Origin of the sequence: Vibrio sp. SCSIO 43097, assembly GCF_023650755.1 — a bacterium.
Classification (GTDB): Bacteria; Pseudomonadota; Gammaproteobacteria; order Enterobacterales; family Vibrionaceae; genus Vibrio; species Vibrio alginolyticus.
The window spans coordinates 1,153,428-2,076,173 of the sequence record NZ_CP071840.1 but is presented as its reverse complement, the minus strand read 5'-3'; the positions used below and the strand labels follow the sequence as shown (position 1 = coordinate 2,076,173).

The following is a 922,746-nucleotide window of genomic DNA, read 5'->3' as shown; positions in this document are numbered from 1 at the left end:
ACGTCGTCTTCGGTCTTGATAACACTTTGCCCTTTACCTGAAGAGCTCATCACAGGCTTCACCACGCACGGAATACCCACATGCTCAACCGCGGCTTTGAAGTCTTCAAAATTATCTGCAAAACGATAAGGTGAAGTCGTCAATTCCAGTTCTTCTGCTGCCAAACGTCGGATACCTTCACGATTCATTGTTAGCCTGGTTGCCTTAGCGGTTGGAACAACATTCAGTCCTTTTTCTTCAAGCTCTACCAGTTTGCCGGTTGCGATGGCTTCAATTTCTGGTACGACGTAAGTAGGTTGTTCCTTCGTAATAACTTCTTCTAAGGCGTTCCCATCTAACATGTCGATAACATAACTACGGTGAGCAACTTGCATCGCTGGAGCATTGGCATAGCGATCACAAGCAATCACTTCTAAACCAAGTCTCTGGCATTCAAGGGCGACTTCTTTACCGAGTTCGCCAGAGCCTAAAAGTAATACACGGGTAGCATTTGCGCTAGTTGCAGTGCCAAACATAGTGTTCCCTTACAAAATAGAGTGATGAGACAGAAATTGCAGGAGATCATACTGAAGTTTTATGACAAAGCAAACGTTTGCTTTTGGTTTTTAGGTAATAAAAAAGCTCTACATGTTGTAGAGCTTTTTGTTGAATTTGTCGTTTATACGTTGACAAAACTAAGCGGAATATCTGGATTCAACGCTTCCAACGTTGATTGCGTATCGGCTAAGTGACTGATCTTACCTTCTGAGTTTTCTACCAATGCAGCGGCTTTGATGCTGTCAAAGGTTTCACCCGCAAGTAAAACTTGGATTAGCGCAACTTGTAGCGGTGGCAAGCTAGGATTAAACGCTGCATTTTCTGCATAAGCACCTTGGAATACACGGCCGCTAGTCATCTCTAATGCTAAACCACTCAAGTTGTTGGTGTATGGAGAGTGGCTCATGTTCATCGCTTCAACTGCACTTTGGATGAGTGCGTCTTCATCATCACATGAGAATTGGTGTTTAACTTCTGCCATTAAGCCGGACTCGATACCGAGATCGTTTGGTCCAAAGGCTTCAGGCAGGTATTCATGAAGTGACTTTTCTTCACGTTCCGGGAGCTGGATTTTAAGCTCGTTTGCGGTAGATAACTCATTCATGAACTGGCGGCAGTGACCACATGGGCTGAAGTTGATAGTGATATCCTTAACACCACGTTCGCCTTTCATCCAAGCATGGCTAATCGCAGACTGCTCTGCGTGAACCGTTTGACCCAACTGTACACCAAAGAATTCCATGTTGGCACCGAAGTAAAGGCGACCTGAAAGACCACGAACGATAGCGCCGACATAAAAGTCAGAAAGGGGAGCATAGGAGTACGCTGCGGCAAAAGGAAGTAGCGCAACACGAAGCTCTTTGTCTGATAGACCGGTAGCTGAAAGCAACTGCTCAAATTGTTGAACTGAAAGCGTAGCATCAAAATCATCAGCTTGGATGATAGGAGCAAGTTGTTTGGAAAGTGCTTCTGGAGCGCCTGCTAGCGCCTGTTCAATGCGACTTTTCATGTTGAATCCTTGTTATTGCATGGACAGTTATTCTATGTGAAAGATAGAAATGTTCCGTGCGTTAGATCACGATAAATAATGCAATTGATAATTCTGTTACATAATTAGAGTGAGCTCACACATGTATTCGATTGCACAGGTGTGAAGCGTTATCTCCGTCTCACAATTAACCATATTAGTATATATTCATATGACCAAGGAGCAGGAGTATGTTACTAACGCGACTTTTACCGCTATGCTATTTTATACCTACGTAATCTAGAGCGAGTGGTAGCACCTAGAATGCTAACGCTATGAATGTATATCTCAGTCAAGTCCCTTCACGATATTACTGGGTGAGGTTGATAGATAAGATAGGGTTTTGAAAAGGGTAAGGAAGAAGCGGAAAGGCTACGGCCTGCCGGAAGGAGGGCAGACCGAGAGCGCTTAACTATTGATATAGCCAGACAGCCAAAGCAAAAAAGCTTGGAGCCAAAATAGAAGTTATGATCCCACATAAAACCAATGCGAGTGATGAGAACGCGGCATCTATGGGCTGTTTCTCTGCACAAGTAGCGGTGCCTAAGGCATGAGAGACTGTACCCATTGTCAGACCACGTGCAATCGGGTGTTTAATTCCAATCAAATTGTAAATTGGGTATGCCAAAATTGCGCCCAATAAACCGACAATCAGAACCAAGATCGCTGCAACGGCGGCTTCACCACCGAGGTGACTCGATATTTCCATCGCTATTGGTGTAGTGACGGACTTACCCACTAGACTCGCGATTAAACTGATATCCGCTTTGAAAGCGACTGCGATCAAGGTGGTTGTCATCATCGACATCACACTGCCTACTGTGCAAGCAAAAGTGATGATTCGCCAGTTTGCTTTAATTTGTGGTAGTTGTTCATATAGTGGATAAGCCAGAGCAACTACGGCTGGTTGAAGTAAAAAACTGATCCCTTCGTTATCCGCATAATACGTTTCAAACGGTACATTTAAGTAAGTAAGCAAAGGAATGAGCACTGCAATACTGATCAGCAAAGGATTTGCTAGAGGATTATTCACTTTGATTGCAATTTGGCGCGCGACAAGAAAAACCGCAATGGTAACAACTAACCACATATCAGTGCTTCTCCTTTAACAAGTAGTCCAGCAGCCAAGCGAGGCTGACTAGTACAATGAGTGAGCCTCCAACTGCGCTAGCAATGATAGGGAGGGCATTAGCGAGTAGCATATCGAAATGTTGCATTAATCCCACGCTAATAGGAACGAACAATAAGATCATATAGCGGATAAATAGCGTGGCGCCCGGTTTGACCCAGTCGACTTTTACAAGCCCAAGAGTCATGGAGAAAAACAGTACGAGCATACCGATGACACTTCCTGGAACGGAAACGCCAGTGAACTTTTGAATGGTAATTCCGATGCCAAGTGCTCCCATGATGAGGAAGATTGAAATGAGCAGTTGGATCAGTTGTAAGAATCGTTCTTTAATCATTTTGACAGTATATAAACAACAAGCACACCATAAGGTGCGCTTGTATTAGGAGGAGTTAGGAAGCTAAGCTCTCTACATAACGGTACACGGATTTTAATATCGCAATCTTCTTTTCGTCACTTTCATGTTCGTGAACTAAGTTTTCTAAATTCAGCATGTACTCTTCAATTTGGCTTTCAAACACTTCTCGACAGTGTAGTGCCCAGCGTCTTTGTTCTTGCTCGTCTAATGTGCCTGGGAAGTTACGCGCACGATAGCGGAACAATAGAGGTTTAATACGCTTGTCATCAAATTCAATGTCTAATGCAGCAAGATTATTCGGGTCGGTTTCTCGAATGATATCCATAGCTGCGCGATCAGCCGGAGAAAAGAACCCGTCGTAAAGCTGTGTATCGACGTCATCACTTTTATCGAATTTACGCTCGACTGAAAAGAGGCTAATCAGCTTTTCTCTAATTTCAGGATGTTGGCGCAACAAAGCGAGATTAGCGAGACATTGCTGGCGATCAATGCCAATAGACTCCGCATTTTCAGCCGTTAACGTTTTTGCAGGGGCGAGAATAGGGCATTTGTTCAAATGAACTAGTTTAACTGGCACTGGTAGCAATTCACCAAGATCTTCGCGCTTAGTGTAGAGTCTTTCGTGCAGCTCTTCTGCGGATAGCTCAAGAATAGGTTGAGGGTCTTTCGCTAAATCGATGGTGATAACGGCGTTATTATTGGTTGGATGCCAAGCAACAGGCACAATCCAGCTAGTGTACTGGCATTCGCGCCCTAGCATGCCTGAAACGTGCATCAACGGTGTCATGTTGACGATGTCGACTAAATCATTGAGCTTGCGCTTTTGGCGCATAGAAAAAAAGTAATCAAACAATTTTGGTTGCGCTGCTTTTACTTTCTTTGCCATTTCGATAGTCGCAACCACATCTGCCATGGCATCGTGCGCGTTACTATGCTCTATGCCGTTAGCCACAGACAAGTGTTCTAATTTAAAGCTAGTGAAGCCATCTTCGTTTTCTGGCCATTCTACGCCTTCTGGGCGAAGGGCATGGCACGCGCGTAGTACATCGAGTAAATCCCAACGTGAGTTACCGTTTTGCCAACTCCATGCGTATGGATCGATAAAGTTGCGATAACAAGTATAACGGGTCACTTCGTCATCAAAGCGAATGCTGTTGTAGCCTAAACTGGTAGTATTTGGTTTCGCGAGTTCAGCGTGAATCTTAGCGATAAACTCTGGCTCAGAAAGGCCTTCTTGAACCGTTTTTTGCGGAGTAATACCAGTAATAAGTGCAGCTTCAGGAGACGGAAGATAATCAGCAGGTGGCTGGCAGTACATGACTAAAGGCTCGCCGATGATATTAAAGTTTTCATCTGTACGAACACCAGCAAACTGGCTTGGGCGATCTTTCGCGGGGTTGGTTCCCCATGTCTCATAATCAAAGAAGAAAAAAGTGGGCTGATTATCTTGGTGCATTCTGCTTACCGTTTACAAAACCGATGACAGTATTAGACCATTCAACGCCTTGACTAGCAACGAAAGATGCAAGTTGAATTTTTGAAAATGAAAAAAGCCGATGGCGAACCATCGGCTTGATATTTTACGTTTTATCGCTTTGGAAGGAATTTGAGTTCTATGCTCGTGTTTCTTCCAATGTTGCTTCACTTTCTGGTGACTTCAGCACTCGGCTAGCAATTGTACCCGCAGTCATTGAGCCTGAAACGTTTAGTGCGGTACGTGCCATGTCAATCAATGGTTCAATAGAGATAAGCAGCGCTGCGATGGTCACAGGTAAGCCCATTGCAGGAAGAACAATCAAGGCTGCAAACGTCGCACCGCCGCCGACACCTGCAATACCAAATGAGCTGATGGTGATAATCGCAATCAATGACAGGATAAAGTGTAGATCAAGTGGGTTGATGCCCATTGTCGGAGCTACCATCACTGCAAGCATTGCAGGATAGATACCCGCACAGCCGTTTTGGCCGATAGTGGCACCAAACGATGCTGATAGGTTTGCAATCGCTGGTGGTACGTTAAGCTTCGTGATTTGCGCTTCTACGTTTAGTGGAATTGTTGCTGCTGAGCTACGAGATGTAAACGCGAAGGTCAGTACAGGCCAGATTTTCTTAAAGTATTCCGCAGGGCTAACGCCGACAAAAGAGACTAATACGCCATGAACAACAAACATCAGTGCGATAGCAACATAAGACGCCACAATAAAGCCAAGTAGGTTTAGGATGTCGCCTGCGCTTGATGTCGCTACCACTTTTGCCATCAGTGCTGCGATGCCGTATGGCGTTAGGGCCATGATCATCTTCACTAGTCGCATAACGATAGATTGAGCAGCTTCTACGAAAGTACGAATCGGTGATTCCAACTCTGCTTTTTCCATCATCACTTTACGAGCGGCGATACCAGTTAACACGCCGAAAATCACAACAGCGATAATTGATGTCGAGCGAGCACCTGTTAGATCAGCAAATGGGTTGGTTGGAATGAAGCTAACTAGCATTTGAGGAATAGTTAAGTCACTTACTGTACCGGCACGGCTTTCTAAAACGGCGATACGAGCGGTTTCACGCGCACCTTCAGTTAAACCTTCTGCTGACAGGCCAAATGTCGTTGTCACCAAAATACCGATAAGTGCAGCAATTGCAGTCGTTAATAGAAGAACAGAGATGGTCAGGCCAGAAATTTTACCTAAAGATCCACCTTTCTCCAACTTAACAACTGCAGAGATCATCGATACCAATACTAGTGGCATGATGACCATTTTCAGTAGACCAACGTAGCCACTGCCTACAATGCCTACCCATTCAAGTGTTTGAGCAATTGCGCTGTTGCCTTCACCGTGAATGAGTTGCAAAGCAAGACCAAAAAGAGAACCGGTAACAAGACCGATCAAAACGAGACGTGAAAGAGTGTGTTTCTTTTGTTGCTGATTAAATAGAAAGAACAATATTCCAACAAAGACGGCTAGAGAGGCTATCACTGCAAAATTCATAATTTGACCTTATCAACCAGCCGAAGTGGCGGTTGTTTTTTATACGGGGTTTTATACGGATTTATTTATGGAGCGTAAGATAACGCTCGTGATATAACTTTAAAAATGACAAACGGGTATTAGCTAGATCTAAAATGAATATAAAAACGAGATCTAAGTCGCGTGAGAGTGTGAATTAGCACGTTAATTGTACAAAATGGTTATTTGTAGTGATGCAGTAAGTCACGCATTTCTTTCCTTTGTAAGTAAACCACCGAGTCTTCTTGATAACTGAAAAGTTGATAAATCATCGCTTTGGCGACATCTTCTGCTCGAATAGGTAAAAAGTTGGATAGTTTGCCAAGCATAAGTGGGCGAATTACCTTAAACAGAGTTTGTACTAACTTCTCGTCCATTCTTGGGTTTTGACGTTGACCAACAAGCGGGCCTGGGCGAACAAATACGATTTCCTCAAAATCCATAGCTTCGATTCGTTGTTCCATTTGTCCTTTACAAGCTAAGTAATGGGATGGCGATTTACTATTTGCACCGAGGCTAGAAACAACCGCAAGGCGTTTGACTCCGATTGTTTTCATTTGTTGGGCGACTTTGCACACCAGATCAACATCTACTCTACGCAAATTATCCTTACTGCCTGCTTGCTTAAGGGTCGTGCCTAAACAGATAAAGCCGATGGTTGGTGTTGGTTGGTTCTCATCCCATTGGTGGATAGAAAGGTCTGCATCAATGAGAGGAATAAGCTTGTTGTCCACATCTAGACGCCATCGAGTGGGCGGCGAGAAAGATAATATAATGTTCCAACACCTGATTGATTTATGAGGTTTGCAATGACTTTTGAGCCTACTAAGCCAGTTGCACCGGCGATGATTGCGCAGGTGTTGTTATCCATATCTTTTCTCCTATATGGGAACATAGTCTAAGCTATTGTAGCGGATTTCAACGAGTTACTTATAATCTCGTGCAAGAAAGGTGAGACGCTCTGCGAACTCGGCAGACTATCCTGAGATAAACTTGATTAGCGCTGCCCCAATTGGATGCAAGTGTATACAATAGTGGGCGCGCAAAAACTGTCGCTGAACAAGACCTCTTGAACAACAGAACACCTCTCACCCAGACAACATCAAAGGAACGTAAAAAATGGATGACTCTTTTGCTGCGGAGATACAAGCACGCATAGATAACAAAACCAAACCCGTCGGTTCTTTAGGCTTATTGGAAAAGGTGGCACTGCAGTTAGCTCTTATTCAAAGTCAGAATAAACCTCAGCCAGTTGATTCCATCGCTATCTGCAAACCAAGCATGCTGGTATTTGCTGGAGATCACGGCGTTGCAGAGGAGGGCGTGAGCATTGCGCCAAGCGAAGTCACTCAGCAAATGGTGGCTAACTTTCTCGCTGGCGGCGCAGCCATCAACTGTTTTTGCGACATTAATGGCATTCAACTCAAAGTAATAGATTGCGGCATGTTGGCTCCTATTGATGTGCTGGTTCCAGAATTTAAATCCCATCCCAACTTGGTTGAACAACGGTTGGGTAACGGTACGGCTAATTTTTCTAAACAATCAGCGATGTCCCCAGAACAAGTGGCGTTAGGTTTAGAATATGGTGCGAAGATTGCTGAGCATACCATTTTGCATGGTTCAAACCTCTTAATGTTCGGCGAGATGGGCATCGGTAATACCAGTTCGGCCTCAGCACTGTTATCGGCGCTGAGCTCATTAGATATTGATTATTGTGTTGGCGTTGGCACCGGAATCAATCAACAGCAGTTGAGCCGCAAATATAAACTGGTAGCACAGGGGGTAAACCGATGTCGAGGTCTTGAAACCAAAACGATTCTCGCACAGGTTGGGGGCTTTGAAATCGTACAAATGGTGGGCGCTTTTTTAGAAGCCAAGCGGCTTAAAACTCCAGTTTTAGTGGATGGGTTTATCGTATCGGTAGCGGCTTATATTGCGACGTTGTTAGACGAAGAAACGCGTGAATACATGTTGTTTGCCCATCGCTCTGAAGAAAATGGACATAAATTTGTATTGGAACATCTTAAAGCAGAACCTCTGCTCGACCTTGGTTTACGGCTAGGGGAGGGAACAGGAGCCGCTCTTGCCTTACCCTTGTTAAAAGCTGCCGCCCAGTTTTACAACAAAATGGCGAGCTTCGAGAGTGCAGGAGTTACAGTATAGTGTCAGTCCCTGATAATTCTGAGAAAGTCACGCCGTCATCGTTAAGATACCAGTGGGAGTTATTTCTATTAGCTACCAGTTTTTTTAGCCGCTTACCCGTGCCCCAAGCGTTGCCTTACAGTGAAGAACGCATGAATCAGGCAGGCCGTTACTTTGCGTTAGTTGGTCTCGTGCTTGGAGCACTTTGCGCTTTGGTATTCTCGCTCACCTCAATTTTTTTCCCAGAGTCGGTTGCCATAGTATTAACGATGGTGTTTAGCTTATTGTTAACTGGGGCTTTTCACGAAGACGGCTTGACCGATATGGCGGATGGCATTGGCGGTGGCATGACCGTAGAGCGACGCCTCTCTATTATGAAAGACAGTCGTATTGGCACTTATGGTGCCGCCACTCTCATTATGGCGTTATTGGCTAAGTATGTTTTTTGGAGTGAACTGGCTAACTTGCCGCACTTTTGGTTGGTCATTGTCGTCGCTTACACCGCAAGCCGAGCACTAGCAGCGACGCTTATTTATGACATGCCTTATGTCAGTGACAGTGATACGTCGAAAAGTAAACCGCTAGCAAGTCGCCAGTCTTCTCTAGAAGTCTCCATTTTGTTGTTTACTGGTGGCGTAACATTGCTTGTGCTTGGTTTCGCGGATGCGATCTTGATATCGCTTGTTCTCGTGGTATTTCGTTTGATGTTCAAACGTTGGTTAACCAAGAGAATTGGCGGCTTTACGGGGGATTGCCTTGGCGCAGCGCAACAGTTGTCGGAACTGCTTATTTATCTCACTATGATTGGGTTGTATCACTCCTCATGAAGCAATTGATACTCGGTGGCGCGCGCTCTGGGAAGTCGCATTTGGCAGAAAAAACAGCTAAGCAATTATCGGTCGCTTCTCATCGATCATTACACTATGTTGCAACCGCGCTGCCATTTGACCAAGAAATGCGAGAGCGAATAGCGCATCATCAAAAGCAACGCGGGGGCGAGTGGCAAGAGCATGAATGCCCCCTTCATTTATCTGAGTTACTGACAAATTTCGCTACCACCGATGTTGTATTGGTCGACTGTTTAACCTTGTGGCTCAACAATTGGATATTTGAGTTAGGTGATGAATGTTCCCATGAGAAGCTAGAAGCAGAAATTGAAAAGCTTATAAAGATGGTACGTGGCTCAGATGCGACGTTAATATTCGTCTCTAATGAGGTTGGAATGGGCATTGTGCCTTTGGGGGCGGTTAGTCGTTATTTTGTGGATAATGCAGGACGGATGAATCAAAAACTAGCCAGTGTTTGCCATCGCGTTACCTTTGTTGCTGCTGGTTTGCCGTTGGTTCTTAAAGAGTAGGATGGAACAAAATGAAAACACTCAATATCTATCTTGTGCGTCATGGAAAAGTAGACGCTCCACCAGGACTCCATGGCCAAACAGATGTAAAAGTTACGCCTGCTGATCAAGAGAGTATTGCTCGGGCTTGGGCTGAGAGTGGACGAGGTGTGGGTGGAATAATTTCTTCTCCACTTTCACGCTGTCAAGAACTGGCAAACATCATTGCTGAACAGCAATTATTACCAGTAATGACGGATGAATCTTTACAAGAGATGGCATTTGGTGATTTTGATGGTATGCCTTTTGATCTGCTCACTGAGCAGTGGAAAAAGCTAGATGCTTTTTGGCAATCGCCAGCACAACATACGTTGCCGAATGCTGAGAGCTTAAGCACATTTTCTGAGCGCATATGTCGCGTTTGGTCTCAAATCATCAACGATATCAATGACAATCTACTTATCGTCACGCATGGTGGCGTCATTCGTATGATTCTTGCTCATGTATTGGAGTTAGATTGGCGTAACCCAAAGTGGTATTCGACGTTGTCGATAGGAAACGCTTCTGTCACGCATGTAACAATTACCATAGATGAGCAAATTTACGCCTCGGTGCGTTCGATTGGCGTACCTCTTTTAACTCGTTAATTTATAAATATTAAAATGCCCAGAACGATACTGCTTACGGGCATAGTCACGGAAGATGTCAGTGGAAGCCCATCTGCTAGGTGCAGGAAGCGAAAATTGACTCAGTTACATAAAAAGGAAATATAGAAATGACAACGCCGAGTTGGGATTTGTCCATCGTTTATAACGACCTTTCTGACCCACGAATTCAAGACGATATTGCTCTTGTGGAACAATGTATTGATCTTTTGAATAAACAATCAGTAGATTGTGGCAACGTAGAGATCATGCAAAATGCGATTTTGACCAATGAAGCTGCGAGTCGTTTAGCGGGTACAGTTGCAAATTTTGCGAGTTGTTATGCTTCTGTTGATGCAACAAACGCCGAAGCGAAATCGTTACTTGGTAAAATGACCCGCATCTTTTCGGAGCTTTCCCAAGCGTTCAGTCCCTTTGATTTGACATTAACTCATGCCGACGAAGAGTTTATCTTGCGCGTGTTAGACCATGAAAATCCTGATATCAGTGGGCAAGCTTTTTCTATCTTGAATTCTAGAAAGTTGGCGGATACTCGTCTTAGCAACGCAGAAGAACAGTTACTGGCTGCGATGAGTGTGGATGGCAAATCGGCTTGGGGTAACCTATACGATAACCTGACTGGCTCATTGAAAGTGAAGCTTGAGTACACAGATGGTAATAGTGAAGAGCTTGGGTTTTCTCAAGCGGCAAGCATTCTTTATGGTTCTGAATTCGAGCGTCAAGAAGCCGCGTGGCGTGGCGTACAAGATGCAATGCAAACGCACCAAGAATCATTCGCTGCGATTTTGAATGCGTTAGCAGGATGGCGCTTAACTGAAAACAAAAAGCGTTCTACGAAGCGTGAAGTTCACTTCCTAGAGCCGAGTTTGCATGGTAGCCGAATCCAAGCTGAAACTTTAAATGCGATGATGACAGTAGCCAAAGACAGTCGAACTATTGGTCAGAAAGCAGGTTTATTGATGGCGCAAGTACATGGTCTGGATGAGATGAAACCTTGGAATCATCTGGCGGCTATGCCTGCTTTGAGCGGTGAAGCGAAGGTTTACGACTTTGATGAAGCGATTGATGTTATTTGTGAAGCATTTGAAACAGTAAACCCTGAGATGTCGGAGTTTGTCCGTTTGATGGTACAAAATGGTTGGATTGATGCCGCGCCAAATGCTAACAAGCGTCTTGGCGCATACTGCACCAAACTGCCAGCAACGCGAACACCACTTGTGTTTATGACTTGGAGTGGCAGCCGTTCAGACCTTATGACTCTGGCACATGAACTTGGCCATGCGTTCCATAACTGGGTTATTCGTGATTTGCCACTTTGCCAAACTTACTACCCAATGACGTTAGCAGAAACCGCCTCTATCTTTGCAGAAAACATCGTTCGTGATCATTTGATTTCGAAAGCGGAGAGCGTTGATGAAAAGCTCGAAATGTTGTGGGAAGAGTTGTCATCTGCGCTAGCTTTAATGATCAACATTCCGGTTCGCTACGAGTTTGAAAAATCGTTCTATGAACGCCGCCAGGATGGAGAGTTAACCGCAGATGAATTCTGTGAGTTGATGTCAGAAATTTGGAAAGAATGGTATGGCGACGTAATGAGCGAACCGGATCCGTACTTCTGGGCAAGCAAGCTGCACTTTTCTATTGATAGCGTGAGCTTTTATAACTACCCATACCTATTTGGTTTCTTGTTTAGCAAGGGTATCTATGCACAGCGAGAAACCAAAGGCGAAGCGTTTTACACCGATTACATCAATTTGCTGCGCGATACAGGCTGCATGATGGCGGAAGATGTCGTCGAAAAGCACCTGTCGATGGATTTAACCCAGCCAACGTTTTGGCAGCAGAGTGTTGAGCTAGTGCGTGAAAAAGTCGATGAGTTTGAGCGTTTGCTCGCACAGCGCGGCTAAGTTTTTCGCAGTGTTGATGCATAATCTGCTTTATAGCTACAAAAATTTGATCAAATCATAATGATCTTAATCAGGGCTGTGGTAAAGTTCACAGCCCTAACACTTTGTAATTGTTTGAAAATTAAACGCCTCAATGCTTGATTTGAGTGCCTGGCGCGAAAAGGCATCGGATTTTCGAGGGAAATAGTGATTTCTACTCATAAGTGAGATCGCAGCAACAAAAATCCTTTGTACAATTTATTAACATATCCGCCGTGCTATTAAGGAGTAACGCATGACGAAGTCTCTCTTTCGCCAATCGTTTTTAACTGACACGTTAGATGTTCATATTGATGTTGCACCAGCGGAGCAGGTGCTTTCTAACGGTGTAAAACTTAAACTCTATCAGCGTGGTGTATTAGAAGTAATCCCTGCGAATTATACTCAGGATACGAAGAACATCATCATCTCTTGTGGGGTTCACGGAGATGAAACCGCACCGATGGAGCTGGTGGATTCCATTATTCAAGACATAGAATCTGGGTTCCAGACGGTCGATACCCGTTGTCTGTTCATTATCGCTCACCCAGAATCCACTCTGGCGCACACGCGATTCCTCGAAGAAAATCTCAACCGTCTGTTTGACGAAAAAGAACACAAACAGACAAAAGAGCTTGTTATCGCCGATACGCTTAAGCTGCTTGTTCGAGATTTTTATCAGGATACCGACCCGACAACACGCTGGCACCTTGATTTACACTGCGCGATTAGAGGCTCGAAGCACTATACGTTTGCAGTAAGTCCTAAGACTCGTCATCCTGTGCGCAGCAAGGCATTGATCGATTTCTTGGACAGTGCACACATTGAAGCTGTGCTCCTGTCAAACTCACCATCGAGCACGTTTAGCTGGTACAGTGCCGAGAACTTTGGTGCGCAGGCTCTCACGATGGAGCTTGGACGCGTGGCTCGTATTGGTGAAAATGACCTCGATAAACTGACCGCGTTTGATTTGTCTTTACGTAATTTGATTGCGGAAACGAAGCCAGAACACCTACCAAAACCATGCATTAAGTATCGCGTAAGTCGCACAATCGTTCGTTTGAACGAAGACTTTGACTTTATGTTCGACGACAATGTTGAAAACTTCACCTCATTTGTTCACGGCGAAGTGTTTGGTCATGATGGCGACAAACCATTAATGGCGAAGAATGAAAACGAAGCGATTGTCTTCCCGAACCGCCACGTCGCAATAGGTCAACGTGCAGCTCTGATGGTTTGTGAAGTGAAAACCCGTTTTGAAGAGGGTGAGTTGGTTTACGATTAATCCAACATTGCTTTGAGAAGTTAATTGCAATTTACCGAGGCTTAACTGTAAGGTTAAGCCTCGTTTGTTTTTATCGGCCGCTATGGATTTTCAACAACTTATCCTGAACAAGGAACGACGCTGGCAACGTAACCTGATGGTTATGTCGATCGTGCTCGCTGTACTCTCTGCCATTCACTTGATGGTCGGAGAAATTTTCTTTTCTCCTTTTCAATCCTTATCTGCATTTGAACAGAAGTTATTGCTGGACTTGCGTTTACCGAGGTTAGTGTCTGCGGCAATTATTGGTGCTGCGTTAGCGGTATCTGGCGCGACGTTACAAGTGTTGCTTGGGAACGTGTTGGCTGAACCTGGCGTGCTTGGTATATCTGGTGGTGCAAGCTTAGCAATGGTCTTCATCATGTTCGCGTCACCTGTTCTTCCTACCCCGATTGTTTTTATGTTGGCAGCGATTGCCGGCTCGATGGTATTCACGTTTGTTTTGGTGGCGATAGCAAGGGCAATGCACCTGACGACCGCTCGATTGCTTTTGGTTGGGGTTGCATTGGGTATTTTATCGAGCGCGATTGTGACGTGGGCATTTTACTTTAGTGATGATCTAAGTTTACGCCAACTGATGTATTGGTTAATGGGCAGTATTGGCGGTGCAAGTTGGTATCAACATACCGTTACTTTAGTGATGTTACCGGTGCTTATCTGGTTATGTTGTAAAGGCAAGTCGCTTGATAAATTGATGCTAGGTGAGATTCATGCGACCCAATTGGGTGTCGATGTGCATCAAATGCGTTGGAAATTGATCCTCGCCATTTCTGTTTTGGTGGGTAGCTCAGTCGCTTTGGGTGGCATCATCAGTTTTGTTGGTTTGGTGGTGCCGCACTTGTTGCGTTTGGCTTTTGGTACGGAAAACCGTTATTTATTGCCACTTTCTGCAATATCTGGTGCTGCGTTGCTTGTATTTGCTGACATCGGCGCAAGACTGTTATTGGACTCCGCAGAGTTACCTCTAGGTGTCATGACAACATCGATTGGCGCACCTATTTTCATCTGGATGCTGGTGAAGAGTCATGATGCACGTTAAACATATGTCGGTTGGTAGTCGATTATTGCCTCTTTCTTTTGAATGCAAAGCTGGCGAAATCGTACATATCGTTGGGCCTAATGGTTCCGGTAAGAGTACTTTATTGGCTGCGATATCTGGTACGTTAAGTCACCGAGACGGTATGAGTGGTGAAGTGTACGTTGGCAACAAAAACTTGCTTACTTTACCGTTGTCAGAGCAAGCTCATGTTCGAGGTTATTTGTGTCAGCAATCGCGCCCAGCGTTTAATGTTGATGTGTTTCAGTATCTCGCTTTATCTCTGCCAAGTGGTGCTGAGATTGCGGATATCAAAGTGCGTGATGCCGTCAATATGGTGGTGGAGCTGGTACAACTGCAAGATAAGCTTCATCGCAGTATTCAAACATTATCCGGTGGTGAGTGGCAGCGTGTCCGATTAGCAGGTGTATGTTTGCAGGTGTGGCGTACCATTAATCCTTTTTCGCAGTTTTTAATTTTGGATGAGCCAGCAGCACCGTTAGATATTGCGCAAGAGGGTCTGCTCTATCAATTGATTAACGCTATGGCGGCGCAGGGAATTGGAGTATTAGTTGCTAATCACGATCTCAATCGCACATTAAAGCACGCAGATAAAGTATTGCTGCTTAACAACGGTGTGCTGCACTCATCAGGAAATGCCGATACTGTGCTAACGGAAGAAGCTCTCGGGGAAGTGTTCAATACTCAAGTCAAAAAGGTCATCGTAGATGAGCAACCTTATTTAATCTTTGATTAGTATTTAGGGACAATAAAAAAACGACCTACTTGAGGTCGTTTTTTTTAATCGAGATAGCCAAACTCAACGCTTATTGAGTTAACGGTTTTAGATCTGCTGGGCGGTAGTAAACAGATTTGAGTACTTTGCCTTTACGAATGGTTTTACCTTCCGATACGAAATCTTCGGCGCATTTCGCGATGATGTATTCACCTTTCTGCACCGCCATCAACTTGATGCCTTGTTCCGCGTAGAATGCTTCTGTTTCTGAGTACTCTTGCTCGTTACGGCATACTTTGCTCATGTTGCTTGAATGCACTTCATCCCAGCAAGGAATAAATTCAATACCACGGTTTACTGCAACGTTTAATAGAAGATCGATTAAGTAGCTGATCGCCAGGTTGTCTTCTACTTTGCTGTGGCCAAGATGAACGAGACGGCCCATTAATACATACACGCTGTCTACGATGGCATCTGCTTGCTCAGTTTTACAATCTGCTTCTGCTAGCTCTGTTAGCTCTTCGATCGCCAAAGAGGTGTGTAGTGTGTCTGCTTGCGTATCAAGGCTTGCAGCGTCTGCGACTGGTAAGTCGAACGTACTACGGAACTCGGTGATATCACGGTATAAGTGATCAAAAATCTCTTGGGTTAGCTTTGACAGTTGCATTCTAATTTCCATTGAATCGATTGAAGCGGCAATGATACCAAACCGCACTTTGAACCCCAAGGGCATTGCATCTAACTGGTGATAAATCTGCCTTTGGGAATGGTGGTGCTTAACGAAATAGGTAAGGGAACAGCTTTTTACGTTCTTCCTCTGAAAGGGAGGAAACACGAGCGATGTTTGTATCGGGAATGGATTCAGGATCAGGATAGTGTTTTAGTACCTTTTCCATACTCTCTTCGCGAATCAAATGGAAGATCGGGTAAGGAGAACGATTGGTCAGGTTTTCGTCGTCTTCAGGCCTTGCGCCGCCAAAACAGTAATCAGGATGGAAAGTCGCTACTTGGAAAATACCTTCCCAGTTTTGCTGCTTAATTAATCCTTCAACCCAATCTATGCAAAAGTTGTAGTCCCAGAAATCTTGTAGCATGTTGGGAACCACAACCAACGTGGTCTCAAGTTGTTCGGGCTCTGTGTTACTCAGCTCAATCAGTTGCAATAAAATATCTTCAAGAAGCGTTTCTTCTTGAGTCGCTTCACTAACAAAGATTTTGATTTGTTTATTACGTTGCGGCTTGGCAGCAAACGGACAAAGGTTGAGACCGATTACTACATCGTTGAGCCATTGATCGACCTGTTGAGTGATCGCTTCGATATCTGTGTTTTGTGTTGAACGCGTTGACATACGACTTTCTGGTTTTTATTAAAGTAGCGCAAGCATAGCAGAGTTGGTTATCCAAGTAACCAGAGAGGTATTACGCAAATGAGCGTACCTTAGCTACTCTTTAAACTCGCAGCGTCAGGTGTTTGGTCAGTATGCTTTCTTTCGGCAATGTGTTTCAAATACGCAATTGCAGCAAACATCGCTAGGTAGACTGCGCTTCCTCCCATAAGAACACTCGACCAACCTCCATGCTGCCAACAATAAAGAAGTAAGAATCCTCCCAAACTACCGCCTACATAGTAGTGTACTAAGTAGAGCGCAGTCGCGGTGGCTTTGGCGCGAGTGGCATTCTGACCGACCCAACCGTAGGCGAGGGTATGAGTAAAGAAGGCACCAAAACTTATCAGCAACAACCCAAATAGCATTGCAGTCAAGCTTTCAACCGCCGCAATCCACATCCCCGTCATGCTCACTATCGCGCCCAAGAACATGCCGAGGATTGATGAATAACGTTTACTCCAGTGGCCTGCGCAACGAGAGGAGAAAGTTCCTCCCAAGTAACAAATAAAGATCAGTGAGGCCAACCCGACGGGCACATTGTGAGGTTCACTCACCAGACGGAACCCCATTACGGAGTAAAGGTTGACGAACAAAGCAAAGTTGAGTCCTCCTATCAGCATCGCGAACCACACGCGTTGGTTTTTAAAATGACCAATAAGCGCACGATTTTGATGGCGCAAGCTGCTTGATGACGGGGTGAAGTTGCGCTGTGTTGGCAATAAATAGTGAACGCCAATGACACCAAGAAGAGTGAACACCATCATAACTTCAATGGCGACATCAACACTGAAATTGTCCGCCAATAAGCCGCCGCTAATACGCCCTGCAATGCCGCCTAATGAGTTAGCCGCAATGTACGTTCCAATTGCCATCGAGAAGGCGTGCTTGTCGAGTTCTTCTGCCATGTAAGCCACGGCGACCGCAGCAAAAGCTGCGAGCGCGACCCCGATCAGTGCTCGACATACCACCAAAAACAGAAATGAGTCACCAAACAGCATCAAAGCGGAAAGGGTAGGAATCGAAAACAGACCAGCCATCATGACTGGCTTTCGTCCCACTGATTCTGACAACACAGCCATAGGAACGAGGCTAAAAGAGAGAGCGAGTGTTGAGGCCGCAAATAACCAGTTCACTTGCGTTTCTGAGATCGTGAAAATTTGGGCAAAAGTGGGCAGCATTGGCTGTAGTAGGTATAAATTTGAAAAAACCAAGAAGGAACCAAGCGCTAGCGAGAGCGTAATGCGTTTGTATTCCGGTGTGCCAAAACTGACCATGAATCCTGCCTAATGTGAGCAAATGGAGAGACTGTGATCAATCTATCAGTTCGTTGTAAATTAAAAAAATATATTAAAAATATGGACACCATATATTTTTGATCTAATGGAATCGAAACAACTTAAACATTTTCTGGCGGTCGCTGAACATGGAAACATTACCCATGCGGCGAAAGCCCTGCATATTGCCCAGCCCGCATTAAGCATTTCTATCAAAAAGTTTGAGCAGTCTTTGGGCGTTACCCTATTTCGCCGTGATGATAAAAAAATCAGCTTAACGAAAGAGGGCGAAACGTTACTTGTGCATGCTAAGCGGGTGATTCAACAGTTGCACGACGCGCAGCTCGCGATTGATGAGTTGAAAGGTTTAGCGAAAGGCGAAGTAAGACTAGGAACGCCATCAATGATGGGCAGTTATTTCTTTCCACGAATTGTGATGGCGTTTAAAAGCCAGTTCCCTGAGTTAAAATTGACCTTGGTCGAAGCTGGGACTCAATCGATTCGTCGTATGCTGCTCAATGGTCAACTCGATATCGGTGTGATCAGTTGTGATAATGTGCCTGATGATCTAGAAACTGACCATTTGTTTACTAGCCAAATGGTCGCAGTTGTTTCACCTGAGCATGATTTAGCCCAGCGAGACGCTCTTACTTTTGATGAGTTCTTTGAACACGATTTGGTTATGTTTCAGCATGGCTATTTTCACCGTGAATTTTTGGATCAGGTGAGTGAGGAGCATGGGTTTACCATGAAGTCATCATTCGAGACCAACTTACTGCCTTTGATTTTGAGTATTGTGAAACAAGAGTTTGCGATTACCGCGTTACTGGAATTGGTGACTCAACATGAGTCGGGCGTTGTTGGCGTGCCGTTTGAACCACCCGTTACGCTGGATCTGGCACTTGCTTGGCGCAAGCAGGGGTACTTATCAATAGCAGATCGAACGTTTATCGACTTTATCAAGCGCTACGTTTAAACGCAGCGCAGATTCATCGTCCGAGCACTAGTCGCCTTTGTACATCTTCTCGAAGTTCTTTGGGTTCCAGCCAATCATTACCCGATCACCAATTTTTAAAACTGGCACTGAACGAGCACCAAGCGCATCAAGTTCTTTGCGACCGCGTTGCATCTTAGCATTGCACAAACGATAGTTAATATTTTTCGAATCCAGATAACGTTGAGCATCTTTGCAGTGAGGGCATTTGTCTTTGACATAAAGAACGACACGTTTCATTGAATTTCTCTCCATTATCATTGGGAGGCGAAGTTTAACGGCCTTTCGTCATAAATGAAAGGCGAAAGCTAAGGTGAAACTGTCCTTTATCTCAGGTATATTGAGCGCCTTTATTTTGTCATAACAGACGTTAACTCTATGCATCCGTCACTTCGATACATTCAAGGCTACCCACAAAACATCGTAGAGCAGGTGAGCTCATTGATAGCGAGTGGCAAGTTTGTTCCTTGGTTCGAAAAGCGTTATCCCGACAGGCACCAAATCAAAAGCGAAAGGGCGCTCTATGAGTACGCCATGGCAATCAAAAACCGCTACATGAAGAAAGCCGCGCCAATCAGTAAAGTCGTCTACGATAAGAAAATTCACGCGGTAAACAACGCGCTTGGTTTGCACAGTGTAATCAGTAGAAACCATGGCGGTAAGCTGAAGTCGAAAAACGAGATTCGCATTGCCAATGTATTTAAGGATGCGCCCGAGCCACTATTAAGAATGCTGGTGGTACATGAGTTGGCGCATACTCGTGAGAAAAACCACGACAAGGCGTTCTATCAGCTATGTTGCTATATGGAGCCTGAGTATCACCAACTCGAATTTGATGCTCGTTTGTTTATGATTTACCTCGATTTAAAAGCGAATTTGAATGAAGAACAATAATCACAACGCGAAGCAAGCAAAGCCAAAGACTTCAAAGGCGGCTCAGAATAAAGACGCGAATAAAGCCAAGCCGAAGCGTGTTAAAGACAAAGTTGCGCGCAAATCCTCGCAGCCTGCAGGAAAGAGCGAAGTCGAGTTCATAAAAATAGCGAAGAATGGTTTGCATGAGCGTAATGTTCATCGAGGTCGTTACGATTTTAAAAAACTCGTGGAAAGTGAACCACAGTTAAAGCCATTCGTTATCAAAAATCCGAAAGGGGAAGACTCCATAAACTTCTCTGATCCTAACGCTGTTAAAATTCTCAATAAAGCATTGCTTGCTGCGTATTATGGTATCGAGTTCTGGGGCATTCCCGACACCTACCTTTGCCCACCGATTCCGGGCCGCGCTGATTACATTCACCGAGTGGCAGAACTTCTTGATGGTGAAGTAAAAGGTCAGTACGCGCACCAAAAAGTGAAAGCGTTGGACATTGGCGTGGGAGCAAACTGTATTTATCCGATTGTTGGTGTAACAAAATACGGTTGGCACTATACGGGCAGCGATGTCGATCCAAAATCCATCCAATCGGCTCAAACGATCGTAGAGCACAATCGTGTTTTGAAGGGAAAAATTGCACTGGTACAGCAATACAATGATGCCAATATTTATCGAGGTATCATTCAACCGAATGATCGTTATGATGTGACGACATGTAATCCGCCATTCCACCGTTCGGCGGAAGATGCCGCTATGGGCAGCCAGCGTAAAATCGATAATCTAAAAGCAAACCAGCGCAAGAAAGGGCTAAAACCTCAAACCGCACCAGTAAAGACAAGTAAGCCTGCGTTGAATTTTGGCGGTCAAAACGCTGAATTGTGGTGTGAAGGCGGAGAAGCGGCGTTTATCCGAAAAATGGCGAATGAAAGCCAAGCTTTTGCCGCACAGGTCTTGTGGTTTACAACACTTATATCCAAAAAAGACAACGTTCGCCCGATGCGCAAGCAGCTTGAAAAATTGGGTGTGAAAGCCATTCGTGTGGTTGAAATGAGTCAAGGGCAGAAAGTGAGCCGCTTTGTAGCTTGGTCATACATGGATAAGCAACAGCGCAAAGCATGGATTGAACTAAAGTAACGTTGACCGTTTCACACTGAACAATAAAGTAGGAAGCCCGCTGATATCAGCGGGCTTCTATTTTGGGAGATCTAAAACTTAATGATGGGCTCACAATCTAGTGAACTGAGAGAGACAAAAGTATCTGTTTTGGCATAGTACAAGCCACAGGTTTCACCTCTTATCTGCAACGTATATTGGTCTGGAAGATCCGTATAGCTGCCATCCAACAGTTGATTGTTGTTCCCTTTTACTCGTCCTTTTGCAATCAACACATGCGGTGAGGATTCAAATACGTTATTTGCGACTCTAGGTGCTGGTGTCCCTTGGATTTCTGCGATCGCGTTTTGAATCTCTATGACTGTTTCCGGAGAGTTCTTTTTACTCAATGCTTCAACGGGTTCTTGTGACATAGCTTGGCATCCTATCAAAGAAATCGAAGTGCCTAAGAAAAGCGCAATCCGAATCAGCATTCGTAAAAAGTTAGTTGATCTCAACATGAATTGCCTCTGTTCGTAGCGGAGAGCGAAGATCGCTTAACTCCGGAGATGAAATGTTACGCGGCATGGCGTTGAAACTTGAAGGGGATACTGGCGGACAGGTTCCAGTTTCCATGTAGTTTAGTGCCGCAGAAAGCATACCTTCAGACGGATCGCCCAATGGTTTTGTTAGGTCGTCATTGACCCAGCAACCTTCCACTCTATTGTTTAAGCCTAGCTCGGTATTGATTTGGCTCTTTGGAGTAGGAATAAAACCATCAGCGAAGTCGCCAAATTTTTTCTCGTTCGCCGACTTGAACTGAATAGTGTAGTACATAGTGCCGCAGTTTTGTTCTGGTGAGAACCCATACGGTTTACCTGTGGTTGTTGAACCTATTTGGATAACCTCCACATCAATGCCGCGCAAAGCGTTGATTAACAGTTCACTTGAGGAAGCCGTGCCTCCTGAAGTCAGCACATATACGCGCTTTTTGTTCAGTGTCGGAAGCACTTGATCCGAATATTTCTGTGCTGCCCAGTCTATTGCTAGATTCGTAAAGCGATAGATGTTATCCCCATCTTTAATGGTACGCATCACTTTGTCATTATGAATCAACTCACTGAAGACTCGGTTCTGACCAGCACCGCTTAGCATGTAGCCTACTTGCGAGGACTGAAGGACTAAGCCACCGCCGTTGTAACGTAAATCAACGACGATCTCGTCAACATTCTCTGCTGAGAGCATACTGAACGCCTCAATAAGCGGGGCTTGAGCGCTTGGTTCAAAGGAGTTGTATTGCAGATAGCCGATCCGCATACCATTGTGTGTAATCACTTTGGCATTTTTAACTGGAGAGGTCATGACATCAGAGGCGGTAAGCGTCACGGTTTTCTCTAGACCGTCAACACTCTCAAATGTGAAGGTGTAATCTTGATTGATGTCAGGGTTAAAGAGCGTTTTGTTAATAAAATCAATGTCGGACTGACTACCGGTGTTAACCACATCAATATTATTGATTTTCAGAAGCTTATCACCACGAGCAATGCCGCTTCTATCAGCTGGCGAGGCTTCTTCAGTGTAGGAAATACGAACGTCTCGAGGTTGTACGCCACGTAGGAATGCCCAGTTAAAACCAAATCCAGCAACTAAACCGGATTGCGATGATTTCATATCATCTTCATAAGGGACGGTAAAATGGAAGCGATCTTTTGGTTTACCCGTCGCGGTAGTAGCAGAGGTGACCAGCGTATTGAAGTAATCAGTAACAGTTTTGTAGTTTGCTGGATTATTATCAGGAACCTCGTCATACCATAGATACGTTTCGTTAGTAAAAGCTCTTAAAAAGAGTTTTTCGTGTAATGCAGAGCCCAATTTATCTGGATAGGCGGCATAGTTGTCATATGGGTCCAGTCCGACGCGGGGCGTTTCACATTGGTTGATAAACGTTTTCGACGGTTGGCTAAAATCACCGGCTTTCCATGTTGGACCGTTTGCACTGCTAGTGGACGGAGTAGGTGATGAACCATCACCGCCGCCACCGCCACAGCCTTGTAATAATGCGAGAGTGACTGCCGTTGCTAAAGAATACTTAAATTTCACTTTTCTATGTCCTTATAAATAATATAATTATAATTATGTGTTTTGCTTTTGTTTTTATTAGCTAGGTGAATGTATTAATTTAATTTGTTCGTCTGCAAATTTATAGTTAAATAGTGTGAGGTAAATAACGTAAAAAAGTTGTCTTTTATACTTAAGCTAAATTAGTTATTACTTAAGTTTTCTGTCTATTTCAAAAGAGCTAACAAGACAATTAATAAGTGTGAAATTAAGACAAGTTCTTAGTTGACTAAGCGATGCTTGCTAAATAAAAATCAGAATTAGATTTAGGAAACGCTTTGAATCAATAGTTTGGTAGGGGTATATGATGTTATCTGGGGTTTGTTTGATTTATTTGTCTGATGCTTTAACTTAATTTAGTGAGTTGAGCGACGTGCTTTAATAGGCTTCCGTCAATGTTAGGTAAATCATCAGCGAAAAATATCTGAGCACCGGGAGTGCAGCGCATTAATATATTTGTTAGTTCACCTTCATTGTTGGAAGTGTTAACTGCGTTAAGTTTCGCTAATTTATTACAAAGCTCGTCCTCTATTTGCACTTTCTGCTCTTCGGTGAGCCTAATGCGACCTATACATACGCCTGGGTTGATATCATGAGAAAGCGAATCTTGTTGAAATCGCTCTTTGAATAAGGTGTCTAATGCCGTACCTTCTTCCATAATAAATCGACGACCAGAACGGTAAAACAAGCCGTCTCCGAAGTTTTCGACATATCCTAGAATTTCCGCGATACGCAAATAGAATCGTAAGCTTGTATCAGAAAGTCCGTAAGTTTGGGCTATCTCTTGCGGTTTAATATCACGAGAAGTCAGCATATAAATAAAATCAAGTAAATAAGGATGCTCAACGAAAAGGGCGCTCTCTTCATCTGTTAGCATTTGCTCGTTTTGGTGCTGAAGCTCGTTGGCTAAGGTTGCGAGTTCGATGAGATCGGTATTCAGGTAGTTCAGATAAATAAGTACTTTATCCAAACCTAAAGCTGGATTATGTAGGTGGCGTTTAATACTAGATAAAGGGATGCCACTTTTCTCTGACAAGGAATTGTAGCAAAGCCCTTCTTCTTTAATCTTTTGTCGTAGCGCTGCAAGTAAAAACTTTGGTCCAACATTCATCCTTGAATATCACCTTATTCGTTATTCCGTTTACTGGCTGATATTTTGCCTTTCAAGCAGCAGGTTTCGAATCGCTGTGCCCGCTTCTAGAATGTGCTTTTTCAGTAGATACTTGGCGCCTTCGATATCGCGATTTTGGCACATTTCAAACAAGCTTAAGTGCTCTTCTTCTGCCTTTTTAATGCCTGTAGTAAACAATAGCTGCATGCGTATGTATCGGTCACACTTTGTGTTCAGGTTGTAAATGACGTCCATAGTTTCAGGCATGTTGGCTGGCGCATATAGGGCTTTGTGGAACTCGTAGTTGTAGTTGCTCCATTCTTCTACTTCGTCGCCACTGTTCACTACTGACTCGAAACGTTCGCGAACTTCGCGCGCGCGTTCAAGGTCAGCGTCTGTCATATTTTGAATCGCGCGCTCTAAAATGTGGCATTCCACGACAGCCCGCAGTTCAAATAGCTCATTGATTTTCTCTGGAGATAGCTCAGTGACCGTCGCACCTTTGTGAGGTTCAAAGCTAACGAGTCCTTGTGCTTCCAATTGAACTAACGCTTCACGCACAGGAATTCGGCTAACATTAAACTCTTTTGCTAACGCATCTTGACGTAAAGGTTGACCAGTTTTTAACTCGCCCTTCAAGATCTGAGTTCGAATTGCTTCCTCAACGAGCTGAGTGCGCGTTTTAAAAACAGGTTTCTGTGACATTGAAGTCTCCCGTGAAATTAATATTGTATCCAATCCATTTTACTTTAGTAGTTTATTGTTTTTCTGGCACAAACCAACTAGGAAAGAAGGTTTTGAGAAGTAGAGTGAAATAAAAGGCATCAGTTGATGCCTTTTTGAGCCATTTGTTGATCTTATTGGGACACACTGCCATCTATGGCGCGTTGGATACCCAGTGGGTTCGACGCTTTTAATGAATCCGGCAATAAAGATTCTGGCAAAGCTTGATAGGAGACCGGACGCAACCAACGATGAATAGCCTCCGCACCGACAGATGTTGAGGCAGAATTGGTTGAAGCCGGATATGGTCCACCATGAACCATAGCGTAACCAACCTCGACGCCAGTTGGCCAACCGTTGAATACAAGGCGTCCGGCGATTTCTTCCAAACTTGGAAGCAGTTGCTTGGCTTGTTCTTCGTCTTCAGCGGTAGCGTGAAGGGTTGCGGTGAGCGATCCAGTCAGTGAATCACTCAGTTTCAACATGTCATCGAAATCTTCACAGATTACGATTAACGATTGAGGACCAAATATTTCTTCCTCCCATTGCGGGTTTTCACGCCAGTTTTTACTGTCCGTCACGAACAGTGCTGGTGAGACATTGGTCGCTTCTGCTTGTTCAGAACGAGTGACGTTAATGCCTGTTTCGGAAGCTCGCTTATCCACTTCGGATTCATACGTTTCTCGGATTCCTTGCGTTAGCAAAGTGGCCGTTGATTGTTGTCGAATTAACCCTTGAGCGATTTCGATAAAGGCTTGCGTTTCTGGGCTATTCAAGACAAATACAACGCCTGGTTTTGTACAAAATTGTCCACAGCCCAAAGTCATAGAAGCCACAAATTCTTCAGCCAATGATGCGTTTGCCCGTATGGCTGAAGGGAGAATAAATGTTGGATTAATCGCCCCTAGTTCGCCATAGAAGGGGATTGGCTCTGGTCTTTGCTGGGCTAGATTGAACAGCGCACGGCCACCACCGACTGAACCTGTAAACCCAACCCCTTTAATTTTTGGATGGGTAACGAGTGCTTGGCCAAGTGCACGTTTGTTACCTTGCAATAGCGTGAAGATGGCTTGCGGTAAGCACTCTTTCTCAAGTGCAGCCTCAATACACTCAGCAACAAGTTGACTGGTGCCAGGGTGGGCGGTATGGCCTTTTACAATCACAGGGCAGCCAGCAGCCAGTGCCGAAGCCGTATCGCCACCTGCCGTAGAAAATGCGAGCGGAAAATTAGACGCACCAAACACGGCGACAGGGCCAATTGCGATTTGTTGACGGCGAATATCTGGTTTTGGCAGTGGTTGACGGTTTGGGTTTGGCGTATCGAAAATTGCTTGATGGTGATTACCCGATCTCACAACCTCGGCAAATAGTCTTAATTGGTTCGCGGTACGTCCTATTTCGCCGCTTAAACGTGCTTCGGGAAGGGCAGTTTCTAAATGAGCACGAGCAACGATTTCTTCACTCTTCACTTCCAATTCAGAGGCGATAGAGCAAAGTAAGCTCGATCGCTTTGCATTACTTAGTTGGCGAAACTCACGCGCAACGTTTTGGGCGGCTGAGGCGGCTTGATTAACTTCTTGCTCTCCATGTACCGGAAACGCAATAGGTAGAGGCTCACCAGTAAAGGCGTTGACTGCGTAAAAAGTGGTTGGTTCTTGTGGGTTCATCATTCTTCCTTACTATCCTTATTACTTCACTTCAAATCCGTACGCATATGGGTCTTCATCGTCTACCCATATTGTGTTGTGACCGTATACTTGTGCCCATCCTTCAATACTTGGCAAAATAGCGGCTTTGCCATTCACTTCGGTAATGCCTTCTATACGTCCTTGAAATAGGCTGCCGATGATACTTTCGTGAATAAAGTCTTCTCCTTGATTGAGTTTGCCTCTTGCATGCCATTGCGCCATGCGCGCACTTGTTCCCGTACCACATGGCGAGCGATCCAACGCTTTGTCGCCGTAAAACACAGCATTTCGAGCGGTAGCGTTTTCTTGAGTGGGCTCTCCGGTCCATAGCACGTGAGAAACACCGCACACTGTTGGATCTTCTGGATGTACGCACTCAACCGCTCTAGATACCGCTTCGCGAACTTTTGGTGAAAGCATCAAAATTTCATCTGGAGAGTAGTGTTCAAGTCCGGCGTAGTTTTCTTGAGGATCGACGATTACGTAATAGTTTCCGCCATAAGCAACATCGACAGTGAGCTCACCTAAGCCCTCTATGTCCACGGTTACGTCTTGGTGGGCAAGGTAAGCTGGTACGTTAAATATCTTCACCGACGTGACCTTGTCACCTTTTGTTTGGTAGTGCACTTCGATTTGTCCTGCTGGGACATCAAGTATCAAACGGCCTTCTTTTTTGGGAGTGATAAGGCGATTCTCGATAGCGGTAGTGACGGTTCCAATGGTGCCGTGGCCACACATTGGTAAGCAGCCACTGGTTTCAATAAACAGAATTGAAGCGTCTGCGTTATCGCTGCAAGGAGGCAAGACAACTGACCCCGACATCATTGAGTGTCCGCGAGGCTCAAACATGAGTGCCTGACGAATCCAATCATAATGCTCAAGAAAGTATTGGCGCTTTTCGCTCATGGTATTGCCTTCGAGTGGAGGCACACCGCCTGCGACCAGCCTAACTGGGTTGCCGCAGGTGTGGGCATCAATACAGAAAAAAGTTCCTTGTCTCATTTTTCGCTCCTTGCTGAAAAAATGGTTGAATTAAACAATAGTAATGTTAACGTAATGTAAAATATATTGTATACAATCTACGTTTTCAAGTGTGACTCGGAGCATATTTATGTTGGTCAAGGATGAAACCAAAAAGGAAAGGATCGCCGTGATAGGTGCGGGGATTATTGGCTTATCAATTGGATTGAAGTTGCAGCAGCAAGGTTATCAAGTCACGATTTTTGATCCCAATGGCGTGGGGAATGGATGCTCTAAGGGAAATGCAGGTCATATCGCGACTGAGCAAATCTTCCCTCTTGCAACGCCAGCGCTGCTTCCACAATTACCTAAAATGCTGCTAGATTCCAAAAGTCCGGTTTCGATCCGTTGGCAAGATATTCCAAACACAATCGGGTGGATGATTCGTTTCCTATTACAAACAAAGCCATCAGCCGCGGAGCAGGCAAAAAACGCGATTAAGAGTCTTAACGAGCGGTCAGTGGCAAGTTGGCGTGGCGTGCTTGATTCAATCGGAAAAGCGCATCTAATAAAAATGAATGGTTCATTGCTCACTTTTGAAAACGAGAAACTGTTTAAAGACTACCAAAGTACGCTTAACTCACTGGCTAAAAACGGTGTGGCGTATCAAGTTTGGACACAAGAGGCGATTCGAGAGCGGATACCTGATCTCAGCCATAAGGTTCGTGTCGGCGTCTTTTTTCCCGATACAGGTCATACGCTAGACCCTTATCAGCTCTGTGTTGAGCTAAGTGAAGCTTTTGAAGTTCTTGGCGGTAAGGTTTTACAAAAAGGTGTATCTGCGTTGGCGAAAAATGGCGAGGTGTTGGTTGAGTCTCAAACACATTCATTTGACCGAATCATTGTTGCCGCTGGTGTACATTCTAAGCCTTTGATACGGCAACTAACCGGAGTCAAAGTGCCTATTCAAGCCGAGCGTGGTTATCACCTAATGGTGGATGACAAGCGTGATGTATTGCCATTTCCTATTAGCTCTGCCGATAGAAAATTCATCATGACTCCGATGTCTGGTGGGCTACGCTTGGCAGGCACTGTTGAGTATGCCGATGTAGAGTCACCACCCAATATGAAACGTTCAGAAATGCTTTTTCAGTTAGGTGATGAGATGTTTGAATCGGGGTTACATCCACTCAGGCAAGGAGAAAAGTGGATGGGGAATCGGCCTTCAACAGTCGACTCGTTACCGGTTATTGATAGCATTTGGGATGGAAATGTATTACTGGCATTTGGCCATCAACACCTTGGATTAACTCAAGCGGCGATTACGGCAGATCTCCTTTTAGAGCTTATCGAAGGAAAGCCGACATCGATTGATCTTTCACCTTTTTCATTACAACGATTTGCCTGAAAAATTTAATATTAAATATTGTATAAAATATATTAAATGCTAATGTTAACTTAATTTTAACAAAAACCGGTATCCAACAGCCGTACTCGGATGCCTCCAGAAAAACAACCAAAAGGAGTAAAACATGTCACGAATGACCAAAGCACCATTGGCGCTGTTGATTTCAGGAATGCTGTTGGGGACCTCTGCTTATGCTGAAGACAAATTGACGGTCGTATCTTGGGGTGGTGCATTCACCAAGAGCCAAGTGGAGGCATATCACAAGCCTTTCATTAAAAAAACAGGTGTCGAGATCGTATCCGAGGATTTCAGCGGCGGATTAGCCGAAATTAAAGCGCAGGTGGAAGCGAACAACGTGCGCTGGGATTTGGTTTCTCTCGACAAGCCGGACATTGTTCGTGGTTGCGCCGAAGGGTTACTAGAACCAGTGAGCCCAAGTATTTTGCCTTCGGGCGCAGATGGAACACCAGCACAAGAGGATTTCATTGATGGTGCGATTCACGAATGCGCAATCAATACCATCGTTGTGTCCACAGTATTAGCGGTGAACGAAGACGCGTTTAAAGGTAAGGCTTTGCCTAGCAAGTTGACCGATCTCTTTGACCTAAAAACTTTTCCAGGTCGACGTGCATTGCAAAAACAACCTCAGGGTAATCTTGAGTGGGCACTATTGGCTGATGGTGTAAAACCAGAAGAGGTCTACAGCCTGCTCGAAACCGAAGCCGGGCGTGAGCGTGCGTTTGCTAAGTTGGATACGATCAAATCAGAAGTGCTGTGGTGGACAACAGGAGCCCAGCCACCTCAAATGCTTGCAGACAAAGAAGTGGTGATCGCCTCGGCGTTTAACGGCCGAATTCACAATGCCCGTAAAGATGAAGGTCAACCATTTCGGATTATATGGGACCGTCAAATGGGTTACATGAATGGATGGGCGATACCTAAAGGGAGTGAGAACACAAAGCTTGCATTGGACTTCATTGCTTTTTCTTCAGGAACAAAACCATTAGCTGATCAAGCTAAGTACGTTGCCTATGGGCCTACGCGTAAGTCGTCTTCGGCGGAGGTGAACCCGGACATTTTAGCGAACCTTCCTACCGCACCTCAAAACTTCCAAACCGCCTTCCTGATTAACGATGAATGGTGGTCAGACTACGCGGATGAACTCAATGAAGAGTTCAATACCTGGCTGCTTAACTAGGCGTTAATTTTTGTATGGGGCCGAGTTTTCATCCATAAGCGAGGTTCCGTACTTTTCCTCAACTGTATTTATGTTTTCGGAGAAATAATGAAAGTCATCGAAGCACAGCAAGTCGCGCAATGTTTAACAATGGAGTCTCTTATTGAAACGATGCGTGAAATGTACTCGCGGCCAGCAACAATACCTCAACGCCGAGTCATGCCCTTAGAAGAGGGAGAATACGAGGCGTTTGCGCTACTTCCAGCTTGGAACCAGGAGTTGATTGCGGTGAAAGCCTTTACGTATTTCCCGCATAACCCTGAGCAAGGCAAAGATACGCTTGCATCTAAGCTGCTTGTTTTCAGACGAAACGATGGTGAGCCGCTCGCACTCGTGGACGGTAAAGTTTTAACGTTTTGGCGCACCGCCGCAGCTTCTGCGTTGGCAGCGGACTATTTAGCGCGTCCCGATGCTGATCGTCTGTTGATCTTCGGAACGGGCAATCTTGCGCCTTATTTTGCGTGGGCATACGCTGCGGTTCGCCCACTTAAGCAGGTTTATATTTGGGGGCGTAACTCAGACAAAGCCGAGGCGACGGTAGATGCCATTGTGTCATCTTCAGAGTATCAGTCGCTTCCTGATGAGCGTCGGTTCCGTGTTTCAGTCGTAGAAAATGTGGACCACGTTATCAAACACGTTGACATCATCAGCTGTATTACCGCATCAGCAGAGCCTTTGTTTAATGGCGCAGACGTGCAGCCGGGCACCCATATTGATTTGGTCGGTAATCATGACTTGGATAAGCGTGAATGCGACTCTAAAGCAGTGCAACGAGCACAGGTGTATGTTGATAGCCGTATTAATGTATTAGCCGAAGCGGGCGATCTTCTCATTCCAATTCAAGAGGGCGTGTTCACGTCAGACGATATTAAAGGGGAATTACCGCAGCTTTGCGCCCAACAAATCTCAGGACGTCAAAACGATGAGGTCATTACTTTATACAAATCAGTTGGCAGTGCTTTGGCTGATTTGGCCGCTGTAAAGGCGGTGTTGTTAGAAAATGGCATAGATAGCCATGTCTGAGCATTTTCGCTCGTTCATTTAAATTGCATACAATATACATATAAGGAAAGTAGTTCATGAAAATTGATTGGAAAGGTGTTTATCCGGCGGTCAGTACGCAATTTCGTCAAGATCAGTCAATTGACTTAGACGCAACGCAAACCGTTATAGACAACCAGATTAAAGATGGTGTGAATGGCATTATCTGCTTGGGTACTGTCGGTGAGAACTGTGCGTTGTACCCGGAGGAGAAACGCCAGGTCTTGCAAGCGGCAAAAGAAGTCGTAAATGGCCGTGTGCCTTTGATTGCTGGTACAGCAGAGTCTATTACCACAGCAGCTGTTGATTACATGCAGGATGCGTACAAAATTGGTATCGATGGTTGTATGGTGATGCCTGCCATGGTTTACCGCACGTCTGAGAGCGAAACGTTCGAATATTACCGCACGCTAGCGGAAGCAACGCCAGAAATGCCAATCATGATTTACAACAACCCGGTTGCTTATGGTGTCGATGTAAACCTCGACATCATGGCGAAACTGGCTGAGTTTGAAAGTATTGTAGCTATCAAAGAGTCGACCACTGATACTCGTCGTATCACCGAGCTTTACAATAAATTTGATGACCGCTTTACCGTGTTCAGTGGTGTTGATGACATCGCTCTTGAATCATTGATGTTAGGTGCGACCGGCTGGATTTCTGGTTTAACCAACGCATTCCCAGAAGAGTCCGTTGCGATTTATAAACTGGCAAGCCAAGGTCGTTATGCTGAAGCGTTAGAGATCTACCGTTGGTTCTTACCCCTATTGCGTTTAGACACCATTCCTACGCTGGTTCAGTGCATAAAATTGGCCGAGCAAGTCTGCGGACGTGGCTCTGAACAAGTTCGTGCGCCACGCCAACTCTTACAAGGTGAAGAGCGTCAACAAGTCATTCAAATGGTTGAACATGCGTTAGAAACCCGCTTAGACCTATCCAAATACAATCTGTAATTGTGCTGTTTAGTAGAGCGTTAACTGACGCTCTACTCATTCGTAATATTCAAAAAATGAGAAGAGGGAAGTCATGAGCACGGAAAACAAGGACTATGTCAGCTTTCAACACGTTAAGAAAACCTACGATGGCACTAATTTGGTGGTGAAAGACTTCAACTTAGATATTGCTCCTGGAGAGTTCGTTACTATGTTGGGGCCGTCAGGATCGGGCAAGACCACTTGCTTGATGATGCTAGCAGGCTTTGAAACTGCGACCGGTGGAGACATTTATATCGATGGCGTTCCTGTCAATCATCTCGCGCCGCACAAGCGCGATATTGGTATGGTGTTTCAAAACTATGCGTTGTTTCCACATATGACCATTGCTGAGAATCTTGCGTTTCCTTTAAAGGTGCGAAAACTCGACAGTGACACGATTCAAAGCAAAGTTCAGAGTGTATTAGAAATGGTCGAGCTTGAGCATGTTGCGACTCGATACCCGAAGCAGTTATCAGGTGGTCAACAACAGCGTGTTGCGTTAGCGCGAGCATTAGTGTTTGAGCCTAAACTCGTTTTGATGGATGAACCACTAGGCGCGTTAGATAAGCAGCTGCGTGAGCAAATGCAGATGGAAATTAAACATTTGCATGAAAAGCTTGGTATCACCATTTTGTATGTGACGCACGATCAAGACGAAGCTCTCACTATGTCCGACCGTATTGCGGTTTTTAATCACGGCGAAGTGCAACAACTCGCGACACCAACCGAGCTTTATGAATCTCCGAGTAATACGTTTGTTGCGCAGTTTATCGGAGAAAACAACCAACTCTCAGGTTTAGTCAAAGAGTGGAACGGAAAGTATTGCCAAGTGCTCGTTGGGAAAGAGTTATTTACTGCGAAACCTGTCAGAGTCTCTGAGCAAGGGCAGAGAACAACACTTTCCATTCGACCAGAAAAGATTGTTATTCAACCAGAGAAAGCGTCTTGTGAGAACCAAGTCTCGGGCGTCCTACGAGAATTGATTTATCACGGTGATCATTATCGTCTGGTCGTCGAAGTAGAGAGCGTTGGTCACTTCATCGTTAAAGTACCTAACGATAATCGTAAACACTTGCAGTTAACGCCTGGCTCAATTTGTCGTATTGGTTGGCAAAGTGACGATTGCCATGCTCTTGATGGGACACAAACTCAAAGTAGCGAGGTAGCAGCATGAGTCGAGAGCTAACCGCATTAGATTCTGTATTGGAAATCGAACGCCAAGTTCATGAGCAAGAAACCAATTTGAAAGCGCAGTTGCAAAAGGCCGAGCGCCGAAAAAAGCTTCGCTCCATTATGCTCACAACGCCATTGGTGTGTTTTATTCTGCTTACGTTTGCTTTTCCTATCCTCGACATGCTTTATCGAAGCGTGGATAACCGAGAAATATCCCTGTCACTACCACAAACTATTCAAGCCTTAGAAAGTTGGGATTATCAAGGTCAGCCTCATCAAGAAGTCATTGAGGCATTCTCTGTTGAAGTACTTGCGCTTTATCAAAGCAAAGAGCTGCCGAAAATAGCCAACCGGATGAATATTGAAGAGTCTGGTATGCGCAGTTTACTCATGAAAACCGGCAGAAAGTTGTCTCGTTTGACGTCGCTGCCGAGCTCGGTGACACAGTTGGCTAAGCTGGATAAGCGATGGACTAATCCTAAATATTGGGCGGCGTTTAAGAATCTTAGTGGCGCATTAACATTCAGTCACTATCTTGCAGCGCTAGACTTGCAAGTGAATGAGTTTGGAGACATTGAGCCCCAACCAGAAAAACGCCAAATATACGTCGACCTTTTCTTTAAAACTTTTTGGATGTCTATTTCAATCACCTTAATTTGTTTGGTGATGGCGTACCCCGTTGCTTACCTGCTTGCCAATTTACCTGATAAGCGCGCGAACTTACTTTTAATTATTGTGCTGCTGCCATTTTGGACATCATTGTTAGTCAGAACCACGTCTTGGATTGTTCTGCTGCAAAACCAAGGGGTCATTAATGATCTCCTTATTTGGTCGGGTTTTACTTCTGAGCGAATTCAGATGATTCACAATACCTTCGGAACGGTGGTGTCTATGGTGCACATTCTGTTGCCTTTTATGATCCTGCCTCTGTATAGCGTAATGAAAGGAATTAGCCCAACTTATTTCCGTGCCGCTCGTTCTCTAGGCGCGACGCCTTTCATTGCGTTCATCAAAGTTTATATGCCGCTTACGTTACCGGGGATAGGTGCGGGGGCCTTGCTTACTTTCATTCTTTCTATTGGCTTCTACATTACGCCCGCTTTGGTTGGTGGAAGAAGCGGACAGATGATCTCCAATATGATTGCCTATCATATGCAGACATCACTGAACTGGGGGATGGCTGGCGCATTGGGTGGACTGCTTTTGTTCGTTGTACTGGTTCTGTTTTATATATTCAACCGTGTGGTTGGTATTAATAACCTTAAGGTAGGAGGATAACCATGGCATTACCAAACTATGCATCAAAAGTAGAGCGAGTTGCTTACGCAGGTTACTTAGCTTTTTGTGGGTTGGTGCTGTTCTTTTTAATCGCTCCAATTCTGACCATCATCCCGTTATCGTTTAATGCAACGCCTTACTTTACTTTTACCGAGGGGATGTTAAACCTTGATTCGGAAGCGTATTCTACTCGCTGGTATCAAGAAATGTTTACTAGTGATCAGTGGCTGTTGGCGCTGAAAAATAGCACGTTCATTGCTTTTATGGCGACACTCGTTGCAACAGGGCTGGGAACTCTGGCGGCGTTGGGTTTAGCAAGTAGTAACTTGCCTTTTCGCAATACGATTATGGCGCTGTTGATCTCGCCCATGATCGTACCAGTCATTATCTCTGCTGCTGCGATGTACTTTTTCTACACACGCCTTGGCTTATCACAAACTTATTTAGGCGTCATTTTGGCACACGCTGCGTTAGGTACGCCTTTTGTCGTCATTACCGTTACTGCGACGTTAAGCGGCTTTGACCATAGCTTGGTAAAAGCGGCGGCTAGCTTAGGAGCAAACCCTGTTTATACTTTCAGACACATTACCTTTCCTCTGATTCGTCCGGGGATGATTTCTGGCGGCTTGTTTGCTTTTGGCACTTCGTTCGACGAGGTTGTGGTGGCGTTATTCCTGACTGGGGCAGAACAAAAAACCGTTCCTAGGCAGATGTGGTCAGGAATTCGAGAGCAAATCAGTCCGACTATATTGGCGGTCGCTACGTTGCTGATTTTTATGTCGGTGTGTTTGCTCGTGACTTTAGAAGTTCTACGTAGGCGTAATGTACGCATTCGAGGCATTCAAGAATAACCAAACTTTTTCTTTGTTGCTCGCTACGCACTTTTGTTTAGGTGCTCCTCAATTTTTGACCAAATGCGCCTCATTGTAGGCGCTTGTCTTTTGTGTTTATCATCAGCGATGACTGACATGTCACTCCTGTAGATTAATGCCAGCCTGCTCGAAACGTGCCAAAGGCGACTTGTTTGATCGCTGATACCAACTAGCTGGCATGTTTGGTTTAAGTCGGGCTTTCTCTTCCTTGCTAATCACAACATAGTGCAAAAACGCATTAAGTGTGGTTACCATCACGTTAAACGTCATTTCCCCATCTTTGCTGATGGATTTCAATAACCCAACGACGGTTTCCTCAGAGACTAACGGTTCAACCACCGCCTTTTTTCGCTCTTTTATTGATGTTGAAGCGGGCAGGTTTGCACGTGCCGTCTCCCAACAAACTTTGTTGGTTTTACTGACAAGGTTGTGCTTGTAGCAGTAGTAACTGAATAAAAAGCGTGGCAGGTTTTGCCAGCGTTCGGCTTGGACTTCTAACCAAAGATGTTGTAGCTCAATATCAGCGTCGGTCATAGGAGTTGTTTAGCAAAAAGAAAAGAAACCATTTTATCGCTTTTGTGAGGAGCAATAAAAGATATTTGAATGGAAAGATAAACAACTAGTTGATCAATATTACTAAAGCAAATCGATTTCTGGCAAGCTCGTGCAACGGCAACTCGAGTACCAAAAACTGACACCGCTACGTTTAGTTGTTAACAAAATGTTTCATCTTGTCTTGCGAGTAGATTATATGGAGATGCTCTTGCAGTAATAAGGGCAGTGGCGATGCAAAAGACGTAATGCATTTAAGGAAAACTCAATATAGAAGAAATTAGATGGAACTGAAGATTTTGAGTGTCGCGATTGCGACAACATTAACCAGCACTGGCGTATTTGCGTTAAGCGAGCCAGTTTCTCAAGTTACAGAGCAACATGCACATTCGGCTCATACACACGGTGTTGAATCCAATCGAGTTGAATACCAACCAACCGCAACTCTCCCTATTCAGCCCTCCAAGGCAACTCGAGTACAGTCACTTGAAAGCCTTGATGAGTCGAGCAATGCTTGTGATTTGGAAGCATTGGTTACCGAAAGCAGTAACCAATTGATCAGCGAAATTTTAAGTCAGGGCGCGACGTGCGTGAACCAGTTATTCTCTGCTGAAAGTCGGGTTCAGGAGTCGGTATTTAGCTCCGATCATATGTACAACATCGCTAAGCACACTACGACCTTGGCGAAGGGTTATATGGGTGGCGGGAGCGATGAACTAGAAACGTTGTTCTTATACTTACGCGCGGGTTATTACGCCGAGTTTTACAATGACAACATCTCATTTATTGAATGGGTCACCCCAGCGGTGAAAGAATCCGTGGATGCGTTTGTTAATAACGCAAACTTCTATGAGAACAGCGACCGTCACGGCAAAGTGCTTAGTGAAGTCATCATCACTATGGATAGTGCGGGCTTGCAGCACGCGTACTTACCGCAAGTGACCCAGTGGCTTACACGTTGGAATGATCAATACGCCCAGCACTGGTATATGCGCAATGCGGTTAATGGTGTTTTCACTATTTTGTTTGGTGGGCAGTGGAACGAGCAATTTGTGCAAGTAATTGGTAACCAAACAGACCTTGCCAAAGCTTTAGGCGATTTTGCTCTGAGGGCGTCATCAATCGGTGCTGAAGATGAGTTTATGGCCGCGAATGCGGGGCGAGAGCTCGGGCGTCTGACCAAGTATACGGGTAACGCGAGTTCTGTTGTGAAGAGTCAGCTGAGTCGAATCTTTGAACAGTATGAAATGTATGGTCGGGGTGACGCGGTTTGGCTTGCGGCGGCGGACACCGCCTCATATTACGCAGATTGTAGTGAGTTCGGAATTTGTAATTTCGAAACTGAGCTAAAAGGCTTGGTGCTATCGCAAACTTATACCTGTAGTCCGACAATTCGAATATTGTCCCAGAATATGACGCAAGAGCAACACGCGGCCGCATGTTCTAAAATGGGTTACGAAGAGGGTTACTTTCATCAGTCTTTAGAAACGGGTGAACAGCCAGTAAAAGATGACCACAACACTCAGCTCCAAGTCAATATCTTCGATTCAAGCACTGATTATGGTAAGTACGCAGGGCCAATTTTCGATATTAGTACTGACAATGGCGGTATGTACTTGGAGGGCGACCCTTCCCAGCCGGGGAATATTCCCAACTTTATTGCTTATGAAGCCTCTTATGCGAACGCGGATCACTTTGTCTGGAACCTAGAGCACGAATACGTGCATTACTTAGATGGTCGATTTGATCTCTATGGAGGGTTTAGTCATCCAACTGAAAAAATAGTGTGGTGGAGTGAAGGCATTGCAGAGTATGTCGCTCAAGAAAATGACAACCAAGCAGCACTTGAGACGATTTTAGACGGCTCGACATATACCTTAAGTGAGATTTTCGAGACTACTTATGATGGGTTTGATGTCGATCGAATTTATCGTTGGGGGTACTTAGCTGTACGTTTTATGTTTGAAAATCATAAAGATGACGTAAACCAAATGCTGGTGGAAACACGCCAAGGGAATTGGAGCAATTACAAAGCAACGATCACCCAATGGGCGAATTTGTATCAAAGTGAGTTTGAGCAGTGGCAGCAAGCCCTTGTCTCAAATGGTGCACCTAATGCAGTCATAACCGCAAACAACAAGGGGAAAGTCGGTGAAAGCATTACATTTAGCAGTGAAAACAGTACAGACCCAAACGGGAAGATCGTCAGCGTCTTATGGGACTTCGGTGATGGCTCGACAAGTACACAAACCAAGCCGACGCACCAATATGGGAGTGAAGGGGAGTATTCGGTCAGTCTAAGTGTGACAGACAGTGAAGGCTTGACGGCAACCGCCACTCATAGTGTTGTTATCTCAACGTTGGGCGGTAATGACACATTGCCACAAGACTGCGCGGTGCAAAGTAAAGTAAGCGGTGGGCGCCTAACAGCAGGAGAGCCCGTTTGCTTGGCAAATCAACAAACCATTTGGCTGAGTGTGCCAGCGGTGAATGAGAGCTCAAATCTGGCGATAACGACGGGGAACGGTACGGGCAACCTAAAGCTTGAATACAGTAACTCCGGTTGGCCGGATGATACTAATCGTCACGGGTGGTCAGATAATATTGGTAATGGAGAGTGTATTACGTTGTCAAATCAGAGTAACTACTGGGGCTACGTTAAAGTCTCTGGTGACTTTGAGAATGCCGCCATCGTCGTTGATTTTGATGCTCAGAAGTGTCGTCAGTAGGGCATTTTAACTGCATCATTTTAATTTAATTGATCGCCTCGCTAACATTGCGGGGCGTTTTTGTTTTTTACGCCGTTATCTCTATAAAAAAACCAGCCCGAAGGCTGGCAAACAAGGAGTTTGAGATGAAAATGAAAACGTTATAAAACTTGCTGATATCCTATTTCTCAATAAGTTGGGTTGTGCGTTGAAGCCAGTTTTTATCTTGCGCATCAAGAAAAGGGCTAAGCGCTTGATAGACTCGTGAATGGTAATGATTGAGCCAGTCTAGCTCTGCTTGATCTAGCATTGATAAGTCAAGGGCGTTGGTCGCAATTGGAGCAAGAGTGATGGTCTCAAAACCGTAAAACGTGCCGAACTCATTTTGTTCTACCTCTACAACTTTAAGAATGTTCTCTATTCTTACCCCGTACTCACCTTCGCGATAAACGCCTGGCTCATTAGTAATGACCATACCCGGTTTTAGTTCAACCTCGTGGTGGCTTTGCGAGAAATTTTGTGGGCCTTCGTGAACATTCAAGCAAATGCCCACGCCGTGTCCAGTGCCGCACTTGTAATCAATACCATGTTGCCATAAGACGCCACGCGCCATGATATCAAGATTGGCACCCGTAGAGCCTTTCATGAATCGAGTCTGAGTCAGTCGGATGACCGCTTTGAGCACCAAGGTATAATCTTTGCGCTGCTTAATGGTCGGTGACCCGAAGTGGAAAGTACGGGTGATGTCTGTTGTCCCGCCAAGGTATTGGCCACCAGAATCGACAAGAAAGAAGTTGCTTTCATTGACCGCCGCATTACTCTCTTCATCGGCGGCATAATGCATTTTTGCCCCGTGAGCTGCGAAGCCTGCGATAGTGCGGAAACTGTCACTCACATAATGTCGGGTTTGACGGCGATAGTGGTTCAGTTGTGCCTCAGCAGACAATTCTGTAACGAATCCGCTTGGAACTTGCTCTTCTAGCCAGTTCATAAACCTTACGATTGCCACACCATCATCTGTTAATGCCTGCTCTAGGCTGGTTAGTTCGGTCTCATTTTTTATGGCCTTCATTGCCGTTACAGGGCAAGCCATTGGTTTTAGATTCACATTCCGTTCAATCGAACTCACCAATAAGCTGTCTGTGTGGGTAGGGCTAAAAGCGAGCGATAATCCCTCACATTGCTGATTCAAATACTGACTTACGTAGCTGTAATGGCGAATGTGTACACTCTGCTCGGTCAGTGCTCTTTCAACTTCTTGAGGCAGTTTGGCTTTATCAATAAACAGTGTCGCAAGTGATTGCTCTACGATTAGATAGGCTTCAGAAACTGGGCAGTAATTAGTATCACCACCTCGAATATTCATTGTCCACATGACATCATCTAGCGTTGACACTAATAAGCTATCTACTTGGTTCTCGGATAACCAAGAACGGATTCTTGCTAACTTATTTTCTGTGTCAACGCCAGCAAAAGCGGTGGGATGCTCGAATACGGGTGTACTTGGGCGAAGTGGTCTTTCAAGCCAAATCGGTGCGAGTAAATCCAGGTCGAGAATGATCTTAATACTTTTCGCTTCAAAGGCATGTTTGAGGCCTTGATAAAAAGCGTAACTGATGGCGCGCCCGTCAACCGCGACAATACTGTTTTCTGGGAGCGTGGTAGCTAGCCATTTGGCAATTGTCGGCGTTTCTGGTTGTTTGGCTTTAAACAGTTCCAACCCTGTGCCGTGTAACTGTTCTTCAGCTTGAATATAGTAACGACCATCAGTCCACAGGCCACCACCTTGTTGGGTAATGACGACATCGCCTGCAGAACCGGTAAAACCTGAAATCCAGCTTCGCGCTAACCAATGATCCGCTGAGTATTCACTGTTATGTGGGTCATTGTTGGTCACGATATATGCAGACACGTTGTGAAAGGACATTGCCTCACGCAATAACGTAAGGCGTTGGTTTACTGAGTTAGTATTGTTCATTAAATGGTTCCTAAAGTCATATTTGAGCAATAGATATGATGCTGCTCCGAGCCTGTTTTTATTGGGTTCTGTTGCCCGCATACTTCTGTGGCTTCTGGGCATCGAGTACGAAAAACACAACCGCTAGGTGGGTTAAGTGGAGAAGGAAGATCGCCGGGCAATAGTTGTATTTCACGGTCACGTGCTAATTGCGGATTAGCTATCGGGACAGCAGATAACAGTGCTTTGGTGTAGGGGTGCTGTGCATCATCAAATACTTTATCGTAACGTCCTACTTCCATAGGTTTACCAAGATACATCACCATAACGCGGTCGCTGATATGGCGCACCACGCTTAAGTCATGCGCAATCATCACCAGTGTTAACCCCATTTCTTGTTTAAGATCATCTAGAAGATTGATGACCTGAGCTTGTATGGAGACATCTAGCGCACTAACGGGTTCATCACACACGACCAAATCTGGATTGAGAATTAATGCTCTGGCAATGCCCACACGCTGGCATTGACCTCCGGAAAATTCATGTGGATAGCGGTTTCGCTGGCTCGCCAAGAGACCCACTTTATCCATCATAGCGATGACACGCTTTTCTACCTCTGCCTGTTTAAGCTTTGGCTCGTGGGTGAGCAGTGGTTCGGCGATGCATTCTGAGATGGTTAATCTCGGATTCAAACAAGCGGATGGGTCTTGAAACACCATCTGAAATTCTCTGCGTCGAGAGGAAAGCTCTTTTTTACTAAACCCGAGCATGTCTTGACCTTTCCAAGTCAACTCGCCATGTGTAGGTTCAATTAAGCGAAGTAAGGCGCGTGCAAGTGTTGATTTTCCGCAGCCTGATTCCCCCACAATGCCAAGTGTCTCACCTCGGTAAACATCTAAGTCGATACCATTGACCGCTTTCACGATTTTACGTCGACTTGGAATAAGATGACGTGAAACAGGAAAGTGGACGTTTAAATCACGAGCAGACATGAGGACTTCTTTTTTATTCATAACGCCTCCTTAAGCTTTTATTTGAATAGGAGTGATAACACTGGGTGCGTTAACGTGACAGGCAATGGACTGGCTCGTGTTTAATGGAGAAAACCGTGGGGTTTCGTATTGGCAACGCGTCTCTCGATGCTCGCACCGCTCTCTAAACGGACACCCTTGATGGTTAATCAACGCACTTGGTGGGTTACCTGGGATGGTTGGTAAACGTGGCATATCTTCAGTGATAGAAGGAATTGCCTTTAGCAAGCCTTGAGTGTAGGGGTGCGCAGGTTGAGCGAACAATGTCTCCGTATCGGATTGCTCCATTTTTTGACCACCATACATGACCAATACGCGATCACACATCTCGGCGACGACGCCCATATCGTGAGTGATCAGTAAAATGGCCGTATTGAACTCTTGTTGTAAGTCTCGTAATAGCGTCAAAATTTGAGCCTGAACGGTTACATCTAATGCGGTGGTTGGTTCGTCTGCAATTAACAACTCGGGCTTACACAACAACGCCATCGCTATCATGATTCGCTGACGCATTCCGCCAGATAATTCGTGAGGGTATTGATTCATCCGAGTTTCGGGAGAGGGAATACGCACCGCATCCAACATGTGAATCGACTCCATTTTTGCTTGTTTTCGGCTCATTCCTTTATGAATCATGAGAACTTCACAAAGCTGCTTGCCAATTTTCATGAATGGATTAAGTGACGTCATCGGATCTTGAAAGATCATTCCGATTCTCTCTGCACGGATGCGGTTGAGCTGCTTTTTCGACATCGCGAGTAAATCATCACCGTGGAACATTGCGCTTCCAGACACGGCGCCGTTATCCGCGGTTAACCCCATTAATGCGAAAACAGACTGGCTTTTTCCCGAACCTGATTCCCCAACAATCCCAAGAGTTTCGCCCGCTTTAATCGAGTAGGAGAGATTACTGACCGCTTGCACTTGCCCATCTGGCGTATCGAAGCGAACGTTCATGTTTTCAATAGATAGCATGGGTTTGTCCTTATCGGTCTTTCGGGTCAAGAGCATCACGCAAGCCATCGCCGATGAAGTTAAAACAAAAGAGGGTGGCAACCAAAAACAGAGAGGGAAAAAGCAGCATCCACAATGCAACGTCAATCGTTTTTGCGCCTTCGGAAATTAGGATTCCCCAGCTCGTGTCGGGTGGTTGAACACCAAGCCCTAAGAAGCTCAAAAACGATTCGAACATAATGAATCCTGGTACCATTAAGGAGGAATAAACCATCACGATCCCAAGCACATTAGGCAGAACATGGCGTCGGACAATTGTCAATTTAGAAACCCCAATAGAGTGTGCGGCTTCGATGAACTCTCGCTTTTTTAGACCGAAGGTGACACCACGTACAACACGGGCAATGCCCAGCCAAGATACCATTCCGATCACGATAAAAATCAGGTAGATGTTGTTGCCAAAAAGGGTAACAAACAGGATAACCATAAACATAAATGGCACCGAATCGAGCACCTCAATAATGCGCATCATTACGCTATCGACAACGCCGCCAAGATAGCCGGAAATACTTCCCCAAATCGTACCAATAACAACGGCGACTAAGGCGCCAACAAAACCTACCAAAATAGAGAGCCTGCCACCTTGCATCGTGCGAGCGAAAACATCTTGCCCGAGATCATCGGTACCAAAGTAATGGCCACTGCTCAGTGAAGGTTTCCCTAGCTCGTATGGATCGATGAGCACTTCCCAGTCAATTTCATCATGGCCAAAAGCGGCAAGAGAGGGGCCGAAAGTGATGCATAAGGTAATGAAAGCCAAAACATACACTGATGTCATCGCGGCTCTGTTTTTATGAAATCGAGTCCATGCATCCTGCCAAAGACTGCGACCTTCGACGGCTTCAATATTGTCGACGACTTGATCTTGAAGAGCTTGTGTATCCAGTTTTTTGATCGTTAACATACCGGACTCCTAAACGCGTATACGAGGGTCGATAATCGTATATAGCAAGTCGACCACAAGGTTAAAGAAGATAGTGAGTGAAGCGACAATCAGAGTAATGCCCATTACTAGGCCGTAGTCGCGGTTGAGAGCCCCAGACACAAAGTGTTGTCCCATGCCACCTGTACCAAAGAAAATGTCGATAATTACCGAGCCTGTCACGACAGACACAAACGCAGGGCCGAGCATCGCAACGACGGGAATCAGGGATGGTCGCAAAGCGTGATGGAATAAAATGTAGGTTGTGGACAAACCTTTGGCCTTTGCCGTTCGAATGTATGGTTGGTTGAGTGTTTCAATCATTGCGCCACGCATGACGCGTGCAATACTCGCAATGGAGCCAATCGCTAGGCTGAGCACGGGAAGAACAAGAAAAGCCAGCTTTCCTCCTTCCCAACCACCAGCAGGGAACCAGCCGAGCTGAATAGCGAAGATCATGACTAAAACTGGAGCAAGCACGAAAGCCGGAACTACAACTCCAGTCATCGAAAGTGTCATCAGGCCGTAATCTAGGCGGCTATTTCGGTTCAATGCCGCAATAGTGCCAAGCAACATGCCAAGTGGAACGGAAATACAAAAGGAGAGTACGCCTAATACTGCTGAAACTGGCCATGATTGTGCGACGAGCTGTGTAACACTGAAGTCTTGATAAACGAAGCTCGGACCGAGATCTCCTTGTATGAAATTACCAATGTAAATCCAAAACTGAGTAACGAAGGGCTGGTCCAAATGGAATTTTGCTTCGATATTCGCACGTACCACCTCTGGCATAGGCCGTTCCATATCAAATGGCCCCCCTGGTGCAATGTGCATCAGCCAAAATGATATGAGTGCGATGAATAGAAGCGTGGGGATAGCGATAGCTAATCGCTTAACAATGTACCAAATCATGATCCATCATCCTTTGGTCATCCGAAATCACTTCGAACGGTTATGAATAAAAAATGGTCTGAGCTCAGGTTGCCTTCTCCACCGAGAGATATGAGGAACGGCAAGTAAACATTGAACTTGCCGACTCAGACCGAAAACATGCTTTTAGTGGGCTTTTACATAGACATTCTTGCGGTAGTACGACGACTCAGGGTTTGTCAGTTCGTAGCCGCCCACGTAAGGCTTGATGAGGTATTGATCGTTACCCGGACGATAAATAGGAATAATGGCCATGTCTTCAATCAGCATGCTTTCTGCTTGTAGATACAGTTCTGATGGGTTGCTCATGGTCTTTGAGCGAGCCATTAACTCGTCGTATTGCGGGTTGTTATAACGAGAATCGTTGTACTCGCCACTAGAAACGAAGATATCCAACCATGTAGAGGCTTCATTGTAGTCGGCCGTCCAGCCGCCGCGAGTAATGTCGGTCGGCTCTTTAAGTGCGTAGAACACTTTCGGTTCTAGCTGTTTTATTGTGACTTGCGCACCCAAACGGCTTTTCCACATACCTGCCATGGTCGTTGCCATTTTTACGTCCATCGAGAAAGTTGGTACGGTAAACGTCAACTTAAGCGGATTGCTTTTATCGTATCCAGCTTCTGACAGTAATTGCTGCGCTTTTTCGATACGTTTATGACGGTTCCAAGTTGCGAACTCAGGAGTGTGAGATTTAAAACCATCTGTTTGAGGTGGCACAAGGGTATACATTGGAACCCCACCGTTTCTCAAGATAGCACTCGTTAACAGTTGACGGTCAATGGCATATGAGAGGGCTTTACGGACCCGCACGTCTTTTGTTGGTCCTTGTTGAGTGTTGAGGTAATAGAATGTGGAGCCAAGAGACGCACTGGTGCTTGCCACTTCTTGTGGGCGTTGTTGAATTAACTTTTTCTTCTGAGCGGCAGGAATGGAAACCGCTTGGTCTATCTCACCGGCTAGGTAGCGGTTTAGCACTACGTTTGCATCACCAATTGGTAGCCAGGTGACTTTTTCCAGCACTACATTGCTTGCGTCCCAGTAATGTGGGTTTTTAACCATCACCAGTTTTTCGTTAACTTTCCATTCAGAGACAGTAAACGCACCATTTGTAACGATATGCTCAGGCTGGGTCCAACGGTTGCCATGTTTTTCAACGGTCGCTTTGTGAACGGGGGCAAGCACTGGATGACTTAATAGTTTCGTAAAGAAGGGAATAGGCTCTTCGAGTGTTACCTGGAATGTTTTTTCATCCAGCGCCTTCACGCCCAAGGACTCGGGTTCGGCTTCGCCCTTCATAATCGCTTGCGAGTTTTCGATATTTGGAATGGCCGCAAACCAAGCGTAGGGTGAAGCAGTGCTTGGATTCAGTAAGCGTTGCCAGCTGTAGACAAAATCTTGTGCAGTGACCGTTTCGCCATTTGACCATTTTGCATCACGTAAGTGGAAGGTATAAACCGTATTGTTGTCATTGACTGACCAAGACTCAGCAACACCAGGAATGGTTTTACCTTGCTTATCTTGAATGACCAGACCTTCAAACAGGTCTCGACCGAGATTAAAAGCGGGCTCTGCAGCTTGCTTGGCTGGGTCAATAGAAGTAACTTCAGCCCCATTGTTTAGCGTAATTTCTTGTGTCTCATCGAGGGTCACACCCGAGGGATACGGCACGGCATAGCTTGATGTTGCCAGTATTGGACTCATCATCGACGCTAATAAAAGCAACTTAGTTAATTTCATCCTTGTCTCACTCTTTTCATCCTGAAAGATGCCAAAAATGTATATTGTATAAATTGTCTACACAATCGAGTTTTAACATTACTGTAACAGGGTGTCAGGTGTTGAGCTGTCTAGTCTCAAAAAGTGAGCTAGGGGAATTTCTTTGAAGATCTGATATCAAGTTGGCATGACGGGAAGTAATTTTGCTTCGATACAAATTAAAATCCCCTTCAAGCACAGGCTAGAAGGGGAAGATAGTCAGTCTGCTCTTCAAAAGGCATGACGTTAACTGACTAGGAAATGTTTCACGAACTCAGTGATTTTGACCATATCACTTACCGCGATAAACTCTTCTGTCGTGTGTACTTTTGCCATGCCAGTTGAAAGGTTGACCGTTGTGAGACCTTTCTTGTTAAAGTTGTTGGCATCGCTACCGCCGCCAGTGCCTTTTGTGAAGGCGTCAATTCCTAACTCTGAAAACGCTGCTTTTATAGCGTTTACGTGTGGGTGGTTTTCTTCAATAACAAAAGCGTCGTAGGCTCGGCTAGATTCAATTTCGACTTCTGCACCGTGTTTTTCACAGACAGACTCTAATGTTGAGATCATATGATTGACCTGAGCATCTAGTTTATCGCCATTCAGGGAGCGTGCTTCTGCCACGATTTTTAATTCAGGCATAACAATGTTTGTGGCCTGACCGCCGTTAACCATACCGATGTTGGCTGTCGTTTCTTCGTCGATGCGAAGCAGCTTCATTTGGTTGATGGCATCTGCCGCCACCATGATCGCACTGATGCCTTCTTCTGGCGCAAGCCCTGCGTGTGCTGGTCGACCTTTGATTTTTGCCATGATCTTTTGCTGGCCTGGGGCTGCGGTCACAATGGTGCCAATAGGGCCACCCGTATCTAACACGATTGCTTCCGTTGAAGTGACGTGTGACATATCGAAGTATTGTGAACCGAATAAACCGCCTTCTTCATACACGGTGAAAGCAAGTTCTAACGTTTTGTGCTCACGGTTTTCCGCTTGAATACAACGAACGGCTTCCATGATGGCAGCAATACCAGATTTATCATCGCCACCGAGAATCGTATGGCCTTTTGAACGGATAATGCCGTCTTCGATGAGTGGCTCAATGCCAATACCTGGAGTGACCGTATCCATATGACAGCTCATTAGGATAGAGCCGTCTTTTTTGCCGTCTAAACGGGCGTACACGTTAAAACCGTTAGAAATGTGCTCAGGCACTGGAAGCTTGTGCACGGTAAAGCCTAGCTCGCCTAGCTGTTCTGCCAGTGTTTCTGCAATTTGTTTTTCGTTTTTTGATTCGCTGTCGATACGTACTAGTTGGCAAAAGTGTTCAACTAAGCGTTCTTGATTGATGTGTGTCATTAGATGTCTCTTTTTCTGATCGAGCGTGAAGCCTTGTGGCTCGGCTCGATAGGGAACAGAGCACCACTTATGGCACAGTTACTTTTGAATAAAACTGAGGTGAATCAATAAAGGGGTATCCATGACACGATTCTGACCGATGAGCCTTTCGAACTGTATGAAGAGTCACGAAACATTACTTTTGATGTTTTGTAGGACCAAATGAATGAAGCAGATAGAAATAGGGGGCAATAGGCTTTCTATCCCTCTTTTACTTTTTGAGCTACGTTGCCAAGATAAAATGCCAAAGTAACAACTTGTTTACATTTTTCATGTTGGCGTAAAGCCGAAAATATCAATCTAATGTATTGAAAATAAGCAATTTGTTTGATTTTTGCGAAAGTGGATTCGATGCGCCTTCTGTGTGTAACATATATTTTACAATTATGCGTAAAAGTCGCCAAGATAAAGATTTCTCCCCACGTATTCCAATTTCTCAAGACCTGCGCCAAGTTAGACAAATAAGTCCAAACAAAAGCTACTGAGACAAGGAGAAAGTCATGGTTGATGCATATAACCCACTAGGAACAGACGGATTTGAGTTTGTTGAATATACCGCAGCAGACAACAAAGGCACTCAACAGCTTAAAGATCTGTTTATATCGTTAGGTTTTGCGGAGATTGCAAAGCATCGCTCAAAAGAAGCGTGGTTATATCGACAAGGTGACATTAGCTTTATTGTGAATGCGCAGCCGCATAGCCAAGCTGAGGGATTCGCCAAAGTTCACGGTCCGTCGGTTTGTGGCATGGCATTTCGTGTGAAAGACGCCACCGTTGCTCTGGCGCATGCGTTAGAGAATGGCGGTAAAGAATATAAAACGGAAATTGGGCCGATGGAGCTAAGCATTCCTGCTATTTATGGCATCGGTGAAAGCTTGCTTTATTTTGTCGACCGTTATGGAAAGCAGAGTATTTATGATGTCGATTTTCGTTTTTATGATGATGCTGATGAGCGTTTATCAAAAGCGAATGTTGGTCTTTACGAAATCGACCACTTAACGCACAACGTTAAGCAAGGCAACATGGATGTCTGGTCTGGTTTCTATGAGCGCATTGGTAACTTCCGCGAAATTCGTTATTTCGATATCGAAGGTAAGCTGACTGGTCTTGTCAGCCGTGCGATGACCGCACCTTGCGGCAAAATCCGAATTCCTATCAATGAGTCGTCAGATGATAAATCACAGATTGAAGAGTTTATCCGTGAATACAATGGCGAAGGTATTCAACACATCGCATTGACCACAGACGACATCTACGAAACGGTCAAAACCTTGCGTGAGCGAGGCATGGACTTTATGCCAACGCCAGATACTTATTACGAGAAAGTCGATCAGCGTGTTGAAGGCCACGGTGAAGATGTAAGCAAGCTTCGTGATTTGCAGATTCTTATTGATGGTGCGCCAACGAAAGATGGCATCTTGCTACAAATCTTTACTCAAACCGTTATCGGCCCTGTGTTCTTCGAAATCATCCAACGTAAAGGCAATGAAGGCTTTGGCGAGGGTAACTTCAAAGCGTTGTTTGAATCGATAGAAGAAGACCAAATTCGCCGAGGAGTATTGAGCGATGCATAAATGGATCACATTCCCTCATCGGGAGGGAGTCTGCTCTAAACAAGCACATGCTGACTTCCCGGAAGAGGCAATTTATGAACGTGAGGCAGGTCGAAGTGGCTTCTTCGGCCCCGCAACACATTTTCATCATCAACATGCCCCAACGGGGTGGTCTGAGTGGGAGGGCGAGCTACGTCCACGAGCGTTCGATTTTAATCTAGTGGAGAAAGTCAGCCATATTACCCCGTGGGCAGTCCCGCATCTATTACACAACGCGAATTGTAAAGTTCGTGTTTGGCGTATGGATGAAAAAATGGATTTCTTGGTGAGAAACGCTGATGGCGACGAACTGCTATTCATCCACCAAGGTACGGCAGATCTCTACTGTGATTATGGTCATTTGAAAGTGAGCGAAGGGGATTATGTCATGATCCCTCGCTCAACGAGCTGGCGTTTAGAGCCAAGCGAGCCGATGTTCATTCTGATGATCGAAAACACCGATGCGGCTTATACATTGCCCGAAAAAGGCATGGTTGGAAACCACGCGGTGTTTGATCCGGCGGTTTTAGAAACGCCGTCGATCAACGATCAGTTCCGTGCTCAATATTCTGAGAATCAAACACAGGTTCAGGTGAAACGCCACGATAAAGTCAGTGTTATCACTTACCCATTCAACCCGCTGGATGCGATTGGCTGGCATGGTGATTTGGCGGTAGTAAAAGTGAACTGGCGTGATATTCGTCCACTTATGTCACATCGTTACCATTTACCGCCTTCTGCACATACTACATTTGTAGGAGCAGGATTTGTGGTGTGTACCTTCGTCCCTCGTCCAATTGAAAGTGATCCTGGAGCGCTCAAGGTACCGTTCTATCACAACAATGACGATTATGACGAAGTCTTGTTCTACCATGCAGGTGATTTCTTCAGCCGTGACAACATTGAAGCAGGCATGGTGACATTCCATCCTGCAGGATTTACACATGGCCCTCACCCGAAAGCATTCAAAGCAGGGCGAGAGCATAAGAAGACTTTCACCGACGAAGTTGCGGTCATGATTGATACGCGTCACGCACTTCAGTTTTCGGATGAGCTGGAAAAAGTAGAAAACAAAGAATACGTCTATAGCTGGCAAGAGAAGTAAGAGGCAAGGATGAAATTAGCAACCAAGAAAAATGGCACTCGTGACGGTTTGTTGATGGTCGTGAGCAAAGACTTAACGCGCTGCGTACCTGCGACAGAAATATTCCACCCAATGAATTTGGCACCGACGATGCAGGTGGCACTTGATAACTGGGATGCGCTAGCACCGCAACTGGAAGAGCTATACGTTGCACTGAACAATGGCACGGTTGCAGGGTATGAAGAGTTTGAAGCGCACTACTGCGAGTCGCCGCTTCCTCGCGCTTATCAGTGGGCTGATGGCAGTGCTTACGTAAACCACGTTGAGTTGGTTCGAAAAGCTCGCGGCGCTGAAATGCCAGAGAGTTTTTGGACGGACCCGTTGATGTACCAAGGAGGCTCTGATGCCTTTATTGGACCTTGTGACAACATCGAGTTTGCGAGTGATGAATGGGGTATTGATTTCGAAGGTGAAGTTGCTGTCGTAACTGGTGACGTCCCTATGGGCGCAAGTGTTGCAGAGGCTCAGGAGTCGATTCGTTTGATCATGCTGGTGAATGATGTCTCACTACGTGGGCTAATTCCCGCAGAATTAGCTAAAGGGTTTGGTTTTTTCCAATCTAAACCTTCTTCTGCGTTTTCTCCTGTGGCAGTAACACCAGACGAACTAGGCGATGCGTGGTACGAAAACAAAGTGCATTTACCATTGGTCTCGACCTACAACCACAAGCCGTTTGGTCGCCCGAATGCAGGTATCGATATGACGTTTGATTTCGCAGACTTAATTGTTCACGCGACTAAAACGCGCCCGCTATCTGCTGGTGCGATTATAGGCTCAGGTACGGTATCCAACAAGCAGGGAACGGAACATGGCACTTCGATTGAAGAAGGTGGCGTTGGCTATTCATGTATCGCGGAAGTTCGTATGATTGAAACCATTCGTGATGGTAAGCCGTCGACTAACTTCATGTCGTTTGGAGATTCAATCAGATTGGAAATGTTCGATGCGGATGGCAACAACATATTCGGTTCGATTGACCAACAAGTTAGCCAATATCTCAAGCACTAATAGTGCTGGTTGGGAGACGATATGAGCGATAGCATGATTTTATACGGATACTGGCGATCATCGGCGGCGTATCGTGTGCGTATTTGCTTGAATCTTAAAGAGTTATCGTATGATTCAAAATCGGTACACTTGGTGCGCAATGGTGGCGAACAACACAGTGACGAGTACCATGAGTTAAACGCTTCTGAACTGGTTCCTTTGCTGGTGGATGGGGAGGTTCAGTTAACCCAGTCACTGGCGATCATTCAATACTTAGAAGAACACTACCCGGATGTCACTGTTATCCCCGAGCAAACGCCGTTTCGATACCAAGCGCTAGCTTTGGCTCAGGATATTGCAATGGAGATTCATCCCCTGAATAACTTAAGAGTTCTACAGTATTTAGAGGGGGAGCTAGCTTGCGAACCAGAGCGCAAAGTCGCTTGGATTCATCACTGGATCCACAAAGGTTTTACAGCATTAGAAGAGAAACTTCAGAAGCATCGTAAACTAAATGGTGATTGCAAGTTTAGCCTGACAAGCTCGCCATCTATTGTCGATATTTGTCTGGTACCACAATTTTATAACGCACAACGCTTTGGTGTAGATACTTCTCTTTATCCAACCATTAACGCTGTTGTGCAGTCATGCAATCAACTGCCAGCTTTTATTGATGCGATGCCAGAGAATCAGCCAGACGCTAATAGTTGATTCTTAGCATACATAATGTATTAACAAAATTTAAACGAGCCAATCCAAGTGTGTGATTGGCTCGTTTTTATTGGTGAGCAAAATTTTCTGTTTCTCGCTATCGTCGTGGCGCCTCAAAATTGCGAGGTTTTGTTGCTCTGCATAACATTTCCATTTACGCTTTGAGCAACGAGTTGTTTTGGATGCACTTTATTTATGACCAACATTTTTATCATTGTTGTTCTTCTGGTTTTATTCTTCTTTGTTATTCAAAAGTACGTGATTAAGCACGATGACACGCGTGATTATCCTTATCGCTCGAAAGGCCCTCTGCTCAGAGGTCAAGAGGGTGCGTTCTATAATGCGTTAAGAGCGGCGGTCGGGGAGCATGCCGTAGTATTCGCGAAAGTAAACATGTCCAGTTTGGTTACGCCAAAAGAAATCAAAAATAAGAAGCAGTTTTTTGTCGCGAACAATCGTATATCTCGAAGCTATTTTGATTACGTTATTTGTGACCCAAGGACACTAGAGCCGCGCGTTATCGTTGAATTGGATAATGGGCAGGAGCTAAACAAGGGTAAGATAGAAAGACAAAAGTTATTGATTCATGTTTGTAAGACGGCCAACCTGCCTTTAATTGGCGCCTCGATAAAGCACAGTTATCAAGTTGGGCGATTACGTCGTTTGCTTGCGGCACATATTGATTTGATTGAGCCCGATAAAGAAGTGCGCTTTTGCAAAAAATGCGGCAGTCCGATGATCATTAAAACCGCAAGCCAAGGTGAGTTCAAAGGGAGACGTTTCTTTACTTGTAGCCGTCAGCCGAATTGTACATACACCGAAAATTATAACGTTGTGTTTGAGGCGGACGACTAAACACGACAATTAACCTGCAGAAATAAGGGGCTTTGATTAGAGATGATCAAAGCCTTTTTTGTATCTGTCCTCAAGGCAAGACCTATACTTTGAAAAAGAGTGCAGAATAGGGCAGCCATATGCGATACGGATGGATTTTGTCAGCATTGTTCATCGCATCTAATGTTAGTGCGATACCTAATTTGAAACCACTGGAGTGTGAATTGACAGAGACACCCCAAGATCATTTCTTGTTTTACCGAGAGCAAATGGTTTACCACAGTGAGCAGTTTGTCATATTTCAAAACTTCAAAGGCAGGGTGAGCACTCAAGTGGACGTCAAAACAGGAGAGTTGATTCGTACAACCTATATCGGCGAACCATTTAAACCTAAATATCAGATTTTGTTCGGCACTTGCCCTAAGGTATCGCAAACCTTACAGATTTGGATGCTCAGTGAAGTGCCTTACGACAATTAAGTGAGATAATAAAAGTTATATAGATCACACTTTTAAACCCTGCAGGCTCAGTCCTTGTCGATAAAATCATCTGAAAACGCGTGTTGAGTTTACATTTTCGCCAAACGGTTCAAAGTTGGTAAATTTGTGCTTGCACCGTCGTTCGCTTATAGCTAATATCCTCGTCGTTCCAGAGAAATGCGTCCGTAGCTCAGCTGGTTAGAGTATCGCCTTGACATGGCGGGGGTCGGTGGTTCGAGTCCACTCGGACGCACCATTCTGAATTGAATGGTTAGGAACATAAAAATTTGGGTCCGTAGCTCAGTTGGTTAGAGTACTACCTTGACATGGTAGGGGTCGGCGATTCGAGTTCGCCCGGACCCACCAAATTTTAGAAAAAGCCCACCTTTTGGTGGGCTTTTTTGTGTCTATAACTTATTGATATTCAAGTGGAATTCCTTCTTTTTTCCTTTTTATCCCCTTGTTATTACTCTGCGTTAGTACTGAGTAAAGTTCGAGGGGGTGGTAAAAAGGTGGTAAAATACAGTAGTTTGTACAGCGCTTGAAATGGGCTATATTGCGACGCTTATGGCTGGTACTTCATGCCATTCTACGTCGTGACTATCAGTGTAAATCTGAGTGGTTCTATCACTGGCATGTGCCATGCGTTGGCGAGGGTTTACACCCATTTCATCGATGAGTTTTGCCGATAGCCTTCGGATTTCATGGAAAGTAGGGCGCTTAGCTTTTTCTACGTTAGAGTACAAACCGAGTTCGTCGCGTACTTTGGAAAATGTTTCGCTGATCATGCGACTGGTCACTTGGTAACGGTGGTCACACTGCTTAGCGATATTATTGTTTCTTGCAGGTCTACGATGCACTACGTAAGGGCAATGTAGCTTATCTGTTTTAGATAGCTCTACAACTTCTTTGATAGCGCTTGTCACCGGAATAGCAACATAAGACGTTTTAGCATTCTTAACCTTTGCTCGATGTATGTACAAGGTACCAAATACAATTTCTCCGTTCTCTGGTTTTGGAGTATCAAACCAGACAATTCCACATGTATCCGGTTTTGGTATACGGTATTTTATTCTATGTAGTTCAGCTACTGCGTGAGTCGATTGAATCGATAACCCCATCGCTACTTTTAAAAATAGAGGGGCCTCTTTTTCAATTGCTTTGAATGCTTCTATATCTAAACCCAAGCGTTCTTTCTTATTATCAGAAACATTTAGCCATTTTGGTTTTTTGTTAAACATAAAGTTTTCACTAATTGCGGATTCATCTGCTAGATAGCTAAAGCTCTTCTTTAATCGAGAAAGTTTCTTGTTATAAACCTCTTTGGATTTATCGCCATAATATGTATTTAGAAAGTCGTTCATGGTTTCCTAAGTTAATTGACTTGGAAAGCTTGTCTCCTACAAACTCATTAAGTCGAGCATTATAAGTGCGTCAATAATTTTGAAATCGTGCTTGGTATACCGCTTGTTACGCCGTGATCGGCTTAACCTGTTTCTAGCTCTTTGTTGCGCTCTAGCTGGCTGATAGGAAGGGTTGGGGCGATAGGCATTATATCGAGAGTTACGTTTAAAGTCTCGGTAGATAGTGCTCTTGTGACGCCCTAGCTCTTTAGCGATGTTGACGACACTAATGCCTTGCTTTCTAAGTGCGGACATCATATACCTTTCATTCTCAGTGAGGTGTGTGTAATTCATGGTTTTTCACTTCTTGGCGGGAGTAAAACTTATGAATAGCACATCTCACAGTTTTAAATTTCAGGGGTGTCGCACTTCGTACTTGAATCCAAGCGGTATAACAAGTTACTTCAGAGTGATTCGCAACGCACTAAGTCGACATGATATTTATAAACATTATTAAGAGGAAAAGATGAAATTTGATATGTCTGTTAATGATAACTCTGCTTCATTCTTTTATGAGGGGAGTGAAATGTGTATTTTCGTTGATAGTTTTGATAATAAAAGCTTTGATGTGAGACTAGGAAATATAAGTGAATCAGAGTTAATTGGCTCAATTTCTGCGAAAAGTGACTCTGAATTGAACTCGAAGCTTGAAGAGCTTTATCGTAGCTTTATGGAGGGGTAAACATGATTTCACGATCTCAAATAGCTGCTCTCGAACGTTCAGTGAATAAGATTTTACGTTGCCATAAATGTCATTTAAGTCATCTAAGCACTTTGTTAAAGATAGAATGAATGGCATACGTAATAATCTATTGATAATTATTACTGAGCTTAACTCTATATTTAACAGGTTAACAGTATTACATGTAGAGGTGCTTAAGAAGTTGAGTTACAATGATACTTTTAATATTAGGTGTACGGTTTCGCATATAAATATGCCTTGCGCTGTTAATAAGATTCACGTTGATGGTGATGAGCATCAACGTGAATATAGTTATTACAGTAATGAGGAAAAAAGGACTGGAAGTCAACGGACCCCAAAGAATTTCTTGTTTAACTTAATAGCGCGCTAACAAAGCGTTTAAGAGGGATTTTGCACACGTGGCATTTTTACTATGCGTCGATTTAAGTTATTAAGGTGGTATGCGTCAGCTTCGGCATTGCGTTGCTCACACCTTAACAGGGTGTTAGCTGTAATGCCAGATATTGCCTAATGTAAATTGGAGGAATAACATGAATGGAATCTTACCTGACTTGATTCAAAGCTTTGAAGAGTGCTTAAAAATGGTTGGCGGCCAAAACGATCATTACGATGTTGACGCAGCATTGGCGATGACTCTTATTTTGATGCAAAGAAAAGTTTTCAACGAACAAGAGCGCAGTATCTTGTCCATGAAATTATCCAAAAAGTGTCTAAAACGGGAAAATATATTTAATGATGTGAATGAGCAAGCTGAATTTTTAGAAATGGCCAGTTTTTATCCTGAGACAGTAAAATATTTGGTTAATAACGGAGTGTTTAATCTTTCAACTCTTCGTCTTGCGCTAGATAATTTGAATCATGAAGTACGTAAGAGTAGTGGCTATAGCTCTATGGCACAATGCGCGATGCAAACTCAAAGTAAAGCTGATAGTGCAATCATCATTCAAAACTGTATCAATTTGATAGATAGCTAACAAACTGTTTAAGAGTGATTTCCAACGCTTGGCATTTTTACTATGCGTTAATTTGAGTGATTAAGGTGCTTTGCGGTGCATCGGTTTTGCGTTACTCACCCCCTTAATTGGGCGTTAGCAGACAAAAGTAAATCAAGGAAGAGGGTACGTTATGTCTGATAAAGTAATTAAGTCTTCAACAGCTACAACTCAATTCGGTGCGACTAAAGCAGATGGGAAATTAGAACTAACGAAGCCGGATTTAATTTTTATTCCGTACAACGAAAAGTTGGGTTTTGGTCCATATCAATTAAAGCGCCAAGGCATTGCTGCCGTAGCTAAGTACTTGGGCAAAGGTGGTGGTGTAACTCCAACCAACACGAATGCATTTCGCATAAAGCTAGCCAACAACACGTGTTACGAGTTTATTGTAGCGAAGCCAGAGCAATGGATAGATGCACTCGGTGAAACTTTCAGCTAACAAACTGTTCAAGATGGATTCTCGATTTCATTACAAGGCATTGTTTTATATGTAATATTGTCTTGGTGTTACCCTCTAGGGAAACATTGAGAGGAACTGCGAAAATAACTCCTAATTGTGATTTAAATCACTGTTTGTGCTTGTTTTTGTTTCGGATCTTCACCGAATAGCCTCTAAGATCAAAATGTGCTCAAGAGGAGTAATTTAAGTTTGTGGAATTAATCTCAGGATTTAAGATAGCGCCCAAGTTTTTTAAAGTGGAGTTCAAATTCGTTAATTTGCCTCATTTCCTGCTGGCAATAAGTAAGAAACCCTTACCTGTTGCTTTCCAACTCAAAGCAACTCTTTAGTTGTTGCGTCCGTATATTCGGTTTCTTGATGAAGGAGCTACCCTCTAGCCTTTTATGCTTCATCATCTTGTAAAGTTATTGAATTTATTAATGATTAAGCACTGAGCAATATGGGTTTGTATTCGGTGTGCTCTGTTCCAATGATACTGGGCGCTCAAATAAGCGAGTTGCCATACATCAGTTAATTCATGCTCTACTAAATTAGAAAAACGCAACTCTGAACTGTGCAAAGGCGTGTCAGATGTCGACCACGGCAGACTCACCTTTGCCTCAAAATAAGTTTCACCAAGTTACAATCAACGATGCAACTTTACAAGTTTGCATCAGCTTTTGTAACCTAAAAGTGGATACCCCTACCAGATCTCACTTTTAATATAGTTCTATATATCAATACATTAGAAGTAAATGACATTTTACAAACGAAACGCCTACTTAATATTATGTAATGATTTGTGTATTGAAATTACCTAAGGACTTTTAGGCATGGACTCTTTAAGCGTCACATCTTCCAGATACACCCATCGGCAACACAATCAAGATCCGTTAAAGTTTTTCATTGTTCTCATGGGTCTAGAACCATATAAAAATGATTTACATCGTGAAAATCAATCGTTAAGCCTTTTATCTGGTATTGTGTTGTACAGACATTTATCGAAGCCCGACCAAAGAAAAGTAACGAGTAGTGTGTTGAATTTAAAAAACAATCGCTTGAAGTCTAAACTCTATGGAATGATAGGCCAAATCGGCGCAAATCCATACTGGTTCTGCTGGTCACTAAGTGATTCTGAGTTAAAAAGTTATTATAATTCAAACAAGAAAATCTCTGACTTACTCAGTAGCCCTGGCTTTGATGTTCCAACGATTTCAGTCGGAGTGTTACCCGCTGGCGTATATTCTGTTTTTAATGAAGGAATGAAAACAACAGTGACCAAAGGTCTAACGAGTATCGTTAGTTCGAATAAGGTGTTAGAGACAGCGAAAAAATTGGGATTAAGAAAGCAACTTGTAGGTGAGTCAGGGCGAATGCTTGGCGCTTTTGTGATAATGATTATTGGTTTTAATGCAATGCAAACCAAAGGCATGAAAGATGCCAGAAAAGAGCTGATCCTCAGAGGTCTAATCAATCCTTCGGAGTTATAATGATTATAGCAATATTGGGTCTTTTCGGTGGGTGCACTTTACTCTTCTTTTACTTGCAAGGACTAAAGACAGAGCTAAGAGAGGGCTCATCCGGTATAGTTAAATTCAACGCTTTTCCATTCAACGTAGCGATGTTGATTGGTGTTATTGTCGGCTGCTTATTCTACATCGTGATGGCTGTAGACAGTTTGGCTGTGGTATCAGCGACGATAGCGATAACATGGTTTATCTTACGTATATTTCGCGATCGAATAATTCGTGCACTCTTAAAGGGCCTATGAACTACTATCTACCCTTTGATGTTTGCTTCGAGTTCTTAGTATCAAGTTTGAAGTGCGACACTTAGAGTAACTGCTATTTTTGAGTGTGTTAGAGTGCTTTTTGTTTCAGTGAGGTACGTACAGTGTCAGTAATTCAATTTGTCAAGTTGTGGAAAAACCATCCATACCCAAAATCTCCTTGTGATAGGGCTCATTTTCCTAATCAGTGTGCTATTCGTACGGGTTGCTCTGGAGGAAACAGGTATCGACACTTCAAGTTTTGACCAAAAATATCCTAATAGGCGCTGCTACCCTGGCTTTAAACATAGTCCTAGACACATTTTAGCAGCCCAAGAGTTAGCAAATTGGATCTCTGTTAACCCTAATATATTTGGAAATAAAGAGCTTATTAAAGAGCAAAGAGAAAATCATTAATGGGTCGGAGAGGGATTATCTTTATCAGGAATGGGTGGGGTAGTACCGATCACATTGACGTTTGGGATGGCGAGCATATGAAGGGAGGCGCCCCTGATTGGATTAATCTTGGTGATGAAGTTTGGTTTTGGGAGATAAAACAGTGAAACAAACAACTACGCTACTTTTATCGTTTGTTAATTTTTCTTCCTTAGCATTTAATCTGTCAGTTAACAATGGATCATCTTGTACTTTGTTTGAAGAGTCTACCATTTTTGAAACAAAACTAACTTCTCAATGTAATTGGGCAGTTAATGCTCAAGGTGATTTACAGACACTCAGTGTAAAAGGTAACAAAGTAGCCATTCTTCTAGGCCAACCTATATCTTCTAATCAAGCTGAAAAATGGGGGGTGAGTGTCGAACAGAACTGTTCTCTTGAATCTGTTGGTGTAATGATTGATGAGGTTTCAAAAGTAATCGCGGTCAGTAAGCCGCTTGAAGGGGCATTGTTGTGCCCGGTTCTTCCTATAGATGATGTGTTTTTCAAAAGCTACAATTGGTCTCTCTAGCCGCTATACATAACAAAGCATTTAAGAGTGATTCCCAACGCGTGGCATTTTCACTGTGTGTTGGTTTCGGTGTTTAAGGTGGCATCAGTATTGCGTTGCTCACCCCTTAACAGGGCGTTAGTCGCCAGAAAAAGCTAGCAATCAAAATCATGTTTCTAAGCTTAAATGTGTGATTCATAGAGATGGTTTCACTTTTCTTAGCTGAAGATCGAGCTTGTAATTCTGCTCTTGATACCTCTCTTTCTTGATCTCGTAGTTCTGAGATACCTCTTCAGACAAAAGGGTTTGATCAGAATCTTAGTAATCCTGTCTATCCGAGGTTAGCCCATTTAACGAGCTGTGGGGCCGTTCCTAGGTGTAGTAGTGTTGCCATTCAGCTAGCAGCAGGTCCAGTTCTTCCAACCCCACATAGACATCTATGGTCGGATAGAACTCACTTTTATCTGTTTTCTGCGAGAGTTCCATTTTACCATTCAAGTGAGGTGAACCAGGGTTATTTGGGCGAAACTTGATCCCATAAATCATGAGTTGTTTCTGGACTTTCTCAGCAAAGAATTCACGCTCTCTGTCCGTCTGAATACGCTGGATAGGAAATGGTATCTCTTCCACGACACAATCGATAAAGTCAACTGTATTTGCTGCTGTGCGCCGAGAGCAGCACCTTAGAACCCGATAGCGAGAGCAGTCATCAATAGCTGTATAATGGTAAATTCCAGGCGCTATTTTACAGGTGTTCATGTGGACTCTATCACCAGGAATTGGGCGCTCATATCTTTGGAAATCTTTTTTTCGTCGGTAAGTTACGATGAGTTTGACTGGTGCTTCGTATAAAACTTTATGGAGTGTCGCTGTGCTTAGATGTATTTGGTGAAGTCGGATTACTTTCGTTTGTATACGCCGCGCCCCTAAATTGCCTTTCTCACGCATCGTAACGATCAATGCTCTTAGCTCATCATAGAGCTTGGCAACTGGAGATGAATGAGGGCGTCTGCTCTGGCTTTCCAGACCAGCGATTCCATACTGCTTCTATCGCCTAGCCCACTTATGTAATGTTGGTCTGGAAATACTACAGCGTCGACATACCAGGCCTGCATAACCACATTCCTCATACATTTTTACCCACCGTAGTCTTTGTTGGATTTCTCTGTCCATAGACACCCAGCATAGTTGAAAGAATGTCTATGAATCACACAGTTTAGGATAAAGACTCTAAAATCTGAAGGGGCTGGTTTGTGTACGGATAGCGTCTTGGTTGTAGAGGTTTAAATTAGAGACATCCTTTAAAACATGATAGGGCCAAGCTTTGAAAGTTAACTCTAGTCACTTCGTAATATCTTGTATTTGAGGTTGAAAATCCTCCCCTATGGCTGACCGATAAATTAAATTCTTAGCTAACTCACGCATCACTTTAGTACGCATTGACATAAAATGATTTATTTTGTCTCGGTCGACACTATAAGTAATTAAATGAATCAACCCCATTCTCATGTGTTAACTTCAGTTTCTTGCGGAGTTTCTTAATATACTGTTTATCGTCATCTTTTTTGCCCTTGCAACCTCCTGGCTCAAACACATAATTAATTCGTATATCTTCCAATTGTTGATATTTTAGAGGGTGCTCGTCATTTTTCGGCGACGTGAATTACGCTGAAGCCAGTCCGTAACCACTACTAGTTCTTCATCGGATTGAGTAGTAATCAGAAAGCTAGTTGTAGATAGAATAATCAACATCTTTGGTATATTCTTGGGTTTTTCGTCGTCATTTGTGTTTGGGGTACATAGATAATTTGACTCCCTTCTGGATCATACCCTGCACAATTTCGAGAACCACAGTATAAAAATATCATACTAGTCTCATACTCTTTAGTCCGGAATGTGACTTTGTCATTTCCATTGCTTTTTATAACTGCTATCACATCATTTTCTCTAGTGACGCCTTGTTTTTCATGATTGGATATATGACAATAAAAATGAATTTTGCTAAAAGCAATCCTCAAGATACCTTTAAATATGATAGATATTTATCTTCTATTTTCGTTGGATTTTTAGTATTTAACCTAAAGTGCTTTTGACCTGCTACTTTTCTGGCTAAAAATTTTACGTATATTTGTACTGATTGATATTCTAAAAAATGAATATACAAACACGCATCCAAACGAAAGAAGCTAAAAATCTACAATATTATTTAAGATTTATATAAAACCTCATAAATAATTTCTTGGAAGCTTCGCTCTAATAAATCGCCATCAAGACCTAAGGTTCTAAAATATCCATGTTTAAATTCTGTGCTAGCACAGTATAAACATTCAGTAATTAAAGCAGTAGCTCCCGCGCTGTCAACTAACTTCATATAATTCCCTTTTAAGACTATAATGGAATATTACTTTGTGATAATTTTAATAATTAACTTTAACCACGAAGGTCGCTATTTAATTGAAAATGCCAAGCGTTTGAGTCATTCTTAAGGGATTTTATAAAAGCCGACGTATGTTTACCACAAAGGAAAATACTTTGCTATTGATGTACTCAAAGAAACAGCTATGAGAAATAGCAAACCAAACATAAACATAGGATACATGGTGAAGTTTGTTATAAAATTAAAGTATTTTTGCTCTAGGCCTAGTAGTATTAACTTTGTCTTCTCGTCTGATTTTGCTTTAACTCTTAACTGCCAAGTTTTATGAGGTAAATACTGGGAGCCATTAATCCTTACAAAGAAAATAACGAGTAAAGAAAGAACCCGATTTACCGACGGTGAAGATGTTCCCATATACGTTATTGCCAGAGTAAAAGTTAACACCCCGAACCTGTATTGAGGAAGTTAGCCCACAGTTTAAATTGTTCGCTAACTAGTGCAATGTACTCGTTTGTTCATTCTATTTTATCCAATCACGGTTTCCTCATTGTTACTCTTGAATAATTTAATACATTTCATAGCTGCTACTTGAAATTTAAGTTGGCTAAAACACTCTTAGCAGCTCTTCTTCAAACCGAAGCCCACGCAAGTCATAGTGGTCACATAAGTGTTTAAAAGATTCAGTGGCATACAGTCTTTGACAACCTTCAAGTCGTGATTTAAATAGATATCGCTTCTCGATATCCGATTCTTCGAAATAAAGTATTTCGTAACCATCTTCGATGCCATCAAGATATTTCTTCACGCAAACAGATTCGTCTTCTTGGCCAAAGGAGAGGCAGTTAAAGACATAAACTTGTTCCTCTCCGACAGTTACCAATAGAAACTCACCTTCATTTTCTAAGGTGGGTTTTAATATTTCGTAAGCACGATGGGACAGTACTAGGTATGTCATAGACCACAGCGACACATCAGGGATGTCAGCGTTAGTTCCTAAAACGTCATCGAATGAGGCGGATACATTTTTCCAAATATCTAGTAATGACGTGTTCTGAGAGCGCTGGCGGTGTATGGTCATTAGATGTTGTTTGCCTATGGCACCGAAGAGTTCCGTTGGACCTAATTGCAAAGCCTTGTAATCATGCGGCGCCTCTTTCAATTGGTAGACGTTCATTATTCATCATTCCAGTTCGGGTTTTTGCTAGAAATCATACCTTCGGGGTAAGTAGAAGTTTTTAATTTAATTTTGATATTACGAAGACGGTTAATGAACACATCTTTTTTAAGAGAGTTATTGCTTAAATTTGTAACTACCCATGCTTCATAGTCATAGCGATGAACTTTCTTATATGCTTCAGCATCTGGAGAACTCCAATATCCTTTGTTTTTCACATTTCTAGGTAACCAAACACCATTGGATGGGTCATTGATTCCAAGACCAAGCGTATGAAGGTTGCGTGTTACAAAGATCATTTCCATTTTTCGGAAATGCCCAGTTCCCATAATAATATGGTGGCTTCATGTCGTTTAGTTTGCTTGGTGTCACCGATACTGGGTAGGTATCTTGCCAAAACACGGGTAAGGTGATGAGGTTCATCCATTAAATCGTCTGGCGAAGTCACTGCGCTTCGCTCTTGATATTCTGTAAGTTATTTTGTAATGATACCGTGCATTTAAGCTACGTCTCAAGGTTTTGAGGTGTTTCAAATCTTCTTGAGAAGCTTTGAAAGATTTAGGGTTGTCTCATCCAAGTTTGATTATAAAGTTTAATAGTTGAAACCTCATATCGGTGTACAGCTAGTTCAAGTGCCATTGGATTTTGGGACGTAGTGGTACAGAAAGTGATTTGCCTCTAGGTTGCACAACATAATCTCCATTTCCGATTGTGCGTCTATCATATGCACAACTACAGATAGCTTCAACGCTAATTAGTTGATATTGTAATTAGCTCTCAAAAATGTCCTTGGTTGTTTATAACTCTATAGATGGCAGCTACTTGTGAGTGCATTAAGTTCTTTGAGAACACACCTACAGAAGCTAGTGTGTATTACTTATTCAACATAATTGAAAATTTTGAAAAATTGATTATATTTTGTATGATCTGACATGCATATATCTTTAATGTTTGATTTGTCAATAATATTGTGGGGCGTCTATGTCTGGAAAATTTGAACTTTATAAAGATACAGCGGGAGAATATCGCTTTCGTTTAAAAGCAGGAAATGGACAAAATATCTTAGCTAGTGAGAGCTACACAACAAAACCAAGTTGTGAGAATGGCATTGACTCAGTGAAAAAGAAGGCGCCTGACGATTCAAAATATGAAAGGAAAGAAACAGCGGCTGGCAAATACATGTTCAACCTAAAAGCTGGTAACTATCCAAGGAATCTAAAGCTAGAGGTAAACTTGGCAGAGGTGGTTTAGCTATGTTTGTCATTTTGGGAGCTGTTGCGTTTAATAAGTCTGAATTAAAAAAAGTAAGTACAGAGTTAGAAAATCGAAGTGTGCGATTAGTTTCGGGGCTTCATCAATGATTTCAAATATTATTTCTTATGTGCTTGTCACTGTCTTCGCTATATGGTTGTGGAATGATGCTCCAGCTCAACATAGAGATAACCTGTTCTATGTGGCCGTAGTATGCTCTCAAATCGGTTTCTATATTTATTCTCGAAAGTTAGAGAAACTTAAAAACAGGTTAGACGACTTGGAAAATAAGCACACTCTAGAAACAAAAAACTAACAAGGTATTTAAGAGTGATTTCCAACGCGTGGCATTTTTATGTCATCGTTGGGTTTTGTATTTAAGGCGTATAAGTTAGTGTGGTGGTGACGTTGCTCACACCTTAATGCGGCATTAGTGCGGGTTTGGCGTCGAAGGTCATAAGTTTTGGTATTTATCTGTGTTGGCGCTCGTTTTTACACCTTTCAGTTTGTGTCTTTCATGTTCTTTCCGGTGGCACTATATATGGATTGTTCGCTTCGATTTCATCGTTTACGGTTTCTAACTATTAGCCTACTTCTTTGGAGCTTCTTCGTTTTCGCTGTACTTCCTAAGTTAATCTTGTCGTTTTTCGGGTGTTGCCATAAAAGTGCGATGAATGAATCCTTTTCTAATTTGAAGCCAGTGAAAGTAGGGCAGTTCAGTGCATTTTTCTTCTAGTCAACTCTCGTCCATTAATCGAGTTGAAGTTTTGTAGCTGCCCGTCTCACTTCAGTGTTCAAATTCTTTCATATTATGCCACTTTTCAATATTTTTGAGCGTATAAATAGAAGTGGCGCATGTACGAACAAATTGCTTAAGAGTGATTCGTAACGTGTGGCATTTTTACTTTACGGTGGCTTATGGTGATTAAGGCGCTGTGCGGTAGCTTATTATTGCGTTACTCACACTTTAGCAAGGCGTTAGCATTCATGGAGAAAAAGAATGTCTCACAAAACAGAAGTTCGTTACTGTTCAGATTGCGGTACGGATACTCATCACGTAGTTGTCTTGGTCAGAAAGCCGAGTGCTTTTAAAGGTGCCAAAAATCAGAAATTTAAGGAATTTATAGCAGGCGCGATTAAAGGCTGGGCTCTTGGAGCATTTGTTGCCTCTATGGATGAGTTTGAACGCCACCTAGTTTGTGAAAAGTGCGGTAAAAAGACAGTAGAAGGTTAGCTACCTATATAACGTAGAAAATTTATAGTATAACTTGGTGCTGAATGCTAACAAACGCTTTAAGACGGATTCGCAACGCGCTGCATTTTCACTATGCGTTGGTTTTAGTGTTTAAGGTGGTATGCGGCGGCTTCGGTATTGCGTTGCTCACCCCTTAGCAAGGCATTATTGCCCAGAGGAAAAAATGAAGCATAAACAAAGAGAGCTGTTAGCATATATTGAGTTGGAAAGTGGTACTGTTTTGATTGATATCGTCAAACTGACTCGAAACGGTCGCTCTTATTATTTTCAAGGTAAAAGATGGTTACGCAATCAATATGGATTAGGTTGCGATGATTGCACATCAGAATCTGGGGATAAGCTAAATATTTCCATTTTGAATCGAAGACATGCTCCTAAGTGGATTGAGGGCACAGTGTTGCGTGTATCTGAAAGGGCAAAAGAACGGTATGAATTTTGGCTATCAAATGGGCGCTGACAGCGTAGCCGTTAGCTCAGTGCAATAACAAACTATTCAAGAGGGATTCGCAACGCGTGGCATTTTCATTATGCGTTGGTTTTAGGGATTAGAGTGGTGTGCGGCGGCTTTCGTATTGCGTTGCTCACACCTTCACAGGGCGTTAGCTTTCTTTGGGAGAATGAAATGAACCAATATTTGATCGAACCAGAAGTTCCTGGAAGCTTGGGTGAAAATACGCTGGCAAATTTCGATTTGCATCCACCGACAATAGAAAAGCTACATTTTCAGTTTGATGGTTGGTTAGGTGATGATTTATTGACTTCATTTCCATGCTTTTTAGTCTCTGAGCGTTTAGCCATGGCCTTACGCTCATCGCAGTTGTCAGGATACAATCTGGAAGTGGCTGAAATATCTATTTCTGACATATTTGAAGAACTGTATCCAGAGTGTACATTACCTCGTTTTTCGTGGTTCCAAGTCTCTGGAACCATAGATAAAGACGATTTTAGCGTGACAGATACTGGGCTACTCTTAGTTTCTGAAAGGGCACTGGTTTTGTTACAAAAATATCAACTAAAAAATGCTGACGTCGTAGAGTACGAAAGCTAACAAAGCATTTAAGAGGGATTCCCAACGCTCGGCAGTTTCAGTTCAAAGTTTTAGTGCGGTGTTTATGGCACTATATTTCGGGTTAGGCGGTGAGTTGCTCACCACTTAATGCGGCGTTATACGCAGGGTGAATTTTGCTTCTAATTCCTTGCGTCAAAGGCTCCTTCTCTGTAGCTTATCGCTTTGTTTTATATGCATTAGTTCCTCTTAGTTTTGCTAAATCATTAGGTAATGGACTCCAAGCCTTCATGCCAAAATTCTAAATTTGCGAGTGTTTTGCGTATTTCGGTGATTGCGATCGCTTGTTTCGTTTTATTCCGATCACCTGATCCTGCCGTTTTTCTCTCTTCCTATTTTTACTCTAAGTGATCGGATTGCGCCAGTTTTCTCATCGACTCACCTCCTAGTTCTGTTCGATGACTATTATGTACCAGCCGATCCATGAGAGCGTCTGCGACGGTTGCGTTGCCGATCATGTTGTACCACTCTTTTACAGGTAACTGAATAATGACGATTGTGCTGCTGTTTTGGTAATGATCTTCGAATACTTCCAGAAGATGGCCTGCATGCTCTTGAGTCAGTTTTTCCATCCCCCAGTCGTCAAGGATCAGTAAGGCTTTCTTAGCCTTCGATTGGAGTTGTTTTTGATAGCTGCCATCTAGACGTTCTGCGGTCAGAGCATCAAGCAAGCGAATTAATCGGTAGTACCTGACGGTTTGTTGTTGGTCGAAGGCACTGGTTGCCAGTGCGCAGCCAAGATAGGTTTTGCCTGCGCCTGTTGGGCCTGTGATCAAGATGTTCTGATGCTTGTAAAGATAACTACCCGTCATAAGTTCGCTTATCTGTTGACGATTGAGATTTCGTCCTTCTTTGTAGATGAGTTGGCTTGGCTTCGCATCTACTCTCAGCTTGGCTTGTCGCTTTAGACGTTGGATTTTGGTCTGAGTACGATTCAAGATTTCACTTTCCAGAAGCAGGCTTATTCTTTCCTCGAAGTCCAACTCTGCGTAGGTGCTTAGTTGTTCCTGTTACTGCTCTAACGATTTTACAACATGGCTCAGGCGGAGAGTTTTGGTTTGGTCGTTCAGTGAGTTCATGTCTTTTCTCCTAGTGATAACAGTTCGGGCCACGGACATTGCTATGAACTAGGTTCGGCGTGCTCGCCTTGTCTTTGCTTAGTTGCCCTTCTCGATTATTTTTCAGTAGATTGCTGATGAAGGTGTAGTTCGGTTTTGTCAGCATCAGCGCATCGTTACAGGCTTGCTTTAAGCGCGATTCGCCATGCGCTTTGTTCAGATTGAGCAGCTCAAGGCAGGAGCGATACGACTGCTCTGGATGAGGCTTGGAGTTGAGCATCTTATTAACGGCTTCTCGCATAGCTGGGCCGATATTGGCTCCCTTAGTTGAGCAGGCGTCCAAGCGACCACTTCTGATGTTGATGATTACTCGGCATGTGCTCTGGTTGGGTGCTGTTTCCGCGCTCTCTTTGGCTGAGTGGATGCTGGGCGACCAAGTTACCTTGATGGTAGATCTGCACGAGACGGTTGTAGGCTTCCAGTTCGACATGGTGACCTACAAGTTGATGTGGCACGAGTAGTGGTGGCGGCGATATTCGATGTGATAATCAGGCCCGACTTTGGCTCGTTTGGTTTAGGTATACAGGTAACGCTGTATTTTTTTTTGGGGGGGGGGGAACGGAGGCTTATCGAGTTTGTCGAACAACGCTTTACGACTTGCACCATACTGTTTCATCTCACGTTGGTTTAAGTCGTTCATAAGCTGACGGATGGCGAGATTCAGTTCCTTGAAGGTATGGAAGGTTTGTGTCGTAGCCGCACCATGATCCAGCGCTCTACTAAGAGTTCGGCATTCTCGGCCTTCGCTTTGCCTTTTGGTTTGCAGGGACGAGCTGGCATTACGGCTGTTTGATAGTGATTCGCCAGTTTCTGATAACTCTCGTTAAGCCTTGGCTCATATTGGTTAGCTTTGGTGACCGCGCTACGCAGATTATCGGGAACCAAGTGTTGTGGTACGCCGCCGAGGTGCTCTAACGCATTGGCGCGCCTCTAACCTGTATGACTTACCTTGGCTTGAGAAGGCTTCAACATAGGTGTAATTGGACGCGCCCAAGGTCGCCACGAACACTTCTGCTTCTCGTACTTCGCCTGTGTCAGGATTGACTACCTGAAGCCGAAGCCCACAGTAATCGATAAACAGCTTGTCACCTGCCACATGGAGCTGACGCATGCTGCGCTTTTGGGTTTTGAACCAACGAGTGAAGTGCTCGCAGAACTGAGTGTAAGCGTAAGCTTGCTCTTGATATTGCTCATGATGTTCCTGCCACAACAACATCTTCGTCATACCTTTACGTCTGAGTTCGACTGCGTATTGAATGGAGTCTGGCATGACTTTATCGCGACTGGCTTTGTTGCCGTGATACAGAGCTTGAGTGAGATCAGCATCGCTACAACTTTCAGGTAGAGGCCAACCAAGTTGGCTTTGTTTAAAGCGAGTAAGGAGTTCCGATATGGTGGAAGGGCCGAGTTTAAGGCAAGAAGCGATGCTGCGATTTGAAAGACTGCAGTCGTACTTAAGGCGTAATACCTCTCTTATTTTGTTCATTGGATTCCTCTTTTTGCCATTGTCGCTTCCTTACTTACTTGTTTAAGAAGTAAAGAATAGCGAGCTATTGTTCTAAAAGAGGAAAGGTAGGAATTCGGGCTTTCCGATCGCGGTTTTCGCTATTCCGATCACCAATTTCGGAGTTAGGTTAAAAGTGATCGGATAATCCCGAAATGACTGATCGGAATGTTCCGAAATATGCAACTTGTGAGCTATTTTCGGATAAAGCGACTGTAAACACGCCCCGTTCTGGGAAATGAGTAATGAACTCTTTTTCTTCTTCAGGTGTGAAAGGCGTATCTAATACAGTGTATAAACCTTCAATAATGATGGGATTGAGGACGTTTGTAATGCCTTCAGCATCACCTAAAGTTACCTGACGTACAATTAAATTCATGCCACTTAGCTCCTATTAAAATTATGGCTGTTTTGTACATGAGTTGGAGACTTGCGGCAACAAGTAACGTCATTAAGTCGTAAAGAATATACCTATTACACTTAAACGGCGGTTAATAGTGCTGATTGTTACTTTAGTATTTCTGATATATCACTTTTTAAGTGACGGCTTCACTTCTACAGAATATTTCCACATCACGATCCCGTTTTCTACACGATCATAACTCGCGCTTTGACCCTCGGAGTTGAGTACAAATACCGGCATTTCCATCCTTGACGTAGCGCCATCTCGGTTGCATGACATGGTAGCTTCAAGCTGTATGCTATTTTTACTCGGTTCTGAAAGGGTTCCTAAGTACGTGCAGCCGTCGACAAAACTGGTTTTGCTTTTTCCTTTAGAGGATATTTTAAAAGTCGGAAAAATGAATGTTGATTGAGGCTCTGTTACTACCACATTTACTTGATAGTTCGTCGCTGAAAAAGCATTGAAATGAGCTCCAAGCATAAGTAAGAACAAGATTTTTGATTTCATAAACTCTTCTTTATTTCGATATTACTAGTTTGGTTACGGCGCTATTAACGTGACCACTTAATCTAAAACTTTACTGCGGAAGCATTAAAAAGGATACAAAGGTAGAGTAGTTGAATATGGTTAATCGGCCGTAAATAGTTTTATTAAGCGATCTTACATACCTAAAAGAGGTAAGTTCTTTCGCTTTTGATAGGTTAATGCTAATTCTAAACAGCTCTTGATTGAAGCTTCTGGCAAAGGAGCTGATAAAGATAGAATTATTGCTCGATTACCCTGAAACTCAAGTGAGTCACTATACAGTTCGCGGAATGTGTCGACGAGCTTAGTTTGGCAATTAAAGAACAGATAATAACGACTAGGCGTTTTCTGTTTCCAATCCATCCTTACCGGGCTACCTGTTTTCACACTGTAGCTTGGCTCTCCCCATTTTAGAGATTCTTCAACTTCCCCCAGTTTTAATTCAGAAGCGATAGTTAAGACGATATTTCGTAGCTCTTCTATCCGAATACGCACATGTTTTGGATACTCATCAAATCTTGCCTTCACTGCATGGTTCATTGGTATCTCCTATAAATAGCGCTGTTTTGGGGGGAAGCCCAAGCATACTTTGGCTATGTAGCAATTACGTCATAATGTTATTAATCAATAAATCTAGCACATAGCCAAAATACTAAGCGTAAGGGTTTCCCTCGGTTACGTTTAGGATGCTCTGGGTGAAAACATGATGATTGACATGCCAAGCATAGCGACAGAAACCCCCACTATGTCTCAGAGCGTTGGTCGAACGCCGTCGATACACCACAGCCATAGAATTGCGACAAAAATATAGACACCTCCGTAAGCAGCATAAACTCTGCCAGTTGCGGTAGGATGTAAAGATAGAAGCCAAGCAAACATAGCAAGGCATAGCGCTGCTGGTACCAAAAGCCAAACTGACTTATCTTCCTTTAACCAGAGATAAGGTAAGTAGCAGCCTAATATTTCTGCAATGGCGGTTATAAAGAAAAGCCCAATGGTTTTGACTTCAGTCACTTAAACATTCCTATCTTTCTCTACAAATATATGATGCTTGTTAAATGGGCAATTGTTCGGCTCATTACATTTCGCCCAGCTTAATCTTGGATTGAGCCTCACTCACGGTTTGTTTACCGAATAACAAATCCATCATCGAAATGATTCGTTTGTTGTCTTTACCCCATTTATCTGGATTCGCGCTGTTTGGTGCTTTAAATTCAACTTGTCCTACTTTTTCGTTATTTTTGTAGGCTTTGATCTGAGCATCAGCGATAAATGTTCTAAAATCCCAGCTCCAGCGTGATACGTAAGTAAGTGTTAGCTCAGAGCTAACAGGAGGCGTGCCGTCGCTTACGACTGTGCATTTATGGGCGGTATCCAAACACCAGTCTTGCATCGAATCTAAGAAAACATCTCGCGTGGCGTTGTCTTTTACGATGGTGATTTCCTTGCTCTGATTTTCTTTCGAGATTGTTTCTACCGTATACTTTGGTGCCGCACATGCAGCTAATAGAATAGGCAAGCTTAGAATGATGAGTTTTTTGTGCATCTTATGTCTCTTTTTTTTAAATTTATATATTCAAACAACTTCAAGATACTGAGTTCAACGAGAATAACTAACAAGCATGGCAACTGTTATTAACAAAACCTTTAGAGTAGAAGGGTTTGTTTCGGGAGTATGCCAATGTCTCGATGCAAAATAATTAGTAAGAGATTGCTATTGCGTTATGTTAACTCTTGAACTTATGTCCGTATCAATGTCCAGAATTCTTCGCATTGAAGTTTTTGAAGTGCAATTCTAACGGAATTTTAAATTGCTGCATAATGCTCAATTAAGAGGAATAGGGGAGCTTATCGTTAAACATAACGTGTAGTTCTGTAAATTGCCCCCTAAGACTAAGCTAAAAGGGCCTAATGTTTTAAAATAGCTTCTTGTCTATTCTGTTGTGTGAGTTTTCAATGTTGTCTCATACTAGCCACTTAAAAGAGCGCTGTAAGAACTTGTCTGCATTATCAAGGACGATTTCACCGTGAGCCATAACCAATATATTAGGTTTCCAAGACAGCAGTTTATTTAAGTGTTTTCGAGCCTCTTGTTTGCTAAACATAAAACTTAGGCGCCAATCCAAAGGCATTTTTCCATTCGGAGCAAGAATACCGGCCCCTTTAGCCACAAACCGCTGCCAGTAGTTAAAGTCCTGGCCAGAAAAATTCTCGACGAGGTCAGTAACAATTAAGGTCTTTGAAAGTCGATGATAAAACACACACTCTTCCATTAATGGAGAGCCAGAAAATAGTTCTTGTTCAATCTCAGAGTTCCAAGCATTACCGCCTTGGTTAAGTGAAGCGTGAAAGTGTATATCACGGCACTTCTTGATGACTTCATCTGTGCCATAAACTTCTGCGCTAGGATAGGCAAATACCCATTCAGATAAGAACAAGTGGTGTAAATGATTAGGAGCGATTAAGTATTTCACTTGGCCTAGATTGTTGATTTGCTCTCTAATCGAATTTGATAACTTAATTGGACTATGAACCCAAAGGCCACCATCAGAAAGCCTAACAATAGTCATACGAGTGGTGTATGGGAGTCCTAAGAATTGGACGGGATCTCCGTCAAATATCCATATCTCATGGGCTAACTTTTTCATGTCTCTCCAACCGTTAACACTGTATTAAGGCGGCATTTTAGTTACTCAAAAGCTGCCTTGCTGCACAATAAACGCTTCGCTAAGCGTAAACCAAAAATATTAGGTTTACCAAACCCTTATTGAGTGCAGTTGTATATCTTTGAGTATTTTTACACTGAACGGGCGTAAAGTAGTTTTAAGAGGATCATTTGACTTGATAGAACAAAACCCCGCTATTTTTGAGCAGGGTTTTGCAATTAGATAAAGGGGCTAACCGATGATGAAGAAGAAAATCGCGGTTGCAACAATACCAATCAACGCATAAGGAAACTGTGTGGTTGCGTGTTGCATTGCTGTACAGCCTGAACCTTGTGCAGATAACACGGTTGAGTCACTAAAGAAACAAGAGTGGCTCCCTGCCGCTGATGCTGAAAGCAGCGCTGCAACGGTTAAGTGTAGAGGCACACCAAGCTGTTCGCCCAAAGGTAGAACAATTGGCATCGCTACTGCAAACGTTCCCCAAGACGATGCCGTTGCAAATACCAACGCGCCCGTAATCATAAAGATAATCGCAGGGAAGTAAGACGCTGACAGGTAAGGGCTGACGGTCTCAATGACATACTGCGTGACGCCCAATGAGTCGTTGACCGATTTCAACATGAAACCACCAATAACGGTCGCAAGCGGCAGTAGCATAACTTTAATGCCATCATAAACAGCTTCGAACATGTCGTTCATCGAGATCAGTTTTTGTGCGCCGTAAAAGCTAATAGTAAAGATTAACGCGACGAAAACACCAGCAAGTAGATCGATACCAAAATACCAACTTGCGGCAACAAGTACGATCATTGGTAACAAGAAGTTGACAAGGCCCATGGTTGGGTTGGTATGTGCAGATACATCGGGACCAAAGTCGACATCTGTTGCACCGTCTGGACGAACTTGACCATTCTTCGCACGCTTTTCTGCCTTTTTCATCGCACCTAGATCTGGGATCTTTTCCATTGCAACCAGCAAAACAATCACCAGCGTTACCCAGCCGTAAGCCATGTATGGAATAGCTTCAATGTATGCTTTGATACCATCTCCCGCTTCTGCTACTCCGTTTGCTTCTAGCAACGAACTGAAGAAAATTGCCCAAGTGGAAATCGGTACGAGGATACAGATAGGCGCGGCGGTTGAATCCACAAGATATGAGAGCTTTTCACGCGAGATTTGGTAGCCGTCCGTAACTTTTTTCATTGAGGAAGAAATTGCAATCGCATTCAAATAATCGTCGATAAAGATCAGAATACCTAAAGCAAAGGTCATCAGCATCGATTGCTTACGGCTTTTTACTTTCGTGACCAGCATGTCGGAGAAGCTTAAGATACTGCCGCCTTTCTCCAAAATAGCAATTAGGCCGCCCATCAAACCACAAACGAGGATGATCCAAGCAATAGTTTCATCCATCATTACGCTCATGGAAATATCAACAATCTGTTCCACCGCTTCAGTTGGGTTAAGCAGAAGAACACCGGCAATAGCGCCGCTAAAGAGGGCTTCCACAGTTCGGTGTGTTGTCAGCGCAAAGACCAATACCAACGCCGTTGGTAAAAGACTCATCCATCCGTAGGCTTCGCCTTCCTCATGGTTCAAACCGATTGTGGTAAAAAAGACAAACGTCGCAACCGAGATTAAAGAAACAATAATGTGTTGAGAGTTGATTTTAAGAGGCGCATCCAGCGCCTTGGTCTGCGTAGTCATAAAGTTCATTTCCTTTGTTTATGCCGAGTGCAACATCCAGTCGATTTCCAATGGAGTAATCGCTCGCTCAAATTCTGCGAGTTCACTCTGTTTGCAAGCTAGATACAAATCGATAAAATCTCTTGAGATGTATTGAGCTAGCTCACTGTGCTCCAGTCGCTCTAGAGCTTCTGACATACGCAGAGGTAACTCAATTGCATCATCACTGAGAGTCGGTGGACATTGATCTTTGGTGTAGCTTTCACTCGCTAATACTGCGGAAAGTACTACTGCAGCGAGAATGTATGGGTTAACGTCAGCGCCTGCTATACGATGCTCTATACGGCGATTTTTGCTATCGCTGATAGGCACACGCAACGCAACACCGCGGTGGTTTTCTCCCCAATCGGCTTTGGTCGGGACGTAAGCGCCAGGAACAAAGCGACGGTAAGAGTTAACGTTAGGACAGATTAGAGCCATGGCATCGGATGTTTGTGACAGCATCGCTGCCATGGTTTGATAGAAGAAGGCGCTCGCTTGACCGTCTGGCTGGCTAAAGTGGTTGTTACCATCTGTATCAACCAAGCTGAGGTGAATGTGCATGCCATTACCCGCTTGCTCACTAAAAGGTTTCGCCATAAATGTGGCGTCAAATCCGTGCTGATGAGCGACCTGGCGAATCAAGCGTTTTGCGATGATGATTTCATCACATGCTCGAAGTACATCTTTAGAATGGTTGAAGTTGATTTCGAACTGCCCTGGTGCCGATTCAGATAGGGCTCCGGAAGTGTTTAAACCTTGTTCTAATGCAATTCGATTAAGGTCGGCCAAGAAATCAGCGTAGTCATCTAGTCCATCAAGGTCGTAAACCTCGGTATCTTTTTCTCGAGTTTTTTTCGTGGGGTTAATTGCCGTTAATGGTTCGCCATTTTCGCCGCGGGTTTTGTCTATTAAATAGAACTCCAGCTCGAGCGCGACACAAGGATATTGGTCTTTAGCATGCAGTGTTTGCAATATAGAAGCGAGAATGTTTCGGATGAACAGTGGGTTAGGGTGCTGCCCGGTTTCATCCATCATACTAAGCAGTAGCTGACCAACTTGTTCTTTTGCCGTCGGCATTAAGGTGCCGCTGATTGGATAGCAGAGGTTATCTGGTTCTCCGAGATCTTCTCCCAACCCGGCTGTTTCAACGACGTTACCTTTGGTATCTAGGGTGATGGTCGAAAGGGGGAGGGCAACACCTTTATTCAGTTTTTCTAGAGCATCTATCGGGATGCGTTTTCCTCTTGGGGTGGCATTTATATCGGTAAAGATGAGATCGATAAATTCAATATCGGGCCATTTTTGTTTAAAATTTTGTACTTCCTGTAGATACGATTCCATTTTCTTCTCCAAATAGCCTGACGAGTAGAAATTAGAAATAACCAAATTAACAAATAAATTACAGTACTCTGAGCGAGTTGTTTGTTTTTTAGGTTATTTTTAATTTAAACATGCACTTACACTGTGTTTTTGATGTTTAACGGCTGGTTCTTATGTCTTTCTGTTAACTATTTTGTAACAGTTGGTTTTGTTTTGTTCAATATAATGAGCATAAATATTCAGTTTTGAAGCCTAAAAAGTGCGTCAGATCACGTTGTGACGATAATAATGGTCATCTGTGTTGATAATTTTGTACATGGTTTGTAGGGTTTGTGTTAAATAAATTGAACATGGACATATCATGGCAGATACACACAAACCCATCATTGGTGTGGTTAGCTGCGCTAAAGAGTTGGGTGGCTATCAGATACAAGCGGTCAACGACTTTTACCTTCGCGCCATAAAGGATTTTGGAGGGCTACCGATTATGTTGGCTCCCGACATGTCGGGCAATGACGTAACCACCATCCTAGACATATGTGATGGTTTTCTTTTTCCTGGCAGCCACTCTAACGTTGCGCCACATCGATACAATGCAACGCACGAAGAGAGCTACAAAGATGAAGCTCGTGATGAGCTCTCATTCACGTTAATTCGTCATGCGGTTGACCAAAACATTCCGTGCCTTGGTATTTGCCGCGGCTTTCAAGAGATGAATGTAGCACTCGGTGGCTCGTTAAACCCAGCCGTTCATGACTCCGGCTTCAATGACCATCGTGAAGCGCCTGTTGAAGATTTCGAACAAAAATACGCGCCAGCACACGCTGTGCTAGTTCAAAAGCAGAGCTTATTTGAACAATGGCTGGTGCAAAATCATTGGGAAAATACCACCTTCTTTGAAGTGAACACACTACACAACCAAGGCGTCGATCAGCTTGCTCCTCTATTACAAGTAGAAGCTAAAGCCCCGGATGGCTTGGTAGAAGCATTTAGTCTTCCTAATCAAAAATTTTTCGTTGGCGTGCAGTGGCACCCAGAATGGGAAGCAAAAACCAATCATTTCTCTCAAATTTTGTTCAATGAATTTATGATGGCTACCTCTCGTTAAACGTTTGGAGCTGTATGAATGGACAATCAAGAGATTGGTAAAAATATTGTTCAGTTACGAAAAAAACATGGATTGTCACAAAGGGAACTCGCCGAGCGCGCTGGTATTACCCACAGTGCGATCTCATCCATTGAAAATGGCAAAGTGAGCCCGTCGGTCAGCTCACTACAAAAAATCGTTAATGTATTTTCTTTATCGTTATCAGAGTTTTTCACTTTTGAACAACCTTCGTACGATGAAGTGAAAGTAGTCATCAAGCCGTCAGATCTTGTGGAAATCGGAAGCGAGACGGTGTCCATGAAACTGGTAACGAATGGCGACAAAGATCAAGTCATCGGATTCTTGATCGAGGAATACGCACCTTATGGAACCACTGGTGCGGCAGAAATCAAACACGAAGGCGAAGAGATTGGCACCGTATTAGAGGGTGAAATCACTCTGGAATATAAAGGGCAATCTCATGTCATAACAGCGGGCGAGTCGTACATTATTGATACGACGAAGCCCCATCGATTTACAAATCACACAGACAAGGCTTGTCGAATGATAAGTGCGCATACGCCAACCACATTTTAGTGGGGGCTTGCCTTGTGTGATCACAAGGAGAGCGTATGAAAACCCAAGAGCAATGGATTGAACTAAAAAACAATCTAAACATCGAAAACAGGGCGTACATTAACGGTGAATACAGTGCCGCTTTAACAGGGCAAACCATCCCGGTAGTTAACCCAGCAACAGATGAGATATTCACCGAAATCGCCCGTTGCCAAAATGAAGATGTTGATCTCGCGGTTTCATACGCTCGCCAAGCATTTCAATCCGGTCAGTGGAGCGAGAGCAGCCCAGCTCATCGCAAAGCAGTGCTTAAACAGTTTGCTGACTTGATTGATCAAAACCAAGAAGAATTGGCTCTGCTAGAAACGCTTGATACCGGTAAGCCTATCTCTCACAGCTTCTCTACCGATATCCCTGGTGCGGCGAGTGCATTACGCTGGTACGCAGAAGCAATCGACAAAGTATACGGCGAAGTTGCCCCAACCGAAAAAGATGTACACGCTTTTATTTCTCATCAACCAATTGGTGTGGTTGCTGCGGTTGTACCGTGGAACTTCCCCCTTTGGCTTGCGTGCTGGAAGCTTGGTCCTGCTTTAGCCGCTGGTAACAGCGTGATTCTAAAACCGTCAGAAAAATCTTCTCTCACCGCGATATTTCTAGGTCAACTTGCTTCTCAAGCGGGCTTACCAACAGGCGTTTTCCAAGTCGTTACGGGTTTTGGTCATGAAGCTGGCGACGCGCTGGCGAAACACCAAGACGTAGACTGCATCGCCTTCACAGGCTCGACGCGCATTGCAGGCCAACTGATGGTCAGATCGGGTGAGAGCAACCTAAAGCGCGTGTTTGCAGAAGCGGGCGGCAAGAACGCGAACATCGTGTTTGAAGATTGTGATGATTTAGACCGCGCAGCAGCAGAAACCGCCGCAGGGTGTTTCTACAACCAAGGTGAGGTGTGCGTCGCGGCAACCCGCCTGCTTGTTCACGAAAGCATCAAAGATCAGTTCTTAGAAAAAGTTATTCAAGCGTCGAAAGCGTTCACGCCAAAAGACCCAATGGACCCAAGTTCATCCATGGGTGCACTCATCGACCAAGATCATAAATCAAAAGTATTGGAATACATCTCGTTAGGTGAATCAGAAGGTGCAAACGTACGTTGTGGCGGCGATGTCGATGGGCAGGGCGCATTTGTTTCCCCAACCATTTTAGACAACGTCGACAACAAGATGCGTGTCGCCCAAGAGGAAATTTTTGGTCCGGTGCTGTGTGTCATTCCATTCAAAGACGAAGCGCAAGCAATTGAGATTGCCAACGACTCGAAGTACGGCTTAGGCGCGGCACTCTGGAGTAGCAATATCAACCGCGTTCATCGCGTAGCAAAACGACTGCAAGCCGGCTCGGTTTGGGTCAACAACTACAACGAAGGTGATATGACGGTTCCATTTGGTGGATTCAAAATGAGCGGAAACGGTCGAGACAAGTCTCTCCACGCGATTGAAAAATTCACCGAAACCAAAACCACTTGGATTCGCCTCCATCCTTAAGCCTGCTGACGATTACGATAAATAAAGGAATAGTTCTATGAACAAGCATACGGATTCGTTCTACGCGCACTCTGTGCCAAACATGCCGGAATACACACAATTACAAGACAACATCGAGTGCGATGTGTGTGTAGTCGGTGCGGGATTCTCTGGTCTTTCTTCTGCACTGCACCTAGCGGAAAAAGGTTTTAAAGTTGTTGTGCTAGAAAGCGCAAAAGTGGGCTTTGGGGCAACTGGTCGTAACGGCGGCCAAATCGTTAATAGCTACAGCCGAGATGTTGACGTGATTGAAAGCCGTTACGACCAAAACCAAGCTAAAGCTCTGTGCGATATGATTTTTGAAGGCGGCGATATCATCCGTGGTCTGATCGACAAATACGACATCAACTGTGATTACAAGCAAGGCGGCTTGTTCACGGCACTGAATAGTAAACAACTCAAAGGGCTAGAAGAGCATAAGAAGAACTGGGAGCGTTACGGCAACGACCAACTGACTCTGCTTGACGCAGGAGAAGTAGAACAAGCGGTAGGGACCAAAGTGTACACTGGTGGCTTGTTGGATATGCGCGGTGGTCACATTCACCCGCTTAAACTCGCGTTAGGTGAAGCCGCTGCGTTTATTTCTCTGGGTGGCCAAATCTTCGAACAGTCGGCGGTCGTGTCGATTGACAAAGGGATTAACCCAGTAGTCAAAACGGCGCAAGGTAGCGTGAAGAGCAAGTACGTGGTTTTGGCAGGTAACGCGTATCTTGGTGGGTTGGCACCAAACATCAGCAACAAAGCGATTCCGTGTGGCACACAAGTGGTGGCGACTCAGCCTTTGAGTGATGAGCAGCTAAAACAAGTGCTGACCAGTGACTACTGCGTTGAAGACTGTAACTACTTGCTTGACTACTTCCGCTTAACCGCCGACAAGCGTTTGTTATTCGGAGGTGGCGTGGTTTACGGCGCACGTGACCCAGAAAACATTGAAGCATTGATTCGTCCGAAGATGGAGAAAGTCTTCCCACAATTGAAAGGCATCAAGATTGATTATACCTGGACGGGTAACTTCTTGCTGACTTACTCACGCATGCCGCAATTTGGCTCGTTTGCAGACAACATTTACTACCTACAAGGCTACAGCGGTCACGGTGTAACGTGTACTCACCTCGCAGGCAAGTTGCTGGCAGAAGCATTGACCGGACACGCTGAACGTTTCGATGCGTTTGCTGCACTGAAACATTACTCCTTCCCAGGTGGCCGCCACTTCCAAATTCCGTTTACGGCAATGGGCGCGGCTTACTACAACCTACGTGACAAACTGGCGATTTAAGAGATAAGGAATATCCAATGAGCAAAGTGGTGAAATTTGCAGCCCTTCAACTGACGAAAAGCTGGGATCTGGAAGATAACTTAGCCAAAGCAAAAAAGGCGATTCGTGAAGCAGCACAAAACGGTGCGAACGTGATTCTTCCGCAAGAGCTGTTCGCTGCGCCTTACTTCTGCAAAAAACAGGAAGCAAAGTATTTCGAGCTTGCAGAAGAAACGGAGAATTGTCGTCTTATTAAAGAGATGAGTGCGTTGGCTAAAGAGCTCGGCGTCGTTATTCCAGTCAGTTACTTTGAAAAAGCGGGCAACACGTTTTTTAACTCGCTAGTGATGATTGATGCCGATGGTACGGTACTAGATAACTACCGCAAGTCACACATTCCTGATGGCCCGGGCTACAGCGAAAAGTACTATTTTAGCCCTGGCGATACCGGTTTCAAAGTGTGGCAAACCAAGTTCGGTAAGTTCGGTGCTGGCATTTGTTGGGACCAATGGTTCCCAGAGCTTGCGCGCAGCTTGGCTCTGCACGGCGCGGAAGCGATTTTTTACCCAACTGCAATCGGTTCTGAGCCTCAAGATCCGACACTGGATTCACGTGATCACTGGCAACGTACAATGCAAGGTCACTCGGCAGCAAACCTCGTTCCAGTCATCGCGTCAAACCGAGTTGGTACTGAGGTCGATGATGGTATCGAGACCACGTTCTACGGCTCTTCTTTTATCACTGACCACACTGGTGCAAAAATTGCCGAAGCACCACGTGAAGGTGAAACCATCATTTACGCAGAAATCGATCTCGCTGCGATAGCGAAAGCGCGTCATGCGTGGGGCTTGTTCCGCGACCGTCGTCCAGACCTCTACACCAGCGTTGGCAAGCTAGCTGTTTAAAGAGGCGTTAGCATGAAGTTATCGACAACACCAGCGCAAGATGGCTTCTATTTTCCGGCTGAGTTTCAGCCGGTTAGTGAAGTTTGGCTAGCGTGGCCAGAAAGGAAAGACAATTGGCGTGATGACGCATTACCCGCGCAAGAAACCTTTGCCAGAATCGCGAACTTAATCGCGGAAGTGACCAAAGTGTGTGTGGCGGTGTGCTCGCACAACTTTGACCGAGCGCGTCAAATGCTTCACTCAGATGTACGTTTGGTGGAAATCCCATTTAACGATGCGTGGATGCGCGATATTGGACCGACCGTGCTCGTGAATCAGGCGGGCGAGCGCCGTGGGATTAGTTGGCAATTCAACGCGTGGGGCGGCGAATACAACGGGCTTTACGATAACTGGCAGCAGGACGATCTTGTCGCTGGCTCGGTATGCGACATCATCGGTATTGATCATTACCGTGCTCCGTTTGTACTTGAAGGTGGGGCGATTCACACCGATGGTGAAGGCACGCTTTACACCACAGAAGAGTGCTTACTCAGCCCAGGACGTAATCCGCAGTTGAGCAAAGCGCAAATCGAAGAGCAGTTAAAGGCGTACCTCGGTATCGAAAAAGTCATTTGGTTGCCAAATGGTTTATTCAATGACGAAACAGACGGCCATATCGACAACCTGATGCACGTTATCGCACCGGGTAAAGTGGTACTAAGTTGGACCGACGACCCAAGCGATCCGCAATACGCGTTGTCTCGTCAAGCGGAACAAGTACTGAAATCTCAGCACGATGCGAGAGGGCGCGAGATTGAAATTGTCCGTTTGCCATTACCGGGTCCGTTGCATTACAGCGAGCGCGAAGCCAATGGCATTGACGCCAGTTCAGGAATGAGTCGACAAGCTGGCGAACGCCTAAGTGCCTCTTATGCGAACTTTCTTATCGTCAACGAGCATGTGTTCTTGCCGATGCTGGACGAAGAGACCGACGCTATGGCGATCGATATTTTGCAAAACGCGATGCCGGAGTACCAAATCATCGCGATACCGTCGAGAGAGGTTCTACTCGGCGGAGGGAACATTCACTGTATTACGCAGCAGATCCCTGCTTAAACATAAACTCGCCGCTGGCTTAGCGGCGATGATGAGTTGTCAAAAGGAATGACCATGCAACAGATACAAAACCAAAGCCTTGTTTCGTTTATGGTAGCGAATCCACAACAGGGCATTGCAGTGACTAATCCGGCGACCGGAGAACTCCTCGGGTACGCACCAGTCTCAACCGAAAACGACATTTTAAATGGCATTGAACGTGCCAGTGTGGCGCAGAAAGAGTGGGCGGCACTGCCAGCAAAAATGCGTGCTGGCATGCTCAATCGTTGGTTCCAACTCCTGTTAGAAAACAAAGCCGACCTTGGCCGTTTGATGACGTTAGAGCAAGGTAAGCCGCTAGCGGAAGCTCAAGGTGAAGTGCTTTACGGTGCGAGCTTTATCGAATGGTTTGCTGAAGAAGCGAAACGTACCTACGGTGAGACGATTCCTGCCCCAAGTGCAGACAAGCGTTTGGTGACCATCAAACAGCCAATTGGTGTCGCCTGTGCGATTACACCGTGGAACTTCCCAATTGCGATGATCACGCGCAAAGCAGGTCCAGCTTTAGCGGCAGGCTGTAGCTTTGTCGTAAAACCATCTGAATCTACGCCGCTGTCTGCGTTTGCGGTCGCAGAGCTTGCCTATCAAGCGGGTATCCCTCGCGATGTGCTGCAAGTGGTATTGGGGGAAAACTCCCGTCAGGTCGGTGCTATCTTCACTTCGCATCCGTTGATTCGCAAGTTGTCTTTCACTGGCTCTACCCAAGTTGGTAGTGTGCTGATGCAGCAAAGCGCGGCGGACATTAAACGTACCTCAATGGAGCTCGGTGGCAACGCGCCGTTTATCGTATTCGATGATGCCGACATTGATGCAGCCGTGGCGGGTGCGATGGCGTCGAAGTTCCGTAACGCAGGCCAAACGTGTGTTTGTGCGAACCGTTTCTACGTACACAGCAAAGTGTATGACGAGTTCGTTGCTAAGTTTGACGCTGCGGTTCAGCAGCTCAAAGTTGGTAACGGATTGGAAGAGGGGGTCAACATTGGTCCAGTGATCAGCGAGTCAGCGAAGCAAGGCATTCAAGCGTTGATCGATGGCGCTATCGAGCAAGGCGCGAAGCCGGTTTCAGAACTTAAAAAGCTCGATGGTCTATTTATGCAGCCAGTGGTTCTCAAAGACGTTACTCACGACATGAAGATTGTCTCTGAGGAAATCTTTGGTCCTGTCGCACCAGTGATTCGTTTTGACAGTGACGCACAGCTGATCGAAATGGCGAACGACACCATTTACGGCCTCGCGTCGTATTTCTACAGCCAAAACATTCACCGTGTTTGGAAAATCGCAGAAGCGCTCGAATACGGCATGGTCGGCATTAACGAAGGTATGATCTCTACTGAAGTGGCTCCTTTCGGTGGTGTTAAGCAGTCCGGTATCGGACGTGAAGGAGCAAAACAAGGTATCGATGAATACATGGACGTGAAATATCTCTGCTTTGGCGGCAACTAATTAAGGACAAAACAATGACAAACCAACAACTACACGAAAGAAGAAGCCAAGTTATCGCTCAAGGTATGGGCGCATTGTACCCACTTTACGTCGAGAAAGCAGAAAACGCTTACGTATGGGATATCGAAGGCAACAAATACATCGACTTTGCAGCGGGTATCGCGGTAACTAACACCGGGCATTCTCACAAGCGCATTAGCGAAGCGGTCAAAGCTCAGTTGGATAACTTTTCGCACACCTGTGCGATGGTTACGCCGTATGCGTCATTCGTTGAGCTGGCAGAAAAGCTGACAGAACTTGCACCAGGTGAGACTAAGAAGAAAGCGATCTTTCTAACCACTGGCGCCGAGGCGGTCGAAAATGCCGTAAAAGTGGCACGCGCTCATACAGGCCGTAGCGGCGTGATAGCGTTTAAAGGCGGCTTTCACGGTCGCACAAATATGACGATGGGGTTAACTGGTAAAGTTGCGCCATATAAAGCAGGCTTTGGTCCTTTCCCGAACGAAATCTACCACGCGCCTTACCCAAATGCGTTTCACGGCATCAGCGTTGAGCAAAGCTTACAAGCGATCGACGATCTATTTGCTTGTGATATTGAACCATCACGTGTTGCGGCGATCATCTTCGAGCCAGTACAAGGTGAGGGCGGCTTCTACAAAGCACCTGAAGCGTTTGCACAAGGCTTGCGTCAGCTGTGTGACAAGCACGGTATCATGCTGATTGCGGATGAGATCCAAACGGGTTTTGCCCGTACCGGTAAAATGTTTGCGACGGAGCACCTAGGCATTGAACCCGATCTAATGACAATGGCGAAAGGCATTGCTGGTGGTTTCCCAATCTCAGCTGTTGTTGGTAAAGCGGATGTAATGGACTCCGCACTGCCTGGTGGTTTAGGTGGTACTTATGCAGGCTCGCCACTCGGTTGTGTTGCTGGTCTTGAAGTGCTGAAAATCATCGAAGAAGAAGACTTGTGTGCCAAAGCGATTGGCATCGGTGAAGTGGTCAATGCACGTATGACCAAACTGCAACAATCTGTGCCTGCTATTGGTGAAATCCGTACTACGGGTGCGATGATGGCGATTGAATTTACTGACCCAGAATCAGGTAAGCCGCTACAAGAGATGACCAAATCGGTGATTTCTAAAGCGCAAGAAAACGGCCTTATCCTGCTTTCTTGTGGAGTAAAAGCGAACGTGATTCGTCTGTTGCCGCCGCTAACCATTGAGCCTGAAGTGCTTAGTGAAGGTTTAGATAAGTTGGAAAAAGTGATTCTTGAAGTGGCGTAATTCACGCGCTTTTAAATAGCAATAACAAATCAAGGAAGCGGTTGGCATCAATCGTTTCCTTTTTGTTTTTTAGCGTATCTGCTGCCTATCTAAAAAGTATTGCTCAAGCTCCAAGTCGTCACTTTTATTACGGATGACTTAATAATTGTGCTCGTTCTTACTTTCCACTTAGTCGCTACTTTGTTCTCCTCGAATGTGGTTTGGTGCTCACATTCTAAATCCCGACATCTGAAAGCCACTTGAGTCTATAATTTTATTGAGCGTCATTCCTCACTTTTTGGACTATAAAAATGAGATAGTATTCATATCCCACTTAGGTTGCTTGACAGATTAGCAGGACGAACTTTGATAACAAAGAATACAAGATATGCCATTTTACTCGGCTTAGTTCCCATCGCCATATTTGTAGTGGCCTTTCATTCGATAACCAACTTTTACGTCAACTCGGTAAAAGCGTCGAAAATAGATGCTTACGTAGATTATTTAAATCAAAGGTCTGCCTATTTGGACGGAGCAATAGTGAAGCAGATTGCTCAGTTAGATTTTACTTGTAGTGATAGTGATGTAAGAACTTTACGCGACCCACGTTTTTATAACCGTTACATTCGTTTTATTGCGATGACCACAGAAGGCGGAAAAACGTGTTCCACGGTTGGTAGTGAAGTGTCTCGCCCATCTAGTAGTGAACGATTTCAGATGGATGAGAACTTTTTCGCATCACTTATTTTGCCGCAACAGAATGACCAAATAGAGTGGATGGTCATTTATGATAATGAACACGTTGAAGTCTTCTGGGTGCTTGATAACAGTTGGGTTAACGAGGTAATAAAAACGCCTTGCAAAGACTGCCTATTTGTAGAGTTTAAGTATGATGAACCAATATTTGGTGATTTAACGATAAGCCGTGGCAAAGCGAATATTGCAGGAGAAGAAAACGCACTCTCAAAAGAGTTTTTCTTTTCAGGAGAGTCTCAAGCCAACATGCTCATCAAGATATACAGCGGTGAAAAACTTAAAAATTATGCTCAGGAAAGAGTACTTTTGTGGGGCGGTCTTGTAAGTGTGCTTGCTGGTCTTGCGACTGCCTTTGCATACATATCTGGTAAAAGCTTGAGAAAATCCATTACTGGTCTAATTGAAAATGGGATTAGTAATGCAGAATTTATTCCTTACTACCAGGCGATTGTCGATAGTCGCGATGGTAAGACAGTAGGATACGAAGCTCTGATTCGATGGTCGCGGCGTGATGGAATGGTGCCACCAAATATGTTTATTGGTGCTGCAGAAGAAAGTGGCCTGATTATCCCGATGACCAATCAGCTTATTCGTAAAATCATACAAGACTTAAGTGACTTGCCCGAGCATACGTGGGTCAGCATCAATATTGTTTCCTCCCATTTAGAGTCAGGCGTATTAACGAAGTTGCTGTCGGAGTTAAATTGGCCAATCTCGAATAGAATTCATTTTGAGTTGACCGAGAGAATACCAGTAAAAGACACTGAGGCCGCGAAAAAAGAGATTTTGTATTTAACGAATAAAGGCTACAAGTTCAAAATTGACGATTTTGGTACCGGATATGGTGGCTTTTCTTACCTACAAGATTTGGGCATCCGATGTTTAAAAGTGGATAAGATGTTTATTGATCCAATAGGATCTGACGACCAAAAATTGAAAGTGCTGGACTCAATTGTGTCTGCAGCGAACAAAGCGGAATGTGAGATGATTGCAGAAGGTGTAGAGAGCCAGGCTCAAGTCGAATATCTGGCTCAGCATGCGATTTACCTTATTCAAGGTTATGTTTACGCTAAACCAGAGCCCCTGACTAACCTTGCAAGCGCTTAATAGCCATAACGTCATAACATCCCGCTTTAAAGGTGCCAGTTTCCTAGGTTAGCGCTGATTTCTGCTGGTAGGCTCACACTTGAGGATTCCTAACACTCTCATTACTCCTAGAGTGTTAGGAATTAACGTTACTTAGGAGGAGAGTGCGGCTCTTTTCGTTTTGATTGACGTAATGAGCTGAGGTAGTAATGACATTACGATCATTCCCAGCATTAAGCTGTATTGCAGAGGAGTGAACGTTTCCCCCAATAGCAGTAGGCCCGAAACAATGCCTGCGACTGGGTTTGCAATACCACCAAAGGTAAAATCTACGACCGACATCCGCTGTAATAACCATACATACATGCCATACCCTAATGCGGTGTTCAGAATAATTACCCACAGTAACCCTAGAATATTCGTCATGGATACGTCCTGAACGACTGTAACATATGGCTCTGGATTGTTTATCGCCAGCACACTTGTTGCGATAGACATAATCACGCCACCCAAAATGAGCTGCCATGTTAGCACTGTCCACCAGTGCATTTTTGTACCTAGTGACTTTGTTACGCTACTTCCTATCACGATGCACATAATGGCGGAGATCATCGCAAGTAAGCCCACGGGTTCGAGAGAAATAGAGCTAGGATCAAATAAGAACCAAGCTAAAGCAATCAAAGTTGCGCCGCTTATCGCTTGAATGCCACTAGGCTGACGTTTGTAGACCGCCCAACCAAACAGCATCGCAAAAACGGGGACCGAAACCATACCAACACCAGAGATGGCAGAAGGAAGCGTCAACGCCATGACAAAAATGAGGCCAAAGAAGCAAGCGATGTTGATGGTTCCTAAAACAAGCAGCACCTTCCACTCACTTCTTTTTGGAAACGAGGGCTTTATTGCCAGCAACAAAAGACCCGCAGGCAGTGCCCTTAGAGCGCCAAGTACAACGGGAGGCCAGTCCGGTAGAGTAAACTGAGTAACAGCGTAAGTCGTCCCCCAAAAAAAGGCAGGAATCATCGCAAGTAAAATGTTCATGTTAAATATCTTTATGTAGAGATAATTAAATGTAACGATATCGGCAAGGTGGCTTTTTGTAAAGTATCTTTATGTTAAAATAAAAAATATATGATGTTTGGAGAGAAATAATGGATGCAATTGATAGAGTGGTAGAGCAGTGGGCTAGGGAGAAGCCAGACCTCGACACTGAACCGATGGCAATAATGGGTCGACTAATGCGAATTGCAAAACACATGGAATCTAGGGTCGCCGAGCTACATAAGAAGTACGATCTGAAAATGGGTGAATTTGATGTGTTAGCGACACTGCGTCGAGCTGGTTCACCATATTGTCTTACTCCCTCAGCGTTAATAGAGTCGATGATGCTCACTTCGGGTGCGATGACTAATCGCTTAGATAAACTAGAGAAGAAAGGGTTTATTACCAGAACCCATAGTAAAGAAGACCGACGTAGCGTCACCGTTGAACTAACAGAGCAAGGCTTAACCTTAATTGACAAGCTAATTTTGGAGCATGTAGACGTTCAGCAATCGTTATTGCATGGTTTAGAAGGCAATGAAAAAGAGCAGGTTAACCAGGCGTTAAAATTGCTATTGCCACAATTTGAATGAGAACGCAGAAGGAGGCAGGGGATATGAAAAGCAAAGAACTAGAACAATACTTAAGTACCTTCATGTGTGCAGAAAGCGATTTCCCATTTGGGCCTGAAGCGCTTGTTTACAAAATCAAAGGCAAGATGTTTGCCATCATTGCAGAGAGAAACGGTCGGGAGTATGTCAGCGTAAAAGTAAAACCAGAAGATGGAGAAGTCTTAACGTCGCAGTTTACGGACATTATCCCGGGTTATTACTTAAATAAGCGTCATTGGATAACGGTTTATTTTAACGGTGATGTCGAGGATGGGTTGATTCAAGATTTGTGTGAACGCTCTTATGCTCTTGTCGTTGCCAAGCTGCCGAAAGCACAACGAGCGTTGCTTGGTGAGTAATCGGCAACGCACTGGCCTCTGTTGTTTTGTCGCTCGTTGCTCGTAGCCTTTACGGAAAAATTCGCACCTTTTTCATCCTCGGGCTATATAAGAATAAGAAGGTGGAAAAGGGGAATGATATGCGAGCATTATCTGAATGGCTAAAAGAATACGGGGAGAGTCACCAAAACCCTATCAACCAAAAGATTCACACAATCGCAGTTCCAGGTATTTACCTTTCTGTGGTTGGACTTATTTGGTCGATTCCCCAGATTTCATTATTAGGCTTCGAACTTAATTGGGTTTGGGTAGCGGTGATCCCCACTTGGGTTTTCTATTTTCGTTTGTCTCTGAGTGTATTCATGATGATGATCGGCTACACATTAGCGTGCATTGGCCTTATTTGGTCGCTAGAGGTATTGATGTTGCCCGTTCTGCATATTTCTATGCTCTTGTTTGGTGTATTGTGGATATTGCAATTTATCGGTCACAAGATTGAAGGTAAAAAACCGTCGTTTTTTGAGGATTTACAGTTTCTACTCATCGGCCCGATTTGGGTGTTCAGAAAACACTAGCGATAAGCAAAATCAGGCATCATCCGAATGACACAAGACATATAACGTTCAGAGATTATGTAGCTCTTACTACAGAATACCTCTCCTTCTTATTGCCACGACAAGCATTCACTTTAGATACGCACTATGATTAAAGAGGTGCCAACGCACTTTACGCTATCGAGATACTTAAACTTACGGCAAGTTTACTTTAGGGGGATGAATGTACGATCGACAATATAAGTATGCCTATTGGAGAGAAGAGCGTAAAAAAGGCAAATGGCACTATATATTAAAGTCCTTCTTTATGATTTGTTGTGCATTACTACTTGGTAAAGTCATCGGTTTGTTCATTTTTGGAGAGCTGCATTCTTTAAGCGACATTTGGGAACAACTCCCTGCGGATGTTTTTATTATGATGCTCGTGGGCTTTCCAATTAGTGTCCTTGGTTGGTACCACGAAGAGTCAAAGTTTTTCCGGGCACTGCGACGCAAAGAAAAGCGGTTAAAAGACAATCAAAACAAACCGAAATAGAGTAACCTTTGTCTGTGTTTGGATTGCCACTTACCTATCTGAACTGTTCGATTTTACCCCTTCCAGTTGTTTAGCGTTTAGTTACGTGTTGCAAAAAGCCTTCCTAATGCAACAGCCCCTAGCGTTGTGGAAATTGGTACTGTAAGAAACATTAAAAAACGAAGTTGAGCATTAGCGTATAAAGGCTCGCACTGTCATCCTTTGGGGCTGATGAAAACGCGCCAGAGCTATTATTGTAGGCGTTGAACCTTTGCCATTCTGCGTTTAGGGAAACGTTGTAATCTAGGTCGTATCTCAATCCGAGTAAGAAACTGTCTCCACTTTTTTTATCCCGACTATTAAACTGCTGACCGTAAACAATATAAGGAGTTAGCTTGTTTACATTATAACTTGTTGTCGCGTACCAAGATGAGGAAAGATTGCTGGTCTGTCCTTCTGCCATAATCACAATGTTATCGAGCTCGTATCTTAACCCTAGAGAAAACAGATCGATCGTGTTGTTTTTTTCTGTTTCAACTAGACGGTCAATGATTGTGGTTCCGCCACCGGGAGTGGATTGCTCAATGTTAGAGAGCGTCGTTGTTTGATCATAATCGCCGTGGAGGTAGGAAAAATTCCAACGATAACTCTCTCCGCTTAGCGTTAAGTTCATCCCTGCAGTGTTGTTTGACTCAATTTCCAATTCAGTACGTTCATTGATGGTTACGTCACTATTGTCTTTAAACCCGACAAACGGCATGGCGGTAAGTACGGTTTGCTCATTAAGGTCATGAATCCAGCGTGCAGATAGGCCGTTATAAGCCGTGATACCTAGAATGCTGTCATATACCTCATTCGGTGGGCGGGCTTGGGTAAAAGCGTGGCCGACATAGTTGTACTCAGACATCAAAAACAGTGGCAGTCTTAAGCGTCCTCCTCGTATTTCTATGTTTTTATAGGTATAAGCCAAATACGCCCACTCGAGCTGAGGCGAGCTCCAATGGTCTTGCGGGCGCTTTACGACTTGTGCGGATGCCCGAAATGCCTTGTGAAAATAATCGAGCTGCATGCCGAAAGTGGTATCGCAATCGAAACAAGATTCATCGCCAATAAAGCGGTTAACTAGTACCGTAGTTGGATTATCGGATTTTGCCCACGACGTAGAGCCAAAACCACTTAAAGAAAGTTGTTCTGTTAGTTCAATCGTGGCTGAGCTCGGAAAGGTCGCGATACTCAGCGATAACATGGTTAAATATTTTTTCATATCAATTCTCCGAGCTAACCACACATAAAACATGAGCATTACTAGGGACGCTCGATGTTGGGGCATAACCAATTCTATTCGGCTTCTCTTGCATCCATGCTATGAGGTCATCAATGCTGGAGCGTGCAATCACTTTTGGCGGTCTAGCTTTACCTGAAAAAGACAAGCTTGCCCAATGCGCGTTCATTTGCGCTAAATTTTTGTTGAGAAGATAACGATAGAACTCAGCTCTTTCTGTTGATGTCGCAGGCCAGTCAGAGAGTTCAATTCGCTGGCCTTGTAAAAGTTGCGTCTTCCCTCTGTACAACTTTCGCGCTTTATTGACAGTGAGCGGAGAGAATTCGTCATTAAATGAGAAAACGGCGTAGCTCTCCGCAGCGAGAGCTTGGCAATTTAATGAAAGAAGGGCAATCAGAATAAACAGATAGCGTTTTATGTAACGCAAAGGAAAAGCAACGCGAGAATGATTTCTACTCATAGAATCCACCTACATTGCTTGTTCAATTTGATACAACAGTTTTTCTTTGCGCACAGGCTTTGGTACGTAGGCATCCATTCCTGAATCAAAGCAGCGTTGAATATCATCATCAACGACGCTTGCTGTTAATGCGATAATGGGCGTCTTAGCTAATCCTTTACTCGCTTCATAAGCTCTAATTTGCCTAGAAGCTTCAAACCCATCCATTATGGGCATCATGCAATCCATCAAAATAACATCAAACTTTCCATCTTTTTGGAACATTTCGACTGCAATTTGTCCGTTTTCTGCGACTTCGAATTGATAGCCTGCTTTAGATAGCAATAGAGAAGCCACTTTCTGGTTCACTCTATTATCTTCGACAAGCAAGATGCGTTCGGAGCGAATAGGCGTTACCGTTGCTTCTGGTTGCTCAGAACTTGCAGGTAGTTCATGAGTTTTATCGGGGGTGGTGTTCTCTTGGTGTGGTTCAGCAGGCGTCGTGTTGGAAACACGTAACCCAATTGCCTTATCTAACTTCTCTTTAAGCAACCCTGCTTTAAACGGTTTGGGCACATAGTCATCCATTCCAACGTCAAAGCATTTTTGTATATCGTCATCGACCACACTTGCCGTTAGAGCAATAATCGGAATTCTGAAAGCGCGTTTTTCTTTTACTTCTATTTGACGAATTATTTGGGTGGCTTCAAATCCATCCATTACGGGCATCATGCAGTCCATTAAAATTAGGCTGTATTGATTCTGTTGAAATTTCTCAACCGCTTCTTGTCCGTTTACAGCGACATCAAAGTCGAAGCCAGCTTTTGTGACGTGTAGCCCCGCGATTTTTTGATTGACCGTATTGTCATCAACGACCAAAATTTTCGGCAGAGATTTAACATGTTGCGCTGAAGTGCTCTCTTGTTGTGCGTGCGAGAAATTTGCCGCACAACTTTCAAGTGCTTTAATTAAGCGCTGCCCTAGTAGTGGCTGAGTGACCAAGGCGCTGATACTGTTTCTAAAGTCGAATTGTGGGCTATGAAGGTGCTTGATGAGGCAGACACGAATGTTTCGTTTACAAAGGCTTTCTATCTCATCGATATGCATCGCCGCTGCATTTGGTGATGCTTCTACATGAATAACGATAACGCGCTCGTTATCAATCCACGTTGGCAACGCACTTAAGGTATCTACTGACTGCGTTATATTGATGTTGAAAAAACTTAACTCGTTACGCAGTTTTTGTTCTAGTTGAGTACTGCTGCATACAATCCATATATCGTTGTGATTCAGAGCGTGATAAGCGTTAAACTCTTGCGTCACAACAGGAGCAGTTAGTTCAAAGAAGAAGCGACTGCCTTTACCTTTCTCGGATTCAAGTTGAATTTCTCCACCCATTAGCTCAACTAATTGCGTGCTAATGGCAAGCCCAAGTCCAGTTCCCCCAAATTGTCGGGTAGTAGAGTTATCCTCTTGGGCAAATGGAGCAAATATTTTCTTTTGCTGCTGGGCATCAATACCAATCCCAGAATCTTTAACGGAAAACTCGATGACCGCTTCACCATTTTTAATTTCGCGGGTGATGACCGATAGCTCTACACTGCCTTGTTCGGTAAATTTTACCGCGTTAGACATGAAGTTCATGACAACTTGGCGTATACGATGGTCATCCAACATTACGTGGTAAGGCGTGTTACGGCTAATGTTGACTTGCACATCGATGCCTTTTTCCTTTGCTTTCGGTGAAATGATAGAAGCAATGTCATAGATAGACTCTCGAACACAAGTTGAATGTGGGCTAATGAGCAACATCCCAGATTCAATTTTTGAGAAGTCTAGAACGTCATTAATTAAACTCAAAAGCAGTTGGGAGGAGGTTTCAATCGTGTCGACGTAATCGCGTTGTGTGGCAGTCAGGGAAGTATCGGATAACACTTCAGATATGCCAATAACGCCATTTAGCGGCGTGCGGATCTCGTGGGACATGTTGGCCAAAAAGCTACTTTTGGCTTTACTCGCCTTAATTGCATCATCTTTTGCTTGTTCTGCATCTTCTTTAGCTTGTGTGAGCTTTAGTCTGGACAACATCCGCTCATCACTAAGCTTTTTTACCTCTCGAGCAAACTTACTCAGCTCGTCTTTACCCTTTATTAGTTGAGCAAGAGGTGAATTTTCAGTGTTACTTTGTTCATTGCTTTCGTTACTGAGAAATTTGAGGACTAGATTCAAGTTTCCAGTAACTTTTCGCACCAATCTTAGCGTTAAACTTACGACCAACAGCGTTAAAAGGCTCATCATTGCGATAAAGGTAAAGCGGTGCTGTGTCGTCGTGTTGATTGTCTTTGATATATCATCACTCAGCTGTTGTTCCATTTTGTCGTCAACACTTTGTAATAACGATAAGCGTTTGTTGAGTGCAGATAACCCCGCATCAATCTCATCCGGGGTTAATGATTTGAGTTGAGCTGGTTGCAATAAATAAGCACGAAACTCTTGGCTTTTGATAAAGACTTCACCCGTAAACGTCTCAATGAGCAGATCTACTTGTTGTTGATTGGCATTTAGCGTCACAAAACGCTCTAGAAATAGTTGTTGGTTCTGGATTAAAGATTGGATAGAAGCCTGTGTTGTGAGGTCATACTCGTTATTTTCCTCTGAAGATCGAATCAAATATTCGCTTAATCTATGCTCTTCAGTGGACCAAAACATCAACCATTCAAGTTGCATCAAAGAAGAAAGGTGAGTGTTTGTTTCATAACTCACATTTCTAAAATAGACTTTGTCTAAGCTCATGAGGATTTCTTTGAACGTATCAGCGCGCCACTCTGCCGCATCTAACTTTTCTTCTTGATTTTGCGAAGAGAGCATCGAGAGGGTTGCTTCCTCAAAGCTTGTCAACTGGTTTAGTATCTCAGCGTTTTCACCGAATACTGGTGCAGCGGTGTCGCGTAACAATTGAGATATCTGCTGAGTTTTTAGTTGCTTATCTATTACATCAGGGTTATTCGGTAGGTGATAAAGCGAAGATACGCGGTCGATGTAGACAGAGAATAACTGTGCTTTTTGTAGTTCCTGAGCCTGGATAGAAAGGCTTTGTACATGTTTACCCGCGAGGACAAGCAACAATAAAATTGGCAGCAAAACCAACCCAAATAGCTTTTGTTTTACCGACAGGTTGTTCCAAGAAAAGATTCCTACCACGCGCATTTCCATATCCAAGAAGTTGATATGAAAAGTGTAGTTTATTTATCTCAGATGTTAGATTTTAAGAGAAAATTCATATTAATGAGGTGGGGGAAGTGTGACCGATATTGCATTACGAGTACTAACGCGCTAAGCGGCAATAGTTAACAAAACGGCGTTCTAAGCAAAGTGATTGACGCTTTGAGCGCCACTCCCTCGTTGGTATTCAAATGCAATCAATTCCTCAGCAGGTACAGGCCTACCTAAGAAAAAGCCTTGTACGACGTCACAGTGGAGAGACTCCATTCGTGTGAGTTGAGTTTGAGTTTCTACGCCTTCGGCTACTACTTTCATTCTTAGGTTGTGAGCCATGGATACAATCGCGCGAACTAATGAATCGTCTTGATCGCTTTTTCGGATTTGAGCGATAAATGAACGATCAATCTTGAGCCCGTCAAAAGCCATATGTTGTAGGTAGGCAAGGGCTGAATACCCCGTACCAAAGTCATCTAGCCAAACTTCCACTCCGATACTTTGTAGTTTTTTAAGCACATATTGAGCTTTCTCTGTATCATCAATAAAAAGTGACTCTGTCACTTCAACATGAATGGTTTGAGGGGCGACATTATGTCGTCGTAAATACTTAGAAAATAATTGACTTAAATCTTGGCGATAGATTTGTCTTGGGGACAAGTTTAATGCGATGTGAAAATCAGTACCGAAATGTTCTGCCCACATTGCCCGCTGAGCAACTGCCGTCTCAATGATATGTTCTCCAAGCTCCAATATTAAATCACTTTGTTCTGCGATCGGGATAAACGATTCTGGACTGATATAACCTTTCTCGGGATGATTCCACCTAACCAATGCTTCGACCCCAATTAGGCGATAAGTTTTTAGATCAAATTGTGGTTGATACCACAGCTCGAATTGAGACAAATCACGTACTGAACGACGCAGTTCTCGTTCTATGTATAAACGTTGTTTAATCGTTTCATCAAACGTGGAATCGTATATCGTCATAATGTCTTTACCGCGTCTTTTAGATTCCTGCGCCGCAAGAGAGGAAAGCTGTAAAAGAGACTCAGCGTTTGAACCAAATTCTGGATACACAGCAATTCCGAGGCTTGCCGTAATTTGAATATCGTTCTCTTCCAAACTAAAGGGAGAGAGTAGTTGGCGATGAATAGCGTGCGCTTTTTCTCTAGCTTCATGATTGTCCGAGCACGGAAAGGCCAGTACAAATTCGTCCGCACCAACTCGACTTACGATGGTAGAAAGGCGGTAAAGCGGCTTAAAATAACTCGGCAAACGGCCTTGAAGCTCTGAAGCAAGATGGCCTAGCAATTTATCCCCAATGTTATGTCCGTAGTTATCGTTAATGTGCTTAAAGTCATCCAAGTCAATAAACACAACCGCAAGTGAGGGGGATTTGTGGTCAGTTATTTGCGTTTGAATATCAATGAGTAACTTTTCTCGGTTTGGCAGGGAAGTCAGAATATCGTGGTACGCCATGAACTCAACTCGGCTGGTGTATCGGTTCACTTTGTTTGACATTTTGTTGTACGCCGAAATAAGTTCTCCCACTTCATCTTTGCTTTGTATGTCGGTGACTGGCAGCGCTTGGGTATTTGACTCTGAAAATTGATCTTTTAGTTGCTTGAGTGGCTTAGTTAACGACCGCCCCAAAGCATAAGCGATGATGCTACCGAATAGAACGGATATCCCACTGATCGTTAGCAGCAAGTTAAACATCTTCTGTTTATCGTTTGAGGTAATCGCTTGGACTTGTTCAATGTTCTGTTCTTTCTCTTCCAGTAGATGTATCAAGTTAAGCTCAAGATATACCGCCCCAAGAGTAATGTTTGATTGCTGAATCGGCGCTGCGATCTCCAACTGATGCTTGGAAAAGGAAACGAGAGTTCTGGATTCTTCTATTGCTTTCAAAATAAAAGGAGAGCGGTCATGAGGTTGGGCAAACATCCTTAGCTGAGTAGTGCCGTCGTGAAAGATTAGCCCTTCATTGTCAACAACATGTATTTTCGAGACATCTGGCTGGCTCAATGTTGCCTTAATTTGCTCATACGCTTGACTGATATTGTCTGTATAGAGTGGATCAAAAAGCTGTTTTGATAATAGCTCTGCATAAACCAACCCTTTTTGCTTAACGTAAGATTCTGTTTTTTCTTGAGAGTTGTTCGTGATTTGTTGAGTTAAGCTATTTGAATACGCATCGTAACCGTGCATGTATAACGCAAGATTTATCACCACAACAAACAAGACAACGAACATTGTCGAGCAAATGTATTTGGTTTCGAGTGAGAGCTTTTGAAACATCAATCCACCTTCGGTAACAAGTGAACTGACTTGCGCACTGTACTTAAGGAGGCTCGCATTTCTGGAGTAAGCGCGCTGAATTTTTTGGTGTTCTGAAACTTTTTAAGTGCGAGAGAGCCTTCGTGAGTTGTATCCATATCAAGCAGTATTGACGTGATTTTACGCTGTTGCTCTAGGCTCATGCTTGGAGAAGCGAGAATTAAATCCCTGGGTATTTCAACAGAACGAGAAAAAATCGCTAGTTTGTCTTTCATGTTCTCTGGCAAATCTTTGGGATTGTTCCAGTTGAAGTTACTGAATGCTCCTGCTGCAACTCTCTGTTTATATACCCATACAGATAGGTTGATTTCATTTGACTGAGCGAGTTGCTCATCAAGGAATAAATAACCAATGCTGTCTTTGGCCGGTTTGTCATCAGGAGAGGGAAGGTATTGCAGTTTTTCTCCGTGATTCAGCAATGTAATCGCAGGTAGGTAATAGCTGCTGGTAGACGTGCGCTTTTCGAAAACAAGCGTTTTTCCGCGCAGGTCAGAAAATGACTCAATGCCACTCTCTTTATTAGTAAAGAACACCGTATGATATTTTTGCAGGCCTTTTTTCCATCGTATAGCAAGGATTTGGCTATTAGACTCCTTTTCTAAGGTCATCGCATTAAAGGGGGTCGCCGTTGCAATTTGAACGGTGCCATTTTCAAGCGCAACCGCGAGCTGACGATAATTTTTAAATACCTTTACCGCCCCTTTTGCGTAACCATATTCAGCCATATTTTCAGTTACATACTGGGTAAGGGGCGTCGCTTTTTTGATTTTGCTTTGGGCTTTATTCGACACAATGCCAAACGTGAATGTTTTCTCAATATTATCTTGTGCACTGACGACAAAAGGTGAACTCAGCAAAGTGAGTAATAACAGAGTGCAGGCAGGTTTCATCCGGCTTCAACTTCCTTCTGGTGCATGTCAGTAATATTTAGTATTTATCAATGTGCCGAAATCAATCTTAAAAACAGTATGATGTACAAATTTCGTTGTGTGCGCACTTTTTATAATGTGGCTTGGTCACTTATTCCGTTCAAATAGTACCGAATTTGACGTTTATGTACAGGATGAATGTATCACCGTGAGTCTGAATTCACCGGATTCTTGGTCAAGCGCAGTATTGGCTGTGAGCTAATGCGCCTTATGTATCGCTATTTTGTACTAAGAAAATTTTTCCAACTGTTTTTGATACTTTTTCTCGAGAGCTTCATTGCCTGCTGCACGTTCAACTTGAATCATGAGTTGCAAAGAGGGCTTCTTCACGCCATACATTTGATTGAATCTCATTAATCGAATTCTAGCTTCAGTATAATCACCGCTATCAATTTCTATTTTAGCGAGTTGCAAAATCGATTTTGGTCTATGGGGGTCATGATCGATAGCTCTAGTAAAGTAGTATCTCGCTTTGTCTTTATCTTGTGATTTTAGCGCACAAAAAGCTGCATTCTCATAGCTCGCTGGAATAAGGTAGTAATAAGGCTGCTCAATGGCTCGATTAAACATCTGATCGGCTTTTTCGAAGTCACCTCGCTTGCAAAGAAAAGTACCGTAGTTATTGAGCACATTTCCGTTTTTAGTGTGTTGGCGTAGAGAGCGTTTATACATCTGTTCGGCTTTAATATCTTCACCAACCGTTTCGTAGTAGTGAGCCATAGATAATTGCGCGCGATAGTATTGAGGTGCGTGGTTTAAGGCTTGTTGTAAGTTATCATGCGCGCGAATCATGTTACCGCCGTCTAAATAACCTAAGCCAAGTGCGATACGTGATTCTGCCATTGCCACAGGATCGGCTTTAACGACAGGGCTTCCATCTTCTTTCACCGTCACGCAACCCACGAGTGCAAACTGAGACAATAATATTAGTGCACCGAGCTTTGCTGTTTTCATTCTTTATCCCTACATCCCTGAATCTTTCTGCATGATATGAATTACTTAGCAAAAACCTATTGAGGAAAAAACACTATGCGATCAGGTTTGCAAACTGTTATGAAAAAGCCGCCATATGGCGGCTTGGTTCACATATTACATTTCGGTAATGATGAGTGCTTTGTTTGCTTATTTTGAAGCTAATCGTCTTTAGTGAAAGCATCTTCACTGAAGTGATCGAGGTCGTACGGTGTTTGCTGATAAACACAGTAGTTCAGCCAGTTTAAAAAGAGGAGGTGTCCATGGCTTCTCCAGCTTGCAATTGGTGGGTTATCTGGGTTGTTGTTTGGGTAATAGTTGACAGGAATAGCGGGCTCCATACCTTCGCTTAAATCTCGGATATATTCATTATGTAAGGTGTGAGAATCATACTCAGGGTGTCCTGTGACAAAGACATTGCGTTTGTCTTTTGTGGTGGCTAAGTACACACCTGCGACATCCGATGTCGCTAAAATGTCTAAGTCAGTATGCTCTTCTAGAAAGTGAGGCGAAAAATCTGCGTAACGCGAGTGAGGAGCCAAAAACGTGTCATCAAATCCACGTAAGATAGGGTGAAATTGATGATGGATTTGGTGATGATACACGCCTGAAAGTTTTTCTTTACGCGTTTTTTTAGGTAGATCGTAGAGTAGCTTTAGTCCCGCTTGCGCAGCCCAGCAAACATAAAGAGTGGATGTCACATGATCTTTTGCCCACTCCATGATGGTTTTGAGATGATCCCAATAAATGACATCTTCAAATTGTACCAAACCTAATGGAGCCCCAGTAATGATCATGCCATCGAAGTTTTTATCTCGCACCATTTCAAATTGGCGATAAAACGTGTCTAAATGTTCAGTTGGCGTATTTTTACTCGGGCGGTTATCAATGCGCAGTAATTCGACGTTAACCTGTAGTGGGCTGTTTGAGAGTAGACGCAGAAACTGAGTTTCAGTCTCTATTTTTTTTGGCATCAGATTAAGGATCAGCACTCTTAAAGGACGTATTTCCTGACTCGCTGCACGCGTTTCACTCATCACGAAGATGTTTTCTGTCCTTAATACATCGGTAGCTGGTAATTGATCTGGAATTCTAATTGGCACGACTTTCTCTCCCTAAGTATAGTCAATCTAGACGTCTATACTTCTAAAGCTAACTTAATTAAGTTTAGATGTCGATACGAAATCCGACTTTTCAATCTACTCTTTACATTATGGTAAACCGTACTCGGGGTTGTCACACAATTGTGACTAAAGCAGAGTTTCTGATGAGATAGGTTTGAAACGCAGTGTGTACTATTTGCTGGTAATTATGCGATCACGTTAATATGTGAAGGTGACTTCGTAGTAAGGAAGTCTCAAATTAATGAGCCATACTAAAAACAATCAGCTCACCATTTTGCATTAATGTGCATATTTGGAAACATCGTCAGTGGAGGACATTATGTTCGGTATTTTCAAGAGAAAGACAAAGATTCAGAGCATAGCTCAAGAAGTTCCTTGCGTGCTACTGCATTCGTTTGGTGATAAAGACATTTATACGCCGGAAGAGATTGATCAAGCTCTTCAAAAGCTGGGTTATGATAAGAGCAAGGATATCAGTCATTATCAGTATGCGTATGGAATGTTTGCCGATGAAGCCTCTTACGAGCTCCTAGAACTAACGGATGAGCTAGGTAATTATGGTCATTTCCAACGTGAAGTAGGTAAGATGCTACTCAATACACCTGAGCCGATTGATATGCATATCTACTTTGAAATTTCTCGTCAGCACCAAAACGTCAGCCTTTCACCTGGTCATCAAAAAGTAAGCGAAAGTGATGGTGTGTAAACATCGTTAGTGGTATTCCATCGTGAGATGAGTTGGGTATAATGCGCGGCCTAATTATCCGGACATGTTGTCGGTTACATTTCTGTTGAGCGTTAATGCCTTATGTTCAAAATGCTTGTCTCTATGCCACCAACGTTGGCGCTGTCGATAGCGATTGTATGTGAAGTGATTGCCACTTCTTATATTCCCAAAACAGAGCAATTTACGAAAGTAATGCCGAGCACAGTCGTTTTGATTGGTTACGGCATCGCTTTCTTCTTGCTTTCCGTCACAGTGCAAACAATGCCTGTCGGGGTTGTTTATGCCATATGGAGTGGTGCTGGGATCGTTTTGGTTGCGACGGTTGGTTACTTTGTTTACGGACAGCGTCTAGACTTACCAGCCCTAGTTGGTATTGGGTTTATCATCGCTGGTGTGTTGATCGTAAATTTATTATCCAAAACAGTAGGGCACGAATAACGCCACTCTACTTGTTAAGTGAATAAGAAGCCGCAGCGAGAAATTGCTGCGGCTTTTTAGTGCAAATTCAATCGCTAATGGCGAGTATTGATATGACGTCTTATTGTTGTATTCATAACGGTCGCATTATGTGATTGAAAAATAGACATTATTTAGCGCATTGAAAATACAAAGTTATGTTTCTTCAAACTTTAGGAAAGGGCAGTAGATAAATCACTCCGATAGATGTTAACGTGGCGACTCATCTTTACTGCTTTTTCATTCCCTACATATTTCTGCAAAGTTCTTATTGTGTAGTGTGTCGAAGAACCATAGAATCCGCGCGCTTTAATTTATGTTATTAGCGTTATCAATGATAAAAGTGCAGTCCATTATCATTGTTTTTATCACTTATAGATGGGCACATCTGACAATACTTACATGAACAAATACAAAAAGCCTGCATTCAAGGCCGAATTTCTTTTGCCTCGTTACTGGGGAACGTTAATTATCATTAGCGTGATGTACTTACTTAGCCTCCTTCCTTTTAAAGTTCAACTAGCTTTGGGACGCAACATTGGTCGTTTAGCTATGCGAATCATGAGAAAACGTCAAGTTACGATCAGACGCAATCTTGAGCTTTGCTTCCCTCATATGGGAAAATGCCAACGCGAAGCAATTCTAAAAGACAACATCGACAATACTGGCATCGCACTTTTTGAGACCGCAATGGCATGGTTTTGGTCAGATAAACGGGTAAACAAACACGTCACGATAAAAGGCATGGAGCATCTAGAGGCTTTAGAGAAGTCAGGCAAAGGTGCATTAATGTTGGCCGTACACTCAATGAATCTAGAGTTAGGTGCTCGAGCTTTTGGCATTAAAAAGTCTGGAACCGGTGTTTATCGCCCAAACAATAATCCGTGTTTTGATTATTTTCAGTATAAAGGACGCTCTCGCTCTAATCGTACACTGATTGATCGTAAAAACGTCAAAGCCATGCTTGAAGCACTTAAAACGGGTGAGCGAGTTTGGTATGCACCGGACCACGATTATGGTAACCGACGCTCGACATTTGCACCGTTATTTGCCGTTAAAAATGCTTGTACTACGACAGGTACAAGTTTGTTGGTTGATTCTACAGATTGCGCCATTGTGCCTTTTACGATGGTAAGAGGAAAAGACGGACACTATACCCTAACCATTAGTGCGCCCGTCGAAGGTTTCCCGAAAGAGGATCATCAACGCGCCGCCGCATTCGTGAATCAAATAGTTGAAACATCAATCATGGCAAGTCCGAGCCAGTATATGTGGCTTCATCGTCGGTTTAAAACTAGACCAGAGGGTGAGGACTGTTTGTACAAGCCTAGGCTCATCCCTAGCTTGGCATAACACATAGAGAGCCTACAAAAAGCCCAAGGAACATACGAACCTTGGGCTTTTACTTTCTATTCTTTTCGCTTTATAAGTAGCGATCTTTTAGGTGAGCTTGAAAGTGTTTAGCATTCAGTGTTTCACCCGTGGCTTGTTTTACCAACTCATCAGTGGTGAATAAGCTACCTTTACTCCAGATGTTTTCCGAGAGCCAATTGAATATCGGAGCTAAGTCGCCAGAACGAATAACCGCATCTACATCGACGGTTTGTTTCATTGCTGCCATAAATTGTGCAGCGTACATCGCACCGAGCGTGTAGGACGGGAAATAGCCAAAACTTCCGTCTGTCTGGCGAACGCTGATACTTGATTTTAGAGGGTTTTATCATATATTGATAAGGAATTCTATATGCAGTAGGTGTAAGGAGAATAGTGGTTCGGCAATAGTATGAATTTTTCGTGTTACCCTATAGTTAGGTTTCACTTGATAGCATATTCAAGCGAATCGGTTAAGGCAGTAATTCATGGAAGAACTCAGTGCAATAGAGCATAAAATCTCAGAGCTTAAATTAGAGTTAGCACAACTTGAAAGCAAGAAGCTGAAGTTGTTAGCTACAAAAGGAACAGTGTCTTCTGCATGTAACAATGTAATGCCGCCTGAGCAAAAGGTCGAACTATTTCAGCGTTATTTCCGAGGAAACACAAACTGCTATGCTGTTCGCTGGCAAAATAAGCAAGGAAGATCTGGGTACTCGATCGCCTGTCACAACGAGTGGCAACAGGGCTTATGCAATAAACCCAAAATTAAATGTTTGGAGTGTCCTAACCAATCATTCAAGCTTCTCGACAAGAATGCTGTCTATGATCACCTATCAGGAAAGTCTGTGGTTGGTATTTATCCAATGGATTCTGAAGATCAGTGTTGGTTCCTGGCTGTAGATTTTGACAAGAAGGATTGGCAGGCGGCATCACTGGCTTATGCTGAAGCCTGTAAACGTAATGGCATAGATTTTTTACTTGAGCGTTCTCGTTCAGGAAATGGGGCGCATGTTTGGATCTTTTTTGAGCAGAAAATTGATGCTGCCATTGCCAGAAAACTAGGTTTTCTGTTGCTTGACCAAGCAATGCAAATTCACGGGACATTGTCTTTTGAATCTTATGACCGTTTGTTTCCCAATCAGGACTATTTACCTGCAGTCGGTATCGGGAACTTGATTGCGTTACCTTTGCAGAAATCCTCAAGATCGCAAGGGAACACAGAATTTGTTGATACGACATTTACTGCGTATAAAGATCAATGGCAGGTACTTGCCTCAACTAAAAAATTGGCTGCTACTTACAATTTCAAGGAAGCACCTAATAGAGAAACACCTTCTTTGGCACCATGGGAAAGGAATCTACCAGAAATCGCATCTATTTCAGGATGCCCACAATGTATTGAGGTAGTTTTAGCGAATAGGATTTATATTCCGATTGAGTCAATGCCAAACGCTTTGGTCGCTAGATTAAAGAAATTAGCCTCATTTTCAAATCCCAAATTCTTCAAAGCGCAGGGACTACGTCTGTCAACAAACGGAATACCCAGATACATATCATTGGCTGAAATTGATAGCGGATACCTCGTGTTACCAAGAGGGTGTATTGATGATGTGTGTGAGTTACTAGAACAGTCGAATATTAAATTGCTTCTTGTCGATAAGAGAAGGACAGGAGTGTCTCTTAAAGATATAAGTTTTAACGGTGAATTGCGGATAGAGCAGAAGAAAGCAGTGGATGCGGTTTTTAAATTTGATATCGGTGTTTTACATGCGCCCACGGCATTTGGAAAGACGGTTACAGCAATAGGCCTGTTATGTAAACGAAAGGTCAATACCTTAATTCTTGTTCACAATAAGCAACTCGTAGACCAATGGCAGGAAAGGCTGAAGGCATTTACGACGAATGTTGAGATAGGAGTGATCACAGGATCCAAGAAAAAGCCAACGAAGTCTGTTGACGTCGCAACCTATCAAACCTTGCTTAACCGAAGCGATAATACGGTCAATCCTGTTGTCCATGAATACGGGCAGATAATCATCGACGAATGCCATCACCTGTCAGCGCCACAGTATGAAAAATTATTAGGAGAGGTTCACGCAAAATACGTACTTGGTATTAGTGCGACTCTGGAACGTAGAGACGGTCACCAGCCAATTATTTTCATGCAGGCGGGGAGGGTAAGGCATACGATTTCTTCGTCCAGTTCAGTGAAGTTTATTCAGTCCCTTCAAAAGAAGGAGGTTCTTTTCGAACCACCGCTTCAACTGGCAGCTCAAGATCCTCGGCCACATATCGCTGATGTGTATAGGTGGTTGATCGAGCATGAAAAGAGAAATCAGCTAATCATCAGTGACATTGAAGCCGAAGTGAAACAAGAGCGTGTTCCTATCGTTCTTACGGAACGCCGAGAGCATACGAAATTGCTGAGTGAAATGCTAACCCAGAGAGCTATTCAGAACGAGGTGCTTGTTGGTGCAATGAAAAAGAAAGATCGAGACGAGGTTAATGAAAAGCTGGCAACGACCCAAGTGTTGGTAGCGACTGGACGTTTTATTGGTGAAGGATTTGACCTACCTCGACTTGATACCTTAGTCCTGGCTTTGCCTGTATCCTGGAAAGGAGCGCTTGTTCAGTATGTCGGAAGGATACAGCGAGAGTATGACGGTAAGACGGAAATTCGTGTTATTGATTATGTGGATATGAAAATCCCAATGTTGGCAAGAATGTATACCAAGCGCAATCGTGGATACAAGGCGTTGGGTTTCGATGAAGGTGTGTTTGATTTACAAGAGAAACTGTTTACTGAGTAAAGCACAGTTATTTTTAGGTTTATTACGGTTAGGTGGGAGTATTTGATCTGGGAAGTTTGAGTTTAAAAACCATCAGGGAAGTAAAAAATAATTCAAAGCCTATAGAAATATAAATCAGTTAGGAGAGCAGGGACATTTTCTATTGCTTCAACTCTGGGGAAACTCCGATTAAGAAAGCCGATCATCGTGATCGGTTTTTCTATTTTCAACTTTAGAGAAATAAACAAACTCTTTTTCAAGAATTCAGTATATGGCGTAGCATTGTTGTAGGCTAATCACTGTACAAAATAACACCTATAAATATACATCGACTCAATGTACATTGTATTGGTGTATATTTGATCAGTTGGGTTTCAAAATGGAAAGCGGGCTTCAGAAGATCTACCTTCATCACAGTTACTTTAAAGGAAAATTTACAGAAGTAGAGTGTGTTGGGCATACCAATAACATGGGAACGAATGGTGCTGGTAAATCGACCATGCTTAGCCTTATTCCTTTCTTCTATGGTAAAGAACCGAGTTCACTGGTAAACCGAGCTGGTGAGAAAAAAGCATTTGCTGATTTCTTATTACCATCAGTACGTTCCATGCTGATTTTTGAGTATCAGCGTTTGGGTGAACTCAAGTGTGTTGTCATGTACAAGTCGAAGAAATCGGTAGCTTATCGGTTTGTTGACTGCGGTGCTGAAGGAGGCTTGTTTCAACAACATCTTATGGATCAGTTAGCTAGCACTAACGATGTGCATGACTGGTTGAGACACGTCGTGTCTAAACATTTCTATGTAAGCAATCAGATTGGAAGCTCAATTGATTATCGAGCAGTTCTATTAAATGATAAAAAGCGCCTGCAAAAGAAACGTAAATCCCACCAATCTTTATCCTCAACGGCTTACCAGTTTTCACTTTGTTCAAATGATACTCAGATGCAGCATATCGATTCTTTGACAGCAGTAATGTTGAGACACGATAAACTACTCGCTCAATTTAAAACTATGGTGGTAGACAGCTTTTTATCTGACCAGATAGATATCGGAGATGCGCCTTTCCACAAAGACGATGCGGAGTATATCAACAGCCTTAATGTATTGGTTGAGATTGAAAAGCATAGTACTACGTTTAATGGTGCTTTGGATAAAGATGTAGAGCTAAAAGAACAATGGTCTTTACTTCTCGCCTATAAAAAACAGCTAGACCAGGCAGCTTCTGAAGTGGAATCAAACTTGATGACTACAGAATCTTTAATAACAGACTTGAAGATTCAAACAGGTGATCTGGAAGATGACTATAAAAGTAAAACAGCCGCATTAAGAGAACGTTATAACAACGAATCCAACGCCCTAGTGAGCAAGAGTAGCCTAATTCAGACGATATATGATGAAAGAGAGCGATGGGATGGAAAGGAGAACATTACAACCAAGATATCCCAGTACGAACAGTTGTCTGACTATGAAGAAAAAATGAACTGCGACAACGAACACTATAAGAGCTTATTAGAAGCAGTATCACAGCAGGCGGATGTTCACCAAAAAAAAGTTGATCAACTGGAAACTGATACAACGAACAAGTTAAGTAAGGCAAAGGACGAGTTATCTACATTAGAAAAATCAATGTATGAGCATTTGAGGCTTTCTCAGCAAAAACAAAATGATCGATCTGACGAAATGCATGTTCAAATTCGAGAATTTTTGAAAAACCGAGCTTCAGAAAAACAACGCATTAATGATGACATTCAAGCGCTCTATGATGATAAAACAAAAGCTTCCTCGTATTCTGAAGACGAGAGCAAAGACATTCATTCATATGAAAACCAAATTACTGAAATTGAAGAACAATTAGCAAAGAAAGTTACAGAGATATCGGAGAAACGAGAAGAACTTGATAGTGATATAAAGCTTCGAGACGGCAAATTAGATGAATTGCAATTCAAAAAGGATGCATTGGCTAAGGCCGAAGTAGAAAGAGAGAAAATCACTAGGCAGTTAAATCCTGAACCTGATAGTTTGCATGAATTTTTGAATGATACGAAAGACTCTTGGAGAAACACTATAGGGAAAGTGATTCGACCTGAGCTTCTTAGCCAGAAAAACTTAAATCCTCAATTACTTGATGGTAACGGTTCGCAAGCTTTGTATGGACTCGAAATAAACCTCAATCTTGTTGAACCGAACGAGTTTACTAAGTCTGAGAATCAGTTAAAGCAACAAAGAGACGTCCTCAAAAAAGATATTTTTAACTATGAAGAAGATGTCACGCGTATAAAAACAGAACTCGGAAAACTCAACAATCAGGTTTCTCAGTCTAAAACGGAGCTATCTCAACTACGAAGAGAAGAGGAAAGTTTAAAGGTTGAAAGGAAAGAGATAGGTCTATCAATAAACTCGAGAAAAATTGAAATACAGAAGACCATCAATTACAGAGTTGGGGAAATTGATAAACGTATTCAGCAGAGTAAATTAGAGCTAAAAGCTTACGACCATGAAACGGATGGTGGTGCCGAAAAGTTAGAAGAAGCTACTAGACAAGAGATACTTACTTTAAAAGCCAACGCTTCAGTGGAAGAAGCAGCAATTCAAGAGCAAATTGATCTGAAGGGTCAACTGATTAAAGAGATAATAGATACTGCGGATAATCAACGCAAAGAGTTTGAGAAAACCTTTGAGGCGATATTGAAAAACAGAGGTATCGATCCTTTGACTGAGCAAATTGCTAAAGAAAGATCGGCCAAGTCTAAGAGTGAGTATGAACTGATAAAAAGCTACGCACAGTTAATCAACGACTATCGTAGCTGGGAAAAATCGCTGTGGGTGCATATAGATAAGTATGAAAAAGAGGCAACTGAGCTTTCAGCATCAGTTGATCATCTATCTAGTCAGCTTGAAGAAAAAAAGAAAAAGCACCAAGAGCGGTTGAAAGAACTAGAGGTCAAGACTAGAGAACAGAAGGCAAAGCTAGAGCGGTTAGATAAGGAGCAGAAAAGCGTAAATCACGCTTATGAAGATGTTAATGATGCGCTTGAGAAAGTTCCTACTACACATGAATCAACCGAAATAAGAGACAATTTATCTTTAGAGCTGCTACTTGAACGACTAACAAAGAATATTAATAGGATTAAAGTATTACGCCGAAGCATCGCTGATGCAGTAAAGAAAGTGGGGGAAGTTTTAACAAGTATAGGTTCAAAGAATAAAATTTATGTTCTGTGGGAAAACATGGAACAAGACAGGAGTCAGCGTTCTATCCATGCTAGTTATACGGAAGATTTCTTTATTGAAGGTATCGATGATGTAAGACGTTTATTAGAGGTAGCCATCCCCGACATCAGGGAAGTTACCCTAGAGTCACTCAAAACGGTAGGTGAACGGTATGTGCGTTTCTACCATTCATTGGACACATTAAATAGAAAAGTGAGATCAATTTCTTCAACACTTGGTGAAGAGATAAATACAACAAATCACTTTGAAGCACTAAGTGACATTAACGTCGAGTTGGTATCAAAAGTCGATGAGTTTGATATATGGAAAGATTTAAAGGCGTTTAGCGAAGTCTGGTCTAAGTGGGTGGAGAGCGGTCGGAATGTACTTCCTAGCAAAGAATTTGTCACGATATTCCAAAGTACGACAGACTCTTTGCGTAGTTGTCAGATAAGTAGTGATATTGAGTCTTTAGTCGATATTGATATATCGATGAGAGAAAATGGTCGATCTGTAAACATAAGAACCGATGCAGACCTTAAAGGGCTTAGTAGTGAAGGTATCTCTACTCTGGCAGTGATTGTTGTATTCTGCGGCATGACTCGTTATTTATGTAAAGACAGTAATGTAAGGATACATTGGCCATTAGATGAACTTGGTAAAATTTCAGATGAAAATGTGATGATTCTATTCGAGCTGATGGATGAACATAACATCTCGCTGTTTTGTGCTCAGCCTAACCCATCTCCTGTATTACTCCGCTACTTTAACACCAAGAATTATGTGGACAAAAACCTAGGTATTAAACGTTATGTTTCAGTAAAAGGTGATAAGAAAAATCCTTTATTACCTGAAGAAGAGGATAAGTAATCATGAGCACCAGATTTGAAATTACGGTTGAATATCTACTTGATGAAAAAGTGATATGTGAAGTTTCTTATCCCGAAGCTTTTCGATTTCTCCAAGACTCTATAAATTGTTCCGACGTTAATGCATTTCTGCATCGAATTTCCAGACAAGTTGGAAAGACTAATGACAGTAAAGGCTACTATTGCTCATATGAGACATTAGAAGATCCAAAGAGGCGAAAAAGAGCGACTAAACAGTTCTCCCATATGCTAGTCGATCTAGAACCATTGCTTGATTGGCTTAGATTAGTGAGAAATGTAGACGCGGAATCTCGTCCAATAGAAGCGGGTGCAAGAATTTCAGAGTCAGAGTTACTATCGGCAATAGAAGAGTCTTCCTCTATGTCTGAATTGTTGAGTCAGATCGCTTCTAAATTTAGAAAAGTTTCAAGATCTCTTGAAACAAAAACTAAGCTGAGGTCTGTTCTGACTTACTTATCTGACAATGGATATCTACTGTCGGTTGGTAGTTCTGGTGCTGTGTATATAGCGACAGCCAAATGGTCTTTATTATTTGATCAATTAGAATTCATTCACTCATTTGAAGGCTACGAGTTACCAGATGATGAACCAGAATCTCAGCAGGAGCTGTTCTGATGGGACGTAAAGAAGATTCAAAATCAGCGATTCGTGCTCTAAGCAAGCATATCGAGGTAGTTGATGAAAGTTGCTATGTCACTGCTGGTCAAATTGATGACACACCTGAAAATGAATCTGCAATAACAGCCTTAGAAAAAAATCGATTAGCTTATTATGTCGACGACAACCTTGGTGTACAGGTTCACAGCAAAGTTAGGAGTCTGTTGGATCATGTTACTAGCAGATATAGATTCAGAGAAAAAGTAGGAGCATATTCAAGCCTTATTGAGGATTTAGAATTTAGTATAGAGAGCTATAAGAAATCGAAGATCAGGACACATACTTCTCACGAGCAATACTTTGATGAAATCAGAGAGATAGTCATGGAAATAATGGACATGCTTACAGATGCCTTAAGTATGTATCACCATATTGTTTCTGATGAATTTAGCGTCGTATCTGATATTGATGAACGTATAAGACAGACAACCCGCTGTAAAGATGAATGCTTTAAGCTCAGAACGACAATCAGCCACTTAAGTGTAGTAAAGATAAGAGAATGGGTTGGAACTGATTTACTGCTTGAACGACTACTAATGAAAGTCTTTAAAGCTCATCTTGATCGTAGTTTGAAAGACCTGGCAGCTACCAATCGCAAACTAAATAGTATGGTGGAGAAACTACAAAGAGACAAAGCAGTTCGTCGGTTAAACATGCTGATTGACATCTTCTCGAACAAGTTCAAAGAGCAACCTGGTTATCGACCCGATATATCAGGGATCATGGAGCTGCCTACTTGCGCCTCTCTTGCCGAAAGGCAACGTTTAGGGGGATATGTTGATACCAGTAGTGCAAGAGATGAAGAACTCCTCATGGATATTGCGCTGGATACTTTGGAAAAAGTTCAGCTAGAGCCAAATACTGAGCAACCAGAAGAAAATAATGAGGAAATCGCCGATGCAAGAGGAGAGACTCTGGAAAATGTTCTCGATCCTTTAACAGAAAATGTAGAGCTACTATTTCAGGCTATTACCGATGCATCCTACAAAGAAGATATTTCAGCAATGAATGCTTATGGAGTCCTCGGTGTTGAAGCTTTGCCCGAAGATTGGATGATTATGGTGATGAGCTATTATGAAGCACAGAAAAAATCTATTTCCAGATACGTAGTAGTCGAAGAGGTCAGAGATATTGTCCAGCCTTTTGACGGTACTTTGTATATCAAGGATATAATTTTCAGGAAAGGTAATCGTGAATAAAAAGGTTCTTAAACTTGCACTCCAAATAGTTAAGTCATCGAAAAGACAGCTTCCAGACAAACCTACTTATAGACATATTTGTGATGAAGTAGGTATAGGTGATTATCGGAGTGGCAAAATTCATTTAAGTTCGCATGAGTTGAGAAAACTGGAAACCTTTCTTGATGAAATGTTTGGTAAATCAGTAATGGATTTATCTCTTGAATTTCATAACCGCATGGATGCATCAAAAACAGTACCTAATGAAAAGTGGGCAAGAGGAGACGTATTTAAATCAATGATAAATATGTCGAGTCTTACTTCATCGATTCCGTTGATAGGTAATGAGGAAGTATCAACACCAGTTGGTACGGTAGTATCGGTAAGAAAAGGTCATTTGGATGTCGAACGTATAAAGCAGTTGATAATCTTAGAAAACGGAGAAGCCTTGGTTTACTGGGAGGAAGTCATTGACCGTATACCTTCTGAATATGAGGAGGCGGTAATGATCTATAAAGGGCATGGTGATAACCAGTCAGTTGTAATGGAAGTGATAGGTAGCATAAGCAGCTCAGCAAAAGTTGCTGTTTTCTTTGACTACGATGCAGCAGGTTTCGATATGGCTTTAAAAGTAGCAGAGGTAAGACCTGTCGATCTAATAGTACCGACAAGCTTATCTCCAGAAATACTAAAATTGAGTAAGCTTGATGAATTCTACAAGCAGCAGCCTCAGCTATTAAGGCGACTAAAGGATCCGCGCACGCCAGAGGTAGTTAGAGAGCACTTGATAAAAATTGAATCGGAATATTTGGCAATTACACAAGAGCACCTAGTTGTTCATAAAGCGCAATTGAAAGTGATCGAGAATCTGGAGATTAAGCAATGATTGGTGGTGGTCTCAGTACAAAAGAAGCTCGTTTTAGAGTTATCGAATTACTGGCTTATTGGGAAGGTGTGGTCAATGCATCTAAGCTAGCTGTGTTGTTTCAGGTAACAGTAAACAACATTACTAAGAGCTTAGCTGAATATCGAAAAGAATACCCAGACTCACTTTTTTACAATAAGAGTGCGAAAAGATTCGAACCAACTAGTGAGTTTCATCTTCACTACACTGACGGCTCATGGGAGGAGTATACAGCGTTCCTGAGGTTAAATAACGTGAGCTATTCTTCAACGCTATGGGGTGAAAATACCATTGATTTTGGACCTGCTATTTCGAGTTATGTTGCCCCGAAAGTGAGTCGTATTCTGACACAAGCAATAGCAAAAAAGCTTTCTATTCAAGTGACTTACCACTCCCTTAATCATCCAGAAGGAATGAAAAGAACATTACACCCAATAGGTCTGGCAAACAGTGGACTCAGATGGCATTGCCGAGCTTACGATGATTACAGAAAAGAATTTAGAGATTTCAATGTAAGCCGTATGAAGGATGTAGTTATTGTTGGCAATTCGCCTTGGACTGCTAAAGATGATGATTGCTGGATGCAGACAGTTACATTGAGAATTTCACCTCAACCAGCGCTTACAGATGAGCAGAAACGTGTAATCATGATGGATAAAGGGGAAGGAGACTTCTATGAGGTAACTATACGAGCTGCTATGGCGGAGTACTACTTACAATTTCACCTTATTGATAAACATGAACGACCAGATGAACCTACAGTTCGGCCGTTATACCTTGAGAACTTAAATGAAGTTAGTAAGTGGTTGTTCTAACCTAATTGAACAAATAGCAGCACTTGTGCTGCTCTAAATCTAGTTTGACGCTACGCTTGTTTACTTTAAAGGCAATGACTTTTAAAGTGTCCTGCATATTTCGGAGCATTCCGAACAGTCGTTTCCGCTGTGTTTCAAGCAAGTTTTCGACTGGTAGATGGCCTTCATGTCCGTCGCGACCGCCTTGTAGTCTTTCTACTGCACATATTTCATCGAGTTTGCACTATATGGATGTGAAGTAGAGCTGACTTTAAGTGTTAGGGAAAGCGTGTTTATGGCGTTAGTAAATACTTTTGACCCATCGACACGGGCGATGAGAATGTCTTTTCTACTTACATTTTGCATTAAATTACGGGCAGTAACGATGTATTGGTAGTCTTTCGAGCAAAACAATCTACCTCTTATTTTTGATTAGGACCCACGTGTTAAAGTTCTGAGGAAATCGCTTCGAAGTAGCTGGTATATTATAGCTACGCTGTGTATGAAGCCCATGAGATGGCATAACTGAACTTCAGCGCCAGTCTTGCAGATCAGGAGTTACCCTTGATGGTGTTATTGGCCAATGATGAAAACGTGGCTGATCAATCGTTGTGGATTTGTTTAATAAAAGTATTGACAGTCCTATTTATATAAGATAATTTCTAATGGCTTCCCGAGATGCCTCTCAGAAAGCTCTGAATAATATAATAAAAGTCATAATAATAAAAAAAGATAATAACGATAAAAACTACAGGCAAAACAAGCCAAACCGTTATTACATTACGACTCAATATATTTTTTGGAGGACCCATGAGAGAGTCAAACGTCATATTTTTAGTTCTAGAAGTTATAGTAAGTTTGCGAATCGATCGAGCTTGTTTAAATGCTCAATTATTTGAATTATCACTTCGAACCAGCATTAATTTAACTTTAAGCACCCCTGTCTACTTGTTTCAGCATCCCTTCGTTCTAACCAAGACGAATATGGAGGCTGTATAATGTTTAGACCTAGTCCAAATCCAGAAGTCTACTCTTACAGACGCTTTTCAAACATTGAGCAAGAAAAGGGTACCTCGTTGGCGCGTCAGGATAAATATGCCTACGAAATTGCTGAAAAATACGGCTTAACAGTTAATGAGGATCTTATTCTAACTGATAAAGGGTTGTCTGCATTTCATGCTGAGCACAAAACAAAAGGTGCATTCGGAGTATTTTTAAGTCTAGTCAAGTCTAATCACATCAAACCAGGTTCATTTTTAATTATCGAATCTTTAGACAGGATGAGCCGAGAGCAGGTTATACAAGCTCAGTCAACTCTTAATGAACTGGTGATGGCTGGCATCACCGTGATAACAGCAAGAGGGGATAAAGTCTTTAATCGTAAAACATTCAGTGCTGATCCAGTTGGAACAATGTTGTATGCCATTATTGAAATGCAACGCTCTCATGAAGAGTCATTGCGTAAACAAGGCTTTAGCATAGACTTCATTCACGAACAGGTAGCAAACTTCCGTAAGGGTGAGATAGCTGATGTGTCAGGAAGTCTACCATTTTGGTTATCCCGTAAGCCAAAGTCACACCCAAAGGAAAAAGCGGGCTTTGAACTTAATGAGCACCAATCGACAGCACTATTGATTGTGGAACTCTACTTAAAAGAGAACATGGGCTTAAACTCTATTAGTCGAGAGCTAGGAACTCGAGGCATCAAATCTCCAACGGGAAGGGATGTTTGGGGTGTTTCGACTATTACTAGTATTTTAGCGAACCCTTCACTATGTGGTAGAAAAGTATTTGAGATTAAGTATTTGAAAGAAGGGGAAACAGTTAAAGAGAAGTTCGAGCTTGATAACTATTATCCCCAACTTATTTCAGAAGAAGAATTTGAAACAATTCAGGCAGTTAAAAAGCGAAAGCATCAAGCTATGAGTGGTGATAAATCCGTTTCTCAAAAAAATGCGATTGTGTATTTATTGACCGATTATGGTAAGAAGTCTATTTGTGCTAAGTGTGGTAAGAGTATTGGTTCGCAACCTCAAAGGCAAAAGTATCGCATCAGAAGGCGATTACATTGTAGTACTCAAAAAGAAACTAAAACCTGTTGCAAAAGTATCATCCAAGATTACCTAGAAGATGCCTTCTTGATGTCAGTCTCCCGTCATATTGACTACGACTTGATAAATCAAGATGTGGATAGCAACACCAAACTAAGCATTGATGAGAAAATCAAAGAGATTGACCAGAAAATGGATAACATCTTAGATACTTTAACTATTATTTCAGATGGTGAGAAAAGGGCTTCAGAGAAGGCGAAATACCAAGTCTTGCAAAATAAAAAAGAAGAACTGAAAAAGCAATCAAGTGAGTATGAAACATACACAATCAGTGCTGACTCGATCAAAGAGTTTATTAGTAAAGTACAAGCTGCTCGTAATTACCGTAATCGAGAAGCTCGCCTGCTAGTAAAAGATGTATTGGTCAAAGCAATTAAGAAGTTATCAGTACATATGGAACCAAAACCACTTTCCTATTACGGCTACGGAAACATTCATGGCAATGCTTTAGTAAACGTGATCGATGTTGAATTTTACTCGAGTCGTAATCTCTCGATATTTGTTACTAGTGAGAAAGACGCAGGCGAATTGCTGTTTACTCGGATTGATGATGATTTTGCTAATGATGCGCGAGGCAGTTACACAGAAGAACAACTTGCATACTGGAACCAGCATGGTTTCGAGGCGTTGCTTGAAAAGTTAGCTATGGATGATTCCAAAAGTGACAGCAGTGCTCCTGATAATGTGTGGTTAGGCTATGACATAGCGAGTGCTTTATCTCAAATAGTAGTTGATGAGCTTGTTGAAGAGCAAATAATATAAGGTAAGTAGTATATGGTGACGTCTTTCCCACCATTTTTTAAGCAATGTTTGAATGTATGCGCAACAGAAGTCATCATTGTAATCGGGGAGCATATCCCCGATTTTTTACAAAGTAGTGCTAGGCGAGTTGTCCTATCTGAGCTGAAGGACCTTGTTGCTTCTGTTCGTTATCATCAAGAGGGATACCGACAAGGCTATGAAAGATGGTTAAGTTCAATTTGTATTACGTGCCAATTATCTAGCCTAGTTATTGAGAAAATATCGCACTACTTTAAATGTGATCTTCTAGATGGTAATGGTAACATCATTATTTCTAAAAGTGCTTCTCGAACACTACATCTTCTAAAGGGTTACAATGTCACCTTTGACATCAACCTTTTTAGTCTCGCAAAAGCACAATATTTAGGCAGTGATATTAAACAAGATCAGGTAGATATTGACGATAAAATTAGACTGTTTCACGAAGAAGTAAATAGTATTAGTCATTTGAGCAAGAGAAAATTTTCCTCTTTGATGAAGAAGTCTAACAAGGCGTACCTAGACAGTGTGATTGATGCATCATTAGACTTCGAACCATCGAAACATGGAATTAGAACCTATTATGACAAGCGATTTTCAGGCTTTTACTTGGGGAGTTTTATTACTCATCCGCTAAAGTTTGAATACCATCTGTATGATGGAAAAAGCAACACCCGCAAGCCGTTTCCTATGCCTGATATAACTCTATTGAAGGCAGGGACAGGGACGGGAAAAACAGAACTTGCTATCCAAATTCTACATTCGTTTCATCGTCAAAAAAAACGTACAGTCTTGATTTCTAACCTAAAATCTGTCATTGGTTCATTTAAACATCGAGTAGAAGATAGTGTTGCTAATCATTTGTTAGAGCAAGATACTACTGGCCCTGATGAACGAATAAAACAACTTAGTTTAGTTACCTCAGACGCACCATTAATTGCTTTGGAAACGTCGAATCACGTTGTGTCCACTTTAAAATCGATAACGAAACAAGTTATACAACATCGTATAAAATATGCAGACTTAGTTATTATTGATGAGGCAGAAAAAGTACTTGAAGCAGTGTATGCAACTGGGGAGAAGTACCTGACAAAAGCAGAAAAAGATACGATAAAAAACCTGCTCAGCGTGATTTTCTCTGGTCAGCAAAAGGTTATTTTGATGGATGCTGATTTGACCGACCATTTGACGACAACTGTTGTGAAAAAAGACTGTGGAGATAGACGGGTAGTCGCGGGTATCTTACCTCCAACAGCCGTGTGTGATAACGTTAGTAAAACAAATATTCAGGCAAAAATAGGGGAGTGGGGTCGGTATCAAGAGCATTTGCTTTCGAATGGCTTAAAGCCGAATACCAAAAACTTCATTGTGTGTGATAGCAAAAAGAGTATTGAGTCGTGGCTTATTAGTAGTGGTTATTTCATTTTTAATGGACAGAGAAAGGTCGCTGACTTTAAAGCAGCAATTGAAAATAAGATCTTAGCAATAGTGAAAGGAGATGATGATAAAAACTACCTTTTAGAGGAGCAAGATGCGTTTTTGAATGATCCGTCTAATGAAATTCAAAAATACGATACTGTTATTGTCAGTCCAATTCTGAAAGAAGGTTTTGATATAAATACTAAACATGCTGAAATAGTGACGGTGTTCGCTTCAGGGGTATTAACGCCCAAAGAGTTGATTCAGTTTGCTTCCCGACTCAGAACCGCAAAAAGAATGATATTCGGGTTACTTCAACCACCACCATTTCATTCAATTAGTTTTTATCGTCACGCTTATACCGAAGATGAACGTTTTGAGGCACGTTTAGCGAAACATCGACAGATACTTCTGGATAATTTGCATTATGCTCTCTATGAAACATTGCGGCGAAGTGGTTTTAAGATTGATGATAGTGATGAAGTATTACCCAAAGGCGATGTTGAATACACCTATAACCTTTCCCTAAAGCATGACTTTGATGCGACAGTCAAATCGATGCTCAGAGGTGAAGCTGATATTAGTATGCATAGCCAAGATGCTCGTAAACAAGCAGAGGCAGTAGAGGTACTAAGAAGAATATTACATCTAGCTAGTTTCTCTTTTGAGCCTACTAAAATACCAATTAAGTCAACAGGAAAACTGGAAGTAAGCATTGAATCAATTTTTTATGAACTGCTTGATAATTCATCTGTTGTTAATTATATCTTGCCTAAATCGCTAAAAATCACGACAGCATGGAAGAAATTTGGGATGCGTGGTATGGCAGCAAAGGTAAATAAACTGTTTCGTTTATTGGGGTTTGACGTACAAAGAACAAATAAAGGCAAAATGGTGAATGTTATTAAACGTGAAGAGGGAAGTGGAACCTAGACCTTTGGACACTTGAGTTGAGTGGTGTTGTTGACCAATTTAGCCTTGGATATGCGTGAAGCCATTAACCTGCGGTATATTAGCTCAGTCTCTGACGAACAGGCATACCAAGCACAGTGAGTTTGTTCAACCCCTTAAAGTTAACCAAAATTTCACCTAGTTGGCCATTGTCTTTTCTCAGCGTCACTTTCCCACTGAGCAGTTGCTTGTAACGATACATCGCAGTCCCAACTAGTGAGCGTTGGTGGTAACGGCTGTCCATTTTCCATTGTTCTAGTTGGTCTGACTGCTGGGCAATAACATATTCGTTTCTTGGGTGTTCGTCATCCCAGAGGGCAACAATCTTTCGAGGAGGGAGCACCGCATTCGCTCCCTTTTTGCCTATCACTTCATAGCAACCTCGTGTGTCATAGGCTCCATCTGTCTATACTTGTTCTATTTTATTGTGTAAAGGATTCAAGAGACCAGGCTGTACCTAGCTATTATGGACGCTATCTAGAGAAACTACGGAAGAGATGATGTCGTGGCTATCTGCGTCAAAGTGGACTTTGCGCCATCCGCGTCGGCCTTCACTGCCATACTTACGAACCATCCATTCTCCTTCACCAAAAATTTTAACACCAGTTGCGTCAATGAGCAGGTGTGCCACTGGACCTTTAGGAGTTTGGCAATATTCACATCGACTGTTCGTGTTCGCTTGCGTACGTTGGTGTAATTTGGCGAATGTAAGTCTACATGCAGCAGACCAAACAGCGAATCAATGCTTCCGCGGAATAACTGAACTCATTAAAGCCCAGTAAAGCGCGGAGTGGCAGGTTGAAAAGCCCTGCCAGCATCGGGGCAGTATCTATTCCTCTGTGTCCAGACGGAGAATCACAGTACCAATTGGCGATAGCATCGTCGTCCATCCAAAACGTCAGCGAACTTCAGTTTATGAGCGCTTGGTTGGATTCTTTCCAGTTGGTGATTTTTTCTCTTCGATTTCCCCATCTGTTTTTTCCTATACTCTGGTATCAAGGGATCAGAACGCTGGTTTACGGAAAGGTTCCATCGGTTTAGATCAAGCTCTTTAAGGTATGCCCGAAAATTGGATGTCAGTTCTTTCTCTGATAATCTTCATGTGTCCTACTTGATTGATAGTGCGTATCAAATGTGTGCATTAACCTTGTTTTACATATATATAGTGATTAATGCACACAGCTTTATTACTGGCTTAATAGAATAGCAGTATGCGTTAGCATACTGCTTTTACTACTTAACGGCTTTGATATGATGGACACTGCTTCCTTCTGGTGTCGTTGTAACAAACTTATGGTGGAGCCAGTGATAACAGAAGTAACAATTATTTCTATAGAAGTTACCGTGGTTCGATATTGCTAAAAACCTGTTCCAAGTATCTATGTTAGGAACTAACTGCCAAATCCTGTCTAAGCGCCAAGTTAAGAGACAAACTTTCTGATAATGTCTTTTAACTACAAGAGATAACTGTTTTTGCTATGGAGTCGTACAGGAGCTACTTGCGGAGTATTTTCTAGACTGGGAAAGAGGACATTCTCGAATTTTAGCGTTAGGTCGCCACAAGTTGTGCGGCTCCAAATAATTGAAGATGCTGTATGGTTATCATAAGCGTTCGATATTAGAGACGATACAGTAGTTAGGTGGGAAAGTAAGCCTAAGAAATTACAACCAATAGGTGAATGAGACTTACACTATGATAAGGATAGAAAAGCTTTTGGTGTTAGATGTGCCTGAAACTCAGTATATTAATTAAGGATTAGTCACGATGTGTGGGAGCATTTCTTCTTTATGAATGAAGTAAAGCCGACTAAATAATCTGAAGGTAAGATTGATATTTTTGTTGGCAATATTTTTATTTTATAAAAATAATATAATAATACTCCCATGTAAACTGTAAATGAGTGAAAATTAAAATCGGATTTATACGCTGATACTACAAACTAGAACGGTTAAAGTACTTATAGCGCACTCGATACAAAGCACGAAGAGATAAATAAAACAAAGGGATTAATATTGCATATATTTATAAAATAAAACATTGACTCTTTACTAAGAAGTGATTAATGTATTTCATAAGTTGGCTGATAATTGGTCCCCTACCGCTAACTAGACACTAAATGTATCGTTCTGATATCGGTGTTCTCAATAGATAATAACAGTATTAAGAAAAATAAAATTGCTTACAGCAAAGTTTAAACTTACTTAATTCTAACTCTCTATGGAGGACATTATGTACAATAGTGATACTACTGACTTCGATCTATCCAATCACCCTTTAACCTCATCAAATCTTGATTTACACATATTTAATGTTATTAGTAATGTTGGTGTTATTAATAATATTAATCGTAAAGAATATATATGTGATATTCCATTGGTAAAAGCAGTGCAATTGGCTCTATCACGTAAAAACCCAGACATGGGCTTAGATTGGGAGATTAGTGACAGCCTCTCAAAATATACCTCAAACATAACCGAATATAATGAACTAGAAAGCTATATTAGGCAAATCTATCTTGATACGAATTACTTGTGTTTCCTAGGAAATGATCTTAGCGGAGAACTTTCTGCTGTAAATGAGATTAAGCATATCTTGCTATATCATGGTAACAAACTCATTGTTGATGATGATTGTTTTTCTGCGTTTAAGTTTGGGTTAATCACCAAGAGTGGTTCTCATTCTTCTTGCTTATTCATAAATAGAACCTCTGATTTACAAAGCCATCATGTTAGAGGTGTCGACTATATATTCTGTCAAGTTGATGATTTCCTTATCCCTTTGCCAGAAGAAATAACCAATTGGGAATATAAGCCACATCTAAAAGTTGTCACAACTGCCGCATTAGTTTCTTGGCACGAGAAGAAGCTGTGTTGCTAGGGAGGGGAGCCGCTATGTATGGATATTCAGAAGTGTACTACTTTTGTGCGCTTAGATTTGTTTATCAACTTACACCAACGGAGAGGGTGTTACTGAGACAAAACCCGAGAGGTTCGCAGTTTAATAAAGAGTTGATTAAATGTTGTTTAATGATAGTTGATGGAAGAAAGAAGGTGTCGGATATGAGAATAAGTGATGGAAATTTGGAGAAACTTCTTGAGCGATTTAGTAAGAAGTCTTTGAGTACAGAAATTGGTAACTACATAATCGAGCGCGATAATGGGCGAGACATTACGATTGATTACGATGTTTACCAACTATATTTTCAAGATATAAAAAGTGATTTTGATTATCAAAACAGAAACATGAGCCATGGTACTACTTTATTAAACGTGAATATACCTTCGTACGGTGTTATGTCAAAGTTGAAAGTGAATGATAGATTAGAGATGATCCCGCACTCCTCTGCGTCATTAGCAGTCACGTTTTTGAAATCAAAACCCTCTTGGATTTTGAAAAGCTTCGATGCAATAAGATTTTCAAATTCAGAAAAAAGTAGCGCTCTTATAGGAAAATTCCTGACTTCTGATGGTTGTGAGACCAGATTTATTTTTAGCATTTATGCATCTCACGTTAAGAGTAATCGAGAAAACTTGGATGTAATATGCTTAATCGATGACCGTGAATACGAGGTTTGTATTCACGGACAAAAGCAAATGAATGCAATCTCAATAATTGATTTGTTAGTTTAAAGGCGACTTGCTGCTTAAGGTAGACAGGGCAGTATGATTCATCATACTGCTTTTTCTAGAGTAGCTTTGCTCCCGAAGTAACTGGTGTCGTTCTCTGACTGATCTAGGGCGAAGGTTTTTCCACTAATATGCACAATGTTTATACTTTAATTATACATAAACGCAGTGAAAATGAAGTTCTGGAATTTTTTTTTGCTTTATTAAATGGTTTTTTCTGTTGACTTTGTGTTGGATGTGGTGGTAGCTTTTATTACGTTCCAGTGAGGAAACTCTATGGACTCAATAATAATATAACAACTTAGATAATAAAATAATAAGTTCGATGTGTGTTTCTAAAAAGTTCTTGAAACAGCATTGAAAGATACGTGCCAAAGTGGCTAAAAATTATCCGCTAAGTTTGGCGTTTGAACTAAGTTATCAAGTTCAAAAATGAGCTTGTATTATTAATTGGAGTCCATCATGGATATTTTTAACACAGAAAAACAGTTCACTTCTTTCCACCTAAATCTTGATTGGGATAGATTAGGCTCTCTATTAGAGTCTTCCGACGCCCATCTCATAGTCACATCTTACGACGGTATTCCACTCGATGATGATGTATCAGGTCAGTACCAGATAAGACTCTTTATGGATTTAGAGCTAGTTGCTATTTGTAATGTTGATGAATATAACGGCATTAGCGACGTAGAGCTGCATCCGTCATTTGTTAGTCATAGACAACTTATTACTCAACTTTTTTCTGGGTACTTGAATGCTCCAGAGTTTTTGTTCGAAATCAGTGAATTTAATGTTATCTCATTGATAGTACGACAAGCATTGCGAGATGGTCAATACGCAGTCCACACTCTTAATGGTGATGAAGTTCTTCTTCTACACGATTATGGATACATCGCTGCATTGAGTTTTTCCGCCGAAGGCCAAAAGGTATCATTTACATCTGAATTAGTCATTGGCAGCCCAATTTATAGTGACAAACTAACATCTGAAATCCTCGATTCGTTTGGTACAAAGGTTCACGGACTGACCAAGCAAGTTAAAGCAGGCCTTATAGAAAAGGTTAAGACTCTGAATGAAGATCTTCGTTTCGATCGTGTTCCTCGTGCCATGTTGATGACTAAAGAACCATTATTTGTATCGTCAATTTTCAAAGACGGTGAGGTATAAGATGGTGATCAACGAGCAAAAACTTACTCTGGTGAGAGGTATTCCAGGCTCTGGGAAGTCAACGCACGCTAAAACTTTAGATGCAAAGTTGGTTGAGGCTGATCAGTTTTTCATCGATAAAGATGGCCTATATCAATACGATAATGCTCAGATTAAGGATGCACATAACTGGTGCAAGTTTGAAACTAAGCGTCTCTTGAAAGCTGGTTTCAATGTTGTTGTTGCCAACACGTTCGTGAAAAATTGGGAAATGAAATTCTATCAAAACCTAGCGAATGACATGGGGCTGGCCTTTGAGGTCGTTGAAATGAAGGGGAATTATCAGAATGTACATGGTGTTCCTGATTCCGTTGTTGCACGCATGGCTTCTCAGTTTGAAACGCTTGACTCAAGCTTTGTAATTACAAAAAGAGGTTACGCAGCATGAGTAAGATTGAAGTAAGACTCAGTATATATTGAAAAAATGAATACGAAAGCCACGAGGCATTGGTATGGGGTGAGTGTTGAGAGTAGTGCTATCAAGTGGCAAGGTGAGCTTACGGTTCAGTTAGTGGATGGTGAGTTTGATTGTTACTGTCAAATTCATTCTTCCGATATCAGTCATGATGACTGCCTTTGGGATAATTACAAAGATACTGATGAATTAGGTATCTTTGACGAAGAACAAATGACCAGATTCTTTGAAGAAGTCGTCGCTGAAGCCGAGCAAGGCTTTTCGGATGAATGCACTCTTGATGAACTGTTCGAGGAAAGTTGTGAGTTGAAACTAAATGAATCGTCTACAAGTGCTGCTGGCTGTGGAATCGTGGGCGGCTTCCATTTAGAAAAATACACCGAAGCCGATGGAGATAAGGTTTTGCTCGTAGCAATCGACTCTGAAGCAAACGGTGATCACATGAACAATCGTACTAAAGTGTTTGATAATGAAGAAGAGTACGATTCTTTATGACCATACTATATCTCCGATCAGTTTTGCTTTGTATATGATAGCTTGCATACTTTGATACAAGTGTGGGTTAGCAAAGAAAGATATGAGCTATACCTTGATGGACTACTATAATAGGCTTCGGACACACCAAGCAAGTTATGGGCTGTTGCTAGTTCATGCTGAAAATTTGTTTAAATTAGTGCCTGGAATCTGTAGGCCACATCAAATGAGGGATATAGATAAAATCGGATTGGTTACCGATAACGATAAGGTACTTTAAGGTCAATGATTTTAGACCTATTTTGTAGTATCTGAGTTTATACGACACAAAATGTCGCAAATGACTTTATACTGAGATCAAGTTATTCAAGAACAGCATGTTAGATTGCATTTGTTGCAATTGATGCATATGACTGTCTTATGTAGCATGACGTATGGGAGTTATTGATTGAATGGTAGCGAATACCCCTCCTTATTTCTATCTGTGTCTGCGCTGTAAGTATGAATTTACACGCAAACAGAAATTTGTGTTTTTATGCCCTAGGTGTAGATCTTTTAAAATTATTCCGAACCCAAGAATCGTTAAATAGATATGGCTAGACAAGCGAGAACCCAAGATGCACTTGCTTTCGCATTTGAGCGATTCAAATGCATACCTAAGGCACTTCAGGTGACCGTGTGTAAATTTCTTGAGCAACAATATTAAAAGAGATATCGGAAGTATCCAACGCAACTTAGAAGTGTTGAGCGAGCATTTTGATTCTCTCAGAGACAATCGAACCAGATTTTACGTTTACTCTTGGAGGAAACAGAGAAACGGAACCTGAATTTCCATTTAAATCCGCCAAGAATCGAAGTGCAACCTTCATCTCCAAGTTCAATATCACTATTGTTTACTGAACCTCGAATTTTACAAGGCTAGACGAAAGTAGCGAACAGCAATGGAAATGCCCCTTGGCCTAGCTCACCAGAGGGTAACGATCGACCTGACATGTCGCTTTGATGGGAATGACAATGAACGTATCCTAGCGCTATATCGCATAGTAAAAGCTTTAGTATAAACTTTTGACTTTTAAATAAACTTAGTCAACATTATGCGTATGGGCGCTTCAGTTTTGGGGAGGGAGTTAAGTGTTGGCTGGAGTTTAAGGTTTCAAAAAGTGCAGGATTTCATTTACAGGAAACTCTTCTCTCGGAAGAACAACAGTTGGTAGAGAATGACCAGTAGTATGAAGTTAAAACATTGGTTATTGATTCCAAACAGTGCCGTTCATGGTTCAAAAGTTTTGGAAATGACCTATCTAATGTGAACATAAGTGTGGCTAGTAATATAAATAATTAAAGGTTCAAAATGTCTGAGGTTAACTTAATTGTTATTGGGAAAACGGGAGTAGGGAAAAGTAGCTTCTGTAATTATATATTTGGTGAAGAGTTATTTGAAAGGGGAGATGGTGCTCCTGTTACTGGTTGGAGTGACCATTTTAAGTATTATGATGTAGGCTATGAAAGCTTTAACTTAAGAGTTTTTGATACAGTTGGTATTGAAACAAATAATTTGTCTAAATGGAAAATAGAGCTTGATAACTTTATTGAATCTAGGTCAGAAAAAAGTTCAACTCCTAATGATTGGATTCATGGAGCTTTTTACATCATCAATGCTGCTTCTGCTAGAATAGAAAACCCTGAACTCGATGTCATTGCAGGATTTATTGAAAAAGATATACCTATACAAGTCGTTTTATCAAAATCAGATATAGCGACAGCGGAACAAAAAGAATCGCTGATAAAGCAATTAAATTTACATTTTGGTCATAAAGTTAGCATATCAGAAGTTTGTTCCGTACAAATGCGAACAAGAAGAGGAAAAAAAGAAAAATACGGAAAAGAAAAAACGCTTGACTTTATGTTGGAAAATATTGATTCGAAACTACGCATCAAAGTTGGACGTTATTTCCTTGATAAGTACATCGATAGTATTAGATATTTGAAAACAAAAATATCTACAACAATCAATGAGTCAGATATTGGTTTCATTTCATTAATTAAAGGTTTAATACAAGACGGAAGTGATTTGGACATGGGGGAAGTTTTTAACGTTGATCTGGATAGTTTTGATGAACTACCAAGTGAGTACGAAGACTTTTTAGGTAACCTGGACGAGTTTCTTTTTGGAATGGGGTTTGAAAGTGCAGAACCGCTTAGAACGTATTTAGATGATATCCATTGGAAGGTTGAACAATCACTAGATGACTCTTCCGAAAAAATAACTGATAAGCTTGAAAGTATAACCAGTGACTTTGAGAGGGATGGTTTTTTCAACAAAGTTTCTGCGACTTGGAATGTGGTGGCGGTATTGTCTGATTTAAAAGGATTTATCCAGAACATGATGACAGAAGTATTGACACCAATAGAAAATTATTTATTAGAAGAAAAAAGTAAGTTAATGGCGAGAAAATAATGAAAAATAGTGATTTTGAACGTGAGTTTGACAAACAAGTTAAAGAGATTAAAAAACCTAACATTATGATCGTTGGTGGTACAGGTGTTGGTAAAAGTAGTTTAATTAATCAGGTGTTTGGTGAAGAGTTTGCAAAGGTAGGCTCTGGAGAGCCAGTGACCCGAGGGTGCCATAAGTATGAAAAAAATGGCGTGCCTGTTACCGTCTTTGACACTGAAGGTTATGAAATAATTGATGGTAAAGAAGACAATGGGAACTTCGAAGAAAAAGTATTGGCTGAGATTATAAAAAGAAAAAGTCAGTCTTTGAATGAGCATATTCACCTATTTTGGTACTGCATATCAATTTCTAATCACAGAATTACTGACTATGACTTGAAAAATATAAGGCTTTTAAGTGATACCAAGATAGGCGCAAATCTAGCCATTGTATTTACCCAATGTGATAATGATGAACTTGATAGCAACAATAATGGAATCACTAGCGCTAAGTTTAGGTCTATTCTTTCTAAAGAGGGAATACAAGCGCCCTGTTTTGAAACAATGGTAGGTCATGACAATGATACTTTACAACTCGATGAACTTTTAATTTGGAGTGAAGAAAGCTTGCCTGAAGAGTCCCTTAAAGAATCTTTTGTTGGAGCGCAGAAATCTAATCTACCGTTAAAACATAATCGAGTGATGAAAATAATACTTGCAGCTTCTGGCGCTGCTACAGCAGCCGCTGGTGCGAACCCTATCCCTGCTTCCGACTCTGTTATATTGATGCCAATTCAGATGACTATGGCTGTATCAATTGCAAATACTTATGGTTTTTCAAACCTGAAGAGCGCTACGATGGCTTTGATGAAAAGCCAAATTATCAGCTTGCTGGGCAAACAATTGGCGAGCAGCTTCCTAAAATTGATTCCTGGATTTGGTCAAATCATTAATGCTGGTGTCGCTGGCAGCCTTACTTTAGCTTTAGGGTATGGGCTAAAAGAGCTGTATACCAAGGCCTATCAGCATGTTTTAGAAACAGGTGAAAACCCAGATTGGTTAGAGCTGTTTTCTAGTCTTGATTTAACAAGTTTTATTAAAAAATAGCCCCGATTTCAGATAAGTAAGTGCGACATTCATGGAAAGGCGTAGAAGAGGAAGCCAACTGCTGAAAGTGGTACGCTCTTCTTGCCAAAGAAACAAGCAGTACTACCATGAATTATCAGCAGTTGACCGAGGGCAGAAGATACCAGATTTCTGCTCTTTTGGAACGGGGAATATCGGTTTCTGAAATAGCTAAAACAGTTCAGTGCCACCGCTGGACAGTATATCGGGAGCTTAAGCGAGGTCGTAAAGGCAACATTTATTGCCCAAATGAAGCCCAGCTGTTGTCGATTAAAAAGCGCAGAACAGCGCGTAAATACCGCATACCAAAGAAGCGTGTGGATTTTATCCGCCTTCTTTTAGAAACAGATTGGAGTCCTGAGCAGATTTCCAATGTATTAACGAAAGTTGGTGCCGCTGTCAGCCACGAGTGGGTCTATCGCTTTGTCGCACAAGATAAACGCATGGACGGTAAGTTATATCGCCACTTGAGGCAAGGACACAAGCGGTATCGTCGCGGTAAAAAAGAGAAAGCGCCAGAGATAAAGAATGCCGTTTCGATTGATGATAGGCCAAGCATCGTTGACGGTAAAGAGCGTTTGGTGACTGGGAAATCGACACTGTGCTAGGTAAGCATGGTACAGGTGCGATGGTGACTATTTTAGAGCGTAAAACTCGATTTTACGTAGTAAAGAAAGTGCCATCTAAGTCAGCGGATGATGTCACCAAAGCCACAATAGAGTTACTGATGCCTTATAAGAAATATGTCCATACCATTACGGCAGATAACGGACGAGAGTTTGCAAGTCATGAAACCATCGCAAAAGAATTAGAGGCTGATGTGTACTTTGCTCATCCTTATAGCTCTTGGGAGCGTGGTGCTAATGAGAATGCGAACGCTCTTTTAAGGCAGTATGTGAAGAAAGGAACTGACCTAACGACGGTGACGGACATCGATATAGAGTTCGCTTTATCTCGGATAAATTATCGTCCAAGAAAGTGTTTAGGCTTCAAGCAGCCAGCCATTGTATTTGAAGAAATGGCTTTGGTTGCTTGATATTGGAGAGTGTCGCACTTCGCAGTTGAATTCGGGGCTAATCACTAACAGTGTTAGTTACTCTTTATACGGTTTCTCTAAAAATTGCTAAGGTCTTTGTATAAGTTGATATTGCAAGTCTCTTGGGATAGCCCCATTTTAAAATGTTCTACAACTTCGGAACACCTAAAGTAACCGACAAACATCAACTTAAAGTCAATGAAATCAAGCCTTTTTTTGTACGTAGTTGAGATTATCCATGGGATTCATACTATCTTTTATTTGGGTATGGTATGAAACATTTTGGGTTAGACATCGGTTTAAGATATGATTCATCTGCTTTTGGGCGGGCATAACTCACTAGCGTTAATCTATGCACTTTCCTCAGTATTATTATATAAAGTGAAAAGCGCACAGATAATGAAACTATCGCTGAGTAGATAGCAGAAGCAGTATGGTTCTGCCATACTGCATTCCTAATGTTCAATATTCGCTTAATTGACCTTGTGATTTACAATTTAAAAAATCATATTATAGAATATGAAGCGATTTGATTTCATGATTTGTGAACTGTTATAGATTACATTTTCAATAAATGAAGCTTTCATCTCTTACGTTATATAAGGAATACTAGGCGCCAATATGAATGTATTAGAAAAAATATTATTTAACATCCGCAGTCTGAGGGTGTTTTCTCGAGATCTCACGTTAGATCAGCTCGAAGAGGCTCACAGTAAGTTAACAACAATTGTCGAAGAACGACGTGAGGAAGAGGAAGCTTTAAGAGCCGAGCAAGCAGAGAAAGAAGCAAAGCTCGCTACAATAGCAAAACAGATTAAAGAGCAGGGCATTGATGTTAATGAACTTGTCTCGGCACTTTCATCGAAAAAGGTCAAGAGTAAGGGAAAACGTCAGGCTCGATCTGCTAAGTATAAATACGTTGATGACAATGGTGTAGAAAAAACATGGACTGGTCAAGGTCGTACGCCATCTGTTATCCAAAAAGCACTTGATGGTGGTAAAACATTGGATTACTTTGCTCTTTAAATATACACATCGCTTTACAGCCATGGTTTCAGTATTGATGTCGCTGACATCTTCGTCTCAAATTATTGAGTTAGGTCTCTTAGAACTATCAATATTGTTATATCTGGAATATGACAATATTTAGCCTTAAACACTCATTCCCAACACTGGAAATGAGTGTTTATAGTTATGCATAAGGCTTCGCTATTTTTGTTTGAAAAAGCCTGACTTAGCATTCTCTATCGTGTAGACGCCATATGAATACCTAATAACCTACCAACTTCAGATGTTTTGTACTTCATGTGGCCAGATACAATATTAGACATATCTACATTGTGTAAACGGCTTTGATAGCCCTGACTGATTGGGCTTAATCCAATAGGGCTGTCTTTTTTCAGTGTTCCTACTGGATATAGTGTTTTCAGAACAAGATCGTTGGTAGAGTAGCAGTTGAATATATTAATTTTACTATGTTTTTGAAGTATATGACCCCATGAGTTTTCCTTTCCTACTGCGCCACCAAATAGCATAGCTCCCATGACTTTGTTTCTTGTTTGCTGACTTTGTAGACAATGAAAAATTACCCTAGAACCTAAAGAGTGACCCAATAAAATAAAACGTCCTTCCTGCTTGTCTATATGTTTGGCTAATCTTTCACCTGCGAGCTTCGCATTTTTCATGGCTTTACGCCATTCATAGAAACCTACAGCCGCCGTTGTACCCACAATATCTGCGGTAAGATAGGGAGAAACAGTTTTCGTTATTCTCATGGCTGTTGTACTTATCGAAGAACGCAGTCCTAGATTTCCAGTTCCAACAGTTTTTAATATTTTTTTGCTATTGCACGCATCCCAATCGTAGTGGTGGACTGTTGTTGATTGAAAGTCCCAATCTAGTACATTAAGCCAGTCGGTTATATCCGTATTTTTCTCTGATAAAAAACCGTTGATAACAATTACGTTGAGTGAATTACCACTTCGCACCTTGCGTAGTCTAATTGTCATAGATCTATCTCATCTTGCCATTCGATCAAATATTAACTTCAAAATTGGTTACAAAATACCCTGCTTAAGCTGGCGAGGTGAAAGAATTAATTCGATTACAATCTTGTATAGCGATGTTGACTATAATAGAGAGAATCGGCTTTAGAAACAGTCTAATCGGAAGGATAGGACACCTGAGAAGACTAGTTTGTTTAATAGTGATAATTCTGCATAATTAAGCTCTTAAAGTGCATTTAAAATCACCCAAAATGCACCTTCGAGGTTATAAAAGCTTAATGTCCAATTTCTGGATACCCCAAAGAACTAAATATCCATTCAATATCAACAATTTTAATCACTTCTAACACCAAGTAAATAAGCTTACATCGAACCATCATGGCCGACACTTGAGTCCAATAATGTTAACACGAACTTAGTACTCATAGAGTACGAATTTTTAGTATATTATTGAGTAATATAAGGTTATAACTAACCTCTATCCCATGTGGTACTGTGATTTCGATGTTGCAGAATGCTAGTGAGTGGTTTTACCGTACAATGAAACTTTGTGTCCAAATTTAGAAACTCGCGAGTCCAGTAATTCGTAAGAACGCGACGTTATCTGCTTAGGCATTTGAAAATTTAGAGAGTGGTATGTTTAACACAATTAGAGAGAAACATGGACACCATGTGGAGAATCTTGAGTTAGCTCTGGCCGAATCTGTATTATTGGGCTTGTCACCGTCAATACCTGATTATCGAGCACTTACTAGCCAAGATATGGAAGTACTGTTTCAAATCATTGATAGCGTACAACCTAAGTTAAATTATGATCTTATGTCGGGTGCCTGTTTATATGTGCATTCACATTTAAAAGAAGCATTTGCTCGGCATGGCTATAAATCTGAGTTAGTTTTCGGAGATGTACTTGTTAATGGTGAACCGCATATGGGATGCGATTTAGATATGCTTAAAAAACAATTAAGTAATGGTATTGCAACTGCATCCCAGAAAGTTCATTGTTGGTTATTACTTGAAAGTGGGCAATTTTTTGATGCATCACTATTTAGGGATATAACTAATGGCATATACGCAGCAGAGCTTTATGGTTTTGGGAACTCTAGGCTAGACGAATTTCGCTTTGAGTATGAACCAATGCTGCTAGGTGCAGATTTCATTGCAAAAACTAACCCAAACCCGCAAGTGCATGTATAAATGCTCAAAAGGGATTCACAACTCGTGGTATTTTTACTATGTGATATAGTCAACACTCTCCTAGGCAAATATCTCCCACTAAGTTGAGTATCCCTTGTAATGAAGTGTATAGGGGCTGCCCGTAAATTTACTCACAGCACGCGCTTCACATACTGCTTTGTCAAATGTGCTAGAAGCAACATGGACGTCGCGAATATTATAGCCAACTGATTTAATTCTCACGTATTTCCCTCATAAACACGTAACGTCGCATAATTTAGACAAGCAACGCTACCATCAAGCCTAAACTACTGCATGAACTGAAAGGCTAGGAGTTGGAACTCACTCTTCAACGTTTGTATGAATCTGTTATAGACAATATGAGAGTTTAACCCTGATACATTGATTTAAGATTCGCACAATGTGCTCATTTAGCACTCTGTTGTTAGATTTTGTTTTTATTGAACGATTTCATTTTATGATAGAGTACATACTCATTTCATGTTGTGATTTTTAATTAGAATCCATGAAACCTTATTAAGAAGCGTTCCAAAGGAGATTGAATGAGTAACAATGTAGGAATTTTTGATAAGATTGTGATTTCAATGGCAATATTGAGCTTCATCGTGGCGTTCTTTAAAGCAGGTATCATGGCTGCTATTGGTAAGTTTTTTTTTGTAATCGCCTTTTTCTACGTAGCAAAGGTTTTGTGGTTTTGGATCATGGACAATAGGTAACATAGCAGAAACGAAGTTCAGGTCATTCCATGCTCTATGGCAGGACTAACAGTAAGAATAAATTAACAAAAAAGTAGTGAAGAAAATCGATATTACATTTGGTCCAGGGCCATATCGCAATTTTAAAGTTGGCTTCCTTTCGGCAAATTTAAAGCCTCATCGTAGAGATTGACAGCTCTTTTTGCGCTAGTGGTTTGCTCGTCTGTCGTTGGTTGAACCGATTAAGTGCGTATTTCGGTGATTGCGTTCACTCGGTTCCGCTGTTTTTCAAGGAAGTTTCTCCACTTTTTACAATCACGGCACCAAGCTTGGTTAAAACCTCCTCTTTGCTGGCTCCCTCGCGTGGGAATAGGGCAGTTGACCAATGGTCTTGGTTACCATTAACTGTATTTTTAAATATTTATTTTGAACGGAGTTAAAGATGAGGACACATAAATGTGTTCCGATGCTCAATGATTCTGATTGTGAAGAAAAATAGGAGAAGGCTGTTATGAGCATGTTACGATATAACCACACTAAAATTACTGACTCGCTTGCTAAGTATTCAGACGTATTTTTGCTAAAGATCTTAGCAGGAAAACAAGGCAGTAATGACTCTATGACTCCCCCCAACTCTTTAAAAAACATTTATTATATGACGGCGGCATGGAAATATCATCCGTGATGGTATGTGTACAGAGGAGAGTATTATCGAGGCACTTTCGCAATACCCTAGTGATCATATGATAATTTATAGCGTCAGTGGTGATCCATTTAAACTTCCTTTACACCATGCTGTCAGCTACGTGATCCATACAATGCGCCAACCAATATTGACTCCGACAGAAGAGAAAGAGTTCAAGGAGGTGCTGAAACTCGCAGGGAAGGCGAAGCCATTACCTAACAGTAACGCTACAAGCTAAATTTTGTTCCGTCTTGCTGTGAATGGTCAAACCATTTTAGAGTTATTCAAAACGCTTGGTAATTTAGGCTCAAATTGGCTTCTGTGTTTGAAGTATAATGTTTAAGGAAAAACGAATGAAATTTAAAATTACGGAAACGGTTTTTTCATATCCACAATCGTTGCTGGACGATTGGAAAAGTGGATGTAAAGATTGGATTCCTGAGTCCTTGTTTGTGCCTCAAGATGTACACAATCAACCAAACTACCACTTCGGAGAATACTATGCTCTAAAACAGTATTTAGAGCTAGGCTGGCATGGTACCGCATTTTATGCGTTGGGAGATTGGGAACCAAATAACCATAAATATAATCAAGGTCGAGCTATCGTAGCTAAGTACACTGACCCTATACGTTTGGCAATGTTCAAAGCTCTAAGGAAGGGATTAACGTCGGGAGAGCCAGACTTAATGCTTTACAAAGAGGATGGATCGGTTTTGTTTGTAGAAGTGAAAAAACAGTCGGATCGTATATCTAAATCACAGCTAATATGTATGGCTCAAATTAAGTCAATTTTAGGGTGTGATGTTGCAGTTGCATATTTGGCGGAAGATAACCAAGTTTATAAACCCAAGAGCTATGTCCTAGATATAATTGAGTTTCCGCATTCGTGGATAAAACGCAACTAACTGTTTGGTAGTTTCAGTTAAAGTCAGCTTTAGCTTTATGGTTCAATGGAATGGGGTTAGGTGGCCAGCGCTGTTCACCATGCTGATAAGTTATTTAAAAGCAGTGCAGACTAAACTTGGGTTTGTTCTTGGAAGATACGGAGCAAAAAGCCAGAGTATCGGTGTCACCTCTAGAAAAAGAGTACAAAATATGGTTGCGTAACGTCTCATTAAACCTGTTACTGGTTACGAATCAAGTGATTAATGTATTTGTTACATACTCAGTTTTGAACCATATTATGTATATTACTTAGTTAGTTTCTATACAATACGGTTAACGAAATATAAGGTTTTAACTGCAACATGAACTCGAATCTTAAAGATATTTTTGATAAAAGCCGTCAAGAACTCCTTGATATGGGTCTTAGAGGAAATACATTACTTAATGTCGGTAAGGGAGCCAAAATTCTAGACATTGTTGACGAAAAGTCTGAACAAGTGTTTAAGCATTTGGTTGAGGACTCAAAGACAATGTCATTTCTCCCAGCTCCCGATTCTCTAGAGAAAGAGAATAGCAATTCGATATCTTTAACTGATTTGACAGCTCATCTTGAAGAAACAAATGGTGATAAAAGGCACGCTGATAACGCTCTGCAAACTCAGTTATTTAGAAAATCACTTGATACTCGCCTACTAAAGCTGAGCACGGAAGCTATGACCTTTGTCCAAGAACAGGGTGTTGATCTACTTTATCTTGCTCTTGGTTTCGTTAAGTGGTTTGAAGATGATAATTCTGACAAACCGAGACATGCTCCCTTAGTACTTATCCCTGTTGAAATTTTCCGAGCTGATGCGGGTGATGCATACAAAATTCGCTACACAGAATCAGAACTAGGAACAAACCTTACCCTTGCCGCTAAGCTTAAAATGGAGTTCGGTATTGTCTTACCTGATTTTGAAGAAGGAGAAGAGGGTTATGATTTCCAAGGATACTTAAATTCAGTTGCGATTGCCATTTCAGGTGAACAGCGTTGGTCGGTAGAAAGCAATAAAATAGTATTAAGTTTCTTCTCTTTTGGTAAGTTTCAGATGTATCAGGACTTATCAGATGAAGTGTGGCCTGAAGGTAAAAAACCATCGGAAAATAGCTTAATTAAAAAGCTGTTTACGGAAGGTTTTGAACATGATGCAACTTTGCTCGATTCAACACCAATGGACGTTAACCGTGTGGAAGAAGTTCAACTGGTTTTAGATTCGGACTCGAGCCAAACAGAAGCCGTATTAGCTGCAAAGTCAGGGGCTAATCTTGTTATTCAAGGTCCTCCTGGTACAGGTAAATCACAAACTATCACAAACATCATCTCTCAGGCTTTAGCTGATAATAAAAAAGTGCTGTTTGTTGCTGAAAAAATGGCAGCGCTTGATGTTGTTAAACGCCGACTAGATAACTGCCATATTGGTGATTCAGTATTAGAGTTACACTCCCACAAAGCTAACAAGAAATCAGTACTTTCTTCATTAGAAAGTACACTGATGCAGCATGCTCCTGTCACTCCAGAGAGAAGTGACGATATAGACCGCTTGGTGTCTCTTCGTAATAAGTTGGATGATTACTGTCTGTCGGTGAATGAAAGTATTGCCAATACCGAAGTGAGTTATCATGATGCTCTAGGTTATAGCTCACAGCTTGAGCGAATCGTTACTGACGCTTTAATCGACTTAGATGAACTACCAAGTACCAACTTTGATTTAAATGTCTGGGATAAGAGTTATTACTTATCTGCTCTGGCGAAGATAACTGAGACTGTTGACTATTTAAGTGAGCACGATGCGCCAAGCCTCAATCTGTTTTCATCAACTACTCTTAAAGATTATTCGCCGTCTGATGATAAGGTGGCTCAAAAACTCGTCTCTGAATTAGAAGAAACACAGCAAGAAATTATTAACCAGGTTAAAGGCCTTCATACCTGCGCTGGTTATGTTTCACCTATCTATAATTACACAGACTGTATCTCGGTTTTAGAGGGTCTTTCTCTTATTGCAGATAGACCCGAGCTTGAAAGCGTTGATGTGAATTCTTCCGCTTGGGAGTCTAAAGGTGATGCGATACTCGAGTTCGCTCTTCAAGGTGCAACTCTACAAGATCAAAAGGCAGAGTTATCAGAATACTTTGTCGATAATGCTTTAGATTACGATTGGATGCCTGTCCGTGGCTCATTGCTAACGACTGGTCAGAAATGGTGGCGATTCTTATCAGGTGATTATCGAAGAGCGAAAAGTACTTATGCTGGCATGTGTAAGAATGGACTTGCTGGTGGTGCAAGTGAATGGATTGAAAAAATTGATACCGTATTGGAATATCGCTCGACTCAAAAGCGCTTCATCGATTCTGCACAACTAGCAATAGATACTATCGGTAGTCATTTTAAAAATGAGAGTACTGACTGGATCGCGATCTTAAAACCGCTTCAATGGGTTCACCAGTGCCATTCAGGAATTAAGTCTGGCTCACTCGATGCGAGTGCTGCACAGTACTTAGACCCTTCAAAGGAAATTGGATTTACCACAACAGAGCTTAACCATGTAAAAGAGTTAATCAGTAAGCGTGAAGGTGTGCTGAACGAATTAGCTTCATTACTTCAGCTAGATCTGACGAACTTTACTGACTGTTGTGACTCTTTATCTATTGATGATGTTGAGTTGTTGGGTAAAGATATTCAAAAATTCTACCCTCTAACTCGCTTTAACCGCTTAGGAGCTGAGTTAGACCGAATCGGACTTTCAAAATGGAAACAGGAGGCATTTACTTGGGCTAATGCGACAACACTTTTCCGTGACTGCTTCAAATATACGTTTTATCGCTCACTTGTTGAACATCAGTATGATTCAAGAGATGAAATCCGTTATTTCGATCGAGTTGAGCATGAAAAACAGATTGAGCAGTTCAGCTTCATAGACGGGCGGCTGTTCCACTTTGCTCAAGAGTCATTGGTTAAGCGGCTCTACGATAATTTGCCAAACCCATCAGCAAGAGGTGAAGTTGAAACTTTAAGACGTGAGTTCAATAAGAAGCGCCGTCAAATGCCAATCAGACGACTGCTTAATAAATCAGGTCGTGTGATCCAGCAGATCAAGCCCGTATTTATGATGAGTCCAATGTCGATAGCGACTTATTTAGAGCCAGGTGTGGTTGATTTCGATTTGGTAATCTTCGATGAAGCCTCACAGGTTAAAGTTGCTGATGCACTTGGGGCTATTATGCGTGGTAAGCAGGTTATCGTGGTTGGTGATACCAAGCAGATGCCGCCAACAAGTTTCTTCGGCAAACAATTAGTCTTAGATGATGAAGACGCAGAAGAAAGCCTCACTGCGGATATGGAAAGTATTCTGGGCATGTTCTTAGCGTCAGGTACAACAGAAAAGATGCTTAAATGGCATTACCGTAGCCGTCATGAGTCATTGATTGCAGTGTCTAACCAAGAGTTTTATGACAATAAGCTGATGATTTTCCCCTCATCGGGCATTAACCCTCATGCGAAAGGTTTGAGTTTTAACTACTTGCCGAATACTACATACGATCGTGGTGGCTCACGAAGTAATGTGGGAGAGGCGGCAGAGGTTGCAGAAGCTGTAATTAAACATGCTAAGACAACGCCAAATCAAACACTAGGTGTTGTTGCATTCAGCACAGCTCAGCGGGATGCAATCCTTTTGGAAGTTGAACGACTAAGAAAAGCGAACCGAGATCTTGAGGACTTCTTTGGAGAGCATGAGGAAGGGGAAGATTTCTTTGTTAAGAACCTTGAAAACGTCCAGGGTGACGAGCGTGACACCATCTATATCAGTATCGGCTATGGTAAGACGAACGAAGGTCGCTTGCCAATGAGTTTCGGTCCACTAAACAGTGATGGCGGAGAACGGAGACTCAACGTTCTTATCTCACGTGCTCGTATGTGCATGGAGGTATTCAGTAACTTCAAAGGTGATGAGATGCCAACGACTGATGCATCTCCGTTTGGTGTTCGTGCGCTGAAGAACTTCTTACATTATGCTGAAACAGGTGATCTCGTTAAGCGAGAAGAGACAGGCAAAGCACCTGATTCACCTTTTGAAGAGGACGTTATTTCTTCAATTCACTCTCTAGGTTATCAAGTTCAACCGCAAGTAGGTTGTGCAGGTTTCTATATTGATATTGCAGTGAGAGATCCAAATAAACCTGGTCGCTATATGCTTGCGGTAGAGTGTGATGGCGCGACATACCATAGTTCAAAGAGCGCACGTGATAGAGATCGTATTCGTCAGAGTGTCCTTGAAGGACTTGGTTGGCGTTTTCACCGTATTTGGAGTACTGATTGGTTCCGCAGCCATCATAAAGAAACGGAAAGGCTAAATGATGCTATCAAGTCAGCTATTGCTTATTATGAAGCCTATGATTCAGAGTCTATTGTTGAAAAGACTGTAAAATCAAAGCCAAAAGCGGCGATTGAAAGGGTGGAAGTTGAACATCAGGCATCTGCTGCCGTTTACCAAGTTTTCCCTACAGAGCAGTTATACCTTGGATATGGCGATACGATCCCAGAAGCAAGCACGACTGCCCTAGCAGAGGATATTCTCAAAGTTGTAGAGCTTGAATCTCCAATTCACGTCAAACATCTAACTATTCGTCTTTTGTCTGCGGTGGGTAGCTCTCGAAGTGGTGCTCGGATAAATCGCTCGGTTCTAGATGGTATCGGTTTACTCAATCGGCAAGGTAAAGTTGAATTAGACGGAGAATTCATTATTGCTAAAAGCCAAGGTGAAATTACGATTCGTAATCGAGTTGAACTCCCATCAAACGAGCGCAAGTATGATTTGATCTATGATGGTGAAATCGCAAAAGCCGCAATAGAGACTGTTAAGGATACTTTCTCTATATCTAGCGATGACCTAGTTAAGTCGATTACGGAAGTACTCGGTTTTTCTAGCACAAGTAAAGCGATGAAAGATAGAACAGAAACAATACTGTCTGAGCAAGTTCAATTAGGTCATTTGGAAATAAAAGGCGACACCTACCAAGTTGCTTAGTACGAACTTAGCCATATTCCACTGAGTCATTGCTCAGTGGAACCCTTTGACCGTGTTTCTTATGCATAACAGCATCTTATGTTCAGCAATAGACTATCGGATTCATATAGTATTTACGGTATACTGATGAAACGAAGACAAACTGAGCGAGCGCACGGAATGGTCACCAGTATCAACAAAGCCAAGTTATATGAAACCGATATTATAACTAGGTTCATTCTGCCTGCGTTTAAAGAGTTAGTGACACTAGGCGACCAACATAAAGCTCGCTTAAAAGAGTTTCAAGCTACTCAACTGTATCTAACTGAAGTTATTATTGAGCAGGTGGCGTAATTATGGCAATTGTCTTCAATCAACCTCAAACCATTGCGCAGTTGTTAGAGCATAAACTCACGATTCCTTAGTACCAACGCCCATACAAATGGCAGCCTAAGCACGTCAATCAACTGATTGATGACATTTTTAACCATCGTGCTAAGCCATGTTATCGGCTTGGTACGGTGGTACTGCATCAAGACAAAGGTTCAGAAAGTGAAAAAAAAGATGATGCTCTCAACATCGTTGATGGTCAGCAGCGCCTGCTTACTTTAACGCTACTTTGTACCATTCTTGATGGGGCAGATAAAAGCATTTCATCGACTCTTCTTGAGCATAAGTTTGAATCCTCAGTCAGTATCGAAAACCTCAAGAATAATGCACAGATTATCTCTGAACGAGTAGCAGGTCTGCCTGCTACCGAAAAGCAGGAACTACTCAACTTTGTTCTTACTAAGTGTGAGCTTATCCAAGTTACGCTAGATGATCTGAGCGAAGCGTTCCAGTTCTTCGATTCGCAAAACGCTCGTGGTAAAACGCTTGCCCCTCATGACTTGCTAAAGGCTTACCACTTACGTGAAATGATGGACTCAACAGAGCAAACCGAACGTCTGCACCATGTAAGTTTGTGGGAACAGGGCGTTAACCCTGATGATGAGTCAGCAAACTTGCACACCATCTTGGGGGAATTCCTGTTCAGAATGCGTCGGTGGATTGACGGAGACTACGGCATTCAATTTAGTCGCCATAACATTGATGTGTTCAAAGGTATCAACCTAGACAGCACTCAATACGCTTATGTCGATGCAATGCTTGCGCTTGATTATGCGATTGAAACCTTTAATGCCGATCCTGCGCGTAAATGGGATAAGCAAACCAAGGGCTATCCATTCCAAGTTGATCAAGTGATGATCAACGGAAAACGGTTCTTTGAGTACATTCAGCACTATATGACCATCCACTCAAGTTTGTTTGTGGGCAAGGATGCAACGCTCGCTTCATTTGTAGAGGAACACACTAAGTACAGTGGCAGCAACCGTAAAGGAGACAGCTATGTGCGAAATCTATTCCTGTGTGCGGTGATGTACTACTACGATAAGTTCGGTGATGTGGAATTAGATAAAGCAGCACAGATCTGCTATCGCTGGGCGTATTTCTTACGTCTTGATTTGCAACGCATTGGCATGGAGTCGGTAGACAATTACGCCAAAACTCGTAGCGGGCTGTTCAGAGCAATTAGAAAAGCCGTTCACCCTCAACAGGTGTTGAACTTTCAGCCTCCTAATATCAAAGAGCCTAAGTTCAATAACGCTAAGGACGTGCAGGTATCAATTGAATCAATGAAATCGGGAAGTGCAAATGAGTGATTCGAACCAAGTAGAGCAGTTATCAGTTAAAGATCTTTTCGATAGCAAAACTCAATACGTGATTCCTATCTATCAGCGTAACTACGCTTGGGGTGCGCCTGAGATTGAGTAGCTTATCCAAGATATTAGTGACGCCGCTGGGCTTATTACTCAATCAGATGAAGCTGCTACCGCCCAACAAGCTAAGTATTATCTGGGTAGCCTCGTTGTTTATCAGCGTACAACTCATTCACACCAACCTAATGTGGTATACGAAACCATTGATGGACAGCAAAGGCATACAACGCTTTCTATCTTATTGGCATATCTAAAACATCGAGAAGTACTGGATACCGACGAACTCGAAGGGCTAGATATTAATTTAACCTTTGATAGTCGCCCAAAATCATCCAGAGCCTTAAATGATATCTATACAGGTAAAACCAATGGCGAGTCAGAAGAACCTAACATCCATGCTGCCTTTAACATTATTCAGCGTTACTTCAAAACCAAAGGGTTAGACGCAGACGATAAAACTAAGCAGTTTTTCGATTACCTGTTAGAAAGCGTTACCATACTAAGAGTTGTTGTTCCACCGCAAACCGATCTTAACCACTACTTTGAGATCATGAACAACCGTGGTGAGCAGTTGGAAAAGCATGAAGTATTGAAAGCGAAGTTCATGGGTACACTTTCTACTGATGAGGAAAGAAGCTGCTTTTCTACAATTTGGGATGCTTGCTCGAATATGAAGCGCTATACGCAGATGGGCTTTCAATCTGACTTGCGAAAAGAAGTATTCGGTGACGACTGGCAAACCATGCCACATAGCTTTGAAGCTATACAAAATAAGCACACGAGCAAGCTGCAAAAGCAAGATGCAATGACGCTACGAGAAATTATCGCCAACAAGACATCCAGCTCAAACAGTGATGATGAAGATCGAGAGAAAGAAGAGCGTTTTGGCACTGTTATCGACTTCTCAAACTTCTTGCTTCATGTTTTAAAACTTATGAAGACAGAAGAAAACGTTTCGTTAGATGACAAGAAGCTGATCGATTCATTTATTTCTAAAGACGATGGTTTGAGGGTTGGTGCCAAAGACTTTGTGTATCAACTGCTTAAGTACCGAATTCTATTTGATAGCTACATAATTAAGCCTGATCAACACGATGAAAAACGTAAGTGGAGTTTGTTAAGGCTCAATGCTTATAAAAACGGTAATAGTTTAAGTCCTGAGTATCCAAATGCCTTTAGTGACCATAACGAAAAGATTCGCATGATATTGGCAATGTTCCATGTATCGAATCCAGCATTAGTCTATAAGCGTTGGTTAAATGATGCGTTAAGGATATTAAATATCCTAGCTACTGACAATGAAAGGTTGGAAGTCGATGGTAGTACGTACTTGATAGATCTTGAAGCTCTGAGTGATAGCTACTTTGATGAAATTTGTGGTGGTTCGAAACTTGAGTTTAGGGAGGATAATGTTGGCGTCTTGCATCAAGGGACGGGCGTCCAAAACTTCGTGTTTAATCGACTAGACTACCTATTGTGGAAGCGTCTATCTGACGATGAGTCGTTTGATGGTATAGGTAAAAAAGAACTTGGGAAGCACTTTGATGATTTCCAGTTTTCATTCCGAACCTCTGTTGAACATTACTTCCCGCAAACCGATCCATCTGGCGCACGTAAGATGGACGATGTGGATCGATTTGGCAATCTCTGTCTTATTTCGCCAAGCAGTAACTCAAGGCTTAGTAATTACTCTCCGCAAGATAAGAAGACGTTCTATCAAGAGAACAATCGTGCAGAGAGCTTAAAGCAAGCAATTATGATGAGCTACCATAAGTGGGGGCCTGATGGAGTAGGGCGAAAAAATATCCTTAACCATGAAACTCATATGATCAAGACTCTTTGTAATCAGTAGTGTAATTTGTAAGAGCTAATCTTGAATTGAATACAGTTAAGCGGACTTCGTAACTGTGACTCGGTTCCGCTTCCATATAAGTTAATTCATGTTTTACTAAATTAAAAAAGATAACTCGAATTGCCCTTATTCCGTGCTGGCAACTAGGAAGGAATCCTTCGTAGTTGCTTAAATCACCTTTGCCTCAAAATGCGCTAGCTCCAGATCTATGACTAATCTCTCGCGCCAGTTCTTGACCTACTTTTCCTAATAGCAGATTATAAAACAAGTTGATCAAATGAAATTATACAGACAAAGTCATGGAACGAATTGAACCATTCAATGCACAAACTTTAGAGGCAGCTTGCCGAGTGCTTGCTGACACTGAAAGAGGCTTAACAGGAGCAGAGTTAGGATATTTAATTCAGGATTGCAAAATCCTTGATATCAGCCCAACGATGACCAAATGGAAGAGGTTGTTTAACGCTTTAGTCAGTGCTCAAAATACGTATCAAGTTGGTAACCATCTAATTATGTTTATTAATCGTGCATTGAATCCTGTTAACTATGCTCGTGATAAAGAAAAATTTGAATGGCGTCGGTCTGAGCTGAATGTGGTTCTGTCTTTCTCTGGTTTTCATGTCCGAGAGGATGGAAAAACTATCCGAACAGACAAAGAGACGACCCTTAAAGGAGCAAGAGAGAGAGCTGGAGCGCTAAGAGTAAAGCTTGAAGATAGAGGTGCTCACACTGAAGTGTTTAAGTATTGCCGTGCTGAATTACTCGATGAAAACTACTTTCATGCAGTTCTAGAAGCCATAAAAGGTATAGCGCAAAGAATTCGGGATATGTCCCTATTAACAACTGATGGTGCTGAACTCGTAAATACAGCATTTTCTGTTAAAAATCCTGTACTAAAAATCAACTCTTTAACTACAGAAACAGAAATAAGCGAACAGAAAGGCTTTAGCAATATGCTTGTTGGACTTTTTGGGGCAGTGCGCAACCCAGTTGCTCATGCACCCAAAATGTACTGGGTAATGAGCGAACAAGATGCTTTAGATGTTTTGTCTACCACATCATTCATTCATACATAGGAAATTGGATATTGCTGTGAAAGCATAAATTCACTTTGGACTCATAGAACAAAAATCCCCCGCCCACTATTGATACATTATTCTCTAGCGCCTAAATTCCCTTTGTATAGGTTCTTGAGTGGAGAAAAAGCTCTAAGATCATGATATAGTGAATAAAAATATATTCGAGTGTATTATGACTGTACAAGCAATCAAAATTACTAATTTACTATCATTCGATGAACTGGTCGTCAATAACTTGAATGATATGAACTGTATTGTTGGTAGGAACAATGTAGGTAAATCTAATTTACTTAAAGTCTTAAAGTTTTTTTACAACAAATTAGAAGGAAAAGAAGAGTTGCCGCCCAAGCTCAACTCAAACTATTCATATAAAGGTTCGATATCAATAACCTTTGATATGACTAGAATCTTTAGAATCGCTAGGAAGCAACCAACCAACACGTATTTCGCATTCATCATTAGAAAACTCGTTCCATTGCATAAACGAAGTATGTTTACATTGATGCGATACGATAACGACCATACTACTTATACGTTAACGTTGAATATATATAACGATGGAAAGGTAAAGTGGTCAACAAATGATAAGCAGACGCTAAATCTGATTTTATACCTTTTCCCTTTTTTCCATATTGAACCTAGGCATATGGATCTACATGAATGGGATAGCTTATGGGATCTTATATCACGATTGAAGTCATTCAATCTGTCAAAAATAGATGATCAAACTATAATTGACTTTTTTGACAAGTCCATTAACGCTGATGGTGAAAGTTCATATAAAAACTATATATCCGAACTAAATAGCACGATTTCTACCAAACCGAGCACACAAAAAGAAAAATTATTAAGCTATATTAAGGCGGGCTTAAAAGGATATCGATTTGAGATAGATGAAAATGATCTTAAATATCACTCAGATGGTACAAATTCATTTCATTTCATTAAGACGTTTTTAAAAATATTAATTACAATTTCGCGAAGGGAGTATATAACACCGTTTGTATTTATTGACGAACCTGAGCTTGGGCTTCATCCAAAAATGAATGAGGTGTTAATTCACGATATCTATAACAGCTATAAGTACAATAACGGTCGTGATCATAAAGTAACAAGACCAAGAGTGTTTTTGACTACGCATTCACCAAATATTGTAAAAGAGATAATCAAGAAATTTCGTGATTATCAACGAGTATTTTGTTTTCAAAAGAGAAGTGACTCAACAACATCGATTCATACTCTAAATTCAACGTATGATAGTGAAAGCTTTATTAACACATTTAGCGATAATGAAGCTAGATTATTTTTTAGTGATTATATTCTATTTGTTGAGGGGGAAAGCGAATTAGAAGTATTTGGCAATATGATGCTATCAGAGCACTTTCCACATCTAAGAAATATCGATATATATAAGAGTAGTAGTAATGTCATTGGGGAGAGAGTTAACCCTTCTTACTCTAACTCCGCGATCCCCTACATGTTTCTCTTTGATGCTGATAAGGCTATATCAGTTAAAGGTCAACCGAATAGTTTTGAATTGAAACTACAAAAAAACGGTAATTATTTTAACTTCTGGAAGAAGACTTTAGAGGCTGAGTTTAATAAATACAAACTCGGATTTAGTAAAAAACAAAAAGACAAAATGAAGAATGTTAAATATTTATTGTCGTGTGATAAAAAGAATCTTAAGGTTGATCCTACAAAACAAGATTTCTTAAAGGAAAGTGATTTTGATAAAATTTTTTCCGCCGTAAAAAAACGCTTATTGGAAAAAAATATCTACATTAATAGAACAACTTTGGAAGGATGTCTAATTCAGAAAAGCAGTGCTGAGATTCTATATGGTTGGTTAGACAAAAAGTATGGCACTAATACTCAATCAATTATAACTAGGATTAATAATAGTAAGTTCATAACCGAAGATATGTTAATTGATTATATACGAGTTATTTTCAATGGAAAGTCTAAAGCTCTTACTGACTATAGTCACTTTAATGTTGAAGCGTACAAACAAACCATGCAAAAAGGTAATAAAGTAAACGGAAACCTAAGATACACATCTAGACACGCTAAATTGCTAATGGGTTTACTAGAGCAAGCCACTGTTAAAAATAAAGATCTCGAGAAAACAGACGGATGGACAACTAACTTTATTAACTATGCCGTTGAATATATAGAAACTCAATCTTTGCATAAGAATCAGACATTTGGAAGTACCTTCAAGGTTTACTTCCCTGAGCTTTATGATATTATTCGTATGCTTCAACCCGATAGTAGAGGGGAGATATGAGTTTTCACGAGTATCTGAGGGCTTGCCCCTCCCTCTCTTTGTTTCTGGGAGTTCGTCTTCCAGTAACTTTGAGTACAGTCCCAATAGTTACTAATCTGGTCGCGCTGATTAATGTGTCTGATAGTACACACCTACGGTGTAATAGTGTTCTTTTGTATCGGGTTGAAGCAATATAATGAATAAAAAAGTTAGTGATGAATTCTTTAATAACGCCATTCTAAAAGGTAATGTAGCACTATTAGATGATTTTTCTACCAGTGTCATTGAACGAAAGTCTGGGGCTGATATATTTTTCGAGATATTAAAAGATTCTGATCACAAAATCGTAAATGATAGAATTACAAGGTTTGTTCTATCCAAGATTCCTGTAAACTCTTCTGCTTGCGGTTTTGTCCCTGGTAAGTCTTATTATGACTTTCTAAGACCACACATCAGTGGTTATTACTTTTTAAGACTCGATATAAAGAAGTTTTTCCACTCCATATCTGTGTTGGAAGTTAAAAACCTCCTGAGTCAGTACTTCAGTGATGACAAAAAAGGTGCAAAATACTCGGCATTAGACATTGCTTATATGTCTATTACTCACAAAGTTAATAATAATTTCGACGATGATGACATAAAAAAAAAAGAAATACTTCCTATTGGCTTTTCATCTTCCCCTGTCGTTTCTAATATAATTTTTAGAAGAATCGATATTTTGATCCAGAAACTGTGTGAAGATAAAGGGATTGTATACAGTAGATATGCAGATGATATGCAGATGATATGCTTTTTTCATCGAGCAAGAGTCGATACCTCCATTCTGAGCAGTTTGAAAGAGACATCTCTATATTTGTCTCCACTCTTTCTCTTAAGTTAAAAAAAAGAAAAAGAAAGGCAGTAGAGAATACTATATCGCTTAATGGGTATGTAATTCAGAATACCAAGTTAAAGAAAAACCTGTTCTTTAATGTTTACAAACAAGATCCCATTGGTTCAATTAGACTCTCTGATAAAAAACTAAAACACTTAAAAAAACTATCTGCACTTTTAAGAAAAAATAGAGATTCTGTCTATATCATGGAGAGTATTTTTCAGTTGAACTATAACAAATTTAAAAGAACATACGGCGAAAACATAAACTTCTACATCCAGTACTCTGATGACCAGTTACAAAATAAGATAAAAGGTTATCGGTCATATTTGGTTTCCTTGATTAAATACAATGAAAAATACGGATGTGTAGCCAATAACTGTATTGTCAAAGTAAAAGAGTTAGTTCGTGTTTTCGAGTCCAATATAAAATAGTTAAAGATAAAGGCGCTAGCTTAATAGCTAACGCCTGTTGCAGTCCTTGTAGTGGTTCCGTAACATTGAACATGAGTATAGATGTTATCCATATATTTTTTCATCCGAGTCGAATGCATATTGATCCTATTCGTAACACGAAAATGTCCAGTTGTGAACTACAATACCAGCAGAGTGATTTGTACGATCTAGCCATAACTTTTCAGAGTTAATATGACGATCAGATGTCTAATTGTATTCCCATGCATGGGAATGAGGTAGCTTGCTTAAAATCAGCGGCACTTTATTTCGTTGAACATGCCGATTTGGTTGATTCTCATTAGTTGGAATGGCTTTATTCACCATTTCTCTTCGCTCCCACTGTCGGCTTTCAGTTCGATACTTTCTCCTTTCGGCACTATATGCATTTCCAGATTTAGCGATGATAAGATGCGAAATAGAGTCTGAATCCTGGTGGTCTCTGGATTAATCTCAAACTTGGAAATAGTGTCTTGTTTTAGACCCACGGGGTCGGCAGCCTTAGCTTGAGACAGGTTCTTGTGTTTTCTTTCGTCACGCAGATGTATTGCTAACTGCCTAGATGATGTTATCAACATAATAATTCCTCGTATTTACCCGCGATAGAGGGTAGTTTGTGCTTTACCCGCAGTCAAGGGTAAAAAGGAAAAACAGCCCCATCGGGGCTGTTGGTTCTATTCTACTTTTTGTTTGAGTTCTTCGATTTTTCTTCTTAATGCTACTGCTTTTATATCAGTTTTTGATGAGTCACGGTCACGAAGCTTTAGAGGGGTTAGCTTAGAAAAGACTTTAACGAATCTCATAAGGCTAGCTTTGTCTTCAAGGTTAAACTTACGCTTACTGCGCATATGCTCAACAGATTCTTTATCATCTTCTTTAAAGAGAAACTCGTTATAGTAAGTATCAGGCATTCTTGCTGCTCTGAGTCTGTTTTTCACTCTGTACAAAGCCTGATGGATTTCTTGTGCTTCAAGAACATCAATCTCATCTTCACCCTCTAGCTCGTCAAAAGCATCTGATGCTTGATGTATCAATGCAGCAATCTTGCAGACTTGCTCTTCTTTTGAATTAATAACAACGCTTTGCTTTTCATGCAGTTCTTCTTTTCTGTACTTTTTATATAACTCGTTAGCTGGTCTAAAGTGAGACATGATCTCGTCAAAGTTGTGCTCAGTAATTTCGTACTTTCCAGATTTCGCTTCTTCAGTGCCATATTTGGCAATGAGGTGTTTTATAGAACGCGGAGAGGAGGGGGCAGTGATCGGTAGCTTTATTAATGTTATATGTGTTGCGTTGCCGCTACTATTTATTAACTCAGGATCTCGGACAATAATGTAAAGTATCTTGCCACTTTTGTTTTTTTGAAATCGCGGTAGGGGAGATTTCTTTTGTTTTGGTGTTACTGTAACGTTATCAGTTAATTCATTATTTATTTTTTTAAAAATACTCATATTATTATCTTTTTATTATTATTTGTTGTTATATTTTAATTATAGCATTTAAATTTATAATATAAACTGTAATGTTATTGTTTGTATTAAATTCATCAGTTAATTTTTTATTTTTAAATGATGGTGAGTTTTTCTATTTATATTACAAAAATAAAAAAGAGAGCTTCAGCCCTCTTTTTTGCATTAATATGTATTTTCAGCGATATCTTTTGGTTTCTTCTTGATGTTGCGTCTTCTGTTCTGCTTTTTGTTGTCAGAAAAGATACCTTCGTTTTTATATGTTTTTTCTATTTGTTCAATGGCTTGGTTAATTGCTAGGTCTTGATCTTCATGTGCCGCGACAGGGGTTATTTTCAATTCCCAGTGGTTCTTCTTGCTTAGTTCGAAAAAGATTAGAAGCAGATGATAGAAGAATTTACTTAGCGATTTAGATGCCGAGTATATGCCTTGTTCCTGCTCATAAATTGCGTGAACGAAAGCTTTGTCGCGTTTTTTGATGCGCTTACCGTGATAGAGCCAGAAATCTATCGCATCTTCCATAGCTTTTTGATGTTGCTTTTTACACGAGGTAATGAAGAAGTTAAACATGTGTTTATCCCATTCCTCCATTTGTTTTTTTACTTTATCAGCATGTGCCTCAGCATCTCTTCTTACTGTTTCAAATCTTTGCTCTGCAAAATCTTTTTGCGATTCAAACAATTCTCTAACTTCGTAATTTTCAATTTGTGACTCGTCATAGTTACTTATAATGTTTGCATCACTTGCTAGAACACCAGATTTTATCAAGCCGCCGAGGGTGAACTTGTTACCGCTCCTGAGCTTAGAAGCGGGTATGATGAAGTCATTGTATTTGTAAACAAGACCAACGAATTTTTCGTTGCTTCTGTCTTCTTTAAGTATTGTTTCGACGCCATTTCTTAACAGTGCTATTTGATAAAGAGCTAAGCTCGCTTTAGTAGTGTGCTCATCGCTTACACCTAGTTTCTCTAGATTTTTGGCTCTAGCTCGTACTAGCGCTGGCAGCTCTTTAATGCTTGACTCAACTAAGCGTCTCATCATCAACTTCACTGAGTGAGAGTACTTGTCAGAAACGACTGCTTCGCCCCTTGCTAGTATCTCTGATGAGTTTTCTAGCTGTATTAATCCAAACTCTTTTTCTTGTTCGCGCATGATTTCTTGTGCAGCTTCAACAGACATCCAGTTGCTGATGACTTTGTTTGTTTCCAAGTCTTGTGTTGATACAGTTATGTGTACGTGCTGAGAATCAGTATCTTCGTGTCTAAACGCGATGTAGCGTGCGTTTTCGTAACCTAGGTGATTCATAGTCTTTTTTACTGTTTTACGCCACTGCTTGTCTGTAAGTCGCTCTCCTTCGTCTATAGATATGACGAAGTGGCGGAAAGGGTGTTTGACTGTAGGGTTGTGCTTATAGCTGCTTTGCAGTTCAGTGATAGCATCGTGCCAGTCAGCGCCAGTAGCCAGTTCGCTCATCTCAACTGGAATGGATTCGATTTCATTAGCGCAGATGAAGAAGGAGTGTCCTTGGGATACTGGAGCATGTTTTGTTTTACCAGCTCCGTACTTCACTAGGTTGTCGGCGTCTTTTTGTTTAGCGCCATATTCCACGAGGTTCTGAGCGTCCTTAGCGGTTTGCTGACTTCTTGTGCATTCTAGTTCTGTAAATATCATTTTATTGTCTCTTTATTATTATCGTTAGTGAGAAAGTAATAAGAAATGGTAGATAAATCCGCCTTAAAAATAAGGCGGGAGTTTAGGCTTTATAATTCAGCTTCTTCTAGTATCTTTTGTTTGCATATCTCATCTAACTGACGCGAAGATAAGTACTTTAAAGCTAGTATTTTAGCTGTTGCTGATGAGTGAGAATCTATTGCTAGCTTGCGTATAATATTAACGATCTTCTCAAGTTCTTTAATGCCTCTACTCAGTTCAGCTATCTCAGCGCTGTCAGCATCCTCAAGATCTTCTGCAAGCACTTGCAGGGCTTTTGATAGCTCCTTGGTTTCTTTAAAGTAGTTTGAATACGCTTCGTCATTGTTTGGTCGTGGTTCGACTTGATTTAAAGCTACGTCTCTAAGAAAAGCAGCGTTAGAGCGGTAGTTGTAACTTTTCTTGTTAGCGATGAAGCGCTCGTGCTGTTCTGCTGTTATATGTGTTTTTAATGCAATATTGTATAAGTCTTTAGTTTCTTTGCGCTCTTCTTTGAATCCGTTTTTCACTGCATCGAGGATGCGAAATGATTCAGTAACAACATCATCGTTAAAGCTATCTGCATTATTTTTAGCGTAAATACTTTTTAAAATGCAATTACAAAAATGCGCATGAGAACTTAGCGTAAGTTTAGATGTGTTTGAAAAAGGTGGAAGTAGGGAAGGTACAACAACTTGTAATTCTTCTAAGCTGTAATCTGTTTTCTCAATAAGCGATCTTAGCTTATCTTTATTTTCTCTTTTAGTGTTGGATACTATTTCTCTTATTGCGTCATCTAGTTCTTCTTTTAATGATAAGTTCATTTTATTATTTCTCTTTTTATTATTATTTTATTTTTATTATCTATAGAGCAACAGCGTGCGACTTAGCGATAACTGCGAAGCATGTTAGCGCAACCGACTAGCGGGAGGCTAAAGCTACAAACGACCTATTTGGAACAAATAGGGAAGAGCAGTATCCGCTTGTTAATTTCTTTTTTCTTATATTATAACCATAAATACTATGAAATTATAGTTTATTTTTATTCTTTACTTTATATAATCAGGTTTAATTTGTTGGTTGTTTTAAAAGCTATCGCACTAATAAATATAAATATTTAGATTATTTAAAATGATAAAAGGTGATTTATTTTAAATTTTCAAATAACAAAGTAAATGCTATTTATATTTTTCATGCACTATTTATTATGCTATTTATTTTTTTGTAAATTAAATTGTTTTTCTTATGGGTGTCTATATTTTATGGTTTAACTTTTGGTTGAATGTAGGTATAAAAACCATAATTTTTAATGTTATCTTGATAAGATAATAATAAGTTTATTAACCGAGGGCTAATATGTTATTGGTTTGTTTATATGTTAAATCGTCCGTGTTGTTGGAGTTCTTTTCCTTATTGTAAACTTTTCTCGTTTAGACACATACATAGAAGAATCAGCCAGTTCAATCATATCCTGACTGGTTTTAGTTGGGTTATCAGAGTGCTTGTCGTATAAATAATATCCTGTTGAAACTGTAACTTTGATTTTTTGTGCATTGAAGCTCAGTGGGTTGGTTTGTTTAAGTAATTCATCTAGTGCCAAGCACCATTCATGTACTTGACTTTCTGTGTAATTTGGTAAGATCGCAATAAATTCGTCTCCTCCTAGACGGGATATGCAGTGTGCAGGCTTTTCCAATAATTTTAAAGTTGAACCAAAGAGTTTCAACGCCTCATCACCTAAGATATGACCACCATAATCATTGATTAATTTTAAATTATCCATATCCATAAATACTACAGCTATAGTATGAATCTCATTGTTTTTCAAAGACGAATCTATAGCGTTCAGGGCAGCTTCACGGCTCTTAAGCTTTGTTAGATAATCATGATTAAGTCGTGATTCAAGTTGCGTGATTTTTTGCATAAGTTCTTTGTTTTTTTGCTCTAAATGAAAAATCGTTTCTTGCAGCGTTTTCTCGTAGCGAGAGTTAACTCTGTCTTCGTGTCTCTCAATAGAATCAAATACCATCATTCACCCAACATCAGTTTTAACACAGGCGTTGAGAATACATAGTACTACGTCGTAATGTGTCGTATTTGTTTTGCTTATTATCCAACAGAAGTATCAATAACAGATTTTAATTTGCATAGAGAGCTGATCTAAACCTGAGCTATGTGGAGGTGATTCTTATTGTAATCCATATCGAGATATTGATTGATTTGCGTTCATGTGACTTTTTCTGTCTTCGTTTGTTGACCATTACGCCTAATGATAGTTCAAGAGGTAAATTCGCTTGTGGTTTAATAACGTATTGATACGTGTTGAATACTGAAGAATAGACAGTTTATCTGCTTAGAAAGGGCGATATCTTTTAGGGGAACTTTATCAACCTTGAGCTTGTCATCTGCGGCCAGTACTTTGGGTGGAGAGCAATCTTCGGGGCTTCAGCATCTAGCAGTTTCTCAACCAGCAACTTTTTGAGTCTGGCATTTCTTCTTTTAGTGTTTTTAGACGAGCTTCAGAGGGCATCCAGTGCAGCGTATGTAAACCATCCTAGATTCAAAGCTTGCCGCAAAGCGCTCGGGCTGAAATACCTTCTTTCGCTCCCTCTAAAATGGCAATGGTTTGCTTTTCATTGAGCGTTTTTTTTGGATATATGCACATTGCTCGATATTAACTGAATTAGATTAAGGGGACCTAGCCAGGTTATATACGACACATTATGTCAGAAGTTGATGTACTCTTCATTTTGTTGAATTGCCAGGCGAAGTGACGAACTCATAGTTGCATAAAAAGAACAAAAAGCGTATTAATATTTAGAATTATAAATAAAAAAATCAATGTGTTGTATGAAATTTATCCGTTTCACGCGTAGTGTTCACGAACCTCACAATGAGTCGGATATCTTTTGAATCATCATATTCTATACAAGTTGGATCAGATGGCTAAGCGAGCAAGCACCCAAGAATCTTTAGTAATTGCGTTTGAAATTTTGAAACGTATTCCTAAATTTCATCAAACTACAGCAAAAGAACTACATGAACAACTGTGTCAAATAGGTTTAGTACGTGATTTGCGAAGTGTCCAACGGACGTTGGAGATGCTTTGCGAACATTTTGATATTGTGCGCGATGATCGTAGTAAGCCATATGGTTATCGGTGGGATAGAAACAGTCAAAGTCTGGCGTTACAAAACCTAACACCTCAAGAAGCGCTACTGTTGGCATTGTCCCAAGAGTATTTGACGCATCTTCTACCTGCTAACTTACTTTCGTCACTTGATGGGTTCTTCCAAGAAGCTAAATACCAGCTTAATCCTAGCTTAATCAATAGTAAGGAGCGTCAGTGGTTAAAAAAAGTTGCTGTTGTTAGTGAAACTCAACCTTTACTTCCACCTAAAATTGACTCCTGTGTTTTTCAAGAAATTAGCAACGCGCTTTATCATAATCGTCTATTAAACATCGAGTACTATAATGCTCGACAAGAACATAAGTCAGGAATAGTGATGCCCTTGGGGTTAGCGCAACAAGGGCATAGACTTTACCTTGTTTGTCGTTTTGATGGATATGATAATGAGCGTAGTTTAGCCATTCATAGAATTACAAAAGCAGCTAGTTCGACGTTCACATTTGAGCGCCCCAAAACATTCAAGCTAAGTCAGTATGATGCTGATGGCAGATTTCGTTTTGGTGAAGGGGAGAAGTGCTCTCTGTCGTTCTCTATCACAAAGGAAGCTGGTTTCCATCTTACCGAAACACCATTGTCAACAGATCAAACTATTACTGAGTCAGACAAACATTATAACGTGTTTGCGACAGTAGTTCGTTCTAAGCAACTCCAGCATTGGTTAGATGGCTTCAAAGAAAATATTTGGGATGTGAATTTGGCAAGCATCGAAAATTAACATGTTATCCCAGAGCCTAAGCCTTATAAAAAACTGCGCAATAGCAGATGATTAGGTTTCGTTTTTAAAAACAACAATGTAAGAGTCGAAGCTTATCAATAGGCGGAATTGTTAAGTATTAGAAAAGAGAACAATATGTATACTAAACTAATATCTAAATGGAAAATTCCATCTGAATTGTCAGAAAAAGTCGGATTATTCGTGGAACCCAACAAAACATTTGACACTATTCTAGCGAGAGATGTGGAGCTGTTTAAAAAAGAAGCTAGTTCGTTTAGTCCTATACTTGAGCTACTAAATAGTTGCTATAGCACAGTTCAGAACGTCTTGTCAGCAGAACGTTGGGTCAGTTTAGATAATGAAATATATTTTGATAAGCGGGTAGTTGGCTTTTGGTTGATTAAGTCGCAGCCGAATTGCTTTAAAGATTATCACTCAGGAACAGAGTTAAGTTATGTCGAAGATGATATAAATAATATAATCCTTGATCCAGTTAATGAATGGTCAATTCCAAATTTAGCTGAACTAGACTCTTTGACTGAGTTAAGTAATGCTCCATTTAATACGTATAGTAAGCGACCTGTAAACTACCAGCATGCACTTTTTGATTACAATGACCTAGTGACTGGTTTTCATTTTGATAAAGAAAAAAGACATGATTGTTCCACTGGGAAAGCTTTACCATTTTTATCTTCAGATTTGAAAGAGATGTCAGATAGAGATCTGTTTATAGAAATTCTCCAGCGCGGTTTTAGGCTAGTAGAGCTAAAAAATAACGAAGATTATGAAACGCTATTAAAAATTTTCCATCTTGGGGATAAGAGCCTTTTCAACAAATATACAAATATTGCTGATGAAGTAATAGACAGGGCAGTAACACAGAAGGTAGTTAATTCGCTTCTTATTGAAGATACAATACGGGCCGATATTAGCCCTTACCATAAGAAAATCCTTGATGATACCGAGTTGGGTCATTGGTCATTGTGGCAAGATGAGCTAGATACTGATGCTTCTATTACCATCGATCTACCAACCAAACTCGTTGCACGAGATCCAAAGACAAGCATCAATGATGGTGTGGTATCAATTGACTTCGGTACAAAAAGCACAGTTGTTGTATATCAGAAAGATAACGTCAACATTCACCCGATGCGTATTGGTACTGGTGACCTTAGTAAAGAGATTGCTTCTCATCACTATGAAAACCCAACCATCATGGAGTTTATCAATCTAGAGTCATTTACGAGTGCCTATAATGCTAAAGCAAACAAACCTTATACTCGTTGGAAAGATCTAACAATATCTCACACTGCACAAAACTCAATGCAAGGTAGTGAGTCAAGCAAATTCAACACTTTCTTAGATGAAATTAAGCAGTGGGCGGGTGATAAAAACAGAAAGCTTAAGATCGTAGATCAGCATGGAAAGGTTATCGATTTACCTCCATTTCTTGAGTTGAAAGATGATGATTTCAATCCAATTGAAATCTATGCCTATTACTTAGGTTTGTATATTAATAACCTCAATAACGGTATCTTTATGGATTACATTCTCTCTTTCCCTGTTACGTATGAAATGCCAATTCGTGACAAGATTATCGAGAGTTTTGAAAAAGGTCTTAAGAAGTCGCTTCCTGCTGAACTTGGCGAAAAAACGATTAACCAGATCACGGTGACCAAAGGTGCAAGCGAACCTGCTGCTTATGCATTGACTGCTTTACAGCAGTACGGTTTTGATCCAGAAGGTGATGAGCGTGTGTTTTATGGCGTATTTGATTTCGGTGGTGGTACTACAGACTTTGATTTTGGCATCTACAGTGAACCAACAGATCCCAAAGATAAAAGACGCTTTGACTACGTGATTGAACACTTTGGTGCGGGTGGTGACAAGTTCTTAGGTGGTGAAAATCTATTGGAGCTTCTTGCTTTTGAAGTATTTAAAAAGAATAAGAGTGCTTTGCTTGAAAAAAGCATTCAGTTTGAAAAACATCCAGAGAGAGATGCGTTTGCAGGGAGTGAGCAGCTCCTAAGTAACTCCCAAGAAGCAAGAGTGAACACCAAGCAACTTTGTATTGCTTTACGTCCATTCTGGGAAGAGCATGAGGACTTTTCATTCGATGCGTCTGGTGAGCTTTCAGTGACTTTGACAGATATTAATGGTGTTCGACACTCTGCTTTTGCTCTAGATATTGATTTAGAAGAGCTGAATCAAATCTTGTCAGATCGTATTGAACGAGGAGTTGAGAATTTCTTTGATGCGTTACGTTTGGCATTTAGTAATAGTCGGTTAACATTAACAGATATCGATAATGTGAAAATTTTCCTTGCTGGTAATTCTAGTCAATCAAGCTTTGTAAATACTCTATTTAACAAACATATAGCTATACAGCACCAAGACATGGGTGTGTCTGAAGGTGAAAGCCGTTTTGAGCTGTTTGCTCCTTTAGGGACTGATAAGAGTGATGTTGAGAAGCCTACGGGTAAAACTGGCGTTGCATTTGGCCTTATCGAGTCTCGTGATGGTGGCAGCGTAAAAGTTGTCGATCATAATATTGCAGATGAAGATGTTCGCTTCAAATACTACCTAGGTGAAAGTCGTAAGAAAAAATTCAAGCCTCTAATCGATAGAGAGATGAAGTTAAATCAGTGGTATGACTTCATAGATGCTTATTATGACACGTTTGAAATCTTCTTTACGGAACAGCCAAGTTCAAGCACTGGTCAGATGTCGATAGGTGACAGTAGCATTAAAAAGAAAGTAGTTAAGCTTGATGTAACGAATGAAGAAGCTCTTGTTTATATTAAGTTAGTATCACCAACCGCAATCGAGTATGTCGTGGCAAATGAAGCAGATATTGTTAACGAGCAATACATAAACGAAATTCAACGTATTGAACTATAAGGTAAAAGAATGATTGTTCCTCCGACCCTGATCCCAAGTATTATTACAACAATTACCAAGATCGCATCTAGCATTGGTCCCATGATTGCCAAGTATGCCCCGATGGTCATTGAGGTTGTTGGTAAAAACTTGCCGAAAGTTGTCAATACAGTAGAGGCCATCAGCCTGGTAGCTGATGTATTAAAACCTAACGAACGTGCTGACGAGCTTGGCGCGAAGGCAATGGCAGCGGAAAAGACACCAGAAGATTTCGAACAGATCAATGATTACATCGATTATTTGCGAAATGATGTAATCATTGATGAAGAAAACCTTAGCACTGATGCTGTTGATGTAATAACACGTCAAGCTGTTGGTGTTGCAATTGCCGTAAAAGGTATGGGGCAAGCTTTGGAAGCAGATGTTTCGATTCCATTCTTAAACGCTATCAGTGAGCTTGATATCGATCCGAAAGTCGTTATTGCCCTTGTGAAATCTTATGAATCAAGTGGTTTAAATTCAGATGATGTTCAAAAGTATTTGGGTGATTCTTTGAGTATTGAGGATACTCACCGACATAGTAATGTATTCGTTAATGCTTATCAGACTGCCAATCCAACGATGAGTGTGGAAGAAGCAGAAGATGCTGTAATGGATTTACGCTAAGGATTTATGATGTCAGACAAAGCGTTAGCAGAACTAATTCGAACAGCAGAGCATAAAGTTGAATCCAGAGAATACTTAGAGAAACCAACCTGGCTTAATGACCATGACTTTACTTTATATCACATAAAAGAAGTCACTTTTGATGAAGACTCGCCGAGAAAAGAAGCGTTTGAGAATGTATTGAGTTCACTCAGCATTGAAGGGGTTGTATTCATCTATGTGCTATTAAGTGATGGTAAAAAGGTCAATTTCTTATTTGGTATAGCTAAGGATAAAAAATACAAAGGTGAATTAGTTCTTGATGTTGACGATATAGGCGAATCAATTCTAAAGCCCTCACTCGAAGGTAACTTTAGAGGTAGTGTTGTAAGGCGCCTAGATAAAGTAGAGCGTGTCGTAGTAAAAAGCACCATAGAGTCATATGCTCATATAGCAAAGTTAGACGGAGTACCGAGTGTTCATGAAGATAATGAACAATTTCAAGGGGTTGACCGCCTAGTTGATATTATGAATGGTGATAATTTCTGCTTGATGGTAATGGCAGATCCTCTATCTCTACGAGAAATCAATCAGATAGAGAGCCAGTTATATAGTATTTACAACAAGCTTTTGCCTCTATCGAAAAAAAGTGTTCAGGATGGCGATAATTTTTCAACGACTCAAGGCACGTCGGAAGGATCAACTGACACTACCTCAACAGGGGAAAATGACGGAATTAGTATTACTAAGAATACAGGGAAATCAGTAACAATAACTACTGGAACAAACAAAACTGGTAGCAGCGAGCAAACCTCACGAAGCGCTGCTGAAATTGACCATCATAAACATCAAAATGGTTCTGAAGCGAAAACTAAAGGGACAACGACTTCAAAATCAATTGCTAAAAATGTGGGTAGCAATACATCAAATCAAAAAGGCAGGTCATCAAGCGAGTCACGAGAGTATGGTGATAAATCAATACAAGAATGGCTTACCTATATTGATGAGGTATTATTGAAACGCGTACAGGTTGGAAAAAATAAAGGTCTTTATTTATCTAATGTTTACCTTTTTTCTGACTCGATAGCAAGTGTACTAAAACTTGGGAATACAGCTCGATCTATATTTTCTGGTGAGGACATAAATAAATCACCTTTAACGTTTAAGAACGTAGCCAATCCAAATGAGCTAAATGCGGTAAAGAATTTCCAATTCCCCATGCTTAAAAAAAATTATAAGGATTCGCTTGATGGAAGTATTAGCAATGAACAGCAACTAGATTTACTTTTTTCTAGAAAGCCATTTAATCGTTATTTGTGTAATTGGTTGTCGACTAATGAGTTGAGTGTAGTTGCAGGTTTGCCTCAAAAAGAGATAGTCGGCTTAACACTGAAAGAAGAAGTCGAGTTTGGTTTGAATGTGAGTTCAGATATCGAAAATGAAAACCAACTCTATCTAGGTAATCTAGTGAAAAGTGGTTTACATCAAAATATCGATGTCAATATAGACAAGAGAGATCTTGATAAGCACACCTTTATCGCTGGAGTTACGGGTAGTGGTAAGACAACGACTTGTCATCGTTTACTTGAGTCAGCAAAAATGCCATTCTTGGTAATAGAACCTGCAAAAACAGAGTATCGGGTATTAACCAAGAAGAACAAAAACATTCTTATTTTTACTCTTGGTAACGATAATATTGCCCCCTTCAGGTTGAATCCTTTTGAGTTCTTTCCGCACGAAAACATTACTTCTCGTGTTGATATGATCAAAGCAAGTATCGAATCTGCTTTTGATATGGAAGCGGCAATACCTCAGTTAATAGAAGCTTCAATCTATAGAAGCTACGAGAATAAAGGTTGGAATATTGCGACGTCTAAGAACAAGCGATTTGAAGATCCGTTCGCTCCAGGTGTTTATGCGTTCCCTACCTTGAGTGACCTGATTGCTATGACTGAACAAGTCGTTATGGAACAGGGATTTGATGACAGGCTGAAACAAGATTATATAGGCTCCATTAAGGCTAGATTGCAAGGTTTACTTATTGGTTCAAAAGGGCTAATGCTAGATACCCCTCGCTCTATTAACTTTAAAGACTTAGCGACTAAAAATGTGATTTTAGAGCTTGAAGAAATTCGCAATCCAAGTGAAAAGTCGCTTGTTATGGGCTTTGTGCTAGCTAACTTAAATGAAGCGATTAGAGCTAATTATTATGAGTATCAGAGTGAAGGAAAGAAGTTCCGTCACATTACTTTGATCGAAGAAGCGCACCGATTGCTATCGAAATTTGAACCAGGAGATAGCCAGAATAAGAAACAAGGTGTTGAAGCGTTTGCCGATATGTTGGCAGAGGTTCGTAAGTATGGCGAGTCACTCATTATCGTAGACCAAATTCCAAATAAACTCACACCAGAAGTGTTAAAAAATACCAACACAAAGATCATTCATAAGCTTTTCGCAAAAGATGACAAAGAAGCTGTGGGTAATACGATGGCTCTTTCTGATGAACAGAAAGACTTTCTATCCAACCTTGAACCTGGCCGAGTGATATTATCCAGTTCAGGTATGAGCAAACCGCTTCAAGTTCAGATCAAAGAACTTGTTAGTACGACCAATGAAAAAGATGTGTCTCCTAGCGACATTAGTCAACTTGCTCTTGCTTACTATGCAAAGAATTATAAGTCAGGTTTAATTCAGGGCTTAGAGCTATTAGAAGAGGAGCCTTCTATCGATGACGTGGAAAAGTTTCTTCATGGTGAAATTGCAGAAGCCTGGTATGACACGTTAGGCAAAGAAAAAGATAGACGCAGACTTATTCAATGTTTGGAGAAGTTTGGTTGGGAGTTTATGTATCAATATATTTCTTTATGTTGCTACAACCCAAGTAGTGCAAAAGATAAAGAGACCCGAGAAGGTACATTGTATGACTTCCTCTCATGCTTAAATGAAGATAGCGAAACTCGCATTTCAATATATCAGCGAGATGAATTCAGAAAAGATATCAAAGTGAGAGGCTAGGAATTATGGGTTTTTGGAGTAGCGTGAGCAGTTTTGTAAGTAGTGCCTGTAGTGCAATTGGTGGTGCTGTATCGAAAATAGGCTCAGGGATTGCCAATGTTGCGGCATCTATTGCTAGCTTAGGGATCAACCTAGCTGAAAAAGTAGGAGAGGCGGTAAAAAATGTGGGTATTTCTCTAGGTATTATCCGTCCTGAAGAGAACATGGAAGAACTTGGTGCGAAAGCAATGCTGAGTGAGAAGACTCCCGATGATTTTGCCTCAATAAGTGAATATATCGACCACTTAAGAAATGATGTGGTGATTGACAAAGAAAAATTCGACAACCTTAGTGATGCCGAGAAATTGGCGAGATCATCTATTGGTGCTTCTATCACCTTAAAAGGTATTAATGAGAAACTTGATACTGTTGTAAGTCCATCATTTATGGCAACAGTTGCCGCACTGGATTTAGAAACGAAAGAAATTATTGGTACGATTAAGGCGTATAAAGAGAAAAACCTCAATACTGATGACTACAGCTTGTATTTAAAAGATGAGTTGAGCATTGATGAGAGCCATAAGCATGCCAGCGCCCTAGTTGAAGCATATCAAAAACTTGAGCCTGAGCTTACGACTGAACAAATCGAAGACAAGGTTATGGAGTTAAAATTTTAAATGTCTGACTTTATCATTCAGGCAAAGAAGAATCGAGTTCAAGCAAACCGAGTAATTGGCGGTGAGCTTGAACCTATCTTATTTGCTGGTGAAATGACTGTTTCTCAAGAAAACTTCTGGGATATTTTCAAGCATAAGATTGAGTACGTTGATAATGAAACCTTAGCTTTAGTGATTATTTCGGACGATAAGAGCTTCCAGGTTGACTCTGATATAAGTATTTCAGATAGCTTTGTTAACTCTGTAAAAGAAATTGGTTGGCTTACAGAAGAGTTAATCTTTCCTGGGGCTTCTATAGCAAGTTATCCCCAAATTGAAACACCAATTCCATATACTGATCCTTCTTTTTCGTCTGTCGCATCTAGCATAAAAGCTATTGACACATCGGAGATGGAGGAACTCTCAGATGGAACGAGCCTCCAAGCTTTCTATCGAAAAAAAACCAGAGATTATGGACGTAGGTAAGTGCTATGGATATTAATATTCAAACCTTATTAAATGCTCTGGATGATGAAAAAGTACGAGCAAAGGTGCGAGAGATAGTTGTTGAAAAAAATGATTGCGTAGAGCCACCGTTAGAAACTGAGCAAGTATCCAGTTTTGATAATTCTGAATTAGAGTGTGTGAAAGATAGCCTACAAAAGGTTGAGAGTGAGAACGAAGACTTGAAACAATTTATTGATAAGTTAAAGTCTTTGCTTTGTATGGAGAAAGAAAAAGCTGGGGTTAGGGTTGAGCAACTTTCTGAACAAAATGGGGATAAGGATCTGTTGGTTGCGAAACTACAGGCTGATCTTAAACTACTAGCAGAGATGAAGGATCAGTTACAGAATGATGTGACCGAGTTAAACCAGAATCTTGAGTATTACAGAAATAATTTCCGTGATGATCTACAAGTTCTCGAGTTATATAGCCGATTGTCAGAGCAAACACTTCAGTCTTTATCTGGAATCTTTAAAGATACAACAGTTCAAGGTTTGATTTCTTGTGGGATTCAAGAGAAAAATATTTCTAATCTATGGGATTATGCGAAGAGTGAAACAGTCAACGGAAATAATGGTGATATAGCTAATGTGATTTCGCTATTCAATCTGTTATTTAAGCGTTTTACCTTAGCTTATCCTATGTTCGCACTTCAAGAGGTTAGCTCTGGGGACTCGTTTGACACTCAGTGTCACATAAAACATAGCTCTAGCCACAACACAAGTGGCTCTATCACCCAGATCATGCTTCATGGTTACGTTAATACCAAAACAGGTAAAGTTATTAAACCATCTGTCGTGAAGTTGTAGCTGGATGTTCAGAAATAGAAAAGCGACATTCATAGAATGTCGCTTCGATCTATATTATTGCTCAGTAATAAACGGATAAACAGGGTCACCCCATAGCTCACTACTACCATCCATCATAATCTTGATGATAACTGGTAGAACCTTTTCCAAGAGCACGGTGCAATCTCTTAATTGCTGTCTATTTGCAGAACTGCTATAAGTCGCACCACCGTGAATTATTTGATTACGCAGCGTGTAAAGGCGTGAGAATACGATAGAAAGCACTGACGCTGTGTTGTTATGCCCAAGTGCTGTATTAGCTGCGACCTTAGCTTTACTGCGAGCTTCTTTCCATTCTTGTTCACTAATGCGTCCCGCATGGTAGCTCCAATAGCTTTCAAGAATAAACTCGTTATCGAGCAGTGCTCGTATTACACCTGAGTAGTTTTGCCAGACAATTTCAGCTAACAAGTTATCAGAATCTAGTTCAACAAGGCGAGATAAAAACTCTTGGTACAAGCCACGCTCACCGTAGTTTGCTCTTTGTTCAAAATCTTGAGCGTAAGCTGAGTTGAAAGCTATCCAAAGGAAAGTAAATGTAGAATCATCATCTTCACATGCTTCCGCTTTCTTTAGCCAACTTAGAGAGCGATGCACACGAGTAGAAAGTGATTGCGAATAGCTATTTCGCTCACGACGGTGACGTTCTTTTAACGTATTAAAAGTAAGCATTTTGCCCTCTTTCTATTATTGTTTGTTGTTATTTTGTGAGTGTATTACTTTTACAAGTAGCGGCTTCTTAGGTGATCCTTATAGTGCTGTATATTAAGTGTTTCCCCTGTAGCTTGCTTGACTAGTTCATCTGTACTTAACAAGCTACCTTTACTCCAGATATTATCAGATAGCCAGATAAAAATTGGCGTAAGATCTCCTCTAAGGATTGCTCCATCTACATCTACTGATTGTTTCATAGCTGCCATAAATTGAGCAGCGTACATGGCTCCCAGCGTGTAGCTTGGAAAGTACCCAAAACTTCCATCTGTCCAATGGATATCTTGCATACAGCCATTTTTGAAGTTTCCTTCGGTTGATAGCCCCAAGTACGCTTTCATCTTTTCGTTCCAGAGTTCTGGTACATCTGTATGTTTGATGACGCCGTTCATGAGATCTCGCTCAATTTCATATCGAAGAATAACGTGAGCAGGATATGTTAGTTCGTCAGCATCTACGCGAATAAAGCCTTTTTCTACGCGAGTGTAAATTTTGGCTAAATTGTCTTTTTCGAATTCACTACCAGAAAAATGGTTAGAAGCCAGTCGAGCGAGGTGATCGATAAACGCGCTGCTTCGTCCTATTTGCATTTCAAAGAAGAGTGATTGTGATTCATGAATACCCATAGAGCGAGCTTCTCCCGCGGGTGTTCCTGATAAATCTTTTGGTAGCCCTTGTTCGTATCGAGCATGGCCAGTTTCGTGGACAATCCCCATCAATGATTGGACAAACTCGTTTTCATTGTAACGTGTCGTAATACGCACATCTGACGGTACACCGCCACAAAATGGGTGGGTACTCTCATCAAGTCGACCGTGTTCAAAATCGAATTGAAGCAGTTTCATGACTTCCAAACCGAGCGCTTTTTGCTTTTCCGCAGGGTAGTGTGCAGTTGGCAATAAGATGTTGTCTGATTGTTGTTTTTCAAGCGCTTCATCGATCAAAGTAGGAAGCCAGGTTTTCACGTCAGCAAAAAGAATGTCTAACGACGCAGACGTTGTGCCAGGTTCATAAACATCGAGCATGGCATCATAAGGAGTCGTGCCATTTGCTTCGGCTCTAATTTGCGCTTCTTCCTGCGATAGCTTTACTACTTCAGCCCAGTTCTTTTCAAAACCAGCCCAGTCATTTTCTCCACGTTGTGTACGCCATGCATGTTCACATTTGGAGCCAGCAAGAGATTGAGCTTGAACTAATGATTCTGGTAGTAAGTTAGCTTGCTGCCACCCACGCTTCATTTCTCTTAGGATAGATTTTTCTTTTGTAGACAGCGTGTCTTCTTCTGCCTGAGCGAAAAGCTCTCCCAAGTGCGGTTGAGTCATTAAAGAATGGATATGTACATCAAGCTCTGCCGTGGCATTTGAGCGTGCTTCAGCGCCACCAGGTGGCATGACCGCTGCTTGATCCCAATCTATGATGGCAGATAGATGCTCAAAATTTGCCACTTTTTTGGAATGTTCAACGAGTTTTGTAAATGCGTTCATGTGACTACTCTTATTCTTTTGTTCTTTCCCTAAACACCCGATAACGGGTCCTTCATATGGTGTTGCACTAAGCAACCTGCGTTAATTTACTAATAATTAACAATTAACTCCAACCCATTGTCCATAAACTCACCCAGTTGTATAGCTCTCTTAAAAAAGAAGCTTGCGAATCTTGTGGATTGGCGGTATTGATGAAGGATTGACAATTAATTATCACGATAATATGGATATTTTGAATTTCGAGGCATTTATTATTGCCATTACGATTTTAACGTTAACGCCAGGTTTAGATACTGCACTTGTTATCCGTAACACTAGCCGCTCGGGCCTAAAAGATGGATGTACAACCAGTCTAGGGATTTGCTTTGGCTTATTCGTACATGCTTTTTTTTCTGCGGTTGGTATCTCGGCGATTCTTGCGCAATCAGCAGAGTTGTTCCAAATCGTAAAAATGATTGGCGCAGCTTATCTTATCTGGCTTGGTTTGAGCAGTTTAAAAGCGCTAATGTCGTCGAAAGATGGATTGACCGTGACCGAGCAGATTCACGAAGTGTTTAATGGTAAGCGCTCTTTTAGAGAGGGCTTTCTTTCTAACGTCTTGAACCCGAAAACGGCGGTCTTCTATTTGGCTTTCTTGCCACAGTTTGTGAATCCAGAAGGTTCACCCTTGCTTCAATCAATGATGATGGCATCTGTACACTTTGCTATTGCGATGGTTTGGCAGTGTGGTTTAGCTGGCGCGCTTAACTCGGCTAAAAATCTACTAAAGAATGCAAGCTTTATGAAGTGGATGGAAGGCGCGACGGGCGCAGTATTAGTCGCACTTGGTGTGAAGTTATTAATTGAAAAACCCGTTTAATGCGTAATATTTATCGATTGTTGATACTACTCGCTGTATTTATTGTGGGGGTAGGTGCCGCTGTTGCTTGGCATACGTGGCCACAAGTACAGTTTGCGCAACGCGGCATGATCTGGTCTTGGCACTGGGGCTACTTCGAGCCTTTTGCTAATGGAATACAACAAACGCGAACTCAAGACACTAAACAGTTATTGCTCAGGCGTGTGTATTTGCATGACGCTATTGTCGTTTTTGTTTCGACAACTATGGACAATAAATTTGAGGTCGACGTTGTAAAAGAGCAAACCTGTGAACCTAAAACGACGACTTGGGCTTCGGTCTCTGTCAATCATCAACGTGTCAGGCATGTACCTATGGTGTGCGATGCGTTTGGGCAAGGCTACTTTTATCGCTACATCGGGAAACATCTAGAATCGATTGAGGTTGGTGTCGGCGACTCGTTTGTAACAGAAGCATTTTTAGACTGGCCGCTATCAGAGTTGAAAGCGGATCAATTCAAGCAAAAAAATGCGAAGTTTTTTGAAGAACGTGGAGAAAACGTTGAGCATCAATGGTTGAGAGATTAACCATTTAACCGAAGATAAATAAAGCCCGCTAAATAATAGCGGGCTTTATGTTTTTACCATTTCTAATGTGCTTTGCTCTCCGTTACTGGTAGTTTGTGACCGAACAGCTGTCATTTCACTAAGCTTTCACTGCTTCAACTTCACCTGATTGCGATGTTGAGCTAAAGAACAGTTTGGTTTCTGCCAGTACGACGTGACGCAGTGCGATCAAACCAATCAGGTTAGGAATTGCCATCAGACCGTTTACGATATCAGCCAGTAGCCAAATCATATCGAGGTGAAGGAATGCACCAGATGCCACCAAGCCAACGAAAATCAGTTTGTATGGAAGCACAGCTTTAGTTCCGAACAGGAACACAACGCAACGCTCACCGTAGTAGTTCCAACCAAGAATGGTGGTAAAAGCGAAGAACATCAAACCGATTGAGACGAGCATAGGGCCAAATGTATCTGCATTTAAACCCACCGCAAAAGCATGAGTCGTCATCGCGGCGCCTGCTAGGTCACTTTGCCATGCACCGGTCAGGATTAGAGCAAGGCCTGTCATGGTACAAATAATGATGGTATCGAAAAAGGTACCCGTCATTGAAATTAGGCCTTGTTTAACACAAGAGTCTGTCTTCGCTGCTGCTGCTGCCATAGGCGCGCTACCCAAACCTGATTCATTTGAGAACACACCGCGAGCGATACCTGATTGGATTGCCAACATGATGCTTGCACCTAGAAAACCACCAGTCGCTGCTGTTGATGTAAAGGCTGAAACCAGCACTAATTCAACGGCATTGAACAATTGGTCTGCATTCATGATGATCACGCTTAAACACGCCAACACATAAAATACAGCCATGGTAGGAACCACTTTTCCTGCAACGTTAGCAATGGATTTGATGCCACCCAAAGTTACGAAAGCAACCAAAAGAGTTAGTACAAAGGCAGATAGCTCACGGTTAACACCAAGAGATATCTCACTTGCATCCAGAATCGCGTTTACTTGTGGAAACGTACCGATACCAAAACAAGCAACACCTAAAGCAAACACTGCAAACATGATCGCGAGAGCTTTTGAGCCAACACCGTATTGCAAGTAATACATTGGGCCACCAATCATTTGGCCTTTATCATCGACTCTTCGGTACTTAACCGCCAACAAACATTCGGCGTATTTAGTCGCCATTCCGAAAAGGGCAGCGAGCCACATCCAGAATAGAGCGCCTGGTCCACCGAGTTTGATTGCTGTGGCAACACCAACAATGTTACCAGTACCAATTGTTGCTGAGAGTGCAGTACAAAGAGCTGCAAAGCTAGAAACGTCACCTTGAGTATTAGATGACTTATCTTTACTGAATACCATCGCTAGCGCTGTTGGGAGGTGTTTAAACTGGATCAAGCCAAGGCTAAAAGTGAAGTAAACACCTGTACCCACTAGCAAAATAAGCAGCGGTGGACCCCAGACAAAATTATCGATGGTTTGTAGTAAAGATTGTAGGTTGTTCATGATTTCCCCTTAATAAAACAACTAATAAGGAGAAGAGGGAAAGGACGAGATCAACGATCTCTAAAAGAACTAAGCTATTGGCTGTAGGCGGGAAGGCCAAGCAAAATAGTTAGGTTGTAACTTTCCACTCCTCTGTCCTTTTGCCTGAGAGTTTCACCTTGCGTGAGTGCAAGACTTGCTCCTTCGGCGACCGATTTAACGGTTCTCTCCAGAGGTTCCTCCAACTACAGTCCCCGCTACCTAGGTAGCACCTGAAATAGTTAATTCTTCGGCGAGTTATGCTAATCAAATGTTAAAATTTGATTAATAACCACTCTCCTGCAGTCTTCATCGGAACAATTACTCAATTAAATGAGTAAAGGTTAGTTAATGATGCTGGTCATCATTAACGTGTGAACTCTATCATGTTTTTGGTCCATTTCAACACCCTATGTCAATTTATTTTCAATGAAATAACCTTATCTATTTTCATGAAGGTATGTTTGCCAATCTTTTTGTGCGAGTCACGGCATAAATAAAATTTATTGGGTTAGGGAATGGAACCCAAAAACACTTCAGAACGATAAATGTGTTTCGATCGTTACGACATAAGTTATTCAATTAAGGACACAAAATTGATTAAAATCGGAGCACTTATTTTAAAATCTACGCTAAGTTGACCTTATGGTACGTATAAATGGGTTACAATGAATCTTTGTGAAACAGTCTACGGACCTAGGCAGTTTTTCATGAGTGGACAAGGAGGCGGTATGACCAGATTATTAGCCATTGCGGTGTTGATTGCAGTAGCATTTGTGCTGTTTCGTTATCGAACCAATGAAAAAGTCCAAAAAGCGACCGTTATAACATTAATTGGCGCATTTCTGATTTATACAGCATCAATTATGTTTGCGGAATTGATCCGCTAGCAAAGTAAAAGAGTCCTTGGAGTAGTATACGGTGAGTTCTCAGAACAAAATGGAAGAGCAAGACGACGTAGTTGTCATTGAAGAGCGTGACAAACGTACGCATATCTATATCGCAATCGCTGCGGTGTTAGGCTTGGCATTTGGTGGCCTTGTTGGATCGGTTGTCACTGCGAACAAGTGGGAATCGACTTACCACGTATTAGAAGAAAAGTATCAAGCACTAACGCAAGATAAAACCCAGTTGGCATCTCAAGTAAAAGTGCGTGAAGAGGCGCTTGACCAAGAAATACAAAACCAAGTTAGTGAGTTACTCGCCGCGAAAGATGAAGCTCATCAGAAAGCACTTAAGAAGTTGCAAAAGCAGTTGACTGAGGTCGAGAAGGTCAACTTGTCACTAGAGTCTCAATTGAAGCAGCAGGCAGATAAGATCAACACGACGAAGTCAGAAAATGAGAAGTTGAGTCGTCAAGCGGATATGCAAGCGACTATGTTTGAGCGGTCCCGCGAAGTATTCCAGAAAGAGCTAAAAATTTCGCAAGAATTAGAGTCTCTCGAGAAAGAACGGTCGAAATTATTACCTAAGATTGAGAAACTCAAGAAAGAGTGTGACGTATTTTTAGAAGGCAAATCTTGGGACGTGAAGTCGGACGCGTGTGATAAACATGATGAAGCTAATTCACGACTAAGTCAGGTCGATCAAATGATTGAAGTCTATAAAATGGACCTCAAACAAATCAAAGCAATAACGGAAGATATCGGCCTTTAAGTCTTTTGTATCCGGTTTTGAAAAGCAAAAGGAGCTCTTTAAGAGCTCCTTTTTCGTTGTTAGCTATGACTTTTAGCCTGTCGCGTATATTAGATTCGTGAGGCGTCATAGCCTGAGGCGAGCAGGAGCTCTCGTTCGTGTTTAATCAGCTGAGCTCGATCTTCAATTAGTTCATTGAGTGCTTGAGATGGCTTACCTGCTAATGCTTTGAACGAAGCAAAAGATTCCGCGGTGTCGATTTTATCAATCATCTGACTGATGACATTACGAGCCTCACACGGGTTACTCGTCGTTGTAAAGTATTCTACTTGCTTTGCTGCCGATTTCATCTCAGTTAATAGCTCAAGCGGGCTACTTTCTTTGGCTACTGCCATGTAGTTATCCAGCACGCGCTTTGCATAAAGCAGTTCTTTGAGGGGGATATCTCTTCCGCTCTCGATTAGGGATTCGCTAAGGATCATACTTGAGCTCATGGGCATTCCTTCTTATTACTACGCCGCTTTTGATGTTTCCTTGAGTCTAATTTATTGAAGTCACATTGGGAATGGGTAAAAAGCATTTTTAACGCATTTTTATTCATTTATGAAAACGCGAATGCGATGCTTATCTGGATCGATAGCCATAAAATTTAACCCATACACTGATGTCGCTGGTGGTTGAACAAACTCAACACCTAGGTCTTTCCAGCGCTTGTAAATGCGCTCTAGCATATGACTATTGGGCACCGATAAAGACAACTCGGTGCCACCACCTCTAATTCCGCTGTAGGGTGAAAGATTATCTCTTTGCTTGAGTGTCAACGTTAAGCCTTCGGTCAGTGGAATAGCGGCGAAGGTTGGAGACAACTGCGTGACTTTGCGTTCGAACAGTTTCGAATAAAAAACTTGGCTTATGTGGATGTCCTCAACGTAGAGAACGAATGAATTGATAGTCAGCATGGTTTGTTCCTTAATCAATTAGAAATAGTAGGGGCAATCTAACGGAAAGGAACGACAGGAGTTGTCAGTAGAACATTCTCGAAGGTAAGTGACAGAATAAGAAAAAGGAGCCGTTTAGCTCCTTTTTATCAGCGGAATCATTGGTATTAATGAGTGTGTTTGGAAGAATACCAGTTGTTTTGATACGCTTTAGATGCAAATAATGCGTTTGCTTTTGCACGCTCGATAATAGACTCGTCCACCTCTAGCGGCTTCATGGTTTGGTCTTTAAAGTCGTACGCCAGGGTCGATATCTTTTCACCAGGGGAAAGCACAACGAGATTGTCGCGCGTTAAATAACCAAAGTTTTTGTCGTATTGCATCATTGCGCGTTCATCTTCGCGAGCCAGTGGCTTCGTTAAATCACGACCAATCATCGGTGTTTTAGCATCTACCCCAATCAGAGATAACAGTGTAGGCGGCATGTCTATGTTGTTTGCTATGCGGTCATCTTTACGTGGTTGAATGCCTTTACCAAGGATCAATGCTGGAATGTGAAAGTGCTTAACTGGAACAAGGTTAGCGCCAGAAACACGTGCATCATGATCTGCAATTACAATGAAAATGGTATCATCCCAATAAGATGACTTTTTCGCCTTTTCAAAGAAAGTGCCCAAAGCGTAATCGGAATATTTAACGGCGTTGTTACGCGTCATATATTCTGAATCGTATGGCTCAATTTTGCCTTTTGGATACTCATAAGGGCTATGATTACTTGACGTAAAAACTAAGCTAAAAAAAGGTTTGTCGCTTTTTGAAAGGCGTTCAAACTCTTCGTTTGCTTTGTTATATAGATCTTCATCACTAACACCCCAAGAGCCAACAAAGCTTGGGTTGTTATAATCGTCTTCTTCTACTATTTGATCAAAACCGTTACCAAAGAAGAAAGTTTTCATGTTGTCAAAGTTGGCTTCACCGCCGTAAATAAATTGCGTGTGATAGCCTTGAGCTTTCAGTAAGTCCGCGATGGTAAAGAAACCCGTTTGGCTTTTACTCAGCTTCACTACCGCGCGAGACGGAGATGGAGGAAAGCCCGTGGTTACGGCTTCAATTCCACGAACAGAACGAGTACCAGTGGCGTACATTTGTGTGAACTGCCAACCTTCCTTCATGAGTTCGTCAAGGTTTGGTGTTAGAGGCAAACCGCCCAAAGCACCGACAAATTGGGCGCCTAAGCTTTCTTGTAGCAAAATCACTAAGTTTTTATGTTTACCCTGGTAAGTCGCGGGGTTACTGTTCATGGTTGGGAGTAATGAAGGGGTGAAGTCGGACTTTGTTGATGAAGTGCGAACTAATTCCAACATCTTTTGAGTGTCCATTTTTCCGTAGAACTGCTCAGCACTCTTTTCTGACTTCATGCTATTAACCGCAAACAACAATGAGTAAGATGAGTTCAGTGCTAAGTCGTTAAGCAGTGGATCGTTAGAAAAGGCGACCATAGCAGGATTTAGCGGGCGGTGACCTAAAGATGAGCGAGCACCTGCAACCCCAAAAAGAACAACGAAAAGTGCCAATAGTGGTCGCCATTTCCAGTTGACCTGCTGCGCCTTATCGGTCAGTTTCTTACTCCACTTCCAACCTAAAGTGATGGTTAAAACTGTACCTAACGCACCAATAAACAGTTCTAATTTGTAGCCAGTCCAGAGCATACTCAAGACTTCTTTTGGGTAGATTAAGTATTCCACAAACAGGCGGTTTGGACGTAGGTCGTATTCCTGAATGAATGGCGCTGTTGCGAGCTCCATGTATACAAGCACCCAAAGCCCTAAAACCATCCATATGCGTAATATTCGCTTCCAACACTCTCCCATCTTACCGGTTAATGGCATGAAGGTTGAAAACAGTGCTGGAAGAATAAATAACCAGCAAAGCGTTGCAATATCTACGCGCAAACCTTGACCTAGGATGTAAATTAAGTCGTTTAGAGAGTCAATACGGTCAATCTGCCAAAAAGCTAGCAAAACTCTTGAGATAGACAGAAATAGAAGCGAAAACAAAGAAAAGGCAGCAATTGGCTGCAAAGGCCCCCACACAGAGCTCTTTGATAAGTTTTTCATATTTATTCGAATAGTTTAATTGTTATGTTGTGTTGTTTTTAGCAAAGCAAGCGTGAAATAAACGTGAATTATAATGTGGGTTTATGGTCGGGTAGTGTAAGTTTTGGTATGTCTATGTAAGGGGGAGGGGCGTTTGTGTAAAAAAGAGCCAGTTGATAACACCAACTGGCTCTAGAGGTTGATAAAGGCATGATTACATTGCGGCTTTCTTCGCTTCTTCGACCCATGCGTCGAACTTTTTCTGGTTCGCTTTGATCCAACCATTTACATGAGACTCGATGTCCGCTGAGCTGTTCTTACCTTGGCTCATCATCATATTCTGCGCACTAACATCATTGATATTTAGTTTGATGATTTCAAATAGCTTCGCAGCAGCAGGGTTTTTTTCCGTAAACTCTTTATTGGCAACGATGCGCATAGAGTTCATCTCGAAGCCGTAGTTCTTACCGTTCTCTAGTGTCGTATCAATGTCCTTACGCTCACCAGGAAGTGAAGAGAATGGCACTTCTAACCACACAACATCTTTCCCTGGAACTAAAACGCCACTTACCCAGTAGGGTGTCCAAGTGTAGTAAAGAATCGGATCGCCTTTTTTGTAACGTGAGATCGTATCAGCGATAATCGCCGCGTAGTTACCTTGGTTGTGTGTTACTGTGTCACGAAGTTTGAAAGAATCCAACTGATGCTCAACAACCATTTCACACCCCCAACCTGGGTTACAACCAGTTAAGTCCGCTTTGCCATCGCCGTTTGCATCGAATAGCTTCGCCAATTTTGGATCTTTTAACTGACCAATGTTAGTGATGTTATATTTTTCCGCGGTTTTCTTATCGATCAAATAACCTTGCGCAGCACCACTTACATATTGGCCTTTACGGAAGAACTTATCATCACCGCCCGACATCGTGTACTTATCGGCGTGAAGAGGGAACCAACCAACCGCTAAGAAAGTAGCATCACCTTTAGCAATAGAGGTGTAGCCTACGTTGTAGTCCACTTCTTTGGTCGGTTTAACATCGTAACCAAGCTCTTCAAGTGCGCGGTTTACGATCAACGTTTGAAATGTTTCTTCTGCAACGGTTGATTGAACAGGCTGAACAGTGACACCTTCACCCGGTAGTTCACTTGCCACACCATAAGTTGAAAATGCGATAGTACTTAGAGCTCCAACAGAGAGCGCTTTCTTCCATGAATTATTCATTGATGTTTCTCCTAAGTTTTAGATCGTCTTGGTTCGTCTTTGTTTTCAGTTTTAATAGGTATGAAACAGGACCTGTGTGATACCAGCGAAGTTTAGTGTTGCCCGCATTAACCCCTAACACCTGGGTGATACGGTCTAACAAAATCGCAAGAATAACGATGCCTAAGCCACCAACGGCAGCAAGACCCATATCAAGTCGGCCAATACCACGAAGTACCATTTGGCCTAAGCCGCCAACAGCAATCATTGAAGCAATCACTACCATAGAAAGTGACAGCATTAAGGTTTGGTTTACACCTGCCATGATGGTTGGTAACGCCAACGGTAACTGGATGCGATAAAGCATCTGTTTTTTGTTTGCCCCGAAAGAGTGGCCAGCTTCGATAAGCTCTTCAGGTACTTGCTGAATACCCAAAATAGTCAGGCGCACAACGGGAGGCAGGGCGAAAATGATCGTTACTACTACGCCAGGAACGTTACCAATACCAAACAACATAACAATTGGCACAAGGTAAACGAACGCGGGAGTCGTTTGCATTGCATCTAATATTGGCCTAACAAATTTGGCAGCGGTTTGGCTCCTTGCCAACCATATCCCCATTGGTAGCCCTATAAGCAAACAGAAGAAAACGGCGGTTAACACCAGTGCTAGCGTTGTCATCGCTTGTGACCACGCACCAATTAGGCCGATGAAAACAAGGGATACAAGAGTAGAAAAACCAAGTTTTACATTGGAAAACTGCCACGCTAGCAAAAATAAAATGAGTACCATTATAGGCGCAGGTGTAGACACCAAAGCAGTTTCAAACGACGTTAGAATAAAGTCGATTGGAACTCGTATTGCTTGGAAAACAGGTCGACCATGTTCCACCAGCCAGTTCAAACCGGACTCTACCCAGCTATCGAGGGGTAAAACCGCATCTTGGAATGGGTTCATAATATCGAATGGTGCTTGCTCTACAGTTTCTGAGTTGAGCCAATCATTACTTGGCGCGGCCTCTGTACCTTGCGACCAAGGATCATCTTGCGCAGGAGCAGTATTTGACCAGGGATCATTGTTAGTTTGCTCTGAAGACATCGTGTTAATCCTTATCTAGTGTTTGTAGAAGACGTGATTTAGTCACGACACCAAAGTAAGTTCCTTGCTCATCTACGACAGGCACGGCATAAGGAACACCAGCAACCAGACCCAAAATGTCATTAATTGACTGATCAGGCTGAAGAGTAACTTCATCCGGTAATTGAGCACTGGCTAACGAACGGTTTTCTTTATGAGCCAAACGTAGTGAATCAAGAGATACGATGCCGGAATATCGGCTAGATTTATCGACGACAATACCGTAATCACGGTCGTGATCCATCAGAATCTGCATCGCAGAGCCTGGACCGTCATTTTCCGATTTCTTAAAAACAGCCGCTGGCTTCTTGCGCGCGATATCTTTTGCTGTCAAGACACTTGCGATGTTTACGCCGCGGAAAAAGGCTTCGACATAATCATTTGCTGGACTGTGTAATATTTCATCAGGTGTACCAACCTGAACAACCTCACCGTTTTGCATGATGGCGATACGGTCGCCAATGCGCATTGCTTCATCCAAATCATGAGAAATGAAGACAATTGTGCGTTTGTCATCGTTCTGTAGACGAATAAGCTCATCTTGCATCTCAGAACGGATCAATGGGTCTAAAGCGGAAAACGCCTCGTCCATTAATAGGATGTCAGGGTCACAGGCTAACGCTCTCGCTAAACCAACGCGCTGTTTCATACCACCGGATAATTCGTCAGGGAAAGATTCTGCATAAGGGTCTAAACCCACTCTTTCTAAGGCGGAAAGGGCACTTTTCTGACGCTCATTAACGTCGATGCCGGCAAGTTCTAAACCAAAGGCGGCATTTTCAATCACCGTCATGTGTGGCATGAGTGCGAAACTTTGAAACACCATTGAGATATTGTTACGACGAACTTCTCGAAGTTCATTTTCGGAGATGTGGGCGATATCTCTTCCTTTGAGATAAACACTACCTTTAGTCGGCTCAATGAGCCGGTTAAGAAGTCGAACAAGGGTGGATTTCCCGGAGCCAGAAAGGCCCATGATTACGAAAATTTCCCCTTCATTTATGGTGAGAGATACATCGTTTACGCCGACTGTTAAACCTGTCTGTTCAAAAATACCGTCTTTATCGACGCCTTTGTCGATAAGCGAGAAGGCTCTCTCTGGGTCTTCTCCAAACACTTTATACAGTCCCTTAACTTCCAGTATGGGATCCATGTTATCTGTCCTTTTTCGTGTGTTTATAACTGTTTAACGATTTGTACTCTAATTAATTTTAGTTCAACTTTCAACGAAAGGGGGTTGGTTAACTAGTTCTGCCGTGCATAGAGAATTCGTTGAGCAAGGTATGTTCAATTCTTATTTTTTATATTTAAAACAATTGCTTGTGATGTGTTTTTATCCGCCATAACGTTGCCCTGACGTAGGGTTGAATTTATTTTGAATTTTTTTGTACATTTCAACTCAACTCGCTTGCATAGATATAAGCTGTGATAGCTTAGAACTCTACATATAAAAAGGTTAGGGCTCTAATTTTTGGTTAAGGCTTGGTCCTGTGAAATCGGTTAGGTACTGTTATCCTTAGATTTATTTATTGCTTGATTTCACTCAGGGTGATATTTATCGCTGTAGTTTAGGCAACGTATGGAATAAAAAATGGAAGCCGAACAGTTAGAAGTGCTCAATTTCATTAGCCAGTACCCACCTTTTGATGACCTACCTGAAGAGCAGCTTAGAAAAATTGCTCTCAATGCCGAGGTTGCATACTTTCGGCAAGGAACAAAAATTCTTAACTTCGGAGATACGATCCGCGACTTGTATATGGTGAGAAGTGGGGCGGTAGAGATTTATCGACGTAAAGGTGAACTTTACAACAGGATTGATGCTGGTGGACTGTTTGGTCAGATGGGGTTGTTGATGAACAACCGCGTACGTATGCCAGCCAAAGCGATAGAAGACACTCTCGTTTACTGTATTCCGGAAAACATCTTCAATGAACTTTGTGATGAGTTTGAAAACTTTGCGGACTACATGGAACTGGAAGATAGCGCGCGTTTGCGAAGCGCAATATCTAGCCGCTCCGAAAGCAATGACTTTACCACCGCTAAGGCACGTAAAATCTTAGCAAGAGATCCAGTAACTCTGGAGGCAACGGCTTCAATTCAGGAAGCTGCGATACTAATGGCAGAGGAAAATGTCACCTCTCTGCTCATTATTCGCCCGACAGAGGAGCTCACAGAAGAAGATGATGAACAGCTGCTTGGAATATTGACTGATCGCGATCTTTGCATTCGCGTACTAGCTCAAGGTATTGATACCAATATTCCAGTGAGTGAGGTCATGAGTTATGACGTGGTTTCATTGGATTATAACGCCTATGTGTTTGAGGCCATGTTAACCATGTTGCGTTACAACGTGCATCATTTACCAATTTTAAAAGATAAAAAGCCGATAGGAATTATTGGCATGACGGACATCGTTCGTTACGAATCTCAGAACAGCCTATTGCTAGTGAGCTCTATTTTTCAGCAAACCAGTGTCGAGGATCTCAAGCAGGTTTCTGAACAAGTAAAAGACTGTTTCGTAAGAATGGTCAATGAAGATGCCAACGCGCACATGATTGGTCGAGCCATGTCGGTTATAGGCAGTAGTTTCAAACAACGCCTCGCTGAATTAGCTGAGCAAGAGTTCGGCCCAGCGCCCATTCCTTATTGTTTAGTCGCAATGGGTTCAATGGCGAGGGATGAGCAGCTAATTGTAACGGATCAAGATAACGCCCTTATTCTCGATAACAGTTATGACGTTGAGATTCACGGAGAGTACTTTGAAAAGTTTGCTAAATTTGTTTGTGATGGTTTAGCGGCATGCGGCTATGCTTATTGTACTGGAGACATTATGGCTACCAACCCAGAATGGCGAAAAACTCGTGCAGAATGGGAAGAATGCTTTGGAAACTGGATAGACAATCCAACCCCTGAGAGATTGTTAAATAGTAATATCTTTTTTGATCTCCTCGGTGTGCATGGGCGAGTGAAATGGGCGGAGCAATTAAGCAGCTTTATTGTGAGACGAGCGAAAAGAAATAACCGCTTTCTTGCTTGTATGGCGTATAACGCAATACGTAGGACGCCTCCACTGGGCTTTTTCAAAGACTTTGTGATGGAGAAAGATGGTCGTCATCGCAACTCGATTAACTTGAAGCGAAGGGGGACGGCTCCGTTGGCCGATTTAATACGGGTGCATTCTCTGGCAATCGGTTCGCGATCGCAAAACTCTTTCGACCGTTTAGATGACATTAATGATGCTGGCATTTTACCGAAAGGTCGAGGTTTGGATTTAAGGGATGCGATGGAGCTAATCTACATGGTTCGAATTCGTCACCAAGCCCTTGATATAGAAAATGGAGAAGAGCCAGACAACAATATTGAGCCGGAGAACATGTCTGAATTTGAACGTCGAAACTTAAAAGCAGCATTTCAAATTCTAAGTAACGCTCAGAACTTCATTAAGTTTCGATACCAGAGAAGTAGCAAATAATGTGGTTCTCAAAAAAAGTAGAAAAAGAACAGCCGTTGTTGGATACATCCCAGACGCCAGAGTGGTCAATGTTGTTCAAACAACTCGCTAAAGAAGCGAAAGACGAGAGGCTCAAACGCTACTATTCGACACCGATGGTTAATGGGGAAACACCAATTGAACAAGTGCCATTTGTCTCGGTAGACTTTGAGACAACAGGATTGAACTCGGAAGAGGATGTCATTCTCACGATCGGACTTGTGCCGTTCACTATTGATCGTGTTCAATGTAATGGTTCTGCTCATTGGGTCGTTAACCCAAACAGAGAGTTAAACCACGAGTCTGTCATTATTCACGGTATCACTGACTCTGAGGTTAAAAACGCGCCGCAGCTGTCTCAGATCTTGGGTGAAATATTGGATGCGTTGTCAGGCAAAGTGGTACTTGTTCACTACAAGAACATTGAAAGGCAGTTCTTTAATAACGCCTTGCTAAATAGCATCGGAGAGGGGATACAGTTTCCTGTTGTTGATACGTTAGATATTGAGTATGCGATACAACGCCGTGAATGCAGAGGTTTTATCAATAAGTTGAAAGGCAAGAAACCCGGTTCTGTACGATTAGGGCACGCTCGTGAAAGATATGGCCTCCCTGCTTATCAACCTCACCATGCCCTGACGGATGCGTTAGCAACTGCGGAGCTGTTTCAAGCACAACTGCAGTATCACTTTAATCGAAACATGCCAATATCTTCGGTTTGGCAATAGGCGTTATTTATGGTGAAAACAATAAAATGCAATGAGAGATAGGGGGCTTTAAGATTATGATGGCGGATTGAGTAACCGCTTATAAGAACAATGTTTTATGAACATGTGCTTGGTAGTGATGAAGACGTTTCATTACTCGAACTCCGACGAAAGTAATTTAAACTTGGTCACGTATTTTTAAGGAGATTATCCGTGAGCACCGATAATAACGGTGGCATTCAACGCCCCGATGGAAAAGTAAACGCAATAGATACTGACTATCAAATTGGTCAGGATAACGTTGCGCTAAAGGTAGGCCCATTTGGCCTTGATATTCACAACCGTGTTTTTGCAATTTCTGGCTTAGCAATCGTCATGTTTGTTGTGATAACACTATTATTCCGAGAACAGGTAGAGCCGTTTTTTGCAGACCTACGAGCGGGTTTGTTACACAATTTAGACTGGTTTTTTCTCGCTTCAGGTAATATTTTTGTCATTGTCTGTGTCGGATTGATCTTCACACCATTGGGCCGTGTGCGAATCGGTGGTACTGAAGCAACACCGGATTACTCCTATGCCGGATGGTTGGCAATGCTATTTGCTGCAGGTATGGGCATTGGTCTCGTATTCTTCGGTGTATCAGAACCGATGTCCCATTTTAGTTCTGCGATTGGTGGCGTGAGCGTTGAGAATGGTGTACGTACTGACTGGGCACCGCTAGGTGGTGCAGAGGGCGATGCAACTGCAGCTTCGGCATTAGGGATGGCTGCGACGATTTACCACTGGGCACTTCATCCGTGGTCAATATACGCGCTCTTGGCTCTTGGACTGGCTATCTTTTCATTTAACAAAGGTTTGCCACTCACCATGCGCTCAATTTTTTACCCTTTGTTTGGTGAGCGTGTATGGGGTTGGACTGGTCATATTATCGATATTCTTGCAGTGGTAGCGACGGTTTTTGGTTTAGCAACATCGCTAGGCTACGGTGCGTCTCAAGCCGCAACGGGTTTGAACTTCCTGTTTGATGTCCCAATGACCAATACCACGCAGGTTATATTGATTATTGGTATTACTGCGCTCGCTTTAATCTCTGTTGTGGCTGGACTCGATAAGGGCGTGAAAATCTTATCTGAAATCAACATGGGTCTTGCAGCGCTGCTATTGCTATTTGTTATTGTTGTTGGCCCGACGATTGCGATTTTAACTGGTTTCTTCGAGAACATCGTTTCCTATGTGGCTAATATCCCTGCCTTATCTATGCCATTTGGACGAGAGGATGTGAATTACTCTCAAGGCTGGACGGCGTTTTACTGGGCGTGGTGGATTTCTTGGTCACCATTTGTGGGTATGTTCATCGCACGTGTGTCTCGCGGTCGTTCAGTTCGTGAGTTTATTATTTGCGTTATTCTTATCCCATCTTCAGTTTGTGTGTTATGGATGACGGCTTTTGGCGGTAACGCAATTAGCCAATACGTTAATGATGGCTACGAGGCGGTGTTTAACGCAGAACTACCTTTAAAACTTTTTGCCATGTTAGATGTTATGCCATTGGCTGAGATAACATCTTTTGTCGGCATTATCTTAGTCGTGGTGTTCTTCATTACCTCTTCTGACTCAGGATCACTGGTTATTGATACTATTGCTGCGGGCGGTAAGGTCGATGCACCAACGCCACAACGCGTGTTCTGGTGTACGTTTGAAGGTTTGGTTGCGATTGCATTGATGTTGGGTGGTGGTCTAGCTGCTGCTCAAGCAATGGCGGTGACGACTGGTTTACCGTTTACTATTGTTTTACTTGTTGCAACGGTATCTTTGATAAAAGGTTTGATGGATGAACCTCGTCCAAAGGCGGTTTCTAAGAAATCAAAATAACTAGTATCAGCAGTTAAATTATTGATAAAAGCGGTATGCGAAAGCATGCCGCTTTTTTTTGGATTTCTATTTTTCTCTGAGAAATGAACAGCATGGAAAACGGTCTTATTCTGGTTGTTTTTTGTACTGTGCATTTAGGTGACTATTTAATAAATTAGACCTCGAACTATTTTAACTTTTGGTTAATAGGTTTATTTTTGTGATTTGAATCACAAAAATACCGATAAAAAGGCGGATTATTTGATTTTTAGTCGCGAGGGATGCCCATAATAAAAAGGAAATTTAATTAGACCTCAAAGGATATGTATTTTCACATGATCACATCAGCACCTTGGGTCCTTTATCCAGAGATTGGAGAAGACTCAAGTAAAAAATGGATTTTTCGTGAGCCTAAAATCTCTGATGGTGACGACATTTACAGCTTGATTGCAGACTGTCCTCCATTGGACATGAACTCATCTTATTGCAATTTCCTACAGTCTACGCATTTCAGCAAAACCAGTATTTTGGTTGAGCAAAAAGGCGAAATCGCAGGTTTCATTTCCGGTTATCAGAAACCAGACGAGCAAGACGTTTTATTTGTCTGGCAAGTTGCAGTCTCACCTCGCTTTAGAGGTCATGGTTTAGCATTCCGCATGTTGAAAGAACTTCTCACCCGAGAGGAATTAGGCGGTGTTAAATCGGTAGAAACTACCATCACGGAAGATAATAAAGCCTCTTGGGCACTGTTCAAAAAGTTAGATGCGATGAACGGCAATTCTGGCCAAGTAAGCACATTTTTGGATGAAGAAGCCCACTTTAAAGGCAAACACGATACAGAATATTTGTATCGCATTCCTCTCAAATAATCCTCAAACAATAGGAATTAAAAACGGTCTCATCATGGATATTTTCAAAAAGCAGGAATCCAACGTACGCTCATATTCAAACAATTTCCCGGTCGTTTTTCGTAAAGCGAAAGGCTGCTGGCTAGAAACAGAACAAGGTGAACGATACTTAGACTTCCTTGCTGGAGCGGGATCTCTAAATTACGGCCATAACAATCCAGTACTAAAACAAGCGTTGCTTGAGTACATTGAAATGGACGGTATTACTCACGGTTTGGATATGCACTCAGAAGCGAAAGCATCGTTTCTGGAAGCGTTGGATACTTACATCCTTAAACCAAGAAACTTGGATTACAAGGTTCAGTTTACGGGCCCAACAGGCACTAACGCTGTTGAGGCGGCATTGAAGCTGGCTAAAAAAGTAAAAGGCCGCGACAGCGTCGTTGCGTTTACTAACGGTTTCCATGGTTGTACTGCTGGCGCACTGGCTGCAACGGGTAACCAGCATCACAGACAAGGTAACGGTTCTAGTCTAAGTAACGTCACTCGTATTCCATTTGAAGGTTACGCTGGCGTAGATGGTCTCGCGCTGTTCGAAACCATGCTAAATGATAACTCTGCAGGTATGGATAAACCAGCCGCTGTACTTCTTGAAACTGTGCAGGGTGAAGGTGGTTTAAATGCTGCTTCAAACGAGTGGTTACAACGTTTGAGCAAAATCTGTAAAGCCAATGACATTCTTGTGATTGTCGATGACATTCAAGCAGGTTGTGGACGTACCGGTACTTTCTTTAGTTTCGAGCCGTCTGGTATCCAACCGGATATCGTGACGCTATCGAAGTCGATCGGTGGTTACGGTTTGCCGATGGCTGTCGTATTACTTAAGCCTGAGCTTGACCAGTGGAAGCCAGGCGAGCATAACGGTACGTTCCGTGGCAATAATCACGCCTTTATTACTGCTGCAAAAGCACTAGAAATTTACTGGGCAAACGATGATTTTGAAACACACATCAAGCAGTGTTCAGACAAGGTAAGTGCTGTTATTGACCGTTGTGTTCGTCGCTTTCCACAAATGTTTGTGCAGAAAAAAGGCCGCGGCATGATGGTTGGTATTGAATGTATCAATGGTGACATGGCATCTGAAATTGCGAAAAACTGTTTCGAGAATGGAATGGTGATAGAGACAGCGGGTCCAGACGATGAAGTTGTGAAGTTCTTCTGTCCACTAACCATCAGCGAATCAGAGCTAGATCAAGGACTAAGCATCTTTGAAAATGCAGTAGAGACTATCGCTGCGAAACATTTCAAACAAGCATCTTAATAAGGATTTTAATTATGATCGTCAGAACTCTAGATGAATGCCGCAACAGCGAACGACGTGTTGTTTCAGATAACTGGGAAAGTGTCCGCATGTTGTTGAAAGACGACAACATGGGTTTCTCTTTCCACATCACAACGATTTATGAAGATACAGAAACTCATATTCACTATCAAAACCACCTTGAATCGGTGTTTTGTATGAGTGGTGAAGGTGAGATTGAAGTTGTAGGTGGAGAAACGTACCCAATCAAACCAGGTACATTATACATCCTTGATAAACACGATGAGCACTACTTGAGAGCTTATAAGAATAAAGAAATGGTAATGGCGTGTGTGTTTAACCCACCGATTACTGGCGCTGAAGTGCACGATGAAAACGGTGTTTATCCTCTCGTTGACTAAAAGATGATGGTGGGGTGCTTTGCCACCCCACACTTTACTATCTCTTCTTTTTTCTTTTTAAAGTTACCAATCAAAAAAGGCTTATCATGACATTTACCGTAGAAAAAATCGGCGGTACATCAATGACAGCATTTGATGCTGTTCTCGACAATATTATTCTTCGTCCCAAAACACCATACAATCGTATTTTTGTCGTATCTGCATACGGTGGTATGACCGATGCGCTGCTTGAGTGTAAAAAAACCAGTAAACCAGGCGTTTATCAGCTTATCGCGAAACGCGACGACAAATGGGAAGAAGCGTTAGCGTACGTTGAAAGCCGTATGTTGCTGACCAATGAAAATATTTTTGCGGACCCAATGAATCGTATCCGTGCGGATAAATTCATTCGCTCCCGCATTGCTGAAGCGAAAAACTGTATCGCGAATATTTTAGAAACCTGTCAGTACGGTCAATTTTCGTTGCGCCAGTACTTGCCTCAAATTCGAGAGTTTCTCTCGTCTATCGGTGAGGCACATAGTGCTTACAACACAGCACTAAAACTAAAAAATATGGGTATTAACGCTAAGTTCGTTGACCTGTCTGGTTGGGATAATCAAGCGCCAAGAAGCCTTGATGAGTCGATCAGTGACGCGTTTGCTGATATCGATGTATCAAAAGAACTGCCAATCGTGACAGGTTATGCTTACTGTAAAGAGGGCCTAATGCACACTTATGACCGGGGTTATAGTGAGATGACATTTAGCCGAATTGCAGCAATAACAAAAGCGGATTTAGCAGTAATTCACAAAGAGTACCACTTGAGCTCAGCGGACCCACGCGTTGTTGGCCCTGAAAAAGTATTACCAATTGGTAGTACAAACTATGACGTAGCAGACCAACTTGCCAACCTTGGCATGGAAGCGATTCACCCAAATGCCGCTGCGGGTTTGCGTGAAAGTGGTATTGAGCTACAGATTAAAAATACATTCGAACCTGAACACGAAGGTACTTTGATCTCTTCAAGCTACCGCCCAGAAGAAGACAAAGTCGAGATCATCGCAGGTAAAGAGAAAGTATTTGCACTGCATTTGTTTGACCAAGCAATGGTAGGAAAAGCCGATAACGTTAGTTACGAATTGATGGAAATCATCTCCGATGCTCGTGTAAGTTTGGTTGGTAAAGAGATGAACGCTAACTCTATTACTTACTATCTAGGTGGCAGTACAGATAGCTTAAACAAAGTATTGTATAAAGCCGAGAAACGTTATCCGAATGCCTCGATTAAAGGTCGTATGGTCGCGCTTATCTCAGCCATCGGTTCTCAAATTGATACCAACAAGACGTTGGCGAAAGGTGTGCTTGCATTGATGAATAATGGCGTTACGCCAGTTGCACTGCACTCATCATTGAGAAATGTAAATGTTCAATTTGTTGTCGGTGATAAGGAATACCAGCACGCGATTTGCGCATTGCATGATGAGTTTTTCCAAAGTAGCAGTTTAGCTAAATCGGTTAATGTGGCTTAGTTTATCCACGGTTAAAATACAAAGGAGAGCAGGTTAGCTCTCCTTTTTTGTTTTTCAGTTTGTACTTTTGCATAGTCTAAACAGACGATTTAAGTAAGTTCCTATGTGGCGATACACATAAGCCAGTAGAATGGTCTGCTGGCTTAATGTTACTGATTAACTAACGTTAACTTAGTTTACTTAAACTTGCTGATTTCTTGTTCAACTTTGTCTAGTTGCTGCAGCTTCTCTTGCATTTTTAGAGAGTCGTAGTTTAGTGAAGCAGGGTTCATCGCTGTGCCACGTTGCATTGGGTATTCTGGAAGTGTTTTAAAGAACTCTCCCACAACGTCTTGAACAGGTACAAATAGCCACATGTTGTCAGCCATCCAACGCAAGTACATTTGTGATTCGCTTGGGCCTTTTTCGAATGGGTCAGCGCGTAGGTGGATGATTTTAGGCCAGTTCGGAGCAAAACGAACTGCGTTACTTAGGTTCCCTTCAAGCGTTGCAAAGTGAAGTTTCCAGTCATTCCAGCGGACAGCGTTTAATTCACCATTAGACGTAAAGTAAAGCAGCGACTCACGAGGGCCTTTTTCTTCCTTACCTTCAAAGTATGGCATGAAGTTATAACCATCTAAATGTACACGCCACTCTTTGCCATTTGCTTTGTAGCCTTCTGCCAGTTTTTCTTTTACATCAGGTACGCCAGCAGCTGCCAATAATGTAGGCAACCAGTCTTGGTGTGCCATCATTTCATTGATCTTGGTTCCTGGCTTAATGACGCCTGGCCAACGAACCAGTTGAGGAACACGCATACCGCCTTCCCAAGTTGTACCTTTTTCACCATGGAATGGTGTTGCGCCACCATCTGGCCAAGTCATGGTTTCTGCGCCGTTGTCCGTTGAGTAGATAACGATAGTGTTGTCTGCAACACCTAGCTCATCCAGCTTGTCGAGTAAAACACCTACATGATCATCATGTTCCAGCATACCATCGGCATAAATGCTTACACCTGATTTACCTTGGTATTTTTCCTGCAAGCGAGTCCAAACGTGCATACGAGTGGCGTTATGCCAAATAAAGAAGGGTTTATCCGCCTTAACTGCTTTTTCCATAAATGCCAAAGAGCTCTCTAGGAACTCTTCATCTGCGTGCTCCATACGTTTTCGTGTCATCGGGCCAGTGTCTTCAATCTTACCGTCGGCATAAGACTTAATGACACCACGAGGGCCATAGTTTTTACGAAACTCTGGGTCTTTAGGGTAGTAATAAGTTTCAGGCTCTTCTTCTGCGTTTAGGTGATATAAGTTACCGAAGAATTCGTCAAAGCCGTGTTTGGTCGGTAAGTGCTTATCTTGGTCACCTAAGTGGTTTTTACCAAATTGACCCGTCATGTAACCTTGTTCTTTTAACAGATCTGCAATGGTTGGCGCCCAATCAGGTATACCGTGGTCAGAGCCTGGCATACCAATTGTTAACAAACCCGTACGAAATGGCTCTTCACCTGTAATAAAGGCCGCGCGACCAGCAGTACAAGACTGTTGTCCGTAGTGATCTGTGAACAACGCGCCTTCATTCGCTATACGGTCGATGTTTGGCGTTTTGTAACTCATCATACCTTGGTTGTATGCGCTGATATTCCAGTAGCCGATATCGTCACCAAAAATTGCCAGAATATTCGGTTTGTCGGCTGCCATAGCGGCACTGGACGCCGCTAACATTCCTGCGCCTACAGCGATTTTGCTCAATTGATTTGCCATAAAAACTCCAGATTGTTGAGAGTAAAGATAAGCACAAGTGAGCCTTATGCTTAGTTGCTGCATAAGTTAATGATGTATATAGAAAAATCCTCTTATACTCGATATAACCATAAGTTATTTCTAGGTTGTAACCATTTGTTAATTAAAAAGAAATAGGATTGTTCTGTTAGTTTGTAGAGATTCGTAAAGTAGATTTAGATCACTTAAGAGCCTTATTTTTATTGCGTAGTAGAAGAGGGGATGGAAATGAAAAACAATAGGATGCTCGCTTGTTTTACGGTCCTAAAGCAATACTAAAGTCGTTATGTATTGCTTGTAATTATTTGTATAACCAGTGATTTAGTGTCTATATTGATTTAGGTTGTACATTATAAATATAAGGATATCTATGAGTCAGTGGGCAGGCCGGTTTCGCATTTTATTGCTGGTCAACGTTGTTGTCAGTTTTATGGCTTTTTCTCAAGAGTTATTAACAGAGAAACCAAATATTCCTTCAGGCTTAAATCCAGAATATGCTGGCACACAAGCTTGTATAGATTGCCACCAAAACGAGGTGGAGGCTTGGAAAGGGTCACATCACGATATGGCCATGAAGCATGCAAGTACAACCTCTGTACGTGGTGATTTTGATAACCATGTTGTAACGCACAAAGGAATGCCTAATCGTTTTTTTAAAAAAGGCGGCGAATATTGGGTCAACATTCAAGGCTCTGACGGGCAATGGCATGACTATAAGATCAGCTATACATTTGGCTGGGAGCCACTACAGCAGTACATGGTCGAGTTTGAAGATGGCCGCGTGCAGCTTATTCCTTTTGCTTGGGACACAAGAGCTAAAGTTGAAGGGGGACAGCGTTGGTTTCATCTTTATCCAGAAACGACAACAACGGATGAATTCTATTGGACCAATACCGGGCAAAATTGGAACTTCATGTGTGCTGATTGCCATTCAACGAACCTAAAGAAGAATTACGACGCTGACAAAAACACTTACAACAGCTCATGGTCAGAGATTAATGTGGGATGCGAAGCATGCCATGGTCCCGCTAGTCAGCACATAGAACTGGCCAAGAAATACAAAAATGCTGGCACTTCTTTTGAGCATGACAGCCATTATGGCTTTGATCGAAAATTGTCTAAAGCAGTGTCGGATTGGGTGTTTGAGGAAGGCCATAGTACGTTACAGCCGAAATCAATTGAAGCAACCAATCAAGTGCAAACATGCGCTCAATGCCATAGTCGCCGAACCCAGTTAAATGAAACAGGTGATCATGTTAAAGGTTCCTTTTTTGATAAATATCGCTTAAGTCTTATAACACCTGAACTCTACTATCATGATGGACAGATTTACGACGAAGATTATGTTTATGGTTCGTTTCTTCAATCTGAAATGGCGGAGAAGGGGGTCACGTGCACTAATTGCCATGATCCACACACGGCAGAGTTAACGATCCCAGAAGAGGCAGTATGTTCGCAATGCCATATTGCATCGGAATATACACCTGAAAAGCATACCTTTCATAAGGCTGGATCTGAAGCATCGCAATGTACGACTTGTCACATGCCAGAAACGACTTACATGCAAGTCGATCCTCGTAGAGACCACAGTTGGCATATTCCACGACCGGATTTGAGCAAACACATTGGAACGCCCAATGTTTGCATGTCATGCCATGAAGATAAAAGCAATCAATGGGCCGATGAACAGATAGCAGAATGGTACCCGAATTCGAAGTATCGTAATCAACAACATTTTGCTGTCGCATTTTATGCGGATTCAATTGGTCATCAAGGAGCAGCAAATGCGTTGGCATACTCTGCTCAGGATTCGTCGTTAAAAGACATTATTCGTGCTTCAGCCCTGGAGAGAATGGGGGGCAACACTGACCAAAATACAACAGTATCTTTGGCTAGGGCCGTTAAGAATGAGAATGAAATGGTTCGATTAGGGGCAATTTCAGGCTCGTCTGGTTATGAATTTCATGACCGGTGGCGGATTCTAGAGCCATTACTTGGTGACCCGGTGCTTTCAGTGAGAGCGGAAGCTGCCTCGGCGCTGGTAGCGAACTACGCACAAATGACCCCTTTACAAAAAGATATCATTAAATCGCCTTTAGAAGAGTACATGGAAATTCAAGAGTTTAATGCCGATCGTGGTTTCGGAAGAACCAATTTGGCGAATGTGTACCGCAGCTTAGGTGAAATCGACAAAGCGGCCGAGCTGTATAAACAAGCGATCAGCATCGAACCCTACTTCGAAAATAGCTACGTTAACCTAGCAGATTTGTATCGCCACCTAGGTAAAGAAGAAGCTGCGATCACGGTGCTACAACAAGGGATGAAAGCTCAACCTAAATCCAGCACATTACCATACAGCGCAGGTCTTTCTTTGTTACGTCAAGGCAAAGCCGATGATGCGAAAAAGCTACTTAGACGCGCCGCAGAAATTGGTGAAACTAATGCGCATTATTGGTACGTGTACGGTCTAGCTTTAGAAAAAAGCGATGTTCTAGAAGCCAGTAAAGCGTTGCATACAGCATTTGAAGTCGGTGGCAATCCACAACACTTGTTTGCTCAATGCGAGGTTCTAGCGAGAAATCATAAAAAAGGTGCTGTCGCTTTTGCTTTCGATAGGTGCATACAAGAGCTTAGTCACTATGCACCTAAACAAGCTATTGATCAGCTTAAAGCCTCTATTGTTGGGGTCAATAGGAGCTAATTACCAAAAGTGGAGCTTTTATCGCTCCACTTTTTCTTACTTGGTTTAATCAGCGTCTTTCGCTAATCTCAGCCCCATGTCGGACATGATGACTGACTGGCTAGCAAAATCGCGACGATAGTTTTCGGATTCGTCAGCATCATAGGCAAAGCTACCACCTCGTACAGACTTGTGTGCCAGGCTTTCTTTTTCATCTTTTGCGTTTACCGGATTATCACTTGGTGCTGATTTGTAATAGCCTTCATCAAACGCATCAATAACAAACTCACCAACATTACCCGTCATATCGTATAAGCCAAGCTCATTCGGTTTTTTCTGACCTACCTTGTGTGCCTTATTGTTTGAGTTACTGGCATACCAGGCAACGTCGTTAATATCATCAGACCCCGCGTAAGTGAATCCTTGACTTAGATTCCCCCCTTTCGCTGCAAACTCCCATTCTGCTTCGGTGGGTAAACGATAGTGCTCTCCCGTTTTTTCATTCAATTTCTTTATAAAATAATTGGCTTGTTGCCAGCTAATGTTATTCACGGGCGTATTTGGGTTTCTAAAATAACTCAGAGAAGAGCCTGTAACCGATTCGAATAACTCTTGGGTTACCTCAAATTTTGCCAAATAGAAATCTTCCACGCGAACGGTGCGGGCCGGGCGCTCGGATTTATTTGCTGATGGATTATCCGAGCCCATCGTAAATTGTCCGCCTTCAATAAGAACCATATCTTGATCGATTTTTTGAGCAAGAGGGCTAGGTTGTGTTGTTGCACATCCAGTCATAATTAGCGAAATCGAAATAGTGGCACCAAGGTAAAGAGTATTACTTTTGGAATGCTTCATAGGGGAGCTCCATCAACATTTATGATCAAAAAATTTTATCAGGCAAGTCTATGAAAAACAGTTATACACACTATAACAAGCGCCACGAATAATTGAACATTATCATCACACTAGGCGATTAACTTAATGATTAGTCTTAACGCCGTTGGGCGCAGGCTAGCAACTAAGAAGGTGATGAATGCACATAACTCAAGGTCCGCAGTTCAATGGAAAAGCATCCAAGCGATTACATGTCATGGCGAAACCTATCGGTGCAGTGTGCAATATCGATTGCACCTATTGTTACTACCTAAGCAAACAAGATTTACTTGAGTACAAGCCAGGCTGCTCAACAGTCATGGATGAGGAAACGCTCGAGACCTATATCCGTCAATATATAGCGGGACAAAATACACCTGAAATTATTTTCTCTTGGCAGGGTGGTGAGCCGACAATGCTAGGTTTGGATTATTTCAAGACAATTGTTGAGCTACAGAATAAATACCGTCCCGATGGCATTACGATCTCCAATGATCTCCAGACTAATGGCACACTGCTTAACGATGAATGGTGTGAGTTTTTAAAGGCGAACAACTTTCTCGTCGGTTTAAGCATTGATGGTCCAGAAATGATGCATAACGCTTATCGAACAAACCGAGCTGGTAGAGGCACATTCCGGCAAGCCATGAATGCGGTTGAACTATTACATAAGCACGAAGTAAAGTTTGCTACGCTCACTTGTGTTAACAACTTGACCAGCCGTAACCCACTTGAAGTGTACCGATTCTTGCGAGATGAAGTACGCTCCCCTCAAATGCAGTTTATTCCAATAGTTGAGCAGAAAACATTCAGAACAACCGCCCCTCAAACCTGGGAGCCAAACGAGCAACTAAAACAAGGAGATAAACGGTTGATCCCAGGTCATAAAGATGCCGTTGTTGAGCCTTTTTGCGTTGCGGATGAAGCATGGGGAAATTTTCTGATCGCGATTTTCAATGAATGGGTTTTACACGATATCGGCAACGTGTTTGTTCAGTACTTTGAAGCCAGTATCGAAACCTGGATGGGCAGAAAAAACCCACTGTGTACGTTAGGTGAAATCTGCGGGAAAGGCTTAGCAATGGAGCCTAATGGTGATGTGTTTGCGTGTGATCATTACGTGTACCCAGAATATAAGGTTGGAAACATTCATCACGAAAAGCTCGATACGCTCGCTTATAGCTCTGAGCAGCAGAAATTTGGGTTTGCTAAAAGTCGTACGCTGCCCCAACAGTGCCTTCAATGTGATTATCAATTTGCATGTTTTGGAGAATGTCCCAAAAACCGTTTTATCCGTACTAGGCAAGGTGAGCCTGGTCTTAATTATCTCTGCGCGGGTTGGAAGAAGTTTTTTACCCATGTTGATCAGTCGATGGCGTACATCTTACGAGCGACAGGTAACCCAGTGGTTCACGGTAAATACAGTGACCAGATTCTACGCCAGCAAGCTACTCAAACACAGACTGTGTTTGAAATGAAGTTTTAAGATAGTCACTACGCCTGCTACAGGCCCGGAAATGAAAGAATATAGGTTATTGAATGCAAAAAATTAAGCTGCTCTCTAAATCATTACTCGTGATCTCGATCGGCATTGCTACGAGTCAATCCGTGGTGGCACAAGAAACAACATTGCTAGACCCAGATCAAGTATCGCCGACAACGGTTGTCACTCCACAAGAAGCTCAAATGACACCGGCGCAACGAGTCGAAAAGCTGTCTTATGATGCGCAAAATAAAAAGTTGTCTTCAGAAAAACGTATTGATGCTTTACGTGAGTTAGCCAACTATCCAAGCCAAAATGCATTGGTTGCAGTTGCGCGTGGGTTGCAGGATGAAGATGCAGGTATTCGCGAAGCTGCGATCGTGGGAGCACAGCCATATATGATTGAGCACCGTTGGCGTTTGATTTCACCATTATTGAGTGATGACGCCGCCATGGTGCGAATTACAGCAGCGATTAACCTCGTTCGAGATTACGCCAATTTGAGTTCGGAGCAACAGCAGTCACTTGAGGGGCCTGTTTCAGAGCTGACAGCACACTTGTCCAGTAAGAACGATAATGTTTCCAAGTTATTACTTGCAGACGTTTACCGTTGGCATCGTGATTGGGATAAAGCGGCGCTGATATACCCAGAGTTAACTAAGCTTGAGCCAAACAACCCTCAAGTTTGGTTAAGCTACGCAGACAACTTCCGAGCGCAACAGCTAGACCAAAAAGCTATCAACGTGCTTGACGAGGGTATCAAGCTAAATTCAGAAGATGCCTCGCTGCATTATTCTAAATCTCTCGCTTTGGTTAGATTAGACAAAAAGAAAGAAGCGGCGTTTGAAATAGACAAAGCTGCGACGATGGCAAAGACGAACAGTTACTTTTGGTACTTAAATGGTGTTCTGCAAGAAGAGTTAGACTTGAAGAAGTCTGTCAACGCTTTTGAGCAAGCGTATTTGATATCCGGTGCTCCAGAACAATTGTATGCCGTGTGTGACATCTATGTTAGATACGGCAACCCTAAAACGGATGACTGCTTAACAGAGCTAACGAAGGTCGCTCCCGACTATGTTATTGAAGAGCTCAATCAGAAAAAGGGACGTAAAAGTGCCTCTACATCAGTTGAAGCCAATGAATTTAAACTCTAATCGTTAAATTCCATGTTTCTATTTTAATAAAATAGTGGACTAGATTGGTGACATTGTCACTTTCTGGTGGCCGTTGGATATGTCAGTTCAATATGCGCCTGTTTCAATTGAACTATACTTTTGATTGGATTCGCACCTAGCACCTCAATATAAGGAATTAAGATGGCTATAAAGTTAAAGGCGATTGTCTTAGCAACAGGTTTTGCTCTGTCTAGTTACGCTGTTGCTGCTGATATGCAAGATCCACTTCCGTCATGGAACAACACTGACGCTAAGCAAGCTATTATGGCGTTTGTTACGAAAACAACGACCCAAGGTTCGGATTCCTATGTGCCGGAAAGCCAACGAATCGCGACGTTTGATAATGATGGAACACTTTGGGCAGAAAAGCCTGTTTATCTACAGTTGTTTTTTGCGATCGATAGAGTAAAAGAAATGGCCTCTGAGCATCCTGATTGGAAGACAACCGAACCCTTTGCTTCCGCATTAAAAGGTGACATGGAGGGGATTGGTAAGCAAGGACTCGAAGGTGTAATGAAGCTTGTTATGGCAACCCATTCTGGAATGTCTACTGAACAGTTTCATCAAGAAGTTAAGGAATGGTTGAAAACGGCTGTCCATCCAACAACGGGTAGACCATACACTGAAATGGTCTATCAACCTATGCTCGAACTGCTCGACTATTTAAGAGCGAACGACTATCAGACCTACATCGTTTCTGGAGGCGGAATTGAATTTATGCGCGTTTGGGCGCCGGAAGTATACGGCATTCCAACGCAAAACATCGTGGGGACGACGTTAAAGGCGGAATATCAAAGTGTTGATGGAAAACCTACCATCCAACGCATGCCGGAAATAGACTTCGTCAATGACAAAGCAGTAAAGCCTGTGACGATCCAAAACTTCATTGGCAAACGTCCGGTCATGGCGTTTGGTAATTCTGATGGTGATTTACAGATGTTAGAGTGGACGAAAGCAGGTTCAGGTCCAAGATTTTCTGCGATTATCCATCACACGGATGACAAGCGCGAATGGGCGTATGATAAAGATTCTCATGTTGGTAAGTTAGATAAATCGTTTAAAGTAGGTGAAGAGCAAGGTTGGCTATTTGTCGATATGAAACAAGATTGGAATCAAGTGTTTAAAGAGAGCACTAAATGATAATCTTTGTTTGACCATAAATTGCTGCAACCAAACAATTGCAACGAAATAAAAGGCCTCACAATTGAGGCCTTAGTTAATTCCACAGTAGCTTCGATACCTAGGGTCTAGTTTCTAGGTTGCTGTGTCATTGTTTCTACCACTTTTTCAATACTTAACGAGCTACCTTTCGTTGCAGGGAACTCCTTAAATGTCTCTAGGAACTTACGCACGATAGCTTGAGCAGGAACGAACATCCACATTTGATCAGCGTAAAAATGTCTGACGTAAAGTGCTGCATCTGGACCGACCTCAAATGGATCCATACGAAGGTTTACAATCAAAGGCCAACTAGGTGTTTTGCGGTATGCCTCATTAATGGCACCCTCCATAACACTGAAGTGGATCTTCCAGTCTTTATAACGAACGGCGTTTAAATTACCACCAGCATCGAAGTAAAAGATTTCTTTGCGTGCGCCTTCATCAGCTTTACCAGTCAGCAGATCAAGTTGGTTGTAGCCATCTAAATGTGCTTTAAAGGTTTTGCCCGCTGCTTTATGACCCTTCAATAGTTTTTCTTTCACATCAGGTTCGCCCACAGCTGCTAGTAGAGTTGGCATCCAGTCTTCTTGTGAAAAGATATCGTTGATAACCGTTCCTGGTTTAATGTTTCCAGGCCAGCGTACCATCATCGGAACGCGGAATCCGCCTTCCCAAGTCGTACCTTTTTCGCCCTTGAACGGTGTAGTACCACCATCTGGCCAGGTAAATTTCTCAGCGCCATTATCGGTACTAAAAACAACAATGGTGTTATCTGCTACGCCTAGCTCTTCAAGTTTATCAAGCATGACACCTACTTGATCATCTAGGTCCATCATGCCATCGGCGTATAAGCCGTAACCTGACTTCCCTTGATATTCTTCACTCAAATGTGTCCAGACGTGCATACGGGTTGAGTTATGCCAAATAAAGAATGGTTTGTCTTCTTTTACTGCTTTTTCCATAAAGGCCAAGCTAGCATCCATGAACTCTCGGTCTACGTTTTCCATACGCTTACGAGTAAGGGGACCTGTGTCCTCGATTTTGCCATCCGCAGTCGCCTTCAACACGCCTCGAGGTCCGAATTTTTTACGAAACTCTGGATCTTTTGGATAAAACTCAGACTCAGGCTCTTCTTCCGCGTTTAAATGGTATAGGTTACCAAAGAACTCATCAAACCCATGGTTAGTTGGTAGGTGCTCATCTTGATCACCAAGGTGGTTTTTACCAAACTGACCAGACACATAGCCGTGATTTTTAAGTAACTCTGCGATAGTAGGATCTTTCGATTGAATACCCTCTTTTGCGCCGGGCATACCAATAGTCAATAGACCGGTACGAAACGGATGTTGACCCAGAATAAATGAGGCTCGTCCGGCAGTACAACTCTGTTGTGCGTAAGCGTCTGTGAAAATGGCACCTTCATTGGCGATTTTATCAATGTTAGGAGTCTTCCCTCCCATCATACCATTGTGATACGCACTAATGTTGTATACACCTACATCGTCACCCCAGAACACAAGGATGTTGGGCTTATCGGCAGCAAAGGCTGTGGACGCAGCTAATGTACCGACCAATGCCATTACCTTTTTAATCGAGTTTCGCATGAAAATCCTCCGCGATAAATGAATCCATTATCGTTATATAACGTTACTAATTGTGTTCATCATGGCGAAGTCGAGTTAGATGACACCAAATGAGACAATGTAGTCAGTTGAATATAGTAGAGGTTTTTTGTTGCTTCCAAGTAATCCCTGTTTTTCAAAAATGTTAACTAACATGGACTAGACTTTAGTGTGTTTTAAGTGTGATAAGACGCACTTACAGGATTGAATTTCAATGAAAGGCGACACTATGAAAAATAAACTAGCAACTATCCTGTTTCTATGTATCCCGTTAGAAGTGGTTGCGGAAGAGACACCAAATGTCGTGGTAATGTTGGTTGATAACCTTGGGTGGGGGGAACTAAGTTCCTATGGGAGTACCAGAGGTGTTGAAACTAAAAACTTAGATCAACTTGCTAGAGAAGGTGTACGCCTTACTAATTTTAATGTGGAACCGCAATGCACGCCAACTCGCTCCTCATTCATGACGGGGAGGCGAGCGCTTAGATCTGGGACAGATAAGGTTGTTTGGGGAGTGCCTTACGGTATGGTGAACTGGGAGATAACCATTGCAGAGAAGTTTAAGGAACAAGGATATAACACGAGCCTTTACGGGAAATGGCATTTGGGAGACCAAAAAGGGCGCTTTCCAACGGATCAAGGCTTTGATGAATGGTATGGCATTGCAAATACGACGGATGAGTCAGAATATAGCTCTCAACCCGGTTATAAAGCTATATTACCTAAACCTCAAATCCTTTCAGCTAGAGCAGGGCAGGATCCTAAAGGGGTCAAAGAATATAATTTGGACTCACGTAGAACGATTGACAGTGAGCTAGTTGAACATGCCACAGATTTTATAAATCGAAATGTGAAAGAGAATAAGCCATTTTTCTCTGTAATTACTTTTACTCAACCACATTTACCGACGCTACCTCATCCTGATTTTATTGGTAAAACAGGCAAAGGAAATTACTCAGATGTGTTAGCTGAGATAGATTTTCGAGCTGGGCAAGTTATTGGTGCAATAGAAAAAGCAGGAATTAAAGACAATACACTAGTGATTTGGTTTTCTGACAACGGTCCAGAGTGGCATATGCCATACCAAGGCTCTAGCGGACCATGGCGTGGTGCGTACTTTACGGCTCTTGAAGGCTCTCTCCGAACACCATTTATTGCCTCTTGGCCTAACCACATCAAACCGGGCAGAGTGAGTGATGAAATTATCCATGTTGTGGATCTATTTGCCTCACTTTCTCATGTCGGTGGATACAAATTACCAAGCGATAGAACAATAGATAGTATTGATCAGTGGGCCTTTTTAAAGGGAGATAGTGAAAAGTCTAATCGAGATGGTTTTATCGTTAACAATGGCTCTGAAACCTACGCTTATAAGTGGGAAAATTACAAGATGCACTTTATTGATCAAGATATCATGCCGGAGAAAGGGCGCCCATTACAGATCCCTGAAATATACAATTTGATTGATGACCCTAAAGAGGAGTTTGATTTAAGAAATAATGCCACATGGTTATTTCCTATCATGATAGGAAAGAGAGTAAAGTTTGAATCTTCCGTTGCAACAAGCTGCGATACGATTCCTTTCCCTGCTCCATTTGGATATAAGCCCGATTGTAGCAAGGGGAATTTCAATCAATTTCCAGTGGATGGGTTACGCCAGAAGTAGTTTATCCCAATGGCTCTTTCTCGCATACATGAGGTATGTTTTTGGTTCAATATCTCATTAGAGCCATTTAGGGCCATGTTTTTTCTAGTTTCATTTGAACAGTCATATTCGTCGACCATACTTAAAGTTCGTTGTTTCATATGGGGCGAATTATGCAGCCAATACTCTACATTCAAATCGGTAATGTTCTTTGGGCGGTTTTAAGTGACGGTTCTTGGATCCAAATGTTGCCCAACGAACAATTAGTTCCAGAAGTAGAGGTGGTTGTTCTTAATACTGACATTCTCGATATTGCATTTAATGAAGATACAACAAGTGAGGATGAATCGAGTTCGAATGATCTTTTAATTGCATCTCAAAACGGTATTGAATCCACTTTTAATCAGAGCGTTCGAGATTTTAGTGAGTCTTCTGGTGGGTTAAGTTTTGTTGCCTATATTCGCGCTGTTTTACCTGAGCAACTCGTTTCTAATGGCTATGTTACTAGGCCAGCAGTGCAAGAAAGAGAGAACCCAACTTCTGAGACTCAGGCTCCTGAGCGGTTGAATCCCGATGCTATATTAACGGTGGATATTCTTGATGGCGGCGATGGATACGAAAACCAGTTTGAAGTTCCTAGTGTCACGATTCAAGGTGACGCACTCAAGATAAGCGATGAGTGGCTTGTTACTATCACCATTACCGATAGCCTCAATAATTCTATTACTGTTACAACGACCGTAGAGAACGAGTCTTATACCCTATCAGGCGTTGATCTGTCTTCTCTTGCCGAAGGGCCGCTTACGGTGACTTCTGTGGTTTCTGACGTTTATGGCAATAACCTGAACGCCGTCGATACGACCATTAAAGATACGCTTGCAACGGTGAACGTCAATTTTGATGGTGGAGGGGATGAGTATTTAAATCAGTACGAAATCGCGACTACTCGCCTCGAAGGGACGATTGAAAACATTGAAGATGGCCAGCGTATCCAAGTTACGGTAACCGACTCGTTAGGAGCGGTCATAAACTTAGAAACGGTGGTGACTGGTGGAAGTTGGTCTCTGGACGACGTTGACCTTTCTGGATTGTCTGAAGGTACGCTGACAGTTGTTGCTGAGAGTATTGATATAGCGGGCAACCCTACAACCAGTGAAAACACCATCATCAAAGATACGCTCGCAAGTGTGACGGTGGACGTTGACGATGGCGGAGACGGCTATTTAAACACTGAAGAGCGCCAATCTGTCACTTTGTCAGGGCAAGTCAGTGATGTTGAAAATGGTCAGACGGTTTCTGTCACGGTTCAAGACAGCTTGGGGGTGATGCTCTCGTTCAATACCGTTGTCGTTGATGGTATGTGGCAAGTCGAAGGGGCGAACTTATCCACGTTAGCCGATGGGGCGTTAACCGTATCTGCCTCCGTGAATGATGTGGCGGGCAACCAAGCGAAAGCGATGGATGAGGCTACGACCATAGATGCCACTGCTCCCACCATTGATATCGATACGGATTTTTATATTAGCGGTGGTCTTGCCATTGATGATTTCCGTGAGGGTATAGTCACGGAAATGAGAGGGACAACCAGTGGTGTAGAGCAAGGTTTGGCAGTGACGATTCGGGTAAGTGACGGAGACAGCACGCTGAATTTTACTGGCCTCGTTGATGCATCAGGTTCGTGGACAGTAACCGGAATTGACGTAAACACTCTCAATCTAAACAACACGTGGACCATTGAAGCAGAAGTGTTGGATGCCGCCGGCAACCACGTGGTCGATACCATGCCGACAATAGTGCTACCCGGTTCAACGGTATTTTCTGAAAACATCGTTGGATTTTTTGGTGAGCAAAGCAGCTCGGCAGCCATCAACATAGAAAATGGTGTGCCAGCACTGCATGCAGAGCAACCAAGTTTGAGCGCGCTTACATCGGTCGGTCAATCTATAAATGTTGTTGTTGCAGAAGATGGGTTGAGCTTACAAGGAACATCGACTGACGACCGATTAGTTTTCTCAGCAGAAGTCAATGATGATGGTACGGTTCAAATTACTTTTTATGAAGCGATTGATCATGGTGTAGGTCAAGATGAGCTGGTGACTAACGTATTGGTTGAAAGCATTCAAAGTGATGCTGACGGCACACAAGAGGCTGTTGTGGCTCCCCTAGAAATCGCCATCCTTGATGCCGATCCAGTGATCGAAAATGAGTCATATAGTGTAACCGAAGGCCAAGTCATTTCTGGCAATGTACTGGAGAATGACATTGATATTGATGGTGACTTGTACATTCGATATGTCAGAGCCGGAGGAGAGATCCAGTCTGTCCCTGATGGTGGCTCAGTAAGTTTTAGTCTAGAGAAGGGTGAATTAACCGTATTTTCAGATGGCTCTTGGCAGTTGAATGCCAGTCGCAACTTAGATCACACGGTTGAGCAAAGTCTCGTTTTTGATTATCTCGCAGCCGATGATTCAAAAGATTACGGTGTAGCAACCGCAACTATCGACATTATAGATGGCCAAGCGGGTTATGTAGGCAGCGCTACTATAAACGCAGCAGAAGTACCTCTGGGAGAGGCATTATTAACCACCGAAGGCAGTGTTAATGTGATTGCTGGCTCTGATAACCCTGATCCGACTAGTTTGTATTTTGGTGGGGCATCCATTACTAAGTTAGAGGCATTAGGGCTTACAAGCTCAGTCTCTGATAATGAGCTTAGCTACACGTTAAGTTCCAGTGGAAAGCAAATCACAGCATTTGCCAATGGTGTCACTGTATTTACGTTAACATTGAGTGGCATTGAGTCGGGTAACGATGTACTAGCTTCAATCTCGCTTACTCTTGATCATCCTATCGATCAATTCAATAGTAGTGATACGGTCACTTTCCCGCTGATCATTGGAGGGACAGATCTAGACTCCACACCGCTTGTAGAGAATGAAATTGATTTCGTGTTGAAAGATGGTGTTGATCCTACGTTGAGCAACTTGACTGTCGTTGCAATGGAAGAGATTAATCTAGAAAGTGGGGCAATCTTTAAGACTGGGAGCCTTCAACTCGATATCGGGAGTGATTATGTTGACTCTCTTCGATTTAGCGAATTAAACCAGCCCACATTAGTGAGTAGTGAAAGTGAGTTGCTTTACCGTCTGTCTGATGACGGTACGACAATTACTGGCTATATCTTAGAAGGTGGGGTGGAAGTAAATATTTTTCAATCGAAACTATTGTCCACATTACCTTTAGAGTCTAGTAGTGAAATAGAGTATTCCTTTGAATTATATCGCTCTTTCGATCTGTCAAAAGATCAAATCCTGGATATACCATTGTTAGTTAATGCAACAGATTCAGACGGTGACACCACCTCCGTAACACTGGATATTACCTTAGAGGCAATAGAAGGTTTGAACGATGATGCCTCTTTAACAGTAGATATTCTTGATGGTGGTGATGGATACGAAAACCAGTTTGAAGTTCCTAGTGTCACGATTCAAGGTGACGCACTCAAGATAAGCGATGAGTGGCTTGTTACTATCACCATTACCGACAGCCTCAATAATTCCATTACTGTTACAACGACCGTAGAGAACGAGGCTTATACCCTATCAGGCGTTGATCTGTCTTCTCTTGCCGAAGGGCCGCTTACGGTGACTTCTGTGGTTTCTGACATTTATGGCAATAACCTGAACGCTGTCGATACGACCATTAAAGATACGCTTGCAACGGTGAACGTCAATTTTGATGGTGGAGGGGATGAGTATTTAAATCAGTACGAAATCGCGACTACTCGCCTCGAAGGGACGATTGAAAACATTGAAGATGGCCAGCGTATCCAAGTTACGGTAACCGACTCGTTAGGAGCGGTCATAAACTTAGAAACGGTGGTGACTGGTGGAAGTTGGTCTCTGGACGACGTTGACCTTTCTGGGTTGTCTGAAGGTACGTTGACTGTTGTTGCTGAGAGTATAGATATAGCGGGCAACCCTGCAACCAGTGAAAACACCATCATCAAAGATACGCTCGCAAGTGTGACGGTGGACGTTGACGATGGCGGAGACGGCTATTTAAACATTGAAGAGCGCCAATCTGTCACTTTGTCAGGGCAAGTCAGTGATGTTGAAAATGGTCAGACGGTTTCTGTCACGGTTCAAGACAGCTTGGGAGCGATGCTCTCGTTCAATGCCGTTGTCGTTGATGGTATGTGGCAAGTCGAAGGGGCGAACTTATCCACGTTAGCCGATGGGGCGTTAACCGTATCTGCCTCCGTGAGTGATGTGGCGGGCAACCAAGCGAAAGCAATGGATGAGGCTACGACCATAGATGCCACTGCTCCCACCATTGATATCGATACGGATTTTTATATTAGCGGTGGCCTTGCCATTGATGATTTCCGTGAGGGTATAGTCACGGAAATGAGAGGGACAACCAGTGGTGTAGAGCAAGGTCTGGCAGTGACGATTCGGGTAAGTGACGGAGACAGCACGCTGAATTTTACTGGCCTCGTTGATGCCTCAGGTTCGTGGACAGTAACCGGAATTGACGTAAACACTCTCAATCTAAACAACACGTGGACCATTGAAGCAGAAGTGTTGGATACCGCCGGCAACCACGCGGTAGATACCATGCCGACAATAGTGCTACCCGGTTCAACGGTATTTTCTGAAAACATCGTTGGATTTTTTGGTGAGCAAAGCAGCTCGGCAGCCATCAACATAGAAAATGGTGTGCCAGCACTGCATGCAGAGCAGCCAAGTTTGAGCGCGCTTACATCGGTCGGTCAATCTATAAATGTTGTTGTTGCAGAAGATGGGTTGAGCTTACAAGGAACATCGACTGACGACCGATTAGTTTTCTCAGCAGAGGTCAATGATGATGGTACGGTTCAAATTACTTTTTATGAAGCGATTGATCATGGTGTAGGTCAAGATGAGCTGGTGACTAACGTATTGGTTGAAAGCACTCAAAGTGATGCTGACGGCACACAAGAGACGGTTGTGGCACCGTTAACGATTACTATTTATGACTCTGATCCGGTGATTAGAGATGACACATACTCAGTCGTAGAAGATCAAACAATTACGGGCAATCTACTTGAAAATGATATTGATCTTGATGGAACACTTTATGTGAAATTTGTAGAGGCTGGCGGGGAGCAGAAGTCAATTCTAGAGGGGGGATCCGTAAGTTTTAGTTTAGAAAAAGGCGAATTAACCGTATTTTCTGATGGCTCTTGGCAGTTTGATGCAGGTCGAAACCTAGATCATTCGGTCGAGCAAAGTGTTTCTTTCAGCTATTTAGCTGCAGATGACTCCCAAGACTATGGCTTGGCTAACGCGACCATTGATATTAGTGATGGACAAGCAGGTTACGTAGGCAATGCGACTATAGACGTAACAGAAGTCCCTTTGGATGGCCCGATATTGAACTTTGAAGGAACTGTCAATATTGTCGCGGGATCTGACAACCCTGATCCGAGTAGTTTGTATTTCGGTGGGTCATCTATTACTAAGTTAGAAGCATTAGGGCTTACAAGCTCAGTCTCTGATAATGAGCTTAGCTACACGTTAAGTTCCAGTGGAAAGCAAATTACAGCATTTGCGAATGGTGTCACTGTATTTACGTTAACATTGAGTGGCGTTGAGTCGGGTAACGATGTATTAGCATCAATTTCGCTTACTCTTGAGCACCCTATCGATCAATTCAATAGCAGTGATATGGTCACTTTCCCGTTGACCATTGGTGGCGTAGATTTAGATGCCACACCGCTTGTAGAGAATGAAATTGACTATGTTCTAAAGGATGGCGCAGACCCAACTTTAAATAATTTGAATGGGGTAGAAGTAAAAGAATCTGATCTCGCAAATGGAAGTGTGTTGAGCTCAGGGAATTTTCAAGTTGAGGTTGGCAGTGATTACCTCGAATCTTTGTCGTTCATCGTCTCTGAACAACCCTTGTTGACGAGTGGTGAACAAGTTGTGCTTTATCAAGTCTCTGCGGATGGCAAAACACTTGATGGTTATATTCTTGACGAAGATGGGCAAACTCAGATTCCCATCTTTCAAGCTACCCTCAATGCTTCATTACCTATTGATGCAAATAGCGACATTACCTACTCCTTTGAGCTTTTTCAGGCTCTCGACCAACAAGAAAATACTGATCCAAACGTGCCTCTCGTTGTTACTGCAATGGACTCAGACCAAGATAACACGTCGGTCGTTTTAGACATTAATGTGATAGATAACGACAATGAACAAGCGCTAATCAATAGTGGCAATGTCGAGTTAACCGAAACACCTGTCGATACAAACATTGCTCCTGATGGTGTTTCAGCCATAGCGAATACGGATGTGATAGTTACGTCATCATTCGATCCGATTGTGTATCTGGGTGTTGACATAAATGATGGAGATACTGTCAAAACTACGCTTGGTGATGCTGTTACTTATAACGGAGAGGCTGCCACTTGGTACGATAACAATGATGGAAGCTTTGACGCAATTTCAGACACTGGAGACGTTGTATTTAGGGTCACGTTACCTAGTGACTTCTCTTTGCCATCAAATGATACGTCTACCGTTAATGTAACTGTAGAGCTTTATCACTCGCTTGACCATGTTTTAGGTGATGGGACGCAATTGTCGATCTCTATGCCCATCGTGGCGAGAGATTCTGATGGAAGCGAGATCTCTACGGAGTCCAACATACTGGTCTATGATGGCTTGTTTCCGGAACTAGTAATTACAGAGGGAATCACAGTCAATGAAAGCGGGTTGAATGATGATTCGCTTGATTCTGGCATCGAGGGCTCGTCACCATCCATTACGCTATTACAAGGTTCAGACTCTATCGCCAGTGTGAGCGTGAATATCGATATGTTCAATGCGCTCGGCTATAAAACAAGTAGTGGTAGCCTGGTTTCGCTTGATTCACCGGACTCGAATGGTTGGTTATATGCAAGAGATGAAAGCGAGCAAGACGTCTTTAGAATTAGATTTAATACCGATGGGACTGCCGAGTTTGATCTATACCGTGCACTTGAACACGATGAACCTGACGGTGTTCCAGCGGACGAGAACACATTAGAACTCAGTTTTTCAATTTATGCCGTTGATAAGGATGGCGACCAGTCTGAAGCTGAGACATATACCGTTAGTGTAGTAGATGATATCCCTGAAGACACAAGCTCACCAATAGAAATTGAACTTACCGAGGGGGATGAGTTTTCGGGAAACTGGTTTAGCAATAATGCCGACTTAATCAGTTCAGATGGCACGTTGATTTCAAGTTTGACCTATGCAGGTGAAACATACGATACGGCGAGTTCGGTATTTAGCAATGATGCTTGGACCATCGATTTAATCAATAGTAGTGATGGTAACTTAAAATATGGAACGCTGACTATTGCTCAAGATGGGACATTTACGCTAACTACCGAGCTTATTGTTAATACGCCTGTAGGTGGTTTGCTTGATGATCTAACGATAACTGTGACGGATGCAGACGGTGACCAAGCAAGCAGTGAAGCTCAATTAATTCTTGATGATGCTAGGGGCTTTATTCGAACTGTTAATGTAGATACGTTAGAAGATAATGGCGCGAATAACAGTGGAGACCCCACGCCAGTCGCGTTACCGATTAGAGTTTCTCCTGGGGATACGGAGAATAATGAGCGTGTTGAAGCGATAAGGATCTCTGTTGAATCTCTACAAGGAGGGGCTCTGTTTTTAGACGGAGTGCGCCTTGAAGATGATGATAATGACGGATTTATTAGTCTTTCTGGTACAGAGCTGATGGGGGTGGGTATATTCACCGTTCCAAATGGTGATCTCACTTATCAACCAGCGCTAAACCTGTCGGGCAACACTATCAAAGTTTCGTTAGCAGTGTCTGCATTAATCGTATCTGATGTCGAACCAGATGGTTTTGTACTACAAGGCAATAACACGTTAAATGTTAACGTTTTACCGGTTGCAGATTTGCCAGAGTGGTCTAGTGATTCGGACTTTTCTTATCAAAGTGTTGAAGATTCCGCTGAATCACTTTCACTCAATATTGTTGCTGAAAAGTTTGACCAAGACGGTTCTGAAACGCTCCACTACCAAATTTCGAATATTCCAGATGGACTTATGTTAACACTTAATGGAAGTGCTATTGAGGAAGGTAAAGCGTATAGCCAATCCGAGTTAGATCAAATTGAAATCACATCTAACGAAAACTTAGCCGGAAGATTTACTTTTGATGTAACGGCAGTAACGACTGAGTCGGGTAGTGTGTTTGCCGATGAGCAAGATAAAACAGCGGAGATCACTGAGCAAGTTGTTATCGATATATCTCCAGATGCCGATGTGCCTACGCTGACCGTTAAAAACATTCAGGGGCTTGAAGACCAAACGATTGACTTAAAAGATTACATCTTAGGGCGGCTCACTGACACAGATGGCTCGGAGTCTCTGTCTTATCGCATAGAAGTTCAAGATGGTTGGACATTGCCTGTCGGAGCTGGGATTACGCTTATCGGTATTAATACCTACCTAGTGACCTCCAATGCTCTAGCCAATTCAGAGGCGTTACTTCAACCAAAATCGGATATCAGCTCATTTACTGAATCTCTATCACTTCAAGTAACCGCCATTTCAACAGAGTCGACTATTGATGGCTTAGCACCTCTTAATGAAACCGCCGAGAGCCAATCTGCAACCATTGACATTAAGCTAAAAGGCGTGGTCGATGAACCAATTGTCCTAGATGGTGGACAGGGGAATTGGCAATATGATCAAGCGACTAAAGTAATTAGTAATCTCTCTACGTTAGACGAAGATAACCTGATACAACTGGATTTTATCATCCAGACATCAGACGACGATCTATCAGAAGAAATTAATATCTTGCTTCAGAACATCCCTTTGGGAACACAACTGACAGATGTAAATGGTGACCCTATTGTTCTTCCAATTGCTTACGTGGACCCAATAACGGGGCCAGTTTATCAGGTCTCAAACGCTGTTCTTGAAAACACTTACCTCAAAACAGAGCAAGATTTTAGTGGAACACTGAGCATGGATGTTATCGTCGTTTCAACAGAGCCGGATGGTGATTCTGCTGAAACCCCTCTTAAAGTGGAAATGGAAATCTCACCTATTGTTGATCAAACTGACGGTCAAGAATTACAAAGCAATGGTATTGAGGACAATTTCATCACACTAAATCTTGAGCCTGTCGTTAATCAAGATATAGATTCTAGTGAGTCCTTGACAGGATACACCATTGTATCCATTCCAGATGGCTTAACGCTTTACTTTGATGGTAATGCAGTAGAGGAAAGTAACTTACCGTTAGAACTCAATGAACTACTTGATGGTAGCTCGGCAACATTATCTGAGTTGTTAAACAGTGGACGAATCACTGTAAAAGCTAATGAAGACCTAAGTGGGACATTTAGCCTGGAAGTTCAGTACGAAGTGACAGACACGCCTCCTACGCTGGAGGCTGATGTAAAGGCAATCAATGGCTCTTTGAGCGTCGTGGTTTCTGGAAAAGTGGATATTGGTAATGAAGATATTGACAAAACACGTTTAGAAGGCGCGACTGAAGTATTCACAAGTACGGATGGGTCTGCTGTTGACGTGAGTGGAGGCATTACATTTACAGAAGCGGATATTGATGGTTCAGAGTATCTCGATTACATCGTTTTACAGATACCGCAGGGTCAAGACCTCATTGTTACTCATCCGAATGGTGCTTCTCAAGATGCCGATGGGAACTGGCTGATTCCAATGGAAGGAATCACAAGTGATAGCGTGTTGGAAACCGCTCAAGATTTGCTTGCTGGCGCATCGATTTATAGCCCATCTAACACAGAGATACTTGATGTGAATGTGTTAGCGTATGTTCGAGATGGAACGGATGCCCAATACATCACAGGCCAGTTCCAAATTCAAATTACTGGCCATGAAGGAGATGGAGACCAGTGTGCTGATCCTGGTGAACCAGGAAGCGTTCAAAGTGGGGATATTGTAGGTAAAGAAGGTGAAGATGTCTCAATTGGGGCGTTTTTAAACCCTGATGTGGCGAGTAGTGATGGTAACTTAGTTTCCTTCTTTGTCGCCGCAGATTCTTTACCTGAAGGAGTCGAGCTTACTGGCGAAGGTGTGATACCTGCTTATGATAATGCAGGCAATCTGTTGGGCTATTCAATTTCTAGCGCTGGATTGTCTTCCTTGACGCTTACTGGCGTGGATGAGGACTTTGCTGGTTGCATTACTTTCAATTTAGAAGTGACAGAAACGGCCCCATGCGATGGTGACTCGAAAACAACCTCTCAGACCATTACGGTACAAATCTCTCCTGTTGTCGATGATATCGCGATAGCACCAAGCGAAGTTACGGTTCAAGAAGATACTATAACCAACCTGAATCTTGCTCTTGTATTGGGCGATAGTGAAGGGCCAATGCAGTCCATTACTGGAGAAGGTGACGCAGCGACTGGCCTTGAAAGTGTCAATTGGGTTTCTTTATCTGTGTCTGACGAGAATGCGCGGTTTACTGCCGTGGACCCGAGCCTACTCATTGACAACGGTGATGGAACATGGGTAGTGACAGATGTTACGCGTCTAAACGAAATTCAGTTAATCCCACCTGAAAACTACAGTGGAGAGCTTGTTATTTCCGTTGACGCAAACATTACTGATGAAGTCACGGGAAGTTGTTTAAGTACTGACAGTGCGAAAGATACTCAAACTAAATCAACAGAAGTTACCGTTACCATTGCCCCAGTGGTTGATAAAGCGGTTCTGGAAACAGAAGACGTAGTTGGTGATGAAGATAATTATATTTATTTAGGAAACTTATCTGCATCATTAATCGATCAAGATGGTTCTGAGTCGATGTCTTTGGTCATGACAGGAGTGCCAGACGGAGCTGTGTTGGTTTGGGACAATAATGGGACGTTCGAATTACTCCCTGATAACGGTTCAACGGATGGTGAGAGCAAGGAGTGGCAGCTAACTCAAGCACAACTTGATAAGGTTTACTTTCTACCGCCACTAGATTTTAGTGGGGATATTTCACTAACACTGCAAGCTATTACCCAAGAGTCTGGATCAAACGACTATAACTATACCACTTCTCAGTTCAACGTCGGCGTAAAACCGATTGGCGACGATGTATCGTTGAATACAACCTCTAACACGTTCACTGGAGATGAAGGTGATTCCGTTTCGATTGACTTTTTAGCGAGCGGTTTTGAAACAAATAGCAACGAATATATAGAAGTGTCGATGTTGATCAAAGCAAGCTCTGAACCCTCTGCATTGGAAGGCTTAGGTAGGATTCGTATTGGAACTCAATTCTCATCCTTTACCTTCGATGACGCGGGCAATGCCGTGGCGACGGTATTAGTGCGAGCAAATGAAGTGTCAGGTTTGGAGTTCGTTCCGAAGGATGCATTTGGAACGATGGATGTTGCTCTCAATGTTAGAACGTTTGATCAAGCGATAGTGTCAGGGAAACTCGAAACCGATTTTGGAGATGTGCAAAGCACCGATCTAACCATTGTTGTTACCCCTGAAGCTGATGAGCCAACACTAACGGCCGATTATCAGTCTATTGTGTCTGAAGCGTCTGGGAGTATTCCTTTAGGGTTGAGCATGAATTTAGTCAACCCTGCACCAGAAGAGTTTGGAAGTGTGGAGATTCGCGGATTACCAACAGATCTAGAGTTGAGTCATGGTGAAAGATTGAACGGCATTTACACTGTTGATCAAGAGGATGTCGCTGATCTTTCCATCGTTGGTGGGTTTAGCGGTGCAAGTGATTTTACGTTGTCGATAAAACCGATTGCAACACTGGGTGCTACTGTCGCAGAAGGTGCTGCTCAGACAGTCAATGTTGCCTTAGTGGAAGAGGGTGACCAAACATTACTTGCGACAGATGCTAATGATTTGCTTATTGGAGGAAGTGGCAGCGATGTATTCCAGTTTGACAGTTCAGGGCTCGGTAACGAGTTAAAGCCCTCGTACGATGTGATCAACGATTTCCAAATATCCGTTATTGGTGATGATAATGACACAATTAACATCGCCTCGATAATCACCGCTACCTCGATAACAGAAGTCGATAATAAGCTCGATTTAACAGAGAATGATGATGGCGTAACGCTTCACATAAAACCAGAAGAGACGGGGACAAAACAACAGATTCTTATGCAGGGCGTCACTCTCGATCAGCTTTACAAAGGTGACTCGACTGGCGTAGCCGAAGAAAATGTCTTACAGAAGATGATTGATGACAACAACTTGCTAGTAGGTGGTATGTCATGAAGCATCACTCATTCTCATCAAGTGAGCTGACTAACGATCCTTGGGGGCAATCGTTAACTTGGTTGATGCGTTATTTTGAGGTTAGACACCATACAAAAAAGGTGCTTTCTGGATTACCTCTTGTTGAGGGTAGATTGGATAGTGACTTATTCATCAGAGCCGCTGAGCGAGCCGATCTTGAACTCACATTAATCGATTTAAAATCCACCGCAATGTTGAGCTTTCCATTGGTGGTAATCAATAGGAAGACGTTACAACCCGCTATTATATCTGAGCGACATAACAGCGATTATCAAGTCACGTTATTTAGTGAAGATCAAGGTGAAACGCAATACGTCACGAGCGAGGAACTGCAGAATCAATTCCAGCCTCAAGCATGGCAAGTTTCTATGCGTCCAGAGCTGGACAAACGGATAAGTTCTATTCAAGCGGATTATAATGAACATTGGCTTTTCGCAGTAGTGAAAGAAATGTCTCCGTGGTATCGAGATCTTTTGATTGCCTCTTTCCTTATCAATACGCTAGCGCTAGTTATTCCGCTTTTCACTATGAACGTTTACGATCGTGTAGTGCCTAATCAAGCTTTCAGTACATTATGGGTTTTGGTCGCTGGTGTCTCCGTCATCATTATTTTTGATTGGCTATTGCGTAAAGCAAGGGGAGTTGTCACTGATACCGCGGGTAAGTACATCGATAACAAGCTTTCTTCGATACTTTTTTCTAAAGTTATGGGGATGAAACTTGAACACCGTCCTGCATCAGTCGGTGCATTCGCTCGACAACTACAAGATTTTGATAGTGTTCGCGATTTTTTTACTTCTGCATCTCTTGTGACCTTAGTTGATCTCCCATTTACGTTGTTATTTTTAGTCTTAATTGGTTGGCTAGGTGGGGCAATGATGTTCATACCTATTGCCGTCATGTTTACCCTGCTGATCCTTGGCTTTGCGGTAAAAGCAAAAATAGAACAATCACATACGGAAAGTGCTGCACTATCCATGAAGCGACAAGCTCACTTGTTTGATTCATTGTCCTCTTTAAAAGAGATTAAGCAAAATAACGCTACGGGAGAAGCACAAAAGCGTTGGGAGCAAACGGTATCCATGCTTTCTGATTGGCAAAATCAATCGCGAAACTATTCGAATATCGTTGCTTACTCCATTCAATCTAGCCAGCAGATAATTACCGTAATGTTACTTGTAACAGGCGTGTACAGAATTTCTGAGGGATTGCTCAGCATGGGGGGGCTCATTGCTATTGTCATGCTTAGCGGTCGTGCTGCAGGGGCGATTAACCAGTTAGCTATGCTGTTACTTCGCTATCAACAGACAAAAACAGCGGTTGAAGGCTTAAATTCTATCATGTCTTTACCTCAGGAGGTGCAACGCAGTCAGGTCATTACGTCTGCCGAATTTACAGGGAATATACGTTTAGAAAACGTGAGCTTCCAATACCCAGATGTTGATATGCCATGTTTGAGAGATATTAATCTTACTATCAAGCAAGGCGAACGCGTTGGCGTTATTGGTAGTGCAGGAGCAGGAAAGTCTACACTCCTTTCTATTATTACCAATCAACTCAGTGCCTTACAGGGTAGCGTTTATTTTGATGACATTGACAGTCAGCTTTGGCCCGCCGAATTGATAAGAGAGAAAACGGGTTGGGTTGGCCAAGATTCGCATCTTATATACGGCAGCATTATGGAAAACATAGTATTAGGACATCATGTTATTGATCAAGAACGTTTACGCCGTGCGATAGAATTATCGGGTTTGAACCAGTACATGAGCCGCCTTCCTCATGGTCTAGAAACGCAAGTCGGAGAAGGAGGGCGTTATTTGTCGGGGGGGCAAAGGCAAGCTGTAGCGATTTCAAGAGCGTTTTATCGAAACCCTGCAGCATTAATTTTAGACGAGCCAACCAGTTCCTTAGACCAGCCAGCTGAGAATGCGTTGTTTAATGCTCTTAAATCGTTGCCGCACTCGACGACGATGATTATTAGCTCTCATAAACATTCCTTATTATCGCTTTGTGATCGAATTGTTGTGCTTGATAAAGGCACAATTTTGAGGGAAGGAGCGCCCCAAGAAATTTTTGCTAAACAACAGTCTAACGCGAAAACGAACAGAGTACGCGCAGTATCAATTGTACGCGAAGGAGGTCAATGATGAGCACAGTTCGTTGGAGTAATGCTCATTTAGCAAACCGTTCGAGAACGTTGATTTGGTTGTCTGCCGCGTTAGTGCTAAGTGTGATTATTTGGGCCTCGTGGGCGAGGTTAGACGAAGTGGTTGTCGGCGAAGGAAAGGTTGTTCCTACTTTGTCTGTTCAGACGATTCAGAGCTTAGAGGGAGGCATTCTAAAGGAGTTACTTGTCATGCCTGGTGAAAGCGTCACTAAGGGGCAAACCATCGCTATTCTGGATGATACAAGGTTTAAGTCGACCTATTCGGAGACCTCTGAACAAGTTGAATCTTTGCTCGCCAGAAAGCAGAGGCTTCAAATTGAATTAGAAACGGTAAAAGTGAATAGCCTCCAACTGGATTGGAAACAACAAGTGAGTATCGAGCCTCAGCCATTTGATATTTCGATGACCGGCCACTCTGCCTATCTGAATGCCAAAGCAAACTATCTTGAGCGGTTGAGCCAACTGGAGTCTGAGCTGGAGGAGGCTAAATTGCGAATTGAGCAACAATCGCAAGCTTATCTAGATACCTTGAATACCATTCAAACACTAAAAAGCAGTCTGGTTATTGTCTCGAAAGAGCGAGATATGTTGAGAGAGGTGGTTTCTAGTGGCGCGGTGGCTGAAGTGGAATTATTAAAACTGAATAGAGACGTTATAAAGCTCAAAGGAGACATCGCGAGTTCACAAGCTGCTGCCCAAAAGCAAAGGGCTGTGTATTCTGAATCCATCGCAGATTATCGTGGTACTGCGCTTGCTTTTAGGGCAGAGGCACAAGGGCAGCTCAATGAAGTTGTGACGCAACTAGCGCAGCTCAATGAAAGTCGTCAGGCGATTGCGGATCAGTTGAATCGAACGCAGTTACTTTCTCCGGTCGATGGAACCATCAAAGATGTTTTTGTCAGAACCATCGGAGGTGTGGTTAAGCCGGGTGAGCCTATTTTAGAAATAGTCCCTCGTAATAGCACGTTAATCGTTGAAGCGAGAATTTCTCCTCAGAATATCGCCTTCATAAGGCCTGGCCTGCCGGCAACGGTAAAGTTGTCTGCCTATGACTTTGTCATTTACGGAGGCCTAGAAGGAGAAGTGACCTACGTAAGCGCCGATGCACTTCAAAATGAAGAGGGCAATGCCTACTACCGTGCCAACGTTACTTTCAAGGTTGATGATAAGTTTACGATCATCCCTGGAATGCAGGTTGTGGTAGACATTCTTACAGGAGAAAAAACAGTACTGAATTATTGGTTAAAACCTATATTACGTGCGAAAGAGAATTCGCTCAGAGAAAGATAGACATAAGGATATAAGATGCGGCTTAAATCAACGTTATTGGTCTTGTTTGCAGTATCATCGTCGCCAAACGCTTTGACTTTAGAAGAGTCAGTTACGTTATCTCTCGATAGCTCCCCCAGTTTGCTTGCTCGCTATTCTCGCTATGAGTCGATGGTACGAGACCGAAATGCCATAAATGGTTCATTTCTTCCTCAGGTTAATTTGTATGCAGCAGCAGGGTACGAAGGTACTCGATATAACAACGGAAACTACATCGACAGTGAAGATAGAACATTAGAAAGAACGGAGATGGGCGTAAGAATCTCCCAACTGTTATTTGATGGATTTAAAACAAGTGCTGATGTTGATCGCCTATCTTACGAGGCTGAAGCTGAACGCTTGGACTTATTGGCATCTGCGGAAAATGTTGCATTAGATACTGTCAGAGCGTATGTGGATGTTTTACATGCCCGAGAGTTGATGAAACTGACAGAAAGAAACCTAAATGAACACCAAGAGATCTACCGTTTCATTCTAGATAAAAAAGAAAAAGGTTTAACCAGCAACTCCGACTTAGCGCAGGTTTCTTCGCGTGTCGCGACAACACAGTCCTCATTGATTGCCGCCCAAAACAATCTTTCCGATGCTAGAACAAGATTTGTACGTTTGGTTGGTCGAGCGCCGCAAAACTTAGTTGAACCTGTTTACCCGCAGGAGTTGCTTCCGAATAAGCTTGACGAAGCACTCAAACAAGCGGTTAGGTTGCACCCATCCATACAGTCAGCGATGAAAGATTTAGAGGCGGCTCGACATGAAGTAAAAAGAGAAAAGGGGGATTACTACCCAGAGCTCAAGCTTGAGCTGTCAGCCAACAAAACAGACAACGTGGATAATATTGAAGGCATTAACGAAGATGCAAAGGTTATGCTGACGGTCAACTACGATCTTTTTAACGGCTTTTCTACAGACTCCCGAGTGGAGTCATCTGCCTGGCGAGTAGAGGAGGCGAGGGCTATTCGAGCAAATGCAGAACTAGATGCGAATGAAGGTGTAAGGCTGGCATGGGACGCACATACATTGCTTCAACAGCAAATGGAGTTTTTAAAAGTCAACGTTGATGCGGCGAAAGTAACTGAATTAGGGTACATCCAGCAGTTCAATGTAGGGCGACGCAGTTTGTTAGATGTATTAGATGCCAAAGTTGAAACGTTTGTTGCGAGACGGAACTATACCCGAACAAAGTACGATCATTTGGTTGCCACTTACCGTTTATTCAACTCGATGGGGATTCTGACTTATGCGTTGCGAGTTGAGTATCCAGAGAACTGGAAGGAGAACAATAATGGATAAATTCGCAGTGACGAGTCTTCTAGTTTTTATGTTAGCAGGCTGTGCTGAATCACCGAATACGACGTTGACCACTTACCAGTACAACGACCTTAAAGACAATGATAGTGATGGCGTGATAAACCAACGAGATAACTGCGCAGATACGCCAAAAGGTGTCGTTGTTGACAGTGAAGGCTGTGCGAATTGGGTCAACGACTCGCAGACACACCTGATCAGTTTTTTCTTTGCGATGGATGAGCATCAGGTAACGTCATCTCATGATATGCCGCTAAGCGAGTTGAAAGCATTGCTTCAGAGTAACCCAAATGCGCAAGTCATACTGATAGGAGACACAAGCCCTGAAGCGTCACTCGAATACAACAAAGCGTTGGCAAAGAAAAGAACGGCAGCTATACGAGAATTGCTAGTGAGAAACGGCATTCAAGACAATCGAATTGAAGAGCAAGAGTTTTATCAGAATACGGCATTGACGGTACAACTAAAAAAACGGGAAAGGCGCACAATTGCTGTTGTAAACACGAAAGCTGAAAGTACTGAACAAGCGTGGACTATATTTAGTTCGGACAGCGAGTTGACACCTAATTCGAAGTTGGAGTTGAATTATGAAAATTAAAGTCTTGCCTTTCCTTGCTCTAACTTCATGTTTGATTTCACCGCTGGCATTTTCTGACTCTGAGGCTCGAACATCGATTTTTGTCGAACCAGAGATACTAGAAACGATAGAAACATTGATAGATGAGCCAAATGTAAATGTAGCGCTTGCATCTCAGTCTGGTGGTTTTAACGACATGCTAAATGACGGAACCTCTATTGCGATCACATCTAAGAAATGGTCAGATGAAAACATCTCCCGATTTCAACGAGAAAGAGGTCACAGGCCTACACGTTTGTTTTTAATGGCAAACGCTATTGTCGTAATCAATAGTCAAAAGAGTACGGTAGATAGTTTTTCCGTTAGTGAATTGAAACGCTGTGATGCAAATACGTATGCTTTCGGGGAGATGCGTTTAAGTAACCCAGATGTGAGCTCTAATGGTTGTCAATCATCGATTCAAATGCTTGATGAAGACCGATTGAAACGGGCTTTAAGTGACGACTTTTCAGCCAAAGCTTATATGCGATACTCCGATTTTAAATACTCAGAACAGTGGTCGAGCTACAAGGCTCTCTCTGTTCATCATAACGATGACTCATGCTCTTTGAGCACAGATTGCATCTATTCTCTTCGCTATCCACTTTCCGTGGTCTATTACGTTTATATAAATAAACAATTCGACACTAATCAGAAGATCAAAAAATCAAAGCTATTTGAACTCCTTACAACCGACAACAATACACAACAGGTACGAAATGCTGGGTTTATTCCACTACCAAAAGCGCTTATTAAAATAAATAGGGTGAAGTTAGGGCTAGATGAGCCAGTTGTTTTAAACGGGTATAAATAAACTTCATACGCCTAACTATGTGGGCTTGAGTGAACGTACCGTCCTAGGAAGTTTTGCCTTGCTGCTCATTTATCTTTGGTTAACCTTTGGTCAATTGAGTTGGTTGTAAGTGGTTTTGTTGGTAATTTTTCTATTATTGTGGCAAGTTTACTTAAAACCACTTAAGTGAATTTAAGTTATGACACAAGAAGAAAGACTCGTAGCACTCAGAGCGAAGCTGGAGCAGCAAAACAAAGTAACGTTGTCTGAAGTTTGTGAGTACTTTGGTATCTCGCGAGATTCAGCTCGTCGAGACTTAGTTAAGTTGAGTCAGCAACCTGGGTTACAAAGAATACGAGGTGGTGTCATGCTTGCGCCGATCTCTTCCCATACCGAGGCATACGCGAGTCGACCCGTGAGTGACGTTAAACATCGACTGGCTCAATCTGCCGCAGCGTTGTTGGATGAGCGCGACCATCTTGTTATTGATACCAGCACCATTTTATCTCTGCTCCCACTCTATGCAGGAAAAGCGCGTTGTGGAGAAAACAAGCTCAACGTCGTTACTAACAGCATTGATGTGCTGACCGCTGCTGAGACAAACGACACAATGGACGTTTATTTCTTAGGCGGACACTTTGACCCTTATGCCAGAGCAGTTTTAGGGGCGCAAGCAGAGCAGCAAATGCAGCATTATCACGTGAACAAAGCGTTCATTGGCGTGTGTGCATTGTCATCCCGAGGGCTGACAACAAATAGTTTGTTAGAAGCAACAATGAAACAAGCGATGATTGCTCAAGCTCAGCAGGTCATCGTCGTTTGTGAATCCCGAAAAATTGGTAGCGACAATTTCCACCACGTATGTGATTTGTCAAAGATCGACATCATTATTACAGACCATCCCCCTCAATCAGATTTTCAACAACTCCTCGATCACAATGATATTGAATGTATTGTTGTATCACCGAAATAAGGAATCTTACAATGGCTTACGATCCCGTAAAAACCGCTGTGATTGGTTACGGATATTCAGCAAAAACGTTTCATTTACCCTTCATTAAAGCGCTACCAAATTTAACGCTGAGCGCGATAAGCTCTCGTCAACAGGAGGCGGTTCAAAATGATTGGCCAGATGCTAAGTGGTTTTCTGATGCGAATACTTTACTCGATGATAGTGATGCAGAGCTTGTAATCATTACTGCGCCAAATGACGTACATTACGAACTTGCAAAGCGTGCGTTGAACAATGGGAAACACGTCATCGTCGAGAAACCGTTTGTTACTCGTATAGAAGACGGTAATGAACTTATCGCCTTGGCGGAAGAGAAAGGTCTGGTGCTGAGCGTTTTTCACAATAGACGTTGGGATGGAGATTTTCTCACGGTTAAATCTCTTATCGAACAAGGTAAGTTAGGTGATATAAAGCTATTCGAGTCACACTTTGACCGTTACCGCCCTGAAGTTCGTCAACGCTGGCGAGAGCTAGCCCAAGATGGTGGTGGTATTCTATTCGACCTTGCTCCTCATCTTCTCGATCAAGCATTGGTGTTGTTTGGCTTGCCAGATGCGATAGACGCACAATGTCGAATGATGCGCCCGGGTGCGACAACGATTGATTATTACAACTTGATACTTCATTACCCTGAGCATATTGTGCACTTGCATTCAAACTTGTATAGCCCAGAGCCGAATCTCCGCTACAAAGTATTGGGTACGGAAGCTAAATATGAAAAGTTCGGATTAGATCCTCAAGAGGGCTACTTAAAAGAAGGCCGTTTGCCGGAAAACGATGCTTGGTCGGAAGAAGATGAGGCGTTATACGGCGTCCGTTACGACGAAGACGGTGCGCAAACTATCAAAACGGAGAGAGGCGCGTACCAAGCTTACTTTGTTGGTGTGGCAGACGCCATTCGTTTGGGCACTGATAACCCGGTTCCTGCCGCTCAAGCAGTACAGAATATCGCTCTGATTGAGATGGCATTGGAAAGCAGTAAAACGGGTAAAACGATTCAGGTGAAACCATGAGTTTGACGCTTGAACTCGTGGCCCTGCAAGAGCATGAACTTCAGTTGGCGGAATTTAATCACCATATTGCGTGGTCTATCGGCCTCGCTCTAAAAGAAGAGGCTGAAGCTCGCGGCGCGGCTGTTGCTATTGAGGTTTACGGCTTTGGACAAACGCTATTTCAATACGCGATGGCAGGAACCTGCGCTGATCATGTAGATTGGGTCCGTAGGAAGCGAAACTCAGTATTAAGGTATGGCCACAGCTCTTACTATCTTTCTCTGTACAACAAGCAAAAGCAACGTGATTTCGAAAATCAGCCTCATCTCGATGCTCGTGAGTACTGTGCTCATGGTGGCGCGTTCCCAATTCGGCTTTCTGGGTCTGGTTTGGTTGGGGTTGTGACGGTATCGGGTTTACCGCAGTTAGATGATCATCAGCTAGTTGTGGATATATTAAAAACGATGACAGAGACAAAACCCTCTTAAACGCCAAATATGAAAGTAGCACGGTTTCTTTATCGTGCTACTGAATTCTCTTTTTAGCTCATAAAGTGTTCTTTAATGTGAGCAAATATTAACATTGATCCCAACTTACTACCTGAAAATCAAATCAATTTCATATAACCTATACGCTCATTCATATAGAAAGCCTTCAAAGTTGGCCATTGGCAATGTCTTTTAGAAGAAAAGAAAAACTCAATCTTAGAAATCTTATTGTCACCCTATGTGTGTTCAGTGTGCTTGTCACTTTGATCAACGCATTCTACTCGATTTATCGTGTTCAAAGGGATCTCATCATCAATAACACGTTAGAATCAAACCGTGTTTACGCCCAAAAAATGTCTGAAATGACAGACTCTTTCATAGAAAGCTCAATGTCGCAGCTAAAATACAGTGCGAACGTGCTAAAAGACAAGATGCATGACGCTCAGCTTCTTGATAAAGAGGCTGAGAGATTAAGAACGCAAACCAAATCATTTAACTCTGTGGTTGTCGTTAATGCAAAAGGGGTTATTATTTCTGTATCCCCTGAAACACTTCAGGTGAAAGGTGTAAGGTTAGTGGGTGAAAGAAAACGCCAGTCTTTAAACGCTCAAGCACCGGTTGTTACTGAACCATTTATATCGCCAGCTGGAAATTACTTGTTAACCATCTCATACCCTATATTTTCTCACTCTAATGAATATTTAGGTTATATCGGCGGCACTATTTATCTAGAAAAAGAAAATATTCTTGCAGAGTTACTCAGCCAGCACGCATACAAAGATGGTTCTTTCCTTTACGTTGTCGATGAGAGTAACACTCTGATTTATCACCCAGATCAATCGAGAGTTGGTGAAGTAATCGACGATAATGAGGCAATCAAAGCGGTGACGATGGGGCAGAGCGGTAACAAAGAAATTGTTAACTCTCGCGGCGTCGAAATGCTTGCTGGTTATGCACCAGTAAAGTCATCAGGATGGGGAATTGTTGCTCAGCGCCCGAAATCGATGACGTTATCTGTGCTAGATGAACAGATGTGGAATGTTTTCCTTAAGTCGATTCCAATTGGTTTATTAACTTTGTTGCTAATTTGGTTCTTGTCCCTTCTTATTTCTAGACCACTTTGGCAGTTAGCGGGTGCTGTGCGAGGTGTCGAAGAACATTCATCCTCTATCGATGATCTCAAACTGGTTAAGTCTTGGTATTTTGAGGTCTCACATTTGAAGCTTAGCTTTCTTAAAGCATTTGGTATCGTGTCAAAAACCATTGATAAGCTGCAACTGGATACATTAACAGATTCGATGACTGGATTATTGAATCGACGTGGATTAGATAAAGTTCTTGGTTTGTTTAAGCAGGAAAATACCGCGTTCTCTGTTTTGGCGCTAGATATTGACCACTTTAAGAGCGTAAACGATAACTATGGCCATGACGTGGGTGACAACTTACTTAGAGAGTTTGCGCAGTTAATGAAAGACCAAGCTCGCTCTAATGATCACCTGTGTCGTTCTGGCGGTGAAGAGTTTATGATGTTTTTGGAAAAAACAGACGTAAACCACGCTATGGATGTTGCAGAGCGTATTAGACACAACGTGGAACAACATGACTTTCAGGTGGTTGGTAAGGTCACGGTTTCGTTGGGCGTTTCTCACTGGAAAGGCAATGACACACCAATTGAAGCGGTAATGAAAGACGCCGATAATGCACTGTATAAAGCGAAACATAATGGAAGAAATAGAACGGAGTTGGGTGACGACGCACAATAGATATTGCGCTTTATGCTGAACATAAAACGAGCCAGTGACTAATCTTTGCTGTTAATCGCTGGCGTAACCGCTACCAATTGCGCGAAACGGCAAGTTCAGCTCTAATTCTGGAATTTGTTTACCCACCCAAGCCGGAAATGTATTGCTATTTGGCCCTGGAAACAGCGTATATTCTTCAGCCCAAGGGTATTGGTTAATAACACTTTGTATTTTAGGGATAAGCTGGCGGGCCTTTTCACCTTGTATGGAGAGGATCTTTTCTGGTTTTGCACCATACCAATATCGATCTGGCGTCCCAGTTTGGTACTGATATAGAGCGGGTTGTCCGCGATTCACTCTCCAGCCGACTACTTCATACACTGTATATTCGTTCGCATTTTCAGGCTTTATTGCAAACCATGTATGAACGGCAAACCAGCCTCGCCAACCAAACGCGTCTGCGGCGTAAAACTCAATCACAGCATGCTTAACATTGGAAGGATCGGGTGCGATACCCGCAGGTTCTCTGCTAGCGGTACGCCAATCTCCTTGAGTGCATCCACCCAGCATAACCGCGATTGACATGAGCCAAATTTTTACATGGTGAGTAAAGTTGAGAGGGTCTTTCATTTATTGCTCCTAGACCAACCGATGCTGGTAACGCTCTATTGATTTTAGCTATAAAAACGTGGCAAGTCTGATTGTTGAAATCCTCTCCTTATTAAAAGAGAGAGGGAAGTTAGTGCCATAATTCCAGTTCATACGTAATAATAAGGTAAGCCGATTTGTAACATGTGGCATAGACGATGCCGTATTTCTCGATTCATTCGTCTAGTTGCGTATGAAAAAGTAAGAGGTTGTATGTATTCCTTACACGGGCACATTAATTAAAAGCATTAAAAAACATAGGTTTACAGTGGATTTTGACTGATTGAGTGAGTTTGTGACCCTCACATTTGCTTGTTTTGGACGGAATTTTCATCGCTCATCTTTTTGCGCGTTTAGAGTCAGCGTTCAGCTATGGCACAATAGGCGCTCACAGAACAAGTGCTGTTTGGTCATGCAAATAGCAGAAAAATAACTAGAAATAGAATAATTAATGTTTAAATCAAAAAGTATACTCGCATTAAGCATGTTCGCATTTGGCTGTTTTGCCCATCAAGATAGCGAACCAACGTCCGTTGTGCTGAACTATGGTGACTCCTCCATCAGTACTGATATTCAAGCCAATCGAAAATTTCATGTTGTCCGAGACAATGAAAGTGAGCACGTAGAATTTTCCGGCGGAATCATAAAGGAGTATTCCGATTATATTGTGAATGTTCATATCATAAGAAAAAGCAAAATACGCAGATCAAGCCGAGAGTTGAATACAACCGTACTGATGAACAGTGATCAGATTGGGAAGCCTTTAGTGATTGGCATTGAAAATGATGAGTTCACTAGTATCACTTTGCGTTAATGCTTAGTATTTATTGAATAAGAATGAGGAAATTGATGCTCTCAATACGCTGCTATCGCACCGAGGATGCCCCAACACTGTGGGCACTCTTTTACCATACTGTGCGAATCATTAATCGTCGTGATTATACGGAATCACAAGTTTCCGCTTGGGCACCATCAGATTTTGACCTCGATGTGTGGCAACGCAAAATGGACGATATTCAACCCTGCGTCGCGGAGATAGAAGGGCAGGTCGTTGGCTATTGTGATTTGCAAGGTGACGGCTTGATTGATCATTTCTTTTGCCATCATGAATACCAAGGACAAGGTGTTGGTCGTGATTTGATGTCTTTTCTTTTTTCACAGGCGAAAGTACAGGGGATAAAACGACTGTATTCTGAAGTGAGTATTACCGCCCGACCTTTTTACGAGAAAATGGGTTTCACAGTTAAGTCTCGACAACGTGTTGAGGTTAGGGGAGAAACCTTAACTAACTTTATGATGGAAAAGTATATTTAACTTAAATAGTGAGCATTTAGTGAGCTTGAACACAGATATAAAATGTTTTCCAATGTGAAAGCGAGTTCATTGATCTCGCACCAACGTTTTGTTTGAAAACAGTGTACATAATCTTCTCTGGAACGCCATTACCGCATTTCGTCTCTGAAGGCTTAAAAAACAGTCTGAAAGTTTTGGTTTTGCGGCGGGTAATAGCGTTCCAAACGCCAAATGTGTCTGGCTAACCATCTCAGGAAGAGAAGTAGTACTATGCGCCCTTATCTCAAATACGTTGTTCCAACATTGATACCATTGCTTGTTTGGTTAATGCCTCTCTCTGCGTTCCCATTTGATGGCATTACTATCGTCCAGCAAAGAGTGATTGCAATCTTCTTGCTTGCCGCACTTTGCTGGGTATTCGAGCCAATTCCAATCTACGCCACTTCGGTTGTGATCATTGTCCTAGAGCTATTGCTTGTATCAAATAAAGGTATTGTGCTCTTTCGTTTGCAAGAGGGGCAGCCACATTTTGGTGAACTATTACAATACAACGAGATAATGGCGACCTTCGCTAGTCCGATTATTATGCTCTTCCTCGGCGGTTTCTTTTTGGCTATGGCGGCGACAAAGTACAGGTTAGATGTCAACTTAGCCCGAGTGTTACTCAAACCATTTGGACAAAAACCAAAGTTCGTTATGCTGGGGTTGATGCTGATCACCGCTGTTTTTTCCATGTTTATGTCAAACACCGCAACAACAGCGATGATGTTGTCCATTTTAACCCCTGTGATAGCGGTTTTCGGGCCTAAAGACCCAGGTCGAATTGCATTCGCTTTGTGTATTCCTGTTGCGGCCAACATTGGTGGCATTGGTACTCCAATCGGCACACCACCGAATGCCATCGCCCTAAAATATTTGGTTGGTGACAACTTAATTACGTTTGGTGAATGGATGGTATTTGGTGTGCCATTCGTTATTGTGATGATGGCGTTAGCCTGGTTTCTGATTGGCTTTTTGTATAAAGCCGAACAAACCACCATCGATCTGAACATTAAAAGCAAGTTTTTGAAAACACCCAAAGCAATAATGGTTTACGTCACCTTTGCCGGCACGATTATTCTTTGGTTGATGGGTTCTGCACATGGAATGAATTCTTACACAGTAGCATTAATTCCGGTCGCAGTGTTCTCATTGACGGGCATCATCAACAAAGAAGACTTGAAGAAAATCTCTTGGGATGTGCTTTGGTTGGTGTCAGGCGGTATTGCTCTGGGTCTTGCTCTAGATAAAACCGGGCTTGCGAAGCTGGTGGTACACAGCATTCCGTTTGATCAGTTCTCGCCATATGTTGTCTTGTTTGGTGCGGCTTTCTTGTGCTTGTTAATGGCAAACTTTATGTCGCATACAGCCACCGCAAACTTGCTGATGCCGATTATGGCTGCGCTGGGTACTTCTATGGCTTCGCTAACGCCTCTCGGCGGTGAAGTTACTCTGATCTTGGTCGTGACATTTGCCGCTTCACTCGGTATGTCGTTACCAATCAGTACGCCACCAAACGCGTTAGCTCATGCAACAGGGCATGTCGAGAGCGGCCAAATGGCTCGTATCGGTGCCGTGCTAGGCGTGATTGGCGTATTACTCAGCTTTGTGATGGTGTGGATTTTACATACTGTTGGGCATATTGGATAACCCACCATGTACGAAACGAAGTTAGACGCGTTAGTACAACGCTATTTTAATCACCTTGAACGCCGATTAACGGTTTTATCCGGGTCGGTGCTTATTGAGCAAGCTGGCTACAACGATCGCTTGTACTATGTGCTGTCGGGAGAACTGGCGGGGTATTACGCGGAAGATGACAAGAAACCGATTCAGGTATTTTCTGCGTCTCAAGGTGCGTTTATTGGCGTACACAGTTTCTTTTCTGGTACGTGGACTGCCTCTTCGACAGTGATTGCTCAAACCGATGTTGAATTGGCTTGGATACAGCGTGATACGCCCGCCGTGGAAGAGGCGACATACGGACCATTGACGACACAATTTATGCCTGTGATGGTTAACGAATTATCTCGTCGTCAACGGCGTGCAATGCAAGAGGCATTAGCTAAAGAAAAAGCGCTACAAAAGCTTCATACCGCAGAGCAAATGACAACGTTGGGGCAGCTTGCAGCGGGTATTGCTCATGAGTTGAACAATGCGATAGGCGTTGTAAGCAGTAAATCAGAACGGCTAGAGACAGTTATCATGGAACTGCTTGAAGAAGTTCATCCGGAAGCGAGTCAATTTTTTGATTTTGGTTTAATGCAAGGGCAGAAAGTCTCTTCTAGCGAAGCGAGAAAGCGGGGGCGCCACTTCGAAAAATACTACGGTTTAACCAAGGAGGTTGCTCGTGATCTTGCGCGAGCCGTTCCAAATAACTTCCTTTCAGAACATTGGCTAAAAAGACCAGAAGAAGCGATACGTTTCTGGCAAATGGGGCGAGATCTCCATGACTTACGCATCGCTTCTAAACATACCGTTGGCATTGTGCGATCCGTAAAACAATTGGGGCGCACGGATATCGACTTGGATGAAGCGATTAACATCAATGATTCAATCAATCGCGCCTTGGCTCTATTGCAAAGTGACTTAAGACGAGTGAGTGTTCGTTTTAGCCCTGCGGATTTACCTGCTTTTATTGGTTCTCAAACCGAACTCGTCCAAGTTTGGGTAAATATATTAAAGAATGCGTGCGATGCACTTGGTGAAACGGAGAAACCCGGTATCGAAATACATACTCGGGAGAGTAAGGGTAAAATTTTGGTCACGATTGCTAACAATGGACCAGAAATTGATGAAGCGACACGTAGAAAAATTTTCCGGCCAAACTTCACCACTAAAAAGGGGGGATTGTCGTTTGGTTTAGGGTTAGGTCTGTCGATTGTGAAGCGCATTATCGCCGGATATAACGGCTCTATTGTGGTAAAGAGCGACAGTGAAAAAACGATTTTTAGAATCAAGTTACCAGTAGAGGGTGAACATGGAGAAGCTTAATGTAATTTGCGTTGATGACCAACGAGAGGTACTAAGCGCGGTTCTACAAGATTTAGAGCCGTTAAATCAATGGTTGAATGTCGAAGACTGCGAATCAGCAGGTGAGGCTCTAGAACTGATGGATGAATTTGATGCAGAAGGCGAGATGATCGCATTGATTATTTCCGATCATGTGATGCCAGGTAAAACGGGAGTAGAGCTGCTGACCGATGTATCAAAAGACGGTCGTTTTGGCTTTACGAGGAAAGTGCTTCTTACCGGGCAAGCGACGCACACCGATACGATTAATGCGATCAACTCCGCAGGCATTGACCGCTACTTTGAAAAACCATGGCAAGCAAGCCAATTAATAGAGTGCGTTAGAAACTTGGTGACCCAATATATCTTTGATGTGGGCTTAGATTACACTCAGTATCACGAACATTTAGATCAGAGTGTGGTGTTTGAACGTCTACATTAATCGGGGGACATTAAGCTTGTTTTCGTCACGGCCAGTTAGTGTCTGAAATCTATAGTGAATAGTTCAGCATGTTTAACGTGGCCGTGCGGAATATTGCTCTAGTATGCTTAACTCAACGAATAGCGGCTTGCACTGGCAACAGAAAGTGGCTTAGAGAACCAATAACCTTGCAGATAATCGACGCCCATTTCGGTAAAAAATTCACACATTTTGGCGTCTTCAATTCCTTCAATCACTACTTCAATATTATTTTCCTGGCACATAGTGATAAGAAACTTCAGATATTCTTGTGAAGAGCGGTTGGTTAGTGTTTTCCACGCCATCGACCTATCAATTTTGATTTGTGTCATCGGGAGGTCGAAGAAGCTATTTAATGAACTGTAACCAGATCCAAAGTCATCCAGAGAGAGTGCAAATCCTAGTTCCCTGAGGGTATTCAGAGGGGCAATGGCTGTCTGATTATTATCCAAAATAAACGTTTCTGTTAGTTCCAAAACAATAGACTCAGGATCGACACCAACCTCATCCGCCATGGCTTTAATTCGCGCAGGGAATTCACTGTTCATTAACTGAAGTACAGAAACATTCACGTTGACACGAACTTGGTTTTGGTAACGCTCACGGTAGTTTTTGATAAATTCGCACGCTTTGGCAAAGACTTGATATCCGAGTTCGACAATCAAACCTTTGTTCTCTGCAACGGGGATGAATTCGTCTGGATAAATTTCGCCAAACTCTTTGCTACGCCAGCGAACCAGAGATTCGAAGCTCACTACTTTTGAGCTTTTGGCGTCAATAATTGGCTGAAACTTAACGCTTAATGTCTGTTTTTCTAGTGCACTTTTTAGACCTTGTTCAATAAAGAAATAACGGTCTACGGCATGCTGAGTTTTCTCACTGTAAACCGCAACACGGTCTTTATTCTGCTCGCTTGCGTACTGACAAGTTCGTGCTGCTTTACGTAATATTTCCTCTGCTGAGTGACTTGGATCTATGCAAGGATACAAACCAATACTAATGTTACTTCCTAAGTATTGGCCCTCTTCAATCACTGCCTCGTGGTAGGTTTCCTTTAAACTTTCGGCATAACTTTGCAGCGTTTCTACCGAGCATTCATCGTGAATCAAAATCGCAAAGTCATCATCATGTACGCGATATACAGAACTATTTGGAGAAGGTAGGTGACTGAGAGTTTGTAGCAATTTTTCCACTAACCCATCGACCAACTCGCTGCCATATTGATTTAAGTAAGATTTAATCTCTTCTATCTGAATGTAACAGATAGATGCACAAGAATCGGTGGCTCGCACACTATCTTCAATATCCAGCAAGAGATGGGCGCGATTAGCCATACCTGACGCATTGTCATGAAATGCGACTTGATGAATGTAGCTTTCCATCAGCTTGCGTTCAGAAATATCACGGTGGCTACCAACCATATAATGACCATGTTCTGTTTCTTTGGTCATGGCTACGCCTTCAATCCAGACGTACTGTCCATTGGGTTTACGCACGCGGTAGGTCGTTGTGACTCTCGTGTTGTTGGTAATGATGTGAGCATCGACCCGAGTGGAGAGTCTTTCTCGATCGAGAGGGTGAACAAGGTCTAACCATTGCTCTAAGCTGATTCGACCAGCGTTGATACCAAGCTGCTCATAAAAGCCCTTGTTATAAAATACCATGGTGCCAAACTCATCCATGTAAAAGAGGCCTTCGTTAAATACATCGAAGATATGAATGAATCGTTCTTCGACGATTTTTAGGAACTCTCGGTCACTATCTGAGACTTGTTGGTCAAATATGGTGGTCAAGATATTTCCTCCTCGAGCCTTTTAGCATCAGAGATGAGTGTTGGGGTTGATAACATAGAGTTGATCTGCTGGCGTACATTACAATCACAAAAGTGTCAGTTCAAATTGTTTGGCTATCATTTTATGCGCTACTAGGTTAATAACATACTAAGATTAGGCGGCTAATCATCGACATTTATAAAAAATAGTCAACAGTAAAAATCATTTATAAAATACAGTTATTGATGCCGTCCGCAATCTATAAATATTTATGAATAATTATCCTAAAGTTATTTTCAGTTGTGTCGGTATCAATGTGCTGTTTTCTAACGTCATTTTTATATATGCTATCTTGGATAAAACCATAATAACAAAAAGGACTTAATGAGCGCGACCGATTATTAATTGACAGGATGCTCATTAATTGTAATCAATTCAAATTTATTATCACGCCAAGTAATCAAATCTCTTATAATGCGGACGTTAATATCGAGTAAGCCTTCTTTATATGCAGTACGATCCGAAAAATTCAATCAAAATTGCGCTCGCTGATATCGGCGTTGGTATGTTTGTCACCGCGATAGAGCACAACAAGCGCGTCAATTTAGCCAATGCGGGGCGAATATCTAGCCCTGAAGGCATTAAGAAGCTTGCTACAAGTGGCGTAAAGTATGTTTGGGTAGATCAAACATTATCTTCGCAGCAGTGTGTCTTCAAGCCTGTAGATGAATCAACTGATGCCACTAAAGAGACGAGAGAGCAGAAACACTCAGATTTTAAGAGGGGTCAACGAACTTATCGTTCGAGAGACATCCAACACAAGCGAGCCAAAAAGCTGATCGCCGAAGCAAAAGATTTGGCGCAAAAACTATTGAATCAAACTTTTGAAGGAAAAATCATTGAAGTTGATGAAGTAGAAGCTTGGGCTGACGATGTCATTGAAAGTGTTTTGATTGACTCAGATGCGTTGCAGTGTGTCTCTGCACTCCGAAAAAAAGACTCTTACTTATTGGAACACTCCGTCAATGTCGCTTGTCTTTTAGTGTCATTCGGTAAGTACTTGGGCTTGGATAAGCCAACGCTAAAACAGCTTGCTGTAGGTGGCATTATTCATGATGTAGGTAAAATTAAAGTCGATGATAAGATCTTGCACAAGCCAGCGAAGCTAACGCCTGAAGAATTTGAACATATGAAGCTACATCAAGTGTTCGCAGGTGAGATTATCCTTCACGTAAAAGGGCTTAGTGACGTAAGCCGTGATGTTTGTTTGATGCACCACGAGAAGTTAGATGGCAATGGTTATCCTAGAGGCTTGAAGGGGGATGATATTCCAATTCACGGCCGTATGAGCTGTATTGTAGATATCTACGATGCGCTAACGGCTGATCGCTGTTACAAAAAAGGCATGAGTTCTGCCGAAGCGTTTAAAATCTTGTTGAGTCTAACGCCATTTCATTTAGACGCCGACTTAGTTTACAAATTCATTAATTGCATTGGGATGTATCCCGTAGGCTCCATTGTCGAGTTGAACGATGGGCGTGTTGGTATTGTTTGGTCTTCAAATGAATCTCAAGCATTAAAGCCAGAAGTGAAATGTTTCTACTCCCGCAAGTATAAACGATACATTGATGTCACGATGGTGGACTTAAAAACGAGTGCGTACAAAATTGAAAGAGCGATCGCGCCTTCATCGTTAGAGATCGATCCTAAGCCTTTTTATGATTAAGAGAAATAGATAAGCTTATACAACAGGCTTTACATCCTTGCATGTAGATCGTATTTTATTTGCATAACTATCTATTAATTTTTTCTAAGTTATTTAGATGCAAGATGGTGATTAAGACCTCGGCTTCATGGATAGAAACCGGGCGATAAAATAGTTCTATACACAATGGGCTATAAACCTCATTTTGCTGGAAGGGATGCCAATGCAAATAGATACATGGATTTTTTACACTCTTGCCATTCTCGTGCTCACAGCTTCACCAGGACCAAGCTCACTGTTGTGTTTAAGTAAAGGAGTGAGTAGTGGGTTTCGTATTGCTTTCATGACTGCACTTGGCAGTTTGTCTGCGATTACGATCATCCTTACGCTCTCATTTACCGGGCTGGGAGTTGTCATTGCTTCATCTGAGTTAGTTTTTAATATTATCAAATGGTGTGGTGCCGCTTATTTAATCTGGTTAGGTATTCAAGCGTTGCGCTCATCTCAGACAGATTTTAATAAAACGGCAACGACTCAAAGTTCCGCGACAGCGTTCAGCGCGTTTACTAGTGGTTTCATTGTTGGCGCTAGTAACCCCAAAGCGATAGTCTTTTTCACCGCTTTGTTTCCTCAATTCATTGAACCTTCCGCACCGCTACTGGCTCAATACGCGATTTTCGCGTCTACATTTGTGGTTTTTGAGCTTAGCTGGCTAACATTTTATGCATTGTTAGGGGTAAAAGCCTCCGATTGGTTGTTTGTCGCTGGAAGAGCGAAGTTGTTTAATCGTTTGACTGGTGGAGTATTTATTGGTGCAGGCGTGATGTTGTCGACGGCAAACCGATAAATAAGACAGACTTCGGTACGCAGTTAGGTTTCCCATATAGTAAGTTGGAATGCGCTAATTTAGCTTTGTCTTATTTCCAGAATGGAAATAGGCGTTTTGTTTATTTTCATTAGTGGCAACAGCCAAGCAGGAGTAAAATCACGTTACTCTTTAGGGGTAGAGCTCGTATTTTGTCTTGTGGGCTTGTGGTTACTTTGTAGGAATATCTTAGATGACAAGCCTTTCTAAACTACAACAACGTTTTCTAGATATCGCGACCGACGTCTGTCTTTCTCCAAAACAGAAGTCGAGTTTTTTAGCTTTAGAGGCGGAAGCGTGCATTCCTTACATGACCGTATCTCCATCACTGAGACAAGCAATGGATGAAGGCATCATCTGCGATATGTTTGAAGGTCATGCACCGTTTAAACCTCGCTACGTGTTGCCTGATTACGCTAAATTTCTATCGCAAGGCTCAGACTATCTAGAGTTGTCTCCGGCTGATGATTTCGATGATGCGTTGAACATGCTGACCATCATTTACCATCATGTTCCTTCGGTAACGAACATTCCGGTTTACTTAGGTCAGTTAGATGATGTCTTGTTGCCTTATATAGGCGACCTAACAGAGAGCCAGATTTACAAAAAGTTAAAACATTTTTGGATCATGCTGGATCGCACATTGCCAGATGCGTTTATGCATGTGAATGTCGGACCGACAGACAACATTATTTGTCGCACTGTTTTAAAAGTAGATGCGGAGCTCAAGCAGATTGCACCGAATCTCACCTTTATGTACGACGAGACAGTTACGCCTGATGATTTACTTCGTCAAGCGACACAGAACATTTGTGAATGCAGTAAACCGCATATCGCCAATTACCCAATGCACGCGAAAGCCTACAACGGCTCACGCTTTGGTATTGTAAGTTGCTACAACTCGCTTCCATTAGCAGGTGGCTCGAACACATTGGTGCGAATGAATTTAAAAGAAGTTGCAAAACGAGCATCAGACTGTAACGACTTCTTAAACAGTGCGTTGCCTTCTTACCATCGATTAATGGTCGAGCTCATAAACGCAAGAAGCACGCACTTGCATGAAAAATCGAACTTCTTTCAAGGCTTTTTGACGCAAGAAGGGTTGATAAAAGAGTCCTATTTCGCGCCAATGTATGGCGTTTACGGCATGGCCGAAGCGGTAAACCTTCTATTTGAAAAAGAAGGGCAAATAGGGCGATACGGAAAAAATGATCGAGCAAATACTTTTGCTCATGATGTTTCAGCAACACTGGCTAAACTGGTGGACTCAACCCCGGTGAAATATGGTTTAGATGGCAAAGCGCTCTTACATGCACAAGGCGGCATTAGCTTAGATCATGATGTTACGCCAGGTGTACGTCTGCCTTATGGTGCTGAGCCAGACCCTGTCACTTATGTACAAGCAACGACGAAGCATCATCAGTATTATCGTGCGGGTATCAGCGATATTTTGACGATTGATGAAACGGTGAAATCTAACCCAGAAGCGATGTTCAATTTATGTAAAGGGGCACTAAATGCTGGTTATCGTGAGTTTACCGCGAATGTCACTTCAAATGACTTAATTCGCGTGACAGGCTACATGATCAAACTTTCAGATGTTGCGAAATATGATAAAGAAGGTTCGAGAACCAACACGACGTTTCTAGGTGCAGAAGCAGCAAAAAATACCAAAATTTTAGAACGCTCGCCACGTGTGGTGAGTCATGAAGTAACACCGACTTACACGCAGGCATAAGTTCGGTTTAGGAAAGAACAAGATGTCTAGACGAAGTGGAAGCCTTTTGGCAAAAGTCACTCGTATCCTTCCTTTCTCTTGTGTTGATGGGCCAGGAAATCGTCTAGTCATCTTTCTACAGGGTTGTAACTATCAGTGTTTGAACTGCCACAATCCTCACACGATAAACCATTGTAATCATTGTGGTGAGTGTGTGAGTGAATGTTCAGCAGGCGCATTGAAGTTCGACGAAAACAACAACGTTGTTTGGCTTAAAGAGGAGTGCACCCACTGCGATCATTGTATAGAGATATGTCAGAACCAATCTAATCCAAAAATTACTGACTACTCTGTAGTAACAATGCTCGATTTGATACGCAAACATCGCTTTTTCATCAGTGGTGTTACTGTATCCGGTGGGGAATCTACCTTACAACTTCCTTTCATTATTGAGCTGTTTAAAGGGATAAAACAAGATCCTGAATTACGGCACCTCTCTTGTTTCATCGACAGTAACGGTTCTTTAGCGGTTGCTGGTTGGCAGCGTATTCTACCTTTTCTGGATGGCGCAATGATCGATTTGAAAGCGTGGCAGACGGAGACGCATCAGTGGCTAACTGGGCGTGATAATCATCGTGTATTTAAAACCCTTCAGTACCTAGTTGAACACGAAAAATTGTACGAGGTCCGCTTACTGCATATTCCCCAAAAAAGTGATTTAGATATAGAAATCGTAGCAATTGGACGTTACTTGAGTACTCTTCCTGAATCGGTGCTTATCCGTTTAAATGCCTTTCAGCATCATGGAGTAGTGGGGGAGGCGTTAACTTGGGATATGTGCTCTCATCATGATATCAAACGCTTAAAATCAGAGCTTCGATGCTACGTGAGTAACCCTATCACAGTGCCGACAGTACTCACGTAGTACCGTTGTTTATCTATGCTTACGCATCACAGGCATCTAACATGGCGCAAGCGTCGAGTAATTGTTGCTGTAACCATTTTAAAGCGGGATCGTTTAAGCTCGCTTTGTTCCAAACGAGGCTGTAGGCTACTTGCCCGTAATCGAATGGAAGAGCTTGCTCAACCAAACCTTTTGCTTGCATTGCCGCTCTTGCCCAAAGCTTGGAGCATGTGAACAAGTAATCCGAGTGCTGACACATCACCGCAGCTGAACCAAAGTCGGCTACACGCATGGCCAAGTTTCGTTTTGAATGCCTTTGGGTGAGATTTTGCTCAAAATAAGGTTGTGACAGATCTTTATCATGAATACCGATGTGTCTTGCACAAAGGTAACTTTCAACAGATAAGGGTTGCTCAGCGAGTGGGTTCGATGCTCTCATTAAGCAAACCATTTCGTCTTTCAAAATGGTTTTCCAGACCAAGTCTTTATTTTGTGTGGGTGGTTGGCTGAGATCGTGAGGAAGCAACAAAAAATCTACTTGACCTCTTGCTAATGCATCGAAGCTCATTTCCTCTTTCGCATGGACATTCAAGTGCGCGTGATTGCTCAGTTGTTGGGACAAGTGCTGTAGAACTGGCGCAAAGAGCTCAAACGAACTTTCACGCATTGCTAATGAAAAACTACCTTGATAGTAAGCCGGATTAAAAGAGCCTTGATGTAATAACCCATTCATACTGGAGAGTATGCCATGGATTGACGGGCCTATATGCAGCGCAAATGCTGTCGGCACTAAGCGAGTGCCATCACGGTAAAAAAGGTCATCCTTTAGCGTTTCGCGCAACTGTCCGAGCGTTTTACTGACGCTCGATGGTGTTACACACAAGCGTTCTGCCGCAAGTGTGACGCTGTGAGTGGTTAACAACATATGTAAAACAGTTAGATGTTTAAGGCTTATACGCGAAAGAGCAATGTAGTCCATAAATAGCATGGTTTCTTATGATTTTTGGCAGTATATCAGCATGAAACAAATTTTTACTATTGTTTATCTCGGAAATACGCCTGTTTCTCTTTGAGCTCAATGCATTTAATGGGTTGCATAAGGATTGATGGTGCTTATAAGTCTAGAAATTTATCTTATTTTTATTGGACTTTAATGCTTTCATTTATTCAATTCTAAAGCTTCTATGTAATTTTAATCAATTTGGAGGAGTTGATTGATTTGTACACGAATTAAACTTGTTCCTTGTTAATTAAAATAGATATTGTTTTGTTGATTGTTTGGTGATTTACTCATGCTCCCTCAGTAACAAAGGTATAAATAATTAATGGACGACCCCTTTAGTCGACAAAACCCTTCACCATATGTCTTCTTATTATTGGAGACATGCTCATGCTAGAACTTTTTATGCAACCAGAAGCTTGGGCTATTTTCGCCACTTTGTTTGCGCTTGAAGTTGTCTTAGGCGTTGATAACGTCGTTTTTATCTCTGTCTTATGTGAAAGACTGCCGCTGCACCAACGTAAACTGGCAAGAAACCTTGGTATTGGTCTTGCTGTTATTGCTCGTATTGGTTTAGTGTTTTCAATCTCTTGGATCATGCAATTGACTCAACCGCTATTTTCTTTGGCGAACCAAGCGTTTACCGGAAGAGACGTCATCATGATTGCGGGTGGTGCATTCCTCTTGGCTAAAAGCCTGAAAGAGTTGTGGAGTTGGTTAAATCACAACGAGTCGGCTCACTCAACTCACGCCCGTACTGGTTTAGCGGTAGTTCTGTTGCAGATTGTTGCCGTGGATGCTGTATTCTCGATGGACTCGGTGATAACCGCCGTTGGTTTGACAAGTGATGTCCCACTTATGGTCGCAGCGATTGTTTCTTCTGCTATCGTGATGGTCATGACAGCAGAAAAAATCAATAACCTGGTGTCGTGTTACCCTGGTTTTAAGACACTTGCTTTGTTATTCCTCGTTTTGTTAGGTGGTTTATTGATGGCAGAAGGCTTCGAAATTCATATCAACAAAGGTTATGTGTATTTTGCGATGGCATTCGGCTTAATTCTGGAACTTTGTCATATCCAGTTAAAAAACAAACAACGCCCGACTATTAAACGTCTTAGTCCGTTGCGAGTTCATCCAACCAGATTAGAAGCTCGTCAATAATAAAAGATATTGCCGCTCATATGAGCGGCATTTTTATATTCGTCATCACCTATTTTTACTCTCTTTTTATTTTGTTGTCGTTTCGACAAAAAATCGCATTTGTTGTGAGGTTGAAGATTTTTTATATAGACCGCCCAACTAATATGAGTGAACGACAATAATGGATAAAATGATCGATGCGTTAGCAACCCATGGCTACTACATCTGGGATGATTTTCTTTCTGAACAAGAAGTGGCTCAATTACGAGACTGCATTCCAAGTAACTGGAAAAAAGCGCGTATTGGTCGTAATGACGATGTGACTCGTATTGAGTCAATTCGAAGTGACAAAATTCAATGGTTATCGCCCAATATGGGGCACGCGGTTACTTCTTACTTAGATAAGATGGAAGAAATACGCCAAGAAGTGAACCGTCACTTGTTTCTGGGGCTTTTTGAGTATGAAGCTCACTTTGCCAAGTACGAGGAAGGGGATTTCTACCAAAAGCATCTAGATTGTTTTAAGGGCAATGAAAACCGTCGATTGACAACCGTTTTTTACATGAACGAATCTTGGACGGAAAAGGATGCAGGTGAATTGGTGGTTTACGATCTAAATGATAATAAGATAGCAACCATCCCTCCTCAATCGGGACGCTTACTTTTATTCTTATCTGAGCAATTCCCGCATGAGGTTTTACCGACCAATGCTGAGCGTTTCAGTATTGCAGGTTGGTTCAGAATCAATGGTGTGCGAGACAATGTACTTGATATTGCAAAATGATTGGTTTGCAACCAGCATAAAATCAGCAAAGGGCGTAGCTACGCCCTTTATCGATTAAACATTAGTTGATAGCTCGTAACACTCGGTCATGTTTCGCTCTAGCACTGCATAGACGTCAGAACAAAGTTCTTGTTTAGCGACTTGCTCACCCATAATCGCGGCGATTTGTGCTTGAGCCATTCGTCCTCGGTAGGGCCGGTCCTGAGACAGAGCTTGAAAAACATCGGCAACCGCGACAATACGCGATGGTACATCGAGTTCGTCTCCTGTTTTATGATAAGGATAGCCAGAACCGTCCAAACGCTCGTGATGATTAGAGGCCCACTCCGCTATTTTAGCGTTGGGAAACACTTTGTGTAATGCGAGCTGAGTATCAATTGTATGGCGTTTAATACGCGTATACTCTTGTTTATTAAGAGAGCCTTCTTTATGAAGAATCTCATCTGGTGTTTTTAACTTTCCGATATCATGCACCAACCCAGCAATAAATAACATCTCTTGGTCGTGCTCACAAAACCCAAGCTTGATGGCTAGATACCGAGATAACTCCGCCACTTTTTGCGAATGTTGATAAGTAAATGGGCTTTTTGCGTCAACAATTCGAGCGATAAACATGCCCAAACTATTCATATCTTGGATGGTGAGCTGTTTTTGAAGCCAATCAATGCTTTTAAAGTTTAATCCGATGGTTTCTATATTTTCAGACTCCATCGCGAACCAAAATGCGTCGGTCATAACGAGCTTAACCATTGCCTTAGCCATGTCTGGATTAAACAAAGTTCCAGCGTTTGCCATGATGCATTCTGCAATTAGTTCTTCATGAAGTGTGACAATGTCACAGTGGCAGTTCATGACGTATTTGGAACGCATAAAATCGAGACGATCGGCTAAATAGAGTAGGGCAGCGACCTCTTTTTCAAAAGGCGGTAAATCAAGATATTTTAATTCACTCCAATGTGTATGGTGGTAAAGAACAGGTGTAGCAAACTGACGCAACAAACGACACTGCTTGAGGCTTCGGTATCCTCTTAAGCAATGTGTTTTTACATCTTGTGGCACCAACTCCTCAAGTAACATTTTATGTTCTTGTGTTTCGGAGACCCCACAATCGTGGATCATCCCTGCGAAGTAGCAAAACTCCGCTTTTTCTGGTTCCCAGTTCATGACCCGAGCACATTGGTAAGCGATGTAAGCGACACGATGGCTATGGTGCGTATCATCAACACCGACACAGTCGAGTGCTCGAGCAACCCAGATAAGTGCTTGTTTCAGATCGACTTCAAAGCCCATGTCCGTATGGGAATGGCAAGAATGATTCATGGTTTATACCGACATTGCTAATTAGCCCACGCTAAACCCAAATCAGAAGGTGATAGGAAAAATTGGGTACGACAGCGAATAGACCCCAAAAAGGTGGGCGTTTAGACATAGTTTTGATTATGGGCGGGATAATAATCCTAGTTGCATAATAATATCACCTGAAGCTCATGGTTAAGAGTCAGATATTTGAACTAAGTGTAAGTTTTGAAAGATTATTGTTGCTCTTGTTGACTTATTTGAAAACGACAATAAATCATGATGTAACGCATTCTTATTTTTATTTTTGTAGATCGTGTTCGGGCTCAACCAGAGACACACGGTATTGATGTCTGATTAACAGAATTCATATTGTTGCTTTTGAAGGCAAAAAATAAGAAGACTTCTTCGAGGCTTGCTCTGTAACTAACAGAGTAATAGGGAAAGCAGCTTGTTAACTACATGACAATAGAGCGTCGTTGAAAACATTTTCTCTGTAGCTCATGTCGTTGAGGGAAGATAATAAAATGGTACGGTTTCCCAGCGATGCTAGCCCTTTTAGTGAGATAAGTTTATTGAAAATGTGTGATTGCAAAGTAAGCATAGGTAGTAAAAGTAGCTAGAATGATAGCTCTAAATGAAAAGGACTTCGTATGTTGAAGCATCGTTTATATCGGACTTACACCGCAGGGTTAAAAATAGCAGCCCTTATCCTTCCTATGCCGAGACCAACCTTGTTTTCCGGCCCTGGTTCGATGAATGAGCTATTAGAATCGATGACCGAGCTGGGATTTAAACGCGTTTTGTTAGTTACCGACGAAGGGTTAGTCCAAGTCGGTATTGTAGATAAGGTGCTTGAGGCTGCAGCACAACTCGATTTACAGTTAGATGTTTTCTCGCAAGTTAAGCCCGATCCTACCTATGATCAGGTAGAGAGTGGTCTAGAGGCTTATCATCGTTTTCATTGTGAGGGCATATTAGCTTTGGGTGGCGGCTCTGCAATGGATTGTGCAAAAGTTATCGCTGCGAAAGTTACCAATAAACGGCCAATAAAAAAATTAGCTGGACTATTGAAAGTATGGCGAATGCCAGCGCCGCTTTTTGCTATTCCAACAACGGCTGGAACCGGAAGTGAAGTTACTATCGCTGCGGTCGTGTCAGATCCCTCCTCACACATTAAAACCCCTTTAATGGATCCAAAGTTGGTGCCACTAATGGCAGCTTTAGATGCGAATTTAATGATTGGTTTACCTCCTAAGATCACGGCTGATACTGGCGTTGATGCATTAACCCACGCTATTGAGGCCTATGTATCGAAAAACGCTACTCAAGAAACGATGGCTTATTCGGTTGCCGCTATTAAACTCATTTTTAAATATCTTCCTAGGGCTGTGATGCAAGGGGATGATGTCGAAGCTCGTCATAAAATGGCTATGGCATCCTATTACGCGGGTTTAGCATTTACCAAAGCGAGTTTGGGTTATGTTCATGCCTTTGCTCACACATTCGGTGCGAGATATGGAATACCTCATGGTATGGCAAACGGATTAGCCTTGTTGCCTGTGCTGCGCTTTTCATTATCAGAGATTGAGCCTCAACTAAGAAAGCTCGATGAGTTGACGGCCGAGGGGCAGTTAGGTAACGCAAGTGCTCAGCATTTTTTGGCGAATCTGGAGTCCTTGTTTTCAACTATTGATATTGAGCAAACCAGTGCGCTCATTCAACGTGAAGATGCTGATGCGCTTGTTGATTTAATTCTGAAAGAGGCGCACTGGAATTACCCTGTTCCCAAGTTCATGAACAGGGAAGAATGCACACAGTTATTGTTAAATATCAGCAAGGCGTAAATTATAGTTTACATGTGTGGTTTTTTATCCTTACACTTTGCTTGATCTTCTGCTAAAGATCCTACAATATCGACGGCAATACAAATATGGTGTTGGTTTCGGTCCGCCGTTGCCCGATCTAATACTGATAATTTCTAATAAAGTGTAAAGATTAATATACAATGAGTCGTTCTAAAGTATTCGGTAGTACGCTAATTATTGCGGGCACTACAATAGGCGCTGGTATGCTAGCGCTTCCACTTGCCTCTGCCGGCATTGGTTTTTCAACTTCAATTATCATCATGCTAGGTTTATGGGCTCTGATGGCTTTCACTGCCTTGCTTATGCTTGAGCTTCATCAACATGCGGAGAGTAGTGCTACACTTCATACTTTGGCGAAACAGATCCTAGGTCTAAAAGGCAAGTGGGTGGCAAGTTTTGCGATGTTGTTTCTTTTCTACTCATTATGTGCAGCGTATATCGCTGGCGGTGGTGCTCAGTTCGGAGACCGCCTTGCACAATGGTTTGACCTCGATATTTCAGGGCCTACATCAACGATAATCTTTACCTTGATTGTGACTTTAGTTGTGACAGTGGGTACCGGTACGGTCGATAAAGTAAACCGAGTTCTGTTCGCGATGAAGCTCATTGCGATGGTTGCGGTGCTTTCTTTTCTTGCTCCAAACGTTACGGAATCTTACTTGTTAAGTATGCCAATCGAACAAGGCCTTGTTGTAGCAGCGATTCCGGTGATCTTTACTTCGTTTGGTTTCCACGGAAGTATACCTGCAATTGTGAATTACTTAGACGGTGACACTTCTTCTTTACGCAAAGCCGTTATTATTGGTTCGACGATTCCACTCGTTATTTATATCTTTTGGCAAATCGTGACGTTGGGTGTGGTTAGCCAAAGTACGCTTGTTGAGAACGGAGGGTTGAGCGCACTGATTGGTCAACTATCTCAGACAGTACACCAATCAAATTTGGGTAGCATTGTTGGTGTGTTTGCTGACTTGGCATTGTTGACATCGTTCCTTGGCGTGAGTTTGGGTCTATTCGAATTTTTGGGTGATACCATCAAAGGAAGTAACGATAAGCCTAATCGTTTGATTGCGGCACTAGTGACGTTTACTCCACCGCTAGGCTTCGCACTTTTCTATCCTCAAGGCTTTATTATGGCTTTGGGCTATGCAGCGATTGCCTTAGCGATTTTAGCCATCTTTTTGCCTTTGGTTATGGTGATCAAGGTTCGTAAATCGGATGATTTTACTGGGGAGTACCGCGTCGCTGGTGGTCAAGGTGCGCTAGTGATAACGGGCATTGCTGGCACTGGTATCGTATTAGCTCAGGTGTTAATTACGCTAGGTGTGCTTCCTGCTCTAGGCTAGTTGTTTAGAACGTTCTTTGAATAACCTCTAGTTACTGAATCCATCGTAATCAATCAGTATTGTTAGGCCAACGAGTTTTGCTCGTTGGCTTTTTTAATCTGGATCAAATTACCGTAAGATATCCGGTGAAAAAATTGGTAGAAATGTGCTTTTATTTCGTACACTTAAGTTGTGGTATATCGATAATTTAAGTGGAGAAAACCGCTCAAAATACCATTGAATTTGCAACACAATGAGCTTTTCTTGTTTCTCTGCTTTGGTGTGGAGGTGAAGCATGGCGCACCGGAGTTTTTACCCGTTTGCAAAACCGCTTAACGAGCAACTGCAAACGCTAAAAGGCAGGATGCAGGCGCACTTGCCATGTATTGATAGGGTGTCATTTGCAAAATATCACCCAGACCAAGATGTGCTCAAATCATTTGCAGAAAGTGAGTTCGACACTTGGTGTTTAGCCCATCACGAATCAGCATTCCGTAAACTCCACCACCTCAATATTGCCTCTAAAAACGCGGTTCCTCGTATCGTCGAAGACCTTCATGATATTAATCACTGTCCTCGGGTTCAAATTTTACTCAAACACGGATATCAGTCGTCGGCTGCTATTCCTTGTTATGACAATAAAGCTTTTACTGGTTTTGTATTTTTGAACTCCACTCAACGTGATGCGTTTAGTTTAGAAGCGCTGAATGGTCTTAAACCTTATTTCGAAATGATTCGATTTGCGGTTGAATCAGAAACTCAAGTAGTCAATGCGATAGAAACGCTAGCGAACCGAATGCAATGTATGATGCCAGGCTATTCACCTGAGTATTACGCGCATACCAAACGCATGAAGTACTACAGTCAAATTATCGCAACGCAGTTAGCGGATCGTTATCACCTGAATGACGAAATGGTCGAAGATATTGGTATTTTTGCTCAGTTCCATGCGCTCGGTGATAGTCAGCTGCCAGTTGAAATTGCTAGCCGCCGAACAAATTACTCTCAAGAACAAGAGGCGATATTGATTCAACATATTGAGCGTTGTATCGATTCAGCGGATGACATAGTTGCCCGTATCGGAAATCCGGTTCACCCGAGTGTGACTTTGTTTTTGCAGATGATTATTTATCAGTACGAAAATTTAAATGGCACTGGTTATCCTTATGGTTTAACCAATGATGATATACCAATAGTCGCCCAAATTACGGCTGCCGCGAATGCCTTTGATTTTATGACAACGCACCATCCGTATAGACAAGCGTGGTCCATCCCATACGCATTGTTAGAACTTGAAAAATGGGTATATCAGGGGTGGTTATCTCGAGAATGTGTTGATGCTCTGCGAGAGCATCAAGGTTATATAAAGCAAATCATCCACAAATATCCCGAGCACTATACAGGCTTGGGGTTAATGTGAAGAGCAGTAACAAAGTTGAAATGTTGACGAGGAGGAATATTTAAACAATACTGTTTTTATATACAGTAATAAGTTTGGAGGTGAAGTATGTTGTGGGAAACCCTTGAAAGAGTAAACCGCTTACGCCAACAAGCACTTGCAAATCCTGAGTTTGTTGAGTCAGCAAAAGAGCACGAACAAGCACTTCAGGAGCAAGAATACCATTATCAAACTAAGAAAAAGCGTTCAGCCAAAGACAAACAAGGTAAAAAGTCGCTGGCCGATATCTATAAAGAAGTAGAGTTTGGCGCTGACGCTCGTCATTAATGTATTCACTGCGGCATTTTTCATTTCTTCATACGCTGCAGTATTCGTTCAAATTTATGCGAGAGCAGTGGGAGACCGCTGCTCTCGTTGACCTGCCTATAATTTACTAATGAAGTTCAGCAGAGCAAATTATCACTAACACTTAGCAATTCTCTCAATGATCTTGTTTATGTAATGATAATGACAACGGTTTGCATTTGTATCTTTGTTGTTATATAAAACCTCCCTTATTAATCGTTCTGTTGAATAAGAACGGCAAACGTGATCAACGAATGAGAGCTTTGAATAACTGTTATTCGTAAATGGCTATTAGGTGAAGTAGGGATGTTGGAAGCTAAAGCACTCCAGTTTGAGATTGAAGGCAAGTCATTGCTAAAAGCGTTTGATGTGACATTTGAACCCGGAAAAACATACGCCCTTGTTGGACACAATGGTTCAGGAAAATCCACATTGTTAAAGTTGCTGGCACAGCAACAGCAATACACAGCTGGTGACGTGGTTCTGCATGGAACGAGCATTAACGATCTCTCAGCGAAAAAATTCGCCCAACATATTGCCTACTTGCCTCAGCATCTTCCGGTGACCGACAGTATTTTAGGTCGAGATTTAGTCGGTTTTGGTCGTTATCCATGGCATGGTTTACTTGGACGTTTGAGTAAGAAAGATCACGACATTGTTGAAGAAGCAATGGCGATGACAGGCACACTAAAATACGCAGATCGCTTAGTGGACACGTTATCTGGAGGAGAGCGTCAACGTGTGTGGCTAGCTATGCTGTTAGCCCAAAAAACCGAGTATTTGCTTCTTGATGAGCCTTTGTCTGCGCTAGATATCAGCCATCAAGTAGATATGTTGAAGCTTATCTCTAAACTCAGTCAAGAACTGGGTTTGGGCGTTATTATCGTATTACACGATATCAACTTGGCTGCACGATTTTGCGACTACATCGTTGCATTACATCAAGGTGATTTGATTGCACAAGGCAATGTTGAACAGGTGTTTACTGAACCTAAGTTGAGGGACATATATGGGATAGAGATGATGATCTCTGACCACCCTGCGGGTTATCCGGTGGCGATGCCAAGCTAAAGGTTGGAATAATGAGCAGTACAAACACTCGACTTAAACATTTCTCTTTCGCTCTCTCACTTAGTGCGCTTTTGGTCAGTTCCTTTCAAGCAGTAGCTGAGGCGTCACCTCGGGTGATGTCGGTTGATTGGACACAAATTGAAACGATGTTGGCGTTAGGGGTTGTGCCCGTAGGCGTCGCTCAAGGGCAAGATTACGATGCTTGGGTAAAATCGCCACCGTTACCACCTCAAACTAAGGATGTAGGGTTAAGAACTCAACCCAATATAGAGCGTATTTACGAGCTCAGACCTGACCGTATTTTTATTGCCCCGTACTTCTCCTCAATGAAGCATCGCTTAGTCGATATTGCCCCCGTTACCACGATTGACTTATATGAAAGCGGGATCACAGATTGGTCGGTACTTACCAGTTTCACTCGGAGGTTTGGTGAAGAGCTAGGAAGAGAAGCGGAAGCTGAGGCACTTATCCAACAATATGAAGAACGTTTCTCTTTATTAAAACAGCGCATAAACAAAGACCAGCCGCCGCTTTTAATGATTCAGTTTATGGATACAAAGCACGTTCGTGTTTTTGGTCAAAATAGTCTTTACTCTCAGGCTATCGAAAAGATTGGGTTGAGTAATGCATGGAATGAAAAGACGAATAGCTGGGGCTTCAGCCTAGTTGGCATCGACAAGTTAGCTGGCATAAAAGCTCAAATTGTTATCGTAGAGCCATTACCTTATGGTGGAGCAGAGCAGCTCTCTCAAGACCCATTTTGGCAATATGTTGTTCAACAATCTGGTGAAAAGGTCATGCAAGTCGCGCCCGTTTGGAGTTTTGGTTCTATGCCTTCAGCTCTCCGTTTCGCAGAGTTAGTTACGGCGAGTAAGGTCGAGGAGTTAACACAATGAAAACGATGCCTTTAAGCTTTGTGGTGTTACTTTCGGCATTTACCTTTTCTATTGGTGCTTTCCAATTGTACCAAGTAAGCTCATTTTCGTTGGCTCTAAGCAGTTTATGGGAGCCTAACTTTCAATCTATCGATTCTGTTTTACTTCACTTTAGCTGGTGGCCTCGAGTCTTCACCACGATTATATCTGGTGCTGGATTAGCGGTTGCTGGGGTATTAATGCAGCAAGTGCTGCGTAACCCTCTCGCTTCACCCACGACACTTGGTGTGGCGAGCGGTTCAAGTTTTGCTTTGATGTTAGCTACGCTATTTGCACCTTGGATGTTGGATATCGCGCCTAATTTGGTTGCTCTCATCGGCGGTGTGATATCGATGGGGTTGGTGATGCTGTTGTCATGGCGACGAGCGTTATCTCCAACGGTTGTCGTCGTTTCTGGGTTAGTGATAAACCTGTACTTTGCATCATTAAGTACGGTTATTCTGATGATGAATACCGAAAAGCTGAATGGGTTAATGATATGGGGAGCCGGTTCGCTTGTTCAGAGTGGATGGGGAGATTTCTCGTATCTTGCCCCTCGAATCGCACTTGCTACGGTCGTTGCATTTGTGATTGCAAAGCCGTTAAGTCTGTTGGAACTCTCCGAGCAAGGTGCCAAGAGTTTAGGTGTCTCGCTAGCTAAGTTGCGTTTTGTCTGTCTTGGGCTTGCGGTGTTAATCACTTCTTGGGTGGTTTCTGCCGTAGGAATCATCGGTTTCATCGGGTTAGCGGCGCCAGCGATTACTCGATTGATAGGTATCAATAAAATCCAGCATAAGCTTTGGGTATCAATGCTGATTGGTGCGATGTTATTGACTTTAACCGATTTGGTTATTCAGCAATTGCCGGGGCTAATGGCGAGTTTTATACCAACGGGAGCAGCAACCGCTGCACTGGGCGCTCCGCTACTGTTATGGCTGTTACCTCGCTTATCACAAAAGACGCAGGGCCATACTCAAACAGTGTTAACTCGACATCGTGAACATGTTTACAAGTTAAACCCTAAAGCGATCTCATTGGCGTTGATCGGCACGTTAATTTCTGTTGTTCTTTTTGCCACGGTTGCTGTGCAAAATGAAGGGTGGGCAAACTTATTTGCTAGCCAAAATTGGATTTTTTTGGAGTGGCGCGCACCTAGATTATTTGCAGCAGCAATTGCGGGGGCAATGTTAGCGATTGCTGGAACCATGATTCAACGCCTAAGTGGAAACCCAATGGCAAGTCCTGAAGTGATCGGTATCAGTTCAGGGACAGCGATGGGATTGATCATCGCGATGTTTACTGAGTTTGGTTCGTCAATTTTCACTCTTTCTCTAGGCGGGCTCGTAGGTGCATTAGCGACGGTATTAGTCATTGTGCTGCTAAACCGTAAGTCAGGCTTTCAGCCGGAGCGTATTTTATTGACTGGTATTGCGATAACCGCACTGATGAATGCAATACAGAGCTTTATTCTAGCCACTGGTGACCCAAGAAGTTATCAAGCATTGGCTTGGTTGTCTGGGTCTACCTACTATGTCTCGGTTGAAACGTTACTCCCATTGTCTTTATCTGCGCTTGTCTTTATAGGGTTGAGTTTTCTCTGCGTAAGATGGCTAGATATTCTTCCTGTCGGTGCCGCTTCCTCTAAAGCACTTGGAATTCGAGTTGATCGTTCACGCGCAATACTGCTTCTTTTAGTTGCTTGTCTCACGGTCAGTGCGACATTGGTTGTTGGCCCGATTAGCTTTGTTGGGTTGTTGGCTCCGCATTTAGCTCGCTTATTTGGTTTTAACAAAGCGTCACAACACATGTTATGCGCCGCGATACTGGGGGCAGGGGTGATGTTGTTGGCTGATTGGTTGGGACGACAGGTCCTTTACCCGCAAGAAATACCAACAGGGCTTATGGCGTCTCTCATTGGCGGTTTGTATTTAATGTGGGGTTTACGCCGCTTATAGAAATGAGCTAAGCCTCAACCAAGAAAGTACTTATACAAATAAGCACTCGTAGTGGCATTCGTAACCTATGCGAGTGCTTTATGCAAAACCTCTGGTTTGTCTTTTACGGAAACAACTGGCGATGCCGTAACTCGCTTTTCTTTCAGCGGTCGCTGAAGTCATGAAGGGTTGGTTTGGCTGCCGACAAAAAGGAGAAGAATATGACTCGGCAGTTTATGCTGACACCAACGTCGATGGCGGTTGTATTAGCTTTATCAACGCCAAATGTCTTGGCTCAGGAAGATGAAAATATAGTTGTGATTGGACAGCAGCAAGACAGTGCAGTTGGTCCAGATTTTAGTTATCTCGGAGCGAAGAGTCGGGCAGCGACGAAAACTGATATTGCTATCAATGAGACTCCAAGAGCGGTGTCTGTTGTTACGCGAGAGCAAATGGATGATCGTGCCTCTATTAGCATTTCTGACGCACTACAGTACACACCAAGCATTCAAACTAATTATTTCGGCGAAGATAACAAGCAAGATTGGTTTATTATTCGTGGTTTTAAACAAGCGAACAGCGGGTTGTATCAAGATGGTACCCGTTTATATTCTTCTGGCTTCTATAGTTGGCAAATAGATCCGTTTGCGTTAGAGAGGGTTGAAGTTTTACGTGGTGCAGCGTCTGTTCTTTATGGGCAAAACCCTCCAGGTGGGGTTATCAATGTTGTCAGTAAGCGACCTCAATTTGATGGGGGGTCAGGACTTGTATCTTTGGAGTACGGTTCTGAAGACCGTAAACAACTTTCTCTTGACGTAAACTCTGAGGTGAGTGAGCAGCTAGCTTTCCGCTTTCAAGGGTTAGCGAGAAAAAATGGGACGAGAATTAGTGGGGTAGAAGCAGAGCGCATTCTTCTCTCTCCATCGATGACGTACAAATTTAATGAGACGTCTGAAATTACCTTTCTAACGAGCTATCAAAAAGACGACTCAGATCCTTATCTGCAATTTTTGCCAGTTGAAGGAACGTTAACGCCAAACAAAAATGGAAAGATCAGTGATAGTTTAGCGATAGGCAATCCTAACTGGGAGACGTTTGAGCGTGAGCAGGTGTCTTTAGGCTATGAGTTTTCTCATGCATTTAATGATACCACTTCATTTGTTCAAGCAGCTCGTTACAGCGAAATGGATGTTAAGCTAAGACAAATGTATTCGTACGTTTACTCGGCTGACGTGCCTGCGTTGGGGCCGGCTTTGGACCCATCAAATGAACGCAAAACCATACTTCGGGGTGCTTCAACAGAAGATGGGTCATCTGATGCTTTTAATATCGATAATCGTTTGATGCACCAAGTAAATGGGGGAAGTGTTGAGCATAACTTGATGTTGGGCATAGATTTTCAAATGATCAGTATCGATGGTAAAGATTTTGCCAATGACCCTATAGTTGCTGATGGTAATGCATTATTAAACACACCAATGGGAGCTTTGCCCGATCCTAGGTTTAATGTATTTAATCCTACTTATTCGGATAACATAATGTTACTCGATCCGAATACGCTACAACCATTGAGCGAAACCGATAAACAAAGAACGAAAATCGATAATCAGCAGCTCGGCGTCTACTTTCAAGATCATATGCTGATCAACGATAAATGGGCGATGTTATTGGGCGCACGTTACGACGATACAAGTAATGAAGTACATAATGTTACCACGGGTGCTCGCACGAAAGTCGATAATGGAGAGTGGACGTTTAGCGTGGGAACGGCTTATATTTCTGATTCTGGCTTCACGCCATACTTTAGTTACTCTCAGTACATTGATCCAATTATTCAAGAAGACAGCAATGGTAAGCCAGCGAAGCCTGAAAGCGGTGATCAATTTGAAATCGGTATGAAATACCAACCGGATTCATTTGATGGTTATTTCAATATTGCAACGTATCGGGCAACAAAAGAAAACTTGGCTCGTATCTACTTGAGTGAATTAACGCAAATAGGAAAAATAGAAAATAACGGCGTTGAGTTTGAAGCTGTAGCTAATGTGACACCATCCTTAACATTGATCGGGAACATTGCGTACGTTGATGCAGAGATAAAAGAAGACATCAATAAGGCATGGGTTGGCAAAACACCTTCCCAAGTGGCGAATACCGTGTCATCAGCTTGGGCACATTATCGTTTCTTTGATGGACCTCTTGATGGCTTTGCTGTTGGCTTAGGCGCGCGCTATACAGGTGAGTCATACGGAGACAATGAAGAGAGACTAAAAGTACCAAGTTATTTCTTAATGGATGCGACGGTCAGTTATCGAATCGGCGATTACAAGCTACAAGTCGCAGCTAAAAACATCGCGGATAAAAAGTACATAGCGACATGTGATGGTTTTTGTTGGTATGGCGACCGACAAAATGTTATTGCAAGTTTAACTTACGACTGGTGAGTTAACGTATAAATAAACACCCCTAACTTTAGGGGTGTTTATTTAGAAATCGGCTTTACGGACAAAGTGCGGGTTTTTGTACTTTTTCTGCGGGCCAAACGATGATACGACAAGTTTGTTCCATAACGTTTTGTCAAACTCACCCTTTGGAATCGAAGGGTAGAGGGTTTCCTCTTCTTCTCTTGCAAAGTTCATATATTGTTTCTTTTTAATTTGATTGTACTTTTTGGCGATCTGGTTATGTTTTCTTACCCACTCCAGCTTGTAATTGTGGAGCACTTTTTCACCTTCTTCGAGAGTCATTCGAGATAGGAACAGTCGCTTGTATGAGACCTTTCTGTCCAGCATTGTGCGCATAACGGTTTGGATATATTTACCGTGATGCGTAATGGTAATGTCGTTTTCATCAATAGGAGTGACACACCAGCCTTTAGGTAAAAAGTCTGGCTTCTTAAATTGCTTATTACGCTCCATTAGCGCCTGATGTAAAACTAAATCAGAGGTGCCGCGGAACGTCTTTTGCCATTTACCGATACGAATTTGAATCGAACCAGGCAAGCGATAGATGTTAGTAAACTTATCTTTGTCCATGGACTTGTGTCATGAGATTAATGTGCATAATTAGAAAGCGGAATTCCGTCCAATGCCACAGGCAGTAGACTTAAGTACCGTACGATTTTACAACGACCTTGCGCGATATAGCGAGGGGTTATGTCAATAATAGGTAAGAAATAGAAAATTAGTTCACATTATGAAGAAATTGGAAGCTAACAAGGCTAAATTTTGAAGTTACACCAATTATGCCCATGCCAACTAAATAAAAAGAAGGCACGGGCATAAAATCACACCGCTTCTTCGAGTTGCTTGGTGTCTTCTTCAATCTGTTGTAGATGTCGGTTTGCTTGCTGTAACTGATACATTTGAGCATAACGACCATTTTGCGTTAAGAGTGCTTTGTGTGTGCCTTTCTCGACTAACTCCCCATGATGAAGAACAATGATTTGGTCTGCATCTAGGATAGTTGAAAGCCGATGAGCAATAACAACGAGCGTCATGTCTTGTCTGAGTACCGCCAAGCTCTTTTGGATTAAAGCCTCTGTTCCTGAGTCAATATTTGCGGTTGCTTCATCTAATATCAATATCTTAGGTTTTACCACAAGCACACGTGCTAACGCCAAAAGCTGTTTCTGACCTGCAGATAAATTAGTTTCGCCTTGACCTAACTGCGTGTCTAGCCCGTTAGGGTAACGATGAATTTGTTCTGCCAAACCTACCTTGTCTAACGCATCCCATATTTGATTGTCATCAACCGCCCGACTGAGAGAGATGTTTTCTCTGACTGAAGCAGGGAGAATATGTGGATCTTGTTGAACCATTGCCACATCTTTGCGAAGTACGTCTTTCCCTAATGTTTTAAGTGGACGACCATCTATGAGCAGTTCACCACATTGCGTTGGATAAAAGCCCATTAACAGTGACGCTAATGTGCTTTTACCGCTTCCCGTATGCCCGACAAGCGCGATAAAGTCTTGGTGGTTGGCCTTCAACGAAATGTCTTTTAGGACGTCCTGTTTACCATCGTAGCTAAATGTGAGGTCTTTAAGTTCGATAGCACCTGACCTTAATGGTTGATGATCGCCCCCGTAAGTTTGTTCTTTCGCATCAATCAATTCAAAAACACGTTCGCTTGATACTAACGCCTGCTGAAGTAGAGCAAGTTGCTGAGTCATCTCAATTAGTGGTTCAGTAACTCGAGCAAGATAACTGATAAATGCATACAGTACCCCCACACCAATCAACTCAATACCATTAAAACCAAAGATCGCAACCAAGCAAAGCAACGCAAGACCAGCGAGTAAGTCCATTAATGGTCTTAGCAGATAGCCGTTTAGCCGAATCACTCGTTTAGATGCCACCAGATGCTCTGCGGTTAGCTCGTTGAACTGTTTATTAAAACGCTCTTCTTGTTGCATTAATTGGATGACACTCATCCCTTGAATGGATTCACTCAGATTCGCATTTATATCGGTCAATAGGTCACGCATCTTTCGGTAGCTTTCTGTACTTAGCTGTTTAAACAAGTACATAAAGCCGATGACGATCGGCAGCAATACAAGCACAACGAGTGTGAGCTTCCAACTCATGAAAAACATAACGCCAAGCATTACGACAATCATGACCACGTTTTTTACCACGGTCGCGATCAAAAGCTCATAAAATTGCTGTAAAGATTCCGTATCGTTGGTAATTCGCGACACCAATTTTCCAGCAGGCGTGTAATCAAACGCAGATAACGGCTGCTTAATCACGCCAGAAAATACTTGCTTACGAATCGCTTTGATCGTGTTAGCCGCGACAATGCTAAATTGCAATGACTGAAAATACTGGAATGTTGCCGATACGATCTGAAGAGCGATATAACCTACTGCTAGCGAAATCAGAACACTTTGTGAATAGTCACCTTTAGCGATGTGCTCATCAATGAAATATTGAATCAACCAAGGGCCGCCGGCGCTAGCTAACGCTGCAATAAACAACAAGGCGAGTCCTTTAATCATTGGCTTTGGTTGAGATAATGGGTAAGACATTAACCGTTTAAACGTGCTGGTCTGGTTCATTCATTATTCCTCCATCGCCTGCTCTAGTTTCTGATACTCGAACATCTCGGCGTACCAGCCTTTATGCGCTAATAACGCGCTATGTTGCCCACGTTCAGTAATGTGTCCGTGATTCAATACAATGATCTCGTCTGCTGCTTCCAATGCGGTGAGGCGGTGCGCAATAACGATTAGGGCTTGATTACGGTAGTATGTTTCCAAATTCTTAAGGATTTGATGTTCGGTCCGTCCATCAACAGCGGAAAGTGCATCGTCCAAAACCAACACTTGAGCATTCAGCAGCATAGCGCGTGCTATCGCAATACGTTGTTTTTGCCCGCCGGAGAGTGTAATGCCTTTTTCACCAACTTCTGTTTGATAGCCTTCAGGAAACTTTTCAATATCGTCATGTATACAGGCTAACTTTGCTGCTCTATAGACTTCTTCTTTCTCTGCATTAGGGTTGCCTAGGGCAATATTGTCGAAGATAGATTTGGAGAATAGAAACGGACTTTGGTTAACGACAGCAAAACGGTTGCGCCACTGTGGAAGTAGGGCATCCTTGATCTCGACATCACCGAATTTAATTGAGCCGTTTTCTAAATCATGTTGACGCAAAAGTAGCGTTAACAGGGTCGATTTTCCGCTTCCTACCCGCCCTGCAACTCCCAACATTTTTCCGGGTTCCAGTTCGATGTTTACTTCCGTCAAAGCGGGCGGTAAATCACTAGACCAATGGAAATCGTCGATATCAATTTTCAACGGAAGTGGTTTATTTTCTATTGGCTTATTGCCACTGATAATTTCTGGCTTTTCATCAAAGATCTCTTGTAGTCGGTTCCATGCGGCAGAGCCTCTTTCTAAAATGTTAAATAGGAATGCGAATGCCAGCATCGGCCATATCATCAACCCTAAATACATCGTAAATGCGGTCAGATCACCAAGCGTGATCTCACCTTTATCAACAAGGTAAGCACCAGCAGCGACACTAAGAAGGAAAGAAAGACCGATGGTTAACTGAATTGCCGGGTCAAATCTAGCATCGACTCTTGCGACAGCGATGTTCTTTTCGCCAGTATCATCCACAACCTCTTCAAAACGTTGCTGCTCTTGGTTTTCTAATCCGAAAGCACGCAGCATTCGCACGCCATTAAGTGACTCTTGTGTCATGTCTGACATGGTAGAAAAGGCTTCCTGAGCGACACGAAAGCGTTGATGTAGGATACGCACAATAAAGAAGATGATGATGGCAAGAAATGGCATTGGAAGAAGCGCCATTACGGTGAGCTTCCAGCTTACTTGCGTTACCATAATGATTAAAACCGCAATACCAGTGATCAAAGAGTCTGCGGCGGTTAAAACCCCTTCGCCGGCTGTCATAACGATATTACGCACATCATTAGTGCCACGAGCCATCAGATCCCCCGTCTTGTAACGTTCAAAAAAACGAGGTGGCTGTGTCGATAAGTGCCTATATAGACGGTTACGTAGAATGGTCCCGAGTTCCCAGCTTGCGCCGAAAAGCCAAATTCGCCATAAGATGCGACACCCATAAATAGTAAAGATCAGTACAGTTAACCCTGAGAGCCATAGAATCAGCGTATTTGTATCTAAAGTGTTGTCTACGACACCATCAACGATGATGCCAACTGCTTTGGGCGGAACAAGCTGTAGTGCTGATATCACAGCGAAAAGCAGAATGGATCCGACATAGTGCCTCCACTTTTGTTGGAAATACCAACGTAGCTGCCAGAATATTCTCATTGCGCCTCCCGCTTTAAATTATTGAATTTGTTATAGAACTATTATTGAGCGAAATGATGAGTTTACAAGCACAAGTTATAGGCGGGTTTAAAAACGATAGATTGTTTCAATTATAACCATGTGTCGGCGCAAATTACTGGTTTTATCTCTATGAGCTAACTGTGCGACGACATTATGTGAAATAGTTGTTAATGGTGGTTTTGGAGCCATGACCTTGCAATAACGATGAAGACACCAAAAGTAAAAGTGTTACTGCCACTCTCTATGGGAATTAGCAATCGTCAGTTTGTATTTTGTATTTCACTTGGCCACCAGGAGTTTCTGGGTAGTAAACTTCGACATAACACATATGTTCTGGACCAACAGGCTTGTTTGCAAAACCAATAAGGAAGTAGGGTTCGTCTGGGCTGTCTACCCCATACCAAGTGTTGATAGTGAGTTGCGGATCAAAGCCCGCTAGCTCTTTTGCTGGAATAACATTTTTGATAAATCCAAAGTAACCAATTAGGTCGTTATGGCCGTCATTATCTAGATCAATGTTATATTGTATGCCGCCATCTACTGTCTCTTGAGATTGAATCACTGCTTTGGTGTAGACAAAGTTGTTGGCGGTCATGAGTGCTTCTCTGGCTCCATATAGAACCGCAACTCTGGCATCTTTTTGTAAGCCAAGAAATTTAGGAAATGCAACGACGCTTACAATACCAAGAATGATGATGCACACAATGAGTTCAATAAGAGTAAATCCTTGAGAGCGACGCACAGCCTTTCTCCATGTTTTAGAAACGAATAGGCGGCTATTCTGATATAGAAACTTTCAGGTCAAGTATTAAAAAAGAATGATAGTAAGAGATCGGGATTGCAAATCTCAAATATAAAACAAGTTGCTTATTTTCGAGATGAGGAGTGATTTTGATAAAAACCAAGGAATGAACTCGAGAGGATAAAATCCTCCCGAGTAAAGCGACTAAGATTCGTGTGTCAGAGCACTGCTGTTACGTTTAAAAATGAATCGCCAAATAAATAAGACAATTGCGATGTAACCTAATCCTACACCAAGCGCTTGCCAGTGCATGCCGTTATACATCGCGATTGGCATCAAAGAGATGATGAAGATGTCAGTGATTGAGCCTGGGACATAAGCGATGGCGTAATCATCAAGTACCTTGCTACGCATCTTTGGATCAACAATACGAAGTAGAGCAATACCCATAGCTACCGTACCGGTCAACCAACCCCAAGAGAAGATGCCTTTCTCAAACCAATCTTCACCCATGATTCGTGGTGCTACCCAAAAGATTAACCAAAGTGTGAAACTTACACCGCCAATTGCTAGTACTACCATAGGCATTAAGTACTGGGCTAAGACGGTAATCTTGATGGCTGAGATACCAAAGATAATCAAATAATCGGTACTGATGCCCGCAGCGTGTTTGAATGCACCGTCACAAAGATAGCGTGAAGCTTTCGTTTGTTTCGCGATGATTCGCACAAGCATGCCGCCAAGGAAGCCGGTTACGAACGTAGGAATTTGTACCTTATCGTGGAAAGAAGATAAGTAGTTAGCCGCTACATACGAGAAAGCCGTTACCACTACAACCAACGCCGCGTGAATCGCGAAAGAATCGACTGACAGGGAAGACATGGTGTCTTTCATTACCGGTTCTTGATCAACAGGCTTAACAAGGCCCTTGCGTTCGTGTTCGTCCATGCTGTCGAAGGTCGTAAAGCTACGAATCCAACCCATCTTCAATGCGAATTGCAGCATGAGCATGCCGACAGAAATTGAAATGAAAATACCCACGGTTGCGAACGTTAAGCCAAGTGTGAAGCCATCTTCCCAGCCAAGCCCCGTGAAGATTTCACCAACAACAGAGGCTGAACCGTGTCCGCCCATAAAGCCCGCAGACATTGTCACACCAAAGCCGGGATTAATCTCTGGCCAGAAGAAGGTTGTGAGAACTAGACCAAACATTGCCGCAAACAACCACTGAGAAACAGAAGCGATTTGGTTAAACGCCCACAATGAGCCAGCACGCTGTGCGACGGTTTTAGGTGATGGAACATCCGTTGCCAGACCTAACGCAGAAAAAAGTGCAGCAGTTAATAGGCTTGCGTTAGCGGTAAACGTATCGGTCCAAGGCAGTACGTCTAACAGGGCTGGTCCAAAAATTAGACCGAATAATCCTGCGAGAACCGCCGATGGAATGTACATACGCTGTAGTAATGGCGCGTGAACGCGAATGACTTTTGCCAAAATCAATAGTAAGCCAGCGATGGCTAAGTCAGTCAGCATTAGACCTTTAGGCATCTTATCCTCCAGTAAATGCAGTCAAGGGGTAGCGTCCTTGTGACCTACCTTGAATAAAAATCTCCCTCAAGCCAAAAAGCCACATATGTGACTAGAAGCGTTGAGAAATCAATGTCGTTTTCATAAGCAAAGGAATGTGCTTATGCAATTTGAAATGAGTGTAAATGTTGTGATTGCACACGAACAGGAAGAGAAATTAGATTAAATTTCTCGATATTTTTTTGATAGTTCACTCAGGAAAGGCGGCAATCCTAGTCACTTTGTCAGAGCAATGCAATTGGTGTGAATCAATAAATTATGCCTAGTTAATGGGTGTCTCTGACTAACAACATGAAAAATAAAGACAATTAACAAGCAATAATATTTGTCATATCGATAATAAAAGTTAATTAAATGGTTAAACTGTCGCCGCTTTATGGGGTGACGTTATGGATTCACATGAGAAAGAATAAAATCGACCAAGGTACGGTTTTTAAGGGAAAGCTGTTTTGAACGGTAAAGCAGGTGGATCGGTTTTGGCTTGGGAGCATGTTGCTGGAGAATTTCTACCAAGGCACCAGATTGGATTTCCTGCTCAACTAAGATCTTTGGTTGCATAAGAACACCAGAGCCTTTTAACGCGGCAAACTTAAGTACATCGCCATTATTAGACGTTAATCGGGTGTTGCTGTTTCCAAAGGTATTAGATGGCATGTTCACCACTTGTTGGCTTTCTCCTTGGTGATACTGAAACCCCAAACAATGATGATGTTCAAGGTCATCAAGCGATTGGATAGGGGCATGTTGCTCAAGGTAAGAGGGTGAGGCGCAGTAAGTCATGTGGTATTCACCCAATTTTCTCGCGACTAACGACGAATCGACCAATTCACCGATTCGAATAATCACGTCAGCTTCGCTTCGATATGGGTCAATCAAATTGTTGTCCAACATCAGCTCAACGTTCAAATCGGGAAATTCAGCTAAGAAGTCAGCCACGATAGGAGCAATGACCTTTTTGCCATACGTGACAGGGCAGTTAACTTTCACTGTTCCGGTTGGACGGTTAATCAGCGTCTGGATTAGGTTCTCTGCGTTGGTGATGTCTTCAATAATGCGGTGGCATTCTTGATAGTAGAGTCTGCCAGCTTCGGTTAAGGACTGTTTACGCGTGGTGCGATGAATCAGCTGTGTATCTAAGCTTTGCTCAAGAAAGCTCACGTGCTTGCCAACCATAGTCGGTGAAATATCAAAGTGGTGTGCAGCATTACGAAAGCTGCCATGTTCGACCACGTAAGCGAAAACTTTCATGCTTGTTAATTTATCCATTGCACACCCAGAGTTGATAAAGAAATAACTAAGGCAGAGTTTATCAATCAAATGAGGTTAATTACAGTGGGCGTATGATTAAGAATGGAGAAAGAGAGCCATCATGAGCGAGACGATTTTTGTTACCGCCGAACTGAAAATGAATGCCGATAAGCCAAGACAACAAGTGGTTGAAGCCATTGAACAATTTTGCCTTGATATGCAAAGCGAAGCGGGGTGCTTACAAGCGAATGCGACCTACGATTCTAAAGATCCACAACGTGTGATTCTTTGGGAGCGATATGAAAACCGCACCGCGATTGAAGCGCATTTTGCTATGTCGCATACACAAGCGTTCATTGCAGCTGAAATGGCAGAGTTAGTCCAAGCATTCGAAACCCAAGCTCAATAGGAGAGGCGAACATGAAATGGGGTATTTTAGGCACAAGCTTTATCTCAGGTGTTATGGCTGAGGCAATCCAAGGCGATGACAAGAGTGAACTGTACGCGGTTGCTGGGCGTTCGGAACAGAACTTGAACGCATTTGCTGAGCAATATGGCATCGAGAACACGTTCACCGATTACGATGCGTTGATTGCTGATGAGCAAGTCGACATTATTTACATCGCACTACCAAATCACCTTCATCATGACTTTATCGTCAAAGCGGCAGAGCAGGGGAAGGCGATTCTGTGTGAAAAGTCATTGTCGGTAGATATGGGAAAAACCGAGTTGGCACTAAAAGCAGTCGAAACGCACAAGGTATTCTTTGCTGAAGGCTTAATGTACTTGCATCACCCGTTGATCAACGAGTTGGTTTCGGTGCTTAAATCGGGAGAGATTGGTGAACTTCGCTCCTTCCATACGTCTTATATTGCGTCGATTGCGCAGTTTGTGAATCCAGACAGTAAAGGTGCTTTGTATAACTTAGGTTGTTACCCAATGTCATTGGTGCATTTGGTGGTGAAAACCATGTTGGGTGAACAAACCTTTGAGAACCGTTCAATGACGGCGATCGGTCGACGAGGTAACGATGGGAATATCTGTGAATCGAGTTTGATGATGCAATTCGGTGAGCAACAAACGGCGAGCGTACACACTGCCGAAGATCACGGATTGAAACACCAATTCACCATTCTGGGTAGCAAAGGCTGTATTACGTTAGATTCAAACCCATGGCTACCAACGCAAGAAAACCAGTTTAGTGTGGAAATTTACGAGACGTCGAAACGTGAAGTGTTTGTACCGGCAACTGGGGACGCTTTCTTCTATCAAGTGCGCACTATTCGCCAAGCGGTTGAGGAGGGGCGTACCTCGTTAGAAAATCCTTGTGCAACATGGGAAGACTCTCACCGTATTATGCAGCTACTGACTGAGTGGGAATCACTGGCTTCAAAGTAAGTCTGTACTTGAGCCAATGAACATAAAAGCGGCGCACTAAATACAATATTTGGTGCGCCGTTTTTATTTTGTGTTCAGTCTGGGTTAAATGCGATTATCGCCGGTACTGAACGCAATGATTTGGCTGATTTCAGACAGGCTTCTACCACTTTCTTGTTGCCATTGAACAAACGCTTTGTTGGTGGCATCGAGCGATTTCTTCGTATCTTTGCCACCTTCAATGATTTTGCAATTGCGCAGGTAAGCCTCGACGTCACTAGACAAGATAAAGGTATCAACGCCCATTTGGCGAAGTGTGTAAGGACCGGTATTGCCACCTAGGCGATTACCGCGTTTCTTCAAATATGCCCATAGGTCGGTGATTTTCTCTTGCGGCCAATCGGCAACCATTTTGCCAAACGAACCGTATTCGATTTTTGCTTCGTGGATCATACGAGCATTAGCAGGAATCGACATGACTTTAGTGAGGTGGCGAATGATGCGTTTGTCGGTTGCTTTGGTTTCCCATTGCTCGTCTGACAGCATCAACAGCGGCTCAATCTTAAATCCGAAGAACACTTCTTCGAAGTTCGGCCACTTGTTGCGAACCACGCTCCACGAAATCCCACTTTGGAATACCTTCATTGAAAAAGCGGCCAGCCAACGGTCGTCGGGAATCGCTGCCAGCTCTTCTTTGCTTAGTGGATGAGATAAAAGCGCTTCAAGTTGATCTTCACCACCTTTACGCTCGGCAGCGCGCTGATAAATCGCGTCAAATTTTTCGATACTCATAAAAGAAGTTAGTCCTAGTTTATGTCGATATTTGCGAAACATACTACGCTTAAGTGGCTGAATCGTAAATTGATGGAGTGTCACAAATGAAGAAGGTCACATTAACGTTTGTCGGGGAAGGTTCGGATCGTATTGCGGAAAAATTCTATGCGTGGATGACGGACGGTGGGTTGGAAGACAGCATGATTGAGAATTTATCTGACCGTGAAATCTCAGTTGTCGGCATCAGTGATATGGATAATGAAACGCGTGATGTGGTAATCAATACGGAAATGAACTAACGAGTCGTCTTTCGTCAGCTATTAGAATCAGATAAAACAAAGCCCTTCACGAGAAGGGCTTTGTTGGGTTTATGAGCATGGGAGCTTAGTTATTTACCAGCGTCAGACCGCTTGGGAGTGCATCACCGAAGATACGCTTCGACTCGCTCTCAGATAGCTCTTTGACTTCTTCAACCAGTGATACCCAAGATTCAGGCACCTTGCTTTGCTTCAACTTAGCCAGTACCTGCTCACGGTAGTCGTCTGAGATATCGAATAGGCGGTCGCCCGTCTTACGACAAATCATTACGGCTGCGAAAGCGATCATTGGCTCTTTCTGCCAGTTCTGCTCTAGCAGCTTAGGCAACCACTGTTCCGCTTGTTCACGAGGAACGACGTTATGCTGACTGCCATATAAAGGCGTACGTGATGCCAAGCGACCCATTGCCCACCAGTGTGCTTGTTCGAACTGGTTATGGTTGATGGCTTTGCTCAAGAACCACGTTGCCAATAGAACTTTGTCTTCGACTTCTAGGTGCTCAAGCGACGCCGCTAATCGAACCATGGATTCATAACCCATGTCTTGCGCCGCTTTGGCTGATTGTGGGTTTTTCATCGCACCAGGATGTAGGTATTTCGCGATGTCCGCCAAGATGGTCTCTTGTTGCTCTTGGCTCAAACCACCTGCGATACGACGCCAGAACACCCACCAGTCGGTCCAACCTTGATGGTTCTTGAATTGAATGTTTTGTTGGTAGAGACCCCAAACTTGCTCAATGCGCCATGAATCGGTTGGATCGCCAAAGCCCGGACGCAACGCAAAGCCCGCCAAACGAAGCCAGTTTTTCTCGTGCTGTTCAGAGCGGCGGCGACGCTTACGACCTTGAGCAAAGGTATCAAACAGTTGACGTAGGGTCGTGAAATCCCACTCGTCACGTTTGCCAAGTTTCTTCTCAAGATCTTTGGCTAAGGTTTTGATCTCTTTGCTTTCTGCGCTTTTCTTGTTACCGCTGTAAAGGCGAGCGATCAGCTCCTTACATTCATTCAGTTTAGGGTGAAGCTTAACTTGCTCGCTGTCGTCGGTTTGCTTGTTACGAACTTCGAACTCCAGCTCCCAACGTTTGCTGTCATCTTCTGCACTGACACATTCCATCTTAAGCGTGCCGACTTCGGTCAACTGACACGCAAGTTGTACTTCTACGCGCTCTTTCTGATTGGCTTGCAGTTCGGCGCCTTCACCTTCAAGGGTGGTGATATAAGGTGGCAGAGGACCAAACAAGTCAGGATCAACGTCAACCATCACACCGTTTTGAATGGCAGTGTTATTGGTTAAGGTGTCGTGGGTAGACGTCAGCAGGTTAAAGCGAACAGGTTCACCTAAGGTAAGCGAGAAACGACGACCACTTAAGCGGATCTCGTGACCTTCTTCTGTACCTTTTGCAAGCAAACAGAGTGCTTTGCCCATCTTGTTCTTTTCTTGAAGATGCAAGAAGTAAGAACGCGCTGCACCACCACCAATTTTAAGCTGTGCACCACGACGTGCTTTACCAAAGGCAACGGCACCCAGCGCAACCGACCAATCTGGATGCGGGTTATCTAATACCGTAACCGGTGCGCCGCGCCAATCGGAAAGGAGGGTAGTGACACGCTCAGTCACAAGCTCACTGTTGAACACACCACCGTTGAGTAGCAAACCGACTGGAATGGCATTTTGTTTGTCGTCTTCGATACCAAGAGCGGCACGAGACACTTGTTGATGCTGAGTTAAGAACTCGGCAACGTGTTTGCTCACTGCTGGGTCAGCGACGTATGGAAGACCAAACTCAACAACGGCGCTGCGGCGTTTGTCTGGCACTTCACTGAAATCAGAAAGCGGGAAGAAGCCATCTAAAGCGATTTGGTGCACTTCTTGTTTGCTCAGCCCAATACTCTTTGTTCCACCAAGAAGTTTCGAGCCGCTGCCTAGCATGGTGATTTTTACTTCTTCAGGTGCACTTGCTGAAAGTAGGTTCTCTTTCGCTTTGCGTGTCTGCTGAATCAGCTTAGTCAGGCTTGCTGCAGTAAGCTTCTTACTTTGATTGAAGCGACTCTCTGCAAGGTGCGCTAATGCTAAGTCGAGGTTGTCACCACCAAGCATCAAGTGTTCGCCAACGCCAATACGATCAAGGGCTAGCTCATTTTGTGAAGAGAAACTTGCTTCAATCAAGCTTAAGTCGGTGGTACCACCACCCACATCGCACACTAGGATCAGTGGCAACTCTTTGAGCTCATCAGCTGCGGTTTGCTGGTGACGCGCGTACCAGTCGTAACATACGGCTTGTGGCTCTTCGAGCAGGACGATTTTCTTTAAACCAGCCAGTTCAGCCGCTTCAAGCGTGAGCTTACGAGCGGTTTCATCGAACGAAGCTGGAACGGTCACAACCACATCTTGGTCTTCTAACTTATTGCTAGGATGACGGTAGTTCCACGCTTGGCGAATGTGGTTGAGGTAGCTTGCGCTGGCAATGACGGGAGAAACTTTATCTACGTCTTGCGCACCAGCCCAAGGAAGAATGTCTGAGCTACGATCCACTGCTTGGTGTGATAGCCAGCTTTTAGCACTGGATACCTGACGTCCTTCCACCTTAGCGCCTAATTCACGAGCCCATTCACCCACGATCACATTACTAATGTCGCCAGATACAGGTTCGTTTTCCCAAGGAAGTGTTAGGTCAGAAGGGGAGATTTGACCAACTGCAGGGTGATAGCGGAAAGAGGGCAGCAATGGTTTACGAACCACTTCACCCGGACCAATCAATTGGTCGATGTCGAATAGGGATACTTCGGATTGTTCAAGGTTGTCGGTGATTTCACAATACGCCACCACAGTGTTTGTGGTGCCAAGGTCAATACCAACAAGAAAACGAGGAGATGCCATACAAACCTTCGTGTATTTAAAAACGGCACCCGATTGGATGCCGTTTGATTTCTATTTATTCTTCTTCGTTTGAGTTGCTTTTCGCGTCTTCGCGCACATCGAACTCAACATGCCATTTTTGACCGTTATCAGCGGCAATGGCTTCTAAGTAAAGCGTACCAAGTTCTGTGACGCGAGAGGCTAGGGTTACCGGAACCACTTCACCTTCACGGCGACCTTCAGATACAGGCAGCGTTACTTGGATTTCTGGAAGCTCTTCAAGCTCTTCTGGTGCCCAGTAGTCTAGGTGAGTACCTGCTAGGTCATCACGACGAACCGTTGAGCCGAAGAATTGGAAGTTAACCGGCTGACCGATGATCAAACCAAACTCTTGGCTTGGTACGTCAACGCTGGAACCTTCTTCCATACCAAATGGCGCAACACAAAGTGCTTCCATTGGAGGTGCCATGCCTGGAATCGCTGGCATCGCACTTTCGATACCCACGTAGTAAGCCGAAGCAATACCACCACGGATACGAACGCCTTGTCCACGACGCACAGAGCCGTAGTAAGCTGCACCGCTAGCAACCGCAAGGTCTAGATCCACACCTGTTAGGCGTTTTGCCATTTCCGCATCTGCTTCAATTAGCCATTCGTTGATCGTGTCTTCTAGACGAGTTGCTAGAAGTTTCGATTTCAGAACACCACCGTTGAATAGGATTGCGGTTGGCTTGATGAAGTCAGCTGACTGCGCTGCATCCGCACCTGGCATACCAGGCATGTTAGCGAATGGGTTGAAATCTTGAGCTGCTGCTTCTGCGCCATTTCCTGAAGCAGAAAGAGCATTGGCTTGCTTAGACAAGAACGCTGCAATGTGACGAGTAATACCCGCATCTTGTGCGTAAGGCAGACCCATTTGCGTTAGTGCACCACGGTTACGTTGAACAGGGTGGTCAGTAATTGCAACTTGAGGGAAGAAGCCGTCAACCAGTGTTTGTTGTACTTCTTCTTGAGTCAGTTCTGTTTTCAACGTTGCGCCAAGTAGTTTAGAACCACGGCTTGGTACTACGATTGGCACTGACTGAAGTTCGCTGTCGTTCAATAGCGCTTCTTTCGCGTCGCGACATGCGTGTGTCATTGCCTGAACTTGCCATGGCTGTAGCTCTTTACCTTCTTGCGCTAGCTTCATCTTCAAGCGGTACGCAAGTGCAAGGTCCATGTTGTCACCGCCAAGTAGGATGTGTTCACCTACCGCGATGCGGTTCAGAGTTAGGTTGCCATCGTCTTCAGTTACTTCAACCAAAGAAAGGTCAGTCGTACCACCACCGATATCGACTACAAGCACGATGTCGCCAACTTCAACTTCGTCGCGCCATTTGTCATTGCTGTTGTCGATCCAGTTGTAAAGTGCAGCTTGTGGCTCTTCTAGAAGCGTTAGGTGCACAAAACCAACATTGCGTGCTGCTTCTGCAGTTAGATCGCGAGCAGCAGGATCAAAAGAAGCAGGAACTGTAATAGTTACGTCTTGATCGGCAAGGTTGTGATTTGGATTGGTGTGATTCCAAGCGTCTTTTAGGTGCTCTAGGTAAAGTTCTGTCGCACGAAGAGGAGATACTTTTTCTACTTCTTCTGGGCTACCTGCTGGTAGGAAGGCATCACGACGGTTTACACCAGCGTGGCAAAGCCAAGATTTCGCACTTGCAACAAGGCGAATCGGTGTTTTTGAACCTAGGTTACGTGCAATTGCACCAACTAGAGCTTTTGGCTCGCTCGACCACGGAAGAACGCGTGATTGCGGGTTCATTTCGTGTTCGTGCGGCTGGTAAAGGAAAGAGCCTAATTGGCTGCGAGTCTCTACCGTACCCGGCGCAGTCAACTGCGGGATAGGCATCACTTCAACGCGAGCGTCTTCGTCGTGAGTATCAACAAAAGACATCACACAGTGTGTTGTACCTAAGTCGATACCAACACTGAATTTAGGCGTCTGTTGAGTTTCAACAGACGCTTCTTGAGAATGGTTTTCTTGGTTCATGTGTTCCATTACAGCTCAACCTCAGCTGGAGCGATCACAGATGCGTCGTAGTTCTCAGCCAGTTTAGGCAACGTCATTGATGTTGCCTTCCAACCTTTGTGAACTAGCGTGCCGTTAAATGGCGCGCTGCCTGTTACGTTGCCAGTTAGGCGGATTTCTTGTGGGTTGAAGCCTTCTTCAACCGTAATGCGAGTTTCTTCGTCTTCGTTACGAACGTGCGCTAGCGTCACGTAGTCGTTCAGTACTTTCTGACCGCCAGTGTGGATTACGCGAGCAGCTGCGCCTACTTCTTCATCAGAGAATGACGTTAGGTCTTCTTTTAGGAAGTCAATCAGACGAGCTTCTTGTTGCATGATAGAAAGCAGCTGCATTGCAGAGTCCGTTGATGCGGTTGCAAGTTTTGATTCAACTTCTACAACACGCTCTACGACTTTCTCTACTTCCACTACTTTTTCTACTTCAACGATCTTCTCAACTGGTTTCTCAACCTCGACGATTTTCTCGACTGGTTTTTCTACCACTTTCTCGACCACTTTTGATTTGCGCGACACTGCAACTAGAAGAAGCAAAACGCTCGATGCGGTTAGGCCAGCGTGAAGCATATCGAACGTTTGAGGAATTAGGTTCAAATCAATGTTCATGACGTTTTTTCTCTTTCTATTGATTTATTGGTGCTCAGTATTGGCTCATATTTGTTCACTAAAACGATCGTCTTTGCGATCTTGCACCAAGTTTAGACATTAAAATGATGACGGATGGTAGCATATTCAAGGCTTAAGGCTGTAATAATTCGTGACTATACCGTACGAACAGCGTGAAAAATCGACGATCAGACTCCCCAATATAGGTTGTTGCTTGATGTTTGTGCATTGCTAACGCAGTATTTCAATAGATCCCGAAGTTTAACTTACGGAAGTATCAAAAATTACGATATGACACAAAGCACCGCTCATAAGAGCTTTATAAAACGACATTCAGACTCTATCTTAGCTTTTTTGGCGACTTTATGTGTCACTGCTGGTGTAGTTGGTGCTGCTTATACAATGCAGCAACGGTATACACAGACGACGTTTGATACTTTAGCCGACCGACAAGCAGAATCACTTAAAGCAAACGTCGAGAATGATCTAAAGTTCATTGGTGCGGGCGCAAACTTTTTCCATTCGATTGAGCGAAGCTATTGGCCATCGTTTCCCATGTATGCGGAACAAGTGATTAATAGCTCACGAAGTCTCATTGGACTTCAATGGATGCAAAAGGTCGAATTCGAAGATCTTGATGAACATATTTTAAAGACCCGTCAAAAATTTCCAAACTTCCAACCGTTTACCGTTCCTAAAGATGGTCCCAAAACCTACGGGTACATTTTTGAACACAATGAGCCAATTTTTATCGCGTCGGATATCTACCCAAGAACACCGGAAAACCTTTCTCTATTGGGTTTCTATTTTTCGCGCAAACGCTTCGATTTAATCTTGGATGATATTTCCGAAAATGGGCGAGCGAATGTCTCGGATAAAGTTCGCTTACTGCAAGATGGTTATGACAAGTCCATACCTAAGACTGGGTTGCTGGTGTTCCATCCAGTGTTCGACTTCGAGAACAAATATTTATTAGGAGTAGTGACCGGCGTTATCCGAAGTACGGTTTACTTTGAGGATTTGATTACGAAAACCGCGACGGAGCTCGATATGTCGGTGCGCGTAGAAGACTTGGGATTCGACGCAGCAGATGACCCTGTTCTCTTTCAAAGTGCTAGCTGGGATAACATTCGAGGAACCGTTATAAGCCGAACCATTCAACTGCCTAACCGTGAATGGCGTATTGACTTTAAGCTTTCTGACGCAGTCTCAGCTTGGGAGCGTTCTATTTTAGCGGGCACGACGCTAGCCGGATTGGTAATCGCCTTTTTGATCAGTTGGATTGTGAATTTACAGTCTCGAGAAAAAGAGCGCTTAGCGGTCATGTTGGAGCTCAAAACCGTTGAATTAAAAAGAATGGCAGAGCGAGACCCTCTAACTCAACTACTGAATCGCCGAGCATTCAACGATCATTTGCTTAATCAGATAAACAAAGGTGTTAACTTCGCCTTGGTTGGTTTTGATATCGACCACTTCAAAGTGATTAATGACAAACACGGCCATTTAGGTGGAGATGAAGCGTTACAACATGTCACTAAGCTGGTCAGTGCTAATTTAAAACCGGGAGATAAGTTTTACCGAGCTGGTGGTGACGAGTTTTGTATTATTTCTAAAGTCATTGATAGAGCAGTGCTAGAAGCTTACCTAGAAAAATTACGGAGTGTTGTGGCAAGTACGGCTTTTGATTATGGTGATGCGTCAATCATCTGTACGTTGAGTATCGGTGCGGTTATCCATAAAGAAGAAGATCCTGAGAGCTTGTATCACAAAATGGATAGTCAACTCTATTTGAGTAAAAAAAACGGCCGTAATAATGTGTCGATCGGCGATTAAATGGGCGCACAAATTCGAGTTTTACGCCGTGTTACGATAGAATCGCACGCTTTAAATTTTTATGTTAGGAACCAAGGCAAACTATGAACCATAACCGTATTGTATGCTTCGATTTAGAAATGTGTTGCTGGAACGAAAATGGCGTCGGCAGCACGGGTGAAATTATCGAAGTGGGGTTAGCTGAAATAGATTTGTCTAAAGGTGAGATAGTCAAGCGTGCTCAATACTACGTGAAACCAGAACACGATGAAGTGTCTCTGTTTTGCGCTGAGTTAACGGGCATCACACCACGTAAGATTGAAAAACAAGGACGCCCACTAGAAGAAGTGCTTAAATCCATGGTTAAGAACTTCGGTGGTCGCAACAAAATCTTTGCATCTTGGGGGCGAGATGACCTCATTCTTCTAGAAGAGTGTAAGCACAAAGGTATTGAAGCACCGTTCACAGAGTTCATCAACTTAGCGACACTCTACCGTATTCAAAATCGTCTTAAAGATAAACGTATAGGCCATCGAGCCGCTCAAGAAGCAAAAGGAATAGACTGGGAAGGGCGTCAACACTCTGGCTATGTAGATGCATACAACTTAGCTAAGCTTGCTTTGACCATGTTTTAGTTATTCGAACCTAGCTAGCTAGCTTGTAATTAAATAATCATCCAACCATTGTTGTTTTGTCATGCAGTCTGTTTAGTGTGGAAAGAGCTAAACACATACCTTGACCAGTATTTTAATAACAATGTCGTTGGCTTATTGAAAAACGCGCAGAGTGCGCGTTTTTTTATGGCTACAGAAGCGATATCTGTTGTCATTCTAGGGGTAGCTTAGAGTTAGCCAGCGACTTATATACTCATCTCGTCACTTTACTGAGACTGTAACTTCGCTCGAATGAACTCGCTGTGATCAACATAGAGTAGCTCTGCTGTTTTACGGATCACCGCGTCTTCTAGCGGGTCAATTTCGCCGTCTGCGTAAGCGACTTCCCACATGCTTTTGATTAAGTTGTAACGAGTTTCTTGAGTCAGTTCTCTTAGTTGAGAGGTAAAGTCGTACAGCGAAGCGGAATCTTTTATTTTCTGTTGCGCTTGCTCTAACAAAGTATTTGATTCTTCTTCATTTAACGAAAGCAGTTTCATCAATAAAGAGCGCTTTGTTTCTTGTTCTCTATCATCGACACTATGGTCTGCACCAGAAACTTCACAAAGCAAACACGCGATAGCCATGTTAGGGGAAAGTGTGTTGGTTTGGCTTAAATCAGAGCCATCAATGAGTTGTTTAAATAATGATGTGAGAGAATTAAACATAATGAACACCGAGCTATTGTTTATTTGGTTAACATGGTAATAAATACGGAAGATCTCAAGGTGCGATACCAAATTTAGCACGTCGTTGACATTTAAGCACGGCCACTTTCTCCCCAAAAAACCTAAACTCCTGAGTTAGTTCAAGGTGACTTGCCTCTTACAAAGGGCAAGTCATTTTGGGATTGATACTCAGCTTTCAGCACGTGTCGGTGGAAAATGAACTTCGTCACCATCACTCGTCAGAATACTAATTTGACTTGGTTTGCCTTCATCATCAAGACGTAGCTCACCAATGGCACTATGGTTAACCAAGCGATAAAAGTTGTGCGTACTTGGTGCGCGTTTGTAAATCTTGAGTCGTTTACGTTTTGTGAACCAGTTTAAAGGTGAGCGAGGGCTGTATAGCAGTCTATCTAGGCCATCACAAATATTGAGCAGTTGTGTAGGGAACTGATTTTTAATTCCACTACAGGTGATTTGATAGATATTCGGACTGTTTTTTCGATAGCGGAGCTTAATATCGTATGCAAAAGAGTAGTGTACGTCGCCAGAGAGAATAACAAAGTTAGTTGGTGTCTTTGTGTGTGTGAAAATACTAATAAGAGTATTCGCACTTCCGGGGTGAGCCATCCAGTTTTCAGCATCAACCATCAATGGTTTACCAAGCATGGTCACCACACGTTGTAGTGCTTCGATAAATTTCACACCAAACATTGGCGCGGCAGAAACAATAACAACTTTGTCTTGGTGCACGAGTTCTTGGTGGAACTCAATCATCGCTTCCCAGTCCATTAAGCCAGAAGGTTTGTTCATTTTAGACTCAGAACGCCAGCGTCTGGTTCGTGTATCTAGCACGACAACTTTTGGTGTCGTAGGAATGGTGTAGTGCCAATTCTCAAAGCGATATAAATATTGAATAAATGCATCTTGGGTTTGCGAGGTTCGCTCATCGATAAAGCGTTGAGCGAGGCTCATAAATTCATCATTGAATTTTTCTGGCGCATTTCCCCAACCTTGGCAAAGCCAGTAAGCAATCAAGCTATTACCGATAATGCGTTTTGCAAACGTGTTGCTGTATGCGGCTTGTTCCCAGCCTATGGTGAGATTCCAATCGTCGGTGACATCGTGATCATCAAAGATCATATAGGTTGGAATGTGAGCGAGTAAGCGTTGAACCTTGTCCAGACCTGCGACGAATTTATCAATTTGTTTTTTTTCTTCGCGCCATTGCTGCTGCCATTTCGGTTCAAGAACTTCTCCGCCGACAGTAAATTCGTTTTCTAATAAACGATCCGTTCGAACAAGCTTCCACAAGGTCGGAGACCAAACCAATAAGTACATTGCAAAGCACTCAGCAAAGCTTATTAGGTGATTCTCACACTCTTTGGCGCTGAATATTGGTGTCCCTCGGTGTGGAAAAAACTTACTTAGTAAACTGTCATCACTCACATAATGAGGCAACAATTTATCTCGACCATAATAGCAAGCAGGGTGTTGGTAGAGGTCATTGGTATTTTTTATCGGAGCTTGATCGAATTCTTCGCCTGGCAAACCCAATAAAGCTATGACTTGCTCAATGGCATCGAGAGTGGGGCCTGCAACATGGTCTGCATAGATTTGATCACCACTCATGATGAGCATATCTGGTCTTTCTTCAATGGATTGAGACGCGATTTTATGATCCGCAGCGACCAATGTATCATCACTGAAGTGATGGGGATTACGGCAAGAGCCATGTAAGAGATAATCCGCTTTTTCACTAACGAGGAACTCAATACCCAAGTTTGGCGTATTATCTCGCTCATAAGTTAGGTGAGGGAGCAGTTCCGTCACTAAGCCATATTGCGTTTTTATTTGATAGCGTAACGCTTGATGGGTTGGAAACTCGCCTTCTAATTTAAGTAAGCAACACCACGCATTGAGGCCGACTTGAAGCTGTTCTTTTTGTTCACTTAAAGGGGCTTGATAAAGGATGGAGGCATTTTCATCCGTAATTTGCACCATACCCTCCAAGCGTTGGGTGGTGACTAGCCAAATATTGATTTCAGTTGCGGTCACTTTACGTAGGATCGGACCTGCAACGACAAGAGGAAGTGAAGAAATTTCAGTCGTGTTCATCAATGCTGGCAAAACGGCTCCTTATGTGTCAGCTTCTTCTTCTAATATTTCGATAACTTGCGAGCTACTAAGTTCATGTCCCATAAGGAACAAACCAAGCATCGCATCGGCTTTTGACGCGTTATCACTGTCTTCATCCAAAATTTGCTGAAGCCGAGTTCTAATTAGGTCGATTTCGTGTTCGACGAAGCCACGCCCTTCTTCGTCACCTTGACCATCTTCTGGTGCATTATCAAAGTGCAAAAACAACATGTCACCATCGAGTTGAGTCCCTATCAACCTCTCTGGCAGCCATGCTTCTCCCATCACAATGTCTGGGTCTGTGTCTGCGGGTAAATGATTCAAGGTAGAGATGAGTTCTGATGCTTTCACTTTTTACTTCATTATGTTTGATTTAGAACTAAGCTAGAGTTTACGCGCTTGTTGTGATGGTAAAATATTCGCAAACAAGCTCACCTAGTCGTGCAATATTAATATGATCTTGGGACTCAAACTGTCACGAGGATGACAACATTTGCCATTGTAACGGCTATCATCAGCAGAACATAAGCTTTTAATGGCAAATCATTGATGTTTGCCTGCTTCTCAACCAACATTTTTCGAACTCATGAAGAGATTAATTCTAACAACACTCGCTTTACCTTTAGCTGCGGTAGTTTCTTCTGTGCATGGTGCAGAAGAACAAACGTGGGGGATTGCTGCGATGTATCGCACAGCATCGATTCCGTTTTATACCGCCGATAATGACTCTACGGTGAGTACATTTGTACCAATGATGTTCTTTGAAAACGAACATGTGTATATCAATGGCATTGAAGGTGGCGCTTTTTTGTATAATGAGAGTGATTCCGACTGGCGTGCGAGCGCACTCATGCGATTGAGATTTGTCGATATTCCCATGTCGCTACAAAATGCTAATGAAGGGGACAGAGTCGATTTCGGTGGGCAAGTGCGTTATAGCATTAACGACAATTGGCGCGCAGAAGTAGAGTTGATGACGGACGACGAACTCCAGTTTCACTCTAATTACCGCCTTGCTGCCAATTATGTATTTGGGGATTGGGAATTAGAGCCATCGATTACGATTCGATACAAAGACGCTGATTTCAATAGTGAATATTATTCCTTTAAGGATATTACTGGCGAGAGAATTGGAGCTGGACTTGACACCAATCTTGGTATTAAAGCGCGTTACCATGTAACTTCAAATTTGTATTTACTGGGTGAGACGAGTGTTACTCGCTTAGATGATAACGCCTACAACAGTCAGCTTGTAGAAGATCGATATCAGGGAGAAGTGTTTGTCGGTTTTGGCTTTTTCAACGATAAAAGCAAAGTTCCGAAACCGACACTGAGCAATAAAGCATATCTACGTATTGCGCATGGTTGGGCGACGCCTTCGAACATCGGTGAAATATTTAGCTTTGAGAGAGAAAAAGACCCATACGACAATCAACTTACTTCATTGTTTTATGGGCATCCATTAACGGATGAGCTGTTTGGTTTTCCTCTTGATATTTATTTAACGCCAGGGTTGGTTCATCACTGGTCGTCCAGTGTTCAGTCTGCGAGCACAGAATACGTCATGGCGATTAAGGCTTATTATACGGTTAATTGGCCTACGACTTGGCGATTTGGTGTAGCGGAAGGTGTGTCATACATTGATAGCATTACCTATATTGAAGGCACAGAAATGGAAGACAAGGGTTATACACCAAGCAAGTTGCTCAACTACCTAGATTTCTCGTTTGATGTCAATGTAGGCGATCTCTTCAACCAAAAGAGCTGGAACAATATGTGGGTGGGCTATTCATTGCATCACCGCTCGGCGATTTTTGAAAGCGCTTCCCAGTTTGGGCGAATTAAAGGTGGGAGCAACTACAATACTATTTATTTCCAGTTCGAGTTTTAGCGCATCGCGAGATGCATATAGGTCGGATTTGCAACTGACTTATTTATCGCCCATTATGAGTAATGATGAATAATACTATGCTGCTTTCAACGAGAAATTTCGTATATCGTGCCAGAGTTAAGGCTGTTTGTGATGCATCTGATGAATCGGATGGCATAAGCACCATGAGTATCGACTCCTCATTCAATCTTCAAATTGAAGCGATAAATTGTACCAACGCTGAATTTGCCAAACGCTTTTTTGCCATTCACGGAGAAGGGCACTTGGAGGGCGATGAATGGTTGGTGTTGTACGTCAACTCTCTTGACGTTAAGGCGGGAGACAATATAGAAATCCGTAGCGATGTCGCGTTTAATGCGATGATCGAGAATATGATAAGCGAAGCTGAGCGGTCTTTAGAAAAAGTCTACCTCGATGCAATACGCAACTTGGAGAAAGTGAATCGTTTTTGACGATGTTAGAGACCCTATAAATACGATCAAGGCATCAGGATCCAAAAAGGGATTGGCGCGAACCAATCCCTTTTGTATTCTGGTTTATTCTAACTTACGCCATTGTTGCAAGTTGGCTTTGCGCTTCTGAAATGCCTTTTGCAGCCGCATCTTCACCCATGTTTAGCGCTTCTGCGTAAACAAATTCCACATCAGTGATTCCTACAAAACCCAGCACAGTGCGTAGGTATGGCGTAACGTTGTCAGTTGGTGAATCTTTATGAATACCACCACGAGTCGTTATTACAATCGCCTTTTTACCTTCAATCAAACCTTGAACGCCGTTTTCTGTGTATTTGAATGTCACGCCTGCACGAGCAATCAAATCAATCCAGTTTTTAAGCTGAGTCGGGATGGTAAAGTTGTACATTGGAGCGGCAATAACCAAAGTGTCTGCGGCCTTTACTTCTTCAATAAGGGTGTCAGACAAGTCGACCACCGCTTGCTGTTCTTGTGAAAGATCTTCCGTAGCGCGCAGTGCAGTCGCAACGGCGAAGTCCAAAACAGGTAGCGGGTTTGCAGCCAAATCACGAACAGTAAGCTTGTCTTGGTCTACATTTTTGATGAAGTCTTCAACCAATTTGTTTGATTGAGAGTAATCGCCAAGGATGCTTGATTTTAGAGCTAGTACACGAGACATAATGGTTATTCCTTAAATAAGTGCTTTCGACTATGGGAGCCATTATAAGCAACGTAAGTGAGTTCAAAAGCCTAGCGATTCGCTGAACATGTTCGAAAAAATTGAATGAGCTTTCGGTTATCTTGTTACAGATCTTGTGTGATACAATCCGCGCAGTTTTTGTAATGAAAAGAATAGGAAACGCTTTGACTTCGTCACAGCCCCCAAAAAAGAATCTAGCTGAAGAGCAAGCGACACCGTCAAATGGTGCGCAAAAAGCGACAGCGAAACAAGCTCAAACACCTCAGGCTCAAGTGAATAGCGCGGCATCTCTGCGTAAAGCGCTGAATCAGTGCATGATGCGCGACCGTTTCCGCTTGAGTAAACGTATTTCTGGTGCAAGCAAAATTAAGAAGGACGCAGCGCGTAATGCTGTGTTCGACGAAATCGCATTAGACATCGCAAAATCCATGATGGTTGCAGAGCAGCGCAGCAACTACAAACCAACGATTGAATACCCAGAAATCCTGCCTGTAAGCCAAAAACGCGACGATATTGCGAAAGCGATCGAAGAAAACCAAGTGGTTATCGTCGCGGGTGAAACCGGTTCTGGTAAAACCACTCAGCTACCAAAAATCTGTGCTGAGCTTGGTCGCGGTAAATTTGGTCTGATTGGTCATACTCAGCCTCGTCGTCTTGCAGCGCGTTCGGTTGCTAACCGTATTGCCGAAGAGATGGAAACCAAGCTTGGTGAGTTTGTTGGTTACAAGGTTCGATTCAACGATCAGATCTCTGAAAATACCCAAATCAAATTGATGACGGATGGTATCTTGTTGGCTGAAATTCAGCATGACCGTTTCTTGAATCAATACGACACCATCATTATCGATGAAGCGCACGAGCGCAGCCTTAACATCGATTTCATCTTGGGTTACTTGAAAGAGTTGCTGCCACGTCGTCCTGATTTGAAAGTGATCATCACGTCGGCAACCATCGACCCAGAACGCTTCTCAAAACACTTCAACAATGCACCAATCATTGAAGTATCGGGTCGTACTTACCCAGTAGAAACACGTTACCGCCCACTAAGCGGTGATGACGACAATGATCGTGACCAGCTTGAAGGCATCTTCGAAGCGGTAGATGAACTGTGCGATGAAGGTTTAGGTGACATCCTGATTTTCATGAACGGTGAACGTGAAATCCGTGATACCGCAGATGCATTGTCCAAACGTAATCTGAAGAGCACGGAAATTGTGCCGCTTTACGCGCGTTTGTCGGCAGGTGAGCAGAATAAGATTTTCCAACCTCATACTGGTCGCCGAATTGTACTGGCAACCAACGTGGCAGAAACCTCGCTAACTGTTCCGGGCATTAAGTACGTTATCGACCCAGGTACGGCGCGTATCAGTCGATACAGTTACCGTACTAAGGTTCAGCGTCTTCCAATCGAGCCAGTTTCTCAGGCGAGTGCGAACCAGCGTAAAGGTCGTTGTGGTCGTGTGGAAGAGGGTATCTGTATTCGTCTGTACTCAGAGGAAGATTTTGAGTCACGCCCAGAGTTTACTGATCCTGAAATCCTACGTACCAATCTAGCGTCGGTTATCTTGCAAATGACGGCACTTGGTTTGGGTGATATTCAAGCGTTTCCGTTTGTGGAAGCACCGGATAAACGTAACATCCAAGACGGCGTGCGTTTGCTGGAAGAGCTTGGTGCGATTAACTCTGAGGTAAAAGATCCGAAAAAACGCCTGACTTCCATTGGTCGCCAATTAGCGCGTTTGCCAATCGATCCGCGCTTGGCGCGTATGGTATTGGAAGCGCCAAAATATGGTGCGCTTAAAGAAGTGATGATCATCGCAGCTGCCTTGTCGATTCAAGATCCACGCGAACGTCCTTCAGACAAACAACAATCGTCAGACGATAAACATCGTCGCTTCTTCCATGAAGAGTCGGACTTCCTGACATTTGTGAATTTGTGGGAATACATCCAAAAGCAGCAAAAAGCCTTGTCTAGCAATCAGTTCCGCAAACAGTGTAAGCAAGACTATTTGAACTACTTGCGCGTTCGCGAGTGGCAAGATGTGTACTTCCAAATTCATCAGTCGATGCGTGAGATGGAGTTCAAGCTTAACGATGAGCCCGCTTCTTACCATGGCGTACACAGTGCCATTTTGGTTGGTTTGCTGTCGCACATCGGCATGAAAGACCAAGAAAAGAATGAATATCAAGGCGCGCGTAATGCTCGTTTCCATATCTTCCCTGCATCAGGTCTATTCAAGAAACAGCCTAAGTGGATCATGTCTGCTGAGTTGGTGGAAACCTCAAAACTTTGGGGTCGTATCATCGCAAAGATTCAGCCAGAGTGGATTGAGCCGTTAGCTAAACACCTTATTAAACGCAGTTACAGCGAACCACATTGGTCGAAGAAACGCGCTGCGGTGATGGCGCACGAAAAAGTGATGCTTTACGGCGTACCAATCGTACCGAAACGCTTGGTCAACTACGGCAGTATCGATTCGACCGTAAGTCGCGAAATCTTCATTCGTAGTGCATTGGTTGAGGGTGAATGGGAAACCAAACACGCGTTCTTTAAGCAAAACCGTAAGCTTCTGCAAGAAGTGGAAGAGCTTGAGCATAAATCTCGTCGTCGAGACATCTTAGTGGATGATGATGAGCTGTTTGATTTCTATGACCAACGCGTTGGCACCGAAGTGGTGTCTGGTAAGCATTTCGATACGTGGTGGAAAAAGGCATCTAAAGAAAATCCGGAACTGCTGAACTTTGAAAAAGAGATGCTGTTCAAGGGTGATGCTAGCCATGTGACCGATTTGGATTACCCGAACTTCTGGCATCAAAATGGTTTGAAGCTCAAATTGAGTTACCAATTTGAACCAGGCGATGATAGTGACGGTGTCACAGTGCATTTGCCGTTGCCGATTTTAAACCAAGTTGAACCAGCGGGCTTTGATTGGCAGATCCCAGGTTTACGCCATGAGCTTGTGGTTAGCTTGATTAAATCGTTGCCAAAGACAATTCGTAAGAACTTTGTACCTGCGCCGAACTATGCCGATGCATTCTTAGCACGCGTCACGCCAATGGAAGCGCCGCTGTTAGATTCATTGGAGAAAGAGTTGCGACGCATGACGGGCGTAGAAGTGCTGCGTGAAGACTGGAACTTGGAACAAGTACCTGAGCACTTGAAAGTCACGTTTCGTGCGGTTGATCACCGAAATCGTAAACTGAAGGAAAACAAAGACCTTCATGAACTGAAAGAAAGTTTGAAAGACAAAGTTCAAGAAACGCTTTCCAAAGTTGCGGATGACGATATCGAACAGCAAGGTCTGCATACGTGGAGTTTTGGAGAATTGCCGAAAGTGTATCAACAAAAACGTGGCGGCTACGATGTAAAAGCGTATCCGGCGCTTGTTGATACCAAAGACAGCGTTGAAATCAAACTCTACGAAACGGAGTACGAGCAGATAACGGCAATGCGTGCTGGTCAGCGTCGCCTAATTTTATTGAACGTACCGTCGCCAATTAAATATTTGCACGCCAACTTACCGAACAAATCGAAGCTGGGTCTGTACTTTAATCCATACGGCAAAGTGCTTGATCTGATAGATGACTGCATTGCCTGTGGTGTCGATAAGCTTATTGAAGAGCAGGGTGGTTTAGTTTGGGAGCCAGAGAAGTTCGAAGCGTTGAAAGAACACGTTCGTGCTGAATTGGGTGACACCGTTGTAGAGATTGCTCAACAGGTTGAGACTATTCTGACCACGGCGTTTAGCATCAATAAGAAGCTAAAAGGCAAGATCGACTTCACAATGGCGTTTGCTCTGTCCGATATCAAAGCACAAATTGAAGGCTTGATCTTCAAAGGCTTTGCAACGGAATGTGGCTGGAAACGCTTGCCGGATATTCTTCGCTACATGCGCGCGATAGAGCGTCGTATGGAGAAGTTGCCAATCGATCCAAACAAAGATCGTTTACATATGCTGAAGATTGAATCTGTGACTCAAGACTATAAAGAGTTGCTGAACAAGATCCCGAAAGGTGTGGCCATTCCTGAAAATGTAAAAGAAGTGCGTTGGATGATTGAAGAGCTTCGCGTGAGTTATTTTGCTCAACAATTAGGCACTCCTTATCCTGTTTCTGATAAACGAGTCAAAAACGCGATTGATGCTTGCTAATCAACCAGTAAAATAGTGTCAGGTTTGTAATTATCGCTTAAGAAGTTGCTGGTACACTAATTGCTAGTAACTCAATAAGCATTATTTTTTAGTTCTGGGAGGCAATAGTTCGCCTCCCTTTATTTGTAGTACCAACGACTGAGTTATGCAGACGTGGGAATAATAAAGAGTAAAGGTAGATGATGAAAAAAACTCTATTAGCAGTGGCGCTACTTGGCGCATCTTCTGCGGCAATGGCGGATTCTTGGATTTACGGTGGTGCAACAGTAGGTCAGTCTGACTACAAAGGTGAGACAGACACATCATACTCTGTTCACGTTGGTACAGGCATTCTACCTATCATTGGTGTTGAAGCTGGTGTAACACAACACGGTGAATTTAACGTAAATGGTCAAGACACTAAGCTAACTTCTTACTACGCAGCACTTAAGCCAAGCATCGACTTCGGTCCGCTACACGTGTACGCAAAAGGTGGTTTCCATCAGTGGGACAAAAAAGTTAAAGGCGGCAAAGACGATGACGATTTGGACCTAATGTACGGTGTGGGTGCTGAGTACTTCATTTTTGGCCCAATGTCTGTTGGTGCTAGCTACATGAACTACACTGCTGGTAAAGACGATATCAGCACGTTCTCTGTTAACGCAACACTACATTTCCTATAAGCGTCAAGCTTTCTAACACCATATGAAACACACCGGCTTTATGTCGGTGTTTTTTTGTCTGGAAGTCACAAAACAAAAGTTGAACATAAATTATTCACTTTTAGAGTCTTAAAATGCCTATGCTTTCCAATATATAGTGGCGATTAAATGCGCATATTTGCGTAATGTTTCGCTTAGGAATCGATCAGGAAGGGATAGTATGAAAAAAACACTCTCGTTATTCGCTCTAACGTTGTGCTCAACGTCAGCAATGGCTGACTCTTGGATTTACGCTGGTGGCCAAATTGGTCAGTCCGATATCGACAGCGAAAATGATACAACTTATGGTATTCATGTCGGTACTGGTATTTTGCCATTCATTGGCATTGAGGCAGGCTACTTTAACCACGGCAAAGTGGATTTATCTTTGAGTGGCAGCAGGGGTAGCGCTGATTTTGATTCATTCTATTTAGCGGCGAAACCTAGTATCGACTTCGGCCCGTTACACGTTTACGCAAAAGGCGGCATCAATGCATTCAACGTTGATTATGACGGTGGACTGAGAAACTTAGACAAAGATGATGGCGTCTCTTATATGTATGGTGTTGGTGCCGAATACTTCTTGCTTGACAATGTGTCTGTGGGCGCGAGTTATCAAGCGTTTGGCGTGGATATTGAAGGCGATAGCGATACCGTTAGCAGCGTAACAGGGAACATCACCTTCCATTTCTTATAACGCTCGCTGGATGAAAGGTTTGCTGATTTGGTTTCGTCGTTAATTGTGAAACCAAATCAGCGCAGGTCTTCTCTATTTGCGCAGTGACTGGCTATGAACTTAAGTATTTCTTGTGTCTTTTCTAGTCTACAACCTACGACAAAATCAATCGTTAGACCTCATAATTTTTGTGTTGATATTATTTCCCCTTCATCTGTCTCGAATTGAGCTTAAAATGCAATAAATCACGACTTTTTGCAAAAATATGTGATTGCTGCTAAAATTCTTCCCGCTTTAAAACTTTAGAGTTCAAATTAATGGAGGGCGGTATTGGAGTTCTTCTCACCTGAGGGGCGTTTCAAATTCACGTTAAATTTGTATTTATGGATAATGCATTTAAAAAATATAGTATTGATACAACCGATTATCAGGTTGGACAGGATAACGTTCAAAAGTGGGGATTCGATATACATAACCCGGTTTTTGGCATTAGTGCGGGGCTCGTTGTTTTCTGTCTGATTTCACTTCTTCTTGTTGAGCCAACCACTGCTCGAGACGTATTAAACGGTCTAAAAAACGGAATTATCGAACAGTTTGATGCGTTTTTTATGTGGTCGACAAACTTCTTCTTATTGTTCGCCGTTGCTCTTCTTTTTTCTCCGCTAGGTAAAATCCGCTTAGGTGGCAAAGAAGCAACGCCGGATCACTCAACCGTTTCTTGGTTGTCGATGCTTTTCGCCGCGGGTATGGGTATTGGTCTTCTGTTCTGGAGTGTGGCTGAGCCGACCGCGTATTTCACTGATTGGTGGGGAATGCCACTGAACGCAGTACCATACACCGAAGAAGCAAAATCCCTCGCGATGGGTGCCACTATGTTCCACTGGGGTGTGCATGGTTGGAGTATTTACGCACTCGTTGCACTAGCATTAGCGTTTTTTGCATTTAACAAAGGTTTACCACTTTCATTGCGCGCGGCGTTCTATCCAATTTTTGGTGACCGTGCATGGGGCTGGTTAGGTCACGTTATTGATATCCTTGCCGTTTTGTCGACGCTATTTGGTCTTGCAACGTCGCTAGGTCTGGGTGCTCAGCAGGCGACCAGTGGTATTAACCATGTCTTTGGTCTAGAAGGCGGCATTGGTACACAAATGATTGTGATCACCTTCGTTACCTTTATCGCGGTGCTATCAGTGATTCGTGGTATTGATGGTGGTGTTAAGCTACTGAGTAACGTCAATATGGTGGTTGCGTTTGCGCTGCTTATTTTCATTACCTTCATCACGTTTGATACGGCGTGGAGCTCGCTACGCGACACAACAATGGCTTACATTGAAAATATTATTCCATTGAGTAACCCTCACGGTCGTGAAGATGAAACTTGGATGCACGGCTGGACGGTATTCTACTGGGCTTGGTGGGTATCTTGGTCACCGTTTGTTGGTATGTTTATCGCGCGTGTGTCTAAAGGTCGTACGGTTCGAGAATTCTTATTCGCAGTCATCGTTATTCCTACAGTTGTTACTTTGATTTGGATGTCTGTGTTTGGTGGTATCGCGCTTGACCAAGTGGTGAATAAAGTTGGTGAGCTAGGTGCAAATGGCCTAACTGATATTTCATTGACTCTGTTCCATGTTTACGATGCGCTTCCGTATAGCTCAGTGATTTCAATGCTTTCTATCGTGCTGATTCTGGTATTCTTTATTACATCGTCAGACTCTGGCTCACTGGTTATCGATAGTATTACCGCCGGTGGTAAGATTGATGCACCAGTACCGCAACGCATTTTCTGGGCGTGTATTGAAGGTGCAATTGCAGCCGTAATGCTTTGGGTTGGTGGTAAAGAAGCCCTGCAAGCATTGCAATCAGGTGTTGTTGCAACAGGATTACCGTTTACTTTTGTTCTGCTGTTGATGTGCGTAAGTTTGGTGAAAGGGTTAAGAACAGAACTGCCAGCTTACAAATAAATACAACACGATCCATGATTGAGTTTAAATGCCGAGCCTAATGTGCTCGGCATTTTTTATTTCTACTTTTCTTTTCCAATAATTTCGTTACAGTTTAGGCTTATTCCCACCTCATTAAACTGCATTATGTCACTGGCTAAACTCATTCTTATTCGTGGACTTCCGGGTTCAGGTAAAACAACCTTAGCAAAACAACTAGCGATAGAGCTTGGTGCTAAGCATTTTGAAGCTGACATGTATTTTGAAAATGATGAAGGTGATTATCACTTTGAACCAGTTCAATTACCTCAAGCGCATGAGTGGTGTTTTCAGCAAACTAGAAAGTGGTTGAACAAAGGGAGAGTCGTGATTGTGAGCAATACGTTTGTTCGACATTGGGAGATGAAGCGTTACATGGACTACTGCATGAAGAAGCGCATCGAGGTGGAAATTAAAGTGTGCCACGGAGCGTATCAAAGCATTCATGATGTACCACCAGCGACGATAGAAAAGATGCGACGCCAGTGGCAAGAATGACCGTTACCAGAACCGGAAGTTATTGACCTCGTCCGTCAATCATCACAACGAATGTTTTGCTCATGATTGAAAGGTCCATTGAAATCCAAGAGTAAAACGAACCTAAGCTTAGTGCGTAACTGTGGTCAAACCCAACTTTGCGTCTTACATCTTCAATGCATGCATCATAGCCTTGGTTAACCTGAGCTAAGCCTGTGATACCTGGTAACACGCCATATGTGCGCTCTACAAAATAGGGGATTTCATCTTCCAATTTCTGGTAGAAAGCTGGGCGTTCTGGGCGCGGCCCAATCATCGACATTTCACCTCTCAACACATTAAACAGTTGAGGTAGTTCATCTAAACGCGTTTTGCGTAAAAAGCGTCCTACTGGCGTGATGCGGGGATCATTTTCAGTTGCCCATACTGCGCCAGAGCGTTGCTCTGCATCAATATACATGGTGCGAAACTTCATGATTTGAAAAAGATCCATTTTTTCTGGTGTGCAGCGTCCTACTCGCAATTGGCGATAAATCACAGGGCCTTTCGATGTGGTTTTGATCGCTAGCGCGATAAATGGGAAAAGTGGTGCAGTGACGACCAAAATAAGCATTGCAACCAGTACATCAAACGTTCTTTTCGCGTGGCATACATTTGAATCGTAGCGTGAGTTTTTCATGATGCTTTCCTTATTGGTTGACGCGTTTCCAACGTCCATTTTCCATTCCGAGTAAATACTTCATACCGCCGATAAAGTTGGCGAGATGACCAATGACGATGTAACTAATCAGCTTAAAAGGTTTAATTGTGTTAAGTGCTGGCATCAAGTAAGTGATAAGCGCGATGCTATAAATACCAACTTGTGCGGACAGCATTACTTGAAACAGCGGATTGTGTGCCAGTAGTAGTGAGCAAATAAAGCAAACAATCATCAAATAGGGTGTTGCTAAGCGCAGAACCTTTCCCGATAGAAATGCAAAGGCAGTGCCACGATAACGAGGTAGCAGTAATTTCTTTAATTGCATGAGCTGCTGCATGTTACCTGCTGAAATTCTTAGGCGTCGTTTGAAATCTGCGTCATCTGAGCTTTGTTCGAGCTCAAGCGCCAGCATGTTTGGCTCGTAAATAGCGCTATAGCCTTGCAAAACGATTCTCATAGGGAGAATAAAGTCGTCATTAATGGTGCTAACTTCCAGTGGTTCAAATAAGTGAGTTCTGAAAGTGTAAAACGCACCGTGGGAACCAATCGTTGAACCTAACAAGGATTCTTGGTGCTTTACTCGAGACTGGTATTGCCAATACGCTGCTTCACCTTGGTTATCAGTGCTCATTATTTGATATGTTGCGTTAACCACTCCAACGTTCTCATTTTGATAATGCTGACTAGCTAGCAATAGAGAATCGCAAGAAATCAATGCCGACGTGTCACTCAGTGCGGTAATGTCCGAGCTAACATGACGCATTTCTTCGTTGAGTAGGGCAACTTTACCGCGATTGACTTGGTGATCATTAATAATGAACAGAGTATCAGAGCAGATTGCTTCTTGAATTGTCGCTTGAGCAATCTCGGCTGTGTTATCTGTGCAGCCATCACATGCGATCACTACTCTTAATTTATCCCTCGGGTAGTCTAGGCTCGCAAGGTTACGGATCTTCTCTGCTATCCATTGTTCTTCATTGTAGGCGGGCACGATGACAGTAATAGAGGGTAGCTGGCTGTCTGTTTTGGAGGCTTTGTAAGCTCGCTCTACAAATGGTGCTTTGGTTTCGTCTTGCTGTTTTAAAGGAAGCCACTTAAGGAGCAGTGGGTACCCAACGTGATGATAGACAATCAAAAACGCGGATAAACCAAACCCTATAATCCAAAGTAAATCATTCATAGCTAGCCTCCTTGGCCAAACGTGAGTAGCGACTCACCATGTCTCTGATATCAAAGTGTTTGAGAATAAAAGTTCGAGGAGAATGGTGTGATGATTCCAGTTGCTGTGATAACGCTTCGGCCAACGAAAACACGCGATTTGCTTCAACCAGTGTGCTGTTGTTCGGACAGAGCGTCTCTTTCACGCCGCCAACATCCGTCGCGACGCAAGGAATGTCACATGCTTGAGCCTCGAGGGTTGAGAGAGGAAATCCCTCTTGAAGTGATGGTAAGCAAAACAAGTCTAGGCTTTGGTAAAAGCTGGGCATATCGTCGACCAAGCCTAAAAAGGTTACTCGATCTTCAAGTTTTAACGTTCTAACTTGTGCTTCCAATTGAGCTCGCTGAGAACCATCTCCAGCAATGGCTAGGTGTGTGTTTGGCGTAAGATGAGAGAATGCTTCGATAAGCACTTTATGGCCTTTAACTGCTTCTAGACGCCCGGCAACGCCAATCACGATTTTGTCGGTTGGAAGTTCAAACAAGTGTCTTGTTGCCGTTTGGTCACCGCTTTTAAACTTCTGACAGTCAATCCCGTTATGGATAGTACAAACTTTGCGATACTTTAACTTAGTCTGTATTTGATGGGCGACAAAGTTAGCATCGGCAACTACTTGCGGGCGAATCATCGTTAGCAAAAGGGACTGCATTCGAGCTGATTTTTTGTTATTAAGGTGCCATGCGTCGTGTTCGGTATGAATAACTACAGGTACGTGCGCTAAACGTGCCGCAATCCCACCATATAAGAGTGGTCCGATATGGTGAGTGTGGACCACATCAGGCTTAAGTCCTTTGAGCATGGAAGTCAGCGTACTGATGGTTTTTCCGCTGAATCCAGGTTTCTTATTAAGAAAGTGCAGTTGGCCTTGGTAGGACAATAGTTTTTGCCAGCCTTGTAGTGCATGTTCTTTGCTTCCTTCTAAGCTCACGACAAAAACGGAATGGTTGGGCTGCGCAAAACGAAGCATTTCTAGTACGAGCGTTTCTAAACCACCAGGAGCTAAGTGTTGCACGACGTGTAATATCACTTTTTTGCTGTGCTTAGTGTTATTGTGTTTTTGTCTGAATTCCATTTTCAAACCCTCGTTGAGTTCTTTGTTTATTTAGGAATTGCAGACTGCGTGCCAAAAAATTAATCATTTAAAAACAATAAGTTAATATTGATGTTTGTGAGGCTTTATGTTTATTCTCAATTTGAGATTCATATTAGTGGACATGCTATGAGGCTGTATAAGGCAGTAGTAAAAGAAAAGCACTCGCCGACCGAGTGCTTGTAAATGAGTTCTTATGGCGGTTAGTTTCCGTACACTACGTTAGGTAAAGTGGTGATGACAGGAACACCAAGGTGTTTTTCTAATGCTCTTTTAGAGCGGATAGAGTTATCGGCTAACTCTAGTATCGTCGCTAATCCAATGCCTAAACCAGCGCCACCAATAAATCCTAAAATGACAAATACAAAACTAGGTAAGTTAGTTGGAATCGTTGGCGTGAACGGTTCATCAATGATTTTTACGCGCTTATTCTCTTCAAACTCTCCCAAAGAACCCGTTAGTTGGGCCATCTCATAGCGTTCGACGAGTTCATCATACATTTCTCTCTTCACTGCGACGTCACGAGCTAAGCGGTTGATTTCTGTTGCTGTGCTCCCAAATTGGTGCGCATTTCGCTCTAATTCTTGGATCATGTCTCGCAAGCTGTTGGTTTCTTCCGTAAGTGCTTCAAAACGTCCGCGCATCATTTGTAATTGATGTAGTTGGGAGACAAGTAGAGGCTGTGCTTCGCCAAGACTGTTTACTGTGGTATTGCTCGCGATATCCCATAGTTGAGCACTGTTTAGTTCTGGTTGTTTAGAGTTCAAGAGTACCGAGCGTTCCTGCTCCAACCGGTTTAATTCTCGCAACTTACCTTGCACCAAACTATGCGCCTCTGTGTATTTAGCGCGAAGCAGGGTAAGTTCACTACGAATGTCGATGATTTGCTCTTCCAGTTTACCGATAACCGGGTTCGTTTTGGATAGTTGTTGATCCAAACTGCCTAGACTTCGTGAAACACCAGCAAGCTCCGCCTCCTTTTCGGCTAGCGTTTGTTTGAGGCTAGCAAGGCGAGTAAGGCTTTGAGCTTGCATTTCGGGTGTCGCGTCTGAGTAAGTATTTTTATACTCTGCAAAAGCTTGTTCAGCCTTGTCTAGTTCTTCCCTGCGTTTGTTGATATGGATAGTCAAAAAATGACTCGAATCTTTAATCGAAGAACGCTCAGGAGCCAAAAGCTGTTCGACAAAATGCTCTCTGACAGAGAGCAGCATCGACTCCATTCCTTCTGATTTACCACTTTGCAATTGAATTTGAATGAAGTCTTTACCGAGTGGCTGAACAGACAGGCGCGACGCAAGATCTTTTATGATGAACTCTTGCTCTTTTGCACTCATCTCGTCATTGATCAGCGATTGTTCTTTTGCGACAGAATACAAAACGTGTCGGCTTTTTAGCAGAGTACTGAGTGCGCTCAATCGGTCTTTAAGCATTGTTGAGACGGCAAGGTCTTGAAGGAACGGGTTCATTTTCGCTGTCTCTTGAATAAGCATGCTGGTATGAGCAACATAAGTCGTCGGAACCAGTTTACTTACGATGAAACCCAGCACAGGCAAGACAAGCATAGGGATAACGATCATGTAACGACGTCGCCAAGCGCCATGTAGTAATACACTAAGGTTCTCTCTCAAATCGTTCATAGCGTCCTCACTAATTTCTCAACTTGGTTGGCTCTTGCTTCCCAGCTTTGCTGTTGAACATATTGCTTTGAGTTTGCCGGGGGTGGGATCAGGTGATCGAGACTGGCGCATACATCTTCGACATTTTGAACTATGTGGAGCATATGCTTGTACGGCATTAATGCAGGAAACGACGTGCTAATAACGGGGGTTCCCGTTGCCAAATACTCAAGAAGCTTGAGGGGGTTACACGCTTTGATTTGAGCGTTATTAACAAAGGGCAACCAGCTTGCGTCCCAGTGTTGAGAGTAGCTTGGCAAAGTGTGATGAGCTCTTGGGCCGAGATAGTAAACGTTACTTCTTTGAGGTAGCGGATTGTCACTGAGTTCGTTGGGGCCGATGAAAACCAGATCCCAGTCAGGTGCTTGGTCTGCGACTTGGGCAATTAAGTCGTAATCTAACCATTCAGACAAACTACCATAAAAGCCCAGCACTTTGCGGCCGTTGTCAGGCAAGTCTTTGGCCTTCGGTGCTGGCTCAGAAAACAGACTAACGTTGACACCATGAGGCAAAGTGACGGTTTTATGTGATGGAAACTTGGTGGAGAGCGTATCGCTTGCCGTAAAGATAACGTTGGCCGCATTAACAAGAGTACGTTCGTGCTTTGTTACCGTGTCGTGGTCAACACCAGCTAAAGCGCTAAAGTCATCGCCACAATAGTAAATCAGTCCACGTGGGTTCATTTCTGCACAAACATCGGCAGCAGTCGGGAGCGACGTCCAAAATACAGGCTTATCAAAACCAAGAGCTTGTAATTGTTTGTTGAGTTGGTGTTTCATCATCTTAGCGGCCACTTTTCTTGCTAATGCAGAATTAGGGGCAGGAATGGTGAGCAAGTTGATGATGTGAATGTTTGGGTTTGTTTCAGAGTCCAATGTTGGCTTGTGTGAGCCTACGTTATGAAATACACGAGTGAATTTGTTTAACGCACGCTTTATGTCTTTAGAATCCAGCTTAGGTTGACGAAGGCCAATGGAGTTCACCCAAAGGATGCGATGGTTCGCTGCTAGTCGCTTGACAATATGCTGAGTGGAAGAGGGTAACCCACCAAAATCTTCTCCAAATACTACGATGTCCGTCATGTGGCTCTCCTTGAGTCTTGGTTATTTGATTACTAATTAAGTGAGTAATCACAATGCGTGCCAAGGAATTAGCCATTTTAAAACAGTGATTTATGGGTTTTGTTTATGTTTGAAACTAGTATTTCTCATTTTGACAGTCACTTTGAACAATTCGGCTAACGACAACTGTTAATGCCGCTAGAATGTAAATTGGCCAAGTGAAACCTTGAGTCAGAAACGTGCCTGATACGATGGTACCGATAAGCCCACTTAACACGGCGTTTGCTCCTACAGAGAGGGTGTAATCTGATTTTGGTGTCAGCAATGAGATGGAATGCAAAGAGGTGCGGATCAATGACACAATTAAAGTAATGAACACCGCGAGCCCGACAAAACCCGTTTCTGCTAACACGCCAAACCAAGTACTATGGACGGCGTGGTTGATACCATCCCAGTGTGGGCTATAGAAATAGTAATTAAAGTAGAAGTTATCTAGACCTACGCCAGTCAACGGGTGATGCAGCGCCATTTTAAATGCCGCTTCCCACGCATAAAGTCGCCCCATCGCAGAGGCATCTATACCATCCTCAGCGGCTCCCCCCGATTCTCGTCCTGAAATACCAGCGAATGCGTAGAGTACGATCGCTGCGATGGCGCCTAGTACCAAGACTAATGTTTTGCTTTTGATGTGTTTAAAAGCAAAGTAGGCAAATACAGACAGTGAACCTAGTAACCCACCGCGGCTCTGCGTCTCAATGATCGCAAAGAACAAAACCAAACAGGTGATAAGGGCAAAGAGCCTGAGATGCTTGGGGGAATGCTTCTCCATCAATTGACTAACGGTAAAGGCAAGGGGAAACATCAGCACTAGTGCCAAATCGTTAGGATCGCCAAGTACTGAACCTATGGATCGTCCTATTGACACGCGTGTTCCTTCGACTAAATCAATGCCATTCGCAGCGTTTTGTAATGCCACTAAGCCAATCAATAATCCGGCGAAAATAATTGCTTTTGACATCTGAGCGAGCTGTGAAGGTTTAGTAATAAGCCAGGTGATGGCCAACGTCATAATGATGATTTTCCAATAGGTATTTTTGAACACCGTTATTGCGATATCACGACTGGAAGCGAATATGATTCCGATGATCACCAGACCCCAAAATATACACAGCCACTTTAATGAAGGGTGCCAAAAAGCTGTAATCTGGCGGCTTATAAGAAGGTGAAAAGCGAGTGCGGCGAGTGCCCCCAGTGATAAGAGTAATGGGATCTTGAAGTTATAGATAACAGGAAAGGCTTCGTGAATACGAAAGAATGAAAAAATAACGAACAGTGTGACAAGCCAAAACGTTTGATTGAGAACAAACAGTAACGCGAGTGGTGCGAAACACAACGCAACAATCAAAATGGGATGAGGTATAACAATCCAAAGCAGGCCGATACAGACAGTGATCGTCAGTGCTGCGATGGACTGTTTTGTTCTCACCTTGGTTTCATTCATAACGAGTATCTCTTCACCTGTCCACGCCTTTTCACTATGTATCGAGTGAGAGCATTTAGCGTCTCTTTACTCACGTAGCGAGTGGCTATCCATGCCAGCAAACTGCATGTCAAAATGCAAATTGCGATGGCGATGCCTATTGATTGTGAAGAGTGAAGCAGGAACAGTGCCACACCGGATATAATCTGTAATAAAACCATCAGACTGAGGTGAAAAGGCAACGTCATACATTGTTGGCTTACTACATAAGTCAGGCCCAACTTACACAGTTGTGCGTAATAAAGCGCAATGAATACCCCATAAATGCCCAGAGAAGATAAGCCAAACAGCAAAGCAATCGCAACGCACGCAGAGACGACATTTATACCCAGTAGCCAGCGAGTACGACGCTTGTACAAAATGGAGATGTTAATCAATTCACTCCATTCTTTTAACATGGCGATAGGCAGCAAGAATAAGCTAAATAGTACCGCCTCATGATAGGTTTCTGGCAGTAAGTAGGTGATCATCACCATTGCTAATGTGCCGACCACTACACTCAAACCTGTGATGTAAATCATACCTAGGTGTGTGATGCGCACTGCTTCAGTGTTCTTGCGCCCTTCTAAGTAGTTAAATCGACGTGGCATCCACCACATGCCAAATGGCTGCACTAAAATACACATGCCCACTGCAAATTTTACCGCTATCGCGTAAATCCCTAACGTCGCAAGAGAAGTGTTGGCACCAATGAACCAGCGCTCAGCGCCATTGAGGCAGAACGCAACCAATCCAGCCATCATCATTGGTAGGCAGTAGTTTAGGTATTGTTTTGCCAATGTCAGCTTAGGAAGGGTGACATTGTAACGGTTAACGATGTGCAGCCAAACAAATTGAGTAATAGCAGCCAACAAGCCCCCCCACAAAACAGAAATAACATGGGGATGAACAGACAGCGCCGCGACGATAAAAATGACCTGAAAAATGGTGGTAGTGACCATGACGTTAAGCAGTGTTCTTGCTTTGTCGTCTTGTGTTCTTAACCAGGCAGTGCCGATTGCAATACTGCCTTCTAGAACGATGGCAAACATAACAATAGCAAATTCGACTCGCGTAAAAGGCGCGGGAATGGGGGCGATTAAAATGATAGTGAGCAAGCTAAGAGCGACGACGCCAGCGATGAGTAAAGCAAGTGAGTACAGCTGGTTTAGTAGGCTTGTGCGCGTATTTTTATCCTTTTCAACGCCGACGAATCGATAAAGCGCTTCATGCAAAGCGAAACTGACGAATAAGGTCGTAACAACACCAAAGGTTGTTAGAAGCTCAAGCTTGCCCATTTGTTCTGGTGAGAGAAAGTGGGGCAATACAGGCAGCATGATTAGGCTGATGCTTTTATTGATCACTAAGGCGATAGCAAATAGCGTCATGTTGGTCATTGCTTTAGACATGATCATATCCTTTGATGTCTCGCGGTGTCTTGAGTGTGCAATCATTGTTGGTAGCAATTTCGGCAGCAAGGTGCTGGGCGATTGGCAAATAACAACGTTCGGCTGTGTATAGTTGAGAAACATTGAGTGCTTCGATACCCATCGTTACTTTCATCCACGGCGATTCATTCAAAAGGCGAATTGCGTTGTGTAACGAAGCCACATTGTTAGGCGTGTATTTAATACAATTTCGGCCGTGAGTTAACACGCGGTCCCAATAACTATCATCATGTGGAATGACGACACACATACCTGCAGCGAGCGCTTCCAAAATAGATAACCCAAAAGGTTCGTTGAGACTGGTGGAAACAAACACACCACACTGTGAACGCAATTCATCTAAGTTGTTTGGGCACTCATGCCATTCAACACCTTGTGTGTTGAAGTCCGGTGTTGAATATTCCACACCTGCCACGTTAGGTTTGATGTAACACACGGTGGATTTGATCTTTTTCGACTCATCAAGTGTTAAAGCATCAAGCAAAAGATCGATGTTCTTCCATTTTAGTAAGCTAGCTGCCCAGAAAACGCGGCTTGAAATCGGATTCGCTTGTTTTGGCCAGCGATCTTTCGATAATCCATTAACAAACGTAGATGTATTCAAACCACACCAATAGCGTTCGGTGGCTGGCTTCTCTGTTTTGAGGTAGGCCTGTAATGCTTCTACCATTGATTCGCGGGTGTTTGCCAAGTAGTAAATTGCCGATGCTTTTACTAAGCAGTAGCCAGCAGATCTCGATCGTCCAATAGGGCCATGAACCATCTGTACCACAGGCTTTTTGCTAATTAATCGTAGTAAGTACAAAGGCATATCATTACTTGGGCAAGATAGGCCCAAAAAGCTATCTATTTTTGGCAGCTTCATGCACGCGTAGAGAAGTTGGAGAAAGTAGTAAGCGTTCATCAACCAGTAGGTCAGTCCATGAGTCGAGTTAAATGGTGATGGTTTTATTTTTATAACTTGCACACGCGGTGTATCACTAAGCAGTGACGCCCAATGCTCTGGATTTGTAGTGAGTAGATAACCAATCACGTTCAGCTTATCGCACTGCTTAAGGAGCTCTGCATTCGCGATTTTGGATCCACCTTGCATTGGGATGGCGTCGAACATCAATACACGTTTCATGACCGGGCTCCTCAATTGATGCTCAACCAGCGTGAAAGAGGCTTCATGCAGTGAGTCATTGGCATTGGTGTAATGGCGTTGTTATTAAGTTCACCTTCGTAAATACGTTCAATAGCGTTGATAGATGCAGTCGTCGTTAAGTTCTGGCTAGCATGTAGGTAAGCGTTTTCCGCCAGCTTGTTTCTTAATGCCGCGTCTTGCATGACTTGTTGAATCGCGTTTAACAGGCTCGCCATTCCACTGTTCTGGTACAGCAATGCAGAGTGATTATGCTCGAACAACTCAGGAATGCCTCCCGTTTTAGGAGCCACGATAGGCAGTTGAGCTAAAGCCGCTTCCCCGAGCACGAGACCAAAGGCCTCTTCATAGGCGCCGCTAATAAAAGCGTCTGCATTACCACACATCCACTCTCCGGCATTGTGTTGCTCCCCGACAAAGTGCACTCGCTCTTGGATACCAAGATCCGCGGCAAGCTGTTGCAATGCTTCTCTTTCTTCGCCGTCACCAACAATAACAAGGTGAGGGTTGTTGTGGTGGTAGTTGTGCATGCGCATTGCGCGAATAAGGCGGTCGAACCCTTTGCGCTTAATCAGCGAACCCACCGACAGAAAGGTAAAGGCCTGTGATGGGATTCCGAGGCGATCTTTAATGTCGATGGGTGTATCCACGCCTTGAAGTGACACGCCGTTGTGTACGACATGAAGTTGGTTTTGTGGGTAGCCGTCCTGAAGAATTTCGCGTCCAACATCTTTGCTAACGCAAATCAATTTTGGAGAGAGGTGAAGTCCGAGAGAGAAGCGATCGCGCAATGTATAATGGCAATGAAGTTGCGTGACAAGTGGTATATGATTCATGCGAGCAGCCAAACACATCCATTGACAAGGGCCGCCGCTATTGACGTGTACCAAGTCGATGTTGTGCTTTTCGATCAATGCTGAGCCTTGTTTGATAAGGCTATTCCACCCGCTAATATCCCAGCGTGGAGCGCTCCAACCACCAACCAAATTGAAGGATGAATGTTCCGCTTCAATTCCGAGCGAATGGCACTTATCGATTAATGGTTGGCAGTTTGACCATACGAATGGCTCAAACTTATTGCGGTCGATTCCTGAAATGAGATCCAGAAGCACCACTTCACTGCCGCGAATCCAATTATCACCATAATGAACATATAGAATGCGTTTTGGCGTAGTCATAAGTCACCTCTGTCTCATCATTAATCTGCGTTAACTGCTGAGCTGCAATAGAGATGCCAAAATATGCCATTAGTTTATATGATTGAATCTTATATGATATTTATGTTTGGAACTCATCATTCTCATATTGAGAACCAATATGGATTAGTGATCCGTTTCAATTTGATATTTTTGTAGCAATACGGGAATCACACTTTGCGCTGAGAAATCATCAATGATGGTTTGTCGAGCATTCTGGCGAATGAGTGATTGTTGCGCTTCACCAATCGACATCCAGTCATGAAGACATTTAGCAAGAGAGGGAATGTCTTCGACGATAAAACCATTTTTACCCGTTTGGATAATATCTGGAAGACGACCTACACGTAAGCTCATCACGGCAATGCCTCTCGACATGGCTTCAAGCGCCGCCATTGGAAGACCCTCATAACGAGAAGAGATAATAAGTACGCTGATATTTTCCCAAACACCTTCCATATCGGTTTGATGGCCGAAGAAAGTCACATTTGAAGGGGCAGTTTGATTAAGCGACTCTTTTTCTGGGCCATCACCGTACACACTAAACTGTAATGTTGGACAGACCCTCGCTACCTCAATAAATTGATCGGCGCCTTTTTCCTGACTCAATCGGCCGACAAAAGCGATTTCCTGATAGTTGAGTTGACTGTTGGGAATCGAAACAAAGTTATTCAGCAGTTCTGAAGAACAAAAAACTTTGCGCTGAATACTTGGACTGACAGCAAAGCAATGGTCAGATAGGCTGCCTGAGCTTCTATCAAGCCAATCGTATAGCCATAGCTCCCCTGAGGACGATTCACCAGCATGATAAGTTGAAATCAAACGAGGAAACGTTCGGGTGAGCAGTTTGGCGCAGCGCGACAAAATCGACGCTTTATAACCATGGGAGTGAACCACTGAGGGTTGGTGATTGGCGACGGCGCTTGTTAGGTGCTTAATTTTTAAAGCTTTATTGGGCTCGCCAGACAAATAGTTTAAGTAACTCACAGGGATCGCGGCTTCTTTTGCCTTCTGTACAATCTGAGCGGCTGGCGAATACTCAGTGGTTAGCACAACTCGAGCTTTGTTTCCAAAGGCGATTAATCCCCGAGCTAGCTCGATAACGTGACTTTCAATGCCGCCGAATAGACGGCTATCAAGCAAGATCCAAATTTCACCAATGGCAGGTTTATCAAGATTGTTCGAGATTAATTTCATCCGCTTCCCACGCTTGTTTTTTTCGGTAAACCGTAGATGGGCTTAACTCCAGCATGACAGCGGCGTTGAGGACGTTGCCATCACAGTACGCGATTGCGTTTTGAATTGCTTCACGCTCTACTTGCCACATAGGACGAATGGTTCCATCAGCGTTAAAGTACGGTGAGGTAGCAGCAGAGGACGGTGTACCAGGCAGCTCCGCTGCGGTAATCGACGGTTCGACCGCAGAAGGTGAAAGTTCCTCAGTATAAACAGGTGGTGGTGTGATTGGTGCAATGTTTGTTGACTCTTGAGCAACATGCGCAGGCGTCGTTGTTTTCGTCACTTTAGACTTTTTAGTAAGTTGAGCGGGTAGGTGGCTCACCGTGACTTTTTCGTCGTTATTAAGCACCACAATGTTACGTATGATGTTTTGTAGTTGCCTTACATTACCCGGCCATTCGTAATGCTTGATGATATGTTGAGCTTCACTGTCGATTGTTGAGAATTTCTTTTTGTCCTGTTTGGCGTAAGTGGTCAAGAAGTGCTTGGCAAGCGTGACGATGTCACTTCCTCGTTCACGTAATGGGGGCATATCGATAGGTATAACGTGCACACGGTAGTATAAGTCTTCACGAAAACGACCTTCTTCTACTTCTGTTAATGGATCTCGGTTAGTGGCACAAATGATTCTCACATCTACTTTCATTTCTCGAGTGCCACCAAGAGGGGTGTAAGTGCCCGTTTGTAGAAAACGGAGCAACTTCTTTTGCATCTCAAGTTCCATTTCACACAGCTCATCAAGAAAAAGCGTACCACCATGTGCCAGCGTCGCCGCACCTTTTCGATCTGTTGTTGCTCCAGTAAAGGCCCCTTTAACGTGACCAAAAATCTCACTTTCCATCAAATCTCGTGGAATAGCCCCACAGTTAATTGCAATAAAAGGCTTGTCTTTACGGTCGCTCTGGCGGTGGACGGCTTCAGCACAAACTTCTTTACCTGTGCCGCTTTCTCCCACAATAAACACACTGGCAGAAGTTGGCGCAACAGCATCAATGGTCTTGTATACCGCCTGCATCGGGAGGCTTGAACCGATGAATCCGTGATAGTTGTGGCGATCAAACTTGGACTGAATATTTTCCACCAAATCTTCCAATTTGGCGCGTTTGAGGTGCAATGCGACTGATGTTTTTAGGCGATCAGCGTTTATGGGCTTTTCTAAGAAATCTTCCGCACCTTTTTGAATTAGATTAACGGCTAAGTCGACGCTGCCGTGTGCCGTAGCAATAATAACGGACGTAGGAATGTCATTCTGGTTGATCCAATCCAACACGTCTTCGCCAGACATGTCGGGCAGTTTCAAATCGAGAATGATGAGCTGAGGTTTGCTTCTTTCAATAAATTGAATCGCTTCGCGACCTGTCTCGACATGAAAAATGTCATAAGGTTCGTCTTTCACATACTGCTTATAAAGTATGGCTAGTGAAGTAGAGTCCTCTACCAGTAACACCCTTGGTCTCATAGTCCCATCCCAACGTAGTTTGTTTCATTTTTTATGATTTTTGTCAGCACTACTATTTGGCATTATGAGTGGTTTATAGCTCTCTAGTGCTGAAAATTCTCAATTTGAGAAAAGCGTTATTTAAGTATTAGCACAAGGTAGGAAATTTGCGAAAAATCCATACTTTTTAATTGATTAAGTATACCCAAATAATTTAAAGGTGTGTGGCTTGGCGAGGGTGATTGAATTTGGAGCCTAAATTTCTGAGATGATGTCGGCATCGCGCTTTATCAAACGCGATGCTTCGCTAGGGAGTAAGACACTGATACTACTCAAACCCTTGAGCTTTTCGCTTTTCTAACGCATCAAACGATTCATTGGCGAGTTGCGGAAGTGTTTCACAAAGCTCCAATGCTTTTGGTATTTTTCCTTCGACACAGTACTTCTCAATCATTCTTGCTTGTCTTGAAAGCGTTCGATTGCCTAAAGCGAGAGCAGAACTGCCCAGTGTGTGAACCTCGAACTCTAATGTTTGAAGGTCTTTTGTGCTTAATGCTTGCTCTATTTTCTCCATGCGATCGCGTGACTCTTCGACATAGTGATCAATCAAGGTAGGGATGATTTCGGCGCACGTATCTTTGATCATTTGCTGAAGAATATGCTCATCCACTAATTCTTGCTCGATAGTCAATGTATTATTTATCGTCATAATAGCGCTCCCTATAACATAAACAGTTCGCTTTTTTTAATTTGCTGAGACAGTTTTTCTTTCCACTTTTTTGGTAAGAAACGCAGCTTGGAAACTTGGCGGATTAACTCATCTTTCAGGCTTGGAGTGTGCTTCATGTTCAGTACAGAACCAATCAAGTTCGCATCGCTAGCATCGAGTATCTTTTTGGCTTGCTCGAGCTGGGTTGCAGTCGTAGAACCATAATGCGCTACTAACAAAGTAGCATCACATACGCCAGCAATCACTTGAGGCGCAATATTGCTTCGGTTGACACTGAGAAGTGGTGATGTATCTATCACGACGCGCTCGTACTGCGTTAACCATTGTGCAATGTTTCGTTTCAGCATTGTTGGGTCTCGGTACGCTAACTGAGTGCTGGCGAGAGATGGAGCTGGGAGGCCGACTAAAGTTTGATGTGTATTCTCTCGTGTGATCAAATGGCCAACCTTCTCGTCATCATCAAATTCGTGAACAGTGTGATAAGCGGGTTTGAATAAGTTAAGGTCTACATACAAAGTATTGTGGCCTGCTAAAACCAAGCGCTCTGCAAGAGATGACGCCACGGAAGTGACACCATCTTCAGATTTACAACCCACAACACAAATCGTTTTGTGGCCTTTCTGTTCACTCTGAAGATAAATTTGCTCAATCTCAGCGTGAGTTGCAGGAATAGTCATTACAACGCTCCTATTAACACGATGGTTGTGGTGATTTGTAAAATATCTCTTAATCCGGCCCTCGCTTTTTCAACAAAGCTTTCGTCTTTATGGGGAATGTAAATCGTGTCGCCTGCGCGAATGACTGGCAGCTCATAAATGTTGGCTGTTTTACTAAAGTTCACCAAATCAAATGTTCGGGCTTGGCCCTGGCAGCAAGACATATTGACCACACTGATCTTTTCAAGGTAGGCATTGTCAGTTGGTCCTCCTGCTTCCGCTAACAGATCAAGCACAGTCATGTTGTCATTGAATACGTATCGCCCTGGGTCTCTTACTTCACCTAATACGCGTACCGTGGACTCTTTTGAACGGTCTAACCAGTTTTTGTTTTTTTCTGGAATGTAAATGGTATCACCAGGACGAACGTGGGGCAGAATTGACTCATCGCCTGTTTCAAAGTACATCGATAAATTCAATTTACTCACTTTGGCATAACCTAGGCCTCGGTGTGTGACACGGATGTTGTGAATATCTGCATCCATTGTCGGTCCGTCGGCGGCAGACAAAATATCCAGAAAATGCATATCTTCGGTGAAACGATAGCGCCCAGGTGCATTGATTTGCCCGAAAACGTATATTGATGCGTCAGAGCTTTGGCTTACCCATTGCGATTTATTATCGGATGGGTCGTCAGGCAATGCATGTACCCTTACGACTGTACCAGCGGAAACTCGAGGTAGGCTTGATGTTGGCGAGCCATCCAGAATGTATTGGTCTAAGTCAAATTGTGTCATTTGACCGTTATTGGCGACTTCAATTTTGGTGGTATCAGCTCGTCGAGTTGGGCCACCAACGTGTGCAAGCAGATCAATCAAATCCATTTCGTCTGACCACTCGATGCGTCCAGGGCGAACAACTTCTCCCATCACTGCGACCGCTCGACTAGGTGCTACTTTTAACCAAGACTTCTCATTGAAATCGGTTTTCTCCGGCACGAAAATCGCGTCTCCTGGTCCAACATTTGGTGGTCTGGCTGAAGATAGTCCTTCTGTATGCGCGGTAAGATCGAATTTGATGACTTTGCCATCGGCTTTTATAACGCGAATTTGGCGAGATTCTGCGTAGCGAGTGGGCCCGCCAGCGTTGGCGAGGATATCCATGAAGCTAGCGCCTTGCTTGCCTTCGTATGCCCCAGGATGGGCGACTTCACCCATCACGTAAACCACATTTGCACCTGCTTTGATTTCTTCTTCCTGTTTTGGGACAAAGATGGTGGCACCTGGCAGGATCTCCGGCAGTAGGCTTTGGTCTCCAGTATCAAGGTACTTTTTCAGGTTAAACATTGTTGGGTTATTGTTTGTTATCACGCGAATTTGCTCAACACTGGCATATCGTGTCACGCCGCCAGCTCGCATTACGACATCAACTAGCGTGGTGTTTGGCTTGTATGAGAACGAGCCAGGTGCGTTGACTTCACCAAAGACTTTGATTGCACGAGCGGAATCTGCGCTGTCACCTGAATTCGCGAGTTTTGCTGCATCAAACTCTTGCTCAATATTCCCTACGAGTGGGGAAGCGGGGACAAATAAGACATCCAGTGATTCTAGTTTTGGCAGTTGGCTATTGTCCCCCGTATCAAGGAAGCGTTTGTAGTCAAATTCAATGTTTTTATTTCCACGTTTCACGATCATTTTATCAAGCTGAGCCCCTGCGCGCAGGCCGCCAGCTTCGTACACAAACATTTGAATGTTGGACCCAGAAGGTAAGGTATATTCACCGGGTTTGACCACGTAGCCTTGAACGGACACTAACAACTGTTGCTGTTTAATAAAAACTCGAGCGTTGTTAACGTCACGATAAACGGTCTTTAGCCTGTCGATAATCACGTCTTGGAGTTGTTGTTCATTGTAGCCGGCCACTAATACAGGGCCGACTTCTGGTAAATTAATTCGTCCACGACGATCGACCTGAAACCCTTGGTTTAACGACGCCTCTCCGGGTAAGTTAATCTGTATTAAATCACCGACCTTAACAGTATTGCTCTCATCCGCTATGGAAGAAGGTACCCACGCAACCAGACACAACAACATTAAGAGGATAAATGGTTTCATCGTGTTCATAGCGCGCCTCCTGCCGTTGAGTTGCGGTTTATTGAGGTATCGCTATCTGAATTAGGGCTAATAACCTCGATGCTTACTCGACGATTAGTTAAACGCACGGCGGATGTTTCACCTTCATAGAGTGGCAGGTTATCTCCGACAGATTTGGTAGTGACTCTCTCTGAAGTGATACCAAATACGGTTAGGTAACGCTTTACTTGTTCCGCACGCGCTTGAGCAAGTTTCTGGTTGTAATCGGGTGTTCCAGTTGCATCCGCATGCCCCGTTACTACAAGAGATAGGTTGGGGTGGTCACGTAAAATGTAGGCTGCTTCTGCCAAATGTCCCATGTACTTCGGGTTGATTTCTGCTGAATCGACAGCAAACTGGTTGTCGATATTAAGTAGTGCATAGATATCCGAGACTATGTTTAGGTCGCTACGTAGTGCTTCAATATCATCGGGCGGTGTGCAAGTGGTTTGGCTCAGTACGTAGTCGAGTTGTTGTTCGAGCTGGTTTAAGCGTCGACGCTGAATCACAAGGTCGTTGGCAGCGTCGAGTAAAAGCCCACCTTCTAACTCGCGCGCAATTCTATTTTGTTTTTCAAGGGCCTGAACAACTGCCGCAGGAAAACACCAGCGCGCGCCCTCTTGGATTAGTGCGTCTAGATGTAACTTGGTCAATTGCCAATCAAACCTTAACCCATGTTCTGGACCTAAAGGCTCGTCAGGCATTACTGGGGAAAACTGATAATTCTCGATCGAGATATCTTGATAGCTTTCCGCCAAGCCACCTTTCCCGTGTTCTGGGTAGTCAAACGACGAACAACCAAACATGCCGACAACAAGACCGCTTACTGCATATCGTCGTAAAAGATTTACCATGCCAACCTCCGTTTAAACCGGTATTTTTAGTGTCCTTTTGAGTTAACGGGAATGGCATGGTTGATACGAAGCAAGCTCATGATTTCTAAAGGTTGGCCTGATACGTTTTCAATACTCATGCTTCTTTCACGTTCAACTAGACGCTTATATAAGTAAACAATGGCACCAATCCCTGAAGAATCAAGAAATTGGACGTGCTGTAGGTTAATTTCGACTTCTTTGTGATGATTGTTGTGAATTACTTCATCAATGTGATGTTGTGCTTGTCGACAGCCACTTGCATCTAAGTCACCAAAAAACTCAATGGCTAACTTGTCTTGATTGATTTCTAGTTTGCGTAATTCCATGACTCTGTCTCCGTTTGTTTTTCTAATTGGATATAGAGCAGGTAACGTGCCAATTTGAAATTAATGAAAAATCAAACAGTTAAATATTGTTAATTATATTGTTCAATTTGAGAAAGGACTGATTCTCAAATTGAGAATCAAAAACGCACAGAGAAATGGTTTGCTTATAAGAGGTTTTGAGCCGAAAGAAGTCGTTAGACCGGGGGAGGCACGTCATGATTAGATTCCAACTCGATTGACGAACCATCCGCCATACGAGAATAATGTGTAACGACTAAATGCAAAACCTGTCTAAAGTTTATGATTATCTTTGCAAATTATTACTAATGTTGATTGTTATGAGTCGAAGAATAACTAGTAATAAATAGGTCATCGAGAGGACTTACGTTTCAATAAAGGCGATTTTTTGTACAAGGTCTTCTTATGCCATTAAAAATGACATTAATTGCGCTGGCTGTTATGGCAGCGTCTTCACAGCCTCAAGCGGATACGTCTTTCGCACCACCAGTTTCTCTTGCACAAAGCTATCAGGATGGCATTGATGTGTCTGAATATTGGTATAGCGAAAAACTTGATGGTGTTCGCGCTTATTGGACTGGGCAACATCTCGTGACGAGAAATGGTAATCGAATCTACGCCCCAGATTGGTTTACAGGACCTTTGCCTGATTATCCGTTGGACGGTGAACTTTGGGCTGGGAGAGGTAACTTCCATCTTGTTCAGCAAACGGTATTAGATAAAACTCCTGTAGAGTCTGCTTGGCGACACATCGACTTTATGATCTTTGATATGCCATATTCCGCTGGTGATTATCGGAAGCGTTATTACAACATCAAAGATTTAGTGCTTGAAGTCGACCAGCCTCATATCAAATATGTCGAGCACCGAGCCATTCAAAATGAAGCTCATCTGTTTACACAGTTGGATAAAATTTCAATATCCGACGGTGAAGGGGTGATGTTGCGGAAGGTATCAAGCCGCTATCAGGCTGGACGCGGTAGTGATTTGCTTAAACTTAAACGATACGCAGATGATGAAGCGTTAGTTGTGGGTTATAAGCCAGGAACAGGGCGCTTATTAGGTATGATGGGAGCAATGTTAGTTCGCTTACCAAATGGCATTGAGTTTTACATCGGTAGCGGATTTACCGATGAAGTGCGTCGCCAGCCTCCGAAAATTGGTTCAACCATTACATTTAGATATAACGGTTTTACACATACTGGTAAACCACGTTTTGCTCGATTCTTGCGTGAAAGGTTGAAGGAATAGAACGCTCTGCACTTACTAGTTGCCAACGGTTACGCCACATCGTTTGAAGAGACCCTGCCAAAACTGAACGTGGTTTAGGGTTTCTTGCCTAAATGTCCTATGTGCCTCAATGATGCCATACTGGTGACCATGGAGTTGCATACGGTTCTCCACCAAAGTGGCACCATCATTAAGTTGTTGATAGGTGCTGTCTAAATAAGCCAAATAAGGTTGCACTTCTTCAACGTAAATGGATTGAAAGACATTTCTTAAGTAGCGGAACTGGGTGGTGTCTCTGTTCGGCCCGCACAATACATTGCTCTGGTTCTGCTCAAGTAGCTGAGTTGTCGCTTTTAACCAAAGGGATGTATTTACCATTGAATAGTAAAGTCGTCCGAGTAAACGAGATTTCTCTAACTCTTCTTGATATTGAGTAACTTCCACATCGGGTAGACGTGAGACCGCGCGGTGGGGTAAATCATACATTTCGCTGAAAATACGATAGACATCGTTAATGCGTGCAATATCATTCGTCGTATTTTGAGATAGCCAATCAGAGGCTGTTAGTTGCTTTTGCATGGCATCACTTACGAGTAGTAAGTTGTCGAGATGAATGTCTAGATGTTGCCACTTGGTTGAGTAAAGCTCTGTCAATGTCGCGCGTTCTTCATCGCTAAGTGGAAATTCGGATAAACATCGATTTATGACTCTTAAAAGGGCAGTTTGATAATCAAAATCATGAAAGGCATCCTGCACCTTTCCAAGTTGTGAGTTTTTCTCGGCAAGTAAATTAAAGAGTCCGCATTGTCGTAATTGATAGCTCTCTAGCAGGCCAATAGATAGCCTTGGCAATGGCTCGAACAAAACGCGTTTCGCAGGAATCGTTACCGTAGACTGTAATTCTATTGGAATAGCAGGAACGTCCAATACATTGGCTACACGTTGATGATACTTATCAAACATGGCGTTCTCTGGATTGAACCAGTTATCACAACCATTAAGAATCAAGATTAAGAACAATAAAATAGACCGCACAAATATCCTTTTTTATAACTTCGTATCCGTTGTCTAGAGAGCAAAATCAACCACTTCGCAATCTTGTTATAAGTATACTCAACCGTGTGATTATTCGATCAAAAAAGCCAGCGGATGCTGGCTTTTTTTACTTTTTATTGAACTGAAAAGTTCAATTGCACTTCTGGCTCTTGGCGATGCATCCAACGCATTCTGACGCCTAACATAAAGGCCGCAGAAGATAGGCCGATGATAAAACCAAGCCAGAAGCCTTGTGCTCCCATTGGCTCGACAATCCAATCTGTACGGCCAAGGACGTAACCAATTGGCAGCCCAAGAATCCAATAAGCAATAAAAGTACGGTTGAAGATGGCTCGCATGTCTTTATAGCCGCGTAATGCACCAGCTGCGATCACTTGAACCGCATCCGTACATTGATAAACAGCGGCAAACACGAGCAGGTGCATCGCTAGAGTGATTACCTCTGGGTTGCTAGTATAAAGCTCGGCGATCCACTCACGAGACAAGACGGTTAAAATCGCTGTGAGAACGGACAATGCTAGACCAACCATAATGCCGACTCGTGACGCTACGCGCGCGCCATCTACGTTTTCTTCACCAAGTCGATGGCCGACACGAATGCTTACTGCTGCACCAATACTCATTGGTAGCATAAATACCAACGAGGAGAAGTTAATCGCGACTTGATGCGCTGCCACAATGATAGGACCCAGTGGTGAAACGAGCAGTGCAACAACAGCAAACAATGTCACTTCAAAAAACAGCGCTGCTGCAACAGGAAAGCCGAGCTTGAATAGACGAACTTGCGCTTTCCATTGTGGGCGATGCCATTCTCCAAATAGGTTGATGCTTTTCAATCGCTCTGATGTCATCACATACAGCAATAGCATGGCAAACATGACCCAGTAAACAATCGTGGTTGCTACACCACAGCCAACACCGCCTAATTCAGGTGCACCAAACTTGCCGTACACGAAAATCCAGTTTAGAGGAATGTTGAGCAGCAAACCGATAAAGCCAATAACCATTGCCGGTTTCGTCAATGACATACCATCCGTAAAGCTTCTAAGCGTTTGGAAAAGTAAAAAAGCGGGTACTGCTAATATAACGGCATGAATGTATCCCACCGTTTTTTCAGCCATCAGTGCTTCAACATCCATCAGCCCGAGAATAAACTGGGTTTGAAGCAGGACTGCAATTATCGGCACACTGATCAGCAATGCCAAAACGACGCCTTGCTGAATTTCAAACGGTATTTTCACTCGACGACCAGAGCCATTTAACTGTGCGACAACAGGGACCAATGCCATTAATAAACCCACCCCAAACAAAATGGATGGTAGCCAAATACTTGAAGCGACAGAAACCGCAGCCATGTCGGTGGCGCTAACGCCGCCAGCCATTACGGTATCAACAAACCCCATACCAGTTTGAGCGACAGATGCGATCAATACCGGGGTCGCCAATTTGATAAGACTTGATGCTTCTTCTTTATAGCGATGCACGAAAAATACTCCAGAGCGGAACAATAAGTTGAAAGAATGAGAGTACTCGAGGGCAAAAGATGTGGTGAACGGATCTGATGGTTGATTTTAGTCACGATAAGGTGAAAAAATGCCTCGGAGAAACTCCGCGCAAATGATAAACAATTGTATGTTTATATTCCATAGCTAGGTAGCTAATAGTCGATAACACTGACTGGACGCTCTCCACGCTAAGGATACGCTTTTACTGAGAACAGCAGCGAATCATGGTAATGTTGAAGCATGCATGAGAACAAACCAGTGTTCATTAAGCCATGGCTTTATCGTCTGCGGTCTTTATTTCCGACCTGTAGCGCAGTGTTTAGGGCTTAGTCTTCGACTACAGTTGGTATTAAATCAATAGGTAAAAAGAAATGTTTACAGGAATAGTTCAGGGTACGGCGAAGGTCGTTAAAATTGATAAAAAAGAACGCTTTCAAACGCACGTTGTCGAGTTAAGCGATGAACTTTGTAAAGGGTTAGAAATTGGTGCATCCGTTGCACACAACGGATGTTGTCTAACTGTGACTAAGATCGAAGGCAACCTTATCAGTTTTGATTTAATGCAAGCGACATTGGCTCTTACTAATTTAGGTCGGCTGGTGGAAGGGGATAGCGTAAACATTGAGCGCGCGGCTAAGCTTGGTGACGAAATAGGCGGGCATAGCATGTCTGGTCATATTAGTTTAACGGCAGATATTGTCGATATCATCGATACGCCCAATAACCGCACGATTTGGTTCCAACTGCCGCAAGAATCAATGAAATATGTATTAGCGAAAGGTTACATTGGTTTAGATGGCTGCTCGCTAACTATTGGTGAAGTTGAAGCGTGTCGTTTTTCGGTACACCTAATTCCAGAAACCTTGCAGCGAACGCTTTTCGGAGTGAGACAAGTAGGGGAGCGTGTTAATATTGAGTTTGATCCTCAGACTCAAGCAATTGTTGATACTGTTGAGCGCGTTCTTGCAGCAAAACAGCTTTAGAATGAGAAAAAGGAGCCGAGTGCTCCTTTTTCATTTAAGCGTTTTTACATTTCTGATGTTCACATGCTCGAGCTGCTATTCGTAATTGTCATCGATAAATAGTTCGACCTTATCTTGTAACTCATCCACTCGCATATTTAGGTGGATAGCGTGGCAACAAGCTGGGCAATCATCATAAAATTCTTGGTCACCATTGCTTGCATCCAATGTAATGCCGATAGAATGTCCGCAATGCGGGCACTTTACATACCTTTCGGTATAATTTTTCATACAACAACTCCTAATCTCGCAGGGCTTTTAAACACACTATTCATCAAGGAAGTACAGCCCTTTACTTACTTTGCCTACAAGGAAAATAGGCACAATCCAAAGTTAAGTCTCCTTTGATATTAGGCAGAGTTGTTGCTAATTGAGTCGAAATAAGTACAAAACTTGACCCCAAACTCAACCTTGAGCTTAGGGTGATTTTCTGTAGTGATGTGCCTCGAGATTTTACATCTTGAAATATGCAGTGGCTTCCAAATTAATAAGAAATGATTTTATTAATAACCAGTTGAGCCTGTTCCAAGTAATGGCCGCCAAACAAATTACAATGGTTGAGAACATGGTAAAGGTTATAGATATCTTTACGTTCCTCATAGCTTGAAGAAAGTGGCATAACCGATTCGTAGCCTTGATAAAATTCTGGTTGAAATCCACCAAAAAGCTCTGTCATCGCAATATCACACTCCCTGTCCCCCCAATAGCACGCAGGATCGTAACAGATAGGACCGAATGCAGTGAGTGCCGCATTTCCATTCCATAAATCGCCATGCAACAAAGAAGGTTCCGGAGCATGGTTTGCTAGCCGCTGTTTTACGACATCGATAAAGTCATCGATATCAACCAAGGTGACGCCTTTTTCTTTAAGGAGCTGTAATTGCCAACCTATGCGTTGCTCAGCAAAGAATACACACCATTTCTTGTGCCATTTGTTGGGCTGTAGAGTCGAACCGAGATAGTTGTCGGTATCAAAACCAAACTCTTTTTGCTCGCCCCACTGGTGTAGGTGAGCTAATTGCTGCCCAAATTTAAAGCTGTTGGGACCATCTTCTAATGGTTTCGTTGGAAGGTAGTTAAGAATTAGGAATGAGGCATTTTTGGTTTTACCAACCAATACTACCTCAGGTACAAATAGTGTGGATGTTTCACGCAAAAGATGCAGGCTTTCAGCTTCTACCTCAAATTTAGACAAAAACTCGCGATCGTTAATTTTCACAAAATAACGTTGCTCGCCATCATTGATCATGTAGCTTTCACTGATATCCCCACCAGACAGCCTTACTTTTTCCGTGATCTGGTAATCGAACAATAAAGTATCAGAAAGCTGTTGCGATATTGCTTGCCACATACAAAACCTCGCGAATCTATTTGACCACCAATAGTTTAGGATAAATAGCAGGGAGTTGGCGCTATGTTGAGCATACTTAGTAAAGAAACCTTCCTCTTAGTGTAGTCAATTTGTATAAATGTGAATCAAATCGCTTATAAGCCTCTGATTTGTTGGCTTAGCATATGGAGATGAACGTTTACAACAGGTATTATGATTTTTTTGACGTTAGTTCCATTGGTGGCATGAAAATACTGATATGTGATGACTCAGCTGTTGCAAGAAAGCTTATTGCGCGTTCTATCGTACAAGATACATCATTGCATCTTATTGAAGCGCAAGATGGTTATGAGGCGCTTAATATTCTTGCTGAGCAAAATATCGATATTTTGTTTCTCGATTTAACGATGCCCATAATGGATGGTTTTGAGGTCCTCGAATCATTACCTGTTAGCCAGTACCCGACCAAAATCGTCATTATTTCTGGAGATGTTCAACAAGAGGCAAAACAGCGCTGTCTCGATCTTGGTGCTCAAGCTTTTATCGCTAAGCCTCTGACAGAAGAGCAGGTGCTCCCACTATACGAACAATTAGGGCTGCATTATGCGTTCAAACCTAGTCATTCGGTTGATTCTAAAAACCAGGGTTGCGAAGAGCTTTCCTTACTAGCAAAATTCCGTGAAATTGCGAACATTGCCCTTGGTAAAGGGGCTGCGATTATGGCCGACCATTTACATGAGTTCATCCAACTTCCTGTTCCTCATGTTGGACCTTTGTCCTACGGCGAGCTTCATATGACACTGGTTGATGTGGTTGGGCGTGACAGTTCCGTTGCGGTAGCGCAGAGGTTTGTCGGTGGTGGTATTCACGGAGAGGCACTGGTGTGTTTACGTGGTAGGGATATCAATCAGATTGGGGAAAAATTAGGTTACCTCCTTGAGTTTACGCCTCATAATGAAATCATCTTGAATATCTCTAACCTACTGGTTTCGTCATTTCTCACATCGTTGGGCGATCAACTCGACAAGCAGTTCTCACTTCGTCAGCCAGGCATTGTGGATACCTTAACACCTTATTGTGAAGAGCAAGGCGAGTTGGGTGAGCTCTTTACTATCGAATACACCTACATGGCAGAAGCGCTCGATTTCGAGTGCGAGGTACTGTTTTTAATTGATAAGCCATCCGTAGAAATAATCTATGAAATCATGGAGCTAATCTAATGTCCGATATCACGCTGGACATAGCAGACTTTCATTGGGTCACACAAATTCTCGATACGATGGATTCAGGGCTTATTGTTTTGGATCAAGAGTATAAAGTGTGTGTGTGGAACAGTTTTATGCAGTCATACAGTGGCGTTCTATCACAAGAAATTCTTGGTGAATGTTTATTTGAGCATTTTGAAGAGCTGCCAAGAACTTGGCTAGAAACCAAGATAAAAGCTGCCGCCGATCTGGAAACTCGTTCTTTTTCTAGCTGGGAAAACCGACCGTACCTTTTTAAGTTCAACAATTTTTCTCCGGTTTCAAACAGCAGTGATTTTATGTATCAAGATATCGTGATCACGCCGTTAATTGGGCTTTCAGGAGAGGTCAGCCACATAGCGATTCAAGTCAATGATGTTTCTGAAACTGCGAGAAATCGCATTCATTTGAAAGAAACAAATCAACATTTGTCGGAAATCAGTCGCAAAGATGGTTTAACAGGTTTATTTAATCGCGCTTATTGGGAGCAATCATTGAAAGATGAGTTTGCTCACTTAAAAGTTATCGACGGACCATGCTCATTAGTAATATTCGATATCGACCACTTTAAGAAGGTGAATGATACTTATGGTCACCCGACAGGGGACGAAGTCATTCGTCGAACCTCTGCCTTGTTGAGAAAAACAGCAAGGAGCAGTGACATCTGCGGTCGTTTTGGTGGTGAAGAGTTTACCGTACTACTTCCTCACACAAACCAGGAGCAAGCTTGCTATTTCGCAGAGCGTTTGCGCAAAAGAATTGAGCAAGAGATCGTGAAAGTGGAAGATTTTTTGATTAATTACACGATAAGTATTGGTGTTTGCGAGTATAAGCCTTATTTTGAAACTCACACTCAATGGTTAAAGAGTGCCGATGCTGCGCTGTATCGTGCAAAAGAAAATGGTCGTAACCAAACCTGTTTGCATGAAAATGACTGAAATATAAAAAGGTTTGAAGAAACCCTGTATCCGAATTCAGTGAAGCAAAGCTCAATTGTTTGAAAATCATCCAGTTGGTTCGTGAATGTTTGTTAATATGAAATAAGTTAATGAAATTTTCTCGGCATGTCTTACTATTGAAACTATTCTGCTTTCAGCTTCGAAGGCTTGCAATAAACGGAGAAAAACAGTGGTTTTAGAAACCGATGGATATCTCGCTCTTATCGAGCACTTGTCTCTAAATCTAGATATTTTTACGACCGAAATTGGCGACACTGGATCCGAAAGCATCGAAGATGTTGTCACCGATATGGTGGCTTCAAACATCATGGCGATTTTTGAGCAAAATCCAGAACTTCACTCGAGCGTACGCTTCAAATTATTGAAAGAGGCTGATGCAGTTGTTGAAGATCTTGGTGAGATATTGGCTGGGGTATGGCATAAAAAAGCGACCAATGAACAGATCACGTTCCTTGATGAATACATCGCTCTGGTCAAAAATCTGTTCGATAATGCTGTTGCGACTTACGACTGATATTGTTTTAACTTACAGCAATGTCCGGTTAAAGAGTGAGAGGAGTTACATTGTAACTCTTCTTATTTGCCAAAACTTAGATGCCCAGTATGGGTTGTCGATTCTTGAAATAATCACACCTCTAGACGTCGATGCATGCATGAACTGCTTGTTACCCAAGTAAATTCCGACATGATAAGTTGTACGTCTTGTTTTAAAAAACACTAGATCCCCTTGCTTGGCATCCGTCCAACTTAACTCCACACCTTGCTTTGATTGCTGCCTCGTTGTCCTTGGTAACGAGAGCTGATAAGCCTCAACAAACGCTTTTTGTACAAATGCTGAGCAATCAATTCCAGATTTCTGTGTCCCGCCTAAGCGATAAGGCGTGCCGTGCCACTCTGTGTAAAAGTCGAACAAGTCAGGGTTGTCCGACAATAGCTGATTTGTAGGTGTTGTCACCTGTGCTTGCTCACTAGGCTCAGGCCCAGAAGAGCAGGCGCTTAGTAGCACACTGATTATCAAAGGAAAATATACTCGACGCAAATCACCACCTGTCATCTCTATGACTCACAACTGAAATATTAGTGTCATAACCAATCCATAGTATGGGCTGCAAATCACGGTTTTGTCTCACAAATGTGACGGAATCACTGCAGAACCGATTCAACCTTAAGAAAGAATAAAAATTGATTATGGCAAAGCGAAAACGCTCACGCACATCACTTTCACTGATTCAGGCTGTCAGTGCAACATTTTTAACTATCATTGCTCTTGTTATAGCCCTTTCTGTCTCAAGTTTCAAAGGAATGGAACAGGTAGGGGAACAATTTGAAGACTTGTCGCAAAAAGCATTACCCATCGCGATGGCAAACGCAAAGTTAACCAGGAATGTATTGGAGATGGTTAAGCTACTCAACCATGGTATGCAGATTACTGAGCCGAAAGAGTTGCCTCTCATAAAAGAGCAAATCGACTCTCTTGCAACTCAAAGCACAACTTTGGTTGTGGAAGCGTCTGGTGTAGCTCAGCAACTTTCGGAGGAGTTAGACACCAAACTAGCGCGTTTACATAACATCACGCAGTCCATTTTGTTGAAGCAATCTTCGGTGATACAAATTCAAATGGATATTGATGCCGCTGTTGGTGGTTTTCGCTATGGGCTTAGCTCTATCGGTCCGGAAATGAATCGAATCAGTTCGTTCCTTAGTGCTGATAATCCTGAGTCGAGCGATGCCGCTAACCGTTTCATTGCTTCTGCAAGCTCAATGGAAAGTACGTTCTTAGTCATGATGATGCACTCAGAATTAAACAAAGCCGAAAAAGAATACCGAGAAATGCGAAATCGCATAGCAGGTATTAAACTCGCCTATGAAGACTTCCAATCTTTTCATCCTGAAGTAAGTGAATATGCAAGCTTAACCGCACCATATGAGATGGTGAAACAAGGCTTTAGTGAAAAGGGCGTGCTGCGTTTGATCCTCGCCAAACTAGAACAAGGGGAATTGCAACGTTCAGAGTTTAAACAGGCTTCGATGCTTGCGGATGAAACCATGCGGTTACTTGATCAAATCTCCCAAACCGCTGGTCAGTTGATCGATGAAAAAGAGCGGGTGGTCAACGAGACCATTGAATCGGTGAGCGTTGTGCTCGTGTTTGCGGCGTGTGTGATTTCTTTTATTATTCTGGTTACTTGGTTTAGTCTCAAGTCATGGACAAACCGAGGGTTAAGGAATGTACTAACGCGTCTTTCAGCACTTACCGAACATGATTTTCGTGACAAGGCAGAAGAAGTCGGCCCCTATGAGCTGAAAGAAGTAGCACGAAAGTTGAATCAAGTAATCGATTCCACACATGACTCCATTCAAACGGTGACGCGCAATTGTGAAACGCTTTATCAGACGGCAGAAGTAAGTCACAGTGCAGCCGAACAAACAAGTGATGGGTTGGCAACACAAAATGAAGCGTTGTCGAGTATGATCACGACCATAACGGAGCTTGAAGCCTCTATTCGTGAAATAGCAATGGTGACAAATGCATCTTCACAGGACTCGCTCCTTGCAACCCAACACACTGAAAAAGGGGTTCAAGTCGTGGAACAAAACCGCGAACGTTTGGAGTCATTAGAAAGCTCTTTGGATGTAAATGAACAGTCAATGTTAGAGCTAGACCAGCGTGTTAAACAGATTCGTGAAATGGTGGATATGATCAGTGGGATCGCGGACAACACCAACTTACTTGCTCTCAACGCAGCAATAGAAGCAGCCCGTGCTGGTGAGCAAGGGCGTGGATTTGCGGTTGTCGCTGATGAAGTTCGCAAACTTGCAAGTGATACCTCTCAACAAACTACGAACATCCGAGAAATGATGAGCGAGCTTATTACTGCCGCAGAGCGTTCGCGCCAAGCAGTCAATGATTCAAGAGGAGAAATGACCCACGCGCTAAAGTCCAGCAATGAAGTGAAATCGACATTCTCTGATATCAACCTCGCGGTTAAGTACATTCAAGAACGTGTTGAGCAAATCTCAGTTGCTACAGAAGAACAAGAACGAGCGACGGCAGATGTATCTCAATCCATCACGCATATTTCTGATCTTGGCGAACGCACAAAGCTGCAGCTTGAGTCTATGGTTGAGAGTTCTGAGCAAGTGGCGGAAATTGCCGGGCACCAGCAAGCAATGCTGCACAAGTATGAGCTTCATCAGACCAAGTAAATGAGATGTTTCCACCGACTAAAAGCAGAACCTCGGTTCTGCTTTTTTGTTACGGCTACCCATTCAATGGCTCCTATTTGCATTGCAAGAGTGAGTTACATCTCATCTCGTTCATTTCTAAAGGGTTTAGTTATCACAACGTGATGTTAATGCTTTGTTCGAGGGACTCGTTGACTAGAATGTCGCCAGAATTCAAAGGAACGAATCATGCAGTTATCACAAAGAGCCAGCCTCATACTAGTTAATCATCACCAAGAGCTTTTGCTTATCCACCGCGTTCGAAACGACAGACAGTATTGGGTTTTCCCTGGCGGCAGTGTTGAAGCAGGTGAGAAACCTGTTGAAGCTGCTAAAAGAGAAGCGCTGGAAGAAACCTCAATAGAACTTGGCTCGGTTAAGAAAGTTTTGGAACTCGAAAATCAAGGTCGCTTAGAAACCTATTTTCTTTCTTATGTAGGGAACTTAAAAGTGAAACTAGGGAGTGGGCCAGAGCAAATCAGAAAATCAGATGTTAATCAGTACCATTTGAAGTGGGTGCGTGTAGAGCAACTTCACTCGATTTCTTTATATCCAGAGAAAGCTAAAGCCTTTTGCTTGAAGCATAAGGAGTGGTTTTGTGATCGATAAAGTTTGCCCCGTTGTTCTACGTAATCAAAATCAAGAGATCCTACTTTTTAAACATCCGTTGGCGGGTGTTCAGCTCGTCAAGGGCACTGTTGAAGTGTTTGATGAAAGTTACATCATAGCAGCCAAGCGGGAGCTCGCTGAGGAGTCTGGTATCACACATGTTCGTTCCGCACGATATTTATGCTCATGGGACAGTGGCTTTCAAAATCAAGTATGGCATTTTGTTTTGTGTGAGTGTGCTGACCTCGCTAATTCATGGCTGTTTCATACGCAAGACGATGGTGGACATGATTTCGCGTTCTTCTGGCACGATGTCGAGAGCGGCCTTCCCGCGAATGCACATACTGTGTTTCAGCGCGGGCTGGAAAAGGTACGAGAGTTGATAAACCAAGGCGTGATTTAAAGGAGGATTCTGTCGTTGCATTGGCGGATTTGGGACAATGACAAAGCAAACACTATGCTAAATAAAGAAGGTAGAGCAGCCGTTACTGTTCTCATCGTGTTGATAATGGCACTGTCGATCTCAAAAATGGCGATGGGATTACAAATGTTTAAGTGACTTCTATATGCTTTGCTCATTCATTCAGATAAGGAAACGGTAATGGAAAAATTCGTCGTGTTTCTCTTATGCCTTTTTATGACAGTTGGCGGAGTGGTTCATCTTTATGACAACATTGTTGGTGGCTTTTTACCTTACGATTTTGCGCCACGCTGGTTGAATATGTATTGGAGCTCGTTGGGGCTGTTAGACTTATTAGCAGCGTATCTATTGGTCAAGCATCGCCGCTCTGGCCTAGTGGTTATGTTATTGATTCTTATAACCAATGTTATCTTTAGTTCCCACGCTCACTATACATTAGAAATATTAGATAACAACGTCGCCCTACAAATGAAGACACTGTTTTTAGGGTTCTCATTTGGGGTATCTATCTGGTTATGGAATGCGCGAAAACATAGTCAATCGCGCCAAATATTTCGTTAATTATTATTTTCACAACACTCGATTAAGGATTGTAAACAGGGACTCGTTATGAACGATTTTAAAGACTTGGCCAGTTTTGCTGGTTTCAGCGTACTGACAGGTTTGAGCTTTGCCACCACTTTCTTCAGCCTTGCTTTTCTATACAGCTCAATAGAGGCACAGCAAGTAATGAACACCAATGCTTTGGTATGTGCAGTGCTTGGTGTTGTTGGTTTATTTGTTGGTATTACTCAGTTAAACAAAAAGCGTCAGCTAGCAGAAAACTAATCTGTTCTTACACATCATGAGGATGAAGTAGTGTTTAACAGGGGTTTAGGCTTGGTCTATTCGTTTCGTTGACATACTTCATCCAACAATATTTTTTCAACCATTACTTCTTCTCTTTATTGTAGCGAAAGGGCTGCGTTAACAGCTTATCTAATCTTTGCTCTTCTTCGTCTCTAATTTCCGGCACACCAATAACAACATCTTCATGACCCAACTTAGGCTGAGCTCGGTATGTCCCAAAAAAGCGGTCCCAAACTGAAAGGAAAAAACCAAAGTTTGAGTGGGTCTCTTTTACTATCACTGAATGGTGCACGCGATGCATGTCTGGTGTAACGATGACGTTTCGCAGTTTTTGGTCCATAGATAAAGCCAGTTTTGCATTACTGTGATTAAACATCGCGCTCGCATTAAGCACAATTTCAAATACCACAATTCCGATAGGTGAAACACCTAAGATAAACACGGCTGCAATTTTTACTCCCATTGAAATGATTATTTCGAAGGGATGAAAGCGTGCGCCTGTGGTGACGTCTATGTCGAGATCGGCGTGATGCATTCGGTGAATCTTCCACAGCGGTTTTACATGATGAAAGACAACATGCTGAGCGTAAATGACGAAATCAAGCAAAATGACGGTTAGAAAAATATTTAACCAAGCGGGGAGGGACAGAATATTCAGCAGCCCCCATTGTTGCTCCTGAGCTATGACCGCAGCTTGAAAGGCGGCGATAGGCATGATTAAAGCAATAACTAGGCTGTTAAAAGCAACCAATGACAAGTTATTGACCCAGCGAAACCTGCGCGAAGCGGTCAGTGTTTTTCTAGGCAATTTGTTCTCCCAAATGGCACAAAGCAATAATACGCCAAGGAAAAAGCCTAATCTGAGCCATGAGGGTTCTTGAAATGTCGTTTCTGTCACTGTCATTCCCTTATTTATTTCTTTATCTATGACCGAGATAAGAGTGAAATTATTTCAACACACTGCTGATGGGCTTATCTTGAGGCGAAACCATAATATCAGTAGAATCGCGCTCTACTTTTTACTTGGCATTACTTACCATGAGAATTCACGCTTTCCACCGTTTATATCAGTACCGACAATCTATCTCAACCAAGCCTTTCAACGCGCGTGGATGTAAAGTGGTTCGTTGCCAATATTGCCAGGTTTCTGAGCAACACTGTTTGTGCGACCTTCAGCCAAACATCAAGGCCAATATTGCATGTATGTTGATTGTTTCTGAAAACGAAGTGTTTAAGCCAAGTAATACCGGTCGTCTAATCGCTGATACTATTCAAGAGACTTACGTGTATCAATGGAACCGAACAGAACCGTCTGAAGAGATGCTAGCGCTACTACAGGATGACAGTTACCAACCGGTGATTGTATTTCCTGCAGACTATGTGGATGATCCCTCTCGTTTAATTGAAGATCTAGAGCCAGGGCGATTGGTAAAAGAAGATGTCGAGAACAAAAAATGGTTGCTGATCTTTATTGATGGTAGCTGGCGTGAGGCACGAAAGATATTCCGTCGTTCTGATTTTCTTAAATCTTTGCCTGTGCTTTCCATTGAGCCGGAATCTCTGTCTGAATACATCATGCGCCGCTCCGAGAATGAGCAGCATCTTTCAACCGCCGAAGTCGCGACATTAGTTTTAAAACAAGCTGGTGAGCCGAAAGCTGCGGAATGCCTTCAACTGTGGTTTGAAGCCTTCAGAGAAACTTACATGCTGAGCAAGACTCGAGTCAAAAACGACCCTAACCAGCCACACTTGAAACGTTTCAAAGAGTGGATGAAAACCGAGAGCTGACTCTAAGGAATGAGCTTTTGTTGATGGTATGTTGTTCAACTGGCTTCGGTGAGGGGATAAATCTGCATTCGGTCACGGTTTGCAGGCGTACAGATATGGATAATGCCATCAGTTTATACTTTTGACTCTAGCCATTTTGAGAGTCGTTTGAAGCATTTTTTAGGAGAGAAATACATGTATTACGGCTTTGATGTCGGTGGCACTAAAATTGAATTTGGTGCATTTAACGAGAAGCTTGAGCGTGTAGCGACGGAACGTGTACCTACACCAACAGACAACTACGAGCTGCTGGTTGATACCATTGCGGAATTGGTGAATAAATACGATACAGAGTTTGGCTGCGAAGGTACGATTGGTCTTGGCCTACCAGGTATGGAAGACGCCGATGATGCAACGGTACTAACAGTTAACGTTCCTGCGGCAAAAGGCAAACCACTTCGTGCTGATCTAGAAGCTAAAATCGGTCGCAGCGTAAAAATTGAAAACGATGCAAACTGTTTCGCGCTTTCTGAAGCCTGGGACGAAGATCTTCAAGATGAACCATCTGTACTAGGTTTGATCCTTGGTACTGGTTTTGGTGGCGGCTTTATCTACGAAGGCAAAGTATTCTCTGGCCGCAACCACGTAGCGGGTGAGGTGGGTCACACACGTCTTCCTATCGACGCATGGTTCCACCTAGGCGAAAACGCACCATTACTGGGTTGTGGCTGTGGCAACAAAGGCTGTTTAGATAGTTACCTATCTGGTCGTGGTTTCGAGCTTCTTTACGCGCATTACTTCGGCGAAGAGAAGAAAGCGATCGACATTATTAAAGCGCACGCAGAGGGTGAAGAGAAAGCAGTAGAGCACGTCGAGCGCTTTATGGAGCTGCTAGCGATCTGCTTTGCAAACCTGTTTACTGCAACAGACCCACACACCGTTGTACTTGGTGGCGGCTTATCTAACTTCGAATTGATTTACGAAGAGATGCCAAAACGCATCCCTAAACACTTATTGTCTGTGGCTAAGTGTCCTAAGATCATCAAAGCAAAACACGGTGATTCAGGTGGTGTACGCGGCGCTGCGTTCTTAAACATCAAGTAATGACTTAAACCTTACTCGATATAAAGTAAGAAGAAATTTAAAGCCCCGTTTAGACTTTCAAGGTTAAACGGGGCTTTTACTTATATACCGAAGTAACTTATATACCGAAGTAACTTGTATACCCAAGTAACTCATATACCTAAGTAATTTCGGTATGCTCGGGTATGGATCATGAACAAAAGTAGCATGCATAAAAAACTCACGACGAATCGTGAGTTTTCTGTTTGCAGCTAAGCTTATTTGTTCTTTTTGCCTACGCCCAGGTTTTCTTTTTGAGCTAGGGTGATTTTGCTAAAGCCTAATTTTCTGAAGTAGTTGTCGCGGTAGTTTCGCACCGCTTTAGTGTCAGACACTGCTTCGATTTGTTGCTCCATCTTTAGGAACTCAGTGATATCGATACCTTCGGCTTCTGCAACTGCTTCTTGAATGTTGCGGTGTTGCTGGTATGAGAACGTCAGTTCTTTGTCTTGGTCTTTGTAAGTGTAAAGAATGGTGCGAGCCATAGCTGTCTCTCTGAAAAGGTTTCTGTATATTAAACAAAAAGGCCAGACTCGCTGACCTTTGAATTTCTAGTTTGAGCTAGATTCTGCCTTGAAGTGGGATAATTGTCACGCTTTCTCCCGCTTTTACTGTATCAATAGCTGGGGAGATTTCGATCAAACAGTTTGCCTCACTCATTGAGCGTAAAATACCAGAGCCTTGCTTGCCTGTTGTACGAACGGTTAAACGGCCAGTTGCATCCAGTTCATAGACGCCACGGCTAAACTCGGTACGACCTTGGCGAGAGCGAAGGTTTTCAGTCGCGATGGCATTCACTTTCAGAGGCTTCCAGCCTTGTTCGCCTTGCATCTTACGCAGTGCAGGCTCAACAAAGTTGATGAATGAAACCATCACGGCAACAGGGTTGCCCGGCAGACCAAAGAACGGCTTGTTGTTGATTTGACCAAACGCTAATGGACGTCCCGGACGCATGTTGATTCGCCAAAAATCGATTTGACCAAGTTTATCCAAGGCAAGTTTGATGTAATCCGCATCACCAACGGATACGCCACCAGAAGTCATAACCACGTCCGCTTGCGCCGATGCGTTTTCCAATGCTTCAATCATTAACTGTTCGTTGTCTTCCAGAATACCGAAGTCTAAGATCTCGCAGCCGAGCTTTTCAAGCATGCCCATGATGGTAAAACGGTTGGAATCGTAGATAGAATTCGCTTTTTGCTCTGTTCCCGGCGCTTGTACTTCGTCACCGGTGGAGAACACGGCAACTTTCAATTTTCGGAATACATTCGCTTCACCAAAGCCAAGCGAAGCGATCATGCCCATTTCTGGAGAGGCGAGGCGAGTGCCTGCGGTAAAGACGTCACTGCCGATAGCGAGATCTTCACCTGCTTGACGAACGTTTTGGCCTGCTTTGATATTCGCACCGTTAAAAGTGACCTTGTCACCTTCTTGAATGGCTTGCTCACGCATGACCACTGTATCGCCGTTACGTGGTGTTGGTGCGCCAGTCATGATCTTAACTGCTTGACCAACTTCCAGAGGCTGATCGTAAGCATGGCCCGCCATCACTTCAGCAACCACTTGGTAGCTATCACGGTCAACATCATCACTGCGGATGGCATAACCGTCCATCGCGGAGTTGGTGTATTGCGGCACATTTACTGGTGAAACGATATGTTCCGCAAGAACGCGGCCATAGGCGTTTTCAATCTTGCATGCTTCTATTTCCGAAACCGTGTTCACCAAAGAAAGGATTTTCTCTTGGCCTTGAACCACAGAAAGGAAAGCAGGAGAAAGTGTGTCGCAACATGCGGCTTCTTTCTCTTTGTTTTTTGGCGCTTTCGCTTCTTGAACGTATTGAAGAACAAATTGAGCGATGGCATCCAAATCATTGATGTTCATTTGAGGGAGCTCAGAATCTAACTCCGCACTGTCGGAAGCGATAGCAATGATGTTTTCATCGTTTGGATAAAGCCAAGGTTTACCCACTTCTTCACGATGCAATTCAATTTTAGGAAACGCGATGTTTTTGCAGCCTTCGACCAAAACCACATCAAGCATGTCTTCATCAAAACGTGTTAATAGGTATTCAAACTCCGCTTCGGCTTCTGGCGTTTCTGTCATTAACGCAAAACGGTTGCGAGAAGCAATCAGCATTTGAGATGCGCCAGCTTTGCGTAAACGGTAGCTGTCTTTACCCGGCTTATCGACATCGAAGTTGTGGTGCGCATGTTTTAGCATGCCAATGCGTAAACCTGCTTCGGTCAGCTTTGGCAATAGGGCTTCAAGTAGCGTGGTTTTGCCTGTGCCTGAATAAGCTGCAAAACCAAGAATAGGAATGTTTAGCGTGTGTTTCATGATTCTAATTGTCCAAATTGCGCCAGTTCTTCCGGAGTGTTCAAGTTGACGAAACAGTTTGGTGAGTCGCTAAAGTCAACGTAACTGGTGTTGCACTCTTTGTAGAGCAGAATGATTTTGCGGTCGCCACGTTCTAAAAACGCGGTGAGTTTTGGCAGTACGCGCTTGTGGTAGAGCGTAAAAACAGGTTGCTGATGGTCACCATCATGCGCGACCAAAATATCGCTGTCTTCTTTGACGGCCTGGCAGAAACGCTCGACAAGGTCGGTGTTAATTTGTGGACTATCGCAAGGTACAAATCCGACCCAGTCGGTTTCAGAATGCATCAAACCCGCGTGAATACCGCCCATAGGCCCAGGGAAATCTTTGAATTGATCACTAAATACGAAACCAAATTTGCTGTACGCATCTTGGTTTCGGTTGGCATTAATTAAAATGCGTGGAGTTTGTGGAGATAAACGTTCAATAACGTGCTCGATGAGTGGCTTCTGATTTAACTCAATCAGACCTTTATCTTTTCCACCCATACGGCTGGCTTGGCCACCAGCCAAAATGACCCAACTAGTTTGTGTTGGTTGAAGCATATGCATTCTCTTGGGATGTTTCTTTTGGTATGACATACAACAGAGGAGACTCTATCAAAGTCTTGTCTTTAATCCACCACTGTTTTTTACATAAGTCGGTCAGTGCGTTGGCCTGATGGCTTGTCACCACGATACTGGAACCACGATCCAAAAGATCTTTCGCCATCACCACCAATCGTTCAATGGATTCTTGGTCTAAAGACGCACTTGGCTCATCCATCAACAAAATCGACGGTTTTAAGATCCAAGCTCTTGCCATGGCAACGCGCTGTTTTTCACCGCCGGACAACACGGAAATATGTTCGTCCGCTAAGGTTTCTAAACCTACCATGCGCAGCGCGTGAATAACTTGAGCTCGCTTATCTTTTTGCGTGTCTTGTTGATATTTCACTCCATAGACTACGTTTTCATATACAGTGCCGTCAAAAAGGTAAGGGGATTGGTGGAGATAAATCACATCGACACGACCATTGCGACGCGTCAGTCTTTTTAGCCACGTATCTTTTGGCGCAACAACATCACCAGTAGAGGGTTTGAGCAAGCCAGCAAGGATTTTGAGTAGGGTAGTTTTGCCCACACCATTGTCACCCTTGAGATAAATGGCATCATTTGGGCCGATGGCTAACTCAGGGATGTGGAAAAGCACACGCTCTTTAAAGCGCATGGATAACTGTTCGGCGGTGATTTTTATAGTCATAATTCGCCTCGACATGGGGTTAATGGTGAGTCGTTTGTTTGCTTCATGTTCTATGTTCTGAGGTAGCCTTTGCCTCTCATGCTTGATAAGAAGAAGTTTAGAGCCAACGCTAAAGATAGTAATACAATTCCTAATGCAACTCCTTGTGCAAAAGCACCTTTACTGCTTTCCATTGCGATAGCCGTGGGAATATTTCGCGTCACGCCCATAATGTTCCCACCAACCATCATTGAGCAGCCCACCTCGGTCACGATACGTGAAAACCCTGCAATGATAGCCGCAAGTAGAGGAAAGCGGGTTTCCCAAATCATCGTAGCTGCCAAGCGCGGAATGGAGACGCCCAGCGTGATGGCAGTTTCCACTGCACGACGGTCGCTAGATTGTAATGCACCATGCATCATCGATACCAAAACAGGGAAGCAGATCACCATTTGGCCGAAGATCATTGCCTTCTGAGTGAACAGCATTTGCCAGTCTCCCCAAGGGCCAGCACGCGACAGCAACATGTACAGCAACAGGCCAATCACCACGGTAGGGACCGCTTGCAGCGTATTTACGATCGACAACAAAAACCATTTACCGCGAAAGTCGGTATACGCCAGTACAAAGGACATCAAAATAGCCGGCAATACCACTAGGGATATTGCCGTGATAGAAACACTAAAGGAGACCGCAACGATCTCCCATAGGTCTGCATCAAAATTCACCAGTAAGCGAAGCGCTTCCAGTGTTGTATCAGCAAGATTCATATTGCGTTATTTGCTCTCAGCATTCGCAACAAATAGTTGTTTACCGTTTAGTCGGAAACCATTGATAAGTTCCTGTCCGCGAGGGTTTACCAACCAGTCACTGAATGCCTTCGCACCTTGGTAGTTAATCGTTGGGTAACGCTCAGGGTTAACAAGAATAACTTGGTACGGGTTAAACAGTTTTTCATCGCCTTGGAACAGAATTTCTAGATCCAATTTGTTTTGGTAAGCCAGCCATGTGCCGCGATCCGTCATGGTGTAGCCTTGCATTTCAGACGCCATGTTTAGAGTTGGGCCCATACCTTGACCTACGCTACGGTAGCCACCAAAGTTCGGTTCGATTTTAGTTTGAGCCCAGAAGCCCATTTCTTTTTTGTGCGTACCAGAATCATCGCCGCGAGAGATGAACGTTGCGTTTTTGTTTGCGATCTCTTTGAATACATCTAACACGCCTTCGTCATTTTTGATTGTTGCTGGGTCAGCTTTCGGGCCTACAATCACAAAGTCGTTGTACATTAGCTTGCGAGGTAAAACGCCGTAGCCTTTCTCAACAAATGCGCCTTCAGCTTTTGGTGCATGTGTCATCACCAAATCTACGTCACCGTTTTCGCCCATTTTTAAGGCTTTACCCGTACCTGCAGCAATAACATCGACTTTGTAGCCCGTGTCTTTTTCAAATTGTGGAAGCAGGTAATCAAGTAAACCTGAATGGTAAGTACTGGTTGTGGTTGCAAGGCGAACGTGTTCTCCGTCTTGAGCAGAAAACGCAGAGTAACTTACAAGCGTGATTGACGTTGCAGCCAGAGTTAGCGCAATTTTTTTCATTTTTATGTGTTCCTTTCCAATGATTCTTTGGAATCTCTCCAGGTTTTAGGGAGAAGCCTTTTTGGACGAGAGCGATTAGCGTAATACGCAAGTTGTCTTAGGGTGTTGGAATAAGCAAACATCAACATCCTGAGATCACTTAAATGCGCTCCGTATCCACCTTATAGCAAACAAGATGCCAACCTTTTACAAGCTTAAAGTGCTTGGTTTATGCACTAAATCATGGGGTTATTTGCATAAAAGTTTGCGTTGGTACAAAATGTCGCACTTTTTGTAGGGTATCTCTGTTTAAACTTGGTACACTCTGTCCCATCGAAATCCATCTGGGGTAAATATGTCTACTCAATCCCATCTTAGTACAAACCAACAATATAGCGCCTTTTCCGTACTGGTCGTCGATGATGAATTAGGCATGCAAGCCATCTTGAAAAAGGCATTGGGTAAGCTTTTTTCACATGTCGATACAGCTGGTAGCATCGAAGAAGCAGAACAACTGCGTAATTCTCGACATTATGATCTGATCTTACTGGATATTAATCTGCCAGGGCGTTCTGGAATTGAGTGGGAAGAAGCGTTTGAAGATGATGACAAACGTGCCGATGTGATTTTTATGACGGGTTATGCGGATTTAGAAATTGCCATTCGAGCGCTACAGCTCGGTGCTTCCGACTTTATCCTCAAACCATTCAACCTTGAGCAGATGTTAAAAGCGGTCAGTCGCTGTATGGATCGCCGTTTGAACGAACGCATGCAGTACGCCATGACACGCGATTACCAACGTCACAATACCTCAGAGATCATCGGCGGCTCAGAAAAAACGCGTCTGCTTAAGCAACTTATTAACCAATTTGCACCATCACGTGCTTCTGTTTTGGTGGAAGGTGAGTCGGGTACGGGTAAAGAGCTAGTTGCACGAGGTATCCACCAGGCGAGTGGGCGAACGGGCCCGTTTGTGCCAATCAACTGCGGTGCGATTGCACCAGAGCTTTTAGAAAGTGAGTTATTTGGTCATACATCGGGCGCGTTTACCGGTGCAAAAAAATCGCGTGAAGGTTTGTTCCGTGTTGCGAACGGTGGCACCTTATTTCTTGACGAAATCGGGGAGATGCCACTTGCAATGCAGGCATCATTATTACGTGTGTTAGAGCAGCGTACGATTCGCCCTGTCGGTTCAGAAAGAGAGATCAGTATTGATGTCCGTATCGTAGCGGCAACCAACCGAAACCTGCAAGAAGAGGTCAATCAAGGTAATTTCCGCAGTGACCTCTATTACCGTTTAAACGTTCTGAAAATTGAAGTGTGTCCGCTGCGAGAGCGCAAAACCGACTTATTTGAGTTGGTGCCATTTTTCAGCAACATGCTGACGCGCGAGCTCGGTATGCCTGCGCCCAAATGGGCGCACGAGGACATGGAAGCCATGAGTGAGTACGATTGGCCGGGAAACATTCGTGAGCTGAAAAACTTGATTGAGCGTTGTATCTTGCTTGGCAAACCACCTGCACACTATTGGCGAGAGCTGAATGGCGGGCATTCACTGCCTAATGTATCGATTACTGTTTCTCACTCAGCTGAGTTACCAACCTTTAAAGAAGGCAAAGAATTTACTGGCGAGGGCTATCCAAACAGCTGGACGTTAAAAGAAGTCGAGAAAGCACATATTAAACAAGTCGTTAACTTGCACGAAGGCAACAAATCAGCCGCTGCTCGCGACTTGGGCGTAGCTCGCAAGACCTTAGAACGTAAATACAAAGAATGGGATTCTGAGGATGAGGAATATGCCGACTAACGGCCCACAGCACAAAGGATTGTCAAAATGGACGCACCGTTTTAAAACCATGGTGCGTTATCGTTTGTTATTCTTAACCTCTGCGCCGATTTTCCTCACGTTGTTAGCTCTGATCGGCATTACCATTTATTGGTCTATTCATTACACGTGGCAAAATGCGCTGCTTGATGTCTCGGAACGTCTTGGTGTTGCAAATAACAGTGTAACGTTGTTACAGCAAAAGCAAGCCAATTACGTGCGGGCGTTTGCCGATTCGTACGATTTCCGTATTCGCATTAATAAAGGAACGCCACAAGGTGACCTGCAAAAGTGGGTCACAGAGCAGAAGAAAAGATATGCTTTAGATTTTCTCTCTTTCCAACGCGTTAATTCCATGGAAAACAAATTCCGCTTTATGGATCTCACCAAGCGCGAATCGTTTTTTGATGTACTCAATAAAGAAGAACTCGAACGCCTCGATCCTGAACTCGCCAAACGAGCAGAAGTGCCTATTCTTGCTGATGGTGACAGGGAGGCGCGTGGGTTAGTCAGTCGAACCGTGATTCCGGTATACAGCCAAGCGAACGATTTGATCGGCTTTCTGGATGGTGGTTTGCTCCTTAACAATAGTACAGTGCTGGTGGATCAAATCCGCGATCTCATATACTTAAGTGATAATGACCGCCTTCGCCCTGTGGGTACGTTGACGGTATTTCTCGATGATTTGCGTGTGAGCACCAACGTTCCTTTAGACAGCGATCATAAGCTAGGGCGCGCCATAGGAACTCGCGTGAGTGCAGAAGTGTATAACCAAGTACTTTCGAAGGGTGAACAGTGGGTTGATCGCGCTTATGTGTATGACGCTTGGTATATTACGGCGTATCAACCAATCAAAGACCAATACGACAATGTTATTGGTATGCTTTATACGGGTTACCTCATGTGGCCATTCGTTAAAGCCTACATGACGAACATTGCCGAAATCAGCTTGATTACGGTTATGTTATTGCTGGTTTCCGGCGTGATGGTATATCGCGGTTCTTATGATCTGTTTCGACCGATCGAACGCATTCATAAAGTGGTGAAGCAGGTCCAACAAGGTAAAGAAAAACGGATTGGTCCGTTAGGATTAGATGCCGATCATGAACTTGCGCAGTTAGCCAGACAGTTTGATGATATGTTAGACGCGCTAGAAGAGCGCAAAATTGAATTGAAAAACTCCGCAGCTCAACTTGAATGCAAAGTTCAAGAGCGTACGGCAAGCCTGAGAGAAAAAACCCAAGATCTTGAGCTGCATATTCAATTGCTTAACCAAACTCGCGACAAACTCGTTGTTCATGAAAAACTGGCAGCATTGGGAGAACTCACCGCGGGGATTGCTCACGAAATTAATAACCCAACCGCCGTGATTCTTGGCAACGTAGAATTGATCCATTTTGAATTGGGTGACGATGCAAGTCGAGTACAAGAGGAGATTGATGCGATTCACGCGCAAATTGATCGTATCCGCAATATCACGCGCAGTTTATTGCAATACAGTCGCCAAGGTGGTGTTCAAGATGAAATCACTTGGCAACATGTCAATCCTATCATTGATGAAAGCATCACCTTGGTTAAAACGGGCACCAAGAAACGCGACGTCGAGTTTGTGACTGATCTACAAGCACATACGTCAGTTGAGATAAACCGCCATCATTTGCTACAAATCTTAGTTAACCTGCAAATGAACGCCATTCACGCAATGAGCGGTAAAGGAACATTAACAGTAGTCAGTGAAGACTGGATTGAAGAGGGCGAAGTGAAAGGAGCCGCGATTCATGTTATCGATGAGGGCTGCGGTATTAAACCAGAAAACTTGAGTCGAATCTTCTCGCCATTTTACACAACGAAACGAGAAGGCACAGGGTTAGGGCTATCGGTCTCCCAAAGTATTCTCAGCCAAACGGGTGGTGAGTTAAAAGCAGAGTCTGAATGGGGAAAAGGCAGTAAATTCAGTATTTATTTACCTAAAAAAGCCGAACTGATCCTAGAGGTGACGAACATCGCTTAGTCACTTTTTTGAAGTATTAATGGAAAAAGAGCCACTGACGATAGTGGCTCTTTTTTGTATTTAATGACGCATTTATGTTTACGCTTTTGCTTCTTAGAAACCTTACAATGATTTCACTTGGAGTGAATTAATAAAAACAACACTTGCAGTATGTAGCATGAACAAGTACCGTTGCCCGGTTTTTCTAAATACACCCCAATTGCTAAGGTAAAGGTTTTGATCTCCACAGCGAATATTACTCAACAATTCGGCGCTAAGCCGCTATTCGAAAACATTTCAGTTAAGTTCGGCGAAGGCAATCGCTATGGCTTAATTGGAGCTAACGGTTGTGGTAAATCAACCTTTATGAAGATCCTCAGCGGCGAGCTTGAGCAAACCAGTGGTAACGTAAGCTACGATCCAAACGAGCGCGTTGCAAAACTGAACCAGGACCAGTTCGCTTACGAAGAATTTACTGTAATCGATACCGTTATCATGGGTCATAAAGAGCTATGGGAAGTGAAGAAAGAGCGTGACCGCATCTACTCACTTGCTGAAATGAGCGAAGAAGACGGCATGAAAGTGGCTGACTTAGAAGTTCAGTTTGCTGAAATGGACGGCTACATGGCAGAAGCCAAAGCGGGCGAGCTTCTTCTTGCTGTAGGTATCCCAATGGAGCAACACTTCGGTCTAATGAGTGAAGTAGCACCAGGCTGGAAACTTCGTGTGCTTCTAGCGCAGGTTCTATTCGCAGACCCAGATGTGATGCTTCTTGACGAACCTACCAACAACTTGGACATGGACACAATCCGTTGGTTGGAAGATACGCTAAACGCGCGTAACTGCACAATGATCATCATTTCGCACGACCGTCACTTCCTAAACTCAGTATGTACACACATGGCTGACTTGGACTACGGTGAGCTACGCGTTTACCCTGGTAACTACGACGAGTACATGACGGCGGCTTCTCAAGCTCGCGAACGTCTACTAAACGACAACGCGAAGAAGAAAGCACAAATCGCTGAGCTACAAACGTTCGTTGCACGTTTCTCTGCAAACGCATCGAAAGCAAAACAAGCGACATCTCGTGCGAAGCAAATCGACAAGATCAAACTGGACGAAGTGAAAGCGTCTAGCCGTCAAAACCCATTCATTCGTTTTGAACAGTCTAAAGAGCTGTTCCGTAACGCTCTGATTGTAGAAAACCTGAGCCAAGGTTTTGAAGAGGACTTGTTCTCAGACTTCAATGCAATTTTTGAAGTGGGAGAGCGCGTTGCGATCATCGGTGAAAATGGTGTGGGTAAAACAACACTTCTAAACACGCTTGCTGGTGTACTTGAACCGCGTGCTGGTGAGTTCAAATGGTCTGAAAATGCAAACATCGGTTACTACGCGCAAGACCACGCGCATGACTTTGCAGAAGACATGAACCTAACGGATTGGATGGGTCAATGGCGTCAAGAAGGTGATGACGAGCAAGTCGTTCGTGGTTTCCTTGGTCGTATGCTATTTGGTCAAGATGACATTAAGAAGTCAGTAAAAGTACTGTCTGGTGGTGAGCAAGGTCGTATGCTGCTTGGTAAGCTAATGATGCACAAGCCAAACATGCTGCTAATGGACGAACCAACCAACCACATGGACATGGAATCGATCGAATCTTTGAACACGGCGCTTGAGCAATACAAAGGCACGTTGTTCTTCGTCTCTCACGACCGTGTATTCGTAGACTCACTAGCAACGCGTATTATCGAAATCCGCGATGGTAAAATCACAGACTTTAAAGGCACTTACTCTGAGTTCCTAAAATCTCGTGGCGTTGACGCGTAATTACTCGCAAAGCGTTTAAAAAGCAAAAGCCTCGCTATTTAGCGAGGCTTTTTTTATATTTGGCCTTAATCCTTAAACTGACCTGTTATATACGCATAGATTCCGACTACGCCAAAGGTAATAATCATAGAAAGCATGATACCGCTGGGCGTAAGCAGAAAATTCCACAATTGGTCATTATTCATAGTCCACATCCTCTGTGAATCCGCATTATTGGTTTTAGTTTACACTGAAAAGGTGTTATTGGTTGCCTTTTACATCAAATTCAACCTTGTCGGCTCCTGTAAACACTTGGAAGCGCAAACCTTTCGCACGCGCAATGGTCGTAATACCAAATTGCTTCGCTAGATCTAACCCCATTTGAGTAACGCCAGAGCGAGAAAGCAGAACAGGAATGCCCATTTGAGCCACTTTAATCACCATCTCTGATGTAAGGCGACCAGTTGTGTAGAAAATTTTATCTTCACCTGTTTCTTCTTTGAGCCACATCTCACCTGCAAGTGTATCCACTGCGTTGTGACGGCCGACATCTTCCACAAATGACAACACTTCATTACCTTTGCAAACCGCACAGCCGTGTACTGCGCCCGCTTTTTTGTAGGTGTCGTTGTAATGAGTTAACGCTTCCAGCGCAGAATAAATTTCTGACTGCTTAAGAGAAACTTGAGGCACTTGATAATTTTCAAGCTGCTTCATCACGTTGCCATACATAGTGCCTTGGCCACAACCTGAGGTGACGGTTTTCTTTTTCAGGGCGCCTTCTAAGTGCTCAGTGTTTTCTTTAGTAATCACCGCTGCGGAATGCGTTTCCCAGTCAATAATAACGGATTCGATCGCGGCTGGATCGGACAGGAAGCTTTGGTTTTTTAAATAACCGAGTACTAGTGTTTCTGGACGCGAACCTAGCGTCATGAGCGTGACCACTTCTTTCCAGTTCAGCATGACCGTAAGAGGACGCTCGCAAGCGATTTGCTTCGTGAGCTTTTCGCCGTACTCGTCGTACACATCGACTTCAATGGTTTGCAGGGGATTTTCACTGGTTTTAATAATATTTGGTTTCAGCACAGTCGTGTCCTAGTGATTAAGAGCGTTAGGTTGCTACGCATTTAGCTTGCTAAGTGGTTAGCAAAGCAAATCTCATTCCAAAATAGCGGTTCCCACAGAAATTGCGAGGTTTTATGTCAACAATGCATTAAAACTGCGAGTTCGCAGTAATGACACATCAATACATTTGAGTTTCGTCTAGTTTGGTACTTATAGCCTGAGGGAGTATATAGACTAAGTTATATCAGCTTGGCGCGTTTATTGCTTCGAAGACAATAAAAATGGTCGAAAACGGGGGCAAAATGTCCTGTGTGTTTTCAGACCAAAAATAGAAAGACTGGGTGAGTTATGTCGGATAAGAAAGATTTCGAAAAAAATTACGAAAAGACTGAGGATACATGGCCAATCGGCGTAGAGCTTGTTGAGCATGAGATCAGTACAGGGATTTGGGTGACAACCCAATGGCAGTTGACAGGATTTGCGCTGAATCCGACGGAAGAGACTCCAGATGTTTGTCTGTTGCAATTACATAAAGACGAGCGTACAGACTATCGCTTTAACTTAAGCTCTCAGCAACCTAAACTCTTTTTAGTGATGGATAACGTCGAGTCTGGTGAAAAACCAGCGATACAGTTACTGACGGCTTCACAATCTGTTGCGGCGCAATATATGGATGGTGATAACCTTGTACTATCTAACGATATGCCGTTAGCCGTTCAGGCTTGGATGGAAGCCTTTATCGGTCGCCACGGTGAGTTGTTAGAAGTAAGACGTAAGAAACGCAAAGGAGCGGGCAGAGCAAATGGCAACTAGTTTTTTAAGCCGTTGGTCGAAACGTAAGTTAGAAGAATCTTCCCAACATGATGAAGAGATCACGCCGATAGCAGAGACGGCGCAATCCGAAGATAGTGTCACAGCGCTTTCAAACGCTGACGAAAGCTCAGATGCTTTGAACGTCAATGAGGATAGTCAGGCTCCAGACATTACCGCGAGTGTAGAGACTGAAAAAACCGAAGAAATGTCTGTGGCGCAACTGCTGGTTTCTGAAGCCTCAGAAAGCGTCAAGAAAGCTGCGCTGCGCAAAATGTTCTTGTCCGAAGAATTTAACGTGCGTGACGGCCTAGACGATTACGATGATGATTACAGTAACTTAAAGTCACTTTCTCAAGACGTCGCTGAGACGCTGCGTGATTGGGTTAAAGACAAAGTGGAAGACGAACCAGACGCTGAAACTGCGCAAGGGTCTGAGCTTAACGCTAACGATATCGCATCTGAGGTAGTTGAAGACGCAGAGTCAAACACCGACAAAAGTGGCCAAATTACTCAAGATGAAAATGAACTGTATATAAATACAGTTCCTGGCGAAAGTGATACTTTTGCTGAAGAATCACAGCCTAACGAGGTGAGACAAAATATACCACACAAAGAATAGGTACATTTTGACTAAACACTCAATGAGCCGGCTGAGACAAAATGTCTCAACCGGTTTTTTTATCCCTACTATTTGTCAGTAAAGTTGATAACCTATTGATTTTTAGTTGATATTTTATTGGCATGACACTTGCTATCTGTTGCTCAATACCAATCTGGTTGAAGTTAGTACGGACGCACTGCGTAGTATTCATCGCCTGTAGACGGCGGAATAAGAATGCTCATTGATAAGTTAATCAGCAGAATCTCCGGCGCTAACTACACTAAGAGATGGAAAAGACTATCCATGTTCATAAATGGAATTGAGCAATGCTGAAACAATTATTAGAACAAGCAACTTCCAATAACGGTAAAGCGAGGCTGTACGCTTTCGAAAATACCGTAGAGTTGACCAATCTTATTCCACCAACCGTAAGCTATGAAAGCGGCGGTAACACTTTGATTGTGGGCCCAACGGCAATCATCGAAAGTGCGGCAGTACAATTGTCGCAAATGAACAGCCTAACGCTGCTTTCTACCGATGGCGAAAAGGGCACAAATCCCGAGCTTTATTACGCCAATTCGGTTCAGGTTTCAGGGTTCTTAGGTACGTTTGAAGTTCTGATTGAAAATCATGGTTCGACCAACAATCTTGCCAAGGTCGCGATCAATAGCGATTGTTTCGATATCGTACTCGATCTTTGCCTTAACAGCTGCATGTCGGAAGAAGTCCCAGTACCGGGCTACTACCCAGTAGGTCGTGGCTATCCGAAACTGGCTGAAGCGTTGGAAGAGATTCCAACCTTAATGGGGACGTTCGATAAACCGAAATTCTTCCGTTTAGATACCGATTTATGTGCACACAGCTCTCGTGGCGTAAAAGGTTGCGAACGGTGTGTGGATGCTTGTCCGGCAGGGGCACTATCGAGTGAAGGCAGCGACAAAACGGGCCATCGCATCGAGATCAACCCATACCTATGTCAAGGCGTGGGTACTTGTGCTACAGCGTGTCCGACAGAAGCGATTCATTACGCACTGCCAAACCCTGAAGATACGCAAAAGTTTATTGAACGTACGCTCGCCAACTATGAGCAAGCGGGTGGTTTAGATCCTATCGTATTGATTTGCAGTTCTCGCCACGAGAGCTACAACGTGATGGCACTAAAAGCACTGCCAGATAATGTGATTCCAATTGTGGTGGAAGAACTGCCTTCGGTTGGTATTGATACTTGGTTCGCCGCGCTTGTGAATGGTGCTACTCAGGTGCTGTTTGCGGCTTCACGTTTTATGCCTCAAACCATTATTCGTGTGCTTAATAGCGAAGTAGGTATTGCTCAAGAGCTGCTCGGTCAGCTTGGTATCGCCAAAGAAACCATCGACATTCTGTATCTAGAGTCACTACGTGAAGGTGCTCCGACACTTTGTACCGAGTCTTTTGATTTGGCATTAGGAGACTTGCAAGGCAACAAACGTCAGCGTCTATTTACGGCGTTGGATGCGTTGTCCGCATCACGTATTCCAGTTGAGAACATTGTTGAACTTCCAGCGAACGCACCTTACGGCACAGTCTCTTGTGAAAGTAAAGGTTGTACGTTGTGTATGAGCTGTGTGGCGGTGTGTCCAACACGTGCATTGCATACGGACGGTCGATCTCCGTCGCTTAAATTCGTCGAGCAAGACTGCATTCAATGTGGGCTGTGCGAGAAAGCGTGTCCAGAGAAAGTGCTGACGCTTACTCCTCGTATGAACTGGGTGAAAGAAGAACGCCAGAAAGCGGTTGTGATTCATGAAGAAAAGGCAGCCGAGTGCATTCGTTGTCACAAGCCTTTTGCTCCGCAATCGATGATCGACATGCTACAAAACAAGTTACGCGGTCACTCTCATTTCTCTGATGAAGCGGCGATCAATCGTATCGCGATGTGTGAAGACTGCCGTGTGATCGACATGTTTGAGTCGATGGCAGAAGACCCAATGAAACAACTGAAATACTAGGAGCTCGCAGTGGACACACAACAAGAACAAACACTGAGAACAGACATTTATCTCGTACTATCTGCACTTTTTCGTAGTGCGCCTAGTGATGAAATGCTGGCGTTCCTGAAGTCGCTAGAAATTGAACCGTCTGAGAGCGCGATGCAAAAAGCTTGGCTCGCACTGCAACAAGCCGCGAACGAAACGCAGCGAGAAGCGTTAGAAGAAGAATATCAAGATCTGTTTATTGGCATTGGACGTGGTGAAGTTGTGCCATTCGGATCTTGGCATCGCACTGGCTCGATGATGGAAAAACCGTTAGCGGAAATTCGTCGCGATTTGGATCTTTTAGGCATCGAACGAGAAGAGAACGTGAAAGAGCCTGAAGACCATATTTCTGCACTGTGCGAAGTGATGGCAATGCTGACAGGTGAAGAGGAAGAACTTCAACAAGCGGTGTTTAACAAACACATCGCCCCTTGGTTCCAATCTTTTACGCGCCAACTAGAGAGCGCAGAAAGCGTGAACTTCTACAAGCCAGCTGCACAGCTTTGCGATGCGTTTTTAACGTTAGAGCAAGTGCGCTTTAGCGTGAACACCAAAAGCAGTAAGAACAAATTAAAAATTGATGTGAAAAACGTCACTGATTACGAGTAATCGAGCAGTACTTGGTCATATCGATAGAGAGGCATGAGTCTCCAAAGATCTACCGTAAGGTAAGGAAGCAATGATGAAAGATAATAAAGAAATAAACACAAGCCGTAGGGATCTCCTAAAAGGCTTCACAACCGCTGCCGTTGCCGGCGCTGTTGTTGCGGGAACCACGAAAGTGGCCGTTGCTTCAGAAACGGTTGAGCCTTCTGAAAAAGACGTGAAGAAGAAAGGGTATCGTGAAACACAACACATTCGCGATTACTACGACACACTTTAGGAGATAACGGATGAAACTTGTCAAACGCTCCGACAGTGTGAGCAAAGAAACGAACCAGCTTGGCGTATCTCGTCGTGCATTCATGAAAAACACTTCGCTTGCCGCTGGTGGTGCAGTGGTTGGTGCTAGTCTATTCGCACCGGGAATGATGAAAAAAGCGCAAGCAAAATCAGTCGATCCAGAAGCGAAAACAGAAGTAAAACGTACTATCTGTTCTCACTGTTCAGTGGGTTGTGGTATTTACGCAGAAGTTCAAAATGGTGTTTGGACGGGTCAAGAGCCTGCATTCGACCACCCATTTAACGCCGGTGGTCACTGTGCAAAAGGCGCAGCACTACGTGAACATGGCCACGGTGAGCGCCGTCTTAAATACCCAATGAAGCTTGAAAACGGTAAGTGGAAAAAGCTTTCTTGGGATCAAGCGATCGAAGAAATCGGTAACAAGGTGATGGACATCCGCAAAGAGTCTGGGCCTGATTCGGTTTACTTCTTGGGAAGCGCAAAGCACAGCAACGAACAAGCGTACTTGTTCCGCAAAATGGCATCACTTTGGGGTACGAACAACGTTGACCACCAAGCGCGTATTTGTCACTCAACAACCGTGGCGGGTGTAGCGAACACTTGGGGGTACGGTGCGATGACCAACTCTTTCAATGACATGCACAACTGTAAGTCGATGCTATTCATTGGTTCAAATCCAGCTGAAGCACACCCAGTAGCGATGCAGCACATTCTGATCGCGAAAGAGAAGAACAACTGTAAGATCGTCGTAGCGGATCCTCGTCGTACACGTACGGCAGCAAAATCGGATCACTATGTATCACTTCGTCCTGGTTCTGACGTAGCATTCATTTGGGGTGTGTTGTGGCACATCTTCGAAAACCAATGGGAAGATAAAGAGTTCATCCGTCAACGTGTATTCGGTATGGATGAGATCCGTGCTGAAGTGGCGAAATGGACGCCAGCAGAAGTTGAGCGCGTAACAGGCGTAAGCGAAGAAGACGTTTACCAAACAGCAAAACTGCTTTCTGAAAATCGCCCAGGCTGCATTGTTTGGTGTATGGGTGGTACTCAGCATACTACTGGTAACAACAACACACGTGCTTACTGTGTGCTTGAGCTAGCGCTTGGTAACATTGGTAAATCAGGCGGCGGTGCAAACATCTTCCGTGGTCACGATAACGTACAAGGCGCAACCGACCTTGGCGTACTTTCTGACACGCTACCTGGCTACTACGGCCTTTCTGAAGGCGCTTGGCGTCATTGGTCAAAAGTGTGGGAAATCGATTACGAATGGATCAAAGGTCGTTTCGATGACAACGCTTACAGCGGTCAGAAACCAATGCACAGTGCAGGTATTCCTGTATCTCGTTGGGTTGATGGTGTACTGGAAAACAAAGACAACATTCGTCAACGCGAAAACATCCGTGCAATGTTCTACTGGGGACACGCAGTGAACTCTCAAACACGTGGTGTTGAGATGAAAAAAGCGATGCAGAAGTTGGACATGATGGTGATTGTGGACCCATACCCAACGGTTGCTGCGGTAATGAACGACCGTACCGACGGCGTTTACCTGCTTCCTGCAACAACACAGTTTGAAACACACGGCAGCGTTACCGCATCTAACCGTTCTCTACAATGGCGTGATCAGGTGATTGAACCTTTGTTTGAATCAAAACCAGACCACGAAATCATGTACCTGCTTTCGAAGAAACTGGGCTATTCCGATCTTCTGTTCAAAAACATCCGTGTTGAAAACAACCAGCCGGTGATTGAAGACCTAACGCGTGAATTCAACAAAGGCATGTGGACGATTGGTTACACAGGCCAAAGCCCAGAGCGTTTGAAAGCGCACCAACAAAACTGGCATACGTTCCACAAAACCACATTGGAAGCGGAAGGTGGCCCTGTCAACGGTGAAACCTACGGTCTACCTTGGCCATGTTGGGGTACACCAGAAATGAAACACCCAGGCACGCACATTCTGTACGATACGTCTAAGACGGTTGCAGAAGGTGGCGGTAACTTCCGTACGCGCTTTGGTGTGGAATTTGAAGGCAAGAGCCTACTTGCTGAAGACAGTTACTCGAAAGGCTGTGAGATCAAAGACGGTTACCCAGAGTTCACTGACAAGTTATTGAAACAACTTGGTTGGTGGGACGATCTAACTGCTGAAGAGAAAGTGGCAGCAGAGGGTAAAAACTGGAAGACTGACCTTTCTGGCGGTATTCAGCGTGTCGCGATAAAGCACGGTTGTATTCCATTTGGTAACGCGAAAGCGCGTGCGATTGTTTGGACGTTCCCAGACCGTGTGCCACTGCATCGTGAACCACTTTACACACCACGTCGTGACCTTGTAACGGATTACCCGACTTGGGAAGACAAAGATGCCATCTTCCGTGTACCTACGTTGTATAAATCCATTCAAGAACAAGACAAATCGGGCGAGTACCCAATCGTTCTGACTTCTGGCCGTCTGGTTGAATACGAAGGTGGTGGTGAAGAGACGCGTTCAAACCCTTGGCTTGCCGAGCTTCAACAAGAAATGTTTGTTGAAGTGAACCCGAAAGACGCGAACGATCTTGGCTTCAGAGATGGTGATGATGTTTGGGTTGAAGGTGCAGAGAAGGGACGAATCAAGGTGAAAGCGATGGTAACACGTCGTGTGAAACCTGGTTTGGCGTTCATTCCGTTCCACTTTGGCGGTAAGTTCGAAGGTGAAGACCTACGTCCTAAATACCCAGAAGGTACACAGCCTTACGTTGTTGGCGAATCGGCTAACACGGCAACCACTTACGGTTACGACCCGGTTACCTTGATGCAGGAAACCAAAGTAACTCTATGTAACATTCGTAAAGCGTAAGGAGTCTGACAATGGCACGAATGAAATTTCTATGTGACACCAAGCGCTGTATCGAGTGTAACGGCTGTGTTACTGCATGTAAGAACGAAAACGACGATGCGCTTGAATGGGGCATTCAACGTCGTCGCGTGGTAACACTAAACGACGGTGAAGCTGGTGAAAACTCTATCTCTGTTGCTTGTATGCACTGTACCGATGCACCTTGTATGGCAGTTTGTCCAGCAGACTGTTTCGAACATACCGAAGACGGCATCGTTCTTCACAATAAAGATCTGTGTATCGGTTGTGGTTACTGTTTGTTTGCTTGTCCGTTTGGCGCACCTCAATTTCCTAAACAAGAAGCGTTTGGTGAACGTGGCAAAATGGATAAATGTACTTTCTGCGCGGGCGGCCCAGAAACAGAGCCTGGCTCTGAGGAAGAACGTCAAAAATACGGTGCGAACCGTATCGCAGAAGGCAAGTTACCGATGTGTGCATCGCTTTGTTCAACCAAAGCGCTGCTTGCGGGTGACGCAGAGAAAGTCTCTGACATTTTCCGTCAACGTGTGGTAGAACGCGGCGCGAAAAACGCAGGTTGGACAGACGGAAACGATCTTTCTTACGATGCGACGAAAAGCTAAGTAAGGAGAGGCACATGTTAAACACGCTTAAACGTGCATCTCTAGCAATGCTGTCAATGATGACGGCATTGCTGCTGACTTTCGCAATGCCTGCTTCAGGAGAGGAACAATCTTCTAAAGTTATTCAACAGGAGATCACGCAACTCGCCGGGGCAGACTATTGGCGCGAAGTCAGAGAGGGGCAAGAAGGCTACACCACGTCCCAATCGCCAGAACATGGCGTATTGATCAGTAAACCTGGTGAGACTTGGTACATTCTAAAAGAGAAATGGATGTCTCCTGCTGGTGCTGTCGCGATTTTCGGCAGTATCGCGATGGTTATCATGGCTTACGTATTCGTTGGTCCTTTGATGCTTAGCAAGCCGCGTACTGGTAAAAAGATGAAGCGTTGGTCTCGTTTAGACCGCGCGCTTCACTGGAGTATGGCGTTTACATTCTTAACGCTGGCATTCAGTGGTTTGATGCTGGTTTACGGTAAGCACTTCTTAAAACCGTACGTTCCTACTGAGTTCTGGGGCTTTATCGTCATGTTGGCGAAGCAGTACCACAATTACATGGGACCATTGTTCTTCATTTTACTGATGCTCGTGCTCTTTAAATGGTGGCGCAAGTCGATTCCAAACATGACAGATGTTCGTTGGTTTATGAAAATGGGCGGCATGGTTGGTAAACACAAAGGCACACATCCGTCAGCTGGTTTCTCAAACGGTGGTGAGAAGGCAATCTATTGGTTGTTAATCTTCTTTGGTGCTATCGCGGCAGTGAGTGGCTTAGTTCTGGACTTTCCTATCTTTGGCCAAACTCGCCGCGACATGGAGCTTTCTAACTTAATTCATGCGATTTCGGCGCTGATTCTAATCTGTGGCTTTATCTTCCACATCTATATTGGTCTATTCGGTATGGAAGGTGCGCTAGAAGGCATGGTGACAGGTGAAGTTGATGAAACATGGGCGAAAGAGCATCACGATCTTTGGTATGAGGAAGTGAAGTCCAAAGAAGCGATGGGTGAAACAGATACGGCACAAACGGAAGTAAAAGGAGCGAAAGCGAATGAACAAACCTCATAACGGGATTTGGGTTGCGTACATCCTGAGCTGTCTGACCCCGTTTACGTTTCTGATCTCAGGCGTTATCGCAATTATCTATGCGGGTTACCGATTAGATAAGGGAGAAGACAGCGACGTAGTGATTTCTCATTACTACGGTTTAATTCGCACCTTCTTTCTCTACCTGACGTTTTTTGTTGTGTTGATCGTCACCGTCGCGACTTCTAACGGTGTACTCGTTGGCGTGAGTGATTATTGGTTGCATAGTACTTTGCTTGAAACCATCGCTTACTTTATTCCTTGGGTAGGGATGGTGTTTGCTGCATTAGCCATCTTGGTGTGGTTTATGCGAATGTTTCAAGGGATGCAGCAACTGCTCAATAACCAACCACACAGACCATCGACAGGTCCAAACCTTTAATCAGTATTCTTTAAGCAAAACCGCCGTAATAGGCGGTTTTTTTGTTGCTGTTTTGTCTCAAATATGAAGCGTTGAGTCGCAGTGGTGATACTTGATGCAACTTATTGAGTGAATTTACGTAACTGGGCAGAAAATCATAGTTAAGTAAGAAACATGTAAAAAAATCGCGTCACGATGAGACATTAGTCTCACTCACGCTATTGTTCATTTACTCAGGATTCATCGTCCCGTTAAAGTACGCTGCGCTCAGAAATTCAAAGAGTTGCATACGTGAAAATTGCCATCAATACATTCAGTCTACGCATACAGAGGAATCTCTATCGGAGGATGTTTGATTAAGGCATCTTGCTCTCACAAATAAAAAGAGCGAAACGAGCATTAAATGATGCGGCAAGGTAAGAAAAGGACAAACACGTTACGGCTATGATCCCTCAATTCGTCATTCCTATCACGAATCGCTTTGGCGAAAGTTATCACTTCTCTGGTCAGTTACTTACTAGCGGCGAACCTAAAACATTCGTGACCAAACAAGAGGCAATAGAGTTTCTTGAGAGCTTTGGTGAGCTTGACCTTCGCTATGTCGAGGATTTGTTCTATGCGATTGGTCAATTCAAGCCAAACATACCTGACGGTGAGCTTACTTCCCAACACTATAATTCAACGTTTGCCAATGCTTTGGTGAACGGTGACTTGCATGTCGCTCGAATTGTACCTACCGGCGAAAACTACGCACTCTCGTCGGCGGTTACGCCTCCACCGACTCAAAATACCGTCAATGCAAAACCATCGAAGGGAAAGGGGAAGTCGAATAAAAAGAGTGGCAGAAGTGCCGCATCCGCCAAGCCTCAGCAACAAAGCAGCGAAAAACATGAGAAAGCCGGTGATCCTGTATCACTTGTGACGGGTGAAGAAATTCTCGAACTCTATGATATCGAGCTACAACAAGGTACTACTTGGCAGCGTACTTACCGCTCTTCGCAGTCGGATGTAAATCATGGAATGGGCTTTGGTTGGCGACATGCATTTCAGTTTGAATTACGCGAAAAGACGAACGAGAAAGACAATGTTATCGCTTGGGAGTTTGTTGACGATAAGGCCGATATCACAGAATTTGAGCCAGTAGATATTGGAGCAACAAGTTATCAAATATACGCTGGTGCGAGCTGTTATTTCCTGAGCTCAACAACTCGGATTGTAACGCTCGCTAATGGGCATCAATATCGGTTTGAGCAAAAAGATGATCGCTGGCTTGTTAAACAAGTTAGAAATGGCACGTTTTCAACGTTTCAATTGCAGTATTCTCGAAACCATCGATTGATCGAGATCGCATATAACAAGCGTCCGGTTCTTGAATGTCAATATGATAAGCAAGGACGCCTTGTAGAACTGCTTAATGCAAAGTCCCAAAAAGTTCTGACAACTTATACCTATGATGAGCACGATGATTTGGTCAGTGCAACTAATCATTTAGGCTTAAAGGAACAGTATCAATACCGCGGCCATTTAATTGTTAAGCGTGTACGACCAACTGGCTTTACTCATTATTTTGAATGGGATGGCGAAGGTGCTAACGCGAAATGCATCAGGAACGTTGGGGACGCAGGAATTTATGACTATCGCTTCCATTATCAGGGAAATCACTCTTCTTATTCTGACTCGTTAGATCATCAATGGTCTTTCTTGCATGACGAGCAGGGTAACTTACTCGAGAAAATAAGCCCCACAGGTAAAACTTGGCGATGGCAATATGATGAATTAGGAAGAAAAGCACAAGCTATCTATCCTGATCAGTCAACGGTCAATTATCAATATAATCAGCATGGTCAATTGGTTTCTAAGTTTCATTCCTCTGGCAAAGAAATTCAATATGGCTATGACGGCTTAGGTAAGTTAGTTAAAACGGTTTCGCCAGATGGGGATATCGAGAAGGCTTACTACAATAGCCTCGGTCAAAGAGTTTGGGATACCGACCAGTTTGGCTGTGTCACGGAATATGATTACGATAAACACGGGCAAGTCGTCAAAAAAGAGTCTGAAGATGGTAAGAAAAGTCAATGGTGGTGGGATGAACAACAAAGACTTATCGCGAATGAAATAGACGGTACATTACTTCGTTACAGCTACAATGAAGAAGATTTAGTGAATGGCGTTGCTTATCCCGATGGGTGTATTGCTCAACTCGCTTATGATCAATTTGGCAGGCGTACATCAGTTCGTTATTTTAACGACGAAGACAAAGTCGGTTATAGCGAAGAATATTCTTACGATGAGCACAGTCGTGTTGCTCAGATTCGGACGCCAGCAGGCATTACCTCGTATCAATGGGGAGCACTCGCGCAACAAGAAGCAGTCATCTTTCCCGATGGCAGCCATATTTCTTACGAATACGATCAACAACGTAACCTGACTAAATTAGTTCGGAGTGACGGCTTAGAGTTCGAATTCCTGTATGACGATGAAGGCCAGCTATCAGGAACTATTGGGTTTGATAATCTACAAAGCCAATTTGATTATGATCATATGGGGCGGCTCCATCGTAAGCAAGTCGCCGATAGAACGGTGCTGTATCGCTATGACGCTGCGGGTTATCTCATGCACGTCAAAGCAGGAAATGGTAGCAGTATTGTAGAGAACCACTTCAATTATACGCTTGGTGGGCGACTTACTTTAGCATCCAATCGCCATCAAACATTGCAATACCAATACTCTTCATTTGGGCATTTAACAAAGCGCATTCAAGGCCAGTTTGAGATAGCGCAGGAGTTTAACAGAGTTGGCCAACGCGTATCTCAGGTACTGCCAGATAATACGGAACTGAACTTCTCTTACGATCGATATGGGCGTTTTTCAGCGATTCGGTTTGGAAACCTAGATTTACCTCAAATCAAATTTCATTACGATGAAATGGGACGAGTTTCCCAAATTGAAACGGCATATTTTAATGAGCGCATCATTTATGATGGTGTTGGTCGTTTGGTTGAACAGCATTGGCCAGATAGAGAGAAAAAGTACGTTTACAACGCACAAAACCGTATTTCATCAATCATTGATAATACGGCAGGAGCAACGCACTATCAGTACGATACCTTAGGGCAACTTAAACGAGTCAATGCTTCCGGAGATGTGACTAAATTTGAATACGATAGTTTTGGCAATCCTACTTTGCCAACTTCAGATGTATTCGCTGATCGTATTGAAGTACACGATGATGTACGGTTCAAATATGACGCGCAAGGAAACCAGACAAAACGTGAGGGGCAAGGACACGTTCAGACTCGCGTATTTGATGCGTTAAATCAGCTCATTGAAGTTCACACCGACGATGGTATCAGTCAATATGAATATGATGCATTAGGGCGCAGAACGAAAAAAATTACACAAAAAGGCGTTAAGGAGTTCCTGTGGGAAGGTGAACGTTTAATTGGTGAACGCTCTTCAGGTGCTTTCCGTTGGTACCTATATCAACCCGAAACTTACACGCCAGTGGCACTGCTAGAAAATGACGTTATTTATTGGTACCAGTGCGATCAAGTTGGTAAACCAGAGCGACTAATCGATTGCGAAGGGAATGTTGTATGGAGTGCCAGCTACGATGCTAACGGCTTTGCTCATGTACATATTGAAAAAGTAGTAAATCCATTGCGTTTTCAAGGACAGTATTTCGATCAAGAAACCAACTTACACTACAACCTCGCTCGGTATTACGACCCTAAGCTAGGACGTTTTATCCAACAAGACCCGATATCTATTGCTGGTGGCATTAACCATTACCAATATGCAGTCAATCCTATCCAGTGGATTGACCCAACAGGTTTCCTTTGTGAAGAAGGGCTAAAACGCTTACAGCAAATGCTGACTGAGTATCAGGCGCAAAGCGATGTTCCCCAAGAGGTTTGCGATCAGATTTTAGAAGCAGCAAAAGAGTCATCTGTCGGAGAAGGTGGCGTTCGCTCGCAAGTCAAAATCCGAAAACCCAATGGTAAAAACAATATTCGATATGAATACGATTTAGACCATATTGATTGCGAGAAGAACGAGATTACTTTTTATCGCCACATTAATCATTCTGACGGAAGCAAACATGAAGTGCAGTACGTAGTCGGGATAGAAGAGTTTGTTAATGCTCACGTGTTTGATTCAGAGAAGGTCGGTGGCGATAAGACCTGCACCATCTTCACCGAGGACCTAGTGCTGAATAAAGCGGATTACAAGGATAACTCAGAATTCGAATTCAATAATAAGGATGAGGATGAGAAATACAAACTTTCTGAAGAATGCAAACAAAAGGTTGATAAGTGTTTAGCAGAACGTCAAAAGGCAATGGATGCGCGTAGCGGCGAAGAAGGGCATAACGCCCAAATTGCTAAAATTAACCAGCAGTCAGCAAAAATTGGTGAGTTGGTCGCGGATGACTTTGTTCGGAATATACGCCCTAATGCTAAGTTGATCCATCCCAAAGACCTTGCAACTTCGGGATCGAAACCAGGTGATTTCGATATGGTGTACCTCTCAGATGATCCTGAAGAAATCATCATCGTCGAGGCTAAGGGTGGCAGCAGCCCGCTCGGCAGTCGTAAAATTGGAAATATGGCATATCAGCAAGGGACAACTGAATATACAGCAGCAATTATTGGTGAGATGTCTAAGCAAGAACAAGGTACAACGGAAAAGATTGCTGCAAATCACATCAAATCCGCTATCAAAGATGATATTCCGATTCGTTATATTCATACACAAGCAGAAATATCTTCAGATGGTAAAGTCTCGAAAATTAAAGCGAAAGAATTTGATATAGACATGGGAGAATTTGGAAATGTTTGATGCCAAGGAATTAAAAAAGATTGAGCGATTGGCTCATATTAGTCTAACTCAAGCGGCAATAGATGCTTACAGAGAAGAAGTAAAAGAGAACTTAGATAAACGAAAAAGGCGCATTGCGATAAAAAGAGAAAACTTGGTTTATTTGAGTGATGATGTGTCTGAGCAAATTCGCCTGTATACATGGCTACCTCCATTAAATGATGATGAGAGAACCGGCACACTATGTCTATATGAAGCATCATTAATGCGTGCATTTTATCATCAGCTCGCCATGAGACCTGACGAGCCTCAAAGTATTCAATTACCTGGATACCCGGAAGTAACCTGGAAAGGTGAAGGTATTTTAAAAACGGGGTGTTTACACCCTAACCGATGGCTTGATGCTTATTTCACTTCGGTGATCGTGCGTGACAGGCCAAGTATGGACGTATTGGCGAGCTTTCCGATTTCTCTGATGAAACAAAGTTCTACGAAGGCTGGTGAGCTTTCTTACATGCTGGTGGATGTGATTCAGTCATTCCACAACCGCACATCGGATTACCCCGATAAGCTAGTCGCAGCAATGGACGCTGCAGTTGCTCAGGGTGATGACTGGGCATTAGAAATCGCCATGGGCATTTTAGAAACCTTTGCCGCCCTGACAACCGATATTGATTATGACTTTGAAGAGGTACTCATTAAGAACCTGCAGTTCCAGGAGCAATATCAAATGCGCTTGGATGCTCCTAAAAAATTGATTTCAATCGAAACCTTCATCTCTTTCCCTCTGCTTGGCATGGCTTGTATGTGGTACGACAAAGGTAACTGTTTATCTGTTGAAACCGGTTGGCTTCCTCCTTATCTCGTTGAAGGGCGTTGGCTAGAAGATGTAAAAGTAGGGAAGATCACACGATAAATTATCATTTATATAGAAATTCAGTATATAAGCCACCTTTCACGAGGTGGCTTATATGTTTACCGATATTCAATCAACCCCATCCAGTGGATTGACCCAACAGGTTTTCTTTGTGAAGAAGGGCTAAAACGCTTGCAGAAAATGCTGGCTGAGTATCTGGCGCAAATAACGTTCCCCAAAAGCTAAAAATCATATCCGATATGAATACGATTTAGACCATATCGATTGCGAGAGAAACGAGATTACTTTTTATCGTCATATTAATCATTCAGATGGCACCAGACACGAAGTGCAGTATGTTGTTGGGATTGAGGAGTTTGTCAATGCGCATGTTTTTGACTCTGAGAAAGTTGGTGGGGAGAAAGGTTGCACGATCTTCACTGAAGATCTTGTGCTGAATAAAGCAGAGTATAAAGAAAACTTAGAACTCAATATGAGTGATTATGAGCTAACAGAAAAAAACAAAGCAAAAATTGATGAATGCTTGAAAGAGCGTCAAGAGGCAATGGACGCTCGAACTGGCGAAGAGGGATATAACGCTCAAATTGGCAATATTAACCAACAGTCTGCAAAAATTGGTGAGTTAGCCGCGGATGACTTTGTCCGGAGTAAACGTCCTAATGCTAAGCTGCTTCATCCCAAAGATATTGGAACCTCAATTTCGAAGCCGGGCGACTTTGATATGGTTTACGAGATGGAAGAGCCACCACCAGGTGAAATTATCATTGTTGAGGCCAAAGGGGGGAGCAGTCCTTTGGGTAGTAGAAAAATTGGAAATATGGCATATCAGCAAGGGACAACGGAATACACTGCAGAAATCACCAACCTAATGTCTGAAAAAAAGGAAGGGACGACTGAAAAAATAACAGCAAGAAAAATTCAACATGCAGCTTCGTTCGGTATACCTATTCGATATATACATACTCAAGCAAACATCCCTGAAGGTGGGAATGTCTCAGATGTAAAAGTAGAAGTGTCAGAATTTAAAATTGATTCCAAAGGACTAAGTTAAAATGCAAAGTAAAGTTGTAGAACGCAAAGCAAACCCTGAGTTGAGTGAAAGTGGAGTTTCTTCTGAGAAAGAATTTATCAATAAGATACTAGATCAGCGAAAAGAGGGTCTTAAAATCAGGCGGGAAAACCTGGTCAGTCTTGGTGATTTCGCCATTGACCAGGTTCGCTGGTATACCTGGTTTCAAACCTCGCATGAAGACGAACAAATTTGTACATTACGTCTTTACGAAACTTCTCTAATGGGCGCTTGTTATCATCGACTTGCTAGGAATCCCAATGGTGAATTAACTATAAAGATTCTCGACTATCCTGAAGTAAAGTGGGACGGGGAAGGTATTTTAAAAACGGGGTGCATAAATCCTAATAGATGGATTGATATGTATTTCATATCGACAGTTGTGCGTGACAGGCTAAGTTTAGACGTATTGGCGAACTTTCCGATTTCTTTGATGAGACAGAGCTCTACCAAAGCGGGTGAGCTGTCTTATATGCTAGTAGACGTCATTCAGTCGTTCCACAATCGCACATCGGATTATCCTGATAAGCTGGTTGCAGCAATGGACGCAGCGGTAGCTCAAGGGGATAACTGGGCGTTGGAAATTGCGATGGGGGTCCTAGAAACCTTCGCAGCGCTCACTACTAATATTGGTTATGATTTTGAGGAAGTGCTCGTTAAAAACCTACATTTCCAAGAGAAATACCAAATGAGGCTCGATAAGCCAGAGGACTTGATTTCTATAGAAACTTTCATATCTTTCCCTCTTCTTGGCATGGCCTGTATGTGGTACGACAAAGGCAACCGTTTGTCAGTTGAAACTGGTTGGCTTCCAGCTTATCTCGTCGAAGGACGTTGGCTAGAAGATGTAAAAGCAGGGAAGATCATTCGATAAACTCCTTTAGCAAATCAATATACAAGCCATCTCTCATGGGGTGGCTTTTACGTTTGAGGTGGGGAGCTTGTTGTTTGTTGAACGCTCCATCATTGGTGGCATTACCAATATGCAGTCCACCATATCCAGTGGATTGACCCAACAGGTTTGGGGCAGCCAATACTGGCATAGTATAAAAAAGTCTGAACTCAATACGAGTGATTATGAGCTAACAGAAAGAAACAAAGCAAAAATTGATGAATGCTTGAAAGAGCGTCAAGAGGCAATGGACGCTCGAGCTAGCAAAGAGGGATATCACGCTCAAATTGGTAATATTAACCAGCAGTCTGCAAAAATTGGTGAGTTGGTCGCGGATGACTTTATTCGGAATATACGCCCTAATGCTAAGTTGAGCCATCCCAAAGACCTTGCAACTTAGGGATCGAAACCAGGTGATTTCAATATGGTGTACCTCTCAGATGATACTGAAGAAATCATCATCGTCGAGGCTAAGGGTGGCAGCAGGCCGCTCGGCAGTCGTAAAATTGGCAATGAAGCATATTAGCAAGGGACAAGCAAATATGCGGCGGAAATCGTTAAATTAATGTCTGAACAAAAAGCTGGTACAACAGAAATTGATGCTTCAGATGGCGTATCTAAAGTGAATGTAAAAGAGTTTGATATTAGCCTCGAAGAATTAGGTTAAGGGAAGTAAAGTTAGTATGAAAAAGATAAATAGAAAAGCAGCCTACGAGTTGAATACTGAGGAACTTAATTACTATACAAAACAAATAGAAAAAAACTTAGAGAAAAGAAAACATCGTATCACAATAAAGCGCGAAAACTTGATATATCTAACAGACGGGGTTTGGGAGCAAGTTAGGTTATATACTTTGTTTCCAGTGTCTGAACTAAATGACCGAATAGGAACGCTGCGTCTATTTGAAGCCTCGATAATGCAAGCTAGCTATCATCGACTAGCTCAAAAACCTGAAAGCCCTTTGACGGTTAAGGTACCTGATCATCCTGAAATAACTTGGAAAGGCGAAGGTATTTTAAAAACAGGTTTCATTTGTCCTTCAATGTGGCTAGATGCGTATTTTACCTCTGTCATCGTTCGTGATAAACCCAGCATGGATGTATTGGCGAACTTTCCGATTTCTTTGATGAGACAGAGCTCAACCAAAGCGGGTGAGCTGTCTTATATGCTAGTAGACGTCATTCAGTCGTTCCACAATCGCACATCGGATTATCCTGATAAGCTGGTTGCAGCAATGGACGCAGCGGTAGCTCAAGGGGATAACTGGGCGTCGGAAATTGCGATGGGGATCCTAGAGACCTTCGCAGCGCTCACTACTAACATTGGTTATGACTTTGAGGAAGTGCTAGTCAAAAACCTACAATTCCAAGAAAAATATCATCTTCGAGAATTAGGACCAGATAGGACAGGCATCCGCACTTTTATTAACTTCCCTCTGCTTGGCATGGCTTGTATGTGGTACGACAAAGGCAACCGTTTATCTGTCGAAACTGGTTGGCTTCCTCCACATCTCGTCGAAGGGTGTTGGTTAGAAGAAGTAAAAGCAGGGAAGATCACACGATAAAACCCTTTAGTTAGCAATTCAGTATAATAACGTTCAAATCGCCAAGATTAATCAGCAATCTGCAAAAATTGGTGAGTTAGCCGCGGATGACTTTGTTCGGAGTAAACGTCCTAATGCTGAGCTGCTTCATCCCAAAGATATTGGAACCTCAATTTCGAAGCCGGGCGATTTTGATATGGTTTACGAGGTGGAAGAGCCGCCACCAGGTGAAATTATAATTGTTGAGGCCAAAGGGGGGTAGCTGCCCTATGGGCAGCCGTAAGATTGGAAACGAAGCGTATCAGCAAGGGTCTAGCAAATATGCTGAAGAAATCACTAAGCTAATGTCTGAAAACGAAGATGAAACGACAGAAAAAATAGCTGCGAAAAAAATCAGAGATGCATCAGATATAAAACTAGGAATAGCTGAGTTTAAAATTGATTAAGAAGGGTTAGTTCAACAATGCAAGGTAAAAAGCCAGCCAAAATTATAGAGCGTACAGCAAGGCCCAGGTTAGATGATAATAGCATTGCTTCTGAGAAAGATTATATCAATCGAATCTTAGATAAAAGAAAAGAAGGGCTCAAAATTAGGCGAGAGAACTTGATTAGCTTTGGAGATTATGCATTCGAGCAAGTGCGCTGGTTTACGTGGTATCAAGCTTCATGTGAAGACGAAAAAATTTGTACATTACGCCTTTATGAAACTTCGTTGATGAGTGCTTGTTATCATAGCCTTGCAATGCATCCCAATGATAAATTAACCATAAAGATCCTCGACTATCCTGAAGTAACATGGAAAGGCGAAGGTATTTTAAAAACAGGTTTCATTTGTCCTTCAATGTGGCTAGATGCGTATTTTACCTCTGTCATCGTTCGTGATAAACCCAGCATGGATGTATTGGCGAACTTTCCGATTTCTTTGATGAGACAGAGCTCAACCAAAGCGGGTGAGCTGTCTTATATGCTAATAGACGTCATTCAGTCGTTCCACAATCGCACATCGGATTATCCTGATAAGCTGGTTGCAGCAATGGACGCAGCGGTAGCTCAAGGGGATAACTGGGCGTCGGAAATTGCGATGGGGATCCTAGAGACCTTCGCAGCGCTCACTACTAACATTGGTTATGACTTTGAGGAAGTGCTAGTCAAAAACCTACAATTCCAAGAAAAATATCATCTTCGAGAATTAGGACCAGATAGGACAGGCATCCGCACTTTTATTAACTTCCCTCTGCTTGGCATGGCTTGTATGTGGTACGACAAAGGCAACCGTTTATCTGTCGAAACTGGTTGGCTTCCTCCATATCTCGTCGAAGGGTGTTGGTTAGAGGATGTAAAAGCCGGAAATATAATTCGCTAAGATTCAAAGGGAGCTAGGTCATCATTTCTGACGTTTTGTTGCGTTACACTTGGCATTATGTGTCCTTTTTAAAGATACCTAAGCCCTTTTACTCGAATAGCTTGAAGCCCTCAGACGTAGTAGTAGAAGTAGTAGAGTTTAAAATTGATTCAAAAGGATTAAGTCAAAATGCAAAGTAAAGAATCGATCAAGATTGTAGAGCGCAAAGCAAATCCTGAACTTGACACACAAGCCATTGTGAGTAAAAAAAATTTTATAAACCGGGTTTTAGATAACAGAAAAGAAGGTCTTAAGGTCAGGCGAGAAAACTTGGTTAGTCTTGGTGATTTTGCCATCGACCAGGCTCGCTGGTATACCTGGTTTCAAACTACGCATGAAGACGAACAAATTTGTACATTACGTCTTTACGAAACTTCTTTAATGGGAGCCTGTTATCATCAACTTGCTATGAATCCCAATGAAGAATTAAGTATCCAGATACTCGGCTATCCAGAAGTGACATGGGATGGTGAAGGTATTTTTAAAACAGGCTTGATTTGTCCTTCAATGTGGCTTGATGCTTATTTTACTTCGGTGATTGTGCGTGATAAACCTAGCATGGATGTATTGGCGAACTTTCCGGTTTCTTTGATGAGACAGAGCTCTACCAAAGCGGGTGAGCTGTCTTATATGCTAGTAGATGTCATTCAGTCGTTCCATAACCGCACGTCGGACTACCCTGATAAACTGGTGGCCGCGATGGACGCGGCAGTTTCTCAGGGTGATGATTGGGCATTAGAAATCGCCATGGGTATTTTGGAAACTTTTGCGGCCCTGACAACTGACATCGGTTATGACTTTGAAGAAGTACTCATTAAGAACCTACAGTTCCAAGAGCAATACCAAATGAGGCTCGATAAGCCAGAGGGCTTAATTTCTATAGAAACCTTCATATCTTTCCCTCTGCTTGGTATGGCATGTATGTGGTATGACAAAGGCAACCGTCTATCTATTGAAACCAGTTGGCTTCCTCCTTATCTCGTCGAAGGACATTGGTTAGAAGATGTAAAAGCAGGGAAGATCACTCGATAAATCCTTTAGTTAGCAATTCAGTAAATAATCCACCTTTCACGAGGTGGATTATATGTTTACCGATATTCAATCAACTCCATCTAGTGGATTGACTCAACAGGTTTCCTCTGTGAAAAACGCTTACAGCAAATGTTGGCAGAGTATCAGGCACAAAATAACTTTCCCCCAAGAGGTTTGCGATCAGATTTTAGAGGCAGCAAAAGAGTCATCCGTCGGAGAAGATGGCGTTCTCTCGCAAGTCAAAATCCGAAAGCCAAAAGGTAAAAAACATATCAGAAGCTCTAGTCAAAATTCCAGTCAATGAATTAATAAAACTAACGGTATCTCGCCCTTTTTGGGGGCATTAAGCGTTGGATGGGAGCCTACGAGCGATTTTTACCCAGCAGTCGGTGAAGGTGGAGTTAATCAATTTCTAGGAGAAACTAAAAGTTGGGACGATAGCTAGGTTATCCCATTACAAAGTTGAGGATAAAATGAATTTTGAAGATGATCTTGTGACTATACTCATAAATTTCAGAGATAACATTATTAATGATATGGCTCTTAAAAAGTGGGTTACTAATAATGAGTGCGATTTAAAAGCCTTGCTAGGAAAGTCAGGGCTTACTTTGAAAATAAATAATGGTGATAGAAAGGCAGTTACGTCTGTAATTGCTCAATATAGTGGCTCGGAAAAAACTTATTTTATATAAGGAGGGCCCCTTCAAAGGCTTGACCGACGTTGAGTGCTGTGAAACAGCAATTGCTATGGCAGTTTCTAATGGAATTCTAAAAAAGTGCCTCAACCTCATTGGTTTCAGCCGTCCACTAAAGAGATCGGGGCCGCCGAGTTTTACGAATCTATAGGCAGTAAATCTGTTTGGAATCTGGTAATCCCAGAGCGAGCATCTAGAGGGTACTGGAAAAAATAGGTTAGATCTCTATTTTTGGCGTTCATGTTTCGTGACACATGGCATTTTATGGCTAAGACTCAACGGTATGTCACTTAACTAGGAGTTGTCCCCTAAAAAATAATGGCGTGTTTTCTTACAACCAGGAGACTACGGTATGGCCTACCTTGTAGAAGAACCCAAAACCCAGGGAAATTATTCTCGTAGACGTTAAGAGGTATTAGCCCACTAGACAGCCGTAAGGTTGGAAATATGGCATATCAGCAAGGGACAACTGAATATGCAACTGCAATTACTGATCTAATGGCTCAAAAGGACAAAGATACAACCGAATAGAAAGCGGCCAGAAGTATAAAAAGCATTGAGAAAAAAAACTCCTGTTAGATATATTCACACCGCAGCGGCTATTTCTGATGCTGGAGAGGTTTCTTCAGTTAATGTAAAAGAATTTAACGTAGAATTAGGACTGGATTAAATGTCTGATAATAAAAAGAAAGTTAGCATGAGGAGAAAGGCGGAACCTCAATTGACACCAAATGATGTCGCTGACTACCAAATGTATATCAATGAAGATTTAGATGAGCGCAAAGAGCTAATAGCAATCCGCAGGGAGAACTTAGTCGCTCTTAGCGACGACGTTTCAGAACAAGTGAGGTGGTATAGTTGCTTTCCATCTTCAATAGAAACTGAACAAATCGGAACGCTTTGCCTTTATGAGGCATCATTGATGCGTGCTTTTTACCATCAACTTGCCATTAAACCAAATGAACCTCAAAGCGTTAAATTACCTGATTATCCAGAAGTGACATGGAAAGGCGAAGGTATTTTGAAAACTGGATGTTTACACCCTAATCGATGGTTAGATGCTTATTTTACTTCGGTGATTGTGCGTGACAAAGCTAGCATGGACGTATTGGCAAACTTTCCTATTTCTTTGATGAGACAGAGTTCTACCAAAGCGGGCGAGTTATCTTATATGCTAGTAGACGTCATTCAGTCGTTCCACAACCGCACATCGGACTACCCAGATAAGCTGGTTGCAGCAATGGACGCGGCGGTAGCTCAAGGGGATAACTGGGCGTTGGAAATTGCGATGGGGATCCTAGAAACCTTCGCAGCGCTCACTACTAATATTGGTTATGATTTTGAGGAAGTGCTCGTTAAAAACCTACAGTTCCAAGAGAAATATCATCTTCGAGAATTGGGACCAGATAGGATAGGCATCAGAACTTTTATCAACTTCCCTCTGCTTGGCATGGCATGTATGTGGTACGACAAAGGCAACCGTCTATCTATTGAAACCGGTTGGCTTCCACCCTATCTTGTTGAAGGACGTTGGCTAGAAGATGTAAAAGCAGGGAAGATCACTAGATAAATTCTCTTTACTTATAAGCCATCTTTTACGAGGTGGCTTATAAGTTTATGGTGAGGGGTTCGTTGTTACGCGATTACAAAAGAGGCAGCGAAGCGTTTTACTTCAAAGCAGTTGTTCAAAATGATTAAATCAGGAAGACTTCTCGACGGATTTAATCATTCACCATAAGACCTCTTTTATTTCGGAAAGGGGATAACTCGTTCAATAACTTCAGGGTAATGAATTCCAAGCCTCATCAGAAGTACAATAAGCGATTGCACTGGTACGATGAAGGCAAAATATATATCAAAAATAGAGTTTTAAATATGAGAAGCTTAGACGTAATGCTCGATCAATTCACCGAAAAAGAAGGGTTTGAGTGCTTTGGAGAGTTGAATGACGTATCAATTCATGAAATGGAAAATCAGCTAGGATTATCCTTTCCGGAGCCATATAAAGTTTTTCTAAGAAAATATGGTTACGTTGAGTGGTTTGGTCATACGATTTATGGATACTCTGAAGATGAGGACTATCTTACAGTTGAGCGCACTCTTGAACTTCGCGAGGATGAGATACCGAGTGATTTTGAGAAAATACCACAAAACGGTTGCGTATTAGAGCGCTATGCCGGAGGTGGCTACTACTTTTTATTTTCAAATGAATCAGAAAGATCGGGGCAAGTAGCCCTTTTCATAGATGAATTGTTTGGTAAAGAAGCCCAATCATGGACAACATTTGAGGCATTTTTGGAATATATGCTCAGCCTTTGAACTGTTGTTACATAGAGCCTCAATTTCGAAGCCAGGCGACTTTGATATGATTTACGAGGCACCAACTGAAATTACATACACAAGCAGAAATACCCTCTAGCGGTAAGGTTTCCAAGTTCAAAGCAAAAGAGTTTGATATAGATATAGGAGAGTTCAGAAGTGGTTGATAGCTCAGAGGTAAAAAAGGTTGAACGAGTAGCTCATGTTGAACTAAGTGATTTTGAAAGAGAAGCTTATCGAGAAGAAATAAAAGAGAGTTTAGACAAAAGGAAAAGGCGCATATCTATAAAAAGAGAAAACTTGGTTTACTTGAGCGATGGTATTTCTTATCAGCTCCGTCTGTATACATGGTTACCTCCATTAGACGATGATGAGAGAATCGGCACGCTATGTCTATATGAATCATCATTGATGCGTGCTTTTTACCATCAACTTGCCATCAAGCCAAGCGAGCCTCAAAGCATTAAATTACCTGATTATCCAGAAGTAACATGGAAAGGCGAAGGTATTTTAAAAACAGGCTTCATTTGCCCCTCAATGTGGCTAGATGCGTATTTTACCTCTGTCATCGTTCGTGACAAAGCTAGCATGGATGTGTTAGCGAACTTTTCGATTTCTTTGATGAGACAGAGCTCTACCAAAGCGGGTGAGCTGTCTTATATGCTAGTAGACGTCATTCAGTCGTTCCACAACCGCACATCGGATTATCCTAATAAGCTGGTTGCAGCAATGGACGCAGCGGTAGCTCAAGGGGATAATTGGGCGTTGGAAATTGCGATGGGGATCCTAGAAACCTTCGCAGCGCTCACTACTAATATTGGTTATGATTTTGAGGAAGTGCTCGTTAAAAACCTACAGTTCCAAGAGAAATATCATCTTAGAGAATTAGGGCCAGATAGAATAGGGCTCCGCACGTTCATTAATTTCCCTCTGCTTGGCATGGCTTGCATGTGGTACGACAGAGGCAACCGTCTATCTGTTGAAACCGGTTGGCTTCCACCCTATCTTGTTGAAGGACGTTGGCTAGAAGATGTAAAAGCAGGGAAGATCACTCAATAACACCCTTTAGTTAGCAATTCAGTCTATAAGCCATCTTTCTCTTGAAATGGCTTTATATTTATGGTGGGGAGTTTGTTGTTTGCCGAACGACCAATCATTCGTGGCATTATCAGAAAACCCAAAGTTAAAAATCATATTCGATATGAATACGATTTAGACCATATTGATTGCGAGAAGAACGAAGTTACTTTTCATCGTTATATCAATCATTCAGATGGTAGTAAACGCAAAGTTCAATATGTTGTAGGTATAGAGGAAATTGTCCAAATCATCCCCTTAAATAAAACTCAAAGGAGGGGAGTGTTGCGAATTATTATGGCGGTTCTTTAAGAAGAGGTTGTGGGCTCAAGTTAAATAACGAAATAGTTGGCGGGTTACCTGAAAACCATGCTGGAAATCACCAAATTAGTATCAATATTGCTCAGGAATATCCGGTCATGCATAGAGCTACCGAACTTGATTACAACATTAACAGAGGTGCAAATGGGATTGCACTTCCAACTAATATTAAAACATCTGTCGAAATAGGCCTTCCCTGACACGTGGGTAGACATCTAAGTGCAAGGCACCAAGGTTCTCAGGTGCTTTAGTTCGACGAGAAATGAGAGCGTTGTAAACTAAGTATGGTCGTGGTTTGATCGATGATATGATTTTTGTAGATGAAATTGGAAAAACAGAAAGTAACATTAGGAATGCTCTGGAAAAGAATGAAGCTCGATCGCAATTGGATGATCCGCAATGGAAAAGTAGGAAGTAGTAATGACACTTAAAATTTGGACCAACAAGGTAGATAGAGACTCCGATTTTACTCAAGGCAAAGTAACGCAGTCTAGTGTATTAATAGGATTGAATCTGACGGGAGGCGTTGCCCTAGGAGACAAATGGCCAAAAGTTACTATTGATGTCATATCAGATGACAAGCCTGCGGATAGTTTTCTTAGTGGTCCTTTATTAATCGTGAGTCGACGGTTATCTGATTTAATTTCTAAGCACACACAAACGAGTGAAGTTGAATTCCTACCGATTGAGGTTAATTACCAAGGTAAAAGTTTTGGTGAATACTATTTTTTAAATGTTCTTGCGATTTGCGATTTACTGGATAGAAATCATTCAATATTTAGTGAGTTTGATGGAGAGGTTGATTCAATTGATCGAGTTGTCCTTAAGAAAGATATTGAAATGCAGAAAACTATATTTCAACTGGATGCTATCGAGTGGTTATTATGTGTCGATGAAAAACTGGCTGAATTAATCGAGAACAAAGATTTTTCAGGAGTGGTATTTAAGTCAGAAAGTGAATGGCGTCCTTTTTAGAGCTCCTCGGGTATTTTTTTAGCCATCTCTTACGAGGTGGCTTTTATATTTATGATTGGGAGCTTGTTAGTTGAACTGTCAATAGTGGCATTACCAATATGCAGTCAATCCTATCCAGTGGATTGACCCAACAGGCTTCTTGTGTGAAGAAGGGCTAAAACGCTTGGGTCAAATGTAGGCAGAGTATCAGGCGCAAAGCGATGTCCCCCAAGAGGTTTGCGATCAGATTTTAGAGGCAGCAAAAGAATCATCCGTCGGAGAAGATGGCGTTCGCTCGCAAGTCAAAATCCGAAAACCCAAAGGTAAAAATCATATTCGATATGAATACGATTTAGACCATATTGATTGCGAAAGAAACGAGATTACTTTTTATCGTCATATCAATCATTCAGATGGCAGCCGACACGAAGTGCAGTATGTTGTTGGGATTGAGGAGTTTGTCAATGCGCATGTTTTTGACTCAGAGAAAGTTGGCGGGGAAGAAGGTTGCACGATCTTTACTGAAGATCTTGTGCTAAATAAAGCAGAGTATAAAGAAAACTCTGAACTCAATACGAGTGATTATGAGCTAACAGAAAGAAACAAAGCAAAAATTGATGAATGCTTGAAAGAGCGTCAAGAGGCAATGGACGCTCGATCTGGCGAAGAGGGATATAACGCTCAAATTGGTAATATTAACCAACAGTCTGCAAAAATAGGTGAGTTGGCCGCGGATGACTTTGTCCGGAGTAAACGTCCTAATGCTAAGCTGCTTCATCCCAAAGATATTGGAACCTCAATTTCGAAGCCGGGCGATTTTGATATGGTTTACGAGGTGGAAGAGCCGCCACCAGGTGAAATTATAATTGTTGAGGCCAAAGGGGGGAGCAGCCCGCTGGGCAGCCGCAAGATTGGAAATATGGCATATCAGCAAGGGACAACGGAATACACTGCAGAAATCACCAGGCTAATGTCGAAAAATAAAGAAGGAACGACTGAAAAAATAGCAGCAAGAAAAATTCAACATGCAGCTTCGTTCGGCATACCTATTCGATATATACATACTCAAACAAGCATCCCTGAAAGTGGAAATGCCTCAGACGTAATAGTAGATGCGGCAGAGTTTAAAATTGATTCCAAAGGACTAATTTAAAATGCAAAGTAAAGTTGTAGAACGCAAAGCAAATCCTGAGTTGAGTGAAAGTGGAGTTTCTTCTGAGAAAGAATTCATCAATAAGATATTAGATCAGCGCAAAGAAGGTCTTAAAATCAGGCGAGAAAACTTGGTTAGTTTTGGTGATTTTGCCATTGACCAGGTTCGCTGGTATACATGGTTTCAAACTTCACATGAAGACGAACAAATTTGTACATTACGTCTTTACGAAACTTCATTGATGGGTGCTTGTTATCATAGACTTGCTATGAATCCCAATGATGAACTAACTATAAAGATTCTCGACTATCCTGAAGTAAAGTGGGACGGGGAGGGTATTTTAAAAACGGGGTGCATAAATCCTAATAGATGGATTGATATGTATTTCATATCGACAATTGTGCGTGACAGGCCAAGTTTAGACGCATTGGCGAACTTTCCAACTTCTTTGATGAGACAGAGCTCTACCAAAGCGGGTGAGCTGTCTTATATGTTAGTAGACGTAATTCAGTCGTTCCATCAACGTACAGCAGACTACCCTGATAAACTGGTGGCCGCGATGGACGCGGCAGTTGCTCAGGGTGATGATTGGGCGTTAGAAATCGCCATGGGTATTTTGGAAACTTTTGCTGCCCTGACAACTGACATCGGTTATGACTTTGAAGAGGTACTCATTAAGAACCTACAGTTCCAAGAGCAATACCAAATGAGGCTCGATAAGCCAGAGGACTTGATTTCTATAGAAACTTTCATATCTTTCCCTCTTCTTGGCATGGCCTGTATGTGGTACGACAAAGGCAACCGTTTATCAGTTGAAACTGGTTGGCTTCCTCCTTATCTCGTCGAGGGGCGTTGGCTAGAAGAAGTAAAAGCAGGGAAGATCACTCGATAAACTCCTTTAGTTAGCCATTCAGTATAAAAGCCACCTCTCATGAGGTGGCTTTTATGTTTATGGTGGGGAGTTTGCTGCTTGTTGAGCTGTATGGTGCGCATTATGTTGGTGCACTAAAACCACATTGGTGCATTTATTAGCGTGTTAAGCACCATTTCAAGAATGCATAATTTTATTAAAGTTCATACAAAACAATAAATTAAAGTGTAAGTGTTAGAAATGTAAATTATGGAATGAGAATTGCTCTGTTAGACGCTCTATAAACTAAGTTCACCAAATTGGTGATGAGCCTAACTTTGATGCACAGGATAAGTGCGCTACAGATCAACGGAGACAATCATAATGAGTGTAACTGCCAATCAGGTACACGGCGCTGTACAAACTCTCACGCAAAGTTCCGACACACTTTTCTTACTACTTGGCGCAATCATGGTCTTTTTGATGCATGCTGGTTTTGCTTTTCTTGAAGTAGGAACCGTGCGCCAAAAGAACCAAGTTAATGCTTTAGTTAAAATCTTGGCCGATTTCGGTATTTCCGCCATTGCGTATTTTTTCATTGGATACTGGGTCGCTTATGGCGGCACCTTCTTTGCTGATGCAGAGACATTATCTCAAGGCAATGGTTACGAGTTGGTGAAGTTCTTTTTCTTGCTGACCTTCGCTGCAGCGATTCCTGCTATTGTTTCTGGTGGTATCGCAGAGCGAGCTCGTTTTTATCCGATTCTTATCGCAACATTTTTCACTGTCGGCATCGTATACCCGTTATTTGAGGGAATGATCTGGAACGGAAACTTTGGTGTTCAAGCTTGGTTTGAAAATACCTTTGGTTATGACTTCCACGATTTTGCAGGTTCAGTCGTTGTACATGGTGTTGGCGGCTGGATAGCGCTGGTTGCCGTTGTGTTTTTGGGCATGAGAAAAGGCAGAGTTCGAGCAGGAAAGCATACCAACTTTGCACCTTCGAATATTCCGTTTTTGGCTTTGGGAGCTTGGATCTTATGTGTGGGGTGGTTTGGCTTCAACGTCATGTCAGCTCAAACTGTGTCAGGCATAAGTGGCTTGGTGGCTATGAACTCATTGATGGCAATGGTCGGGGGCATTGTCGCGTCACTGTTGGCTGGTAAGAATGACCCTGGCTTTATTCATAACGGCCCACTAGCTGGCTTGGTTGCTGTATGTGCGGGCTCAGACTTAATGCATCCTATCGGTGCTTTAGTAACAGGTGCGATTGCTGGCGTGCTATTTGTTTATCTTTTTACCCACCTACAAAACAAAACCAAGATTGATGATGTGCTAGGTGTCTGGCCTTTACACGGTGTATGTGGCGCTTGGGGTGGTATTGCCGCTGGGATTTTTGGTCAAAGCGCATTGGGTGGGCTAGGTGGCGTGAGCATTATCGTTCAGCTTCTAGGAACGCTTTTGGGCCTTTCCATCGCTGTGCTTGGGGCACTTGCAGTCTACGGCGCGATTAATACCAGTATGGGACTAAGGCTTTCAGAAGAAGACGAATTCAATGGCGCTGACCTAGCCATTCATAAAATATCTTCGACCAACGAGGATTGAGGCCAATATGGGAGCGGCATAAAGCCGCTCTTTTAGCAATTGCCTTTCTTGGCTTGGCCAGGAGGACAGAAATTACCATTACCTCGATGGTCATCATCATTGGTGCTGACTCTTACCTTTACATCATCGACTTCGCCTTCAACATTGGTAAGTTGACAGCCTGCCAAAGTCATAAGCAATATAAACGCTAGAGATACTTGTCTCATTGCTGTTCCTCTTAAATTGTAATTCTAATAGTGACCATTACGACTATGGTCTAATCCATATTACTACTGTTGCTATTCTTTCAGTGTTAAGCTAATGAAAAAACAGCAAGGATGAGTTATGAATTTCCCTTATAGAAATATTGTAGTACTTACTGGTGCAGGTATCTCGGCCGAATCTGGTATTCAAACATTTCGTGCGCAAGATGGCCTATGGGAGAATCACCGTATCGAAGATGTAGCAACGCCTGAAGGGTTTGCTCGCGATCCGGACCTTGTTCAAGATTTTTACAACCAACGCCGCAAGAAACTTCAAGATAATGCGATAAAGCCTAATGCAGCGCATGAAGCATTGGGTCGTTTAGAGGCTGAGTTAGAAGGTAAAGTGACGGTCATCACTCAAAATATAGACAACCTTCACGAAAGAGGCGGCAGTCAGAATGTGATTCACATGCATGGTGAGTTGCTCAAAGCCCGCTGTAGTGAATCTAACCAAGTAGTAGAGCACAATGAGGACATTAAGACCGGCGAGCTTTGTCACTGTTGTCAGATCCCTTCACAAATGCGACCACATATTGTTTGGTTTGGTGAAATGCCACTGCGAATGGGTGATATCTACGCGTCATTAGAAGAAGCAGATTTGTTTATTTCTATTGGGACTTCTGGCGTTGTGTATCCCGCAGCAGGTTTTGTTCATGATGCAAAAATGCACGGCGCACATACCATTGAAATTAACCTAGAACCTAGTGCGGTAGAAAGTGAATTTGAGGAAAAACGCTACGGAAAAGCAAGCGTTGAGGTTCCAAAATTAGTTGACGAGATACTGGCTCTAGAAGGAAAAGAAAGAGCGTAATAACTTCAACAGGAAGAGTTTTTTTCTTGTCATTAAGAACAAAAAAGCGGCTCATGAGCCGCTTTTTCATATCTTTAAAACTAACGAATTAGTTGTTCACTTTTAGCTTTTGGAAGTACTCATCGTACATTACGCTCGCTTCGCCAACTTCATCTTGCCAAGTACCGCTGTCCATCACTTCTTGTGGTGGGAAGATGCTTGGATCATTAGCAAATTCTTTCGGTAGCAGATCGTGTGCCGTTTTAACTGGCGTAGGATAACCAATCTCAAGTGCAATCTTAGCTGCGTTCTCAGGACGTAGTAGGAAATCGATCATCTTATGAGCTGCGTCAACGTTCTTCGCACCAGCTGGAATTGCTAGGCTGTCCATCCAGAAGATAGTGCCTTTTTCTGGCCAGATGATGTCGATGTTCGCGCCTTCTTGACGAGCCATGTATGCAGAACCGTTCCAAAGCATGCCTAGTGAAACTTCACCCGCAAGGTAAGGGTTTGCAGGAAAGTCTGAGTTAAATACTAATACGTTTGGCATTAGCTTTTTCAGTTCTTCGTAAGCGGCTTTGATTTCTTCTGGGTTAGTCGTGTTTGGTGAGTAACCAAGCTTAGTCAATGCAATGTGGAATACTTCGCGAGAATCATCCATCAGCATTAGTTGACCTTCCCACTTGCTATCCCAGAAATCATCCCATTTAGAAACCGATGACTTGTCTAGCATGTCAGCATTGATACCAATACCGGTCGCACCCCAAATGTATGGGATAGAGTAGTTGTTGTTCGGATCGAACGGTTTGTTTAGGAAGTTAGTATCAAGATCGGCAAAATGAGATAATTTCTCTTTGTCGATCTGTTGTAGCATGCCTTCTTTACGCATTTTAGAGACGAAATAGGTAGACGGTACTACCAAGTCGTAACCAGAACCTTGAGTTTTTAGTTTTGCGTACATACTCTCGTTAGATTCGTATGTAGAGTAAATAACTTTGATTCCGGTTTCTTTTGTAAAGTCTTCAAGAACTTCGTTTGGAATGTATTCCGACCAGTTGTAGAAATACAGTTCTTGATCAGCAGCCATTGCAGGGGTAGCGATGAGCGTCGCTGCACATAGAGCGCTTGCGTAGAATTTACTTTTCATTTGTTTTCCGTTTTGTTTCGCGATTGGACAAGTCAATACTAGCTGGAGTTATCAAGTTGAGCCAAATCGCAGTAAGCACAAATATGTTCATTTAGCTTGAATATCGTTGTCTCCTTGTTATGAGACGATAAATCTATGATACCAAGACAAATAAACCTAGCAACGCGCGATTATATCAGCCTAAGACAAAAATAGGCAGCGTATTGCTGCCTATTTTCCTATGGTTGATGACTTGTTACACAAGCTAGATTATTGTCCCGCTTTCAGCTTGAGGAAGTAATCTTCGTATTTAACGGTTAGATCACCAACCGCATCTTGCCATTCAACGCGGTCAAGGTCTTCTTGAGAAGGGAATAGTGGGGCAACGTCTTTAAACTTAGCATTCGATTCCTCAACCGCCGTTAGGTAGCCAGTATCACGAGAGATTTGCTCTGCGATTTCTGGGCGCAGTAAGAAGTCGATCATCTTGTGAGCGGCTTCTACGTTCTTCGCACCGGAAGAGATAGCGAAGTTATCAACCCAGCCGATACCGCCTTCTTTAGGAAAAACGAGTTTAAGGTTCAGGCCTTCACTTTGTGCGGCTGCAGCGCTACCGTTCCAAAGCATACCGACGCCCACTTCACCAGACATGTAAGGTGCGCCAGGGTTGTCAGAGTTGAAAACTAAAACGTTAGGCATCAACTTTTGTAGCTCAGCGTACGCTTCATCGATTTGCTTAGGGTCTTTTGAGTTACCTGAGTAGCCAAGTTTACGCAGAGCGATATGGAACACTTCACGAGTGTCGTCCATCAACATTACTTGACCTTCAAGCTCAGGCTTCCATAGGTCAGCCCAGCTTTGGAAGTCGTTTGGATCGTACATGTCTGCGTTAACCGCTAGGCCTGTAATCGCAACAACGTGTGGGATAGAGTAGTCGTTACTTGGATCGTAAGGCTTGTCTAGGTAGTTTTTATCTAGGTTGCCGAAGTTTTTCAGCTTAGTCTTATCGATCTTTTGTAGCATGCCTTCGTCACGCATCTTCGCTACGAAGTACGTTGAAGGTACTACTAGGTCATAACCTTGGTTATGGGTTTTTAGCTTTGCATACAAAGTTTCGTTCGACTCGTAAGTCGAGTAGATCACTTTGATGCCAGTTTCTTTAGTAAATTGCTCTAGGATATTACTGTTGATGTAAGGACCCCAGTTCATAAATACTAGTTCTTTATCATCCGCTGTCGCTGTACCAGAGAACAGAGAAAGCGCACATGCACTACCAGCTAATAGAGTAGCCCATTTTTTCATTGACGTTAGCTCCAAACCAAACGTTGTCCAATTTTGGACGATAGATAGAAAAACAGAATGGCATGTAACCATTCTGTTTCGTGATGTTAACAGGTGCGGATTCTACTTCACTTTTTCTCTTGCTAGCAACTGAGAAATTACTACCAAGACCAAAGAAACAATCAACATCACCGTTGCTAGGGCGTTCACTTCTGGTGAAATGCCCACCTTAACCATGGAGTAAATCTTCAATGGCAAGATTTCGTATGTTGGACCCGTTACAAACGAGCTGATGATCACATCGTCCAAAGATAGGGTAAAGCTCAATAACCAACCTGCGGCAACCGCTGGTTTAGCGAGAGGAAGGATGATCTGTTTCAAGATAACCCATTCGCTTGCACCAAGGTCTTTTGCAGCTTCCAACATTTTCACATCAAAGCCATTTAAACGGCTGTACACTGTTACCACAACGAAAGGTAGACAGAAGGTGATGTGAGCAATCAATAGAGTAAAGAAGCCTAGCTGTGCGCCCAATACAAGGAACAGAGCAAGTAATGAAATCGCCATTACGATATCTGGAGACATCATTACGACAAACAGCATGCCGTTTACCGCGCCTTTACCTTTGAACGAGTAACGGAATAGGGCAACAGCCGTCAAGCTACCAATGATGGTTGCTGCTGTCGCTGAAAATACCGCTACGTTCAATGAATGCCATGCAGCCTGCATTAGGCTGTCGTTATTTACTAAGGTTTCGTACCATTTCGTGGTGAAACCGCCCCATTTCATACCAAATTTGTTGGCATTAAATGAGTTAACAATTAGGACGATGATCGGCAGATACAAAAATGCATATACCAGCGCCATAAAGCTAAATCTAACTGTGCGTCCCATTAGTCTAGCTCCACTTTCTTATTCAATAGTTTGCCTGCTCTGTAGTAAGCGTAAAGCATCACAGCCATTGCGAAGGTGAGGGCGATACTGGTCGCAGCACCAAATGGCCAGTCACGAGCGTTCAATACTTGGCTCTTAATGACGTTACCGATCAGTAGGTTCTTCGCACCACCAAGAAGGTCAGAGATGTAGAACATACCTAGTGCTGGTAGCAGAACCAACAAACAACCACCGATAATGCCAGGCATTGTAAGAGGTAGAATCACTTTCGTAATGGTTTGGAACTTGTTCGCACCAAGATCTTTCGCCGCCTCGATATAAGTGTTGTCCAACTTCTCGATTGCCGAGTAAAGCGGCAGAATCATAAATGGAAGCAGGATGTACACAAGACCAATCATTACTGCTGTTTCGGTGTACATAATACGTAATGGCTTATCGATGATTTCCATCGCCATTAATGATTTGTTCAAAATACCTTGTGTACCCAGAACAATCTTCAGGCCGTAAGTACGGATAAGAGAGTTTGTCCAAAAAGGTACGATAACTAAGAACAACATGAATGGGCGCCATTTCTCTGGCATTTTCGCTATGATGTAAGCAAATGGGTAACCAATTACTAAACACAACAACGTCGCCACAATCGCCATGTAGAACGAGTGCATCAGCACTTTCGCATACAAGGGGTCGAGTAGACGTAAGTAGTTGTCGAAAGTAAATGTCATTTCGATTAAGTTTGCTTCATCACGCGTTAAGAAACTCGTACCGATAATCATCACATTTGGTACCAACACGAAAAGTGTTAACCAACCGACGATTAAGGTAATGATCGCGTTTTGAAGATTAATCTTCTTGCTTATCATTGAGGACTACCTCCCAACTCTCAACCCAAGTGATAGCGACTTTCTGGCCAAGTGAGTGGTCCACATCAGGATCATCTTCGTTAAAGAATTCGCTAACCATTACACGCATGCCTGAATCCAATTGGATAACGGAATCAAGCGTCATACCTTTATAGGTACGCTCTGTTACGTGACCTACGATGCCTTTTTCTTCAGACTCTTTGATCTCTTCGATACGTAAGTCTTCTGGGCGAAGTAGTACTTGCAGTTTGTCACCTGCTTGCGCTTCCTGATCGTAGTAAACAACAGACTCGACACCTTCGATTTCTGCACGGATACGTTTCTCGTCGATACGCTCTAGCATGGTTGCGTTGAATACGTTGATCTCACCGATAAAGCGAGCAACAAATAGGTTCTTCGGCTCTTCGTAAATCTCACGTGGAGAACCATCCTGCTCGATAACACCGTCGCGCATAACAATAATGCGGTCAGACATCGATAGGGCCTCTTCCTGATCGTGCGTAACGAAGATAAAGGTAATACCAAGTTGACGCTGAAGCTGTTTAAGCTCGATTTGCATTTGCTTACGCAGTTTGTAATCAAGTGCAGATAGAGATTCATCTAGCAGCAGTACTTTTGGTTTGTTAACAACCGCACGCGCAATGGCGATACGTTGTTGCTGACCGCCAGAAAGCTGATGAGGCTTACGCTGAGCCATTTTTTCTAGGCGCACCATGCGTAGCGCTTCCATTACTCGTGGTTCAATGTCCGCAGTAGGCGTTTTCTGCATACGAAGACCAAAAGCGACATTCTCATATACGGTCATGTGTGGAAACAATGCGTAACTTTGAAATACCGTGTTGACGTGCCTTTGCTCTGCAGGAACCTGTGTTACATCCTGGTCATCCAAAATAATTTGACCGTTATCTGCCGTTTCAAAACCTGCAATCATGCGTAAAACTGTTGTCTTACCACAACCAGAAGGCCCGAGAATCGTCAGAAATTCACCATGATTAACATCCAGATTTAAATTACCGATGATTTCCTTACCATCGAAACTTTTACTAATACCAGATAAACGAATAACTGGCTTTCCTGCTTGCGGTTTTGCGTTCAACGTCTGTATTTCCCCCACGTTCAAGCCGGGATTATCCCAGCTGATGTGACACTAACCATTCACTTTTGAGGCGCGCATCATAATCACCAAAAGTGTGAAATTAAAGCATTTTCTTATCTTGAAACAGAAATAATTTTGCAGGAAAAAGCCATCATTCCTTACCATACTGTTTTTATGAGATTAATTGGCATCTAGACACAGTTTGATAGCACTAAACTTTGTTCAACAATTGTTTCAATTTCATGACCTTGAAAGTGGTTAATTATCAACCATACAGTTGAGATTGCAAGGATTGTAGGTGAGTTGTGATGTTAGATGTGGAAAGATTTCTTTATAATGACGATTACATTAATTGACTGGAATTCCAGTCAAAATTTTACAAGTTAGTCTTGGATAAACTATGAACGACGATTTTGAGAAAGATTTCAATCTTGGGGGGAGTGTAGAGCGAGCTTTGTCTGGCAACTACGAGCTTAAAGCTGGCGCGGTTTTTAACGAAGCTTGGCGAGCAACCATCCAGCACTTTTTATCATTTTCTCCTGCCATTATTGTATTGCTTTTTGTCCAATTAGGTATTTTCTATATTGCATTAAAACTGCAGTTGGGCGATTTGACCGTTATTCTTGATGCATTTGAGAACCCAGAGTCGTTCACAAACGATATTGTGTCTTCTATTTATGTCGCGAATTTCAGTTATGAGGTGATTAGCGCACCAATTTATGCGGGGATCAGCTTGATGGCTATGAGCCATGTCGCTGGCCTGAAGACTAAGTTGCGCCATGTTGGAAAGGGGTTGCAGTTCACCATTCCTGTTATTCTAGCAACGCTCATGAGCTTAATGCTACAAGGTGTGGTTGGTATGATTTTTCCTTTACTGTCGCTGTATCTTTCCTTGGCATTTAGTCACTCTATTTTGTTGATTTGTGAGAAAAGGGTGCCACCAATGCAAGCGTTGCTGTTATCACTTCGCGCAATCAACAAGAAGATTTTTGTGGTCGCGGGGCTTTACTTAGGCGTGATGTTAATGTTTATTATTGCAGCAATGTTCTACGGTATTGGCTTGATTTTTGTGCTGCCATTCTTCTTCCATTTGAAAGGCATACTCTACCGCGAAATGTTTGGAATTAAGCTTAAGATCGTTACAACACAGAAAAACGATAATGATCACGATGGTAACTCACAGGTGTTTGATGCCTAATTCTTTGAAATCAATAAGTTTACGAGTGGCGGCAACCTGTATAGCCGCCACTTTCATTTCTATAGGCCCATATTTACACTACGAGAAACAGTTTAAATATGTGGAAAATCCTGACGTACTCTCTGGCAAGATTAAGCATGTCGATTTATCACACTTGCCATACATCGGTGATATCCCAGACTTCAATTCAATAAAAGATACGAAAGAGAAAAAAGCTGCTTTTTTTGATTTTTTAAGGCCTAAAATTGCTCTTGAGAATCAACGAATTCGTCATGAGCGGGCCTTTCTTACCTCTTTAAAGGTGGGACAAGTGACGCAAGAACAACAAGAGTATGCTCAGCGGTTATCATCTCTGTATTCGTTGCCCTTGAGTAACGATAAGATTGATCAAGCATGGCTAGACGAGATGCTTGTGCGAGTGAACGTCTTACCTGAAGCCTTGGTTCTAACTCAAGCGGCAAATGAATCTGCGTGGGGCACTTCTCGTTTTGCTACTCAAGCAAACAACTTGTTCGGCCAATGGTGTTATAAAAAGGGCTGTGGAATTGTTCCAGCGCAACGTGGCGCTAACAAAGTTCATGAAGTTGAAAAATTCGATTCTGTACAACAGTCTGTTCATGGCTACTTTATGAATGTTAATCGAAACCCAGCGTATGCAGACCTGCGTGAAATCAGAACATCTCTGGCTGAAAAGAACAAGGGCTTGTTAACGGTTGCAACCGCGTCAGAGTTAACGCATGGGTTGCTAGCCTATTCTGAACGTGGCATCGCCTATGTACACGATCTTCGCGCTATGATTCGTCATAACAACGCCTACTGGACGCAATAAAATAACGGATAAAATGAAAAAGTTAAGCCTAAGTCTATTGGGAAGTGCGGCGCTAATTCTTGTATCGCCGATAACCCAAGCTCAAGAGTACATGTTCACGTACTCAAAGTTATACACTCAACTAAAAAACAACAATAAAGAAGGGCATGACGATGTGAAAGTTGGTGTCTTTTTTGTGGACGCAAAAACTAAACAAATTTGTACGATAGAAAAAGCTTGGATGGAAAAAGAAGAGCACTATGAAGAGTTTGTTATCCCTGCTTCACAAGAGTTGCCTTTACCTGTTGATAAAAACTTAAAGTCAGCGAATCCGTTGGTTTTTATCGATACCCCAAAAGATACACGTTGCGATTACTCACTTGTCGTGATGACCAAAGAACCATTACAGGGTAACGTTTCTTACGAGCAACTTAAGCCTCTTCTACCTCAAATGCAGACGATGCTGGAAGATTTAGGCGGTATGTTTGCGGGTTGGTTTACACCGGAAGTTCAAGGTGTGACGATGGAGTTTGCAAATCAACTGAATGATAAAGTGATTTTCTCAAACGGAACCGAAAAGCCAATTGTCAATGGCAAGATACAAGTCGCACTAAGTGAAATAGGGCAAGGTGGCACAATGACACTACCAGAACCGACGATGCGAGTGTTACCTTATCTACCTAACGCAAAGAAATGAACACTGAACGTTTAGAAAGGGCTGCAATCGCAGCTCTTTTTTCATTTGTGACCGTAACTAAAGTATCTTTCACACTCTTTTCTTAAAGACTCAATAAGACAAGCATTTAATCCTGTGTAAAAAGCTCGTATAATCCACGCCCCAAAGAAACCCATGTTAGGAAGTCCTAGTCGATTTATCGGCGATGTGAGAGCCCGCAATGAACCAAATAGATACAAGAAAAGAAACCCTAGAATTCAACAAGCTTCAGAAACGCCTGAGAAGACATGTTGGAAATGCCATTACTGATTACAACATGATCGAAGAAGGCGATGTTGTGATGGCATGTATTAGCGGTGGTAAAGATTCATTCGCGATGCTTGATATCCTGTTGAATCTTCAAAAAGCTGCGCCAATCAAATTTGAAGTGGTTGCAGTAAACCTAGACCAAAAACAACCGGGCTTCCCGGAGCACATTCTGCCAGAGTATTTCGAAACACTGAATATCCCTTACTATATTGTCGATAAGGACACGTATTCCGTCGTAAAAGAGAAGGTACCAGAAGGCAAAACCACTTGTGGTCTGTGTTCACGCCTGCGACGTGGTACGCTGTATTCATTTGCAGAGAAGATTGGTGCAACTAAGCTTGCGCTAGGCCATCACATGGATGACATCGTCGAAACAATGTTCTTGAATATGTTCCACGGCTCTCGCCTTAAAGCGATGCCACCAAAGCTACGCTCTGATGATGGCCGTAACGTGGTCATTCGTCCATTGACTTACTGTCGTGAAAAAGATCTGATCAAATACGCTGAGCACAAGGATTTCCCAATTATTCCGTGTAACCTTTGTGGCTCTCAAGAGAACCTTCAACGTCAATCTATAAAAGCAATGTTGATTGAGTGGGATAAGAAGACGCCAGGGCGTGTAGAAGCGATTTTTAAATCAATTCAAAACGTAAGCCCAAGCCAACTAGCAGACCGCGAATTGTTCGACTTTGTTAACTTACCGCTAGATCGTGAAGGTAACCGCGAAGAGTATGAATTTAATGAGGCTGTCGTTTCTTCGACGAATATTGATGAATCAATGTTCATCGATGTTACGAACATCTAACTCGTAAAAAAGGAGGTCAATTAGACCTCCTTTTTTGTACCCAACGCTTTAACTGTTCCCAAACAAAAATCCCCCTGTATTCGGGGGGATTTATTAGCGCTTATTTGAAAGCGCTCAATACATAACAATACTAAAGAGAGATTAGGTTGCTGTATTTGGATCGAGAGGACTAATGTAGCCTTTTGGTTTTAGAGCCAACACGTCGCAATTTATTTTATCAATTACGTGCTCCGCTGTATTACCAATAAAGACAGCAGAAAGCCCTGTTCGCCCTGTGGTACCTAAAATAACCATTGCTGCGTTCAAGCGCTCTGCAGCTGCCGGAATGACATCTTCAGGTAAACCTTGCTCAACTATCGTTTGTTCTTCATCAAGACCATGTTTTTGGCGTAGTGCTTTCATAGCCGTTAAATGATGACCTCGCACTGCATCGGTATAAGTCGTTGGGTCAAATTCAGGAAGTTCAATCGTAATGTTCGCCGGTGTAACGGGGTAGGCGTTAACAAGATATGGCTTGGCCTCAAGCCGAGTGGTGATTTCTTTTAATCGCTCGACCATCGTATCGTTGAGATCAATATGAGTCGGGTTTTCTGAGCCCACATGTACTGAGGCAAGGATACTTGCTTGTTCCGGCCAAGCAGCATTCTTGATAAGAAGCACTGGAATAGGGCATTTTCGCAACAAGTGCCAATCTGTCGGTGTGAAAATGACAGACTCTAAAACATCATGCTTACGTGTGCCTTTGATGACTAGGTCATGATTGCCTGCATAGACTTCAGCAATAATCGCCTCATAAGGGCGGTTGTGCCAGACAACACAAACATCAAAGTCGAAGCCATCGTTTAGGTATGGTTGAGCAATTTTACGCATCCACTGCTCACGCTGATGAATGACACCTCGACGCATAGCATCTCTTTCATCCACTGATAGCATTGACGTCATGTCATACGAGAAATCGTAAATGGATAAAAAGAAAGTGATTCGGCTTCTAGATACACTTTTCTGAGCTAATTGAACAGCTCTTGCAAGTGCGGGCTGCTCATCATTATTGATGTCAGCTACAACAAGGATCTTACTGTATATACTCATAACTAAGCCCACTTCTATTGCAAAACCAGATACTGAATGTAAATTAAATCAGTATTTTGGAGTACTCACCGTACATTTTTACTGTAGCTTAGTTTGGAGAACTTTTTGAGGACTTTCGAAAGGAATTTATGAGAAATATGATGTAGCTCATTTTCGAGCTACATCAATAATTAGGGTGTATTATTCTTTAGTTACACCAGCAAGTTCCATCAATGCATCGTGGTCTAAGATAGTGATATATTTGCCTTTTACGCTTAGGATCTCAGATTTCTGGAAACGACCTAACAAACGACTGATCGTTTCGACTGTAAGACCAAGGTAGTTGCCAATATCACCACGAGTCATAGTTAAACGAAACTCTCTAGGGCTGAAGCCACGCTGAGAAAAACGTGTTGATAGGTTGTAAAGGAAAGCAGCTAGTCGCTCTTCTGCATTCTTTTTAGAAAGAAGCAAAATCATTTCCTGATCACCTTTAATTTCGTTACTCATCAAACGCATGATTTGCTGGCGAAGTTTAGGCATCTTACCCGATAGATCGTCTAAAATTTCGTATGGGATTTCACATACCATCGACGTTTCGAGTGCTTGAGCAAAGCTAGGGTGGGAGTCACCAGTGATAGCATCGAAACCGACTAAGTCTCCAGCTAAGTGAAACGCTGTGATTTGCTCATCACCTTGCTCTGTGATCGTATAGCTCTTGATGGTACCAGAGCGGATAGCGTATAGCGATTTTAGCTCATCACCGGCCTTAAAAAGCTCTTGTCCTTTTTGAATAGGCTTCTTACGTTCGATGATTTGGTCAAGCTGATCAAGTTCTGCCTCATTTAGAGTGAACGGGATACACAGTTGACTAATGCTACAATCTTGGCAATGAATGGCGCAACCGCCTGATTGGATACGCTTTGTTGCAGGTTTTTCAGAAATCATAACAACCTTTCACTATTTGATATACATCAATATTTTAGCATCGCTTAATCCTAAAGGGTAGCAAAAATGTCACCTCAATAGAGTTTAACGTTATATGAAACCGAGTAACGCTAAGGCTCCTACAGCGGTATACGTACCATAGCCAATAAGGATTAATGCTGAAATATTTCTAAATATTAATGATTTTTGTAATTTCTGAAAATGATTGGCACCGTATCCAATAATAAGCATTGCAGGTAGCGTTCCGAGCCCAAACGCAAGCATAATTAGGCCGCCGTTCATCGCACTACCAGAAACCGCCGACCAAGTAAGCGCTGAATAAACTAAGCCACATGGTAACCAACCCCAAATAAAGCCAAATGGCAACGCGTGAAGAGGATGCTTTAGTGGCAACAGATTCTTCCCTGCCGGCGAGATAAAGCGCCAGATATACTGCCCTAGCTTTTCTATTAAAAGTAAGCCTTGCCACCATTTAGCAATATACAGCGCGACCAGGATCATGAATAACGCAGCAATCAGCCTTAACCAAGCAAGAGAGTGCGTTAACCCACTAAGCTCAGATAAACCTGATATAGCACCACCCACTAATGCACCTATTAAGGTATAACTGATCAATCGTCCGAGGTTGTAGAAGAGGGGGATAAGAGGGGTAGTTTTATTTTTAGCAGAAGAGCCCATGGTAAGTAGAGACGCGATACCACCACACATACCCATACAATGACCGGCTCCTACTAAGCCGATCATCAACGCACCGATAAAATCAGGAGTCATAAAGGTCGCTACTTTTTATCACTATTAGATTGGTCTTCTTCGTCGAGAAGAATGTTGTGCCCTTGCCGTTCAAGATCTTCAAACTGATCGCTTCTTACCGCCCAAAGAAAAACGGCGACAGCAACACAAACGAGAACGATAGCGATGGGAATCAATATATAAAGACTTTCCATGTTTGCTTTCTCTACTTATTTCTCTTTGAGCAGGCGCAAAGAGTTAGATACAACGATAATTGAGCTTGCAGACATGCCAACTACTGCAATGTAGGGAGCCACTAAACCTGCGACCGCCAAAGGCAAAATTAACAGGTTGTAACCCAAAGACCAAGCCAAGTTTTCTCGAATAATCTTTCTTGTACGCAGTGCAAGCAAACGTGCTTCTAGTAGCTTTTCTAGATTATCCCCAAGTAACGTCATATCTGCAGAAGCTTTAGCGACATCTGTACCACCGCCCATTGCGACAGAAAGGTGAGCTCCGGCGAGAGTCGGCGCGTCATTGATTCCATCACCAACCATCATAGTGATACTGTTTTCGTCCAAGCTCTTAAGGTATGCAAGCTTATCTTCTGGCTTTGCTGACGCGACGATGTGATCGATACCAATTTCATTCGCCACTGGTTGGGCGTTTGAGAGAGAATCACCAGTTAGCAGGGTTGTCTTAATTCCAGCGTCAGCAAAACGTTGAATAAAGGCTTTGCTTTCTTTTCGGATAGGGTCGCGGTAGTAAAAGCTAGCGACATGCTTGCCACCAACCGACAGATAGACCGCCTGGCTTTCACCACTTTCTTTGCCTTGAACAAAAGCAGCACTACCTATCTTAACGATTTTGCCATTCCACATACCCTCAATCCCTGAACCAATCACGTTTTGCACGTCAGACACGATAAAGTCATCATTGGTGTAAGTTGCAAAAGAACGAGCGATAGGGTGGTTTGCATGAGCCTCTAAAGCTGCAGCTAGTGATAGACAATCTTTCTGTGGGAGATCACTAAGTACCTTTGTTTCACAGATCTCAATATCACCTTTCGTTAGAGTGCCTGTTTTATCTACAACTAAGTGGTTGATCTTACATAGTGTCTCAAACACATGGCCTTTACGAAGCAAAATGCCAAAATTACCCATTCTAGAGGTAGCACAAGTGAGAGCGGTCGGAGTAGCCAGAGATAGCGCACATGGGCATGTAGCGACTAACACAGACAGCATGATCCAAAACGCATCATCTGGTTTTGTTTGATGCCAGTAAAACCAAGTACCAGCAGAGATAATAAGAATCACACCAACAAAGTAACGGGCGACAATGTCTGCAATTTCCGCAATTTTAGGTTTGGAGTGTTGAGCTTCATCTTGTAAACGCACGATGTTAGAAATCATTGAATCGGCCTTTGAGCTTACTACCTCAAGTTCAAATGATTCGTCTCCGTTTAGCGTTCCCGCATAGACGACATCGCCTTCTCGTTTCACAACGTGCACTGACTCACCCGTTAACATGGATTCATCAATATGAATACGGCCTGAAATAACTTTACCGTCAGCGGGGATATGTTCACCAGGTAGAACGCGAATACGATCGCCAACTTTTAGCGTCTTCACGGGTATCTGATCACCGTCCAGCGTTGTAGCAATTGCAGGAATCAACTTAAGAAGGTTACCACTCGCAGCAGCAGCTTTGCGACGAGCGCGCATCTCTAAGAATCGACCTACTAACAAAAAGAAGGTAAACATCGAGATAGATTCAAAGAAGACTTCGCCTTGTTCAGTTACTGTTGCAACTAAACTTGCAACATAGGCAAAGATCAACGCGATAGAAACCGGGACATCCATACCAAGGGTTCGGCCTTTGATACTGCGCCATGCGTTTAAGTAAAATGGAAGAGCGGAATAAAGCAAAACAGGAGTAGCAAAAATCAAACTTACCCAACGAAAGTAACTTTTAAACTCTGGCTCTAAATCACCAAAGACTTCGAGATACAGTGCAACGGCGAGCATCATGACCTGCATGGTTGCTAAACCTGCAATACCTAGCCGATATAGATATTGCTTCATCATTCGATGGTAAGAGGCTTCTTGCTTATCTGCTTCAAAAGGTGCAGCTTTGTAACCAAGTTTATGAATAACGGAAAGGAGCTCGCTTAACCGTACCTGAGTTTTATCCCAGGCTAGTAACGCTCGATTGGTGGTTGTATTAACACGGATAGATACCAACCCGGCCGTATTAGAAACTTGCTTTTCGATTAACCACGCACAAGCGGCACATGAAACGCCTTCCAAAGAAAGGGTTACTTCAGAAACATTTTCGCGATTTCGTACGAATTCAGATTGTACATCCGCATTGTCATAATGAATTAAAGCTTGGAGTTGCTCTGGTACTAGATCTGCCTTTTCTGCAGGCGCAGTGCGGTATTGGTAATATGATACAAGACCACTATCGACAATAGTCTGCGCCACAGTTTCGCAGCCCGGACAACACATGTCGCGAATTTCACCCAATATTTCTACTTTGAAATCCGTGTTGGCTGGTACATCTTCACCGCAGTGATAACAGGATTTACACATATGCTTACTTCATTAACGGTGTTGAAGAGGCAGGAAACTCAACTTTACCTTGGATCATCCATTGCTTGTCGTGTGGTTGTAGTTCAACAAACCATGGTCCTTGAATAGATTCCTCAGCTTTTAGTCGGTAATTACCAGATGCATCCGCTGTTACAAGCTTTGTGAAGTCACGATCAGGAAGAGTACGATGAGTGAAAGTGGCCGTTAGAGCAGGGTAATGAGGTAGCTTCCCTTTAGCGAAAACAATCACAACATTGTTATTTTCAGAGGAAATCTCAGCGTTAAGACCTAGGTCACGAGCGACATTCATTTTACTAATGTCGATATTAATGCCTTTGCCTTTTTTATAGTAATCCTCGGCGACTAAAGAAACAGAGTTGTTCGAGAAAACGACCACAGTAATCACAGTCCAAACTACGACAGTAAGAGGAAGGATGATTAGGAACCACGGCCAAAATTGTTTATACCAAGGCTTTACCATAAAAAAGTTCTCAACAGCTAAATGAAAAAATGTAAGGCGTTAAATTTAAAGGAAAGACAGCCCCTATGAAAGGGGCTGTTATTGCTATGTTACGTAATATCTCAGTTACTTACTCTCTGAGTTACTTAAACTCCAGACATATGAGGCAACGAGCTGAACTTTATCTTCACCCAAAATGTCTTTCCACGCAGGCATTACGCCTGAGCGTCCGTTCATTACGGTTTCTGTTACAGCTGCACGAGAGTCACCAAATAACCAGTCTTGGTCTGTAAGGTCAGGCGCACCGACTGCAGGGTTACCCTTACCATCGGTACCATGACAAGCAGCACACACTACGAAGCGTGCTTTACCTGCCGCGGCTTCACGAGCATTTACTTTACGACCAGATAAACTAAGTGTGTAACTTACAACTTCTTGAACACCTTGCTCACCAAGGGCATCTTTCCATGCTGGCATTTGACCAATACGGCCGTGCATGATGGTTGTAACGATCGCTGCTGGCTCGCCACCATATAGCCATGCATCATCAGTCAGGTTAGGGAAGCCTTTCTGACCACGTGCATCAGAGCCATGGCATTGAGAACAGTTTTGCAAAAACAAACGCTGACCAACTTTTAATGCTTCAGGATCTTGCGCAATTTCAGGAATTGGGCGTAGACCACTGTCATTGTGCGCAAGTTTACGGAATGCTTCGCCGAAGTAAGCGTCGGCATCATCCAGTTCTTTTGCATATTGGTTTAGTTGCTTGTTCTCTTGTGCTGCAGCGATGGCTTCTTTTGACTCTTCTAGTGAGCGAACGGTTTGAGCCGAACTCTGCCAGTTTAAAAAGCCCTTGAAGCTACCTAGACCTGGGAATAGGGCAAGGTAAACTGCTGCGAACACAAATGTGCTTACAAACAGGTAAGTCCACCACTTTGGTAGAGGGTTGTTTAGCTCGCGAATACCATCGTACTCGTGGCCCATGTCTTCCCCTTCCTCGACGCCCATTTTATCTTTAGCGCACCAAGTCAGGAGAATCGCACAGCCTACTAGCGTACCGACAGTAATCACGATAATCCAGAGACTCCAGAATGTAGTCATTACTTCTTCACTCCTTGGTTATTAGGGGTCTTTTGTTCTTCGTCAGCAAACACCAAGTTGGCATCTTCTTCAAAGCGTGCTTTACGCTTTTTACTAAATGCCCACCATACGATGCCAATAAAACTAGCGAAGAGTACAACGGTATAAATACTATGAATTGTACCGAAATCCATATGATCCCCTTACTTCATTGCATGACCAAGAGACTGAAGGTAAGCGATGATTGCATCCATCTCTGTTTTACCTTCTACTTCTTTAGCCGAATTCGCGATCTCTTCATCAGTGTATGGAACGCCGAACTGATCACGAAATAGCTCAAGTTTCTTCTGAGTTAGCTTACCGTCTAAAACGTTTTCAGCTAGCCACGGGAAACCTGGCATGTTTGACTCAGGTACAAGCTCACGAGGATCTAACAGGTGAACACGGTGCCATTCGTCAGAATAACGACCACCAACACGAGCTAAATCCGGGCCTGTACGCTTAGAGCCCCAAAGGAATGGGTGTTCCCAAACACTCTCACCAGCAACAGAGTAGTGACCGTAACGTTCAGTCTCTGAGCGGAAAGGACGAACCATCTGGCTGTGACAGACGTTACAACCTTCACGGATGTAGATATCACGGCCTTCCATCTCCAAAGGAGTGTAAGCGCGCAGATTTTCTACAGGTTCAGTCGTTTGCTTTTGGAAAATCAGAGGAGTGATCTCTACAAGAGCACCCCAACTGATAGCAAACACGATAAAAATAGCCAACAAACCGACATTACGTTCTAAGATTTCATGGCGATTATTAGAATTATTACTCATTCTTAAATCTCCTTATGCCGGATGTGGGATAGCTTTTAGGCTTTCTTTAGGTGCACTTACCGTTTTGTACGTGTTGTATGCCATTAGGAACATACCAGATAGGAAGATAAATCCGCCAAGGAAACGTACAAAGTAGAACGGATAAGACGCTTCTACAGATTCAACAAAACTGTAAGTTAGCGTACCGTCAGAGTTAACCGCGCGCCACATAAGACCTTGCATTACACCAGAGATCCACATCGCAACGATGTAAAGAACGGTACCGATTGTTGCTAGCCAGAAATGCACATTAACTAGACCAACAGAGTACATACGCTCTTGGCCAAATAGGCGAGGTACCAAGTGATATACAGAGCCGATAGAAACCATCGCAACCCAACCTAACGCACCAGAGTGAACGTGACCAATGGTCCAGTCTGTGTAGTGAGAAAGTGCGTTAACCGTCTTAATCGACATCATCGGGCCTTCAAAGGTAGACATACCGTAGAACGACAGTGAAACGATTAGGAAACGTAGGATAGGGTCATAACGAAGCTTATGCCATGCACCAGATAACGTCATAATACCGTTGATCATACCACCCCAAGAAGGAGCAAATAGAACCAGCGACATAACCATACCTAGAGACTGAGTCCAGTCTGGTAGCGCTGTATAATGAAGGTGGTGAGGGCCTGCCCAAATATATAGAGAAATAAGTGCCCAGAAGTGAACGATAGATAGACGGTAAGAATAAACAGGACGTTCAGCTTGTTTAGGAACGAAGTAGTACATCATACCTAGGAAACCAGCGGTCAGTAGGAAACCTACCGCATTGTGTCCATACCACCACTGAACCATCGCATCTACTGCGCCCGAGTAAATCGAGTAAGATTTACCAAGTGACACAGGAATAGCCATGCTGTTCACGATGTGAAGTACTGCTACTGTGATAATAAAGGCACCGAAGAACCAGTTTGCCACATAAATATGTGACGTGTTTCGCTTCACTAGTGTGCCGAAGAACACCACCGCATATGATACCCATACTAGCGCAATTGCGATATCAATAGGCCATTCTAGCTCAGCATACTCTTTACCCGATGTTAAACCGAGAGGCAAAGTAATGGCTGCTGCCAGGATGATTGCTTGCCAACCCCAAAAGGTGAAGGCAACGAGTGGGCCACCAAAAAGACGTGTTTGACATGTGCGCTGTACAACATAATAAGACGTTGCGAACAGAGCACTGGTACCAAACGCAAAAATTACCGCATTAGTATGCAGTGGACGTAAGCGACTGTACGTCAACCACGGCGTATCAAAGTTTAGCTGTGGCCAAACTAATTGAGCGGCAATCAAAACACCAACAGCCATACCAACTATGCCCCATAAAATGGTCACAAGGGTAAATTGGCGAACGACTGTATAGTTGTAGTTTTGTTCAAGCTGCTTTACTTGGCTCATTTGCATGCTTCCAATTTCTAATTAACTACACTTTTACTTCCAACACGACTTGCGTCGTAACACCACCCAAGTAAACTCTAGAATTCAAGTGTTATCATCACCTTATTTCCATTGCTGACTTTAATAAAAAGTGGCATTTTCAGCGTGACACTATACTTGAATTAACAATTCAATGACAGGGTAGTAACCTTACTGGACCTCTGGAAATCATTTTTTATTTAAAAAGTTTGAAGTTTGTAACAAGGATATTAGTAATTATGCCTGCACAAAAGTTAACAAAGGCGCGACTTGCACAAATCTTAATCATGCTCAGTGTTTTAATAGGCGCATTTTTCTGGCGTACCTTTACACACGAGAGTGTTAATAGCGTTGACTGTTCACAAAAAGAACGATGCGATGTAACAATTGAAGGAGAAATAATCACGATTAATCGTGACTCAATGGGAATTTCGCTCGAAACGACAGAAAGTAGCACTCTAAAAATTGATCTAAATCAATCTGGTAATTTTATCAATCTCAACGAGAAGCATAAGTCAGTAGAATGGGACATCATGCCTGAATCGAAAAAAATCACCTTTAAAAAAGGTGAAAACATTGTTGTAGTTCAATTATAAATACGATCTATCACGAGATAATCGTAACTTATTAATGAAATTAACACCTTCTTACCTAGAGAAAATTGGTTGGAATGGTATAACAGCAGAGTGATATCCAATTATAAAATCGTATGCATTGCCAATCAGTTTTTACTCATATTAAAGATGAAGACTCAGCGATAAAAACGCTCAGGTCCGAATTGACACAACAGAGCTTGTCTTACGTGATGTGTTACTACACGGAAGAATACAATTTTGAGTTGATTCGAGAAGCGTTTCTTGCGCATTTTCCTGGTGTGCCTTTTCATGGCGCCAGTTCATGTCAAGCCGTAATGACAGATCAGGGCTTTCATACAGGCCCAGTAATTGCGGCACTTGCTGTTTATGATACAGGTCCTCATGCTTATGGTACTGGTATTTCTAATCACAACTCAGGTGACAGCGTCACCAAGGCTTTGGATATGGCCCTTGAGAACGCAAACCGTGTAGGAGAGGTACCAAACTTAATTCTACTTCATGCTACACCAGGGCAAGAGGAATCAATCATTGCGTCTATAGATGAAAGATTTGGAACTCTAATTCCAATTATTGGTGGTTCGGCCGCTGATAATAACATCGCTGGGAAATGGTCTGTGATAACCGCCCAAGGCTCTCAAACTTCAGGTTTAAGCTTAACTCTCTTTTACTCCTCTCAACCTGTTGATATCGCTTTTAGCGCTGGGCATACACCAACTAATATCAAAGGTGTTGCAACCAAGACCAACGATAGATGCTTACTTGAAATTGATAATGAACCTGCGCTCAATGTTTATAGAAGGTGGACAAATCACCAGGATAACCAAGTAGGTAAAGATAATATGCTGTTTACAAACTCGAGTGCTTATCCATTAGGGCGGATCGCAGGTCATCTCTATGATCGCCCATATTACAAGTTATCCCATCCGATCCGTGAGACGCCAGATGGTGGAATCGAGTTGTTTACACGAATAGAAGAGGGTGACGAGCTCACATTAATGAAAGGAAGTCGTGAGCATCTCGTTGCGCGCGCTGCAAAAGTCGTCAATGCCGCTTTTAACCAAAAATTAGAAGAGTCTCGAAAAATTGGAGTGATAAATATCTTTTGCGCAGGTCCCATGTTGCACTTAATGCAAGACATGAATAGCGTTTGTGAACAAATTAACCAAGAACTAGAACATTTGCCTTTTATTTGCCCTTTTACTTTCGGCGAGCAAGGTAGATTTATTGGTGGTGAGAATGGACATGGAAACCTGATGATTTCATCGGCTATATTCCATAAACCTTATGAAAGATAAATACTTAGACATATATCAACAGGAAGCGCTTCAAGAAGCGTTAGTTGAGCTAAAGCAGGCTAGACAAAGAGAACGACTACTCGCTGATGAAAACAAGGCCATTCTTTCCGCGATATCTGCGATGAGTGAGGCAAAGAATCGGCATGAGATATTTACGGGATTAAACAATGTCCTCAAAAAGTACATCAACTTCGATGATTTTATTGTACTGACTCGCGATGGTGAGCGATATCCCTTCAGGACATTGATATCAACTAATAGCGTATTTGACAATGTATCCTGGTTACACGGTAACACCTATCAAAGAGCTCTCAATGGTGAATGCATTCTACTGTTCGAGCCAGATAAACTCGCTGAGTTTGTTAACTTAAACAGCTTTATAAAAAGCCATGTAAACTCGGTCGTTTTAACTGGTATACGTTCAGAAGTAACGCAAACCGTAATCCTACTTATTGGAGCTCAGAAAGGGCACTTTAGCATAGAGAATAAGGAAACCTTGAGGCGGTTTCGTCCCTTAATTGAAAGGGCGGTCATTGATATCGAGACCAAAGAGAAGTTACAACGTATCGTTGAGGTAAGAACAACTCAGCTCGCTAAAGCAAGAGAAGAAGCAGAGCTTGCGAACCGCTCTAAGTCGGAGTTCTTAGCGATGATGAGCCATGAAATAAGAACCCCTTTAAATTCCGTTCTTGGAATGCTAGATATACTGAAGCAATCAACCTTGTCAGAAGAACAAATTGATGCGTTGAGCCAAATGGAGTGCTCTGCAGAGTTACTTCTCGCGATAATCAGTGACATTCTTGATCTCTCTAAAATCGAGTCTGGTCGCTTTCAGCTCAATGAACAATGGATTAATTTAAGAGACACTGTCACTTTTGTTATTTCTCAGCAAAAACAAATAGCTAAGAAGAAAAATCTCCAATTTAAACTCAACTGTACTGTCACTAATGACAAACAATTTTGGATTGACTCCACGCGGTTATCTCAAATCCTGTTTAATCTAATAGGGAATGCAATAAAGTTTACAGACGAAGGTGAAGTAAAAGTTTCTGTATCTGAGCAAGATGCTGAACTTGTGATCTCAATATCTGACACTGGAATTGGTATATCTAAAGCAAAGCAAGAGCACTTGTTTACGGCATTTCATCAAGGAGACCGTTCCATCACGAGACGCTTTGGTGGTACAGGACTGGGACTCGCAATAACCAAGCATTTAGTTGAAATGATGCGTGGCAAGATTGCCGTTAAAAGTGATGAGCATGTTGGTTCAACCTTTACGATTTCGATTCCAGTTTTGACTCGTTGTAATCAAAATCGTCCAGTTAGAATCGAAACCAATCAACCGACAAAAGCAATGGAACTTCTCGTCGTAGAAGATACCGAGTCGAATCAGTTCGTAATAAAGCTTATCTTAAATAAGCTTGGCCATAATGTTCATATCGCAAGCCATGGAGCAGAGGCATTAACATTTTTAGAAGAGAATGAGGATTTAATCGATTTGATTCTCATGGATGTCTCGATGCCAGTGATGGATGGAATTACCGCAACAAGACTTATTCGAGATAAAGGTCTCAGGACCCCAATTATAGCGTTAACTGCACATGCGCTAGAAAGCGATAGAGATAAATGCCTGGATGCCGGTATGGACGGATTCATTTCCAAGCCAGTTAGAAGACAAGATATCTTTGAAGCTATACAGTCATTTCAATAAGCAAAAAGGCGTTAATATAGATCTTAACAATCGATAGATTATTAAGATCTATATTAAGTATTTTATGGTAAATAACCATTATGTTTAATACTTACAGTAAGGCCCTTAAATTTAAAATCTGCAGGGGAATAGGAGCATACTCAGACAGCATTTAGCGTACAGCAATATTTAATTTAACATAATATACATAATGCGCACTAATAGTGTAAGCCCAAAGCGATAATGTCCTAGTATTTCCAAGTGAATCTGTCCTATGTTTGCTTGGAGGTATCTAGGAAGTTAGTTACGATGAACTACCATGAATTGCAACGTTTCTCCAGTATCCAAGGTGTGTTAAACAATAAGTTAAAGTGCCGAGAAGCCACATCCATTCTTGGAATAAGCTACCGGCACTTGTCTCGCATACTTTATGCCGTAGCAGAACCTCATCCTAGCCCAAATCACGCAGCACATCAGATTGTGATGAGAAACGGTAAGGTAACTGCGATGATTGATGCAAAATTACAAATGTTAGAATTTGGTATAGGGATTAATGATGCAATTAATGGTGTTTGGTTACCTAGATCCAGTGCTTATAAAGATCACTACACTACTCCAAAAGCTCCACCTCATTCACGAATACATGGTACAAATTATCAGAACTGGATTGGCACGCTTGGAAGAATTAGGCATAGTGAGAATGTATTTAAGTCCACACTGCTGAACTGCTGAACTGCTGAACTGCTGAAAAAGCAAATACAAGATAGTTCTCATCCTGAGAAAATTCTGGAGAAGAAAGATGCTAACTGGAAACCTACTGTATGACTGTATACAAATTAAAAAGTAAACCTCGAGAATTTAAGGTCTTAGAGCATGACCCTTATAAGCGAGCTCTCGATTCAGATGACTTTAAGTTGTTAAGACGACTTCGAAGAGCCCCTGTTGATTCAACCAGCTTGAGAGATGTTTGGGTAAATGAATATGCAACATTTACTCAACACTTTAAATCTGCTGAAGCAATCCCAGACATATCTAAATGGAGAACATTTCTTGTCTTGAGAGAAAATGCATATCAGGTAGTACGAGATGTAATTGATTCTGACGGTGAGTTCTTACCGATTACAATCGATGATGAAAGTTTTACCGTGTTCAACGTGATGTCCTTTGGAGAAGAAGACAAGCAGAAAATCAAATTTGAAGACATTGACGGAGAACAAGGATTATTAGAGAAACTGGCATTTATAGAAAGCGATCTTTCAAATAAATATGTCTTTAAATCAAAAGGTGAAGGTTGTACGTCAATTTATTGTGATGACAAACTCATATCGTTATGTGAAGAGCACAATTTAAAGGGACTTTCGTTCGATACAAATCTACTCGATGTATTTGAAGATTAATTCATCAGAATTTTTGTATTAGTTCAGACTAGATCTGAGACTCCAATTTGAAAAGAAGAGAGTTACCCACTTTGATTAAAGGTGCTTAATCACTAATCAAAGACAATAATTTGTGGTTATGCTTACGAAGCAAATCAAATCTCTTATTGAAAATTGATGCGCGCTTAGTCCTCGACTTACTGGCGTGTTCTTCCGTAAGTACCTGAATCAATCTATGTATGGTGATGATGGCCAACTCACTGAATTTGCCATTCAATGGCATCACGATTACTAACTTAAGCACTACCAAACAAAAAAGCCTTTCATACTCGCCTCGTACAACAGCAAAAATCAGCTAAACGCTCTAATCGCTCCGCAACGAAATCTGCCAAAAATCACGAGCTCAGTTCATTCGTTCTTAATCAAGGTGTTCTGAAACATTTATAAGTCTGTAGTTATATGGAGACGAATGTACTTTTCGGGGAATTTGTAACGATAGCGTTTTCCTTTCTTCAAGTTGGACTTAACGTACCTACACACTTTTTGGTCACCACTATTGGTTACTCTTTTTATTACTGCGTTTTTACTTTTGTGCTCCATTTCTATCATGACGTCACAATAACCTTGATAGCCATCAAACTTATTGTCTACTTTCTTTTGAAGCTTAGTCTTAATTTTTTTAGCCAACAGGTTCGTTTCTGAATCGTCAGCAAAAACTGAAGTACTTGCAAAGATCAATATCATTAAAGTTACAACGTATCTCATCGTTTTGGTCCGTTTATGTTGTTGATTGTTCGATGATAAGTAATTTTTCTGTAGATACGAAAATGGGACGCCACATTGCGTCCCATTTAACATGATGAAGTAACTGATATGTAATTAAGCGCGCTTCTTGCCTTTGTTTGCTTTGAAGCCCTGGTGCGGAAAAACGTTACGAATCCTCTGTTGAACTTTTTTGGGAATGTTTTTGGAAAAGCTTAAGCGCATTCCTGTTCGTTGGCTATACACCTTCATTTCACCAGTAAACGGGTTATGCTCACTAATATCCTGTAAGTTGTGTTTGAAAGAAGGAGGTAGATGCCCTTTTACGTTACTAATATTGCCATTATCGAACTTTACTTTTAACACCGGCCTATCGACTGCGATCAACCAAAAGATCACGATGGCTGCAATTAAGATTACATATAACATTTGGCACTCCCTATCCTAGCTAGATAGCAATTTACTCAAATCCTCTTTAATTGAGGTAACTTTTTGACTCGCTTTTTCACTTCTCGACGCTTCGGAAAGCAAATATTCAATTGCGTCAGATAACGTACAACCAAGTTCATTCGCTCTACTAGAAAGCTTTTCCCAAACTCGGTAATCTAAATCAATGGATTTCTTCTTTGTATGGACTTGCTCTGCATTGAAGTGACGTTTCCGTTTCGCTCGGATAGCCTGCTTGAGTTTATTATCTAACTCTTCTGACATGTGGTTTTCTATCCAAGCCAAGACAAGTGTAGGCTCGTGTTCAAGGCGTTTTAGTTCTGCGACCGCTGCATCTGCTTCGCTTGTATCAATATGTCGGGTAATCGCTTCACCATCTTTCCATTTTTTGATGAGATACTTCCATTTCCACCCACATTCTAGATTCTCAAGCTGCTGATATTTCATTTGTTCCGACCCATAAACATAACCTAGTGACAGCGTAACCCAGATGGTTTACTTGGGCAAATAAAACTCTTAGAAGTATCGATGTTGATCACTCATTTGTCTAAGTATTGTTCATTGAGAGTTGAATGCCGTGAGCAAACCAAATTGGTGCTAGGGTGTTATAGTCCGTTTCGTTATAATGTCGGCAAGATTGAATTACGATGAATTTTAATGAACCAACTTAATTGGCAAGACGTAACACCTTCACTTGAGCAGTACGAAGCACTTTTAAAGTCTGCACCTTCGTTACCAAAGAAGTCTTTTACTGATCTCCAACCGAGAATGTCGGCAACGATATCTCGTTTTTCAAAAATTTCCGGATTGACGCGAGTACTACTCATTAACTGCGTAGATAATTCTGTATATAGAGAGTTCATCAGTAAAGCTCTTCAGAGCCAGTCTAACGCTGCGATTGTTTTGTCGGAATCACTTGATGCCAAACGCTTATTTGACCGTTACAGTGTCGATTTAAGTGGTGATATTGCCTTCCAACCTGGTTTAATTTCACAGGCAGATAGCGGTTACTTAATTGTACCGGCTAATCTAATTTTGGCTAACCCAGGACTTTGGCCAAATATAAAGTCTGCAATTCAACAAAACCTTATCGAGCCACTGAACCTAAGCCCTACTCGTTTACCTACTTCAGTACCGCAAGCTAAAGCTTATGATGTAAAACTGATTGTAACAGGAGAAAGAAGTCAGTTAGCAGAGCTAGAATACATCGATGAAGACTTCTGTTCTGGCTTTGCCATGTATACGGAAGTTGAAGAAGATATTCATCTGTCAGAGCAGAATTTGACAGATTACTTTGGTTTAGTGAACTGGATATGTTCTCAATATCAGCTGCCTCACTTAACTGAATGTGGTTTTAGAAGATTGTTGCTAGCCGGTATGAGATTTACTGAAGATCAACATTATCTGCCTTTAGGAGTAATGTGGCACTCTCAACTTCTAACGCTTGCCAGCCAGTTCAGTGATGGCCACGCATTAGATTACAAGGCGTTAGATAAAGCGATTGACGACAAGTATTACCGAGAATCTTACCTTCCTCAGCGTGCCGTGTACGATATTTTAGATGGACAAGTCATCATTGAGACAACTGGGGAACAAGTTGGTCAAATCAATGGCCTAACCGTTATTGATATGGCTGGGCACCCTGTCAGCTATGGTGAGCCTGCACGAATATCTTGTGTAATTCATTTTGGTGATGGCGATGTTTCCGATGTTGAGCGCAAAGCTGAGCTTGGAGGCAATCTACATGCAAAAGGCATGATGATTATGCAAGCTTTCTTGAGCTCTGCTCTGAAACTGGATGAACCACTGCCTTACTCAGCCTCCATCGTATTTGAACAGTCTTATAGTGAAGTTGATGGTGACAGCGCATCTCTTGCAGAACTTTGTTGCTTGGTAAGTGCTTTATCTGAATCTCCAATTAATCAACAAGTTGCGGTTACAGGGGCTGTTGATCAGTTTGGTCGAGTGCAAGCCGTTGGTGGCTTGAACGAAAAAATTGAAGGTTTTTATCAGGTTTGTAAACATCAAGGTTTTACAGGAAATCAAGGTGTTGTGATGCCAAAATCAAACCTTAAACACCTTGCATTACATAAAGATGTAATAGAAAGCATTAAAAATGGTGAGTTCCATATTTGGTCCGTTTCTACCGTAGATGAAGCTATTCCGATTGTAATGAATAAACCTTTTAGAGGTGAAGACGATAGTATTATTGGCAAAATAGCGGAACGTATTGAAAACTTTGAAAGACATGAGCATCCAGAAGGAATTGTGCAGCGCATCAAAAACTGGTTTGTCTAGTACTGATCGGAGTTGTTTAGCGTACACGTGTTCACTAAGATGCAGCTATCAAAAATTGGAGTAATTGATAATGCAAAACAAACGTGATTCTTATAACCGTGACGATCTACTTGCTTCTAGCCAAGGCGAACTGTTTGGGCCTGGTTACCCTCAGCTTCCTGCGCCAAACATGCTAATGATGGATCGTGTTACTAAAATGTCTGAGACTGAAGGCGATTTTGGTAAAGGTTTGATCTTGGCGGAATTGGATATTACTCCAGATTTGTGGTTCTTTGACTGCCACTTCCCTGGCGACCCAGTAATGCCGGGTTGTCTTGGCCTTGATGCGATGTGGCAACTTGTTGGTTTCTTCCTTGGCTGGGTTGGTGGCAAAGGAAAAGGTCGTGCTCTGGGTGTTGGCGAAGTGAAGTTTACAGGTCAGATCCTGCCAACAGCGAAAAAAGTGACGTACGAAATCCACATGAAACGCGTTGTAAACCGTAAACTTGTGATGGGTTTGGCCGACGGTCGTGTATGTGTGGACGGCAAAGAAATCTACGTAGCAAAAGATTTGAAAGTTGGCTTGTTCCAAGACACTTCAAGCTTCTAATCACGATTTTAATCGATTTATTAAGGCTCCTATTTAGGAGCCTTTTTGTTGTCGAGTGTTAACCTACTTCCCTATGTCCCTATAATGTAGAAAAGGCTCCGTAGAGCCCTTTCGAATCCTTCTTTTTGTATGTGAAGAGTTTATTTGTAGAGACCAGATTGTCTTTCATCTCTGGCATCACGCCAACCACCTAACCAATACGACCGAGCATCAACTTGTTGATATGGGCAAGCCTCTTGAGACCTTCCATTCAACCCAGCTTTGTAGCCTTGAGATTGAGCTCGTTCTAGGCGATCACGCTTTTGTCTCTTCATAGTTAATTCCTCATACAGGTCCATTTACTAACGTACAGCTGTTATTGTGAAACTTTGATGGAGTTTTTATGACTCCACTTATAAGAATCGATCAAAGTAGGCAATTTCTCAAGGCATAAAAAAAGCAGAGACTCAAATGTGTGAGCCTCTGCTTGATTTAAAAATTACTGACGATTTTTAACTATTTTCTACGGAACCCAAACAATCCAAGCATGGTCAAAGCTAACCAACCAAGGCCTGCACCTTGACGCTCTGTCGTCGTTGAGTCAATGCTTCGAGATACGATGTCGTCCTTAGTTGCGTCAGCAATAGGTACTAGTTTGACTGCTACAATTTGCTCTTCAGAGCTACATGTCGCATTGTTTGCTGTTGTGCTATAACCACCTGCACATTTCATAGCAGTACCAGAGATCACACCTGCATCATTGATATCAGTTGCGTCGATAATACGGAACTGATTGTTTTGTTCAGAGTAATCACCGCCATTAGTCAAACTGTCTAGGAACCAAGCTTTTCCATTGAATAATGTTGCAGCACGTTCACTAGTCTCGCCACCTACGCTATATGGATAGATAAAACCGCGCTTACGACGTGGCTTGCCATCGTCTTCACGAGTCGTTTCCGCATCAAGTTGCCCGACGATTTCATTGTAAGAGTTGATACCGCCCATCTTACCGCCCGCACCGCTAAAGAAAATGCCAGTAGTTGGGTAAAAAGCGCTAATAGAATCCTTACGAACATCATCTACGATAAAGAGACGATTCGGAGCAGAGCCCGTTGGCATTAAGTATCCGCCCGAACGTTTTGCTTCACCAATAGCAACAAAATTAGAGTTAACGTCGGTTAATCGTGAGTTTGTATGAACCGTATCATCACCTTCGCGCTGTCTAGCTCCTACAACAACTTTGTTTTTCCAAGTTGCGTTTTCAACGCTACCTTCGGCTTCTAGAGTTCCGACAAAAACAGTCGCATTCAGGTAGTTATCATCACTGTAAGTGTTGTAACCTACGCCATAGACCGTAGTTCCATCAGTGACAAGGTCACGCATGCTCCCTTGAGCTAACCTTTCTCCATCTTTAGATGTGCCACTTGGCCAAGCCAATTCACTGACGGTTCCGCTTTGATCCCAAATCGCTGCTTTTGATGTGTGGTGAGATCCATTGGTATTGCTTGCTGTTCGAGAAACACTGCCAACAGTAAAAATGCCGTCTGTGCTCCAAGCATGGCTTTGCACAACACTTGCGTCACTATCGCCAGTAAGAATATTTGGCTCTACTGGTGCAACTACGGTATTTCGTGTTTCTAATGTAGAAGTATTTTCTGTGCTAACTTTACTCTGATTACCGACAGCTGCACCACCCTCGGTAAGCTGGTTGATAACGTTGTTATATTCATTTTTATAAGCAGCAGAATCTTCTTCTATGAACGCTAACGCATTAGAAGTAAAGTCTTTACTACGTTCTTTATTCCACGGCGTCCAGTTTACTGAAGCCCAAGAGTCACAGGTGGAATAGCGAAGCTGGTTGTAACAGTAACGCTCAAAGTCTTTGAGTTCTTGGATGTAATAAAAGCCAGCGTCTAATCCGAATGGGATTTCTTCACGATAACTGTTCCCATCCACGGCTTGTGTCGCTGAAATCGGTGTAGTGCGAGTTTCCATTGCAAGTTTAAACTGCTCTGGCGTGCAGTTTGCTGCTGCATCAAAGCAGCCTAAAGCGAAAGGTGAACCTGTTGAAGGATCTGTACCTGCATCGCCCTGTTGAATTGCAACCCCGTAAGCCGTTTGGTAGTCACCGTTTGAACCATGATCCTGAGGTGAAACCTCAACAACTTGATACAATGCCGCCTGTGCGTTCATTGTGGTACCAACCATCATTGCAATGGCGGTCAATTTGAATTTATTACTACAATTCATTGAATTCTTAACTATCCTGTTGCATTGCTTCGAGTTCTTCCCATCTCTCGAATGCGATTTCCAACTCCTGCTCTAGTGCAGCAAGCTGTTCCAATACCGGCTGAGTTTGCTCTACAGGTTTAGCAAAGAACTCTGGATCGTTCACTTGCTCCTGAAGGCTCTCGATATCCGACTCTAATTGTTCAAGTTTAGCTGGTAGAGCCTCTAATTCTCTTTGCAGCTTATACGATAACTTCTTCGAATTGTTCTTAGGTTGCGTAGTTTTGGGAGTTTCCTCAACCACTTTCTCTTTCTTCGTTGGTTTTTCAACCTGACTGCGCGAAGCAAGAACTTGGTCACGCTGCTGTTTAGCATCATGATAACCACCAACGAACTCTTCGATTATACCGTTACCCTCAAAAATCCAGCTGGTTGTTACTGTGTTGTCTACGAACTCACGGTCGTGACTCACTAACAATAATGTACCCTGATAATTGGCAAGCATTTCTTCTAAAAGTTCCAACGTTTCGATATCCAAATCGTTAGTTGGTTCATCAAGAATAAGTAAGTTGTTTGGTTTCAACAAGATACGGGCTAGCAATAATCGGTTTTTCTCACCACCAGAAAGTGCCTTAACCGGGGTTCTGGCGCGCTTAGGTGCAAATAAGAAGTCTTGAAGGTAACTCAGCGCATGACGCTGACGTCCCCCAACCATTACTTCTTGTTTCCCATCCGCTAAGTTATCGATCACTGTCTTTTCTGGATCCAAAATCTCTCGGTACTGATCAAAGTACGCGACTTCTAATTTTGTTCCGCAGTGTAAACGACCAGACTGCGCTTCCAATTGCCCTAGTAGCAATTTAAGTACCGTACTCTTACCGCAGCCATTTGGTCCGATAAGTGCAATACGGTCACCACGCATGATGTTAAAGCTAAAGTCGTCGACAATTGTCTTGCCTTCGTAAGCAAAAGATACATTTTCTGCTTCAAATACAATCTTACCTGAACGAGAAGCATCATCGATGTTTAGGTTAACTTTACCTTGAACTTCACGACGGTCACGACGCTCTTCACGAAGTTTTTTAAGGGCTCGAACACGGCCTTCATTACGAGTACGACGTGCTTTAATACCTTGACGAATCCACACTTCTTCCTGAGCTAGTTTCTTATCGAACTCAGCATTTTGCATTTCTTCGACGCGAAGCATTTCTTCTTTGTCATTCAAATACTGTTCGTAATTACCAGGGAAAGAAGCTAATTGACCGCGATCTAAGTCAACGATGCGTGTCGCCATCAACTTGATGAATGCACGGTCGTGAGAAATAAAGATGATCGAGCCTTTGAAGTCTTTTAAGAAGTTCTCTAACCATTCGATCGTTGTCACATCGAGATGGTTTGTTGGTTCATCAAGAAGCAATACATCAGGATCACAAACCAGAGCACGAGCTAAAGCAGCTTTACGTTGCCAGCCACCGGATAGATCGGTCAGTTTGGTTTCTGGGCTTAGTTTTAAAGCGCCAAGTACGTTCTTAACACGGTCATCAAAGCGCCAAGCGTTAGAATGATCAAGTTGCTCTTGAACTTTCGCCAAACGGTTAATGTTCTTCTCACTTGGGTCTTGAGCAACAAGATCGAGAAGATCGTGATAGATCTTCAATTGTTCGCCGATTTCAGCCAAACCGCCAGATACGTATTCGTAAACCGTACCCTCTTGATTGCGCGGTGGATCTTGTTCAAGCCGAGAAACTACTACGTCTTGAGTTATTTGAATCTTGCCATCATCCAACAAAATGTCGCCGGCAAGCACTTTCATTAACGTGGACTTACCTGCTCCGTTACGACCAACTAAACAAACGCGTTCGTTTTCTTGAAGAGCGAACTCCGCTTTGTCTAGCAATGGGTGGTCACCAAATGCAAGTTGTGCGTTATGAATGGTAAGTAATGCCATTATTATCCAACCAATGTGTGAGTTGTTCTAAGTCAAACGGCCAGTTCAACTCAGAATCTTGATATTTTAATACGGGTATTGTGACGCCGTAACGAGAAAATAGTACATCATCGAACGCAATATCAATGATATCTGTTTGCTCGGCCAAACCGACTTGGTCTACTAGAGCAAATGCCATCTCACAAAGATGGCATCCCTCCGTGCTATACAATATCAACACGTATTAATCCTTTTGTTTATACTACGCGTGCGTTACTAGCCAACAGTTATGAATCTGTTTATTACGCGCAAAATCTAATGGTAACGTTTGAGAAGAAATATTCTGAGCCTTCAAACCCAATTCAGCGAGTGATTCTTCATCCATCTTGAAGTGACGTTTGTTATTTGAAAATACGATTGTGCCTTCACTTCTCAGTAAACGTTTGAGGTTCTTCATTAGCTTAATGTGGTCACGTTGTACATCGAATGATGTTTCCATACGCTTAGAGTTAGAGAACGTAGGTGGGTCAATAAAGATCAAGTCGTACTCACCTTTTGCGTTTTCTAGCCATTGCAAACAGTCCGCTTGTTCATATTTATGTTGGCGCCCTACACAGCCATTAAGCTGCATATTGTCTTTCGCCCAGTTCAAGTAGGTGTTTGACATATCGACAGTTGTAGTGGAACGCGCACCACCAACTGCAGCGTGCACTGTTGCACTACCAGTGTAAGCAAACAAGTTAAGGAAATCTTTACCCTGTGCCATTTCGCCAAGACGACGACGAGTGATCTTATGATCCAAGAACAGGCCTGTGTCTAGGTAGTCATGAAGGTTCACGATCAGCTTCACACCGTACTCGTTTACTTCGAGCGTCTCTGATACCTGACCTAATTTTTGGTACTGGCTTCGACCTTTCTGCTTCTCACGAACTTTCAGTACAACTTTGTTCGCTTCGACACCTGTCACCTGAATCGTCGCACGGATAATGTCCGTTAGACGACGCTTGGCTTTTTCTTCAGGGATGTTCTTAGGTGCTGCGTACTCTTGAATCACAATTTGATCGCCGTACACGTCGATCGCTACGTTATATTCTGGAAGGTCTGCATCGTAGATACGATAGCAGTCTAGTTTCTCTTTACGCGCCCACTTGCCAATCTTGCCAATGTTTTTCTTCAAACGGTTTGAGAAGTCTGGTGCGATTTGAACGTTAGTATCTGCACCTTTCACTTCATCAGCGCTGCGCTCGGCAATGCTGTAGTTCTTTTGGTGACACGGTAACGCACCATTGTTCAATTTAAACTGTTTATCAGCGCGCATACGAAGGCAACTCAAGAGCTCGTCTGAGCTAGAGAAGATAGATGCTTTACATCCGCCAAACTCAGATTTTAGCTGTCCACCGAATGCGGTATAGAGCGCAATCAGCCCCGGCTCAGTTCCTAGACGCTCACCGTAAGGTGGGTTTGAAACGATAACACCGTGTTCAAATCCTGCGGGACGAGTAATAGTTGCAGCATCACCTTGCGCAAACTCAATCAACTCTTCAACACCTGCTCTGCGGGCGTTTTCTTGAGCGACTTTTAATACTTTGGGGTCGTTATCGAATCCAAAAAACTTAGCGTCAACTTTCTTGACACCTCGTCTAGCTTGAACATTAGCCTCTGATTTAATCTCAGCCCAGGTCTCCGGTTCAAAATCTTCCAAAACTTCGAAGCCCCATTGTTTGCGCTTAACGCCAGGTGCCATGTTGGCTGCCATCATCGCCGCTTCAATAAGCAAAGTACCAGAACCACACATTGGATCGAGTAATGGTTGATGCCCATCCCAGCCACAACGCATGATAATCGCAGAAGCAAGCGTTTCACGTAATGGCGCACGACCCGATTCTGGTCGATAACCACGCTGATGAAGACCACTACCTACCATGTCTACCCCAAGCAACGCTTTATCTTTATGCAAACGAACGTGAATACGAATATCTGGGCGTTCTTTGCTGATATTAGGACGTGGCAAGCCTTTATTCTCAAAGCAATCTACGATGCCATCTTTGACCTTCATAGCTCCGTATTGGCTATTTCTAATCTCACGGTTTGTGCCGTTAAAGTCCACAACAAAGCGTTTAGAGCTATGAAATTGGTTAACCCAGTTAATAGTGGAAGTGGATAGATACAAGTCCATGTCGTTGTTACACGTGAACTCAGATAAAACACGTACAAATCGAGACGCTAAACGGCTCCACAAACAACAGCGATAAACCTGTTCGTTTGTCGCTTTAAATTTTACGCCTGCCTGTACTGGTTTCGCATTTTCAATGCCTAGTTTAGTCAGTTCTTCAACAAGCAAATTTTCCATGCCATTTGAAGTTACCGCGAGATATTGATTCATAGTGTTCTTTCGCTGATAAAAAATGGCTTCAATTATACCTGACTTTACGATCAATGCCTCGTTTTTAAAGGTATTTTCCCACCCGTTAGTTCAAATCATCACCACTCAAATGATCTAAAACTTTCAACATCTTTAGTTTGAATGTTTTTCATTCATGAACGTATTTTGTTTCCTTTAGAAGAAGTGAATACTTATTTACATGCATTTTGGTATATACCAGTCGTGATTGGTTGATGTAAATTACTTACAAATGCCCTTTATAGGGGAATAAATAGGGTTGTTTTAGGCGCTAGGTTGCCTAATTAAAGGAGTAATCAAATTGAAATAAGTAAAATAAAAGTGACCAGCTTCATGTTTGCATGCATAGAAAACAAACAGTTTCATGGTCTTTCGGATTGGAGTGTCAGAGGAAAGGACAAAAAAAATCGACCCAATAAGGTCGATTAAGGCAAACAAAGGAACGAAATAAAGAAAAATTAAACAGCTTTAACCCACCATTGCCATAGGGGTCATTGCAAAGAGGTGATTTGCACAAGCCATGCGATCATGCATTACTTTAATCGGCTGCCCAAATTGAAGCGCCTTATTGCCATCAAGAACAAAGGCTTCTTGGTTAACATAAGCACATAAGCTCGATGTTTCGCCTGGTTCTAGAACGATGAACATACCATCAGAATATTGATTTGTGAGAAAGACCATGTCCCCTTCTTGAGGTTCATAATCAGAGGACTGTGCATCGAAGAACCAGCTCTTAGGCTGTACAGGTTTATGAAAACGCTTTGCAGCAACACAATACAGTGTTAATTCAGCTTGGCGATATTCACTGATATCGAGACAGCGAATGCGCTCATTAAACGTTTGAAATGCGCTGGCGTCATCAACGGTAAATTCACTGTTTGAGAAGGCACAGTTAACCAACAATTTTCGGGATAGATTGGTTTGGAAAATCATTTCCTCCCCCAGATCCAGCATTAAGCAAGCTTTTTGCTCGTCAAAATACCAATTCCATTTGTCGCTGGGTTTAAGCATTATTCCGTTCTCTCTTGACTAGTTAAATCAGTGGTAAAGAGGTAAGACGCTTAATTACCTACTCGTGATTTTTAAATTCTACAAACGAACGGATAAAAAAAAAGAGGAAACAAAGTCCTCTTTTTTATGTAACAGGTACTGATTTTTCAGTAGTTTTTGATGTATATGTTAAAGATTCTTAACAATATCACGTACGAGACCTGGGCCGTGGTAAATAAAGCCAGTGTAGACTTGAACAAGCTTAGCGCCTGCCATGATCTTTTCTTTGGCTGCAACATAGGAATCTACACCACCAACACCGATAATTGGAAGTTTGTCTCCAAGCTCTTCATGAAGCTTACGTACGACCTCCGTAGAGCGTGATTGCACAGGGCGACCACTCAAGCCACCTGCCTCATTGGCGTGTTTCATCCCTTCTACGATCGTGCGATCCAAAGTTGTGTTAGTCGCGATCACACCATCTATATTGTTTTTCAATAAAGAATCGCAAATTTGGCAGATTTCATCGTCACTTAAATCTGGCGCAATCTTTAATGCTAACGGGACGTACTTGTTGTACTTCTCTGATAACTCCGCTTGTTTCGCCTTTAATTCGGAAAGCAGTTCATCAAGGGCTTCACCATATTGAAGTGAACGAAGGCCTGGAGTGTTTGGCGATGAGATGTTTACTGCAATATAGCCAGCATACTCATACACTTTTTCCATACAAATCAGGTAGTCCTCTGCCCCTTTCTCAATTGGCGTATCTTTATTTTTACCGATATTAATTCCGAGAACACAATTGAATTTTGCTCGTTTAACATTCTCGATCAAATTATCAACGCCTAGGTTATTAAAGCCCATGCGGTTGATGATCCCTTCTGCTTCCACTAAACGGAATAGGCGTGGTTTATCATTACCTGGTTGTGGTCGTGGCGTTACAGTGCCGACTTCGACAAAGCCAAAGCCCATGGCATCAAATGCTTCAATACATTCGCCGTTTTTATCTAAACCAGCCGCAAGACCAACAGGGTTACGGAATGTTAGACCCATACACTCAACTGGACGAGTTGGTAACTGTTGGCGGTAAAAGAGATCAAGTGGTGTGCCGTTAAAGCGTTGGAAGTTCTTGATTGCAAGATCATGTGCCTTCTCGGCATCGAGTTGGAAAAAGCCAGTTCTGGCTAGACGGTAAAGCATTGTGCCTCCGAAAGAAAAAAGCCCCGTATAAACGGGACAATATTATTTACCGTTTTTCATCGTAATTCAATGAAAATGAACGTAATAAGTAAAAACCTATATCTTTATAAGATTTTCAAATATAAAACAAACAATTACAATCAAGTTTCTGCGATAAAAATCGTAACTAACCGCTTAAAAGCAATCGATTTCACTCTGTTTTAATTTCAACTCAATGTGACAATGTAACTATTTTCGTTCCAAATGTGAATAATAGATAATAAAAAGCCCCGTTAAATAACGAGGCTTTTACTTATGACTTGATTATTCCACTACTCTTTCGATGAGCAGTTGAGGTTTAAAAGTACTAGCTCTCGAAGTGCTACAGAGAACTTAGCAAATTCGTGTACTGAGCCAACTTTGAACTCGTTTAAGATACTCTCCCAGCGGTGCAACGATTGCTCGTTAGTTTCAATCCAATCTTCTAACGCAGCCATCACGTCAAGCTCTTCGGTTGAGCAGCCACAAGTCAGTACCTGAGCGGTAAGTTGACGTTGTTGCCAGTCCAAATCTTCACGGAATGCCGCTCTTGCAAGTGCTTGCCAGTTGTTATCAACGGCTTGGCTATTAATTTGCTTCAAGAACCAATGCAACGATAAACGGTCACCCAAGTTAAAGTAGAGTTTCGATGCTTGCTCAACCGTTTTACCTGTTTCACTTGCTACTGATGAAATATCCAGTGCAGATTGTAAGCTTGATAAGCGGGCAACTTGGTGAGCGAGTTTCTCTTCAACCCCTTTCTCTATCCAACCTTGAGCCAACTCATTGTGTTCTTCAACTTCAGACTCAACTAACATAGTGTCTAGGGTTTCAGTGATAACATTGACATCTTGCTTGTAGATAGTAATCAACTCACCGACCGTGCATTTGCCGCTACGGTTACGAAGCAACCAGCGTGCAATTCGACGCAGTGCTCGGCGCACGTAAAACATAATTTCGTATTGAGCTTGCGCTGTCGCAACGTTATCAAGTTTGCGAGTTTGCTTGAGGATTGCTTCTAAATCAAAGATTTCTCTAGCCGCACTGTAAGCATTGGCAATATCGACAACACTTGCACCAGTTTCTTCTTGCAAACGAGTAACGAAGTTACAGCCCATTTCATTAACCATCTGGTTAGCCAATGCTGTAGCGATAATTTCAGCTCGCAGTGGGTGATTAACCATTTGATCTTTATAGTTACGTCGTAACGCACTTGGGAAATATTCAACAAGTTGTTTTGCATGGAATTCATCATTTGCGATTTCATCCGTAACAAGTTGCTGTTTAAGTACCATTTTACCGTAGGCAACTAACACTGATAGCTCAGGGCGAGTCAGACCTAGTCCCTGTTTTTCACGCTCGATTAGCGTTTCATCATCAGGAATGTATTCGAGAGCACGGTCCAAGTACCCTGCTTTCTCCATAGTGTGGATGAATCGAATTTGCTCCTTAACAATGCCAACACCTTGCTGTTCAGTAACAGAGATCGACTCCGACTGACGGTAAGCATCATCCAAGACAATTTCACCCACTTCGTCTTCCATAGACTCTAGAATTTGGTTACGTTGCTTAACCGTAAGATCGCCATTTGAAACCAGTCCATTGAGGAAGATCTTGATGTTGACTTCATTATCCGAACAGTCAACGCCACCTACGTTATCAACGAAGTCCGTGTTCACTCGACCGCCAGTTAGTGCGTATTCGATACGACCAAGCTGAGTCATACCCAAGTTACCACCTTCGCCAACCACTTTGGCTCTTAAGTCACGGCCGTCAATGCGCAGCATGTCGTTAGCACGGTCACCAACATCTGTATGAGTTTCTGTCGATGATTTAACGTAAGTGCCGATACCACCGTTCCAAAGAAGATCGACTTTCATTTTCAAGATCATCTTTATCAGATCGTTAGGCGCTAAAGATGCTTTCTTCGTACCTAACATTTTCTGAATTTCTGGCGTCAACTGGATCGATTTTGATCGACGAGAGAAGATGCCACCACCTTGAGAGATCAAGTCTTTGTTGTAATCTTCCCAGCTTGATCTTGGCAAATTAAACAAGCGGTTACGCTCTTCCCAGCTGCTGGCTGAATCTGGATTTGGATCAATAAAGATGTGCATGTGGTTAAACGCAGCTTGCAATCGAATATGCTTCGATAACAGCATACCGTTACCGAACACGTCACCTGCCATATCACCTACACCGATTGCAGTAAAATCAGTGGTCTGACAGTTGATGCCCATTTCACGGAAGTGACGTTTAACAGATTCCCAACCACCTTTTGCGGTGATTCCCATTGCTTTGTGATCGTAACCGTTTGAACCACCTGAAGCGAATGCGTCACCTAGCCAGAAGTTGTATTCTGCAGAAACAGAGTTTGCCAAATCTGAGAAGGTTGCTGTGCCTTTATCGGCAGCCACTACTAAATATGGGTCATCTTCATCGTGACGAACAACGTTTTGTGGTGGTACCACCTCTCCTTCAATGATGTTATCTGACACATCTAGCAGTGCACGGATAAAGCGTTTGTAACAACGCTGACCTTCCGCAAAAATTTCATCACGAGTGGTGAGAGATGGCTGGCGTTTACAAACGAAGCCGCCTTTTGCACCCACTGGTACAATTACAGTGTTCTTAACCTGTTGCGCTTTTACTAAGCCAAGAATCTCCGTACGGAAGTCTTCTTGACGATCTGACCAACGCAAACCACCACGAGCCACTTTTCCACCACGAAGGTGAACACCTTCAATATCTGGTGCGTAAACAAAGATCTCGAATGCAGGTACAGGCTGCGGAATCTCAGGAATATCGCTTGGCTTCATTTTCAAAGATAACCAAGGCTTAGGCTGCTTATTCTCGTCTACTTGGTAGTAGTTGGTACGAAGCGTCGCCATGATCATTTCAATATAACGACGAATAATACGATCATCATCCAAGCTCTCTACACGATCCAACTGCTCTGTTAGCTTTTTAATTAGATCGTTTTGGCCTTTCTCGCTGCCTTTGTGTTTCGGATCAAATCGCTTGGTGAACAGCTTGACTAGACCTGTCGCTAAGTCTGGGTAGTGGCTTAGCGTGTCTTCGATGTACTGCTGACTGAATGGGAAGCCTACTTGGCGCATGTATCGTGCGTAAGCACGAAGAATGGAAATCTCACGGCCAGATAACGACGCACCTAATAACAATCGGTTGAAACCATCACTTTCAAGATTACCCGCCCAAATGGCAGCAAATGCTTGTTGGAAACGATCACGAGCTTCACGAAGGTCAACGGTTTTCTCGCTCTTATGCAGCATAGAGAAGTCAAGGATCCAGAAAGTCTGCCCGTTGTTTTTCTCGATCTCATATGGCGATTCGCCAATCACACGCAAACCAAGGTTTTCCAACATCGGCATTACGTCAGAAAGGTGAATTGGTTCATCGCGATGATATAACTTTAAGCGGACAGCTTTGGAATCTGCTCCCTCTTCTTGAGGTCGGTAGAACAACATACCAAGTTTATTATCATCACTTAACGCTTCTAAGCGCTCGATATCTGCAACCGCAGAACCTGGCATCATGTCCTCTTTGTATGAGCGAGGGAACGCACTCATATATTCTTTTGAAAGAGGAAGGCCTTTACTTTCACCAAAGTTAGCAATGATGGATTCTTTTAGTCTGTCATCCCAAGAGGTAGAAACTTCCATTAGATTTTGCTCGATCTTTTTCACGTCTACGTCAATGTTGTTATTGTCTACACGAACAATGTAATGTGTTCTCGCTAGTGGGCTTTCTGAGAAGTACGTTGTAAATTCAACCTCTTGCTCGCAACCAAAGTACTGCTTAAGAATGCGTTGAGTTTGACGACGCAATTCTGTGTTGTAACGATCTTTAGTGACATAAACCATGCAACTGAAGAAACGACCAAATGGGTCTTTACGAACAAACAAACGCAGCAAGTCACGATCTTGCATTTGTACAACACCCATTCCCACCTCAAGCAGCTCTTCTTCATTAGCTTGAAGCAACTCGTCGCGTGGGTAGTTTTCTAAGATATTGTGCAATGCTTTGTATGAGTATGATCCGTGACGGTATCCACTTGCTTCAAGGATACGGTCAACTTTTTCACGGATCAAAGGAATACTTTGTACCGCTTGGTTGTAAACGGCGGAGGTATATAAACCAGTAAAGCGATGCTCACCTATTACTTTACCGTTTTCATCAAACTTCTTAATACCGATGTAATCAGTATAAGCTGGACGGTGGATACGAGATGCTTTGTTACCTTTGGTGATGATCAGAGCGTATGGTTTTTTCGCTTCTAATCGCGCTGAATCTGATAATTCAGAGAGCTTGACGCTACGCACGCGCTTGTCATCAGCAAACAGACCTAGTCCTTTTTCTTTAGCAGGAACAAGTTCGGTATCACCATTGACCTCTTTTAAGTCATAATCTTTATAACCCATAAAGGTAAAGTTATGATCTTCTAGCCAACGAAGAAATGCGATCGTTTCATCCATACGATCAGTTTGGATAGAAACACGATCTTTATTTTTCTCAAGTTCATCAGTAACAAACTTAAGCTTATCAACCATCTGCTTCCAGTCATCAACGACTAAGCGAGTATCAGATAGAATTCTTAACAGCTCTTCTTTAAGCGCTTGCATCTCGTCTTTACTAGTGAGGCGGTCTACCTCTATGTGGAAAAGTGATTGAAGAACACCACCCTCACCGTTTACGTCTGTAACTTGGCCTTTTTTATCACGCTGAATCTGTGTTGGGTTATTCAACATTAGGTGACAAACAAGATCCAAACGTGCTAAAGCCATTTTGACTGAGTCCACTAAGAATGGACTATCTGGAACAACAATTTCTACGATTGTGTGTGTGGATTGCCAGCCTTGACGACTTACGGTCGGGTTAAATACTCGAACCGAAATCTCTTCTGGTTTTTTTTCATTGATATGGTGCCAAAGGCTAACGACAGCACCATAAAGGTCGGATTCGTTTCGCTGAATTAGATCATCATCAGCAATGTTACTGAATAAGTGTTGAGCAAGTTTAGTTACAAGCGTTTGGTGAGAAAGCTCGAGTTTGTCTTGAATCAGTTGGTAAACCTTTTCAAGCAGAACCGGCACTACATTTTCACGCGCGGTCATATTCACACTCCACATTAGAATTGTTGTTTTGTAGGGGGACTTAGTAGCTAGGTTGTTACCTTAGAAACTAAGCATAGGTAATGCATGTGCCCATTGTAAAAGCATAATTACAAATGTTTAACAACTAATCGTAGTGGTAAGAGGTGAAATGTCCGATTCTGTGACTAAGATTCCTATTTAACTCTCTGCAAATACAATACATCACAGAGTTTCTAACTTAAGAAACTTATTATTTTGGTCAGTTGTTAGTCTAAACTGGCCTCTAACGCCCAATTGACTGAGAAATGGTCTAAATCTCGCGGCGGGTAACTGCAAACGCAAACCGTTGTGTGTGACAACTTGAACAACACTTGCCGCACCAGAATAATGAGATAAAAACGTTTGATATGAAATGTTGAGATTGAAGTAGTAATAGTTCATGAAGTGAAAACTAAGTGACATAAACAAATAAGGTGGTCTAAATGACCACCCTATTGTTTTGTTTACTATTCGTCTAGTGCTTTAGTCACTTTTTCGAATAGATCTTTAGCAAGATTATCCATTGCTTTGAGCTTTTCAAGTTCTGCACGAATCATTGCTTGGCGAGCTTCATCGTATTTACGGAACTTAAGCAAAGGATCAATCATTCGAGAAGCTACTTGTGGGTTCGAATCATTTAGTTGGCGAAGAATTTCACCGGCAAACTGGTAACCTACACCGGATTTATCATGGAAACGTACAGGGTTCGCACTTAAGAACGAGCCAATTAAGCTGCGCGTACGGTTCGGATTTTTCAAACTAAATGCTTCGTGGTTCATGGTTGCTTTTACTTTTTCAAGAGCATCCTCTGCAGGATTGCTACCTTGAAGTGCAAACCACTTATCCATAACCAAACCATCGTGCTTCCATTTATCGCTATAATCAGCCATAAGTGCTTCACGACACTCGAGCTGAGCGTTATTTGCGGCACTCATCGCAGCAATCGTATCTGTCATGTTATTTGCAGATGCGTACTGCGCGTTGACTAAATCATTACCTTTTTCCGTATATGCTAGGTACTGAAGGCAACGGTTACGTAAAGCACGCTTGCCAATAGCAGCATGGTCGATCGTATACTCTGTTTGCTTAAGCGTGTGATAAGTTGCACTTAGCTCATCTTCTAATTCCTTAGAAAGTGACACTGTAATGCTGTTTAGCACTTTGTCTACGGCATCGATATCAATTTGCTGGTACCAACCAGTAATCTCATTGATTGAAGGCATAGAGAAAACTTGAGCAATGAAAGCTGGCTCAAGCGTTTCATCCAACAGCACACCGCGGAAAGCATCTATCACACCTTCAGAAAGCGATACTTCTTGTCCCGCTTGAACATTTTTCACATTCTGACGAATGTATTTAGCCAATAGCATTTGGCTAGCGTCCCATCGAGAAAAATCGTTCGTTGCGTGCTTCATCAAGAAGACTAACTCGTCATCGCTGTAATCGTATTCTAATTTGACTGGTGCCGAGAATTCACGCAACAAAGATGGCACTGGCTGTTCTTCGACATTTTCAAATACGAACGTTTGCTTATCTTGTTTAATATCCAGCACGTTATGAACAGATTCACCGTTAATCACCAGTGGGATAACTCGACCTTTCGAATCATACAACTCGATATCGAACGGAATATGCAGCGCTTGTTTTTCTGCTTGGTCTTGCGTCGGCTCCGTAAATTGCTCTACCGTTAGTGCGTAAGTTTTTGCATCAGCGTTGTATTCGCTATTTACGCGTATCGTTGGTGTACCCGATTGGCTGTACCACAAACGGAACTGTTTTAAATCAACACCGGTGGCATCTTCCATTGCAGAAACAAAGTCTTCACACGTCGCGGCGGTACCATCGTGACGTTCAAAATAAAGTTTCATTCCTTTTTGGAAGCCCTCTTCGCCAAGGAGTGTATGGTACATGCGAATAACTTCGCTGCCCTTTTCATACACCGTTAGCGTGTAGAAGTTATTCATCTCAATGACTTTGTCAGGACGAATCGGGTGAGACATTGGGCTTGCATCTTCCGCAAATTGAGGACCACGAATAATACGTACGTTATCAATACGGTTATCAGCACGAGAACCTAAGTCAGAAGAGAATTCTTGGTCACGGAATACGGTTAAGCCTTCTTTTAGACTTAGTTGGAACCAGTCACGACAAGTGACACGGTTGCCAGTCCAGTTGTGGAAGTACTCATGACCGATCACAGCTTCGATACCTAAATAGTCACGATCTGTCGCAGTTTGATCGTTCGCCAGAACATATTTTGAGTTAAAAATGTTCAAGCCTTTGTTTTCCATTGCACCCATGTTGAAGAAATCAACAGCAACGATCATGTAAATATCCAGATCGTATTCCAGGCCAAAGCGTTCCTCATCCCACTTCATCGAGTTGATCAGCGATGTCATCGCATGACCTGCACGATCTAAGTTACCTTTATCAACAAAGATTTCTAAATCAACACTGCGACCTGACATCGTTGTATATTTGTCACGCAATACATCAAAGTCGCCTGCAACAAGGGCGAACAAGTAAGCTGGTTTTGGATGCGGATCCTGCCATTGAACCCAGTGACGACCGTTCTCTGCATCGCCTTCTGCAATTCGGTTACCATTGCTCAGCAAATATGGATAAACCGCTTTATCTGCGATCACTTTTGTTGTGTATTTTGCTAGAACATCCGGACGGTCTAGATAGTACGTGATACGGCGGAAGCCCTCAGCCTCACACTGAGTACAAAATGCGCCGCCTGATTTGTACAAACCTTCGAGTGCTGTATTCGCTTCAGGATCAATTTTGGTGACGATTTCAAGTTCAAACTCGGATGGAAGATCGGTCAGTACCAGCGACGACTCCTTCACCTCGTGATGAGCCCAATCCTCACCATTTACTTTTACAGCGCGTAGCTCAAGCCCTTCGCCATCGAGTTCTAGCGTTGTTGTATCGCCTTTTTGAGCAACTTTTGATACCGCCGTAACGATTGTGTCATTGTCATATAGATCAAAAGTAAGATCGATATCAGTAATCGCATGAGATGGCTCTTTATAATCTTTACGATATTTGGCCTGGGGAGCTTGAGACATGAGCATAAATCCTTGTATGTCGAACAACAAAAATACCAGACTGCATGATCAAAAATGCAGTTCTGGTATCACTATATAAGCTATTTGTAGGGGTTGTGGTATCAGAATACAAGTCTTTCCATCAAAAAACGGAGCTTTTAGTGCTCTAGCTCCGTTTTTTGATTAACATTTAAACAACATTAATGACTTACCGTACGCACGCGTAATTTGGCGCATGTTAAAGGCATCATGGCGTAACTCTATTGAGTACGGCGTACATATCACCATTGGAATCTTCGATCGTTAGCTCATTCTTGTTGAGCTTATACGTGGTTCCATGCTCGCCATTTTCATACAGCAGAACCAAAAACTCATCTTCTGTGTAAAACACACCTTGTTTGATGGACTCATCCCCTTCTTCGTTCGAAACCCTAAACATGAACACGAAATCAGGTTGAAGTATCAAATCCATCTGATTAATGTTGTTGGCCACAAGACCGTCGCCAGATACGTGAGAGCTAGACCAAATACCTGCAAGTGAATTAGATAATCCTTTAGTGAACGTTACACCATTAAGATCAAGCGTATTATGGTTGTTGCGATAGGCATAAATTTGAGGCTCGTCGGTGTTTAAACCAAGAACGATGGTGTCTTCATTTGCGTTATACAGCCCTTCCCAATGGTCAACGGAATAGTCTTTCTTTTGAATATCAATAGAAAAGCTGTAGTCAGAACCTAATGAGAGTTTGATCGCACGAAAGTTTTCAGCCGACTCTTCGGGGTTTGGGTTCATCAAATACCAGTCTCCGATGAGAAACGGCGTGTCAAAGTGACTTAATTCATCTTCTCTGGTGTTTTCTCCACCAAACACACTAAAGCAGCAAAAGCTAAGTAAAATAAAGAACCACTTCATATCGGCATCCTTATCGTTTTCTTTTAGCTTAGCCAGTAGTCCTCACTTTCGCGAAATTTTAGATGTAGATCACGTAAATTATTGGGGGAAAATAAGCGAATATCTTGCTCGATATCGAGACAGCGGAAGACAAAAAGGCATAAAAAAAGAGTGAATCTGAAAGACTCACTCTTTTTATTCTAAATTGCCAGTTATTATGACTGATTTTCCTGCTTAAGTAGATCGACCATAATCGCGACAGACTCATCTAAATAAACATCAGGAGCCTCGTAGTCTTTTGGTATGTCATCCAATGTTTTGAATGCTTTTTTACCCAAAGCAACTTGACGTTCATTTATGCGTTGTAATCGAAGGGCTTCCGCTTTATCCGATTCAGCTTTACGAACTTTTTCGTTCAAAGACAAAGTATTATCGTCTTTTTCTTTACGATATTTCTCGATGTCTTCATTGATAAAGCGGAACTCCATTTCATCAGAAATACGCTTGTTATGAAGAGCAGTAAGTTTTTCAACTAAGGCGTCGTTACTTGGAAACGTTTGATATTGTGCTTTATCAATCTGATCCCAAGGTAAAGCATTGTCTTCAACACTTTCACCTGTTTCAGAAGCCTCTATTGGCGTTGGGTACGAAATATCTGGTGCAACACCACGATTTTGCGTACTTCCACCGTCAATACGATAAAATTTCTGAATCGTGTACTGAACATAACCTAGCTCTTTATCGAACAGATCATAAATATGATTCAGTGAACGATGTTGCTGAACTGTACCTTTACCGAAAGAGTTTTCACCTAAGATGATTGCACGATTATAATCTTGCATTGCCGCTGCAAAAATTTCAGATGCTGAAGCACTGTAGCGGTTAATCAATACCGTCAATGGGCCATCATAACTCACTTTTCCATCGGTATCGGCATTCACCTTGATGCGGCCATAGCTGTCACGAACTTGAACTACAGGACCTTCTTTAATGAATAAACCTGTCAATGCCGTTGCTTCTGTTAGCGCACCACCGCCATTGTTGCGTAGATCAACGATTACGCCGTCAACGTTTTTGGTTTTCAACTCAGCTAGTAATTTATCGGTGTCTTTCGATAAGCCGACGTAGAAACTTGGTACTTCTAAAATACCAATCTTCTTACCGTCTTTTTCGATGATTTCTGACTTAACTGCACGATCTTCTAAGCGAACTTTGTCACGAACAATTGTGACAATGTAACTCTTCGCATCGTTACCTTCTGGCAAGATCTGTAGATTAACCTTTGTGCCTTTAGGGCCTTTGATTAACTGAACAACATCATCCAGACGCCAACCGATCACGTCGACAATTTCTTCACCGTCTTGTCCAACACCAGTGATTCGGTCCCCTTCACCAAGTTGCTTACTCTTTGAGGCCGGACCGCCAACAACAAGTGAACGAATTACTGTGTAATCGTCTGTCATTTGCAAAACGGCGCCGATACCTTCTAGAGAAAGGTTCATTTCCGATTGGAATTGCTCGGCATTACGTGGAGAAAGGTAGCTTGTATGAGGGTCAACCTGTCGCGCGAAGGCATTCATATACAACTGAAATGCGTCTTCATTGTTGGTCTGTGTGATGCGCTTCATCGCGTTGTTATAACGCTTCTCTAAAACTTCTTTAATCTCTGGCCACTCTTTGCCAGTCAGTTTCAGATTTAACGCGTCATATTTCACACGCTTGCGCCACAACTCGTTGAGCTCTGCTTCGTCTTTTGGCCATGCGGCCTCAGAGCGGTCTAACTCTATCTCGTCATCGGTATCAAACTTGATCTCTTCATCGAGTAGAGTTAACGCATAAGCAAAACGATCGAAACGCTTCTGCATTGAGAGGTTGTAAACATCAAAAGCAATTTGGTTGTTGCCCGATTTAAGCTGATCATCAAGCTCGACTGACCAATTTTTAAATGAATCGATGTCTGCTTGAGTGAAAATATTTCTATTGTAATCAAGCAACTCTACATAGCGTTCAAAGATCGCTTTAGAGAAATCATCATTGAGGCTGAAGTGCTTATAATGAGAGCGGGTAAATCGCGAGGTGACTCGTTTGCTAGCTGTTTCATGCTGAACTTCAGGAGAAAGAACCGGCAGGTCATCTTTATGTAGTTTGGCTTCAAGAGCCTGAGCTGATGCTGCTAGCCATAAGCTAGCAGCAATCAGGGTCACTTTTGAACGGCAATTCATGCGTAGGAGTATCTCCTTTATGCGCGCAAGTGCTCCGCTTTCACAACCATTTGTAGGCCGTTAGCAAGTTGAACACGTACATCATCCTTATTGATTTCAACAATGGTCGCTGCCATGTTTCCTTTGCCCATGTTCACGTTAACTGCGTTACCTACTGTGATTTCATCAGCATTTAGAGCGCGCGTTTCTACAGGCTTAGTTGGTTTTTGTACTTTTGGTTTATTAGTACGACGAGGCTGTTGAGGCTTTTTAGCCGCAGGTTTCGCTTTCGCCTTACCCTCTTCACGAGCTTTTTGTGCTTGTTCTTTACGACGAGCCTGAACTTTCGCCTTGCTTTCTGCAAGTGTCGCTTTCGCGTGTTCAACGTGCTCTTCTTCTAGCTCACCACAAGGGTTGCCATCTAGGTCTACACGTACTGCACCTGGTTTTACACCGTGTAGGTAACGCCATGATGAAGTGTACTGTCTTAACGCTGCACGAAGCTGTGTTTTGCTTACTTTTTCGTCTTCATTTAGACGTTCCGCAAGATCTTGAAAAATACCAATTTTCAGAGGTTTTGCTTCACCTTCTAAAGTAAAGCACTTAGGGAAACATTCAGCAATATATGCAATAACTTCTTTGCTGTTTTTTAACTTTTCAGTCATGAGGGGTCCTGATTTGAGCGGATTTCCGCGAGCATTAAGAAAAAATATTCTCGTATTATAGTGACATGCCAAGGAAAAACCACACTCGAAGGCTAATTTATGCGTCGTTCGCGTGTGAATTAAGCAGCTTTTCTACTTCAACCATGAAATGAGTGAGACCTTCTTCGTCTGTTTCATTAAATCGGCCAATACTTGGACTATCAATATCAAGTACACCAACCACCTTTCCATTAATAGAAAATGGAATCACAATTTCTGAATTGCTCGCTGCATCGCACGCAATATGCCCCTCAAATTCGTGAACGTCGTATACTCTTTGTATAGTATTAGTTTGTGCAGCAGTACCGCAGACGCCTCGACCCATTGGGATACGAACACAAGCTGGTTTTCCTTGGAACGGACCAAGAACAAGCTCTTCACCTTTTGTTAGGTAAAAGCCTGCCCAGTTAAGATCGTCAAGTTCCATGAAAAGCAATGAGCTCAAGTTTGCTAGGTTCGCAATAAAGTCTGGTTCAGACTCAATTAGAGCAACAGCTTGTTTGGTTAGTCTTTGGTATTGTTCTAAGTTCATATTAACTTCCTACTTACTATAAAAGCTTCCATTCTCAATGTATGGCGCTAAAATGCAGCCCTACTTTATAATAGGACTTATTCTCAATTACAATGCTTCTGAAAAATGACACTATTAGCCGTTCTTGGTTGATAACACAAGTAAAAAAGCACAAGTCCAAGCTGATCATAGCGAACTTGATAGCGGTGCTTGCAACCTTGATTAGTGTTCCAATTCCCCTCCTCATGCCTTTGATGGTTGATGAGGTCTTATTGGACCAACCTGCAAAAGGTTTAGATGCCATGAATGCCATTCTCCCTGAAGCGTGGCACACTCCGACAGGCTATATTTTCTTCACCCTGTTCTTGGTTGTTCTTATGCGAGCTGCGAGCCAAGGATTAAATATCCTTCAAAGCCGACAATTTACGCTTGTTTCAAAAACCATCACGTTTGAGATGCGCAGTAAAATGATCGACAAACTCGGCCGTATCAGCATCCGACAATACGAAACCAAAGGTAGCGGAGGAATCAACGCACACCTTATCACTGACATTGAGACCATTGATAAATTTATTGGTTCTACGTTAGCAAAATTCGTTATCAGTTTTCTGACTGTTATTGGTACTGCTATCGTTCTACTTTGGCTCGATTGGCGACTTGGTCTGTTTATCCTGTTAGTTAACCCTATTGTCATTTACTTCTCACGTAAACTAGGCAGTATGGTTAAACATCTGAAACGGAAGGAAAATCATTCTTTTGAAATTTTCCAAAACCGTTTAGTTGAAACATTAGATGGAATCTACCAACTACGCGCGGCCAATAAAGAGCGAGAATTTCTCCAGCAACTCAAAGACAGTGCGAACCAAGTTCGCGTTGATGCAGACAAGTATGCTTGGCAATCTGAAGCTGCTGGTCGCGTATCTTTCCTTCTCTTTTTGATCGGCTTTGAATTATTCAGAGCTGTAGCAATGTTAATGGTCATGTTCAGTGACCTTACTATTGGCCAAATATTTGCCGTTTTTGGTTACCTATGGTTCATGCTGTCTCCTGTTCAAGAGTTGCTTGGGATTCAGTTTTCTTGGTATAGCGCTAAAGCGGCATTAAAACGCATCAACGACTTATTAGAGTTAGAAGAAGAGCAGAGACCGGTTTCTAAGGTAAATCCTTTCAAAGAAGGTAGAGAAGTTGATGTTAAAGTAGAAAACATTAATTTCTCTTACAATAATGAAAACAAAGTCCTAGATAATCTTTCTTTACATATGCCGGCAGGAAAGAAAGTGGCGTTAGTTGGTGCAAGCGGCGGTGGTAAGTCAACCTTGATACAATTACTTATTGGGGTTTACCGTCAAAACTCCGGTAGCATTCGCTTTAATGATGAATTAACAGAAGATATTGGTTTTGAAGTAATTCGCGACAAAATTGCCGTGGTATTACAGCAACCTATACTATTTAACGACACCTTGAGGCATAATCTAACGCTTGGTGGGGATTTTGACGAAATGTCACTTTGGCGTGCGCTTGAAGTGGCTCAGCTGCAAGATGTTATTTCTCAACTGAACCACGGCTTGGATACTCAAGTTGGTCGTAATGGCATTCGTTTGTCAGGAGGTCAACGACAACGGCTTGCCATTGCTAGAATGGTGCTGAGTAATCCTCAATTTGTTATTTTAGACGAAGCCACGTCTGCGTTAGATACCGCTACTGAAGCGGCTTTACACAAAGCACTGACCGAGTTCTTACGTGGTAGAACAACATTAATCGTTGCGCACCGACTATCCGCTGTGAAACAAGCCGATTTGATCTACGTGCTTGAAGATGGGAAAGTGACGCAAACAGGTACTCATGGTGAGTTAGTTGAGCAAGAAGGCTTATATCAAACCTTATATGGGGGCATACAGTCCCACGCTTAAATCGTTCAAGCTAGAGAGGTCGTTATGACCTCTCTGTCTAAGCACGCCATGCAACCCAATAACGTACGTCTGTGCCAAGGTTGTGAATTGCCTGTCGACATCGTCGACTTACCCCATGGCAAAAATGCACACTGCCCTCGTTGTGGTACACAATTATATCGCGGAGGTAGCCCTAGCCTCTCTGGTAATCTAGCCGTCGCGATAACCTGCATCCTACTATTTATTCCATCGCACTTTTTTAACTTTATTAGCATCCGACTCTTTGGTGTGATGATTCCGGCAACCCTGCCTTCAGGGATGATCACATTGATGGAAGAAGGATTTGTTCTTCTTTCATTGCTCATTCTATTTTGTAGCTCTCTAGCGCCACTGACGGTTTGTGTTTCAGTGGTAACGGCGCATATTTCTTTACATCAACGATGGTTCCGTGGGCTTCGTATCTCACTGTGGCTAATTCAACATTTGAAGCATTGGGTTATGTTGGATGTGTTCTTAGTTAGCATCGCCATTTCCTGTTTTAAACTCCAAGATTATTCCGACATTTTCGTCGGCCCAGGGTTAATTGGTCTGGTTCTTTTGCAGATATTTACCGTTTTGTTAGTTTCAAGAATCAGCGTGCGTCGTTATTGGGAAGCTTGGAAACCAGAAAGTTTATATGCTTTTGAGCATAAAGATGTGCATTGCCATGAATGCCACTTGTCCCAGCCTGAAGGTGACCATTGCCAGCGTTGTCATCACGAGTTATATCATCGCAAGCCAAACTCCATTCAGAAAACATGGGCTTACCTCATCGCAGCAACGGTCGCCATCTTCCCCGCTAACCTGATCCCTATTTCCATCTTGCTTACCAATGGTAAGCGTTTGGAGGACACTATTTTTTCAGGCGTGGCTGGTTTGGTAAAAAGCGGCATGTATGGAATCGCTGCGATCATTTTTGTTGCCAGTATTGTTGTCCCGGTGATTAAAATACTTGGGCTCGCCTACATCATGCTTTGCATCCAATTCAAACGTTCGGTGTTTAAGAGACAACGAATGATGGTTTACTTTGTTGTTAAATGGATCGGTAAATGGTCTGTGATGGATTTGTTTGTTATTTCTATCATGATGACGTTAGTCGATCGTGGTCAGATACTGGATTTCACACCAGGATATGGCGCGGTAGCATTTGGTGTTGTCGTAGTGTTGACCATGCTTGCAGCAGAAAGTATTGATCCAATGCTAATCTGGGACCAAACAAGCCCAAAACAATCAGAAAAAGAGTCAATGAATGAGTGATCAGAACAGTTCTCAAACGTCATACGTACCAGATGTAAAGCGGAGTAAAGGCATATCTCCTCTTTGGCTGTTGCCAATTTTGACCATGGTCTTAGCTGGCTGGCTTGTAGTGAAGTCGATACACGATGCAGGACAACGAGTGCAAATCTATTTTTCTGATGCCGCTGGTCTTGTCGCCGGCCGAACCACTATCCGTTACCAAGGATTAGAAGTCGGCATGGTAAGAGACATTAACCTCACCGAAGATCTCGGCAGTATTTATGTCGATGCTGATATCTATCCTGAAGCTGCAAAGTTACTGAACGATAAAACACGCTTTTGGTTAGTAAAACCAACAGCTAGCCTAACGGGAGTTTCCGGACTGGATGCGCTCGTCTCAGGTAACTACATCTCGATTCAACCCGGAGATGGTCAAGAGTTTGAGACAACATTCCATGCGTTAGACTCTGCCCCAACAGATTTACGTGTTTCTCAAGGTTTGAATATTAAGCTCAAAAGCCGTGATTTAGGTGGTGTATCGGTTGGCTCTCAAATTGTTTATAAGAAAATCCCAATCGGTGAAGTGTACAGTTACCAGCTAGATGAAGATGCAAAATCTATCACTATTCAAGCCAACATTCAGGATCAATACCGACATATCATTAACAACCGCAGTCGATTCTGGAACGTCAGTGGAATTGGTGCCAGCATCGGTTTTGAAGGTGTCGATGTAAGACTAGAAAGCATGAGTGCCCTCCTAGGTGGCGCCATCGCCGTCGACTCTCCGGATGATGGTGAGCCTGTAGAAGAGAACACCGAGTTCCGTTTGTATAAAGATTTGAAAACTGCTGGTCGAGGCATCGCGGTTAAAATCGTCCTACCTGATGACAGCAAGATAAGCGGAGAAGGCGCTCCAATTATGTATCGCGGAATCGAAATTGGCCAAGTTACGGACTTGAGCCTTTCCGAAGGCCGAGAAGTGATATTGGCGTCAGCGGCAATTCAACCCGCTTTTAGTGACATGCTGACGACAGGTACTCGATTTGTCTTAGAAGAAGCAAAAGTGTCCCTTTCTGGTGTTGAAAACATTGCTAATTTAGTACGAGGAAACTTCTTAACGATCGTGCCGGGCGCGGGTGAACGCTCTCGCCGCTTTACTGCCATTCGTAAAAACGTGTTTAACCAACAGCAAGAAAAGTCCATCGCGATTCGGTTGGTATCCGACAATTCGTTTGGCCTAGATAGCGGTGCCAATGTACTTTATAAAGGCATCGTTGTTGGTTCAATCATCAAAGTGGGCCTAGTCAAGGAAGATAAAAAATCACAACACGAAGTATTTATGGATGTATTGATTGACCATGAATACAAGCATCTGATCAAATCAAACAATCGTTTTTATGTAACCGGCAGTGCGTCAGCAGAGTTAACTGAATCGGGGCTCAGCGTTACCGTTCCTCCAGCAAAGCAGTTGTTAACCGGGTCAATTAGTTTTGTGAGCGAAGGCAAGCAGGATATTCAAAAAGAGTATCAACTGTTCCAAAATGAATCATTGGCTGAATTGGCGCAGTACAATCAAAGTGGCTCTAGGGCGCTAACACTATTTGCTTCTGAATTGCCGCCGATTTCCAAAGGCAGCCCTCTACTCTATCGTAATCTTCCAGTTGGTAACGTCTCCGATTTCCAACTAGTTGATGGCGGAGTACTAATTAAGGCTACTATCGAAAACCGCTTCGCTTATCTTGTAACGCCACAAACCGTTTTTTGGAATCGTTCAGGGATTGAGATAGATGCATCATTAGCTGGCGTCAGTGTGAAAGCACACCCTTTGAAATCGTTAATAGAAGGTGGCATCGCTTTTGACTCCGTGCCAGGCGTTGAAAACAAAATCGGAGAAAACTGGAAGCTGTATTCTGATCAAAAAACCGCTCGCAAGTTTGGGCGCGTCATTGCTTTAGAAACCGACGGTTCGCAAGAGATTGCTAAAGGAATGCCGATTGAATATCAAGGTGTTAAAGTTGGTGAAATCACTCTGGTTGTACCGAATTTTCGTCGTAACATGGTTGAAGTCACTGCAAGGATCCTACCTGAATACGTAGAAAACATTGCGGTTGAAGGCTCACATTTTTGGCTAACTGAACCAGAAATTGGTTTAGGTGGCGTTAAAAACCTCGGGGCGTTGGTTTCGAAATCCATCAGTGTTGAACCAGGTAAAGGTAAAGCTAAATTTGATTTTCAATTAGAAAATAGTTCAGAACGCGTGCATGGAATCATGTTTACGTTACAAAGTGAACAAAGAGGCTCAGTACAAGTCGGTACCCCTATTCTTTACCGCCAGATGGAAGTTGGCCAAGTGACCGACGTAAGCCTAGGAGAATTTGCTGATCGCATCGTCACGACTATCAAAATACAGCCTGAATATGCTTACCTCGTTCGTCAAAACAGTGTGTTCTGGAATGTTTCAGGAGTAGATGTTTCCATCGGGCTTACTGGCGCTAACATCAAAGCGGGAACCTTTGATAGTTTAGTTCGCGGAGGAATTGCGTTTTCAACGCCAGAGCAATCGACTATTCCACCAGCGGCAAAGAGTGGGCAATCTTTCTTTTTGTATCCACAAGCTGAAGAAGGTTGGACTCAATGGCGTACAGCGATTCCTAAGCCGTAGAATAAAGCTCAATTCACGTACAATTGAAGTTTGATCACTTTAAAAGAGCAGCAATCGCTGCTCTTTTTTAATGCTCGGCCCTTGTCACTATTCGTTTCTGCTTCGCTTTCGTATATTATTTGCCACAAATTCTGCAAACGAGATCCCACATTGCATCCTAATGTTTACATCCCAGACGCGTTTCTGGAAAAAATCCAAACGATCCTTCCTGCTCACCTCAACATGGAAGACTTTATCGCGTCTTGCCAAAAGCCACTGCGCAAAAGTATTCGAGTTAATACGTTGAAGATCAGCGTTGAAGCGTTTTTAGAACGAGCAGAAACAAAAGGCTGGAAGCTTTCTCCTGTGCCTTGGTGTGACTCGGGGTTTTGGATTGAAGCGGATGAGTCAGTTGTACCATTAGGCAACACAGCAGAACACATGTCTGGCTTATTCTACATTCAAGAAGCCAGTTCCATGATGCCGGTATCTGCTCTGTTTATGAATGATGAATCTTACGATGCCGTGTTAGATACCGCAGCCGCTCCAGGCTCAAAAACCACTCAAATTGCAGCTTTAATGAACAACGAAGGTGTACTTGTGGCCAATGAATACGCCGCAAGTCGTGTAAAAGTACTGCACGCTAATGTGGAACGTTGTGGGGTACGTAACGCCGCACTAAGTAACTTCGATGGACGCGTTTTTGGCGGTTGGCTACCAGAACAATTTGATGCGGTTTTGCTCGACGCGCCTTGCTCTGGAGAAGGCACCGTTCGCAAAGACGAAGATGCGATGAAAAACTGGACGCAAGCTTCCGTACTCGACATCGCTGACACGCAGAAAGATCTTATTGAAAGCGCCTTCCATGCATTAAAGCCCGGTGGTGTGATGGTTTACTCAACATGTACGCTCAGTACAGAAGAAAACCAACAAGTTTGTCATCACTTGAAAGAAACCTTTGGGGATGCTGTAGAGTTTGAAAGCCTTGAGAACTTGTTTGAAAACGCAGAGGCAGCTCTAACTGAAGAAGGCTTTTTGCATATTTTCCCGCAGGTCTACGACTGTGAAGGGTTCTTTGTTGCAAGAATTCGCAAACTGGCTGCTGTTGAGGCGCCAGAAGTCAAAAAGCGCATGGGGAAATTCCCCTTTGCTAAAACTTCAAAAAAAGAATCGACAGAAATTGCTCAACAACTCCAAAGCGCGTTAGGTATTAAACTTCCAAATGACAGTTCTGTATGGCTTCGCGATAAAGATGTCTGGCTGTTCCCTAATGCTTTAGAAGCGATGATCGGCGAATTACGCTTCTCCCGTATGGGTATAAAGATCGCGGAAGCCCATAAAAATGGCTACCGTTGGCAACACCAAGTCGCGACTGCCCTGGCGACAGGTTCTGAAAGCAACGCCATTGAACTCAGTATTGAAGAAGCGCGCGAATGGTACATGGGGCGTGATGTTCGCCCACAAACCATTCCTGAGGGAATGAAAACAGGTAAAGGCGAAGTGCTTGTCACCTATCAAGGCGCAGTTATTGGCCTTGGCAAGTGGGTAAGCAACCGAATAAAGAATGGTCTCCCTCGCGAATTAGTACGAGATAAGAACTTATTTTAAAAGACGTAACGAACCATAAATAAATGAAAAGCCATCGTATTTGCGATGGCTTTTTAATTCGTAAGTATGAAAGCAAGTGGGCTCGCTAGCGATCCGGACACGCTGTACTAAACTAGTTGTATCAAAGTAATGCTTTGATGTGGCATTTCTCTCTATGTTCACCAACAAAATTATTGTTGGACAAGTTTAGCGCAGGCTCTGCGGAGCCGTTTCCCCTAGGCCCAAAAAAAGGAAAAGTTTGGGCCGTTTTTTTGGCTGCAGATCCGCTATACGTGAGTTTGGACTACGCTAGACGAATACCGTCTTTCTCAATGACAATTTTACCCTGCTTGTATAAGCCACCGATGGTCTTTTTATAAGTCCCTTTACTTGTGCGGAAAGCATCAAAAATCGCTTCAGGAGACGACTTGTCATTCAAAGGCAAAAATCCGCCTTTCTTCTCTAGCAGGTCAAGGATCTTACTAGAAAGATCGTCCATTTTCGCCACACCGACTTTTTGTAGAGCAAGGTCGATTTTGCCATCTTCACGAATGTGCTTAATAAAGCCTTTCAGCTTTTTACCGATGTAAAGCTTACCAAAAACATCCGATGGGAAAATCATGCCCCAATGCTTACCGTTAACGATAGCTTTATAACCAAGTTGACTACGCTCTGCGATGATCAAATCAACTTGCTCGTTAACTTCATAATTCGCTGGAGTTTTATCTAACCATTTATTGAACTTAGTCGTACCAACAATGCGACCTGACGCTTTGTCGGTATAAACATACACTAAAATGGTTTGTCCGGCAGAGAAGCGAGTGCGTTGCTCACTAAAAGGAATCAGTAAGTCCTTTTCTTTGATGCCCCAATTTACAAAAGCACCTGTCGCATTCACACCCTCAATCTTCATTAAACCCCACTCACCCACTTGGGCAATTGGTCTTTCAATGGTCGCAGCAAGTTGGCTTTCTGAATCGAAGTACAGAAATACGTCTACATACTCACCAATTTCAGTACCCTCTGGTACATACTTACTAGGTAGTAGAACAGAACCGTAATCATCGCCATCCAGAAATACGCCAAAATCAGCCTTTTTAATGACTTCTAAGCTGTTAATTTGACCAATTTTAATCATTGATTTTGTCTCTTTTTAAATTTACGTGGAATTATACCTAAACTAACAAGAAAATCAGAGAGAAAAGCATAGTGCTCTGTTATGCTGTTGTCGTTCAGCTATATGCCCCAGTCACTCTTTTAGCACTCTTATACTTACCTGCTCAACGGAACGCATAAGTTAAGAATGCTTTAGCAAAGTCAGGAGCTTTCTTTGGTCACCGTCGATAAACAAGACTCAATAACATTAAAAATCAGTCATGCACTCGCAAAGAGCAAAAGTGTCGACCTAGATATTTACTTTTTTATACCTGGTGAGCTTGGTTTAAACGCCGATATCATCAGTGAATCCGAATTTTATTACACCTCAATCACACAGCAACGATCTTATTACAGTACTGAAATCCTTCTTCCGCTAGTACACAGTCGACTTGCCAAACGTGGACGCCTGTCGAATCAGCAATACCGAGTAAGTTTGAGTTTGTTCGCTTACCAATACGTTATCGCGCTAGACAAAGCGGTAGCAAGTTTAAACAAGCATGAGAACAACTCCGTAACGGAAGATGAAGTGGACGAAGTTATCGAGCTCACGCTTGAGATCTTAAAGCGCTTGCGGCGTTCTATTCCTTATGAAGAGAACTTAAAACGCTACTACGTTAACATCGATAACTATCTGTCTTGGTATACCGAGCAAAAGTTCCTGTCACTGGTGGCCCATCTACCACGTGAAGGCGACTATGGCACGATCAAAAAGCGTCTGATCACGCTATGTGAGAAAGAGCAAGCCCATCGTAAACTCAACAAATACAACTCATCAAGAGTCGTTGAAGACGTTACTCGCCTATCTAACAAAATGCGCTTGCTAAGGCGATTGATTGAACACCCTATCGTGCTTCGTGAAGAAACCATATCGATGGGTAACAACATTAAGCGCGCTATCAAAGGTATTGCAACCGGTTTAGTGATGGTTGTCGTGACCTCGACCGTGATTCTCGCTCGCGATTATCTGGGGGAAATTTCTGCCTCATTCATTATCGCGATGTCTTTTATTTACGCTTTACGAGAAATCTTTAAAGATGATTTACGCGATGCCATGTGGCGATGGATCCGTAAAGGCAAACCAAAATGGCGTAAGAAGTACGTTGATCCAACGACGAAAAAAGTGGTTGGCAAAAAATTGGAGTGGCTCGATTATCGTACCTTAAGTAGCTTGCCGGATAAGATTCAAAGAATACGTAAAAAACGCGTCGTTCAACGTGAAGAGCAGATTCTTCATTATCACGAGAAAACCGAAATGGCGACCTCTCTTTTCTTGAGTGGTTACGAACAAACGAGAGAAACATTGAACATCAGTTTGCGCCCTATCATCCGCTTGATGGATAAAAGCTCAAACCGAGTTTACCGTTTAAATGAAGGTCAAGTAACCAAAGAGTCAGTAGAGAAACGTCATTTGCTCAATGTGATTGTCAAAGAGGACAACCACACCGATGAGCCTGTTTATTACCGCTGGAAAGTGGTCTTAAATCGCTCCAAAATCGTCTCTATCGAGAAGATTGAACTCAATTAAGCCAACGCCTTTAAACAAACGAGCCACAAACCACTAGGCAGCCTCTTTTCTTTGTTGGGCTGCTTTTTTTATCGAAAGAGTAAGCGAAAATTCAGCCATTGGCTCGTCACCATGTAAGTTAGGACACAGCGCGACAATTTTTACGTCACGATTTACTCGTTCACCCGTTGCCAAGGTGTGCTCGAGCATCTCATCAATGACATGACCATCGTTACAAACAAAGTGCACATCGGCTTCCGGGCGCTTTAAAAACTCGGCTTTCACACCTTTAAATGCTAGCGAGATCGCTTCTCCCTTTTCTTGCGCTTTACTCATAGCAAGAAAACCACCAGCAACATCAGCGCCAACGGCTAAAGCGCCGAAATACATGCTATTCAGGTGGTTCTTCGTTCTTCTGCGCAATGGGATACGAACCTCAACATGCTTGCTATCTATCGCAATGATTTTAGGGTGGCAAAGCCAAATCAGCGGCACTTTCGAAAAGCCAAACAGATTTAGATACAAATTCGCACGACGTAGAGCTGATAACATTTTGGTCTCCTTACCAATCTAGTCAGACCAGTTAATCAACGAAAGAAATAGATGTCAAAGAAATGTTAACAAAAGCTCGATCTCACGAGTTATTTAACCCTCATGAAGTGACGGCGTCACCCGTGAGGTATGAAGTTTATCGCAGTTACTTAGATTACCTTACAGCGAGATAGATAAAATGGTTATAAATTCAAATGTATATATATTGATTTAATGATCAAGTTTTGTCATTTATACATAAGTCATTTAAATGAATACCTACACCTTTGTATACAATTCGGTATTTCCTGGCGAAGATTCCCGTGAAACGGTTTATTCCTGCCTGTAATTCCGTTATCTTTACCCCTTCGCAATAGAGAATAAAGCTATAACATGCCTATAAAAACAGATGAATTGAGAACCCAGCCTTTGGGTCCAATGCCTACCCCAGCAGAGCTAGGTAGTGTACATCCTATTACGGATGACGTTGCAGACCGTATCGCTCAATCTCGTCGTCAGATTGAAAACATTTTATCGGGTGAAGACGATCGCCTTCTTGCGATTGTAGGTCCGTGTTCTGTTCACGACACTGAAGCTGCCATTGATTACGCCACTCGCCTGAGTGAAATCCAAGACAAGTACAAAGACGAACTGTTTATCGTGATGCGTACTTACTTTGAAAAGCCTCGTACAGTAGTTGGTTGGAAAGGTTTGATTACGGACCCTAACCTAGATGGTTCTTACGCACTTGAAGCTGGTCTTCATAAAGCTCGTAAACTACTACTGGATATCAACAAGCTTGGTCTTGCGACTGCTACTGAGTTTCTTGATATGATCACTGGCCAATACATCGCGGATTTGATCACTTGGGGCGCGATTGGTGCTCGCACAACGGAATCACAAATTCACCGTGAAATGGCGTCGGCACTATCTTGCCCAGTTGGTTTCAAAAATGGCACAAATGGCAACGTAAAAATTGCAATTGATGCAATTCGCGCATCGAAAGCATCGCATTACTTCTACTCGCCAGATAAGAACGGTCGAATGACGGTTTACCGCACAAGTGGCAACCCTTACGGTCATATTATTCTGCGCGGTGGAGAAAAAGGCCCTAACTTTGATGAAGCATCAGTCAAACAAGCATGTGATGCTTTAGCTGAGTTTGGATTGCCACAACGTTTGGTTGTGGATTTCAGCCATGCAAACTGTCAGAAGCAACACAGAAAACAAATCGACGTAGCTCAAGACATTTGTAACCAAATTAAGTCAGGCAGCACTCGTATTGCGGGTATCATGGCTGAAAGCTTTATTCTTGAAGGCAATCAGCCAATGACTGACATCAATAACCTAACGTATGGTCAGTCTATTACAGATCCATGCCTAGGTTGGGAAGACACTGCTACAATGCTAGATATGCTGGCAAGCGCTGTTAAGTCCCGAAAGTCCCTATAACAAAATAATCAAGGAATCTTCATGCCATCGTTTGATATTGTTTCTGAAATCGATACGGTTGAACTACGTAACGCCGTTGATAACGCTAACCGTGAATTGTCTACTCGTTTCGATTTCCGCAACGTAAATGCGAGCTTTGAGCTAGTAGAAGAAAACGTAAAAATGTCTGCGGAAGGTGACTTCCAACTTAAGCAAATGCGCGACATTTTACGCGGCCACTTAGCGAAGCGTAACATTGACGCGAACGCAATGGATGCACAAGACCCAGACGTTACTGGTAAAAACTGGCACCAAACTCTGCTTTTCCGTCAAGGTATTGATACTCCAACGGCGAAAAAAGTAGTGAAACTTATCAAAGACGCAAAGTTAAAAGTACAAGCTTCTATTCAAGGCGACAAAGTACGTGTTACTGGTAAGAAACGCGACGACCTGCAAGCGACAATGGCAGCGATTCGTGAAGCAGAGATGGGTATCCCATTCCAGTTTAACAACTTCCGTGATTAATCAATCTGAGAAGTAAGTAAAAACGCCAGCGCATAATCCGCTGGCGTTTTTTATTGGCTTTAGTGTAACGAACTACGTATCCACTTTAGCATTTGGCATTGCTAGATAACTAAGTCCTGTCCTTGCAGCAATACGAATTCGCTCGTTCCTTGTGGTATGAACACGCAAATTCGAAGCTTTTCAGCTTTAGCCTTGGCCAGCATATCCGAAAGCTCAGCAGCGCTCGAGAAAGCTTCTCTTTCTGCATCTCTTCGTATTAGTTCTAACACATTCGCTTCACATCGAGTTGAGTACAGAGCCAGCTCCGCTTGTTGCATATAGCGTACGGCTTTTATTGGCAACATCTCAACATCTTTCCCAACATGAACCCAAGTACAACTTCCCTTTTCATCTAAAGGTGTTGCCATGGTCGCTTGGTAAATTGCTTCTAACTCACGATTATCTCGCGCGTTTTCCACCTCGGGGTTCGAGAAGAATTGCTCCCAAAACTTGCGGCGTAAATCGACACTAGGCAGCGCCTCTTTAATTGAGTTTCGCTTTGAGTTAGCAAAGTCCGCCATCAACCCCATGTTTTGTGGCAGTATCGATTCAAGTTTTTCACGGATGTTTCGAATTAAAACTGGCGAAGCTCCACCACTAGAGATTGCGATTTGGATGCGGCCACGATTAATCATAGACGGCGTGATGAAATCACAATAAGGCTTATCATCCACAACGTTAACCAAGATGCCTAGCTCTTTGGCATCTTTGTACACTTGGTGATTTAGCTCAGGATTGTCTGTCGTCGCCCACACTTGAACAAAGTTTTTAGTGACAATGTCACTCGAATAGAAACGTTGTACCCAGCGCAGTTGATGCTCAGAAGCAAGCTTAGACAGAAAATCAACCAACGTCGGAGAAACGATAGTCACATCCGCCCCAGCCTTTAGCAACGCTTCCACCTTTCGGCTTGCCACCTCACCGCCACCCACGACGAGAACGGGTTTATTAATTAAATCTAAGAACAGAGGAAAATATCGCATTTCAATCCATGATTACTCTAATTAGCTGTTGTAGACCATGCTACCAAAAATGGGGCAAGCTCATCACCCTGTTTCGGTATCACAAATAATTTTTGTTTGAATTTTTACTGAACTTCACCTTGCTCAGCTAATGACAGTTTTAATAACAACTTTTTATTCTTTTGTATTGTTCACTCTTCTATTGATTGTTCTGATGCACCAAATTGTCCATGAATTGCACTATTTACAAACAATTAACATTTCGTCATTCTAAATCTCAAGGCACTTTGTAAGTTCTCTCAAAACTTCATTTAAATTATATATTTGAGAATTAACAGATCCTTTCCTACGCTTATAACTGGTTGATCTATCGAATGCCGTTTCTTCGAAAATCAATCACGTAGGACGATAACTCTAACGAATTGGACACGTTATTTCAGGTCACTCCTGATTAAACATGGATCATACAGGAAGGATACAAATGGCAAATAAACTCACAGTTCTTGCTTCCGTCGTAGCGGCTTCTACTGCGATGATGGCAACATCAGCTCAAGCAGCAGACACTACTCTGGACAAAGTCACAAAACAAGGCTTTCTTACTTGTGGCGTAAGTACCGGTCTACCTGGTTTCTCTAACCCTAACTCAAAAGGCGAATGGGAAGGTATCGACGTAGAATATTGCCAAGCACTGGCTGCAGCCGTTCTTGGGGATAAAACGAAAGTTAAATATGTACCCCTAACCGCAAAAGAACGTTTCACTGCGCTTCAATCTGGTGAGATTGATGTGCTTTCCCGTAACACGACCTGGACTCTCCACCGTGACACTGCACTGGGCCTAAACTTCGTAGGTGTGAACTACTACGACGGTCAAGGTTTTATGGTGAAGAAGGAACTTGGTATATCAAGTGCTAAAGAGCTTGATGGTGCGTCGGTATGTGTTCAATCAGGTACAACAACCGAGCTAAACCTTGCAGATTATTTCCGCAACCAAGGCATGGCGTACAAACCTGTGGTATTCGACACAGCGGCGCAAACTTCGAAAGGTTTTGATGCGGGACGCTGTGACGTATTAACAACTGACCAATCTGGCCTTTATGCACTGCGTTTGAATTTGAAAGATCCGTCCTCTGCGGCCGTTCTTCCAGAAATCATCTCTAAAGAGCCACTAGGTCCAGTCGTTCGTCAAGGCGATGATCAATGGTTTAACATCGCTAAGTGGACATTGTCTGCGATGATTAACGCTGAAGAATACGGTATTAGTTCGAAGAATGCGGATGAAATGCTGAAGTCAACAGATCCAAACATCAAACGTATCCTTGGTGTTGATGGCCCTAAAGGCAAAGGGTTGGGTATCCGCGACGATTGGGGCTACCAGGTTATCAAACAAGTTGGTAACTATGGTGAAAGCTTCGAACGTACAGTCGGTACTGGTTCGCCGTTAGAAATCTCTCGTGGCGTTAATGCGCTATGGAATGCAGGCGGCTTTATGTACGCGCCACCAATCCGATAGAAAGAGTTAATCAGGGCGGTTCATGCCGCCCTTTTTCTTGATTATATCTCACTGTATGAGTAAGGATCGCTCATTGGATGGCGAAAAGCGCTCGCTTGGTGGAACGGCTTTAAAGGTTCGTATGTCACCAGACATGAGAGCGTTATTCTTTAGCCAGCAAGGACGAAACTTCTTTATACAGGCCGATATCTATAACTAAGGTTTGAGGTTATCGCTGTATGAAACCGACACAAGATGCATCGCCAAGTACGATGTCCAAACCAAGCGGAAGCAAGAGCCTGATTTATAATCCTGCCTTTCGTTCTGCTATTTTCCAGATCATTGCCATTGCTGCACTGGTATTTTTCTTTTACACGATTGTAAACAACGCTCTCAATAACTTAGATGCTCGTGGTATTGCAACGGGCTTCGGTTTTCTGAATCAAGAAGCCGGGTTTGGTATTGGGTTAACATTAATTGAATACGATGAAACGTACTCTTACGGTAGAACATTTATCATCGGCCTTCTTAATACGGCGTTAGTCTCCGTATTAGGTATTATTCTGGCTACTGTGATTGGCTTTACCATGGGGGTTGCCCGCCTTTCTTCTAACTGGTTAGTTAGTCGTTTAGCGGCAGTTTATATCGAAACTTTCCGAAATATCCCCCTTCTTCTGCAAATATTCTTCTGGTATTTCGCTGTTCTTCAAGCATTACCCTCACCACGCCAAAGCTTAAGTCTTGGTGAAGCTATTTTCCTGAACGTTCGTGGCTTATATTTCCCTGCACCGACTATGGAACCTGGCAGTAGCTACGTTATTGCCGCGTTAATCTTCGGGGTAATCGCAAGCTTATTAATTAATGTATGGGCGAATAATAAGCAACGTCTCACCGGGCAACAAACCCCAATGGGAAGAATAGTTTTGGGTTTAGTTGTTGGCCTTCCATTGGTTGTGTACTTCCTTGCTGGTATGCCAATTTCACTGAATTATCCTGAACTAAAAGGGTTTAACTTCCGAGGTGGTATTAGCATTATTCCTGAATTGGCTGCGCTACTTTTGGCATTGAGTGTTTATACAGCTTCTTTCATTGCTGAGATTGTGCGCTCTGGTATTAATGCGGTTAGCCATGGTCAAACCGAAGCAGCGATGTCGCTAGGCTTACCACGCTCGAAAACTTTAAAGCTTGTTGTCATTCCTCAAGCGTTACGAATTATTATTCCACCTTTAACCAGTCAATATCTCAACCTCACCAAAAACTCATCGTTAGCGATGGCGATTGGTTACCCAGATCTTGTCTCTGTGTTTGCTGGTACTACCCTGAACCAAACGGGACAAGCGATTGAGATCATTGCGATGACGATGGGCGTGTACTTGACATTAAGTCTGATTACGTCTGCATTAATGAACTTGTATAACCGTAAAGTCGCGCTGGTGGAGAGATAATATGAGTACTCATCAATTTCAACCGGATCTCCCACCACCCGCCAATACTGTAGGCTTCGTTGGTTGGATGCGGAAAAATCTATTTAATGGCCCTATCAATTCCATTGTTACTGTCATTCTTGCGTATATTGTCGTAACTGCAATATGGTATATCGTGGATTGGGCGTTTATTAACGCAGACTGGATTGGCTCAACGCGTGACGACTGTAGCCGAGATGGTGCTTGCTGGGTATTTATCAGCGTGCGCTGGGAGCAGTTCATGTATGGTTTTTATCCAGAGTCCGAACTATGGCGCCCTCGCCTTTTCTATATCACATTGGCCATATTTACTGTTTTACTCGCGTATGAGAAGACACCGAAACGGATGTGGATTTGGCTTTTCTTCGTAAACATCTACCCATTCATCATCGCTGGGCTGTTATACGGTGGTGTCTTTGGACTAGAAGTGGTCGATACACACAAGTGGGGTGGACTACTCGTTACACTCATTATTGCGCTAGTTGGTATCGTAGTTTCATTGCCAATTGGTGTGGTGCTTGCGCTTGGTAGACGTTCAGAGATGCCGATCATTCGCAGCATTTGTACCGTCTACATTGAAGTTTGGCGTGGCGTTCCGCTGATTACGGTTTTGTTCATGGCTTCGGTTATGCTTCCATTGTTTATGTCTGAAGGTTCAGAGACAGATAAACTGATTCGCGCCCTTATAGGTGTGGTTATGTTTGCCTCCGCTTACATGGCAGAAGTGGTACGCGGTGGTCTACAAGCCATTCCGAAAGGTCAATATGAAGCCGCTGATGCGCTTGGGTTAAGTTACTGGAAAAAGACTGGGCTGATTATCTTGCCACAGGCGCTAAAGATTACTATTCCTTCTATCGTGAACACCTTCATCGGTTTGTTTAAAGACACCAGTTTGGTACTCATCATTGGTATGTTTGACGTACTCGGTATAGGGCAAGCAGCAAACACCGACCCTGAATGGTTAGGCTTTGCTACAGAAAGTTATGTATTTGTCGCGTTAGTGTTTTGGGTATTTTGTTTTGGCATGTCACGCTATTCGATATGGCTTGAAAACAAACTTCATACCGGTCACAAACGATAACTCATCAAGATCAAGGACGTATTATGACGCAACAACAAGATTACATGATCCAATTGAAGGACATGAATAAATGGTATGGTGAGTTTCACGTACTAAAAAATATTAACCTCGACGTTAAGCGCGGCGAGAAAATCGTTATCTGTGGCCCATCTGGGTCGGGAAAATCAACGATGATTCGCTGTATTAACCGCCTTGAAGAGCACCAAGCAGGCAGCATTTACGTCTCTGGTACGGAATTAACTGAAGACTTAAAGAACATTGAAGCAGTACGCCGAGAAGTGGGCATGTGCTTTCAACACTTTAATCTCTTCCCTCATTTAACCGTACTGGAAAACTGTACGCTCGCGCCTATCTGGGTGAAGAAGATGCCAAAAGATGAGGCAGAAGCGGTTGCGATGAAATATCTGGAACGTGTAAAAATTCCAGACCAAGCGGAGAAGTATCCCGGTCAGCTGTCTGGTGGCCAGCAACAACGTGTGGCGATTGCTCGCTCTTTGTGTATGAACCCTAAAGTCATGCTTTTTGATGAGCCAACATCTGCACTCGACCCGGAAATGGTTCGCGAAGTACTGGATGTAATGGTCGAACTCGCCGAGGAAGGCATGACTATGCTATGTGTGACACATGAAATGGGCTTTGCTAAAGAAGTTGCCGATCGCGTGATATTCATGGACGCAGGAGAGATCATCGAAGAAAACAACCCTGTTGATTTCTTCGAAAATCCTCAATCGGATAGGACCCAAAATTTCCTAGCGCAAATCTTACACCACTAAGATTTAGCCGAATCGACATAAAAAAGCACTGGTTTCTATGAAGCCAGTGCTTTTTGTTACTAAATTCAAAAATCTGTGTAAGAATCAATATAGCTATGCTAGTCAGTAATATTGTGTTACAAGTTGCCAAATACATAACATCTTATTTCTATTATTATTTTATCTAAGTTACGTATGGTTAGGGCTTGATTTTTTGAACTTTCAATCCCATAAATGTACTTAAAAGAAAGTCTCTTATCGAGGAAGATTATGAACAGTCCAATGTTTACCCGCACTTCAACTCAAGAAAGTGCTCTACAAACGAACAAAGTATTGCGTAATACTTACGCTCTACTTTCAATGACACTTTTATGGTCGGCAGTCGTTGCTGGCGTTGCAATGGCATTTAACCTTCCACATCCAGGTATCATCCTAATGCTGGTTGGTTTTTACGGCCTATTATTCTTAACAGAGAAAAACCGTAACAACAGTCTTGGCCTTGTGTTTACGTTCCTATTTACTGGCTTCTTAGGTTACACCGTTGGCCCTATTCTAAACATGTACATTGGTGCAGGCATGGGCGATATCGTATTAACCGCACTCGGTGGTACGGCACTATCTTTCATGGCAGCATCGGCATACGCACTAACAACGAAACGTGACCTATCGATGATGGGTGGCTTAATGCTATCACTATTTGTTGTGCTGGTTGTGGGCATGATTGCAAGCTTCTTTATTCAATCAACCCTCTTACACTTGGCGTTGAGCAGCTTGTTTATCATTTTCTCTACTATGGCGATCCTGATGACAACACAAAGCATTATTCGTGGCGGTGAAACAAACTACATCTCTGCGACAGTAACTTTGTATGTATCAATCTACAACATCTTCATCAGCCTACTAAGCATTCTAGGTATTATGAACGACGATTAATCGTTTCTCGTTAAGTAGAATAAAAAAGCCCGAAGGTAATTCCTTCGGGCTTTTTCTTTGTGTGCAATTCAGTGTATTACGCCTGCTCTACTGACAACTCGATAACTTCGTCAGCTTCTGGATTTTCTCTAAAGCGTCTCACTTTGATCGTTTCCTCTCCTAACATGATTTGCTTGGCGATTCGGTGCATACCGTCAAAAACACGATAGTCACTGGTTAAGATTACCGGATACGACAAATCAGCATTGTTGATTCGTTGGCAATGTTTTGCAATTTCACGGCAGGTTGGCCGTGGCCCTTCATGACTAAACCAAGTCACTTCATTTGGGCCTTTTATATCATCAATCGCAATTTCTTCTACAGGTAAGGATTCTGCAAGTTGCCAAATTCGCTCGATGGACCAAGTGGATTTTACATTGTCATTAATCTCAATGTAACGTTGTTTCGACATGACTAACTCCTTGTCATCATTGTTGTTTCTAACCTGAATACAGGCTTTCATTAATCCAATGAGAATATCGGTCTATGAAAACAAACACAACGTTTAAGCTATTAATTCTCAAACAATCGCTATATCGCTTGTATGAGCGCTTTATAATCACCTCTCTCAGTTTGTAAACTGATTTCAGGGTATAACTTGTCTTAATTCAAACCGCGACTTCGCAATCGCTCATCGACTGATGACAAGAAGCAAAATACTCCAAACGCAACCCACCAATAACCGAACATCTTGAGCGCGGGCAACCAGACTACTGATTTACCAGCTACGCTAAAAAATATGTAGGCCGACATCATCGGTGTCACTAACATGACTCCCCAAGTCAAAAAAAGTAACGGCCCATAGATATACTGCAACCAAGCATACTTCGGTTTTATAGGATTATGTTTTACAAATCCCGTCAGACATAGAAAAGAGAAAATGCTAAAGCATGCTTGCAGTACCGCCCATCCAATGGAAACGAAAAGATTCGACCACTCCATACACTCCTGAATTGCTCCGTGTTGTTGTTAAGCATGGGTGAACATAACGATTTTTTTCAATTTATTCTTTTGATTTAAAACTAGTTTATATTCGTTGTGATCGAGTTATCTAAAACAATAAATATAACTGACAAATCAATCACACCAAGCGAATTGCATAACAATGCAAAACCACCGATATCAACCCCGAAAATTTTCTAACAACACGAATAAAAAAACAAATTTATGCTTAAAATATAATTTAAGAGTATTCAGTTATAGGCCACTACTTTGTACGCTTTTGATTCGCTCGATACGACTTCGAGATTCTTTTGTTGAGAACATTCTCGGCTGTCGCTAATCTATAAACATCCATGTTTACTTAACGGATAAAACGTTATGTTCGTTTACAACGGCAAAGAAATTGAAACGGATGCTCAAGGCTACTTATTGGATCATACTCAATGGGAAGAAGGTATGATTGAGCTTTTAGCAAAAGAAGAAGACATCGAGCTTACGGATGCTCATTTGGAAGTTGTGCATTTTGTGCGAGACTTTTATGAAGAGTTTAATACCTCCCCTGCAGTGCGTATGCTTGTGAAAGCGATGGAAAAAGCGCACGGCCCAGAAAAAGGTAATAGTAAGTATCTATTCAAGCTGTTTAAAAAGGGGCCAGCCAAACAAGCAACCAAATTAGCCGGCCTACCAAAGCCAGCTAAATGCTTGTAGATTCATAAAATTTTAAAACCGCGTAACGGCTTATACGACGCAGGCTCCTGCATCACATGCTCTACTGTTGCCGTTCGCGGTCCTTCTTGTAACCATTTCGAAAACGCAACTATTTGCGCGTCTGTTCCACACGCCATCACTTCAACATCACCATTGTTTAGGTTCTTCGCATAACCTGTTAACCCTAGCTTCAATCCTTGATGGGAAGTATGGTAACGAAAGCCCACGCCTTGAACATGACCTTTTACTATAAATCTCTCACACTTTACGTTCATCTTTGTACCGCTTCTTTTTACTGAGTGATATATTCTTTTCGTCTATTCACCCCACTAAGGATAGTGGGTTTTTGCACGGTTATTATAATTATGAAAGAAATTCCATTCCGCTGGATTGATAAGTATCTCATTCACTTAAAGATTCAAGAAAAGTTCTATTTGCTCTTCGTTCTCCCTCTTCTTGCTTTAGTCATTCTCACTCTCGTCCTTAATAGCGCGGCTAATACACTGATCTCAAGTATGTACCAAGAAGAGCTCATGCTTATGAAAGGTCTGATAGAGGCAGGCAATCTTTCTCAATCTCAAGTAGCAAGCCTCATTGCGGGTTCAGAAACCGTTTCTATTGGCTCTGGTCCGCAATCCGTGTCTGTTTTAAATGGTGCGTACAGTTTGGTTGCGAACCATGAACTTTCTTTATGGACTGCCCTATCAACGACTCAAGTGAGCATCATCTGTGTGAGCTTGTTTATTCTCGCTCTTGGTGTTTACTACATCATGACGTTTATTGGCGGCGCGATGTTCACGATGAACAAAGCATTAAACACTCTTGCTGGTGGCGACTTAACTGCGAGAATGAACTTCTTCCCTGTTCGCGACGAGTTTAGTGAAATTGCTATTACGATAGACAAAGTTGCAGAACGAGAGCAACAAATGGTGCTGTCGATTCAAGAGTCTGTGGCGTTAATGCAACAAATTAGCTCAGACCTGAATCAATCGATTCATCACAGTTCAGATATTTCAGCGACTCAGCAGGAACACCTCAACTCTCTTGCGAGTGCAACTGAACAGATGGCATCAACGATTCGAGAAGTCGCGACACTAGCTCACGATTCAAGCACGCAAACCGATGATGCACGTAACGTGGCTCAGTCTGGACAAGTGAAAGTTGAGAATACGCTTCACTCGATTTCGAACCTCTCTAATGAGATTCAATCTGCGTCTCAAGCAGTAGCGGAGTTAGATGCTAATGCCGCACAAATTGATGAAGTCGTGACAACCATTAATGGGATTTCCGAGCAAACTAACCTACTTGCATTGAACGCAGCCATTGAAGCAGCACGTGCTGGAGAACAAGGTCGTGGATTTGCGGTCGTTGCGGATGAGGTTCGCGCTCTTGCGGGACGCACTCAGCAAGCGACAGTTGAAATCCAAACGATGATTGAATCGTTACAGCGTAACAGCCAGTCGCTTACTAAGCTGATGGAAGTGACAGTTAATAACGCAAATGAGGGACAAAACCTCATGACGGAAGTGAATCACGAAATCGGCTCTTTGGCAGATAAAAATCAAACTATCTCCGACAGTAGCATTCAAATTGCAACAGCAGCTGAAGAGCAAGGTGTAGTCGCGGACAATATCGCCTCAAGCGTTGAAGAAATTCGAGTTCAAGCAGATAACGTGTGCAATATGATAAGCACGACTTCACAAAACGTTGATCAACTGCGTAAGCAAAGCGACACAATGGAGTCGCTACTGACTGGACTTAAAGCATAGCAACGGAATCTGTTACAGCAAATTCAAATAAAAGGGTCACTTTAGTGACCTTTTTGTATTTAAAAGTCACTACAATGTACTGGATTGCCGAGGGATATTGCTTTTACCATTCACATCCCGGACAATACGCCCCTTTCAAAATTCAACAAGAGCTAATGAAATGACAGCTGCTATCTATTTGGTTAAAGGTCGTGAGAAATCGGTCAAGCGCAAGCACCCTTGGATCTTCTCTCGAGGCATCAACAAAGTTGAGGGCGAACCTGCTCTTGGCGAAACGGTTGATGTATTCACTCACGACGGTAAATGGCTAGCTAAGGCGGCATATTCGCCAGCTTCGCAAATTCGTGCTCGTATTTGGAGTTTTGATAAAGAAGAAATCGACACCGCGTTTTTCGTTAAACGACTTAAAGACGCACAACTTCTTCGTGAAGACATTATCGAACGTGATGGCCTTACGGGTTATCGCCTTATCGCAGCAGAGTCTGACGGCTTACCAGGCGTTACGATCGACCGTTACCAAAATTTCTTTGTGTGCCAACTTCTCAGTGCTGGCGCAGAACACAATAAGCAGGCTATTGTTGACGCTCTGGTTGAGTGCTTCCCTGATTGTAATGTGTACGAGCGCTCTGACGTGGCCGTTCGTAAAAAAGAAGGTTTAAAAGAGATCACGGGCGTCTTGCACGGCGAAGAGCCACCTAAATCGGTCGTCATCGAAGAAAATGGCGTAAAGATTAGTGTAGATATCGTTGGCGGACACAAAACAGGTTTCTACCTAGATCAACGTGATAGTCGCCAGCAAGCGATGAAATATATGAAAGGCAAAGAAGTTCTTAACTGCTTCTCTTACACAGGTGGCTTCGGACTTTACGCTCTAAAAGGTGATGCAAAGCGTGTGATTAACGCTGACGTGTCGCAACCTACTTTAGATACCGCAAAATTCAACGCAGAGCTAAACGATTTTGATATTTCGAAGAAGCGTGCCGTGTTCCTAAATGCAGACGTGTTTAAGCTGCTTCGTGAGTATCGTGATCAAGGAACTCAGTTCGATGTGGTTATTATGGACCCACCGAAGTTCGCAGAGAGCAAAGCACAACTAAACGGTGCATGTCGTGGTTACAAAGACATCAACATGCTAGCAATGCAAATTCTAAAACCGGGCGGCACGCTACTGACCTACTCGTGCTCTGGCTTGATGGATCAAGTTCTGTTCCAGAAAATCATCGCTGATGCAGCCGTAGACGCTAACCGCCAAGTAAAGTTTGTGGAGCGTTTTGAGCAAGCCGCTGACCACCCAACCGATACAGCATATCCAGAAGGCTTCTACTTAAAAGGTTTTGCATGTAAAGTGCTTTAGGCTACGAATAAGTAAGACAAAGCAGAAGAAAAGGGCCTACTGGCCCTTTTCATTATGGCTCTAAGTTAACCTTAGTTAGTGCGGATAACACATCTCTCTCAAAGTCCGCATTTCCCACGATTAAATCACTAAACTCTGTCGCCCCGTTTTCTATTACGATAGTTTGAATTGAGTTTCCATCGTTATGGGTTATTTCTAGAGATAAGTCATCGCCATCAATGTTCAAGTCAATACTATTAAGAAGTTCTTCTATCGTATTGTGCCCTGCATCTTCAACGACTTCACTCAGATCTAAGGTGTCCAAATCTCTCTCAAAACCTCTAATTAGATCTGTTCCTGTATCCAAGGAGTCGTTGACCCATTTAAAGACATCTGCCTCGTTATCATTACCGATCAAGATGTCATGACTTACATCTACTTCAGCTTCAATAATATTTGCAGAGCCATTACTTGAAGCATTTACTCCTCCGTTTTCATCAATAATGAATTGCAGGGTATTCTCACTTTGATCGCCATCGTTATCCGTCAATACATAATCGAAGTCTAACGTTTCAACTGTATCACCCACCGCACCATAAAATGCATACGCACCATCGTTTAGGTCGATTTCCAGAGTATGTTTGCTGTCGATATAGATAGTAAGCTGCATCGTTGTGTCGTCAAATGCATGCGAAATACCATCGTTATTGTCAGTTACTATTAGGTCTGAACCATCAAACGAATAAGTGACACCGTCATGTTCTATTTCGCTAATATAACCACCATCTGCACCAATACCTGTATCTGGAGAAGTGGTATACATCAAGTTCCCCCCAACAGGTTGAATCACTGACTGCAACATAACCGGAGGTAATTGAGTTACGTCAGGAACCACAACACCATCAAGGTCTTGATTCAAAAAGCCATCATATGCTACGCGATCTAATTGCTCCGGCATAAGATTAACGCCCATACCATACGCTAGGGCTGTTATCTGATTATCAGGATCGGTTAGGTGATCAATCCAACTCTGCTCGCGAGCGTCGTTTATAAATGATGACGCAGGGTTTGGCTGACCATCTGACAAGAAGTAACTAACATTCGACGCACTGGTTAACTTACCTACATCATCCCATGACTGTTTTGCTTCATTTAGCGCGTTGTTATAGTTAGTCGCGCCACCCGCAGTTAGCGTCTCAATATACGCTTTGGCCTCCTCGACCGTCAGCCACGTCGCAGCACCTATAGCGTAAGTGGATGCTGTACTGCTATAAGTAATAATTTGAACTCGCGTTTGACCGATAGACTCATATTGATTCAATAACTGAGTTGCCGAATCTTTCATTATCTGCAAGCGATTATCCGTTCGCATAGAACCCGAGACATCCATTATGAGCTGAACGTTGGCACTTTCTTTAGTTTCTGCAACTACATCGTGAATAATAGATGCAGAATCTGGTGAGTCATCTTCCACAATAACGTTGACCGTTGTGGAGTTAGTAAGACCACGAGCATTCGAGACAAGCACAGGCACCTCAATATTTAAGGTGTCTTCTCCAGATGGGTTGGAGTGATCAATCGGACCAAGAAGCTCCGTAGATACCACTCCAGTATCATTGACTGATATTTTGATAACCTCTTCACCGTTCGCTGAACCGATAAGCATTTGGTCGTTATTTGATAACGTCCACGTTACAGAGATACCGTTACTAGTAAGAGCTGTAGATGGTTCACTGAGCGTAACAGAATCAACGGTTTGACCCAGCGTCAATTGTTCTACATCAGTACTCGAGTCAGTTGTGTCATCAAAGCCGTTTAGAGCAGAGTCATCAGCAATGGCGTTGCTTAAGCCTTCCTCAGAAACGTTTAGTGTTACACCTTCTACAATTGGTGGGGCGTAAGGGTTGACAGAAAAGTACCCCGTTTTACTGTCACCATCATTATCAGTAATCGTGTAGTTAAAATCGATATCCCCATCGCCATAAGGTGAGGTCAAAGGCAAGTATTGGAAGAACTCCCACTTTCCAGTGCTAGGTGTAAGTTGAACTTCGAATGCAAGCTCTCCATCAGCCTCTGCAATCAGTCTATTAGAGTTTTGTGGATCGACGTATATCAACACGTCTTTACCATCTAGAGTCTCTAAACCAGCCTCACCTCCATTTAAGACTATAGAACCAGGGCCATCAGCTCCATATACAGCACCGAGGTTCCCATCCGCACTAGCAATTGGCACGCCAGAGTACGCACCTGTAAAGGTTATTGATTTAACGGTAAAGTCACTGTTGTCTTCAGTATCCGGGCCATTGCCATTACTGGTCGCCTCGAGGATGATTTTATCAAAGCCTCCCTGTTGAACATTGAAATTTGCCGCGTAATCACCACTGCTTGCGTCAGAGCTGAACGATTGCTGAGCAATTAATACACCATCTCTATAAAAAGATGCGATTCCTTTCTCAAGTTCACCACCAAACATTTTCTCAAATTCTATTTCTGCTCCGTAAGCAACTTTATTGCCTAAGTCTATGATTAACTGCTCTGATACACCCTCATTACCCGCGAATCGATAATCGACTTCGTTTTCTAATTGGAAGCCGTTGTTACCAGAACTTTTAACGCCAATCCCTTCTGATGATTGATTGATTTCAGCTGTTCCCAGCATCACAGATTCGTCAGACACAAAACCGTTTGCAGTCACAACAACATCCCCAAATGTTCGACTGGTTGCGTCTGCCTCACTTCCTGCAAAATCTATGCGCCCTGTCAGAACGTTAGGTGCACCAGTAAGCGACACATCGACGGGTTGAACAACCACAGGCACGTATGGGCAATCATCTTCAACGGCCACATTTAAGCTTTGAGATGTTGTTGTTTGTCCATCACTTACAGAAATCTGTAAATCAAAGTTGATGATGTCTTCCACATCATTAACAGGATGATCAAGTGGCTCAAACAGAGTAATAGTATAGTCCCAAGAGCCTTGACCTGAAGCTGAAGGCTCGCTCAGCACAACAGTAGCAACAACGCTCAGGTGAGCAGTTTTCGCAGTCAGCGTTTGAGTACTGTTGTCCCACGTCCACGATATAGGCTCCCCTCCTGATGTTAGGTTGTTAGGGCCTGCCAATACCACTGAAACATTCGCCGTGTCTGGATCGGCAACTGTGAATGTTCCTGAGAAACTTGCGGAGTTAGTGGTGTCTGAAGGTGATCCTGTATTATCAGGGATACCATTAGCTAAACCTTCTTCCGAAACAACTGCATTCACAACATTTGAAATAGAAGGAGGAGCATCATTATCAATAATCGTCGCCGTACCCGTATCACTGCCTTGTACTGCGGCAATGCCGGTTACTGTCACACTGAAATCTTCAGGGCCTTCATAAACGGCGTCATCAATGGAAGCAATGCGCACATCAAATTCGGTTTGCCCAGCTGGCACCGTTACCACGCCATCGTTTGGCACTGCAACCCAACCGGAGCCTGTGTTGTATTCTAAGGTGCCCAAATCTCCAACTTCGGTATCGCCAAGATTAAGACCCAGTTCCACCTTCGTTTCCGCTTCAGACGCGTTCGATAAGGTGACTTTGAAGTTCGCCGTATCCCCCTCATTGATGGTGCCAGCATCCGTAATAGTCACGCTTGGACGATCATCATCCGGATCGGGACCCGGGCCACTGCCGTCATCCACAATCGTCGCCGTACCTGTATCGCTGCCTTGCACTGCGCCAATGCCAGTCACCGTGACACTGAAATCTTCAGGGCCTTCATAAACGGCGTCATCAATAGAAGCAATGCGCACATCAAACTCAGTTTGCCCCGCTGGCACCGTTACTACGCCATCGTTTGGTACTGCAACCCAACCGCTTCCGGTGTTGTATTCTAAGGTGCCTAAGTCTCCAACTTCGGTGTCACCTAAGTTCAGGCCTAGCTCGACTTGAACAGTGGACTCGGAGGCATTCGACAGCGTCACTTTGAAGTTCGCTGTCTCACCCTCATTGATGGTGCCAGCGTCTGAAATAGTCACGCTTGGACGGTCATCATCCGGATCAGGGCCCGGACCCGTGCCATCGTCCACTATCGTTGCCGTACCCGTATCACTGCCTTGTACTGCGCCAATGCCGGTTACTGTCACACTGAAATCTTCAGGGCCTTCATAAACGGCGTCATCAATGGAAGCAATGCGCACATCAAATTCGGTTTGCCCAGCTGGCACCGTTACCACGCCATCGTTTGGCACTGCAACCCAACCGGAGCCTGTGTTGTATTCTAAGGTGCCCAAATCTCCAACTTCGGTATCGCCAAGATTAAGACCCAGTTCCACCTTCGTTTCCGCTTCAGACGCGTTCGATAAGGTGACTTTGAAGTTCGCCGTATCCCCCTCATTGATGGTGCCAGCATCCGTAATAGTCACGCTTGGACGATCATCATCCGGATCGGGACCCGGGCCACTGCCGTCATCCACAATCGTCGCCGTACCGGTATCGCTGCCTTGCACTGCGCCAATGCCAGTCACCGTGACACTGAAATCTTCTGGACCTTCATAAACGGCGTCATCAATGGAAGCAATACGCACATCAAACTCAGTTTGCCCTGCTGGCACGGTCACCACACCATCGTTTGGTACTGCAACCCAACCGCTTCCGGTGTTGTATTCTAAGGTGCCTAAGTCTCCAACTTCGGTGTCACCTAAGTTCAGGCCTAGCTCGACTTGAACAGTGGACTCGGAGGCATTCGACAGCGTCACTTTGAAGTTCGCTGTCTCACCCTCATTGATGGTGCCAGCGTCTGAAATAGTCACGCTTGGACGGTCATCATCCGGATCAGGGCCCGGACCACTGCCGTCATCCACAATCGTTGCCGTACCGGTATCGCTGCCTTGTACTGCGCCAATGCCGGTTACCGTCACACTGAAATCTTCTGGACCTTCATAAACAGCATCATCAATGGAAGCAATACGCACATCAAACTCAGTTTGCCCTGCTGGCACGGTTACTACGCCATCGTTTGGCACTGCAACCCAACCGGAGCCTGTGTTGTATTCTAAGGTGCCTAAGTCTCCAACTTCGGTGTCACCTAAGTTCAGGCCTAGCTCGACTTGAACAGTGGACTCGGAGGCATTCGACAGCGTCACTTTGAAGTTCGCTGTCTCACCCTCATTGATGGTGCCAGCGTCTGAAATAGTCACGCTTGGACGGTCATCATCCGGATCAGGGCCCGGACCACTGCCGTCATCCACAATCGTTGCCGTACCGGTATCGCTGCCTTGTACTGCGCCAATGCCGGTTACCGTCACACTGAAATCTTCTGGACCTTCATAAACAGCATCATCAATGGAAGCAATACGCACATCAAACTCAGTTTGCCCTGCTGGCACGGTTACTACGCCATCGTTTGGCACTGCAACCCAACCGGAGCCTGTGTTGTATTCTAAGGTGCCTAAGTCTCCAACTTCGGTGTCACCTAAGTTCAGGCCTAGCTCGACTTGAACAGTGGACTCGGAGGCATTCGACAGCGTCACTTTGAAGTTCGCTGTCTCACCCTCATTGATGGTGCCAGCGTCTGAAATAGTCACGCTTGGACGGTCATCATCCGGATCAGGGCCCGGACCCGTGCCGTCATCCACAATCGTTGCCGTACCGGTATCGCTGCCTTGTACTGCGCCAATGCCGGTTACCGTCACGCTGAAATCTTCTGGGCCTTCGTACACCGCGTCATCAATGGAAGCAATACGCACATCAAATTCGGTTTGCCCTGCTGGCACCGTTACTACGCCATCGTTTGGCACTGCAACCCAACCGGAGCCTGTGTTGTATTCTAAGGTGCCTAAGTCTCCAACTTCGGTGTCACCTAAGTTCAGGCCTAGCTCGACTTGAACAGTGGACTCGGAGGCATTCGACAGCGTCACTTTGAAGTTCGCTGTCTCACCCTCATTGATGGTGCCAGCGTCTGAAATAGTCACGCTTGGACGGTCATCATCCGGATCAGGGCCCGGACCCGTGCCGTCATCCACAATCGTTGCCGTACCGGTATCGCTGCCTTGTACTGCGCCAATGCCGGTTACCGTCACGCTGAAATCTTCTGGGCCTTCGTACACCGCGTCATCAATGGAAGCAATACGCACATCAAATTCGGTTTGCCCTGCTGGCACCGTTACTACGCCATCGTTTGGCACTGTCACCCAACCGGAGCCTGTGTTGTATTCTAAGGTGCCTAAGTCTCCAACTTCGGTGTCACCTAAGTTCAGGCCTAGCTCGACTTGAACAGTGGACTCGGAGGCATTCGACAGCGTCACTTTGAAGTTCGCCGTATCCCCCTCATTGATGGTGCCAGCATCTGAAATAGTCACGCTTGGACGGTCATCATCCGGATCGGGGCCTGGACCCGTACCGTCATCCACTATCGTTGCTGTCCCCGTAACGCTGCCTTGCACCGCCCCAATGCCAGTCACCGTCACACTGAAATCTTCTGGGCCTTCGTACACCGCGTCATCAATGGAAGCAATACGCACATCAAACTCAGTTTGCCCCGCTGGCACCGTTACTACGCCATCGTTTGGCACTGCAACCCAACCGGAGCCTGTGTTGTATTCTAAGGTGCCTAAGTCTCCAACTTCGGTGTCACCTAAGTTCAGGCCTAGCTCGACTTGAACAGTGGACTCAGAGGCGTTCGACAACGTCACTTTGAAGTTGGCTGTATCCCCCTCATTGATGGTGCCAGCATCTGAAATAGTCACGCTTGGACGGTCATCATCCGGATCGGGGCCCGGACCCGTACCATCATCCACTATCGTTGCCGTACCCGTATCGCTGCCTTGCACCGCCCCAATGCCAGTCACCGTCACGCTGAAATCTTCAGGGCCTTCATAAACGGCGTCATCAATGGAAGCGATACGCACATCAAACTCAGTTTGCCCAGCAGAAACGGTCACAATGCCATCGTTTGGCACTGCAACCCAACCGGAGCCTGTGTTGTATTCTAAGGTGCCCAAATCTCCAACTTCGGTGTCACCCAAGTTGAGGCCTAGCTCGATTTGAACTGTAGACTCGGAGGCATTCGATAGCGTCACTTTGAAGTTGGCTGTCTCACCCTCATTAATGGTGCCAGCATCGGTAATAGTCACGCTTGGACGGTCATCATCCGGATCAGGTCCTGGACCCGTGCCGTCATCCACTATCGTTGCCGTACCGGTATCGCTACCTTGCACCGCCCCAATGCCAGTCACCGTCACGCTGAAATCTTCTGGGCCTTCGTACACCGCGTCATCAATGGAAGCAATACGCACATCAAACTCAGTTTGCCCCGCTGGCACCGTTACTACGCCATCGTTTGGCACTGCAACCCAACCGGAGCCTGTGTTGTATTCTAAGGTGCCTAAGTCACCGACTTCGGTATCGCCGAGATTAAGACCCAACTCTACTTGCGTTTCAGCTTCAGACGCGTTCGATAGCGTTACTTTGAAGTTCGCCGTATCTCCCTCATTAATGGTGCCAGCATCGGTAATAGTCACGCTTGGACGGTCATCATCCGGATCAGGTCCTGGACCCGTGCCGTCATCCACTATCGTTGCCGTACCGGTATCGCTACCTTGCACCGCCCCAATGCCAGTCACCGTCACGCTGAAATCTTCTGGGCCTTCGTACACCGCGTCATCAATGGAAGCAATACGCACATCAAACTCGGTTTGCCCAGCTGGCACCGTTACCACGCCATCGTTTGGCACTGCAACCCAACCGGAGCCTGTGTTGTATTCTAAGGTGCCTAAGTCACCGACTTCGGTATCGCCGAGATTAAGACCCAACTCTACTTGCGTTTCCGCTTCAGACGCGTTCGATAGCGTTACTTTGAAGTTCGCCGTATCCCCCTCATTGATGGTGCCAGCGTCTGAAATAGTCACGCTTGGACGGTCATCATCCGGATCAGGGCCCGGACCACTGCCGTCATCCACTATCGTTGCCGTACCGGTATCGCTGCCTTGCACTGCGCCAATGCCGGTTACTGTCACGCTGAAATCTTCAGGGCCTTCATAAACGGCGTCATCAATGGAAGCGATACGCACATCAAACTCGGTTTGCCCCGCTGGCACCGTTACTACGCCATCGTTTGGCACTGCAACCCAACCGGAGCCTGTGTTGTATTCTAAGGTACCTAAGTCACCGGCTTCGGTATCGCCGAGATTAAGACCCAACTCCACTTGCGTTTCCGCTTCAGAGGCGTTCGATAAGGTGACTTTGAAGTTCGCCGTATCCCCCTCATTGATGGTGCCAGCGTCTGAAATAGTCACGCTTGGACGGTCATCATCCGGATCAGGGCCCGGACCACTGCCGTCATCCACTATCGTTGCCGTACCGGTATCGCTGCCTTGCACTGCGCCAATGCCGGTTACTGTCACGCTGAAATCTTCAGGGCCTTCATAAACGGCGTCATCAATGGAAGCGATACGCACATCAAACTCGGTTTGCCCCGCTGGCACCGTTACTACGCCATCGTTTGGCACTGCAACCCAACCGGAGCCTGTGTTGTATTCTAAGGTGCCTAAGTCTCCAACTTCGGTATCACCTAAGTTCAGGCCTAGCTCGACTTGAACAGTGGACTCGGAGGCATTCGACAGCGTCACTTTGAAGTTCGCTGTCTCACCCTCATTAACCGTACCTGCATCACTCATCGTTACCGCTGGGCGATCATCATCAGGATTTGAGCCAGGTCCACTACCATCATCTAAAATAGTGGCAGTCCCAGTAACAGGTGTGCTTTGTTCTTCTGTCGTGCCAGAGAGCGTAAACGTTTCTGGGCCTTCAAATACAGAGTCGTCAATAGAGTCTATAGAGACCGTAAAGTCACTTTCACCCGGTGGGATCGAAATGGTAAAGGTTCCGCTTTCACCGACTGAAACTTCTTCTGTTGTACCATCAGAAAATGTTATGAGGACACGCTCATTGACGTAGTCACTCCCGTTCTCGTCAGCTGAGCCGCCTGTTGCGGTTCCATCAAGGAGAGAAAGAATGACATCAGTATTGTCTTCAGTTGTTTGACTTAGAGTAATATCGAATACAACTTGGTCACCTTCGTTGATAGTCGGACTAGATATTTCTTGAACTAAGATAGTCGGTGGTACAGGGCCATTAATTACTCTGAAAAGATCCAACAAAGATAGTGCTTGAGTTGTAGATAGTCCGATTCCATCAATACCGACGGTCTCAAAATTCGTACTAGCCAACAATTCAGCGCCAGTACGATCTATTGCACCAGTATTTTGGGGGCTAGAACCACTTTCCTCACCAGCAGCTGGCTCAAAATCCTCACCAAGAGCAGCCGGGTCTTCTCCACTAGCGATAGCCTCGATTAGCGCAGTGACATCATCAGTAACGTTAATTGAACTACCTTGCGGTGTTACCTGTTGTACAATTAATTCTGATGTATCAGAAACTTCCTCAATAATTAATTCACCAGGCTGAGGTAGCTGACCACTTTCAAGACTTCTCAGGTTCCCATCAAGCCCTATAACCACGACATTGCTCATCAATGAACTTAACGCTACTCGATCCATGCTCTTCATCCTTGTATTAGTTTAATTAAAGGCTTGTTACTGCACTAAACACGTCTATAGTTTAGACAAAATATGAATTTTTCGTTTTATTCCAAGAGGATTTAGTTTTTTGAGAGTAATAAGGAAAATAACCGAAGAATTTGCCTTCATTTAAACCAGTTTCCGCTATGCTCTTAAGATAAAAAGGTTTTCTACGAAAAAATCGACCACTTACCAAGCAAGCTTTGCCTCGTATGCTAGAGTTTAGAGAGTAAGATTGTTGTTTTTTATTGAATTAAACATTTAAACATCAACAAGTTGATAATACGCACTAAGAAAATTCATTGTTTGTAACTTCTCGTCTCAAATATGAAACAGAATAAGAGCGACATGATTTTAGGAGAACTAACGTGAGATGGAATCGAGTACATATAGCCTGCTGTTGCTTAATAGTGTCTTCACCAGTTTTCGGTCAAACTCTAGAGCAAGCGGTTGCACAGACGCTACAAAATAACCCCGATATTAAAAGTGCATTTAACGAGTTTATGAGCCAGAAGTACATAAATGAAGCTTCATCAGGTGCTTACCTCCCCTCTGTTGATCTAGATGCTGGAATTGGATATGAAGGATTAGACCCGTCAGATGAAGTTGGTCGAGGCGACACGGATTACACTCGAAAGGAAGCTTCAGTGACACTGACCCAACTAATATGGGATGGTAGCGCTACGTTAAATGATATTGATCGAACCGCAGCTGATGCTGAATCTGTTAGATTTCAACTCTTAGCAGATGCTTCAGATAAGGCACTTGAAGTGACTAAAGTGTACTTGGACGCTGTTAAAGCGTATGAAGTCCTAAAGCTTTCAGAAAACAACCTTGCTGTTCATAAAGATATTTACGATGATATTAAAAAACGAGTCAACTCGGGTATCGGCTCTACTGCTGACTTGACGCAGGTAGAAGCACGTTTGGCAAAAGCACACGGAAACTTAGCTGCTGCTCAAAATAACCTGTATGACTCTCACACGATGTTCACTCGTTTAGTCGGTCAAACACCACAAGGGTTAATCTTTCCGAGAGCGGACCAAAACTTTATCCCGTACACGGTTGATGAAGCGGTAGGCTTGGCATTTGAACTTCATCCCGTTATTCAAGTGGCGCTCGCAGACGTAGACTCGGCTAAGTTTCAATACAAACAGTCTAAAGGTGTTAATTACCCAACCATTTCCATTGAAGCTTCGCAAACATGGCGTGACGACGCTGATGGTTTAAAAGGTCGAAGTGATGAGACACTTGCCATGCTGCGTCTACGCTACAACCTATTCAATGGCGGCAGTGATGCAGCGAACTCAGAAAACTTCGCCTACCAGCTAAATAAAGCAAAAGACTTGCGTGAAGGTGCCTATCGCAATGTTGAAGAAGGGTTAAGGCTTTCTTGGAGTGCGCTTGATTTAACATTACAACAAAAAGAGTTTCTATCAGATCATGTAGACTCTGCGTCTGAGACCGTAATTGCTTACGAGAAGCAATATCGCATCGGTAAACGAACACTGCTTGATCTATTGAACACTGAAAACGAGCTCTTTGAGGCGCGTAAAGACTACTTAGATTCTAAATACGCAGAGCAGTACGCCAAATATCGAGTGATGAACGCAACTGGGCAACTGTTGAGTGCATTAAGGGTTGAAATGCCTAAAGAATGGCTAGAAGAAGTGGAGTATTAATTATGAAACACATAGCTTTTATTACACTCTCATTAATGCTCTCCGCATGCAGTTCATCAGATCGTGGTGATGAATATGATTACATAGATACCCCAATTGCCGATCAGTGGGCTGATCATATAGATGATGACTCTGACGGAGTCATTAACGAGCGAGATTTGTGCCCGGGTACACCTTTGGGTGCCGAAATAGACAACGACGGTTGTGGTTCGTACGTTGACTCCTCACAAGAAATGCAAATTCGAGTACTATTTGCGAACGATTCCGATGTGATCAACCCTATCTTTACGCAACAAATTCTTGAACTATCCGACTTTTTGAAAGAGTACCCGAACACGTCTATAGAGATTCAAGGTTATGCTAGTCGCACTGGTACTGCAGAACATAATCTTGACCTATCTAAGCGCCGCGCTGAAAACGTTAGAAAAGAGCTCATGAAGAATGGCATTAGTGGAGATAGAGTTACCATTGTCGGCTATGGAGACACAGTACTTGCGACACAAGGTACAGACCAAGTTAGTCACGCATTGAACCGTCGAGTAACCGCAACAGTGATTGGCCACAAGGGTGAAGTGAAGAAAGAATGGACCGTTTTCACAACACTTCCAAAAAGCTAGCACAACAATAAACAGACCGTAAAAATAAAAGGTCTAGCAAATTGCTAGACCTTTTTTGATTTTAAATTTGACTACAGTTTAGCGCTACTACATGTCTTTGTACTGAGCTTCTAAACTCGCAATTAAGCTTTGAGTCACATCATCAACACTTGCACCGTCAAAATGGATGTCCAATGTCGAGCTCCCTTTTGTAATACTCAGGTTTGCCTCAGATCCCCCGTCTGGTGCCACTTCTACATGATACTCTCCGACATCACCAGTATGATCACCTGATTGAAGATCATTAAGAAGCTCTCCAATTTCATCTTTAGATAAGTCGTCAAACAGATCTGAGAAGTCTAGAGCGTCTTCATTTTTATTGAAGTCAGTGACAGTATCAACATCGTTAGTGACTTCACTCCACTTAAAGATGTCGGCCCCTTCTGACCCTGTTAAAGTATCACTACCTAAACCACCAATCAGAATATCATCCCCTTCACCACCAACGAGTATGTCGTTGCCACCATGACCAAATAGTAAGTCATCACCAGCGCCGCCATATAAATTATCCGATTTATCTCCTTGGTGAGTTTGGTTGAATTCTTCCAAGTTATTTCTAACGTACTCATGTATATCTTCGCCGTCAACGGTAGACACATCCTGACCTGTTTGCTGCGCCACATGTGATTGAATCGCACTTAAGCCTTGTTCATTACCACCAAACTCAATTAAGTCACCTAACAAGATATCGTTACCTTCACCTCCTTGAATAGTGTCTGAACCTTGTTTGAGAGGTACATCTTGACCCAATATCGTTTCAGCAAGCTTAGTAACATCAATATCTGACTCTACCACACCATCAGTGTCATACTGCTTGAGTGTATGTTCATCAACGCCACTCCCAAGACCTATCGCTTCTATAGAGGACAATGCCGCTAGTACTTGATACATGTGTTGAGCTTGTGTCGAGCTATTCCCTTCATCGTAATAACGGATAGAGCCATAATATCTGTCGATATCGCCAAGGATTCTTCCTGTTAGCGGTGAATAAACCTTACCGTAACTATCTATAACGACATCACCTTTGTAGGTAACTGTTTGTCCGTATGAGTAATTGTTTTTACTCGCAATATCTTGCAGGGTAACAAGCTTGCCAGAATTATCGACGTCCAAAATCACTTTCGAGAATTCACTCGGTGCTACACCATAGAGGTATGTTGCTCTATTTGGTTGACCATCCGTAACAAAGTACGTGATATTTTGGCCATTAGGGTTAGGTTGACTGCTGAACCATTCAACGGCCGACTGTAAGCCCGCCTCATAGTTTGTGCCGCCAGAACCCTCATCATCAATTACACGATTCAACTCTTCTACAAACTCTTTTCTTGCTGTAAGAGAACTCAAGTCAACAGAAATCACCGCTGATGCACTTGAAGCAAATTCACTAAGGTGAATATTCACTGTCCCTGGCTTCTCTCCTTGATTTACCGCACTTAACAGCTCATCAAACACATCTAGCACTTCTTGCTTCGCAGTTCCTACCCAGTTACCCATGCTCCCTGAAGTGTCCAGAACAAATGCGATGTTGTAGTCCTGACCTGCAATGATCTCCAATCCTTGAACATCACCAACAATAATATCGTGATCGTCACTACCCGTTATCTGATCATTCCCATGCGATCCCGACTCCAACACATAGTCACGAGCTGTAAGCTCAACGGATTCAGTTGTTGAAGCTGCGTCATTATTTGATCCTTCAACAGACGTAGCAGTAACGCTTAGCGGGAACTCTAAGCTGCCTTCATAATCGAATGGCACTCTGATATCCAGGGAAAGCTTACCATCTGTACCAAGAGTGACAGGGTAATCTCCATTTGAATCTTGCTTAATTGCGACCCCATCAACATACACGTCAACACCGTCTGGTAGATCTTGTACAAGAGCAGTCTGCGCTAAATCCTCACTTCCATCGACATCAACTAGATCAACATCCACATCGACCGAAATCCAGCGATCTTGAAGCACTTCATAAGTGCCATCAGGTTTCAAATCAACAATTTTGTCTGCAAAAACAACGCGTTCAATTTCATATAAATGATCACCTCGGTCATCACTACCTGTATGATCGTTTACCGAATCGATAGAACGACTATCTAATAAAATCCAATATGGAACTTTACCTCCATGATCGTCTTTGAAGGTCATTTTGTAGTCATCAAAGTTCCCTGTTAAGTAGACTGTATCTTTACCATCATGCAGAGTAAGACTGGTCGCGTCATCACCATAAAACGTATCATTGTTACCACCGCCAACAAATACGTCATCGCCACCGCCACCATAGAATACATCGTTGAAATCTGTCCCAACAAACAAGCTGTCGGTGTCACTTAAGTCAGTATTGACTCCCAACACAACACCAGCGTGTGTATTAATTTTAGGTACTGCATTATCCAACCCAAGGTTGGCTGCGACAGCCTCATTTTCGGTATTGGTATTATTTATTGCCGATGTAGCTAAGTGATGGTTTGGATCAATAGCATCTCGTTTAACTAAGTCGCCAACATTGATCGTGATCGTAGGTGCATCTGCGATAGCAACAACATTGATATCAAGTGTATTTGTTACGCCAGTATTTGTGGTATAGCTAATTAATGGAACGTCACCTGACCAATGCTCAGCAGGTTCAAATATGTAACTACCATCTCGGTTTACTAGTAACGTACCACTAGTCAAAGAAACACTTTCGCCTACCTCGTAATCAGCACCATCGATAGTAAGATGATCTACCATCAGAATATTGTCGCCGTCAGAGTCATTAAGCAATACATTCCCTTGTAGAGTATTGTCTTCTATGGTTTCGCCCAAATCACTTTCCGTTTCCGTAGGTAAGTTCTCATGTACTACAACATTGATCGCCAAGTTAGATTCTGCTGAATCACCATTCGAGCTTTCTGTACTCGTTGCAGTCAAATTGATAGTGAAGTCATCATGGGAGCCCGCAGGTGGAGTCACAGTAAGTGCATCTAATGCCCAACTTGTCACGTCCAGTTCTTCATCAATAGTTGCGACAGTAATAGAACTATTTCCATCTGAAAGGATCGCACCTACAGGTAAGCCAGTTAGCGTGACTTTAAGTGATTCAGAGCCATCTGTATCATTTAAGCTTGCTTTAATTTCAGAGAGCGGTATCGCTGTATCTTGTAACCCTTCGTTCAGCTGGTATGTTTCGTAAAACGCAACACCATTAACTTCTTGTAGTTCAGACGTTCTGATATCAGTTGCTTCTAGTGCACTTTCATCACTAACTACGTAAAGACTACTATTGCTCAGGTTGACAGGCGCTTGTCCATTAATGGATACATCCACATTAAAGTTACCCGGACCACTTTGGTTATGGTGATAAATTTCAATTGGATAAAAGCCAGATACCGAAGGGGTAAAGCTAGCTCCCTTAATATCACCACTGTCGCTCCCCCAACGAGCTTGATCAAGTAACGTACCACCCAACTTGATTGCAAGGCTATCATCGGCTTGACCGACAAAGTCGTAACTCGAGCCAGCTTCGAGATAAACAAGAGATGTGACTAGAACGGCCTCATTTGCCAAGGTTGCATGAGTCCCTAAATCTTCCACATTTGCCCAACTCAATCGAGTACCATCGGCTTCATTAAGAGCGTTGATCGCTGAGATTAGAGTCTCTCCATTGACCCCCATACCATCACTAGAACCAACTTGAACATTACTCCATGTCGTAACGTTAAACTCTTGTTGAGGCAATGAGTTTAATGGCGTCACTGCAATTAAGTTCGGTTTGTCAGCTACAGGGTTCACGTCTATTGTCAGTGTCGACTCTTGACCAGAGCTCTGCCCATCTGTCGGTTTAAAACCAATTTGAGCGTAACTAGATTCCTGATCTCCGACTTGATTTCCGCCGAAGCTGTCACTGCCTGATTCATTTAATTCAGGTACAAAACGAACACCGTTTTCCTCAAAAAGCGATTTATCGAGGACTTGATCGATTTGTACAGACTGCCAATCGCCTTGCGAATCTCTGTACTCTAATGAGCCATCGCTAGGAAGCGTTGTAATTTGGACGGATAGATCTGATACATCAGAGTCCACATCGCTAATACCGAATGATGACCAATCAAGCATCACTTGAGTATCTTCATTCATCTCAACCACTGAAGGCGAAGATTCAGGAGCATCATTCACATTTACCAGAGAAACATTTACCTCGGCAGTATCAATCCCGCCAGTTCCATCGATAACCTCAACCTGAAGCGTATAATCGCCCAAGTCAACATCATCGATTGTCTTGTTCAATGAAATCTCTCCACTTGTCGGGTCGATATCAAAAATACCATTAGTGCTCGAGCCATCTGCAAAACGGTATACAAGCACGTCATTATCGTGATCTTCAGCAACGACCGTGCCGATAACGGCCCCAATCACCGTGTTTTCGTTAACTGACCCGAAGTCGTAAACATCATCATTTGGTTTGTCACCAGCACTATCGCCGCCAGAAATAAACTCTGGAGCGTGCTGAGCATCTATAATAGAGACTGTTGCTTCATTCGAGTCACTTGCAAGCGTCGAATCTGCACCAACCGTATCAATTAGAGTCACGGTTAGGTTTTCAAGATCTTCGTAAATACCATCATCGAGAGTTTTTATATCAATCGGCGCCAACGTTTTACCCGCTGGAATCGTGACTGTGTACGTACTTGGAGCAATATAATCTTTGTCATCAACATTCCCTCCGATTGTGAATGTTACCAGTACATCTTCATCTGCTTTTTGGTCAATGTTGACGATAAATTTTGCATCACTACCTTCATCAACTGAGGATTGATCTGAGCTAATAGTCACTTTCGGTGCACTTTGGGCATCAACGATCACAACACTTGCGCTGTTATTTGAAGCAATGCTCGCATCAGCGCCATCAACCTCTTTAATGGTTACTGTGAAAGATTCTGCGCCCTCATAAATACCATCGGTGACCGTCAGTAAGTCAAGAGCAGCTGAAGATTGACCCGCAGGAACTTCAACACTCAGAACGCCAACAAAATCTTTTCCATCTTGGGCCACGCCACTATATTCGACATGAACCGTAACACTCTCATCTGCAACTTTATCAAGTGTCAGCGTAAAGCCTGCCGTTTCACCTTCATTTACGCTATTTTGATCGGCACTAATACTAACTAAAGGTGCAGGATCAGAATCCACAATATTTGCGTTACCAGTTGCAATACCATTACTGGTGACACTACCGATTTCCGTAACCGTAAGACCAAAGCTCTCATCACCTTCATGGACATTATCTAGTTTGGTCGGGACTGCGACTTTAATTTCAGCGACACCTGGAGGTATAGTAACGTCTCCATTAGGCGCTATATCTAATGTTTGAGTTTGACCATGAGTATCCACATAGGTCACTACCATAGTGCCTAGATCAACATCTTCCGCAGTATAGCTATCATTTGTTGTTGACTTCAGATTGACGACAACGGCCTCTTGAACAGGGTTAGAGAGTAAAACGGTAAATATTGCGTCAGTTCCTTCAATGACATCGCCGGCATCTACTACGCTAAGTTTTGTACTGTCATTATCAAGAACTGTTGCCGTCCCCGTTTCACCGCCGATCTCAAGAACGATCGTTTCGCTGCTTTCCACAACCAAGTCATCAATAGTCGGAATCGATATTTCGAAGCTACTTATACCTGCAGGAACAATCAAGTAACCACCTAAGAAAACAACACCATTTGTATAGGTTGCATTTGATAGATTTACGTCATTCTTATCAACTGAAGAACCTTGAGCAAGCATATCAACTTGGTACTTAACGGCAGTGCTAGTGGTTTCATTTAGAACAACCGAGAACGTGACATTGTCACCCTCAGTCACGCTATCACCGACCACAGACAGGCTTGGCCCATTTTCAGCAATATTACCATCTAGCATTTCATTAACGATATTGACTGTAGATGGATCGCTAACGCCATTTTCAGAGTCGACTGCCACATATCCAAAGCTGTCTTCGGCAGGTACACCTTCTACATAACGTAACTCCCAGTTCCCTTCATTTTTCGTAGAAAAATCTAACTGAGTAATGACCGAACCTTCAGGAAGAGCTAGATCTTTCCCATAACCAACGCTTGTTTCTTGGAATAGCATGAAGTTGCCTTCAGGCTTCAAAAACTCGAACGTTTGAGTCTGTTGGACATTATTTGAATCTAAGTATGTAACCGTAATAAGTGCTGCGTTGTCATCACCGTAATCAAACAATCCACCTAATCCATCTAAGCCAAGGTTTACGCTGCCCACAGGATTATTAGACAAATCGATCGTAATCGTTTCACCTTTCTCAATACCCTGCCCATCATTGTCAGCGATACCATTGCCGATGTGTGACACCTGGCGGTTGTACTGCGCAAGCTCACCGCTATCAGAAGAAATGGTGATAGAAGCTCCATTTGCTAAATGCTCAGTACGGGAGTGTGATGGACCTCCGTCCTCACTTAGCCCCCAATTATTGAAATCTGTTGTAGACTCGGAACTATTTAGTGTATCTGGGCGATCCTTGATACCTAATAAGAAACCCACATTATCAGCTTCATAGTAAAGGCTGTCTTTGTCATAAAGCGTATCGCTTACTTCTTTAATTTCGTGCAACTCACCATCACTATCTTTAAAGAACAACGTACCTGAGGTTGGCAGTTCAGTAATTCGGACATGTAGATCGTTGCCTTTTAAGTCGTCTTCAACATCCGCGATATGATCTTGAGAGTCGCCATCACCTAAAGGTTTCGTATCAGTATCAAATACAACTTGCGTCACAGGCTTGTCAGTCACATGCGTAAAGTCCTCACTGTCAGGCTTGTCATTGACTGGCGTGACATCGACGTTAACAATGGTGGATTCACTGACACCACCGGAGGTGACGATGTAGGTGAAGCTGTCTGCCCCGTGGAAGTTGTCGTTTGGCGTGTAAGTGACGCTGCCGTCCGGGTTGACCGAGACCGTGCCGTTAGCTGGACCGTTATTGGTATCCAGCGACACCACTTTGTCGTCGCCTTCGAACGTGTCGTTACCTAAAACCTTGATGATGGTTGGTGTGTCTTCCACAACCGTCGCGCGGTCAGATTCAATATCTGCCACAGGCGCCACTGTGAAGTTCACCGTTTGGCTAACGCTTTCACCGCTTGGATCGGTGGCGGTAAAGGTTAGGGTTTCTGAGCCGTTCCAGTCCGCAGTTGGGCTAATGGTCGCGATGCCATTTTCAATCGACACCAACACGTTGCTGTTGCCGGACACTGAGAAGTTCAGTGCGGAGTCGCTGTCTTTAAATGCGTCGTTTAAATCAATCGTGTAGCTCGTAAAATCTTCTGCTAACACTTGATCTGAAATCACATTGTCGACTGTTGGTGCATCGTTAACGCGATTCACAATCAAACTATCACTGTCGCTAACCGTTGGATTAACACCATCCGATACTGATGCGCTGATCGTTAGGTCTTTAAGGTTGAGTTCGTCGTTGTTAACCGCGTCAACACCCGCTTGAGTCAGTTTGACTTCATCGCCAACTAGCGCAAAGTAGCCGTTTGAGTTGTTTTCTAAAGAAACGGTTAATTGCTCTTCTGGCGTGTCGATATCAGCGACTTCCAACGTTGCCACTACCGTATCGGTATTCACTGCATCTTCAGTGATACTTTCTACAGCATCGACCTTGATCGTTGGCGCATCGTTTACTGGGTTAACGGTAACAGCTACTTTCGCTTGGTCAGTCAGCGAACCATCAGTGATGGTGTAAGTGATTTCGGCGTCACCATTGAAGTTCTCGGCCGGTGTAAAGACCAATTTTCCATCAACAATCTCAACTGTGCCTTGCGCTTCAGGTACAGACGCCGATTGGATAGACAACTTATCGCCATCAATATCGGTGTCGTTTGGCAGGACATCAATCGTCACTGGCGTGTCTTCGTCAGTAACGGCATTGTCATTGGTCGCCACTGGCGCATCGTTCACTGGCGTCACATCGACGTTCACCGTGGTGGACTCTGACACCCCACCTGACGTAACGATGTAGGTGAAGCTGTCTGTGCCGTGGAAGTTGTCGTTTGGCGTGTAAGTGACGCTGCCATCCGGGTTGACCGAGACCGTGCCGTTAGCTGGACCGTTATTGGTATCCAGCGACACCACTTTGTCGTCGCCTTCGAACGTGTCGTTATCTAAGACCTTAATGATGGTTGGCGTATCTTCCACAACCGTCGCTTTATCTGCCACGATATCCGCCACTGGCGCTACTGTGAAGTTCACCGTTTGGCTGACGCTTTCACCGCTTGGATCGGTAGCCGTAAACGTCAGCGCTTCTGAGCCGTTCCAGTCTGCCGTTGGAGTGAACGTAGCAATCCCATTGACGATCGCCACTTGAATGTTGCTGTTGCCAGAGATGCTAAACGTTAACTCGCCATCCACGTTATCCACATCGCTGAAAGCGGTATTCAGATTGATGCTGTATGGCGTAAAATCTTCCGCCAAGGTTTGGTCTGCAATGTTGCTTTCAACCACAGGCGTGTCGTTCACCGCATTCACGGTGACGTTGACCGTTGCTTGGTCAGTCAGTGCACCATCGGTCACGGTGTAAGTAATTTCAGCGTCACCATGGAAGTTCTCAGCCGGTGTGAAGACCAGTTTGCCATCAACAATCTCAACTGTGCCTTGCGCTTCAGGTACAGACGCCGATTGGATAGACAACTTATCGCCATCAATATCGGTGTCGTTTGGCAGGACATCAATCGTCACTGGCGTGTCTTCGTCAGTAACGGCATTGTCATTGGTCGCCACTGGCGCATCGTTCACTGGCGTCACATCGACGTTCACCGTGGTGGACTCTGACACCCCACCTGACGTAACGATGTAGGTGAAGCTGTCTGTGCCGTGGAAGTTGTCGTTTGGCGTGTAAGTGACGCTGCCATCCGGGTTGACCGAGACCGTGCCGTTAGCTGGACCGTTATTGGTATCGAGCGACACCACTTTGTCGTCGCCTTCGAACGTGTCGTTATCTAAGACCTTAATGATGGTTGGCGTATCTTCCACAACCGTCGCTTTATCTGCCACGATATCCGCCACTGGCGCTACTGTGAAGTTCACCGTTTGGCTGACGCTTTCACCGCTTGGATCGGTAGCCGTAAACGTCAGCGCTTCTGAGCCGTTCCAGTCTGCCGTTGGAGTGAACGTAGCAATCCCATTGACGATCGCCACTTGAATGTTGCTGTTGCCAGAGACGCTAAACGTTAACTCGCCATCCACGTTATCCACATCGCTGAAAGCGGTATTCAGATTGATGCTGTATGGGGTGAAATCTTCCGCCAAGGTTTGGTCTGCAATGCTACTTTCAACCACAGGCGTGTCGTTCACCGCATTCACGGTGACGTTGACCGTCGCTTGGTCAGTCAGTGCACCATCGCTAACGGTGTAAGTGATTTCAGCGTCACCATGGAAGTTCTCAGCCGGTGTGAACACCAACTTGCCGTCAACAATTTCAACTGTACCTTGGTCACTCGGCACAGACGCCGAATCAATGCTTAACGTATCACCATCGATGTCAGTATCGTTTGGTAGGACATCAATCGTCACTGGCGTGTCTTCGCCAGTGACAGCGGTATCATCTTTTGCCACTGGCGCATCGTTGACTGGCGTGACATCGACGTTCACCGTGGTGAATTCCGATACCCCACCGGAGGTAACGATGTACGTGAAGCTGTCTGTACCGTGGTAGTTGTCGTTTGGCGTGTAAGTGACGCTGCCGTCCAGGTTGACCGAGACCGTGCCGTTGGCTGGACCGTGATTGGTATCCAGCGAAACCACTTTGTCGTCGCCTTCGAACGTGTCGTTACCTAAAACCTTAATGATGGTTGGTGTGTCTTCCACAACCGTCGCGCGGTCAGATTCAATATCTGCCACAGGCGCAACTGTGAAGTTCACCGTTTGGCTAACGCTTTCGCTGCTTGGATCGGTGGCGGTAAAGGTTAGGGTTTCTGAGCCGTTCCAGTCTGCGGTTGGAGTGAACGTAGCAATGCCATTGACGATCGCCACTTGAATGTTGCTGTTGCCGGAGACACTGAAGGTCAGATCGCCATCCACGTTATCTACATCGCTGAAAGCAGTATTTAGATCGATGCTGTATGGGGTGAAATCTTCCGCCAAGGTTTGGTCTGCAATGCTGCTTTCAACCACAGGCGTGTCGTTTACGGCATTTACGGTGACATTGACCGTCGCTTGGTCAGTCAGTGCACCATCGGTGATGGTGTAAGTGATTTCGGCGTCACCATGGAAGTTCTCAGCCGGTGTGAACACCAACTTACCATCAACAATCTCGACTGTCCCTTGCTCACTCGGCACAGACGCCGAATCAATGCTTAACGTATCACCATCGATGTCAGTATCGTTTGGCAGAACATCAATCGTCACTGGTGTATCTTCGTCAGTAACAGCGGTATCATCGTTTGCCACTGGCGCATCATTCACTGGTGTGACATCGACGTTCACCGTGGTGGACTCACTGACCCCACCCGACGTAACGATGTACGTGAAGCTGTCTGTACCGTGGTAGTTGTCGTTCGGCGTGTAAGTGACGCTGCCGTCCGGGTTGACAGAGACCGTGCCGTTGGCTGGACCGTTATTGGTATCCAGCGACACCACTTTGTCGTCGCCTTCGAACGTGTCGTTATCTAAGACCTTGATGATGGTTGGCGTGTCTTCCACAACCGTCGCGTTGTCTGCCACGATGTCCGCCACAGGCGCTACTGTGAAGTTCACCGTTTGGCTAACGCTTTCGCCGCTTGGATCGGTCGCCGTAAACGTCAGCGCTTCTGAGCCGTTCCAGTCTGCCGTTGGAGTGAACGTAGCAATACCATTGACGATCGCCACTTGAATGTTGCTATTACCAGAGACGCTAAACGTTAACTCGCCATCCACGTTATCTACATCGCTGAAAGCGGTATTCAGATCGATGCTGTATGGCGTAAAGTCTTCTGCCAAGGTTTGGTCTGCAATGCTGCTTTCAACCACAGGCGCGTCGTTCACCGCATTTACGGTGACGTTGACCGTCGCTTGGTCGGTCAGTGAACCATCGGTGACGGTGTAAGTGATTTCGGCATCACCATTGAAGTTCTCAGCTGGTGTGAAGACCAATTTGCCGTCAACAATCTCGACTGTCCCTTGCTCACTCGGCACAGACGCCGAATCAATGCTTAACGTATCACCATCGATGTCAGTATCGTTTGGCAAGACATCAATCGTCACTGGCGTGTCTTCATCAGTAATCGCCGTGTCATTGGTCGCCACTGGCGCATCATTCACTGGTGTGACATCGACGTTCACCGTGGTGGACTCACTGACCCCACCCGACGTGACGATGTACGTGAAGCTGTCTGTACCATGGTAGTTATCGTTCGGCGTGTAGGTCACGCTGCCATCCGGGTTGACCGAGACCGTGCCGTTGGCTGGGCCGTTGTTGGTATCCAGCGACACCACTTTGTCGTCGCCTTCAAACGTATCGTTACCTAAGACCTTAATGATGGTTGGCGTGTCTTCCACAACTGTCGCGTTGTCTGCCACGATGTCCGCTACAGGGGTAACCGTAAAGTTCACCGTTTGGCTAACGCTTTCGCCGCTTGGATCGGTGGCCGTAAACGTCAACGCTTCTGAGCCGTTCCAGTCTGCGGTTGGAGTGAACGTAGCAATACCATTGACGATCGCCACTTGAATGTTGCTATTACCAGAGACGCTAAACGTTAACTCGCCATCCACGTTATCCACATCGCTGAAAGCGGTATTCAGATCGATGCTGTATGGCGTAAAGTCTTCCGCCAAGGTTTGGTCTGCAATGCTGCTTTCAACCACAGGCGTGTCGTTTACGGCATTTACGGTGACATTGACCGTCGCTTGGTCAGTCAGTGCACCATCGGTCACGGTGTAAGTGATTTCAGCATCGCCATGGAAGTTCTCAGCCGGTGTGAAGACCAGTTTTCCATCAATAATTTCGACTTTACCTTGGTCACTCGGCACAGACGCCGAATCAATGCTTAACGTATCGCCATCAATGTCGGTGTCGTTTGGCAGAACATCAATTGTCACTGGCGTGTCTTCGTCAGTAACAGCGGTATCATCTTTTGCCACTGGCGCATCATTCACTGGTGTGACATCGACGTTCACCGTGGTGGACTCACTGACCCCACCCGACGTAACGATGTACGTGAAGCTGTCTGTACCGTGGTAGTTGTCGTTCGGCGTGTAAGTGACGCTGCCGTCCGGGTTGACAGAGACCGTGCCGTTGGCTGGACCGTTATTGGTATCCAGCGACACCACTTTGTCGTCGCCTTCGAACGTGTCGTTATCTAAGACCTTGATGATGGTTGGCGTGTCTTCCACAACCGTCGCGTTGTCTGCCACGATGTCCGCCACAGGCGCTACTGTGAAGTTCACCGTTTGGCTAACGCTTTCGCCGCTTGGATCGGTCGCCGTAAAGGTCAACGCTTCAGAGCCGTTCCAGTCCGCAGTTGGGCTAATGGTCGCAATGCCATTTTCAATCGACACCAACACGTTGTTGTTGCCAGAAACGCTGAAGCTCAGCTCGCCATCCACGTTATCTACATCGCTGAAAGCGGTATTTAGATTGATGGTGTATGGCGTAAAGTCTTCCGCCAAGGTTTGGTCTGCAATGCTGCTTTCAACCACAGGCGTGTCGTTTACGGCATTTACGGTGACATTGACCGTCGCTTGGTCAGTCAGTGCACCATCGGTCACGGTGTAAGTGATTTCAGCATCGCCATGGAAGTTCTCAGCCGGTGTGAAGACCAGTTTTCCATCAATAATTTCGACTTTACCTTGGTCACTCGGCACAGACGCCGAATCAATGCTTAACGTATCGCCATCAATGTCGGTGTCGTTTGGCAGAACATCAATTGTCACTGGCGTGTCTTCGTCAGTAACAGCGGTATCATCTTTTGCCACTGGCGCATCATTCACTGGTGTGACATCGACGTTCACCGTGGTGGACTCACTGACCCCACCCGACGTAACGATGTACGTGAAGCTGTCTGTACCGTGGTAGTTGTCGTTCGGCGTGTAAGTGACGCTGCCGTCCGGGTTGACAGAGACCGTGCCGTTGGCTGGACCGTTATTGGTATCCAGCGACACCACTTTGTCGTCGCCTTCGAACGTGTCGTTATCTAAGACCTTGATGATGGTTGGCGTGTCTTCCACAACCGTCGCGTTGTCTGCCACGATGTCCGCCACAGGCGCTACTGTGAAGTTCACCGTTTGGCTAACGCTTTCGCCGCTTGGATCGGTCGCCGTAAAGGTCAACGCTTCAGAGCCGTTCCAGTCCGCAGTTGGGCTAATGGTCGCAATGCCATTTTCAATCGACACCAACACGTTGTTGTTGCCAGAAACGCTGAAGCTCAGCTCGCCATCCACGTTATCTACATCGCTGAAAGCGGTATTTAGATTGATGGTGTATGGCGTAAAGTCTTCTGCCAAGGTTTGGTCTGCAATGTTGCTCTCAACCACGGGCGTGTCGTTCACCGCATTCACGGTGACGTTGACCGTCGCTTGGTCAGTCAGTGCACCATCGGTGATGGTGTAAGTGATTTCAGCATCACCATGGAAGTTCTCGGCCGGTGTGAACACCAACTTGCCGTCAACAATTTCAACTGTACCTTGGTCACTCGGCACAGACGCCGAATCAATGCTTAACGTATCACCATCGATGTCAGTATCGTTTGGTAGGACATCAATCGTCACTGGCGTGTCTTCGTCAGTGACAGCGGTATCATCTTTTGCCACTGGCGCGTCATTCACTGGCGTCACATCGACGTTCACCGTGGTGAATTCCGATACTCCGCCCGATGTAACGATATAAGTGAAGCTGTCTGTCCCGTGGAAGTTGTCGTTTGGTGTATAAGTGACGCTGCCGTCCGGGTTGACCGAGACCGTGCCGTTGGCTGGACCGTTATTGGTATCCAGCGACACCACTTTATCGTCGCCTTCGAACGTGTCGTTACCTAAAACCTTAATGATGGTTGGCGTGTCTTCCACAACTGTCGCGTTGTCTGCCACGATATCCGCCACTGGCGCTACTATGAAGTTCACCGTTTGGCTAACGCTCTCGCCGCTTGGATCGGTGGCCGTAAAGGTTAGGCTCTCTGAGCCGTTCCAGTCTGCGGTTGGAGTGAACGTAGCAATACCGTTGACGATCGCCACTTGAATGTTGCTGTTACCAGAGACGCTGAAGGTCAGATCGCCATCGACGTTATCTACATCGCTGAAAGCGGTATTCAGATCGATGCTGTATGGGGTGAAATCTTCCGCCAAGGTTTGGTCTGCAATGCTACTTTCAACCACAGGCGTGTCGTTCACCGCATTCACGGTGACGTTGACCGTCGCTTGGTCAGTCAGTGAACCATCGGTAACGGTGTAAGTGATTTCAGCATCGCCATGGAAGTTCTCAGCTGGTGTGAACACCAATTTGCCATCAACAATTTCGACTTTACCTTGTGCTTCAGGTACAGACGCCGATTCAATCGACAGCGTATCACCATCAATATCAGTGTCGTTTGGCAGGACATCAATCGTCACTGGCGTGTCTTCGTCAGTAACGGCATTGTCATTGGTCGCCACTGGTGCATCGTTGACTGGTGTGACATCGACGTTCACCGTGGTGAACTCCGATACCCCACCGGAGGTGACGATGTAGGTGAAGCTGTCTGCCCCGTGGAAGTTGTCGTTTGGCGTGTAAGTGACGCTGCCATCCGGGTTGACCGAGACCGTGCCGTTGGCTGGACCGTTATTGCTATCGAGCGACACCACTTTGTCGTCGCCTTCGAACGTGTCGTTACCTAAAACCTTGATGATGGTTGGTGTGTCTTCCACAACCGTCGCGCGGTCAGATTCAATATCTGCCACTGGCGCTACTGTGAAGTTCACCGTTTGGCTAACGCTCTCGCCGCTTGGATCGGTAGCCGTAAACGTCAGCGCTTCTGAGCCGTTCCAGTCTGCCGTTGGAGTGAACGTAGCAATCCCATTGACGATCGCCACTTGAATGTTGCTGTTGCCAGAGACGCTAAACGTTAACTCACCATCCACGTTATCCACATCACTGAAGGCCGTATTTAGATTGATGGTGTATGGCGTAAAGTCTTCCGCCAAGGTTTGGTCTGCAATGCTACTTTCAACCACAGGCGTGTCGTTCACCGCATTCACGGTGACGTTGACCGTCGCTTGGTCGGTCAGTGCACCATCGGTCACGGTGTAAGTGATTTCGGCGTCACCATGGAAGTTCTCGGCCGGTGTAAAGACCAATTTTCCATCAACAATCTCAACTGTGCCTTGCGCTTCAGGTACAGACGCCGATTGGATAGACAACTTATCGCCATCAATATCGGTGTCGTTTGGTAGGACATCAATCGTCACTGGCGTGTCTTCGTCAGTAACGGCATTGTCATTGGTCGCCACTGGCGCGTCATTCACTGGCGTCACATCGACGTTCACCGTGGTGAATTCCGATACCCCACCGGAGGTAACGATGTACGTGAAGCTGTCTGTACCGTGGAAGTTGTCGTTTGGCGTGTAAGTGACGCTGCCGTCCGGGTTGACCGAGACCGTGCCGTTGGCTGGACCGTTATTGCTATCCAGCGACACCACTTTGTCGTCGCCTTCGAACGTGTCGTTACCTAAAACCTTGATGATGGTTGGCGTGTCTTCCACAACCGTCGCGTTGTCTGCCACGATGTCCGCCACAGGCGCAACTGTGAAGTTCACCGTTTGGCTGACGCTTTCACCGCTTGGATCGGTAGCCGTAAACGTCAGCGCTTCTGAGCCGTTCCAGTCTGCCGTTGGAGTGAACGTAGCAATCCCATTGACGATCGCCACTTGAATGTTGCTATTACCAGAAACGCTGAAGCTCAGATCGCCATCCACGTTATCCACATCGCTGAAAGCGGTATTTAGATCGATGCTGTATGGCGTAAAGTCTTCCGCCAAGGCTTGGTCTGCAATGCTGCTTTCAACCACAGGCGCGTCGTTCACCGCATTCACGGTGACGTTGACCGTCGCTTGGTCAGTCAGCGAACCATCGGTGATGGTGTAAGTGATTGCAGCGTCGCCATTGAAGTTCTCAGCTGGAGTGAAGACCAATTTACCATCAACAATCTCAACTGTCCCTTGGTCACTCGGCACGGACGCTGATTGGATAGACAACTTATCGCCGTCGATGTCGGTGTCGTTTGGCAGGACATCAATCGTCACTGGCGTGTCTTCGTCAGTAACGGCATTGTCATTGGTCGCCACTGGTGCATCGTTGACTGGTGTGACATCGACGTTCACCGTGGTGAATTCCGATACCCCACCGGAGGTGACGATGTAGGTGAAGCTGTCTGCCCCGTGGAAGTTGTCGTTTGGCGTGTAAGTGACGCTGCCATCCGGGTTGACCGAGACCGTGCCGTTTGCTGGACCGTTATTGGTATCCAGCGACACCACTTTATCGTCGCCTTCGAACGTGTCGTTACCTAAGACCTTAATGATGGTCGGCGTGTCTTCCACGACCGTTGCTTTATCTGCCACGATGTCCGCCACAGGCGCAACTGTGAAGTTCACCGTTTGGCTAACGCTTTCACCGCTTGGATCGGTGGCCGTAAAGGTCAGCGCTTCTGAGCCGTTCCAGTCTGCCGTTGGGCTAATGGTCGCGATGCCATTTTCAATCGAAACCAACACGTTGCTGTTGCCAGAGACGCTAAACGTTAACTCGCCATCCACGTTATCCACATCACTGAAAGCCGTATTTAGATTGATGGTGTATGGCGTGAAATCTTCCGCCAAAGTTTGGTCTGCGAGGTTGCTTTCAACCACAGGCGTGTCGTTCACCGCATTCACGGTGACGTTGACCGTCGCTTGGTCAGTCAGCGAACCATCGCTAACGGTGTAAGTGATTTCAGCGTCACCATGGAAGTTCTCAGCCGGTGTGAACACCAACTTGCCGTCAACAATTTCAACTGTCCCTTGGTCACTCGGCACAGACGCCGAATCAATGCTTAACGTATCACCATCGATGTCAGTATCGTTTGGTAGGACATCAATCGTCACTGGCGTGTCTTCGTCAGTGACAGCGGTATCATCTTTTGCCACTGGCGCGTCATTCACTGGCGTCACATCGACGTTCACCGTGGTGGACTCTGATACCCCACCGGAGGTAACGATGTAGGTGAAGCTGTCTGTACCGTGGTAGTTGTCGTTTGGCGTGTAGGTCACGCTGCCATCCGGGTTGACCGAGACCGTGCCGTTAGCTGGTCCATTGTTGGTATCCAGCGACACCACTTTGTCGTCGCCTTCGAACGTGTCGTTACCTAAGACCTTGATGATGGTCGGCGTGTCTTCCACGACCGTTGCTTTATCTGCCACGATGTCCGCCACAGGCGCAACTGTGAAGTTCACCGTTTGGCTAACGCTTTCACCGCTTGGATCGGTGGCAGTAAAGGTCAGCGCTTCTGAGCCGTTCCAGTCTGCGGTTGGAGTGAACGTAGCAATGCCATTGACGATCGCCACTTGAATGTTGCTGTTGCCAGAGACACTAAACGTTAACTCACCATCGGCGTTATCCACATCGCTGAAAGCGGTATTTAGATCGATGCTGTATGGCGTAAAGTCTTCTGCCAAGGTTTGGTCTGCAATGCTGCTTTCAACCACAGGCGTGTCGTTCACCGCATTCACGGTGACGTTGACCGTCGCTTGGTCAGTCAGTGCACCATCGGTCACGGTGTAAGTGATTTCGGCGTCACCATTGAAGTTCTCAGCCGGTGTGAACACCAGTTTGCCGTCAACAATCTCGACTGTCCCTTGCTCACTCGGCACAGATGCCGAGTCAATCGACAGCTTATCGCCATCAATATCGGTGTCGTTTGGCAGGACATCAATCGTCACTGGCGTGTCTTCATCAGTAACGGCATTGTCATTGGTCGCCACTGGCGCGTCATTCACTGGCGTCACATCGATGTTCACCATGGTGGACTCCGATACCCCACCGGAGGTAACGATGTAGGTAAAGCTGTCTGCACCGTGGTAGTTGTCGTTTGGCGTGTAGGTTACGCTACCATCCGGGTTGACCGAGACCGTGCCGTTGGCTGGACCGTTGTTGGTATCGAGCGACACCACTTTGTCGTCGCCTTCAAACGTGTCGTTACCTAAGACCTTAATGATGGTTGGCGTGTCTTCCACAACCGTCGCTTTATCTGCCACGATGTCCGCCACAGGGGTAACCGTGAAGTTCACCGTTTGGCTAACGCTTTCACCGCTTGGATCGGTGGCAGTAAAGGTCAGCGCTTCTGAGCCGTTCCAGTCTGCGGTTGGAGTGAACGTAGCAATGCCATTGACGATCGCCACTTGAATGTTGCTGTTGCCAGAGACACTAAACGTTAACTCACCATCGGCGTTATCCACATCGCTGAAAGCGGTATTTAGATCGATGCTGTATGGCGTAAAGTCTTCTGCCAAGGTTTGGTCTGCAATGCCGCTTTCAACCACAGGCGTGTCGTTCACCGCATTCACGGTGACGTTGACCGTCGCTTGGTCAGTCAGCGAACCATCGGTCACGGTGTAAGTGATTTCAGCATCACCATGGAAGTCCTCAGCCGGTGTGAACACCAGTTTGCCATCAACAATCTCGACTGTGCCTTGCTCACTCGGCACAGATGCCGAGTCAATCGACAGCTTATCGCCATCAATATCGGTGTCGTTTGGCAGGACATCAATCGTCACTGGCGTGTCTTCATCAGTAACAGCGGTATCATCTTTTGCCACTGGCGCATCGTTGACTGGCGTGACATCGACGTTCACCGTGGTGGACTCCGATACCCCAACCGACGTGACGATGTACGTGAAGCTGTCTGTACCGTGGTAGTTGTCGTTTGGCGTGTAAGTGACACTGCCGTCCGGGTTGACCGAGACCGTGCCGTTGGCTGGGCCGTTATTGCTATCCAGCGACACCACTTTGTCGTCGCCTTCGAACGTGTCGTTACCTAAAACCTTAATGATGGTTGGCGTGTCTTCCACAACCGTCGCTTTATCTGCCACGATGTCCGCCACAGGGGTAACCGTGAAGTTCACCGTTTGGCTAACGCTTTCGCCGCTTGGATCGGTGGCCGTAAAGGTCAGCGCTTCTGAGCCGTTCCAGTCTGCCGTTGGGCTAATGGTCGCGATGCCATTTTCAATCGAAACCAACACGTTGCTGTTGCCAGAGACGCTAAACGTTAACTCACCATCAACGTTATCCACGTCGCTGAAAGCGGTATTTAGATCGATGGTGTATGGCGTAAAATCTTCCGTCAAGGTTTGGTCTGCAATGTTGCTTTCAACCACAGGCGTGTCGTTCACCGCATTCACGGTGACGTTGACCGTCGCTTGGTCAGTCAGCGAACCATCGGTCACGGTGTAAGTGATTTCAGCATCACCATGGAAGTCCTCAGCCGGTGTGAACACCAGTTTGCCATCAACAATCTCGACTGTGCCTTGCTCACTCGGCACAGATGCCGAGTCAATCGACAGCTTATCGCCATCAATATCGGTGTCGTTTGGCAGGACATCAATCGTCACTGGCGTGTCTTCATCAGTAACAGCGGTATCATCTTTTGCCACTGGCGCATCGTTGACTGGCGTGACATCGACGTTCACCGTGGTGGACTCCGATACCCCACCCGACGTGACGATGTACGTGAAGCTGTCTGTACCGTGGTAGTTGTCGTTTGGCGTGTAAGTGACACTGCCGTCCGGGTTGACCGAGACCGTGCCGTTGGCTGGGCCGTTATTGCTATCCAGCGACACCACTTTGTCGTCGCCTTCGAACGTGTCGTTACCTAAAACCTTAATGATGGTTGGCGTGTCTTCCACAACCGTCGCTTTATCTGCCACGATGTCCGCCACAGGGGTAACCGTGAAGTTCACCGTTTGGCTAACGCTTTCGCCGCTTGGATCGGTGGCCGTAAAGGTCAGCGCTTCTGAGCCGTTCCAGTCTGCCGTTGGGCTAATGGTCGCGATGCCATTTTCAATCGAAACCAACACGTTGCTGTTGCCAGAGACGCTAAACGTTAACTCACCATCAACGTTATCCACGTCGCTGAAAGCGGTATTTAGATCGATGGTGTATGGCGTAAAATCTTCCGTCAAGGTTTGGTCTGCAATGTTGCTTTCAACCACAGGCGTGTCGTTCACCGCATTCACGGTGACGTTGACCGTCGCTTGGTCAGTCAGCGAACCATCGGTCACGGTGTAAGTGATTTCAGCATCACCATGGAAGTCCTCAGCCGGTGTGAACACCAGTTTGCCATCAACAATCTCGACTGTGCCTTGCTCACTCGGCACAGATGCCGAGTCAATCGACAGCTTATCGCCATCAATATCGGTGTCGTTTGGCAGGACATCAATCGTCACTGGCGTGTCTTCATCAGTAACAGCGGTATCATCTTTTGCCACTGGCGCATCGTTGACTGGCGTGACATCGACGTTCACCGTGGTGGACTCCGATACCCCAACCGACGTGACGATGTACGTGAAGCTGTCTGTACCGTGGTAGTTGTCGTTTGGCGTGTAAGTGACACTGCCGTCCGGGTTGACCGAGACCGTGCCGTTGGCTGGGCCGTTATTGCTATCCAGCGACACCACTTTGTCGTCGCCTTCGAACGTGTCGTTACCTAAAACCTTAATGATGGTTGGCGTGTCTTCCACAACCGTCGCTTTATCTGCCACGATGTCCGCCACAGGGGTAACCGTGAAGTTCACCGTTTGGCTAACGCTTTCGCCGCTTGGATCGGTGGCCGTAAAGGTCAGCGCTTCTGAGCCGTTCCAGTCTGCCGTTGGGCTAATGGTCGCGATGCCATTTTCAATCGAAACCAACACGTTGCTGTTGCCAGAGACGCTAAACGTTAACTCACCATCAACGTTATCCACGTCGCTGAAAGCGGTATTTAGATCGATGGTGTATGGCGTAAAATCTTCCGTCAAGGTTTGGTCTGCAATGTTGCTTTCAACCACAGGCGTGTCGTTCACCGCATTCACGGTGACGTTGACCGTGGCTTGGTCAGTCAGTGAACCATCGGTCACGGTGTAAGTGATTTCAGCGTCACCATGGAAGTTCTCAGCCGGTGTGAACACCAACTTGCCGTCAACAATTTCAACTGTACCTTGGTCACTCGGCACAGACGCCGAATCAATGCTTAACGTATCACCATCGATGTCAGTATCGTTTGGCAGAGCATCAATCGTCACTGGCGTGTCTTCGTCAGTAACGGCATTGTCATTGGTCGCCACTGGCGCGTCGTTCACTGGTGTGACATCGACGTTCACCGTGGTGGATTCACTGACGCCCCCAGACGTAACGATGTAGGTAAAGCTGTCTGTACCGTGGTAGTTGTCGTTTGGCGTGTAGGTTACGCTGCCATCTGGGTTGACCGAGACCGTGCCGTTCGCTGGACCGTTATTGGTATCCAGCGACACCACTTTATCGTCGCCTTCAAACGTATCGTTATCTAAGACCTTGATGATGGTTGGCGTGTCTTCCATGACCGTTGCTTTATCTGCCACGATGTCCGCCACAGGCGCCACTGTGAAGTTCACCGTTTGGCTAACGCTTTCGCCGCTTGGATCGGTAGCCGTAAAGGTTAGGATTTCTGAGCCGTTCCAGTCTGCCGTTGGGCTAATGGTCGCGATGCCATTTTCAATCGACACCAACACGTTGCTGTTGCCAGAGACACTGAAGCTCAGCTCGCCATCTACGTTATCCACATCGCTGAAAGCGGTATTCAGATTGATGGTGTATGGCGTAAAATCTTCCGCCAAGGTTTGGTCTGCAATGTTGCTTTCAACCACAGGCGTGTCGTTCACCGCATTCACGGTGACGTTGACCGTCGCTTGGTCGGTCAGCGAACCATCGGTCACGGTGTAAGTGATTTCGGCGTCACCATGGAAGTTCTCAGCCGGTGTGAAGACCAACTTGCCATCAACAATCTCGACTGTGCCTTGCGCTTCAGGTACAGACGCTGATTCAATCGACAGCGTATCGCCATCAATGTCGGTGTCGTTTGGCAGGACATCAACCGTTACTGAACTATCTTCCTCTGTAATTGTTGTATCATTAGAGGCAATAGGCGCATCGTTAACTGAGTTTACTGTTACCGAAACTTGGGCTTCATCCTCTAACTCACCATCTGAGATGGTGTAGCTAATCGTTGCATTACCGTTGAAATTTTCAGCCGGAGTGAAAACAAGCTTACCATCGATAATCTCAACGATACCTTGCTCTTCTGGTACAGAAGCAGAGGTAATGATTAAATCATCACCTTCAATATCACTGTCGTTAGCGAGCACATCAATTACAACCTGGGAATCCTCGTCAGTTTGAATCGCATCATTAGTTGCTATTGGCGCGTCATTAACAGGCGTAATATCTAAGTTAGCAGTGCCATTAATAACACCGCCATCGTTATCAATAATGTCATAGGAGAATGACACTTCAGTGTCATCATCAGCCTCTGGAATGTAAGTCCAAGATCCATCGCTGTTATCAATTAAGGTGCCATTCCCACTCTCAATAGTGACGTTTGTAATGACAAGAGTATCGGCATCATCAATATTGACATTAGATAGTAATTCTTCAGTAGTTATCGTGATTGGATCGCTATCTTCCTCAACAGCGCTTAATGTCACTGGAGAATTAGTAAGTGGCTTACTTGAGCCATCCCCACTTGTCTCGATACCTGTTGTGAAGAAGTCATTTAAGGTCAACGCTTGTGTTTCAGATAAGCCGAGGGATTCTAGGCCAATAGTTTCAAAGTTTGTTGAGGCTAGCACTTCAGTACCATCTCGTACAATCGTGGCACTATTTTGCAAACTGGAGCCACTATTTTCACCCGCTGCAGGTGCGAGTTCTTCATCAATAGCAGAAGGGTCTTGACCTTGCTCAATAGCACTAATAATCTGTGCTACATCCTCTGAAATATCTTTTAAACCTTGCTCTTGAGCAAGCTGAATTTTCAGGTCTTGAGGCGCAGCATCTGTCATTGCCACTATCACTTCACCTGGTAGAGGCTGCTGTCCTTCTGCAAGGACTCTCAGCTGCCCATCCAAACCTATTACGACGACTTGATTACCGAGTGGCACTAATGCTGTACGATCCATATAAACCTTAACCCTAAATAACTGTCAAGTTTTTGACTAATAATACTAATTTGCTATATATTGCCCGAATATATAGTGCAATAACAGCAATTTGATGCTCAATGAAGTAATTATGTGTCATACATCAATAAGAATCCAGACGCATAAGTGTTTTATTTTATTAAAATCTGGACACTCGTTTCTAGCCATTACCTCCATCTTTAATTTGAGATCTTAATTCAAGTTTTAGGCAGATTTAGTAGGTTGATTTATCAAAATTGAAACAAATGAACAGCGAATCAACAGGTTACTTCATCGCATATTAATGTTATTGTGCGCTAAATTATTGACGCCCTTATAAGTATTCCACTTATAAGCCCTATCACCTCGAGAATTTTTACCATTATCTAGGAGAATCACAGTGAAGTGGACTCGTGCCAACGCCTTTTGTATTGGTATGTTCACCGCTAGTCATGCTTTTGGGCAAACGCTAGAGCAAGCGGTTGAAAACACATTAAAAACCAATCCTGACATCAAAAGTGCGTTCAATGAATTCGTTAGCAAGCAGTATGTGAATGAAGCATCTGGTGGTGCTTACCTCCCATCCGTAGACTTAGATGCCGGTATCGGTTACGAAGGAATCAAACCCGCAGAGTCAGGGCGAGATTCAACCGATCTGACAAGAAAAGAAGCCACCGTGACACTAGCCCAGCTAATATGGGATGGCTCAGCGACACTTAATGATATGGATCGAACAGCAGCTGATGCTGAATCGGTCCGTTATCAACTTCTAGCTGATGCCCAAGACACCGCTCTAGAGGTCGCGAAAGTTTATTTAGACTCAGTAAAAGCTTATGAAATTCTTACACTTTCCGAGAATAACTTGAAAGTGCATAAGAAGATCTATGAAGACATTAAAAAGCGAGTTAACTCAGGTATCGGTTCTACAGCAGACCTAACCCAGGTAGAGGCTCGTTTAGCAAAGGCTCATGGTAACTTGGTGGCAGCTCAGAACAACTTATATGACAGCCACACCACCTTTACACGCCTTGTCGGACAGTCACCACAAGGATTGATTTTCCCAAGAGCGGACCAAAACTTTATTCCCTACACCATCGATGAAGCGATTGACTTGGCATTCGAGTCACATCCAGTAATCAAAATTTCGGTAGCTGATGTGGACTCTGCAAAGTTCCAATACAAGCAATCTAAGGGAACTTACTACCCAACGATATCGGTAGAAGCGGCTCAAACATGGCGTGATGATGCAAGCGGTATCGAAGGAAGCAGCGAAGAGACAACAGCAATGTTACGTATGCGTTACAACCTCTTTAACGGTGGTAGTGACGTAGCCAACGCTGAAAGTTTTGCCTACCAACTAAATAAAGCAAAAGACCTAAGAGAACGTGCATACCGCCAAGTAGAAGAAGGTCTTCGTCTATCTTGGAGTGCGTTAGATTTAACACTTCAACAAAAAGAGTTCCTAGCGGATCACGTAGATTCGGCCTCAGAAACTGTCATCGCCTACGAAAAGCAGTATCGCATTGGAAAACGCACTCTGCTGGACTTGTTAAATACTGAAAACGAACTTTTCGAAGCGAGAAAGAACTACTTGGATGCTCGATACTCAGAGCAGTACGCCAAGTACCGCGTTATGAACGCGACTGGCCAATTGTTAAATGCCTTGCGTGTCGATGTACCTACAGAATGGAATGAAAAGGTGGAGTACTGATCATGAAACCAGTGAAGATTCTATTTGCATTGGGTATGCTCGCCATCACTCAACACGTTGTTGCTGAAGACGAATATGAGTATCGTCCTGTACCAAATGCAGAACAAATAGCAGATTTGCAAGATGACGATAACGATGGTGTCATCAATGCTCGAGATATGTGCCCAGGTACACCTGAAGGCTCAGAGGTCGACAACGACGGTTGTGGAGAATACATTAAAGCATCAGATAACATGCAAGTGCGGATACTTTTTGCTAACGACTCTGATGAGATCAATCCAGTCTTCAGAAGACAAGTCCGAGAGCTTTCCGACTTTTTAAAAGAGTACCCTACTACTTCGATAGAGCTGCACGGCTATGCTAGTAAAGTTGGTGGTTCAAAGCATAACCAAGATCTTTCTGAAAGACGAGCACGCAATGTCCGTGAAGCCCTACTAAGCTACGACATCGAACCGAGTAGAGTCCGCATTGTTGGTTTTGGTGACACTCACTTAGCACAGCAAGGGACCGATGAAGTCAGCCATGCTTTAAATCGTCGAGTAACCGCATCAGTCGTTGGTTACAAAGGCGAGATAAAAAGAGAGTGGACAATATTCACAACTCTTCCAGAAAGGTAAAGCACCTGTTTTTGTTTGCTCTGCAAGCACAAAGCAAACAAAAACGAGTGAATACTTAACCTCAGAAAAGGAGCTTCGGCTCCTTTATTTTTACTCATTTCGACAACCGTATTATGCTTTAGGAATCGGCACTTTAGTGTTACTCTAGCCACGTCATAACAACGAGAGTTTTGAAATGAGCAAACTTACATCAGATATCCAAGCGAACCTTGACCTTTTTGTTGCAGAAACGAAAGAAAACCAATTGGTTTGGGGTTTACGCAATGAAGAAGGTTGGCTATCTTGCGATTCAACTGAATTCGAAAACAGCGAAGTCATGCCTTTCTGGTCTTCTAAAGAAGATGCAGAAGCACATAATGTTGAAGAATGGGCAGATTTTACTGTACTAGAAATCCCATTAGATATCTTTGTTGAAGATTGGCTTTTGACTCTTGCTGAAGATGGTGTTCTTGTTGGAACTAACTGGAACGATCAGTTAGAAGGCAAAGAAATGGAGCCTCAAGATCTAGCAAAGCTTTACATTGATTAAAGATTTCTGACCTCAACTTTATGTTGAGGTCTTTCTTTTTTATGCCTCTTCTTTCAATATCTCGACCAAGTGCATAGTTTTACTACTCTTTTTCTTAGTACACCCAACTTAATCACAACGCTGATGCGTTAAAAGCGCTATGATAACTCAACTTTAAAGGCACCTTAAATTAAAGGCTCGTTTAAACATGCGCGTGCTCTATCCCTTGCTTGCGTCACTTTTGCTCACTCCAGTATATGCAAGCGACACTCAAGATATTGAACCAAACCAAAATATCACACAGTGGCACTCTGTCTACCAAACCACACTACGAAGCAACCCTGAGTCGGCATTGAGCATGCTTCAAGATCGCTACCATACAGCGAAATCGGACAGCGAAAAGCTCTACGTAAGTGGATTGATTTATGAATATATGTCAAACATAAATCAGCCTTACTACGGCAGCAGTCAAGTCTTAGACAACCATTTTTCTCAATTAGAATCAGAATATATTCTTGCCTTAAATGAACGTAAGCATGGTAGTTACGAGGCCTCAGTAGATAGCTTTTCTTCTTTGCGACAGACAATGAAGAAAATATCCGATTCCGAAGGCAAGGCTCTGATGAACTATCAACTTTGTTATACGCTGAATCAACAAGGTCGTTATCACAAAGCAAACTTTTATTGCTCATCCATAGAGAGCCACTTAAATCATAAGCATCAAGAAAACTTCCCTGTTGATCTTGCTTTGCGCGTGGTAGCAAATAACTACAATTACCGTGGTGACTATGAAAAAGCCTTAAGTTTGTATCGACAGTTGATGGCCAACATGTCGACGCAAAGCGATCCTTCAGGGATTTACAATGACGTCGGCAATTTACTTGCAGAGCTGGGGCAATTTGAACAATCAGAGCAATATCTCATTCAAGCCTTACTGGTTCGCCAAGATGAAGGGACACCTCTTGAAGTTGCGCAAGTCGAACATAGTCTAGGAGCGATGTACAGAAAATCCAAAGAACTCGATAAGTCCATCAGCCACTACAAAAATGCATTAACGATTCTCGAACAACTTCATTATCCATACGGGCAAGGGTTGACCTATTTAGGGTTATCTGCTGCTTTGGCCGATTCTGGGCAATTGGATACCGCGGTAGATTACATTGGAAGAGCATTAAACATTGCCCAAACTTATGAGAATACGCACCTTGAAACAGAGGGTCATTTGGCTGCTGGATTGGCATATTTAAAGAACCATACACCCGAAAAATCGATTGAACACGGTACAATTGCGTTAAGATTAGCGGTAAAAAACGCTAGGCCCTTATTGCAAGCGCAAGCCCAATTACTCCTCTCAAAAGCATACCAAGCTCAAAATGATTACAAAAAGGCGCTGGAGCATCACAAGGCCTACTCGACGATTGAACTAACGAACCGAGACGCGAGTAATATCAAGGCGTTAGAGGCACTAGATCTCACTAAAAAAGAGTATGAATATGATCTACAAGTCGCGCAGTTGAACAACGAAACTCTTCTAAGTCAGTACCAGTTTGAAAAACTCACAGACCAACAACGCACTTATAATTTTGTTGTTTTCTGTTTATTGATTCTCCTCGCTCTGGCATTGATGGTTCAGCGACAAACACGCTTAAAAGCCAAAATAGACAGCTTAACGTGTGCATTAAACAGAGCGGCAATTATAGAGACGATTAAAAGCCAAACCTCCAAAGCGGAAGGAGACTTCCGCTACGTTCTAGCATTAATCGATCTAGATGACTTTAAGGCGATTAATGATCAGTACGGTCATCCGACTGGCGACTTAGTACTACAACAGGTATGCAAAGCGCTTAAAGCTAAACTTAATAAGGGTGATTACTTGGGTCGTTTAGGTGGAGAAGAGTTTATCTTGCTATTGAAAAACGTCGATGAGATTGACGTTCCCTTTAGAATACAAAGTCTGCATAAAACAATTTCAGAAAAGAGTGTACATTCGCTTAATGACCATCAATTGAATATATCTGCGAGTCTGGCCTATCTATCAACCTCAATGCCACTCACCAACTTTGATGAGCTCTATTCGATATTAGACCAAGCGTTATACAATGCTAAGAAGCAAGGAAAAAACTCCCTTGTGGACGCATACAACGAGCCGATCAGTTTAAGTGCTGAGTATATTCTCTAATAAAACCAAACCACCAGCGTAGTGGTTTGTTATAGGTGGAAGCATCAGTAAGCCATTCAGATGCAACACCATCATCAAGGAGTCTTTGTGCCCAAGGCAAGAAAAAACATTCAGTCTCTAGAGCGAGGTTTTCTAATCCTCGAGTTGCTCTCGATGAGTGAGTCTCCCCTATCATTACAGACGATCAGTAATGCGATCCAGTTAAATAAGACGACTGTTCACGGGTTACTTGCGACTCTACACTCTCTTGGATATGTATCCAAACACAACCATAGCTACAGCCTAGGGTTTAGATGCTATGAACTATCTAAGCCGATTGAACAAAAAAACGAAGCTATCCGACAACATTTTGTTCCATTGCTGAAAAAAATGGCCCAAATGACTAACAACACTGCTTACCTCGCTGTACAAAGTGGCGCTAAAGAGTACTTGTATATCGATGCTATAGAGCAGGATAACCCTCTTACTATCCGTAGCCCGAGAGGGAAACGAGAAGGACTCACAACATCTGCGATCGGCAAGGTTTTTCTTAGTTTTGATGATGAGCTTCGCCGAACATTGCGCCTTGAAAGCCAAATATCCCCCACGTTAGAAACTGAACTTAATCAGGTTGTATTATCAGGTTACGCACTCGATTTAGAAGAGGCAGAGCCAAACCTCAATTGCTTAGCGATCCCCCTTTACTTGGATGGTAAAGTCGTTGCTGTTGCAGGTGTCAGCGGTGCTGCCTCCGAACTGACGGTCACTAGGCTAAAACACTTTGCCAGCATCTTTCTCAAACTTTAAGATTTGACAATGTCGAATTCTAGGCCATTTTTATACTGTTTTGATTACATGCTTATACGTCGCCTCTAATATGGTCGTTGTTCAACTCAACAACGTAGGAGAAGCGATGTCTACTGTATTAATCACTGGCGCTAACCGTGGCTTAGGCTTGCAATTTGTCCGCCACTACCTTGGAAAAGGTTGGCAAGTTATCGCAACTTGTCGTTCACCAGAAAATGCTAAGCAGCTCAATGAACTAGTAACCCAATCTAATCAACTTCAACTGATGGCTCTAGACGTCACTAACCAACAAGATATCGATCAGTTAGCCACTCGATTAGCGGATCGTCCGCTCGATCATTTAATTCTGAATGCAGGTGTATTAGGCGAAGAGTGTGCAACGCTTGGCGAAATGACCCAGAAAAAATGGCTAGAAGTACTAAACATAAATACCGTCGCACCTGCCCTGCTAATTCAAGCACTACAAGACAACGTTGCGAAAAGTCAGCACAAAACCATCGTGGGAATCTCAACCCGAGTTGCGAGTTTAAGCGATAACAGTTCAGGTAACATGTACAGTTATCGAGCATCTAAAGCAGCGCTTAATCAGGTTCTAGTATCAGCAGCACGCAATCTCGAATCGCGAGGAGTAAAAACTGTCGCAGTTCATCCCGGCTGGGTAAAAACCGATATGGGCGGTGAGGACGCAACCTTTTCTGCCGAGGAAAGTGTTGCTGGTATTGTTTCGGTCGCAGAACAGCTAACACTTGAGCAATCCGGAAGCTTCCGCGTATTTGATGGCTCTACAATCGAATGGTAACTGTTCTCTAAATGACGTCTCCCGGCCAAATTGAAGGCCGGGAGAATACAGTAAACTAATAGGCCAAAAAGATAAAAGCTCGCACTATCGTCAGACAAGCGAGCCGTTATCGTCTATGGTGTTGTACTACCGTCAAACGCTGAGGAAGTCAGCGATTGCAGAGGTGTCATTTAGACAATGATTTCCCGTGAAACTCACTCAATCATCCCACTCAGGCGCTAGCCCTTCAGGGTTTACTTCGCGGCCATTTCTTTCCAACGCATCTATCTTTGCAATCGTCTCTTCACTCAGATTAAGTTCAAGTGCTTTCAGGTTACTTGCCAAATTCTCTCGTTTAGTTGAAGACGGGATCACCGCGTAACCTTTTGACAAAGCCCAAGCAAGCGCGACTTGAGCGGGCGTGGCCTGATAGTCCTCAGCAATACCTGCAATAGTTGGGTCCCCAAGTACTTTCCCATATGCCAAGGTCATGTAAGACGTTACCTGAATATCGTTTTCCTGCATGAAGCTGACCAACTTACGATTTTGCAAATAAGGGCTAAGCTCGATTTGGTTAGTAACAATATTCTCTTTACCGACCACTTCTATCGCTTGTTGCAACAAGTCAATATTAAAGTTGGATACGCCAATATTACGGGTTAACCCTTGCGATTTAGCTTCAAGTAATGAAGCCATGTATTCGTTCAAGTTATTGTTATTGCCAGGCCAGTGGATCAAGGTCAAATCCACATAATCTGTATTTAGCTTTTCTAAGCTCTCTTTTAGACTTGGAATGAGTTGTTCCGTGTTCATGTTATCAACCCAGATCTTGGTCGTAATGAATAGCTCATCACGTGCAATACCGGACTGTGTCAATACTTCACCGATTTCTGCCTCATTACCGTAAATCTGTGCAGTATCAATTACGCGGTAACCCACTTCTAACGCATTACGGACTGAATCCTTAACTACTTCACCCTCTAAACGAAACGTGCCGACGCCAAATGATGGTACTTTCATCTAAATCTCCTGAATTATCGATTTTATAGTTGATTCGAAGCAAAACTTTACGCCTCAAGAAACTTTCCGTAAAGTTAACAATACTCAAATCTAATTTGAAATATATTCAACAATGAAAGCTACTCTAGATGAAATGCGCACCTTTATGGCCGTGGTCGATACGGGTTCAATCAGCTCTGCGGCTGAACTGTTATCGATGACCGTCTCGGCGGTGAGTCGATCGGTATCTCGGCTAGAAGCCAAACTCGAAACGACCTTGTTAAATCGCACAACCCGTAAGTTAGATGTTACTAATGAAGGAACGATATACCTCGATAAAGTCAGACATATTGTAGAAGCAGTAGAGAATGCCGAAGCACAACTGAAAAGCCAGAAATATAAGCCTTCTGGCCTCCTACGAATAAACGCAGCTACCCCCTTCTTACTGCACGTACTAACGCCGCACATTGCTAAATATCAGAGCTTGTATCCAGAAGTCGAAATCGATCTCAATTCCAATGAGGAAAATATTAGCCTTTTGGGAACAAAAACCGATATTGCTTTTCGTATCGGTGAGCTACAAAACTCAACCATGCGCGCGATATTTCTTGGTAAAAGTCGGATTCGAATCGTCGCAAGTCCAGAGTATTTAAGACAACATGGTACTCCAACCTCAATAGATCAGTTACTCAATCACAAGCTACTTGGGTTCAACAAGCCGGAGTATCTTAAGGAATGGCCGATCATGGATGATAAGAACAAACTTCTGCGTATTATGAGTAGCCTAAGATCTGATAATGGCGAGACGCTAAGATGTTTAGCCTTACATGGTGCGGGGATAGCTTGCCTGTCTGACTTTATGACCTACTCTGACCGACAAGCTGGTCGCTTAGTGGGCGTGCTTAGTGAACACACGCATAATGTCGAACAGCCCGTTCATGCGGTGTATTACAAAAATGCCAGTACCTCACGCCGGATCAGCTCTTTTATTGACTTCATCAAGCAAGAAATCAAGGTAGAGAACCACCAGTTCCTTTAAAGGCCACCGCTGTTTGTGGCAAAACACTTTTGTCTTTTTGCCGCTTTTTCTCACAACAAAAATCTCATAGTGTCCTGAATATCAGGGAGGCACCTTGCCTCCTAGTACTCACAGTAATAGTCAGGCTTCATAATGCATAAAGATTTAAGTAACAGATTCACCATCGGGGTTGAGCTCCCCCTAGATAATGACTGGACCCAAGAAGGCCAGAAAAAACGCCTGCTCCAACGAAAACCGTTCGGCGTACCAGACATGAGTGCACATAAACAGCGTATTATGTTAGCCGATAAGTTAGGCTTTAACGTAGCGTGGGTGAGAGATGTCCCGTTGTACGACCCTAACTTTGGAGACGCGGCACAAATTTATGAACCGTTCAGTTATCTTGGCTATCTCTCTGCGTGCACCGACAACATTCTACTAGGGACAGCAGCGATAGTATTACCGTTAAGACAACCTTGGCTAGTGAAAAAAGCCGCTGCGACCATCAACGAGTTAAGTGGTGACCGCCTGATACTCGGTGTGGCTAGTGGAGACCGTCCTAGTGAATATCCCGTTTTTAACGCTAACTTTGACAGCCGTGGCTCGGCTTTTCGAGAAAGTGTAGAGATTTTGAAAGATACGCAAAATGATAAGCTGGGTAACGATCTACAGTTATTACCCGAGTTTGCTGATATTCCTATCTATGTCGCAGGGTTAGCGCAGCAAAGTCCACAATGGATAGGAGAAAACCTAGACGGCTGGCTCGCCTACCCAGGCACACCTGATGATCATGAACACCGCGTTGCACTTTGGCGCTCCGTAGCGGGAAACAAACCCTACGCCAGCTTTATTCATCTTGATTTAGTCGATAACCCAAATGCACCAGTCGTTCGGCATCATTTTGGTATCCAGGCCGGAGTCAATGGCTTGAGCGATGAGCTAGAAAAAATGCAAGAAGCAGGAGTCAATCACATCGGGTTGCATTTCCGTCGTAATAGCCAACCAATTGATAAATCAATGGAACAGATCGCTCAGTACGTGTTGCCACGCTTTAACTAAGAGCAAATAAAAATATGTGCCACCTTACTAAGGGGTGGCACGCTAGGCTTGGCAGTTGGAAAAACAAAAGCTGCAATAACGACAAAACTCTTTTGTTAAAACAACAATAATAGTGTTATTTTAAAGTAAGTCTTGGTTGAATAAAGTCGATGAACGCGGAAATACGCTTAGAGACTGAAGAAGATTTGTAGAACACAGCATTGACCTGTTCTCGTCCAGTATTTGTGATTTTTTCCGATTCAAACAATGCCACTAACCGCCCAGAATCAAGATCATCTTTCACCATAAAGCCAGATAAACATGCAATGCCGTTCCCTGCCAGCACTAACTGTCTAACCGTTTCACCACTGCTGGATAGGATATCAGGCTCTATCATCTCAAACCCTCGTAATGGCCACTGATTTAACACTTTAGCGCCAGAAAAACCGATCAAGTTATGACTGCGCAAATCGCTCACCGCTTCAGGGAAACCTCGTTTAGATAAATAACCAGGCGTGGCAACGATAAATAGTGGGCTTGTTCCTAAAGGTTTAGCATGCAGTGTTGAATCCGATAATCGTCCAATACGTATCGCCACATCGGTTCTTTTTTCCAATAGATCCACAAAACCCTCATTAGAGGTAAGATCGAGCTGAATATCAGGATAAGCCTCTTTAAATGGCTGAATTAACGGCACGAGTTGATGTAAAACAAATGGGCTAGCGGCATCAACTCTTAAGCGCCCCTTGGGTAATTCACCTCGTGTGATGATCTCTTCTTCAGCTTGCTGTATTTGTAGTAAACCTAAGCGAACCGCTTCAACAAACTGATGCCCTTCCTCAGTAACTTCCACTCTGCGTGTCGTGCGATTCAGCAAGGTTACCCCCAACTGTGATTCAACTTTACTAACCGCACGAGACACCCTAGCGACTTGAATACCTAGTGCATCAGCAGCGGAAGAAAATCCACCACTATCCACAACTGCCATGAGAATCTCTAATTCATCTGATCGGGTTAACATTTCATCCCCTTTCTTAACTGCGCATTTTAATCATTTATAACAAAAGTATTTTGTAATAAACACCATTTTTCGCAACGAATAACTCTTTAATAATACACGACATGGAGACGGGCTATTCGTTTATCCATTCATATTCAATGATTTTAAGAGAGAGTTGTTATGCCTTTAGCTTTACTTGCATTGACGCTTAGCGCCTTTGCTATTGGAACCACGGAGTTTGTAATTGTCGGTCTGATACCGACTATGGCCTCCGACCTCAACGTATCATTACCTTCAGCGGGTCTTTTAGTTAGCCTGTACGCACTTGGTGTCGCGGTTGGTGCTCCCGTTTTAACAGCGCTGACTGGTAACTGGAAAAGAAAGTACGTTCTGCTTTCTGTTATGGCACTGTTTGTTCTTGGCAATCTGTTAGCCTGGCAAGCACCTGGATACAACACACTAGTTACAGCAAGGATACTGACCGGGCTTGCACACGGTGTGTTCTTTTCGATCGGCTCGACTATCGCCACTGGCCTAGTGTCAAAAGAAAAAGCCGCTAGCGCAATTGCTATTATGTTTACCGGTCTCACCGTAGCTCTAGTGACGGGCGTGCCACTTGGCACCTGGATTGGCCAGACATTTGGTTGGCAGGCAACCTTCCTAATCGTCGCGATCCTTGGAATCATCGCACTGATAGGAAGCGCTCTACTAGTGCCGAGTAATCTGAAACAACCACCAGCAACCAAGCTGTCATCGCAAGTAAAAGTCTTGACTCAGCCTCGTCTACTTTTGGTGTACGCAATCACCGCGCTCGGTTACGGTGGTACGTTCACAGCCTTCACTTACTTGGCTCCTATTTTGGAAGAAGTTTCGGGGTTTGGCTCTAGCGCTATCAGCCTAATTATGTTGGTTTATGGTGTATCGGTCGCATTCGGCAACATCTGGGGCGGAAAGATGGCCGACTCTATGGGGCCAATCAAAGCTCTGACAGCGATTTTCTCGGGCCTAATTGTGGTATTGCTCGTGTTTAGTGTCACAGCATTTAATCCAATTTCTGCAGTAGTGACCATTCTTGTCTGGGGTGCCTTTGCCTTTGGTAACGTTCCAGGACTTCAAGTTTATGTTGTCAAACTAGCAGAGAAATATTCACCTGATGCAGTCGACGTCGCTTCTGGTCTCAACATTGCTGCATTTAACGTAGGTATTGCACTGGGTTCTTGGGGTGGTGGCCTTATCGTGGCCAATGCTGGGCTGATGCACACACCTTGGATTGGCGCGATCGTAGTATTAGGTGCTCTACTACTAACCCGTTTCAGCGGAATGCTAGACAAGCGTGGAGAGCAGCACGCAACGGCACACTGATTCACGTTCCGAATCGATAAAAATCACTTAAGTTAGCCCGGCATTACGTCGGGCTTTCAATACAGAGTTTAAATACACCATTGACAGAGGTAGAAAGTTTATTCTACCCTTAGGTAAAACAAACGTTCTACCTGGTATGTCAAATAGTGAAAGAAAAAATCGCAGCAAGCCTAGAAAAAGCATTCAGTCAGTATGGCTTCGCCGAGCCGAGCGTACCCCAACTCAAAAACGCCTGCGAAGTCAGCCTGAGAACCCTGTACAAATACTACCCCTCCAAGGAAGCGATGATTGTTGCAGCTCTCGAGCATCGCCATCAAAGGTATTTGAGTTTTTTGCTCGAAGACGCCCCTGCCAATGGAACACCGGCTGTATTACACCTATTCACTCGCCTCGAGGATTGGATGAAGGAGTTTGCACCGAATGGCTGCATGTCCATCAATGCATTAGCAGCCTATCCAGAAAATCTATCTATTAATCAAGCAGTAAAACAACACAAATTGGCGGTTCGTCAGCTTATGGTCCAACTAAGTCAGCGAGAAGACCTCGCAACCACACTCTTCTTGTTACATGAAGGTCTATCCAACGCATGGCCGGTTCTCGGTCACGCTGCCTTTGCATCCGCTGAACACACTCTGCTAGAACTAATGAAGGAGAACAATCAATGACCACAATCCCGAAAGTCATGAAAGGCGTCCAACTTATCGGTCATGGTGGGCCAGATATGCTTCGTTACCGCGATGATATACCTGTGCCAGTCCCCTCGCCTGATGATGTATTGATCCAAGTTGCCGCCGCCGGAGTCAATAACACCGACATCAATACCCGAACAGCATGGTATTCTAAAAATGACGCCAATAGCATGGATGCAAGTTGGTCAGGAGACGCGCTATCTCTCCCTCGAATCCAAGGTGCCGATGTATGCGGTACCATCGTCGCTGTTGGTGAGAATATCTGCCCATCACGAATCGGTCAGCGTGTGCTCATCGAACCATGTATTACGCGCTTCAACAGTCAAGCACTTAGCTCGCCTTGGTACTTCGGTTCAGAATGTGATGGTGGCTTTGCTCAGTTCACTGTTGTTGACAGTAAACATGCATATGCTGTGAATAGTAGTTTATCGGATATCGATTTGGCCTCCTTCCCTTGTTCTTATTCAACTGCCGAGAACATGCTTGTCCGCTCTAATGTCACAGCGAGCGATACCGTACTGATTTCAGGGGCATCCGGCGGTGTTGGCTCTGCCGCAATCCAACTGGCGAAGGCGCGTGGAGCATACGTCATTGCTATCGCCAGCCCAGAAAAGAAAGAACAGATCACGGCATTAGGAGCAAACCAAGTTATCCCTCGCGATGCAAATTTAACAGCGACTCTCGGAGAAAACAGCGTTGACGTAGTGATTGATTTGGTCGCAGGAGAGCAGTGGCCACAATTTCTTCAGGTACTAAAGCCAGGATCAAGATACGCTGTTTCCGGCGCCATAGGCGGCCCAATTGTCGAGCTGGATGTAAGAACTCTTTACCTTAAAGACCTAGCGTTATTTGGTTGTACCGTTTTGGCACCAGAAGTATTCGGTAACTTGGTTCGCTATATCGAACAGAACGCAATTCGTCCCTTAGTCGCGGAGTCATTTCCCTTGAACCAGATAGGTCAAGCGCAAGAAGTATTTTCACGCAAGCAACATATTGGGAAACTGGTTTTGGAAATCACATAGCTTTTGTGATTAACAACGACCTATACAAGTCATTGTAATTTGAGAACCCTTTAAGCATTCTACAAAATGTTCAGTAATTAGGAGTGCGCTACGGTTGGCTTAGCTTGTTATCCCTTTTCATCACGCTAAGCCAGCTTGTAAAAATATGCGGTGTTTGCTTCTGAGTTATAAATGTTTAATACCAACATTATCTTACTTCTGGCGTTCATGAACAGAACCGAGATCTGAACGACTTCGGTGTTAAACCTACGATTCTATTAAATATTTTCCTGAACGCGCTCACATCTTGGTAACCCACTCTAAATGATATTGCGTCAAATGTTAGGGTTGTCGACTCAAGTAAATCACAAGCTTTTTGTACTCTTAAGCTTTGTATGTATTGGTTAACATTGAAACCTGTCGCCTTTTTAAAGCGTCGCTGCAATGTCCTTTCTGTTAAACAACTCAACTCTGCAAGCTCTTTATTGCTCAGTTTTCCTTGATAATGATCGTTTATATAGTGCTGTATTTGAACAATTACCTCATCACCATGTTGGAAGTTTGGAGTAAACTGTTGATAAAAGCGTTGCTCTCTCGGACCAGTATCAATAACCAACATTTTTCCTAACAGGCGCATTACTTCCGGTGACGCAAATAAGGAAACCAACTCCAAACCTAAATCCACCCATGACATCATACCCCCAGCCGTAATGATCGTTCCTTCGTTAATAAGGATGGCTTCTTGTCTTACGTGGATATCGGGAAACTGACTCGCTAATGAAGGAGCCAAGCCCCAGTGTGTCGTACAAGACTTATTGGTCAACAACTGGGTTTGAGCAAGAATAAAAGTACCAGCGCAGGCGGAGGCTAAAATCGCACCTTTACTATATTGGACATTTAACCAGTCGAGTAGCTCTGGCTCTGGTTCTAAGTAATATTGACCAGTGCCGCTAGGCGGAATCATTACCGCTGTTTTCACATCGAAGTGCGTGTTTGACCAGTGATCCAATATCTCTACTTCAAAGTGCACATCAACGCCCAATTTAGCCGCCGCACGGTTTGCCATCTCGAAGAGTTCGCTTAAACCATATACGGAGGCTTGCGAGCTATCTGGGTAATTAACGAGTGCTATTTTCATTTATCTTCAAGTGTCGCTTTTTGACTCTTTTGTGTCATTTTAGACTCTAAAGAAGGTAGCTAAAAGTCTTTATATTATTCGTACCGCAATGATCCTCAATAAAAGGAAAAGAAAATGACTCAAAAAGCCCTACTTGTAATTGATTTGCAAAACGACTATTTCCCAGAAGGAAAGTTTCCTTTATGGAATACAGAATCGACTTTAGACAATGTTAAGAGAGCAATAACTAAAGCCAATGAGCAAAACATTCCTGTGATTCATATTCAGCATATTTCCGACCCTGCCATGGGTATTGCCCCATTCTTCAATGAAGGCAGCGACGGTGCCAATATTCACCCAGAAGTTCTTGCTTTAGCGCCGAATTCCGAAATCGTGGTAAAGCACTTCGCAGATAGCTTTGAAGGAACACGTTTAGAAGAAGTATTGGCAAGCAAAAATGTAACGGAGTTACTTGTATGCGGAATGATGACACAAAACTGCGTGACACATACTGCTATCTCAAAATCTGCGGACAAGTATGATGTTTCGATCTTAATGGATAGCTGTACCACGGTCGATGAAATGATTCACAACATTGCACTTCACGCTGTCTCAACGAGAGTTCCCCTCGTAACTATTGAAGATAAGCTGTAATACACGTAAAACCTTTCGCTCACACAATGCGGGCGAAAGGTCACACATATATGCACTTTCATTGATATTTGCTTACTTTGTGTTAAACATTGGTTTCCAAATAGTTACAAGGAAACGTTTATGAAATGGATAGTCGTATTGTTTATTAGCTTATTTTCAGTTTTCAGCCATGCGAAAGAGTGGAAACAAATTCGCTTCACTGTTGAAGGGGCTTACCCCCCATTTAGCTCGACGACAAAAGAGGGAAAGCTAGAAGGGTTTGAAGTCGACCTCGCTAACGCGTTATGCAAAGAGTTAGAAGTAAAGTGCGTTATCTCAAAAATGGATTGGGATGGCATCATCCCTTCTCTCCTTAGTCGCAAGAACGATGCGATTATTGCTGCAATGACAATCACAGAAGAACGAGAAAAGAAAGTCGATTTCACCGTCCCTTATGCAAAAGTACCGACTCGTTTTGTAATGAAAAATGATAGAGAAATCAACATGGATAACGGCAGCCTAAATCGTTTATCTATTGGAGTTCAAAGAGCCACAATTGGTGATAAGTACCTTTCGGCCTTGTATCCAGATATTGATATTCGTCGTTATGGTACGTTCGATGAGGCATTTACTGATCTACTCAATGGACGGTTAGATGCTGTATTTGGCGGCTCAATCGGTTTAAGTGCTGGTTTTCTTGAAACTGCACAAGGTGAAGGCTATCACTTTACTGGACCAGCGTTTACAGAGGAAAAGTGGTTCGGCCGTGGCATTGGCGTAGCAGTGAGAAAACAAGACAAAGAATTAAAAGCATTACTCGATAGCGGAATACAAAAATTGATCCAGAGCGGTAAGCATAAAACCATCGCCAGCAAGTATTTCTCCTATAGTATTTACGAGTAACCTCTTTATCTTTTTATAGCCTGCGCGGTATAGGAAACTTCCCTTTCCCTATATGGCGACAAAAACAGAGCCCTCGAGCAATCGCCCGAGGGTTATTTTTATAAAAAAGCCCAGGTATATAAGTAACCCGCTCCCATGGCCATCGTTAAGATAACGATTAGGAAGGCAGCAATCATCTGGTTCTTAAAAATTGATTTCAACAAAATTACTTCTGTAAGACTTGCGCCAGCACTACCAATAATAAGCGCCATAACAGATCCAAGAGCCATACCTTTTTGTACTAGTGCCGCGCTAAGTGGAATGACCGCCTCTGCACGGATGTACAATGGAATACCAATGATTGCTGCGACCGGAATCGCGTACCACTTCGCTTCACCAGCGAACTCCGCAATGAACTCCGTCGGGATGAAGCCATAGATAAATGAACCAATCGCAATGCCCATCATGAGATAAGGGAACACTTGCTTAAAGTCTTTCCAAGTTGATTGCCAAATACGTACCCAGCGGCTAGGCTCTTTCTCTTCCACGACTGTCGCTGTTGCACTACCGTCTGATGAACAGCAGGACACTTCCACTTTAGGTTCAGGTTTTGGTGCATCACCACAACAAGATGTTTTCGCCGCAACTGGCGTAGGTTCATTGCAGGCGCTGGTACTACAGCTTGATGCTGGTCTCGCTTCTTCTTTTTTCTTGCTTGAATCGCCACAAGAAGTACCGCACGAAGAAGAACCTACCGCTTGATATGCTTCTGGTTTGACGTAACGCTCAAACCCTAGTTTTTCAAGTACATAACCTGCTACCACTGATACTGACATCGCAATAGCAAAGTAAAATACCGCAACTTTCCAACCAAAAGTCACCACAAACAAGGCAATAATCACTGGGTTAAGCAACGGGCTTGCAAATAGGAACACCATCATAGGTCCAAAACCTGCTCTTGCACGCAACAAGCCTTTTAAGAAAGGAATGGTCGAACACGAACAGAAAGGCGTAATCGAACCTAGCAACGCAGCAATGAAGTAACCTTTACCCTTTTTCGAGCTGAGAATAGATTGAATTTTTTCTGGCGTTAGAAAATCTTGCAACACACCGACAATGTAGCTAATTGCCAGAAATAAGATGATAAGTTCGGTTGCTAGAAACGCAAACATATCCAGCGCTTCTTTAGCCATAGTTATAATTTCTGTATTCACATTTACTCTCCTCGTCATTTTCGCTAACGAGCTTACCTGATAGATAAGCTTTTATTTCGATGATTCTAGAATCACAAAACAAAAGATCAACAAAATATTTCCATAAAAATGGAATAATAAGACTAGTCAATACTTATCAAAAAGTTACATGTCGTTAGCTATGCAGACTGGTTGTCGATGATAATTTCAGAGCATCTCGAATCCTTTTTATCAAACATAACCTAAAATTATCAAAATAAGAAAAAACCATAATTATTGCAGCACCACGCTCTGAGCTAGTATGACTTTCGACCATTCTTAATAATAAGGAAAACCTATGAGAGCGATAACTTACCAACGAGATAAAGATACTTTCTCTTTATCCGAATTACCTACACCAAAACTAGAAACCCAATTTGATGTATTGGTTAAAGTTAACGCTGTTGGTTTGAACCCTGTCGATGCAAAAATTCATTATTGGTCAGACATGGTCACTAACATGGATAACAATTTTGTTGGCGGGTTAGACGTATCAGGAGAAATAGTCTCTGTAGGCGATGCGGTCGTTGATTGGAAGGTTGGCGATAAAGTGTTGTATCACGGAAACATGAGACGCCATCACGGAGGATTCGCTGAATTTGCAATCCATGATTCAAGAACGCTTATAAAACACCCTCAGGTTCCGGTTGAAGTAGCAGCATCTACACCTTGCGCAGCCTGGACCGCATATCGCGCTTTGGTAGACAAGCTCGATATTTCAAATCGAAGCAGCATTTTTATCGCCGGAGGTGCTGGCGGCGTTGGAAGCTTTGCTATTCAGTTAGCAAAGACATTTGGTGTTGAACAGATCATTGCTACTAGTTCAGAAGCTAATCACGCATATTTGTCCTCGTTAGGAGCAACCCATACGATTGATTATCATCATGAAGATGTAGTTCAACGAGTAATGGACATTACCGGAAATCATGGCGTTGAGGTTGCACTCGATTGTGTAGGCGGTGATAACGACCGAATTGCAGCCTCGGTATTAACCTTTGAGGGAGAAATGGTGGAGCTCGTCAAGACTGTCGACCCTTCTCAATATCCAGATGCCTTCTTAAAAGGCTTGGGCTTCCACCAAATAAGTTTGGGCTCTGGTCATGTCTTTGGCGAGAGAGGGTTTGCAAGTATCGTTAATGCCGGAAAGGAAGTGTCTGAGCTATTAGAAAATGGAGAATTGGAAGTACCGAAACTGAAGATCATCGGCTTAGAGGATGTAGGTAACGCACTCTTGGACATGCGAAATCAGAGAACAGTTGGAAAGATTGTCGTTAATCTGAACCAAAAATAATTAATAAAGATCTCGAGGAAAACTGGCAAAGTAATGAGCAAGTTAAAGCATCTTGTTACTTTGCCAGATATGAAAGACCTTTATTTTGCCTATAACGATGAATGAAAAACAAAACCTCTTGCCATACTTCCCTGCGCTTCACCAAAATTAAGCGTTTTCGAGAGTGTCTCTCCAAGTCGCTAGCAATTTAATATGACGTGGTTCAATCCCACAGCAACCACCAATAATGCTCGCTCCCTGCGCATGCCACTTTTTAGCATACTCAAGATATTCAGTCGGAGAGAAATGACGAACTTCCTGAATGGTCTCGTTGGCTTGGTGCGCTTGCTTTATCGGAGCAAAGCTATTTGCGAAAACACCTATCGTCAATTCTCTACCTGACTCACACAATACTGCTTGTGTATCAATGATCGCTTGCTCGACAACTTCAGGAATAGAGCAATTGAAAAAGATACCTGAAACATTTGTTTTCAACAGCGTATTAACCGCGACTTTAAGAGATTCCCCTGAGCGAAGGCGAGGCAAAGAGTTAGGCTCGTCCATTAAGGTGAAAGCAATATAATTGGGCTTATCTGTTTTGGCTAAAATTATTGATAGAACTTCAACTTCAGCGAGGCTAGACACGGTCTCAGCTAACCAAATATCAACATATTGATCTTGAGCTTCAAATAACTCAGAAGCCACTTCCAGTGCCCTTTTCGGCTCGAATAATTCAGGCCTGTAAGACCCCATTACAGGAGGAAGAGACCCCGCAACGAGCACTCTATCGTTAGAGCTGGTGACTACATCTCTGGCAATTTTAGCTGCAGATTTTGCTAACTCAGTCCCCCGTTTTGCATAGAGTTCCTCGCCTAAGTGAAATGGAACACATGCATAACTGTTGACAGTGATAATCTCTGCGCCAGCGTCTATGAAATTCTCATGTGCCATTTTTACATATTGTGGTGATTCAATTAGCGCTTGTGCACTCCAAAGCGGCTGAGAAAAAGGGGCGCCAATACGTTTTAACTCTCGCCCCATGCCACCATCTAAAATTGTTACTTTCTTCATTTAGACATCCATACCGCCAAACATCCATAAGCTCTATTCAAACACAATTTTTATCAATTCAAAATGAAATTGTTATGTTTAAAGTGAACAAAAACTTAATGGCTGATTAAACACTCTAGTATTTACCAGACCTTTCATTCGGACCAAGATAATGTTATCGCCATTAACTTAGAGTAAAAAGCCCATTATCTATGTCTCTCGGCGAGGCGGGCGTTACGAGCCACAATAGTGCATGAAGTGATTGAGGGACTAACCCTCAATCAAATTTTCTTTTTATTATAAGACCTTAGATAAAAACTTCTGTAATCTAGGATTGGAGGGGTTATCAAAAAATCGCTCAGGAGAGTCAGAAACCAAAAGCTCACCATCTTCCATAAACAACACCCTATCAGCGACCTCTTTTGCGAAACCCATTTCATGAGTAACCACGACCATGGTCATTCCGTCCTTGGCCAAATCTTTCATCACATCAAGAACTTCTCCAACCATTTCAGGGTCTAGTGCTGATGTGGGTTCATCAAACAACATAATGTTGGGCTTCATTGCTAACGCACGAGCGATTGCGACGCGCTGCTGCTGTCCGCCTGATAAATGATTAGGATAATTATCCATTCTCTCCGACAGACCAACTTTATAAAGCAAATCTTTTGCTTCTTTCTTCACCGATTCAGGGTCACGTTTAGAAACCTTTAAAGGTGCTAACATGACGTTCTCTATCGCCGTTTTATGTGGAAAAAGGTTGAAGCCTTGAAATACCATGCCCACATCAGCGCGTAGTTTATTGATATCCGTAGATTTGTGGTACATATCGATACCATCTACGATAATAGACCCACTATTTATTGTCTCTAATTGATTGATCGTCCGTAAGAATGTTGACTTACCAGAACCTGACGGTCCTACGATGACAATCACTTCCCCTTTTTCTACATTTACCGATACGTCCTTGAGCGCATGGCAGCCATTAGGGTAAATTTTATTAATTGTTTTTGCTGAAATAATGTATTCCATTAATGACTCCACCATTAATCACTTGCTGCCAATTTCTTTTCTAACGTTTGTATTGCCCAAGATAAGGTACTAGTCAGAAGCAAATAAAGGGCCGCTACGGTAAACCAAACTTCAAATGGGGCAAAACTACCACTTACGACTTCCCTGCCCGCTTTTGTCAGATCAGTAATCGAAATCACGGAGACAAGTGAGGAATCTTTTATCAGGTTGATAAACTGCCCGGCTAAGGGAGGTAATGTCTGCTTAAACGCTTGAGGTAAAATGACATAAATCATCGCTTTGGGATAATTCATTCCTAGTGAACGCGCCGCTTCCATTTGTCCTCTTGGGATTGACTGGATTCCTGACCGCACAATTTCTGCGACATAAGCGGCGGTAAACACGGAGAGCGCTATCACTCCCGCAGTAAAACGCTCAAGGTCAAGCACAGTACCAATAAAGAAGTAAACGATAAAAATCTGTACTAAAAGAGGCGTTCCACGAATGACCTCGACATACACAAGCGCCAGCTTTTTTAATGCCGGATTGCTGGATATACGCATTAGTCCGACAACTAAGCCCAACGCTAGAGCAATGATAAGTGACCAGAGCGAGATTTTAATGGTCGTCACAACACCATCTAAAATTGGGCCAGAGCGCCACTCTTTTATAGTTGCTAAGGTATCTCCTTCAAAAATAAGATCACCTTCATAGACGTCCACAGACTTATATTGGCTTAGTTCAAGAACAATATCACCATGAATACTCTCCAGAGCCAGTTGGTTATTCTCGTCGAGAATGATGTTCCCATCGACAGGCGCGGTAATGGATGAAGCAGCGTTAGTGGCAATATAAGGAAGGACACGCTCCCAATTCCAGCTGTAATCGATTCGCTTACCTGACAGATAGACAAGACCGCAAATTGATAGCAAAACAAGAACAAAAACAGCGTTCCACAATAGGGATTTAAAGTTATTTTGCATGTGATTCCGAGAATGACTTTGATTAAAGTTGGTTGGGTATTTGAATAAAGAAAAGCGTTAGCTTCACAGCACGAACCGTTTGGTTGGCGATGAACCGAGCCAGAAGCTAACCGCTCCTCTACAATAACAAAATGATTACTTAACTTGCTTTAACCATTTATCGTCGTTAAACCACTTATCGTAAATGCGATCGTAAGTTCCATCGCCCTTAATTTGACGTAAATAGTTGTTTAAGAAGTTAAGCGTATCTGGATTTCCTTGCGGCACAGCCCAACCCAAAGGCTCGTGAGTAAACGGTTTAGCCAAGTGCATTAACTGCCCTTTGTTTTCCGCCACATAAATAGAGTTGTAAGGAAAGTCATAAACAAACGCATCTACCTTTCCGTTGGCAACCTCAAGTACCGCTTCAGACTGGGTTTCGTATAGATTTATCTTAGCTTTCGGAAGGTATCGTTTTACCGCTTGCTCACCCGTTGTCCCAAGCTTAGTTGCAACAACATATTCTGGACTATTGAGATCACGGTAACTAGACACTTTACCTTCATGTTTGAGATCTACGAGAATGGATTGGCCAATAACCACATAGGGATCAGCGAAATTCACCTGAGTATTTCGCATAGGTGTGATCGTCATCCCGCCCATAATCATGTGACACTTACCAGTCAACAGTGTTGGGATAATGCCATCCCATGAAGTGTTTACCGGCACAAACTTAACATCCATGGCACGCGCCATTTGTTTACCCAAATCGATATCAAACCCGATGTACTGCCCATTTTTTGCTGTCATTTCAAAAGGCATATACCCAGAATCAAAGCAGACTTTTAGCTCCCCTGTACTTTTGATGTCGTCTAAAATTGGGTCTGCATTAACCGTCGTCGAAACAGCTAACCCCAGTGCAGCAAAACACAATAACTTTTTCATGGATATTCCTTTATCATTTGTTGTAAAGTTTTTTTATACACGACAATAGAATAAAAAACCACAAATAATGACTTTTTAATCACTAGAATTTGTAGAATCGTCACTAAGACGGAAGATCTGAATGAAAATCTATACCAAGGCATTGCAATTGAATTGCATGCATTAAGTGATTAAGTTGTAGGCAGGTCACTATAACGACAACAAACATACGCTTTGACTGAATAGTCAGCGTTTCCGAAAGTGGTTTAATTATTAACGAAACCATACAGATATTCGCTTTTTCACATTGACCGTAATGTCAAAAGTGCTTGAGTTTTATTGTTGACAATTCTTCCATAGTCAATGGTCACAAATGTGATGTACAGCACATTTCTATAATGGCACTATCACCTTTGTCGAGAGATATTAACAAGGATTCGTTGGACATCTTGACTTTGTAATACAAATAAAAAGGTGACTATATGAAAAAACTAATGACGCTCTCATCACTATTATTATTCAGTTTATCTGCTACTGCTGGTATTCATGTCGAACACTCTACAAACAAAGTTGTTCTCAATGACTTTACGACAAAAGATGCCGCTTATAGCTCTGCGTTTGATCTTGTCGATGAATACCAAACGCTATCAAAACATGAACTTAGAAATCGTCTAAACATCATTGGAAGCGGTTTCCCTCGTGATATTGCAATCGATGATAGTAAGGTGAGAGTTGAAGAATACGCACTTAACCGTGATGAAGTTAAATATCGTGCAATCATAAACTTCGATTATCACTTCAGAACAAGTGACGGCGGTAAAAACTAAAAAATCATCTGCACCTTTACTTTCTTAGAGCCCTTCCTATTTTAAGAAAGTAAAGGTGTCTAATCACATTGAAACGACGGCTTTTCATAAATCGCTCTCTCCTTACATAAACAGTATCAATCCCTACCTCTATCGTTTACATAAAAATAATTTTTCCAATCTTCATTGAGATACATTTCGTCGTTTGGCGCTTTATCATTCACTTGGTTCGCCATATGGATTCCACATCACTTAAATGAAAAAGACCCTTGAAATTGAGTTCACTTTTTTATGAAGATTAACTCAACCTAAGATTGACAATTGTCGTTATATTTTTCTCGTTTATAGCAATATATAAAAAACTCTTTTTGTTTTAATTAACCATAAGACGTAAAAATAAAAAAAGGCAACAAGATACTTCTTGTTGCCAAAGAAAAAAATCATCATTCAAAAAATATGAAAATGAAAACTAGCAGTGGACTAGCTAACAAAACAATTATATCCAAAACACTTTAACAAGTAACGATCAATATAATCCATTATATATGGATGAAAATCAGCACTTATAAAATTACACCGATAAATAAAAAAGCCTGAAAATAGTTTCAGGCTTTTTATATTTATTAATTTTTTAGAATGAATATCTCGCAGCTATTGCAAGAATATCGTCTTCATTGTCTACATCTGTAATTCTGTATTCTGCTAGTGCTTTAAAATTAGAAGTCAAATCGTACTCTGCACCTAGTGAGTAGTAATCGACGACGTCTTCATCATCACGCTCTAGATTGTTATAGCCAACAAGTGCCCAAAGCTTATCTGTTATTTCATAAGTGGCAACTGCTTCAATACCGGTGTAATCAATATTACTTTCAGAACCATCTTTAGCCCAGTTTTCACCATCACTGTATAAAACAGAGGCATAAAACTTGTCGTATTCAAATGCAATAGCACCCGTTAGCAGCTCTGCATCTTCTGCACCCGATTGCCCTTCACCTTCGTTGTAACCAAGCGCAACTTTGAAGCCATATGGCAACTTGTAGTCCGCCGCCGCACCATAAGAGGCTGCATCTGTTGACACTTCATCGTTTTCAGCCTGATAGCTAACATGAATATTCAAACCTTCATAGCTTGTCGTTAGCTTAAATACTGAATCGGAGCGACCGGTACCATATAGATCCGCACTTACGCCAGCAGCTTCATTACCAAACTCCGGGAAAATATCCGTGTAGTCAGATACTAAAGTGACCGCACCGTATTGACGTCCATAACTTACTGTTCCGTAATCTGCACCAACTCCTACATAGCCTTTTCGGATATCAAATTCATCATCTTCAATCCCATCAGCATCTCTGCGATTAGACTTAAATTCCAACTCATATAAGCCGAAGGCATAAAGATCTTCATTTATTTTAGACTCACCTGCAAGTCCTACACGAATGTAGCTATTATCTCCGTCTGCATTTTTATCATCAGAGAAATAATACATCCCTTGCGCTCGGCCATGAATATTTAATACTGATTCTTGATCTTCATAAACTACGGCTGAATTTGCAGCACTTGCAGAAAAAAGTGCAGCGATTGCGATCGACGTTCTTGTCATTTTCATTTAATTACCACTACTTGTGTTGTTTGAATCGAGTGAAATTATGAACAGTGGCAATTATTTTTAAAGTGCAAATTCAACCATATTCTATGGATAAATATAAACAAGCCCTCAATCTAAAACATTATGTCCTAGTACTCATATTAGTTGAGATAATCCATCCAAACAGGAGGCGTCCCTATTATTTTTTGAACAGTATCAATGAACAGTTTGGCTAATGGTTGTTGATTTCGGTGAGTATACATTGCATATATTTCCCCTATTGCGGGAAGATTATAATCAGGAAGCAACTGTACAAGATCTTGTTTACTCAAACTCTCCTGAAGAAAGAACTGCCCAATTAAAGCATACCCTAAATCAGATTTTACGGCATCGAGCATTAACTCAGTTTCATTAACGAAGTACTGCCCATTGATATTATACGTTCTAACGTCGCTTGATGACTGGCTTGGCGCTATACGTAGCTTATCCGCCTTAAAGTTAGCATTAGAGTATATTACTGCTGGCATTTTTATAAGCTCTTCTGGAGAGCTCGGGGTTCCATACTTGTCAATAAAACTCTTCGATGCAACCAGTGCCATATTATTACTTGCCAACTTACGTACTATCATGTTGGACTCTCGGATTGGTCCGATACGAAACACAACATCAAAACCTTCGTGGATAACATCGACTCGATTATCATCGAGCAGCAGCTCTACAGTAATGTTTGGGTACTGTTTTATAAACTCTTTAACTGCCTGATTTAAGTATGCTCTGCCAAAGAAAGTGGAGCTTGATATTTTCAAGTTACCCTTCGGTTCATCCTGAAATGTAGCAGCAATACTACGAGTTTCGGTTAGAACCTCTCTTACTTTCTTGGCTTGCGCCACCATCTCAACACCTGCATTGGTCAGGGATAGCGAACGCGTGGAACGGTTTAACAGCCGTAAGCCCAATTCATCCTCTAGCTTTTTGATCTGTTTTGACAAAGCTGAACGATCTATATGATTTCTGTCAGCAGCCTTAGCAAAAGTTCCGTATTCAGAGACATCCAGTAGTAATTCAAGTTGGCTTGCGAGATCCACTGCACAATTCCTTATTTAGTTTTTATTCTTTATGTGATGGGAAATGGATTTTACAAAATTAATTTCAATTTTTTATGGTTCAAATTGCATCAGTGAATTGCAAATAATGCACGAATTAAAAACGCTTTAATTTTCGTCGCTATCTTTAGCTTCTGTTTAGTTATTCCTATCTATTATGGCTTATTACATTTAACAATACTCCACGTCTTTAAAACCCTAAACTGACCTTTTTCAAACCAAAAAGTGAGCATTTTGACCAATATTTAATCGTGCATTTTTATCACTACTCTATGTTCGCTGAGGGCCTATTTACCCATAGGTACAATGAATACAATGCCGTTCCTTTTAGTATGAACAGAATCATTTAGGGCGCGACAAATGTTAAAGAAAGTTTTCGGCATTGGCCTTTTATCCGTTTTAGCTGCTTGTGCAGACGAAGAGATAACCAAACAACCTAATACTCCCTTACCTACGATAGACGTCTCCAAAGTCATCTATGAGCCCGTTCAATCGTGGTTCACCTTTACAACAAGGCTTCAAGCCCCAGAGAAAGTTTCTTTAATGCCACGCGTTTCCGGAGTTATTGAAACGGTAGAATTCAAAGACGGACAGAGTGTCAACAAAGGTGACTTACTCGTCACTCTTGATGATCGAACCTTCAAAGCTCAGGTCTCACGACTTGAAGCGCAAGTTAAGAGTGCTCGAGCTGCGCTAGAGCAAGCAGCAAACGAACAAAAGAGAGCCGCCCAACTGGTTAAGCGAAAAGCCATCTCAGCGGAACAAGCAGAGGCCCGAGATACCGCAGTAAAGCAACGCTCTGCAGAACTAATGGCCTTGCGTGCTCAGTTAGAATCCGCAAAGTTAGATCTTGAGTTTACGAAGATATATGCCCCTATTAGCGGCACTATTTCAAGAGCATTCATTACTAAAGGAAACAATGTAAACGCAAATCAAAGCGTTATATCAAACATTGTCTCTAACGATCAGGTATATGCATACTTTGATGTCGATGAGCGAACTTGGAACCGTTACTTCTCGACAATCAATGCCGACTCTAACTTACCTACTCGTCTTGAACTATCTGGACAAAATGGGCAGGTGTTTTTTGGACGCGTTGACTTTGTCGACAACTCCATCAACGAAAACACCGGTACTTTGCAGGTTCGAGCGGTATTCGATGCAACAAAATCAAACTTAAAAGTGGGATCGTTTGGCCGAGTTCAGATATCAACAACCAAACCAGTTGAACGAGTTCTCGTTCCAGAGCGTTCTATTGGCACAGATCTAGAAAACCGCTTTGTATTAACACTCAATGAAGAGAATACGTTGCAATACAGCATCGTAACCTTAGGCGAACGTTACGGAACATTTCGTGCTATCGAGAATGGCTTGAACGCCGACTCAATTATTGCGGTAAATGGCCCAGCAAAAGTTGGCCCAAATAGCAAAGTCACACCAAAAAATGTCACGCTAGATATTAGCAATACTTCATTGATTATGGCTTCAAACTCAACATCGTTGCCAAACAAACGTTTAGCTCAAGACTAAGAAGACAACCGAATGAAATTTGCACACTTTTTTATTCAAAGACCCATATTTGCCTCTATGTTATCGCTATTGATATTAATAGTAGGCGCAATTTCACTTTTGCAGTTGCCTGTGAGTGAATATCCAGAGGTTGTCCCTCCTACAGTAGTAGTTACAGCAAACTATCCTGGTGCGAACCCAAAAGTAATCGCAGAAACAGTTGCTACGCCTCTGGAGCAAGAAATTAATGGTACAGAAAACATGTTATATATGTTTTCACAGGCAACCAGTGACGGCAGAATGACATTGACCGTAACCTTTGCTTTAGGTACGGACTTGGACAAAGCTCAGGTTCAAATTCAAAATCGCGTCACTACAGCTTTGCCCCGGTTACCAGAAGCCGTCCAACGGTTAGGAGTTGTTGCCGAAAAAGCCTCTCCTGATCTCACCATGGTTGTGCATATATATTCTCCAGATTCTAGCCGTGAAGTCAGTTATTTAGCTAACTACGCTAATTTAAACTTGAAAGATGAGATAGCTCGGCTCGGAGGCGTTGGTGATGTGCGCCTTTTCGGTGGTGACGAGTACTCAATGCGCTTGTGGTTAAATCCAGATGAGCTCGCTTCTAGAAATCTAACCGTAATGGACGTTGTCTCCGCCGTCCGATCTCAAAACCAACAGGTGGCAGCAGGCTCATTAGGTGCGCAACCAGCCGCTAATGAAAACCAATTCCAAGTTTTGTTGAACGTAAAAGGCCGCTTGGAGAATATTGATGAATTCAACGACATTGTAGTAAAAGTTGACGAAACAGGGGCTTTGACACGTCTTAAAGACGTTGCACGCGTAGAGCTAGGTCAAAACTCTTATGCACTGCGCGCCTTGTTAAATGGTAAACCAGCGGTGGCGATGCCCGTATTCCAGCGCCCTGGTGCTAATGCTATTGAGCTATCTAATCAGGTTCGTTCAACCATGGACCGTTTACAAACAGCCTTTCCAGCTGGAGTTTCATATGAAATAGCCTACGACCCGACCGTCTTTGTTCGTGGTTCGATAGACGCGGTGGTTCATACTCTGCTAGAGGCAATTGTACTTGTTGTTGTCGTAGTCATTTTGTTTTTGCAAACATGGCGCGCGTCTATCATCCCTATCATTGCGGTGCCTGTTTCATTAATCGGTACGTTCGCTGTAATGCAAATGCTCGGAGTATCGATTAACACACTTTCGTTGTTTGGACTTGTTCTCGCCATAGGCATCGTCGTCGATGACGCCATTGTCGTCGTCGAAAACGTGGAACGGAACATCCATAATGGCCTTGCACCACTAGAAGCAACGAAACAAGCAATGACCGAAGTTACCGGGCCAATTATTGCAATTGCTTTAGTGTTATGTGCGGTGTTCATCCCGACGACCTTTATTACAGGGTTATCCGGTCAGTTTTATAAGCAGTTCGCACTAACAATTACGATCTCGACGATTATTTCAGCAATTAACTCGTTGACGTTATCGCCTGCTTTATCAGCACTGCTATTACAAGATAAGAACGCAAAACCCGATCGGCTAACCAAGCTATTGGATGCGGTTTTTGGTAAGTATGTTTTTGCGCCATTCAATAGAATTTTTGAGTACAGCTCGAACCAATATCAAGCTCTGGTCAAGAAGCTGATTCGCTTTAGCCTTGTTGTTGTGGTGGTATACATTGCGTTACTCGGGGGAACGGCTTCTCTATTCAAAGCAGTTCCTGGAGGATTCATTCCTCAACAAGATAAGCAGTATTTAGTTGCGATCGCCCAACTTCCAGATGCAGCAAGTTTAGATCGAACAGAGTCCGTTATTAAAGAAATGGAAAACCTCGCGCTGGCAACACCTGGCGTAGCACAAACCATTTCTTTCCCAGGCTTATCGGTCAATGGTTTTACTAACAGTCCGAATAGTGGCATCGTTTTTGTTACGCTTGAGGACTTCGATAAACGAAATGATCCAACTCTCGGAGCAAATGCGATTGTTGCATCTTTGAATAAGAGCTTTTCAATCATTGATGAAGCCTTCGTTGCGATTTTTCCACCACCACCAATCCAAGGACTTGGCTCTACTGGCGGCTTTAAACTTCAAATCGAAGACCGAGCGAACAAGGGGTTTGATGAGCTCTTCAAGCAATTGAACTTGGTAATAAGTGAGGCATCAACAAGACCCGAGCTGATGGGATTATATTCCACATTTCGTATACAAGTGCCGCAGATGGACATCCAAATAGATCGTGAACAAGCGATGCTGCAAGGTGTTCCTCTAGAGCAGGTTTTTGATGCGCTTCAAGTTTATTTAGGATCATTATACGTCAATGACTTCAATATGTTTGGTAGAACATACAAAGTGAATGCCCAGGCAGACATGAACTATCGTCTCGAACCTGACCAAATACTTAACTACAAAGTAAGAAATGCTGCCGGACAAATGGTTCCTCTCGGCGCTGTACTGGAGATCATACCCACGATTGGGCCTGACCGCGTGATGCACTATAACGGCTACCCTAGTGCAGAACTAAACGGCAGTCCTGCTTTTGGTTACAGTTCTGACCAAGCCCAAACGGCTATTGAGGAAGTACTGGATCAAAACCTAGCAGAGGGAATGGTTTATGAATGGACTGATGTAACCTACCAGCAGATTTTGGCTGGTAACACGATGGTGTATATATTCCCACTTGTTGTTTTGTTAGTTTTCATGGTGCTAGCTTCGCAGTACGAGAGTTTAAAACTGCCATTCGCTATCATTTTGATCGTTCCTATGACCATTTTTTCTGCACTAGCAGGTGTTTGGTTCATTGGTGGTGACAACAATATATTCACACAAATTGCTTTGATTGTCCTTGTGGCTCTAGCGTGTAAAAATGCCATCTTGATGGTGGAGTTCGCTAAAGAACTTAAAGACAATGGCCAAGATACCTTATCAGCGATTTTGGAAGCATGTCGTTTACGTCTTCGACCGATTCTAATGACATCAATTGCATTTACCGCTGGTGTTATTCCATTAATGATTGGTACAGGGGCCGGAGCGGAAATGCGACAAGCAATGGGTATTGCTGTATTCTCGGGTATGGTAGGCGTAACGGTATTTGGATTACTACTCACACCTGTTTTTTACATGTTAGTGAGTCGAAACAAAAAACGTCAAACACTATAACCATAATATAAATACTCATTTAAATTCATACTAAAGGGAGCTATTGCTCCCTTTTCTTTTGGTTATTAAGTATATTAATAATTTCTAGACAGAGCAGAAGTTATACATGAAACTAATACGCTAATATCTAACGTGGATAAACATTGTGGATTTAGCAAATAAACTACACCTGCTTTTAGAAGTCTCTAAAGCTGGATCTTTTGCAAAAGCAGCAGATGGGATGAATATCGACCGCTCTGTTTTGTCTAAACACATCAAGCAGTTAGAAGAGCACTTAGGCGTTAGGCTATTAAACAGAACGACTCGCTCTCTTTCATTAACACAAGTCGGCAAGCAAATAGTAGAAAAAGCAGACCAAATATCTCAACTCCTTGATGATACTCAACAAATAGCGGAGAACTTTCAGACTGAGCCTTCAGGGAAAGTACGAATTTCAAGCTCAACATTATTTGGAAAACTCTATCTACAACCTTCGATAGAGAAGTTTTTACATAAGTACCCAAAAGCAAGTGTTGAACTAATGCTAGATGATCTTCATGTAGACGTGATTAGAAGTAATTTTGATATTGCTTTTCGAATCGGACCTATGAGGGATTCATCAATGGTAGCAAGAAAATTAGCAAAAAATACGACTGCAATCATTGCTTCTCGAAATTTAATTGAAAAACATGGTAACCCAGAAACGCCTGATGAGTTAGTTAAGCTACCTTTTATTATTTATTCAAATGGTAATTTTATTGTCGATAAACTTAAATTCTACGACAAAGCAAAATCAGATGGTTTAGATACATACCCAATATCAGGGTCATACATGGTAAATGAAGCTGAGCTAATAATTGAAAGCGTAAAGTCAGGTCTGGGCGCAGCACTTATAGGTCAATTTATGCTCCCTAACAACCTAGAGTCTTCTAATTTAGTTCAACTTTTACCAGAATATGAAACTCAAGATTTTGGTGATATTTATGCCATGTACTCACACCGTCAGCAATCACCATTGGTTAGGGCATTCATTGATATCGTTCAAGAAGAAATTGGCATACCACCAATATGGGAAAAGCATTTCAATAAAAGCTAGGTGATTCTATTTAACCAAAATTAACAGCAAATAAAACATCAAATAAAATCAATAAGTTAAAACAGGAAAATTTAAGATTCATAGAAGTTTAATGTTAGGTGAATTAAGTTCCATTCTAAATGGCGCTTAATTCACTAAATATAAAACATTCTTGATTTATAATACTAACAAATCCATCACCTATACAAGTTACGATGTATATTAAAGAAAAACACACCTCGGTCACTAGTTTGTTAGTATATAAAATATCATATCTTATTTTTTTGGTTATTTACACGTTAGCAACGATTTATTTTAGCGTACAAATGGACAAAAGCACATCGGAGAACTCTCTTATAGAAATTACTCAAATAGCATTTGTGCTTTTTTCATCGTTAATGTGTTTGTATAAATCTAAGGAATATCTTGAACTCAAACACATATTAGTAATAATGTCTTCATTTTTTATGGTTATATTCGTTAGAGAAATGGACTACCACATAGAGCAGTATTTCTCTCACGGTTCATGGAAGTACCCTGCTTGGATTATAATAGTATCGGTCTGTTATTTTTGTTTTAACAACATAGTCAACATAAAAAATGAGGTCAAACTTTTCATTTCTCATTCTAGCTTCACGACATTAACGATTGGCTTTTTCATTGTTTTCTTATTCTCACGCTTTGCAGGGTATGGTGATTTTTGGGTCGAGTTTATGGGGAACTCATACAATAGAGACGTGAAAAACTTGGTCGAAGAAAGCTTAGAGTTACTAGGTTACGCGATACTTTTAAACGGTGTTTTACTTATTAAAGTAGAAAACCACTAAGTATAAATAAAAGTTCATAGCTTGTAGTTCAAGCTTTGAACTTTTTTGGCTAAAAAAAAGCAGCAAATTATATTTGCTGCAAATGATGAAAAAAACAATATGCGTAAGTTAACTTCCTAGCAATGGATGCGTTAACGAGTTAATAATAACGAACCGTAACAATTAAGTCTCGTTGAAAATAATCCATAAAGAATGGAATTTATTACACTGTTAATTATGTAACCTTATCTAATCTAGTTATCACACGCCGTCGTTTTTATATCTTATCTCTTTCCGTCAATAAATAGCTCTTCGCATCAGATCCCATTTATCATCCCACAACAGTCGGATTCAAAATAAAGCAATAAAAATCAATAAATTAGAAGTAGCCACTTAAAAATAAAAAGGAGTAAAAACGAAACTATGTCAGATAGAACATATTAAAGATCACCGACTCTGAGTAGAAAGCCGTTCATACTCGTTACGCATACAATCAATAAAGACTTCCATCGCCGGCGTCACACACTTCCCAGCATGATAAGCACAGAGTGGCTTGATCATCTGTGAAAACTCGGTGAACTCAAGCTCTTGTAAACTGCCCTCTTGCAACTCTTTTTCAACCGTAAAACGAGGTAAGTAAGAGATACCAATATTACTCTCAACGCAATTTTTGATCGTATTAATACTGCTAAGTTCGATCATGTTGTCGATGCTAATATCACGCTCTTGAATAATGCTCTCAAACATCTGTCGAAAAAGGCACTTAGGGCCATTGCTTATAAACCCTAAATCAATATGTTGCTCTCTCTTCTTTAAATCTAGCCCTTTTAAAAGCGGCGAAGCAACCAATACCAGTGGCTCCTGCTCAAACTCGTGGACCTTGAGCGTATCGTCATTACCTACTCGATAAAACACACCTAAATCAGCTTTATCCGCTATCAACTCATCTCGAATCTGATAGCAATTTTGTGATTGCAGAGAGAGTCTGACATTGGGCGCTCTGATCCTGAACTCTTTTAAAACATTAGCCATCTTATAAGCAAGTTGAGTCTCAGCAACCAGCACTTTCAATTCACCGGTCGGCTCCGAGTTTTCTTGCTGTGCTGTTCCCTCAATATTTTCCATCACTCGCGCCAGTTCATAGACGTAAGGCAGTATCTTTTCTCCTGCTTGAGTCAAAACCATCTTACGCCCTATTTTTTCGAACAGCTGCAAAGACAGATCTTGTTCCAACTGCTTGATTTGAAAGGTGACGGTTGATTGCGTGCAATAAAGCTTCTGTGACGCTTTTAGAAACGATCCTTCTTCAACAATAGCTTTAAAAGTAAGAAAGCGTTTTAGATTCATGACTAGACTCCACAACCAACAGTTCAATAAATTAAAAGTCTAAGTTTTAATTTATTCAATTTTTTAATCAATTGTAGCGAAGTATAGTGCAGTAAAAACAGGAGAGATAGAGATGACCGCCATCTACACCGCATTTTTTACTTACGTAATCATTACTTCAATTACACCAGGGCCAAACAACATTTTATCGCTCAGCATCGCGACGCAATATGGACTAAAACGCTCAACAAAAGTGATTTCGGGGATGTTTTGTGGTTATGTTGTTTTGATGCTACTTTGTGGCGCTTTCACGTATAACATGATCAGCCTCTTGCCCGTGATTACACCTTGGCTAACATGGATTGGAGCAGCTTATATTGTTTGGTTGGCTTGGGGGCTTGCTACGAGTGAGATCAAAACTTCATCGGATAATTCTAAAGGTATCAGTTTCTTAACAGGTTTCGGTTTGCAGTTCGTTAATGTGAAAATCATTCTTTATGGAATTACCTCTATTTCTACGTTCGTACTGCCCCACACTCAGAATATCTACTGGATCTTAGCGACTAGCCTCATTCTTGCTTTGATCGCACTTCTTAGCAACGTAGTTTGGGCCGTTGCAGGAAAGCTACTTCAATCGCATTTCCAGAGATATGGCAAAGTCATCAATATGAGCTTAGCAGCAGCTCTGATCTATTGTGCGACACAGTTATTTACTTAAGTATATAGTTGATCATCAAGAACAATATTGCTCTTCAACTTAGACGACTACGTTTATGGGAAGAGCAAATTCTGCTCTACAAATCGCTGCGGTTTCTCGTGCCTTACTCGCTCCTCCCACTGCTTCATACGGCAGTTTTTGAAGAAGTAGATTCAACGTCACTTAATCAACCTAAAGATACGAAATCTTGTTTAGCTATACATACACGGCCTTGGCGACCTCGGCAATAACTAAGCATTACTTAGTATACACAAATCAGAAAAACTAAGATAATCTTAGTCATCCAAGTCCTTCGTATGAACATTAAGTGTTGTTTAATAATCCACTCCCAGCCCGCCTTAAGCATGCGCGTAAACAAGCGAATCTGTCCCAAAAAGCACTGGGCATCCGTATCGGCATGGATGATAGTTCTGCAAGTGCAAGGATGAATCAATACGAAAGGGAGCGCCATACTCCCGACGTAAAAACGCTCAAACTTATCGCAGATGAGCTAAACGTGCCTCTAAACTATTTTTTTTGTGAAGATGAAATCACCGCTGAACTTGCTGTGAATCTCCACAAGCTGTCAAATGATGACAAGCAAAGAGTGCTTGAGAGCACAGCCCAGCTGATTGCGGACGCAATCGCCACGAAGTCGAGTACGTAATTGGGATTAAACGCCTAAGAATACGTATCAATACCAAAGAATCAAAGAGCATAACTAAGGGTTCAACATGGCTACAACAAAAGCACTTGTGGTTTTTTCCGGTGGGCAGGACTCTACGACCTGCTTAATCGATGCATTAAATACATATGATGAAGTTCATGCTATAACGTTTGATTATGGCCAGCGTCATTCAGATGAAATAGATATCGCTATCGAATTAGGTAAGCAACTTAACATCAAAAGCCACAAAGTCCTGGATGTAAAATCAATTAATGAGTTAGCGATAAGCTCGCTGACAAGAGACAACATTCCGGTATCTAATGACTTAAGCGACGCTAACGTACCCAATACATTCGTTCCAGGGAGAAACATTCTCTTTCTTACTTACGCATGTATCCATGCTTACCAGCTTGGCATTCAAGACATCATTACGGGAGTCTGCGAAACAGACTTTAGTGGTTACCCTGACTGCCGAGACAACTTTATTCGCTCTCTAAATCTCTCTTGCAATTTAGGTATGGATAAAGCCTTCAACATTAAGACTCCTTTAATGTGGCTTACTAAAGCCGAGACCTGGGCTCTAGCTGATAAGCACAATATGTTGGAGTTTGTCCAAAACAATACTTTAACATGTTACAACGGAATCGTTGGTAAAGGCTGTGGTGAATGCCCAGCGTGCCTACTGCGACAAAGCGGCTTAGAAGAATACTTAGCGAGCAAATAGTCTTTGTTAGCGGTAATAGCGCTGGGATAAAACCTTTTGCGTTAGCTTCTAAACGTTTTATCTCAGCGTGAAACTCCAGCCAACAGAGCTTCATTTTGATGCCGCCAGATTGGTGGCATCAATTAAATGCGAAACGATTGTCGAACCAAAGATAGCACCACACCACAGCAGCCAACACTGCTTAGCTTTTACAACGCTATAAATTGTTTAGATACATCGACAATGATTCCATAGCAAAGCTACCAACTGCATTACTCGCGAAACCGGGATTAGATAGAAAAGCCACTTCGAATGATGACGAGCCTCTCGTCTAAGCAATACTCAAATATTTATGAGTTTGAACAGACAAACGCCAATTGCGGGCAATACACGTATCAATACACAATTGCGTAGCACGAAGCTTCTGGCTAATTGGTTGTAGTGCAATGATAGTCTCAGCCGCTACGTTCGCATTTGCTAAAAGCTCATCAAGGTGGTCGATGTCTTTCTGGGTGCCGACTGGATGCTTAATCTCATTTGCCCGCTCTAATGCGCTATTAAGCACTGGTAATTTACCTTTCATTGCTACTTTTGGTGACACTGTCACCCACGTATTTTCTGAAGTAATCACTTCTGATGTGCCACTGGTTTCAATTTGGCATTGGCACCCCATATCTTCAAACGCCTTTGTTAAAGGGCGCAGATCATAAATACAAGGCTCTCCACCAGTAATCACGATATGCTTAGCATTAAAGCCTTGCTGTTGATATTGCTCTACGATGTTCTCGGCAGATGCAACACACCACGTCGGAGAATCTTCCGTTTTCACCAGAATATCGCCTATTTGACGTTGATCATTCTCATCTGCATACCACGTTTGTTTGGTATCGCACCATGAGCAACCAACCGGACACTCTTGAAGCCGAACAAAAACAGCAGGGACTCCAGTGAAAACCCCTTCCCCTTGGATGGTTTCAAACATCTCATTTAGCTTATACAACGCAGAACTCACTCAACTCATAACATTTCGAGGCGAAGACCATAATGGACACGCGTGTCTAGGTCAATTTAAACCAAAAATTAATTGTTAAAATAGACCATTTTGTAGTTTCATAGCGTAATGAATATAGGTTTCTGGTTAACGTTAAACCAAGCCTTATTCACTGACAGCTCCCAAAAAACTTTAAGGTAAGAAATGATGTATAAACTGATCGCACTAGATATGGATGGCACGCTACTCAATAGTGATAAAGCCATTTCTGAAGAAAACAAACAAGCGATCGCAAGAGCTCGAGAAGCAGGCGTTACTGTCGTTCTCGCTTCTGGTCGCCCATTAGAAGGAATGCAAGACAAGCTCGACGAACTGAATATCCATTCCGATCGAGATTTTGTTCTTTACTATAACGGTTCGATGGTCAAGAACGTAGGCACAAACGACATCATCCACCAGCAAATCATAGATGGTAAAGCTGCAAAATTGGTGGCGCGAAAAGCCGAAGAGCTAGGTGCGTACGTCCATGCTTTTAGTCAAGTTCATGGTTTAATCACCAACGAGCACAACTCTTACACCGATATTGAAGCAAAGATAAATGGCTTAAATGTCACCGAGATGAACTTCGAATCACTAGAAGACGATCATCCAATCATCAAAGCTATGATGGTTGCAGAGCCAAGCAAACTAACAGAAGTTATAGCAGCACTGCCAGCTGAAATGCGCGAAGCGTTTACGGTTGTTCAAAGCGCTCCGTTTTTCCTTGAGTTTCTTAACCCTGCGAGCAACAAAGGTATTGGTGTTGCCGCAATTGCCGAGTATCTGGGAATTAAACCGGAAGAAGTTATCTGTATGGGTGACGCAGAAAATGACCACCACATGCTGAAATACGCTGGCCTTGGTATCGCGATGGCAAATGCAATGGAAGAAACCAAGCAAATCGCTGACTACATTACGGCAAGTAATGATGAGCACGGTGTCGCTAAAGCTATAGAAAAGTTCGTGCTCAATGCATAGCCCTTTCCGCCATGTCTGTTGCGTTAAGCTTCTTACGTTTAACACCCCTAGCCGTCCAAGATAGGCAAGCGGCGTTTTTCGTGGACTAAACGTGTAAAAGCCTTGCTGTAATGCAAGGCTTTGTTTTTACTCAAATACTAATAGATAACAAATACAGCCATCAATCTAGCAACGTTTTGCTCGGTTGGTTTTCACAAGTCAGCTTCCTTGCAAGCAGCATAAATAACAACATTAATAATGGATAATGTAACGTCGACAAGACTAATGACCACAAACCGCTAAACGATACGATAATAGCCGAGTACAAATAGAGTTGATCAACAAGCAACAATGCCAGCGTTACAAAGATCATCTGCCGAGTATCTAAATGTGCTTTCGACTCTTTAAATGTCATGACCAACGCTGATGCAGTGATTAAAATTGCTAGCCAGCGACCAAACACAGGTAATGGCCAGATGACGGAGATGACCGCTGTTGCCGCAGTCATAATGAACCAGACGCCTTTTGAGCTTAGAACTTGATCAACGTTCACATCTTGATTTGTTTCCAGTCGAAGAACATGCCAAGCCACCAAGCTGCCTAACAGCGCGCCAAATAACATATCTAAAATAAAGGCACTGCCGAGGAAAAACTTACCTAACACCACAGTAAGAGTGATGAACACGAAGACTGCCGTTGTTCCATTCAAACCAAAATACTGGGTTCTATGAAACAAGAACGTCAGCACACAAAACCACACAGCGATAGGCAAGCTAGGAAAACTAAAGCCAAAGCTGTGCGTTAACTCCATCATTGGTATATAGACATGTGGGCGCGGTAGCGAAAAGCCTTGTTGAGCGACAAGCACCATAAGCGACGTTGCACTAATTGCGAAAAAGAGTCGGTACACAAACCGGCTACCAAAGCGCATCATGGCAAAAGGAAATAGAAAGAGTAGTACCGTCGGTTCTGTCAGATCTATAACGAGTTTCGAGATCTGACTAGCTACCTCGTAACTCGTTTCTGACAACGCCCCTACCCAACTCTGTAAATCTATCAGCCACGCCAATTCAACCTGACGAAATGAAGGCGCGGATTCGATCAACTGAGTCACATAAGATACTGATTGCTTGGTAGCTTGATCAAAAAACTGAGTGGCTTGTGGCCATTGCTCAGGATAACGATATAAAGATGATGGTAATTCAGATGGGCTAAGCAACATCGCTGACGCAACTTCTACTCCATAATGAGGGGCAAACCAAATAGGCAGTTCATTTCCACCTAAAGAATTATTCATAGAAAAAGCGATAATGTCAGAGTCTGATATACAGTCGTAAAAAACCGCAGTGTCCGTTCTGCCAAGCTCCTCTCCAACCGTAACCACTATACCGGTTTCTTCCCACGTTTCTCGTTGAGCAGCAACTTGTGGAGACTCACCATCAATAATGGTTCCGCCAGGTAGAGAAATCTTATCCGTTAATACTTCATGAACTAACACTAACTTGTCATCAGCGCGAACAATACAGAGCGCTCCTTTAACTTCGCTCGCAGTGGCTTTAGCCGTAGAGATCGGTGAAACAGGTAACAAAATAAAACAAAGGATGAGTAATAACAGCTGTCTCAACACAAAATATGACCTTAAATAAACATAATGATAACCAATGAATCATGGCAGTTAATCTTATCTTTTTCGACAAAAATTAAGTAACGAGTTATGCCAAACTGAGTTGATCGCGTAAAACCTGATCTCAACGCTCACTGGAGAATAATTTAATGCAAACCTGACAAAAATCAGACAAAACATAAAATGTTGATCGCAATTCTGCCAGTTATATAAAGATAACGTCAGGACAAAGTCATACACATTTTGTGGGTTCTCATAGTTGACACAATAAAAAAGGGCTTATTATTCGCAAACAATAAACCCTAGTTATGATAACTATGTACTGATCGTTGAAACCAAGAATGAATCTTATCTCATGGTCAACGAATCAAGTTCACTGGCCCGATAGTTAGTTAGACGTGCAATTCGCATCGCCTACTTTTTGCCAAACACCCCAAGGCCCTGAGTCTGCTGGATTATCACCTTGAGTCCACCACTGCGCTTGCCAAACTTTACCATTCCAAGTAACCGTATCTCCTTTGAGATACACTAAGCTGGCTTGCCATACAGTTGTACAGCTATCTGTGGGAGGCGTTGTCACCGTTTTCGCTTGAGCGGATACTAACGCTTGGTATTGTGTGCTGGTCTTATCAACGTTGAAGTTCAAAGCCACTCTTGCTTCTCCGCTCTGAGTAGCACCAAATTCAACATCAACACGACAACTTGCATTCATTGCTAACGTCGCCTGAGAGCACTGATCATTGGCAATAACAGCTGCATCAGTAACACCCGAAGCAAACGCGCGAACATTTTCCACAGTGAAGGTGGTGCTCCCTGAATTCTGGATAACAAAGCTATGTTGCTGTAACTCCCCAACATTAAATGATGCCAGTGTCTGTTCGGTGGTGTATCCAACAGAAACATTTTCTTTTGGTGGTGTTGCTGTTCCGATAACACCATCGACAAAATTGCGCATAGCAGCGATATCGCTATAAACCCCATACATACCAGGACGAGCACAACCTATTCCCCAACTGACCACACCAAGTTGAGTGATTACACCACTGCGATTAATAACGATTGGACCACCACTATCTCCCTGACAAGAATCTATCCCACCTTGAGGAATACCCGCACAGAATGACACTTCTCCAACCGTTGTGTAGTTGCCACCGGCTTGACGGCAAGTCATATCCGACACAAGTGGGACGTCAACCTCTTGCAATCGAGACGGAGAGCTTCCTCCTTCAGAAGTTCGCCCTAAGCCAGCAACACTAAGCCAATCTCCGATGCTCGCGTATTGCGTTAGACTACCATTCGCAATCTCAACTGAAGAAACACCTTGAGGCACAGAGTCGAGCTTCAATACCGCGAGGTCATGAGAAAGCGTCGCGCGGCGATATGCCGGGTGCATATGGATCTCACTGACGTTTGCACGAACACCATCACTACCGTTATAAACAACGCCACCGATTTTAACCGCAATCTGACTCGGAGAATCACCCTCAACACAATGTGCAGCAGTCAGGACGTAACCATTCCCGATATAACTGGCCCCACAATACGATCGGTTACCATAACGACTAACAATTTGGGTGTAGAATTTCCAGTCACGTGGGTCGGCAGTTACTCCGCCTACGATCTGGGGTTGGATAGTGTGATTTTGCGTCTGTGACAAATCATCAGCACTTGCGAACATTGGCAAAACGGCTAAAGCAAGTAACGATTTTGTTAGTTTCAAAATATTGTCCTCTTGTTTTTGTAAGCACGATCCTCGTGCTACTAATAAACAAGCAGACAAAAACGCCGATACCAATGTGGGTGCATATCAATTTATTAACATTGCGAGCAACTTATAGAGAAAAGTCTATTGACGAACTGAATGATTTCAATTCGAATGAACCTAAATCACAATATTAAAGTTAAATACGATTATTCGTTCAGCGGTTTTCTTAAATAGTGGATATGATGTGCAAATCCTTGTTTTTCATACAAAGATATTGCGCCCTGGTTAAAATGCCATACTTCAACAAACATCTGTTTTGCACCGTAATCAGAGAACGTTGACTCAATTTTATTAATCAAAGCCTGCGCCGTACCTTGTTTTCGATATTCAGGCAGCACATAGAGCTCATCCACGCTTCCCATCATAACTGGCTGGCTGACGGTAGAAATAAGTTCACAGAAGTGACCAGAAATAAAGCCAATAATTTCATCTCCTTGTTTTGCTACGTAAACAAGGCACTCAGGGTCGTCAATATATCGAGCAATGCTTTTTTCTTGTTCTATCTCCTCTGCCGTTTTGAAAAGCTCAGGAGATTGAAGATGATGCTCATCATGAAGCTCGAACATAAGATCGTTGAGCAACTCTAGGTCGCTAAAACACGCAGGTTTAATCGCAAACGTGGTCATACAAAGGGTCACTAAAAATGGAATGGCTGTAGTTTGTGAGGAAAACGTCGTATTGGCAAGTCACAAATGCTTTCACGATACGTTTGTACTGTTTGAACAACAAAAAGGCCCCTGTACTTAATAAACGTACAGAGGCAGAACCAACCTACAGAGTTCGAGGATCAGGGGTTAGTTAGAATTGAGTTTTTATCAGCGTCGTAGCACTCGCTCAATTTCGTTCAAGCTACTTGGGTCATCAATCGTTGACGGAACGGTGTATTTTTCACCATCAGCTATTTGACGTATAGTTCGACGCAAAATTTTACCTGACCGTGTTTTCGGTAAACGGTCTACAACCAACGCATGCTTGAAGCAAGCAACTGCACCTATCTCACTACGCACTTTGCCCACAAGCTCACCTTCAAGGTCTAGCTCATCCACTTTGACGCCGTCTTTTAGTACCACAAAACCAAGTGGAAGCTGACCTTTTAGATCATCGTGGATACCAACCACCGCACATTCTGCAATCGCTGGGTGGCCTCCTACTATTTCTTCCATTTCACCTGTCGACAATCGGTGTCCCGCGACATTAATCACGTCATCAATACGTCCCATAATAAACAGGTAACCGTCTTCATCCAGATAGCCACCATCACCTGACACGTAGTAGCCTGGGAACTGGCTAAGATAACCAGTTTCAAAACGGTCATGATTACGCCAAACCGTTGGCAGACAACTTGGTGGTAGCGGACGTTTTAATGCGACAAAGCCTTGTTGGTTAGGCCCGACAGCCTCTCCAAGTTCATTCAGAATTTCGACCTGATAACCCGGAATGGGCTTCGTCGAAGAACCAGCTTTAACTGGCATCATTTCGACACCTGTCGGGTTGCCAGCGATGGCCCAGCCCGTCTCGGTTTGCCACCAGTGGTCAATAACGGGCTTGTCCGCTTTGCTCTGAACCCACTCCAGTGTCGGAGGGTCAAGGCGTTCTCCCGCCATAAAGATGGTTTTCAGATTCGACAAGTCGTGCTGTTTTAAGTGCTCGCCTTCCGGGTCCTCTTTCTTAATCGCACGAAACGCCGTTGGTGCAGAGAACAACGCATCTACTTTATATTCATCACACACTCGCCAAAATGCGCCAGGATCCGGTGTTCGAACAGGCTTGCCTTCGAATAGGATAGTAGTGCAACCGTGAATCAGTGGAGCGTAAACAATGTAAGAGTGCCCTACTACCCAGCCCACATCAGATGCCGCCCAAAAGACGCCATCTTGAGGAATGTTATAGATTGCGCTCATGGAGTACTTCATCGCGACAGCATGGCCACCGTTATCACGCACAACGCCTTTCGGCTTACCTGTCGTGCCCGATGTATAAAGTATGTAGAGCGGATCGGTTGCTAACACCGGAACACAACCATGTGGCAGCGCTTGTTTGTACTCTCGCTGCCAATCTAAGTCTCTTTCTTGGTTTAGCTCAGCGTCGCACTCTGGACGTTGGAAAACAAACACTTTCTCAGGCTTCCAACGGCTGTCCATAATGGCTTTGTCTACCATTGGTTTGTATGGAATGACTTTGTTGATCTCAATCCCGCACGACGCCGTCATGATCACTTTCGGCTCTGCATCTTCAATTCGTACAGCAAGCTCATTAGGTGCAAAACCACCGAATACTACGGAATGAATCGCCCCCAAACGCGCGCAGGCAAGCATCGCCATTGCGGCTTCTGGGATCATCGGCATATAAATAACGACTCGGTCGCCTTTTTCAACACCTTGAGCAGACAGCATGCCAGCAATTTTTGCTACTTGGTCACGTAGGTCGCTATAGGTGTACGTGGCTTTACGACCTGTCACTGGCGAGTCATAAATGAGTGCAGTATTATCACCGCGTCCTTGCTCGCAATGGTAATCTAATGCTAACCAGCACGTATTCATTACACCATCTGGAAACCAACGTTCTATGCCGTTTTCATCAGATTTCAAGATAGTTTTAGGAGATTCAAACCAATCGAGATTCTCCGCTTGAGCGCGCCAAAAACTCTCCGGTTCATTCTTCGCCCATAAGTATTCTTTTTCGTATGAAGACATATTGCTTCCTCCAGTATGTCCTGACATTGCTCTCGTTCTACTCAAAGATCGCTCTTTTAATCCAAAGATCGTCTCTTTTAATCGAAGACATAGAAGGGTACACGCACAAATCCCTCCATCAGTATTCTCGCACTTCGGCTCATAATGGCTTTTTGCACCACCCAGCCCTGCTCAGTTTGCTTCGCTTGTGCCCCAACTTTTAACGTTCCTGACGGGTGACCAAAAGTCACGGACTCTTTTTCACCGCCACCAGCGGCTAAATTCACTAACGTTCCGGGCACACACGCAGCAGAAGCAATAGCAACGGCTGCTGTTCCCATCATTGCATGATGTAGCTTGCCCATCGACAGCGCGCGAACGAGCACATCAATATCCGACTCATTAACGGCTTTACCACTTGAAGACAGGTAACTTTTCGGTTTAGAAACAAACGCTATTTTCGGCGTATGTTGGCGTGTTTGAGCTTCTTCTAAATCAGAAATCAGGCCCATTTTTAACGCGCCATATGCGCGGATGGATTCGAACATCGCTAATGCTGTGTCATCGTTGTTGATATCGTCTTGCAGCTCGGTGCCCTGATATCCTATCGATTCAGCATCAATAAAAATGGTTGGTATGCCCGCGTTAATAAAGGTCGCGTTAAACGTACCTACGTCCGGTACCACTAAATCATCGACTAAGTTGCCTGTTGGGAACATGCTGCCTTCGCCATCAGAAGGGTCAACGAAATCGACTTGAATCTCAGCGGCTGGAAACGTCACGCCATCAAGCTCAAACTCGCCGGTTTCCTGGACAAAACCATTAACAATTGGAACGTGAATCAAGATGGTTTTGCTGATGTTCACCTGCCAAACACGCACCGTCACAATGCCATTTTCTGGAATGCGATCTTGTGGAATCAGCCCAGCATGAATGGCGAAGGGACCAACTGCCGCAGACAAGTTGCCGCAGTTACCACTCCAATCGACGAATGGTTTGTCGATCGACACTTGACCAAATAAGTAGTCAACATCGTGATCGGCTCTGCTGCTGCGCGAAACAATCACTGTTTTACTGGTGCTTGACGTCGCGCCCCCCATGCCATCAATTTGCTTCGCGTAAGGATCAGGGCTGCCAATAACGCGTAGCAACAGTTTGTCACGTGCGGCTCCAGCCACTTGCGCTTCTTGAGGTAAATCCTCTAGGTTGAAAAAGACACCTTTACTCGTGCCGCCACGCATGTACGTCGCGGGCACTTTTATTTGGCTTGTTTGATTCGGAGTATTATTTGACATACGCACTCCTTATTGTGCCAAGAAATCTTGCGCGAAACGCTGCAGAACACCGCCCGCGTTGTACACGTGAACTTCGTCAGCGGTATCTAAGCGACAAGTAACCGGAACATCGACTTTATCGCCGTTGCTGCGTGTGATAACCAGCGCTAAATCAGCGCCCGGCTTGATTTCTCCAACCACGTCGTAAAGTTCCGTACCATCCAGCTCTAGCGTATTGCGGTTAACGCCCGACTTGAATTGCAGTGGTAGTACGCCCATGCCAACCAAGTTAGTACGGTGAATACGCTCAAATCCTTCAGCAACAATGGCTTCTACGCCTGCCAGTCGAACGCCTTTTGCTGCCCAGTCACGGGATGACCCCTGACCGTAATCCGCGCCAGCCACCACGATCAATGGTTGTTTACGATTCATGTAGGTTTCAATCGCTTCCCACATACGAACCACCTGCCCTTCTGGCTCTACACGCGCCAGAGATCCCTGCACGACTCCGCCGTTTTCCTTCACCATTTCATTGAACAACTTTGGGTTAGCGAAGGTCGCGCGTTGCGCCGTTAAGTGGTCACCACGGTGAGTCGCGTAAGAGTTGAAATCTTCTTCTGGCACACCCATTTTCGCTAAGTATTCACCTGCTGCGCTGCTTGCGAGAATCGCGTTGGATGGTGATAAGTGATCAGTGGTGATGTTGTCGCCCAGAATCGCCAATGGACGCATACCAGACAATGTTCTTTCTCCCGCTAGCGCACCTTCCCAGTACGGTGGTCGGCGGATATAGGTACTCATCGGACGCCAGTCGTACAGCGGGTTGGGATTTTGCTCTTGATCATTCAGCTTAAACATCTGAATGTAAACTTGCTTAAACTGCTCAGGTTTAACATGAGTACCGACAACTGCATCGATCTCTTCATCGCTTGGCCACAAATCATTTAAGTAAATTGGTTTGCCATGTTGGTCAGTGCCAAGCGCATCGCGCTCGATATCAAAACGAATGGTACCGGCCAGCGCATAAGCGACAACCAATGGTGGTGAAGCCAAGAAAGCTTGTTTGGCGTACGGATGGATTCGACCATCAAAGTTACGGTTACCAGAAAGCACCGCTGTCGCATATAAATCACGGTCGATGATCTCTTGTTGGATTTTTGGATCCAGCGCACCACTCATACCGTTACAAGTTGTACATGCGTAACCAACAATGCCAAAGCCAAGCTTCTCTAGCTCTGGTAATAAGCCCGCTTCTTCCAGATACAAGCGTGCAACTTTAGAACCCGGAGCAAAAGACGATTTCACCCACGGTTTACGTACAAGACCAAGTTCGTTGGCTTTCTTCGCCACAAGGCCAGCAGCAACCACGTTTCTTGGGTTACTGGTATTCGTACATGAGGTAATAGCAGCGATGATCACTGCACCATCTGGCAACTCGCCTTCTTTCTCTTCCCACGCTCCAGAAATGCCGCGCTGTGCCAACTCAGAAGTTGGTAAACGACGATGAGGGTTTGACGGACCAGCCAAGTTACGGCTAACTGATGATAAATCGAACTCAAGTACGCGCTCGTAAACTGCGCTATCAAGATCGTCTGCCCAAAGACCGGTTTGTTTTGCGTAATTTTCTACTAAAGCAACTTGTTCTTCATCTCGACCAGTTAGTTTCAAGTAATTGATGGTCTGCTCATCAATATAAAACATGCCAGCTGTTGCGCCGTATTCTGGTGTCATGTTTGAAATCGTTGCGCGGTCTCCGATCGTTAGATCACGTGCGCCTTCTCCAAAGAATTCAAGATATGAAGATACCACACGCTCATTACGAAGAAACTCAGTAATCGCGAGGACAATATCCGTTGCGGTAATGCCCGGTTGACGTTTACCCGTCAGTTTGACACCGACAATATCTGGTAGACGCATCATTGATGGTCGGCCAAGCATGACGGTTTCTGCTTCCAGACCACCGACACCTATCGCAATAACACCAAGAGCGTCTACGTGAGGCGTGTGACTGTCCGTACCCACACAGGTGTCAGGGTAGGCAATGCCCTGCTTTGCTTGTACCACAGGAGACATTTTTTCCAAGTTGATTTGGTGCATGATGCCATTCCCAGCTGGAATCACGCTGACGTTTTCAAACGCTGTTTTACACCACTCAATAAAGTGGAATCGGTCTTCATTACGGCGCTCTTCAATCGCGCGGTTTTTGTCGAAGGCATCAGGGTCAAAGCCCGCATGTTCAACCGCTAAAGAGTGGTCAACGATCAATTGTGTCTCAACCACTGGGTTCACTTTTGCAGGATCACCGCCCTGATCTGAAATGGCATCGCGCAGACCCGCTAAATCGACTAGAGCGGTCTGACCAAGAATGTCATGACAAACAACGCGTGCTGGATACCAAGGAAAATCAAGATCGCGTTTGCGTTCAATTAACTGTTTCAGGCTATCTGTCAATGTGTTCGGGTCACAGCGGCGGACCAGTTGCTCAGCTAGCACGCGAGAGGTATAAGGGAGTGTTTCATAGGCTCCAGGAGAAATGGCATTGACGGCTTCGCGTGCATCAAAATAATCCAGTTGAGTTCCCGGAAGCGGCTTACGATATTGAGTATTAATATTTGTGTTCATGGTTTGCTTCCATTCAGTCTTTACATCTTGCCTTCATCAAGGTTTTCCATTGCTCCAGAAACACAGTGATGAGAGGATCTCCTTCCTCTGTTAGAGAGAATGACAAAGGAAGGAGGTGGTCAACCAAAGCATATAATGCCCTCGTTGACCTTCGCGCTAGCGATTCTCGATAGGCACCCATTCTTGATGATCTGGGCCCGTATAATCGGCACTTGGGCGAATAATACGGTTATTGGCACGCTGTTCATAAACGTGTGCAGCCCAGCCCGTTAAACGACTCATCACAAAGATTGGGGTAAATAGTTTGGTTGGAATGTCCATGAAGTGGTAAGCCGATGCATGGAAGAAGTCCGCATTACAGAACAGACCTTTCTCTCGTTTCATCACTGATTCAACACGCTCAGAAACCGCATATAGATGTGTATCACCAACTTGTTTCGATAGCTCTTTGGACCAGCGTTTTATTAAGGCGTTGCGAGGGTCACTTTCACGATAAATCGCATGACCAAATCCCATGATCTTGTCTTTATTGGCTAGCATTTTCATGATGTTCGCTTCCGCCTCGTCGGGCGTTTGCCAATCTTCAATCATTTCCATCGCCGCTTCGTTCGCACCACCGTGAAGTGGCCCACGAAGCGTACCGATTGCTGCCGTGATACAAGAATGGATGTCTGACAACGTTGATGCACAAACGCGTGCTGCGAATGTAGAAGCATTAAACTCATGTTCAGCATAAAGAATGAGCGAGCAATGCATCACTTGTTTGTGCAGCGCAGATGGCGCTTTGTCTGTAAGTAATCGTAAGAAGTAACCACCGATGCAATCTTCAGTCTGATCCTCGGTGTTGATACGCACGCCATCATGACTAAAGCGGTACCAGTAACAGATGATGGCAGGGAACAAGGCTAGCATACGTTCGGTTGCTTTCAGTTGCTCCTCGAAGCTCATTTCTTGCTCTAGGTTACCCAATACAGAACAACCCGTGCGCATTACGTCCATTGGGTGTGCGCTTGCAGGAATTAACTCTAAAGCTTGTTTTAGCTCGGCTGGCAAACCTCTAAGGCTGAGTAGGTGTGTCTTGTATGCATCGAGTTCTTGTTGATTCGGCAAGTGACCGCGTAACAGAAGGTGAGCCACTTCTTCAAACTGTGCGTTGTTCGCAAGATCAGTAATATCGTATCCACGATAAGTTAAACCAGTTCCCGTTTTTCCGACAGTACATAAAGCTGTGCTTCCTGCGCTTTGACCACGAAGGCCTGCGCCACCTAATTCTGCTTTCTTTTCTGCAGTTTGAGACATTGTTTGAACTCCTTTTCTGTCTGACTTTTCCCTCTCTGGGGTGTTTTTAGCCAAACGAATTTCACGTTATTAGATGAGATAAATTCCGATTATCTTTTTCTTGGGCTTCCGTTTATTTTTGCTTTTCCCCCGCTATTTCCCTTCAGAGAATAACTGGTCAAGTTTGTCTTCGTAGTCGTGGTAATTCAGGTGCTGATACAACTCTTTACGTGTTTGCATCGAATCAACCAGTGCTTCCTGATTACCCACTTCTAGCAAATGTTTGTAGACCGTTTCAGCAGCTTTGTTCATGGCACGGAACGCACTTAATGGATAAAGCACCATGTCCACTTTTGCTTTCGCTAGCTCATCGCAGCCATACAGCGGTGTCGCGCCAAATTCTGTAATATTCGCCAGAATAGGAACGTGCTTTCCGGTCGCTTGCTCAAGCGCATTTGAAAACTGAAGGTACTGGTCCAGCTTGTTCATCGCTTCTGGGAAGATCATGTCTGCGCCAGCTTCCACACACGCAATCGCGCGCTCGATTGCGCTGTCCATGCCTTCAACAGCTAACGCGTCAGTACGAGCCATAATCACGAAACTTTCATCATTGCGTGCATCAACCGCGGCTTTTACACGATCAACCATCTCTTGCTGGCTGACTATTGCTTTGTTCGGACGATGACCACAACGTTTCTGTGCGACTTGGTCTTCCATGTGCACCGCTGCCGCGCCCGCTTTTTCCATCGCTTTGATCGTGCGAGCAATGTTAAATGCACCGCCAAAGCCCGTGTCGATATCAACCAAAAGAGGCAAATCACATGCGTTAGTAATACGGTCAACATCAACCAAAACGTCGTTTAATGTTGTGATACCGAGATCCGGCAATCCGTATGACGCATTTGCGATACCACCACCAGACAAGTAGATCGCTTGGTGACCCAAGTTTTTTGCCATCATGGCGCAATACGGGTTTATAGTGCCGACAATTTGTAGTGGATTATTTTGTTCAATGGCGAGTCTGAATTTCGCTCCCGGTGTTAAGCTCATGACGAATTCCTTCTAGTCTTTGTCTAAACTTCCTGTATGTATAATTTGAGATTGGATGAGCTTTCGACTTCCTGATATGTGTCTTCTCATCAACATTTCTGCAAGCTCTTCATCGCGATTGCGAATGGCTTCCAAAATGAATTTGTGTTCGGTGAGCGCCTCATTCGGGCGAGATTGCGCACGTGGCGACTGGTAACGATACATCCGTAATAAGTGATAGAGTTCATCACACAGCAGAGATATTAACTTACTGTTTCTGCTCGCTTGGATGATGCGATAGTGAAAATCAAAGTCACCATGTTGATGGAAGTAAGACGCGCCTTCCATTTGGTCTATATGCTTGGAATGTGTCGACAATAGCATTTCCAAGCTTAAGAGCTCTTCTTGCGTAATGTGTCGCGCAGCTAACCTTGCCGCCATGCCTTCCAATGCTTCTCGAACTGCATAAAGTTCTATCAGCTTTTCCGGAGAAAAAGTGGTCACTCTGGCCCCAACATGAGGAATTCGCTCGATGAGCCCTAGCCCCTCTAAGCGCATCAATGCTTCACGCAAAGGCCCACGACTGACTTGATATTTCTTTGCTAGCTCAGGCTCTGATATCTTATGGCCAGGCTTCACGTCGCCATTAACAATGACTTCAATGAGTGTTTCGGTCAGCGTTTCGGATTTGGTGTGTTCTTTCTCAGAACCCAGCACTTTATAACGAGCTTTCAACTCAGAGTTCATATTCAGATACTCTTGTTACCGACATCGAAATGTCTACAATTTCTTAACCTGAATATAAAGTAGTCGATCAAAGTGTCGACAATCAAGTAAATTGTCGACAATTTAGACTAAGGTCGTAATTTAAATGGGCCTAAAATGCCCGTTAAGTGCCTTTTTTAGCAGAAATAAAGAATGGTGAGTTCACATTGTCGACAACTTATAAACCTTTAAGCTTATGATCTAAAAACTAAAAGCTCAGCTGTCGAACAATAATCGGATAAAAAACTATTCTTTAGGTACAAATTGATCAAAGACTTGTTGCGAAGTCATCTTTTGTGAAGCGGAATTGAGGTCATAATAAGCTGGCTTTTCATCGGTAAAAATCTCTAAAGTGAGTTTGAAATCTGGGTTATCGAACAAACCAGCGGAAAGAATGTACTCACCTGTCGGCAACAAATGATAGAAAAGGTTTGTGCCGCATTCGCCACAAAAACCTCTCACCGCCCAGTCAGACGATTGATAACGCTTTGGCTCGGCCCCCTTAAACGTCACGTTAGACCCACAATGCACCGCATGAAGTGCGCCACTCGACCATTTTCGACACATAGAGCAATGGCACAGGCTAACCTCATTTTTAACCTCAGCGATGACTTCAATTGCGCCGCACAAACACGTCCCTTTCATTCTCTTTTCCTCGTTCATTTTCCGTCATTTAATTATGGCCTACCAAAGCGTAAAGCCGCGTGACCTAACACCAACTTCTCGCCGTGAACTTTATGAACAAAATAACCGAAATGCTCAATATTCTCTTTATATCTCTTTTACAGACAGATATTTAACACTTAATTAACCTTTACACCAAGTTCAGCTTTAACGCTTACAAGGCATGACAACTGAGCAAAAACAATAAGGCTCAACTAAATAGAGTCGCTAACATAAGGAACGTGAACATGTTAAAGGTACTCAAACCAACGCTCGCCGCTTCAATCATCGCAGCTTCATTTTCATTCAACGCTCTTGCTGCAGATATTGAAAAAATGCACTTTCTTATCCCTGGAGGTGCCGGTGGCGGTTGGGACATGACCGCCCGAGGTACTGGTGATGTATTAATAAAATCAGACATCGTCGAAACCGTATCATTTCAAAACCTATCTGGTGGTGGCGGTGGCAAAGCAATCGCACATTTGATTGAAACGGCTGATCGTCAAGAAGATACACTCATGGTGAACTCAACACCGATCGTCGTTCGCTCGCTCAGTGGGATCTTCCCACAATCTTTCCGCGACTTGACTCCTGTTGCCGCAACGGTTGCCGATTATGGCGCCATTGTTACATCAGCCGATTCTCCTTATAGCTCTTGGGAAGATGTCGTTAAAGCTTTTAAAGAAAACCCACGTAAGGTGAAGGTTGCTGGTGGCTCTGCTCGTGGTTCTATGGATCATTTGGTTATAGCAGCAGCTTTCAAAGGTGAAGGTTTTGATGCGCGTAAAGTTCGTTACATTGCCTATGATGCAGGTGGAAAAGCCATGGCAGCCCTACTTTCAGGCGAAACACAACTGCTCTCTACAGGGCTAGGTGAAGTACTCGAAATGTCTAAGTCTGGGCAAGTGAAAGTGTTAGCGATTACAGCACCAAAACGTTTAGAAGCTGCGCCTAATATTCCAACTCTCACCGAATATGGTAATGAAACTGTCTTTGCTAACTGGCGTGGATTCTTTGCAGCACCAGGCACAAGCCAAGAAAAGCTAGATGAATGGAATGCCGCATTTACTAAAATGTATAACACCGACGAATGGCAAGTCGTTCGAGACCGCAATGGTTGGATCGACAACTATAAAGCGGATAAAGCATTCTTCGCGTTTCTTGAAGATCAAGAGCAACAGATGGGTGACTTAATGCGCGAGTTAGGCTTCCTGAAGTAACAATCGAATTGGGGTCCCTCAGATACCAACCTCAATGAATAACGTAAGTTGGTATTTCCCCATTGTATTTGCACTCTAAGTTTCACCGCATATGGACATTGTCGACAATCGGCATGCACACTCCTTTGTTTATATACCCAAAGCGGCTCGACTAGCAGCGAAATGCTTAATTGTTAATGGTTTAGTTTATTCATTGACGTCCATATGCGGTCTTTTTTACTTTTGTTAGGAGTTGAATATGCCTCGTTCAACCAACTTTTTCACCAAAGAGTATTTGCTCTGTCGTGACCGCGTCGGCGCAATGATCTTTCTACTCTTCTGTCTTTGCTACGGTTATCAAACCTCGCAGATTCCATTATTTCCAGGTGATGAGTATGAACCATTCACCGCACGTACTCTGCCAACCATCTTGACTTACGTTGGTGTCGGCCTTTCTTTGCTATTGCTGGTGACAGGACAACCAGATAAACAAAGTGGCGCAGTGCTGACCTTCAATTGGAAGTTACTGATTGCCTTTTTAATTTTAATGGCGCTCTACGGCGTGGGCCTGACTTACTTAGGTTTTGTGATAGCTACTGGCTTCTTTTTATTGGCTGGCTTTTATCTGCTCGGGGAAAGACGTAAACCCGTTCTGTTTGGCGCGTCGTTTCCATTCGTGATCGCGTTCTACTTATTACTCACTCAAGGTTTGGACATCTATCTCGAACCGGGTTTGATTTTCACCATCTGGTAGTCAAAGAAAGGACTGAATTATGTTAGATGGAATTCTACAAGGTTTATCCACCGCAGTAATGCCAATGAACATTATGATGGTGATCGTTGGTTGCTTCGTCGGTACATTTATCGGCATGTTACCTGGACTTGGGCCGATCTCAGCCATTGCTTTGATGATCCCAATTACTTATGGCCTAGAGCCCTCCTCTGGCCTTATTTTAATGGCGGGTGTTTATTACGGTGCGGTATTTGGTGGCTCTACATCGTCGATTTTAATTAACGCGCCGGGTTGTTCTTCAACCGTGGTCACAGCATTCGACGGCTACCCAATGGCTCAAAAAGGCCAGGCAGGTAAAGCATTAGCTTTGGCAGCTTATTCGTCTTTCACTGGCGGTACGCTATCTGCCATTATGTTGCTTGTTGCCGCACCAGCATTGGCTAGCGTCTCCCTTAGCTTCCAATCGTCGGACTATTTTGCGTTGATGCTACTTGGGTTATCAGCAGTCGCGGCTTTTGCGGGGAAAGGTCAGGTAATCAAAGCGTGGATGATGACCATTCTTGGTTTGATGCTATCTACAGTTGGAATCGATAAAGGCGTAGGCGTTGAACGCTTTACCTTCGGTTTAACGGATTTAATGGATGGCTTTAGCTTCTTGTTGCTTGCAATGGCGACATTCGCACTGGGTGAGACACTGATGGGCATCCTTAAACCATCAAAAGACACCAGCGATGAAGAACAAGAAAAGCTGAGCAACATTGGCTCAATGAAAGTGACCAAGGAAGAAATCAAAGATGTTGCGCCTGTTTCAATTCGCTCTTCAATATTAGGTTTCTTCACTGGCGTTCTTCCTGGCGCAGGGGCAACCATTGCTGCTTTTTTAAGCTACGGTATGGAGCGCAACCTCGCACCTAAAGAGAAAAAGGATGAGTTCGGTAAAGGCAGTATCCGTGGTTTGGTTGCGCCAGAGTCTGCGAACAATGCAGCATCTAGTGGTTCATTTGTACCGCTATTAACGCTTGGTATTCCGGGCTCTGGTACAACAGCAATAATGCTCGGTGCGCTGATCGCTTATGGTATTCAACCTGGCCCTCGCCTATTTGTTGAACACCCAGATGTGTTCTGGTCAGTGATCATTTCCATGTACTTCGGCAACATCGTACTTGTGATCCTGAACTTACCATTGATTCCGTACATTTCAAAGCTTTTGGCGGTTCCAAGAACGGTGCTTCTACCGATGATTTTATTCTTCTCAATCACCGGGGTTTATTTGGTCTCTTTTAACACTATGGATGTGTTCGTGATGCTGATTGTGGCTATGGCTGCCATTGCACTTCGGCTCGCTAACTTCCCGCTCGCACCTTTATTGCTGGGCTTCATCCTTGGAGGATTAATGGAAGAGAACTTACGCCGCGCATTAATGATTTCAGATGGAGAACTGAGTTTCCTATGGGAGCGTCCTATTACCCTTACCTTTACTGTTTTAGCTGTATTGGTATTGGCAAGTCCACTAATCGTAAAGCTGATTCAAAAGTTTAAAGCACAGCCAGTCAGCGTTGAGCAGTAATCGCTGTCTCTTTCAACCTAGATAAAGCCATCCATCGTGATGGCTTTATCTTCCCCCTTCCAAATCGTTCGCTTGTTGTACAGATGGTATTGACAAATCACTGTCGTTATATGAAGGTGATTGTATGAACACACACTTAGCGCAACTTAACCAACGAATTATCATCATTCCATAGGAATGGTGGGATTTTTTGATGCGCTCAGTATTTATCGAACCCACCCATAGCGGTGGGTTTTCTGTCTCTACCGTATGGGAAAAGCTCTCTTGGAGGCGGTCACAATGCAAAAAATAGCAGTTTTTGGTAAACCCGGCAGTGGAAAATCGACGGTAAGTAAAGTAATCGCGTCGGCTACCGGTCTTCCTCTTCATCAATTAGATTCAATAGTCTATAAACCAAACGGTGATCCCGTTGAGCGTAGCGTTTTTGATGAAGCTCATAGCAATATACTAAGCTCAGATCGTTGGATTATAGATGGCCTTGGACCGATCAGCTCTTTCAACGCTCGTTTAGATGCAGCCGATACTCTCATTTATATTGATCTACCATACTCAGTAAGCTATTGGTTTGTGACGAAACGTCTCCTTAAAGGACTATTCATTAAACCTGAAGGATGGCCTGATGGTAGTTCGGTACTGAAAGGAACGTTACAAAGCTACAAAGTTCTTCAGCAATGCCCTGCATTCTGGAATGATGACTTTATGTCTCGCCTCGAGGGGTACTCTCAAACTAAAGCCGTTCATGTCATCAAAAACGTTACAGAACTGAACAATTTTGTTTTAGAGCGGGTAAAGTAAACCTCATATCAGAACGTTAGAGCATGTGGGTTAGATCATCTGAAGCTCTAACAATGAAAAAGAACATAACAAGGATTGCTTATGCTTTTAGAACTAGCACTTTTATTCGTTGCTGGCGTAATTGGTGGGATCATTAACTCCATAGCGGGAGGCGGAAGCTTTATTACTTTTCCGGCTCTATTGGCAGTTGGTGTTCCTCCTATTATGGCTAACGCAACAAACACATATGCTTCATGTGCGGGTTACATTAGTGGAGCCGTCGGGTTCAGAGAAGAGATCATGAAGAACAAGCATGAACTGCTGTTCACAGTCTCATTCAGTTTAGTCGGCGGCGCTGTCGGAGCATATCTGTTGCTCAACACGCCAGAATCGCTATTTATGGAAGCCATCCCTTGGTTACTCTTATTTGCCACCGTGCTTTTTCTCATCGGTTCTCGTTTAACAATGCTAATCAAAACTGTCGCGAAAGAGCACAAACATGCTGGCATACTCGGAGCAATCGCGTTGGGTTTACTACTTGTTGGTGTCTCTGCTTACGGTGGTTTTTTCAACGCAGGTTTAGGGGTTATTGTTCTGAGCTATCTGGTAGTAGCTGGCCACCAAGACATTAATTTAATGAACGGTTTGAAATTGCTCGTATCTACGTGTGTTTCACTCATTGCTATCGTGATTTTTGTTGCCAATGGCTCCATTGACTGGCACACAGGTAGTGTTGTTTTGGTCGGTACGTTGGTAGGTGGGTATCTTGCAGCTCGTGTCTCTCGTCAACTGAATCCTAATCATGTTAAAGGGTTTGTTGCTCTTTCTTCTATTCTCATCACTATCTACTTTTTCATTGATGTTTATGTTTAAGCAAAACTTGTACAAGTGGATAACACTCCTACAAAAACGCCAGCGCGAAAGATTAATGCAGATGGCTTAACGATTTTTTGTGTCACTCCAGCGAGGTTAGGAATCTAATAGCACTACACTGAGCGGCTAATGAAACCATTTTGATCACAAAGTGCTCGGATGGAAGATCCTGTATCACGCTCCTTCGTCGCTGTACAGGATGACGAGAAATAGAAATATGCCACTCGCGGTTAAACGAGTGGCATTGATCGAGAAAGATGGCGTTTTACATCAATAATAAGAGAAAGTAACGCTTACTTAATCAGCCCTACTTCTTTGTAGTATTTTAGCGCACCTGGGTGAAGAGGCGCAGATAAACCGTCTTTTACCATTTCCTCTTTCTTCAAGTTTGCAAACGCTGGGTGGAGACGGCGGAAATCATCGAAGTTTTCAAATACCGCTTTAACCACGTTATAAACCACATCTTCTGGTACCGCAGTAGAAGAAACAAACGTCGCGCCCACACCAAAGGTTTGAACATCACTATCTGTGCCACGATACATACCACCTGGGACATTTGCGACACGATAGAAGCTGTTGTCTGCAACCAGTTTTTCTACATTAGGTCCAGCTACCGTTACGATATTACTATCACACGACGTAGTGGCTTCTTTAATCGCTCCACTTGGGTGACCAACGGTATAAATCATCGCATCAATTTTGTTATCACAAAGTGCTTTTGATTGCTCTGCTGCTTTTAACTCAGAGACAAGCTTAAAGTCGTCGTTACTCCAACCATACTGGTTCATTAGCACTTCCATAGTACCTCGCTGACCAGAACCAGGATTACCAATGTTAACGCGCTTACCTTTCAAATCATCAAAAGTTTTGATGTTCGCGTCTTTACGTGCAACGACAGTAAACGGTTCTGGATGAACGGAGAATACGGCGCGTAGCTCTTTAAAAGGCCCGCTTTCTTCAAACTTACTGGTTCCTTTGTAAGCATGATACTGCCAGTCTGATTGCGCGATACCGAGGTCCAATTCACCAGCACGAATAGTGTTGATGTTATAAATCGATCCCCCAGTACTTTCTACCGAACAACGGATACCGTGATCTTCTCGCGATTTGTTAACCAAGCGACAAATAGCGCCACCAGTCGGATAATAAACCCCTGTTACGCCACCGGTACCAATCGTGACAAACGTTTCCTCCGCAGACGCAGAAAAGCCTGTTGTGAGTGCCGCCAAAGAAGCCGCAAGTGCGATTTGCTTAAACTTAAACATTGAACATCCCTTTTACTTGTGTTGATGACCGTTTAAGTATAGCAACCGTTAACAATTTGATAACGTTTGAGTTCTCATCCTTGGCGGTTAGCTTAGTAATCACCATTTTATTGGCATATTCTGCCGTTATATAATGGCTCTATATAAGCGTAAACCGTATAGTCTAGAAAATTAAATCTTTAGACTGATATGTCCATTCTAAATTATCTATTAAATAGAAATACTCAGGTCAAATTACTATAATCTTGTTAAATAACCTTTATTCTATATAAATATGATGAGTTATAACTCCAGCCAGAAGACATGATGTACTTGAAATAAATAATACGAATGAGAGAACAAACAATCGTTGAATATGAATTGGAACCTTATCCCTCTTCTCTAACATTTTATATCGTTTCGCATGAAAAGTGCTCAGAAAAACAGTTCCATATTGTAATACTCCGTGACCTGATAAGAATATATTCAGAGTGTAGTATCGAACTCCATTATCAAGAGCATCTTCAAGATACTTCAACCACTTGGATTTCAAATAAATAACAAACAAAAACCAAGCAAATATACCTAAAATTCCAACCGTAGTCAGATAAATCACTAAATCTGATGCTAAACTGATATCTTCCATCTTCGACTACTTATTAAGTTGAGTTTTATATAATTCTGTTCCCAAATACTCACCAGTCGAACTACCATATTTTGTTATTGAGTATCTAATTACACCCTTCACTACAAAAAATTCTTAAACACACTTTTTGTGAATAATAATGGCACTTTAACTTAATTTTACGCAACAAGGCTACTATGAAGTTGTTAGCTTTGAGCTGAGTTCAACAAAAACAGTAACTTTTATGCAATGTAACTCACTACGTTATATTGCTTTACAAACAAATCACCCAGTAAATATCCGTATCTAGTTTAGATAGCTGAAATAAAAAAAGCGTTGTATAAACAACGCTTTGTAGTTAGTGAAACGGATGGTTACACCGTTGGGACTGACGCTCGCCACGCTTGGTTCTGGCTATCTGAGATAGATCGGAACAAGTCACGTAGCTCTTTCAATAAGCCTTCTTGGAAACCAATGTTTTCATCGGCTTTCTGTTTGGCTGCTTGTGCGCGAGTCGCTTGTACTTCATCATCTTTGCTGCGCGCTTGCGCTTTGGTTTGCTCTACATTCGATGCTGAGTTTGCCATCTGGCCCAAAGCTTGAAGAATAGCGTTCTTCGCTTGGTTTGAGCTCATCAACTTATCGAACTTACGGCCACCACTTGTCAGCTGCGCTGTCGTGTCTGCGATATTGTCTTTCGCTAGTGAGTGCGCACGCTTAACCTGATCTTGCTGAGTTTTAGACAAGCTATTGTTATTTAATAACTCTTCTGCTTGATCGAAGCCAGCTTTTTGCGTTTTCAGTACATTATTGCTCGCCATTTCATTCTTGATTTCTTTCCCTGCTTTGAAAGAACCAAGGGCACCAATAATTGCGGTAGCACCCGCTAATACACCCGAAACGACTGCCATCGCGATCATTGCGCTTGCCGAGTTGTTGAGTTCTGCCGCTTGGCTTTCTAAACTCGCGACGTTTGCTTCAACAGCAATTTCACGTTGTAGCACTTGCTGCTCACGGCTCAGCTTTGATACTTGATACAACAATGTTAATAGCGTCAACGATTGTGATACCGCATCTGATGGTGACTTGATCACCTCCTCACCGTTAAGTGCTTTCATCGTTGTGCTCATTAATGAGCTCACCGTCGGCGCAAGAGCACTCATTAAGTTTGCAACAACTTGAGCTTGATTACTCACTGTAGGAGCTTTAGGTGTCTCTAACTGGTAGCGTGCTGCACCAGAAACACCTGACTCACTTTGGCTTTTAACGGCGCCCGCTTCAAGCTTTGTTTCCGGCGCTTTTTCTGCTTTGTTGGTTTTAATGGTGTCGCCTAAACCGTATAGTTCACCACGACCCGTTCCGCCTACTTTATCTAGCATAATAAACTCCTTATACCGTTGCAGGACGGCTTAACACCGTTTGCATAGTTTCACTTTTCGCTTGAATCATTTGCATGATGAGGCTCATCAGCTCTTGGAAGTCTTCCATCAACTTACCAATCTCTTCTTTGAGCTTATCAATGACAGCCTGGCTTAACGTCATTTTGGCTCGAAGGTCTGTGATATCAGCCTGAATCTCTGTCACGTGAGCATTGTTAGCAGCGTGGACACTGTCCGTTGCGCCTTTACCCACGTTGACGGCAAGATCGACGGTTTCTGCGCCATAACGAATCGCTTTCGCTGTTGTTGTCGCAGCTTTTGTGCCCATATCCGCCACTTTCGCCATGTTTGCAGCGGCTTTCGTAGCGATTTCCGTGACCTTTTGAGCTACCTTACCAGCACCTTTCGCTGCAAGTTTCGCGATACCGCCAGCTGCTGCACCACCAAACGTCACAACAGCTCCGATAACCGCGACGGCGATTTCTAATGCCATTACGACTTTGTTTAGCACATCGACATTTACGCCCGCTTCTTTTAGCGCATCTTGAACGGCTGGCTCTTGCAACGCCATGCTCACTGCTCCCATAACGCCACCAGCGATCATAAGTGCACCGGCTGCTGCACCAACACCCGTTGCCACCATTACGGCACCAACAACAATAGAAACCACCGCACTGATCCAACCAAAGATCTTCGCTGCTAAGCCTGATTTTTGGGCTTCTTTTGCAGCGGCTTCCGATTCTTTGATTTTGTCTTGGTTTTCCACCATCTCTTTTTCGTGTTTAGCTTTTGCGACCTTCACTTCCTGAATTTTCAGCTCGTTTTGAGCACTTTTCAGTTTATCCGTGATAGCAGCAAGCTCTACTTCAAAATCATCAGCAGATCCTGCGATGATTTTGACGGCAATCGAACCTGTTTGGTCTGCAACTGCATGGAGAGATTTTGCAATGGTATCGACGATCTTTTGCAGCTGTGCCATGGCTTTTAGCGTCAAATCATTCACTTTGTCACTAACAGCTGCGTTAGGTGCATCTAACTGAACTTTTACTTTTCCGGTGTTCAGTACATCTGCATCTTTACTCTTCACGTTTTCTACCGTCACAGAAGGCGTCGCTGTAGACGCCGTTTTCTGCACGTTATCTAACGTGGCTTGGCCAGATTCAGGGCTATAAACCTGTGTCTGGATGCGGTCAAGTGCAATAGAACTCATAGTCTAATTACTCCTTTTTATTTCTCACCGCTTCTAACATGATGCCTGCACGCTCATGCAAATCTGCATATTGTGATTTTCCGGCAGACATCTCCTTCGCGCTGTAAAACCCACTCTCTGCTTCTGTCAGTTGTTCCAGTTTAAGGTGACATTCAGCAGAGTGAAAAGGTGGGCGTGGATCATTTGCGTCCACTAGCGCTGCGTAGCTGTAGGCGTCTATTGCCTGCAGATACTCACCCAACTCCTGACGAGCCGCGCCAAGGCCAATGAAAAATCGCGCCTGATAATGATCAAGCATGCTGAGTAATTGAAATACTTTCGCTGCTTGCTCAATCTTTCCCGATTGGAAAAAGTTGTAACCTACGGCATAAATGTGTTCGATGGTGTCCTGAGACACATCGTGCAACATTTTTAGCGTGCCTCCCTCTTCCAAAAAAGACAGCAGTTCTTCTGCTTGCATTTGAGATGGATCGGTCGCGTTTGTTTTAGTCATGGTTGGTTATCCTTAAATGGCTCGTAGGATTTCTTGTAAAATACTGTGGTACTTCTGAACAAACTTGTTCATCGCTTCAACGGTCGAGTTGTATTGAGAACTGGTGTCGTTCAGCTCAGTGGTTTTGATTTGCACTTCATCGTTAAGCAACTTGGATTTAGCACTGACAGAACTAGAAAAATTAGACAGCTTTTTCGACTTCTCTTCGTCTTGGTACGAAGCACCATCACCGATAGTAATACCTTGTGTTTGAAGGAAGTCTCGATGGTTTGTTATCTTATTATCCGTCAAATACTTGTACTCAGGTGAAGCTTCAAAATCCGTTTGATTGCTGTAGTTAAAGTCACTCGCTTTGAAGTTACTTTCTGGATATCCCGGTTTATAAACCCCATCAACACTTTGCGTAGAGTGAATTTTTGATTGCACAACACCAAAAACTTTAAGCTGTATTGTGAGATCCTCTAATGCCTCTTTCTGGTCATTACGTTTCTCTAAACGGTTAACACGACGCTCATTTAGTGCAAGCAGCACTTGCTCATCAAAACGGTCTCCAATGCTGGACTCAACAACGGCCAACAAATCACGAGCCGTTAGAGAGTGCTCTGCTCTCACCTCGCGATCCGCTTTCTCTTTATCGGTGATATTGAGTAGACGCTCTTTCAATGCCCCTAAGTTTTTGCGCAATGCCTCGTATCGCTCAGTAAATGAAGCCCCGGTAGATTCACCTTTTACTATTTTTTCAAACTGTAATCGGATATCTCGTTCGGTGTTTTCTTTGATCAAATTAACTTGAGCTGCCGTTATTTGTGTCTTTTGGACATCGGCTATCGCGCTGTCCTGGTAAAAGTCATCGATTTCTATATTTGTTAAACTCACCGCGAAGTTGGCGAACAGACTAGAAAGGGTCAAAGGCTCAGTTCCACCAATGACAGTATTAAGTGCTGCTTTTAGATTGTTCGTTCCACTCGCCTCACCATAAGCTGCGCTATATTGGCCTTTCACTTGAGCGGCCATTTCATCTAACGCTTCTTTAAGCTGCTGTTTAGAAATACCAGGAGTCCAGGTAATTCTGCTAGCTAGCGCACTTGCGTCATCGGTGCTTAAAGTAATACCAATGCCTTGAAAACTACTTTTTAATTGAGCTGAGACTTGAAGAGCGAAACTCTCTTTAGTCAACAGAAAATCCGAGCTCTTCAGTTGCGCGAGATTAACGGAACCTAAGCTACTAAAGGCATTGCGAAGAAAAGAAATAGAAGCATCTCTCACTTCACGGGAGCCCATTTGATTAGCAAGCTCTGCAACAAAAAGAGAAATTTCTTTGGTGGCGTTAGCCAGACCTGTCTCGGAGAGGTTGGCGATCTGCTCCGCTTGGTTACTCTGAGTGCCCAGATTAAATTGACTAACAAACTCAGTAGATAACGAGCTATCTACGTTTTCCGTCAGTAACTTACTAAACCAAGCCTGAAACTGATTTGATAGCGTTTGGTTTGTTTGAGCATTAAACTCGGCTGCGGTTAATTCACCATCTGAGTTAGCACTTTGTAGCGACTTTAGCCAAACAGATGCGGTGTCAGTCAATGATATACCAGCAAACGCGTTATTTTTCGCTTTTAGGTTTTCAAGCGTATCAACATAAAGCGCGATGCTTTGTGATTCCGTTTGTCCCGAGATAGTTGGCAATGAAGAGATTATCGAGGCAAGTTGCTGAGTCTCTGCTTCACCCAGTACAGGGGTAAATGCCTCTATCAAGTTTTGTTGGAAAGTGGGTAATGGTGCACTACTCGCAGCTGTGTCTGTTGCTCCTGTCGTAGAGCCAGTCGTTTTCATATTCGTCATTTCCAAACCTCTAAATCATCATGCCGCGCATCACTGTGGGACGCTTTCTGCGTTTACCTGACGTACCTTGTAGCTGAGTTTGTTGTTGCCGGCGGCGCTGGACTTCGTCTATTAGCTCTTGCTCTGCACGTTTCATGGTATCTACTGGCGCTTTTATGCCGCCAAGTAATACATCCCCCGCAACAGGACCAACACCTAAGCCTTCCAATAGCTCGTTAAAAATATCGGTTCTGTCTTCAGCTTTTCTAATGGCAAGCTCAGCGTTCTCAATCGCATCGGTAAACGGTTGCTTCATCTTGATTCCTATCTTAAAGCGGGTCATCTCATCGGTGCTGTCAGTAACAGTCGTGAGTTTTTACTTTTTCAACTTTTTCAAAGGTCTATAATCTGCTAAGCGTAAACAGTACCAGTCGTCTAGCTCATCATGGCTTGCACCGCATGCTTTTAGATAGAACTGTGCCAATCGCTGGCTGCTCATGTTGCTACCACGTAACACATCGACGTTGCCGCGAATGACCCAATCGGAGGGATAAAGTTGAATGGCATGTTCAGCCAAGAGAAATAAGCCGGCAAAGGGGTTACTCAACCCCAATTTTGGACGAACGCGTTTCAGAAGAACGATGATGATTTCACCGTCCTCCACCCGAAAAACGAGCTCTAAGCCTTCAACTTCAATTCGATAACCAAGTTGAATTTCACTTTGTTGCCAAAAGTATGGCGTCACTTCGATCCCCGCTTGCGCCAGCGAGAGTATTAGTTTTGTTTTCATTACATCCCCACCCTTCCAAGTGGCTGAATATTGATTTGCTGGGTTAGTTCTTGAAATGACAAAACGGGCAGATCGTAGTATTCCGATTCAATAAGCTTTCGCACATATCGGCGTACATCCATAGACACAACTAGCACAGGTTTATTCGGCATGCGGCTTAAGTCACCAATGGTCTGTTTCACATCACTGACAAATTGTTGCGTTATTGACGGATCTAACGCCAAGTAACTCCCTGCTGAGGTTTGACGAATACCGCTGCGTATCGTGTCTTCGAGATTTTGATCCAATAAGTAAGCGGGCAACATGTTTTGTCCGCTCGCGTATTTGTAGCAAATGTAACGTTTTAAGCTAGAACGAATGTACTCCGTCAGCTGTACAACATCTTTCTCTTTTTGGCCCCACTCAACCATCGCTTCCAAGATCACGCGAAGGTTTCGGATAGAAATGTCTTCAGAAACCAAGCGTTGCAAGATTTCCGTCATTTTTTGCAACGGAACAATACGCTGGGCCTCTTTGACTAGCTCCGAATAACTGCCTTCCATCTGCTCCAACAGATAACGCGTCTCCTGAATACCAATAAAGTCTTGTGCGTACTCCTTAAGAACATGAGACAAGTGGTACGTTAAAATTCTGTCGGGTGTGAGAAAACCTACATGACTGGCTACGAGTTTTTGCTCATAACTCTGTGCCACCCAAATGCTAGAAATACCGGGTAGAAAATCTTCATCTTGCTCATAAGGCACGCCTAATAAATCGATCTGTTCATTCCCTTCTGTCACCAAGAGTTGATCTTTAACAATTCGTCCTCGTGCAACCGGGACTTCTTGTAACTGAATTAAGTACTCGCCATTTTGCATCCCCTCGTTAAAGCGCAGGTGGATGCCTGGGAAAGGCACGCCTAGGTCGAGATATAGTGCGCGCCTCACCCTTGCTAGCTCTTCATTTAATGCGACCGCTTCCAAGCTTTCCTGAAGGCTCGCGTCAAGATCAATCAACAGCGGGACCGTCATGGCGAACTCTTCTTGCTCACCTAACTTACCTTTGCTGTTTCTAGAAGGCGTGGGTTTGCTTGGCTTCGCTGCTGGCGAACCGGCCCCTTGCGAAACAAAGCTTGATAAGTCGGTGCTATCTGATTCCGCTTGTTTTTTCTGTTGATAGAAAAGGAAGAAACCACCACCACCAACCACGGCGGCCAAGACCAGAAAAGTGATTTTTGGGAATCCAGGGATGAGTGCGAACAGCACCAAAAGCACACCACCAATAAGAAGCGCACGTGGCTGAGCAATCACCTGCCCACCAATGTCCGACCCAAGATCAGAAGAGTCTTCATGGGAAACACGCGTCACGATAATACCGGCGGTAATCGCGATAAAGAGTGCCGGGATCTGCGATACCAAACCATCGCCAACTGTCAAAATCGCAAACAATTCAAGTGCTTCAGAAGCACTCATGCCTTTTTGCGTTACCCCGATCGTGACGCCACCTAAGATGTTGACCACAATGATGACCAGACCCGCAATGGAGTCGCCTTTAACGAACTTCATCGCGCCATCCATCGAGCCATACATTTGGCTTTCTTTTTCAATCAGTGATCGTCGGTGCCTAGCTTCGTGTACGTCAATTACTCCGGCACGCATGTCACCGTCAATACTCATCTGCTTACCAGGCATCGCATCGAGTGAGAAGCGCGCACTAACTTCTGCTACCCTTTCTGAGCCTTTGGTGATCACCATAAACTGAACAATGGTAATGATCAGGAACACAACGATACCGACCACTAAGTTACCGCCCACAACGAAGTTACCGAATGTATAAACGATTTGACCAGCATCGCCTTGTAGCAAGATCAAGCGGGTTGTCGTGATAGATAAAGACAGACGAAACAATGTCGTGATCAATAGCACCGCAGGAAATGCAGAGAACTCAAGTGGCGTGGTGATGTAAATCGCTAACATAAGCAGCACCACCGCAATGCTCATGTTGGTGCCAATCAGCACATCCACCAGTGCGGTAGGAAGTGGCAATATCATCATAAAGACGATCGCGAGTAACATCACCGCAAGCATGATGTCTTTGCGTTGCCCTACTTTGTTTAGAATATCGATCAACTTATTCATGTGATTCACTATTTAAAGATTGCAGATAGCGTCGGTGCGCTTGGCGTGCCCCATCGACGTCATTTTGTTTCCAACGCGCTTGGCTTAAACAAAACCAGAGTCCTGCCGAGTCAGGATGAAGGTCAGATTTTAATAAGTGCTCACACACCTCAATCGCCCGGGTATATCGACCACTTTGTAAACACGCCACAGCAAGTGTTTGCATCGCCTCTTTGTGCTGCGGTTCTATTTCTAGAACCGCATCGAGAATAGAAATGGCATGCTCTGGCTTTTGGTATTGAACTTGTAGCGCAGCGTGAACAAGTAAGAGTTCAATGTCTTTGGATCTCAACATGTTGGTTAGACCTGAATAAGGAGATTGAGCGCCATAGTGAGGTAACGCTGATCTAGTTGCGTACTTTGTAGCGTTTCAGATGCTTTGATAAAAGAAGCGGAGCCTGAATCCTGTGCAAGAACTTGCAGCTGAGATAACGTTTCATCAAATTGTTGACGGTATTTTTCTGGACGCAACAACTCTGAGTGCAGCAGCTTGGGCTTAGTTAACGCGATGAGATATTGGTCTGAAGGCCTGAGATCATAGAGCTTCTCTAAATGTGTAGCGACCGCCTGACCATCAGGAAGCAATTGAAATCGCTCTGGGAAATCGGCCTTAACTTCACTATGAGTAACATGCGTAAAGGCTTCGATGCCTACGTTTAAAGTGCTGACTCGAGTCATGAGCCTGCCACATCGTTATGTAGACGAGCCAAAAGCGTAAACGCTTGCTCTAAGGTCGGAAGTGTTACTTCTTCTCCTTTTAGCCTTGCTGAAAAAACCAGAGTTTGTTCATCTAACAAGCCGGTTTTAATTTCGAAAGGCCAGCCTTGATCGGCATGACACAAACACAGTGCACTTTGAACCATGTCACTGGTTTGATGCCAAGATAACGCTCGAGACAACATCAAGAATAACTGCTCACCCTGTCGCTCAATATGCAGCGTACCACTTTGCTCAAAATCCAACTGCACCCGTCCAGCTGATGAGAAATCGACGGCATCGAGCCCCATTCCTCGGCAAAATTCATCGACGGATGCATCAATCCAACTCATCTTCCCACGCTTCCTCTTCTTCTATATCAATGGCTTCGTCTAGCGCCTTTTGTACCGCTTGGATTAAATTCTGTCGTTGTTCTTCATCGGCGAATACGTCAATTGGGATTGCGCGAACTAACTTATGGAACTCTCGAAAAAAATCGATTTTTTGTTCTACCGCCGTCAATTCCATTGCGTTGACGACTTTCCATATCTCATCACTGCTTACCCATCGCTGCTCTACCAACGCAATCACATCAGCCATCAAATTAGAAACTTGATAAGCCATAATTCGTCCTTTCCGGTTTAAACATTTGGAACAGCTGACTCACACGATCTTGCAACGTATTTAGAGTTTTGAGTTTTTGCATATCGGACATCAACCACTTCAACTTAACCGAATCGATACTGCTACCTTGAACACTAAGATCTGCACTCATGCCTTGCAGCATAAAGTCAACAGCGGTCGATACCTCCTGCTCACCAAAGCGCGCCACAACATCTTGATAAGCCGCGCCGAGCCCTTGATAACTATGAACGGTATCGCGGTAGAAGCCGCGCAGCTGATGCAAAGAGCTAAACTCTTGCTCTTGGCTGTATTCATCAGCAAAATTTGAGACGCGGATTTCCGTATCGATTTGAGACCATGTATCTGGGTTTTGCTCGATTCTTAGAAGTGCTTGGTCAATCAGCGCTAGTAGGTGTTTACTTTCTGGACTCGCACTCAAAAACTTTTTAACGGCTTTTAGGGCTAGGTATTGATGGCTTTTCTCCTCGGAAAACCCATTCAAGTAGGCTTGTAATTGCGCGATGGTCGAGATATTTCCTCCCGCCATTTTTGTAGCCAAATCTTTGATCTTTTGATTCTTTTCAAGATCAGGGACTTTTCTTAAATAGTCCGAAACGAGTTCATGTGCTTCATTAACTCGAACACCACTGTCTTTCACTTTGCGCTTAGTCAGATCTTTCTCTGCTTTTTCGGAACCGAGTGAAGTGAGTTCTTCCATCGCATCAAAAAGTGATTGTGTGGCATTGTGAACACGGACGGTTTCACCGCGATAATTGCCTTTTTGTGAAACGTCGGGACGAGACGATTCCAACCCGCTTTGGATAGACGCATCAAACTTTGGATTTGTTGCGATATGATTGTTGATAATACTCATTCACTTGCACTCCTTCCGCACAATACAGGCGAATTATAGGAAGTGCGCTTTTTTGAAGCTGTCAAAATCAGACGTGTTTTTTTAGTGCGCTTTCAGTTTTCTAAAAACTCCCGACTGATATTCACTATAAATTGATTCTTATACTTTCTATTCTCTCAGCATCAATCATTGCGCATATTTTTACCTTGAACGATTTCTCATACATCACTGATATCCAACAATCTGCGATTAAACACACGCGTTTGATCCAAATTCGCGGGCGCGTTACACAAGTCACCGGCACCATTATCAAAGCTGTCGTCCCTGGCGTTCGTGTAGGTGAACTGTGTGAGTTGCGTAATCCCGATCAAACTCTGTCTTTGTTAGCGGAAGTGGTTGGCTTCCAGCAGCATCACGCTCTGCTCACCCCGTTAGGAAATATGTTTGGGATTTCCTCAAATACAGAAGTAAGCCCAATGGGCAAAATGCACGAAGTGGGTGTTGGCGACCACCTGTTAGGTACAACGCTTGACGGGCTTGGGCGTCCTTTCGATGGTACGCAAAGTCAGGAACCAAGTGCTTGGTATCCTGTTTATCGCGATGCGCCACCACCAATGCAACGTAAACTGATTGAAAAGCCAATCTCTCTTGGCGTTCGATCCATTGATGGGCTACTGACCTGTGGTGAAGGTCAGCGCATGGGTATTTTTGCAGCGGCTGGCGGGGGTAAAAGTACCCTACTGGCAAAACTGATTCGCTCCGCAGAAGTTGACGTGACCGTTCTCGCCTTAATTGGTGAACGCGGACGCGAAGTGCGCGAGTTTATTGAGCATGACCTAGGCGAAGAAGGAATGGCCAAATCGGTTTTAGTGGTCGCTACCTCTGATCGCCCAGCAATGGAGCGCGCCAAAGCCGCCTTTGTTGCCACTTCTATCGCAGAATATTTTCGTGACCAAGGTAAACGCGTGCTACTGCTGATGGATTCTGTAACGCGTTTCGCCCGCGCACAGAGGGAGATTGGACTAGCCGCAGGCGAGCCACCAACACGACGTGGCTATCCGCCTTCCGTTTTTGCCGCTTTGCCAAAGCTGATGGAACGAGCTGGACAATCAGACAAAGGATCAATTACAGCACTGTACACCGTGTTGGTGGAAGGTGACGACATGACAGAGCCTGTCGCGGATGAAACTCGCTCCATTTTAGATGGGCACATCATTCTCTCGCGTAAACTTGCCGCAATGAACCATTACCCTGCGATTGATGTACTTCGGTCAGCAAGCCGAGTGATGAATCAAATCGTTGAATCCGATCATCAGGCGTCTGCTGCTCATATTCGCGAAATGTTAGCTAAGTATGAAGAAGTTGAACTGCTAATAAAAATTGGCGAATACCAACATGGCGCAGATAGCCGAGCGGATTTGGCCATTGCACAAAGTGATGATATACGCGCCTTTTTACGCCAAGGCACTCATGAACCAAGCGATCTTGATGGCACTATCGCTCAACTTAAAGGGATGGCGAAACAATGATAGAACGCTTATTAGAAATCAAAAAAATTCGCGCTGACCGTGCGGATAAAGCCGTCAAGCGTCAAGAATACCGAGTGTCAAACGCCGCAGCACAGGTTCAAAAGGCCGAACGTTCTGTCGCGGACTATCACGTTTGGCGCCAGGAAGAAGAAGAGCGACGTTTTGCTAAAGCAAAACAACAAACGCTCGTTCTCAAAGAGCTAGAAACATTAAGACAAGAAATCGCGTTGTTAAGAGAGAGAGAAGCCGAACTTAAACAACGTGTGGCCGAGTCAAAAAAAGCGCTTGAAATCGAACGCTCGGCACTTAAAGAAAAGCAAAAAGAGGCGCGACAAGCCCATAAAACCAAAGAAAAATTCGTTCAGTTGCAGCAACAAGAAGTCGCGGAAAAATCGCGAGAAAGGCAATACCAAGAAGAACTCGAACAGGAAGAGTTTCGCACTGTCGACATTATCTAAAGGTTCACTATGCGCATTACCCCAACAACTGAAACATCGAATACGCTGCACAAATCAACGCCGGAACAAGCGCCTCTCGAGAAGGAGGCCGAGCTTCAATCACAATTCGAGCATGCAATGACGAAGAAGCCTAGCAAGGGAAAGGAGTCTATCGTTGGGAATCCCCAAAAAAATCATACTGGCGAAGAAGACATACCGCTAAGGCATAAGACATCTCAAGGTCTAGATAAGAAACTTAACCTATCGAACCAAGAAGCCAACGCTGACAAAAACATCTCCACTTTAAAAGGTCAAAGTGACGTCGTCAGTAAGAGAGATATAGAGAAATCGCAAGACGACGCAGCAAATAGCGAAGAAATAATTAGCAAAAACAATAAGTTGCTTAAACATGATGGAAAAAGCGATGGCGACACAGTTCTAAGCTCCCCTTCTACCGAGCGTGTTGATCCTCACTTTCAAGCTCATTTGAAAGATGATAAACCGACGCCGATGGATAAACATACCTCGCCGGAGTATCTCTCTACGCTTGAATCTGGCTTGCTCCCCCAAAATGCGACAGCGACAGAGCTCGCTCAAGATGGGATTAACATTGTTGGCTTAACGAAAAGGCAAACTGAAACAGCGCACAATAAGCGTGCAACTCCGCCGCTACAGAATACAGGCAAACGATCAGACCAAACTGGTGGCCTGCCTGAAACCAAGCCTCTTGAAAAAATCGTGACGAAAAGCGCACTAGTCGCCGTTAAAACGGATGAAGAAAAAGTGCCTTCTCAACCCCTTGCAAGTGCGGTAACACAAGGCGATGTCATCCTAAAAAGTGTTGCTTCGCAGGCTCAACCAAGCCCAACGCGAGACGTAAACCAATTACTCCAGCAATTGGTGGATAAAATCTATGTTGCTCTGCCAACCGCATCGGACAACAAAGAGGTTCGGCTGTTTCTAAGTGAAGGACAATTAAAAGGTGGCGAAATCCACATCAAGTTGGACGCTCAAGGGTATAGCGTGACGATTCGACAAGAGCATGCCCTTTCCATTATTAGCCAGCAAGCTAGACAAGATCTTGCTGAACGGCTAAACCGATTCGGTGGTGAGCAGCCACTTCGCTTAGCGATCAGCGAACAAACTCAACAGCTCGATCAACAACAACATGAACAACAACACTCACGCCAACAACGCAGCGTGTATGAAGAATGGCAAGCGGAGAATGACCTATGACACCGTTAATAATACCCAAAGTGGATGCAGAAAGTATCGCGCTCAGCAATCAACTTTGTGCAAAACAGTGCCACTTCCAAGGGACTGATGGTCAGAGCGTATCGATTACTGTTGCTCAAATCCCTTCATTTGAAGGGTTCCGTTTAACCACGTTGATTGGAGGGCAAACCCTACAAGTAGACTTTTCTCGTGCGCAGCTCCAACATTGGCTGAAATCGACCTTAAATGCTACTGCGTTTGAGTCCCTGCCTAACTCCCTCCAGTTAGCACTTTTGAGCTCACAGATAGAACCGCATAGTGAGGCAATCAAAGCGCTATTTGGTCAGTTACCCATTCTTAGTCAACTACAGCCGTTAGAGGCGAGCCAGGCCCAAGAGCATACTTTAATGTTAACGCTCAATAAGCCTAACGGCTCTCTTTGTTTGTGGGTTAGCGAAGGATCAGACGTGTTGTTGGATGCGCTACCAAACAGCGCTGCTCTACAAGCTCGACACCTCGCTTTACCTGTGTGGTTAAGTCTTGGAAGGACCCATTTGACGTTAAGCGAATTTAATTCGCTCGAGCTGGGAGATGTCATCTTTTTTGACGATGGTTACATCGCCAAGCAACAAGCCATTTTTCAAGTATCTAACCAGAATCTCTGGCGCTGCCAGCTAGATGACCAAACTCTTCACATTATTGAAAAAGAAACCAATATGAATGACGTAAACACTTCAGAAATGTTAACCGACCACCAGCAACTGCCTGTGGAACTCACGTTTGATATCGGCCATCAAACCATCACGCTAGAGCAGCTTAACCAGCTTCAGCCAGGGTACGTATTCGAGCTAAACCAGCCTGTATCTAAGCCGGTAACATTGCGTGCCAACGGCAAAATCATTGGTGAGTGTGAACTGGTTAATGTTAACGAACATTTAGGTGTGCGCGTACTGGAGCTGTTCGGTGGCACGCAGGAGCCAGCATGATCCAGTTACCCGACGAGCTCAATCTCATTGTCAGCTTAGCACTGCTGGCACTGATCCCATTTATCGCTATGATGGCGACGTCGTTTGTGAAACTCGCCGTTGTATTCTCACTGCTGCGTAACGCTCTCGGTGTACAGCAAATTCCGCCGAATATGGCGCTTTACGGATTGGCTATCATTCTGTCAATTTTCATCATGGCTCCCGTCGGGTTTGAAACCTACGACTACGTAAAGCAGCATGATATCTCCCTTGAAGATTCTGCAAGTGTAGAAGGCCTCATTGAAAGCGGTTTACAGCCTTATCGAGAATTTTTGAAAAAGCATATTCGGGAAACCGAAGCCATATTCTTCACTGATGCTGCACGCACATTGTGGCCGCAGAAGTACGTAGACCGTTTAGAGTCGGACAGCTTATTGCTCTTACTGCCCGCATTTACCGTCAGCGAGCTTACTCGCGCTTTTGAAATTGGCTTTCTGTTGTACTTACCGTTCATCGCTATTGACCTAATTGTGTCGAATATCCTACTCGCGATGGGGATGATGATGGTATCGCCAATGACGATTTCCCTCCCCTTCAAATTGTTGCTTTTTGTCTTGCTTGACGGCTGGACAAAGCTCACCCACGGCTTAGTGTTGAGTTACGGTTAATCACGGAGAAAGTATGCATTCTGCTGAAATCATTCATTTCACGACTCAAGCATGTTGAGTTACGGTTAATCACGGAGAAAGTATGCATTCTGCTGAAATCATTCATTTCACGACTCAAGCATTAACCCTAGTGTTGTACTTGTCATTACCGCCGATTTTAGTCGCAGCATTGGTTGGTACATTGGTGTCGCTTATTCAGGCGTTAACTCAGGTCCAAGAACAAACGTTAGGCTTTGTGGTCAAGCTTATCGCGGTCATTATTACGCTGTTCGTCACAACGCAATGGCTAGGGGCAGAGCTCCACGCCTTCGCCTCGCTTGCTATGGATAAAATTCCTCAAATACGATGAGTTATCACGACTTACACCAGGCTTTATTTTTGTACAGCCTGACGTTACCTAGGTTAATGGCATGCTTCATCTTTTTGCCTATTTTGAGCAAGCAAATGTTAGGCGGCACCATGGTGAGAAATGGTGTGCTTTGCTCACTCGCACTGTTTATATTTCCGATGATTAATCAGCAAAGCTTGCCCGCAGAAACCGACGGCATTTGGCTGATAATGATTTTGGGTAAGGAGGTATTAATTGGGCTATTGATAGGGTTTGTTGCTGCTATCCCCTTTTGGGCGATAGAAGCGGCCGGTTTTCTGGTCGACAACCAACGTGGGGCTGCCATGGCAAGTATGTTTAACCCAACGCTAGGCTCACAATCCACACCAACAGCGGTATTACTGACCCAAACGTTGATTACCCTGTTCTTCTCTGGCGGGGGCTTTGTCACTTTTATCTATGCGTTATTCAAAAGCTATACATCTTGGCCGATCGTGGACTTTTTCCCAACCGTTAACGACGCATGGGTGAGTTTCTTCTACGCGCAATTTGAACAGCTTATGTGGCTTGGTGTGTTGATGTCCGCTCCACTAGTGTTGGCAATGTTTCTTGCTGAGTTTGGTCTGGCGCTTATCAGTCGTTTTGCACCGCAATTGAATGTTTTTTTCCTTGCCATGCCAATAAAAAGTGCCATCGCGAGTGTTTTACTGATCGTGTATCTCGGAATAATGATGGATCACTTTGAAGTACAGTTTTACGGCATTACCCGATTCGCAGAACAACTCAATACCATTTGGCAATAACGCTTAGGATTCTTTATGAGTGCAGAAAAAACAGAGCAACCCACCGCAAAAAAGTTACGCGATGCTCGACAGAAAGGTCAGGTTGCCAAAAGCCAAGAAATCGTATCGTCTGCATTAATTTTGGCGCTCATAATTGTACTGTTTGCGTTCGCCGATTATTACATGTCGCACATCTCAGCGCTTATTCTCCTACCAAGTAAGCTTGCTTATCAGGGTTTCCAAGATGCGCTAGTCGATGTCGCTATCGCCATCGCAAAAGAAATTGCCTATCTACTCGCTCCGATTATTCTGGTTGCTGCACTCGTCGCCATCTTTTCCAATATGGGGCAGTTCGGATTCCTATTTAGTGGTGAATCCGTTAAACCCGACATCAAAAAGATCAATCCCGTCGAAGGGGCCAAACGCATTTTTTCCCTTAAGAGTGTGATTGAGTTTATCAAGTCGATCCTTAAAGTCTCTCTTCTTTCCTGCATTATCTGGGTGACATTACGCGGTAACATCAACGCTTTAATGCAAATTCCAACTTGTGGGCTAGAATGTGTCCCGACCATTACTGGCGTCATGATTAAACAATTAATGATTATCTCTTCGGTAGGCTTCATCGTCATCGCTGCCGCAGATTTTGCGTACCAGAAATTTGATCACACGAAAAAGCTCAAAATGAGCAAGGACGAAGTGAAACGCGAATACAAAGAGATGGAAGGCAGTCCAGAAATAAAAAGCAAACGTCGTCAGTTGCACCAAGAGCTACAAGCCTCCAATCAACGCGAAAACGTTAAACGTTCTAATGTATTAGTTACAAACCCAACACATATCGCGGTTGGCCTTTATTACAAGAAAGGCGAAACGCCCCTGCCCGTCATCACTTTGATGGAAACCGATGCGGTAGCCAAACGTATGGTCGCAATCGCTAAAGAGGAAGGCGTGCCTGTGATGCAAAAAGTCCCTCTTGCTCGTGCACTATACGCCGACGGTAACGTCGACCAGTACATCCCAAGCGATCTTATTGAGGCAACTGCGGAAGTGCTTCGTTGGTTGGCTTCGTTAGAGTCCGAGGCGGACTAACAAACCACATCCCATTCAAGATCTGGGCTTACAACTGCCCAGCTTTCAACCTCGATACTTTCAACGCTATAATGCGGTATCCTTTAACTGTATGTTGTTTTTATGAAATCTAGCTTAAGCATTCGCTCCTACACGAAACGTATGAGCCGACATACTCATAGTGATTATCATCAACTGGTGCTTCCTCTCCAGGGCAACATACAGATTGATATGGATAGTTATGTCGGAAAGGTGGCGGTTGGCGACTGCATAGTCATCCCCAAAAGTTGTGCTCACGGTTTTAATGCCGAAGAGTCATCACGCTTTATTGTTGCGGATATGACCACTTTGCCCACTCATTTGATGGATAGTAGTGTGGCTGTGTTTTCGATTAGCCCGCCTCTACTGAGCTTTATCCAGTTTGTCGAAAAGCAACTTGAGTATCAGGTTAATGATGAAATTGAAAACTCAATGGTTGCAACCTTCTATCTGTTGCTGGAGCAGCAAAAGCGGTCTCGCTCCGTGGATTCGCGTATTCGAGATGTACAGGTTGTGATCGCCGAGCAGCTTGATCAGCCACTCACCATTGCCTCATTAGCGAATGCCGCTTGCTTGAGTCCGACGCAGTTTAAAAAGCTTTTTAAAGAGCAGCTAAAAATGAGCGTCCATAAGTACATTACACTACAACGTATGGAAAAAGCCAAAGCACTACTGACTCATACAGACCTTCCAGTTCAGTTGATAGCTGAACGAGTTGGTTATAGTGACCTTTCCGCGTTTAGTCGACGGTTTTCAATGCATTTTGGTATGTCTCCTAGAGAGTTTTCCCGATAGTCACTAAAATAGTCTTCTGGAACAAGTATTCCGTCTTTTCAGCACAAAAATCTCTATCGCTTTCTTTTATTCTTTCTACCCTAAAACAGCCATTCACTAGGTAGAAATTACAGTGTTAAAAAAACATTTCACCGACTATCAATTAGGAACTTTATCCATACTTTTTGCTTCAACCCTGTGGGGAACGACGGGCACCGCTGCCAGCTTGGCACCGGATGTCAGTGCTCTCGCCATTGGCGCATTTTCTATGGGTATTGGTGGGTTTATGCAAGCATGTCTATCTGCGAAGTCACTGAAGAGAGATTTTCGAAAAGTCGTACATAAGAAGAAAACGTTACTGATTAGTATTATCGCCTTAGCCACCTACCCACTGGCTTTTTATTCATCAATGCGATTCGCTGGTGTGGCTATTGGTACGGTTATTTCTATCTCCACTGCTCCTTTCTTTTCTGCTTTGTTAGAGTGTCTCTTTAGCCGAAATCAGACCATAACCAAGCGCTGGATGATGAGTTTCGCAATCGGGGTCATTGGCATTACCTTGTTGCTGGCTTCTGAGTCATCCGCAAATAGCTTATTTGATCAGGATATGAAGCATTGGGGTGTATTACTTGGCCTATTGGCAGGTTTGACGTACGCCATTTACTCATGGGGAGTAAAGGCTATGATTGACCACGGCATTGAATCGCAAACGGCCATGGGAAGTGTTTTTGGTATTGGTGGAGTTTTGCTTCTACCAACACTTTTCATCACGGGTGATAATCTATTTGCATCGTCAACTAATACGACGGTCATGCTCTACATGGCCTTGATTCCAATGGGGTTAGGTTACGTCGCTTTTGGGTTTGGGCTACGGTTTGTTACAGCCAGTGGAGCTAGCATACTCACGCTATTTGAACCTGTTATCGCAGCAGCACTAGCAGTTGCGATTGTTGGGGAAGAAATTTCTTTCATTGGTTGGGTTGGTATAACGTTGACACTTGTGTGTTTGTTTCTTCAGTCGAAAAGTTAAATTAAACCGATATTAGCCAGCCCCAAAAAGGAACGCTGACGGTAGATAAAGTAAGGAGCAGCACCTACTCCCTACTTTACCATTTGAAATTACACCCAGCCTTCTGCCAAGTACATCAATCGCAATTGACTTGGTGAGCCTAGTTTTTCTAGCGCATCTAATTGGACGTCACTCAGGTTTGGGCATTTATCAAGATAAACTCGTCCGTTTGCTGCATCTAGGGGGAGCTTGTAGGTGAGCTTTTCGTTTATTTTACTTGCTTCCCCTTTATCAATCGCTCGAACAGCTGGCATGAGCCAATCCCAATCTTCTCCTAACAGTTTTTTAAACGCCCCGTTAGCAATAGACTCGGTTTTACTTGGTGCATCCTCTGGGCTTAGCTTCAAGATAGAGTCTACGTCAGGAACCAAGTGCTCACTTGGCTCTGAACCCAACATCTTTTTCAGTGTTAATCGAGCGGTTTCCATCTCTTGTGCCTCTTTAGGCGCTTGAGGAGAAGTCATTGCAGTATTCTCCTTAGGACCAAGGTACGCCATTAATGCGCGGACAGAAGCCGGATCTTGCATACTGAAGGTAAAGTCTCCTTTTGCATTGGAAACTTCAAGTCTAGGTAAAACACCAGACATTTCGCCTTGCATAAGTTGCTCTTTTACTTCCGTATTTAACCCGTATGCCCCAGCTTGGTTCGCCACAAAGCCACCGCCGCTCATGATAGCAGTCGTTGCCGCAGAACCGATTGCCTCTTTTGCTATCGGTGTGACGCCCACCGTTGCTACAGAGCTAACACCGAACGTGCCCAGGCTCCCCGTCGCCATACCTAACGTAGCTCCAATGCCACCTTCAGCCGACAGTATCGCATGACCTTGAGCCAAGGTTTGCTGCATCGGCATAGAAAGACGTTGATCTCGCCCTGGCAGCTGTGAAATTTGTTCTAACTGATGATGGTAAGCCTCAGCATCACCATTTACGGCCGCTTTGTGCAGCTCTCGACCTGTAGAAATCAATAAGCCAACGCCAGGTAATGCCAAGTTAATAACGGCGTTCACACCAGAACCTTTTAGCTTTTCTTTGCCCATCTGTAACAGTTCAGCAGCGAAGCCATCCATTTTTCCTGGATACTGGGCTTCTAAACTCACCTGCATACGCGGATCTTTGCTGATCGCATCAAACGTATTTTTAAGCTGCTGGTACGTATCGCTGCTCACTTTTATTTCATCCAATAGGCTGACAACTTCTAAGATTTTACGCTCAGTAAGTGGCTCACCGCGATAGCCTGAAGGACTCACTAGGGAGTAAGCCAACAGCGCAACCTCAGGTTTTTCTTGCTTAAGTAGCGCCTGCTTTAAATCAAGGTGAGTTTTGATGTTTTCTTGGAAAAACTTAGTGTATTTGCTTCTCAATACGCCTTCGTGAATAGAAGCAAACTTATGACCTTTGTGGAATGTGGAAGGTTCTTTTACTTCACCTCTTTTACTGATCACTCGGTCATCTTTTTGCGCAGCAACTGCACGAAACTGTTCTAGATCAGGTACTGGGCTTTGGCTGATTTTTTGTGTTGTATTAACCATTTTTCTCTCCTACACACGAAGTGATTGAACATGAGCTTGTTCATGATTAGAGGTGGTTGGAATCGCTTGATCCAACATTGCGAAACGCGCTTGCCACAGCTCGGCCTGTTCAATAACTTCGTGAAACCAAGCGGTAAGGTTCGTCGTATTTAGATGCTCAACGGGTTTACGTCCTGCTAAGACAAGCTGTCGACCGTTTGGAGCCAAAGCAAGTGCGAGGCTGCCACTACCTATTCCTTGATAGTTAGCATGAGCAAGAAGCTCTAAACCTTTTAGTCGTTGTTCACCGGATTTTTCTAACCCTCCGAACGTTACAGACAACATCAAATCATCCGTATCTGTCGCGATGAAATACAACATGTAGCGATCATCGACCAGTAGCTGACAACGTTCATTTTCTTCAAAATTCAGTTCGGGCAACTCATTGAGTTGGCAAAACTCCAAGAGCAGTTGTTGAATCGTGTTCATAACTTTTTCCTTTTGTTTCAATAACTCTATTGAACAACGATTGCAGATTGAACGATGTCGGTAATGGCTTTATTTTTGTCACTTTTTCGCCTTCATTGTGAGGTTTTCCGCAGAAATCTCGCTCTAAAGACGAGTTGCCAGAGTAATAAAAAAGAGCAGCTCAGAGCTGCTCTTTCAATAAAGGTTAGATGCTTAGCATGGTGTATTTGCTCACTTCTTTTGCAGAGTGACTAACCCAGTTTATGGCTATCAAAAATGACTTCTGTTGGCGGGAACATATTCGAAACAGGTGGTCGTTGTGCATCTCCAAACATTGGTGCACCGAATGCAGATGTCGCCCACGGGTCAACAATTTTCACATCCTTACTCCACGTTGATGGATCTTTTATGTCGATCCCCTCTTGTCGACCAACCAGTACATAAAGGTGTGTACCTGAATGACCCTTTTTAAACGCAACCACTTCTACTTTGGGTTCACTTTCAGGTGTTCCTGACATGCCTTGAATCATCTCAGCGGCGGCAGCAAAGGCAAATGTAGTACAGCAGCCGGCTTTCGCGGTTTGTACTGCCTTAGCAATGTTCTGTAGAGTGCTTAATTGCGGTGCGGTTCCTCTTTGTGCTGCAGCTTGAACTCCGTTTGCGGACATCGTCGCTCTGTGATCTTGCATGATTCGCGCTTGATCCGCGTGAAGCTCTTTTAGTCGTGGCTTTCCTTTTGTTTCATAAAACTGTGACCCCTTAACACCGAACGTATTTAAGTCCGTACAAGCAAAATCACCAAGCTTTTGAAGGTTGGCTTTATGTTCGTTGATAAGCGCGACACTCGATGAAGCTTTATTGGTTTTGGAAGAAGAGGCTGCCGTTTGTGCAGTTGGCCAATTTGAGCTAGGACCAGACGACAATCTCTCAAGATTTTTCAGACTCCCAAGCGTTAACTTGTTTTCACCATTCAACACATTTTTCAGCATGAGCTTCGCAACATCTTTAGGAATACCCTGCTTAGTAAGCAGGCTCACTACAATATCTTTCGCTTTATTCTGGTGGCTAATACGCGCGCTGATACTTTTATTTTTTGGTGCACCCTCTTTAACAAAAATATCTTTGCCGTTGTGCGCTCGAACCTCTTTGTCGTCAGCTTGATTTTGTGTCGCCAAATGTGACGTTAACTGACTCAACGAGTGCATGTGCGATGTATTAATATTGACCATGTGTGATGCCTTAAACTTGAATAAATGCGTGTACGTCTGTTTGGCTAAAATCTACAACCGTGTTGTTTTGAAATAACTGTACCCAAGTATCAACTAATTCATTCAACTGAATGATTAAGTTAGCAATGTTGGTGAGTTCACTTCCAGCCGCGATAGCAACTTGAAGAACAACGTCTTTGCGTGTTGGATTCACACAAAACTGCACACCACCTGTTTCTCGATACAAGAAGTTGTATTCAAGTAAAACTTGAAGTTTATCTAGCGTAATATCATCTTGTTCTATAAGCAGGCTTTTGGAAATCAATAACTCGCCTTTTTCCTCTACGAGCAGAACATCGACACTGTTGTTTTCAGCAAAATGCAGTGACCACATTTGATCGTCATACGCTGTCACGCGCTCAAGGTTCAGCACTTCTCCTAGCTCAGAGAGAAGCATATTAATCTTTCCTGTATCCATGTTGTGTCCTGTCTAATTTATTACAACTAAGTGACATCGATATATTTATTGCAGCGAAGCCACTTGGGTATAACGGCTCATTTAAATAAGCGAATAAGGATAAAAGAGATTTTATGGCGAGATAGAAACCGACACTTTATTTCAACGTCTCATTTTTATTGCTATTAGCCGTTTTATTGAGAAGAAAAATTAAGGTTAAGCTGGAAAATAAAAGAGCGGCAATCGCCGCTCTGAAAATTAAATAGAAGTAGAAAATCACTTAATACCGTGAAGGCTATTTTCTGCATCCATAGCTAAAGGATTGAACGAGTCGTTACGAAGTTCTGCTATCGCGTATAGCATGCGCCCCATGCGACCATTTCCATCGGTAAAGCCATGGTACCCGATAACTCCGGCGAACAAATGTTTACCTAAGTCTTTATCTTCTACAGGGTTCTCTTTCAAAAAGCCTTCAATGTGCTGCTTTAACATGCCCTCACCGCCAATACTTGAAGGCAAAGTACCACCCGAAATATTTGGCCCTCGGTAATCACGCTCAACATTAGGCACCAATCGAGCGTGTAGCTCTTTTAGGTTTTCCATATTCAATAAATCTTTACCATTAGACGCGTATTCTTTCAGTAAAGACGTAATATTTTCGGCATCGTTTCCTTTAGAGTTAGAAGCATTAATGATCCACGCCGCAGCTCTTTCAACATTATTGGTTACGCCACTTTTGTTAAACGCGTCCTCTGCCAGTCCTTCAGCGTATACACCTTGGCTTAGATCGGTGCTTGCTAGACCTTCGATATGACGTTGCGCCGATTTAAGATGCATCACCTCCATATCAAACACCGCTTGCATTTGATTAATGCTACCTGCCGGGTTTTTCTGCGCTGCAGATACACCACCGCCGTAGTCTTTTACTACACGTCCAGCAAGCGACTTCGCTGCACTTTCGCCAATCAGTGATGTGAGGTTTTTACCAGAATCGGTTTCTAACATTGCCTCTGTCATCGCTCGCTCTGCTAACTGGTTTAGCTCAGCAGAGTTCGACTGAACTGATTTACTGTCTAACTTCGCAAAGGCATTTAAGACATCTGATGCGGTTTTTATGCTTCCATCTTTGAAGAACATTTGTCCATGCTCAACAGAAGAAGCAGCTTGTAAACGCTGAGCTTGTCCTTGCTCATTATCAAATACGGCTTTTGTAAGGGCTTTCGCTACCGATTGTGGGCTACCTTCGCGAAACAGTTTTCCTGTCGCTTCAAAAAATCGCGCTACTGCACCATTCGTAGGATTGGCGCGAGTAAATTCTTGGGTCGCTGCGTTAATTTGGTATTCTTTGCCACCAATACTCAGCTTACCTTCGTTAAGTATCTCGTTACGAGCTTGCGGCATGGCAGCCTGCAACGCGCTAACACTTCCAAAACTGATCATGTTTTAAACCCTTAATGTGGAAAAATGAGTGGTATTCGTTTCCGGTACTTCGGTTGTTTTATTGGTTACTTCTTGTGTATTCGCACTTTTTAACCACTCGATGAAATTCGCAAATGACTCATCGAAAAAAGATGCAGTTAGCAGTTGCTGAGGCAGGTGTATGAAACCGATATATCCGGTCTCTTCCTCCCAGCATACCGCTGGAGAGCCTTGCGTTAAGGCATCTTTCATATGTTGATGCAAAATATCAGCACTCGGTTTATTACCTGAAATCAGCCCGATAAGCGTCACACGATCTTCTTGTGCACGAATTGTGATTGCTGTGTTTTGCTCAACGAGTAGATGGCAACAATCATCCTCATCAAAAACCAACGGCTCCAATTGGCAGCGGCTGGCAAAATCTGTCAGTAAAGAAGTTATAAATCCATTAGCCATTCGACTAAATAATCCTATTTTTGTTGTTTTAGAGGCGCTGCTTGGTTGCAACACTTATCAACTAAGCAGCTTTCTTAGATGTATTCTTAAGGATTTATGGCAGTGAATATTTTAGAAATGGTCGGATTTTTTTTGTTTAAAGGCATTAAAATGAAAAAACTCAGCAAGTGCTGAGTTTTTGAGGTTTATTCATGAATCGTAATTTTACGCTCGCTGAGCTGCTTCACCATGGCTTGCTTTAATGCATGCAGCTGTCCATCAATACTGGCGTCGATGATCCCAACTTCTGTTTCCAAAATGCAGCCTCCATTTTTCAAGCGCGCATCTGCTACCACGTCAACGTAACCGACTTCAGGGAAATCACTTAATACACCAGCCACCTTTTCCCTCACCTCAACAACCTGCTCTGGGTGGACATGTAAAATGACCTGCTTTTGGTTGCTCACCAGTTGCAACGCTTCTCGAACTACACTCACCGTGGTATCGACATCATCGAAGGTATCGATGATCTTACGTACTGCTTCTAACACCACACCTGTCATTTTTTCTTCGACTTGCTGATAGTAGTCATTACAACGTGCTAAGGTTTCAACCATCGTTTGCGCATTTTCAATCTTGGCTTGTGCAAGGCCATCTTGATAACCACGTTGTTTTTCGGTTTCGTAGGCTTGTTGGGCATTAGCAATGATGCTTTCAGCTTTGGAGTTCGCGGCTTCAACTAAGTGTTGCGAATCCAGATAACTGGCATAATCTTTCGCTTTCAGCACCTTTAAGCCAGGTGCCAGCTGCAAATTGTCTGTTTTTATTTCAACAAATGAAACCATTGAGGAATAACCTGTTTTGCGATTTTTTTTGTGAGTCGATACGCCAGATCTCGTTGATCCGCTTCCAACCAGTTAGCTGTTTCCGCGTTTTCGCTAAGTTGCTTTTCCAATTTGAATTGCCAACGAAGAACAACATCTTCCGGTGAGTTAATCAAAATAAACCTCATCCAAAAATATCCCAGCGCCCTCATGCTTGCTTCAACAGACCTTTCATCCAATAGTTCTGGTAACGAACGCTGCCAGCCTTGCGGCCAGCTGGATAACAGCATCGGCCCGTTTTGAATTAAGAACCGAGCGCCTTCCAAACCAAATACGTTGTTCAGAACCTGTTTAGGATGTTTTAAGACAACGCTTCGCATCGCAACGCAATGCAAAGCTCCACCCACCATCAATACGAGTTGATTCAACGCGTCTGTCGGGAGCAATGCCAAACTATGACAAGGTCTGTTAAAAGCCATCTCAGGAACGGGAGATAACGCCCACTCATTGATACACCATTGGTTGAACATGGGGTTATCTCTCCAGCCTTCGATATTTAGTAACCAAGGCTGCTTTTGCTCTATCCAACTTCTATGGATGTACTGGCAAGGCGCATAGTTAAACTGGTGTTGTACCTGCGCGAGTGGTGTTTCTGGTTTAACCACGCTTCGTGTTCCTACGACACCATGTAAAAGTAGCGATATTCGAGCCGATGAGTGCCGCTACCAAGAACACCAAAATAGCGATAAGATTATTCGCCGTCTCTTTGGTGACCTGAACCGACAAAATGCTTTTAAATTGATTGTTTTGAGTAGCAACTCGAACCTCTGATGAGGGTACCATCACTACGCTGATTCGATCGTAGTTCAACCCCTCAATACTATTGTTCACTAATAATTTGATCTGCGGAACATATGAATCAAGCGCAATATCTGCCGCGTGTTTAATAAATACGGAGGCAGAAGCTGGAGTTGGACGCTCTCCTGGACGCAGATCTTGATCTTCCAAAACAACATGAACACGTGCCACTAGCACGCCATCAATCTGAGATAAGGTTGAGGAGAGCTCTTGAGATTTCGCGTACACCAAACGTGCTCGCTCTGCTAATGGTGACGAGATCAAATCGTCTTTGGGAAACACCTCTTTCAGTGTGGAAAACTGCTCTCTTGGATAACCTTTTCGCTTTAGCGCGTCTACCGCGAAGGCGATTTGAGAACTGTCTACCATTAACTTGACGGTGTTGTCTTTGTCAGGCTCTTTTGTTGCAACGACACCTTCGGATAGTAAGATCGACAACATCTCATTACCCTCTTTCTGAGTAACGTTGGTGTATAACTCGGTCTGACAACCTACCAGAAACAACGTGAGCATGATGAAAACTGCTCTCATTTTATTCATCATCACTATTGTGCCTTCAATAAGGTTTCTACGTTTTGTGTGGTTTTACCCACGGTTTTCGCGATCAGCTCTTCTTGAAAAGTAATGCGTGTCAGCGCCCACTGCATTTGCAGTAATTGCGCCGGATCATCACCCACCATCTTCATGTTGTCTTGCAGGTTACTTTTCGCGTTATCGATAGTGTTTTTCAACTCGCTGATGTTTTCTAGCAAACCTCCCTCCAGGCCATTACTTGCCTCGGGAACCGACATGGCTTGCTCAAAACGTTCGCTTAAACCGTCTTCGACTTGCGCATCCTGTAACTTATCAATGTTGGTTTGCATCACCTCGGTGTACTGCGTGTTTATCATATGTACTCCTAAGATAAATCTAACTTGTGACTGTGAGTCATGATGTTTTTCACCATCGCATTTTTTTGGATCATGAAGCTAAGTTCATCACGAACCATGTCCAGTGTTGATGCCATATCAGGTAACGACTTCAACTCTGCCCAGCAATGCCATAAGGCTTGTTCTTTCTGGGCACCCAGTGGAAAATGCTGCGCTAGCATTGCTTTTAGTGCTGTTTTATCAGCAGGTGGTTCGGCAATAAGCTGTCCCGAAAAATTCCCTAGTAACTCCTGCTTCAACACCTTTAACAAATCAGATTGTGGCTGCTCGTTGCCTTTTGCACTCTTCGCCTCATGAAAGGCGTACCACATTGCCTCTCGTTTAACTTGAGGGTCGGAGAACGCTTCATTTAACGATGATAAGACACTTTGTTTACTGACAACCTCTGCGTCTTTTAATGATTCGTACCACGCTTTAATCTCCGCCAGTTTGGCTTCTGTTTTCTCTAGCGTCTCTTTTGGAGAAACATGTGAAACTTGCTCTTGCTTGTTACTTCGCTCCATGAGTGCTTTCATCTTGTCTTCATCGCTCCGCTCATAATGGCGCGACTCCGACTGACGCAAAGATTGGTGTTGAAGACTTAGGTTACTTGAATCAATGATCATCCAAGATTCCTAATGTCCTGAGAAAAGCTCGCAGCAAATGCTTGGCTTTCTTCGCTTCCTTGTGACGCAAGTTCTACCCAGCTTTCCGCTTTGCTCAGTAAACCGGCTTTGGCAGAAGCAAGAGCCGCTAAGCTGATCAGATCTGGATAGGCGTTACAAAGTGGTTCGAGTAATTGATGAGCCTCTTCATACAAGCCTTTATTCATGAGGCTCATTGCACGAATCATCGCAACGGTCTCTTCAGAACCTGAGCTTGCTTCAAGGCCATCTGCAATGGTGTTGGCTTCTTGATGACGATGCATACCTGTTGCCATCAGCGCGATTTCAGCCAGCAGTTGGCGCGTTTCTCGTTCCATGCTTTACACCTTCTGGAGAATCGACTGCATCACATCTTTAATCGCACGAGTGGTGGTCGCATTGATATTGTAAACAACAGACCATTTGTTGATCGCGTGCTGAAGCTCGGCAAGCTTTGATGGATCATCGGCATTGGTTTCTAGGTTCTTGATGGCTGCCGTCACTTCTGTGTTGGCATCTTTCGCTTGTTGTTCTAACTTAGCTTTAACATCATCAAGGTTTACACTGTTACTAGCATCGTAAAATGACATAAGACTTCCTCGTATTTTTTAGTTAGCTTCGTATGATTCAACGACCGCATGGGCGGCTGTGTAAGCTTCATACTGTTTGAGTAGCAATTGGTACTGCTGTGGTGAGCACCCTAAATCCAACTGACGTTTCACCACCGCTTGTGCTTCTAAGAGCTTGCTCTTAATCTTGTGCACTTCCGCACCGTTTGTGTCGTTATTTAAAATTTGTTCAAGATTTGTCATTGTTCGTCTCGCCTTCATATCCAAGTTCTATTGTTATCACCCGCCCGCCTTTAACCAACTCAATACCAGCAGGTGTAACACTGGATATTCGGTAGCCCTGAGGCGTTCTTGCACCGACCATATAGCGAACGTTATCGGTCAGAATCACATATGGAACCTGGCCAAAGTTAACGCTACGAAACGGGAAATCGATGTTGGTGCCTTTACTCACCTTAGGTATGGATTTCAAAACTAAGTACGGTTTCTCACCATATTGTTCCCGGAAGTCTCGGGTCACACCGTAAAATCGAGTCGTTTCGATATCATCAAGCTCACCACGAACTTCGATGCGATCACCGCTGGTGACCAACTGGACTTTTTTCAGTAACTCCGCATCCGTTAATAACGCTTTTAGCGTATCCATGTAGGCACCCGCTCGCTGCAGTTCAACCTTCCACGCAATAAGACCCGGCACGTCTCGCTCCAAGATTTGTTCAACTTGGTTCCAGCGGCTGGCATCATCGATATAGCCCGTCAGCAGCAGTGTGCCGGTCTCATCGCCATTTTCGACTTTCACTTGGTGATAGCCGAGGTTGCGCAAAATAAATCGAACCCCGCGACGGATTTCTTCCATCGTTCTTAAGTCACTTTTGTAATTGATGCCCAATACATCAATTCGACCAAGCAGATCGAGTTTCTGTGTTCGGTCTTCAACATAGCCCTCTAAGACTGCTTGGCGTGCGGCGGCATTCCATTCCACGCGAACGTCGCTAAGTTTGAGCTCGCCTAAGATGTTACGTACCAAAACAATGGGTTCTGCTTCTGTAACAATTTCATTGTTGTTTCCGTTAGCTTGGCTGTACCACATACCGGCAAAAATGACACTCGGGACAAAACTACAAAGCAAAGCGATGAGCGTTGTTTTTTTCCAGCTAGAGCGTTGTACAGCAACCACAGGTGTATTCTGTTGGCTAGATTCGTCGCTGACGTTACTCACAATTAACGCATCTTCCGCGTATCCCAGAGCGAACTTCACAACGCCGACCGAGACAACAGCATGGCGTGACAACTCGATACCATCACCTGCAACAGCGATGTCTTCACTGTTAATATTTGCCTCTTCGCAGCCTCGTAAAATGACCGAGTCTTGCTGGCAAACGAGGGTGACATGGTTCGCTTCGACCCCAGCATCAGACAGTACAAGATCAGCAATAAAGTCGTCACTGCCAAGCACGAGAGCACCTTCAGGTAAGGTGACTTCTACTCCGGTATGCACGCCTGATAAAATACGAATTTTCCATTGCTGCATCGCGGTTAAGACTCCTCTGAAGGGCGCACACACTCACTTTGTGAGTCATCACATTCCAATACTTTCACCCGCCAACCCTTTTGCCCTGTTGGTAATCGGCACTGCGTTAATTGAGACGACTTTTGCTGTGACAATAAGTCTTGTTGATAGCGCTCGGCTTGAACCCTCGATGTGCAGCTATATACTTCCACTACCGATTTAAATTCAGCGCTATTGTTGGAGATGTTGTTAAGCTTGCCGATACTTGGTCGCAAGTCATATTCGTTGCCAATCAACACACTATCGCCAATACCATCCACAACAATTCGAGGTTCTAAAATAAACATTCGTACTGTGCGGCGCTTAGTATTGGTATTACTTCTAAACAGCGCGCCTAAATATGGGATGTCTCCTAGCAATGGCACTTTACGTAACTGATGGCTCACTTCATCTCGGTACACACCACCGATAAGTAAGCTTTGCCCTTGTTTAACCGTCGCTAAGGTGCTGATTTCAGTTTTACGAACGGAAGGAAGATCATCGACGCCACCATCAGCGATCTTTGCACCGTCTTCGAGATGAAGGCTCAGGTTAATTTCAGGTCGTGCAGCAAATCTATCACCAACGATACGTGGGACAATTCTCAGTAACGTGCCATACGTGACCTCTTCCAGCGCTGCGGTTTCTTTACCAACCAGCTTGACGTAAAACGTGCTGCTGTTGTTCAGTACCGCTTCGACATTTTCCTGAGTTAACAATGTTGGTCTTGAAACCACTTGAGCACTGCCTTTGGATTCCAATAAACGAATTTGAGCCAGCAAGTAATTTAGGTTGGTTGAATCAAGCAAGGACTTAAAGTTCTGTCCACTGCCGAGCGTCACATCCCCCGAATTCACATCACCTGTTGTTTTGATATCGACAATGCGGTTGTTTCCGACAGACACTCCTGCTCGCCAATCCACGCCTAACTGACTTAAATCGTTGGCACTGATATCGACAATCGATAGCGCGACTTCAATTCTTGATTGCGGCTGGTCTAATTGCGCGACCAGTTTACGATAGAGCGGTAATCGTGCTTGAGTATCACGAACGATAATCGCATTAAGGCCCGGCTCTGCTTCAACTGTTGCGCCACCATGAACTGAGGCGGTTTTATTACTTTTTACAGGCTTATCTGAACTGGTAACTTCTTTGCTAGACGCACTCGCCACTTGCGTTTGAACACCAGACACGACCCGTTTTAACACCGATGCGATGCCCGGGACCGTAATTGTCTGATCTCGATATGCAATTTCTCTATCCGTTGCAGAAGCGTACTTCAAAGGAATTATCTCAACGAATAATTCGTCGGTTGAATTCGATTTCTGCAGCAAGCGCGTTTCCAATGCCTCCGCCGTTTGTACCACTAAGTCGACATAACGTGGAGGACCCGCAAGATAGACTAACCCTTTACTCTCAGCAGCTCTCCAGCCATAACGAGAATCCCAAACGCCGGTGGAAATTAACGTACTGCGTAGCTCTCTAGCCGTAAGTAATTCCAATTGAAGTAAACGTGAGCGAGTTTCTGTCGCCTTATAGACATGTAAGACGGCACCATCGAAATACCACATCAAGTTGTACACTTGCGATAAGTAATCGAGGAATTCCGCCGGATCTTCAGGGGTAAAACGCCCATTCACTCGATCGTTGACTTTGTCACTAACAGAAACCGAGACACGATAATTTGCACCGAAGTTATTCAACAACTCTTTTAATGAGTCATTATCTGCATAGTAGCGGAACGGTTGTTCGGGCCAGTGTAAGTCTGTTGCTTGCGCGTATCCCAAAGGAACAACACTCACTGCGCATAACAATGCCTTTGTTGCAGCACGTCTAATGTTGGGAAAGATTTTTAGCATCATGGTAACCACACTGTATGGTTGATTGTGTGGTTCACGCGTTCTTGTTCCAATAATGCAATGTAACGTTCACATAGATTGACGTGCTTAGAAAGTAAAGTAGAGAACCGTTCCACCGAACAGTCCTCAACCCTTACTTTACTTTGCAAAATCAATTGCTGATCATCATTGGTTGTCAGTACGCCGCCATCCTCACGAATGGTTTTTAATGAGAGCTGCATGCAACGTTGTAACGCTTGTTCTTGTTGATAATCTAGATGCTCTTTAAACTGGAAGGGTAACGTCGCTTCCCATAAAATCCATGACGCATGTTGCTTGATGGTCAGTGATAACTGGTCAACCTCGATGTTGTAAGAACCATTTTCTGAGGCAATAAAATCCCCTACCTTTAGCGCTTCCGCTAAAGATTTCATCATCTTATCTAACATTTAACGCCCTATTTAGATCTGGCTGAGGTGATTGCAAGCCTGGCCGCACTGACCACTTTGAGTATCAAAATAGTAGTGATCGATATCACCAACAGTTTGCATGTTCTTGAACCATTGCCATACTTTCGCAACCGCATTTTGGTCGTTGTAAACCACATCGCATGCATCCCAAACTTCGTTCAGCTCAGGGGCTTCAAGTCGCACTTCCGAACACCAATTTTTCCACTCAGAAATAAATTGTTCGGTTGTCGAGGTGTACTCCGCGAACCCTTTCAGCTCGTCTAAAGACGGTTGCCACTTCTCAATTAACAAACGATGACATTCAATCACTTGCAACTGTTGTTCGCTTAACGTCCCAAGTTGCTTTTTAAGTTGATGCTGCTGGCTCTTAATGAGATCGAGTTGCTGTTGAACAAAGACGGCACTGGTGTCTTCCCCTGATAGCTTCGACCAATATTCCTTCTGAATATCGAGTTGATTGATAAGTTGTTCAACTTTAATCGAAGCATGAAGAGCACTTTGATCGACTTGTCGGTTAATCCACTCGTTGAGTGATAAATGGAAACAAAGCATCAACGTTTTTGGGACAGCCAAATTAAAGCGAAAGCCCAGACGAGAGTTGATGTAGTCCAGCCTTTGTTCGAACGTTGTGATTGTGCTGCTATCACTGAGCTGCGATCCAATTTCCAAAAATAAACGCATGGCAAACCGGTCTATCGAAGCACCAAGTTTTTGATACGTTTTTACTAACTGGCTAGCGCACAGGCTATCGACGACATTTCTATCCAACAAGCGTTGAAGTAAAGATAACTGCTCATAATTTATGACGCCTTCACTCAACAATTGTCGGTGATTGACGTGCACAACATTGAGATCCTGCGTAGGTTTCGAGGCGCTTTCATAACGAGCTCCTCTTTGTAAAACAGTCACTTTCCGCTGTGTCACTATGCTGTCTGGAAAAAGCGAACGGCGTCGCCAATGCTGCTTTTTCATTTATGTTCGTCTCCGCACCCCTTTCGAACAATCCAGAAAGAAAGAGATGTAATAATTTTTAATCGTTCGTTGTTACACGATACATAATAGAATTTACACTGGTTAGTGACTTTCAAAATTAGTCAGAAAATTTTAGTCCCAAGTCATTTCATTTCGCGATAGCCACTTGATCGTCTCCCGAACGTACGCGGCTTGGGGTCGTTCCAAAACGACGACGGTAACTCTGCGTAAAGTAAGACTGGCTGGAAAACCCTGCCTCCATCGCCACATCTACGATGCTCATCTTGCTCGTCAACAGCAGTTTATGAGCATGCAGTAGTCGACGCTCACTGATCCAAGCTCTTGGAGAAATGCCATAGTGCTCATTAAAAAGCTCTTTAAAAGTGGTTAAGCTGGCACCAAACTCCTGCGCGTAGTCTGTCAACTTCCATTCTTTTAAGTAATGCTGTTCCATAAATCGACGTAACCGTTCCGACGTACGGTTTGTTTGTTGTGACAGCAACGCATACAGTGATTCTCCTCCTTTGCTGTGTAGCAAGAGAATGAGTAGTTCTTCGTATTTTAGGCACATAATGGCATCAGGGTACGCTTGTTGCTCAAGCGTCTGCATGCTGGAAAGCACTTGTTCAACGAGTATGTTCAAACCAAAAGTAAACAAACCAGAACAAACTTTGTCTACCTTAGGCAGCATCATCAAGAGATCACTGTGTTTTTGCAGCAACTGACTAACGAGTTCATTGTCGTAGGCAATAATCGACGCTTTGTATGCCCCATCTAGCGGAGAGTACTCTAACAAGTAATCCCCTTGGGATAGAAATACCCCATTTTCTGCAGCAACATCGATTGTGCAATCACCTGTTTGAACTCGAAGCTGACCATTGTGAACGACAACAATGTGAGACTGGTCTGAGTGAAATACTTCGTCAGATTTTTCATAGCAGGAAAAACTACGAATTTTTCGTGAACTCGAGTCGACCCTTTCTGAGTTTAGTTGGCCTGACACATCCATTTTCTACCCTTCATTATTTTGAGTTTCTCAGTGCAAATGTTGAGAAACTTTCAAAGCACTACTTTGATTGTTGTTATTTCTAAGTACTGCTGTATGAATTAAAGAAGCAAAGAAAAGAGCATAGAAGTTCTATCACTTACCATACCCCCCGAATAATTAGCAAATAACCCAAGCATTACCTTTACCTAAAGGTAAAGGTTTGACTTAGTAAATTTCTGCTGTCCGTCTTTATTATTTTTATCAGATAGCGTTTATCATTAGCCAAAACTTAAATATCATTTCGTTATTTAAGTTTGGTTGTTTTGTTATACATTAGAATACAATTAAATAGATTTCGGCACCGTTTCGAGAACAAAATTAAATTTCCAAAATCATAAAAATGTATATTTTATAGCCTAAAACGCCAAGCCAACGTGTTCAAGGAGCGAGATATAATCATAAAAAATACTGTTTTTGCAACAAGTATGAGTCTAAAAACAACTGACCCGATGACTTCAAAGTCATGTAATTAATGTTTATAAAAGACAACAAATCTTTCACAACAGGAAAGATATAGTCTTTATTTTTATAAATTAGAAAACCCTAATAAAAATGTAGTACTTAAAATTTTATCTGTTTATTTTTGGAACAAGAATCAAGTTTTCTTGTTTATTTCCCTCAAAAAATAAATAGTTCTTTTCTTTTTCCGCAACGAGATCACCGTTTGAATAAAGCTTTCCAATAATCTTCATTTTTCCTTCACCAGCTTGAATTGGTGCAATTAAAAACGAATACTGCACAGGCAACTGAACACCTTGGTAGCTCTGAGATGCCGACTTAAGGCATTGATTATCAATAATTTTACATATTTCCACTTCAAGAGAAGTAATCGAAGGTGGAAAGTAGCCGTCGACAGAAACCCAACCATAGACTGATGCCTGACTCTGTGTATCAAAGTCATCCACCCCATTGACGGACACAGTCTGACTGCACCCACTCAGTATGAACAACCCAATAAAACCAGCCCATATAGAATTGTTCATTATGACCCCATAAACTTATTTTATATAATCTAGCTCATTTGAAATTCACACAATTCTTTATGTAAAAATATAAAAGATCAACTTATATTTATACTACAAGCGGACAATAAATCGCATTTTTCAACAACACGTAGTTAACATGGACTGTAATTTCAAAAACAGTTTCTGCTCTCTTTCATTCCTTCCTTAATTGAAGTTCATTAGAGAAAAGTGATATTCATATATATCATTACCATCGAGATATGCATCTGAACACACTTACTTTTATCTTTCTATTTCTCTCAACACATTTAAAAGCCAAAATATAATAACAACCGACTAATATTGATAAACATGAAGAGATACATCTAATATTTTCCTTGATAAAATTTCAAAAGGGACTATTCCTATGTCAGCACGCCAAACTATCGATGAGATTTTGCTAAAGTTTGCTCATCAAATAGGCTTGCCTGCACTGCATCTAACGGAAAATGAAGTAAGCTTAGCCTTTGATGATAATCTAAGGGTGCATATCATCTTTCATCCAGAATCGACCACTCTGCAGCTCGAAGCTGAGATTGTTGGCCTTCAAATTGTAAATTCCGATCTCTATCGCTCTTTCTTGGCCTTTAATTATCACTGGCCTGAGCACCAGTTATTTTTTAGTTTAGATAACCACCGACATGTCCTATGTTTAAACCGACTCATTAACATTAGGCGACTGGATTACGAATATTTTGAAACAGCTTTAGCAGAATTGCTGACGCACAGCGAGTCGTGGGAAGCGTTATTGTCTTCTCATGTAACCATTGATAAGGCACCACCGATGCCACAAACTTTAGACTTGAGAGTTTAGGTGTCTTTATGTCCAATGACATCCAATCCACATACACCAATTCATCGGTTCATGACGTTCAACAAGCGCAGCAAAGTGATGTAGTGCCGCAAGGAACGTTTCATGGCCGTAAAGTCACCCTACTCTCCTCATCAGAAAGCAGTCTGATGCGAACAAGCTCTAAAAGAGAGCTTGGTGAATGTTTAAATCAATTTGCCAGTCTCGAATCTTGCAATCGCGTTTTGGACTTTGAACCGCAACTCAATATTGACAAGCAAAACGCCGCCGTAGAAAAGCTTATGGAACGAAAAGTGGCGATAATTCAACGTTCCTGATATCACAATAAAAGCAGGTTAAACATCTAGGTTAACCTTCAGCCGACAAGCTCACGCTAATAAAAAACCCCGAAGATTCGGGGTTTTGATTCATACTGCTTTTTCTTTATTAATTACTTAGTTTCACTAGAAGAAGCCTAACGGGTCGATGCTGTAGCTAATCAGCAAGTTCTTAGTATTCTGGTAGTGATCCAGCATCATCTTGTGCGTTTCGCGCCCGATACCCGATTTTTTGTAACCACCGAACGCTGCGTGTGCAGGGTAAGCGTGGTAACAGTTAATCCAGATCCGGCCAGCTTCAATATTACGGCCCATACGATATGCAACGTTCGCATCACGTGTCCAAACACCTGCGCCTAAGCCATATTCAGTGTCGTTTGCGATTTCCAACGCTTCAGCCTCATCTTTGAATTTGGTGATAGCGATCACTGGGCCAAAGATTTCTTCTTGGAAGATTCGCATCTTGTTGTGGCCTTCCAACATGGTTGGCTGAATGTAGTACCCCTGGTTGATAGACTCTGGCTGTTCTGACACTCCACCACCAAAGACCACTTTTGCGCCTTCTTCACGGCCGATTTCCAGGTAACTTAAAATCTTATCAAACTGTTCTTGAGAAGCCTGAGCACCGACTTGAGTATCGGTATCGAGCGGATTACCTTGTTTAATCAGCTGTGCACGTTCCGTCAGTTTCTTTACAAACTTGTCATAAATCGCTTCATGAACCAGTACGCGAGATGGACAAGTACAAACTTCACCTTGGTTGAAGAAACCAAGTAACGTACCTTCGATACACTTATCAAGATACTCATCTTCGTAATCGAAGATATCTGAGAAGTAGATGTTTGGAGATTTACCACCTAACTCAACTGTCGATGGGATCAAGTTGTCTGCTGCACATTTCAGAATGTGGTTGCCAACTTGCGTAGACCCGGTAAAAGCGAGTTTCGCAATGCGGTTGCTGGTTGCTAATGCTTGACCCGCTTCAGAACCATATCCGTTTACAACGTTGATGACACCAGGAGGAAGAAGGTCACCGATTTTTTCCATCAGAACCAGAATGGATGTTGGGGTTTGCTCTGCTGGCTTCAATACCACACAGCAACCCGCCGCTAGTGCCGGTGCTAGTTTCCAAGCCGCCATCAACATTGGGAAGTTCCACGGAATAATTTGACCAACCACACCAATCGGTTCTGGGAAGTGGTAGCTTGCGGTGTGCTCATCCAGTTCTGCCGCACTGCCTTCTTGTGCGCGAATACAGCCAGCGAAGTAACGGAAGTGATCCACTACTAAAGGTAAATCTGCCGCCAAGGTTTCGCGAACTGGTTTGCCGTTTTCCCAAGTTTCTGCAACTGCAAGCTCTTCTAGATGCTGCTCAATACAGTCAGCAATTTTCAGCAAGATGTTCGAACGTTCTGTCACGCTGGTTTTGGCCCATTTTGCTCTGATGTTGTGCGCGGCATCCAGTGCTAAATTAATATCTTCCTCGCCAGAGCGAGCAACTTTACAATACGCTTGTCCGTTGATTGGTGAGATATTGTCAAAGTACTCACCACCCGTTGGTTTTACCCATTCCCCACCGATAAAGTTATCGTAATGCGATTTAAAGTTAACAATGGCATTTTCACTACCTGGCTGTGCATAGATCATAACTCTTCCTTTTGTTTCTCGTTCAATGTGTTATTGCAGTGTCGTATCGCACTGTTCACAAAGAGCATTACGCAAGTCACACGCCAACTACGCCACACTTGTTGTTAATTAAATGTAAAACTATGATTACCAAGCGATAACAAACCAAGTGAGCGATGTTTGAGCGGATGTATGGTGTGAACACCAATGTTCAAGTGTTCCAAAATGGCACACCCTCACTGTGACAAAATGGTACAGTCATGGAACTTCAACATATTAGCGATAACAATTGGCTTTCAACTTCATGGGTCAGAAGTGAACAAGCGGGTTTAAAACAGCGTCGACGCCCTGAAGATATTCGAGTAACGCCAGCAACGCTCCAAGATAGGCGTCACCAACTCAATTTTTTGCTAGAGGCAGTCACTCAATTTGCACTCCCTTTGTTTAATCAGCTATTTGCTCATAGCGACAGTCGCTTAATTTTGACGGATTCAGATGGTGTCATCATCGGCAGTTGGGGACAGCCTAGATTTCGTGAGAAGTTAACGGAAATCTCGCTAAGCTCTGGAGCATGCTGGCAAGAAAAGGTCAAAGGCACCAACGCGATTGGTACAGCTTTGGTTGAAGCAAAGCCCGTTTCTGTTATTGGTGATCAGCACTTTATCCAACACCATCGTTTTATTAGCTGTTCGGCTAATCCTATTTTCGATCATCTTGGTAACCTCATCGGCGTATTAGATATTACGAGCGAGCAAAAGAGACATGACTTCTCAACGCAAGTACTAGTACAAAACATGGTCCAGCAAGTGGAGAATCAACTACTTAACTTGATTCCTCAAGGGCATATTCGTGTGGATTTAGCGTGCGAAAAAGGTTTACTGAATAGTGGTTGGCAAGGAATTATCATTGCAAATGAAGACGGACAAGTTTTGGCTCACAATCAAGTAGCCTCTCAACTTTTTGCGCAAAAAAGTATCATTGGGCAATCCTTAGACGACATTCTATCCACTCGGGGAAATGAGCACCCTTTCGTTTTCAAAACAAAACCGCTTACCGATAAAGATAGCAAGGTCAAGTCTCGTGCTGTAGCGGCGTCCAATGATCTTCATTATGGCGACTCCGCTGTTGAGCACTGTTGGCAGCAAGCTAATCGCGTCATCGATAAAGACATCAGTTTGTTGATTCTCGGAGAGACTGGTGTTGGCAAAAACGAGTTTGTAAAAGCACTCCATAAAAACAGCCAGAGAAAAACGGGACCGTTAGTTTCCGTCAACTGCGGAGCGCTACCAAAAGATCTGGTTGAATCTGAATTATTTGGCTACGTAGCCGGTGCCTTTACTGGCGCAAACAGCAAAGGCTATCAGGGAAAAATTCGCCAAGCACACAAAGGGATTTTGTTTCTAGATGAAATCGCAGATTTACCCTTGGAAGCTCAAAGCCGATTGCTCCATGTATTGCAAGATAAAACCGTGCTTCCCGTGGGTTCAAACCAAAGTATTCAAGTCGATACACAAATCATTGCAGCCACGCATAAAGATCTGGAACATTTGGTCAGCGAAGGATTGTTCCGCCAAGATTTGTATTATCGCCTTAATGGCTTGATCATTGAGCTACCTCGCTTTGAGGAGCGTGAAGATAAACGACAACTGATTGAGAACATTCATCGGCGTCACGCCGAATCTGAACAACAGCTTTGCCCTCACCTACTTTCTCTGATGCTGTCTTACTCATGGCCAGGAAATTTGCGTGAACTCGATAGTTTAATCAAAGTATCCGCCTTAATGGCGCAAGGTGAAGAAATATTGGAACTCACACACGTCCCAGCCCACCTAAGTAAGAAACTCAGCCAAGCTCAAGAAGGGGCAGCATCCACTGAACCAACTTCAGAACTGCGTGCAACCGTCGAAGATAAGTTGCTCAAAACATATCAAGCCAATCAGGGGAACATTAGCAAAACGTCTCGTATGCTTGGTGTGAGCCGAAATACCATTTACAGAAAGTTGAAAAGCCTTGGCATATTAAGTTAATTCTACGACCTCAGATACAAAAAGAGCACCGTTGCGGTGCTCTTTCTCTTTGAAACCTAGCTTACAGGCCGCCTTGTTGTTGCGCCTGTTTTACTAATGCCTGACGTTGAGTTTCCTTCTCAGAGATCACTTGATTGTCCTTGTGCATTTCCTGTTCCAATTCTGCTGGAATGAAAACAAAGTACTTGTTAAGAGTCATCTTAGAACCTCAATTTGCTGTGTTAATTACCTTCTTGGTCGACGTAAACAAAACCAGAAAAACATGTTTTACTGGATCCTTGTTGCTAGTTTCAAAAAATAAAGGATGTCCATATAATAAACATCCTCCATGTGGGCGCTAATTATAGGCGTAGTTTAAAGGCTTACCTAGCACTCTTTTTCACCTTTTGTGCAATCTGAGTTTCGATCGAAAAACGGATTTAATTGCCCGTAATTACTAAGGTATTGTTAAAAAGAGAAAAAAGCTTTTACTGTAACTGACGACAGGGATGAGCTTACGAGTGTAGGTTCACTTGCAATTGTGTATCGTAGAGTTCGAATACGATAATAATAACGCTACATGCCCTTAATCTGCGTAGTTAAAAACTTTGAAGTGATAGACAACCGAAGTCATATCTGTGCAACTCAGTTTAACGATTTGTCTACCAGTTCAATATTTCACCTTTTTTGAGAAATCTTTAGCCACTTTTTTGTGTGAAACGCCCCAAAAGAGCAGACAATTAAAAGTGTGGCATATGACCACAATTGTCTATCCCCACTTAGCTTCGGGAGGCGTTTATGAAAAGTAACAAACTTGGCCATGTGATGTCTTTCAGCAGGATGTTTTCCTTCATCGCATTCTTGACGGCCACATTCGCATGGATTCTCAGCATGTACGCCCTATTTACTGTTTCTTTAGTGGCTCTTGTGGTCAGTGCAATTCTCTACCTAAAAGACAGGTTTTATCAAAACAAGAAAACGACCACTGAAAAGAGCGCCTAGGCGCTCTTTTCTATTGAATGTCATTTCTGTGTGACTTGATATAGTTATCAATCCGTTCGAGTTCGTGAAAATAACCATACATACCAATACGATTAATTTCTGGTTCTATACAGTATTTTTCTTCTTTTACCATAGCTTCTACAAACATTCCGCTTGATGCAATTGTGAAAGGTGGACACGCTGAGTAACCATTATTTTCTGCAATATACTTCAATCGCCCAAATTCAAAAATTTGACCTGGAATAGCAACGATAAGGGACAAGACAATTGTTATAGTTATCACTTTAATCGGCACTTTGACTAACTGAGTCATTCGATCAAATAAAATATAGACCAATAATGTAGGGCACAAGAGTAAGCTTGCGATACTTAAAACATATGACGCATCAATGTAGACCACTTGAAAACCACTACTGAGCTGAAGCGGTAGAGATTCGAAAACGAAATGATGATAAAGGCGATAGATGGAGTAAGTAATCAGTAATATGAACATAAGCAACACGAAAGCTGTGTGAAATGGATGCTTCTGTTGTGTCATTTCTATTACCTTATAGTTGAGGAGACGGCAGAGAGCGGCTTAGCTTCACTCTTCGAAGAGAAATATTAAACTGCTAGCAAATGCATGCTCTCCCATTTCTGAGAAGTGCGTGACGAATCAACGTTTAATGTAACTTTTAAATCTGCCAATACCTCAATATCTTACAGACACAAAAAAGGATGCAACTTGGGCATCCCTTTATATCTTTATATATAGTCGGTTTACTTAAAACGATTACACGTCGTAAGTTGTAGACGCTGTGTCGCCGCCTGTACCAGTCCAGTTAGTGTGGAAGAATTCACCACGTGGACGGTCAATACGCTCGTAAGTGTGAGCACCGAAGTAGTCACGTTGAGCTTGAAGCAGGTTCGCTGGTAGACGTGCTGTTGTGTAACCGTCTAGGAAAGATAGCGCAGAAATCGTACATGGCATTGGGATACCAGACTCTAGAGATTTCGCTGCTACTTTACGCCATGCTGCTAGGCTGCCTTGTAGGATGTTTTTGAAGTACTCATCAGAACCTAGGAATGCGATATCTGGGTTCGCTTCGTACGCATCACGGATGTTGCCTAGGAACGCCGAACGGATGATACAACCACCACGCCACATTAGCGCTACGTTACCGTAGTTTAGGTCCCAACCGTTCTCGTTAGACGCTTCGCGCATTAGCATGAAGCCTTGAGCGTAAGAGATGATCTTAGAAGCTAGTAGCGCTTGACGTAGTGCATCAACCCACTCTTGCTTGTCGCCTTCAACTGGAGTGATTGTCTTACCGAATAGAGACTCAGCTTCAACACGTTGGTCTTTCAGTGCAGATAGACAACGAGAGAATACAGACTCAGAGATAAGCGTTAGTGGAATGCCTAGGTCTAGTGCGTTGATACCAGTCCATTTACCAGTACCTTTTTGGCCAGCTGTGTCTAGGATCTTCTCAACTAGAGGCTCGCCGTCTTCATCTTTGTAGCCAAGGATGTCAGCAGTGATTTCAACAAGGTAGCTGTCTAGCTCAGTCTTGTTCCAATCAGCGAATACTGCTTGCATCTCGTCTGCAGACATACCAAGACCGTCTTTCATGAACTGGTAAGCTTCAGTGATAAGCTGCATGTCACCGTATTCGATGCCATTGTGTACCATCTTAACGAAGTGACCAGCACCATCGTTACCAACCCAGTCACAACATGGCTCGCCAGCGTCAGTTTTTGCAGAGATACCTTGGAAGATTGGCTTAACCGCTTCCCAAGCTTCAGCCGCGCCACCAGGCATGATTGAAGGACCAAAACGTGCACCTTCTTCACCACCAGATACACCAGTACCGATGAAGTGAATGCCTTTCTCACGGCAATGTGCTACGCGACGGTTTGTATCTGGGTAGTTAGTGTTACCACCGTCTATGATGATGTCGCCTTCGTCTAGAAGCGGAATTAGGTTGTCAATGAACGTGTCAACAACGTCACCTGCACGAACCATAAGCATCACTTTACGTGGTGTTTCTAGCTTCTCTACTAGTTCTTCTAGAGAGTATGCACCGATGATGTTTGTGCCTTTCGCTGGACCTTCCAGGAACTCGTCTACTTTAGCAGCAGTACGGTTGTGAGCCACAACTTTAAAGCCATGGTCGTTCATGTTTAGGATAAGGTTTTGACCCATTACAGCAAGGCCGATTACACCGATATCACCTTTCATTGTTTCTCTCCAATTGTCTTTTATTCGACCAGCGGCCGCATTAAGCGATTTTTGCCGCTGCGTCTAAATCTAAATACCATTCCGTCAGACCCGCTTTCGCTTGGATCTTCGCTGCCGGATATGGAAGTACGCGTGCTGGTGAGCTGTTAATCTCTTCGATAATGTCTGCTTTACCAGCGCCAAGTACCAAGTAACTGATGCGCTTCGCTGCTTCTAGTACACGTGCCGTTTTCGATACACGAATCTGACCAGACTCAGGATGAGAAGCCAATACTGATAGGTTCTCATCATCGTAGTTTGTCTGACCTGGGAACAGCGATGCGGTATGACCGTCTGCGCCAACACCAAGTAAGATCCAATCAAACACAGGAGTGCCATTTTCAGTTGGAATCACTTCTGCCATCTCTTTCGCAAAGCGCTGTGCTTCAGCTTCTGGCTCATCTTCACCACGAATGCGGTGGATGTTCTCAGCAGGAATGCTTACTTGGCTAAATAGTAGCGTATTTGCTTCACCGTAGTTGCTTTCTGCATCATCAGGAGCAACACAGCGCTCATCACCCCACCAGAAGTGCAGGTTTTGCCACTGAATTGACGTCGCGTAAGCTTCTGTTGCCAATAGCTTAAACAGCATTTTAGGTGTGCTGCCGCCAGAAAGAGAGATGTGAACAGGTCGGCCCATTTCGCTAAACGCTTTCATATCGTTAGCTAGGCTTTCAACTACCTGTTCTGCTGTTTGGTAGATCTTATGGTTGATCATAGTTCACAGTAATCCGTATCTGTTAAGTTTTTACATGGGAAACGCCAAGCACGGCCATCACGCTGTAACAAGTCATCTGACTCTTTAGGTCCCCAAGTGCCGCATGCGTACCCGAAGAGGGATTGTGGATCTTGCTTAAAATCTAAGATTGGCTGTACGTATTGCCAGCACGCTTCCACCGCATCACTACGTGCAAATAGCGTAGCATCACCATTCAAAGCATCAAGTAGAAGACGCTCGTATGCCGTTAGCATTTGCGTTTCTTGCAGGTCAGCGTAATGGAAGTTCATTTTCACTTCCTTCGCTTCAAAGCCTGCGCCTGGCTCTTTCAAGCCAAAGCTCATTTGAATGCCTTCGTCTGGTTGAATACGAATGATCAGCTTGTTTTCTGGTGCGTTTTGACCAAACACAGGATGCGGTGTTTGTTTAAAGTGGATAACCACCTCAGTAACGCGTGTTGGAAGACGCTTACCAGTACGCACGTAAAATGGCACGCCATTCCAACGCCAGTTGTTGATGTACGCTTTCAAACCGATGTAAGTCTCTGTACGAGAATCGTCTGCAACTCCCGGCTCTTCACGGTAGCCGCGTAGGCTTTGCCCACGAACTTCAGACGCCGTGTATTGGCCTAATACTAGGTCATTGCGCAGAGCGTTTTCGTCTAATGGCTTTAAGCATTGAAGCACTTTTACCACTTCATCACGCATCGAGTCTGCATTGATTTGCGCTGGTGGTTCCATACCTACCATTGCTAATACTTGTAGCAAGTGGTTTTGGAACATGTCGCGCACAGCGCCAGAGTTGTCGTAGTAACCACCACGCTCCTCTACGCCAAGGAATTCTGCGCCTGTGATTTCAACGTAATCAATGAAGTTACGGTTCCAAAGCGGCTCAAACATCGCATTAGAGAAACGAAGCACAAGTAGGTTTTGTACCGTTTCTTTACCTAAGTAATGGTCAATTCGGTAGATTTGATGCTCTTGGAAGTGCTCGTGAATTTCTTTGTCCAGAATACGCGCCGATTCAAGATCATAGCCGAATGGTTTCTCAATGATCAGGCGTTTCCAGCCATCCTCTTCACTGTTAAGACCATGTGCTGCAAGACTTGCAGGGATCACACTGTATAAACTTGGTGGGGTTGCTAAGTAAAAAAGCGTATTGCGTTGCTCGAATTGATATTCGTCCGCAAGTTGGTCTAAGCGAGAAGATAGCTTACCGTAATCTTGTGTGTCAGAAGTATTAATTGCTTGGTAGTGCAGATGGTTAATAAATGCATCAAGCGTTTCTGGCTCAGTCTTTTCCATTTCCTGAAGCGATTTTTTCAGCTTCGCGCGGTAAGACTCATCACTGTATTCAGTGCGACTTACACCCAGAATGGCAAAATTCTCTGGAAGCTGCTTGTTCGCGTAGAGGTGGTATAAAGCAGGAATGAGCTTACGGTACGTAAGGTCACCTGAAGCACCAAAAATAACGATGCTGCTGTTTTCTGGTATTACCATCATCTTTCCCTTAAAAACGAGGTACTTATTGTGTGCCCGGATACGGCTAGAGAATGAGCCAACCCTATCAATGGCACCTCAAAATAGAAAATTGGTCTTACCTATTACGTTGATAGGTAAAGTCTATGGGCCCAAAGAACCTCAAGAAGTTGCATTTCCGATTCTTGGAAACACGACGTATTGAGGTCATTTAAGTCACTTATGTCTCAAAAGTACACACTGTACTCGCTGGAGGAGAGTCCGACACGGGGCAATATTGTCTACGACTATTTGATTTACATCAACACTTGCCAGTGCAAACGTTTAAATAAGTTGCACAAAACGTCATAAGCGATTGTATTTTATTGATAAAAAAAGTTTCATCTGAACGCTCCAAAATTTAAGCAAAAACTCTAATATGGACAATAATTACTCATCCTTGCAATCCATTACAGTTTTATCGTGATCTGTGTTACTTACTTTTTATTTCATCATCCTATTGATAATGATACTCAATTAAAGATAATGAAATCACTATTAATGTGAAAGTAGAACGCCATGAAATCAAGCGCCATTAACCCACATCCCATAAACCGAATACAATCGGTGCTTGACTACATTCACACCAACTTAGACAGCACTCTGAGCGTAGATGAAATATCGAAAGCAAGTTGTTGGTCGCGCTGGCAACTGCAACGCGTATTTCAACAACACACTGGCGTATCCGTCGCTCACTACATCAGAGAGCTTAAACTTAGCCTTGCGGCTGAGCGCTTAATCCATACTTCTGACCGCTCGTTAGATATAGCGATAGAAATGGGATTTACATCTGAACACGCATTTAGCCGTGCGTTCAGGAATATGTTTTCAAAAAGCCCCCGCGAATATCGAAAAACGCAACAACTCTCCGGGTTGAGGCAACCTTTGACGCTGCGTAAGACACCAGAAGAAGAGAAAAAACATCAGCGCTTTATTGAAGTTCGAATAGAAACAAAACCGGCTTTTGAACTTGCTGGTCATCATGAACCTATTCACGGATTGTTTTCCGCTACGCCCAATTTCCAATCCAAAGTACCGTCACTTTGGTCACGTCTTTATTCATCTGAAAACCTTAACAATTCGGAAAGTAGTTACTTTGGCGTGATTGATGTGACTCAAGCGTATTCAAACAACCAACAACTTGAGTATTGGGCAGGTTATGAGTGCAGTCCAACAGCAAACGCACCAAGATCAACGAACTCTTCCAACTCGGGGTTAGACCTCTTGGCTGTTCCAGAGCAAACCTACGCCGTCATTACACACATAGGCAAAGCATCAGAGCTCGCCTCAACGCTGGAATGGTTTATTTTACATTGGCTACCCTACTCTAATTATCATGCTATCGATGGTTATGAGTTAGAGCTTTATCCAGAAGGTTATGATGTTGATAGCGAACAAGCACAAATGCAGTATTGGATTCCTGTCGAGCCAAACGACGCGCTATCTTTAAAACCTAAGAACAGAAGAATAAGTTCCAAAGATTAGTGTTTTGCACCAAATTGTTAACTTTTCCTATTTCTTTGAATATAGAATACAAATAACAATCATTATCAATAAGTAGAAAAAGTAGTGGAATTTATAAATATGGAAAGTCCGATTCGATTTCATCGTTCAGCGGTTGCTATCGTCGTATCCGCATTGCTCGCTGGCCACGCCAATGCGACTGAGAGCGTATCCCAACACGAAACGATTACGGTGCTAGGAGAAACATACCGAAACACCGCAACTAAAACCGTTTTAGAACCGGAGGAAACACCGCAAGCGATCACGGTAATCACTAAAGATGACATGGACCTGCGCGGCGTAAACTCGGTGAGCGAAGCATTGCGTTACGCGCCTGGCGTAAATACAGAATTGCGTGGCGGTGCCGTTTCCCGACTTGACCTATTCAATATTCGTGGTTTTATTAACTACACCAACTTTTATGATGGTCTTCCTTTGCTGTACAACGGTTGGAACCTTCAACCGCAGGTCGATTCCGTTGCTCTTGAGCAAATCGAGGTTTTTAAAGGGCCAACGTCTGTTCTTTACGGCAATATTCCACCAGGAGGTATGGTCAATATTATCGCCAAGGCGCCTCAGTCAACACCCTCACACTCTGTCTCGATTAGTACTGGGACTAACAGCCTAAAAGAACTGACGTTCGACACCACAGGACAAATTGGTGATTCTAATGTTGATTACCGTATCGTCGGCCTGGCAAAACAGCGAGATGGTCAAGCCGATACGTCTGAAGACGAACGTTATGTACTCGCCCCATCTTTCAATTGGCAAGCGACAGAAAGCACATTAGTGAACGTGAATGTTTACTATCAAAATGATCCATCAGCAGGTATCTACACGACTGTGCCTGCATCTGGCTCAGTGATTAAAAACCCACTTGGCTCGATGTCACCAAGCACTTATTTGGGGGATGAGGACTGGAACACTTACGAACGCGAAGTTCTGATGATGGGTTACAAAGTCCAACACGACTTTAACAACAATTGGCAATTTCTACAGAATGCCCGCTACATGACCGCCGATGCCTATCAGGAAAACACATATAACGGTGCACTTGAAGCGGATAACCGTACCGTTGGTCGAAATGCCTATTTAACCGATGAAAAGTCCAAATCCTTTGTGATTGACAACCAACTATCTGGCTACGTTAAAACAGGAAATTTTGAACATAACTTATTGTTCGGGCTTGATTATCAGTATCTAGATTCAGATGTAAAATACAAAGACACGCTTGGGTATTCGCTAACTCAGGACATTTTTAATCCTGACCACAACAGCATTGATCGTAATGCACTGAATTTCCAATACAAACAAAACTTGGATATCAAAACGAAGCAGATTGGCGTTTATTTCCAAGATCAAGTTCGTTACGACCAACTTGTAATGATTGCAGGTCTTCGTTGGGATAAATACGATTCAAATACAGACGCCGTTAGCGATTATCTAGGAACAGTATCCAAGAGCAAGGAAGAGTTAGACGATACCAACGTATCTTTCCGAGTCGGTGGTTTGTATGAGCTAGACTTTGGTCTCTCGCCATACCTTACTTACTCGGAAAGTTTTGAGCCAATTGCGGGTGCCGACTCTTCTGGTAAAGCATTTGAGCCATCAACCGGTCATCAATGGGAGTTAGGCTTTAAATACGCACCATTATCTGATGATATCTCAGGTAACTTAGCGCTCTTCCATATCACGAAGAAAAACGCGATCTTGACCGATCCGAATAATCCTTATGCACCGAACTATCAAGCGGGCGAAGTGGTATCACAAGGTATTGAACTTGAGGCAAAATGGCAAGCCACAGCACAAGCTGATTTCACTCTAGGCTATACATATACCGATATGGAGATTACCGAGGACAGTTATTACAACCAAGAAGGTAAAACGCCGGTTTGGGTACCTGAGCAAACGGCCTCTCTATGGGCAAATTACTTCTTTGAAGGAAATCTTTCAGGCCTTCGTACCAGTGCTGGCGTTCGCTATGTCGGAGAAGCACAAATTGATGCACAGAATAGTCAAAAAGTACCGGACTACACCTTGTTTGATTTAGCAGCAAGTTACGATTTCTCAACGGTATCTGAATCAATGAAAGGGGCTAGCGTCACGCTTTCTGCAAGCAATCTATTCGATAAAGAATACTATTCTTGTTACGACAAAAATAACTGTTGGTTTGGCGCTGAGCGCTCTATCGAAGCGAAGTTAGAATACAACTTCTAACCTCTTAGAGCGGAACAGCAGTAATTTGTAAAGCGATGGTTTCTACAATAAGCCATCGCTTTTTATTTTGCATAGAGCATCAATATAAACGCTACCGTGTCACTTTTTTATAGCACCTTTCTGGCCTACCAACAGAGCCATAGTTTAAATCAGCCTCTAGTTCACCAGTGCTGATAAGATACTCCAAATAGCGCCTTGCCGTTGTTCGGCTCACTCCGATTTTTTCACCTGCCTCATCAGCGGTCAGCGCAATGCCATTTAGGAACAACTCTCTGATCTTGTCTAGGGTTACACCATCAATCCCTTTTGGTAATCGGTTCGGCAAGTTGTCTTGATTGGCGTGAGACTGCAGCATTTTATCAACGAGGTTCTGATCCAAACTCTCTACGATGTCTAGTTGTTGGCGTTGGGACACATACTTTTTCAGTGCGGCATCTAAACGTGGAAACATCACTGGTTTTAACAGGTAATCGACAACGCCACCCCTCATCGCCTGTTGTAACGTATCGACATCCCTTGCGGCTGTAATCAAAATGACATCACACGTTTGGTTACTTGCACGCAGTGTATTTAGTATCTCAAGCCCTGTGCCATCGGGAAGATAGACATCCATCAATAGTAAATCTGGCTTAAGAATGTCGAGTTGCATTTCTGCTTCCATTCTCGTGGTCGCAATTCCAACCACTTCCAAACCTGTCAGTTGGCTTAAGTATTTGTGGTGCAGCTCAGCAATAGCCAGATCATCTTCAATGATCATTACGCGAGTCGCCATACTCATATTTGTTCTTCCTTGGGTAAGTACACCGTTATTCTTGTCCCATAATTTGTATTGGGTATCATCTCAACATGGCCGTGATATCGAGTAGCAAGCTGATTGACAAGGTGTAACCCAACACCTCGATTTTGACGAGATTTCGTCGAAACGCCTTTTGTAAATAATGTTTGTGGATCCACTGTTTTTGGGAGGCCACAGCCATGATCTATCACCTCAAGTATCACTTCATTTCCGTAATCGCTAACGGACACATCAATGTTTCTGCGTTCTGACGCAACATTTGATTCATCGCGAATTGAAGTTAACGTGGCATCGAAAGCGTTATCAATCAAATTACCCAAAATTGTGACAAGGTCTTCCGAATTTAGCCACTCAGGTAGGGGCTCCAGACGACTGCCTTCCTCAACCACCAGTTGTAAGCCTAACTCGCGAGCACGTTCAGTTTTTCCAAGCAACATACCTGCAATTAGCGGGTCCTTAACGGTATCTCTTAAAAACTCAATCATTGCTTGATAGTGTGCGGTTTCTTGTCCAATTAACTTTTGCACCGCATCAAGCTCACCCATTTGTACTAGCCCACTAATGGTGTTGAGCTTATTTCGATGCTCATGGGTTTGCGAACGTAACAAATCTGCATATTCCTTGGTTTGTGATAGCTGCTCGGTTAGATCATTAATTTCATCCCTTAAACGGAAACTCGATACCGCCCCCACGATTTTTCCATCAACATAAATTGGAGAGCGATTTGCAATCAGGCGCTTATGATTAAGGAATATTTCAATATCATGATCTTCCTGCCCGCTTTCTAATACTGTATATAGATCGCTATCACGCAGCGTGTCAGTCAAAGGTTTATTGAGCGCTGATTCTCTATCAATACCGAGAATCTGGCAGGCACTACGATTTATCGAGCGAAGTATCCCTTGGGCATCAATGCTTAACACGCCCTCTTTGATAGTGCTCATCGTCACTTCTAATTCGCCGTACAACCGCCCTATCTCTTCAGGCTCAAAGCCTAAAATGGCGCGCTGAAACTTTCTCGACGCATAATTGGATACAATGGCATTAGCGACGACAACTACGATGACCATTAAAATCAAAAAGGCCAAAAATGGTTCGATGCGGTCTTGCAGTCGGTCGAGCAAATAGCCAACCGAAACCACACCAATGATGTTCCCTTGCTCGTCAAAAATCGCAGCTTTACCACGAACTGAATAACCTAACGAGCCCTGTGCCGTCGAAACATAAGACAACCCCTGTTCTAGCGCTCGACGATTGTCGCCACCTCTCATTGGCTTGCCCAACCGCTCATCAACAGGGTGGATTAAGCGTACTCCCTTATGGTCGCCAATAACGATGAATGCAGCACCTATGGCTTCGGTTAATTCTCTAAAGCGAAGTTGGTATGGCTGGGGGTTTTGGGTTTCGATCATTTCACGAACAACCGCTGAGTCCGCTAAAAAACGGGCAACACCCAGTGCTTTTTCTCCCATTTCTTGCTCTTGATTGATTTTGAGATAAGTGAACCCCGCGGCGACAAGCAATAACAGCTCTATCAACCCCGATAGCGTCATGATAATGAGCATCCGCTTACGAAAGCTGATGGTTTTCCAACTCATTGATACATCCTTGTGATTCACTCTTGAGCGTAACGTTAACACTCAGTTAACAGCATGACGTTGTCGCGGTGATAAATCTGTGAGGAAGGCAAACAAACCGCAGAGTTTACGGTTAATTAATCGACGAGCTGAAACATAAAATTACAACCATTCACCAAATTTAGCATTCCTCTCTGATACTCAATTCCATACATAAATTGCCCTTAAAATCATGATCGCGATCACATCGATTTTAGCGGTTTTTGAGGCGTTTTTAGACTTTACAACGTATAATTTTTAATCAACGAAACCAATGAGAGTTTCGGTTTGAAAGCAGTGAAGCTGGAAGTCTATTAAAAGCTCAACATTGATGTCAGTGGTTTGGACAAAAATAAAACAAAACACAAATACTGACTATATGACAAACACTTAGACACCATCTGAAAACTGGAAAACTATAAACAGAGGTGCATTTATAGTTAGAAGGAACACCAAACATGGAACGCGATACCTTTGGAATATGCCTGAATAAGGCGATGCTGTCAGAGAATATGTATTCAACATTTACACACGTCAGGGCTTATGAAAAAAACGGAGGCGGTACTTCTGATCTCAAAGTCCTGTTATCGTTCCCTCAAATGAGTGGAAAAGATCTATTGAATACGATGCGAGGTTCTCGTCAGCTCGAGTGGAGAGCGGAGTTTCACTGTCCATATACGAAATAAATTTGTAACATCTCCCGCGCCCAGCACAAATATAACTGGGCGCATACTACTGCCCAATTTTCCCTCCTACTTAACACGCAGTTACGAATCCTTTATATTAGAGCTAATACTCTACGACAAAGCAGCCATTATGAAAAAAACAGGAAAGTTTTGGATACTGGGCTTACTTAGCAGCTCGATTTCCCTTGCCTGCCATGCGGCACCGATCACTTTTGATACCGCATGGCAGCTATTGCTAGAAAACAACTATTCTCTTAAAGCTCAACGCTCAAACGTCGAGAACTACCAATACCAAGAGAGTGCCACCAGCAATCTCAACTTACCTCAAGTTACCATTGGCGCGAATTACACGCGTTTAGATACCGATATCACGCTTTCGGGAAAACAGATTCTAGACAGCACAGGAGCACACATTAACGTACCTCCTGCTTTTCAGCCTATTTTTGGTGCCTTAGCTAATACCACTTCGACCATAACCGAGCGCGATATTTTCTCTTCGTCTATTCGTGCCATTTGGCCAATTTTTACTGGTGGTAGAATTTCTGCGGCTCAATCAGCAGCAGAAGGCAAAACGGATGAGGCGAAAAGTCAGCTTTTAATGGAACAACAAGCGCGTTTTGAAGATTTATCGAAGTACTACTTTTCTGTCGTACTGGCAAAGGAAGTACTCGCAACGCGGCAAGCGGTTGAAGCAGGGCTAAAAAAGCATCGAGATTTTGCCATTAAGCTTGAAGAGCAAGGACAAATCGCGCACGTTGAGCGCCTGCAAGCCGAGGCTTCTTTAGATAAAGCATCCGTAGAAACACGTAAAGCTGCCAGCGATTTGAGTATCGCTCAGGCTGCATTAGGTAAATTACTCGCACAAGATGACGCCGTAGAGCCCGCTGAATCTTTGTTTATCAACGACAGTCTTCCCCCTCTTACCGCTTTTGTCGATCAAACGTTGCTTACCTATCCGGGGTTAGAACTTCTGAGCGCTAAACACAAACAAGCCTCTAGCTTAATCAAAGCAGAAAAAGGGAAATACTACCCTGAAGTTTATCTTTACGGCGACTACAGCTTGTATGAAGACGATTCTCTCGCAAGCCAAATGAAGCCAGACTGGTTAGTTGGTGTTGGTGTCAGCATTCCACTGATTGAATCATCAGGGCGAAGCGAAAAAGTCAAAGCCGCTCAAAGCGTCGTCTCGCAGGTCGACTCATTAAAGTCCCAAGCCAAACAAGACTTATCGCTGTTAGTCCAAAAGACATACTTGGAGGCTCAGCAAGCCATTGATGAAGTACAAGGGCTCGCATCTAGCATTGAACTCGCTAACGAAAACCTGCGCTTGCGTGAAAAAGCATTTACTCAGGGTCTGTCGTCTTCTCTGGATGTTGTGGATGCACAACTTTATGTCGCGAGTATAGAAACACAACGTTCGGCGGCGCGTTTCCGCTATTTAATATCTTTAACCAAGCTACTCGCATTGAGCAGTGAAATGAACAGCTTCGAACAATATCAAAATACCGCTTATATCCCTGCTTCAACATCCAAAGAGGTGAAATAAATCATGGCAGCTAAATCACTAAAACCCGTTTTACTCTCACTTTGTGCTTTGGGTGTTGCCTCTTGGGTTGGGTATCAATTTTACCAAGCCTATCAACCGGAACCGATCCGCTTACAGGGATTAATTGAAGCCCAGCAATACAGCATTTCCTCAAAAGTTCCAGGGCGTATTGATGAGGTCATGGTACGTAAAGGCGACGATGTAGAGAAAGGTCAGCTTATTTTTACCCTTCATAGTCCTGAAATTGAAGCGAAGTTAGAACAAGCAAAAGCAGGTGAAAAAGCGGCGGACGCCTTAGCTCAAGAAGCTGAGAAAGGCGCACGTGAGCAACAAATCCAAGCAGCAAAAGATCAGTGGATGAAAGCCAAAGCCGCTGCGAATTTAATGGAAAAAACCTACAATCGTGTGAATAACCTTTATAACGATGGCGTGGTTGCAGAACAAAAGCGCGATGAAGCTTTAACGCAGTGGCAAGCAGCGAAATACACAGAAAGTGCCGCGTTTCAAATGTACGAAATGGCAAAAGAAGGCGCCAGAAGTGAAACCAAAGTGGCTGCGGCGGAAAAAGCGCGCATGGCATCAGGTGCCGTAGCCGAAGTAGAAGCGTATGCGAAAGATACTCAGATCTACAGCTGGTTCGACGGCGAAGTCTCTCAAGTTCTGCTTCAAAGTGGTGAATTAGCACCTCAGGGCTTCCCAGTAGTTACTGTAATAGATACAGAAGATGCCTGGGCGACACTGAATGTGCGTGAAGATTACCTTCAACACTTTAAAAAAGGAGCAACCTTTGATGCCTATTTGCCTGCCTTAAATAAAAATGTTGAGTTCAAAGTAACGCATGTTGCCGTTATGGGTGACTTTGCAACGTGGAGAGCAACCGATGCCTCTCAAGGTTTTGATCTTCGTACCTTTGAAGTAGAAGCTCGTCCAGCTCAACCCGAACCTGAACTGCGTATGGGAATGAGTGTTGTCGTTGAACTTTAATCACAACCACTAGGTTAATGCTATGACGATTAAGATTTCACAGCGGCATATCTTACGACGAGACAAGTGGTTACTTTCGTGCCTTACTTGGATACCGATTTTGCTCGCGATGATGATTTGGGGAGTGTTCTCTGCGGGCATTGCCCGGGATCTGCCAATCGGTGTGGTTGATCTACAACATTCCCAACTTTCTCGAAAGCTCATTCAATCTTTGGATGCGTCGTCGAGTCTGGCTGTTAATTATCACTACACCAGTGCAATCGAAGCAAAAAATGCGATGATTGAAGGCGATATCTACGCTTACGCGGTCATCCCATCTAAGTTCGACCAAGATATTCTCCAACACCGCCAACCTCAACTTTCTGTCTTTTACAACAGTCAGTACATTTTGGTAGCGAAATTGATCAACTCTGCCGTTACGCAAGCACAAGGCTATTTCGATGCTCAGGTTGAAGTAATGAGCAACTTGGCTAAGGGTAACACCACAACGTTAGCGGCGGCTGGGCAGGCTGTATCCGTGTCGACACAAATAACCGCATTATTTAACCGTAACAATAACTACGCACAATTTTTGGTAACGGCTATCGTGCCAGCCATTTGGCAAATATGTATTGTAGTAAGCACTATTTTGATTCTTGCCGCGCACTTTCGCATTTATGGTGGAAAGAATGGCTTTGCATTTTTGGGCGAAAAGCCATACGCCAGGCTCACTACCTTATTAAGTCGGTACATTCCGGTCTTTATGGCGCAAGGTGCGTTGTTCTTGTACTGGTTTTATTCCGTGCTTGATTGGCCAATGGAAGGCAGTTTTGTGGTTATGCTATTAGCACAATTGGCGACGGTTATCGCCTGTATCATTATGGGAGCGTTGTTCTTCTTCTTGTCGATGGATCCTGCACGTGCGATGAGTTTTGCTGGCGCATTTACGGCTCCAAGCTTCGCGTTCATGGGAATTACATTCCCAGTTTCTGACATGAACACGCTCGCTTATGCATGGCGTTCATTATTGCCGATTACCCATTACATTGAAGTACAAGTGAGTCAAGCAAGCTATGGAGCATCGGCCGCGCAATCTTTAAGCTCGCTATGGCCTATGATTGGTTACGTTATGCCTCTGCTCATTACCGCAGCCTTGATGGGTAAACATCGAACAGCTTCATCAACACGCCAAGCGAAGGAGGCGGTATGACATTGTGGCAACTGATTAAAGCGGAACTTAAGGCCGTTCTAACCAATCCAGTCGTTACGTTGACCGTGTTTGGTGGTGTCGTATTTTACTCGTTTTTATACCCTTTGCCTTATGCACAACAAACGCCTCGTGAACAACCAATCGCGATTGTTAATCTAGATGGTAGTCAGACGAGTTTAAAGCTGGAACGTATGGTTGATGCCACCCCACAAGTCAACGTAGTCACTCGACTTCATACGATTGCCGATGCAAAGCAAGCATTTTTACAACGAGAGATCACCGGTTTTTTAGTCATACCAGAACACTTTTACAAAGACCTAATGCTAGGTAAAAGCCCGACTCTGGCCTACGCTGCGGACGCCTCGTATTTTCTCGTGTACGGAACCGTGGTAGAAGGATTGGCCCAAGCGGGAGGCACATTAGGGGCCCAAGTGAAAGTCAGTAAAATGGTGATAGATGGTATGCCCATGAGTATGGCTAGCCATAATTACTCTGCTATTAAGCTTAATATGAAACCGACGTTCAACCCAACCATGGGTTACATCGAATACGTAGTGCCGGCAGTATTTGTTCTGATTTTACAACAAACGTTGATCATGGCGGTTGGATTGCAAACGGGAACACAGCGTCATGGTCGTGGCTATTGGTCACAAGTATCAACGGGATCGCTGCTGCTTGCGAGAACGTTAGTATTTGTGGCAATTTATTATTTACTCGGCGCCTATTATTTTGGTTTTAGCTTCGAACGCTTAAACGTAAACCATATCGCCAATGCGGGCGAATTGCTGGCTATGTTGTTCCCGTTCTTTTTAGGTTGTTGCGGACTAGGCTTCTGGCTAGGTTACTTATTACCTCGGCGTGAACTTGTCACCTTAGTCGTCTTAGTGAGCTCTATGCCGCTCATTTTCTTGGCTGGTTTTATTTGGCCGATTGAAGCCATACCTACTCCCTTACTATGGATTGCTGATTTAAGCCCAAGCACTTGGGCGATAAAAGCTTTCTTAGCGCTAAACCAAATGGGGGCAACCTGGCAACAAGTCGCTCTACATTGGACGGCACTTTGGGCACTCACTGTGCTTTGGGGTAGCGTTGCGTACTGGATTGCTAAGCGAAGTAACAAGCCAGTTGTAACAGAGAGCTTGGGGTGACAGCTGACATTTTCTATTACTATAAAAAAGCCGGGTAACTAAACCCGGCTGAAAATCTGCGTCCTTGCAGCGGACATATGGTAAAAACACTTTTTGCTCTGGGCTTACCCATTGAGCGAGATTAGATTAAGCCAAAAAGTATGGATTCCATACTCTCATATAGAGGGTCATATCCTTCCAATAGACATTAGTCTTCGCTAGAACGATAACGTTTTTCAGACACAAAAAAACAAGACTCACATTGAGTCTTGTTGTTGATAGGGATGAGCAGGATACATGTCGCCGCTAAGTCATATCACGGATTATTTTCTCTCGGTATTCTGTAACGACCTTCATGATTGAATTTTTTACATCACCGACTTGCTTAGAGGGTTGGCACCATAGGCCAAAACCAAACTTAAAACCTTCCAATAATTCAGAAGCTTCCACTGGCTCTATATGATTATTAGAAAACTCCGAATGGGCAAACGTTCTGGGGAGAATCGCCCATCCTAAACCTGCTTCAACCATTTTCACTACAAGGGCCAATTGGTCGACCTCTTCATGGTTCGAACTTACGATGACTTTTTCGCCCATTCCCTCTTCAATAAGAGACCGCAGTACAAATTGTTTACTATTCCTCAAGGCTGTCAATACTCGATCTGGTGCCATAGAAGCGAGTTCACCACCTTTCTGGACGAAAGGAACAAATTCAAAATGACCTAAAAACGTCGCATCCAGACTATGTATTGCTCGACTATCATGCACATTGACAATACCGAATTGATAATCACCATTCTGTAAACCCTCTTTAATTTCGTTGCGATTACGAACAAGAAAGTTAACTCGCATCATCGGAAAATCTGCTGCTAATTGAATACGAAGCAATACAAGAAAACGGTGTGGTATAGCGCTTGAATAGGCGATACTAACATTCTCTAACCCACCGTAAGCTAGACTTAATGCGACTTTATCGAAAGTACGTGCTTGTTCGATGGTTTGCTTAGCATAGTGGTAAAGAAGATGACCATCTTCTGTCGGTTCTACCGAGCGCCCCACTCGCTCAAACAGGTTGACCGCCAGTTGGTCTTCAAGATTGGTAATCACCTGCCCTATTGTGGTTCGGTGCTTATTGAGTTTGACCGCCGCCTTACTAAACGAAAGCTGTTCATAAACGGTTACGAACGCGAGAAGTTGTTCAAAACTAAAATTCATAGGTTGTGCTTACTTTTTAGAGTTATCTAATTAAATTACCACAAGATCGTAGAATTGCTACTTGGTAACGGAAAAAATCTGCGTTTGAATTCCTTCTCGACGACACAAAAAAACCTACTAGCTTCAGTAGGTTTTCTCTAACTTAGTTGTACTCAACGACACGAGCTAAATAGTTGAATTCTCCTGAGTCACCATGGTAATCGCGGTAGACATCGACACTGAAATATTTAGGTTGATCAGCGTAAATGTGGTCAACGACTTTTTGCTCAAGTGACTCCAACGTTTCACCGACCTGAGAGTACACGAACTGCTTGTTCACTTTTTCCAATTTACGTTTTTTCGCTTCTTTGTGTGACACATAGTTGTTGATCTCTTCCCACTTTCCCACGAACTCGACCGCCACGTAACTCGAGTTCTCGTCAATCATGATAAAGGCTGCACCTTCTTCTTTGATTGCAGACAGTTGCTGCATATCACTATCCACTTTTTGCTGGTCAAGATGGGCTCCACTTTGGGCGAATGCAGTCGCGGAAGCGGTAAGTATCATGAGTGTAAGAACGGCTTTTTTCATTGTATCGTTTTCCTGTATTAAGGGAGTTCAGTTACCCAAAGTTGCCCTTGGGTGGCTTTTTTGAATCCATATTCGTAAATCGTCAGCAAGTAGCGGTGATCGAACATATCTTTCGTTACTTTGGCGTACCTGAAATCTTGATCAATGTAGGTAAACTGCATCTCGATATCGTTGATTTCACTGATGTATTTCATTCGATAGAGATCACCACGAGTTTGCGCTAGCGTAAGGCTTGAGACACTTTTCGATACCAAGTCCAAACCTTTGTCTTTTAGTGGACGATACGGCGCTTTTAACGCACCATTGCGAATCACATCCAACTGAGGCGCTTTTTCTAACCCCAAAGCATCTGAGATTTGTTGATAGTTGAAGTTAGACGGATTAAAGAACACCTGCGCTGCGAGACCGCCATCTACGTGTAACTCCTCAAGTGTTTCTCCATCATGTTCAACATCGATAAATTGTGGAGGGAAAACACCAGGGATCGATGCGCTCGCAGCAAGCACCTTGTAAATAAGTTCAGATTTGTCCGCTAAATCACTGTTCGCAATCGCACCAATATTCCAAATCACCAGTTCGCCTGAATCAAAATGGGTACTGCCAATAAAGAGGCGTTTACCATTGCGGTGTTGCTGCGCCATCGCCTCGATCATGGGCTCAGGGTAAGCGTCTGCGATGAAATCATAGAGGTTCTCACCATCGGTAAACGCGTCCTTAAACAGGGTATTTAAGAAGTTCTTCTTACCCAAAATATTCTTATCATTGATGTTGAGCATGACTTCTTTCATCTTTGGCATCGCATCACCGCCAATGAAAACAAAAGGAGCGATTAGGGCACCCGCACTGACTCCAGTAATGATGGCATAATCTTTTAGCTCCCCCTTTTCCTGTAGCCCCATCAAAACGCCGGCTCCGTATGCACCGTTTACGCCACCACCCGATAAGGCCAAAATATTGAGCTGTTCACCCTCTACTTTGATCGGTGTGGTTTGATTGTGCGCTGAGTAGAGAAAATCCGGCGCTTCATTGGCCCACATTCGAAGTGGCTCATTTGGTGTCGAACTCGCGATCTCGACATCTTTATAGTTGCTTTGAGAAACACGAACATCCAGCGTATGAGGTGAACTACAAGCTACTATCAGCAGCGAAAGTGCAACCGTCACACCAGAGGAAATTAAACGATTCATAATCAGTCTCATTTAATGTTCTCTGGCGTATGACCAGAGACTCAGTTTGAAGTTAATTGGGTCAAAATGAAGTCCGTTTCGTTGTTTGGAGTTACTATAGCTAGGCACGGCTAAACCCCATAATCGCGATTGTAGGATGCTATCCATCAAAGCAATTATGCCAAGTTTCTATATGCTAACTTTACGCTTCTCCGTTAATTAGGTACTGCGCTAAGCAATTTTCACGACGTTGAACTCATGCGTCGGTTCGACAAATTCGTATTGGGCATTGATCGTCTGTAGCTCCCATGTGCCATAGCCTTTTGTGATCTCCAATACACCGTAAACGGCGTTATGTGTATGACGAAAGGCTGCGACAGGAGACATCTTCTTCACCAAACAAGAGGTGAAAATCGCAGAAATTAAATCACCGACTCCGACTGGCTGCATAGCAAATTCAACACTAGGTCGTTGGGCCAAATAGCTTGCTTTCGGCGTCGCTAAAATCATACTGAAGGCGTCATCTGTTAGTGCATGCAGGTGTTTCACCAATACCATTTTCGGTCCTAACTCTAAGGCTTTTTTACATGCAGTGACCGCATCATAAAGAGAGTTAATTTTCACACCTGTTAACTCGCTCAGTTCAAACTGGTTAGGAACAATCACATCAGCGATGGGCAACAAGCTATGGCTTATCGCTTCTTTGACACCGTCTGCCACAATGCAACCTTTGTCTGGATCACCCATAACTGGGTCACACACATACAGTGCACTATGGTTACGCGATTTGACTAAACTTACCGCTTCGGCCACCGCTCGACATTGCTCTGCGCTGCCTTGATAACCGGACAGTATCGCGCCACATTCGCCTAACTTCTCAATGTTATCTAAGCCTCTCATTAGAGAATGAATTTCATCTGCCCCAAACTTCTGTCCAGTCCAACCTTGCTGGTACTGAGTGTGATTTGAAAACTGAACCGTGTGAATTGGCCAGACTTCGAGGCCCATTCTCTGCATCGGGAAGACGGCAGAACTGTTTCCTGCGTGGCCATAAACCACATGAGATTGAATAGAAATAATGCTTTTCATAAGTCACTCTTAATTGAGAAGTTTGTTAGCTTGGCGACTAAATAAACACAATATCGCGCACTGTGCTTATTTGGTCGGAATAGCCTCGACAACGCCGAGGCTTATTCTTAATCAGGCTGGATTAATTAGCCTTGGAACTCAGCGAAGTACTCATCCAACACTTTGCGCGTTGCACGACCGATAAGCTCGTATTCGTGATGAGTAAGGTTTGCTAACGAAACTCGAACTGATGCGTGTACTACATCGAAGCCTTGGCCTGGAAGTAGGATAACGCCGGTTTCATGTGCAAGACGGAACAGGAAGTCTTTGCCCTTCTCGCTCGCTTTGAACCATTCAACGAAGGCTGGTCCGTACAATTTGCCGCCCAAAGTGTCGAGCTCAAGCAGTGTGTAGTAGTCCACACGATCTTTGTTTTCTTCAATTTCTACACCCATGTTTTTGTACAGAGTTTTGTAACGCTCGCGGATGATGCGTTTACATGCTTCTTTGTAGTTTTGTTCCGAGTCCATCAAGCAGTTCAAAGAGAACAGCGCCATTTGAACTTGTTGAGGAAGAGACAAACCTGCTGTGTGGTTAAGCGCTACGCTGCGGCTGTCTGCTACGATACGGTCAATAAACTTAATCTCACGAGGTTCCGGAGTCAGTGTTTTGTAACGATCGTCCAACTCAAGTTGACGCGCTTCAGGAAGGCTGCGCATTGCATCGTCAAACACGTTGTTGTGTTGAATCGCAATCGAGCCTAAACGCCAGCCTGTTGCACCGAAGTACTTCGAGAACGAGTAAACACAAAGCGTGTTGTATGGCAGTTTCGCGAACAGTGAGACAAAGTCGTCCGCGAATGTGCCGTATACATCGTCAGTCACAATGAACAGGTCGCTGCGTTCGTTGTTCACAAAATTTGATAGGTTATCCAGAGTCTCATCCGAGAACTTCACAGACGCTGGGTTTGCTGGGTTCACGACACAAAGCAGTTTGATGTCTGTATCTGCAAGCTTTTCGATTTCAGACATCGGCAGCTGCCATGTTGTCTCATCCAAACGTAGTTCAACGATTTCCAGTTCGTATTCACTCAGTTCTGGAATTTCTAGGTACGGCGTAAAGATTGGAGTGATTAGCGCGACCTTGTCACCTTTCTTCAACAGACCGTTGTTGAACATAGTTTGGAACGTGTACGTCATAGACGCTGTGCCGCCTTCCGTTGCAAACAGATCGAAGTCTGTTGTCATTGGCATCGGGCCGTACATCTCTTCTGCGATGTACTGCTTCACAACCCTTTCGATGTTCGTCAACATACGTGGTGGCACTGGGTAGTTACATGCAAGGTATGCGTTAACCAGCTCATTCAAAAATGCCTGTTTCTCTAGACCCAAACGGTCTTTTGCGTAGCTCAGCGACTTTTCCAAGAACTGTACGCCTTGGTCTTGTTTATTCTTGCTTGCAAACGTATCGAAGCGCTCAACAATGCCCACACCATCTGGAATGCCACCGAAACCACCATCTAGGTATGAATAAGTGCGCTCGGCTTCCAATATTGCGAACTCACCCAAACGAATGAACGCTTTACGTGGTAGTGTCGCAAGAAAATTAGGATTACCACGACCTGCATCTAATAACGCGCGGTCAGGAACAGTTTGTGCCACTTCAATAAGTTTATCTTTTAATTCAAATGGGCTTAAATCTGCAAATTTTGAAAAATCAATTGTTGTATTTGGCGTAGTCATAATATTTACCTGAATTTATTATTTAGTGAAATTTGGATAATACTTCCCCTACCGCCTATTTAATTAGGCGATAAGAGTGTTCGAATTTATTTAAATTACATGCCTGCGTTTAAAGTAATAATGCCGACAATAATAGGACCCCATAGGGTGAGCAGTACATTGGCGACAGCATAAGTCACGGTGAATGAGAATACTGGCGTTGCGTTACCTGTTTTTTCCATTAAAGCCGCGAATGCTGGGTTCGCACTTCGTCCACCTGTAACACAACCAAGTGCTTCAACTGGGTTCTTAATCTTCAATACAAAGTATGAGAAAAAGAACGAAATAAACTGAGGAATAATGGTCACAGCCATACCAAGGAACAACAGAGACATACCGTGTTCTTTGATGGTGTCGACCGCTTGAGGCCCAGCCTCAAGGCCAACAATGCCCACAAATGCTGCCAAACCGAAATCTCGAATAAAGTTCGCGGCACCCACAGGAAACTGAGCAACATGCGGATTGCGGCTACGCAACCAACCGACAATCAAACCTGAGATCAAACAACCTGCACCAGAACCGATAGTGACGGGAATACCAGCAATCTTAAAACTGATTAGACCAATTAATAGACCCACCACCATGCCCATACCAAGCACGACTAAGTCAGTCACGTTTGCTGAGCCCATTCGCTGACCAATGTTTTTCTCAACGCGATTGATATCTTTTGCGGTACCTGTAAGCTGGATGACGTCGTTTTTCTTCACCACAAGATCCGGCGTCATTTCGATAGAGCTGCCTTCACGAATGTAATCCGTCACATAAATACCGCGCATAGAGCCTTGGTTCGAAGCCTCTTTAATCTCTTGCAGCGACTTACCAATCAGTTTGCGGTTGTCTGCGATCAGTTGACGGTTTTCTTCAATAACTTCATAGCCTTATGGAAGTGCAATCTCGTTGTCAGCCAAACCATCTTGCAGCTGATGTACTGCATTACGGCGACCTGTTACAACAATGACATCCCCTTCTTTCAGTGCTGTGAATTTGTCCACTTCTAGCACTTTGCCATCACGTTGAATCAATTCAATACAAGCAGCTAGAGCGTGTTGGTTTAACTGAGCTAGGGTTTTGCCTGCTAGCCCGCCATCTTTGCTCACTTTAAATGCTCGTGTAACCAGCGCGGTTACTGCGTTGAATTCACCCGGCGCAAGATCGCGCTTACCATTTGAGTTTTTCTCTTCTAGCGCAATCGCTTCTGCTCGGATATCCCACTTCATCAGTGTTGGGAATACCCATGTCACCATAAGAATTGGACCAAGCGAACCAAAGATGTACGTAACTGCATAGCCGACTGCGACGTTGGTCTGCATTAGGTGTTTCGCTTCTTCTGTCACACCACCAAGACGTGCGATCGCATCACCCGCTGTACCGATGATTGCCGATTGAGTCAAACCACCAGCTGCAAGACCAGCTGCCGTACCTCTGTCTAGATCAAACATCCAAGCTGCTGCTAGTACACAAAGCAGGCCAGAAACCGTCATCACTACAGCAGAAAGTAGAATGTTGATGGTTCTAAAGTTCAATGCTTTAAAGAACTGCGCACCACCTTGATACCCTACTGCGTAAATAAAGAGCGCAAAGAAAATGCTTTTTACGCCGGGATCAATATGAACACCAAATTGCCCAATAATTACACCCATTAATAATGTTCCCGCAACACCGCCAAGAACAAATCGACCAATGGTAATTTTACCTACCATATAACCGAGAGAGAGCGTAATAAAGAGAGCAACAAATGGTGCCATGTCAAAAAGGTTAGAAATAATTTCCATGACAATTTTACTCTTACTAATAAATATAAAACTCAAATAATCTAACGAATAATCTTTCACTCATATTTGTTGGATTATTTAATTTAAAAAGCATCTCGTTTGCTTCGAAGCGAATATTAGGAACAAAAACTCACAACTCGTAATCCCATTTGAAGGATGAAACCATCACTTCGCATATTCAAACGCAAACATTGAACAATAATTGTCGAAAATTTAATAACTTAGTGGTCTTAAATGAGCATCAAATAAATTGGAAAATAAATTTATTTTTATGTTCACTGTCCAAAAAAGCTACTTTGTTGCGCTATTCCCTCTATATAGCGCATGACACCTTTCTCTTGATGGATTAGATCCTACAAAAGCGATTATCACGGATGCCATCACTTGCCTTATCTTTACATTCATCAAGTTAATAGAGAAAAACACCATGAACTCAATGCCACATGAACTTGTGTGGGGCGAAGTTTACTTCCCTCCCTTGTTGCTGGTTATTGCATTGGCTTACATGCTCACCATTTTGGTTGGAACCGTTGCAACAAAACTGGGACTCCACAAATACGTTGCATTTCCCGCGCTCGCTGAGCTAAGCCTAATTGTGATTTTTACTGGCGTTATTGGTCGATTCATTACCATATTTTGAGGCAAATTCCGTGATAAAACGTTATCTCATCACACTGCTACTACTGTGTTCAGCTGGCACCGTGATTTTCAGCTACTACCAATCATACACTGACAACCCATGGACTAGAGATGGCCAAGTTAGCGCGCACATCGTTTCTATAACCCCCCGCGTGACAGGACAAATCATCCAAGTCTACGTTGAAGACAATTCGCAAGTGAAACAAGGCGATTTGCTGTTTGAGATTGACCCAAGCATCTATAAAGCGGCGTACCACAAAGCGCTAGCAGCTCAAAAGCAAGCCATTGCATTACTAGCAAAGGCCAAAAATGAAGAGCAGCGAGCACTTAAGTTAGAAAAGCGCACACCTGGCGCTGTACCTGTACTGACATTGAATAACCTAGACAATGCGGTGGAGACAGCCGTTGCCAACGTAGAGCTCGCGAAAGCCAATGTTGAAGAAGCCAAGCTAAACCTTGATTACACAAAAGTTTATGCACCAACGAATGGTTATATCACTAATTTGAACTTACGTGTCGGCTCTCAAGTCGTCGCTAACTCCCCAGTCGTGGCTTTAATTGATGAAGACAGCTTTTGGATCGAAGGATATTTCAAAGAAACGGATTTAGTTGGGGTTGATCCACAAGATAAAGCCTACGTGACCTTACTGATGCACAATGAAGCTGTGCTTGAAGGCAAAATCAAAAGCATTGGCTACGGCATTGCGAAGCAAGATGGTAGTACTGGTAACGATCTTTTGCCCAATGTGAACCCTAACTTTCAGTGGATACGCTTAGCTCAACGCATTCCAATTAAAGTTAAATTAGATCACTTACCGAAAGATTTTCAACTACGTGTTGGTATGACGGCCTCTATCAAAATCATCAAACAATAATGCGGTGGAATGTATGTTTAATGCCTCAACCAAAGAAGCAATCAAAGCTGCGCTGTCTATCGTTATCGCGATCTGCCTTGCCTTATGGTTTCAATGGGAGAAACCGTATTGGGCAGCGATCGCAGTCGCGGTAATGGCATTAAATGAAAGCTTCGCTCACTCAATAAACAAAGGTCATAATCGCTTATTAGGAACCCTCCTTGGCATCGGTTATGCCTTTTTCCTCATCACGACGTTTTCTCAAGATCGCTTTTTGTTTCTCACCTTCTTCACCTTGTTTTTAGGTGCGTGCATTTTTATGTCGAGCGACGAAAAGTATGGTTATGTGTTCTCTATCGGTTTTGCTGTGTGCTCCATCATCGCATGTATGGGAGGATTTGATAGTCAAGCAACGTTCCACTTCGCTGTTCTTCGCATGCAAGAGACGATTCTTGGTGTGATCACGTTTTCTGTTGTGTACCGATTAGTTTGGCCAGTCAGTACAGAACAAAACTTCATTCAACGTTTTGAGGCCAGCAGAGAGGCGATGCTTAACGCTATGAAATCGCCCAATGATATAGATACTGAAGCTCTTGAGACCAACACCGCCAACATAGAAAAGTTATTCCAACTGGTCGGCTTACCACTTACTGGCAGCTACCACTTGAAAGAACATCGTCAGCTATGGCGTGCGCGTTTAAATGAGATGGCACAAATCCAAGACCGATTGCTAGAACAAGCAGATAAATCGCAAAGTCGTGAGATCGATTGGCCAACACTAACGCAGCAACTGCAAAGCTTTGATATTAAAAATCCAAGTACGTCGCTCATTGGTCACGTTGCTTATGTCATGCAAAGAGAGAAAAACACGGTTTGGCATCACGAGCATCGAACGTTTATCCAGCATTTGAATGAAGACGGCAGAAAGGTATTGCAAGGTGTATCCATGTTCGTCACTTCTTTGTTGATCTGGATTTATCTGCCCGTACCCGGAGGTTTCATTTTTCCGATGCTAGCAGGCGTGTTCTCTTCAATCGTTCCTACTATGCCACCAAGCATTATTAAAGATGCATTTTTTGGTGTGATAGGCACTGGCACGGTGATTCTATTGCAATACATTTTCCTAATGCCAATGATGACCGAGCTTTGGCAGCTTGGGCTATTCTACTTCATCAACATCATCGTAATTTGGAAAGTCTTTTCCACACCAAAACTGATGGTACACAGAATTCTAGGTATTAACTTATTGGTTGTCTTGACATCAGGAGCGCTCAATTTAACCCCAGCGTATCGAATTGAAACGCCCTTGCTGATGCTGGTAAACATTATGATCATTTTGATGATTGCCAAGTTGTTTACCGATCTGTTCCGTGTTCGCGTCACGGCCTAAGCGTCACCTCCGTTCTTGAAACTAAAGCCCTGCATTGCTTTTGCTCTGCGGGGCTTTTTGCTTTGTTCGCTGCCCTATTCCTACCTCACCCATAAAGCGAGGATAGTATCCATCAAAAGCGATTAACGGGATTTCTCTACCCACCATAAAATCCTCTCATTGATTTACGAAATGCAATTAAAAACACTGCATTCACAACATCAATCACAGCAAACACATCTATCTAACTGAACAAGAAGTTCAGTGACACATTAACTGTCTGAGTCTCGAAGGTTTGAGGCTATTCAGAGTGGAAATCGTCATGAGTTTTTTTGAAATACGCGCTAGCAAGACATCTTCTGTTACTGTGCTAGTGAGCGCACTAATGCTTACTACCCCCACTTTTAGCTTCGCCGCAGAAGAGACAACTTACAACGAAGTAATGGAACAAGGTCGCCAGCTCTTCGACAAATACGGTATCAGCCATGATCTACCGAAACTGGCCATCAGTTCTCTAGTACAAGGCGAGCACTTGGTAGAGCATGCTCACCGAACCGTTCAAATCGGCAACGAGGTCCGTGATTCTTCGGTGTTCCTTGTAAAAAACACCGACAGCAAGGGCAATATCGATCTACGCATCAAGTACAACCCTGAAGAGTTGGATAAGAACGAAAAAGTACTCGATGAAATCGAAGCCTTCACACGCACAGAATATCGTCTCCGTAATTACGCAGAGAGCTTTGACTCTTCATCGGTACAAGCAAAAGAAGATCAAAACGGTAATGTCATTGTCAGCTTCAACTACTCAAAATACGGGCTTCCACAAGACATCGCCTATTTCCGTTTCTTAAGCGTCGATATCGAACTCGTTAACGGTGAACCAAAACGCATGGTCATCACTAACGAAAAGCCGTTCACACACCACAAATACAAGGTAGATACGTACCATCAAGAGATCCGCTTTCAAAAGTTGGATTCTGGCAAACTTGTGATTGCGAGCAAACACACTGAAATTGTTGGCTCAAGCAAAAACAAACCACTGAAAATGGTCAGCACTCTTAAACCTGTTGCCATCTATGAGGATGACATTGGTGTGCAAGTGTTGGATGAGAAGCGCTTGAACGAAGTTTCTGACCCACGCATGCAAGAAGCCAGTGTAAAACTTGATCGTATCTTCCCATTAATGGGCGATATGGTGCGTCGACAAGGCATCGATTTACCGCTGCCGTTTGGTGTATCAATGGCTTACCGTAACCAAGATATGAACATCCCATTCAATGACTTCACTATTGATGGCGTGCGTCTAAACGACCTATTCGACCCAGAAGACACCGTCGGGATTGTGAACGCAGAGAGTTTCAGTGTTCGTGGTGATGTGAACATCCTCCCTTTTTGGAACGTGTTTGGTTACGTCGGCAAAATCAATGTCGATGCGAACGTGGATGCGGGATACACAGGCGAAGGTGGCCAGTACATAAAAGATAAGCTGAACGATAAACTGCCAGGATTAGGTGATAAGTTTTGCGATGGTTTATCTGCACTTTGTAGTCGCGGACGCTTAGACGTGCCGCTGCATTTGGAATATGACCTTCGTGGTTTAGGTACAACCCTTTCGGTTGGCTATAAAGAATTCTTTGCTTCTGTCACTGGTACCTATTCGCAAACTCGCTTAAAGGGCTTAGATGATTGGGGCGATGGTATTGTTACTGTACAGCCGATGTTGGGTTATCAACTTGTCGATTATCGCACGCAGTTCTTTGTCGGAGCAGAATATCAAGGACTGGACGCTCGAATGGACGGGCATGTAAAAAGTGGTGATATCGAATTCGATTACGACATTGGTGTAGATCTTAATCAATGGGCGTTTTTGACTGGTTTCAATAAGCAAATCGGCAAAAACTACAACCTGACCTTTCTCTATAACAAAGGGGAAACTCGAGAGTCAGTGACCTTAAATCTTGGTTACCGTTTCTAGCTCTCAGAAAGAGCCCGCCCCTATACGATGGTAGGACTGCATCCTACAAAGGCGATTACTGAAACTGTCGCCGATGTCCTACCATTTGAGCCATCAATACAACAAGCCATCCAACCATTCACGGATTAATGCCAAAGCGTCAGGACGTCGCTTGTTAGATGCCGTTTAACATTTTCGGTGTACGCACCAAATGACTTTACTCAATCGCTCAACTTTAGCCATTACCATCACTCTTGCCTTAGCAGCTTGCAGTGATGACTCTGGTAAACCTAGCGTTCCTAACGGCCCGAAGCCACTACAACCCTTACCACCAGAGCAAATCGCTTTGGAAATTGGCGATGCAACCATTCAAGCGACCAAAGAGTCCCTTGTCATCACGCCTCTTGATGCGGATGAAAAACTGGCAGCGGTAGAGGCGTTCAAAGGTATCCAATTTGCGCAAGCAGACCGCTTTCAGCACAGCATTGCGGTCCCACTTGAAGGCGATATTGATGCGACTCAGTTCGGTGATGCGTGCCCGCAGTTAAAAACCACGGCACAAACGCAATCAGAAGATTGTTTGAACCTAAACATTTGGCGACCAGCAGGGACAGAAGCGTACGCAGATTTGCCAGTGTATGTCTTTATTCACGGTGGAGACTTTGAATACGGCTCGGGCTCAGAACCGCTGATTCATGGTGATATGGTGGTTGCACAAGGTGCTGACGATGGTAACCCGTTTATTGCAGTTACTTTTAACTATCGCTTGGGCTTGTTGGGCAGTGTTTGGGTCGATGGTTTGGACAACCCAGAGGGCGGTAACTTTGGCCTAGGCGATCAAAAACACGCGCTTGAATGGGTTCAACAAAACATAGAGGCATTCGGCGGCAATCCGCAAAACGTGACACTCATGGGTCAAGGTGCGGGTGCCATGTCGGTGGGAATTTTACAGCAATCAAAAGGCGATGCGGCAATCGCAGGTGAGCACTTTCAACGTGCCATCATGCAAAGCAACGCTTACGGCTTTGAATATAAAAGTTACGATGTTGCCAAGAGCCAAAGACTAGAGCAAAGCGTTGAAGATCTTGCGTTACTACCACTTGAAGAGATCATGAAGGTACAGAGCGAGATGCTTGATCCGATTCAACGTCTTAAGAACTGGGTACTGACCGCCGCGAATATTCCGGTTATCAGTCCAACACGCGACAACAGCCCATTATCTACGTTGATGCCATTTGCGCCTTACATCGAGCATCGCCCACCAGCGTTTCTAGTGAAAGAAGTACCAGGCTATCACTTTACTGAACAAGCGATTGAGAGTGAATGGATCGTACCGACGGTAATTGGCTCAAACAGTGCAGAAAGCAATACTCTGGGCATGCTGCCGAGCCTGACATTTTTGATCCCAACTATTATTGAAATCTTGAGCCAAGAAGCGCCAGAAATCATTGAAAGTGGTGACGAAAACTTAATCGTCGAATACATGGTGGAGTGGCTAGAATCGGAAACGAACTTAAACCGTTTACGCACCGAATATCGTTCATTACTCAACGATTCAGCTTCAATTGAACTCGATCTTTCTGACTTATTGGAACTGCTACCTAGCACCGCTTATGAGGCGATGACTAAGTTGTTCTTCGGTTTGGGGAACTCCGATTCAACCACGGAGTTACTTGCTCTGGCTGACTTCTTCCCTAACGATGAAAGTGAACTGAATGGCGCGTCCAAAAACATGCAGCAATTCAAGACCGCGTTACATGACTTGCTCTTCACGGGTCCAAACCGTCATAAGGTTTCAACTGAAGAAACAACAGGAGCAACGCCAAGCTTCTACTACTTTGACTACACACCTGGATTCAACGTATGGACTTACAATACCAAAGGTGAAAATGGCGATCTCGACGTTGGTGATTTACTCAAAAGCATCAGTTGTATTGTGGGCGCTTGTAATGCATCAGAATTACCATTTGTGTTTAACAAGACATTAAAGCTTGATGGTTCAAGTGTTCGTCCAGGTAGCAAAGACAAAGCAATGATGAACAAGCTCTCTCGTATGTGGTTTAGCGAACGTTTATTTGAAGACTTCCAATACAACAGTGCGACTGATCGAGTATTGCTGATCGATAACGATGGCGGTATTCAATCCACACAAGACTGGGACAATGCTCATCACTCAGGCATCGATCCAAAACTGCGCCAAGGTCGCCTCAACGGTCTCGAGGAACTTGGGTTAATTCTTAGCCACATGTAACTTCATCCTCAGCCACTAAAAACTCGTTACCGAATACCTAAAAGCCAGTTCGCTGGCTTTTTTCATCCTTATTCCTTGAACATAATTAGGAAGGTTTACTCATGTTTCCTAACGCCCTTCGTGCTCTGCTACTCTTTATCTTCGGCGCGCTGTTGGTTGGCTGTGCCCAGCCCTACCCTCAAGTTGAACCGGATTTTGAAGCCAATTGGCAAACTACTCAGCATCAATCCGAAGTTTACTTAATTCCTACCGCTCCAGAAGCCTTTGCTCGTCGTGTTGAACTGGTAAGAAACGCTCAGCAAAGCATCGATATGACTTACTTTTCTTGGGAGAGTGACACGCTTGGTTTGATGCTACTCAATGAACTCAAACAAGCAGCAGATCGAGGTGTGCAAGTTCGACTCACTCTCGATGACTTATTAGTGTTTAACGAGAAATGGCTTGCTGATCTCAGCGCTCACGACAACATTCAAATCCGTTTATTCAATCCGTTTGATTCACGTAAGTCAGGTTGGATTGGTCGCGCCGTCAACTTCTCTACTCACCAACAACGTTTGGATAATCGTCTGCACGAGAAGTACTTCAACGTCGACCATCAATGGATGATTCTAGGTGGACGCAACATTGGCGACGACTATTTTGGTTACAGCCGTAAAGCCAACTTCTTTGATATGGATGTCTTGTTCAAAGGCAGCATTATTCGAGCGTTCGACCAGAACTACCAACAACTTTGGGACAGCGAGCATGTCACGCCAATAGAAAACATCGTTAACGTTACCCCAAACTATTCCGCGTTTACTAAAGCGCTTAATAAAGGTGAGAAAGACAAAAGCACCATTCAGGCGGAAGTTGAAAAACAGGTTAAACACCTGACCAGTCCCGACTTCATTGCTGCGCAAGTCACCCCCGTTTTCGACTCATTAGACAAGTTAGAAAACAACAAACCCTACTTTAGAAAACATGCAGAACACCAAGTTTGGCAACAAATAGCCACTGCGTCTAAAGCCGTGATATCAACGCCTTATGTGGTACCAAGTGATGGTGAATTTACCTTTATTGATACCTTGATGGAGCAAAAAGCGGACATCACGTTAATGACGAACTCGTCTGCATCTAATGATTCTGGCTTTATTCCGGCTTATTACGAGGAGCACCGCCAAACCCTGTTGGATAAGGGCGTTCATATACTTGAGTACAAAAACCAAGCGAAAAATGACGACCATTACTTCCACGCGGATACTTATTATCACAACAAGACGGTGATACTCGATGAGCGGCTGACTTATATCGGCTCATCAAACTTCGACCCAAGATCGGACTTCCTCAATGTGGAATTTGGTGTGTTGGTCCAAAGCGAAGCTTTTGCAGAACATGTCATGCACTACTTAACTCGACAACAAGATGAACTGTTTTGGCGAGTATCTCGAGATAGACAAGGCCAAACTCAGTGGCAATCAATGAATGAGATCCATACTAAGAATCCAAACTATGGTGGATGGCATAAGGCACCTAACTGGATATTCAAGAGACTGAATGGTGAGTTCGAACTCTAAACAATCAAGACTTAAAAAGGCTCTCTATCTGCAAGGATGAGAGCCTTTTTAATCCCCGCTAAAACTGCGTTCCGAGCGAAAAGTGAACGCGGAATTGGTCTCCTTGAGGAGCATCTAAACCGTAAGCAAAATCCACTTTGACGGGCACGTATTTTGAATTCCATATCAAACTCAAACCTGTACCACTTTTCCAATCCACCTTATCGTTGAAGGCATCACCAACATCATAAAATGCCCCAAGCCACAATTGGCGGTAGACCTGATATTGATATTCCAGCCCAGCAGTAAACATGTAACGGGCACCCGTTAAATCGCCATTCTCATCTCTAGGAGAGATAGACTCATAACCATAACCACGAAGATTGCCATCACCTCCCGCAAAGAAGCGTAACGAGGATGGAATATCGCTCAAAGTGTCAGCGACATTAATACCGACATTATAACGAAAGTGAAACTTGTGTTTTTCACTAATATCCCATGACAGAACACTATTGCCCTCAACACGCAGCAAACGAGAATCGGAGAAAAAATTAGGGTCTGAGTATTCCAATGAGTAGACGTGACGGTGCTTTACTTCTAATTGATCGTTCTTGCGATCAAGCAGTGAAAATGTCACCCCCGGTAATAACAACTGTGATTCGTTATTCTCCGACGCTTGTTGATAACTTTCTTGCAAATAACGAACGTGCATGGTGCTTTGCCAATCACTGTCTAACTGCCAGTGTTTTTCAAACGATAAATCATTAGAAAAACTCGATGTGTCTCGATAGTCGACATGCTTAGATTCAAACTGAATCCCGTAGTAATCCGTTAGAACATTTTGGGTGGGAATTTTGTAACCAAGTAATAGGGATTGTTCCGGTTTGGAAGCGTACGCTTGTGCCTCAAAACTGTGTCCACGTGCGTTATACCAAGGCTTGGTCCAGTTTAGCGAAGCGCGCAACCCCAAGTCTGTCGAATAACCTCCACCGACTTGCACAATATTGCGTGAATTCGGCTCTGCGAGTACTTCTATCGGCACCTTATAGCCATCGAATACCTCCTCGAAATCCGCTTTCACAATCACACTACGAAACCAATCAGTACTGGAGAGATCGGCCTGATATTGACTCAATTTCAAAGTATCAAAATCGTCGCCCCGCTCAAATGTTCTCATCGCTTCTATTCGAGCCGTTTCAATACCCGACGTAAGGACAGACAGCTCTCCAAATTGGTAACGAGAACCACTAGAGAAATGCAGATTCACATGGGCTTGATTCAAACTTGGAATGACTTCCAAAGACGATTCGATAAAACGTCCATCCAAGTAACCTTTTTGCTGAGCCAATGAAATCAAGTTTCGCTTTAGCGTATCGTACTCAGAATGAAGCAACGGCTGCCCTTGTTTAAGTTGAGCTTGATTAATTAGTTCGATGAAATCTTGATCGTTACTGGCCTCTCCCGACACAGCAATATTAGATTTTTTGACCAACATAACCTCCCCCGCGTCAACCTCAAGCGTGATGAGATCATTCTCTGATCTCCGAACATTGAGCTCGGAATGATAGTAGCCATAAGGGTTTAACGCATTATTAACCATCTGCGTTAGTCGATTTGAGGTAATGTTTGAAACAGAGAGTTTCGTTAGTGGTGTAAGGTGACTTTCAAGATTTTTCTCTAATATTGGTGTTAGCCCTTTGATTTTAAATTGCGCTCCGAGTGCATGATGTAAAGGCATAGAAGCTAAAACTGATATACCTATTATTTGTTTAATGAGAGGAGACACACCGCTACCTAGTTTAGCAATACACTCGACAAGGTTAATGATGGAATGGCATATCTGTTAATCGCGTTTGTAGGATTGCTCCCTACGAAATCCTCTCGAAAATTCACGTTTCACAAGTCGATTCTTTGAACAATAAGTGGGCTCAAGCTAGGAGGTGGCAAATCATGCGGTCTGAAATAGGTATACTGTTTGCCAAAAATACAAAACCCAACGCTGAATGGATCTCATCAAGCGTTGGGTTACATTGATAATGTGTTTTTTAATCTAAAAAGCGGTCTGTTTGTAAAACTAGATCGAAGAACAGTTTCCTTTTTCTGCCATGTCGACTTTTAGTACTTCTGCTTTACCTTTGCTTTCGTCTACGAGTTCTACGCCCGCACCACCAACAAATACACCCATTTTAATGTATTGATTAACGAAATAATTACGGCCCTCTTCCGTTAAGATAGTTAAGTGATTTTCAGAAAACTCAGACTCTGTACTTACTTGATGTTCTTTATTGCCTTCGACCTCATGGTAGAAGAATACACCAGGAGCGGTTTCACCAATACATTCCCCATCGACGTAAACATACTTTTTAAGTGCTGCTCCGACAAAAGCATCTTCTCGGTAAATGTAAATCCCTGCGTTCCCCTTTTGAGGTGCTTCAAATGATTTCATTTGATTTGATACTGTCGAATCAACAGTAGGAACAGAAGCACAACCTGACAAACCCAAAAGGAATGCGGAACACAGAATTACTTTATTTTTCATGTTATTAACCTAGCTACGATAAAATCGCGCCAACCATACTATAAATAAATACGTTCACTTATTGGTATTTTTGAAATTTGTGATTCAACCTATGCAATAGCACTCATTTAGCGTATAGATTGAGCAAACATTAGCCATATAATAATCACGAGAATAAAATGCCCTGTATCTAACGATCACTAAATGCCACTTTACTCGCTAGACTGATAAGTAGAATACCTGAAACACCTTCAAGAGTTCTTGAATAACGCTGAGAGTGTGGACGACTAAATACCCAATTACCCACAGAGGCGTACAAAACGTTACATGTCGTCGCAAGTACGCTGAACAGCAAGCCAAGTACTAATAATTGCATTGATGTTGAGCTTGCAGACGTATCAATAAATTGAGGCAGAAACGAGAGAAAGAATAGCGCTACTTTTGGATTCAAGACGCTGACGATAACTCCCTGAACAAACACATTTTTATTATTATCAACATTTTTGTTTTCAACGATTTTATTTTCTCCACGCCACATGGACAGTAATGACTGAACACCTAAATAAACTAGGTAAGCGGCCCCTAACCATTTAACAACGCTAAAAGCCAAAGATGAACTCAGAATTATTGCTGACAAACCTAAACATGCCGCTAGTGTATGAAAAAAGTAACCTACACCAAGCCCCAGAGCCGCTTTCAGCCCAGCAGATAATTTACCTTTCATTGTATTGGAAACAATATAAATTACATCAGGTCCAGGAATCATGTTGATAGCGAGACAAGCGACAACAAATAATAATAGTGAGTTTGAATCCATTCTTTTCTCCAAATTAACGTCTTGCGGGATAACATTTCATCGAACTACAAGTAATGCAACGTCCAGGTTTCAATTGGTTATATTTAGTATTAACAACACGTTACTAATACTACAGCACTGCGCGAAGAGCACAATCATGAACAGTGATACGAATTAAATTATGGGCCTTTGTTAGCCCTTTGAATGATAATATTTAGCATCGTTTGGTTGTAAGCTTTTTCTAGCCAGCAGCTCTTATGGAAGTTAACAAATCGGCTACTTAGTATACTTAATAGACCGTCAAATCAGATAGATTATCTATTCTTATTTCTTCAAGCCTTTTTTGCTTCATTTTCCTGCCTCACTAAGCAGCAACTTAATACTTGCTACACCAAAAAATAACGCGAACACGCCTTCAAAAACTGCTTTGGATCTGAGATAGGTTTGCCTGACCTTTTTATACGCGAAAAGAAAAGCATAGCCAAAGAAAACCAAAGCACTAACCAGCCCTACAACAAAAATGACCGACAACAATTCCAACGGACTGGCCGTAGGAGGAACCCCTATCGAATAAAGCGCACCAAAAAACAGAATAGCCTTTGGGTTAGTTAAGTGAATTAACACTCCGGTTAAGTAGTTACCCTTCTCTGTCGTTACGTATGTTTTGGGTAACTTTAGCTGCTCGATGTTGCAGGCAGAATGTACGGACTTTAAAGCCAAATATAAAAGATAAAATGCCCCACAATATCTAAGAATTTCAAAAAGCCAAACATTGCTATAGAGTATGGTTGCGAGACCAAAAGCGGCTGAGGTTGACCAAAATAAAGACCCCGTTAAAACACCTGCAGCCAAATACCCACCAAAGCGCCGACCGTGGTTCATTGACGTGCCTGCTATCGCAAGAGTTGCAGGTCCGGGGCTAGCGATGGCAGCGATAGCTGATACGACAATCAGTGAATAATTTATCTCTTCCATTTTTACTCTAAGCCTCCAAGTGGAGTTTTATCAACACTTATCGCGGAATACTCTATTGAACGTACATCAGAAGCGTAATACTGATTAAAACACCAAGTGTCACGAATCGAGTTGAGATTCTTTGGTATTTTACTGCTCCAAAATAACATCAAATCCGCCATAAATGAGACGCTTTCCATCAAAGGGCATTGGGTTATTGTCTGGACTCATTCGAGGATCACCCATGATCCGCTGCCACCCTGAGTCCCGAACTTCTTTTGAAGGCCAGACTACCCACGAAAACACAACGGTTTCGTTGCTTTCAGCGTTAACTGCCATGGGAAATGATGTGATCTCACCATCTGGTACTTCACTCCCCCACGTCTCAACAACCTTTAAGGCCCCAAACTCCCTGAACATTTCTGCTGCTATTTTTGCGTGTGCGATATACTTTTCTTTATTCGCTGTCGGCACTGCAGCGACAAACCCATCAATGTATGACATAAGTAAACTCCTTTCATTGGAGTTATAACCATAGCTCAATAAAAAGAATGCACATGATGCCAAACCATAGAAGCAGGTACGCAATACAGCTTGAGAGCTACATTCCTAGCTTGGACTTTATATGCATATTTGAAAGGTATGTGTTTGGATCAAGCTTGGTTAGCATATTTATAATCTCCAAAACACTCGAATACTCAATACGTTCCTCTTCAGCATGCCCGATCCCACCTATTGTAAAGTGAGTAAAGCGGTAATCACGATAAACGTTTTGCAGCTGGCTAGAAATATCTTTGAGTAATCTTTTACTGAGGGCGAATGCAGGGTATTCACTACTTTCTGAAAGCTCTGCTGTAGAGCCAATAGATACAATATTGCATTTATCGTTAAGTGAACCTAAAGCGTTAAGCTCATTGACTAAATTAAGATACCCAATCGGGCCAACATTCATAAACTCAATCAGTTCGTTTGTTGTCAATTCTGAAGACTCTCCCCACATGGACGCCAAATAAACGATGATGTCAAACTCTACACCTTTGAAGCACGTATAATCTGGTTTTTTACCGGGATCAACGTCAATACAAACAGAGGCGACTCCCCCCTCAACTAGCTTTGATCTAGAAATCGCATAAATTTCTGTACCCTGTAAGTTCGTAGCCAAGAACCTTCCTAGCCCTTTACTACCTCCAACGATTAAAATCTGCATAACCCTATTCCTTGGTTAAGGTTGTCTTTCATATTGTCCGCCAAACTGTTCATTAGGCATCACTTTAACGTTTCTATTGCCCTACTTAGTTCTATCTTCAATTTCATCGAATGGTTCAACTGAAATACGCTCTGCAATTTCACTCATCTTCTTCATTTTTTCTGGGTTACTAGTTCCCCAAAACCGCTCCCAGTCTTCACGTGTTCGCCACTTGGCAATAGTTAAAACCTTTTCCGGTACATCGTAAGAACGAAGCATAAAACTACCAAGCGCCCCTTCTACTGACTGATGAATTGAATCTGTCGTCGAACGCCATATATTTTGAAACTCATCCATTTTTTCACTTGGCACACGCCATTCATACACAACTCTAAACATAACACTTCCATTAAAATTTCTAGATTTAATACGGCAAAGTATTAAGAACACTAAGCCAGGTGAATAGCTGAATAAAGCAACATAGTAGAGCGTAGAGCAACATGAAAAGCAAAGTGTAAACGCTCTAAATCACTCCGATTCTATTAGTCATGCACACATTCAAAGATTTCGTATTGACGTTTAACATTGGCAGTTACTTTTCCCCAATGTGAGGCTTGAACTCTTTCCTGATGTTGCTTAAAAGAGGCTTTGTCGACGAACTCCTCATAGACATCAAAACGAAACGGATTAGTCGAGCTTTGAGTCACAAGAAAAGTAAGGCAGCCCGGCTCTTCTAACGTGAGCCTTTTGTGAGTTATTAACGCATGTTTTACTAATTCTAGATCCTTTTCCGGAACTAAAATAAAGCCTTTCAATGTTACTTTCGACATATCATCCTCTCGCCCCTGTTAAGAAGTAGCCAACACGCCCTCAATCTCAACCATCATATCGCAAATGTGAATCTCACCATGAATTAAAATGCCACGTGTTAGGAATCTATTTCTAATGCCCTATCGACTTACGAGCATAAGGTTATCTCTACCCTTTCTTTGCCTTTACCGATGTTCTTGCGTTTTAATTGAATTTGGCCGACTTCTGATGTGCGCTTTAAATGAGTGCCACCGCAAGGTACTTGCGCAAACCCGTCCACTCTCCAATACCTTCTTTCACTCTCTTGATCGGAAAAGTCACTAATAATAACTGAATCAGAGTTAATCAAATCTTGCACATCAGTTTCAATTTCTTTCAATAGCGGGCCAATATTTTCTGACCACTCGAAATCTATGCGACTCTTATTTTCAGAAATATGCGCGCCTATCTTAACAATGCCTTCCCGGCGCTGATAAAACATCTCAAGCACCACTTCAGCCGCAAAGTGTAGCTTCATTAAGGCGTATCTACGCTTCCAATCAATATTCGTAGTTACAATGTCACCAAGAGTAAAATTTGGAGAGGATTCCAATGTGTAAATAAGTCGAACACCTAACTTTTGAGCAATCAAAACCGGAATACCATTAATCGTTCCTTCATCACTCTCTTGGCCTCCAGACTCTGCAAAGAAGATAGTCTGGTCCAATTCAACCTTATTTCCGTCTACATTGGTCACTCTTGAGTTAAGTTCTGTTTGGTAGGGATTAACCCAAAATAATTTCTCGCTCATGCTGCTATCCTTGCAGTAAGTCCTATCCTTGATAGTACATTCAGTGACCACCAAGTCAATTCAAGAAACCTCGCCGTCAAGTGTAAGGCTGTGTATTGAGTACGAGCAGGCTAGATCTATTAGATGCTTTTAAGGCCGGGTACTAAACGCTGTCCAGGGGTTTAGCTAACAACCCGTAAATTGCTGAATCTGAGACTACTCCATTCACTTCCCAACGCTGCCTTAGGAAACCTTCCTTTATAAAACCTAACCGTTCCAAGACTTTACCTGAAGAAGCATTGTCTGGATCTATCTCAGCCTCGATTCGACGTAGATTCAGTGTTTTGAATGCGTGTTCGATTAATGCAGTTCCCGCCTCTAATACAATGCCTTTACCCCAGAAATGACGACTAACGCCAAAGCCAATTTCTGCGCGCCTAGACTCTTTCACGTGATTAAACAGCATTATCTTACCCAGAAGTTGGCCATTGCTCTTTAGGAAGATGCCTAGTGTCACTTCTGTATTGCTATTCATGGCCTGTGTACTCTTGGCTATAAATGTCCGCGCTTCTTCAATTGAAACCCAAGGGCCAGTGTTCCAATATTTCATGACCTCATGGTCTGAGAAGATATCAAACAATTCGCTTGCATCATGTTCAACTAGCTCTCTTAGAATTAATCGTTCCGTTTCAATCTTTGTTACTAACATTTAGGAGTCAGCCTTTTGGTTTGTTATTGGTGACGAAAATCCAATAAAAGTGTGAGACACGTAATACAAATGATTTCGTGTGAGACTTTTAAACAAGCTCAACGCACGGTAAAAGCGCCACGTGTAACGACTCTATATTGAAGCAAATTTTAGACATTCAAGTGCGTCAACAAGTAACCGTTGAACGCATCAAAGCTAGGGGTGAGTTGATCATAAATCCTAAACTCAGGCTCAAAATAGTCCATATACTTTATTATCGCTTAGTGACGATTTCCTTCAGTACTCTGGCTGGGTTACCACCAACAACGACATTGTCTCCAAAACTCTTTGTAACGACTGCGCCAGAGGCTACTACCACGTTGTTCCCAAGTGTTACGCCAGGGTTGATTACGGCATGGCCACCTATCCAACAATTGTCACCAATGTTTATGGGCTTTGCTAGCTCTAAACCACTGTTCCTCTCGATAGGATCTAAGGGATGAGTCGCAGTATAAATGCCAACTTGCGGCCCAAGTAAACAGTTATCACCAAACTTAACTTCCGCAACATCCAAAATCACACAACCAAAATTAGCGTAGAAATTATCTCCAACGTGAATGTTGGATCCGTAGTCGCAATTGAAAGAAGATTCAACATGAATATCGTCACCTGTTGTGCCGAACAAGTGCTTAGTTATTTCAACTCGCTTTTGTTTATGCTCAACAGAGGTCGCATTCAATTTTTCAGTTAGTAACCTAGCGCTCAACCTTAACTTTAATAACTCTTCATCACTTGGGTCATAAAGCTCACCTGCTAACATTTTCTCTTTTTCTGACATAAAACTTGGACTCCAATACCAATTTTCTTACAACGCTACATTAAGTATGTGAGTAACGCTACCACCTAAACGAGGTTATTTCACCACGAAAACAAAGCCCAACTTGAACCCAAGTCCTCAGCGCTATCAATTTTTTCAACAAGTTAGTGAACTACCACCACCGTTCTCACTAACTTATCACCGAGCCGTTGCCTCTTTTTACCAAGAATGAAAATTGAGTCAATAAAACCGAAGAATGGAGTAATAACATTTCGAAAGAGCGACTGAAAAATATTGCACTTTTTACCCGTTCTTGCACTTATAACTGCAATGCCCAAAAGTTTTTTACCCACACTTTGACCATTTGGTAAACAATCAGAAAAAAGGTAATACGATACAGTCGCAGTTACTGCTGTAGCGCGCACAAGCTCTTTTTCAATACCGATTTCTAAGCCGACCCATAAAACGAGAGTAAAAATGCTAAAACTGACAAAAAGATCAATCATTTGTCCAACACACCTAACTCCCGGACTAGCCAAAACGTAATTTTCTAGAGTAAATTTTTCTGCATTTTTCATTCTAAAATTTGGACTAACAATTGCTTATTGGTGAACTAACGCTATTGAGACAGTAACATCCCCACTAAACCTAATCCATACTTCCGCATAGTACGGTCGAACCTGATTTTTCTATCTTTTCAATATATTACCACGCTTGTTCTAAAGGCTAGATTGGTAATATTTCAACATCTCTTCTTGATTAAGCGCTTTACTTTCTAACTTTTGTTGATCTTTAAAGATTTGAGCTAATGAAGGGAGAATTGAGCGATTTACTTTATAGTCATCAGACCAAAGTTTCCCTCTCATCACCGCTTTCGCACAATGAAAGTACATACTCTCTATGACTATTTTGATAACAACCTTAGGATCTTTACTTCCATCGGGGCAAGCAGATATCAAGTTGGCGTCGGTGTGAATACTTGCGATTCCTTTAATACGGAGCACTTCATCAATACCATTTACCATCAATAACAACCCTACCTTGGGGTTACTAATGATATTTTTTAGACTATCGATACGATTGTTCCCCGAGCTATCAGGGAGCAACAATGTTGATTCATCTAAAACTTTTACGAAGCCAGGCTCCCCTCCTTTAGGAGAAAGATCGATATACCCTTGTGAATCAGCGGTACTTAGAACTGCAAAATGGCAGTTATTAATTAATGTAATCGCATGAACATCCAGCACAGGCAGCGCTTTATTTTTAGCTCTCGCACTTGGCTCTGCGTAAATTTCTTTTAACTGCTCTATTGTTTTAATTTCACTCATTCAATGTTATTCCTTCACTATCGTATAATGCTTTGCTTGTAAGCAAGCAGTAACTCTGACTTCTTGTATAGGCACTAGACCTAACTCATCGTAAAAATACTACGAGTACAAGTTGTCTCTTTAATGCCTTGTTATCTGAAGATTTAAAGTTTTTCACTAAACTCCCCACACTGCTTACACTTATAACCATGCTTGTAAAAAAACAGTGGAAAACCCAGTAAAATAAAAACTAAGAAAGCTGGGCGTTTACCTTTTGTAAATGCAAATAGATCTTTACTACCACATTTAGGGCAAACGTCTTTTTCTTCATCAACGTCAACTTCATTTCCCAATGATTCTGAGAAATCGCTACTAAGTATTTGTTTCGCATCTTCTGCATCACTTTCGGCCACCATCAGACGGACGCCGCCTATTGCATTTGAATAAAGCCACTGAGTATTTACCGTGTGCTCGTCAGCGATGTAACTTTCTATTCCGACACTATCTAGGCTTGCTCTCGCAATATGAGCTTCATGAGGAAAAGAAAACCTTGCTACTACAATCACATATTACTCCTGTGGGAAAACGCTCTCGTAACGTATAAGCAACGCTAATTGGAAATGCCATGTATGGTACGCTAGCCTGAACCGTTTGTTGTACCTAATCACCCAACCACAACTATTGAAACTACATCGACATCAAAACCATATGAAAAAATAACGGCAAACAAACAGCCACATGAGCCATGTCGGTGCTTGATACATTTTTCAACTTTATCACGAGCACGACCATAACCCACACTGTAGCGGACGCTAAGCCTAGATAATTATCTAAGTCATTGTAATAATCATACTTATCAAGGAAAGATAGAAAATTACTCTCTTTAGTTTCCACCGCCTTTCTAAGCACCTCATTTGCAATTGAGCAATAGTATTTCGAGAAACTCAGGAGAGTAAACTGAACGAGTGTTGCTACTATTAAAAATATCTTCATATTTACATCACCGCATAATGCCCCGCTAAGAGATGAGTAATTCAATACAGAAGCCACTAAAAATCATCTTAATCACTCAACGTATTGCGCCGTAAAAATACCACACGTTGCGAATCAACTTTGAGCAGTTTGTTATAACTCTGATTTCGCATTAATGTATAGCTTATGAACATCGTCTGAATTAGAAAAGTCTATACAGTAGGCCAATTTGATCACGTTACCATTTTTTGATTTGTAAATAGCCATATCATATTTTTCCAATAGCTCGCTAACCCCAAAGAATGACTCCAAAGGAAGCTCGGAAAACTCTCTGTAGCCTTGCATCGCCGTTATCGCATCTTTCGCAACAGCTGATCCTTTGTAATTAGTCGCAATGCAAGATGAGAGAGCGAAGTTTTTAAACAGTTGCTCATCGCTTTGAATACTTAGTGGATTCGCGGCCTCTCCTACACTACAAAGAGCAATACTTATGCTGGTTACTAGTACTCTACATTTCATAAATTAAACCTTTTGCTTCCTAAGAGTTACAGCACATTATTAAGGAGAGAGTATCACAATACAAAACTGCCCCACATCACTTAAATCAACTCATAGTGAAAATGCCATGTGTAACCACTCTTGTTGTGAACCAATTATTAGCCCACTACAGACTAATACATATACCCTAACCAATCTATATGACCAAAAGCCCAAGTTTTGCCGCTGATAGGTTTAACATATAAATCATCTAGTTGCTCTACAGCAACACCGTAATTTTTATGTTCGTGAACTCGCAACCAAGAACTTAGAGAGTTAAGGCGCTGATAACCATTAGCCAGATAAAAACGCTCCAAATCGGAGACTAAAATGATGAAGTCGACATCTTTAGTGGACGCATACTCGCTGAGTTGAGACAACATTGTTGTGCCAATACCTTGTCTTTGAACTGTGCTCTCGACACAAAAGTCACTCACACCTAATACTTTATAAATTTCATCACCAACGCGAACAGCTCTGTAGTCTAATCCCATGTAACCAACTAACTGATCACCTTCGTAATTCAGAACTCTCATATGCGGGAGTTGCTTATAGTAAGAGCGAGTAACTTGGTGTTCAGGAAACGACTTGTTTCTAAGAGCTTCAATTGCATTATGCTGCGCTTTAGATAACTCGATTTCTGGGTAAATATCCATATTTGACCTTTGAGTATTAATGACCTTTTGGAGTTGAGCAACGCAATACAAAAGCCGCCGCATACCGATTTAATCACTGAGCTCAACGCCCAGTTAATGCCACGAGTTGAGAATCAATATTAGACAGTTTGTTAGTTTACATTTCGCACGAATCACGCGATTTAATTAAATTGAACATTTCATGCGATACATTATGATCTAACTGTACACTCAATTGGGAACTGGCCATGCATACATTAACAGCCAATGATGCCAAACAAAATTTCGACGAACTACTTCTAAGCGCACAACGCGAGCCAGTAAAAATCAGCAAAAACAGTAAAGATACTCTGCTATCAGGGTTTCAGATGCTAGCTGATAATCCAGATTTAGGAAGAAGTTGTGACGAGATGTACCCAAATGGCTTTTATTTCCCGATAGGAAAACACACAGCTTATTTCACCAAAGAAGATAACTTTATCTTAGTTGTTGCTGTATTAGGTCAATCACAGCTACCCCAGAATCATCTGAAATAACACGATTTTCACCTTAGAAGCATAATTAGGGTGAGAGTTTATCCATGTAAACTAACGCCGCATTAAGGTGTGAGCAACGCTACCATGAAACTTAACCAGACCACCATAAAGACAAAACCCAACGATGGAGTGAAAAATGCCATGCGTTGGGAATCACTCTTAAATGCTTTGTTATTTGAATTTATTATGGGCTACTCTACTTCGATGAAATCATCATCACACTTACCACCATGTTGTTTCTTGTATTTTTCAAACTCTATATCTGTTTCTAAGTCACCAGTAGGCCAACCAGCATCTAGTTGTGTCAGCATGTCAGATATTGGCGACCAGCCGACAATATCTGAAGTCGTTTTATTCAACCAACATTTACCATCCCAGTATAAGTAGTCATACGAGCCAAAACCACTAAGATGTCTTATTGCAACTAAGTAGACACCAATTTCGCTAGGCTCTGTACCCTCAAACCATGTAGCTTTGATCTTAACTTTACTCATTATTTCTGATTCCTAAATGCTTCCACCTTATCAATTAACCAACTCATAGACTCGGGTCTTCTCGCCGGCGCATGAGCACCATCCACCAAGAAATCGATTATAAAGTAAGTATTGATGCATGTAGCATCCTCAGTATAAATTAAGACACTATCACTTGTATTAATATAGCCAAGTTTTAGCGTTTTAACTTTATCTAGTATATGAATATGCATTAACCCAACATCTTCTGCTGCAGGAGCTGGTCTATGATATGGGACTTCTTTACCAAAATATGATATCTGATGACCTTGCTTGTGACGGCTTAAAGTCATGAATTAATAAATCTAGGTCTTTGTTAAGTTTTCTTTCCTCACTGAGAACCCTAGTTACGTATACTTTGACCTCCATGTTTAAACCGTTTCTCTTTTATTTGACTTCTACAAATTCAGTGAAACTTTCACTTTGCCTATCTTTAGCACGCTCAAAGCTCCTTTTTGCTCTATTTATAGCAACATAATGAGAGGGGAAAGTTTCCTGTTTTTTCGCCTTAGATCTTGATTTTTATTTCATTTTTACTCCTTTAACGTTAAATATCTAAATCTAAATTCCAATAACGCTCTGTTAAGGTGTGAGCAACGCAATACAAAAGCCGCCGCATACCACCTTAAAAACTAAAACCAACGCATAGTGAAAATACCACGCGTTGCGAATCACTCTGAAACAGTTTGTTAGTTGATGTGACTTCAAATATTACACTAGCCACAGAATATAGATGCCTTATCAGGAACAATATATGCAACTCAATCTACAGTAAGGGGTGGCCATGGGAAAACCCACAGCAACAATAACATCAATGCACATCTGCCTCAAAGTCACCGCTAAAATTCCGCATGTGGGCGGCCCTGTTGTCGTTGGTTCACCCAATGTTAAAATTGGTGGGTTACCTGCGGCTCGAAAAGGGGACCGTCTTGTTTGTGTTGGTCCACCAGATTCCATAAGCCAAGATTCTAGTTTGGTGTTTATCAATGGAAAGCTCGCAGTTCGTATGGGGGCACGGAACGGCTCACGGCAGTAAAATAGTAATTGGAAACCCAACAGTGCTCGTAGGAGACAGTGGCAGTCAAGCTTCTACGCCAAAACCTAAAAGTGCTACAGGCTCTGCGACACAGACAAACTCACTAACTAATGATTCAGTTGGGAATATTCCCCGTGAGCAGAAACCAATTGTTAAGGTTAGTGCAGGACAAGCTTCAGGCATAAAAGGGAAACAGAGATCGTGGGCGATCGAACTAGAACCTCCTGAACCGAATACTCTATATGAGGTAACCTCAACTCATGAAGGAAGCCCAGTAACGTACACCTACGAAACCGACGCACAAGGTAGAACAATACGAATAACGGGGAAACTGCAAAAGTCTCCCATTAAAAATCAAGCTATGCGTGATAAACTGCACCGTAATTCATCTACTCAATCAAAGTATGGAGGGGATGACCCAAACTATGATGGTGGTCACTGGCACTTGATGAAGGAAAATACGTGGAAGTAGATATCCGAATTAAGTATGGTAAAGGAGAGACACAGTCCAAACTTATTTCAAAGTGGACTGTAAATGGTGGCTCCACCAATCGTTTGGTATTTAAGAATTAAGGTAAATTTATGTTTTCATCAGCGGAAGAAATTTATAACCATATTGGAGGAGCTATCTCGGAGGTGGTTCCCGAACAGTGGTGTGTAGCTTGGGTTGACATTGCTATGAACCTTTCTACTAGAGCGGTATATTTTCAAGACCGGTACTTAGTAGATGCTAACTCAGATGATGTGAAGGATCTCGACATCTATAGTTCTGATAACATTGAACTTGATGATGCCTTTAGTGACTTATTTGATTTAATGTCTAGTAAAGAACAGAGCAAGCCTTGGAATAAAGCTCGTTTTGTTGTTCATCCTGACGGTGATTTTAAAATTGAATTTAAATGGGATGAGGATTGGGCATGGTTAAGTTCATTAGCTCCAGATAAAGATATATATCCTGATAGCGAAACTATGCAATTAATTGAAACATGGGATGGCCTTGGTGAAAATGCTTACCGCCCTTGGTTTGATCCGGATTCAGCCATGTTTAAAAAAGACTAACACAAACTTTTAATAAAACTCCACAACCACTTACGAAATGAAGTAAGTGGTTGTGGCTTCAATCTAAAAGACCTAGCTTATCACCTAACGCCCAATTAAGGGGTGAGTAACGCAACACCTATGTCACAGCAGACCACCTTAATCACTGAACTCAACGCATAGTAAAAATGCCACGCGTTACGAATCCCTCTTGAACAGTTTGTTAGTTGCAATTTTTACCCACTTCAGCTGAACAAGTGATATCGATCGTAGGGCTCAACAGACAAACATGACAATGCTTTTCCACCGCTTCTCCTTGAGCTGATCGCAAAATGTCAGACTCCTTAAAACCACTGCCATTTACTGTAAAGTGTAAGTTTGCCGATTTATATAAACGAGGCTCTGATTCTGTTAGGGCGAAAGTAACCGTATTTTCTAGGCCTTTAACTTCAACACCTTGATCTTGCAGTAACAAGACGACATCCGTAGCACTCCATGAACCTAAAGCCGACAATAGAATTTCCGTTGGGCAAGAGGCTTTCTCAGTTGTAGCGTCAACATTAAACGTAAAGCCGTCTTCAGCTGACACTTTAAAACGACAATCACCATCCACTTTATATTAATACTCATACTTCCCTACTTTTTGATGTCACTATTGTTGATTGCACTTAACGCCTTATTAAGGCGTGAGCAACGCAATACCGAGTCCACCGCATAAAACCTTAATCACTAAATTCAACGCATAGTAAAAATGCCACGCGTTGCGAATCCCTCTTAAACAGTTTGTTATGCGAAATTCGACAATGCTGATTTGTACGCCTTTCTAGCCTCGGTACTTAAGTAGCTATCCATACCTTGGAACAGTTCAAATAGCTCAGCACCATATTTGAGTTTGAACTCTGCACTGCTATAAACAAGCTCTAACTCATTAGCGACCTTTAACTCGCAAAACAATTTCACCATTGCACTGTCGAGTTTGAATGTTGAACCAGTAAATCTGTCTTTAAATTGGATTTCTAGCACTTTGCCAAATTGAGGGAATACATACTTTCGGTCGCATGAGCAATACAAATAAACCAATGCTTCTTCATCATTACCAATAATTCGCGCTATTTCTTGGCGCTGGCTTAGCGACACCATATTTTCATCGAAATCCGCTGTTCCATACGCGGCATGAAAGAGACCTGCGATTTGAAGTAACTCGCTACTACCCCAGTTAATTAGAACTTGTTCAGTGCCTTTCAGGTGTACTTCCAATGAACCGTTAAGGTGCTTAAAGTCACCCGCTCCAAGTTCTTGAAGCATTCCAAATTTATCCATAAATCTCAATTCCCTTTAGGTCGCATAACGCCCTGTTAAGGTGTGAGCAACGCAATACCGACGCTTCCGCACAACACCTTAACCACTAAACGCAACGCATAGCAAAAATGCCATACGTTGCGAATCACTCTTAAATAGTTTGTTATGTAACTTTACTCAACCTGAGTTAACAAGCTCAGATTTTCTAGAAAAAAAGGATCGTATTCCAAAGTAAAACACTTCGCGAGTAAAGGAGACGTCTCATTCTTATAATTAATTGCGGGCTCATATTTTTTTACTAGCCTAGATACTTCAACGAAAGTGTCTGGTGATATAGAATTCATTTGCACTATACCTGCAGAGATATTTCTAATATCACCTAAGTCATAGTTTTTATGTTGAAAGTACTGATATAAACAATTCGCTCTCGCGAATTGTATTAGTCGTTCATCGATATTAGATTGGGGACCAGTATTAGCTTTTAAAGATAATGACATCAGTAAAAGTATGAAAGTCATAACCTTGATCATGTGCACTCCCAGAACAGAACTTTGTGAGTGACTGATGCATACCCTTGGTATACGCATTTATTCCCACCCCATAGGTCAGCATGCCCTGTCGCATCACTCCATCCGTCAACTTGATAGATAATTATGCCCTTACGCTCTTTAATTTTCTCTAGGTGCTCTTCGGGAGTCAGCTCTTCAGGGCTAAAGTATTTTTCTGATAGGTATTTGATAAGAATTTTGACTCGAAAAATATACCAAAATTTATCTTGTCCCGAAGAGACTTGAAGACTCATTTTTCCTTCCGGACTAATCGCGTTGTAACGAGGAATTTTGTGTTCTACGCCGCTACCATTAAGAGCTTTGGAAACTCAAATAGCACAAGCGTTTGAAAATATACCTAGTTCGTACTTCGAACCTACTTTACCACCAATTTTTTTAAAAACCACATTAGCTGGTAAAGCAGGGTAATTGGCACGAAGATTTTCCCATGTTGGCAATTTCATTTTCACCTCAATCCTTAGTAAGTATCTTAAGATATATAATGTGCCGCTGATTCGACCTCATGTAAAAAAGAGAAGAAAATTTTATAATTGAAATCATATTGTTTTGAAACTGACTAATCATGAAGTTACATAACGCCGCATTAAGGTGTGAGCAACGCTACTACGAACCGTAACCTTACCGCCGTAAACACAAAACCCAAAGATGGAACTAAAAATGCCAAGCGTTATGAATCACTCTTAAATGCTTTGTTATGTTTGTTCTAATCTTAGGAAAGAATGAAAAAACCTTTTATTGAGCTATACGTCACATTTTAAACTCACAAAACGTACCCACTAAACAGAAGCAAATATTATGCATCAAAACACCCATTTAAGGCAGAGGACATAGCAGTAAAAAAATTCATGATTCAAGGACTTGTAGTATCTGAAAGTTCTCATAACAGCATCCGTGAAATCAACAAACGAGTTACAAACATGAAGCTACTTTCTGTGCTTGGTGGATCAACCGCGACTTACCAAATTTTCTTCAAAAACACATTTGCTACAGCCACATACAATATATCAACAGCAGATTGGGAAACCTTCGCTCGTGGTGCAACATCAATACCTATAATTACTCGAAAAATCATAAAGAATGAAGCTTTGATGCACTTTACGAGTAAAACAGGGAAAGAACTTAAATTTTGTCAGTGTACATATGAAAGCTTATAAATCAACGTTACTCTTTGTATTTACCCTCATTACATTTTCAAATTCATTTGCTTTTGATTGTGTAAATGAGCGGGACTTTGTTATTTCTGAAGATCATTGGATACATAGTTTATCACCGGAAATTCAATACTATACTGTCATGTACTTGTCTGAAAAGACGGTTGAGCAATGCTTAAAAGAGAAGCCTTCCGAAAAAACCAAAAAACTAAGGTTAAAACTCGAAAAGGCAATTGGCACTGAAAAGCTGTCTGAAATAGAGAGAGAGTTTATTTTTTTATTTGATACACGGAGTGCGTTTGATGCTTTAGGGCTAGATGTAATGAGTGACGACTTTCTGCAAAAACTTAGGGACCACGAGTTCTCTAAAAACTGAGCGTCCCAAAAGCTGGTGTACCCCACAAAACCCAACCTTGAACTGAAAATGCCAAGCGTTTGGAATCACTCTTAAATGCTTTGTTATGGCGATACTTAACTTCGCGAGCCTAAGCTTTTTTCACGAACGCCGCTGTTACCATCATTTCTCCAGCACCATCGACCTTGCAGTCGAGTTGGTGATCTTTACTATCAACAATACGTCTAACAACTGCTTTTGTACCGATTTTCAACATCAGGGAGCTACCTTTAACTTTAAGATCTTTTGCCAAAGTAACTCTGTCACCCTCGGCTAACAAAGTACCATTTGCATCCTTAACATTAATAAGTTCATCTTGGGCAAATTCACCAGGGTTCCACTCAAACGCACACTCCGGACAAACCAAGTTAGCTTGATCTTGATACACATATTCAGAATGACAATTTGGACAAGGAGAGAATGACATAAACTTTCAACTTTTCGATTAACATTTGATATATGATAAGTTGATAACGCTCGATTAGCGAGAGTTAGGGCACTATATTTAGTAATACCAACTGTGCTACCTAACTCGAATTATTCCGAAAGCCATAACGCGCATTAAGGTGTGAGCAACGCAACCACGAAACCTAACCATACCACCGTAAACACGAAACCCAACGATGGATGAAAAATGCCAAGCGTTGGGAATCACTCTTAAACGCTTTGTTATGTTTGCCTATTGGCTAAGCTTGGCGATCAAAGAGTCTAGTACCATAAGATCATTTGCTTTTTCCATATACTCATCACTGTCTTCGCCCAATTGGGATAACAGAACATGCTCTCTTTCTAGTTTTTCTTTTAAGCACAGCCTAATATAACGGAGCTCTTTTTCATTGAACATTTCAACCTACCTGTGAGTTTGGAGAATTAATAAAACATGGTCTGGCACTAGATTCTAACTGCTGCAATTTTGTCAAATATAAACTAAGAGGCATATCTTGAAGCGGACGAATTGTGAAATGATGCTTCCCTTTACCTCCATCTTCGCCCAGCGAAACATGCAAACCATTTGGTATTTTAGTATGTTGTGGAATCTTCCACCACAACGTACCAAAATGAGGGTTTCGATAATTGAAGGAGACAGCCTTCCGGATTTACAATCAACGCACTCAATTCCGTTTTTATTGTATATTTTAAAATCCCATACAGCCTCCATATCTCGTGGAGGAGTCGTTCGAATGTAATCAAACTTTGCCTTAGTTTTGCGTCCGAGCCAGAACAAGTCAAAAGGTAAAGAAATATAGAATTTGATGGGCGTATACATCTATGTGTCACTAGTTCGCGAATATGCAACAAGGGTAATTTCAGTATGATATTCATCATAACGCCAGTTGTAGGCTTCTGGAGCTCAGTCGAAAGCTCTAATTATCATATAACATTGAATTACATTAGCTTTTCGATGCCGTTGGCAAACATAACGCTCTGTTAATGGGTGAGCAACGCATTACCGAAGCGACCGCATACCACCTTAAACACTAAAATCAACGCATAGCAAAAATGCCACGCGGCATGACCCCCTCTTGAACGCTTTTTGTGATTAATTTTCAATGGGTTACGCTTTATTAGACACAAAATTAACTCGACTTTGATTTACAAACCAAAGCCAAAACGTAGAAAACCGAAATGACTCATAGTTTTGAAAATCGAGCTTTGAAATTCGGCCGCTAAAACTCAAAAACTCAAGATCAAATTGCTGATTGAGGCAACTATCTGAATTTTCAGCGCCAAAGAATAAGTGTCCAAAAAACAGTGCCCAATGAAGTTAACTTGCCGACAAACTCGAAACCAACCAGCCGAGGGAACAAAGAAAAACAATAAACCACTGATTTTACGTGATTAAGCATAACGCCTTGTTAAGGGGTGAAGCACGCAATACCTATGCTGCCGCATGCCGTCTTAACCACTAAAATCAACGCATATCAGAAATGCCAGGCGTACTGAATCCCTCTTGAACAGTTTGTTATGAGCGTACTTATGTTGCCCACTTACCAGACAAAAAGTTTGAAACAAACGAGGATAAGCGCAACTGTGATAAGGCCACCCCAACCGATTGTTCGTGTTATTGTTTCCGGTGATTGTGTATTTAAATGAGGAAATAAAATGGCCCCAAAAGATAACAGTGGCACAAAACCGTATAATTGCCCCATTTGTGATGACGTACCCAAAGGGAAAGGCGGAACAAACAAATACAAAATCGTATACGCAATATAGACAAGCATTGCAATACCGGCTTCCTTTACCGACGTATCACTTTCTCCATACCAAAAGTAGAACCCCACACTGACACAAAAAACAGCCACACTGATCAACAGAACTATTCTCCTAATTATTCTTTAGCTCATAACGCCACGTTAAGTAGTGAGCAACGCCACCACAAGACCTAAACCTTTGTGCAATTCACACCATTTAGCCTTATAGCCCGTGTAAATTTGAGCATCGACTTTTACAGGTATATCAACATCAAATACCGAAATAGCCAGTTCGATCTTTTCCAGAGACTCACCTTTCACCCTGAACCCGAGGCTAGAACCACAGTTAGAACAGAACATTCTAGTCGTTCCGTTTGATGCAACAAACTCTTTGAGTAAATGCTTACCTGTAAGCCAACTTAAACCTTTGACCCCAACCAGTTTCCCAAACGCTGCACCGTGAAATTTTCGACACATAGAACAATGACAATTAGCTACTTTTTCACTAAACCCACTAACAGAAAATCGGACGCCTCCGCATAAACATGAACCTTCAAATCCTGCACACATCCTGAGTTTTCCTCCCTATTGCATAACGCCGCATTAAGGTGTGAGCAACGCTACCACGAAACCTAACCATACCTTCGTAAATACAAAATGCCAAGCGTTGGGAATCACTCTTAAATGCTTTGTTAGCTCTCTGCTTGTTCAGGTAGCAACTGCTCTAGCTTCAAACCATATTCTGCTTCATTGCTTTTATATTCATCTTTCAAATATTCAAAAAACTGAGTCAAATGAACTAAGTATTCCTCATAATCTTCACGTTCTCGCAAAGTTTCACTATGTAACAAGTTTTGATTATATAGAACAGCATCTCTAACTGCCGATAATAGCATCGGTACATATGGCTTAGGTATATTCATCTTACGCAGCCTCTCTTACTGCTAACTTCGCTAATTTACTCAATAGTAACTTAAACTTTGACAAGGGCATATCATAAGCAGGAGCGATAGTGTAATGATACGCACCAAAACGAGGGTTATACTGATCTTTAACTATCGCCAACCCAGAAGGTAAAGGTGTGCCCTCTGGTATCCGATAGTGCTGCCAATTTGGTCCCTGTGGTATCCCTGGTCGATCAAACGTACTGATGCCTCTTGGCCGGTCTTTCACTAACACTCTCGCATCAACTCCCATTCCTTTAATAGTAATGTCAGCAGGTCTAGGTCTACCATTTAAAAGAAGTAGAGTATCTTCAATTAGTTCAAAAAGCTCCATACCTTTTTTAACATTTAATCCTCTCCACAAATTAAGAGGTACTTTACCCTCATAATAGTTATGAATTTGCCCCTTATCTAACAACACATCTTTTAGCAATGTAACAGTTTCCATGTTTCCTCCTTTTGCTTAAATTCTCGAGAGAGCTAACGCCTTGCTAAGGTGTGAGTAACGCAATACAAAAGATACCGCACAGCGCCTTAATCACCATAAGCCACCGCAAAGTAAAAATGCCACGCGTTACGAATCACTCTTAAGCAATTTGTTAGTACATGCGCTACTTCTATTTATGCGCTCCAAGATATTGAAAACTTAAATGATATGAAAGACTTTGAACACTGAGGTGAGACGGGCAGCTACAAAACTTAAAACCGATAGAGAGACGAAAGTTGGCTAGAAGAAAAACGTACTGAACTACCCTACATTCATTAGCTTCAAATTAGAAAAGGATTCTTTCCTCGTACTTCAACAGCCACACCAAAAGTAATCAAGGTTCTCTCAAAAACCACTACGAAAATGAAGAAGAGCCAAAGAAATAGGCTAAGAGTTAGAAGCCGTAAACGGTGAAATCAAAGCGAACACTCCGCATATAGTGCCACCGGAAAGAACGTGAAAGGCACTAACTTAAAGGTGTAAATATGAGCGCCAAAACAGATAAACACCAAAACTGATGACCTTTGATGTCAAACCCGTACTAACGCCCTGCTAAGGGGTGAACAACGCAATACAAAAGCCTACGCATACTACTTTAATCACTAACCCCAACGCATAGTAAAAATGCCACGCGTGCCGAATCACTCTTGAAGAACTTGTTATGTTGAGATGTTAAGTAACGCGTTCATGACTATCTAGCATCTTCACAGGCAACTGGTTTTCAACTAGAAAATGGTAAAATCTTAGCTCTTCAATTAAGTCAGGAAAAGCTAGTTCAAAGTCTTGATAGGTCTGATTTTTGAAACGAAACCTTACCGTATGTTCAAACCTTTTGGTTTGCGCATACAAAATTTCATTAATATCAGCAGTATTTATACTTGTACCTAAAAGAGATAAACTATTACCATCAAGCACAACTTCTAGCGACTGTTTTGGTTTGGATGTTAAATACTCAGCAGCTAAAGATACAGCACAAAAAAATGCGATGTATCCTAATTGTGTTAAAAATGGAGCCTTAGATATCTCGACTAAGTAGTAAGCAAACATGCCACAAATTAATACTCTAGTGATAAAGCTATACATTAATTTAAAACTGACCAATTTACTTTGTCTCAATAAAGTTTTCATAACTCCCTTCTCAACATAACGCCGCGTTAAGGGGCGCAGGCACGCAATACAAAAGTGACCGCATACCACCTTAAACACTAAAACCAACGCATAGTAAAAATGCCTCGCGTTGCGAATTACTCTTAAACAGTTTGTTATGTGAATTCTCGATTGAAACGCCGAACTTTTGTACGCATATTTTTCATAGGTGATGATGTATTAAACTGAATCATGCGCCCCAAAGTCTATTGTTCATACCACGCAACACCATAGGAATCATGGTCACTTAAGCTTGAAATGAGTAAAAGTATCTCGTTAACTGTAGACTCAAGCTCAATGAGTAAATCATCATATTTCCACTCACAGTACTCTTCGTGGAAGCTTTCAGCGAGTGAGCCTAATTGGTTCCATTTATAACCAGTTTCCGGGAAATCAACATGTTGGTTTTGATATCTTAAGTGATGCCATTTAAGAATGAGTTTCCCCAACCAATCAAGTAAGCCACTGTATCACTAACGCTAATGGCTTTACCTTTGACGTTTCCCTCTACTCCAGGTTTGCGAGCTTTGCCTTCCGGAATTGAACGATAGTCAGCCATGAGTTTCGGAAATATTGAGTTTATAGCCAACTCCAATTCATCCTTATTTCTTGGCACAGAAGACATTTTGACCTCCATTCACATAACGCTCTGTTAAGGTGTGAGCAACGCAATACCAATGCTTCCGCATATCACCTTAACCACTAAACGCAACGCATAGCAAAAATGCCACGCGTTGCGAATCACTCTAAAACAGTTTGTTAGCTTTATTTTAGAGAAGGTCTCTTGAAAAATTAACCACATTATCTCCAAATACACTTATAGCATCGTTTCGTAGTGATTTAATGAGCAACCTCAATTCAATCAGATCGTTACCGTAGTCTGATATTTCATCGTCAGAGTTCTCACAAACATGTGCCCATTGCTTTTCCAATGACTCCAAACCTTCTAGGACTAATTTCATATCCGAAGATGCTAAATCTAAAGTTATCCGTCTCAAACTACTTTACCCTCTTTTTTAAACACCATTGTTGCTTTCAAAGCCATCTCTTCCAGTAACCCCTTATACTTATCTAAAGGCATATTTGTGACAGGTGCGATACCGTAATGATGTGGCTTATCATTTACAAGCTTTAGCCCCTGAGGAGGGCGCGTGTTGGGTGGAAACCTCCAAACCCAACCCGTCATGTTAGATTGGTTAATACCAGTCTTGTCAAATACACTGATCCCCTTTCCATTAGCAATTATTACCGTTATACCATTTAACTGCATCGTGTCCACATCCTTAGATCTCACATGCGATAGCTTGGGAGTTTCCTTATTACCAATCCTAAATAGTTCTTCGGGTAAGATGTAAATTACCACCTTCTAAAGAAGGTGGCTTTGTGTGAGCCCCCTAAAAGAGGGCCTTTGTTTAGTCCAGCGCCAATTGCTGCTGCTCTACTCGCTCTTGCTTCTCTTGATGTCTTACATATCGGCGTATTATTTCTTCATTGATTCCAACACTATCGACAAAATAGCCTCTTTGCCAAAAGTGATTACCCCAAAGCCTGTTCTTCCTAAGGTGAAGAAACTTGATTGTATCTACTCATGTTATTTGTCCTCTTTGACTTCTGGAAAAATCAAAGATGCATTTAGCATGAGTAGATTTACAGGCAAAGCCAAAGCGGATGATAACCACCTACTGAAGTAGGTGGTTTAGGGCTGAAAATAAAAATCTTTCGGAAACATAATTAACTCCAGATGAAATAAAACCTGAACATTAATTACGAACTAACAAGTGACCTAATTGTCGATATTAAATATACGATGGAGTTAAAACTCGTGTGTAATAGCCATGAAAAGTGGTGTACCCCACAAAAAGTAGACAGTACATAACTACATACTTTCGTACTCGACCGGACTGACATGCCCTAACGCTGAGTGCCTTCTTCTGAGATTGTAAAATACCTCGATGTATTCGAAGGTGCCCATTCGGGCTTCTTCGAGAGTTTGGTAGTCTTCTGCGTATATCAGTTCGACTTTCAGTCGGCTGTAGAACGACTCCATCACCATATTATCCCAACAGTTACCCTGTCGGCTCATGCTCGGTACACCTCCATGCTTGCGCATGAAGTCTTGATATATATGCTCTGTATTGTACACCACGGTCTGAGTGGATAATGACGCCCTTAGACGGCTTACGTGACTCAAACGCCATTTTTAACGCATTAGTGATGAGCTCGACGGTCATCGTTGTCCCTAGCGACCAACCCACGATACGCCTTGAATACAGGCCCATCACTGTCGCCAAGAAGAGCCAACGGCTCTTCACCCAGATATACGTGATGTCCGTGACCCACTTCTGATTTGGCATCTCAGACTCAAAGTCTCTTCGCAGTAAATTGTCAGCAACATTCCTCATCGCAGCCACATCCTTGCTGTATTTAAACCCTTTACCATTACGTGCCCTGATACCTTTTTCCTTCATGATATCAGCCACATAATTCACGCAGCAGGCATAGCCTGCTTCGTTGAGCTCTTCGGCTATTCGCACTGAGCCGTAACGTGCCCGATATTGGGCAAAGGTACACATGACAAGCTGTTCAAAGCGCTTTCGCCTCTTTGAACGCTCATTTGGCGTATGATGACACCACTTGTAATAACCACCTCGACTCACCTCTAACGCACGGCACATTAAGCTAATGGAATACTCACCGACATAGCTTTCGATGAATTCGTACTTCACTCTTGTTGCTTCGCGAAGTACGCCGAGACCTTTTTTAGGAATTCCATTTCATCTTTGAGTCGCTTGTTCTCGCGCCTTAACGCTCGAAGCTCTTCGGACTCTTTCTTCGAATAATCGACACTATCTAAGGTGTTAAACTGTTTATCAGATAGGCGTGTGAACTGGCGCTTCCAGTTCCGGTTCTGCTGGGCACTGATGCCCAGCTCCTTGGCAACGGAGACGGCTGTTCGGCCAGGAAGACTGGCCAAGCGGACTGCTTCTTTGCGGAACTATTCGGTGTACGCTGGATTACGATGTTTAGCCATAAATCACCTCTCAATTAGACCCTAGATCTAACTTAGTAAAGTGTCTACTAAACGTGGGGTACTCGGCCGCATAACGCCTTAACCACTAAAACCAACGCATAGTAAAAATGCCATGCGTGCCGAATCACTCTTGAACAATTTGTTAGCTTTCTAGCCAACGAAGTACGCTGAATCATTTTCTGCAAACAAACAATCTAACGGGTAAGGAAGCTCAAACCTTGGCATATTCCCCTTTGAAAACCATTTAAGGCTTACCGCTTCATCATCGATTACGGATTGAGAAGAACTTTCTACTACACATTTGAACATGATGACTGTGTATTCAACTTGAACACCATTTGGGTATGTAAAACCAAAACCCTCACCACCAAATACACCAAGTAGGCGATCTACTTTTACATCTAAACCTGTTTCCTCGCGCACTTCCCTGGTCAATGCTTCCACTGACGACTCTTGAGGTTCAATCATTCCGGCAGGAAGACTCCATGTACCATCTGATTTTTGCTGAAGTAGTAGCTCTTTGTTTTCATTTAAAATGATACCCGCAACGCCGGGGATAAGAAGTGGCATCGTTCCAATCTTAGAACGAACCTCTTTGATATAGTCACTTGCGCTCAATTTTCCTCCTTGAAAGCTAACGCCCAATTAAGGTGTTAAGCACGCATTGACCAAGTCGCTGCATAGCACTTCAACACCGAAAGCCAACGCATGGCAAGAATGCCACGCGTGCTGAATCACTCTTAAATTGTTTGTTAGCTCACTTGGATTCAAGATTCCTCTGTACCAACCTTCATCTTTGCTCGAAATGCTGAATTTAGACCTATAAAGAACAAAGCATTTGTTATCACAAAAACAAAAATGATCATAATGGACAAACTATTACCTGAAATCGCTACTGTTAGGGAATGCTGACAGAATGCTCCCATTAGACACAGCGCCAGAGGCCTCAAAAAGGTTACGGAGAAAGGCAACTTTTCCTGTGTCAACATGTGTAACATTATTAACACATGAGACGAGTGAACTATTGCTAGTGCAAAAATAATAACTAACACGGAAATCAACATTATAAATCACCTGCTTTTAGTAGCCCTCTTCTCAACAACTCGTCTTGTGCACTTTTACTGTTTGAGTGCGTTTGACAAGCAATTATGCTGACCATTATTACCAAAATGGCGGAAGCCCTTTTAGCATTGATTTCGTTTAACCCAACCTTTGAGCCTACCTGAGCTACGACAGTAGATGTAATAGTCGTTTTAAATTGTTTTGATATGTGCCGAGGGGCTTCTTTTACCCCTTTTTCAGATACTTTGTATAAAACGCCTGCAACGCTAGCAACCGTTATTGGAACTGTAATATCGATACCAATTAGCTTAATTGCGTCTGTAACATCATTGTTCGTATCGAAAAATTTTCTAAGTTTCTTTATCCGATAGTGACCAAGAAAACCAATATGGATTTGCCAACTACTTGTGATATTAACCCATACAAGGCTGATTTCAGCTGATTGTCAGGCAAGTCTAGTATTTTGCGAAGAACCTCTGACTGCTTGTTTCTTAGTAGCTCTCTATACAGGACTATTCCTGTCATTATAACTACAGAGTTAGCCTGTTGCCTTAAACGTGATAAGTACTTCTCCATGCCAATTAGTTGTGCATAATATTTTATAGGGTCGGCACCAATTACCGCTCGATTAACTCTCATAAAACCTCCTCTCTAGACCATTTGAAGTGTCACTTTCTTTGAGAAAAGGTACAAATACTTTTGTAATTTATTAGTTAAACTTCACACGCAATTTGCAATTTACACAATTGATAATTACGTAGTTCGACTGTCGACGGTTGCTTTGCGAGCTAACGCCGCATTAAGGTGTGAGCAACGCTACCACGAAACCAAACCATATCACCGTAAACACGAAACCCAACCTTGAACTGAAAATGCCAAGCGTTGGGAGTCACTCTTAAATGCTTTGTTAGCCCTAGGATTCTGACCAAAGTTCAGAGTCATCTTCTGATAGCTGTTGAAGCTCTCTTTCTATAACTACATCTTCAGGCCATTTGATATCCAAGGAGTTCTTGAATTCTTGAATACCTACATAAGCAATTATGTCACCCTCTATTTGTAACTCCCACACCGAGCCATTCCACTGAGCAAAATCATAAACACCTGCAGCTGGCCCTAGTTTTACCGCAACAAAATACATACCAACAAATGATGGCAGTCCTTTTTCCCAATTCAACTCAATACTCATACTACCTCCTAAAACTTTTCACGAAAGCGTTCAGCTACGTCGGCCAATTCCATTAAGTAAAGTGGTTTTAATTTACATAATTGATGAGCATTTTCAATAAAACCTAAGAGTAAAAAGTAATTTTTAATCAAAAAGCCCTCGCAGTAGATCAACGCGGTGTTACTGGTCTTATGATATGAAAGCTTCTTCAAATGCCAAAGTTTGGATGAAGAATCTCTAATATGGATGTGGGACATCCCAGCCTGCTTGACCTGACTTGGAAAATCATAAGTAGTGTCTCGACCAAATGATTTGTGGGGAACACCCGTTTTCTTGTAATCTTTGAACTGACCAATAAATCTAGTTTACTTTTATCAAGATTATCTCTAAATCCTGAGCTTACAAAAACCTTTACATCCTTGTTCATTTTTATTACTCCATTTCAATAAAAGTTACTTTGTTCCTTATTTTTGAATCATTCATCGTTGCTCGTTCAGTTAACGCTGCTGAACTCCTGATTTCATCTCTTTTGAGTGCTTCTGTCTTATTGTCACCATCTAAGACTTTTTCTTTTTTGAGAACTATCGCTTTTTTCCTTTGTTGCATATTACACTTTCCTCTCTATTTAATTTAGGGCTAACGCCGCGTTAAGGGGTGAACAACGCAAGCCACCAAACCTAAATTATTGTGCCATAAACACAAAAGCTAAACTTAGAACCAAAATTGCCAAGCGTTGAGAATCCCTCTTGAGCAGTTTGTTAGTCGCGAGGCACCGAGCGACAATTTTAAGCCGAACTAAACTTTGCAAACAACAAACTTTATGTGTTTTGATGCACTTAAGTCAGGCGTAGTCTCAAAGCGACTACTCAATGAAACCACTTAGAAAAAACAGCGCCGCAGAAAACGGACTGACAACACCAAAAAGCGCTTTTGGAGAACCAATCTCACAGTGCGGACTTTCAACAAAGTCACTGAAACCACGTGGAACTTACAACACCAGAGAAAACGTCCTTTCAGCAAGTAAATAAGCTTTTAAACCAACAAACTCACCGAGCAGAGTTGCAACCAAAAACAGATTCTCGATTGCCCCGCTCTATCACCACCAAAAAACGAAAAACCGCTCGTAAAATAGCAATGCATTGATTTAGAACCGATGAAACTGAACTTTGACCGACGAAGATGGTACTATGAATCAAACAACCAACAGCCAAGTTTTGAGCTTACAAACATGGTTTTGACTGCTAGCTTTTTCTGGTGACTAACGCCCTGTTAAGGTGTGAAGCACGCAATGACCAAGCCCAAGCATGGCACTTCAACACCAAAACCAAAGCATAGTAAAATGCCACACGTGCTGAATCACTCTTAAACAGTTTGTTATACCGTCACTTCTTATTCCTCTCTGACTTTTCTTGTTCCGAGTCCAAGTCTAAGTGCTCTGGACCTCCTGATAATAACCCTTCGGGCTCATTGTCTACCTTTGGAGGTACTGCATTTCGTTTTTGAAGTTCTTTGACCTTTTTAGCTAAACGATCTAATTCTTTGTTGTTCTTGCTCATTTACAGACCTCTATTTGATTTGTTCATCATACCTTGTGGTTCTTTGGTTATAGGAGGTTTTTCTTTGGAAGCAAGGAGATTAGCAAACCGTTGTAGTTCTTTAATACTTCGATTTTCTTTTTTTGGATTGTTTTGTGCATTCATTTCTTATATCCCTATTTTTTTACTTAGAAACCGAGGGTTCACTTTGCTTGCAGGCTGTAAGCTATAGCCCAGTGCCTTATAAGTACTAATTGCTCCGTCAACTGGGTCAGCAACTCTAACTTCTTCAGCAAACCAAACAACTCAAATCCAGTTAAAGCAACATAGGCTACACGACCTTTCAAAGGATGAGCTCTTTCAGTTGAGCCTTCCAAGATTTCCAACCTTACGTGAACATTTTTCTCTGAGAGCTTTCCTAAACATAAACCGCATAATGTTGAACCATACCAAATTGCAGCCTCGAACCTTTTATGATGACGCTCGCGGTAATGTGCGAACCAACTAGACCAATCCCAGCCACCATTCGGCGGTGTCCTCATATTCCCCCACCTTTTATATGCTGCCTTAGCCTGGGTGTTGATTGGAGTGAGCTTCACTTGAGGTAAGTTAGTAGCTATCGGCACAGAAGCATATACTTCATTTCTTAAGTTTTGGTATTTAGCAATAAATTCACTATAGTTTGAGGGTTTATTCATGCTTAACTTCTCTTTATTTATATCAAGAAGTTACCTTACTTTTCTCTACAGAAATCCATTAGATGAAAAACAGCTTAGATGCAAATATTATCGAGAGACTCAGCAGTCTCATTGTAATCCCCACAATTGTCATTTACATTCAAGGATAACGCCTTGTTAAGGAGTGAGGCACGCAATAACGAAGCTTCCGCATAACACCTTAACCACTAAAATCAACGCATTGTAAAAATGCCACGCGTGCCGAATCACTCTTGAACAATTTGTTAGCATACTTTTTCAACGCTCATAGATCTTTAAGTGATTCTCTAAGTTTATCCATAGTTTGAATCCCAAGTTCACTACTAATCCAACCATACTGGTCGCCATGGAACCGAGGGAAAATATGCAAATGGTAATGGTCGAGCTCGTTGAAATGAGGTGCCTCTCCGTTGTTTTGCATAAAGCCGATACCTTCGGGATTGAACTTAGCTTCTATACGCTTATATTAATCTCTTGCGACGTCGGTGATCTCTAAAAACACAGACTCGGGCAAGTCGATGAAAGTGCGGTATTGAGTCTTGGGACAAATTAAAATATGTCCAAAGTTGATTGGGTCATGGTCTGCAAAAGCTATAACTTGGTCAGATTCGTACACGATGACCGAGTCAATTTCACGATTAACAATTTGTTCGACTATCGTAGTCATCTAAACTCCTATCAAAGTATGCTAACGCCGCATTAAGGTGTGAGCAACGCTATCACTAAACTAAAACATACCACCGTAAACACAAAAACCAACGATATAATGAAAAATGCCAAGCGTTGGGAATCACTCTTAAATGCTTTGTTAGCTTTCTGTTCGAAACACTACAGCTCAATTTTTAGCAGACATATTAATCTACGCTTCGGATTGAAATTCCCTCAAGTCGTTTAAGTAAGCTCTCGCCATATGGAGCTAGCGCTACTTGTGGATTTGAGTTCATATATAAACTCAAAGCACGAACAAGATCTTCTTTAGCATGAGATAATCGTTCAACTTCTCCTCCATTGAAATCCGTAAAAACTATTCCTTGTAATTCATTTAACCATTTTGAAAACGAATCGGGCTCTGATGAAAGCACTGCTAGCGTAATATAGGTATGATGAGTCAAGGCAACTAACAACAAAAGGGACACCTCTCCAGAAACAGCACCATCCCTGTGAACCCATATTTCACCCAGAGTATTTATTGTAGGGACAACTATTTTCGATTCATCACTTTCCAAGTGTTCTTGAATTAAAAAATAATTATTTTTCATCCAGAGAAGGTTGAGCTCTGTACGTGGGGTGGATGCGAACACAGAACTTGAAAACATTAGAAAAATTAAAATCAAAATATTTTTTAACATGAATCATTTCTCCAGTTGATTTGTTACTCTAATCTCAATTTCTTTATACTTACCAATCTCTAAAAAAATTTCTTTTAACGCCACTTTGCTATTGCTTACATAATAATGAGAATCTTTTAACACTCCCCAACTTTTACCCGGCATTAGGCAGCCTTCCGTATTTTTGTGATAATTGCCTGCGTGAATCAAAACATAAGTCCGTCCTGGAACATTTTTTAATTCGTACACATTTTTATACTTGGTACCACTAAATGGTTCCACTTTGTATGTACCAGCCGAAATTCTTTTGTCTGAACCCTCAACTATCGAGTCAGGACCTCCTGGTTCGAGAACAAACCAACTCTTGTCGACACCTTCAATAGTTAGTTTTCCTAACGTTGTCTCTCCATACTGTTTTATGCGTCTGAGATTTAATATTTCTTTGATTTTTTTGCCAGTCATTTATTTGATCCTCACATTAAATTGAGGAAATACTAGCTGAAATAACTTAATTACATGCCTCCAAGAGTCCCTTTTTCGGCAAGTATCAAAGCAACATTGTACTTGACAATTCTAACTCTTACATTTAACGATTGGATTGATAAAGCTAACGCCTTGCTTAGGTGTGAGTAACGCAATACAAAAGCTACCGCACAGCGCCTTAATCATCATAAGCCACCGCATAGTAAAAATGCCACGCGTTACGAATCACTCTTAAGCAATTTGTTAGTACATGCGCTACTTCTATTTGTGCGCTCCAAGATATTGAAAAGTGGCATAATATGAAAGGCTTTGAACACTGAAGTGAGACGGGCAGCTACAAAACCTTATCGGCATTGAGAGACGAAAGTTGGCTAGAAGAAAAACGCGCTGAACTCCCCTATTTTTACGGACTTCAAATTAGAAAAGGATTCGATCCTCGAACTCCGGACGGCAACACCAAAAGTAATCGAGATTCTCTCAAAAGCCACCACGAAAATGAAGAAGCGCAAAAGAAATAGGCTAAGAGTTAGAAACCGTAAACGGTGAAATCAAAGCGAACACTCCGCATATAGTGCCACCGGAAAGAACGTGAAAGGCATTAACTGAAAGGTGTAAATTCGAGCACCAAAACAGATAAACACCAAAACTTGTGACCTTTGATGTCAAACCCGTACTAACGCGCAGTTAAGGTGTAAGGCACGCAATACTGAAGCCTCTGCATACCACCTTAATCACTAACCCTACCGCATAGTATAAATGACACGCGTACCGAATCACTCTTGAACAATTTGTTAGGCAAATTTTACAGATATGCACCGACTACTGACATGCAATGCTGAACCGTGCTTTCTTTTTCACCGACTGGCGCGACATAGTGAATTGCAGATTCAGCATCCGCCCTACTCGACAACTTACTAATAACCCACGCTGCTAAGTACTTTGATGACAAACAACCACCTGCTGTTGCAAGATTGCCATCAGCATAAAATGGCTGCTCTAAAACAGTCACTCCCGATTCGACAACCCAAGGTCTCGTTGTTAAATCGGTACAAGCTGGTATTTGATGCAGTAAGCCAAGCACAGACACGAGCAAAGTACCTGAACATTGCCCACCAATTAACTGAGTTTCAGGGTTTAGATTTAACCTTGAAAGTATATCTCTGTCTTGAGCAATATCGCGTGTTAGTACACCGCTACCAAACAATACAACGTTGGCTTGATTCGCAAACTCCAGAGGCTGTTGAGATTGAATTGTAACTCCGTTCATTGAAGTGACGTACTGAGATGGACTCGTTATTTGCACGTTCCAACCAGCGTCTTTCATTCGGTTCAAAATTCCCGCTGCTATAAATGAATCAAGTTCATTAAATCCGTCAAATGTTAGTACCGCAATTTCCATATCTGCTCCTATTTGCCTAACGCCGCGTTAAGTAGTGAGCAACGCTACCACTGAACCTAAACTATTGTGCCTTAAACACTTAAGCTGAATAAAACCCAAAATGCCACGCGTTGCGAATCTGCCTTAAACGCTTTGTTAGCAGTCTTTTCCACACCAAATTATGCTTTATTGCATATACCGTTATGTGGTTTGAAGTTAAACGTTCATAGACACTAACATGAAGCACTTGAAACCCAGCTTGCTTTAATTCAACAACAAGGCCACTTTGAGAGGTAACATGACGATATGGGCTGTTATCCCTATAAGTTTCATAGCTATTTTCATCTTTAGAACACAAGCTACTGACGAAAAACACCCCATTTTCAGATAGTGAACGATAAACATTACCCAAGAATATGGCTCGATCTGCGCCAATAATGCAATGTAAGCAATTACCGTCAATCACAGCATCATAACGTTCTGGAAGTTCAAGAGACTCTACTGTTAGGTCAGATGTATAATAATCACCCTCAGTTCCTGTTGCTCTAGCTTTTTCCTTTGCCCATGCAATTGCGGTTGGTGAGACATCTATACCTGTTACCGCAAAACCCAACTTCTGAAAAAAAGCTCGGCAATGATGCCCTTCACCGCACCCTAATTCGAGCAGTTTACCTTGCTTCGGTCGTTTACATAGCTCTAGAAAACGATCCACTAAAACTGCTTTAGACATTCGCTCATTGCCACCCCAACCTTCCCAGCCAGCTTGGCGAGCTTCAACATACATGTCTTCATGAACTTGATAATTTGGTTTCATACCTGCTAACGCCCAATTAAGGTGTGAAGCACGCATCCACCAGACTCAATTTGACCACCGAAAACACTTAACTAACCCAAGCCAAAAATGCCAAGCGCGCTGAATCACTCTTTAATTGTTTGTTAGCTCTTCAAAGCTATAAGTTGTAGAAAAAAGCTCAAAAACAATATTAAAAGTCCCAAAAACCGGGGTGACTGCTCTTGACCAATAACCGAATTCTCAAGGCTAACTATTGGTAATAGAATGAGCCTTAATGCAACGCCTAAGAGACCAAATACAATAAAAAACACATAAAAGAATGGCAACATCAACAACGTTGAACTGGTAATTAGAATTCTGGCAAACATTTCGCTAAAACTCAGGGATCCATAACCAGCTAAAGCCAATATGAAAGGAATACTGATAACCCAAACGTAACTATTTAAAATAGATTCTAATTCTGGGAATGCGTCCCACATAACCCCGAAGGCGACGAGTAGACTAAAAAACCGATAATTCTAATACGGTTAAGGTTTTCTCTATCCTCATCTGTTGGTTCATAATTGCGCCGAAGTAAATTACCACCTTCTAAAGAAGGTGGTTTTGTGTGAGCCCCCTAAAAGGGGGCCTTTGTTTAGTCCAGCGCCAATTTCTGCTGCTCTACTCGCTCTTGCTTCTCTTGATGTCTTACATATCGGCGTATTATTTCTTCATTGATTCCAACACTATCGACAAAATAGCCTCTTTGCCAAAAGTGATTACCCCAAAGCCTGTTCTTCCTAAGGTGAGGAAACTTGATTGTATCTACTCATGTTATTTGTCCTCTTTGACTTCTGGAAAAATCAAAGAGGCATTTAGCATGAGTAGTTTTACAGGCAAAGCCGAAGCGGATGATAACCACCTACTGAAGTAGGTGGTTTAGGGCTGAAAACAAAAGCCGCCGCATACCACCTTAAACACTAAAACCAACGCATAGCGAAAATGCTACGCGTTGCGAATCCCTCTTGAACAGTTTGTTAGGCGACATTTCTACGTTTAACTTCTTTCTCATACGAAGATTCGTTGTATAACCAGATAGCCCAAAATGTGAAAAACATCCCGAACGTGTAAATTGAGTAATTAAGAGCATTATCCGATAAGAAAATCGTAATGCTTGCCGCATTACAAGATGGGTAAAGGAAAGTAACATTAAAAATCATGTACAAAATGGCTGTGACGAAAGTGGTTCTAAAAAGCCAATTTAAACATCCTTTCTTTCGCGATTTTTGCCAATTATCAAATGCTTTACCATTCATTAATCCACTCCTTTTCTGTTAACTGAAGCTAGATTCACGCCAAGATACTACCCACTAGTCTATCGTTTGTCTCATGTCACCTAACGCCAAATTAAGGTGTGAACAACGCTAACACCTTACCTAAAGCATTGTGCCATAAACACTAAACTGGCTTGAAGCGAAAGCGCCGAGCGTTGTGAATCACTCTTAAATTTATTGTTATGTACGTTGTACCGAACGCACTGGTACCCAACCGACTTCACCCGTTGACCTCGAAACTCGATACCACTCATTGAGTTCGAATAGCACTGACAGTTTTTCGCCAATGACAGTATTAAGCTCAACATTGTCATAGTCTTCAAGCAAGATACCTTCAGAGCTTCCTTCAATCTTTTCGATATATTGAACTGGAGCCCAACCCCGCTCTCCTTCGACACTGGTTATAAAGACCCAGTTGGGAAACTCATCGTCAATTGTACCTAGAGCTACTTTGTCGCCTCGCTTCAAATAAAACGGATTGGGATATTCTGAGTCGTGTTTTTCAGTAGTAACAACTTCCATATTTTCTCCAAAGTACATAACGCCCTGTTAAGGTGTGAGCAACGCAATACCTAAGCCACCGCATAACACCTTAAACACTAAACGCAACGCATAGCCAAAATGCTATGCGTTGCGAATCACTCTTAAACCGTTTGTTATAAACTCGATTTACAGCTTATTTTGTATAGATGTTCAACAGGAAAGATCATTGTGTAGTCGTCCCAGTTTAAGTTTCCATCAAGCAAATCAAACTGCAAAAAGCGAGAGATGTCTTTATATACATCGTAATCAGGATGGCCAACACTAAAGATGAATGGAGCAAAATCAACGATTGAAACGTGATTATCACTAAACTCTATTTCTAAAATATGACCCGTAACATGTGTAACTTTAACCACTGATAGTTCTGACATTTTTTACCTTCTTCGTAATTGTAGTTGGACTTACATGCTTTTTCTTAACAAAATAGTCAATCCACTTTTCTACAGTATCATCGGCATAACAGTTTACAAACTCTTCAAACTCACGCTTCTTTTTGCTCTCTAATCCTGCACCTTTATCCTTAACGGCCATTTTTCAAGTGAATTTCCGCTTTAGACTCTTTACCTTGAAACTTACCATGAATATGAATTGGCTCATGTTCGTTACTATAAAAGAACAATATAATCCCTAAGTACTCATAAATTTTCGGCATGCACACCTCCTTGAAATGAAAGTGCATTTTCATGCATGCTGTTGATTATTGAGTGTGATTTAAGTGTGAACGTATCTAAACTTCGAGCCGTGCCAGTGTTTATAACGCCTTGTTAAGGTGTGAGGCACGTAATACCAAAGCCTCCGCAAACCACCTTAAACACAAAACGCAACGCATAGCAAAAATGCCACGCGTTACGAATCACTCTTAAACAGTTTGTTATACCTAAATTCTACGAATTTCCGTACGCATCTGAGTCATTAGCAACTTAGACTGCACCTGAATATCTGATGATATATCATTCAGTTTCGCCAAATATTCTTCTTGGATTGAAGTTTGCTGATGTAGGACTATTTCCGTCAATTTACCCATGAATTCATGTGCTGTATTCATTGATAATTCAGTCAAATCTTCCAACTGTTGAAAAGTACCAAGCATCTCGTCGGTTGCAATCAGCTTTAACCTATTAGACTCTGACTTTAATTTGAAAAAGTCTTCTCCTCCTTCGTGCATGATAAGTGAAATTTGTTGGCTAAACCACACTAACACTTCACGAGTTTTCTCTTGGTTGTTTTCAGCCGAAGCTGCCATAAAATTATTAAGGTATTGATCGAAAATAGGTTGCATGCGCCCCATTATTTCACTTTGATTTTTCTTTCCAAACTGATCCAAACTGATCCAAACTGATCCAAACTGATCCAAACTAGCAACATAGTTGGCATACTCAGTGGCTTTCAAGTCAAAGACTTTTAAGCGCCTTTCAGCATCAAACCTTAAGTCTTGTTCTAGCCTTTTGAGTTGCCTTTCATGCCATAATTTAAATAGAAATGCGAATACGATCCAACCCGCATTGATCAACCCAAAAAGCCAAAAAGCCAAACAGCCAAACATAGTATTGTGGGTCTTTTTGAATAATTTCGTAAATACTGCTCATTTGCTTCCTTAGGTATAACGCCCTGCTAAGGGGTGAGCAATGCAATACCAAAACCGCCGCATACCACCTTAATCACTAAAATCAACGCATAGTGAAAATGCCACGCGTTGCGAATCCCTCTTGAGCAGTTTGTTAGTTTGCAGACCCAAAACGTTGATTTTACGTTATTTTAAACTTTGCAAACAACAAACTTTATGTGCCTTGTCGCACTTAAGTCAGGCCTAGTCTCAAAGCGGCTACTCAATGAAACCACGTGGAACAAACAACGCCGCAGAAAACAAACTCACAACACCAAAAAGCACTTTTGGAAAACCAATCTCACAATGCGGACTTTCAACAAAGTCACTGAAACCTCGTGAACTTACCACACCAGAGAAAACGTCATTTCAGCGAGTAAATCGGCTTTTGTACCAACAAACTCAACGAGCAGATTTTCAGCAAAAAAGTTCAACTCAGTGACCCCAAAAGTCGCCGCACCAAAGAACAAATCTACCCTTGAAACGATGCCAACTTTGGATTTTTACCTCGCTAGTTAACACTGAAAGCCGATACGACAATTTCAACTCTGCGCTATAACGCCGCGTTAAGGGGCAGCAACGCGCTACCACCAAACTTCAATTTACCACCATAAAAACACATACCAAAACTTGAGCCAAATTCGCCACGCGTTGACTGTCCCTCTTGAACGCTTTGTTATGTTACCCCTCTAGCCACTTGATTGCGGAGTCATATTCATTAAATGATTGCATTTCCCCTGATATAAACCAGCCACCAACTTTCGAGGCTAACTCTTGCCAGTGTTTATCACCGTAAATTGCTACTTTTTCGAATTTAGGACCGATTTTCAAACCCAGCTGAAAATCATCCCAAGCTGCACGAAGCTCCCAACCTGAAAACTCTGAAATATCTACAAGCACTTTGACATGCTGCCCCTTAACTCCTGCTAAAGCTGATTCTAATACGGGCGCGATTGCTTGATAATCTTCGTAAGTGAGCTTCCCTACTGCCTTGAAGACAAGGAAGAATTCTGAGCCAAATCGCTCTAGCCCTACTGATATACCGTGGCGTTCACTACTCATAACAGAAACCTCTTAATTACGTATGTTTATAAAGAGTAAGAGAACTCAGCAAACTAATACGAGAGCTAGGCATCAATATTGGGACTCTGTTCGCTTGGGTAACATAACGCCGCGTTAAGTGGTGAACAACGCCGACCACAAAACATAAACCATTGTACCTTAAACACTTAACCTGACTGGAGCTGAAATCGCCAAGCGTTGTGAATCCGTCTTAAACGCTTTGTTAAGTGTATTTTGACTCCACATATCCTTTGAGAGTGTTTACACCAAAAAACACCGTAATCATACCGAAAACTATCGGTACTAAATAAAACACCCAACCAATTGAATTTATGATTGCTATATTCGTAGGTGAACCAGATTCAACCCCATTTAGCACTCCAACAGCGAATTTTACTGCAAACAACGTAAGTACAATAAACAATATTGTGGCAAAAAGGCTCACCTGCCAAAACTGCTTACTCAAATCAACCAGTTCATTAAACACATGTTCTATCAAAGATTTCCTTGCCAATTTAGTCTCCTTACTTGTAAATACACTTAACGCCGCATTAAGGTGTGAGCAACGCTACCACCATGCCTAAACCATTACATCGTAAACACAAAATCCAACGCAGATACAAAAATGCCAAGCGTTGGGAATCACTCTTAAATGCTTTGTTATGCATTTAGTCGTTCTTCGGGTGAAAAACTATCGTTCACAAACTTTAAGAATTCACAGCTTATAATTTTCGCTTGCTCCCAACCTAAATCACTAGAATCAACGACATAAAAACCACATATAACACCACCTGCAATTCTGGCCACGCAAATATTTCCATTACCATCTAAGCAAATTGGCATTGCGCCAGGCATATCGTGCTTTACCCCATAAATATCTTCGCCGTATATCTCCGACAAAGAGAAGAACTGTAACTCTTTGAACCCAAAATAGACTATAGGGCCATCGCTAACACTCCACCAATTCAACATACTTTCAGGAAGAGTTATTTGAAATATAGTTTCTAACTTGTGTATTTCTTCCTGATTTGCGCCTACAGGTCTATCTATAAATTCCATGAATCCCCCTGATGCATAACGCCGCATTAAGGTGTGAGCGACGCTTGGCGATACTTGAGCGAAGCGAAAACGCCAAGCGTTGCGAATCACTCTTAAACAGTTTGTTATGTACCGCCTCAAAACAAGACACTTTCAATTTGGGACCATTGCTCCATAAAAGGGACGAAGTCCCTTTGAGGTATGAACTTCTATGCTGCTGTATTGTTTTTTAAAAATACTTCCTCCAAAGCCCACACATGGTGGTCAGCGTAAACAGCCCACGCCTTTGCTCCATCGTTAAGCTCTAATCGGGATAGAGGCTTGACAGACAGATAGCCTTTTAACAAAGCTAATGACCTATGAAGCTCCAAATCGAACATATACATGCATGCTCTCGCCAACTCATAAGCAGGAGGCATGTTTTGCACTAAATCCCAATCGATTACATCGCTTACTGTGCGATTAGAATCAAAAAAGACATTGAAATGATGAAAGTCGCCGTGGATTAATTGCCTGCTTGTTAACGGGGTATATGAGTGTGTAGCTTCTGAGCTAGCTAGATAATCACGCTGTTGTTTTACTCTTCGTAGCACCGAGTTATTCATATCAAATTCACTATTTGTTTCAATAGCAGCGACTATTTTTTGTAGTCTATCGACCCAAGCACTTTTATCCCAAGAAAGCTCAATTGTTGGAAAGTCTTTTCCAACCACAGAAGCGAGTTGAACATGCAGGTCAGCAAGGGCTTTTCCCAGCTGAAAAGCATGAAACTCAGACAGAGCACTTTTTTCGATTAACGTTCCTTTTGCTTCAGGAAATAGAGCATAAAACTCATCACCTATTTTACAAAAGGAGTGGTGGTCACGCGTCAAAATAGGGGCAATTATAGTATTCAAATTTTGCGATAGCTTTCTCAGCAGTTCATGTTCTAACTTGATCTTAGCAACATTGCGAACACTATATTTTCTAAGATAATAAGTCTCTGAGGATTGGATACGAAAAACATGATTCGTCGCACCAACTGATTGACGTTTTATACTAGCGTCTACACCAATCTGACTCCAGTTTTCACCTACCTCACGAACAAATTCACTCATAATTCCAGTTATCCCTTAGGCACATAACGCCGCGTTAAGTAGTGAGCAACACTACCACTGAACCTAAATTATTGCGCCGTAAACACTAAAGCTGAATAAAACCCAAAATGCCAAGCGTTGCGAATCACTCTTAAACAGTTTGTTATGTGTTACAACTAAGGTGACTTTTATTTTTACCTTCCTACATTGACTACATCATTCACACCAATGCTAAATTTTGCCTCAGTACGTTTTATACATGTATTACTAAAAAGTGAAAAATCAATTTCCCTTGATAATTTACTATATTTAATAACTTCGTCATCATTAGAAAATAATAAAAGTGTAATACTATCTAAATCTGATATTCTACTTAGATTCTCAGCATCCCAATCGAATCCCAGTAAAGAACGAGCAGCAGTATTATTGGAGTACGGACCTAAAAAACAGACTCGATTCCAATCACCTTCGACAACTTCAGAAAAATCGACACTACTGTCATTTAATCTTAGTTGTATCTCATTTGTATCTGAACAGGATACTTGAAGTAAAATAAAGAAAATCATAACCAATTTTTTCATTTTTTCTTCTCTTTCTTTATTACCTTAAGGCGACCTGCTAGCAATGAAGTGTAACAATAATGTGCAAGTTTATCATTACTCGCCATCGATAACCCTAACCGAATACCAACTTTATTATTGTGTAAATCCATGACCTTTTCATTTTCTGGTTTTTCCGGAAAGTCTTCATGTGCTATCGTAAATTCGAGAGCATTTTTGTATCCAATGTCACGCGCTAGCATCGCAGACCAAAAACAATGACGAAATGCATCGCTTTTATCATTGTGTCCATTGATGCCAAAGCGAGATTCTGTTTCGAAAAAAGCAACATCTTTCGCTTCTTTTATTGCTATAGCATGGTGAGGGTTTAATTCAAGATACTCTTTTTCACCTTCTTTTAGAGAATTGTATTGTTGATAAATATGTTTAACCATGAGACCTCCGCATTTAAACGCAAACTAGCCTACACTTTTAAAACAAATCCACATTACTAAAAACTGATTAAAAATAAGACCTTGAGAAGGAAAGCGCAGTTACATGATTATCAATTACATCTTCGAACTTACTCGGACACATAACGCCCAATTAAGGTGTGAGGCACGCAATACCAATGCCGCCGCATACCACCTTAATCATTAAAACCGACGCATAGTAAAAGTGCCACGCGTGCCGAATCACTCTTAAATTGTTTGTTAGTTGCCCATCTCAAAGCCTAGTGCTAACATTTGTACACACACCAACAAAGGAATACATCATGGACACTAGAATTCAATTTCGTGTTGATGAAGAAACAAAACGCCTAGCTCAACAAATGGCTGAAAGCCAAGGTCGAACTCTAAGTGATGCTTGCCGTGAACTTACTGAGCAACTCGCTGAACAACAAAGAAAAACATTATCTCACGATGCATGGCTAACTGAACAAGTAAACCTAGCATTTGAGAAGTTTGACTCAGGAAAATCCGTTTTCGTTGAGCACCAAACTGCTAAGTCTCGAATGGAAGAGCGCAAAGCCAGAATCCGTAATCGAGGTAAGCAATGATTTTATGGGAAGAAGAGTCACTTAATGATCGTGAAAAGATCTTCGAGTTTCTCTATGACTTTAACCCTGATGCGGCAGAAAAAACTGACAACCTTATTGAAGCAAAAGTAGAAAACTTGCTTGAACAACCTTTAATGGGTGTACAACGAGATGGCATCCGCGGACGATTGCTCATTATTCCTGAGATTTCGATGATTGTCTCTTACTGGGTCGAGGGCGATATCATCCGAGTTATGCGTGTACTCCACCAAAAACAAAAATTTCCTACAGATTGATTGCTTCCTCTGGGGAACTAACGCCGCGTTAAGTAATGAGCGACGCCTACACCTAACCTAAACCATTACACCGTAAACACAAAACCCAATTTGAACCAAGAATGTCATGCGTTGCGAATCTGCCTTAAATACTTTGTTATGGCGCAATTCTCAAAGATGGCCACCGAACTAGCCACCCTTTTGAACTTACACGATTTTCAAAGGTTTCTCGTAACCTTTTAGGATTATGTGTGACCCAGTAACTAAATAGGGATTCAAAGCCAAAAGCAGCCATACACTCATACTGATTTGACCCGATTTGACGAACAGCAACCGCTGTTTCTTTTTCTGGCCAGTAACTCATTGCATCCAACGAACTTTGATAAGGTTCATCACCATTACGCTCATTCATTGTCGCTTGATTACGCACTTGCCAGTTAAGCTTGGGCATGCGAGCTTTAAGAAGTACTTCGTAATCCAAGTGGACATTGGAGTTAGATTCTGTCGGATCAAAGTAGATTACATCGACGTCATTTAAAGGAGTCGGTTCGTTGAAATCATGCAGTGAATCCCAAACTAAATTTCGAACGAAACCTGCTGCAATATAGCATTGAGGCAAATCTAATTGGGACACATGATAAAGTGCCTCAACTCTGATTGGGTCTTGCCTTATTAACTCTACGATTTTGTCCATTTTCGCCCTGCGCCATAACGCCCAATTAAGGGGTGAGCAACGCTACCGCCCAACCTAAAGCATTGTACCGTAACAACTAAATTTGAAGTAGATGCAAAAATGCCAAGCGTTGGGAATCTCTCTTAAATTGTTTGTTATACGATTTTACTCACCCCAACCTTCTGTATGCTCTTTTGTGAGCAGAGGGATGATACTTGGTTCCATATCATTACGTAAATTTGCCACATACGAGAGCAATTTTAGCGACATACTTTCAAATACCTCTAGCTGTTCGAGGTCTAAACAAACCGAACTTCTATTTCTAACAGGTTGAAGCATTTGCGTTTCGCCAAAGCTATGAATGACAAACTTTATATCAATAGCCTGAGAATCTGAATGTGCTATGAGCTGATTCCGGCGTTGGATTAAGAATTTATGTAAACTCAGTTCCTCAGACGACAACACTTTCAAAGCAGAATTTGTTAAATCGGGGACTTTGGACTTGTTTCGAGAGTCATTGCCAGAGAATGGTTTGCAATAGGAGATTATCATTGCATTAGTTAACGCTGACAGTACAAGAAAGTTGTTGTCGATGTCAGAATAAAGATTACTTTTCTTAATATGAGAAACAATATCATGCGCCTCTTTAAAGTCTGCAAATGAGATAGCAATGCGCTTAAACTGTCTCAACAACCCATCATTCTTTCTATTCACCAAAACCTCTAGTTTTCCGAATCGTATAACGCCGCGTTAAGTAGTGAGCAACGCTACCACTGAACTTAACCATACCGCTGTAAACACTAAAGCCGACTAAAACCAAAAATGCCACGCGTTGCGAATCTGCCTTAAACGCTTTGTTATATTTATTTTACGCGATATACGTTTTTAAGATGCCAATCAGCTGTTATACCTTGATGATTGGTTACAGATGCAATACTAGCGATTATGCTACAGTTAACCTCGACATTTTGCTCATTTAGTTTGAACATATCTTCGTTAGATAAATCAACAATTACGTACTGACCAACAGACAGATCAAGCAAACTAATTTCCATTGGGTCTTCAGTATCGATATCAGCTACGACAAATAGACCTGTCCTTTCAACCTGTGCATCGCTATCTGCAATTGCAATATCTTCACCAAATTCACTCGCCATGAAATACCTTAATTTCATGGTAAATTCTTCTGTGTTGAGTGTATCGCCAAAAGAAGTCCGATCTGCCATTTGGCGAGCAAAGTCTTCTATTACGCTAGTAGTTAAAGTACCTAGTTTGTATTTGCCATTGAAGGAAGAAAACAGTTCTTTATAAATTGATTATAGATCGTTAATGCAAGAAGCAGCTTCAATTTTTAGGTCATCACGCTTTTGAGACTTAAATCCCTCATTGAAGTGCAAACAGTTATTCCTAATCTTACGAATTTTATCAAACTTGCTGTGTACAGAAGAAGAAATTATTCCTAATTCGTTAAGCTTATTTATTCGATCAAACTGAGAATGGTTGGTGAGTTTTTGGTGTCCCTGTTTTTCAGCAAAGTACCTACATAGATCTTCACTTGCGACTCCAACTAAAGCGATAGTACTGAAGTAAGCACCAAGAGAATAAGATAGCTCAGCTTCTTTAATTAAGCGGATGAAGTCACCAGTTTCATCAACGACTCTGATATTCTCTATTTCCCACTTTCTTTCTACAATGTTATCGATTTCTGAATTAATCCACTGTTGGAATGAATGTTTATATGCTGCTTTATCTCGCTCGATTAGATCACTTGTTTCTGTGATATTGAATTTCTTATAGTCAAATTTTGTACAGTCAAAATATCTCATAACTCACCAATAAATATAACGCCCAATTAAGGGGTGAGTAACGCAACACCAATGTCACCGCAAACCACCTTAATCACTAAAATTAACGCATAGTAAAAATGCCACGCGTTACGAATCCCTCTTGAATTGTTTGTTAGTACGCTACCCTTGAAGCCTTTGGTACACGCCAAGATGTTGAAATATAGCACGAAATTCATGAATTAAAACGCTGAAACCAAACGGACAACTACAAAACTGGAAACCAACTTCAAAACGCAAGTTGGGTAGAAGAAAAATACACAAAACCGCCTTCATTCCACCGCTTTCAAATTAACAAAGAATACGATCACCGAACTCAACCACAGCGACAATGAAACTACATTTTTGATGGTAAAATCAACAACATCAAAGAAGCCACAACAAAGAAATAGCCAAAAAGTTAGAAACCGTAAACGGTAAATTCACAGCGAACACTCCGCATATAGTGCCACCGGAGCGGACGTGAGAGGCACATTTAGTCAGGTGTAAATTTGGGAAAAGAAACCAATAAACATCAAGACGTTTGACCTTTGATCCCAACCCAGTGCTAACGCCCTGTTAAGGGGTGAGCAACGCAATACCGAGGCCGCCGCATACCACCTTAAACACTAAAACCAACGCATAGTGAAAATGCCACGCGTTGCGAATCACTCTTAAACAGTTTGTTATATTTTTGATTTCAGTGGACTCAATACCTCAAGCAACCTTTGATGAATTGAGCTTCGATCGACGTTACCAGTTTCTTGGCAAACAAAAGCTGCTCCCTCTTCTGCCAATATTTCAACAGCTTGAGGCTTACAAACTTGCATAAAACTAAAGTGCGAAGCACCTTTGATTTCTTTGTAAGAAAGGTTGCTTAGGCTGGTATTTATATACGGAGTAATTTGTAATTTGGGCGGGATAGTCTTGTCCAATTCAGCACCAACTATTACAGTCTTTGCCGACAAAGTATCTAACGATTTGGGTAATATCGCAGGCACGTAACCTGGCGCGATAGCAACTGCATTTGTTATCCGTTTATCTCTGTAATCGCCTGAGATCATAAGGCGTTCCTGTTGTGAAAGATCATTGAATGCATTGCTGTAATAATCGCATGATGCATCATTGTACTGATTACAGTATTCCTGATACCCCTTAATATCGAATTTTGCGCCTGCTAATGCTAATGCTGTGTAACCACCCAAAGAGTAACCGATGACAGTTATATTATCTTTGTCTACATATTGAGCGTAATCACTTGATAGTATCTGATCAACAAGGAAGGAGACATCTCTAGGCTGATCCCACATTCTAAGGACACTCTCAGGCGTAGCTTGACCTGTTGTATAACTAGGATGATTTGCTGAAACGACAAAAGCACCTTTCTCAGCTAACTCGCTCCCAAGCCATGATAGATTTTTCCAATTACCCGATGTTCCGTGAACTAGGATGTACAATGGAAAATCCCTACCCTTTGGGATTGCTGATTTAGCAGCCTTAAACCCATAGAAGGCTATGTTTTCAGCGAAAATAGTTTCAGGTGCGGTCATAGTTGTTGGGTAAAAGAGCTTAGCCTCAATGAGCCTATCCCTTTCATTATCTTGGTAATTATCTTCGGCAATGCCTATAGTCGCCATGCTTGCCGAACTGAAGCAGCATAAAGAGGCTAAAATTATTCTTTTCATATTTTCCTTTATCCACTGACGTAAAACAAAAATATAACGCCGCATTAAGGGGTGAACAACGCATTCCACCCAACCTAAACCATTGTGCCGTAAACACTTAAGCTAATTCAAACCAAAACTGCCTAGCGTTGTGAATCCCTCGTGAATGCTTTGTTAGTTGCCAAGCCTAAAGCTTTGATTTGAAGTTAAATGCAGCTTTGCCAACACTAGTTTTATGTGTTTTGAAAAACTCAAATCAGGCGCAGTTTCAAAGCGCTTGTCACTGAAACCACTTGGAAAAAACAACGCCGTAGAAAACGGACTAACAACACAAAAAACTTCTTTGGAAAGACAATGTCACAGAACTGACTTTCAACAAATGAATCAGCTTCTGAAACGGCAAACTAGAAAAGGGAGAATCACAATTTCCGCAAACCAAAGCCCAAAAATTCAAAACACAAAACCGAGCCAAATACACACAGACATTAACCCTAAACATTCTGCTTTAGTTGCGTTTTTCTCGTTGGCAACTAACACCCTGCTAAGGGGTGAGCAACGCAATACAAAAGCCGCCGCAAACCACCTTAATCACTAAATTCAACGCATAGTAAAAAATTCCACGCGTTGCGAATCCCTCTTGAGCAGTTTGTTAGTTTGCAAACCCAAAGCGTTGATTTTACGTTATTTTAAACTTTGCAAACAATAAACTTTATGTGTTTTGATGCAATCAAGTCAGGCGTAGTCTCAAAGCGACTACTCAATGAAACCACTTGGAACAAACAACACCGCAGAAAACGAACTCACAACACCAAAAAGCGCTTTTGGAAAACTAATCTCACAATGCGGATTTTCAACAAACTCACTGAAACCACGTGAACTTTCCACACCAGAGAAAACGCCACTTCAGCGGGTAAATCGGCTTTTGTACCAACAAACTCAACGAGCAGAGTTTCAGCAAAAAAGTTTAACTCAGTTAACCCAAAAATCGCCGCATTAAAGAACAAATCAACCGTTGAAACGATGCCAATTTTGGATTTTCACCACGCTAGTTAACACTGAAATTGAACGCCGATATGACAATTTCGACTTTGAGCTTTTACCACTAGATCATGCGGTATAGCTGCGTTTTTCCTCTTGCAAACTAACGCCCTGTTAAGGTGTGAGCAACGCAATACCGATGCTGCCGCATACCACCTTAAACACTAAAAACAACGCATGGTAAAAATGCCACGCGTTGCGAATCACTCTTAAACAGTTTGTTAGGTGATTTGCTTCCAAATATTACACCAGCCAAAGAAGATAGTTTCCTTACAAAGGCTAAGATATGCAACCTAACCCACAAAAAGGATGTTTTCATGGGAAAACCCGCTGCAACATTAACATCAATGCACGTCTGCCCCAAGGTTACTGCTAAAGTTCCGCATGTGGGAGGCCCTGTAGTCGCTGGCTCACCCAATGTAAAAATTGGCGGTCTACCAGCTGCTCGTAAAGGCGACCGCCTCATCTGTGTCGGTCCCCCTGATTCCATAAGCCAAGGATCTGGCTCCGTATTTATTAACGGTAAACCAGCAGCAAGAATGGGAGACTCGACCAGTCACGGAGGCAAGATTGTCATTGGCAACCCCACTGTCTTAATCGGTGACAAATATCGAGCCGATAAACAACCACCGCCCAAAACTTATGAAGAAGCGAAGCAGCGCTTGGCGGAAGCTAAGTCTTATGTCGATGCCGCTCGTGAAGGTGGTGCAGCATTACCGGGTTCACCTTACACCACTGCGGATAAAAGAGAAGTGGTTGCAAAGGGCTTGGATGAGCGTTTCTTATTTCGAGTGGTCGAATCAGAATGGACTGGGGACAAGGGCTATATTGGACCACCCTCAGAAGGAAAGGCCAGACGATATTGGACTACCACTTTTACACAAGCAGAGCATGGTGATACTGATCCAGAAGCAATATGCAAAGCAGTCGGGCGAGACTATGACCCAACATGCGATTACACCATACTTTTGATTGACCATGAAAAAGCCGCCGAACTCGGTGATATGGTCAGTTTTATCCCTACATACGGAGAGATGGGAAAACACGCAAAGACACAACTCGGTAGCGAATTTTCAGACAGCCTTGATTTAATTGAACCATGTTTGACTCCAGAGTTCAGTCGCTATTACGAGCAGGTAAAAGTAACAGCTAAAGAACGCGGCATCGACATTAAGAAACAAGAAGATTTTACTAAATATTGCAAAAAGCTCGACTTTACTACGAACCAGACTGACACGTTGCGAACCCGATACCAAATAGAACAAGGTTTAGGCGCAAACCAAGATTTTCTCGGTAACGGCGTGACTAAGGATTTAAATGTTAAGTATGATACGACGCCTTTTGGCGACATTGATGATGAACTGGAATACGGCCCGCCCGAAACCTTTACGTGGGATAAAAACCCACAAACGCTAGGAGAACTAGAGAACGCAGGAGCCATTATGAGAATTGATATAGGAAACGGAGCAGACAGATGAAGCAGTTTAAAGAAATCAACCCACTCACAGTTGCTCAAGACCCAAACTTGATTGCTACGGTACCGGATGATGAAGAAACAACGAAAAACTTTTACTTTTTATTGGTTGATGACTACATAATCCTTGCTACCGCGAAATACTTTACCGATAAGCTAGACGGCGAAAGCGAATGGCTACACTACCAAATCGAGTTCCCAAAATATGGCTTGCGGTGGTTCTTAGACACCTTAGAAGGTAAGTTTTTCAAAACCGAAGCCGAAGGCGGCTTACCCAAAGGCACATTTAATGACGAAGGGCTTGTAGACGGTGAACGGTTAAAGCTGAGGCGTGCTTTTAATGCAGATGGCAATGGCGGTGGTGGATATGCATTTATAACACTCGACCGAAAAGAACCCGAAAGCGTTTGGTCTAAGTCGTATACCTTTACTGATTCGCTACTGTTTGAGCATGGAATGATAGACACCATGAAGTTGATTGCTAAAAAAATCGACTTAGGACAACTATAACCCCACTAACCTCCGAACCTCAATTTTGTGGTTCGGAGGTTAAGTTATGAGAAATCACTTAACGCCCAATTAAGGTGTGAGGCACGCAATACCGAAGCTGCCGCATACCACCTAAACCACTAAAACCAACGCATAGTAAAAATGCCACGCGTGCCGAATCACTCTTGAACAATTTGTTAGCAGTTTTTTCTACACAAAATTATGCTTTTATCGCATACACCGTTATGTGGTTTGAAGTTTCACGCTCATAGACACTGACATGAAGCACTTGGAACCCTGCTTTCTCTAGTTCAACAACTAGATCACTTTCAGAGGTAACATGACGATATGGACTGCCATCTCTATAAGTTTCATAGCTAATTTCATTTTTAGAGCACAAGCTACTGACAAAAAATACCCCATTTTCAGATAGTGAACGATAAACATGACCCAAAAATATGACTCGATCTGCACCGATAATGCAATGTAAGCAATTACCGTCAATGACAACATCATAACGTTCTGTAAGTTCAAGAGACGCTACCGTTAGGTCCGCTAAATAATAATTACCCTCGACTCCTGTTGCTCTGGCTTTTTCCTTTGCCCATTTAATTGCGGTTGGTGAAATATCTATACCTGCCACCTCAAAGCCTAACTTCTGGAAAGCTCTGCAATGATGTCCTTCACCGCAACCTAGTTCGAGCAGTTTACCTTGCACCGGTCGTTTAAATAGCTCGAGAAAACGCTCAACTAAAACTGCTTTAGACATTCGCTCGTTGCCACCCCAACCTTCCCAGCCAGCTTCGCGAGCTTCAACATACATGTCTTCATGAACTTGGTAGTTTTGTTTCATATTCATCCTTGACTGTTAACGCCCTGTTAAGGGGTGAACAACGCTACCACCCCAGCCTAAACCATTGTGCCGTAAACACTAAAGCTAATTCAAACCAAAACCGCCAAGCGTTGTGAATCCCTCTTGAACAGTTTGTTAGTTGCCAAGCCTAAGGCTTTAACTTGAAGTTGATTGCAGCTTTGCCAACACCGTCTTTGTGTGTTTTGAAAAACTCAAATCAGGCGCAGTTTCAAAGCGCCTGTCACTGAAACCACTTGGAATTTACAACGCCGTAGAAAACGGACTTTGAACACCAAACAAACCTTTTGGAACAACAATGCAGCAGAGCAGACTTTCAACAAGCTATTCAGCGTCTGAAACAGAAAACTCAAACCGTACAAGGAACCAAAGCACGATTATCACAAACCCAGATGACTAGAAATTGAAATACGAAAAATCAGCCAAAAACACACGAACCTTAGCCCTAAATATTTTGTTTTAGCTGCGTTTTTCTCGTTGGCAACTAACGCCCAGTTAAGGGGTGAAGCACGCAATACCTATGTTACTGCATGACACTTCAACACCGAAATCAACGCATACCAAAAATGCCACGCGTGCTGAATCCCTCTTGAACTGTTTGTTAGCTTAAATTATGTAGCACCAAGCTACACCACCCCAAAACAGAATATTCAGAGTCCAAACCATAATACTTTGAACTGGAACCATATGGAAAACTAGCTGGGGACATTCCTTAAGCTCACTTATAGAGAACAGCATTTGAGGCTGAAAATCCCAACTCGTCGCTAAGCAAAAACCTCTTTTGAATCTAGGATGATTCACCAAATATTCTGCGTAGGATGAATAAATTGTCCATAAACCCAAAAAGCCAAATAACTCGATTGCAGAAATCACTTCCAAACTAAATGGCAGTAGTGAAGGACCACCAATGAGCAAAATCGCCGCAAAAAACCATTTTTTGTTTCTCATTACACATCCTTGTTGATGATTTAAGCTAACGCCGCGTTAAGGGGTGAATGCCGCACAAACCAACTTTCCGCAGACCACTTTCATCACCAAAACTCACTGCATACCAAAAATGCCACGCGGCATGAATCCCTCTTGAACGCCTTGTTATGTTTAAGGCTCAAAGGGTTAAGTTTACGAAACCAAGAGCTTAACTCGACTTACCGTTGAAAACCAAAACCAGAAGCTAAAAAACTGAATTAACTCATAAATTCGATTTTACTAACATTGAGTTTTAGCGTGAAAAACCGAAAACTGGAACTCTAACTTTGGAATTGAGAACACTTCACTCTCCTCACCAACACACTGGGTTTCAATGAGGCAACTCTCTGAATTTTTCGCGCCCACGAATAGGAGTCCAGAAAACAGCGCCCAATGAAGTCAACTTGCCGACAAAACCGAAACTAGAAAGCCAAGAAAAGATGCAAGTAACTGATTTTACGTAATTAAACATAACGCCGCATTAAGGTGTGAGCAACGCTACCACGAAACTTAACCAGACCGCCGTAAACACGAAACCCAACGATAGAATGAGAAATGCCAAGCGTTGGGAATCACTCTTAAATGCTTTATTATGCTTAATTAATCGTCGGGGAATGTCATAGCAATTTTTCCCCATTTTTCTTCTTGCTCATCCATGAATAAATCTTCCTGACAAGGATCGTATTTAGGATGGTCACTATCCCAAAAAGGGTATTTCAATAAAGCCTCTAGTCGCCATAATTTCGCCACATTCAAGAGCATCTCGACTTCCCATGGTTCGACAAATATCGTCCCATTATCATGTTTACCTACCAATTTTTCTAACTCGGAAAAATTTTCTTTTTTTGCATATGCCAGAATCTCATCAAAAACTTTCGGTGGCAAAAAATATTCTTTCATAGTTTATACCTTTTGATTAGTATTTATCATTATCTCAGCCAACTCTTCTAACCGCATTTGCAACTCTCTTGCTGGCATTGGTTTTGAAACGTTAAGTAAAGGATGGTCTTTATCTAAATAGTTAAAACACAATCCTTCTGGCAGCTTTTTACCAACACTTAACTTTCAAGCCCGTCCACTAACGGGCTGCTTTCGTAATTTTTCTAAGGAGTCAGCAAAACTAAATGGAAGGAAACCGAGAAGCGACAGCGGTTTCGAACAATGGCTTAAAGTTTTCACAGAAGGAATAACTGCCTGTTTACCTCTTCTTATTTTATTAGCTATTGGCGGCACTATCATTGCCTATGCGGATAAACAAATGGAGTTTAGCTTGGCAAAAATAGCTTTAGCTATGAAGACGATGTTAGGCGAAAACTACGGTTACTACTCACAGTCGTCAGCAGCTATCGCATTGTGTATAGCAAATATACTTTACCTCTGTAGTCCTTCCGACTCTAAAAGAGAAAAAACATTCGACAACACAAGAAACACTATCATGGTGTATTTAGTTGCACTATTTTCATCACTTTTTATACTAGGCTTCTTCGGGCTAGAAAAAGATATTCCAATAATTGCGTGGGTTATTTTTATAGTAGGTTCTTTGTTACAGATTGTTTGCACAGAACTTAACCAAAATGGAAAACACTCTTTTGGAATAATACTATCGTTGGTATTTGGGGTTGTAATTGTGCAACCATGGAAGTGGTTCTCGTAAACCGTTGAAATATTGCCTTTGAGAGACAATGCTAGTGAGTATTCAAAGTCCAACTCACTAGTTCATTTGCCTAACGCCGCATTAAGGTGTGAACAACGCGACCACGAAACTTAACCTTACCACCGTAAACACTGAACTCAACGATGGAATGAAAAATGCCAAGCGTTGAGAATCACTCTTAAATGCTTTGTTAGCTAATATTACAGCGCATATGTTTGTTTGAGGTGGTTCGCTAACCCTCCTTGGTCAGGGAACATTGAAAATTCATCAATACCCAGAAAGCTCAAGTATCGCTTATACTCTTGAGCTTTATCAGGTTGTATATCGATCCTTTTTATTGCATCTGGACATAAAACTTCCAAGGGTTCTTGAGATTTAGTATGAACAGTAAACAAACCTCTTTGGGCTGATATCCTTGAGTTTCCGTGGGGTGGCCTTATTGCATAGGGTATTTCATATTCACAGTTGCCGGCCATAATCTGACTAAAGTTAAATTCTGGCTTACCTCCAATATCAGGGAGATTCGATACATCGTACAAAATTTCGCTGCCGGTAGAAACACCATTTAATTTGTAAGGGTTGAGTAACCAAATGCATGGACTACCAGGGTTTCCTTTCAGTGCAAAATATAGGGCTGTGCCTAAAGAAGAAGTCCAATCTAGCAGTCGCGTCGGAAGTCCATAATGCTGCATATCAAGAACAATATCCCAGTTTGATTTAGTAACTCCACGGCTCAAAGAGGCTGAGCTAGCTTTGTAATTGTAAAACAATGCTCTTTCATAGTCCTGTTTTCCTGAACGATGGAGAGTTGGTAACAATTGATACTCTCGTGAAGAGTGCCCTCGATAAAGTAATTCCCAAGACCCCAATTCAGTTCGTGCTTCCTCAATCTGATCAAAAATTGCTTTCAATATGTTACTCCGTTCTAGTTTATACATGTTAGCTAACTCCTTGCTAAGGTGTGAGTAACGCAATACAAAAGCTACCGCACGGCGCCTTAGTCACCCTAAGCCACTGCATAGTAAAGATGCCACGCGTTACGAATCACTCTTAAGCAATTTGTTAGTACATGCACTACTTCTATTTATGCGTCCCAAGATATTGAAAAGTGGCATGATATGAAAGGCTTTGAACGCTGAAGTGAGACGGGCAGCTACAAAACTTAAACTCGATTAAGAGACGAGAGTTGGCTAGAAGAAAAATGCACTGACCTGCCCTACTTTCACAGGCTTCAAATTAGAAAAGGATTCGATCCTCTAACTCCAACGGCAGCACCAAAGAAAGACAATTCTGACGTAGTAAAAACCACGAAAGAGAAGAAGCGCCAAAGAAATAGGCTAAGAGTTAGAAACCGTAAATGGAGAAATAAAAGCAAACACTCCGCATATAGTGCCACCGGAAAGAACGTGAAACGCACACGCTCAAAGGTGTAAAGACGAACGCCAAAATAGATAAACACCAAAACTTATGACCTTTGATGCCAGACCCGTACTAACGCCCTGTTAAGGGGTGAGACAACGCTACCACCAAAGCGGATATGAGCGCCTTAGACACTTAAGTTAATTTGAATTGAAAATGCCACGCGTTGACAAATCCCTCTTAAACACCTTGTTATGTGAAATTTCACAACACGAGTGATAGCTTTACTCTGTGTCTGATTTACTCTGATTGTGAACTGGCATTTTGACTGGAACCTTAAAGCTCAAAGTTGCTGTATGACCCGATGAATTTGAACTATTACCTTTAACTCCACCATTCACCACTGCGGCCACGACGTTTAGCTTGGCCTCACTACCTGCATTTTCAACAACATTGACTGATACTTCAAAATCGATAGCTTGTATGCTAGTTAAGCCAGTTTCAATTACAGAGAGTTTAGTACTAGATTTAGGAACGACTTCTCCATATTCAATTTCCAACTGCGCATCATGAACACCACCCATAATGTCTTTGATTGACTCTTTTATAAACGCTCTAAGTTCCATAAATCCTCTTTTCACATAACGCCGCATTAAGGTGTGAGCAACGCTACCACGAAACCTAATCATACCACCGTAAACACAAAACCCAACGATGGAGTAAAAATGCCACGCGTTGGGAATCACTCTTAAATGCTTTGTTAGCCTTTAGTTTTAATCTTCCACCCAAATATCATTAGGGAGATCTTTTTTATTGGTTTGAGGCAATTTTCTATCAGAATTCTCTGGCCACTCTGGGGATAACGCCATTTTGATATCATCGGCATCTACATAGGCTATAATTTCAACCTGCTGATCTGTCTCCCACACCTCTCCACTCCACAGCATGAAGTCATATCTACCTATAGATTGCCCCAACTTCTGTGCTACAAAGTAAATGCCGGGAGTTGGTGGTGTGCCTTTTTTCCAGTTTAAAGTGGTTTTCATATTTGTTCCTATAAATTTTTATTGCTAAAGCTATCAGCAATATCAGACATTTCCAATAAATATAATAGGTTATTTTTGTAGGCGTGATGAGCATTATCTAGCAAACCAATAAGTAAATAGCAATTGTCATCAAAATAGTTACTAGAATAGATAAGAGCTGTATTGCTAGTTTTATCAAATGCAAACTTCTTCAAGTTCCAACGCTTGGACGTTTTATCTTTTATATGTATATGTCGCAACCCGGATAATCGAAGCTTTTCGGGAAAAATCAAACGTCGTATCTCTCCCAAAATCATGTGGTTGCACACCTTTTTACTTGTACTCACGAAACTTGTTTTTTAAAGCCTCATAAACATCAGGGGAGAGCGAATCTTTAAACGGCTTATAAGCAAATATTCTAACTTTATCACTCATTCACTATTCCTCTTCCACAATGAGTATAGTTTTTGCTATCTCAGCTCGTGACAATATTTTTCTCTTTGAGTTGGCCGCAGCAGAAATAACCCGCACCTTGTCATGCAACGGATCTCCTGAATAAGTTACACATTGAGATTTTGATTTTAATAATACAATAGATCGATTTTTTATTTTCATTTGTTGATCTCCTTTTCTCGAGAGATCGAAGATATTCAGTCCAAACTTATTTACCTATTTGTCAATCGTCGATATGCGACAAAACCAATGACTACTGTGTAACAAAATGAAATACGTAGCTGAGTTCGGTAAAAAGGCTAACGCCCTGTTAAGGGGTGAGCAACGCAATACCGAAGCCACCGCATACCACCTTAAACACTAAAACCAACGCAAAGTAAAAAATGCCACGCGTTGCGAATCCCTCTTGAACAGTTTGTTAGTCGCGAGGCACCGAGCGACAATTTTAAGCTGAACTAAACTTTGCGAACAACAAACTTTATGTGCTTTGATGTACTTAAGTCAGGCGTAGTCTCAAAGCGGCTATTCAATGAAACCACTTGGAACAAACAGCGCCGTAGAAAACGGACTAACAACACCCAAAAGCGCTTTTGGAAAACCAATCTCACAGTGTGGACTTTCAACAAAGTCACTGAAACCATGTGGAACTTACCACACCAAAGAAAACGTCCTTTCAGCTAGTAAATAAGCCTTTAAACCAACAAACTCACCGAGCAGATTTGCAACCAAAAACAGATTTTCGATTGCCCCGCTCTATCACCACCAAAGAACGAAACAACCGCTTGGGAAATAGCAATGCATTGATTTAGAACCGATGAAACTGAGCTTTGACCGTCGAAGATAGAACTATGAATCAAACAACCAGTAGCCAAGTTTTGAGCTTAGAAACATGATTTTGACTGCTAGCTTTTTCTGGCGACTAACGCCGCGTTAAGGGGTGAACAACGCAAACCACCAAACCTAAATTATTGTGCCATAAACACAAAAGCTAAACTTAGAACCAAAATTGCCAAGCGTTGAGAATCCCTCTTGAACGCTTTGTTATGTTCGTAGCTATTTGAAGCCACTGATATTTACAAAACTATGTCTGGTCGATGCAACAGACTTGCTCACGCTAGGTACTGCCACACTTCAATTTGAATGTCTCTCAGTAAATTTTGAGTATGCTCCGACTGTAAATTAAGTTCGCACCAGCCATCAGTTCCCATATATTCAGCAGAAATATAGCTGATATTTTTAATACCACTTTCATTGTTGAGGATTCCAGATAGTCGGAAAATACCTAACTTTGTGTGGATTCTGCTAATTTTGAAGTTTTCCATAAACCCCCAAGAACATAACGCCCAATTAAGGGGTGAGTAACGCAACACCAATGCCGCCGCAAACCGCCTTAATCACTAAAATTAACGCATAGTAAAAATGCCACGCGTTACGAATCCCTCTTGAATTGTTTGTTAGCACGCTGCTCTTAAAGCCTTTGAAACACACCAAAGCATTAAAACATAGCACTAAATTTATGGCATAAAACACCAAAACCAAACGGACAGCTGCCAAACTAAAAACAAACTTCAAGACGTAAGTTGGCTAGAAGAAAAACATGCTTAACTGCCCTTTTTCACCGCTTTCAAATTAGCAAAGAATACGGGCTTGGAACTTGAACAATAGCGACAAAGAAATACTTGTTTTGCCGAAAACCTCTCGGCGCCAAAGAAACCACGCCAGAGAAATAGCCCGAAAGTTAGAAACCGTAAACGATGAAGTCAAAGCGAAAACTTCGCATATAGTGCCACCGGAGCGAACATGAAAGGTACATTTGATCAGGTGTAAAGCTAGGAAAACAAACCAATAAACACAGAAACGTTTAACCTTTGAAGCCAACCCAGTGCTAACGCCCTGTTAAGGGGTGAGCAACGCAATACCGATGCCGCCGCATAACACCTTAAACACTAGACACAACGCATAGCAAAAATGCCACGCATTGCGAATCACTCTTAAACAGTTTGTTATATTTTTAGTACAGCTCACTCATAATCTTAGGCATGTCAGCCATTGTAACTATACCGAGCAACTTTTGTTCTGGTTTGCCTGAGTGCGTGATCAAAATTGCATCCAGAGCCTTACCTGTTGATGTCGCTTTTTCAAACTTTGCCACTGCCTTACCATAAGTTTGATCTTGCGGTAAAATCTCGTAATTGTCAGAAAACTCTTGATGTGCCATAACTTCTTCAACCGTTGCTTCCGATGTACAGAAAAGACCTTCAAAAGCATCAGACCCAAGCCATCTAGAAATCGTATTTGACGACAACACACCAAACAAAGTGCCCCCCGATAGAATTGGGACCTGTGAAAAATCATTTTTCCTCATTTCGAGCAAAACTTTTTGAATAGTATCCGACTTGTCGAAAGTTAAGAGTTCAACTGAGCACAGTTTCAATAGCCGAGGCTGTGAAATTATTTTTGCTCTAAGTTCTTTTATACGTTCAACGACTTGTTCTGAGGGTGATGCTACATGTGCACCACTAAATCTTTCATGGCTTAGCAAGTTTCTTAAACTTGCAAACGTGCCCAGTTCACCAATATAGCGACTGACGACTCTATTTTTTGTTTTAGATTCTTGTAGCATTTTGCTAAATGACTTGTGTTCGTCGCTATTGGTTAGTACACGTAAGTACTTTTCGATTTCACAAAATTCACTTAGAAAATCTTCGACTAAACTCATATCTCCCCCGAAAATATAACGCCCTGTTAAGGGGTGAACAACGCAATACCGATGCCGCCGCATACCACCTTAATCACTTAAACCAACGCATAGTGAAAATGCCACGCGTTGTGAATCCCTCTTGAACAGTTTGTTATATGCGTACTGGCACCCATCACCACACATACAACTTAAAGTAAACCAAGAAAGATGCTATGAGAATAAGACCACACCAAGCGAAAAATACGAAGGCTTTCGCCTCAGTTTCTGCTTCTTCCATATCGGGAAGTAAAGCCATGAAATAGCATCCGATTGGAACTAATTCGTACATTTTACCTGCATATTGGTTATTCATGCCTAAGAAAGGTGGTACATACAAATACAGAGCTGAATAGCTGAAAAAAAAGATAGTAACTAAAATTCTATTCCAACCTATCTCTTCGCCTTCTTGGTACAGCTTAAATAATAGGTAGATAGCACCCAATATTGCTAGTATCAAAAACATCCTGTTCAGAAATCCCTAAAGCATATAATGCCGCATTAAGGGGTGAACAACGACACCACCTAACCTAAACCATTGTGACGTAAACACTTAAGCTAATTCAAACCAAAACTGCCAAGCGTTGTGAATCCCTCTTAAATGCTTTGTTAGCAAGGTTTTGCAAAGGCTATGATGTGACCATCAATATCTTTGCTATAACCTACAATGTGCCCCCAATCCCTTTCCTGTACCGGGCTCAATTCTACGCCGCCAAAGTTCAAGCTACGTTTGTGGTAATCATGAGGATTATCTACTACCAAGTACAACTCTGAACTAGGATTAAGGCAAGCTTCACTAGAGGATGTGCAGTCCATACCTAATAGTTTATTTATGCCCGCATACGGCATCAGACCTAGCTTACAATTGTTACTTAGCTGAAACTCTGTCATGCCCGGAACGTCCAATACTGGGGTTAAACCCAATACATGTTCATAGAATTTGGAACTCGCTTCTTGATTCAATACATATAATATGTAATGCGAAAACATACACTTACTCCTTTAAGCTTGCTAACGCCGCGTTAAGGTGCGAACAACGCAATACAAAAGCTTCAGCAAAGCACCGTAGTCACTTAGCTCAACGCAAATCAAAAATGCCACGCGTTGTGAGTCACTCTTGAACGCTTTGTTAGGCTTCTAACTCACGATATAACACTAAGCAATTGTACTCTTTGCCTAATTCTATTTCTGGCTCGAAAGCCCGGATTTGTGTGAAACCTTGTTTGTACCAGAACCTAAAAGCAGGGATGTTTTCCACATAAACATTTAAACCTAGGCGCTGAATCTTTGTATATTCACGGGCTACTGCGATGACACTACTAACAATTTCTGAGCCTAAGCCCTTACCTTAAAACTCGGGAGAATAGTTAACATTGGGAGCCAAAGAGTACCGTCAGAAGGAGCATGAAATTCCAACTGCACATAACCAACCACCTCATCTTTCTTAGTACTGATTTTTCTTAGGTAAAATGCTTCTTGGTCATCAGGTAATTTTGACCGACAACTTTCATTGATCAGTTTTTCATATTCAGCTAAAGGCCATTCTCTAAACGTTGGATCCAATACCTTTACGTTTGAGTTACTGTCAAAAATTGACTTGGCTAAATGCGCCTCATCATTTGAAAACTCAGAGAAGACCAGATTTTCTGATGTCCAGTGTCGTTTCAGCACTAACAACTTCCTCCTTGAAGCCTAACGCCGCATTAAGTGGTGAGCAACGCAGACCACTGCACTTAAAGTATTGTGACGTAGACACTTAAGTTGAAGCAAACCAAAAATGCCACGCGTGCTGAATCCCTCTTGAACAATTTGTTATACGCGTTCTAGCGGTTGTACTTAACCTTATTCAGAACTTCTTTTAGTTCATGCGTTTTCTCAAGGTTTACACCGTGAATATTGGCTAAAGCACAAACATAATACAAGACGTCATATAACTCTTCTGCGATTGAACCTTTAAGTTCATCTAGCGTTGGTTGCCCACTTTTACCTTTACGAATAGATTCCGATAATTCGCCAACTTCTTCGATTAGTTTTAAAAAATAGTGTTCAGATTGCTCTGGCGCATAATCGAATTCTTTTATATGACTTTGTAATTCTGATAACTTCATAACGTCCTTTTTGTATTATTTTCCATAAAGCGTATAACGCCGCATTAAGGTGTGAGCAGCGCTTGGCTATACTTGAGCGAAGCGAAAATGCCAAGCGTTGCGAATCACTCTTAAATGCTTTGTTATACGCGTGCTAACACTAGAGCGATACTTTCATAACCTTATGATTTACTTCACTTTCAATGTCAACTTCTGACCAGCCCAAAGACTCATACAACGGTACAATATGAGTATAAGCATACAGATTACTTTGAGTTGTTGCTGATACTTGGCTAACACCTCGGTTTATCAATTCACTCGCAATGCCTTGACCACGCCAGTCAGGTGAAACATAAACAGCATTTAACCACACTACTTCTGAATTGCCATGTGGCTCTCGGAATCGAGAATAAGCCAAACCGCCAATAACCTCATTGTTTCTCAAAGCGAGAATAACCGGAGGAAGTTCAGATTCAGGCTTGTAGGTATCTGCAAACGAAAAGTCAGCCCACTCACTTTGAAATAACCTTTCCAGATCAGTCCAGTAAGGACTGCTATCGTCACAAACTCTGAATACTAATTTGTTCATATTCGATTATTTCCTCAAAGCGTATAACGCCTTGCTAAGGTGTGAGTAACGCAATACAAAAGCTACCGCACGGCGCCTTAGTCACCCTAAGCCACTGCATAGTAAAGATGCCACGCGTTACGAATCACTCTTAAGCAATTTGTTAGTACATGCACTACTTCTATTTATGCGCCCCAAGATATTGAAAAGTGGCATGATATGAAAGGCTTTGAACGCTGAAGTGAGACGGGCAGCTACAAAACTTAAACTCGATTAAGAGACGAGAGTTGGCTAGAAGAAAAATGCACTGACCTGCCCTACTTTCACAGGCTTCAAATTAGAAAAGGATTCGATCCTCTAACTCCAACGGCAGTACCAAAGAAAGACAATTCTGACGTAGTAAAAACCACGAAAGAGAAGAAGCGCCAAAGAAATAGGCTAAGAGTTAGAAACCGTAAATGGAGAAATAAAAGCAAACACTCCGCATATAGTGCCACCGGAAAGAACGTGAAACGCACACGCTCAAAGGTGTAAAGACGAACGCCAAAATAGATAAACACCAAAACTTATGACCTTTGATGCCAGACCCGTACTAACGCCCTGTTAAGGTGTGAGCAACGCAATACCGATGCCACCGCATACCACCTTAAACACTAAAAGCAACACATAGTAAAAATGCCACGCGTTGCGAATCACTCTTAAACAGTTTGTTATGTGTTTGCGTGCTGAAGTTGAAAATGCAACTGAGACATTAGTGATTGATATACTTTCGTAGTAAATACTTGCAAATTTTCCATACAAAACTCACCACCAATAATTGGATGCAGATTCCAACCTAAGCGTTCGTCTTGTTTTGGTTGTAGCCCGTGTTCGAGCGCCAAGTCATACCAACTAGTTAAAAAGACATTATCACGCTAATCTTGTGATTTATTCATGTTATTGTACTCATGAAAGTCCGAAGCAATTGTTTCATAGGTACCATCTAAAACCGATAACAATGAAATTGAGCCATCCACTTCACCAAATAGCCAGTCCCCCATGATGGTTAGATACAAAGGTTTCCCTGTAGGATTAAGCAACCATTTCCACTGAGGTAACAAGGTATCTATTTCTACGTCCGAGACTTCCCAAATAAACTGCATTTTTATCTTTCTCACTCTGTTTAGAAACCCATTGACACATAACGCCTTGTTAAGGTGTGAGGCACGCAATACCGAAGGTTCCGCATAACACCTTAACCACTAAAACCAACGCATGATAAAAATGCCACGCGTGCCGAATCACTCTTGAACAATTTGTTATGTGTCTGTTTCACGCTTTCTACTAAAGAAATCTAACAACATTGGGGCAATCAAGGCTGTAAAAATAGCGATTAATAGTGAGATCGTCGTTGTAGCAAAAAAGCCAAGTTGCGAATTTGTTCTATCAATCTCTCCCCTCAACCTAGATAGATCTCTCTCATAGTTAGCTTTTAAGTTACTCAGGTCGTTTTTTAGCAAAGGGATCGATAACATTTTTATTGGGTCCCCTTTAATTGAACTTTCAATGTTTGCAACTTTCTCAATAACATTAGAACTTTGAATTGCATTTAGTTTAGCTTCAATAATGGCAACTTTCGCAGACAGAGCAACACTCGCCGCATTTGTATTTTTATCAAAAACACCGGAATCAACTATGTCAGAGATACTTTTTAACTGGAAATCAAGGGTATTAGAAGCAGTTGCAAACTCTTGCAACGATGACTCTGCATTTACTTCGATACTGGAAAACTGCGAAAGAACTTCATTTTGTAAGCTATTTTTGAATTCTACTTGCTGCTTTGCTTGAAAAACAAAAACATAGTAACCAACTGTCATAATTACGATTAAGACAGATATAGCAACTGAAAGTATAAAGTACTGCTTAATCTTAGCATTGCGATAGCTAACTTCTCTTTCTAACTTCTCCTGATATAAGCGCTTTAGCTTAAGTAACTCTTCTTCAGCATGAAGCTTCTCTCTACTCATTTCATCTAATAGACTTTTCTCAAACTCTTCTCGAGAGAAATCTACGTCTTTTTCTTCTGCCTTCTGAATATTCACGACATCCTCTTTTTAATAGACACATAACGCCTTGTTAAGGGGTGAGCAACGCAATACCGAAGTCGCCGCATACCACCTTAATCACTAAAAAACGACGCATAGTAAAAATGCCACGCGTTGCGAATCCCTCTTGAACAATTTGTTAACTGTATTCGTACTCCGGCTCTACTGACGGATTTAGATCATACTTATAATTGTCCCAAGCGATATTTAAAGCTTCAATTGCCCCATCACATGCACCTTTTGATAAGAGATAATCATGCCACTTTTGAAAACTGCCTTTACCTTTAGGAGTTTCTTTATCATTAGCAACGTCTTTAGCTAAGTCGCCAACCAAGTCTGATCTATTAATTTGTAGAGTTAACCACCCTTTAAAGCCATTCGCTTTTCTTGACTCTAGATACTCAAACCAAGCTGACTTTAAAGCTGATTTGGCTTCATCAATTGCACCGTGTTTTTGTAAATGCTCAAGCCAGAATTTATATGAATTCTGCCCGGTAGGGGCGCATTCATCCGCTATGACATCATTAGCGAGATCACCGATAACACTGGTTTCATCTTTACGACCAATAAGCCATTCATAGCATGTTTTCATTGACTATCTCCATACCAACTCAATACAGTTAACGCCGCGTTAAGTGGTGAGCAACGCAGACCACTACAGCTAAAGTATTGTGCCGTAAACAATAAAGCTGAAGCAAACCAAAAATGCTAAGCGTTGGGAATCCGTCTTAAACGCCTTGTTAGGTAAATTTCCAGCGTAGTGCGTTTGCCTCATGCTCCTTTATAAAACTGTCTTTATGATTGCAATATACACCAATATCGTTGTTACAAATTGAAGCACCTTCTCGCTTCAAATTACCATAATGCAACGCTATTTCTGGAAATTGAATCAAGTAGTCACGAAATGCAATATGCCTATTTGCTTCTGGAGACCCAACTAAAAAAGCATGTACTTGGTGACTTCTTTGTATGCCACCTTTTTGAAAATAACGCCTACCTGCTATACCAAATTCACCTTTAACTTCATACCCAAGCGACTCCATCAGATTATTGTTCTTATCCAATTCTTCTAGTGATTTCACTTCAACAAGAATATCGATGATTGGTTTCGCACAAAGACCTTTGACTGAAGTACTACCAATGTGATGAATTGCCACTACATTAGCTGAATTCAAGGCCGATTCTAGCAACACCTTTTCATCGCTAAATTCATTGGCCCATGAAGGTCGATAGTCTACAACTTCAATTACCCTCGAACTCATTGTTCCTCCATTTACCTAACGCCGCATTAAGGGGTGAACAACGCCACCACCCTACCTAAACCATTGTGCCGTAACCACTAAAGCTAATTCAAACCAAAACTGCCAAGCGTTGTGAATCCCTCTTGAATGCTTTGTTAGTTGCCAAACCTAAAGCTTTAATTTGAAGTTAATTACCGCTTTGCCAACGCTAGCTTTATGTACTTTGAAAAACTCAAATCAGGCTCAGTTTCAAAGCGCCTGTTACTGAAACCACTTAGAACAAACAACACCGTAGAAAACGGATTAACCACACCAACAAGCGCTTTTTAGCACACAATGTATCAGAACTTACTTTCAGCAAGTAAATCGATTTCTGAAACAGAAAAGTTAACAGCCAAAGAAACCAAAGCGCGATTTTTGCAAACCCAAATGACTCAAAACCGAATTGCTAAACCTAGTCAAAAACACATGGACATTAGCCCTAAACATTCTGTTTTGGATACGTTTTTCCTCGTTGGCAACTAACGCTCTGTTAAGGGGTGAGCAACGCAATGCCGAAGCCGCCGCATACCACCTTAATCACTAAAACCAACGCATAGTAAAAATGCCACGCGTTGCGAATCCCTCTTGAACAGTTTGTTAGGAGTCTTGGATTCAAGTACGAAGTGCGACACCCCTGAAATTTAAAACAGTGAGATGTGCTATTCATAAATTTTACTCCCGCCAAGAAGTGAAAAACCATGAATTACACACACCTCACTGAGAATGAAAGGTATATGATGTCCGCACTTAGAAAGCAAGGCATTAGTGTCGTCAACATCGCTAAAGAGCTAGGGCGTCACAAGAGCACTATCTACCGAGAATTTAAACGTAACTCTCGATACAACGCCTATCGCCCTAACCCTTCCTATCAGCCTGCTAGAGCACAACAAAGAGCTAGAAACAGGTTGAGCCGGTCACGGCGTAACAAGCGCTATACCAAGCACGATTTCAAAATTATTGACGCGCTTATAATGCTCGATTGGAGTCCTGACCAAATCGTTGGGTATTGCCGTTTGCATGGCTATCCAGTGATGAGCCATGAGCTTATTTACCAGCACATTTGGACCGATAAAGCCAACGGAGGCATGCTCTGGAAACATTTACGTCAATCACCAAAACAGAGACGTAAGCGCTACAACGCCAAAGATAGCAGGGGGAGAATTGCCGCTAAAAGGCACATAACAGAACGACCAAAACAAGCTGAGTTACGCCTAGAACCTGGACATTGGGAAATAGATACCGTGATCGGTCGCGGAACTAAGCACTGCATTGTCACTCTCGTTGACAGAATGACTGGCTACACCTATATCGGACAGCTAGATGACCGAACAACTGTATCACTCAACGCGAGAATGACAGAGATCGTTACACGTTCAAACTTACCATTTAGAACTATCACTGCTGATAATGGTACAGAATTCAATCAATATCAGGAGATAGAAAACAAGCATAAATGCTTGTTTTACTTCGCAACGCCCTACCACTCTTGGGAGCGAGGGACCAATGAGAATACAAATGGACTCATACGCCAATATTTACCTAAGAAAACCTCAATGGCTCATGTGACACAAAGACTGTGCAGCCAGATAGCGTATAAACTGAATAACAGACCACGCCAAAGGCTTGGTTACAAGACACCAACAGAGTATATTTATGAGCAGCTACTCTAAGTGTCGCACTTCAAACTTGATACTAAGAGTTTTATTCATAGCGTTCACAATCTTTCGGTATGTCTATATATGTTTCATTTGCCCTCCAGTCCTGAGTCCGAGGGTCAAAGTAAAGCTCATACGTTGAGACGCTGTTATATGTACCCGATGTTATCTGATTTCCAATAGTAACTATATTTGGCTCTGAAATAGTGAAAATCCAAACATTGTCACCTGACACTAACTCAAGTCGACTATCAGAAACAAACGAAGCCTCTTCTGTAGAAAAGAACTCTCTAGGATAACTTTCACAATACCACTTTAAATTCTGACCATAAGAGCTATAGACAGTTCTCATGTTGAATTTCTCGTACAAATCTTTTGTGGTTACTTGCTCTGCTCCGTTAGAGCTGAATGCAAACAATGTTAAAGAGACACTAAAAATCAATTTCATGCGCAAACTCCTAACGCCCAATTAAGGTGTGAGCCACGCTAGCACGACACTCAATTTGAACACCGTAAACACTAAACCAAATCCAAACCAAAAATGCCAAGCGTGGGGAATCACTCTTAAACTGTTTGTTATATTTTTGATGCCGCCATCAGTAAACAGTAGTTTTTTACGCTTTCACAATGCTCACCCATCCAGTATGCAAATGGGGTACTTCGGTGCCAATTTAGATCAACCAAGTTATTGTGAATTGTACTATCTGGAGTACTAAGTGAACCATGTGCCACAACTTGCTCCGGTACATTGTTTAGCCCACACCACCATTCAGGCATCGAACGTTTCCACTTTGTCTCAAGCCAAACATCAGATAAAGCAACTACGTATTCACTTTCGAAACCGGTAACCCCATTGTCATGAAGGAACTTTTTGTCTCGATGATGTAGACGCTCAATATCGTTTATAATTTCTTGTTTTTTCTTTGTGTGAGATAAACGTTTTGCCTCAATGAAAAAAACAGCTTTGTGCTTAGGAGAAAAAACAAAACCATCAATGTGCTGCTTTTTCTCAACCCACGGAAACTCAAGCCATGATACAGCTCTATCATCATCGAGACATTTCATTAGGGCATTTACGTAGATATGAACTTGGTTGGCTTCTGTGAAACCAGTACTCCCTCGCGCTGGATAAAAGTTTATTAGCGTTCGGGTGTAAGTCGCGACCATTTCATCAAATGATCTAGAAATTATTTGTTCCATCGAAACCTCAGAAAAATATAACGCCGCATTAAGGTGTGAGCAACGCTACCACTTAGCCTAAACCATTACACCGTAAACACAAAACCCAACGGTGGAATAAAAAATGCCAAGCGTTGGGAATCACTCTTAAATGCTTTGTTATACCCGTTCTGTTAACGCCAACTTCAAACCCATCGCGGCAAAACCACCCGCAAATATTTTTTGAATAACCAAACTTGCTTTTTCTGAGCGTACAATTAACTCACTAAATGTACTAGCCATTAAGCCATACACAATAAATATACAAAGTGTCATCAACATAAACACCACTCCAAGAACTAGCATACTAAACAAAGGCTGCTCTGATTGTGGCGAAACAAATTGGGGCAAGAATGCTAAAAAGAATATTGATAACTTAGGGTTCAAGATATTAATTAAAAAACCTTTTAACGCAATATCTCTGAGCTTCGCATTTGCAGGCTTTTTGTCCAGTGACAAGGGGGAAGAAGCCCTCCACATAGTCCATGCTAAATAGATCAAATAAGCTGAACCACAATATTTGACGACCTGAAATACCAACGCACTAGTATGGAAGATTGCCGCCAACCCAAACACACTCGCCAAAAGTGAAGGAACAATACCAAACGTACAACCAATTGCAGAAAATACGCTAGCTTGTTTGCTATTGAAGAGCCCTGTAGCAACTGTAAACAATACTCCTGTACCGGGTATTAAGACAACAATAAAAGAAGTAATTAAAAATTCTATTGAAACCATGAGGGTGCCTCCTTTCCAATTAGGGTATAACGCCCAATTAAGGTGTGAGGCACGCAATACGGTGCTTCCGCATACCACCTTAACCATTAAAACCAACGCATAGTAAAAATGCCACGCGTGCCGAATCACTCTTAAATTGTTTGTTAGGTGCGTAGCTTAATCTTGCACTAATCTGACCCATTTTGCCCGCCATGCCTGTGCTTCCATTGGGTCTGGCCAGAACTCTTTTTGCTTACTTATCAAGCCATTTTCAACGGTATGAAAAGTTATAGCTCGTGCTTTTTGGACGCTATCTGTAATTGATACATCAGTGACAACTGTTTCACCATCGCAAACTACAGAGTGAATTGTAAACTCCCAAATACCATTCGCTGGGTAATAAGAATTGATAGCCGTAAAGTTGTCTCGGCCAATAATGAGTTCACCAGACTGCGGCCAGAAACCCTCAAAACCAGGGCTAAGCCACTCGCTTGCTTTAGCAAAGTCGTTTGTTTTCATCGCATCCCGAAAAGCTAGGACGACTTCCTTTGAGTTCATGATTTTCTCCAAGCACCTAACGCCGCGTTAAGTAGTGAGCAACACTACCACTGAACCTAAACTATTGTGCCGTAAACACTTGAACTAAATAAAACCAAAAATGCCACGCGTTGCGAATCTGTCTTAAACGCTTTGTTAGGCTTACTTTGTTTTCTTCCAGTCACGACTACTTGTTATGCCTAAAAGATTACTATGAACGCTTTTATGCTCAATAATTACTTCTTTTGAGCGTATTTTCTTAGCTGCTTTCAGCTTAAATGGCTTAGTACGAATTTGTTTAGGTTCGCCTATTTTGTGAACACTTTGACAATGCCCTAACATAGGTATTACACCATCAAAAAACTTATTACAACGAATACACTTGGTTCGTTTTTGTAAAGTATTTAACCGAGCAACTAGCATGGTCAGTAGATCCAAATTTAAGCGCTCTACAATAGAAGTTTCAAGTTCACTAAATGAGTACAGCCCCAATTGATGTTTAATACTTTTTCTTAGTTTCCTTTTCTGATTTTTAGAAAGTTCTTCCATCTTATCTTCCATATAAGCCTAACGCCCTGTTAAGGTGTGAGCAACGCAATACCGATGCTGCCGCATGCCACCTTAATCACTAAATTCAACGCACAGTGAAAATGCCACGCGTTGCGAATCACTCTTAAACAGTTTGTTATATTCATTTGAACAAGCTATCCATATATTGCTTATCGTAATCGAGTAACAACTGGTTCTGATTTTGATAGAGGTCTTCTAGAGCCCATTTACTGCTGGCGGCAACATCTAGACCTCGGTCATCATAGAGGTGAAACATCAGTTCTTTGTCACAATTAATTATAAACAGCTGCCCTGCTAGGGTTGGTCCACGATCACCAAAGTCTCCGTCAATACAAGCCTGAATGATCGGTTTTATATTTAACTCTGATACGAACACATCGGAAATGGTTACTCTTTTCCAGCAGTGTCTTTTGTACTCTAGATCTTCGGTATAAATATCTCGATGTTCCGAAAACTCTAAAGCTTTACCACACAGAGGCTCGAACAGTTTAAAGAAGTAGTCACTTTTTCTAATTTTCTTCCGTCCATCGGAAAAAATTTGATAACACACTTTGATCTTATCTGAAGGTTTAAATGCTGCTTCATAGATACTAAGTGCTCTACTCATCGCAATTTCAAAATACTCTTCATTATAATTTTTTGGTTGTCATCCAACCATATGTCGACGTCATCAGGGCCTAACTCAAACCTCAAAGCAAACTCATTAAGATAGAAGACTGGTTTTTCTAGTTGTATGTTCATCATTATTTATCTCCAGTTTTCCCGATGAATATAACGCCCTGTTAAGGGGTGAGCAACGCAATACCGAAGCCGCCGCAAACCACCTTAAACACTAAAATCAACGCATAGTAAAAATGCCACGCGTTGCGAATCCCTCTTGAACAGTTTGTTATGTGCGTGCTTACGTTATGCACCAAACTGCTTTATACGCTTGGCACCAATAAAAAACCGATACTTACTTTGTTGAAGTAAGTCTAAATGGCGCTCAAACTTGGGTAAGCCATTGGACAAAGACAGATGGTAGACGAGTCCATTACCGGCGTACACTCCAACGTGTGCTCCGTATGAGTCAGCAGAGTCGCTGTACAACATGATATCTAGCGGCTTAAACTCAGTGACCACCTCACTCAACTCTGAGTCATTCCACAGTTCACTAGAACGGTAGTTAGGTGGATTTAGACCGAAGTCTCTGAGCAGATTATACGCAAAGACCTGACAGTTAGCTCCAAGCGTTAAGTCGGAATCATCTTTGCAACCTGGAATGCGGGATGAAACGTATCTTACATTTTTGAATCTATCGGGAATGTCCATGTCCATTTTCTCCCAAACCACATAACGCCCAATTAAGGGGTGAACAACGCTACCACTCACCTAAAACATTGTGCCATAAACACTAAATTTGAAGTAGAAGCAAAAGTGCCAAGCGTTGTGAATCCCTCTTAAATTGCTTGTTATGTTACCAAATGCATTACCACCCATACAGCATATGATAACATTCATGATGTTCAACTTCGGAGTATGTATATGAAAGGTTCACTGTTTGCATTTTTAACTAGCCTAATTTTCATTTTGATACAAAACAGCCCAGAGTCTGTAAAATCAAACATTAGCAAGTGGCTAATCACCTTTAACATTGATCCAGAAAAACTGTCCTACACTGTTGAGCAATATACTTACATAATTACCCCAATTGCCTATGTAACAATCGGTATAAGCCTTGCCATTATTTTTACTAGCTTAAAAAAACGTAACAACGGAAATGTACAACAAGTTCAATACAATCAATCCGTAACATCCCATAACCAAAGTGGCGGCATTACAGCACATAAAGTTGTACTAGGCTCACAAGAGCGCACATTAACATCAGAACTTAAGCGTGAGTTGCTGAAGACTTTAGATATTCAGAAGAAAGTAGACTTCTCAATTGCGATGAATGATCAAGAAGCTGAGAAGTATGCATATGAAATTCGTAACTTCTTGATAGCTGAAGGCTATGAGATGGAGTTTAGAACGATGCAATATGAGGCCATGGCTGGCGGTCAAGGGATACCCTATTTAAATACCAACGGAGACATCAGCATTATCCTAATTGGACCAAATGTGAAAACTAGCGAGCAAATTCAGTTTCTGGGGTCTGCTTGTAGACCTGCATAGGACAGGTGGTGAGTTGGTCACATAACGCCTTGTTAAGGTGTGAGGCACGCAATACCGATGCCGCCGCATACCACCTTAACCACTAAAATCAACGCATAGTAAAAATGCCACGCGTGCCGAATCACTCTTGAACAATTTGTTATATGCCTAGCTTTCACCTATACTCAATGCGCACCATCAATACGCATAGGATTACTTTATGAGAAACACATATAGCACACATGCACCTAAAAAGGCTACAAACCTTAGCCTAAACAGTGAGTTACTTGCCGAAGCTAAGCGCCTAAACATCAACCTATCAGCAACAATGGAAAAGGCTTTGGAAAAGGAAGTAAAACAACAATTGAAAGCCGAATGGCTAGAACAAAATGCCGAAGCTATTGAAGCTTGTAACGACTTAACTGCAAAACACGGACTATTTTCCGATTCATACCGAGTATTCTAATGGCACAATTTACGCTTTATAAAAACAACGATAAGAGCACCGCAAGCGCTTACCCATATTTTGTCGATGTCCAAAGCGAGTTGCTAGATTCACTGAATACTCGCTTGGTGATTCCCTTAACTCCTATCGAGCTGTTAGAGAAAAAAGCCCCTAGCCACCTGTGCCCTACGATCCATATTGATGAAGGTGACTTTGTGATTCTTACTCAACAAATGGCTAGTGTACCAACTAAAATCCTTACGACCCCAGTCAATGAGCTAAGCACGTTTAGAAACGAAATTATTGCTGCTATCGACTTTTTGATTACTGGTATATAACGCCCTGTTAAGGGGTGAGCAACGCAATACAAAAGCCGCCGCAAACCACCTTAATCACTAAAATCAACGCATAGTGAAAATGCCACGCGTTGCGAATCCCTCTTGAACAGTTTGTTATGTGCGAACTTCTAGCTTGTAGATGACTGCTCAGCAACACTAACTTTAGGCTCTTTCTCTGGCGTCGACCATTTGATGATTGCTCTAAGGTTCATTGAGAAAAAGATGATATTTGCAATTATCATTGCCACACTGCCAGTAAGATAACCAACTGCTACCCAACTAGTGTTACCGCACATCATTAAAATGAAACCGATTTTGTTCTTATTTCCAATTTGCCAAATTGCAAGAAACGTAAGTACCATTGCAACCCAGTCGATTCCATAGTACTGAAAATATTTCATTTTTCCTCCAAGCACATAACGCCTTGCTAAGGTGTGAGTAACGCAATACAAAAGCTACCGCACAGCGCCTTAATCACATAAGCCACCGCAAAGTAAAAATGCCACGCGTTACGAATCACTCTTAAGCAATTTGTTAGTACATGCGCTACTTCTATTTATGCGCTCCAAGATATTGAAAACTGAGATGATATGAAAGGCTTTGAACACTGAAGTGAGACGGGCAGCTACAAAACTTTACCCCGATTGAAAGACGAAAGTTGGCTAGAAGAAAAACGCACTGAACTGCCCTACTTTCACTTGCTTCAAATTAGAAAAGGATTCTTTCCTCGTACTTCAACAGCCACAACAAAAGTAATCAAGGTTCTCTCAAAAGCCACCACGAAAATGAAGAAGCACCAAAGAAATAGGTTAAGAGTTAGAAACCGTAAACGGTGAAATCAAAGCGAACACTCCACATATAGTGCCACCGGATAGAACGTGAAAGGCACTAACTGAAAGGTGTAAATTCGAGCGCCAAAACAGATAAACACCAGAACTTGTGACCTTTGATGTCAAACCCGTACTAACGCCGCGTTAAGTAGTGAGCAACGCCACCACTAAACTTAACCATACCACCTTAAACACAAAACCCAACGATGGAATGAAAAATGCCATGCGTTGGGAATCTGTCTTAAACGCTTTGTTAGGTATTCTTAGCCCGCTTTCTCGCAGGTTTCTTTGATACTGCTACTGGCTTGTGGTTCGCGACCGCTCCAGCTTGTGTAAATGGATTACCAAAATTTGGATTAAACCTATAACCACTTTCAAATAATGGCCGTAGTTTCTCCCAAGCTTTTATATCACTTATCTTAGGCGCTTTAAACGCAGAACCTGTTTCGAAGGTTTTACCGTTACACTGGGGACAAACGACTTCGTATTTTACCTCTGTCCATTCACCAGTTTTTGATTGATCGTACTTGTGCTTTTTAAACACTTTCCTGCAATCTAAACATGCAAATTTCACTGTAATATTTGATTTCATCCTGAATACCTAACGCCGCATTAAGGTGTGAGCGGCGCTTGGCTATACTTGAGCGAAGCGAAAACGCCAAGCGTTGCGAATCACTCTTAAATGCTTTGTTAGCACTCAGTTCACACGTACAGATAGATGAATCGCTAATTTAGCCAAGATTACATTTTGATCATTTTCAGATACAAAAGGACAATTACAATGGTTATGAATATCAACAATAGAGTCTGCAGTATCGATACTGTCGAGATATGCCATTATAAGTTGAATCGATGCCTGATAATTATCATTAGCAGACGTTGTTGAAGGACTTGTTTCGTAGATAACACCATAGGATGCGAGTGAAGGATCATATACAGTGACGTTTGAAAAAAACTGACCACCTTGTTTCTTGATAATATCAATAACAAAATGACGCCCGTTTTTTGATTTAACATTTAGATCATGTAACTCACCAACAGACGAAACAGAAAATACCGTTGACATAAAGTCTCCTTAATACTAGCTAGAATATAGTTATCCGAATCTCAGATAACACCAAAAAATCAATTAAACAATGTTAGAGCATAAAAGCACCTACTTTAAACTGTTATGACATAAAGAGTGCTAACGCCGCATTAAGGTGTGAGCGACGTTTGGCTATACTTGAGCGAAGCGAAAATGCCAAGCGTTGCGAATCACTCTTAAATGCTTTGTTATGCGTACTTTTCCTCGAACATCTGTTTATAGGATTTATTCTGCAATGCTGAACCTGTCAACCCAAACTTGCTAGCTAGGGCTTCAAGTTCCGACCTATAAGCAATTAGCATTGATTCATCGTCTGTCATGATAGCGAACTCAGCAAAGTCGCCAATACCATCTAATGAATCAACCGTGATATGAAACTTGCCAACGAAATAGATACTTCGAGTTTTGGTAGCCTTTAACGTAATTTCGTACCCCATAGTTTCAAGCATACTTTTAGCATTTTCTGCATCAGTGATATTAGTCGCTTCACATCGGTCTGCCTCAGGGCCTTTTACAATCCAAAGCTTAATACCCGAAGGCTTCATAGTGCGAATACAGACACTCTTATTCTGCTGATACAATGATTTATCAGGAGTATCAAAATAACAATCGGATTCTAGATTGTCCTCAACCATTATTTCATGAGGTATATTTTTCAAAACATTCATGAAATTAGTCTTCGACTCAAGGCGGTACTTTAGCTCTACCTCATACTTACCTTGAAAATGCTCATCGCTCATCTTGGGATCCTATAACAAAATGCGAATTTTACCATAAGAGAGAGTAGCTAATCATGCTCGTACGCATAACGCTTTGCTAAGGTGCAGCTAACCAACCATTAAGTTCAAGCAAAGCCACCGTAATCACTAAACTCACCCAAACCAAAAATGCCAAAGGTTAGCTGTCACTCTTAAGCAATTTGTTAGCATTCGCTTATTAGAACGCCAGAACACATATTAATAACGGCATAGATGCATTTACTAGTTTAAGCCACCAATCATTCCCATAAGCCGTTTCATTCGCTCCAACAAATCATCATAGGTTATTATCTTTACCTTACGATTCACATTTAATGAAAACAAAATTTGTTTTTGGTCTTCTGAGAGGTCTTTTGAGCGACCAATAACGACAAAACCTTCAGGATTATACTGATTCGTTAACCATTTCGGTGCATTATTTGTCCCTAATCTAATTTCGTTAATCCAGTCTTCCACTTGTTGAGATGCATGAGTAACTTTTTTTCTTATACGGTTGGACTTCGTAAATATTTTATCACTATGACGCTCCAGCTCAACCAATACTACTTTTTTGTCGACTTGCTCATAACGTATAACTAAGTCTGCTCTATAGCGACCTATTCTAACTTCGCTGAACATAGAGGCCATATGACTATCTAAAATTTGTGGATTTTTATTTAAAAATTCATGTAGCTCTTTTTCTTTTGTCGATCTACTACCAATTAGTCTACAGAAATGAACAAATCTATTTTCCAGTTTCGTAGAATCAGAAATTTTGGGGCATAAACTAGATATTTTCTCTCTAAGAGCTTGTTCTTTAGTTTTAATAGGAATACCTGAGTCTTCAATTTCTTCGACACCTATCGGAGGCATCAACTCTCCTCCTCCCTCAGACAAAACTTTCACATCAGTGTTCTTAAATTCACCTAATATTACCGCTGGAACCATACTAATATCCATTGCTGCATAAGCAAGGTATACAGGATAATCGTCATCAGTTATGAAAACATTACCATCTTCATAGATAAGCAACTCAGAAAAAGAAAAGCCAAAATCACACATTTTGTTAATGTAAGACTGAATTCTTTCTTTCGGAATAGATAATGCGTATTCAATATCACGTGGCTTAATAATATTTAATGGAACTTCTGCTTTATAGCATTTTATTTCATTTTTATGAGCCTTAACTATTAAATCTAATAAATAGTCATTATCAGTAAGCTTATCTTGTTCATCAACAATTATTAAATCTTTTGTTAATACTGGATACTCGTAACGGTGATAGGCTATTAAACATCGGAGAGCAAATACGGCATACTCATTTGATTGCACACTTTCCTTAGATATATGAGTCCAGCCATTAATGGTAAAAAGAGAAACAAATGGCTCTGGTTCTTTTTTACACACTCGAATTTCTAGGCGTACTGCTTTCTTCGTTAAGTACTCTCTATCGAAAATTGTTATAGAATAGACTAAACCAGCGCCTTTAAGCTCTTCTCTTTGAATTAACACTCCTTTTTCTACATCTTGAATACGAGAAGTTATAAAGCAAAACTCAGGAAGAGGTAATGTTTCCAATTGAGATATCTTAGACTTACATTCCGCAAGCTGTGGTAAATCGCCTTCAGAATAAACTAAATCTTTTTTTATCATTAAAATTGCATTATACATATCACCAACTAAGGGGTTGGCTTGATAGTGCTCTAAAATCCAACTTTTTATTTCTTCTGAACTTCCTATCCTTTTTTCGCCTTCCGAAATCTCTAGTAGAAGCTCTCTTCTGAGCTCACTAAGCATTGAGAAAACTCCATTTTCAGATGAAGGAGTTCCTAAATTCTCTACTCTTTTCGTTACAAGTTTCATTATAATCCTTCAAAACCTGATTGACGCTATTTGCATGCTAACGCCGCATTAAGGTGTGAGCAACGCTACCACGAAACCTAACCATACAACCGTAAACACAAAACCCAACGATGGAATGAAAAATGCCAAGCGTTGGGAATCACTCTTGAATGCTTTGTTAAATGTATTCCCACAACTCTAGCAAAACTGTAGCCACGCCAGCATAACCGATTAAAAAAACTGTCACTTGGGCATATAATAAATGCTCTTCAGAGTACCAACGCTTTGTCTTTCTTTGAAAATATTGAAAACGCTTCTGGTGCTCTTCGGGTAAGTACCCACAACGATGGTACTTGTTACTAAACCTCAAAGGTTCCTCTTCAACACGCTTTCTATAAAATGGGAGTCGTTGTGTCTTAGCTATCGCTATTAGACCACGATTATAATAAAGCGTTTGATGACCTTGATACTTCGCTAGAACGCCGATAATTATTGATACGAAAACTAAGACCACAGATAGTAAGTGCAGCTTAATGCCGTGTAATTCAGGAACTGCCTTTATATCAACCGCTTCAAAAGAAGATATTGCAAAGGTGAATCCCGCTACAGCCAAAGCAGTTAGCCATGTTATATATGTCAAGCGGTCTTGAACTATCTCTACATCAAGTTTAACTGTATCTACAAACAACTCTTCCGTTCTATTAATTATTTTTTCAGAAAGCTCATCCATTACAATATCACCTGTACATTTAACGCTCTGTTAAGGGGTGAGCAACGCAATACCGAAGCCGCCGCAAACCACCTTAATCACTAAAATCAACGCATAGTGAAAATGCCACGCGTTGCGAATCCCTCTTGAACAGTTTGTTAGGTGCGTAGCCAAAGTTGGTAAAAGTCTGTTTCATCGTGCTTGGGATTCTTGCGCACGAACTCCCAACCATGACGCTTATAGAATGTAAGAGCTCGATGGTTAGTTCGGCTTACTGAAAGTACAGCACGCAAACAACCCGCTTTACTCAAAGTGCTTACAATATAATCCTGCAATTTTGCAGCGAGTCCTGAACCACGAAAATTCGGCTTTAAGTAAATGAGATGTACATAGCCAGTCCCCGGCTCGGGTGAAAAGCTACGAAACTCTAACTGCCCTGCAAACTGACCATCCACAAATATATGGATATAGAACCATCCTGATGTTGCTACCCGGTCTAATACTCGTTCACGATAACCACTGATGAAGTCATCGAAACCATCGTAATGCCCAAAACTACAAAAGTATGCATCTTTTCTTGCAGCAACGCATAATTCGAAATCATCAATGTTTATCTGCCGAAAAGTAATTTCCATACTTACCTTTTCCTTCAAGCACCTAACGCCCTGTTAAGGTGTGAGCAACGCAATACCGATGCCGCCGCATACCACCTTAATCACTTACATCAACGCATGACGAAAATGCCACGCGTTGCGAATCACTCTTGAACAGTTTGTTAGTATTCAGACCCAACCTGTTACACCGAACTTAGAAAGAAGTCTTACTTATCAGTTCTCTACCGTCTTGATACCACAGTTTTCACAGATCGTATGTCGAGAAAACTCATCCATAGAAGCTAAAAATGGGCCAACTGCCCAACCTTTGATTAACCCTGCTATAAACTCTTTACACTTTTGATGTTTTACACCAGCAAAAGGACTAGGGCTCCTAATCAATACGGTGATATGTTTGGATTTAATGTTGCAAGCAGAACACTGATATTTGTCTATCTGATGAAGCACTAATTTTCCTCCTGAATACTAACGCCTTGTTAAGGTGTGAGGCACGCAATACCGATGCTTCCGCATAACACCTTAACCACCAAAACCAACGCATAGTAAAAATGCCACGCGTGCCGAATCACTCTTGAACAATTTGTTAGCATACTTTTTCAATGCTCATAGACCTTTAAGTGATTCTCTTAGTTTATCCATAGTTTGAATTCCAAGTTCACTACTAACCCAACCGTACTGGTCTCCATGAAACCTAGGGAAAATATGCAAATGGTAGTGATCGAGCTCGTTGAAATGAGGTGCTTCTCCATTGTTTTGCATAAAGCCGATACCATCGGGATTGAACTTAGCTTCTATACGTTTATATAAATCTCTTGCAACGTCGGTGATCTCAAAAAACACAGACTCAGGCAGGTCAATGAATGTACGGTATTGAGTCTTAGGACAAATTAAAATATGCCCAAAGTTGATTGGATCATGATCTGCAAAAGCTATAACTTGGTCAGATTCGTACACGATGACCGAGTCAATTTCACGATTAACAATTTGTTCGACTATCGTAGACATCTGAACTCCTATCAAAGTATGCTAACGCCCTGTTAAGGGGTGAGCAACGCAATACTGAAGCCGCCGCACACCACCTTAATCACTTAAACCAACGCATAGTGAAAATGCCACGCGTTGCGAATCCCTCTTGAACAGTTTGTTATGTTTGTGCTGACGTCGCTAGACAAACTTATGGTTGTATAGAGGTAAAATGTTGATCACTGGTTCTTCGTAAGGGTGAATTGTTCGAATAGCATCAAGTGGAGCTTGAACTAAAGGCTCTTGGCATCTAACGTCAATTCTGACCTCTTCACCAAAGTTAATTTCACCCTTTTTGCCAGTAACAGGTTCCGAGCCTTCAGTTGGTCTCCAGAACCCTGAAATTTTTACGATAGAAATAACACTGTCATAGTCACCCACAACACCTGCACCAACTGAGTTAAGTGCATCACGGATAGCTACAACTTCTGTTTCAGGTGTATAGATTTCTAGCTTGAATTCCATCATTTTTCCCAAAAAACATAACGCCCTGTTAAGGTGTGAGCAACGCAATGCCGAAGCCGCCGCAAACCACCTTAAACGCAAAAACGCAACGCATAGCAAAAATGCCACGCGTTGCGAATCACTCTTAAACAGATTGTTAACTGGCTAACCTAACGACCTATGCGAAAGTTAAGTTGGCTCGCAAACACTAACTTGATTCGTTAGTTTTGATATCTTGTTTCAAACTTCTCATCTGATTCACAGAGGTAAATAATAAACTCGATAAAAGCGATGATTGCAGGGATCAACGTCCAACAAAATACTAAGTACAGAATACCTTGACCAATCTTACCTAGATAGAACTTATGTGCCCCGAACCCACCGAGAAAGAACGCTAAAAGTGCTGCTGCAATTCTACTTTTTTCGCCTTGGACACCCTTTTGTTGAGCTCCGCAACTAGGGCAAGCTCTAGCCGTTTCGTGAATCTCTTTTCCACAACCACTACAAAACATTTTTTCTCTCCATTCTTAAAATGCTTTACATATTGATTGCTGATAATATTCAAAAGAGCACATAGCACCATGATTCACATCAAGAATACTTGAATAAAAAGAATGGGATGAGACAGATGGCTACAAAGTGCCAGTTAACGCCGCATTAAGGGGTGAACAACGCAAGCCACCCGACCTAAACCATTGCACCGTAAACACTAAAGCCAATTCAAACCAAAACTGCCAAGCGTTGTGAATCCCTCTTGAATGCTTTGTTATAACGCTGATTCGCACAAACTAACACGAAAATTGTATGAATCTAATGACTTACTTGCGATAACTACTTTTCCATTCGGTAAATAAGCAACTCTTTCATTTTCACCAAGCTTACAGTAACTAAACTCCTCTGTTTCGAGGTGATATGCAAACCATTTAATCTTTTCATCAACAACATCCAAGTACCATGAAGTGTCTTTGTTGAACGCAATGCAAGTTGACAATAAGCATATACAAGCAACTATACGTCCAAAGAGCAAAACTGGTGACTTCCGCCCAAAATTTTTAAGAAAGCTCAGAGTTAAAAGTTTTTTAGGAGCAAAGTCATCTAATTGTGATACTGAACTAAACATTGCTATTGGCACTAGTGGTAATGCCAAAAATAACCCGATAATTGAGAGTGTGATTGGGATAAGCAGTACGGACGCAACGGTAATAGTATAAGCAAAAGGACTGCTAGGAACTTCGAGGATTGAATTTACATTTGTCGATGCTAGCCCTAAATTGAGTGCAGTGCCTGCAATAATGACTACACCCCAAAAGGCTTTTACAAAAAGCAATGAACTAGCCTGCTTAGCTATCCCATTGAGCCATATTATTGCTCCCGACAAAACAAAACCAAGGAAGACCCAATAGCTTGGAAATGGAGCAAAATAGTTAATCAATGGCATAGCTAAAAATGAAATGAAACCAATTAGATAAGCAGCTTCTTCGTTGGTAAGAGAAGAAACTTTCTCCTTATATGCCTTAACAATTTCCACTGTTTCTCCTTAAGCGTTATAACGCCCAATTAAGGCGTGAGCAACGCCACCACTTAACTTAACCGATTGCACCGTAAACACTAAAGTTGATTTGAACTAAAAATGCCATGCGTTGCGAATCGCTCTTGAATTGTTTGTTATGAGGCAACTTGAAGCGACAAAGAAAGGAAGTTTTCATCGCTTTCAGCCACCTGATAGCCAAGGGATTTGTAAAACCTTACCGCAGGCTCGTTTCTAGTAAAACTTGATAAGGTTACGTAACTACGCCCTTGCTCACGCGCCATTTTGTGAATCATGTTCATGACCCTTTCACCCAGTTTCTGATTTTGAAATTCAGGAAACACAATGAGTAAATGTACATGAAGTGCATTGTCGTAAGGCTTGAAGCATAGCATGCCGACTTGCGTGTTATTGAGGTAAACCCAGTGAAACCAAAGCGGCTCATAATCGTTTTTTAAACGATTGACCTGAAACTCATCACACCACCCAAAGACGGCATCAACATGCGAATAAAGTCCTTGTTTAACAACAGTAAACAGACTTTCGAACTCATCACTTTCTACTTGTATTAGTTGAATATCCATATGCCTCATAACGCCTTGTTAAGGTGTGAGGCACGCAATACCGAAGCTGCCGCATACCACCTTAATCACTAAAACCAACGCATAGTAAAAATGCCACGCGTGCCGAATCACTCTTGAACAATTTGTTATACGATTTCTCACAACGAGCGCTGAAACAGACCTTTTTGGACTTTGAAACCTAATTTTTCAAACAGAGCTTTAGACCGAAAGTTACCTTCATCAATGTCTGCATACAATTTTTCAATGCCCACAGATTTTGCGTGAGAAAATAATAAACTGAGAGCTTCCAACATATAGCCTTGTCGCCAATATGCTGAATTAAGTAAGCATCCAACCTCACATGAACGACCACAATCACTAAAACTATGTAAACCGCAAGTTCCAATAACTTTGTTGGTCGATTGCTCTAAAACTGCCCATTCCAGCGATTCACCCGACTTTTCTAATTGGACGACGCTTTCTAGCATCTGAAATATCAAATCTTTCGATGGAAAAACCGGATCTGAGGCAAATTCCATTGTTTGAACATCACCATAAATTTCAAACAAGTCATCAGAATCTTCCATTTGAATTGACCTCAATACAACCCTACTTCCGTGTAAATCAGGCTTCATTTTACTCCTTAATCGTATAACGCCCTGTTAAGGTGTGAGCAACGCAATACCGATGCCGCCGCATACCACCTTAAACACCTAAACCAACGCATAGTAAAAATGCCACGCGTTGCGAATCACTCTTAAACAGTTTGTTAGCTATTTTTTCAAGAAATCAAGAAAGTTAACGTCAAACACACCTTCTTCATCTTCTATACGAACCATAGAATTGAAAGAGGCTTCTTCAAAAGAAGGGTTTTCTTTTAAGATGTCTAGAAACAATGGCTTAATTTCATCACTTTCTATCGCCAAAGCAAGTGATTCGTGCGCAATCCTAATCAGTAGTTTAATATCTTCATCTTCATCGCCTGAAAGCTCCTCCTCCTCCCAACTTTCCATGATATCTCGAAGTTTAGATACATTCTTATTACCTCTTTCAAAATCAGAGAGAATAATAAACTCACCATGTGAGACTTGATTGTGTTGGACAAAATCCAGCCCATCCTTATTCCATATATTCCAATGCATGTCATAGTGCCAAAAGGCTACAGATATAGTCATATGGGAAAAAGCCTTCTGGCTTACGTAAAATTTTAATTCATCAATTCTGCTATCAATTAGCGTTAATAAAACACTCTTGTAACAATCAACTAGCTCAGTTTTATCTATCACAACAACTCCTATAGTGGATAAAGATTAAAAAGTGACAATTCCTATAAATAGCTAACGCCTTGCTAAGGTGTGAGTAACGCAATACAAAAGCTACCGCACAGCGCCTTAATCACCATAAGCCACCGCAAAGTAAAAATGCCACGCGTTACGAATCACTCTTAAGCAATTTGTTAGTACATGCGCCACTTCTATTTGTGCACTCCAAGATATTGAAAATTTGTATGATATGAAAGACTTTGAACACTGAAGTGAGACGGGCAACTACAAAACTTAAACTCGGTTAAGAGACGTGAGTTGGCCAGAAGAAAAACGTACTGAACTCCCCTACTTTTACTGGATTCAAATTAGAAAAGGATTCGGTCCTCGTACTTCAACAGCCACACCAAAAGTAATCAAGGTTCTCTCAAAAGCCACCACGAAAATGAAGAAGCGCCAAAGAAATAGACTAAGAGTTAGAAGCCGTAAACGGTGAAATAAAAGCAAGCACTCCGCATATAGTGCCACCGGATAGAACGTGAAAGGTACAAACTGAAAGGTGTAAAGGCGAGCGCCAAAACAGGTAAACATCAAAACTTATGACCTTTGATGTCAAACCCGTACTAACGCCGCGTTAAGTAGTGAGCAACGCCACCACTAAACTTAACCATACCACCTTAAACACAAAACCCAACGATGGAATGAAAAATGCCATGCGTTGGGAATCTGTCTTAAACGCTTTGTTAGGTATTCTTAGCCCGCTTTCTCGCAGGTTTCTTTGATACTGCTACTGTCTTGTGGTTCGCGACCGCTCCAGCTTGTGTAAATGGATTACCAAAATTTGGATTAAACTTATAACCACTTTCAAATAATGGCCGTAGTTTTTCCCAAGCTTTTATATCACTTATCTTAGGCGCTTTAAACGCAGAACCTGTTTCGAAGGTTTTACCGTTACACTGGGGACAAACGACTTCGTATTTTACCTCTGTCCATTCACCAGTTTTTGATTGATCGTACTTGTGCTTTTTAAACACTTTCCTGCAATCTAAACATGCAAATTTCACTGTAATATTTGATTTCATCCTGAATACCTAACGCCCTGTTAAGGTGTGAGCAACGCAATACCGGAGCTGCCGCATACCACCTTAACCACTAAAATCAACGCATAGTAAAAATGCCACGCGTTGCGAATCACTCTTAAACAGTTTGTTATAACTTCAGATACGTGTGGATTGTTGTATGTAAGTTTTTAAACCCTGTTAGCTCAAATTCCAGTACCCATGATGATTCAAGTGTCATAGGTAACTTTCCATTTGTCGATTCGCCAAATTTAATTTCAGTTATATCAACAGGACTATGAGCAGCAAAGAAGTAAACTGACCCATCAATATACCCGTCATCTGGGTTTACAGGGAAAGTAAATGTTCTACCAGCAAGTTCATTAAGCTCTGTAGGTAAATTTATACCGTTTAGGCTAATTACAGTTTCTATTTTCTCAGAATAGTCGTCTAGACTAAGTTCAAACGGCTCTATTCCTATCTCAAGTGAAACGTCACCATCGACGCCAGAAATCTTTGCACTTGTAAATTTGAGCTTTTCTATCGGGAAATTTTCCACTCTTCCTCCTGAGTTATAACTCCGCGTTAAGTAGTGAGCAACGCTACCACCTAACCTAAACCATTGCACCTTAAACACAATACTCAATTTGAACTGAGAATGCCACGCGTTGCGAATCTGCCTTAAACGCTTTGTTAGCACTACTTTTTGAGGTACTTAACAACTGAATCCCCAAACTTAACCTTAAACGAACTTGTAGTCGTATTTACTGACAAAAACAAATTGTCATATGAGCCTGCACAATGATTTTTTACATAGTCATTAACATGGAGCTTAAAATCTGATGACAGCTTAAACACAGCTTGCTGCCCATATGGCAAGAAACTAGGTAATGGCGAACTGAAAGGCGCAAACTGCTGAATACCCATTGCAACCTTAGCTTCGGACGAATATATGGTAATGGAATTGATGTTACTCGGTTTATTGCCATTACTGGTGACATTTACAGCCAAGGCATTATCTGGCTCCCCTTGAAAAACGAAAACATCAAATACACATTTTAGACTTTCACCATTACTTTTCCTTTGTTGCTCGGCAAGCCAAAGAGAAGTAAAAACGGCAGCTAATGCTCCAAGCCCAGCAACCCAACCACCAAACGCACTCAATGCTGGGATCAATACATTCGTTAAAGTTTCTTGATTATAAGATACGCCAAAACTGACACCAACTACGAAGCTAAGCGCAGAAACAAGAACGAGAATAACCACTGCCGAAATTAATTTTATATATTTCCAGTCCATACAACCTTTCCTAGTAGTGCTAACGCCTTGTTAAGGTGTGAGGCATGCAATACTGAAGCCTCCGCATACCACCTTAACCATTAAACTTGACGCATAGTAAAAATGCCACGCGTGCCGAATCACTCTTGAACAATTTGTTAGGTTTTGGGCTTATTCCCCCAGTGAACCCCAATCTGTTAGATTTAATTGCTTACGCCTAATGTAATAGAAGGTTGCCATAACCAAGCCAAACAAAGCGCCAGTAAGTAACGAAATGAAAACTGCTTCTAAAACTGGTTTACCTAACTCGTTCCACACAAGAAACCATTGAAATACTCCCCAAACAGGAGCAAAGAAAGTCGCACAAAGCATAACGTTTGCAAAGAAGCTTTGATAATAAGGCGGTGGAAAACACAGTCCTAGTTTACGTAACGACTTTACAAGTGGGGGATTGTAGTTCGACTTCCAAACACCTTTGTCACTTAATTCTTTGTGCGCAAGTTGTAGCTTCGTTTCATAATCCATGACCCAAAATCCTTGTATTCGATGTTTCCCGTGGAGAAACCTAACGCCCTGTTAAGGTGTGAGCAACGCAATGCCTAAGCTCCCGCATACCACCTTAAACACTAAATGCAACGCATAGTGAAAATGCCACGCGTTGCGAATCACTCTTAAACAGTTTGTTAGGGCGAAACTACTTTTGATTCAGAGAACTGACAACCAGAGCACTTATAAACTCTTTTTACCGCACCTAAGTCCCCAAAAACTTCATCCGGAGCAGATGAGATTAATTCGTAGGTGCGCTTATTACATTTTGGGCAAAGTTCACCTGTAGCACTCGTTAACTCGGAAATTTGCTCCCTTAACTCTGCATTTTCGGATGTAAGGTCAGCGATTTTCAATTTCGCATCAGCTAACTCTAAGCTCAAATCAGCCAATAAGTTTTTAAACTCTGCATCTTCTATGCTTTTACTTATTTCGCGAAGCCTTGATGTCAAAGACAACGCTGTACTAATTGATGACAGAATATCAGTCATATTTATTTCTCACTCTACTGCTAATAGTTCCGATAAGCCCTAACGCCCTGTTAAGGTGTGAGCAACATAATACCGATGCCGCAGCATACCACTTTAATCACTTAAACTAACGCATGATGAAAATGCCATGCGTTGCGAATCACTCTTGAACAGTTTGTTAGTATTCAGACCCAACCTGTTACACCTAACTTAGAAAGAAGTCTTACTTATCAGTTCTCTATCGTTTTGATCCCACAGTTTTGACAGATCGTATGCCGAGAAAACTCATCCATAGAAGCTAAAAATGGACCAACTGCCCAACCTTTGATTAATCCAGCAATAAACTCTTTACGCTTTTGATGTTTTACACCAGCAAAAGGACTTGGGTTCCTAATCAATACGGTAATATGTTTAGATTTAATGTTACAAGAAGAACACTGATATTTGTCTATCTGATGAAGCACTAATTTTCCTCCTGAATACTAACGCCGCGTTAAGTGGTGAACAACGCTAACCACCAAACTTAAACCATTGTACCTTGAACACCTAACCTGATTGGAACTGAAATCGCCAAGCGTTGTGAATCCGCCTTAAACGCCTTGTTAGGCGAAGCTTCCCACCGATGTTTAAGGTTGTTTGAAAGCAGATTACCCGAAACAAAATAAGCAACCAAACACCCACTGACTTTTTGTGATTCAAGAACCATAAAAGCCACTATGTTTCAGCCAAGGTTTCAACAACCACGAAATGCAGACCTTCAGCAACAAAGTAGGTTTTGAACCCGAAAAGCCCAAAGCTGCAAACTAACAGCAAATTCGAAAGCCTCAATTGACTTGCCCTTGCCACACTTTGAGCCAGTGACACTCATCGCCAACCAGCCCCATAAAACAATGAGGCAACCCACGAACCTTGGCATGTTTTACGGTTGGAGAGGTTCAAGAATTTGAACCGACAATACCAAATTGCCGACTCAGAAAAACGAATGCTCAAAGAGAACTAAGAAGATGAGAACAAAGAACTTTCCTGCCCGTCGCCTAACGCCCAATTAAGGTGTGAAGCACGCAATACCGATGCTACCGCATACCGCCTTAATCACTAAAACTAACGCATAGTAAAAATGTCACGCGTGCTGAATCACTCTTAAATTGTTTGTTATGGCGCTCCACTCAACGTTAGCTCCTGTATGTCAATTTGGTCTACTTCCCTGCCCAATATCCGCTTGTACTCGACTAAACGATAAACTGGGATAACTGGCAACTCGATACCTTGATAATCTTTAATAACTGATTCTGAGAAGTAAATTTCAAGCTGGTGCCAAGAGCCATCTTGATGTGATTGTATCTTAGTATGTTCAGACAAACCGATTTCAATTTTTTGATTTTGGTAAACCAATTGGAAATACTCTAGATCCCAACCATATTCGGCATAATGAGTTAACGGTTTGGATATGTATTTTGCTACATGCGATAGAACTTTGTCTGCGTCTGAGTTTCGAATATAAAGATCTATATCTGCGATTTCCCGACTTCCACCATGAATAGTTGCCGCTAATCCACCTACTATTTGATACTCCACAACCTCTGCATCCAAGATCTCTTTGAGCCACTGCAAGGCTACTTTAACTTTATCACTCATCTAGTTCCCTTAGCTGAATTTTGCCTTGCGCCATAACGCCCAATTAAGGGGTGAGTAACGCAACACCAATGCCACCGCAAACCACCTTAATCACTAAAATTAACGCATACCAAAAATGCCACGCGTTACGAATCCCTCTTGAATTGTTTGTTAGTACGCTGCCCTTGAAGCCCTTTAAACAAGCCAAGATGTTGAAATATAGCACGAAATTCATGAATTAAAACGCTGGAACCAAACGGACAACTACAAAACTGGAAACCAACTTCAAAACGTAAGTTGGCTAGAAGAAAAACGCGCTCAACTCCCCTACTTTTACTGGCGTCAAATTAGAAAAGGATTCATTCCTCGCACTTCGACGGCAACACCAAAGAAAGACAATTCTGGCTTAGTAAAACCACGAAAGAGAAAAAGCACCAAAGAAATAGGCTAAGAGTTAGAACCCGTAAACGGTGAAATCAAAGCGAACACTCCGCATATAGTGCCACCGGAAAGATTGTTAAAGGCACTAACTGAAAGGTGCAAATACGAGCGCCAAAACAGATAAACACCAAAACTTATGACCTTTGATGTCAAACCCGTACTAACGCCCTGTTAAGGGGTGAGCAACGCAATACAAAAGCCGCCGCATACCACCTTAAACACTAAAACCAACGTGTAGTGAAAATGCCACGCGTTGCGAATCCCTCTTGAACAGTTTGTTAGGCGACATTTCTACGTTTAACTTCTTTCTCATACGAAGATTCGTTGTATAACCAGATAGCCCAAAATGTGAAAAACATCCCGATCGTGTAAATTGAGTAATTAAGAGCATTATCCGATAAGAAAATCGTAATGCTTGCCGCATTAGAAGATGGGTAAAGGAAAGTAACATTAAAAATCATGTACAAAATGGCTGTGACGAAAGTGGTTCTAAAAAGCCAATTTAAACATCCTTTCTTTCGAGATTTTTGCCAATTATCAAATGCTTTACCATTCATTAATCCACTCCTTTTCTGTTAACTGAAGCTAGATTCACGCCAAGATACTACCCACTAGTCTATCGTTTGTCTCATGTCGCCTAACGCCCTGTTAAGGTGTGAGGCACGCAATACCTAAGTCTCCGCATACCACATTAACCACTAAAACCAACGCATAGTAAAAATGCCACGCGTGCCGAATCACTCTTGAACAATTTGTTATGCGCGTTCTCCACGATTGAACGCAACTACAGTAGCGCGTAATTTAGTCAGCTTAAACTCTGTAAGTAACACTGTAACAAAAGACAATATAGAAACGGAGATAAGTGCAATATTTATCAAAGCATTACCACTAAACTCATAAATACCTGACAGACCAATAAATAGCAAAAGACAGGCAATTATCGATAGAATCGAATCATTAGTTTTCACTTTATACTCATCATCAGGTATATCTTTTATTATCGAAACCGGATTTGAAAGCCCGTCAAGCCGAACTGCAATTTTTCCTTTTTTAATTTTGACTTTTAGGCCAGAACTTCTTAACGAATTAGCTAAATCTTCCATGATTGATTATCTCCATTTCTGCGAGCGCATAACGCCCAATTAAGGTGTGAAGCACGCGACTACGACACTTAATTTGACCACCGTAAACACTAAACTCAACCCAAACCCAAAATGCCAAGCGTGCTGAATCACTCTTAAATTGTTTGTTATGTGTTTAATTCCGCGTTCATAGATTCAAGCCAATCAAGCTTTTGCTGTTTATTATATGGACTAGGGTATCTAAACCAAGGGCTTTCAAGTGGTAACCCTTTCACATTTGGTACTTGTTTAAGAAAAGTTTTAGCCGATTCTCTAAGTACAGCAGTTGAGCCCCAAGCCACAATTACAGTTTTGCTCTCTGAACAATATTGCTTCAGCTCACAACGTCTATCTTTATGTGTCAAGCTATGAGGATTAGAGTTATCTAATGTTTTAGCTTTTTGAAATTCAGTAGAAAATTTGCCACTGTTTCCATTTCGCAAATCAGATAAGTTTATAACTCGTACATGCTTCCATTCATTTAGCAACATAAGGCGCATAATTTGATATTGAGCATTGTCTGGTCGCGTAGAGACTATTTCCTTTTCCCAAGAATTAGACATTATTTGATCAATAGAATACGTTTTCGGAACGTAATCAGCACTTAATGGTTTAGATGAACCAGGGTTCATCATAACAACTAAGGTACAAGGCTTTGAACTGGCTATATCTCCAACTGATTTGGATACAATTTCTAAAACACTTCTACACTTGAAAGTTTCATTTTTGATTTTTAGATCGTAAAAGTGACCATAAACAGAGAATTTCGTTTTTAATTCTTTTGCATAAATAAATCCCATTAAAACTCCAATTATTCGAAAACACATAACGCCCTGTTAAGGTGTGAGCAACGCAATACCGAAGCTCCCGCATACCACCTTAAACACCAAACGCAACGCATAGTGAAAATGCCACGCGTTGCGAATCACTCTTGAACAGTTTGTTATGCGTAATTTTTGACGTACTTTGTCATTGCTGTTTCCGAGACTGACAAACCGTCGATTCTATATTGATCTTTGAACTCTCCAACAACATTGAACCCTGCCTTTAGGTAGAGGTTCTTTGCTGGGAAATTCTCTGATAATACACAAAGATCAAGCCAGTCAATTTCAGCTTTTTCTTGGCAGAAATTTATAACAGCATCAATGAGTCTTTGACCAAGACCTTGCTTCCGGCAAGAAACATCTACGCCCATACCTAATAGAACCCTGTGAGAACGGCTTCCATCACTGTGGTGGCGAAGATCAACATGACCTTTGATATTTCCAGAGGTGTCTTTTACAACCCAAAGTTTTCTCCAACCTAAGTCGCCAAACTGATGAGAAAAGCCTTGGATAAACTTATCTTTTGTTGTTTCAGGAATTTCACTTTGCTCTCTGGACATTGGCTGGAAAAGAGGAACTTCTCCATTGCCATTTTCAGACAGCTGATTTTCTAGATACACAAAGAATGAATCTAAATCCGATTTCTCCGCTTCTACTACTTCCATCTAATTCTCGGTACTCCATCAATTACGCATAACGCCTTGTTAAGGTGTGAGGCACGCAATACCGAAGGTTCCGCATAACACCTTAACCACTAAAACCAACGCATGGTAAAAATGCCACGCGTGCCGAATCACTCTTGAACAATTTGTTATACGAATTTTTTCAGTGCCGACACTTGCTGTTCAAATAACTCACAATCTGACTTTGAGTATGACTTAGCTACATTAACCCATTGAACGCCCGTTTCATCTATGTGGCGAAACTCGACTTGAAGTGCATATTTAGAACAACGAAAAAGAGCAAAAACCAAACCTACAACCGTCAGACTAAGAACTAAAACTAGTAGCCATTGTGGCACCTCTTCCAACCTTGGAATAACTAACCAAACTGCCCCTGAAAACACACACACCCAGAATAAAACTTGACCTAAATTATCAAGAAAACTTAACTTTTTAACCCTAACATTGTTTATCTTAGACAAAGGATATGAGTCTTTCTTAAACCTGAACTCTTTTGAATCCAAGTTAAAATCAGTATTTTTGTACATAATTTCCCTCTATTCGTATAACGCCTTGTTAAGGTGTGAGGCACGCAATACCGAGGTTTCCGCATACCGCCTTAACCACTGAACTTAACGCATAGTAAAAATGCCACGCGTGCCGAATCACTCTTGAACAATTTGTTAGGTTTTGGGCTTATTCCCCCAGTGAACCCCAATCTGTTAGATTTAATTGCTTACGCCTAATGTAATAGAAGGTTGCCATAACCAAGCCAAACAAAGCGCCAGTAAGTAACGAAATGAAAACTGCTTCTAAAACTGGTTTACCTAACTCGTTCCACACAAGAAACCATTGAAATACTCCCCAAACAGGAGCAAAGAAAGTCGCACAAAGCATAACGTTTGCAAAGAAGCTTTGATAATAAGGCGGTGGAAAACACAGTCCTAGTTTACGTAACGACTTTACAAGTGGGGGATTGTAGTTCGACTTCCAAACACCTTTGTCACTTAATTCTTTGTGCGCAAGTTGTAGCTTCGTTTCATAATCCATGACCCAAAATCCTTGTATTCGATGTTTCCCGTGGAGAAACCTAACGCCCTGTTAAGGTGTGAGCAACGCAATACCGAAGCCGCCGCATACCACCTTAACCACTAAACCTAACGCATAGTAAAAATGCCACGCGTTGCGAATCACTCTTAAACAGTTTGTTATATTTTAGTGCTCGATACCTTTTAGTAACCGAATTTCAGCGATAACATTGTCTTTTGAACTACGATAAGCACTTGCTAGCTCTGTTGGTATAGATTGATTAATTTCCGAACTCATCACGTTCCGCCCAATCATAATAACCTCAAGCACCTTTTGATCTAATGTATCAGGGAACTTAATCTTATTTTTATGATAAAAACGCTTTAGTTGATCTAAGTTGTCTTGAAGTTCATTCCAAAGTCGTCGATCAAGAAAACTCTTATTAATAGTTCCTTCAACATGCAAGATGTGTATATAGAGTTCATCTAAAACTTCATGCTCTATATGTGTCGGGGCTGGAAACTTATCAGAATTTTCATCCTTAGTGGGGTACAAGGAAAGAATCAAACCACCAACACCACCAATTAAAACAATTGCTGGTTCATAACCGCCCTCTTTCCACAACCAGACTGCACTCAATATAGTTGTAGCTGATGAAAAAATTAACGCTAATTGTTTCTTCATAGCCCCTCAAAAAATATAACGCCCAGTTAAGGGGTGAAGCACGCAACACCGACGTTACCGCATCACGCCTTAATCACTAAACCTAACGCATGACAAAAATGCCATGCGTGCTGAATCCCTCTTGAACTGTTTGTTAGCTGCTCCGTTGCACTCGATTGTCCAGGTACGCGATTTAGCAAGCTCCGATATAAAGAACCTAGAGAGAGCATCTACCGAAGACGTTTTTAAGAGCATAGGCACAACACCGAATTTATATAAATACATCACAGGTAAAACTAAGACAACGTAACCAAGAACAATGAAAAATGCAGCGAACATCAAGTATCCCCATGCTTCACTAAAAGATAGATGGCTGATTAAGTGATAAAATCCACTGTCATTATCAGAACGAGGCACTACGATTAAGGCAACTAAGCTAATAAGATAAATAACCAAACTTAGAATTCGATTCTTTGAATCAGGATTATAAATAAAGTTACAAAATCGAGACCATTCTGACCTACTAGATAACCCATGCTCACTCTTAGCAATTTCTCTGATTTCCTTTAGATCTTTCATCGCATCAAATAAAGATGATCCAATGTGAGAAACTAAAGTTTGGAGGTATACAGCTTTGTGATGATCAACGTTATCACTGTTTAGAAGCGTGAAGTTAGATAAGTGGCGTATTAGGTTTCTGTCATAACGCCTCCTGGCTTTCGCTAACAATAACCCAGCAAAGATCATTAGAAGTATCGACAATAAATCGATTCTTAAAGCAATTTGAAAATACGCACTTAACAAAAAAAGAATCAAAGCGACTATTAAATACAGGATTCCTCTTGCTTCAAAGTAAGAGAAGCTTACTGTGTTTTGGTAGTATATTCTCGACAAATACCTCAACTCTTCCAATACTATGTACTCCTTTCTAAAATAGGACAGCTAACGCCTTGCTAAGGTGTGAGTAACGCAATACAAAAGCTACCGCACAGCGCCTTAATCACATAAGCCACCGCAAAGTAAAAATGCCACGCGTTACGAATCACTCTTAAGCAATTTGTTAGTACATGCGCTACTTCTATTTATGCGCTCCAAGATATTGAAAAGTGGCATGATATGAAAGGCTTTGAACACTGAAGTGAGACGGGCAGCTACAAAACTTTACCCCAGATGAAAGACGAAAGTTGGCTAGAAGAAAAACGCACTGAACAGCCCTACTTTAACTGGCTTCAAATTAGAAAAGGATTATTTCCTCGTACTTCAACAGCCACACCAAAAATAATCAAGGTTCTCTCAAAAGCCACCACGAAAATGAAGAAGCTCCAAAGAAATAGGCTAAGAGTTAGAAACCGTAAACGGTGAAATCAAAGCGAACACTCCGTATATAGTGCCACCGGAAAGAACTTGAAAGGCACTAACTGAAAGGTGTAAAGGCGAGCGCCAAAACAGATACACACCAAAACTTATGACATTTAATGCCAAACCCGTACTAACGCCGCATTAAGGTGTGAGCAACGCTACTACCAAACCTTAACCATACCACCGTAAACACGAAACCAAACCATGAGCTGAAAATGCCAAGCGTTGGGAATCACTCTTAAATGCTTTGTTATGTGAATTTTTACTCGTACTTTTTACTGTTGTGCTTTAACCAACCATGCGGGTGCCTATTGTTGGGATCGTGGTGTGTCCAGTGCATTACACCACCCTTTTTATTCCATTCATATTCACCGTAAAACTGAACTCGATCGCCGACTTTTAGATTGGGAATTCTTGGTGCTAAGTCGATGTTATGAGCAACAAGTAAAGTTTGCTTACTATCTAATTTGAGTATGAATTTTTGATGTCGACTTCCTTTGTTGTCATCTGGCAATAGGCGAATTACTGTTCCTGAACCTCGAACTTGAAGGTCACTTTGATGATTTTCAAACGCCTGTCCGAGCTTGTAGTCATTCGCTAGAGCACCAACTGAAACTAAGCAAAAAGCTGCTATAAATATTGCGAAGAACTTCTTCATATACTCAATTTCTCCAATTCACATAACGCCCTGTTAAGGGGTGAGCAACGCAATGCCGAAGTCGCCGCATACCACCTTAAACACTAAAACCAACGCATAGTGAAATTGCCACGCGTTGCGAATCCCTCTTGAACAGTTTGTTATGTGCGTGCTTAACCTGAACAACTGTACTCTCAGAACAGCTAATCGATATAAGAGGCGACCGCAACTGGACCAAAATAGAGTTCAAGAGCGAAGTAAAAAAGTACACTTTTAGAGACTTTCTTCTTTAAAAGCACTTTAACCATAAGAAGTGTGACAATGATGTATACGATGGCAACTAACATTCTATCCCTACATGTAGCTTGAGCCTAACCGACAACATTTAGTAACCCGAACAATCAAGATGCTGGAAATGCAAAAAAGATATACAAGACCGCACCAAATACCGAGCCAGCCATGAACAAACCCAACTTAAGTGCTGTACTTTTATCCGATTCCTTTTTGGACATAGTAATTCCTTTTACTAATTTAAAATGACTTGCATACACATCTAAACGTTACGAACACCAAAGCACATAACGCCCAATTAAGGGGTGAACAACGCCTTCCCCCAAACCTAAGCATTGTGCCATAAACACTAAAATTGAAGTAGAAGCAAAAATGCCAAGCGTTGTGAATCCCTCTTAAATTGCTTGTTATGTGCTTTTCTTGTTACGTTTCTTAACCTTAGAACCCCATGACTGCCAATGCTTCCCACCAATTGCCTGAGCGCTATGCCCCCGAGTTAGCTTCAGGTTTAACGAAGTATTGATCGCCCATGTTAAGTATTCTTTGGTACCGTCATTTTTTGCAGATGACATGATCTGTTCAAACTTACGCTTTGATTCTAGCGCCTTTTTATTCGCATGTTCGTCAGGAGACTCATACTCACTGATAGTGCTTTCTCGCCAAACTGCCATCATATTGTTCTGTCTAATGGCATGTCTCAAAGGTTCTAAGTCTATCTTTTTCCGCATATTTACTTTTTCCGAAGACTGGCACATAACGCCGCATTAAGGTGTGAGCGACGCTTGGCTATACTTGAGCGAAGCGAAAGCGCCAAGCGTTGCGAATCACTCTTAAATGCTTTGTTATGCGTTTTCTCGATTCCATTCTGCGCTTTTGTTCAGAAAAATCAGTTCTTCTTCAACGTAGTTTCTTAAAGACTCAGGTTCAATTGGAAGGTATGCTATTTTGATTGTATGCCCCCTTCGTACTAGATCTTTTACAGATTCTAACTTAGCTCCAGTTTTAGCATGCTTAGTTATCAAATGATTTCTTAAGCGTTGCCTTGCCAGTCTTCGAGTAGTTTTACCAATGTACTTCAGAGTCGGCTTATCATTGTTGTCTTCTAACTCAAAAATTGCGTAAATATTTGCTGAACCTGAAACTGAATTAAGAAGGGCTTCGTTCTCTTCTTCTATGGATTTTACATTCCAGCTACTAACAGAATTTCGAGGGTATTGGACAACTGAATGGTTTTCCTCATTGTGAATAAAGTCATTGATAGATAGAACGAATTCGTTTAGTTGAGCAATACCTTCAAATTTCATTTCTATTCCTCTAAATCACGTAAAACGCATAACGCCCTGTTAAGGGGTGAGCAACGCAATACCGAAGCCAACGCATACCACCTTAATCACTTAAACCAACGCATAGTGAAAATGCCACGCGTTGCGAATCCCTCTTGAACGCCTTGTTATGTTTCTTGGATTCAAGTACGAAGTGCGACACCCCTGAAATTTAAAACAGTGAGATGTGCTATTCATAAATTTTACTCCCGCCAAGAAGTGAAAAACCATGAATTACACACACCTCACTGAGAATGAAAGGTATATGATGTCCGCACTTAGAAAGCAAGGCATTAGTGTCGTCAACATCGCTAAAGAGCTAGGGCGTCACAAGAGCACTATCTACCGAGAATTTAAACGTAACTCTCGATACAACGCCTATCGCCCTAACCCTTCCTATCAGCCTGCTAGAGCACAACAAAGAGCTAGAAACAGGTTGAGCCGGTCACGGCGTAACAAGCGCTATACCAAGCACGATTTCAAAATTATTGACGCGCTTATAATGCTCGATTGGAGTCCTGACCAAATCGTTGGGTATTGCCGTTTGCATGGCTATCCAGTGATGAGCCATGAGCTTATTTACCAGCACATTTGGACCGATAAAGCCAACGGAGGCATGCTCTGGAAACATTTACGTCAATCACCAAAACAGAGACGTAAGCGCTACAACGCCAAAGATAGCAGGGGGAGAATTGCCGCTAAAAGGCACATAACAGAACGACCAAAACAAGCTGAGTTACGCCTAGAACCTGGACATTGGGAAATAGATACCGTGATCGGTCGCGGAACTAAGCACTGCATTGTCACTCTCGTTGACAGAATGACTGGCTACACCTATATCGGACAGCTAGATGACCGAACAACTGTATCACTCAACGCGAGAATGACAGAGATCGTTACACGTTCAAACTTACCATTTAGAACTATCACTGCTGATAATGGTACAGAATTCAATCAATATCAGGAGATAGAAAACAAGCATAAATGCTTGTTTTACTTCGCAACGCCCTACCACTCTTGGGAGCGAGGGACCAATGAGAATACAAATGGACTCATACGCCAATATTTACCTAAGAAAACCTCAATGGCTCATGTGACACAAAGACTGTGCAGCCAGATAGCGTATAAACTGAATAACAGACCACGCCAAAGGCTTGGTTACAAGACACCAACAGAGTATATTTATGAGCAGCTACTCTAAGTGTCGCACTTCAAACTTGATACTAAGAGCCTAAGCTAACTGCTGCTTTCTAGCATGATTGTATGTATCACTGATAAGTACACATACCCATAAGAACAATAATGCTGCAACAAAAAAAGACATAGCGTATTTGAACTCACCAAAATCAGGATAAGACGTTAACGCAATTAAACAACAACCCAAAGCCGAGCCCGTAACGATACGATATAAACAAAGCAGACTAGTACCGACTTCATTGGCTACTTCGTACAAAAAGCAAAAACTTTTACGAACTGAATCAAAACGCCTTGGTGCCCATTTCCCCAATACAGAAATTAAAAACTGGAAACCGGATAGAAGTAAAAAATAGTAAACCGTTGTTTCTGAGACATCGATTGCTTTCAAATAATTCGTAACTCCCGACACTCCGCTAAAATGGTATGCGATGAAACATGGGATACTCCCCAAAATTAACGATATTAATAACTCTCGAAATATTTTTCTCAACATTCAAATTTTCCTTGGGCTTATAACGCCCAATTAAGGTGTGAAGCACGCAACCACGACACTCAATTTGAACACCTTAATCACTAAACTTGACCCAACACAAAAATGCCAAGCGTGCTGAATCACTCTTAAATTGTTTGTTAGGTTTATTTTACGAGGACTCGAGGTAAAGATAGTTTCATTTGACATGAGTTTTTTTCACCCCCATGCCTTAATGACCTACAAATCTGTGACACATCATCGAGCATATTCTCGACCACCTCTGAAAAAATAAAGATGTTGAACATAAAGTGTGAGGGCAATGACGCTTGTTCCTTGCTAGTTATAGGGTAACGGAAGCTATATGAACCATCATCGATCGCATCAATTTGGTTAGCCACAGATAGGATTTTTTCATATAACTCGCCATCAAACACTAAATTGTTTGATGGGCTTGGTTTAATCACTGGGCTTACCATTTTTACCAACTTTACAAGAGAGTGGCCTTTCCATAATTTGGGTAATGCATCTGAAATTTCACTTTTGTTTATCGTAACGGCGGCGGAATGATAAACCATTGCTTTCAAGTACAATTCAAATGAATGACGGTAAAGAAACACAATAGGCAGTGCAGCATTATCAATAGCAACCACTTTTTGTCTATCATGACCAGCAACTAAGGCCATAGCCGCACGTCGATAGCTTGCAGCAAAACCTAAAACCTCTTCAATTGCATTGCTCTGATAATTGAGCAATGCATTACCGTATGGGTAGCTATCTTCAACTCTGAATAATTTTCTAGTATCCACTATCTCACCAATTAAACCTAACGCCCTGTTAAGGTGTGAGCAACGCAATGCCGAAGCCGCCGCATACCACCTTAAACACTAAAACCAACGCATAGAAAAAATGCCACGCGTTGCGAATCACTCTTAAACAGTTTGTTAGCCGCTCATTCCCAAAGGTTACTGCTTACTCAACAGGAACTTACGCAAATCTCTCTCTGCACGAATAACAAACAGAATAAACACTTTGTCACCGTCTTGTTTATAGAAAACACGACATGGATTAACGACAACTTCACGATAACTTAGATGTTCTAGCTCGGGTGGAATACGACCTGACTCTGGGAAAGTTTGTAGGCGTTCGACTTTGGAGAAGATCGTTTGCACTAACTGCTTTGCAGCTACGATATTTTCAAGTGCGATGTATTCAGCGATATCGTTGAGGTCAGATAACGCTGGTTCAGTCCAGATTATTTCAGCCATTTTGACATTTTGTCCTTGGCTTCATCATGGCTTATCACTTTACCGTCAGCTAGCGCACGCTCACCTCGTGCAATACCCTCAAGAATAGCTAAACGATTTTGCATAAACTCGTAGTCATCAACATCAACGAGATAAGCGGATGGCTTACCATGCTCAGTAATTAACACTGGCTCTTTGGTATCGTGGAGATCCGCGAGGATCTTAGTTGCTTGACGTTTGAGTGATGTAACTAGTTCTACTTTCATGAGAGCTGCTCCAAAGGAATACTAAAGTGATACTATTCTATCACTTTGAGTATAGCAAGCTCCATGACGGCTAACGCCCTGTTAAGGTGTGAGCAACGCAATACCGATGCCTCCGCAAACCACCTTAATCATCAAACGCAACGCATAGTGAAAATGCCACGCGTTGCGAATCACTCTTAAACAGATTGTTAGCTTTTCCGTGCACACATGTTACATAAACTAAGCCATGCATACTTTACCTTTGCTTTTAGTTTCGACTCAGTATTGAACATGACCTCCATACCCATTACTTTGGTTTTTCCTGTCATGTTCACAGTCAAAATATCTTTGCATACTTGCCTGTGATATCCATGAGAAGTTTGAGCGGAAAACAAAAGTTTGGATATATCCTCGGTAATAACACCACCTTTAATCCGAATGTCTGTATGCCCGTTAGCAGCAAACTCCAACACTTCATTTTTCGAGAATACTCGATCAGATTCCGATAATGCTTCCCGGTATTCAGGTGGTTGACCGTTCTCTTTTTCTACCATGTACGATAACTTTTTATAACATGATATTGAATTGATGGTTACTGGATAAGATTTTCGATTTCGGACAACAATAATGTAGTCACTATGTGATTGTCTTTTATGGACGACTACACGCTCAATCCTCAATGCAGGCTGTGCATTTTTATACCAACTAATTAATACAGTCAGTATTGCGATAAAAGCTGCCGTAGAGCTTAAAGCATCTACTATATATTTATAATATTCCATTATTCCACCAAGGAAATGCTAACGCCTTGTTAAGGTGTGAGGCACGCAATACCGAAGCCTCCGCAGAGCACCTTAACCACCAAAACAAACGCATAGTAAAAGTGCCACGCGTGCCGAATCACTCTTGAACAATTTGTTATGCATATTTCACACAGGTGCGCCAAAACTCCAAATCTTGAGGTGTGACTTTGTCACCCCAACCTTCGTTTTGTGAAAACAATGAGAACTTGAACGGTGTCAAAACCGGCAGTTGTTCTATGCCACTAGCTGAAATGACACTTTCAAGTGCAGCCATTGATTGTTCGTTTTCAGCCGCTCCCCAAAAACTACCCCATAAAATATCGGTTACGCCACCGACAATAGTCCTAAACTGACTCTCGCCGATACCGTTTTGAGCGAGGGAAAGCTGTAAATCCTCGGGAAATTCGTCACCTAGCCCACAATTTACTAAAGTGGGTCGTTTAGATTCCCAAGGCTCGAATTCGTCTGGACCATCAATGAGAAACCAATCCCATAAGTGCTCTAAAAACTCCTGATTATCATGAAGTTCTAAACCATGAAGAACACAGAAACGCTCAAAGACAAGCAGACCAATCGCAGCTCGTCCATTGATAGACAACCTTTTACATTCGCTCGTGTATGAGTTCATTATTCTCTCTAATATGCATAACGCCCTGTTAAGGTGTGAGCAACGCAATACCGATGCTTCCGCATACCACCTTAATCACTAAAACCAACGCATAGTAAAAATGCCACGCGTTGCGAATCACTCTTAAACAGTTTGTTATAAATCATTGCCACTGTTTCTGTACGAGCCGTTTGGCGACTAGCATTAAAAAAGTGAGCACAATTAAACAAACAAAGATAATTACAAACCAACTACCCCAAACCATAAAAATATAGTTAAAGTCATACCTACAAGTACTTAGAGCAAGAGATTTAGCAGTACAAAACTCTCCCATTGAGTTATGTTTGACTGCAACATATAGGGGAATGCAAGCTAGAATACTAGAAACAACAATAGACACGATAAAGTGTTTTAAACGGCACATTTGGCTGGGCTCCATGGTTGCTCAAGATATAGCTTGGCTACACGTGCGCCGTAATCGCTAACTACTTCAGCACCCAAAAAATTATAGATCGTAGCTATTTTTCTTATCGTCGGATTTTCAATACGTGCCTGTATTCTAGATAATAGAATGATCCCGAACTCAATATTGTAGTAAGGACAGCCTAGGGCTTCTTTGTTGACGCCAATGTCTTTCCAATATGAATAATGTAGATTCATCGGCAATATGGTTTTTCTCAAAGGATAGACTTTATCATACCAGCCATGAGTAGTTTCCATATACATTATTGCTGCGACTAGACGTGGGTCTACACCATGTTTCTTTGATTGATGAATTATCAAACCGCACCATTTGCCAACTTCACTGAAGCTATCTATTTCGTATAATGGCTTTCTACCGACTGCGCTATCGCTATCAACGATAGTAAATATTGCAGGTGTATCATTGATAATGCTTAACTTCCTTTCCGCTGATTTATTCAGAACAGGTATGTCGTTCATGTCTTATTCCCTCAATCAAAGCAAATATGATACAAATCACATACCAATAAAGTCATCTTAATATTCTGTTTTCAGACACTAATCTCAATCTTGATTTATAACGCCGCATTAAGGTGTGAGCAACGCTACCACCGAACCTAAACCATTACACCGTAAACACAAAACCCAACCTTGAACTGGAAATGCCAAGCGTTGGGAATCACTCTTAAATGCTTTGTTATAACCGTCTTTCCAAACGTAAAAGACCCCAAACCTCACCGTCGAAAGAACGAGAGCCATTTTCATGCGCTATAACGGTAAAACCAAGCGATTCATAGCAATTTCTCGCAACTATGTTTCGTTCAAATACAGCTAGTGATAGTAAGCTAGCGCTGTATTTTTCTTTTGCTAGATCGACTAATTGACCAAGCATACGCTTTGAAATGCCCTTTCCACGAAAGCTGTCTGAAACAAATACGCGGCAAATCCTAAAGTGCGAATCTGAAACTTTGAATAGTTCAACATAGCCAGCGTTCTGACCTGAGACAACAAAGATAAACGGAAACACTTGCTCTTGGGAACAGTGTTTAGAAATTTGCACTGAATCCAATGGAAACTCAAAGTTTGGACCACCCCATTGATAATTCAATTTATCCGAGTCGATCCAACCGATAAGCAGGTCATGATCTTCCTTTTCAAATACTCTAAGTTCCATTTTTCCCTCTAAGGTTATAACGCCGCATTAAGTGGTGAGCAACGCAGACCACTGCACTTAAAGTATTGTATCGTAAATACTAAATTCAAAGTAAACCAAAAATGCCGAGCGTTGGGAATCCGTCTTAAATGCTTTGTTAGCAATATGGCTTAACCCTATGCACTGAACTCTTCTAATGCTGAAACTGCCACTTCAGCTTTACCGCTTTGAACAAAGATATGGTCGTGATAATAAGCTGCAATGACATTAGCACTAATACCCTTTGATGCTAACTTACTAGCCACTGCTGCTGTAAGACCTACAGCTTCCAAACTGGAGTGCACCGTCAGAGTTATTTGACTATATGTACCATCAAACGACAAACCTGCCTTTTCTGCCGCTGATTTCTCTAGAACCAAAGTTAAACCCTCAGATTCAATAAACGTGGCAACTGGATTTAGGTCAACATAGTCTGCTAGCACACCAGAAACTGTACAAAATACGAACTCTGATTCCATTAGTTTTGGACTCATCGAACGCAATAATTCATCTAGGTCTGTGATTCCTGACATATCGGTTTCCTCTTATATTGCTAACGCCCTGTTAAGGTGTGAGCAACGCAATACCAAAGCCGCCGCATGCAGCCTTAAACACCAAAACCAACGCATAGTAAAAGTGCCACGCGTTGCGAATCACTCTTAAACAGTTTGTTAGTTTTTTACTTCCCACATACTGTAAAAATATTTTTCTATGAGCGACTCTTTCTTTAGCGTTAAGCCTAACTCTTTTGCTATTTTGTGAAAGAATAGCCAAAGAGGTTCTGGAAACTCAGCCAGAAATGAACCAAGAGGCTCACGTGATAAAGTATCCATGGGACTTTCGAGCTTTTCTTTCCAACGGTAACCATACGTATACTCTAATTGTAAACTTTGGTTTTTCAATACACTTTTACCCAGAAAAATCGGAGGAAAGCTCATCACATTTCCCAAACTAACAGCAGCGTCAATTGGTAATTTTTTGTACTCTAGCCACGAATGTCCAAAAACTGCTTTATCGCACTTAATCCATCCAGTACACATTTGGACATCCACCTCGAGTTCCTTGAGGAGTATAAACATAAATACCGTGCTAGCATGACAAGCACCAGCCCAATTATATTTATGCAATGCACAAATTACTTCTATAAAAACGCATTTAATTTTCGCCTCGTCATCACCAATAACAACAATGCTTTCCAGCTCACAACGCATATTCACTTACGATTTTTCCATAAAAACTAACGCCGCGTTAAGTGGTGAACAACGCCGACCACAAAACATAAACCATTGTACCTTAAACACTTAACCTGACTGGAGCTGAAATCGCCAAGCGTTGTGAATCCGTCTTAAACGCTTTGTTAAGTGTATTTTGACTCCACATATCCTTTGAGAGTGTTTACACCAAAAAACACCGTAATCATACCGAAAACTATCGGTACTAAATAAAACACCCAACCAATTGAATTTATGATTGCTATATTCGTAGGTGAACCAGATTCAACCCCATTTAGCACTCCAACAGCGAATTTTACTGCAAACAACGTAAGTACAATAAACAATATTGTGGCAAAAAGGCTCACCTGCCAAAACTGCTTACTCAAATCAACCAGTTCATTAAACACATGTTCTATCAAAGATTTCCTTGCCAATTTAGTCTCCTTACTTGTAAATACACTTAACGCCCAATTAAGGTGTGAACCACGCGACCACAAAACTCAACTGGAGCGCCCTAATCACTAAACTAGCTCCAAACCAAAAATGCCAAGCGTGGTGAATCACTCTTAAATTGTTTGTTATAGCGCATTAGTTCCAGTCTACTCTGGTAGCTATATTTGGATACTCTCGGCTCAAATCATCAAAACAACTTTTTAAAGATTCGAAACTCTCTGGGAGAGCTGACTTCAAATGACTAGAACCTACAAACTCTATGACTTTAGGCACATCCGAATCACAAAGGCAATCCCAAAAAGCATCCCAGTTTTTTCCATAATAATCTGGAAAACCAAAGCAATTAGCCATCAATTCATGAAGTTGATTTTCATTCTCTATCATTGTTAAATCAATGCGCATAGTCCCTCTTCTGATAAATACCGCTGCGCTATAACGCCCAATTAAGGGGTGAACAACGCCTCCACCCAAACCTCAAGCACTGTGCCATAAACACTAAATTTGAAGTAGAAGCAAAAATGCCAAGCGTTGTGAATCCCTCTTAAATTGCTTGTTATTTGCGTACTAAAGACATTGGCACGAAACGAATTCCGTTGAACTCTGCTTCTTCGCCTGTTGCTACGAAACCATGGCGATTGTAGAACCCAACAGCATTCACCGATGAGCGTAGACTAACCTCACAAGCGTCTGTTTGATTAAGCAAATGATTCAATAGCGTACGACCTAAACCTGAACCCTGTTGAGAATTAGCAACAAACAAGTGTGTTAAATAGTTCCCATCACGCAAAGCAGCAAAACCAAGTATTTCCCCACTCGATACAGCCTTAATTGATGAAAAATTCTCATCATCGAAAGTAGTCGCTAGGTCAGATAGAACTCTGTCCTTATACTCTTTCTTTCCTTGTGCATTAAGCAGTGGAAGCACATCCTTGGCCGAAACCTCTGACACAAGCCTTGTTACTGCGTCCAAGTCCGCTTTTTGGACTTTCTGAATTTCCATATTTCCTCCGAGCACATAACGCCTTGTTAAGGTGTGAGGCAAGCAATACCGAAGCTCCCGCATACCACCTTAACCACTAAAACTGACGCATAGCAAAAATGCCACGCGTGCCGAATCACTCTTGAACAATTTGTTATACATTTATTCCGCCGCCTCTCGAAGCCAACTATCTAAGGACTCACGCGGATTTAACCTATATGCTCGTTCAACGTTTGTCGCGTCTGGCGGCATGATTTCTGCGTTGATATAAAGTTTATTTCGACAATTTAAGCTATCTAAGTAACCTTCAATATCCAAGCGCTTAAGAGCCGACTCCATCGCAGATAAAAGAACTGCCGTAGTCTCTTCACTAAAACCACATTCAGCGCTCACATTGTCCAAAAGTAGTTCAACATCTGAGAAGTATTCATCGCAGAAACCAAACAACGGTGAGTCTGCATATGACCACTTTATTTCTTCATGGTCTTCAGAGGATGAAGTTGCGGTTTGCAACAGTTCGTCAGACCAAGCCGAAAAAATAGGTCGATGCCCCTCTCCAGTTGTGACCAAAGCTACGTAATAAAAGTGATGCTGCGGAAACTCAGACGACAACCTTACTATTATTGATTTGGTCGCCTTGTAGAGTATATTTTCTAGTTGCTTAAGTTTCATATTGCTCCAAATGTATAACGCCGCGTTAAGTAGTGAGCAACGCCACCACGAAACTTAACCATACCACCGTAAACACAATACCCAACGATGGAATGAAAAATGCCAAGCGTTGGGAATCTGTCTTAAACGCTTTGTTATATTATTTTTAGCTCCCAGACTGTTGGAAACTTGATTATATTGGCTTGGACAAGCCCTATAAGCGCTAACACGAATGTTAATGTAATCATTAGCCATTGTTGTATTACGGCCATTTTATGCCTGCGGCTTTCCAACTGAAATGTTTCCAATGTTTGGATTGCTTTGCCCGTTAATTTATAGCTACCATCCTGCCTTTTTATTTCGCCAGACTGTACAAATGAGTCTAACTGTAGTTCTAGCAATCGTTTTAGCTTTTCTTTATCCGGATGATGAAATGAATAGAGAGAATAAGCCTTGTGCATTAAGGTTATAAGGGAGAACTCAGACCTCATTGAGCCATAGTTTTGTATAAGGAAAGATAGTAGTTCATGCCGTTTTTTTAATTCTAGAGTGCGTTTATTAAAAACATACTGGGCAACTCGACTACGGGTGCGGAACAGGAAGGCTCTAAATGCCATATAGCCCGTTTGATCATTGATAAGGTAGTCCCACAAACTTTCATAGGTAACTTCGAAATAACCAATGTACCGACGAATATCTAAACTATTTGGTTCTAACCAATGCAACTCGATTGCGGCTTCTTCATCAAAGCGTTGTAAATGCTTATCCCACAAATACCCTATGACTTTTCCATCAGTAACTTGTTTCGCTAGTAACTCTTCTTTGCCCATAACTTTAATAACTGTTGAGTAGCATCTTACTTTCGAACCTGCGTCTCCCGAGCGAGGTATTCTCGCAGGGCAATTCTGAGAAACCACATGTTTCAGTACTCGTTCAATTAGCCAATTCTTTAATTTTTTCATCGCTTCTCAATAAATAATATAACGCCTTGTTAAGGTGTGAGGCACACGATACCGATGCTTCTGCATACCACCTTAACCACTAAAACCAACGCATAGTAAAAATGCCATGCGTGCCGAATCACTCTTGAACAATTTGTTAAGCGGCTGACTCTCAATACGTATATTTCTTGTGAATAATTTGAGCCTCTAATACTTTAAATAGCTTCTCAATATGCACTAAGTACTCTTTTACATCTTGATCTTGAAGCGTGCCAATCTGGTCCCATTCACCGTGTGCAAATTTATTGCGTATAAATCTATAGCTATCTAGTTTTTCTTGAAAAGACTGAGGGATTTCGACTTGTAGACCTAGCTTGTTGATGATTTCCTCAAGCATTGCATCAATATTACTTTTACCTTTGGGAGCCTTAAATTTGTGAACATCACAACACACAAGTAGCAAGCGTTTTAGCGCCCACTCCAAGAAGGTTGAAATCAATATAATCGGATTAACTAGAGATAAGACTTTAAGATTGTAATCCCATGATTCAAGATTTTGATCAGCAACCTCCTTATATAGACTCCACTCAATCTGAGTATAATTCGAGTTACTGGTTGCATCTTGAGCGTATTCAAACCTATTTGTAGTCGCACATAGTTGAAGGAATATGTGGTTGTTTAGTTGCTCCAACTTTTGTGAAATCTCATAGAAAGGCTCGAAAGGTAAACTAGTCGGCTGATAAACATATAATCCGTTAATTTTTGGATCGTCCACACATATAGATTTTGACCAATACAGACCATACTTTTTAGCAACGTTAATTTCTGTAACTTCATTTATAGTAATCAATTCTCTCTCCTGCCGCTTAACGCCTTGTTAAGGTGTGAGGCACGCAATACCGAAGGTTCCGCATAACACCTTAACTACTAAAGCCAACGCATAGTAAAAATGCCACGCGTGCCGAATCACTCTTGAACAATTTGTTATACGAATTTCTTCAGTGCCAACACTTGCTGTTCAAATAACTCACAATCTGACTTTGAGTATGACTTAGCGACATTAACCCATTGAACGCCCGTTTCATCTATGTGACGAAACTCGACTTGAAGTGCATATTTAGAACAACGAAAAAGAGCAAAAACCAAACCTACAACCGTCAGACTAAGAACTAAAACTAGTAGCCATTGTGGCACCTCTTCCAACCTTGGAATAACTAACCAAACTGCCCCTGAAAAAACACATACCCAGAATAAAACTTGACCTAAATTATCAAGAAAACTTAACTTTTTAACCCTAACATTGTTTATCTTAGACAAAGGATATGAGTCTTTCTTAAACCTGAACTCTTTTGAATCCAAGTTAAAATCATTACTTTTGTACATAATTTCCCTCTATTCGTATAACGCCGCGTTAAGTAGTGAGCAACGCCTCCACCTAACCTAAACCATTACACCGTAAACACAAAACTCAACTAGAACTAAGAATGCCCAGCGTTGCGAATCTGCCTTAAACGCTTTGTTATAACTTAGATGACACCGCATCTCTAAGTAGCCAGATGACGCCAACTAAACTTTCCGTTTTATTTGTACTTTCAAGGTTGTCAGGGCAAACCCAGTTTAAAAAATCATCAGCATGTTGCCCGCCAAACATTTCAATAATTTCTTTTTGCACTTCAATCGGAGAAAGATGCACTGACTTGTCACTAACATGCGCAACACAGTGATTTCTTAGCTTGTTAATTGCTTTGTTCTTTTTGACTGATTCATTAAATTGCCCCCTTACTTTATTATGCTCGGGAATCAATTTATTGAATTCATTGCCATACTTGGTGTTTAGCTCTACATATTTACAGCAGTTAATCACTAACGAAAATGTACACAACCTCCAAATACACTGTCTTTTTGCAAGGTTCTGCGACTCTTTCATAAATGGCTTCGATTCATAGTCCTTTAGGACTGTAACAGCCATCGTTAGATCTCCAAGCAAGTCTGTCAATATTTGCTCTATTTCAACCCATTTTGCTGACATAGCTTCCTCTGAGTTATAACGCCCTGTTAAGGGGTGAGCAACGCAATACCAATGCCGCCGCATACCACCTTAATCACTAAAATCAACGCATAGTAAAAATGCCACGCGTTGCGAATCCCTCTTGAACAGTTTGTTATGTGGCTCAAATTCATACTCTGTAAGACACCATCGCTTTGGACTTGACCAACTGATTTCTTTGAATGATGTTCTTAGGTCACCGCTCAATAAAAGTTGCTTCATAAAATGGCTAGGTGAAATATAAGCTTTATCATCGTAAGCAAACACAAAACCCTGCTTATTGAGCTCAAGCATCATCTGTTTGGTTTCCTTTGATTGAATCCCACCATTGAGAGCAAGCTCATCAATACGACCGCCTGTATCGCCATCTCGACTGCTATTGCTTAAATTTATTGAGGTATTATCTATGGCAACAACGTGCGCCGGAGGGACTTCTCCAGATTGGCCAAACTCAACTTTGTAAGGAGGCTGTTTTATCATTTGATCTCCAAGCACATAACGCCCTGTTAAGGGGTGAGCAACGCAATACCGAAGCCGCCGCATACCACCTTAAACACTAAAATCAACGCATAGTAAAAATGCCACGCGTTGCGAATCCCTCTTGAACAGTTTGTTATGTGCGTGCTTACGTTATGCACCAAACTGCTTTATACGCTTGGCACCAATAAAAAACCGATACTTACTTTGTTGAAGTAAGTCTAAATGGCGCTCAAACTTGGGTAAGCCATTGGACAAAGACAGATGGTAGACGAGTCCATTACCGGCGTACACTCCAACGTGTGCTCCGTATGAGTCAGCAGAGTCGTTGTACAACATGATATCTAGCGGCTTAAACTCAGTGACCACCTCACTGAACTCTGAGTCATTCCACAGTTCACTAGAACGGTAGTTAGGTGGATTTAGACCGAAGTCTCTGAGCAGATTATACGCAAAGACCTGACAGTTAGCTCCAAGCGTTAAGTCGGAATCATCTTTGCAACCTGGAATGCGGGATGAAACGTATCTTACATTTTTGAATCTATCGGGAATATCCATGTCCATTTTCTCCCAAAGCACATAACGCCCTGTTAAGGTGTGAGCAACGCAATGCCGATGCCACCGCAAACCACCTTAAACACTAAACGCAACGCATAGTAAAAATGCCACGCGTTGCGAATCACTCTTAAACAGTTTGTTATGTGTTTAACATTTTAAGAGTTTCTTTCACCTCTTCCGACAACTCTCGAACACACTTAGCAAAAAGATATTCTGCATCTTCTGAAACCAGATTGTCATTTGGTAAAAGGGTCGGTTCAATTTTACCATCGAACAATGGGTACAAATTGTGAACTACGTAATTGCGACGTTCCAATATGTAATCCAACAAAAAAACGACGTCTTTATTCACAAGTTGGTGTTCTTTGCAGCAACCGATTAAAGGACCTAATGTCGGTTTATCTAACTTGATTCTAACTTTAACCTCTGAGGCAATAATTATTTCTTTCAATCTAGATTCAAGTTTTGAGACCAATAAAGTTAAACGCCCCAAATACAAACAAAATTCATCACTCTCAATCAAGTGCTCATAAAACTCATGATTCATATACTGAACTCAAATTAAACACATAACGCCCTGTTAAGGGGTGAGCAACGCAATACCAAAGCCACCGCATACCACCTTAAACACTAAAACCAACGCATAGTGAAAATGCCACGCGTTGCGAATCCCTCTTGAACAGTTTGTTATGTGCGTGCTAATTGAGGTACTTTTGCCAATGTTGCTGCCCTGTCAAAACTACTCTGTAATCTTCGTAGTCCAATGAACTGTAGAGCTTTTTAGCTGCAACATTATCATCACCGACCTCTAGTGTGATTTTGAGGTAATCATTATCACGACAATGCTGTTCGATACCATTCAGTTGCGCTTTGCCCACACCTTTGCCACGAAAGTTGTCCGACACCATAAAGTCATGGATATTCATCACTCTTTGCGCACGATAAGTTGAAAACGATTCAAAGCAAACCGCAAAACCGGCGGGCTTATCGTCGACAAAACTGATAAATCCGTGGAAATAAGGCAATGCAAATAACTGAGCAATTACTGAGAGATCTAGCTCAACTGAGAATCCAGATAGGTACTCTCTAAACAAAGTCTCGAATATACCTTTGTCTTCAATGCTTTCTGTTTTGATACGCCTGATTGTGATTTCCATATCCATTTCCACCAAAGCACATAACGCCGCATTAAGGTGTGAGCAACGCTTCCACGAAACTTAACCATACCACCGTAAACACAAAACCCAACGATGGAATGAAAGTGCCAAGCGTTGGGAATCACTCTTAAAATGCTTTGTTATGTGCGTTTTTCCCTATTTATCCTTGAACTCTTCATAGGACTTTGGCTCACTTTGTTTAGCTATATCCAAAATACTATTAAAAGTTTTTGGCAGCTCTTCGTCATCTGGATTTTCACTTTTCGTTTTTGCTAGATCACGCAGTGTAAGCCAGATAATTGAAAATATTTTCGCCATTTCATACCTCCCGTATCTAATGGGTTGCCCAATAACCAATTTAAAGAACAACGTTCCCCAAAATATACCAACTTACAATGAGAAAATGTGATGCGAATAAAAGAACCATATACAGCAAGTTAGATTATTCAGACCTAATTTTATACCAAGATTAGCATTTATGGTTAAGAATACGCTTTAGCACATAACGCCCTGTTAAGGGGTGAGCAACGCAATACTTAAGCTGCCGCATACCACCTTAAACACCAAAACCAACGCATAGTGAAAATGCCACGCGTTGCGAATCCCTCTTGAACAGTTTGTTATGTGAATTTTAGCCGTGTGCGTCGATACTATCTTTTGGGGCTTCTGAGCGTATGTCCATGCCATAATCTCTGATGACACCTGCAACTCTGAGTCTGTAGCTTTCAAAAACACCACTACGACCTTTTAATTGAGCAAATCGATGAGATTCTAGGTTGCGCCATTCTTGAATTGCTTCTTCGTCACGCCAAAATGACAAAGATAGAACCTTGCTGTCATTTGTTAGACTTTGGAAGCGTTCGATTGAGATAAAACCATCAATATCTGATAGCAGCGGTTTTAGTTCGCTTGCAATATCTAGATATTCAGAAGTTTTACCCTCTGCTACCTGTACTTCAAAAATTACTGCGATCATAACTCACCAGACTACGACTAATATATTCGAGCATTTTACCGAATTGGAGCTGCTGTAAATATGAGTTATAGCAAGCAGTTAGAGATTAGATTCTGTGATCTTTCGCCATTCACATAACGCCGCGTTAAGTAGTGAGCAACGCAGGCCACCGACCTAAAACATTGTGCCGTAAACACTAAAGCCGATAAAAACCAAAAATGCCACGCGTTGCGAATCTGCCTTAAACGCTTTGTTATACGTTTATATTTCTGATGATCTTATTGCAAGCACTAACAACATCGGAACGATAAAACTTCATCGTTTCAACTAGCTCTTTATCAGCTTTTACGAGAAACTCCTCTGAGCAATTCAAACGAACATGATTAAGAGGTAAATGGTCTGTCTCCGATGCTATGAGACCAAATACGTGGTAATCAGTGTTCCAGCATTGCCCATACATTTCGTTTCCAATACGCGATAATGCAATTATGTTTTCTATATAATTATCATCTGTTTCGAGTAGGTTCTTTGCTAGTTTAATCGCTTCTTCAGACATTTCCTTGCCCCCGATTTCCCCAAAACGTATAACGCCTTGCTAAGGTGTGAGTAACGCAATGCAAAAGCTACCGCACAGCGCCTTAATCACCAAAAGCCACCGCAAAGTAAAAATGCCACGCGTTACGAATCACTCTTAAGCAATTTGTTAGTACATGCGCTACTTCTATTTATGCGCTCCAAGATATTGAAAAATGAGATAATATGAAAGGCTTTGAACACTGAAGTGAGACGGGCAGCTACAAAACTTTACCCCGATTGAAAGACGAAAGTTGGCTAGAAGAAAAACGCACTGAACTGCCCGACTTGCACTGGCTTTAAATTAAAAAAGGATTCTTTCCTCGTAACTCAACAGCCACACCAAAAGTAATCAAAGCTCTCTCAAAAAACACCACGAAAATGAAGAAGCGACAAAGAAATTGGCTAAAAGTTAGAAGCCGTAAACGGTGAAATCAAAGCGAACACTCCGCATATAGTGCCACCGGAAAGAACGTGAAAGGTACAAACTGAAAGATGTAAAGACAAGCGCCAAAACAGATAAACACCAAAACTTAAGACCATTGATGTCAAACCCGTACTAACGCTCTGTTAAGGTGTGAAGCACGCAATGACCAAGCTGCTGCATGGCACTTCAACACTAAAGTCAACGCATATCAAAAATGCTACGCGTGCTGAATCACTCTTAAACAGTTTGTTATGTTCGTAGCTTTTGTAGTCCTCGAACTGCCCGGTTAGTCGACTCTACCAAGTCAGTCCGCTTCAATTTATCTCGAATTGCCAACGCTTCTATGAACTGTTGCTCAGCCAGTTCATAGTTGCCAAGCTCAACGTTCAATTTACCCAAATGCTGTAAACTAAAACTCAAAGAGAGCTCACAAGCAAAATCCTGGCTTTTTAGGAATTCTTTTTCAGCGCCAATCATGTCACCTGCATATTGCAGAGCTATACCTGAAGCATGGGTTGACCAGAACTTGTTCTTAACGCTAGACGTTGAAGTTTGCACTTTAGAAGCCATCCAATAAGCCAACCTACATAGCCCGATGATTCGTAAACAATCGGCTATCAATATTAACTGCCACTCTAGCTTCTCTTTTTTGTTTGAAAGTTTGAATATGAGAGCCTTATATAGCTTTACAACAAGTTTATGGAAAACGCTAAAAGTTACCCTATCTCTTTGATACTCCACCACGTCCTCCAAGAACATAACGCCTTGTTAAGGTGTGAGGCACGCAATACCTAAGCTTCCGCATACCACCTTAACCACCAAACCTAACGCATGGTAAAAATGCCACGCGTGCCGAATCACTCTTGAACAATTTGTTATGCTCGTACTCAAAGAAATTGGAGAATTAAGCAAGTGACAAACGCTGGAAGCCCTGCAATAAAGAAAACCAAACCTGTCTGGAAGTTCATTCTATGCTGCTCTCGTTGGTCTTCTTCGAAATCATGACCTTCTACCATTTTGTAAACTTTATCTGTTCTAGAATCATCCATATGCGCTGTTTTACTATATACGCCACCTTCCCACATAAGCTTTGCTAAAACCCAGTTCACGATAACAACGAAGAACAGAAAGTCGACTGGCTGAGTAGTAGCAAAGAAGGGGACAAACTGAGCTAAGAGAATAACAATCAATGCTGCAACAAGATTGATTAGCACCACTTTCTTCAGTAAATTGAGCAAAATTCCCTCCTAGAGCATAACGCCTTGTTAAGGTGTGAGGCGCGCAATACCGAAGCTTCCGCATACCACCTTAACCACTAAAACCAACGCATAGTAAAAATGCCACGCGTGCCGAATCACTCTTGAACAATTTGTTATGTACGTGCTAAAGGTACACTACTGACTCCACATTGTTGCCCTCAGGGTCAATCAAAAACGCAGCGTAGTAGTTTGGAGCATAGTGTTTTCGTAAACCAGGCTTACCGTTGCATTTACCACCTAAAGATAGCCCAGCTTGATGAAACGCAGAAACTTGTAATTTGTTTGATGCAGAAAAAGCAATATGGCACTTAGAATTACTGACGCCTTTTTCAATTAGAAACCTTACATTTGGCTCGCTCGAAAGCCCAAAGCCAGCAGCATTTTCATCTGACCACTTGAGTTCAATACCCAATGGCTCTAGCACATTCTTGTAAAACACACGACATTCTTCGAATGCAACTACCTTAATTTCAAAATGATCTATCACTCTCAATCCTTTAGAGTTGGTTACAATTTTCCTTAAAGTACATAACGCCCGCTTAAGTGGTGAGCAACGTTACCACAACACTCAATTATTGCGCCGTAATCACAAAAACCAATTAAAACCAAAACCGCCGAGCGTTGCGAATCCGTCTTAAAGCGTTTGTTATAGCTCTCTACACAAATATTCGATACCGGAACAAGCAAGTATAATTATTACAGACAATCCTAGGGCAAATAGGGAAAATGGATATGTTGTTTCATTCGGATATGCTGTAACTATGTACACGCTTGAAAACAGATACCCTCCAGAAATCGTACGATATACACCTAATAGAGAAAACCCAACTCTTCTCGCAACCGGCTCGATTATGTCGTGAGTAGCCGATGAAAACTGTGTTTGTGCACTTTGCTGTTTGGCAAGAGCTAAATAGAGCATTGAGACAACGCCTAGCACTGCCAAATAGATGAAAACGGGATCTCCGGGATTTATTGCTTTTATGTAGGTATTTAAAGCTTCTTTCCCGCTACTCTCAGCAACTATCCTCGCAGAAATGCCACCAAGGAGCAAAGCACATAAAAGCTCAATTATTAGGTTGTTCTTCATTTAATCTCTATACTATTTAGTTACTTGAGCTATAACGCCCTGTTAAGGTGTGAGCAACGCAATGCCAAAGCCGCCGCATACCACCTTAAACACTAAGCGCAACGCATAGTAAAAATGCCACGCGTTGCGAATCACTCTTAAACAGTTTGTTATGTAAATTTCTGAAATTAAACGATATATAAACCACAGTTTTCGTCAAACTGAAAATGTGTATTAGGTTTTGAAACTTCTTTCGCTTTATTGATACAGCGATTTATTCGGTTAGTTAATTGAGTTTCGCTGACATTCCTTACAAGTGATACTGAAAAAGAGAAGTCGTAGTCAGGGCTAGTAAAACTGTAATGCCTCGCAGATAAATCTGATTCTTCAAACTTTTGTTCAAGTTGAGCATCCAATAGCTCAATTATTTTCGCTTTAATTTCTGATAATTCCATCTCAATTCTCCTTATTCTCATGATTTACATAACGCCCTGCTAAGGGGTGAGCAACGCAATACCTAAGCCGCCGCAAACCACCTTAATCACTAAATTCAACGCATAGTAAAAATGCCACGCGTTGCGAATCCCTCTTGAGCAGTTTGTTAGCTGTGTTTTACAACACGAGCTTTGCTCCCAACATACCAAGAGCTGCGATAGCTACCATCGTAAACCAAAGGTAAATCATAAAAGATAGGGATAACGAAAATAAACCTCTCACAGCTTTATCTGAGTTTGCACCTTCATCGTGCTGTAAGAAGTACGCTAGTTCTGCTGTAGGTATTGATCCAGCAAAGCTCTTAAATTTGAACTTTACCATCATCAAGCCCATTGAGACTGGAAGACTAGATACTAATAAAATGATTCCCACCGAAATCCAGACATTCTCAGGGGATTCATTACCTAAAACTACTGCTGCCCCGATCAACACTAAAAGCATTCCCAGAAAGCCCTTAAAAGATGACAACAATGAGTCTCTTGTTTTTATATACAGCCAGAATAGCGGCTTATCGAATTTTCTCATTTTTTCCTCAAACAGCTAACGCCGCATTAAGGTGTGAACAACGCCACCACCTAACCTAAACCAATGCGCCATAAACACGAAACCCAACGATGGAATGAAAAATGCTAAGCGTTGAGAATCACCCTTAAATGCTTTGTTATGGCGCTGAACTTGAAGCTAACTGCTGAACGTCTATGAGGTCTACTTCCCTACCCAATATTCGCTTATATTCAACCAACTGATATACTGGAATGACCCGTAATTCAATACCTTGATAGCTTTTGACAACTGACTTTGAGAAGTCGATTTCAAGTTGGTGCCACGAACCGTCCAGTGAAGATTGGATCTTGGTATGTTGAGCCAAACCTATTTCAATTTTTTGATTTCGATAGATTAACTGAAAATACTCTAAGTCCCAGCCATATTCCGAGTAACGAGTAAGTGGCTTAGAAACATACTGTGAAACGTGAGCTAATACTTTTTTTGCATCTGAATTGTGGATATAGAGGTCGATGTCTGCGACTTCACGACTGCCACCATGAACCGTTGCCGCCAACCCACCGACTATTTGATACTCGATATTCTCCGATTCCAAAAGACCTTTGAGCCAGTTCAAGGCTACTTTTACTTTCTCGCTCATATAGTTTCCCTTAGCTGATTCTATCCCTGCGCCATAACGCCCGCTTAAGTGGTGAGCAACGCAATACGATGTTTCTGCAAACCGCCTAAATCACTAAACTTAACGCATGATGAAAATGCCACGCGTTGCGAATCCGTCTTGAAGCGTTTGTTAGTTGCCAAACCAAAACGCTGATTTTATGACAAATTGAACTTTGCGAACATCAAAAGATATGTACTTTGATGCATTTAAGTCAGGCGCAGTTTCAAAGCAGCTACTCAATGAAACCACGTAGAACATGCAACTCCGCAGAAAACGAACTAACAACACCAAAAAGCGCTTTTGTGCCGACAATCTCACAATGCGGAGGTTCAACAAAGTCACTGAAACCACATGAACTCACCAAACCAAAGAAAACGTCATTTCAGCAAGCAATCCAGCTTTTGAAGCGACAAACTCAAAGAGCGAATTTTCAACAAGTAATGTCGTTTTAATTGTACAAACTGCTTCAAAAACAAAGAACAAGTGAGTTTTCATTTGCCCAAAAACTGAAGCTGAAAAATGACATTACCAAACCGAGATTAACCATTTGCAGCCTAGAAATTCACTTCCAAACTCTAGCATTTCTAACCTTAAACCTTTTGATTTGGTTACGTTTATCCTCTTGGCAACTAACGCCTTGTTAAGTAGCAGCTAACTGCCACTGCACCCAAAATAAAGCCACCGTAATCACTAAACTCAACCAAACCAAAATCGCCAAACGTTAGCTGTCTGCTTGAACAATTAGTTAGAGCCCCGTGCCCGACGTTGCTCTACTTTCCTACCCCATGTATACATGCAACATTCACCGCATATTGGTCAGGCCTAGAGCGTCTTTGATGATGAGTGTAAATGCCACAGGTTCTACAAAAGTAGTGTTTTGCCGTCATCGTGTGAAATTGATAAAGAGTTAAATTGTTCAAACCAGATTTAACTTGGAGAAATGCTAACGGAACAGGCGTCATTTTTGAGTTTCGAATAGTGCAAATAGAACAGGAACACTCGTATTGTTCCAGCTCCACAGATTTACTTTGAAATTCAATTTGTACTGCACCACAGTGACAAGACGCTTTAAAAGAGTGTTCGTTACTCACAACTGCACCATATCCTTATGAATAGTCTCAGAGGGGCTATAACGCCGCATTAAGGTGTGAGCAACGCTAACACGAAGCCTACCCATACCACTGTAAACACAAAAACCAACGATGACACCAAAAATGCCGAGCGTTGGGAATCACTCTTAAATGCTTTGTTATGTTTTTTGTTCGTACAAACCTTGCACACAACCCTCGATGCTAGGAAACAATGAACTAGCAGAATAGAAACGATCATGTAAAAGTTTCAATAATTTAGGTGCATTACTAACTTTAGTAACAAATTTATAGTTAACATCAAAATTAGTTGTGCGCATAATATATTGGTCTAAAGACTCTGGGTTAAGAATATCATTAGCCCTAAACTCTTTCTCGATATACGCCAAGAAAAGGCCTTTCTGGCTTCTTAGATTATGATTAAAACTAGTCGGAGACTTGATGACCTGATATATGCTTTTCTCTTGACCGCTCGTTGGAGAGTTCCCAAATCTATCATCAACAGAGCGTTCAAAGTCAAAACTGCGAATGTTAAAGCCCTGAGAATGGATCGCATACAGAGATATAAAGCCGCTATTGTTACTTTCCATCGCTCCCTTTACTGCAAAATACAGGGCAACCATAGGATCATATGTAAAATCCAAAAACCTTGTTGGTATTCCGTAATGTTGTGCAATAGCTATAAGAGAATGAAAACTCCGAGGAGGCCATACTGCCTCACCACGTCCTATTTCCGTGATAAATTTGATAAACCCTCTCCCATAAGTGTCAATATTTAGGACATCTTCATTAGGCAAGTGGAAACCATTACGATTCAATTCTTCCGCAAACATACTCAATGTATAAAACTCAGCTTCAATTTGATCCCTATTTGTTCTCCAGCTTAGCGATGGTAGCTTTCCATCAGTAAGCAGTCTACTGTTCGCTCTAAATGCAGATGGCACTGCCTCCCAACTAGCGTCTGATTGACCTCTAAATATATATTTTCTTGATTCATTTTTGTATTTAGGAAACTTTGGATTTTCAAATGTAACGGCTTTCAAGAAGCTTTTAGCTCCATTGATTTCTATAACTTCCATACTATGTCAATAACTCATAATTTCGTAAAAACATAACGCCTTGTTAAGGGGTGAGCAACGCAATACCGAAGCGACCGCATACCACCTTAATCACTTAAACCAACGCATAGTGAAAATGCCACGCGTTGCGAATCCCTCTTGAACAATTTGTTATGAGTCAATTCCCAACTCACTCAGTTCCAATTTTAATCCCCTCCTAGTTTGGACCGCGACATAAAACGCTTTATTCAGTGCATCGACCAAATCACGCTCTCTAGGATCAATTTCTCGGGCAGAATAATGTCCAAAAGTTAGTTCAAACAACTTTGATCTTTCATTAGACGTGCCTTCAAAGTAAGAGATTAACCACTCTAACTGCTTTTCTATGGAATCAAACAACTGAGGCTGTAAAACACTGCGATTCAGTTTAAGGGTTTCTATTGCTTGATTGCAGATATCTATTTTTACGTTTTCTTGGGTCATAACTTCCATTGACTCATAACGCCGCGTTAAGTAGTGAGCAACGCTAACCACCTAACCTCAACCTTTACACCGTAAACACTTAACCCAACTTTGAATACTAAACGCCAAGCATTGGGAGTCTGCCTTAAACGCTTTGTTATGACGCAATTATAATGACTATTCCGGACAGTACTTGTTAAACAAGACACAGCAAGTGATAAAGAAGGCTAAAACCAAAGTGATTTGCCACAAACCGCCACCATAAAAAGACATTTGGTTATCAGACCAAACCCTTAAGGCGATATTGAATAGCTCACCTTTCAGACCAATAACGACAACCGCCGCTAGATAACATTTAACAAACTCGATGAGAAGAGTTTTAGTGTTAGACAAATAAGTATCTAGCATTTTAAGAGCCTGAAATTTTTAGCTTGTTCCCTAACACTAACAAAAGCGAACTTGCTCTCATAACAATCAAACCACCTATTGCGACCAATATACATATTGAGTAATAACGCCTTGCTAAGGTGTGAGTAACGCAATACAAAAGCTACCGCACAGCGCCTTAATCACATAAGCCACCGCAAAGTAAAAATGCCACGCGTTACGAATCACTCTTAAGCAACTTGTTAGTACATGCGCTACTTCTATTTATGCGCTCCAAGATATTGAAAACTGAGATGATATGAAAGGCTTTGAACACTGAAGTGAGACGGGCAGCTACAAAACTTTACCCAGATTGAAAGACGAAAGTTGGCTAGAAGAAAAACGCACTGAACTGCCCTACTTTCACTTGCTTCAAATTAGAAAAGGATTCTTTCCTCGCACTTCAACAGCCACAACAAAAGTCATCAAGGTTCTCTCAAAAGCCACCACGAAAATGAAGAAGCACCAAAGAAACAGGCTAAGAGTTAGAAGCCGTAAACGATGAAATCAAAGCGAACACTTCGCATATAGTGCCACCGGAAAGAACGTGAAAGGCACTAACTGAAAGGTGTAAATACGAGCGCCAAAACAGATAAACACCAAAGCTTATGACCTTTGATGTCAAACCCGTACTAACGCCGCGTTAAGTGGTGAACAACGCCAACCACCAAACCGAAACCATTGTACCTTAAACACTTAAGCTGACTTGAACTAAAATCGCCAAGCGTTGTGAATCCGCCTTAAACGCCTTGTTAGGCGAAGTTTCCCACCAGTCTTTAAGTTGGTTTGAAAGCAGATTACCCGAAACAAAATAAGCTACCAAACACCCGCTGACTTTTTGTGATTCAAGAACAACAAAAGTCACTATGTTTCAGCCGTAATTTCAACAACCACGAAATACAGACTTTCAGCGATCAAGTCGCTTTTGAAGAAGCGAGACGTAAAGCTGCAAACTTAAAGCGAGAACAAAAGCCTCGATTAACTTGTCCTTTCCACACTTTAAGCCCGCGAGATTCACAACCAACCGACTGTGAAAACCGATGAGGCAACTCGCGAACCTCGGCATGTTTTACAGCCAGAGAGATTCAAGAATTTGAGTAGACAATCCTGAACTGCCGACTAAGAAAAATGAATTGCCAAAGGGAACTAAGAAGATGAAAATAAAGAACTTTCCTGCCCGTCGCCTAACGCCTTGTTAAGGTGTGAGCAACGCAATACCGAAGCCGCCGCATACCACCTTAAACACATAAACCAACGCAAAGTGAAAATGCCACGCGTTGCGAATCACTCTTGAACAATTTGTTAGAAGTTTGCTCACCTAGTGCTCCGACTTTCCCTTTTCGCGTCATGTGGGAAACAGTTTGTATACGCACGAGCAACATGACTTTTGCCATTGTCATCTATGACTACACAAACGAGATTGCACGGATTTCCCAATGCACTCCGCCAATTGTGATGACGCTCCTCATATTCTGCTTCAAATTCAACGTAAACGTATGCTGAGCGAACCCATTCAAACGGAATTGAATGTTTTACAAGCAACCCTTTAAACATCTTTGAATAGCGTTCAGTCATTAGGTCAAAGTGCGGGTAATATGGAGCAATCTGTTGGGAGCAAAGGTCTATTGAAACACACTTGCTTTGAAGGTGGTCTACGGACAGGTAAAGCTTACCGATGCCCCAATAACCTTCAACATCATTGTTTCTACTCCGAAACGAGCCAATAATACCGCTTGCAATACTACCTAGTTCTCTCCTGCGTCCCATACTTATTCCTAAAACTTCTAACGCCTTGTTAAGGGGTGAAGCACGCAACACCGACGCTACCGCATACCACCTTAATCACTAAAACCAACGCATAGTAAAAATGCCACGCGTGCTGAATCCCTCTTGAACAATTTGTTATACGCGTTCTATCGGTTGTACTTAACCTTGTTCAATACTTCTTTTAGTTCATGCGTTTTCTCAAGGTTTACACCGTGAATATTGGCTAAAGCACAAACATAATACAAGACGTCATATAACTCTTCTGCGATTGAACCTTTAAGTTCATCTAGCGTTGGTTGCCCACTTTTACCTTTGCGAATAGATTCCGATAATTCGCCAACTTCTTCGATTAGTTTTAAAAAATAGTGTTCAGATTGCTCTGGCGCATAATCGAATTCTTTTATATGACTTTGTAACTCAGATAACTTCATAACGTCCTTTGTGTATCATTTCCCATAAAGCGTATAACGCCCAATTAAGGTGTGAAGCACGCAACCACGACACTCAATTAGACCGCCGTAAACACCAAACTGAACCCAAACCAAAAATGCCAAGCGTGCTGAATCACTCTTAAATTGCTTGTTATGTTTTACCACAAACGCATGATTTACTTGAGAAAGAACTGCTATTTCCAATTAGTTTTCTGAAGTAAACCACAAGACTAGAACCAACTTGACCGCCAAAGGCGAGCAACCTAAAACGAGTAATTCCACTTCCCTGCCCAATGAGGCAACCCGAGCAACTAACAACAAGCGCCCTTTCTTTCCAACCAAAGCGAAAAACAATGCTGAATTGCCGAGGCAACTGCCAAGCTGAAATGCTAATTGGCTAAGAACCCTAAAGCGACTTTGAGCCAGTTAAACAAGAAGCCGACCGCCACGACCTGACAATGAAGCAACCCACGAATATTGGCATGTTTTACGGGATGAGAAATTCAAGAACTTAGACCGACAATGTGAAGTTGCTGAGTCTACTAGGGACGAATTGCCAACGGGACAAAGAACTAGAGCCTAATAACTTTAAGTCTTTGAATCTCAAGTAAACATAACGCCGCGTTAAGGGGTGAGCAACGCCACGCCACCAAAACTAACTATTTGCGCTGTAAACACTTTTGCTAAATTTTACGCCAAACCGTCAAGCGTTGTGAATCCCTCTTGAACGCCTTGTTAGCTTAAATTTCCGAATCCGAAACGCCAATCAAACATAAGTACAATTGTGAGTAAAAGAATGTGAGCTTTGGATTGCCCCAAACTTTGAACAATCTTGAACTAGGCCAAAACCGCCAAGCGTGGAGACTCACGGAACTTCACACACCAAAGCTGAGACTATACTTGCTGTTTTCAAACACAAGGCTTTGAAATACCGCGCATAAAGTTCAAACCAGATTCAAATGATGATTAAACAATTGAAATTAAGATAGATTCAAAAACTTCAATGTTTGTAAGCTAACGCCCTGTTAAGGGGTGAGCAACGCAATACAAAAGCCGCCGCAAACCACCTTAATCACTTAAACCAACGCATAGTAAAAATGCCACGCGTTGCGAATCCCTCTTGAACGCCTTGTTATGTTTCTTGGATTCAAGTACGAAGTGCGACACCCCTGAAATTTAAAACAGTGAGATGTGCTATTCATAAATTTTACTCCCGCCAAGAAGTGAAAAACCATGAATTACACACACCTCACTGAGAATGAAAGGTATATGATGTCCGCACTTAGAAAGCAAGGCATTAGTGTCGTCAACATCGCTAAAGAGCTAGGGCGTCACAAGAGCACTATCTACCGAGAATTTAAACGTAACTCTCGATACAACGCCTATCGCCCTAACCCTTCCTATCAGCCTGCTAGAGCACAACAAAGAGCTAGAAACAGGTTGAGCCGGTCACGGCGTAACAAGCGCTATACCAAGCACGATTTCAAAATTATTGACGCGCTTATAATGCTCGATTGGAGTCCTGACCAAATCGTTGGGTATTGCCGTTTGCATGGCTATCCAGTGATGAGCCATGAGCTTATTTACCAGCACATTTGGACCGATAAAGCCAACGGAGGCATGCTCTGGAAACATTTACGTCAATCACCAAAACAGAGACGTAAGCGCTACAACGCCAAAGATAGCAGGGGGAGAATTGCCGCTAAAAGGCACATAACAGAACGACCAAAACAAGCTGAGTTACGCCTAGAACCTGGACATTGGGAAATAGATACCGTGATCGGTCGCGGAACTAAGCACTGCATTGTCACTCTCGTTGACAGAATGACTGGCTACACCTATATCGGACAGCTAGATGACCGAACAACTGTATCACTCAACGCGAGAATGACAGAGATCGTTACACGTTCAAACTTACCATTTAGAACTATCACTGCTGATAATGGTACAGAATTCAATCAATATCAGGAGATAGAAAACAAGCATAAATGCTTGTTTTACTTCGCAACGCCCTACCACTCTTGGGAGCGAGGGACCAATGAGAATACAAATGGACTCATACGCCAATATTTACCTAAGAAAACCTCAATGGCTCATGTGACACAAAGACTGTGCAGCCAGATAGCGTATAAACTGAATAACAGACCACGCCAAAGGCTTGGTTACAAGACACCAACAGAGTATATTTATGAGCAGCTACTCTAAGTGTCGCACTTCAAACTTGATACTAAGTTTAAGGCTCAAAGGGTTAAGTTTTACGAAACAAAGAGCTTAACTCGACTTACCATTGAAAACCAAAACCAGAAGCTAATAAACTGAATTAACTCATAAATTTGATTTTACTAACATTGAGTTTTAGCGTGAAAAACCGAAAACTGGAACTCTAACATTGAAATTGAGAACACTTCACTCACCTCGCCAACACACTGGCTTTCAATGAGGCAATTCTCTGATTTTTTCGCGCCCGCGAATAGGAGTCCTGAAAACAGCGACCACTGAATTTAGCTTGCCGACAAGGGAAAAACTTGAAAGTTGCGTGAACAAAAAAGAGTGTAAACGACTGATTTTACGTGATTAAACATAACGCCGCATTAAGGTGTGAGCAACGCTAGCACGAAACTTAACCAAACCACCGTAAACACAAAACCCAACGATGGAATGAAAAATGCCAAGCGTTGGGAATCACTCTTAAATGCTTTGTTATACGCGTTCAACTAGTTTGCTGCTTGTCTTGTGGCTTGCGTGATGACAGTGATTTTACTACAGAATCACATAGTTCAAGCCTCATTTTTTGAATTGATTTTTTTGAAACGCCTTGTGCTTCGGCTTCTTTAATTAACCCCAGAGCTTGCTCTATTTCCTTAGGTAACTCTGACTCTTTTGTGTAACTATCCTTGATAGTAGGGATATGCATTAGCGAAATACCAACGATTAGGTAATGCCAAAGTTCCAAGTCTGATACTTTAATTCTATCTATTTCAGACCAAATCGGTGCAAATATAACACCTACAATTACATAAATTAAAGCGCCAATTACAAAACCTAGAGATGTTCTTTTGGGGTGAGTACAGAACAAAATGTCAATTGCTCTATTAAGCCAATCAGAAGAGGTTTTTTTTATATCATCTCTCATATTTAACCCTCAACTCGAAAAGCGCTTACATCTTCAAGCGTTTGAATTTTTTCAATCGAAAAATCTTCAACGTTTAACAACTTTCTTGGAGTTCCACCATCATTTAGATCATCGTCTGAAGCTTCATTAATAATGTACTCGATAAATTGCCTAATCTCATACTCGCTACTACCAAGATAACCATTGGTCACTCGATATGTACTAGAAGCTAACTTCACCCACGGTAAAAACAAAAATATAAATGCGACAGTAACGATTAGTGGCTCTAGCTCAACTTTAGTAAGTGCCAAAATAAAGAAATACAGAACTATAAACACAGCAAATGCGATAGAAACGAAATTTGCTTCTTTCATTCTTTTTGCAAACATCACACCATAAACAGAGGAGTATTTTTGGTACAACTCGACTGAATCGTTATTTTTTCTTGAAATATTTTTTAAAATTATTCCTTGTAGCTTATCTACTGTCTTGACTAATTGTTTATTACTCGTTAAGTAACTACTTAAGGCTGAAACAATGATACCCGTTAAAACAGATAACAAAAACGACCAATTACCAAACTCACTTAGTATATCCTTTAATAAATCCACATTATCTCCTGATTAAATTTACAATATTAGCGTATAACGCCGCGTTAAGGGGTGAACAACGCGATGCCACCCAATTTAAACCATTGTGCCATAAACACAAAAGCTAAACTTTGAACCAAAACTGCCAAGCGTTGTGAATCCCTCTTAAACGCTTTGTTAAGTGCAATTTTTACCCACTTCAGCTGAACAAGTGATATCGATCGTAGGGCTCAACATAAGACAAACATGACAATGCTTTTCCACCGCTTCTTGAGCTGCTCGCAAAATATCAGATTCCTTAAAACCACTGCCATTTACTGTAAAGTGTAAGTTTGCCGATTTATATAAACGAGGTTCTGATTCCGTTAGGGCAAAAGTAACCGTATTTTCTAGACCTTGAACTTCAAAACCTTGATCTTGTAGTAACAAGACGACATCCGTAGCACTACATGAACCTAAAGCCGACAATAGAACTTCCGTTGGACAAGGGGCTTTCTCACTTGTAGCGTCAACATTAAACGTAAAACCACCTTCAGTTGACACTTTAAAGCGACAATCACCATCCCATTTTATATTAATACTCATACTTCCCTACTTTTTTGATGTGACTCTCGATGATTGCACTTAACGCCGCGTTAAGTAGTGAGCAACGCCTACCACCCAAACTAAACCATTACACCTTAAACGCTAAACCCAACTTAGAATACAAACCGCCAAGCGTTGGGAATCTGCCTTAAACGCATTGTTATACGCTAGCCGAAGATGCGCACCTTAGCTTCTACTATTTTATTCGCAACTTTCAAATCATGCTGTGGATATGCAGACAAACCTATACTTTGTTCAATTGTAGAAGAAAGATATAAAGCTATTCTCGATGCATCCTTTCCTTCTAGCACCAATCGAAATATATGAGGTACATAACTGTCGTATTCGTCGTTCCACTCATTTTCACCATCGTTAACACCGATTGGATCCCAGTCATTCCATAATATGGATGCTATTTCTTTAAACAGTTTTCTTTCTTTAGCTTCCACAATATTATTCCATGTTCCCGTATTGCGTATAACGCCTTGCTAAGGTGTGAGTAACGCAATACAAAAGCTACCGCACAACGCCTTAATCACATAAGCCACCGCAAAGTAAAAATGCCACGCGTTACGAATCACTCTTAAGCAATTTGTTAGTACATGCGCTACTTCTATTTATGCGCTCCAAGATATTGAAAAGTGGCATGATATGAAAGGCTTTGAACACTGAAGTGAGACGGGCAGCTACAAAACTTTACCGCCATTGATAGACGAGAGTTGGCTAGAAGAAAAACGCACTGAACTCCCCTACTTTTACTGACTTCAAATTAGAAAAGGATTCTTTCCTCGCACTTCAACAGCCACACAAAAAGTAATCAAGGTTCTCTCAAAAGTCACCACGAAAATGAAAAAGCGCCAAAGAAATAGGCTAAGAGTTAGAAGCCGTAAACGGTAAAATCAAAGCGAACACTCCGCATATAGTGCCACCGGAAAGAACGTGAAAGGCACAAACTGAAAGGTGTAAAGACGAGCGCCAAAACAGATAAACACCAAAACTTATGACCTTTGATGTCAAACCCGTACTAACGCCCAATTAAGGTGTGAAGCACGCAATGACTATGCCTCCGCATTGCACTTAAACACCGAAATCACCGCATGCCGAAAATGCCACGCGTGCTGAATCACTCTTAAATTGTTTGTTATGTGCGAACAAGTCGCATTGGAACAAACCTTACACCATCAACATTTTGCTCACCTTCTGTGGCAACAAAACCTTGAGACTCATAAAAATTTTTCGCGTTAACAGACGCCCTCAATCTTACTTCACTGGACTCAGTAAGTGATAACAAATTGTCTAGCAATAGTTTGCCTAACCCTTTGTTTTGAAAGCTAGTGTCAATGAAAAGATGAGTAATGTAATTATTCTCTCTCAACGCAGCAAAACCAATGACTTTGTTATTTTCTATCAGCTTAAGGTTTTGAAACTTTGATTTATCAAATGTAGTTTCAACATCAGACCGCACTTTTGAAGTAAACAGCGCCTGCCCTTCATTGCTGAAATGAGGAAGTATGTCTTTATCGACAACGCGCTTAACCAAGTCAACAACTTGGAGAAAGTCAGATTCTTGAGTTTCTTCGATTCTCACGTTTATCTCCCTAGCACATAACGCCCTGTTAAGGGGTGAGCAACGCAATACAAAGGCCGCCGCAAACCACCTTAATCACTAAAATCAACGCATAGTGAAAATGCCACGCGTTGCGAATCCCTCTTGAACAGTTTGTTATGTGCGAACTTCTAGCTTGTAGATGACTGCTCAGCAACACTAACTTTAGGCTCTTTCTCTGGCGTCGACCATTTGATGATTGCTCTAAGGTTCATTGAGAAAAAGATGATATTTGCAATTATCATTGCCACACTGCCAGTAAGATAACCAACTGCTACCCAACTAGTGTTACCGCACATCATTAGAATGAAACCGATTTTGTTCTTATTTCCAATTTGCCAAATTGCAAGAAACGTAAGTACCATTGCAACCCAGTCGATTCCATAGTACTGAAAATATTCCATTTTTCCTCCAAGCACATAACGCCCTGTTAAGGTGTGAGCAACGCAATGCCGAAGCTCCCGCATACCACTTTAATCACTTAAACCAACGCATAGTAAAAATGCCACGCGTTACGAATCACTCTTAAACAGTTTGTTAGTTGCGCATTTCCTCTACCTTACTGCGCTCTCTTTCTAGACGCTCTTTCTTAAAGTTCTCACACTTTAGCTTAAGGAATGCATCAGGATTGAGCTTACAATGATAGTGGTGATGTTCTTTCTGTAACTTCTCCTTTTCCTCATCTAATTCCTTTTGAGATTTACTTTTCTTACCCCACAACTCAAGTCCTTTCTTCGTAGCCAGATACCAACTATATAGTAACGCTAGTAAAGAAAAGAACGGACTAGACCAGCCTAGATATGCAATGAAGGCAGGAATAACACAAAACCAGAAAGTCATAACAAACAATAGTAATTTCCGACCTTTTGCATCTTCTTTTTGTTTTTCTATTACTTGCTCAAAAGTTCTACTACTCAAATCGGAGTATATGATTGCTAAGGTCTCTTTTGACAGGTCAAATTGCGGTTCTTGTGACTTAGGGTATTCATCCCAATGCGCTATCACATCATTACCAGCAGCGTAACCAAGCAAAAAATTGTGCCCCACAATGTCTTTGGTTCTCCAATCAGTTTGAGTAAAGTTTTTTACAATAACCATAACTGGAGTAGCGTATCGTGTTGCCCAAATACTCAGCTCATGTTCAGCGATCCTTTTTATTTCAGAAACTAATTCTTGTTCATAAATATGAATTTTTAACATAGCAAAGTCTTGACCTGTGAATACAGGGCTGTAGATAACAAAATAGCCTTGCCTCTTTTCTTCGATATCTTCGTACCGAATCCAACTTTCTTTCATATGTTCTCTATTTTCGCGCGCAACTAACGCCCTGCTAAGGGGTGAGCAACGCAATACAAAGCCGCCGCAAACCACCTTAATCACTAAATTCAACGCATAGTAAATATGCCACGCGTTGCGAATCCCTCTTGAGCAGCTTGTTAGTTTGCAGACCCAAAGGGTTGATTTTACGTTATTTTAAACTTTGCAAACAACAAGCAATATGTACTTTGATGCACTTAAGTCAGGCGTAGTCTCAAAGCGGCTAGTCAATGAAACCACTTGGAACAAACAACGCCGCAGAAAGCGAACGCACAACACCAGAAACTGCTTTTGGAAAGACAATCTCACAATGCGGACTTTCAACAAATTCACTGAAACCACGTGAACTTACCACACCAGAGAAAACGTCCTCGCAGCGAGTAAATCTGCTTTTGTACCAATAAACTCACAGAGCAGAGTTTCAGCAAAAAAGTACGACTCAATTAACCCAAAAGTCGCCGCACCAAAGAACAAACCAACCGTTGAAACGATGCCAATTTTTGGATTTTTACCACGTTAATTAACACTGAAATTGAACGCCAATACGACAATTTCAACTTTGAGCTTTTACCACTAGATATTGCGATATAGCTGCGATTTTCCTCTTGCAAACTAACGCCCTGTTAAGGTGTGAGCAATGCAATACCGCAGTCACCGCATACCACCTTAAACACCAAACGCAACGCATAGTAAAAATGCTACGCGTTGCGAATCACTCTTAAACAGTTTGTTATATGATTAATATGAATCGACACGAGAGACTTCTTTCACTTTTGTCAACGCACAACGCTTGCAAACCCAAGTTTCACGTAGCTCATAGTGTTTAGCATTTCGTTTATATCGCAAGTCGGGAGAGCCATCTAAACACGCCTTTTCCCAATATGATTTTATTACGATAGATTTCGCTTTATACATAGAAAAGGGCTTACTACAGCTAGAACACCAGCTGGATATTATCAAAGAGAGTGCTTTGTAAGCACCCCAAATAATAGCGAGCGGGATAACTAAAGGCCAAGCCACTGCGATAATAATGCATCCCCAAATATAAAACCCGAGTTGACGATCTAACTTTCTGGGTAACCTCACTATCAAACCCTCATATCATATAACGCCGCGTTAAGGGGTGAACAGCGCCACCACCTGACCTAAACCATTGTGCCATAATCACAAAAGCTAAACTTCTAACCAAAACTGCCAAGCGTTGAGAATCCCTCTTGAACGCTTTGTTATGTGCGTGCTAAACGGTAGCGCCTTACAGTGCCCTCGTTTTCACTTGTGTAGTTGCCAAGATACTCTCCGCCACAGTTTTCGATAACCTTTTGGGACGCTGGATTGTCAATTGAACAAGTAACAATAACTGAGTCAGTGACAATATGCTCTCGCACCCAAGCGAGGAGAAATGAAGCTACACCTTTACCACGAGCTGACGGTCTAGTTTCGTAGCCTACATGCCCAATGACATTTTCTACGTTGGCATTAGTACCTTTACGAACTCGAATAGCGCCTAAGATTTCAGAGTCAGATACGCAATAATAAGTTGTGCTGGGCAAATAACCGTTTGGTAACTCAGAAGTTGCCTTAGAACGTTCAACCAAACCTGATAAATAAGCTTCAGGATCTTGTTCAACGCCGGAATATTTAGGGATACCCGACTCCAAACATTCTTTCGCGTAACTTGCTAATATTGGCGCTAAATCTGGACTCGCTTCTACTACTTCCATATCAATTTTCCTCAAAAGCACATAACGCCCAATTAAGGTGTGAAGCACGCATCCACAACACTCAATTTGAACACCTTAACCACTAAACTTAACCCAAACCGAAAATACCAAGCGTGCTGAATCACTCTTAAATTGTTTGTTATAACCACATGTTCTCACAGACTTCATAGTGGCTAACATGACGATCTGGATTCAGTTTGTACTTTTCATCCTCTGGATACAACTTGGCAACACTGATGTCTTCACCAGAAAATGCTTTAATACATTCAAGATCTTCCCAGTAGGTCAACAACGTGATTTCTGCAATATCGCCTAAATCTCGATTTAGAATTTGAGCACCGAGAAAACCTTGTGTATTAGATGTATCTTTGATTCCTGTCTCGTACAGGTATGCAATAAACCCTTCTTTATATTCTTTAGGGCAAGTAGCTTTCCATTCCCTTGCTATCATACATACTCCATTTATGCCGTGGTTATAACGCCCTGTTAAGGTGTGAGCAACGCAATACTGATGCAGCCGCATACCACCTTAATCACTAAAATCAACGCATAGTAAAAATGCCACGCGTTGCGAATCACTCTTAAACAGTTTGTTAACCTTACATATTACAAACGTAACTTACTTATGAACGTTGCATAATCAGAATTTTCAAACTCTTGTTCCAATAAAGTACCTGTTTGATTATTTTTAGGAAGCCAGTGTCCTGCAAAATATATATGTATATGCTCATCTTGAATCTCATCTACTTCAGGTAGTATGTACATAGCACCATCATTTGATGATCTATCTTTGAACAGGCTTTTCCCTTTTAAAGCGGGGCAGGATTTATCAAATCTTGCAACAAAAGCCAAAGCATAAATACCGTGATGAGTACAATAAGATTGAGACTCAGCTAATGAGTTCAGCCTCATGTTAATTGCATCTTCAGCATCTTTTTTATTGCCATAGCAATAAAAAGCTTTGTCATTCCCCGTTTTTTCTAAATTAGTCGCATATTCAGGTGATGCCTGAAGATCTCTAGAGTTAGCTTTTCTACTAGTGATTACAAAGTTATTATTGAAATACTTTTTCCACCCATTTTTTGTCTCTAAACGATAAACATAATCTGACGAGTTGCCATCACCCTGGGAATATTCATCTACATAATTTTGTAAATCTGTTTTTAAGACAGGCTTACCTGAGTGAGCTACAGGCTTAACCTTTTCAGAACTATTACATGAAAAAAATCGTTTAAATATACTCAAAATACTACCTCTTATGCTGAAGTTAGGTTAACGCCCTGTTAAGGTGTGAGCAACGTAATATCAGAGCCTCCGCATACCACCTTAACCACTAAACCTAACGCGTAGTAAAAATGCCACGCGTTGCGAATCACTCTTAAACAGTTTGTTATAGCGCTTTGCCGTTTACGAGTGACCAATGATGAGGCATTAATTCTCGTATAGTTTTGAAAACCAGCGCATTCTCTGGAGTCGTAATTGCTGCGTTGACATCCCCACCCCAGTGGACAAGGCGCTCTTGGCAAACTGCATGGTGACAAGATTAGAAATTCATCGTTCTCGCTCTCACGACACAGGCGTAATGAGTGGGTCACTCGCTTATTGAGTTTGTGAGCCTCTAAATACGCTCCCACTTCCATACATAGTGAAAGAGCATCGTTTTTAGTATCAGGAGCGATGCTTGTTAATATTTTTCCAGACTCTGTTCTAACAGCCGCAGCACCACCCCAACCAGAAGGATATCGCATATTTACTAGTTCTATTGCTGCTTGATAGAGCTCTTTTTCGATATTATCCATGACCATCCATATTCAATTTCATCGTGCGCTATAACGCCCTGTTAAGGTGTGAGCAACGCAATACCGAAGCCGCCGCAGACCGCCTTAAACACTAAACGCAACGCATAGCAAAAATGCCACGCGTTGCGAATCACTCTTAAACAGTTTGTTAGCTGTTTCGTATTAGGAGATTGAACTATTAACGTTAAAATAACCAACCAGACCAACCGTTCCGTATAAAAGTGCTTTCAGAGAAGCTAGCCAGTTACTTTTAATATTAAGTAAAGTCACCACAATTGAGGATACCATCGCACAACACCACATCGAGACAACTAAACTAGCAAACAATAAATCTATAACGTCACCTAACCCATAAGGTTCTCCTGGTGAGACCGCTATATGCCCATAAATTTGAGATTTATATAGTAGCCCAGAGAAAGCAAAAAAATGGACTAAAACAATACTGAACGCTAATAACTTATTAAATCTTGCTTCCATTTAGTTTCACTCTCCAATACCAAATTGCACAAACAGCTAACGCCGCGTTAAGTGGTGAACAACGCCAACCACCAAACGTAAACCATTGTACCTTAAACACTTAAGCTGACTTGAACTAAAATCGCCAAGCGTTGTGAATCCGCCTTAAACGCCTTGTTAGGCGAAGTTTCCCAGTGGTGTTAAGTTTGTTTGAAAGCAGATTACCCGAAACCTTATAACCAACCAAACACCCACTGATTTTTTGTGATTCAAGAACCATTAAGTCACTATGTTTCAGCCCAAATTCCAGCGACCACAAAATGCAGACCTTCAGCAACAAAGTAGATTTTGAACCCGAAAAACCCAAAGCTGCAAATTAACAGCAAATTCGAAAGCATCAATTGACTTGCCCTTGCCACACCTTGGGTCAGTGAAATTCACAACCAACCGCCTGTGAAAACCAATGAGGCAACCCGCGAACCTTGGCATGTTTTACGGCCAAAGAGATTCAAGAATTTGAGCCGACAATGGTGAATTGCCGACTTAGAAAAACGAATGCTCAAAGAGAACTAAGAAAATGAGAACAGAGAACTTTCCTGCCCGTTGCCTAACGCCGCGTTAAGGGGTGAACAACGCAAACCACCAAACCTAAATTATTGTGCCATAAACACAAAAGCTAAACTTAGAACCAAAATTGCCAAGCGTTGAGAATCCCTCTTGAACGCTTTGTTATGTTCGTAGCTATTTGAAGCCACTGATATTTACAAAACTATGTCTGGTCGATGCAACAGACTTGCTCACGCTAGGTACTGCCACACTTCAATTTGAATGTCTCTCAGTAAATTTTGAGTATGCTCCGACTGTAAATTAAGTTCGCACCAGCCATCAGTTCCCATATATTCAGCAGAAATATAGCTGATATTTTTAATACCACTTTCATTGTTGAGGATTCCAGATAGTCGGAAAATACCTAACTTTGTGTGGATTCTGCTAATTTTGAAGTTTTCCATAAACCCCCAAGAACATAACGCCGCATTAAGGTGTGAGCAACGCTACCACGAAACCTAATCATACCACCGTAAACACAAAACCCAACGATGGAGTAAAAATGCCACGCGTTGGGAATCACTCTTAAATGCTTTGTTAGCCTTTAGTTTTAATCTTCTACCCAAATATCATTAGGGAGATCTTTTTTATTGGTTTGAGGCAATTTTCTATCAGAATTCTCTGGCCACTCTGGGGATAACGCCATTTTGATATCATCGGCATCTACATAGGCTATAATTTCAACCTGCTGATCTGTCTCCCACACCTCTCCACTCCACAGCATGAAGTCATATCTACCTATAGATTGCCCCAACTTCTGTGCTACAAAGTAAATGCCGGGAGTTGGTGGTGTGCCTTTTTTCCAGTTTAAAGTGGTTTTCATATTTGTTCCTATAAATTTTTATTGCTAAAGCTATCAGCAATATCAGACATTTCCAATAAATATAATAGGTTATTTTTGTAGGCGTGATGAGCATTATCTAGCAAACCAATAAGTAAATAGCAATTGTCATCAAAATAGTTACTAGAATAGATAAGAGCTGTATTGCTAGTTTTATCAAATGCAAACTTCTTCAAGTTCCAACGCTTGGACGTTTTATCTTTTATATGTATATGTCGCAACCCGGATAATCGAAGCTTTTCGGGAAAAATCAAACGTCGTATCTCTCCCAAAATCATGTGGTTGCACACCTTTTTACTTGTACTCACGAAACTTGTTTTTTAAAGCCTCATAAACATCAGGGGAGAGCGAATCTTTAAACGGCTTATAAGCAAATATTCTAACTTTATCACTCATTCACTATTCCTCTTCCACAATGAGTATAGTTTTTGCTATCTCAGCTCGTGACAATATTTTTCTCTTTGAGTTGGCCGCAGCAGAAATAACCCGCACCTTGTCATGCAACGGATCTCCTGAATAAGTTACACATTGAGATTTTGATTTTAATAATACAATAGATCGATTTTTTATTTTCATTTGTTGATCTCCTTTTCTCGAGAGATCGAAGATATTCAGTCCAAACTTATTTACCTATTTGTCAATCGTCGATATGCGACAAAACCAATGACTACTGTGTAACAAAATGAAATACGTAGCTGAGTTCGGTAAAAAGGCTAACGCCTTGCTAAGGTGTGAGTAACGCAATACAAAAGCTACCGCACAACGCCTTAATCACATAAGCCACCGCAAAGTAAAAATGCCACGCGTTACGAATCACTCTTAAGCAATTTGTTAGTACATGCGCTACTTCTATTTATGCGCTCCAAGATATTGAAAAGTGGCATGATATGAAAGGCTTTGAACACTGAAGTGAGACGGGCAGCTACAAAACTTTACCGCCATTGATAGACGAGAGTTGGCTAGAAGAAAAACGCACTGAACTCCCCTACTTTTACTGACTTCAAATTAGAAAAGGATTCTTTCCTCGCACTTCAACAGCCACACAAAAAGTAATCAAGGTTCTCTCAAAAGTCACCACGAAAATGAAAAAGCGCCAAAGAAATAGGCTAAGAGTTAGAAGCCGTAAACGGTAAAATCAAAGCGAACACTCCGCATATAGTGCCACCGGAAAGAACGTGAAAGGCACAAACTGAAAGGTGTAAAGACGAGCGCCAAAACAGATAAACACCAAAACTTATGACCTTTGATGTCAAACCCGTACTAACGCCGCGTTAAGTAGTGAGCAACGCCTACCACCCAAACTAAACCATTACACCTTAAACGCTAAACCCAACTTAGAATACAAACCGCCAAGCGTTGGGAATCTGCCTTAAACGCATTGTTATACGCTAGCCGAAGATGCGCACCTTAGCTTCTACTATTTTATTCGCAACTTTCAAATCATGCTGTGGATATGCAGACAAACCTATACTTTGTTCAATTGTAGAAGAAAGATATAAAGCTATTCTCGATGCATCCTTTCCTTCTAGCACCAATCGAAATATATGAGGTACATAACTGTCGTATTCGTCGTTCCACTCATTTTCACCATCGTTAACACCGATTGGATCCCAGTCATTCCATAATATGGATGCTATTTCTTTAAACAGTTTTCTTTCTTTAGCTTCCACAATATTATTCCATGTTCCCGTATTGCGTATAACGCCGCATTAAGGTGTGAGCAACGCTACCACCGAACCTAAACCATTACACCGTAAACACAAAACCCAACCTTGAACTGGAAATGCCAAGCGTTGGGAATCACTCTTAAATGCTTTGTTAGCTTTTGTACACTGCGATGTCAGCATTTTCTAGTTGATATCTTTGTAACAACACCATTGCCTTTTCAGGAACTAAGAGTAGCCCATCATTTGTTACGCTAAAATCGTCTTTACCGATGGTTCCGGATACTTGGAGCCACGAAAAACGAGGTAAAGTACACTCTGGATACAGTTCTTCAAATACGTCAGAAGTAGATATTTCAGAGATTATATCCTGACAACTGCGATGAACTTAAGGCCGTGGCTAAACGTTCAGTGACTAAAAAGCATGGAAATGAAGTCAATAAATCATCACCTAACCACCCATCAAACTGAAAATGTAGCTTTTCTATTATCGGTGGATGCAAATCGAAATTTGCCAAAGTATTTTCACCCAAACTCCCAGGAACTTCTGGTTCGATCAAATATTGACTCACTTTACTCTCCCAAAGAAAGCTAACGCCCAATTAAGGTGTGAAGCACGCGACCACGATCCCCAATTTGACCACCGTAATCACTGAACTCAATCCAAACCCAAAATGCCAAGCGTGCTGAATCACTCTTAAATTGTTTGTTAGCACTATGGGTTCAGCTTCTTCATAGTTTTAGTGATTCTTTACCATGACTTAATTTTACACTTTTATATACAAGTACTTTTCCGACTACAATAAAGACTGCAGACAAAGCAACTAGAATAAAAGCGATTACTGAGAAAAGGTTTGCTTGCTCTTTGAGTCGTTTATCTCTTTGCAGTCTTTCTGTGATAATTTCCCAAATTGCATCGTTAGCTTCTTGAGATATACGGCTAGCTCTTTTTTTCAGTTCTTCTTTATCATCTATAGCTTGCAAAAGAGCGATATCTTTAAGCGTTCCCAATACTGCTAAGTTTGCCTCTTCCTGAATTGAATATTGCCATTCAAATCTTTCAGTGTCCCACCACCCAGAAAAATTTGCTTGCCAAACGACGGCTAAAACAGCAAATACTAGACCTGTTATCTCAAATCTATATCCAAGTAGTTCTAATTTATTTTTCAAGATGATTCCATATATCGAGATAGTGCTAACGCCCTGTTAAGGGGTGAGCAATGCAATACAGAAGCCGCCGCATACCACCTTAAACACTGAACGCAACGCATAGTAAAAATGCCACGCGTTGCGAATCACTCTTAAACAGTTTGTTATATGAATATTAGCCAAGTTGTTTTGCCCCAGAAAGCGGCGGCGGCAATGGAACAGCATTTGGAATAGACTTTACGATAGGATCTATGTTATTGAAATGCCTTTCTTTCAAAGACATGCACATACCATCAAAATCAGGAAACATTGTTGCAGAACTTATCCCCATAAGATTTAGCTCGTTCATTATGAGTCTGCGTTCTTTGATCGGCAATAAGGCGTAATACAGAAACGTTTTACCTGTTGTTTGCTTAATATTGTTTAGGTACAACTCTACGTCAGGAACATTTGTTACTGTCGTGACTGCCATCTGGGAAACTAATCTTTGGTTGTCTACGTATGCTGGCTTAAATTCTGAAAGAAAAGGGCTATCGCCAGCCAATAACATAGGTACTTGCATATAAGAACTACGCCATAACTGGAAGTCAAACATGTATATTTTAACGTTTCCGTTAGCATCAACTTTTCTGGGATCTATATCCTTAAGAGCAAAATATGCTGCAACATATGGCGACATTGTCCAGTCTAATAGCGGAGTCGGAAAACCATGATGTTGCAACTTAGCTAAAAATCCACCTACATCGTTTTCATCTGTAGGGTCATCTACCCGATATCCGAATGCAGCAGAACTATAATAAACGTCTGGTAGTATTTTATCGAAATAGTCTCTCCAACTGATCCCATTCTTTGCCGCGTATCGTTGGAATGTTGTCTCTAGCTTCCACGTAAGATCTTGCTGTCCTCTAAAAAAATACGTGTGATTATTTCTGACTAAATCAGACACCCACTTTTTGTAGTCATCCCAAGAAGTTATCATCATACTTACCTATTCATATAACGCCGCATTAAGGGGTGAACAACGCATTCCACCCAAACTAAACCATTGTGCCGTAAACACTAAAGCCAATTCAAACCAAAACTGCCAAGCGTTGTGAATCCCTCTTGAATGCTTTGTTAGTTGCCAAACCTAACGCTTTGATTTGAAATTGATTGCCGTTTTGCCAACACCAGCTTTATGTGCATTGATATACTCAAATCAGGCGCAGCTTCAAAGCGCCTATCACTGAAACCACTTGGAACAGTTAGCGCCGTAGAAAACGGACTAACAACACCAAAAAGCTCATTTGAAAAGACAATATCACAGAGCTGACTTTCAACAAGCAAATCGGTTTCTGAAACAGAAAATCCAACCACAAAAGAAACCTGAGATCGATTTTCACAAACCCGAACGATTCAAAATTGAAGTACGAACCCCCACCAAAAACACACTGACTTTAACTCTAAACATTCTGTTTAAGCTGCGTTTTCCTCGTTGGCAACTAACGCTTTCTATACGGCGATTTGCCGTTTTTATGGCAGGCTACCGCCTTCTTTCTTATCAAAAGCGCTATCAATCGTAGCACTTATATGTATGAAACAAATAGAAAAACAGTATGAATATGTGTGGTAGCGCGCGCAATTAGTCGGCGCACAGCACGCTAATTTCAAAAGTGGTGATACATTAACAGAGCTGTATAAATAAACAGGTTAATTTATCATGAAAAGTCAGTTTTTACTTAGTGTAAAAGAACACATGCTTACGCGTCATTATGCGAATAAAACTATCGAAAGTTATCTATTTTGGATAAAACGCTTTATCACTTTTCACCAGCTTGCACACCCATCAACACTAGCAGAAGATGATGTCATTCAATTTCTGAGTTACTTAGCGGTAGAAGAAAAAGTTGCGGTAAAAACGCAAGCTTTGGCGCTGAACTCAATATCATTTTTATATCGTGATTATTTCAAAACCCCACTATCACTTGATATGAGATTTCAGAAATCCTTGACCGAAAAGAAACTTCCCGTTGTATTAACCAGGGAGGAGATCCGAAGATTCGTTCAGCATATCGACCCGAGGTATAGACTCCATATTCAGCTGCTTTACGGCTCAGGGCTTCGAGTTATGGAATGTTTACGCTTAAGAGTTCAAGACATCGATTATGATTATGGTGCAGTTCGCGTTTGGCAAGGAAAAGGAGGTAAAAATCGTACAGTCACATTAGCCAAAGAATTGCATGAACCACTCAAAGCTCAAGTTAATTTAGCAAGAAACTATTACTTTAAAGATAGGCACATGCCTGGTTATGCGGGCGTATACATCTCTGAAGGTTTACGACGTAAATACCCAAAAGCGGAGCTAGATTTTAACTGGCACTTTTTGTTTCCATCAACAAAGTTAAGCGCAGATCGAGACACTGGTGAACTCAGAAGGCATCATATCAATGAAAGCGCAATACAAAGAGCAGTAAAGCGCGCGGCAAGCGACGCAAGCATTGAGAAAACTGTAACTTGCCACACACTAAGACACAGTTTTGCCACGCACTTATTGGAATCTGGCGCAGACATTAGAACTGTTCAGGAACAATTAGGGCATACTGATGTGAAAACCACGCAAATCTATACTCACGTTATCGAGCGCGGGGCTGGCGGTGTGTTGAGTCCATTATCCAGCCTTTAGAAAAACAAAGCCACCTCGAAAGGTGGCTTTGCTTTATAACTCGTTATTGACGAACACCGAGTTTCACATTGCCTTTTGAATCAAACCAAAGTGCTTGTGAACGGCGACGTCCTATTAGTATCGGACCATCGTCATAAAAGAGAAAGTTCTTCCAGTGCTTTTTAAAAATAGACCATTTCGTTTCGATGACATTGTACTTCTCGTAGCAAAAGTAAACGGTCACATCGTCTTGCCAATCGATATGTGCCTCAACTTCCGCTAGCATGTCAGGATCATCCGACTCCCAGGCAGCCATCCAATCCACAGTTTCAGACCAATTCGCCTCATTCATTGGCCAGTCTTGGGAACTAAGTCTATCCATATCAGGGCTTTGAGCACTGATATTTTCTTTCCAAAATTGTGCTGAACGGGCTTGGCTCATCGGCTTAATAAAAGCCAAATCTTCTTCTGGCACAGGCATCGACTGATGCGTAAAAATCCATTTTCTTTGGTATTCATCCAAAGGCAAATAAGACATTCAGTCTCCTTTATTACGATTTCAGCCAACCTTTCTCTGTGGCTTCTTCAATCAACTCTTTCGCTTTGTCCCATAAGGTAACAGAGCCAAATTCAATTCGTTTATTAATGGTAAGTGCTTGTTCGCGTGAGACACCATGTTCCTTCCAACTCTGACCATTATTATGGTAGTTCAAGAGCATTGGAATTAACCGATCGAGTGCTTTTGCATACTTAGCATCATCGGTCTGCGCGGCTTCAAATTCATGCCAAAGCGCCAATAGCTCTTGCTCCTGATCGCTGGGTAACATACCAAACAAGCGCTCTGCAGCTCTAATTTCTTTTTCTGCTTGCTCTTGAGACGCAGCAGTATCATAAACAAAGGTATCGCCCGCGTCGATCTCTACTACGTCATGTATCAATAACATTTTCATCACTCGGCAAATATCAACAGGTGCATTCGCATGCTCTTCCATCAATATTGCCATCAGTGCGACATGCCAACTATGCTCACCACTATTTTCGAGGCGCCCTTCAGCACTTTTAACTCGAGTTCGGCGCAAAATGCTTTTGAGTTTATCGAGCTCGATTACAAGTGCTAACTGCTTTTCCAATCGTTCCATACTATCGCCCTTCTGGCTGCCAATTCGGATTAATAAGCGACGTTAGAACGTGGTCTTGCCACTCACCATTAATCAAAAGGTAATCTTTTGCATACCCTTCTCGGTTGAAACCTACATGCTCTAGCACAGCTTCACTGCGTTTATTGTGAGGCATGTAGCCAGCTTGAATACGATGCAGTTTCTGAACGTTAAACATGTAGTCGCAAGCCATGGTTAATCCACGACGCATATAACCATGCCCTTGCGCTTTTTCAGCGAGAGAATATCCGACGTTACAAGAATAAAAAGGAAAACGACTCAAACTACTAAAGGATATCGTACCTAGCATTTCACCCGAAGAGGCTCTGACTAAAAGGCAATAATACCCCAATCCCATTCGATGCAGCTCATTGAGCTTGATAAGCTTTTGCAACCAACCGTTCACTGAGAAAAAAGCCTCTTCACGTTTCGGTTCAAACGGTTTCAGGTATTCTCGGTTCGCTTGAAAATATTCGGCAATCATATCTGCGTCACCGATTTCAGCGGTACGAAGAAGCAAGTCACCGTCCAACTTATGAACGGCGATAGATGAGCTGTTATCTTCCATTACAAATGATTAATTCCGTCTTTTCGTTCAATTCGATTAATTCTTACGGATACCATAATCACGCAGTTTATTAGCGATTGAGGTATGCGATACATTTAAGCGCTTAGCAAGCTTGCGGCTTGATGGGAATGACTGATACAAACGTTCCAGAACTTGAGATTCATAATCACGCATGATCTCATCCAAAGAACCGTCGATGTTAAGCGTTGCACTACCAGCGCCGACTGACTGAGGCTGAGGTAAATTGAAGTGATCCGCGTTTAGTATACCACCATCCATTTCCGTGAGCGCTCGAAGAACCATGTTATCCAGCTGGCGCATGTTTCCTGGCCACTGATAATTTGCAAGGGCATCAACTAGACCATCATCAAACTCTGGCTTATCAATCCCAAGCTGTTGAGCATGTTTCGCCACGAACAACTCAAGCAATGGTGCAACGTCGTTTGAGCGCTTACGTAACGGAGGAATGCTGAGCGTAAGTACGTTGAGACGATAATACAAATCTTCACGGAACATTCCTGCTTCAGAAAGCTCGGCAAGGTTATGTTTTGTTGAAGCGATGATACGAACATCGACATGCATCTCATCTTCTGCACCGACACGACGGAAATTACCATCTTGTAGAAAACGTAACAGCTTGATTTGAAGATGCGAGCTCATTTCACCGATTTCATCAAGAAATACCGTCCCGCCATTTGCTTGCTCAAAGATGCCTTTGTGGCCTTGTTCATGATTGAATGAACCCGGCGCATGACCAAAAAGTTCAGTTTCTGCTACATCGTCAGGCATCGAAGCACAACTCAAAACTAGGAATGGCTTGCTCGCGCGGCTAGAACGGCTATGGCAAGCTTTAGCAAGCATTTCTTTACCAGTCCCCGTTTCGCCCTCAATCAACAATGGTTGGTCAAGCACAGACAGCTTCTTAGCTTGGTTCATTAGTGCTTTATGACGGTTCGATATACCAACAAAGTGCTCAAAACCCAGAGGATTATGCAGCGGTAGTGCTTCTTCAATTCTGGCAACTTGCTGACTAGAGCGAATCGTCATTAGAGTACTCGCTAGAGTCGAGTTTTGCGCTTCGTCTCGGATATAAACGGGCATCAACTCTAGAACATAGTCCAAGCCATCAATCACAAGGTTTTCCCGCGTTCGACCATTAACACCTTCAGACCAACGAGAGAAACGAACACTTGGTAACAAAGCACCGATTTGAGTACCAATCACTTCTTGCTTGTGAAGGCCAAGCAATGAAAGTGCAGACATGTTCGCCATGTCTACGGCACCTTTAAGATCAATGGCAAAAACCGGATCGGGCAAGTTATCAACTAACGAGAGCAGCTCCGTATTGTGGCGCTCCATCGGCATAAACTGGATTTTACGTACGTCTTTCACCCCCGGAATACGGCGGATTTCAGCCATCAGCTCACTAAACGTATCAAAATCAATATCCGGGCAATTCAAATAGATAATACCGCTAATATCGATTTCGATACCACGTAAGTCGATGCTTTTAGACGCTAAAATATCGAGCAGTTCTCGGGTCAAGCCGAGTCGATCTTCACATAAGACTTCAAGACGCACTTAAAATATCCCAATTCACAACTGTCAGGAAAAGTTGACAGTAGTTTCTATCATGCTTGGAATGGCGTCAAGCAATCCTATCCATCAAAGTTGATATTCGTTACGGTTTCATCGTAATTGATGCAACTTTCGCCGCCACTGCCTTGCGTATGGTGCCCAACTTAACCTGACGGTCAGGATACCAGGGTAGTGGACGCAATAAGGTCATCGCTTTCAAGCCCAAACGTGCCGTTAGAATACCAACACCTAGTCCCTGCCCTGCACGAGCAGAAACTTTGCCAGCAAGATCCATCGACATCAAATCCATACTGGCATCAATAGCGAGCTCACTCGCTCCAGCCGCCGCCATATTGACAAATACCGCTCTTAGTAACTTGATGCGAGAGGCATAACCTAGCTCTACCCCATATACTTTGGAGAGGTTGTCGATCATTTTGAAATTTCGCCACGCCACCAGCAACATATCAGCGGCAGCCAGAGGGCTCACGGCGACTAGGGCCGCACACTCGGTTGCGTGCTGTGATACGATTTTCGTTGCCAACTTGTCTTGTTGGCTCACCACCATAGAGTCATACATATCAAGAATTTCAGCGTCACTATGAGCAGGGTTAATACTGTTCTGCCAACGATCAAAGCCCGGGTTCTCTGCCATCACACCACTTTGTTCTGCTACGGTTTCGCAAAAGTCTTTCCCTTTCCCAACGCTCTCACTATTAACAAGTGCTTCTGCTTCTTCTTGAACACTAAAATGATTTCGTAGTTTTCGCAGTTTCCAAAGCTCTTTACCCATAGCTCCTAAACCAAGCGAAGCGATCGCAGCAATAAACCCCGTCCAGCTTAAGGCCAGCCAATCAGAAGCCTGAATTGCGGTTATAACCGAGTCCACCGCTTGCCAGCCAACCAAACCAGCAAAAGTTGCAAATGCGCCAGTCGCGAGCCATTTTCTGCCCGATTTTGGACGAATGACATGCTCGAGTTGCAATTCCTGTTCGGTCTCCTGGTGCGCTTCTTTAACTTCAACAGGTACAAATGTTTCTTTTTCGCCGAATGTTTGCTGCGCCGTCAACTCTGGTTGATTCGATTGCTGATCTTTTTCCATTACCTTTTCAGAGAAAACTTGTTTTTGCTTCAACTCACTCATTTCAATTTATCTCCAATCAGGTAATCCAGTGCTTTGTCTAAGCGTATGTGCTTCACTGGCTCATCATTCGGTGAGGGCATCGGACGAAACGACGTAAAATCAAACCCGTTGTTTTGCCAATAAGCTGCATTTGGTAGCTTTTTCGGCACCTCTCCGGGAAACATAGTCATCGGCTCACCACCCAATGTTGTTCCTTGTAACGCCGGGATGGTCTTATCTCCAGAGGAAATAAACCCCGTCGTGGTTGCTTGGATGGAAGCGATACTCATGCAGCTCATCTCAATATTCTCGTAGGCTGCCGTTTGCCATGCTGGATGCACCATTTGTTGGAGCAGAGACACCAAATTTGGGTGCTGATCGGGCGTGATATGATCCGCTTTTGTAGCAGCAAACAACACTTTGTCGATTTTTGGTGAGAACAAACGACGCAAAAAGCTACTACGACCATAACGGAAGCTATGCATGATCTGTTCTAGCGCTTGGCGCATGTCGTAAAACGCTTCATCACCAGCATTGAGAGGCTGCAAACAATCCACCAGTACAATCTGGCGATCGAAGGTCGCAAAATGATGCTTATAAAACGCTTTCACTACTTTCTGTTGGTATTCCTGAAAACGGGCTTCTAGCATCGCTAAGTTACTGCCCTTGGGCGCTTTGCTTTCCGAATCAGCACGACACGGAAAAAACTGTAGCACCGGCGCGCCTGCTAGCTCACCAGGTAATACAAAGCGGCCAGGCTGAACCCAATGAAGGCCAGCGTCTTTACAGGCATGAAGGTACTCGGTGTATGTGTGTGCAACTTTCTCAAGTAGTTTCTCATTCACTTCTGCAAAGAGATCCACTTTCTCCAGTTCAGAAAGCCAAGCTTTGGCTAAATCGCCACGCTGGCCTTTAAGTGCATCAAACTGAGTTTGCGACCACGTTGCAAAGTCCATGTCCAATAAAGGCAGGTCGAGCAACCACTCTCCTGGATAGTCGATAATATCAACATTTAAAATTGCGGTTTTACTCAACAGCTTTTTCGTGGTTTTATTTGGTTTGTACTTGAGCGCTAAGCGAATCTCACTCACATCACGTGTCGGTACTGGCCACTGAGGTGGAGTAGCATGAATTTGGCTCATCGCCTCATCGTAAGCAAAGCGTGGCACCATCATATTCGATTGAGGCTCACGTTTCGCTCCAATAAGGCGCTTATCTCTAGCCGCAGTCAAAAGAGGCAAATTGTCATGGGTTGCAGTATGAAGAAGCTGATTCACTAATGACGTGATGAATGCCGTCTTACCGGCACGAGAAAGTCCGGTGACAGCAATTCGAACATTAGAGTCCATACCTCTGTTGATAAAGTCATTAACTTCTTTCTTTATTCTCTTCATTACGCTTCTTTATCTTACTCCACTTTAAAACAACGTTGTCAGCGACTTCGAATTTCGATCTATGAATACTGTTCTATCCCGAATTCTACGAGTTTAACTTTATATACCTTAATAAAAGATGAACAAAACATCCGGCTTAATGCTGTATTAAAAAAAGAAAAGCCCCTGAGTGCTTCAGAGGCTTACTTAATCTACAGCATTAGTAACTCTATATGCGCTGATTACTATGTTAAACAGGAACCCGCTTTCTTTAAGCCTAGTCGTCTTCGATCAACTTATAGATAACAAATAGAGCGATTTCTAAAATCAGCCACAACACACATGTGATGGTCACGTACTTTTCATCAAAGATGCTGATACCGTGAAGAATCAAGTCATAGCCAACAAAGCCACCTATCACTACAGCAAGAATAATTTGTAGAATCTGAATAAAACGAGGCATGCCGTCTCCTAATTATTGTTCGCATAACGTTTGATTGCTATGCCTAAAGGTTTATATCCTTAATTATATAGACAAAAAGTGCAGGTTTCGCTGCACTTTTGTCAATTGTTTGCTAGGTAAATCAGCACCTTGTCACATTCTCTCTACTGAGACGCAGCAAGATTGCCCTTTGCCTTATGCTTCCATCTCTTGAATTTTCACTTTCCAAGTGTCTGGACCAATTTGGTGCGCGTTAACACCATTTGAGTCGACAGCCACTGTTACTGGCATATCTTCAACTTCAAATTCGTAAATCGCTTCCATACCTAAATCTTCAAATGCGACAACGCGAGCTTTCTTGATCGCTTTCGCCACCAAGTATGCAGCGCCACCTACAGCCATTAGGTAAACCGCTTTGTGATTCTTGATAGATTCAACCGTTGCAGGGCCACGCTCAGCTTTACCGATCATGCCCATGATGCCGGTCTTTTCTAGCATCATGTCGGTGAATTTATCCATACGCGTAGATGTTGTTGGGCCAGCAGGACCAACGACTTCATCACCAACTGCATCGACAGGGCCTACGTAGTAAATGAACTTACCGTTTAGATCTACGCCTTCAGGTAGACCTTCACCGTTATCTAGCATGCCTTGAATACGTTTATGCGCAGCATCACGACCAGTCAGAATTTTACCTGATAGAAGAACCGTTTCGCCTGTCTTCCACTCTTGTACTTCTTCTTTAGTAATTGTGTCTAAGTTTACGCGACGCGTATTTTCGCCCGCTTCCCAAGTGATATCTGGCCAATCTTCTAGTTTAGGTGGTGTTAGCTCTGCTGGGCCGCTACCATCAAGCGTGAAGTGTACGTGACGAGTCGCCGCACAGTTCGGGATCAAACAAACAGGCTTAGAAGCCGCGTGCGTTGGCGCAGTTTTGATTTTAACGTCGACAACAGTCGTCAAACCGCCAAGACCTTGCGCACCGATACCAAGTTTGTTCACGCGATTGAAGATATCCAAACGAAGCTCTTCTTCTGCGTTTTGTGGACCACGGTCGATAAGCTCTTGAATATCGATGTGTTCCATTAGAGATTCTTTTGCCAATACCGCTGCTTTTTCAGCCGTACCGCCGATACCAATGCCAAGCATGCCAGGAGGACACCAGCCCGCCCCCATAGTTGGTAGCGTTTTTTCTACCCACTCAGCAATATCGTCAGATGGGTTTAGCATCACCATCTTAGTTTTGTTTTCGCTACCGCCGCCCTTCGCAGCGATCTGAATTTCAACTTTATCGCCCGGAACCATGTTGATATGTACGACGGCAGGCGTGTTGTCTTTGGTATTAATACGTTTACCAGCAGGGTCCATAAGTACGGACGCACGCAACGGGTTATCAGGGTTCGTGTACGCTTGTCGAACACCTTCATCTACCATCTGCTGAACCGTCATGTCGGTCGAATCCCATTGCACGCCCATACCGATGTTGACGAAACACGTCACAATACCAGTATCCTGACAAATTGGACGGTGACCTTCTGCGGACATTCGGGAGTTAATTAAGATCTGAGCAATCGCGTCTTTAGCGGCTTGGCTCTCTTCGCGGTGATAGGCTTTTTCAAGAGCTTGAACAAAGTCTAGCGGGTGGTAGTAAGAAATATACTGTAGCGCATCAGCGACACTGCTGATCACATCCTGCTTGCGTATTACCGTCATTACATGCCTCGTTATAGTTATGCTTCCATTATTGGCTTGGCTTCAATCGTGTTTGTTGAGCTTATTGCTCTTTTGAGCTTCGTTTTTTATAAACAATTGTCGAACGGCTGATATCGACACACGAAATGCTGAAGTTGCCTACTTGTAAACCATCTCAAAACCCTATGAATAGAGGGAGTTTGGCTATACAGAGGAATATGATACTCTTGCTGCCCATGACATGCCATGCAGTGAACGATCTCTTTGTCACAAATTACACAAATGAACAACATGGACAATCAATTCATTGATTTTAAAGCGCTGGAATACGCACCAGAGTTTGCTCTTCACCTTTTTTCTCGCATTCAACACCTACCTTGGGCGATGTTGCTGCGTTCTACATCAAAAACGCATATCGATAGCCGCTTCGATGTATTGGTTGCCAACCCAATTGCAACGTTAGAAACCACTGCCGACAACACACAAGTTGAAACACCATCGAATGCCTATTCAACTCAAGATGACCCATTTGCGCTGCTTCATCAGTTGCAAGAACAGTGGCTTCCTCACGTAGAGTTAAATAAAGAATTGGATTTGCCTTTTGTCGGCGGTGCGCTCGGTTACTTCAGTTACGATTTAGGTCGCCGCGTAGAAACGATGCCAGAAGTGGCAGAAAAGGACCTCAACACGCAGGATATGGCGGTAGGTCTGTATGAATGGGCCGTTGTTGTTGACCACCAGCTAAAAAAAGCATGCTTAGTCGGTCAGAACATCGAGCAAGCTTGGCAATGGTTAAACGAGCAAAAAGCAGAACAAACCGTTGACTTCGCTTTGTCTGGTGATTGGCAGTCAAACATGACGAAAGAGAGCTACGCCACTCGCTTTGACAAGGTGCAAGAATACTTGTTGAGCGGTGACTGTTATCAGATCAATTTGGCGCAGCGCTTTAACGCACCGTATCAAGGCAGCGAGTGGCAAGCGTATCTGAAATTGGAGTCCGCCAACCAAGCGCCATTCTCAGCGTTTATCCGTATGCCTGAGTCTTCGATTTTGAGTATCTCTCCAGAGCGCTTTTTAGAGCTCAAAGATCGCGTCATTGAAACGAAACCAATCAAAGGTACTCGACCACGCAGCGAAGATCCAAAGCAAGATAACGCTAATGCCCATGACTTGCAGACAGCGGAAAAAGATCAGGCAGAAAACCTGATGATTGTCGATTTGCTGCGTAATGATATTGGTCGAGTTGCATCACCGGGTAGCGTTCACGTTCCAAAGCTGTTCGATATTGAAAGCTTCCCTGCCGTGCATCATTTGGTGAGCACCATTCGTGCAAATTTGGATGAACAATACGCTCCTGCGGATTTGCTGCGAGCGTGTTTTCCAGGCGGTTCAATTACGGGCGCACCTAAAGTTCGCGCAATGCAGATTATTGAAGAACTGGAGCCGCATCGACGCAGCGCGTATTGCGGCAGTATTGGCTACATTTCACGCCATGGTCGTATGGACACCAGCATTACTATCCGAACTCTTGTAGCGGAACAAAACAAACTTTACGCTTGGGCTGGCGGCGGCGTCGTGGCAGATAGCGATTGCGCCTCTGAGTATCAAGAAACGTTGGACAAGCTTTCAAAGATTTTACCAGCGCTGCAATCGTAGATTTCAACCGCGGACAACGTCGCTTTAATGCTATTGACGAAAACAATCTAAAACGCCTCCAGAACGGATAATGCCGCTCGTTTAACAGCGAGTGGCATATTTCTGTATCTCATCACCCTGCACAGCGACGAAGGAGCGTGATACAGGTTCTTCTATTCAAGCACTTTGTGGTCAAATTTGTTTCATTACCCGCTCATCGTGCTGCTACTAGATTCTTAGTCTCGCCAAGGCTCGCTAGAATGACCCAAAAAACATCGTTAAATGATCGGCATTATCCAGTGTGGTGCGTTTTTTTGTGTGTTTTATTTGCATGTACTTTAGCTTTTAGCCGCTGGCCAACAAAAATTCTTTTTTAAAAGGCAGCGTCTACTGCTCAAGCCACTTACACATAATCTGTTCAATATCGGTTGCGGTGTACGGCTTAGTGAGTATGTCGTCCATGCCTGAATCAATGCACTTTTGACGCTCTTCGATGGTAGTGCCAGCGGTTAATGCAATAATAGGATGAGTAAAGCCACGCTCTCTCAGATACATCGTCGCCTCATAACCATCCATTTCAGGCATTCGGCAGTCCATGAATATCAGTTCGTAGTCTTTACTTTTCACCGCTTCTAATGCTTCTTTTCCGTTGGCTTTTAAATCAGGTGTGATGTCGAGTTTTTTCAGCATTTGAGTAACAATGACTTGATTCATTCTGATGTCATCAACCACTAATATTGAGCGTCCTGCTAAATCGCTTCGCTCTATGGTGACCAATTCCCCCTCTGCTGTGCCTTGTGCTTGCCCTTCCTCAAGAGGAATAGCAACTTTAAAAGTTGTCCCTTTGCGCTCTTCACTCTCAAAGCTAATTTGACCTTGCATCAAATCCACGAGGTTTTTACAAATCGCGAGACCTAAACCTGAGCCTTCAAAGCTGCGTTTCGCCGAGCGATCAACTTGGACAAATGGATCAAAGAGTGACGGCTGTGCTTTTATTGGGATGCCAATACCAGTGTCTTCAACCTCAAAATAAGCCGTGCCGTTAAGCCATTCCACCCGTAACACGACACCACCCAAGTGAGTAAACTTAATCGCGTTTCCCACCAAGTTAACCAAAATTTGTGTAATGCGCTCTAAGTCACCGACTAAAAACTCAGGGATCCCCAGCTTTTTGTCGATAGAGAAATGGATGCGTTTTTCCGCAGCCTTAGCGGCAAATACACCCATGATGGCTTTTTCAAGCTCCTCCCAGGCAAAAACTTTATGTATGATTTCCATCATACCGGCATTCATCTTACTGAAATCAAGAAGATCATTAATGATCACTCTCAATAAGTCCCCTGATTGAGTCAGATTGCTCAAGTATTGACGCTGCTCTTCTTCTAATTGGGTTCGACTCAATAACTCCGCACTACCCAATACGCCATTGAGAGGAGTTCGCAGCTCATGGTTAATCATGGCGACAAACTCCTTCGTCGCTTTTTCTGATTCCTCAGCCCGCTTTCTCAGCTCGACCTCTCGCTCTAAACTTAAGTGTCGACCAATAACACCATGAACTAAGTCAGACACGAGCTCCATCTGTTTGGAAATAAAAGACTGATCGATTTGATCTTGCAACACAGAGAAAATCAACTCCCCAACCGTTTCCCCATCAATGATAACTGGCAAATGCAAATTCTCTCCCTGCCAATTAGGAGTGGTGAAAATCTCGTTGTTATGACGAAGCTGTATGTGACCAAAGTGATGACGACGCAATGAGCTCAGCTTTGTAGCGTCAAGAAACAAGTAAGCCGCAGAAATGATCGAGTTAGAAGTAAGCTGCTCAATAAAGCTCGCTATCATTGCTTCATCGAACGTGCTCGATAAAAAAGTACGACCGAACTTAATCAACGTCGCATCAATTTGCTCTTCAAACTCAAACTTACGAAGATCCTTTTTAGATTTCAGCTCTAGCTTTTTCAATGCAACACTGAGTTGCTGGTTGGATTCATATAACTCTAAGCTTTTCTGTTCCAACAGCTGCTCAGCTGCTTTTCTTGATGCAACTTCTCGTTTGAGTTTCCTTTCTAATGAGGAACTTCCCGTCATATCGTTCTTATTGAGCCTCTAACCAAAAACGTACTTTGCTACCATCTTCTGACTGATTTTGATGTTTGATATGAACTACCTCACCAAAATGTGCAGCACAACCTTTTATCAACCCTAAGCATACGTGAGACATACATCTTGCGCTGTGGTAGTCAAATACCAATTGGGATTGGTTTTCACTAATGAAATCAAATTGCGGAGGGTTAGCATCAGGATAGAGCTTCTTAACTTCGACATGAATAAAGTCTTCAACATGGCGAACAAATTGAAACGTCGTTTCACACTGTTGCAAACTAGCGTGACTAGGAATGGAGCGAAGTAAATTCAAAAAAACGCACTCTCCAAACACTTCTTGCAGTTGCTCGGGGGGAACACCAGATACTTTACTGAGATTCACGATCAACTTAACCAAATCTTTGTGATCGTAACTACCAACAGCGGTGTAAACACCTTCATCGTTAGAAAGGTCGAGAACTTGGTCTAACACATCAAGACCGAATTTCTCTTCTACTAACTCCATGAACTCGGTGAAAATAATCCCTTTCATTGGCCAATACTTGCCCTATAGTGACGTCCTAAAATAAAGAATGGTGTATAACCTTATAAGTTTCAAATTAATATGTTCAAGCAGAGTGAGACACACAACACAAAGAGGGAAAGTGCTGGGGAGTGCTTTAATGCGAATGTTTTATTTGGTAACCAGTAACGATAACGACATACGCTTTGTCGTCTTTGAGTATAATAAATAATGGTTAGGCACGATAAATAAGGACTCAGTTTGGTTATCGACAAAACTCATTTACTACAGAACTTTCAATTTCGGCTTCCAACGGGCTACCACAAAGAGTCCCTTGCACGACTGAAATGGATGAAAGAAAAGTCCCTGAGAGATGCGGCAGTCTTAATCGGTTTTGTGGAACGCGATGACGGGTTACAAGTCATTCTGACTAAGCGTGCAGCCCACTTACGCCATCATCCGGGACAAATCAGCTTTCCCGGTGGCAAATATGAGCAGGAAGATATTCAGCTCGTGAATACCGCTTTAAGGGAAACCAAAGAAGAAGTTGGGATAGAAGATGAGCATATTCATGTGTTTGGTCAACTGCCTACACTACCAACGATTAGTCAATTTAATGTGACACCTTTTTTGGCTTTTGTTTCTCCGGAATATAAAACGCATATTGACCCAAATGAAGTAGAGTCAGTTTTTGAGGTTCCTGCCAACCATATTCTGAACCCCAAAAAATTGTATAGCACCAAATTTGACCTAAAAAGAAGCAGTCATCGTGTATTTGCTATCCCATATAGACAGCATTTCATCTGGGGCATGACGGCACAAATTATCGAATCAATGCAAAAACATATTATTTCACATTAAACAGTTGTTGATATCGGTGCTTTTATAGGCGCGATCATTATGCGCATCAATATTAATAAAACGTTGCTTCATAAACATTCATTCACATTAGATTAATTTTCCATTTTCACCGCAAACGCTTGCGGTGAAATAAATTTATACAAACAGCCCTATTGATAAGTTTTTCTAATTTTACTCATTAGCAGAAATCACGAGTAGCACATCATTTTCGTGATAAAAAGCAGGTTTTTGACATATCATTCAATAAGCGTAAGCAATAAATGATTTAGATCTAATTTTCCTAGTGTAAAATCTTGCAAAATTACTCCCGACTTATTTCCTGTTCCCAAAATGAGTAACTAAAAAATGAATACAACTACTTCTGCGGTTTCTACCGCACAATCGTCTAGTAAGTTTTCTTACAAAGACTTTACCTGGTGTCTGTCCCTTTTTGGTACGGCAGTAGGTGCAGGTGTACTGTTCCTTCCTATTAAAGCAGGTGCAGGTGGCTTTTGGCCATTAGTAATCCTAGCCCTAATTGCAGCACCAATGACTTGGTTCGCACACAAATCTTTAGCTCGTTTCGTTCTTTCTGCGAAAAACCCTGAAGCGGACATCACCGACACAGTAGAAGAGCACTTTGGTAAGACTGGCGCAAACCTTATTACGTTCGCTTACTTCTTCGCTATCTACCCAATCGTACTTATCTACGGTGTTGGTATCACAAACACAGTTGACTCTTTCCTAGTTAACCAAATGGGCATGGAATCTATTCCTCGCTGGCTACTTTCTGGTGCACTTATTGCTGCAATGACAGCAGGCGTAGTATTCGGTAAAGAGCTTATGCTGAAAGCAACTTCAGCAATGGTTTACCCTCTCGTGTTCATCCTACTAGCACTGTCTGTATACCTAATTCCTGGTTGGAACACTTCAATGATGGAAGTGTCACCTGACTGGGGTGCAATGCCAGCTATCGTTTGGCTAGCAATCCCTGTTATTGTGTTCTCTTTCAACCACAGCCCAATCATTTCTCAGTTCTCTAAAGAGCAACGTCGTGTATATGGTGATGACGCAGTTAAGAAAACTGACGCTATCACTGGTGGCGCAGCAATGATGCTGATGGGCTTTGTTATGTTCTTCGTTTTCTCTGTTGTACTTTCTCTGTCTCCAGAGCAACTAGCAACGGCGCAAGAGCAAAATATCTCTGTTCTCTCTTACCTAGCAAACGTGCATGAATCTCCACTGATCTCTTACATGGGTCCATTGGTTGCTTTCGCAGCGATCACCTCTAGCTACTTTGGCCACTTCTTAGGTGCGCACGAAGGTCTAGTTGGTCTAGTGAAATCTCGTTCAAAATCACCAGTAAGCAAGATCGAGAAGATGTCTCTAATCTTCATTGTAATCACAACTTGGATCGTTGCTATCGTTAACCCAAGCATCCTAGGTATGATTGAAACAATGGGTGCACCAATGATTGCGGCAATCCTATTCTTGATGCCAATCTTCGCAATGCAAAAAGTTCCTGCGATGGCTAAGTACAAAACTTCAGCACCTGTGCAAATTTTCACAGCAATCTGTGGTCTTGCTGCAATTAGTTCTGTAATCTACGGCGCTCTTTAATCATCTCTGCCCAGTGCAGTATGATTAATCCAAAAATATAACGATAAAATTAAGCCTCCCAACTCCCCTTGGGAGGCTTTCTTCTGAGGTAATCGATATGATTAGTGTTTTTGATATCTATAAAATCGGTGTTGGACCTTCAAGCTCACACACTGTAGGCCCAATGAAAGCGGGTAAAGAGTTTATTGATGATCTTCGTGCAATGGGAAAACTGCGCGACATCACTAAAATCACCGTTGACGTTTATGGATCACTATCACTGACAGGGAAAGGTCACCACACAGATATTGCTATCATTATGGGTCTTGCAGGCAACACTCCTGAGAAAGTTGATATCGATTCTATCCCGGGCTTTATCGCTCGTGTAGAAGAAACTGAACGCCTTCCTGTTGGCATGCACTGTCACACAGTATCGTTCCCACGTGAAGGTGGAATGAACTTCCACAAAACAAACCTAGAGCTACACGAAAACGGCATGCAGATCCACGCGTGGATCGAAGACGAAAAAGTGTACTCAAAGACTTACTACTCTATCGGCGGTGGTTTCATCGTTGATGAAGAAAATTTCGGTAAAGAAGCTGAGAACCCAGTAAAAGTACCTTACCCGTTTACAACGGCAGAGGAACTGGTTAACCAATGCCACGAAAGTGGATTGTCCATCAGCGCACTAACCATGAAGAATGAGCATGCGCTTCATTCAGATGAAGAAACTCGTACTTATTTCGCGAACATCTGGCGCACAATGCGCGAGTGTATGGATCGCGGTATGAATGAAGAAGGTATTTTGCCTGGTCCACTGCGTGTGCCTCGCCGTGCAGCAGCACTTCGCCAGCAGCTACTTACTTCAGAAAAGACAACAAACGACCCAATGTCTGTTGTTGATTGGGTAAACATGTTTGCTTTCGCAGTAAACGAAGAGAACGCAGCAGGTGGCCGCGTTGTTACAGCACCAACTAACGGTGCGTGTGGCATCATCCCTGCGGTACTGGCTTACTACGATAAGTTCATCCAAACTGTGACTGAAAAAGATTACATCCGTTACTTTGCAGCTTCTGGCGCAATCGGTGGTCTTTACAAGCGTAACGCGTCGATCTCTGGTGCAGAGGTTGGCTGTCAGGGTGAAGTTGGCGTGGCATGTTCTATGGCAGCAGCAGGCCTTGCTGAGCTTATGGGTGGTAGCCCAGAGCAAGTATGTATGGCAGCAGAAATCGCAATGGAGCACAACTTAGGTCTAACGTGTGACCCAGTTGCAGGTCAGGTTCAGGTTCCATGTATCGAGCGTAACGGTATTGCGGCAGTAAAAGCAATCAACTCTACTCGTATGGCACTACGTCGCTCTTCAGCTCCAACTGTTTCTCTAGATAAGGTTATCGAAACCATGCTAGAAACAGGTAAAGACATGAACGCGAAATACCGCGAAACATCTCAAGGTGGTCTAGCAATCAAAGTGATTTGCTAACACGCCTTTCTGAATACCAATCAAAACCCGAGTTTATGCTCGGGTTTTTTTATACCCCAAAAACCCAGGAGAATGCGTTATCAGGACAAGTAAAAAAAAACCTAAAACGTTGAATATATCCAAATATTATGGATATCTCAGTAAAAAATCACATCTCTTCCCTAGCTTTATTGATAACGTAGCCAAAAATTAAACTTGGAGCACATCAACACATGATTAGGTTTGAAATTGGAAACCAAATCTGCGTTTGCTTGTCCGAAAACGAAATATCTCTAGAGCTCAATCAGTCACTCCACCACTCCATTCCTGTCAACCCAAATGAGTACGCCATTCTGTCAACTATCGCCACATACGGCAGTTTAAATACGCCGATTAGTCAGCGGTTAATAGAAAGCAAAATCACTCAACAATACAAAATGACACTGCCTGAAAATGGCTTTAAAAACGCGGTGGCCGCTCTAAGAAAGAAATTTCGCAAGCTCACGGAAGAACATTTAACCACTAACAAAAACATTATCGAAAACATTCACCGGACCGGATACTTCATCCCTTTTACTATGCAAAACAACCATCAGAATGGCATCGAACATCAACAGAAGATCAATCAATACACAACCAATAGTCTTCGCAAAGCGCTTCGTATTTGCCTGCGTAATAAAAAGATCTATTCAGAAGCAATGTGGGTTGTGTTGATCACTGCGATCATTTTCTTTGCTATCTGTTACTACGCGATAAACAGCATCGTTAAACATAATTATCTGGATAACGCCTTCGAAATTGCAGAGAACCTTTCCCGCAGGAGTTGCTTTGCTAATGAAAGCGAACTGAAGTCACTATTTGATAATGTGAAGTTGGTGGAATCGAGCATGATGCTAGATCGTTTCAATATTCGATGCTTAGTCACTCCAGAAACCGTTGTCCCTGTCAGCAAAAAAGCCTTTGAAGAGTGGAGTAACAATAACAATTACACGACCCAATCATTTGACTTAAATAACGCAACTGTTTTGGTTCGTGTTAAAAACATTAACTTATCCGACAATGTTGAAAATCATATTTCACGTTTTTTTCTTTCCGGTATGAAGCTATCAACGAATACCGGAACGTCGTTAGAGATTGGTAACACCAATGAACGCTTTTTCAATTATCACGTAAAGAATAGTGGCTATAAAGAGGTGTATTACATCTCTGGACCGTTTCAAAGTATCATTCTACTGAGCTTACTTTTTCTCATTATACTGCGTCACCGCTCCCTACAAGCCTTTATGGCTTACTTGTGCGCAATTCGACAATTCAAAATAAAACTGGAGCCGATTTATAACACTTCGGCACAAAAGATTGTGCACTACGAAGCCCTCTCCCGGTTTAAGGTAAAAAATACGCAACGGTTTATTGAAACACTGATACGCAATGGATTGCTGCTAACTCATACCTTACTGGTGATTGATTCCATCTACACCAAACAAAAAGCGTTGCCCATCCCTATCAGCATTAACGTTTGTCCTTCTTTGCTGCGAGGGCGTAACTTTTCAATCCTATATAGAGAGCTATCTAATCGGGATTGCCGTTTGCTGACAATCGAAATCACAGAAAATGCATCGATGTACTATACCTCTGAGATTTATGGCAATGTCGCGAAACTAAAAGCTCTGGATTGTAAAATCAGTATTGATGACTTTGGCACCGGCAATAATAATGTGGCGCTTATCAGCAAGCTGAATCCGGACTACCTCAAAATCGACCGAGAATTTGTTATTGGCCTAAAATCTGATGATAAAAAGATAGAAACCTTGCGTCAGTTAATTGCTATGGGCAATACGTATCGCTGCACGGTCATTGTTGAAGGCGTAGAAACGGCAGACAGTGCTCACTTACTCACAACATTGGGCGCCTATATTCACCAAGGTTATTATTACCCTCTTCATTGCTAGCTTTTCTTCACTCGGTTAGTTACTTAAAATAGATCTAATACTCTATAAAAACTCGTGGTGGCATAACGGTATGCCGCCAATTTGTGATTAAGCGATGATTGCGATTAAACCCACCAAACTGAAAGATTTTTCAAGTTTGATGCAATTGGATGTGCAAGAAGAGCAAAAAGGATTTTTTACACCGTTTGAAATGGCTTATCAAAAACGTAGTAAGTCAGAGGCGTTCTTTACGATTTATTCTGATGATCTATTAGTAGGCTATCTTGTTATCGATAAAGGTTTCTCCCAACATGCGCCGTTTGCTAAACGATACGAACTGGAGCTTAAGTACTTGATGATTGATCAACGTTTCCAACGTCAAGGGGTTGGGAGTGAGGCATTGCGTAAACTGTTCCTTTATGCGTATACCATTAACCCTAAAAGCACCTCTCTTTGCGCCACTGTTCCACAAAGTCAGCAATACGCTATCAGTTTTTTTGATGCGTGCGGATTCATTAATACAGAGGAAACAACATTGGGTGATAATGAAAAAGAATGGATTCTACGACACCCATTAAGCTAGCTGGTGAAGCATAATCAAAATTGGGCCATTCAGATACAACAAAGGCAAGCTTCTCGCTTGCCTTGTTTAATGCTCAATAGAAAGTGACTTATTCGCCTTTGTAAATACAACCCGCTGTGCACGTTTCTTTGATTTCTACTTTACTTAGCAGTGGTAAGCTTGGCTTAAGCTGCTGCCAAATCCATTTTGCTAACACTTCGCTAGTTGGGTTCTCTAACCCTTCAATGTCGTTTAGGTAGTAATGGTCTAAGCGATTGTAAATTGGTTTAAATGCAGCTTTGATCTCTGCAAAATCCACTACCCAACCTGTATGTGGATCAACTTCACCTTCTACATAAAGACGAACAAGGAAAGAGTGTCCGTGCAAACGACCACACTTGTGACCTTCTGGTACGTGTGGCAAATGGTGTGCTGCTTCGAACATAAACTCTTTGTATAATTCTGTTTTCATCTTGATTCTCAGGCTTTAAAAAGACAGGCAATACTAAGGAATTCGCTGCCAAGAGACAAGCGTTACCCCATACAAGCGTAGCAAAAACTTCCGCTGGTTCCTGGCCTCTTTGCTATCACTCATACCAAAGCGCCGTATTTTTGTCACGCGCCAAACATTTGATTACACAGCACTCACATCACAATTACATATCCCCAACATGTGTGGGGTCACAATCATTCATTTCGTTGTTCGCAGTGCGCATTTGTGCACATTAATATTGTGCAGTTCGTTCCAATTACACTTATAAATTTATGCGCTCAACTATCACTTTTAAGCTCTTACTGGCGTTAATTGCTGTCTTCAGCTGCGTTCTAGCTGCCTCTAAGGCTTACCAATACCATCAACAAAAAACCTTAATCAATGATGTTCTTAGTGAACAACTCCATGATAAGGCTAGTAATTATTTCGATAGCCTAAATATGATGATGCTTACGGGCACCATGTCGCAAAAAGAAACCTTACGTCAAAAAGCCCTAGCCCAAGAAGGCATTGAAGCAGTTCGCGTGTTGCGAGCTGATACTGTGACCAAACTTTACGGACCTGGGCAACAAAACCAGCAGCCTGTCGATGATATTGATCAACGAGCGTTGAATGGTGAACTGGTGATTGAACCAATCTCAGCCGATTGGGGCAAAGGGTTAGTAGTCGCACTACCAATGAAATCGAGCGAAAATTACCGTGGCACCAACTGCGTTTCTTGCCACGTTGCACCAGCAGGAGAAGTGTTGGGCGCGATTCGCTTGGAATACAACATGAATCATGTCAATTCAATGATCAATAAACAGGCAATGTTTGCGATGGGAATAATGGCCGTAATCGCATTTGTGGGCTTCATCATAACGTTGAGTTTGATTCAAAAAATCATTGTACGACCAATTCAAAGAACGTCGAAATTCATGTCGAATGTGAGCCATAGCAAAGATCTATCTCAACGACTTATGCATCACCAACAGGATGAAGTGGGCCAACTTTCTACAGCCATCAATTCATTCATGGACACGGTCTCCGAAAGCTTAGAACGTGTGCAAGACACCTCTCACTCACTTGCCGACTCCGCGAGTAAACTAACTGCTGTCGCGCAGTCCACAGATAAAGCGGCCAATAACCAACAGCTAGAGACCAACGAAGTACAAAGTAATATCACCGATATGTTGCAGCAACAAACTGCGGTTGAGGACTCGACTAACAACGCTACTGTTTTGGTCAATCACACCGTTGATGTCGCCACTCATAGTGCAAGTCAAGCACACAACGTCAGTGAAGACATCAAACAACTAGTAAGTAACATTGATACCGTACGGGAAAAAATCAGCTCTCTAAACCAAAGAACCGAAGAAGTGTCGTCCATTCTTGTGGTTATTAAGGGTATTGCAGAACAAACCAATCTGCTCGCGTTGAATGCTGCTATCGAAGCCGCCCGTGCCGGAGAGCAAGGACGCGGTTTTGCGGTCGTCGCGGAAGAAGTGCGTAACCTGGCTTCTAGGACGGCTGAAGCCACTGGTAATATTGAACATATCATTTCTCAATTCCAGCAAGGAAGTGAAGAGTCATTAACTTCTGTTGATACCGTCTGCCAGTTTGCTCATCAACGCTCTGTCGATGTCGAGGCACTATCAGCCACAATGCATAACGTTGTTGACGAAATGCGCCAAGTGCTCAGACATGCAGAAGATATCCAAAACCAGACGCAAACCACATCTGATGTAAGTCAGCATATTCAATCTAAAATAGATGTGATCACACTGCATGCTAACGACACATCGCAATCAGCATCGCACACGCGTGATATTAGTGTTGATTTAGAGCATCTATCCGAACGTTTAGAGCAATTACTAAACCAATTCACACTTTCAGAGCACAAAAGAGTGAATAAATAGAGAGATTCTCCCCATCAAAACGAATATAAAGGTTGATGCGAGCGAATTGACAGGTAATATGTCTCGTTGAATCTGTAAAATGCTACCCAACTCAGCGCTTAGCTTGTTTTTTGAACAAAAATGTTATTAGACAAGTACTTTAAGTAAGCGTTGAGTTGAATTTTTACCTCAATGGAGAATATTGAAAACATGACTTACGCGCCTGTATCAGACGTATTGAAAGGTCAGCTAGCAGTAGACAGCGAAGTGACTGTTCGTGGCTGGATCCGTTCACGTCGTGATTCCAAAGCTGGAATCTCTTTCCTTGCCATATATGACGGCTCTTGTTTCGACCCGATTCAGGCCGTGGTCCCAAATAATCTTAATAATTACGAAGACGAAGTATTAAAGCTAACGACTGGCTGCTCTGTTGAAGTAACTGGTAAGATTGTTGAATCTCCTGCAAAGGGTCAAGACTTCGAACTTGCTGCCACTGACGTTAAAGTGGTTGGTTGGGTTGAAGATGCTGAAACTTACCCAATGGCAAAAACTCGTCACTCAATCGAGTACCTACGTGAAGTTGCGCACCTACGTCCGCGCACAAACGTAATCGGTGCAGTAGCACGTGTACGTAACTGCCTATCTCAAGCAATCCACCGCTTCTACCACGAGCAAGGTTACTTCTGGGTATCTGCGCCGTTGATCACGGCTTCAGATGCTGAAGGCGCTGGTGAAATGTTCCGCGTATCTACGCTAGACATGGAAAACCTTCCTCGCACTGACGCTGGTAAAGTGGACTACAACGAAGACTTCTTCGGTAAAGAGACGTTCCTAACCGTATCTGGTCAGCTAAACGCAGAAGCTTACGCTTGTGCGCTAAGCAAAGTTTACACTTTCGGCCCTACTTTCCGAGCTGAAAACTCAAACACAAGCCGCCACCTAGCAGAATTCTGGATGGTTGAGCCTGAAGTTGCGTTCGCAGAACTGGATGATGTAGCGAAACTGGCTGAAGACATGCTCAAGTACGTGTTTAAAGCGGTGCTTGCAGAGTGTCGTGATGACCTTGAGTTCTTCGCTCAACGCATCGACAAAGAAGCAATCACTCGTCTAGAGCAGTTCGTTTCTTCTGACTTCGCACAGGTTGACTACACTGACGCAATCCAGATTCTTCTTGATTCAGGCCGTGAGTTCGAATTCCCAGTTGAATGGGGTATCGATATGTCTTCTGAGCACGAGCGTTTCCTTGCTGAAGAACACTTCAAAGCACCTGTAATCGTTAAGAACTACCCGAAAGATATTAAAGCATTCTACATGCGTGCTAACGATGACGGTAAAACAGTTGCAGCGATGGACGTTCTTGCACCGGGCATCGGCGAAATCATCGGTGGTTCTCAGCGTGAAGAGCGCCTAGACATTCTAGATGCACGTATGCGTGAAGTGGGTATCGATCCTGAACATATGAGCTGGTACCGCGACCTACGTAAATACGGTACAGTGCCACACGCAGGCTTCGGTCTAGGCTTCGAGCGCCTAGTATCTTACGTAACTGGTATGGGCAACGTTCGTGACGTGATCCCATTCCCACGTACTCCTCGCTCTGCGAACTTCTAATCACTTTTTAGTGATATTGAATTAAAAAGACCTCCCATGTGGAGGTCTTTTATTTTGTACGATTGATTTTCTAGCAACCGGTGTATGCACTCTAGTTGTTATCTTCGTCGTCATCCTCATCTGCTCGCGCTGCGTATTTTACTCCAACCACACACAAGCCAAACATCACAAATGGGATAACGGCAGCAGTGTATTCCGTCCAAACCATATGAGAAAAAGATTTCGCCAATATCAAATGTGCAAACACCAACAAAAATGCGCTAAAAATAGCAACACCCATCAACCTAAGTTCATGCTTTACCAACTGCTTTTTCATTACGGCTCCTAACCTAAATGGTTGTCTGCCCATGATTGAAACACAGCTTCGGTATCGTCCACTGATACAGTTTGAGCAAAAAACAGGTAAACAGTTGGCTAATGAAGTAATTCTCCGACCGTCTTCACGGCTTGTTCTAATTCATCATTTACAGGTAACGATGTATTAAGCCTCAGGTAGTTCTCATAATTTGGAGCGACAGAAAACAACTGACCAAATGCTACAGTGATGTTCGCTTCCAATAACTTTTGATAAATCGCTTTTCCGCACTTTGTTTTCGGCAGTTCTATCCAAAGAAAATAGCCGCCTTCCGGTTGCGTGTAACGAATCGATTGGGGAAAGTACTTATCAACCAGTTCAATAAACGCCAATTGCCGCTGCTCAAGATTCTTTCGCAGTTTTCTAAGATGGCTATCATAACTATCGTTTTGCAAGTAATGCGCGATACCCTGCTGGATTGGTGCACTGCCTGACAACGTCGAGATAAGTTGCAGCTTTTGAAGTTGCTCATTGAAGCGTTTGTTTACCACCCAGCCCAGCCTATAGCCAGGACAAAGGCTTTTTGAAAATGATCCACAATGCAACACGCGCTCTTGTGTATCAAAAGCTTTAAGTGAGCTTGGCTTTTTTTCAGAAAAATAAAGCTCTGAATACACATCATCTTCGATCAAGTACACATCGTATTTATCAGCCAGTTCGACGATACGTTGCTTCTGCCCGTCACTTAATAAGGTTCCTGTTGGATTGTGAAAGTTAGTCATTAACCAACATGCGCGAACATCATTGTCGGCAAAAGTCGCTTCAATTTGATCCACTGAATGTCCAGTTAACGGATCCACCGTTATTTCTATCGCCTTTAGACCTAAACGTTCAATCGCTTGAAGTGCGCCATAAAACGTCGGTGATTCAACTACAACAGTATCTCCAGGCTGGGTCACGGCCTGAAGGCTTAAATTCAACGCTTCTAATGCGCCAGAAGTAACGACAATATCATCATGGGTAAACACCATACCTTGTTGGATGTACCGTTGAGCAATCAAACGGCGTAGAGACTCACAGCCCGGCGGCAAGTTATCCAATAACGTCTCTACCCCCATCTTCCTGCCTGAGCTGGCTAGGTTGCGGTTTAGCGCTTCTAATGGGAACAATGCTGGGTCTGGAAACGCGGAGCCAAACTTCACCGCATTCGATGAGGCCTGATTTTTGAGGTAGTCGTAAAGTTCATCGTTGATGCTGGAGCGATAAACGGAAGTGGCTGGAGAACTCGGTTCGAAGCGGTCCAACTCCGCAGTCACAAAGTATCCAGACTGAGGTTTCGCTGCGACCCAACCTTGTGCTTCGAGCAGCTGATAAGCTTGTAATACCGTACCTGCACTGACAGAATGGTTTCGGCTTGTTACACGCACTGATGGCAGCTTTTCCCCTGCTCTCCAAGTATTTTGCTGAATCTGCGTTTTGAACAGCTCAGCCAGTTGACGGTATCGGTTCATGTTTCCCTCATTTCACTTACAGCCGCACCATAGCATACTTCGCGCCAGCATTCTGATATGGGAGTATTCAATTTAGCAACGTAATTTATCAAGCTTATAATAGATATTTCAGCCACGAAGTGAGCGTTTATATCCCATACTTTGACCGTTACACACATATTGCCTCACATCTTTGCAATACCTAAAAGCAAGGTTTTACGTTGGACTGAGTGCGTTAAACTCACTTCGAGCTACGGTCTTTAAATCAGGAGGAAGCGATGAAAGTTTTTACAATGGACGATCTCTCGTATCGCGGAAAACATAAAGGTGTACATAGTTGGGACCATCCTGGCAGTACCACCCCTTATTATTGGCATCCTGATTGGCTGCATATCGCTGAAGATGCTTTGGGTGAACACAAAAAGGCTGACCTTGAAGTCCCTGATGGAGAAACAGCGACAGAAGAGCATGCAAAAGCGGCGATTCTCAAACACTTGAATGACAAGTAGTTTAGGCTCTATCACCGTTCAAGAATAGCATTAGGTAGGCGAATCCATCGTTGTATGCTTTAAACACAAATAAAGCTAAAACCTGCTAAATAGTAAATTCTTCTGAATGAGAAGTACGCACCTTCTATAGCGTTCAAAGGGCAAAATAAGTCGATTGTTATCACATTAATTTTCATTACATCTGTTACATTTAAATAGTAATGGTGATGCACACCTCAACTCATGGATTATGAGAGAAAACAATAATGGCGAAATACAACGAAGAAGATATTAAATACAAAGGTGAATCCAACGGCGTACATTCTTGGAGCTCTCCTTCCGGCCAACCTTATTACTGGCATCCAGATTGGTTACACGTTGCAGAAGATGCGACGGGTACGCATCCGAAGCAAAAACTTGAAGTTGAAAAGACAGAAGTACCAACCGAAAAGCACGCGTTAAAAGCGATCTTAAAGCATATGAATGACTGGGCGACTGAAAAGCTTTCTTCTAACCCTGACATCGAAACCAATGCGGTTGAGTCGGAAATCAATCTGAAGAAATAACCCCAACCGATATCCATACTTCTAACAGTAAACGCTCCACCTTTGGTGGGGCGTTTTTGTCTCAACAAATCCTCACTAGACAACTATAAACGCGTTAACGCAAAGCACTGAATTGAAACGATTGGGATGTGTGCAAAACTTCTCCAACCATGGCATAAATGCCCTTCAAACTCTGTGCCTACCAAACGTTTTCATGGCAAAAACTTTAGTTATGTTAGAATTCTGTTTCAAATCGCAACTTTTTTAGGTTTTCTTTTCAGTAACGGTTGTAACCAATATTGCTGAAAGGTATAAATGTTAGCACACCCCTTCGATTAACATGGATGAAGATTATGTTTGAAAAAGTAGTTGCCGCTCCGGCTGACCCTATTCTTGGCCTTACTGAAGAGTTTAAAAAAGATGCTCGCGCAGACAAAATTAACCTTGGCGTAGGTATTTACAAAAACGAGCAAGGCGAAACTCCCGTTCTTGCGACAGTAAAGAAAGCTGAAGCAGCACTTGTTGAAACTGAAAAAACCAAATCTTACCTAACCATCGAAGGCACAGCAGAGTACGGCATTGCAGTGCAAAAACTGCTTTTCGGCTCTGATGCAGAAATTGTAAACGAAAAACGCGCTAAAACAGCTCAAGCTCCGGGTGGTACTGGTGCACTACGTGTTGCCGGCGAGTTCATTAAACGTCAACTAGGCGATGTAAAGATCTGGATCAGCAACCCAACATGGGCGAACCACAACGGCGTATTTACTGCTGCTGGTATCGAAACGGCACAATACAGCTACTACAATGCTGAAACAAAAGACAAAGACTTCGATGCGATGCTAAATGATCTGCAATCTGCATCTGAAGGCGACATCGTGCTTCTACACGGCTGCTGTCACAACCCTACAGGGATCGATCCTACGGCTGAAGAGTGGGAAACATTGGCGAAACTTGTCGCAGAGAAGAAATTGCTTCCTCTGTTCGACTTCGCCTACCAAGGCTTTGCTAAAGGTGTGGAAGAAGATGCTGCAGGTCTTCGTACTTTTGCTAAATACAACAAAGAAATCCTAGTCGCGAGCTCTTTCTCGAAAAACTTTGGCCTATACAATGAACGCGTAGGTGCCTTCACGTTAGTAGCTGAGTCAGAAGAAGTCGCAACAACCGCATTTTCTCAAGTTAAAGCCATTATTCGCTCTATCTACTCTAACCCACCTGCACACGGCAGCGCTGTCGTGACTCACATTCTTGGCAACGCCGAAATGCGTGCGGAATGGGAAGCTGAAGTAGCAGAAATGCGTGACCGTATTCAAGAAATGCGTGAACTGTTTGTAGCGACACTAAAAGCAGAGGGTGTGGACGCAGACTTTAGTTTCATCGAACGTCAAAATGGTATGTTCTCTTTCTCTGGTCTTTCTAAAGAGCAAGTTAACCGCCTTAAAGAAGAGTTCGGTATTTACATTGTCGGTTCTGGCCGAATCAGTGTTGCTGGTATGACGAAGTCAAATATGGGCCCTCTGTGTAAAGGCATTGCAGCGGTTTTATAATCGACTGTCGCATACTTTATTAAAAGGAAAGGTCAGCATAAGCTGACCTTTTTTGTTTTAACTTAACGCCAAAAACGAACCCGTCCGATCTAGTAGACAAACTTCAAACTCAGCCCTACTTCATTGACGTAATCTGAGCTTTCACCGCTGTAATCAGTATCTCTAAACTGATAAAAAAGACCAGTGCCGATGACTTTATGCCATTGGTAGTTAAAACCGATCTTAAAATTGTTCTCATCAACGATATCACTACGGTTAAACTCCACTTCAGCTGTCGCAATAAGCTTTTCACTGAGCAAGTAATTCACCCCAACAGTTACAGCTTGAATCAATTCGCTATCGGAAGACAACGTATTATCCGTTTTGTCGTCCGTCGCTTTCGCTTTGATTGCGCCTATTCCATATATCCCGTAGATATCGAATTGCTCTGTAACTCCATAACGGTAACCACCACCAAACAAAAGGCGGTCAATGCGAAGAGTAAAATCATCCGGATGGAAAAACTGCGCTGAGTAATCAACATTAAACAACCAGTTCTCAGTAAACAAATAGTTACCACCGAGTCCAACTGTGGTCGCATTAGAGTTATCTAACCATTCTTCGTTTGTCGTTCCGGCACCAACATCCAAATGAATGTGTTCGTACCCAAATTTTTCTGCTTGGTCCATGACCGCTGCGCTTGATATCGCCGGCAAAGCAGCTAAAGAAACAAGCAATAAATTTCTCACCATTCGACTTCCTTTCATGAGAATTATCTAAACACTGTATTCCATCGCCTGAGCTACTTGGCTCAAAAAGAATAGCGTAATCTAAAGACGTGATAACGATCTGAAACAGCCAAAGAGCTAATCATTCATCACGAAGAAAACATATCGACGACGTCTTTTTCAATTGAGGTGACCATATAGTAGTAAAAATGAAGCTCCCTTATCGTGCGATATGTCAGAATCTTATGACTGAGCACGAAAATCGCGGTTCAGATAAGACTCTGTTTTAAAACTAAGTTAAGATTACTTTATTATTTTCGAACTAAAAGGCGCCTTCAATGGATGCAGAACTGCTCGAGATTTACAACTTTCTCGCCAAGTATCCCCCGTTCAATGAACTCCCTGAAGAAACACTAAACAAGGTGACAGAGAGTGTCGAAATCTCGTACTACCGAGAAGATACCCCCATCATCCATTTTGGAGACTATATCCAAGATTTATACGTGGTGCGAAGCGGTGTTGTTGAAGTTTATCGACGCAAAGGTGAGCTGTATAATCGCCTTGACGAAGGTGACCTATTTGGCCAGATGGGCATGCTCACCAATAACAAAGTCCGCTTTCCGGTAAAAGCCATTGAGGATACCCTGCTCTACTGTATTCCTGGTGACATTTTCCAAGAAATTTACGATAACTTTGATTCCTTTGCGGATTTTGTTGAAGTTGAAAATAGCGCTCGTTTACGCCAAGCCATTTCAGAAAACAAAGACGCCAATGACCTGACGACGTCGAAAGTGAAAACCTTGCTGACTGGCGATGCTCATACGATTGATCGTGGTCAGACAATCCAGCAAGCCGCGCAGCAAATGGCGAATGACAACGTATCGGCTTTACTTATCGTCGACCCAGATTTCGTTCGTGACGAAGACGATCCACAGTCCCCAGTACTTGGTATCATTACCGACCGTGACTTGTGTACCCGTGTGTTAGCTGAAGGTTTGTCCCCACAGGACGATGTGTCCAGTGTGATGACCACGGAGGTCATGTCTCTTGACCACAACGCTTACATCTATGAAGCAATGTTAACGATGCTGCGTTACAACGTACATCACCTACCAGTGGTAAAAAACCAATTACCAATCGGTATTATCGAAACCACCGACATTGTTCGTTATGAATCTCAGAATTCGTTGTTGTTGGTGAGTAGTATTTTCCAACAACAGACTATCGAAGATTTAGCCGTTGTTGCCGAAGAAGTGAAAAGCAGCTTCGTGCGTCTGGTCAATGAAGATGCCAACTCTCACATGGTGGGTAGCGCGATGTCGGTCATTGGCCGAAGCTTCAAACAGCGTCTGCTAGAAATGGCAGAAGAAGAGCTTGGCCCACCGCCAATTCCTTATTGTTTCCTTGCACTTGGCTCAATGGGGCGAGATGAGCAACTGTTGGTAACTGACCAAGATAACGCCATCATTCTAGATGAGACTTATCAAGAAGAGAAACATAGTAAATACTTCGAAGCCCTAGCAAAATACGTCAGCGATGGTTTAGATGCCTGTGGCTACAAATATTGCACAGGCGATATTATGGCAACCAACCCACTATGGCGCATGACTCGTTCAGAGTGGGAAGAGTGTTTTGCTGACTGGATTGATAACCCGAACCCGAAAGCACTACTCAACGCCTCCATCTTTTTCGACTTGGATGGCGTCTATGGCCGCTTAAAATGGGCAGAACAGTTAACTAGCTTTATTGTTCGTCGCGCTCGAAAGAACAACCGCTTCTTAGCGTGTTTGGCTCGTAACGCACTAAACAGAACACCACCTCTAGGCTTCTTTAAAGACTTCGTGATGGAAAAAGATGGCAGACACAACAACTCCATCAACCTCAAACGTCGCGGTACTGCTCCTCTGGTCGACTTAATTCGCGTTCACTCTCTGGCGGTTGGTTCACGTGCACAGAACTCGTTTGAGCGTCTTGACGACATTATTGATGCTGGCATTTTGCCAAAAGGTCGAGCACAAGACTTAAAAGACGCGTTAGAATTTATTTCCATGGTACGTATTCGTCACCAAGCGACGGATGTGGAACTAGGCATTGAGCCTGATAACAATATCGAACCGGAAAACCTCTCTGAGTTTGAACGTCGCAACCTAAAGGATGCATTCCAGATCCTAAGCAATGGTCAAAATTTCCTTAAGTTCCGCTACCAAGCGAACAAGAGCTTTAAGTGAGGTTTAGCATGATTAAAAAGCTCTTTCAGAAGCCAACCATTCAGTGGCCAACGAAGTTTGAACAAAAGCTGGAGATGGCGAAAGATGAGAATTTAATTGCGTTTTATAGCAACAAGCCGCCTGCTCCAGAAACACCGTTATCTGAGGTAGAGTTCGTGGCGTTAGATTTCGAAACGACGGGTTTGAATCCTGAAAAACATGACATCATTACTATTGGTTTGGTGCCGTTTAACCTGAAGCGAATTTTCCTACGTAACTCGCGTCATTGGAAGGTACGTCCACAGCGTGCACTCGATGAAGACTCAGTCATTATACACGGTATTACTCACAGCGAATTGATCGATGCGCCTGACTTAGGCGATATCTTAAGCGAGCTGCTACCATGCTTAAGCGGGAAAATCATTGTTGTTCATTACCGTCGTATCGAGAGAGAGTTTCTGGATAAAGCGCTCAAAAGCCGTTTAGGGGAAGGTATTGAGTTTCCTGTTTTAGATACGCTGCACCTTGAAGAAACGATTCAACAGAAACGTTCAGGCTCTCTCTGGGAGCGTTTAAAAGGGAAAAAACCAGAATCGGTTCGGCTAGCGCAATCTCGACGCCGTTATGGGCTGCCAGACTATACGCCTCACCATGCATTAACCGATGCAATTGCTACCGCAGAGCTACTGCAAGCACAAATCGCCCATCATTACAATGAAGAGCAACCCATCAGTGAGTTCTGGCTGTAATATACTTCACGCTTAATAGCGATCAAAAAAGGAGCCAGATGGCTCCTTTTTTTTTGCTTAGCTTGAGACAAGATTACAGCTTAAAGCGTTGAATCTCTTGTTCAAGTTCGTGTGATAGCTCAGACAGGTGAGCAGCTTGTTCTGCTGCTTGATGAGCTTCGACTGACAACTCGTTAGACACGTCACGAATACCTTCAGTGTTACGAGTGATCTCAGTGGTTACCGATGCTTGCTCTTCTGCTGCTGAAGCAATCTGCGTTGCCATATCACTGATACGCTCAACAGCAGTGTGGATTTGCGTCAAGCTCGCTGCAGCCGCATTGGCATCATCAACACTGGTATCAGCTAGACGACGACTGTCACCCATAATACCGACCGCTTTGGCCGTTGTGCCTTGTAGCATCTCGATAGTTTCTTGAATCTCTTGCGTTGAAGCATGAGTACGCTGGCTCAATACGCGGACTTCATCTGCAACCACAGCAAAGCCACGGCCTTGCTCACCTGCACGTGCCGCTTCGATCGCCGCGTTCAGTGCAAGTAAGTTCGTTTGCTCTGCAATGCCTTGAATCGTTGATAGAATCGTATTGATGCTATTTCCGTGTGCTTCTAGCTCTTGAATCACATCAGTAGCAACTTGAACTTCTTGCGCTAAGTTCTGAATAGAGCCTTGCGTTTGAGTTACTTGGCTTGAACCGTGTGAACAAGCTTGAACCGCTTCTTCTGAGTTACTTGCCGTGCTATCAGCATTACCTGCAATTTCTTGTGTCGCTGCTGCCATTTCGTTCACGGCCGTCGCCACCATGTTGATTTCATCTTGCTGGTAAGAGATACGCTGACTACGCTCCTCAGCTTGCTGTGCTGTCGTGCGTGCTTGCTCTGAAAGCGCAGAAGATACGTGGCTAAGCTTAGTAACCATTGTGTGCATGTTGCCAACAAAACGGTTGAAGTTTTCCGCCAGTTTACCTACTTCATCATCACTGCGTGGTTCTAGGCGTTGCGTTAAGTCACCTTCGCCAGATGCAATTTCTTCCAGTGCATTTGATACGCGGTTCAAGTCACGGAACAAGAAACCAACTAGCCAAGAAACTGCAAGAATAACCACAATCGTGATCGCCACAGCAGTGAACAATAGATCTCGTAGCAATACCGCATGACCTGCTTCTTCTGTTGCGCGATCCATTTCAATCGCAAACATCCAATGCGTACCAGGAACTTTATTGAAGTAGTAAAGCTTCTCTTTTCCTTTGATTACCGTATCTTCGATACGACCTTCATCGGCGGCGCGCTCAATTGCCTCTTCTGAAAAATCTTTTAGAACACTGGTGATAGGCTTAAGCGTCAAGCTTTTATCTGGATGCGCTAAAAAGGTGCCTTCATTCATGTCGATTAGCATCGCATGCGCGTTTTCACCTGCATCTAAGTTAATCACATCGCTGATAAGCTGATCGATCAGTACGTCCGCACCAACAACACCAACAAACTGACCATTTTTCATTACTGGCTCAGCAATGGTCACAAGTAGTGCATTCGTGATTGCGTCTTGATATGCGGCTGTGATGATTTGCTTACCCGCTGCATCAGCATCCTTGTACCAAGGACGTGTGCGAGGGTCATAATCAGCACGGTTACGTTCCGGATGAGAGCGGTACATATCACCGTTTGGTGTACCAAGGAAGATGTCATCGAAGCCACCAGCCTTGCGAGCTTGTTGTAGGAAAGGAACAACGTCTTGCTCGGTCGAGTAGTCGTTGAACGCAGTGGCAATATCTTTACGGATATTGACCCAATCAGAAATTCCCTCTGACGCAGTAGTACTAAGACTTTGCGCACGTGAATAGACACCTGAACGAGTCTGATCAAATAATTGACCAGCCGACAACCAAGTAAGTGCTGTTGCCATCACAACAACAGCAGAAAGGCTTGCGCCTATAAGCTTTTGTTTTAATGATAATTTCATATTTATAGTTTTTTGAGTTGGGAGAACAGTTAAGGTGCATGAATATTACACACTTTTTTACGACTATTCACTAATTTTTAAAAAACAAAATAGCACATTAACTCTTTGTAAAATATGAACTTTCATGTGTCATTTTTTTGTCTCGAGCGTCATAAAAACCGCACAAAAAAAGCCAGCAAATTGCTGGCCTTTTGATTAATTGTTAGTCAGACGGTTTTATAAAATGCCGAATTACTGACGCTCTGTTCTCATACCCATCAATAAGCTCACACACATTGCAAGCAGAATGAAGGTAAATGGCAGTGCTGTAGAAATGGCACCGGCCTGAAGAGCTTGAACCGCCTCGGAGCCACCAATCCATAGCAGAGCAACCGCAATTGCACCTTCCATGAATGCCCAGAAGACACGTTGAAGTACAGGTGCATCGACTTTACCACCTGCCGTGATACTGTCGATAACAAGTGAACCAGAGTCAGAAGACGTAATGAAGAACACAAGTACCAACACAACAGCGATGATAGAAAGCATGCTACCAAATGGAAGAACATCAAACATTTGGAACATAGCAAGTGATACGTCAGTCAAGCCATTTGTGCCCAGCTCACCTACTTTATCAACAACTTGCTCGATCGCCAGACCACCAAATACAGACATCCAAACAACGGTAACCGCAGTTGGAACCAGTAGAACTGCTGTGATGAACTCGCGAACGGTACGGCCACAAGAAACACGCGCGATGAACATGCCTACGAATGGCGACCATGAAATCCACCAAGCCCAGTAGAACACTGTCCAGCCTTGGAACCAAGCTTCGTCCGTACGACCAAACGGGTTACTTAGTGGGATGATATTCTCTACATATGCCATAAGTGTGGTTGGAATCGAACCTAAACTCGCCGCCCAACCGATAAGACCAACAAGAATCAGTAGCAAGAACGCCACAACCATGTTGATGTTACTAATGACTTTAACACCACCATCGATGCCGCGTACGACTGAAACAACAGCAAGTAAAGTCACCACGGTAATAACGACGATTTGTAGGCCCAGGCCTGGCTCAACACCAAATACGTGATGAATACCACTTGCTGCTTGCTGCGCACCTAGACCTAGGGATGTAGCAAGACCAAATAAAGTCGCAAGCACAGCCAGAATGTCCACAATGTGGCCAGCCCAACCCCATGCACGATCACCCAGAAGTGGGTAGAAGATCGAGCGCATAGATAGCGGTAAACCTTTGTTGTAGGCAAAGAATGCTAAAGAAAGTGCTACAACACCGTAAATTGCCCATGGGTGAAGGCCCCAGTGGAACATCGTTGCACCCAGTGCCAATCTCGCGGCTTCTGGTGTATTTGCCTCAACACCAAGTGGCGTTTCATACCAACCGGTGAAGTAAGCGACAGGTTCTGCAACACTCCAGAACATTAAACCGATACCCATACCAGCTGCAAATAGCATTGCAAGCCATGACATAAACGAGTAATCGGCAACAGCGTCTTTACCACCTAGTCGGATCTTACCCATTGGTGAGACGATAAGCGCCAAACAGAAAATAACGAAAATGTTACCTGCAATAATGAACAACCAATCGAATGAACCAATAATTTTCCACTTCAGCCCATCAAGTGCCGTCTTTGCGGTATGTGCATCTAGAACTAATGCAGCGACAAGAAACAGCGCAATTAAACCTGCACTAATACCAAAAACTGGGTTATGAACATCAAAACCCCATTTTTGAACGTTGTCCTGACCTACCGTATAGTCGGTACTATCGATACTGTACTTATCTATACCCTTTGTCATCGTTCCTCTCTATTTTTGTAGTGTTTTTACGTACCAAACAAAAAAATCTTTCGAACACGATACGTTTTGCATTCCGTGAAGGCGCAAGATCCTATCATTTGACACGTTTTTGTCTATCTTTTTGCTATTAAAAAATCCAATAACTTACTTTTCACTGTGTGGTTACGGCCTTTGATAGAACAAATCACTACTACAATAGTTAGACTACAAACATTTATTGCTATAATAATTTTAGCTCTTCTTATTTTGTCGAAAAGGCGCGACAAAATGGTATTGAGGACACGGCGTAAAATTGTAGAGGTAATTTTTGATTTCCCCCCTTTAAATAAGGGCGCATTTAAGTTAGTGTCGCCTCGATAAATGTTCCCTACAGACTGGATGAATAAATTGGAAAAGTACGAAGAAGTATTGGTCTCGATTCGTCAGATCATCCGCGCTATTGATTTACATTCTAAAAAGCTGAGCAAAGAGTCTGGATTGACTGCTCCACAGTTGATTTTGATGCGCGCTATCAATGACTTAGATAACGTGACGATTAAACAGTTGTCTAGCCACACTAACATGAGCCAAGCGACCGCAACGACCATTCTAGATAGACTAGAACGAGGCCAGTTTGTTGAGCGTCAGCGCAGTGTTCAAGACAAGCGTAAAGTGCATGCTGTACTTACGAGCAAGGGCCAAGAAGCCTTAAAACAAGCACCAACGCCGCTGCAAGAGCACTTCATTAATCGATTCCAAAAATTGGAAGAATGGGAGCAATCCCTTCTACTATCTTCCGTTCAACGCATCTCGACGATGATGAATGCAGAGGACATCGATGTTGCTCCAATGCTAGAGCTTGGTAGCATTACCAAAGCCGATTAGTTTCGCTCCCACGTGCTCGCTTTTTGCGGGCACTACTCTCCTACTCAGTCAAGCCAGTTTCAAACGCATATTTTGCTAACTCTGCCGTCGAATGTAAGTCCAACTTGTGCTTAATGTTATGGCGATGCGTCTCTACCGTTCGATAACTAATATTGAGTAAAGTGGCGATTTTTTTGCTGCTGTTTCCTTGAGCAACTAATTTAAGTACCGCTTCTTCCCTGCGGCTGAGAGGATTCGTTTTTTGCGTGGCAGGCACCACTTCTTGGGTAAAGAGTGTTTGTGTGACGGATTCACAGAAATACGTCGAGCCTTGGTTCACCGTTTTTATTGCTTGCACCATTTTCTCGGCCGAGATTTCCTTGAGCATATATCCTACGGCACCAGCTTGCATGACCTTCATGATGTACTCGCGATTATCGTGCATGGTCAACATAAGTATTTTGCTCTCTGGGCGAGCTTCTTTAATTACACCAGTCGCTTCAATACCGTTCATTATTGGCATGCTGATATCCATCAATATGACGTCCGGTTGCAAGTGTTTTGCGACCTCTATCGCTTCCAAGCCATTACTTGCTGTACCCACCACTTCGATGTCAGACTCTAACTCCAAACGAGCCATGAAGCCATCCAATACCACTTGATGATCATCGACAATCACTACACTAATCGGTTTATCCATAAACTATTTCATCCAAATTAAGCAGCACAGTAATCTCTGTTCCCAAGCCAAGCTCACTCATTAGCTCAAATTCACCACCGATGAACTCTACACGCTCTTGCATGTTCCTTAACCCAATCCCTTGTTGGTGCACTGCATGGTTAACCACAAATCCAACCCCATCGTCACGTATGAGTAATTGCAGCATATTGCCCATTTTTTGCAAAGTAACCGTTACTTTTTTCGCTCGCGCATGTTTTTCAATGTTATTCAAAGACTCCTGAGCGACGCGATATAGCGTCGTTGCGACTTCCGAAGTCAGTTTGTGCTGCTGAGTATCGAAATTGCTCTCGATATCAATCCCGGAATGGGAATGAAAATCCTGTAGCAAGGTCGTCAGTGCTGCTTCTAAACCGATATCATCGAGGGCGCTTGGACGGAGCTGATGAGAAATATGCCGCACCTCATTTATCGCGGTGACGAGCGATCGTTGTGATTTATCTAAGTGGGATTTGAGTTTTTCGTCTTCCAGTCTATGACTCATTAAGTCTAAATGACATTTACTGGAGACTAACAACTGATTGATTCCATCATGCAGTTCTCGCGCTAAATGCTTTTTCTCATCTTCTTGGAACATCACGGTTTTATGTGCCAATTCTTTCAGGTTCTTATCAGCGAGGCGATGCTCGTGCAGATTGATCGCCAAAGTGAGAACAATGATTACAGCAACGGTCACCGCTAAGATCACGACGACTGAGAAAAATGTCGTTTCGATATTTTTGTTCACTGCCGCGCGCATATTGGCGACTTCTCGGCTTACATCCTCAATATACAGCCCAGTACCTATCATCCATTCCCACTTATCGAGCCATGCAGCGTAACTAAGCTTAGGGACGACTTCACCCGTAGATGGCTTTTGCCATAGGTACTGATGAAATCCTCCACCTGATTGCGCTTGATACAATAAAGCTTCGATTAAGCGATCGCCATTTTCGTCTTCAAGATAGAGTAAGTTTTCCCCGACAAGCTCCGGAAGAACTGGGTGTACAAGGTTGGTACCATATTTATCATAAGCAAAAAAATAGCCGTCCGACCCATAACTCAAACGATTTAAAATCGCTTTCACACGCGTTTTGGCAACACTCTCTTCTAAAGTCGGATCGTTGTAGATGTAAGAAATGGAGTCAAAAGCGACGTCGACCGTATCTTTCAGCGCCGCTTCTTTTGATTGGATCAGGTTTTGATGAAAGATCTCCACCTCCCTTTTGCCAAGGGTCTTGGTTTGATAGATAGAGATCCAGCTGATACTCGCTGACACCAATACCACGGGTATCAGTGTCAGCAGAATTAACTTTGCTTTGAGAGGCATCCCTTCCCTCCATGAAACGCTGCCTTTACAGCTTACTATCTTAGCAGTACAAACGAATCGATTGTGTCTGCATAGACATAATTAACAGCTTAACAACTTGTCTCAAAAGGTAAAAACTCTCAGTTCACAAAATCTCTTTATTATCGAGTGATTAACTCATACCGTAAAAACCTGGGAAAAACAGCAAAGACGCCAACACAACAATCTGAATCGCGATAAATGGCATCACACCTTTGTAGATATCTCGCGTAGTAACCCCTGCTGGAGCGACACCTTTTAGATAGAACAAACTAAAGCCAAATGGCGGTGTGAGGAACGACGTCTGTAAGTTCATCGCAATAAGAATCGCAAACCACGTCATATTAATGCCCATCAATTCAGCGACTGGCGCAATAATTGGCACGATGATAAAACAGATTTCAACGAAGTCGATAAAGAAACCTAAAATCAGAATCACCACCATGGTAATAATAAGGAATCCCCACTTTTCACCCGGCAGTTCTAACATCCACTCTTCAACTAAATAATCACCACCAGTGTAGGTAAATGCCATTGAAAAGGCGGTCGCACCAAGTAAGATCGCAAAGACCATTGCGGTTACTTTAACTGTCTCTTTTGATGCATCATAAATCATCGACCAACTAAACTGTTTATACAATAGTGATAAAATTATCGCACCTGCACCGCCCAGTGCCGCTGACTCTGTTGGTGTTGCAATCCCTGCAAAGATGGAGCCCAATACCACGATGATCAATGCTAAAGGTGGCAATACAGCTTTCAGTGCGGTGAGCACTTCTTGTTTACGACTGATCGATTCATCGCGCTCTATCGCCTGTGCGGCTTGAGGGTTCAACTTCGCGTAGATGAGAATATAGATCACATAGGCGCCAACAAGTGTAATACCGGGCCAGATCGCAGCTTGAAATAGGTCCCCTACCGGTACGCCAAGTACATCACCCAACAAGATCAACACTATAGAAGGTGGGATAATTTGGCCCAACGTGCCAGACGCACAAATAGTCCCACACGCTAAACCTTTGTCGTAATTGTACTTGAGCATCACAGGAAGAGATATTAAGCCCATCGCAACAACTGATGCGCCTACCACACCCGTTGAAGCTGCAAGCAATGCGCCAACTAACACGGTAGAAATAGCGATACCACCGCGAACGCCACCGAACAAACGCCCCATTGATTCTAGTAGCTGTTCAGCAAGCTTCGTTTTCTGTAGCACTAGCCCCATAAAAACGAACAGCGGTACGGCCATTAGCACCGTATTTTCCATAATGGACTGAATTCGATATGGCATAAAAGCAAACATCTCGATGCCTTCAGCCCAAACACCAAAAATCAGCGCGATACCACCAAAAGTAAAGGCAACGGGAAATCCCAATAGAAGCGCAAAGAGCGCAACAAAAAACATCACTATACCGATCATAATGACTTCCTTTTACGACTTACCGTTATTACCGGCATAGATGAGATGAGGGTTGACAATTTTGTTGATTGAATGAAGTAACAATCCAATACCACTCACCGCCATAAAGAAAAATGACAGCGGAATCATCGCTTTGATAATCCAACGATATGGTAAGCCACCTGGGTCACCAGACGTCTCGCCTAACGCGTAACTTTCCTTAGCGAAATCAACACCAAACCAAGCTACCAGTAGGCAAAAAGGGAATAAGAAAAATAGTGTGCCTATGATGTCGATGATGGATTGTGCTTTGTAAGATAAGCGTTCATAAAAAATGTCGACGCGAACATGGCCACCGGACTTAATTGCGTAAGGCACACCAAGCAAGAACACGGCAGAGAATAGATGCCATTCCATTTCTTGGAATGCGATAGACACATCATTAAACACGTAACGCATGACAACGTCGTACACAACGTTTGCTAACAACAAAATAAACAGGATGCTGGATAACCATCCGAGGAAATCGCTAAAGCGGTTAAATAATCGCTCAATATAAATAAGACTTCTCATTCCGAACTCCGTGGAACGTTTAGATGCGCTCCGCTATGGTGCGGAGCATTCATTATGAAGTTTTCTTGGGCTTCGATAGCAGGCTAAACCTCTCGGCATCGCCTGCTTCATAACGTTATTGTTGAGCTTGACTGTTTAAGTACGCTCGGTGCGAGATATCTGACCATGGTCGAACTTGATTCATATAGTTCGCTTGCGACTCTTGAATCTCTTTCGCCAAAGCATCTTTTTCTGCATGTTCTTTCAACAAACGATCGTTTGCTTCTCGCAACGCAGCTACTACTTCAGGTGGGAAATCTTTTACTTCAACATTTGGGTATTCAGACTTAATAGATGCCCAGTTTTTGCCGCTTTCGTGTTTCGATTGCGTGTACATATCGTAAGCGGCCGTTTTCATGGCTACTTGCAAAATCGCTTTTAGATCATCAGGTAGACGATTCCAGGTACGCTTGTTAACGAGGAACTGAAGCTCAGTCGCTGGCTCATGCCAACCTGTGTAGTAGTAAGGCGCGATTTTGTGGAAGCCCATACGTAGATCCAGCGATGGACCAACCCATTCCAAGGCATCAATTGTGCGACGCTCTAGAGAAGTATATAGCTCACCAGGGGCGATATTCGTTGGCTTGGCACCTAACTCAGCCAAAATCTCACCAGCAAACCCTGGGATACGCATTTTCAAACCCTGTAAGTCCTCGACGGACTTGATCTCTTTTTGGAACCACCCGCCCATCTGAGTATCGGTATTACCGCCAGGGAAAGACATCAAGTTATGTGGAGAGTACACTTTTTCCATCAGCTCCATACCACCGCCGTAGTAAAACCATGCATACTGCTCAGTTGGCAACATACCGAAGGGCATAGAAGTGAAGTAAAGTGTGTTTGGAACCTTACCCTTCCAGTAATAAGACGCTGAGTGACCCATGTCATACTGACCCGACTTAACCATATCAAACACCCCAAAAGGCGCTTTATGCTTGTTTGCGGAATCAATGCGGATTTGCAAACGTCCGTTGGACATCTCTTCCGCCATTTTGACCATGTTTTTTGTGGTATCACCAAAAATTGGGAAATTAGGCCCCCAAGTTTCAGCAAGCTTTAAACGATAGACTTTTTCAGCAGCGTTTACAGAAGTCGCTGCGAGTGCCATCGCGGCAGCGACAGCGGTTGTTTTGAGCACTCGTTTTAAAGATTTTTGGATTAGACTCATCGTTCACGTCCTTTATCACCAAGGTTATTGTTGTCATCCATTTCATTAGGATTGGCTGTATTCGGTATAAAAGATGTAACAATGTTGTCTAATGCGAAATGGGCATGAACACGGAAGCGAGTGATTCATCAATAAGGCATTAGCCTAAGGTATTACGTACAAGTACGTAGGATAATCGTCATGACAAAAGACTGTTAATAGCAAAATCAATAAATTATATTTTTGTCTATGAATAAAAATAAAAGATAATACGTACGTATTTTTCTGCCAAAAAATTTACATAGTATTTAAGAAAATGTGACAAACCACTTATTGGCAGTGTTAAAGTCAGTACTTAATGCATTATTTCCAATACCAAGATAAAAAAATACCTCGGCATCGGCCGAGGTATTCAATCTAGAACGGTAGCGGTAATTAAACTGCTTTGTAGATAACTTTGTTACCTGCTAACTGCTCTTTTTGAACTAGGTTTTCTTCAAGAAGCTTCTTTAGTGCGCCAGTAGCCCATGATGCCGCTTTAGTATCTTCTTGACCTGCAGCTAGACCGATGCCTTTAGGGTTAATACCTTCAGCATTCGCCATAACGATGTCTAATACTTGTTGTTGCTTAGGAGTAAGGGCAACATCAACTGTTTTCACTGCAGCTACTTTTTTATCAGCTACTACTTTCTCCGCAACAGCTTTTTCAGCAACAGAAGGTGCTACTGCTTTTTCCGCAACAGGCTTCACTGCTTTAGGTGCTGCAGCTAAGTTTGCTACTGTCGCTTTAATGCGTTTTTGCAGTTTCATCTGCACTTTACGCTTATGAGCAAGTCTCATTGAATATTTCTCCAGTTCACTGCATCTCAGCAGGGATGAAAATTTGAAGCGCGTTTTATACCAAAATTCACAAGCAATTTGTAGGTTTTAGCGGCGAAACGCGATGAAAAATGCGCTCAAAGCATAGAACGTCTACTATTTAATCAGATATTTTATGAACGGATTTATTGAATACTGGGTATAAAAACAGAGGTTTGTTTTATTTTAAATGCAAGTCAATGCACATAAAGCTGCCCACTCATTTTTGAACAAGTATTCGATGAGGTTATAAGCATGGAAACGCTGCACCTAACAAATTCACATTTCAAACCCAACTCCCCTATCAACAGAATACTTTTGTTGCTCGTTGCACTCATCACTTTGTTTTTGGTTGCCATTTCTCCGGGATGGAAGCAAGCCATGTTGTCGGTCATTTTGATGTCTGCAATCGTTGGTTTCGCCATCTTGATGATTAAGAAAAGCCAAGTCACTTTTACGCTGACAGCTTCTCACTTTCAGCAACACCTTTTTAAAGGAGGTTGGGTCGTCCGATGGCGAAATATTGAGTCAATCGGTATTTGTAGCTACCAACAGGAAGGGTGGCACCAACCGCTACCTTGGATCGGTATTCGTCTAAAACACTACTCACCCTACTTAAATTCAATCTGCCCTCGTATAGCGACAGAAATTCTCCTCAGCCAGCGAGCACTGCTTTACTTAGGCGCGAAACAAAATCAGTGTGAAGATAAGTTTGAGGATATAGTGCTTGACCCTAAACCGTATATAAACAGAGATGGGATTGAGTACAAAGGTTTGTTAGCGATGCTCGCCAACCGGATGAAGTATCAGAGAGGCTTTTATGGCTACGATCTATTTATATCAGCAAGTGATCTAGATCGTGAGGCTGAGGATTTTGTGGGACTGACTCGGCGATACTTAGCTGCCGCCGAGCCAGAATAATGCTTAGTACACGCACTTTTAGTAAAGCGGCATCTCGTCAGCAACGAACGGGTTAGTTTTACGCTCATGACCGAAAGTCGATTGAGGGCCGTGACCAGGGACAAACGTGACATCACTGCCTAAAGGCCACAATTTCTCTTTGATAGAACTAATCAACGTATTGAAATCACCTTGTGGGAAGTCAGTTCGACCAATGCTACCGTTAAACAAAACGTCACCCACAAACGCTAAACGCGCTTCTTCACTGTAAAGCACAACGTGACCAGGTGTATGACCAGGTGTGTGGAATACGTTCAGCACTTGATTACCAAAAGTGACAGTGTCACCCTCATTTAGCCATTGGTGCGGTTCAAACGCTTCTGTCAGTGGGAAACCAAACATTTGGCTCTGACCTTCCAAACCTTGCAACCAGAAGTTATCTGCCTTGTGAGGACCAACAATCTCTGTACCGCCAAGCAGTGCAGACAGCGGCTCCGTGCCACCTACGTGGTCCAAGTGACCGTGAGTTAGCACTAGGTTTACCACGTCAACACCCAGCTCTTTGATAAGCATAGCGAGCTGCTTTTCATCGCCGCCTGGGTCAACCACAATGCCTTTCATGGTTTCGTCACACCAGACAATAGAACAGTTTTGAGAGAAAGATGTTACTGGAACAACTTGGTATTTCAGAGCCATAGATAACCTATACCGAATAAATTTGCGTGAAAACTGCCGCAACTATGACACTAAGGCCTAGCGACTTCAAGCTTTGAACTGTGGGTAATCGACGACGTTCTGAGACTAGAAACCTTGTCTCAACTGGCACTACCAGGAACGAACAGCACCCGTATCGATATGAACAAAGTTACTGCCTGGATAATAACCCACGCCACCGGCTTTTAGGCTTAATGCAGCATCACGAACCGTTGAAAGCTTCACGCCGTCTAAACGGAAATCAATGGCCTTTCCTTCCATGTGCATGCTCTTTTTCGCTACACGAGAAGACCCGTTGCGCAGCGAGGCGTTAGTGGCAGGAGAACGGTAACCTGAAATGACGATCACCTCTGCTTCTGTACCAATTAACTTTTGAATTTGACTTATTTGATCGAACAAGCGTCTATCCATGGGATGAACCTCATTTCGTCGATGGTCTCGACAAAACTCATTCAGCCTTTGAAGTTCATCATTAATGTATCGTTTTCCATCGAAATAGCATGTTTCGAGGATCTCTCCAGTATTAAGATTGTTCATCGCCAGCGCACGTGGCTCGTCAGGGAGTGAAGCCCAAGAAAATGATGGCAGGGCAGACGCCAACACCACACCACCAGCGGTCATTTTAAGGAAATCTCGGCGGGAAAAGTTACGACTTACCATTTCAAAATACAGTGCTCAACAACTAGACAAGTCGTGGACATTAACCAAACACATTTGTCACGTCAAATGCATAAAACGCTCCATCTTGATTTTCAGATGCAGTAATTATTGCTTAATTATTGAACGAAAAGAGAATTCTTCGTTTTGTAAATTTTCCTTAAAGATTTCAACTGCGGTGATCGTACTTATAGATATCATCACGGTAGTAAAGCGTTCCCTCTTCCAACCATGCTGTTTGATAAATGATGTGTACTTGAATGCGCTCTCCCAAAGGAACTGACGTGTTAGACCGACGAGAACTTTCTCGCTTTTTCGCTAAACGTTCTTCCAACCCCTGAGTTTTGAACAGAAGTTCTGCTAACTGGTCTGCATGTTCTACACGAACACATCCTGAGCTGAATGCGCGTCTGTCCTGTTCAAACAAGTTCTTACTTGGCGTGTCATGCAAATAAATAGCTTGTGGGTTAGGCATATTGAACTTGTACAATCCCAGTGCATTTTGTAAGCCCGACGCCTGTCGCATACGATAAGGAAATGTTCTCGGATTCACCGTTGCCCAATTGATGGTTGTAGGGTCAATAATTTCGTTCGAAGTCCAAGACCGAATGATTTGAATGTTATGGTTAATCAAATACATCGGATTACGTTTTACTTTAGGAATAATGTCTTTAACCATGATAGTCCAAGGCACGTTCCAAGTTGGGTTGAGAATAACTGAATCCAGTGCTACCGACATGATGGGCGTTTTTCTTGATGCTCTCCCTACCACAACTTTAGACTCAAACAAGGGTTGACCGTCATGCCAATACGTGACTTCGTATCCAGGCACGTTAACAAAGACAACATTATCCCTTTCTTTCGACCAAATTCTTGAACGCTCAGAATTCAACGCCAACAGATGCAATCGCTCTTGAGGAGAAAAGTTGATCCATCGAATGGTATTCGGGCCGATAACGCCATCTTCTTTCAAACCATGAATACGCTGGAACTCTTTTATCGCAAGCTCTAATTGTTCGTCATATTCTTCAGTGACTAAATCCAAGTAAGAAACATCTACGCCTACGATCTCCATTCGCTCAATCAATAGGGGTCTGTTTTCTAATATATCGCCAACACGTGCTAGCCCAGTTTGTTGATAGGCAGGATATTGGTACTGAGAATGTTCCGATAGCGAAGAATAGGCGGAGTAGAAAGCATCATCTGTTTGTAATGGAGACCGGAGACTTGCCAAAAACTGACCAAGTTTGCCAACCGTAATCTCATTACTCAAAATCGATAAAGTATCGATGCTAGGAGCGGGTAACGTAACATGGGCTTTGTCTGTAAATAGCCAATTAATCCCTTCTTCGGGGAGTTGCTCAAGATAACTAAGGTACATCAAGAGTGAGTCTGTCATCACTAAATCGAAGTCGAGATTATCTCCCTGCCACCTTACTTGGTTTATCCGGTGAAGTTGATTTTCGAATTCGTCGGTGACATCCGCAAGAGCAACCAGGTTTACTTGAAAAAGAAACTGCTCAATATCACTTTCATTTTCCCAGTTCAAACGGTAATTGGTGCTTTGATACAGTTGATCAATCACCTCTGGATAATGGATCATTTTTTCTACAGACAGCTTTTGTACCGCTCCCTCTTGCTCGACTTGCGCTGAAGCTTCGAGAGAAACGACGGTGGAAAAGCTGCAAAACGGCACCAGAAGTGCCGTCATGATTAAAACCCTAGCAAACACTGAAATGATCCTTGCGCTACTTGCCATAATAAAAAGTATGGCAAATATCTCACAGCTTGCAGGTTTAAAATTAAGAATCTGATGCCGAAAACGACAACAAAACTCTCTATAAGTAATTACTCAATGATATTTCTAGATAATTCTCGACCAATGGTTGTCCCATTGCACTCCGCTTGCGAAGGTACTTTTTGACTCTTCAGGCCTTTGCTCTACCACTTTTCCCGCCCCAGAGCTGACTCGGAACTCATCGCCATAGACCACAACACCGGAGGCATCTGGTAACGCACTTAGCTCGACCAATTTGCCCGTAGATTTAGACCATATACCATAGCAACTGCCCGGAGGCGAAGTGGCTAAGATCCATTCATCGGTTGCTGCAATACTCGCAACGTAGTGATTGAAACGCGCCCACTCTTCAGGCTCAGCTTGAAGATCTTGCATTTCACCACCACGCGTGTGCATGGCGATCAAGGCTGGATACTCGTCCGGCTCACCACGATATTGCTGACCACAAAGCACGGTTTCCGCACCATCATGAGCTAAATGGCGAATACTCAACTTATGATCCGGTAAAGACACTTGATCCAGTAGCTCACCCTTCTGTGAAAGGTAACTCAGGCTGGGTTTCATGCTATCAAGATTGAGAGGTTCACGACCGTTAGTGTGTACGCCACCGACGCCAATCGCCAATACACCATCAGGCATCATGATCACTTCATGAGGACCAAGGCCAAAACCCGTTAACTCATCAATCTTTTGATATTGCTTCTGCACATCATAAACACCAATGATCCCGCGGCTTGTCCCCCTCTCCCCTTCTGTGGCAAATAGCAACGTGCCGTCATGGGAGTAAACACCATGTCCGTAAAAATGACGATTTGGCGTTGCTAGTTGCAGTTTGATCATCTGCTCTGAGCGATAATCAAACACCATGAAGAAAGTACCAGGTCGACGACCAAAAACTACGGCGTGGCCTTGTTGGTTGGTTGCTACACCGTGACCACGCTCAGGAATCGGCAATGAAGATAGCGGCATACCATGCTCATCCGCCACCACCGCTGCGAATTTATCTCGACCAATGATAGAACAGCCGATCAACGCAGGTTCACGTGAGCTTGTTGAAGCACAACCAAATGGCATCATAGGTATAGCCGCCCCGAATAGAGCGGCTTTCAGCAAGGTTCGGCGGGTTTGATCAGTCACCATCGGTTGCATTAAATCCTATAACTACGCCAAGCTCGATCGCCACTTCTTCGTGAATCAGGTACTTCAATTGCTCTAGCTTATTGTATTGAGAGAGCACCATGCGATAGCCTTCTTTTGTTTGTAGTGCAGCAAACAAGCTCTTATCTTCTGGCCAAGTTTCTAACGCCATTTCAAACTGATGAACGACACGGTCTGCGAGATCTGCATAGCCTTGCCCTCTAAGTAGCGCATCTAAACCATTCCCGTTAGCAAAGTACAACGCTTCCATCCCTTGAAGGTTGGCTTTTAAGTTTGAAAGCGAGGTCTCGGAACGCCACGATTCTGAGAAATACGGGCGAGGCTTACCAATCTTCGCTAGCGGTCGGCTCAACTTCTTCATGCTGTATTCAAGCTGATTCGAGAGCAGTGAAATGTACTCAGATTCCCATTCCGTCATCTCTAGCGATTTCCAAGGGTTCTCTGCCCAAGAATCCGCGATGATCTGCGCTTTGTCATCAAGGTTTTCAGCAATCGAAACGCCTGTCGCACAAGTATTGCCGTTGCTAGATAAGGTCGACGCTTTATCGTAAAGCAGCCATTCCAATGCACCTAAACCTTGTACGGTGACACTTTGGGTGGAGATATCTTCTACACTCCAAGCTTGATCAGATTTTGTCAGTACGGACATTTTACGACCAGTGGTGTTCTTTTTATCTGGCCAAAACTGAACATTCCAGCTTTGCTCCAGCGCCGTAGCAGGGCCACGTTCTTGACCTTGTAATGCCATCCACGCAAGCATAGTTTGATGCCATTGCTGTTTTACTTGTGCATCATCTTTCGACTCTGATGCGCAGTAATCTGCGAAGCGTTGTTCAAGTTCTGTGGTTTGCGCTAAAAACGTCTGAGCTGATTGAAACTCCACCTCGTACACGCTTTGAGAAATATGACTTGTACTCTCAGGCTTGGCAGAGCTCGAACCGATGGTCGATTGGCAACCAACCAAACTTAACGTTGCGGCAATCGCACTCACTAACAGTGTCTTTTTCATGGTTAGGTCCTTATAGAGAGTTCAGAAACGCAATGAGAGCATCACGTTCTTTTTTGTTCAGAGCTAAAACATTTTGTTTCGCCGTTTCAGCTTCGCCGCCGTGCCACAACACTGCTTCCATCAGGTTACGAGCGCGACCATCATGTAAGAAGTAAGTATGTCCGTTTACTTCTTCGGTATAACCAATGCCCCATAGCGGTGCTGTTCGCCACTCGCGGCCGTTTGCTTGATATTCCGGACGGTTATCGGCTAAGCCTTCACCCATGTCATGCAAAAGCATGTCGGTGTATGGGTGGATAAGCTGCTCAGAAAGCGCTGGTAACTCTGGTCGTTTCGCCGTTTTAACACTGGTCTTGTGGCAGCTTTCACAGCCAGACGCAGCAAAGATTTGCTGACCAAGTTTCACGTTAGGGTCATTGACATTACGGCGAATAGGTACAGCTAAGTGCTGGCTGTAAAACTCTACGAAGTCGAGAATATTTTCACTCACTTCTGGTTTGCCGCCATTTGGCATGTCGTCACAAATGCTTTGTTTCGAGGTACAGTTTTCATTTGGGAATAAATGGCTCGTAAGACCCACATCACCATTAAATGCTGCTGCATTTTGCTGCATTAGCGTCGGTTGTCCTGCTTTCCAGCCAAAACGACCAATCGAGAAATTGTCCCTCTCAATATCCCACACTTTATTTACTTTGCCTGAGATACCGTCTTTGTCGGCATCTTGTTCATCAGCCCAAGCAAGTAGCGTTTCGTCGGGAATACTCTCTAACAAACCAAGGCCGATCATTGGCGGTGCCACGCGTGCTGAGAACTCGGTATCAGGGTGCATATCGCCGTAACCCAGATCGGTAATGTTCAAATGAGGTTTTCTTAGCGTCACCGTCGTACCGTCTTTAAATTTCACTGGGACATCGGTGTAAGTGATTTCGATTTTGCCTTCTGGCGTTTGATCCTGCAGGGCGAAATCTTGAAGCTGACCACCATAAGTCGGCTCAGGTATGCCACCGTCTTTGATGTAGGCTTTCTTTTGTTCTGGCGTCATCGCAGGAATGCTTAAGCGCACTAACATAGACACGGCATGTAAATCATCTTTCTCTGGCGGATGACCACGACCGTCTTTGATGTGACAGTTCTGACAACCATTGGTGTTAAAAAGCGGACCTAGGCCATCACGAGCGTCTGTTGACGCTGGCGCTTGTACCCAAGGGTTGCGGAAAAAGCTGTTACCCACACTAAAATCTAGGCGTTTGCTCATCGGCAGGTTGGCAGCAGGAAGAGAATAGGCATTCGCGCCATCTTTTTTAACACTGGTTTTGCCACCAGACTTAACATCGTAAGCCATGGCAGAAGAAGAAAGGATCGCGGCTAGCGCAGAAATTAGGTATGGCTTCATATCATTGCTCTACATAGACAACAAGGGTGATAACAACGAGCTCAAACGTCAAAAGGGCTCACAAAGAGCCCTTATTTATTATGGTTTTCTTATTAAAACTCGTGGTCAGCAGTATCAGGGCTTAGGCTGTCGATGCCGACAATGCTTGCCGCGCGCTCAATCGCACCGGTTTGTGCTACCAACGACATGATGGTGTCGTTTACTAGCGCGTTGCCTTGTGCGTTACCCGCTGCAATAAGTTGGTCAAAGTGCTGGTTGTTCTTCTCTGCAGAAGTCACTAGCTCACCAACTTGGCTACGTGTTGTATCAAACTGCTTTTGAATGTCGGTCGCGGCTTTCTTATCTTTTTGAGCAACAAGGTCAGCGATACTTGGACCAGATAGCTCTTTGCCGTTTACACCTTTGTATGTGCCTGTGTAAACGTTGTAGATGCCTTGCTCATTGTAGTAGTGAGAGTTGTGCGTGTTGTCTGAGAAACAATCGTGCTCGTCTTCAGTTGAGTTCGCTTCTAGTGCCACCTTCATGCGCTCACCCGCTAGCTCACCTAGAGAAAGAGAGCCCATGCCGAATAGCATCTTGCGTAGACCATTGTCAGCAGATTCGTTTAGTAGCTCTTCACGGTAGTTGCCTTTCACTTCAGCAGACCACTGCTTTTCCATCCACTCAAGGTCTTGAACCAGTAAATCAGCGGCCGCTTTTAGGTACTCACCACGACGGTCACAATGGCCATTCGTACACTCAGAACCCACAACGAAATCAGTGTAAGCGCGTTGACCTGCACCCGCGTTAGTACCGTTTAGGTCTTGACCCCAAAGTAAGAATTCAATCGCGTGGTAACCTGATGCAACGTTTGCCTCAGAACCACCTACTTCGTTTAAATCTGCTAGTAATTCTGGCGTAATTTTTGAAACGTCCAGTTTAGAAGCACCGATCTGTAGGCTAGGGTTCGCGATGATGTTGGCAGCCGCACCTTCGTTACCCAATTCGTATTGGTAATCAGCCGCTACGTAGTCAATCAAACCTTCATCAAGTGGCCATGCGTTCAGCTGACCTTCCCAATCATCAACAATCGCGTTACCAAAACGGAAAACTTCAGACTGTTGGTAAGGCACGCGAGAATCTAGCCAAGCTTGTTTTACTTCTTCAAGCTTTTTCGCTGATGGTGATTTTAGAAATTCGTCGATTTTTACGTCAAGCGCCTTCGCTGTTGTTACTGAATCAGCAAACACAGCATGGGCAACGTCCGCGTAATGTTCGACTACTTGTTGTTTAGTTACTGTGGCAGCAACGGTAGAACCACTGGCAATGAGGAGTGATGCAGCAATAGATTGGACTAAAACTTTTTTTGCATTCATCTGAAGCATCCTTGTTGAGCTTTTCAATTATCGTATTGGTAGTGCTAATTATTCTTATTTGCACTTTAGTCTCGAGATAATACAAATTTACAATTTATTTGCAACTCCAGATACAAAAAAACCTCATAAAAATGAGGTTTTTCACAGGCTTTATTGTCAGTTTTATCTTTAGGATTAAACCTTTAGGTCATGTTTTCCGTGAGAGACTTTTGCCTTCAGATAATTTTCGTTGCCATCTTTGATATGTGCAGAGGTATTGACAACCTCGCCAATTTCAATTCCGTACTCAGATAACTCACGAATTTTCTTAGGGTTGTTCGTCACGAGGCGGATCTTATTCACGCCTAAAGCTTCTAGCATTTGTGCTGCTTCTGTGAAATCACGCAGGTCATCATCAAAGCCCAAATGGTTGTTAGCTTCGTACGTGTTCATGCCCTGGCTTTGTAAGCGGTATGCATCGATCTTATTGTACAAACCAATACCACGACCTTCCTGACGGAGATACAGGATGATACCACCGGACTCGCCCATGCGATTGATCGTCTCTTCTAGTTGCTCACCACAGTCACAGCGTGAAGAGTGGAACACATCGCCTGTCAAACACTCAGAGTGCATACGAACTAAAGGCATGTCCTGAGTTTGGTCCGCTTGTTTAAAGATAATAGCAACATGCTCTTTGTCTGTCTTCAGACCATGGAAAGACAGAATTTCGGCATCAATGTTACTTTTTGCCCCGACTTTAAAATCTACTCTGGCACGTACTTCCGCCATATCTATACTCACTCGATTTATTGCTTGATGCGTTTTCGTTATTGCATTCATGGGATTTACTCGTTGCTCTTCAACTATGGGGACTGATACCGCATTTTGCAATATAGAGATCACAATTGAGGGCAGTTATCCACTCAAGACAGCAAAAGAGAACCACTCTCCAACTGAACAATTGTTATATTATAACAATTTAAAAAAACTACAATAAAAAACCCCAGACAAATTTTGTCTGGGGTTTCAAGAAGGTCGTTTGGTCTATCTTTTAATGGGTCTGACTGCGCTTCCAAACGGCGAGTTCAATCCAAACTGCTTCGAGTTCTTGGATTTCCTCGTCGGTCAACACGGCGAGCGTTGAAGTAACTTGAGGCAGGTTCGGTGATTGCAATGCACGAATCTGCGAATAGAAGTCTTTTTTAAGTTGTAATATAACTGAATCCACTGCGTGCACCTATTTCGTTCTTTTATTACTTATCCAGCTCAAAATTTTTATTTTCTTTATACTGGAAACTTCATAAATTCGGAAAAATGATAACATTCTGCTTGTTAAGTGCACAATTTATTTTTAATAGTGGAATAACGGTCACATTAATTACGCTTCACCATTCGGATCGAATATAAGACAAAAAAGATCAAAAATAGCACAGGAAAGATCCACAACAGCGCCGTGGAATAATTTAATGGTGGTTGATACAGAACAATATTCCCATAACGAGCAACTAGATAGTCCTTTATTTCTTGATCTGAGCTGCCTTCATTGGCCATCGTATACACTTTCAACCTCAGGTCTTTGGCCGCCTGTGCATTAGACTCGACAAGGTTTTGGTTTTGACACTGCGGGCAGCGTAATGTCTTGGCTAGCGAGGTTGCACGCTGTTGCACTTCAACAGAATGAAACTCAAACAGATCAACATTCTGTTCTAAATCCGCACTTATCGTGAAAGGAGAAAATAGTATAAATAGGATTAAAGTGAGGAGAAGATTATTAAATCGAAACATTCAAGTATCCTGAAAATATATCGTTCCATTTATCTGCCGTTAGCTCTCCACGATATTTGATCAATATACGACCATTTGGATCAATCAAGTAAGTTTCCGGCGTTCCGATAACACCTAGCTCCACAGCGAGCTTTCCATTAGGGTCACTTATTACTTCAATATATGGGTTTCGTTTAGAGCTCAAATATTCACGAGCAGCTTGTTTTTGATCTCTATAATTCAGCCCAATAATAGGCACACCAAGTTCTGCTAACTGCAATAACTCTTCGTGCTCTCGTTTGCATACCCCGCACCAAGATGCCCAAACATTCAATAATTTATATCCGTCGCTTTTGAACAACTGCTCAGAAACCATGCCATCAGAGATCAGAGAAGTTGAGCGAAAATTAGGTGTCTCTAAATTTCGTTGTGGGGACAATTCAACATGCGGTCGCTCAGACAAAGCCACCGCAGTTACTACTGCAAACACGGCAACAGCCACAACGAGACCTGCGAGTTTAAGCGCATTTCTCGATCGCATTGATAGCCTCTCTCCTTTTCTTTAGGCCGGTTAATAGCGCACCAAACACAGCTAATAACCCACCAGACCATATCCACCAAATACCTGCGCGGTACTGAACTTTAATCGCATAAGCATGAGTGTCGACTTTATCACCCAATGTCACGTAATAATCGCCATGCCATAGTGAACGAATCGCGGGCTCGGTCATATTCATCACTCGCACAGGGTAATGACGCTTTTGCGGGTTGAAATTGAGCATGCGGCCATCTTCCAAGTGCAAGGTGATCTGTCCTTGTTCCGCGGTATAGTTCGGCCCCACCAGCCATTCGATACCATGATAATCGATAGTGATCCCTGCCCTTTGTTGAGAACTGCCGGGTTCGACACGTAAATTGTATTCATAAGAGTAGTGACTATTGAATACAGCCCCACTCACCGCCAGTGCAAAACCGATATGTGCCTTCACGATTGGCATGAGTTTACGTTTATTGGAACAGCGAAACAGCATAACGAGATGCGCCACAATCACCCAAGTAGCCAATGTTATGGTTAGCAATACTTCGAAATGCAGTGCGTGCACTAAGAAGATAAACCCGCTCCCAGCGACAAGAGATAACGCAATACTGATCGCAATATCAGCGCTTACACTCGGAACTGTGCCTTTTGTCCATTTCAGCACCGGCATCAAAGCTAAGGCAATCAGAGCCAGTATGCTTAATGGGAAGATCAGACTATTAAAGTAAGGTGCGCCAACCGAAATGTTCCCTAAGCCGAGCAGTTGATAAACCATCGGATAAAAAGTGCCAAGAAAAACGATGGCAGTCGCAATAACCAGCAGCCCTTTGGCGATATAAGCAGTGTAAGCTCGGCTCGCTAGAGATTGAAGTTTGAAACGAGGGAGTTGTTCTCCTCGCAAAATCAGTACGCCAAAAGTGATAATGACAAGCAAGCTCAATACACCAATCAGCACCAAACCTTTAGTTGGGTCCACCGCAAAAGCGTGCACTGAAGTCAGCACGCCAGAGCGCACCACGAATGTCCCTAAAATGCTTAGGCTGAACGTAGCAAACGCCAGTGCATAGGTGCTCCAAATTGCGCTTCTGTTACGTGTTGCGACAACACCGCTGTGCAACAAAGCAGTACCAGTAAGCCAAGGGAGTAGAGAAGCGTTCTCCACAGGGTCCCAAAACCACCAGCCGCCCCACCCTAGCTCATTGTACGCCCACCATGATCCCACCAAGATACCCAACGTGAGCGTTCCCCATGCAAAAAACGCTGCGCTTCGAGCAACCACATACCAATCGCTCATCGGTTGTTTACCCAATAGCGCTGCTAATGCAAAAGCTAATATTGCTGCGTAACCGACATAACCGAGATAAAGCAATGGTGGATGAATGATAAGCCCAACATCTTGCAACATTGGGTTTAGATCTCGTCCTTCCGACGCCAATACTTGGGTATACTCGAACGGGTTAGAGGTCATTAACGTGAACCAAGCAAATGTCGCAATAAGAACGTTCATGATTCCTAAACAGTCACAAGTATATTGGGCGTTGAGCGGTGACTTAAATGCAATAAACGACGCCCATAAACTCAAGGTGACGACCCAAAACAACATGGAGCCTTGGTGCCCACCCCAAGCGGCAGCAATTTTGAACGCCACGGGAAGTTGACTGTTGGAATGCGTAACAACATATTCCAACGCGAAGTTGTCTTGCACGAAGCAGACGATCAGAAGTGCTAAACAAATGATGGAAGCTAAGCTAATGATGTGGGACATCGCGACTTGATGCGGCAATGTCGCCTTCTTACCCATAGCACGACGTAGCCAATGCAGCAACGATGCACAAGTCGATGTTACAGCCACCAATATCAGTAAGAAGAACCCTAGCTCAGCCTCCATTTTTCCCCCTTACACTATGGTCATTTGACCGGCATAGAGAATGAAAGTACGTAGCATAAGTACGCCAACCAAGCTCAACGTCGTGACCACAAAAACGTAACTGCCTTTGTGGCGCACTTCTGAAGGCGTTAACCAATTGAGAGTCAAAGGCGTAATCATGCCGATGAACACTACCCCACCCCAGAACCATTGAGCCCAGAATCCACTCGAAATAGCATTCCAAGCCGCGACTTCGTTCTGACCACCGCTGAAGATCAGTCCAGTAAAGAATGTCACTAAGACAAACAACTCAAACAACACTACAGGGCGTTCAAATCCGTGCACCCAAGACACACTTGGGCTGCTGGTCGACTCTTTAAACACCAAGATGCCGAACATCAAGCATGCTGCTGCACCCGAGGACAAACTAGAGAACAGGAACAAGATTGGCAGTACTGGATTGTTTAGCATTGGGTAAGTCTTCAACGCAGACAATAGAAAGCCAGTGTACGCTGCAAGTACGATGGCTAAGAAGCCCAAGAATAATTCAATTGCGTTGTTGGCTTTCCCCGCCTTAATCAAAATGCCATCGGCAAAATCCAGCAGTTTGCTTGGTAACTTCCCTTCACAGAAGCTGATGATTTGATGGCGGAAGATAACGCCAATCCAAACAAACAGCACTAGCATGTACACTTGGAACAAGATCACGCCCATCGACATCACAGACGTTGGGTTGTAGTAGATCATGATCTTCCAAAACTCTAAAGGCTTGGTTAAATGGAAAATCAAAATTACCAACCCAGCAATGATGCCAAATGGTGCGAGCCAAGCCATCGCTTTCATGATGCCGTTGTTTGCGGGATCACCTTCAATCACTTTGCGTTTTAAATAGATAGAAATAATCACCGCACCCGCTGACATCCCAGCAAGGAATAAGTAAATCGCGATGACCCAATCCCAGACTAACGAGTCAAAGTGGAATGCACTTTCGAAGCCGTTCATGATGACACCTCCCCTTTGCTATGCGGAATTTTGTACAGTTTAGGTTGCGTACCTAAATGCGATTTATCGCGATAGACAACATGGCTTTCGATAGCTTTGCTCACCTCGCTAGTTGGGTCATTTAAATCACCAAAGATGAGTGCTTTTGTTGGGCAAGATTCCACGCAAGCTGGCTGCTTACCTTGCGCTAGGTTGGTATCACGGCAGAAGTTACATTTATCCGCAGAGTGATCGACTGGATTAAAGAAGCGCACTTGGTAAGGGCAAGCAGCAAGGCAATAACCACATCCGACACATTTCTCTTTGTGTACATCCACGATGCCGGTCGCTTCATCTTTGTATGCAGCGCCTGTTGGACAAACGTATACACATGGTGGGTTATCACAGTGCTGACAGGATTCACGAGTAAACTGGTATTCCACATCTGGGAACTCGCCAATCGGTTCACTGCGATGAATTTTAAGTCGCGTTACGCCTTCAGGGACTTTATTTACTTCGCGACAAGCATCGGTACAAGCGGTACAGCCAATGCAGGCATTTTCATCATGAACCATACCCATGCGTTTCGCTTGTTCACGGTTGCTGGCATAAAGAGAGGAGCTAACAACGGAAGTGCCTGCAACGCCTGTAGTTAAAATCAACGCGCCGCTGCCGGCTAAAAAGTTTCTTCTCGAACATTTCATGCTATCTCTCCTCTTCTTTGGCAAGTTCAGGTTCGACGGCAAATTCAGAGTGACAATCCACACACTGCTTGATCAGTTGTTTTCTGTCGTACGACAACGCTTTGGTTTTCGCTGCGTGTACATCGTGGCAATTTGAACAAGTGAGGTTTTTGGCGTGCACATCGTGCGTCCAGTGGATTTCTCTCAGCTGTGTCGGTGCGTGGCAATCCACACATTGGCTGTTGGCTTTAAGAATCATGCTTGGATCAAGGAACACTTTGTCGTGTACCTCTTTCGATTGCGCGGCAGAAAACTTAATCACATCAGGCGCGCCCTCACGATGGTCGGGACCAATGTTGCTATGGCAATTGGTGCAATTAAGTTGCTTCCCTTGGCTGAGTAGAGCTTGCGGGTCATGCGAAAGGTTCAGAGTCTCTTTTGCATCCTTATGACATTGCAGACACTTGTAGTCACGGTCACGGATCAACTCGACTTGATGACGCTCAGCTTGAGCACCTTCAATCGGCTCTGAAGAAGTCGCATGGGCGGCGATGGAGAAACCATAGATGGCAAAGACGAAGAGAAGTTTCAGCATTGTCTCTATGGTCAATTTTATATTGCCCATATTGTTCTTTCCTTAGCTCGATAATAATTGATAACTATTCTCAATTATTTATTTGAGCGACAATTAATTTCCTCTGAAGATATTTTTTAGATCTTCAAATGACATCAATTCTTATTTCGGAAAGCCACAACGCTAAACCTATATTTATAATACCTCTATTATTCATAAGGGGTAGAAACGCCTGCTCAAAAAGCGAACTAAATCACCCTATTTTTAAAAAGGTTAAAACCCAAAGCATTGCAGAACAATGACTTAACAACTACCACTTTAGAGGTATATAAATTCAAACATGACTGAGATCACTGGTGTAAATTGATCTAAAACAAGACAAGATTCACTCACTATTTCATCTATCCAATTAAGCAATATTATTAATCGTAGATCTCCAGTTCTTATTTGGAATAGCTCCTCACAACGCTGCTAATAAAAACGAATATGGAGATAACACTGTGAGCATAAAACACTGGATGAGCGCACCTATTGCGGTTGCGACCTTATTCGCCAGCCAATTATTTTTGGTTGACGCTCCGTTAGCGGCAGAAGAGAAGGATTTTATCGATCCTCGTAACGATGTCTTTGAACAGAACCACCCTGATCAATACCATTCTTGGAAAGCAACATCCGAAAGTGAGCACATTGAAGATGCTCTAAGTGAAGACCCAAACATGGTTATCCTGTGGGCAGGTTATGGCTTCGCGAAAGACTACAACAAAGCGCGCGGTCACTTTTACGCACTTGATGATGTTCGCCAAACCTTACGTACCGGCGCACCAACCGACGAGAAGTCCGGGCCTATGCCGATGGCGTGCTGGAGCTGTAAAAGCCCAGACGTTGCTCGCGTGATTAATGAACGTGGTGAAGACGGTTATTTCGAAGGTAAATGGGCACGCTTAGGCTCAGAAATCGTCAACCCTATCGGTTGTTCCGATTGCCACAACACAGGCTCTGAAGCCTTCAAGAAAGGCGAACCTGCGCTAGCACTGACTCGCCCATACGTCGAGCGTGCTTTTGATACTATTGGTAAAAACTTTGATGAACAGTCTCGCCTAGATAAGCAAGCATCGGTCTGCGCTCAATGTCACGTTGAATACTACTTCACCGGCCCAACTAAAGCGGTTAAATTCCCATGGGATATGGGCACCACCGTTAATGACATGGAGAAATACTACGACGCGTTGAATTTCAAAGATTGGACGCATGCCGTATCTAAAGCGCCGATGCTAAAAGCACAACACCCGGGTTTCGAAACTTGGAGAGCGGGTATTCATGGTAAAAACAAAGTGGTGTGTGTGGACTGCCACATGCCTAAAGTGACCAAAGAAGACGGTACGGTGTACACAGACCACAAAGTGGGTAACCCATTTGATCGTTTTGAAGACACCTGTGCGCAATGCCATACCCAAACTAAAGAGCAGCTACAAGGCATCGTCTCGACTCGCAAAGCGCAAGTACTGAACATGAAGCTAACCGCCGAGAAGCAAATCGTAGCGGCACACTTTGAAGCAGGCGCAGCGTGGAAAGCAGGTGCAACAGAAGCAGAGATGGAACCTATCCTACAAGATATTCGCCATGCACAATGGCGTTGGGACTACGCGATTGCTTCTCACGGTGTCCACATGCATGCTCCTGAGGTAGCACTAGAAGTACTTGGTACTGCAGTTGACCGCGCTGCTGACGCCCGTACCAAGTTGGTTCGCTTACTGGCAACCAAAGGCATTACTGACCCTGTTCAAATTCCAGATATCTCGACCAAAGCGAAAGCACAGCAAGCACTGGGCATGGATATGGATAAGATGAACGCAGACAAGAAACACTTCCTAGAAACGGTGGCACCAGAATGGGATAAAGCAGCAGCTGAACGTGAAGCCACGTACTGACCAGTATCAATCACACAAGGTTAAGTAGAGAAAACTAAGGGCGTACGTTGCGCCCTTAGTTTGATAGAAAACAGAGGGAAACAAATTAGCGACGAGGAAGCCTCGGTCTAGGCTGAATATTTGGACGTGCTTTAGGTATCTGCACATTTGGACGAGCAACTGGACGCTGGATCTTCGTTTCCGGTAATGCTTTTCTTTGTTGAACCTTTTCTTTTACCGCCTTGCCTTGTAAAGCCGCTGGCTCAATACGCTCCGGACGATTCTCCCATTTGGTTTGAATCTCTTGCTTTTGCTCGTCAGGCAATGATTGCCAATGATCGTCGAGTTGGCGTTTCATGTTATCGATATTGGCGGACATATCATCGTCCTTCCAATCCTCGACTTTGTCTTTGATGGATTGCTGTTCGTCTTCATCTAAACCATTCCACCACTCTTCCAGTTTCTCTTTGTATTCGTCGTCGTTGTCGCAACACCCCGGATAGTAATAAATCCAGTAGTCGTCATGATCGTACCACCACGGATCGTAATAACCCGATGAATAATAAACCATAGAGGAAGAGCCAGAACGATCGGAAGAGCTACAACCCGCCAGCACAGAGCCGCACAGCAAAACCAATATGCTTAGTGCTTTATTTTTCATTCGTTGCCCACCTTTCCCTCTCTTGCTTGTTAAATTGTACGCTTACAATAGCTCTTTTGCTTTGTTAATAGAGTTAATGATTTGCACCCTATCTAAATTTGGATCATCAGAATCTAATAATATTACCCAGGCATCAATCGCTTCCTGAAATCGGAATGACAGAAAATGATCATTTGCGATCAAAGACAAAGCGGCTTCATTGTGCGGTTCTATCTGCAAAGCTTGCTCCAAAAGCAAGCTAACTTCTTGCGTCATTGATTGCTGGTGAATGTAGTACAAGGTCGTCGCCTTTGCAGCAAGTTGCGTGGCACTGACGGGGTCAGTCAACTGGATCGCGTAATCAAAACAAATCAACGCACCGTCAAATTCACCCTCTAGCAGGTAGCCCTGCCCGAGTTGGAACCACAATTCAGCGTTGTTAGGATCTTCACGCAACTGGTCTTGAATCTCTTTCATGATGTCACGAGCAGTCATCATTCGTGACATTTCCGCTTGTATTGGTTTAGGCGGTGTTTGATGCAGCAATAAGAAACTGGCACTCGTCACGACAAGTACTAACAGGCAAAAGCCAAACCATTGAGCAGGTTTAACTTTTGATGCACTCAGTGATAAGAGTACGATAAACAACCCCATCAGAGTGATGGCAGCGAAAAACCAAACAGACATAATACGTCCTGTAAACAAAGATAACGTCAGTGTACGCATTTCTTACTTTAAATGCGTTGATACAGATACAAAAAAGCCGAGCAACTAAGGCTCGGCTTTTCATATCAGGATAACGATGTAAGATTACTCTTCGTTACCTTCCTCTGCATCATCAGCAGCTGGAGCGTCTTGCTGCGTATTTTCATCTGTTGACTCTAACGCTTCTGCATCTTCATCAGCAGGCAGCTCTTCATCATCAACTTCTTCAATACGTTGCAAACCAACAACTGATTCATCTTCCGCAGTACGGATAAGCGTTACACCTTGTGTGTTACGACCAACCTGGCTAACTTCACCCACACGAGTACGTACTAACGTGCCAGCGTCGGTGATCATCATCATTTCATCACCTTCAACAACCTGGATAGCACCAACTACCGGGCCATTTCGCTCAGAAACTTTGATAGAAACTACACCTTGAGTGCCACGACCTTTTGTCGGGTACTCGCTAAGTGCTGTACGTTTACCATAACCGTTTTCTGTAACCGTTAGGATATCGCCTTCGTGCGAAGGAACAATAAGTGATACAACTTGGTCATTTTCAGCCAGTTTCATACCACGAACACCAGAGGCGGTACGACCCATAGGACGAACACCTTTAAACTTGATCTCTGGCTGACCATTCTCATCAAGAACTGGTTTACCATTTTCATCAAGTACTGGAATCTCTTCTGCTTCTTTAAAGCGAACCACTTTACCCGCTTTAGAGAACAGCATGATTTCGTTTTCGCCGTTAGTGATATCCACACCGATTAACGAATCGTCTTCACGTAGGTTCACAGCGATTAGGCCGTTTGAACGTACGTTTGCAAACTGGTTCAACGGCGTTTTCTTAACCGTACCGTCACCTGTTGCCATGAAGATGAATTTGTCTTCAGAGAATTCATCAACACGTAGAATCGCGGTAATGCGCTCACCTTCTTCTAATGGAAGGATGTTCACAATTGGCTTACCACGCGCAGTACGGCTCGCTAGAGGCAATTGGTAAACTTTCAGGCGGTATGTCTTACCACGAGTAGAGAAACACAAGATGTTATCGTGGGTATTCGCCACTAGAAGACGCTCGATATGGTCTTCATCTTTCATCTTAGTCGCACTCTTACCTTTACCACCACGGCGCTGTGACTCGTAGTCGCTCAGTACTTGGTACTTAACGTAACCACCGTGAGATAGAGTAACCACAACGTCTTCACGTGCGATCAGCTCTTCCATGTCAATATCATGGCTCGCAGCTGTGATTTCTGTACGACGAGCGTCACCAAAGCCGTCACGAACCGCTTCAAGTTCTTCACGGATCACTTCCATCAAACGCTCAGTGCTCGCAAGGATATGCATGAGTTCAGCGATTTCTTCTAGAAGTGTTTTGTATTCGCCAAGAATCTTCTCGTGTTCTAGACCTGTTAGTTTATGTAAACGTAGATCTAGGATAGCTTGTGCTTGTTGCTCAGTCAGGAAGTACTGACCATCACGAATACCATATTCAGGCTCTAGCCATTCAGGGCGCGCAGCATCTGTACCAGCACGCTCTAGCATTGCTGAAACGTTGCCTAAATCCCAACCACGAGCGATAAGACCCGCTTTTGCTTCAGCCGGTGTAGGTGCCTTACGGATAAGCTCAATGATTTCATCAATGTTAGCAAGCGCTAGAGCTAAACCTTCAAGGATATGAGCACGTTCACGCGCTTTACGCAGTTCGAAGATAGTACGACGTGTCACAACTTCACGACGGTGATCAACGAAGCACTTCAGCATATCTTTTAGGTTGAATAGCTGTGGCTGGCCATTGTTTAGGGCCACCATGTTGATACCGAAAGTGGTTTGCAGCTGAGTCTGAGCGTAAAGGTTGTTTAGAACTACTTCGCCCACAGCATCGCGCTTACACTCAATAACAATGCGCATACCGTCTTTATCTGACTCGTCGCGCAGTGCACTGATGCCTTCTACTTTCTTATCTTTAACTAGCTCAGCGATCTTTTCGATCAAGCGAGCTTTGTTCACCTGGTAAGGAATTTCAGTGACGATAATGGTCTCTTTACCATTCTTCTCCACTTCGATGTCCGCTTTCGAACGCATGTAGATTTTGCCACGACCTGTTTTGTACGCGTCTACAATGCCTTTACGACCGCTGATAAGCGCCGCCGTTGGGAAATCAGGACCAGGAATGTAATCCATTAGTTCATCAATAGTGATTTCTTCATTATTGATGTATGCAAGACAGCCATCAATCACTTCGCCAAGGTTATGAGGCGGGATGTTGGTTGCCATACCTACTGCGATACCAGAAGCACCGTTAACCAATAGGTTTGGAATTTTAGTTGGAAGAACCGCTGGGATCTGCTCAGTACCGTCGTAGTTTGGTACGTAGTCTACGGTTTCTTTGTCTAGGTCAGCCAATAGTTCATGGGCAATTTTTGCCATTCGAACTTCGGTGTAACGCATTGCCGCAGCAGAGTCGCCATCGATCGAGCCAAAGTTACCTTGACCATCGACCAGCATGTAACGAAGCGAGAACGGCTGAGCCATACGTACGATTGTGTCGTACACAGCACTATCACCGTGTGGGTGATATTTACCGATTACGTCGCCGACAACACGGGCTGATTTTTTATATGGTTTGTTCCAATCGTTGCCTAGTACGTTCATCGCGAATAAAACGCGGCGGTGTACTGGTTTTAGGCCATCACGCACATCTGGAAGAGCACGACCCACGATGACTGACATCGCATAGTCTAGGTATGAACCTCTAAGCTCATCTTCAATGTTTACGGGCGTGATCTCTTTAGCTAAATCGCTCATAGAGCCATTATCCCTCTATTATCTGATCGTAATTACGATACGTGTAAGGTGCAAAAATATAACACACAATTCATCACTTCGGCATCACTTTCCCTCTCCTTTTATCAGGTTGTGAGCTTGGTTATGAATCAAATGTCGAGAATTTGCACACTAATCCCATATCTTTCTGATTAGTGGTTATATTTCGGTCAACATTGAGCAAAATCGGACTCTTTACGCGGAAAAGCGAGGTAAATTCCTTTAACTACACAACGCGAAAATGCAGGTTTTAGAGTTATTGTCACTGGCACCAGTTCAAGGATGAACCAAAAACAATAGCGAGCGCTTTCAAAAATACAGGAACCTGTCGCTATTGCCGCGCCAGTGAACTCTGTCATTGTCCCTTAACTAAGCACATCGAGGTTGTTTGGGTATAAAACGTTGGAGTATACTGGCGCCCTCTAAAGGACTCAGATTGAATGCAATAAAACCAATTATGACTAAAGCACAAAACGTCGACCCAAGTGAAATTAAGAAATTCGAGGACATGGCTTCTCGATGGTGGGATTTAGAAGGCGAGTTTAAGCCACTTCATCAAATTAACCCACTTCGTTTGAACTATGTACTTGAAAAAGCAAATGGCTTGTTTGGCAAGCGCGCACTTGATGTCGGCTGTGGTGGTGGCATTCTTGCTGAAAGCATGGCAAAAGAAGGCGCTATTGTGACTGGACTTGATATGGGTAAAGAACCATTAGAAGTCGCGCGACTACATGCATTAGAAACAGGTACTCAACTGACCTACATTCAGAGCACAATAGAAGACCACGCTATAGAAAACGCAGGAACTTACGATGTCGTGACTTGTATGGAGATGCTTGAACACGTTCCAGATCCTCTCTCCGTTATCCGCTCTTGTGCTGCGCTAGTCAAACCCGGTGGTCACGTGTTTTTCTCAACTTTGAACCGAAACATTAAGTCGTACTTATTTGCTATTGTCGGTGCTGAGAAGCTTCTTAAGATTGTTCCTGAAGGCACTCATGAGCACGATAAGTTTATCAAGCCAGCCGAAATGATGAAGATGATAGACCAAACTGACCTGACGGAAATGGGCATTACTGGGCTTCATTACAACCCTCTAAATGACAGCTACAAACTCGGTCGTAATGTAGATGTAAACTACATCGTTCATACTAAAAAATACTGAACGCTGTTGCGTTAAAAAATGTGTTTTGTGATTGACATTTTTTAAAGAAAATGAATCGGAAGCGGTAGCACAAAGTTGCCGCTTTTTTTGTCTTTTTATGGCTAAAATTCGTGCTCTAGATTCCATTTTGACCAAGCCATTTTTCGTAGATAAAAACGGCCAAAGATCAAGGAAAATATTTTTGCATGCGGTTATTTCTAAACCGATCTCGAAACCGTACTTTTAACCATTCAAGTCTGCCCTTTTCTCATCGGTTAGTGTTCACTTACTGATTTTTTTCATTTTGTCAGTTATCCACAAGTCATCCCCGATCTGTACCTTGATAAATCAGTGTAATAGCACTATCTTGTAACCCGCAAACAAATGAACCCCTATATGTTGTGTTTAAGCGACAATATATAGATAGACTTTGATCACAAAGCCGCCGCAAGCTTTACTCATATTGCACATAAACAAACAAAAATACGGCTTTTATCAGTTTTCTTAGGGAAATAAAGCAGAATGAACCAACAACTTACCGTCACCAAGCGTGATGGCCGTAAAGAAAGTATCGATCTGGATAAAATCCACCGCGTTATCACTTGGGCTGCAGAAGGTCTAGATAATGTTTCGGTTTCTCAAGTAGAACTTCGCGCTCACATCCAGTTTTACGACGGCATCACAACGACAGATATTCACGAGACAATCATCAAGTCTGCGGCAGACCTGATCTCTGAAGAGACTCCGGATTACCAATACCTAGCTGCTCGCCTAGCGGTATTCCATCTGCGTAAAAAAGCGTATGGCCAATACGAGCCACCAACGCTTTATGATCACGTGTCTCGCCTCGTCGATATGGGTAAGTACGATCAACATATTCTAGAAGACTACACAAAAGCAGAACTCGACGAACTTGATGCGTACCTCGACCATAAACGCGACCTAAACTTCTCATACGCGGCAGTTAAGCAGCTAGAGGGTAAGTACTTCGTACAGAACCGTGTTACGGGCCAAATTTACGAAAGTGCTCAGTTCTTATACATCCTTGTAGCAGCGTGCTTATTTGCGAAATATCCAAAAGCGACACGTCTTGATTACATCAAACGTTTCTACGATGCGACATCGACATTTAAGATTTCTCTACCTACGCCAATTATGTCTGGCGTGCGTACCCCTACTCGCCAGTTCAGCTCATGTGTTCTGATCGAGTGTGGCGACAGTCTTGATTCTATTAACGCAACAGCAAGCTCAATTGTTCGTTACGTATCTCAGCGCGCTGGTATTGGTATCAACGCAGGTCGTATCCGTGCATTAGGCTCAGAGATTCGCGGTGGTGAAGCATTCCACACTGGTTGTATTCCGTTCTACAAGTACTTCCAAACAGCAGTAAAATGTTGTTCACAAGGTGGTGTACGTGGTGGCGCAGCTACTGTGTTCTACCCAATGTGGCACGGTGAAGCACGCTCACTCATGGTACTTAAGAACAACCGTGGTGTTGAAGAAAACCGTGTTCGTCACATGGACTACGGTGTTCAGTTAAACAAACTGATGTACCAACGTTTAGTTGAAGGCGGCAATATTACGCTATTCTCACCATCTGATGTACCTGGTCTGTACGACGCATTCTTCGAAAACCAAGAAGAGTTTGAGCGTCTATACGTGAAGTACGAGAACGATCCTTCAATCAAGAAAGAAACGGTTAAAGCGATTGAAATGTTCACTCTGCTAATGCAAGAGCGTGCATCAACGGGTCGTATCTACATCCAGAACGTGGACCACTGTAATACTCACAGCCCATTTGATTCTGAAGTTGCTCCAGTTCGTCAGTCGAACCTATGTTTAGAAATCGCACTACCAACGAAACCATTAACTAACGTTGAAGATGACTCAGGCGAGATCGCACTGTGTACGCTTTCTGCATTCAACTTAGGTGCTATCAAGTCTCTAGATGATTTCGAAGAGCTATCCGATCTTGTTGTTCGTGCGTTAGATGCACTGCTTGATTACCAAGATTACCCTCTACCAGCGGCATACAAATCGACTATGAACCGTCGTACGCTAGGTGTTGGTGTGATTAACTTTGCTTACTACTTAGCGAAGAATGGCGTGAAATACTCTGACGGTAGCGCGAACGGCCTAACTCACCGTACGTTCGAAGCAATGCAGTACTACCTATTGAAAGCATCTGTAGCACTGGCGAAAGAACAAGGTAAGTGTCCTTCATTCGACGAGACGAACTACGCGAAAGGCTTACTGCCGATTGACACGTATAAGAAAGATATCGACCTAATTTGTGACGAAGCGCTGCACTACGACTGGGACAGCCTACGTAAAGAAATTATGGAGCACGGCCTACGTAACTCAACACTGACTGCGCTAATGCCTTCTGAGACTTCTTCTCAGATTTCAAACGCAACTAACGGTATTGAGCCACCACGTGGTTACGTTTCAGTAAAAGCTTCGAAAGACGGAATCCTGAAGCAAGTTGTACCAGAGTTCACAGAACTTAAAGACAGCTATGAACTGCTTTGGAATATCGGTTCGAACGACGGTTATCTGCACCTTGTGGGTATTATGCAGAAGTTTGTTGACCAAGCTATCTCTGCTAATACTAACTACGACCCGTCACGTTACGAGACTGGCAAGGTTCCAATGAAGAAACTACTTCAAGACCTGCTAACAGCGTATAAGTTTGGTGTGAAAACGCTTTACTACCACAACACTCGTGATGGCGCGAAAGATGAACAGAAAGACGCTGTTCAACCACAAGATGACGATTGTGCTGGCGGCGGTTGTAAGATTTAATCTTCCCGTACCTAGCGAACCCGTAAAGACAGACTATCGATAACCTCCCCCTTACGGGGAGGTTTAAAAGGAATTGAGGCATTATGGCTTACAGTACTTTTAACCAAAAAAAGAATGACCAATTGAAGGAACCAATGTTCCTAGGTCAATCAGTAAACGTTGCACGTTACGACCAACAAAAGTTTGAGATTTTCGAAAAACTTATCGAGAAACAACTTTCTTTCTTCTGGCGTCCAGAAGAAGTAGACGTATCTAGCGACCGTATCGATTACAACAAACTGCCAGATCACGAGAAGCACATCTTCATCTCTAACTTGAAGTACCAAACGCTTCTTGACTCTATCCAAGGCCGCAGCCCTAACGTAGCACTGCTGCCGCTTGTGTCTCTGCCAGAACTAGAGACTTGGATTGAGACTTGGTCTTTCTCTGAAACGATTCACTCTCGTTCTTACACACACATTATTCGTAACATCGTGAACGACCCTGCGGTGGTGTTTGATGATATCGTTGAGAACGAGCACATTCTGAAGCGTGCAAAAGACATCGCGCACTACTACGACGATTTGATTCAAGCGACGAATGATTACCATCGCTACGGTGAAGGTGAGCATGTCCTTAACGGTGAAACGGTTAAGGTTAGTCTGTACGATCTTAAGAAGAAGCTGTACATCTGTCTGATGTCTGTTAACGCATTAGAAGCTATTCGTTTTTACGTAAGTTTCGCATGTTCTTTCGCTTTCGCAGAACGCGAACTAATGGAAGGTAACGCGAAAATCATCAAGCTGATCGCTCGTGACGAAGCACTTCACTTAAACGGCACGCAGCACATGATCAACCTGCTACGTAACGGTCAAGATGACTTCACTTTCATGCAAATCGCAGAAGAGGCAAAACAGGACTGTTTTGACCTATTCAAAGAAGCAGCTGAGCAAGAAAAAGAGTGGGCAGAGTATCTATTCAAAGATGGCTCTATGATCGGTCTAAACAAAGACATCCTAAGCCAATACGTTGAATACATCACAAATATTCGTATGCAAGCGGTAGGTCTACCAGCAGCGTATCCAGAAGCAACAACCAACCCAATTCCATGGATTAACGCTTGGTTGTCTTCAGATAACGTTCAAGTTGCGCCTCAAGAAGCAGAAATCTCTTCTTACCTTGTGGGTCAAATTGACAATGAAGTTCGCGCAGATGACTTCGAAGGATTCGAGCTGTAATGGCAACACTCAAAATCAACAAACTGATCAGCATTGAATCCAACCCTTCCAATACGATTTTGGAAACAATGGAGCAAGCTGGCCTATTACCAGAATACAACTGCCGTGATGGGCACTGCGGCGCCTGTCGCTGCAAATTGGAGTCTGGTGAAGTGGAGTATGTTGGTTTTGCGATGGCTTACACACAAAGTGATGAAATATTACCTTGTATCTGTAAAGCAAAATCAGATTTGTCACTTAGCGGCGTTAACTACGCGATGAAAGAAAAGCAGCGCGCATAACGTTGACTCGACGGTATAAAATGCAAAAGCCAAGGTAATCACCTTGGCTTTTTTGTCTCTGTTTTTTGTCTCTCAGACTACTGTAGAGAGCTTTGGTTATAAAGCACTGCTCGGGAGGTGCATCTCTTTAACTTTCTCTAAAAATGCATAATGCGCAAACATCGGTTTACGTTCTAGGTAGCGACGCAACAAGTCTAGTGCTGCCGTGCTGATCACTTTAACTTGATCATTGCGCTGATACTTTTTCGAGAGTTTATATAATGCTCCCCACTCGCCTGACGGTGTCGATAAAGCGACGGAAAAAACACCCTCTTCAATATGGCCAGTAACGAGTGATAAATCCGTCCCACACTTCTCTCGCGTAGCACCAGCCAGAGCAAACGTTTCTGCTAATGGATCTCCGCTGTTGGCCATCGCTTGAGTCAGGCTCGGTAGTATCCAACCATGCCCTAGTTGCTTTTCAGCGTTTTCATCGCCGTTTAGCCAGTACGTTAAGTATCCTCCGCTACTTTTTTCGGAGGTCGACACCGTTAGTCCTTTATCGACCAACAACTGGCCGACATTTTCAACCATAGGTAAGTCAATACTAACGGTATTACTCTCAAGGTGTTTATTAATTATCTGTACTAGTTTCAAACGCTGTTCAATCTGATCTGAAGGACCAAAAAGTTTCACTTCAATAAAAGGCAAGTAAGAGCGATACCCTAGCTCATAGCCTTGAGGAAGTTTTAGCTGATCTAGCTTATCTGAAATACCGGATTCAGACAGACCAAACGTGTAGATTCGACTACAACATGAGCCTTGAACATCGGGAAACACTCTTCTCAGATCGGGAAGAATTTGCGTCTCTGCCATGAGCTTAAATTCACTTGGTACACCCGGTGTGAAATAAAAAATGGCATCATTAATCAGCATTTTGAAACCGCAAGCAGTGCCTATCGGGTTGTCCAATATCTCTGCCTTTTCTGGCAGCATTGCTTGCTTTAAATTACTGTCCGGCATAGGGATGCCACGTCGAGCATACAAACTTTCTAGATGCTGCAACCACTCTTTGAATAGCACCAGTTTACAATCGGCGGCTCTCGCGGCGGCGGCAGCACTCATGTCATCCGTTGTAGGGCCTAAACCACCATTAACAATAACCACATCGTTGTTAAAGCTGAGCATTAAAAACTCTTCAACCAAACTCGATAGGCTATCACCAACCGTTGAGCGCTTTGTTAAGCCAAATCCATGTTGATAAAACAGGCTAGACAACCATGCCGCATTAGTATCAACAATATCACCGTGGAGGACTTCCTCACCAGTACTAAGCATTGCTATTTTCACAACTGACTCCTGAACGTAAGCACAATCCTATTTTCGTTATAGCGCTTATTTTTCTTTTTATTTGGACAAATCTCGCCGAGGTTTGTTGGGACTAAATAAGGGTCAAGTGTTTAAATGATTGATGTTTTGAGGGATAATTACGAGCCCGAACATACACCATTAACTCGGAGACCTTTGTGTCAAAATCATCCATGTTCAAGACGACTCTAACAGGCCTTTGCTTGGCTTCGTCAGCGCTTGCGCACGCAAGTCACTATGACCTAAGCCGTCATACAGAGTTTTCTTACACACCTGATTGTTTGTCAGGTTACTGCGAAACGACGACTCTGTACACCTTCGAGGCTCAAAATCGCGGTGTTATGTATGAACAGAATAATAATGATGATTCGCTAAACCTTGACGCAGGGCTTCAGCCTAAACATCTCATCATCCCTCAAGATAAAGACTGGGATTACCTGATGGGTCAAACCTACACCATTCTAGGTCTCAGTATCGCGACCGTAGGCATGATGACTTTTCTTCCAGAAAGTATCACCAAATGGGACGAAGAAGACCGAGACATGAGTAAGTTGGGGCAAAAGTGGAAAGATAATGTCTCTGACGGCCCCGTTTGGGATCGCGATGAACATGTCCTCAACTACATCATGCACCCATATTTTGGCGGCGTTTACTACACGGCAGCACGTCACGCTGGCTATAATGAATTTCAGTCGTTTTTGTACTCCGCAACTATGTCGACGTTCTTTTGGGAGTATGGCGTGGAGGCGTTCGCAGAAGTACCATCTTGGCAGGATATTTTTATCACACCATTCTTTGGTGCTGTTGTCGGTGAAATGATGTTAACGGCTGAGCAAGACATTATTGCCAACGGCGGCGAAGTTATGGGCTCTGAAACCGCAGGTGATGTTTCACTCTTCTTCTTAAACCCTGTTGGACATATTCATTATTGGGTAACTGATGCATGGGGCGGTAGTGCAGAACTACAATTCAATTCATCACCTTGGTTTGGAAACCAAGATGTTGCAAAATTCGCCATGGACGCAGGCGCAAACTACGACAGTCAATTTTATGGTGTCGAGTTAAAAGTAACCTTCTAATCCTAAGTTGATACTCGGTAAAAAGCAGCCTTACGATGGCTGCTTTTTTGTGCTCTGAACATTGTTTTAATTATTTGCATCACGAATTAGTGTTAAAAATTGACTTTCATCAAACATTACCCGCCCTTAGCACCTACACTAAATAAAAGGATTTATTCCAATAACTTAAGTAGCACGTTTATTCGTACTGCGTCCAAACCTTGATTCCAGGAGGGGACATTATGAACACCGTATTTATTGTTAATTTTGTCGGACAAGCGTCACCCGCCACGATTAAAGAGCTCGCTGCAATCACACACGAAAACGGCGGGAAATGGCTGATCAGCAAAGTAAACTTTATCGAAGACCAAGTTGCAGGTGTCATCAAAGTAGAGCTTCCAAGAGAAAATGCCGACATCGTTAAACAGGCGTTCTCTTCTTGTCAGACTCTTGTTGTTAGGTTCGTCGACTCTGAGCCTCATTCATATCGTGAAGACACTATCTTCCAACTTCGTTTAGATGCCAACGATAGAGCGGGTATTGTGAATGAAATTACCCACGTTCTTGATAATCAAGGTATCTCAATTTTAGATATGGATTGTCAGCGTGTATTCATTGCAGGAGGCGGAGGGGTAAGCTCTAGTTTATTCAGCGCTAAAATGGCGATAAAACTGCCTAGCGAGCTAGAAATTGAAGACATAGCCAATGAGTTAGAGTCTCTGAGTGAAGACACTCGTGTAATTGTAGAAAGCTAACTGCATACCTTTAACGCTTCCCCAATAAAAAGAGCAGCAATTCAGCTGCTCTTTTGGTGCTTATGGCGCGATACGTCTTATTTCACTGACCACTGAGATAGTGAACGTTTGAAATCAGAGTAGTCAAATTCATTCAGTTTTTGAATGTCACCATTCGAGCGTTCACAGTAGACCGACGGCATACGTAGACCGTTAAACCAGTTCAGTTTCACCATGGTGTAACCGGCACTATCTAGAATATGCAGACGCTGTCCTATCTCTAGAGGCTGTTCGAAGTTCGCCACGCAGAACTGGTCACCAGCCAAACAAGAGCACGAGCCGATCACATACTCATGTTCACCATTTTCAGATGCTTCAAGAATTGACGCTGGCTCATTGTAGATCAACGTATCTAAGCGGTGAGCTTCTGTGGCTGAATCGACAATTGCTGTCTTCTTCACGTTCTCAACGATATCAACCACTGTTACAACGAGATCAGTTGTCTTAGTAATTATCGCTTCACCCGGCTCTAAATACATTTGTACGCCGTGTTTCTCTGAGAATGCTTTAAGTGCTAACCCCAACTTCTCGATATCGTACCCCGGCCATGTGAAGAACACGCCGCCGCCCATGCTTACCCAGTCCAGCTTATCTAGGTACTCGCCAAACTGATCTGAAATAGCATCGAGTAAGCCGATAAACGCATCCACGTCTTTGTTCTCACAGTTCATGTGGAACATTACGCCATCAATACCATCAAAAATTTCCGGTTTGATGTGATCAGCCTGAACACCAAGACGAGAGAATTGACGCGCTGGGTTTGCTAAGTCTTGCCCTGCATAGCTCACACCTGGGTTTAGGCGCAAGCCAATCGATGCTTTACCTTCGACAATATGACGATAAGCCGCTAGCTGTGACTGAGAGTTAAAGATCATCTTGTCACAGATGTCCGCCACATCGCGAACGTCATCTTCGCTGTAACCCACACTGTATGCGTGTGTCTCACCACCGAACGTTTCGTAGCCAAGCTTCACTTCAAACGGGCCAGAACTTGTTGTTCCGTCTAGGTAAGGCTTGATGATGTCGAATACACCCCATGTTGAGAAGCACTTCAGTGCTAATACAAGCTTCACACCAGAGATGTCTTTTAGCTGTTTTGCTTTCTCTAGATTCTCAATCAGCTTGTCTTCATTGATCATGAAGTATGGCGTTTTTAGTTCGTTTTGTTGCATTTTGATACCTTACGTCCCTTCGCCTTAGCAAAGACACTATAAAATCGAACAAAGCCGACGCAAGTGCATCGGCTTAAACGTACAAATAAGAGTCGCTAAATTCTTACTTCAATTTATGGATAACAGGTTGTCCTGGCTCCAGTTCTTGAACATGCCAATCTAGACCAATAGATGGCATGGTTTCTAGGAATGGGTCTGGATCTAGCTGCTCCATGTTGAACACGCCTTTGTCTGCCCATTTGCCACGGAAGAACTGCAAAGCCGCAGTGATCGCTGGTACGCCAGTGGTGTATGAGATAGCTTGGTGTTCAACATCTTCGTATGCGACTTCGTGATCAGCGTTGTTGTAAATAAATACACTGCGCTCTTTACCATCTTTCTTACCTTGAACCCAAGTACCGATACACGTTAGGCCAGTGTAGCCTGGCGCGAGTGATGTTGGATCTGGTAGTAGTGCTTTTAGCACGTGCAAAGGTTGAACAACCGTACCGTCGTGAAGCGTTAGTGGATCTGGGCTGAGTAGACCGATGTCGCGCATCACATTGAAGTAGTTTAGGTAACGGTCACCAAAGCCCATCCAGAATTCGATGCGTTTCGCCGGGATGAACTCTTGCATAGATCGAACTTCGTCGTGCGCCATTGAGTACACTTTGTGTGAACCACAATTCGGGAATTCAAACTCAAGCATACGTGAGTGACAAGGTACTTGTTTCCACTCGCCGTTTTCCCAGTAGAACGAATCGCCTTGAATCTCAAGCATGTTCGTTTCTGGATCAAAGTTAGTTGCGAACTTCTTACCGTGGTCGCCTGCGTTTACATCCATTACGTCGATAGTATCGATTTCATCGAACAGATGCTTCACTGCGTATGCGGCAAACACCGATACTACGCCCGGATCGAAACCAGCACCAAGAATACCTGTAATGCCCGCTTCTTCAAACTTCTCACGGTAACCCCACTGCCAATCGTAAGCTTGAGGTACTTGTTGGCCTTCAGAGCACAAATCAACCGCAACAGATGTATCAAGGTATGACACTTTAGCTTGGTAACATGCTTCCATAATAGACATGTTCACCCAAGGAGGACCTGCGTTGATCACTAAGTCAGGTTGTACTTCTTTAATTAAAGCAACTAAAGAATCTACGTCGTCCGCGTTTACCGCTCGCGCTTCTAATTTCTTAGTTGAATCTTTCAGATTGTTTTTCTTCTGAATCGATTCGATGATTTTCTCACACTTACCTACGGTACGTGATGCGATTGTGATATCACCCAGAACGTCGTTGTTTTGTGCTGCTTTATGTGCAACTACCCAGCCAACGCCGCCTGCACCAATCTGTAGAATTGCCATAGTTTTCCGTTACCTTTGTTAAACTAGCTCTGCCGCTAGCGTATTGATTTTTGAGAGCAAAGATTCAAAGTCCGCCGTCGTCAGACACGGGTTCAAAATCGTAAATTTCAATGCAGTTTTATCGTCGACAATGGTTTCACCCAATACCGCGATACCGCGTGTTAACGCTTCTAAGCGCAACGTTTTGTTCAGTTCATCAAGATCCGCTGATTCATGTGTCGCGCGGAACAGAACCGTAGATAGTGATGGTTCAGCCAACAACTCAAAGTGTTTGTTATCTCGAATCATGTCCGCCACTTCAAGCGTCTGTTCAAGCAAATGATCATACATATCGCCTAGGGCTTTTGGCCCTACGCTTTGCATCGTCATAAACACTTTGAGCGCATCAAAACGCTTAGTTGTCGCAATAGACTTATCCACCAAGTTCGGTAGTTCGTCGTGTTCGCGGTTCAAATAGTCTGCATGGTGAAGCAGGAATTTAAAGTTAGACTTGTCATTTACCAATAGCGCACCACAACTGATGGTTTGGTAAAACAGCTTATGGAAGTCTACGCTGATGGAATGTGCACGCTCACAACCTTTCAGACGCGCTTTTTGGCTACTTAGAATCAGAGCTCCACCGTATGCACCGTCGACGTGCATCCACATGTCATGTTTCGCTGCGATATCGGCGATAAAGTCTAAGTCATCAATAGCACCGTGGTCCGTTGTACCCGCTGTACCAACAATGGCAAATGGGATCAAACCTTCTGCTTTGGCCTGATTGAGAACTTCGTCTAACTTAGTGACATCCATCGTTCCATCGGCATTAGCATCGACGGTCATGACCGCTTTTTCACCCAATCCCATCCAAGACGCTGATTTTTGAACCGTGAAGTGGGATTTTTTCGAACATACAATACGTAGCTTGTCTGCGTATTCAGGAAGGCCAAGCTTTTGAATTGAGTGTGCACTGAGTTTGTCAGCAATCCAATCTCGCGCAAGCATCAAACCCATTTGGTTACTTTGCGTGCCGCCGCTCGTGAAGATACCGTCCGCTTTTTCACCTAACTCATATTTATCGCATAGCCAGTTCACAACTTTCTGTTCAACATAAGTCGCTGATGAAGCTTGATCCCATGAGTCCATCGACTGGTTCAAAGCCGCAATCATTGCCTCTGCCGCAATCGCTGGCATCAACGGTGGAGTATGCAGGTGAGCAATACAATCTGGATGTTGAGTAAAAATTGCGTTTTTCGCGACCAGATCAGCAGCATCGTCTATAACGGATTTAAGAGGCGCATTTCCATTATCAAGATCAACGTCGTGAATCGCTGCTTCCAATGCTTTTGGATCCATACCTGAATACGGTGCAGTCACTTGTTCAAACACTGACTTCATTGCCGTAGTAGTGTGATTCATCACCGAAGCAAATTCATTGCTGCCCATCTCTCCAGTGTGGATGAAATGCTTCTTCCATTCATCTTGTGGCTGAGTTTCGATGTGACTACCGCCAGCGGCTAAAATCGCGTCTTCAAATACACGTAAAGCAAAGTCGATTTGCTCAAACGAGATGATAAGAGGAGGAAGGAAACGAATTACTGCGCCTTCGCGTCCACCTTTCTCAACGATCAAGCCACGCTCGAGTGCTGCGCGTTGAATAGAAAGTGTGAGTTCACTATCCGCTTGAGGTTCACCAAATTTATTGAGCTCACCGTTTGGAGTTTTAATCTCCACGCCTAGCATCAAACCTTTGCCACGAACCTCTGCGATACAGTTCACACGCTTTTGAATACTTTCAAGGCCGTAGCGCAGGTACTGACCCGCAACATTGGCATGCTCAACAAGGTTATCACGCTGGATAATTTCTAATGCTTTCGCACCAGAGACCATAGCTAGCTGGTTACCACGAAATGTACCTGTGTGCTCGCCCGGCTTCCATGTATCATGTTGCTTGTTGATAACCAATAGCGACATTGGTAAACCACCACCAATTGCTTTTGATAAACACAGAATATCTGGAACAATGCCCAACTCTTCGAACGCGAAATTGTAGCCAGTTTTACCAACACCACACTGGATCTCATCGAAGATCAGTAAGATACCGTGTTCATCACAAATACGACGTAACTCTCGTAGCCAGAATGCTGGCGCAGGAACAACACCACCCTCACCTTGCACTGGCTCCACGATAATCGCGGCAGGCTTCATAATGCCTGACTCATCATCGTTTAAAAGACGATCGATATAGCGGATACTTGCTTTAGCACCTTCATCACCGCCAAGCCCAAAAGGACAACGCAGGTTGTATGGGAAAGGCATAAAGTGCACATCCGACATCAAACCAGTTCGACGAGCTTTGGTGCCTAAGTTACCCATCATGCCCATCGTACCGTTTGTCATACCGTGGTATGCACCACGGAAAGCAAACATGGTATTACGACCTGTCGTTTGTTTCGCTAGCTTGATCGCAGCTTCAACCGCATCAGCTCCAGACGGGCCACAAAATTGGATAACGCTGTTCTCGCTTAACTCTTGAGGAAGAAAAGACTTAACGGATTGAATAAACGTCGTTTTTGCTGATGTTGCAATATCTAGCGTCTGATATGGCAGTCCTGAATCTAATTGTTCTTTCAGCGCTTGGTTTATTTCAGGATGGTTATACCCCAAAGCTAGAGTGCCTGCCCCCGCAAGGCAGTCTAGAAAGATCTGTCCACGCGTATCTTCAACCAAGCACCCAAAGGCTTGTTTAATTGCGATCGGCAAACGACGTGGATAAGAACGTACTTCAGATTCATGCTCAGCCTGATCAATCAATACCTGATCTGGCGTTAAGTCATACGTTCCCTCAACGATAGGAACCTGAGACGAAAAAATGTTTGCGATATTGCTATCGACTTCAAAGGCAGTGCTCATACTACATAATCCCTTGAATTATAATAATTCTGTATCCTGTATTAATAATCATTAGAATGAAATTACAGGAGGTGTGAATACCCCTCCGCATTTGTCAGTGCATAAATGACAAATACAGATCATCCGCCACGATACTCGCGACTTTATATGTAAAAGGGATTAATCAAGGTTCTGTAATGCACCCGTTTTGTAAAACAGGACATTTCGGCAGTATGAAGCTGATTAGTGTGTGTTTATTCAAAGGTTTCAATGTTGGGTTTCCCATTAATATGCCGCGTTTACAGCATTAGTATCCCGTCTATCGACAAAAGGCTTTGCCGATACCTACCCTACGCAGTGTCACAATCAGCTTGAATGGTCACTACGCGTATCCCCCAGAGATCAAACGTTGTTAATTACGCTCCGAGATTGCGCGCGAATTTATCACAAAATAAAATCTTCTGGCAACGATTTTTCATATTAGTAGCAGTGATGTAAATCACAACAAAACATACCCCATCGTAACTCACATGTTCATATTCATGAGCTATGCTTTTCTGCTTCTCTCAAACAGCTGTTATTTAAACAAATATTCTTGAGATATCATCACCTCATCCAACAGAGGTTTAAGGTTGTACTGCTTAATCGTAAAACATTCCTTTCTATATCCGGAACATTTAAAAAGATAGCATTCTCGTCACAGCTTTGCCTGGATTAAGAGTGGTTATTCTCCACAAGTGATGGTTTAAACATAGGCTAGTAGGAATGGCTAAGATGCTTTGCAATGGCAGAATGAACAATCACTTGAGTCAATGAGACAAAGGGTTCGTTACTTAACGAAGCCTGTGACAGAAAAGAAGTTTGAGATTTTCAAAAAATACGAAAAAGGCCTAACATTTTCATGTTAGGCCTTAAATCTGGAGCGACACACGAGGTTCGAACTCGTGACCTCAACCTTGGCAAGGTTGCGCTCTACCAACTGAGCTAGTGTCGCATTTAATATGAGATGGTGCCCCGGGCCGGACTTGAACCGGCACAACGCGAACGTCGAGGGATTTTAAATCCCTTGTGTCTACCAATTCCACCACCAGGGCACACAAATATTCTTTGTGATGCCTTTACAGAAAAGTAAAACACCATCTGATATCGCCAATGCCATATCAATAAAATTTGGAGCGACACACGAGGTTCGAACTCGTGACCTCAACCTTGGCAAGGTTGCGCTCTACCAACTGAGCTAGTGTCGCATTTTTCTCGAAAGCCATTCGCTCTCAAAAGAATAATGGAGGCGCCTCCCGGAGTCGAACCGAGGTCCACGGATTTGCAATCCGCTGCATAGCCACTCTGCCAAGGCGCCTCATTTGTGAATAAAGCTAAGCTTTTTCACCACCCTTTCGAGCCGTGCTCTCTTGGGTACGGGATGCATTCTACGGATTCGAGCGATCGAGTCAACACTATTTTTATTTTTTTAAATCGTTTGACTAGAATTTGTGCGAAAGACGATGGATTGCTTAGTTTTAATACTAAAAATCGCTTAAATACACTTGTTTATCATAAAACTTTGGCTACGCCTTACACTGCTGGCCGTGCGTTGCGTGCATTGAAGTATTAATAATCAGAAGACTCGCCTCTCTAAGACTCTCCAAGGACAAAAACAAGACTTAGATCACAAATAGAACTCTATCGAAGCAAAAGCCCCAGATACAAATTGCAAACATGGCCGTTAGCAAGCATTGAAAAGCGAGAGAAGCCAAAAAATGCTGTAGATTGTCTTAGTACAAAAAAGCAGGCTATTAAGCCTGCTTTCTAACATCAGAATTTAATGGTGCTCTTCATTCAACAGATCGTCTTTCGCAGCAGCCAAATATTGAATCATTGACCAATATGTCAAGAAAGTTGCCACATACAAGGCCGCAAAGCCTAGCCAAACCATCCATTCATCGTAACGCCATATCAACACCCATAAGGCGAACATTTGCGAAACAGTTTTTACTTTGCCAACCCAAGATACCGCAACACTCGCTCGCTTACCGATTTCAGCCATCCATTCTCGCAATGCTGAGATAATGATTTCTCGCGCAATCATCGTTACCGCAGGAATGGTCACCCAAATTGAATGATAATGTTCCGTGATTAGAATCAATGCCGTTGCCACTAGCACTTTATCAGCGACAGGATCAATAAACGCGCCAAAACGAGAAGTTTGGCCAAGTTTACGAGCCAACATGCCGTCAAGCCAGTCAGTAAAACCCGCTACCCAAAACACCATTGCTGCTGCAAACGGTGCCCATGAATAAGGTAGATAAAAGACAACCACAAAAACAGGGATTAGGAACAGTCTAAGAAGAGACAGAATGTTCGGGATATTCAAACGCATTTTATTATTCTCTTACACATTGCGGCTTAATGTTGCGCGATTTTCCTTATTGTTTCAATGCTTGGAAAATAATTTCTGCTAAAGAGTGACTTATTCCCGGTACTTTGGCGATTTCTTCGACACTTGCACGTTTAAGTTCTTGTAACCCACCCATGTACTTGAGTAACGCCTGACGTCGTTTAGGGCCGATTCCCTCAATCCCTTCGAGTGCACTCGTACGTCTGGTTTTACCTCGCTTAGCACGGTGCCCCGCTATAGCATGGTTATGGCTTTCATCACGAATATGTTGGATAAGGTGCAGCGCAGGAGCATCGCTTGGTAAATGAAACTCCTCCCCATCGACTGTAATCAGCGTTTCTAAACCTGGTTTGCGAGTAACGCCTTTTGCAATACCAATCATGATGGGACGCTTTGGCCAATCCCCCCAATATTGCGAAATGATGTCATGCGCACGATTTAACTGACCTTTGCCGCCATCGATAAAGATGATGTCGGGAATTTTCTCTACGTCCAATTGCTTCGAATAACGGCGCTCCAACGCTTGTCCCATTGCTGCGTAATCATCACCACCGGTAATCCCAGTAATGTTGTAGCGACGATACTCTTGCTTTACGGGGCCTTCGTTGTTGAACACCACACATGACGCAATCGTGCTTTCCCCCATCGTATGGGAGATATCAAAACATTCCATTCGAGCTATAGACTCCAACTTCAATGTTTCGCGAAGCGCATGAAAACGCTGATTAATCGTCATCTTGTGATTGATTTTGGTGGTAATCGCCGTTAGTGCATTCGTGTTCGAAAGCTTGAGATACCTTGCTCGAGAGCCAGTTGGCGACGTATGAAAATGAACCTTACGGCCTGCCACTTCACTTAACGCTTTCTGTATTGGCGCAATATCTTCTGCCAACTCTTGATTCAAAATAATACGAGAAGGAATTGTACGTGCTTCGTTATGGCTCAAATAGTATTGAGTCAGAAAACTATCGAACACTTCCTGCTGGCTTGTATTTTGTGGGATTTTCGGAAAATGGCTACGGCTACCAAGCACTTTGCCTTGGCGTATCATCAGGATATGGATACACGCGATACCATTCTCCTGAGCAAACCCGAGTACATCCATATCATCCATGCTGTCTTCTGAGACGTACTGCTGCTCTTGAACACGCCTAATCGCTTGGATTTGATCGCGAAATTTAGCGGCATCTTCAAAGCGCAATTGCTGACTGGCATCTTCCATTTTCTCAATCAACTGTTTGAGTACTTGCTGATCTTTGCCTTGCAAAAACATGCGCACAAAGCCAACCAACTCTGCATATTCTTCATCAGAAATGATGGTATTAACGCATGGTCCTGCACAACGACCAATTTGGTACATCAAACATGGGCGCGTTCGGTTGGAATAGACAGTGTCTTCACACTGGCGCACAGGAAATATCTTTTGCAGCAAATGCAATGTTTCTCTTACTGCACCAGAATCTGGGTAGGGGCCAAAATATTCACCTTTGCGCTTCTTGGCGCCACGGTGGATAGAAAGCCGTGGGTGCTTATGACCGCTAATAAAGATATAAGGGTAAGACTTATCATCTCGCAGCAACACATTGTATTTCGGTAAATACTGCTTGATGTAGTTATGCTCTAAGATCAGCGCTTCTGTCTCAGTATGAGTCACCGTGACGTCTATTTTGGCGATATTACTGACAAGCGCGCGAGTTTTCTCACTGTCTACTTTTTTTCGAAAGTAGCTTGAAAGGCGCTTTTTAAGGTCTTTGGCTTTACCTACGTAGATTACAACAGCTTCGGCGTTGTACATTCTGTAAACGCCGGGCTGATGAGTTACTGTCTTGAGAAAGGAAGCCGAATCGAAAGGAGGATTCACGCTAAAGGGTCTCGGTGTCCAGCATTCCGTGGCGAATCGCTAAGTGAGTTAACTCAACGTCACCATTAATGTCCAATTTACTAAAGAGTCGGTAGCGATAGCTGTTGACTGTCTTTGGACTTAAATTAAGTTGCTCAGAAATATCCGTTACCTTTTGGCCTTTGGTGATCATAAGCATGATCTGCAATTCACGTTCGGATAAGTCTTTAAAAGGGTTCTCAGAGGCTGGAGAAAATTGACTCAATGCCATCTGCTGCGCAATCTCTGGTGAGATGTAACGCTGTCCACTATTAACTACACGAATCGCATTCACCATTTCGTCAGGGCCAGCACCTTTGGTTAAATAACCAGACGCACCTGCCTGCATCACCTTGGTTGGAAACGGGTTTTCTGTATGAACGGTAAGTACGATGATTTTCACATCAGGATTCACGCGAAGAATTTTTTTAGTGGCTTCCAAGCCACCAATTCCTGGCATGTTCATGTCCATTAAAACGACGTCAGCATGATTACTGCGACACCATTTTACTGCATCTTCACCGCTGTCAGCTTCTCCTGCTACGTTCATTCCACGGACGTCTTCAATAATACGTCGTATCCCTGTGCGAACCAGCTCGTGATCATCTACAAGGAAAACATTTATCAAACTTGTATCTCCACACTTTGTATTGGTTCTGCACCCACATAACCGTTATTTGTTAAATGTGGATATCAGTATGACTGCCTATATACTAACGTAATCGACAAAAAATTGCTTTCTATGAATATGTGCTGAAACGCAAACTTTAGCAAGAACTTATTCATAAACCACTCTATTATTTTAGAGCGTGATGAGCAGAACCGAAATCTAAGAAAAGACAATTAACAACATTAAGTACAATAAATCAAGTAACTAGGTTTCATATTGCCCAGAGAAACACGCTATAACTTAAAATGACACTGTCCCTCTTGCACCAAAGACTAACTTGTAATCACTAATTCCAGCAAAAATTTGAGACGCTTTCTTTACTGGTTATTTTCACAGTTCTTAGTGTTAAACTAACGTTCTTCAAGTTTTCTAAGGTTTCTCACATTTGAATATTCAACAAGGCTTCCTGCTAACTCGACAGGCACGAGACATCAAAGGTCAAACTCAAATCGAGCTGTGGCTTTCGACAGAAGCAGGTCCTACTCAGTTACTTATTAATGGTGAGAAGCCAGTATTTTTCATCGCTCAGAAACACTCAGAGCAAGCAAAGACACTCGCACGAGAAAAAAACATATTCGTCGACATCCGCCTTTTGGATCTTAAAACGTTTGAACATACGCCTCTTGCTGCCTGCTATACCAATGTAACCAGAGACGCTCTCGCACTCAAAGACACATTCGCTCAAAAAGATATCACTACGTATGAAAGTGATATTCGCCTCGCCGATCGCTACCTAATGGAGCGTTTTATCAAAGGCAGTATCGAGTTTACAGGCAATGTGACTCGCACCAATGGCTACCAACGCGTCCAGAGCGCAAAATGCCGTGCGGGGCAATATGAGCCGAAGTTAAACGTTGTCTCGTTAGATCTAGAATGCTCTGAGAAAGGCATTCTTTACTCAATCGGATTAGACAGCGTCATGGATTCCCGCGTTATCATGATCGGAGAACCAGAACCTTCGGAGACACCGATACAATGGGTCCAGGATGAAAAGGCGCTTCTAGAAGCACTCATCGATTGGTTTAAAAAATTCGACCCCGATGTCATTGTCGGTTGGAATGTCATTGATTTTGACTTTCGTCTGCTACACAAACGAGCAGAATGGCACAACATGAAGCTAATGCTTGGCAGAGCAGACCAAGCCAGCTTTTTTAGAAGTTCATCTCAAAGCCAACAAGGGTTTATCTCCATTCCCGGGCGAGTTGTGATGGATGGTATCGATACGTTAAAAACGGCGACTTATCACTTTCGGTCTTGGTCATTAGAGTCTGTATCTCAAGAACTCTTGGGGGAAGGGAAAGAAATCCACAACGTTCATGACCGTATGGATGAAATCAATCGTATGTACCGCTCCGACAAACCATCGCTGGCTAAATATAACTTACAAGACTGCGTGTTGGTGAACAAGATTTTCAATCACACTCACCTGCTCGACTTTGCAATTGAACGCTCTCGCCTCACTGGTGTAGAACTGGATCGTGTCGGTGGCTCGGTAGCGGCATTCACAAACCTATACATGCCTCAGATACACCGAGCAGGCTACGTTGCTCCGAACCTACACCCTGAAAATTGGATTGCCAGCCCCGGAGGTTACGTGATGGATTCCATCCCTAACCTATATGATTCTGTTTTAGTATTGGATTTTAAGAGTCTATATCCATCGATTATTCGCTCTTTCTTGATTGATCCTATGGGTTTGGTTGAGGGGCTATTACTCGATATTGGAAAAGAAGATAATGAGGCTGTTCCTGGCTTTCGCGGTGGGCAGTTCCATCGTACGAAACACTTTTTACCAGAAATGATTGAAAAGCTTTGGGCAGCACGTGATGTTGCAAAGAAGAACAATGAAAAAGCTTTTTCTCAGGCAATCAAAATCATCATGAACTCCTTTTATGGCGTACTGGGCTCATCGGGATGTCGTTTCTTTGATACTCGGTTAGCTTCTAGTATTACCATGCGCGGACATGAAATCATGAAGCAAACTAAGGTGCTGATTGAGGAGCAAGGATATCAAGTGATTTACGGCGATACGGATTCCACATTCGTGTCGTTGAATCGACCATACAGTCAAGTAGAAGCTGACGCTGTTGGAAATCAATTAGTTGATTACATCAACTCTTGGTGGCAAGAACACCTGCGTTCTGAGTACAACCTAACATCTATGTTGGAAATCGAGTATGAAACCCATTATCGCAGATTCCTTATGCCAACGATTCGTGGCGCAGAAACTGGCTCGAAAAAGCGCTACGCGGGTTTAATCGGTGAAGGAGAGCAAGAACGGATTGTATTTAAAGGGTTAGAAAGTGCCCGTACTGACTGGACCTCGTTAGCACAGAAATTTCAAAATACACTCTATAGCATGATTTTCCATGGTGAAGATCCAAGCGACTATGTCCGAGAGATGGTTGAGAAAACTAACAACGGTGAATTTGATGAACAGTTGGTGTATCAAAAGCGACTGCGAAGAAAACTGCATGAGTATCAGAAGAACGTCCCGCCACAAGTGCGTGCAGCTCGTTTAGCCGATGAGATAAATGCCAAGCTTGGCCGCCCATTACAGTATCAAAACAAAGGGCGAATTGAATACATTATTACCGTGAACGGCCCTGAACCTTATGAGTACCTCAATAGCCCGATTGATTATCAACATTACATTGATAAACAACTCAAACCCGTTGCGGATGCGATTCTCCCTTTCATTGGGACGGACTTTGACAGGCTTTCAGCGCCACAAATGGGGTTGTTTTAGCCGATACGAAACTCTGTTTTCTGGTACTGTTTGACTAACCAATCACCAAACGCATCAATTAGCCCGATAACAGAACGCTTGGGAATACCCCGGCCAGAAAGTAAAATTTCTAGCCGCTCGATCTCAAGCTGCTTTTCAGGATGATAAGTTAAGAATACCTTGCCACATTGTATAGGGTCATCAAACCAACGTTTATCTCGATACATCACCAAAGAGTATGACGCTCTTAGTAACTTTTTTGCAATCACGCGCTGGGCGGCCACCTGCTCTTCTATCGTCTTCGCTTGTACGATTTTTTTGCGATACACCGTAATCCAATCTTCCACATCCATATTCCAGTGCTTAGCAATTTCCCAACTTGGGACGTAATCACCGAAGCATTCTGCTAGATCATCACCGTAAACACAGACACAGCAATGCTTAAGCATAAAGCCCCAAGTAAAAATACTATCTAAATTAGCCACTTCGCTCACTAAGGCTGTACGGACCGATACACCATTAACTTGAGAGTAACTCTGCTGCGCACGCCACTTAATTGTGTTGAGCAAAGTCGCGCGATTGTGCTCAAAGGATGATTGAGTAACGACAACCAGGTCTAAGTTCGACCTTCCTGCGATCGCTGTTTTACGAGCAACACTACCGTATACATAAACGCTGTGTAAGTTTTGCCCCAGTCCACCTTTGAGACAAGCGGTGACTTCCCTAATTAAAGGCGCAAACTCTGGTTGAAATGGTTGTTTAGGATCGATAACAGGCAGAGACATGACTTAAAACGTGTTCTCAGATGGTTCAAGAAGTTGGACTATATGTTCTCTTAGCCGACTCACTGAATCAAGTCCATTCAGGTGTTTAGTCATGGGAGTAACAACAAATTTCTGCAATGAATTTTAATGCTAGGCGGCTAACTTAGCGCTATAATCACCGAGTTTTGCTTAATAAGTATGAATAGGAATATACAATGCCAAAGGCAAGTGAAATCAAAAAAGGCTTCGCAATCGAGTCTAATGGTAAAACTCTTCTAGTTAAAGACATCGAAGTAACGACTCCTGGCGGTCGTGGCGGCGCTAAAATCTACAAAATGCGTTGTACAGATCTAAACACGGGCGCACGTGTAGATGAGCGTTACAAGTCTGATGACGTTGTTGAAACGGTAGAAATGAACAAACGTGCAGTTGTGTACTCATACGCTGACGGCGATGAGCACATCTTCATGGATAACGAAGACTACTCACAATACACATTCAAGCACAATGAAGTTGAAGACGACATGCTGTTCATCAACGAAGATACACAAGGTATCCACATTATCCTTGTTAACGGTGCTGCAGTGGGTATTGAACTACCATCTTCTGTTGAGCTAGTGATTGATGAAACTGACCCTTCAATCAAAGGTGCTTCTGCATCTGCTCGTACTAAACCAGCACGCTTCGCTTCAGGTCTTGTCATCCAGGTTCCTGAGTACATTGCAACTGGTGACCGAGTTATCATTAACACAGCTGAACGTAAATACATGAGCCGAGCATAAGCATGTCTGATTTGATTTCTTACGACGACGTCATCGACGCAGCGTACGACATTTTCCTTGAGATGGCTCCAGATAACCTAGAGCCAGCTGACGTGATTCTGTTTACTGCGCAATTTGAAGATCGTGGTGCCGCAGAACTTGTTGAAACCGGTGATGACTGGGTTGAACATGTTGGCTTCGAGATCGACAAAGAAGTATATGCAGAGGTTCGTATCGGCCTAGTAAATGAGGAAAATGACGTTCTTGATGACGTATTTGCTCGTATGCTAATCAGCCGAGACCCTGAACATAAGTTCTGCCATATGCTTTGGAAACGCGATTAACGTTTCTTCATCATGAACAAAGATACCAGCCTAGTGCTGGTATTTTTTTATCTGTTGTTTTCGTCTAGCTGAGATATATGTTTATACAAAGCACCCTGCTCTATATAGGCTTTAGATCCTTTTGTTATGTAACAGATAAGAAAAAGGCTTGCCGAATTGGCAAGCCTTTCTGATGTTTTGCTATCGATTAACGATGCTTGTTGCGTGCGCCTTGGTCACCAGCAGTCTTCTTCGGCTTACGACGAGAAGGGTTGTTGCTGCGACCTTTTGGCGTGTTAACACGCTCTTCATGGCGCTTAACTGCGCGACGAATTTTTTGGCTGCGTGCACGCTCTCGTTTGCGTGACGTATTGTCTTTGTTCAGATCAAGCATGGTTTCTTTCTCTGGACGAAGCTCTACAAGCTCACGCAAGTAGTTTACTTCTTTCAGGTCAAGCTCCATCCAACCGCCACGAGGCAGTTTCTTGTCTAAGAAGATGTCGCCGTAACGAACACGTTTCAGACGGCTAACGGTACACTCTTGCGATTCCCATAGTCGACGAACTTCGCGGTTACGACCTTCGTTGATAACAACGTAAAACGTGTGGTTCATGCCTTCACCACCCGCGTAAACAACATCTTCAAAGCGAGCTAAACCGTCTTCCAGTTCAACACCTTTTACTAGATTACGAACTTTCTGTTCAGTTACTTCACCGAACACACGTACTAGGTATTCACGTTCAACTTGGCGGCTTGGGTGCATTAAGCGGTTCGCCAGTTCACCATCCGTTGTGAAAAGTAGAAGACCAGAAGTGTTCGCATCCAGACGACCAACTGAAATCCAACGAGAGCCACGAATTTTTGGCAGACGATCAAAAACAGTACGACGACCTTCTGGATCGTGACGAGTACACAGTTCACCCTCAGGTTTGTAGTACGCAAGTACACGACAAATCACTTCTTCTTGAATCTTTGCAGAGACAATGTGACCATCGATACGAACTACGCTGCTCTCGTCTTCAAGTCTTTCACCAAGCTTAGCGACTACACCGTTCACGCTAACGCGACCAGATTTAATTAACGATTCAATCTCACGACGAGAACCGTGACCAGCACGTGCTAATACTTTTTGTAACTTTTCGCTCATTTATCTACCTATGTGTCGTCTTCACAGACGTCTAGACCAGGATTGGTCTGCATTTTGCTATTTACCCATTTCAGTGGGATTTTTCGGTCGGACATTATACGTAACTTTCTTAGTTAATGTAAGCTAAATCGGCGCCATTCTCCACACCAAAATTCACTTCAAAAATGACCGAAATATTTGTCCTATTCTGCAACTTTTTTACTACTTAATGCAGGCATTGCTCAACGAGAATCCCACTAATATCGGTCTTCCTGAACCACTTTAACCACGCGGTACCTGATAAAATTGTCAGGGTTACAACAATAACCACTTGGGGTGTGTTTACTGTTCGTATTGCTAGAAAGCAACGAAGAATAAGCCGTCCCTGTTTGCTGCTAAGTAATACCAATCACCGCAGACAATGAGCGCTCATAGCAAAACAAGGTCGTGGGTAACAAGACAAAAATTGTCTTTAAGTCATTAGTTCACATCAAAAATAACACTAATGCTATCGTGTACTCTGACTCTCAAGGTTCGCTCTGCACTCTCGGCGATTGGCATAAATCAGACAAAAAGGAATAGAACAATGTCTATGCTAAATCTCGACCTAAATTGGATTTTTGGGACATCTCAAGATGACGATATGACAGGCACAAAAGGCTCTGAAACAACCGATATTTTCTTCGGCTTCTGTGGTGATGATAAGTTTGTAGGATACGGAGGTAATGATATTGTCTTCGGTGGCTGGGGAGATGATACCTTGCTTGGTGGCCGAGGTAACGACTTTGTTTCTGGCGGCTTTGGAAACGATTTCCTATCCGGCGGATTAGGAAACGACAAACTCTTTGGTGGCTGTGGCGACGACACAATTTTTGATTATTCAGGCAACAACTACTTGAGTGGTGGCTGGGGTAACGACACGCTCGTTGTTGGTGATGGTGAATCAGTACTGAGCGGTGGCTGTGGAGACGACACCTTCGTGCTTACAAACCGCCTGGCTATTGGTGTACCTGATCAGCCAGTATCTTCCAACGATATTGATGTTAAAGCCGACATTGTCGATTTTAATATTTTCCATGACAAACTTGTCTTTGATATGGGCCGAGACACTGATAACGATGGCATTCGAGATACGTTCTTGGATTCAGCGGATGATCTGACTTTATCTTACAATGAATGTGGCTGGGCAGTATTCTCAAGTGATGAATACAATGTTGAAGTGACACTAAACGGTGTGAGCTCTGCATACATCAACTATGCAGAACAAAATGGTATCGACATTTTCGATTTCGCTTAACCTCAATCAGTTAAGTTCAATGAGATATTCGATATGACAACTAAAATAGGAGGCGCGATGCCTCCTATTTTGTTTGACGGTGGTGTGCGTCTACTATTCGAATGGTGCAGGGTCACCAGATCCCAAACGAACCACAACAGGTTCACCTTCGCTAAAGTCAATTACAGTCGTAGGTTGTTCACCTAAGTAACCGCCATTAAGAATCACATCAACCGCATGTTCTAGTTTATCGCGAATATCCTCTGGATCAGATTCTGTTACGTCACTGCCAGGTAGAATCAACGACGTAGACATCATCGGCTCACCTAATGCTTCCAACAAGTCCAAGGCAATTTGATTGTCTGGAACACGGATACCGATGGTCTTACGTTTTGCATTCATCAAACGACGCGGCACCTCTTTTGTGCCTTTGAAGATGAAGGTGTAAGGACCTGGTGTGTTATTTTTCAGCAGTCGGAATGCAGAGTTATCCACTCGCGCATAGAGAGAAAGCTCCGACAAATCACGACACAGCAAAGTAAAGTTATGCTTATCATCCAGACGACGAATCTGACAGATTCGTTCCAGTGCCTGTTTGTTCTCCAACTGACAGCCAAGTGCATACCCTGAATCAGTAGGGTAAACCACAACGCCGCCGTTACGAATGATTGCTACTGCTTGATTAATCAAGCGAGCCTGTGGGTTTTCTGGGTGAACGTAAAAAAACTGGCTCATTGTAATTCCTCATTATCGAGCCTCTCGGCTCTATATTTTTATAGGTTCTCGACTTCGTATTACTGAGTATTATTCAACGAAGGATCTATTCCCCAATCTTTCCAAACTGGTTCGACGCCAGCAGGCAACCATAGGTTCCTTCCTAGCTCCATCCACGGTGATGGGTAGTGAAAATCACTGCCTTGAGAGGCTAATAGTTTGTATTGTATAGCATAATCAGCCAAGTTGCGCCTTTCTTGTTGCGCTTGCTGTGGCTGTGCAACTTCCATCGCATCACCACCTGCTTCGACAAACGCTGCTAGAAGACGCTTAATCCACTTCGCTGTCAACTTATATCTGCCAGGATGCGCTAATACCGCCATTCCACCAGCCGCATGGATAGCATCAACCGCATCCTTCATCGAACACCAATTCGGTGGTACATAACCTGGGTTATTACGCGTTAGGTATTTTTTAAACACCATTTGCATGGTTTTTGCGTAACCATTATCTACCAACCATTTCGCGAAATGCGCTCTTGTCACTGGAGCATCACCGGCGATTTGCCTTACCTCTTCAAGCACACCTACTCGAGTTGCTTTTTGTAGTCGCTCTGCAATTAACTCAGATCGTGTTATGCGATGCTGCTTCTGCTGTTCTATGAGGGTAGATAATTGTTCATTTTCCGGATCAATATTCAGGCCGACAATATGAATGTCTTTGTTTTGCCAGACGGTCGATATCTCAATGCCATTGATGATTTTTATCGGCAAATTATTATCTTGAACGTATTGCTTAGCTAACGCCAAACCGTCAACCGTATCGTGATCAGTGATCGCCAAAACCTCGATATCAAAACTCAGCGCCCTTTCCACTAAATCTTTAGGTTCTAACCGACCGTCCGATGCAGTGGTGTGACTATGTAAATCAATTCTCATATTTTTATCGTTTTAATGCCGTTTTGGGGTTGACTTTTTACTCTCGCACTAGTTAACTAGTACACAAATACAAAGTACGTAATTTAAGGTTCACCATGTTACAAGAATTTAACCAAAACCAAAAAGCGAAAGTTGCGGTTTGTCTTAATAAGGCAAACTCATCAGATCTTGCTTGGTGGCGCACTTGGACTAGTTCTTGGTGGGCAAACGTATACTTCTAGTTTATAGAACCAAACGTTGTAAAGCCCGCTACTTAAGCGGGCTTTTTTGTTTTGTTGCTCATTTCACATTCAACTGCCTAAACATTAATCGAATATAGCCAACTCTAGATTGGGAGAACGTTTGCTTTATGCGACTATGTACGTCAGGAAGATTTAAACAGCTACAAGGAGGTCTTGTGAACAAGGCCATTGAAATTAAGAAACTTGGACAGCTTGAAGTGCTAACGGCTTCCGTCCCTTATACTCAAGACCCGACTCGCTTGTTCCACACACTATGTGAGAACAAAACTGACAGCCTATTGCTGGAATCTGCTGAGATCGATTCAAAGCAAAATTTAAAATCCCTGCTGATCGTAGATTCAGCGGTTCGCATTGTTTGCTTCGGCCATACCGTTAGCATGCACGCCTTGACCAATAACGGTAAAAACCTACTGTCTCACCTAAACCACAACATCCGTGGTGACGTTGAGAGCAAGTTCGATGGCGAAACGCTAACTTTGGAGTTTAACCAGCCATGCGACACGTTAGATGAAGACTCTCGACTACGTGAAGCCTCTTCTTTCGATGCGCTGCGTTTGGTTCAGCATAGTTTTGATATTTCACAGCAAGACAAACACGCGATTTTCCTTGGTGGTCTGTTTGCCTACGACTTAGTCGCAAACTTCGAGCCGCTTGGTAATGCCGAAGCAACAAATCAGTGTCCAGATTACGTTTTCTACGTCGCGGAAACACTACTTGTTGTCGACCATCAAACGGAATCTTGCCAGCTTCAAGCGACGTTGTTTGTTGATGGTTCAGAGAAAACAGCGTTAGAGACTCGTATTGCAGAAATTAGCGCCCAGTGTGCAGCGCCAAAACTGTTGCCGAGTGCAGAGCAAATAACAGATGTAACGGTAGAACCTAGCGTGTCTGATGCAGACTTCTGCCAAACCGTTCGCGACTTAAAAGAGTTCGTAGTGAAAGGCGATGTATTCCAAGTTGTACCGTCTCGTAGATTCACTCTACCTTGTCCTTCTCCACTGGCGGCTTATAAAGAACTGAAACAAAGTAACCCAAGCCCTTACATGTTCTACATGCAAGATGAGCTGTTCACTCTGTTTGGCGCATCACCAGAAAGCGCGCTTAAGTATGAAACCGATACCAACCAAATTGAAATCTACCCAATCGCAGGCACTCGTCGCCGCGGTAAGCGCCCTAACGGCGAGATTGATTTCGACCTAGATAGCCGCATCGAACTTGAACTGCGTACCGACATGAAAGAAAACGCAGAACACATGATGTTGGTTGACTTAGCACGTAACGACGTTGCCCGTATCGCACAAGCAGGCACTCGCCACGTAGCTGACCTACTAAAAGTCGACCGTTACAGCCACGTGATGCACTTGGTATCACGCGTGGTTGGTCAACTGCGTGAAGACCTAGACGCACTGCACGCATACCAAGCTTGTATGAACATGGGCACGCTCACTGGTGCACCAAAGATTCGCGCAATGCAGTTGATTCGCGATGTGGAAGGCGCACGTCGCGGTAGCTACGGCGGTGCGGTTGGTTACCTAACTGGTGAAGGCACACTCGACACGTGTATCGTCATTCGCTCAGCTTACGTAGAAAATGGCATTGCTCAAGTTCAAGCTGGTGCAGGCGTGGTGTTCGACTCTGATCCACAAGCGGAAGCAGACGAAACGCGCGGCAAAGCACAAGCGGTAATCTCTGCTATCCAAGCAGCGCATAAGTCACAATAAGGAATGGGGTTCAGAGATGGCTAATATCATTTTTATCGACAACTTTGACTCGTTCACCTACAACCTTGTGGATCAATTCCGCTCGCTAGGTCACTCAGTCAAGATTTACCGAAACAACATTCCAGCAGAAACCATTGAACAAGCGATAAACGAGCTTGAAAACCCGGTGGCTCTGCTATCGCCAGGTCCTGGCGCACCGTCAGAGGCAGGCTCAATGCCGGAGCTTATCCAACGCATGAAGGGCAAAGTGCCGATGATCGGAATTTGTCTTGGTCACCAAGCGATTGTTGAAGCATACGGCGGCACCGTTGCTGGCGCGGGCGAAATCATTCACGGTAAGGTATCTATGATGGGGCACCAAAACCATGCGATTTACCAAAACCTACCATCACCACTTGCAATTGCACGTTACCACTCGCTAGTTGCGACCAAGGTTCCTGAGAGCCTAACCATCACAGCAGAAGTGGATGACTTGGTAATGTCTGTTGTACATGAAGAAGATAAAGTTTGCGGGTTCCAGTTCCACCCGGAATCTATTATGACGACCTACGGAGCAACACTGTTGGCCAATGCCATTGAATGGGCACTTGAAGAACAAACTTCAGCGACCCCACTCACTGCTTAAAAAGCACTTGGCACATAAGAAATTTAGGAGAGGAAATATGGAAGCAATCATCAACCCTATTATTACCAAACTGTACGAGCAAGAATCGCTTACTCAGGAAGAGAGCCAACAGCTATTCGACATCATTATCCGTGGTGAACTAGATCCAATTTTGATGGCGTCAGCGCTGACTGCACTAAAAATCAAAGGCGAAACGCCAGACGAAATTGCAGGCGCGGCAAAAGCACTGCTGGCAAACGCAAACCCATTCCCTCGTCCAGATTATGATTTCGCGGATATCGTAGGTACTGGCGGCGACGGTCACAACACCATCAACATTTCAACCACTGCGGCGTTTGTTGCTGCAGCATGTGGTCTAAAAGTAGCGAAACACGGTAACCGAAGCGTTTCAAGCAAATCGGGTTCTTCTGACCTTCTTGATTCATTTGGTATCAACCTAGCTATGAACGCAGAAGATACGCGCAAAGCGGTAGACGATATCGGTGTTGCTTTCCTATTTGCACCTCAATACCACGGTGGTGTGCGCCATGCGATGCCAGTGCGTCAAACCATGAAAACACGCACCATCTTTAACATTCTTGGCCCACTGATTAACCCTGCTCGTCCTAACATCGAATTGATGGGCGTTTACAGTGAAGAACTGGTTCGTCCTATCGCAGAAACCATGCTACAAATGGGTATGAAGCGCGCCGCTGTAGTTCACGGCAGTGGCTTGGACGAAGTCGCGATTCATGGCGAAACAACGGTTGCAGAAATCAAAGACGGCAAGATCACTGAGTACACGCTAACACCAGCAGACTTCGGTCTAGAAGCGCACCCACTAGAAGCAATCAAAGGTGGCGATCCTGAAGAAAACAAAGCGATCATTACCAATATCCTGACGGGTAAAGGTACAGACGCACAATTGGGTGCAGTGGCAGTGAACGTTGCTCTGCTAATGCGTCTATTCGGCCACGAAGATTTAAAAGCCAACACGCAACAAGCGATTGAGGCAATGAATTCAGGCAAGGCGTACCAATTGGTACAACAACTTGCCGCACACGCTTAAGGAATTGAAGAACATGACTGACTTCAACACTCAGCAAGCTGACAACCTGTCTGAACACGTTTCTAAGAAAGAAGCAGAAATGGCAGAAGTACTGGCGAAAATTGTCCGCGACAAATATCAGTGGGTAGCAGACCGTAAGGTGTCTCAACCGCTAAGCACATTTCAGTCTGATTTGCTTCCATCGGACCGCAGCTTCTACGATGCTCTGAGTGGCGAAAAGACGGCATTCATCACCGAATGTAAGAAGGCATCACCTTCTAAAGGTTTGATTCGTGATCACTTCGACTTGGATTACATTGCATCAGTTTACAACAACCATGCTGACGCGATTTCGGTACTGACAGACGAAAAGTACTTCCAAGGCAACTTTGACTTTCTTCCTCAAGTGCGCGGTCAAGTCAAACAACCCGTTCTGTGCAAAGACTTCATGGTAGATACCTACCAAGTTTACCTAGCACGTCATTACAGTGCTGATGCCGTGCTACTGATGCTTTCTGTCCTAAATGACGAAGAGTACAAAGCGCTAGAAGAAGCAGCACACAGCCTGAACATGGGTATCCTGACCGAAGTCAGCAACGAAGAAGAGCTTCATCGTGCTGTTAAGCTAGGCGCACGCGTTATCGGCATCAATAACCGTAACCTTCGCGACCTAAGTACTGATTTGAATCGTACGAAAGAACTGGCACCGACAATTCGTGAACTGGCTCCTAACGCAACAGTAATCTCAGAATCTGGCATTTATACACATCAACAAGTTCGTGATTTAGCGGAATACGCAGACGGCTTCTTGATTGGTAGTTCACTGATGGCGGAAGATAACCTAGAGCTAGCAGTACGCAAAGTGACGCTGGGCGAAAATAAAGTCTGTGGTCTCACTCATCCAGATGACGCAGCAAAAGCGTATCAATCTGGCGCAGTATTTGGTGGCCTGATTTTTGTCGAGAAGTCGAAGCGTGCGGTCGACCTTGAGAGTGCGCGCTTAACCATGAGCGGTGCTCCGCTGAACTATGTAGGCGTTTTCCAAAATCACGATATCGATTTTGTTGCTTCTGTCGTGACCTCTTTGGGTTTAAAAGCGGTGCAACTGCACGGTCAAGAAGACCAAGCTTACGTAAACCAACTCAAAACCGAACTGCCAGCAGCGGTAGAAATTTGGAAAGCTTACGGCGTTACTGATGCCAAGCCAGAACTACTAGCAGACAACATTGATCGCCATCTATTAGATGCGCAAGTTGGCACTCAAACTGGCGGAACTGGTCAAGTGTTCGACTGGTCACTGATCGGCGACCCAAGTCAAATTATGCTAGCGGGCGGACTGTCGCCAGAAAATGCTCAACAAGCAGCGACACTAGGTTGCTTGGGATTAGATTTAAACTCTGGTGTAGAAAGCGCACCAGGCAAAAAAGATTCACAGAAGTTGCTCGCGGCCTTCACCGCCATTCGCAACTACTAAAGCTGGATATCAGCTAAAAAATTTAAAGCTATTCGTAGCGAAAAATACGAGAAGGAATATAACGATGGCAAAACTGAATGCCTACTTTGGCGAATACGGCGGTCAGTACGTTCCGCAAATTCTAGTTCCAGCATTGGAGCAACTAGAGCAAGCGTTTATCGACGCGCAAGAAGATCCAGAATTCCGCAGCGAATTCATGACGCTTCTTCAAGAGTATGCGGGCCGTCCAACGGCTTTGACTCTAACTCGTAACCTAACCAAAGGTACGAAAACCAAACTGTACCTAAAACGTGAAGACCTACTTCACGGTGGCGCGCACAAGACCAACCAAGTGTTAGGTCAAGCACTGCTTGCGAAACGCATGGGTAAAAACGAAATCATCGCTGAAACAGGCGCAGGCCAACACGGTGTTGCAACCGCACTAGCGTGTGCACTACTTGGCCTTAAGTGTCGCGTGTACATGGGTGCAAAAGACGTTGAACGTCAAAGCCCGAACGTATTCCGTATGAAGCTTATGGGCGCAGAAGTTATTCCTGTCCACTCGGGTTCAGCAACACTTAAAGACGCGTGTAACGAAGCGCTACGCGACTGGTCTGCAACTTATGAAGACGCGCACTACCTATTAGGTACAGCGGCAGGCCCTCACCCATTCCCAACCATCGTGCGCGATTTCCAACGCATGATTGGTGAAGAAACGAAGAATCAGATTTTGGCACGTGAAGGTCGTCTTCCTGACGCAGTTATCGCGTGTGTGGGCGGTGGTTCAAACGCTATCGGTATGTTTGCTGACTTCATCGAAGAAGAAAGTGTTCGCCTAATTGGTGTTGAGCCAGCAGGTAAAGGTATCGATACTGACCAGCACGGTGCACCACTTAAACACGGTAAAACGGGTATCTTCTTTGGTATGAAAGCGCCATTGATGCAAGATCCAAATGGTCAAGTTGAAGAGTCATACTCTGTTTCTGCTGGTCTTGATTTCCCTTCAGTTGGTCCACAGCACGCACATCTAAACGCAATTGGCCGTGCTGAATATGACAACGTGACGGATGATGAAGCACTAGAAGCGTTCCAAGAAATTGCGCGTCACGAAGGTATCATCCCTGCTCTAGAATCTTCTCACGCACTGGCTCATGCACTGCGTATGGCTCGTGAGAATCCAGAAAAAGAACAATTGTTAGTTGTGAACCTATCAGGTCGTGGTGATAAAGATATCTTCACTGTACATGCCATCCTAGAAGAAAAAGGAGCGATCTAATGAGCCGTTATGCAAAGATGTTTGAGCGCCTAAACGAGAAAAAACAAGGCGCGTTTGTACCGTTCGTAACGGTTTGCGATCCAAACGCAGAACAGTCTTACAAAATCATGGAAACATTGGTTGAGTCTGGTGCAGATGCCCTTGAACTTGGCATTCCATTCTCAGATCCGCTAGCCGATGGCCCAACCATCCAAGGCGCTAACATTCGCGCGTTAGACTCAGGTGCAACACCAGATATCTGCTTTGAGCAAATTGGTAAGATCCGAGCTAAATACCCAGAGTTACCTATTGGTCTTCTGATGTACGCGAACCTTGTTTACTCTCGTGGTATCGAGAACTTCTATGAGCGTTGTGCAAAAGCAGGTATCGATTCTGTTTTGATTGCAGATGTACCAACTAATGAAAGTGCCGAATTTGTTGCTGCTGCAGAAAAGTTTGGTATTCACCCAATCTTCATCGCACCACCAACGGCAAGTGATGAAACACTGAAGCAAGTATCAGAGTTAGGTGGCGGCTACACTTACCTACTCTCTCGTGCAGGTGTTACTGGCGCAGAAACCAAAGCAAACATGCCTGTAGGTCATATGCTCGATAGACTGAACCAATTTGATGCACCACCAGCGCTACTTGGTTTTGGCATCTCTGAGCCTGCACAGGTGAAACAAGCACTAGAATCTGGTGCCGCTGGTGCAATTTCTGGTTCAGCCGTGGTAAAAATCATTGAAGCGAACGTTGAGCAGCCACAAATTATGCTCGACAAGCTAGGTGAATTCGTTTCTGCAATGAAAGCTGCCACTCAAAAATAATTTCAGTTTGATATGACACAACAACGCCCGCTTAACATTATGTTTAGTGGGCGTTTTCTTACTATCGCGTTTATACCACGTCATTTTTTGTTCAACGCCCGCACTTTCCAAATCTATCTCAAGCAGAGCACTCAAAGAGTGTTAAGCTTGGGTCACTTAACTAACTCAATAAAGCAATGTGCAGTAAGGTTGCTACATGGAAGAAGTCAAAACACTGCTAGCCAAATGTCCTGTACTATCAGGGCTGCCAGATAAAGGGCTTAGTGAAGCAGCGCAAATGACTAAGGTTCGCTGCTTCGACGAAAAAGCACTGATTTGCAATAAAGGTGCGCTTCAATCTTCTCTTATGGTCATAGCTCAAGGTGCAGTGAGAGTGAACTCAATTAGTTCAAAAGGCAAAGAAGTCACACTGATGATTTTCGAAGCTGGTGGCTGGTTTGGAGACAATGTTTTTTCTCCCGGCATGCCTCGTATTTTTGGTGCGACCGCGCATTCGGACGTGACTGTAATGGAGCTTCCTGGAGATAAATTTCGCCAATTACTCGCCAAATACCCTCAAAGTTACCCCACTATACTCGACTTACTTAGCCGCCGCTTGTGGTCTGCTATTTCTGTTATCGAAGATGACGCGATTAGAGGAATTGAAGAACGAGTCGCCAAAAGGTTGCTGCTACTTGCTGAATACCAACTTAATCAAGCGATCGATACTCGACCATGCGTTGTCAGGGTAACAAGAGAACATATCGCTAACATGATGGGGCTAACTCGTCAGAGCGTACACAAGATACTAAAACGATTAGAAAGTATTGGGATGCTAGAGCTAAACTATGGCTCAGTAACCATTACCAATCCGAAACGCTTAGAAGAATACTTTAAAGAACTCGAGCAATAGATCCATTCAACAAACGGTAAGTATTGTCTAACTATAGCTAAAAACCTTATGCATCTAATTGGTCAAGAGCACAACACCATTTGCACTTAGGCAAGTGGTGCTGTGACACAAAAACCATTGAATTGACTAAGCTATATTCAATTCAGATTTCAACTCACGTTTCAAAATCTTTCCTGTCGCACTCATCGGGAGGTGTTCACGAATTTCGACATAACGAGGATATTTAAACGAGGCTAATTGCTCTTTACCCCACTTTTGTAATGAATCGGCGTCAATGTATTCTTTTGGTTTAAGTACAACGTAGGCTTTTATCTCTTCGCCATACTCTTCATTTGGAATCCCTATCACCGCGACCATTGAAACGGCAGGATGAGTCATGAAAACTTCTTCAATTTCTCTGGGATAAACATTAAATCCACCTCGAATGATCAGATCTTTCATTCTATCGACAATAAATAAATTACCTGAACTGTCAAAGCGGCCCACATCACCAGTATGGAACCAACCATTTTGTAGCGCAGATTCAGTAACTTCTGGGCGGTCAAGATATCCCTTCATAACATTATGACCACGCACAACAATCTCACCTTCTTCGCCTATCGGTAGTGCATTGCCTTCAATGTCGATAACTCTTACTTCGACGCCTTGAACCGGTTGACCTACCGAGCCTGGTATTCGCTCCTGATCTAAATGATTAAAACATGCAATAGGACTTGTCTCCGACAACCCGTATCCTTCTAAGATCGGCACATTAAATGTTTCTTCAAAGGTTCGAAAGATTTCGGTTGGTAATGGCGCACCACCGCTTACTGCAACACGCAATGACGAGGTATCAAATTGATGCTGCACATGAAGCAGACCGATGTACATCGTTGGCACACCAGCAAATATCGTCACCCTATGTTTTTCCACCAGCTCAAGAACATGTTTAGGCTCAAACCTAGGCACTAACACCAATGTTGCCCCGCCCAAAACACTAGCATTTAAGTGGACGGTTTGACCAAATGTATGAAATAAAGGCAAAGTTACTAAGTGAATATCATCGGCCTGGCTGCCCATAATGTTTTGTGCCACCAGAGCGTTCATTATGATGTTCTGCTGAGTCAGTTCAGCGCCTTTTGGTAAGCCTGTCGTCCCTGATGTATACAAAATCACACATGTATCATCCGCATTACGCGGTATATAATCCGGCAACGGTTGGACATCGGCTATAAACGCATTGAGAGTTATTACACCATTCCAATAGCTTTCATCTTGAGATTGAGTCAATACGACTATGCCTTCGCATGTATCGACTTGTTCAAAGGCTTTGACACCCTCTTTTGCCATTGGCAGTTCTTTCGTCCCTTCAAAGCAGAAATAAAACTTCGCTTTTGAATCTTCTAAGTGATACTTAATTTCTCGCGCTTTCAAAAGCACATTTAATGGGACTGCAACCGCGCCAGCTTTTTGTATTGCATAATAAACAAACGCGAAAAAAGGAATGTTTGGGCATGAAATCGCAACGCGGTCACCTGGCTTTACGCCTTTATTGATTAAAGACGCTGCGATCTTGCCGGCGATCGCATCAAACTGCGCATAATTTATCTTTTCAGTGCCACATATCAACGCCGTTTTATCTGGTTTACTCGCAGCATTTCTTTGTAACGCAGCAGCAAGATTCATCATAGTCTCTTCACCTCTTACTTGTCTTTCTCGTCTAATCAGCTCAGGAGCATTAACTAAGCAAGTTATCTCTAACACTGGATCGTCAGCATTTGAGTCTCACCAGCCATTACAATTTAACATTATGTTTACAACGCAATTAGAGCCAAGAATGTAAAGCAATTAACATTTCAGAAGGCAAATTAATAAAAGTGTGAGCTTGAAAGAGATGAATTGTTATAAATATCAACCCAAGTCACTAAAAACTCTGACTGCAATAGCAAATACAAAAGCGGTTAAAATTAACAAAAAGAAAACAAATAAAGAAAAATAAACTTGAACAATCCTAAGCGCGACCATTATAAGAAAAATCAATAGCAAACGTTTGCTATTGAACAAAACTTTATCGTTCGTCAATAAAATATCGATTAATCCATCAATAATACCTTGCTGCATATTGCCAATTGTAAACGATAAGTGTAAAAAGCAAGGCGAGATAATTATCCGTAAATCCATTTATGGTTAGTGGGTAATTTTAGGATTTTACATTTTATTAGCACAGAGGTTATGGAAGTGTTAAAAGAAAAGAGTTTGCTAAACAACATTGGCGTACAAGTCGTAATCGCCATGATCGTGGGCACAGCCGTTGGTGCCATGATGGGTCATGATGCGACAGTGTTCGCTCCTTTAGGTGCTATCTTTATCAACTTAATCAAAATGTTGGTTATTCCTTTGGTCGCTGTAGCCTTGATTTCTGGCGCCGCTGGTCTTGGGAACAGCCAGTCAGCAGGTAAAGTTGGCATCGTCACTCTAGGTTATTTTGGTTTAACATCCGCCCTAGCCGTTGCGCTTGCACTATTTATGGGTGAAGTATTCCAACCAGGCATGGGTATCGACGTCTCTGGCGTTGAAGGCATGTTCTCAGCAGAATACGCTTCAAAAGGTGAACTACCTACTTTCTGGGCAACCATCACTGGTATGATCCCAACCAACGTTTTCCAATCACTAAATGAAGCAAACATCCTACAGATACTCGTTTTCTGTATGTTCTTTGGTATTGCGATTTCTAAGCAAGCAAAAGAACGTCGTGAACCAATCATCAATGGTGTTAACTGCATCGTTGACGCAATGGTTTGGATGATCAACAAAGTAATGATCATTGCACCTATCGGTGTATTTGGTCTGATGGCAGAAGCCGTCGGTACGTTTGGTTTTGGTGCGCTAATGGTGGTATTTAAACTGTTCGTTGTTTACGTTGCCGCCATCCTAATCTTCGGTTTCGTTGTTTACCCAGCAATGGTGCATGTTTTCACGAAGACATCTGCGAAGAAATTCCTGTCTTCAATGAAGAAACCGCAAGCAGTTGCGCTTTCAACAGCGTCTTCTATGGCAACACTGCCTGTCACAATGGACACCTGTGAAAAAGAGCTGGGCGTAAAAAATTCAACTGCATCATTTGTTCTGCCTCTAGGCGCAACGATCAACATGTCAGGTAATGCGATTTACTATGGCTTGGTTGCTATCTTCTTTGCTCAACTGTTCAATATCGATCTAGGCATGGGCGCTTACATTGCAATTATCGTAACGTCTACATTGGGTGCGGTTGGTCAAGCAGGTGTTCCTGGCCCTTCTTTCCTAGTGGTTGCCGTGCTTCTTGCCGCTGGTATTCCAATTGAAGGTCTACCGCTGCTATTCGCTCTTGACCGTATTTTCGATATGATTCGTACAGCACTGAACATCACAGGTGATGCTGCATGTGCAGTTATCGTTGATGCGCTAATTGAAGAAGAAACGGCAGAAGCTGAGCTAAAAAAGCAAGAAGCCTAACCCTTTCTTGAATAGACCAAAAACCGCTCATAATGAGCGGTTTTTTTGTCTTTTCTTGCATTACGTAACTATACAAATAGAAACCGATGGCATAAATTTTTCAAAATGATATAAACCATTACAAAATATAACAAAACGTTAGAGCTAGGTTATATCATGAGTCTTGAGCAATCTTTGGAATATCTCACCAAAATAAATTTGCCGATCGAATCAAAGCAGCAGGCCCTGGTTGACTCAGTTATTCTTACCCTAACGAAACAAAAACGAGATGCTCTTTTTCAACAGGTTGCTCTGTATCGAATAAAACTGCTTAAATCTCTCTTTCCTAAACACGCATCAAAAAGTCTTTCTGCACTATTTGAGTTAATGGATTATCGAGATTTAGTGCAACAGTATCCGACAGGTTTCTCCAAAGAGATTCGTTTACTTGAACAACTTGCCGCAGATTGTTACCCGCATTGGATGGTTTTCTGGTGTCAATGCGAGATCGAAGCAATCAAGCAAAAATATCCTTCAAACGAAGCTGCGATTCCTACTCCGCTTCCGTTTGAGGACCACAGCTATACTAGCGTGTTAATTGAAGATATCGCAGATTGCGATCTTGAGGTAATGCTGCCAAATCATGCAGCGTTAATGCCGATTTCCGAAGCGATCACACTGAGTAATCTTGAGCTTTTCGTCCAAACTGAACAATGGTTTGAAATCTTGCCTCTTTTATCACTCTCGCAAAAAGGGCAGCACTTTGCCCTCTTGCTCAAATCGTCATCTTCACCAATCATGGTCTCCTCCGCTTTAGTGCAAAGCTGGCATCAACGAAATAACTGGCTTAGTTACTCACCACAGTTTAGTAACGAACAATGGCAGTTTTGCTTTCCTAATCATGGGTACAGTGTTCTCAATCAACTGGGTATTTTGGGGTGTCGTGCTCTAACTCATGAGCACACTCTTATTGAGTTTGATGCTCAGTTTCAATCTCGTGTAAAGAACACTGAAGCGGTTTGCGAAGTGCTGCGCCTTACGGTGGGAGGCAACATCCAACAAAAGCTGTATTTTTTGTATCTGGCGCAAAAAACAATGATGAGTGAGCTTTATAAAACAGGCTATAAGCTCGGCTTTACCATTATTGAGCAAGTATTTATGTTAAATTTCTATCAATCTATTGATTTAAGTGCCTACTTTCACTCAGGATACCGCGACATTAACGGTGACGGTACCAAGACATACCGCGGTTTCTGGAATTTAGGTATGATGGTTGAAGCATTTCAAGACATACAATTTCGCGACTACAAACATTGCGTACGAACAAAAAGAATGGATAAAAAGGTGAATGAGCATGCTTGATGTTCATTTGCACGGTCTCTTTTACCCAAAAGCAATGGCATTGTACGCGACTGTACTAATAGTATTCGCTTGGCTACTGTATTACTGCTATCGCCTAAAACAGAAGAGTGAATCAATCTTAGGCTCGCATCACGCGCCTTACATCGCTTATTCCAGCTGTATCATTGTTTGGATAAGCAGCAACGCCTATTTCCATACCGATTTATTGCCAGAATTAGGCTCTGTTGGTGGCATCTTTATGGCTAAGTTAGCGAACTTAGCGTCTTTTTTCGCCTTTGCGTTTGCATTCTATTTTTCTTGCCAGTTAACCGCAGATGTTAAAAAAACAGCGGTCAAAGTCTGGCAAAAAGTCGTCTTTGTCACACTAGCAACGTATTCACTGTACATCAACTTAGTGCCGAATCTTACTGTCGAAAATGTCACCATTAGTGGTCCAAGCCAGTTCGTCATTAAATTTGGCCCACATACCTCATATTTTTTCATTAGTTTGCTAGCTTTCGTGGTACTAACGCTGCTTAACTTGATTGCCATGCGCGCTAACAGCAGCAAGCTCACGTTAGCAAAAAGCAACTATATGATCGCTGGCATTTTGGTATTCATGTTATCTACGGCAGTGATACACCTTGGAATGACGTATTTCCTTGGCGACTTCTCCCTAACTTGGTTACCACCAGCACTTTCAATCAGCGAAATGTTGTTTGTGGGCTATGCCCTACTTACCTCTCGCTTCTACAGCGCTAAATATCTCACGTACTTAACGGTAAGCGCGCTCTTAGTCTGCGCCATTTTTGTTCTGCCGCTAGGGGCGATATTTATTCCTATCTCTGAAGATAACCAATGGCTTGTTGCGGTACCTTTATGCGCGCTTATCGGTATCAGTTGGCACTTGCTTTTTAAGCGAGTCAGTCGTTTCGCTTCATATTTTATTTATGGGAAACGACACACTCCCGTTCAGCAAATCCTTGGGTTAGAGGAAGAGTTTAAACGCTCAATAGATGATGCTATGCGTCAGTTGGCATCGTTACTTAACATACCAAACAACAAGCTACAGCTAGTCACTAGCAATTACACAGAAACGTTTTACGAAGAGTACCTGCCGTCAAGCAAGTCAGTTCTCGTGCTTGATGAGTTGTCTGAAGAAATTGATTATGCCTCCTCTTCTAAAGGGTCGATGAGAAAGCTCTACGAGCGTATGCGCTCAAGCAATACTGCGCTCGTTATGCCTCTCTTCGGTCGTGGAAAATCTGTTACTCACTTGCTGATTTCTTCACATAAAATAGATAATAAGCTGTTTTCTAATGAAGAAATCTCAGCTCTGCAAACGTTATTAGTTCGCATCCAGAGCACCATTGAAGCCGATAGAAAGGTACGCCAAAGCCGTGCGCTGGCTAACTCCATTGCACATGAAATGCGTAACCCTCTCGCTCAAGTACAATTACAATTTGAAGCTTTAAAACAGCATATAGAGTCAAACGCCTCACTGGATATGCTAAAAAGAGAAATTGATAAAGGTGAAGCCGCTATACAACGCGGTCGACAACTTATCGATATTATTTTACGAGAAGTTAGCGACAGCTCACCAGAGCATGAGCCTTTAGCTCTCACTTCCATACATAAAGCCATCGACCAAGCAGTAAGCCGTTATGGTTTTGAAAACGATCAAATAATTGAGAGAATTAACCTGCCACAGGCACACGATTTTGTCGCGAAGTTAAATGAGACCCTGTTTAACTTTGTCATTTTCAATTTGATTCGTAACGCTATCTACTATTTTGATTCTTATCCCGACAGTCAAATTGAGATTCGTACCCAGGCGGGGGCTTACGAAAACATTCTGATCTTCCGAGATAGTGGGCCAGGTATAGATCGCAGTATCTTACACAAGATATTTGATGACTTTTTCTCGTATCAAAAAAGCGGAGGCAGTGGCTTAGGTTTGGGCTATTGCCAACGTGTTATGCGCTCCTTCGGAGGACGAATAGAGTGCCAGTCTGAATTGAGCGAGTTCACAGAATTCTACTTGTATTTCCCAGTCGTACCAAACGCACCAAAACCAGAGACATTGAGAGCACCGGACTTTGATAACTGGAAAGCAACTCCATCACATTCTGAAAATCATTCAGCTCAACACGTACAAGTATGTAAAGATGCACCAACAGTGCTCATTGTTGATGACAAAGAGGTGCAACGCACCTTGGTACAGATGTATTTAAAAAGATTGGGAGTCAACAGCTTACAAGCAAATAATGGAGCCTCTGCGGTAGAACTATTCCACTCTCACAAGATTGATCTCGTTCTTATGGATGTCCAAATGCCGGTAATGAATGGATTTGACGCCAGCCAACGGATTAAGCAAATCACATCCTCCGTTCCAATCATTGCCTTATCTGGTGAGTCTGGAGCTAGAGAGTTGGAGCTAATTTCGACACTCATGGATGACAGGCTCGAAAAGCCCACCACGTTAAATGCACTTCAAGTCGTCATCCAAAGATGGTTACAGAACGAGAATTTTGCACCTTCCAACACTTTTTAATTTGCAAATATAGAATTGGCACTAGATGTGCATTATTGGAGTAAATCGAATTATCCAGAAGGTCAAGCAGGCTGCAAATGAGTAGCGTATGAGCTTGATAAGGAGATCGCCATGTTACTTCATCGACATACATACTACGGCTTGATTCATCATGGAATCAAAACACTGTTACTTGATCGCTTAGGCCACTATACAGAAGAAGAGTATCATCAATATCTGACCCTGATGACTGGTAAATCCACTTGCTTCACGATGTCTCTCGAAGAGCTAGAAGCAACGGTCGATAACTTACTGCGGGAAGGCTATTTAGAAGATGTAAAAACGCTTATTTCCCAATATCAACGTGTGGCTTAAGGTTTAAAACTCTCAACTCTATTGCCGCTTCACGCGGCAATTTTTATTCCTTCCATTTGCTGTTTCGACGTGGAAGAAGCTTGCGGGCTGTACGATATACTAAGCGTTACTATTCTTACCTTAACTTCCTCAGTATTCACATCTTGTCAGATTCCGTTAGACTGTCTTCAATTCAACAATTAGGTAGATTTTGCCATCATGAAGCAGATCCTAGACTTTATACCACTCATCGTTTTCTTCGCTTTATACAAGCTGTACGACATCTACGTGGCGACAGGTGCACTGATCGTAGCAACAGCCATTCAGCTTGTCGTCACCTATGCGCTGTATAAGAAAGTCGAAAAGATGCAGCTAATAACATTTGTTATCGTCACTATCTTCGGCGGCATGACCCTTTTCTTCCACGACGACAATTTTATAAAGTGGAAAGTCACCATCATTTACGCGATTCTGGCGATTGGCTTAGCAGTGAGCCACGCATTGGGAAAATCAGCCATCAAAGGTATGCTAGGCAAGGAAATTACGTTACCTGACGCTGTTTGGGCAAAGATTAACTGGGCTTGGGTTGGCTTCTTCTCATTCTTCGCTGGCCTAAACATTTATATTGCTTACGAATTGCCGTTGGATGTTTGGGTTAACTTCAAAGTATTTGGAATGTTGATCGCGACATTTGCTTACATGATTGCGACTGGCTTTTACATTTATAAACACATGCCAAAAGAACAAAAAAATAACTCATCCGATGTGTCCACTGATGATTAAAAACTCAGTTTTGCTATAATCCGCGACTTCACAGCGACCTTAGGGTCGCTGTTTTGCTCCATGTATCAGTAAACCGCTCAAACAACGTACCGTTTTCAGACCATTCTTGCTGCTGTAAACCAACTTTCTCTGGTCCGGTATCTGCGGTTTTTTAAGGACCTTTGGTTCTAGGTATTTACTATGTTGGCGCTTAGTTTGAGCGCCTTTAAGATTTAGGATGTCACAATGAGTCAAGAAATTAGCTCTCCGAAAGGTCAAATGCTGCTTCGTACCCTTGCAATGCCTGCAGATACAAACGCCAATGGCGATATTTTTGGCGGTTGGATAATGTCTCAGCTCGACTTAGCAGGCGCGATTCTGGCAAAAGAGATCTCTTGTGGTCGCGTTGTCACCGTTTCGGTATCAAGCATTACGTTCAAAAAACCTGTTGGTGTGGGCGATGTCGTATGCTGCTACGGCGAATGCACTAAGATCGGCCGCACATCCATGAGTGTCGATTTGGAAGTATGGGTCAAACCCGTCAAAGCTCACGGTGTTGGCGAACGCTTCATGGTTTGTGATGCGACCTTCAACTACGTAGCCATTGACAGTGAAGGTAAACCACGTCCGGTTCAGAATTAGTCAACCTACAACGCTAACAGTTAGAAAGGACCTCACATTTTCTGTTGTTCACTTGTGAGAGACACAAAAAAGGCGTTAAATTAACACTTTACCCTACCAATTAAGGAACTATGCTATGTGGTATGTCATCTTTTCACAGGACGTTGAGAACTCGTTGGAAAAACGCATGAGCGTTCGCCCACAACACTTGGGTCGCTTACAAAAGCTACAAGACGAAGGTCGCCTTCTTACAGCTGGTCCGATGCCTGCGATAGATTCTGACAATCCTGGTGAAGCTGGATTTACGGGCTCAACTGTCATCGCTGAATTCGCCTCTCTAGAGGATGCTAAAGCGTGGGCAGAAGCCGATCCTTATGTAGCGGCTGGTGTTTACGATCATGTAATCGTGAAACCGTTCAAAAAAGTGTTTTAATTTATGAAAAAATTACTGTGTCTTTTCTTGGTATTTGGTGCTCTGGCTGGCTGTTCATCAACCGATGATAATCAGCGCCAACTTGAGCTTATGGCATCAAACCGAGCAGGAGTCTTGTCTGCGGGCCTCCCTTTAGAGTACGGTCCACTGCAAATAATGCGTGTCTCATCCAACAAAAATGTTGTAGAGATGATGATGATTTATAACGATAGCGCACTCGGTGCAAAGCCGTTAAATCAAGTACTGAATACCAGTATCTATACCTACTGCAGCAACCCAGAAGTTCGCAAGCAAATTGATATGGGCTTGATGTATCGTATTAAGGTACGTAATTCTCGCGGTCAGTTGATGGCAGATGAGTTGGTTTCCGCACAGACTTGTACTCAGGTGAAGTAGCTACAGTAATTTTTGTTGCTTTCGGCATGAGACGATGATTCGCTATTATTGGATAATCTGAAAACGAAAGTTAACAATTAAGAATAGAAAAACGGAGACCACAGTCTCCGTTTTTATTTGCTGTAACGATGTGTTACGCCAGCTCAGCACGGAGCTTCTTCGCCGCTGAAACCAGATTTGCCAATGCGGCTTCTGTCTCCTTCCAGTTTCGTGTTTTCAGACCACAATCTGGGTTTACCCACAAACGTTGAGCCGGAATTTTTTCTGCCGCTTTCTTGATTAAACCTTCAATCCATTCTTCCGTAGGAATGTTTGGTGAGTGAATGTCATAAACACCAGGGCCAATTTCGTTCGGGTAATTGAACTCTTCAAATGCTTTCAGCAGCTCCATATTTGAGCGAGATGTTTCAATGGTAATGACGTCCGCATCGAGTGCCGCAACCGAATCAATGATTTCATTGAACTCGCTGTAACACATATGAGTGTGAATCTGAGTTTCTGGTTTTGCACTTGCCGCAGAGACCTTAAACGCATTTACGGCCCATTCTAAGTACGCTTTGTGATCGCGTTTTTTGAGTGGTAAACCTTCTCGAATGGCTGGCTCGTCAATTTGAATGATATTGATGCCTGCATCTTGCAGGTCAGACACCTCATCACGTAGTGCCAAAGCAAGTTGCTGCGCAATTTCTTGACGTGTGATGTCTTCACGTGGGAACGTCCAACATAAAATCGTTACTGGTCCAGTCAACATGCCTTTCATCTGTTTGCTGGTTAGCGATTGTGCGTACGTCGACCATTCAACTGTGATCGGTTTTTCACGTTCAATGTCAGCAACTACAATGGCAGGTTTCACACAGCGAGAACCATAACTCTGTACCCAACCAAATTTGGTCGTTTGAAAACCCGCCAAGTTCTCAGCGAAGTATTCCACCATGTCGTTACGCTCTGCTTCACCATGAACTAGCACATCTAGGTCGAGCGCCTCTTGACGTTTTACTGCGTCAGCAATATGTCCTTTAAGTGCTTGGATATATTCAGACTCAGATAATTGACCTGTACGATAAGCGCTGCGCTGCACCCGGATTTCACCCGTTTGAGGAAAAGAGCCGATTGTCGTTGTTGGCAACAAAGGCAAGCCCAATACTTCAGCTTGATGCGCAGCACGCTCCGCGTAAGGTGCGCTGCGCTCGGCAAGTGACGCAGTAATACTGTTTAAACGTGCTTGAACTTGTGGCTTATTCACATGCGTTGCCGTTTTACGTGCTTTGATTGGCTGGCTATAGGTATCACAAGCGAGAATCGCATTTTGGTCACCATCGAGCGCTCGGCCAAGCAAGGCGACTTCTGCCACTTTTTGTTTTGCAAAGGCAAACCAACTTTTTACTTCTTCGCTCAGTTCTGTTTCCAGTGCTAAATCAACAGGGCTATGTAGCAGAGAACATGAACTGGCAACCCAAAGTTTGTCGCCCAGTTTCTCTTTGACTGGCTGTAGACGCTCGAGTTGGGCACTTAAATCTGAACGCCACACGTTACGACCATTCACAACGCCGGCAGAAAGCACCCACCCCTCCGGTAACTTGGCAACCACATCGTCAAGCTGCTGAGGGACGGCAGATAAATCGATATGCAAACCATCCACCGGTAGCTCTACAATTTTGTCTAGCGTATCGCTTACGGAGTCAAAGTACGTCGTTAGCAGCACTTTTACATCGCTTCGAATCACTTGGTAGGCTAGCTTAAACGAATCAGCCCATTTGCTTTCTAGCTCCAGTGACAAAATTGGTTCATCAATCTGAACCCACTCAACACCTTGACTTGCTAGCTTTGCCAAAATAGCTTGGTAAGCAGTAAGTAAGCGTGGTAGCAGGGTTAAGCGGTCAAACCCTTCTTCGACCTCTTTGCCCAAGTAAAGGTAACTGACTGGGCCAAGCAAAACAGGCTTCACTTGGTGGCCAGCTTGAAGCGCTTCGTTGACTTCTTCAAACAGTTGCGGCCAGCTCACTTCAAACGTATCGTCCTTGCTGAACTCAGGGACAATGTAATGGTAGTTTGTGTTGAACCATTTGGTCATATCCGATGCCGCAGCGCCCGCACAGCTGCAACCCGCCTGAGATTGACCGCGACCCACTTTAAACAACGTATCCAGGTTAGGGAAACCATCAGCGTGACGCTTTGGCACATGACCCAATAGCAACGTGGTCGTCAGTACATGATCGTACCAAGCGAAGTCGCCAGCGGTGGCAAAACTCAGACCAGCATCCGTTTGTGTTTGCCAGTTTTTGGCGCGTAGATCTGCCCCAACCTTTTTAAGCTCAGCTTGTTCAATTTCTCCTCGCCAGTATTTCTCCTGAGCGAATTTTAATTCTCTTTTTTCACCGATACGTGGATAACCTAGTACGTGCGTTGTTGTAGCCATGTCCCTATTCCTTTTTCAATCTTGTTTAATTTGTTTGGGTCAGAGTATCTTTCGTCATGAAAGATGTCTGGATGGCTAAACTATCGCTCTCATCTGCGGTTTGAACAACGTCCATTTATTCAACTTGTTTATTAAAAAAATTCATCATGAGGCGACATGATTCGCAAATAAACACAACAAATAGACGTCTAGACGTTTACATATCCATTTTTTGTCGTTAAGTTATTTACACGATTGCTATTCTGTTCATAGCGAGCAACAAAGGATGAAAGGAATTCATGATAGAGCTAAAACATTTGCGGACACTCACTTCGCTTCGAGACACTGGCTCTCTAACGGCAACAGCGACCGCTTTACATCTCACTCAGTCGGCACTGTCTCATCAGATCAAAGATTTGGAGGCGCGAATTGGAGGGCAACTGTTCCTGAGAAAGACTCGTCCGGTGAAGTTCACTTCAGAGGGAGAAATCCTATTGCGTCTTGCAGAAGATATCCTTCCGAAACTCGCAAGAGCAGAAAATGATTTAGCGAGCTTGAAAGAAGACGTCAATGGCCGATTACATATGGCCATTGAATGTCACTCTTGCTTCCAATGGCTAATGCCTGCACTTAGGGAGTACCAACTTGCTTGGCCTAGCGTAACATTGGACTTTTCCTCTGGTTTTGGCTTTGAACCACTCCCAGCTCTATTGGCAGGCGAACTCGATCTCGTTATTACTTCCGATATCCAACCTCGATCTGAAGTCCACTACGAGCCTCTATTCGACTTTGAAATGCGTTTAATTACCGCAACCAACCACCCATTGGCGGAAAAAGACATTATTGATCCGCAAGATCTCGCAGATCAAACCATGCTCTCTTATCCGGTTCAAAAACAAAGGCTAGACGTCGTAAAACACTTTCTTCAGCCAGCAGGAATAGAACCTGCGAAATGGAAGCAAGCCGACAATACTCTCATGTTAGTTCAGATGGTCTCTGCTGGATTAGGGGTGGCGGCACTACCCAATTGGGCGATTTCTGAATTTTCTCGCCAAGGTCTTATTACCAGTAAACCTTTCGGCCAAGGCTTATGGCGTCGCTTGTTTGCAGCAACGCGTCACTCAGAGAAAGAGAAGCGTTACTTACAAGCTTTTTTCGCAACCGCGAGGCTACAATGTAAAAGCCACCTTGACGGAATCAAGGTGGCTTAAAAGATTTGGGTTATGAAAGGCTTAGCGTTGATATGCTTTAAATTGGTTAGTCAATGGGTCGTACTGATAACCGAGCATATCAAGCTTGCCGACTACAGACTCTACATCCATCTCATACACTGATACTAACTCGTCAAAACTGTCGCACTCTAAACGTAGCTTTTCGTTGACGATACCTAGCAAAATAGTGCTGTCCAGATTACCTACATTGCTTAAATCCATCGCGGCTCTCCTCTTCGACAAGGTATATAAACAAGCGTAGTAGTAATCACGCGAATTTAAAGTGAGTGCGATCTAAAACGTGATCACCTTATACCCAAGCACCAAGAAAGCACTTGGATATAAGCTGTCTAGCTTTGTCTTTAGAATAGAGGTTAAGCCGCGAGAGAGAATAAACCTTGCAGGCTCGTCATCGACGCGAGTGCTAGAAACAAGGCAACGCTCAGTTGCACCTTTTCTGGTTTCTTATGCGTAAAAATATGCCAACACCACACAATAATTGAAGAAATTAGCATAGCTAAAGACAGCAAGATCGGCTGTGTCGCAGCGTTTAGTGTGGCTTCATTTAACTGGTAAGAAGCAAACAACGTTGCGATGACTAATAGCATTCCAGACACAATGCCCGTAACTGGTAAAATACGGTGAAATGCCTGTAATCTGCTGCGAGCTATCGTAAGCAGCAATTGAGAAAATGACGCCCCAAGGAAAAATATCATTAGCGCCATCGCTATCGATGCTGGCCAGCTTGATTGCTCAAATACTTGAATACTCACATACGCAAAGGCCAAACCATTCGCTAAATGCATCGCCCATAGTGGCCCTTTTTCACGCGTTTTCTTGGTTTGAACCTGAGAATAGAAGTAGAAAATAGCAAACACGATCATAAATGCTTCAATGCGAAGTGACGCAACAGCGAGCCACAATACAGCTACTGCAGGCAACATTTTATGAAGACGTCCTCGCTGACCAGGACAAATATCGCCCTTGATTAGAAGCAAAGTCAGTAGCGCTTGTGCGCCAAATAGCATCGGAGGGAAAGTAACCAGCAATTGTTGAATCATGTTGAATGCACGCTCAAAAGTCATTTTGGGGGGCGATAATATCAAATCAACTATCGCCAAACCACCGAAAGTCGGCCCCCAAATGAGCTAAAACGGTAAGACAATTTTATTCACAGAGAAGCAAGATACTTCAACGCGTCTTCCTGCGTTAAAACTCCACGGTACTCTTCTTTGGTATTACACAGTACCCAAGGGAAACGAATCCCGGTTTTAACCAACTCTCGAATAACAGAGACAGGTAAATCCTCATCAACCAACACAAATTCGGTGCTCATTATCTGATTAACAGGACGTTTCCAAATTCGGCTTTCTCGTTCAGTTTCTCGCTCTGTTCCCATCGAAGGCGTTAGGTGTAAATTCACCGTCTCTTTCGTAATTAACCCAACACAACGATTTTCATTGAGAACAACTAAAGGCGAGCTTGGATTCAAATTCATGTACTCCACTGCCAAGGAGAGCGGTTCTCCAGGGTCCATAGACCTGACTTGTTCATGGCTCAAAGATTGCAACACATCACTTTGCTTAGACTCAATCGCGATGTCAGAGAACAGATGCTCATAACTGTCCGCTTTATCCATCAAATCGACAGGCACGGCAGCAGAAAATAGAAAGCCCTGCATGTAATCGACACCGATTTCTGCCAATACTTGAAGTTCTTGCTTAGATTCCACGCCTTCAGCAACCACTTTTACATTCATTTGCTGTGCAAGCTCGGTGACCATTTTCACAATGTTATAGCTGGTGCTCCCTTTATGAATGTTCTTGATGAATTTTCGGTCTATTTTCAGTAAATCAAACTGCCCTTTTTCTAGATAAGAAAAAGAAGAATACCCAGTACCGAAGTCATCAATCGCGATCTCAACGCCCTCTTTCCGCACTTCCTCTAGAGCTCGAGTATGCTCCTCATCTTGTTCAAAATACGCGGTTTCTGTTAGCTCGATAGTTACTCGCTTAGGGTCTACACCACTGGCTTTAATCAAATCATGCGACCGCTGAAGGATCTGAAGAGAATCCAATTTCGTGTTGAGGGAGCGATTGATGGTCACGCCCACTTCCTCGCCATAAATTTCTTGTAAGCGCGGAAAGTGCTTCAACGCAGCTTGGCAGACCACGTCATCAAGTGCCGCTATGAGTTCTAGATCTTCAATAATAGCGATCATCTTTTGCGTACAATACGCATCATTTTTCATCATAAAAGCGTGCGAGAGCCTCGAACTTAACCACTCTTCCGGTTTGAACGTCGATAATCGGTTGAAAGTAAACGTCCACTAGCCCACTCTCTATTTGCGCCTCCAAAAACGCCTCGAGATGTTGGCGCTTCACTAATTCAGAGTGAAGTTCACTGTCGTAAAAGTTGAAATAGCTGCCTTCACCGGAAATAGAGGACAACATCGCTTGCGCTGCATGTGCTAGCGCTTGTCTTGGTCGGTTCGTATCATAGCCAAGGATTGACACACCAGTTTGGCCTTTAACGATAGTGGCATGCATTTTTGTGCCCATTTCATTTCTAAGCTCATTAAAGAATCCTTTCATGGCAATTTGGATCAAACGAACCGGGCTCAACCATTGACAATGAGGGGTCTGCAAGCATACGACAAACACATCCCGAGATAACTGCCCCGCAATACTGGTGTAGCGACTTCGCATAATAAAATCTGCAAAACCTAATTGCTGTTCAAGCAAGTATCTCTCCGAAAACGTGGGTCTGAGTGTCATAACAATGTTGAGTTCTTTATTTCTGCTTTCATTCGCTAAGTTAGCTAATTGGAGTTCAAATTCTTTCCTCGTTGGTAAAAAGGCAGCCCAATCATGCTGTTGTTCACAACGATTTTTCATCCACAACAACGAAGCAGAAATATCCGTAGAAAATCCGAGATAGAGAATTCGTCCAGAATGAAACGTAAGTCGGTAAATACAAAGATGATGAGCTTGGTTGCTACCGTTTGCTGTTTTGCTCAGCAAGTTACCACACCAACATCCTTCATCATTAATTTGCTGCCACAGCTGATCATAAAACGCTTGGCTATGGTGAGAGGTACTGAAAATATGAGTTTTAAGCCCAACCAGATCTCGGTTTTGATAGCCCATTTGTAACTCAAAGGCACGGTTACAACCTAAGATGCGCGTATCTTCATCGGCAACTAAAACGCCTACATTTGGCAAATCAAAAATCGTTTCGAGAATTTTCGCTAACTCCTCGCAACCAGTGATTGTTAATTGTGGAATGATAGTGCCTTGGATAATGCGCTTATTGAGCCTTTCAAAACTAATAGTAACGTGCACTAAGTTAACGTTTTTTAGCATCATGCAACAAGAAAACCGCCCCCGTCCGCCAAAGAGTTCCACTTCTAGAATTCGTTGTTTTAGCGTTTCTTGTTGCCCCATCAGCATATGATCAAACAAGTTATTTAGGCTGGTTACTGGCGTACTTATCCCAAATGCCTTTGCCATTCCTTGCTGATCACATTCGAACTCGCGAGTATCAATATCGTAAGACCACTCTATAACAGGAGTTAGACTGGAAGTCGTTTGCATTTTTGGATGCACTGTTGTCGTAGATTCACTCATACCCTAGCCCCTTTTTTTGTAATTAGCCCAAGGCTCAAAATTCACAGTCAATTCGCGACATTCCAGTTGGGACCTGCCGATCCTCTTTATAGATGGATTGTGTCAACGATAAGCCTATCGACTTAGAACTATTTCCAGAGCAGCTCAGCCTTTTGCATTTAATATGCACTAATTTGATTATAGGCTTTACCCCATATAAGCACACCATTGCTTATGATTTGTATTAAGATTGCGACATTTTTCATGAACCGATCTATAACCATGAGGCTTTCAAGGTGAAATTAGACAGAAAATCGCCGATAGAGCATTGATATTTTTACAAACCAAATAAAACTCGATGAACTAAGCTTGAATAGATGAGTTTGTTATAGATACCTGATAATCAAATCGCTATAATTCGCGCTCCCTGGAACAGAGAGCAAAATATGACCAATAACATCACTCCTATTCATGAGTACAAAAAATACTGGGCAGAGTGTTTTGGTACGGCACCTTTCTTGCCGACCAGTCGCAAAGAAATGGATGCCCTAGGATGGGATAGCTGTGACATTATCATTGTAACCGGTGACGCTTATGTGGATCACCCAAGCTTTGGTATGGCTATCATTGGCCGCCTGCTAGAAGCACAAGGTTTCCGTGTCGGTATCATTGCTCAACCAGAATGGCAAAATAAAGATGCGTTCATGCAACTTGGTAAGCCAAATCTGTTCTTCGGGATCACTGCGGGTAACATGGACTCCATGATCAACCGTTACACCGCGGATAAAAAGCTTCGTCACGATGACGCGTACACACCGAATAACGAAGGTGGTAAACGCCCAGACCGCGCAACGTTGGTATACTCTCAACGTTGTCGTGAGGCTTACAAAGAAGTACCTATTGTTTTAGGTGGTATCGAAGCCAGCCTACGCCGTGTGGCACACTACGATTACTGGTCAGATAAAGTTCGTCGTTCAGTACTGTTTGATGCAAAAGCAGACATCCTACTTTTTGGTAACGCAGAACGCGCACTTGTCGAAGTAGCACATCGCATCGCAAACGGCGAAGACATCAGCACCATGACCAATATTCGTGGTACTGCCGTGAACTTGCCAGCGGCGCCAGAAGGCTACACGGTTATTGACTCTTCTCGCATTGAAAAACCTCGTAAAGAAGCGTTCGTACCAAAGAACCCATACGAAGTAGAAACTCAGTGTGAAACTAAAAAAGACGAGCCTGTTGCACAACCAATCACGATTCGCCCATCACGCCACGATGCTGCGACGACTGCGGTCCGTTTACCTTCGTTTGAAAAGCTAAGAAACGATCGTATTCTTTATGCGCATGCAAGCCGTGTACTGCATTTAGAAACGAACCCGTACTCTGGTCGAGCGTTACTTCAAAGCCATGGTGATCGTGAACTTTGGGTAAACCAAGCCCCAATCCCATTGACGACCGAAGAGATGGATTTTGTGTTTGGCCTGCCTTACGCGCGTGTCCCTCACCCTATGTACGGCAAAGCAAAAATTCCTGCGTACGACATGATCAAGACGTCTGTAAACATCATGCGTGGTTGCTTTGGTGGCTGTTCTTTCTGTTCGATTACCGAGCATGAAGGTCGAATCATTCAAAACCGTTCGAAAGAGTCTATCATCAACGAGATTGAAGAAATTCGCGACAAAGTTCCAGGCTTTACCGGCACAATTTCCGATCTTGGTGGCCCGACTGCAAACATGTACCGCCTGGGCTGTAAAGATCCAAAAGCGGAAGCGAACTGTCGTCGTCCTTCTTGTGTATTCCCGGGCATCTGTAACAAGCTAAACACAGACCACAAACACACGATCGATTTATACCGCGAAGCGCGTAAAGTTGAAGGCGTGAAGAAAGTGATGGTTGCATCTGGCGTACGTTACGACCTTGCGATTGAATCACCAGAATACGTGAAAGAGCTCGTGACTCACCACGTAGGCGGTTACTTGAAGATTGCACCGGAACATACAGAGAAAGGTCCTCTTGATCTAATGATGAAGCCAGGCATGGGTACGTACGATCGCTTTAAAGAGATGTTCGAGAAATACAGTGCAGAAGCAGGCAAGAAGCAGTACTTAATCCCTTATTTTATCTCTGCGCACCCAGGCACAGAAGACGAAGACATGCTGAACCTTGCTCTGTGGCTGAAAAAGAACAACTTCGAATGTGACCAAGTACAAAACTTCTACCCTTCGCCAATGTGTAACGCAACGTCGATGTACTACTCAGAGACAAACCCTCTGAAACGCGTGAAGTACAAAAAACGTGAAGATGTACCTGTAGCAAAAGGTGAACGTCAACGTCGCCTGCATAAAGCGCTGTTGCGTTATCACGATCCAGCAAACTGGCCAATGATCCGCGAAGCCCTAGTCAGTATGGGTAAAAAACATTTGATTGGTGACAAACAAGGCTGTCTCGTTCCTGCAGAAGACATTGAAGCACAAACACCTGCGCAACGTCGTAAATCTGGTCGTCACGGGGCAAACCGCTTTGCAACCAAACATACCAAAAACCAACCAGGCTTCGGTGGTCATTTGAACAAACGCTCTGAAGGCGGTTCAAAAGATGGTAAACCATCTGGTAACCGTAACGGTTCTGGCAAAGCTACAGGTGGTCAACGCCCTGCAAGCAACGGCCAACGTCCTAGCGGCAACGGTGCAAACCGCCCGGCAGGTAGCAAGCCGCAAGGACAAGGCAAACCAGGTGGTCAACGTAAACCAAAGCGTCGCTAATTATTTAGAGCTTAAATACTAGAAAGGGCTCCAGAGTTAACTCTGGAGCCCTTTCGTTTTGTCGGCTCATTGAGGCATCACTAATAACTCAAACTTTGATTCAATCAATACAAAAAATGGTAAACACCAAACAACTTATTGGAAAAACAAACAATTATTTGATTGAAGCAAAACCATAAAAATCTAACTCATTGATTTTTAATTGCTTTATTTTGGTGCGATATTTGCGTAACAGAATAAAACTCTTAAACATGGGCTAACGATGAATAATCCACTTCCCCCAAAAACTTCTATGTTCTGGTATGACAACAGCTATACCTATGAGGAGGCCGTTCAGGCATTTGAAAGCGATGGTACACTGAAATCGCTGAATATCGTTCCAACCACGGAATCCGATGATCTTGCTGGCTCCCCCCCAGAGCGCAGTATGTTTTGGGAGGGAGAAACAAAAAAAATCGATCCGCCACCGCCGTCTGAACCAGAGCCTCTCAATTTAAAAACTGAGAAAGAAGCAACGGAAGCATCACCTGCGCACTTTATCCCAGTCCGCTATGCCATCGATCAGCTAGAAACAGAAGAGACACAACCTTTTGGTTTGCCTGAAGAATGGAAAGGCCAAGGCCCAGCCAAACTCAATACCGTTGGTTACACCCTGCGTCAACTGCGCGACGGTTGGCTGTATGTCTATGATGCAATCAACAAAAGCTTAGACGAATACGAAATCAAAGGAACGCAATTCACGCTCTATAAGTTGGGAGAATCAGAAAGCCCAAAATCAGAGCAGCGTGGGACACCACAAGATGCAAAGCCCTTCCTTACTTACGTCAACGGAAGCGTACTATCGATTTGCTTCTCTGAGCACCGGTGGACATGGCACACGTTCATGCGCGTACTTAACAATCCGAGTAATCATATCGATCGCATGCAAACCATTGTTCTGTCCTCAAACGAGAATCAGCACAACATTGCACCAATAGATAAGTTAACCCAAGTCGCTGATATTGAATCTTCTACCGTCGATGATGGTCGCTTTGCGGATTCTGGCATCGCCACCAAAGCAGATGAAGATGGTTCTGTCTTTAAACCTGTCGCAGTCGAAAGCGATTTAACCTCTGCGATTCCAGAAGAAGAATCAGGCTACTTCGTCGCGATAAAAGATTACGCCGCAGACATTCAAGATATGTCACTGCATTTTGTTGGTGCCGCAAGCCCTTACCGCCTTTTCACTGACCAGTTTTCAAACCAGTGGAACTTGATGCAGACCGCCATGCAACTGTGTATGTTTGGTGCAAGTGACGAGATAGACATGCCAGCTAGCGTTAAGCGTAACGGCGAAGAGCTGTCGTTTTATACCGACATGGCTGACTATTATGACTCCTCTCACCAACTTGATTTGGCAGAGCAGAACAAAAGCTCAGTTCAGTCCGGCTATCCTGCTAAATTTTCCGCTGGAGCGATTGAATCACACCAACATACCCAAAGTGACATTGCTAAAGCGATACAGGACAAATATCGAATTTCTGCGAGCCGTTTTGGTAAATACGAACAATGGATAGCGACTGAACGCTGGCGTCAGCAGCTCAACTGGAAGCAAATGCTGAGCGAGATGCAAGAGCTGTCAGAACAAAAAGAAACCATGCTAGCCCAAGTGGTTTCGGTCAAACGCGACTTTATCGCAGTAATGGAGTCCTTAACGCCGCATCATCTCGAAAGAACCTTCGACCTATACAGCGAAGACACGCAGTACAGCTTGTATCAACTACACAAGCAAGCGGTTGAGTCATTTACTTTGGTGATACAAGAAGAAGACCGCCAATGGGCTGAAAGCCAATGGGAGAAACCAACCAGTTTACTTGCTCTCTATGCCTCTGGGTTTAGTCGTAGTTTATTTAAAGTGATGGAGAAGAATATTACAGAGGCGCTTGATGAACAGTCGATCGTCTCAGGAAATCCTGAACCTGATAATCAGTTGATGGACCAGATATCTGATACAAGCAACCGCGTGAATATGTACTCTAAGATCATGGACTTTGTTTCCAACCCAAACACTGCGGAAACAGCCTTTCTCAAAGATATCGCCAAAGGCTTCCAAGAGCTGGATATTATTTTTAAATCTGCAATAGGTGCGCTTGCAAAAGGCGTTGTAGAGTTTGGTGTTAGCATGACCTCACAAGTATCAATTTCGCTGATGCCTGTTTTCGCTAAACCTCTGAACCGTCATAGCTATTATTTATTTGCCGTTATTGCAGAACATATGGCACACAATATGCCCGTAACAATAAAAGAAGGTTACGCTCACGATTTTAAAAAATGGAAAACACGCGTAAATGATTATCTGATTAAGCTCGAAAAAAACGATGCAATCATTGCTGACTTCCAGAAAAATAACCGCAAAGCTGACTCTAAATACACAACAGCTTTAAAAAATAAAAAGACTATTAAGAAGGCTCTCGCTGTAGCTACATTGGAGTACCCGCAGTACATTGAGTTACCTGATGATCTACCTCAAAGAACCATCGAGCTTAGAACGCGGATCGTGATGAATAAGCTCAATGATTTGAATAAACTGTTCGAGAATGCCGGTGGTCTAGGCTTTCTGGCATTAATATTTAACTGCATCGCGCTTGGTGATGCCATGAGCAGTATTCAAGACACGGGGTTAATGTCCTCAGATGAATTTTTGGATATCCAGCAAAAGTTATTTTACACAGTCAACGCTTGGACAGGTGTTCGTACAGGTAAGTTATGGGAGAAAGTGAAGGGTGAACCTAGGTTAAGGTCACATTCATATAATGTCTTAAAAAAGTTAGTGAATAGAAACGAAGATACCTTTAAAAACTTAAACCTTGATGACCTAAAGGTATTCAATAAATGGCTAGCAATCACAGGGGCTTTAGGTGCGTTAGCTTCGGGTATTGAGGCTTACCGTTCTTGGCAGAGTGCTGACAAAGTTTATGGTCAAGAAAAATATCTGCATGTAGCAAATACCCTAGTATTAACAGCAATGTCAGCTGTCGGTATATTCCAAGTATACGGAGGGTTAACTGGACAATTTGCATTAAACTTATCCTTTGGCGGGCCTATAACGGCCGGCCTGGTTATTCTCACGATTGCATACCTGGCCATCAATTATAAGTTGAATAAACTGAAACAAGATGATTTCCAAAAATGGTTAGATAAACTGCCTTGGGGTTATCACCCGACTCGCACTCAGTGGAGCCAATCTTCGAGCTTACCCGAAAGAGAGAAGCATAATTCAGCATTGGTTCAGCAAGCGCTGTTTGACTTACAATCTATTATTCAACAGCCTACGGTATACCATCAACCTATTGAAAAAGTACAAGCTTACCCAGGTTACACACATCGTGAGTTAATCGGTTTGGAAGTGCATATTCAACTGCCAAGGCGTGCTGCAACGAATGGTATTACGTTGAGAACTAACAGCAAGGCAACAGAAGATGATTTGATGTCAGGCTCGTGGCATCAAAACGCAGATTTAGTCACGCTACAAACTCAAGATCAAGCGAGCAAAGAATCACTGGTGTACAAAGTAACCTTGCCAATTGAAGAAGCAGATCATTACCTTGCAATGCAAGTAGCTTACGATGTGGAAGATGATGCCCCTGCTAAGCGTGAGTATTGGTTCCAAAACGGCATAAAACAGAGTGCAACTTATGGCATTATTTCAGACAATATCAAACAAGACATAATTAAAAAAACACTCACCCCCGCTGTTGGCACACTAGGTTTTCAGGAGTAACCCTTGGCATATTCACCGTTTTATATCACCCCAGAAGAATTGGCGGTTTATCAAGAAGCACAAGAGCAAGAGATTCTCAAAGGGGACAATTTAACAACATGGCATAAGTATGATGTAGAAGAGCCATTTCGCTACCATTACAAGTTAACGGCTTTGCCATTTATGAGCTTCTTATTTGTAATTGTATTTTTGACACACTCAAGTGATACGCTTGTCGTGACCTTTTTTGGCCTTATCTTGTCAGTAATGATGGCCGGGATCTTTTATCTTACGATTGGCCTCGACTATCGCTATGACTATATCTTTTCTGACAAAGGCTTTGTGATGAAGAAGCGTCGCAACATGCCTAAGTGGGCGAATACCGCCACACAAGCCGTTGGCTGGATCGGTGCGGTAGTTTGCGTTTTGATGGTAGCGGTAGTTGGCCCGATGGCGTTAGCTGGAGCGGGCGCTCTTATTTTATTCTCATTTGGTATGTTAAAACGCAAGCCCGATGAACCAACAGAAGTGAGAATTGGAGAGCGTGAAGATTGGTTGTTTGCCGACTACAACAAAAAGCGCAAAGTGATCCAGTTCTACTTTAAGCACGATAAGTGTGAATATATCGATATGGAACACAACACTATTGTCCGTTCACATAGTAGATCTGATTGCTACGTATTTTTCAAAACTGAAACGGACTTAGAATCGATGGTCAATCAGCTAGCCACGGAATATAAGCTTGACTGTACAGAAGTCGCCGACCACAAAAAGCTATTTGAAGCTAAGCCAGAGGCTAGACTGTTTGGTACGCCAGTTTGTTATAAAGAATATCAAACCGATGAGGTATTTGATTTAAGGGCGTCAAATGCCCCGCTCCCAGAGCGAGAGTACCTATATAACGGCAAGTGGCAAACCGAGTCTGAAATCGAACAATCAAAATCTGAACTAACGGCAGCCAAGGTATAAACCTTGGCTTGTTTACCTTTTTACATCCCCCCATGAAAAGCTTTAGGTTTACTCTGATGTACAAAAAGAAAAATTGGTTCAGATAACGAATTTTTAACTCGAGGATAGGATAGTAAGCCCGAACCTTTCTATCCTCAACTAAACACCCATTTTGCACTGAGTAAATAGTTACTCACCATGCCTGCCAATATGCCTAAGATCAAAGCCAAATAGACCATCACCCCTTGCGTTCCTAGCGCGAGCGTTACGCCTTTGAACACAATAAAGTTAGGCAAAGCACTGATAAAGGCACTCGCCATAAATTTTTGCCATTGAGCGAAAGGGTTGGTTTTTTCTGCTTGAGAGAAAGTCAGACAGCGATTGCCAAGCCAAGTCGTGGTTGCCGCAAACAAAAATGCAATCCCACGAGCCAGCATCAGCTCGAGACCAAACCAATGGAACAACACAGAAAAGATAAGGGTGTCGACCATAAAGCCGACACCACCTACTAGAGCAAACCTTGTTAACGAAGCAAACCTTTCCAGCGAAGTAAATTTTGGTAATTTGCGCATTCCGTTATCCAACCACACAGGTGTAGAGTGAGCGTTTCGATTTTGCTGTGAACTCGTTGGTACAACTCAACGCATTTTCATGAATCATGCTATCCACTTGCTGCGATTTACCAATCAGGTGGAATTTCTTCAGATTGTTTAAGTCATTCTTATCTTCAAGCTTTTTCGCATGACCATGACTATAGAACTGGCCTGAGAACGGGCGCTTACCAATATAAAAGACCGGAGCGTTGTCATTAATTTGCGCGAAGATGATGCGGTCGCTGCGACTGTCTGCTTTGCCCATATTCAAAACCAACATCGCAATCATAAGCAGGGCTGGCAACACCGCTGCCGTTCCGGTCAGCCATTTGAAATCGTGTTTATCCACCAGCATTGCAATCAAGATCCCCAATGCAGGCACACCCGGTAGTACGTAAGCAGGCAAAATATTCCCAGCCATGGTGAACAAGATCATTGGTGAAATCAGCCAACACATCAGGAAGCTAAACAAACCTTGATGATCGGTTTCAATGGCTTTGAGCACCGTACGACGTTTCCACGCCAAGATAGGCAATACGATTGACCAAGGCGCAGCCGATTGTAGCCAGAATACCCAGATCATCCCACGTGGTTGATCATGAGCAGAGCCATACAGGTCCCCTTCCCAACCGCTGACAACAAAACGCTTAAAGTGCTCGCCAACAATGAAGTAATCAATAAATCCAGGCGTCGCCATTTCAGCCATGATGTACCACGGTAGAGCAATCGCCAGCATGAGCGCCAACCCCGACACAATTGGAAAACGCTGCCACAAGGCTTTGAAGGCACCGAAGAAACCATGCTGAATCACGAGCCAAGGAAACACTGCGATACCCATAATCACGATCGCCACTGGACCTTTTGCTAACAGCCCGCAAGCCAAGCCAAAGAAACCGAGGTAACACCATAATCGGCTGTGTTTGTCTTTGCCAAGCCAGCAATAGTAAAAACCAACCATCGCCATCGTCATGGCCAACGTCAGTGCCATGTCGGTCATCACCGCACCCGCCGCAATTGAAAAGATGCCACACGTCGCCAGTACCAACGCTGCGATGCCAGCATTAAAGCCAGCGCGATACGCCATGAAAGCAACAAAAACAATCGTCGCAACACCCGCCAACCAATGAGGCGCGCGCACTGCAAATTCATTCAATCCAAACAGCTCAATGCCGTAAGCACTCATCCAAGTGAACAGGGGTGGCTTCCCCCAGAAAGGCACGCCGTAATCAAACTGTGGGGTAAGCCAATTGCCGGTTTCCACCATTAAGCGCGCCATTTCGCCGTAGCGGGCTTCCGTGGTGTCCATCAAAGGGTAAGCGGCAAGTGAAATAAGACGGAGTAAAAGAGCAAACGCCAACAACAACCACAGATGGGTTTTATTAATACTCATGATTACGCGGTTTCTCCCAGTTTAAACTTCATGGTTTGGATGGATTGATGTTTTGCAGGCTGCTCGTAAACAGACTGAACAAGATAAAGAGGGCGTTGCTTGGTCTCGACAAAAATGCGGCCAATGTATTCGCCCAAAAGGCCAATCGACAGCAGTTGCACACCGCCCAAGGCAAGTTGGACGACCATCATGGATGGGTAGCCAGTGACAGGCTCACCAAACACAACAGTTTTCATCACTATGAATGCGCCATAGATAAAGGCACTGAACGCCACCAATGCACCGGCAAGTGTCGCTAAACGCAAAGGACGAATGGAAAACGAGGTGATGCCGTCCATTGCAAGGCCAATCAGCTTGAGGTAGTTCCATTTGGTTTCACCACAGAAACGAGCGTCACGCTCAAACTGAACCGTCACTTGCTTGAAACCCGGCCAAGAAAAGATGCCTTTCATGTATCGGTTACGCTCTGGCAACGCATTGATGTGTTTAACCACTTTTGCGCTCAGTAGACGGAAATCGCCCACGTTCTCAGGCACATCCAATTTCGCCATGCTGTTAAGCACTTTGTAAAAGCAAGCGGCCGAGAAGCGTTTGAACCAAGTTTCACCGTGGCGCTCGCTGCGCTGCATGTTCACCACGTCATACCCTTCACGCCATTTTGATACCATTTGCGGGATCAACTCAGGCGGGTCTTGCAAGTCGGCATCAATCACGATCACCGCTTCACCTTGACAGTGTTCCAGACCCGCACTCATGGCGGACTCTTTGCCGAAGTTACGGCTTAGTGCAATACAACGAACGTCGCTAGAAGATTGAGAAAAGTTTTGCGCGATCATTAGGCTCTCGTCTTTGCTGCCGTCGTCCACATAAACGATTTCACAGCGTTCTGGCATTTCATCCAAAACGGCGGCTAAACGACGATGAAATTCAGGTAAGACTTCTTGCTCGTTAAAGAATGGCACCACAACAGACAAAACTGTTTTAGGCTCAGTGTGTTGGCTCACCTTTGAAAAGGTTGCAGCGTGAATGTTGAAGGTTGACATGCTACTCTTCCACTAAATCCGATGAATGAATCCAGTCTACAAACATCAACGTGAAAGAGATGTTATTGACATCTTTTTCACGTCCTTAGTGAATAATGTTCGGTTAAGACGAAGTCTTATTTTCGAACACCTGCCCACTTGGAGAGAAATACATGAAACGCGTACTTTTAGTCGAAGATAATCGAGAAATTGCAGGCATGCTGTTCGATTATTTTGAGTGTGCAGGTATGGAACTCGATTATGCAGACAACGGCGAACTCGGCCTGAAACTAGCGATGGAAAACACCTTCGACATCATCTTGCTCGATCTCATGCTGCCACGCATGGATGGCCTGACCATGTGTAATAAACTTCGCGACGCGGGCAACAACACACCGGTACTTATGCTGACGGCGCTCGATAGCCGTGACGATATGCTCAAAGGCTTCCAACACGGTGCGGATGACTATCTGACCAAACCTTTCGATCTGGATATTCTTGAAGCGCGCATGATGGCACTGATCCGCCGTTACCGTGGCACTGTCGCATCGAGCAAGTTGGAATACGGTGAAGTGTCTATCGACCAAAAAACGCGTAAAGCTTACCGCCAAGATAAACTGCTGGCGCTAAACCCCACCACTTACACCATTCTGGAAATGCTTGTAAAAAGCGCGCCAGATGTAGTGACACGTGAAGAAATCGCCTTCCAACTTTGGCAAGAGAACGAGCCAAACAACGACGTTCTGCGCAGCCACATTTACCAACTTCGCAACCAACTTGATAAGCCATTTGAACAACATGTGCTTATCACCGTGCCGAAAGTTGGCTTCCGCTTGGAGACAGGTGCATGATCAATCGCTTACTTGCTAGCACGCAAAGCACACAAAGTATGACAGGGCGACTCGCTCTGTTTTTCTCTTTTGTGTCGGTCGTGATTGGCATCTTCTGCTTTTTGTTGATTACCGGCTCCCTGCTTTGGTCTGAAGACCGCGTGGGCGAGCGTCGTATTATGGTCGACAAAAAAGAAGCGATTGAACATTTCCAGTCCCACCCAGAGCAAGGCAGTATTCAGCTTGACCTGCTCACCACTGCATACAACGACATCTCATTGGTTGCCGAGCGCTACCAAAAATACCTGATTGGTCAAAAGCACTTTCTTGATGAAGTAGAAGACGGTGAATACTCGCGCATGGTTTACATGAGTACTTACACCTACAAAGGCGTTGAACATCCTGTGATCCTGGTTTCCTTGATTGATGAAATCGAGATCACCTCAGAGGAATTCATTCTCGTCGTCGCTATGGTGCTGTCCATTGTCGCCGTGCTGGTGTTCCTGTTTGGTAGCCTGCTACTGCGCTTATCACAACGCTTGATTGAACCCGTCAATGCGCTCAAAACTCAACTCGACCATCACCAAGGAGATGCCACGCAAACTTTTAGTGTGCCTGAGGGCTCGGCCAAAGAGTTCCAAACCCTCGCGGATGAGTTGAATGAGTATCGCCACAAAATCAACCAAGTCATCAAGCGTGAGCAAGCCTTTGCACGATACGCAAGCCATGAACTGCGTACACCGTTAACCGTAATGAAAGGCTCAAGCAGCTTACTGGCGAGAAGTGCGAACACGGATTTCCAGACCCGACAAGTGAACCGAATCCAGGATGCAACGCAGCAGATGTCGACCATGGTAGATGCCCTACTCGGCTTAGTGCGTTACGAGCGTAATGCAGATGATTCACCAGTACGAAGCATCACCGAAGAAGAACTCAACCAAATCATCTTCCAAAGCCAAGCTCAGGCGGATGAGAAAGCACTCAACTTTGATGTACAGATAGACGGTAACCCAAGAACGCGCGCGACCAATGCCGTGCTAACCATTATTCTTGGCAACCTGATTCGCAACGGCATCGCCGCGACACCATCGGGATCAATTCATATCAACATGGATGAGAACACCATCTCGGTGCGTGATGAAGGTGAAGGCTTTTCGACCATTCCGCACTCTGATGGGCACGGATTAGGTTTGATGATTGTGGATGATTTGTGCCAACGCTATGGCTGGCAATTTAAGATTGGTACACATCCAGAGGGTGGTTGTGAAGCAGTAATTAACCTCGCAACAGAACATCAGGAATAACCGAAATGGAAGTCCTGAAACCCAGACTTTTTATCTGGGTTTAATGGCGTTACACTACGCGCCCTTTATAAATGGCAAAGGTGACACGGTTTATTCCGTCAGCATCGACATGAAACTCTCAGAAAGTCCTATCACCCAACATAGCTTTAATGGGCGCAAATTTTTCCTTAAACGTGACGACATGCTCCACTCCCACTTTTCTGGGAACAAAGCACGTAAGTTTATGACGTTAATGGAAGAGCAAAATCCCGACATCACCACGTTAATAAGCTTTGGCTCCGCTCAATCTAATGCCATGTACTCGCTAGCGGCTCTCACCCAGATTAAAGGTTGGGCATTTGAGTTTTATGTTCATCACATTCCATCTTGGCTAAAAAGCTCCCCCATCGGAAACTATCGCGGCGCTCTCGATTTGGGTATGAAAATCACCGCCATGCAAGACATCGGTAGCGAACTCCACCCTAGTGAATACATCCACCAGGTACGAAGATTAGATGAATCGACATTGCTTATTCCAGAAGGTGGACGTTCCCACCTCGCTGAAGCTGGCATCAAACAGTTAGCACGAGAAATTCTTGATTGGACGCGATTGAGAGGTAAAGAGCAGTTTGCGGTCGCCCTGCCATCAGGCACTGGCACGACGTCTTTATATCTTCATAAACATTTAAGTCCACACGGCATTGAAGTGCTAACTTGCCCTTGCGTAGGCGATGCAGATTACTTAACTGAGCAGTTCAACCAGCTCGGTGAAAACAGCCACCCAACCATTTTAACCATCCGCAACAAACACCATTTTGGTCGCTTATACGAAGAAGATTACATCACATGGAAAGCACTCTTTGAGCAAACCGACCTCGAATTTGACCTGTTATACGACCCGTATATGTGGCAATGCCTAACACCTTGGTTCGAAGAGAACACAGATAAAACGGTGATTTACATTCACCAAGGCGGGTTACTTGGCAACGAGTCGATGTTGCCAAGATATCAACGAGAATTTGAATAGCGTGTTCAGATAAAGTTGTTGTTGATTCCAGTGATTACACTATTTGATGAGCGCCAGAATTTCTTTGAATTCAGGTGCTCGGCAATCTTCGACCATTTCATACAAACACATTTCTAGCCCAGTGAGCACCACACCGTTAGCGGTTAGCTTCGCAAGAGCGAGCGCTTTATTGGCAGCGGTTCGGGAAGATACACAATCCGTGACTAATTCAACGCGATAACCGGACTGACGCAGAGAAACCGCGGTTTGATAGACGCAAATGTGGGATTCAATACCGCAAACCAACCAGGTATCCACTTTTGCGTTCTCCACCGCGACGTTAAACGTCGCCTCTTTGCAGCCATCAAACGTGTACTTGGTAATAGGTAAATGCGTGCTTTCAAGCACTTCACGAATCGGCTCCGCGGTTGGGCCCAACCTTTCTGGATTCTGTTCTAGCCACAGAATAGGCAAATCTAGTGCTTTGGCACCCTTTACCAGTTTCGTGATATTTTCAATCAGTGCGTCGCTTTCATGCATTAATGTAGCGAGTTTGCCCTGAACATCCACCACAATCAGGCCCGTGTTTCCTTTCGATAACATTTCCATCTCCTATATTGCGTGACCACAAACCATACTCAACAAGTTGAGCAATAATTAATGTATCAGAACCCTTTCATGTTAGAGCAATAAAACCTAGAAAGATGACCTTCGCTCACACATTTTCCCTTAGGTAAGGGTGGTTTGAACTGACTATTTAAATTTCTCTCGAATTAGCTCAATCAAGGCTTTGACTTTATTGGGCAGAAATAAGGCCGAGGGATAAATCAGAGTAAGATGCTGCTTCGGATGCGCAAATTGAGGCAGCACCTCGACCAACAAACCGTCTCTCAGTGCAGGCTTGGAATGAATTTGAGGAATAAACGCGATGCCGTTTCCTGCTATCGCCATCGAGCGCAGCAAGTTGAGGTCATCCGAGCGCAACGCCACATGCAGATCTGAATCGAGCAAATCGGCATTGTAACGATTAGTTAAAAGGCGATGCTGCTTAAGATCTTCCACCGTTTTTACTGGCGGATGCGATTCTAGATAGGCTTTTGACGCAACAAAGTGACTACGATAAGGCAAAAGACTGAACTGCACATAGCTGTCATCGGTGACTTTGACCACGCTCGGAAGAAGCTGTAAATCAAACGATTGACGCTTGAGATCGACACTCTCTTGATGGTTTTCAATCTCGACCGAAATCTCCGGATACCGCGTTGTGTACTCGGTGATGATCGCGTTAAACGCGGCAGAGCTCATCAATGCAGAAGGAATGGCTAAACGTACCTTGCCCGTCAGCTCTTGTTGATATTCGTGCATGGCATTTAAACCTTGCTGAATATGGTCAATAGGCTGCCCCACCAACTCAAGCAAGCGTTTCCCGTGCTCCGTCAACTCAATGCTGCGTGTTGTGCGAATCAAAAGCTGTACCCCGAGCGATTTCTCTAATTCTTGCAGGCGACGACTCACTTTTGAGCGTTGTAGTTGATTCGCCTCTGCCGCTGCACTTATACCGCCGTGAACCACCGTCTGAGTGAATAGGTAAATATCATCAAAACTAACGTTCATTGTCCTATTTTTAGGTCATTTATGTTCGTATTATCATTCTACTGAATTGTGAGTGACTTCTCTATAATCCGCTATCCAATATGTTTAACGGAACTTGTAATGACGGCTGACCAAAAATTCAAACACTGGATGCGAACTTTGATTGTCCTGTTCATCGTACTATTTTTGTACATTATCATTGCTGACCGCCACGCCCCCTTTACGACCGAAGGACGAGTACAAGGATACGTTGTCCAAGTCGCACCCGAGGTATCTGGTAAAGTGACCGACGTTCTCATCGAGAATAACCAGTCCGTTCAAAAAGGCGATGTGTTGTTTACGATTGATGATCGTAAATACAAGATAGCACTTGAACAGGCGGAGCTGTCTCTGCAATCCGCTTATGAAAAAGAAGCAACACTGTATTCTCAACGCGAAGCCGCTCTTGCCAATATTGCCCGCGCACGAGCGACATTTGATAATGCACACCGCGAGTACAACCGCTTACTGACACTATCGAAGCAGAAAGTCATCTCTCAATCGACACTCGATAATGCCTTTGCCCAAAATCAGGTATCACGTGCAGCGCTTAAAGCGGAACGACAAAACTTAAAAGTCATTGAGGCGCAATTAGGCGATCAAAAAGGTCAAAGCACCGCCGTTCGAATTGCCAAAAATGGCATCGAAAAGGCGCAACTTGATTTGGCAAATACCGCGGTACTCGCTCCCAGTGATGGTGTCGTGACCAACCTGCAACTAGAAGTTGGCACGATGGCAAACACCAACATGCCATTGCTGACATTTGTACCAACAGGATCACTTTGGGTAGCCGCTGATTTTCGTGAAAAATCCGTCGCGAACGTAGACAAGACTTTCCACGCCTTGGTCACATTTGATGCCAACCCAGGTTCAGTGTACGACTTTGATTTAGCTAGCCGCGATTACGGTGTAGCAGCCGCACAACAAACGCCTAATGGCGCACTAACCAAAGTAGAAGTGAACAACCGCTGGGTACGTGATGCGCAGCGTACACGAGTGAACCTAACCAGCAGCGAAGAGTTACCACCAGCACTGTTTGTCGGCTCTCGCGCTACCATTGTTTTGTACCCAGACAACAGCATTTTCTGGCAGTTGATGGCGCAAGCACAGATTCACCTCGCAAGCTGGTTCCACTTCATTTACTAGGCGGCGACAATGAAAACCTTACGAATTTGGTTCGGCTGCTCTTTAGGGCTCGCGCTAAGCATGATCTTCGGTTGGTCTTACGGATTTTTTGCCATCATGATGCCGCTGTTTATATTGGGCAGAATGGACAACTTTAATCTTTCGGCTTTATTGATCGTGTTTTTCTCTGCGGTGTGGACAACCATACAAGCCACATTTTTGCTGGAATACTTGCAGTTTCATCCAACATTAATGACCGTAGCCGTCGGAATCATGATGCTGTTCAAGTGCATTGCAATGATGAACCAGAAAACCTATTTGTTTGGTTACATGGGGCTGTTAGTGGGTTCAATTGTGTTGAATTTTGCCAGCTATAACTTCATGGATATTGAAGAGTTCAATGTCAACATGTGGGTGATGGCGTTCAGCAATATTTTTGTTTGCGTATTCGCGTATTGGTTGTTCCCGGAGCCAAAATCCCCCGCCGAGCACATTGAGATGTCGACCCCAGTGAAAAGCGATATTGACTACATCAGCCAAGTTGCCATGGGTTGGGTAGTGGCGATGGCGGCGTTTATCGTATTCCAAGTAGCGGACTTATATGACTCGTTATCCGCACAAGCTTCCATTTTGATCATCCTAACCCCAATGACTTTAGCGGACTCGCTCGCCATGGCAAAAATTCGCATCATCGGCACCGCACTAGGCTGCATCGCAGGGATGGCTGTTCAGCTGATATTGGGCAGTTGGTATGGGCATGGGCTACTCTTTTGGCTCGCCTTTACCATTGCAATGGGGCCATCCTGCTTGTGGCTCACAAAGGGGCAAATTAAAGCGGCTATCGCGTTTTCTGCCATGTCTGCCCTATCGGTTCCGCTGACGACTTCATTGGTGCCAGAACAAAAAGACGCGTTCTTTTCGATCTTGTACCGTTTCAGCTCGATTTTCGTTGCGGTTCTGCTCACCGCGATGGTGATGTGGGTGGTGCATCACTGGATTCGTGTGATGTTGCTAAAGCATCCTGAGATTAAGAACGTGGAGTTGAATTAAATCTGGCCGAGGCTGGAAACGGGAAATGTATGCCGCTCACTTTACTGTGAGCGGCATTTTTATTTAAAACGGTCGCCCTGAACATCGAGGAACGAGCGTGGTTCAGGATCGACTCACCGAGTGCTGTGAAGTTCTAAGGTTATCGCCATTTCCTAGCGAGCTGTAACCCGATTCCTAGTCTCGTTTAAACTCGCTAGAATGACCCTCTCTTGGAGCTGCTCCAATACCTAGGGTTGTGGCGAGCGATGTATATTCCAACACCCGTCATCCTGAACAGCGAGGGACGAGGTGATTCAGGAGCTACCCACCGAGTGCTTTGAGGTTCGTAGACTATCGCTATTTCCCAGCGAGTTGTAATCAGATTCCTAGTCTCGTCTAGACTCGCTGGAATGACGCTATCTTGAAACTGCTCTAATACCTAGGGTTGTGGCGAGCAATATATCTTCCAACATCCGTCATCCTGAACAGCGAGGGACGAAGTGATTCAGAATCTACTAATCACGTGCTTTGAAGTGCGAAAGTTCTCGTCATTTACCAGCGAGCTGTTATCAGATTCCTAGTCTCGTTTAAACTCGCTGGAATGACGCTATCTTGAAACTGCTCTAATAACTAGGGTTGTGGCGAGCAATATACTTCCAACATCCGTCATCCTGAACAACGAGGGACGAGGTGATTCAGGATCTACCCACCGAGTGCTTTGAAGTGCGAAAGTTATCGTCATTTCCTAGCGAGCAGTAATCAGATTCCTAGTCTCGTCTAGACTCGCTGGAATGACCCTCTCTTGGAGCAGATCCAATACCTAGGGTTGTGGCGAGCAATGTATCTTCCAACATCCGTCATCCTGAACAGCGAGGGACGAGCGTGATTCAGGATCTACCCACCGAGTGCTTTGAAGTGCGGAAGTTATCGCTATTTCCTAGCGAGCAGTAAACCGACTCCTAGTCTCATTTAAACTCGCTAGAATGACCCTAATTTTAGTTCATGGTGCGGAGCCTAAGTATTAACATCAACCCACCAACTCTTTACGAATGATCTCCGCACCCGCACTTAACGCATTGAGCTTAGCGGTCGATACTTCACGAGACAAAGGTGCCATACCACAGTTGGTACATGGGTAAAGCTTGTCGGCATCAACGTACTTCAACGCCTCTCGCAATGTGTTCGCTACTTCTTGTGGCGTTTCAATTTCGTTGGTAGCGACGTCAATCGCACCAACCATCACCTTCTTACCGCGAATCAACTCAAGTAACTCAATAGGCACTCGTGAGTTATGACACTCAAGCGAGATAATATCAATATTACACTTCTGCAGCTTCGGGAATACTTCTTCGTATTGTCGCCATTCAGTGCCTAGCGTTTGCTTCCAATCCGTGTTCGCTTTGATGCCGTAGCCATAGCAGATATGCACCGCCGTTTCACATTTCAGCCCTTCAATCGCACGCTCTAAACACGCAATGCCCCACTCGTTCACATCATCGAAAAACACATTGAACGCAGGTTCATCAAACTGAATGATGTCGACACCTGCAGCTTCAAGCTCTTTCGCTTCTTGATTGAGAATCTTCGCAAATTCCCAAGCCAGCTTTTCACGGCTACCGTAATGATCATCATAAAGTGTGTCGATCATCGTCATAGGGCCTGGCAGCGCCCACTTTATAGGTTGCTTAGTTTGCTGACGTAAGAACTTGGCATCTTCAACAAACACGGGCTTTGTGCGGCTTACTGGGCCAACCACCGTCGGAACACTTGCTTCATAACGGTTGCGAATGGTCACCGTTTTACGGTTTTCAAAATCTACGCCGCTTAAATGCTCAATAAAGGTCGTCACAAAATGTTGCCGAGTTTGCTCTCCATCACTGACGATATCAACGCCTGCCAATTCTTGCTCTTGCAAAGCGACGCGTAGCGCATCGCGTTTGCCATCAATCAGTTCTTCACCTTGCAGTTTCCACGGTGACCAAAGTTTTTCTGGTTCGGCCAGCCAAGAAGGTTTCGGTAAGCTGCCAGCCGTTGAAGTCGGTAATAGTGTTTTCATCGTCATTCCTTTCTAGATTCTCGTTATCGATTACGCGTAGCTTGCAGACCATTGTTCAAGCACAGATTGATAGGGTTTGATGAAATGCTCCTCGGCAAATTTCCCTTGTTCAACTGCCAGTTGGCTGCGCTCTTCTCGGTCGTAAACGATTTGAGTTAGCGAGTGGTCTAGGTTTTTTAGGTTTGGCTGGTAGCAATTACCGGCAACCGCGTTGGCATTGTAAATCTCAGGTCGGTAAATCTTTTGGAATGTCTCCATCGTGCTAATCGTACTGATAAGCTCTAGGTTTGAATAATCGTTCAACAAGTCACCGAAGAAGTAGAATGCCAATGGTGCAACACTGTTTGGCGGCATAAAGTAGCGCACCTGTAAGCCCATCTTTTTGAAGTACTGCTCCGTCAACGAAGATTCGTTCGGCTGATATTCAAAGCCCAAAACAGGATGTTGGTTTTCAGTACGTCGGTATACTTTGTTGTCCGATACGCTCAGACAAATCACTGGCAGCTTTTTGAAATGCTGTTTGTAAGACTCAGAATTAACGAAAGCTTTGAACAGTTTGCCATGCAAGTCACCGAAGTTCGCTGGGATGCTGAACTGTGGCTGGTTTTTGTTGTGGTCCAACAGCAAAACGCTAAAGTCGTAATCACGCACGTATGAAGAGAAGTTGTTGCCCACAATGCCTTCGATGCGCTCGTTAGTGTTGTGATCAACAATGTTAGTTTTGAGCACTTCAATCGATGGGAATGCTTCTCCACTACCTTGGATATCCATATCAACAGAGATGATTTCAAGTTCAACTGAGTAGCGGTCACCTTGCGCGTTATCCCAATATGCCAACGCATTAAAACGATTGTCGATCATTCGGAGTGCATTACGCAGATTATCTCGGCGGTAGTTTCCGCGAGCCAGATTAGCAAAATTGGTAGTGATTCGCGTGTTGTCTGATGGTTGGTAATTCTCATCAAAGCGAATGCTTTTGATAGCAAATGTGAAATCGTTATTCATCGTGAGTTGGTATCCTATTTCCTTAGATAAAGCAGACTTTTCCTAACTCTGTGCATGGGGACATTTTTTGTTTTTTGGTTTTCCCAATCGTTAGGTTGCACAGCACTTACGACGAACGGTTAGTACAAAAATGACCGTCGCAGTGCCTAACACCAGAGCAGTCCTTTTTTTATACTTGCTTCACGAGTTGAGTAATATTGGTATTGTTTCACATTGAACATGAAGGAAATTCATAGTGGGAGTTCCAACCCTGAGAGAGTTATCGTAGATACTGTTTTTCATTGACACCAATACACGTAACTTGGCGAGCATATTGCCAATATGTGTAATTAAGAAACTGATAAGGGATTAGCAGTACGTAAACCAGTTTTAAGCCGAGAAAACGCATTGTATAAACAAGACGCCAACTGGAATATAGGACAGCGTAACTTAAATAGCACGTTTCACATCCCATCGTTTATTCAAGCATTCGTTTAATTAGAAGTACGTTACATTTTATATTCTCGAAATATGATTATTTAATTATCTTATTTATTTCTTTTTCTATCTTTGCCATCTTAAACGTAAAGTTTAATTTCCTGCTGTAAAAGCACATATAACTTCATACACGAACATGGCAACTTCATTGACGGACTTTATCACTCAACTATTACATCAAGTTCTAAAAAACCAATAACAAAAAAACATAAATCACTGTTTTAATTTGAATTAAACCCATAAACCCGAGATAACCACATAACGATACTTTACTTAGCTTGGTATAACAAAAACCCTAAAAATAACATGGCTAACATTTATAAAATTCACTTTTATCAATAAAAAAGCTCAATATAACATTAGAAGATTAAAATTAAGCAATAACTTAAAAAGACAAGGCTTAATAACCAAATTCTTATTTGTTATAGTTGAGAGGTGAATTTAAAAACTATGAGACATTAATCCCACGAATCTATCCTTTTTCTTTTTTTAATAAAAAACAAGATGCACTATTTCACCGCTCATTTATTGAGCTTGAATTTATAACCTGTCCATAATTATAAAGTGCCCATCAAGATGGTTTAAAACAAAAGTCTTTATGGGCTGACTAATAGGAAACAATAATGGAAAAACAGCATCTTTCCGCGAGTATTATCGCACTCGCTTTACTTGGTTCTTTAGCACCAGCACATGCTGAAGATACATTAAAATCTTACACTTCGACGTTGCTTCAGCTTGATGATGGTGATGCACGCTCGAAAAAAATCCGCTTAATTTATTCTTTAGAAAATGTCTGGAACCAATCTTTGCTACCAAATGGCGCTAAAGAAGCCAAGTTGATCCTAAATGGCGGTTCTGGCTTCGACATGACTAATGTTCCAAACAAAGAACAAATCTATGGTTTTGCTACTGGGGGAGATTACCGTTACACCGTTCCAACGGCTTTTAAGCTGGCACTGAGCTATTTAAATGGCGCCCCTTTACGCCACATGAGCCATGCTCCAGAAAACACCATTGCAACGGCATCTGTCAGTGAGTCTCTAGATTTTAACCTTGGATTCAGTGCTTCTACTTCTCCAAATATTAGTGGGGGAATCTCCTGGAGCAACCGTGTAACGTACGACCAGCCAGAGTTTCAAACGGTTGCCGATTTTAACCAAGCTAACGAAAGCATTAAATGGTTAATTGAAAACAAGACTATCCGCCATAATACGCCAGCTAAAGACTGGTTATTGTATCGTTGGACCAGTTGTGACATGGGTAATTTGATTGATTACAATGAGTTACCTGTTGTTATGCGTTCAGACTTTAAACCACAAGTCGGCGTCGTATATAGAAAAAATGACATTCAAGATGGCCTAGATACATCAGAGGTCAAGCTGGTTGCTGGTTGGCGAAAAACCAATTACTACTTTGGTCGCGACTGGTGTAGCTGGTATACCACTCCAGAAAATACCTGGAAGAAAAATCGCGATAGCAGTCAATGGACAGAGACTAGCCGAGCCGTAACTATCTCTTGGAATGACGATCTCTACCACTAACTTATTAGCCTGCGGCCACGGAATAAATAAGTGGCCGCCGTATTTACTAATGAAATAAACGGTAAGACATGACACATGACAAGTAACAAAAAACTCTTGACTGGATCGGTGCTAGCACTTGGTGCAGTACTCGCCATATTTCTGATTAATTCAAATAACAAGAATGCCCTGACCGAACCTGTTGCAAGCCTTGATGAGCAAATCAAGACAGAAGACGCTGCGACAATAAGTGTACCGCCTCCTGAGAGCGATGCTGCTCAAGAGGTTGTTACCGCTCCAACACCACAAAGTAGCAATGATGATACTTCCGACGTCATTCCAGCTACACCTTGGATATCTGCCCCATTAAATGAACTGAGCAATGAACTGTACGATTTTATTGAAGCTGAACAGGTAAGTTACATCAGTACAACCGACTATCCATTCGACGAGAAAAAGCAAAAACAATTGCGAACATTAGCTAAGCAAGGGGGTCCTATCTTGTTTGACAATACGGAGTCATCCTATTTGGATAGCTACGGTGTCAGCGAAACCAAAGTCGTATCAGAGTATTTTGGTACGGCGTCTGAAGGTGATGTCATCATCGCTACCGGAGTACAGAACGCAGATGGCAGCATTCATTATCTAGTTTTGCCTTTGAAGAGCAAAGATCTCAACGATAACAGTAAATTGATTGAGGACACTAAGCTCGCAATCACTCTACTTAAAGAACAAAAGCATGACTTGAAAAAAGAGAGACAAAACGAACATCGCGAATAAAAAGTAAAGGGAGATAGCCTCTGTATCGCTATTTCCCTTAAAACTCAGTTCTCAATTAAGAAAAGCTCATTTCTCCCTACTTACCGGCACCCTATCCGAAATTACCTTGCCGTCTTTGATGGTGATGATGCGTTTAGTGCGCTCTGCCAGAGCGTTATCGTGCGTCACGATGATTAAGGTTCTACCTTCGGCGTGGAGTTGGTTGAACAGAGCTTCGATCTCAGCACCAGATTTTGAATCGAGCGCGCCGGTTGGCTCGTCAGCTAGGATGATTTGAGGGTCGTTGACCAAGGCTCTTGCAATCGCAACTCTCTGCTTTTGACCACCAGAAAGCTGGTTTGGTTTATGGTCTAAACGATCCCCTAGCCCGACTTGCTCTAGCAATTTAGCTGCGCGCTGGCGACGTTCTTTGGCTTTGATGCCAGAGTAAACCAACGGCAGTGCCACGTTATCAAGCGCCGTCGCGTATTCCAATAAGTTAAAGCTTTGGAAGACAAACCCGATCTTTTGGTTACGAATGCCAGCCAACTCATTCGCACTTAAACTTGCTACGTTTTGGCCGCCAAGTTGGTACTCGCCATCGGTGGGCTTATCTAAACAGCCGAGCATGTTCATTAGCGTTGATTTACCCGAGCCAGACGGGCCAAGAATCGAAAGAAACTCACCTTGATTGATGGTTAAGTCTACGCCGTCGAGCGCACGTACTTCCGCCTCTCCGCTTGAGTAGTATTTGCAGATGTTGGTTAGCTCAACAAGCGGCTGGTTCGACATGTTCTCTCCAGAGTTATTGTTGTTATTCACTTTGTAGCGCCTCCAATGGGCTGACTTTTGCGGCTCGGTTTGCAGGTAACCATGCAGATGCCACACCAATTATCACTAAGGTGAGGATGACAATCGCGACAACGACCCACGACAACTCAGGGACAGGTTTACCCAGTTGTTCATAAAAGGCATTGCCCTCTAAAGGAATGGAACTGATGGCAGACACCAGCGCGTACGTCACGGCTAAGCCAAGCGCGCCCCCCATCATCATTGTCAATAAAGACTGCACTAAATAGTGCATGCGAATGGCCGTTGGGGTTGCACCGACTGCCATGCGCACGCCGATATCACGCGTAGATCGCTTTACGGTGGCATACATCACATTGGCAATGCCGACGCCAGCAACAGCTAACGTCACGAAGCCGATAATGCCAAGAAAACTCTGCAAACCTATCAGAAACTGCTGCATACTCTTTTGCTTAAGGAACATATCATCGACTTGGACGATCTGCTCATCGCTGACACTTGCCCCGTGCTTACGGGCAATCACTTGCCTGATCGTCTTTGCTAAGGCTTCTCGGTCTACATCGGCTTGTGGTTGCACATTGATGCCACCAATTTCACCGTTGACATGAAATCGCTTCCACGTCGCTAACGGCACAAAGCTGGAATAGTTGATAAGATCCCCCAGTTCTATTTGAGCGCTGTTTTTCTCCAATACGCCCACAACGGAGAACTCCTCATTGCCGATTTTTACCTTTTTCCCCACAGGGTTGACTTGCAATGTGACTGTCGCAAACCAACTAAAGTCCTCATTCGGGTTGAATAAGTCGGCTGCCAGTTCATAACCCAGTACAACGACTTTGCGCGTCTCTTTTTGATCGAGTGGATTTAACCATCGCCCTCCCGCCATCGGCACCAAATTGGTCATGGATTGAAACTCGCTCGTGACCGCTAAGGGCTCTTGCCACGAGCTTCTGTCACCAACGGTGATGCGCTCTTTCCACTTCGCCGTTGGCGCAACACTTTTTACATCGGGTAACGCTCGAACGACCTCTGAATCGTCCATTTTTAATGTCAGAAATTTACCTTGGTGAAAAGCACCGTGGTCGACGGTGGCCATCCCTCCGGTCAAATAAATCAAGTTGCCGTTACCATTTTGTGCGGTTTTCAATACGCCCTGACGAATACCCTCACCTACCGCCAACATAGCAGCGATACAGAGGGTCGCCCACGCTACAGCCAGAATGGTCAAACCCAATCTCAGCTTTTCTGCAGCCATTTCTTGGAAAATTTGTCTCATCGGTAACAACATGACTAGGCCCTCGCACTCAAAGCAATGACTGGCGTGAGACGCGATGCTCGCCTTGCTGGGAAATACGATGCCATCAATGCCAAGATAAGCGTCACAAGTAAAGACCAAGCAATGGAATCTAGCGTGATCACAGGTAAACCAATCCATTCCGGTAATGCCATGCTGCTTAGGACAGACACCACGGCATACGAAAACATCAGACCTAATGCCGTGCCCACGGCTACCAGAATAAACCCTTCAAGAATAAACTGACTGAGTATGGATTTTTGAGTCGCCCCGATCGCCAAACGCACACCGATTTCACGCGTGCGCTCCGTGACGGATAAAAACATGATGTTGGCAACGCCAAGCGCACCGACCGCCATGGTCATCGCACCGCTCGCTCCGAGAAAAATCTGAATGCCACGCAAAATTCCACTGATGACCGCCGCACCTTCACTAAAATCGGGTAATTCGACCGCATCTTTATCACTTGGGTCAAAATGAAGCTGCTTGGCGAAAAAGTTCACGATATTTTGTCGAAACGACGGTGCATCCATCCCGTCTCTCGGCTTCATCAATACCATCCAAGGTTTCGCATCCCACAAATCGCGGTACGTTGTTTGAGGAATGAAAACCGTGCGGCTATCGCCGAATGAAATGCCAGTGTCCTCACCGACGGTTATCCCAATCACCAAAAACGGAATGCCGTTGACTTTGAGCTTATCCCCGATTTGGATTCCGCCCATTTGCGCAATTTGATCGCCTAACACCGCCACGCGAGTATGGTTGTCCATATCACTGGGTGACAGGTTTCTCGAACCGGATTGCAGCTTGCGTTGCATTAAAGGAAAGTAAGACGTATCAATACCGCTGACCGTACTCGATAAATTCTGTCCTTTGAGATTGGTGATATTCGCATCCCATTTGGCGTAAACGCTAGACGCCTGTTGCACGAAGCCCGACTGTTTGATCATGTCGGCTTTTTCTTGTGGAATATCAATTTGTCGTCTTGAAGGTAACCCTTGCCACGGTTTACTGGTACTCGACGGAAACACCACTTGCACATTGTTGATCATAAAGGAAAACGACTGGGTCTGATGGCGATAAAAGCCTTCGCCAAGTGCGATTAACACCACCACAGAGATCACGCCCCAAGCAATCGCGATAATGGCTAGCACGCTCTTCATACGGTGCGCCATCAACGTTTGCCAAGTTTGCTGCAACAGGCTGCTCATGAATGAAAAGCCTGAGAGATCAACGCCATTGTATCGTCATCGAGTTTCCCTGCGGTTTGCAGTAAGCCGATTCTCTTACGCCAATAGCTGTACAAGTTGGTTTGCAGACTGTTTTTCGCCTCAAACAAGCTGTTGTGTGCACTGATAACTTCCGACACTTCAAGCAGACCAGCGTCGTAAAGTTTCTCTTTGCTTTGCAACACTCTGGCGCGCGACTCAACCAGCTCGTTCGCTATTAAAACTTGATTCCAATTGATATCGACCTGCGTAAACTGCTGAATAACTCGTTTCTGAATATCAATTTCCACTCTACGCATATCTTGCTTGGCGCTTAAAATGTTCAACGATGCTTCGTCCACTTTCGCTCGCACTGCACCATTGAGGTCAATCGGCAAACTCAAACTAATCCCAGCGTTAAACTCGCCGTTTGAACGATTGTCACCATCGCTGTAGCCCACACTGCCTTTGACGGTTGGGTAGTATCCACCTTTAGCTGAATCTTTCGCGAACTCGCTCGCTTTCACCATCTGCGCCGCTACCAACAGCTCTGGACTGCTGTCTTTCGCCAGCTTTAGCCATTGCTCCTGAGAGTCCACCAGCATCGGCGGCTGAATTAGAGAATCCGTTCGAATTTGGTCGACACTCTCCGGCATTTGATTGATTAACGCCGCAAGCTCTGCTTTTTTCACTTCGAGATCGGCTTTTGCATTGAGGATACTTGCTTGCTCAGAGACTTGATTCGCTCGCATCTCTTCAACATCAACCGACTTCACTTTGCCTGCTCGATAGCGTTTCTCAATGATGTTGAGAAGTTCTTTCCCCTCCTCCAGCTTGGACTGTGCCAATTTGAGGTCGCCCTGTGCGCTTGCCACATCTAGGTAAGCGGTGAGCAACTTCTGCGCAAGCTCGTTATGTGATTGAGATAGCTCTAACTGTGCTTTGAGATAATTGGCATTCGCTTGATCCAGTTCCGACCACAAACTGCTATCCCAAATAGTTTGAGATAAGGTAGCGCCGTAACTGTTGGAATGGCTTGAGGACTCATTCCAATCCGCTGACGCACTGGCACTTAAACCCGGTAATAACGCACTGCGGCTACTCTGTACGCCAACCTCGCCAAGCTGGACGCCGATTTTCGCTTTTTCGTAATTTGGATCGTTCTGCTTTGCTTGTTGCCAAGCTTGTTCAATAGAAATTGCGTAGGTCGGCAAACTGAGCGTGGAAGCCAACAATGCAAAGGCGATTTTTGATCGTTGCAGCTTAACCATGCGCCGCTCCCATCATGCTGTTGTCGATAACCTCTTCATCAAGCTCCACGCCGTCAAGCACTTCGACATTGATGCCATCTGACAGACCGAGTTTCACAGGTTGTTTATGAAACCCTTGTTCTGAGCTATCGGGGATCAGAACATTCGGTGCGTCACCATCAAATTGCAGAGCGCGCTCCGGTAGCGTGAGCACGTTTTCAGAAGTCTTCAGAATGATTTGAGCCGTCGATGAAAAACCAGAACGAAGCAACACATCTTGTGGGATCTTGAGTTCTCCCACTTCAACCTCAAAACCGTTATCAAAACTTTTAGCCGAAGCGTTGCCTTCTGGTGAGTTAAGGTTCTCAGATTGAATCGCTACTTTGGTTAGCACACCAGAAATCGCCACATCAGGATAAGGCGCAACCGTCAACATAACGGGCATTCCCGGAGACAACTGCGCAGCATCATGCTCACTGACGCTACCTTTAAAAATCAGACTGTTCATGTCGGCCAATGACATCATTTCAGTCGCGGCTTGGCTTGATTGAGTCGAGATGATCGGCTCTCCGACCTCAACTTTCTGGTTGAGTACCGTGCCATCAATTGGCGCGTAGATCGTCGACGTTAAACGCGCATCACCGATAGACGCCTCACCACTGCGGATGAGTTCGAGATTCTGGCGCTTTTGCAATACGTCCGCTTGCGCAGATTTGACTGCCGAGCACGCACTTACGTATTCGTCGTAGTTACTTGGAATAATGTCCTGCTTGACCAAGCTTTCTAAGTTGGACAGTTTTTGTTTGGCGGATTCCAGATCGGCTTCACTACGCATGAGTTCTGCCGATGCATCCGTTAATGCTTGGGGGGTTGGGTTTGGACGCACTTTGATCAGCGGCTGGCCTTGCTTCACCTTTTCACCAACTTTCGCGTAAATTTCACCGACGATACCGTCGATTTGTGACTTGATAGACACGGAGTGTGCAGGGACAATTTTACCAACAGCCACCGCTTGTTTTTCAATCGTGCCTTTTTCCACAATCAATGTAGGCAGCAATTCTGGTTGAGCGGCAGATTGGAGATAGAAATACGTACCACCGCCGAGCAGCGCAATGCTCACAGCGGAGACAAGCCAACGTTTCGTCATTATTTATTCCAACAATTATTGGGTAGTCTAATGACTACTCCTAAAACACAAAGTTGAAGGAATAATATCCTGCTTTAATAGCGGTATGGTTGTCACAGTTGGTATGGTTTTGTCAGTCGCCTCTGACAATCAAAGACTAAAAAATCTCGACGAATCATTCAGCAAAGACGCTGTCTACGATGGCGACTAACATGCTCTGTAACCGCTCGTTTCAACCGCCACCCTTTTCATTCTGAACAATGTGCAAAATGGCGCTGTTCTGTATCCAAGTGAGCAGCTGTTTCTTGAGCGTTTAATATGTTCTCTTGATTAGCCCCAAACTCAGCCCCCGTTCCAGGCCAATAATATGTATCTTTATCACGACATAGTGTGAGAATGACAGGATCATTGTGTATATTGGGCTCATCTCCTAGCTCGCCATACATACTGAAAGTAATCTCAGACCCAACGTCTCCACGAAGTTTCTGAATCACTTCTGCTTGAACTTTAAAGAGAACATCTTCCTCGTGTTCAGCAAACTTTTCAAAACCTGTAATTTTCACCACTGCAGAATAGGGCGTTTGAAATATCGCATCTTTGAGTACCTCATTCTGAGAGTACACTCCCTGTGAAGCACAAGCTGATAAGCTCACACAGCCTAGCAAACTTATAAATTTCTTCATATTTAGCTTTCCGTTCCTGCTAAGGCAGAGCCTTTTGTATATACAGGTAAAGTACCTTTTGTTTCATCGTAGTTACTCGGTACTACGAACTTGTCCCAGACATCAATAGAGTACTTTGCTATGTTGACTTGGTTGCTTTGGTTTCCTCCTAACATGTACAAATGCCTACCATCAGGGCTCTTTCCCACGACAAAAGCAACATGCCCACCACCTTTTCTCGATTTAATCCCTAGAGCTCCATGTATAGGTTCTGAGATGTTTTTACCAAAACCCTTCCACTCCTTTGCTCGATAAGCTTCTTTTACTGGAGTGATTCCGTGTTGTTTAAAAACCCAAGCGGCAAACGAACCACACCAAGCATTTTGACCTCCAGAGTCATCAGTGCCCCAGAACTTAGATGCTGTAAAATACTCTAAAATCCTTGGATTGCCCTTAGTGCCTGAAACTTCTTTTTGTCCAATTTCTCCCAACGCTGTTTTCATCCAAGGTACTTTGGTTACTAGTTTTTGAGCATCATGAGGATCATTTTTCAATGAGCTATAGGTTGGTAATCCATTGAGCTTACGATGAGTTCTACCATTTACGTCGATCCGACCATCTGGCTTTACCATATAAAGTAGCTTACGCTGACACACTTTTATTGCCTCTACTGTTTTCGACAAATGAGGACTCCGCCCTAACGAGCCATCAACAACCAACAGTCGGGTAAAACCTATTCTCTTTTGGTTATCATTTAAAAATTGTTGAACTGCTTTAACATCATTTTTCGAATTAGTGCCATTTATACCAACAGAGCCACGGATTTTTAATCCCATTCTCGTTACCTTTATAACCAATCATATAATTAAGAAAGTACGCTTTAGCGTGACAACAATAAAGATAAAATGTTGTTTTATACGATTAGCCATACGAGGGAAATTAGGTGTTGAAAATATAGATTACAAATAAACTCAGCTCATATCACTAAAAACATCTATTTAGCATCTTTTGGTCACGCTTCAAAGCAGAACAGCCAGATGTTTTAAACCATGCGTATTAATAGACGAAAAATGTTTATAAAAGAACACTTAAATTAACATAGTAAAACTATCAATTACTATTTTAAATTTAAATAAAACTCCTTTTTAAGGTCAATCTATAATTAAATTTATCAAACTTTAATTTTTTATTAAATTGAGCTTTGATTTATTAATCTGACTATTTAACTAATTTCATTTCAGTTAATTGTACTTTTTGGCATGTTAGCGGGTGATGGCGGCGCCAATAACACCGACCCATTTTCAGAAGGAATAACGGACGATAACCAATGGATTGTGGAAGAACCACACATGATGATTATTACCCTAGACCAAGTGTTGCTCGACTCTCTACCAACCGGTTCAAGTTATGATGGCCCATACGTGATGTGGAATGGTATGCCATACGCACACATTATTATTCCCGTTAGAGCGAGAAAATAAAAAGAAAAAATCCGATACTCAATATTTTGAATATCGGATTTTTATTGCGTTATCGAGCTAACCAAATTCTCGCTAATATTCCTATCGGAGTAGTAACGCCAGTTGTGACGGAGGAAATTTCACCATTTCTTAAAACATAAATGGTTGGGGTCACGCTAATTTTCCATTCGCGCATAATATCGCTTGAAGGATCGTTTATGTTTTCGAAACGATATTCTTTTGCCCTCATAAACTGCGCCACACGCTCATTCGGTCCCGACGAGCCAGAAACGCCAACTACGGTGTAGTCATCACTCAGCCAGCTCACGCTTGGGCTTACAAATTTACAAGCGGGACACCAAGTCGCCCAAAAATAAACAACGACAGGTTGTTCATAACTTTGCGCGATTGCATCGAAGTGTTCACCATCGCTCAATACTGAGCTCAATGGTGGTGCCTCCTGTTTAGGAATATCTTTAGTGCGATACCAATCCATCGCGATAGAAATCGCGGTGACAATGAGCACCATCTGTACGATTTGAATGAGCCAATATCGGAATGTTCTACGCCGCTTTGTCGAACTCATTGAATAGCTCCCCCACTCGCTTGCTTCACCGCACTTAAAACAACATCATCAGTCAGAATCACAGGTAACGGGATACCTTGTGGCGCTGCCGGGCCATAGACGATGTTAAACGGCACACCGTAACGCCCATGAGCTCGTAAAAAGTCAGTTACCGAGCCGTCCGGATGTGTCCAATCCCCTTTTAACGTCGCTACATTAGGGCTTTGCAGCAATGAGTAGACAGGATCTTGCCAGATCACACCGATCTTGTTCGCTTTACACGTGACACACCAATCCGCAGTGACATCCACAAACACCACTCGCCCATTATTGACGTGATCTTCAATCGCCGAGTTAGAAAGCTTCTGCCACGCTAAGTCCTCAGGAAGCGGTGTCGCCCATTGGTCGGCAGTGACACTACCAAGTAACAGGCCACCAGCTATCAACACTAATGACGCAGTTCCGGATACAGCAAGCGCTTTCTCACCATACACTTTCTTAACTCTTGCCATCATTACAACAAAAGCAGCCACAGCGATAAGTGCAATCCATAACATCGGAACATGATTTGCCATTAATGAAAGTAGCCAAACGCTGGTTGCCAACATCATTATGCCAAACACTATTTTAACGACATTCATCCACGAGCCAGGCTTTGGTAGTTTCAGCGCGATACTTGGAAACACAGCGACTAAGATCCAAGGCAGTGCCATACCCAATGCTAATGCTGTAAAAGTTGCAAATAACGTTAATACGTCGGCACCCAAGGCAAACGCCACGGCTGTTCCCAGGAAAGGCGCGGAGCAAGGCGTCGCAAGCAATGTGGCAAACATACCTTGAACATAGTGACCAACTAGGGAGTTATCACCTTTCGAGGCCAGCCATGTATTGGTACCCGATGATAGACGGATTTCAAACAGCCCCAGCATATTGGCCCCAAACAAAGTGGTGACCAACACCATAAAACCTAAGAACCAAGGGCTTTGAAATTGCACGCCCCAGCCAATGGCATTACCTGTTAGCTTGAGCACCAAAATAAAACCAGCGAGAATCCAGAACGACGTTAATATACCAAGTGACGAGGCAACAAACTGAGCGCGAATTTGACGACGCTCGATACCTTGAGCGGCAACAATACTACTTAGCTTCATCCCCAAAACCGGAAGAACGCAAGGCATAATGTTAAGAATTAAACCGCCGAGCAACGCGAATAGAAAAACACTCGTTAGAGACGTGCTCGGCAACGGTTCAACTATTGCCTCAGCAGTTGCTTGAGTGGTTTCTTCTGCTAGTAAATTGGTGTCTTTGATGGTCACAAACAGCGACTGATCATCTAACTCCACATCGCCCAGCCAAGTATCAACGATATAGCTCGCGGTGACGATGTTTCCTTCTTGATGCATTCCTTCAAGCTTGAAGCTATAGTCTCGCGTTGCTTCATCGACACCATCCACCAGCACTTGTGGTTGTTGCCAACCCTGACTGTTCTTTAGCTTGATTTGTAGTTTCGATTGGTTCGCATCCCAACTCGCCTGAGTAACATCAATAAACGGCGATGGCTGCGGCACGTTACTCACTGCTTGAGCGTAACTGAACATCACGTCTTCATCGACTTTTAGATCAGAAGGCAAGAACGTCAATTGAATTTTATAGTCGGTCAGCACACAAATCGTCGTACAAGAAGAAAGTGTCAGTACCGCATCAATCGTGACAGGTTTTGACATGTCTTCGACGTGCAGCGTCATGGGGAACAAAGTATCGCCTTTATACCCAAGAGTCTCGATACCTAATAGTTCGAATTTTTGTGGATGCGGCCATTGCCAATCCACTTTGGATAAATTTTGTGAATTTTGCCAATCAATAGATGGCGCTACGCCGCCCTCACCAGGTGAACGCCAGTAAGTTTTCCAGTCTCCGGTTAACTTGACATCCAAATAACCTGTAAGTGTTTTGGCTTGCGGATCTTGTTGACCAGTGAGCACAAAGCGCGTTTGCACTGGAGGATGTTGTGGGTTGGTTAGCCAACCTGTATCAGTAATTTGAGCTAAAACACTCAGAGAGAGCAAACTCAAAGCAAGCGTCATAAAAAACATGGACGCAAACTGAGTCAGTTTAGTAATTTGATTCATAGTGATTCCTAGTTAAAAGACAAAGGTGCTAAATAACTGACGCTAGTGGTCAGAAAGCACGCTTTTATTCTCGGAACACACAGAAAGTCAGATGGACTCGATACTTACGGCCTATCGGTTCCGTCCAATGTTGCGCACCAATATAGGCACTGCACAACCAAATTGCCGAAGCAAAAATACCCACAAACAGAACAACAATAAATACATCGAGTTGATGTTGAGAAAACTGAATTAACTTTTCAGACAATTCGCACTTGCTGGTTTCTTTAGTATCAATCGACTTGACGCTCGAACGCTCATCAGTAAGTGAAACCGCGGGCGATTCCGTCTCATATTTCATAGAGCATGACGATGCAAAACCTGAATTTTGCATCAGACACACAACCACCACCCAGCCAATAATCGCTAGTAGCCATTTTGCCCGCTTATGTGGCGTGTGATGTCGTTTAGTCAACAAACTCATAAGAATTCAGATAAAGTAAGAACGAAGAAGATAATACGCGAGTCGTCATAAAGCTCAAGTTGTATCCTCTAAATAGCCTTAAGAGGCTTCACTCGGTAAGCTTTAATCTAGCTTGCCATAAATATATGCCAACTCTGCAACGGTTTTTGCCGAGAACTTCTTCAATAGATTAGCTCGGTGTACTTCAACCGTTCGCATTGCTATGCAAAGTTCGTCAGCAATACGAATGTTGCGCTTTCCTTCAATAATCAAACGTAAAATGTCTTTTTCTCTAGGTGTGAGCGATTCATAAGCCGATTTAGCTGCTGCCATATCGAGGTTTGTGGCAGACTGCGCCTGTCCCTGCAAAATGGCTCGTGCCAGTTCATCGCCTTTGACTGGTTTTTGGAAGAAATTGACCGCCCCAGCTTGCAATGCATCGACCGCCATCGGAACATCACCATGCCCTGTCAGATAAATAACGGCTAACGGGCTGTTGGCTTTATTTAAAATTTGGTGCACTTGCTGACCACGAAGGTTGGGCATTCGGCTATCAAGGATCACGCATCCGGCCTGATGAATGTCCACTTTATCGAGAAAAGATTGCCCATCAGCAAAAGTCGTCACGTTGAAGTCATGCTCTTCCAGCATAAAAGCGAGCGAGTCACGCACCGATTCATCATCATCGACTACAAAAACAGGTAGCTGCTTTTCACCGCTGCTCATTGAATGCTCCTATGCCTAGTTCAGATTAGTTTTGATATGGAAACACAAGCTCAACCAAACAACCATGTGGTGCTGTCGAGCTGATGACAAACTCGCCACCATGCATTTCCATCACATCGCGACAAATGGCTAACCCCAGCCCAAGCCCTTCTTCTTTGCTACTCACAAACGCTTGAGTCGGATTCTCTTGCTGCAACCCTGTACCATTGTCTAACACTCGAATGGAAAGTTGATTGACTTGGTAGTCACTATGCAGGGCAATTTTACCTTGATAACCTGACGAGTGATATTTCTCTTGGAACAAAGTACACGCATCAATCGCGTTACTGATCACATTAACTAAAACCTGTTGAACGCCCACAGCGTCGACAAGTACCGGACGGACGTTCCCTTCTATACTGGTCACAATCGAAATATTTTGCTTCTTCATTCGAAAATGGAGCAACTCAATCGTGTCATCAATGAGTACTTGAGGATCGCACGGCGCTTTGTCGACACTACGCTTGCGGATCAACGTTCTTAAGCGCTGAATAATTGCATCGGCTCGTTCAACTTGGCCCTGTATTTTCTCAAGCACTGGGACAATATCTTCATGAGGGCGCTTTTTGGCCAAGCGAAGTAAACCGCCTTCACTGTAATTGCGAATGGCCGCCAATGGCTGATTGAGTTCATGGGCAAGACTAGTGCCGATTTCTCCGACAATCGCGACTCTTTGTGAGTGTTCTAACTGTTCGCTTTTCTCTTTTAATCGTAACGATGTCTGCTCCAACGCTTGCTTACTCTTGCTAAATCGATACTCAAGCCAAAAGTGGTACGCGTTCAACACAATAACAAACATGAACAGCGCCCATGCCCATTCTTGATGACTACGCAGCCAGCGCAATGCTTCTTGCCACCAAGGTTGTTGCAACGGATGGAGATCCAACGCCTGATAAAGTTTGTCGATGCTCAGCAAGCTGACGGGGGACGTCCAACCTGACGCGCCTGCCGCAATAACCGCAGGGTGTTCAGGTGGCATCGCTAACAATACTTGCGCAATCTGTTTGGCAATCTGAGCTGAGCCGCGCTCTGTTTTGGCAAATGACCAGTTAGGATAAAGCGGTGTGGAAACAGCGCATAACGAGCGCTCGTTCGGCTGTTGATTTAAAACTCGGTAATTACCCGGTTGTAAAAGCCCTTCACTTAACATCTGTTCCAATAAACAAGCAGGGACGACGGCCGCTTCCACATTGCCATCACGTAATTGATACAGGTTGGCATCAATAGGAAAACCAAGATAGCGGACATCGGAAAAGAAATCGTTTGGATTAAGCCCCATTTTGACTATTTGATAGCGCATCGTTAGATAACCACCAAAGGCTTTTTCTGATACCGCCGCAACGGGACGTCCTGAGACATCTTGCACCGTTTGATAACTTGAATTGGCTCGAACCACAAGCGCCGAACCAATTCCGTAATTCGAGTTTTGTGGTGCTCTGCTGGTTAGCGTTGCCATCCACGACAGCGCGTATTGCCTGCCCAACCGCACTGCTTGACCTGGGTTGGTTAAGATGAAATCCATGGTCTGAAACTTCACCGCTTCGCCCATTTCATCCAAGTTAAGGGGATGAAGAACAAAATGCACATCGGAAATTTGCTGATTGAGCCAATCAATGGTCGGTTGCCATCTCTGCTCGGCATAAAGATGACCACGTATCGCTAACACGCCCACTTCGACTTTTTTCTTGACCTGTGGCTGCTCTGCTTTTTGCTCTTGCAGATCTGCTTGTTCAGAAACTGCGCCGTGAGCCAAAGATGCAAAGGCAACTAAGCAAAGAATCCAAAGCTGAAGCCACAGTGCTTTTTTCATGATGAGTCGAATCGTTCCGTCAAGAGAGTACGACAAGAATAACAGCTACCTTCCCTAAACCACATTTGTTTTAGATCAAGTTTGATCTGGGTATGTGGAAATCCACAATATAAGCCTCGCAGTGCATTTCTCACAATGGAATCAGTCAATTCAAATACAACAAAAAAGCAGGTGAGTTATGGATTCCACCAAACGTCGCTTTCTCAGCGCGGTCACAGCCGGAGCCGCGTTAATTCCAGTCGCAGGCATTGGCACGGCAACTGCGGGAAACATTATTCGAAATAACCAGTCCGCTGACCGAAAAGGACAAGTCGGGAAGCGTTATGCCATGGTGATAGATTTACGTAAATGTGTCGGATGCCAGGCTTGCACTGTGGGTTGCAGCATCGAGAACCAAGCGCCTATCGGTCAATTCCGAACCACCGTAAAGCAATACGAAGTTACGTTAGATGATGGCTCTACCACGCGAGAAGCAAAAGCCTTTATGCTACCGCGCCTTTGTAACCACTGCGACAACCCACCTTGCGTGGCAGTGTGTCCGGTTCAAGCAACCTTTCAGCGCAAAGATGGCATTGTCATGGTGGATAACAGCCGCTGCGTCGCCTGCGCGTACTGCGTACAAGCTTGCCCTTACGATGCTCGCTTTATCAATGAAGACACCCTCACCGCAGATAAATGTACCTTCTGTGCTCACCGTCTAGAACAAGGTCTATTGCCTGCCTGCGTGGAAACCTGTGTTGGCGGTGCACGTGTAATTGGTGATTTGAATGATCCATCAAGTGAAGTCCGCCACTTAATTGCGAAGCACCAAGACGATATCAAAGTGCTAAAACCCAATGAAGGCACCAAGCCTCACGTGTTTTACATCGGCATGGATGAACGCTTCACCAGCCACATCGACGGACAACCTGCTATTTACGACCCACAGGGAGAGCGCGCATGAACATCACCGAAGTGTTAGTCCAACCTCAAGCGATGGCTTGGCTCCCGTGGGCGGTGCAATATTTCTTCTACATCGGTTCGGCTTATGCGGCTGCTGTTTTATTCCTAATCGCCCTATTATTTGAAAAACACACCAGTCACAGACTGCGCGCTGCGCTTGTTCTGACGCTGGCCATCGGCGCCATCGTGGGGCCATTAGCGTTAACTGGCGACCTTCACCAACCGGGACGCGCATGGCATTTTTACGCACACATCACTCCGTGGTCATGGATGTCTTTAGGGTCGCTTTTCTTGCCTGTTTTCTCAGGTTTAGCGGTAGTGACTGCATGGCTGTATCTCCGCGAGGATCTTATCGCACTGCGAAATCAACCGGGAAAAGTCCTACCTCTGTTATCTAAGTTGTCGCTTGGTGAATGGGCTATTTCTCACAAAGTGATGCTCACAATATCTGCAATCACCGTGTTATCAGGCTTAACCATCGCCCTTTATACTGGAGCTGAAATTGCAGTCGTTCAATCGCGCCCTTTATGGCACCAACCCGCGTCACCAATTCTTTGGTTTGTCACTGCATTTATGGGCGCGGTCGGATTTTCTCTGTTGATTTGGCTCTTGCTGCCTAGTCAGTCAAAGACGCTGACATCTGGCGATACTAATTTACTTAAAAAATCAGTGGTTACCAGCGGTGTATTAACGCTGATACTGCTACCGATTTGGGCATCCAACAATTCCGCATTTTCGCTCTATTCTAGCGAACAATGGATGCACAACATTGCCCTGCTCACTTTTGTCGTTTTAGGTTGTGTTTTGCTCGCCTTCATCTTCTTGCGCGATACCCAAAAGTCCACATCAGCCAGATTTCGTCACGTCATAGGGCTCAGTTTTGTGTCTGCTGCCGCACTGGCAAGTGCATGGCTGATTCGCTGGTTTACCATCATGGAAGTGCAAACCATCGCCAAGTTCGATGCAGGGCTGTATCCATACCAACTCACTATGGATGGAAATGGCTGGATAGGCATTATCGGCATGCTCGGATTATGGCTTGCACTGGCACTGCTCGGTTCGGAGCTGGTTCAGCCAAAACAAAAGATCGAAGTAAAAGCCTCATCACTCACCTTAACTGAACGCTAATCAAAGAGGATTTCATCATGGATAACAAACGCCGTCAGTTTTTGAAATCAGGCATTGCAGTGGGTGGGCTTGGCGCATTCGCTGCGGGTTACGCCACCACCACCAAACACATGGTCGAGGGTGCGCTCGAAGGCACTGCGGGAGAAAAAACGCGTGATATTCACCACGGTAACTCGCTTGAACCAGAGTACACGGTCAACAGCAAAGGCAACCTAATCCCTAATCCAAATCAGCGCGTTGCGCCATCGATGTGTTTTGGTTGTTGGTCACTGTGCGGATTGCGTGTACGCATTGATAACCGCAGCGACGAGATTTTGCGCATTACTGGCAACCCATATCACCCACTCTCTCATCAGCAACACATGCCGTTCGAAACGCCAGTCAAAGATGCTTATTTAAGTTTGGCAGGAGAAGCGGGCCTTGACGGTCGTTCAACAGCATGCGCACGTGGCAATGGGATGCTAGAAATTCGCAACAGCCCGTACCGCATTACTCAGCCACTGAAACGAGTTGGAAAACGCGGCGAAGGAAAATGGATTCCGATCAGCTACGAGCAATTGATAGAAGAAGTCGTAGAAGGTGGTGATTTATTTGGTGAAGGCCATGTTGATGGCTTACGCGACATTCGCGATTTAACAACGCCCGTTGATCCTGAAAACCCAGAATATGGACCGAAAGCCAACCAACTGTTAATGACCAACGCCGGTAACGAAGGCCGAGACGACATATTCAAACGCTTCGCGTTCAACAGCTATGGTACGCGTAACTTTGGGCATCATGGCTCTTACTGCGGCTACGCATTTCGTGCTGGCAGCGGCGCATTCATGAACGATTTAGATAAGAACGCGCACTTGAAGCCAGACTTTGATAACGCGGAATACATCATCTTCATCGGAATGTCACCAGCTCAAGCGGGTAACCCTTTTAAGCGTCAGGCGCGCCAACTCGCCAATGCGCGAACAGAAGGCAGCTTGGAATACACCATCATCACACCAAGTTTGCCGGCGGGTTCATCGAGCTTGGCAGCAGGTGACAATAACCGCTGGATACCAATCAAACCGGGCACCGACTCTGCCCTCGTGCTTGGCATGATCCAATGGATCATCGAAAACCAACGCTACAACAAAACCTTCTTGGCGCAGCCGGGGGCAAACGCGATGAAACGAGCAGGCACCGCGCACTGGTGTAATGCTACACATCTAGTGATAAGCGATGAGCAGCACCCGAGAAACGGCACGTTTTTACGCGCATCGGATATGAATCTGCCATTCGAGGGCGAAGCGTTGTCTGATTCCGACCCGTACGTCATCGTGGATGATCAAAGCGGCGAATTTGGTGTGCATACCCAGACAGGAGAGGCGGCACTGTTTGTCGATAAAACGGTTTCGCTTGCATCAGGCGAAGTGCGCGTAAAATCGTCTCTACAAAGGCTCAAAGAAGAGGCGTTCAAATACAGTCTTGCGTTCTACAGCCAACAATGTGAAATCCCTGTCGAACAAATTGTTGAACTAGCAAAGCGCTTTACCAGTCACGGAACAAAAGCGGTGGTCGATACCCACGGTGGCAACATGCACACCAATGGGTTCTATAACTCGTTTACCATCATGATGCTCAATGCGTTGATTGGTAATATCAACATGAAAGGCGGCGCGATGGCGAAAGCGGGTGGCTACCCAACTTCCGCTGCGGGTCCTCGTTACGACTTCATCAAATTTGCTGACAAAGTCGGCCCGAAAGGCGTCTTTTTGTCGCGCAGTAAATTCCCATACCACAAAACCAGCGAATACAAACGTCGCGTTGAGGCAGGAAAATCCCCTTATCCAACTCGCGCCCCTTGGTATCCGTTTGCCGCGCCACTGCTGACAGAACACCTATCTGCGGCTATTGATGGTTATCCATATCGCGTTAAAGCGTGGATCAACCACATGGCGAACCCGATGTATGGTGTACCCGGTTTGAAAACACTGCTGGAAGACAAGCTTAAAGATCCAAAGCAGATCGGTTTGATTGTGTCTGTTGATGCATTCATTAACGAAACCACCGCGTTGTCGGATTACATTGTGCCGGACACCGTTACTTACGAAAGCTGGGGCATGGCAACGCCTTGGCACGACGTTCCGGTGAAAACCGTCACCGCTCGTTGGCCGATAGTGGAAGCGAGAACAGAGAAAACCGCCGACGGTCGCTCGATTTGTTTAGAGAACTTCCTGATTGATGTTGCTAAGAAAATGCAGCTGGGCGGTTTTGGTGACAATGCAATTCAAGATGCACAAGGCAACTGGCACGCTCTCCATCACGCCGAAGATTTCTATTTGCGAGCTGCGGCAAACTTGGCTTATGTGAAAGGCGGCGTGCCTGAAGTTTCGGCAGAAGACATTGCATGGTCAGGCTTAGAGCGTTTAATGCCAGCGATGCAAAGAACGCTAACAGCGGATGAGATGAAACGAGTGGCGTTTATTTTTGCTCGCGGCGGACGCTTTGAAAATGCAACCGAAGCGTATCAAGGTGAGCAAATGAAGCACAAATGGACACGACCTGTCGCGATATGGAATGAACGTGTCGGCAGCGCAAGAAACACCATGACCGGTGATTTCTACACGGGTTGCCCAACATGGCATCCACAAAAACTGGCCGATGGCACACCAATGGAAGACCAGTTCCCAAGCTCAGAATGGCCTTTCAGCCTGACGAACTTTAAATCCAACATTCACAGTGCGGTATCCAATCTATCGCCAAGGTTGAACTCGATTAAAGGCGTAAACCCAGTGTACATCCATCCAATCGATGCCGAGCGCGCAGGCATTAAAACGGGTGATGAGTTTGTTATCGAGACACCATCTGCAAGCACCAAAGCACTTGCGATGATAGTCAGCGGGATTCGCCCTGGCACACTCGGATTTGAACATGGGTTTGGTCATACCGAGCTAGGACAACGCTCGCACTGGATCGGCGATAAACAGCAACCAGTAAAAACTCGCAGCCAAGATGGCGTCAACATTAACGACATCGGATTAATTGACCCAACCCGAGAAGGGAAAGGCGTGTTGTTAGATTGGGTGGTAGGAGCCGCGGCTCGTCAATCATTACCAGCCAAAATCCGCAAAGCGTAACGCCGCACGTTAAGACGTCTCTACCACTTAGAGCTGCCGATTTGTGCAGCTCTTCACCACTTTGTTTTTATCGCTTATAGAACAACCAATAAAAACAAATACGGCCATTTACACTTATTAAATATGTGGAAATCCACAATACCTTTCATTATTGACAAGGCCGACAATATCGTCCAAGTGACTACCAAGTAGCACTTAGACATATTAATAAAAATTAAAGTGAGTCAGCATGTCAAAAATTCTTACAGTGGTGGTGGCCTGTTTGTTAGCAACCACTATGGGCGCAAGCGCCTCTTCTATTCCGGAAAAAGCCAGCGTATGTAGCGGTTGTCACGGCCAAGATGGCATGGGACAGCCAAATATCGCGCCGATGATCGCTGGTTTAAACGCGAACTATCTCAACACTCAAATCGAACTATTCCTTAGTGGCGAACGCCAAAATGTGGTCATGCAAGGCATGGCGAAGGAACTCAACGATCCCGCAGACCGTAAGGAAGTTATGGAGTACTTTGCTAACCTCCCGAGCTACGAGTTCACGAATCCAGAACAACGCGGCGACCAAGCTGATATTCGTAACCCGTATCGTAAATTAATTTTCCAAGGCGATTGGGATAGAAATATTCCAGCTTGCGCAACTTGTCATGGAGCCAGCGGTATGGGCGTCGACAAGTTCCCTCGCCTCGCAAGCCAACATGCTGATTACTTAAAAACGCAATTGATGGCATGGAAAAACGGCACTCGCAGTGGCGACCCGCTCAATATGATGGGGACCATCGCAAAAAATCTCACTGACAAAGAGATCGAAAATCTTGCTTACTACTTTGCCTCATTACGTTACTAGGAGCAGTCATGAAACGTTTCTATTCTTTGTTCGCACTGCCTTTCATTTCTACGCTCGTACTAGCTAACGATCCATTACCGGACCGCCAGAAAGAGCTACCTGCGATAGAAAAAGAAAATCACGGTGAATACTTAAAACCGCGTGATCTCAGCACAATCCCAAACACCGCATTTGGTGAGCAAGTAAAACGCGGTTACTCGCTCTTTGTTAACTCACAACAAATGCGCGGAAAATACGTTGGCAACGAACAAAACTGTGTGAACTGCCATATGGAGGCAGGACGAAAAGCAAACGCTGCGCCACTGTGGGCAGCTTACATGGCATACCCGGCATATCGTAAGAAAAACGATCGCGTAAACAGCTATGCTGACCGTATCCAAGGTTGTTTCGAGTATTCCATGAACGGTAAAGCGCCCGCTTACGATTCGACAGAAATTGTTGCCCTTAGTGCTTACGCCTACTGGTTAGCGATGGGCGGCTTGCTTGACAAACATGGTATGACGGATGAACCCATCCCAGAGCTAGACGCAAAAGCGTTGCAAATTGGTGGAAAAGCAAAAGACTTTCCGTTGCCTGAAGCCATCGCACAAGCATTACCAGTTGAAAAGCGAGGTAATCTCTCTGGGCGTGGCTACCCAAAAATCGCCGCCCCTGAGAAAGAACCATCAATAGAGCGAGGCGCATTGGTCTACGAAAAGAACTGTGAAACTTGCCATCGCGCCGACGGTTCAGGCATCAAAGACACCAACGACCATTCATACATTCCACCACTTTGGGGCGAATATGCGTATAACTGGGGCGCAGGTATGCACCGGATTAACACTGCAGCCTATTTTATTTACGAAAACATGCCGCTTGGGAAAAGTGTGCAGCTGACAGAGCAAGAAGCATGGGATGTCGCAGCATACGTCAACAGCCATGAGCGTCCACAAGATCCTCGATTCAAAGGCAATGTCACCGCAAACGCGGAGAAATATCACCAGCACCAAGGCTATTACGGCAAAACGCTCAACGGTACGCAAGTCGGCTCCAATGCCTTTAAGAGCGGAACGGTCAAGTAAAGTACAACTAAGCACCTTAAATAAAATGCTCTTTTTCCCTGCTCAGATTATCTGGGCAGGGTTACTTACCCTTAAAAACAAGTAATTACCCCTCCACAGACAAGCAATATCACATTATTTTCGGCTTCCAACATACTCATCTTCGCCGTAAAATCTTGTACCAAACGCGACTTCGTTTATGTCTTAGATCTCCCATATCCTCTAATGCCAAAAGTAAGAAACTCGTAAACTCCTGAATCAAAACAAGCGTGCCTAGTGAAAAAAGAGTATTCTTAAAGCAAATGAATCTAAAACCTACCCGATGAGTATTCAACCTAATTCCCGTCAGTTAATTTCATGCGAAGAGTGCGGCCTTGTTGTTCGCATTCCCGATATCGAACAGGGGCAAAAAGCACAATGTCCTCGATGTTCGCATTCGCTGACTAAAGTGAATGCCAAGCCTTACCAAAGCGTGATCGCCATATCATCGGCATGTTTGATCATGTTGGTGTTAAGCATTTCTTTCCCTTTTATGTCGTTCAGCGTGCAAGGGTTGTCGCAAGAAATCACCTTGTTGCACGCTGCAAAAATGCTGGCTGAGTTTCAAAATGTGCTTTTGGGTGTGCTGTTACTCGCAACAGTTATCGTTTTACCTGCAATCTATGTTGGCCTCATTCTCTTTCTTCACCTTGAAGCATTAAAAGCACGTAAACATCCCCCCTCTAAAAAGCAGCAACGAATGGCAAAAGTTTTATGCCGTCTTCTGTTTCGAGTCGAACCCTGGTTAATGGTGGATGTCTTTTTGATTGGCGTGTTGGTCAGCTTAATTAAAATCGCTTCCCTCGCAGACATAGGAATGGGCACTTCATTCTGGGCGTTTTGTGTATATACCGTTCTGGTAGTCAAATGCATATCAATGGTCGACAAAAGCTGGCTCTGGGGGCACTTTATTCCAGCTATCGAGCTATCTAATGTAAAAGAGGGTGATACGCACCATAACCACAACCATATTGGTTGTCATACGTGTCACCAGCTCAACCCTATTGAAGCTAAAAAACACCAACACTGCATTCGTTGTAAAAGCCCTATTCACAAATACAACCCCGCAGACAACTTACAAAAAGCTTGGGCGCTTTTGTTTGCTTCAGTCATTTTCTATATCCCTGCAAACCTCTACCCTATGATGTACACCGTAAGTCTTGGACATGCAGAAGGTTCAACTATCATGGAGGGGGTAATATTGCTTTGGCATTTAGGTTCTTACCCTATTGCGATGGTAATTTTCTTTGCTAGCGTATTTATTCCAATGGCGAAAATGCTGGCACTCGCGTGGCTGTATTACAATGCGCAAAAAGCGCGATATCTTCCGCACGAAGAGAGTATTTCACGCTTAAAGATCTACCGTATAACTGAGTTTATTGGCCGTTGGTCCATGATCGATATCTTCGTCGTCGCGATCTTAGTTGCACTGGTTCAACTGCAAAACTTAATGGCGATTTATCCAGGTCCTGCTGCGCTCTCTTTCGCGGCAGTGGTCATTTTTACTATGCTTTCTGCAATGATATTTGACTCACGTTTGTTGTGGCAATTGCCACAAAACGAAGTGCAGGAGCCGATTTCTGACAACTTAAACGAGAAAGCCAAATATGAGTGATGAGAACAACGTAACCGCTCAAATAAAACCGCAAAAGCAGATTTCTGCGATATGGATTGTCCCGATCCTTGCGCTAGCCATGGGAGCGTGGATGCTGTTCCAATATATCAACAGTACAGGCCCACAAATTACTCTCCAACTGCCAACCGCAGATGGGATTGAGGTTGGCAAAACCGAAATCCGAGCATTGAATGTAAAAGTCGGACTGATTACTGAAGTCACTCTCAGTGAAAATTACGATCACATCATCGCTAAGGCACAAATGAACAAGGATGCAGAACGCATGCTGCGAGATGACACCATGTTTTGGGTGGTGAAGCCTCGTATTGGCCGTGATGGCGTTTCAGGTTTAGAGACCTTGCTCTCTGGCGCTTACATCCAACTTCAACCGGGTAAATCTAAGATAGAGAAAGAGCGCTTTACGGTCTTAGATGTTCCCCCAGTGGCCTCTCCTGATGCAGAGGGGTTACGCCTTGTGTTAACACACCGCGAGGCTGGTAAGCTAGGCGTTGGTGACCCCGTTATTTATAAAGGCTTTACGGTTGGTCGTGTAGAGAAAACCAGCTTTGATGTTGACACTCGCAAAGCGTTATACCAACTCTTTATTTTCAAGCCTTATGACAGCTTAGTGCGCACTCGTACCAAGTTCTGGCTGAATTCTGGCGTAGATTTACAGCTCAACGCTGAAGGGTTCGAAGTCAAGTTTGGCTCATTAGAGAGCATGCTAACGGGTGGTGTTACCTTCGATACCGTTCCAGGTCTTGAATCCGGTGAACAGCTCACTGAAAATATGGTCAACTTCCGCTTGTACGATGATATTAAACAACTTCGAGAAGGCATGTACGATGATTATATTGAATTCGTTATGCTTTTTGATGAATCGGTACGAGGACTTAAACGTAAGGCACCTGTCGAATATCGAGGCTTGAGAATTGGTACTGTGATGCGTGTACCAATGCGACTTCCAACCCCAGAAGAGAACTTTTCTGCGAAAAAAATCCCTGTATTGGTACGTATCGAGCTCGGCCGTGTTTATGGCGATTTCCAATCCCAATCTTTACCAATGTTAAAAGATAAATTGAAGAGTGAGTTTGCTAAAGGCCTACGTGGTACTTTAAAAACAGGTAACTTATTAACAGGCGCACTGTATGTTGACGCCGACTTCTATCCAAACGACGAGCCTTACGTACCGAGTAAGTTTGCTGATTTAGATGTTTTCCCAACCATGCGTGGTGGTTTTGCGCAGGTTCAGCGCCAAGTGAACGACTTCCTAAATAAGATTAATAACTTACCAATGGAAGAAACACTAGACTCTCTCAATTCAACGTTAAAAACGTCCGAAAAAACGTTAGCTTCAGCAGAACGCGTGGCGGACAGTATTGATAAACTTTTGAATCAAAAAGAGACGCAAGAGATCCCAACAGATATTCGCCAAAGCTTACAGCAATTACAAAAAACACTCGATGGTTATGGGCCCAACTCAACCATGTACAGCGAAATGGAAGCCACGCTAAAAGAATTAGAAAGCGTGATGACAGAGTTTAAACCCGTACTTAAACAGCTAAACGAAAAGCCAAACTCTCTCGTGTTTGGAGAAGATGAAATCAGTGACCCAATACCAGTTAAAGGCAAAAACTAATGAAACGAGTATTCTTTCTGTCTATCGCGCTATTTGTCGGTCTAACGGGTTGCAGTAGCGCTCCGCAAACTAAAGGAGCTATGTACCTTCTACCTAAGGCGGAACCAGTGACGCTGAGCTCTTCTGATATCGCTCAGCGCCCAACTTTAGTTGTTCGTCCAGTGACATTGGCGAGTTATTTGAATGATAATGGCATTGTTTATCGAACCTCTGAGACCCAAGTTATTCAGGCGAAGCACAATCAATGGGCGCACAGTATTTCTGAGCAAATCACTCAGAGAGTCGTCGCGGAACTACGTCACAAGCAAAGTCATTACTGGCCGACTGAAATGAATAATCTGTTGGATCAAAGCGGTGAAGCCAAACTCCAGCTTACGTTAAATAAATTTAATGGCAGCTACAAAGGTAATATCGAAATTGAGGGGGAATGGTTACTCATTAATGCCGAAGGTAAGGTAGAAAACAGCGCGCCAGTACAAATCTCACAGCCGCTTCAAGATGAGGGCTATGAAGCGCTCGTCAACGCTTTATCCATAGGCTTAGAAAGCCTAACCTCAGACATTGCCAAACAACTCTAAGTCAATGTTAATTACAGGGAAGCAAGTTGCTTCCCTTTTTTATGCAGAGTGTAGCGACTTCTACTAAGCTGAAAGCTGACGAAAAGCCGAAAAGGAAATTGGATGAAACCATGTAACCTGCTATCACTCTCCTCACTCATTCTTGTATTACCTACATCAGTAGCGCTCTCAGCCGAGACACAAGAATCTCGTTGGCGAAATAGCATAGAAGTGTACATGCTAGGACTGAATATCCACGGGGATACCAGTATTGGTCGCTTTTCATCAGAGGTGGATGTCGATCCTAAGTTCATCGTAGACCACCTCGATATTGGGGCGATGTTGCGATTCGAGAGTATTTACCAAAGTAAGTGGGGCTACTACATAGATTATAGTTTCATGAACTTAAGTGGTGATGTTAATAATATCAAGGGCGCTCTGCCTAACGCTCGTTATCGTGCGGACATCGAAATACGGCAAGGTGTTCTAGAAGCAAAGGCATTCCAACGCGAACAATATTCATTTGGTAAACTGGATTATATGTTTGGATTACGTTGGTGGGACAATGACATCACCGGCAAGCTGTATCGTAATGACAACCGGGTACTAGAAGATAGACTGTCATTACAAGAAGATTGGGTCGATTTTTTAGTTGGCTTGCGACTCATTGATGAATTGAGCGAAAACTGGCGATTTCATGCCAGCATCGACGCCGGACTTGGCAACGATACTCACTTCACTTATGCCATTCAAACTGGTGTTCGTTATAGCTTTAACGAATGGTCTGATCTCAACTTAGCTTACAAGTCGACCTGGGTCGATTACAAAAATGAAGAGGTATTTGAATATGATACGGCTTCTCAAGGGCTTTTAGTCGGACTTGGCTTTTACTTTTGATTAGGTTGAACCCTAGCCTATATTCAAGCGTTGTAACTTGTACCAACTCTAGGTACACGTCTAGTGCCACGTTACAGATGCTTAAATAAGGCAAATTGATCTTCATCAGACTACAAATTGCTCTTCGGTGCTACTCTCTGTCACAAAATATAAAACCCCACTCTATGACCTCATATAGGTCTTGTTGATAAGGTTCCCGAATAGCAATGTCGATTAACATTTCCGATTTAACCACCGCCCTAAATAAGGTGGAGCATATTCATAAAGTGCAGCTTGAAAACGTACATCAGTTCTTCAAAGCAAACGAAGCTTTCTCGTTGCAAACATTCAGCCAGCTGATATCAAGCGACTCGCTTGATGATCGATTTAAAACCATCGATAAAGCGTTCTCTTTGCTTGGTGATGCAAAAACCTACCTTTTAGAAGCGTCTTACCTTATTAAGTAAAAAAGAAAGCCCCGATAAAATTCATTACCGGGGCTATCATTTTCTATCTAAACTACTGATTTACAATTTGTAACGATCATCAATTACCGTTAATTCTGGGAAGGTTTTACCCTCGTCCATCGCTTCTTCTGTCTCTTCTTTTACTTGGTTATCAATCCAGAAATTACCGATATCCATTGGATGAAGCACCCATTCTGTCGCTTTTGTCATGCCGTTTTTAGGAATTTTAACCCAGCGCCAATGAGCAACTCGAGAATAAGGCACCATGTAGCCAGGAACGATGATGTTCGCTTTGCTGACATAGTTTTGGATTTGATGCGACAAGTCGTAACGCTTCTCCTGATCAAACTCAGAATCATACGCTTCAATTAACTTGTCTAGCTCAGGGCTGCTGTAGTTGGTGTGAGCATTCGTTTGTGGTCGATTTGCATTATCCGAGTGTAGGTATTCCCAATACGCAGGGATCTCACCAGAGCCCATATTCAAAAACGCTAGCTGATGCTTTTTCTCAAGAATGTATTTAAACGCAGATGAGCCATCCACCAAATTTAACGTGAACTCAAGACCAGCAAGTTTCGCTTGCTCTTTCAGGTATGCAATACGCGGTGTCCAAGAGTTGTATCCATAGGTGATAGCAAAGCTCAAGCGTTGGCCCTTGTCGTTAACACGAATACCATCTGCGCCCACTTTGTCAAAGCCCGCTTTTTCGAAGTGTTTAACCGCCGCATCAGCATCAAACTTTGGCGGTGTATTGTTAGGATCATCGTATTCGCCATGACCAAAGCCGAGTCCATGCGGTTTACGTGAATAATCTCCACGCATGATGTTTTCAATCATGCCGTCATAGTCAGTGGCTGCCATAACACCTTTACGCACTTCTAGGTTATCCAACATCGGCATCGCTGTGTTCATCCAAAGACCACCAGCTCCTTGCGGTGCTTCGTTAAAGCCCCAGTACTTTTGGATATAGCCTTTTTTGTACACATCACTATTGGTTTTGTCATGCCAAAAGCTTGGTAGCACCATCTCAAAGTAGTCTAAGTTGCCTTTCTCAAAGTGCTTCATGGCAATATCAGGATCGCGAATTACCTTAATGCGAACCTTTTCAACGTTATAACGGTTTTTATAGTAGCGGTTGTTGTATCCCCACCAATCTTCACCGACATGTTTGAATGTCACGCTCTTACCTTTCTTCACTTGATCAATGTAGTAAGGCGCTGCGGTTGGCTCAGATTTAAAGTTAAACTTTCTGACGAAGTTATCAGGCATGCCATCGTTATTTGCGTCCTTTTCTCCTTCAAAGAAGTGTTCAGGACGAGGCTGAAAACCATTACTTGGCATGTTAATCATAACCATAAGTGAGTCATGACTTTGAGCTACAGCAAGATTGACTTTGATCGTGTAGTCATCAATTTTTTCAACACTCACAATACTGTTTGTGAAGAAGTCGTTATACCACGGGTCGATAATGTCTTTTGACGTGTAGTACTTCATCATAAAGACGTAATCATCTGCTGTAATTTTTTCACCATCTGACCACTCGGCCGTTTCGTCGAGTTTAAAGAATACGGTTTTGTTGTCCTCTCCAAATGCCCATGACTTAGCAAGTTGAGGGATCCATTTGCCAGTATTTGGATGACGCTGAGCCAGTTTTGGTGAACCATCCATTAAGTATTGGCGCAAACCTGAGTTCGCATCTGGACCAACACTTCGTAATGTTTGCGGAAAGCTCTGAATGTAAGTGCGATAGGTGCCACCTCGTACCGCCTCTTCAGAGGCAAATAGAGGTTCGTTGTTGTTTGAAATCCATTCGATATCAGCTGGCAATTCTGCCGCACTCAGTTGAAAACTGGCAGCGGTCAGTGTTGCTAGTACTGAAAATGGCAGTTTTTTAGTCATGTTTCTTCCTTGTTGTGTTTGCGCACTAAGGTCGTAACAAGGAAGACAGCGTGTGAAAGCTCACAGAAAGCTGCGATTTAAAATACGCAGATAGGAAATAATAGGAACGTAATATGAAGTGACGTCCTGCCAGCTTCTATATTAATTTCAAAGAGTTTCACTAGGTCATCCTAGACCTTACAACGCAGTGAATGCATCTTCGCCATAGTATTCTTTAGATATTTGTAACGCAAGCCATCAATAACACATGATTGCATTTTCGAGGCATCACAGTGAGTTATGTTACAAAAGTGTGATCAGCATAGTACCAAGCCCTACTTTACTCAGAATAAACCGCAGAACCTTTATCTCAATTGGCCCCGATATACCAGTTACAGCGAGTAAATGATCAGACATAGCTGGTTAAAAGGAATGGCTGTTTACCGCGATCAGTATTTTCACTCGATATAAAAAGTGAGGCATCTTAGCCTCACTTTTCTCCATACAATCGAGACAGTGCTTACATTTTAGATAAGCTCTCATTGATCGACTTCAGCACTTCTGCAGGATTTGACGCTTTAGTGATAGGGCGACCAATCACAAGATAATCTGAACCTGATTGGATAGCGTCTACTGGCGTCATGATACGGCGTTGGTCACCTTGTTCTGAACCAGCAGGTCGAATACCAGGGGTCACTAATTTAAATTCTTGGCCTAGTTCGCTCTTCAGTAGTGAGGACTCTTGCGCTGAACATACGACACCATCTAAGCCCGCGTTTTTGGTCAAGGTTGCTAGACGAATCACTTGCTCCTGAGGCGCAACATTCAAACCAATACCAGCTAAATCACTTTGTTCCATACTGGTTAGTACCGTTACACCGATAAGAAGTGGACGATCTTTACCATATGGCTCAAGAATTTCACGTGATGCCGTCATCATACGCTCACCACCGCTCGCGTGTACGTTCACCATCCATACACCCATTTCAGCCGCAGCGCGAACTGCTTTCGAACAGGTGTTTGGAATATCGTGAAATTTTAAATCTAGGAATACCGAGAAACCACGTTTATGGAGTTCACGTACAAAATCAGGACCAAATAGCGTAAACATCTCCTTGCCAACTTTTAGTCGGCATGACGCAGGATCAATTCTATCTACAAACGCAAGTGCATCTGCTTGGTTATCATAATCCAGTGCGACAATAACTTTTTGGTCGATCATTTCATCTCCTAACTGTTTTGGTTCTTATTAAATAAAAAGTTAAAAAAATGCAGCGGACAGAAACTCTGCCAGCTGCATTAAGAATTATTCACCATCCAATCCGCGGATTGGCTTGATCGTCCCCCATCCTTTACAGGACGGACAATGCCAATAAAGGGAATGGGTAGAAAATCCACACTTCCGGCATCGGTAATGCGGTTTCACTTTTAACTGTTCACCCACCATCGCTTGTAGTGTTGATAGGCTGTCTTTCGCTCGACCATCTTCTGCTTCTGCAATGTGGTAGTCAATTAAACGGTAGAAGCCCTTCATGGTTGGGTTTTTCAGCAATTGTTTCGTCAGTAACTCTTGAGCAGCCCCAACGTTCTCGTGATGAGCAACTAATTGAGCCAACATCAACTCGGCTGATACGCCTGCTTTCTTATCAATACAAGCTCTCAGAAACTCGACAAGTTCATCTTCCTGACCCAGATGATGATAGCATTCTGCAATAGTTGGCAAGACATCACTGATAAAGTCTTTATCTTGCTCAAGTACCCCCGTCAGATATTTGATGGTGTGCTTATAGTCTTCAGACTCTAGGTAAATTCGTCCCAAAGCAATACTTGCTCGAACACACTTCGGGTCTTCCGCTAACGCTTTTTTAAAATGCTGTATTGCCTTATTAGTATTCCCATCAGCTTGGTCGAGCATGGCTATTTCACACCAAAAATGGGCAATATTTGCACGCATCCTTGAGCGTTTATTACCTAACTTAGCCAATTGGTTCGCGTAATAAATCGCCTTTTCCCATTCTCGTGTTTGCTGATAAATGGTCACTAATTGTTGAAGAGCCGCCTCTTTGTAATCTGGCTCTTCGACTAACTGTTCAAAGATTTTCTCTGCACGATCAAGAAAACCAGAGACCATGTAGTCTTTCGCTAACTGTTGAAGGGCGAGGTTCTTTTGGTCCAGTGTTAAGCCTGAACGAGAAATAAGATTTTGGTGAATTCTGATTGCGCGGTCGACTTCACCACGAGACCGGAACAGGTTACCCAACGCAAGGTGAGTATCGATGGTCTCGTTATCAACTTGGAGCAATTCAATAAAGTGATCGACAGCCTTATCTGATTGGTCAGAGAGCAGCAGATTAAGACCCGTCATATACTGACGAGAGATTTGATGAGATTGCTTCTGCTTGTCTTGCTGAGCGCTGCGATGCCCCATATACCAGCCATACGCAGCAGCTATAGGCAACAACAAGAAGAGTAGTTCAAGCATTAAAGTTAAGCCTTATCCTTATGCCTGTTTTTCAATGGCTGGCTTATCAGCAGCGTTGTTTGATTCAGTTGGTTCGTACTTTTTCAGTTTTTTCTTTAAACGACGGACCTGTAGCTGAGTTTTCAGTTGGATGCTACCAAAGATAACCCACGCTAAAGCAAAGCCAACCACAAATACTACACCTAATAGCGTAGATAAGTGGAACTCTCCTTTTGCTAGAAGATAGTTAAAAGTCACGAGCTCTTGGTTTTGGGAACCTAACGCCAATGCAATTAAAAAGAGAGCTAAAACAGCAACGATTTTTATAATTTTCATGTTACATCACCCTTCTAGGAGTAAGTCGGTAAGATTATGCAGGAAAATGCTTCTTCAGACTACGTATATTAGCAATAATCTATACCCAAGTAACCTCAAGATGCTTAGTTTGTAGACATGCTTAGAAGTTAAAGTTATTTGGGTATAGAAAGCAGCAAGGAAAACGGCTGAATCCACAATTAGATTAGTAAACGATCTTGGATGTATGACTAACTTGGATACATTACAAAAAAGCGGCATACACAAACGTATGCCGCTTTTTTCAAACTAATAAGAGTGCATTAACCAATATTTACACGCTCACGAAGTTCTTTACCAGGTTTGAAATGTGGAACGTATTTACCTTCCAATTCCACTTTATCGCCCGTTTTAGGGTTACGACCTACGCGAGGCTCGCGGTAATGAAGAGAAAAACTACCAAAGCCACGGATCTCGATACGGTCACCGCTCTCTAGTGTAGAGGCCATGTGCTCTAAAATATCTTTTACAGCATCCTCTACCTCTTTCGCTGATAAGTGTGTTTGCTCAGCGCAGAGTCTTTCAATCAGTTCAGACTTAGTCATAGTTGCCCTCTTTGAGTATCTTTATCACTTATTATAGTAAGTAATACTAATTCCAACAAACACTTGCTGACAATTCTAGACAAATTTTATGCAAAATGCGCAATGAAGAAATGCCTTTTATTAAGATAGTTTACTGTCATTAGTATTACTACTTAAATATGACCAAATATAAAAAAGGAGCCTTGCGGCTCCTTTTTTGCTTAAGCGAGTATATTATTCGCCTTTAGCAGCTTTGAAAGCGTCAGCCATTGCGTTACCGAATGCATTGTCATCTTGCTTGTTGATAGATGCCATTGCTTCTTGCTCGTCAGCTTCGTCTTTAGCTTTGATAGATAGGTTGATTACGCGGTTCTTACGGTCTACACCTGTGAACTTCGCTTCAACAACATCACCAGCGCTTAGGATTAGAGAAGCATCTTCTACGCGATCGCGTGATACTTCAGAAGCACGGATGTAACCTTCAACGCCTTCTGCGATTTCAACAGTAGCGCCTTTAGCGTCAACAGCAGTTACAGTAGCGTTAACTAGAACACCTTTCTTGTTGTCAGCAACGTAAGCATTGAATGGGTCATTTTCCATTTGCTTGATGCCTAGAGAGATGCGCTCACGCTCAGCGTCTACTGCTAGAACAACTGCAGAGATCTCGTCGCCTTTCTTGTACTCACGTACAGCTTCTTCGCCAGCAACATTCCAAGAAATGTCAGATAGGTGAACTAGACCGTCGATGCCGCCTTCTAGACCGATGAAGATACCGAAGTCAGTGATAGACTTGATCTTACCAGTAACTTTGTCGCCTTTAGCTTGTGCTTCAGCGAATGACTGCCATGGGTTAGCTTTACACTGTTTCAGACCTAGAGAGATACGACGACGTTCTTCGTCGATTTCAAGAACCATAACCTCAACTTCGTCGCCAACATTAACAACTTTAGAAGGGTGGATGTTCTTGTTAGTCCAATCCATTTCTGAAACGTGAACTAGACCTTCAACGCCTTCTTCGATTTCAACGAAGCAGCCGTAGTCAGTTAGGTTAGTTACGCGACCAGTTAGTTTGTGACCTTCTGGGTAACGCTTAGCGATTGCTACCCATGGATCTTCGCCTAGTTGCTTAAGACCTAGTGATACGCGAGTACGCTCACGGTCGAACTTAAGAACTTTAACTTGGATCTCGTCACCAACGTTAACGATTTCAGATGGGTGCTTAACGCGCTTCCAAGCCATATCAGTGATATGTAGAAGACCGTCAACGCCACCTAGGTCAACGAACGCACCGTAGTCAGTAAGGTTCTTAACGATACCTTTAACTTCAGAACCTTCTTGTAGAGTTTCTAGAAGCTCGTCACGCTCAACGCTGTTCTCTGATTCGATAACTGCACGACGTGAAACAACTACGTTGTTACGTTTTTGGTCAAGTTTGATAACTTTGAACTCTAGCTCTTTGTTTTCTAGGTGAGCAGTGTCGCGGATTGGACGTACGTCTACTAGAGAGCCAGGAAGGAAAGCACGGATACCGTTTAGTTCAACAGTGAAACCGCCTTTAACTTTACCGTTGATGATACCAACAACAGTTTCAGCTTCTTCGTAAGCTTTCTCAAGTACGATCCAAGCTTCGTGACGCTTAGCTTTCTCACGAGAAAGTTGAGTTTCACCGAAACCATCTTCAACAGCGTCTAGAGCTACGTCTACTTCAGCGCCAACTTCTACTTCAAGTTCGCCAGCAGCGTTCTTGAACTGTTCAGCAGGGATAGCAGATTCAGACTTAAGACCAGCGTCAACAAGAACGAAACCGTTCTCGATAGCTACTACAGTACCTTTAACGATGCTGCCTTGTTGGAATTCTGTTTCGTTTAGAAACTCTTCAAAGAGTTGAGCAAAAGATTCAGTCATTTAATTAATCTTCAATAAATTAAACTTCCACGGGTATCCTACCGCATGGGGTTATTAAATTCGCCAGTCATCATCCTTGCGACCAACGCTCTTAGCCTAGTCGAGTATTATTACTCAGCTAGCTTCGATTCGATATATTGTAGTGCCTTTTCTACTACTTCGTCGATACTCATCGACGTAGAATCTAGCACAAGCGCATCCTCAGCAGGGCGTAATGGCGCCACTGGGCGGTTACGATCTCGGTCGTCACGCTCTTGGATCTCGCTTAAAAGGTCAGCAAATCTAACATCTAACCCTTTCTCTTGCAACTGTTTAAGGCGTCGATTTGCACGCTCTTCAGCACTCGCATCAAGGAAGATTTTTGCTTGCGCACTCGGGAATACAATTGTGCCCATATCACGACCATCAGCAACCAGACCCGGAGCGGTCTCAAATGCACGCTGACGACGTAGTAATGCTTCACGAACACGTGGCAAAGCCGCAACTTTAGATGCTGCCATACCCGTTTCTTCTTTACGAAGCTCCCCTGACACGTCTTCGCCTTCTAGAATGACCTTAACTAAGTCACCTTCCGCGATAAATTGAACGTCTAGGTGTGTTGCTAGTGGGACAAGAGCATCTTCTGACTCGGTGTCGACACCGTGGTGAATCGCAGCGAGTGCAAGTACACGATAAATTGCGCCAGAATCTAAGAGTTGGAAACCCAACTTTTTCGCCAGCAACATACATAAAGTGCCTTTACCTGCACCACTAGGTCCATCTACGGTTACAACCGGAGTTTGAGAGGACATGTTCTTCTCCACCAATAGTTTCTTTTCAGCAATTTGCTCGGTTTTCGAGGCGCACATTATACGGGTAATCAGTCTTTGGAGCGAGGAAAAATGTCGTGTAAAGCATTACACCTAATGCGTAATTGGATTCATCAATAAACATAAAGTTCAACAAAAACGGCGAGAGCTTCTGCCCTCGCCGTTTTAAATGTCATGAACTTAAGCTCGATTAAACAATCGGCTTTTGACCACGCTCAGCTAACTTTAAAATCACACTATCAGCGACTTTACCCGCCACACCTGCTAGCTTGTCGGCCAGTTTTTTCTTTTGTACATAATGCACAGAAAGTACAGTTTTATCTTTGCATGCCGCAACAACGATATCATCAGATGTACTAATGTCATCCACCAAACCAAGCTCTTTCGCTTGTGTACCGAACCAGTGCTCACCAGTGGCTACTTTGTCTAGGTCCAAACTAGGGCGACGCTCACGAATGAAGTCTTTAAACAAGACATGTGTTTCTTCAAGTTCTTGCTTAAACTTATCGCGCGCTTTATCGGTATTCTCACCGAACATCGTTAGCGTGCGTTTATATTCACCCGCTGTTAGTTGTTCGTACTCAATGTCATGTTTCTTCAACAGTTTGTTGAAGTTAGGAATTTGTGCGATAACGCCAATAGAACCCACAATTGCAAATGGTGCAGAAACAATTTTATCTGCTACACATGCCATCATGTAACCGCCACTTGCCGCAACTTTGTCAACAGAGATGGTCAGAGGAAGACCCGCAGCTTTGATTCGGTCCAGTTGAGAAGAGGCAAGGCCGTAACCATGAACCATACCACCGCCAGACTCTAAGCGAAGTAACACTTCATCACCTTCACGTGCGACAGCCAAAATAGCGGTGATTTCTTCACGTAGAGACGCGACTTCTTTTGCGTCTATGCTACCGTTGAAATCAAGAACAAATAGGTGTGGTTCACGCTTGCTATCTAATGAACCGTCTTTGCTCGCTTGTTTGATTTCTTTCTCGCGAGATTTGTTCTTCTCTTTTTCTTCTTTCTTGACGGCTTTATCTCGAGCCTTGATGAAAGCATCGTCATGCAAATGATGCTCTAACTGCTCAACAGATTGTTTGTGTTGCTCTGAAAGGTTGGTAATCTCTAACTCCCCTTTCGCCGCACCCGATTTGCCACCAGCCGATTTTGCAATAATGAGCAGAACAATTATCGCAGCAACCACCGTGATAATTTTGGCCAGAAACAGACCATAATCTAATAAAAATTCCAACGAGAGCTCCTTTATCTCATTTCAGATGACGTTAGTATGTTACGCAGAAACATCAGCGAGAAGGCAGCGCGGTTTGTAACCACTTGTTCTGATTGATAGCATACCTAACGAAAGTTCTGGAATTGGTATAACACATGAATTGGTGTATTGTAACCATCTTGTCACGATTACCAAGATTTTCCATTGAGAAACAGGCGTTTTTTAGCGTCAATTAACTATCATGGACCCTCTTAAAATAATAAGGATTTATCGCCGTGAACTACTCCGTTTCAGCTGATGCTCTAAAAGGTAAAGTCATTCTTGTTACTGGCGCTGGTAATGGCATCGGCCGTCAAGCCGCGCTTTCTTATGCCGAGCACGGTGCAACTGTTATTCTCTTGGGTAGAAATGTGCAAAACCTTGAATCTATCTATGATGAGATTGAAGCTGCTGGCTATCCACAAGCTGCTATCATTCCATTGGATCTCAAGGGTGCAACTCAGCAGAATTACATTGATATGGCAGAGACAATCGAAGGACAGTTTGGTCGCTTGGATGGTCTATTACACAACGCAGGTGTCTTGAGTTCGCTGTGTCCATTTGATCAAATCAAAGAGGAAGACTTCGACGATATCATGCAGATCAACGTGAAAGCCGAAGTGCTAATGACTCAAGCATTACTGCCTGTGATGCGTAAATCAGAAGCTGGGCGTATTATCTTTACCTCTTCAACCGTCGGCCACTCTGGCCGCGCATTCTGGGGGCCATACGCTATCTCTAAGTTTGCCGTAGAAGGCATGATGCAAGTTTTAGCTGACGAGCTGAGTGATACACCGATTCGCGTTAACGCAATTAACCCTGGTGCCACTCGTACTCGCATGCGTGAAAAAGCATATCCGGGTGAAGATGCGAATACTCTCAAAACGCCACTGGATATCATGCCGCTATATTTGCACTTAATGGATCCTGCGGTTACCGATGTGAACGGTCAGTGCATCGACGCTCAACCGAAGCGTAAATAACTCATTCAGGTTACCTCACATAATCGATTGAAAAGGCAGCAAACGCTGCCTTTTTTCATTTCTCTCTTCATAAAAATCTTGCGACTTTCTCCCACAGAAATATACTGTACATATATACAGGTATTTATTATGCAAGATATTATTCAGAACTTAAAAAGCCAACACCTTGTTTGGCAAGCAAATTTAACGAAAGCAGATCCTCAGCAGCTGCAGACTAGTTCCGGTTTTTCTGAATTAGATGATTTGCTCGGCGGAGGCTTTCCACCTCATGGCGTAGTGGAGATGGAATCTATTGGTAGTATTGGTGAATTGCGTTTGCTCGCTCCCTATTTAAAAGCCACTCAGACCAATGGTATGACCGCATTTATTCAACCACCTGCGCTAGTGAATTCTCTGTTTTTACACTACATCGGGTTGGATATAAACCAAGTGTGGGTTGTTACTCCAACTCACCCCAAAGATGCTCTTTGGGCTGCAGAGCAATGTCTGAAAAGTGGGGTATGCAGTAATGTTTTGTTATGGCAAGAAGAGCTTGAAATACATCAAGTGAAACGCTTACAGGTAGCAAGTGAACAAGGGAGTTGCCCTCTCTTTATGCTTAAAACAGATACTATCAACCGCTTGTCTTTGCCTGTGTCACTCAGTTTAAAACTGAAAGGCGACGAGCAAGGGATTAATGTTGAAGTGCTGAAAAGGAAAGGAGGCTGGAATAGAGGTAGCGTTAGTATCGGCTTCCAACACCATTACCCGCAACTGGTGAAACCATCATCTGAAACTGTGCACTCGACTGTGGTCAATTTCCCACTGGCGAACCAAGGTTAGTGATATGGCTCTGTGGATTTACTTGCACTTCCCTCGCCTGCAGCTAGACGCACTCTTTGGTGATAACCAAGAACAACCCGTGGTGATTGTCGAAAGCCAACGTTGCCAGATTCTTCAATACAACGAGATTGCCGAACAACAAGGCATTAAGCCTGGTATGGGCCTAGGCAGTGCTGCGTCCTTGTGTCGAGATTTACAAGTGCATCCTTATCATCCGCACACCGAATTGAGCAAGTTACAAGAAATTGCTCAATGGCTGTATTTGATCACATCTGACGTTGTGTTGATGCCAAACCAAGGTATTTTGCTGCGTGCTACTCCAATGCTCGCTCTGTATGAAGGGCTTGAAAACTATTGGAATAAAGTCAGAGCTCACTTATCGGAGCTGAAACTGAGTTTTCAATTCGGATGTGGTTTTTCGCCTTTTGCTGCCAAATTGATGGCATTATCAGGAGCGAACGTCATCAGCGAAGACAAATCTGCCATACAAAAAGCCTTATCACCAATACCGTTAACACTGACAGATTTATCAAACACTACCGTAGAGAAGTTACAACGTGTAGGTGTCACCACATTGCAAAACCTGCTTGAACTGCCATTGCAAGACATCGCACGACGCTTTGATATCGATTTGGTGAACTACGTTGGTCGACTGACTGGGCAGTTTAAACACCCTGTCGACTTTTATCACCCTACCGAATCCTTCCAAGTTTATTTAGAGCTGTTGTTTGAGATCGAAAACGTTCAGTGGATTGAAAAGCCGTTGGCCAAATTACTTCGTCAACTCGAAATCTTTCTTAAATTAAGAGATAAGGTCGCTTTTGAACTGTGTTTAACACTCCACCAGCGTGAGAAACAAGAGCAACACCTTCAACTCACTTCTGCGCAAGGTGATTACCTATGTCAGCGTTGGCAACAGTTAGCGAGTTTGAGCTTAGAGTCACTCTCGCTTAATGGCCCAGTCACAGGGCTAACGTTAAAAGTCATCCGTCAAGGTGAGCCTCTTAGTGCATCACGCGATCTCTTTGCTGGGCAGAAAGGAAACATGAATGCTTTAGAGTTGCTTTCTTTACTGCAAGCTAAATTGGGAAAAAGTGCCGTTTTAAAACCCAATATTGCTTGCGATCCTAGACCAGAAAAGGCCAGTCAGTATCGCCCTGCTGATGCTCCGGATGAAAAGGGGCACGCCATACCATCCATACTACGCCCCGCAATGCAATTACCGACTCCCATTGTATTGCAAGAGCAAGTTTCTTTGGTCCACGGACCTGAGCGAATAGTTTCTGGGTGGTGGGATGGTGATGAGATCATGCGTGATTACTACATTGCACACACCAAGCAAGGCCGCTGGTTATGGATATTTCGCGATCAGCACAAGCACTGGTTTCTTCATGGCTATTTTTGTTAAATCGACAGTTATTTTTGTTGGGTCATTATGAGTTACGCGGAACTATTTTGTCAGTCTAACTTCTCTTTTTTGACTGGGGCTTCTCATGCAGAAGAGCTGGTACTCCAAGCTGCTTTCTATCGCTATCAAGCTCTAGCTATAACGGATGAATGTTCAGTCGCGGGCGTTGTCAAAGCCCATGCGACCATCGAACAACATAAACTCGATATCAAACAAATCGTTGGAAGTATGTTTTGGTTAAATGATGAATGCCAAATCGTACTGCTTTGCCCTTGTCGCAAGGCTTATGCCGAGTTGTGTCGTATCATCACAAACGCAAGGAGACGCAGTGAAAAAGGCAACTATCAACTGTTCGAATGGGATTTGATGTCGGTTCGACATTGTTTGGTATTGTGGCTGCCCACACATCAAGAGAGTGATCACTATTGGGGGCGCTGGCTCAATCAACACCACGCTAATCGTTTGTGGGTAGCGATTCAGCGCCATTTGAGTAACAACGATACTGAGTACATTGCGCACTGCGAGCAGTTAGCACATGAATTTCAATTACCTATAACTGCCTGCGGAGGCGTTCTCATGCATGACGTTGAACGCTTGCCATTACAGCATGTACTTACTGCTATAAAACATGGATGTAGCGTCGATAAACTCGGTTTTGACCGTATTTCGAATACTGAGCGAGCGCTTCGTCCTTTTAAAAAGTTGATTCGGATTTACAAACCAGAATGGCTGGAAGAAAGTACTTACATCGCCGATTTATGCGAGTTTAAGCTCTCCGATTTAAAATACGAATATCCTACCGAGCTGATCCCAGATGGTTATACACCCGACTCTTACTTACGTATGTTGGTCGAACGTGGTAAAAAGCTGCGTTTTCCTGAAGGCGTGCCAGCAGAAGTCAATCAAACCATCGAGAATGAACTGGCGCTTATTCAAGAGCTTAAATACCACTACTACTTCCTTACTATTCACGACATCGTAATGTTTGCGAAACAGCAAGGTATTCTTTACCAAGGGCGAGGTTCCGCTGCAAACTCTGTAGTGTGTTATTGCCTGGAAATTACCGCCGTCGATCCTCGACAAATCGCTGTCTTATTCGAACGATTTATCAGTAAAGAACGTAAGGAACCGCCGGATATTGATGTGGACTTTGAACACGAGCGCCGTGAAGAAGTTATCCAGTATATTTACAAAAAATATGGTCGTGAGCGTGCAGCACTTGCTGCAACAGTGATCAGCTATCGCTTTAAAAGTGCCGTGCGTGAAGTCGGTAAAGCACTAGGGATTGAAGAGACCCAATTAGATTTTTTCATTAAGAACGTTAATCGCCGAGATCGCAGCCAAGGCTGGCAAGCTCAAATTATTGAACTTGGCTTACAACCAGAATCTCTCAAAGGGCAGCAGTTTATCCAATTGGTCAACGAGATCATTGGCTTCCCACGCCATTTATCTCAGCACGTAGGTGGCTTTGTAATTTCATCTGGCCCTTTATATGAGTTGGTACCTGTTGAAAATGCCTCGATGGAAGATCGCACTATCATTCAATGGGATAAAGACGATTTAGAAAGCTTGAAGCTACTAAAAGTCGATGTACTCGCACTCGGCATGTTAAACGCCATCAAAAAGTGCTTTCAACTGGTCGAGAAACATCACCAGCGATCCCTCTCGATTTCCGAGATCACTCGCCGACAAGATGATCCACACGTGTACCGCATGATCCAAAAAGCTGACACGATAGGCGTATTCCAAATTGAATCTCGTGCACAAATGAGCATGCTTCCTCGCCTAAAGCCTGCTTGTTATTACGACTTAGTGATTCAAATTGCAATTGTTCGTCCAGGCCCTATTCAGGGTGATATGGTGCATCCTTTTTTAAAACGACGAGATCACAAAGAGCCTGTCAGTTATCCATCGGAAGAAGTAAAAAGCGTTCTGGAGCGGACTATGGGCGTCCCTATTTTCCAAGAGCAAGTCATCAAGCTAGCCATGGTAGCCGCAGGGTTTAGCGGCGGCGAGGCCGATCAACTCCGTCGAGCGATGGCATCATGGAAAAAGAATGGCGATCTCGCTAAATTCAGACCAAAACTGATCAATGGTATGCAAGAGAGAGGTTATGACTTAGCGTTTGCTGAGCGCATTTTCGATCAGATTTGCGGCTTTGGTGAGTACGGCTTCCCTGAAAGTCATTCAGCGTCTTTCGCAGTGCTGGCATATTGTTCTGCATGGTTAAAATATTATTACCCAGCCGAATTTTACACTGCATTATTGAACAGCCAACCAATGGGATTTTATAGCCCATCGCAATTAGTACAAGATGCTCGCCGACATGGCGTCGAAGTATTGCCGGTGTGCGTCAATCATTCAAAATATCAACATCATCTCGTCTCACGTCCGAATGGCAGGCTCGGCGTGCAACTTGGTTTTCGCTTGGTGAAAGGCTTTAACGCAGAAAGCGCACAAAGGCTTATTGAGCGCAAACCACTTAATGGTTACCGATCGATTCAAGAAGTAAAGCAGATATTAAGAAGCCGAAGTGACATTGAATTATTGGCTTCAGCCAATGCATTTCAGGCCTTATCGGGAAATCGTTATAACGCTCGCTGGGCAGCAATGGATTCCTTATCTGACCTACCATTGTTTCACAAGGTCAAAGAACCCAATGTTAGCTACCAGACTCAACCCTCTGAATATGAAAATTTAATTGAGGATTACGCAAGCACGGGACTATCTCTTAGCCGCCATCCAATTAAATTATTAGAAGAAACGGGCAAACTCCCTCACTTTACCCGCATGAGGCAACTGACAGAGAAACCGCATAAGTCACTGGTCACAGTGGTAGGTGTGGTAACAGGAAGACAATCTCCAGGCACCGCCGCTGGCGTGACATTTTTTACGTTAGAAGATGACACGGGCAACATTAATGTGGTCGTTTGGCAAGCGACAGCACGAGCCCAAAAGCAAGCGTATTTAGGCGCTAAAGTATTAATGGTGAAAGGCATTCTTGAAAAAGAGGGAGAAGTCACACACGTTATTGCTGGCAAGTTGATGGATTGCACGCACTACTTGAACAATCTACAAAGTAAATCTCGGGATTTCCATTAGTACAGAGGAATTAAGGAGAGAAATGTTAAAAATCAGAGAGAGGTGCGCTCCCTCTGATTTCACTAGATCTAATCATGCACTTTTAGAAAGCATCTGGCGTAATCGGTCTTGAGCAACTTCAACCAGCAGATCCGGTTGGAATTTAGATATAAAGCGATCACAGCCTACTTTTTGTACCATGGCTTCATTAAAACTACCGCTCAGAGAAGTGTTCAATGTGATAAACAACTTAGACATACGTGGATCTTGGCGCACTTCATGGGTCAGTTTATAACCGTCCATTTCAGGCATTTCAGCATCCGTAATCATCATCAACAGCTCTTTTTCTACATCTTTACCTTCATCACACCAACGTTTTAAAACCGTTAACGCTTCTAGCCCGTCACGGCACTCGATGATATTCATACCCAATTGAGAAAGCGTATCGCGAACTTGATTACGAGCTGTAGAGGAATCATCCACAATCAGAACATTACGCCCGACCATTGCTTGGGCCAATTCTTGATCGAGAATGTCCTCCGAGATAGTCACGTCGTAATGTACGATCTCTGCTAAAACTTTTTCAACGTCAATAATTTCGACAATTTGAGAGGCATCCCCCTCTTTGATTTGCGTGATAGCCGTGAGGTAATTCGAGCGACCAGACGTGGAAGGAGGCGGCTGAATTTCAGTCCATGCCGTATTAATAATGTTTTTAACCGGACCGACTAAGAAGCCCTGCACCGTGCGGTTGTACTCTGTCACGATCAAATTTTCTTCTTCCGCTTCACCACGTAAAGCAGGAAAACCAATTGCGCCTCGTAAATCAATCACTGGTACCGCTTCACCTCGTAGAGAAGCAACCCCACGAATATTGTAGTGCGATCCAGGGAGCTTGGTTAACGGTGGAAGCTTGATGACCTCTTTCACTTTGAACACATTAATCGCAAATAATTGGCGACTATTTAAAGTGAACAGCAGAAGCTCTAGTCGATTTTCACCAACCAAGTTTGTACGCTGGTCAACCGTATTTAACACTCCGGACATACTACTACCTAAATTATGGATAATTCTTATTTTACTCGAAATCAGTACAGACACAGCAAGGTTATATAACCAAATAACCTTAAAATATTTGGCTTTTCGAGCACAGCTTTAAAGTACAACAGTTTTAGCGTATTACTTCTCTTTGCATCAGACGCAAAGTCACGCAGCACATTGAAAGCCATTTTGTTTATTTACTTGAGCTTTTTAGGAAATTACATGAATGGCGCAGATATAGCAATGCAACATAACTCAAATTCCCATTCTAGTAATAGGCGATCAAAAAGGGTGAGCCGTTAAGTCTCACCCTAAATCACCTACAAATGTAGTCTCAACAGCCAGGCACATCATCATGTTAAAAAGTACTTAACCTTCCACAACCTTCATCAATAGTTGACCATCGTACAACGCTTGCTTAATCAACGCGGCACCAGGCATTGTGGCTTGCTTATAGAAACGAGACTCCACCAGCTCAAGATCTTGGTGATAAACAGGTAAACTCTGCTCTTCGATACAGCGACGAACCGCAGGATAAAGCACATCTTTTGCTTGGTTAATCACACCACCGATCAAGATTTTCTCAGGGTTAAATAAGTTGATCACAATAGCAATTGCAGAGCCTAAGTAGCGTCCAAGTTTTTCAATCACATCGACGGCCAAAGGATCACCGTTTGCAGCGGCTTCACAAATGCTCTCAATACTCATTTCTTCTTGTTTAGCAAGAATAGAGTCTTCGCCATCAGCGATTCGTCTTACGACTTCTTCACGAATTGCTTGAGAACTGGCAACGGTTTCCAAACAGCCAATATTGCCGCAATGACAACGTTTTCCATTTGGGTCAATTTGAATATGCCCGAGTTCACCAATGTTACCGTGACGGCCTTGCAAAACGCGCCCATCCAGAATGATGCCCGCACCTAAACCGTGGTGGATAGAGATAAGAACGGAGTTGTCATTATCTTGAGAATGACCAAAAAGCTTTTCTGCTAATGCCCAAGCTCGCGTGTCATTGGCAATGAAAACTGGCAAGCCTGTTGCTTTGTATATCTCTGGTCCAAGAGCAAGATTTTCGACATTGTAATGAGGCATCTGCAAAACGACACCTTGCTCTGAGTTCACGAGACCAGGCAGCGTAAGGGCAATACTGGTAACCCGATCAAGTTGATCCGCGTAAGTCTGAAAAAATTCATCAATTTCGTAAAGCAGGCGCTCAAGCACATCGTCTTGATCAAGCTCGTGTATCTCGATTTTAGTATCGATTAGTACATCACCGCCTAACTCATGCAAAGCAATGGTTAAATAACCTCGCCCCAAACGCATTGACAAAAATTGCCAGCCTTCATTATTAACCTGCAAACCGACAGCAGGTCGACCACGACTCGTCGCTTCTTGTACTGTCGTTTCATGAATCAAGTGCGCTTCAATTAATTCTCGAGTGATTTTGGTGATACTAGCAGGAGCAAGCTCACTCTGCTTGGACAAATCAATTCGAGAAATAGGACCTTTTAGGTCAATTAGTTTATATACACGACCAGCATTGACCTGTTTGATATGATCAATATGGCCCGGTTGAGCCATGTACATCTTGCACTCCGAAATTCTATAACGGGACAATTTTTTTACTTTGCGAACTAATTGTGAAGTGAATTAATAAATCCCCGTGACAAGCATCACGTATAAACCTGTTTGTTTGTGTATTCAATCAAATAACGAAGAATCTACTCCTGTTAAATTGTTTGAAAAATAACTTATTTTTATTCACTAAATTATGAAGTAGTGCCTTTAAAGCAGCGCATTTTTATCAATAAGGCCATTGCCTGTCGAATATCTGTCTGTTTTACCGGGGTTACTCTTAATGTAAACATTCTGTGCATATACTTATATTCAAGTAGCTTTAAGGTGTGGGCTCAGCAACGAGGCTAACCTTGAGAGCGATTGCGTAAAGTAAGGATAGAGTTCAAGTTACCTTTACACACACATTCATCGGAGAATCTATGACTTCCAAATTAAGACGAACAAAAATTGTCACTACGCTGGGTCCTTCAACGGATAAGGACAATATACTTGAGGAGATCATCAAAGCCGGTGCAAACGTTGTCCGTATGAATTTTTCACATGGAACCAGTGAAGACCACATTCAACGTGCGAACAAAGTCCGTACCATTGCAGCAAGACTTGGGCGTCAGGTTGCAATTCTTGGTGACTTACAAGGCCCTAAAATCCGTGTATCAACGTTTAAAGACGGCCAAGTCATTTTGAATGTGGGCGATAAATTCACATTAGATAGTGATTTACCAAAAGGTGAAGGCAATCAAGAATCTGTAGGGTTAGATTATAAAGAACTACCGCAAGATGTTTCACCAAATGACATTTTATTACTCGATGATGGACGCGTTCAGCTGC

At 43.1% G+C, this 922,746-nt stretch carries 819 protein-coding genes, 6 tRNA genes, 27 pseudogenes, 1 riboswitch and 1 other annotated feature (2 of these 854 running past the window's edge); of the genes and pseudogenes, 358 read left to right on the top strand and 494 right to left on the bottom strand.

Annotated elements, in window-relative coordinates:
• The 7 genes and pseudogenes from purT to J4N40_RS10200 all read right to left on the bottom strand — a co-directional run.
• Positions 1 to 515 carry the 5' portion of a formate-dependent phosphoribosylglycinamide formyltransferase gene (gene purT / locus J4N40_RS10230; RefSeq protein ID WP_250654232.1) on the bottom strand. The gene continues 661 nt to the left of window position 1, outside the view, so only the first 515 of its 1,176 coding nucleotides appear in the window; it begins with the start codon at positions 513 to 515; its stop codon lies off the left edge, out of view.
• Between the two features lie 143 nt (positions 516 to 658).
• Positions 659 to 1,546, bottom strand: a complete 888-nt coding sequence (gene cdd, locus J4N40_RS10225) for a cytidine deaminase (RefSeq protein ID WP_005377892.1) — start codon at positions 1,544 to 1,546, stop codon at positions 659 to 661.
• 430 nt (positions 1,547 to 1,976) lie between these two features.
• Entirely contained in the window at positions 1,977 to 2,654 is a 678-nt protein-coding gene (locus tag J4N40_RS10220) for an LrgB family protein (protein ID WP_005377888.1), read from the bottom strand.
• A gap of 1 nt (position 2,655) precedes the next feature.
• Complete coding sequence (locus J4N40_RS10215) at positions 2,656 to 3,030, bottom strand: CidA/LrgA family protein (RefSeq protein ID WP_005397786.1); 375 nt, start codon at positions 3,028 to 3,030, stop codon at positions 2,656 to 2,658.
• Between the two features lie 55 nt (positions 3,031 to 3,085).
• Positions 3,086 to 4,507 (bottom strand): exodeoxyribonuclease I, encoded by a 1,422-nt coding sequence (sbcB, locus tag J4N40_RS10210; protein ID WP_085569561.1) that lies wholly within the window; start codon positions 4,505 to 4,507, stop codon positions 3,086 to 3,088.
• 157 nt (positions 4,508 to 4,664) lie between these two features.
• Entirely contained in the window at positions 4,665 to 6,038 is a 1,374-nt protein-coding gene (locus tag J4N40_RS10205) for an L-cystine transporter (RefSeq protein WP_171345347.1), read from the bottom strand.
• A gap of 200 nt (positions 6,039 to 6,238) precedes the next feature.
• A pseudogene (locus J4N40_RS10200) lies at positions 6,239 to 6,927 on the bottom strand (NAD(P)H-binding protein).
• 248 nt (positions 6,928 to 7,175) lie between these two features.
• On the opposite strand from J4N40_RS10200, the gene cobT reads away from it, so the two are divergent.
• The 8 genes from cobT to btuD all read left to right on the top strand — a co-directional run bounded on the left by cobT (position 7,176) and on the right by btuD (position 15,241).
• Complete coding sequence (gene cobT, locus J4N40_RS10195) at positions 7,176 to 8,219, top strand: nicotinate-nucleotide--dimethylbenzimidazole phosphoribosyltransferase (RefSeq protein ID WP_115385891.1); 1,044 nt, start codon at positions 7,176 to 7,178, stop codon at positions 8,217 to 8,219.
• Entirely contained in the window at positions 8,219 to 9,025 is an 807-nt protein-coding gene (locus J4N40_RS10190) for an adenosylcobinamide-GDP ribazoletransferase (protein WP_115385892.1), read from the top strand. Before cobT ends, J4N40_RS10190 begins: the two co-directional genes overlap by 1 nt.
• Entirely contained in the window at positions 9,022 to 9,555 is a 534-nt protein-coding gene (gene cobU / locus J4N40_RS10185; protein WP_025766771.1) for a bifunctional adenosylcobinamide kinase/adenosylcobinamide-phosphate guanylyltransferase, read from the top strand. Before J4N40_RS10190 ends, cobU begins: the two co-directional genes overlap by 4 nt.
• A gap of 11 nt (positions 9,556 to 9,566) precedes the next feature.
• The gene (cobC, locus tag J4N40_RS10180; RefSeq protein ID WP_115385893.1) at positions 9,567 to 10,181 is read left to right on the top strand and encodes an alpha-ribazole phosphatase; all 615 of its coding nucleotides are present in this window, start codon (positions 9,567 to 9,569) and stop codon (positions 10,179 to 10,181) included.
• 128 nt (positions 10,182 to 10,309) lie between these two features.
• On the top strand, positions 10,310 to 12,106 hold the full coding sequence (locus J4N40_RS10175; RefSeq protein ID WP_115385894.1) for a M3 family oligoendopeptidase: 1,797 nt from the start codon (positions 10,310 to 10,312) through the stop codon (positions 12,104 to 12,106).
• A gap of 274 nt (positions 12,107 to 12,380) precedes the next feature.
• Positions 12,381 to 13,409 carry a succinylglutamate desuccinylase gene (locus J4N40_RS10170; RefSeq protein ID WP_005377878.1) on the top strand — a complete coding sequence of 343 codons (1,029 nt, stop codon included), beginning with the start codon at positions 12,381 to 12,383 and terminating at the stop codon, positions 13,407 to 13,409.
• Between the two features lie 82 nt (positions 13,410 to 13,491).
• Positions 13,492 to 14,487: a vitamin B12 ABC transporter permease BtuC gene (gene btuC, locus J4N40_RS10165; protein WP_115385895.1), complete on the top strand. Its 996-nt coding sequence runs from the start codon at positions 13,492 to 13,494 to the stop codon at positions 14,485 to 14,487.
• A complete protein-coding gene (gene btuD, locus J4N40_RS10160) occupies positions 14,474 to 15,241 on the top strand; it encodes a vitamin B12 ABC transporter ATP-binding protein BtuD (protein WP_080960060.1) in 768 nt (255 codons plus the stop codon). Before btuC ends, btuD begins: the two co-directional genes overlap by 14 nt.
• Positions 15,242 to 15,311: 70 nt before the next feature.
• Here the strand turns inward: btuD and J4N40_RS10155 are convergent, their stop codons facing one another.
• The 3 genes from J4N40_RS10155 to J4N40_RS10145 all read right to left on the bottom strand — a co-directional run bounded on the left by J4N40_RS10155 (position 15,312) and on the right by J4N40_RS10145 (position 17,882).
• Positions 15,312 to 15,887 carry a nucleoside triphosphate pyrophosphohydrolase family protein gene (locus tag J4N40_RS10155; protein ID WP_005377875.1) on the bottom strand — a complete coding sequence of 192 codons (576 nt, stop codon included), beginning with the start codon at positions 15,885 to 15,887 and terminating at the stop codon, positions 15,312 to 15,314.
• A 109-nt stretch (positions 15,888 to 15,996) separates the two neighbouring features.
• Complete coding sequence (locus J4N40_RS10150) at positions 15,997 to 16,569, bottom strand: DUF1415 domain-containing protein (RefSeq protein ID WP_115385896.1); 573 nt, start codon at positions 16,567 to 16,569, stop codon at positions 15,997 to 15,999.
• 89 nt (positions 16,570 to 16,658) lie between these two features.
• A complete protein-coding gene (locus J4N40_RS10145; protein ID WP_006741641.1) occupies positions 16,659 to 17,882 on the bottom strand; it encodes an MFS transporter in 1,224 nt (407 codons plus the stop codon).
• Positions 17,883 to 17,988: 106 nt separating this feature from the next.
• On the opposite strand from J4N40_RS10145, the gene J4N40_RS10140 reads away from it, so the two are divergent.
• Entirely contained in the window at positions 17,989 to 18,858 is an 870-nt protein-coding gene (locus J4N40_RS10140) for a LysR family transcriptional regulator (protein WP_115385897.1), read from the top strand.
• Positions 18,859 to 18,885: 27 nt separating this feature from the next.
• Here the strand turns inward: J4N40_RS10140 and J4N40_RS10135 are convergent, their stop codons facing one another.
• Entirely contained in the window at positions 18,886 to 19,116 is a 231-nt protein-coding gene (locus tag J4N40_RS10135) for a glutaredoxin family protein (RefSeq protein ID WP_005377871.1), read from the bottom strand.
• Positions 19,117 to 19,254: 138 nt separating this feature from the next.
• On the opposite strand from J4N40_RS10135, the gene J4N40_RS10130 reads away from it, so the two are divergent.
• Together J4N40_RS10130 and rlmF are read left to right on the top strand one after the other, a co-directional pair.
• Complete coding sequence (locus J4N40_RS10130) at positions 19,255 to 19,770, top strand: M48 metallopeptidase family protein (RefSeq protein WP_005377870.1); 516 nt, start codon at positions 19,255 to 19,257, stop codon at positions 19,768 to 19,770.
• A complete protein-coding gene (rlmF, locus tag J4N40_RS10125; protein WP_115385898.1) occupies positions 19,757 to 20,884 on the top strand; it encodes a 23S rRNA (adenine(1618)-N(6))-methyltransferase RlmF in 1,128 nt (375 codons plus the stop codon). The genes J4N40_RS10130 and rlmF overlap by 14 nt, the downstream gene beginning before the upstream one ends.
• Positions 20,885 to 20,955: 71 nt before the next feature.
• Here the strand turns inward: rlmF and J4N40_RS10120 are convergent, their stop codons facing one another.
• The 6 genes from J4N40_RS10120 to J4N40_RS10095 all read right to left on the bottom strand — a co-directional run bounded on the left by J4N40_RS10120 (position 20,956) and on the right by J4N40_RS10095 (position 27,484).
• The gene (locus tag J4N40_RS10120) at positions 20,956 to 21,276 is read right to left on the bottom strand and encodes a hypothetical protein (RefSeq protein ID WP_115385899.1); all 321 of its coding nucleotides are present in this window, start codon (positions 21,274 to 21,276) and stop codon (positions 20,956 to 20,958) included.
• A gap of 70 nt (positions 21,277 to 21,346) precedes the next feature.
• Positions 21,347 to 22,942, bottom strand: a complete 1,596-nt coding sequence (locus J4N40_RS10115) for a S41 family peptidase (RefSeq protein ID WP_115385900.1) — start codon at positions 22,940 to 22,942, stop codon at positions 21,347 to 21,349.
• A gap of 364 nt (positions 22,943 to 23,306) precedes the next feature.
• Complete coding sequence (locus J4N40_RS10110) at positions 23,307 to 24,071, bottom strand: hypothetical protein (RefSeq protein ID WP_005377865.1); 765 nt, start codon at positions 24,069 to 24,071, stop codon at positions 23,307 to 23,309.
• Between the two features lie 30 nt (positions 24,072 to 24,101).
• Positions 24,102 to 24,776, bottom strand: a complete 675-nt coding sequence (locus J4N40_RS10105) for a GntR family transcriptional regulator (RefSeq protein WP_005377862.1) — start codon at positions 24,774 to 24,776, stop codon at positions 24,102 to 24,104.
• Between the two features lie 152 nt (positions 24,777 to 24,928).
• Positions 24,929 to 26,461: an aldehyde dehydrogenase (NADP(+)) gene (locus J4N40_RS10100; RefSeq protein WP_054577906.1), complete on the bottom strand. Its 1,533-nt coding sequence runs from the start codon at positions 26,459 to 26,461 to the stop codon at positions 24,929 to 24,931.
• A gap of 21 nt (positions 26,462 to 26,482) precedes the next feature.
• Positions 26,483 to 27,484 (bottom strand): 4-hydroxyproline epimerase, encoded by a 1,002-nt coding sequence (locus J4N40_RS10095; protein WP_115385901.1) that lies wholly within the window; start codon positions 27,482 to 27,484, stop codon positions 26,483 to 26,485.
• 109 nt (positions 27,485 to 27,593) lie between these two features.
• Here J4N40_RS10095 and J4N40_RS10090 point away from each other — a divergent pair, with 109 nt between their 5' ends.
• From J4N40_RS10090 to J4N40_RS10060, 7 genes are all read left to right on the top strand, one after another.
• Entirely contained in the window at positions 27,594 to 28,850 is a 1,257-nt protein-coding gene (locus tag J4N40_RS10090; protein WP_115385902.1) for an NAD(P)/FAD-dependent oxidoreductase, read from the top strand.
• A gap of 124 nt (positions 28,851 to 28,974) precedes the next feature.
• Complete coding sequence (locus J4N40_RS10085; protein ID WP_115385903.1) at positions 28,975 to 30,048, top strand: polyamine ABC transporter substrate-binding protein; 1,074 nt, start codon at positions 28,975 to 28,977, stop codon at positions 30,046 to 30,048.
• Positions 30,049 to 30,135: 87 nt separating this feature from the next.
• Complete coding sequence (gene lhpI / locus J4N40_RS10080; protein WP_115385904.1) at positions 30,136 to 31,110, top strand: bifunctional Delta(1)-pyrroline-2-carboxylate/Delta(1)-piperideine-2-carboxylate reductase; 975 nt, start codon at positions 30,136 to 30,138, stop codon at positions 31,108 to 31,110.
• 56 nt (positions 31,111 to 31,166) lie between these two features.
• Positions 31,167 to 32,081, top strand: a complete 915-nt coding sequence (locus tag J4N40_RS10075; RefSeq protein WP_005377851.1) for a dihydrodipicolinate synthase family protein — start codon at positions 31,167 to 31,169, stop codon at positions 32,079 to 32,081.
• A gap of 73 nt (positions 32,082 to 32,154) precedes the next feature.
• Positions 32,155 to 33,276: an ABC transporter ATP-binding protein gene (locus J4N40_RS10070; protein ID WP_048626301.1), complete on the top strand. Its 1,122-nt coding sequence runs from the start codon at positions 32,155 to 32,157 to the stop codon at positions 33,274 to 33,276.
• A complete protein-coding gene (locus J4N40_RS10065) occupies positions 33,273 to 34,553 on the top strand; it encodes an ABC transporter permease (RefSeq protein ID WP_053350407.1) in 1,281 nt (426 codons plus the stop codon). The genes J4N40_RS10070 and J4N40_RS10065 overlap by 4 nt, the downstream gene beginning before the upstream one ends.
• Positions 34,554 to 34,555: 2 nt before the next feature.
• A complete protein-coding gene (locus J4N40_RS10060) occupies positions 34,556 to 35,404 on the top strand; it encodes an ABC transporter permease (protein ID WP_025766753.1) in 849 nt (282 codons plus the stop codon).
• Between the two features lie 120 nt (positions 35,405 to 35,524).
• On the opposite strand, the gene J4N40_RS10055 is transcribed toward J4N40_RS10060, so the two are convergent.
• Positions 35,525 to 35,959, bottom strand: coding sequence for a hypothetical protein (locus J4N40_RS10055; RefSeq protein WP_250654231.1), 435 nt, complete (start codon positions 35,957 to 35,959; stop codon positions 35,525 to 35,527).
• Positions 35,960 to 36,261: 302 nt separating this feature from the next.
• Between J4N40_RS10055 and J4N40_RS10050 the strand changes: the two genes are divergently transcribed.
• Entirely contained in the window at positions 36,262 to 38,706 is a 2,445-nt protein-coding gene (locus tag J4N40_RS10050) for a collagenase (protein WP_154204650.1), read from the top strand.
• Between the two features lie 160 nt (positions 38,707 to 38,866).
• Here the strand turns inward: J4N40_RS10050 and J4N40_RS10045 are convergent, their stop codons facing one another.
• The 7 genes from J4N40_RS10045 to J4N40_RS10015 all read right to left on the bottom strand — a co-directional run bounded on the left by J4N40_RS10045 (position 38,867) and on the right by J4N40_RS10015 (position 47,647).
• On the bottom strand, positions 38,867 to 40,663 hold the full coding sequence (locus J4N40_RS10045) for an aminopeptidase P family protein (RefSeq protein ID WP_154204649.1): 1,797 nt from the start codon (positions 40,661 to 40,663) through the stop codon (positions 38,867 to 38,869).
• Positions 40,663 to 41,655: an ABC transporter ATP-binding protein gene (locus J4N40_RS10040; protein WP_064353857.1), complete on the bottom strand. Its 993-nt coding sequence runs from the start codon at positions 41,653 to 41,655 to the stop codon at positions 40,663 to 40,665. The genes J4N40_RS10045 and J4N40_RS10040 overlap by 1 nt, the downstream gene beginning before the upstream one ends.
• A 9-nt stretch (positions 41,656 to 41,664) precedes the next feature.
• A complete protein-coding gene (locus tag J4N40_RS10035; RefSeq protein WP_195723102.1) occupies positions 41,665 to 42,648 on the bottom strand; it encodes an ABC transporter ATP-binding protein in 984 nt (327 codons plus the stop codon).
• Between the two features lie 10 nt (positions 42,649 to 42,658).
• Positions 42,659 to 43,591, bottom strand: coding sequence for an ABC transporter permease subunit (locus J4N40_RS10030; RefSeq protein ID WP_250654230.1), 933 nt, complete (start codon positions 43,589 to 43,591; stop codon positions 42,659 to 42,661).
• Between the two features lie 9 nt (positions 43,592 to 43,600).
• Positions 43,601 to 44,521 carry an oligopeptide ABC transporter permease OppB gene (gene oppB, locus J4N40_RS10025; protein ID WP_017633965.1) on the bottom strand — a complete coding sequence of 307 codons (921 nt, stop codon included), beginning with the start codon at positions 44,519 to 44,521 and terminating at the stop codon, positions 43,601 to 43,603.
• A gap of 144 nt (positions 44,522 to 44,665) precedes the next feature.
• Positions 44,666 to 46,276 (bottom strand): peptide ABC transporter substrate-binding protein, encoded by a 1,611-nt coding sequence (locus tag J4N40_RS10020; RefSeq protein ID WP_250654229.1) that lies wholly within the window; start codon positions 46,274 to 46,276, stop codon positions 44,666 to 44,668.
• 264 nt (positions 46,277 to 46,540) lie between these two features.
• Positions 46,541 to 47,647, bottom strand: coding sequence for a M20/M25/M40 family metallo-hydrolase (locus tag J4N40_RS10015; RefSeq protein ID WP_250654228.1), 1,107 nt, complete (start codon positions 47,645 to 47,647; stop codon positions 46,541 to 46,543).
• A 539-nt stretch (positions 47,648 to 48,186) separates the two neighbouring features.
• Between J4N40_RS10015 and hppD the strand changes: the two genes are divergently transcribed.
• The 8 genes from hppD to J4N40_RS09975 all read left to right on the top strand — a co-directional run bounded on the left by hppD (position 48,187) and on the right by J4N40_RS09975 (position 53,799).
• On the top strand, positions 48,187 to 49,260 hold the full coding sequence (gene hppD, locus J4N40_RS10010) for a 4-hydroxyphenylpyruvate dioxygenase (RefSeq protein ID WP_250654227.1): 1,074 nt from the start codon (positions 48,187 to 48,189) through the stop codon (positions 49,258 to 49,260).
• Complete coding sequence (locus J4N40_RS10005) at positions 49,253 to 50,383, top strand: homogentisate 1,2-dioxygenase (RefSeq protein WP_154204647.1); 1,131 nt, start codon at positions 49,253 to 49,255, stop codon at positions 50,381 to 50,383. Before hppD ends, J4N40_RS10005 begins: the two co-directional genes overlap by 8 nt.
• Before the next feature lie 9 nt (positions 50,384 to 50,392).
• A complete protein-coding gene (locus J4N40_RS10000; RefSeq protein WP_047008690.1) occupies positions 50,393 to 51,430 on the top strand; it encodes a fumarylacetoacetate hydrolase family protein in 1,038 nt (345 codons plus the stop codon).
• A gap of 21 nt (positions 51,431 to 51,451) precedes the next feature.
• Positions 51,452 to 52,120, top strand: coding sequence for a maleylacetoacetate isomerase (gene maiA / locus J4N40_RS09995; protein WP_154204646.1), 669 nt, complete (start codon positions 51,452 to 51,454; stop codon positions 52,118 to 52,120).
• 195 nt (positions 52,121 to 52,315) lie between these two features.
• The gene (locus tag J4N40_RS09990; RefSeq protein WP_005377831.1) at positions 52,316 to 52,975 is read left to right on the top strand and encodes a DUF2726 domain-containing protein; all 660 of its coding nucleotides are present in this window, start codon (positions 52,316 to 52,318) and stop codon (positions 52,973 to 52,975) included.
• Between the two features lie 119 nt (positions 52,976 to 53,094).
• Positions 53,095 to 53,433, top strand: coding sequence for a hypothetical protein (locus J4N40_RS09985; RefSeq protein ID WP_005377830.1), 339 nt, complete (start codon positions 53,095 to 53,097; stop codon positions 53,431 to 53,433).
• A gap of 179 nt (positions 53,434 to 53,612) precedes the next feature.
• Positions 53,613 to 53,689: transfer RNA gene (locus J4N40_RS09980), tRNA-Val, on the top strand.
• Positions 53,690 to 53,722: 33 nt separating this feature from the next.
• Positions 53,723 to 53,799: transfer RNA gene (locus J4N40_RS09975), tRNA-Val, on the top strand.
• 185 nt (positions 53,800 to 53,984) lie between these two features.
• On the opposite strand, the gene J4N40_RS09970 is transcribed toward J4N40_RS09975, so the two are convergent.
• Together J4N40_RS09970 and J4N40_RS09965 are read right to left on the bottom strand one after the other, a co-directional pair.
• Positions 53,985 to 54,797 (bottom strand): tyrosine-type recombinase/integrase, encoded by an 813-nt coding sequence (locus tag J4N40_RS09970; protein WP_033905174.1) that lies wholly within the window; start codon positions 54,795 to 54,797, stop codon positions 53,985 to 53,987.
• Positions 54,798 to 54,848: 51 nt separating this feature from the next.
• Positions 54,849 to 55,130, bottom strand: a pseudogene (locus J4N40_RS09965) (helix-turn-helix domain-containing protein); the annotation flags it as partial.
• A gap of 172 nt (positions 55,131 to 55,302) precedes the next feature.
• Here J4N40_RS09965 and J4N40_RS09960 point away from each other — a divergent pair.
• From J4N40_RS09960 to J4N40_RS09940, 5 genes are all read left to right on the top strand, one after another.
• A complete protein-coding gene (locus J4N40_RS09960) occupies positions 55,303 to 55,518 on the top strand; it encodes a hypothetical protein (RefSeq protein ID WP_033905175.1) in 216 nt (71 codons plus the stop codon).
• Between the two features lie 551 nt (positions 55,519 to 56,069).
• Positions 56,070 to 56,513, top strand: a complete 444-nt coding sequence (locus J4N40_RS09955) for a hypothetical protein (RefSeq protein ID WP_033905177.1) — start codon at positions 56,070 to 56,072, stop codon at positions 56,511 to 56,513.
• A gap of 151 nt (positions 56,514 to 56,664) precedes the next feature.
• Positions 56,665 to 56,973, top strand: a complete 309-nt coding sequence (locus J4N40_RS09950) for a hypothetical protein (protein ID WP_033905178.1) — start codon at positions 56,665 to 56,667, stop codon at positions 56,971 to 56,973.
• Between the two features lie 833 nt (positions 56,974 to 57,806).
• On the top strand, positions 57,807 to 58,463 hold the full coding sequence (locus J4N40_RS09945) for a hypothetical protein (protein ID WP_104975270.1): 657 nt from the start codon (positions 57,807 to 57,809) through the stop codon (positions 58,461 to 58,463).
• Between the two features lie 837 nt (positions 58,464 to 59,300).
• Complete coding sequence (locus tag J4N40_RS09940) at positions 59,301 to 59,708, top strand: hypothetical protein (RefSeq protein ID WP_064353862.1); 408 nt, start codon at positions 59,301 to 59,303, stop codon at positions 59,706 to 59,708.
• Positions 59,709 to 59,882: 174 nt separating this feature from the next.
• Here J4N40_RS09940 and J4N40_RS09935 read toward each other — a convergent pair.
• The 4 genes and pseudogenes from J4N40_RS09935 to J4N40_RS09920 all read right to left on the bottom strand — a co-directional run bounded on the left by J4N40_RS09935 (position 59,883) and on the right by J4N40_RS09920 (position 63,543).
• Positions 59,883 to 60,860: pseudogene (locus J4N40_RS09935) on the bottom strand (DDE-type integrase/transposase/recombinase).
• Between the two features lie 1,033 nt (positions 60,861 to 61,893).
• The gene (locus J4N40_RS09930) at positions 61,894 to 62,058 is read right to left on the bottom strand and encodes a hypothetical protein (protein WP_161781338.1); all 165 of its coding nucleotides are present in this window, start codon (positions 62,056 to 62,058) and stop codon (positions 61,894 to 61,896) included.
• 610 nt (positions 62,059 to 62,668) lie between these two features.
• Entirely contained in the window at positions 62,669 to 63,238 is a 570-nt protein-coding gene (locus tag J4N40_RS09925; protein ID WP_064353863.1) for a hypothetical protein, read from the bottom strand.
• Positions 63,238 to 63,543 carry an AHH domain-containing protein gene (locus J4N40_RS09920; protein ID WP_033905184.1) on the bottom strand — a complete coding sequence of 102 codons (306 nt, stop codon included), beginning with the start codon at positions 63,541 to 63,543 and terminating at the stop codon, positions 63,238 to 63,240. The genes J4N40_RS09925 and J4N40_RS09920 overlap by 1 nt, the downstream gene beginning before the upstream one ends.
• A 676-nt stretch (positions 63,544 to 64,219) precedes the next feature.
• Between J4N40_RS09920 and J4N40_RS09915 the strand changes: the two genes are divergently transcribed.
• From J4N40_RS09915 to J4N40_RS09890, 4 genes are all read left to right on the top strand, one after another.
• Complete coding sequence (locus J4N40_RS09915) at positions 64,220 to 64,489, top strand: YegP family protein (RefSeq protein WP_225452469.1); 270 nt, start codon at positions 64,220 to 64,222, stop codon at positions 64,487 to 64,489.
• Between the two features lie 1,000 nt (positions 64,490 to 65,489).
• Positions 65,490 to 65,723: a hypothetical protein gene (locus J4N40_RS09910; protein WP_033905186.1), complete on the top strand. Its 234-nt coding sequence runs from the start codon at positions 65,490 to 65,492 to the stop codon at positions 65,721 to 65,723.
• A 184-nt stretch (positions 65,724 to 65,907) separates the two neighbouring features.
• Positions 65,908 to 66,201 (top strand): hypothetical protein, encoded by a 294-nt coding sequence (locus J4N40_RS09900; protein ID WP_033905187.1) that lies wholly within the window; start codon positions 65,908 to 65,910, stop codon positions 66,199 to 66,201.
• 165 nt (positions 66,202 to 66,366) lie between these two features.
• On the top strand, positions 66,367 to 66,792 hold the full coding sequence (locus J4N40_RS09890) for a hypothetical protein (RefSeq protein ID WP_064353871.1): 426 nt from the start codon (positions 66,367 to 66,369) through the stop codon (positions 66,790 to 66,792).
• A gap of 356 nt (positions 66,793 to 67,148) precedes the next feature.
• On the opposite strand, the pseudogene istB reads toward J4N40_RS09890, so the two are convergent.
• From istB to J4N40_RS09840, 10 genes and pseudogenes are all read right to left on the bottom strand, one after another.
• Positions 67,149 to 67,889, bottom strand: a pseudogene (gene istB, locus J4N40_RS09885) (IS21-like element helper ATPase IstB).
• Positions 67,890 to 67,899: 10 nt separating this feature from the next.
• Positions 67,900 to 69,414: pseudogene (istA, locus tag J4N40_RS09880) on the bottom strand (IS21 family transposase).
• 193 nt (positions 69,415 to 69,607) lie between these two features.
• Positions 69,608 to 69,811 (bottom strand): annotated as a pseudogene (locus tag J4N40_RS09875) (GNAT family N-acetyltransferase); the annotation flags it as partial.
• Positions 69,812 to 69,961: 150 nt separating this feature from the next.
• Positions 69,962 to 70,342 (bottom strand): hypothetical protein, encoded by a 381-nt coding sequence (locus tag J4N40_RS09870; RefSeq protein ID WP_250654226.1) that lies wholly within the window; start codon positions 70,340 to 70,342, stop codon positions 69,962 to 69,964.
• Positions 70,343 to 70,495: 153 nt separating this feature from the next.
• Entirely contained in the window at positions 70,496 to 70,900 is a 405-nt protein-coding gene (locus J4N40_RS09865; RefSeq protein ID WP_031780989.1) for a DUF1801 domain-containing protein, read from the bottom strand.
• A 141-nt stretch (positions 70,901 to 71,041) separates the two neighbouring features.
• Positions 71,042 to 71,374: pseudogene (locus tag J4N40_RS09860) on the bottom strand (YnfA family protein).
• A 64-nt stretch (positions 71,375 to 71,438) separates the two neighbouring features.
• The gene (locus J4N40_RS09855; RefSeq protein ID WP_005385757.1) at positions 71,439 to 71,906 is read right to left on the bottom strand and encodes an Sbal_3080 family lipoprotein; all 468 of its coding nucleotides are present in this window, start codon (positions 71,904 to 71,906) and stop codon (positions 71,439 to 71,441) included.
• 418 nt (positions 71,907 to 72,324) lie between these two features.
• The gene (locus J4N40_RS09850; protein WP_250654225.1) at positions 72,325 to 73,008 is read right to left on the bottom strand and encodes a DUF4336 domain-containing protein; all 684 of its coding nucleotides are present in this window, start codon (positions 73,006 to 73,008) and stop codon (positions 72,325 to 72,327) included.
• Positions 73,009 to 73,257: 249 nt separating this feature from the next.
• Positions 73,258 to 74,733, bottom strand: a complete 1,476-nt coding sequence (locus J4N40_RS09845; protein WP_005377816.1) for a Na+/H+ antiporter NhaC family protein — start codon at positions 74,731 to 74,733, stop codon at positions 73,258 to 73,260.
• An 18-nt stretch (positions 74,734 to 74,751) separates the two neighbouring features.
• A complete protein-coding gene (locus J4N40_RS09840; RefSeq protein ID WP_017820915.1) occupies positions 74,752 to 76,095 on the bottom strand; it encodes a glutamine synthetase family protein in 1,344 nt (447 codons plus the stop codon).
• Positions 76,096 to 76,435: 340 nt separating this feature from the next.
• Between J4N40_RS09840 and J4N40_RS09835 the strand changes: the two genes are divergently transcribed.
• The 9 genes from J4N40_RS09835 to J4N40_RS09795 all read left to right on the top strand — a co-directional run bounded on the left by J4N40_RS09835 (position 76,436) and on the right by J4N40_RS09795 (position 87,182).
• Positions 76,436 to 77,182: a gamma-glutamyl-gamma-aminobutyrate hydrolase family protein gene (locus tag J4N40_RS09835; protein WP_169628436.1), complete on the top strand. Its 747-nt coding sequence runs from the start codon at positions 76,436 to 76,438 to the stop codon at positions 77,180 to 77,182.
• An 18-nt stretch (positions 77,183 to 77,200) separates the two neighbouring features.
• Positions 77,201 to 77,758, top strand: coding sequence for an HTH-type transcriptional regulator PuuR (gene puuR / locus J4N40_RS09830; protein ID WP_213964275.1), 558 nt, complete (start codon positions 77,201 to 77,203; stop codon positions 77,756 to 77,758).
• A 35-nt stretch (positions 77,759 to 77,793) separates the two neighbouring features.
• Positions 77,794 to 79,278: an aldehyde dehydrogenase gene (locus J4N40_RS09825; RefSeq protein ID WP_005377812.1), complete on the top strand. Its 1,485-nt coding sequence runs from the start codon at positions 77,794 to 77,796 to the stop codon at positions 79,276 to 79,278.
• A gap of 37 nt (positions 79,279 to 79,315) precedes the next feature.
• Positions 79,316 to 80,593: an NAD(P)/FAD-dependent oxidoreductase gene (locus J4N40_RS09820; protein WP_206970034.1), complete on the top strand. Its 1,278-nt coding sequence runs from the start codon at positions 79,316 to 79,318 to the stop codon at positions 80,591 to 80,593.
• A gap of 17 nt (positions 80,594 to 80,610) precedes the next feature.
• Positions 80,611 to 81,477, top strand: a complete 867-nt coding sequence (gene aguB, locus J4N40_RS09815; protein WP_033905196.1) for an N-carbamoylputrescine amidase — start codon at positions 80,611 to 80,613, stop codon at positions 81,475 to 81,477.
• A gap of 12 nt (positions 81,478 to 81,489) precedes the next feature.
• Positions 81,490 to 82,572, top strand: coding sequence for an agmatine deiminase (aguA, locus tag J4N40_RS09810; RefSeq protein WP_213966575.1), 1,083 nt, complete (start codon positions 81,490 to 81,492; stop codon positions 82,570 to 82,572).
• Between the two features lie 54 nt (positions 82,573 to 82,626).
• On the top strand, positions 82,627 to 84,054 hold the full coding sequence (locus J4N40_RS09805) for an NAD-dependent succinate-semialdehyde dehydrogenase (protein WP_198556797.1): 1,428 nt from the start codon (positions 82,627 to 82,629) through the stop codon (positions 84,052 to 84,054).
• Between the two features lie 14 nt (positions 84,055 to 84,068).
• On the top strand, positions 84,069 to 85,340 hold the full coding sequence (gene gabT / locus J4N40_RS09800; RefSeq protein ID WP_250654224.1) for a 4-aminobutyrate--2-oxoglutarate transaminase: 1,272 nt from the start codon (positions 84,069 to 84,071) through the stop codon (positions 85,338 to 85,340).
• A gap of 345 nt (positions 85,341 to 85,685) precedes the next feature.
• On the top strand, positions 85,686 to 87,182 hold the full coding sequence (locus tag J4N40_RS09795) for an EAL domain-containing protein (RefSeq protein ID WP_239938553.1): 1,497 nt from the start codon (positions 85,686 to 85,688) through the stop codon (positions 87,180 to 87,182).
• 132 nt (positions 87,183 to 87,314) lie between these two features.
• Here J4N40_RS09795 and J4N40_RS09790 read toward each other — a convergent pair whose 3' ends face one another.
• Positions 87,315 to 88,202, bottom strand: a complete 888-nt coding sequence (locus tag J4N40_RS09790; RefSeq protein WP_250654223.1) for a DMT family transporter — start codon at positions 88,200 to 88,202, stop codon at positions 87,315 to 87,317.
• A gap of 110 nt (positions 88,203 to 88,312) precedes the next feature.
• On the opposite strand from J4N40_RS09790, the gene J4N40_RS09785 reads away from it, so the two are divergent.
• The 4 genes from J4N40_RS09785 to J4N40_RS09770 all read left to right on the top strand — a co-directional run bounded on the left by J4N40_RS09785 (position 88,313) and on the right by J4N40_RS09770 (position 90,240).
• Entirely contained in the window at positions 88,313 to 88,795 is a 483-nt protein-coding gene (locus J4N40_RS09785) for a MarR family winged helix-turn-helix transcriptional regulator (RefSeq protein WP_017633984.1), read from the top strand.
• A 23-nt stretch (positions 88,796 to 88,818) separates the two neighbouring features.
• Positions 88,819 to 89,172 carry an MmcQ/YjbR family DNA-binding protein gene (locus J4N40_RS09780; protein ID WP_250654222.1) on the top strand — a complete coding sequence of 118 codons (354 nt, stop codon included), beginning with the start codon at positions 88,819 to 88,821 and terminating at the stop codon, positions 89,170 to 89,172.
• Positions 89,173 to 89,291: 119 nt separating this feature from the next.
• Complete coding sequence (locus tag J4N40_RS09775; protein WP_005377800.1) at positions 89,292 to 89,726, top strand: Mpo1 family 2-hydroxy fatty acid dioxygenase; 435 nt, start codon at positions 89,292 to 89,294, stop codon at positions 89,724 to 89,726.
• A 202-nt stretch (positions 89,727 to 89,928) separates the two neighbouring features.
• Entirely contained in the window at positions 89,929 to 90,240 is a 312-nt protein-coding gene (locus J4N40_RS09770; protein WP_054577887.1) for a hypothetical protein, read from the top strand.
• 151 nt (positions 90,241 to 90,391) lie between these two features.
• On the opposite strand, the gene J4N40_RS09765 is transcribed toward J4N40_RS09770, so the two are convergent.
• The 7 genes from J4N40_RS09765 to metA all read right to left on the bottom strand — a co-directional run bounded on the left by J4N40_RS09765 (position 90,392) and on the right by metA (position 100,503).
• Positions 90,392 to 91,483, bottom strand: coding sequence for a sulfate ABC transporter permease (locus tag J4N40_RS09765; protein ID WP_136976944.1), 1,092 nt, complete (start codon positions 91,481 to 91,483; stop codon positions 90,392 to 90,394).
• A gap of 1 nt (position 91,484) precedes the next feature.
• Positions 91,485 to 91,961, bottom strand: a complete 477-nt coding sequence (locus J4N40_RS09760) for a hypothetical protein (RefSeq protein WP_017633987.1) — start codon at positions 91,959 to 91,961, stop codon at positions 91,485 to 91,487.
• A 9-nt stretch (positions 91,962 to 91,970) separates the two neighbouring features.
• The gene (locus J4N40_RS09755) at positions 91,971 to 95,147 is read right to left on the bottom strand and encodes a response regulator (RefSeq protein WP_080276910.1); all 3,177 of its coding nucleotides are present in this window, start codon (positions 95,145 to 95,147) and stop codon (positions 91,971 to 91,973) included.
• Positions 95,148 to 95,303: 156 nt separating this feature from the next.
• Positions 95,304 to 97,460 (bottom strand): GGDEF domain-containing phosphodiesterase, encoded by a 2,157-nt coding sequence (locus J4N40_RS09750; protein WP_250654221.1) that lies wholly within the window; start codon positions 97,458 to 97,460, stop codon positions 95,304 to 95,306.
• Positions 97,460 to 98,389: a phosphate/phosphite/phosphonate ABC transporter substrate-binding protein gene (locus J4N40_RS09745; protein ID WP_064368225.1), complete on the bottom strand. Its 930-nt coding sequence runs from the start codon at positions 98,387 to 98,389 to the stop codon at positions 97,460 to 97,462. The genes J4N40_RS09750 and J4N40_RS09745 overlap by 1 nt, the downstream gene beginning before the upstream one ends.
• A 267-nt stretch (positions 98,390 to 98,656) precedes the next feature.
• Positions 98,657 to 99,382: a type IV pilus biogenesis/stability protein PilW gene (gene pilW / locus J4N40_RS09740; RefSeq protein WP_213910014.1), complete on the bottom strand. Its 726-nt coding sequence runs from the start codon at positions 99,380 to 99,382 to the stop codon at positions 98,657 to 98,659.
• Positions 99,383 to 99,561: 179 nt separating this feature from the next.
• Positions 99,562 to 100,503, bottom strand: a complete 942-nt coding sequence (gene metA / locus J4N40_RS09735) for a homoserine O-acetyltransferase MetA (RefSeq protein WP_005377792.1) — start codon at positions 100,501 to 100,503, stop codon at positions 99,562 to 99,564.
• 340 nt (positions 100,504 to 100,843) lie between these two features.
• Between metA and J4N40_RS09730 the strand changes: the two genes are divergently transcribed.
• From J4N40_RS09730 to J4N40_RS09720, 3 genes are all read left to right on the top strand, one after another.
• Positions 100,844 to 101,230, top strand: coding sequence for a DUF6559 family protein (locus J4N40_RS09730; protein WP_005377791.1), 387 nt, complete (start codon positions 100,844 to 100,846; stop codon positions 101,228 to 101,230).
• 102 nt (positions 101,231 to 101,332) lie between these two features.
• Positions 101,333 to 101,689 (top strand): DMT family transporter, encoded by a 357-nt coding sequence (locus tag J4N40_RS09725; protein WP_054574104.1) that lies wholly within the window; start codon positions 101,333 to 101,335, stop codon positions 101,687 to 101,689.
• A 420-nt stretch (positions 101,690 to 102,109) separates the two neighbouring features.
• Positions 102,110 to 103,060: an LpxL/LpxP family Kdo(2)-lipid IV(A) lauroyl/palmitoleoyl acyltransferase gene (locus J4N40_RS09720; protein ID WP_170890598.1), complete on the top strand. Its 951-nt coding sequence runs from the start codon at positions 102,110 to 102,112 to the stop codon at positions 103,058 to 103,060.
• A gap of 70 nt (positions 103,061 to 103,130) precedes the next feature.
• On the opposite strand, the pseudogene J4N40_RS09715 reads toward J4N40_RS09720, so the two are convergent.
• Positions 103,131 to 103,400: pseudogene (locus J4N40_RS09715) on the bottom strand (carboxypeptidase M32); the annotation flags it as partial.
• Between the two features lie 166 nt (positions 103,401 to 103,566).
• Here J4N40_RS09715 and J4N40_RS09710 point away from each other — a divergent pair.
• The 8 genes from J4N40_RS09710 (at position 103,567) to J4N40_RS09675 (ending at position 118,747) form a co-directional block, all read left to right on the top strand.
• The gene (locus J4N40_RS09710; RefSeq protein WP_213972322.1) at positions 103,567 to 105,891 is read left to right on the top strand and encodes a TOTE conflict system archaeo-eukaryotic primase domain-containing protein; all 2,325 of its coding nucleotides are present in this window, start codon (positions 103,567 to 103,569) and stop codon (positions 105,889 to 105,891) included.
• A gap of 358 nt (positions 105,892 to 106,249) precedes the next feature.
• On the top strand, positions 106,250 to 109,951 hold the full coding sequence (locus tag J4N40_RS09705) for an ATP-binding protein (protein WP_250654220.1): 3,702 nt from the start codon (positions 106,250 to 106,252) through the stop codon (positions 109,949 to 109,951).
• A gap of 2 nt (positions 109,952 to 109,953) precedes the next feature.
• The gene (locus J4N40_RS09700) at positions 109,954 to 110,586 is read left to right on the top strand and encodes a hypothetical protein (RefSeq protein ID WP_050550470.1); all 633 of its coding nucleotides are present in this window, start codon (positions 109,954 to 109,956) and stop codon (positions 110,584 to 110,586) included.
• Entirely contained in the window at positions 110,586 to 111,827 is a 1,242-nt protein-coding gene (locus tag J4N40_RS09695) for a hypothetical protein (RefSeq protein ID WP_029809413.1), read from the top strand. The genes J4N40_RS09700 and J4N40_RS09695 overlap by 1 nt, the downstream gene beginning before the upstream one ends.
• Positions 111,820 to 112,692, top strand: coding sequence for a DUF7281 domain-containing protein (locus tag J4N40_RS09690; protein ID WP_025499151.1), 873 nt, complete (start codon positions 111,820 to 111,822; stop codon positions 112,690 to 112,692). Before J4N40_RS09695 ends, J4N40_RS09690 begins: the two co-directional genes overlap by 8 nt.
• Positions 112,689 to 113,525 (top strand): helix-turn-helix transcriptional regulator, encoded by an 837-nt coding sequence (locus tag J4N40_RS09685; RefSeq protein WP_029809412.1) that lies wholly within the window; start codon positions 112,689 to 112,691, stop codon positions 113,523 to 113,525. The genes J4N40_RS09690 and J4N40_RS09685 overlap by 4 nt, the downstream gene beginning before the upstream one ends.
• Positions 113,526 to 114,502: 977 nt before the next feature.
• The gene (locus J4N40_RS09680; protein ID WP_250654219.1) at positions 114,503 to 116,377 is read left to right on the top strand and encodes a recombinase family protein; all 1,875 of its coding nucleotides are present in this window, start codon (positions 114,503 to 114,505) and stop codon (positions 116,375 to 116,377) included.
• 12 nt (positions 116,378 to 116,389) lie between these two features.
• Complete coding sequence (locus J4N40_RS09675) at positions 116,390 to 118,747, top strand: DEAD/DEAH box helicase family protein (RefSeq protein ID WP_250654218.1); 2,358 nt, start codon at positions 116,390 to 116,392, stop codon at positions 118,745 to 118,747.
• Positions 118,748 to 118,826: 79 nt separating this feature from the next.
• On the opposite strand, the pseudogene J4N40_RS09670 reads toward J4N40_RS09675, so the two are convergent.
• Positions 118,827 to 119,751, bottom strand: a pseudogene (locus tag J4N40_RS09670) (IS5 family transposase).
• Positions 119,752 to 120,995: 1,244 nt separating this feature from the next.
• Here J4N40_RS09670 and J4N40_RS09665 point away from each other — a divergent pair.
• The 9 genes and pseudogenes from J4N40_RS09665 to J4N40_RS09625 all read left to right on the top strand — a co-directional run bounded on the left by J4N40_RS09665 (position 120,996) and on the right by J4N40_RS09625 (position 130,110).
• Positions 120,996 to 121,643: a hypothetical protein gene (locus J4N40_RS09665; RefSeq protein ID WP_115385927.1), complete on the top strand. Its 648-nt coding sequence runs from the start codon at positions 120,996 to 120,998 to the stop codon at positions 121,641 to 121,643.
• A gap of 14 nt (positions 121,644 to 121,657) precedes the next feature.
• A complete protein-coding gene (locus J4N40_RS09660) occupies positions 121,658 to 122,395 on the top strand; it encodes a hypothetical protein (protein ID WP_029809408.1) in 738 nt (245 codons plus the stop codon).
• Between the two features lie 459 nt (positions 122,396 to 122,854).
• A complete protein-coding gene (locus tag J4N40_RS09655) occupies positions 122,855 to 123,559 on the top strand; it encodes a hypothetical protein (RefSeq protein ID WP_029809407.1) in 705 nt (234 codons plus the stop codon).
• Positions 123,560 to 123,566: 7 nt separating this feature from the next.
• Positions 123,567 to 123,986: an AAA family ATPase gene (locus tag J4N40_RS09650; RefSeq protein WP_029809406.1), complete on the top strand. Its 420-nt coding sequence runs from the start codon at positions 123,567 to 123,569 to the stop codon at positions 123,984 to 123,986.
• 36 nt (positions 123,987 to 124,022) lie between these two features.
• The gene (locus tag J4N40_RS09645; RefSeq protein ID WP_115385929.1) at positions 124,023 to 124,508 is read left to right on the top strand and encodes a hypothetical protein; all 486 of its coding nucleotides are present in this window, start codon (positions 124,023 to 124,025) and stop codon (positions 124,506 to 124,508) included.
• 1,330 nt (positions 124,509 to 125,838) lie between these two features.
• Positions 125,839 to 126,945: a GTPase gene (locus J4N40_RS09640; RefSeq protein WP_029809403.1), complete on the top strand. Its 1,107-nt coding sequence runs from the start codon at positions 125,839 to 125,841 to the stop codon at positions 126,943 to 126,945.
• Positions 126,945 to 128,030, top strand: a complete 1,086-nt coding sequence (locus tag J4N40_RS09635; protein ID WP_250654217.1) for a GTPase — start codon at positions 126,945 to 126,947, stop codon at positions 128,028 to 128,030. Before J4N40_RS09640 ends, J4N40_RS09635 begins: the two co-directional genes overlap by 1 nt.
• Before the next feature lie 107 nt (positions 128,031 to 128,137).
• Positions 128,138 to 129,084, top strand: a pseudogene (locus J4N40_RS09630) (IS30 family transposase).
• Positions 129,085 to 129,705: 621 nt separating this feature from the next.
• Positions 129,706 to 130,110, top strand: coding sequence for an H-NS family histone-like protein (locus J4N40_RS09625; RefSeq protein WP_029809400.1), 405 nt, complete (start codon positions 129,706 to 129,708; stop codon positions 130,108 to 130,110).
• 218 nt (positions 130,111 to 130,328) lie between these two features.
• On the opposite strand, the gene J4N40_RS09620 is transcribed toward J4N40_RS09625, so the two are convergent.
• Entirely contained in the window at positions 130,329 to 131,093 is a 765-nt protein-coding gene (locus J4N40_RS09620; protein WP_115385930.1) for a DUF726 domain-containing protein, read from the bottom strand.
• Positions 131,094 to 131,726: 633 nt separating this feature from the next.
• On the opposite strand from J4N40_RS09620, the gene J4N40_RS09615 reads away from it, so the two are divergent.
• From J4N40_RS09615 to J4N40_RS09565, 11 genes are all read left to right on the top strand, one after another.
• A complete protein-coding gene (locus J4N40_RS09615) occupies positions 131,727 to 132,287 on the top strand; it encodes a hypothetical protein (RefSeq protein WP_029809398.1) in 561 nt (186 codons plus the stop codon).
• Between the two features lie 542 nt (positions 132,288 to 132,829).
• Positions 132,830 to 133,003, top strand: a complete 174-nt coding sequence (locus J4N40_RS09610) for a hypothetical protein (protein ID WP_154219024.1) — start codon at positions 132,830 to 132,832, stop codon at positions 133,001 to 133,003.
• Positions 133,004 to 134,020: 1,017 nt separating this feature from the next.
• Positions 134,021 to 134,572, top strand: coding sequence for a VRR-NUC domain-containing protein (locus J4N40_RS09605; RefSeq protein WP_029809396.1), 552 nt, complete (start codon positions 134,021 to 134,023; stop codon positions 134,570 to 134,572).
• A gap of 342 nt (positions 134,573 to 134,914) precedes the next feature.
• The gene (locus J4N40_RS09600; protein WP_115385931.1) at positions 134,915 to 139,615 is read left to right on the top strand and encodes a DUF3320 domain-containing protein; all 4,701 of its coding nucleotides are present in this window, start codon (positions 134,915 to 134,917) and stop codon (positions 139,613 to 139,615) included.
• 126 nt (positions 139,616 to 139,741) lie between these two features.
• Positions 139,742 to 139,948, top strand: a complete 207-nt coding sequence (locus J4N40_RS09595) for a hypothetical protein (protein WP_029809394.1) — start codon at positions 139,742 to 139,744, stop codon at positions 139,946 to 139,948.
• 113 nt (positions 139,949 to 140,061) lie between these two features.
• The gene (locus J4N40_RS09590) at positions 140,062 to 141,297 is read left to right on the top strand and encodes a DUF262 domain-containing protein (protein ID WP_250156722.1); all 1,236 of its coding nucleotides are present in this window, start codon (positions 140,062 to 140,064) and stop codon (positions 141,295 to 141,297) included.
• Positions 141,290 to 141,409, top strand: coding sequence for a DUF262 domain-containing protein (locus J4N40_RS09585; RefSeq protein WP_250156715.1), 120 nt, complete (start codon positions 141,290 to 141,292; stop codon positions 141,407 to 141,409). The genes J4N40_RS09590 and J4N40_RS09585 overlap by 8 nt, the downstream gene beginning before the upstream one ends.
• A gap of 3 nt (positions 141,410 to 141,412) precedes the next feature.
• The gene (locus tag J4N40_RS09580) at positions 141,413 to 143,206 is read left to right on the top strand and encodes a DUF262 domain-containing protein (protein ID WP_318098384.1); all 1,794 of its coding nucleotides are present in this window, start codon (positions 141,413 to 141,415) and stop codon (positions 143,204 to 143,206) included.
• A 299-nt stretch (positions 143,207 to 143,505) separates the two neighbouring features.
• Positions 143,506 to 144,282, top strand: a complete 777-nt coding sequence (locus J4N40_RS09575; protein WP_115385932.1) for a TIGR02391 family protein — start codon at positions 143,506 to 143,508, stop codon at positions 144,280 to 144,282.
• A gap of 175 nt (positions 144,283 to 144,457) precedes the next feature.
• Positions 144,458 to 146,575, top strand: coding sequence for a retron Eco8 family effector endonuclease (locus J4N40_RS09570; protein ID WP_029809391.1), 2,118 nt, complete (start codon positions 144,458 to 144,460; stop codon positions 146,573 to 146,575).
• A gap of 175 nt (positions 146,576 to 146,750) precedes the next feature.
• Entirely contained in the window at positions 146,751 to 147,434 is a 684-nt protein-coding gene (locus tag J4N40_RS09565; protein WP_250654216.1) for a reverse transcriptase domain-containing protein, read from the top strand.
• 766 nt (positions 147,435 to 148,200) lie between these two features.
• On the opposite strand, the gene J4N40_RS09560 is transcribed toward J4N40_RS09565, so the two are convergent.
• The 5 genes from J4N40_RS09560 to J4N40_RS09540 all read right to left on the bottom strand — a co-directional run bounded on the left by J4N40_RS09560 (position 148,201) and on the right by J4N40_RS09540 (position 153,070).
• Positions 148,201 to 148,458: a helix-turn-helix domain-containing protein gene (locus tag J4N40_RS09560; RefSeq protein ID WP_025593110.1), complete on the bottom strand. Its 258-nt coding sequence runs from the start codon at positions 148,456 to 148,458 to the stop codon at positions 148,201 to 148,203.
• A gap of 96 nt (positions 148,459 to 148,554) precedes the next feature.
• Positions 148,555 to 149,331 (bottom strand): hypothetical protein, encoded by a 777-nt coding sequence (locus J4N40_RS09555; protein WP_025591604.1) that lies wholly within the window; start codon positions 149,329 to 149,331, stop codon positions 148,555 to 148,557.
• 183 nt (positions 149,332 to 149,514) lie between these two features.
• Positions 149,515 to 151,020: a relaxase/mobilization nuclease domain-containing protein gene (locus J4N40_RS09550; protein WP_029809388.1), complete on the bottom strand. Its 1,506-nt coding sequence runs from the start codon at positions 151,018 to 151,020 to the stop codon at positions 149,515 to 149,517.
• A gap of 89 nt (positions 151,021 to 151,109) precedes the next feature.
• On the bottom strand, positions 151,110 to 151,862 hold the full coding sequence (locus J4N40_RS09545) for a chromosome partitioning protein ParA (RefSeq protein ID WP_115385934.1): 753 nt from the start codon (positions 151,860 to 151,862) through the stop codon (positions 151,110 to 151,112).
• A gap of 554 nt (positions 151,863 to 152,416) precedes the next feature.
• Positions 152,417 to 153,070, bottom strand: coding sequence for a GGDEF domain-containing protein (locus J4N40_RS09540; RefSeq protein ID WP_250654215.1), 654 nt, complete (start codon positions 153,068 to 153,070; stop codon positions 152,417 to 152,419).
• 910 nt (positions 153,071 to 153,980) lie between these two features.
• On the opposite strand from J4N40_RS09540, the gene J4N40_RS09535 reads away from it, so the two are divergent.
• From J4N40_RS09535 to J4N40_RS09505, 7 genes are all read left to right on the top strand, one after another.
• Entirely contained in the window at positions 153,981 to 154,943 is a 963-nt protein-coding gene (locus J4N40_RS09535; RefSeq protein ID WP_115385935.1) for a helix-turn-helix transcriptional regulator, read from the top strand.
• A gap of 135 nt (positions 154,944 to 155,078) precedes the next feature.
• Entirely contained in the window at positions 155,079 to 157,844 is a 2,766-nt protein-coding gene (locus J4N40_RS09530) for an Hsp70 family protein (RefSeq protein WP_029809386.1), read from the top strand.
• A 9-nt stretch (positions 157,845 to 157,853) separates the two neighbouring features.
• On the top strand, positions 157,854 to 158,489 hold the full coding sequence (locus J4N40_RS09525; protein ID WP_079856076.1) for a hypothetical protein: 636 nt from the start codon (positions 157,854 to 157,856) through the stop codon (positions 158,487 to 158,489).
• A 6-nt stretch (positions 158,490 to 158,495) separates the two neighbouring features.
• Positions 158,496 to 161,483, top strand: coding sequence for an ATP-binding protein (locus J4N40_RS09520; protein WP_250654214.1), 2,988 nt, complete (start codon positions 158,496 to 158,498; stop codon positions 161,481 to 161,483).
• Positions 161,484 to 161,506: 23 nt separating this feature from the next.
• Positions 161,507 to 162,139: a hypothetical protein gene (locus J4N40_RS09515; protein WP_229651893.1), complete on the top strand. Its 633-nt coding sequence runs from the start codon at positions 161,507 to 161,509 to the stop codon at positions 162,137 to 162,139.
• The gene (locus J4N40_RS09510) at positions 162,140 to 162,604 is read left to right on the top strand and encodes a hypothetical protein (protein ID WP_029809383.1); all 465 of its coding nucleotides are present in this window, start codon (positions 162,140 to 162,142) and stop codon (positions 162,602 to 162,604) included.
• A 5-nt stretch (positions 162,605 to 162,609) separates the two neighbouring features.
• Positions 162,610 to 163,431 (top strand): hypothetical protein, encoded by an 822-nt coding sequence (locus tag J4N40_RS09505; RefSeq protein ID WP_250156719.1) that lies wholly within the window; start codon positions 162,610 to 162,612, stop codon positions 163,429 to 163,431.
• Positions 163,432 to 163,485: 54 nt separating this feature from the next.
• Here J4N40_RS09505 and J4N40_RS09500 read toward each other — a convergent pair whose 3' ends face one another.
• Together J4N40_RS09500 and J4N40_RS09495 are read right to left on the bottom strand one after the other, a co-directional pair.
• On the bottom strand, positions 163,486 to 164,142 hold the full coding sequence (locus tag J4N40_RS09500) for a HEPN domain-containing protein (protein WP_029809381.1): 657 nt from the start codon (positions 164,140 to 164,142) through the stop codon (positions 163,486 to 163,488).
• A 50-nt stretch (positions 164,143 to 164,192) separates the two neighbouring features.
• On the bottom strand, positions 164,193 to 165,665 hold the full coding sequence (locus J4N40_RS09495) for a carboxypeptidase M32 (protein ID WP_250654213.1): 1,473 nt from the start codon (positions 165,663 to 165,665) through the stop codon (positions 164,193 to 164,195).
• Positions 165,666 to 165,888: 223 nt separating this feature from the next.
• On the opposite strand from J4N40_RS09495, the gene J4N40_RS09490 reads away from it, so the two are divergent.
• A complete protein-coding gene (locus J4N40_RS09490) occupies positions 165,889 to 166,524 on the top strand; it encodes a LysE family translocator (protein ID WP_017820932.1) in 636 nt (211 codons plus the stop codon).
• Entirely contained in the window at positions 166,524 to 167,090 is a 567-nt protein-coding gene (locus J4N40_RS09485; RefSeq protein ID WP_025766721.1) for a hypothetical protein, read from the top strand. The genes J4N40_RS09490 and J4N40_RS09485 overlap by 1 nt, the downstream gene beginning before the upstream one ends.
• A 118-nt stretch (positions 167,091 to 167,208) precedes the next feature.
• On the opposite strand, the gene J4N40_RS09480 is transcribed toward J4N40_RS09485, so the two are convergent.
• Positions 167,209 to 168,585 (bottom strand): alanine/glycine:cation symporter family protein, encoded by a 1,377-nt coding sequence (locus tag J4N40_RS09480; protein ID WP_005377785.1) that lies wholly within the window; start codon positions 168,583 to 168,585, stop codon positions 167,209 to 167,211.
• Between the two features lie 122 nt (positions 168,586 to 168,707).
• Positions 168,708 to 168,807: riboswitch (glycine riboswitch) on the bottom strand.
• A gap of 527 nt (positions 168,808 to 169,334) precedes the next feature.
• Here J4N40_RS09480 and J4N40_RS09475 point away from each other — a divergent pair.
• Together J4N40_RS09475 and J4N40_RS09470 are read left to right on the top strand one after the other, a co-directional pair.
• Positions 169,335 to 169,493 (top strand): hypothetical protein, encoded by a 159-nt coding sequence (locus J4N40_RS09475; protein ID WP_005377784.1) that lies wholly within the window; start codon positions 169,335 to 169,337, stop codon positions 169,491 to 169,493.
• A gap of 31 nt (positions 169,494 to 169,524) precedes the next feature.
• Positions 169,525 to 170,259, top strand: coding sequence for a chromosome segregation ATPase (locus J4N40_RS09470; protein ID WP_017820934.1), 735 nt, complete (start codon positions 169,525 to 169,527; stop codon positions 170,257 to 170,259).
• Between the two features lie 89 nt (positions 170,260 to 170,348).
• On the opposite strand, the gene J4N40_RS09465 is transcribed toward J4N40_RS09470, so the two are convergent.
• The 6 genes from J4N40_RS09465 to proV all read right to left on the bottom strand — a co-directional run bounded on the left by J4N40_RS09465 (position 170,349) and on the right by proV (position 176,764).
• A complete protein-coding gene (locus J4N40_RS09465) occupies positions 170,349 to 170,732 on the bottom strand; it encodes a hypothetical protein (RefSeq protein WP_005377782.1) in 384 nt (127 codons plus the stop codon).
• A 99-nt stretch (positions 170,733 to 170,831) separates the two neighbouring features.
• A complete protein-coding gene (locus J4N40_RS09460; RefSeq protein WP_005377781.1) occupies positions 170,832 to 171,197 on the bottom strand; it encodes a VOC family protein in 366 nt (121 codons plus the stop codon).
• Positions 171,198 to 171,343: 146 nt separating this feature from the next.
• Positions 171,344 to 173,293, bottom strand: coding sequence for an LTA synthase family protein (locus J4N40_RS09455; RefSeq protein ID WP_017633995.1), 1,950 nt, complete (start codon positions 173,291 to 173,293; stop codon positions 171,344 to 171,346).
• 193 nt (positions 173,294 to 173,486) lie between these two features.
• The gene (gene proX / locus J4N40_RS09450) at positions 173,487 to 174,494 is read right to left on the bottom strand and encodes a glycine betaine/L-proline ABC transporter substrate-binding protein ProX (protein WP_250654212.1); all 1,008 of its coding nucleotides are present in this window, start codon (positions 174,492 to 174,494) and stop codon (positions 173,487 to 173,489) included.
• On the bottom strand, positions 174,487 to 175,572 hold the full coding sequence (proW, locus tag J4N40_RS09445; protein ID WP_005377778.1) for a glycine betaine/L-proline ABC transporter permease ProW: 1,086 nt from the start codon (positions 175,570 to 175,572) through the stop codon (positions 174,487 to 174,489). The genes proX and proW overlap by 8 nt, the downstream gene beginning before the upstream one ends.
• 4 nt (positions 175,573 to 175,576) lie before the next feature.
• Positions 175,577 to 176,764: a glycine betaine/L-proline ABC transporter ATP-binding protein ProV gene (proV, locus tag J4N40_RS09440; RefSeq protein ID WP_017633996.1), complete on the bottom strand. Its 1,188-nt coding sequence runs from the start codon at positions 176,762 to 176,764 to the stop codon at positions 175,577 to 175,579.
• A gap of 438 nt (positions 176,765 to 177,202) precedes the next feature.
• Here proV and J4N40_RS09435 point away from each other — a divergent pair, with 438 nt between their 5' ends.
• From J4N40_RS09435 to J4N40_RS09405, 7 genes are all read left to right on the top strand, one after another.
• Entirely contained in the window at positions 177,203 to 179,083 is a 1,881-nt protein-coding gene (locus tag J4N40_RS09435) for a DUF294 nucleotidyltransferase-like domain-containing protein (RefSeq protein WP_005377775.1), read from the top strand.
• The gene (locus tag J4N40_RS09430; RefSeq protein WP_017820938.1) at positions 179,083 to 179,829 is read left to right on the top strand and encodes a 3'-5' exonuclease; all 747 of its coding nucleotides are present in this window, start codon (positions 179,083 to 179,085) and stop codon (positions 179,827 to 179,829) included. Before J4N40_RS09435 ends, J4N40_RS09430 begins: the two co-directional genes overlap by 1 nt.
• A gap of 192 nt (positions 179,830 to 180,021) precedes the next feature.
• Positions 180,022 to 181,680 carry a BCCT family transporter gene (locus J4N40_RS09425; protein ID WP_005377772.1) on the top strand — a complete coding sequence of 553 codons (1,659 nt, stop codon included), beginning with the start codon at positions 180,022 to 180,024 and terminating at the stop codon, positions 181,678 to 181,680.
• A 314-nt stretch (positions 181,681 to 181,994) separates the two neighbouring features.
• Entirely contained in the window at positions 181,995 to 182,528 is a 534-nt protein-coding gene (gene ectA, locus J4N40_RS09420) for a diaminobutyrate acetyltransferase (RefSeq protein ID WP_005393379.1), read from the top strand.
• A 34-nt stretch (positions 182,529 to 182,562) separates the two neighbouring features.
• Entirely contained in the window at positions 182,563 to 183,828 is a 1,266-nt protein-coding gene (gene ectB, locus J4N40_RS09415) for a diaminobutyrate--2-oxoglutarate transaminase (RefSeq protein ID WP_017820939.1), read from the top strand.
• Positions 183,829 to 183,842: 14 nt separating this feature from the next.
• Positions 183,843 to 184,229 (top strand): ectoine synthase, encoded by a 387-nt coding sequence (locus tag J4N40_RS09410; protein ID WP_005377769.1) that lies wholly within the window; start codon positions 183,843 to 183,845, stop codon positions 184,227 to 184,229.
• Positions 184,230 to 184,315: 86 nt separating this feature from the next.
• Complete coding sequence (locus J4N40_RS09405; RefSeq protein ID WP_005377768.1) at positions 184,316 to 185,737, top strand: aspartate kinase; 1,422 nt, start codon at positions 184,316 to 184,318, stop codon at positions 185,735 to 185,737.
• 176 nt (positions 185,738 to 185,913) lie between these two features.
• On the opposite strand, the gene J4N40_RS09400 is transcribed toward J4N40_RS09405, so the two are convergent.
• Complete coding sequence (locus J4N40_RS09400) at positions 185,914 to 187,479, bottom strand: arylsulfatase (protein ID WP_186584300.1); 1,566 nt, start codon at positions 187,477 to 187,479, stop codon at positions 185,914 to 185,916.
• A 388-nt stretch (positions 187,480 to 187,867) separates the two neighbouring features.
• Here J4N40_RS09400 and J4N40_RS09395 point away from each other — a divergent pair, with 388 nt between their 5' ends.
• Positions 187,868 to 190,198, top strand: a complete 2,331-nt coding sequence (locus J4N40_RS09395; RefSeq protein WP_250654211.1) for a tetratricopeptide repeat protein — start codon at positions 187,868 to 187,870, stop codon at positions 190,196 to 190,198.
• 45 nt (positions 190,199 to 190,243) lie between these two features.
• Here the strand turns inward: J4N40_RS09395 and J4N40_RS09390 are convergent, their stop codons facing one another.
• Positions 190,244 to 190,972, bottom strand: coding sequence for a formylglycine-generating enzyme family protein (locus J4N40_RS09390; RefSeq protein WP_372034459.1), 729 nt, complete (start codon positions 190,970 to 190,972; stop codon positions 190,244 to 190,246).
• 238 nt (positions 190,973 to 191,210) lie between these two features.
• Between J4N40_RS09390 and J4N40_RS09385 the strand changes: the two genes are divergently transcribed.
• The 3 genes from J4N40_RS09385 to J4N40_RS09375 all read left to right on the top strand — a co-directional run bounded on the left by J4N40_RS09385 (position 191,211) and on the right by J4N40_RS09375 (position 194,848).
• Positions 191,211 to 192,536 carry an anaerobic sulfatase maturase gene (locus J4N40_RS09385; protein WP_250654210.1) on the top strand — a complete coding sequence of 442 codons (1,326 nt, stop codon included), beginning with the start codon at positions 191,211 to 191,213 and terminating at the stop codon, positions 192,534 to 192,536.
• A gap of 53 nt (positions 192,537 to 192,589) precedes the next feature.
• On the top strand, positions 192,590 to 193,687 hold the full coding sequence (locus tag J4N40_RS09380; RefSeq protein ID WP_213969554.1) for a tetratricopeptide repeat protein: 1,098 nt from the start codon (positions 192,590 to 192,592) through the stop codon (positions 193,685 to 193,687).
• Between the two features lie 162 nt (positions 193,688 to 193,849).
• A complete protein-coding gene (locus J4N40_RS09375) occupies positions 193,850 to 194,848 on the top strand; it encodes an HAD family hydrolase (RefSeq protein ID WP_033905219.1) in 999 nt (332 codons plus the stop codon).
• Between the two features lie 107 nt (positions 194,849 to 194,955).
• Here J4N40_RS09375 and J4N40_RS09370 read toward each other — a convergent pair whose 3' ends face one another.
• A complete protein-coding gene (locus J4N40_RS09370; RefSeq protein WP_033905220.1) occupies positions 194,956 to 196,473 on the bottom strand; it encodes an arylsulfatase in 1,518 nt (505 codons plus the stop codon).
• 247 nt (positions 196,474 to 196,720) lie between these two features.
• On the opposite strand from J4N40_RS09370, the gene J4N40_RS09365 reads away from it, so the two are divergent.
• The 11 genes from J4N40_RS09365 (at position 196,721) to J4N40_RS09315 (ending at position 220,936) form a co-directional block, all read left to right on the top strand.
• On the top strand, positions 196,721 to 198,157 hold the full coding sequence (locus J4N40_RS09365) for an arylsulfatase (RefSeq protein WP_225455402.1): 1,437 nt from the start codon (positions 196,721 to 196,723) through the stop codon (positions 198,155 to 198,157).
• Between the two features lie 152 nt (positions 198,158 to 198,309).
• A complete protein-coding gene (locus J4N40_RS09360) occupies positions 198,310 to 210,450 on the top strand; it encodes an Ig-like domain-containing protein (protein WP_250654209.1) in 12,141 nt (4,046 codons plus the stop codon).
• Positions 210,447 to 212,618, top strand: coding sequence for a type I secretion system permease/ATPase (locus J4N40_RS09355; protein ID WP_250654208.1), 2,172 nt, complete (start codon positions 210,447 to 210,449; stop codon positions 212,616 to 212,618). Before J4N40_RS09360 ends, J4N40_RS09355 begins: the two co-directional genes overlap by 4 nt.
• Positions 212,615 to 213,928 carry an HlyD family type I secretion periplasmic adaptor subunit gene (locus J4N40_RS09350; protein WP_021033865.1) on the top strand — a complete coding sequence of 438 codons (1,314 nt, stop codon included), beginning with the start codon at positions 212,615 to 212,617 and terminating at the stop codon, positions 213,926 to 213,928. Before J4N40_RS09355 ends, J4N40_RS09350 begins: the two co-directional genes overlap by 4 nt.
• Before the next feature lie 15 nt (positions 213,929 to 213,943).
• A complete protein-coding gene (locus tag J4N40_RS09345) occupies positions 213,944 to 215,257 on the top strand; it encodes a TolC family outer membrane protein (RefSeq protein ID WP_005377756.1) in 1,314 nt (437 codons plus the stop codon).
• Positions 215,250 to 215,870 (top strand): OmpA family protein, encoded by a 621-nt coding sequence (locus J4N40_RS09340; RefSeq protein WP_054574113.1) that lies wholly within the window; start codon positions 215,250 to 215,252, stop codon positions 215,868 to 215,870. The genes J4N40_RS09345 and J4N40_RS09340 overlap by 8 nt, the downstream gene beginning before the upstream one ends.
• On the top strand, positions 215,860 to 216,702 hold the full coding sequence (locus J4N40_RS09335) for a type 2 periplasmic-binding domain-containing protein (RefSeq protein WP_250654207.1): 843 nt from the start codon (positions 215,860 to 215,862) through the stop codon (positions 216,700 to 216,702). The genes J4N40_RS09340 and J4N40_RS09335 overlap by 11 nt, the downstream gene beginning before the upstream one ends.
• Before the next feature lie 178 nt (positions 216,703 to 216,880).
• Positions 216,881 to 217,654, top strand: coding sequence for a DeoR/GlpR family DNA-binding transcription regulator (locus tag J4N40_RS09330; protein WP_053306490.1), 774 nt, complete (start codon positions 216,881 to 216,883; stop codon positions 217,652 to 217,654).
• Positions 217,655 to 217,665: 11 nt separating this feature from the next.
• Positions 217,666 to 218,706, top strand: a complete 1,041-nt coding sequence (locus tag J4N40_RS09325; protein ID WP_005377752.1) for an oxidoreductase — start codon at positions 217,666 to 217,668, stop codon at positions 218,704 to 218,706.
• A complete protein-coding gene (locus J4N40_RS09320; protein ID WP_053306491.1) occupies positions 218,703 to 219,173 on the top strand; it encodes a heme-degrading domain-containing protein in 471 nt (156 codons plus the stop codon). Before J4N40_RS09325 ends, J4N40_RS09320 begins: the two co-directional genes overlap by 4 nt.
• Positions 219,174 to 219,358: 185 nt before the next feature.
• A complete protein-coding gene (locus tag J4N40_RS09315) occupies positions 219,359 to 220,936 on the top strand; it encodes a sensor domain-containing diguanylate cyclase (RefSeq protein WP_053306492.1) in 1,578 nt (525 codons plus the stop codon).
• A 51-nt stretch (positions 220,937 to 220,987) separates the two neighbouring features.
• Here the strand turns inward: J4N40_RS09315 and J4N40_RS09310 are convergent, their stop codons facing one another.
• Complete coding sequence (locus tag J4N40_RS09310) at positions 220,988 to 221,545, bottom strand: DUF3750 domain-containing protein (RefSeq protein WP_033905229.1); 558 nt, start codon at positions 221,543 to 221,545, stop codon at positions 220,988 to 220,990.
• A gap of 469 nt (positions 221,546 to 222,014) precedes the next feature.
• On the opposite strand from J4N40_RS09310, the gene J4N40_RS09305 reads away from it, so the two are divergent.
• The 5 genes from J4N40_RS09305 to J4N40_RS09285 all read left to right on the top strand — a co-directional run bounded on the left by J4N40_RS09305 (position 222,015) and on the right by J4N40_RS09285 (position 226,349).
• Entirely contained in the window at positions 222,015 to 222,377 is a 363-nt protein-coding gene (locus tag J4N40_RS09305) for a hypothetical protein (RefSeq protein ID WP_050550049.1), read from the top strand.
• 35 nt (positions 222,378 to 222,412) lie between these two features.
• Positions 222,413 to 222,877 (top strand): GNAT family N-acetyltransferase, encoded by a 465-nt coding sequence (locus tag J4N40_RS09300; protein ID WP_250654206.1) that lies wholly within the window; start codon positions 222,413 to 222,415, stop codon positions 222,875 to 222,877.
• 249 nt (positions 222,878 to 223,126) lie between these two features.
• On the top strand, positions 223,127 to 224,545 hold the full coding sequence (locus J4N40_RS09295) for an SLC13 family permease (protein ID WP_017634015.1): 1,419 nt from the start codon (positions 223,127 to 223,129) through the stop codon (positions 224,543 to 224,545).
• 6 nt (positions 224,546 to 224,551) lie between these two features.
• Positions 224,552 to 225,889, top strand: coding sequence for an ATP-binding protein (locus tag J4N40_RS09290; protein ID WP_005389108.1), 1,338 nt, complete (start codon positions 224,552 to 224,554; stop codon positions 225,887 to 225,889).
• Positions 225,876 to 226,349 carry a response regulator gene (locus J4N40_RS09285; RefSeq protein ID WP_250654205.1) on the top strand — a complete coding sequence of 158 codons (474 nt, stop codon included), beginning with the start codon at positions 225,876 to 225,878 and terminating at the stop codon, positions 226,347 to 226,349. The genes J4N40_RS09290 and J4N40_RS09285 overlap by 14 nt, the downstream gene beginning before the upstream one ends.
• 107 nt (positions 226,350 to 226,456) lie before the next feature.
• Here J4N40_RS09285 and J4N40_RS09280 read toward each other — a convergent pair whose 3' ends face one another.
• Positions 226,457 to 228,160: a putative bifunctional diguanylate cyclase/phosphodiesterase gene (locus tag J4N40_RS09280; protein ID WP_005377743.1), complete on the bottom strand. Its 1,704-nt coding sequence runs from the start codon at positions 228,158 to 228,160 to the stop codon at positions 226,457 to 226,459.
• A gap of 487 nt (positions 228,161 to 228,647) precedes the next feature.
• Between J4N40_RS09280 and J4N40_RS09275 the strand changes: the two genes are divergently transcribed.
• From J4N40_RS09275 to J4N40_RS09260, 4 genes are all read left to right on the top strand, one after another.
• Complete coding sequence (locus tag J4N40_RS09275) at positions 228,648 to 229,865, top strand: cyclic di-GMP phosphodiesterase (RefSeq protein ID WP_047102196.1); 1,218 nt, start codon at positions 228,648 to 228,650, stop codon at positions 229,863 to 229,865.
• Positions 229,866 to 230,067: 202 nt separating this feature from the next.
• Complete coding sequence (locus J4N40_RS09270) at positions 230,068 to 230,691, top strand: LysE family translocator (protein ID WP_005377741.1); 624 nt, start codon at positions 230,068 to 230,070, stop codon at positions 230,689 to 230,691.
• Positions 230,692 to 230,902: 211 nt separating this feature from the next.
• Positions 230,903 to 232,447 (top strand): YjjI family glycine radical enzyme, encoded by a 1,545-nt coding sequence (locus J4N40_RS09265; protein WP_250654204.1) that lies wholly within the window; start codon positions 230,903 to 230,905, stop codon positions 232,445 to 232,447.
• A gap of 22 nt (positions 232,448 to 232,469) precedes the next feature.
• On the top strand, positions 232,470 to 233,351 hold the full coding sequence (locus J4N40_RS09260) for a YjjW family glycine radical enzyme activase (protein WP_054574118.1): 882 nt from the start codon (positions 232,470 to 232,472) through the stop codon (positions 233,349 to 233,351).
• Between the two features lie 19 nt (positions 233,352 to 233,370).
• Here J4N40_RS09260 and J4N40_RS09255 read toward each other — a convergent pair whose 3' ends face one another.
• Positions 233,371 to 234,309: a LysR family transcriptional regulator gene (locus J4N40_RS09255; RefSeq protein ID WP_005377737.1), complete on the bottom strand. Its 939-nt coding sequence runs from the start codon at positions 234,307 to 234,309 to the stop codon at positions 233,371 to 233,373.
• Positions 234,310 to 234,720: 411 nt separating this feature from the next.
• Here J4N40_RS09255 and J4N40_RS09250 point away from each other — a divergent pair, with 411 nt between their 5' ends.
• Positions 234,721 to 235,491: a TerC family protein gene (locus J4N40_RS09250; protein WP_005377734.1), complete on the top strand. Its 771-nt coding sequence runs from the start codon at positions 234,721 to 234,723 to the stop codon at positions 235,489 to 235,491.
• Between the two features lie 160 nt (positions 235,492 to 235,651).
• Complete coding sequence (locus J4N40_RS09245) at positions 235,652 to 236,254, top strand: 2OG-Fe(II) oxygenase (protein ID WP_005377733.1); 603 nt, start codon at positions 235,652 to 235,654, stop codon at positions 236,252 to 236,254.
• A 54-nt stretch (positions 236,255 to 236,308) separates the two neighbouring features.
• Here the strand turns inward: J4N40_RS09245 and J4N40_RS09240 are convergent, their stop codons facing one another.
• Positions 236,309 to 237,574, bottom strand: a complete 1,266-nt coding sequence (locus J4N40_RS09240; protein WP_250654203.1) for an HD domain-containing phosphohydrolase — start codon at positions 237,572 to 237,574, stop codon at positions 236,309 to 236,311.
• A gap of 629 nt (positions 237,575 to 238,203) precedes the next feature.
• Between J4N40_RS09240 and J4N40_RS09235 the strand changes: the two genes are divergently transcribed.
• From J4N40_RS09235 to J4N40_RS09200, 8 genes are all read left to right on the top strand, one after another.
• Positions 238,204 to 239,397, top strand: a complete 1,194-nt coding sequence (locus tag J4N40_RS09235; protein ID WP_005377729.1) for an iron-containing alcohol dehydrogenase — start codon at positions 238,204 to 238,206, stop codon at positions 239,395 to 239,397.
• 161 nt (positions 239,398 to 239,558) lie between these two features.
• Positions 239,559 to 240,764: an aromatic amino acid transport family protein gene (locus J4N40_RS09230; RefSeq protein ID WP_054576914.1), complete on the top strand. Its 1,206-nt coding sequence runs from the start codon at positions 239,559 to 239,561 to the stop codon at positions 240,762 to 240,764.
• Positions 240,765 to 241,038: 274 nt separating this feature from the next.
• Positions 241,039 to 242,163, top strand: coding sequence for an HD-GYP domain-containing protein (locus J4N40_RS09225; protein ID WP_115385952.1), 1,125 nt, complete (start codon positions 241,039 to 241,041; stop codon positions 242,161 to 242,163).
• An 87-nt stretch (positions 242,164 to 242,250) separates the two neighbouring features.
• Positions 242,251 to 242,469 carry a hypothetical protein gene (locus J4N40_RS09220; RefSeq protein WP_005377723.1) on the top strand — a complete coding sequence of 73 codons (219 nt, stop codon included), beginning with the start codon at positions 242,251 to 242,253 and terminating at the stop codon, positions 242,467 to 242,469.
• Positions 242,470 to 242,793: 324 nt separating this feature from the next.
• The gene (locus tag J4N40_RS09215) at positions 242,794 to 243,558 is read left to right on the top strand and encodes an ABC transporter ATP-binding protein (RefSeq protein ID WP_005389081.1); all 765 of its coding nucleotides are present in this window, start codon (positions 242,794 to 242,796) and stop codon (positions 243,556 to 243,558) included.
• 11 nt (positions 243,559 to 243,569) lie between these two features.
• Complete coding sequence (locus tag J4N40_RS09210) at positions 243,570 to 244,454, top strand: iron-siderophore ABC transporter substrate-binding protein (protein ID WP_250654202.1); 885 nt, start codon at positions 243,570 to 243,572, stop codon at positions 244,452 to 244,454.
• Entirely contained in the window at positions 244,451 to 246,427 is a 1,977-nt protein-coding gene (fhuB, locus tag J4N40_RS09205; protein ID WP_250654201.1) for a Fe(3+)-hydroxamate ABC transporter permease FhuB, read from the top strand. The genes J4N40_RS09210 and fhuB overlap by 4 nt, the downstream gene beginning before the upstream one ends.
• A gap of 200 nt (positions 246,428 to 246,627) precedes the next feature.
• Positions 246,628 to 248,850 carry a TonB-dependent siderophore receptor gene (locus J4N40_RS09200; protein ID WP_250654200.1) on the top strand — a complete coding sequence of 741 codons (2,223 nt, stop codon included), beginning with the start codon at positions 246,628 to 246,630 and terminating at the stop codon, positions 248,848 to 248,850.
• Positions 248,851 to 248,892: 42 nt separating this feature from the next.
• On the opposite strand, the gene J4N40_RS09195 is transcribed toward J4N40_RS09200, so the two are convergent.
• From J4N40_RS09195 to J4N40_RS09170, 6 genes are all read right to left on the bottom strand, one after another.
• Complete coding sequence (locus tag J4N40_RS09195) at positions 248,893 to 249,441, bottom strand: MSHA operon transcriptional regulator (protein WP_054576911.1); 549 nt, start codon at positions 249,439 to 249,441, stop codon at positions 248,893 to 248,895.
• 251 nt (positions 249,442 to 249,692) lie between these two features.
• The gene (locus J4N40_RS09190) at positions 249,693 to 251,468 is read right to left on the bottom strand and encodes an ABC transporter transmembrane domain-containing protein (RefSeq protein ID WP_047102215.1); all 1,776 of its coding nucleotides are present in this window, start codon (positions 251,466 to 251,468) and stop codon (positions 249,693 to 249,695) included.
• 3 nt (positions 251,469 to 251,471) lie between these two features.
• Positions 251,472 to 253,211, bottom strand: coding sequence for an ABC transporter transmembrane domain-containing protein (locus J4N40_RS09185; protein ID WP_250654199.1), 1,740 nt, complete (start codon positions 253,209 to 253,211; stop codon positions 251,472 to 251,474).
• Positions 253,212 to 253,482: 271 nt separating this feature from the next.
• Entirely contained in the window at positions 253,483 to 253,974 is a 492-nt protein-coding gene (locus tag J4N40_RS09180; RefSeq protein WP_005377704.1) for a type II secretion system protein, read from the bottom strand.
• A 204-nt stretch (positions 253,975 to 254,178) separates the two neighbouring features.
• Entirely contained in the window at positions 254,179 to 255,522 is a 1,344-nt protein-coding gene (locus tag J4N40_RS09175; RefSeq protein WP_225496844.1) for a sodium/glutamate symporter, read from the bottom strand.
• A gap of 426 nt (positions 255,523 to 255,948) precedes the next feature.
• On the bottom strand, positions 255,949 to 256,827 hold the full coding sequence (locus J4N40_RS09170) for a LysR family transcriptional regulator (protein ID WP_250654198.1): 879 nt from the start codon (positions 256,825 to 256,827) through the stop codon (positions 255,949 to 255,951).
• A gap of 103 nt (positions 256,828 to 256,930) precedes the next feature.
• Between J4N40_RS09170 and J4N40_RS09165 the strand changes: the two genes are divergently transcribed.
• Together J4N40_RS09165 and J4N40_RS09160 are read left to right on the top strand one after the other, a co-directional pair.
• The gene (locus J4N40_RS09165; RefSeq protein ID WP_151514756.1) at positions 256,931 to 257,218 is read left to right on the top strand and encodes a putative quinol monooxygenase; all 288 of its coding nucleotides are present in this window, start codon (positions 256,931 to 256,933) and stop codon (positions 257,216 to 257,218) included.
• A gap of 11 nt (positions 257,219 to 257,229) precedes the next feature.
• Positions 257,230 to 258,207 (top strand): Gfo/Idh/MocA family protein, encoded by a 978-nt coding sequence (locus J4N40_RS09160; RefSeq protein WP_250654197.1) that lies wholly within the window; start codon positions 257,230 to 257,232, stop codon positions 258,205 to 258,207.
• Between the two features lie 84 nt (positions 258,208 to 258,291).
• On the opposite strand, the gene J4N40_RS09155 is transcribed toward J4N40_RS09160, so the two are convergent.
• Positions 258,292 to 258,978 (bottom strand): DNA-3-methyladenine glycosylase I, encoded by a 687-nt coding sequence (locus J4N40_RS09155; RefSeq protein WP_005377694.1) that lies wholly within the window; start codon positions 258,976 to 258,978, stop codon positions 258,292 to 258,294.
• 86 nt (positions 258,979 to 259,064) lie between these two features.
• Between J4N40_RS09155 and J4N40_RS09150 the strand changes: the two genes are divergently transcribed.
• Positions 259,065 to 259,259: a hypothetical protein gene (locus tag J4N40_RS09150; protein ID WP_005377692.1), complete on the top strand. Its 195-nt coding sequence runs from the start codon at positions 259,065 to 259,067 to the stop codon at positions 259,257 to 259,259.
• A gap of 85 nt (positions 259,260 to 259,344) precedes the next feature.
• Here the strand turns inward: J4N40_RS09150 and J4N40_RS09145 are convergent, their stop codons facing one another.
• The 3 genes from J4N40_RS09145 to J4N40_RS09135 are packed head-to-tail and all read right to left on the bottom strand — an operon-like array spanning position 259,345 to position 264,807.
• The gene (locus tag J4N40_RS09145; protein WP_250654196.1) at positions 259,345 to 262,155 is read right to left on the bottom strand and encodes an Hsp70 family protein; all 2,811 of its coding nucleotides are present in this window, start codon (positions 262,153 to 262,155) and stop codon (positions 259,345 to 259,347) included.
• Positions 262,156 to 262,210: 55 nt separating this feature from the next.
• Positions 262,211 to 264,175 (bottom strand): Hsp70 family protein, encoded by a 1,965-nt coding sequence (locus J4N40_RS09140; protein WP_045401831.1) that lies wholly within the window; start codon positions 264,173 to 264,175, stop codon positions 262,211 to 262,213.
• On the bottom strand, positions 264,175 to 264,807 hold the full coding sequence (locus tag J4N40_RS09135) for a DUF2760 domain-containing protein (protein ID WP_017634945.1): 633 nt from the start codon (positions 264,805 to 264,807) through the stop codon (positions 264,175 to 264,177). Before J4N40_RS09135 ends, J4N40_RS09140 begins: the two co-directional genes overlap by 1 nt.
• 291 nt (positions 264,808 to 265,098) lie before the next feature.
• Between J4N40_RS09135 and J4N40_RS09130 the strand changes: the two genes are divergently transcribed.
• Together J4N40_RS09130 and J4N40_RS09125 are read left to right on the top strand one after the other, a co-directional pair.
• Complete coding sequence (locus J4N40_RS09130) at positions 265,099 to 266,640, top strand: sensor domain-containing diguanylate cyclase (RefSeq protein ID WP_005377686.1); 1,542 nt, start codon at positions 265,099 to 265,101, stop codon at positions 266,638 to 266,640.
• Between the two features lie 83 nt (positions 266,641 to 266,723).
• Positions 266,724 to 267,254, top strand: a complete 531-nt coding sequence (locus J4N40_RS09125) for a 3'-5' exonuclease (RefSeq protein ID WP_161445747.1) — start codon at positions 266,724 to 266,726, stop codon at positions 267,252 to 267,254.
• A gap of 245 nt (positions 267,255 to 267,499) precedes the next feature.
• On the opposite strand, the gene J4N40_RS09120 is transcribed toward J4N40_RS09125, so the two are convergent.
• The 3 genes from J4N40_RS09120 to J4N40_RS09110 form a co-directional block, all read right to left on the bottom strand.
• Positions 267,500 to 267,940: a tellurite resistance TerB family protein gene (locus tag J4N40_RS09120; RefSeq protein WP_017820644.1), complete on the bottom strand. Its 441-nt coding sequence runs from the start codon at positions 267,938 to 267,940 to the stop codon at positions 267,500 to 267,502.
• Between the two features lie 189 nt (positions 267,941 to 268,129).
• Positions 268,130 to 270,070: an alkaline phosphatase D family protein gene (locus J4N40_RS09115; protein ID WP_250654195.1), complete on the bottom strand. Its 1,941-nt coding sequence runs from the start codon at positions 270,068 to 270,070 to the stop codon at positions 268,130 to 268,132.
• 9 nt (positions 270,071 to 270,079) lie between these two features.
• On the bottom strand, positions 270,080 to 270,430 hold the full coding sequence (locus tag J4N40_RS09110; protein ID WP_005377676.1) for a VC1380 family protein: 351 nt from the start codon (positions 270,428 to 270,430) through the stop codon (positions 270,080 to 270,082).
• 235 nt (positions 270,431 to 270,665) lie between these two features.
• Here J4N40_RS09110 and J4N40_RS09105 point away from each other — a divergent pair, with 235 nt between their 5' ends.
• Together J4N40_RS09105 and J4N40_RS09100 are read left to right on the top strand one after the other, a co-directional pair.
• Entirely contained in the window at positions 270,666 to 271,970 is a 1,305-nt protein-coding gene (locus tag J4N40_RS09105; RefSeq protein WP_250654194.1) for a MipA/OmpV family protein, read from the top strand.
• Between the two features lie 62 nt (positions 271,971 to 272,032).
• Entirely contained in the window at positions 272,033 to 272,422 is a 390-nt protein-coding gene (locus J4N40_RS09100; protein ID WP_228009997.1) for a hypothetical protein, read from the top strand.
• Between the two features lie 94 nt (positions 272,423 to 272,516).
• Here J4N40_RS09100 and J4N40_RS09095 read toward each other — a convergent pair whose 3' ends face one another.
• Positions 272,517 to 273,101 carry an FMN-dependent NADH-azoreductase gene (locus J4N40_RS09095; protein WP_025766683.1) on the bottom strand — a complete coding sequence of 195 codons (585 nt, stop codon included), beginning with the start codon at positions 273,099 to 273,101 and terminating at the stop codon, positions 272,517 to 272,519.
• A gap of 185 nt (positions 273,102 to 273,286) precedes the next feature.
• Between J4N40_RS09095 and hrpA the strand changes: the two genes are divergently transcribed.
• The 5 genes from hrpA (at position 273,287) to J4N40_RS09070 (ending at position 281,109) form a co-directional block, all read left to right on the top strand.
• Positions 273,287 to 277,273, top strand: coding sequence for an ATP-dependent RNA helicase HrpA (gene hrpA / locus J4N40_RS09090; RefSeq protein WP_170960422.1), 3,987 nt, complete (start codon positions 273,287 to 273,289; stop codon positions 277,271 to 277,273).
• 182 nt (positions 277,274 to 277,455) lie between these two features.
• Positions 277,456 to 277,935, top strand: coding sequence for an outer membrane beta-barrel protein (locus tag J4N40_RS09085; RefSeq protein ID WP_021033871.1), 480 nt, complete (start codon positions 277,456 to 277,458; stop codon positions 277,933 to 277,935).
• Positions 277,936 to 278,134: 199 nt separating this feature from the next.
• Positions 278,135 to 278,650: an outer membrane beta-barrel protein gene (locus J4N40_RS09080; protein ID WP_005377661.1), complete on the top strand. Its 516-nt coding sequence runs from the start codon at positions 278,135 to 278,137 to the stop codon at positions 278,648 to 278,650.
• Between the two features lie 362 nt (positions 278,651 to 279,012).
• Positions 279,013 to 280,593 carry a BCCT family transporter gene (locus tag J4N40_RS09075; RefSeq protein ID WP_005377659.1) on the top strand — a complete coding sequence of 527 codons (1,581 nt, stop codon included), beginning with the start codon at positions 279,013 to 279,015 and terminating at the stop codon, positions 280,591 to 280,593.
• A 126-nt stretch (positions 280,594 to 280,719) separates the two neighbouring features.
• Positions 280,720 to 281,109 (top strand): ATP-binding protein, encoded by a 390-nt coding sequence (locus J4N40_RS09070; protein ID WP_005377656.1) that lies wholly within the window; start codon positions 280,720 to 280,722, stop codon positions 281,107 to 281,109.
• A gap of 19 nt (positions 281,110 to 281,128) precedes the next feature.
• Here the strand turns inward: J4N40_RS09070 and J4N40_RS09065 are convergent, their stop codons facing one another.
• The 16 genes from J4N40_RS09065 to J4N40_RS08990 form a co-directional block, all read right to left on the bottom strand.
• Entirely contained in the window at positions 281,129 to 281,767 is a 639-nt protein-coding gene (locus J4N40_RS09065) for a sugar transferase (protein ID WP_005377654.1), read from the bottom strand.
• A gap of 10 nt (positions 281,768 to 281,777) precedes the next feature.
• Positions 281,778 to 282,968, bottom strand: coding sequence for a glycosyltransferase family 2 protein (locus tag J4N40_RS09060; RefSeq protein WP_017634936.1), 1,191 nt, complete (start codon positions 282,966 to 282,968; stop codon positions 281,778 to 281,780).
• Positions 282,961 to 284,079: a glycosyltransferase gene (locus J4N40_RS09055; RefSeq protein WP_250654193.1), complete on the bottom strand. Its 1,119-nt coding sequence runs from the start codon at positions 284,077 to 284,079 to the stop codon at positions 282,961 to 282,963. Before J4N40_RS09055 ends, J4N40_RS09060 begins: the two co-directional genes overlap by 8 nt.
• 221 nt (positions 284,080 to 284,300) lie before the next feature.
• Positions 284,301 to 285,734, bottom strand: a complete 1,434-nt coding sequence (locus tag J4N40_RS09050; RefSeq protein ID WP_005377649.1) for a GumC family protein — start codon at positions 285,732 to 285,734, stop codon at positions 284,301 to 284,303.
• Positions 285,731 to 286,855: a glycosyltransferase gene (locus J4N40_RS09045; RefSeq protein WP_053303088.1), complete on the bottom strand. Its 1,125-nt coding sequence runs from the start codon at positions 286,853 to 286,855 to the stop codon at positions 285,731 to 285,733. Before J4N40_RS09045 ends, J4N40_RS09050 begins: the two co-directional genes overlap by 4 nt.
• Positions 286,856 to 286,970: 115 nt before the next feature.
• Positions 286,971 to 288,335 (bottom strand): O-antigen ligase family protein, encoded by a 1,365-nt coding sequence (locus J4N40_RS09040; RefSeq protein ID WP_054576902.1) that lies wholly within the window; start codon positions 288,333 to 288,335, stop codon positions 286,971 to 286,973.
• Entirely contained in the window at positions 288,332 to 289,762 is a 1,431-nt protein-coding gene (locus tag J4N40_RS09035) for a lipopolysaccharide biosynthesis protein (RefSeq protein ID WP_053303086.1), read from the bottom strand. The genes J4N40_RS09040 and J4N40_RS09035 overlap by 4 nt, the downstream gene beginning before the upstream one ends.
• A complete protein-coding gene (locus J4N40_RS09030) occupies positions 289,755 to 290,927 on the bottom strand; it encodes a glycosyltransferase (RefSeq protein ID WP_005377641.1) in 1,173 nt (390 codons plus the stop codon). The genes J4N40_RS09035 and J4N40_RS09030 overlap by 8 nt, the downstream gene beginning before the upstream one ends.
• Before the next feature lie 11 nt (positions 290,928 to 290,938).
• Positions 290,939 to 292,123, bottom strand: a complete 1,185-nt coding sequence (locus J4N40_RS09025; RefSeq protein ID WP_213961988.1) for a glycosyltransferase — start codon at positions 292,121 to 292,123, stop codon at positions 290,939 to 290,941.
• A gap of 144 nt (positions 292,124 to 292,267) precedes the next feature.
• Positions 292,268 to 293,338, bottom strand: a complete 1,071-nt coding sequence (locus tag J4N40_RS09020; RefSeq protein WP_250654192.1) for a glycosyltransferase family 4 protein — start codon at positions 293,336 to 293,338, stop codon at positions 292,268 to 292,270.
• Positions 293,313 to 294,839, bottom strand: coding sequence for a sigma-54-dependent transcriptional regulator (locus tag J4N40_RS09015; RefSeq protein ID WP_065274521.1), 1,527 nt, complete (start codon positions 294,837 to 294,839; stop codon positions 293,313 to 293,315). Before J4N40_RS09015 ends, J4N40_RS09020 begins: the two co-directional genes overlap by 26 nt.
• Before the next feature lie 307 nt (positions 294,840 to 295,146).
• On the bottom strand, positions 295,147 to 295,527 hold the full coding sequence (locus tag J4N40_RS09010) for an Hpt domain-containing protein (RefSeq protein ID WP_005377636.1): 381 nt from the start codon (positions 295,525 to 295,527) through the stop codon (positions 295,147 to 295,149).
• Positions 295,528 to 295,538: 11 nt separating this feature from the next.
• Positions 295,539 to 296,225 (bottom strand): AAA family ATPase, encoded by a 687-nt coding sequence (locus tag J4N40_RS09005; protein WP_054730238.1) that lies wholly within the window; start codon positions 296,223 to 296,225, stop codon positions 295,539 to 295,541.
• A complete protein-coding gene (locus J4N40_RS09000; RefSeq protein ID WP_064353904.1) occupies positions 296,225 to 298,327 on the bottom strand; it encodes an SLBB domain-containing protein in 2,103 nt (700 codons plus the stop codon). Before J4N40_RS09000 ends, J4N40_RS09005 begins: the two co-directional genes overlap by 1 nt.
• Entirely contained in the window at positions 298,324 to 299,190 is an 867-nt protein-coding gene (locus tag J4N40_RS08995) for an OmpA family protein (RefSeq protein ID WP_017820663.1), read from the bottom strand. Before J4N40_RS08995 ends, J4N40_RS09000 begins: the two co-directional genes overlap by 4 nt.
• A gap of 26 nt (positions 299,191 to 299,216) precedes the next feature.
• A complete protein-coding gene (locus J4N40_RS08990; protein WP_017634929.1) occupies positions 299,217 to 299,537 on the bottom strand; it encodes an STAS domain-containing protein in 321 nt (106 codons plus the stop codon).
• A 423-nt stretch (positions 299,538 to 299,960) separates the two neighbouring features.
• On the opposite strand from J4N40_RS08990, the gene J4N40_RS08985 reads away from it, so the two are divergent.
• On the top strand, positions 299,961 to 300,806 hold the full coding sequence (locus J4N40_RS08985) for a DNA ligase (RefSeq protein WP_053307085.1): 846 nt from the start codon (positions 299,961 to 299,963) through the stop codon (positions 300,804 to 300,806).
• A 15-nt stretch (positions 300,807 to 300,821) separates the two neighbouring features.
• Here J4N40_RS08985 and J4N40_RS08980 read toward each other — a convergent pair whose 3' ends face one another.
• Together J4N40_RS08980 and J4N40_RS08975 are read right to left on the bottom strand one after the other, a co-directional pair.
• Complete coding sequence (locus J4N40_RS08980) at positions 300,822 to 301,820, bottom strand: DUF3080 domain-containing protein (RefSeq protein ID WP_042522941.1); 999 nt, start codon at positions 301,818 to 301,820, stop codon at positions 300,822 to 300,824.
• A 134-nt stretch (positions 301,821 to 301,954) separates the two neighbouring features.
• The gene (locus J4N40_RS08975) at positions 301,955 to 303,325 is read right to left on the bottom strand and encodes an MATE family efflux transporter (RefSeq protein WP_005377626.1); all 1,371 of its coding nucleotides are present in this window, start codon (positions 303,323 to 303,325) and stop codon (positions 301,955 to 301,957) included.
• A gap of 392 nt (positions 303,326 to 303,717) precedes the next feature.
• On the opposite strand from J4N40_RS08975, the gene J4N40_RS08970 reads away from it, so the two are divergent.
• A complete protein-coding gene (locus tag J4N40_RS08970; protein WP_250654191.1) occupies positions 303,718 to 304,329 on the top strand; it encodes a riboflavin synthase subunit alpha in 612 nt (203 codons plus the stop codon).
• Positions 304,330 to 304,404: 75 nt separating this feature from the next.
• Here J4N40_RS08970 and J4N40_RS08965 read toward each other — a convergent pair whose 3' ends face one another.
• Together J4N40_RS08965 and J4N40_RS08960 are read right to left on the bottom strand one after the other, a co-directional pair.
• The gene (locus J4N40_RS08965; RefSeq protein ID WP_017634925.1) at positions 304,405 to 304,599 is read right to left on the bottom strand and encodes a CPXCG motif-containing cysteine-rich protein; all 195 of its coding nucleotides are present in this window, start codon (positions 304,597 to 304,599) and stop codon (positions 304,405 to 304,407) included.
• Positions 304,600 to 304,852: 253 nt separating this feature from the next.
• On the bottom strand, positions 304,853 to 305,719 hold the full coding sequence (locus J4N40_RS08960) for a fructosamine kinase family protein (protein WP_005377623.1): 867 nt from the start codon (positions 305,717 to 305,719) through the stop codon (positions 304,853 to 304,855).
• A gap of 224 nt (positions 305,720 to 305,943) precedes the next feature.
• Here J4N40_RS08960 and J4N40_RS08955 point away from each other — a divergent pair, with 224 nt between their 5' ends.
• The 3 genes from J4N40_RS08955 to J4N40_RS08945 all read left to right on the top strand — a co-directional run bounded on the left by J4N40_RS08955 (position 305,944) and on the right by J4N40_RS08945 (position 308,415).
• On the top strand, positions 305,944 to 306,918 hold the full coding sequence (locus tag J4N40_RS08955) for a response regulator (protein WP_021033872.1): 975 nt from the start codon (positions 305,944 to 305,946) through the stop codon (positions 306,916 to 306,918).
• Positions 306,918 to 307,880 (top strand): GGDEF domain-containing protein, encoded by a 963-nt coding sequence (locus J4N40_RS08950; RefSeq protein ID WP_025766666.1) that lies wholly within the window; start codon positions 306,918 to 306,920, stop codon positions 307,878 to 307,880. Before J4N40_RS08955 ends, J4N40_RS08950 begins: the two co-directional genes overlap by 1 nt.
• Before the next feature lie 190 nt (positions 307,881 to 308,070).
• A complete protein-coding gene (locus J4N40_RS08945; RefSeq protein WP_005377620.1) occupies positions 308,071 to 308,415 on the top strand; it encodes a DUF3802 family protein in 345 nt (114 codons plus the stop codon).
• A gap of 45 nt (positions 308,416 to 308,460) precedes the next feature.
• Here the strand turns inward: J4N40_RS08945 and J4N40_RS08940 are convergent, their stop codons facing one another.
• Positions 308,461 to 308,955, bottom strand: coding sequence for an NlpC/P60 family protein (locus J4N40_RS08940; RefSeq protein WP_054579488.1), 495 nt, complete (start codon positions 308,953 to 308,955; stop codon positions 308,461 to 308,463).
• A 134-nt stretch (positions 308,956 to 309,089) separates the two neighbouring features.
• On the opposite strand from J4N40_RS08940, the gene J4N40_RS08935 reads away from it, so the two are divergent.
• The 5 genes from J4N40_RS08935 to J4N40_RS08915 all read left to right on the top strand — a co-directional run bounded on the left by J4N40_RS08935 (position 309,090) and on the right by J4N40_RS08915 (position 312,984).
• Positions 309,090 to 311,108: a methyl-accepting chemotaxis protein gene (locus J4N40_RS08935; RefSeq protein ID WP_250654190.1), complete on the top strand. Its 2,019-nt coding sequence runs from the start codon at positions 309,090 to 309,092 to the stop codon at positions 311,106 to 311,108.
• 207 nt (positions 311,109 to 311,315) lie between these two features.
• On the top strand, positions 311,316 to 311,735 hold the full coding sequence (locus tag J4N40_RS08930; RefSeq protein ID WP_053307086.1) for an NUDIX domain-containing protein: 420 nt from the start codon (positions 311,316 to 311,318) through the stop codon (positions 311,733 to 311,735).
• On the top strand, positions 311,725 to 312,138 hold the full coding sequence (locus J4N40_RS08925) for an NUDIX hydrolase (protein WP_053307087.1): 414 nt from the start codon (positions 311,725 to 311,727) through the stop codon (positions 312,136 to 312,138). The genes J4N40_RS08930 and J4N40_RS08925 overlap by 11 nt, the downstream gene beginning before the upstream one ends.
• 198 nt (positions 312,139 to 312,336) lie before the next feature.
• Positions 312,337 to 312,717: a hypothetical protein gene (locus J4N40_RS08920; RefSeq protein ID WP_170890626.1), complete on the top strand. Its 381-nt coding sequence runs from the start codon at positions 312,337 to 312,339 to the stop codon at positions 312,715 to 312,717.
• A 48-nt stretch (positions 312,718 to 312,765) separates the two neighbouring features.
• The gene (locus J4N40_RS08915) at positions 312,766 to 312,984 is read left to right on the top strand and encodes a hypothetical protein (RefSeq protein WP_250654189.1); all 219 of its coding nucleotides are present in this window, start codon (positions 312,766 to 312,768) and stop codon (positions 312,982 to 312,984) included.
• 103 nt (positions 312,985 to 313,087) lie between these two features.
• On the opposite strand, the gene J4N40_RS08910 is transcribed toward J4N40_RS08915, so the two are convergent.
• A complete protein-coding gene (locus J4N40_RS08910; protein WP_031777247.1) occupies positions 313,088 to 313,903 on the bottom strand; it encodes a sterol desaturase family protein in 816 nt (271 codons plus the stop codon).
• Positions 313,904 to 314,043: 140 nt separating this feature from the next.
• On the opposite strand from J4N40_RS08910, the gene J4N40_RS08905 reads away from it, so the two are divergent.
• Together J4N40_RS08905 and nagK are read left to right on the top strand one after the other, a co-directional pair.
• The gene (locus tag J4N40_RS08905) at positions 314,044 to 314,793 is read left to right on the top strand and encodes a tRNA-uridine aminocarboxypropyltransferase (protein WP_021033873.1); all 750 of its coding nucleotides are present in this window, start codon (positions 314,044 to 314,046) and stop codon (positions 314,791 to 314,793) included.
• A gap of 174 nt (positions 314,794 to 314,967) precedes the next feature.
• Positions 314,968 to 315,876, top strand: a complete 909-nt coding sequence (nagK, locus tag J4N40_RS08900; RefSeq protein ID WP_182038950.1) for an N-acetylglucosamine kinase — start codon at positions 314,968 to 314,970, stop codon at positions 315,874 to 315,876.
• 236 nt (positions 315,877 to 316,112) lie between these two features.
• Here nagK and J4N40_RS08895 read toward each other — a convergent pair whose 3' ends face one another.
• The 6 genes from J4N40_RS08895 to J4N40_RS08870 form a co-directional block, all read right to left on the bottom strand.
• On the bottom strand, positions 316,113 to 316,379 hold the full coding sequence (locus J4N40_RS08895; protein WP_005377584.1) for a DUF2960 domain-containing protein: 267 nt from the start codon (positions 316,377 to 316,379) through the stop codon (positions 316,113 to 316,115).
• A 76-nt stretch (positions 316,380 to 316,455) separates the two neighbouring features.
• Positions 316,456 to 318,234 carry a bifunctional molybdopterin-guanine dinucleotide biosynthesis adaptor protein MobB/molybdopterin molybdotransferase MoeA gene (locus J4N40_RS08890; protein ID WP_213901137.1) on the bottom strand — a complete coding sequence of 593 codons (1,779 nt, stop codon included), beginning with the start codon at positions 318,232 to 318,234 and terminating at the stop codon, positions 316,456 to 316,458.
• The gene (gene mobA, locus J4N40_RS08885) at positions 318,231 to 318,818 is read right to left on the bottom strand and encodes a molybdenum cofactor guanylyltransferase MobA (RefSeq protein ID WP_005389527.1); all 588 of its coding nucleotides are present in this window, start codon (positions 318,816 to 318,818) and stop codon (positions 318,231 to 318,233) included. The genes J4N40_RS08890 and mobA overlap by 4 nt, the downstream gene beginning before the upstream one ends.
• Complete coding sequence (locus tag J4N40_RS08880; RefSeq protein WP_025766658.1) at positions 318,796 to 319,515, bottom strand: energy-coupling factor ABC transporter ATP-binding protein; 720 nt, start codon at positions 319,513 to 319,515, stop codon at positions 318,796 to 318,798. Before J4N40_RS08880 ends, mobA begins: the two co-directional genes overlap by 23 nt.
• 50 nt (positions 319,516 to 319,565) lie before the next feature.
• On the bottom strand, positions 319,566 to 320,264 hold the full coding sequence (locus tag J4N40_RS08875; RefSeq protein ID WP_005389524.1) for an ABC transporter permease: 699 nt from the start codon (positions 320,262 to 320,264) through the stop codon (positions 319,566 to 319,568).
• A 6-nt stretch (positions 320,265 to 320,270) separates the two neighbouring features.
• Positions 320,271 to 321,089 (bottom strand): ABC transporter substrate-binding protein, encoded by an 819-nt coding sequence (locus tag J4N40_RS08870; RefSeq protein ID WP_005389522.1) that lies wholly within the window; start codon positions 321,087 to 321,089, stop codon positions 320,271 to 320,273.
• A 334-nt stretch (positions 321,090 to 321,423) separates the two neighbouring features.
• On the opposite strand from J4N40_RS08870, the gene J4N40_RS08865 reads away from it, so the two are divergent.
• The 3 genes from J4N40_RS08865 (at position 321,424) to J4N40_RS08855 (ending at position 326,713) form a co-directional block, all read left to right on the top strand.
• Positions 321,424 to 322,875, top strand: coding sequence for a sigma-54-dependent transcriptional regulator (locus J4N40_RS08865; RefSeq protein WP_025766656.1), 1,452 nt, complete (start codon positions 321,424 to 321,426; stop codon positions 322,873 to 322,875).
• The gene (locus tag J4N40_RS08860) at positions 322,865 to 324,904 is read left to right on the top strand and encodes a sensor histidine kinase (RefSeq protein WP_086046758.1); all 2,040 of its coding nucleotides are present in this window, start codon (positions 322,865 to 322,867) and stop codon (positions 324,902 to 324,904) included. The genes J4N40_RS08865 and J4N40_RS08860 overlap by 11 nt, the downstream gene beginning before the upstream one ends.
• 216 nt (positions 324,905 to 325,120) lie before the next feature.
• Entirely contained in the window at positions 325,121 to 326,713 is a 1,593-nt protein-coding gene (locus tag J4N40_RS08855) for an ABC-F family ATPase (RefSeq protein ID WP_025766654.1), read from the top strand.
• A 240-nt stretch (positions 326,714 to 326,953) separates the two neighbouring features.
• Here the strand turns inward: J4N40_RS08855 and J4N40_RS08850 are convergent, their stop codons facing one another.
• Positions 326,954 to 327,778, bottom strand: a complete 825-nt coding sequence (locus J4N40_RS08850) for a formate dehydrogenase accessory sulfurtransferase FdhD (RefSeq protein ID WP_115385976.1) — start codon at positions 327,776 to 327,778, stop codon at positions 326,954 to 326,956.
• 327 nt (positions 327,779 to 328,105) lie between these two features.
• On the opposite strand from J4N40_RS08850, the gene J4N40_RS08845 reads away from it, so the two are divergent.
• The 28 genes and pseudogenes from J4N40_RS08845 (at position 328,106) to J4N40_RS08710 (ending at position 357,612) form a co-directional block, all read left to right on the top strand.
• On the top strand, positions 328,106 to 328,570 hold the full coding sequence (locus J4N40_RS08845) for a DUF3305 domain-containing protein (protein ID WP_005389514.1): 465 nt from the start codon (positions 328,106 to 328,108) through the stop codon (positions 328,568 to 328,570).
• On the top strand, positions 328,560 to 329,189 hold the full coding sequence (locus tag J4N40_RS08840; protein WP_115385977.1) for a DUF3306 domain-containing protein: 630 nt from the start codon (positions 328,560 to 328,562) through the stop codon (positions 329,187 to 329,189). Before J4N40_RS08845 ends, J4N40_RS08840 begins: the two co-directional genes overlap by 11 nt.
• Before the next feature lie 308 nt (positions 329,190 to 329,497).
• Positions 329,498 to 331,159, top strand: a complete 1,662-nt coding sequence (locus J4N40_RS08835; RefSeq protein ID WP_053303070.1) for a 4Fe-4S dicluster domain-containing protein — start codon at positions 329,498 to 329,500, stop codon at positions 331,157 to 331,159.
• Positions 331,160 to 331,168: 9 nt separating this feature from the next.
• Positions 331,169 to 331,795, top strand: a complete 627-nt coding sequence (locus J4N40_RS08830; protein ID WP_005377544.1) for a TorD/DmsD family molecular chaperone — start codon at positions 331,169 to 331,171, stop codon at positions 331,793 to 331,795.
• A gap of 73 nt (positions 331,796 to 331,868) precedes the next feature.
• Positions 331,869 to 332,069 carry a twin-arginine translocation signal domain-containing protein gene (locus J4N40_RS08825; protein WP_005396171.1) on the top strand — a complete coding sequence of 67 codons (201 nt, stop codon included), beginning with the start codon at positions 331,869 to 331,871 and terminating at the stop codon, positions 332,067 to 332,069.
• A gap of 10 nt (positions 332,070 to 332,079) precedes the next feature.
• A complete protein-coding gene (locus J4N40_RS08820) occupies positions 332,080 to 334,935 on the top strand; it encodes a formate dehydrogenase subunit alpha (RefSeq protein WP_005377539.1) in 2,856 nt (951 codons plus the stop codon).
• Positions 334,936 to 334,946: 11 nt separating this feature from the next.
• Entirely contained in the window at positions 334,947 to 335,555 is a 609-nt protein-coding gene (gene fdh3B / locus J4N40_RS08815; protein ID WP_005377536.1) for a formate dehydrogenase FDH3 subunit beta, read from the top strand.
• A gap of 14 nt (positions 335,556 to 335,569) precedes the next feature.
• On the top strand, positions 335,570 to 336,622 hold the full coding sequence (locus tag J4N40_RS08810; RefSeq protein WP_115385978.1) for a formate dehydrogenase subunit gamma: 1,053 nt from the start codon (positions 335,570 to 335,572) through the stop codon (positions 336,620 to 336,622).
• A complete protein-coding gene (locus tag J4N40_RS08805) occupies positions 336,606 to 337,022 on the top strand; it encodes a membrane protein (protein WP_005377532.1) in 417 nt (138 codons plus the stop codon). The genes J4N40_RS08810 and J4N40_RS08805 overlap by 17 nt, the downstream gene beginning before the upstream one ends.
• A gap of 423 nt (positions 337,023 to 337,445) precedes the next feature.
• A complete protein-coding gene (locus J4N40_RS08800; RefSeq protein ID WP_115385979.1) occupies positions 337,446 to 341,843 on the top strand; it encodes an RHS repeat-associated core domain-containing protein in 4,398 nt (1,465 codons plus the stop codon).
• Positions 341,836 to 342,738, top strand: a complete 903-nt coding sequence (locus tag J4N40_RS08795; protein ID WP_053350543.1) for an immunity 49 family protein — start codon at positions 341,836 to 341,838, stop codon at positions 342,736 to 342,738. The genes J4N40_RS08800 and J4N40_RS08795 overlap by 8 nt, the downstream gene beginning before the upstream one ends.
• 66 nt (positions 342,739 to 342,804) lie before the next feature.
• Positions 342,805 to 343,750 (top strand): annotated as a pseudogene (locus J4N40_RS08790) (RHS repeat-associated core domain-containing protein); the annotation flags it as partial.
• 1 nt (position 343,751) lies between these two features.
• On the top strand, positions 343,752 to 344,642 hold the full coding sequence (locus tag J4N40_RS08785) for an immunity 49 family protein (protein ID WP_115385982.1): 891 nt from the start codon (positions 343,752 to 343,754) through the stop codon (positions 344,640 to 344,642).
• Positions 344,643 to 344,817: 175 nt separating this feature from the next.
• Positions 344,818 to 345,276, top strand: a pseudogene (locus J4N40_RS08780) (RHS repeat-associated core domain-containing protein); the annotation flags it as partial.
• Positions 345,277 to 345,343: 67 nt separating this feature from the next.
• Positions 345,344 to 346,225, top strand: coding sequence for an immunity 49 family protein (locus J4N40_RS08775; protein ID WP_115385983.1), 882 nt, complete (start codon positions 345,344 to 345,346; stop codon positions 346,223 to 346,225).
• A gap of 28 nt (positions 346,226 to 346,253) precedes the next feature.
• Positions 346,254 to 346,650: pseudogene (locus J4N40_RS24655) on the top strand (hypothetical protein); the annotation flags it as partial.
• Between the two features lie 17 nt (positions 346,651 to 346,667).
• On the top strand, positions 346,668 to 347,567 hold the full coding sequence (locus J4N40_RS08765; RefSeq protein WP_115385984.1) for an immunity 49 family protein: 900 nt from the start codon (positions 346,668 to 346,670) through the stop codon (positions 347,565 to 347,567).
• A 168-nt stretch (positions 347,568 to 347,735) separates the two neighbouring features.
• On the top strand, positions 347,736 to 348,638 hold the full coding sequence (locus J4N40_RS08760) for an immunity 49 family protein (protein ID WP_250654188.1): 903 nt from the start codon (positions 347,736 to 347,738) through the stop codon (positions 348,636 to 348,638).
• Positions 348,639 to 348,701: 63 nt separating this feature from the next.
• A pseudogene (locus J4N40_RS08755) lies at positions 348,702 to 348,915 on the top strand (hypothetical protein); the annotation flags it as partial.
• 196 nt (positions 348,916 to 349,111) lie between these two features.
• Positions 349,112 to 349,330 (top strand): hypothetical protein, encoded by a 219-nt coding sequence (locus J4N40_RS08750; RefSeq protein ID WP_033905291.1) that lies wholly within the window; start codon positions 349,112 to 349,114, stop codon positions 349,328 to 349,330.
• Positions 349,331 to 350,003: 673 nt separating this feature from the next.
• Positions 350,004 to 350,903, top strand: a complete 900-nt coding sequence (locus J4N40_RS08745; protein ID WP_064353923.1) for an immunity 49 family protein — start codon at positions 350,004 to 350,006, stop codon at positions 350,901 to 350,903.
• Between the two features lie 305 nt (positions 350,904 to 351,208).
• Positions 351,209 to 351,652 (top strand): SMI1/KNR4 family protein, encoded by a 444-nt coding sequence (locus tag J4N40_RS08740; protein WP_169644514.1) that lies wholly within the window; start codon positions 351,209 to 351,211, stop codon positions 351,650 to 351,652.
• Between the two features lie 159 nt (positions 351,653 to 351,811).
• A complete protein-coding gene (locus J4N40_RS08735) occupies positions 351,812 to 352,711 on the top strand; it encodes an immunity 49 family protein (RefSeq protein ID WP_064353925.1) in 900 nt (299 codons plus the stop codon).
• A gap of 72 nt (positions 352,712 to 352,783) precedes the next feature.
• A complete protein-coding gene (locus J4N40_RS08730) occupies positions 352,784 to 353,041 on the top strand; it encodes a hypothetical protein (RefSeq protein ID WP_128740512.1) in 258 nt (85 codons plus the stop codon).
• Positions 353,042 to 353,470: 429 nt separating this feature from the next.
• Entirely contained in the window at positions 353,471 to 354,025 is a 555-nt protein-coding gene (locus tag J4N40_RS08725) for an imm11 family protein (protein ID WP_033905294.1), read from the top strand.
• Positions 354,026 to 354,113: 88 nt separating this feature from the next.
• Positions 354,114 to 355,157, top strand: a pseudogene (locus J4N40_RS08720) (RHS repeat-associated core domain-containing protein); the annotation flags it as partial.
• A 1-nt stretch (position 355,158) separates the two neighbouring features.
• Positions 355,159 to 356,049, top strand: coding sequence for an immunity 49 family protein (locus J4N40_RS08715; protein WP_025766647.1), 891 nt, complete (start codon positions 355,159 to 355,161; stop codon positions 356,047 to 356,049).
• A gap of 342 nt (positions 356,050 to 356,391) precedes the next feature.
• Positions 356,392 to 357,612, top strand: coding sequence for an ammonium transporter (locus tag J4N40_RS08710; protein WP_115385988.1), 1,221 nt, complete (start codon positions 356,392 to 356,394; stop codon positions 357,610 to 357,612).
• A gap of 32 nt (positions 357,613 to 357,644) precedes the next feature.
• Here the strand turns inward: J4N40_RS08710 and J4N40_RS08705 are convergent, their stop codons facing one another.
• The gene (locus J4N40_RS08705; RefSeq protein WP_165401620.1) at positions 357,645 to 357,818 is read right to left on the bottom strand and encodes a hypothetical protein; all 174 of its coding nucleotides are present in this window, start codon (positions 357,816 to 357,818) and stop codon (positions 357,645 to 357,647) included.
• 118 nt (positions 357,819 to 357,936) lie between these two features.
• Here J4N40_RS08705 and cobB point away from each other — a divergent pair, with 118 nt between their 5' ends.
• Positions 357,937 to 358,668 (top strand): Sir2 family NAD+-dependent deacetylase, encoded by a 732-nt coding sequence (gene cobB / locus J4N40_RS08700; protein WP_005377522.1) that lies wholly within the window; start codon positions 357,937 to 357,939, stop codon positions 358,666 to 358,668.
• A gap of 88 nt (positions 358,669 to 358,756) precedes the next feature.
• On the opposite strand, the gene J4N40_RS08695 is transcribed toward cobB, so the two are convergent.
• The 5 genes from J4N40_RS08695 to potA form a co-directional block, all read right to left on the bottom strand.
• Positions 358,757 to 359,794 carry an extracellular solute-binding protein gene (locus J4N40_RS08695; RefSeq protein WP_005377521.1) on the bottom strand — a complete coding sequence of 346 codons (1,038 nt, stop codon included), beginning with the start codon at positions 359,792 to 359,794 and terminating at the stop codon, positions 358,757 to 358,759.
• 249 nt (positions 359,795 to 360,043) lie between these two features.
• Positions 360,044 to 361,075 carry an extracellular solute-binding protein gene (locus tag J4N40_RS08690; protein ID WP_017634902.1) on the bottom strand — a complete coding sequence of 344 codons (1,032 nt, stop codon included), beginning with the start codon at positions 361,073 to 361,075 and terminating at the stop codon, positions 360,044 to 360,046.
• 102 nt (positions 361,076 to 361,177) lie between these two features.
• The gene (potC, locus tag J4N40_RS08685; RefSeq protein ID WP_005389180.1) at positions 361,178 to 361,948 is read right to left on the bottom strand and encodes a spermidine/putrescine ABC transporter permease PotC; all 771 of its coding nucleotides are present in this window, start codon (positions 361,946 to 361,948) and stop codon (positions 361,178 to 361,180) included.
• Entirely contained in the window at positions 361,948 to 362,808 is an 861-nt protein-coding gene (gene potB, locus J4N40_RS08680; protein WP_005377512.1) for a spermidine/putrescine ABC transporter permease PotB, read from the bottom strand. The genes potC and potB overlap by 1 nt, the downstream gene beginning before the upstream one ends.
• The gene (potA, locus tag J4N40_RS08675) at positions 362,789 to 363,904 is read right to left on the bottom strand and encodes a spermidine/putrescine ABC transporter ATP-binding protein PotA (protein WP_216613637.1); all 1,116 of its coding nucleotides are present in this window, start codon (positions 363,902 to 363,904) and stop codon (positions 362,789 to 362,791) included. Before potA ends, potB begins: the two co-directional genes overlap by 20 nt.
• A 400-nt stretch (positions 363,905 to 364,304) precedes the next feature.
• Between potA and J4N40_RS08670 the strand changes: the two genes are divergently transcribed.
• From J4N40_RS08670 to ttcA, 4 genes are all read left to right on the top strand, one after another.
• On the top strand, positions 364,305 to 365,102 hold the full coding sequence (locus J4N40_RS08670) for a DUF2189 domain-containing protein (RefSeq protein ID WP_005377508.1): 798 nt from the start codon (positions 364,305 to 364,307) through the stop codon (positions 365,100 to 365,102).
• Positions 365,095 to 365,931, top strand: coding sequence for a glucosaminidase domain-containing protein (locus J4N40_RS08665; RefSeq protein WP_017634900.1), 837 nt, complete (start codon positions 365,095 to 365,097; stop codon positions 365,929 to 365,931). The genes J4N40_RS08670 and J4N40_RS08665 overlap by 8 nt, the downstream gene beginning before the upstream one ends.
• A gap of 13 nt (positions 365,932 to 365,944) precedes the next feature.
• The gene (locus tag J4N40_RS08660) at positions 365,945 to 366,607 is read left to right on the top strand and encodes a DUF2987 domain-containing protein (protein ID WP_042522976.1); all 663 of its coding nucleotides are present in this window, start codon (positions 365,945 to 365,947) and stop codon (positions 366,605 to 366,607) included.
• A 199-nt stretch (positions 366,608 to 366,806) separates the two neighbouring features.
• Entirely contained in the window at positions 366,807 to 367,700 is an 894-nt protein-coding gene (gene ttcA / locus J4N40_RS08655; RefSeq protein WP_005377502.1) for a tRNA 2-thiocytidine(32) synthetase TtcA, read from the top strand.
• Positions 367,701 to 367,841: 141 nt separating this feature from the next.
• Here ttcA and uspE read toward each other — a convergent pair whose 3' ends face one another.
• The 10 genes from uspE to ccoN all read right to left on the bottom strand — a co-directional run bounded on the left by uspE (position 367,842) and on the right by ccoN (position 376,843).
• On the bottom strand, positions 367,842 to 368,789 hold the full coding sequence (gene uspE, locus J4N40_RS08650) for a universal stress protein UspE (protein WP_005377500.1): 948 nt from the start codon (positions 368,787 to 368,789) through the stop codon (positions 367,842 to 367,844).
• A 180-nt stretch (positions 368,790 to 368,969) separates the two neighbouring features.
• Positions 368,970 to 369,716, bottom strand: coding sequence for a fumarate/nitrate reduction transcriptional regulator Fnr (gene fnr / locus J4N40_RS08645; RefSeq protein ID WP_005377497.1), 747 nt, complete (start codon positions 369,714 to 369,716; stop codon positions 368,970 to 368,972).
• Positions 369,717 to 369,806: 90 nt separating this feature from the next.
• Positions 369,807 to 370,487, bottom strand: a complete 681-nt coding sequence (locus J4N40_RS08640) for a sulfite exporter TauE/SafE family protein (RefSeq protein ID WP_017634899.1) — start codon at positions 370,485 to 370,487, stop codon at positions 369,807 to 369,809.
• 8 nt (positions 370,488 to 370,495) lie between these two features.
• Entirely contained in the window at positions 370,496 to 370,660 is a 165-nt protein-coding gene (gene ccoS / locus J4N40_RS08635) for a cbb3-type cytochrome oxidase assembly protein CcoS (RefSeq protein ID WP_005377493.1), read from the bottom strand.
• 15 nt (positions 370,661 to 370,675) lie between these two features.
• On the bottom strand, positions 370,676 to 373,039 hold the full coding sequence (locus J4N40_RS08630) for a heavy metal translocating P-type ATPase (RefSeq protein WP_171346169.1): 2,364 nt from the start codon (positions 373,037 to 373,039) through the stop codon (positions 370,676 to 370,678).
• A gap of 4 nt (positions 373,040 to 373,043) precedes the next feature.
• The gene (locus J4N40_RS08625; protein WP_005377489.1) at positions 373,044 to 373,520 is read right to left on the bottom strand and encodes a FixH family protein; all 477 of its coding nucleotides are present in this window, start codon (positions 373,518 to 373,520) and stop codon (positions 373,044 to 373,046) included.
• Positions 373,521 to 373,625: 105 nt separating this feature from the next.
• Positions 373,626 to 374,600 (bottom strand): cytochrome-c oxidase, cbb3-type subunit III, encoded by a 975-nt coding sequence (gene ccoP, locus J4N40_RS08620; protein ID WP_005377487.1) that lies wholly within the window; start codon positions 374,598 to 374,600, stop codon positions 373,626 to 373,628.
• Complete coding sequence (locus tag J4N40_RS08615) at positions 374,600 to 374,773, bottom strand: cbb3-type cytochrome oxidase subunit 3 (RefSeq protein WP_005377485.1); 174 nt, start codon at positions 374,771 to 374,773, stop codon at positions 374,600 to 374,602. Before J4N40_RS08615 ends, ccoP begins: the two co-directional genes overlap by 1 nt.
• A gap of 9 nt (positions 374,774 to 374,782) precedes the next feature.
• Positions 374,783 to 375,403 (bottom strand): cytochrome-c oxidase, cbb3-type subunit II, encoded by a 621-nt coding sequence (ccoO, locus tag J4N40_RS08610; RefSeq protein WP_005377475.1) that lies wholly within the window; start codon positions 375,401 to 375,403, stop codon positions 374,783 to 374,785.
• A 12-nt stretch (positions 375,404 to 375,415) separates the two neighbouring features.
• Positions 375,416 to 376,843 (bottom strand): cytochrome-c oxidase, cbb3-type subunit I, encoded by a 1,428-nt coding sequence (ccoN, locus tag J4N40_RS08605; RefSeq protein ID WP_005396488.1) that lies wholly within the window; start codon positions 376,841 to 376,843, stop codon positions 375,416 to 375,418.
• Positions 376,844 to 377,100: 257 nt separating this feature from the next.
• Here ccoN and J4N40_RS08600 point away from each other — a divergent pair, with 257 nt between their 5' ends.
• The 5 genes from J4N40_RS08600 to J4N40_RS08580 all read left to right on the top strand — a co-directional run bounded on the left by J4N40_RS08600 (position 377,101) and on the right by J4N40_RS08580 (position 381,839).
• Entirely contained in the window at positions 377,101 to 377,457 is a 357-nt protein-coding gene (locus J4N40_RS08600; protein WP_005377473.1) for a hypothetical protein, read from the top strand.
• A 113-nt stretch (positions 377,458 to 377,570) separates the two neighbouring features.
• Positions 377,571 to 378,752: an FIST signal transduction protein gene (locus J4N40_RS08595; protein ID WP_025766636.1), complete on the top strand. Its 1,182-nt coding sequence runs from the start codon at positions 377,571 to 377,573 to the stop codon at positions 378,750 to 378,752.
• Complete coding sequence (locus tag J4N40_RS08590) at positions 378,742 to 380,463, top strand: ATP-binding protein (RefSeq protein ID WP_025766635.1); 1,722 nt, start codon at positions 378,742 to 378,744, stop codon at positions 380,461 to 380,463. The genes J4N40_RS08595 and J4N40_RS08590 overlap by 11 nt, the downstream gene beginning before the upstream one ends.
• 288 nt (positions 380,464 to 380,751) lie before the next feature.
• Positions 380,752 to 381,174, top strand: a complete 423-nt coding sequence (locus J4N40_RS08585; RefSeq protein ID WP_115385998.1) for an AHH domain-containing protein — start codon at positions 380,752 to 380,754, stop codon at positions 381,172 to 381,174.
• 89 nt (positions 381,175 to 381,263) lie between these two features.
• Complete coding sequence (locus J4N40_RS08580) at positions 381,264 to 381,839, top strand: hypothetical protein (RefSeq protein WP_064353938.1); 576 nt, start codon at positions 381,264 to 381,266, stop codon at positions 381,837 to 381,839.
• A 420-nt stretch (positions 381,840 to 382,259) separates the two neighbouring features.
• On the opposite strand, the gene J4N40_RS08575 is transcribed toward J4N40_RS08580, so the two are convergent.
• The 3 genes from J4N40_RS08575 to matP all read right to left on the bottom strand — a co-directional run bounded on the left by J4N40_RS08575 (position 382,260) and on the right by matP (position 383,474).
• Entirely contained in the window at positions 382,260 to 382,583 is a 324-nt protein-coding gene (locus tag J4N40_RS08575) for a hypothetical protein (protein WP_250156749.1), read from the bottom strand.
• 114 nt (positions 382,584 to 382,697) lie between these two features.
• Entirely contained in the window at positions 382,698 to 383,009 is a 312-nt protein-coding gene (locus tag J4N40_RS08570) for a DUF3634 family protein (protein ID WP_213972556.1), read from the bottom strand.
• Between the two features lie 15 nt (positions 383,010 to 383,024).
• On the bottom strand, positions 383,025 to 383,474 hold the full coding sequence (gene matP / locus J4N40_RS08565) for a macrodomain Ter protein MatP (protein ID WP_005396497.1): 450 nt from the start codon (positions 383,472 to 383,474) through the stop codon (positions 383,025 to 383,027).
• 210 nt (positions 383,475 to 383,684) lie between these two features.
• On the opposite strand from matP, the gene J4N40_RS08560 reads away from it, so the two are divergent.
• A complete protein-coding gene (locus J4N40_RS08560) occupies positions 383,685 to 385,325 on the top strand; it encodes an AAA family ATPase (RefSeq protein ID WP_213972555.1) in 1,641 nt (546 codons plus the stop codon).
• A gap of 70 nt (positions 385,326 to 385,395) precedes the next feature.
• Positions 385,396 to 385,914: a bifunctional 3-hydroxydecanoyl-ACP dehydratase/trans-2-decenoyl-ACP isomerase gene (gene fabA, locus J4N40_RS08555; protein ID WP_005390081.1), complete on the top strand. Its 519-nt coding sequence runs from the start codon at positions 385,396 to 385,398 to the stop codon at positions 385,912 to 385,914.
• Positions 385,915 to 386,054: 140 nt separating this feature from the next.
• Here the strand turns inward: fabA and rmf are convergent, their stop codons facing one another.
• The 14 genes from rmf to msrC all read right to left on the bottom strand — a co-directional run bounded on the left by rmf (position 386,055) and on the right by msrC (position 407,193).
• Positions 386,055 to 386,228: a ribosome modulation factor gene (gene rmf, locus J4N40_RS08550; protein ID WP_005377453.1), complete on the bottom strand. Its 174-nt coding sequence runs from the start codon at positions 386,226 to 386,228 to the stop codon at positions 386,055 to 386,057.
• Between the two features lie 181 nt (positions 386,229 to 386,409).
• Positions 386,410 to 388,143, bottom strand: a complete 1,734-nt coding sequence (locus J4N40_RS08545; protein WP_104975327.1) for a DUF3466 family protein — start codon at positions 388,141 to 388,143, stop codon at positions 386,410 to 386,412.
• A gap of 7 nt (positions 388,144 to 388,150) precedes the next feature.
• Positions 388,151 to 390,070: an ABC transporter ATP-binding protein gene (locus tag J4N40_RS08540; RefSeq protein WP_250654466.1), complete on the bottom strand. Its 1,920-nt coding sequence runs from the start codon at positions 390,068 to 390,070 to the stop codon at positions 388,151 to 388,153.
• Positions 390,048 to 390,248, bottom strand: a complete 201-nt coding sequence (locus J4N40_RS08535) for a glutaredoxin family protein (protein ID WP_005377447.1) — start codon at positions 390,246 to 390,248, stop codon at positions 390,048 to 390,050. The genes J4N40_RS08540 and J4N40_RS08535 overlap by 23 nt, the downstream gene beginning before the upstream one ends.
• 63 nt (positions 390,249 to 390,311) lie before the next feature.
• Complete coding sequence (gene rlmKL / locus J4N40_RS08530; protein WP_053350765.1) at positions 390,312 to 392,432, bottom strand: bifunctional 23S rRNA (guanine(2069)-N(7))-methyltransferase RlmK/23S rRNA (guanine(2445)-N(2))-methyltransferase RlmL; 2,121 nt, start codon at positions 392,430 to 392,432, stop codon at positions 390,312 to 390,314.
• Between the two features lie 486 nt (positions 392,433 to 392,918).
• A complete protein-coding gene (locus J4N40_RS08525; protein WP_005377444.1) occupies positions 392,919 to 393,461 on the bottom strand; it encodes a cell division protein ZapC in 543 nt (180 codons plus the stop codon).
• 168 nt (positions 393,462 to 393,629) lie between these two features.
• A complete protein-coding gene (gene pyrD, locus J4N40_RS08520) occupies positions 393,630 to 394,640 on the bottom strand; it encodes a quinone-dependent dihydroorotate dehydrogenase (protein ID WP_017634281.1) in 1,011 nt (336 codons plus the stop codon).
• Positions 394,641 to 394,951: 311 nt separating this feature from the next.
• Positions 394,952 to 399,793 carry an NAD-glutamate dehydrogenase gene (locus J4N40_RS08515; protein WP_213971243.1) on the bottom strand — a complete coding sequence of 1,614 codons (4,842 nt, stop codon included), beginning with the start codon at positions 399,791 to 399,793 and terminating at the stop codon, positions 394,952 to 394,954.
• Positions 399,794 to 399,994: 201 nt separating this feature from the next.
• The gene (locus J4N40_RS08510) at positions 399,995 to 400,213 is read right to left on the bottom strand and encodes a DUF2835 domain-containing protein (RefSeq protein ID WP_005377440.1); all 219 of its coding nucleotides are present in this window, start codon (positions 400,211 to 400,213) and stop codon (positions 399,995 to 399,997) included.
• A gap of 65 nt (positions 400,214 to 400,278) precedes the next feature.
• Positions 400,279 to 402,885, bottom strand: coding sequence for an aminopeptidase N (pepN, locus tag J4N40_RS08505; RefSeq protein ID WP_115386002.1), 2,607 nt, complete (start codon positions 402,883 to 402,885; stop codon positions 400,279 to 400,281).
• Positions 402,886 to 403,111: 226 nt separating this feature from the next.
• On the bottom strand, positions 403,112 to 403,777 hold the full coding sequence (locus J4N40_RS08500; protein ID WP_005377438.1) for a hypothetical protein: 666 nt from the start codon (positions 403,775 to 403,777) through the stop codon (positions 403,112 to 403,114).
• A 194-nt stretch (positions 403,778 to 403,971) separates the two neighbouring features.
• A complete protein-coding gene (gene prc, locus J4N40_RS08495) occupies positions 403,972 to 405,978 on the bottom strand; it encodes a carboxy terminal-processing peptidase (protein ID WP_017634279.1) in 2,007 nt (668 codons plus the stop codon).
• Between the two features lie 17 nt (positions 405,979 to 405,995).
• Positions 405,996 to 406,622, bottom strand: coding sequence for an RNA chaperone ProQ (gene proQ / locus J4N40_RS08490; RefSeq protein ID WP_005377435.1), 627 nt, complete (start codon positions 406,620 to 406,622; stop codon positions 405,996 to 405,998).
• A 97-nt stretch (positions 406,623 to 406,719) separates the two neighbouring features.
• Complete coding sequence (gene msrC, locus J4N40_RS08485; protein ID WP_005377433.1) at positions 406,720 to 407,193, bottom strand: free L-methionine (R)-S-oxide reductase MsrC; 474 nt, start codon at positions 407,191 to 407,193, stop codon at positions 406,720 to 406,722.
• A 92-nt stretch (positions 407,194 to 407,285) separates the two neighbouring features.
• On the opposite strand from msrC, the gene J4N40_RS08480 reads away from it, so the two are divergent.
• From J4N40_RS08480 to rsmF, 4 genes are all read left to right on the top strand, one after another.
• Complete coding sequence (locus J4N40_RS08480) at positions 407,286 to 409,082, top strand: ABC transporter ATP-binding protein (RefSeq protein WP_033905326.1); 1,797 nt, start codon at positions 407,286 to 407,288, stop codon at positions 409,080 to 409,082.
• 24 nt (positions 409,083 to 409,106) lie between these two features.
• Positions 409,107 to 410,357 carry a paraquat-inducible protein A gene (locus J4N40_RS08475; RefSeq protein WP_250654465.1) on the top strand — a complete coding sequence of 417 codons (1,251 nt, stop codon included), beginning with the start codon at positions 409,107 to 409,109 and terminating at the stop codon, positions 410,355 to 410,357.
• On the top strand, positions 410,350 to 412,998 hold the full coding sequence (locus J4N40_RS08470; protein ID WP_017634276.1) for an MlaD family protein: 2,649 nt from the start codon (positions 410,350 to 410,352) through the stop codon (positions 412,996 to 412,998). Before J4N40_RS08475 ends, J4N40_RS08470 begins: the two co-directional genes overlap by 8 nt.
• Before the next feature lie 150 nt (positions 412,999 to 413,148).
• On the top strand, positions 413,149 to 414,585 hold the full coding sequence (rsmF, locus tag J4N40_RS08465; protein ID WP_149192330.1) for a 16S rRNA (cytosine(1407)-C(5))-methyltransferase RsmF: 1,437 nt from the start codon (positions 413,149 to 413,151) through the stop codon (positions 414,583 to 414,585).
• A gap of 283 nt (positions 414,586 to 414,868) precedes the next feature.
• Here rsmF and J4N40_RS08460 read toward each other — a convergent pair whose 3' ends face one another.
• The gene (locus J4N40_RS08460; RefSeq protein ID WP_054576876.1) at positions 414,869 to 415,702 is read right to left on the bottom strand and encodes a CvfB family protein; all 834 of its coding nucleotides are present in this window, start codon (positions 415,700 to 415,702) and stop codon (positions 414,869 to 414,871) included.
• A 192-nt stretch (positions 415,703 to 415,894) separates the two neighbouring features.
• Here J4N40_RS08460 and J4N40_RS08455 point away from each other — a divergent pair, with 192 nt between their 5' ends.
• Positions 415,895 to 417,247, top strand: coding sequence for a hypothetical protein (locus tag J4N40_RS08455; RefSeq protein WP_005377421.1), 1,353 nt, complete (start codon positions 415,895 to 415,897; stop codon positions 417,245 to 417,247).
• A 33-nt stretch (positions 417,248 to 417,280) separates the two neighbouring features.
• On the opposite strand, the gene J4N40_RS08450 is transcribed toward J4N40_RS08455, so the two are convergent.
• A complete protein-coding gene (locus tag J4N40_RS08450) occupies positions 417,281 to 417,778 on the bottom strand; it encodes a DUF4442 domain-containing protein (RefSeq protein ID WP_005377418.1) in 498 nt (165 codons plus the stop codon).
• A 372-nt stretch (positions 417,779 to 418,150) separates the two neighbouring features.
• Here J4N40_RS08450 and J4N40_RS08445 point away from each other — a divergent pair, with 372 nt between their 5' ends.
• Together J4N40_RS08445 and J4N40_RS08440 are read left to right on the top strand one after the other, a co-directional pair.
• Positions 418,151 to 419,209: a 3-deoxy-7-phosphoheptulonate synthase gene (locus J4N40_RS08445; RefSeq protein WP_005390197.1), complete on the top strand. Its 1,059-nt coding sequence runs from the start codon at positions 418,151 to 418,153 to the stop codon at positions 419,207 to 419,209.
• Between the two features lie 21 nt (positions 419,210 to 419,230).
• Positions 419,231 to 419,713, top strand: a complete 483-nt coding sequence (locus J4N40_RS08440) for a YajQ family cyclic di-GMP-binding protein (protein ID WP_005377415.1) — start codon at positions 419,231 to 419,233, stop codon at positions 419,711 to 419,713.
• 101 nt (positions 419,714 to 419,814) lie between these two features.
• On the opposite strand, the gene J4N40_RS08435 is transcribed toward J4N40_RS08440, so the two are convergent.
• A complete protein-coding gene (locus J4N40_RS08435; protein ID WP_005377406.1) occupies positions 419,815 to 420,735 on the bottom strand; it encodes a precorrin-2 dehydrogenase/sirohydrochlorin ferrochelatase family protein in 921 nt (306 codons plus the stop codon).
• Between the two features lie 460 nt (positions 420,736 to 421,195).
• On the opposite strand from J4N40_RS08435, the gene J4N40_RS08430 reads away from it, so the two are divergent.
• The 5 genes from J4N40_RS08430 to J4N40_RS08410 all read left to right on the top strand — a co-directional run bounded on the left by J4N40_RS08430 (position 421,196) and on the right by J4N40_RS08410 (position 426,432).
• Positions 421,196 to 422,224, top strand: coding sequence for an amino acid ABC transporter substrate-binding protein (locus J4N40_RS08430; protein WP_005377403.1), 1,029 nt, complete (start codon positions 421,196 to 421,198; stop codon positions 422,222 to 422,224).
• Between the two features lie 218 nt (positions 422,225 to 422,442).
• Positions 422,443 to 423,648, top strand: coding sequence for an amino acid ABC transporter permease (locus tag J4N40_RS08425; protein ID WP_005377402.1), 1,206 nt, complete (start codon positions 422,443 to 422,445; stop codon positions 423,646 to 423,648).
• Position 423,649: 1 nt separating this feature from the next.
• Complete coding sequence (locus J4N40_RS08420; RefSeq protein WP_005389988.1) at positions 423,650 to 424,747, top strand: amino acid ABC transporter permease; 1,098 nt, start codon at positions 423,650 to 423,652, stop codon at positions 424,745 to 424,747.
• 23 nt (positions 424,748 to 424,770) lie between these two features.
• Positions 424,771 to 425,520: an amino acid ABC transporter ATP-binding protein gene (locus tag J4N40_RS08415; protein ID WP_005377400.1), complete on the top strand. Its 750-nt coding sequence runs from the start codon at positions 424,771 to 424,773 to the stop codon at positions 425,518 to 425,520.
• Between the two features lie 249 nt (positions 425,521 to 425,769).
• Positions 425,770 to 426,432, top strand: a complete 663-nt coding sequence (locus tag J4N40_RS08410) for a Bax inhibitor-1/YccA family protein (protein ID WP_025766607.1) — start codon at positions 425,770 to 425,772, stop codon at positions 426,430 to 426,432.
• 76 nt (positions 426,433 to 426,508) lie between these two features.
• On the opposite strand, the gene J4N40_RS08405 is transcribed toward J4N40_RS08410, so the two are convergent.
• Positions 426,509 to 426,883 carry a chromosome partitioning protein ParB gene (locus J4N40_RS08405; protein WP_047102337.1) on the bottom strand — a complete coding sequence of 125 codons (375 nt, stop codon included), beginning with the start codon at positions 426,881 to 426,883 and terminating at the stop codon, positions 426,509 to 426,511.
• A 908-nt stretch (positions 426,884 to 427,791) separates the two neighbouring features.
• On the opposite strand from J4N40_RS08405, the gene J4N40_RS08400 reads away from it, so the two are divergent.
• A complete protein-coding gene (locus J4N40_RS08400; RefSeq protein ID WP_005377396.1) occupies positions 427,792 to 428,121 on the top strand; it encodes a TusE/DsrC/DsvC family sulfur relay protein in 330 nt (109 codons plus the stop codon).
• 2 nt (positions 428,122 to 428,123) lie between these two features.
• Here J4N40_RS08400 and yccX read toward each other — a convergent pair whose 3' ends face one another.
• Complete coding sequence (gene yccX / locus J4N40_RS08395; RefSeq protein ID WP_033905335.1) at positions 428,124 to 428,396, bottom strand: acylphosphatase; 273 nt, start codon at positions 428,394 to 428,396, stop codon at positions 428,124 to 428,126.
• Positions 428,397 to 428,486: 90 nt separating this feature from the next.
• On the opposite strand from yccX, the gene J4N40_RS08390 reads away from it, so the two are divergent.
• Together J4N40_RS08390 and J4N40_RS08385 are read left to right on the top strand one after the other, a co-directional pair.
• The gene (locus J4N40_RS08390; protein WP_033905337.1) at positions 428,487 to 429,890 is read left to right on the top strand and encodes a methyl-accepting chemotaxis protein; all 1,404 of its coding nucleotides are present in this window, start codon (positions 428,487 to 428,489) and stop codon (positions 429,888 to 429,890) included.
• Between the two features lie 160 nt (positions 429,891 to 430,050).
• Positions 430,051 to 431,244 (top strand): class I SAM-dependent methyltransferase, encoded by a 1,194-nt coding sequence (locus J4N40_RS08385; protein ID WP_176310978.1) that lies wholly within the window; start codon positions 430,051 to 430,053, stop codon positions 431,242 to 431,244.
• Between the two features lie 52 nt (positions 431,245 to 431,296).
• On the opposite strand, the gene J4N40_RS08380 is transcribed toward J4N40_RS08385, so the two are convergent.
• Positions 431,297 to 440,764 (bottom strand): Calx-beta domain-containing protein, encoded by a 9,468-nt coding sequence (locus J4N40_RS08380; protein WP_250654464.1) that lies wholly within the window; start codon positions 440,762 to 440,764, stop codon positions 431,297 to 431,299.
• A 389-nt stretch (positions 440,765 to 441,153) separates the two neighbouring features.
• On the opposite strand from J4N40_RS08380, the gene J4N40_RS08375 reads away from it, so the two are divergent.
• Complete coding sequence (locus tag J4N40_RS08375; RefSeq protein WP_021707835.1) at positions 441,154 to 442,467, top strand: TolC family outer membrane protein; 1,314 nt, start codon at positions 441,154 to 441,156, stop codon at positions 442,465 to 442,467.
• Positions 442,468 to 442,469: 2 nt separating this feature from the next.
• Positions 442,470 to 443,084, top strand: coding sequence for an OmpA family protein (locus J4N40_RS08370; RefSeq protein ID WP_005377363.1), 615 nt, complete (start codon positions 442,470 to 442,472; stop codon positions 443,082 to 443,084).
• A gap of 87 nt (positions 443,085 to 443,171) precedes the next feature.
• On the opposite strand, the gene J4N40_RS08365 is transcribed toward J4N40_RS08370, so the two are convergent.
• On the bottom strand, positions 443,172 to 466,286 hold the full coding sequence (locus J4N40_RS08365; RefSeq protein ID WP_250654463.1) for a tandem-95 repeat protein: 23,115 nt from the start codon (positions 466,284 to 466,286) through the stop codon (positions 443,172 to 443,174).
• Positions 466,287 to 466,686: 400 nt separating this feature from the next.
• Here J4N40_RS08365 and J4N40_RS08360 point away from each other — a divergent pair, with 400 nt between their 5' ends.
• The 6 genes from J4N40_RS08360 (at position 466,687) to J4N40_RS08335 (ending at position 472,886) form a co-directional block, all read left to right on the top strand.
• On the top strand, positions 466,687 to 467,997 hold the full coding sequence (locus J4N40_RS08360) for a TolC family outer membrane protein (RefSeq protein ID WP_250654462.1): 1,311 nt from the start codon (positions 466,687 to 466,689) through the stop codon (positions 467,995 to 467,997).
• A gap of 2 nt (positions 467,998 to 467,999) precedes the next feature.
• Complete coding sequence (locus tag J4N40_RS08355; RefSeq protein ID WP_005377354.1) at positions 468,000 to 468,614, top strand: OmpA family protein; 615 nt, start codon at positions 468,000 to 468,002, stop codon at positions 468,612 to 468,614.
• Positions 468,615 to 468,789: 175 nt separating this feature from the next.
• Complete coding sequence (locus J4N40_RS08350; RefSeq protein ID WP_005377352.1) at positions 468,790 to 469,143, top strand: DUF2750 domain-containing protein; 354 nt, start codon at positions 468,790 to 468,792, stop codon at positions 469,141 to 469,143.
• Positions 469,144 to 469,330: 187 nt separating this feature from the next.
• Positions 469,331 to 471,301, top strand: a complete 1,971-nt coding sequence (locus J4N40_RS08345) for a tetratricopeptide repeat-containing diguanylate cyclase (RefSeq protein WP_170893390.1) — start codon at positions 469,331 to 469,333, stop codon at positions 471,299 to 471,301.
• A gap of 87 nt (positions 471,302 to 471,388) precedes the next feature.
• A complete protein-coding gene (locus tag J4N40_RS08340; protein ID WP_017635969.1) occupies positions 471,389 to 472,087 on the top strand; it encodes an IclR family transcriptional regulator in 699 nt (232 codons plus the stop codon).
• 106 nt (positions 472,088 to 472,193) lie between these two features.
• Positions 472,194 to 472,886: an SDR family oxidoreductase gene (locus tag J4N40_RS08335; RefSeq protein WP_033906133.1), complete on the top strand. Its 693-nt coding sequence runs from the start codon at positions 472,194 to 472,196 to the stop codon at positions 472,884 to 472,886.
• A 198-nt stretch (positions 472,887 to 473,084) separates the two neighbouring features.
• Here J4N40_RS08335 and dkgB read toward each other — a convergent pair whose 3' ends face one another.
• A complete protein-coding gene (gene dkgB / locus J4N40_RS08330; RefSeq protein WP_017821668.1) occupies positions 473,085 to 473,885 on the bottom strand; it encodes a 2,5-didehydrogluconate reductase DkgB in 801 nt (266 codons plus the stop codon).
• A 112-nt stretch (positions 473,886 to 473,997) separates the two neighbouring features.
• Between dkgB and J4N40_RS08325 the strand changes: the two genes are divergently transcribed.
• Together J4N40_RS08325 and J4N40_RS08320 are read left to right on the top strand one after the other, a co-directional pair.
• A complete protein-coding gene (locus J4N40_RS08325; RefSeq protein WP_005377343.1) occupies positions 473,998 to 474,903 on the top strand; it encodes a LysR family transcriptional regulator in 906 nt (301 codons plus the stop codon).
• Between the two features lie 132 nt (positions 474,904 to 475,035).
• Positions 475,036 to 475,941, top strand: a complete 906-nt coding sequence (locus tag J4N40_RS08320) for a TIGR03571 family LLM class oxidoreductase (RefSeq protein WP_086046771.1) — start codon at positions 475,036 to 475,038, stop codon at positions 475,939 to 475,941.
• 115 nt (positions 475,942 to 476,056) lie between these two features.
• On the opposite strand, the gene J4N40_RS08315 is transcribed toward J4N40_RS08320, so the two are convergent.
• Positions 476,057 to 476,941, bottom strand: coding sequence for a LysR family transcriptional regulator (locus J4N40_RS08315; RefSeq protein ID WP_005377338.1), 885 nt, complete (start codon positions 476,939 to 476,941; stop codon positions 476,057 to 476,059).
• A 159-nt stretch (positions 476,942 to 477,100) separates the two neighbouring features.
• Here J4N40_RS08315 and J4N40_RS08310 point away from each other — a divergent pair, with 159 nt between their 5' ends.
• From J4N40_RS08310 to J4N40_RS08300, 3 genes are all read left to right on the top strand, one after another.
• A complete protein-coding gene (locus J4N40_RS08310) occupies positions 477,101 to 478,282 on the top strand; it encodes an MFS transporter (protein WP_017635963.1) in 1,182 nt (393 codons plus the stop codon).
• 143 nt (positions 478,283 to 478,425) lie between these two features.
• A complete protein-coding gene (locus tag J4N40_RS08305) occupies positions 478,426 to 478,947 on the top strand; it encodes a TetR/AcrR family transcriptional regulator (protein WP_031777252.1) in 522 nt (173 codons plus the stop codon).
• Positions 478,944 to 479,993 carry an alcohol dehydrogenase family protein gene (locus J4N40_RS08300; RefSeq protein WP_182039736.1) on the top strand — a complete coding sequence of 350 codons (1,050 nt, stop codon included), beginning with the start codon at positions 478,944 to 478,946 and terminating at the stop codon, positions 479,991 to 479,993. The genes J4N40_RS08305 and J4N40_RS08300 overlap by 4 nt, the downstream gene beginning before the upstream one ends.
• 205 nt (positions 479,994 to 480,198) lie before the next feature.
• Here J4N40_RS08300 and J4N40_RS08295 read toward each other — a convergent pair whose 3' ends face one another.
• Entirely contained in the window at positions 480,199 to 481,110 is a 912-nt protein-coding gene (locus J4N40_RS08295; protein WP_115386010.1) for a GlxA family transcriptional regulator, read from the bottom strand.
• 114 nt (positions 481,111 to 481,224) lie between these two features.
• On the opposite strand from J4N40_RS08295, the gene J4N40_RS08290 reads away from it, so the two are divergent.
• Both J4N40_RS08290 and J4N40_RS08285 read left to right on the top strand, forming a co-directional pair.
• Positions 481,225 to 481,743: a cysteine hydrolase family protein gene (locus J4N40_RS08290; protein WP_115386011.1), complete on the top strand. Its 519-nt coding sequence runs from the start codon at positions 481,225 to 481,227 to the stop codon at positions 481,741 to 481,743.
• A gap of 120 nt (positions 481,744 to 481,863) precedes the next feature.
• Entirely contained in the window at positions 481,864 to 482,625 is a 762-nt protein-coding gene (locus J4N40_RS08285) for a transporter substrate-binding domain-containing protein (RefSeq protein ID WP_250654461.1), read from the top strand.
• A 98-nt stretch (positions 482,626 to 482,723) separates the two neighbouring features.
• On the opposite strand, the gene J4N40_RS08280 is transcribed toward J4N40_RS08285, so the two are convergent.
• On the bottom strand, positions 482,724 to 483,797 hold the full coding sequence (locus tag J4N40_RS08280) for a permease (RefSeq protein WP_250156743.1): 1,074 nt from the start codon (positions 483,795 to 483,797) through the stop codon (positions 482,724 to 482,726).
• A 337-nt stretch (positions 483,798 to 484,134) separates the two neighbouring features.
• Between J4N40_RS08280 and J4N40_RS08275 the strand changes: the two genes are divergently transcribed.
• Positions 484,135 to 485,127, top strand: coding sequence for a zinc-binding dehydrogenase (locus J4N40_RS08275; RefSeq protein WP_104975339.1), 993 nt, complete (start codon positions 484,135 to 484,137; stop codon positions 485,125 to 485,127).
• Positions 485,128 to 485,274: 147 nt separating this feature from the next.
• Here J4N40_RS08275 and J4N40_RS08270 read toward each other — a convergent pair whose 3' ends face one another.
• The 4 genes from J4N40_RS08270 to J4N40_RS08255 form a co-directional block, all read right to left on the bottom strand.
• Positions 485,275 to 486,177, bottom strand: a complete 903-nt coding sequence (locus tag J4N40_RS08270; RefSeq protein WP_033906141.1) for a homocysteine S-methyltransferase family protein — start codon at positions 486,175 to 486,177, stop codon at positions 485,275 to 485,277.
• Between the two features lie 276 nt (positions 486,178 to 486,453).
• On the bottom strand, positions 486,454 to 487,188 hold the full coding sequence (locus J4N40_RS08265) for an amino acid ABC transporter ATP-binding protein (protein ID WP_005377326.1): 735 nt from the start codon (positions 487,186 to 487,188) through the stop codon (positions 486,454 to 486,456).
• Positions 487,189 to 487,202: 14 nt separating this feature from the next.
• Positions 487,203 to 488,150: an amino acid ABC transporter permease gene (locus J4N40_RS08260; protein WP_005377325.1), complete on the bottom strand. Its 948-nt coding sequence runs from the start codon at positions 488,148 to 488,150 to the stop codon at positions 487,203 to 487,205.
• A 135-nt stretch (positions 488,151 to 488,285) separates the two neighbouring features.
• Positions 488,286 to 489,074 (bottom strand): transporter substrate-binding domain-containing protein, encoded by a 789-nt coding sequence (locus tag J4N40_RS08255; protein WP_250654460.1) that lies wholly within the window; start codon positions 489,072 to 489,074, stop codon positions 488,286 to 488,288.
• A 461-nt stretch (positions 489,075 to 489,535) separates the two neighbouring features.
• On the opposite strand from J4N40_RS08255, the gene J4N40_RS08250 reads away from it, so the two are divergent.
• Positions 489,536 to 489,880, top strand: coding sequence for a DUF3316 domain-containing protein (locus J4N40_RS08250; protein WP_005377323.1), 345 nt, complete (start codon positions 489,536 to 489,538; stop codon positions 489,878 to 489,880).
• A 610-nt stretch (positions 489,881 to 490,490) separates the two neighbouring features.
• Here J4N40_RS08250 and J4N40_RS08245 read toward each other — a convergent pair.
• Together J4N40_RS08245 and J4N40_RS08240 are read right to left on the bottom strand one after the other, a co-directional pair.
• Entirely contained in the window at positions 490,491 to 491,465 is a 975-nt protein-coding gene (locus tag J4N40_RS08245; RefSeq protein ID WP_025768142.1) for a porin, read from the bottom strand.
• 140 nt (positions 491,466 to 491,605) lie between these two features.
• Positions 491,606 to 492,529, bottom strand: a complete 924-nt coding sequence (locus J4N40_RS08240) for a LysR family transcriptional regulator (RefSeq protein ID WP_005377321.1) — start codon at positions 492,527 to 492,529, stop codon at positions 491,606 to 491,608.
• Positions 492,530 to 492,907: 378 nt separating this feature from the next.
• Between J4N40_RS08240 and J4N40_RS08235 the strand changes: the two genes are divergently transcribed.
• The 3 genes from J4N40_RS08235 to J4N40_RS08225 all read left to right on the top strand — a co-directional run bounded on the left by J4N40_RS08235 (position 492,908) and on the right by J4N40_RS08225 (position 498,305).
• Positions 492,908 to 494,077 (top strand): efflux RND transporter periplasmic adaptor subunit, encoded by a 1,170-nt coding sequence (locus J4N40_RS08235; RefSeq protein ID WP_025768141.1) that lies wholly within the window; start codon positions 492,908 to 492,910, stop codon positions 494,075 to 494,077.
• Between the two features lie 12 nt (positions 494,078 to 494,089).
• Complete coding sequence (locus J4N40_RS08230) at positions 494,090 to 497,230, top strand: efflux RND transporter permease subunit (RefSeq protein ID WP_025768140.1); 3,141 nt, start codon at positions 494,090 to 494,092, stop codon at positions 497,228 to 497,230.
• Between the two features lie 145 nt (positions 497,231 to 497,375).
• Entirely contained in the window at positions 497,376 to 498,305 is a 930-nt protein-coding gene (locus tag J4N40_RS08225) for a LysR family transcriptional regulator (protein WP_025768139.1), read from the top strand.
• 1,232 nt (positions 498,306 to 499,537) lie between these two features.
• On the opposite strand, the gene J4N40_RS08220 is transcribed toward J4N40_RS08225, so the two are convergent.
• Entirely contained in the window at positions 499,538 to 500,437 is a 900-nt protein-coding gene (locus J4N40_RS08220; protein WP_033906147.1) for a LysR family transcriptional regulator, read from the bottom strand.
• Between the two features lie 112 nt (positions 500,438 to 500,549).
• Here J4N40_RS08220 and eamB point away from each other — a divergent pair, with 112 nt between their 5' ends.
• The 3 genes from eamB (at position 500,550) to queC (ending at position 502,504) form a co-directional block, all read left to right on the top strand.
• On the top strand, positions 500,550 to 501,134 hold the full coding sequence (eamB, locus tag J4N40_RS08215) for a cysteine/O-acetylserine transporter (RefSeq protein ID WP_115386016.1): 585 nt from the start codon (positions 500,550 to 500,552) through the stop codon (positions 501,132 to 501,134).
• 307 nt (positions 501,135 to 501,441) lie between these two features.
• Positions 501,442 to 501,780 (top strand): helix-turn-helix domain-containing protein, encoded by a 339-nt coding sequence (locus J4N40_RS08210; RefSeq protein ID WP_005388200.1) that lies wholly within the window; start codon positions 501,442 to 501,444, stop codon positions 501,778 to 501,780.
• 67 nt (positions 501,781 to 501,847) lie between these two features.
• Positions 501,848 to 502,504: a 7-cyano-7-deazaguanine synthase QueC gene (queC, locus tag J4N40_RS08205; protein ID WP_005377298.1), complete on the top strand. Its 657-nt coding sequence runs from the start codon at positions 501,848 to 501,850 to the stop codon at positions 502,502 to 502,504.
• Positions 502,505 to 502,814: 310 nt separating this feature from the next.
• On the opposite strand, the gene queE is transcribed toward queC, so the two are convergent.
• Positions 502,815 to 503,465: a 7-carboxy-7-deazaguanine synthase QueE gene (gene queE, locus J4N40_RS08200; RefSeq protein ID WP_053307054.1), complete on the bottom strand. Its 651-nt coding sequence runs from the start codon at positions 503,463 to 503,465 to the stop codon at positions 502,815 to 502,817.
• A 216-nt stretch (positions 503,466 to 503,681) separates the two neighbouring features.
• On the opposite strand from queE, the gene J4N40_RS08195 reads away from it, so the two are divergent.
• Positions 503,682 to 504,491, top strand: coding sequence for a Cof-type HAD-IIB family hydrolase (locus tag J4N40_RS08195; RefSeq protein WP_005377294.1), 810 nt, complete (start codon positions 503,682 to 503,684; stop codon positions 504,489 to 504,491).
• A gap of 160 nt (positions 504,492 to 504,651) precedes the next feature.
• On the opposite strand, the gene J4N40_RS08190 is transcribed toward J4N40_RS08195, so the two are convergent.
• The 10 genes from J4N40_RS08190 to J4N40_RS08145 form a co-directional block, all read right to left on the bottom strand.
• Complete coding sequence (locus J4N40_RS08190; RefSeq protein ID WP_005377292.1) at positions 504,652 to 506,097, bottom strand: bifunctional NUDIX hydrolase/phosphatase PAP2 family protein; 1,446 nt, start codon at positions 506,095 to 506,097, stop codon at positions 504,652 to 504,654.
• A gap of 385 nt (positions 506,098 to 506,482) precedes the next feature.
• A complete protein-coding gene (locus tag J4N40_RS08185; RefSeq protein ID WP_005377291.1) occupies positions 506,483 to 507,814 on the bottom strand; it encodes a trypsin-like serine protease in 1,332 nt (443 codons plus the stop codon).
• A gap of 191 nt (positions 507,815 to 508,005) precedes the next feature.
• Positions 508,006 to 508,485: a GNAT family N-acetyltransferase gene (locus J4N40_RS08180; protein WP_005377290.1), complete on the bottom strand. Its 480-nt coding sequence runs from the start codon at positions 508,483 to 508,485 to the stop codon at positions 508,006 to 508,008.
• A 189-nt stretch (positions 508,486 to 508,674) separates the two neighbouring features.
• Positions 508,675 to 510,552 (bottom strand): propionyl-CoA synthetase, encoded by a 1,878-nt coding sequence (locus J4N40_RS08175; RefSeq protein ID WP_005377288.1) that lies wholly within the window; start codon positions 510,550 to 510,552, stop codon positions 508,675 to 508,677.
• Positions 510,553 to 510,629: 77 nt separating this feature from the next.
• Positions 510,630 to 511,826, bottom strand: coding sequence for a 2-methylaconitate cis-trans isomerase PrpF (prpF, locus tag J4N40_RS08170; protein ID WP_005377286.1), 1,197 nt, complete (start codon positions 511,824 to 511,826; stop codon positions 510,630 to 510,632).
• A gap of 9 nt (positions 511,827 to 511,835) precedes the next feature.
• Complete coding sequence (acnD, locus tag J4N40_RS08165) at positions 511,836 to 514,427, bottom strand: Fe/S-dependent 2-methylisocitrate dehydratase AcnD (protein WP_250654459.1); 2,592 nt, start codon at positions 514,425 to 514,427, stop codon at positions 511,836 to 511,838.
• Positions 514,428 to 514,583: 156 nt separating this feature from the next.
• Complete coding sequence (gene prpC, locus J4N40_RS08160) at positions 514,584 to 515,726, bottom strand: bifunctional 2-methylcitrate synthase/citrate synthase (protein ID WP_005377283.1); 1,143 nt, start codon at positions 515,724 to 515,726, stop codon at positions 514,584 to 514,586.
• Between the two features lie 132 nt (positions 515,727 to 515,858).
• Positions 515,859 to 516,755 (bottom strand): methylisocitrate lyase, encoded by an 897-nt coding sequence (prpB, locus tag J4N40_RS08155; RefSeq protein WP_005388185.1) that lies wholly within the window; start codon positions 516,753 to 516,755, stop codon positions 515,859 to 515,861.
• Positions 516,756 to 516,767: 12 nt separating this feature from the next.
• Entirely contained in the window at positions 516,768 to 517,481 is a 714-nt protein-coding gene (locus J4N40_RS08150; protein WP_250654458.1) for a GntR family transcriptional regulator, read from the bottom strand.
• Between the two features lie 264 nt (positions 517,482 to 517,745).
• Positions 517,746 to 518,144, bottom strand: a complete 399-nt coding sequence (locus J4N40_RS08145; RefSeq protein WP_054576992.1) for a GFA family protein — start codon at positions 518,142 to 518,144, stop codon at positions 517,746 to 517,748.
• Between the two features lie 266 nt (positions 518,145 to 518,410).
• On the opposite strand from J4N40_RS08145, the gene J4N40_RS08140 reads away from it, so the two are divergent.
• From J4N40_RS08140 to J4N40_RS08120, 5 genes are all read left to right on the top strand, one after another.
• Positions 518,411 to 519,382: a tripartite tricarboxylate transporter substrate binding protein gene (locus J4N40_RS08140; protein WP_005388181.1), complete on the top strand. Its 972-nt coding sequence runs from the start codon at positions 518,411 to 518,413 to the stop codon at positions 519,380 to 519,382.
• Between the two features lie 238 nt (positions 519,383 to 519,620).
• Entirely contained in the window at positions 519,621 to 520,115 is a 495-nt protein-coding gene (locus tag J4N40_RS08135) for a tripartite tricarboxylate transporter TctB family protein (protein WP_005388179.1), read from the top strand.
• Between the two features lie 19 nt (positions 520,116 to 520,134).
• A complete protein-coding gene (locus tag J4N40_RS08130; protein ID WP_005388177.1) occupies positions 520,135 to 521,661 on the top strand; it encodes a tripartite tricarboxylate transporter permease in 1,527 nt (508 codons plus the stop codon).
• A 279-nt stretch (positions 521,662 to 521,940) separates the two neighbouring features.
• Entirely contained in the window at positions 521,941 to 522,456 is a 516-nt protein-coding gene (locus J4N40_RS08125) for a P-loop NTPase family protein (protein ID WP_017633773.1), read from the top strand.
• 81 nt (positions 522,457 to 522,537) lie between these two features.
• Positions 522,538 to 523,308, top strand: coding sequence for a sulfite exporter TauE/SafE family protein (locus J4N40_RS08120; protein WP_017633772.1), 771 nt, complete (start codon positions 522,538 to 522,540; stop codon positions 523,306 to 523,308).
• 293 nt (positions 523,309 to 523,601) lie between these two features.
• On the opposite strand, the gene J4N40_RS08115 is transcribed toward J4N40_RS08120, so the two are convergent.
• From J4N40_RS08115 to sctW, 14 genes are all read right to left on the bottom strand, one after another.
• Positions 523,602 to 524,573 carry a TAXI family TRAP transporter solute-binding subunit gene (locus J4N40_RS08115; protein WP_005388171.1) on the bottom strand — a complete coding sequence of 324 codons (972 nt, stop codon included), beginning with the start codon at positions 524,571 to 524,573 and terminating at the stop codon, positions 523,602 to 523,604.
• A 259-nt stretch (positions 524,574 to 524,832) separates the two neighbouring features.
• A complete protein-coding gene (locus tag J4N40_RS08110; protein WP_017821699.1) occupies positions 524,833 to 525,198 on the bottom strand; it encodes a hypothetical protein in 366 nt (121 codons plus the stop codon).
• 353 nt (positions 525,199 to 525,551) lie between these two features.
• On the bottom strand, positions 525,552 to 526,556 hold the full coding sequence (gene vopD, locus J4N40_RS08105; RefSeq protein ID WP_005377262.1) for a type III secretion system translocon subunit VopD: 1,005 nt from the start codon (positions 526,554 to 526,556) through the stop codon (positions 525,552 to 525,554).
• Between the two features lie 10 nt (positions 526,557 to 526,566).
• Complete coding sequence (gene vopB / locus J4N40_RS08100) at positions 526,567 to 527,766, bottom strand: type III secretion system translocon subunit VopB (protein WP_005377260.1); 1,200 nt, start codon at positions 527,764 to 527,766, stop codon at positions 526,567 to 526,569.
• 7 nt (positions 527,767 to 527,773) lie between these two features.
• Positions 527,774 to 528,259: a SycD/LcrH family type III secretion system chaperone VcrH gene (gene vcrH, locus J4N40_RS08095; RefSeq protein WP_250654457.1), complete on the bottom strand. Its 486-nt coding sequence runs from the start codon at positions 528,257 to 528,259 to the stop codon at positions 527,774 to 527,776.
• 12 nt (positions 528,260 to 528,271) lie between these two features.
• Positions 528,272 to 530,095 carry a virulence-associated V antigen gene (locus J4N40_RS08090; RefSeq protein WP_054576991.1) on the bottom strand — a complete coding sequence of 608 codons (1,824 nt, stop codon included), beginning with the start codon at positions 530,093 to 530,095 and terminating at the stop codon, positions 528,272 to 528,274.
• A gap of 10 nt (positions 530,096 to 530,105) precedes the next feature.
• A complete protein-coding gene (locus tag J4N40_RS08085) occupies positions 530,106 to 530,390 on the bottom strand; it encodes an LcrG family type III secretion system chaperone (RefSeq protein ID WP_005377254.1) in 285 nt (94 codons plus the stop codon).
• Between the two features lie 60 nt (positions 530,391 to 530,450).
• Entirely contained in the window at positions 530,451 to 530,864 is a 414-nt protein-coding gene (locus J4N40_RS08080) for an LcrR family type III secretion system chaperone (RefSeq protein ID WP_053304394.1), read from the bottom strand.
• Positions 530,864 to 532,990, bottom strand: a complete 2,127-nt coding sequence (gene vcrD, locus J4N40_RS08075; RefSeq protein WP_284694804.1) for a SctV family type III secretion system export apparatus subunit VcrD — start codon at positions 532,988 to 532,990, stop codon at positions 530,864 to 530,866. The genes J4N40_RS08080 and vcrD overlap by 1 nt, the downstream gene beginning before the upstream one ends.
• The gene (vscY, locus tag J4N40_RS08070; protein ID WP_005377248.1) at positions 532,974 to 533,315 is read right to left on the bottom strand and encodes a type III secretion system chaperone VscY; all 342 of its coding nucleotides are present in this window, start codon (positions 533,313 to 533,315) and stop codon (positions 532,974 to 532,976) included. The genes vcrD and vscY overlap by 17 nt, the downstream gene beginning before the upstream one ends.
• Positions 533,316 to 533,320: 5 nt before the next feature.
• A complete protein-coding gene (vscX, locus tag J4N40_RS08065) occupies positions 533,321 to 533,698 on the bottom strand; it encodes a type III secretion system protein VscX (protein WP_017821329.1) in 378 nt (125 codons plus the stop codon).
• Positions 533,695 to 534,069 carry a type III secretion chaperone SycN gene (gene sycN / locus J4N40_RS08060; protein WP_250654456.1) on the bottom strand — a complete coding sequence of 125 codons (375 nt, stop codon included), beginning with the start codon at positions 534,067 to 534,069 and terminating at the stop codon, positions 533,695 to 533,697. The genes vscX and sycN overlap by 4 nt, the downstream gene beginning before the upstream one ends.
• Positions 534,056 to 534,340, bottom strand: coding sequence for a TyeA family type III secretion system gatekeeper subunit (locus tag J4N40_RS08055; RefSeq protein ID WP_170893405.1), 285 nt, complete (start codon positions 534,338 to 534,340; stop codon positions 534,056 to 534,058). The genes sycN and J4N40_RS08055 overlap by 14 nt, the downstream gene beginning before the upstream one ends.
• Positions 534,321 to 535,214, bottom strand: coding sequence for a type III secretion system gatekeeper subunit SctW (gene sctW, locus J4N40_RS08050; RefSeq protein WP_213886842.1), 894 nt, complete (start codon positions 535,212 to 535,214; stop codon positions 534,321 to 534,323). The genes J4N40_RS08055 and sctW overlap by 20 nt, the downstream gene beginning before the upstream one ends.
• 185 nt (positions 535,215 to 535,399) lie before the next feature.
• On the opposite strand from sctW, the gene vscN reads away from it, so the two are divergent.
• The 10 genes from vscN (at position 535,400) to J4N40_RS08000 (ending at position 544,025) form a co-directional block, all read left to right on the top strand.
• On the top strand, positions 535,400 to 536,722 hold the full coding sequence (gene vscN, locus J4N40_RS08045; RefSeq protein ID WP_182039224.1) for a SctN family type III secretion system ATPase VscN: 1,323 nt from the start codon (positions 535,400 to 535,402) through the stop codon (positions 536,720 to 536,722).
• Positions 536,719 to 537,180: a type III secretion protein gene (locus J4N40_RS08040; RefSeq protein WP_005377236.1), complete on the top strand. Its 462-nt coding sequence runs from the start codon at positions 536,719 to 536,721 to the stop codon at positions 537,178 to 537,180. The genes vscN and J4N40_RS08040 overlap by 4 nt, the downstream gene beginning before the upstream one ends.
• A gap of 9 nt (positions 537,181 to 537,189) precedes the next feature.
• Positions 537,190 to 538,395 (top strand): type III secretion system needle length determinant, encoded by a 1,206-nt coding sequence (locus J4N40_RS08035; protein ID WP_206947069.1) that lies wholly within the window; start codon positions 537,190 to 537,192, stop codon positions 538,393 to 538,395.
• On the top strand, positions 538,392 to 539,360 hold the full coding sequence (vscQ, locus tag J4N40_RS08030) for a SctQ family type III secretion system cytoplasmic ring protein VscQ (RefSeq protein ID WP_025768125.1): 969 nt from the start codon (positions 538,392 to 538,394) through the stop codon (positions 539,358 to 539,360). Before J4N40_RS08035 ends, vscQ begins: the two co-directional genes overlap by 4 nt.
• Positions 539,357 to 540,007, top strand: coding sequence for a SctR family type III secretion system export apparatus subunit VscR (vscR, locus tag J4N40_RS08025; protein ID WP_005377232.1), 651 nt, complete (start codon positions 539,357 to 539,359; stop codon positions 540,005 to 540,007). The genes vscQ and vscR overlap by 4 nt, the downstream gene beginning before the upstream one ends.
• An 82-nt stretch (positions 540,008 to 540,089) precedes the next feature.
• Complete coding sequence (gene vscS, locus J4N40_RS08020; protein WP_005377227.1) at positions 540,090 to 540,356, top strand: SctS family type III secretion system export apparatus subunit VscS; 267 nt, start codon at positions 540,090 to 540,092, stop codon at positions 540,354 to 540,356.
• The gene (gene sctT / locus J4N40_RS08015; protein ID WP_033906165.1) at positions 540,353 to 541,138 is read left to right on the top strand and encodes a type III secretion system export apparatus subunit SctT; all 786 of its coding nucleotides are present in this window, start codon (positions 540,353 to 540,355) and stop codon (positions 541,136 to 541,138) included. Before vscS ends, sctT begins: the two co-directional genes overlap by 4 nt.
• Before the next feature lie 15 nt (positions 541,139 to 541,153).
• Positions 541,154 to 542,203, top strand: a complete 1,050-nt coding sequence (gene vscU / locus J4N40_RS08010) for a SctU family type III secretion system export apparatus subunit VscU (RefSeq protein WP_005387129.1) — start codon at positions 541,154 to 541,156, stop codon at positions 542,201 to 542,203.
• A gap of 102 nt (positions 542,204 to 542,305) precedes the next feature.
• Positions 542,306 to 543,016: a helix-turn-helix domain-containing protein gene (locus J4N40_RS08005; protein ID WP_130546118.1), complete on the top strand. Its 711-nt coding sequence runs from the start codon at positions 542,306 to 542,308 to the stop codon at positions 543,014 to 543,016.
• Positions 543,017 to 543,122: 106 nt separating this feature from the next.
• Entirely contained in the window at positions 543,123 to 544,025 is a 903-nt protein-coding gene (locus J4N40_RS08000) for a DMT family transporter (RefSeq protein ID WP_372081381.1), read from the top strand.
• Positions 544,026 to 544,114: 89 nt separating this feature from the next.
• Here the strand turns inward: J4N40_RS08000 and J4N40_RS07995 are convergent, their stop codons facing one another.
• The 20 genes from J4N40_RS07995 to J4N40_RS07900 all read right to left on the bottom strand — a co-directional run bounded on the left by J4N40_RS07995 (position 544,115) and on the right by J4N40_RS07900 (position 560,222).
• A complete protein-coding gene (locus tag J4N40_RS07995; protein ID WP_025768120.1) occupies positions 544,115 to 545,593 on the bottom strand; it encodes a hypothetical protein in 1,479 nt (492 codons plus the stop codon).
• 9 nt (positions 545,594 to 545,602) lie between these two features.
• Positions 545,603 to 546,061 (bottom strand): CesT family type III secretion system chaperone, encoded by a 459-nt coding sequence (locus J4N40_RS07990; RefSeq protein ID WP_005387141.1) that lies wholly within the window; start codon positions 546,059 to 546,061, stop codon positions 545,603 to 545,605.
• A 230-nt stretch (positions 546,062 to 546,291) separates the two neighbouring features.
• On the bottom strand, positions 546,292 to 547,269 hold the full coding sequence (vopR, locus tag J4N40_RS07985; protein WP_171346036.1) for a type III secretion system effector VopR: 978 nt from the start codon (positions 547,267 to 547,269) through the stop codon (positions 546,292 to 546,294).
• Positions 547,270 to 547,279: 10 nt separating this feature from the next.
• Positions 547,280 to 547,726 carry a type III secretion system chaperone gene (locus J4N40_RS07980; protein ID WP_250654455.1) on the bottom strand — a complete coding sequence of 149 codons (447 nt, stop codon included), beginning with the start codon at positions 547,724 to 547,726 and terminating at the stop codon, positions 547,280 to 547,282.
• A gap of 255 nt (positions 547,727 to 547,981) precedes the next feature.
• Positions 547,982 to 549,145: a VopS family T3SS effector adenosine monophosphate-protein transferase gene (locus tag J4N40_RS07975; protein ID WP_025768118.1), complete on the bottom strand. Its 1,164-nt coding sequence runs from the start codon at positions 549,143 to 549,145 to the stop codon at positions 547,982 to 547,984.
• Between the two features lie 3 nt (positions 549,146 to 549,148).
• On the bottom strand, positions 549,149 to 549,580 hold the full coding sequence (locus tag J4N40_RS07970; RefSeq protein ID WP_005377206.1) for a type III secretion system chaperone: 432 nt from the start codon (positions 549,578 to 549,580) through the stop codon (positions 549,149 to 549,151).
• Between the two features lie 185 nt (positions 549,581 to 549,765).
• Positions 549,766 to 550,404 carry an HrpE/YscL family type III secretion apparatus protein gene (locus tag J4N40_RS07965; RefSeq protein WP_005387146.1) on the bottom strand — a complete coding sequence of 213 codons (639 nt, stop codon included), beginning with the start codon at positions 550,402 to 550,404 and terminating at the stop codon, positions 549,766 to 549,768.
• Positions 550,383 to 551,048: a SctK family type III secretion system sorting platform protein VscK gene (gene vscK, locus J4N40_RS07960; RefSeq protein ID WP_115386029.1), complete on the bottom strand. Its 666-nt coding sequence runs from the start codon at positions 551,046 to 551,048 to the stop codon at positions 550,383 to 550,385. The genes J4N40_RS07965 and vscK overlap by 22 nt, the downstream gene beginning before the upstream one ends.
• A complete protein-coding gene (gene sctJ, locus J4N40_RS07955; RefSeq protein ID WP_086012989.1) occupies positions 551,041 to 551,787 on the bottom strand; it encodes a type III secretion system inner membrane ring lipoprotein SctJ in 747 nt (248 codons plus the stop codon). Before sctJ ends, vscK begins: the two co-directional genes overlap by 8 nt.
• The gene (gene sctI / locus J4N40_RS07950; RefSeq protein WP_005387149.1) at positions 551,787 to 552,131 is read right to left on the bottom strand and encodes a type III secretion system inner rod subunit SctI; all 345 of its coding nucleotides are present in this window, start codon (positions 552,129 to 552,131) and stop codon (positions 551,787 to 551,789) included. Before sctI ends, sctJ begins: the two co-directional genes overlap by 1 nt.
• 8 nt (positions 552,132 to 552,139) lie before the next feature.
• Positions 552,140 to 552,775 carry a YopR family T3SS polymerization control protein gene (locus J4N40_RS07945; RefSeq protein ID WP_005377201.1) on the bottom strand — a complete coding sequence of 212 codons (636 nt, stop codon included), beginning with the start codon at positions 552,773 to 552,775 and terminating at the stop codon, positions 552,140 to 552,142.
• Entirely contained in the window at positions 552,772 to 553,131 is a 360-nt protein-coding gene (locus J4N40_RS07940; protein ID WP_005377200.1) for a YscG family type III secretion system chaperone, read from the bottom strand. The genes J4N40_RS07945 and J4N40_RS07940 overlap by 4 nt, the downstream gene beginning before the upstream one ends.
• Positions 553,132 to 553,134: 3 nt before the next feature.
• Positions 553,135 to 553,383 carry a type III secretion system needle filament subunit SctF gene (sctF, locus tag J4N40_RS07935; RefSeq protein ID WP_005377199.1) on the bottom strand — a complete coding sequence of 83 codons (249 nt, stop codon included), beginning with the start codon at positions 553,381 to 553,383 and terminating at the stop codon, positions 553,135 to 553,137.
• Between the two features lie 18 nt (positions 553,384 to 553,401).
• Positions 553,402 to 553,605, bottom strand: coding sequence for an EscE/YscE/SsaE family type III secretion system needle protein co-chaperone (locus J4N40_RS07930; RefSeq protein ID WP_005377198.1), 204 nt, complete (start codon positions 553,603 to 553,605; stop codon positions 553,402 to 553,404).
• Positions 553,592 to 554,893: a type III secretion system inner membrane ring subunit SctD gene (gene sctD / locus J4N40_RS07925; RefSeq protein ID WP_250654454.1), complete on the bottom strand. Its 1,302-nt coding sequence runs from the start codon at positions 554,891 to 554,893 to the stop codon at positions 553,592 to 553,594. The genes J4N40_RS07930 and sctD overlap by 14 nt, the downstream gene beginning before the upstream one ends.
• Positions 554,894 to 554,898: 5 nt before the next feature.
• Positions 554,899 to 556,773 carry a type III secretion system outer membrane ring subunit SctC gene (gene sctC / locus J4N40_RS07920; protein ID WP_212755378.1) on the bottom strand — a complete coding sequence of 625 codons (1,875 nt, stop codon included), beginning with the start codon at positions 556,771 to 556,773 and terminating at the stop codon, positions 554,899 to 554,901.
• Positions 556,770 to 557,198 carry a YscB family type III secretion system chaperone gene (locus J4N40_RS07915; RefSeq protein ID WP_054575043.1) on the bottom strand — a complete coding sequence of 143 codons (429 nt, stop codon included), beginning with the start codon at positions 557,196 to 557,198 and terminating at the stop codon, positions 556,770 to 556,772. The genes sctC and J4N40_RS07915 overlap by 4 nt, the downstream gene beginning before the upstream one ends.
• A gap of 12 nt (positions 557,199 to 557,210) precedes the next feature.
• Positions 557,211 to 558,191 carry a T3SS regulon anti-activator ExsD domain-containing protein gene (locus J4N40_RS07910; protein ID WP_005377193.1) on the bottom strand — a complete coding sequence of 327 codons (981 nt, stop codon included), beginning with the start codon at positions 558,189 to 558,191 and terminating at the stop codon, positions 557,211 to 557,213.
• Positions 558,192 to 558,339: 148 nt separating this feature from the next.
• Complete coding sequence (locus tag J4N40_RS07905; protein ID WP_005377191.1) at positions 558,340 to 559,200, bottom strand: AraC family transcriptional regulator; 861 nt, start codon at positions 559,198 to 559,200, stop codon at positions 558,340 to 558,342.
• 608 nt (positions 559,201 to 559,808) lie between these two features.
• On the bottom strand, positions 559,809 to 560,222 hold the full coding sequence (locus J4N40_RS07900; RefSeq protein ID WP_213909763.1) for a YscW family type III secretion system pilotin: 414 nt from the start codon (positions 560,220 to 560,222) through the stop codon (positions 559,809 to 559,811).
• 388 nt (positions 560,223 to 560,610) lie between these two features.
• Between J4N40_RS07900 and exsC the strand changes: the two genes are divergently transcribed.
• Both exsC and exsE2 read left to right on the top strand, forming a co-directional pair.
• Positions 560,611 to 561,057 carry a type III secretion system regulatory chaperone ExsC gene (exsC, locus tag J4N40_RS07895; RefSeq protein ID WP_017821349.1) on the top strand — a complete coding sequence of 149 codons (447 nt, stop codon included), beginning with the start codon at positions 560,611 to 560,613 and terminating at the stop codon, positions 561,055 to 561,057.
• An 8-nt stretch (positions 561,058 to 561,065) separates the two neighbouring features.
• Positions 561,066 to 561,371: a T3SS regulon translocated regulator ExsE2 gene (gene exsE2, locus J4N40_RS07890; protein ID WP_053306999.1), complete on the top strand. Its 306-nt coding sequence runs from the start codon at positions 561,066 to 561,068 to the stop codon at positions 561,369 to 561,371.
• Between the two features lie 126 nt (positions 561,372 to 561,497).
• On the opposite strand, the gene exaC is transcribed toward exsE2, so the two are convergent.
• The gene (exaC, locus tag J4N40_RS07885) at positions 561,498 to 563,018 is read right to left on the bottom strand and encodes an acetaldehyde dehydrogenase ExaC (protein ID WP_053306998.1); all 1,521 of its coding nucleotides are present in this window, start codon (positions 563,016 to 563,018) and stop codon (positions 561,498 to 561,500) included.
• A 239-nt stretch (positions 563,019 to 563,257) separates the two neighbouring features.
• Here exaC and J4N40_RS07880 point away from each other — a divergent pair, with 239 nt between their 5' ends.
• The gene (locus J4N40_RS07880) at positions 563,258 to 565,024 is read left to right on the top strand and encodes a sigma-54-dependent Fis family transcriptional regulator (RefSeq protein ID WP_053306997.1); all 1,767 of its coding nucleotides are present in this window, start codon (positions 563,258 to 563,260) and stop codon (positions 565,022 to 565,024) included.
• 61 nt (positions 565,025 to 565,085) lie between these two features.
• Here the strand turns inward: J4N40_RS07880 and J4N40_RS07875 are convergent, their stop codons facing one another.
• Positions 565,086 to 565,223, bottom strand: a complete 138-nt coding sequence (locus tag J4N40_RS07875; protein WP_005377165.1) for a hypothetical protein — start codon at positions 565,221 to 565,223, stop codon at positions 565,086 to 565,088.
• Between the two features lie 578 nt (positions 565,224 to 565,801).
• Here J4N40_RS07875 and J4N40_RS07870 point away from each other — a divergent pair.
• Complete coding sequence (locus J4N40_RS07870) at positions 565,802 to 566,005, top strand: hypothetical protein (protein ID WP_005377162.1); 204 nt, start codon at positions 565,802 to 565,804, stop codon at positions 566,003 to 566,005.
• A 10-nt stretch (positions 566,006 to 566,015) separates the two neighbouring features.
• Here J4N40_RS07870 and J4N40_RS07865 read toward each other — a convergent pair whose 3' ends face one another.
• The 4 genes from J4N40_RS07865 to zwf all read right to left on the bottom strand — a co-directional run bounded on the left by J4N40_RS07865 (position 566,016) and on the right by zwf (position 570,482).
• A complete protein-coding gene (locus tag J4N40_RS07865) occupies positions 566,016 to 566,543 on the bottom strand; it encodes a DUF1240 domain-containing protein (RefSeq protein ID WP_005377161.1) in 528 nt (175 codons plus the stop codon).
• 234 nt (positions 566,544 to 566,777) lie between these two features.
• Positions 566,778 to 568,226: a decarboxylating NADP(+)-dependent phosphogluconate dehydrogenase gene (gene gnd / locus J4N40_RS07860; protein WP_005442184.1), complete on the bottom strand. Its 1,449-nt coding sequence runs from the start codon at positions 568,224 to 568,226 to the stop codon at positions 566,778 to 566,780.
• A gap of 40 nt (positions 568,227 to 568,266) precedes the next feature.
• Positions 568,267 to 568,983: a 6-phosphogluconolactonase gene (gene pgl / locus J4N40_RS07855; protein WP_005442185.1), complete on the bottom strand. Its 717-nt coding sequence runs from the start codon at positions 568,981 to 568,983 to the stop codon at positions 568,267 to 568,269.
• Positions 568,980 to 570,482, bottom strand: coding sequence for a glucose-6-phosphate dehydrogenase (zwf, locus tag J4N40_RS07850; RefSeq protein WP_017634563.1), 1,503 nt, complete (start codon positions 570,480 to 570,482; stop codon positions 568,980 to 568,982). Before zwf ends, pgl begins: the two co-directional genes overlap by 4 nt.
• 537 nt (positions 570,483 to 571,019) lie before the next feature.
• On the opposite strand from zwf, the gene J4N40_RS07845 reads away from it, so the two are divergent.
• Together J4N40_RS07845 and J4N40_RS07840 are read left to right on the top strand one after the other, a co-directional pair.
• On the top strand, positions 571,020 to 571,985 hold the full coding sequence (locus tag J4N40_RS07845) for a helix-turn-helix domain-containing protein (RefSeq protein ID WP_213868241.1): 966 nt from the start codon (positions 571,020 to 571,022) through the stop codon (positions 571,983 to 571,985).
• A gap of 99 nt (positions 571,986 to 572,084) precedes the next feature.
• Positions 572,085 to 574,220 (top strand): TonB-dependent siderophore receptor, encoded by a 2,136-nt coding sequence (locus tag J4N40_RS07840; RefSeq protein ID WP_250654453.1) that lies wholly within the window; start codon positions 572,085 to 572,087, stop codon positions 574,218 to 574,220.
• Positions 574,221 to 574,311: 91 nt separating this feature from the next.
• Here J4N40_RS07840 and J4N40_RS07835 read toward each other — a convergent pair whose 3' ends face one another.
• Positions 574,312 to 574,998, bottom strand: coding sequence for a response regulator (locus tag J4N40_RS07835; protein ID WP_203345987.1), 687 nt, complete (start codon positions 574,996 to 574,998; stop codon positions 574,312 to 574,314).
• A complete protein-coding gene (locus J4N40_RS07830; protein ID WP_213898659.1) occupies positions 574,995 to 576,614 on the bottom strand; it encodes an ATP-binding protein in 1,620 nt (539 codons plus the stop codon). The genes J4N40_RS07835 and J4N40_RS07830 overlap by 4 nt, the downstream gene beginning before the upstream one ends.
• 476 nt (positions 576,615 to 577,090) lie before the next feature.
• Between J4N40_RS07830 and J4N40_RS07825 the strand changes: the two genes are divergently transcribed.
• The 5 genes from J4N40_RS07825 to J4N40_RS07805 all read left to right on the top strand — a co-directional run bounded on the left by J4N40_RS07825 (position 577,091) and on the right by J4N40_RS07805 (position 582,185).
• Positions 577,091 to 577,318, top strand: coding sequence for a hypothetical protein (locus J4N40_RS07825; RefSeq protein ID WP_005377125.1), 228 nt, complete (start codon positions 577,091 to 577,093; stop codon positions 577,316 to 577,318).
• A gap of 130 nt (positions 577,319 to 577,448) precedes the next feature.
• Complete coding sequence (locus J4N40_RS07820) at positions 577,449 to 578,864, top strand: TolC family protein (RefSeq protein WP_005387166.1); 1,416 nt, start codon at positions 577,449 to 577,451, stop codon at positions 578,862 to 578,864.
• Between the two features lie 3 nt (positions 578,865 to 578,867).
• On the top strand, positions 578,868 to 579,848 hold the full coding sequence (locus J4N40_RS07815) for an HlyD family secretion protein (RefSeq protein WP_005377122.1): 981 nt from the start codon (positions 578,868 to 578,870) through the stop codon (positions 579,846 to 579,848).
• A 22-nt stretch (positions 579,849 to 579,870) separates the two neighbouring features.
• Complete coding sequence (locus tag J4N40_RS07810) at positions 579,871 to 581,037, top strand: ABC transporter permease (protein ID WP_250654452.1); 1,167 nt, start codon at positions 579,871 to 579,873, stop codon at positions 581,035 to 581,037.
• Entirely contained in the window at positions 581,034 to 582,185 is a 1,152-nt protein-coding gene (locus tag J4N40_RS07805; protein ID WP_250654451.1) for an ABC transporter permease, read from the top strand. Before J4N40_RS07810 ends, J4N40_RS07805 begins: the two co-directional genes overlap by 4 nt.
• A gap of 285 nt (positions 582,186 to 582,470) precedes the next feature.
• Here the strand turns inward: J4N40_RS07805 and J4N40_RS07800 are convergent, their stop codons facing one another.
• From J4N40_RS07800 to aspT, 6 genes and pseudogenes are all read right to left on the bottom strand, one after another.
• Positions 582,471 to 583,379: a LysR family transcriptional regulator gene (locus tag J4N40_RS07800; RefSeq protein WP_017634569.1), complete on the bottom strand. Its 909-nt coding sequence runs from the start codon at positions 583,377 to 583,379 to the stop codon at positions 582,471 to 582,473.
• Positions 583,380 to 583,521: 142 nt separating this feature from the next.
• Positions 583,522 to 583,950: a hypothetical protein gene (locus J4N40_RS07795; RefSeq protein ID WP_025768103.1), complete on the bottom strand. Its 429-nt coding sequence runs from the start codon at positions 583,948 to 583,950 to the stop codon at positions 583,522 to 583,524.
• 17 nt (positions 583,951 to 583,967) lie between these two features.
• Positions 583,968 to 585,137 (bottom strand): patatin-like phospholipase family protein, encoded by a 1,170-nt coding sequence (locus J4N40_RS07790; RefSeq protein ID WP_017634571.1) that lies wholly within the window; start codon positions 585,135 to 585,137, stop codon positions 583,968 to 583,970.
• A gap of 210 nt (positions 585,138 to 585,347) precedes the next feature.
• Complete coding sequence (gene pdxY / locus J4N40_RS07785; RefSeq protein WP_033906186.1) at positions 585,348 to 586,205, bottom strand: pyridoxal kinase PdxY; 858 nt, start codon at positions 586,203 to 586,205, stop codon at positions 585,348 to 585,350.
• A 125-nt stretch (positions 586,206 to 586,330) separates the two neighbouring features.
• Positions 586,331 to 587,926, bottom strand: a complete 1,596-nt coding sequence (locus J4N40_RS07780; RefSeq protein WP_213899519.1) for a bifunctional aspartate transaminase/aspartate 4-decarboxylase — start codon at positions 587,924 to 587,926, stop codon at positions 586,331 to 586,333.
• 95 nt (positions 587,927 to 588,021) lie between these two features.
• A pseudogene (aspT, locus tag J4N40_RS07775) lies at positions 588,022 to 589,737 on the bottom strand (aspartate-alanine antiporter).
• A 427-nt stretch (positions 589,738 to 590,164) separates the two neighbouring features.
• Here aspT and J4N40_RS07770 point away from each other — a divergent pair.
• The 6 genes from J4N40_RS07770 (at position 590,165) to J4N40_RS07745 (ending at position 598,357) form a co-directional block, all read left to right on the top strand.
• Positions 590,165 to 590,377 carry a DUF1656 domain-containing protein gene (locus tag J4N40_RS07770; protein ID WP_005377106.1) on the top strand — a complete coding sequence of 71 codons (213 nt, stop codon included), beginning with the start codon at positions 590,165 to 590,167 and terminating at the stop codon, positions 590,375 to 590,377.
• Positions 590,378 to 590,387: 10 nt separating this feature from the next.
• Positions 590,388 to 591,251 (top strand): HlyD family secretion protein, encoded by an 864-nt coding sequence (locus J4N40_RS07765; RefSeq protein ID WP_213898654.1) that lies wholly within the window; start codon positions 590,388 to 590,390, stop codon positions 591,249 to 591,251.
• 13 nt (positions 591,252 to 591,264) lie between these two features.
• Positions 591,265 to 592,620: an FUSC family protein gene (locus J4N40_RS07760; protein WP_250654450.1), complete on the top strand. Its 1,356-nt coding sequence runs from the start codon at positions 591,265 to 591,267 to the stop codon at positions 592,618 to 592,620.
• Positions 592,621 to 592,921: 301 nt separating this feature from the next.
• A complete protein-coding gene (locus J4N40_RS07755) occupies positions 592,922 to 594,574 on the top strand; it encodes a hypothetical protein (protein ID WP_025768097.1) in 1,653 nt (550 codons plus the stop codon).
• Positions 594,575 to 594,764: 190 nt separating this feature from the next.
• The gene (locus tag J4N40_RS07750; RefSeq protein WP_149192526.1) at positions 594,765 to 596,804 is read left to right on the top strand and encodes a carboxylesterase family protein; all 2,040 of its coding nucleotides are present in this window, start codon (positions 594,765 to 594,767) and stop codon (positions 596,802 to 596,804) included.
• 101 nt (positions 596,805 to 596,905) lie between these two features.
• Entirely contained in the window at positions 596,906 to 598,357 is a 1,452-nt protein-coding gene (locus J4N40_RS07745; protein ID WP_182039452.1) for a phospholipase D family protein, read from the top strand.
• Between the two features lie 58 nt (positions 598,358 to 598,415).
• On the opposite strand, the gene J4N40_RS07740 is transcribed toward J4N40_RS07745, so the two are convergent.
• From J4N40_RS07740 to J4N40_RS07665, 16 genes are all read right to left on the bottom strand, one after another.
• The gene (locus J4N40_RS07740; RefSeq protein WP_250654471.1) at positions 598,416 to 600,074 is read right to left on the bottom strand and encodes an autotransporter assembly complex protein TamA; all 1,659 of its coding nucleotides are present in this window, start codon (positions 600,072 to 600,074) and stop codon (positions 598,416 to 598,418) included.
• Positions 600,075 to 600,410: 336 nt separating this feature from the next.
• A complete protein-coding gene (locus J4N40_RS07735) occupies positions 600,411 to 600,875 on the bottom strand; it encodes a DUF2846 domain-containing protein (protein ID WP_005377099.1) in 465 nt (154 codons plus the stop codon).
• A 169-nt stretch (positions 600,876 to 601,044) separates the two neighbouring features.
• Positions 601,045 to 601,671 (bottom strand): LysE family translocator, encoded by a 627-nt coding sequence (locus tag J4N40_RS07730; RefSeq protein ID WP_006741500.1) that lies wholly within the window; start codon positions 601,669 to 601,671, stop codon positions 601,045 to 601,047.
• A gap of 327 nt (positions 601,672 to 601,998) precedes the next feature.
• Entirely contained in the window at positions 601,999 to 602,625 is a 627-nt protein-coding gene (locus J4N40_RS07725; protein WP_064354013.1) for a LysE family translocator, read from the bottom strand.
• A 129-nt stretch (positions 602,626 to 602,754) separates the two neighbouring features.
• Complete coding sequence (locus J4N40_RS07720) at positions 602,755 to 603,108, bottom strand: DUF1428 domain-containing protein (RefSeq protein WP_017821465.1); 354 nt, start codon at positions 603,106 to 603,108, stop codon at positions 602,755 to 602,757.
• A 97-nt stretch (positions 603,109 to 603,205) separates the two neighbouring features.
• A complete protein-coding gene (locus J4N40_RS07715) occupies positions 603,206 to 603,811 on the bottom strand; it encodes a hypothetical protein (protein ID WP_047102724.1) in 606 nt (201 codons plus the stop codon).
• A gap of 81 nt (positions 603,812 to 603,892) precedes the next feature.
• Positions 603,893 to 604,189, bottom strand: coding sequence for an antibiotic biosynthesis monooxygenase family protein (locus J4N40_RS07710; protein ID WP_033907479.1), 297 nt, complete (start codon positions 604,187 to 604,189; stop codon positions 603,893 to 603,895).
• A 143-nt stretch (positions 604,190 to 604,332) separates the two neighbouring features.
• Positions 604,333 to 604,620, bottom strand: a complete 288-nt coding sequence (locus tag J4N40_RS07705) for a putative quinol monooxygenase (RefSeq protein ID WP_005377083.1) — start codon at positions 604,618 to 604,620, stop codon at positions 604,333 to 604,335.
• A 128-nt stretch (positions 604,621 to 604,748) separates the two neighbouring features.
• Positions 604,749 to 605,390: an alanine--tRNA ligase-related protein gene (locus tag J4N40_RS07700; RefSeq protein ID WP_017821461.1), complete on the bottom strand. Its 642-nt coding sequence runs from the start codon at positions 605,388 to 605,390 to the stop codon at positions 604,749 to 604,751.
• A 142-nt stretch (positions 605,391 to 605,532) separates the two neighbouring features.
• The gene (locus J4N40_RS07695; RefSeq protein ID WP_017821460.1) at positions 605,533 to 606,078 is read right to left on the bottom strand and encodes a GNAT family N-acetyltransferase; all 546 of its coding nucleotides are present in this window, start codon (positions 606,076 to 606,078) and stop codon (positions 605,533 to 605,535) included.
• A 253-nt stretch (positions 606,079 to 606,331) separates the two neighbouring features.
• Complete coding sequence (locus tag J4N40_RS07690) at positions 606,332 to 606,895, bottom strand: sugar O-acetyltransferase (protein WP_053306980.1); 564 nt, start codon at positions 606,893 to 606,895, stop codon at positions 606,332 to 606,334.
• A gap of 143 nt (positions 606,896 to 607,038) precedes the next feature.
• Positions 607,039 to 607,380, bottom strand: coding sequence for an RDD family protein (locus J4N40_RS07685; RefSeq protein WP_005377079.1), 342 nt, complete (start codon positions 607,378 to 607,380; stop codon positions 607,039 to 607,041).
• A 213-nt stretch (positions 607,381 to 607,593) separates the two neighbouring features.
• Entirely contained in the window at positions 607,594 to 608,202 is a 609-nt protein-coding gene (locus J4N40_RS07680) for a pyridoxamine 5'-phosphate oxidase family protein (protein ID WP_005389306.1), read from the bottom strand.
• Positions 608,203 to 608,345: 143 nt separating this feature from the next.
• Positions 608,346 to 608,747: a putative signal transducing protein gene (locus J4N40_RS07675; protein WP_005377076.1), complete on the bottom strand. Its 402-nt coding sequence runs from the start codon at positions 608,745 to 608,747 to the stop codon at positions 608,346 to 608,348.
• A gap of 559 nt (positions 608,748 to 609,306) precedes the next feature.
• Complete coding sequence (locus J4N40_RS07670) at positions 609,307 to 609,672, bottom strand: T6SS amidase immunity protein Tai4 family protein (RefSeq protein WP_053306977.1); 366 nt, start codon at positions 609,670 to 609,672, stop codon at positions 609,307 to 609,309.
• 152 nt (positions 609,673 to 609,824) lie between these two features.
• On the bottom strand, positions 609,825 to 610,346 hold the full coding sequence (locus tag J4N40_RS07665; RefSeq protein WP_033907474.1) for a GNAT family N-acetyltransferase: 522 nt from the start codon (positions 610,344 to 610,346) through the stop codon (positions 609,825 to 609,827).
• Positions 610,347 to 610,573: 227 nt separating this feature from the next.
• On the opposite strand from J4N40_RS07665, the pseudogene J4N40_RS24610 reads away from it, so the two are divergent.
• Positions 610,574 to 610,681 (top strand): annotated as a pseudogene (locus J4N40_RS24610) (type II toxin-antitoxin system prevent-host-death family antitoxin); the annotation flags it as partial.
• Positions 610,655 to 610,861 (top strand): annotated as a pseudogene (locus J4N40_RS07660) (type II toxin-antitoxin system RelE/ParE family toxin); the annotation flags it as partial. The pseudogenes J4N40_RS24610 and J4N40_RS07660, both read left to right, overlap by 27 nt.
• Positions 610,862 to 611,052: 191 nt before the next feature.
• Here the strand turns inward: J4N40_RS07660 and J4N40_RS07655 are convergent.
• Positions 611,053 to 611,355 (bottom strand): hypothetical protein, encoded by a 303-nt coding sequence (locus tag J4N40_RS07655; RefSeq protein WP_033907473.1) that lies wholly within the window; start codon positions 611,353 to 611,355, stop codon positions 611,053 to 611,055.
• Positions 611,355 to 611,666: a type II toxin-antitoxin system YafO family toxin gene (locus J4N40_RS07650; RefSeq protein ID WP_198039106.1), complete on the bottom strand. Its 312-nt coding sequence runs from the start codon at positions 611,664 to 611,666 to the stop codon at positions 611,355 to 611,357. Before J4N40_RS07650 ends, J4N40_RS07655 begins: the two co-directional genes overlap by 1 nt.
• 491 nt (positions 611,667 to 612,157) lie before the next feature.
• Here J4N40_RS07650 and J4N40_RS07640 point away from each other — a divergent pair, with 491 nt between their 5' ends.
• The 3 genes from J4N40_RS07640 to J4N40_RS07630 all read left to right on the top strand — a co-directional run bounded on the left by J4N40_RS07640 (position 612,158) and on the right by J4N40_RS07630 (position 613,468).
• The gene (locus J4N40_RS07640) at positions 612,158 to 612,409 is read left to right on the top strand and encodes a PAAR domain-containing protein (RefSeq protein WP_226975280.1); all 252 of its coding nucleotides are present in this window, start codon (positions 612,158 to 612,160) and stop codon (positions 612,407 to 612,409) included.
• Positions 612,360 to 612,881 carry a hypothetical protein gene (locus J4N40_RS07635; RefSeq protein ID WP_064354020.1) on the top strand — a complete coding sequence of 174 codons (522 nt, stop codon included), beginning with the start codon at positions 612,360 to 612,362 and terminating at the stop codon, positions 612,879 to 612,881. The genes J4N40_RS07640 and J4N40_RS07635 overlap by 50 nt, the downstream gene beginning before the upstream one ends.
• A gap of 110 nt (positions 612,882 to 612,991) precedes the next feature.
• Positions 612,992 to 613,468 (top strand): immunity protein YezG family protein, encoded by a 477-nt coding sequence (locus tag J4N40_RS07630; RefSeq protein ID WP_064354022.1) that lies wholly within the window; start codon positions 612,992 to 612,994, stop codon positions 613,466 to 613,468.
• Between the two features lie 202 nt (positions 613,469 to 613,670).
• Here J4N40_RS07630 and J4N40_RS07620 read toward each other — a convergent pair whose 3' ends face one another.
• The 3 genes from J4N40_RS07620 to J4N40_RS07600 all read right to left on the bottom strand — a co-directional run bounded on the left by J4N40_RS07620 (position 613,671) and on the right by J4N40_RS07600 (position 615,566).
• Positions 613,671 to 614,036, bottom strand: a complete 366-nt coding sequence (locus J4N40_RS07620) for an OsmC family protein (protein WP_226975281.1) — start codon at positions 614,034 to 614,036, stop codon at positions 613,671 to 613,673.
• Positions 614,037 to 614,233: 197 nt separating this feature from the next.
• Positions 614,234 to 614,767: a DUF6817 domain-containing protein gene (locus J4N40_RS07610; RefSeq protein ID WP_104975378.1), complete on the bottom strand. Its 534-nt coding sequence runs from the start codon at positions 614,765 to 614,767 to the stop codon at positions 614,234 to 614,236.
• Between the two features lie 505 nt (positions 614,768 to 615,272).
• A complete protein-coding gene (locus J4N40_RS07600) occupies positions 615,273 to 615,566 on the bottom strand; it encodes a T6SS effector amidase Tae4 family protein (protein ID WP_230238867.1) in 294 nt (97 codons plus the stop codon).
• 594 nt (positions 615,567 to 616,160) lie between these two features.
• Between J4N40_RS07600 and J4N40_RS07595 the strand changes: the two genes are divergently transcribed.
• Together J4N40_RS07595 and J4N40_RS07590 are read left to right on the top strand one after the other, a co-directional pair.
• Entirely contained in the window at positions 616,161 to 616,469 is a 309-nt protein-coding gene (locus J4N40_RS07595) for a hypothetical protein (RefSeq protein WP_250654449.1), read from the top strand.
• Entirely contained in the window at positions 616,456 to 616,842 is a 387-nt protein-coding gene (locus tag J4N40_RS07590; protein ID WP_250654448.1) for a hypothetical protein, read from the top strand. The genes J4N40_RS07595 and J4N40_RS07590 overlap by 14 nt, the downstream gene beginning before the upstream one ends.
• Before the next feature lie 109 nt (positions 616,843 to 616,951).
• Here the strand turns inward: J4N40_RS07590 and J4N40_RS07585 are convergent, their stop codons facing one another.
• From J4N40_RS07585 to J4N40_RS07330, 36 genes and pseudogenes are all read right to left on the bottom strand, one after another.
• Positions 616,952 to 617,287 (bottom strand): zinc ribbon domain-containing protein YjdM, encoded by a 336-nt coding sequence (locus tag J4N40_RS07585; protein WP_064354030.1) that lies wholly within the window; start codon positions 617,285 to 617,287, stop codon positions 616,952 to 616,954.
• 252 nt (positions 617,288 to 617,539) lie between these two features.
• On the bottom strand, positions 617,540 to 617,704 hold the full coding sequence (locus tag J4N40_RS07580) for a hypothetical protein (RefSeq protein WP_169644102.1): 165 nt from the start codon (positions 617,702 to 617,704) through the stop codon (positions 617,540 to 617,542).
• 1 nt (position 617,705) lies between these two features.
• Positions 617,706 to 617,867 carry a hypothetical protein gene (locus tag J4N40_RS24650; RefSeq protein ID WP_481706468.1) on the bottom strand — a complete coding sequence of 54 codons (162 nt, stop codon included), beginning with the start codon at positions 617,865 to 617,867 and terminating at the stop codon, positions 617,706 to 617,708.
• Positions 617,868 to 619,214: 1,347 nt separating this feature from the next.
• On the bottom strand, positions 619,215 to 619,622 hold the full coding sequence (locus tag J4N40_RS07560; protein WP_104975382.1) for a GFA family protein: 408 nt from the start codon (positions 619,620 to 619,622) through the stop codon (positions 619,215 to 619,217).
• A 122-nt stretch (positions 619,623 to 619,744) separates the two neighbouring features.
• Positions 619,745 to 619,975: a hypothetical protein gene (locus J4N40_RS07555; protein ID WP_104975383.1), complete on the bottom strand. Its 231-nt coding sequence runs from the start codon at positions 619,973 to 619,975 to the stop codon at positions 619,745 to 619,747.
• Between the two features lies 1 nt (position 619,976).
• Positions 619,977 to 620,444 carry a Tse2 family ADP-ribosyltransferase toxin gene (locus J4N40_RS07550; RefSeq protein WP_104979300.1) on the bottom strand — a complete coding sequence of 156 codons (468 nt, stop codon included), beginning with the start codon at positions 620,442 to 620,444 and terminating at the stop codon, positions 619,977 to 619,979.
• Positions 620,445 to 621,155: 711 nt separating this feature from the next.
• On the bottom strand, positions 621,156 to 621,611 hold the full coding sequence (locus tag J4N40_RS07535) for a hypothetical protein (RefSeq protein WP_104980026.1): 456 nt from the start codon (positions 621,609 to 621,611) through the stop codon (positions 621,156 to 621,158).
• 134 nt (positions 621,612 to 621,745) lie between these two features.
• Positions 621,746 to 622,266: pseudogene (locus tag J4N40_RS07525) on the bottom strand (ClbS/DfsB family four-helix bundle protein).
• A 357-nt stretch (positions 622,267 to 622,623) separates the two neighbouring features.
• Complete coding sequence (locus J4N40_RS07515; protein WP_170960356.1) at positions 622,624 to 622,899, bottom strand: Tse2 family ADP-ribosyltransferase toxin; 276 nt, start codon at positions 622,897 to 622,899, stop codon at positions 622,624 to 622,626.
• A 142-nt stretch (positions 622,900 to 623,041) separates the two neighbouring features.
• A pseudogene (locus J4N40_RS07510) lies at positions 623,042 to 623,203 on the bottom strand (transposase); the annotation flags it as partial.
• Between the two features lie 302 nt (positions 623,204 to 623,505).
• Positions 623,506 to 623,779: pseudogene (locus tag J4N40_RS07505) on the bottom strand (IS3 family transposase); the annotation flags it as partial.
• Between the two features lie 27 nt (positions 623,780 to 623,806).
• A pseudogene (locus tag J4N40_RS07500) lies at positions 623,807 to 624,355 on the bottom strand (IS3 family transposase); the annotation flags it as partial.
• Positions 624,352 to 624,603, bottom strand: coding sequence for a transposase (locus J4N40_RS07495; RefSeq protein ID WP_104975390.1), 252 nt, complete (start codon positions 624,601 to 624,603; stop codon positions 624,352 to 624,354). The pseudogene J4N40_RS07500 and the gene J4N40_RS07495, both read right to left, overlap by 4 nt.
• Positions 624,604 to 624,810: 207 nt before the next feature.
• A complete protein-coding gene (locus tag J4N40_RS07485; protein ID WP_104975392.1) occupies positions 624,811 to 625,278 on the bottom strand; it encodes an NUDIX domain-containing protein in 468 nt (155 codons plus the stop codon).
• A gap of 1,357 nt (positions 625,279 to 626,635) precedes the next feature.
• Positions 626,636 to 626,908, bottom strand: a complete 273-nt coding sequence (locus tag J4N40_RS07475; RefSeq protein WP_226975282.1) for a hypothetical protein — start codon at positions 626,906 to 626,908, stop codon at positions 626,636 to 626,638.
• An 8-nt stretch (positions 626,909 to 626,916) separates the two neighbouring features.
• A complete protein-coding gene (locus J4N40_RS07470) occupies positions 626,917 to 627,243 on the bottom strand; it encodes a type II toxin-antitoxin system YafO family toxin (RefSeq protein WP_104975396.1) in 327 nt (108 codons plus the stop codon).
• A gap of 76 nt (positions 627,244 to 627,319) precedes the next feature.
• Positions 627,320 to 627,493, bottom strand: coding sequence for a hypothetical protein (locus J4N40_RS07465; RefSeq protein WP_170960355.1), 174 nt, complete (start codon positions 627,491 to 627,493; stop codon positions 627,320 to 627,322).
• Between the two features lie 776 nt (positions 627,494 to 628,269).
• Positions 628,270 to 628,443 (bottom strand): hypothetical protein, encoded by a 174-nt coding sequence (locus J4N40_RS07455; protein WP_169644113.1) that lies wholly within the window; start codon positions 628,441 to 628,443, stop codon positions 628,270 to 628,272.
• Entirely contained in the window at positions 628,444 to 628,587 is a 144-nt protein-coding gene (locus J4N40_RS07450; protein ID WP_169644115.1) for a hypothetical protein, read from the bottom strand.
• 38 nt (positions 628,588 to 628,625) lie between these two features.
• Positions 628,626 to 629,120 carry a hypothetical protein gene (locus J4N40_RS07445; RefSeq protein WP_104979303.1) on the bottom strand — a complete coding sequence of 165 codons (495 nt, stop codon included), beginning with the start codon at positions 629,118 to 629,120 and terminating at the stop codon, positions 628,626 to 628,628.
• 283 nt (positions 629,121 to 629,403) lie between these two features.
• Positions 629,404 to 629,805 (bottom strand): annotated as a pseudogene (locus tag J4N40_RS07435) (HIT family protein).
• Between the two features lie 187 nt (positions 629,806 to 629,992).
• Entirely contained in the window at positions 629,993 to 630,487 is a 495-nt protein-coding gene (locus J4N40_RS07430) for a hypothetical protein (RefSeq protein WP_104975398.1), read from the bottom strand.
• 3 nt (positions 630,488 to 630,490) lie between these two features.
• Complete coding sequence (locus tag J4N40_RS07425; RefSeq protein ID WP_104975399.1) at positions 630,491 to 630,928, bottom strand: DUF5675 family protein; 438 nt, start codon at positions 630,926 to 630,928, stop codon at positions 630,491 to 630,493.
• An 823-nt stretch (positions 630,929 to 631,751) separates the two neighbouring features.
• A complete protein-coding gene (locus J4N40_RS07410) occupies positions 631,752 to 632,348 on the bottom strand; it encodes a DJ-1/PfpI family protein (RefSeq protein ID WP_104975401.1) in 597 nt (198 codons plus the stop codon).
• A 79-nt stretch (positions 632,349 to 632,427) separates the two neighbouring features.
• Positions 632,428 to 633,141: a class I SAM-dependent methyltransferase gene (locus J4N40_RS07405; RefSeq protein WP_104975402.1), complete on the bottom strand. Its 714-nt coding sequence runs from the start codon at positions 633,139 to 633,141 to the stop codon at positions 632,428 to 632,430.
• A gap of 613 nt (positions 633,142 to 633,754) precedes the next feature.
• A pseudogene (locus tag J4N40_RS07400) lies at positions 633,755 to 633,916 on the bottom strand (transposase); the annotation flags it as partial.
• Between the two features lie 697 nt (positions 633,917 to 634,613).
• Positions 634,614 to 634,955 (bottom strand): SH3 domain-containing protein, encoded by a 342-nt coding sequence (locus J4N40_RS07395; protein WP_042523465.1) that lies wholly within the window; start codon positions 634,953 to 634,955, stop codon positions 634,614 to 634,616.
• A gap of 134 nt (positions 634,956 to 635,089) precedes the next feature.
• Entirely contained in the window at positions 635,090 to 635,347 is a 258-nt protein-coding gene (locus J4N40_RS07385; protein ID WP_104975404.1) for a DUF2442 domain-containing protein, read from the bottom strand.
• Positions 635,348 to 635,496: 149 nt separating this feature from the next.
• Positions 635,497 to 635,628 (bottom strand): DUF4160 domain-containing protein, encoded by a 132-nt coding sequence (locus J4N40_RS07380; RefSeq protein WP_213972576.1) that lies wholly within the window; start codon positions 635,626 to 635,628, stop codon positions 635,497 to 635,499.
• Between the two features lie 225 nt (positions 635,629 to 635,853).
• Positions 635,854 to 636,519, bottom strand: a complete 666-nt coding sequence (locus tag J4N40_RS07370) for a hypothetical protein (RefSeq protein WP_250654447.1) — start codon at positions 636,517 to 636,519, stop codon at positions 635,854 to 635,856.
• A 741-nt stretch (positions 636,520 to 637,260) separates the two neighbouring features.
• Positions 637,261 to 637,641, bottom strand: coding sequence for a SpoIIAA family protein (locus J4N40_RS07360; protein ID WP_104979310.1), 381 nt, complete (start codon positions 637,639 to 637,641; stop codon positions 637,261 to 637,263).
• A 223-nt stretch (positions 637,642 to 637,864) separates the two neighbouring features.
• A complete protein-coding gene (locus J4N40_RS07355; RefSeq protein WP_042523463.1) occupies positions 637,865 to 638,155 on the bottom strand; it encodes a hypothetical protein in 291 nt (96 codons plus the stop codon).
• A 146-nt stretch (positions 638,156 to 638,301) separates the two neighbouring features.
• On the bottom strand, positions 638,302 to 638,700 hold the full coding sequence (locus tag J4N40_RS07350) for an SMI1/KNR4 family protein (protein WP_042524338.1): 399 nt from the start codon (positions 638,698 to 638,700) through the stop codon (positions 638,302 to 638,304).
• A 188-nt stretch (positions 638,701 to 638,888) separates the two neighbouring features.
• Complete coding sequence (locus J4N40_RS07345) at positions 638,889 to 639,776, bottom strand: phosphotransferase (protein WP_250654446.1); 888 nt, start codon at positions 639,774 to 639,776, stop codon at positions 638,889 to 638,891.
• Between the two features lie 173 nt (positions 639,777 to 639,949).
• Positions 639,950 to 640,336: a hypothetical protein gene (locus tag J4N40_RS07335; protein WP_104979311.1), complete on the bottom strand. Its 387-nt coding sequence runs from the start codon at positions 640,334 to 640,336 to the stop codon at positions 639,950 to 639,952.
• Positions 640,333 to 640,749: a DUF6973 domain-containing protein gene (locus J4N40_RS07330; protein ID WP_104979313.1), complete on the bottom strand. Its 417-nt coding sequence runs from the start codon at positions 640,747 to 640,749 to the stop codon at positions 640,333 to 640,335. Before J4N40_RS07330 ends, J4N40_RS07335 begins: the two co-directional genes overlap by 4 nt.
• Before the next feature lie 320 nt (positions 640,750 to 641,069).
• Between J4N40_RS07330 and J4N40_RS07320 the strand changes: the two genes are divergently transcribed.
• On the top strand, positions 641,070 to 641,354 hold the full coding sequence (locus J4N40_RS07320; protein WP_005398409.1) for a type II toxin-antitoxin system TacA family antitoxin: 285 nt from the start codon (positions 641,070 to 641,072) through the stop codon (positions 641,352 to 641,354).
• On the top strand, positions 641,351 to 641,629 hold the full coding sequence (locus J4N40_RS07315) for a type II toxin-antitoxin system RelE/ParE family toxin (RefSeq protein ID WP_005398411.1): 279 nt from the start codon (positions 641,351 to 641,353) through the stop codon (positions 641,627 to 641,629). Before J4N40_RS07320 ends, J4N40_RS07315 begins: the two co-directional genes overlap by 4 nt.
• Positions 641,630 to 641,765: 136 nt before the next feature.
• Here J4N40_RS07315 and J4N40_RS07310 read toward each other — a convergent pair whose 3' ends face one another.
• From J4N40_RS07310 to J4N40_RS07280, 5 genes are all read right to left on the bottom strand, one after another.
• Positions 641,766 to 642,302 carry a nucleotidyltransferase family protein gene (locus J4N40_RS07310; protein WP_104975413.1) on the bottom strand — a complete coding sequence of 179 codons (537 nt, stop codon included), beginning with the start codon at positions 642,300 to 642,302 and terminating at the stop codon, positions 641,766 to 641,768.
• A 144-nt stretch (positions 642,303 to 642,446) separates the two neighbouring features.
• Positions 642,447 to 642,995: a hypothetical protein gene (locus J4N40_RS07305; RefSeq protein ID WP_104979317.1), complete on the bottom strand. Its 549-nt coding sequence runs from the start codon at positions 642,993 to 642,995 to the stop codon at positions 642,447 to 642,449.
• 149 nt (positions 642,996 to 643,144) lie between these two features.
• Positions 643,145 to 643,456 (bottom strand): hypothetical protein, encoded by a 312-nt coding sequence (locus J4N40_RS07300; protein ID WP_136977026.1) that lies wholly within the window; start codon positions 643,454 to 643,456, stop codon positions 643,145 to 643,147.
• 141 nt (positions 643,457 to 643,597) lie between these two features.
• Positions 643,598 to 644,107 carry a DUF4145 domain-containing protein gene (locus tag J4N40_RS07295; RefSeq protein WP_104979320.1) on the bottom strand — a complete coding sequence of 170 codons (510 nt, stop codon included), beginning with the start codon at positions 644,105 to 644,107 and terminating at the stop codon, positions 643,598 to 643,600.
• 683 nt (positions 644,108 to 644,790) lie between these two features.
• Positions 644,791 to 645,789 (bottom strand): alpha/beta hydrolase family protein, encoded by a 999-nt coding sequence (locus J4N40_RS07280; RefSeq protein ID WP_104979324.1) that lies wholly within the window; start codon positions 645,787 to 645,789, stop codon positions 644,791 to 644,793.
• A 1,334-nt stretch (positions 645,790 to 647,123) separates the two neighbouring features.
• Between J4N40_RS07280 and J4N40_RS24600 the strand changes: the two are divergent.
• A pseudogene (locus J4N40_RS24600) lies at positions 647,124 to 647,408 on the top strand (PAAR domain-containing protein); the annotation flags it as partial.
• 872 nt (positions 647,409 to 648,280) lie between these two features.
• On the top strand, positions 648,281 to 648,790 hold the full coding sequence (locus J4N40_RS07260) for a hypothetical protein (protein ID WP_017191342.1): 510 nt from the start codon (positions 648,281 to 648,283) through the stop codon (positions 648,788 to 648,790).
• A gap of 199 nt (positions 648,791 to 648,989) precedes the next feature.
• Here the strand turns inward: J4N40_RS07260 and J4N40_RS07255 are convergent, their stop codons facing one another.
• The 3 genes from J4N40_RS07255 to J4N40_RS07235 form a co-directional block, all read right to left on the bottom strand.
• Positions 648,990 to 649,628 carry a class I SAM-dependent methyltransferase gene (locus tag J4N40_RS07255; RefSeq protein WP_104979327.1) on the bottom strand — a complete coding sequence of 213 codons (639 nt, stop codon included), beginning with the start codon at positions 649,626 to 649,628 and terminating at the stop codon, positions 648,990 to 648,992.
• A 618-nt stretch (positions 649,629 to 650,246) separates the two neighbouring features.
• Positions 650,247 to 650,588 carry a hypothetical protein gene (locus J4N40_RS07240; RefSeq protein WP_115386057.1) on the bottom strand — a complete coding sequence of 114 codons (342 nt, stop codon included), beginning with the start codon at positions 650,586 to 650,588 and terminating at the stop codon, positions 650,247 to 650,249.
• A gap of 618 nt (positions 650,589 to 651,206) precedes the next feature.
• Positions 651,207 to 651,506 carry a hypothetical protein gene (locus J4N40_RS07235; RefSeq protein ID WP_053350298.1) on the bottom strand — a complete coding sequence of 100 codons (300 nt, stop codon included), beginning with the start codon at positions 651,504 to 651,506 and terminating at the stop codon, positions 651,207 to 651,209.
• A 370-nt stretch (positions 651,507 to 651,876) separates the two neighbouring features.
• Here J4N40_RS07235 and J4N40_RS07230 point away from each other — a divergent pair, with 370 nt between their 5' ends.
• On the top strand, positions 651,877 to 652,260 hold the full coding sequence (locus J4N40_RS07230; RefSeq protein ID WP_136977030.1) for a hypothetical protein: 384 nt from the start codon (positions 651,877 to 651,879) through the stop codon (positions 652,258 to 652,260).
• A gap of 200 nt (positions 652,261 to 652,460) precedes the next feature.
• On the opposite strand, the gene J4N40_RS07225 is transcribed toward J4N40_RS07230, so the two are convergent.
• From J4N40_RS07225 to J4N40_RS07100, 17 genes are all read right to left on the bottom strand, one after another.
• Complete coding sequence (locus J4N40_RS07225) at positions 652,461 to 653,198, bottom strand: FRG domain-containing protein (protein WP_104979331.1); 738 nt, start codon at positions 653,196 to 653,198, stop codon at positions 652,461 to 652,463.
• Between the two features lie 705 nt (positions 653,199 to 653,903).
• The gene (locus J4N40_RS07215; RefSeq protein WP_104979332.1) at positions 653,904 to 654,245 is read right to left on the bottom strand and encodes a trypco2 family protein; all 342 of its coding nucleotides are present in this window, start codon (positions 654,243 to 654,245) and stop codon (positions 653,904 to 653,906) included.
• 147 nt (positions 654,246 to 654,392) lie between these two features.
• Complete coding sequence (locus J4N40_RS07210) at positions 654,393 to 654,665, bottom strand: hypothetical protein (protein WP_115386059.1); 273 nt, start codon at positions 654,663 to 654,665, stop codon at positions 654,393 to 654,395.
• A gap of 8 nt (positions 654,666 to 654,673) precedes the next feature.
• A complete protein-coding gene (locus tag J4N40_RS07205; RefSeq protein ID WP_250156754.1) occupies positions 654,674 to 654,961 on the bottom strand; it encodes a type II toxin-antitoxin system YafO family toxin in 288 nt (95 codons plus the stop codon).
• A gap of 121 nt (positions 654,962 to 655,082) precedes the next feature.
• A complete protein-coding gene (locus tag J4N40_RS07200; protein ID WP_170960365.1) occupies positions 655,083 to 655,259 on the bottom strand; it encodes a hypothetical protein in 177 nt (58 codons plus the stop codon).
• A 1,849-nt stretch (positions 655,260 to 657,108) separates the two neighbouring features.
• Complete coding sequence (locus tag J4N40_RS07180; RefSeq protein ID WP_170960366.1) at positions 657,109 to 657,816, bottom strand: CBS domain-containing protein; 708 nt, start codon at positions 657,814 to 657,816, stop codon at positions 657,109 to 657,111.
• Between the two features lie 154 nt (positions 657,817 to 657,970).
• Entirely contained in the window at positions 657,971 to 658,300 is a 330-nt protein-coding gene (locus J4N40_RS07170) for a hypothetical protein (RefSeq protein ID WP_025590471.1), read from the bottom strand.
• A 143-nt stretch (positions 658,301 to 658,443) separates the two neighbouring features.
• On the bottom strand, positions 658,444 to 658,758 hold the full coding sequence (locus J4N40_RS07165) for a VOC family protein (RefSeq protein WP_229604136.1): 315 nt from the start codon (positions 658,756 to 658,758) through the stop codon (positions 658,444 to 658,446).
• 205 nt (positions 658,759 to 658,963) lie between these two features.
• Positions 658,964 to 659,146: a hypothetical protein gene (locus tag J4N40_RS07160; RefSeq protein ID WP_318098552.1), complete on the bottom strand. Its 183-nt coding sequence runs from the start codon at positions 659,144 to 659,146 to the stop codon at positions 658,964 to 658,966.
• 23 nt (positions 659,147 to 659,169) lie between these two features.
• Entirely contained in the window at positions 659,170 to 659,505 is a 336-nt protein-coding gene (locus J4N40_RS07155) for a hypothetical protein (RefSeq protein ID WP_240701358.1), read from the bottom strand.
• 152 nt (positions 659,506 to 659,657) lie between these two features.
• Positions 659,658 to 659,942 carry a MazG nucleotide pyrophosphohydrolase domain-containing protein gene (locus J4N40_RS07150; RefSeq protein WP_017448465.1) on the bottom strand — a complete coding sequence of 95 codons (285 nt, stop codon included), beginning with the start codon at positions 659,940 to 659,942 and terminating at the stop codon, positions 659,658 to 659,660.
• A gap of 139 nt (positions 659,943 to 660,081) precedes the next feature.
• On the bottom strand, positions 660,082 to 660,510 hold the full coding sequence (locus J4N40_RS07145) for a GNAT family N-acetyltransferase (RefSeq protein WP_115386062.1): 429 nt from the start codon (positions 660,508 to 660,510) through the stop codon (positions 660,082 to 660,084).
• A 689-nt stretch (positions 660,511 to 661,199) separates the two neighbouring features.
• A complete protein-coding gene (locus J4N40_RS07130; protein WP_240701393.1) occupies positions 661,200 to 661,370 on the bottom strand; it encodes a DUF1851 domain-containing protein in 171 nt (56 codons plus the stop codon).
• A 33-nt stretch (positions 661,371 to 661,403) separates the two neighbouring features.
• Entirely contained in the window at positions 661,404 to 661,631 is a 228-nt protein-coding gene (locus tag J4N40_RS07125; protein WP_240701394.1) for a hypothetical protein, read from the bottom strand.
• A 156-nt stretch (positions 661,632 to 661,787) separates the two neighbouring features.
• Entirely contained in the window at positions 661,788 to 662,570 is a 783-nt protein-coding gene (locus J4N40_RS07115) for a hypothetical protein (RefSeq protein WP_047104427.1), read from the bottom strand.
• 142 nt (positions 662,571 to 662,712) lie between these two features.
• On the bottom strand, positions 662,713 to 663,165 hold the full coding sequence (locus J4N40_RS07105; RefSeq protein WP_115386064.1) for a YozE family protein: 453 nt from the start codon (positions 663,163 to 663,165) through the stop codon (positions 662,713 to 662,715).
• A 148-nt stretch (positions 663,166 to 663,313) separates the two neighbouring features.
• The gene (locus J4N40_RS07100) at positions 663,314 to 663,835 is read right to left on the bottom strand and encodes a GrpB family protein (protein WP_029824562.1); all 522 of its coding nucleotides are present in this window, start codon (positions 663,833 to 663,835) and stop codon (positions 663,314 to 663,316) included.
• A gap of 719 nt (positions 663,836 to 664,554) precedes the next feature.
• Here J4N40_RS07100 and J4N40_RS07090 point away from each other — a divergent pair.
• The gene (locus tag J4N40_RS07090) at positions 664,555 to 665,526 is read left to right on the top strand and encodes an IS30 family transposase (RefSeq protein ID WP_050550131.1); all 972 of its coding nucleotides are present in this window, start codon (positions 664,555 to 664,557) and stop codon (positions 665,524 to 665,526) included.
• Positions 665,527 to 665,557: 31 nt separating this feature from the next.
• Here J4N40_RS07090 and J4N40_RS07085 read toward each other — a convergent pair whose 3' ends face one another.
• The 7 genes from J4N40_RS07085 to J4N40_RS07035 all read right to left on the bottom strand — a co-directional run bounded on the left by J4N40_RS07085 (position 665,558) and on the right by J4N40_RS07035 (position 669,864).
• Positions 665,558 to 665,959 carry a hypothetical protein gene (locus J4N40_RS07085; protein WP_115386065.1) on the bottom strand — a complete coding sequence of 134 codons (402 nt, stop codon included), beginning with the start codon at positions 665,957 to 665,959 and terminating at the stop codon, positions 665,558 to 665,560.
• Positions 665,960 to 666,087: 128 nt separating this feature from the next.
• Positions 666,088 to 666,711, bottom strand: a complete 624-nt coding sequence (locus tag J4N40_RS07075) for a hypothetical protein (protein WP_115386066.1) — start codon at positions 666,709 to 666,711, stop codon at positions 666,088 to 666,090.
• A gap of 138 nt (positions 666,712 to 666,849) precedes the next feature.
• Positions 666,850 to 667,467 carry a LysE family translocator gene (locus J4N40_RS07070; RefSeq protein WP_115386067.1) on the bottom strand — a complete coding sequence of 206 codons (618 nt, stop codon included), beginning with the start codon at positions 667,465 to 667,467 and terminating at the stop codon, positions 666,850 to 666,852.
• A 156-nt stretch (positions 667,468 to 667,623) separates the two neighbouring features.
• Positions 667,624 to 668,004: a nuclear transport factor 2 family protein gene (locus J4N40_RS07060; protein ID WP_171346330.1), complete on the bottom strand. Its 381-nt coding sequence runs from the start codon at positions 668,002 to 668,004 to the stop codon at positions 667,624 to 667,626.
• Between the two features lie 141 nt (positions 668,005 to 668,145).
• Positions 668,146 to 668,532 (bottom strand): hypothetical protein, encoded by a 387-nt coding sequence (locus J4N40_RS07055; RefSeq protein WP_115386069.1) that lies wholly within the window; start codon positions 668,530 to 668,532, stop codon positions 668,146 to 668,148.
• A 142-nt stretch (positions 668,533 to 668,674) separates the two neighbouring features.
• Positions 668,675 to 669,160: a DUF3885 domain-containing protein gene (locus tag J4N40_RS07045; protein ID WP_115386070.1), complete on the bottom strand. Its 486-nt coding sequence runs from the start codon at positions 669,158 to 669,160 to the stop codon at positions 668,675 to 668,677.
• A gap of 299 nt (positions 669,161 to 669,459) precedes the next feature.
• A complete protein-coding gene (locus J4N40_RS07035; protein WP_250156753.1) occupies positions 669,460 to 669,864 on the bottom strand; it encodes a hydrolase in 405 nt (134 codons plus the stop codon).
• A gap of 213 nt (positions 669,865 to 670,077) precedes the next feature.
• On the opposite strand from J4N40_RS07035, the gene J4N40_RS07030 reads away from it, so the two are divergent.
• From J4N40_RS07030 to J4N40_RS07015, 3 genes are all read left to right on the top strand, one after another.
• Entirely contained in the window at positions 670,078 to 670,707 is a 630-nt protein-coding gene (locus tag J4N40_RS07030; protein ID WP_171346329.1) for a hypothetical protein, read from the top strand.
• Positions 670,708 to 670,906: 199 nt separating this feature from the next.
• On the top strand, positions 670,907 to 671,152 hold the full coding sequence (locus tag J4N40_RS07020; protein ID WP_038140558.1) for a type II toxin-antitoxin system CcdA family antitoxin: 246 nt from the start codon (positions 670,907 to 670,909) through the stop codon (positions 671,150 to 671,152).
• On the top strand, positions 671,152 to 671,469 hold the full coding sequence (locus J4N40_RS07015; protein WP_095482530.1) for a CcdB family protein: 318 nt from the start codon (positions 671,152 to 671,154) through the stop codon (positions 671,467 to 671,469). The genes J4N40_RS07020 and J4N40_RS07015 overlap by 1 nt, the downstream gene beginning before the upstream one ends.
• 128 nt (positions 671,470 to 671,597) lie before the next feature.
• Here the strand turns inward: J4N40_RS07015 and J4N40_RS07005 are convergent, their stop codons facing one another.
• The 33 genes from J4N40_RS07005 to J4N40_RS06740 all read right to left on the bottom strand — a co-directional run bounded on the left by J4N40_RS07005 (position 671,598) and on the right by J4N40_RS06740 (position 695,405).
• Complete coding sequence (locus tag J4N40_RS07005) at positions 671,598 to 671,870, bottom strand: nicotinamide mononucleotide transporter (RefSeq protein WP_054702819.1); 273 nt, start codon at positions 671,868 to 671,870, stop codon at positions 671,598 to 671,600.
• A 682-nt stretch (positions 671,871 to 672,552) separates the two neighbouring features.
• A complete protein-coding gene (locus J4N40_RS06995) occupies positions 672,553 to 672,891 on the bottom strand; it encodes a hypothetical protein (RefSeq protein WP_054702865.1) in 339 nt (112 codons plus the stop codon).
• Positions 672,892 to 672,996: 105 nt separating this feature from the next.
• Positions 672,997 to 673,365: a hypothetical protein gene (locus J4N40_RS06990; protein ID WP_064354094.1), complete on the bottom strand. Its 369-nt coding sequence runs from the start codon at positions 673,363 to 673,365 to the stop codon at positions 672,997 to 672,999.
• A 209-nt stretch (positions 673,366 to 673,574) separates the two neighbouring features.
• Positions 673,575 to 674,126 (bottom strand): class IV adenylate cyclase, encoded by a 552-nt coding sequence (gene cyaB / locus J4N40_RS06985; protein WP_115386074.1) that lies wholly within the window; start codon positions 674,124 to 674,126, stop codon positions 673,575 to 673,577.
• A gap of 240 nt (positions 674,127 to 674,366) precedes the next feature.
• The gene (locus J4N40_RS06980; RefSeq protein ID WP_250156752.1) at positions 674,367 to 675,986 is read right to left on the bottom strand and encodes a Shedu immune nuclease family protein; all 1,620 of its coding nucleotides are present in this window, start codon (positions 675,984 to 675,986) and stop codon (positions 674,367 to 674,369) included.
• Positions 675,987 to 676,143: 157 nt separating this feature from the next.
• Positions 676,144 to 676,695, bottom strand: coding sequence for a hypothetical protein (locus J4N40_RS06975; RefSeq protein ID WP_054730956.1), 552 nt, complete (start codon positions 676,693 to 676,695; stop codon positions 676,144 to 676,146).
• A 137-nt stretch (positions 676,696 to 676,832) separates the two neighbouring features.
• Positions 676,833 to 677,309: a GNAT family N-acetyltransferase gene (locus J4N40_RS06965; RefSeq protein WP_064354096.1), complete on the bottom strand. Its 477-nt coding sequence runs from the start codon at positions 677,307 to 677,309 to the stop codon at positions 676,833 to 676,835.
• Between the two features lie 192 nt (positions 677,310 to 677,501).
• Positions 677,502 to 677,735: a hypothetical protein gene (locus J4N40_RS06960; RefSeq protein ID WP_115386075.1), complete on the bottom strand. Its 234-nt coding sequence runs from the start codon at positions 677,733 to 677,735 to the stop codon at positions 677,502 to 677,504.
• Positions 677,736 to 677,891: 156 nt separating this feature from the next.
• Positions 677,892 to 678,293: an HIT family protein gene (locus J4N40_RS06950; RefSeq protein WP_064354098.1), complete on the bottom strand. Its 402-nt coding sequence runs from the start codon at positions 678,291 to 678,293 to the stop codon at positions 677,892 to 677,894.
• A gap of 159 nt (positions 678,294 to 678,452) precedes the next feature.
• Entirely contained in the window at positions 678,453 to 678,779 is a 327-nt protein-coding gene (locus J4N40_RS06940) for a YqfO family protein (RefSeq protein ID WP_250654445.1), read from the bottom strand.
• Positions 678,780 to 678,976: 197 nt separating this feature from the next.
• Positions 678,977 to 679,267 (bottom strand): TM2 domain-containing protein, encoded by a 291-nt coding sequence (locus J4N40_RS06930; RefSeq protein ID WP_053306455.1) that lies wholly within the window; start codon positions 679,265 to 679,267, stop codon positions 678,977 to 678,979.
• Positions 679,268 to 679,521: 254 nt separating this feature from the next.
• Positions 679,522 to 680,283 carry a hypothetical protein gene (locus tag J4N40_RS06925; RefSeq protein WP_050907847.1) on the bottom strand — a complete coding sequence of 254 codons (762 nt, stop codon included), beginning with the start codon at positions 680,281 to 680,283 and terminating at the stop codon, positions 679,522 to 679,524.
• Positions 680,284 to 680,420: 137 nt separating this feature from the next.
• Positions 680,421 to 680,876, bottom strand: coding sequence for a GNAT family N-acetyltransferase (locus tag J4N40_RS06920; RefSeq protein ID WP_062730532.1), 456 nt, complete (start codon positions 680,874 to 680,876; stop codon positions 680,421 to 680,423).
• Between the two features lie 128 nt (positions 680,877 to 681,004).
• Positions 681,005 to 681,481, bottom strand: a complete 477-nt coding sequence (locus J4N40_RS06910; protein ID WP_064354101.1) for a GNAT family N-acetyltransferase — start codon at positions 681,479 to 681,481, stop codon at positions 681,005 to 681,007.
• Positions 681,482 to 681,619: 138 nt separating this feature from the next.
• A complete protein-coding gene (locus tag J4N40_RS06905) occupies positions 681,620 to 682,132 on the bottom strand; it encodes a hypothetical protein (RefSeq protein WP_122067406.1) in 513 nt (170 codons plus the stop codon).
• 719 nt (positions 682,133 to 682,851) lie between these two features.
• A complete protein-coding gene (locus J4N40_RS06895; protein WP_115386076.1) occupies positions 682,852 to 683,190 on the bottom strand; it encodes a hypothetical protein in 339 nt (112 codons plus the stop codon).
• Positions 683,191 to 683,317: 127 nt separating this feature from the next.
• On the bottom strand, positions 683,318 to 683,725 hold the full coding sequence (locus J4N40_RS06885) for a hypothetical protein (RefSeq protein ID WP_021485184.1): 408 nt from the start codon (positions 683,723 to 683,725) through the stop codon (positions 683,318 to 683,320).
• 140 nt (positions 683,726 to 683,865) lie between these two features.
• Positions 683,866 to 684,465, bottom strand: a complete 600-nt coding sequence (locus J4N40_RS06880; RefSeq protein ID WP_115386077.1) for a hypothetical protein — start codon at positions 684,463 to 684,465, stop codon at positions 683,866 to 683,868.
• Between the two features lie 150 nt (positions 684,466 to 684,615).
• Positions 684,616 to 684,969: a DUF6404 family protein gene (locus tag J4N40_RS06870; RefSeq protein WP_005377023.1), complete on the bottom strand. Its 354-nt coding sequence runs from the start codon at positions 684,967 to 684,969 to the stop codon at positions 684,616 to 684,618.
• A 158-nt stretch (positions 684,970 to 685,127) separates the two neighbouring features.
• The gene (locus tag J4N40_RS06860) at positions 685,128 to 685,481 is read right to left on the bottom strand and encodes a hypothetical protein (protein ID WP_031829440.1); all 354 of its coding nucleotides are present in this window, start codon (positions 685,479 to 685,481) and stop codon (positions 685,128 to 685,130) included.
• A 209-nt stretch (positions 685,482 to 685,690) separates the two neighbouring features.
• Positions 685,691 to 685,924 (bottom strand): hypothetical protein, encoded by a 234-nt coding sequence (locus tag J4N40_RS06855; RefSeq protein ID WP_064354070.1) that lies wholly within the window; start codon positions 685,922 to 685,924, stop codon positions 685,691 to 685,693.
• A 688-nt stretch (positions 685,925 to 686,612) separates the two neighbouring features.
• Positions 686,613 to 687,095, bottom strand: coding sequence for a MazG-related protein (locus tag J4N40_RS06845; RefSeq protein WP_115386082.1), 483 nt, complete (start codon positions 687,093 to 687,095; stop codon positions 686,613 to 686,615).
• Between the two features lie 698 nt (positions 687,096 to 687,793).
• Entirely contained in the window at positions 687,794 to 688,072 is a 279-nt protein-coding gene (locus J4N40_RS06830) for a hypothetical protein (RefSeq protein WP_017633714.1), read from the bottom strand.
• A gap of 198 nt (positions 688,073 to 688,270) precedes the next feature.
• Positions 688,271 to 688,618, bottom strand: coding sequence for a hypothetical protein (locus J4N40_RS06820; RefSeq protein WP_031781294.1), 348 nt, complete (start codon positions 688,616 to 688,618; stop codon positions 688,271 to 688,273).
• A 146-nt stretch (positions 688,619 to 688,764) separates the two neighbouring features.
• Positions 688,765 to 689,436 (bottom strand): DUF1643 domain-containing protein, encoded by a 672-nt coding sequence (locus J4N40_RS06810; RefSeq protein ID WP_053304460.1) that lies wholly within the window; start codon positions 689,434 to 689,436, stop codon positions 688,765 to 688,767.
• A 143-nt stretch (positions 689,437 to 689,579) separates the two neighbouring features.
• On the bottom strand, positions 689,580 to 690,125 hold the full coding sequence (locus J4N40_RS06800; RefSeq protein WP_054579716.1) for a GNAT family N-acetyltransferase: 546 nt from the start codon (positions 690,123 to 690,125) through the stop codon (positions 689,580 to 689,582).
• A gap of 146 nt (positions 690,126 to 690,271) precedes the next feature.
• The gene (locus J4N40_RS06790; RefSeq protein WP_017821406.1) at positions 690,272 to 690,670 is read right to left on the bottom strand and encodes a DUF6232 family protein; all 399 of its coding nucleotides are present in this window, start codon (positions 690,668 to 690,670) and stop codon (positions 690,272 to 690,274) included.
• Positions 690,671 to 690,818: 148 nt separating this feature from the next.
• Positions 690,819 to 691,172, bottom strand: coding sequence for a DUF6404 family protein (locus J4N40_RS06780; protein WP_005377023.1), 354 nt, complete (start codon positions 691,170 to 691,172; stop codon positions 690,819 to 690,821).
• 165 nt (positions 691,173 to 691,337) lie between these two features.
• Positions 691,338 to 691,835, bottom strand: coding sequence for a hypothetical protein (locus tag J4N40_RS06770; protein WP_115386084.1), 498 nt, complete (start codon positions 691,833 to 691,835; stop codon positions 691,338 to 691,340).
• A gap of 69 nt (positions 691,836 to 691,904) precedes the next feature.
• A complete protein-coding gene (locus J4N40_RS06765; RefSeq protein WP_250156733.1) occupies positions 691,905 to 692,726 on the bottom strand; it encodes a hypothetical protein in 822 nt (273 codons plus the stop codon).
• Between the two features lie 709 nt (positions 692,727 to 693,435).
• Positions 693,436 to 693,831 (bottom strand): DUF3465 domain-containing protein, encoded by a 396-nt coding sequence (locus J4N40_RS06755; RefSeq protein WP_115386085.1) that lies wholly within the window; start codon positions 693,829 to 693,831, stop codon positions 693,436 to 693,438.
• Between the two features lie 677 nt (positions 693,832 to 694,508).
• The gene (locus J4N40_RS06745) at positions 694,509 to 694,829 is read right to left on the bottom strand and encodes a hypothetical protein (protein ID WP_053300079.1); all 321 of its coding nucleotides are present in this window, start codon (positions 694,827 to 694,829) and stop codon (positions 694,509 to 694,511) included.
• 114 nt (positions 694,830 to 694,943) lie between these two features.
• Positions 694,944 to 695,405 carry a GIY-YIG nuclease family protein gene (locus J4N40_RS06740; protein ID WP_025796455.1) on the bottom strand — a complete coding sequence of 154 codons (462 nt, stop codon included), beginning with the start codon at positions 695,403 to 695,405 and terminating at the stop codon, positions 694,944 to 694,946.
• A gap of 247 nt (positions 695,406 to 695,652) precedes the next feature.
• On the opposite strand from J4N40_RS06740, the gene J4N40_RS06730 reads away from it, so the two are divergent.
• Positions 695,653 to 696,624 carry an IS30 family transposase gene (locus J4N40_RS06730; protein ID WP_050550131.1) on the top strand — a complete coding sequence of 324 codons (972 nt, stop codon included), beginning with the start codon at positions 695,653 to 695,655 and terminating at the stop codon, positions 696,622 to 696,624.
• Between the two features lie 30 nt (positions 696,625 to 696,654).
• On the opposite strand, the gene J4N40_RS06725 is transcribed toward J4N40_RS06730, so the two are convergent.
• From J4N40_RS06725 to J4N40_RS06430, 38 genes are all read right to left on the bottom strand, one after another.
• Positions 696,655 to 697,008: a hypothetical protein gene (locus J4N40_RS06725; RefSeq protein WP_147289569.1), complete on the bottom strand. Its 354-nt coding sequence runs from the start codon at positions 697,006 to 697,008 to the stop codon at positions 696,655 to 696,657.
• Positions 697,009 to 697,256: 248 nt separating this feature from the next.
• Complete coding sequence (locus tag J4N40_RS06715; protein ID WP_115386087.1) at positions 697,257 to 697,898, bottom strand: hypothetical protein; 642 nt, start codon at positions 697,896 to 697,898, stop codon at positions 697,257 to 697,259.
• A 156-nt stretch (positions 697,899 to 698,054) separates the two neighbouring features.
• The gene (locus J4N40_RS06705) at positions 698,055 to 698,357 is read right to left on the bottom strand and encodes a type II toxin-antitoxin system RelE/ParE family toxin (RefSeq protein ID WP_005377013.1); all 303 of its coding nucleotides are present in this window, start codon (positions 698,355 to 698,357) and stop codon (positions 698,055 to 698,057) included.
• Positions 698,345 to 698,602 (bottom strand): type II toxin-antitoxin system Phd/YefM family antitoxin, encoded by a 258-nt coding sequence (locus tag J4N40_RS06700; RefSeq protein WP_005377012.1) that lies wholly within the window; start codon positions 698,600 to 698,602, stop codon positions 698,345 to 698,347. Before J4N40_RS06700 ends, J4N40_RS06705 begins: the two co-directional genes overlap by 13 nt.
• A gap of 188 nt (positions 698,603 to 698,790) precedes the next feature.
• Positions 698,791 to 699,363 carry a hypothetical protein gene (locus J4N40_RS06690; RefSeq protein WP_025768910.1) on the bottom strand — a complete coding sequence of 191 codons (573 nt, stop codon included), beginning with the start codon at positions 699,361 to 699,363 and terminating at the stop codon, positions 698,791 to 698,793.
• Between the two features lie 136 nt (positions 699,364 to 699,499).
• Complete coding sequence (locus J4N40_RS06680) at positions 699,500 to 700,012, bottom strand: hypothetical protein (protein ID WP_115386121.1); 513 nt, start codon at positions 700,010 to 700,012, stop codon at positions 699,500 to 699,502.
• A 390-nt stretch (positions 700,013 to 700,402) separates the two neighbouring features.
• Positions 700,403 to 700,933 (bottom strand): hypothetical protein, encoded by a 531-nt coding sequence (locus J4N40_RS06670; RefSeq protein ID WP_115386118.1) that lies wholly within the window; start codon positions 700,931 to 700,933, stop codon positions 700,403 to 700,405.
• A 217-nt stretch (positions 700,934 to 701,150) separates the two neighbouring features.
• A complete protein-coding gene (locus J4N40_RS06665; RefSeq protein WP_054730962.1) occupies positions 701,151 to 701,627 on the bottom strand; it encodes a GNAT family N-acetyltransferase in 477 nt (158 codons plus the stop codon).
• Between the two features lie 155 nt (positions 701,628 to 701,782).
• Positions 701,783 to 702,178, bottom strand: a complete 396-nt coding sequence (locus J4N40_RS06660; protein WP_042524285.1) for an ACT domain-containing protein — start codon at positions 702,176 to 702,178, stop codon at positions 701,783 to 701,785.
• 138 nt (positions 702,179 to 702,316) lie between these two features.
• Positions 702,317 to 702,862: a hypothetical protein gene (locus J4N40_RS06650; protein WP_171346386.1), complete on the bottom strand. Its 546-nt coding sequence runs from the start codon at positions 702,860 to 702,862 to the stop codon at positions 702,317 to 702,319.
• Between the two features lie 140 nt (positions 702,863 to 703,002).
• Positions 703,003 to 703,293 carry a hypothetical protein gene (locus tag J4N40_RS06645; RefSeq protein WP_042523463.1) on the bottom strand — a complete coding sequence of 97 codons (291 nt, stop codon included), beginning with the start codon at positions 703,291 to 703,293 and terminating at the stop codon, positions 703,003 to 703,005.
• 154 nt (positions 703,294 to 703,447) lie between these two features.
• A complete protein-coding gene (locus J4N40_RS06635; RefSeq protein WP_140280437.1) occupies positions 703,448 to 703,714 on the bottom strand; it encodes a barstar family protein in 267 nt (88 codons plus the stop codon).
• Positions 703,715 to 703,865: 151 nt separating this feature from the next.
• Positions 703,866 to 704,312: a GNAT family N-acetyltransferase gene (locus J4N40_RS06630; protein WP_171346364.1), complete on the bottom strand. Its 447-nt coding sequence runs from the start codon at positions 704,310 to 704,312 to the stop codon at positions 703,866 to 703,868.
• A gap of 141 nt (positions 704,313 to 704,453) precedes the next feature.
• Positions 704,454 to 704,963, bottom strand: coding sequence for a DUF4303 domain-containing protein (locus J4N40_RS06620; RefSeq protein WP_171346365.1), 510 nt, complete (start codon positions 704,961 to 704,963; stop codon positions 704,454 to 704,456).
• Between the two features lie 134 nt (positions 704,964 to 705,097).
• Positions 705,098 to 705,904: a hypothetical protein gene (locus tag J4N40_RS06615; RefSeq protein ID WP_250654443.1), complete on the bottom strand. Its 807-nt coding sequence runs from the start codon at positions 705,902 to 705,904 to the stop codon at positions 705,098 to 705,100.
• Positions 705,905 to 706,055: 151 nt separating this feature from the next.
• Complete coding sequence (locus J4N40_RS06605; protein ID WP_064355028.1) at positions 706,056 to 706,733, bottom strand: hypothetical protein; 678 nt, start codon at positions 706,731 to 706,733, stop codon at positions 706,056 to 706,058.
• Between the two features lie 134 nt (positions 706,734 to 706,867).
• Entirely contained in the window at positions 706,868 to 707,266 is a 399-nt protein-coding gene (locus J4N40_RS06595) for a DUF6232 family protein (RefSeq protein ID WP_025539256.1), read from the bottom strand.
• Positions 707,267 to 707,402: 136 nt separating this feature from the next.
• Positions 707,403 to 707,912 carry a hypothetical protein gene (locus J4N40_RS06590; RefSeq protein ID WP_060658548.1) on the bottom strand — a complete coding sequence of 170 codons (510 nt, stop codon included), beginning with the start codon at positions 707,910 to 707,912 and terminating at the stop codon, positions 707,403 to 707,405.
• Between the two features lie 69 nt (positions 707,913 to 707,981).
• Positions 707,982 to 708,410 (bottom strand): hypothetical protein, encoded by a 429-nt coding sequence (locus J4N40_RS24585; RefSeq protein ID WP_318128744.1) that lies wholly within the window; start codon positions 708,408 to 708,410, stop codon positions 707,982 to 707,984.
• 150 nt (positions 708,411 to 708,560) lie between these two features.
• Positions 708,561 to 708,965: a hydrolase gene (locus tag J4N40_RS06575; RefSeq protein WP_250654441.1), complete on the bottom strand. Its 405-nt coding sequence runs from the start codon at positions 708,963 to 708,965 to the stop codon at positions 708,561 to 708,563.
• 139 nt (positions 708,966 to 709,104) lie between these two features.
• Complete coding sequence (locus tag J4N40_RS06565; RefSeq protein WP_250654440.1) at positions 709,105 to 709,512, bottom strand: hypothetical protein; 408 nt, start codon at positions 709,510 to 709,512, stop codon at positions 709,105 to 709,107.
• A gap of 151 nt (positions 709,513 to 709,663) precedes the next feature.
• A complete protein-coding gene (locus J4N40_RS06555) occupies positions 709,664 to 710,122 on the bottom strand; it encodes a GNAT family N-acetyltransferase (RefSeq protein ID WP_031781187.1) in 459 nt (152 codons plus the stop codon).
• Positions 710,123 to 710,278: 156 nt separating this feature from the next.
• Positions 710,279 to 710,440 carry a hypothetical protein gene (locus J4N40_RS06550; RefSeq protein WP_181881296.1) on the bottom strand — a complete coding sequence of 54 codons (162 nt, stop codon included), beginning with the start codon at positions 710,438 to 710,440 and terminating at the stop codon, positions 710,279 to 710,281.
• A gap of 313 nt (positions 710,441 to 710,753) precedes the next feature.
• Positions 710,754 to 711,098, bottom strand: a complete 345-nt coding sequence (locus J4N40_RS06540; protein ID WP_009705215.1) for an antibiotic biosynthesis monooxygenase family protein — start codon at positions 711,096 to 711,098, stop codon at positions 710,754 to 710,756.
• A 232-nt stretch (positions 711,099 to 711,330) separates the two neighbouring features.
• Positions 711,331 to 711,633, bottom strand: coding sequence for a hypothetical protein (locus J4N40_RS06535; RefSeq protein WP_054730763.1), 303 nt, complete (start codon positions 711,631 to 711,633; stop codon positions 711,331 to 711,333).
• Between the two features lie 693 nt (positions 711,634 to 712,326).
• Positions 712,327 to 712,836: a hypothetical protein gene (locus J4N40_RS24580; RefSeq protein WP_005377016.1), complete on the bottom strand. Its 510-nt coding sequence runs from the start codon at positions 712,834 to 712,836 to the stop codon at positions 712,327 to 712,329.
• Positions 712,837 to 712,964: 128 nt separating this feature from the next.
• A complete protein-coding gene (locus J4N40_RS06510) occupies positions 712,965 to 713,315 on the bottom strand; it encodes a hypothetical protein (RefSeq protein WP_140134588.1) in 351 nt (116 codons plus the stop codon).
• Positions 713,316 to 713,460: 145 nt separating this feature from the next.
• Positions 713,461 to 713,823, bottom strand: a complete 363-nt coding sequence (locus J4N40_RS06500) for a VOC family protein (RefSeq protein ID WP_005386966.1) — start codon at positions 713,821 to 713,823, stop codon at positions 713,461 to 713,463.
• Between the two features lie 159 nt (positions 713,824 to 713,982).
• Positions 713,983 to 714,423 carry a hypothetical protein gene (locus J4N40_RS06495; RefSeq protein WP_115386102.1) on the bottom strand — a complete coding sequence of 147 codons (441 nt, stop codon included), beginning with the start codon at positions 714,421 to 714,423 and terminating at the stop codon, positions 713,983 to 713,985.
• Between the two features lie 167 nt (positions 714,424 to 714,590).
• On the bottom strand, positions 714,591 to 714,857 hold the full coding sequence (locus tag J4N40_RS06485) for a hypothetical protein (protein ID WP_054730732.1): 267 nt from the start codon (positions 714,855 to 714,857) through the stop codon (positions 714,591 to 714,593).
• A 157-nt stretch (positions 714,858 to 715,014) separates the two neighbouring features.
• The gene (locus J4N40_RS06475) at positions 715,015 to 715,422 is read right to left on the bottom strand and encodes a hypothetical protein (protein WP_054577321.1); all 408 of its coding nucleotides are present in this window, start codon (positions 715,420 to 715,422) and stop codon (positions 715,015 to 715,017) included.
• Positions 715,423 to 715,558: 136 nt separating this feature from the next.
• Positions 715,559 to 716,041, bottom strand: coding sequence for a nucleotidyltransferase domain-containing protein (locus tag J4N40_RS06470; protein ID WP_115386103.1), 483 nt, complete (start codon positions 716,039 to 716,041; stop codon positions 715,559 to 715,561).
• Positions 716,042 to 716,832: 791 nt separating this feature from the next.
• Positions 716,833 to 717,081, bottom strand: a complete 249-nt coding sequence (locus J4N40_RS24575) for a GFA family protein (RefSeq protein ID WP_412034514.1) — start codon at positions 717,079 to 717,081, stop codon at positions 716,833 to 716,835.
• Positions 717,082 to 717,311: 230 nt separating this feature from the next.
• A complete protein-coding gene (locus tag J4N40_RS06460; protein WP_115386105.1) occupies positions 717,312 to 718,229 on the bottom strand; it encodes an FRG domain-containing protein in 918 nt (305 codons plus the stop codon).
• 150 nt (positions 718,230 to 718,379) lie between these two features.
• Positions 718,380 to 718,691: an immunity protein Tsi6 family protein gene (locus J4N40_RS06455; protein WP_115386106.1), complete on the bottom strand. Its 312-nt coding sequence runs from the start codon at positions 718,689 to 718,691 to the stop codon at positions 718,380 to 718,382.
• 156 nt (positions 718,692 to 718,847) lie between these two features.
• Positions 718,848 to 719,078, bottom strand: coding sequence for a hypothetical protein (locus J4N40_RS06450; protein WP_115386107.1), 231 nt, complete (start codon positions 719,076 to 719,078; stop codon positions 718,848 to 718,850).
• Positions 719,079 to 720,410: 1,332 nt separating this feature from the next.
• The gene (locus tag J4N40_RS24645) at positions 720,411 to 720,863 is read right to left on the bottom strand and encodes a hypothetical protein (RefSeq protein WP_115386427.1); all 453 of its coding nucleotides are present in this window, start codon (positions 720,861 to 720,863) and stop codon (positions 720,411 to 720,413) included.
• 146 nt (positions 720,864 to 721,009) lie between these two features.
• A complete protein-coding gene (locus J4N40_RS06430) occupies positions 721,010 to 721,294 on the bottom strand; it encodes a MazG nucleotide pyrophosphohydrolase domain-containing protein (protein WP_017448465.1) in 285 nt (94 codons plus the stop codon).
• 1,233 nt (positions 721,295 to 722,527) lie between these two features.
• Between J4N40_RS06430 and J4N40_RS06420 the strand changes: the two genes are divergently transcribed.
• Entirely contained in the window at positions 722,528 to 723,499 is a 972-nt protein-coding gene (locus J4N40_RS06420; RefSeq protein WP_050550131.1) for an IS30 family transposase, read from the top strand.
• Between the two features lie 505 nt (positions 723,500 to 724,004).
• Here J4N40_RS06420 and J4N40_RS06415 read toward each other — a convergent pair.
• From J4N40_RS06415 to J4N40_RS06265, 19 genes and pseudogenes are all read right to left on the bottom strand, one after another.
• Entirely contained in the window at positions 724,005 to 724,427 is a 423-nt protein-coding gene (locus J4N40_RS06415; protein WP_250654439.1) for a hypothetical protein, read from the bottom strand.
• Positions 724,428 to 724,429: 2 nt separating this feature from the next.
• On the bottom strand, positions 724,430 to 725,017 hold the full coding sequence (locus J4N40_RS06410) for a hypothetical protein (RefSeq protein ID WP_250654438.1): 588 nt from the start codon (positions 725,015 to 725,017) through the stop codon (positions 724,430 to 724,432).
• 156 nt (positions 725,018 to 725,173) lie between these two features.
• Entirely contained in the window at positions 725,174 to 725,581 is a 408-nt protein-coding gene (locus J4N40_RS06405; protein ID WP_025527517.1) for an OsmC family protein, read from the bottom strand.
• 167 nt (positions 725,582 to 725,748) lie between these two features.
• Positions 725,749 to 726,030, bottom strand: coding sequence for a hypothetical protein (locus tag J4N40_RS06400; protein ID WP_250654434.1), 282 nt, complete (start codon positions 726,028 to 726,030; stop codon positions 725,749 to 725,751).
• Between the two features lie 692 nt (positions 726,031 to 726,722).
• On the bottom strand, positions 726,723 to 727,169 hold the full coding sequence (locus J4N40_RS06390; protein ID WP_238762441.1) for a GNAT family N-acetyltransferase: 447 nt from the start codon (positions 727,167 to 727,169) through the stop codon (positions 726,723 to 726,725).
• A gap of 149 nt (positions 727,170 to 727,318) precedes the next feature.
• Entirely contained in the window at positions 727,319 to 727,591 is a 273-nt protein-coding gene (locus J4N40_RS06380) for a nicotinamide mononucleotide transporter (protein ID WP_005462157.1), read from the bottom strand.
• 133 nt (positions 727,592 to 727,724) lie between these two features.
• On the bottom strand, positions 727,725 to 728,483 hold the full coding sequence (locus tag J4N40_RS06370) for a hypothetical protein (protein ID WP_171343434.1): 759 nt from the start codon (positions 728,481 to 728,483) through the stop codon (positions 727,725 to 727,727).
• A gap of 1,247 nt (positions 728,484 to 729,730) precedes the next feature.
• Complete coding sequence (locus J4N40_RS06355; RefSeq protein WP_025625177.1) at positions 729,731 to 730,225, bottom strand: GNAT family N-acetyltransferase; 495 nt, start codon at positions 730,223 to 730,225, stop codon at positions 729,731 to 729,733.
• 139 nt (positions 730,226 to 730,364) lie between these two features.
• Positions 730,365 to 730,676: an antibiotic biosynthesis monooxygenase family protein gene (locus tag J4N40_RS06345; protein WP_140140690.1), complete on the bottom strand. Its 312-nt coding sequence runs from the start codon at positions 730,674 to 730,676 to the stop codon at positions 730,365 to 730,367.
• 155 nt (positions 730,677 to 730,831) lie between these two features.
• A complete protein-coding gene (locus tag J4N40_RS06335) occupies positions 730,832 to 731,470 on the bottom strand; it encodes a hypothetical protein (RefSeq protein WP_250654436.1) in 639 nt (212 codons plus the stop codon).
• Positions 731,471 to 731,615: 145 nt separating this feature from the next.
• A pseudogene (locus J4N40_RS06325) lies at positions 731,616 to 732,024 on the bottom strand (cytidine deaminase).
• A gap of 162 nt (positions 732,025 to 732,186) precedes the next feature.
• Positions 732,187 to 732,501 carry a hypothetical protein gene (locus J4N40_RS06315; protein WP_128740521.1) on the bottom strand — a complete coding sequence of 105 codons (315 nt, stop codon included), beginning with the start codon at positions 732,499 to 732,501 and terminating at the stop codon, positions 732,187 to 732,189.
• Between the two features lie 1,135 nt (positions 732,502 to 733,636).
• Positions 733,637 to 733,909: a hypothetical protein gene (locus J4N40_RS06310; RefSeq protein WP_115386059.1), complete on the bottom strand. Its 273-nt coding sequence runs from the start codon at positions 733,907 to 733,909 to the stop codon at positions 733,637 to 733,639.
• An 8-nt stretch (positions 733,910 to 733,917) separates the two neighbouring features.
• On the bottom strand, positions 733,918 to 734,205 hold the full coding sequence (locus J4N40_RS06305) for a type II toxin-antitoxin system YafO family toxin (RefSeq protein WP_250156754.1): 288 nt from the start codon (positions 734,203 to 734,205) through the stop codon (positions 733,918 to 733,920).
• Between the two features lie 121 nt (positions 734,206 to 734,326).
• The gene (locus J4N40_RS06300) at positions 734,327 to 734,503 is read right to left on the bottom strand and encodes a hypothetical protein (RefSeq protein WP_170960365.1); all 177 of its coding nucleotides are present in this window, start codon (positions 734,501 to 734,503) and stop codon (positions 734,327 to 734,329) included.
• 812 nt (positions 734,504 to 735,315) lie between these two features.
• Positions 735,316 to 735,597 (bottom strand): hypothetical protein, encoded by a 282-nt coding sequence (locus J4N40_RS06290; protein WP_250654434.1) that lies wholly within the window; start codon positions 735,595 to 735,597, stop codon positions 735,316 to 735,318.
• A 726-nt stretch (positions 735,598 to 736,323) separates the two neighbouring features.
• Positions 736,324 to 736,761: a hypothetical protein gene (locus tag J4N40_RS06280; protein WP_238764782.1), complete on the bottom strand. Its 438-nt coding sequence runs from the start codon at positions 736,759 to 736,761 to the stop codon at positions 736,324 to 736,326.
• A gap of 154 nt (positions 736,762 to 736,915) precedes the next feature.
• Positions 736,916 to 737,722, bottom strand: coding sequence for an FRG domain-containing protein (locus J4N40_RS06270; protein ID WP_213969115.1), 807 nt, complete (start codon positions 737,720 to 737,722; stop codon positions 736,916 to 736,918).
• Positions 737,723 to 737,856: 134 nt separating this feature from the next.
• Complete coding sequence (locus J4N40_RS06265) at positions 737,857 to 738,096, bottom strand: hypothetical protein (RefSeq protein WP_042523958.1); 240 nt, start codon at positions 738,094 to 738,096, stop codon at positions 737,857 to 737,859.
• A 343-nt stretch (positions 738,097 to 738,439) separates the two neighbouring features.
• Between J4N40_RS06265 and J4N40_RS06260 the strand changes: the two genes are divergently transcribed.
• Positions 738,440 to 739,402, top strand: a complete 963-nt coding sequence (locus J4N40_RS06260; protein ID WP_017636093.1) for an integron integrase — start codon at positions 738,440 to 738,442, stop codon at positions 739,400 to 739,402.
• Between the two features lie 43 nt (positions 739,403 to 739,445).
• On the opposite strand, the gene J4N40_RS06255 is transcribed toward J4N40_RS06260, so the two are convergent.
• The 8 genes from J4N40_RS06255 to J4N40_RS06220 all read right to left on the bottom strand — a co-directional run bounded on the left by J4N40_RS06255 (position 739,446) and on the right by J4N40_RS06220 (position 747,335).
• Entirely contained in the window at positions 739,446 to 739,919 is a 474-nt protein-coding gene (locus J4N40_RS06255) for a DUF2947 domain-containing protein (RefSeq protein ID WP_064354115.1), read from the bottom strand.
• Between the two features lie 13 nt (positions 739,920 to 739,932).
• A complete protein-coding gene (locus J4N40_RS06250; protein ID WP_005376917.1) occupies positions 739,933 to 740,520 on the bottom strand; it encodes an HD domain-containing protein in 588 nt (195 codons plus the stop codon).
• Position 740,521: 1 nt separating this feature from the next.
• Complete coding sequence (rimJ, locus tag J4N40_RS06245) at positions 740,522 to 741,106, bottom strand: ribosomal protein S5-alanine N-acetyltransferase (protein ID WP_005376916.1); 585 nt, start codon at positions 741,104 to 741,106, stop codon at positions 740,522 to 740,524.
• Positions 741,107 to 741,142: 36 nt separating this feature from the next.
• Positions 741,143 to 742,687: a transcriptional regulator TyrR gene (tyrR, locus tag J4N40_RS06240; protein ID WP_005376914.1), complete on the bottom strand. Its 1,545-nt coding sequence runs from the start codon at positions 742,685 to 742,687 to the stop codon at positions 741,143 to 741,145.
• 100 nt (positions 742,688 to 742,787) lie between these two features.
• The gene (locus tag J4N40_RS06235) at positions 742,788 to 743,828 is read right to left on the bottom strand and encodes a YcjF family protein (protein ID WP_064354116.1); all 1,041 of its coding nucleotides are present in this window, start codon (positions 743,826 to 743,828) and stop codon (positions 742,788 to 742,790) included.
• A complete protein-coding gene (locus J4N40_RS06230; protein WP_250654433.1) occupies positions 743,825 to 745,201 on the bottom strand; it encodes a YcjX family GTP-binding protein in 1,377 nt (458 codons plus the stop codon). The genes J4N40_RS06235 and J4N40_RS06230 overlap by 4 nt, the downstream gene beginning before the upstream one ends.
• 256 nt (positions 745,202 to 745,457) lie before the next feature.
• Positions 745,458 to 745,643, bottom strand: coding sequence for a hypothetical protein (locus J4N40_RS06225; RefSeq protein ID WP_005376906.1), 186 nt, complete (start codon positions 745,641 to 745,643; stop codon positions 745,458 to 745,460).
• A gap of 174 nt (positions 745,644 to 745,817) precedes the next feature.
• Positions 745,818 to 747,335 carry a fumarate hydratase gene (locus J4N40_RS06220; protein ID WP_005376905.1) on the bottom strand — a complete coding sequence of 506 codons (1,518 nt, stop codon included), beginning with the start codon at positions 747,333 to 747,335 and terminating at the stop codon, positions 745,818 to 745,820.
• 270 nt (positions 747,336 to 747,605) lie between these two features.
• Between J4N40_RS06220 and pabB the strand changes: the two genes are divergently transcribed.
• Positions 747,606 to 748,970, top strand: a complete 1,365-nt coding sequence (pabB, locus tag J4N40_RS06215) for an aminodeoxychorismate synthase component 1 (protein ID WP_250654432.1) — start codon at positions 747,606 to 747,608, stop codon at positions 748,968 to 748,970.
• 366 nt (positions 748,971 to 749,336) lie between these two features.
• Here pabB and J4N40_RS06210 read toward each other — a convergent pair whose 3' ends face one another.
• Positions 749,337 to 751,037 carry an ATP-binding protein gene (locus tag J4N40_RS06210; RefSeq protein WP_017820446.1) on the bottom strand — a complete coding sequence of 567 codons (1,701 nt, stop codon included), beginning with the start codon at positions 751,035 to 751,037 and terminating at the stop codon, positions 749,337 to 749,339.
• Between the two features lie 7 nt (positions 751,038 to 751,044).
• Positions 751,045 to 751,584, bottom strand: coding sequence for a heme NO-binding domain-containing protein (locus tag J4N40_RS06205; RefSeq protein WP_005388282.1), 540 nt, complete (start codon positions 751,582 to 751,584; stop codon positions 751,045 to 751,047).
• Between the two features lie 231 nt (positions 751,585 to 751,815).
• Here J4N40_RS06205 and J4N40_RS06200 point away from each other — a divergent pair, with 231 nt between their 5' ends.
• The 5 genes from J4N40_RS06200 (at position 751,816) to J4N40_RS06180 (ending at position 757,963) form a co-directional block, all read left to right on the top strand.
• Entirely contained in the window at positions 751,816 to 752,415 is a 600-nt protein-coding gene (locus J4N40_RS06200) for a CoA pyrophosphatase (protein WP_005376901.1), read from the top strand.
• Positions 752,416 to 752,760: 345 nt separating this feature from the next.
• Positions 752,761 to 754,014 carry an aromatic amino acid transport family protein gene (locus tag J4N40_RS06195; protein WP_005388284.1) on the top strand — a complete coding sequence of 418 codons (1,254 nt, stop codon included), beginning with the start codon at positions 752,761 to 752,763 and terminating at the stop codon, positions 754,012 to 754,014.
• Positions 754,015 to 754,111: 97 nt separating this feature from the next.
• Positions 754,112 to 755,473, top strand: coding sequence for an L-serine ammonia-lyase (locus J4N40_RS06190; protein WP_042522776.1), 1,362 nt, complete (start codon positions 754,112 to 754,114; stop codon positions 755,471 to 755,473).
• A gap of 212 nt (positions 755,474 to 755,685) precedes the next feature.
• Positions 755,686 to 757,401 carry a cyclic di-GMP phosphodiesterase TpdA gene (gene tpdA / locus J4N40_RS06185; RefSeq protein ID WP_017820447.1) on the top strand — a complete coding sequence of 572 codons (1,716 nt, stop codon included), beginning with the start codon at positions 755,686 to 755,688 and terminating at the stop codon, positions 757,399 to 757,401.
• A gap of 94 nt (positions 757,402 to 757,495) precedes the next feature.
• Positions 757,496 to 757,963 carry a GNAT family N-acetyltransferase gene (locus J4N40_RS06180; RefSeq protein ID WP_017636099.1) on the top strand — a complete coding sequence of 156 codons (468 nt, stop codon included), beginning with the start codon at positions 757,496 to 757,498 and terminating at the stop codon, positions 757,961 to 757,963.
• A gap of 88 nt (positions 757,964 to 758,051) precedes the next feature.
• Here the strand turns inward: J4N40_RS06180 and queD are convergent, their stop codons facing one another.
• The gene (gene queD / locus J4N40_RS06175) at positions 758,052 to 758,414 is read right to left on the bottom strand and encodes a 6-carboxytetrahydropterin synthase QueD (protein ID WP_005376896.1); all 363 of its coding nucleotides are present in this window, start codon (positions 758,412 to 758,414) and stop codon (positions 758,052 to 758,054) included.
• A 293-nt stretch (positions 758,415 to 758,707) separates the two neighbouring features.
• Between queD and J4N40_RS06170 the strand changes: the two genes are divergently transcribed.
• Together J4N40_RS06170 and asnS are read left to right on the top strand one after the other, a co-directional pair.
• Positions 758,708 to 760,333 carry a methyl-accepting chemotaxis protein gene (locus tag J4N40_RS06170; protein ID WP_250654431.1) on the top strand — a complete coding sequence of 542 codons (1,626 nt, stop codon included), beginning with the start codon at positions 758,708 to 758,710 and terminating at the stop codon, positions 760,331 to 760,333.
• A 189-nt stretch (positions 760,334 to 760,522) separates the two neighbouring features.
• Positions 760,523 to 761,923 (top strand): asparagine--tRNA ligase, encoded by a 1,401-nt coding sequence (asnS, locus tag J4N40_RS06165; protein ID WP_017636101.1) that lies wholly within the window; start codon positions 760,523 to 760,525, stop codon positions 761,921 to 761,923.
• A 91-nt stretch (positions 761,924 to 762,014) separates the two neighbouring features.
• Here asnS and J4N40_RS06160 read toward each other — a convergent pair whose 3' ends face one another.
• Both J4N40_RS06160 and J4N40_RS06155 read right to left on the bottom strand, forming a co-directional pair.
• Positions 762,015 to 762,239: a hypothetical protein gene (locus J4N40_RS06160; RefSeq protein ID WP_033905633.1), complete on the bottom strand. Its 225-nt coding sequence runs from the start codon at positions 762,237 to 762,239 to the stop codon at positions 762,015 to 762,017.
• Positions 762,240 to 762,337: 98 nt separating this feature from the next.
• Entirely contained in the window at positions 762,338 to 763,729 is a 1,392-nt protein-coding gene (locus tag J4N40_RS06155) for an aminotransferase-like domain-containing protein (RefSeq protein WP_042522779.1), read from the bottom strand.
• Positions 763,730 to 763,986: 257 nt separating this feature from the next.
• On the opposite strand from J4N40_RS06155, the gene J4N40_RS06150 reads away from it, so the two are divergent.
• The 3 genes from J4N40_RS06150 (at position 763,987) to J4N40_RS06140 (ending at position 766,285) form a co-directional block, all read left to right on the top strand.
• Positions 763,987 to 764,217 carry a hypothetical protein gene (locus J4N40_RS06150; RefSeq protein WP_033905637.1) on the top strand — a complete coding sequence of 77 codons (231 nt, stop codon included), beginning with the start codon at positions 763,987 to 763,989 and terminating at the stop codon, positions 764,215 to 764,217.
• 245 nt (positions 764,218 to 764,462) lie between these two features.
• Complete coding sequence (locus J4N40_RS06145) at positions 764,463 to 764,762, top strand: hypothetical protein (RefSeq protein ID WP_005376885.1); 300 nt, start codon at positions 764,463 to 764,465, stop codon at positions 764,760 to 764,762.
• Positions 764,763 to 765,094: 332 nt separating this feature from the next.
• On the top strand, positions 765,095 to 766,285 hold the full coding sequence (locus J4N40_RS06140; protein WP_017636105.1) for an amino acid aminotransferase: 1,191 nt from the start codon (positions 765,095 to 765,097) through the stop codon (positions 766,283 to 766,285).
• Between the two features lie 89 nt (positions 766,286 to 766,374).
• Here J4N40_RS06140 and J4N40_RS06135 read toward each other — a convergent pair whose 3' ends face one another.
• Positions 766,375 to 767,016: an outer membrane beta-barrel protein gene (locus J4N40_RS06135; protein ID WP_054574733.1), complete on the bottom strand. Its 642-nt coding sequence runs from the start codon at positions 767,014 to 767,016 to the stop codon at positions 766,375 to 766,377.
• A 314-nt stretch (positions 767,017 to 767,330) separates the two neighbouring features.
• Between J4N40_RS06135 and J4N40_RS06130 the strand changes: the two genes are divergently transcribed.
• Positions 767,331 to 769,220: a DUF294 nucleotidyltransferase-like domain-containing protein gene (locus tag J4N40_RS06130; protein WP_171346216.1), complete on the top strand. Its 1,890-nt coding sequence runs from the start codon at positions 767,331 to 767,333 to the stop codon at positions 769,218 to 769,220.
• Positions 769,221 to 769,228: 8 nt separating this feature from the next.
• The gene (locus J4N40_RS06125) at positions 769,229 to 769,948 is read left to right on the top strand and encodes a 3'-5' exonuclease (RefSeq protein WP_171346215.1); all 720 of its coding nucleotides are present in this window, start codon (positions 769,229 to 769,231) and stop codon (positions 769,946 to 769,948) included.
• Positions 769,949 to 770,021: 73 nt separating this feature from the next.
• Here the strand turns inward: J4N40_RS06125 and J4N40_RS06120 are convergent, their stop codons facing one another.
• Entirely contained in the window at positions 770,022 to 771,905 is a 1,884-nt protein-coding gene (locus J4N40_RS06120) for a methyl-accepting chemotaxis protein (protein ID WP_005376880.1), read from the bottom strand.
• A gap of 231 nt (positions 771,906 to 772,136) precedes the next feature.
• Positions 772,137 to 773,708 (bottom strand): BCCT family transporter, encoded by a 1,572-nt coding sequence (locus J4N40_RS06115; RefSeq protein WP_250654430.1) that lies wholly within the window; start codon positions 773,706 to 773,708, stop codon positions 772,137 to 772,139.
• Between the two features lie 387 nt (positions 773,709 to 774,095).
• Between J4N40_RS06115 and J4N40_RS06110 the strand changes: the two genes are divergently transcribed.
• On the top strand, positions 774,096 to 774,572 hold the full coding sequence (locus J4N40_RS06110; RefSeq protein WP_005376877.1) for a MarR family winged helix-turn-helix transcriptional regulator: 477 nt from the start codon (positions 774,096 to 774,098) through the stop codon (positions 774,570 to 774,572).
• A 40-nt stretch (positions 774,573 to 774,612) separates the two neighbouring features.
• On the opposite strand, the gene J4N40_RS06105 is transcribed toward J4N40_RS06110, so the two are convergent.
• The 6 genes from J4N40_RS06105 to J4N40_RS06080 all read right to left on the bottom strand — a co-directional run bounded on the left by J4N40_RS06105 (position 774,613) and on the right by J4N40_RS06080 (position 780,615).
• Positions 774,613 to 775,251 (bottom strand): response regulator, encoded by a 639-nt coding sequence (locus J4N40_RS06105; protein ID WP_017636110.1) that lies wholly within the window; start codon positions 775,249 to 775,251, stop codon positions 774,613 to 774,615.
• A complete protein-coding gene (locus tag J4N40_RS06100; protein ID WP_005376873.1) occupies positions 775,244 to 776,599 on the bottom strand; it encodes a cache domain-containing protein in 1,356 nt (451 codons plus the stop codon). The genes J4N40_RS06105 and J4N40_RS06100 overlap by 8 nt, the downstream gene beginning before the upstream one ends.
• Before the next feature lie 151 nt (positions 776,600 to 776,750).
• On the bottom strand, positions 776,751 to 778,037 hold the full coding sequence (locus tag J4N40_RS06095; protein WP_005376871.1) for a TRAP transporter large permease: 1,287 nt from the start codon (positions 778,035 to 778,037) through the stop codon (positions 776,751 to 776,753).
• A 12-nt stretch (positions 778,038 to 778,049) separates the two neighbouring features.
• The gene (locus tag J4N40_RS06090) at positions 778,050 to 778,589 is read right to left on the bottom strand and encodes a TRAP transporter small permease subunit (protein WP_053306570.1); all 540 of its coding nucleotides are present in this window, start codon (positions 778,587 to 778,589) and stop codon (positions 778,050 to 778,052) included.
• 115 nt (positions 778,590 to 778,704) lie between these two features.
• Positions 778,705 to 779,796 (bottom strand): TRAP transporter substrate-binding protein, encoded by a 1,092-nt coding sequence (locus tag J4N40_RS06085; protein ID WP_115386144.1) that lies wholly within the window; start codon positions 779,794 to 779,796, stop codon positions 778,705 to 778,707.
• Positions 779,797 to 780,210: 414 nt separating this feature from the next.
• Entirely contained in the window at positions 780,211 to 780,615 is a 405-nt protein-coding gene (locus J4N40_RS06080; RefSeq protein ID WP_005376863.1) for a hypothetical protein, read from the bottom strand.
• Between the two features lie 273 nt (positions 780,616 to 780,888).
• Between J4N40_RS06080 and J4N40_RS06075 the strand changes: the two genes are divergently transcribed.
• Positions 780,889 to 781,554: a DUF2982 domain-containing protein gene (locus tag J4N40_RS06075; protein WP_115386145.1), complete on the top strand. Its 666-nt coding sequence runs from the start codon at positions 780,889 to 780,891 to the stop codon at positions 781,552 to 781,554.
• Positions 781,555 to 781,572: 18 nt separating this feature from the next.
• Here J4N40_RS06075 and J4N40_RS06070 read toward each other — a convergent pair whose 3' ends face one another.
• The 15 genes from J4N40_RS06070 to nrfB form a co-directional block, all read right to left on the bottom strand.
• Entirely contained in the window at positions 781,573 to 782,229 is a 657-nt protein-coding gene (locus J4N40_RS06070; RefSeq protein WP_115386146.1) for an MBL fold metallo-hydrolase, read from the bottom strand.
• A gap of 129 nt (positions 782,230 to 782,358) precedes the next feature.
• A complete protein-coding gene (gene mepK, locus J4N40_RS06065; protein ID WP_031778936.1) occupies positions 782,359 to 782,907 on the bottom strand; it encodes a peptidoglycan L,D-endopeptidase MepK in 549 nt (182 codons plus the stop codon).
• 166 nt (positions 782,908 to 783,073) lie between these two features.
• The gene (locus J4N40_RS06060) at positions 783,074 to 784,636 is read right to left on the bottom strand and encodes a L,D-transpeptidase family protein (protein ID WP_457664537.1); all 1,563 of its coding nucleotides are present in this window, start codon (positions 784,634 to 784,636) and stop codon (positions 783,074 to 783,076) included.
• A 132-nt stretch (positions 784,637 to 784,768) separates the two neighbouring features.
• Entirely contained in the window at positions 784,769 to 785,851 is a 1,083-nt protein-coding gene (locus J4N40_RS06055) for a DUF1513 domain-containing protein (protein ID WP_025998733.1), read from the bottom strand.
• Positions 785,832 to 786,869 carry an imelysin family protein gene (locus J4N40_RS06050; RefSeq protein ID WP_017636116.1) on the bottom strand — a complete coding sequence of 346 codons (1,038 nt, stop codon included), beginning with the start codon at positions 786,867 to 786,869 and terminating at the stop codon, positions 785,832 to 785,834. The genes J4N40_RS06055 and J4N40_RS06050 overlap by 20 nt, the downstream gene beginning before the upstream one ends.
• A 10-nt stretch (positions 786,870 to 786,879) precedes the next feature.
• Complete coding sequence (locus J4N40_RS06045; RefSeq protein WP_017636117.1) at positions 786,880 to 788,262, bottom strand: di-heme oxidoreductase family protein; 1,383 nt, start codon at positions 788,260 to 788,262, stop codon at positions 786,880 to 786,882.
• A 92-nt stretch (positions 788,263 to 788,354) separates the two neighbouring features.
• Positions 788,355 to 789,617, bottom strand: a complete 1,263-nt coding sequence (locus J4N40_RS06040) for an imelysin family protein (protein WP_250654429.1) — start codon at positions 789,615 to 789,617, stop codon at positions 788,355 to 788,357.
• 174 nt (positions 789,618 to 789,791) lie between these two features.
• Positions 789,792 to 790,439 (bottom strand): GTP cyclohydrolase II, encoded by a 648-nt coding sequence (locus J4N40_RS06035; RefSeq protein ID WP_170893460.1) that lies wholly within the window; start codon positions 790,437 to 790,439, stop codon positions 789,792 to 789,794.
• 211 nt (positions 790,440 to 790,650) lie between these two features.
• Positions 790,651 to 790,827 carry a hypothetical protein gene (locus tag J4N40_RS06030; RefSeq protein WP_020480909.1) on the bottom strand — a complete coding sequence of 59 codons (177 nt, stop codon included), beginning with the start codon at positions 790,825 to 790,827 and terminating at the stop codon, positions 790,651 to 790,653.
• Positions 790,828 to 790,973: 146 nt separating this feature from the next.
• The gene (nrfF, locus tag J4N40_RS06025; protein WP_017636119.1) at positions 790,974 to 791,384 is read right to left on the bottom strand and encodes a heme lyase NrfEFG subunit NrfF; all 411 of its coding nucleotides are present in this window, start codon (positions 791,382 to 791,384) and stop codon (positions 790,974 to 790,976) included.
• Positions 791,371 to 791,904: a DsbE family thiol:disulfide interchange protein gene (locus J4N40_RS06020; protein ID WP_017636120.1), complete on the bottom strand. Its 534-nt coding sequence runs from the start codon at positions 791,902 to 791,904 to the stop codon at positions 791,371 to 791,373. The genes nrfF and J4N40_RS06020 overlap by 14 nt, the downstream gene beginning before the upstream one ends.
• Positions 791,882 to 793,789, bottom strand: coding sequence for a heme lyase CcmF/NrfE family subunit (locus J4N40_RS06015; RefSeq protein ID WP_250654428.1), 1,908 nt, complete (start codon positions 793,787 to 793,789; stop codon positions 791,882 to 791,884). Before J4N40_RS06015 ends, J4N40_RS06020 begins: the two co-directional genes overlap by 23 nt.
• Before the next feature lie 9 nt (positions 793,790 to 793,798).
• Complete coding sequence (gene nrfD / locus J4N40_RS06010; protein WP_250654427.1) at positions 793,799 to 794,770, bottom strand: cytochrome c nitrite reductase subunit NrfD; 972 nt, start codon at positions 794,768 to 794,770, stop codon at positions 793,799 to 793,801.
• Positions 794,767 to 795,453, bottom strand: a complete 687-nt coding sequence (nrfC, locus tag J4N40_RS06005) for a cytochrome c nitrite reductase Fe-S protein (RefSeq protein ID WP_086046905.1) — start codon at positions 795,451 to 795,453, stop codon at positions 794,767 to 794,769. Before nrfC ends, nrfD (J4N40_RS06010) begins: the two co-directional genes overlap by 4 nt.
• 1 nt (position 795,454) lies before the next feature.
• Complete coding sequence (gene nrfB / locus J4N40_RS06000; protein WP_017820468.1) at positions 795,455 to 796,057, bottom strand: cytochrome c nitrite reductase pentaheme subunit; 603 nt, start codon at positions 796,055 to 796,057, stop codon at positions 795,455 to 795,457.
• A 449-nt stretch (positions 796,058 to 796,506) separates the two neighbouring features.
• Here nrfB and nrfA point away from each other — a divergent pair, with 449 nt between their 5' ends.
• On the top strand, positions 796,507 to 797,934 hold the full coding sequence (gene nrfA / locus J4N40_RS05995; protein WP_250654426.1) for an ammonia-forming nitrite reductase cytochrome c552 subunit: 1,428 nt from the start codon (positions 796,507 to 796,509) through the stop codon (positions 797,932 to 797,934).
• Between the two features lie 85 nt (positions 797,935 to 798,019).
• On the opposite strand, the gene J4N40_RS05990 is transcribed toward nrfA, so the two are convergent.
• The 3 genes from J4N40_RS05990 to gyrA form a co-directional block, all read right to left on the bottom strand.
• On the bottom strand, positions 798,020 to 798,574 hold the full coding sequence (locus tag J4N40_RS05990; RefSeq protein WP_213886642.1) for a hypothetical protein: 555 nt from the start codon (positions 798,572 to 798,574) through the stop codon (positions 798,020 to 798,022).
• A gap of 42 nt (positions 798,575 to 798,616) precedes the next feature.
• Complete coding sequence (locus tag J4N40_RS05985; protein WP_213886641.1) at positions 798,617 to 799,240, bottom strand: tetratricopeptide repeat protein; 624 nt, start codon at positions 799,238 to 799,240, stop codon at positions 798,617 to 798,619.
• Between the two features lie 123 nt (positions 799,241 to 799,363).
• Positions 799,364 to 802,075: a DNA topoisomerase (ATP-hydrolyzing) subunit A gene (gyrA, locus tag J4N40_RS05980; protein ID WP_017636128.1), complete on the bottom strand. Its 2,712-nt coding sequence runs from the start codon at positions 802,073 to 802,075 to the stop codon at positions 799,364 to 799,366.
• A 475-nt stretch (positions 802,076 to 802,550) separates the two neighbouring features.
• Here gyrA and ubiG point away from each other — a divergent pair, with 475 nt between their 5' ends.
• The 4 genes from ubiG to yfaE all read left to right on the top strand — a co-directional run bounded on the left by ubiG (position 802,551) and on the right by yfaE (position 807,540).
• Complete coding sequence (ubiG, locus tag J4N40_RS05975) at positions 802,551 to 803,258, top strand: bifunctional 2-polyprenyl-6-hydroxyphenol methylase/3-demethylubiquinol 3-O-methyltransferase UbiG (protein ID WP_005376820.1); 708 nt, start codon at positions 802,551 to 802,553, stop codon at positions 803,256 to 803,258.
• A gap of 501 nt (positions 803,259 to 803,759) precedes the next feature.
• Positions 803,760 to 806,042, top strand: a complete 2,283-nt coding sequence (gene nrdA, locus J4N40_RS05970; RefSeq protein ID WP_005376819.1) for a class 1a ribonucleoside-diphosphate reductase subunit alpha — start codon at positions 803,760 to 803,762, stop codon at positions 806,040 to 806,042.
• 83 nt (positions 806,043 to 806,125) lie between these two features.
• Positions 806,126 to 807,259, top strand: coding sequence for a class Ia ribonucleoside-diphosphate reductase subunit beta (gene nrdB, locus J4N40_RS05965; RefSeq protein WP_005376818.1), 1,134 nt, complete (start codon positions 806,126 to 806,128; stop codon positions 807,257 to 807,259).
• Positions 807,259 to 807,540: a class I ribonucleotide reductase maintenance protein YfaE gene (gene yfaE / locus J4N40_RS05960; RefSeq protein ID WP_005376817.1), complete on the top strand. Its 282-nt coding sequence runs from the start codon at positions 807,259 to 807,261 to the stop codon at positions 807,538 to 807,540. The genes nrdB and yfaE overlap by 1 nt, the downstream gene beginning before the upstream one ends.
• 96 nt (positions 807,541 to 807,636) lie before the next feature.
• Here yfaE and J4N40_RS05955 read toward each other — a convergent pair whose 3' ends face one another.
• On the bottom strand, positions 807,637 to 808,869 hold the full coding sequence (locus tag J4N40_RS05955) for a CinA family nicotinamide mononucleotide deamidase-related protein (RefSeq protein WP_250654425.1): 1,233 nt from the start codon (positions 808,867 to 808,869) through the stop codon (positions 807,637 to 807,639).
• A 191-nt stretch (positions 808,870 to 809,060) separates the two neighbouring features.
• Between J4N40_RS05955 and J4N40_RS05950 the strand changes: the two genes are divergently transcribed.
• Positions 809,061 to 809,966 (top strand): DUF3943 domain-containing protein, encoded by a 906-nt coding sequence (locus tag J4N40_RS05950; RefSeq protein ID WP_213880397.1) that lies wholly within the window; start codon positions 809,061 to 809,063, stop codon positions 809,964 to 809,966.
• Between the two features lie 221 nt (positions 809,967 to 810,187).
• Positions 810,188 to 810,700 (top strand): glycine cleavage system transcriptional repressor, encoded by a 513-nt coding sequence (locus tag J4N40_RS05945; RefSeq protein WP_005376814.1) that lies wholly within the window; start codon positions 810,188 to 810,190, stop codon positions 810,698 to 810,700.
• 77 nt (positions 810,701 to 810,777) lie between these two features.
• Here J4N40_RS05945 and nspC read toward each other — a convergent pair whose 3' ends face one another.
• The 10 genes from nspC to uvrY form a co-directional block, all read right to left on the bottom strand.
• Positions 810,778 to 811,911, bottom strand: coding sequence for a carboxynorspermidine decarboxylase (nspC, locus tag J4N40_RS05940; protein WP_025767273.1), 1,134 nt, complete (start codon positions 811,909 to 811,911; stop codon positions 810,778 to 810,780).
• A gap of 103 nt (positions 811,912 to 812,014) precedes the next feature.
• Positions 812,015 to 813,259, bottom strand: a complete 1,245-nt coding sequence (locus tag J4N40_RS05935) for a carboxynorspermidine synthase (protein WP_012841628.1) — start codon at positions 813,257 to 813,259, stop codon at positions 812,015 to 812,017.
• An 18-nt stretch (positions 813,260 to 813,277) separates the two neighbouring features.
• Positions 813,278 to 816,154: a pyridoxal phosphate-dependent class III aminotransferase gene (locus J4N40_RS05930; protein WP_250654424.1), complete on the bottom strand. Its 2,877-nt coding sequence runs from the start codon at positions 816,152 to 816,154 to the stop codon at positions 813,278 to 813,280.
• Between the two features lie 897 nt (positions 816,155 to 817,051).
• Positions 817,052 to 817,127: transfer RNA gene (locus tag J4N40_RS05925), tRNA-Gly, on the bottom strand.
• A 13-nt stretch (positions 817,128 to 817,140) separates the two neighbouring features.
• Positions 817,141 to 817,227, bottom strand: a tRNA-Leu gene (locus tag J4N40_RS05920).
• Positions 817,228 to 817,304: 77 nt separating this feature from the next.
• Positions 817,305 to 817,380, bottom strand: a tRNA-Gly gene (locus tag J4N40_RS05915).
• A gap of 36 nt (positions 817,381 to 817,416) precedes the next feature.
• A tRNA-Cys gene (locus J4N40_RS05910) sits at positions 817,417 to 817,490 on the bottom strand.
• A 462-nt stretch (positions 817,491 to 817,952) separates the two neighbouring features.
• Positions 817,953 to 818,510, bottom strand: a complete 558-nt coding sequence (gene pgsA / locus J4N40_RS05905) for a CDP-diacylglycerol--glycerol-3-phosphate 3-phosphatidyltransferase (RefSeq protein WP_005394805.1) — start codon at positions 818,508 to 818,510, stop codon at positions 817,953 to 817,955.
• Between the two features lie 46 nt (positions 818,511 to 818,556).
• Positions 818,557 to 820,389 carry an excinuclease ABC subunit UvrC gene (gene uvrC / locus J4N40_RS05900; RefSeq protein WP_250654423.1) on the bottom strand — a complete coding sequence of 611 codons (1,833 nt, stop codon included), beginning with the start codon at positions 820,387 to 820,389 and terminating at the stop codon, positions 818,557 to 818,559.
• A 1-nt stretch (position 820,390) separates the two neighbouring features.
• Entirely contained in the window at positions 820,391 to 821,035 is a 645-nt protein-coding gene (gene uvrY / locus J4N40_RS05895; protein ID WP_005386783.1) for a UvrY/SirA/GacA family response regulator transcription factor, read from the bottom strand.
• A 427-nt stretch (positions 821,036 to 821,462) separates the two neighbouring features.
• Here uvrY and J4N40_RS05890 point away from each other — a divergent pair, with 427 nt between their 5' ends.
• Positions 821,463 to 823,826 (top strand): DNA polymerase II, encoded by a 2,364-nt coding sequence (locus tag J4N40_RS05890; protein ID WP_136976653.1) that lies wholly within the window; start codon positions 821,463 to 821,465, stop codon positions 823,824 to 823,826.
• Here the strand turns inward: J4N40_RS05890 and J4N40_RS05885 are convergent.
• On the bottom strand, positions 823,823 to 824,590 hold the full coding sequence (locus J4N40_RS05885; protein ID WP_170890390.1) for a nucleotidyltransferase family protein: 768 nt from the start codon (positions 824,588 to 824,590) through the stop codon (positions 823,823 to 823,825). The genes J4N40_RS05890 and J4N40_RS05885 overlap by 4 nt on opposite strands.
• Positions 824,591 to 824,784: 194 nt before the next feature.
• On the opposite strand from J4N40_RS05885, the gene efpL reads away from it, so the two are divergent.
• Both efpL and J4N40_RS05875 read left to right on the top strand, forming a co-directional pair.
• Positions 824,785 to 825,351, top strand: coding sequence for an elongation factor P-like protein EfpL (gene efpL, locus J4N40_RS05880; RefSeq protein ID WP_250654422.1), 567 nt, complete (start codon positions 824,785 to 824,787; stop codon positions 825,349 to 825,351).
• Between the two features lie 2 nt (positions 825,352 to 825,353).
• Positions 825,354 to 825,674 carry an HI1450 family dsDNA-mimic protein gene (locus tag J4N40_RS05875; protein ID WP_005376800.1) on the top strand — a complete coding sequence of 107 codons (321 nt, stop codon included), beginning with the start codon at positions 825,354 to 825,356 and terminating at the stop codon, positions 825,672 to 825,674.
• Positions 825,675 to 825,861: 187 nt separating this feature from the next.
• Here the strand turns inward: J4N40_RS05875 and rluB are convergent, their stop codons facing one another.
• A complete protein-coding gene (rluB, locus tag J4N40_RS05870; RefSeq protein ID WP_005376798.1) occupies positions 825,862 to 826,800 on the bottom strand; it encodes a 23S rRNA pseudouridine(2605) synthase RluB in 939 nt (312 codons plus the stop codon).
• A 565-nt stretch (positions 826,801 to 827,365) separates the two neighbouring features.
• Between rluB and J4N40_RS05865 the strand changes: the two genes are divergently transcribed.
• Complete coding sequence (locus J4N40_RS05865) at positions 827,366 to 828,076, top strand: calcium-binding protein (protein ID WP_005376796.1); 711 nt, start codon at positions 827,366 to 827,368, stop codon at positions 828,074 to 828,076.
• 93 nt (positions 828,077 to 828,169) lie between these two features.
• Here J4N40_RS05865 and J4N40_RS05860 read toward each other — a convergent pair whose 3' ends face one another.
• Together J4N40_RS05860 and rnm are read right to left on the bottom strand one after the other, a co-directional pair.
• Positions 828,170 to 828,790: an L-threonylcarbamoyladenylate synthase gene (locus J4N40_RS05860; protein ID WP_005376791.1), complete on the bottom strand. Its 621-nt coding sequence runs from the start codon at positions 828,788 to 828,790 to the stop codon at positions 828,170 to 828,172.
• Between the two features lie 59 nt (positions 828,791 to 828,849).
• Positions 828,850 to 829,707, bottom strand: coding sequence for an RNase RNM (gene rnm, locus J4N40_RS05855; RefSeq protein WP_213970693.1), 858 nt, complete (start codon positions 829,705 to 829,707; stop codon positions 828,850 to 828,852).
• A 95-nt stretch (positions 829,708 to 829,802) separates the two neighbouring features.
• On the opposite strand from rnm, the gene trpL2 reads away from it, so the two are divergent.
• The 8 genes from trpL2 to J4N40_RS05815 all read left to right on the top strand — a co-directional run bounded on the left by trpL2 (position 829,803) and on the right by J4N40_RS05815 (position 837,749).
• Positions 829,803 to 829,928 (top strand): tryptophan operon leader peptide, encoded by a 126-nt coding sequence (gene trpL2 / locus J4N40_RS05850; RefSeq protein ID WP_005376787.1) that lies wholly within the window; start codon positions 829,803 to 829,805, stop codon positions 829,926 to 829,928.
• Positions 829,875 to 829,978: a sequence feature (Trp leader region), on the top strand. It overlaps the preceding gene by 54 nt.
• 126 nt (positions 829,979 to 830,104) lie before the next feature.
• On the top strand, positions 830,105 to 831,670 hold the full coding sequence (locus J4N40_RS05845) for an anthranilate synthase component 1 (protein WP_213970694.1): 1,566 nt from the start codon (positions 830,105 to 830,107) through the stop codon (positions 831,668 to 831,670).
• A 16-nt stretch (positions 831,671 to 831,686) separates the two neighbouring features.
• Positions 831,687 to 832,295 (top strand): aminodeoxychorismate/anthranilate synthase component II, encoded by a 609-nt coding sequence (locus J4N40_RS05840; RefSeq protein ID WP_250654421.1) that lies wholly within the window; start codon positions 831,687 to 831,689, stop codon positions 832,293 to 832,295.
• 37 nt (positions 832,296 to 832,332) lie between these two features.
• Positions 832,333 to 833,343, top strand: coding sequence for an anthranilate phosphoribosyltransferase (gene trpD / locus J4N40_RS05835; RefSeq protein WP_213905764.1), 1,011 nt, complete (start codon positions 832,333 to 832,335; stop codon positions 833,341 to 833,343).
• A 13-nt stretch (positions 833,344 to 833,356) separates the two neighbouring features.
• Entirely contained in the window at positions 833,357 to 834,796 is a 1,440-nt protein-coding gene (gene trpCF / locus J4N40_RS05830) for a bifunctional indole-3-glycerol-phosphate synthase TrpC/phosphoribosylanthranilate isomerase TrpF (RefSeq protein ID WP_104975457.1), read from the top strand.
• A 64-nt stretch (positions 834,797 to 834,860) separates the two neighbouring features.
• Positions 834,861 to 836,051 carry a tryptophan synthase subunit beta gene (gene trpB, locus J4N40_RS05825; RefSeq protein ID WP_005445041.1) on the top strand — a complete coding sequence of 397 codons (1,191 nt, stop codon included), beginning with the start codon at positions 834,861 to 834,863 and terminating at the stop codon, positions 836,049 to 836,051.
• Complete coding sequence (gene trpA, locus J4N40_RS05820; RefSeq protein ID WP_213911099.1) at positions 836,051 to 836,857, top strand: tryptophan synthase subunit alpha; 807 nt, start codon at positions 836,051 to 836,053, stop codon at positions 836,855 to 836,857. Before trpB ends, trpA begins: the two co-directional genes overlap by 1 nt.
• Before the next feature lie 196 nt (positions 836,858 to 837,053).
• Complete coding sequence (locus J4N40_RS05815) at positions 837,054 to 837,749, top strand: Crp/Fnr family transcriptional regulator (RefSeq protein ID WP_005376777.1); 696 nt, start codon at positions 837,054 to 837,056, stop codon at positions 837,747 to 837,749.
• 126 nt (positions 837,750 to 837,875) lie between these two features.
• On the opposite strand, the gene J4N40_RS05810 is transcribed toward J4N40_RS05815, so the two are convergent.
• On the bottom strand, positions 837,876 to 839,417 hold the full coding sequence (locus J4N40_RS05810) for a long-chain-fatty-acid--CoA ligase (RefSeq protein WP_054577046.1): 1,542 nt from the start codon (positions 839,415 to 839,417) through the stop codon (positions 837,876 to 837,878).
• 543 nt (positions 839,418 to 839,960) lie between these two features.
• On the opposite strand from J4N40_RS05810, the gene J4N40_RS05805 reads away from it, so the two are divergent.
• The 8 genes from J4N40_RS05805 to J4N40_RS05770 all read left to right on the top strand — a co-directional run bounded on the left by J4N40_RS05805 (position 839,961) and on the right by J4N40_RS05770 (position 847,639).
• The gene (locus tag J4N40_RS05805) at positions 839,961 to 841,220 is read left to right on the top strand and encodes a dicarboxylate/amino acid:cation symporter (RefSeq protein WP_005376774.1); all 1,260 of its coding nucleotides are present in this window, start codon (positions 839,961 to 839,963) and stop codon (positions 841,218 to 841,220) included.
• Between the two features lie 156 nt (positions 841,221 to 841,376).
• Entirely contained in the window at positions 841,377 to 842,561 is a 1,185-nt protein-coding gene (locus J4N40_RS05800; protein WP_250654420.1) for an acyl-homoserine-lactone synthase, read from the top strand.
• Positions 842,554 to 845,094, top strand: coding sequence for a quorum-sensing autoinducer 1 sensor kinase/phosphatase LuxN (luxN, locus tag J4N40_RS05795; protein ID WP_054577679.1), 2,541 nt, complete (start codon positions 842,554 to 842,556; stop codon positions 845,092 to 845,094). Before J4N40_RS05800 ends, luxN begins: the two co-directional genes overlap by 8 nt.
• Positions 845,095 to 845,205: 111 nt before the next feature.
• On the top strand, positions 845,206 to 845,448 hold the full coding sequence (locus J4N40_RS05790; RefSeq protein ID WP_017634694.1) for a hypothetical protein: 243 nt from the start codon (positions 845,206 to 845,208) through the stop codon (positions 845,446 to 845,448).
• A 198-nt stretch (positions 845,449 to 845,646) separates the two neighbouring features.
• Complete coding sequence (locus tag J4N40_RS05785; protein ID WP_005376769.1) at positions 845,647 to 846,210, top strand: septation protein A; 564 nt, start codon at positions 845,647 to 845,649, stop codon at positions 846,208 to 846,210.
• A 225-nt stretch (positions 846,211 to 846,435) separates the two neighbouring features.
• Entirely contained in the window at positions 846,436 to 846,831 is a 396-nt protein-coding gene (yciA, locus tag J4N40_RS05780) for an acyl-CoA thioester hydrolase YciA (protein WP_005376768.1), read from the top strand.
• 115 nt (positions 846,832 to 846,946) lie between these two features.
• Entirely contained in the window at positions 846,947 to 847,243 is a 297-nt protein-coding gene (locus J4N40_RS05775) for a YciI family protein (RefSeq protein WP_017634695.1), read from the top strand.
• A 3-nt stretch (positions 847,244 to 847,246) separates the two neighbouring features.
• On the top strand, positions 847,247 to 847,639 hold the full coding sequence (locus tag J4N40_RS05770; RefSeq protein ID WP_054574761.1) for a GspS/AspS pilotin family protein: 393 nt from the start codon (positions 847,247 to 847,249) through the stop codon (positions 847,637 to 847,639).
• Positions 847,640 to 847,772: 133 nt separating this feature from the next.
• Here the strand turns inward: J4N40_RS05770 and metE are convergent, their stop codons facing one another.
• Complete coding sequence (gene metE / locus J4N40_RS05765) at positions 847,773 to 850,055, bottom strand: 5-methyltetrahydropteroyltriglutamate--homocysteine S-methyltransferase (protein WP_250654419.1); 2,283 nt, start codon at positions 850,053 to 850,055, stop codon at positions 847,773 to 847,775.
• Between the two features lie 278 nt (positions 850,056 to 850,333).
• On the opposite strand from metE, the gene metR reads away from it, so the two are divergent.
• Positions 850,334 to 851,245, top strand: a complete 912-nt coding sequence (metR, locus tag J4N40_RS05760; protein WP_065274681.1) for an HTH-type transcriptional regulator MetR — start codon at positions 850,334 to 850,336, stop codon at positions 851,243 to 851,245.
• A gap of 21 nt (positions 851,246 to 851,266) precedes the next feature.
• Here metR and J4N40_RS05755 read toward each other — a convergent pair whose 3' ends face one another.
• The 3 genes and pseudogenes from J4N40_RS05755 to J4N40_RS05745 all read right to left on the bottom strand — a co-directional run bounded on the left by J4N40_RS05755 (position 851,267) and on the right by J4N40_RS05745 (position 854,874).
• Entirely contained in the window at positions 851,267 to 851,467 is a 201-nt protein-coding gene (locus tag J4N40_RS05755) for a DUF4250 domain-containing protein (protein WP_005376762.1), read from the bottom strand.
• A gap of 152 nt (positions 851,468 to 851,619) precedes the next feature.
• Complete coding sequence (locus tag J4N40_RS05750) at positions 851,620 to 852,330, bottom strand: HI_1241 family integral membrane domain (protein WP_005376761.1); 711 nt, start codon at positions 852,328 to 852,330, stop codon at positions 851,620 to 851,622.
• Positions 852,331 to 852,416: 86 nt separating this feature from the next.
• Positions 852,417 to 854,874 (bottom strand): annotated as a pseudogene (locus tag J4N40_RS05745) (EAL domain-containing protein).
• 425 nt (positions 854,875 to 855,299) lie between these two features.
• Here J4N40_RS05745 and J4N40_RS05740 point away from each other — a divergent pair.
• The 3 genes from J4N40_RS05740 to J4N40_RS05730 all read left to right on the top strand — a co-directional run bounded on the left by J4N40_RS05740 (position 855,300) and on the right by J4N40_RS05730 (position 862,323).
• Positions 855,300 to 857,615, top strand: a complete 2,316-nt coding sequence (locus J4N40_RS05740) for a YgiQ family radical SAM protein (protein ID WP_213965728.1) — start codon at positions 855,300 to 855,302, stop codon at positions 857,613 to 857,615.
• 262 nt (positions 857,616 to 857,877) lie between these two features.
• Entirely contained in the window at positions 857,878 to 861,375 is a 3,498-nt protein-coding gene (locus J4N40_RS05735; protein ID WP_250654418.1) for a T6SS effector BTH_I2691 family protein, read from the top strand.
• Between the two features lie 3 nt (positions 861,376 to 861,378).
• Positions 861,379 to 862,323, top strand: a complete 945-nt coding sequence (locus tag J4N40_RS05730) for an immunity protein TsiV2 protein (protein WP_064376494.1) — start codon at positions 861,379 to 861,381, stop codon at positions 862,321 to 862,323.
• A 134-nt stretch (positions 862,324 to 862,457) separates the two neighbouring features.
• On the opposite strand, the gene J4N40_RS05725 is transcribed toward J4N40_RS05730, so the two are convergent.
• From J4N40_RS05725 to J4N40_RS05715, 3 genes are read right to left on the bottom strand one after another with little or no spacing between them, the layout of a single operon-like run.
• The gene (locus J4N40_RS05725; protein WP_031781328.1) at positions 862,458 to 862,874 is read right to left on the bottom strand and encodes a GtrA family protein; all 417 of its coding nucleotides are present in this window, start codon (positions 862,872 to 862,874) and stop codon (positions 862,458 to 862,460) included.
• A gap of 4 nt (positions 862,875 to 862,878) precedes the next feature.
• On the bottom strand, positions 862,879 to 864,285 hold the full coding sequence (locus tag J4N40_RS05720) for an ArnT family glycosyltransferase (RefSeq protein WP_064376495.1): 1,407 nt from the start codon (positions 864,283 to 864,285) through the stop codon (positions 862,879 to 862,881).
• A gap of 2 nt (positions 864,286 to 864,287) precedes the next feature.
• Complete coding sequence (locus J4N40_RS05715) at positions 864,288 to 865,328, bottom strand: glycosyltransferase family 2 protein (RefSeq protein ID WP_017634706.1); 1,041 nt, start codon at positions 865,326 to 865,328, stop codon at positions 864,288 to 864,290.
• A gap of 152 nt (positions 865,329 to 865,480) precedes the next feature.
• Here J4N40_RS05715 and J4N40_RS05710 point away from each other — a divergent pair, with 152 nt between their 5' ends.
• The 3 genes from J4N40_RS05710 to J4N40_RS05700 all read left to right on the top strand — a co-directional run bounded on the left by J4N40_RS05710 (position 865,481) and on the right by J4N40_RS05700 (position 868,447).
• The gene (locus J4N40_RS05710) at positions 865,481 to 866,158 is read left to right on the top strand and encodes a response regulator transcription factor (protein WP_005389368.1); all 678 of its coding nucleotides are present in this window, start codon (positions 865,481 to 865,483) and stop codon (positions 866,156 to 866,158) included.
• Positions 866,155 to 867,441 carry a sensor histidine kinase gene (locus tag J4N40_RS05705; RefSeq protein WP_250654417.1) on the top strand — a complete coding sequence of 429 codons (1,287 nt, stop codon included), beginning with the start codon at positions 866,155 to 866,157 and terminating at the stop codon, positions 867,439 to 867,441. Before J4N40_RS05710 ends, J4N40_RS05705 begins: the two co-directional genes overlap by 4 nt.
• A gap of 109 nt (positions 867,442 to 867,550) precedes the next feature.
• On the top strand, positions 867,551 to 868,447 hold the full coding sequence (locus J4N40_RS05700) for a 1-aminocyclopropane-1-carboxylate deaminase/D-cysteine desulfhydrase (RefSeq protein WP_165935361.1): 897 nt from the start codon (positions 867,551 to 867,553) through the stop codon (positions 868,445 to 868,447).
• A 39-nt stretch (positions 868,448 to 868,486) separates the two neighbouring features.
• Here J4N40_RS05700 and J4N40_RS05695 read toward each other — a convergent pair whose 3' ends face one another.
• Positions 868,487 to 869,029 carry a hydrolase gene (locus J4N40_RS05695; protein ID WP_025591497.1) on the bottom strand — a complete coding sequence of 181 codons (543 nt, stop codon included), beginning with the start codon at positions 869,027 to 869,029 and terminating at the stop codon, positions 868,487 to 868,489.
• A 150-nt stretch (positions 869,030 to 869,179) separates the two neighbouring features.
• Positions 869,180 to 870,040 (bottom strand): LysR family transcriptional regulator, encoded by an 861-nt coding sequence (locus J4N40_RS05690; protein WP_140142252.1) that lies wholly within the window; start codon positions 870,038 to 870,040, stop codon positions 869,180 to 869,182.
• 99 nt (positions 870,041 to 870,139) lie between these two features.
• On the opposite strand from J4N40_RS05690, the gene J4N40_RS05685 reads away from it, so the two are divergent.
• Positions 870,140 to 871,204: an HlyD family secretion protein gene (locus J4N40_RS05685; RefSeq protein ID WP_250654416.1), complete on the top strand. Its 1,065-nt coding sequence runs from the start codon at positions 870,140 to 870,142 to the stop codon at positions 871,202 to 871,204.
• Positions 871,205 to 871,213: 9 nt separating this feature from the next.
• Positions 871,214 to 872,233, top strand: coding sequence for a DUF2955 domain-containing protein (locus J4N40_RS05680; RefSeq protein ID WP_250654415.1), 1,020 nt, complete (start codon positions 871,214 to 871,216; stop codon positions 872,231 to 872,233).
• A 1,006-nt stretch (positions 872,234 to 873,239) separates the two neighbouring features.
• On the opposite strand, the gene J4N40_RS05675 is transcribed toward J4N40_RS05680, so the two are convergent.
• Entirely contained in the window at positions 873,240 to 874,268 is a 1,029-nt protein-coding gene (locus J4N40_RS05675; protein ID WP_250654414.1) for a methionine synthase, read from the bottom strand.
• 30 nt (positions 874,269 to 874,298) lie between these two features.
• On the bottom strand, positions 874,299 to 875,273 hold the full coding sequence (locus tag J4N40_RS05670) for a DUF1852 domain-containing protein (protein ID WP_250654413.1): 975 nt from the start codon (positions 875,271 to 875,273) through the stop codon (positions 874,299 to 874,301).
• 1,100 nt (positions 875,274 to 876,373) lie between these two features.
• On the opposite strand from J4N40_RS05670, the gene J4N40_RS05665 reads away from it, so the two are divergent.
• Together J4N40_RS05665 and J4N40_RS05660 are read left to right on the top strand one after the other, a co-directional pair.
• Entirely contained in the window at positions 876,374 to 877,291 is a 918-nt protein-coding gene (locus J4N40_RS05665; protein ID WP_250654412.1) for a leukocidin family pore-forming toxin, read from the top strand.
• A gap of 75 nt (positions 877,292 to 877,366) precedes the next feature.
• A complete protein-coding gene (locus J4N40_RS05660) occupies positions 877,367 to 878,050 on the top strand; it encodes a topoisomerase I (protein ID WP_250654411.1) in 684 nt (227 codons plus the stop codon).
• 66 nt (positions 878,051 to 878,116) lie between these two features.
• Here J4N40_RS05660 and J4N40_RS05655 read toward each other — a convergent pair whose 3' ends face one another.
• The 7 genes from J4N40_RS05655 to J4N40_RS05625 all read right to left on the bottom strand — a co-directional run bounded on the left by J4N40_RS05655 (position 878,117) and on the right by J4N40_RS05625 (position 885,215).
• Positions 878,117 to 878,821 carry an ABC transporter ATP-binding protein gene (locus J4N40_RS05655; RefSeq protein ID WP_170890532.1) on the bottom strand — a complete coding sequence of 235 codons (705 nt, stop codon included), beginning with the start codon at positions 878,819 to 878,821 and terminating at the stop codon, positions 878,117 to 878,119.
• Positions 878,822 to 878,843: 22 nt separating this feature from the next.
• Positions 878,844 to 880,127 (bottom strand): ABC transporter permease, encoded by a 1,284-nt coding sequence (locus tag J4N40_RS05650; RefSeq protein ID WP_250654410.1) that lies wholly within the window; start codon positions 880,125 to 880,127, stop codon positions 878,844 to 878,846.
• Between the two features lie 2 nt (positions 880,128 to 880,129).
• Positions 880,130 to 881,344, bottom strand: coding sequence for an ABC transporter permease (locus tag J4N40_RS05645; protein ID WP_250654409.1), 1,215 nt, complete (start codon positions 881,342 to 881,344; stop codon positions 880,130 to 880,132).
• The gene (locus tag J4N40_RS05640) at positions 881,341 to 882,612 is read right to left on the bottom strand and encodes a TolC family protein (protein ID WP_250654408.1); all 1,272 of its coding nucleotides are present in this window, start codon (positions 882,610 to 882,612) and stop codon (positions 881,341 to 881,343) included. The genes J4N40_RS05645 and J4N40_RS05640 overlap by 4 nt, the downstream gene beginning before the upstream one ends.
• On the bottom strand, positions 882,605 to 883,738 hold the full coding sequence (locus J4N40_RS05635) for an efflux RND transporter periplasmic adaptor subunit (protein WP_054574779.1): 1,134 nt from the start codon (positions 883,736 to 883,738) through the stop codon (positions 882,605 to 882,607). Before J4N40_RS05635 ends, J4N40_RS05640 begins: the two co-directional genes overlap by 8 nt.
• A gap of 227 nt (positions 883,739 to 883,965) precedes the next feature.
• Positions 883,966 to 884,400, bottom strand: coding sequence for a hypothetical protein (locus J4N40_RS05630; protein WP_017633884.1), 435 nt, complete (start codon positions 884,398 to 884,400; stop codon positions 883,966 to 883,968).
• A gap of 2 nt (positions 884,401 to 884,402) precedes the next feature.
• Complete coding sequence (locus J4N40_RS05625; RefSeq protein ID WP_054577663.1) at positions 884,403 to 885,215, bottom strand: TIGR02594 family protein; 813 nt, start codon at positions 885,213 to 885,215, stop codon at positions 884,403 to 884,405.
• A 423-nt stretch (positions 885,216 to 885,638) separates the two neighbouring features.
• On the opposite strand from J4N40_RS05625, the gene J4N40_RS05620 reads away from it, so the two are divergent.
• Complete coding sequence (locus tag J4N40_RS05620) at positions 885,639 to 885,860, top strand: hypothetical protein (protein ID WP_005385790.1); 222 nt, start codon at positions 885,639 to 885,641, stop codon at positions 885,858 to 885,860.
• A 49-nt stretch (positions 885,861 to 885,909) separates the two neighbouring features.
• Here J4N40_RS05620 and J4N40_RS05615 read toward each other — a convergent pair whose 3' ends face one another.
• From J4N40_RS05615 to J4N40_RS05595, 5 genes are all read right to left on the bottom strand, one after another.
• Positions 885,910 to 886,425 carry a protein disulfide oxidoreductase gene (locus tag J4N40_RS05615; RefSeq protein ID WP_171345892.1) on the bottom strand — a complete coding sequence of 172 codons (516 nt, stop codon included), beginning with the start codon at positions 886,423 to 886,425 and terminating at the stop codon, positions 885,910 to 885,912.
• On the bottom strand, positions 886,422 to 888,533 hold the full coding sequence (locus J4N40_RS05610) for a protein-disulfide reductase DsbD family protein (RefSeq protein WP_171345891.1): 2,112 nt from the start codon (positions 888,531 to 888,533) through the stop codon (positions 886,422 to 886,424). The genes J4N40_RS05615 and J4N40_RS05610 overlap by 4 nt, the downstream gene beginning before the upstream one ends.
• A 64-nt stretch (positions 888,534 to 888,597) precedes the next feature.
• Complete coding sequence (locus J4N40_RS05605; RefSeq protein ID WP_080996681.1) at positions 888,598 to 888,996, bottom strand: hypothetical protein; 399 nt, start codon at positions 888,994 to 888,996, stop codon at positions 888,598 to 888,600.
• A gap of 102 nt (positions 888,997 to 889,098) precedes the next feature.
• Entirely contained in the window at positions 889,099 to 889,701 is a 603-nt protein-coding gene (locus J4N40_RS05600) for a response regulator transcription factor (RefSeq protein WP_047103388.1), read from the bottom strand.
• A 25-nt stretch (positions 889,702 to 889,726) separates the two neighbouring features.
• Positions 889,727 to 891,550, bottom strand: a complete 1,824-nt coding sequence (locus J4N40_RS05595) for a sensor histidine kinase (protein WP_047103390.1) — start codon at positions 891,548 to 891,550, stop codon at positions 889,727 to 889,729.
• Between the two features lie 178 nt (positions 891,551 to 891,728).
• Here J4N40_RS05595 and dsrO point away from each other — a divergent pair, with 178 nt between their 5' ends.
• The 10 genes from dsrO to J4N40_RS05545 all read left to right on the top strand — a co-directional run bounded on the left by dsrO (position 891,729) and on the right by J4N40_RS05545 (position 903,804).
• Entirely contained in the window at positions 891,729 to 892,493 is a 765-nt protein-coding gene (dsrO, locus tag J4N40_RS05590; protein ID WP_047103392.1) for a sulfate reduction electron transfer complex DsrMKJOP subunit DsrO, read from the top strand.
• Positions 892,490 to 893,620 carry an NrfD/PsrC family molybdoenzyme membrane anchor subunit gene (nrfD, locus tag J4N40_RS05585; RefSeq protein WP_047103395.1) on the top strand — a complete coding sequence of 377 codons (1,131 nt, stop codon included), beginning with the start codon at positions 892,490 to 892,492 and terminating at the stop codon, positions 893,618 to 893,620. The genes dsrO and nrfD (J4N40_RS05585) overlap by 4 nt, the downstream gene beginning before the upstream one ends.
• Positions 893,621 to 893,637: 17 nt before the next feature.
• Positions 893,638 to 896,730: a tetrathionate reductase subunit A gene (locus J4N40_RS05580; RefSeq protein ID WP_054576215.1), complete on the top strand. Its 3,093-nt coding sequence runs from the start codon at positions 893,638 to 893,640 to the stop codon at positions 896,728 to 896,730.
• A gap of 229 nt (positions 896,731 to 896,959) precedes the next feature.
• Positions 896,960 to 897,571 (top strand): c-type cytochrome, encoded by a 612-nt coding sequence (locus tag J4N40_RS05575; RefSeq protein ID WP_250654407.1) that lies wholly within the window; start codon positions 896,960 to 896,962, stop codon positions 897,569 to 897,571.
• An 8-nt stretch (positions 897,572 to 897,579) separates the two neighbouring features.
• Positions 897,580 to 898,632: a c-type cytochrome gene (locus J4N40_RS05570; RefSeq protein ID WP_017633872.1), complete on the top strand. Its 1,053-nt coding sequence runs from the start codon at positions 897,580 to 897,582 to the stop codon at positions 898,630 to 898,632.
• A 301-nt stretch (positions 898,633 to 898,933) separates the two neighbouring features.
• Entirely contained in the window at positions 898,934 to 900,265 is a 1,332-nt protein-coding gene (locus J4N40_RS05565) for a paraquat-inducible protein A (RefSeq protein ID WP_171345885.1), read from the top strand.
• Positions 900,258 to 901,904: an intermembrane transport protein PqiB gene (pqiB, locus tag J4N40_RS05560; RefSeq protein ID WP_017821656.1), complete on the top strand. Its 1,647-nt coding sequence runs from the start codon at positions 900,258 to 900,260 to the stop codon at positions 901,902 to 901,904. The genes J4N40_RS05565 and pqiB overlap by 8 nt, the downstream gene beginning before the upstream one ends.
• The gene (locus J4N40_RS05555) at positions 901,904 to 902,482 is read left to right on the top strand and encodes a PqiC family protein (RefSeq protein ID WP_115386188.1); all 579 of its coding nucleotides are present in this window, start codon (positions 901,904 to 901,906) and stop codon (positions 902,480 to 902,482) included. Before pqiB ends, J4N40_RS05555 begins: the two co-directional genes overlap by 1 nt.
• Before the next feature lie 102 nt (positions 902,483 to 902,584).
• Positions 902,585 to 903,358: a hypothetical protein gene (locus J4N40_RS05550; RefSeq protein WP_031778929.1), complete on the top strand. Its 774-nt coding sequence runs from the start codon at positions 902,585 to 902,587 to the stop codon at positions 903,356 to 903,358.
• Positions 903,359 to 903,564: 206 nt separating this feature from the next.
• Positions 903,565 to 903,804 (top strand): hypothetical protein, encoded by a 240-nt coding sequence (locus tag J4N40_RS05545; RefSeq protein WP_005376679.1) that lies wholly within the window; start codon positions 903,565 to 903,567, stop codon positions 903,802 to 903,804.
• A 60-nt stretch (positions 903,805 to 903,864) separates the two neighbouring features.
• On the opposite strand, the gene J4N40_RS05540 is transcribed toward J4N40_RS05545, so the two are convergent.
• The 8 genes from J4N40_RS05540 to sohB all read right to left on the bottom strand — a co-directional run bounded on the left by J4N40_RS05540 (position 903,865) and on the right by sohB (position 912,987).
• Entirely contained in the window at positions 903,865 to 905,703 is a 1,839-nt protein-coding gene (locus tag J4N40_RS05540; protein WP_017633867.1) for an extracellular solute-binding protein, read from the bottom strand.
• A gap of 499 nt (positions 905,704 to 906,202) precedes the next feature.
• Positions 906,203 to 906,904, bottom strand: coding sequence for an orotidine-5'-phosphate decarboxylase (pyrF, locus tag J4N40_RS05535; protein ID WP_042523084.1), 702 nt, complete (start codon positions 906,902 to 906,904; stop codon positions 906,203 to 906,205).
• Between the two features lie 84 nt (positions 906,905 to 906,988).
• Positions 906,989 to 908,164: a lipopolysaccharide assembly protein LapB gene (gene lapB, locus J4N40_RS05530; RefSeq protein WP_005376665.1), complete on the bottom strand. Its 1,176-nt coding sequence runs from the start codon at positions 908,162 to 908,164 to the stop codon at positions 906,989 to 906,991.
• 18 nt (positions 908,165 to 908,182) lie between these two features.
• Positions 908,183 to 908,479, bottom strand: a complete 297-nt coding sequence (locus tag J4N40_RS05525) for a LapA family protein (RefSeq protein ID WP_005376663.1) — start codon at positions 908,477 to 908,479, stop codon at positions 908,183 to 908,185.
• A 281-nt stretch (positions 908,480 to 908,760) separates the two neighbouring features.
• The gene (gene ihfB, locus J4N40_RS05520) at positions 908,761 to 909,042 is read right to left on the bottom strand and encodes an integration host factor subunit beta (RefSeq protein ID WP_005385816.1); all 282 of its coding nucleotides are present in this window, start codon (positions 909,040 to 909,042) and stop codon (positions 908,761 to 908,763) included.
• Positions 909,043 to 909,255: 213 nt separating this feature from the next.
• Positions 909,256 to 910,926: a 30S ribosomal protein S1 gene (gene rpsA, locus J4N40_RS05515; protein ID WP_005385817.1), complete on the bottom strand. Its 1,671-nt coding sequence runs from the start codon at positions 910,924 to 910,926 to the stop codon at positions 909,256 to 909,258.
• A gap of 110 nt (positions 910,927 to 911,036) precedes the next feature.
• On the bottom strand, positions 911,037 to 911,717 hold the full coding sequence (gene cmk / locus J4N40_RS05510) for a (d)CMP kinase (protein WP_053306696.1): 681 nt from the start codon (positions 911,715 to 911,717) through the stop codon (positions 911,037 to 911,039).
• A 208-nt stretch (positions 911,718 to 911,925) separates the two neighbouring features.
• Entirely contained in the window at positions 911,926 to 912,987 is a 1,062-nt protein-coding gene (sohB, locus tag J4N40_RS05505; RefSeq protein WP_005385819.1) for a protease SohB, read from the bottom strand.
• A 254-nt stretch (positions 912,988 to 913,241) separates the two neighbouring features.
• Between sohB and J4N40_RS05500 the strand changes: the two genes are divergently transcribed.
• The 4 genes from J4N40_RS05500 to J4N40_RS05485 all read left to right on the top strand — a co-directional run bounded on the left by J4N40_RS05500 (position 913,242) and on the right by J4N40_RS05485 (position 919,320).
• On the top strand, positions 913,242 to 913,988 hold the full coding sequence (locus tag J4N40_RS05500) for a YciK family oxidoreductase (RefSeq protein ID WP_005372980.1): 747 nt from the start codon (positions 913,242 to 913,244) through the stop codon (positions 913,986 to 913,988).
• A gap of 129 nt (positions 913,989 to 914,117) precedes the next feature.
• Positions 914,118 to 914,810 (top strand): translesion DNA synthesis-associated protein ImuA, encoded by a 693-nt coding sequence (gene imuA, locus J4N40_RS05495; protein WP_186584799.1) that lies wholly within the window; start codon positions 914,118 to 914,120, stop codon positions 914,808 to 914,810.
• A 4-nt stretch (positions 914,811 to 914,814) separates the two neighbouring features.
• Positions 914,815 to 916,218, top strand: a complete 1,404-nt coding sequence (locus tag J4N40_RS05490) for a Y-family DNA polymerase (protein WP_250654406.1) — start codon at positions 914,815 to 914,817, stop codon at positions 916,216 to 916,218.
• Positions 916,219 to 916,245: 27 nt separating this feature from the next.
• Positions 916,246 to 919,320: an error-prone DNA polymerase gene (locus J4N40_RS05485; protein WP_250654405.1), complete on the top strand. Its 3,075-nt coding sequence runs from the start codon at positions 916,246 to 916,248 to the stop codon at positions 919,318 to 919,320.
• Between the two features lie 72 nt (positions 919,321 to 919,392).
• Here the strand turns inward: J4N40_RS05485 and J4N40_RS05480 are convergent, their stop codons facing one another.
• Both J4N40_RS05480 and mlc read right to left on the bottom strand, forming a co-directional pair.
• Entirely contained in the window at positions 919,393 to 920,346 is a 954-nt protein-coding gene (locus J4N40_RS05480; RefSeq protein WP_005372976.1) for a chemotaxis protein CheV, read from the bottom strand.
• Between the two features lie 363 nt (positions 920,347 to 920,709).
• The gene (mlc, locus tag J4N40_RS05475; RefSeq protein ID WP_005385828.1) at positions 920,710 to 921,927 is read right to left on the bottom strand and encodes a sugar metabolism global transcriptional regulator Mlc; all 1,218 of its coding nucleotides are present in this window, start codon (positions 921,925 to 921,927) and stop codon (positions 920,710 to 920,712) included.
• A 410-nt stretch (positions 921,928 to 922,337) separates the two neighbouring features.
• Here mlc and pyk point away from each other — a divergent pair, with 410 nt between their 5' ends.
• Positions 922,338 to 922,746, top strand: partial view of a pyruvate kinase gene (pyk, locus tag J4N40_RS05470; protein ID WP_250654404.1) — the beginning only. The gene runs 1,034 nt beyond the window's last position; 409 of the gene's 1,443 nt are visible here — the first part of the coding sequence; its start codon is at positions 922,338 to 922,340; its stop codon lies beyond the right edge, outside the window.

What these genes read in the sequence shown, in the direction of transcription:
- cdd (WP_005377892.1), bottom strand. Translation starts at nt 1,546, where the DNA reads ATGAAAAGTCGCATTGAACAGGCGCTAGCAGGCGCTCCAGAAGCACTT.
- J4N40_RS10220 (WP_005377888.1), bottom strand. Translation starts at nt 2,654, where the DNA reads ATGTGGTTAGTTGTTACCATTGCGGTTTTTCTTGTCGCGCGCCAAATT.
- J4N40_RS10215 (WP_005397786.1), bottom strand. Translation starts at nt 3,030, where the DNA reads ATGATTAAAGAACGATTCTTACAACTGATCCAACTGCTCATTTCAATC.
- sbcB (WP_085569561.1), bottom strand. Translation starts at nt 4,507, where the DNA reads ATGCACCAAGATAATCAGCCCACTTTTTTCTTCTTTGATTATGAGACA.
- J4N40_RS10205 (WP_171345347.1), bottom strand. Translation starts at nt 6,038, where the DNA reads ATGAATTTTGCAGTGATAGCCTCTCTAGCCGTCTTTGTTGGAATATTG.
- cobT (WP_115385891.1), top strand. Translation starts at nt 7,176, where the DNA reads ATGGATGACTCTTTTGCTGCGGAGATACAAGCACGCATAGATAACAAA.
- cobU (WP_025766771.1), top strand. Translation starts at nt 9,022, where the DNA reads ATGAAGCAATTGATACTCGGTGGCGCGCGCTCTGGGAAGTCGCATTTG.
- cobC (WP_115385893.1), top strand. Translation starts at nt 9,567, where the DNA reads ATGAAAACACTCAATATCTATCTTGTGCGTCATGGAAAAGTAGACGCT.
- J4N40_RS10175 (WP_115385894.1), top strand. Translation starts at nt 10,310, where the DNA reads ATGACAACGCCGAGTTGGGATTTGTCCATCGTTTATAACGACCTTTCT.
- J4N40_RS10170 (WP_005377878.1), top strand. Translation starts at nt 12,381, where the DNA reads ATGACGAAGTCTCTCTTTCGCCAATCGTTTTTAACTGACACGTTAGAT.
- btuC (WP_115385895.1), top strand. Translation starts at nt 13,492, where the DNA reads ATGGATTTTCAACAACTTATCCTGAACAAGGAACGACGCTGGCAACGT.
- btuD (WP_080960060.1), top strand. Translation starts at nt 14,474, where the DNA reads ATGATGCACGTTAAACATATGTCGGTTGGTAGTCGATTATTGCCTCTT.
- J4N40_RS10155 (WP_005377875.1), bottom strand. Translation starts at nt 15,887, where the DNA reads ATGCAACTGTCAAAGCTAACCCAAGAGATTTTTGATCACTTATACCGT.
- J4N40_RS10150 (WP_115385896.1), bottom strand. Translation starts at nt 16,569, where the DNA reads ATGTCAACGCGTTCAACACAAAACACAGATATCGAAGCGATCACTCAA.
- J4N40_RS10145 (WP_006741641.1), bottom strand. Translation starts at nt 17,882, where the DNA reads ATGGTCAGTTTTGGCACACCGGAATACAAACGCATTACGCTCTCGCTA.
- J4N40_RS10140 (WP_115385897.1), top strand. Translation starts at nt 17,989, where the DNA reads ATGGAATCGAAACAACTTAAACATTTTCTGGCGGTCGCTGAACATGGA.
- J4N40_RS10135 (WP_005377871.1), bottom strand. Translation starts at nt 19,116, where the DNA reads ATGAAACGTGTCGTTCTTTATGTCAAAGACAAATGCCCTCACTGCAAA.
- J4N40_RS10130 (WP_005377870.1), top strand. Translation starts at nt 19,255, where the DNA reads ATGCATCCGTCACTTCGATACATTCAAGGCTACCCACAAAACATCGTA.
- rlmF (WP_115385898.1), top strand. Translation starts at nt 19,757, where the DNA reads ATGAAGAACAATAATCACAACGCGAAGCAAGCAAAGCCAAAGACTTCA.
- J4N40_RS10120 (WP_115385899.1), bottom strand. Translation starts at nt 21,276, where the DNA reads ATGTCACAAGAACCCGTTGAAGCATTGAGTAAAAAGAACTCTCCGGAA.
- J4N40_RS10110 (WP_005377865.1), bottom strand. Translation starts at nt 24,071, where the DNA reads ATGAATGTTGGACCAAAGTTTTTACTTGCAGCGCTACGACAAAAGATT.
- J4N40_RS10105 (WP_005377862.1), bottom strand. Translation starts at nt 24,776, where the DNA reads ATGTCACAGAAACCTGTTTTTAAAACGCGCACTCAGCTCGTTGAGGAA.
- J4N40_RS10100 (WP_054577906.1), bottom strand. Translation starts at nt 26,461, where the DNA reads ATGAACCCACAAGAACCAACCACTTTTTACGCAGTCAACGCCTTTACT.
- J4N40_RS10095 (WP_115385901.1), bottom strand. Translation starts at nt 27,484, where the DNA reads ATGAGACAAGGAACTTTTTTCTGTATTGATGCCCACACCTGCGGCAAC.
- J4N40_RS10090 (WP_115385902.1), top strand. Translation starts at nt 27,594, where the DNA reads ATGTTGGTCAAGGATGAAACCAAAAAGGAAAGGATCGCCGTGATAGGT.
- J4N40_RS10085 (WP_115385903.1), top strand. Translation starts at nt 28,975, where the DNA reads ATGTCACGAATGACCAAAGCACCATTGGCGCTGTTGATTTCAGGAATG.
- lhpI (WP_115385904.1), top strand. Translation starts at nt 30,136, where the DNA reads ATGAAAGTCATCGAAGCACAGCAAGTCGCGCAATGTTTAACAATGGAG.
- J4N40_RS10075 (WP_005377851.1), top strand. Translation starts at nt 31,167, where the DNA reads ATGAAAATTGATTGGAAAGGTGTTTATCCGGCGGTCAGTACGCAATTT.
- J4N40_RS10070 (WP_048626301.1), top strand. Translation starts at nt 32,155, where the DNA reads ATGAGCACGGAAAACAAGGACTATGTCAGCTTTCAACACGTTAAGAAA.
- J4N40_RS10065 (WP_053350407.1), top strand. Translation starts at nt 33,273, where the DNA reads ATGAGTCGAGAGCTAACCGCATTAGATTCTGTATTGGAAATCGAACGC.
- J4N40_RS10060 (WP_025766753.1), top strand. Translation starts at nt 34,556, where the DNA reads ATGGCATTACCAAACTATGCATCAAAAGTAGAGCGAGTTGCTTACGCA.
- J4N40_RS10055 (WP_250654231.1), bottom strand. Translation starts at nt 35,959, where the DNA reads ATGACCGACGCTGATATTGAGCTACAACATCTTTGGTTAGAAGTCCAA.
- J4N40_RS10050 (WP_154204650.1), top strand. Translation starts at nt 36,262, where the DNA reads ATGGAACTGAAGATTTTGAGTGTCGCGATTGCGACAACATTAACCAGC.
- J4N40_RS10045 (WP_154204649.1), bottom strand. Translation starts at nt 40,663, where the DNA reads ATGAACAATACTAACTCAGTAAACCAACGCCTTACGTTATTGCGTGAG.
- J4N40_RS10040 (WP_064353857.1), bottom strand. Translation starts at nt 41,655, where the DNA reads ATGAATAAAAAAGAAGTCCTCATGTCTGCTCGTGATTTAAACGTCCAC.
- J4N40_RS10035 (WP_195723102.1), bottom strand. Translation starts at nt 42,648, where the DNA reads ATGCTATCTATTGAAAACATGAACGTTCGCTTCGATACGCCAGATGGG.
- J4N40_RS10030 (WP_250654230.1), bottom strand. Translation starts at nt 43,591, where the DNA reads ATGTTAACGATCAAAAAACTGGATACACAAGCTCTTCAAGATCAAGTC.
- oppB (WP_017633965.1), bottom strand. Translation starts at nt 44,521, where the DNA reads ATGATTTGGTACATTGTTAAGCGATTAGCTATCGCTATCCCCACGCTT.
- J4N40_RS10020 (WP_250654229.1), bottom strand. Translation starts at nt 46,276, where the DNA reads ATGAAATTAACTAAGTTGCTTTTATTAGCGTCGATGATGAGTCCAATA.
- J4N40_RS10015 (WP_250654228.1), bottom strand. Translation starts at nt 47,647, where the DNA reads ATGACACACATCAATCAAGAACGCTTAGTTGAACACTTTTGCCAACTA.
- hppD (WP_250654227.1), top strand. Translation starts at nt 48,187, where the DNA reads ATGGTTGATGCATATAACCCACTAGGAACAGACGGATTTGAGTTTGTT.
- J4N40_RS10005 (WP_154204647.1), top strand. Translation starts at nt 49,253, where the DNA reads ATGCATAAATGGATCACATTCCCTCATCGGGAGGGAGTCTGCTCTAAA.
- J4N40_RS10000 (WP_047008690.1), top strand. Translation starts at nt 50,393, where the DNA reads ATGAAATTAGCAACCAAGAAAAATGGCACTCGTGACGGTTTGTTGATG.
- maiA (WP_154204646.1), top strand. Translation starts at nt 51,452, where the DNA reads ATGAGCGATAGCATGATTTTATACGGATACTGGCGATCATCGGCGGCG.
- J4N40_RS09990 (WP_005377831.1), top strand. Translation starts at nt 52,316, where the DNA reads ATGACCAACATTTTTATCATTGTTGTTCTTCTGGTTTTATTCTTCTTT.
- J4N40_RS09985 (WP_005377830.1), top strand. Translation starts at nt 53,095, where the DNA reads ATGCGATACGGATGGATTTTGTCAGCATTGTTCATCGCATCTAATGTT.
- J4N40_RS09970 (WP_033905174.1), bottom strand. Translation starts at nt 54,797, where the DNA reads ATGAACGACTTTCTAAATACATATTATGGCGATAAATCCAAAGAGGTT.
- J4N40_RS09960 (WP_033905175.1), top strand. Translation starts at nt 55,303, where the DNA reads ATGAAATTTGATATGTCTGTTAATGATAACTCTGCTTCATTCTTTTAT.
- J4N40_RS09955 (WP_033905177.1), top strand. Translation starts at nt 56,070, where the DNA reads ATGAATGGAATCTTACCTGACTTGATTCAAAGCTTTGAAGAGTGCTTA.
- J4N40_RS09950 (WP_033905178.1), top strand. Translation starts at nt 56,665, where the DNA reads ATGTCTGATAAAGTAATTAAGTCTTCAACAGCTACAACTCAATTCGGT.
- J4N40_RS09945 (WP_104975270.1), top strand. Translation starts at nt 57,807, where the DNA reads ATGGACTCTTTAAGCGTCACATCTTCCAGATACACCCATCGGCAACAC.
- J4N40_RS09930 (WP_161781338.1), bottom strand. Translation starts at nt 62,058, where the DNA reads ATGAAGTTAGTTGACAGCGCGGGAGCTACTGCTTTAATTACTGAATGT.
- J4N40_RS09925 (WP_064353863.1), bottom strand. Translation starts at nt 63,238, where the DNA reads ATGAACGTCTACCAATTGAAAGAGGCGCCGCATGATTACAAGGCTTTG.
- J4N40_RS09920 (WP_033905184.1), bottom strand. Translation starts at nt 63,543, where the DNA reads ATGGAAATGATCTTTGTAACACGCAACCTTCATACGCTTGGTCTTGGA.
- J4N40_RS09915 (WP_225452469.1), top strand. Translation starts at nt 64,220, where the DNA reads ATGTCTGGAAAATTTGAACTTTATAAAGATACAGCGGGAGAATATCGC.
- J4N40_RS09910 (WP_033905186.1), top strand. Translation starts at nt 65,490, where the DNA reads ATGTCTCACAAAACAGAAGTTCGTTACTGTTCAGATTGCGGTACGGAT.
- J4N40_RS09900 (WP_033905187.1), top strand. Translation starts at nt 65,908, where the DNA reads ATGAAGCATAAACAAAGAGAGCTGTTAGCATATATTGAGTTGGAAAGT.
- J4N40_RS09890 (WP_064353871.1), top strand. Translation starts at nt 66,367, where the DNA reads ATGAACCAATATTTGATCGAACCAGAAGTTCCTGGAAGCTTGGGTGAA.
- J4N40_RS09870 (WP_250654226.1), bottom strand. Translation starts at nt 70,342, where the DNA reads ATGAAATCAAAAATCTTGTTCTTACTTATGCTTGGAGCTCATTTCAAT.
- J4N40_RS09865 (WP_031780989.1), bottom strand. Translation starts at nt 70,900, where the DNA reads ATGAACCATGCAGTGAAGGCAAGATTTGATGAGTATCCAAAACATGTG.
- J4N40_RS09855 (WP_005385757.1), bottom strand. Translation starts at nt 71,906, where the DNA reads ATGCACAAAAAACTCATCATTCTAAGCTTGCCTATTCTATTAGCTGCA.
- J4N40_RS09850 (WP_250654225.1), bottom strand. Translation starts at nt 73,008, where the DNA reads ATGAAAAAGTTAGCCCATGAGATATGGATATTTGACGGAGATCCCGTC.
- J4N40_RS09845 (WP_005377816.1), bottom strand. Translation starts at nt 74,733, where the DNA reads ATGACTACGCAGACCAAGGCGCTGGATGCGCCTCTTAAAATCAACTCT.
- J4N40_RS09840 (WP_017820915.1), bottom strand. Translation starts at nt 76,095, where the DNA reads ATGGAATCGTATCTACAGGAAGTACAAAATTTTAAACAAAAATGGCCC.
- J4N40_RS09835 (WP_169628436.1), top strand. Translation starts at nt 76,436, where the DNA reads ATGGCAGATACACACAAACCCATCATTGGTGTGGTTAGCTGCGCTAAA.
- puuR (WP_213964275.1), top strand. Translation starts at nt 77,201, where the DNA reads ATGGACAATCAAGAGATTGGTAAAAATATTGTTCAGTTACGAAAAAAA.
- J4N40_RS09825 (WP_005377812.1), top strand. Translation starts at nt 77,794, where the DNA reads ATGAAAACCCAAGAGCAATGGATTGAACTAAAAAACAATCTAAACATC.
- J4N40_RS09820 (WP_206970034.1), top strand. Translation starts at nt 79,316, where the DNA reads ATGAACAAGCATACGGATTCGTTCTACGCGCACTCTGTGCCAAACATG.
- aguB (WP_033905196.1), top strand. Translation starts at nt 80,611, where the DNA reads ATGAGCAAAGTGGTGAAATTTGCAGCCCTTCAACTGACGAAAAGCTGG.
- aguA (WP_213966575.1), top strand. Translation starts at nt 81,490, where the DNA reads ATGAAGTTATCGACAACACCAGCGCAAGATGGCTTCTATTTTCCGGCT.
- J4N40_RS09805 (WP_198556797.1), top strand. Translation starts at nt 82,627, where the DNA reads ATGCAACAGATACAAAACCAAAGCCTTGTTTCGTTTATGGTAGCGAAT.
- gabT (WP_250654224.1), top strand. Translation starts at nt 84,069, where the DNA reads ATGACAAACCAACAACTACACGAAAGAAGAAGCCAAGTTATCGCTCAA.
- J4N40_RS09790 (WP_250654223.1), bottom strand. Translation starts at nt 88,202, where the DNA reads ATGAACATTTTACTTGCGATGATTCCTGCCTTTTTTTGGGGGACGACT.
- J4N40_RS09785 (WP_017633984.1), top strand. Translation starts at nt 88,313, where the DNA reads ATGGATGCAATTGATAGAGTGGTAGAGCAGTGGGCTAGGGAGAAGCCA.
- J4N40_RS09780 (WP_250654222.1), top strand. Translation starts at nt 88,819, where the DNA reads ATGAAAAGCAAAGAACTAGAACAATACTTAAGTACCTTCATGTGTGCA.
- J4N40_RS09775 (WP_005377800.1), top strand. Translation starts at nt 89,292, where the DNA reads ATGCGAGCATTATCTGAATGGCTAAAAGAATACGGGGAGAGTCACCAA.
- J4N40_RS09770 (WP_054577887.1), top strand. Translation starts at nt 89,929, where the DNA reads ATGTACGATCGACAATATAAGTATGCCTATTGGAGAGAAGAGCGTAAA.
- J4N40_RS09765 (WP_136976944.1), bottom strand. Translation starts at nt 91,483, where the DNA reads ATGAAAAAATATTTAACCATGTTATCGCTGAGTATCGCGACCTTTCCG.
- J4N40_RS09760 (WP_017633987.1), bottom strand. Translation starts at nt 91,961, where the DNA reads ATGAGTAGAAATCATTCTCGCGTTGCTTTTCCTTTGCGTTACATAAAA.
- J4N40_RS09755 (WP_080276910.1), bottom strand. Translation starts at nt 95,147, where the DNA reads ATGCGCGTGGTAGGAATCTTTTCTTGGAACAACCTGTCGGTAAAACAA.
- J4N40_RS09750 (WP_250654221.1), bottom strand. Translation starts at nt 97,460, where the DNA reads ATGTTTCAAAAGCTCTCACTCGAAACCAAATACATTTGCTCGACAATG.
- J4N40_RS09745 (WP_064368225.1), bottom strand. Translation starts at nt 98,389, where the DNA reads ATGAAACCTGCCTGCACTCTGTTATTACTCACTTTGCTGAGTTCACCT.
- pilW (WP_213910014.1), bottom strand. Translation starts at nt 99,382, where the DNA reads ATGAAAACAGCAAAGCTCGGTGCACTAATATTATTGTCTCAGTTTGCA.
- J4N40_RS09730 (WP_005377791.1), top strand. Translation starts at nt 100,844, where the DNA reads ATGTTCGGTATTTTCAAGAGAAAGACAAAGATTCAGAGCATAGCTCAA.
- J4N40_RS09725 (WP_054574104.1), top strand. Translation starts at nt 101,333, where the DNA reads ATGTTCAAAATGCTTGTCTCTATGCCACCAACGTTGGCGCTGTCGATA.
- J4N40_RS09720 (WP_170890598.1), top strand. Translation starts at nt 102,110, where the DNA reads ATGAACAAATACAAAAAGCCTGCATTCAAGGCCGAATTTCTTTTGCCT.
- J4N40_RS09710 (WP_213972322.1), top strand. Translation starts at nt 103,567, where the DNA reads ATGGAAGAACTCAGTGCAATAGAGCATAAAATCTCAGAGCTTAAATTA.
- J4N40_RS09705 (WP_250654220.1), top strand. Translation starts at nt 106,250, where the DNA reads ATGGAAAGCGGGCTTCAGAAGATCTACCTTCATCACAGTTACTTTAAA.
- J4N40_RS09700 (WP_050550470.1), top strand. Translation starts at nt 109,954, where the DNA reads ATGAGCACCAGATTTGAAATTACGGTTGAATATCTACTTGATGAAAAA.
- J4N40_RS09695 (WP_029809413.1), top strand. Translation starts at nt 110,586, where the DNA reads ATGGGACGTAAAGAAGATTCAAAATCAGCGATTCGTGCTCTAAGCAAG.
- J4N40_RS09685 (WP_029809412.1), top strand. Translation starts at nt 112,689, where the DNA reads ATGATTGGTGGTGGTCTCAGTACAAAAGAAGCTCGTTTTAGAGTTATC.
- J4N40_RS09680 (WP_250654219.1), top strand. Translation starts at nt 114,503, where the DNA reads ATGTTTAGACCTAGTCCAAATCCAGAAGTCTACTCTTACAGACGCTTT.
- J4N40_RS09675 (WP_250654218.1), top strand. Translation starts at nt 116,390, where the DNA reads ATGGTGACGTCTTTCCCACCATTTTTTAAGCAATGTTTGAATGTATGC.
- J4N40_RS09665 (WP_115385927.1), top strand. Translation starts at nt 120,996, where the DNA reads ATGTACAATAGTGATACTACTGACTTCGATCTATCCAATCACCCTTTA.
- J4N40_RS09660 (WP_029809408.1), top strand. Translation starts at nt 121,658, where the DNA reads ATGTATGGATATTCAGAAGTGTACTACTTTTGTGCGCTTAGATTTGTT.
- J4N40_RS09655 (WP_029809407.1), top strand. Translation starts at nt 122,855, where the DNA reads ATGGATATTTTTAACACAGAAAAACAGTTCACTTCTTTCCACCTAAAT.
- J4N40_RS09645 (WP_115385929.1), top strand. Translation starts at nt 124,023, where the DNA reads ATGAATACGAAAGCCACGAGGCATTGGTATGGGGTGAGTGTTGAGAGT.
- J4N40_RS09640 (WP_029809403.1), top strand. Translation starts at nt 125,839, where the DNA reads ATGTCTGAGGTTAACTTAATTGTTATTGGGAAAACGGGAGTAGGGAAA.
- J4N40_RS09635 (WP_250654217.1), top strand. Translation starts at nt 126,945, where the DNA reads ATGAAAAATAGTGATTTTGAACGTGAGTTTGACAAACAAGTTAAAGAG.
- J4N40_RS09625 (WP_029809400.1), top strand. Translation starts at nt 129,706, where the DNA reads ATGAATGTATTAGAAAAAATATTATTTAACATCCGCAGTCTGAGGGTG.
- J4N40_RS09620 (WP_115385930.1), bottom strand. Translation starts at nt 131,093, where the DNA reads ATGACAATTAGACTACGCAAGGTGCGAAGTGGTAATTCACTCAACGTA.
- J4N40_RS09615 (WP_029809398.1), top strand. Translation starts at nt 131,727, where the DNA reads ATGTTTAACACAATTAGAGAGAAACATGGACACCATGTGGAGAATCTT.
- J4N40_RS09610 (WP_154219024.1), top strand. Translation starts at nt 132,830, where the DNA reads ATGAGTAACAATGTAGGAATTTTTGATAAGATTGTGATTTCAATGGCA.
- J4N40_RS09605 (WP_029809396.1), top strand. Translation starts at nt 134,021, where the DNA reads ATGAAATTTAAAATTACGGAAACGGTTTTTTCATATCCACAATCGTTG.
- J4N40_RS09600 (WP_115385931.1), top strand. Translation starts at nt 134,915, where the DNA reads ATGAACTCGAATCTTAAAGATATTTTTGATAAAAGCCGTCAAGAACTC.
- J4N40_RS09595 (WP_029809394.1), top strand. Translation starts at nt 139,742, where the DNA reads ATGAAACGAAGACAAACTGAGCGAGCGCACGGAATGGTCACCAGTATC.
- J4N40_RS09585 (WP_250156715.1), top strand. Translation starts at nt 141,290, where the DNA reads ATGAGTGATTCGAACCAAGTAGAGCAGTTATCAGTTAAAGATCTTTTC.
- J4N40_RS09575 (WP_115385932.1), top strand. Translation starts at nt 143,506, where the DNA reads ATGGAACGAATTGAACCATTCAATGCACAAACTTTAGAGGCAGCTTGC.
- J4N40_RS09570 (WP_029809391.1), top strand. Translation starts at nt 144,458, where the DNA reads ATGACTGTACAAGCAATCAAAATTACTAATTTACTATCATTCGATGAA.
- J4N40_RS09565 (WP_250654216.1), top strand. Translation starts at nt 146,751, where the DNA reads ATGAATAAAAAAGTTAGTGATGAATTCTTTAATAACGCCATTCTAAAA.
- J4N40_RS09560 (WP_025593110.1), bottom strand. Translation starts at nt 148,458, where the DNA reads ATGTTGATAACATCATCTAGGCAGTTAGCAATACATCTGCGTGACGAA.
- J4N40_RS09555 (WP_025591604.1), bottom strand. Translation starts at nt 149,331, where the DNA reads ATGAGTATTTTTAAAAAAATAAATAATGAATTAACTGATAACGTTACA.
- J4N40_RS09550 (WP_029809388.1), bottom strand. Translation starts at nt 151,020, where the DNA reads ATGATATTTACAGAACTAGAATGCACAAGAAGTCAGCAAACCGCTAAG.
- J4N40_RS09545 (WP_115385934.1), bottom strand. Translation starts at nt 151,862, where the DNA reads ATGAACTTATCATTAAAAGAAGAACTAGATGACGCAATAAGAGAAATA.
- J4N40_RS09540 (WP_250654215.1), bottom strand. Translation starts at nt 153,070, where the DNA reads ATGATGGTATTTGATTCTATTGAGAGACACGAAGACAGAGTTAACTCT.
- J4N40_RS09535 (WP_115385935.1), top strand. Translation starts at nt 153,981, where the DNA reads ATGGCTAAGCGAGCAAGCACCCAAGAATCTTTAGTAATTGCGTTTGAA.
- J4N40_RS09530 (WP_029809386.1), top strand. Translation starts at nt 155,079, where the DNA reads ATGTATACTAAACTAATATCTAAATGGAAAATTCCATCTGAATTGTCA.
- J4N40_RS09525 (WP_079856076.1), top strand. Translation starts at nt 157,854, where the DNA reads ATGATTGTTCCTCCGACCCTGATCCCAAGTATTATTACAACAATTACC.
- J4N40_RS09520 (WP_250654214.1), top strand. Translation starts at nt 158,496, where the DNA reads ATGATGTCAGACAAAGCGTTAGCAGAACTAATTCGAACAGCAGAGCAT.
- J4N40_RS09510 (WP_029809383.1), top strand. Translation starts at nt 162,140, where the DNA reads ATGTCTGACTTTATCATTCAGGCAAAGAAGAATCGAGTTCAAGCAAAC.
- J4N40_RS09505 (WP_250156719.1), top strand. Translation starts at nt 162,610, where the DNA reads ATGGATATTAATATTCAAACCTTATTAAATGCTCTGGATGATGAAAAA.
- J4N40_RS09500 (WP_029809381.1), bottom strand. Translation starts at nt 164,142, where the DNA reads ATGCTTACTTTTAATACGTTAAAAGAACGTCACCGTCGTGAGCGAAAT.
- J4N40_RS09495 (WP_250654213.1), bottom strand. Translation starts at nt 165,665, where the DNA reads ATGAACGCATTTACAAAACTCGTTGAACATTCCAAAAAAGTGGCAAAT.
- J4N40_RS09490 (WP_017820932.1), top strand. Translation starts at nt 165,889, where the DNA reads ATGGATATTTTGAATTTCGAGGCATTTATTATTGCCATTACGATTTTA.
- J4N40_RS09485 (WP_025766721.1), top strand. Translation starts at nt 166,524, where the DNA reads ATGCGTAATATTTATCGATTGTTGATACTACTCGCTGTATTTATTGTG.
- J4N40_RS09480 (WP_005377785.1), bottom strand. Translation starts at nt 168,585, where the DNA reads ATGAACAACCTACAATCTTTACTACAAACCATCGATAATTTTGTCTGG.
- J4N40_RS09475 (WP_005377784.1), top strand. Translation starts at nt 169,335, where the DNA reads ATGACCAGATTATTAGCCATTGCGGTGTTGATTGCAGTAGCATTTGTG.
- J4N40_RS09465 (WP_005377782.1), bottom strand. Translation starts at nt 170,732, where the DNA reads ATGAGCTCAAGTATGATCCTTAGCGAATCCCTAATCGAGAGCGGAAGA.
- J4N40_RS09460 (WP_005377781.1), bottom strand. Translation starts at nt 171,197, where the DNA reads ATGCTGACTATCAATTCATTCGTTCTCTACGTTGAGGACATCCACATA.
- J4N40_RS09455 (WP_017633995.1), bottom strand. Translation starts at nt 173,293, where the DNA reads ATGAAAAACTTATCAAAGAGCTCTGTGTGGGGGCCTTTGCAGCCAATT.
- proX (WP_250654212.1), bottom strand. Translation starts at nt 174,494, where the DNA reads ATGAATAATTCATGGAAGAAAGCGCTCTCTGTTGGAGCTCTAAGTACT.
- proW (WP_005377778.1), bottom strand. Translation starts at nt 175,572, where the DNA reads ATGTCTTCAGAGCAAACTAACAATGATCCCTGGTCAAATACTGCTCCT.
- proV (WP_017633996.1), bottom strand. Translation starts at nt 176,764, where the DNA reads ATGGATCCCATACTGGAAGTTAAGGGACTGTATAAAGTGTTTGGAGAA.
- J4N40_RS09435 (WP_005377775.1), top strand. Translation starts at nt 177,203, where the DNA reads ATGGAAGCCGAACAGTTAGAAGTGCTCAATTTCATTAGCCAGTACCCA.
- J4N40_RS09430 (WP_017820938.1), top strand. Translation starts at nt 179,083, where the DNA reads ATGTGGTTCTCAAAAAAAGTAGAAAAAGAACAGCCGTTGTTGGATACA.
- ectA (WP_005393379.1), top strand. Translation starts at nt 181,995, where the DNA reads ATGATCACATCAGCACCTTGGGTCCTTTATCCAGAGATTGGAGAAGAC.
- ectB (WP_017820939.1), top strand. Translation starts at nt 182,563, where the DNA reads ATGGATATTTTCAAAAAGCAGGAATCCAACGTACGCTCATATTCAAAC.
- J4N40_RS09410 (WP_005377769.1), top strand. Translation starts at nt 183,843, where the DNA reads ATGATCGTCAGAACTCTAGATGAATGCCGCAACAGCGAACGACGTGTT.
- J4N40_RS09405 (WP_005377768.1), top strand. Translation starts at nt 184,316, where the DNA reads ATGACATTTACCGTAGAAAAAATCGGCGGTACATCAATGACAGCATTT.
- J4N40_RS09400 (WP_186584300.1), bottom strand. Translation starts at nt 187,479, where the DNA reads ATGGCAAATCAATTGAGCAAAATCGCTGTAGGCGCAGGAATGTTAGCG.
- J4N40_RS09395 (WP_250654211.1), top strand. Translation starts at nt 187,868, where the DNA reads ATGAGTCAGTGGGCAGGCCGGTTTCGCATTTTATTGCTGGTCAACGTT.
- J4N40_RS09390 (WP_372034459.1), bottom strand. Translation starts at nt 190,972, where the DNA reads ATGACTGGATGTGCAACAACACAACCTAGCCCTCTTGCTCAAAAAATC.
- J4N40_RS09385 (WP_250654210.1), top strand. Translation starts at nt 191,211, where the DNA reads ATGCACATAACTCAAGGTCCGCAGTTCAATGGAAAAGCATCCAAGCGA.
- J4N40_RS09380 (WP_213969554.1), top strand. Translation starts at nt 192,590, where the DNA reads ATGCAAAAAATTAAGCTGCTCTCTAAATCATTACTCGTGATCTCGATC.
- J4N40_RS09375 (WP_033905219.1), top strand. Translation starts at nt 193,850, where the DNA reads ATGGCTATAAAGTTAAAGGCGATTGTCTTAGCAACAGGTTTTGCTCTG.
- J4N40_RS09370 (WP_033905220.1), bottom strand. Translation starts at nt 196,473, where the DNA reads ATGCGAAACTCGATTAAAAAGGTAATGGCATTGGTCGGTACATTAGCT.
- J4N40_RS09365 (WP_225455402.1), top strand. Translation starts at nt 196,721, where the DNA reads ATGAAAAATAAACTAGCAACTATCCTGTTTCTATGTATCCCGTTAGAA.
- J4N40_RS09360 (WP_250654209.1), top strand. Translation starts at nt 198,310, where the DNA reads ATGCAGCCAATACTCTACATTCAAATCGGTAATGTTCTTTGGGCGGTT.
- J4N40_RS09355 (WP_250654208.1), top strand. Translation starts at nt 210,447, where the DNA reads ATGAAGCATCACTCATTCTCATCAAGTGAGCTGACTAACGATCCTTGG.
- J4N40_RS09350 (WP_021033865.1), top strand. Translation starts at nt 212,615, where the DNA reads ATGATGAGCACAGTTCGTTGGAGTAATGCTCATTTAGCAAACCGTTCG.
- J4N40_RS09345 (WP_005377756.1), top strand. Translation starts at nt 213,944, where the DNA reads ATGCGGCTTAAATCAACGTTATTGGTCTTGTTTGCAGTATCATCGTCG.
- J4N40_RS09340 (WP_054574113.1), top strand. Translation starts at nt 215,250, where the DNA reads ATGGATAAATTCGCAGTGACGAGTCTTCTAGTTTTTATGTTAGCAGGC.
- J4N40_RS09335 (WP_250654207.1), top strand. Translation starts at nt 215,860, where the DNA reads ATGAAAATTAAAGTCTTGCCTTTCCTTGCTCTAACTTCATGTTTGATT.
- J4N40_RS09330 (WP_053306490.1), top strand. Translation starts at nt 216,881, where the DNA reads ATGACACAAGAAGAAAGACTCGTAGCACTCAGAGCGAAGCTGGAGCAG.
- J4N40_RS09325 (WP_005377752.1), top strand. Translation starts at nt 217,666, where the DNA reads ATGGCTTACGATCCCGTAAAAACCGCTGTGATTGGTTACGGATATTCA.
- J4N40_RS09320 (WP_053306491.1), top strand. Translation starts at nt 218,703, where the DNA reads ATGAGTTTGACGCTTGAACTCGTGGCCCTGCAAGAGCATGAACTTCAG.
- J4N40_RS09315 (WP_053306492.1), top strand. Translation starts at nt 219,359, where the DNA reads ATGTCTTTTAGAAGAAAAGAAAAACTCAATCTTAGAAATCTTATTGTC.
- J4N40_RS09310 (WP_033905229.1), bottom strand. Translation starts at nt 221,545, where the DNA reads ATGAAAGACCCTCTCAACTTTACTCACCATGTAAAAATTTGGCTCATG.
- J4N40_RS09305 (WP_050550049.1), top strand. Translation starts at nt 222,015, where the DNA reads ATGTTTAAATCAAAAAGTATACTCGCATTAAGCATGTTCGCATTTGGC.
- J4N40_RS09300 (WP_250654206.1), top strand. Translation starts at nt 222,413, where the DNA reads ATGCTCTCAATACGCTGCTATCGCACCGAGGATGCCCCAACACTGTGG.
- J4N40_RS09295 (WP_017634015.1), top strand. Translation starts at nt 223,127, where the DNA reads ATGCGCCCTTATCTCAAATACGTTGTTCCAACATTGATACCATTGCTT.
- J4N40_RS09290 (WP_005389108.1), top strand. Translation starts at nt 224,552, where the DNA reads ATGTACGAAACGAAGTTAGACGCGTTAGTACAACGCTATTTTAATCAC.
- J4N40_RS09285 (WP_250654205.1), top strand. Translation starts at nt 225,876, where the DNA reads ATGGAGAAGCTTAATGTAATTTGCGTTGATGACCAACGAGAGGTACTA.
- J4N40_RS09275 (WP_047102196.1), top strand. Translation starts at nt 228,648, where the DNA reads ATGCAGTACGATCCGAAAAATTCAATCAAAATTGCGCTCGCTGATATC.
- J4N40_RS09270 (WP_005377741.1), top strand. Translation starts at nt 230,068, where the DNA reads ATGCAAATAGATACATGGATTTTTTACACTCTTGCCATTCTCGTGCTC.
- J4N40_RS09265 (WP_250654204.1), top strand. Translation starts at nt 230,903, where the DNA reads ATGACAAGCCTTTCTAAACTACAACAACGTTTTCTAGATATCGCGACC.
- J4N40_RS09260 (WP_054574118.1), top strand. Translation starts at nt 232,470, where the DNA reads ATGTCTAGACGAAGTGGAAGCCTTTTGGCAAAAGTCACTCGTATCCTT.
- J4N40_RS09255 (WP_005377737.1), bottom strand. Translation starts at nt 234,309, where the DNA reads ATGGACTACATTGCTCTTTCGCGTATAAGCCTTAAACATCTAACTGTT.
- J4N40_RS09250 (WP_005377734.1), top strand. Translation starts at nt 234,721, where the DNA reads ATGCTAGAACTTTTTATGCAACCAGAAGCTTGGGCTATTTTCGCCACT.
- J4N40_RS09245 (WP_005377733.1), top strand. Translation starts at nt 235,652, where the DNA reads ATGGATAAAATGATCGATGCGTTAGCAACCCATGGCTACTACATCTGG.
- J4N40_RS09240 (WP_250654203.1), bottom strand. Translation starts at nt 237,574, where the DNA reads ATGAATCATTCTTGCCATTCCCATACGGACATGGGCTTTGAAGTCGAT.
- J4N40_RS09235 (WP_005377729.1), top strand. Translation starts at nt 238,204, where the DNA reads ATGTTGAAGCATCGTTTATATCGGACTTACACCGCAGGGTTAAAAATA.
- J4N40_RS09230 (WP_054576914.1), top strand. Translation starts at nt 239,559, where the DNA reads ATGAGTCGTTCTAAAGTATTCGGTAGTACGCTAATTATTGCGGGCACT.
- J4N40_RS09225 (WP_115385952.1), top strand. Translation starts at nt 241,039, where the DNA reads ATGGCGCACCGGAGTTTTTACCCGTTTGCAAAACCGCTTAACGAGCAA.
- J4N40_RS09220 (WP_005377723.1), top strand. Translation starts at nt 242,251, where the DNA reads ATGTTGTGGGAAACCCTTGAAAGAGTAAACCGCTTACGCCAACAAGCA.
- J4N40_RS09215 (WP_005389081.1), top strand. Translation starts at nt 242,794, where the DNA reads ATGTTGGAAGCTAAAGCACTCCAGTTTGAGATTGAAGGCAAGTCATTG.
- J4N40_RS09210 (WP_250654202.1), top strand. Translation starts at nt 243,570, where the DNA reads ATGAGCAGTACAAACACTCGACTTAAACATTTCTCTTTCGCTCTCTCA.
- fhuB (WP_250654201.1), top strand. Translation starts at nt 244,451, where the DNA reads ATGAAAACGATGCCTTTAAGCTTTGTGGTGTTACTTTCGGCATTTACC.
- J4N40_RS09200 (WP_250654200.1), top strand. Translation starts at nt 246,628, where the DNA reads ATGACTCGGCAGTTTATGCTGACACCAACGTCGATGGCGGTTGTATTA.
- J4N40_RS09195 (WP_054576911.1), bottom strand. Translation starts at nt 249,441, where the DNA reads ATGGACAAAGATAAGTTTACTAACATCTATCGCTTGCCTGGTTCGATT.
- J4N40_RS09190 (WP_047102215.1), bottom strand. Translation starts at nt 251,468, where the DNA reads ATGAACCAGACCAGCACGTTTAAACGGTTAATGTCTTACCCATTATCT.
- J4N40_RS09185 (WP_250654199.1), bottom strand. Translation starts at nt 253,211, where the DNA reads ATGAGAATATTCTGGCAGCTACGTTGGTATTTCCAACAAAAGTGGAGG.
- J4N40_RS09175 (WP_225496844.1), bottom strand. Translation starts at nt 255,522, where the DNA reads ATGCCTAAAGGTCTAATGCTGACTGACTTAGCCATCGCTGGCTTACTA.
- J4N40_RS09170 (WP_250654198.1), bottom strand. Translation starts at nt 256,827, where the DNA reads ATGGATAAATTAACAAGCATGAAAGTTTTCGCTTACGTGGTCGAACAT.
- J4N40_RS09165 (WP_151514756.1), top strand. Translation starts at nt 256,931, where the DNA reads ATGAGCGAGACGATTTTTGTTACCGCCGAACTGAAAATGAATGCCGAT.
- J4N40_RS09160 (WP_250654197.1), top strand. Translation starts at nt 257,230, where the DNA reads ATGAAATGGGGTATTTTAGGCACAAGCTTTATCTCAGGTGTTATGGCT.
- J4N40_RS09155 (WP_005377694.1), bottom strand. Translation starts at nt 258,978, where the DNA reads ATGAGTATCGAAAAATTTGACGCGATTTATCAGCGCGCTGCCGAGCGT.
- J4N40_RS09150 (WP_005377692.1), top strand. Translation starts at nt 259,065, where the DNA reads ATGAAGAAGGTCACATTAACGTTTGTCGGGGAAGGTTCGGATCGTATT.
- J4N40_RS09145 (WP_250654196.1), bottom strand. Translation starts at nt 262,155, where the DNA reads ATGGCATCTCCTCGTTTTCTTGTTGGTATTGACCTTGGCACCACAAAC.
- J4N40_RS09140 (WP_045401831.1), bottom strand. Translation starts at nt 264,175, where the DNA reads ATGGAACACATGAACCAAGAAAACCATTCTCAAGAAGCGTCTGTTGAA.
- J4N40_RS09135 (WP_017634945.1), bottom strand. Translation starts at nt 264,807, where the DNA reads ATGAACATTGATTTGAACCTAATTCCTCAAACGTTCGATATGCTTCAC.
- J4N40_RS09130 (WP_005377686.1), top strand. Translation starts at nt 265,099, where the DNA reads ATGACACAAAGCACCGCTCATAAGAGCTTTATAAAACGACATTCAGAC.
- J4N40_RS09125 (WP_161445747.1), top strand. Translation starts at nt 266,724, where the DNA reads ATGAACCATAACCGTATTGTATGCTTCGATTTAGAAATGTGTTGCTGG.
- J4N40_RS09120 (WP_017820644.1), bottom strand. Translation starts at nt 267,940, where the DNA reads ATGTTTAATTCTCTCACATCATTATTTAAACAACTCATTGATGGCTCT.
- J4N40_RS09105 (WP_250654194.1), top strand. Translation starts at nt 270,666, where the DNA reads ATGAAGAGATTAATTCTAACAACACTCGCTTTACCTTTAGCTGCGGTA.
- J4N40_RS09100 (WP_228009997.1), top strand. Translation starts at nt 272,033, where the DNA reads ATGATGAATAATACTATGCTGCTTTCAACGAGAAATTTCGTATATCGT.
- J4N40_RS09095 (WP_025766683.1), bottom strand. Translation starts at nt 273,101, where the DNA reads ATGTCTCGTGTACTAGCTCTAAAATCAAGCATCCTTGGCGATTACTCT.
- J4N40_RS09085 (WP_021033871.1), top strand. Translation starts at nt 277,456, where the DNA reads ATGAAAAAAACTCTATTAGCAGTGGCGCTACTTGGCGCATCTTCTGCG.
- J4N40_RS09080 (WP_005377661.1), top strand. Translation starts at nt 278,135, where the DNA reads ATGAAAAAAACACTCTCGTTATTCGCTCTAACGTTGTGCTCAACGTCA.
- J4N40_RS09075 (WP_005377659.1), top strand. Translation starts at nt 279,013, where the DNA reads ATGGATAATGCATTTAAAAAATATAGTATTGATACAACCGATTATCAG.
- J4N40_RS09070 (WP_005377656.1), top strand. Translation starts at nt 280,720, where the DNA reads ATGTCACTGGCTAAACTCATTCTTATTCGTGGACTTCCGGGTTCAGGT.
- J4N40_RS09065 (WP_005377654.1), bottom strand. Translation starts at nt 281,767, where the DNA reads ATGAAAAACTCACGCTACGATTCAAATGTATGCCACGCGAAAAGAACG.
- J4N40_RS09060 (WP_017634936.1), bottom strand. Translation starts at nt 282,968, where the DNA reads ATGAATGATTTACTTTGGATTATAGGGTTTGGTTTATCCGCGTTTTTG.
- J4N40_RS09055 (WP_250654193.1), bottom strand. Translation starts at nt 284,079, where the DNA reads ATGGAATTCAGACAAAAACACAATAACACTAAGCACAGCAAAAAAGTG.
- J4N40_RS09050 (WP_005377649.1), bottom strand. Translation starts at nt 285,734, where the DNA reads ATGAACGATTTGAGAGAGAACCTTAGTGTATTACTACATGGCGCTTGG.
- J4N40_RS09045 (WP_053303088.1), bottom strand. Translation starts at nt 286,855, where the DNA reads ATGACGGACATCGTAGTATTTGGAGAAGATTTTGGTGGGTTACCCTCT.
- J4N40_RS09040 (WP_054576902.1), bottom strand. Translation starts at nt 288,335, where the DNA reads ATGAATGAAACCAAGGTGAGAACAAAACAGTCCATCGCAGCACTGACG.
- J4N40_RS09035 (WP_053303086.1), bottom strand. Translation starts at nt 289,762, where the DNA reads ATGTCTAAAGCAATGACCAACATGACGCTATTTGCTATCGCCTTAGTG.
- J4N40_RS09030 (WP_005377641.1), bottom strand. Translation starts at nt 290,927, where the DNA reads ATGAAACGTGTATTGATGTTCGACGCCATCCCAATGCAAGGTGGATCC.
- J4N40_RS09025 (WP_213961988.1), bottom strand. Translation starts at nt 292,123, where the DNA reads ATGACTACGCCAAAACGCATTCTATATGTTCATTATGGTGATAATTGG.
- J4N40_RS09020 (WP_250654192.1), bottom strand. Translation starts at nt 293,338, where the DNA reads ATGAAATTAATCTCGAACAATCTTGATAAACCTGCCATTGGTGAAATT.
- J4N40_RS09015 (WP_065274521.1), bottom strand. Translation starts at nt 294,839, where the DNA reads ATGAGACCAAGGGTGTTACTGGTAGAGGACTCTACTTCACTAGCCATA.
- J4N40_RS09010 (WP_005377636.1), bottom strand. Translation starts at nt 295,527, where the DNA reads ATGACGATAAATAATACATTGACTATCGAGCAAGAATTAGTGGATGAG.
- J4N40_RS09005 (WP_054730238.1), bottom strand. Translation starts at nt 296,225, where the DNA reads ATGACTATTCCTGCAACTCACGCTGAGATTGAGCAAATTTATCTTCAG.
- J4N40_RS09000 (WP_064353904.1), bottom strand. Translation starts at nt 298,327, where the DNA reads ATGAACACGATGAAACCATTTATCCTCTTAATGTTGTTGTGTCTGGTT.
- J4N40_RS08995 (WP_017820663.1), bottom strand. Translation starts at nt 299,190, where the DNA reads ATGGTAAATCTTTTACGACGATATGCAGTAAGCGGTCTTGTTGTCGGC.
- J4N40_RS08990 (WP_017634929.1), bottom strand. Translation starts at nt 299,537, where the DNA reads ATGGAATTACGCAAACTAGAAATCAATCAAGACAAGTTAGCCATTGAG.
- J4N40_RS08985 (WP_053307085.1), top strand. Translation starts at nt 299,961, where the DNA reads ATGCCATTAAAAATGACATTAATTGCGCTGGCTGTTATGGCAGCGTCT.
- J4N40_RS08970 (WP_250654191.1), top strand. Translation starts at nt 303,718, where the DNA reads ATGTTTACAGGAATAGTTCAGGGTACGGCGAAGGTCGTTAAAATTGAT.
- J4N40_RS08965 (WP_017634925.1), bottom strand. Translation starts at nt 304,599, where the DNA reads ATGAAAAATTATACCGAAAGGTATGTAAAGTGCCCGCATTGCGGACAT.
- J4N40_RS08960 (WP_005377623.1), bottom strand. Translation starts at nt 305,719, where the DNA reads ATGTGGCAAGCAATATCGCAACAGCTTTCTGATACTTTATTGTTCGAT.
- J4N40_RS08955 (WP_021033872.1), top strand. Translation starts at nt 305,944, where the DNA reads ATGAAAATACTGATATGTGATGACTCAGCTGTTGCAAGAAAGCTTATT.
- J4N40_RS08950 (WP_025766666.1), top strand. Translation starts at nt 306,918, where the DNA reads ATGTCCGATATCACGCTGGACATAGCAGACTTTCATTGGGTCACACAA.
- J4N40_RS08940 (WP_054579488.1), bottom strand. Translation starts at nt 308,955, where the DNA reads ATGACAGGTGGTGATTTGCGTCGAGTATATTTTCCTTTGATAATCAGT.
- J4N40_RS08935 (WP_250654190.1), top strand. Translation starts at nt 309,090, where the DNA reads ATGGCAAAGCGAAAACGCTCACGCACATCACTTTCACTGATTCAGGCT.
- J4N40_RS08930 (WP_053307086.1), top strand. Translation starts at nt 311,316, where the DNA reads ATGCAGTTATCACAAAGAGCCAGCCTCATACTAGTTAATCATCACCAA.
- J4N40_RS08920 (WP_170890626.1), top strand. Translation starts at nt 312,337, where the DNA reads ATGGAAAAATTCGTCGTGTTTCTCTTATGCCTTTTTATGACAGTTGGC.
- J4N40_RS08915 (WP_250654189.1), top strand. Translation starts at nt 312,766, where the DNA reads ATGAACGATTTTAAAGACTTGGCCAGTTTTGCTGGTTTCAGCGTACTG.
- J4N40_RS08905 (WP_021033873.1), top strand. Translation starts at nt 314,044, where the DNA reads ATGAGAATTCACGCTTTCCACCGTTTATATCAGTACCGACAATCTATC.
- nagK (WP_182038950.1), top strand. Translation starts at nt 314,968, where the DNA reads ATGTATTACGGCTTTGATGTCGGTGGCACTAAAATTGAATTTGGTGCA.
- J4N40_RS08895 (WP_005377584.1), bottom strand. Translation starts at nt 316,379, where the DNA reads ATGGCTCGCACCATTCTTTACACTTACAAAGACCAAGACAAAGAACTG.
- J4N40_RS08890 (WP_213901137.1), bottom strand. Translation starts at nt 318,234, where the DNA reads ATGAAACACACGCTAAACATTCCTATTCTTGGTTTTGCAGCTTATTCA.
- mobA (WP_005389527.1), bottom strand. Translation starts at nt 318,818, where the DNA reads ATGCTTCAACCAACACAAACTAGTTGGGTCATTTTGGCTGGTGGCCAA.
- J4N40_RS08880 (WP_025766658.1), bottom strand. Translation starts at nt 319,515, where the DNA reads ATGACTATAAAAATCACCGCCGAACAGTTATCCATGCGCTTTAAAGAG.
- J4N40_RS08875 (WP_005389524.1), bottom strand. Translation starts at nt 320,264, where the DNA reads ATGAATCTTGCTGATACAACACTGGAAGCGCTTCGCTTACTGGTGAAT.
- J4N40_RS08870 (WP_005389522.1), bottom strand. Translation starts at nt 321,089, where the DNA reads ATGAAAAAAATTGCGCTAACTCTGGCTGCAACGTCAATCACGCTTGTA.
- J4N40_RS08865 (WP_025766656.1), top strand. Translation starts at nt 321,424, where the DNA reads ATGTCTACTCAATCCCATCTTAGTACAAACCAACAATATAGCGCCTTT.
- J4N40_RS08860 (WP_086046758.1), top strand. Translation starts at nt 322,865, where the DNA reads ATGCCGACTAACGGCCCACAGCACAAAGGATTGTCAAAATGGACGCAC.
- J4N40_RS08845 (WP_005389514.1), top strand. Translation starts at nt 328,106, where the DNA reads ATGTCGGATAAGAAAGATTTCGAAAAAAATTACGAAAAGACTGAGGAT.
- J4N40_RS08840 (WP_115385977.1), top strand. Translation starts at nt 328,560, where the DNA reads ATGGCAACTAGTTTTTTAAGCCGTTGGTCGAAACGTAAGTTAGAAGAA.
- J4N40_RS08835 (WP_053303070.1), top strand. Translation starts at nt 329,498, where the DNA reads ATGCTGAAACAATTATTAGAACAAGCAACTTCCAATAACGGTAAAGCG.
- J4N40_RS08825 (WP_005396171.1), top strand. Translation starts at nt 331,869, where the DNA reads ATGAAAGATAATAAAGAAATAAACACAAGCCGTAGGGATCTCCTAAAA.
- J4N40_RS08820 (WP_005377539.1), top strand. Translation starts at nt 332,080, where the DNA reads ATGAAACTTGTCAAACGCTCCGACAGTGTGAGCAAAGAAACGAACCAG.
- fdh3B (WP_005377536.1), top strand. Translation starts at nt 334,947, where the DNA reads ATGGCACGAATGAAATTTCTATGTGACACCAAGCGCTGTATCGAGTGT.
- J4N40_RS08810 (WP_115385978.1), top strand. Translation starts at nt 335,570, where the DNA reads ATGTTAAACACGCTTAAACGTGCATCTCTAGCAATGCTGTCAATGATG.
- J4N40_RS08805 (WP_005377532.1), top strand. Translation starts at nt 336,606, where the DNA reads ATGAACAAACCTCATAACGGGATTTGGGTTGCGTACATCCTGAGCTGT.
- J4N40_RS08800 (WP_115385979.1), top strand. Translation starts at nt 337,446, where the DNA reads ATGATCCCTCAATTCGTCATTCCTATCACGAATCGCTTTGGCGAAAGT.
- J4N40_RS08795 (WP_053350543.1), top strand. Translation starts at nt 341,836, where the DNA reads ATGTTTGATGCCAAGGAATTAAAAAAGATTGAGCGATTGGCTCATATT.
- J4N40_RS08785 (WP_115385982.1), top strand. Translation starts at nt 343,752, where the DNA reads ATGCAAAGTAAAGTTGTAGAACGCAAAGCAAACCCTGAGTTGAGTGAA.
- J4N40_RS08775 (WP_115385983.1), top strand. Translation starts at nt 345,344, where the DNA reads ATGAAAAAGATAAATAGAAAAGCAGCCTACGAGTTGAATACTGAGGAA.
- J4N40_RS08765 (WP_115385984.1), top strand. Translation starts at nt 346,668, where the DNA reads ATGCAAGGTAAAAAGCCAGCCAAAATTATAGAGCGTACAGCAAGGCCC.
- J4N40_RS08760 (WP_250654188.1), top strand. Translation starts at nt 347,736, where the DNA reads ATGCAAAGTAAAGAATCGATCAAGATTGTAGAGCGCAAAGCAAATCCT.
- J4N40_RS08750 (WP_033905291.1), top strand. Translation starts at nt 349,112, where the DNA reads ATGAATTTTGAAGATGATCTTGTGACTATACTCATAAATTTCAGAGAT.
- J4N40_RS08745 (WP_064353923.1), top strand. Translation starts at nt 350,004, where the DNA reads ATGTCTGATAATAAAAAGAAAGTTAGCATGAGGAGAAAGGCGGAACCT.
- J4N40_RS08740 (WP_169644514.1), top strand. Translation starts at nt 351,209, where the DNA reads ATGAGAAGCTTAGACGTAATGCTCGATCAATTCACCGAAAAAGAAGGG.
- J4N40_RS08725 (WP_033905294.1), top strand. Translation starts at nt 353,471, where the DNA reads ATGACACTTAAAATTTGGACCAACAAGGTAGATAGAGACTCCGATTTT.
- J4N40_RS08715 (WP_025766647.1), top strand. Translation starts at nt 355,159, where the DNA reads ATGCAAAGTAAAGTTGTAGAACGCAAAGCAAATCCTGAGTTGAGTGAA.
- J4N40_RS08710 (WP_115385988.1), top strand. Translation starts at nt 356,392, where the DNA reads ATGAGTGTAACTGCCAATCAGGTACACGGCGCTGTACAAACTCTCACG.
- J4N40_RS08705 (WP_165401620.1), bottom strand. Translation starts at nt 357,818, where the DNA reads ATGAGACAAGTATCTCTAGCGTTTATATTGCTTATGACTTTGGCAGGC.
- cobB (WP_005377522.1), top strand. Translation starts at nt 357,937, where the DNA reads ATGAATTTCCCTTATAGAAATATTGTAGTACTTACTGGTGCAGGTATC.
- J4N40_RS08695 (WP_005377521.1), bottom strand. Translation starts at nt 359,794, where the DNA reads ATGAAAAGTAAATTCTACGCAAGCGCTCTATGTGCAGCGACGCTCATC.
- J4N40_RS08690 (WP_017634902.1), bottom strand. Translation starts at nt 361,075, where the DNA reads ATGAAAAAATGGGCTACTCTATTAGCTGGTAGTGCATGTGCGCTTTCT.
- potC (WP_005389180.1), bottom strand. Translation starts at nt 361,948, where the DNA reads ATGGGACGCACAGTTAGATTTAGCTTTATGGCGCTGGTATATGCATTT.
- potB (WP_005377512.1), bottom strand. Translation starts at nt 362,808, where the DNA reads ATGATAAGCAAGAAGATTAATCTTCAAAACGCGATCATTACCTTAATC.
- J4N40_RS08670 (WP_005377508.1), top strand. Translation starts at nt 364,305, where the DNA reads ATGAACGACGATTTTGAGAAAGATTTCAATCTTGGGGGGAGTGTAGAG.
- J4N40_RS08665 (WP_017634900.1), top strand. Translation starts at nt 365,095, where the DNA reads ATGCCTAATTCTTTGAAATCAATAAGTTTACGAGTGGCGGCAACCTGT.
- J4N40_RS08660 (WP_042522976.1), top strand. Translation starts at nt 365,945, where the DNA reads ATGAAAAAGTTAAGCCTAAGTCTATTGGGAAGTGCGGCGCTAATTCTT.
- ttcA (WP_005377502.1), top strand. Translation starts at nt 366,807, where the DNA reads ATGAACCAAATAGATACAAGAAAAGAAACCCTAGAATTCAACAAGCTT.
- uspE (WP_005377500.1), bottom strand. Translation starts at nt 368,789, where the DNA reads ATGAGTATATACAGTAAGATCCTTGTTGTAGCTGACATCAATAATGAT.
- fnr (WP_005377497.1), bottom strand. Translation starts at nt 369,716, where the DNA reads ATGATTTCTGAAAAACCTGCAACAAAGCGTATCCAATCAGGCGGTTGC.
- J4N40_RS08640 (WP_017634899.1), bottom strand. Translation starts at nt 370,487, where the DNA reads ATGACTCCTGATTTTATCGGTGCGTTGATGATCGGCTTAGTAGGAGCC.
- ccoS (WP_005377493.1), bottom strand. Translation starts at nt 370,660, where the DNA reads ATGGAAAGTCTTTATATATTGATTCCCATCGCTATCGTTCTCGTTTGT.
- J4N40_RS08630 (WP_171346169.1), bottom strand. Translation starts at nt 373,039, where the DNA reads ATGTGTAAATCCTGTTATCACTGCGGTGAAGATGTACCAGCCAACACG.
- J4N40_RS08625 (WP_005377489.1), bottom strand. Translation starts at nt 373,520, where the DNA reads ATGGTAAAGCCTTGGTATAAACAATTTTGGCCGTGGTTCCTAATCATC.
- ccoP (WP_005377487.1), bottom strand. Translation starts at nt 374,600, where the DNA reads ATGACTACATTCTGGAGTCTCTGGATTATCGTGATTACTGTCGGTACG.
- J4N40_RS08615 (WP_005377485.1), bottom strand. Translation starts at nt 374,773, where the DNA reads ATGGATTTCGGTACAATTCATAGTATTTATACCGTTGTACTCTTCGCT.
- ccoO (WP_005377475.1), bottom strand. Translation starts at nt 375,403, where the DNA reads ATGAGTAATAATTCTAATAATCGCCATGAAATCTTAGAACGTAATGTC.
- ccoN (WP_005396488.1), bottom strand. Translation starts at nt 376,843, where the DNA reads ATGAGCCAAGTAAAGCAGCTTGAACAAAACTACAACTATACAGTCGTT.
- J4N40_RS08600 (WP_005377473.1), top strand. Translation starts at nt 377,101, where the DNA reads ATGCCTGCACAAAAGTTAACAAAGGCGCGACTTGCACAAATCTTAATC.
- J4N40_RS08595 (WP_025766636.1), top strand. Translation starts at nt 377,571, where the DNA reads ATGCATTGCCAATCAGTTTTTACTCATATTAAAGATGAAGACTCAGCG.
- J4N40_RS08590 (WP_025766635.1), top strand. Translation starts at nt 378,742, where the DNA reads ATGAAAGATAAATACTTAGACATATATCAACAGGAAGCGCTTCAAGAA.
- J4N40_RS08585 (WP_115385998.1), top strand. Translation starts at nt 380,752, where the DNA reads ATGAACTACCATGAATTGCAACGTTTCTCCAGTATCCAAGGTGTGTTA.
- J4N40_RS08580 (WP_064353938.1), top strand. Translation starts at nt 381,264, where the DNA reads ATGACTGTATACAAATTAAAAAGTAAACCTCGAGAATTTAAGGTCTTA.
- J4N40_RS08575 (WP_250156749.1), bottom strand. Translation starts at nt 382,583, where the DNA reads ATGAGATACGTTGTAACTTTAATGATATTGATCTTTGCAAGTACTTCA.
- J4N40_RS08570 (WP_213972556.1), bottom strand. Translation starts at nt 383,009, where the DNA reads ATGTTATATGTAATCTTAATTGCAGCCATCGTGATCTTTTGGTTGATC.
- matP (WP_005396497.1), bottom strand. Translation starts at nt 383,474, where the DNA reads ATGAAATATCAGCAGCTTGAGAATCTAGAATGTGGGTGGAAATGGAAG.
- J4N40_RS08560 (WP_213972555.1), top strand. Translation starts at nt 383,685, where the DNA reads ATGAACCAACTTAATTGGCAAGACGTAACACCTTCACTTGAGCAGTAC.
- fabA (WP_005390081.1), top strand. Translation starts at nt 385,396, where the DNA reads ATGCAAAACAAACGTGATTCTTATAACCGTGACGATCTACTTGCTTCT.
- rmf (WP_005377453.1), bottom strand. Translation starts at nt 386,228, where the DNA reads ATGAAGAGACAAAAGCGTGATCGCCTAGAACGAGCTCAATCTCAAGGC.
- J4N40_RS08545 (WP_104975327.1), bottom strand. Translation starts at nt 388,143, where the DNA reads ATGAATTGTAGTAATAAATTCAAATTGACCGCCATTGCAATGATGGTT.
- J4N40_RS08540 (WP_250654466.1), bottom strand. Translation starts at nt 390,070, where the DNA reads ATGGCATTACTTACCATTCATAACGCACAACTTGCATTTGGTGACCAC.
- J4N40_RS08535 (WP_005377447.1), bottom strand. Translation starts at nt 390,248, where the DNA reads ATGGCATTTGCTCTAGTAGACCAAGTCGGTTTGGCCGAGCAAACAGAT.
- rlmKL (WP_053350765.1), bottom strand. Translation starts at nt 392,432, where the DNA reads ATGAATCAATATCTCGCGGTAACTTCAAATGGCATGGAAAATTTGCTT.
- J4N40_RS08525 (WP_005377444.1), bottom strand. Translation starts at nt 393,461, where the DNA reads ATGCTTAAACCCAGCGACAAATGGAATTGGTATTTTGACGAGCAAAAA.
- pyrD (WP_017634281.1), bottom strand. Translation starts at nt 394,640, where the DNA reads ATGCTTTACCGTCTAGCCAGAACTGGCTTTTTCCAACTCGATGCCGAG.
- J4N40_RS08515 (WP_213971243.1), bottom strand. Translation starts at nt 399,793, where the DNA reads ATGACCGCGCGTGAAAATGTAGTGCCGGTTCTGCTTGAAAAGGTTTAC.
- J4N40_RS08510 (WP_005377440.1), bottom strand. Translation starts at nt 400,213, where the DNA reads ATGAACTATTACTACTTCAATCTCAACATTTCATATCAAACGTTTTTA.
- pepN (WP_115386002.1), bottom strand. Translation starts at nt 402,885, where the DNA reads ATGTCTCAAGCTCCCCAGGCCAAATATCGTAAAGATTATAAAGAGCCA.
- J4N40_RS08500 (WP_005377438.1), bottom strand. Translation starts at nt 403,777, where the DNA reads ATGAAGTGGTTCTTTATTTTACTTAGCTTTTGCTGCTTTAGTGTGTTT.
- prc (WP_017634279.1), bottom strand. Translation starts at nt 405,978, where the DNA reads ATGAATTGCCGTTCAAAAGTGACCCTGATTGCTGCTAGCTTATGGCTA.
- proQ (WP_005377435.1), bottom strand. Translation starts at nt 406,622, where the DNA reads ATGACTGAAAAGTTAAAAAACAGCAAAGAAGTTATTGCATATATTGCT.
- msrC (WP_005377433.1), bottom strand. Translation starts at nt 407,193, where the DNA reads ATGAACTTAGAACAATACCAAAGACTAACCAAACAAGCTGTTGCTCTA.
- J4N40_RS08480 (WP_033905326.1), top strand. Translation starts at nt 407,286, where the DNA reads ATGCTTCTGAAAAATGACACTATTAGCCGTTCTTGGTTGATAACACAA.
- J4N40_RS08475 (WP_250654465.1), top strand. Translation starts at nt 409,107, where the DNA reads ATGACCTCTCTGTCTAAGCACGCCATGCAACCCAATAACGTACGTCTG.
- J4N40_RS08470 (WP_017634276.1), top strand. Translation starts at nt 410,350, where the DNA reads ATGAGTGATCAGAACAGTTCTCAAACGTCATACGTACCAGATGTAAAG.
- J4N40_RS08460 (WP_054576876.1), bottom strand. Translation starts at nt 415,702, where the DNA reads ATGATTAAAATTGGTCAAATTAACAGCTTAGAAGTCATTAAAAAGGCT.
- J4N40_RS08450 (WP_005377418.1), bottom strand. Translation starts at nt 417,778, where the DNA reads ATGTTATCAGCTCTACGTCGTGCGAATTTGTATCTAAATCTGTTTGGC.
- J4N40_RS08445 (WP_005390197.1), top strand. Translation starts at nt 418,151, where the DNA reads ATGCCTATAAAAACAGATGAATTGAGAACCCAGCCTTTGGGTCCAATG.
- J4N40_RS08440 (WP_005377415.1), top strand. Translation starts at nt 419,231, where the DNA reads ATGCCATCGTTTGATATTGTTTCTGAAATCGATACGGTTGAACTACGT.
- J4N40_RS08435 (WP_005377406.1), bottom strand. Translation starts at nt 420,735, where the DNA reads ATGCGATATTTTCCTCTGTTCTTAGATTTAATTAATAAACCCGTTCTC.
- J4N40_RS08430 (WP_005377403.1), top strand. Translation starts at nt 421,196, where the DNA reads ATGGCAAATAAACTCACAGTTCTTGCTTCCGTCGTAGCGGCTTCTACT.
- J4N40_RS08425 (WP_005377402.1), top strand. Translation starts at nt 422,443, where the DNA reads ATGAAACCGACACAAGATGCATCGCCAAGTACGATGTCCAAACCAAGC.
- J4N40_RS08420 (WP_005389988.1), top strand. Translation starts at nt 423,650, where the DNA reads ATGAGTACTCATCAATTTCAACCGGATCTCCCACCACCCGCCAATACT.
- J4N40_RS08415 (WP_005377400.1), top strand. Translation starts at nt 424,771, where the DNA reads ATGACGCAACAACAAGATTACATGATCCAATTGAAGGACATGAATAAA.
- J4N40_RS08410 (WP_025766607.1), top strand. Translation starts at nt 425,770, where the DNA reads ATGAACAGTCCAATGTTTACCCGCACTTCAACTCAAGAAAGTGCTCTA.
- J4N40_RS08405 (WP_047102337.1), bottom strand. Translation starts at nt 426,883, where the DNA reads ATGTCGAAACAACGTTACATTGAGATTAATGACAATGTAAAATCCACT.
- J4N40_RS08400 (WP_005377396.1), top strand. Translation starts at nt 427,792, where the DNA reads ATGTTCGTTTACAACGGCAAAGAAATTGAAACGGATGCTCAAGGCTAC.
- yccX (WP_033905335.1), bottom strand. Translation starts at nt 428,396, where the DNA reads ATGAACGTAAAGTGTGAGAGATTTATAGTAAAAGGTCATGTTCAAGGC.
- J4N40_RS08390 (WP_033905337.1), top strand. Translation starts at nt 428,487, where the DNA reads ATGAAAGAAATTCCATTCCGCTGGATTGATAAGTATCTCATTCACTTA.
- J4N40_RS08385 (WP_176310978.1), top strand. Translation starts at nt 430,051, where the DNA reads ATGACAGCTGCTATCTATTTGGTTAAAGGTCGTGAGAAATCGGTCAAG.
- J4N40_RS08380 (WP_250654464.1), bottom strand. Translation starts at nt 440,764, where the DNA reads ATGGATCGAGTAGCGTTAAGTTCATTGATGAGCAATGTCGTGGTTATA.
- J4N40_RS08370 (WP_005377363.1), top strand. Translation starts at nt 442,470, where the DNA reads ATGAAACACATAGCTTTTATTACACTCTCATTAATGCTCTCCGCATGC.
- J4N40_RS08365 (WP_250654463.1), bottom strand. Translation starts at nt 466,286, where the DNA reads ATGGATCGTACAGCATTAGTGCCACTCGGTAATCAAGTCGTCGTAATA.
- J4N40_RS08355 (WP_005377354.1), top strand. Translation starts at nt 468,000, where the DNA reads ATGAAACCAGTGAAGATTCTATTTGCATTGGGTATGCTCGCCATCACT.
- J4N40_RS08350 (WP_005377352.1), top strand. Translation starts at nt 468,790, where the DNA reads ATGAGCAAACTTACATCAGATATCCAAGCGAACCTTGACCTTTTTGTT.
- J4N40_RS08345 (WP_170893390.1), top strand. Translation starts at nt 469,331, where the DNA reads ATGCGCGTGCTCTATCCCTTGCTTGCGTCACTTTTGCTCACTCCAGTA.
- J4N40_RS08335 (WP_033906133.1), top strand. Translation starts at nt 472,194, where the DNA reads ATGTCTACTGTATTAATCACTGGCGCTAACCGTGGCTTAGGCTTGCAA.
- dkgB (WP_017821668.1), bottom strand. Translation starts at nt 473,885, where the DNA reads ATGAAAGTACCATCATTTGGCGTCGGCACGTTTCGTTTAGAGGGTGAA.
- J4N40_RS08325 (WP_005377343.1), top strand. Translation starts at nt 473,998, where the DNA reads ATGAAAGCTACTCTAGATGAAATGCGCACCTTTATGGCCGTGGTCGAT.
- J4N40_RS08320 (WP_086046771.1), top strand. Translation starts at nt 475,036, where the DNA reads ATGCATAAAGATTTAAGTAACAGATTCACCATCGGGGTTGAGCTCCCC.
- J4N40_RS08315 (WP_005377338.1), bottom strand. Translation starts at nt 476,941, where the DNA reads ATGTTAACCCGATCAGATGAATTAGAGATTCTCATGGCAGTTGTGGAT.
- J4N40_RS08310 (WP_017635963.1), top strand. Translation starts at nt 477,101, where the DNA reads ATGCCTTTAGCTTTACTTGCATTGACGCTTAGCGCCTTTGCTATTGGA.
- J4N40_RS08300 (WP_182039736.1), top strand. Translation starts at nt 478,944, where the DNA reads ATGACCACAATCCCGAAAGTCATGAAAGGCGTCCAACTTATCGGTCAT.
- J4N40_RS08295 (WP_115386010.1), bottom strand. Translation starts at nt 481,110, where the DNA reads ATGAAAATAGCACTCGTTAATTACCCAGATAGCTCGCAAGCCTCCGTA.
- J4N40_RS08290 (WP_115386011.1), top strand. Translation starts at nt 481,225, where the DNA reads ATGACTCAAAAAGCCCTACTTGTAATTGATTTGCAAAACGACTATTTC.
- J4N40_RS08285 (WP_250654461.1), top strand. Translation starts at nt 481,864, where the DNA reads ATGAAATGGATAGTCGTATTGTTTATTAGCTTATTTTCAGTTTTCAGC.
- J4N40_RS08280 (WP_250156743.1), bottom strand. Translation starts at nt 483,797, where the DNA reads ATGGCTAAAGAAGCGCTGGATATGTTTGCGTTTCTAGCAACCGAACTT.
- J4N40_RS08275 (WP_104975339.1), top strand. Translation starts at nt 484,135, where the DNA reads ATGAGAGCGATAACTTACCAACGAGATAAAGATACTTTCTCTTTATCC.
- J4N40_RS08270 (WP_033906141.1), bottom strand. Translation starts at nt 486,177, where the DNA reads ATGAAGAAAGTAACAATTTTAGATGGTGGCATGGGGCGAGAGTTAAAA.
- J4N40_RS08265 (WP_005377326.1), bottom strand. Translation starts at nt 487,188, where the DNA reads ATGGAATACATTATTTCAGCAAAAACAATTAATAAAATTTACCCTAAT.
- J4N40_RS08260 (WP_005377325.1), bottom strand. Translation starts at nt 488,150, where the DNA reads ATGCAAAATAACTTTAAATCCCTATTGTGGAACGCTGTTTTTGTTCTT.
- J4N40_RS08255 (WP_250654460.1), bottom strand. Translation starts at nt 489,074, where the DNA reads ATGAAAAAGTTATTGTGTTTTGCTGCACTGGGGTTAGCTGTTTCGACG.
- J4N40_RS08250 (WP_005377323.1), top strand. Translation starts at nt 489,536, where the DNA reads ATGAAAAAACTAATGACGCTCTCATCACTATTATTATTCAGTTTATCT.
- J4N40_RS08245 (WP_025768142.1), bottom strand. Translation starts at nt 491,465, where the DNA reads ATGAAAATGACAAGAACGTCGATCGCAATCGCTGCACTTTTTTCTGCA.
- J4N40_RS08235 (WP_025768141.1), top strand. Translation starts at nt 492,908, where the DNA reads ATGTTAAAGAAAGTTTTCGGCATTGGCCTTTTATCCGTTTTAGCTGCT.
- J4N40_RS08230 (WP_025768140.1), top strand. Translation starts at nt 494,090, where the DNA reads ATGAAATTTGCACACTTTTTTATTCAAAGACCCATATTTGCCTCTATG.
- J4N40_RS08220 (WP_033906147.1), bottom strand. Translation starts at nt 500,437, where the DNA reads ATGAATCTAAAACGCTTTCTTACTTTTAAAGCTATTGTTGAAGAAGGA.
- eamB (WP_115386016.1), top strand. Translation starts at nt 500,550, where the DNA reads ATGACCGCCATCTACACCGCATTTTTTACTTACGTAATCATTACTTCA.
- queC (WP_005377298.1), top strand. Translation starts at nt 501,848, where the DNA reads ATGGCTACAACAAAAGCACTTGTGGTTTTTTCCGGTGGGCAGGACTCT.
- queE (WP_053307054.1), bottom strand. Translation starts at nt 503,465, where the DNA reads ATGTTTGAAACCATCCAAGGGGAAGGGGTTTTCACTGGAGTCCCTGCT.
- J4N40_RS08195 (WP_005377294.1), top strand. Translation starts at nt 503,682, where the DNA reads ATGTATAAACTGATCGCACTAGATATGGATGGCACGCTACTCAATAGT.
- J4N40_RS08180 (WP_005377290.1), bottom strand. Translation starts at nt 508,485, where the DNA reads ATGACCACGTTTGCGATTAAACCTGCGTGTTTTAGCGACCTAGAGTTG.
- J4N40_RS08175 (WP_005377288.1), bottom strand. Translation starts at nt 510,552, where the DNA reads ATGTCTTCATACGAAAAAGAATACTTATGGGCGAAGAATGAACCGGAG.
- prpF (WP_005377286.1), bottom strand. Translation starts at nt 511,826, where the DNA reads ATGTCAAATAATACTCCGAATCAAACAAGCCAAATAAAAGTGCCCGCG.
- acnD (WP_250654459.1), bottom strand. Translation starts at nt 514,427, where the DNA reads ATGAACACAAATATTAATACTCAATATCGTAAGCCGCTTCCGGGAACT.
- prpC (WP_005377283.1), bottom strand. Translation starts at nt 515,726, where the DNA reads ATGTCTCAAACTGCAGAAAAGAAAGCAGAATTAGGTGGCGCAGGCCTT.
- prpB (WP_005388185.1), bottom strand. Translation starts at nt 516,755, where the DNA reads ATGAGCTTAACACCGGGAGCGAAATTCAGACTCGCCATTGAACAAAAT.
- J4N40_RS08150 (WP_250654458.1), bottom strand. Translation starts at nt 517,481, where the DNA reads ATGAACTCTGAGTTGAAAGCTCGTTATAAAGTGCTGGGTTCTGAGAAA.
- J4N40_RS08145 (WP_054576992.1), bottom strand. Translation starts at nt 518,144, where the DNA reads ATGAAAGGGACGTGTTTGTGCGGCGCAATTGAAGTCATCGCTGAGGTT.
- J4N40_RS08140 (WP_005388181.1), top strand. Translation starts at nt 518,411, where the DNA reads ATGTTAAAGGTACTCAAACCAACGCTCGCCGCTTCAATCATCGCAGCT.
- J4N40_RS08135 (WP_005388179.1), top strand. Translation starts at nt 519,621, where the DNA reads ATGCCTCGTTCAACCAACTTTTTCACCAAAGAGTATTTGCTCTGTCGT.
- J4N40_RS08130 (WP_005388177.1), top strand. Translation starts at nt 520,135, where the DNA reads ATGTTAGATGGAATTCTACAAGGTTTATCCACCGCAGTAATGCCAATG.
- J4N40_RS08125 (WP_017633773.1), top strand. Translation starts at nt 521,941, where the DNA reads ATGCAAAAAATAGCAGTTTTTGGTAAACCCGGCAGTGGAAAATCGACG.
- J4N40_RS08120 (WP_017633772.1), top strand. Translation starts at nt 522,538, where the DNA reads ATGCTTTTAGAACTAGCACTTTTATTCGTTGCTGGCGTAATTGGTGGG.
- J4N40_RS08115 (WP_005388171.1), bottom strand. Translation starts at nt 524,573, where the DNA reads ATGTTTAAGTTTAAGCAAATCGCACTTGCGGCTTCTTTGGCGGCACTC.
- J4N40_RS08110 (WP_017821699.1), bottom strand. Translation starts at nt 525,198, where the DNA reads ATGGAAGATATCAGTTTAGCATCAGATTTAGTGATTTATCTGACTACG.
- vopD (WP_005377262.1), bottom strand. Translation starts at nt 526,556, where the DNA reads ATGCTAGATAAAGTAGGCGGAACGGGTCGTGGTGAACTATACGGTTTA.
- vopB (WP_005377260.1), bottom strand. Translation starts at nt 527,766, where the DNA reads ATGAGTTCTATTGCACTTGACCGCATCCAGACACAGGTTTATAGCCCT.
- vcrH (WP_250654457.1), bottom strand. Translation starts at nt 528,259, where the DNA reads ATGACTAAAACAAACGCGACCGATCCATCTCAAATGCAAGCAGAAGAA.
- J4N40_RS08090 (WP_054576991.1), bottom strand. Translation starts at nt 530,095, where the DNA reads ATGACGAATATGAAAACGACTGGCTCTACGACAGGAGCAACAGACACA.
- J4N40_RS08085 (WP_005377254.1), bottom strand. Translation starts at nt 530,390, where the DNA reads ATGAAGCAACCGTTTACCGATGCGATTGAGAACGCTGAGCTTGCCATT.
- J4N40_RS08080 (WP_053304394.1), bottom strand. Translation starts at nt 530,864, where the DNA reads ATGAAAACAAAACTAATACTCTCGCTGGCGCAAGCGGGGATCGAAGTG.
- vscY (WP_005377248.1), bottom strand. Translation starts at nt 533,315, where the DNA reads ATGTTGAGATCCAAAGACATTGAACTCTTACTTGTTCACGCTGCGCTA.
- vscX (WP_017821329.1), bottom strand. Translation starts at nt 533,698, where the DNA reads ATGACTCGAGTCAGCACTTTAAACGTAGGCATCGAAGCCTTTACGCAT.
- sycN (WP_250654456.1), bottom strand. Translation starts at nt 534,069, where the DNA reads ATGAGTTGGATTGATGCATCCGTCGATGAATTTTGCCGAGGAATGGGG.
- J4N40_RS08055 (WP_170893405.1), bottom strand. Translation starts at nt 534,340, where the DNA reads ATGGCTTATCAAGTTTCTAATTTGATGGCTGATGTGATTGCGTTGGTA.
- sctW (WP_213886842.1), bottom strand. Translation starts at nt 535,214, where the DNA reads ATGAGTATTATCAACAATCATATCGCAACAAATCCAAAGTTTGATGCG.
- J4N40_RS08040 (WP_005377236.1), top strand. Translation starts at nt 536,719, where the DNA reads ATGATAGAACGCTTATTAGAAATCAAAAAAATTCGCGCTGACCGTGCG.
- J4N40_RS08035 (WP_206947069.1), top strand. Translation starts at nt 537,190, where the DNA reads ATGCGCATTACCCCAACAACTGAAACATCGAATACGCTGCACAAATCA.
- vscQ (WP_025768125.1), top strand. Translation starts at nt 538,392, where the DNA reads ATGACACCGTTAATAATACCCAAAGTGGATGCAGAAAGTATCGCGCTC.
- vscR (WP_005377232.1), top strand. Translation starts at nt 539,357, where the DNA reads ATGATCCAGTTACCCGACGAGCTCAATCTCATTGTCAGCTTAGCACTG.
- vscS (WP_005377227.1), top strand. Translation starts at nt 540,090, where the DNA reads ATGCATTCTGCTGAAATCATTCATTTCACGACTCAAGCATTAACCCTA.
- sctT (WP_033906165.1), top strand. Translation starts at nt 540,353, where the DNA reads ATGAGTTATCACGACTTACACCAGGCTTTATTTTTGTACAGCCTGACG.
- vscU (WP_005387129.1), top strand. Translation starts at nt 541,154, where the DNA reads ATGAGTGCAGAAAAAACAGAGCAACCCACCGCAAAAAAGTTACGCGAT.
- J4N40_RS08005 (WP_130546118.1), top strand. Translation starts at nt 542,306, where the DNA reads ATGAAATCTAGCTTAAGCATTCGCTCCTACACGAAACGTATGAGCCGA.
- J4N40_RS07995 (WP_025768120.1), bottom strand. Translation starts at nt 545,593, where the DNA reads ATGGTTAATACAACACAAAAAATCAGCCAAAGCCCAGTACCTGATCTA.
- J4N40_RS07990 (WP_005387141.1), bottom strand. Translation starts at nt 546,061, where the DNA reads ATGAACACGATTCAACAACTGCTCTTGGAGTTTTGCCAACTCAATGAG.
- vopR (WP_171346036.1), bottom strand. Translation starts at nt 547,269, where the DNA reads ATGGTCAATATTAATACATCGCACATGCACTCGTTGAGTCAGTTAACG.
- J4N40_RS07980 (WP_250654455.1), bottom strand. Translation starts at nt 547,726, where the DNA reads ATGGATACAGGAAAGATTAATATGCTTCTCTCTGAGCTAGGAGAAGTG.
- J4N40_RS07975 (WP_025768118.1), bottom strand. Translation starts at nt 549,145, where the DNA reads ATGATCAGTTTTGGAAGTGTTAGCGCGTTGCAGGCTGCCATGCCGCAA.
- J4N40_RS07970 (WP_005377206.1), bottom strand. Translation starts at nt 549,580, where the DNA reads ATGGCTAATGGATTTATAACTTCTTTACTGACAGATTTTGCCAGCCGC.
- J4N40_RS07965 (WP_005387146.1), bottom strand. Translation starts at nt 550,404, where the DNA reads ATGGTTTCATTTGTTGAAATAAAAACAGACAATTTGCAGCTGGCACCT.
- sctI (WP_005387149.1), bottom strand. Translation starts at nt 552,131, where the DNA reads ATGATAAACACGCAGTACACCGAGGTGATGCAAACCAACATTGATAAG.
- J4N40_RS07945 (WP_005377201.1), bottom strand. Translation starts at nt 552,775, where the DNA reads ATGATCATTGATTCAAGTAACCTAAGTCTTCAACACCAATCTTTGCGT.
- J4N40_RS07940 (WP_005377200.1), bottom strand. Translation starts at nt 553,131, where the DNA reads ATGGAACGAGAAACGCGCCAACTGCTGGCTGAAATCGCGCTGATGGCA.
- sctF (WP_005377199.1), bottom strand. Translation starts at nt 553,383, where the DNA reads ATGTCATTTTACGATGCTAGTAACAGTGTAAACCTTGATGATGTTAAA.
- J4N40_RS07930 (WP_005377198.1), bottom strand. Translation starts at nt 553,605, where the DNA reads ATGACAAATCTTGAACAAATTTTAAATAACGACACAAACGGTGCGGAA.
- sctD (WP_250654454.1), bottom strand. Translation starts at nt 554,893, where the DNA reads ATGCAGCAATGGAAAATTCGTATTTTATCAGGCGTGCATACCGGAGTA.
- sctC (WP_212755378.1), bottom strand. Translation starts at nt 556,773, where the DNA reads ATGATGCTAAAAATCTTTCCCAACATTAGACGTGCTGCAACAAAGGCA.
- J4N40_RS07915 (WP_054575043.1), bottom strand. Translation starts at nt 557,198, where the DNA reads ATGTTAGATAAGATGATGAAATCTTTAGCGGAAGCGCTAAAGGTAGGG.
- J4N40_RS07910 (WP_005377193.1), bottom strand. Translation starts at nt 558,191, where the DNA reads ATGAAAAAGCAGCATTGGCGACGCCGTTCGCTTTTTCCAGACAGCATA.
- J4N40_RS07905 (WP_005377191.1), bottom strand. Translation starts at nt 559,200, where the DNA reads ATGGATGTGTCAGGCCAACTAAACTCAGAAAGGGTCGACTCGAGTTCA.
- J4N40_RS07900 (WP_213909763.1), bottom strand. Translation starts at nt 560,222, where the DNA reads ATGAACAATTCTATATGGGCTGGTTTTATTGGGTTGTTCATACTGAGT.
- exsC (WP_017821349.1), top strand. Translation starts at nt 560,611, where the DNA reads ATGTCAGCACGCCAAACTATCGATGAGATTTTGCTAAAGTTTGCTCAT.
- exsE2 (WP_053306999.1), top strand. Translation starts at nt 561,066, where the DNA reads ATGTCCAATGACATCCAATCCACATACACCAATTCATCGGTTCATGAC.
- exaC (WP_053306998.1), bottom strand. Translation starts at nt 563,018, where the DNA reads ATGATCTATGCACAGCCAGGTAGTGAAAATGCCATTGTTAACTTTAAA.
- J4N40_RS07880 (WP_053306997.1), top strand. Translation starts at nt 563,258, where the DNA reads ATGGAACTTCAACATATTAGCGATAACAATTGGCTTTCAACTTCATGG.
- J4N40_RS07875 (WP_005377165.1), bottom strand. Translation starts at nt 565,223, where the DNA reads ATGACTCTTAACAAGTACTTTGTTTTCATTCCAGCAGAATTGGAACAG.
- J4N40_RS07870 (WP_005377162.1), top strand. Translation starts at nt 565,802, where the DNA reads ATGAAAAGTAACAAACTTGGCCATGTGATGTCTTTCAGCAGGATGTTT.
- J4N40_RS07865 (WP_005377161.1), bottom strand. Translation starts at nt 566,543, where the DNA reads ATGACACAACAGAAGCATCCATTTCACACAGCTTTCGTGTTGCTTATG.
- gnd (WP_005442184.1), bottom strand. Translation starts at nt 568,226, where the DNA reads ATGAAAGGTGATATCGGTGTAATCGGCCTTGCTGTAATGGGTCAAAAC.
- pgl (WP_005442185.1), bottom strand. Translation starts at nt 568,983, where the DNA reads ATGATCAACCATAAGATCTACCAAACAGCAGAACAGGTAGTTGAAAGC.
- zwf (WP_017634563.1), bottom strand. Translation starts at nt 570,482, where the DNA reads ATGGTAATACCAGAAAACAGCAGCATCGTTATTTTTGGTGCTTCAGGT.
- J4N40_RS07845 (WP_213868241.1), top strand. Translation starts at nt 571,020, where the DNA reads ATGAAATCAAGCGCCATTAACCCACATCCCATAAACCGAATACAATCG.
- J4N40_RS07840 (WP_250654453.1), top strand. Translation starts at nt 572,085, where the DNA reads ATGGAAAGTCCGATTCGATTTCATCGTTCAGCGGTTGCTATCGTCGTA.
- J4N40_RS07835 (WP_203345987.1), bottom strand. Translation starts at nt 574,998, where the DNA reads ATGAGTATGGCGACTCGCGTAATGATCATTGAAGATGATCTGGCTATT.
- J4N40_RS07830 (WP_213898659.1), bottom strand. Translation starts at nt 576,614, where the DNA reads ATGAGTTGGAAAACCATCAGCTTTCGTAAGCGGATGCTCATTATCATG.
- J4N40_RS07825 (WP_005377125.1), top strand. Translation starts at nt 577,091, where the DNA reads ATGGAACGCGATACCTTTGGAATATGCCTGAATAAGGCGATGCTGTCA.
- J4N40_RS07820 (WP_005387166.1), top strand. Translation starts at nt 577,449, where the DNA reads ATGAAAAAAACAGGAAAGTTTTGGATACTGGGCTTACTTAGCAGCTCG.
- J4N40_RS07815 (WP_005377122.1), top strand. Translation starts at nt 578,868, where the DNA reads ATGGCAGCTAAATCACTAAAACCCGTTTTACTCTCACTTTGTGCTTTG.
- J4N40_RS07810 (WP_250654452.1), top strand. Translation starts at nt 579,871, where the DNA reads ATGACGATTAAGATTTCACAGCGGCATATCTTACGACGAGACAAGTGG.
- J4N40_RS07805 (WP_250654451.1), top strand. Translation starts at nt 581,034, where the DNA reads ATGACATTGTGGCAACTGATTAAAGCGGAACTTAAGGCCGTTCTAACC.
- J4N40_RS07800 (WP_017634569.1), bottom strand. Translation starts at nt 583,379, where the DNA reads ATGAATTTTAGTTTTGAACAACTTCTCGCGTTCGTAACCGTTTATGAA.
- J4N40_RS07795 (WP_025768103.1), bottom strand. Translation starts at nt 583,950, where the DNA reads ATGAAAAAAGCCGTTCTTACACTCATGATACTTACCGCTTCCGCGACT.
- J4N40_RS07790 (WP_017634571.1), bottom strand. Translation starts at nt 585,137, where the DNA reads ATGAATCGTTTAATTTCCTCTGGTGTGACGGTTGCACTTTCGCTGCTG.
- pdxY (WP_033906186.1), bottom strand. Translation starts at nt 586,205, where the DNA reads ATGAAAAGCATTATTTCTATTCAATCTCATGTGGTTTATGGCCACGCA.
- J4N40_RS07780 (WP_213899519.1), bottom strand. Translation starts at nt 587,926, where the DNA reads ATGACTACGCCAAATACAACAATTGATTTTTCAAAATTTGCAGATTTA.
- J4N40_RS07770 (WP_005377106.1), top strand. Translation starts at nt 590,165, where the DNA reads ATGAACTCAATGCCACATGAACTTGTGTGGGGCGAAGTTTACTTCCCT.
- J4N40_RS07760 (WP_250654450.1), top strand. Translation starts at nt 591,265, where the DNA reads ATGTTTAATGCCTCAACCAAAGAAGCAATCAAAGCTGCGCTGTCTATC.
- J4N40_RS07755 (WP_025768097.1), top strand. Translation starts at nt 592,922, where the DNA reads ATGAGTTTTTTTGAAATACGCGCTAGCAAGACATCTTCTGTTACTGTG.
- J4N40_RS07750 (WP_149192526.1), top strand. Translation starts at nt 594,765, where the DNA reads ATGACTTTACTCAATCGCTCAACTTTAGCCATTACCATCACTCTTGCC.
- J4N40_RS07745 (WP_182039452.1), top strand. Translation starts at nt 596,906, where the DNA reads ATGTTTCCTAACGCCCTTCGTGCTCTGCTACTCTTTATCTTCGGCGCG.
- J4N40_RS07740 (WP_250654471.1), bottom strand. Translation starts at nt 600,074, where the DNA reads ATGCCTTTACATCATGCACTCGGAGCGCAATTTAAAATCAAAGGGCTA.
- J4N40_RS07735 (WP_005377099.1), bottom strand. Translation starts at nt 600,875, where the DNA reads ATGAAAAATAAAGTAATTCTGTGTTCCGCATTCCTTTTGGGTTTGTCA.
- J4N40_RS07730 (WP_006741500.1), bottom strand. Translation starts at nt 601,671, where the DNA reads ATGGATTCAAACTCACTATTATTATTTGTTGTCGCTTGTCTCGCTATC.
- J4N40_RS07725 (WP_064354013.1), bottom strand. Translation starts at nt 602,625, where the DNA reads ATGGAAGAGATAAATTATTCACTGATTGTCGTATCAGCTATCGCTGCC.
- J4N40_RS07720 (WP_017821465.1), bottom strand. Translation starts at nt 603,108, where the DNA reads ATGTCATACATTGATGGGTTTGTCGCTGCAGTGCCGACAGCGAATAAA.
- J4N40_RS07715 (WP_047102724.1), bottom strand. Translation starts at nt 603,811, where the DNA reads ATGCAGATTTTAATCGTTGGAGGTAGTAAAGGGCTAGGAAGGTTCTTG.
- J4N40_RS07710 (WP_033907479.1), bottom strand. Translation starts at nt 604,189, where the DNA reads ATGTTTAGAGTTGTGTATGAATGGCGTGTGCCAAGTGAAAAAATGGAT.
- J4N40_RS07705 (WP_005377083.1), bottom strand. Translation starts at nt 604,620, where the DNA reads ATGTCGAAAGTAACATTGAAAGGCTTTATTTTAGTTCCGGAAAAGGAT.
- J4N40_RS07700 (WP_017821461.1), bottom strand. Translation starts at nt 605,390, where the DNA reads ATGAGCGAGAAATTATTTTGGGTTAATCCCTACCAAACAGAACTTAAC.
- J4N40_RS07695 (WP_017821460.1), bottom strand. Translation starts at nt 606,078, where the DNA reads ATGTTAGTAACAAAGATTGAAACGGAACGATTAATTCTAAGAGAGCTA.
- J4N40_RS07690 (WP_053306980.1), bottom strand. Translation starts at nt 606,895, where the DNA reads ATGTCAGAAAAAGAGAAAATGTTAGCAGGTGAGCTTTATGACCCAAGT.
- J4N40_RS07685 (WP_005377079.1), bottom strand. Translation starts at nt 607,380, where the DNA reads ATGATTGATCTTTTTGTCAGTTTTAGCATTTTTACTCTCGTTTTATGG.
- J4N40_RS07680 (WP_005389306.1), bottom strand. Translation starts at nt 608,202, where the DNA reads ATGAGTGAAATTAAAACAATAGAGCAGTTAAAAGAAATTTACGCAGAG.
- J4N40_RS07670 (WP_053306977.1), bottom strand. Translation starts at nt 609,672, where the DNA reads ATGAAATGTAGAGTACTAGTAACCAGCATAAGTATTGCTCTTTGTAGT.
- J4N40_RS07665 (WP_033907474.1), bottom strand. Translation starts at nt 610,346, where the DNA reads ATGGATATTTACCCAGAAATCGAGTTATCTAAAGCGCAGCATAATGCA.
- J4N40_RS07655 (WP_033907473.1), bottom strand. Translation starts at nt 611,355, where the DNA reads ATGAGTAAAGTTAAGATCAAAGCTACATGGTTTGAGGGTACAGAGCCT.
- J4N40_RS07650 (WP_198039106.1), bottom strand. Translation starts at nt 611,666, where the DNA reads ATGACTTTAAGCCGTCACAAGCAAGGTCATCAGATATCATATTTTGGT.
- J4N40_RS07640 (WP_226975280.1), top strand. Translation starts at nt 612,158, where the DNA reads ATGGGAAAACCCACAGCAACAATAACATCAATGCACATCTGCCTCAAA.
- J4N40_RS07635 (WP_064354020.1), top strand. Translation starts at nt 612,360, where the DNA reads ATGGAAAGCTCGCAGTTCGTATGGGGGCACGGAACGGCTCACGGCAGT.
- J4N40_RS07630 (WP_064354022.1), top strand. Translation starts at nt 612,992, where the DNA reads ATGTTTTCATCAGCGGAAGAAATTTATAACCATATTGGAGGAGCTATC.
- J4N40_RS07610 (WP_104975378.1), bottom strand. Translation starts at nt 614,767, where the DNA reads ATGGATAAATTTGGAATGCTTCAAGAACTTGGAGCGGGTGACTTTAAG.
- J4N40_RS07595 (WP_250654449.1), top strand. Translation starts at nt 616,161, where the DNA reads ATGATTCAAGGACTTGTAGTATCTGAAAGTTCTCATAACAGCATCCGT.
- J4N40_RS07590 (WP_250654448.1), top strand. Translation starts at nt 616,456, where the DNA reads ATGAAAGCTTATAAATCAACGTTACTCTTTGTATTTACCCTCATTACA.
- J4N40_RS07585 (WP_064354030.1), bottom strand. Translation starts at nt 617,287, where the DNA reads ATGTCATTCTCTCCTTGTCCAAATTGTCATTCTGAATATGTGTATCAA.
- J4N40_RS07580 (WP_169644102.1), bottom strand. Translation starts at nt 617,704, where the DNA reads ATGTTCAATGAAAAAGAGCTCCGTTATATTAGGCTGTGCTTAAAAGAA.
- J4N40_RS07560 (WP_104975382.1), bottom strand. Translation starts at nt 619,622, where the DNA reads ATGTGTGCAGGATTTGAAGGTTCATGTTTATGCGGAGGCGTCCGATTT.
- J4N40_RS07555 (WP_104975383.1), bottom strand. Translation starts at nt 619,975, where the DNA reads ATGAATATACCTAAGCCATATGTACCGATGCTATTATCGGCAGTTAGA.
- J4N40_RS07550 (WP_104979300.1), bottom strand. Translation starts at nt 620,444, where the DNA reads ATGGAAACTGTTACATTGCTAAAAGATGTGTTGTTAGATAAGGGGCAA.
- J4N40_RS07535 (WP_104980026.1), bottom strand. Translation starts at nt 621,611, where the DNA reads ATGAAAACTTTATTGAGACAAAGTAAATTGGTCAGTTTTAAATTAATG.
- J4N40_RS07515 (WP_170960356.1), bottom strand. Translation starts at nt 622,899, where the DNA reads ATGCAGTTAAATGGTATAACGGTAATAATTGCTAATGGAAAGGGGATC.
- J4N40_RS07475 (WP_226975282.1), bottom strand. Translation starts at nt 626,908, where the DNA reads ATGAGTATTGAGTTGAATTGGGAAAAAGGACTGCCATCATTTGTTGGT.
- J4N40_RS07465 (WP_170960355.1), bottom strand. Translation starts at nt 627,493, where the DNA reads ATGCAACAAAGGAAAAAAGCGATAGTTCTCAAAAAAGAAAAAGTCTTA.
- J4N40_RS07455 (WP_169644113.1), bottom strand. Translation starts at nt 628,443, where the DNA reads ATGAGCAAGAACAACAAAGAATTAGATCGTTTAGCTAAAAAGGTCAAA.
- J4N40_RS07450 (WP_169644115.1), bottom strand. Translation starts at nt 628,587, where the DNA reads ATGAATGCACAAAACAATCCAAAAAAAGAAAATCGAAGTATTAAAGAA.
- J4N40_RS07445 (WP_104979303.1), bottom strand. Translation starts at nt 629,120, where the DNA reads ATGAATAAACCCTCAAACTATAGTGAATTTATTGCTAAATACCAAAAC.
- J4N40_RS07430 (WP_104975398.1), bottom strand. Translation starts at nt 630,487, where the DNA reads ATGTTAAAAAATATTTTGATTTTAATTTTTCTAATGTTTTCAAGTTCT.
- J4N40_RS07425 (WP_104975399.1), bottom strand. Translation starts at nt 630,928, where the DNA reads ATGACTGGCAAAAAAATCAAAGAAATATTAAATCTCAGACGCATAAAA.
- J4N40_RS07410 (WP_104975401.1), bottom strand. Translation starts at nt 632,348, where the DNA reads ATGGAAATTGCGGTACTAACATTTGACGGATTTAATGAACTTGATTCA.
- J4N40_RS07405 (WP_104975402.1), bottom strand. Translation starts at nt 633,141, where the DNA reads ATGAAACCAAATTATCAAGTTCATGAAGACATGTATGTTGAAGCTCGC.
- J4N40_RS07395 (WP_042523465.1), bottom strand. Translation starts at nt 634,955, where the DNA reads ATGGAAGTTGTTACTACTGAAAAACACGACTCAGAATATCCCAATCCG.
- J4N40_RS07385 (WP_104975404.1), bottom strand. Translation starts at nt 635,347, where the DNA reads ATGTCAGAACTATCAGTGGTTAAAGTTACACATGTTACGGGTCATATT.
- J4N40_RS07380 (WP_213972576.1), bottom strand. Translation starts at nt 635,628, where the DNA reads ATGCCGAAAATTTATGAGTACTTAGGGATTATATTGTTCTTTTATAGT.
- J4N40_RS07370 (WP_250654447.1), bottom strand. Translation starts at nt 636,519, where the DNA reads ATGTTTGGCTGTTTGGCTTTTTGGCTTTTTGGGTTGATCAATGCGGGT.
- J4N40_RS07360 (WP_104979310.1), bottom strand. Translation starts at nt 637,641, where the DNA reads ATGAGTAGTGAACGCCACGGTATATCAGTAGGGCTAGAGCGATTTGGC.
- J4N40_RS07350 (WP_042524338.1), bottom strand. Translation starts at nt 638,700, where the DNA reads ATGGAATTTATAGATAGACCTGTAGGCGCAAATCAGGAAGAAATACAC.
- J4N40_RS07345 (WP_250654446.1), bottom strand. Translation starts at nt 639,776, where the DNA reads ATGAGTGAATTTGTTCGTGAGGTAGGTGAAAACTGGAGTCAGATTGGT.
- J4N40_RS07335 (WP_104979311.1), bottom strand. Translation starts at nt 640,336, where the DNA reads ATGAAAAAATTGGTTATGATTTTCTTTATTTTACTTCAAGTATCCTGT.
- J4N40_RS07330 (WP_104979313.1), bottom strand. Translation starts at nt 640,749, where the DNA reads ATGGTTAAACATATTTATCAACAATACAATTCTCTAAAAGAAGGTGAA.
- J4N40_RS07320 (WP_005398409.1), top strand. Translation starts at nt 641,070, where the DNA reads ATGGACACTAGAATTCAATTTCGTGTTGATGAAGAAACAAAACGCCTA.
- J4N40_RS07315 (WP_005398411.1), top strand. Translation starts at nt 641,351, where the DNA reads ATGATTTTATGGGAAGAAGAGTCACTTAATGATCGTGAAAAGATCTTC.
- J4N40_RS07310 (WP_104975413.1), bottom strand. Translation starts at nt 642,302, where the DNA reads ATGGACAAAATCGTAGAGTTAATAAGGCAAGACCCAATCAGAGTTGAG.
- J4N40_RS07300 (WP_136977026.1), bottom strand. Translation starts at nt 643,456, where the DNA reads ATGAAATTAAGGTATTTCATGGCGAGTGAATTTGGTGAAGATATTGCA.
- J4N40_RS07295 (WP_104979320.1), bottom strand. Translation starts at nt 644,107, where the DNA reads ATGAGATATTTTGACTGTACAAAATTTGACTATAAGAAATTCAATATC.
- J4N40_RS07280 (WP_104979324.1), bottom strand. Translation starts at nt 645,789, where the DNA reads ATGAAAAGAATAATTTTAGCCTCTTTATGCTGCTTCAGTTCGGCAAGC.
- J4N40_RS07260 (WP_017191342.1), top strand. Translation starts at nt 648,281, where the DNA reads ATGAAGCAGTTTAAAGAAATCAACCCACTCACAGTTGCTCAAGACCCA.
- J4N40_RS07255 (WP_104979327.1), bottom strand. Translation starts at nt 649,628, where the DNA reads ATGAATATGAAACAAAACTACCAAGTTCATGAAGACATGTATGTTGAA.
- J4N40_RS07240 (WP_115386057.1), bottom strand. Translation starts at nt 650,588, where the DNA reads ATGAGAAACAAAAAATGGTTTTTTGCGGCGATTTTGCTCATTGGTGGT.
- J4N40_RS07235 (WP_053350298.1), bottom strand. Translation starts at nt 651,506, where the DNA reads ATGAAAGAATATTTTTTGCCACCGAAAGTTTTTGATGAGATTCTGGCA.
- J4N40_RS07225 (WP_104979331.1), bottom strand. Translation starts at nt 653,198, where the DNA reads ATGTATAAACTAGAACGGAGTAACATATTGAAAGCAATTTTTGATCAG.
- J4N40_RS07215 (WP_104979332.1), bottom strand. Translation starts at nt 654,245, where the DNA reads ATGGAACTTAGAGCGTTTATAAAAGAGTCAATCAAAGACATTATGGGT.
- J4N40_RS07210 (WP_115386059.1), bottom strand. Translation starts at nt 654,665, where the DNA reads ATGAAAACCACTTTAAACTGGAAAAAAGGCACACCACCAACTCCCGGC.
- J4N40_RS07205 (WP_250156754.1), bottom strand. Translation starts at nt 654,961, where the DNA reads ATGATTTTGGGAGAGATACGACGTTTGATTTTTCCCGAAAAGCTTCGA.
- J4N40_RS07200 (WP_170960365.1), bottom strand. Translation starts at nt 655,259, where the DNA reads ATGAAAATAAAAAATCGATCTATTGTATTATTAAAATCAAAATCTCAA.
- J4N40_RS07180 (WP_170960366.1), bottom strand. Translation starts at nt 657,816, where the DNA reads ATGAGTTTAGTCGAAGATTTTCTAAGTGAATTTTGTGAAATCGAAAAG.
- J4N40_RS07170 (WP_025590471.1), bottom strand. Translation starts at nt 658,300, where the DNA reads ATGTTTTTGATACTAGCAATATTGGGTGCTATCTACCTATTATTTAAG.
- J4N40_RS07150 (WP_017448465.1), bottom strand. Translation starts at nt 659,942, where the DNA reads ATGAAGTTATCAGAATTACAAAGTCATATAAAAGAATTCGATTATGCG.
- J4N40_RS07145 (WP_115386062.1), bottom strand. Translation starts at nt 660,510, where the DNA reads ATGAACAAATTAGTATTCAGAGTTTGTGACGATAGCAGTCCTTACTGG.
- J4N40_RS07125 (WP_240701394.1), bottom strand. Translation starts at nt 661,631, where the DNA reads ATGCAGTTTATTTGGGAAGTCTCGGACGTAGAAATAGATACCTTGTTA.
- J4N40_RS07105 (WP_115386064.1), bottom strand. Translation starts at nt 663,165, where the DNA reads ATGAAAACATGCTATGAATGGCTTATTGGTCGTAAAGATGAAACCAGT.
- J4N40_RS07100 (WP_029824562.1), bottom strand. Translation starts at nt 663,835, where the DNA reads ATGAGTTCGAGGGTAATTGAAGTTGTAGACTATCGACCTTCATGGGCC.
- J4N40_RS07090 (WP_050550131.1), top strand. Translation starts at nt 664,555, where the DNA reads ATGAATTACACACACCTCACTGAGAATGAAAGGTATATGATGTCCGCA.
- J4N40_RS07085 (WP_115386065.1), bottom strand. Translation starts at nt 665,959, where the DNA reads ATGAAATTGATTTTTAGTGTCTCTTTAACATTGTTTGCATTCAGCTCT.
- J4N40_RS07075 (WP_115386066.1), bottom strand. Translation starts at nt 666,711, where the DNA reads ATGGAACAAATAATTTCTAGATCATTTGATGAAATGGTCGCGACTTAC.
- J4N40_RS07070 (WP_115386067.1), bottom strand. Translation starts at nt 667,467, where the DNA reads ATGGTTTCAATAGAATTTTTAATTACTTCTTTTATTGTTGTCTTAATA.
- J4N40_RS07060 (WP_171346330.1), bottom strand. Translation starts at nt 668,004, where the DNA reads ATGAACTCAAAGGAAGTCGTCCTAGCTTTTCGGGATGCGATGAAAACA.
- J4N40_RS07055 (WP_115386069.1), bottom strand. Translation starts at nt 668,532, where the DNA reads ATGGAAGAACTTTCTAAAAATCAGAAAAGGAAACTAAGAAAAAGTATT.
- J4N40_RS07045 (WP_115386070.1), bottom strand. Translation starts at nt 669,160, where the DNA reads ATGAGTAGAGCACTTAGTATCTATGAAGCAGCATTTAAACCTTCAGAT.
- J4N40_RS07035 (WP_250156753.1), bottom strand. Translation starts at nt 669,864, where the DNA reads ATGGACATTCCCGATAGATTCAAAAATGTAAGATACGTTTCATCCCGC.
- J4N40_RS07030 (WP_171346329.1), top strand. Translation starts at nt 670,078, where the DNA reads ATGAAAGGTTCACTGTTTGCATTTTTAACTAGCCTAATTTTCATTTTG.
- J4N40_RS07020 (WP_038140558.1), top strand. Translation starts at nt 670,907, where the DNA reads ATGAGAAACACATATAGCACACATGCACCTAAAAAGGCTACAAACCTT.
- J4N40_RS07015 (WP_095482530.1), top strand. Translation starts at nt 671,152, where the DNA reads ATGGCACAATTTACGCTTTATAAAAACAACGATAAGAGCACCGCAAGC.
- J4N40_RS07005 (WP_054702819.1), bottom strand. Translation starts at nt 671,870, where the DNA reads ATGAAATATTTTCAGTACTATGGAATCGACTGGGTTGCAATGGTACTT.
- J4N40_RS06995 (WP_054702865.1), bottom strand. Translation starts at nt 672,891, where the DNA reads ATGAAATCAAATATTACAGTGAAATTTGCATGTTTAGATTGCAGGAAA.
- J4N40_RS06990 (WP_064354094.1), bottom strand. Translation starts at nt 673,365, where the DNA reads ATGTCAACGGTATTTTCTGTTTCGTCTGTTGGTGAGTTACATGATCTA.
- cyaB (WP_115386074.1), bottom strand. Translation starts at nt 674,126, where the DNA reads ATGAGCGATGAGCATTTTCAAGGTAAGTATGAGGTAGAGCTAAAGTAC.
- J4N40_RS06980 (WP_250156752.1), bottom strand. Translation starts at nt 675,986, where the DNA reads ATGAAACTTGTAACGAAAAGAGTAGAGAATTTAGGAACTCCTTCATCT.
- J4N40_RS06975 (WP_054730956.1), bottom strand. Translation starts at nt 676,695, where the DNA reads ATGGATGAGCTTTCTGAAAAAATAATTAATAGAACGGAAGAGTTGTTT.
- J4N40_RS06965 (WP_064354096.1), bottom strand. Translation starts at nt 677,309, where the DNA reads ATGGAAATTACTTTTCGGCAGATAAACATTGATGATTTCGAATTATGC.
- J4N40_RS06950 (WP_064354098.1), bottom strand. Translation starts at nt 678,293, where the DNA reads ATGTCTACGATAGTCGAACAAATTGTTAATCGTGAAATTGACTCGGTC.
- J4N40_RS06940 (WP_250654445.1), bottom strand. Translation starts at nt 678,779, where the DNA reads ATGATGGAATTCAAGCTAGAAATCTATACACCTGAAACAGAAGTTGTA.
- J4N40_RS06930 (WP_053306455.1), bottom strand. Translation starts at nt 679,267, where the DNA reads ATGTTTTGTAGTGGTTGTGGAAAAGAGATTCACGAAACGGCTAGAGCT.
- J4N40_RS06920 (WP_062730532.1), bottom strand. Translation starts at nt 680,876, where the DNA reads ATGAGGCATATGGATATTCAACTAATACAAGTAGAAAGTGATGAGTTC.
- J4N40_RS06910 (WP_064354101.1), bottom strand. Translation starts at nt 681,481, where the DNA reads ATGAAGCCTGATTTACACGGAAGTAGGGTTGTATTGAGGTCAATTCAA.
- J4N40_RS06895 (WP_115386076.1), bottom strand. Translation starts at nt 683,190, where the DNA reads ATGAAATCAAATATTACAGTGAAATTTGCATGTTTAGATTGCAGGAAA.
- J4N40_RS06880 (WP_115386077.1), bottom strand. Translation starts at nt 684,465, where the DNA reads ATGGACTGGAAATATATAAAATTAATTTCGGCAGTGGTTATTCTCGTT.
- J4N40_RS06870 (WP_005377023.1), bottom strand. Translation starts at nt 684,969, where the DNA reads ATGGATTATGAAACGAAGCTACAACTTGCGCACAAAGAATTAAGTGAC.
- J4N40_RS06860 (WP_031829440.1), bottom strand. Translation starts at nt 685,481, where the DNA reads ATGACTGATATTCTGTCATCAATTAGTACAGCGTTGTCTTTGACATCA.
- J4N40_RS06845 (WP_115386082.1), bottom strand. Translation starts at nt 687,095, where the DNA reads ATGAGTGATAAAGTTAAAGTAGCCTTGCAGTGGCTCAAAGAGATCTTG.
- J4N40_RS06830 (WP_017633714.1), bottom strand. Translation starts at nt 688,072, where the DNA reads ATGAATGGTAAAGCATTTGATAATTGGCAAAAATCTCGAAAGAAAGGA.
- J4N40_RS06820 (WP_031781294.1), bottom strand. Translation starts at nt 688,618, where the DNA reads ATGGAAGATTTAGCTAATTCGTTAAGAAGTTCTGGCCTAAAAGTCAAA.
- J4N40_RS06810 (WP_053304460.1), bottom strand. Translation starts at nt 689,436, where the DNA reads ATGGGATTTATTTATGCAAAAGAATTAAAAACGAAATTCTCTGTTTAT.
- J4N40_RS06800 (WP_054579716.1), bottom strand. Translation starts at nt 690,125, where the DNA reads ATGGAAGTAGTAGAAGCGGAGAAATCGGATTTAGATTCATTCTTTGTG.
- J4N40_RS06790 (WP_017821406.1), bottom strand. Translation starts at nt 690,670, where the DNA reads ATGTACAAAAATACTGATTTTAACTTGGATTCAAAAGAGTTCAGGTTT.
- J4N40_RS06780 (WP_005377023.1), bottom strand. Translation starts at nt 691,172, where the DNA reads ATGGATTATGAAACGAAGCTACAACTTGCGCACAAAGAATTAAGTGAC.
- J4N40_RS06770 (WP_115386084.1), bottom strand. Translation starts at nt 691,835, where the DNA reads ATGAAGAAACAATTAGCGTTAATTTTTTCATCAGCTACAACTATATTG.
- J4N40_RS06755 (WP_115386085.1), bottom strand. Translation starts at nt 693,831, where the DNA reads ATGAAGAAGTTCTTCGCAATATTTATAGCAGCTTTTTGCTTAGTTTCA.
- J4N40_RS06745 (WP_053300079.1), bottom strand. Translation starts at nt 694,829, where the DNA reads ATGCGGAAAAAGATAGACTTAGAACCTTTGAGACATGCCATTAGACAG.
- J4N40_RS06740 (WP_025796455.1), bottom strand. Translation starts at nt 695,405, where the DNA reads ATGAAATTTGAAGGTATTGCTCAACTAAACGAATTCGTTCTATCTATC.
- J4N40_RS06730 (WP_050550131.1), top strand. Translation starts at nt 695,653, where the DNA reads ATGAATTACACACACCTCACTGAGAATGAAAGGTATATGATGTCCGCA.
- J4N40_RS06705 (WP_005377013.1), bottom strand. Translation starts at nt 698,357, where the DNA reads ATGGCTGAAATAATCTGGACTGAACCAGCGTTATCTGACCTCAACGAT.
- J4N40_RS06700 (WP_005377012.1), bottom strand. Translation starts at nt 698,602, where the DNA reads ATGAAAGTAGAACTAGTTACATCACTCAAACGTCAAGCAACTAAGATC.
- J4N40_RS06690 (WP_025768910.1), bottom strand. Translation starts at nt 699,363, where the DNA reads ATGGAATATTATAAATATATAGTAGATGCTTTAAGCTCTACGGCAGCT.
- J4N40_RS06680 (WP_115386121.1), bottom strand. Translation starts at nt 700,012, where the DNA reads ATGAACTCATACACGAGCGAATGTAAAAGGTTGTCTATCAATGGACGA.
- J4N40_RS06670 (WP_115386118.1), bottom strand. Translation starts at nt 700,933, where the DNA reads ATGAACGACATACCTGTTCTGAATAAATCAGCGGAAAGGAAGTTAAGC.
- J4N40_RS06665 (WP_054730962.1), bottom strand. Translation starts at nt 701,627, where the DNA reads ATGGAACTTAGAGTATTTGAAAAGGAAGATCATGACCTGCTTATCGGT.
- J4N40_RS06660 (WP_042524285.1), bottom strand. Translation starts at nt 702,178, where the DNA reads ATGTCAGGAATCACAGACCTAGATGAATTATTGCGTTCGATGAGTCCA.
- J4N40_RS06635 (WP_140280437.1), bottom strand. Translation starts at nt 703,714, where the DNA reads ATGCGCATTGATTTAACAATGATAGAGAATGAAAATCAACTTCATGAA.
- J4N40_RS06630 (WP_171346364.1), bottom strand. Translation starts at nt 704,312, where the DNA reads ATGGAAATTCAGAAAGTCCAAAAAGCGGACTTGGACGCAGTAACAAGG.
- J4N40_RS06620 (WP_171346365.1), bottom strand. Translation starts at nt 704,963, where the DNA reads ATGAAACTTAAGCAACTAGAAAATATACTCTACAAGGCGACCAAATCA.
- J4N40_RS06615 (WP_250654443.1), bottom strand. Translation starts at nt 705,904, where the DNA reads ATGAAAAAATTAAAGAATTGGCTAATTGAACGAGTACTGAAACATGTG.
- J4N40_RS06595 (WP_025539256.1), bottom strand. Translation starts at nt 707,266, where the DNA reads ATGTACAAAAGTAATGATTTTAACTTGGATTCAAAAGAGTTCAGGTTT.
- J4N40_RS06590 (WP_060658548.1), bottom strand. Translation starts at nt 707,912, where the DNA reads ATGTCAGCAAAATGGGTTGAAATAGAGCAAATATTGACAGACTTGCTT.
- J4N40_RS24585 (WP_318128744.1), bottom strand. Translation starts at nt 708,410, where the DNA reads ATGATAAAACAGCCTCCTTACAAAGTTGAGTTTGGCCAATCTGGAGAA.
- J4N40_RS06575 (WP_250654441.1), bottom strand. Translation starts at nt 708,965, where the DNA reads ATGGATATTCCCGATAGATTCAAAAATGTAAGATACGTTTCATCCCGC.
- J4N40_RS06565 (WP_250654440.1), bottom strand. Translation starts at nt 709,512, where the DNA reads ATGAATCATGAGTTTTATGAGCACTTGATTGAGAGTGATGAATTTTGT.
- J4N40_RS06555 (WP_031781187.1), bottom strand. Translation starts at nt 710,122, where the DNA reads ATGGAAATCACAATCAGGCGTATCAAAACAGAAAGCATTGAAGACAAA.
- J4N40_RS06550 (WP_181881296.1), bottom strand. Translation starts at nt 710,440, where the DNA reads ATGGCGAAAATATTTTCAATTATCTGGCTTACACTGCGTGATCTAGCA.
- J4N40_RS06540 (WP_009705215.1), bottom strand. Translation starts at nt 711,098, where the DNA reads ATGATCGCAGTAATTTTTGAAGTACAGGTAGCAGAGGGTAAAACTTCT.
- J4N40_RS06535 (WP_054730763.1), bottom strand. Translation starts at nt 711,633, where the DNA reads ATGTCTGAAGAAGCGATTAAACTAGCAAAGAACCTACTCGAAACAGAT.
- J4N40_RS24580 (WP_005377016.1), bottom strand. Translation starts at nt 712,836, where the DNA reads ATGTTCTTGGAGGACGTGGTGGAGTATCAAAGAGATAGGGTAACTTTT.
- J4N40_RS06495 (WP_115386102.1), bottom strand. Translation starts at nt 714,423, where the DNA reads ATGAAGAACAACCTAATAATTGAGCTTTTATGTGCTTTGCTCCTTGGT.
- J4N40_RS06485 (WP_054730732.1), bottom strand. Translation starts at nt 714,857, where the DNA reads ATGGAATTATCAGAAATTAAAGCGAAAATAATTGAGCTATTGGATGCT.
- J4N40_RS06475 (WP_054577321.1), bottom strand. Translation starts at nt 715,422, where the DNA reads ATGAGAAAATTCGATAAGCCGCTATTCTGGCTGTATATAAAAACAAGA.
- J4N40_RS06470 (WP_115386103.1), bottom strand. Translation starts at nt 716,041, where the DNA reads ATGAGCGAGAAAGTAAAAGTAGCCTTGAACTGGCTCAAAGGTCTTTTG.
- J4N40_RS06460 (WP_115386105.1), bottom strand. Translation starts at nt 718,229, where the DNA reads ATGGAAGTTATAGAAATCAATGGAGCTAAAAGCTTCTTGAAAGCCGTT.
- J4N40_RS06455 (WP_115386106.1), bottom strand. Translation starts at nt 718,691, where the DNA reads ATGACCCAAGAAAACGTAAAAATAGATATCTGCAATCAAGCAATAGAA.
- J4N40_RS06450 (WP_115386107.1), bottom strand. Translation starts at nt 719,078, where the DNA reads ATGCTAGATACTTATTTGTCTAACACTAAAACTCTTCTCATCGAGTTT.
- J4N40_RS24645 (WP_115386427.1), bottom strand. Translation starts at nt 720,863, where the DNA reads ATGGGACGCAGGAGAGAACTAGGTAGTATTGCAAGCGGTATTATTGGC.
- J4N40_RS06430 (WP_017448465.1), bottom strand. Translation starts at nt 721,294, where the DNA reads ATGAAGTTATCTGAGTTACAAAGTCATATAAAAGAATTCGATTATGCG.
- J4N40_RS06420 (WP_050550131.1), top strand. Translation starts at nt 722,528, where the DNA reads ATGAATTACACACACCTCACTGAGAATGAAAGGTATATGATGTCCGCA.
- J4N40_RS06415 (WP_250654439.1), bottom strand. Translation starts at nt 724,427, where the DNA reads ATGAGAGATGATATAAAAAAAACCTCTTCTGATTGGCTTAATAGAGCA.
- J4N40_RS06405 (WP_025527517.1), bottom strand. Translation starts at nt 725,581, where the DNA reads ATGAGTATTAATATAAAATGGGATGGTGATTGTCGCTTTAAAGTGTCA.
- J4N40_RS06380 (WP_005462157.1), bottom strand. Translation starts at nt 727,591, where the DNA reads ATGGAATATTTTCAGTACTATGGAATCGACTGGGTTGCAATGGTACTT.
- J4N40_RS06370 (WP_171343434.1), bottom strand. Translation starts at nt 728,483, where the DNA reads ATGAAAGAAAGTTGGATTCGGTACGAAGATATCGAAGAAAAGAGGCAA.
- J4N40_RS06355 (WP_025625177.1), bottom strand. Translation starts at nt 730,225, where the DNA reads ATGGAAGTAGTAGAAGCGAGTCCAGATTTAGCGCCAATATTAGCAAGT.
- J4N40_RS06345 (WP_140140690.1), bottom strand. Translation starts at nt 730,676, where the DNA reads ATGATAGCAAGGGAATGGAAAGCTACTTGCCCTAAAGAATATAAAGAA.
- J4N40_RS06315 (WP_128740521.1), bottom strand. Translation starts at nt 732,501, where the DNA reads ATGGAAGCAAGATTTAATAAGTTATTAGCGTTCAGTATTGTTTTAGTC.
- J4N40_RS06310 (WP_115386059.1), bottom strand. Translation starts at nt 733,909, where the DNA reads ATGAAAACCACTTTAAACTGGAAAAAAGGCACACCACCAACTCCCGGC.
- J4N40_RS06305 (WP_250156754.1), bottom strand. Translation starts at nt 734,205, where the DNA reads ATGATTTTGGGAGAGATACGACGTTTGATTTTTCCCGAAAAGCTTCGA.
- J4N40_RS06300 (WP_170960365.1), bottom strand. Translation starts at nt 734,503, where the DNA reads ATGAAAATAAAAAATCGATCTATTGTATTATTAAAATCAAAATCTCAA.
- J4N40_RS06270 (WP_213969115.1), bottom strand. Translation starts at nt 737,722, where the DNA reads ATGATGATAACTTCTTGGGATGACTACAAAAAGTGGGTGTCTGATTTA.
- J4N40_RS06260 (WP_017636093.1), top strand. Translation starts at nt 738,440, where the DNA reads ATGAAAAGTCAGTTTTTACTTAGTGTAAAAGAACACATGCTTACGCGT.
- J4N40_RS06255 (WP_064354115.1), bottom strand. Translation starts at nt 739,919, where the DNA reads ATGTCTTATTTGCCTTTGGATGAATACCAAAGAAAATGGATTTTTACG.
- J4N40_RS06250 (WP_005376917.1), bottom strand. Translation starts at nt 740,520, where the DNA reads ATGGAACGATTGGAAAAGCAGTTAGCACTTGTAATCGAGCTCGATAAA.
- rimJ (WP_005376916.1), bottom strand. Translation starts at nt 741,106, where the DNA reads ATGGAAGATAACAGCTCATCTATCGCCGTTCATAAGTTGGACGGTGAC.
- J4N40_RS06235 (WP_064354116.1), bottom strand. Translation starts at nt 743,828, where the DNA reads ATGAGTGAGTTGAAGCAAAAACAAGTTTTCTCTGAAAAGGTAATGGAA.
- J4N40_RS06230 (WP_250654433.1), bottom strand. Translation starts at nt 745,201, where the DNA reads ATGAAGAGAATAAAGAAAGAAGTTAATGACTTTATCAACAGAGGTATG.
- J4N40_RS06225 (WP_005376906.1), bottom strand. Translation starts at nt 745,643, where the DNA reads ATGCCTCGTTTTATTCAGATTCTACAAATTATTCTTGCTGTAGTGATA.
- J4N40_RS06220 (WP_005376905.1), bottom strand. Translation starts at nt 747,335, where the DNA reads ATGACGGTAATACGCAAGCAGGATGTGATCAGCAGTGTCGCTGATGCG.
- pabB (WP_250654432.1), top strand. Translation starts at nt 747,606, where the DNA reads ATGGACAATCAATTCATTGATTTTAAAGCGCTGGAATACGCACCAGAG.
- J4N40_RS06210 (WP_017820446.1), bottom strand. Translation starts at nt 751,037, where the DNA reads ATGACGGGAAGTTCCTCATTAGAAAGGAAACTCAAACGAGAAGTTGCA.
- J4N40_RS06205 (WP_005388282.1), bottom strand. Translation starts at nt 751,584, where the DNA reads ATGAAAGGGATTATTTTCACCGAGTTCATGGAGTTAGTAGAAGAGAAA.
- J4N40_RS06195 (WP_005388284.1), top strand. Translation starts at nt 752,761, where the DNA reads ATGAATACAACTACTTCTGCGGTTTCTACCGCACAATCGTCTAGTAAG.
- J4N40_RS06190 (WP_042522776.1), top strand. Translation starts at nt 754,112, where the DNA reads ATGATTAGTGTTTTTGATATCTATAAAATCGGTGTTGGACCTTCAAGC.
- tpdA (WP_017820447.1), top strand. Translation starts at nt 755,686, where the DNA reads ATGATTAGGTTTGAAATTGGAAACCAAATCTGCGTTTGCTTGTCCGAA.
- J4N40_RS06180 (WP_017636099.1), top strand. Translation starts at nt 757,496, where the DNA reads ATGATTGCGATTAAACCCACCAAACTGAAAGATTTTTCAAGTTTGATG.
- queD (WP_005376896.1), bottom strand. Translation starts at nt 758,414, where the DNA reads ATGAAAACAGAATTATACAAAGAGTTTATGTTCGAAGCAGCACACCAT.
- J4N40_RS06170 (WP_250654431.1), top strand. Translation starts at nt 758,708, where the DNA reads ATGCGCTCAACTATCACTTTTAAGCTCTTACTGGCGTTAATTGCTGTC.
- asnS (WP_017636101.1), top strand. Translation starts at nt 760,523, where the DNA reads ATGACTTACGCGCCTGTATCAGACGTATTGAAAGGTCAGCTAGCAGTA.
- J4N40_RS06160 (WP_033905633.1), bottom strand. Translation starts at nt 762,239, where the DNA reads ATGAAAAAGCAGTTGGTAAAGCATGAACTTAGGTTGATGGGTGTTGCT.
- J4N40_RS06155 (WP_042522779.1), bottom strand. Translation starts at nt 763,729, where the DNA reads ATGAACCGATACCGTCAACTGGCTGAGCTGTTCAAAACGCAGATTCAG.
- J4N40_RS06150 (WP_033905637.1), top strand. Translation starts at nt 763,987, where the DNA reads ATGAAAGTTTTTACAATGGACGATCTCTCGTATCGCGGAAAACATAAA.
- J4N40_RS06145 (WP_005376885.1), top strand. Translation starts at nt 764,463, where the DNA reads ATGGCGAAATACAACGAAGAAGATATTAAATACAAAGGTGAATCCAAC.
- J4N40_RS06140 (WP_017636105.1), top strand. Translation starts at nt 765,095, where the DNA reads ATGTTTGAAAAAGTAGTTGCCGCTCCGGCTGACCCTATTCTTGGCCTT.
- J4N40_RS06135 (WP_054574733.1), bottom strand. Translation starts at nt 767,016, where the DNA reads ATGGTGAGAAATTTATTGCTTGTTTCTTTAGCTGCTTTGCCGGCGATA.
- J4N40_RS06130 (WP_171346216.1), top strand. Translation starts at nt 767,331, where the DNA reads ATGGATGCAGAACTGCTCGAGATTTACAACTTTCTCGCCAAGTATCCC.
- J4N40_RS06125 (WP_171346215.1), top strand. Translation starts at nt 769,229, where the DNA reads ATGATTAAAAAGCTCTTTCAGAAGCCAACCATTCAGTGGCCAACGAAG.
- J4N40_RS06120 (WP_005376880.1), bottom strand. Translation starts at nt 771,905, where the DNA reads ATGAAATTATCATTAAAACAAAAGCTTATAGGCGCAAGCCTTTCTGCT.
- J4N40_RS06115 (WP_250654430.1), bottom strand. Translation starts at nt 773,708, where the DNA reads ATGACAAAGGGTATAGATAAGTACAGTATCGATAGTACCGACTATACG.
- J4N40_RS06105 (WP_017636110.1), bottom strand. Translation starts at nt 775,251, where the DNA reads ATGGATAAACCGATTAGTGTAGTGATTGTCGATGATCATCAAGTGGTA.
- J4N40_RS06100 (WP_005376873.1), bottom strand. Translation starts at nt 776,599, where the DNA reads ATGCCTCTCAAAGCAAAGTTAATTCTGCTGACACTGATACCCGTGGTA.
- J4N40_RS06095 (WP_005376871.1), bottom strand. Translation starts at nt 778,037, where the DNA reads ATGATCGGTATAGTGATGTTTTTTGTTGCGCTCTTTGCGCTTCTATTG.
- J4N40_RS06090 (WP_053306570.1), bottom strand. Translation starts at nt 778,589, where the DNA reads ATGAGAAGTCTTATTTATATTGAGCGATTATTTAACCGCTTTAGCGAT.
- J4N40_RS06085 (WP_115386144.1), bottom strand. Translation starts at nt 779,796, where the DNA reads ATGAGTCTAATCCAAAAATCTTTAAAACGAGTGCTCAAAACAACCGCT.
- J4N40_RS06080 (WP_005376863.1), bottom strand. Translation starts at nt 780,615, where the DNA reads ATGAGACTTGCTCATAAGCGTAAAGTGCAGATGAAACTGCAAAAACGC.
- J4N40_RS06075 (WP_115386145.1), top strand. Translation starts at nt 780,889, where the DNA reads ATGGAAACGCTGCACCTAACAAATTCACATTTCAAACCCAACTCCCCT.
- J4N40_RS06070 (WP_115386146.1), bottom strand. Translation starts at nt 782,229, where the DNA reads ATGGCTCTGAAATACCAAGTTGTTCCAGTAACATCTTTCTCTCAAAAC.
- mepK (WP_031778936.1), bottom strand. Translation starts at nt 782,907, where the DNA reads ATGGTAAGTCGTAACTTTTCCCGCCGAGATTTCCTTAAAATGACCGCT.
- J4N40_RS06055 (WP_025998733.1), bottom strand. Translation starts at nt 785,851, where the DNA reads ATGCAACCGATGGTGACTGATCAAACCCGCCGAACCTTGCTGAAAGCC.
- J4N40_RS06050 (WP_017636116.1), bottom strand. Translation starts at nt 786,869, where the DNA reads ATGAAAAAGACACTGTTAGTGAGTGCGATTGCCGCAACGTTAAGTTTG.
- J4N40_RS06045 (WP_017636117.1), bottom strand. Translation starts at nt 788,262, where the DNA reads ATGAAGCCATACCTAATTTCTGCGCTAGCCGCGATCCTTTCTTCTTCT.
- J4N40_RS06040 (WP_250654429.1), bottom strand. Translation starts at nt 789,617, where the DNA reads ATGAATGCAAAAAAAGTTTTAGTCCAATCTATTGCTGCATCACTCCTC.
- J4N40_RS06035 (WP_170893460.1), bottom strand. Translation starts at nt 790,439, where the DNA reads ATGAATGCAATAACGAAAACGCATCAAGCAATAAATCGAGTGAGTATA.
- nrfF (WP_017636119.1), bottom strand. Translation starts at nt 791,384, where the DNA reads ATGTTTCGATTTAATAATCTTCTCCTCACTTTAATCCTATTTATACTA.
- J4N40_RS06020 (WP_017636120.1), bottom strand. Translation starts at nt 791,904, where the DNA reads ATGCGATCGAGAAATGCGCTTAAACTCGCAGGTCTCGTTGTGGCTGTT.
- J4N40_RS06015 (WP_250654428.1), bottom strand. Translation starts at nt 793,789, where the DNA reads ATGGAGGCTGAGCTAGGGTTCTTCTTACTGATATTGGTGGCTGTAACA.
- nrfD (WP_250654427.1), bottom strand. Translation starts at nt 794,770, where the DNA reads ATGAACGGCTTCGAAAGTGCATTCCACTTTGACTCGTTAGTCTGGGAT.
- nrfC (WP_086046905.1), bottom strand. Translation starts at nt 795,453, where the DNA reads ATGAAATGTTCGAGAAGAAACTTTTTAGCCGGCAGCGGCGCGTTGATT.
- nrfB (WP_017820468.1), bottom strand. Translation starts at nt 796,057, where the DNA reads ATGGGCAATATAAAATTGACCATAGAGACAATGCTGAAACTTCTCTTC.
- J4N40_RS05990 (WP_213886642.1), bottom strand. Translation starts at nt 798,574, where the DNA reads ATGAAAAATAAAGCACTAAGCATATTGGTTTTGCTGTGCGGCTCTGTG.
- J4N40_RS05985 (WP_213886641.1), bottom strand. Translation starts at nt 799,240, where the DNA reads ATGTCTGTTTGGTTTTTCGCTGCCATCACTCTGATGGGGTTGTTTATC.
- gyrA (WP_017636128.1), bottom strand. Translation starts at nt 802,075, where the DNA reads ATGAGCGATTTAGCTAAAGAGATCACGCCCGTAAACATTGAAGATGAG.
- ubiG (WP_005376820.1), top strand. Translation starts at nt 802,551, where the DNA reads ATGACTAAAGCACAAAACGTCGACCCAAGTGAAATTAAGAAATTCGAG.
- nrdA (WP_005376819.1), top strand. Translation starts at nt 803,760, where the DNA reads ATGAACCAACAACTTACCGTCACCAAGCGTGATGGCCGTAAAGAAAGT.
- nrdB (WP_005376818.1), top strand. Translation starts at nt 806,126, where the DNA reads ATGGCTTACAGTACTTTTAACCAAAAAAAGAATGACCAATTGAAGGAA.
- yfaE (WP_005376817.1), top strand. Translation starts at nt 807,259, where the DNA reads ATGGCAACACTCAAAATCAACAAACTGATCAGCATTGAATCCAACCCT.
- J4N40_RS05950 (WP_213880397.1), top strand. Translation starts at nt 809,061, where the DNA reads ATGTTCAAGACGACTCTAACAGGCCTTTGCTTGGCTTCGTCAGCGCTT.
- J4N40_RS05945 (WP_005376814.1), top strand. Translation starts at nt 810,188, where the DNA reads ATGAACACCGTATTTATTGTTAATTTTGTCGGACAAGCGTCACCCGCC.
- nspC (WP_025767273.1), bottom strand. Translation starts at nt 811,911, where the DNA reads ATGCAACAAAACGAACTAAAAACGCCATACTTCATGATCAATGAAGAC.
- J4N40_RS05935 (WP_012841628.1), bottom strand. Translation starts at nt 813,259, where the DNA reads ATGGCAATTCTACAGATTGGTGCAGGCGGCGTTGGCTGGGTAGTTGCA.
- J4N40_RS05930 (WP_250654424.1), bottom strand. Translation starts at nt 816,154, where the DNA reads ATGAGCACTGCCTTTGAAGTCGATAGCAATATCGCAAACATTTTTTCG.
- pgsA (WP_005394805.1), bottom strand. Translation starts at nt 818,510, where the DNA reads ATGCGTTTGAATATCCCGAACATTCTGTCTCTTCTTAGACTGTTCCTA.
- J4N40_RS05885 (WP_170890390.1), bottom strand. Translation starts at nt 824,590, where the DNA reads ATGTCTCTGCCTGTTATCGATCCTAAACAACCATTTCAACCAGAGTTT.
- efpL (WP_250654422.1), top strand. Translation starts at nt 824,785, where the DNA reads ATGCCAAAGGCAAGTGAAATCAAAAAAGGCTTCGCAATCGAGTCTAAT.
- J4N40_RS05875 (WP_005376800.1), top strand. Translation starts at nt 825,354, where the DNA reads ATGTCTGATTTGATTTCTTACGACGACGTCATCGACGCAGCGTACGAC.
- rluB (WP_005376798.1), bottom strand. Translation starts at nt 826,800, where the DNA reads ATGAGCGAAAAGTTACAAAAAGTATTAGCACGTGCTGGTCACGGTTCT.
- J4N40_RS05865 (WP_005376796.1), top strand. Translation starts at nt 827,366, where the DNA reads ATGTCTATGCTAAATCTCGACCTAAATTGGATTTTTGGGACATCTCAA.
- J4N40_RS05860 (WP_005376791.1), bottom strand. Translation starts at nt 828,790, where the DNA reads ATGAGCCAGTTTTTTTACGTTCACCCAGAAAACCCACAGGCTCGCTTG.
- rnm (WP_213970693.1), bottom strand. Translation starts at nt 829,707, where the DNA reads ATGAGAATTGATTTACATAGTCACACCACTGCATCGGACGGTCGGTTA.
- trpL2 (WP_005376787.1), top strand. Translation starts at nt 829,803, where the DNA reads ATGTTACAAGAATTTAACCAAAACCAAAAAGCGAAAGTTGCGGTTTGT.
- J4N40_RS05840 (WP_250654421.1), top strand. Translation starts at nt 831,687, where the DNA reads ATGGCTAATATCATTTTTATCGACAACTTTGACTCGTTCACCTACAAC.
- trpD (WP_213905764.1), top strand. Translation starts at nt 832,333, where the DNA reads ATGGAAGCAATCATCAACCCTATTATTACCAAACTGTACGAGCAAGAA.
- trpCF (WP_104975457.1), top strand. Translation starts at nt 833,357, where the DNA reads ATGACTGACTTCAACACTCAGCAAGCTGACAACCTGTCTGAACACGTT.
- trpB (WP_005445041.1), top strand. Translation starts at nt 834,861, where the DNA reads ATGGCAAAACTGAATGCCTACTTTGGCGAATACGGCGGTCAGTACGTT.
- trpA (WP_213911099.1), top strand. Translation starts at nt 836,051, where the DNA reads ATGAGCCGTTATGCAAAGATGTTTGAGCGCCTAAACGAGAAAAAACAA.
- J4N40_RS05815 (WP_005376777.1), top strand. Translation starts at nt 837,054, where the DNA reads ATGGAAGAAGTCAAAACACTGCTAGCCAAATGTCCTGTACTATCAGGG.
- J4N40_RS05810 (WP_054577046.1), bottom strand. Translation starts at nt 839,417, where the DNA reads ATGATGAATCTTGCTGCTGCGTTACAAAGAAATGCTGCGAGTAAACCA.
- J4N40_RS05805 (WP_005376774.1), top strand. Translation starts at nt 839,961, where the DNA reads ATGGAAGTGTTAAAAGAAAAGAGTTTGCTAAACAACATTGGCGTACAA.
- J4N40_RS05800 (WP_250654420.1), top strand. Translation starts at nt 841,377, where the DNA reads ATGAGTCTTGAGCAATCTTTGGAATATCTCACCAAAATAAATTTGCCG.
- luxN (WP_054577679.1), top strand. Translation starts at nt 842,554, where the DNA reads ATGCTTGATGTTCATTTGCACGGTCTCTTTTACCCAAAAGCAATGGCA.
- J4N40_RS05790 (WP_017634694.1), top strand. Translation starts at nt 845,206, where the DNA reads ATGTTACTTCATCGACATACATACTACGGCTTGATTCATCATGGAATC.
- J4N40_RS05785 (WP_005376769.1), top strand. Translation starts at nt 845,647, where the DNA reads ATGAAGCAGATCCTAGACTTTATACCACTCATCGTTTTCTTCGCTTTA.
- yciA (WP_005376768.1), top strand. Translation starts at nt 846,436, where the DNA reads ATGAGTCAAGAAATTAGCTCTCCGAAAGGTCAAATGCTGCTTCGTACC.
- J4N40_RS05775 (WP_017634695.1), top strand. Translation starts at nt 846,947, where the DNA reads ATGTGGTATGTCATCTTTTCACAGGACGTTGAGAACTCGTTGGAAAAA.
- J4N40_RS05770 (WP_054574761.1), top strand. Translation starts at nt 847,247, where the DNA reads ATGAAAAAATTACTGTGTCTTTTCTTGGTATTTGGTGCTCTGGCTGGC.
- metE (WP_250654419.1), bottom strand. Translation starts at nt 850,055, where the DNA reads ATGGCTACAACAACGCACGTACTAGGTTATCCACGTATCGGTGAAAAA.
- metR (WP_065274681.1), top strand. Translation starts at nt 850,334, where the DNA reads ATGATAGAGCTAAAACATTTGCGGACACTCACTTCGCTTCGAGACACT.
- J4N40_RS05755 (WP_005376762.1), bottom strand. Translation starts at nt 851,467, where the DNA reads ATGGATTTAAGCAATGTAGGTAATCTGGACAGCACTATTTTGCTAGGT.
- J4N40_RS05750 (WP_005376761.1), bottom strand. Translation starts at nt 852,330, where the DNA reads ATGACTTTTGAGCGTGCATTCAACATGATTCAACAATTGCTGGTTACT.
- J4N40_RS05740 (WP_213965728.1), top strand. Translation starts at nt 855,300, where the DNA reads ATGACCAATAACATCACTCCTATTCATGAGTACAAAAAATACTGGGCA.
- J4N40_RS05735 (WP_250654418.1), top strand. Translation starts at nt 857,878, where the DNA reads ATGAATAATCCACTTCCCCCAAAAACTTCTATGTTCTGGTATGACAAC.
- J4N40_RS05725 (WP_031781328.1), bottom strand. Translation starts at nt 862,874, where the DNA reads ATGCGCAAATTACCAAAATTTACTTCGCTGGAAAGGTTTGCTTCGTTA.
- J4N40_RS05720 (WP_064376495.1), bottom strand. Translation starts at nt 864,285, where the DNA reads ATGAGTATTAATAAAACCCATCTGTGGTTGTTGTTGGCGTTTGCTCTT.
- J4N40_RS05715 (WP_017634706.1), bottom strand. Translation starts at nt 865,328, where the DNA reads ATGTCAACCTTCAACATTCACGCTGCAACCTTTTCAAAGGTGAGCCAA.
- J4N40_RS05710 (WP_005389368.1), top strand. Translation starts at nt 865,481, where the DNA reads ATGAAACGCGTACTTTTAGTCGAAGATAATCGAGAAATTGCAGGCATG.
- J4N40_RS05705 (WP_250654417.1), top strand. Translation starts at nt 866,155, where the DNA reads ATGATCAATCGCTTACTTGCTAGCACGCAAAGCACACAAAGTATGACA.
- J4N40_RS05700 (WP_165935361.1), top strand. Translation starts at nt 867,551, where the DNA reads ATGAAACTCTCAGAAAGTCCTATCACCCAACATAGCTTTAATGGGCGC.
- J4N40_RS05695 (WP_025591497.1), bottom strand. Translation starts at nt 869,029, where the DNA reads ATGTTATCGAAAGGAAACACGGGCCTGATTGTGGTGGATGTTCAGGGC.
- J4N40_RS05690 (WP_140142252.1), bottom strand. Translation starts at nt 870,040, where the DNA reads ATGAACGTTAGTTTTGATGATATTTACCTATTCACTCAGACGGTGGTT.
- J4N40_RS05685 (WP_250654416.1), top strand. Translation starts at nt 870,140, where the DNA reads ATGACGGCTGACCAAAAATTCAAACACTGGATGCGAACTTTGATTGTC.
- J4N40_RS05680 (WP_250654415.1), top strand. Translation starts at nt 871,214, where the DNA reads ATGAAAACCTTACGAATTTGGTTCGGCTGCTCTTTAGGGCTCGCGCTA.
- J4N40_RS05675 (WP_250654414.1), bottom strand. Translation starts at nt 874,268, where the DNA reads ATGAAAACACTATTACCGACTTCAACGGCTGGCAGCTTACCGAAACCT.
- J4N40_RS05670 (WP_250654413.1), bottom strand. Translation starts at nt 875,273, where the DNA reads ATGAATAACGATTTCACATTTGCTATCAAAAGCATTCGCTTTGATGAG.
- J4N40_RS05665 (WP_250654412.1), top strand. Translation starts at nt 876,374, where the DNA reads ATGGAAAAACAGCATCTTTCCGCGAGTATTATCGCACTCGCTTTACTT.
- J4N40_RS05660 (WP_250654411.1), top strand. Translation starts at nt 877,367, where the DNA reads ATGACAAGTAACAAAAAACTCTTGACTGGATCGGTGCTAGCACTTGGT.
- J4N40_RS05655 (WP_170890532.1), bottom strand. Translation starts at nt 878,821, where the DNA reads ATGTCGAACCAGCCGCTTGTTGAGCTAACCAACATCTGCAAATACTAC.
- J4N40_RS05650 (WP_250654410.1), bottom strand. Translation starts at nt 880,127, where the DNA reads ATGTTGTTACCGATGAGACAAATTTTCCAAGAAATGGCTGCAGAAAAG.
- J4N40_RS05645 (WP_250654409.1), bottom strand. Translation starts at nt 881,344, where the DNA reads ATGAGCAGCCTGTTGCAGCAAACTTGGCAAACGTTGATGGCGCACCGT.
- J4N40_RS05640 (WP_250654408.1), bottom strand. Translation starts at nt 882,612, where the DNA reads ATGGTTAAGCTGCAACGATCAAAAATCGCCTTTGCATTGTTGGCTTCC.
- J4N40_RS05635 (WP_054574779.1), bottom strand. Translation starts at nt 883,738, where the DNA reads ATGACGAAACGTTGGCTTGTCTCCGCTGTGAGCATTGCGCTGCTCGGC.
- J4N40_RS05630 (WP_017633884.1), bottom strand. Translation starts at nt 884,400, where the DNA reads ATGAAGAAATTTATAAGTTTGCTAGGCTGTGTGAGCTTATCAGCTTGT.
- J4N40_RS05625 (WP_054577663.1), bottom strand. Translation starts at nt 885,215, where the DNA reads ATGGGATTAAAAATCCGTGGCTCTGTTGGTATAAATGGCACTAATTCG.
- J4N40_RS05620 (WP_005385790.1), top strand. Translation starts at nt 885,639, where the DNA reads ATGTTAGCGGGTGATGGCGGCGCCAATAACACCGACCCATTTTCAGAA.
- J4N40_RS05615 (WP_171345892.1), bottom strand. Translation starts at nt 886,425, where the DNA reads ATGAGTTCGACAAAGCGGCGTAGAACATTCCGATATTGGCTCATTCAA.
- J4N40_RS05610 (WP_171345891.1), bottom strand. Translation starts at nt 888,533, where the DNA reads ATGAATCAAATTACTAAACTGACTCAGTTTGCGTCCATGTTTTTTATG.
- J4N40_RS05605 (WP_080996681.1), bottom strand. Translation starts at nt 888,996, where the DNA reads ATGAGTTTGTTGACTAAACGACATCACACGCCACATAAGCGGGCAAAA.
- J4N40_RS05600 (WP_047103388.1), bottom strand. Translation starts at nt 889,701, where the DNA reads ATGAGCAGCGGTGAAAAGCAGCTACCTGTTTTTGTAGTCGATGATGAT.
- J4N40_RS05595 (WP_047103390.1), bottom strand. Translation starts at nt 891,550, where the DNA reads ATGAAAAAAGCACTGTGGCTTCAGCTTTGGATTCTTTGCTTAGTTGCC.
- dsrO (WP_047103392.1), top strand. Translation starts at nt 891,729, where the DNA reads ATGGATTCCACCAAACGTCGCTTTCTCAGCGCGGTCACAGCCGGAGCC.
- nrfD (WP_047103395.1), top strand. Translation starts at nt 892,490, where the DNA reads ATGAACATCACCGAAGTGTTAGTCCAACCTCAAGCGATGGCTTGGCTC.
- J4N40_RS05580 (WP_054576215.1), top strand. Translation starts at nt 893,638, where the DNA reads ATGGATAACAAACGCCGTCAGTTTTTGAAATCAGGCATTGCAGTGGGT.
- J4N40_RS05575 (WP_250654407.1), top strand. Translation starts at nt 896,960, where the DNA reads ATGTCAAAAATTCTTACAGTGGTGGTGGCCTGTTTGTTAGCAACCACT.
- J4N40_RS05570 (WP_017633872.1), top strand. Translation starts at nt 897,580, where the DNA reads ATGAAACGTTTCTATTCTTTGTTCGCACTGCCTTTCATTTCTACGCTC.
- J4N40_RS05565 (WP_171345885.1), top strand. Translation starts at nt 898,934, where the DNA reads ATGAGTATTCAACCTAATTCCCGTCAGTTAATTTCATGCGAAGAGTGC.
- pqiB (WP_017821656.1), top strand. Translation starts at nt 900,258, where the DNA reads ATGAGTGATGAGAACAACGTAACCGCTCAAATAAAACCGCAAAAGCAG.
- J4N40_RS05555 (WP_115386188.1), top strand. Translation starts at nt 901,904, where the DNA reads ATGAAACGAGTATTCTTTCTGTCTATCGCGCTATTTGTCGGTCTAACG.
- J4N40_RS05550 (WP_031778929.1), top strand. Translation starts at nt 902,585, where the DNA reads ATGAAACCATGTAACCTGCTATCACTCTCCTCACTCATTCTTGTATTA.
- J4N40_RS05545 (WP_005376679.1), top strand. Translation starts at nt 903,565, where the DNA reads ATGTCGATTAACATTTCCGATTTAACCACCGCCCTAAATAAGGTGGAG.
- J4N40_RS05540 (WP_017633867.1), bottom strand. Translation starts at nt 905,703, where the DNA reads ATGACTAAAAAACTGCCATTTTCAGTACTAGCAACACTGACCGCTGCC.
- pyrF (WP_042523084.1), bottom strand. Translation starts at nt 906,904, where the DNA reads ATGATCGACCAAAAAGTTATTGTCGCACTGGATTATGATAACCAAGCA.
- lapB (WP_005376665.1), bottom strand. Translation starts at nt 908,164, where the DNA reads ATGCTTGAACTACTCTTCTTGTTGTTGCCTATAGCTGCTGCGTATGGC.
- J4N40_RS05525 (WP_005376663.1), bottom strand. Translation starts at nt 908,479, where the DNA reads ATGAAAATTATAAAAATCGTTGCTGTTTTAGCTCTCTTTTTAATTGCA.
- ihfB (WP_005385816.1), bottom strand. Translation starts at nt 909,042, where the DNA reads ATGACTAAGTCTGAACTGATTGAAAGACTCTGCGCTGAGCAAACACAC.
- rpsA (WP_005385817.1), bottom strand. Translation starts at nt 910,926, where the DNA reads ATGACTGAATCTTTTGCTCAACTCTTTGAAGAGTTTCTAAACGAAACA.
- cmk (WP_053306696.1), bottom strand. Translation starts at nt 911,717, where the DNA reads ATGTCCTCTCAAACTCCGGTTGTAACCGTAGATGGACCTAGTGGTGCA.
- imuA (WP_186584799.1), top strand. Translation starts at nt 914,118, where the DNA reads ATGCAAGATATTATTCAGAACTTAAAAAGCCAACACCTTGTTTGGCAA.
- J4N40_RS05490 (WP_250654406.1), top strand. Translation starts at nt 914,815, where the DNA reads ATGGCTCTGTGGATTTACTTGCACTTCCCTCGCCTGCAGCTAGACGCA.
- J4N40_RS05485 (WP_250654405.1), top strand. Translation starts at nt 916,246, where the DNA reads ATGAGTTACGCGGAACTATTTTGTCAGTCTAACTTCTCTTTTTTGACT.
- J4N40_RS05480 (WP_005372976.1), bottom strand. Translation starts at nt 920,346, where the DNA reads ATGTCCGGAGTGTTAAATACGGTTGACCAGCGTACAAACTTGGTTGGT.
- mlc (WP_005385828.1), bottom strand. Translation starts at nt 921,927, where the DNA reads ATGTACATGGCTCAACCGGGCCATATTGATCATATCAAACAGGTCAAT.